The 911,566-nt window shown below is 67.4% G+C and carries 853 protein-coding genes, 5 tRNA genes, 1 other RNA gene and 6 pseudogenes (2 of these 865 only partly in view); 387 read left to right on the top strand and 478 right to left on the bottom strand.

Going from position 1 to position 911,566, the window contains the following annotated elements; all coding sequences use genetic code 11:
* The 7 genes from ACT009_RS15720 to ACT009_RS15690 all read right to left on the bottom strand — a co-directional run.
* Positions 1–22, bottom strand: the start of a protein-coding gene (locus ACT009_RS15720) for a F0F1 ATP synthase subunit B family protein (RefSeq protein ID WP_445191996.1). Its footprint begins 473 nt before the window's first position; 22 of the gene's 495 nt are visible here — the first part of the coding sequence; the start codon lies at positions 20–22; its stop codon lies beyond the left edge, outside the window.
* A 16-nt stretch (positions 23–38) separates the two neighbouring features.
* Positions 39–251, bottom strand: coding sequence for a F0F1 ATP synthase subunit C (locus tag ACT009_RS15715; RefSeq protein WP_010164404.1), 213 nt, complete (start codon positions 249–251; stop codon positions 39–41).
* A 62-nt stretch (positions 252–313) separates the two neighbouring features.
* On the bottom strand, positions 314–1,072 hold the full coding sequence (locus ACT009_RS15710) for a F0F1 ATP synthase subunit A (protein WP_445194120.1): 759 nt from the start codon (positions 1,070–1,072) through the stop codon (positions 314–316).
* Positions 1,073–1,092: 20 nt separating this feature from the next.
* Complete coding sequence (locus ACT009_RS15705) at positions 1,093–1,389, bottom strand: AtpZ/AtpI family protein (protein ID WP_445191995.1); 297 nt, start codon at positions 1,387–1,389, stop codon at positions 1,093–1,095.
* A gap of 462 nt (positions 1,390–1,851) precedes the next feature.
* Entirely contained in the window at positions 1,852–2,241 is a 390-nt protein-coding gene (locus ACT009_RS15700) for a YdbL family protein (protein WP_445191994.1), read from the bottom strand.
* 2 nt (positions 2,242–2,243) lie between these two features.
* Positions 2,244–2,462 (bottom strand): YnbE family lipoprotein, encoded by a 219-nt coding sequence (locus tag ACT009_RS15695; protein WP_445191993.1) that lies wholly within the window; start codon positions 2,460–2,462, stop codon positions 2,244–2,246.
* Positions 2,459–5,638, bottom strand: a complete 3,180-nt coding sequence (locus tag ACT009_RS15690) for an intermembrane phospholipid transport protein YdbH family protein (protein ID WP_445191992.1) — start codon at positions 5,636–5,638, stop codon at positions 2,459–2,461. Before ACT009_RS15690 ends, ACT009_RS15695 begins: the two co-directional genes overlap by 4 nt.
* A gap of 86 nt (positions 5,639–5,724) precedes the next feature.
* On the opposite strand from ACT009_RS15690, the gene radC reads away from it, so the two are divergent.
* Positions 5,725–6,432, top strand: a complete 708-nt coding sequence (gene radC / locus ACT009_RS15685) for a RadC family protein (RefSeq protein WP_445191991.1) — start codon at positions 5,725–5,727, stop codon at positions 6,430–6,432.
* A 205-nt stretch (positions 6,433–6,637) separates the two neighbouring features.
* Positions 6,638–7,942, top strand: a complete 1,305-nt coding sequence (gene purB, locus ACT009_RS15680) for an adenylosuccinate lyase (protein ID WP_445191990.1) — start codon at positions 6,638–6,640, stop codon at positions 7,940–7,942.
* A 684-nt stretch (positions 7,943–8,626) separates the two neighbouring features.
* Here purB and dnaJ read toward each other — a convergent pair.
* Positions 8,627–9,742 (bottom strand): molecular chaperone DnaJ, encoded by a 1,116-nt coding sequence (gene dnaJ / locus ACT009_RS15675; RefSeq protein WP_445191989.1) that lies wholly within the window; start codon positions 9,740–9,742, stop codon positions 8,627–8,629.
* A gap of 133 nt (positions 9,743–9,875) precedes the next feature.
* Complete coding sequence (dnaK, locus tag ACT009_RS15670; protein WP_445191988.1) at positions 9,876–11,783, bottom strand: molecular chaperone DnaK; 1,908 nt, start codon at positions 11,781–11,783, stop codon at positions 9,876–9,878.
* Positions 11,784–11,945: 162 nt separating this feature from the next.
* On the opposite strand from dnaK, the gene ACT009_RS15665 reads away from it, so the two are divergent.
* The 3 genes from ACT009_RS15665 to ACT009_RS15655 all read left to right on the top strand — a co-directional run bounded on the left by ACT009_RS15665 (position 11,946) and on the right by ACT009_RS15655 (position 13,081).
* A complete protein-coding gene (locus ACT009_RS15665; protein WP_445191987.1) occupies positions 11,946–12,395 on the top strand; it encodes a copper chaperone PCu(A)C in 450 nt (149 codons plus the stop codon).
* Positions 12,392–12,847 (top strand): vgr related protein, encoded by a 456-nt coding sequence (locus tag ACT009_RS15660; protein WP_445191986.1) that lies wholly within the window; start codon positions 12,392–12,394, stop codon positions 12,845–12,847. The genes ACT009_RS15665 and ACT009_RS15660 overlap by 4 nt, the downstream gene beginning before the upstream one ends.
* 81 nt (positions 12,848–12,928) lie before the next feature.
* Positions 12,929–13,081 carry a hypothetical protein gene (locus ACT009_RS15655; protein ID WP_445191985.1) on the top strand — a complete coding sequence of 51 codons (153 nt, stop codon included), beginning with the start codon at positions 12,929–12,931 and terminating at the stop codon, positions 13,079–13,081.
* Positions 13,082–13,094: 13 nt separating this feature from the next.
* Here the strand turns inward: ACT009_RS15655 and ACT009_RS15650 are convergent, their stop codons facing one another.
* Entirely contained in the window at positions 13,095–14,312 is a 1,218-nt protein-coding gene (locus tag ACT009_RS15650; protein ID WP_445191984.1) for a threonine synthase, read from the bottom strand.
* Positions 14,313–14,422: 110 nt separating this feature from the next.
* On the opposite strand from ACT009_RS15650, the gene ACT009_RS15645 reads away from it, so the two are divergent.
* Positions 14,423–15,313, top strand: coding sequence for a hypothetical protein (locus tag ACT009_RS15645; protein WP_445191983.1), 891 nt, complete (start codon positions 14,423–14,425; stop codon positions 15,311–15,313).
* Positions 15,314–15,332: 19 nt separating this feature from the next.
* On the opposite strand, the gene grpE is transcribed toward ACT009_RS15645, so the two are convergent.
* Both grpE and hrcA read right to left on the bottom strand, forming a co-directional pair.
* Positions 15,333–15,884 carry a nucleotide exchange factor GrpE gene (gene grpE, locus ACT009_RS15640; RefSeq protein WP_445191982.1) on the bottom strand — a complete coding sequence of 184 codons (552 nt, stop codon included), beginning with the start codon at positions 15,882–15,884 and terminating at the stop codon, positions 15,333–15,335.
* Positions 15,885–15,897: 13 nt separating this feature from the next.
* On the bottom strand, positions 15,898–16,941 hold the full coding sequence (hrcA, locus tag ACT009_RS15635) for a heat-inducible transcriptional repressor HrcA (RefSeq protein WP_445194119.1): 1,044 nt from the start codon (positions 16,939–16,941) through the stop codon (positions 15,898–15,900).
* Positions 16,942–17,019: 78 nt separating this feature from the next.
* Here hrcA and rph point away from each other — a divergent pair, with 78 nt between their 5' ends.
* From rph to hemW, 3 genes are all read left to right on the top strand, one after another.
* Entirely contained in the window at positions 17,020–17,733 is a 714-nt protein-coding gene (gene rph, locus ACT009_RS15630; RefSeq protein WP_445191981.1) for a ribonuclease PH, read from the top strand.
* A complete protein-coding gene (gene rdgB, locus ACT009_RS15625) occupies positions 17,730–18,371 on the top strand; it encodes an RdgB/HAM1 family non-canonical purine NTP pyrophosphatase (protein ID WP_445191980.1) in 642 nt (213 codons plus the stop codon). The genes rph and rdgB overlap by 4 nt, the downstream gene beginning before the upstream one ends.
* Positions 18,372–18,457: 86 nt before the next feature.
* On the top strand, positions 18,458–19,612 hold the full coding sequence (gene hemW, locus ACT009_RS15620; protein ID WP_445191979.1) for a radical SAM family heme chaperone HemW: 1,155 nt from the start codon (positions 18,458–18,460) through the stop codon (positions 19,610–19,612).
* A 33-nt stretch (positions 19,613–19,645) separates the two neighbouring features.
* On the opposite strand, the gene ACT009_RS15615 is transcribed toward hemW, so the two are convergent.
* A complete protein-coding gene (locus tag ACT009_RS15615; protein WP_445194118.1) occupies positions 19,646–20,851 on the bottom strand; it encodes a penicillin-binding protein activator in 1,206 nt (401 codons plus the stop codon).
* Between ACT009_RS15615 and rsmI the strand changes: the two genes are divergently transcribed.
* From rsmI to gshB, 3 genes are all read left to right on the top strand, one after another.
* Entirely contained in the window at positions 20,850–21,698 is an 849-nt protein-coding gene (gene rsmI / locus ACT009_RS15610) for a 16S rRNA (cytidine(1402)-2'-O)-methyltransferase (RefSeq protein ID WP_445191978.1), read from the top strand. The genes ACT009_RS15615 and rsmI overlap by 2 nt on opposite strands.
* A gap of 71 nt (positions 21,699–21,769) precedes the next feature.
* The gene (locus ACT009_RS15605) at positions 21,770–22,150 is read left to right on the top strand and encodes a YraN family protein (RefSeq protein ID WP_445191977.1); all 381 of its coding nucleotides are present in this window, start codon (positions 21,770–21,772) and stop codon (positions 22,148–22,150) included.
* A gap of 51 nt (positions 22,151–22,201) precedes the next feature.
* On the top strand, positions 22,202–23,170 hold the full coding sequence (gene gshB, locus ACT009_RS15600) for a glutathione synthase (RefSeq protein ID WP_445191976.1): 969 nt from the start codon (positions 22,202–22,204) through the stop codon (positions 23,168–23,170).
* Between the two features lie 10 nt (positions 23,171–23,180).
* Here the strand turns inward: gshB and ACT009_RS15595 are convergent, their stop codons facing one another.
* Positions 23,181–23,498 (bottom strand): 2Fe-2S iron-sulfur cluster-binding protein, encoded by a 318-nt coding sequence (locus ACT009_RS15595; protein WP_445191975.1) that lies wholly within the window; start codon positions 23,496–23,498, stop codon positions 23,181–23,183.
* Positions 23,499–23,567: 69 nt separating this feature from the next.
* On the opposite strand from ACT009_RS15595, the gene ACT009_RS15590 reads away from it, so the two are divergent.
* The 10 genes and pseudogenes from ACT009_RS15590 to glgX all read left to right on the top strand — a co-directional run bounded on the left by ACT009_RS15590 (position 23,568) and on the right by glgX (position 38,439).
* Complete coding sequence (locus ACT009_RS15590) at positions 23,568–24,191, top strand: DNA-3-methyladenine glycosylase family protein (protein WP_445191974.1); 624 nt, start codon at positions 23,568–23,570, stop codon at positions 24,189–24,191.
* Between the two features lie 393 nt (positions 24,192–24,584).
* Positions 24,585–25,013, top strand: a pseudogene (locus ACT009_RS15585) (PEPxxWA-CTERM sorting domain-containing protein); the annotation flags it as partial.
* A 203-nt stretch (positions 25,014–25,216) separates the two neighbouring features.
* On the top strand, positions 25,217–25,732 hold the full coding sequence (locus ACT009_RS15580) for a YciE/YciF ferroxidase family protein (RefSeq protein ID WP_445191973.1): 516 nt from the start codon (positions 25,217–25,219) through the stop codon (positions 25,730–25,732).
* Positions 25,733–25,945: 213 nt separating this feature from the next.
* Complete coding sequence (locus tag ACT009_RS15575) at positions 25,946–27,244, top strand: Nramp family divalent metal transporter (RefSeq protein ID WP_445191972.1); 1,299 nt, start codon at positions 25,946–25,948, stop codon at positions 27,242–27,244.
* 99 nt (positions 27,245–27,343) lie between these two features.
* Positions 27,344–29,770, top strand: coding sequence for a glycogen/starch/alpha-glucan phosphorylase (locus ACT009_RS15570; RefSeq protein WP_445191971.1), 2,427 nt, complete (start codon positions 27,344–27,346; stop codon positions 29,768–29,770).
* Positions 29,767–31,920, top strand: coding sequence for a 1,4-alpha-glucan branching protein GlgB (gene glgB / locus ACT009_RS15565; RefSeq protein WP_445191970.1), 2,154 nt, complete (start codon positions 29,767–29,769; stop codon positions 31,918–31,920). Before ACT009_RS15570 ends, glgB begins: the two co-directional genes overlap by 4 nt.
* Positions 31,921–31,978: 58 nt before the next feature.
* Positions 31,979–33,241, top strand: coding sequence for a glucose-1-phosphate adenylyltransferase (gene glgC, locus ACT009_RS15560; protein ID WP_445191969.1), 1,263 nt, complete (start codon positions 31,979–31,981; stop codon positions 33,239–33,241).
* A 283-nt stretch (positions 33,242–33,524) separates the two neighbouring features.
* Entirely contained in the window at positions 33,525–34,955 is a 1,431-nt protein-coding gene (glgA, locus tag ACT009_RS15555) for a glycogen synthase GlgA (protein WP_445191968.1), read from the top strand.
* Positions 34,952–36,565, top strand: a complete 1,614-nt coding sequence (locus tag ACT009_RS15550; RefSeq protein WP_445191967.1) for an alpha-D-glucose phosphate-specific phosphoglucomutase — start codon at positions 34,952–34,954, stop codon at positions 36,563–36,565. The genes glgA and ACT009_RS15550 overlap by 4 nt, the downstream gene beginning before the upstream one ends.
* Positions 36,562–38,439, top strand: a complete 1,878-nt coding sequence (gene glgX, locus ACT009_RS15545) for a glycogen debranching protein GlgX (RefSeq protein WP_445191966.1) — start codon at positions 36,562–36,564, stop codon at positions 38,437–38,439. The genes ACT009_RS15550 and glgX overlap by 4 nt, the downstream gene beginning before the upstream one ends.
* On the opposite strand, the gene ACT009_RS15540 is transcribed toward glgX, so the two are convergent.
* Positions 38,429–39,970 (bottom strand): acyl-CoA synthetase, encoded by a 1,542-nt coding sequence (locus ACT009_RS15540; RefSeq protein ID WP_445191965.1) that lies wholly within the window; start codon positions 39,968–39,970, stop codon positions 38,429–38,431. The genes glgX and ACT009_RS15540 overlap by 11 nt on opposite strands.
* Before the next feature lie 68 nt (positions 39,971–40,038).
* On the opposite strand from ACT009_RS15540, the gene ACT009_RS15535 reads away from it, so the two are divergent.
* Genes ACT009_RS15535 through ACT009_RS15520 form a run of 4 tightly spaced genes read left to right on the top strand, consistent with a single transcriptional unit; the run spans position 40,039 to position 44,073 of the window.
* The gene (locus tag ACT009_RS15535) at positions 40,039–40,620 is read left to right on the top strand and encodes a TetR/AcrR family transcriptional regulator (RefSeq protein WP_445191964.1); all 582 of its coding nucleotides are present in this window, start codon (positions 40,039–40,041) and stop codon (positions 40,618–40,620) included.
* A complete protein-coding gene (locus ACT009_RS15530) occupies positions 40,617–41,579 on the top strand; it encodes an NADPH:quinone oxidoreductase family protein (protein ID WP_445191963.1) in 963 nt (320 codons plus the stop codon). Before ACT009_RS15535 ends, ACT009_RS15530 begins: the two co-directional genes overlap by 4 nt.
* Positions 41,580–41,587: 8 nt before the next feature.
* Positions 41,588–43,198, top strand: coding sequence for a choline dehydrogenase (locus ACT009_RS15525; protein WP_445191962.1), 1,611 nt, complete (start codon positions 41,588–41,590; stop codon positions 43,196–43,198).
* Entirely contained in the window at positions 43,195–44,073 is an 879-nt protein-coding gene (locus ACT009_RS15520) for an HpcH/HpaI aldolase/citrate lyase family protein (protein ID WP_445191961.1), read from the top strand. The genes ACT009_RS15525 and ACT009_RS15520 overlap by 4 nt, the downstream gene beginning before the upstream one ends.
* A gap of 53 nt (positions 44,074–44,126) precedes the next feature.
* Here the strand turns inward: ACT009_RS15520 and ACT009_RS15515 are convergent.
* The 4 genes and pseudogenes from ACT009_RS15515 to ACT009_RS15500 all read right to left on the bottom strand — a co-directional run.
* A pseudogene (locus ACT009_RS15515) lies at positions 44,127–46,193 on the bottom strand (ATP-binding protein); the annotation flags it as partial.
* Positions 46,194–46,249: 56 nt separating this feature from the next.
* Positions 46,250–47,260 carry a glycosyltransferase family 4 protein gene (locus tag ACT009_RS15510; protein ID WP_445191960.1) on the bottom strand — a complete coding sequence of 337 codons (1,011 nt, stop codon included), beginning with the start codon at positions 47,258–47,260 and terminating at the stop codon, positions 46,250–46,252.
* A gap of 10 nt (positions 47,261–47,270) precedes the next feature.
* Positions 47,271–48,851, bottom strand: a complete 1,581-nt coding sequence (locus ACT009_RS15505; RefSeq protein ID WP_445191959.1) for an alpha-amylase family glycosyl hydrolase — start codon at positions 48,849–48,851, stop codon at positions 47,271–47,273.
* Positions 48,848–49,960, bottom strand: coding sequence for a glycosidase (locus ACT009_RS15500; protein WP_445191958.1), 1,113 nt, complete (start codon positions 49,958–49,960; stop codon positions 48,848–48,850). Before ACT009_RS15500 ends, ACT009_RS15505 begins: the two co-directional genes overlap by 4 nt.
* Positions 49,961–50,016: 56 nt before the next feature.
* Here ACT009_RS15500 and ACT009_RS15495 point away from each other — a divergent pair, with 56 nt between their 5' ends.
* Positions 50,017–50,922, top strand: coding sequence for an ATP-grasp domain-containing protein (locus ACT009_RS15495; protein ID WP_445191957.1), 906 nt, complete (start codon positions 50,017–50,019; stop codon positions 50,920–50,922).
* Positions 50,922–51,938 carry an LLM class flavin-dependent oxidoreductase gene (locus ACT009_RS15490; protein ID WP_445194117.1) on the top strand — a complete coding sequence of 339 codons (1,017 nt, stop codon included), beginning with the start codon at positions 50,922–50,924 and terminating at the stop codon, positions 51,936–51,938. Before ACT009_RS15495 ends, ACT009_RS15490 begins: the two co-directional genes overlap by 1 nt.
* Before the next feature lie 12 nt (positions 51,939–51,950).
* On the opposite strand, the gene ACT009_RS15485 is transcribed toward ACT009_RS15490, so the two are convergent.
* The gene (locus ACT009_RS15485; RefSeq protein WP_445191956.1) at positions 51,951–53,039 is read right to left on the bottom strand and encodes a hypothetical protein; all 1,089 of its coding nucleotides are present in this window, start codon (positions 53,037–53,039) and stop codon (positions 51,951–51,953) included.
* Positions 53,040–53,204: 165 nt separating this feature from the next.
* Between ACT009_RS15485 and ACT009_RS15480 the strand changes: the two genes are divergently transcribed.
* Entirely contained in the window at positions 53,205–53,477 is a 273-nt protein-coding gene (locus ACT009_RS15480) for a BrnT family toxin (RefSeq protein ID WP_445191955.1), read from the top strand.
* Positions 53,437–53,736, top strand: coding sequence for a BrnA antitoxin family protein (locus ACT009_RS15475; RefSeq protein WP_445191954.1), 300 nt, complete (start codon positions 53,437–53,439; stop codon positions 53,734–53,736). Before ACT009_RS15480 ends, ACT009_RS15475 begins: the two co-directional genes overlap by 41 nt.
* 330 nt (positions 53,737–54,066) lie before the next feature.
* On the opposite strand, the gene ACT009_RS15470 is transcribed toward ACT009_RS15475, so the two are convergent.
* From ACT009_RS15470 to uvrA, 4 genes are all read right to left on the bottom strand, one after another.
* The gene (locus ACT009_RS15470; protein ID WP_445191953.1) at positions 54,067–54,705 is read right to left on the bottom strand and encodes an SOS response-associated peptidase family protein; all 639 of its coding nucleotides are present in this window, start codon (positions 54,703–54,705) and stop codon (positions 54,067–54,069) included.
* A 134-nt stretch (positions 54,706–54,839) separates the two neighbouring features.
* The gene (locus ACT009_RS15465; RefSeq protein WP_445191952.1) at positions 54,840–55,421 is read right to left on the bottom strand and encodes a Swt1 family HEPN domain-containing protein; all 582 of its coding nucleotides are present in this window, start codon (positions 55,419–55,421) and stop codon (positions 54,840–54,842) included.
* On the bottom strand, positions 55,414–56,076 hold the full coding sequence (locus ACT009_RS15460) for a DUF5343 domain-containing protein (RefSeq protein ID WP_445191951.1): 663 nt from the start codon (positions 56,074–56,076) through the stop codon (positions 55,414–55,416). The genes ACT009_RS15465 and ACT009_RS15460 overlap by 8 nt, the downstream gene beginning before the upstream one ends.
* A 174-nt stretch (positions 56,077–56,250) precedes the next feature.
* A complete protein-coding gene (uvrA, locus tag ACT009_RS15455) occupies positions 56,251–59,157 on the bottom strand; it encodes an excinuclease ABC subunit UvrA (RefSeq protein WP_445191950.1) in 2,907 nt (968 codons plus the stop codon).
* Between the two features lie 145 nt (positions 59,158–59,302).
* Between uvrA and ACT009_RS15450 the strand changes: the two genes are divergently transcribed.
* Both ACT009_RS15450 and ACT009_RS15445 read left to right on the top strand, forming a co-directional pair.
* Positions 59,303–59,632, top strand: a complete 330-nt coding sequence (locus ACT009_RS15450) for a hypothetical protein (protein WP_445191949.1) — start codon at positions 59,303–59,305, stop codon at positions 59,630–59,632.
* Between the two features lie 300 nt (positions 59,633–59,932).
* Positions 59,933–61,003: a type I restriction endonuclease gene (locus ACT009_RS15445; protein WP_445191948.1), complete on the top strand. Its 1,071-nt coding sequence runs from the start codon at positions 59,933–59,935 to the stop codon at positions 61,001–61,003.
* 554 nt (positions 61,004–61,557) lie between these two features.
* Here ACT009_RS15445 and ACT009_RS15440 read toward each other — a convergent pair.
* The 20 genes from ACT009_RS15440 to ACT009_RS15345 form a co-directional block, all read right to left on the bottom strand.
* Positions 61,558–61,866, bottom strand: coding sequence for a GCN5-related N-acetyltransferase (locus tag ACT009_RS15440; RefSeq protein ID WP_445191947.1), 309 nt, complete (start codon positions 61,864–61,866; stop codon positions 61,558–61,560).
* A gap of 28 nt (positions 61,867–61,894) precedes the next feature.
* On the bottom strand, positions 61,895–63,310 hold the full coding sequence (lpdA, locus tag ACT009_RS15435) for a dihydrolipoyl dehydrogenase (RefSeq protein ID WP_445191946.1): 1,416 nt from the start codon (positions 63,308–63,310) through the stop codon (positions 61,895–61,897).
* A gap of 95 nt (positions 63,311–63,405) precedes the next feature.
* Positions 63,406–63,693, bottom strand: coding sequence for a GIY-YIG nuclease family protein (locus ACT009_RS15430; RefSeq protein WP_445191945.1), 288 nt, complete (start codon positions 63,691–63,693; stop codon positions 63,406–63,408).
* Positions 63,694–63,790: 97 nt separating this feature from the next.
* Positions 63,791–65,011 (bottom strand): 2-oxoglutarate dehydrogenase complex dihydrolipoyllysine-residue succinyltransferase, encoded by a 1,221-nt coding sequence (gene odhB, locus ACT009_RS15425; protein ID WP_445191944.1) that lies wholly within the window; start codon positions 65,009–65,011, stop codon positions 63,791–63,793.
* 161 nt (positions 65,012–65,172) lie between these two features.
* Positions 65,173–68,106: a 2-oxoglutarate dehydrogenase E1 component gene (locus ACT009_RS15420; protein WP_445191943.1), complete on the bottom strand. Its 2,934-nt coding sequence runs from the start codon at positions 68,104–68,106 to the stop codon at positions 65,173–65,175.
* 152 nt (positions 68,107–68,258) lie between these two features.
* Positions 68,259–69,143, bottom strand: a complete 885-nt coding sequence (gene sucD / locus ACT009_RS15415; protein ID WP_445191942.1) for a succinate--CoA ligase subunit alpha — start codon at positions 69,141–69,143, stop codon at positions 68,259–68,261.
* Between the two features lie 54 nt (positions 69,144–69,197).
* Positions 69,198–69,494, bottom strand: a complete 297-nt coding sequence (locus ACT009_RS15410; RefSeq protein ID WP_445191941.1) for a GIY-YIG nuclease family protein — start codon at positions 69,492–69,494, stop codon at positions 69,198–69,200.
* A 64-nt stretch (positions 69,495–69,558) separates the two neighbouring features.
* Complete coding sequence (mdh, locus tag ACT009_RS15405) at positions 69,559–70,521, bottom strand: malate dehydrogenase (RefSeq protein WP_445191940.1); 963 nt, start codon at positions 70,519–70,521, stop codon at positions 69,559–69,561.
* Between the two features lie 93 nt (positions 70,522–70,614).
* Positions 70,615–71,730, bottom strand: a complete 1,116-nt coding sequence (gene zapE / locus ACT009_RS15400; RefSeq protein WP_445191939.1) for a cell division protein ZapE — start codon at positions 71,728–71,730, stop codon at positions 70,615–70,617.
* A 134-nt stretch (positions 71,731–71,864) separates the two neighbouring features.
* Positions 71,865–72,317: a PaaI family thioesterase gene (locus ACT009_RS15395; RefSeq protein ID WP_445191938.1), complete on the bottom strand. Its 453-nt coding sequence runs from the start codon at positions 72,315–72,317 to the stop codon at positions 71,865–71,867.
* Positions 72,318–72,458: 141 nt separating this feature from the next.
* Positions 72,459–73,256: a succinate dehydrogenase iron-sulfur subunit gene (locus ACT009_RS15390; RefSeq protein ID WP_445191937.1), complete on the bottom strand. Its 798-nt coding sequence runs from the start codon at positions 73,254–73,256 to the stop codon at positions 72,459–72,461.
* 95 nt (positions 73,257–73,351) lie between these two features.
* Positions 73,352–73,930: a ClpP family protease gene (locus tag ACT009_RS15385; RefSeq protein WP_445191936.1), complete on the bottom strand. Its 579-nt coding sequence runs from the start codon at positions 73,928–73,930 to the stop codon at positions 73,352–73,354.
* A 56-nt stretch (positions 73,931–73,986) separates the two neighbouring features.
* Positions 73,987–74,961: a C13 family peptidase gene (locus tag ACT009_RS15380; RefSeq protein ID WP_445191935.1), complete on the bottom strand. Its 975-nt coding sequence runs from the start codon at positions 74,959–74,961 to the stop codon at positions 73,987–73,989.
* A gap of 234 nt (positions 74,962–75,195) precedes the next feature.
* Complete coding sequence (locus ACT009_RS15375) at positions 75,196–75,882, bottom strand: response regulator (RefSeq protein WP_445191934.1); 687 nt, start codon at positions 75,880–75,882, stop codon at positions 75,196–75,198.
* Positions 75,882–78,566 carry a DUF4118 domain-containing protein gene (locus tag ACT009_RS15370; RefSeq protein ID WP_445191933.1) on the bottom strand — a complete coding sequence of 895 codons (2,685 nt, stop codon included), beginning with the start codon at positions 78,564–78,566 and terminating at the stop codon, positions 75,882–75,884. The genes ACT009_RS15375 and ACT009_RS15370 overlap by 1 nt, the downstream gene beginning before the upstream one ends.
* Complete coding sequence (kdpC, locus tag ACT009_RS15365) at positions 78,566–79,135, bottom strand: potassium-transporting ATPase subunit KdpC (protein WP_445191932.1); 570 nt, start codon at positions 79,133–79,135, stop codon at positions 78,566–78,568. The genes ACT009_RS15370 and kdpC overlap by 1 nt, the downstream gene beginning before the upstream one ends.
* Positions 79,136–79,228: 93 nt before the next feature.
* Positions 79,229–81,265, bottom strand: coding sequence for a potassium-transporting ATPase subunit KdpB (gene kdpB / locus ACT009_RS15360; protein WP_445191931.1), 2,037 nt, complete (start codon positions 81,263–81,265; stop codon positions 79,229–79,231).
* A gap of 12 nt (positions 81,266–81,277) precedes the next feature.
* Entirely contained in the window at positions 81,278–82,981 is a 1,704-nt protein-coding gene (gene kdpA / locus ACT009_RS15355; protein ID WP_445191930.1) for a potassium-transporting ATPase subunit KdpA, read from the bottom strand.
* 13 nt (positions 82,982–82,994) lie between these two features.
* Positions 82,995–83,084: a K(+)-transporting ATPase subunit F gene (kdpF, locus tag ACT009_RS15350; protein WP_230631642.1), complete on the bottom strand. Its 90-nt coding sequence runs from the start codon at positions 83,082–83,084 to the stop codon at positions 82,995–82,997.
* Positions 83,085–83,589: 505 nt separating this feature from the next.
* On the bottom strand, positions 83,590–84,462 hold the full coding sequence (locus ACT009_RS15345; protein WP_445191929.1) for an MBL fold metallo-hydrolase: 873 nt from the start codon (positions 84,460–84,462) through the stop codon (positions 83,590–83,592).
* 381 nt (positions 84,463–84,843) lie between these two features.
* On the opposite strand from ACT009_RS15345, the gene ACT009_RS15340 reads away from it, so the two are divergent.
* A complete protein-coding gene (locus ACT009_RS15340; protein ID WP_445191928.1) occupies positions 84,844–85,893 on the top strand; it encodes a LacI family DNA-binding transcriptional regulator in 1,050 nt (349 codons plus the stop codon).
* Positions 85,894–86,977: 1,084 nt separating this feature from the next.
* Here the strand turns inward: ACT009_RS15340 and ACT009_RS15335 are convergent.
* Positions 86,978–88,399 (bottom strand): HlyD family type I secretion periplasmic adaptor subunit, encoded by a 1,422-nt coding sequence (locus ACT009_RS15335; RefSeq protein ID WP_445191927.1) that lies wholly within the window; start codon positions 88,397–88,399, stop codon positions 86,978–86,980.
* A gap of 65 nt (positions 88,400–88,464) precedes the next feature.
* On the opposite strand from ACT009_RS15335, the gene ACT009_RS15330 reads away from it, so the two are divergent.
* The 6 genes from ACT009_RS15330 to ACT009_RS15305 all read left to right on the top strand — a co-directional run bounded on the left by ACT009_RS15330 (position 88,465) and on the right by ACT009_RS15305 (position 116,832).
* Positions 88,465–90,708 carry an ATP-binding cassette domain-containing protein gene (locus ACT009_RS15330; protein WP_445191926.1) on the top strand — a complete coding sequence of 748 codons (2,244 nt, stop codon included), beginning with the start codon at positions 88,465–88,467 and terminating at the stop codon, positions 90,706–90,708.
* A 254-nt stretch (positions 90,709–90,962) separates the two neighbouring features.
* Positions 90,963–91,736 (top strand): hypothetical protein, encoded by a 774-nt coding sequence (locus tag ACT009_RS15325; protein ID WP_445191925.1) that lies wholly within the window; start codon positions 90,963–90,965, stop codon positions 91,734–91,736.
* A gap of 26 nt (positions 91,737–91,762) precedes the next feature.
* Positions 91,763–93,367 carry a hypothetical protein gene (locus ACT009_RS15320; protein ID WP_445191924.1) on the top strand — a complete coding sequence of 535 codons (1,605 nt, stop codon included), beginning with the start codon at positions 91,763–91,765 and terminating at the stop codon, positions 93,365–93,367.
* A gap of 15 nt (positions 93,368–93,382) precedes the next feature.
* Positions 93,383–93,745, top strand: a complete 363-nt coding sequence (locus tag ACT009_RS15315) for a PilZ domain-containing protein (protein ID WP_445191923.1) — start codon at positions 93,383–93,385, stop codon at positions 93,743–93,745.
* A 63-nt stretch (positions 93,746–93,808) separates the two neighbouring features.
* Entirely contained in the window at positions 93,809–95,563 is a 1,755-nt protein-coding gene (locus ACT009_RS15310) for a TolC family protein (RefSeq protein WP_445191922.1), read from the top strand.
* Between the two features lie 251 nt (positions 95,564–95,814).
* Positions 95,815–116,832, top strand: coding sequence for a hypothetical protein (locus tag ACT009_RS15305; protein ID WP_445191921.1), 21,018 nt, complete (start codon positions 95,815–95,817; stop codon positions 116,830–116,832).
* 37 nt (positions 116,833–116,869) lie between these two features.
* Here the strand turns inward: ACT009_RS15305 and ACT009_RS15300 are convergent, their stop codons facing one another.
* The gene (locus ACT009_RS15300) at positions 116,870–117,634 is read right to left on the bottom strand and encodes a hypothetical protein (RefSeq protein WP_445191920.1); all 765 of its coding nucleotides are present in this window, start codon (positions 117,632–117,634) and stop codon (positions 116,870–116,872) included.
* 131 nt (positions 117,635–117,765) lie between these two features.
* Between ACT009_RS15300 and ACT009_RS15295 the strand changes: the two genes are divergently transcribed.
* A complete protein-coding gene (locus tag ACT009_RS15295) occupies positions 117,766–119,151 on the top strand; it encodes an RNB domain-containing ribonuclease (protein WP_445191919.1) in 1,386 nt (461 codons plus the stop codon).
* A 172-nt stretch (positions 119,152–119,323) separates the two neighbouring features.
* Here the strand turns inward: ACT009_RS15295 and ACT009_RS15290 are convergent, their stop codons facing one another.
* Positions 119,324–119,977, bottom strand: a complete 654-nt coding sequence (locus tag ACT009_RS15290) for a glutathione S-transferase family protein (protein ID WP_445191918.1) — start codon at positions 119,975–119,977, stop codon at positions 119,324–119,326.
* Positions 119,978–119,981: 4 nt separating this feature from the next.
* Positions 119,982–120,782: a VOC family protein gene (locus ACT009_RS15285; RefSeq protein ID WP_445191917.1), complete on the bottom strand. Its 801-nt coding sequence runs from the start codon at positions 120,780–120,782 to the stop codon at positions 119,982–119,984.
* Positions 120,783–120,966: 184 nt separating this feature from the next.
* Between ACT009_RS15285 and ACT009_RS15280 the strand changes: the two genes are divergently transcribed.
* Positions 120,967–121,401, top strand: a complete 435-nt coding sequence (locus ACT009_RS15280; RefSeq protein ID WP_445191916.1) for a hypothetical protein — start codon at positions 120,967–120,969, stop codon at positions 121,399–121,401.
* 25 nt (positions 121,402–121,426) lie between these two features.
* On the opposite strand, the gene ACT009_RS15275 is transcribed toward ACT009_RS15280, so the two are convergent.
* From ACT009_RS15275 to ACT009_RS15265, 3 genes are read right to left on the bottom strand one after another with little or no spacing between them, the layout of a single operon-like run.
* Positions 121,427–122,905, bottom strand: a complete 1,479-nt coding sequence (locus ACT009_RS15275; protein ID WP_445191915.1) for a UbiA family prenyltransferase — start codon at positions 122,903–122,905, stop codon at positions 121,427–121,429.
* Positions 122,902–123,321: a hypothetical protein gene (locus ACT009_RS15270; protein ID WP_445191914.1), complete on the bottom strand. Its 420-nt coding sequence runs from the start codon at positions 123,319–123,321 to the stop codon at positions 122,902–122,904. Before ACT009_RS15270 ends, ACT009_RS15275 begins: the two co-directional genes overlap by 4 nt.
* Entirely contained in the window at positions 123,318–124,469 is a 1,152-nt protein-coding gene (locus ACT009_RS15265) for a hypothetical protein (protein ID WP_445191913.1), read from the bottom strand. Before ACT009_RS15265 ends, ACT009_RS15270 begins: the two co-directional genes overlap by 4 nt.
* Before the next feature lie 304 nt (positions 124,470–124,773).
* Here ACT009_RS15265 and ACT009_RS15260 point away from each other — a divergent pair.
* Both ACT009_RS15260 and treF read left to right on the top strand, forming a co-directional pair.
* Positions 124,774–125,487: pseudogene (locus ACT009_RS15260) on the top strand (methyl-accepting chemotaxis protein); the annotation flags it as partial.
* Positions 125,488–126,285: 798 nt separating this feature from the next.
* Entirely contained in the window at positions 126,286–127,815 is a 1,530-nt protein-coding gene (gene treF, locus ACT009_RS15255; protein ID WP_445191912.1) for an alpha,alpha-trehalase TreF, read from the top strand.
* 22 nt (positions 127,816–127,837) lie between these two features.
* Here the strand turns inward: treF and ACT009_RS15250 are convergent, their stop codons facing one another.
* Together ACT009_RS15250 and ACT009_RS15245 are read right to left on the bottom strand one after the other, a co-directional pair.
* The gene (locus ACT009_RS15250; RefSeq protein ID WP_445191911.1) at positions 127,838–128,905 is read right to left on the bottom strand and encodes a class I SAM-dependent methyltransferase; all 1,068 of its coding nucleotides are present in this window, start codon (positions 128,903–128,905) and stop codon (positions 127,838–127,840) included.
* 366 nt (positions 128,906–129,271) lie between these two features.
* Positions 129,272–130,390: an aldo/keto reductase gene (locus ACT009_RS15245; protein ID WP_445191910.1), complete on the bottom strand. Its 1,119-nt coding sequence runs from the start codon at positions 130,388–130,390 to the stop codon at positions 129,272–129,274.
* A 73-nt stretch (positions 130,391–130,463) separates the two neighbouring features.
* Between ACT009_RS15245 and ACT009_RS15240 the strand changes: the two genes are divergently transcribed.
* The 3 genes from ACT009_RS15240 (at position 130,464) to ACT009_RS15230 (ending at position 135,728) form a co-directional block, all read left to right on the top strand.
* Positions 130,464–131,357 carry a LysR family transcriptional regulator gene (locus tag ACT009_RS15240; RefSeq protein WP_445191909.1) on the top strand — a complete coding sequence of 298 codons (894 nt, stop codon included), beginning with the start codon at positions 130,464–130,466 and terminating at the stop codon, positions 131,355–131,357.
* A gap of 79 nt (positions 131,358–131,436) precedes the next feature.
* A complete protein-coding gene (locus ACT009_RS15235; protein ID WP_445191908.1) occupies positions 131,437–133,440 on the top strand; it encodes a S9 family peptidase in 2,004 nt (667 codons plus the stop codon).
* A gap of 35 nt (positions 133,441–133,475) precedes the next feature.
* Positions 133,476–135,728 carry a transferrin receptor-like dimerization domain-containing protein gene (locus ACT009_RS15230; RefSeq protein ID WP_445191907.1) on the top strand — a complete coding sequence of 751 codons (2,253 nt, stop codon included), beginning with the start codon at positions 133,476–133,478 and terminating at the stop codon, positions 135,726–135,728.
* A gap of 34 nt (positions 135,729–135,762) precedes the next feature.
* Here the strand turns inward: ACT009_RS15230 and ACT009_RS15225 are convergent, their stop codons facing one another.
* The 4 genes from ACT009_RS15225 to ACT009_RS15210 all read right to left on the bottom strand — a co-directional run bounded on the left by ACT009_RS15225 (position 135,763) and on the right by ACT009_RS15210 (position 140,833).
* Positions 135,763–137,085 carry a PEP-CTERM sorting domain-containing protein gene (locus ACT009_RS15225; protein WP_445191906.1) on the bottom strand — a complete coding sequence of 441 codons (1,323 nt, stop codon included), beginning with the start codon at positions 137,083–137,085 and terminating at the stop codon, positions 135,763–135,765.
* 186 nt (positions 137,086–137,271) lie between these two features.
* A complete protein-coding gene (locus tag ACT009_RS15220) occupies positions 137,272–137,706 on the bottom strand; it encodes a DUF3617 domain-containing protein (protein ID WP_445191905.1) in 435 nt (144 codons plus the stop codon).
* A 44-nt stretch (positions 137,707–137,750) separates the two neighbouring features.
* The gene (locus ACT009_RS15215; protein ID WP_445191904.1) at positions 137,751–139,670 is read right to left on the bottom strand and encodes a GMC family oxidoreductase N-terminal domain-containing protein; all 1,920 of its coding nucleotides are present in this window, start codon (positions 139,668–139,670) and stop codon (positions 137,751–137,753) included.
* Positions 139,671–139,903: 233 nt separating this feature from the next.
* Positions 139,904–140,833 carry a hydrogen peroxide-inducible genes activator gene (locus tag ACT009_RS15210; protein WP_445191903.1) on the bottom strand — a complete coding sequence of 310 codons (930 nt, stop codon included), beginning with the start codon at positions 140,831–140,833 and terminating at the stop codon, positions 139,904–139,906.
* A 91-nt stretch (positions 140,834–140,924) separates the two neighbouring features.
* Here ACT009_RS15210 and katG point away from each other — a divergent pair, with 91 nt between their 5' ends.
* Positions 140,925–143,153, top strand: coding sequence for a catalase/peroxidase HPI (gene katG, locus ACT009_RS15205; RefSeq protein ID WP_445191902.1), 2,229 nt, complete (start codon positions 140,925–140,927; stop codon positions 143,151–143,153).
* Positions 143,154–143,284: 131 nt separating this feature from the next.
* On the opposite strand, the gene ACT009_RS15200 is transcribed toward katG, so the two are convergent.
* From ACT009_RS15200 to ACT009_RS15180, 5 genes are all read right to left on the bottom strand, one after another.
* Positions 143,285–143,719, bottom strand: coding sequence for a hypothetical protein (locus ACT009_RS15200; protein WP_445191901.1), 435 nt, complete (start codon positions 143,717–143,719; stop codon positions 143,285–143,287).
* Positions 143,720–144,275: 556 nt separating this feature from the next.
* Entirely contained in the window at positions 144,276–144,488 is a 213-nt protein-coding gene (locus tag ACT009_RS15195) for a hypothetical protein (protein WP_445191900.1), read from the bottom strand.
* A gap of 83 nt (positions 144,489–144,571) precedes the next feature.
* Entirely contained in the window at positions 144,572–145,624 is a 1,053-nt protein-coding gene (locus tag ACT009_RS15190) for an endonuclease/exonuclease/phosphatase family protein (RefSeq protein ID WP_445191899.1), read from the bottom strand.
* Positions 145,625–145,643: 19 nt separating this feature from the next.
* Complete coding sequence (locus ACT009_RS15185) at positions 145,644–146,150, bottom strand: DUF2141 domain-containing protein (RefSeq protein WP_445191898.1); 507 nt, start codon at positions 146,148–146,150, stop codon at positions 145,644–145,646.
* Entirely contained in the window at positions 146,147–147,091 is a 945-nt protein-coding gene (locus ACT009_RS15180) for a hypothetical protein (protein WP_445191897.1), read from the bottom strand. Before ACT009_RS15180 ends, ACT009_RS15185 begins: the two co-directional genes overlap by 4 nt.
* Before the next feature lie 137 nt (positions 147,092–147,228).
* Here ACT009_RS15180 and ACT009_RS15175 point away from each other — a divergent pair, with 137 nt between their 5' ends.
* The 6 genes from ACT009_RS15175 to ACT009_RS15150 all read left to right on the top strand — a co-directional run bounded on the left by ACT009_RS15175 (position 147,229) and on the right by ACT009_RS15150 (position 154,019).
* Entirely contained in the window at positions 147,229–148,056 is an 828-nt protein-coding gene (locus ACT009_RS15175) for a DUF2334 domain-containing protein (protein WP_445191896.1), read from the top strand.
* The gene (locus ACT009_RS15170) at positions 148,053–149,270 is read left to right on the top strand and encodes a glycosyltransferase (RefSeq protein WP_445191895.1); all 1,218 of its coding nucleotides are present in this window, start codon (positions 148,053–148,055) and stop codon (positions 149,268–149,270) included. Before ACT009_RS15175 ends, ACT009_RS15170 begins: the two co-directional genes overlap by 4 nt.
* Positions 149,267–150,049: a COG4705 family protein gene (locus ACT009_RS15165; RefSeq protein WP_445191894.1), complete on the top strand. Its 783-nt coding sequence runs from the start codon at positions 149,267–149,269 to the stop codon at positions 150,047–150,049. Before ACT009_RS15170 ends, ACT009_RS15165 begins: the two co-directional genes overlap by 4 nt.
* 81 nt (positions 150,050–150,130) lie before the next feature.
* Entirely contained in the window at positions 150,131–150,706 is a 576-nt protein-coding gene (locus tag ACT009_RS15160) for an RNA polymerase sigma factor (RefSeq protein ID WP_445191893.1), read from the top strand.
* A gap of 81 nt (positions 150,707–150,787) precedes the next feature.
* Complete coding sequence (locus ACT009_RS15155) at positions 150,788–151,759, top strand: FecR family protein (protein ID WP_445191892.1); 972 nt, start codon at positions 150,788–150,790, stop codon at positions 151,757–151,759.
* A complete protein-coding gene (locus ACT009_RS15150) occupies positions 151,722–154,019 on the top strand; it encodes a TonB-dependent receptor (RefSeq protein ID WP_445191891.1) in 2,298 nt (765 codons plus the stop codon). Before ACT009_RS15155 ends, ACT009_RS15150 begins: the two co-directional genes overlap by 38 nt.
* Positions 154,020–154,047: 28 nt before the next feature.
* On the opposite strand, the gene ACT009_RS15145 is transcribed toward ACT009_RS15150, so the two are convergent.
* Entirely contained in the window at positions 154,048–154,716 is a 669-nt protein-coding gene (locus ACT009_RS15145) for a hypothetical protein (RefSeq protein WP_445191890.1), read from the bottom strand.
* Between the two features lie 168 nt (positions 154,717–154,884).
* Between ACT009_RS15145 and ACT009_RS15140 the strand changes: the two genes are divergently transcribed.
* Positions 154,885–155,247 carry a hypothetical protein gene (locus ACT009_RS15140; protein ID WP_445191889.1) on the top strand — a complete coding sequence of 121 codons (363 nt, stop codon included), beginning with the start codon at positions 154,885–154,887 and terminating at the stop codon, positions 155,245–155,247.
* Positions 155,248–155,293: 46 nt separating this feature from the next.
* On the top strand, positions 155,294–155,632 hold the full coding sequence (locus ACT009_RS15135; RefSeq protein ID WP_445191888.1) for a hypothetical protein: 339 nt from the start codon (positions 155,294–155,296) through the stop codon (positions 155,630–155,632).
* 72 nt (positions 155,633–155,704) lie between these two features.
* On the opposite strand, the gene rsgA is transcribed toward ACT009_RS15135, so the two are convergent.
* Positions 155,705–156,883 carry a ribosome small subunit-dependent GTPase A gene (gene rsgA, locus ACT009_RS15130; RefSeq protein ID WP_445191887.1) on the bottom strand — a complete coding sequence of 393 codons (1,179 nt, stop codon included), beginning with the start codon at positions 156,881–156,883 and terminating at the stop codon, positions 155,705–155,707.
* A gap of 198 nt (positions 156,884–157,081) precedes the next feature.
* On the opposite strand from rsgA, the gene ACT009_RS15125 reads away from it, so the two are divergent.
* Complete coding sequence (locus tag ACT009_RS15125) at positions 157,082–157,861, top strand: SDR family NAD(P)-dependent oxidoreductase (protein ID WP_445191886.1); 780 nt, start codon at positions 157,082–157,084, stop codon at positions 157,859–157,861.
* Here ACT009_RS15125 and ACT009_RS15120 read toward each other — a convergent pair.
* Positions 157,780–158,703, bottom strand: coding sequence for a lysophospholipase (locus ACT009_RS15120; protein WP_445191885.1), 924 nt, complete (start codon positions 158,701–158,703; stop codon positions 157,780–157,782). The two genes, ACT009_RS15125 and ACT009_RS15120, sit on opposite strands and share 82 nt — an antisense overlap.
* Positions 158,704–158,743: 40 nt before the next feature.
* Positions 158,744–160,111, bottom strand: coding sequence for an alpha/beta fold hydrolase (locus tag ACT009_RS15115; protein ID WP_445191884.1), 1,368 nt, complete (start codon positions 160,109–160,111; stop codon positions 158,744–158,746).
* A gap of 109 nt (positions 160,112–160,220) precedes the next feature.
* Between ACT009_RS15115 and ACT009_RS15110 the strand changes: the two genes are divergently transcribed.
* Positions 160,221–161,132 carry a LysR family transcriptional regulator gene (locus ACT009_RS15110; RefSeq protein ID WP_445191883.1) on the top strand — a complete coding sequence of 304 codons (912 nt, stop codon included), beginning with the start codon at positions 160,221–160,223 and terminating at the stop codon, positions 161,130–161,132.
* Between the two features lie 104 nt (positions 161,133–161,236).
* On the opposite strand, the gene ACT009_RS15105 is transcribed toward ACT009_RS15110, so the two are convergent.
* Positions 161,237–161,407, bottom strand: coding sequence for a Flp family type IVb pilin (locus ACT009_RS15105; protein ID WP_445191882.1), 171 nt, complete (start codon positions 161,405–161,407; stop codon positions 161,237–161,239).
* On the opposite strand from ACT009_RS15105, the gene ACT009_RS15100 reads away from it, so the two are divergent.
* Complete coding sequence (locus tag ACT009_RS15100; protein ID WP_445191881.1) at positions 161,406–162,191, top strand: glycosyltransferase; 786 nt, start codon at positions 161,406–161,408, stop codon at positions 162,189–162,191. The two genes, ACT009_RS15105 and ACT009_RS15100, sit on opposite strands and share 2 nt — an antisense overlap.
* A gap of 203 nt (positions 162,192–162,394) precedes the next feature.
* On the opposite strand, the gene ACT009_RS15095 is transcribed toward ACT009_RS15100, so the two are convergent.
* Positions 162,395–163,642 (bottom strand): serine hydrolase domain-containing protein, encoded by a 1,248-nt coding sequence (locus ACT009_RS15095; RefSeq protein WP_445191880.1) that lies wholly within the window; start codon positions 163,640–163,642, stop codon positions 162,395–162,397.
* 271 nt (positions 163,643–163,913) lie between these two features.
* On the opposite strand from ACT009_RS15095, the gene ACT009_RS15090 reads away from it, so the two are divergent.
* Positions 163,914–164,168 carry a hypothetical protein gene (locus tag ACT009_RS15090; RefSeq protein WP_445191879.1) on the top strand — a complete coding sequence of 85 codons (255 nt, stop codon included), beginning with the start codon at positions 163,914–163,916 and terminating at the stop codon, positions 164,166–164,168.
* 119 nt (positions 164,169–164,287) lie between these two features.
* Here ACT009_RS15090 and ACT009_RS15085 read toward each other — a convergent pair whose 3' ends face one another.
* Both ACT009_RS15085 and ACT009_RS15080 read right to left on the bottom strand, forming a co-directional pair.
* Complete coding sequence (locus ACT009_RS15085) at positions 164,288–165,118, bottom strand: 23S rRNA (adenine(2030)-N(6))-methyltransferase RlmJ (RefSeq protein ID WP_445194116.1); 831 nt, start codon at positions 165,116–165,118, stop codon at positions 164,288–164,290.
* Between the two features lie 113 nt (positions 165,119–165,231).
* Complete coding sequence (locus ACT009_RS15080; RefSeq protein WP_445194115.1) at positions 165,232–165,552, bottom strand: hypothetical protein; 321 nt, start codon at positions 165,550–165,552, stop codon at positions 165,232–165,234.
* A 553-nt stretch (positions 165,553–166,105) separates the two neighbouring features.
* Between ACT009_RS15080 and ACT009_RS15075 the strand changes: the two genes are divergently transcribed.
* The 3 genes from ACT009_RS15075 (at position 166,106) to ACT009_RS15065 (ending at position 167,594) form a co-directional block, all read left to right on the top strand.
* Positions 166,106–166,378, top strand: a complete 273-nt coding sequence (locus ACT009_RS15075; protein WP_445191878.1) for a PadR family transcriptional regulator — start codon at positions 166,106–166,108, stop codon at positions 166,376–166,378.
* Between the two features lie 77 nt (positions 166,379–166,455).
* Entirely contained in the window at positions 166,456–167,019 is a 564-nt protein-coding gene (locus ACT009_RS15070) for a hypothetical protein (RefSeq protein WP_445191877.1), read from the top strand.
* Between the two features lie 185 nt (positions 167,020–167,204).
* Positions 167,205–167,594, top strand: a complete 390-nt coding sequence (locus tag ACT009_RS15065; protein ID WP_445191876.1) for a hypothetical protein — start codon at positions 167,205–167,207, stop codon at positions 167,592–167,594.
* A 144-nt stretch (positions 167,595–167,738) separates the two neighbouring features.
* On the opposite strand, the gene ACT009_RS15060 is transcribed toward ACT009_RS15065, so the two are convergent.
* The 3 genes from ACT009_RS15060 to ACT009_RS15050 all read right to left on the bottom strand — a co-directional run bounded on the left by ACT009_RS15060 (position 167,739) and on the right by ACT009_RS15050 (position 173,127).
* Entirely contained in the window at positions 167,739–169,133 is a 1,395-nt protein-coding gene (locus tag ACT009_RS15060) for an alpha/beta hydrolase family protein (protein ID WP_445191875.1), read from the bottom strand.
* A 489-nt stretch (positions 169,134–169,622) separates the two neighbouring features.
* Positions 169,623–170,897, bottom strand: coding sequence for a glycerate kinase type-2 family protein (locus tag ACT009_RS15055; protein WP_445191874.1), 1,275 nt, complete (start codon positions 170,895–170,897; stop codon positions 169,623–169,625).
* Between the two features lie 118 nt (positions 170,898–171,015).
* Positions 171,016–173,127, bottom strand: a complete 2,112-nt coding sequence (locus tag ACT009_RS15050; protein WP_445191873.1) for a family 10 glycosylhydrolase — start codon at positions 173,125–173,127, stop codon at positions 171,016–171,018.
* Between the two features lie 165 nt (positions 173,128–173,292).
* On the opposite strand from ACT009_RS15050, the gene ACT009_RS15045 reads away from it, so the two are divergent.
* Positions 173,293–173,499 carry a hypothetical protein gene (locus ACT009_RS15045; RefSeq protein WP_445191872.1) on the top strand — a complete coding sequence of 69 codons (207 nt, stop codon included), beginning with the start codon at positions 173,293–173,295 and terminating at the stop codon, positions 173,497–173,499.
* Between the two features lie 723 nt (positions 173,500–174,222).
* On the opposite strand, the gene ACT009_RS15040 is transcribed toward ACT009_RS15045, so the two are convergent.
* The 3 genes from ACT009_RS15040 to ACT009_RS15030 form a co-directional block, all read right to left on the bottom strand.
* A complete protein-coding gene (locus tag ACT009_RS15040) occupies positions 174,223–175,635 on the bottom strand; it encodes an alpha/beta hydrolase family protein (RefSeq protein ID WP_445191871.1) in 1,413 nt (470 codons plus the stop codon).
* Positions 175,632–176,204, bottom strand: a complete 573-nt coding sequence (locus ACT009_RS15035; RefSeq protein WP_445191870.1) for a hypothetical protein — start codon at positions 176,202–176,204, stop codon at positions 175,632–175,634. The genes ACT009_RS15040 and ACT009_RS15035 overlap by 4 nt, the downstream gene beginning before the upstream one ends.
* A gap of 521 nt (positions 176,205–176,725) precedes the next feature.
* Positions 176,726–177,295 carry a hypothetical protein gene (locus ACT009_RS15030; protein ID WP_445191869.1) on the bottom strand — a complete coding sequence of 190 codons (570 nt, stop codon included), beginning with the start codon at positions 177,293–177,295 and terminating at the stop codon, positions 176,726–176,728.
* Positions 177,296–177,695: 400 nt separating this feature from the next.
* On the opposite strand from ACT009_RS15030, the gene ACT009_RS15025 reads away from it, so the two are divergent.
* From ACT009_RS15025 to ACT009_RS15000, 6 genes are all read left to right on the top strand, one after another.
* Positions 177,696–177,968, top strand: a complete 273-nt coding sequence (locus ACT009_RS15025) for a PadR family transcriptional regulator (protein WP_445191868.1) — start codon at positions 177,696–177,698, stop codon at positions 177,966–177,968.
* A 77-nt stretch (positions 177,969–178,045) separates the two neighbouring features.
* The gene (locus tag ACT009_RS15020; RefSeq protein WP_445191867.1) at positions 178,046–178,603 is read left to right on the top strand and encodes a hypothetical protein; all 558 of its coding nucleotides are present in this window, start codon (positions 178,046–178,048) and stop codon (positions 178,601–178,603) included.
* A gap of 192 nt (positions 178,604–178,795) precedes the next feature.
* Entirely contained in the window at positions 178,796–179,185 is a 390-nt protein-coding gene (locus tag ACT009_RS15015) for a hypothetical protein (protein ID WP_445191866.1), read from the top strand.
* 86 nt (positions 179,186–179,271) lie between these two features.
* Complete coding sequence (locus ACT009_RS15010; protein ID WP_445191865.1) at positions 179,272–180,384, top strand: alpha/beta hydrolase family protein; 1,113 nt, start codon at positions 179,272–179,274, stop codon at positions 180,382–180,384.
* Positions 180,385–180,961: 577 nt separating this feature from the next.
* Positions 180,962–181,339 carry a hypothetical protein gene (locus ACT009_RS15005; RefSeq protein WP_445191864.1) on the top strand — a complete coding sequence of 126 codons (378 nt, stop codon included), beginning with the start codon at positions 180,962–180,964 and terminating at the stop codon, positions 181,337–181,339.
* Between the two features lie 185 nt (positions 181,340–181,524).
* Positions 181,525–181,989 carry a hypothetical protein gene (locus ACT009_RS15000; protein WP_445191863.1) on the top strand — a complete coding sequence of 155 codons (465 nt, stop codon included), beginning with the start codon at positions 181,525–181,527 and terminating at the stop codon, positions 181,987–181,989.
* Between the two features lie 271 nt (positions 181,990–182,260).
* Here the strand turns inward: ACT009_RS15000 and ACT009_RS14995 are convergent, their stop codons facing one another.
* The 3 genes from ACT009_RS14995 to ACT009_RS14985 form a co-directional block, all read right to left on the bottom strand.
* Complete coding sequence (locus tag ACT009_RS14995; protein WP_445191862.1) at positions 182,261–183,679, bottom strand: GH1 family beta-glucosidase; 1,419 nt, start codon at positions 183,677–183,679, stop codon at positions 182,261–182,263.
* Positions 183,680–183,754: 75 nt separating this feature from the next.
* Complete coding sequence (locus ACT009_RS14990; protein ID WP_445191861.1) at positions 183,755–184,849, bottom strand: acyltransferase family protein; 1,095 nt, start codon at positions 184,847–184,849, stop codon at positions 183,755–183,757.
* A 981-nt stretch (positions 184,850–185,830) separates the two neighbouring features.
* Entirely contained in the window at positions 185,831–186,346 is a 516-nt protein-coding gene (locus tag ACT009_RS14985; RefSeq protein ID WP_445191860.1) for a hypothetical protein, read from the bottom strand.
* Between the two features lie 510 nt (positions 186,347–186,856).
* Here ACT009_RS14985 and ACT009_RS14980 point away from each other — a divergent pair.
* Both ACT009_RS14980 and ACT009_RS14975 read left to right on the top strand, forming a co-directional pair.
* Positions 186,857–188,440 carry a hypothetical protein gene (locus tag ACT009_RS14980; protein ID WP_445191859.1) on the top strand — a complete coding sequence of 528 codons (1,584 nt, stop codon included), beginning with the start codon at positions 186,857–186,859 and terminating at the stop codon, positions 188,438–188,440.
* Between the two features lie 26 nt (positions 188,441–188,466).
* Positions 188,467–189,417 carry an alpha/beta fold hydrolase gene (locus ACT009_RS14975; RefSeq protein WP_445194114.1) on the top strand — a complete coding sequence of 317 codons (951 nt, stop codon included), beginning with the start codon at positions 188,467–188,469 and terminating at the stop codon, positions 189,415–189,417.
* Between the two features lie 197 nt (positions 189,418–189,614).
* Here ACT009_RS14975 and ACT009_RS14970 read toward each other — a convergent pair whose 3' ends face one another.
* A complete protein-coding gene (locus tag ACT009_RS14970) occupies positions 189,615–189,797 on the bottom strand; it encodes a CsbD family protein (protein WP_445191858.1) in 183 nt (60 codons plus the stop codon).
* 218 nt (positions 189,798–190,015) lie between these two features.
* Here ACT009_RS14970 and ACT009_RS14965 point away from each other — a divergent pair, with 218 nt between their 5' ends.
* Positions 190,016–190,693 carry a J domain-containing protein gene (locus ACT009_RS14965; protein WP_445191857.1) on the top strand — a complete coding sequence of 226 codons (678 nt, stop codon included), beginning with the start codon at positions 190,016–190,018 and terminating at the stop codon, positions 190,691–190,693.
* Between the two features lie 43 nt (positions 190,694–190,736).
* Here the strand turns inward: ACT009_RS14965 and ACT009_RS14960 are convergent, their stop codons facing one another.
* A complete protein-coding gene (locus ACT009_RS14960) occupies positions 190,737–191,216 on the bottom strand; it encodes a MucR family transcriptional regulator (RefSeq protein ID WP_445191856.1) in 480 nt (159 codons plus the stop codon).
* Between the two features lie 237 nt (positions 191,217–191,453).
* Here ACT009_RS14960 and ACT009_RS14955 point away from each other — a divergent pair, with 237 nt between their 5' ends.
* From ACT009_RS14955 to ACT009_RS14940, 4 genes are all read left to right on the top strand, one after another.
* Positions 191,454–191,864, top strand: coding sequence for a response regulator (locus tag ACT009_RS14955; protein WP_445191855.1), 411 nt, complete (start codon positions 191,454–191,456; stop codon positions 191,862–191,864).
* A gap of 122 nt (positions 191,865–191,986) precedes the next feature.
* Positions 191,987–192,190: a PEPxxWA-CTERM sorting domain-containing protein gene (locus ACT009_RS14950; protein ID WP_445191854.1), complete on the top strand. Its 204-nt coding sequence runs from the start codon at positions 191,987–191,989 to the stop codon at positions 192,188–192,190.
* A gap of 578 nt (positions 192,191–192,768) precedes the next feature.
* Positions 192,769–192,951 carry a hypothetical protein gene (locus ACT009_RS14945; RefSeq protein ID WP_445191853.1) on the top strand — a complete coding sequence of 61 codons (183 nt, stop codon included), beginning with the start codon at positions 192,769–192,771 and terminating at the stop codon, positions 192,949–192,951.
* An 81-nt stretch (positions 192,952–193,032) separates the two neighbouring features.
* Positions 193,033–193,185: a hypothetical protein gene (locus ACT009_RS14940; RefSeq protein WP_445191852.1), complete on the top strand. Its 153-nt coding sequence runs from the start codon at positions 193,033–193,035 to the stop codon at positions 193,183–193,185.
* Positions 193,186–193,227: 42 nt separating this feature from the next.
* On the opposite strand, the gene ACT009_RS14935 is transcribed toward ACT009_RS14940, so the two are convergent.
* The 6 genes from ACT009_RS14935 to ACT009_RS14910 all read right to left on the bottom strand — a co-directional run bounded on the left by ACT009_RS14935 (position 193,228) and on the right by ACT009_RS14910 (position 197,147).
* On the bottom strand, positions 193,228–193,485 hold the full coding sequence (locus tag ACT009_RS14935; RefSeq protein ID WP_445191851.1) for a hypothetical protein: 258 nt from the start codon (positions 193,483–193,485) through the stop codon (positions 193,228–193,230).
* A 268-nt stretch (positions 193,486–193,753) separates the two neighbouring features.
* A complete protein-coding gene (locus ACT009_RS14930) occupies positions 193,754–193,903 on the bottom strand; it encodes an entericidin A/B family lipoprotein (protein ID WP_445191850.1) in 150 nt (49 codons plus the stop codon).
* A gap of 66 nt (positions 193,904–193,969) precedes the next feature.
* The gene (locus ACT009_RS14925) at positions 193,970–194,764 is read right to left on the bottom strand and encodes a hypothetical protein (RefSeq protein ID WP_445191849.1); all 795 of its coding nucleotides are present in this window, start codon (positions 194,762–194,764) and stop codon (positions 193,970–193,972) included.
* Between the two features lie 176 nt (positions 194,765–194,940).
* Entirely contained in the window at positions 194,941–195,123 is a 183-nt protein-coding gene (locus ACT009_RS14920; RefSeq protein ID WP_445191848.1) for a CsbD family protein, read from the bottom strand.
* A 108-nt stretch (positions 195,124–195,231) separates the two neighbouring features.
* Positions 195,232–196,800: a PAS domain S-box protein gene (locus tag ACT009_RS14915; RefSeq protein WP_445191847.1), complete on the bottom strand. Its 1,569-nt coding sequence runs from the start codon at positions 196,798–196,800 to the stop codon at positions 195,232–195,234.
* Between the two features lie 2 nt (positions 196,801–196,802).
* Positions 196,803–197,147 carry a CsbD family protein gene (locus ACT009_RS14910; protein WP_445191846.1) on the bottom strand — a complete coding sequence of 115 codons (345 nt, stop codon included), beginning with the start codon at positions 197,145–197,147 and terminating at the stop codon, positions 196,803–196,805.
* A 566-nt stretch (positions 197,148–197,713) separates the two neighbouring features.
* Between ACT009_RS14910 and ACT009_RS14905 the strand changes: the two genes are divergently transcribed.
* The gene (locus ACT009_RS14905; protein ID WP_445191845.1) at positions 197,714–199,984 is read left to right on the top strand and encodes a DUF3772 domain-containing protein; all 2,271 of its coding nucleotides are present in this window, start codon (positions 197,714–197,716) and stop codon (positions 199,982–199,984) included.
* 119 nt (positions 199,985–200,103) lie between these two features.
* Here ACT009_RS14905 and ACT009_RS14900 read toward each other — a convergent pair whose 3' ends face one another.
* Entirely contained in the window at positions 200,104–200,319 is a 216-nt protein-coding gene (locus tag ACT009_RS14900) for a hypothetical protein (protein WP_445191844.1), read from the bottom strand.
* A 769-nt stretch (positions 200,320–201,088) separates the two neighbouring features.
* Here ACT009_RS14900 and ACT009_RS14895 point away from each other — a divergent pair.
* The 13 genes from ACT009_RS14895 to ACT009_RS14835 all read left to right on the top strand — a co-directional run bounded on the left by ACT009_RS14895 (position 201,089) and on the right by ACT009_RS14835 (position 215,290).
* Positions 201,089–201,400 (top strand): hypothetical protein, encoded by a 312-nt coding sequence (locus tag ACT009_RS14895; RefSeq protein WP_445191843.1) that lies wholly within the window; start codon positions 201,089–201,091, stop codon positions 201,398–201,400.
* A 63-nt stretch (positions 201,401–201,463) separates the two neighbouring features.
* A complete protein-coding gene (locus tag ACT009_RS14890) occupies positions 201,464–201,715 on the top strand; it encodes a GCG_CRPN prefix-to-repeats domain-containing protein (protein ID WP_445191842.1) in 252 nt (83 codons plus the stop codon).
* A gap of 97 nt (positions 201,716–201,812) precedes the next feature.
* The gene (locus tag ACT009_RS14885) at positions 201,813–202,256 is read left to right on the top strand and encodes an EF-hand domain-containing protein (protein ID WP_445191841.1); all 444 of its coding nucleotides are present in this window, start codon (positions 201,813–201,815) and stop codon (positions 202,254–202,256) included.
* Positions 202,257–202,294: 38 nt separating this feature from the next.
* Complete coding sequence (locus ACT009_RS14880; protein WP_445191840.1) at positions 202,295–202,852, top strand: RNA polymerase sigma factor; 558 nt, start codon at positions 202,295–202,297, stop codon at positions 202,850–202,852.
* Positions 202,845–203,246 (top strand): hypothetical protein, encoded by a 402-nt coding sequence (locus tag ACT009_RS14875; RefSeq protein WP_445191839.1) that lies wholly within the window; start codon positions 202,845–202,847, stop codon positions 203,244–203,246. Before ACT009_RS14880 ends, ACT009_RS14875 begins: the two co-directional genes overlap by 8 nt.
* A 3-nt stretch (positions 203,247–203,249) precedes the next feature.
* On the top strand, positions 203,250–203,696 hold the full coding sequence (locus ACT009_RS14870; RefSeq protein WP_445191838.1) for a periplasmic heavy metal sensor: 447 nt from the start codon (positions 203,250–203,252) through the stop codon (positions 203,694–203,696).
* Between the two features lie 66 nt (positions 203,697–203,762).
* Entirely contained in the window at positions 203,763–205,172 is a 1,410-nt protein-coding gene (locus ACT009_RS14865; RefSeq protein ID WP_445191837.1) for a DUF1800 domain-containing protein, read from the top strand.
* 4 nt (positions 205,173–205,176) lie between these two features.
* Positions 205,177–206,322 (top strand): DUF1501 domain-containing protein, encoded by a 1,146-nt coding sequence (locus ACT009_RS14860; RefSeq protein ID WP_445191836.1) that lies wholly within the window; start codon positions 205,177–205,179, stop codon positions 206,320–206,322.
* 280 nt (positions 206,323–206,602) lie between these two features.
* Positions 206,603–209,692 carry a carboxypeptidase regulatory-like domain-containing protein gene (locus tag ACT009_RS14855; protein ID WP_445191835.1) on the top strand — a complete coding sequence of 1,030 codons (3,090 nt, stop codon included), beginning with the start codon at positions 206,603–206,605 and terminating at the stop codon, positions 209,690–209,692.
* A gap of 33 nt (positions 209,693–209,725) precedes the next feature.
* A complete protein-coding gene (locus ACT009_RS14850; RefSeq protein WP_445191834.1) occupies positions 209,726–211,339 on the top strand; it encodes an alkaline phosphatase D family protein in 1,614 nt (537 codons plus the stop codon).
* 47 nt (positions 211,340–211,386) lie between these two features.
* Positions 211,387–212,496 carry a hypothetical protein gene (locus ACT009_RS14845; protein WP_445191833.1) on the top strand — a complete coding sequence of 370 codons (1,110 nt, stop codon included), beginning with the start codon at positions 211,387–211,389 and terminating at the stop codon, positions 212,494–212,496.
* Positions 212,497–212,808: 312 nt separating this feature from the next.
* Positions 212,809–214,686 (top strand): ABC transporter ATP-binding protein, encoded by a 1,878-nt coding sequence (locus tag ACT009_RS14840; RefSeq protein WP_445191832.1) that lies wholly within the window; start codon positions 212,809–212,811, stop codon positions 214,684–214,686.
* 205 nt (positions 214,687–214,891) lie between these two features.
* Positions 214,892–215,290 carry a LysR substrate-binding domain-containing protein gene (locus ACT009_RS14835; protein ID WP_445194113.1) on the top strand — a complete coding sequence of 133 codons (399 nt, stop codon included), beginning with the start codon at positions 214,892–214,894 and terminating at the stop codon, positions 215,288–215,290.
* A 648-nt stretch (positions 215,291–215,938) separates the two neighbouring features.
* Here the strand turns inward: ACT009_RS14835 and ACT009_RS14830 are convergent.
* Together ACT009_RS14830 and ACT009_RS14825 are read right to left on the bottom strand one after the other, a co-directional pair.
* On the bottom strand, positions 215,939–216,670 hold the full coding sequence (locus tag ACT009_RS14830) for a PEPxxWA-CTERM sorting domain-containing protein (protein ID WP_445191831.1): 732 nt from the start codon (positions 216,668–216,670) through the stop codon (positions 215,939–215,941).
* A 242-nt stretch (positions 216,671–216,912) separates the two neighbouring features.
* Positions 216,913–218,187, bottom strand: coding sequence for a hypothetical protein (locus ACT009_RS14825; protein ID WP_445191830.1), 1,275 nt, complete (start codon positions 218,185–218,187; stop codon positions 216,913–216,915).
* A gap of 465 nt (positions 218,188–218,652) precedes the next feature.
* Here ACT009_RS14825 and ACT009_RS14820 point away from each other — a divergent pair, with 465 nt between their 5' ends.
* Together ACT009_RS14820 and ACT009_RS14815 are read left to right on the top strand one after the other, a co-directional pair.
* Positions 218,653–219,108 carry a hypothetical protein gene (locus ACT009_RS14820; RefSeq protein ID WP_445191829.1) on the top strand — a complete coding sequence of 152 codons (456 nt, stop codon included), beginning with the start codon at positions 218,653–218,655 and terminating at the stop codon, positions 219,106–219,108.
* A 231-nt stretch (positions 219,109–219,339) separates the two neighbouring features.
* Positions 219,340–219,651, top strand: coding sequence for a hypothetical protein (locus ACT009_RS14815; protein WP_445191828.1), 312 nt, complete (start codon positions 219,340–219,342; stop codon positions 219,649–219,651).
* Positions 219,652–219,812: 161 nt separating this feature from the next.
* On the opposite strand, the gene ACT009_RS14810 is transcribed toward ACT009_RS14815, so the two are convergent.
* The 3 genes from ACT009_RS14810 to ACT009_RS14800 form a co-directional block, all read right to left on the bottom strand.
* Positions 219,813–220,112, bottom strand: coding sequence for a hypothetical protein (locus ACT009_RS14810; protein ID WP_445191827.1), 300 nt, complete (start codon positions 220,110–220,112; stop codon positions 219,813–219,815).
* A 1,721-nt stretch (positions 220,113–221,833) separates the two neighbouring features.
* On the bottom strand, positions 221,834–222,178 hold the full coding sequence (locus ACT009_RS14805; protein WP_445191826.1) for a hypothetical protein: 345 nt from the start codon (positions 222,176–222,178) through the stop codon (positions 221,834–221,836).
* 1,277 nt (positions 222,179–223,455) lie between these two features.
* On the bottom strand, positions 223,456–223,809 hold the full coding sequence (locus ACT009_RS14800) for a hypothetical protein (RefSeq protein ID WP_445191825.1): 354 nt from the start codon (positions 223,807–223,809) through the stop codon (positions 223,456–223,458).
* A 203-nt stretch (positions 223,810–224,012) separates the two neighbouring features.
* Here ACT009_RS14800 and ACT009_RS14795 point away from each other — a divergent pair, with 203 nt between their 5' ends.
* From ACT009_RS14795 to ACT009_RS14760, 8 genes are all read left to right on the top strand, one after another.
* On the top strand, positions 224,013–224,741 hold the full coding sequence (locus ACT009_RS14795) for a hypothetical protein (protein ID WP_445191824.1): 729 nt from the start codon (positions 224,013–224,015) through the stop codon (positions 224,739–224,741).
* A 1,443-nt stretch (positions 224,742–226,184) separates the two neighbouring features.
* The gene (locus tag ACT009_RS14790) at positions 226,185–226,553 is read left to right on the top strand and encodes a hypothetical protein (protein WP_445191823.1); all 369 of its coding nucleotides are present in this window, start codon (positions 226,185–226,187) and stop codon (positions 226,551–226,553) included.
* A gap of 221 nt (positions 226,554–226,774) precedes the next feature.
* Complete coding sequence (locus ACT009_RS14785) at positions 226,775–227,527, top strand: hypothetical protein (RefSeq protein ID WP_445191822.1); 753 nt, start codon at positions 226,775–226,777, stop codon at positions 227,525–227,527.
* 243 nt (positions 227,528–227,770) lie between these two features.
* A complete protein-coding gene (locus ACT009_RS14780) occupies positions 227,771–228,073 on the top strand; it encodes a hypothetical protein (protein ID WP_445191821.1) in 303 nt (100 codons plus the stop codon).
* A 665-nt stretch (positions 228,074–228,738) separates the two neighbouring features.
* Positions 228,739–229,068, top strand: coding sequence for a barstar family protein (locus ACT009_RS14775; protein WP_445191820.1), 330 nt, complete (start codon positions 228,739–228,741; stop codon positions 229,066–229,068).
* A gap of 143 nt (positions 229,069–229,211) precedes the next feature.
* Entirely contained in the window at positions 229,212–229,664 is a 453-nt protein-coding gene (locus ACT009_RS14770) for a hypothetical protein (RefSeq protein ID WP_445191819.1), read from the top strand.
* 119 nt (positions 229,665–229,783) lie between these two features.
* The gene (locus tag ACT009_RS14765; RefSeq protein WP_445191818.1) at positions 229,784–230,929 is read left to right on the top strand and encodes an alpha/beta hydrolase family protein; all 1,146 of its coding nucleotides are present in this window, start codon (positions 229,784–229,786) and stop codon (positions 230,927–230,929) included.
* 97 nt (positions 230,930–231,026) lie between these two features.
* Entirely contained in the window at positions 231,027–231,458 is a 432-nt protein-coding gene (locus ACT009_RS14760) for a lysozyme inhibitor LprI family protein (protein WP_445194112.1), read from the top strand.
* Here the strand turns inward: ACT009_RS14760 and ACT009_RS14755 are convergent, their stop codons facing one another.
* Positions 231,459–231,929 carry a hypothetical protein gene (locus ACT009_RS14755; protein WP_445191817.1) on the bottom strand — a complete coding sequence of 157 codons (471 nt, stop codon included), beginning with the start codon at positions 231,927–231,929 and terminating at the stop codon, positions 231,459–231,461.
* Between the two features lie 870 nt (positions 231,930–232,799).
* Between ACT009_RS14755 and ACT009_RS14750 the strand changes: the two genes are divergently transcribed.
* From ACT009_RS14750 to ACT009_RS14730, 5 genes are read left to right on the top strand one after another with little or no spacing between them, the layout of a single operon-like run.
* Positions 232,800–233,327, top strand: coding sequence for a hypothetical protein (locus tag ACT009_RS14750; protein ID WP_445191816.1), 528 nt, complete (start codon positions 232,800–232,802; stop codon positions 233,325–233,327).
* A 55-nt stretch (positions 233,328–233,382) separates the two neighbouring features.
* Positions 233,383–234,078 carry an NUDIX hydrolase gene (locus ACT009_RS14745; protein WP_445191815.1) on the top strand — a complete coding sequence of 232 codons (696 nt, stop codon included), beginning with the start codon at positions 233,383–233,385 and terminating at the stop codon, positions 234,076–234,078.
* Positions 234,075–235,541, top strand: a complete 1,467-nt coding sequence (locus ACT009_RS14740; protein ID WP_445191814.1) for an ADP-ribosylglycohydrolase family protein — start codon at positions 234,075–234,077, stop codon at positions 235,539–235,541. The genes ACT009_RS14745 and ACT009_RS14740 overlap by 4 nt, the downstream gene beginning before the upstream one ends.
* Complete coding sequence (locus ACT009_RS14735) at positions 235,538–236,119, top strand: DUF2924 domain-containing protein (RefSeq protein WP_445191813.1); 582 nt, start codon at positions 235,538–235,540, stop codon at positions 236,117–236,119. Before ACT009_RS14740 ends, ACT009_RS14735 begins: the two co-directional genes overlap by 4 nt.
* Positions 236,112–237,719 carry a recombinase family protein gene (locus ACT009_RS14730; RefSeq protein ID WP_445191812.1) on the top strand — a complete coding sequence of 536 codons (1,608 nt, stop codon included), beginning with the start codon at positions 236,112–236,114 and terminating at the stop codon, positions 237,717–237,719. The genes ACT009_RS14735 and ACT009_RS14730 overlap by 8 nt, the downstream gene beginning before the upstream one ends.
* On the opposite strand, the gene ACT009_RS14725 is transcribed toward ACT009_RS14730, so the two are convergent.
* The 3 genes from ACT009_RS14725 to ACT009_RS14715 are packed head-to-tail and all read right to left on the bottom strand — an operon-like array spanning position 237,716 to position 239,600.
* Positions 237,716–238,306: a hypothetical protein gene (locus ACT009_RS14725; protein ID WP_445191811.1), complete on the bottom strand. Its 591-nt coding sequence runs from the start codon at positions 238,304–238,306 to the stop codon at positions 237,716–237,718. The two genes, ACT009_RS14730 and ACT009_RS14725, sit on opposite strands and share 4 nt — an antisense overlap.
* Positions 238,303–238,953: a hypothetical protein gene (locus ACT009_RS14720; RefSeq protein ID WP_445191810.1), complete on the bottom strand. Its 651-nt coding sequence runs from the start codon at positions 238,951–238,953 to the stop codon at positions 238,303–238,305. Before ACT009_RS14720 ends, ACT009_RS14725 begins: the two co-directional genes overlap by 4 nt.
* Entirely contained in the window at positions 238,950–239,600 is a 651-nt protein-coding gene (locus ACT009_RS14715; RefSeq protein WP_445191809.1) for a hypothetical protein, read from the bottom strand. Before ACT009_RS14715 ends, ACT009_RS14720 begins: the two co-directional genes overlap by 4 nt.
* Before the next feature lie 352 nt (positions 239,601–239,952).
* Between ACT009_RS14715 and ACT009_RS14710 the strand changes: the two genes are divergently transcribed.
* Together ACT009_RS14710 and ACT009_RS14705 are read left to right on the top strand one after the other, a co-directional pair.
* Positions 239,953–241,197: a tyrosine-type recombinase/integrase gene (locus ACT009_RS14710; RefSeq protein ID WP_445191808.1), complete on the top strand. Its 1,245-nt coding sequence runs from the start codon at positions 239,953–239,955 to the stop codon at positions 241,195–241,197.
* Between the two features lie 75 nt (positions 241,198–241,272).
* Positions 241,273–242,372 (top strand): IS3 family transposase gene (locus ACT009_RS14705; RefSeq protein ID WP_445191807.1). Its coding sequence is split into 2 segments (ribosomal slippage): positions 241,273–241,525 and positions 241,525–242,372, totalling 1,101 coding nucleotides; the frame shifts between segments, so codons are not numbered across the junction.
* A 369-nt stretch (positions 242,373–242,741) separates the two neighbouring features.
* On the opposite strand, the gene ACT009_RS14700 is transcribed toward ACT009_RS14705, so the two are convergent.
* The 3 genes from ACT009_RS14700 to ACT009_RS14690 are packed head-to-tail and all read right to left on the bottom strand — an operon-like array spanning position 242,742 to position 244,785.
* Positions 242,742–243,800 (bottom strand): acyltransferase family protein, encoded by a 1,059-nt coding sequence (locus tag ACT009_RS14700; protein WP_445191806.1) that lies wholly within the window; start codon positions 243,798–243,800, stop codon positions 242,742–242,744.
* Positions 243,797–244,345, bottom strand: a complete 549-nt coding sequence (locus ACT009_RS14695) for a D-glycero-alpha-D-manno-heptose-1,7-bisphosphate 7-phosphatase (protein ID WP_445191805.1) — start codon at positions 244,343–244,345, stop codon at positions 243,797–243,799. The genes ACT009_RS14700 and ACT009_RS14695 overlap by 4 nt, the downstream gene beginning before the upstream one ends.
* Complete coding sequence (locus tag ACT009_RS14690) at positions 244,342–244,785, bottom strand: adenylyltransferase/cytidyltransferase family protein (RefSeq protein WP_445191804.1); 444 nt, start codon at positions 244,783–244,785, stop codon at positions 244,342–244,344. The genes ACT009_RS14695 and ACT009_RS14690 overlap by 4 nt, the downstream gene beginning before the upstream one ends.
* A gap of 50 nt (positions 244,786–244,835) precedes the next feature.
* Between ACT009_RS14690 and ACT009_RS14685 the strand changes: the two genes are divergently transcribed.
* On the top strand, positions 244,836–245,402 hold the full coding sequence (locus ACT009_RS14685) for a D-sedoheptulose-7-phosphate isomerase (protein ID WP_445191803.1): 567 nt from the start codon (positions 244,836–244,838) through the stop codon (positions 245,400–245,402).
* Between the two features lie 45 nt (positions 245,403–245,447).
* Here ACT009_RS14685 and rfaD read toward each other — a convergent pair whose 3' ends face one another.
* The 23 genes from rfaD to ACT009_RS14570 all read right to left on the bottom strand — a co-directional run bounded on the left by rfaD (position 245,448) and on the right by ACT009_RS14570 (position 270,963).
* Positions 245,448–246,437 (bottom strand): ADP-glyceromanno-heptose 6-epimerase, encoded by a 990-nt coding sequence (rfaD, locus tag ACT009_RS14680; protein WP_445191802.1) that lies wholly within the window; start codon positions 246,435–246,437, stop codon positions 245,448–245,450.
* Positions 246,434–247,375 (bottom strand): D-glycero-beta-D-manno-heptose-7-phosphate kinase, encoded by a 942-nt coding sequence (gene rfaE1 / locus ACT009_RS14675; RefSeq protein ID WP_445191801.1) that lies wholly within the window; start codon positions 247,373–247,375, stop codon positions 246,434–246,436. Before rfaE1 ends, rfaD begins: the two co-directional genes overlap by 4 nt.
* A 1-nt stretch (position 247,376) precedes the next feature.
* Positions 247,377–248,363, bottom strand: coding sequence for a hypothetical protein (locus tag ACT009_RS14670; protein WP_445191800.1), 987 nt, complete (start codon positions 248,361–248,363; stop codon positions 247,377–247,379).
* 10 nt (positions 248,364–248,373) lie between these two features.
* Positions 248,374–249,585 (bottom strand): NAD-dependent epimerase/dehydratase family protein, encoded by a 1,212-nt coding sequence (locus ACT009_RS14665; RefSeq protein ID WP_445191799.1) that lies wholly within the window; start codon positions 249,583–249,585, stop codon positions 248,374–248,376.
* 11 nt (positions 249,586–249,596) lie between these two features.
* On the bottom strand, positions 249,597–250,466 hold the full coding sequence (locus ACT009_RS14660; protein WP_445191798.1) for a hypothetical protein: 870 nt from the start codon (positions 250,464–250,466) through the stop codon (positions 249,597–249,599).
* Positions 250,463–251,614 carry a glycosyltransferase family 2 protein gene (locus ACT009_RS14655; protein WP_445191797.1) on the bottom strand — a complete coding sequence of 384 codons (1,152 nt, stop codon included), beginning with the start codon at positions 251,612–251,614 and terminating at the stop codon, positions 250,463–250,465. The genes ACT009_RS14660 and ACT009_RS14655 overlap by 4 nt, the downstream gene beginning before the upstream one ends.
* A gap of 41 nt (positions 251,615–251,655) precedes the next feature.
* Positions 251,656–253,206 (bottom strand): lipopolysaccharide biosynthesis protein, encoded by a 1,551-nt coding sequence (locus tag ACT009_RS14650; RefSeq protein ID WP_445191796.1) that lies wholly within the window; start codon positions 253,204–253,206, stop codon positions 251,656–251,658.
* Positions 253,207–253,208: 2 nt separating this feature from the next.
* Positions 253,209–254,546, bottom strand: coding sequence for an O-antigen polymerase (locus ACT009_RS14645; RefSeq protein WP_445191795.1), 1,338 nt, complete (start codon positions 254,544–254,546; stop codon positions 253,209–253,211).
* A 90-nt stretch (positions 254,547–254,636) separates the two neighbouring features.
* Positions 254,637–256,130 carry a glycosyl hydrolase family 28-related protein gene (locus ACT009_RS14640; RefSeq protein WP_445191794.1) on the bottom strand — a complete coding sequence of 498 codons (1,494 nt, stop codon included), beginning with the start codon at positions 256,128–256,130 and terminating at the stop codon, positions 254,637–254,639.
* A gap of 2 nt (positions 256,131–256,132) precedes the next feature.
* On the bottom strand, positions 256,133–256,891 hold the full coding sequence (locus tag ACT009_RS14635) for a cephalosporin hydroxylase family protein (protein ID WP_445191793.1): 759 nt from the start codon (positions 256,889–256,891) through the stop codon (positions 256,133–256,135).
* A 50-nt stretch (positions 256,892–256,941) separates the two neighbouring features.
* Complete coding sequence (locus ACT009_RS14630) at positions 256,942–257,604, bottom strand: NeuD/PglB/VioB family sugar acetyltransferase (RefSeq protein ID WP_445191792.1); 663 nt, start codon at positions 257,602–257,604, stop codon at positions 256,942–256,944.
* The gene (locus ACT009_RS14625; RefSeq protein ID WP_445191791.1) at positions 257,577–258,674 is read right to left on the bottom strand and encodes a DegT/DnrJ/EryC1/StrS family aminotransferase; all 1,098 of its coding nucleotides are present in this window, start codon (positions 258,672–258,674) and stop codon (positions 257,577–257,579) included. Before ACT009_RS14625 ends, ACT009_RS14630 begins: the two co-directional genes overlap by 28 nt.
* Positions 258,671–259,894 (bottom strand): methyltransferase domain-containing protein, encoded by a 1,224-nt coding sequence (locus ACT009_RS14620; RefSeq protein WP_445191790.1) that lies wholly within the window; start codon positions 259,892–259,894, stop codon positions 258,671–258,673. Before ACT009_RS14620 ends, ACT009_RS14625 begins: the two co-directional genes overlap by 4 nt.
* Positions 259,891–260,451 carry a dTDP-4-dehydrorhamnose 3,5-epimerase family protein gene (locus ACT009_RS14615; RefSeq protein WP_445191789.1) on the bottom strand — a complete coding sequence of 187 codons (561 nt, stop codon included), beginning with the start codon at positions 260,449–260,451 and terminating at the stop codon, positions 259,891–259,893. Before ACT009_RS14615 ends, ACT009_RS14620 begins: the two co-directional genes overlap by 4 nt.
* A complete protein-coding gene (gene rfbG, locus ACT009_RS14610) occupies positions 260,448–261,503 on the bottom strand; it encodes a CDP-glucose 4,6-dehydratase (RefSeq protein ID WP_445191788.1) in 1,056 nt (351 codons plus the stop codon). The genes ACT009_RS14615 and rfbG overlap by 4 nt, the downstream gene beginning before the upstream one ends.
* Positions 261,500–262,270: a glucose-1-phosphate cytidylyltransferase gene (gene rfbF / locus ACT009_RS14605; RefSeq protein WP_445191787.1), complete on the bottom strand. Its 771-nt coding sequence runs from the start codon at positions 262,268–262,270 to the stop codon at positions 261,500–261,502. The genes rfbG and rfbF overlap by 4 nt, the downstream gene beginning before the upstream one ends.
* Before the next feature lie 19 nt (positions 262,271–262,289).
* Positions 262,290–263,561 (bottom strand): sugar transferase, encoded by a 1,272-nt coding sequence (locus tag ACT009_RS14600; protein ID WP_445191786.1) that lies wholly within the window; start codon positions 263,559–263,561, stop codon positions 262,290–262,292.
* 113 nt (positions 263,562–263,674) lie between these two features.
* The gene (locus ACT009_RS14595) at positions 263,675–264,883 is read right to left on the bottom strand and encodes a hypothetical protein (RefSeq protein ID WP_445191785.1); all 1,209 of its coding nucleotides are present in this window, start codon (positions 264,881–264,883) and stop codon (positions 263,675–263,677) included.
* Between the two features lie 4 nt (positions 264,884–264,887).
* The gene (locus ACT009_RS14590; protein ID WP_445191784.1) at positions 264,888–266,999 is read right to left on the bottom strand and encodes a GumC family protein; all 2,112 of its coding nucleotides are present in this window, start codon (positions 266,997–266,999) and stop codon (positions 264,888–264,890) included.
* A 108-nt stretch (positions 267,000–267,107) separates the two neighbouring features.
* Positions 267,108–267,815 (bottom strand): polysaccharide biosynthesis/export family protein, encoded by a 708-nt coding sequence (locus ACT009_RS14585; RefSeq protein WP_445191783.1) that lies wholly within the window; start codon positions 267,813–267,815, stop codon positions 267,108–267,110.
* 43 nt (positions 267,816–267,858) lie between these two features.
* Positions 267,859–269,220 (bottom strand): O-antigen ligase family protein, encoded by a 1,362-nt coding sequence (locus ACT009_RS14580; RefSeq protein ID WP_445191782.1) that lies wholly within the window; start codon positions 269,218–269,220, stop codon positions 267,859–267,861.
* 318 nt (positions 269,221–269,538) lie between these two features.
* Positions 269,539–269,637 carry a ribbon-helix-helix domain-containing protein gene (locus tag ACT009_RS14575; RefSeq protein ID WP_445194111.1) on the bottom strand — a complete coding sequence of 33 codons (99 nt, stop codon included), beginning with the start codon at positions 269,635–269,637 and terminating at the stop codon, positions 269,539–269,541.
* Between the two features lie 189 nt (positions 269,638–269,826).
* On the bottom strand, positions 269,827–270,963 hold the full coding sequence (locus ACT009_RS14570; protein WP_445191781.1) for an aryl-sulfate sulfotransferase: 1,137 nt from the start codon (positions 270,961–270,963) through the stop codon (positions 269,827–269,829).
* A 1,318-nt stretch (positions 270,964–272,281) separates the two neighbouring features.
* On the opposite strand from ACT009_RS14570, the gene ACT009_RS14565 reads away from it, so the two are divergent.
* The 5 genes and pseudogenes from ACT009_RS14565 to ACT009_RS14545 all read left to right on the top strand — a co-directional run bounded on the left by ACT009_RS14565 (position 272,282) and on the right by ACT009_RS14545 (position 276,795).
* On the top strand, positions 272,282–272,779 hold the full coding sequence (locus ACT009_RS14565) for an HGGxSTG domain-containing protein (protein ID WP_445191780.1): 498 nt from the start codon (positions 272,282–272,284) through the stop codon (positions 272,777–272,779).
* Between the two features lie 758 nt (positions 272,780–273,537).
* Positions 273,538–274,961, top strand: a pseudogene (locus tag ACT009_RS14560) (IS1182 family transposase).
* Between the two features lie 206 nt (positions 274,962–275,167).
* A complete protein-coding gene (locus ACT009_RS14555) occupies positions 275,168–275,794 on the top strand; it encodes a tyrosine-type recombinase/integrase (protein ID WP_445194110.1) in 627 nt (208 codons plus the stop codon).
* A 35-nt stretch (positions 275,795–275,829) separates the two neighbouring features.
* Positions 275,830–276,213 (top strand): DUF3768 domain-containing protein, encoded by a 384-nt coding sequence (locus tag ACT009_RS14550; RefSeq protein WP_445191779.1) that lies wholly within the window; start codon positions 275,830–275,832, stop codon positions 276,211–276,213.
* 102 nt (positions 276,214–276,315) lie between these two features.
* Positions 276,316–276,795, top strand: coding sequence for a hypothetical protein (locus ACT009_RS14545; RefSeq protein ID WP_445191778.1), 480 nt, complete (start codon positions 276,316–276,318; stop codon positions 276,793–276,795).
* A gap of 970 nt (positions 276,796–277,765) precedes the next feature.
* Here the strand turns inward: ACT009_RS14545 and ACT009_RS14540 are convergent.
* Complete coding sequence (locus ACT009_RS14540; RefSeq protein WP_445191777.1) at positions 277,766–277,984, bottom strand: hypothetical protein; 219 nt, start codon at positions 277,982–277,984, stop codon at positions 277,766–277,768.
* Positions 277,985–278,491: 507 nt separating this feature from the next.
* On the opposite strand from ACT009_RS14540, the gene ACT009_RS14535 reads away from it, so the two are divergent.
* Positions 278,492–278,716 (top strand): helix-turn-helix domain-containing protein, encoded by a 225-nt coding sequence (locus ACT009_RS14535; RefSeq protein WP_445191776.1) that lies wholly within the window; start codon positions 278,492–278,494, stop codon positions 278,714–278,716.
* Positions 278,717–279,789: 1,073 nt separating this feature from the next.
* The gene (locus ACT009_RS14530) at positions 279,790–281,391 is read left to right on the top strand and encodes a DUF927 domain-containing protein (protein WP_445191775.1); all 1,602 of its coding nucleotides are present in this window, start codon (positions 279,790–279,792) and stop codon (positions 281,389–281,391) included.
* Positions 281,392–281,537: 146 nt separating this feature from the next.
* On the opposite strand, the gene ACT009_RS14525 is transcribed toward ACT009_RS14530, so the two are convergent.
* Positions 281,538–281,630: transfer RNA gene (locus tag ACT009_RS14525), tRNA-Ser, on the bottom strand.
* Between the two features lie 181 nt (positions 281,631–281,811).
* Between ACT009_RS14525 and ACT009_RS14520 the strand changes: the two genes are divergently transcribed.
* On the top strand, positions 281,812–282,567 hold the full coding sequence (locus tag ACT009_RS14520) for a DUF1134 domain-containing protein (RefSeq protein ID WP_445191774.1): 756 nt from the start codon (positions 281,812–281,814) through the stop codon (positions 282,565–282,567).
* A gap of 116 nt (positions 282,568–282,683) precedes the next feature.
* Here ACT009_RS14520 and pyrC read toward each other — a convergent pair whose 3' ends face one another.
* Positions 282,684–283,709, bottom strand: coding sequence for a dihydroorotase (gene pyrC / locus ACT009_RS14515; RefSeq protein WP_445191773.1), 1,026 nt, complete (start codon positions 283,707–283,709; stop codon positions 282,684–282,686).
* Between the two features lie 84 nt (positions 283,710–283,793).
* On the opposite strand from pyrC, the gene ygfZ reads away from it, so the two are divergent.
* A complete protein-coding gene (ygfZ, locus tag ACT009_RS14510) occupies positions 283,794–284,534 on the top strand; it encodes a CAF17-like 4Fe-4S cluster assembly/insertion protein YgfZ (protein ID WP_445191772.1) in 741 nt (246 codons plus the stop codon).
* Here ygfZ and ACT009_RS14505 read toward each other — a convergent pair.
* The 21 genes from ACT009_RS14505 to ACT009_RS14405 form a co-directional block, all read right to left on the bottom strand.
* On the bottom strand, positions 284,513–285,814 hold the full coding sequence (locus ACT009_RS14505) for a UDP-glucose dehydrogenase family protein (protein ID WP_445191771.1): 1,302 nt from the start codon (positions 285,812–285,814) through the stop codon (positions 284,513–284,515). The two genes, ygfZ and ACT009_RS14505, sit on opposite strands and share 22 nt — an antisense overlap.
* Before the next feature lie 509 nt (positions 285,815–286,323).
* The gene (locus ACT009_RS14500) at positions 286,324–287,430 is read right to left on the bottom strand and encodes an OmpA family protein (protein WP_445191770.1); all 1,107 of its coding nucleotides are present in this window, start codon (positions 287,428–287,430) and stop codon (positions 286,324–286,326) included.
* 118 nt (positions 287,431–287,548) lie between these two features.
* Complete coding sequence (locus ACT009_RS14495) at positions 287,549–288,055, bottom strand: DUF2793 domain-containing protein (RefSeq protein WP_445191769.1); 507 nt, start codon at positions 288,053–288,055, stop codon at positions 287,549–287,551.
* The gene (locus tag ACT009_RS14490; RefSeq protein ID WP_445191768.1) at positions 288,052–290,187 is read right to left on the bottom strand and encodes a phage tail protein; all 2,136 of its coding nucleotides are present in this window, start codon (positions 290,185–290,187) and stop codon (positions 288,052–288,054) included. Before ACT009_RS14490 ends, ACT009_RS14495 begins: the two co-directional genes overlap by 4 nt.
* Before the next feature lie 398 nt (positions 290,188–290,585).
* On the bottom strand, positions 290,586–291,383 hold the full coding sequence (locus ACT009_RS14485) for a DUF2163 domain-containing protein (RefSeq protein ID WP_445191767.1): 798 nt from the start codon (positions 291,381–291,383) through the stop codon (positions 290,586–290,588).
* Positions 291,380–293,665, bottom strand: a complete 2,286-nt coding sequence (locus ACT009_RS14480; RefSeq protein ID WP_445191766.1) for a DUF2460 domain-containing protein — start codon at positions 293,663–293,665, stop codon at positions 291,380–291,382. Before ACT009_RS14480 ends, ACT009_RS14485 begins: the two co-directional genes overlap by 4 nt.
* A gap of 56 nt (positions 293,666–293,721) precedes the next feature.
* On the bottom strand, positions 293,722–294,237 hold the full coding sequence (locus ACT009_RS14475; protein ID WP_445191765.1) for a tail tape measure protein: 516 nt from the start codon (positions 294,235–294,237) through the stop codon (positions 293,722–293,724).
* Positions 294,238–294,274: 37 nt separating this feature from the next.
* Entirely contained in the window at positions 294,275–294,478 is a 204-nt protein-coding gene (locus tag ACT009_RS14470) for a phage tail assembly chaperone (protein ID WP_445191764.1), read from the bottom strand.
* Entirely contained in the window at positions 294,475–294,804 is a 330-nt protein-coding gene (locus ACT009_RS14465) for a GTA-gp10 family protein (RefSeq protein ID WP_445191763.1), read from the bottom strand. Before ACT009_RS14465 ends, ACT009_RS14470 begins: the two co-directional genes overlap by 4 nt.
* Positions 294,801–295,208, bottom strand: a complete 408-nt coding sequence (locus ACT009_RS14460; protein WP_445191762.1) for a phage major tail protein, TP901-1 family — start codon at positions 295,206–295,208, stop codon at positions 294,801–294,803. Before ACT009_RS14460 ends, ACT009_RS14465 begins: the two co-directional genes overlap by 4 nt.
* 14 nt (positions 295,209–295,222) lie before the next feature.
* On the bottom strand, positions 295,223–295,624 hold the full coding sequence (gene gp17, locus ACT009_RS14455) for a tail completion protein gp17 (RefSeq protein WP_445191761.1): 402 nt from the start codon (positions 295,622–295,624) through the stop codon (positions 295,223–295,225).
* Positions 295,621–296,160: a head-tail connector protein gene (locus ACT009_RS14450; protein ID WP_445191760.1), complete on the bottom strand. Its 540-nt coding sequence runs from the start codon at positions 296,158–296,160 to the stop codon at positions 295,621–295,623. Before ACT009_RS14450 ends, gp17 begins: the two co-directional genes overlap by 4 nt.
* Positions 296,161–296,348: 188 nt before the next feature.
* Positions 296,349–297,368 (bottom strand): phage major capsid protein, encoded by a 1,020-nt coding sequence (locus tag ACT009_RS14445; protein ID WP_445191759.1) that lies wholly within the window; start codon positions 297,366–297,368, stop codon positions 296,349–296,351.
* Between the two features lie 154 nt (positions 297,369–297,522).
* On the bottom strand, positions 297,523–297,894 hold the full coding sequence (locus tag ACT009_RS14440) for an HK97 family phage prohead protease (RefSeq protein ID WP_445191758.1): 372 nt from the start codon (positions 297,892–297,894) through the stop codon (positions 297,523–297,525).
* A complete protein-coding gene (locus ACT009_RS14435) occupies positions 297,891–298,202 on the bottom strand; it encodes a DUF6127 family protein (protein ID WP_445191757.1) in 312 nt (103 codons plus the stop codon). Before ACT009_RS14435 ends, ACT009_RS14440 begins: the two co-directional genes overlap by 4 nt.
* A complete protein-coding gene (locus ACT009_RS14430) occupies positions 298,199–299,314 on the bottom strand; it encodes a phage portal protein (RefSeq protein ID WP_445191756.1) in 1,116 nt (371 codons plus the stop codon). The genes ACT009_RS14435 and ACT009_RS14430 overlap by 4 nt, the downstream gene beginning before the upstream one ends.
* Before the next feature lie 279 nt (positions 299,315–299,593).
* A complete protein-coding gene (locus ACT009_RS14425; RefSeq protein WP_445191755.1) occupies positions 299,594–300,922 on the bottom strand; it encodes a DNA-packaging protein in 1,329 nt (442 codons plus the stop codon).
* Entirely contained in the window at positions 300,919–301,323 is a 405-nt protein-coding gene (locus ACT009_RS14420; protein ID WP_445191754.1) for a hypothetical protein, read from the bottom strand. The genes ACT009_RS14425 and ACT009_RS14420 overlap by 4 nt, the downstream gene beginning before the upstream one ends.
* Positions 301,324–302,082: 759 nt before the next feature.
* The gene (locus ACT009_RS14415) at positions 302,083–302,778 is read right to left on the bottom strand and encodes an HPP family protein (protein ID WP_445191753.1); all 696 of its coding nucleotides are present in this window, start codon (positions 302,776–302,778) and stop codon (positions 302,083–302,085) included.
* Between the two features lie 47 nt (positions 302,779–302,825).
* Positions 302,826–303,092: a hypothetical protein gene (locus tag ACT009_RS14410; protein WP_445191752.1), complete on the bottom strand. Its 267-nt coding sequence runs from the start codon at positions 303,090–303,092 to the stop codon at positions 302,826–302,828.
* A 23-nt stretch (positions 303,093–303,115) separates the two neighbouring features.
* Positions 303,116–303,286, bottom strand: coding sequence for a hypothetical protein (locus ACT009_RS14405; RefSeq protein ID WP_445191751.1), 171 nt, complete (start codon positions 303,284–303,286; stop codon positions 303,116–303,118).
* 112 nt (positions 303,287–303,398) lie between these two features.
* Here ACT009_RS14405 and ACT009_RS14400 point away from each other — a divergent pair, with 112 nt between their 5' ends.
* The gene (locus ACT009_RS14400; protein ID WP_445191750.1) at positions 303,399–303,602 is read left to right on the top strand and encodes a hypothetical protein; all 204 of its coding nucleotides are present in this window, start codon (positions 303,399–303,401) and stop codon (positions 303,600–303,602) included.
* Between the two features lie 6 nt (positions 303,603–303,608).
* Here ACT009_RS14400 and ACT009_RS14395 read toward each other — a convergent pair whose 3' ends face one another.
* The 9 genes from ACT009_RS14395 to ACT009_RS14355 all read right to left on the bottom strand — a co-directional run bounded on the left by ACT009_RS14395 (position 303,609) and on the right by ACT009_RS14355 (position 312,206).
* A complete protein-coding gene (locus ACT009_RS14395; protein WP_445191749.1) occupies positions 303,609–304,130 on the bottom strand; it encodes a hypothetical protein in 522 nt (173 codons plus the stop codon).
* 7 nt (positions 304,131–304,137) lie between these two features.
* A complete protein-coding gene (locus tag ACT009_RS14390; RefSeq protein WP_445191748.1) occupies positions 304,138–304,953 on the bottom strand; it encodes a Crp/Fnr family transcriptional regulator in 816 nt (271 codons plus the stop codon).
* 61 nt (positions 304,954–305,014) lie between these two features.
* Complete coding sequence (locus ACT009_RS14385) at positions 305,015–305,344, bottom strand: PilZ domain-containing protein (protein ID WP_445191747.1); 330 nt, start codon at positions 305,342–305,344, stop codon at positions 305,015–305,017.
* A gap of 63 nt (positions 305,345–305,407) precedes the next feature.
* Positions 305,408–306,721 carry an ATP-binding protein gene (locus ACT009_RS14380; protein ID WP_445191746.1) on the bottom strand — a complete coding sequence of 438 codons (1,314 nt, stop codon included), beginning with the start codon at positions 306,719–306,721 and terminating at the stop codon, positions 305,408–305,410.
* Positions 306,718–307,428, bottom strand: a complete 711-nt coding sequence (locus tag ACT009_RS14375) for a response regulator transcription factor (RefSeq protein ID WP_445191745.1) — start codon at positions 307,426–307,428, stop codon at positions 306,718–306,720. Before ACT009_RS14375 ends, ACT009_RS14380 begins: the two co-directional genes overlap by 4 nt.
* Positions 307,429–307,577: 149 nt before the next feature.
* Complete coding sequence (locus tag ACT009_RS14370) at positions 307,578–309,134, bottom strand: DHA2 family efflux MFS transporter permease subunit (RefSeq protein ID WP_445191744.1); 1,557 nt, start codon at positions 309,132–309,134, stop codon at positions 307,578–307,580.
* Positions 309,134–310,342 (bottom strand): efflux RND transporter periplasmic adaptor subunit, encoded by a 1,209-nt coding sequence (locus ACT009_RS14365; RefSeq protein ID WP_445191743.1) that lies wholly within the window; start codon positions 310,340–310,342, stop codon positions 309,134–309,136. Before ACT009_RS14365 ends, ACT009_RS14370 begins: the two co-directional genes overlap by 1 nt.
* A complete protein-coding gene (locus ACT009_RS14360; protein WP_445191742.1) occupies positions 310,339–311,739 on the bottom strand; it encodes an efflux transporter outer membrane subunit in 1,401 nt (466 codons plus the stop codon). Before ACT009_RS14360 ends, ACT009_RS14365 begins: the two co-directional genes overlap by 4 nt.
* The gene (locus ACT009_RS14355) at positions 311,736–312,206 is read right to left on the bottom strand and encodes a MarR family winged helix-turn-helix transcriptional regulator (protein WP_445191741.1); all 471 of its coding nucleotides are present in this window, start codon (positions 312,204–312,206) and stop codon (positions 311,736–311,738) included. The genes ACT009_RS14360 and ACT009_RS14355 overlap by 4 nt, the downstream gene beginning before the upstream one ends.
* 127 nt (positions 312,207–312,333) lie before the next feature.
* Between ACT009_RS14355 and ACT009_RS14350 the strand changes: the two genes are divergently transcribed.
* Positions 312,334–314,811 carry a DegT/DnrJ/EryC1/StrS family aminotransferase gene (locus ACT009_RS14350; protein WP_445191740.1) on the top strand — a complete coding sequence of 826 codons (2,478 nt, stop codon included), beginning with the start codon at positions 312,334–312,336 and terminating at the stop codon, positions 314,809–314,811.
* A complete protein-coding gene (locus tag ACT009_RS14345) occupies positions 314,808–315,884 on the top strand; it encodes a glycosyltransferase family 2 protein (protein ID WP_445191739.1) in 1,077 nt (358 codons plus the stop codon). The genes ACT009_RS14350 and ACT009_RS14345 overlap by 4 nt, the downstream gene beginning before the upstream one ends.
* 36 nt (positions 315,885–315,920) lie before the next feature.
* Here ACT009_RS14345 and ACT009_RS14340 read toward each other — a convergent pair whose 3' ends face one another.
* Both ACT009_RS14340 and phhA read right to left on the bottom strand, forming a co-directional pair.
* Positions 315,921–316,607 carry a murein L,D-transpeptidase catalytic domain family protein gene (locus ACT009_RS14340; RefSeq protein ID WP_445191738.1) on the bottom strand — a complete coding sequence of 229 codons (687 nt, stop codon included), beginning with the start codon at positions 316,605–316,607 and terminating at the stop codon, positions 315,921–315,923.
* Positions 316,608–316,786: 179 nt separating this feature from the next.
* On the bottom strand, positions 316,787–317,656 hold the full coding sequence (phhA, locus tag ACT009_RS14335; RefSeq protein WP_445191737.1) for a phenylalanine 4-monooxygenase: 870 nt from the start codon (positions 317,654–317,656) through the stop codon (positions 316,787–316,789).
* A gap of 26 nt (positions 317,657–317,682) precedes the next feature.
* Between phhA and ACT009_RS14330 the strand changes: the two genes are divergently transcribed.
* Complete coding sequence (locus ACT009_RS14330; RefSeq protein WP_445191736.1) at positions 317,683–318,366, top strand: TIGR02117 family protein; 684 nt, start codon at positions 317,683–317,685, stop codon at positions 318,364–318,366.
* Between the two features lie 22 nt (positions 318,367–318,388).
* Here ACT009_RS14330 and ACT009_RS14325 read toward each other — a convergent pair whose 3' ends face one another.
* Complete coding sequence (locus ACT009_RS14325) at positions 318,389–318,673, bottom strand: hypothetical protein (RefSeq protein ID WP_445191735.1); 285 nt, start codon at positions 318,671–318,673, stop codon at positions 318,389–318,391.
* A 106-nt stretch (positions 318,674–318,779) separates the two neighbouring features.
* Between ACT009_RS14325 and ACT009_RS14320 the strand changes: the two genes are divergently transcribed.
* The 6 genes from ACT009_RS14320 to ACT009_RS14295 all read left to right on the top strand — a co-directional run bounded on the left by ACT009_RS14320 (position 318,780) and on the right by ACT009_RS14295 (position 326,334).
* Complete coding sequence (locus tag ACT009_RS14320) at positions 318,780–319,298, top strand: 2Fe-2S iron-sulfur cluster-binding protein (RefSeq protein WP_445191734.1); 519 nt, start codon at positions 318,780–318,782, stop codon at positions 319,296–319,298.
* Complete coding sequence (locus ACT009_RS14315) at positions 319,295–320,284, top strand: FAD binding domain-containing protein (protein ID WP_445191733.1); 990 nt, start codon at positions 319,295–319,297, stop codon at positions 320,282–320,284. Before ACT009_RS14320 ends, ACT009_RS14315 begins: the two co-directional genes overlap by 4 nt.
* A gap of 17 nt (positions 320,285–320,301) precedes the next feature.
* Positions 320,302–322,500 (top strand): xanthine dehydrogenase family protein molybdopterin-binding subunit, encoded by a 2,199-nt coding sequence (locus tag ACT009_RS14310; RefSeq protein ID WP_445191732.1) that lies wholly within the window; start codon positions 320,302–320,304, stop codon positions 322,498–322,500.
* 61 nt (positions 322,501–322,561) lie between these two features.
* Positions 322,562–324,766 carry a xanthine dehydrogenase family protein molybdopterin-binding subunit gene (locus ACT009_RS14305; protein WP_445191731.1) on the top strand — a complete coding sequence of 735 codons (2,205 nt, stop codon included), beginning with the start codon at positions 322,562–322,564 and terminating at the stop codon, positions 324,764–324,766.
* Between the two features lie 34 nt (positions 324,767–324,800).
* On the top strand, positions 324,801–325,724 hold the full coding sequence (locus ACT009_RS14300; protein ID WP_445191730.1) for an XdhC family protein: 924 nt from the start codon (positions 324,801–324,803) through the stop codon (positions 325,722–325,724).
* A complete protein-coding gene (locus ACT009_RS14295) occupies positions 325,711–326,334 on the top strand; it encodes a nucleotidyltransferase family protein (RefSeq protein ID WP_445191729.1) in 624 nt (207 codons plus the stop codon). Before ACT009_RS14300 ends, ACT009_RS14295 begins: the two co-directional genes overlap by 14 nt.
* Before the next feature lie 141 nt (positions 326,335–326,475).
* Here the strand turns inward: ACT009_RS14295 and ACT009_RS14290 are convergent, their stop codons facing one another.
* From ACT009_RS14290 to ACT009_RS14255, 8 genes are all read right to left on the bottom strand, one after another.
* The gene (locus ACT009_RS14290; protein WP_445194109.1) at positions 326,476–328,605 is read right to left on the bottom strand and encodes an ATP-binding protein; all 2,130 of its coding nucleotides are present in this window, start codon (positions 328,603–328,605) and stop codon (positions 326,476–326,478) included.
* A 5-nt stretch (positions 328,606–328,610) separates the two neighbouring features.
* The gene (locus ACT009_RS14285) at positions 328,611–329,048 is read right to left on the bottom strand and encodes a lysozyme inhibitor LprI family protein (RefSeq protein ID WP_445191728.1); all 438 of its coding nucleotides are present in this window, start codon (positions 329,046–329,048) and stop codon (positions 328,611–328,613) included.
* Positions 329,045–330,031, bottom strand: coding sequence for a biotin synthase BioB (bioB, locus tag ACT009_RS14280; RefSeq protein ID WP_445194108.1), 987 nt, complete (start codon positions 330,029–330,031; stop codon positions 329,045–329,047). The genes ACT009_RS14285 and bioB overlap by 4 nt, the downstream gene beginning before the upstream one ends.
* Positions 330,032–330,144: 113 nt before the next feature.
* Positions 330,145–332,352: a methylmalonyl-CoA mutase gene (gene scpA / locus ACT009_RS14275; RefSeq protein ID WP_445191727.1), complete on the bottom strand. Its 2,208-nt coding sequence runs from the start codon at positions 332,350–332,352 to the stop codon at positions 330,145–330,147.
* Complete coding sequence (locus ACT009_RS14270; RefSeq protein WP_445191726.1) at positions 332,352–333,131, bottom strand: enoyl-CoA hydratase-related protein; 780 nt, start codon at positions 333,129–333,131, stop codon at positions 332,352–332,354. The genes scpA and ACT009_RS14270 overlap by 1 nt, the downstream gene beginning before the upstream one ends.
* Complete coding sequence (gene mce, locus ACT009_RS14265) at positions 333,128–333,550, bottom strand: methylmalonyl-CoA epimerase (protein ID WP_445191725.1); 423 nt, start codon at positions 333,548–333,550, stop codon at positions 333,128–333,130. Before mce ends, ACT009_RS14270 begins: the two co-directional genes overlap by 4 nt.
* On the bottom strand, positions 333,547–334,065 hold the full coding sequence (locus ACT009_RS14260; protein WP_445191724.1) for a hypothetical protein: 519 nt from the start codon (positions 334,063–334,065) through the stop codon (positions 333,547–333,549). The genes mce and ACT009_RS14260 overlap by 4 nt, the downstream gene beginning before the upstream one ends.
* Positions 334,066–334,077: 12 nt before the next feature.
* The gene (locus tag ACT009_RS14255; protein ID WP_445191723.1) at positions 334,078–335,604 is read right to left on the bottom strand and encodes an acyl-CoA carboxylase subunit beta; all 1,527 of its coding nucleotides are present in this window, start codon (positions 335,602–335,604) and stop codon (positions 334,078–334,080) included.
* A 174-nt stretch (positions 335,605–335,778) separates the two neighbouring features.
* On the opposite strand from ACT009_RS14255, the gene ACT009_RS14250 reads away from it, so the two are divergent.
* From ACT009_RS14250 to mobA, 3 genes are read left to right on the top strand one after another with little or no spacing between them, the layout of a single operon-like run.
* Positions 335,779–338,067 carry an FdhF/YdeP family oxidoreductase gene (locus tag ACT009_RS14250; RefSeq protein ID WP_445191722.1) on the top strand — a complete coding sequence of 763 codons (2,289 nt, stop codon included), beginning with the start codon at positions 335,779–335,781 and terminating at the stop codon, positions 338,065–338,067.
* Positions 338,064–338,840, top strand: a complete 777-nt coding sequence (gene fdhD / locus ACT009_RS14245) for a formate dehydrogenase accessory sulfurtransferase FdhD (RefSeq protein WP_445191721.1) — start codon at positions 338,064–338,066, stop codon at positions 338,838–338,840. Before ACT009_RS14250 ends, fdhD begins: the two co-directional genes overlap by 4 nt.
* Positions 338,837–339,358: a molybdenum cofactor guanylyltransferase gene (mobA, locus tag ACT009_RS14240; RefSeq protein WP_445191720.1), complete on the top strand. Its 522-nt coding sequence runs from the start codon at positions 338,837–338,839 to the stop codon at positions 339,356–339,358. The genes fdhD and mobA overlap by 4 nt, the downstream gene beginning before the upstream one ends.
* On the opposite strand, the gene paoC is transcribed toward mobA, so the two are convergent.
* The 4 genes from paoC to ACT009_RS14220 all read right to left on the bottom strand — a co-directional run bounded on the left by paoC (position 339,348) and on the right by ACT009_RS14220 (position 343,618).
* Complete coding sequence (gene paoC, locus ACT009_RS14235) at positions 339,348–341,567, bottom strand: aldehyde oxidoreductase molybdenum-binding subunit PaoC (RefSeq protein ID WP_445191719.1); 2,220 nt, start codon at positions 341,565–341,567, stop codon at positions 339,348–339,350. The genes mobA and paoC overlap by 11 nt on opposite strands.
* Entirely contained in the window at positions 341,564–342,526 is a 963-nt protein-coding gene (locus ACT009_RS14230) for an FAD binding domain-containing protein (RefSeq protein ID WP_445191718.1), read from the bottom strand. The genes paoC and ACT009_RS14230 overlap by 4 nt, the downstream gene beginning before the upstream one ends.
* Positions 342,523–343,161: an aldehyde dehydrogenase iron-sulfur subunit PaoA gene (gene paoA, locus ACT009_RS14225; protein ID WP_445191717.1), complete on the bottom strand. Its 639-nt coding sequence runs from the start codon at positions 343,159–343,161 to the stop codon at positions 342,523–342,525. The genes ACT009_RS14230 and paoA overlap by 4 nt, the downstream gene beginning before the upstream one ends.
* 67 nt (positions 343,162–343,228) lie before the next feature.
* Positions 343,229–343,618 carry a hypothetical protein gene (locus tag ACT009_RS14220; protein ID WP_445191716.1) on the bottom strand — a complete coding sequence of 130 codons (390 nt, stop codon included), beginning with the start codon at positions 343,616–343,618 and terminating at the stop codon, positions 343,229–343,231.
* Positions 343,619–343,899: 281 nt separating this feature from the next.
* On the opposite strand from ACT009_RS14220, the gene ACT009_RS14215 reads away from it, so the two are divergent.
* The 3 genes from ACT009_RS14215 to ACT009_RS14205 all read left to right on the top strand — a co-directional run bounded on the left by ACT009_RS14215 (position 343,900) and on the right by ACT009_RS14205 (position 346,475).
* Positions 343,900–344,568, top strand: coding sequence for a spermidine synthase (locus tag ACT009_RS14215; RefSeq protein ID WP_445191715.1), 669 nt, complete (start codon positions 343,900–343,902; stop codon positions 344,566–344,568).
* Positions 344,569–344,631: 63 nt separating this feature from the next.
* Positions 344,632–346,116 (top strand): L,D-transpeptidase family protein, encoded by a 1,485-nt coding sequence (locus tag ACT009_RS14210; RefSeq protein WP_445191714.1) that lies wholly within the window; start codon positions 344,632–344,634, stop codon positions 346,114–346,116.
* An 11-nt stretch (positions 346,117–346,127) separates the two neighbouring features.
* Positions 346,128–346,475, top strand: coding sequence for a hypothetical protein (locus ACT009_RS14205; protein WP_445191713.1), 348 nt, complete (start codon positions 346,128–346,130; stop codon positions 346,473–346,475).
* Between the two features lie 36 nt (positions 346,476–346,511).
* Here the strand turns inward: ACT009_RS14205 and ACT009_RS14200 are convergent, their stop codons facing one another.
* Positions 346,512–348,011, bottom strand: coding sequence for a DUF4403 family protein (locus ACT009_RS14200; RefSeq protein ID WP_445191712.1), 1,500 nt, complete (start codon positions 348,009–348,011; stop codon positions 346,512–346,514).
* 122 nt (positions 348,012–348,133) lie between these two features.
* On the opposite strand from ACT009_RS14200, the gene ACT009_RS14195 reads away from it, so the two are divergent.
* Both ACT009_RS14195 and ACT009_RS14190 read left to right on the top strand, forming a co-directional pair.
* Entirely contained in the window at positions 348,134–348,334 is a 201-nt protein-coding gene (locus tag ACT009_RS14195) for a hypothetical protein (RefSeq protein WP_445191711.1), read from the top strand.
* 136 nt (positions 348,335–348,470) lie between these two features.
* A complete protein-coding gene (locus ACT009_RS14190) occupies positions 348,471–348,629 on the top strand; it encodes a hypothetical protein (RefSeq protein WP_445191710.1) in 159 nt (52 codons plus the stop codon).
* A gap of 101 nt (positions 348,630–348,730) precedes the next feature.
* Here ACT009_RS14190 and ACT009_RS14185 read toward each other — a convergent pair whose 3' ends face one another.
* Entirely contained in the window at positions 348,731–349,012 is a 282-nt protein-coding gene (locus tag ACT009_RS14185) for a CsbD family protein (protein ID WP_445191709.1), read from the bottom strand.
* 125 nt (positions 349,013–349,137) lie between these two features.
* Here ACT009_RS14185 and ACT009_RS14180 point away from each other — a divergent pair, with 125 nt between their 5' ends.
* The 3 genes from ACT009_RS14180 (at position 349,138) to ACT009_RS14170 (ending at position 352,572) form a co-directional block, all read left to right on the top strand.
* Positions 349,138–349,632, top strand: coding sequence for a hypothetical protein (locus ACT009_RS14180; RefSeq protein ID WP_445191708.1), 495 nt, complete (start codon positions 349,138–349,140; stop codon positions 349,630–349,632).
* A gap of 95 nt (positions 349,633–349,727) precedes the next feature.
* A complete protein-coding gene (locus ACT009_RS14175) occupies positions 349,728–350,666 on the top strand; it encodes a glucokinase (RefSeq protein WP_445191707.1) in 939 nt (312 codons plus the stop codon).
* A gap of 88 nt (positions 350,667–350,754) precedes the next feature.
* The gene (locus tag ACT009_RS14170; RefSeq protein WP_445191706.1) at positions 350,755–352,572 is read left to right on the top strand and encodes a hypothetical protein; all 1,818 of its coding nucleotides are present in this window, start codon (positions 350,755–350,757) and stop codon (positions 352,570–352,572) included.
* Between the two features lie 25 nt (positions 352,573–352,597).
* Here ACT009_RS14170 and ACT009_RS14165 read toward each other — a convergent pair whose 3' ends face one another.
* The 3 genes from ACT009_RS14165 to ACT009_RS14155 all read right to left on the bottom strand — a co-directional run bounded on the left by ACT009_RS14165 (position 352,598) and on the right by ACT009_RS14155 (position 355,734).
* Complete coding sequence (locus tag ACT009_RS14165; protein WP_445191705.1) at positions 352,598–352,960, bottom strand: DUF4440 domain-containing protein; 363 nt, start codon at positions 352,958–352,960, stop codon at positions 352,598–352,600.
* A 173-nt stretch (positions 352,961–353,133) separates the two neighbouring features.
* Positions 353,134–354,504, bottom strand: a complete 1,371-nt coding sequence (locus ACT009_RS14160) for a hypothetical protein (protein WP_445191704.1) — start codon at positions 354,502–354,504, stop codon at positions 353,134–353,136.
* Between the two features lie 12 nt (positions 354,505–354,516).
* Positions 354,517–355,734, bottom strand: coding sequence for a multidrug effflux MFS transporter (locus ACT009_RS14155; protein WP_445191703.1), 1,218 nt, complete (start codon positions 355,732–355,734; stop codon positions 354,517–354,519).
* 203 nt (positions 355,735–355,937) lie between these two features.
* On the opposite strand from ACT009_RS14155, the gene epsC reads away from it, so the two are divergent.
* The 3 genes from epsC to ACT009_RS14140 are packed head-to-tail and all read left to right on the top strand — an operon-like array spanning position 355,938 to position 357,942.
* The gene (gene epsC / locus ACT009_RS14150) at positions 355,938–356,918 is read left to right on the top strand and encodes a serine O-acetyltransferase EpsC (RefSeq protein ID WP_445191702.1); all 981 of its coding nucleotides are present in this window, start codon (positions 355,938–355,940) and stop codon (positions 356,916–356,918) included.
* On the top strand, positions 356,915–357,691 hold the full coding sequence (locus tag ACT009_RS14145) for a gamma-glutamyl-gamma-aminobutyrate hydrolase family protein (RefSeq protein WP_445191701.1): 777 nt from the start codon (positions 356,915–356,917) through the stop codon (positions 357,689–357,691). The genes epsC and ACT009_RS14145 overlap by 4 nt, the downstream gene beginning before the upstream one ends.
* A 26-nt stretch (positions 357,692–357,717) precedes the next feature.
* On the top strand, positions 357,718–357,942 hold the full coding sequence (locus tag ACT009_RS14140; protein ID WP_445191700.1) for a hypothetical protein: 225 nt from the start codon (positions 357,718–357,720) through the stop codon (positions 357,940–357,942).
* Positions 357,943–358,086: 144 nt separating this feature from the next.
* Here the strand turns inward: ACT009_RS14140 and ACT009_RS14135 are convergent, their stop codons facing one another.
* The 14 genes from ACT009_RS14135 to ACT009_RS14070 form a co-directional block, all read right to left on the bottom strand.
* Entirely contained in the window at positions 358,087–359,364 is a 1,278-nt protein-coding gene (locus ACT009_RS14135) for an MFS transporter (RefSeq protein WP_445194107.1), read from the bottom strand.
* Positions 359,365–359,405: 41 nt separating this feature from the next.
* Positions 359,406–360,617 carry a D-mannonate dehydratase ManD gene (gene manD / locus ACT009_RS14130; RefSeq protein ID WP_445191699.1) on the bottom strand — a complete coding sequence of 404 codons (1,212 nt, stop codon included), beginning with the start codon at positions 360,615–360,617 and terminating at the stop codon, positions 359,406–359,408.
* A gap of 103 nt (positions 360,618–360,720) precedes the next feature.
* Positions 360,721–361,638, bottom strand: a complete 918-nt coding sequence (locus ACT009_RS14125; RefSeq protein WP_445191698.1) for a VOC family protein — start codon at positions 361,636–361,638, stop codon at positions 360,721–360,723.
* 50 nt (positions 361,639–361,688) lie between these two features.
* On the bottom strand, positions 361,689–362,135 hold the full coding sequence (locus ACT009_RS14120; RefSeq protein ID WP_445191697.1) for a pseudoazurin: 447 nt from the start codon (positions 362,133–362,135) through the stop codon (positions 361,689–361,691).
* Positions 362,132–363,820, bottom strand: a complete 1,689-nt coding sequence (locus tag ACT009_RS14115; RefSeq protein ID WP_445191696.1) for a GMC oxidoreductase — start codon at positions 363,818–363,820, stop codon at positions 362,132–362,134. Before ACT009_RS14115 ends, ACT009_RS14120 begins: the two co-directional genes overlap by 4 nt.
* Positions 363,821–363,830: 10 nt before the next feature.
* Positions 363,831–364,388, bottom strand: coding sequence for a gluconate 2-dehydrogenase subunit 3 family protein (locus tag ACT009_RS14110; RefSeq protein WP_445191695.1), 558 nt, complete (start codon positions 364,386–364,388; stop codon positions 363,831–363,833).
* A gap of 108 nt (positions 364,389–364,496) precedes the next feature.
* Positions 364,497–365,702 carry an MFS transporter gene (locus ACT009_RS14105; RefSeq protein WP_445191694.1) on the bottom strand — a complete coding sequence of 402 codons (1,206 nt, stop codon included), beginning with the start codon at positions 365,700–365,702 and terminating at the stop codon, positions 364,497–364,499.
* A gap of 214 nt (positions 365,703–365,916) precedes the next feature.
* Positions 365,917–366,969: a sugar phosphate isomerase/epimerase family protein gene (locus ACT009_RS14100; RefSeq protein WP_445191693.1), complete on the bottom strand. Its 1,053-nt coding sequence runs from the start codon at positions 366,967–366,969 to the stop codon at positions 365,917–365,919.
* Positions 366,966–368,111, bottom strand: coding sequence for a Gfo/Idh/MocA family protein (locus ACT009_RS14095; RefSeq protein ID WP_445191692.1), 1,146 nt, complete (start codon positions 368,109–368,111; stop codon positions 366,966–366,968). Before ACT009_RS14095 ends, ACT009_RS14100 begins: the two co-directional genes overlap by 4 nt.
* Positions 368,112–368,115: 4 nt before the next feature.
* On the bottom strand, positions 368,116–368,973 hold the full coding sequence (locus ACT009_RS14090; protein WP_445191691.1) for a sugar phosphate isomerase/epimerase family protein: 858 nt from the start codon (positions 368,971–368,973) through the stop codon (positions 368,116–368,118).
* A gap of 209 nt (positions 368,974–369,182) precedes the next feature.
* Complete coding sequence (locus tag ACT009_RS14085) at positions 369,183–370,517, bottom strand: MFS transporter (protein ID WP_445191690.1); 1,335 nt, start codon at positions 370,515–370,517, stop codon at positions 369,183–369,185.
* Complete coding sequence (locus ACT009_RS14080; protein ID WP_445191689.1) at positions 370,514–372,268, bottom strand: alpha-amylase family glycosyl hydrolase; 1,755 nt, start codon at positions 372,266–372,268, stop codon at positions 370,514–370,516. The genes ACT009_RS14085 and ACT009_RS14080 overlap by 4 nt, the downstream gene beginning before the upstream one ends.
* A complete protein-coding gene (locus tag ACT009_RS14075) occupies positions 372,265–374,055 on the bottom strand; it encodes a glycoside hydrolase family 13 protein (protein ID WP_445191688.1) in 1,791 nt (596 codons plus the stop codon). Before ACT009_RS14075 ends, ACT009_RS14080 begins: the two co-directional genes overlap by 4 nt.
* 100 nt (positions 374,056–374,155) lie before the next feature.
* Positions 374,156–376,675, bottom strand: coding sequence for a TonB-dependent siderophore receptor (locus ACT009_RS14070; RefSeq protein WP_445191687.1), 2,520 nt, complete (start codon positions 376,673–376,675; stop codon positions 374,156–374,158).
* Between the two features lie 323 nt (positions 376,676–376,998).
* On the opposite strand from ACT009_RS14070, the gene ACT009_RS14065 reads away from it, so the two are divergent.
* From ACT009_RS14065 to ACT009_RS14055, 3 genes are all read left to right on the top strand, one after another.
* Positions 376,999–377,268, top strand: coding sequence for a GlsB/YeaQ/YmgE family stress response membrane protein (locus tag ACT009_RS14065; RefSeq protein WP_445191686.1), 270 nt, complete (start codon positions 376,999–377,001; stop codon positions 377,266–377,268).
* 155 nt (positions 377,269–377,423) lie between these two features.
* Positions 377,424–378,056: an OmpA family protein gene (locus tag ACT009_RS14060; protein WP_445191685.1), complete on the top strand. Its 633-nt coding sequence runs from the start codon at positions 377,424–377,426 to the stop codon at positions 378,054–378,056.
* A gap of 35 nt (positions 378,057–378,091) precedes the next feature.
* Positions 378,092–378,637 (top strand): hypothetical protein, encoded by a 546-nt coding sequence (locus ACT009_RS14055; RefSeq protein ID WP_445191684.1) that lies wholly within the window; start codon positions 378,092–378,094, stop codon positions 378,635–378,637.
* A gap of 45 nt (positions 378,638–378,682) precedes the next feature.
* On the opposite strand, the gene ACT009_RS14050 is transcribed toward ACT009_RS14055, so the two are convergent.
* Together ACT009_RS14050 and ACT009_RS14045 are read right to left on the bottom strand one after the other, a co-directional pair.
* On the bottom strand, positions 378,683–379,258 hold the full coding sequence (locus ACT009_RS14050) for a phosphatase PAP2 family protein (RefSeq protein ID WP_445191683.1): 576 nt from the start codon (positions 379,256–379,258) through the stop codon (positions 378,683–378,685).
* 106 nt (positions 379,259–379,364) lie between these two features.
* Positions 379,365–379,571 carry a DUF2945 domain-containing protein gene (locus ACT009_RS14045; RefSeq protein WP_445191682.1) on the bottom strand — a complete coding sequence of 69 codons (207 nt, stop codon included), beginning with the start codon at positions 379,569–379,571 and terminating at the stop codon, positions 379,365–379,367.
* A 176-nt stretch (positions 379,572–379,747) separates the two neighbouring features.
* Here ACT009_RS14045 and ACT009_RS14040 point away from each other — a divergent pair, with 176 nt between their 5' ends.
* On the top strand, positions 379,748–380,452 hold the full coding sequence (locus ACT009_RS14040) for a hypothetical protein (protein ID WP_445191681.1): 705 nt from the start codon (positions 379,748–379,750) through the stop codon (positions 380,450–380,452).
* A 31-nt stretch (positions 380,453–380,483) separates the two neighbouring features.
* Here the strand turns inward: ACT009_RS14040 and ACT009_RS14035 are convergent, their stop codons facing one another.
* Positions 380,484–381,971: a PAS domain S-box protein gene (locus ACT009_RS14035; RefSeq protein WP_445191680.1), complete on the bottom strand. Its 1,488-nt coding sequence runs from the start codon at positions 381,969–381,971 to the stop codon at positions 380,484–380,486.
* A 172-nt stretch (positions 381,972–382,143) separates the two neighbouring features.
* On the opposite strand from ACT009_RS14035, the gene ACT009_RS14030 reads away from it, so the two are divergent.
* Genes ACT009_RS14030 through ACT009_RS14020 form a run of 3 tightly spaced genes read left to right on the top strand, consistent with a single transcriptional unit; the run spans position 382,144 to position 384,704 of the window.
* Positions 382,144–382,725 carry an SRPBCC family protein gene (locus tag ACT009_RS14030; protein ID WP_445191679.1) on the top strand — a complete coding sequence of 194 codons (582 nt, stop codon included), beginning with the start codon at positions 382,144–382,146 and terminating at the stop codon, positions 382,723–382,725.
* The gene (locus ACT009_RS14025; RefSeq protein ID WP_445191678.1) at positions 382,725–383,909 is read left to right on the top strand and encodes a zinc-dependent alcohol dehydrogenase; all 1,185 of its coding nucleotides are present in this window, start codon (positions 382,725–382,727) and stop codon (positions 383,907–383,909) included. The genes ACT009_RS14030 and ACT009_RS14025 overlap by 1 nt, the downstream gene beginning before the upstream one ends.
* Positions 383,910–383,921: 12 nt before the next feature.
* The gene (locus ACT009_RS14020) at positions 383,922–384,704 is read left to right on the top strand and encodes an SDR family NAD(P)-dependent oxidoreductase (protein WP_445191677.1); all 783 of its coding nucleotides are present in this window, start codon (positions 383,922–383,924) and stop codon (positions 384,702–384,704) included.
* A gap of 111 nt (positions 384,705–384,815) precedes the next feature.
* Here ACT009_RS14020 and ACT009_RS14015 read toward each other — a convergent pair whose 3' ends face one another.
* From ACT009_RS14015 to ACT009_RS14000, 4 genes are all read right to left on the bottom strand, one after another.
* Positions 384,816–386,921 carry an AsmA family protein gene (locus ACT009_RS14015; RefSeq protein WP_445191676.1) on the bottom strand — a complete coding sequence of 702 codons (2,106 nt, stop codon included), beginning with the start codon at positions 386,919–386,921 and terminating at the stop codon, positions 384,816–384,818.
* Positions 386,922–387,017: 96 nt separating this feature from the next.
* Complete coding sequence (locus tag ACT009_RS14010; RefSeq protein WP_445191675.1) at positions 387,018–388,562, bottom strand: DHA2 family efflux MFS transporter permease subunit; 1,545 nt, start codon at positions 388,560–388,562, stop codon at positions 387,018–387,020.
* Positions 388,563–388,572: 10 nt separating this feature from the next.
* Positions 388,573–389,640: an HlyD family efflux transporter periplasmic adaptor subunit gene (locus ACT009_RS14005; protein WP_445191674.1), complete on the bottom strand. Its 1,068-nt coding sequence runs from the start codon at positions 389,638–389,640 to the stop codon at positions 388,573–388,575.
* The gene (locus ACT009_RS14000) at positions 389,633–390,079 is read right to left on the bottom strand and encodes a MarR family winged helix-turn-helix transcriptional regulator (RefSeq protein ID WP_445191673.1); all 447 of its coding nucleotides are present in this window, start codon (positions 390,077–390,079) and stop codon (positions 389,633–389,635) included. Before ACT009_RS14000 ends, ACT009_RS14005 begins: the two co-directional genes overlap by 8 nt.
* A 135-nt stretch (positions 390,080–390,214) precedes the next feature.
* Between ACT009_RS14000 and ACT009_RS13995 the strand changes: the two genes are divergently transcribed.
* The 5 genes from ACT009_RS13995 (at position 390,215) to ACT009_RS13975 (ending at position 394,373) form a co-directional block, all read left to right on the top strand.
* Positions 390,215–390,598: a BLUF domain-containing protein gene (locus ACT009_RS13995; protein WP_445191672.1), complete on the top strand. Its 384-nt coding sequence runs from the start codon at positions 390,215–390,217 to the stop codon at positions 390,596–390,598.
* 105 nt (positions 390,599–390,703) lie between these two features.
* Entirely contained in the window at positions 390,704–391,804 is a 1,101-nt protein-coding gene (locus tag ACT009_RS13990) for a PAS domain-containing protein (protein ID WP_445191671.1), read from the top strand.
* Positions 391,805–392,251, top strand: coding sequence for a response regulator (locus ACT009_RS13985; RefSeq protein ID WP_445191670.1), 447 nt, complete (start codon positions 391,805–391,807; stop codon positions 392,249–392,251).
* A 447-nt stretch (positions 392,252–392,698) separates the two neighbouring features.
* Positions 392,699–393,292 (top strand): Npun_F0296 family exosortase-dependent surface protein, encoded by a 594-nt coding sequence (locus ACT009_RS13980; RefSeq protein ID WP_445191669.1) that lies wholly within the window; start codon positions 392,699–392,701, stop codon positions 393,290–393,292.
* Between the two features lie 160 nt (positions 393,293–393,452).
* Positions 393,453–394,373 (top strand): cation diffusion facilitator family transporter, encoded by a 921-nt coding sequence (locus ACT009_RS13975; protein ID WP_445191668.1) that lies wholly within the window; start codon positions 393,453–393,455, stop codon positions 394,371–394,373.
* 20 nt (positions 394,374–394,393) lie between these two features.
* Here the strand turns inward: ACT009_RS13975 and ACT009_RS13970 are convergent, their stop codons facing one another.
* The 6 genes from ACT009_RS13970 to ACT009_RS13945 form a co-directional block, all read right to left on the bottom strand.
* Positions 394,394–394,651, bottom strand: coding sequence for a hypothetical protein (locus tag ACT009_RS13970; protein ID WP_445191667.1), 258 nt, complete (start codon positions 394,649–394,651; stop codon positions 394,394–394,396).
* Between the two features lie 45 nt (positions 394,652–394,696).
* Positions 394,697–397,993 (bottom strand): glycosyltransferase, encoded by a 3,297-nt coding sequence (locus ACT009_RS13965; protein ID WP_445191666.1) that lies wholly within the window; start codon positions 397,991–397,993, stop codon positions 394,697–394,699.
* Positions 397,994–398,108: 115 nt separating this feature from the next.
* Positions 398,109–398,282: a hypothetical protein gene (locus ACT009_RS13960; RefSeq protein WP_445191665.1), complete on the bottom strand. Its 174-nt coding sequence runs from the start codon at positions 398,280–398,282 to the stop codon at positions 398,109–398,111.
* Positions 398,279–400,831, bottom strand: a complete 2,553-nt coding sequence (mprF, locus tag ACT009_RS13955) for a bifunctional lysylphosphatidylglycerol flippase/synthetase MprF (protein ID WP_445191664.1) — start codon at positions 400,829–400,831, stop codon at positions 398,279–398,281. Before mprF ends, ACT009_RS13960 begins: the two co-directional genes overlap by 4 nt.
* Entirely contained in the window at positions 400,824–401,564 is a 741-nt protein-coding gene (locus ACT009_RS13950; protein WP_445191663.1) for an AcvB/VirJ family lysyl-phosphatidylglycerol hydrolase, read from the bottom strand. The genes mprF and ACT009_RS13950 overlap by 8 nt, the downstream gene beginning before the upstream one ends.
* Positions 401,564–401,899, bottom strand: coding sequence for a hypothetical protein (locus ACT009_RS13945; protein ID WP_445191662.1), 336 nt, complete (start codon positions 401,897–401,899; stop codon positions 401,564–401,566). The genes ACT009_RS13950 and ACT009_RS13945 overlap by 1 nt, the downstream gene beginning before the upstream one ends.
* Before the next feature lie 151 nt (positions 401,900–402,050).
* Between ACT009_RS13945 and ACT009_RS13940 the strand changes: the two genes are divergently transcribed.
* Genes ACT009_RS13940 through ACT009_RS13930 form a run of 3 tightly spaced genes read left to right on the top strand, consistent with a single transcriptional unit; the run spans position 402,051 to position 405,692 of the window.
* Positions 402,051–402,737: a winged helix-turn-helix domain-containing protein gene (locus ACT009_RS13940; protein WP_445191661.1), complete on the top strand. Its 687-nt coding sequence runs from the start codon at positions 402,051–402,053 to the stop codon at positions 402,735–402,737.
* A gap of 1 nt (position 402,738) precedes the next feature.
* On the top strand, positions 402,739–404,088 hold the full coding sequence (locus ACT009_RS13935) for a sensor histidine kinase (RefSeq protein ID WP_445191660.1): 1,350 nt from the start codon (positions 402,739–402,741) through the stop codon (positions 404,086–404,088).
* Positions 404,089–404,135: 47 nt separating this feature from the next.
* Positions 404,136–405,692, top strand: coding sequence for a tryptophan halogenase family protein (locus ACT009_RS13930; protein WP_445191659.1), 1,557 nt, complete (start codon positions 404,136–404,138; stop codon positions 405,690–405,692).
* On the opposite strand, the gene ACT009_RS13925 is transcribed toward ACT009_RS13930, so the two are convergent.
* Both ACT009_RS13925 and ACT009_RS13920 read right to left on the bottom strand, forming a co-directional pair.
* Positions 405,667–406,164, bottom strand: a complete 498-nt coding sequence (locus tag ACT009_RS13925) for a PIN domain-containing protein (RefSeq protein ID WP_445191658.1) — start codon at positions 406,162–406,164, stop codon at positions 405,667–405,669. The two genes, ACT009_RS13930 and ACT009_RS13925, sit on opposite strands and share 26 nt — an antisense overlap.
* Positions 406,164–406,409, bottom strand: coding sequence for a type II toxin-antitoxin system Phd/YefM family antitoxin (locus ACT009_RS13920; RefSeq protein WP_445191657.1), 246 nt, complete (start codon positions 406,407–406,409; stop codon positions 406,164–406,166). The genes ACT009_RS13925 and ACT009_RS13920 overlap by 1 nt, the downstream gene beginning before the upstream one ends.
* A gap of 197 nt (positions 406,410–406,606) precedes the next feature.
* Here ACT009_RS13920 and ACT009_RS13915 point away from each other — a divergent pair, with 197 nt between their 5' ends.
* Both ACT009_RS13915 and ACT009_RS13910 read left to right on the top strand, forming a co-directional pair.
* On the top strand, positions 406,607–407,977 hold the full coding sequence (locus tag ACT009_RS13915; RefSeq protein WP_445191656.1) for a cation:proton antiporter: 1,371 nt from the start codon (positions 406,607–406,609) through the stop codon (positions 407,975–407,977).
* 62 nt (positions 407,978–408,039) lie between these two features.
* Positions 408,040–408,654: a TetR/AcrR family transcriptional regulator gene (locus ACT009_RS13910; protein ID WP_445191655.1), complete on the top strand. Its 615-nt coding sequence runs from the start codon at positions 408,040–408,042 to the stop codon at positions 408,652–408,654.
* 10 nt (positions 408,655–408,664) lie between these two features.
* Here ACT009_RS13910 and ACT009_RS13905 read toward each other — a convergent pair whose 3' ends face one another.
* The 10 genes from ACT009_RS13905 to ACT009_RS13860 form a co-directional block, all read right to left on the bottom strand.
* The gene (locus ACT009_RS13905; protein WP_445191654.1) at positions 408,665–409,348 is read right to left on the bottom strand and encodes a PIG-L deacetylase family protein; all 684 of its coding nucleotides are present in this window, start codon (positions 409,346–409,348) and stop codon (positions 408,665–408,667) included.
* Entirely contained in the window at positions 409,345–410,502 is a 1,158-nt protein-coding gene (locus ACT009_RS13900; protein WP_445191653.1) for a glycosyltransferase family 4 protein, read from the bottom strand. The genes ACT009_RS13905 and ACT009_RS13900 overlap by 4 nt, the downstream gene beginning before the upstream one ends.
* Before the next feature lie 44 nt (positions 410,503–410,546).
* A complete protein-coding gene (locus ACT009_RS13895; protein WP_445191652.1) occupies positions 410,547–411,377 on the bottom strand; it encodes a sugar phosphate isomerase/epimerase family protein in 831 nt (276 codons plus the stop codon).
* The gene (locus ACT009_RS13890; RefSeq protein ID WP_445191651.1) at positions 411,374–412,864 is read right to left on the bottom strand and encodes a YcaO-like family protein; all 1,491 of its coding nucleotides are present in this window, start codon (positions 412,862–412,864) and stop codon (positions 411,374–411,376) included. The genes ACT009_RS13895 and ACT009_RS13890 overlap by 4 nt, the downstream gene beginning before the upstream one ends.
* A complete protein-coding gene (locus ACT009_RS13885) occupies positions 412,861–413,676 on the bottom strand; it encodes a hypothetical protein (RefSeq protein WP_445191650.1) in 816 nt (271 codons plus the stop codon). The genes ACT009_RS13890 and ACT009_RS13885 overlap by 4 nt, the downstream gene beginning before the upstream one ends.
* A complete protein-coding gene (locus ACT009_RS13880; protein WP_445194106.1) occupies positions 413,667–414,662 on the bottom strand; it encodes a Gfo/Idh/MocA family protein in 996 nt (331 codons plus the stop codon). The genes ACT009_RS13885 and ACT009_RS13880 overlap by 10 nt, the downstream gene beginning before the upstream one ends.
* Positions 414,662–415,756 carry a class I SAM-dependent methyltransferase gene (locus ACT009_RS13875; RefSeq protein WP_445191649.1) on the bottom strand — a complete coding sequence of 365 codons (1,095 nt, stop codon included), beginning with the start codon at positions 415,754–415,756 and terminating at the stop codon, positions 414,662–414,664. The genes ACT009_RS13880 and ACT009_RS13875 overlap by 1 nt, the downstream gene beginning before the upstream one ends.
* Entirely contained in the window at positions 415,753–416,649 is an 897-nt protein-coding gene (locus ACT009_RS13870) for a hypothetical protein (RefSeq protein WP_445191648.1), read from the bottom strand. The genes ACT009_RS13875 and ACT009_RS13870 overlap by 4 nt, the downstream gene beginning before the upstream one ends.
* On the bottom strand, positions 416,646–417,827 hold the full coding sequence (locus tag ACT009_RS13865) for an inositol-3-phosphate synthase (protein WP_445191647.1): 1,182 nt from the start codon (positions 417,825–417,827) through the stop codon (positions 416,646–416,648). Before ACT009_RS13865 ends, ACT009_RS13870 begins: the two co-directional genes overlap by 4 nt.
* Before the next feature lie 115 nt (positions 417,828–417,942).
* A complete protein-coding gene (locus ACT009_RS13860; protein ID WP_445191646.1) occupies positions 417,943–418,722 on the bottom strand; it encodes a Crp/Fnr family transcriptional regulator in 780 nt (259 codons plus the stop codon).
* A 237-nt stretch (positions 418,723–418,959) separates the two neighbouring features.
* Between ACT009_RS13860 and ACT009_RS13855 the strand changes: the two genes are divergently transcribed.
* The 3 genes from ACT009_RS13855 to ACT009_RS13845 are packed head-to-tail and all read left to right on the top strand — an operon-like array spanning position 418,960 to position 422,737.
* Positions 418,960–420,447 carry a DUF4153 domain-containing protein gene (locus ACT009_RS13855; RefSeq protein ID WP_445191645.1) on the top strand — a complete coding sequence of 496 codons (1,488 nt, stop codon included), beginning with the start codon at positions 418,960–418,962 and terminating at the stop codon, positions 420,445–420,447.
* Positions 420,448–420,479: 32 nt separating this feature from the next.
* On the top strand, positions 420,480–421,181 hold the full coding sequence (locus ACT009_RS13850) for a response regulator transcription factor (protein ID WP_445191644.1): 702 nt from the start codon (positions 420,480–420,482) through the stop codon (positions 421,179–421,181).
* Positions 421,178–422,737 carry an ATP-binding protein gene (locus ACT009_RS13845; protein ID WP_445191643.1) on the top strand — a complete coding sequence of 520 codons (1,560 nt, stop codon included), beginning with the start codon at positions 421,178–421,180 and terminating at the stop codon, positions 422,735–422,737. Before ACT009_RS13850 ends, ACT009_RS13845 begins: the two co-directional genes overlap by 4 nt.
* Here the strand turns inward: ACT009_RS13845 and ACT009_RS13840 are convergent.
* The 3 genes from ACT009_RS13840 to ACT009_RS13830 are packed head-to-tail and all read right to left on the bottom strand — an operon-like array spanning position 422,718 to position 424,310.
* Positions 422,718–423,194 carry a hypothetical protein gene (locus ACT009_RS13840; protein ID WP_445191642.1) on the bottom strand — a complete coding sequence of 159 codons (477 nt, stop codon included), beginning with the start codon at positions 423,192–423,194 and terminating at the stop codon, positions 422,718–422,720. The two genes, ACT009_RS13845 and ACT009_RS13840, sit on opposite strands and share 20 nt — an antisense overlap.
* Complete coding sequence (locus ACT009_RS13835) at positions 423,191–423,451, bottom strand: hypothetical protein (RefSeq protein WP_445191641.1); 261 nt, start codon at positions 423,449–423,451, stop codon at positions 423,191–423,193. Before ACT009_RS13835 ends, ACT009_RS13840 begins: the two co-directional genes overlap by 4 nt.
* 10 nt (positions 423,452–423,461) lie before the next feature.
* Positions 423,462–424,310, bottom strand: coding sequence for a TorF family putative porin (locus ACT009_RS13830; RefSeq protein WP_445191640.1), 849 nt, complete (start codon positions 424,308–424,310; stop codon positions 423,462–423,464).
* 543 nt (positions 424,311–424,853) lie between these two features.
* On the opposite strand from ACT009_RS13830, the gene ACT009_RS13825 reads away from it, so the two are divergent.
* From ACT009_RS13825 to ACT009_RS13800, 6 genes are all read left to right on the top strand, one after another.
* Complete coding sequence (locus ACT009_RS13825) at positions 424,854–425,996, top strand: helix-turn-helix transcriptional regulator (protein WP_445191639.1); 1,143 nt, start codon at positions 424,854–424,856, stop codon at positions 425,994–425,996.
* A gap of 177 nt (positions 425,997–426,173) precedes the next feature.
* Positions 426,174–427,889, top strand: a complete 1,716-nt coding sequence (locus ACT009_RS13820) for a beta strand repeat-containing protein (RefSeq protein WP_445191638.1) — start codon at positions 426,174–426,176, stop codon at positions 427,887–427,889.
* 66 nt (positions 427,890–427,955) lie between these two features.
* Complete coding sequence (locus ACT009_RS13815) at positions 427,956–428,387, top strand: hypothetical protein (RefSeq protein ID WP_445191637.1); 432 nt, start codon at positions 427,956–427,958, stop codon at positions 428,385–428,387.
* Positions 428,384–429,082, top strand: a complete 699-nt coding sequence (locus tag ACT009_RS13810; RefSeq protein ID WP_445191636.1) for a C39 family peptidase — start codon at positions 428,384–428,386, stop codon at positions 429,080–429,082. Before ACT009_RS13815 ends, ACT009_RS13810 begins: the two co-directional genes overlap by 4 nt.
* Positions 429,079–429,780, top strand: a complete 702-nt coding sequence (locus tag ACT009_RS13805; RefSeq protein WP_445191635.1) for a hypothetical protein — start codon at positions 429,079–429,081, stop codon at positions 429,778–429,780. Before ACT009_RS13810 ends, ACT009_RS13805 begins: the two co-directional genes overlap by 4 nt.
* A gap of 11 nt (positions 429,781–429,791) precedes the next feature.
* Positions 429,792–431,153, top strand: a complete 1,362-nt coding sequence (locus ACT009_RS13800) for a transporter (protein ID WP_445191634.1) — start codon at positions 429,792–429,794, stop codon at positions 431,151–431,153.
* Between the two features lie 58 nt (positions 431,154–431,211).
* On the opposite strand, the gene ACT009_RS13795 is transcribed toward ACT009_RS13800, so the two are convergent.
* Together ACT009_RS13795 and ACT009_RS13790 are read right to left on the bottom strand one after the other, a co-directional pair.
* The gene (locus ACT009_RS13795; protein WP_445191633.1) at positions 431,212–432,141 is read right to left on the bottom strand and encodes a PEPxxWA-CTERM sorting domain-containing protein; all 930 of its coding nucleotides are present in this window, start codon (positions 432,139–432,141) and stop codon (positions 431,212–431,214) included.
* 203 nt (positions 432,142–432,344) lie between these two features.
* Entirely contained in the window at positions 432,345–432,956 is a 612-nt protein-coding gene (locus ACT009_RS13790; protein WP_445191632.1) for a carbonic anhydrase, read from the bottom strand.
* A 201-nt stretch (positions 432,957–433,157) separates the two neighbouring features.
* On the opposite strand from ACT009_RS13790, the gene ACT009_RS13785 reads away from it, so the two are divergent.
* Positions 433,158–434,105, top strand: a complete 948-nt coding sequence (locus ACT009_RS13785; protein ID WP_445191631.1) for an alpha/beta hydrolase — start codon at positions 433,158–433,160, stop codon at positions 434,103–434,105.
* A gap of 14 nt (positions 434,106–434,119) precedes the next feature.
* Entirely contained in the window at positions 434,120–436,054 is a 1,935-nt protein-coding gene (locus ACT009_RS13780) for a sialate O-acetylesterase (protein ID WP_445191630.1), read from the top strand.
* Between the two features lie 3 nt (positions 436,055–436,057).
* Here the strand turns inward: ACT009_RS13780 and ACT009_RS13775 are convergent, their stop codons facing one another.
* Positions 436,058–436,750 (bottom strand): NnrU family protein, encoded by a 693-nt coding sequence (locus tag ACT009_RS13775; RefSeq protein WP_445191629.1) that lies wholly within the window; start codon positions 436,748–436,750, stop codon positions 436,058–436,060.
* Between the two features lie 115 nt (positions 436,751–436,865).
* Between ACT009_RS13775 and ACT009_RS13770 the strand changes: the two genes are divergently transcribed.
* A complete protein-coding gene (locus ACT009_RS13770) occupies positions 436,866–437,057 on the top strand; it encodes a hypothetical protein (protein WP_445191628.1) in 192 nt (63 codons plus the stop codon).
* A gap of 19 nt (positions 437,058–437,076) precedes the next feature.
* On the opposite strand, the gene ACT009_RS13765 is transcribed toward ACT009_RS13770, so the two are convergent.
* The 4 genes from ACT009_RS13765 to ACT009_RS13750 all read right to left on the bottom strand — a co-directional run bounded on the left by ACT009_RS13765 (position 437,077) and on the right by ACT009_RS13750 (position 442,008).
* Entirely contained in the window at positions 437,077–439,410 is a 2,334-nt protein-coding gene (locus tag ACT009_RS13765) for a xanthine dehydrogenase family protein molybdopterin-binding subunit (RefSeq protein WP_445191627.1), read from the bottom strand.
* Positions 439,407–440,393 (bottom strand): FAD binding domain-containing protein, encoded by a 987-nt coding sequence (locus tag ACT009_RS13760; protein WP_445191626.1) that lies wholly within the window; start codon positions 440,391–440,393, stop codon positions 439,407–439,409. Before ACT009_RS13760 ends, ACT009_RS13765 begins: the two co-directional genes overlap by 4 nt.
* Positions 440,390–440,896 carry a 2Fe-2S iron-sulfur cluster-binding protein gene (locus ACT009_RS13755; RefSeq protein ID WP_445191625.1) on the bottom strand — a complete coding sequence of 169 codons (507 nt, stop codon included), beginning with the start codon at positions 440,894–440,896 and terminating at the stop codon, positions 440,390–440,392. Before ACT009_RS13755 ends, ACT009_RS13760 begins: the two co-directional genes overlap by 4 nt.
* Before the next feature lie 116 nt (positions 440,897–441,012).
* Complete coding sequence (locus ACT009_RS13750) at positions 441,013–442,008, bottom strand: glycoside hydrolase family 43 protein (protein ID WP_445191624.1); 996 nt, start codon at positions 442,006–442,008, stop codon at positions 441,013–441,015.
* A 200-nt stretch (positions 442,009–442,208) separates the two neighbouring features.
* Here ACT009_RS13750 and ACT009_RS13745 point away from each other — a divergent pair, with 200 nt between their 5' ends.
* The 5 genes from ACT009_RS13745 (at position 442,209) to ACT009_RS13725 (ending at position 448,451) form a co-directional block, all read left to right on the top strand.
* Entirely contained in the window at positions 442,209–443,423 is a 1,215-nt protein-coding gene (locus ACT009_RS13745) for a Yip1 family protein (RefSeq protein ID WP_445191623.1), read from the top strand.
* 87 nt (positions 443,424–443,510) lie between these two features.
* Entirely contained in the window at positions 443,511–445,091 is a 1,581-nt protein-coding gene (locus ACT009_RS13740; RefSeq protein ID WP_445194105.1) for a carboxylesterase/lipase family protein, read from the top strand.
* Positions 445,092–445,160: 69 nt separating this feature from the next.
* Positions 445,161–446,567, top strand: coding sequence for a DUF4139 domain-containing protein (locus tag ACT009_RS13735; RefSeq protein ID WP_445194104.1), 1,407 nt, complete (start codon positions 445,161–445,163; stop codon positions 446,565–446,567).
* Complete coding sequence (locus tag ACT009_RS13730) at positions 446,567–448,087, top strand: DUF4139 domain-containing protein (RefSeq protein WP_445191622.1); 1,521 nt, start codon at positions 446,567–446,569, stop codon at positions 448,085–448,087. Before ACT009_RS13735 ends, ACT009_RS13730 begins: the two co-directional genes overlap by 1 nt.
* Positions 448,088–448,211: 124 nt before the next feature.
* On the top strand, positions 448,212–448,451 hold the full coding sequence (locus ACT009_RS13725; RefSeq protein WP_445191621.1) for a DUF6894 family protein: 240 nt from the start codon (positions 448,212–448,214) through the stop codon (positions 448,449–448,451).
* A 56-nt stretch (positions 448,452–448,507) separates the two neighbouring features.
* Here the strand turns inward: ACT009_RS13725 and ACT009_RS13720 are convergent, their stop codons facing one another.
* On the bottom strand, positions 448,508–448,879 hold the full coding sequence (locus tag ACT009_RS13720; RefSeq protein WP_445191620.1) for a tRNA-binding protein: 372 nt from the start codon (positions 448,877–448,879) through the stop codon (positions 448,508–448,510).
* 106 nt (positions 448,880–448,985) lie between these two features.
* On the opposite strand from ACT009_RS13720, the gene ACT009_RS13715 reads away from it, so the two are divergent.
* On the top strand, positions 448,986–449,210 hold the full coding sequence (locus ACT009_RS13715; protein ID WP_445191619.1) for a hypothetical protein: 225 nt from the start codon (positions 448,986–448,988) through the stop codon (positions 449,208–449,210).
* Positions 449,211–449,214: 4 nt separating this feature from the next.
* Here the strand turns inward: ACT009_RS13715 and ACT009_RS13710 are convergent, their stop codons facing one another.
* The 3 genes from ACT009_RS13710 to ACT009_RS13700 all read right to left on the bottom strand — a co-directional run bounded on the left by ACT009_RS13710 (position 449,215) and on the right by ACT009_RS13700 (position 450,665).
* Entirely contained in the window at positions 449,215–449,541 is a 327-nt protein-coding gene (locus tag ACT009_RS13710; protein ID WP_445191618.1) for a Rap1a/Tai family immunity protein, read from the bottom strand.
* Positions 449,542–449,575: 34 nt separating this feature from the next.
* Positions 449,576–450,283 (bottom strand): hypothetical protein, encoded by a 708-nt coding sequence (locus tag ACT009_RS13705; RefSeq protein ID WP_445191617.1) that lies wholly within the window; start codon positions 450,281–450,283, stop codon positions 449,576–449,578.
* A 118-nt stretch (positions 450,284–450,401) separates the two neighbouring features.
* The gene (locus ACT009_RS13700) at positions 450,402–450,665 is read right to left on the bottom strand and encodes a hypothetical protein (RefSeq protein WP_445194103.1); all 264 of its coding nucleotides are present in this window, start codon (positions 450,663–450,665) and stop codon (positions 450,402–450,404) included.
* 284 nt (positions 450,666–450,949) lie between these two features.
* Between ACT009_RS13700 and ACT009_RS13695 the strand changes: the two genes are divergently transcribed.
* From ACT009_RS13695 to ACT009_RS13680, 4 genes are all read left to right on the top strand, one after another.
* Positions 450,950–452,728: a hypothetical protein gene (locus ACT009_RS13695; protein WP_445191616.1), complete on the top strand. Its 1,779-nt coding sequence runs from the start codon at positions 450,950–450,952 to the stop codon at positions 452,726–452,728.
* A gap of 82 nt (positions 452,729–452,810) precedes the next feature.
* A complete protein-coding gene (locus ACT009_RS13690) occupies positions 452,811–453,815 on the top strand; it encodes a sterol desaturase family protein (protein ID WP_445191615.1) in 1,005 nt (334 codons plus the stop codon).
* Between the two features lie 77 nt (positions 453,816–453,892).
* Entirely contained in the window at positions 453,893–454,510 is a 618-nt protein-coding gene (locus tag ACT009_RS13685) for a hypothetical protein (protein WP_445194102.1), read from the top strand.
* Entirely contained in the window at positions 454,507–455,403 is an 897-nt protein-coding gene (locus ACT009_RS13680) for an MBL fold metallo-hydrolase (RefSeq protein ID WP_445191614.1), read from the top strand. Before ACT009_RS13685 ends, ACT009_RS13680 begins: the two co-directional genes overlap by 4 nt.
* Before the next feature lie 66 nt (positions 455,404–455,469).
* Here ACT009_RS13680 and ACT009_RS13675 read toward each other — a convergent pair whose 3' ends face one another.
* The 3 genes from ACT009_RS13675 to ACT009_RS13665 are packed head-to-tail and all read right to left on the bottom strand — an operon-like array spanning position 455,470 to position 459,801.
* Complete coding sequence (locus tag ACT009_RS13675) at positions 455,470–456,414, bottom strand: Vgb family protein (protein WP_445191613.1); 945 nt, start codon at positions 456,412–456,414, stop codon at positions 455,470–455,472.
* Complete coding sequence (locus ACT009_RS13670; RefSeq protein WP_445191612.1) at positions 456,411–457,331, bottom strand: sterol desaturase family protein; 921 nt, start codon at positions 457,329–457,331, stop codon at positions 456,411–456,413. Before ACT009_RS13670 ends, ACT009_RS13675 begins: the two co-directional genes overlap by 4 nt.
* 16 nt (positions 457,332–457,347) lie before the next feature.
* The gene (locus tag ACT009_RS13665; protein WP_445191611.1) at positions 457,348–459,801 is read right to left on the bottom strand and encodes a TonB-dependent receptor; all 2,454 of its coding nucleotides are present in this window, start codon (positions 459,799–459,801) and stop codon (positions 457,348–457,350) included.
* A 233-nt stretch (positions 459,802–460,034) separates the two neighbouring features.
* On the opposite strand from ACT009_RS13665, the gene ACT009_RS13660 reads away from it, so the two are divergent.
* On the top strand, positions 460,035–460,433 hold the full coding sequence (locus ACT009_RS13660) for a hypothetical protein (RefSeq protein ID WP_445191610.1): 399 nt from the start codon (positions 460,035–460,037) through the stop codon (positions 460,431–460,433).
* Positions 460,434–460,579: 146 nt separating this feature from the next.
* Complete coding sequence (locus ACT009_RS13655; RefSeq protein ID WP_445191609.1) at positions 460,580–460,915, top strand: UrcA family protein; 336 nt, start codon at positions 460,580–460,582, stop codon at positions 460,913–460,915.
* Positions 460,916–461,053: 138 nt separating this feature from the next.
* Here the strand turns inward: ACT009_RS13655 and ACT009_RS13650 are convergent, their stop codons facing one another.
* Genes ACT009_RS13650 through ACT009_RS13640 form a run of 3 tightly spaced genes read right to left on the bottom strand, consistent with a single transcriptional unit; the run spans position 461,054 to position 465,085 of the window.
* On the bottom strand, positions 461,054–462,622 hold the full coding sequence (locus ACT009_RS13650; protein ID WP_445191608.1) for a sulfotransferase: 1,569 nt from the start codon (positions 462,620–462,622) through the stop codon (positions 461,054–461,056).
* Positions 462,619–463,545 (bottom strand): response regulator, encoded by a 927-nt coding sequence (locus tag ACT009_RS13645; RefSeq protein WP_445191607.1) that lies wholly within the window; start codon positions 463,543–463,545, stop codon positions 462,619–462,621. Before ACT009_RS13645 ends, ACT009_RS13650 begins: the two co-directional genes overlap by 4 nt.
* On the bottom strand, positions 463,535–465,085 hold the full coding sequence (locus tag ACT009_RS13640; protein ID WP_445191606.1) for an ATP-binding response regulator: 1,551 nt from the start codon (positions 465,083–465,085) through the stop codon (positions 463,535–463,537). Before ACT009_RS13640 ends, ACT009_RS13645 begins: the two co-directional genes overlap by 11 nt.
* Positions 465,086–465,274: 189 nt before the next feature.
* On the opposite strand from ACT009_RS13640, the gene ACT009_RS13635 reads away from it, so the two are divergent.
* From ACT009_RS13635 to atzF, 8 genes are read left to right on the top strand one after another with little or no spacing between them, the layout of a single operon-like run.
* Positions 465,275–466,360 carry a putative urea ABC transporter substrate-binding protein gene (locus ACT009_RS13635; protein ID WP_445191605.1) on the top strand — a complete coding sequence of 362 codons (1,086 nt, stop codon included), beginning with the start codon at positions 465,275–465,277 and terminating at the stop codon, positions 466,358–466,360.
* A 13-nt stretch (positions 466,361–466,373) separates the two neighbouring features.
* The gene (locus ACT009_RS13630) at positions 466,374–467,189 is read left to right on the top strand and encodes an ABC transporter permease (RefSeq protein WP_445191604.1); all 816 of its coding nucleotides are present in this window, start codon (positions 466,374–466,376) and stop codon (positions 467,187–467,189) included.
* Positions 467,186–467,986 carry an ATP-binding cassette domain-containing protein gene (locus ACT009_RS13625; RefSeq protein WP_445191603.1) on the top strand — a complete coding sequence of 267 codons (801 nt, stop codon included), beginning with the start codon at positions 467,186–467,188 and terminating at the stop codon, positions 467,984–467,986. Before ACT009_RS13630 ends, ACT009_RS13625 begins: the two co-directional genes overlap by 4 nt.
* Positions 467,987–468,030: 44 nt before the next feature.
* Positions 468,031–468,474 (top strand): CopG family ribbon-helix-helix protein, encoded by a 444-nt coding sequence (locus ACT009_RS13620; RefSeq protein WP_445194101.1) that lies wholly within the window; start codon positions 468,031–468,033, stop codon positions 468,472–468,474.
* A complete protein-coding gene (locus tag ACT009_RS13615; protein WP_445191602.1) occupies positions 468,471–469,292 on the top strand; it encodes an urea amidolyase associated protein UAAP1 in 822 nt (273 codons plus the stop codon). The genes ACT009_RS13620 and ACT009_RS13615 overlap by 4 nt, the downstream gene beginning before the upstream one ends.
* Positions 469,292–469,927, top strand: coding sequence for an urea amidolyase associated protein UAAP2 (locus ACT009_RS13610; RefSeq protein WP_445191601.1), 636 nt, complete (start codon positions 469,292–469,294; stop codon positions 469,925–469,927). The genes ACT009_RS13615 and ACT009_RS13610 overlap by 1 nt, the downstream gene beginning before the upstream one ends.
* Positions 469,924–473,526, top strand: coding sequence for an urea carboxylase (gene uca, locus ACT009_RS13605; protein ID WP_445191600.1), 3,603 nt, complete (start codon positions 469,924–469,926; stop codon positions 473,524–473,526). The genes ACT009_RS13610 and uca overlap by 4 nt, the downstream gene beginning before the upstream one ends.
* Positions 473,523–475,274 carry an allophanate hydrolase gene (gene atzF, locus ACT009_RS13600; RefSeq protein ID WP_445191599.1) on the top strand — a complete coding sequence of 584 codons (1,752 nt, stop codon included), beginning with the start codon at positions 473,523–473,525 and terminating at the stop codon, positions 475,272–475,274. Before uca ends, atzF begins: the two co-directional genes overlap by 4 nt.
* Positions 475,275–475,406: 132 nt before the next feature.
* Here the strand turns inward: atzF and ACT009_RS13595 are convergent, their stop codons facing one another.
* Entirely contained in the window at positions 475,407–476,486 is a 1,080-nt protein-coding gene (locus ACT009_RS13595) for an LLM class flavin-dependent oxidoreductase (RefSeq protein ID WP_445191598.1), read from the bottom strand.
* On the bottom strand, positions 476,483–477,391 hold the full coding sequence (locus ACT009_RS13590; RefSeq protein ID WP_445191597.1) for an aldo/keto reductase: 909 nt from the start codon (positions 477,389–477,391) through the stop codon (positions 476,483–476,485). Before ACT009_RS13590 ends, ACT009_RS13595 begins: the two co-directional genes overlap by 4 nt.
* Before the next feature lie 35 nt (positions 477,392–477,426).
* On the opposite strand from ACT009_RS13590, the gene ACT009_RS13585 reads away from it, so the two are divergent.
* Both ACT009_RS13585 and ACT009_RS13580 read left to right on the top strand, forming a co-directional pair.
* Complete coding sequence (locus ACT009_RS13585; RefSeq protein ID WP_445194100.1) at positions 477,427–478,503, top strand: Gfo/Idh/MocA family protein; 1,077 nt, start codon at positions 477,427–477,429, stop codon at positions 478,501–478,503.
* 97 nt (positions 478,504–478,600) lie between these two features.
* Entirely contained in the window at positions 478,601–480,913 is a 2,313-nt protein-coding gene (locus tag ACT009_RS13580; RefSeq protein ID WP_445191596.1) for a TonB-dependent receptor, read from the top strand.
* A gap of 43 nt (positions 480,914–480,956) precedes the next feature.
* Here ACT009_RS13580 and ACT009_RS13575 read toward each other — a convergent pair whose 3' ends face one another.
* Complete coding sequence (locus ACT009_RS13575) at positions 480,957–482,195, bottom strand: MFS transporter (RefSeq protein WP_445191595.1); 1,239 nt, start codon at positions 482,193–482,195, stop codon at positions 480,957–480,959.
* Between the two features lie 91 nt (positions 482,196–482,286).
* On the opposite strand from ACT009_RS13575, the gene ACT009_RS13570 reads away from it, so the two are divergent.
* A complete protein-coding gene (locus tag ACT009_RS13570; protein WP_445191594.1) occupies positions 482,287–483,330 on the top strand; it encodes a YeiH family protein in 1,044 nt (347 codons plus the stop codon).
* Here ACT009_RS13570 and ACT009_RS13565 read toward each other — a convergent pair.
* Positions 483,320–484,315 carry a LacI family DNA-binding transcriptional regulator gene (locus ACT009_RS13565; RefSeq protein WP_445191593.1) on the bottom strand — a complete coding sequence of 332 codons (996 nt, stop codon included), beginning with the start codon at positions 484,313–484,315 and terminating at the stop codon, positions 483,320–483,322. The two genes, ACT009_RS13570 and ACT009_RS13565, sit on opposite strands and share 11 nt — an antisense overlap.
* A 207-nt stretch (positions 484,316–484,522) precedes the next feature.
* Here ACT009_RS13565 and ACT009_RS13560 point away from each other — a divergent pair, with 207 nt between their 5' ends.
* Genes ACT009_RS13560 through ACT009_RS13550 form a run of 3 tightly spaced genes read left to right on the top strand, consistent with a single transcriptional unit; the run spans position 484,523 to position 487,486 of the window.
* Complete coding sequence (locus ACT009_RS13560; protein ID WP_445191592.1) at positions 484,523–484,927, top strand: hypothetical protein; 405 nt, start codon at positions 484,523–484,525, stop codon at positions 484,925–484,927.
* Positions 484,924–485,127 carry a helix-turn-helix transcriptional regulator gene (locus tag ACT009_RS13555; RefSeq protein ID WP_445191591.1) on the top strand — a complete coding sequence of 68 codons (204 nt, stop codon included), beginning with the start codon at positions 484,924–484,926 and terminating at the stop codon, positions 485,125–485,127. The genes ACT009_RS13560 and ACT009_RS13555 overlap by 4 nt, the downstream gene beginning before the upstream one ends.
* A 58-nt stretch (positions 485,128–485,185) precedes the next feature.
* Entirely contained in the window at positions 485,186–487,486 is a 2,301-nt protein-coding gene (locus tag ACT009_RS13550) for a GH92 family glycosyl hydrolase (RefSeq protein WP_445191590.1), read from the top strand.
* Positions 487,487–487,501: 15 nt separating this feature from the next.
* On the opposite strand, the gene ACT009_RS13545 is transcribed toward ACT009_RS13550, so the two are convergent.
* Positions 487,502–490,483 (bottom strand): TonB-dependent receptor plug domain-containing protein, encoded by a 2,982-nt coding sequence (locus ACT009_RS13545; RefSeq protein ID WP_445191589.1) that lies wholly within the window; start codon positions 490,481–490,483, stop codon positions 487,502–487,504.
* Positions 490,484–490,778: 295 nt separating this feature from the next.
* On the opposite strand from ACT009_RS13545, the gene ACT009_RS13540 reads away from it, so the two are divergent.
* The 7 genes from ACT009_RS13540 to dacB all read left to right on the top strand — a co-directional run bounded on the left by ACT009_RS13540 (position 490,779) and on the right by dacB (position 500,372).
* Positions 490,779–493,139: a penicillin acylase family protein gene (locus tag ACT009_RS13540; protein ID WP_445191588.1), complete on the top strand. Its 2,361-nt coding sequence runs from the start codon at positions 490,779–490,781 to the stop codon at positions 493,137–493,139.
* A complete protein-coding gene (locus ACT009_RS13535) occupies positions 493,136–494,734 on the top strand; it encodes an N-acyl-D-amino-acid deacylase family protein (RefSeq protein ID WP_445191587.1) in 1,599 nt (532 codons plus the stop codon). Before ACT009_RS13540 ends, ACT009_RS13535 begins: the two co-directional genes overlap by 4 nt.
* Positions 494,735–494,829: 95 nt before the next feature.
* On the top strand, positions 494,830–495,867 hold the full coding sequence (gene dgcN, locus ACT009_RS13530) for an N-acetyltransferase DgcN (RefSeq protein ID WP_445191586.1): 1,038 nt from the start codon (positions 494,830–494,832) through the stop codon (positions 495,865–495,867).
* Complete coding sequence (dgcA, locus tag ACT009_RS13525; RefSeq protein WP_445191585.1) at positions 495,825–496,817, top strand: N-acetyl-D-Glu racemase DgcA; 993 nt, start codon at positions 495,825–495,827, stop codon at positions 496,815–496,817. The genes dgcN and dgcA overlap by 43 nt, the downstream gene beginning before the upstream one ends.
* Positions 496,814–498,061: a dicarboxylate/amino acid:cation symporter gene (locus tag ACT009_RS13520; RefSeq protein WP_445191584.1), complete on the top strand. Its 1,248-nt coding sequence runs from the start codon at positions 496,814–496,816 to the stop codon at positions 498,059–498,061. The genes dgcA and ACT009_RS13520 overlap by 4 nt, the downstream gene beginning before the upstream one ends.
* On the top strand, positions 498,058–498,942 hold the full coding sequence (locus tag ACT009_RS13515; protein ID WP_445191583.1) for a LysR family transcriptional regulator: 885 nt from the start codon (positions 498,058–498,060) through the stop codon (positions 498,940–498,942). Before ACT009_RS13520 ends, ACT009_RS13515 begins: the two co-directional genes overlap by 4 nt.
* Complete coding sequence (gene dacB, locus ACT009_RS13510) at positions 498,939–500,372, top strand: D-alanyl-D-alanine carboxypeptidase/D-alanyl-D-alanine endopeptidase (RefSeq protein WP_445191582.1); 1,434 nt, start codon at positions 498,939–498,941, stop codon at positions 500,370–500,372. Before ACT009_RS13515 ends, dacB begins: the two co-directional genes overlap by 4 nt.
* Here dacB and ACT009_RS13505 read toward each other — a convergent pair.
* Entirely contained in the window at positions 500,369–501,391 is a 1,023-nt protein-coding gene (locus ACT009_RS13505) for a serine hydrolase domain-containing protein (protein ID WP_445191581.1), read from the bottom strand. The genes dacB and ACT009_RS13505 overlap by 4 nt on opposite strands.
* The gene (locus ACT009_RS13500) at positions 501,388–502,083 is read right to left on the bottom strand and encodes an HAD-IA family hydrolase (RefSeq protein WP_445191580.1); all 696 of its coding nucleotides are present in this window, start codon (positions 502,081–502,083) and stop codon (positions 501,388–501,390) included. The genes ACT009_RS13505 and ACT009_RS13500 overlap by 4 nt, the downstream gene beginning before the upstream one ends.
* A 135-nt stretch (positions 502,084–502,218) precedes the next feature.
* Between ACT009_RS13500 and ACT009_RS13495 the strand changes: the two genes are divergently transcribed.
* The gene (locus tag ACT009_RS13495) at positions 502,219–503,088 is read left to right on the top strand and encodes an alpha/beta hydrolase (protein WP_445191579.1); all 870 of its coding nucleotides are present in this window, start codon (positions 502,219–502,221) and stop codon (positions 503,086–503,088) included.
* Between the two features lie 7 nt (positions 503,089–503,095).
* Here ACT009_RS13495 and bla read toward each other — a convergent pair whose 3' ends face one another.
* The 3 genes from bla to ACT009_RS13480 all read right to left on the bottom strand — a co-directional run bounded on the left by bla (position 503,096) and on the right by ACT009_RS13480 (position 504,774).
* Positions 503,096–503,947, bottom strand: a complete 852-nt coding sequence (gene bla / locus ACT009_RS13490) for a subclass B3 metallo-beta-lactamase (RefSeq protein WP_445191578.1) — start codon at positions 503,945–503,947, stop codon at positions 503,096–503,098.
* Between the two features lie 23 nt (positions 503,948–503,970).
* Positions 503,971–504,246 carry a hypothetical protein gene (locus tag ACT009_RS13485; RefSeq protein WP_445191577.1) on the bottom strand — a complete coding sequence of 92 codons (276 nt, stop codon included), beginning with the start codon at positions 504,244–504,246 and terminating at the stop codon, positions 503,971–503,973.
* A gap of 66 nt (positions 504,247–504,312) precedes the next feature.
* Complete coding sequence (locus ACT009_RS13480; protein ID WP_445191576.1) at positions 504,313–504,774, bottom strand: Lrp/AsnC family transcriptional regulator; 462 nt, start codon at positions 504,772–504,774, stop codon at positions 504,313–504,315.
* Between the two features lie 129 nt (positions 504,775–504,903).
* Here ACT009_RS13480 and ACT009_RS13475 point away from each other — a divergent pair, with 129 nt between their 5' ends.
* The gene (locus ACT009_RS13475; protein ID WP_445191575.1) at positions 504,904–505,134 is read left to right on the top strand and encodes a hypothetical protein; all 231 of its coding nucleotides are present in this window, start codon (positions 504,904–504,906) and stop codon (positions 505,132–505,134) included.
* On the opposite strand, the gene ACT009_RS13470 is transcribed toward ACT009_RS13475, so the two are convergent.
* From ACT009_RS13470 to ACT009_RS13435, 8 genes are all read right to left on the bottom strand, one after another.
* Positions 505,124–507,091 (bottom strand): serine hydrolase domain-containing protein, encoded by a 1,968-nt coding sequence (locus ACT009_RS13470; RefSeq protein WP_445191574.1) that lies wholly within the window; start codon positions 507,089–507,091, stop codon positions 505,124–505,126. The genes ACT009_RS13475 and ACT009_RS13470 overlap by 11 nt on opposite strands.
* Before the next feature lies 1 nt (position 507,092).
* Positions 507,093–508,655, bottom strand: a complete 1,563-nt coding sequence (locus ACT009_RS13465; RefSeq protein ID WP_445191573.1) for a serine hydrolase — start codon at positions 508,653–508,655, stop codon at positions 507,093–507,095.
* Positions 508,652–509,758 carry a YkvI family membrane protein gene (locus ACT009_RS13460; RefSeq protein WP_445191572.1) on the bottom strand — a complete coding sequence of 369 codons (1,107 nt, stop codon included), beginning with the start codon at positions 509,756–509,758 and terminating at the stop codon, positions 508,652–508,654. Before ACT009_RS13460 ends, ACT009_RS13465 begins: the two co-directional genes overlap by 4 nt.
* Positions 509,755–510,786 (bottom strand): DUF1611 domain-containing protein, encoded by a 1,032-nt coding sequence (locus tag ACT009_RS13455; RefSeq protein ID WP_445194099.1) that lies wholly within the window; start codon positions 510,784–510,786, stop codon positions 509,755–509,757. The genes ACT009_RS13460 and ACT009_RS13455 overlap by 4 nt, the downstream gene beginning before the upstream one ends.
* 27 nt (positions 510,787–510,813) lie before the next feature.
* Positions 510,814–513,078 carry a TonB-dependent receptor gene (locus tag ACT009_RS13450; protein WP_445191571.1) on the bottom strand — a complete coding sequence of 755 codons (2,265 nt, stop codon included), beginning with the start codon at positions 513,076–513,078 and terminating at the stop codon, positions 510,814–510,816.
* 94 nt (positions 513,079–513,172) lie between these two features.
* On the bottom strand, positions 513,173–514,450 hold the full coding sequence (locus tag ACT009_RS13445) for a peptide MFS transporter (protein ID WP_445191570.1): 1,278 nt from the start codon (positions 514,448–514,450) through the stop codon (positions 513,173–513,175).
* A complete protein-coding gene (locus tag ACT009_RS13440; RefSeq protein ID WP_445191569.1) occupies positions 514,447–515,454 on the bottom strand; it encodes a dipeptide epimerase in 1,008 nt (335 codons plus the stop codon). Before ACT009_RS13440 ends, ACT009_RS13445 begins: the two co-directional genes overlap by 4 nt.
* Entirely contained in the window at positions 515,454–517,457 is a 2,004-nt protein-coding gene (locus tag ACT009_RS13435; RefSeq protein ID WP_445191568.1) for a serine hydrolase domain-containing protein, read from the bottom strand. Before ACT009_RS13435 ends, ACT009_RS13440 begins: the two co-directional genes overlap by 1 nt.
* Positions 517,458–517,554: 97 nt before the next feature.
* Between ACT009_RS13435 and ACT009_RS13430 the strand changes: the two genes are divergently transcribed.
* The 7 genes from ACT009_RS13430 to ACT009_RS13400 all read left to right on the top strand — a co-directional run bounded on the left by ACT009_RS13430 (position 517,555) and on the right by ACT009_RS13400 (position 525,070).
* Positions 517,555–518,244 (top strand): helix-turn-helix domain-containing protein, encoded by a 690-nt coding sequence (locus ACT009_RS13430; protein ID WP_445191567.1) that lies wholly within the window; start codon positions 517,555–517,557, stop codon positions 518,242–518,244.
* A complete protein-coding gene (locus tag ACT009_RS13425) occupies positions 518,241–519,467 on the top strand; it encodes a dipeptidase (protein ID WP_445191566.1) in 1,227 nt (408 codons plus the stop codon). Before ACT009_RS13430 ends, ACT009_RS13425 begins: the two co-directional genes overlap by 4 nt.
* 42 nt (positions 519,468–519,509) lie before the next feature.
* The gene (locus ACT009_RS13420) at positions 519,510–520,514 is read left to right on the top strand and encodes a histone deacetylase family protein (protein WP_445191565.1); all 1,005 of its coding nucleotides are present in this window, start codon (positions 519,510–519,512) and stop codon (positions 520,512–520,514) included.
* Between the two features lie 327 nt (positions 520,515–520,841).
* Positions 520,842–521,417, top strand: coding sequence for a hypothetical protein (locus tag ACT009_RS13415; RefSeq protein ID WP_445191564.1), 576 nt, complete (start codon positions 520,842–520,844; stop codon positions 521,415–521,417).
* A gap of 23 nt (positions 521,418–521,440) precedes the next feature.
* Entirely contained in the window at positions 521,441–521,914 is a 474-nt protein-coding gene (locus ACT009_RS13410) for a hypothetical protein (RefSeq protein WP_445191563.1), read from the top strand.
* 1 nt (position 521,915) lies between these two features.
* Entirely contained in the window at positions 521,916–524,393 is a 2,478-nt protein-coding gene (locus ACT009_RS13405) for a TcfC E-set like domain-containing protein (RefSeq protein ID WP_445191562.1), read from the top strand.
* On the top strand, positions 524,381–525,070 hold the full coding sequence (locus ACT009_RS13400) for a hypothetical protein (RefSeq protein ID WP_445191561.1): 690 nt from the start codon (positions 524,381–524,383) through the stop codon (positions 525,068–525,070). The genes ACT009_RS13405 and ACT009_RS13400 overlap by 13 nt, the downstream gene beginning before the upstream one ends.
* A gap of 14 nt (positions 525,071–525,084) precedes the next feature.
* Here ACT009_RS13400 and ACT009_RS13395 read toward each other — a convergent pair whose 3' ends face one another.
* Positions 525,085–526,860 (bottom strand): diguanylate cyclase, encoded by a 1,776-nt coding sequence (locus tag ACT009_RS13395; RefSeq protein WP_445191560.1) that lies wholly within the window; start codon positions 526,858–526,860, stop codon positions 525,085–525,087.
* A gap of 314 nt (positions 526,861–527,174) precedes the next feature.
* Between ACT009_RS13395 and ACT009_RS13390 the strand changes: the two genes are divergently transcribed.
* Complete coding sequence (locus ACT009_RS13390; RefSeq protein WP_445191559.1) at positions 527,175–528,110, top strand: response regulator; 936 nt, start codon at positions 527,175–527,177, stop codon at positions 528,108–528,110.
* Positions 528,111–528,126: 16 nt separating this feature from the next.
* On the opposite strand, the gene ACT009_RS13385 is transcribed toward ACT009_RS13390, so the two are convergent.
* Both ACT009_RS13385 and ACT009_RS13380 read right to left on the bottom strand, forming a co-directional pair.
* Positions 528,127–529,608, bottom strand: coding sequence for an MFS transporter (locus ACT009_RS13385; protein ID WP_445191558.1), 1,482 nt, complete (start codon positions 529,606–529,608; stop codon positions 528,127–528,129).
* Positions 529,605–530,642 carry a LacI family DNA-binding transcriptional regulator gene (locus ACT009_RS13380; RefSeq protein ID WP_445191557.1) on the bottom strand — a complete coding sequence of 346 codons (1,038 nt, stop codon included), beginning with the start codon at positions 530,640–530,642 and terminating at the stop codon, positions 529,605–529,607. The genes ACT009_RS13385 and ACT009_RS13380 overlap by 4 nt, the downstream gene beginning before the upstream one ends.
* Positions 530,643–530,879: 237 nt before the next feature.
* Between ACT009_RS13380 and ACT009_RS13375 the strand changes: the two genes are divergently transcribed.
* From ACT009_RS13375 to ACT009_RS13350, 6 genes are all read left to right on the top strand, one after another.
* On the top strand, positions 530,880–533,669 hold the full coding sequence (locus ACT009_RS13375; protein ID WP_445191556.1) for a TonB-dependent receptor: 2,790 nt from the start codon (positions 530,880–530,882) through the stop codon (positions 533,667–533,669).
* 10 nt (positions 533,670–533,679) lie between these two features.
* Entirely contained in the window at positions 533,680–535,503 is a 1,824-nt protein-coding gene (locus ACT009_RS13370) for an alpha-amylase family glycosyl hydrolase (RefSeq protein WP_445191555.1), read from the top strand.
* A complete protein-coding gene (locus ACT009_RS13365; RefSeq protein ID WP_445194098.1) occupies positions 535,503–537,125 on the top strand; it encodes an alpha-glucosidase in 1,623 nt (540 codons plus the stop codon). Before ACT009_RS13370 ends, ACT009_RS13365 begins: the two co-directional genes overlap by 1 nt.
* Positions 537,126–537,127: 2 nt before the next feature.
* Entirely contained in the window at positions 537,128–539,200 is a 2,073-nt protein-coding gene (locus ACT009_RS13360; RefSeq protein ID WP_445191554.1) for a glycoside hydrolase family 97 protein, read from the top strand.
* A 319-nt stretch (positions 539,201–539,519) separates the two neighbouring features.
* A complete protein-coding gene (locus ACT009_RS13355; RefSeq protein WP_445191553.1) occupies positions 539,520–539,819 on the top strand; it encodes a hypothetical protein in 300 nt (99 codons plus the stop codon).
* Between the two features lie 113 nt (positions 539,820–539,932).
* Complete coding sequence (locus ACT009_RS13350; RefSeq protein ID WP_445191552.1) at positions 539,933–540,493, top strand: hypothetical protein; 561 nt, start codon at positions 539,933–539,935, stop codon at positions 540,491–540,493.
* Between the two features lie 5 nt (positions 540,494–540,498).
* On the opposite strand, the gene ACT009_RS13345 is transcribed toward ACT009_RS13350, so the two are convergent.
* The 3 genes from ACT009_RS13345 to ACT009_RS13335 all read right to left on the bottom strand — a co-directional run bounded on the left by ACT009_RS13345 (position 540,499) and on the right by ACT009_RS13335 (position 543,577).
* Positions 540,499–542,895: a TonB-dependent receptor gene (locus ACT009_RS13345; RefSeq protein ID WP_445191551.1), complete on the bottom strand. Its 2,397-nt coding sequence runs from the start codon at positions 542,893–542,895 to the stop codon at positions 540,499–540,501.
* Positions 542,896–542,997: 102 nt separating this feature from the next.
* Positions 542,998–543,369, bottom strand: coding sequence for a winged helix-turn-helix domain-containing protein (locus ACT009_RS13340; protein WP_445191550.1), 372 nt, complete (start codon positions 543,367–543,369; stop codon positions 542,998–543,000).
* A 1-nt stretch (position 543,370) separates the two neighbouring features.
* A complete protein-coding gene (locus ACT009_RS13335; protein ID WP_445191549.1) occupies positions 543,371–543,577 on the bottom strand; it encodes a TOBE domain-containing protein in 207 nt (68 codons plus the stop codon).
* A gap of 138 nt (positions 543,578–543,715) precedes the next feature.
* Between ACT009_RS13335 and ACT009_RS13330 the strand changes: the two genes are divergently transcribed.
* The 12 genes from ACT009_RS13330 (at position 543,716) to ACT009_RS13275 (ending at position 554,377) form a co-directional block, all read left to right on the top strand.
* Positions 543,716–544,162, top strand: coding sequence for a VOC family protein (locus ACT009_RS13330; RefSeq protein ID WP_445191548.1), 447 nt, complete (start codon positions 543,716–543,718; stop codon positions 544,160–544,162).
* 76 nt (positions 544,163–544,238) lie between these two features.
* The gene (locus ACT009_RS13325; RefSeq protein WP_445191547.1) at positions 544,239–544,520 is read left to right on the top strand and encodes a DUF427 domain-containing protein; all 282 of its coding nucleotides are present in this window, start codon (positions 544,239–544,241) and stop codon (positions 544,518–544,520) included.
* A gap of 33 nt (positions 544,521–544,553) precedes the next feature.
* A complete protein-coding gene (locus ACT009_RS13320) occupies positions 544,554–544,739 on the top strand; it encodes a helix-hairpin-helix domain-containing protein (RefSeq protein WP_445191546.1) in 186 nt (61 codons plus the stop codon).
* A gap of 49 nt (positions 544,740–544,788) precedes the next feature.
* The gene (locus tag ACT009_RS13315; RefSeq protein WP_445194097.1) at positions 544,789–545,082 is read left to right on the top strand and encodes a UvrB/UvrC motif-containing protein; all 294 of its coding nucleotides are present in this window, start codon (positions 544,789–544,791) and stop codon (positions 545,080–545,082) included.
* A gap of 79 nt (positions 545,083–545,161) precedes the next feature.
* A complete protein-coding gene (locus ACT009_RS13310) occupies positions 545,162–545,530 on the top strand; it encodes a DUF4174 domain-containing protein (RefSeq protein ID WP_445191545.1) in 369 nt (122 codons plus the stop codon).
* A 119-nt stretch (positions 545,531–545,649) separates the two neighbouring features.
* On the top strand, positions 545,650–547,230 hold the full coding sequence (locus ACT009_RS13305; protein ID WP_445191544.1) for an FAD-dependent oxidoreductase: 1,581 nt from the start codon (positions 545,650–545,652) through the stop codon (positions 547,228–547,230).
* A 63-nt stretch (positions 547,231–547,293) separates the two neighbouring features.
* The gene (locus ACT009_RS13300; RefSeq protein WP_445191543.1) at positions 547,294–547,752 is read left to right on the top strand and encodes a hypothetical protein; all 459 of its coding nucleotides are present in this window, start codon (positions 547,294–547,296) and stop codon (positions 547,750–547,752) included.
* 162 nt (positions 547,753–547,914) lie between these two features.
* On the top strand, positions 547,915–549,201 hold the full coding sequence (locus ACT009_RS13295; RefSeq protein ID WP_445191542.1) for an MFS transporter: 1,287 nt from the start codon (positions 547,915–547,917) through the stop codon (positions 549,199–549,201).
* Complete coding sequence (locus ACT009_RS13290; RefSeq protein ID WP_445191541.1) at positions 549,198–550,448, top strand: arsenic transporter; 1,251 nt, start codon at positions 549,198–549,200, stop codon at positions 550,446–550,448. Before ACT009_RS13295 ends, ACT009_RS13290 begins: the two co-directional genes overlap by 4 nt.
* Positions 550,449–550,776: 328 nt before the next feature.
* A complete protein-coding gene (locus ACT009_RS13285) occupies positions 550,777–552,192 on the top strand; it encodes a Dyp-type peroxidase (RefSeq protein ID WP_445191540.1) in 1,416 nt (471 codons plus the stop codon).
* A 75-nt stretch (positions 552,193–552,267) separates the two neighbouring features.
* Positions 552,268–552,807 (top strand): cytochrome b, encoded by a 540-nt coding sequence (locus ACT009_RS13280; RefSeq protein WP_445191539.1) that lies wholly within the window; start codon positions 552,268–552,270, stop codon positions 552,805–552,807.
* A 157-nt stretch (positions 552,808–552,964) separates the two neighbouring features.
* Positions 552,965–554,377: a pilus assembly protein TadG-related protein gene (locus ACT009_RS13275; RefSeq protein ID WP_445191538.1), complete on the top strand. Its 1,413-nt coding sequence runs from the start codon at positions 552,965–552,967 to the stop codon at positions 554,375–554,377.
* Between the two features lie 19 nt (positions 554,378–554,396).
* Here the strand turns inward: ACT009_RS13275 and ACT009_RS13270 are convergent, their stop codons facing one another.
* The 4 genes from ACT009_RS13270 to ACT009_RS13255 all read right to left on the bottom strand — a co-directional run bounded on the left by ACT009_RS13270 (position 554,397) and on the right by ACT009_RS13255 (position 559,953).
* On the bottom strand, positions 554,397–555,809 hold the full coding sequence (locus tag ACT009_RS13270) for a glycoside hydrolase family 30 protein (protein ID WP_445191537.1): 1,413 nt from the start codon (positions 555,807–555,809) through the stop codon (positions 554,397–554,399).
* Positions 555,806–558,079: a beta-glucosidase gene (locus ACT009_RS13265; RefSeq protein ID WP_445191536.1), complete on the bottom strand. Its 2,274-nt coding sequence runs from the start codon at positions 558,077–558,079 to the stop codon at positions 555,806–555,808. Before ACT009_RS13265 ends, ACT009_RS13270 begins: the two co-directional genes overlap by 4 nt.
* A gap of 73 nt (positions 558,080–558,152) precedes the next feature.
* Entirely contained in the window at positions 558,153–559,205 is a 1,053-nt protein-coding gene (locus tag ACT009_RS13260) for a LacI family DNA-binding transcriptional regulator (RefSeq protein ID WP_445191535.1), read from the bottom strand.
* 70 nt (positions 559,206–559,275) lie between these two features.
* Positions 559,276–559,953 carry a DUF6445 family protein gene (locus ACT009_RS13255; RefSeq protein ID WP_445191534.1) on the bottom strand — a complete coding sequence of 226 codons (678 nt, stop codon included), beginning with the start codon at positions 559,951–559,953 and terminating at the stop codon, positions 559,276–559,278.
* A 38-nt stretch (positions 559,954–559,991) separates the two neighbouring features.
* Between ACT009_RS13255 and ACT009_RS13250 the strand changes: the two genes are divergently transcribed.
* Positions 559,992–560,993, top strand: coding sequence for a cupin-like domain-containing protein (locus ACT009_RS13250; RefSeq protein WP_445191533.1), 1,002 nt, complete (start codon positions 559,992–559,994; stop codon positions 560,991–560,993).
* Here the strand turns inward: ACT009_RS13250 and ACT009_RS13245 are convergent.
* The 4 genes from ACT009_RS13245 to ACT009_RS13230 form a co-directional block, all read right to left on the bottom strand.
* Complete coding sequence (locus ACT009_RS13245) at positions 560,956–562,497, bottom strand: tryptophan halogenase family protein (protein WP_445191532.1); 1,542 nt, start codon at positions 562,495–562,497, stop codon at positions 560,956–560,958. The genes ACT009_RS13250 and ACT009_RS13245 overlap by 38 nt on opposite strands.
* Positions 562,498–562,576: 79 nt before the next feature.
* Positions 562,577–565,495: a TonB-dependent receptor gene (locus tag ACT009_RS13240; RefSeq protein ID WP_445191531.1), complete on the bottom strand. Its 2,919-nt coding sequence runs from the start codon at positions 565,493–565,495 to the stop codon at positions 562,577–562,579.
* 116 nt (positions 565,496–565,611) lie between these two features.
* Positions 565,612–566,823 carry an MFS transporter gene (locus ACT009_RS13235; RefSeq protein WP_445191530.1) on the bottom strand — a complete coding sequence of 404 codons (1,212 nt, stop codon included), beginning with the start codon at positions 566,821–566,823 and terminating at the stop codon, positions 565,612–565,614.
* A 76-nt stretch (positions 566,824–566,899) separates the two neighbouring features.
* Complete coding sequence (locus tag ACT009_RS13230; protein WP_445191529.1) at positions 566,900–567,139, bottom strand: hypothetical protein; 240 nt, start codon at positions 567,137–567,139, stop codon at positions 566,900–566,902.
* Between the two features lie 267 nt (positions 567,140–567,406).
* Between ACT009_RS13230 and ACT009_RS13225 the strand changes: the two genes are divergently transcribed.
* Entirely contained in the window at positions 567,407–568,000 is a 594-nt protein-coding gene (locus tag ACT009_RS13225) for a PEPxxWA-CTERM sorting domain-containing protein (RefSeq protein WP_445191528.1), read from the top strand.
* Positions 568,001–568,077: 77 nt separating this feature from the next.
* On the opposite strand, the gene ACT009_RS13220 is transcribed toward ACT009_RS13225, so the two are convergent.
* The 7 genes from ACT009_RS13220 to ACT009_RS13190 all read right to left on the bottom strand — a co-directional run bounded on the left by ACT009_RS13220 (position 568,078) and on the right by ACT009_RS13190 (position 574,765).
* Positions 568,078–568,656 (bottom strand): SAM-dependent methyltransferase, encoded by a 579-nt coding sequence (locus tag ACT009_RS13220; RefSeq protein WP_445191527.1) that lies wholly within the window; start codon positions 568,654–568,656, stop codon positions 568,078–568,080.
* Entirely contained in the window at positions 568,653–569,297 is a 645-nt protein-coding gene (locus ACT009_RS13215) for a PIG-L deacetylase family protein (RefSeq protein WP_445191526.1), read from the bottom strand. The genes ACT009_RS13220 and ACT009_RS13215 overlap by 4 nt, the downstream gene beginning before the upstream one ends.
* Positions 569,294–570,283, bottom strand: a complete 990-nt coding sequence (locus ACT009_RS13210) for an acyl-CoA dehydrogenase (protein WP_445191525.1) — start codon at positions 570,281–570,283, stop codon at positions 569,294–569,296. Before ACT009_RS13210 ends, ACT009_RS13215 begins: the two co-directional genes overlap by 4 nt.
* On the bottom strand, positions 570,280–571,308 hold the full coding sequence (locus tag ACT009_RS13205; RefSeq protein ID WP_445191524.1) for a glycosyltransferase: 1,029 nt from the start codon (positions 571,306–571,308) through the stop codon (positions 570,280–570,282). The genes ACT009_RS13210 and ACT009_RS13205 overlap by 4 nt, the downstream gene beginning before the upstream one ends.
* 53 nt (positions 571,309–571,361) lie before the next feature.
* A complete protein-coding gene (locus tag ACT009_RS13200; protein ID WP_445191523.1) occupies positions 571,362–571,607 on the bottom strand; it encodes a hypothetical protein in 246 nt (81 codons plus the stop codon).
* A gap of 37 nt (positions 571,608–571,644) precedes the next feature.
* Positions 571,645–573,729 (bottom strand): catalase, encoded by a 2,085-nt coding sequence (locus ACT009_RS13195; protein ID WP_445191522.1) that lies wholly within the window; start codon positions 573,727–573,729, stop codon positions 571,645–571,647.
* A gap of 133 nt (positions 573,730–573,862) precedes the next feature.
* Positions 573,863–574,765 (bottom strand): SDR family oxidoreductase, encoded by a 903-nt coding sequence (locus ACT009_RS13190; RefSeq protein ID WP_445191521.1) that lies wholly within the window; start codon positions 574,763–574,765, stop codon positions 573,863–573,865.
* A gap of 96 nt (positions 574,766–574,861) precedes the next feature.
* Here ACT009_RS13190 and ACT009_RS13185 point away from each other — a divergent pair, with 96 nt between their 5' ends.
* The 6 genes from ACT009_RS13185 to ACT009_RS13160 all read left to right on the top strand — a co-directional run bounded on the left by ACT009_RS13185 (position 574,862) and on the right by ACT009_RS13160 (position 581,144).
* Positions 574,862–575,740 carry a helix-turn-helix transcriptional regulator gene (locus ACT009_RS13185; RefSeq protein WP_445191520.1) on the top strand — a complete coding sequence of 293 codons (879 nt, stop codon included), beginning with the start codon at positions 574,862–574,864 and terminating at the stop codon, positions 575,738–575,740.
* Positions 575,741–575,770: 30 nt separating this feature from the next.
* A complete protein-coding gene (locus ACT009_RS13180) occupies positions 575,771–577,192 on the top strand; it encodes a glycoside hydrolase family 47 protein (protein ID WP_445191519.1) in 1,422 nt (473 codons plus the stop codon).
* Positions 577,193–577,251: 59 nt separating this feature from the next.
* Positions 577,252–579,039: a YbhB/YbcL family Raf kinase inhibitor-like protein gene (locus tag ACT009_RS13175; protein WP_445191518.1), complete on the top strand. Its 1,788-nt coding sequence runs from the start codon at positions 577,252–577,254 to the stop codon at positions 579,037–579,039.
* 323 nt (positions 579,040–579,362) lie between these two features.
* On the top strand, positions 579,363–579,533 hold the full coding sequence (locus ACT009_RS13170) for a hypothetical protein (protein ID WP_445191517.1): 171 nt from the start codon (positions 579,363–579,365) through the stop codon (positions 579,531–579,533).
* Between the two features lie 62 nt (positions 579,534–579,595).
* Positions 579,596–580,312 carry a PEPxxWA-CTERM sorting domain-containing protein gene (locus tag ACT009_RS13165; protein WP_445191516.1) on the top strand — a complete coding sequence of 239 codons (717 nt, stop codon included), beginning with the start codon at positions 579,596–579,598 and terminating at the stop codon, positions 580,310–580,312.
* A 151-nt stretch (positions 580,313–580,463) separates the two neighbouring features.
* Positions 580,464–581,144 carry a TIGR02466 family protein gene (locus ACT009_RS13160; protein ID WP_445191515.1) on the top strand — a complete coding sequence of 227 codons (681 nt, stop codon included), beginning with the start codon at positions 580,464–580,466 and terminating at the stop codon, positions 581,142–581,144.
* Between the two features lie 127 nt (positions 581,145–581,271).
* Here ACT009_RS13160 and uraH read toward each other — a convergent pair whose 3' ends face one another.
* The 4 genes from uraH to ACT009_RS13140 form a co-directional block, all read right to left on the bottom strand.
* Positions 581,272–581,670: a hydroxyisourate hydrolase gene (uraH, locus tag ACT009_RS13155; protein ID WP_445191514.1), complete on the bottom strand. Its 399-nt coding sequence runs from the start codon at positions 581,668–581,670 to the stop codon at positions 581,272–581,274.
* Positions 581,671–581,841: 171 nt separating this feature from the next.
* Positions 581,842–582,144 (bottom strand): hypothetical protein, encoded by a 303-nt coding sequence (locus ACT009_RS13150; RefSeq protein WP_445191513.1) that lies wholly within the window; start codon positions 582,142–582,144, stop codon positions 581,842–581,844.
* The gene (gene rnk / locus ACT009_RS13145) at positions 582,141–582,557 is read right to left on the bottom strand and encodes a nucleoside diphosphate kinase regulator (RefSeq protein ID WP_445191512.1); all 417 of its coding nucleotides are present in this window, start codon (positions 582,555–582,557) and stop codon (positions 582,141–582,143) included. Before rnk ends, ACT009_RS13150 begins: the two co-directional genes overlap by 4 nt.
* A gap of 231 nt (positions 582,558–582,788) precedes the next feature.
* Positions 582,789–583,067, bottom strand: coding sequence for a hypothetical protein (locus ACT009_RS13140; protein WP_445191511.1), 279 nt, complete (start codon positions 583,065–583,067; stop codon positions 582,789–582,791).
* Between the two features lie 415 nt (positions 583,068–583,482).
* On the opposite strand from ACT009_RS13140, the gene ACT009_RS13135 reads away from it, so the two are divergent.
* The gene (locus tag ACT009_RS13135) at positions 583,483–583,650 is read left to right on the top strand and encodes a DUF465 domain-containing protein (RefSeq protein WP_445191510.1); all 168 of its coding nucleotides are present in this window, start codon (positions 583,483–583,485) and stop codon (positions 583,648–583,650) included.
* A gap of 194 nt (positions 583,651–583,844) precedes the next feature.
* Positions 583,845–584,645 (top strand): TerC family protein, encoded by an 801-nt coding sequence (locus ACT009_RS13130; RefSeq protein WP_445191509.1) that lies wholly within the window; start codon positions 583,845–583,847, stop codon positions 584,643–584,645.
* Positions 584,646–584,766: 121 nt separating this feature from the next.
* On the opposite strand, the gene ACT009_RS13125 is transcribed toward ACT009_RS13130, so the two are convergent.
* On the bottom strand, positions 584,767–585,018 hold the full coding sequence (locus ACT009_RS13125) for a hypothetical protein (protein ID WP_445191508.1): 252 nt from the start codon (positions 585,016–585,018) through the stop codon (positions 584,767–584,769).
* A 227-nt stretch (positions 585,019–585,245) separates the two neighbouring features.
* Here ACT009_RS13125 and ACT009_RS13120 point away from each other — a divergent pair, with 227 nt between their 5' ends.
* The 3 genes from ACT009_RS13120 to ACT009_RS13110 all read left to right on the top strand — a co-directional run bounded on the left by ACT009_RS13120 (position 585,246) and on the right by ACT009_RS13110 (position 586,280).
* The gene (locus ACT009_RS13120) at positions 585,246–585,326 is read left to right on the top strand and encodes a hypothetical protein (protein WP_445194096.1); all 81 of its coding nucleotides are present in this window, start codon (positions 585,246–585,248) and stop codon (positions 585,324–585,326) included.
* A 1-nt stretch (position 585,327) separates the two neighbouring features.
* Complete coding sequence (locus ACT009_RS13115) at positions 585,328–585,543, top strand: hypothetical protein (protein ID WP_445191507.1); 216 nt, start codon at positions 585,328–585,330, stop codon at positions 585,541–585,543.
* Positions 585,544–585,692: 149 nt separating this feature from the next.
* Positions 585,693–586,280, top strand: a complete 588-nt coding sequence (locus ACT009_RS13110) for a hypothetical protein (RefSeq protein ID WP_445191506.1) — start codon at positions 585,693–585,695, stop codon at positions 586,278–586,280.
* A 109-nt stretch (positions 586,281–586,389) separates the two neighbouring features.
* On the opposite strand, the pseudogene ACT009_RS13105 reads toward ACT009_RS13110, so the two are convergent.
* Positions 586,390–587,081, bottom strand: a pseudogene (locus ACT009_RS13105) (IS6 family transposase).
* Positions 587,082–587,399: 318 nt separating this feature from the next.
* On the opposite strand from ACT009_RS13105, the gene ACT009_RS13100 reads away from it, so the two are divergent.
* Positions 587,400–589,775, top strand: coding sequence for a TonB-dependent receptor (locus tag ACT009_RS13100; RefSeq protein ID WP_445191505.1), 2,376 nt, complete (start codon positions 587,400–587,402; stop codon positions 589,773–589,775).
* Positions 589,776–589,838: 63 nt separating this feature from the next.
* On the top strand, positions 589,839–592,349 hold the full coding sequence (locus tag ACT009_RS13095; RefSeq protein WP_445191504.1) for an alkaline phosphatase PhoX: 2,511 nt from the start codon (positions 589,839–589,841) through the stop codon (positions 592,347–592,349).
* 589 nt (positions 592,350–592,938) lie between these two features.
* On the opposite strand, the gene ACT009_RS13090 is transcribed toward ACT009_RS13095, so the two are convergent.
* The 4 genes and pseudogenes from ACT009_RS13090 to ACT009_RS13075 form a co-directional block, all read right to left on the bottom strand.
* Positions 592,939–594,147, bottom strand: coding sequence for a histidine-type phosphatase (locus ACT009_RS13090; RefSeq protein WP_445191503.1), 1,209 nt, complete (start codon positions 594,145–594,147; stop codon positions 592,939–592,941).
* Positions 594,144–595,168, bottom strand: a pseudogene (locus ACT009_RS13085) (Ca2+-dependent phosphoinositide-specific phospholipase C). Before ACT009_RS13085 ends, ACT009_RS13090 begins: the two are co-directional and overlap by 4 nt.
* Before the next feature lie 62 nt (positions 595,169–595,230).
* A complete protein-coding gene (locus tag ACT009_RS13080; RefSeq protein ID WP_445191502.1) occupies positions 595,231–597,927 on the bottom strand; it encodes a TonB-dependent receptor in 2,697 nt (898 codons plus the stop codon).
* A gap of 677 nt (positions 597,928–598,604) precedes the next feature.
* Entirely contained in the window at positions 598,605–600,878 is a 2,274-nt protein-coding gene (locus ACT009_RS13075) for a TonB-dependent receptor (RefSeq protein WP_445191501.1), read from the bottom strand.
* A gap of 180 nt (positions 600,879–601,058) precedes the next feature.
* Here ACT009_RS13075 and ACT009_RS13070 point away from each other — a divergent pair, with 180 nt between their 5' ends.
* Positions 601,059–602,579, top strand: coding sequence for an alkaline phosphatase D family protein (locus tag ACT009_RS13070; protein ID WP_445191500.1), 1,521 nt, complete (start codon positions 601,059–601,061; stop codon positions 602,577–602,579).
* 239 nt (positions 602,580–602,818) lie between these two features.
* Here the strand turns inward: ACT009_RS13070 and ACT009_RS13065 are convergent.
* Positions 602,819–602,909, bottom strand: a tRNA-Ser gene (locus ACT009_RS13065).
* A gap of 87 nt (positions 602,910–602,996) precedes the next feature.
* Between ACT009_RS13065 and ACT009_RS13060 the strand changes: the two genes are divergently transcribed.
* On the top strand, positions 602,997–603,845 hold the full coding sequence (locus tag ACT009_RS13060; RefSeq protein WP_445191499.1) for a peptidylprolyl isomerase: 849 nt from the start codon (positions 602,997–602,999) through the stop codon (positions 603,843–603,845).
* 1 nt (position 603,846) lies between these two features.
* On the opposite strand, the gene ACT009_RS13055 is transcribed toward ACT009_RS13060, so the two are convergent.
* From ACT009_RS13055 to ACT009_RS13025, 7 genes are all read right to left on the bottom strand, one after another.
* A complete protein-coding gene (locus ACT009_RS13055) occupies positions 603,847–604,431 on the bottom strand; it encodes an ABC-type transport auxiliary lipoprotein family protein (protein ID WP_445191498.1) in 585 nt (194 codons plus the stop codon).
* A gap of 2 nt (positions 604,432–604,433) precedes the next feature.
* Positions 604,434–605,399 carry an MlaD family protein gene (locus tag ACT009_RS13050; RefSeq protein WP_445191497.1) on the bottom strand — a complete coding sequence of 322 codons (966 nt, stop codon included), beginning with the start codon at positions 605,397–605,399 and terminating at the stop codon, positions 604,434–604,436.
* On the bottom strand, positions 605,399–606,250 hold the full coding sequence (locus tag ACT009_RS13045; RefSeq protein WP_445191496.1) for an ABC transporter ATP-binding protein: 852 nt from the start codon (positions 606,248–606,250) through the stop codon (positions 605,399–605,401). Before ACT009_RS13045 ends, ACT009_RS13050 begins: the two co-directional genes overlap by 1 nt.
* Positions 606,250–607,347 (bottom strand): ABC transporter permease, encoded by a 1,098-nt coding sequence (locus ACT009_RS13040; protein WP_445191495.1) that lies wholly within the window; start codon positions 607,345–607,347, stop codon positions 606,250–606,252. The genes ACT009_RS13045 and ACT009_RS13040 overlap by 1 nt, the downstream gene beginning before the upstream one ends.
* A 285-nt stretch (positions 607,348–607,632) precedes the next feature.
* The gene (locus ACT009_RS13035; protein WP_445191494.1) at positions 607,633–608,901 is read right to left on the bottom strand and encodes a DUF445 domain-containing protein; all 1,269 of its coding nucleotides are present in this window, start codon (positions 608,899–608,901) and stop codon (positions 607,633–607,635) included.
* A gap of 90 nt (positions 608,902–608,991) precedes the next feature.
* Positions 608,992–612,231: an efflux RND transporter permease subunit gene (locus ACT009_RS13030; protein ID WP_445191493.1), complete on the bottom strand. Its 3,240-nt coding sequence runs from the start codon at positions 612,229–612,231 to the stop codon at positions 608,992–608,994.
* 4 nt (positions 612,232–612,235) lie between these two features.
* On the bottom strand, positions 612,236–613,408 hold the full coding sequence (locus ACT009_RS13025) for an efflux RND transporter periplasmic adaptor subunit (RefSeq protein WP_445191492.1): 1,173 nt from the start codon (positions 613,406–613,408) through the stop codon (positions 612,236–612,238).
* A gap of 223 nt (positions 613,409–613,631) precedes the next feature.
* On the opposite strand from ACT009_RS13025, the gene ACT009_RS13020 reads away from it, so the two are divergent.
* Entirely contained in the window at positions 613,632–614,375 is a 744-nt protein-coding gene (locus ACT009_RS13020) for an SIMPL domain-containing protein (protein WP_445191491.1), read from the top strand.
* Between the two features lie 146 nt (positions 614,376–614,521).
* Here ACT009_RS13020 and ACT009_RS13015 read toward each other — a convergent pair whose 3' ends face one another.
* The 3 genes from ACT009_RS13015 to ACT009_RS13005 form a co-directional block, all read right to left on the bottom strand.
* Complete coding sequence (locus tag ACT009_RS13015) at positions 614,522–614,779, bottom strand: GlsB/YeaQ/YmgE family stress response membrane protein (RefSeq protein ID WP_445191490.1); 258 nt, start codon at positions 614,777–614,779, stop codon at positions 614,522–614,524.
* Between the two features lie 97 nt (positions 614,780–614,876).
* Positions 614,877–615,176: a CtrA inhibitor SciP gene (gene sciP / locus ACT009_RS13010; RefSeq protein WP_375422249.1), complete on the bottom strand. Its 300-nt coding sequence runs from the start codon at positions 615,174–615,176 to the stop codon at positions 614,877–614,879.
* Between the two features lie 100 nt (positions 615,177–615,276).
* Positions 615,277–615,504, bottom strand: a complete 228-nt coding sequence (locus tag ACT009_RS13005) for a hypothetical protein (RefSeq protein WP_445191489.1) — start codon at positions 615,502–615,504, stop codon at positions 615,277–615,279.
* Between the two features lie 138 nt (positions 615,505–615,642).
* Between ACT009_RS13005 and mnmA the strand changes: the two genes are divergently transcribed.
* Positions 615,643–616,755, top strand: a complete 1,113-nt coding sequence (mnmA, locus tag ACT009_RS13000) for a tRNA 2-thiouridine(34) synthase MnmA (protein WP_445191488.1) — start codon at positions 615,643–615,645, stop codon at positions 616,753–616,755.
* A gap of 187 nt (positions 616,756–616,942) precedes the next feature.
* On the opposite strand, the gene ACT009_RS12995 is transcribed toward mnmA, so the two are convergent.
* Genes ACT009_RS12995 through pdxH form a run of 3 tightly spaced genes read right to left on the bottom strand, consistent with a single transcriptional unit; the run spans position 616,943 to position 619,279 of the window.
* Positions 616,943–617,740 carry a PhzF family phenazine biosynthesis protein gene (locus ACT009_RS12995; RefSeq protein WP_445191487.1) on the bottom strand — a complete coding sequence of 266 codons (798 nt, stop codon included), beginning with the start codon at positions 617,738–617,740 and terminating at the stop codon, positions 616,943–616,945.
* 10 nt (positions 617,741–617,750) lie between these two features.
* The gene (locus tag ACT009_RS12990; RefSeq protein ID WP_445191486.1) at positions 617,751–618,698 is read right to left on the bottom strand and encodes a cation diffusion facilitator family transporter; all 948 of its coding nucleotides are present in this window, start codon (positions 618,696–618,698) and stop codon (positions 617,751–617,753) included.
* A complete protein-coding gene (gene pdxH / locus ACT009_RS12985) occupies positions 618,695–619,279 on the bottom strand; it encodes a pyridoxamine 5'-phosphate oxidase (RefSeq protein ID WP_445191485.1) in 585 nt (194 codons plus the stop codon). Before pdxH ends, ACT009_RS12990 begins: the two co-directional genes overlap by 4 nt.
* Positions 619,280–619,403: 124 nt before the next feature.
* Between pdxH and ku the strand changes: the two genes are divergently transcribed.
* The 10 genes from ku to ACT009_RS12935 all read left to right on the top strand — a co-directional run bounded on the left by ku (position 619,404) and on the right by ACT009_RS12935 (position 628,573).
* The gene (ku, locus tag ACT009_RS12980; protein ID WP_445191484.1) at positions 619,404–620,303 is read left to right on the top strand and encodes a non-homologous end joining protein Ku; all 900 of its coding nucleotides are present in this window, start codon (positions 619,404–619,406) and stop codon (positions 620,301–620,303) included.
* A 138-nt stretch (positions 620,304–620,441) separates the two neighbouring features.
* Positions 620,442–622,916 (top strand): circularly permuted type 2 ATP-grasp protein, encoded by a 2,475-nt coding sequence (locus ACT009_RS12975; RefSeq protein WP_445191483.1) that lies wholly within the window; start codon positions 620,442–620,444, stop codon positions 622,914–622,916.
* A complete protein-coding gene (locus tag ACT009_RS12970) occupies positions 622,913–623,803 on the top strand; it encodes a transglutaminase family protein (RefSeq protein ID WP_445191482.1) in 891 nt (296 codons plus the stop codon). Before ACT009_RS12975 ends, ACT009_RS12970 begins: the two co-directional genes overlap by 4 nt.
* 64 nt (positions 623,804–623,867) lie before the next feature.
* The gene (locus ACT009_RS12965) at positions 623,868–624,800 is read left to right on the top strand and encodes a DnaJ C-terminal domain-containing protein (protein ID WP_445191481.1); all 933 of its coding nucleotides are present in this window, start codon (positions 623,868–623,870) and stop codon (positions 624,798–624,800) included.
* A gap of 6 nt (positions 624,801–624,806) precedes the next feature.
* Positions 624,807–625,766, top strand: a complete 960-nt coding sequence (locus tag ACT009_RS12960) for a YihY/virulence factor BrkB family protein (RefSeq protein WP_445191480.1) — start codon at positions 624,807–624,809, stop codon at positions 625,764–625,766.
* Entirely contained in the window at positions 625,763–626,566 is an 804-nt protein-coding gene (gene fabI / locus ACT009_RS12955) for an enoyl-ACP reductase FabI (RefSeq protein ID WP_445191479.1), read from the top strand. The genes ACT009_RS12960 and fabI overlap by 4 nt, the downstream gene beginning before the upstream one ends.
* Before the next feature lie 4 nt (positions 626,567–626,570).
* The gene (locus ACT009_RS12950) at positions 626,571–626,822 is read left to right on the top strand and encodes a DUF4160 domain-containing protein (RefSeq protein WP_445191478.1); all 252 of its coding nucleotides are present in this window, start codon (positions 626,571–626,573) and stop codon (positions 626,820–626,822) included.
* Positions 626,788–627,048 (top strand): DUF2442 domain-containing protein, encoded by a 261-nt coding sequence (locus tag ACT009_RS12945; RefSeq protein ID WP_445191477.1) that lies wholly within the window; start codon positions 626,788–626,790, stop codon positions 627,046–627,048. Before ACT009_RS12950 ends, ACT009_RS12945 begins: the two co-directional genes overlap by 35 nt.
* Entirely contained in the window at positions 627,045–628,112 is a 1,068-nt protein-coding gene (gene aroC / locus ACT009_RS12940) for a chorismate synthase (protein ID WP_445191476.1), read from the top strand. The genes ACT009_RS12945 and aroC overlap by 4 nt, the downstream gene beginning before the upstream one ends.
* Positions 628,113–628,177: 65 nt before the next feature.
* Positions 628,178–628,573 (top strand): hypothetical protein, encoded by a 396-nt coding sequence (locus ACT009_RS12935; RefSeq protein WP_445191475.1) that lies wholly within the window; start codon positions 628,178–628,180, stop codon positions 628,571–628,573.
* 206 nt (positions 628,574–628,779) lie between these two features.
* Here the strand turns inward: ACT009_RS12935 and ACT009_RS12930 are convergent, their stop codons facing one another.
* The 4 genes from ACT009_RS12930 to ACT009_RS12915 all read right to left on the bottom strand — a co-directional run bounded on the left by ACT009_RS12930 (position 628,780) and on the right by ACT009_RS12915 (position 634,046).
* Complete coding sequence (locus ACT009_RS12930; protein WP_445191474.1) at positions 628,780–630,069, bottom strand: adenylosuccinate synthase; 1,290 nt, start codon at positions 630,067–630,069, stop codon at positions 628,780–628,782.
* An 11-nt stretch (positions 630,070–630,080) separates the two neighbouring features.
* Positions 630,081–631,175 (bottom strand): ATP phosphoribosyltransferase regulatory subunit, encoded by a 1,095-nt coding sequence (locus ACT009_RS12925; RefSeq protein ID WP_445191473.1) that lies wholly within the window; start codon positions 631,173–631,175, stop codon positions 630,081–630,083.
* 39 nt (positions 631,176–631,214) lie between these two features.
* Complete coding sequence (gene serA, locus ACT009_RS12920; RefSeq protein WP_445191472.1) at positions 631,215–632,792, bottom strand: phosphoglycerate dehydrogenase; 1,578 nt, start codon at positions 632,790–632,792, stop codon at positions 631,215–631,217.
* A 99-nt stretch (positions 632,793–632,891) separates the two neighbouring features.
* Entirely contained in the window at positions 632,892–634,046 is a 1,155-nt protein-coding gene (locus ACT009_RS12915; RefSeq protein WP_445191471.1) for a phosphoserine transaminase, read from the bottom strand.
* Positions 634,047–634,172: 126 nt separating this feature from the next.
* Between ACT009_RS12915 and ACT009_RS12910 the strand changes: the two genes are divergently transcribed.
* The gene (locus ACT009_RS12910; RefSeq protein ID WP_445191470.1) at positions 634,173–634,811 is read left to right on the top strand and encodes an extensin family protein; all 639 of its coding nucleotides are present in this window, start codon (positions 634,173–634,175) and stop codon (positions 634,809–634,811) included.
* A gap of 32 nt (positions 634,812–634,843) precedes the next feature.
* A complete protein-coding gene (locus ACT009_RS12905) occupies positions 634,844–635,731 on the top strand; it encodes an LOG family protein (protein ID WP_445191469.1) in 888 nt (295 codons plus the stop codon).
* A gap of 159 nt (positions 635,732–635,890) precedes the next feature.
* On the opposite strand, the gene ACT009_RS12900 is transcribed toward ACT009_RS12905, so the two are convergent.
* Positions 635,891–636,610, bottom strand: a complete 720-nt coding sequence (locus ACT009_RS12900; protein WP_445191468.1) for a c-type cytochrome — start codon at positions 636,608–636,610, stop codon at positions 635,891–635,893.
* 108 nt (positions 636,611–636,718) lie between these two features.
* Here ACT009_RS12900 and ACT009_RS12895 point away from each other — a divergent pair, with 108 nt between their 5' ends.
* The 3 genes from ACT009_RS12895 to ACT009_RS12885 all read left to right on the top strand — a co-directional run bounded on the left by ACT009_RS12895 (position 636,719) and on the right by ACT009_RS12885 (position 640,549).
* The gene (locus ACT009_RS12895; protein WP_445191467.1) at positions 636,719–637,609 is read left to right on the top strand and encodes a prephenate dehydratase; all 891 of its coding nucleotides are present in this window, start codon (positions 636,719–636,721) and stop codon (positions 637,607–637,609) included.
* 68 nt (positions 637,610–637,677) lie between these two features.
* Positions 637,678–638,928, top strand: coding sequence for a putative DNA modification/repair radical SAM protein (locus ACT009_RS12890; protein ID WP_445191466.1), 1,251 nt, complete (start codon positions 637,678–637,680; stop codon positions 638,926–638,928).
* Positions 638,929–639,154: 226 nt separating this feature from the next.
* Positions 639,155–640,549 carry a UdgX family uracil-DNA binding protein gene (locus ACT009_RS12885; RefSeq protein ID WP_445191465.1) on the top strand — a complete coding sequence of 465 codons (1,395 nt, stop codon included), beginning with the start codon at positions 639,155–639,157 and terminating at the stop codon, positions 640,547–640,549.
* Between the two features lie 72 nt (positions 640,550–640,621).
* Here ACT009_RS12885 and ACT009_RS12880 read toward each other — a convergent pair whose 3' ends face one another.
* Positions 640,622–641,419: an aldo/keto reductase gene (locus ACT009_RS12880; RefSeq protein ID WP_445191464.1), complete on the bottom strand. Its 798-nt coding sequence runs from the start codon at positions 641,417–641,419 to the stop codon at positions 640,622–640,624.
* Positions 641,420–641,522: 103 nt separating this feature from the next.
* On the opposite strand from ACT009_RS12880, the gene ACT009_RS12875 reads away from it, so the two are divergent.
* Complete coding sequence (locus ACT009_RS12875; RefSeq protein ID WP_445191463.1) at positions 641,523–642,158, top strand: DedA family protein; 636 nt, start codon at positions 641,523–641,525, stop codon at positions 642,156–642,158.
* Here the strand turns inward: ACT009_RS12875 and ACT009_RS12870 are convergent.
* The 10 genes from ACT009_RS12870 to ACT009_RS12825 all read right to left on the bottom strand — a co-directional run bounded on the left by ACT009_RS12870 (position 642,139) and on the right by ACT009_RS12825 (position 650,261).
* Positions 642,139–642,831 (bottom strand): DJ-1/PfpI family protein, encoded by a 693-nt coding sequence (locus ACT009_RS12870; RefSeq protein ID WP_445191462.1) that lies wholly within the window; start codon positions 642,829–642,831, stop codon positions 642,139–642,141. The two genes, ACT009_RS12875 and ACT009_RS12870, sit on opposite strands and share 20 nt — an antisense overlap.
* Before the next feature lie 270 nt (positions 642,832–643,101).
* The gene (locus ACT009_RS12865; RefSeq protein WP_445191461.1) at positions 643,102–643,560 is read right to left on the bottom strand and encodes a hypothetical protein; all 459 of its coding nucleotides are present in this window, start codon (positions 643,558–643,560) and stop codon (positions 643,102–643,104) included.
* An 11-nt stretch (positions 643,561–643,571) separates the two neighbouring features.
* Positions 643,572–644,108: a demethoxyubiquinone hydroxylase family protein gene (locus ACT009_RS12860; RefSeq protein ID WP_445191460.1), complete on the bottom strand. Its 537-nt coding sequence runs from the start codon at positions 644,106–644,108 to the stop codon at positions 643,572–643,574.
* Entirely contained in the window at positions 644,105–644,587 is a 483-nt protein-coding gene (locus tag ACT009_RS12855) for a disulfide bond formation protein B (protein ID WP_445191459.1), read from the bottom strand. The genes ACT009_RS12860 and ACT009_RS12855 overlap by 4 nt, the downstream gene beginning before the upstream one ends.
* Entirely contained in the window at positions 644,584–645,933 is a 1,350-nt protein-coding gene (locus tag ACT009_RS12850) for a S41 family peptidase (protein WP_445191458.1), read from the bottom strand. Before ACT009_RS12850 ends, ACT009_RS12855 begins: the two co-directional genes overlap by 4 nt.
* Before the next feature lie 95 nt (positions 645,934–646,028).
* Positions 646,029–647,213, bottom strand: a complete 1,185-nt coding sequence (locus ACT009_RS12845) for a murein hydrolase activator EnvC family protein (protein ID WP_445191457.1) — start codon at positions 647,211–647,213, stop codon at positions 646,029–646,031.
* Between the two features lie 4 nt (positions 647,214–647,217).
* Positions 647,218–647,640: a 23S rRNA (pseudouridine(1915)-N(3))-methyltransferase RlmH gene (locus tag ACT009_RS12840; protein WP_445194095.1), complete on the bottom strand. Its 423-nt coding sequence runs from the start codon at positions 647,638–647,640 to the stop codon at positions 647,218–647,220.
* Positions 647,640–648,053 (bottom strand): ribosome silencing factor, encoded by a 414-nt coding sequence (gene rsfS, locus ACT009_RS12835; protein ID WP_445191456.1) that lies wholly within the window; start codon positions 648,051–648,053, stop codon positions 647,640–647,642. Before rsfS ends, ACT009_RS12840 begins: the two co-directional genes overlap by 1 nt.
* Before the next feature lies 1 nt (position 648,054).
* Entirely contained in the window at positions 648,055–648,669 is a 615-nt protein-coding gene (locus tag ACT009_RS12830) for a nicotinate-nucleotide adenylyltransferase (protein ID WP_445191455.1), read from the bottom strand.
* A gap of 329 nt (positions 648,670–648,998) precedes the next feature.
* Positions 648,999–650,261, bottom strand: a complete 1,263-nt coding sequence (locus ACT009_RS12825; protein ID WP_445191454.1) for a glutamate-5-semialdehyde dehydrogenase — start codon at positions 650,259–650,261, stop codon at positions 648,999–649,001.
* A gap of 63 nt (positions 650,262–650,324) precedes the next feature.
* Between ACT009_RS12825 and ACT009_RS12820 the strand changes: the two genes are divergently transcribed.
* Positions 650,325–651,395, top strand: a complete 1,071-nt coding sequence (locus ACT009_RS12820; protein ID WP_445191453.1) for a DUF3667 domain-containing protein — start codon at positions 650,325–650,327, stop codon at positions 651,393–651,395.
* Here ACT009_RS12820 and ACT009_RS12815 read toward each other — a convergent pair whose 3' ends face one another.
* The 4 genes from ACT009_RS12815 to ACT009_RS12800 form a co-directional block, all read right to left on the bottom strand.
* Positions 651,396–654,779, bottom strand: coding sequence for a chromosome segregation SMC family protein (locus ACT009_RS12815; RefSeq protein WP_445194094.1), 3,384 nt, complete (start codon positions 654,777–654,779; stop codon positions 651,396–651,398).
* A gap of 69 nt (positions 654,780–654,848) precedes the next feature.
* Positions 654,849–655,589, bottom strand: a complete 741-nt coding sequence (locus ACT009_RS12810; protein ID WP_445191452.1) for a DsbA family protein — start codon at positions 655,587–655,589, stop codon at positions 654,849–654,851.
* A gap of 25 nt (positions 655,590–655,614) precedes the next feature.
* On the bottom strand, positions 655,615–656,292 hold the full coding sequence (locus ACT009_RS12805) for a thioredoxin domain-containing protein (RefSeq protein WP_445191451.1): 678 nt from the start codon (positions 656,290–656,292) through the stop codon (positions 655,615–655,617).
* A 2-nt stretch (positions 656,293–656,294) separates the two neighbouring features.
* Positions 656,295–656,807: a DUF721 domain-containing protein gene (locus ACT009_RS12800; RefSeq protein ID WP_445191450.1), complete on the bottom strand. Its 513-nt coding sequence runs from the start codon at positions 656,805–656,807 to the stop codon at positions 656,295–656,297.
* Between the two features lie 26 nt (positions 656,808–656,833).
* Here ACT009_RS12800 and ACT009_RS12795 point away from each other — a divergent pair, with 26 nt between their 5' ends.
* The 3 genes from ACT009_RS12795 to nudC are packed head-to-tail and all read left to right on the top strand — an operon-like array spanning position 656,834 to position 660,089.
* A complete protein-coding gene (locus ACT009_RS12795; protein WP_445191449.1) occupies positions 656,834–657,874 on the top strand; it encodes an A/G-specific adenine glycosylase in 1,041 nt (346 codons plus the stop codon).
* Positions 657,874–659,205: a serine hydrolase domain-containing protein gene (locus ACT009_RS12790; protein WP_445194093.1), complete on the top strand. Its 1,332-nt coding sequence runs from the start codon at positions 657,874–657,876 to the stop codon at positions 659,203–659,205. Before ACT009_RS12795 ends, ACT009_RS12790 begins: the two co-directional genes overlap by 1 nt.
* A complete protein-coding gene (nudC, locus tag ACT009_RS12785; RefSeq protein WP_445191448.1) occupies positions 659,202–660,089 on the top strand; it encodes an NAD(+) diphosphatase in 888 nt (295 codons plus the stop codon). The genes ACT009_RS12790 and nudC overlap by 4 nt, the downstream gene beginning before the upstream one ends.
* Before the next feature lie 305 nt (positions 660,090–660,394).
* Here nudC and ACT009_RS12780 read toward each other — a convergent pair whose 3' ends face one another.
* The 14 genes from ACT009_RS12780 to ACT009_RS12715 form a co-directional block, all read right to left on the bottom strand.
* Entirely contained in the window at positions 660,395–660,763 is a 369-nt protein-coding gene (locus tag ACT009_RS12780) for a hypothetical protein (RefSeq protein WP_445191447.1), read from the bottom strand.
* 61 nt (positions 660,764–660,824) lie between these two features.
* Positions 660,825–662,792: an ATP-dependent zinc metalloprotease FtsH gene (gene ftsH, locus ACT009_RS12775; protein WP_445191446.1), complete on the bottom strand. Its 1,968-nt coding sequence runs from the start codon at positions 662,790–662,792 to the stop codon at positions 660,825–660,827.
* A gap of 88 nt (positions 662,793–662,880) precedes the next feature.
* Positions 662,881–663,894, bottom strand: coding sequence for a tRNA lysidine(34) synthetase TilS (gene tilS / locus ACT009_RS12770; protein ID WP_445191445.1), 1,014 nt, complete (start codon positions 663,892–663,894; stop codon positions 662,881–662,883).
* Positions 663,857–664,786 (bottom strand): hypothetical protein, encoded by a 930-nt coding sequence (locus ACT009_RS12765; RefSeq protein ID WP_445191444.1) that lies wholly within the window; start codon positions 664,784–664,786, stop codon positions 663,857–663,859. Before ACT009_RS12765 ends, tilS begins: the two co-directional genes overlap by 38 nt.
* 218 nt (positions 664,787–665,004) lie before the next feature.
* On the bottom strand, positions 665,005–665,874 hold the full coding sequence (locus ACT009_RS12760; RefSeq protein WP_445191443.1) for a helix-turn-helix domain-containing protein: 870 nt from the start codon (positions 665,872–665,874) through the stop codon (positions 665,005–665,007).
* 88 nt (positions 665,875–665,962) lie between these two features.
* Entirely contained in the window at positions 665,963–668,236 is a 2,274-nt protein-coding gene (ptsP, locus tag ACT009_RS12755; RefSeq protein WP_445191442.1) for a phosphoenolpyruvate--protein phosphotransferase, read from the bottom strand.
* Positions 668,237–668,465: 229 nt separating this feature from the next.
* Entirely contained in the window at positions 668,466–669,488 is a 1,023-nt protein-coding gene (gene ruvB, locus ACT009_RS12750; RefSeq protein WP_445191441.1) for a Holliday junction branch migration DNA helicase RuvB, read from the bottom strand.
* Positions 669,485–669,787 carry a type II toxin-antitoxin system RelE/ParE family toxin gene (locus tag ACT009_RS12745; RefSeq protein WP_445191440.1) on the bottom strand — a complete coding sequence of 101 codons (303 nt, stop codon included), beginning with the start codon at positions 669,785–669,787 and terminating at the stop codon, positions 669,485–669,487. The genes ruvB and ACT009_RS12745 overlap by 4 nt, the downstream gene beginning before the upstream one ends.
* Complete coding sequence (locus ACT009_RS12740) at positions 669,780–670,031, bottom strand: ribbon-helix-helix domain-containing protein (protein WP_445191439.1); 252 nt, start codon at positions 670,029–670,031, stop codon at positions 669,780–669,782. The genes ACT009_RS12745 and ACT009_RS12740 overlap by 8 nt, the downstream gene beginning before the upstream one ends.
* Positions 670,032–670,078: 47 nt before the next feature.
* On the bottom strand, positions 670,079–670,675 hold the full coding sequence (gene ruvA, locus ACT009_RS12735) for a Holliday junction branch migration protein RuvA (protein WP_445194092.1): 597 nt from the start codon (positions 670,673–670,675) through the stop codon (positions 670,079–670,081).
* 69 nt (positions 670,676–670,744) lie between these two features.
* Complete coding sequence (locus ACT009_RS12730) at positions 670,745–671,566, bottom strand: 2OG-Fe(II) oxygenase (protein ID WP_445191438.1); 822 nt, start codon at positions 671,564–671,566, stop codon at positions 670,745–670,747.
* A gap of 97 nt (positions 671,567–671,663) precedes the next feature.
* Positions 671,664–672,170, bottom strand: a complete 507-nt coding sequence (ruvC, locus tag ACT009_RS12725; protein WP_445191437.1) for a crossover junction endodeoxyribonuclease RuvC — start codon at positions 672,168–672,170, stop codon at positions 671,664–671,666.
* A gap of 225 nt (positions 672,171–672,395) precedes the next feature.
* Positions 672,396–673,139 (bottom strand): YebC/PmpR family DNA-binding transcriptional regulator, encoded by a 744-nt coding sequence (locus ACT009_RS12720; protein WP_445191436.1) that lies wholly within the window; start codon positions 673,137–673,139, stop codon positions 672,396–672,398.
* Between the two features lie 29 nt (positions 673,140–673,168).
* Positions 673,169–673,708, bottom strand: a complete 540-nt coding sequence (locus tag ACT009_RS12715) for a DUF1003 domain-containing protein (RefSeq protein WP_445191435.1) — start codon at positions 673,706–673,708, stop codon at positions 673,169–673,171.
* 114 nt (positions 673,709–673,822) lie between these two features.
* Between ACT009_RS12715 and ACT009_RS12710 the strand changes: the two genes are divergently transcribed.
* Positions 673,823–675,277 carry an ATP-binding protein gene (locus ACT009_RS12710; protein ID WP_445191434.1) on the top strand — a complete coding sequence of 485 codons (1,455 nt, stop codon included), beginning with the start codon at positions 673,823–673,825 and terminating at the stop codon, positions 675,275–675,277.
* A gap of 10 nt (positions 675,278–675,287) precedes the next feature.
* Here ACT009_RS12710 and lldD read toward each other — a convergent pair whose 3' ends face one another.
* Entirely contained in the window at positions 675,288–676,433 is a 1,146-nt protein-coding gene (lldD, locus tag ACT009_RS12705; RefSeq protein WP_445191433.1) for an FMN-dependent L-lactate dehydrogenase LldD, read from the bottom strand.
* Positions 676,434–676,563: 130 nt separating this feature from the next.
* On the opposite strand from lldD, the gene ACT009_RS12700 reads away from it, so the two are divergent.
* The gene (locus ACT009_RS12700) at positions 676,564–677,427 is read left to right on the top strand and encodes a fumarylacetoacetate hydrolase family protein (protein WP_445191432.1); all 864 of its coding nucleotides are present in this window, start codon (positions 676,564–676,566) and stop codon (positions 677,425–677,427) included.
* A gap of 155 nt (positions 677,428–677,582) precedes the next feature.
* Here the strand turns inward: ACT009_RS12700 and ACT009_RS12695 are convergent, their stop codons facing one another.
* Complete coding sequence (locus ACT009_RS12695) at positions 677,583–677,849, bottom strand: DUF2312 domain-containing protein (RefSeq protein WP_445191431.1); 267 nt, start codon at positions 677,847–677,849, stop codon at positions 677,583–677,585.
* A gap of 114 nt (positions 677,850–677,963) precedes the next feature.
* A complete protein-coding gene (locus tag ACT009_RS12690) occupies positions 677,964–678,260 on the bottom strand; it encodes a DUF1244 domain-containing protein (protein ID WP_445191430.1) in 297 nt (98 codons plus the stop codon).
* Positions 678,261–678,335: 75 nt separating this feature from the next.
* On the opposite strand from ACT009_RS12690, the gene pyk reads away from it, so the two are divergent.
* Entirely contained in the window at positions 678,336–679,808 is a 1,473-nt protein-coding gene (pyk, locus tag ACT009_RS12685; RefSeq protein ID WP_445191429.1) for a pyruvate kinase, read from the top strand.
* Here pyk and ACT009_RS12680 read toward each other — a convergent pair.
* Genes ACT009_RS12680 through ykgO form a run of 4 tightly spaced genes read right to left on the bottom strand, consistent with a single transcriptional unit; the run spans position 679,781 to position 681,265 of the window.
* Positions 679,781–680,179, bottom strand: coding sequence for a type II toxin-antitoxin system VapC family toxin (locus ACT009_RS12680; protein ID WP_445191428.1), 399 nt, complete (start codon positions 680,177–680,179; stop codon positions 679,781–679,783). The two genes, pyk and ACT009_RS12680, sit on opposite strands and share 28 nt — an antisense overlap.
* Positions 680,176–680,478 carry a type II toxin-antitoxin system prevent-host-death family antitoxin gene (locus tag ACT009_RS12675; protein WP_445191427.1) on the bottom strand — a complete coding sequence of 101 codons (303 nt, stop codon included), beginning with the start codon at positions 680,476–680,478 and terminating at the stop codon, positions 680,176–680,178. Before ACT009_RS12675 ends, ACT009_RS12680 begins: the two co-directional genes overlap by 4 nt.
* A 44-nt stretch (positions 680,479–680,522) precedes the next feature.
* A complete protein-coding gene (locus tag ACT009_RS12670) occupies positions 680,523–681,131 on the bottom strand; it encodes an HAD family hydrolase (protein ID WP_445194091.1) in 609 nt (202 codons plus the stop codon).
* An 8-nt stretch (positions 681,132–681,139) separates the two neighbouring features.
* Positions 681,140–681,265, bottom strand: a complete 126-nt coding sequence (ykgO, locus tag ACT009_RS12665; RefSeq protein WP_003046794.1) for a type B 50S ribosomal protein L36 — start codon at positions 681,263–681,265, stop codon at positions 681,140–681,142.
* 150 nt (positions 681,266–681,415) lie between these two features.
* On the opposite strand from ykgO, the gene ACT009_RS12660 reads away from it, so the two are divergent.
* From ACT009_RS12660 to gpmA, 4 genes are read left to right on the top strand one after another with little or no spacing between them, the layout of a single operon-like run.
* Positions 681,416–682,018, top strand: coding sequence for a DUF4136 domain-containing protein (locus tag ACT009_RS12660; RefSeq protein ID WP_445191426.1), 603 nt, complete (start codon positions 681,416–681,418; stop codon positions 682,016–682,018).
* The gene (locus ACT009_RS12655) at positions 682,015–683,157 is read left to right on the top strand and encodes a M14 family metallopeptidase (RefSeq protein WP_445191425.1); all 1,143 of its coding nucleotides are present in this window, start codon (positions 682,015–682,017) and stop codon (positions 683,155–683,157) included. Before ACT009_RS12660 ends, ACT009_RS12655 begins: the two co-directional genes overlap by 4 nt.
* A complete protein-coding gene (locus tag ACT009_RS12650; protein WP_445191424.1) occupies positions 683,154–683,618 on the top strand; it encodes a GNAT family N-acetyltransferase in 465 nt (154 codons plus the stop codon). Before ACT009_RS12655 ends, ACT009_RS12650 begins: the two co-directional genes overlap by 4 nt.
* Positions 683,619–684,305: a 2,3-diphosphoglycerate-dependent phosphoglycerate mutase gene (gpmA, locus tag ACT009_RS12645; protein ID WP_445191423.1), complete on the top strand. Its 687-nt coding sequence runs from the start codon at positions 683,619–683,621 to the stop codon at positions 684,303–684,305.
* A gap of 19 nt (positions 684,306–684,324) precedes the next feature.
* Here the strand turns inward: gpmA and ACT009_RS12640 are convergent, their stop codons facing one another.
* From ACT009_RS12640 to ACT009_RS12625, 4 genes are all read right to left on the bottom strand, one after another.
* Complete coding sequence (locus ACT009_RS12640; RefSeq protein ID WP_445191422.1) at positions 684,325–685,734, bottom strand: dihydrolipoamide acetyltransferase family protein; 1,410 nt, start codon at positions 685,732–685,734, stop codon at positions 684,325–684,327.
* A 2-nt stretch (positions 685,735–685,736) separates the two neighbouring features.
* On the bottom strand, positions 685,737–686,741 hold the full coding sequence (locus tag ACT009_RS12635) for an alpha-ketoacid dehydrogenase subunit beta (RefSeq protein ID WP_445194090.1): 1,005 nt from the start codon (positions 686,739–686,741) through the stop codon (positions 685,737–685,739).
* Positions 686,742–686,776: 35 nt separating this feature from the next.
* A complete protein-coding gene (locus ACT009_RS12630; RefSeq protein WP_445191421.1) occupies positions 686,777–688,066 on the bottom strand; it encodes a 3-methyl-2-oxobutanoate dehydrogenase (2-methylpropanoyl-transferring) subunit alpha in 1,290 nt (429 codons plus the stop codon).
* 91 nt (positions 688,067–688,157) lie between these two features.
* A complete protein-coding gene (locus ACT009_RS12625) occupies positions 688,158–689,159 on the bottom strand; it encodes a fumarylacetoacetate hydrolase family protein (RefSeq protein ID WP_445191420.1) in 1,002 nt (333 codons plus the stop codon).
* Between the two features lie 158 nt (positions 689,160–689,317).
* Here ACT009_RS12625 and ACT009_RS12620 point away from each other — a divergent pair, with 158 nt between their 5' ends.
* Both ACT009_RS12620 and ACT009_RS12615 read left to right on the top strand, forming a co-directional pair.
* Positions 689,318–690,472, top strand: coding sequence for an acyl-CoA dehydrogenase family protein (locus tag ACT009_RS12620; protein WP_445191419.1), 1,155 nt, complete (start codon positions 689,318–689,320; stop codon positions 690,470–690,472).
* Between the two features lie 239 nt (positions 690,473–690,711).
* A complete protein-coding gene (locus ACT009_RS12615; protein ID WP_445191418.1) occupies positions 690,712–692,130 on the top strand; it encodes a DEAD/DEAH box helicase in 1,419 nt (472 codons plus the stop codon).
* 147 nt (positions 692,131–692,277) lie between these two features.
* On the opposite strand, the gene ACT009_RS12610 is transcribed toward ACT009_RS12615, so the two are convergent.
* Entirely contained in the window at positions 692,278–692,943 is a 666-nt protein-coding gene (locus tag ACT009_RS12610) for a nitroreductase (RefSeq protein WP_445191417.1), read from the bottom strand.
* A 73-nt stretch (positions 692,944–693,016) separates the two neighbouring features.
* Here ACT009_RS12610 and ACT009_RS12605 point away from each other — a divergent pair, with 73 nt between their 5' ends.
* The 3 genes from ACT009_RS12605 (at position 693,017) to ACT009_RS12595 (ending at position 695,531) form a co-directional block, all read left to right on the top strand.
* Positions 693,017–694,186, top strand: coding sequence for an acetyl-CoA C-acetyltransferase (locus ACT009_RS12605; protein ID WP_445191416.1), 1,170 nt, complete (start codon positions 693,017–693,019; stop codon positions 694,184–694,186).
* 127 nt (positions 694,187–694,313) lie between these two features.
* Positions 694,314–695,096 carry an SDR family NAD(P)-dependent oxidoreductase gene (locus ACT009_RS12600; RefSeq protein WP_445191415.1) on the top strand — a complete coding sequence of 261 codons (783 nt, stop codon included), beginning with the start codon at positions 694,314–694,316 and terminating at the stop codon, positions 695,094–695,096.
* Entirely contained in the window at positions 695,097–695,531 is a 435-nt protein-coding gene (locus tag ACT009_RS12595) for an acyl-CoA thioesterase (protein WP_445191414.1), read from the top strand.
* Positions 695,532–695,678: 147 nt separating this feature from the next.
* On the opposite strand, the gene ACT009_RS12590 is transcribed toward ACT009_RS12595, so the two are convergent.
* Positions 695,679–696,458, bottom strand: coding sequence for a crotonase/enoyl-CoA hydratase family protein (locus tag ACT009_RS12590; protein WP_445191413.1), 780 nt, complete (start codon positions 696,456–696,458; stop codon positions 695,679–695,681).
* Between the two features lie 88 nt (positions 696,459–696,546).
* Between ACT009_RS12590 and ACT009_RS12585 the strand changes: the two genes are divergently transcribed.
* Both ACT009_RS12585 and ACT009_RS12580 read left to right on the top strand, forming a co-directional pair.
* Positions 696,547–696,972: a PaaI family thioesterase gene (locus ACT009_RS12585; RefSeq protein ID WP_445191412.1), complete on the top strand. Its 426-nt coding sequence runs from the start codon at positions 696,547–696,549 to the stop codon at positions 696,970–696,972.
* Entirely contained in the window at positions 696,969–697,352 is a 384-nt protein-coding gene (locus ACT009_RS12580; RefSeq protein WP_445191411.1) for a PaaI family thioesterase, read from the top strand. The genes ACT009_RS12585 and ACT009_RS12580 overlap by 4 nt, the downstream gene beginning before the upstream one ends.
* A gap of 25 nt (positions 697,353–697,377) precedes the next feature.
* On the opposite strand, the gene rbfA is transcribed toward ACT009_RS12580, so the two are convergent.
* The 6 genes from rbfA to rimP all read right to left on the bottom strand — a co-directional run bounded on the left by rbfA (position 697,378) and on the right by rimP (position 703,916).
* Positions 697,378–697,773, bottom strand: coding sequence for a 30S ribosome-binding factor RbfA (gene rbfA / locus ACT009_RS12575; protein WP_445191410.1), 396 nt, complete (start codon positions 697,771–697,773; stop codon positions 697,378–697,380).
* 56 nt (positions 697,774–697,829) lie between these two features.
* The gene (gene infB, locus ACT009_RS12570) at positions 697,830–700,580 is read right to left on the bottom strand and encodes a translation initiation factor IF-2 (protein WP_445191409.1); all 2,751 of its coding nucleotides are present in this window, start codon (positions 700,578–700,580) and stop codon (positions 697,830–697,832) included.
* Complete coding sequence (locus tag ACT009_RS12565) at positions 700,577–701,290, bottom strand: DUF448 domain-containing protein (protein ID WP_445191408.1); 714 nt, start codon at positions 701,288–701,290, stop codon at positions 700,577–700,579. The genes infB and ACT009_RS12565 overlap by 4 nt, the downstream gene beginning before the upstream one ends.
* Positions 701,291–701,464: 174 nt before the next feature.
* Positions 701,465–701,695, bottom strand: a complete 231-nt coding sequence (locus ACT009_RS12560) for a tautomerase family protein (protein ID WP_445191407.1) — start codon at positions 701,693–701,695, stop codon at positions 701,465–701,467.
* Positions 701,695–703,353, bottom strand: a complete 1,659-nt coding sequence (gene nusA / locus ACT009_RS12555) for a transcription termination factor NusA (RefSeq protein WP_445191406.1) — start codon at positions 703,351–703,353, stop codon at positions 701,695–701,697. The genes ACT009_RS12560 and nusA overlap by 1 nt, the downstream gene beginning before the upstream one ends.
* Entirely contained in the window at positions 703,353–703,916 is a 564-nt protein-coding gene (rimP, locus tag ACT009_RS12550; RefSeq protein WP_445191405.1) for a ribosome maturation protein RimP, read from the bottom strand. Before rimP ends, nusA begins: the two co-directional genes overlap by 1 nt.
* Positions 703,917–704,109: 193 nt before the next feature.
* Here rimP and ACT009_RS12545 point away from each other — a divergent pair, with 193 nt between their 5' ends.
* From ACT009_RS12545 to ACT009_RS12510, 8 genes are all read left to right on the top strand, one after another.
* Complete coding sequence (locus ACT009_RS12545; RefSeq protein ID WP_445191404.1) at positions 704,110–705,246, top strand: PQQ-dependent sugar dehydrogenase; 1,137 nt, start codon at positions 704,110–704,112, stop codon at positions 705,244–705,246.
* An 8-nt stretch (positions 705,247–705,254) separates the two neighbouring features.
* The gene (locus ACT009_RS12540; RefSeq protein ID WP_445191403.1) at positions 705,255–705,773 is read left to right on the top strand and encodes a GNAT family N-acetyltransferase; all 519 of its coding nucleotides are present in this window, start codon (positions 705,255–705,257) and stop codon (positions 705,771–705,773) included.
* A 31-nt stretch (positions 705,774–705,804) separates the two neighbouring features.
* Positions 705,805–706,383: a thymidine kinase gene (locus ACT009_RS12535; protein WP_445191402.1), complete on the top strand. Its 579-nt coding sequence runs from the start codon at positions 705,805–705,807 to the stop codon at positions 706,381–706,383.
* A gap of 58 nt (positions 706,384–706,441) precedes the next feature.
* A complete protein-coding gene (locus ACT009_RS12530; RefSeq protein ID WP_445191401.1) occupies positions 706,442–707,131 on the top strand; it encodes a site-2 protease family protein in 690 nt (229 codons plus the stop codon).
* A 6-nt stretch (positions 707,132–707,137) separates the two neighbouring features.
* The gene (truB, locus tag ACT009_RS12525; RefSeq protein WP_445191400.1) at positions 707,138–708,157 is read left to right on the top strand and encodes a tRNA pseudouridine(55) synthase TruB; all 1,020 of its coding nucleotides are present in this window, start codon (positions 707,138–707,140) and stop codon (positions 708,155–708,157) included.
* On the top strand, positions 708,154–708,423 hold the full coding sequence (gene rpsO, locus ACT009_RS12520) for a 30S ribosomal protein S15 (RefSeq protein ID WP_445191399.1): 270 nt from the start codon (positions 708,154–708,156) through the stop codon (positions 708,421–708,423). The genes truB and rpsO overlap by 4 nt, the downstream gene beginning before the upstream one ends.
* A 183-nt stretch (positions 708,424–708,606) precedes the next feature.
* Positions 708,607–710,991 (top strand): polyribonucleotide nucleotidyltransferase, encoded by a 2,385-nt coding sequence (gene pnp / locus ACT009_RS12515; protein ID WP_445191398.1) that lies wholly within the window; start codon positions 708,607–708,609, stop codon positions 710,989–710,991.
* 125 nt (positions 710,992–711,116) lie between these two features.
* Positions 711,117–712,742, top strand: a complete 1,626-nt coding sequence (locus ACT009_RS12510) for a methyl-accepting chemotaxis protein (protein ID WP_445191397.1) — start codon at positions 711,117–711,119, stop codon at positions 712,740–712,742.
* Between the two features lie 11 nt (positions 712,743–712,753).
* Here ACT009_RS12510 and ACT009_RS12505 read toward each other — a convergent pair whose 3' ends face one another.
* The gene (locus tag ACT009_RS12505) at positions 712,754–713,539 is read right to left on the bottom strand and encodes a class II aldolase/adducin family protein (RefSeq protein WP_445191396.1); all 786 of its coding nucleotides are present in this window, start codon (positions 713,537–713,539) and stop codon (positions 712,754–712,756) included.
* Positions 713,540–713,785: 246 nt separating this feature from the next.
* Positions 713,786–714,134, bottom strand: a transfer-messenger RNA (tmRNA) gene (ssrA, locus tag ACT009_RS12500).
* Between the two features lie 42 nt (positions 714,135–714,176).
* Between ssrA and ACT009_RS12495 the strand changes: the two genes are divergently transcribed.
* Positions 714,177–714,608 (top strand): RrF2 family transcriptional regulator, encoded by a 432-nt coding sequence (locus ACT009_RS12495; RefSeq protein WP_445191395.1) that lies wholly within the window; start codon positions 714,177–714,179, stop codon positions 714,606–714,608.
* Positions 714,609–714,629: 21 nt separating this feature from the next.
* Here the strand turns inward: ACT009_RS12495 and mscL are convergent, their stop codons facing one another.
* Positions 714,630–715,061, bottom strand: a complete 432-nt coding sequence (gene mscL / locus ACT009_RS12490; protein ID WP_445191394.1) for a large conductance mechanosensitive channel protein MscL — start codon at positions 715,059–715,061, stop codon at positions 714,630–714,632.
* Between the two features lie 105 nt (positions 715,062–715,166).
* Between mscL and ACT009_RS12485 the strand changes: the two genes are divergently transcribed.
* The 4 genes from ACT009_RS12485 to ACT009_RS12470 are packed head-to-tail and all read left to right on the top strand — an operon-like array spanning position 715,167 to position 717,794.
* Positions 715,167–715,751: a LemA family protein gene (locus tag ACT009_RS12485; RefSeq protein ID WP_445191393.1), complete on the top strand. Its 585-nt coding sequence runs from the start codon at positions 715,167–715,169 to the stop codon at positions 715,749–715,751.
* Between the two features lie 23 nt (positions 715,752–715,774).
* The gene (locus ACT009_RS12480) at positions 715,775–716,611 is read left to right on the top strand and encodes a TPM domain-containing protein (protein WP_445191392.1); all 837 of its coding nucleotides are present in this window, start codon (positions 715,775–715,777) and stop codon (positions 716,609–716,611) included.
* A complete protein-coding gene (locus ACT009_RS12475) occupies positions 716,611–717,282 on the top strand; it encodes a TPM domain-containing protein (RefSeq protein WP_445191391.1) in 672 nt (223 codons plus the stop codon). Before ACT009_RS12480 ends, ACT009_RS12475 begins: the two co-directional genes overlap by 1 nt.
* Positions 717,276–717,794, top strand: a complete 519-nt coding sequence (locus ACT009_RS12470) for an NUDIX hydrolase (protein WP_445194089.1) — start codon at positions 717,276–717,278, stop codon at positions 717,792–717,794. Before ACT009_RS12475 ends, ACT009_RS12470 begins: the two co-directional genes overlap by 7 nt.
* A gap of 7 nt (positions 717,795–717,801) precedes the next feature.
* Here the strand turns inward: ACT009_RS12470 and ACT009_RS12465 are convergent, their stop codons facing one another.
* Complete coding sequence (locus tag ACT009_RS12465) at positions 717,802–718,083, bottom strand: ETC complex I subunit (protein WP_445191390.1); 282 nt, start codon at positions 718,081–718,083, stop codon at positions 717,802–717,804.
* Positions 718,084–718,092: 9 nt separating this feature from the next.
* A complete protein-coding gene (gene hrpB, locus ACT009_RS12460) occupies positions 718,093–720,558 on the bottom strand; it encodes an ATP-dependent helicase HrpB (RefSeq protein ID WP_445194088.1) in 2,466 nt (821 codons plus the stop codon).
* Positions 720,559–720,828: 270 nt separating this feature from the next.
* Here hrpB and ACT009_RS12455 point away from each other — a divergent pair, with 270 nt between their 5' ends.
* Complete coding sequence (locus ACT009_RS12455) at positions 720,829–721,776, top strand: cation diffusion facilitator family transporter (protein ID WP_445191389.1); 948 nt, start codon at positions 720,829–720,831, stop codon at positions 721,774–721,776.
* A gap of 152 nt (positions 721,777–721,928) precedes the next feature.
* On the opposite strand, the gene ACT009_RS12450 is transcribed toward ACT009_RS12455, so the two are convergent.
* Positions 721,929–722,948, bottom strand: coding sequence for a polyprenyl synthetase family protein (locus tag ACT009_RS12450; RefSeq protein ID WP_445191388.1), 1,020 nt, complete (start codon positions 722,946–722,948; stop codon positions 721,929–721,931).
* Between the two features lie 106 nt (positions 722,949–723,054).
* Between ACT009_RS12450 and ACT009_RS12445 the strand changes: the two genes are divergently transcribed.
* Both ACT009_RS12445 and ACT009_RS12440 read left to right on the top strand, forming a co-directional pair.
* Positions 723,055–723,333: a chorismate mutase gene (locus ACT009_RS12445; protein ID WP_445194087.1), complete on the top strand. Its 279-nt coding sequence runs from the start codon at positions 723,055–723,057 to the stop codon at positions 723,331–723,333.
* Between the two features lies 1 nt (position 723,334).
* Positions 723,335–723,994 carry a thymidylate kinase gene (locus ACT009_RS12440; protein ID WP_445194086.1) on the top strand — a complete coding sequence of 220 codons (660 nt, stop codon included), beginning with the start codon at positions 723,335–723,337 and terminating at the stop codon, positions 723,992–723,994.
* 148 nt (positions 723,995–724,142) lie between these two features.
* On the opposite strand, the gene ACT009_RS12435 is transcribed toward ACT009_RS12440, so the two are convergent.
* The 5 genes from ACT009_RS12435 to ACT009_RS12415 all read right to left on the bottom strand — a co-directional run bounded on the left by ACT009_RS12435 (position 724,143) and on the right by ACT009_RS12415 (position 728,672).
* Entirely contained in the window at positions 724,143–725,849 is a 1,707-nt protein-coding gene (locus ACT009_RS12435; RefSeq protein ID WP_445191387.1) for a DEAD/DEAH box helicase, read from the bottom strand.
* 61 nt (positions 725,850–725,910) lie between these two features.
* Complete coding sequence (locus ACT009_RS12430; protein ID WP_445191386.1) at positions 725,911–726,759, bottom strand: HpcH/HpaI aldolase/citrate lyase family protein; 849 nt, start codon at positions 726,757–726,759, stop codon at positions 725,911–725,913.
* Complete coding sequence (locus tag ACT009_RS12425) at positions 726,756–727,208, bottom strand: MaoC family dehydratase (RefSeq protein ID WP_445191385.1); 453 nt, start codon at positions 727,206–727,208, stop codon at positions 726,756–726,758. The genes ACT009_RS12430 and ACT009_RS12425 overlap by 4 nt, the downstream gene beginning before the upstream one ends.
* A gap of 31 nt (positions 727,209–727,239) precedes the next feature.
* Complete coding sequence (locus ACT009_RS12420; protein WP_445191384.1) at positions 727,240–728,034, bottom strand: hypothetical protein; 795 nt, start codon at positions 728,032–728,034, stop codon at positions 727,240–727,242.
* Positions 728,035–728,159: 125 nt separating this feature from the next.
* A complete protein-coding gene (locus ACT009_RS12415) occupies positions 728,160–728,672 on the bottom strand; it encodes a MarR family winged helix-turn-helix transcriptional regulator (RefSeq protein ID WP_445191383.1) in 513 nt (170 codons plus the stop codon).
* 299 nt (positions 728,673–728,971) lie between these two features.
* Between ACT009_RS12415 and ACT009_RS12410 the strand changes: the two genes are divergently transcribed.
* Positions 728,972–729,229, top strand: coding sequence for a PspC domain-containing protein (locus ACT009_RS12410; protein WP_445191382.1), 258 nt, complete (start codon positions 728,972–728,974; stop codon positions 729,227–729,229).
* Here the strand turns inward: ACT009_RS12410 and ACT009_RS12405 are convergent.
* Complete coding sequence (locus ACT009_RS12405) at positions 729,196–730,902, bottom strand: class I adenylate-forming enzyme family protein (RefSeq protein WP_445191381.1); 1,707 nt, start codon at positions 730,900–730,902, stop codon at positions 729,196–729,198. The genes ACT009_RS12410 and ACT009_RS12405 overlap by 34 nt on opposite strands.
* 65 nt (positions 730,903–730,967) lie before the next feature.
* Between ACT009_RS12405 and lgt the strand changes: the two genes are divergently transcribed.
* The 7 genes from lgt to ACT009_RS12370 all read left to right on the top strand — a co-directional run bounded on the left by lgt (position 730,968) and on the right by ACT009_RS12370 (position 737,375).
* Positions 730,968–731,852, top strand: a complete 885-nt coding sequence (gene lgt / locus ACT009_RS12400; protein ID WP_445191380.1) for a prolipoprotein diacylglyceryl transferase — start codon at positions 730,968–730,970, stop codon at positions 731,850–731,852.
* A gap of 85 nt (positions 731,853–731,937) precedes the next feature.
* A complete protein-coding gene (locus tag ACT009_RS12395; protein WP_445194085.1) occupies positions 731,938–732,936 on the top strand; it encodes a class I SAM-dependent methyltransferase in 999 nt (332 codons plus the stop codon).
* Entirely contained in the window at positions 732,933–733,448 is a 516-nt protein-coding gene (locus ACT009_RS12390; RefSeq protein WP_445191379.1) for a GNAT family N-acetyltransferase, read from the top strand. Before ACT009_RS12395 ends, ACT009_RS12390 begins: the two co-directional genes overlap by 4 nt.
* A complete protein-coding gene (pgeF, locus tag ACT009_RS12385) occupies positions 733,445–734,209 on the top strand; it encodes a peptidoglycan editing factor PgeF (RefSeq protein WP_445191378.1) in 765 nt (254 codons plus the stop codon). The genes ACT009_RS12390 and pgeF overlap by 4 nt, the downstream gene beginning before the upstream one ends.
* Positions 734,210–734,262: 53 nt before the next feature.
* The gene (locus tag ACT009_RS12380) at positions 734,263–735,588 is read left to right on the top strand and encodes a cystathionine gamma-synthase family protein (protein WP_445191377.1); all 1,326 of its coding nucleotides are present in this window, start codon (positions 734,263–734,265) and stop codon (positions 735,586–735,588) included.
* Positions 735,589–735,846: 258 nt separating this feature from the next.
* On the top strand, positions 735,847–736,857 hold the full coding sequence (locus ACT009_RS12375) for an adenosine deaminase (protein WP_445191376.1): 1,011 nt from the start codon (positions 735,847–735,849) through the stop codon (positions 736,855–736,857).
* Complete coding sequence (locus tag ACT009_RS12370; RefSeq protein ID WP_445191375.1) at positions 736,857–737,375, top strand: phosphoribosyltransferase; 519 nt, start codon at positions 736,857–736,859, stop codon at positions 737,373–737,375. The genes ACT009_RS12375 and ACT009_RS12370 overlap by 1 nt, the downstream gene beginning before the upstream one ends.
* A gap of 137 nt (positions 737,376–737,512) precedes the next feature.
* Here the strand turns inward: ACT009_RS12370 and murA are convergent, their stop codons facing one another.
* The 3 genes from murA to ACT009_RS12355 form a co-directional block, all read right to left on the bottom strand.
* Entirely contained in the window at positions 737,513–738,796 is a 1,284-nt protein-coding gene (gene murA, locus ACT009_RS12365) for a UDP-N-acetylglucosamine 1-carboxyvinyltransferase (RefSeq protein WP_445191374.1), read from the bottom strand.
* 283 nt (positions 738,797–739,079) lie between these two features.
* Positions 739,080–739,433: an ATP-dependent Clp protease adapter ClpS gene (clpS, locus tag ACT009_RS12360; protein ID WP_445194084.1), complete on the bottom strand. Its 354-nt coding sequence runs from the start codon at positions 739,431–739,433 to the stop codon at positions 739,080–739,082.
* A gap of 178 nt (positions 739,434–739,611) precedes the next feature.
* On the bottom strand, positions 739,612–740,040 hold the full coding sequence (locus ACT009_RS12355; protein WP_445191373.1) for a phasin family protein: 429 nt from the start codon (positions 740,038–740,040) through the stop codon (positions 739,612–739,614).
* Here ACT009_RS12355 and ACT009_RS12350 point away from each other — a divergent pair.
* On the top strand, positions 740,027–740,416 hold the full coding sequence (locus ACT009_RS12350; RefSeq protein ID WP_445191372.1) for a hypothetical protein: 390 nt from the start codon (positions 740,027–740,029) through the stop codon (positions 740,414–740,416). The two genes, ACT009_RS12355 and ACT009_RS12350, sit on opposite strands and share 14 nt — an antisense overlap.
* Here ACT009_RS12350 and ACT009_RS12345 read toward each other — a convergent pair.
* Positions 740,413–742,143, bottom strand: a complete 1,731-nt coding sequence (locus tag ACT009_RS12345; protein WP_445191371.1) for a PHA/PHB synthase family protein — start codon at positions 742,141–742,143, stop codon at positions 740,413–740,415. The genes ACT009_RS12350 and ACT009_RS12345 overlap by 4 nt on opposite strands.
* Positions 742,144–742,315: 172 nt before the next feature.
* On the opposite strand from ACT009_RS12345, the gene ACT009_RS12340 reads away from it, so the two are divergent.
* Genes ACT009_RS12340 through ACT009_RS12330 form a run of 3 tightly spaced genes read left to right on the top strand, consistent with a single transcriptional unit; the run spans position 742,316 to position 744,239 of the window.
* Positions 742,316–743,536 (top strand): LL-diaminopimelate aminotransferase, encoded by a 1,221-nt coding sequence (locus tag ACT009_RS12340; RefSeq protein ID WP_445191370.1) that lies wholly within the window; start codon positions 742,316–742,318, stop codon positions 743,534–743,536.
* Positions 743,536–743,808 (top strand): DUF2061 domain-containing protein, encoded by a 273-nt coding sequence (locus tag ACT009_RS12335; protein WP_445191369.1) that lies wholly within the window; start codon positions 743,536–743,538, stop codon positions 743,806–743,808. The genes ACT009_RS12340 and ACT009_RS12335 overlap by 1 nt, the downstream gene beginning before the upstream one ends.
* Entirely contained in the window at positions 743,805–744,239 is a 435-nt protein-coding gene (locus ACT009_RS12330) for an acyl-CoA thioesterase (RefSeq protein ID WP_445191368.1), read from the top strand. Before ACT009_RS12335 ends, ACT009_RS12330 begins: the two co-directional genes overlap by 4 nt.
* A gap of 217 nt (positions 744,240–744,456) precedes the next feature.
* Here ACT009_RS12330 and ACT009_RS12325 read toward each other — a convergent pair whose 3' ends face one another.
* On the bottom strand, positions 744,457–744,936 hold the full coding sequence (locus ACT009_RS12325; RefSeq protein WP_445191367.1) for a winged helix-turn-helix transcriptional regulator: 480 nt from the start codon (positions 744,934–744,936) through the stop codon (positions 744,457–744,459).
* A 128-nt stretch (positions 744,937–745,064) separates the two neighbouring features.
* Between ACT009_RS12325 and ACT009_RS12320 the strand changes: the two genes are divergently transcribed.
* Together ACT009_RS12320 and ACT009_RS12315 are read left to right on the top strand one after the other, a co-directional pair.
* On the top strand, positions 745,065–745,409 hold the full coding sequence (locus ACT009_RS12320; protein ID WP_445191366.1) for a CC_3452 family protein: 345 nt from the start codon (positions 745,065–745,067) through the stop codon (positions 745,407–745,409).
* A gap of 44 nt (positions 745,410–745,453) precedes the next feature.
* Positions 745,454–747,559 carry a RelA/SpoT family protein gene (locus ACT009_RS12315; RefSeq protein WP_445191365.1) on the top strand — a complete coding sequence of 702 codons (2,106 nt, stop codon included), beginning with the start codon at positions 745,454–745,456 and terminating at the stop codon, positions 747,557–747,559.
* 22 nt (positions 747,560–747,581) lie between these two features.
* On the opposite strand, the gene ACT009_RS12310 is transcribed toward ACT009_RS12315, so the two are convergent.
* Positions 747,582–748,208 carry a LysE family translocator gene (locus ACT009_RS12310; RefSeq protein WP_445191364.1) on the bottom strand — a complete coding sequence of 209 codons (627 nt, stop codon included), beginning with the start codon at positions 748,206–748,208 and terminating at the stop codon, positions 747,582–747,584.
* 119 nt (positions 748,209–748,327) lie between these two features.
* Here ACT009_RS12310 and ACT009_RS12305 point away from each other — a divergent pair, with 119 nt between their 5' ends.
* On the top strand, positions 748,328–748,594 hold the full coding sequence (locus ACT009_RS12305) for a DUF1294 domain-containing protein (protein WP_445191363.1): 267 nt from the start codon (positions 748,328–748,330) through the stop codon (positions 748,592–748,594).
* 89 nt (positions 748,595–748,683) lie between these two features.
* Complete coding sequence (locus tag ACT009_RS12300; RefSeq protein WP_445191362.1) at positions 748,684–749,739, top strand: glycosyltransferase family 2 protein; 1,056 nt, start codon at positions 748,684–748,686, stop codon at positions 749,737–749,739.
* Here ACT009_RS12300 and ACT009_RS12295 read toward each other — a convergent pair.
* Both ACT009_RS12295 and ACT009_RS12290 read right to left on the bottom strand, forming a co-directional pair.
* Positions 749,673–750,401: a class I SAM-dependent methyltransferase gene (locus ACT009_RS12295; RefSeq protein ID WP_445191361.1), complete on the bottom strand. Its 729-nt coding sequence runs from the start codon at positions 750,399–750,401 to the stop codon at positions 749,673–749,675. The two genes, ACT009_RS12300 and ACT009_RS12295, sit on opposite strands and share 67 nt — an antisense overlap.
* Complete coding sequence (locus tag ACT009_RS12290) at positions 750,402–750,833, bottom strand: GtrA family protein (protein ID WP_445191360.1); 432 nt, start codon at positions 750,831–750,833, stop codon at positions 750,402–750,404.
* Between the two features lie 78 nt (positions 750,834–750,911).
* Between ACT009_RS12290 and ACT009_RS12285 the strand changes: the two genes are divergently transcribed.
* Positions 750,912–752,690 carry an AcrB/AcrD/AcrF family protein gene (locus tag ACT009_RS12285; RefSeq protein WP_445191359.1) on the top strand — a complete coding sequence of 593 codons (1,779 nt, stop codon included), beginning with the start codon at positions 750,912–750,914 and terminating at the stop codon, positions 752,688–752,690.
* 194 nt (positions 752,691–752,884) lie between these two features.
* Here the strand turns inward: ACT009_RS12285 and ACT009_RS12280 are convergent, their stop codons facing one another.
* The 5 genes from ACT009_RS12280 to ACT009_RS12260 form a co-directional block, all read right to left on the bottom strand.
* Positions 752,885–753,505, bottom strand: coding sequence for a MarC family protein (locus tag ACT009_RS12280; protein ID WP_445194083.1), 621 nt, complete (start codon positions 753,503–753,505; stop codon positions 752,885–752,887).
* 5 nt (positions 753,506–753,510) lie between these two features.
* The gene (locus tag ACT009_RS12275; RefSeq protein WP_445191358.1) at positions 753,511–754,383 is read right to left on the bottom strand and encodes a bifunctional 5,10-methylenetetrahydrofolate dehydrogenase/5,10-methenyltetrahydrofolate cyclohydrolase; all 873 of its coding nucleotides are present in this window, start codon (positions 754,381–754,383) and stop codon (positions 753,511–753,513) included.
* 7 nt (positions 754,384–754,390) lie between these two features.
* Entirely contained in the window at positions 754,391–754,699 is a 309-nt protein-coding gene (locus ACT009_RS12270) for a YggT family protein (protein ID WP_445191357.1), read from the bottom strand.
* 100 nt (positions 754,700–754,799) lie between these two features.
* Positions 754,800–755,699 (bottom strand): acetylglutamate kinase, encoded by a 900-nt coding sequence (gene argB / locus ACT009_RS12265; RefSeq protein ID WP_445191356.1) that lies wholly within the window; start codon positions 755,697–755,699, stop codon positions 754,800–754,802.
* 51 nt (positions 755,700–755,750) lie between these two features.
* Positions 755,751–756,404: a queuosine precursor transporter gene (locus tag ACT009_RS12260; protein ID WP_445191355.1), complete on the bottom strand. Its 654-nt coding sequence runs from the start codon at positions 756,402–756,404 to the stop codon at positions 755,751–755,753.
* Between the two features lie 117 nt (positions 756,405–756,521).
* On the opposite strand from ACT009_RS12260, the gene ACT009_RS12255 reads away from it, so the two are divergent.
* Entirely contained in the window at positions 756,522–757,775 is a 1,254-nt protein-coding gene (locus ACT009_RS12255; RefSeq protein ID WP_445191354.1) for a NupC/NupG family nucleoside CNT transporter, read from the top strand.
* A gap of 213 nt (positions 757,776–757,988) precedes the next feature.
* Here the strand turns inward: ACT009_RS12255 and ACT009_RS12250 are convergent, their stop codons facing one another.
* The 8 genes from ACT009_RS12250 to gluQRS all read right to left on the bottom strand — a co-directional run bounded on the left by ACT009_RS12250 (position 757,989) and on the right by gluQRS (position 764,901).
* Entirely contained in the window at positions 757,989–759,461 is a 1,473-nt protein-coding gene (locus tag ACT009_RS12250; protein WP_445191353.1) for an esterase-like activity of phytase family protein, read from the bottom strand.
* A gap of 363 nt (positions 759,462–759,824) precedes the next feature.
* The gene (locus ACT009_RS12245; RefSeq protein WP_445191352.1) at positions 759,825–759,974 is read right to left on the bottom strand and encodes a hypothetical protein; all 150 of its coding nucleotides are present in this window, start codon (positions 759,972–759,974) and stop codon (positions 759,825–759,827) included.
* A gap of 11 nt (positions 759,975–759,985) precedes the next feature.
* Positions 759,986–760,855, bottom strand: a complete 870-nt coding sequence (locus ACT009_RS12240; RefSeq protein WP_445191351.1) for a 3-hydroxyacyl-CoA dehydrogenase NAD-binding domain-containing protein — start codon at positions 760,853–760,855, stop codon at positions 759,986–759,988.
* A 71-nt stretch (positions 760,856–760,926) separates the two neighbouring features.
* Entirely contained in the window at positions 760,927–761,904 is a 978-nt protein-coding gene (gene egtD, locus ACT009_RS12235) for an L-histidine N(alpha)-methyltransferase (RefSeq protein ID WP_445191350.1), read from the bottom strand.
* Entirely contained in the window at positions 761,905–763,161 is a 1,257-nt protein-coding gene (egtB, locus tag ACT009_RS12230) for an ergothioneine biosynthesis protein EgtB (protein ID WP_445191349.1), read from the bottom strand.
* A gap of 66 nt (positions 763,162–763,227) precedes the next feature.
* Positions 763,228–763,791 carry a cob(I)yrinic acid a,c-diamide adenosyltransferase gene (locus tag ACT009_RS12225; protein WP_445194082.1) on the bottom strand — a complete coding sequence of 188 codons (564 nt, stop codon included), beginning with the start codon at positions 763,789–763,791 and terminating at the stop codon, positions 763,228–763,230.
* 1 nt (position 763,792) lies between these two features.
* A complete protein-coding gene (locus ACT009_RS12220; protein ID WP_445191348.1) occupies positions 763,793–764,026 on the bottom strand; it encodes a twin transmembrane helix small protein in 234 nt (77 codons plus the stop codon).
* A gap of 20 nt (positions 764,027–764,046) precedes the next feature.
* The gene (gluQRS, locus tag ACT009_RS12215; protein ID WP_445191347.1) at positions 764,047–764,901 is read right to left on the bottom strand and encodes a tRNA glutamyl-Q(34) synthetase GluQRS; all 855 of its coding nucleotides are present in this window, start codon (positions 764,899–764,901) and stop codon (positions 764,047–764,049) included.
* Positions 764,902–764,972: 71 nt separating this feature from the next.
* Here gluQRS and ACT009_RS12210 point away from each other — a divergent pair, with 71 nt between their 5' ends.
* From ACT009_RS12210 to ppc, 3 genes are read left to right on the top strand one after another with little or no spacing between them, the layout of a single operon-like run.
* The gene (locus ACT009_RS12210) at positions 764,973–765,539 is read left to right on the top strand and encodes an HNH endonuclease (protein ID WP_375420483.1); all 567 of its coding nucleotides are present in this window, start codon (positions 764,973–764,975) and stop codon (positions 765,537–765,539) included.
* A 10-nt stretch (positions 765,540–765,549) separates the two neighbouring features.
* A complete protein-coding gene (locus ACT009_RS12205; RefSeq protein ID WP_445191346.1) occupies positions 765,550–765,924 on the top strand; it encodes a hypothetical protein in 375 nt (124 codons plus the stop codon).
* Positions 765,925–765,978: 54 nt separating this feature from the next.
* Positions 765,979–768,672 (top strand): phosphoenolpyruvate carboxylase, encoded by a 2,694-nt coding sequence (ppc, locus tag ACT009_RS12200; protein WP_445191345.1) that lies wholly within the window; start codon positions 765,979–765,981, stop codon positions 768,670–768,672.
* A gap of 18 nt (positions 768,673–768,690) precedes the next feature.
* Here ppc and ACT009_RS12195 read toward each other — a convergent pair whose 3' ends face one another.
* The 5 genes from ACT009_RS12195 to ACT009_RS12175 all read right to left on the bottom strand — a co-directional run bounded on the left by ACT009_RS12195 (position 768,691) and on the right by ACT009_RS12175 (position 771,616).
* The gene (locus tag ACT009_RS12195; protein ID WP_445191344.1) at positions 768,691–769,089 is read right to left on the bottom strand and encodes a hypothetical protein; all 399 of its coding nucleotides are present in this window, start codon (positions 769,087–769,089) and stop codon (positions 768,691–768,693) included.
* 143 nt (positions 769,090–769,232) lie between these two features.
* Complete coding sequence (locus ACT009_RS12190) at positions 769,233–769,652, bottom strand: hypothetical protein (RefSeq protein ID WP_445191343.1); 420 nt, start codon at positions 769,650–769,652, stop codon at positions 769,233–769,235.
* Positions 769,642–770,565 carry a DNA/RNA non-specific endonuclease gene (locus ACT009_RS12185; RefSeq protein ID WP_445191342.1) on the bottom strand — a complete coding sequence of 308 codons (924 nt, stop codon included), beginning with the start codon at positions 770,563–770,565 and terminating at the stop codon, positions 769,642–769,644. Before ACT009_RS12185 ends, ACT009_RS12190 begins: the two co-directional genes overlap by 11 nt.
* Positions 770,566–770,685: 120 nt before the next feature.
* Positions 770,686–770,772, bottom strand: a tRNA-Leu gene (locus ACT009_RS12180).
* Between the two features lie 79 nt (positions 770,773–770,851).
* Complete coding sequence (locus ACT009_RS12175) at positions 770,852–771,616, bottom strand: MJ0042-type zinc finger domain-containing protein (RefSeq protein ID WP_445191341.1); 765 nt, start codon at positions 771,614–771,616, stop codon at positions 770,852–770,854.
* A gap of 152 nt (positions 771,617–771,768) precedes the next feature.
* Between ACT009_RS12175 and ftsE the strand changes: the two genes are divergently transcribed.
* The 4 genes from ftsE to ACT009_RS12155 are packed head-to-tail and all read left to right on the top strand — an operon-like array spanning position 771,769 to position 774,591.
* Positions 771,769–772,476, top strand: coding sequence for a cell division ATP-binding protein FtsE (gene ftsE, locus ACT009_RS12170; protein WP_445191340.1), 708 nt, complete (start codon positions 771,769–771,771; stop codon positions 772,474–772,476).
* On the top strand, positions 772,473–773,363 hold the full coding sequence (locus tag ACT009_RS12165; RefSeq protein WP_445191339.1) for a cell division protein FtsX: 891 nt from the start codon (positions 772,473–772,475) through the stop codon (positions 773,361–773,363). Before ftsE ends, ACT009_RS12165 begins: the two co-directional genes overlap by 4 nt.
* Complete coding sequence (locus ACT009_RS12160) at positions 773,360–773,896, top strand: YdcF family protein (RefSeq protein WP_445191338.1); 537 nt, start codon at positions 773,360–773,362, stop codon at positions 773,894–773,896. Before ACT009_RS12165 ends, ACT009_RS12160 begins: the two co-directional genes overlap by 4 nt.
* A complete protein-coding gene (locus tag ACT009_RS12155; protein WP_445191337.1) occupies positions 773,893–774,591 on the top strand; it encodes a lysophospholipid acyltransferase family protein in 699 nt (232 codons plus the stop codon). Before ACT009_RS12160 ends, ACT009_RS12155 begins: the two co-directional genes overlap by 4 nt.
* Positions 774,592–774,738: 147 nt before the next feature.
* Here the strand turns inward: ACT009_RS12155 and ACT009_RS12150 are convergent, their stop codons facing one another.
* Together ACT009_RS12150 and hisC are read right to left on the bottom strand one after the other, a co-directional pair.
* A complete protein-coding gene (locus ACT009_RS12150) occupies positions 774,739–775,644 on the bottom strand; it encodes a prephenate/arogenate dehydrogenase family protein (protein WP_445191336.1) in 906 nt (301 codons plus the stop codon).
* The gene (hisC, locus tag ACT009_RS12145) at positions 775,644–776,738 is read right to left on the bottom strand and encodes a histidinol-phosphate transaminase (RefSeq protein ID WP_445191335.1); all 1,095 of its coding nucleotides are present in this window, start codon (positions 776,736–776,738) and stop codon (positions 775,644–775,646) included. Before hisC ends, ACT009_RS12150 begins: the two co-directional genes overlap by 1 nt.
* 115 nt (positions 776,739–776,853) lie before the next feature.
* On the opposite strand from hisC, the gene metX reads away from it, so the two are divergent.
* Genes metX through ACT009_RS12130 form a run of 3 tightly spaced genes read left to right on the top strand, consistent with a single transcriptional unit; the run spans position 776,854 to position 779,035 of the window.
* Positions 776,854–777,999 carry a homoserine O-acetyltransferase MetX gene (metX, locus tag ACT009_RS12140; RefSeq protein WP_445191334.1) on the top strand — a complete coding sequence of 382 codons (1,146 nt, stop codon included), beginning with the start codon at positions 776,854–776,856 and terminating at the stop codon, positions 777,997–777,999.
* Entirely contained in the window at positions 777,996–778,586 is a 591-nt protein-coding gene (metW, locus tag ACT009_RS12135; RefSeq protein WP_445191333.1) for a methionine biosynthesis protein MetW, read from the top strand. Before metX ends, metW begins: the two co-directional genes overlap by 4 nt.
* Positions 778,587–778,639: 53 nt before the next feature.
* Complete coding sequence (locus ACT009_RS12130) at positions 778,640–779,035, top strand: response regulator (protein ID WP_445191332.1); 396 nt, start codon at positions 778,640–778,642, stop codon at positions 779,033–779,035.
* Between the two features lie 5 nt (positions 779,036–779,040).
* On the opposite strand, the gene ACT009_RS12125 is transcribed toward ACT009_RS12130, so the two are convergent.
* The 6 genes from ACT009_RS12125 to ACT009_RS12100 all read right to left on the bottom strand — a co-directional run bounded on the left by ACT009_RS12125 (position 779,041) and on the right by ACT009_RS12100 (position 785,035).
* On the bottom strand, positions 779,041–780,540 hold the full coding sequence (locus tag ACT009_RS12125; RefSeq protein ID WP_445194081.1) for a sensor histidine kinase: 1,500 nt from the start codon (positions 780,538–780,540) through the stop codon (positions 779,041–779,043).
* A gap of 68 nt (positions 780,541–780,608) precedes the next feature.
* Positions 780,609–781,181 (bottom strand): single-stranded DNA-binding protein, encoded by a 573-nt coding sequence (ssb, locus tag ACT009_RS12120; RefSeq protein WP_445191331.1) that lies wholly within the window; start codon positions 781,179–781,181, stop codon positions 780,609–780,611.
* Between the two features lie 10 nt (positions 781,182–781,191).
* A complete protein-coding gene (gene feoB / locus ACT009_RS12115; RefSeq protein WP_445191330.1) occupies positions 781,192–783,063 on the bottom strand; it encodes a ferrous iron transporter B in 1,872 nt (623 codons plus the stop codon).
* A 1-nt stretch (position 783,064) separates the two neighbouring features.
* Positions 783,065–783,337 carry a FeoA family protein gene (locus ACT009_RS12110; protein ID WP_445191329.1) on the bottom strand — a complete coding sequence of 91 codons (273 nt, stop codon included), beginning with the start codon at positions 783,335–783,337 and terminating at the stop codon, positions 783,065–783,067.
* Positions 783,338–783,404: 67 nt separating this feature from the next.
* Positions 783,405–784,058, bottom strand: a complete 654-nt coding sequence (locus tag ACT009_RS12105) for a COQ9 family protein (RefSeq protein ID WP_445191328.1) — start codon at positions 784,056–784,058, stop codon at positions 783,405–783,407.
* A complete protein-coding gene (locus ACT009_RS12100) occupies positions 784,055–785,035 on the bottom strand; it encodes a DMT family transporter (protein WP_445191327.1) in 981 nt (326 codons plus the stop codon). The genes ACT009_RS12105 and ACT009_RS12100 overlap by 4 nt, the downstream gene beginning before the upstream one ends.
* Before the next feature lie 70 nt (positions 785,036–785,105).
* Between ACT009_RS12100 and ACT009_RS12095 the strand changes: the two genes are divergently transcribed.
* Complete coding sequence (locus ACT009_RS12095) at positions 785,106–786,197, top strand: alkene reductase (RefSeq protein WP_445191326.1); 1,092 nt, start codon at positions 785,106–785,108, stop codon at positions 786,195–786,197.
* Positions 786,198–786,302: 105 nt separating this feature from the next.
* Here the strand turns inward: ACT009_RS12095 and ACT009_RS12090 are convergent, their stop codons facing one another.
* The 6 genes from ACT009_RS12090 to ACT009_RS12065 form a co-directional block, all read right to left on the bottom strand.
* A complete protein-coding gene (locus ACT009_RS12090) occupies positions 786,303–787,721 on the bottom strand; it encodes an ammonium transporter (protein WP_445191325.1) in 1,419 nt (472 codons plus the stop codon).
* Between the two features lie 11 nt (positions 787,722–787,732).
* Complete coding sequence (locus ACT009_RS12085; protein WP_017980283.1) at positions 787,733–788,071, bottom strand: P-II family nitrogen regulator; 339 nt, start codon at positions 788,069–788,071, stop codon at positions 787,733–787,735.
* A 140-nt stretch (positions 788,072–788,211) separates the two neighbouring features.
* A complete protein-coding gene (locus ACT009_RS12080) occupies positions 788,212–788,415 on the bottom strand; it encodes a putative signal transducing protein (protein ID WP_445191324.1) in 204 nt (67 codons plus the stop codon).
* Positions 788,412–788,960: a pyridoxamine 5'-phosphate oxidase family protein gene (locus tag ACT009_RS12075; RefSeq protein WP_445191323.1), complete on the bottom strand. Its 549-nt coding sequence runs from the start codon at positions 788,958–788,960 to the stop codon at positions 788,412–788,414. Before ACT009_RS12075 ends, ACT009_RS12080 begins: the two co-directional genes overlap by 4 nt.
* Positions 788,961–789,102: 142 nt before the next feature.
* Positions 789,103–790,530: a metalloprotease TldD gene (gene tldD / locus ACT009_RS12070; protein ID WP_445191322.1), complete on the bottom strand. Its 1,428-nt coding sequence runs from the start codon at positions 790,528–790,530 to the stop codon at positions 789,103–789,105.
* Positions 790,531–790,549: 19 nt separating this feature from the next.
* Positions 790,550–790,783: a zinc-finger domain-containing protein gene (locus tag ACT009_RS12065; RefSeq protein ID WP_445191321.1), complete on the bottom strand. Its 234-nt coding sequence runs from the start codon at positions 790,781–790,783 to the stop codon at positions 790,550–790,552.
* Positions 790,784–790,882: 99 nt separating this feature from the next.
* On the opposite strand from ACT009_RS12065, the gene ACT009_RS12060 reads away from it, so the two are divergent.
* The 5 genes from ACT009_RS12060 (at position 790,883) to ACT009_RS12040 (ending at position 796,176) form a co-directional block, all read left to right on the top strand.
* The gene (locus ACT009_RS12060; protein ID WP_445191320.1) at positions 790,883–791,806 is read left to right on the top strand and encodes an ABC transporter ATP-binding protein; all 924 of its coding nucleotides are present in this window, start codon (positions 790,883–790,885) and stop codon (positions 791,804–791,806) included.
* A 10-nt stretch (positions 791,807–791,816) separates the two neighbouring features.
* Positions 791,817–793,391 carry an L-aspartate oxidase gene (gene nadB / locus ACT009_RS12055; protein ID WP_445194080.1) on the top strand — a complete coding sequence of 525 codons (1,575 nt, stop codon included), beginning with the start codon at positions 791,817–791,819 and terminating at the stop codon, positions 793,389–793,391.
* A gap of 130 nt (positions 793,392–793,521) precedes the next feature.
* Complete coding sequence (locus ACT009_RS12050; RefSeq protein ID WP_445191319.1) at positions 793,522–794,649, top strand: serine hydrolase; 1,128 nt, start codon at positions 793,522–793,524, stop codon at positions 794,647–794,649.
* Between the two features lie 46 nt (positions 794,650–794,695).
* On the top strand, positions 794,696–795,277 hold the full coding sequence (locus ACT009_RS12045; protein WP_445191318.1) for an NADPH-dependent FMN reductase: 582 nt from the start codon (positions 794,696–794,698) through the stop codon (positions 795,275–795,277).
* A gap of 122 nt (positions 795,278–795,399) precedes the next feature.
* Positions 795,400–796,176: an SDR family NAD(P)-dependent oxidoreductase gene (locus ACT009_RS12040; protein WP_445191317.1), complete on the top strand. Its 777-nt coding sequence runs from the start codon at positions 795,400–795,402 to the stop codon at positions 796,174–796,176.
* A gap of 36 nt (positions 796,177–796,212) precedes the next feature.
* On the opposite strand, the gene ACT009_RS12035 is transcribed toward ACT009_RS12040, so the two are convergent.
* Positions 796,213–796,800, bottom strand: a complete 588-nt coding sequence (locus ACT009_RS12035; protein WP_445191316.1) for a DUF4142 domain-containing protein — start codon at positions 796,798–796,800, stop codon at positions 796,213–796,215.
* 136 nt (positions 796,801–796,936) lie between these two features.
* Between ACT009_RS12035 and ACT009_RS12030 the strand changes: the two genes are divergently transcribed.
* The 5 genes from ACT009_RS12030 to ACT009_RS12010 all read left to right on the top strand — a co-directional run bounded on the left by ACT009_RS12030 (position 796,937) and on the right by ACT009_RS12010 (position 800,550).
* A complete protein-coding gene (locus tag ACT009_RS12030; RefSeq protein ID WP_445191315.1) occupies positions 796,937–797,344 on the top strand; it encodes a DUF3597 family protein in 408 nt (135 codons plus the stop codon).
* 95 nt (positions 797,345–797,439) lie between these two features.
* The gene (locus ACT009_RS12025) at positions 797,440–797,793 is read left to right on the top strand and encodes an L-rhamnose mutarotase (protein ID WP_445191314.1); all 354 of its coding nucleotides are present in this window, start codon (positions 797,440–797,442) and stop codon (positions 797,791–797,793) included.
* Positions 797,790–798,806 carry an aldo/keto reductase gene (locus ACT009_RS12020; RefSeq protein WP_445191313.1) on the top strand — a complete coding sequence of 339 codons (1,017 nt, stop codon included), beginning with the start codon at positions 797,790–797,792 and terminating at the stop codon, positions 798,804–798,806. Before ACT009_RS12025 ends, ACT009_RS12020 begins: the two co-directional genes overlap by 4 nt.
* Positions 798,807–798,828: 22 nt before the next feature.
* Entirely contained in the window at positions 798,829–799,560 is a 732-nt protein-coding gene (locus tag ACT009_RS12015) for an SDR family oxidoreductase (protein ID WP_445191312.1), read from the top strand.
* 105 nt (positions 799,561–799,665) lie between these two features.
* A complete protein-coding gene (locus tag ACT009_RS12010) occupies positions 799,666–800,550 on the top strand; it encodes a glycosyltransferase family 8 protein (RefSeq protein ID WP_445191311.1) in 885 nt (294 codons plus the stop codon).
* A 45-nt stretch (positions 800,551–800,595) separates the two neighbouring features.
* On the opposite strand, the gene ACT009_RS12005 is transcribed toward ACT009_RS12010, so the two are convergent.
* Positions 800,596–800,670 (bottom strand) — tRNA-Thr (locus ACT009_RS12005).
* 79 nt (positions 800,671–800,749) lie between these two features.
* Here ACT009_RS12005 and ACT009_RS12000 point away from each other — a divergent pair.
* Complete coding sequence (locus tag ACT009_RS12000; RefSeq protein ID WP_445191310.1) at positions 800,750–800,881, top strand: hypothetical protein; 132 nt, start codon at positions 800,750–800,752, stop codon at positions 800,879–800,881.
* Here the strand turns inward: ACT009_RS12000 and ACT009_RS11995 are convergent.
* The gene (locus ACT009_RS11995; protein WP_445191309.1) at positions 800,878–802,680 is read right to left on the bottom strand and encodes an aminopeptidase P family protein; all 1,803 of its coding nucleotides are present in this window, start codon (positions 802,678–802,680) and stop codon (positions 800,878–800,880) included. The two genes, ACT009_RS12000 and ACT009_RS11995, sit on opposite strands and share 4 nt — an antisense overlap.
* 646 nt (positions 802,681–803,326) lie before the next feature.
* Between ACT009_RS11995 and ACT009_RS11990 the strand changes: the two genes are divergently transcribed.
* From ACT009_RS11990 to ACT009_RS11980, 3 genes are read left to right on the top strand one after another with little or no spacing between them, the layout of a single operon-like run.
* Positions 803,327–805,411 (top strand): S9 family peptidase, encoded by a 2,085-nt coding sequence (locus tag ACT009_RS11990; protein WP_445191308.1) that lies wholly within the window; start codon positions 803,327–803,329, stop codon positions 805,409–805,411.
* Positions 805,387–805,977, top strand: a complete 591-nt coding sequence (locus ACT009_RS11985) for a DedA family protein (protein ID WP_445191307.1) — start codon at positions 805,387–805,389, stop codon at positions 805,975–805,977. Before ACT009_RS11990 ends, ACT009_RS11985 begins: the two co-directional genes overlap by 25 nt.
* A complete protein-coding gene (locus ACT009_RS11980; RefSeq protein WP_445191306.1) occupies positions 805,974–806,381 on the top strand; it encodes an acyl-CoA thioesterase in 408 nt (135 codons plus the stop codon). The genes ACT009_RS11985 and ACT009_RS11980 overlap by 4 nt, the downstream gene beginning before the upstream one ends.
* Positions 806,382–806,430: 49 nt before the next feature.
* Here ACT009_RS11980 and ACT009_RS11975 read toward each other — a convergent pair whose 3' ends face one another.
* The 5 genes from ACT009_RS11975 to ACT009_RS11955 form a co-directional block, all read right to left on the bottom strand.
* The gene (locus ACT009_RS11975; protein WP_445191305.1) at positions 806,431–811,329 is read right to left on the bottom strand and encodes a hypothetical protein; all 4,899 of its coding nucleotides are present in this window, start codon (positions 811,327–811,329) and stop codon (positions 806,431–806,433) included.
* Positions 811,330–811,468: 139 nt separating this feature from the next.
* A complete protein-coding gene (locus ACT009_RS11970) occupies positions 811,469–812,572 on the bottom strand; it encodes a hypothetical protein (RefSeq protein ID WP_445191304.1) in 1,104 nt (367 codons plus the stop codon).
* 38 nt (positions 812,573–812,610) lie between these two features.
* Positions 812,611–813,084, bottom strand: a complete 474-nt coding sequence (locus tag ACT009_RS11965; protein ID WP_445191303.1) for a hypothetical protein — start codon at positions 813,082–813,084, stop codon at positions 812,611–812,613.
* Positions 813,085–813,095: 11 nt separating this feature from the next.
* Positions 813,096–814,031: a hypothetical protein gene (locus ACT009_RS11960; RefSeq protein WP_445191302.1), complete on the bottom strand. Its 936-nt coding sequence runs from the start codon at positions 814,029–814,031 to the stop codon at positions 813,096–813,098.
* 318 nt (positions 814,032–814,349) lie between these two features.
* Positions 814,350–814,808 (bottom strand): hypothetical protein, encoded by a 459-nt coding sequence (locus ACT009_RS11955; protein ID WP_445191301.1) that lies wholly within the window; start codon positions 814,806–814,808, stop codon positions 814,350–814,352.
* Positions 814,809–815,075: 267 nt separating this feature from the next.
* Here ACT009_RS11955 and ACT009_RS11950 point away from each other — a divergent pair, with 267 nt between their 5' ends.
* The 5 genes from ACT009_RS11950 (at position 815,076) to ACT009_RS11930 (ending at position 820,572) form a co-directional block, all read left to right on the top strand.
* On the top strand, positions 815,076–816,146 hold the full coding sequence (locus tag ACT009_RS11950) for a type III polyketide synthase (protein ID WP_445191300.1): 1,071 nt from the start codon (positions 815,076–815,078) through the stop codon (positions 816,144–816,146).
* A complete protein-coding gene (locus ACT009_RS11945) occupies positions 816,143–816,832 on the top strand; it encodes a methyltransferase domain-containing protein (RefSeq protein WP_445191299.1) in 690 nt (229 codons plus the stop codon). Before ACT009_RS11950 ends, ACT009_RS11945 begins: the two co-directional genes overlap by 4 nt.
* Entirely contained in the window at positions 816,811–817,893 is a 1,083-nt protein-coding gene (locus tag ACT009_RS11940; RefSeq protein WP_445191298.1) for an NAD(P)/FAD-dependent oxidoreductase, read from the top strand. The genes ACT009_RS11945 and ACT009_RS11940 overlap by 22 nt, the downstream gene beginning before the upstream one ends.
* A 47-nt stretch (positions 817,894–817,940) precedes the next feature.
* A complete protein-coding gene (msrB, locus tag ACT009_RS11935) occupies positions 817,941–818,342 on the top strand; it encodes a peptide-methionine (R)-S-oxide reductase MsrB (protein ID WP_445191297.1) in 402 nt (133 codons plus the stop codon).
* A gap of 64 nt (positions 818,343–818,406) precedes the next feature.
* Positions 818,407–820,572, top strand: coding sequence for a PBP1A family penicillin-binding protein (locus ACT009_RS11930; protein WP_445191296.1), 2,166 nt, complete (start codon positions 818,407–818,409; stop codon positions 820,570–820,572).
* Here the strand turns inward: ACT009_RS11930 and ACT009_RS11925 are convergent.
* From ACT009_RS11925 to ACT009_RS11915, 3 genes are read right to left on the bottom strand one after another with little or no spacing between them, the layout of a single operon-like run.
* The gene (locus tag ACT009_RS11925; RefSeq protein WP_445191295.1) at positions 820,548–821,201 is read right to left on the bottom strand and encodes a M48 family metallopeptidase; all 654 of its coding nucleotides are present in this window, start codon (positions 821,199–821,201) and stop codon (positions 820,548–820,550) included. The genes ACT009_RS11930 and ACT009_RS11925 overlap by 25 nt on opposite strands.
* A gap of 29 nt (positions 821,202–821,230) precedes the next feature.
* The gene (locus ACT009_RS11920; RefSeq protein WP_445191294.1) at positions 821,231–821,668 is read right to left on the bottom strand and encodes a YcgN family cysteine cluster protein; all 438 of its coding nucleotides are present in this window, start codon (positions 821,666–821,668) and stop codon (positions 821,231–821,233) included.
* Positions 821,656–822,246 (bottom strand): SCO family protein, encoded by a 591-nt coding sequence (locus ACT009_RS11915; protein ID WP_445191293.1) that lies wholly within the window; start codon positions 822,244–822,246, stop codon positions 821,656–821,658. The genes ACT009_RS11920 and ACT009_RS11915 overlap by 13 nt, the downstream gene beginning before the upstream one ends.
* A gap of 67 nt (positions 822,247–822,313) precedes the next feature.
* Between ACT009_RS11915 and ACT009_RS11910 the strand changes: the two genes are divergently transcribed.
* Positions 822,314–822,913 (top strand): ankyrin repeat domain-containing protein, encoded by a 600-nt coding sequence (locus ACT009_RS11910; RefSeq protein ID WP_445191292.1) that lies wholly within the window; start codon positions 822,314–822,316, stop codon positions 822,911–822,913.
* Here the strand turns inward: ACT009_RS11910 and ACT009_RS11905 are convergent.
* The 11 genes from ACT009_RS11905 to ACT009_RS11855 all read right to left on the bottom strand — a co-directional run bounded on the left by ACT009_RS11905 (position 822,910) and on the right by ACT009_RS11855 (position 829,946).
* Entirely contained in the window at positions 822,910–823,410 is a 501-nt protein-coding gene (locus ACT009_RS11905) for an MmcB family DNA repair protein (protein WP_445191291.1), read from the bottom strand. The two genes, ACT009_RS11910 and ACT009_RS11905, sit on opposite strands and share 4 nt — an antisense overlap.
* 63 nt (positions 823,411–823,473) lie before the next feature.
* Complete coding sequence (locus tag ACT009_RS11900; RefSeq protein WP_445191290.1) at positions 823,474–824,106, bottom strand: cell wall hydrolase; 633 nt, start codon at positions 824,104–824,106, stop codon at positions 823,474–823,476.
* Between the two features lie 152 nt (positions 824,107–824,258).
* Positions 824,259–824,585, bottom strand: coding sequence for a DUF1491 family protein (locus ACT009_RS11895; protein ID WP_445191289.1), 327 nt, complete (start codon positions 824,583–824,585; stop codon positions 824,259–824,261).
* Positions 824,582–825,037: a PaaI family thioesterase gene (locus tag ACT009_RS11890; RefSeq protein WP_445191288.1), complete on the bottom strand. Its 456-nt coding sequence runs from the start codon at positions 825,035–825,037 to the stop codon at positions 824,582–824,584. Before ACT009_RS11890 ends, ACT009_RS11895 begins: the two co-directional genes overlap by 4 nt.
* Positions 825,027–825,494 (bottom strand): PTS sugar transporter subunit IIA, encoded by a 468-nt coding sequence (locus tag ACT009_RS11885; protein ID WP_445191287.1) that lies wholly within the window; start codon positions 825,492–825,494, stop codon positions 825,027–825,029. Before ACT009_RS11885 ends, ACT009_RS11890 begins: the two co-directional genes overlap by 11 nt.
* A 65-nt stretch (positions 825,495–825,559) precedes the next feature.
* Positions 825,560–826,159, bottom strand: a complete 600-nt coding sequence (gene hpf, locus ACT009_RS11880; protein WP_445191286.1) for a ribosome hibernation-promoting factor, HPF/YfiA family — start codon at positions 826,157–826,159, stop codon at positions 825,560–825,562.
* A 76-nt stretch (positions 826,160–826,235) separates the two neighbouring features.
* On the bottom strand, positions 826,236–826,928 hold the full coding sequence (gene dnaQ, locus ACT009_RS11875) for a DNA polymerase III subunit epsilon (RefSeq protein ID WP_445191285.1): 693 nt from the start codon (positions 826,926–826,928) through the stop codon (positions 826,236–826,238).
* 7 nt (positions 826,929–826,935) lie between these two features.
* Positions 826,936–827,538, bottom strand: coding sequence for a dephospho-CoA kinase (coaE, locus tag ACT009_RS11870; RefSeq protein ID WP_445191284.1), 603 nt, complete (start codon positions 827,536–827,538; stop codon positions 826,936–826,938).
* The gene (locus ACT009_RS11865) at positions 827,535–828,347 is read right to left on the bottom strand and encodes a shikimate dehydrogenase family protein (RefSeq protein ID WP_445191283.1); all 813 of its coding nucleotides are present in this window, start codon (positions 828,345–828,347) and stop codon (positions 827,535–827,537) included. The genes coaE and ACT009_RS11865 overlap by 4 nt, the downstream gene beginning before the upstream one ends.
* Before the next feature lie 47 nt (positions 828,348–828,394).
* Positions 828,395–828,985: a Maf family protein gene (locus tag ACT009_RS11860; RefSeq protein ID WP_445191282.1), complete on the bottom strand. Its 591-nt coding sequence runs from the start codon at positions 828,983–828,985 to the stop codon at positions 828,395–828,397.
* A gap of 136 nt (positions 828,986–829,121) precedes the next feature.
* Positions 829,122–829,946, bottom strand: a complete 825-nt coding sequence (locus ACT009_RS11855; protein WP_445191281.1) for a pyruvate, water dikinase regulatory protein — start codon at positions 829,944–829,946, stop codon at positions 829,122–829,124.
* A gap of 300 nt (positions 829,947–830,246) precedes the next feature.
* Between ACT009_RS11855 and hemE the strand changes: the two genes are divergently transcribed.
* From hemE to ACT009_RS11805, 10 genes are all read left to right on the top strand, one after another.
* Positions 830,247–831,296 (top strand): uroporphyrinogen decarboxylase, encoded by a 1,050-nt coding sequence (gene hemE, locus ACT009_RS11850; RefSeq protein ID WP_445191280.1) that lies wholly within the window; start codon positions 830,247–830,249, stop codon positions 831,294–831,296.
* Positions 831,293–831,754: a CopD family protein gene (locus tag ACT009_RS11845; RefSeq protein WP_445191279.1), complete on the top strand. Its 462-nt coding sequence runs from the start codon at positions 831,293–831,295 to the stop codon at positions 831,752–831,754. Before hemE ends, ACT009_RS11845 begins: the two co-directional genes overlap by 4 nt.
* Positions 831,755–831,932: 178 nt before the next feature.
* Positions 831,933–833,189 carry a transcription termination factor Rho gene (gene rho, locus ACT009_RS11840; protein ID WP_445191278.1) on the top strand — a complete coding sequence of 419 codons (1,257 nt, stop codon included), beginning with the start codon at positions 831,933–831,935 and terminating at the stop codon, positions 833,187–833,189.
* Between the two features lie 433 nt (positions 833,190–833,622).
* Complete coding sequence (locus tag ACT009_RS11835) at positions 833,623–834,306, top strand: TerC family protein (protein WP_445194079.1); 684 nt, start codon at positions 833,623–833,625, stop codon at positions 834,304–834,306.
* Between the two features lie 19 nt (positions 834,307–834,325).
* A complete protein-coding gene (locus ACT009_RS11830) occupies positions 834,326–834,559 on the top strand; it encodes a DUF6489 family protein (RefSeq protein ID WP_445191277.1) in 234 nt (77 codons plus the stop codon).
* Positions 834,559–835,836 (top strand): tRNA uridine-5-carboxymethylaminomethyl(34) synthesis GTPase MnmE, encoded by a 1,278-nt coding sequence (gene mnmE, locus ACT009_RS11825; RefSeq protein ID WP_445194078.1) that lies wholly within the window; start codon positions 834,559–834,561, stop codon positions 835,834–835,836. The genes ACT009_RS11830 and mnmE overlap by 1 nt, the downstream gene beginning before the upstream one ends.
* A 54-nt stretch (positions 835,837–835,890) precedes the next feature.
* Positions 835,891–837,726 (top strand): tRNA uridine-5-carboxymethylaminomethyl(34) synthesis enzyme MnmG, encoded by a 1,836-nt coding sequence (gene mnmG, locus ACT009_RS11820; RefSeq protein WP_445191276.1) that lies wholly within the window; start codon positions 835,891–835,893, stop codon positions 837,724–837,726.
* Positions 837,723–838,310: a 16S rRNA (guanine(527)-N(7))-methyltransferase RsmG gene (gene rsmG / locus ACT009_RS11815; RefSeq protein ID WP_445191275.1), complete on the top strand. Its 588-nt coding sequence runs from the start codon at positions 837,723–837,725 to the stop codon at positions 838,308–838,310. The genes mnmG and rsmG overlap by 4 nt, the downstream gene beginning before the upstream one ends.
* Positions 838,310–839,092 carry a ParA family protein gene (locus ACT009_RS11810; RefSeq protein ID WP_445191274.1) on the top strand — a complete coding sequence of 261 codons (783 nt, stop codon included), beginning with the start codon at positions 838,310–838,312 and terminating at the stop codon, positions 839,090–839,092. The genes rsmG and ACT009_RS11810 overlap by 1 nt, the downstream gene beginning before the upstream one ends.
* Positions 839,089–839,976, top strand: a complete 888-nt coding sequence (locus ACT009_RS11805; protein WP_445191273.1) for a ParB/RepB/Spo0J family partition protein — start codon at positions 839,089–839,091, stop codon at positions 839,974–839,976. The genes ACT009_RS11810 and ACT009_RS11805 overlap by 4 nt, the downstream gene beginning before the upstream one ends.
* A gap of 4 nt (positions 839,977–839,980) precedes the next feature.
* On the opposite strand, the gene holA is transcribed toward ACT009_RS11805, so the two are convergent.
* From holA to ACT009_RS11785, 4 genes are read right to left on the bottom strand one after another with little or no spacing between them, the layout of a single operon-like run.
* Positions 839,981–841,000 (bottom strand): DNA polymerase III subunit delta, encoded by a 1,020-nt coding sequence (gene holA / locus ACT009_RS11800; protein ID WP_445191272.1) that lies wholly within the window; start codon positions 840,998–841,000, stop codon positions 839,981–839,983.
* Positions 840,997–841,488: an LPS assembly lipoprotein LptE gene (lptE, locus tag ACT009_RS11795; RefSeq protein ID WP_445191271.1), complete on the bottom strand. Its 492-nt coding sequence runs from the start codon at positions 841,486–841,488 to the stop codon at positions 840,997–840,999. The genes holA and lptE overlap by 4 nt, the downstream gene beginning before the upstream one ends.
* Positions 841,485–844,100, bottom strand: coding sequence for a leucine--tRNA ligase (gene leuS, locus ACT009_RS11790; RefSeq protein WP_445191270.1), 2,616 nt, complete (start codon positions 844,098–844,100; stop codon positions 841,485–841,487). Before leuS ends, lptE begins: the two co-directional genes overlap by 4 nt.
* A 7-nt stretch (positions 844,101–844,107) precedes the next feature.
* Complete coding sequence (locus ACT009_RS11785) at positions 844,108–844,548, bottom strand: DUF3576 domain-containing protein (protein ID WP_445191269.1); 441 nt, start codon at positions 844,546–844,548, stop codon at positions 844,108–844,110.
* Between the two features lie 233 nt (positions 844,549–844,781).
* Between ACT009_RS11785 and ACT009_RS11780 the strand changes: the two genes are divergently transcribed.
* On the top strand, positions 844,782–845,504 hold the full coding sequence (locus ACT009_RS11780) for a hypothetical protein (RefSeq protein WP_445191268.1): 723 nt from the start codon (positions 844,782–844,784) through the stop codon (positions 845,502–845,504).
* On the opposite strand, the gene ACT009_RS11775 is transcribed toward ACT009_RS11780, so the two are convergent.
* Positions 845,505–846,008, bottom strand: a complete 504-nt coding sequence (locus ACT009_RS11775) for a thiamine phosphate synthase (RefSeq protein WP_445191267.1) — start codon at positions 846,006–846,008, stop codon at positions 845,505–845,507.
* Between the two features lie 21 nt (positions 846,009–846,029).
* On the opposite strand from ACT009_RS11775, the gene ACT009_RS11770 reads away from it, so the two are divergent.
* On the top strand, positions 846,030–846,686 hold the full coding sequence (locus tag ACT009_RS11770; RefSeq protein ID WP_445191266.1) for a YggS family pyridoxal phosphate-dependent enzyme: 657 nt from the start codon (positions 846,030–846,032) through the stop codon (positions 846,684–846,686).
* Complete coding sequence (locus tag ACT009_RS11765; RefSeq protein WP_445191265.1) at positions 846,683–847,351, top strand: HAD family hydrolase; 669 nt, start codon at positions 846,683–846,685, stop codon at positions 847,349–847,351. The genes ACT009_RS11770 and ACT009_RS11765 overlap by 4 nt, the downstream gene beginning before the upstream one ends.
* Positions 847,352–847,373: 22 nt before the next feature.
* Here ACT009_RS11765 and ACT009_RS11760 read toward each other — a convergent pair whose 3' ends face one another.
* From ACT009_RS11760 to ACT009_RS11740, 5 genes are all read right to left on the bottom strand, one after another.
* Positions 847,374–847,880, bottom strand: coding sequence for a YdcF family protein (locus ACT009_RS11760; protein ID WP_445191264.1), 507 nt, complete (start codon positions 847,878–847,880; stop codon positions 847,374–847,376).
* Positions 847,877–848,929 carry a GTP cyclohydrolase II gene (ribA, locus tag ACT009_RS11755; RefSeq protein WP_445191263.1) on the bottom strand — a complete coding sequence of 351 codons (1,053 nt, stop codon included), beginning with the start codon at positions 848,927–848,929 and terminating at the stop codon, positions 847,877–847,879. Before ribA ends, ACT009_RS11760 begins: the two co-directional genes overlap by 4 nt.
* Positions 848,926–849,708, bottom strand: a complete 783-nt coding sequence (locus ACT009_RS11750; RefSeq protein ID WP_445191262.1) for an exodeoxyribonuclease III — start codon at positions 849,706–849,708, stop codon at positions 848,926–848,928. The genes ribA and ACT009_RS11750 overlap by 4 nt, the downstream gene beginning before the upstream one ends.
* Positions 849,709–850,031: 323 nt before the next feature.
* Positions 850,032–850,652 carry a LolA family protein gene (locus tag ACT009_RS11745; protein WP_445191261.1) on the bottom strand — a complete coding sequence of 207 codons (621 nt, stop codon included), beginning with the start codon at positions 850,650–850,652 and terminating at the stop codon, positions 850,032–850,034.
* A 150-nt stretch (positions 850,653–850,802) separates the two neighbouring features.
* On the bottom strand, positions 850,803–853,115 hold the full coding sequence (locus ACT009_RS11740; protein WP_445191260.1) for a DNA translocase FtsK 4TM domain-containing protein: 2,313 nt from the start codon (positions 853,113–853,115) through the stop codon (positions 850,803–850,805).
* Positions 853,116–853,222: 107 nt separating this feature from the next.
* On the opposite strand from ACT009_RS11740, the gene ACT009_RS11735 reads away from it, so the two are divergent.
* Together ACT009_RS11735 and ACT009_RS11730 are read left to right on the top strand one after the other, a co-directional pair.
* Complete coding sequence (locus ACT009_RS11735; RefSeq protein ID WP_445191259.1) at positions 853,223–854,437, top strand: UbiH/UbiF/VisC/COQ6 family ubiquinone biosynthesis hydroxylase; 1,215 nt, start codon at positions 853,223–853,225, stop codon at positions 854,435–854,437.
* Positions 854,438–854,439: 2 nt separating this feature from the next.
* A complete protein-coding gene (locus ACT009_RS11730; protein WP_445194077.1) occupies positions 854,440–854,946 on the top strand; it encodes an MAPEG family protein in 507 nt (168 codons plus the stop codon).
* Positions 854,947–855,101: 155 nt separating this feature from the next.
* On the opposite strand, the gene ACT009_RS11725 is transcribed toward ACT009_RS11730, so the two are convergent.
* The 4 genes from ACT009_RS11725 to sucC all read right to left on the bottom strand — a co-directional run bounded on the left by ACT009_RS11725 (position 855,102) and on the right by sucC (position 858,290).
* Positions 855,102–856,031 (bottom strand): electron transfer flavoprotein subunit alpha/FixB family protein, encoded by a 930-nt coding sequence (locus ACT009_RS11725; protein ID WP_445191258.1) that lies wholly within the window; start codon positions 856,029–856,031, stop codon positions 855,102–855,104.
* Complete coding sequence (locus ACT009_RS11720) at positions 856,028–856,774, bottom strand: electron transfer flavoprotein subunit beta/FixA family protein (protein ID WP_445191257.1); 747 nt, start codon at positions 856,772–856,774, stop codon at positions 856,028–856,030. The genes ACT009_RS11725 and ACT009_RS11720 overlap by 4 nt, the downstream gene beginning before the upstream one ends.
* Before the next feature lie 64 nt (positions 856,775–856,838).
* Entirely contained in the window at positions 856,839–857,081 is a 243-nt protein-coding gene (locus ACT009_RS11715) for a hypothetical protein (RefSeq protein ID WP_445191256.1), read from the bottom strand.
* 9 nt (positions 857,082–857,090) lie between these two features.
* Positions 857,091–858,290 (bottom strand): ADP-forming succinate--CoA ligase subunit beta, encoded by a 1,200-nt coding sequence (sucC, locus tag ACT009_RS11710; protein WP_445191255.1) that lies wholly within the window; start codon positions 858,288–858,290, stop codon positions 857,091–857,093.
* Between the two features lie 149 nt (positions 858,291–858,439).
* Between sucC and ACT009_RS11705 the strand changes: the two genes are divergently transcribed.
* Positions 858,440–858,967 carry a sterol desaturase family protein gene (locus tag ACT009_RS11705; protein ID WP_445191254.1) on the top strand — a complete coding sequence of 176 codons (528 nt, stop codon included), beginning with the start codon at positions 858,440–858,442 and terminating at the stop codon, positions 858,965–858,967.
* Between the two features lie 18 nt (positions 858,968–858,985).
* The gene (locus tag ACT009_RS11700) at positions 858,986–859,321 is read left to right on the top strand and encodes a PilZ domain-containing protein (RefSeq protein WP_445191253.1); all 336 of its coding nucleotides are present in this window, start codon (positions 858,986–858,988) and stop codon (positions 859,319–859,321) included.
* A 372-nt stretch (positions 859,322–859,693) separates the two neighbouring features.
* Here ACT009_RS11700 and ACT009_RS11695 read toward each other — a convergent pair whose 3' ends face one another.
* Positions 859,694–860,629, bottom strand: a complete 936-nt coding sequence (locus ACT009_RS11695) for a ribose-phosphate pyrophosphokinase (protein ID WP_445191252.1) — start codon at positions 860,627–860,629, stop codon at positions 859,694–859,696.
* A 97-nt stretch (positions 860,630–860,726) separates the two neighbouring features.
* Between ACT009_RS11695 and ACT009_RS11690 the strand changes: the two genes are divergently transcribed.
* Together ACT009_RS11690 and ACT009_RS11685 are read left to right on the top strand one after the other, a co-directional pair.
* A complete protein-coding gene (locus tag ACT009_RS11690; RefSeq protein ID WP_445191251.1) occupies positions 860,727–862,052 on the top strand; it encodes a glutamate--tRNA ligase in 1,326 nt (441 codons plus the stop codon).
* Positions 862,053–862,190: 138 nt separating this feature from the next.
* Positions 862,191–862,853 (top strand): energy transducer TonB, encoded by a 663-nt coding sequence (locus ACT009_RS11685; protein WP_445191250.1) that lies wholly within the window; start codon positions 862,191–862,193, stop codon positions 862,851–862,853.
* 83 nt (positions 862,854–862,936) lie between these two features.
* Here ACT009_RS11685 and ACT009_RS11680 read toward each other — a convergent pair whose 3' ends face one another.
* Positions 862,937–864,229: an MFS transporter gene (locus ACT009_RS11680; RefSeq protein WP_445191249.1), complete on the bottom strand. Its 1,293-nt coding sequence runs from the start codon at positions 864,227–864,229 to the stop codon at positions 862,937–862,939.
* Complete coding sequence (locus ACT009_RS11675) at positions 864,226–864,549, bottom strand: antibiotic biosynthesis monooxygenase (RefSeq protein ID WP_445191248.1); 324 nt, start codon at positions 864,547–864,549, stop codon at positions 864,226–864,228. The genes ACT009_RS11680 and ACT009_RS11675 overlap by 4 nt, the downstream gene beginning before the upstream one ends.
* A 174-nt stretch (positions 864,550–864,723) precedes the next feature.
* On the opposite strand from ACT009_RS11675, the gene ACT009_RS11670 reads away from it, so the two are divergent.
* Positions 864,724–865,338, top strand: a complete 615-nt coding sequence (locus tag ACT009_RS11670) for a class I SAM-dependent methyltransferase (protein WP_445194076.1) — start codon at positions 864,724–864,726, stop codon at positions 865,336–865,338.
* 246 nt (positions 865,339–865,584) lie between these two features.
* Here ACT009_RS11670 and ACT009_RS11665 read toward each other — a convergent pair whose 3' ends face one another.
* Positions 865,585–866,745, bottom strand: coding sequence for a phospholipase D-like domain-containing protein (locus ACT009_RS11665; RefSeq protein WP_445191247.1), 1,161 nt, complete (start codon positions 866,743–866,745; stop codon positions 865,585–865,587).
* 116 nt (positions 866,746–866,861) lie between these two features.
* Between ACT009_RS11665 and rpoZ the strand changes: the two genes are divergently transcribed.
* Positions 866,862–867,206, top strand: a complete 345-nt coding sequence (gene rpoZ, locus ACT009_RS11660) for a DNA-directed RNA polymerase subunit omega (protein WP_375421659.1) — start codon at positions 866,862–866,864, stop codon at positions 867,204–867,206.
* Between the two features lie 199 nt (positions 867,207–867,405).
* Here the strand turns inward: rpoZ and ACT009_RS11655 are convergent, their stop codons facing one another.
* Together ACT009_RS11655 and ACT009_RS11650 are read right to left on the bottom strand one after the other, a co-directional pair.
* Entirely contained in the window at positions 867,406–868,098 is a 693-nt protein-coding gene (locus ACT009_RS11655) for an RlmE family RNA methyltransferase (protein ID WP_445191246.1), read from the bottom strand.
* Positions 868,095–869,135: a Ppx/GppA phosphatase family protein gene (locus tag ACT009_RS11650; RefSeq protein ID WP_445191245.1), complete on the bottom strand. Its 1,041-nt coding sequence runs from the start codon at positions 869,133–869,135 to the stop codon at positions 868,095–868,097. The genes ACT009_RS11655 and ACT009_RS11650 overlap by 4 nt, the downstream gene beginning before the upstream one ends.
* Before the next feature lie 153 nt (positions 869,136–869,288).
* Here ACT009_RS11650 and ACT009_RS11645 point away from each other — a divergent pair.
* Positions 869,289–869,362, top strand: a tRNA-Gln gene (locus ACT009_RS11645).
* A gap of 246 nt (positions 869,363–869,608) precedes the next feature.
* Positions 869,609–869,830, top strand: coding sequence for a hypothetical protein (locus tag ACT009_RS11640; RefSeq protein ID WP_445191244.1), 222 nt, complete (start codon positions 869,609–869,611; stop codon positions 869,828–869,830).
* 281 nt (positions 869,831–870,111) lie between these two features.
* Here the strand turns inward: ACT009_RS11640 and ACT009_RS11635 are convergent, their stop codons facing one another.
* Positions 870,112–870,504, bottom strand: coding sequence for a thermonuclease family protein (locus tag ACT009_RS11635; RefSeq protein ID WP_445191243.1), 393 nt, complete (start codon positions 870,502–870,504; stop codon positions 870,112–870,114).
* Positions 870,505–870,570: 66 nt separating this feature from the next.
* Entirely contained in the window at positions 870,571–870,999 is a 429-nt protein-coding gene (locus ACT009_RS11630; RefSeq protein ID WP_445191242.1) for a hypothetical protein, read from the bottom strand.
* Positions 871,000–871,276: 277 nt separating this feature from the next.
* On the opposite strand from ACT009_RS11630, the gene ACT009_RS11625 reads away from it, so the two are divergent.
* Positions 871,277–871,705 (top strand): hypothetical protein, encoded by a 429-nt coding sequence (locus tag ACT009_RS11625; protein ID WP_445191241.1) that lies wholly within the window; start codon positions 871,277–871,279, stop codon positions 871,703–871,705.
* A 46-nt stretch (positions 871,706–871,751) separates the two neighbouring features.
* Here ACT009_RS11625 and rfbC read toward each other — a convergent pair whose 3' ends face one another.
* Positions 871,752–872,318: a dTDP-4-dehydrorhamnose 3,5-epimerase gene (gene rfbC / locus ACT009_RS11620; protein WP_445191240.1), complete on the bottom strand. Its 567-nt coding sequence runs from the start codon at positions 872,316–872,318 to the stop codon at positions 871,752–871,754.
* A gap of 157 nt (positions 872,319–872,475) precedes the next feature.
* On the opposite strand from rfbC, the gene ACT009_RS11615 reads away from it, so the two are divergent.
* The gene (locus tag ACT009_RS11615; RefSeq protein WP_445191239.1) at positions 872,476–873,306 is read left to right on the top strand and encodes a glycosyltransferase family 2 protein; all 831 of its coding nucleotides are present in this window, start codon (positions 872,476–872,478) and stop codon (positions 873,304–873,306) included.
* Between the two features lie 137 nt (positions 873,307–873,443).
* Positions 873,444–878,381, top strand: coding sequence for a phage tail length tape measure family protein (locus tag ACT009_RS11610; RefSeq protein WP_445191238.1), 4,938 nt, complete (start codon positions 873,444–873,446; stop codon positions 878,379–878,381).
* A gap of 115 nt (positions 878,382–878,496) precedes the next feature.
* On the opposite strand, the gene ACT009_RS11605 is transcribed toward ACT009_RS11610, so the two are convergent.
* The gene (locus tag ACT009_RS11605; RefSeq protein ID WP_445191237.1) at positions 878,497–878,838 is read right to left on the bottom strand and encodes a PilZ domain-containing protein; all 342 of its coding nucleotides are present in this window, start codon (positions 878,836–878,838) and stop codon (positions 878,497–878,499) included.
* Between the two features lie 364 nt (positions 878,839–879,202).
* On the opposite strand from ACT009_RS11605, the gene ACT009_RS11600 reads away from it, so the two are divergent.
* From ACT009_RS11600 to opgC, 3 genes are all read left to right on the top strand, one after another.
* Positions 879,203–879,652, top strand: coding sequence for a MucR family transcriptional regulator (locus tag ACT009_RS11600; RefSeq protein ID WP_445191236.1), 450 nt, complete (start codon positions 879,203–879,205; stop codon positions 879,650–879,652).
* A gap of 333 nt (positions 879,653–879,985) precedes the next feature.
* The gene (locus ACT009_RS11595; protein ID WP_445191235.1) at positions 879,986–880,603 is read left to right on the top strand and encodes a PEPxxWA-CTERM sorting domain-containing protein; all 618 of its coding nucleotides are present in this window, start codon (positions 879,986–879,988) and stop codon (positions 880,601–880,603) included.
* A gap of 293 nt (positions 880,604–880,896) precedes the next feature.
* Positions 880,897–882,033: an OpgC domain-containing protein gene (gene opgC, locus ACT009_RS11590; RefSeq protein WP_445191234.1), complete on the top strand. Its 1,137-nt coding sequence runs from the start codon at positions 880,897–880,899 to the stop codon at positions 882,031–882,033.
* Here opgC and ACT009_RS11585 read toward each other — a convergent pair.
* Entirely contained in the window at positions 881,991–882,611 is a 621-nt protein-coding gene (locus tag ACT009_RS11585; RefSeq protein WP_445191233.1) for an ATP-dependent DNA ligase, read from the bottom strand. The two genes, opgC and ACT009_RS11585, sit on opposite strands and share 43 nt — an antisense overlap.
* A gap of 270 nt (positions 882,612–882,881) precedes the next feature.
* Here ACT009_RS11585 and ACT009_RS11580 point away from each other — a divergent pair, with 270 nt between their 5' ends.
* On the top strand, positions 882,882–883,130 hold the full coding sequence (locus tag ACT009_RS11580) for a hypothetical protein (protein WP_445191232.1): 249 nt from the start codon (positions 882,882–882,884) through the stop codon (positions 883,128–883,130).
* A gap of 102 nt (positions 883,131–883,232) precedes the next feature.
* On the opposite strand, the gene ACT009_RS11575 is transcribed toward ACT009_RS11580, so the two are convergent.
* From ACT009_RS11575 to ACT009_RS11535, 9 genes are all read right to left on the bottom strand, one after another.
* Positions 883,233–884,147, bottom strand: coding sequence for a hypothetical protein (locus tag ACT009_RS11575; protein ID WP_445191231.1), 915 nt, complete (start codon positions 884,145–884,147; stop codon positions 883,233–883,235).
* A gap of 18 nt (positions 884,148–884,165) precedes the next feature.
* Positions 884,166–884,732 carry a hypothetical protein gene (locus tag ACT009_RS11570; protein WP_445191230.1) on the bottom strand — a complete coding sequence of 189 codons (567 nt, stop codon included), beginning with the start codon at positions 884,730–884,732 and terminating at the stop codon, positions 884,166–884,168.
* Positions 884,729–885,247, bottom strand: coding sequence for a hypothetical protein (locus tag ACT009_RS11565; RefSeq protein ID WP_445191229.1), 519 nt, complete (start codon positions 885,245–885,247; stop codon positions 884,729–884,731). Before ACT009_RS11565 ends, ACT009_RS11570 begins: the two co-directional genes overlap by 4 nt.
* A complete protein-coding gene (locus tag ACT009_RS11560; RefSeq protein WP_445191228.1) occupies positions 885,241–886,554 on the bottom strand; it encodes an AAA family ATPase in 1,314 nt (437 codons plus the stop codon). The genes ACT009_RS11565 and ACT009_RS11560 overlap by 7 nt, the downstream gene beginning before the upstream one ends.
* 10 nt (positions 886,555–886,564) lie before the next feature.
* The gene (locus tag ACT009_RS11555) at positions 886,565–887,140 is read right to left on the bottom strand and encodes a hypothetical protein (protein ID WP_445191227.1); all 576 of its coding nucleotides are present in this window, start codon (positions 887,138–887,140) and stop codon (positions 886,565–886,567) included.
* Positions 887,137–887,535 carry a hypothetical protein gene (locus tag ACT009_RS11550; protein ID WP_445191226.1) on the bottom strand — a complete coding sequence of 133 codons (399 nt, stop codon included), beginning with the start codon at positions 887,533–887,535 and terminating at the stop codon, positions 887,137–887,139. The genes ACT009_RS11555 and ACT009_RS11550 overlap by 4 nt, the downstream gene beginning before the upstream one ends.
* Positions 887,532–887,729: a helix-turn-helix domain-containing protein gene (locus ACT009_RS11545; protein ID WP_445191225.1), complete on the bottom strand. Its 198-nt coding sequence runs from the start codon at positions 887,727–887,729 to the stop codon at positions 887,532–887,534. Before ACT009_RS11545 ends, ACT009_RS11550 begins: the two co-directional genes overlap by 4 nt.
* A gap of 68 nt (positions 887,730–887,797) precedes the next feature.
* A complete protein-coding gene (locus tag ACT009_RS11540) occupies positions 887,798–888,511 on the bottom strand; it encodes a hypothetical protein (protein ID WP_445191224.1) in 714 nt (237 codons plus the stop codon).
* 32 nt (positions 888,512–888,543) lie between these two features.
* A complete protein-coding gene (locus ACT009_RS11535; RefSeq protein ID WP_445191223.1) occupies positions 888,544–888,912 on the bottom strand; it encodes a helix-turn-helix domain-containing protein in 369 nt (122 codons plus the stop codon).
* Positions 888,913–888,999: 87 nt separating this feature from the next.
* Here ACT009_RS11535 and ACT009_RS11530 point away from each other — a divergent pair, with 87 nt between their 5' ends.
* The 4 genes from ACT009_RS11530 to ACT009_RS11515 all read left to right on the top strand — a co-directional run bounded on the left by ACT009_RS11530 (position 889,000) and on the right by ACT009_RS11515 (position 891,854).
* On the top strand, positions 889,000–889,593 hold the full coding sequence (locus tag ACT009_RS11530; protein ID WP_445191222.1) for a hypothetical protein: 594 nt from the start codon (positions 889,000–889,002) through the stop codon (positions 889,591–889,593).
* Positions 889,593–890,765, top strand: a complete 1,173-nt coding sequence (locus ACT009_RS11525) for a tyrosine-type recombinase/integrase (RefSeq protein ID WP_445191221.1) — start codon at positions 889,593–889,595, stop codon at positions 890,763–890,765. Before ACT009_RS11530 ends, ACT009_RS11525 begins: the two co-directional genes overlap by 1 nt.
* Before the next feature lie 89 nt (positions 890,766–890,854).
* Positions 890,855–891,352 carry a Panacea domain-containing protein gene (locus tag ACT009_RS11520; RefSeq protein WP_445191220.1) on the top strand — a complete coding sequence of 166 codons (498 nt, stop codon included), beginning with the start codon at positions 890,855–890,857 and terminating at the stop codon, positions 891,350–891,352.
* Positions 891,333–891,854 carry a hypothetical protein gene (locus tag ACT009_RS11515; protein WP_445191219.1) on the top strand — a complete coding sequence of 174 codons (522 nt, stop codon included), beginning with the start codon at positions 891,333–891,335 and terminating at the stop codon, positions 891,852–891,854. Before ACT009_RS11520 ends, ACT009_RS11515 begins: the two co-directional genes overlap by 20 nt.
* 122 nt (positions 891,855–891,976) lie before the next feature.
* Here ACT009_RS11515 and ACT009_RS11510 read toward each other — a convergent pair whose 3' ends face one another.
* Entirely contained in the window at positions 891,977–892,570 is a 594-nt protein-coding gene (locus ACT009_RS11510) for a TlpA family protein disulfide reductase (protein ID WP_445191218.1), read from the bottom strand.
* A 16-nt stretch (positions 892,571–892,586) separates the two neighbouring features.
* Here ACT009_RS11510 and argH point away from each other — a divergent pair, with 16 nt between their 5' ends.
* Genes argH through ACT009_RS11490 form a run of 4 tightly spaced genes read left to right on the top strand, consistent with a single transcriptional unit; the run spans position 892,587 to position 896,199 of the window.
* A complete protein-coding gene (gene argH, locus ACT009_RS11505; RefSeq protein WP_445194075.1) occupies positions 892,587–893,951 on the top strand; it encodes an argininosuccinate lyase in 1,365 nt (454 codons plus the stop codon).
* A complete protein-coding gene (locus ACT009_RS11500) occupies positions 893,952–894,197 on the top strand; it encodes a hypothetical protein (protein WP_445191217.1) in 246 nt (81 codons plus the stop codon). It begins immediately after the preceding gene.
* Positions 894,197–895,459, top strand: coding sequence for a diaminopimelate decarboxylase (gene lysA / locus ACT009_RS11495; RefSeq protein WP_445191216.1), 1,263 nt, complete (start codon positions 894,197–894,199; stop codon positions 895,457–895,459). Before ACT009_RS11500 ends, lysA begins: the two co-directional genes overlap by 1 nt.
* Positions 895,456–896,199 (top strand): siroheme synthase, encoded by a 744-nt coding sequence (locus tag ACT009_RS11490; protein WP_445191215.1) that lies wholly within the window; start codon positions 895,456–895,458, stop codon positions 896,197–896,199. Before lysA ends, ACT009_RS11490 begins: the two co-directional genes overlap by 4 nt.
* A gap of 232 nt (positions 896,200–896,431) precedes the next feature.
* On the opposite strand, the gene fliS is transcribed toward ACT009_RS11490, so the two are convergent.
* The 18 genes from fliS to ACT009_RS11400 form a co-directional block, all read right to left on the bottom strand.
* Positions 896,432–896,830 carry a flagellar export chaperone FliS gene (gene fliS, locus ACT009_RS11485; RefSeq protein ID WP_445191214.1) on the bottom strand — a complete coding sequence of 133 codons (399 nt, stop codon included), beginning with the start codon at positions 896,828–896,830 and terminating at the stop codon, positions 896,432–896,434.
* Positions 896,830–898,335, bottom strand: coding sequence for a flagellar filament capping protein FliD (fliD, locus tag ACT009_RS11480; protein ID WP_445191213.1), 1,506 nt, complete (start codon positions 898,333–898,335; stop codon positions 896,830–896,832). The genes fliS and fliD overlap by 1 nt, the downstream gene beginning before the upstream one ends.
* Before the next feature lie 46 nt (positions 898,336–898,381).
* Positions 898,382–899,515, bottom strand: a complete 1,134-nt coding sequence (locus ACT009_RS11475; RefSeq protein WP_445191212.1) for an EscU/YscU/HrcU family type III secretion system export apparatus switch protein — start codon at positions 899,513–899,515, stop codon at positions 898,382–898,384.
* A complete protein-coding gene (fliR, locus tag ACT009_RS11470; RefSeq protein ID WP_445191211.1) occupies positions 899,515–900,288 on the bottom strand; it encodes a flagellar biosynthetic protein FliR in 774 nt (257 codons plus the stop codon). The genes ACT009_RS11475 and fliR overlap by 1 nt, the downstream gene beginning before the upstream one ends.
* Positions 900,289–900,291: 3 nt before the next feature.
* Positions 900,292–900,561 (bottom strand): flagellar biosynthesis protein FliQ, encoded by a 270-nt coding sequence (fliQ, locus tag ACT009_RS11465; protein WP_445191210.1) that lies wholly within the window; start codon positions 900,559–900,561, stop codon positions 900,292–900,294.
* A gap of 40 nt (positions 900,562–900,601) precedes the next feature.
* A complete protein-coding gene (gene fliP / locus ACT009_RS11460) occupies positions 900,602–901,366 on the bottom strand; it encodes a flagellar type III secretion system pore protein FliP (protein ID WP_445194074.1) in 765 nt (254 codons plus the stop codon).
* Between the two features lie 65 nt (positions 901,367–901,431).
* The gene (locus tag ACT009_RS11455; protein ID WP_445191209.1) at positions 901,432–901,686 is read right to left on the bottom strand and encodes a flagellar biosynthetic protein FliO; all 255 of its coding nucleotides are present in this window, start codon (positions 901,684–901,686) and stop codon (positions 901,432–901,434) included.
* A gap of 5 nt (positions 901,687–901,691) precedes the next feature.
* Positions 901,692–901,994 carry a flagellar motor switch protein FliN gene (gene fliN / locus ACT009_RS11450; protein WP_445191208.1) on the bottom strand — a complete coding sequence of 101 codons (303 nt, stop codon included), beginning with the start codon at positions 901,992–901,994 and terminating at the stop codon, positions 901,692–901,694.
* Entirely contained in the window at positions 901,991–902,935 is a 945-nt protein-coding gene (locus ACT009_RS11445) for a flagellar motor switch protein FliM (RefSeq protein ID WP_445191207.1), read from the bottom strand. Before ACT009_RS11445 ends, fliN begins: the two co-directional genes overlap by 4 nt.
* Positions 902,936–902,938: 3 nt before the next feature.
* Positions 902,939–903,574 (bottom strand): flagellar basal body-associated FliL family protein, encoded by a 636-nt coding sequence (locus tag ACT009_RS11440; protein WP_445191206.1) that lies wholly within the window; start codon positions 903,572–903,574, stop codon positions 902,939–902,941.
* A gap of 11 nt (positions 903,575–903,585) precedes the next feature.
* Positions 903,586–905,151 (bottom strand): flagellar hook-length control protein FliK, encoded by a 1,566-nt coding sequence (locus tag ACT009_RS11435; RefSeq protein ID WP_445191205.1) that lies wholly within the window; start codon positions 905,149–905,151, stop codon positions 903,586–903,588.
* Between the two features lie 34 nt (positions 905,152–905,185).
* A complete protein-coding gene (locus ACT009_RS11430; RefSeq protein ID WP_445191204.1) occupies positions 905,186–905,605 on the bottom strand; it encodes a hypothetical protein in 420 nt (139 codons plus the stop codon).
* Complete coding sequence (locus ACT009_RS11425; protein ID WP_445191203.1) at positions 905,598–906,926, bottom strand: FliI/YscN family ATPase; 1,329 nt, start codon at positions 906,924–906,926, stop codon at positions 905,598–905,600. The genes ACT009_RS11430 and ACT009_RS11425 overlap by 8 nt, the downstream gene beginning before the upstream one ends.
* Positions 906,920–907,621, bottom strand: coding sequence for a FliH/SctL family protein (locus tag ACT009_RS11420; protein WP_445191202.1), 702 nt, complete (start codon positions 907,619–907,621; stop codon positions 906,920–906,922). Before ACT009_RS11420 ends, ACT009_RS11425 begins: the two co-directional genes overlap by 7 nt.
* A complete protein-coding gene (fliG, locus tag ACT009_RS11415) occupies positions 907,614–908,621 on the bottom strand; it encodes a flagellar motor switch protein FliG (RefSeq protein WP_445191201.1) in 1,008 nt (335 codons plus the stop codon). Before fliG ends, ACT009_RS11420 begins: the two co-directional genes overlap by 8 nt.
* Complete coding sequence (gene fliF, locus ACT009_RS11410; protein WP_445191200.1) at positions 908,618–910,279, bottom strand: flagellar basal-body MS-ring/collar protein FliF; 1,662 nt, start codon at positions 910,277–910,279, stop codon at positions 908,618–908,620. Before fliF ends, fliG begins: the two co-directional genes overlap by 4 nt.
* 4 nt (positions 910,280–910,283) lie before the next feature.
* Positions 910,284–910,640, bottom strand: coding sequence for a flagellar hook-basal body complex protein FliE (fliE, locus tag ACT009_RS11405; protein ID WP_445191199.1), 357 nt, complete (start codon positions 910,638–910,640; stop codon positions 910,284–910,286).
* Positions 910,637–911,566, bottom strand: the 3' portion of a protein-coding gene (locus tag ACT009_RS11400) for a sigma-54 interaction domain-containing protein (protein ID WP_445191198.1). The gene runs 387 nt beyond the window's last position; the window shows 930 of its 1,317 coding nt (coding positions 388–1,317); its start codon lies beyond the right edge, outside the window; its stop codon occupies positions 910,637–910,639. Before ACT009_RS11400 ends, fliE begins: the two co-directional genes overlap by 4 nt.

The raw sequence follows: 911,566 nt of genomic DNA, 5'->3' as shown, positions 1-911,566 counted from the left end.
CTATCTGGGAAAGCTGAGGCATCGACGGCGATCCGCGCTTACTTGACGACGAAGAGGATGAGGATCGCGACGACGAAGGCGATCAGGCCGAGCAGCTCCGATGCCGCGAAGCCGATGAACAGGCGACCCTGCTGGCCGTCGGCGGCACCCGGGTTGCGCAGCGCGCCTTCGAGGAACGAACCGAAGACGTTGCCGACGCCGAGCGCGGCGAGGCCGACGCCGATCGCCGCAAGGCCGGCACCGATGTACATTGCACCAAGATCAGTCATGTGAAGCTCCGTTGATTATCTGCGAGTGGAATATGGCCGCGACCCTAGTGCAGGTGCACCGCGTCGTGGAGGTAGAGCGAGGTGAGCAGCGCGAACACATAGGCCTGGATCGCGCAGACCAGCAGCTCGAGCGCGCTGACCCCGATGATCATCACGAAGCTGAGCGCGCTGACGACGACGCCGAGCGGCCCGCCGGCGTTCAGCCCTTGAACGACGAAGCTGCCGAACACCTCGAGCAGGATGTGCCCCGCGGTCATCGCGACGAACAGTCGCAGGCCCAGCGAAAAGGGGCGGACCATGAACGAGACGAATTCGACCGGGATGATCACCGGCATCAGCCAGCCGGGCGCACCGTGCGGCACGAACAGCGAGAAGAACTTGAGGCCGTGCTTGGCAAAGCCGACCGCCAGCACGATCGCGAACGACACGAACGCCAACACCGCGGTGACGGTGATGTGGCTGGTCACCGCGAAGGTGTGCAGCCCCGGCAGGATCGCGAGCGGCAGCACGCCGACGAGGTTCGCGAACAGGATGAACATGAACAGCGAGAAGATGTACGGCGCGAACCGCTTGCCGCCAGCGCCGATGTTGACGTTGACCATGTTGTCGATGAACCCGATCACCGATTCGGCGGCGACCTGCCACCGGCCGGGGATCAGCTGGCGCTTCATCCCGCCGGCCATGAACAGCGCGAGCAGCACGAAGACGACGACCATGAACAGCGCGGAGTTGGTGAACGAGACGTCGTACCCGCCGATCGTGAGGTGACGGCCGAGCACGGGCTCGACCATGAACTGCTCCATCGGGTCTATTCTGCCGGCGCTCACTCTGCGCGCTCCTTCGAAATCTTGAAGATGTTACGGAACGCCGCGACCACCGCGAGCGCCAGGAAGATCAGCAGCAGCCACGGGCTGGTGCCGAACCAGCGATCGAGCGCCCAGCCGATGATGCCGCCGCCGATCGGCGCACCGATCAGCTCCGCGAGGACGCGCGAACCCTGCGAATAGCCCTTGGCGGGCTTGACCGGCGCGGTGCCATCGACACGCGCCGACTGCGCCCGCGCGAGGCGGGCGTCGAGATCGGCGGGGTCGGACTGGCGGTCGTCGGCCAACAAAATCATCCTGATAAAGAAACGCCGCCGGAAACGACCCGGCGACGACAAGCGCCCGCGGCTGACCTGCGGTTGCGACCCGGCGTTTATAAAGCGGGGGTAGCGAAGTCAACCGCAGCGGGCCGGACCCGCGAATGTTGAATAAGTTGAAGGTTGGTCGCGGCCCGCGGGGATGGCGTCTCGTGCGGGCGCGGCGGGGCGAGTCGGAAGTTGCGCATGCGGCGACGCTGACAGGCGCGGCGGGTGTAGGACAGGGGTTTCGGGTGCGGAAGCGACCGGGTGCTGGTGCCGTGGAGCCGTTTCCGATCAGGATCTGATGATCGGCAGTCCTCCCCTTGCAGGGGAGGTGGCAGCCCGCAGGGCTGACGGAGGGGTGATCACCGCTCCGGTTAGGGGGTCACCCCTCCGTCTGGCTGGCGCCAGCCACCTCCCCTTGCAGGGGAGGAGAAGAACTGGTCGTGATCGCCGCTCTCACGCACACCGCGGATCGCGCTGGGGCGCGCCGCTGCGGGCTTCCCACGCGCCTGCGGGCGTCTTGTACATCTCGCCGGGTTTGGTCTGCGCGATCAGGTTGCAGCCGCTGGTGAAGGCGAATTGCTCCACCGTCGCGCCGCTCGCCTGCGCGCTCTGGGTGTACGCTGCCTTGCGGCGGATGTTGATGTCGTTGACCAGCGAGCGGACCGCGGGCGAGCCGCCGCCGACGACGCCGAGATAGCCGTCGGGCTGTTCGCCGACCTGCCCCGCCGCGCGCGCCGCGGCATAGGCCGGATCGCGCGACTGGGCATAGGCGACCGCCGCGACGCCGGTGAGCGCGACCGCGGCGGCGACCAGAAAGGCCTTGTGGGTGAAGCGGTGGGTCATGATCAGAATATTCCCGGGTTCTGCTGGATCAGCGATTTCGCCTCGCCGTCGAGACGATACACCACTTCCTGCGTCACGTTGATGTTGAGATTGATCTCGATCGGCTTGTCGGGCGCGGTGACGTTGATGCAGCCACCGGTAGCGACGGACAGGCCGAGCGCGACGAGGCCGGTCTTGGCGACGGCAAGGATCCTTTCGAGCTTCTCATAACCTGCAGTCATGGCATTTTCTCGCTTTCGGAGGGCTGAATGGCGGGGACCTGAATGGCGGGCGGCTGACTGGTGGGCGATTGACCGGTGGGCGGTTGACCGGTGGATGGCGCGACGCCGGGGCGGCGGTTCTGTCGTTCCAGCAGTTGCGGCAGATTGCGCTGGATCAGCCGGCTGGGATCGTAGAACGACGCCGCCGAATCGAGCAGCCCGCGAAACGGGGCGCGTATCCGGATGTTGAACACGAACGGCAAGCGCTGCAGCCGACGGACCAGGAAGTTCGACTTGGCGCCGGCCCCCTGGCTGATCCCGGCGAAGCGGACTTCGGTGATCATCTCGCCCGCGAGCGCGCCGTTCATGACGATCGCGAGATCGCGGTAGCGGAGCGACTTCAGCGCCTGGAACGCCAGATTGCCCCACAGGCCGAGATCCTTCTGGGTGAGATCGCCGACATAGGCGAGCCCGCCGCCGCCCGCGCGCACCGTCAGCCGGCCGTTCTCGATCCGGCCGCCGGCGTCGTCGAACACCATCGGCACGACGCCGTCGAAGACGCCGGTGGCGTCGAGATTCTTGAAGTCGAACTGCTGGAGGAACTTGTCCGCCGCGGCGCCGTCGATCCGGAAGGTCATCCGCCGCGATCTGGCCGCGGAGAAATCCAGCAGCGTCGGATCGAGCGTCAGCACGCCGCCAGCGAACGGCCAGCGCGCGCCCGCCACCGCGACGCGGCTGTTCGGCAGCGTCTGGTACGTAACGCGTCCGTCGGTCACCGGGATGCCGGGATTGATCGTGCCGATCGTCGCGACCTGCCCCGGCGCGCTCTGCAGCGCGAGCAGATCGGTGAAGCGGATCGTGCCGGCGATGCCCGTAACCGGGCCGAACGCGGCGGCGAGATCGGTACCGTCGGTGCTGAAGATGCCGGTCGAGGTCACCCCCGCGGGCGACCAGGCGAGGTCGCCGCGGCCCGTCACCGCACCGCGGACGTCGGCGATCACGCCGAAGGTGAGCCGGGTGAGCAGCTCGGGCTGGAACGCCTTGTCGAAGGTGATTCCGGGCACGGTGATCGCGGCGCGGCCGACACCGGTGGCGAGCCGGTGATCGATCGCGACGTCGGCGACCTTAACCCGCCTGCTCGGTTCGAACAGCGTGCCGGCGGCGGCGATCGCGCCGTCCTTCAGCCGCAGCGAGACCGCCTCGGCCGCGAGCGGCTGGAAGCGCGGCACGGCGGCGGCGTCGCTGACGGTCATCGCCCCGGTCAGCGCGAGCACGCCGCGCTCGAGCGTCCAATCGCCGGCGGCAGTGCCGAGCAGCAGCGGCACGTTGGCGATCTGCCCGCCGCCGCCGGTGAACTTGCCCGCGACGGCGCCGCCCGCGACGGTCGCGCTGACGATGCCGAAATCGAGCCGGGTGACGCGATCCGGCGCGCCGATCCTCGCCGCAACGCCGCGCACCGCGATGCCGCGATCGGCGAGGCGGAGATCGGCACCGGTCGCGGCGACATCGAGCGGGGTGGTGCCGAGCCGACCGCGGAGCCGTACCGCACCGAGCGTGGCGCCGCCACCGAGGCGACCACCCGCGAACTCGACGAGCGCGCCGCGGGTCGGGCAGAGTTTCACGCGGGCGGGGTCCAGGGTCAGCCCCGACACGACGAGCCGATCGAAGCCGAGCGGCGTGCAGGCGGGGTTGATCCGGACGAGGTCGCGGGCGACGCTCACCTCCAGCGGCAGACTGAGGCCGTCGATTTGGCCGTCGCCGAGCGGGCCGGACAGGGTCGCGGTGCTCGCGAGGCGAGTCGTGCCGCCGGGGACGATCGCGATGGTGACCGGGGTCAAGGCGAGCCGCGACTCGGCCGCGGTGTAGGGGGCGACGGTGGCGGTCCCGCGCAGCGTGCCGTCGGCGGTGCGGACGAGGTGCGCGTCGATCGCAGGGAGGTCGCCGCCTGCCAGCGTGACGGTGCCGTCGAAGGCCACCCCCGTGCCGCGCTGCCAGACCAGCTTGCCGCTCTCCGCGAGGCGCGCACCGCTGGCCGATGACGCGACGAGGCTCGTGACGAGCGCGCGGGCGGGAGAGAGCTCGATGACGGCGGAACCGGCGACATCGCCCACGGTGCGCCGGGCTGCGTCGGCAAAGCGGCGGATCAGCGGCGCCAACGGGGTGCCGGCGCCGGCCGATGCCGCGATCGCCGGCAGCAGCGCCGTCGCGTTCGCCTCGGCGAACGACGCCCGCCCGGTATAGCCTACCGCGCCGCCGCCTAGCGCGAGATCGCCGTCGAGCGCAGCACGGCCGACCTGCACGCGACCGGCGTGGATGGTGCGCGCGGTCAGGGCGACGGGGCCGCTGCTCGCCCGGCCGTCGCCGCGGAGGGCGATAGTGCCGGCGACCGACCGGGCGGTTGCGCCGGGCGCGCGCAGGTCGGCGACGGCGAGGCGGCTGGCGATCGTCCAGCCGAGCCGGTCGGCGGTGACCAAGGTCGCGTCCAGGTCGCTGCGCACCGCGGCGGTGGCGACGCCCTTGCAGCGGATCGAGGCGACACGGAGCGGACCGTCGAGCCCGATCCTGCCGCCGCGCGCGGTGGTGACGCGGAGTGCCGCCTCGACCCGGTCGGCCGCGCAATCGCCCGCCCCCAGCCGCGCGCTCACCACGGCGGCGCGGCCGCGGAAGCCACGATCGAGCCGGCCCCTGCCCACCAGCGCGACGCCGACCACGCCATAGGGGGTCTCGAGCCGCATCCGCCCGTCCGCGACGTCGAGATCGAGCGCAGGCAGCGCAAACGGCTTGCCCGAGGAGGCGGGCAGCAGCCGGTCGATCGCACCCAGCGACACGCGCCCGTCGACCAGCCGCCCGCGCACCCGCAGCCGCCCCGCGCGCACGCCGACCAGCGAGGCGCCGCCGAACCCGACCTGGGTGTCGGTCTCGATCCAGTCGGCGACGAGATCGGGATGCGCGGGGTCGCCGATCACGACATTCGTCAGCCGCTGACGACCGAGCCCGAGATCGGCGATGCCGTAACTGGCGGGAACCCCGCTGCTGGCGAGCGCGCGATCGATATAGCGTTCGGCGATCGGCTTGCGAACGATCCAGAGCACCACCAGCGCCGCGACCAGCAGCAGCGCGATCAGCCGCGCGACCAGCCGGCGACGCCGGCCGACGGGGCGGATCGCGAGCGCTTCCCCGTCTTCCGTCACGCTCACGCTCGCCACCACATCGCCCGACCATAGGCAGGTGCGGGGTTTCCACGCAATTGCGGCCGTGCGCTGGCGACCCTAGACTATCCTATATGGCTGCCCTTCCCTTGCTCGACGGACTCGCTCCCGGCGTCGACGACACCGCGGGTCACCGCGCCCGGTTGCGACGGCGACTGCTTGGCGGCGAGGCGGGGGCGCTGCTCGATCACGAGCTGGTCGAATATCTGCTCGCGCTGGCGATTCCGCGCCGCGACACCAAGCCGCTCGCCAAGGCGCTGCTGCGCGAGTTCGGCGGGATCGGCGGCGTGCTCACCGCCGACGCGGCGGCGCTGGCGCGGGTGCCGGGCATGGGCGAGACCGCGATCGCCGCAATCAAGATCGCGCACGCCGCGGCGATCCGGCTGCTCCAGGCCGAGGTGGCGGAACGGCCGGTGCTCGCCAACTGGCAGGCGCTGCTCGACTATCTGCGCGCCGACATGGCGCACCACGCGATCGAGCGCTTCCGGGTGCTGCACCTCAACACCAAGAACATGCTGATCCGCGACGAGGTGAGCGAGGGCTCGATCGACCAAGCCGCGGTGCACGTTCGCGAGGTGATTCGCCGCGCGATCGATCTCGGGTCGGCCGCGATCATCCTGGTCCACAACCACCCCTCGGGCGATCCCTCGCCGAGCCGCGCCGACATCGAGATCACGCGGACGATCGTCGAGGCGGGCAAGCGGCTGGGGATCGCGGTGCACGATCACATCGTGATCGGCGCGGGCGGACATGTGAGCCTGAGGGCGCAGGGGTTGATCTGATCTTCCTGCACCCCGGCGTAGGCCGGGGCCTAGCTACGAAGGGCTTCGTGACGACGGACAGCGCTCCGTTACCTCTACCTTCGCTCCTGGGCCCCGGCCCTCGCCGGGGTGGTGGAAGGGCCCTCGATCACACACCGGCCGTTGGACCTCGCCGTTCACGCTGCTAACGGCAGCGCGACTTTCCCGACGTGAACGGAGCGCGCGCATGATTCCCCGCTATTCGAGGCCCGAAATGGTCGCGATCTGGACGCCCGAGGCGCGATTCCGGATCTGGTTCGAGATCGAGGCGCACGCCACCGACGCGCTCGCCGAGCTGGGCGTGGTGCCGAAGGAAGCTGCCGCCGCGATCTGGGCGAAGGGCGCGTTCGAGGTCGACCGGATCGACGAGATCGAGCGCGAGACCAAGCACGACGTCATCGCGTTCCTGACCAACGTCGCCGAACATGTCGGCCCCGAAGCGCGCTTCATGCACCAGGGGATGACGTCCTCGGACGTGCTCGACACCTGCCTGTCGGTGCAGCTGGCGCGCGCGAGCGACCTGCTGCTCGCCGATCTCGACGCGCTGATGGTGGTGCTCGAACGCCGCGCGCGCGAGCACAAGATGACGCCGACGATCGGGCGCAGCCACGGCATCCACGCCGAACCGGTCACCTTCGGGCTGAAGATGGCGCAGGCGCATGCCGAGTTCGCGCGCTGCCGGGCGCGGCTGGTGGCGGCGCGCGCCGACGTCGCGACCTGCGCGATCTCCGGCGCGGTCGGCACCTTCGCCAACATCGATCCGTTCGTGGAGGAGCATGTCGCCGCCAAGCTGGGGCTGACGGTCGAGCCGGTATCGACCCAGGTGATCCCGCGCGATCGCCATGCGATGTTCTTCGCGACCTTGGGCGTGATCGCGGGCTGCATCGAGCGCCTCGCGACCGAGGTCCGCCACCTGCAACGCACCGAGGTGCTGGAGGCGGAGGAGTATTTCTCGCCGGGGCAGAAGGGCTCGTCGGCGATGCCGCACAAGCGCAATCCGGTCCTGACCGAGAACCTCACCGGGCTCGCACGGATGGTACGCGGCTATGTCACGCCCGCGCTGGAGAACGTCGCGCTGTGGCACGAGCGCGACATCAGCCATTCGTCGGTCGAGCGCTATATCGGCCCCGACGCGACGATCACGCTCGATTTCGCGCTCGCGCGGCTGACCGGGGTGATGGACAAGCTGGTCGTCTATCCCGAGCGCATGATGAAGAATTTGGACAAGATGGGCGGGCTGGTCCACTCGCAGCGCGTGCTGCTCGCGCTGACCCAGGCGGGGGTGAGCCGCGAGGATGCGTACCGGCTGGTGCAGCGTAATGCGATGAAGGTGTGGGATTCAGACGGCGCGCTGTCGCTGATGACGCTGCTGCAGGACGACCCGGAAGTAACCGCTGCGCTGTCGCGCGAGGAGATCGCGGACAAGTTCGACCTCGGATATCATCTGAAGCATGTCGACACGATCTTCGCACGGGTGTTCGGGCGGGCTTGAAGGTAGCTGCTTCGCCTGATGTCACAGCGTGGCGGCGAGACTTCGAGAAACATCGCCGTCACCCGGATCAAGTCGACTCTAATCCGTAAAGGCAGGACCGGACAGAGAGACGCTTCTTGTGCTCCCGCGAAGGCGGGAGCCCAGTACTGCGTCCCCGCCTTCGCGGGGACACAAGAAGGGGCAGCCATCCGAGAGGGATAGGATCTGGATCCCCGCCAGTGCGAGGGTGATGACGACGGGCGCCCGCGCCATCCCGGATGCACCGGACGCATTCGCGATTGATTGTTACAAAATTGCGTTGAGCCGATACAAACGCCATATCGCTCTTGCCGGTTATTTCACCGGCACGGAGACCCTACCATGCGCATGCTCGAGACCGTGACCAGCAGCCTGCTGGCGATCGCGGCCCAGGCGCTGGTGGTCGGGGTGGTTGTAACCATCCTCTGATCCATCGGCCCCCGCCCTCTCTTTCGAGGGGGCGGCCAGGGCCGGGGGATCGTTATTCTTGGGGTGCTAGAAGCGGCATACCGCAGCGCATCCGTCTCGCGACGTTCCACCCCGGCGGAGGCCGGGGCCCAGGTACCAGCCGCCGATTGGCTGGCGCCGCGACTAGTTACATCCACCTTCGCGACTGGGCCCCGGCCTTCGCCGGGGTGGTGCTAGAAGGGGGTGGCAAGCGCCTCTTCACCCGAACGCGCCCTTCAGCTTCGCGAAGAACCCCTGGCTCGCGGGGCATTCGTCGCCCGTCTCGGTCTCGCGAAACATCTCCAGCAATTCCTTCTGGCGGAGCGACAGCTTGGTCGGGGTCTCGACCTCGATCTGGATGACGAGGTCGCCATTGCCGCGGCCCTGCAGCACCGGCATGCCCGCGCCGCGCTGGCGGAGTTGCTTGCCGGACTGAATGCCGACCGGGATCTTAATCTCGTGGCTGCTGCCGTCGAGGCCGGGGATCGCGATCGATCCGCCGAGCGAGGCGGTGGTGAAACTGATCGGCGCGCGTGCGAACAGGGTCGTGCCCTCGCGTTCGAACAGCGCGTGGCGCTTCACGTGCAGGAAGATGTAGAGATCGCCCGCGGGCGCGCCGCGCGGGCCCGCCTCGCCCTCGCCGCTCATGCGGATGCGGGTGCCCTCGTCGACGCCCGGGGGCACGTTGACGCTGAGCGTCTTGGTACGTTCGACCCGGCCGTCGCCGCGGCAATCGGGGCACGGGTCCGCGATTACCTCGCCCGCGCCCTGGCAGACCGGGCAGGCCCGCTCGACCACGAAGAAGCCCTGCTGCGCGCGCACCTTGCCCTGCCCGCCGCAATGCTGGCAGGTCTTGGCGCGGGTGCCGCTGCGCGCGCCGGTGCCGTCGCAGGTGTCGCACAGCGCGGACACGTCGACCGTGATCTCGCTCGCCTTGCCGTGGAATGCCTCCTCGAGCGTGACTTCCATGTCGTAGCGCAGGTCGGCACCGCGACGTGCGGCCTGACGCCCGCCACGCTGGCCGCCCATGAATTCGCCGAACACGCTTTCGAAGATGTCGGAGAACGCGCCGAAATCCTGCGCGCCGCCCCCACCGCCGCCACCGTTCTGGAACGCGGTGTGGCCGAAGCGATCGTACGCCGCCCGCTTCTGCGGATCCTTCAGCACGTCATAGGCTTCGCTGACCGCCTTGAACTTGCCTTCGGAATCCTTGCAGCCGGCATTCTTGTCCGGATGGTATTTCATCGCGAGCTTGCGATAGGACGACTTGATCGTCCCCGCATCCGCGGTCCGCTCGCATTCTAGCAGTTCGTAATAGTCGGTCTGGGTACTCATGCCGCCCTCTTCGCCCTTTCCCCTCCAGGGAGAGGGTCGGGTGAGTGGCCGCGTCTCACCGAGAGTCCACTCCCGGTGAGACGCCGCCCTTCACCCCAGCCCTCTCCCCTGCAGGGGAGAGGGAGTTGCAGGGTTACGCTTTCGCGCTGTCGTCGACTTCCGAGAACTCGGCGTCGACCACGTCGTCCTTGGGCGCATCGGCCGCATCGCCGCCGGCGGGCGAGGCTTCCGACTGCTGCTGCTTCTCGTAGATCGCCTGGCCGAGCTTCATCGCGACCTGCGCCAGCGCCTGGCTCTTGTCGGTCATCGCATCGGCATCGCCGCTCTCGACGGCTGCCTTGGCCGCATCGACCGCCGCCTGAATCTCGGACTTGAGCGATTCGTCGACTTTGTCGCCATTGTCCGCCAGCTGGCGCTCGGTGGTGTGGATCAGGCTTTCGGCGTTGTTCTTCGCCTCGGCCGCCGCGCGACGCTTCTTGTCCTCTTCCGCAAAGCTTTCCGCGTCGCGGACCATCTGGTCGATATCGGAATCGGACAGGCCACCCGATGCCTGGATGCGGATCTGCTGCTCCTTGCCGGTGCCCTTGTCCTTGGCGCTGACGTTGACCAGACCGTTGGCGTCGATGTCGAACGTGACCTCGATCTGCGGCACGCCGCGCGGCGCCGGCGGGATGCCGACCAGATCGAACTGACCGAGCAGCTTGTTGTCCGCCGCCATCTCGCGCTCGCCCTGGAACACGCGGATCGTCACCGCGCCCTGGTTGTCGTCCGCGGTGGAATAGGTCTGGCTCTTCTTGGTCGGGATCGTCGTGTTGCGGTCGATCATCCGGGTGAACACGCCACCCAGCGTCTCGATGCCGAGCGACAGCGGCGTGACGTCGAGCAGCAGCACGTCCTTCACGTCGCCCTGCAGCACGCCGGCCTGGATCGCCGCACCCATCGCGACGACCTCGTCCGGGTTGACGCCGGTGTGCGGATCCTTGCCGAAGAAGTTCTTCACGACCTCACGGACGCGCGGCATGCGGGTCATGCCGCCGACCAGCACGACTTCGCTGATGTCCTCCGGCTTCAGCCCCGCATCGGCGAGCGCCTTGCGGCAGGGCTCGAGCGTCCGCTTCACCAGATCCTCGACCATCCGCTCCAGATCGGCGCGGGTGATCGTCTTCACCAGATGCTTCGGGCCGTTCTGGTCCGCGGTGATGAAAGGCAGGTTGACCTCGGTCGATGCCGCCGAAGACAGCTCGATCTTCGCCTTCTCGGCGGCTTCCTTCAGCCGCTGCAGCGCGAGCTTGTCCTTGGCGAGGTCGATGCCCTCGGCCTTCTTGAACTCGTCGGCGAGATACTGGACGACCTTGTTGTCGAAATCCTCGCCGCCGAGGAAGGTGTCGCCGTTGGTCGCCTTCACCTCGAACACGCCATCGCCGATCTCGAGCACCGAGATGTCGAAGGTGCCGCCGCCGAGATCGTAGACTGCGATCGTCTTGCCGTCCTGCTTCTCCAGGCCGTAGGCGAGCGCCGCCGCGGTCGGCTCGTTGATGATCCGCAGCACTTCGAGGCCGGCAATCTGGCCGGCGTCCTTGGTCGCCTGGCGCTGCGCGTCGTTGAAATAGGCGGGGACGGTGATCACCGCCTGGGTGACCGTCTCGCCGAGGTAGGATTCGGCGGTTTCCTTCATCTTCTGGAGCGTGAAGGCGCTGATCTGCGACGGCGAATAATCCTTGCCGCCCGCCTGGACCCACGCATCGCCGTTCGGCCCGCGCGCAATCTTGTACGGGACCAGCTCGGTGTCCTTCTTGGTGATCGGGTCGTCGAAGCGACGGCCGATCAGGCGCTTCACCGCGAAGATGGTGTTGTCGCCGTTGGTGACGGCCTGGCGCTTGGCGGGCTGGCCGACCAGCCGCTCGCCGTCCTTGGCGAAGGCGACGATCGACGGCGTGGTGCGCGCGCCTTCCGCATTCTCGATCACCTTGGGCTTGCCGCCCTCCATCACCGCAACGCAGCTGTTGGTGGTGCCGAGATCGATTCCGATAACTTTAGCCATGTGTGCTTTCTAGCCCCTCACAAACGAAATACCCGTGGTTCCACCCCGTTACGGCGGCGCAACCGTTGATGCTTGGCCGGATATAGGTGGGGTTCGGCTTGCCGCAAGAAGCCACGGAACCTAGAGCCGTGTCGGGTTTTCGCGAAGCGGGAGGGTGACGACATGCGCATGGTTCCGACTTTTACGGTAGCAGCGGCAGCGGCGGCGCTCACGCTGGCATCGTGCGGCCAGCCGAAGGTCCTCTATGGCGATCACGCCTGGGTGCGGCTCGGCGCGGTGAAGGGCCGGCCTGCGGCGGCGTATCTCAACATCCATGGCGGGCCGACCCCGGCAACGCTGATCGGGATCACCACCGACGTCGCGATCAGGGCCGAGCTCCACCAGTCGATGCAGCAGGGCACGATGGCGACGATGAAGCCGCTGGCGAAGGTGGAGATCCCCGCCAACCAGATCGTGAAGTTCGAACCAGGCGGGATGCACGTGATGTTCTTCGACATGAATCCCGGAATCAAGCCCGGCAGCACGATCACGCTGACGCTGACCTTCGCCGACGGCACCCGCATCCTCCAGGACGCCGGGGTGATCGGCGCAGGGGATCCGGCGCCAGAATGACCGCGGAGAAACGGCCGCTGACTGCGGCCGAGACCGCGCTCGCCCGGTCGGTGTTCGGCACCGCGATCGATTATGGGCAGGTTCGCCTGGCGCGGCGCAAATGGGCGTTCTTCCAGCCGCGCGATACGGTGATGGCGCCGCGCGGCTGCATCCATTTCCACCCCAAGGGCAGCAGCTGGCGCGACGATTTCGCGGCGTGCGCGCTGACCGACCAAGGCCTGTTCATCCACGAGATGACGCATGTCTGGCAGCACCAGAAGGGCATCTACCTGCCGCTCGCCCGGCATCCGTGGTGCCGCTACGACTATGCGCTGAAGCCGGGGCAGCCGCTGCACCGATACGGGATCGAGCAGCAGGGCGAGATCGTCCGCCACGCCTTCCTCCTGCGGCACGGCGCGACGGTGGCCGGCGCACCGCCGCTGGCGCAGTACGAGACGCTGCTGCCGTTCTGATGGATCCTCCCCCGCCAGGGAGAGGAATGGCGACTGCCCACCAAAACACTTCCTTAACCCCTGCCCTGCTAGGGTCGCGCCATGCTCAAGTTCGTCCTTGCCGCTGTGCTCATGCTCGTGATGGTCGACTGTGCGGTCGATCGTGGCGCCTATACCCTGTCCGCGGTCCACGCGTTCGAGCGCGGGGTCCACAGCTTCGCGCATATGGGCGACGGATCGCTCTTCAGCTGGTGATCGCGCCGCGGCGCTAGAGTGCGTCGAAATCGATCGGGGCGTGCCGGTCCAGCGTCCATGGAGCCTCCGGCATCGGGTATTTGAGCCCGGTTGCGCAGTTGAACAGCACCACCCGCTCGTCCTCGTCGACCAGCCCGGTCTTCACCGCCTGCTTGTACGCCGCCAGCGTCGCGCCGCCTTCGGGGCACATCAGCAGGCCGTCCTTGCGCGCGCAATCGTCGACCGCCTGGAGGATCGCGGGATCGCCGACCGCGAGCGCCTGGCCGCCGCTTTCCCGCACCGCGCGCAGGATGAGGAAATCTCCGACCGCCTTCGGAACGCGGATCCCCGCGGCGACGGTGCTGGCATCCTCCCAGCGTTCGGCATGTTCCTCGCCCGCCTCGAACGCGCGGACGATCGGCGCGCAGCCGCTCGCCTGGACCGCATACATGCGCGGCCGCTCGGGCCCGATCCAGCCCAGCTTCTCCAGCTCGTCGAACGCCTTCCACATCCCAATCAGCCCGGTGCCGCCGCCGGTCGGGTAGAAGATCGCGTCGGGCAGGGTCCAGCCGCCCTGCGCGGCGAGTTCCAGCCCCATCGTCTTCTTGCCCTCGATGCGGTAGGGCTCCTTCAACGTCGAGAAATCGAACCACCGACCCTCCGCGGCGCCCTTGCCGACGATCGCGCCGCAATCGTCGATCAGCCCGTTTACCCGCCACACTCGCGCGCCCTGTGCGGCGATCTCGCGGACATTCACCTCGGGCGTGTCGTCGGGGCAGAATATGATCGTCTCGATCCCGATCCGCGTCGCATAGGCGGCGAGCGCGGCGCCGGCATTGCCGTTGGTCGGCATCGCGATCCGGGTGACGCCGAGTTCCTTGGCCATCGCAACCGCCATCACCAGGCCGCGCGCCTTGAACGATCCGGTCGGCAGCCGGCCCTCGTCCTTCACCAGCACATTCGCGCCGCCCGATCGCGGGATCGGGATCAGCGGCGTCTCGATCTCGCCCAGGCTGACGATGCTGGCGGTATGCCGCACCGGCAACAGCTCGCGCCAGCGCCACAGATCGGTCTCGCGCGACGCCAGCGCATCGCGCGACAGGCTCGAGCCGACCGCGTCGAGATCGTAGCGGACCAGCAGCGGCCGGCCGGCGCGCGACAGCCCGTGTAGCCGATCCGCCTCGTAACGCTCCCCGGTCAGCGAGCATTCCAGATGGGTGACGAAGGTCGGGCGATCGGTGGTAATGTTCATCGATGCATCCTAGGGGGCTGGCGCGTGAGTAGAGTGCGGGCGCTAGCCGCGAATGCGGGCGGTTTGAAGTTCGGTTCGCACATGTCCGGCCGGCTTGGGGGTTGAGCGAGATGAAGAACCTGGTGCTGGGCTTCGGGACCAACCAGTCGGCGGCCGATTGCCGGGTGTTCATCAACTCGCTGCGTCAAGTCTATCCGCCGGCGGAGTGCGACGGGGTGCTGATCGTCGATACACCGCCCGAGGGCATCGCAACGACGGGCCCCAAGGCGATGACCTTCGTGACGACCCCCAATACCTATCCGCACCGCGGCACGATCGACCGAAAGGCCAAGAGCCTGCTGATCCGCATCGCGAGCAGCGCGGCGCGAGCGGGCGTGGCCGTGGTCGCGCGGCCGGCGCGAACCGCGCTCCAGCATGCGATGGAGCGGTGGCACCATCCGCATTTCGCGCGCTGGCTGGCGTATCGCGACTTCCTGGAGGCGCACGCCGACTACGATCAGGTCCTGCTGACCGACGTCAGGGACGTCATGTTCCAATCGCCGTTCTTTGCCGAACCGACCGACGCGGTGCAGCTGTACGAGCAGGACACGACCTACGGCGCCGACAATTGCGACAGCGACTGGTATCGGCAAGCGTGGGGCGAAGAGGCGTTGGCGCGGGCAAACGGCAAGCCGGCGATCTGCATCGGCACGATCCTCGGCCCCCGCGCGGAGGTGCTGAAGCTGGTGACCGCGTTCATCGACTATTTCTCGCCCGCGCCCTTCCGGGGCGTCGAGCAGGCGGTGTTCAACCGCATGATCATCGAAGGCGAGCCGCGCTTCCGCTTCGAGATCAACCGCAACGTCACGGGGCTGGTCGCGACACTGGCGAACCCCGCGGCGGGCGCGGCGATGAAGATCCGCGACGGCCGGATCACCGAGGACAGCGGCCGGATCGTGCCGATCGTCCACATGTACGACCGGTTCGATCACACCGACGCGGTCGCGCGCGCCCTCGGCTGAGGCCCGACCGGGCTTTCCCTCACCCGGCGCGGGCGACGCCGACCAGGGCCGGGCGCAGGAGGCGGTCCTTGATCATGTAGCCCGACTGCATTTCCTGCACGATCGTGCCGGGCGCGGCGTCGCTCGGTACCTCGAGCATGGCCTGATGCTTGTTGGGATCGAGCGCGACGCCCATCGATTCGATGCGTGTGATGCCGTGCCGTGCGAACACGCTTTCCAGCTCGCGACCGGTCGCTTCGAGGCCTGTGACCAGCCCCTTCATCTTCTCGTCGGCGCGCAGATCGTCGGGGATCGCGGCGAGCCCGCGCGAGAGGTTGTCGGATACCGACAGCACGTCGCGCGCGAAATTGGTCGCGGCATAGGCCCGAGCGTCCTGCGCCTCCTTTTCGGCGCGGCGGCGGACGTTCTGGACCTCGGCCTGCGCATAGAGCACCTGCTGCTTCGCCTCGGCGAGCTGCGCCTCCAGCTCGGCGAGGCGGCCCTGGGTCTCGTCGTGCTCGGCGACTTCGGGAGCGGCTTCGGCGGTTTCCTGGCGCAGATCGGCGCCGGTGTCGGTAGCTTGGTCGGTCATCGATATTCCTGTGTCAGCCCATCAATCGGGCGAGCGTTGCAGCGGTAAAATCAACCATGGGCACGACTCGGGCATAGTTCAACCGGGTCGGTCCGATCACGGCAACCACCCCGACGACGCGCCCACCGGGCCCGCGGAACGGCCGGGCGATCACCGAGGATCCCGACAGCGCGAACAATTTGTTCTCCGCGCCGATGAAGATTCGGGTCGCGTCGCCCGCGCTGGCGCTGTCCAGGAGGCTGGCGACCTCCTGCTTGCCCTCCAGATCGTCGAGCAGGTCGCGAACCCGGTCGAGGTCCGCGGCGACCGCGGTATCGATCAACCGCCCCTGCCCGCGCACGATCAGCACCGGGCGGCGGGTACCGTCCTCGCTCCACACCGCGATGCCGCGTTCGACCAGCGTCCGCGCCGCGGCATCGAGCGCAGCCCGCCCCTCGCCAAGCTCGCGATCGATCCGCGCGCGGGCCTCCGCCAGCGTCAGCCCCGCGAGTGTCGCCGACATGTAATTGCCCGCCTCGACCAGCGCCGAGGCGTTCATGCCCATTGGCAATTGGACGACGCGGTTCTCGACCGATCCGTCCTCGGCGACCAGCACCGCCATCCCCTGCGTCGGCGACAGCGCGACGAAGCCGATCGAGCGCAGGGTCAGCTCGCGTTTCGGCACCATCACCAGCCCGGCGCAGGCCGACAGGCCCGACAGCGCCGCGGTGGTGGCGGCGAGCGCCTCCTCGACCGGTCCGCCGGCGCCAGCGCGCGATTCGATCGCGACGCGTTCCTCGATCGACGGTTCGGTCACCTGCATCATGCCGTCGACGAACAGCCGCAGCCCCCGTTCGGTCGGAATCCGGCCGGCGCTGGTATGCGGGCTGGCGAGCAGGCCGAGCTCCTCCAGCTCCTGCATGACCCCGCGGATCGACGCCGGCGACAGGTTCAGGCCGGAAGCCGCGGCGATCGTCTTCGACCCCATCGGCATCCCGTTCGCCACATAGCCGTCGACCACCGTGCGAAAGATGTCGCGCGCGCGGTCGGTCAGTTCGGTGACGGGTGGGGCCATGATGCGCTATCTAAGCCGCCACTGGCGCGGTGCAACCGTGGCGGCTAGGGCGTTGCCGCTCTGGACCCATAGGAGAGTATCATGCGCCCCAGCGGCCGCGCCCCCGATCAGATGCGCACGATCAGCATCGAGCCCAACTTCACCCGCCACGCGGAAGGATCGGTGCTGGTCGGATTCGGCGACACCAAGGTGCTGGTCACCGCCAGCATCGAGGAGCGCGTGCCGCCATTCCTGCGCGGCAAGGGCGAGGGCTGGGTGACCGCCGAATACGGCATGCTCCCCCGCGCCACCCACACCCGCGGCAACCGCGAAGCCGCCAAGGGCAAGCAATCCGGCCGCACCCAGGAGATCCAGCGGCTGATCGGCCGGTCGCTGCGATCGGTGGTGGACATGAAGCTGCTCGGCGAGCGCCAGATCGTGCTCGATTGCGACGTGATCCAGGCCGATGGCGGCACCCGCACCGCGTCGATCTCGGGTGCTTGGGTGGCGCTGCGCCTCGCGGTGAACAAGCTTATGGCGGACGGCAAGCTCCCGACCGATCCGATCCAGCAGAAGGTCGCCGCGGTCAGCTGCGGCATCTACCAGGGCAACCCGGTGCTCGATCTCGACTACATCGAGGATTCGGGCGCAGATGCGGACGGCAATTTCGTGCTGCTCGAAAACGGCAACATCGCCGAGGCGCAGGCGACCGCCGAGCACGCGACCTATGACGAAGAGGCGCTGCTGCGCCTGCTGCGCCTGGCGCGGATCGGCTGCGGCGAGATCTTCGCGGCGCAGGACCGCGCGGTAAAATGAGTGGCGCCAACGAAGAGTCGGGAGAGGGCCGGCAGGCGATCCGCAAGCTCGCCCCCGGCAAGCTGGTGATCGCCAGCCACAATCCCGGCAAGGTGCGCGAGATCACCGCGCTGCTCGGCGCCTATGGCATCGAGCCGGTGTCGGCCGCCGAGCTGGACCTGCCCGAGCCGGAGGAGACCGGCACCACCTTCGTCGCCAATGCCGAGCTGAAGGCGTTGCAGGCAGCCGATCTCTCCGGCCTGCCGGCGCTGTCGGACGACAGCGGGCTGTGCGTCGACGCGCTGGGCGGCGATCCGGGAATCTTCTCGGCCCGCTGGGCCGGCGAGGCGAAGGATTTCGACCTGGCGATGCGGCTGGTCGAGGACCGGTTGCACGAAGAGCCGGACCTGCCACGCGATGCGCACTTCATCTGTGCGCTGGCGCTGGCATGGCCCGACGGTCATGTCGAATGGTTCGAGGGGCGGGTCGACGGCACGCTGGTGTGGCCGCCGCGTGGCGACAAGGGCTTCGGTTACGACGCGATGTTTCTGCCGGTCGGCGGCAGCGAGACGTTCGGCGAGATGGACCCCGAGGCCAAGCATGCGATCAGCCACCGGGCGGATGCGTTCCGGCAGCTGGTGGCGGCGGTGCTGGCATAGCGGGGAGCGCCCGGCGTCGATAGCTCTTGCGGCACCGCCCCCTCCACCGCTCGCATTCCGCTGCGATCGCCGCCATATCGCGGATCATGACCGCCGAACCGCCCCTTGCCCTCTACGTCCACTGGCCGTTCTGCGTCTCCAAATGCCCGTATTGCGACTTCAACAGTCACGTCCGCAATACCGTCGACCAGGACGCGTGGCGCGATGCGCTGCTTGCCGACCTCGCGCATGAGGTCCGGGCGTTGCCGGGGCGGACGCTCGGGTCGATCTTCTTCGGGGGTGGAACGCCGTCGCTGATGCCGCCCTCCACCGTCGCGGCGATCCTCGAGGCCGCGCAGCGGGCGTGGACGCCGGCACCCGATATCGAGATCACGCTGGAGGCGAATCCGTCATCGGTCGAGGCGGCGCGCTTCGCCGATCTGGCGTCGGCAGGAGTGAACCGCGTCTCGCTCGGGTTGCAGGCGCTGGAGGACGATGCGCTGCGGTTTCTCGGACGCGCGCACGGGGTGGCGGAGGGGCTGGCGGCGCTCGACACCGCGCAGCGCAGTTTCGCGCGCGTCAGCTTCGACCTGATCTATGCGCTGCCCGATCAGCGGCTCGCGGCGTGGGAGGCCGAGCTCGACCGCGCGCTGTCGTTCGGGACCGAGCATCTGTCGCTGTACCAGCTGACGATCGAGCCGGGCACACGCTTCGCGACCGAGGCTGCCAAGGGCCGGATCACCGTGCCCGACGGCGATGCCGCGGCCGACCTGTTCGAGGCGACCCGCGCGATCACCGCCATAGCCGGGCTGCCCGCGTACGAGACGTCGAACCACGCTCGGCGCGGCGCGGAGAGCCGGCACAACCTGACCTATTGGCGATATGGCGACTATGCCGGGGTGGGGCCGGGCGCACACGGCCGGCGCGGCGGGCTGGCGACGGCGCGGCGCAAGAAGCCCGAGAACTGGATGAGCGCGGTCGCGCGCAACGGCCACGGCATCGAGATCGAGGAACCGCTGGCGCCGCACGACCGCGCGACCGAAGCGCTGCTGATGGGGTTGCGGCTCGCCGAGGGAATCGACCTGCGGCGGATCGCGGCGTTGGCAGGCGGCACTGCACCGATCGATCTGCGCGCCGCTTCGCGACTGGAGGCGCTGGGGTTGGTCGCGATCGACAGCGAACGGCTCCGCGTCACCGAGGCGGGCGCACTGCTGCTCGATGCGATCCTGCCGCAGATCGTGGCGGACCCAATCGCTGCCTAGCGCCGTGTTCGACTTAGGATCAACGGGAGCGACCTAATTACCGAACCCACTCGGCGCGGGGGAGACCGTGACCAGCGCGCCGCCGCGGACCTCCTGGACCTCCAGCGCGCGGTCAGCGATGCCGTCGCGGCCGAACCGGAACGCTCCGTCGATGCCGGAGAACCCGTCGGGGTCGCGCAGCTTGGTTTCCGGGAAGGGACGTCCGACCGGCCAGTCGCGCGCGATGCGAACGGTCAGCAGCACGGCGTCGTAGCCGAGGCTCGACAGGCGATAGGGCGAGGCGCCGAAGCGGGTGCGGTATTTGGTCGCATATTGGCGGTAGAGCGTGTTCGACACGCTCGCGAACCAAGCGCCGGACAGCGACGGCTTGGCGGCGAGGCCAGCCTCCGAATTCCACAGCTCGGTGCCGAGGAGGTGGGTACGCGCCCCGCCGCCGCGGCGAATCAGCGGCGCCGCCGCCGCCGCGGTCGCGCCGTTGTCGGCGATCAGCACCGCGTCATAGGGCGCCTTGGCGCCCAACCGCGACACCGCGCCCGCGACTCCGCCGGCAACCCGGCCATAGGTCTGCATCGACACGACCTGCCCGCCCGCGGTCTCCACCGCGCGCAGGAAGGCGGTGGAGGCGCGCTCGCCATAGACCCCGTTGGGAACCACCGCGGCGAACGTCAAAACGCCGCGGCCCCGCGCATAGGCGACGACGCGCTCGATCGACTGGGTGGGCGCATAGCCCATCAGGTATGCGCCGCTGCCCGCGACGCTAGAATCGTTGGAGAAGCTCAACACCGGCACGTTGGCGGCGCGCGCGATCGGCGCCACCGCGCGGACGTCGTCGGCGAGCAGCGGCCCGAGGATGAGTTGCGCGCCCTCGGCGATCGCGCGGCGGGCGGCGGCGGCGGCGCCACCGGCGGTGTCGTAGTTGGTGATGCGGACCTTGTCGGTGCCGGTGTCGAGCACCGCGAGCATCGTCGCGTTGGCGATCGACTGGCCTACCCCGGCGTTACCGCCCGACAGCGGCACCAGCAGCGCGACGCGGTTGCGCGCGGTGTCCCGCGGGATGCCCGCCTCGACCGCATCGGGGCGCGTGTCGGCCGCGACCGGACGTTCGGCGGGGACCACCGGCCCGCGCGGGATGACGGTGGAGCATGCCGCAAGCAGCCCGGCGGCGGCGATCGCCACCCAGCGGCCGATCTGCGCGCGCTTGCCCATGCGCTGTTGTGCAACCCTTGCGGGCTCTGCCATGACGGTCATCGTGAATCCTCTCGATCCCGGGCTCTATATCGTCGCCACCCCGATCGGCAATCTCGGTGATCTTTCGCCGCGTGCCGCCGACATACTTTCGCGCGCCGACGTGATCGCGGTGGAGGACAGCCGGGTGACCGCGGGGCTGCTCCGCCATGTCGGATCGAAGCGACCGATGGTCCCCTATCACGATCACAATGCGGAAGGGGTACGGCCGGGGCTGGTCGCGCGGATGGCGCACGAGGCGGTGGCGCTGGTTTCCGATGCAGGGACGCCGCTGATCTCCGATCCCGGGTTCAAGCTGGTCCGCGACGCGCGGATAGCGGGGCATACGGTGGTGACGATCCCCGGGCCGTGCGCGGCGGTGGCGGCGCTGACGCTGGCGGGGCTGCCGACCGATCGGTTCCTCTATCTCGGCTTCCTGCCGCCCAAGGAGAAGGCACGCGCGGAGGCGATCGCGGAGGTATCTGCGGTGCGCGCGACGTTGGTGCTTTACGAATCAGGGCCTCGGCTGGGCGCGTGCCTCGCGGCGCTGGCGGCGGGGCTCGGCGACCGCGAGGCGGCGGTGACGCGCGAGATCACCAAGCGGTTCGAGGAGGCGGTGACGGGATCGCTGACGATGCTGGCGGCGCGCTATGCCGATGCCCCGCCCAAGGGCGAGATCGTCGTGGTGGTCGCACCGCCCGGCGAGGCGGCGCCCGCGAGCGAGGCCGACGCCGACGCCGCGCTGGCGGAGGCGCTGACGCGGCTGACGGTGTCACAGGCGGCGGGCGAGGTCGCGAAGGCGCTCGGGCTGAACCGCAAGCTGCTGTACGCGCGGGCGCTGGCCATGAAGACCAAGGGCTGAAAGCTCTTTCGCGTAGCAGGGTGGAAAGGGTACGCTTGCCCGCTTCGTCGCTCTCCGCCACCCTCCTGTCCATGCCCCGTCCACCTCGCTCTCGCAGCCTCAGCGATCGCCGTGCCGCGGAGGCTGCCGGGCGCCGAGGGGAGCGGATCGCGGGGTGGTGGTTGCGGCTGAAGGGATGGCGGATCCTCGACCGGCGGGTGCGGACGGCGGCGGGGGAGGTCGACATCGTCGCGCGGCGGGGCAATCTGGTGGCGTTCGTCGAGGTAAAGGCGCGCGCGACCGAGGCCGAGCTGGACTTCGCGATCGACGAACCGCGGCTGGCGCGGGTCGCGGCGGCGGCGGAGATGCTGATGGCGCGCTATGCGGGGCCCGGCGACGACATTCGCATCGACGTGATCCTGGTGGCACGCGGCGCGATGCCGCGGCACATCGAGAACGCCTGGATCGGGTGACTTCGCGGCGCGGCGACCCTACATGCGCCGGCGAACGAGGAGAGTTGCCGCATGAGCCTGACCGTCGCCGTCCAGATGGACCCGCTCGCCGGCATCAACATCGCGGGCGATTCGACCTTCGCGCTGATGCTGTCGGCGCAGGCGCGCGGCCACCGGCTGTTCCACTATGGTGCGGAAGATCTGAACTACGAGGCGGGCCGGGTGTGGGCGCGAGCGCATCCGGTGACGGTGCAGCGGGTAGTGGGCGATCACTTTGCGGCCGGCGAGCCGGTGTCGATCGATCTCGGGGCCGAGGCCGATGTGGTGCTGATGCGGCAGGATCCGCCGTTCGACCTCGGCTACATCACCGCGACGCATCTGCTCGAGCGGATCGCGGATCGCACGCTGGTGGTCAACGATCCGGTCGAGGTACGCAACGCGCCCGAAAAGATGTTCGTGCTCGATTATGCGCGGTTCATGCCGCCGACGCTGATCACCCGCAGCCTGGAGGAAGCGCGCATCTTCCTCGCCACGCATGGCGCGATCGTGGTCAAGCCGCTGCACGGCAATGGCGGCAAGGCGATCTTCAAGGTCGAGCGCGACGGCGCCAACCTGTCGGCGCTGATCGAGGTGTTCAACATGACCTGGCGCGAGCCGCACATGCTCCAGGCGTTCCTGCCCGACGTGGCCAAGGGCGACAAGCGCATCGTGCTAGTCGACGGCGAGGTCGCGGGCGCGATCAACCGGCTGCCCGGCGCGGGCGAGATCCGGTCCAACCTCGCGGTCGGCGGATCGGCGGTGAAGACCGAGCTAACCGACAAGGAGCGCGAGATCTGCGCCGCGCTCGGCCCCGAATTGAAGAGGCGCGGGCTGATCTTCGTCGGCATCGACGTGATCGGCGGCGAATGGCTGACCGAGATCAACGTCACCTCGCCGACCGGGATCGTGGCGATCGAGCGGTTCGACGGCACCGACGTGGCGGGGATGATCTGGGACGCGATCGAAGCCAAGGTGCGGCGCCGACCGACGCCGCACGCGTGACGCCTGGCGATCAGTCCTCCGCGGCGATCGTCACCTTCAGGCCGTCGAGCGCCGGGCCGAACGCGATCTGGCACGACAGGCGTGAATTGGCGTCGCGATCGCTGGTAGAATCGAGCAGGTCGTTCTCGTCCTCGCTCATCGCCGGCAATTTGGCCGCAAAATCCGGGTCGACATGGACGTGGCAGGTCGCGCAACTGCAGCACCCGCCGCACAGCGCCAGCAACTCGTCGATCCCGGCGTCGCGGATCACCTCCATCACCGACAGGCCGGTCTCGCCCATGATCTCGCGTTCTTCCCCCTCGCGCGTGACGACGATAAGCTTCGGCATGATCAACTCCCTGAAATTCGATGTTGCCCATGCAGTGCAGCACGAATGCGATCAAGTGGCCGAACACCGGTGGGGCTGAGCGCCGCGCAACTCACCGCGTCGCTCGACGCACTCGCGATCGGCGAGCCCGCCTTCGCCGCAGCGCTGGCGCGGGTAGGCTATCCGGCGCCGCGGATCCGGGCGCGCGGCTATGCGACGCTGCTGCGGACGATCGTCGGCCAGCAGGTGAGCGTGAAGGCGGCGGACGCGGTGTGGCGCAAGCTGGAGGCGCTGGTCGGCGACCCGACCGATCCACGGGCGGTCGCGGCAGCGAGCGACGAGGATCTTCGCGCCTGCGGTTTTTCGCGGCAGAAATCGAGCTACGCGAAAAGCCTCGCCGAAGAAGTGACGAGCGGGCGGCTCGATCTCGCCAACCTGCCTGAGGACGACGAGGAGGCGATCGCGGCGTTGGTGCGGGTGAAGGGGATCGGACGCTGGTCGGCGGAGATCTATTTGCTGTTCGCCGAGGGACGGGCCGATATCTGGCCGGCAGGCGACCTGGCGGTGCAGATCGAGGTGGGCCGCATCCTCGGCCATGAGGCACGCCCGAGCGAAAAGCTGGTGCGTGAACTGGCGGAGCGGTGGCGTCCGCATCGCGGCGCTGCAGCGATCTTCGCCTGGCACCATTATGGTGCCGAAAGCGATCCTGTTTAAGGCTGCGTTGGTGTTTCTGCCCCTAGGCATCACGTTGCGGCGCACCATCAGTTTTGTGCCATCGCGGGACAGAGCGAAAACCATATGCGCCGGATCAATGGTGCACTGCGGAACCTTTCGTTAACTCATGACTTGCGATGTGAACCTCCCAGTCACTCGATCGTGACCGGCGGGCCATCAACAGGAGATTAGTTAATGCGTTTGATGAAGCTCGCCCTCGCGGCGACCGCGCTCTGTGCGCTCCCTACCGTTGCGAACGCAGCGGTCATCGGCTCTGTCGGCGGCAACACCGGGTCGTATTCGACCCTCTCGTCGGCAGGCCTCGACGGCGGCGCGACTGCGACGCTGACCGGCGGGACCGTCTACAATTCGGATCTCCCGTTCGCGGACATCCCCAAGGGCGGCGTCTATGGCGGCAACTTCCTGGCGGCAGGCGTTCTCGCCGGTCAGCCTGCGGTGCTTACCTTCCTCGCGCCGATCAAGTCGCTTAGCTTCCTGTGGGGTTCGCCGGACACGTACAATGTCGTGACCGTGTTCAGCAGCCTGGACACCTACACGTTCAGCGCGGCCGGCATCGGCTTCGGCGTGACGAACGGCAACCAGGCGTTCTCGCAGTATGCGCAGTTCGTCGCGGACGCCGGTGAGACGATCACGGGTATCTCGTTCAGCAACAACCCCGCGCGCGACGCATTCGAAGTCGCGAACTTCAGCGTGACCGCGGTGCCCGAGCCCGCCACCTGGGGCATGATGCTGGTCGGCTTCGGCATGGTCGCCGGCGCGTCGCGCTATCGTCGTCGCAACACCAAGACCGTCTACGCCTGAGACTCCCTCTCTACAGTAGAAGCGAAGCCGTCGGCCGAAAGGTCGGCGGCTTTTCGCTGTTCGGTGAGCAACCTTATCGCTTGTCTCGTGGTCGGTCCCTGATTCGATCGCGCAGAACCAGCGAAACCATGTCGAGCCCCGCCCGTTGTGAACCCGAACGCCGGCCGAACACCGCCGGCATCATTTCGCACAGGAGAATCGACATGGGCTTGTTCAGCAAGGAAATCGCGACGTTCGAGGATCTGTTCCTGCATCAGCTGCAGGACGTCTATTATGCCGAGAACCAGATCACCAAGGCGCTGCCGAAGATGATCGAGAAGGCGACCGCGCCGGCGCTGAAGAAGGGTTTCGAGACGCATCTTCGCGAGACCGAGGGCCAGATCGAGCGGCTGGAGCGGATCTTCGGGCTGATCGGCGAGAAGGCCAAGGCAGTGACCTGCCCCGCGATCGACGGCATCATCAAGGAGGCCAACGAGGTCGCGGGCGAGATCGCCGACAAGGCGGTGCTCGACGCGGCGTTGATCGCGTCGGCGCAGGCGGTCGAGCATTACGAGATCACCCGCTACGGCACGTTGATCGCTTGGGCGAACCAACTCGGCCGCAGTGAAGTCGCCGCGATCCTGAAGGAAACGCTCGACGAGGAATACGCCACCGACGACAAGCTGACCGCGATGGCGACCGGCAAGATCAACGCCAAGGCCGAGGCGGTGACCGCCTAATCATCGGTTCGCCGCACGCCTACGCCGCTTCATGACGATTTGGCAGCGGAGCGCATAGCGGCGGATTGCGCAGCCGATCGTCTTCGGTTGTACTCCCTTCCGTCACTACGGGCCGAAGGCGGTTCCCCCCCGGGGAGCCGCCTTCGGTTTGTCGGGCGGGTGCGACGCGCAAGACGCTTGCCCGCCCCTGCCCGCTCCGCCAGAGCACGCACGATGCCGCCGACCACCGTCTCTCACCCCGGCCTCTCGCACGGCGAGACTCACCGTTCGATCGCGGTCCCCAAGGGCGGACCGTTCTGGCGGCGCCTGGGCGCGTATATGGGTCCGGGTTTCCTCGTCGCGGTCGGCTATATGGACCCGGGCAACTGGGCCACCGACATCGCCGGCGGCTCCGCATTCGGTTATACGCTGCTGTCTGTCGTGCTGCTGTCGAACCTGATGGCGATCGTGCTGCAGGCGCTGTCGGCGCGGCTCGGGATCGCGGCGGGGCTCGATCTGGCGCAAGCGTGCCGCGCCTATTGCTCGCGGCCGGTGTCGTTCGCGCTGTGGGTGCTCGCCGAGATCGCGATCATCGCCTGCGACCTGGCCGAAGTGCTCGGCACCGCGATCGCGCTGAAGCTGTTGTTCGGGATCGATCTCGTCTGGGGCGTGATGCTGACCGCGCTCGACGTGTTCCTGATCCTGGCGTTGCAGCGCTACGGCTTTCGGAAGCTGGAGGCGTTCATCGTCGCGCTGCTGCTCATCATCGCGGGCTGTTTCGCGTTCGAGCTGTTCCATGCCGCTCCGGACATGGGCGCGGTGATGGCGGGGCTGGTGCCGACGTCGGGAATCGTCACCGATCCCGCCAAGCTCTACCTCGCGATCGGCATCCTCGGCGCGACGGTGATGCCGCACAACCTCTACCTCCATTCGTCGATCGTGCAGACCCGCGCGTTCGAGGACAAGCGCGAGGCGGTGACGCTGGCGACGATCGACAGCACCGTCGCGCTGGGGCTCGCCTTCTTCATCAACGCCGCGATCCTGGTGGTGGCGGCGGCGACCTTCCACACCGCGGGGCGCACCGACGTCGCCGAGATCGACGAAGCGTACCGGTTGCTGTCGCCGATGATGGGCGTCGGCGCGGCCAGCGTGGTGTTCGCGGTGGCGCTGCTCGCCTCGGGCCAGAACTCGACGGTCACCGGTACGCTTGCCGGGCAGATCGTAATGGAGGGGTTCCTCAATTTGCGCCTGCCGCTTTGGGCGCGGCGGATGGTGACGCGGCTGATCGCGATCGTGCCGGCGGTGTTCGTGGTCGCGGCGACCGGCGATACCGGCGCGACCAAGCTGCTGGTGCTGAGCCAGGTGGTGCTGAGCCTGCAACTGCCGTTCGCGGTGGTGCCGCTGGTCGCATTCACCGCGCGGCGATCGATCATGGGCGAGTTCGCGAGCGCGATGTGGCTGCGGGTGCTGGCGTGGACGATCACCGCGGTGATCATCGCGCTGAACGTGACGCTGTTGTGGGGGATGATCTAACGATCGGGACGGTCCAGCGCGGCGTGACACCGATTAGCCGGTGACATTCCCCCTGCGCTGTCGTCTAACCCGCGGACCATCCATGATGCCGGACCGCCCGTGAACGTCACCGCTGCCGCCGCTACGCCGACCGACCCACTCGCAGATCGAATCCTCGACGCGCTGATCCACCGGATCGGCAAGGATCGCGACGCTGCCCGCCCCCATGACTGGCTGGCGGCGACGATCCTGACGATCCGTGACGAGATCATCGACCGCTGGATGGAATCGACCAAGGCGGCGCATGCCGCGGGGGCGAAGCGGGTCTATTATCTCAGCCTCGAATTCCTGATCGGCCGGCTGCTGCGCGATGCCTTGTCAAACCTCGGCCACAACGATGCGGTGCGCGATGCGCTGGCGACGCTTGGGGTCGATCTCGCCGAGATCGAGGAGATCGAGCCGGACGCTGCGCTCGGCAACGGCGGGCTCGGACGACTGGCGGCGTGCTTCATGGAGAGCCTCGCAAGCCTCGAGCTGCCCGCCTATGGGTATGGCATCCGCTATGTGAACGGCATGTTCCGCCAGCGGATCGACGACGGCTGGCAGATGGAGCTGCCCGAGACATGGCTGGCGCACGGCAACCCGTGGGAGTTCGAACGTCGCGAGAGCGCGTATTTCGTCGGCTTCGGGGGCGAAGTGGTCGCGCACGACAATGGCCAGGTGCATTGGAGCCCGGTCGAGGCGGTCGAGGCGGTGGCGGTCGATACTCCCGTCGTCGGGTGGCGCGGGAAACGGGTCAACACGCTGCGGCTGTGGACCGCCAAGGCGTTCGATCCGATCAAGCTCGATAAGTTCAACGAGGGCGATTTCCAGGGCGCGCTGTCGGGGCAGATGCGCGCGGAGACGCTGACGCGAGTGCTCTATCCGAACGATTCGACCCCGGCGGGGCAAGAGCTGCGGCTGCGGCAGGAGTATTTCTTCTCGTCGGCGTCGATCCAGGACATCGTCCGGCGCCACGTCCAATATTTCGGCGATATCGCGACGTTGCCGGACAAGGCCGCGATCCAGCTCAACGATACCCACCCCGCGGTGTCGGTCGCCGAGTTGATGCGGCTGCTGACCGACCATCACGACATGGCGTTCGATGCGGCGTGGGACCTGACGCGGCGGACCTTCGGCTATACCAACCACACGCTGCTGCCCGAAGCGCTGGAGAGCTGGCCGCTGCCGCTGTTCGAACGGCTGCTGCCGCGGCACATGCAGATCGTCTACGCGATCAACGCGAAGCTGCTGCGCGAGGCGCGCGCCAACGCCGATGTCGACGATCGCGCGATCGCCGCGATCAGCCTGATCGAGGAAGGCGGCGAGCGCCGGGTGCGGATGGCGAACCTCGCCTTTGCGGGATCGCACAGCGTCAACGGCGTCGCCGCGTTGCACACCGCGCTGATGAAGCAGACGGTGTTCGCGGATCTCCACCGGATGTATCCGGATCGGATCAACAACAAGACCAATGGCATCACCCCCCGCCGCTGGCTGCAACAATGCAACCCGGCGCTGACCGCGCTGATCCGCGAGGCGATCGGCGATGGGTTCTGCGACGATGCGGAGAAACTGCCCGCGCTCGCCGCCCACGCCGACGATGCTGCGTTCCGGGAGCGTTTTGCCGCGGTGAAGCGTTCGAACAAGGTGGCACTGGCGGCATATATCAAGGACAGCATGGGATTGCGGCTCGATCCCGACGCGTTGTTCGACGTCCAGATCAAGCGCATCCACGAGTATAAGCGGCAGTTGCTCAACATCGTCGAGACGGTGGCGCTGTACGACCAGATCCGCAGCCATCCCGAGCGGGACTGGACGCCGCGGGTGAAGCTGTTCGCGGGCAAGGCGGCGTCGAGCTATCACAACGCCAAGCTGATCATCAAACTCGCCAACGACGTGGCACGACGGATCAACGCCGATCCGTCGGTGGGCGACCTGCTGAAGATCGCGTTCATTCCCAACTACAACGTCTCGCTCGCCGAGAAGATCATCCCCGCCGCCGACCTGTCCGAACAGATCTCGACCGCGGGAATGGAAGCATCGGGCACCGGCAACATGAAGTTCGCGTTGAACGGCGCTTTGACGATCGGGACGCTCGATGGCGCCAATATCGAGATCAAGGACCGGGTCGGCGACGACCACATCTTCATCTTCGGCATGACCGCGGACGAGGTGGCGGCGAAGCGCGCCGACGGTTACCGACCGCGCGACGTTATCGACGCCTCACCCGAGCTCGCGCAGGCGTTGGCTGCGATCGCGTCGGGGGTGTTCTCGCCCGATGATCCCAAGCGCTACGAAGGGCTCGTCGCGGGGCTGTACGACCATGACTGGTTCATGGTCGCGGCGGATTTCGATGCGTTTGCGGGTGCACAGCGTGCGGTCGATGCGCGCTGGCAGGATCGCGCGGTGTGGACCCGGTCGACGATCCACAACGTCGCCAATGTCGGCTGGTTTTCGTCCGACCGCACCATCCGCGACTATGCGCGCGAAATCTGGGGCGTGATGTGAAGCCGCCCGAAGGCGCCCTGACCGCTTTGCTCGAGGGGCGTCACGACGATCCCTTCTCGCTGCTCGGCGTTTTCGGCGGACCCGACGGCACGTTCGCACGGGCTTGGATTCCCGGCGCGGAACAGGTCGAGGCGCATGATTTGGGCGGCGGGTCGCTCGGGGCGCTGACGCGGATCGACGGACGCGGATTGTTCGAAGGCGCGATCGACGGCACGCCGCAGCCGGTACGGTACAAGGCGCAGGGCGGCGGTGCGGAATGGTCGGTGACGGATCCGTACAGCTTCGGGCCGGTGCTGGGCCCGGTCGACGACGTGCTGATGGCGGAGGGCACGCACATGCGGCTCTACGATAAGATGGGCGCGCACCTGATCGACCATGAGGGCGCGAGCGGCGTCCATTTCGCGGTATGGGCACCGAACGCGCGGCGGGTAGCGGTGGTCGGCGATTTCAACGATTGGGACGGCCGTCGCCACACGATGCGTCGCCGCGGCGATGTCGGGGTTTGGGAGATCTTCGTTCCCGACATCGGCGAGGGCAAGGGCTACAAGTTCGAGATCGTCGGGCCCGACGGCACGGTGCAGCCGCTGAAGGCCGATCCGTTCGCGTTCGCGAGCGAGTTGCGCCCGGCGACCGCGTCACGCACCACCCTGCCCGCGACGCATGTCTGGGGCGACGACGAACATCGCAAGCATTGGGCGTCGGTGGATCCGCGGCGCGTGCCGATGAGCATCTACGAGGTCCATGCCGGATCCTGGGACCGCGACGAAAACGACTGGTTCCTGACCTGGGATGCGCTGGCCGACCGGCTGATCCCCTATGTCGTCGACATGGGGTTCACCCATATCGAATTCATGCCGATCAGCGAGCATCCCTATGATCCGAGCTGGGGATACCAGGCCACCGGCCTGTACGCGCCGTCGGCGCGGTTCGGCGATCACGAGGGCTTCGCGCGGTTCGTCGACGGTGCGCATCGTGCCGGTATCGGCGTGCTGCTCGATTGGGTGCCCGCGCATTTCCCGACCGACGTGTTCGGGCTGGCGAAGTTCGACGGCACCGCGCTCTACGAGCATGAGGACCCGCGGCTCGGCTTCCATCCCGACTGGAACACCGCAATCTACAATTTCGGGCGGCGCGAGGTGGAGAGCTTCCTCGTCAACAACGCGCTGTTCTGGCCCGAGCGATACCATGTCGACGGCCTGCGGGTCGATGCGGTCGCGTCGATGCTGTACCGCGACTATAGCCGCAAGGCGGGCGAGTGGATCCCGAACGAGAGCGGTGGCCGCGAGAATTGGGAAGCGGTCGAGTTCCTGCGCGCGATGAACAAGGCGGTGTACCGCGAGCATCCCGGCGTGTTCACGATCGCGGAGGAATCGACCAGTTGGCCCGGCGTGTCGCGCCCCGCGCACGAGGATGGACTGGGTTTCGGCTTCAAGTGGAACATGGGCTGGATGCACGACACGCTCCAGTATTTCGCGCGCGAGCCGGTGCATCGCCAGCACCACCATGCCGAGATTACCTTCGGCCTGGTCTATGCCTTCGACGAGAATTTCGTGCTGCCGCTGAGCCATGACGAAGTGGTGCACGGCAAGGGATCGCTGCTGACCAAGATGGCGGGCGACGATTGGCAGCAATTCGCCAATCTACGCAGCTACTATGCGTTCATGTGGGGCTATCCCGGCAAGAAGCTGCTGTTCATGGGGCAGGAATTCGCGCAGCGCCGCGAATGGAGCGAGGCGCGGGCGCTCGACTGGGACCTGTGCGGCAGCGCCGCGCACGAGGGCGTCCGCAAGCTCGTCCGCGACCTGAACCGCGTCTACCGCGAGCACCCGGCGCTGCATGCCCGTGACTGCGAGGGCGAAGGCTTCGATTGGCTGATCGGCGACGATGCCGCGAATTCGGTGTTCGCCTGGGTACGCAAGGCGCCGGGCGCCAAGCCGGTGGTGGTGATCGCCAACCTGACTCCGGTCGCGCGCGCGCCCTACCGGGTGCCGATGCCGCACGACGGCCGCTGGTGCGAAATCATCAATTCGGACGCGCTCGCCTATTGGGGATCGGGTTGCGGCAATCTGGGTTGGGTAGAGGCGAAGGACGGCGCGGCGTGGGTGACGCTGCCGCCGCTCGCGACGATCATGCTGGAGTTCGAGGGGTGACCGGGGCGCGCCGGAAACCACGGGATCAACGTCAACGATAAGCGCAGGAGACACGAGGATGGATCACAGGAAGGGACAGCCGCTCGCGCGCGACGCGATGGCCTATGTTCTCGCCGGCGGGCGCGGCAGCCGGCTCGCCGAGCTGACCGATACCCGCGCCAAGCCTGCGGTCTATTTCGGCGGTAAGAGCCGGATCATCGACTTCGCGCTGTCGAACGCGCTCAACAGCGGCATCCGCCGGATCGGAGTCGCGACCCAGTACAAGGCGCATTCGCTGATCCGGCACCTCCAGGCAGGCTGGAACTTCCTGCGCACCGAACGCAACGAAAGCTTCGACATCCTGCCCGCGTCGCAACGCGTGTCGGAGCATCAATGGTATGAGGGCACCGCCGACGCGGTGTTCCAGAATATCGACATCATCGAGAGCCACGGTCCCGAGTTCATGGTCATCCTGGCGGGCGACCACATCTACAAGATGGATTATGAGATCATGCTCCAGCAGCATTGCGACAGCGGTGCCGATGTCACCGTCGCCTGCATGGAAGTGCCGCGGATGGAGGCGGTCGCGTTCGGCGTGATGCATGTCGACGAGCAGGACCGGATCATCGATTTCGTCGAGAAGCCCGCGGATCCGCCGGCGATCCCCGGCAGCCCCGACACCGCACTCGCCAGCCTCGGCATCTACGTCTTCAAGACCAAGCTGCTGATCGAACAGCTCCGCCGCGACGCCGCGACGGAAGGGTCGAACCGCGATTTCGGCAAGGACCTGATTCCCTGGCTGGTCGAGCACGGCCATGCGCAGGCGCACCGCTTTGCGGCGTCGTGCGTGCGCTCGACCGAGGAGCCGGGCGCCTATTGGCGCGACGTCGGGACGGTCGATGCCTATTGGGCAGCCAATCTCGATCTGACCGACGTGGTGCCCGAGCTGGATCTGTACGACCGCAGTTGGCCGCTCTGGACCTATTCGGAGATCACCCCGCCCGCCAAGTTCGTCCACGACATCGACGGCCGCCGCGGTTCGGCGGTGGCGAGCCTGGTATCGGGCGACTGCATCGTGTCGGGCGCGTCGATCCACCGAAGCCTGTTGTTCACCGGGGTCCGCGCGCACAGCTTTGCGATGCTCGACGAGGCGGTGGTCCTACCGCACTGCCATATCGGCCGGGGTGCACGCCTGCGCCGGGTGGTGATCGATCGCGGGGTGGTGATCCCCGATAGTCTCGTCGTGGGCGACGATCCGGTGATCGATGCGCAGCGCTTCCGCCGAACCGACAAGGGTATATGCCTGATCACGCAGCCGATGATCGACCGTCTGGACCTTTGATGCGCGTCGCCGAATTGCCGTGCTCCTGCGGGGGCAGGCGCCCAGGGCCGCGGGCGTTGGCGTTCGTGGCTCTGGGTTCCTGCGTTCGCAGGAACACGGCTCAACGGCTTCGTCGCCCCGGACTTGTTCCGGGGTCCACGGTGCCGCGTGATCAACGATTCTCGCTCGTGCGGAACGGTGGATCCCGGAACGAGTCCGGGATGACGGTGTGTTTTTGGCGCCGCCAGCTTAGCTCGCAGACGTCTCGCGGTCGCAGGAACACGGCTGACGCGGACAGGGCGGCGTGACGCGCGTTTTATCGGTGGCGTCCGAGGCTTTCCCGTTGGTCAAGACCGGCGGGCTCGCCGACGTCGTCGGTGCGCTTCCTGCGGCGCTGGCCGAGCATGGCGTCGAGACCACGACGTTGCTGCCCGCCTATCCGTCGCTCGCCGAGGTGGCGACGGGTGCGAAGGTCGTGCATCGCTGGCGGGACCTGCTGGGGGCCGAGGCGCGGCTGCTGGCGGGGACGATCGCGGGGCATCCGCTGCTGATGCTCGATGCGCCGCTGCTGTTCGCACGGATCGGCGGGCTCTACGACCATGCCGACGACTGGCGACGCTTCGCCGCGCTCGGCCGTGCCGCCGCGGACCTCGCCTCGGGCGTGGTGAAAGGGCGACATTTCGACATTCTTCACGCGCATGACTGGCAGGCAGCGATGGGGCCGGCCTATCTGCGCTACGCGCCCGGCCCGGGACCGCGCGCGCGGACGGTGATGACGGTGCACAACATCGCGTTCCAGGGGCGGTTCGATGCCGCGGTGTTCGCCGAGCTCGGCCTGCCCGCGCTGGCCTGGGCGGTCGACGGCGTCGAATATTATGGCGGCGTCGGCTTCCTGAAAGCGGGGCTCGAGGCCGCGGACGCGATCACGACGGTCAGCCCGACCTATGCCGCCGAGATCCGCGACGGCCGGTTCGGCATGGGCCTGGAAGGATTGATCAACGTCCGTCGCGCCGTGGTGAGCGGGATCGTCAACGGTATCGATCCGGCGATCTGGAACCCGCAAACCGACTCCGCGCTGCCGCGGCGCTATGCGGCGACGACCCTGGCGGGGCGGGCGGTCAACAAGCGCGCGGTCGAGAAGAAGTTCGCGCTCGATCCTGGCGACGGTCCGATCTTCACGGTGATCAGCCGGCTGACCTGGCAGAAGGGCATGGACGTGCTCGCCGAATGCCTCGACGATCTGGTTGCGCTCGGCGGTCGGCTGGCGCTGCTCGGATCGGGCGACGCCGCGCTGGAACAGGCGTTCCTGGCGGCGGCGGCGCGGCATCCGGGACGGATCGGGGTGACGATCGGCTATGACGAGCCGTTGTCGCATCTGCTGCAGGGCGGCGCCGACGCGATCCTGATCCCGTCTCGGTTCGAGCCGTGCGGGCTGACCCAGCTCTACGGGCTCGCCTATGGCTGCGTGCCGGTGGTGGCGCGGACCGGGGGGCTCGCCGACACCGTGATCGACGCCAACGAGGCGGCGCTGGCGGCGGGTGTGGCGACCGGCTTCCAGCTCGGCGAGGTCGGCTACAACAGCCTGTCGCACGCGATTCGGCGCGCGATCGACGCCTATGCCGATCCGGCGATCTGGGCCGCGGTGCAGCAGAACGGCATGCGCGCGGATTTCTCATGGCGGCAGAGCGGCCGCCGCTACGCCGACCTCTACGCCAGTCTCGAAGGACAATCATGATCACGACCGTGCAGACCAGCCCTTTCGACGACCAGAAGCCCGGCACCTCCGGCCTGCGCAAGAAGGTGCGGGTGTTCCAGAAGCCCAATTATGCCGAGAACTTCATCCAATCGGTATTCGATGCGATCGACGGCAAGGACGGCGCGACGCTGGTGATCGGCGGCGACGGTCGCTTCCTGAACCGCAAGGTGATCCAGAAGGCGATCCGGATGGCGGCGGCGAACGGCTTCGGGCGGGTCGTGGTCGGGCGCGGCGGGATCCTGTCGACCCCGGCGGCGAGCAACATGATCCGCATTCGCGGCGCGATCGGCGGGCTGGTGCTGTCGGCGAGCCACAATCCCGGCGGCCCCGACGAGGATTTCGGGATCAAGTACAATGTCGCGAACGGCGGCCCGGCGCCCGAGGCGATCACCGAGGCGATCTACCAGCGCAGCCGGGTGATCAACCAGTGGCGGACGATCGAAGGCCCCGAGATCGATCTCGACGGCGACGGCGAGAGCAAGGTCGGCGAGACGATCGTCGAGGTCGTCGATCCCGTCGCCGATTACGCCGCGCTGATGGAGAAGCTGTTCGACTTCGCCGCGATCCGGGACGCGGGGCTGACCATGGCGTTCGACGCCATGAGCGCGGTAACCGGGCCCTATGCGACCGAGATCCTCGAACGGCGGCTTGGGTTCCCCGCGGGGACGGTGCGCAACGGCACGCCGCTGGAGGATTTCGGCGGCCATCATCCCGACCCCAACCTGGTCCATGCGCACGAGCTGTACGCGACCATGATGGCGCCCGACGCGCCCGATTTCGGCGCCGCGTCGGACGGCGACGGCGACCGCAACCTGATCATCGGCAAGGGACGCTTCGTGACGCCGTCGGACAGCCTGGCGATGCTCGCGGCGAACGCGCATCTGGCGCCGGGCTACAAGGCCGGGCTGAAGGGGATCGCGCGGTCGATGCCGACCAGCGCGGCGGCGGACCGGGTCGCGGCGAAGCTCGGGATCGCAGCGTTCGAGACGCCGACGGGGTGGAAGTTCTTCGGCAACCTGCTCGATGCCGGCCTCGCGACGATCTGCGGCGAAGAGAGCGCGGGGACCGGATCGGATCACGTCCGCGAGAAGGACGGGCTGTGGGCGATCCTGTTGTGGCTCAACATCCTGGCGGTGCGGCGCCAGTCGGTCGACGAGATCGCACGGGATCACTGGGCGACGTTTGGTCGCAACTATTATGCGCGGCACGATTACGAGGGCGTCGAGAGCGACCGCGCCGATGCGCTGGTGGCGGAACTGCGGGCGTCGCTGGCGACCCTGCCCGGCAAGCGCTTCGGCGACCTGATCGTCGAGCGGGCGGACGATTTCGCCTATCATGACAGCACCGACGGATCGGTCAGCGCCAACCAGGGCGTGCGGGTGCTGTTCGAAGGCGGCAGCCGGGTGGTGTTCCGCCTGTCGGGCACGGGCACCAGCGGGGCGACGCTGCGGGTCTATCTGGAGCGCTACGATGCCGCCGACATCGACCGCGACACCGGCGAGATGCTCGCCACGATCGTCGCCGCCGCCGACGAGATCGCGGGCATCGTCCGTCACACCGGCCGCACCGCGCCGGACGTCATTACGTGAGATCCGACGCGCCGCTCGGCGCGACGGTGACGAACGGCGGGACGCGGTTCGCAGTGCGCGCGGCGACCCCGGTGACGCTTTGCCTGTTCGATGGCGACGTCGAGCGGTGGGTGCCGATGATCGGCCGTGACGAGTTGTGGGTGACGGAGGTCGCGGGCGTCGGCGCCGGGCAGCGGTACGGGTATCGTACGGCGGCCGACCCGGCGAAGCTGTTGGTCGATCCCTACGCGGTCGAGCTGGATCGGGCGTTCCGGTATGATCCCGTGCTTGGGCAGCCGAGAGCGGAGACTGGGCATCTGGTGCCGCGAGCGATCGTGCAGCCCAACCCTTCTTCGTCACCCCGGACTCGTTCCGGGGTCCACCGTGCCGCGAATTCGGCGGCTTATGGTTCCGCGGCACGGTGGACCCCGGAACAAGTCCGGGGTGACGAGGTGGTTTTGGACAGGGAGGAGCACTCGGAAAAGCCTCCTCCGCCCCTCTTCCGACCCGGCGGACTGATCTACGAGCTCAACGTGCGCGGGTTCACGATGCTGCATCCGGACGTGCCGGTCATGCAGCGGGGGACGATCGCCGCGCTCGCGCATCCGGCGGTGATCGCGCATCTGCGCAAGCTGCGAGTGGCGGCGGTCGAACTGATGCCGATCGTCGCGTGGATCGACGAGCGTCATCTGCCCGCGCTAGGACTGACCAACGCCTGGGGGTATAATCCGGTGGTGCCGATGGCACTCGATCCGCGGCTCGCGCCGGGCGGGGTGGACGAACTGCGCGACACGGTCGCGGCGCTGCGCACGGCGGGGATCGGCGTGATCCTCGACCTTGTGTTCAACCATAGCGGCGAGAGTGACCGGCATGGACCGACGCTGTCGATGCGCGGGCTCGACGAGGCGCTTTATTATGCGCACGCGCCCGACGGCACGCTGATCAACGATACCGGCACCGGCAACACGCTGGATTGCAGCCGGGTCGAGGTCCGCGCGCTGATCCTCGACAGCCTGCGCCACTTCGCCGCGATCGGGGTCGACGGGTTCCGCTTCGACCTCGCGCCGATCCTCGCGCGCGGGCCGGGGTTCGACCGCGATGCGCCGATCTTTGCGGAGATCGCGGCGGATCCGCTGCTGGCGTCGCGGGTGATGATCGCAGAGCCGTGGGACATCGGGCCGGGCGGTTACCAGCTCGGCAATTTTCCCGCCGGCTGGCTCGAATGGAACGACCGCTACCGCGACGACGTGCGCCGCTTTTGGCGGGGCGACGGATCGGCGGGGGCGCTGGCGACGCGGATGGCGGGTTCGTCCGATGTGTTCGGTACGGGCGCGACGCGGACGGTGAACTTCGTCGCCGCGCATGACGGCTTCACCCTGGCCGATACGGTCGCCTACGAGCATCGCCATAACCACGCCAATGGCGAGGACAATCGCGACGGGCATGGCGACAATCATTCCTGGAACGGCGGGGTCGAGGGGCCGACCGACGACCCCGCGATCCTGGAGAGGCGCGACCGCGGGCGCCGTGCGCTGCTCGGCACGCTGTTCGCGTCGACCGGTACGATCATGCTCACCGCGGGCGATGAGTTCGGCCGGAGCCAGGATGGCAACAACAACGCCTATGCGCAGGACAACGCGATCGGCTGGATCGACTGGGCCGCGCGCGACGTGGCGCTGGAGGATCATGTCGCCGCCCTTGCCGCACGCCGCGCGGCGGCCGAGTTGGACGGCGTCGACTTTCCCACAACCGCGGCATGGCTGACGCTCGACGGACGCGCGATGACCGATAGCGACTGGTGGCGGGCCGATGGTTTCGAGCTGCGGCTGCCGTCGGTGCGGATCGTCGTCGACCGATCGGGGCCGACGCTGCTGCTGGACGCCGCTACGCGGTGACGCCGACCGCCTTCGCCCGGTATTCGTCGAGCAGCAGCCGCTTATAGAGCTTGCCGGTGTCGTGCCGCGGCAGCTGGTCGCGGAAATCGATGCGGCGCGGCGTCTTGACGTGGCTGAGATTGGCGCGCGCGAACGCCATGAGGTCGGCAGCGAGTGCGTCGCCTGCCTGTGACGGATCGCGCGGCTGGACGATCGCGACGACCTCCTCCCCCATCTCCTCGTGCGGGGCGCCGATGACGGCGACGTCGGCGACGTCGGGATGGGTCACCAATAGGTTCTCGATCTCGGCGGGGTAGATGTTGACGCCGCCCGAGATGATCATGAAGCTCTTGCGGTCGGTGAGGTACAGATAGCCCTCCTCATCGACCCAGCCGACATCCCCGAGCGTCGTCCAGCCATGCGCGTTGGCCGCTTCCGCGGTCTTGGCCGCGTCCTTGTGGTATTCGAACGCGGTGCCGCCTGCGAAGTACACCGTGCCTTCGGTGCGCGGCGGCAGTTCTTCGCCGTCGTCACCGCAGATCTTGGTCAGCGCGGTCAGGTTGCGGCCGACCGAGCCGCGGTGCGTCAGCCATTCGGGTGCGGAGATCGCGCAGAAGCCGTTACCCTCGGTGCCGGCATAATATTCGCCGACGATCGGGCCCCACCAGTCGATCATCGCCTGCTTGACCGGGATCGGGCACGGCGCCGCGGCATGCCATACCGCGCGCAGCGACGACATGTCGTAGCGCGCGCGGGTTTTCGCGGGCAGCTTCAGCATACGGATGAAGTGGGTCGGCACCCATTGCGCATGGGTGATACGGTAGCGTTCGATGCACGCCAGCGCCTGCTCGGGATCGAAATGCTCCATCACCACGACGGTGCCGCCGATCTGGTGAACCGCCATCGACCAGCGGAGCGGGGCGGCGTGGTAGAGCGGCGCGGGCGACAGGTAGATCATGTCCGCATCGAAGCCGTAGAGCGCCTTGCCGAGCATCACCAGCGGCGAGACGTTGGTGCCGAACGGCTCGACCGGCAGCGCGTGCTTGACGCCCTTCGGCTTGCCGGTGGTGCCCGACGAATAGAGCATGATCGATCCCGGCATAGGATCGGGGAACGGCGCATCGGGCATTGCATCGCGGGCTTCTTCGTAGCTGCGATAGCCGGAGATCGTGCCGTCGCACATCAACCGCGCGACGTCGTCGAGACGCGCCACCAGCGCCGCGGCGCAGTTGCCGACGCCGGTGCTGGCGATCAGCACGCGGCAATCGCCGTCGCGGACGATGTATTCGGCCTCCGCGACGCTGAGCTTCGACGACAGGCAGGTGCAATAGACCCCCGTGCGTTCGGCCGCCCATAGGATCTCCAGATAGCGGGCCGAATTGTCCATCATGATCGCGATGCCGTCGCCACGCGCCAGCCCGAGCGAGCAGAGCAGGTGCGCGCCCCTGTCGGCGCGGCGATCGAGCTCGCCATAGGTGACGGTCTCGCCTGTCCCCGCCATGATGTAGGCGGGCTTGTCGGGATGGGTCGTCGCGTGACGTGACGGATGCATGCCGGTCTCTCCCGACGGCGGCTTTACCGCCGCTCGTTTCCGGCATAACATTCGTTATGGTCACGGGGATGTCAAGCGCGGGGAACGGGGCGGAAGGCGCGGTACGATCGGCCGACCTGACCCAGCGCGACTGGCTGGAGGCGGGACAATCCCTGCTCCGGCGCGGCGGGCTGAAGGCGCTGAAGCTGCGACCGCTCGCCGACGAGCTGCGGGTGTCGACCGGCAGCTTCTACCATCATTTCCCCGACTTCGACACGTACCAGGGGCGACTCGCGACCTATTTCGCGGACGCGCAGATCAGCGCGGTGATCGACGCGATCAACCGCACCGAACGCGAGCCGGTGGCGCGGATCCGGTTGCTGGCGCAGATCGTGCGGCGGCGGGGGATGTCGCGTCTGTCGATCGCAATGCGCGCCTGGGCAGAGAGCGATCGGCGCGCGCTGGCGGCGGTGGAACGGCACGACGACATCGTGCTCGGCTTCCTGACCGAATGCCTGGTCGCCAACGGCCTGTCGCGCCACGATGCGGCGGTACGCGGCTATGCGCTGATCACGCTCGGGCTGAGCAAGGTCCATGCGCCGCATCTCGACATGGACCGGCTGTTCGAGGACCTGCTCGCCATCCTCTGCTATCCGCCGCCCGCGGCATGAAGGCGCTGGTGGTCTCCGCGCTGTCGGACGATCTGTCGGGTTGTGTGCTCGACGACATCCCCGAACCGGTGCGCCGCGAGGGCGAGTTACTGGTGCGGGTTCGTGCGGCGTCGCTCAACTATCCCGACCTGCTGATGACCCGCGGCGCCTATCAGCTGAAGCCCGCCTTGCCGTTCGTGCCGGGCATGGAAATGGCGGGCGAGGTGATCGAGGGCGACGGCGACTTCGTCGCAGGCGATCGGGTGGTGTGCGGGACCCGCATCGGCAGCTTCGCCGAATTGGTGACGTGCAAGGCCAACGCAGCGCGACGAGTCCCGGCCGGGATGGATCATGCGACCGCCGCATCGATCGGGACGGCGTACCTCACCGCCTATGTGGCGCTGGTACGGCTGGCGCGGGTGCAGGCAGGCGAGTGGGTGCTGGTGCATGGCGCGACCGGCGGGGTCGGGTTGGCGACGGCCGATCTCGCCAAGGTGTTGGGGGCGAAGGTAATCGCGACGTCGCGGTCGGCGGAGAAGCTGGCGATCGTCGCGCGGGACTATGCGCCGGAAGCGACGCTCGCCGCGACGGGCTTTCGCGAGGCGGCGAAGGACATCACCAGCGGCGGTGCGGACGTGATCGTGGACCCGGTCGGCGGCGACGTGTTCGACGAGAGCGTTCGTGCGATCAGGTTCGGCGGGCGGTTGCTGGTGGTCGGCTTCACTTCCGGCCGGATCGCGACGGTTCCGACCAACCTGCCGCTGATCAAGGGATTTTCGGTCATCGGCGTCCGCGCGGGCGAGTATGGCCGACGGTTTCCGGCGCTGGGCGCGGAGAACCTCGACGCGATCTGGGCTATGGCGGCGGCGGGAAAGCTGCGACCACGGGTTCACAAGAAATACGAACTGGCGGACTGGCGGGCGGCCTTCGCAGCGATGGCGGCGAGCGACCTGATCGGCAAGCTGGTCATCGAGCCGTAGGAGAGAAGATGGAAGCGTATGATTATGTCATCGTCGGTGGCGGCTCCGCCGGCTGCGCGCTCGCTGCGCGCCTGTCCGAAGACCCCGCGGTCAGCGTCGCGCTGCTCGAGGCGGGCGGGCGCAACGACAAGTTGCTCGTGCGCATGCCCGCGGCGGTCGGCGACCTGATCAAGGCCAAGGGGCCGCATAATTGGGGATTCTGGACCGAGGCGGAGCCGAATCTCGACGGCCGCAAGCTGTGGTGGCCGCGGGGGCGCGGGCTCGGCGGCAGCTCCGCCATCAACGGCATGATCTATGCGCGCGGCAATCCGCAGGACTATGACGAATGGGCGCAGCGCGGGCTGCCGGGCTGGTCGTGGGACAGCGTGCTGCCCTATTTCCGCAAGCTCGAACGCCATCACCGTGGCGGCGACCTGCACGGCGCCGAGGGGCCGGTCCACGTCTCCGCTGGCGAGAGCGACAGCCCGTTCAACGACGCGCTGATCGCGGCGGGGGAACAGGCGGGCTATCCGACCACCGACGACTTCAACGGGGAGCGACAGGAGGGCTTCGGCCGCTACGACCTGACGGTGTCCAATGGGCGACGGTGGAGCGCCGCGGAGGCGTATCTCTTGCCGATCCGCGGCCGTGCCAATCTGACGATCGTCACCGATGCGCGCACCACCCGGATCCGGGTCGAGCAGGGCCGCGCGACCGGGGTGGATTTCGTCGTCGGGCGCGATGCCCGCCACGCCGCCGCGGCGCGCGAGGTGCTGCTGTGCGCGGGGGCGGTGCAGTCCCCGCATCTGCTCCACGTGTCGGGGATCGGCCCGGCGGACCGGCTGCGCGAGGCGGGCGTCGCGGTGGTGCACGATCTGCCCGGCGTCGGCGAGAATTTGCAGGATCATCTCGACGTGCTGATGCGGTGGCGCAGCCGCGGGCTGAAGACCGCTTTCTCGCAGACCCGCGGTCTGCGGCAGCTGGCGATCGGCATCCAATATATGCTGACCGGCAAGGGCCTCGGGCGGCAGCAGTTCCTGGAGAGCGGCGCGTTCCTGTCGTCGCGCGAAGGACTGTCTCGGCCCGACATTCAGATCCATGCGGTGATGGCGCTGATGGCGGATCATGCCAAGGTGAAGGCGACCGAGGACGGCTTCTCGCTCCACCTCTGCCAGCTGCGACCCGAGAGCCGCGGGCGGATCGGCCTCGCCTCGCCCGATCCGTTCGCCGATCCGCTGATCCATGCCAATTACCTCGCCACCCCCGAGGATCGGCGAGTGCTGCGCAAATCAGTCATGATCGCGCGCGACGTGGTGTCGCAGGCGGCGCTGGCGCCCTACCGCGACGTCGAGTTGGCGCCCGGCGATGCGGTGCGCAGCGACGACGAGATCGACGCCTGGATCCGCCGTACCGCGGAGACGATCTACCACCCGGTCGGGACCTGCCGGATGGGGCCCGAAGGCGACACGCTCGCGGTGGTCGATCCCGAGCTGCGGGTTCGGGGGCTGGACGGGCTGCGCGTGGTCGATGCCTCGGTGATGCCAACGCTGGTGAGTTCGAACACCAACGCGCCGACGATCATGATCGCGGAGCGCGCGGCGGACCTGATCGCGGGCCACGCGACGGTGGCAGCGCTGTGACCGCATTTCGAGCCCGCAGCGCGCTGTTCATGCCGGCGTCGAATGCACGCGCGATCGACAAGGCGCGCGGGCTGTCGTGCGACGTCGTGATCGTCGATCTGGAGGATGCGGTCGCGCCCGAGACAAAGCCGGCGGCGCGGGGGGCGGCGGTCGCGGCGATGGACCTCGGCTTCGGCGACCGGCGACAGGCGATCCGGATCAATGGGCTCGACACCGAGTGGAGCGTCGACGATGCCGCAGCGGTGCGGGACAGCCGCGCGGATGCGGTGGTGGTGCCGAAGGTATCGTCGGCGGACGACCTGGCGGCGGCGCGGGCGCTGCTTGGCGAGGACGGTCCGCCGATCTGGGCGATGATCGAGACATGCGCCGCGATCCTGGCGCTGCCCGCGATCGCCGCGGCTACGGGTCCGACGCGCACCGAGCTGCTGATCGCGGGGACCAACGACCTCGCCAAGGACATGCGGTGCCGCCCGGGCGTCGACCGCGAACCGCTGCTGCCCGCCCTCGCGGCGATCGTCACAGCGGGGCGCGCCGCGGGGATCCTGGTGCTGGACGGGGTGTGCAACGCGATCGACGATCCCGCGCGGCTCGCGGCGGAGTGCGCGCAAGGGGCGGTCTATGGGTTCGACGGCAAGACGCTGATCCATCCGTCGCAGATCAAGGTGGCGAACCGGGCGTTCGGCCCCTCGCCCGCGGAGATCGCCTGGGCCGAGCGGATCATCTCAGCCTTCGCCGATCCCGCGAACGCGGACCGGGGCGCGATCCGGCTCGACGGTGAGATGATCGAGCGGCTCCATCTGGCAGAGGCCGAACGGATCGTGGGGCTGGCGACCCGTGCTCCTGCGAACGCAGGAGCCCAGGGTAAGGGAGGGTAACGCTCGTGACCCTGGGCTCCTGCGTTCGCAGGAGCATGGTCGATGCGGGGCACCTACCCCCGATGCAGCATCGCGGTGATCCGCGCGGCGATCACGTCCATCGCGAACGGCTTGGTGACCAGCGCCATATTGGGGGCGAGCTGGCCGTTGCCGATCACCGCATTCTCGGCATAGCCGGTGATGAACAGCACCTTCAGGTCGGGCAGTTGCGCAACCGCAGCGTCGGCGACCTGGCGGCCGTTCATCTGCCCCGGAAGGCCGACATCGGTCACCAGCAGGTCGATCCGCGCGCCGGTCGCCAGCACGCGCATCGCTGCGGCGCCGTCGCCCGCCTCCAGCACGGTGTGACCGAGTTCCTCAAGTACCTCGATCACCAGCATGCGGATGGTGGGTTCGTCGTCGACGACGAGGACGGTACACACCTTGCCGTCGCTGTCCTGGGCGATCGCTCCGAGCGTGACGGCATCGGCGTCCGACGCGGCGTCGCCATAGAAGCGCGGCAGGTAGATGCACATCGTCGTGCCCTCCCCGACTTCCGAATAGATCCGCACCTGCCCGCCCGATTGCCGCGCGAAGCCGTAGATCATCGACAGGCCGAGCCCGGTGCCCTCGCCCATCGGTTTGGTGGTGTAGAAGGGGTCGAAGGCGCGCGCCTGCACCTCGGGCGGCATGCCGGTGCCGGTGTCGGTGACGCAGAGCGACAGATATTGGCCAGGCGGCAGATCGCGTTCGCGGCCGGCGCGCTCGTCGAGCCACTTGTTCGCGGTCTCGATGGTGATGCGACCGCCATCGGGCATCGCGTCGCGCGCGTTGATGCACAGGTTGAGCAGCGCGTTTTCGAGCTGATTGGGGTCGACCATCGCGGACCATAGCCCCGCCGCCCCGACGACCTCGATGTTGGTGCCGGGTCCGACGGTGCGCTGGATCAGCTCCTGGAGCCCGTGAACGAGGCGATTGACGTCGGTCGGCTTGGGGTCGAGCGTCTGTCGGCGCGAGAAGGCGAGCAGCCGGTGGGTGAGCGCGGCGGCGCGCTTGGCGGCGCCCTGCGCGGCCGACGCGTAGCGATCGAGCTCGTTGAAACGGCCCTGCGCGACGCGCACCTGGATCATCTCCAGCGCGCCCGAGATGCCGGTCAGCAGATTGTTGAAATCATGCGCGAGCCCGCCGGTGAGCTGCCCGACCGCCTCCATCTTCTGCGCCTGGCGCAGGAAGTCCTCGGCGACCAGCAGGTCGCGGGTGCGCTGTTCGACCTGTTGTTCGAGCGAGGCGTTGAGTTCGGCGAGCTCGATCTCGGCGCGGCGCCGCTCGACCGCGTCGCGGGTGCGTTCGGCGACGTCGCGGACGAAGGCGATCTCGGCCGCAGTCCAGTCGCGCGCCTCGGCATGGTTGGCGTAGATCAGCGCGACGAAGCCGGTGACTTCGGTGACCGGCATGTTGATGAAGGATTGCGCGGAAATCGCCTTCAGCGCATCGGCGGTGTCGCTGGTGCGGGGATCGCGGTAGGCGTCGGTCACCGCGACGGTGTCGCCGCGTTTCAGATCCTCGATGTACGAGCCGTAATCACGGAACTGCAGCGTTCCGGCGAGCGTGACGATGCCGGGCGCGTTCCAATCGCGTTCGATCACGATCGTCTCGTTCACGGGATCGATCGTGCCATAGCCGGCGCGGCTGACGCCGAGCGTGCGGCCGAGGATCTCGGACGAGGCGTAGGCGAGATCGGCGGGGTCGCCCGGCAGGCGCAGCCGATCGTGGAGCTCGACCAGCGCCGACAGCCGGGCCTCCTGCCCGCGACGATCGTCGATGTCGTAGCTGACGCCGGGCATGCGCACCGGCTTGCCGCCTTCGACGATGCAGCGACCGCGCGCGGCGACCCAATGCGGCCGGCCATCGGCACCGACGATGCGGTATTCCGCGGCGAAGTTGCCGGAGACCGCCACCGCGGCGGCCACCTGATCGCGGACGCGTTGCAGATCGTCTGGGTGAACCTTGGCGAAGAACAGTTCGAGCGGGGCGCCGGTGCGGCCGAGCGCAGCGTCGAAGCCGTAGAGTTCGGCACAGGCGCTGTCCGCGGTAAGGCGATTGGCGCCGATGTCCCAGAGCCAGCTGCCGACGCTTTCCGCGCCGTCGTCGGCCGTATACTCTTCCTCCACCTCGCAATTCCTTCCGCCCGATGCGGCTACCGACCGAGGATGTCGCGGTAAAGTGCTATATAACGGTCGGCCATGCGATCGACCGTGAAGCGTTCGGCGACCGCGGCGCGGCAGGCGGCGCGATCGATCTCACCGATCCGCGCCACCGCGGCGATCGCCTCGTCGACGTCGTTGACCAGGAAGCCGGTGACACCGTCGTCGATCAATTCGGGCATCGATCCGCGATCGATCGCGATCACCGGCGTGCCACAAGCCATCGCCTCGATCACCGACAGGCCGAAGGGTTCGTCGAAGCCGATCAGGTGGAGCAACGCGGCGGCACCGCCGAGCATCGCGGTGCGCGCCGCGCCGCCGACCGGGCCGTCGTAGATCACGCTATGTCCGTCGACATGTGGCGCAACCTCGCGGTCGTAATAGCCCTGATCCTGGACGATACCGGCCATGTGCAGCCGCCGACCGGTAGCGTGCGCGACCGCGATCGCCTCGCGCGCACCCTTGTCCGGATGGATCCTGCCGAAGAACAGCAAGTCGTCGCTGCCAGCGGCATCGAACGGAAAATCGTCGAGGACGATGCCGTGGTGGATCGTCGCGGCGTAGCGCAGCCCGGGCGCGCGATCCGCATCGCTGATCGCGACATAGTTCACGCGGTGCTGGTACGGCGCGTACATCGGCATGATCCGGTCCGACGAGAAGCCGTGGATCGTCGTCACCATCGGTGTGTCGACCAGCCCGGAGAAGGCGTGGGCAGGGAAATCGGCCTGATTGTGGATCAGGTCGAACTCGCCGGCGCGATCGAACAGATACGCGAGGTGGCGGAACTCCCACACCTTGGCATCGATCGCCGGGTCTTCCGAATAGGGCGCGGGAACAACGCCAGCGAGGGTGGCGCTGGTCCGGCTGTCGAGCGTCGCGAACAACGTGACGTCAACACCGCGCTCCACCAGCGCCTCGGTGAGCAGGCTGGTGACGAGTTCCCACGGACCATAGTGCCGCGGCGGCGTGCGCCAGGCGATCGGGGCGAGCATGGCGATCTTCATGGCGCCGGGCTTAGCGGCTGACACGCAGGATGATAGCTTCGTCGGGGGCCAGCGTGATCTCGCCGCCGCGGTCTGCTTCTGGCACCGGTTCGTTCAGCGTCGTCAGCAGCAGCTCGCCTTCGGGCAGGGTGACGTGCTGGTCAGTCGTGCCTAGATTGAGCGCGATCACCAGGCGTTCGTCGTCGGCGGTGCGTTCGTAGGCGAGGACGTCGCCTTCGACCGCGATCAGCGCGATGTCGCCGGTCGCGAGCGCGGCGTGCTTGCGGCGCAGGTGGAGCAGGTCGCGGTGGAGCGCGAGCAGCGATGCGGGGTCGGCGGCCTGGGCGGCGACGTTGCGGGTGCGCCAGTCGCTGCCGAGCGGCAGCCACGGCTCGCCGGTTGTGAAGCCGGCATTGGGGCTGTCGTTCCACGGCATCGGCATCCGCACCTCGTCGCGGTTGAAGGCGATGCCGGGTTCGCGCAGCGCCTGCGGATCGCGGATGCGGTCGGTCGGGATCGGTTCGCCGGTCATGCCGATCTCGTCGCCCGCATAGAGCGTGGGGGTGCCACGCAGGGTGAGCAGCAGGACCGCGGCGACCCGCGCCTGCGCCTGACCAACGCGGGCGGCGATGCGCGGCTTGTCGTGGTTGCCGAGCACCCAGTTTGGCCAGGCGCCGGGGGGCAGCGCGGCCTCGTAGTCGGTGATCAGCCTGGCGATCGCCTGCGCGGTCCACGGGGTTTGCAGCAGCTCGAAGTTGAAGGGCAGATGCACGCCGCCGCCGTCGGGGCCGTAATAGGTGACGAGCCGGTCGAACGGCAGGTAGATCTCCCCGATTAGCACCCGCTCATCGTATTGGTCAGCGAGCGTGCGCATCGCGGTGACCACCCCGGTGATTTCGGGCTGGTCGGCGGAATGGGTCGGCAGCAGCCGATCGATGTCCTGCATCCCCTCGCGCCAGTCGGGGTTGGACGGGTTGTCGGGGAAGTCGGCATGCTTGATCGCGAGCCACAGCACGTCGATCCGGAAACCGTCTACGCCGCGGTCGAACCAGAAGCGCATCGCGTCGAGCATCGCCGCCTGAACCGCCGGGTTGCGCCAGTTGAGGTCGGGCTGCTCCTTCAGGAAAAGGTGCAGATAATATTGGCCGCTGGCCTTGTCATATTCCCAGGCGCTGCCGCCGAAGAAGCTCTGCCAGTTATTGGGCGGGCCGCCGCCCGGCGCCGGATCACGCCAGATGTACCAGTCGCGTTTCGGGTCGGTCCGGGCGCTGCGGCTCGCCTGGAACCAGGGGTGCTCACTGGAACTGTGATTGGGGACGAAATCGAGCAGCAGCTTGAGCCCACGGGCATGGGCGGCGGCGAGCAGGTCGTCGAAGTCGGCGATCGTGCCGAACCGCGGATCGATCCCGGTGTAGTCGGCGACGTCGTAACCGAAATCGGCCATCGGCGACGGGAAGATCGGCGAGATCCACACCGCATCGACACCGAGCGCGACGAGATGGTCGAGCCGTGCCTCGATCCCTTTCAAGTCGCCGATGCCGTCCCCGTCGCTGTCCTGAAACGAGCGCGGATAGACCTGGTAGATCGTGCCCGATTGCCACCAGCTGGTCATGCGAACAGGTCCTTCGACAATCGGGTGAGCCGGCAGGCGAGATCGGCCTCGCCGCTGGCGACGAGGTAATGGTCGCCGGCATCGACGAGGCCGGTGGTGAAGACGACGGGGGTGGGCAGGTACATCTTGTGCGCGATCGGGGCGGTGAGCGCGGGTGCGGCTTCGAGCAGCGGCGTATCGTCCTCGATGCGGAGGATGCTGGACGGATCGTCGCGGTCGAGCAGCGCCCAGAAGCTGCGATAGATGCCGACACTCTCCTGCGCCTCCACCCCGTGATAGATCATCAGCCAGCCGGCATCGGTGAGCACCGGCTGGGTGCCGCCGCCGATCTTCATCGCCGAGGTCGATCCCTTGCGGGCGCGGATGCCGGGCGCGTCGAGCGGGCGCCAGTGCAGCGCGTCGGGGGACTGGGCGAGGTTGATCGACGGGCCGCCGACAAAGGGGCTGTCGTCGGGATAGGCGAAATAGACTTCGCCCAATGGGCGGGTGAGCGCCATGAAACGGCCGCCGACCAGCCCTTCGAACAGGATCATGTCCTTGTTCTGGTGATCGAGGACGATGCCGCGCAGGGCGTAATTCAGCCCGTCGGTCGAGGTGTGGAGCGTGGTGCAGTGGCGTTCGGCGCTGACCGAGCAGGTCGTCATGTACCAGATGTCGCCGATGCGGCTGATCCGCGCATCCTCGACGCCGTAATCCTGATAGCTGGCGGCGGGCTCGATCGCGCGGTCGTAATGGACCGCGACGATGCGGTCGCCTGCGCCGTCGAGCTCGACGGGGAGCAGCCAGGACAGCGAGGTGAGCGCGAGGATGCGGTGGGTGCCGCCGCGGATCCGGAACTGGCGGGGGTCGCGCATGTCGACTTGGGTGAGCGGGTGGGCGTCGAGGACATAGCCTGCCGGGGTCCAGCGGATCGCCCGGACGTTGCCGTCGCGGACCGGATCAACCAGTGCCTCGGCGACGCGGACCATCATCAGCAGGTTGCCGTTCGGCAGCCGCGTGAAGCCGGGATTGAACGCGCCGAGCACATAGGTCGGCTCGGTGATGCCGCGGCGGAGCGGCGAGCGGGCCAGGTCGACGTCGTCGGGGGTGAAGATAAGCTTGTCGGTCATCGTTTCCGTTCATCATCCGCTTGCGCGGTGCTCGTCGCTTGCCGCATGTCGGCGCGATGACCGATCTTGCCATTCTCTACGAGCATCCCGCGTGGTTCGCACCCTTGTTCGCCGCACTGGAGCGGCGGGGCGTCGACTTCGCGACGATGAGCCCGGATGGCGACTGGAACCCCGCGGCGACGCAAGCGCCCGCGCCGGTGATGTTCAACCGGATCGCGATGTCGAGCTTTCTGCGCGCCGACGAGCACCCGATCTTCCACAGCATCGCGCTGCTCGACCATTGGCGGCGGTTGGGGGCGCGGGTGGTGAACGGGGCGGAGGCGATGGCGATCGACGCGTCGAAGGCCCGGCAGCTGGCGCTGATCGCCTCGCTGGGGCTGGCGGTGCCGGAGACGCGGGTGGTGCACCGGGCGGCGGACGTGGTCGGTGCGGCCACCCAGTTGCGGTTTCCGATCGTGGTGAAGGCGAACATCGGCGGCTCCGGTGCGGGGATCGTGCGGTTCGAGACGCTGGACGAGCTGCGCGCCGGGGTCGAGGACGGAGCGTTGCCGGGGAGCATCGACGGGGTGTTGCTGGTGCAGGAATATGTGCCGGTGCGCGGCGGGGCGATCACGCGGATCGAGACGCTGGACCGGCGGTTCCTCTACGCCATCGACGTGGCGGGCGGGGGTGCGTTCGATCTCTGCCCCGCGGATGCATGCGTGGTGCCGGGATCGGGGATCTCGATGGCGGCGGTGGAGCCTCCGGTCGAGCTGCGCGATGCTGCCGAGCGGATCGCGGTGGCGGTGGGGATGGACGTCGGCGGGGTCGAGGTGATGATCGACGACCGTGACGGGGTGGCGCGGTTCTACGACATCAACGCGCTGTCCAACTTCGTCGCCAGGCCCGACGAGGTGCTGGGCTGGGATCCGCATGACCGTCTCGTCGATTTCCTCGTCGACACGATCGGGAAGGCACGTTGATGCGGTACGGTTACTGGACTCCGGTGTTTGGCGGATGGCTGCGCAACGTGCCCGACGAGGGGATGGCGGCGACGTGGGAGTATACCAAGCGGCTGACCCAGGATGCGGAGCGCTGGGGCTACGACCTGACGTTGATTGCGGAGCTGAACCTCAACGACATCAAGGGCGTCGAGCAGCCCGCGCTGGATGCCTGGTCGACCGCCGCCGCGCTGGCCGCGGTGACCGAGACGGTCGAGCTGATGGTCGCGGTCCGCCCCAATTTCCACCACCCGGCGCTGTTCGCCAAGGCCGCCGCGAACATCGACCGGATCAGCGGCGGGCGGCTCGCGCTCAACGTCGTGTCGTCGTGGTGGGCGGACGAGGCCAGGCAATATGGCCTGCAGTTCGACCAGCATGACGATCGCTACGCCCGCACCCGCGAATGGCTCCAGGTGGTCGACGGACTGTGGACCGAGGAGCGGTTCAGCTTCACCGGGGACTTCTACACCACCGACGCCGCGATCTGTTCGCCCAAACCCGCCAAGCGCCCGACCGTCTACGCCGGCGGCGAGAGCGAGCAGGCCAAGGCGATGATCACGGCGCAGTGCGACGCCTATGTCATGCACGGTGACCCCGCCGCGGCGATCGCACCCAAGATCGCGGACATGGCCGAGCGCCGCGCGCGCGCCGGGGGCACGCCGATGCAGTTCGGCATGGCCGCCTATGCGATCGTCCGCGACAGCGAGGCGGAGGCGAAGCGCGAGCTGGAGCGGATCACCACCGTCGCCGAGCTGCCCGCGGGCTATGCCAATTTCGACCAGTGGCTGTCGGGCACGCAGCTGGAGCGCGAGATGAAGCTGCAGGAATATTCGGTCTCCAACCGCGGGCTGCGGCCCAATCTGGTCGGCACCCCCGAACAGCTGCGCGAGCGCATCGCCGAATACGAGGCCGCGGGGCTCGACCTGCTGCTGTTGCAGATGAGCCCACAGGCGGAGGAGATGGAGCGCTTCGCGACGCAGGTGATGGGCACCGCCTGAACGCCTGCCCGGTCAGTCCGGCGTGGGGCGGCGTGGCTCCTCGGGAAGCGCGAGGCTGTCGAGCCAGGCGGCGCGGGCGGGTTCGTCGGCACGCGCCAGTTCGTCGCGTTCGGCCTGCATGCGCCAGTCGAGCAGGTCCGCCTCCTCGTCCGAGAGCCCGCGCTCATATCCTTCTTCGCCATAACGGCCGAATTCCTTGCCGCCGAATTGCGGCGGCGGCGGGAAATCGGTGCGCCAGCCGTCATAATCCTCCCACACGCGGACATTCTCCCATGCGGCGGGCGGCGGCGCCGGCGAATGTTGAATAAGTTGAGGGTCGGTCGGCGGTTTCGCGGGCGGGGGAGCGGCAGGAGGAGCGGCAGGGGGCGCATCGATCGAGACCAGGCCCGCGGCCTCGGCGCGCGCCCATTGCTCCGCGGTCCAGCCGACGCGGGCGGCGATGTCGAGATCGGCGATGTCGACCTCGGCCGCCACCCCGGCGCCGACGCGGACGTAGAGATCGGCGCGCCCGAGGCGGGCGATCGCGTCGAGATCGGCGCGGCCCGTCGCATCGGCGCCGCGCAACGCGACGAACATCGCGGCGCGCGCGGGCGCGGCATCGGCGGCGAGCAGATCGAGATAGCGGTCGAACTCGCCCGCGGCGAGCCGGGCGGCGTGACCGTCGACGCCGCTTGAATCGGAGGCGCCAATATCCGCTTCGGCGGCCCGGCGATCGAGACGGGTGAGGATCGCCATCGCGAGCCGATTGTCGAACACATGGCGTTCGACCACGGTGCCGTCGCGGTGGGTGGTGGTGACGGTCTGCCCCTCCAGCGCGCGGGTGGCGAGTTCGTCGGCCAGGCGGTGGCGCTGCAGCAGCTGCGCGGCGGACCAGCCGATCGCGAAGGCGGCGCCGCGCGCGCTCGACCGGAAGGCGTAGGCCGAGGCGATCGAAAGGCCGAGCGACCGGCAGGCTGCGGCGACGCTGTCGCCCTGCGCGAGCGCCTCGCAGAACGCGCGCTGACGTTCCCCGGTCCAGCCGTCGCCGCGCCGGGAGGCGGTGATGACCGCCATGGTGGGATCGACGGGCTGAGAGCGGGTGGTGTCGAGGGGTGCGTTCATGAGCGTCCTCCGGGCGGCGCCGGCGCGTGGCGGGCGGGTGGACGCTTCGGATATGCCCGGATGCGGTGTGTAGGACAGCGTTATGTCGCGTGCCGGGTGCGGCGGGTGGGTTGACTGCGGTCATTACGTAGTTACATTATCGGGACCGCGCGATAGGGTGGGCGGATGGAGGTCAGTTTCGATCCGGAGAAACGTGCGGCCACGCTCTTGGAACGCAGCCTGGACTTCGCCGATGCGGTGACGGTGTTCGACGGGCCGGTGTTCGAATTCGAGGACGACCGCTTCGACTATGCGGAGCCACGCTATTCGACCGTCGGCATGCTGGATGGCCGGATGGTTGTGGTGATCTGGACCGAGGCCGAAGGCGGGCGGCGTGTCATTTCGATGAGGAATGCGAATGAGCGAGAGCAAACCAAGTTCCGGCACCGCCTGGCTTGATCCGGCCGACGACGCGCCGGAATGGACCGACGAGATGTTCGACATCGCCGAGTTCTCGATCGGCGGTAAGGTGATCCGGCCGGCGACCGGCTATCTCGGGCCCAATGGCGTGGTGCGCGGGCGACCTCCGCAGCGCGGCGAGGCGAAGCGGCAGGTGACGCTGCGGCTCGACCGCGACGTGCTCGACAAGTTTCGTGAAGGCGGACCCGGCTGGCAGAGCCGCGTCAACGCGGCGCTGCGCAAGGCGGTCGGGCTGTAGGGTTCGGCGCGGGCGGCGGTAGCGGCGCGCAGGCGACGCCGATCGCGCCTTCGGCTGCGTGGCCAGCCTCCCGTGGGAGCACATCGGCCCGAGTTGCCCCACCCCGGCGAAGGCCGGGGCCCAGTTGCGCAGGTGGCGGTAATTAAGGGTGGCGCTTCGTTACGGCCGTTTCCCAGCTGGGCCCCGGCCTCCGCCGGGGTGGTGTCGTTGCCGGGGTGGTGTCGTTGCCGAGTGTCGTTGCCGGGGTGGGCCGTTGCCGCGATCAAGGCGGCTTCCGCGGCGGGGCGCGCCCCCGCCCCCTCCCCGACCGGCTTCAGCCCGGTCGCGCCGTCAGCTTGCGGGGGTCACGCGGAAGGTGCCGGCGGGCGCGGGGCGGCAGAGGTCGCGGCTGGCGCCCGATCCGTCGAGCCACGCCGCCCAGTCGCTGCGGGGGAGCACGACGACCTGGCGCGAATGATAGGGCGCGACGTCGGGGCCGGGTTCGGTGGTGAGCAGGGTGAAGGCCTCGCCATGCCCGTCGACCGGCGCGCCGTCCTTGCCCGCGACGCCGCTGCGCCACAGGCCGGCGATGCAGAACCAGTCGTCGGCGGCGTGCGCGAAGGCCCATTTATGCTTGCGCTTCGCCTTGGGCGCGCCGGGTTCGGCGGCGGGTGTGGTGAATTCGTAGAAGGCGTCGACCGGGATCAGGCACCGCCCGGTCCGCAGGTCGCGGCCGTCGGAGCGATAGTTGTAGACCGGCTTGCCCCCCGGCCCCGGCCAGCTCCACCGCCGCTGGATGGCCTCGGCCGAACCGGGGGCGGCGGCGTCGCCATTGGCGGCGCGGATGACGAGCGTCGTGTCGGTGATCCGGATGCTGTCGAGCGGCGCGAGGTTCGGCAGCCCCTCGGGGAACAGCAGCGGGATCTTCAGCTGCGACCAGTCCTCCCGCAGTTGGCCTAGGGCGATACGGCGGGCTACTTCGTTGCACATGGTGTGGAGGTAGTATTCAGTCAAAGTGAAATCTAGCGCTAGCACCAGCGCACGGGGGATCGCCTGACGGGCGACGAGCTCGGCGCGACTGTACTGGTCTACTGCGGCATGGTATCTAAACTTAGCCGGTAGTCCTATAAACCTATGACCCGGTTCCAATCAGCGATATACATATATAGCCGCTGGAACTCACTCGGTAATAACAGCCGGTTGTGCGCGATAAAATCTCGGGACTTTTCTATCTCGTCCATACGCTGCGATAACCAGTGCTGAGACGGGACTATATCTTTGAAGCAGTCCCACTTGTTAATTATAATTTGCCCTAAATGCCCAAAATCAAGAAACCCAAGATCATCCGTTTTCTGTCCTTCCAGCCAAGAATCTTTTAGCGCAGTATCTCGACGAGCCTTCGCGAAACCAATAATCTTCGGCGGAAGTTGACTGAACCAGTCAGCTCCCTCGTTCTCTAGTAATCGTTCTCGGACGAAGTCACGAAGCTCGTTCTCAAAACAAAACAACAAAGCATAAAGTCGAGACATTTCTAAGGCCGCGTCTCGTCGCTGAAGTCCAAAGGGTGCTAGCTGCTCCGTCAGGAGAGCCTCTTCTCCCGCTATGCTAGAGGCCCCGATTTGGATACCAGCACTTTGAAACGTGCCGGCCTCAGCCTCGAACATCAAGCCCCGAAACAGAAAACCTCTGAGCAAATCGCTACTCAACAAGGTGCTCCTTCAGAGATTTAAAGATGGCATTGTATACCTCTACGTCCTTTGTTGCAGGAAGATGGACCTGGATATTGTAGTGAAACGATGTTCCAATCTTGTTCGAGCCATTCGCTCCTTCTGACGATTGCGCCTCGATGACAGGGCTGGCTTCTTCGCGCTCATGACCTTTCTTAACATCAGAGCGCGCATCAGCGGCTGAGGACAAATCAGCTAGCTTTAGCAAACCATAAAAGGTCGCCGTCATATTGGCAGCCGTATTATCACTCGCATTGTGATAGCTTTTGAACTTACCTTTTACGGACTCACGATCCCCTTCTTTCGGAGAGGATGTAATCAGAAAAATATCTCGGTATGCCTCACGCAAACTTTCCGCCAGAACCTTTCGTGACTGCGAGTGATCTCGATAGTCATGGTATCTCTGCGTCGGCTGTCCGGATGCCGATAAAAAACCCAACGATTTCAACAGGGGTATAAAAGCTCGGTCGTTAGATGAAGAAAAACCCCAATCCTTCAGAAGCTGATTGGTGAATTGGTCGGGAGCCTGCCCATCTCTGATGCGTGCAAAGAAATCAGGAAATCGGCTTACACCTAGAACATACGAACTGGTTAGTGCCACGGATCCCCCATCGAAAAATGTCCCCAGAGCCACTTTCCAACATTCGTTATCTTCGTCAAGTGACTACGTTAGCGCGCAACTGTGGCAAATGACTGATGTCACCGCATTTCGCCACAGCCTGCAAAGCGCGGACACAAAATTATGTTTCGCTTCGAATTTACGTCGCGAATTTCCTCAAGATAGACGGAAATGCAAAAGGAAGATTCCTCACTCCGCCGCCACAGCCTCCACGCCCCTGCCCTTCAGCAACGGCGCCAGGTACTTCCCCGTAAAGCTTCCCTTCGCCTTCGCCACGGTTTCCGGCACGCCCTCGGCGACGATCTCGCCGCCCTTCACGCCGCCTTCGGGGCCGAGGTCGAGGATCCAGTCGGCGGTCTTGATGACGTCGAGATTGTGTTCGATCACCACCACGGTGTTGCCCTGTTCGACGAGCGCGTGGAGGACCTCCAGCAATTTGCGGACGTCCTCGAAATGCAGGCCCGTCGTGGGTTCGTCGAGGATGTAGAGGGTGTTGCCGGTGGCGCGGCGGGAGAGTTCCTTGGCGAGCTTGACGCGCTGCGCCTCGCCGCCCGACAGCGTCGTCGCCTGCTGGCCGACCTTTACGTAGCCCAAGCCGACCTCGACCAGCATCGCCATCTTGTCGCGGATCGGGGGGACCGCCTTGAAGAACTCGGCGGCGTCCTCGACGGTCATGTCGAGCACGTCGGCGATGCTGTGGCCCTTGAACTTCACCTCCAGCGTCTCGCGATTGTAGCGGGCGCCGTGGCAGACGTCGCAGGTGACGTAGACGTCGGGGAGGAAGTGCATCTCGATCTTGAGCACGCCGTCGCCCTGGCACGCCTCGCAGCGGCCGCCCTTCACGTTGAAGCTGAAGCGGCCGGGCTTGTAGCCGCGCGCGGCGCTTTCGGGCAGGCCGGCGAACCAGTCGCGGATCTGGGTGAAGCTGCCGGTATAGGTCGCGGGGTTGCTGCGCGGGGTGCGGCCGATCGGCGACTGATCGATGTCGATGACCTTGTCGAGATATTGCAGGCCGGTGATCTTGTCGTGCTTGCCCTGTTGGATGCGGGCGCCGTTCAGCTCGCGCGCGGCGGCGGCGTAGAGCGTGTCGATCGTGAAGCTCGATTTGCCGCTGCCCGACACCCCGGTGACGCAGGTGAAGGTGCCGAGCGGGATGCTGGCGGTGACCCCGGTGAGGTTGTTGGCGGTGGCGTTGTGGACGGTGAGCTTCTTGCCGTTGCCCTTGCGGCGTACCTTGGGGACGGGCACCTCGCGGGTGCCGTTGAGGTAATCGGCGGTGATGCTGCCCTTCGATTTCAGGAGCTGCTTGAGCGTGCCCTGCGCGACGACCTGGCCGCCGCGGACGCCCGCGCCCGGCCCCATGTCGATGATGTAGTCGGCGGTGCGGATCGCGTCCTCGTCATGTTCGACGACGAGCACGGTGTTGCCGAGATCGCGCAGGCGGCGCAGCGTCTTCAGCAGCATGTCGTTGTCGCGCTGGTGGAGCCCGATCGAGGGTTCGTCGAGCACGTAGAGCACGCCCGACAGGCCGCTGCCGATCTGGCTGGCGAGGCGGATGCGCTGGCTCTCGCCGCCCGACAGCGTGCCGCTGGTGCGATCGAGGTTGAGGTAATCGAGCCCGACATTGTTGAGGAAGCCGAGGCGCTCGACGATCTCCTTCAGGATGCGCTCGGCGATCGCGCGCTGCTGGTCGCCGAGATGCGTCGGGAGATCGGTGAAGAAGGCGAGCGCGTCGACCACCGACAGATGGGTGGCGTAGCTGATGTCCTTCATCGCGATCTTGACCGCCAGCGCCTCGGGCTTGAGGCGGGCGCCGTGGCAGGTCTCGCACGGGGCGGCGGACTGGTATTTCGACAGCTCCTCGCGCATCCACGCGCTCTCGGTCTGGAGCAGGCGGCGGTTGAGGTTGCCGATCACGCCCTCGAACGGCTTCTTGACGTCGTACTTCTTCTTGCCGTCGACGAAGGTCAGGGTGACGGGCTTGCCGCGGCTGCCGTGGAGGACGACGTCGCGGACCTCCTGGGGCAGCTCGCCCCAGGGGGTGTCGATCGCGAAGTCGAATTCGCGCGCAAGGCTGCCGAGCACCTGCATGTAATAGGGCGAGGGCGGGTTGGATTTGGCCCAGGGCACGACCGCGCCCTTCTTGATGCTGAGCGCGTGGTTGGGGACGACGAGATCCTCGTCGAACAGCTGCTTCTCGCCGAGCCCGTCGCAGGCCGGGCATGCGCCCTGGGGCGCGTTGAAGCTGAACAGGCGGGGTTCGATCTCGCTGATCGTAAAGCCACTGACCGGGCAGGCGAACTTCTCGCTGAACACGATGCGCCCCGGGGGGGCGTTGTCGCCGAGCACGACCGAGCTCGGAGTGTGCGGCTCGACTGGGTCGGCGGGGTCGACATAGGCGAGACCTTCGGCGAGCTTCAGCGCGGTCTCGAAGCTTTCGGCGAGGCGGGTCGCGATCTCGCCACCCGTCACGAGGCGGTCGACGACGACCTCGATGTCGTGCTTGTACTTCTTGTCGAGCGCGGGCGCCTCGTCGATCTCGTGGATGGTGCCGTCGATGCGGACGCGGGTGAACCCCGCCTTCTGCCATTCGAGCATCTCCTTGCGATATTCGCCCTTGCGGCCGCGGACGACGGGGGCGAGCAGATAGAGCCGGGTGCCCTCGGGCAGCGCGAGCACGCGATCGACCATCTGGCTGACGGTCTGCGCGGCGATCGGCTCCCCGGTCGCGGGGCTGTACGGCGTGCCGACGCGCGCCCAGAGCAGGCGCATGTAGTCGTAGATCTCGGTCACCGTCGCGACCGTCGAGCGCGGATTGCGGCTGGTGGTCTTCTGCTCGATCGAGATTGCGGGGCTCAGCCCCTCGATATGATCGACGTCGGGCTTCTGCATCAGCTCGAGGAACTGGCGCGCATAGGCCGACAGCGACTCGACGTAGCGGCGCTGCCCCTCGGCATAGATGGTGTCGAAGGCGAGACTCGACTTGCCCGAGCCGGACAGGCCGGTGATCACGGTTAGCGTGTCGCGGGGGATGTCGATATCGACATCCTTCAGATTATGCTCGCGCGCACCGCGAACGCTGATTTTGGTCAACATGGTGACGGTTCTACTTCTGTTCTATCTTGGGCGCTAGTCCGGGGACATAGGGCGCGCGGGCTGCGGTCGCTACCTAGTGGCGTTGAAAAGTGCGGACGGTGTCTTAAGTTCGCGATACACGAACGATCGGGCACGGGGCGAAATCATGGGCAAGAAGAAGGACAAGAAGGCGGCGAAGGCGGCAGCTGCGGGCGCGACGACCAAGCCCGCGGGCTTCGCGATCCCCGACGAGCTGATGAAGCAGGGCGCGGCGCTGCTGGAAACGGCGAACACCCCGGCTGGCCGCGAGATGCTGGCGGCCGGGCTGACGATGGCCGCGGCGGCGGCGAGCGCGGCGCTGACCAAGCGCACGACGGACACGCCCGATGCGGCGGCGGCACACGGTGCGGCGAAGGAGCCGCCGGTGCTGGCGGATGCGCTGAACCAGGCGGCGGATGCGCTGATGAAGCGGTTCCTGGGGCCGAAAGCGGGGTAACCAGCAGCGTGGGTTTCGCCCCATTGTGCTCCCGCGAAGGCGGGAGCCCAGTACTGGGTCCCCGCCTTCGCGGGGACACGGGTGGCGCAAACGTTGCGACGCTACAGGTGGACGATCTCCACCCCGGTCGTCGACAGCGCGAGATAGTCGGCGGCGAGGCGGCGGTGGCACGTTGCGCACGTCGTTCGGATTCAACCAAGTAGAACGGCACGCGTAGATCCGTATACGACCGATACCGGGGCTGATCTTACTTGACTCGACCGGTAACCTCGTCAGGCTCGTCATCGAGGGGAGAGTCGAATGGAATTGGCTACCAAGCTCATCGAGCTCGAGAAAAGAACAGCGCAGCATCGTGAGCTTTTGCTGACTGAGGAAGCGGCCAAGACAGCGCTCGTGATGCCGTTCCTTCAGGCACTCGGCTATGATGTGTTCAACCCGGCCGAGGTCGTACCGGAATTCACCGCCGACGTCGGCATCAAGAAGGGTGAGAAGGTCGACTATGCCCTATGTATCGATGGGCGGGTCAGCATCCTGATCGAGTGCAAACCTTCGACCATTGATCTGGATCTGAAGCACGCTTCACAACTCTACCGTTATTTCGCGACGACCGACGCACGAGTAGCGTTGCTGACCAACGGCGTCGACTACCACTTCTATTCGGATATCGAGCAGCCAAACCGGATGGATGAAAAGCCGTTCTTCATGTTCTCGTTGGATGCGATCAAGCGGACCGATCCGACGACGCTGGAGCGTTTCTCCCGTACCGAGTTCAACATCGATGCGATCGTCGCAGAAGCGGGTCGGCTGAAGCTCGAGTCGCAAATGCGACTCGAGCTGGAGCGCGAATTTGCCGAACCTTCGCCGGAATTCGTGCGGATGATGGCCGCGAAGGTTCAGTCTGGGCGCATGACCGCTGCAGTCAAAGAGCAGTTCCAGCCGATCCTCGCAGCATCGATCGCTGCCCTAATCCGTGATCGCGTTAATGATCGCCTCACATCGGCACTGAACGTGGCGAACCCGGCGCCGACGGAAATCGTCGAGGGCAGTTCCGATGACATGTCGACGGGAGATGGCGTCATCACGACGGAGGAGGAGATCGGCGGCTTCCGGATCGTGCAAGCTATCGCTGCGCGCCACGTCGATCCCAAACGGGTCGTGATCCGAGACTCCAAGTCGTATTGCGCAATCCTGCTGGATGACAATAATCGCAAATCGATAGCACGCCTGCATTTCAACAGCCCGACGACGCGATATGTGGGGACGTTCAGCGGCAAGCTGGAAACCCGCCACTCGGTGGCGGCGCTGACCGACATCTACAAATTGGAGACGCAGATCGTAGGGCGCCTTCAAGAACTTGCCGACGAGAAATAGCCGTCCAAGGGCGTCAAGCACGAAGTACCCCGGCGGAGGCCGGGGCCCAGGTGGGGGACGGTCGTTGGCAGGCGTTGGGCTGCGTTACCTCGGCCATCGCGACTGGGCCCCGACCTTCGCCGGGGTACGGGTTAGCGGGTGGATTCGGGGCACGGGGCGCCCACTCCCACCTTGTGTCCCCGCGAAGGCGGGGACCCAGTACTGGGCTCCCGCCTTCGCGGGAGCACCATGAACGGGAGGCGAGCGGCGCGGAAAAGCTGCGGACGGTGAAGAAACGGTAGGCCCTAGGTAGAGCGGCGTACCCTGGCGGAGGCCGGGGCCCAGGTGAGACCGTCGTTGGCGGGTGTCGGGCTGCGTTAGCTCGGCCATCGCGACTGGGCCCCGGCCTTCGCCGGGGTACGGGTTAGCGGGTGGATTCGGGGCACGGGGCGCCCACTCCCACCTTGTGTCCCCGCGAAGGCGGGGACACAGTACTGTGCTCCCGCCTTCGCGGGAGCACAATGGGGCGGGCGGGTGGAGTGGCCGCGCAGTGGGCCTTCCCGCTCCCCTTCGCCCTAAAGCTTCGCCGCGCGGCGCCAGGCCAGCGAGCGGCGGTTCAGGTCGCGCAGGTCCGCTTCTCCGGCGATCGCGGCGTTGGCCAGCGCGACGGCACGGGCGAGGGTTTGGACCGCGATGTGGCGATAGGCCGGGCGGGCCGCGACCGCGTCGTACCAGCGGCCGCCGACGGCATTGTCGAGCAGGATGCGCTGGAAGCAATGGTCCGCGCTGACCGGCCAATCACGCGCGCGGGCGAGTGCGGGGAGGGTCTCGCGGGTCAGCGCGAGCCATTCGGCTTCCAGCGACAGGCGGTCCGGATCGATCATCGGTCGCGATCCGTCCCGCCCCGGCGCGTCACATGTGGATCGGCTTGCCCTGTACCGCCATCGCAGCCTCCTTCAGCGCCTCGGCGTGCGTCGGGTGGGCATGGCAGGTATAGGCGATGTCCTCGCTGGTGGCGCCGAACTCCATCGCGATGCCCGCCTCCGCGATCATCGTGCCGGCCAGGCTGGCGACGATCCACACGCCGAGCACGCGATCGGTCTTGGCGTCGGCGATCACCTTCACGAAGCCGTCGGTGTCGCGGTTGGTCTTCGCGCGGCTGTTGGCCATCATCGGGAACTTGCCGACCTTGATGCCCCCGCTCTCGGCGGTCTTCGCGGCCGCAGCTTCCTCGGTCAGACCGACGCCCGCGATCTCGGGCATGGTGTAGACCACGCTCGGGATGACGTCGTGATTGACGATGCCGGTGTGGCCGGCGATGTTTTCCGCCACCGCGACGCCCTCGTCCTCCGCCTTGTGCGCGAGCATCAGGCCGGGGATGACGTCGCCGATCGCCCAGATGCCGTCGACCGCGGTGCGGAAGTCGTGCCCGGTATCGATCTGGCCGCGGGCGTTGAGCCGGAGCCCCGCCGCGTCGAGGCCGAGGCCATCGACGTTGGGCTTGCGGCCGATCGCGACCAGCACCGCATCGGCCTGGAGCGTCTCGCCCTCGCCACCGGCGGCGGGTTCGACCTGGACGCTGGCCTTGTCGCCCTGGACGGTGACGCCGGTGACCTTGGTCGAGGTGCGCAGGTCGAAGCCTTGCTTCTTGAACAGCTTGGCGCTTTCCTTGCGGACCTCGCCGTCGAAGCCGGGCAGGATCTGGTCGAGATATTCGACCACGGTCACCCGGGCGCCGAGCCGACGCCACACGCTGCCGAGTTCGAGGCCGATCACGCCGCCGCCGATCACCACGAGATGCTCGGGCACCTTGGGCAGCGCGAGCGCGCCGGTGCTGTCGACGACGGTCTTCTGGTCGATCTCGACGCCGGGCAACGGGGTGACCGACGAGCCGGTGGCGATGACGATGTTCTTTGCGGTGACGGTCTGGTCGCCCACCTTGACGCTGTGCGCGTCCTGGAACGCGGCGCGGCCCTTCAGCCAGGTCACCTTATTCTTCTTGAACAGGAATTCGATGCCGCCGGTGAGTTCCTTCACCGCCTTGGCCTTTTCGGCGTGCATCTGATCGAGGTTGAGCGCGACGCCGGCGAAGTCGATGCCGAACTTGGCGAGGTGACCGCCCTTGGCCTCCTCGTAGATCTCCGACGCGTGGAGCAGCGCCTTGGACGGGATGCAGCCGACGTTGAGGCAGGTCCCGCCGAGCGTCTCGCGCGCCTCTGCACACGCGGTACGCAGGCCGAGTTGCGCGGCGCGGATCGCGGCGACATAGCCACCGGGCCCGGCGCCGATCACGAGGACGTCATAGTCGTATTGCTGGTCGTCGGCCATTCTTCTGCTCCATCGTGCTCCGGCAAACGCGGGAGCCCAGGGTTACGAGCGGGACCATCCTTGGCTCTGGGTTCCTGCGTTCGCAGGAACACATGTCAGAACAGCGTCTCGTACAAGTCCTTCCACTGCGGGTTGCTCTGCTCGATCAGATCGATCTTCCAGGCCCGCTTCCATTTCTTCATCTGCAACTCGCGTTGCCTTGCCGCTTGTATGTCGTCGCTCGCTTCGTACCAGACAAGCCGGGTACAGCGATGTTCCTTCGAGAACCCGTCGATCAACCGGTTGCGATGCTGGTAAGCCCGGGCCGGCAGATCGCTGGTCACGCCTAGATAGATCGTGCCGTTGCGGTTGCTCGCCATCAGGTAGACGCAGCCGGGTCTCATGCCCGACCTCTACCGTGTTCCTGCGAACGCAGGAACCCAGAGCCAAGAGCGCCGCGCTCCGTCACCCTGGGCTCCTGCGTGCGCAGAAGCACGAAGCTTACAGGTCGATCAGGATGCGCGTCGGGTCCTCGATAGCATTTTTCAGCGCGACCAGGAACGTCACCGCCTCGCGGCCGTCGATCAGGCGGTGGTCGTAGCTGAGTGCGAGGTACATCATCGGGCGGATCACGATCTGGCCGTCGACCACCACCGCGCGGTCCTCGATGCGGTGGAGGCCGAGCACCGCGGATTGCGGCGGGTTGATGATCGGGGTCGACATCAGCGAGCCGAACACGCCGCCGTTCGAGATGGTGAAGGTGCCGCCCTTCATCTCGTCCATCTTGAGCGTGCCGTCCTTGGCGCGCTTGCCGAAGTCGCCGATCGTCTTTTCGATGCCGGCGACGGTGAGCTGGTCGGCATCGCGGATCACCGGCACGACGAGGCCGCCGGGCGACGATACCGCGACCGAGACGTCGGCATAATCGTGGTAGACGATGTCGTCGCCGTCGATCGAGGCGTTGACGCTGGGGATGTCCTTCAGCGCCATGCACGCGGCCTTCACGAAGAAGCCCATGAAGCCGAGGCGGACGCCGTGCTTCTTTTCGAACAGGTCCTTGTACTTGGCGCGGGCCGCGATCACCGCGGTCATGTCGACGTCGTTGAACGTCGTCAGCATCGCGGCGGTGTTCTGCGCCTCCTTCAGGCGCTTGGCGATGGTCTGGCGCAGGCGCGTCATGCGGACGCGCTCTTCCTTGCGGCCGGATGTTGAGGCGGCGGGCGCGGGCGAGGCTGCAGGCGTCGGGGCGGCGGCTGCGGGCTTGGCGCTGGCGGCGGCGGTGACGTCTTCCTTGGTGATGCGGCCGTCGCGACCGGTGCCCTTCACGGTCGCCGGGTCGACGCCGTGTTCGAGGACGGCGCGGCGGACCGAAGGGCTGAGCGCAGCGGGGCCGTCGCCGGACGGTTCGGCGGCGGGCGCGGGCGCGGAAGCGGGGCTTTGGGTGACCGCGGGCTGCGGGGCGGCGGCCTGGGCGGGGGCGCTGCCGCCCGCATCGACGGTGGCGAGCATCGCGCCGACCTGGACGGTATCGCCGACCTGGACCGCGTGGCTGCCCATCACGCCCGCGACCGGGCTCGGCACCTCGACCGAGACCTTGTCGGTCTCGAGGCTGGCGATCGGCTCGTCCGCGGCGACCGCGTCGCCGGGCTGCTTGAGCCATTCGCCGAGCGTGGCCTCGGTGATCGATTCGCCCAAGGTCGGCACCAAGATTTCCGTCGCCATTCCCACTTCCTTCCACCCCGGCGAAGGCCGGGGCCCAGTGACGAAGCGATCATTGGTGACCGCTGCGCATGATTACATCAGCCTTCCCACCTGGGCCCCGGCCTTGGACCCCATCGAAGTAATACTTCGATGGGAGCCCCTTCGCCGGGGTGGTAGGAAGATCAGTTCTTCTTCGTCCGCCGGATTTCCCCGCGGACATTGTGGCCGAGCGCGTCGGCGACGAGCGCGGCCTGTTCGAGTTGGTGGCGCTTCATCAGCCCGGTCGCGGGTGACGCGGCGGCCGCGCGGCCGGCATAGCGGGCGCGGGCGACGCCGCAGCCCGCGGCCTTCAGCGACTCCTCGATGAAGGGCTCGACGAAGGTCCAGTAGCCGTTGTTGCGCGGTTCCTCCTGCGCCCAGACGACGTCTTCGAGGGTCGGCATCCGCGCGATCCGAGCCGCCAGCGCGTCGCCGGGGAACGGATAGAGCTGTTCGACGCGCACGATCTGGGTGGCGGTGTCGCCCGCCGCGTCGCGCGCCTCGATCAGGTCGTAGGCAACCTTGCCGGTGCACAGCACCAGGCGGCGGGTGGCCGTGTCGGGGGCGCCGTTGGTGTCCGACAGCAGCCGCTGGAAGTGGCTGTCGCCGAGGAAATCAGCGGTCTCGCTGACCGCCAGCTTGTGGCGGAGCAGCGACTTGGGCGTCATCACCACCAGCGGCTTGCGGAAGGTGCGGTGCATCTGCCGCCGCAGCAGGTGGAAGTAATTGGCCGGGGTGGTGCAGTTCGCGACCTGCATATTGTCCTGTGCGCACAGCTGCAGGAAACGTTCCGGGCGCGCCGAGCTGTGTTCGGGCCCCTGCCCCTCATAGCCGTGCGGCAGCAGCATCACGAGGCCGTTGGCGCGGAGCCACTTGGCCTCGCCCGCGGCGATGAACTGATCGATCATGATCTGCGCGCCGTTGACGAAATCGCCGAACTGCGCCTCCCACAGCACCAGCGTCTTCGGATCGGCGATCGCATAGCCATATTCGAAGCCGAGCACGCCATATTCGCTGAGCGGCGAATCGAGGATCTCGACGCGGCCATGCTCGATCTGCGCGAGCGGCAGGTATTTGTGCTCGTCGGTCTGGTCGATCCACACCGCGTGGCGCTGCGAGAAGGTGCCGCGGCCCGAATCCTGGCCCGAAAGGCGGACGCCATAGCCCTCCGACAGCAGCGACCCGAACGCCAGCGCCTCGCCGGTCGCCCAGTCGAAGTTGGCGCCGCTCGCGAACATCTCGCGCTTGGCGTCGATCACGCGGGCGAGCGTCTTGTGGATCACGATGCTGTCGGGGACGGTCGTCAGCGTGCGGCCGAGCGAGTCGAACAACTTGCGGTCGAGCCCGGTATCGACGCTGCGCCGCGCGGTCTCGGGATCGGCGGGGGCGTGGAGGCCCGACCAGCGACCCGCGAACCAGTCGGCGCGGTTGGGCTTGTAGGCGGCGCCCGCCTCGAACTCGCCCTCGAGCAGGTTGGTGTACTGGGTGACGTTGTCGTCGAGCCACTGCTTGTCGATCACGCCTTCCGCCACCAGTCGCTCGCCGTAGAGCGTGCTGACCGGCGGGTGATCCTTGATCGCTTTGTACATCAGCGGCTGGGTGAAGCTCGGCTCGTCGCCCTCGTTGTGGCCGAAGCGGCGATAGCACCACATGTCGATGACGATGTCGCGGTGGAAGGTCTGGCGGAACTCCATCGCCATCTTGGTGGCGAAGGTCACCGCCTCCGGATCGTCGCCGTTGACGTGGAAGATCGGCGCCTGGACGCCCTTGGCGACGTCCGACGGATAGGGCGACGAGCGCGCGAACTGCGGGCTGGTCGTGAAGCCGATCTGGTTGTTGATGATGAAATGAACGCAGCCGCCGGTGTTGTAGCCGCGGATCCCGGAGAAGCCGAGGCATTCCCAGACGATCCCCTGCCCCGCGAACGCCGCGTCGCCGTGGATCAGCACCGGCAGCGAGGCGGTGTGTTCCTTCAGGTCGCCCGCGATCGTCTGGATCGCGCGGGTCTTGCCGAGCACGACCGGGTCCGCCGCCTCGAGATGCGAGGGGTTGGCGACCAGCGACATATGGACCTTGATCCCGTCGAAATCGCGATCGGTGCTGGTGCCGAGATGGTATTTGACGTCGCCCGATCCGCCGATGTCGTCGGGGTTGGCGGAGCCGCCCGCGAATTCGTGGAAGATCACGCGCAGCGGCTTTGCCATCACGTTGGCGAGCACGTTCAGCCGGCCGCGGTGCGCCATGCCGAACACGATCTCGCGGACGCCGTACTGGCCGCCATATTTGATCACGCTTTCGAGCGCAGGGATCATCGATTCACCGCCGTCGAGGCCGAACCGCTTGGTGCCGACATATTTGCGGCCGAGGAATTTCTCCCACTGCTCGGCCTCGATCACCTTGTTGAGGATCGCTTTCTTGCCGAGCGGGCTGAAATCGGCGCCCTTGTCCTTCCCCTCCATGCGATCCTGGAGGAAGCGGCGTTCCTCGACATCGACGATGTGCATGTATTCGAGGCCGACATTGCTGCAGTAATTGGCGCGCAGCGTGTCGACGAGTTCGCGCACGGTGGCCCATTGCAGCCCCATCGTGCCGCCGAGATAGACCGGGCGATCGATGTCGGCGTCGGTGAAGCCATGGTAGTCGGTCTTCAGATCCTCCGGCATCTCGCGGCTGGCGAGGCCGAGCGGATCGAGGTTGGCGGCGAGGTGGCCGCGCACGCGATAGGTGCGGATCAGCAGCTGCGCGCGGATCGCGTCGCCCGCGGCCTTGATGATGTCGTCCTGCGACGGCGCGGGCGCCGCGGCGGCGGGCGCCGCCTTGCCACCCTTGGCGGGCCTGGGCGCGGGCTCCATCTGGGTCGGATCGAGCGCCGCGGTGAGATCGTCGGTGGTGGTCAGCGGCCAGGTCGAGCGTGCCCAGCTGGGGCCGGTCGCGGTCGACTCCAGCCCTTCGAAGAAGGCGCGCCAGCCGGGCTCGACGGTGTCGGGCGACCTCTTGTAGGTCGCGTACAAGCCCTCGACAAACGCCGGGCTGACGCCCGAGGCGATGTCGCTGAAATCCTGGCCTTCGTAGCCCATGATCCGTTTCCTTACGCCCCTCTCCCATCGGGAGAGGGAGGGGCCCGCCGCCCGCAGGGCGGTGGGAGGGTGAGGGTGAAGCGAGAGGGCTCATCACCCTCACCCTTCCGCGCCTGCGGCGCTCCCTCCCTCTCCCGCCGGGAGAGGGATTTTTACCCGTTCAACACTTCCAGCAGCGTCGTGCCCAATTCGGACGGGCTCGCCGACACCTTGATCCCGGCGGCTTCCATCGCCGCGATCTTGTCCTCGGCGCCGCCCTGGCCGCCCGACACGATCGCGCCGGCATGGCCCATGCGGCGTCCCGGGGGCGCGGTGCGGCCGGCGATGAAGCCAGCCATCGGCTTCTTGCGGCCACGCTTCGCCTCGTCGCGGAGGAACTGCGCGGCTTCTTCTTCGGCCGAGCCGCCGATCTCGCCGATCATGATGATCGACTTGGTCGCATCGTCGGCGAGGAAGAGTTCGAGCACGTCGATGAAGTTGGTGCCGTTGACCGGATCGCCGCCGATCCCGACCGCGGTGGTCTGGCCGAGCCCGGCGTTCGAGGTCTGGAACACCGCCTCGTAGGTCAGCGTGCCCGAGCGCGAGACGACGCCGACCGAACCCTGCTTGAAGATGCTGCCGGGCATGATCCCGATTTTGCACTCGCCAGGCGTCAGCACGCCAGGGCAGTTCGGACCGATCAGCCGCGACTTCGATCCCGACAACGCGCGCTTGACGCGGACCATGTCGAGCACCGGGATGCCTTCGGTGATCGTGACGATCAGCGGGATCTGCGCGTCGATCGCCTCGAGGATCGAATCCGCGGCGAAGGGCGGCGGCACGTAGATCACGCTCGCGGTCGCCCCGGTCTTCGCCTTCGCCTCGGCGACGGTGTCGTAGACCGGCAGCCCGAGATGCTCGATCCCGCCCTTGCCCGGCGTCACGCCGCCGACCATCTGCGTGCCGTATTCCAGCGCCGCCTTGGTATGGAAGCTGCCGGTTTCGCCGGTCATCCCCTGGGTGATGACCTTGGTGTTCCTGTCGACGAGGATGCTCATCTTATCTCCAAACCTACCACCCCGGCGAAGGCCGGGGCCCAGTTGGGAAGGTGATCATGGTAGAGCGATACGATCGTACAGGTCATCCCATTCGGGATTAAGCCCTTCGATTTCCCGCAACTTCCATGCACGCTTCCATTCCTTCATCTGCTTCTCACGCAGTCGGGCCGCTTCCCATCCACCGCATGCTTCGTACCAGACGAGATAGCGGCACCCATGTTCCGCGGCGAACGCACCGCCAACTCCGTTGCGATGTTCCCATGCCCGTTTGGCAAGGTCGATCGTCGAACCAAGGTAGAGCGTTCCGTTCCGCTGACTGGCCATGATGTAGACGAAGGCCTGATCCTCCATAACATCCGCCTTCCCAACTGGGCCCCGGCCTTCGCCGGGGTGGTGCGCTCTTAACGCAGAGGCCTTAGTTCAGCGAGTTGTCGATCCCCTTGCACGCCACCAGCAGCTCCTTCACCGCATCGACCGACACCGCGAGGTTGCCCTTGGCTTCGTCGTCGAGCTTGATCTCGACGATCTTCTCGACGCCGCCGGCGCCGATCACCACCGGTACGCCGACGTAGAGATCGTCGATGCCATACTGGCCCGACAGGTGCGCCGCCGCGGGCAGGACGCGCTTCTGGTCGTAGAGGTAAGCCTCCGCCATGGCGATACCGCTCGTCGCGGGGGCGTAATAGGCGCTCCCGGTTTTCAGCAGCGCGACGATCTCGCCGCCGCCACCGCGGGTGCGCTTGACGATCGCGTCGATCTTTTCCTGGGTCGAGAAGCCCATCTCGATCAGGTCGGGCACCGGGATGCCGGAGACGGTCGAATACTGGATCACCGGGACCATCGTGTCGCCGTGCCCGCCGAGCACGAAGCTCGTCACGTCCTTCACCGACACGTCGAATTCCTCGGCGAGGAAATGGCTGAAGCGCGCCGAATCGAGCACGCCGGCCATGCCGACGACCTTGTGGTGCGGCAGGCCGGAGAATTCGCGCAATGCCCATACCATCGCGTCGAGCGGGTTGGTGATGCAGATCACGAAGGCGTCGGGGGCGTTGTCGCGGATGCCCTCGCCGACCGCCTTCATCACCTTCAGGTTGATGCCGAGCAGGTCGTCGCGGCTCATGCCGGGCTTGCGCGCGATCCCGGCGGTGACGATGATCACGTCGGCGCCGGCGATGTCGGCATAGTCGTTGGTGCCGGTGATCTTCGCGTCGAAGCCCTCGACCGGCGCGCATTGCGACAGATCGAGCGCCTTGCCCTGGGGCACGCCCTCGACCACGTCGAACAGCACGATGTCGCCGAGACCCTTCAGCGCCGCGAGATGGGCGAGGGTTCCGCCGATGTTGCCGGCGCCGATGAGCGCGATCTTCTTGCGGGCCATTCAGTCCTTCTCCGTCGTGGGGCACGAATGGTCACGCCGGATAGGCGCATCGGTCCCGAAGCACAACCGCTAAAGACCAAGCGTTAACGATCTCTACTGCGACTGGTTCGCAGTATCAATAGTGCCATGGCCCTGCTCGAGATAGGTCTCGGAGCGCATCTCTTCGAGGCGGCTGACGGTACGCTGGAATTCGAAACGCCCGTCGCCCGCGGGGTAGAGCGCATCGGGCTGCGCGTCCGCGGCGGCGAGCAGCTTGACCTTGTGTTCGTAGAGCGAGTCGATCAGCTGGACGAAGCGTGCCGCCTCGTTGCGGTTTTCCGGGCCGAGCACGGGGATGCCGACCAGGATCACGGTGTGGTAGCGGCGCGCGATCGCGAGATAGTCGGCGGCGCCGCGCGCCTCGCCGCACAGCTTCTTGAACGCGAACACCGCGACCCCCTTCAGCGCCTTCGGCACGCGCAGCGTGCGGCCCTGGACGCTCAGCATCTCCTCGGGAACGTGCTCGGCATCTTCGGGCGGGTAATCGGTGAGGCGGAAGAAGGCGGCGGAGAGCTGCGCGGTGGCGCCGGCGCCGTTGGGGACGAGCCAGGTATCCTGCTGGCCGAGCCGGTCGCGGCGATAATCGACCGGCCCGTTGAGCGCGAGCACGTCGAGCCGGGTCTCGATCAGCGCGATGAAGGGCAGGAAATGTTCGCGGTTGAGCCCGTTCCGGTAGAGATCGGCGGGCGCGCGGTTGGAGGTGGTGACGATCACCACGCCCGCCGCAATCAGCGCGGTGAACAGCCGCGACAGGATCATCGCGTCGGGCGAGTTGGTCACCATCATCTCGTCGAACGCGAGCAGCCGGGTCTCGTCCGCGATCTGCGCGGCGATCGCGGCGATCGGATCGCCGGCTTCCTTGCGGCGCTCGATCGCGATGCGGCCATGGATCTCGATCATGAACTCGGCGAAGTGGACGCGGCGCTTGCGCGGCTCGGCGGCCTTGCCGACGAACAGGTCCATCAGCATCGATTTGCCGCGACCGACCCCGCCCCAGAGGTAGACGCCACGCGGCGGCGCCGGGCGGCGGAGGCGGGCGAGCAGGCCGGGCTTGCGGGCGAGGCCGGTGGCGAGCGCGTCGAGGTGCGCGGCGGCGGCGGCCTGTTCGGGATCGGGGCGCAACTCGCCCGCGGTGATGAGGGCGTCGTAGGCGGCGAGGACGCCGGTCATCGGCGCACTACCCCGACGGAGGCCGGAGCCCAGTCGGGAAGGTGGAGATAAAGGAGCGCAGCGCCAGCCAAATTCCGCCGTCGCTGCTGGGCCCCGGCCTTCGCCGGGGTGGCGGCTTCACATCGACGAGCCATCTACTTGGCCGACGACTTGCGCACGGTCGCGCCGAAGCTGGCGATGGTGGGTTCGCCCTCCTGGACGATCAACCCGCGCAGGAACAGCAAACGGCCGGTCTCGCGCAGCAGCTCCAGCCGCGCCTCGATCGGGACGCCGATCCGTGCCGCGCCGATGAACTGCGCGGAGAGGTCGACGGTCACCGCGCCGCCGGCCGACAGGCAGCCGAACGCACGGGCGGCGGCGAACAGCGCGACGTCCATGAAGCCGAGCAGCGCGCCGCCATGCACCGCGTCGCGCATGTTGGAATGCTGGTGGCCCGGGACCATGCGAACCCGGGCGATCTCGCCCTCGACCCGGACGTGGAGCGGTTCGATGAAGGCGTTGAAGCGGGTCGGGTCGCGGAACTGCCAGCGCTTCCAGCCCAGCATGTCGGGATCGTCTTCGTAGACGAAGAGGGGGTGGTCGGTCATCACATCCCGTTCGTGCCGAGTAGGGTCGAGCCTGTCGAGACCCGTATCGAGGTACGGCCCCAGGCGATGTCTCTCGAAACGCCGTCTCGACAAGCTCGACGACTACTCGAGACGAACGGAAAAGAGGAAGCGCCGGCGGGATTAAAGAACCCGCTCGGCTTCCATCTTCTTGACCTCGGCAATCGCCTTGGCGGGGTTGAGGCCCTTGGGGCACGTGTTCGCGCAGTTCATGATGGTGTGGCAGCGATACAGGCGGAACGGGTCCTCGAGCTGGTCGAGGCGTTCGCCGGTCATCTCGTCGCGGCTGTCGGCAAGCCAGCGATACGCCTGCAACAGGATCGCCGGGCCGAGGAACTTGTCGCTGTTCCACCAATAGCTCGGGCACGAGGTCGAGCAGCAGGCGCACATGATGCATTCGTACAGGCCGTCGAGCTTGGCGCGGTCCTCGGGCGACTGCAGGCGCTCCTTGCCCGAGGGCGGCGGCGTGACCGTCTGCAGCCACGGCTTGATCGAGGCATATTGCGCGTAGAAGTGCGTGAAATCGGGGACGAGATCCTTGATCACGTCCATCGCGGGCAGCGGGGTGATGCGGATGTCGCCGCGGACGTCCTCGATCGCGGTGGTGCAGGCGAGCCCGTTCTTGCCGTCGATGTTCATCGAGCACGACCCGCAGATGCCCTCGCGGCACGAGCGGCGGAAGGTGAGCGAGCTGTCCTGTTCGGCCTTCATCTTGATGAGCGCGTCGAGCACCATCGGCCCGCATTCGTCGAGGTTCAGTTCGAAGGTGTCGTAGCGCGGGTTCTCGCCGCTGTCGGGATCGTAGCGATAGACCTGGAATTTCTTCACCCGCGTGGGCGCGGCACCGTCATGGGCGGTCGCCTTGTGGACCTTACCCTTCTTGCTGACCTTGCTGTTCTTGGGCAGGGTGAACTCGGCCATTGCCGCGGCGCTCCAACGATGATTGTTGCGATGCAGCTATGCCTTCGCCCTGCCCGGCGCAAGGGGCTGGGGCCTGCCCCACCTCAGATCATGCCTCAGATGACATCGAGCACCAGCCCGAGATCGCGGGCTTCCTCCGCCTCCAGATACCAGTTCGACGGCGCCTTCTGGCGGAGTGTTTCGAAGCTGACGCTGGAGCCGGCGACGAGATCGCGGAAGCCTTCGTCCTGGATGCGGATCGAATCCTCGATTTCGTTGAGCTTGGCCTTCAGCGTGTGGCTGAGCGTGTTGAGCGGGCCCGACAGGTGCACCGTGCTGGTCATCAGCCGTTCGTGGATCATCAGCCGCGAATGCCGGGTCAGGAAGCGCTTCTCGACCGGGAAGCCGGCCATGAAGGTCGCGCCCGCCGAATAGACCGCGACCTTGCCCAGGAACAGCGTCTCGCGCCCGGTATATTCGCGCAGCAGGCGGATGTCGTCGGCCATCGCGCGCGCCATTTCCGGATCGCCGCCGAGCGTGGTGATCGACACCACCAGCGGGCCGTCGGCAGGCGCGTCGGCGAGCTGCGCCTTGAAGCGCATGTACATGCCCTCGTCGACCGGGCCGTGAAGCTGGACGTGCGGCATCGCGAGCAGGGGGTAGTTGGTCGCGTTGGTCGGGCTGTAATTGGTCATGCTGCCCGAAACAGCGCGGGCGCGGCAGTGTTCCCGCGGTGCGAAATAAAGCACGATCAGTCGGCGGTCAGCGATTCCAGCGCGGGGCGTCCGACCGGGCGAGTGGCGGGCGGCAGATCGGCTTCGAGCGCGGCGAGCCAGGGCGCGGTCGCGCGGCCGATGCTGATCTGCGGGCGCGACGCCTCCAGCTTGCCCTTGCGTTCCCACGCCGCGATCGACTGGCGCGCCTCTGCCGCCGCGGTCGCGATCGGCAGGGGACGGCGCATCGCCTGGTTGATCAGCGCGTCGCCGAAGAAGGTCCAGTCGTTGTCGGACTGGCAGCCGAACGAACTGCGATCGGCCGACGAGGCGGTAACGATGACCGAGGTGGGGGATGCGAGACCGGGAACGAACACGCCGGAATAGCAGGCGCTGATCATGACGAGGCGGTTCTTGATCCCGACCTCCGCGAGCATCGCGCGCAGCCGGGTCGGCGAGATCGCGCCGAACCCCTGGTCGCCATCGTCGTAGACGATCCCGAATGGCGCGCCGTGGCTGGTGGTGTAGAGCACCAGCACGTCCTCCTTGCCCATCAGTTCGCCGAGCTGGGCGAGCACCGCGGCGAGATTGGCGGGCGATCCCATCGGCAGCGTGCTCGCGGCGCTGCCGTCGGAGCCGGCGAGGACGACGCTGCGCCCGGCCGCGGCATAGCGGCGTTCCAGCACCCGGCCCGCCTCCCGCGCCTCGCGTCCGAACACCGCATCGCTGTCGAGCGCGACCGCGACGACATAGGCGTCGACCGTGCCGGGGCGTTCGGGGCCGATCGCGGCAAGTGCACGGTCGAGCCGGCGATGCTCGGCGAGCTGGTAGGCGACGGTGCGGTCGCGCTCAATCGCGGTGCCGGTGTCCGCGAGCGCGGCGAGATCGGCCTCGGACTGGCCCTCGATCAGCGGCTGCGGACGGGTATGCGCGGGCGGGCGATAATCCTGCGTCGCCGCCGGGCCGGTCACCGACGCCAGCAGCACGCACGCGAGGGCGATCAGCCTGTTCATATTATGCGATGGTTGTTGTTGGTGGGGTGGGAGTCAAGCGGTTGGGAGTGGTGTGCTCCGTCCCGGTGTGCTCCCAAAGGGGTAGCGACGTCACATTCCAATTCTGCTTCGTACCCCGGCGGAGGCCGGGGCCCAGGTGCGAAGGTGGAGGTCACCGGGCGCAGCGCATGCCAATGAGCGTCTCGTAACTGGGCCCCGGCCTTCGCCGGGGTGGTGTCAGCAGCTGAGCCGCCCTCACCCGTCCACCCGCAACCGATAGCCGACCCCGAGTTCGTTTGCGATCAGGCTGCCGACCGGGTCCGGCGCTTCGAGTTTCTGGCGGAGGTTGCGGACGACGATGCGGAGATATTCGATGCGGGCGTCCTCGTCGCCGCCCCAGGCGGCGGCCATGATGCGGTCGTGGGTGACGACGCGATTGGCGTGGCGGGCGAGGATGGTCAGGACCTCGTGTTCCTTGCGGGTGAGGTGGAGTTCGGCTGCGCCGCGGCTGACGAGGCGGCGGTCGAGGTCGATCGTCAGGTCGCCCTTGCGGACGATCTTGGCGACCGTCTCCGACGCGCCCTGGTGGCGCAGTGCGACGCGGAGGCGGGCGAGGAGTTCGTCGGTGTCGAACGGCTTGGTGACATAATCGTCGGCGCCGAGATCGAGCGCGGCGACCTTCTCGTCGGTGGCGTCGCGGGCCGAGACGACGAGGATGACGACGTCGCCGCGCTGGCGCAGCACCGGGATCAGCCCGAGCCCGTCGCGGTCGGGCAGGCCGAGATCGAGCAGGATCGCGGCGGGATGTTCGGCGGCGGCGCAGGCGATCGCGCCGCGCCCGTCGATCGCCTCGACCACGGTGTAGCCGGCGCGTTCCAGCGTGTTGCGGAGCAGCCGGCGGATCGAGATCTCGTCGTCGACGACCATGATCTTGGCGGGCATCAGATCGCGCTTCCGGGGGCGGGGCTGCGGACGATGAGCGCGGAGGGGAAGACCAGCGTGAACGCGGCGCCGGTGGCGTCGGCGCGATTGCCGGCCTCGACCGTCATGCCCATCGCCTCCGCGAACGCCTTCACGATCGCGAGGCCCAGCCCGGTGCCGCCGGTCGCGCGGTCCGATCCCTCCAGCCGGCGGAACGTCTCGAACACCTCCGCCTCCCTTCCCGGCGGCAGGCCGGGCCCCTCGTCGAGCACCGATAGCCGGATCTCGCCATAGCGGTGCACGCCTTCGACGACGATCCCCGTTCCCGGATCGCCGTAGCGGCCGGCATTGTCGAGCAGGTTCAGCAGGCAGTGATGGAAGAGCTGGGGATCGACGCGGACGAGCGGCAGATCGGGCGGCACGTCGAGCCGGACCCGATGCCCCTCCAGCGCGCGGCGGGCGTCGTGCGCGGCGCCCGCGATGGCGTCGCCGAGGTCGGTCGCTTCGACGTTGAGCTTCAGCGCGCCGGCCTCGACCCGCGCCATGTCGAGCAGGTTGGCGACGAAGCGGTTGAGCCGCGCCGCCTCGCTCTTGATCGTGCCGATCAGCTCCGGCGTGGCGCCGTGGTCGAGCTGATCGGCGGCGGCGATCACCGCGGTCAGCGGCGTGCGCAGATCGTGGCTGACCGACGACAGCAAGGCGGCGCGCAGGCGATCGCGGGTGCGCACCGCGTCGACGTCGCGCATCTCGAGTTCGAGCCGCAGGCGTTCGAGCACCAGCGCCGACTGGTCGATCAGGCTGGTCAGCAACGGCAGCTGATCGGCGCGGACCGGATCGCCGCCGTTTTCCCGCGCAACGCCCAGCACCGCGAGGGTGCGTCCGCCCGCCTTCACCGGCTGGAACAGCCATTCGGACGCGGCGAGCGTGCCCGATCCCTTTCCCGCCGCGGTGCCGTTGTCGAACGCCCAATGCGCGGCGGCGAGATCCATCGTGTCGAGCCGGTAGCCGGGCGAGCTCGCCGCCTGGACGGTGAGGCCCGGTTCGGTCGCGGCGGCGAGCAGCACGGTCTGCACCCCGAACAGCCGGGCGACGTCCTCGCAGATCATCCGCGCCGCCTCCGACGCGTCGTTGATCCCGCTCAGCTGGCGGAGGAAGCCCGCGAGGGTCGCGTTGGTCTGCGCGCTGGCGGCGGCGAGATCGGCCTGGGCGCGGACCCGCGAGGTCAATTGGCTGGTGGCGACCGCGACGCCGAGCAGGACGAAGACCGAGACGACGTTTTCGGGGTTGCTGACGCTCAGCGTGCCGACCGGGGGCAGGAAGAAGAAATTGTACGCGAGGCTCGACGCGATACCCGCGAACAGCCCCGTTCGGAGGCCGAACAGGCTGGCGGCGACCATCACCGGCAGCAGATAGAGCAGCGCGACGTTGCCGAGATCGAGGATGTGGAACAGCGCGCTGGCGATCGCCGTAACCGCGGCGACCAGTGCGGTCGTCATCGCATAGCCGATCGGCGAGCCCCATACCGCCGCCGCGCTGCGGCGGCGGCGGCGCGGCGGCGGTCCGGCCGGGGCCTCGTCCATCGGGAGGACGTGGACGGTGACGCCGGGGGTCTCGCGGATCAGGCGGTCGACCACCGATCCGTGGCGCAGTTCGAACCAGCGCGAGCGCCGCGACTTGCCGACCACCAGCTGAGTCGCGCGGGCATGCGCCAGGAAGCCGCGAATCCCATCGACCACCGACGCCGCGGGCACCGTCGCGACCACCGCGCCGAGCTGCGTGGCGAGCGTCATCGCCTCCGCCACGCGCTGGTGCTGGGCGTCGTCGAACTGCGCGGTCCGCGGGGTTTCGATGAACACCGCGGTCCATTGCGCGTGCAGGCCGTCGGCGACGCGCTTGGCGGCGCGGACCAGCCCGGCGGCGCCCGGCAGCTCGTTGATCGCGACGACGATGCGGTCGGTGCCCGCCCAGGTGCCGCCGACGCCCAACGCCCGGACGTGATCGAGCATCTGCGCGTCGACCGCCTGCGCGGCGCGGCGCAGCGCCAGTTCGCGCAGCGCCGACAGGTTCGATTTGGAGAAGAAGTGGCCGAGCGCGCGGGTCGCCTCGTCGGGCAGATAGACCTTGCCCGCTTTCAGCCGCTCGATCAGCTCGTCGGGCGGGATGTCGACGACCTCGATCTCGGCCATTTCGAGGATGCTGTCGGGCACCGTTTCGCGCACCCTGACGCGGGTGAAGCTGGCGACGATGTCGTTGAGGCTTTCGACATGCTGGATGTTGATCGTCGAATAGACGTCGATCCCGGCGGCGAGCAGTTCCTCGACGTCCTGATAGCGTTTCGGATGGCGGCTGCCGGGCGCGTTGGTGTGGGCAAGTTCGTCGACCAGCGCGAGCCGCGGCGCGCGGGCGAGGATCGCGTCGAGGTCCATCTCGCCCAGCGTGCGGCCTTCATAGGCGACGTCGCGGCGCGGCACGATCTCCTGCCCGCGGGTGAGCGCCGCGGTCTCGGCACGGCCGTGGGTCTCGACCACCCCGACGACGACGTCGACCCCGTCGCGGCGGCGGGCGGCACCCTCCGACAGCATCTCGAAGGTCTTGCCGACGCCGGGCGCGGCGCCGAGGAAGATCTTCAGGCGTCCCCTGCCCTCCTGCGCGGCTTGGCGCAGCAGGGCGTCGGGATCGGGACGGTCGTCCGCGCCGGATCCCATCAGCGTGCGGGAGCGTCCAGTGCGCGGTTGATCGCGAGCACGTTGACGTGCGGTTCGCCGAAGATCGAGGTGTCGGTGTTGGCGGTGACGACCGCGCGAACATGGGCGATCGCGACGCCGCGGACGCGGGCGATGCGTGGCGCCTGGGCGAGCGCGGCGGCGGGCGACAGATCGGGATCGAGGCCCGAGCCGCTGGCGGTGACGAGATCGGCGGGCAGTGCGCCCGTGACGCCTTCGCCGCGACGCTTCGCGATGTCGGGCTCGATGCGATCGACCAGCGCCTGCGACGCGGGGCCGAGGTTCGAGCCCGACGAGGCCAGCCCATCATAGCCCTTGCCCGCGGCGGACGGCCGAGTCTGGAAATAGCGATCGGCGGTGAACGCCTGCCCGACGACGGTGGAACCGATCACCCGCCCGTCGGCGGTGACGAGGCTGCCGTTCGCCTGGCTTGGGAAGATCGCCTGTCCGATGCCGGTCATCGCGAGGGGATAACCGATCCCGAGCAGCAGCGCGAACAGGATCGTCATGACGATCGCGGGGCGGAGCGCGGTGGTGAAGTCGGATGTCATTCTGCAACTCCTTGTGTCCCCGCGAAGGCGGGGACCCAGTACTGGGCTCCCGCCTTCGCGGGAGCACGATGGACGGTCATGTCCAGGGAACGGTCACGCCAGACCGATGCCGCCGACCACGAGGTCGATCAGCTTGATCCCGACGAACGGCGCGAGCAGGCCGCCGAGGCCGTAGACGGCGAGGTTGCGCGCGAGCAGCGGGCCGGCGCCCATCGGCTTGTAGGCGACGCCGCGCAGCGCCAGCGGGACGAGCATCGGGATGATTACCGCGTTGAAGATGATCGCCGACAGGATCGCGCTTTCGGGCGAGCCGAGCCGCATCACGTTGAGCACGCCGAGCCCTGGATAGAGCACGACGAACATCGCCGGGATGATCGCGAAATATTTGGCGACGTCGTTCGCGACCGAGAAGGTCGTCAGCGCGCCGCGGGTCATCAGCAGCTGCTTGCCGAGCCCGACGACCTCGATCAGCTTGGTCGGATCGCTGTCGAGATCGACCATGTTGCCGGCCTCGCGCGCGGCCTGGGTGCCGGTGTTCATCGCCACGCCGACATCGGCCTGGGCGAGCGCTGGGGCGTCGTTGGTGCCGTCGCCGCACATCGCGACCAGCTTGCCGCCCTCTTGTTCCTTGCGGATCAGCGCCAGCTTGTCCTCGGGGCTGGCCTGGGCGAGAAAATCGTCGACCCCGGCCTCCGCGGCGATCGCGGCGGCGGTCAGCGGGTTGTCGCCGGTGATCATCACGGTGCGGATGCCCATCGCGCGCAGCTCGCCGAAGCGGTCGCGGATGCCCGCCTTCACGACGTCCTTCAGGAAGATCGCGCCGAGCAGCCGGCCGTTCTTGGCGACCGCGAGCGGGGTGCCGCCGGCGCGCGAGATCTCGTCGGTGATCCGCCGCAGCTCGGTCGCGGCGGCGGTCTCGCCGAGCCCGGGATTGGCGCGCAGGATCGAATCGACCGCGCCCTTCTGGACCAGCATGTCGATCGTCTTGACGCCGGAGATGCGGGTCTGCGCGGTGAACGGGATGACGTCCGCGTCGGCGGGCAGATCGGTGGTGCGGACGCCGAACTTCTCACGCGCGAGCACGACGATCGAGCGGCCCTCGGGCGTCTCGTCGGCGAGGCTGGCGAGCAGCGCGGCCTCCGCCATCTCGGCATCGCTGGCACCGCCGACGCTGCGGAACTCGCTCGCCTGGCGATCACCGATCGTGATCGTGCCGGTCTTGTCGAGCAGCAGCACGTCGATGTCGCCCGCCGCCTCCACCGCGCGACCCGATTTGGCGAGCACGTTGAAGCGCACCAGCCGGTCCATCCCCGCGATCCCGATCGCCGACAGCAGCGCCGCGATCGTGGTCGGGATCAGCGTGATCAGCAGCGCGGCGAGCATCGCGACCGGGATCGATCCGCCGGCATAGCGGGCGAAGCCGGGGATGGTGCCGACCGCGATCAGGAAGATGATCGTCAGGCCGACGAGCAGCAGCGTCAGCGCGATCTCGTTCGGGGTCTTCTGGCGTTCGGCGCCTTCGACCAGCGCGATCATGCGGTCGAGGAAGCCCTTGCCGGGCTCGACGGTCACCTTCACCCGGATCTCGTCGGAGATGACGCGGGTGCCCGCGGTGACGGCGGATCGATCGCCGCCCGCCTCGCGGATCACCGGCGCGCTTTCCCCGGTGATCGCGGCCTCGTTGACGCTGGCGACACCCGAGACGACCTCGCCGTCGGACGGGATCAGGTCGCCGGTCTCGACCAGCACCACGTCGCCGACCTTCAGCGCGCTGGCGGGGACGTCGTCGTGCGCGCGGCCGTCGCCCTTCAGCCGCTTGGCGACGAGATCCGCCTTGGTCGCGCGGAGCGACGCCGCCTGCGCCTTGCCGCGGCCCTCGGCCAGCGCCTCGGCGAAGGTGCCGAACAGCACCGTCAGCCACAGCCAGATCACGAGCTGCAGTTTGAAACCGATGCTCAGTCCGTCATGGCCGACGTCGAGCAGCATTGTCATCAGCGCGGCGACGCTGGCGGTGACGAACATCACCGGGTTGCGGATCAGCTCGCGCGGATCGAGCTTGACGAACGACGCCTTGATCGCCGGGACGACGAGGTCGGCGGTGAACAGGCTCTTGGTGGTCGAGCGTGCCATGTCCGGCGCCCCTTACGAGAGTTTGCCGCTGATCATGCTCAGATGATCGGCGATGGGACCGAGCGCGAGGCTCGGCAGGAAGGTGAGGCCGCCGAGGATCAGGACGATGCCGACGAGCAGGCCGACCCACAGGCCGCCGGTGGTCGGGAACGAGCCGGCGCTCTCGGGCGTGTATTTCTTGGCGGCGAGGCTGCCCGCGATCGCCAGCATCGGCACGATGATGAAGAACCGCCCGACCCACATCGCGACCCCGAGCAGCCCGTCATAATAGGGCGTGCTGGCGGTTAGGCCGGCAAAGGCCGAGCCGTTGTTCCCCACCGCGCTGGTGAAGGCGTAGAGGATCTCGCTGAACCCGTGCGGGCCCTTGTTGAGCGGCCCCGCCAGCCCCTGCGCCAGCACCGACGACAAGGCCGTCAGCCCGAGGATCATCAGCGGCAGCACCGCGATCGCGAGCACCGCGAGCTTGACCTCGCGGCTCTCGATCTTCTTGCCGACATATTCGGGGGTACGGCCGACCATCAGCCCGGCGACGAACACCGCGAGAATCGCGAACAGCAGGAAGCCGTAGACGCCCGCGCCGACGCCGCCGATCACGACCTCGCCCAGCTGGATGTTGAACAGCGGGATCATTCCGCCCAGCGCGGTGAAGCTGTCGTGCATCGAATTGACCGCGCCGCACGACGCGGCGGTGGTGACGACCGCGAACAGCGAGGAAGCGGCGATGCCGAAGCGGACCTCCTTGCCCTCCATGTTGCCGCCGGCGATGCCGAGGTGATGGAGCACCGGGTTGCCCGCGGCCTCCTGCCAATAGGTGACGGTGACGCCGGCGAGGAACAGGATGACCATGGCCGACAGGATCGCCCAGCCCTGCCGGGTGTTGCCGACCGCCTTGCCGAAGGTCCAGGTCAGGCCGAAGCCGATCAGGAAGATCGACAGCATCTGCACGAAATTGGTCAGCGCATTGGGATTCTCGAACGGGTGCGCACTGTTGGCGTTGAAGAAGCCGCCGCCGTTGGTGCCGAGCATCTTGATCGCCTCCTGGCTGGCGACGGGTCCGAGCAGCAGCGACTGTTTCGCACCCTCCAGCGTGGTGACGTCGACGACGCCGGCGAGAGTCTGGGGCACGCCGCTCGCGATCAGGAACACCGCGTAGACGATGCTGATCGGCAGCAGCAGGTAGAGCGTGACGCGAGTCGCATCCGCCCAGAAATTGCCGATCAGCTTGGTCTCGCGCCGCGCGAAGCCGCGGAACAGCGCGAAGGCGAGCGCGATGCCGGTCGCGGCCGACATGAAGTTGTGGATGGTCAACGCGAGCATCTGGCTGAGGTTCGACATCGTCGATTCGCCGCCATAGCTCTGCCAGTTGGTGTTGGTGGTGAAGCTGACCGCGGTGTTGAAGGCGAGGTGCGGCGCCAGCCCGGCCAGCCCCTGCGGATTACCCGGCAACACGCCCTGCAGCCGCAGCACCGCATAGGTGAACGCCATCAGCACGACGTTGAACTCCAGCATGTGCACCGCATAGCGGCGCCAGCCCTGTTCGGCCGCGGGATCGATCCCGGCGAGCTTGTAGAAGCCGGTCTCGACCGGGCCGAGCACGGTGTGCAGCGGGGTGCGGCGCCCCTCGTAGAGCGCGAACAGCCACAGCCCGACCGGCTTGGTCAGCGCGAGCAGGACGGCGACGAAGCCGAGGATCAGGAGCCAGCCCTGGATGGTCATGATGCCGCCCCCTTCAGAAGCGTTCGGGACGGATCAGCACCGCCACCAGGTAGATGAGCAGGCCGAAGGCGGTCAGCGCCGCGAGCCACAGGTCGAGGGTCATCGCGCGCGCCTCACGCGTTGTCGCAGAGGCGGACATAGGCGAGCGTCGCCGCGACCAGCCCGACCATGACGAGGATCCACAACAGGTCCCCATCGACCCATGATGCGAGGTTCATGCTTGCCCCTGACGATGGCGACCGCTGCGGATGCGCGGCGCCTTAGGGGATGCGATTAGGCCGGTGCGGCGTTTCTATTCGAGATCGATTCACGGCTATCGCGTATAGCCGGCATATAGAGGGCGCTGCGGGTTTGCCGACCTCGCCAATCACGCCCGTCACCCCGGACCCGATCCGGGGTCCCGCTTCTCGCGTAATCACTGGGTTTCGCGCGGGTAGGTAGCGGGACCCCGGATCAAGTCCGGGGTGACGAGATGGGTATTATGGCGAGGTGACGGTCAGGCAAAGTCGTACACGCCGCCCGGTTGCGCCGCAATGAAGCGGCCGGCGGCGATCCCCGCCTCGTCCAGCGCCGCGGCGAGCGCCTCCACCGGCGCCTCCCGCGCCTCGTCAGTCAGCTGGAACGTCCCCCCAGTGGATCCCCAGCGCACGGGTGGCGCCGACGGTGTCGAGGATCCGCACCGCCTCCGCCGGGTTCACATGCTGCGGGGCCATGAACCAACGCGGCTCATACGCGCCGATCGGGATCAGCGCGATATCGGGCTTCGGCAGCCGGGCCGCGATTTCCGCGAAGATGCGGCCGTCCTCGTAGCCGGTGTCGCCGACGAACCAGAGCGTGCCTGCCGGGGTCGACAGGTGATGCCCCGACCACAGCGCCATGCGCACGTCGGTCGGCCAGCGATTGCCCCAATGATAGGCGGGGGTCAGCGTCGTCGCGATCTCGGGCGACAGCGGCAGCCGATCCCACCAGTCGCCGACCACGCAGCGCGCATCGGGCACCGCCGCACGGACGATCGTATCGTTGCCGAGCGGCATCGCCATCAGTGGCGCGTGCGCGGCCTGCAAGCGGCGCAGCGTCGCTACGTCCAGGTGATCGTAATGGCAGTGGCTGAGCAGCACGATGTCGATCGGCGGCAGATCGTCGAACGCGATGCCGGGCGCCGTCACCCGCTTCGGCCCGACCGATGCGAACGGGCTCGCGCGGACCGACCACACCGGATCGGTGAGAATGTTGACCCCCGCGACCTGGATCAGCAGCGTCGCATGCCCGACCATCGTGACGCGCAGGCCGTCGACGCGCGCATCGGGCCGGGCTTGCACGACCGGCACCGACGCAGGCCAGCGTGCGGCGGCGGCACCGCCGAGCTTCCACCGCAGCATGTCGCCGAGCCCGCGATCGACCGGCTGCTGGCCGGGATTGAAGAAGCGCGTGCCGTCGAAATGGTCGCTGGGCGGGCCTTGGTAGTAGCGGTTGCGCGGCATCGTCGGGCGTTAGCGGGGTTTCGGGTGTGGGGCGAGAGCTTCCAAAGTTACCTCCCCTTGGGTGTGAAGGGGTTGCTTCATCATGACGTCCGCCAACCTTCCCGTCACCCCGGACCTGATCCGGGGTCCCGCCGAGGCCCAGCAGCGCAGGTCGGTTGCAAAGCGGGACCCCGGATCAAGTCCGGGGTGACGACGATGGCTTGGGCCGCTGCGACTCTCGTCCGGAGCTCAGTTGGGCTGGGACGACGGGTCGGCGACGATGCGAGCGGAGGAAGCTTCTCTCCGCCGGGCGCCGCCAATTCAGGTATTCTGCAAACGATATGCATCTGATCGATAGCCATCGCTTGGCGCTTGCGCAGGCGCATGGCATGAACGCCGCCGATGAAAGCGCCGTCCTCCCCTCCCCGGTCGCCCGCCACGGACGAGCCGGGCTTCACCCCCGCCACCACCCTCGCCGAACTCGCCAAGATCGCGGGCGTTTCGATCGCCACGGTGTCGCGATCGCTGGCGGGCAGCAAGCTGATCGCGACCGCGACGCGCGAACGCATCGTCAAGCTCGCCGACGAACACGGCTTCCAGATCAACGTCGCCGCGCGCAATTTCCGGCTGCGGAAGACCGGCGCGATCGGCGTGGTGCTGCCGCTCGGCCACGAAGCCGAACAGCATCTGTCCGACCCGTTCTTCATGGGGCTGCTCGGTCCGCTCGCCGACGCGCTGGCGGAACGCAGCCACGACCTGCTGCTGTCGCGGGTGATCCCGACCGACGACCGCTGGCTGTCGGGAATCGTCGATGCGGGCCGCGTCGACGGCGTCATCATCATCGGCCAGTCGAACCAGATCGACACCATCGAGACGGTCGCGCGCCGTTATCGCAACCTCGTCGTCTGGGGCGCGCCGATCGCGGGCTACGACCAGATCACGGTCGGATCGGACAATGTCGCGGGCGGGCGCGCCGCCGCCGATCACCTGCTGCGCCAGGGCAGATCGCGGCTCGCCTTCTTCGGCAACACCGAGGTGCCCGAATTCGCGGCGCGGTATGCGGGCTTCCGCGACGCGATCGAGGCCGCGCATGGCGACGAAGGCGTGCTGCTGCCGGTCCACATCACCCAGGACGCGTCCTATTCGGCGATCGCCGAGTTCCTGTCGACCAACCCCCTGCCCGACGGCATCGTCGCCGCCTCCGACGTCGTCGCGATCAGCGCGCTTCAGGTGCTGGCGGAACGCGGCGTGAAGGTGCCCGACGGGGTGAGCGTGGTCGGCTATGACGACGTGCTGATCGCCCGTCACACCTCGCCGCCGCTGACCACGGTGCGCCAGGACGTCGTCCGCGGCGCGCAGCTGCTGGTCGACGCGCTGTTCGAACGCATCGCGGGGGGAGAGGCGGCGTCGGTTGCGATGGAGCCGGAGTTTGTCGTACGCGGATCGGCGTGAGAGCCTGGCAGGCCGTGGCGTAGGTTCGCGAACGGCCGTCTTATCATAGAGAACGATCCAGGATCTACTTTCATCCAGCGCGCTGGCAAAAAGATGGAAGCAAGTCGCTCGCAGGGATTGGACGCTGTTTCGACTCGACTAGCGAGAACTCGCAAAATGGCAATTATGACACGCTTGGCAGAGATAAGATTCGTTGCACCGTTGCCACTAACACAGAGATCAGACTTGAATAGATGATTTGACTATCTCAATATCCCAGTTACTTCCGGACGCCGGTCGATGACATCCGGTAACTGTTACGAAATTGCTCCGCACCGTCGCCGATTACACCTTCAAAGGACCTCCATCCCGCATCTGTATTGCAGACGCGGGTGGCGATCAGTGATCCGGTAGGCATCAATTGCCGACATGTCTTTTTCTGTTTAGGCGAGGTAGCTGTATCCACCGTAGATGTATTCTGGGCGAACGCTGACGGCGCAAATATTGCCATCGTTATGATCGAAAACACAAATTTTGAACGTCTCACATCATAGCTCCCTATCGGTCTTAAAGCATCACGAGTGCATGGCATGCGCTTCGCCAACGCATCATGGGCAACATTTTTGCGATCGCGCTCCGCTTTGATGTTGCAACGCTATCAGCGCCGCGACCCAATGCCAATCAGTTCGCCAGCGTCGTGCGCCACGACATCATCGGGCAGAGCTCTCTCACCGTTCGTTTGAAACATGGACGACCTTGCGCGGAACGGCGATTGCGAGCTTGCAATGCCGCATCTATGCAAGAGAGCTAATGTCTGCCCTGCCCAAAACACATAGCGGCCAGCACGGACAAAAGCAGAGTATTGTCAGCTAAGTAGGTCGAGTCACTGATGAATGATCATGGCCGACGATGATCGTCCAACCAGTTCGGACTGCAGTTGATTGCTATGCGAGCATTAGCGACATCTACAGCTGGGCCGTAGCGCCAATTTGGCACTCTATGCTGCTTTGGGCGTCAGCTTACGATCGGCGGGTCGGTCTGTAGAGCGCCCGCTTCAGGGTAAGCGGACATTCGCGCTTCCGCATTCACATCCCAGCACCCGGCCTCACTCGCGCAGGGCGCCGTCGCGGATGCCGATCAGGGGCCCGAGCAGATAGTCGAGCACGGTCTGGCGGCCGGCCTTGATCGCGACGTCGGCAGTCATGCCGGCGATGACGGGCTTGTCGCGGCCGAAGCCGGCGGCCTCGGCCTTCAGGCGGACGCGGTAATAGCTTTCGCCCTTCGGATCCTGGATGACGTCGGGCGAGATCTCGACGACCTTGCCTTCCAGCCCGCCATAGACCGCGGCGTCATAGGCGGAGATCTTGATCGCGGCGGGCAGCCCGGGCCAGACGTTGCCGCGGTCGCGCGGGGTGACGCGGGCCTCGACGATCACGGTCTGATCGACCGGCACGATCTCGGCGACCGGCTCGCCGGCGCGGATCACGCCGCCGACGGTCTGGAAATAAAGCTTGTTGACGACCCCGTCCATCGGCGCCCGCACCTCTTCGCGCGACCTCTTGTCGGCATAGGCGGTGAGGTTCTCGTTCGCCTTTGACAGTTCGAGCCGGAGCTTGGCGGCCTGTTCCTTGGTCTCCTCCATCGTCCGGGTATAGACCTCGCGCTGGCGCGCCGCGGCCTCGCCGAGTTCGGCCTGGCTGCCGGGAATCGAGTTCTGCACGTCGTCGATCTTGGTCTGAAGCGACAGCAGCGAGGCGCGCTTGTCGGTGACCTCGCGTTCGGAGATCGCCTCTTCGGCATAGGCCTTTTCGAGCTTGGCGAGCTGGCCCATCATCAGCCGCTGTTCGCTGCGCAGGTTGATCAGCCGGGCGGCGGAGGCGGCGATATCGGCACGGCGGGCGCGGCCCTGTTCGGCCATGATGCTCGACGATTGCCCCATCTGCGCGCGCCGCGAATGGAACAGCGCCTCTTCCGATGCGGCGATCGCGGGGGCGAGTTCGGCAAGGTCGGCGGGGGCGTGGAAATCTCCGGCGCCCGCGATCTCGGCATCGGCCCGCGCGAGCGCGATCTTCTTGGCTATCACGTCGGTATGCGCGTTCTGCGCGTCGGCAGACGTAAATTCGTTGCTGAGTTCGATCAGCACCTGGCCCTTGCGGACCCGTTGCCCCTCCTCGACCAGCAGACGCTTGACGATGCCGCCTTCGAGATGCTGGACGACCTGGTTCTGCACCGACGGCACCACCCGGCCCGGCCCGCGCGTCACCTTGTCGACCGAGAACAACGCCGCCCAGACCAGGAAGATGGTCAGGATCGTGCCGGTGACGACGAGGATGTTGGCCGGGCGTTCGGTACGGATGCGGGCGCTCCACGGTGCCAGCCCACCGAGCGGCATGCTCGCGACCGGGGCGCGGCCGCCCATCGCGGTCGCGACCTCGTGACGGCCGACGCCGTCGAACAGGCTTGCCCCGCCGCACAGGCAGATCAGTCGGTCGCGCAGTCCAGCGAAGCTCATCGTCAGCATCCTCATCGCAGGACGGATCGTCTCGTCCCGGGACGGTGTTTACCCTTCCTTATCCTTAAGAATGTTTAAGCGTGCCGACGAAACAGCGAGCGGCGGCGACGATGACACAGGACGACCAGTCGGATCGGGGACCCAGCCTGGCGGCACGCATCGCCGCCCGCGTCCGATCGCGAACCGCCGCGAACGACAGTGCGGCGATCGCGGCGCTGCCGATGGTCGAGGCGCTGGTGCTGCTGGCGGCGGCGTGCGGGCGCGAGGCGTCGGCGGCGCTGCTGACCGCGGCGCTGCCCGCGCAGAGCGGCGTAATGGACCCGCGGCATGCACCGCTCGCGCTCGCGCGGGTCGGGCTCGACGCGAACTGGCAGCCACGGCGGGCGACGACGATCGTCGCCGCGGATCTGCCGCTGCTCGGCGCCACCGCGGATGGCGGCTGCCTGCTGATCGATGCGGTCCGCGCCGACGGCCGGCTGCGGCTGCGCGATGCCCGCGGGGTGTTCTTCGCCGAGGCGGCACAGGTCGACCAGTTGCTGGCGGGCGAGCTGCTGCTGTGCGGCCACGCCGATCCGGTCGAGGACGACGGCACCGACGCCGAGGCGCCGTCGCTGTCCGAACGCAATCCGCGGCTGTGGCTGCTCGGCAGCTTCCTGGGCGAACGGCGGATGCTGGCGCAGCTGGTGGTCGCGGCGGTGCTGCTCAACGTCTGCGCGCTGGCGATCCCGCTCTACATGCGCGCGATCTACGATCGGGTGGTGCCCAACCTCGCGCTCGAATCGCTGTGGGCGCTGTCGGTCGGCATCACCATCGTGCTGATCTTCGAATTCGTCTTCAAGACGGTCCGCTCGGCCTATGTCGAGGCGGTCGGCGTCCGCGTGGCGCAGGCGGTCCAGCACCGCGCGATGGCGGCGTTCCTGCATGCCCGCAGCGCCAAGGCGCATTCGGCGGGCGGGCTGATGACCGCGTTGCGTGACGTCGAGGGGCTGTCGTTACTGGTGCCGCAGGCGGTGGTCGCGTTCTTCGTCGACCTGCCCTTTTTCTTCCTGTTCCTGGTGCTGATCGGGTTGATCGGCGGCTGGACGGTGGCGGCGCCGGTGCTGGGCGCGGGCGCGCTGGTGATCGTCGGCCTCGTCTGCAATCATGCGGTCAAGCTGGCGAGCAAGCGCACGTCGAAGCTGATGCAGGCGCGGCAGGATCTCGCGGTCGATCTCGCCGACGGGCTGGAGACGATCAAGGCCAACCAGGCGGAAGGGCGCTTCCTGTTCCGCTGGGACAATGTGTCCGATCACCTCGCGATCGGCGGCAAGACTACGCGCAAATGGACCGAGCTGCCCGGCACCACCGCCGGGCTGGTGGTGCAGATGGTGACGGTGCTGGTCGTCGTCGTGGGGGTGTTCCAGATCAAGGCGGGGATGATGACCACCGGCGCGCTGGTCGCGTGCACGATGCTGACCGGGCGCGCGATGGTGCCGGTGTCGAGCGCGATCACGATGATGTCGAAGGCCAATCAGAGCCTGTCGCAGTTCGCCGGCCTCGCCCGCATCCTGGCGCTGCCGCCGGAGCGGCAGGTATCGGACCCAGGCGTGCGTCGGACCGCGGTCGCCGGGCGCTTCGGGCTCGACCAGGTATCGATGACCCATAAGGACGCGGCGTCGCCCAGCCTGTCGGGCGTATCGTTGACGATCGCACCGGGCGAGAAGGTCGCGCTGATCGGCAAGTCGGGATCGGGCAAGACGACGCTGCTCAACCTGCTGGCAGGGCTCGCGCAGCCGAGCACCGGCATGATGACGATCGACGGCCATGCGATGGCGCAATACGCCGCCGCGCAGCTGCGCCGCGGCATCGTCTACGCCGCGCAGGACGCGACGCTGTTCGACGACAGTATCTGGGAAAATATCCTGCTCGGGATGGACGAGCCCGACGAGGCGGTCGTCGAGCTGGCGATCACCGCATCGGGGCTCGACGGCTTCGTCAGCCGCACCGTCGAGGGCTTCTGCCGTAAGGTCGGGCCGCGCGGATCGCATCTGTCGGGCGGACAGCGCCAGTCGGTGCTGCTGGCGCGCGCGCTGATCCGCGACCCGCGCGTGCTGCTGCTCGACGAACCGACCGCGTCGATGGACATCGGCACCGAACAGGCGGTGATCCAGGGCCTGCGCGCGGCGACCCGCAACCGCACGCTGGTGGTCGCGACCCACCGGCTCGCGGTGCTCGACATCGTCGACCGGGTGATCTGGATGGAGGGCGGCCGCGTCATTGCGGATCGACCGCGCGACGAGGTTCTGGCGATGCTGCGCAATCCGAAGGTGCGCGCGGCGGCGTGATCGGGCGAATGAATACCGTTCGTGCCGAGTAGAGATCGAGTAGCCGCGAAGCGGCGTATCGAGAGCTCGTATCGAGGTACCGGTTCCGCGCGTCACTTATCTCTCGATACGCCGTCTCGATACGCGGCTTTGCCGCTACTCGACGGCTACTCGAGACGAACGGAGTGGGTAGGATCAAGCTCTGGAGCCTTACCTGCTACGCAAGCTCTTAGTTAGCGTCCTCTTAACCTCGACGGCTTACCAATAGCGGCGAGGTGTCGTCGCCAACCGGCGGCACGCGGGGGATCGAGATGGCGGGCGCATCGGCAGAAGGCGAAGTGAACCACTGGCCCGCGTTCGTCGACGTGCTGACGACGGTGATCATGGTGGTCACCTTCCTGCTCGTGATCATGAGCGCGGCGGTGATGGTGCTGTCGCAGCGCATGCTGGAACGCGCCAAGGCGCAGTACGAGCAGCAACACACCAGGGACGCCGATGCTTCGGCCGCGCACGGCGCGGTGACCGCGAAAGGCAAGGCGCGCGACACCAGTCGCTTCGCCTCCCCAGCCGACGCCGCCGACGGTTCGTCGATCGCCGAGCTCGGCTCGGTGCTGAAGAGCGAGACCCCGGTGGACGGCCAGGACCGGCTGACGGTGCGGACCCGCGAGACGCCCGACACGCTGCGGCTGGCGGTGAAGGCCGACGAGCAGGCCGAGGACAGCAAGGGCGTGAAGGTGCAGTCGTCGGACGTGCTGCTGCGGGTCGATTTCGAGCCGCTCGCGGTCCGCTTCGACGCCGACAGCGAGCGCAAGGTGAAGGATTTCCTCGCCAGCAAGACGCTACCCGGCGCGGTCTACGAGATCTGGTCGTCGGCGCCGCAGACCAGCTCGGTCACCGAAGCCCAGCGCCTCGCCTTCTTCCGCGCGGCACTGACGCGCAACCTGCTGATCCGCGCGGGTATCCCCGGCGTGCAGATCAAGACCCAGATCCGGGTGACCGACCCGACCTCGTCCGACGGGCACAATGTGCGCGTCGTCGTGAAACCCTGACCGTCCGACGACCGAAAGATCGAGGCATGGAAAAGAAGATTCGTTCCGAACTGATGCGGATGACGGCCATCATGGTCGTCCTCCTCGGGCTCGGCGTCTACGCGCACGAGTTCGTCATCGCCGGCATCCAGGCCAAGGTGGCGCTGAACCTGTCCATCTTCGCGACCTTCGGGCTCGCGGCGTGGCTGGCGTTCAGCCATGTCTTCGCGCTGAAGAACGAGGTGCTCGCGCTCAACGCGCTGAAGGTCGATTACGGCACGCGGTCGCGCCGGCCGCTCGATCCGTACAAGCAGCCCGCGATCATCTTCCAGGAACCCGAACTGCTCGGCCAAGGCTATCGGATGATCACGGAGGAACTCGGCAAGCAGGATTCGCTGCACCTGTCGAACGCGACGGTGCAGGTGCTGCTCCACGACGTCGACCAGCGGATCGGCGATCGCAAGTCGACGATCATGTACTTTTCCGGCCTGATGGTCTTCCTCGGGCTACTCGGCGCGTTCATGGGCCTGATGAAGACGGTGCATTCGGTCGGCGACCTGATCGGCAGCATGGACGTGTCCGGCGCCGGCGGTACCGACAGCTTCGGCCATCTGATCGAGGGGATGAAGGGGCCGCTCAACGGCATGTCGGTCGGCTTCAGTTCGTCGCTGTTCGGGCTGATGACGTCGATGGTGCTGGGCGCGCTCGAGCGGTTCATGACCAGCGCGATGAAGGCGCTGCGCAACGAATTCGAACATTGGCTGTCGAATATCGCCGAGCTGGAAGGCGGTGCCGAGCAGGCGACCGGCGACCGGGCCGAGCTGGCCGCCGTCACCGCGGCGCTGCAGGCCGGGAGCCGCCAGCTCGCCGAGCTTCACGATGCGCTGAAGACCGGATCGACCAGCCATGTCGAGACCAACCGCACGGTCGGCGCGATGGCGGCGCAGATCGAGGCGCTGGCCGGGCATGTCGGGCAGCTCGCCGACCCGCGCCCGATGCTGCGACCAGTGGCCGAAAGCGTCGCCGAGCTGGCGCGCAACCAGACCGAGATATTGGGGCAGGTGCAGATGCTGTTCCGGATGGCCGAACATGATCGCGCCGCGATGCGCGCGCTGCTCGACGGGGTGAACACCCATGCGCACCGCCACCCGCCGCTCGACGCCGCGACGCTGCACGCGCAGCTCGACCGGCTGATCGGGCTGCAACAGGAGGTCGCCGAGCGGGAGCCCGTGGCGCCGGTGGCGATGCCGCTCGTTCCGGCCGCACACCCCTCGCTATGGCAGCGGCTGCGCGGGCGACCGCGCGCCCACGCCGAGAGCCGGGCGCTGATGCCGCTGGTCCGGACGCTCGCCGCGCAACAGGAACGCCTGTCGCACGACGTCCGCGCCACCTTCGACAGCGCGGTGTCGTGGCTCGCGTCACAGCGCCAGACCGACCGCGCCACGCTGGAAAAGCTGAGCGTGGACCAGGGCGCCATCGACGAGCGGCTGTCGCGGCTGGTCGCGCGGTCGGAGATCGGCACCGACGCGCATGGCGCGCGCGCCGAGCTGGCGGCACTCAGCCGCGCGCTGGACGCCGCAATCGACACCGACGAGCCGACCTCCCCGCCCCAGCCGCCGCTGCGCAACGCCGCCGGCCGTGCCGCATCGTAGATCAGGACGAACCGCATGAAACTCCTGCCTAGCTGGCTTCACCGCAGCCGCCCCGTCTTCTCGCGCACCACCGAACGCTATAGCTGCGCGATCGACGGTTCGCTGATGATGATCGACCGGATCATCAACTTTCCCGGCCGCGTGATCGACCTGTCGACCGGCGGCGCGCTGTTCCGTCCGCGGCTGACCTATCTGCTCAACCGCCGCGACGTGCCGATCTGCCTGACGATCGGCGAGCACGAGATGTTCGGACGGATCATGGCCACCAATCCGCTGGGGTTCGGGCTCAGTTTCGACGAGCCGCTCGAAGAGGAAGAGTTCCGGGCGATCCTGGCCTTGTCGACGGTGCCCGCGGTCGAATCCAAGCGCGCCGCGTAACGTAATATTTACCCTAAGGCGCCATTAACCTTGCCGAACGGACGTGTTCCGAGGGGCAATCCAATGACTTCTTCGTTCTTGCAGCAGACCCGTCATCGGCGCCTCTACGCGTCGACCGCGAGCCTGCTGGTCTCGCTGGGATCGGGCGCTGCCGCGATCGCCGCCGAAGCACCGGCGATCGTCGCCAGGGACGCGGTGCCGGCAAGCGCGACCTACGCGGCGCCCCCGGTGCCGACCGTCGCCAAGGCGCTGTTCGTCACGACCCCCGCGATCCGCCCGGCCGGCGGCGCGATGGTGCTGCCGGATGCCGATCTCGCCGCGCTGGAGCGCGACCTGCCGCAGCTCGCCACCTTCCGCAACGGCGCCTTTGCGGCATCGGCGCCGCGGCCGATCTACGGCCCCCGCCCCGCCGCCGACTATATGCCCGCCGCCGAGGATCCCAACCGGATCACCGCGGTCGTTCCCCCCGCCGCCGCGACCCGCCCGGTCATGGTGATGCCGCAGGAGGAGCGGATCGCGCCCGATGCCCCGGTGGCGATCGATGCCGACGTCCGGACCGAAGCGCTGCGCGCCGCGATCGTCGAGGCGCTGCGCAGCAACCCCGAGATCCAGATCGCGCTCGCGCGGCAGGACGACGCCAAATACGGCGTCAACGAAGCCGCTGCGGGCTATCTGCCGCACATGGACGTGGCGATCGCGATCGGCAACGAATTCAGCGATCCGCAGCTCGGATCGTCGACCATGCTGCGTCGTGGCGAGGGCCTGTTGTCGGTCCGCCAGAACGTCTGGGATTTCGGCACCACGATCAACGACATCAAGCGCGCCCGCGCGACCTATCGCAGTGCGCAATGGGGCACGCGCGAGAAGATCGAGGGCATCTCCTACGACATCACCACCGCCTATCTGAGCGTGCTGGAGCGGCAGAAGCTGCTCGCGCTGTCGGAACAGTCGCTGGCGGCGCACCAGAAGATCCTGAAGATGGTGACCACGCAGAACGATCTCGGGCTCACCACCCCCGCCGATGTGAGCCGCGCCAAGGCGCGTGCGGAAAACGTCCAGGCGCAGATCCAGGACCGCAAGAGCGCACTCGAACAGGCGCGCGAGGCGTTCCGGCGACTGACCGATCACCTGCCGGGCGTCGCGGTCGACGTTCCGTCCGCGGCGGCGGCGCTGCCCGCCAGCGCTGATGCAGCGGTCGCCATGATCGCCGACCACAGCCCGCGCATGGCGCAGGCGGTGCAGGACCGTCGCTCGATCGAGCGCCAGCGCGCGAGCCAGACCGGCACGTTCCTGCCCAAGGTTGGGGTGCTCGCCCAGGCCAATTGGCGCGACGACGTACAGGGCCGCACCGGCAAGAACAGCGACGCGCGGGTGATGCTGACCGTCACCTACGGCTTCCTCAACGGCGGCGCCGACGTCGCGGTGCGCAACCGGCTGTCGGCGCGGCTGCGCGAGGCGGATTACGAGCTGGAGCGGCGGCGGCGCGAGGTGGAGCAGGATCTCAGGATCGACTTCAACGCGCTCGAGGCGGCACGCACCAAGACCGCGACGATCGAATCCGAGATCGCGGCGTCCGAAAAGGTCGCGCAACTCTACACCCAGCAGTTCCGCGAGGGCCGGCGGACGGTGTTCGACCTGCTCGACAGCCAGCAATCGCTGTTCGACGCACGCGCCAACCTGGTGTCGAACGGCACCGCCAAGCAGCTCGCCGAATTCCGCGTGCTGCAGAAGCTGGGCGGACTGTTCGACCTGCTGAGCGAGGGCCAGAAGCTGCCCAAGCTGGTCGTCCCCGCCGCCGACCAGAAGCGCGTGGACTGAGCGAGGATAACCGCGTTTCCCCTGCGACGATCCTCCCCTGCAAGGGGAGGTGGCAGTCCGCAGGACTGACGGAGGGGTGACGCGTGATCCGGAGAGGTGTCACCCCTCCGTCTGGCTGCGCCAGCCACCTCCCCTGCCAGGGGAGGATTTCGGCGCCGAATGCGCTGCGCATCATACGCGAGCAGATCGTAACAACGCTTTCTTAACCATCCTCCGGGCATCCTCGCGGTAATCTTTGGGGGTATGCCGTCATGGCGAAGTCGTTGAAACTCGGCGCGGGCAAGAGCCCGGTTGGCGCGAAGGCGCAGCTTGCCCCCGATGCGGACGGCGGCGCGGTCAAGATGATGGCCGGCGGTGCGATCGGGCTGACCAAGGTCGTTCCCCTCGGCGTCGACGACAAGGCGCTGCTCCACGCGCGCTACGCGCCGTTCAAGGTCGAGATCGTCGACATCGACGTCGTGCTGGTGTTCGAGGACGGCACCAAGATCGTCATCCCCGGCATGGCGCTGGCGGTATTTTCCGGCCGCAAGGCGCTGCTGGTGTTCGACGACAAGGAGATCGATGCCGAGAGCACCTTCTCGCAGGTCGGCGAGATCAAGGAACAGCCGCTCCCGCTGAAGCTCGCGCTGTCCTCGGCGGCGTCCGAGAAGCCGACCGACGGCAAGTCGCAGGGCGACAAGGCCGAGGACGGCGGCGCGATCCAGGCGAAGGACGCCAGCGCGCAGCAGCAGGCCGCCACCGCCAAGGAAGAGAACCAGCACAAGTCCGACGGCGAGGCCCAGCGCCTGACCGAGAAGATCTCCAACACACAATCATCGTCGGCGGGCAGCTCCAACGCGCCGCCGTCGGCGCGGGCCGTCCAGCCCGCGCCCGACGATGCGATCGGCGAGGCGGGGATCGGCAAGCTCGTCCCCAAGCTGACCTTCACGCTGTACAATCAGGAGGGCGGCCGCACCGGCACCGAGGGCGGGCAGACCGTCGTCACCGGCGCAACCGGGGCGGAAGGATCGTCGAAGGACAGCCAATTCGCCGCGCAGTCCGCCAGGGAGCGGATCACCGGCACCTCCGCCAACGACGTGATCCGCGCCGACGATCCCAAATACGCGCCGTCGGGCGCGTCCGCGCGCGCGCTGCACGTCGAGGCGCTGGTGCCGACCGGCGGGCTGACGCTCACCACGGTGTTGATCCCTTCCCTCCCGGCGGGTTATTCGATCGCCAACGCGACGCTGACCGACAAGGGCTGGCTGGTGAGCATCGACCAGGGATCGATAGCCAAGCTGACCCAGATCGCGGACCCGACCGGCAAGATGGTCAATGTGCCCGCGTCGCAGTCCGCCTTCGCGTTCGACCTGCAGCTGATCTACGCGGTGCCCGCGCTCGGCACCGCCGCCAACGCCAGCGGATTCCAGGAGGAGTTCTTCCTGCCGGTGCAGCTCGGCCTGTCGAGCGACGGCAAGAACAGCTCGAACAGCGTCGAGGTGTCGACCCATTTCGGCATCAGGATCGTCACCTCGCAAGGCGACATGACCGTCATCGACCCGGTCAGCGGCAACCCGGTCTATGTCCTGTTCTCCAACCCGCCGGGCAACATCATCGCCGCGGGCGACGGCGCGGACCGCATCGTGGCGGGGATCGGCGCCGACCAGATCGACGGCGGCACCGGCTTCGACACGGTCAGCTACGAGACCTCGAACGCCGCGGTGACGGTGGATCTCGGCGCCGGCAAGGGCAGCGCCGGCTATGCCGAGGGCGATACCTATACCGGGGTCGAGAGCGTCACCGGCTCCGCCTATGACGACGTGCTGAAGGGCGACGCGGCCGACAATGTCCTGACCGGCGGCAAGGGGGCCGACACGATCGACGGCGGTGCCGGGACCGACACGGTCGACTACACCAACGCGATCGATCCGGCGGCGGCGGGCACCAAGGGCGTCGAGATCTTCCTCGACGGCACCGCCTCGCACGGCGGCGAGGCCGAAGGCGACAAGCTGACCAATGTCGAGGTCTTGATCGGCACCGGCCGCGACGACATCCTGCACGGCGGCGCCGGCGCGGAGACGCTGAAGGGCGGCGCGGGCGACGACCGGTTCACCGGCAGCGCCGGCGCCGATCGCTTCGATGGCGCCGACGGGACCGACGTCGCGGACTATTCCGCATCGGCGGCGGGGGTCACCGCCTATCTGGACGGGCGCGCCGGGGTCGGCGGCGATGCCGAGGGCGACGTGATCACCGGGGTCGAACGGATCATCGGTTCGGCGCACGACGACACGCTGGTCGGCGATGCGGGCGACAATGTGCTGGCGGGCGGCGCGGGCGCCGACCATGTCGACGGCGGCGACGGCAACGACACCGTCGATTTCTCCGACAGTGCGGTCGGCGTGACCGTCTATCTCGACGGGCGCGCGGGCAGCGGCGGCGATGCCGAGGGCGACACCTATGCCCGGATCGAGACGCTGATCGGCTCACGCTACGACGACCGCCTGGTCGGCGGCGACGCGGCCGATACGCTGAAGGGCGGCGCGGGCGACGACATCATCGAGGGCGGCGCCGGCGGCGACGTGATCGACGGCGGCGCGGGCCGCGACATCGCGAGCTACGCGGGGGCAGCGTCGGGGGTGCGGGTCGCGCTCGACGGATCGACGCTCGACGGCACCGATGCGCTCGGCGACCGCTTCGTCAGCATCGAGGGGCTGGAAGGATCGCGGTTCGACGACGTGCTGATCGGCACCGCGGGCGACGACACACTGCTCGGCGGCGGCGGCGACGACGTGCTGCTTGGGCTCGGCGGCGCCGACCGGATCGACGGCGGCGACGGTATCGACACGATCGACTATTCGCTGTCGCGCTTCGGCGTGACGGTGCGGCTCGACGGCGGACTGTCGGAGGGCGGCGACGCCGATGGCGACCGGCTGACGAGCATCGAACACGTGATCGGATCGGCGCTCGACGACCGGCTGATCGGTGGTGCGGGCGACGACCGGCTCGAGGGGCGAGCGGGCGACGACGTGCTGCAGGGCGGCGCCGGCGCCGACATCCTCCAGGGCGGCGAAGGTGCCGACACCGCGGACTATTCCACCTCGCAGGCGGGCGTGACGGTCGCGCTCGACGGCTCGATCGGCCGCGGCGGCGATGCCGAGGGCGACCAGCTGTCGGGGATCGAGCGGCTGGTCGGCTCCGCCTATGGCGACACGCTGTCGGGCAGCGCCGGCGACGACGTGATCGCGGGCGGCGCAGGCGACGACGTGCTGGTCGGCAACATGGGCGCGGACCAGCTGCAGGGCGGCGACGGCTTCGACACCGCCGACTATTCCGCCGCCAGCGGCAGCGTGACGGTGCGGCTCGACGGCATCGCCTCGTCCGGCGACGTCGCCGAGGGCGACCGGCTGACCGGGATAGAGCGACTGATCGGCAGCGCCTATGCCGACGATCTGCGCGGCGACAGCGGCGCGAACGTGCTCGAGGGCGGCGCCGGCGACGACGTGCTGCGTGGCGGCCTCGGCGCGGACCGGCTGGTCGGCGGCAACGGCAGCGATACCGCAGCCTATGACGATTCCCAGACCGGCGTGATCGTCGACCTCGCGCTCGGCACCGGGCGCGGCGGCACCGCCGAGGGCGATATCCTCGACGGCATCGAGAATCTCGCCGGCTCGGCAACGGACGACCGGCTGCTCGGCGATGCGGGTGCCAACCGGCTGAGCGGCGGCGCGGGCAACGACCTGCTCGACGGCGGCGCGGGCGCGGACGATCTCGACGGCGGCAGCGGCCAGGACGTTGCCGACTATTCGCGATCGGGCGAGCGCGTGATCGTGTCGCTCGACGGGTCGCTCGGCGTCGGTGGCGATGCCGCGGGCGACCGGCTGACCGATATCGAGGGCGTCACCGGATCGTCGTTCGACGACATCTTGACGGGGGACGGTTCGGCGAACCGGCTGTCAGGCGGCGCGGGCGACGATCTGCTGCGCGGCGGCCTCGGCAGCGACGAGCTGGACGGCGGCGCGGGCTTCGACACCGCGGATTATTCGCGGTCTGCCTCGAACGTGATCGTCGCCAACGACGGCTCGATCGGGCTCGGCGGCGATGCGCAGGGCGACCGGCTCACCGGCATCGAGCGGATCGTCGGATCGGCGTTCGACGATCGCCTCGGCGGCGGCGCGGGAGCCGACACGCTGGAAGGCGGCGCGGGCGACGACGTGCTCGCGGGCAATGGCGGCGCGGATACGCTCGACGGCGGATCGGGCTACGACGTCGCGGACTATTCGCGCAGCACCGGCGGGGTTTCGGTGTCGCTGAGTGGCGACGCCAATGGCGGCGGCGACGCCGAGGGCGATCGCCTGCTGAGCATCGAGGGCGTGATCGGATCGGCCTTCGCCGACACCCTGCGCGGATCGGTGGAGGCGGACCAGCTGTCGGGCAATGGCGGCGACGACGTCCTCGCAGGGCTCGGTGGGGCCGACCGGCTCGACGGCGGCGCGGGCTTCGACACCGCGGACTATTCGGCGTCGGGCGCCGCGGTCACGATCGACCTCGGCAGCGGGACCGCGGCGGGCGGCGACGCGCAGGGCGACACGCTGACCGGCATCGAGGCGGTGATCGGTTCGGCCTATGGCGACCTGCTGCGCGGCGGGGCCGATGGCGAGAGCCTGATCGGCGGCGACGGCGACGACACCATCGCCGGGCGTGGCGGCGCCGATCTGATTTCGGGTGGCGACGGGTTCGACACCGCGGATTATTCGGGCAGCGCGGCGGGCATCCGGCTGACGCTGGACGGCAGCATCGGCGCGGGCGGCGACGCCGCGGGCGACCGGGTTACCGGCATCGAGCGGGTGATCGGATCGAGCGACGGCGACATCATCACCGGCGCCGACGGGGCCGAGACGCTGGAGGGCGGCGGCGGCGCCGACCTGCTGCGCGGCGGCGCGGGCGACGACATCCTCGACGGCGGCATCGGCGACGACCGGCTTGAGGGCGGCAGCGGCGACGACCGGCTCGACGGCGGCGAAGGCGACGACGTCTTGATCGGCGGCAGCGGCGCCGACCGGGTGACCGGCGGAACCGGCTTCGACATCGCGGACTATTCGGCATCGGCGAGCGGGATCACGATCGGGCTCGACGGCTCGGCCGGCATCGGCGGCGACGCCGCGGGCGATCGGCTGGTCGGGGTCGAGGGCATCATCGGGTCGGCCTTCGCCGATCTCCTCACCGGATCAACCGGTGACGACCGCCTCGACGGCGGCAGCGGCGACGACGTGCTGATCGGCGCGGCCGGTAGCGACCGGCTGTCGGGCGGCGACGGCGACGATCTGATTCAGGGCGGCAGCGGCGCCGACGCGATCGACGGCGGCGCGGGCCGCGACACCGCGGATTACGGCAGCGCGAGTGCCGGGGTGCAGATCGCGCTCGACGGCACCACCGGGCTCGGCAGCGACGCGACCGGCGACACGCTGTCGTCGATCGAGCGGCTGATCGGCAGCGGCTATGCCGACGTGCTGGTCGGCGCGGCGGCGGACGAGGACCTGATCGGCGGCGGCGGTGCCGACCGGCTGGAAGGGCGCGGCGGCGCCGACCTGCTCGACGGCGGCGCGGGCATCGACACCGCTGACTATTCGGGCTCAGCGCTGGGCGTGACGGTCGATCTCGCGACCGGCACCGGCCAGGGCGGCGATGCCGAGGGCGATCGGCTGGTGTCGATCGAGAACCTGATCGGATCGACCGGCGACGACGTGCTGAAGGGCACCGCCGGCGCCGACACGCTGGACGGCGGCGCGGGCGACGACGTGCTGGTCGGTCGCGGCGGTGCGGACCTGCTGATCGGTGGCGCGGGGCGCGACACCGCGGACTATTCGGAATCGGCCTCGGCGGTTTCGGTCGGGCTGGAAGGCACGATCGCGGCGGGCGGCGACGCGCAGGGCGACGTGCTGTCGGGCATCGAACGTATCGTCGGCAGCGCGTTCGACGATCAGCTGCGCGGCGGCGTGCTCGACGACGAACTGGTCGGCGGCGCAGGGACGGACAGCCTGTCGGGCGGGCTCGGCAACGACATCCTGTCGGGCGGCGACGGCGACGATCTGCTGATCGGCGGCGCCGGCGCGGACCGCATCGACGGCGGCGCCGGCTACGACGCGGCGGACTATTCGGGATCGCTGGCCGGCATCACACTGACGCTGGACGGCAGCGTCGGCATCGGCGGCGACGCCGCGGGCGACCAGCTGACCGGCGTCGAGGCGGTGATCGGATCGAGCTTCGACGACCGCATCACCGGATCGACCGGCTCCGACCGGCTGGTCGGCGGCGCGGGCGACGACGTGCTCGCGGGCGGCGCCGGCGACGATAGACTCGAGGGCGGCAGCGGCGACGACGTGCTGGCGGGCGACGCGGGCGCGGACGAGCTGGTCGGCGGCAGCGGGATCGACACCGCCAGCTACGCGACGGCAGGCGCCGGCGTCGCGGTGTCGCTCGACGGCACCGCGGGCAGCGGCGGCGACGCGGCCGGCGACCGGCTGATCGAGATCGAGAAGCTGGTGGGTTCGGCCTATGGCGACGTGCTGGGCGGCGGCACCGGCAGCGAGACGATCGTCGCGGGCGCGGGCGACGACCGGATCCTCGGCAGCATCGGCGCCGACCTGCTCGACGGCGGCACCGGGTTCGACGTGGTCGACTACAGCGCCTCGGCCGGTGCGGTCCGGGTGACGCTCGACGGCTCGCTCGGCATCGGCGGCGATGCGGCGGGCGACCAGATCATCGGCATCGAAGGCGTGATCGGATCGACCCTCGACGACGTGTTGACCGGCAGCGGCGCGGTCGAGTTGCTCGACGGCGGCGCGGGCAACGACCAGCTCGTCGGCGGTGGCGGCGACGACACGCTGCTCGGCGGCAGCGGCAACGACCTGCTCGACGGCGGCGCGGGCGCCGACCTGATCGACGGCGGCGACGGCATCGACACGGTCGATTACTCGACCTCCTCCTCGGGCGTCACGGTGTCGGTCGACGGATCGACCTCGACCGGCGGCGCGGCCGAGGGCGACCGACTGCTTAACGTCGAGAACCTGATCGGTTCGGCCTATGACGACGTGCTGCGCGGCACCGCGGCGGGCGACACGCTGACCGGCGGCGCGGGCGACGACCTGCTGACCGGGCGCGGCGGCGCCGACCTGTTGATCGGCGGCACCGGTTTCGACACCGCGGACTATTCGGACGCGGGCGCGGGCATCGCGGTATCGCTGGCGACCGGCCTCGGCTCGGCAGGCGATGCGAGCGGCGATCGGCTCGATTCGATCGAGCGCATTGTCGGCTCGGCCTATGCGGACATGATCGCGGGCTCCGCGGTGGCCGACACGCTCGAGGGTGGCGCGGGCGACGATCGCCTGACCGGCGCGGGCGGCGACGACGTCCTGCGCGGCGGCGACGGTGCGGACAGCATCGACGGCGGCACCGGCGCGGACAGCATCGACGGCGGCACCGGATTCGACACGGTCGACTATGGCGCCTCCGACATCGGCGTGCGGATCGATCTCGCCGCCGGCACCGGCCGCGGCGGCATCGCCGAGGGCGACACGCTGGCAAATGTCGAGCGCGTGCTCGGCTCGGCCTATGCCGACCAGCTGATCGGCGGCACAGGCGACGACGTGCTGGAAGGCGCGGCGGGCGACGACCTGCTCGCGGGTGGCGCAGGCGCCGACCTGCTCGACGGCGGCGCCGGCACCGACATCGCGGACTATTCGCGGGCCACCGCGGGCGTCACGCTCGACCTTGCCAACGGCGGCACCGGCGGCGAGGCCGCGGGCGACCGGTTCGTCGGGATCGAGATCGTGCAGGGCTCCGACTTCGCCGATGCGATCGCCGGATCGGCGGGCGCGGACGAACTATACGGCCGCGACGGCGACGATCTGCTCACGGGCGGCGCCGGCGACGACGTGCTCGACGGCGGCGCGGGCGACGACATCCTCGCGGGCGGCGCGGGGGCGGACGTGCTGACCGGCGGCGCGGGACGCGACACGGTCGATTATTCGGCGAGCGGCGCGGCGGTGACCGTCAGCCTCGACGGGCAGACCGCGGGCGGCGGCGACGCGCAGGGCGACGTGCTGTCGGGCATCGAGCGGGTGACCGGCTCCAACTATGGCGACCGGCTGACCGGCGACGTCGGCGCCAACGAGCTGTTCGGCGGCGCGGGCGACGACATCCTGGCGGGCGGCGCGGGCAGCGACCTGCTCGACGGCGGCACCGGAGACGACCTGCTGACCGGCGGCGCCGGCGCGGACGCGATCGTCGGCGGCGCGGGCTTCGACACCGCGGACTATTCCACCTCCGGCGCCAGCATCGACGTGCGGCTCGACGGCAGCCTCAACACCGGCGGCGACGCCGACGGCGACACGCTGTCGGGGATCGAGCGCGTGGTCGGATCGAACTTCGCGGACATGCTGACCGGATCGGCGGGCGACGACAGCCTGGCGGGCGCGGGCGGCGACGATATCCTGATCGGCGGCCTCGGCGCCGACGCGCTGGACGGCGGCGCGGGCAACGACACCGCGAGCTATGCGGCCGCGACCGGCGGCGTGGCGATCGACCTCAGCGGCGCGGCGGGCACCGGCGGCGAGGCCGCGGGCGACCGGCTGACCGCGATCGAGAACCTGATCGGATCGGCCTATGCCGACACCCTCGGCGGCGGCGCCGGGGACGAGACGATCCGCGCGGGCGCGGGCGACGACGTCATCGCGGGCAGCGCGGGCAGCGACCTGATCGACGGCGAGGCCGGGTTCGACACGGTGAGCTACGCCGCCTCCGGCTCGCGCGTCACCGCCTATCTGGACGGACGCGCCGGCACCGGGGGCGACGCCACCGGCGACGTGCTGGTGTCGATCGAATCGCTGGTCGGATCAAGCCACGCCGATCTGTTGACCGGGTCGGGCACCGCGGACCGGATCGACGGCGGCGCGGGCGAGGACATCATCGACGGCGGCGGCGGCGATGACGTGCTGCTCGGCGGCGACGGCGACGATATCATCACCGGTGGCGAAGGCGCCGACCGGATCGACGGCGGCGCTGGCGTCGATACGATCAGCTATGCGGATTCGACCGCCGGCGTGCAGGCCGGGCTCGACGGCGTCGCCGGCATCGGCGGCACCGCGCAGGGCGATATCGCGGTTGCGGTCGAACGGCTGATCGGTTCGTCCTATGACGATCTGCTGCGCGGGAGTACCGGCGCCGACGCGCTGCTGGGCGGCGACGGCAACGACGTGCTGCGCGGCGGCGCCGGCGCCGACCTGCTCGACGGCGGCGCGGGCAGCGACGTCGCGGACTATTCGACGTCGGCGACCGGCGTAACCGTCGGTCTCGACGGCAGCACCGGCATCGGCGGCGACGCACAGGGCGACGTGCTCACCGGGATCGAGCAGATCACCGGATCGGCCTATGCCGACCTGCTATCTGGCGGGGTCGACAGCGAGACGCTCGACGGTGGTGCCGGCGACGACGTGCTGCGCGGCAGCCTCGGCAGCGACCGGCTGACCGGCGGTGCCGGGTTCGACACCGCGGACTATTCGGATTCGAGCGCGGGTATCGCGGTCGCGCTCGACGGCAGCTTCGGGTCGAGCGGCGATGCGTCGGGCGACCGGCTCGATTCGATCGAACGGGTGGTCGGATCGGCATTCGACGACATCATCGCAGGGAGCATGGGCGACGACGTGCTCGAAGGCGGCGCGGGCAGCGACCGCCTCACCGGCCGGGCCGGCGACGACACGCTGTCGGGCGGGCTCGGCGACGACGTGCTCGACGGCGGCACCGGCGCCGACCGTTTCGACGGCGGCGCGGGGATCGATACCGTCACCTTCGCGAACTCGACCGCGGGCGTGAGCGTCGATCTGGCGACCGGGCGTGGCACCGGCGGCGATGCCGAGGGCGACAGCTTCGTCGACGTCGAACATCTGATCGGATCCGACCTGGCCGACACGCTGACCGGCGCGGCGCTGGACGAACAGTTCGAAGGCGGTGCCGGCGACGACGTCATCCGCGCGGGCGCGGGCGACGACCTGCTCGACGGCGGCACCGGCAACGACGTGCTCGCGGGCGGCGCTGGGGCAGACACGATCGACGGCGGCAGCGGCTTCGACACCGCGGATTATTCGGCCTCCTCGGCGGCGATCGACGTCGTGCTCGACGGATCGGGCGCGGCGGGCGGCGACGCGCAGGGCGACACCCTCACCCGCATCGAACGCGTGGTCGGATCGGCGTTCAACGACACCATCACCGGGATCTCCGCAGGCGAGACGCTGGAGGGCGGCGCCGGCGACGACACGCTGATCGGCAACGGCGGCGGCGACACGCTGCGCGGCGGCGCGGACAACGATCTGCTGCGCGGCGGCGCGGGCGCCGACGTGCTCGACGGCGGCAGCGGGTTCGACACCGCGGATTATTCGGGATCGGACGTGGCGGTCGAGATCGACCTCGGCGCGGGCACCGGCGTCGGTGGCGATGCGCAGGGCGACATGCTGATCGGCATCGAACGCGTGATCGGATCGGGCAATGGCGACGTCCTGATCGGCGGCGCGGGCGCCCAGACGCTGCTCGGCATGGCCGGCGACGACAGCATTTCGGGCGGCGCGGGCGACGACACGCTCTCGGGCGGGTCGGGCGACGACACGATCGAGGGCGGCGCGGGCGCGGATTCGATCGACGGGGGCACCGGCGCCGACGTCGTGACCTATCTCGGCTCGACGACCGGCGTCACCGCGTTCCTCGACGGCACCGCCGGCATCGGCGGCGACGCGCAAGGCGACGTCATCGTCAATGTCGAGGCGCTCGAGGGATCGGATCACGACGACGTACTGGGCGGCCGCAGCGGGGCGGAGTCGCTCGCCGGCGGGCTCGGCAACGATCTGCTGCTCGGCTCGGCGGGCGCCGACGCGCTCGACGGCGGCGCGGGCTTCGACACCGCGGATTACAGCGCCAGCGCCGCAGCGGTGACGGTCAACCTCGACGGGTCGATCTCGATCGGCGGCGACGCGGCGGGCGATACGCTCACCAGCATCGAACGGGTGATCGGATCGGCGGGCAACGACACGCTGAACGGCGCGTCGGGCGCCGACACGCTGGAGGGCGGCGCGGGCAACGATACGATCACCGGCGACGCAGGCGCGGACACGCTGCTCGGCGGCGCCGGCGACGATCTGCTGAAGGGCGGCCAGGGGGCCGACCTGCTCGACGGCGGCAGCGGCAACGACACCGTGAGCTATGCCGGATCGGCGAGCGCGGTGAACGCCGGCCTGGACGGCGGCGTGCAGACCGGCGGCGATGCCGATGGCGACGTCATCGTCGATGTCGAGCGGCTGATCGGCACCGATTTCGACGACGTCCTGCGCGGTGGCGCGGGCGCCGAGACGCTCGACGGCGGCGCCGGCGACGACGTACTGACCGGATCGGCGGGCGCGGACCGGCTGATCGGCGGCAGCGGGCTGGACAGCGTCGACTATTCGGGCTCGGCTTCGGGCGTGACGGTCGGCCTCGGCGGCACCACGGGCAGCGGCGGCGACGCGGCGGGCGACGTGCTGAGCGGGATCGAGCGGCTGGTCGGGTCGGCCTATGCCGACACGCTGACCGGCGCGGCGGGCGACGACGTGCTGCTCGGCGGGGCCGGCGACGACGTGATCGGCGGCGGCGGCGGCATGGACCGGATCGACGGCGGCGCGGGCGACGACGTCATCGCCGGCGGATCGGGCGCCGACATCATCGAGGGCGGCGCGGGCATCGACACCGCGGACTATACCGCGTCGGTCGGCGGGGTCTCGGTTTCGCTGAACGGCCTCGCCTCGTCGGGCGGCGACGCCGACGGCGACCTGCTGAGCGGGATCGAACGCGTGCTCGGATCGGCGCAGGCCGACACGATCACCGGCGGCGCCGGCGACGAGGAACTGTACGGCAACGGCGGCGCGGACACGCTGATCGGCGGGCTCGGCGCGGACAAGCTCTATGGCGGCGCGGGCCAGGATACCGCGGATTATTCGGCGGCGGCGGCCGGCATCGCGGTCGCGCTCGACGGCAGCGTCGGCACCGCGGGCGAGGCGACCGGCGACGTGCTGGTGACGATCGAGCGGCTGATCGGGTCCGATTTCGACGACATGCTCGGCGGGTCGGGCGGGGACGACACGATCATCGGCGGCAGCGGCAACGACATCCTGTCGGGCGGCGCCGGCAACGACGCGCTGCAGGGCGGCGCAGGCGACGACGTGATCGTCGGCGGCGCCGGGGCGGACGCGATCGACGGCGGCACCGGGATCGACACCGCGGACTATTCGGCGGCTTCGAGCGGCGTGACCGTCTACGCGGACGGCACCAGCGGCAGCCGCGGCGATGCGGCGGGCGACGTGCTGGTCTCGATCGAGCGGATCGTCGGATCGGCCTTTGACGATCGCCTCAACGGCGGCAACGGCAGCGAGACGCTGCTGGGCGGCGCCGGCGACGACGTGATCCAGGGCAATGGCGGCGACGATCTGCTGCGCGGCGAAGCGGGCGACGACACGCTCGTCGGCGGCGCGGGTGCGGATACGATCGACGGCGGCGCAGGCTACGATACCGCCTCCTACGCGACCTCGCTGGCGGGCGTGACGATCCGGCTGGACGGCACAGCGTCGAGCGGCGGCGATGCCGAGGGCGACGTGCTCGCCGGCATCGAACAGGTGATCGGATCGAGCCAGGCGGACATATTCTACGGGTCGACCGGCGCGGACCGCGTCGATGCGGGCGCGGGCGACGACACGATCTACGGCAGCACGGGCGCGGACATGCTCGCTGGGGGTCTGGGCCAGGATACCGTCGACTATTCCGCGGGGACCGTGGCGGTGACCGTGGCGATGGACGGCACGGCCTCCTCCGGCGGCGACGCGCAGGGCGACATGCTGACCGGCATCGAGCGCGTGATCGCGACCGATTACGACGACGTCGTGACCGGCACCACCGGTGCCGACACGATCATCGGGCTGCTCGGCAACGACCGGCTGTCGGGCGGCGACGGCAACGATTCGCTGTCGGGCGGCGGTGGCGACGACATTCTGGTCGGCGGGCTCGGCCAGGATGTGCTCGACGGCGGCGCGGGGCAGGACACCGCGGACTATTCGGCCGCGGGCGCGGGCGTCGCGGTGCGCATGGACGGCGTCGCCAGCTCGGGCGGCGAGGCACTGGGCGATGTCCTCATCTCGATCGAGCGCGTCGTCGGATCGGCGTTCGCGGACACGCTGGCGGGGAGCGCTGGCACCGATCGGATCGAAGGCGGCGCGGGCGACGATCGGATCGACGGCCTTGCCGGCGACGACGCGCTGCTCGGCGGCGCGGGCAACGACACGATCGCGGGCGGCGCGGGCGCCGACGCGATCGACGGCGGTGCCGGGATCGACACCGCAGACTTCTCCGCCTCGGGCGCTGGCGTCACCGTCTCGCTCGACGGCAGCGTCGGCAGCGGCGGCGACGCCGCGGGCGACGTGCTGACCGCGGTCGAGATCCTGCGCGGCTCCGCCTATGCGGACCGGCTCGGCGGCACCGCGGGCAACGACACGCTGATCGGCGACGCCGGCGACGACGTACTGGTCGGCGGCGCGGGCGCGGACGTGCTGGTCGGCGGCGACGGCTTCGACACCGCTGACTATACCGGCAGCGCGAGCGCGGTGACGGTCGACCTCGGCGCGGCGAGCGGCAGCGCAGGCGACGCGGCGGGCGACAGCCTGTCGGGCATCGAGCGGGTCGTCGGATCGGCGTTCGCGGACCGGCTGACCGGATCGAACGCGGCCGACGTGCTGGTCGGCGGCGCGGGCGACGACATCCTGGTCGGCGGCCTCGGCGGCGACACGCTAGACGGCGGTGCGGGCAGCGACACCGCCGATTATTCCGCCTCCACAACGGGGGTCACGGTCTACACCAACGGCATCGACCAGGGCATCGGCGGCAGCGCCGCCGGCGACGTGCTCACCGGCATCGAGCGGGTGATCGGCTCGGCCTTCGCCGACACGATCGTCGGCACGGCGGGCGCCGAGATCCTCACCGGCGGCGCCGGCGACGATGTCCTCGAAGGCGGCGCCGGCGCGGATGCGATCGACGGCGGCACCGGCACCGACACCGCGAGCTATGCGCATGCGGGCGCAGGCGTGATCGCCAGCCTGGCGACGGGCACCGGCAGCGGCGGCGACGCCGCGGGCGACAGCTTCGTCTCGGTCGAGCGGCTGCTGGGGTCCGACTATGCCGACACGCTGGCGGGCGGATCGGCGGCGGAGACGCTCGACGGCGGCGCGGGCGACGACCTGCTGATCGGCAGCCAGGGCGCCGACACGCTGATCGGCGGCGCGGGCATCGACACCGTCGATTATTCGGCGGCAGCGGCCAGCATCACCGTCAACCTCGACGGATCGGCGAGCAGCGGCGACATCGCCGCGGGCGACCGGCTGACCGGCGTCGAGATCGTGCTGGGATCGGCCTATGCCGACATCATCACCGGCAGCTTCGGCGACGAGACGCTGCACGGCGGCGCGGGCGACGACATCCTGTCGGGTGGCAGCGGCGGCGACACGCTGCTGGGCGAGGCCGGCGACGACATCCTGCGCGGCGACGCGGGTGCCGACGTACTCGACGGCGGCGCGGGCATCGATACCGTCAGCTATTCGAATTCGGGCGCGGCGGTGGTGATCGATCTCGCCGCGGGCACCGCGACCGGGGGCGACGCGCAGGGCGACACCTTCGCCAATGTCGAAAAGTACCAGGGCTCGCGGCTCGGCGACCTGATGATCGGCGGCGCGGGTGCGGACATCTTCGACGGGTTCGACGGCGACGACATCCTGCGCGGTGGCGCGGGCGACGACCAGCTCAGCGGCGGCGTCGGCGACGACACGCTGGTGGGCGGCGCGGGCGCCGACACGCTGGCGGGAGGATCGGGCATCGACACCGTCGATTACAGCGACTCGGCGGCGGGCGTGACGGTGCGGACCACCCTCACCTCCTCCGGCGGCGACGCGCAGGGCGACGTGATGTCGGGCATCGAGCGCATCATCGGCTCCGCCTTCGCCGACCGGTTCGAGGGCGGCGCGGCGGACGAGGAGTTCGTCGGCAACGCCGGCGACGACGTTTTCGTCGCGAGCGGCGGTGCCGACATCTATCGCGGCGGCAACGGCGTCGATTCGGTCGACTATTCGGCCTCCGCCGCGACGGGCATGAAGATCTACATGGACGGCAGCTTCGGCGTCGGCGGCGATGCCGCGGGCGACCGGCTGTTCGAGATCGAGGTCGTGACCGGATCCGCGCAGGGCGACGAGATCAGCGCGGGCAGCACCGCGGCGACGATCTACGCGGGCGCGGGCAACGACCTGCTGACCGGCGGCAGCGGCGCGGACGTGCTCGATGGCGGGGCCGACGACGACCGCATCGTCAGTGGCGCGGGCGCGGACCAGGTGATCGGCGGCGCCGGCATCGACACCGCGGACTATCGCAATTCCGATGCGGCGGTGACGATCAGCAACAACGGCAGCGCAGGATCGGGCGGCTGGGCCGCGGGCGACGTGCTGAGCGGGATCGAACGGATCGAAGGTTCGATCAACTATGGCGACACGCTGCGCGGCGGCACCCTCACCAGCACCGTACTTTGGGGCTGGGGCGGCGACGACACGATCGTCAGCTTCGGCCAGGCCGACTCGATCGACGGCGGTACCGGCACCGACACGGTCGATTATTCCGCCAGCCAGGCGGGGGTCGGCGTTCGGCTGGACGGCGTCGCGTCGACCGGCGGCGACGCCGCGGGCGACACCATCACCGGCGTCGAGCGGGTCATCGGCTCCGCCTTCGCGGACACCATCACCGGCACCGCGGCGGTCGAGACGCTGATCGGCGGCGACGGCGACGACGTACTGGCGGGTGGCGCGGGTGCCGACCGGCTCGACGGCGGCAACGGCTTCGATACCGCCGATTATTCGGCCTCGGGCGGCATTTCGGTGCGGATGGACGGCACCACCACGGGCAGCTTCGGCGACGCCGCGGGCGACGTGCTGGTATCGATCGAGCGCGTCGTCGGATCGTCGCAGAACGACGTCATCTACGGGTCGGACAATGCCGACACGATCGAGGGCGGCGCGGGCGACGACGTGTTCCGCCCCGGCCTCGGCGCCGACAAGCTGGACGGCGGCGCGGGCCAAGATACCGTCAATTACGGCGATGCGACGTCGGGAATCACGGTCAACACCGGCAATGCCAGCCTGTCGACCGGTCTCGCCCAGGGCGACACCTTCGTATCGATCGAGATCTTCGCGCTCACCGGGTTCAACGACGTGTTCGTCGGCTCGGCAGCGGCGGAATGGGTGCAGGCGGGCGCCGGAAACGACACGATCAACACCGGTGCGGGCGACGACCGGCTGGAGGGCGGCGCGGGCGACGACATCCTGGTCGGCGCGGGCGGCGCGGACTATTTCGACGGCGGCGCGGGGATCGACACGGTCGATTACAGCGCCAGCACCGCGGCGGTGTCGCTCGACCTCAACACCGGGATCAGCAACACCGGCGGCGACGCGCAGGGCGACGTGTTCGCGGTCAACACGATCGAGAACGCGATCGGATCGGCCTATGGCGACTTCATCGACGGATCGAGCGCGGTCAACATCCTGACCGGCGGCGCGGGGGACGACACGCTCCAGGGCCGCGGTGGTGCCGACCGGATCGACGGCGGCACCGGCGAGGACACCGCCAGCTATGCCAGTTCCGCGGCGGCGGTCACCGTCAACCTCGCGACCGGGGTCAACACCGGCGGCGATGCCGCGGGCGACGTGCTGGTCGCGATCGAACGACTGATCGGGTCCAACGGCAACGACAGCCTCACCGGCGACGCCAACGCCAACGTCATCTCGGGTGGCAACGGCGCCGACACGCTGAGCGGCGGCGCGGGCAACGACACGCTGAATGGCGACGACGGCAACGACACGATCGAGGGCGGCGCGGGCGCCGACACGATGGACGGCGGCCTCGGCGTCAATACGCTGAGCTATGCGGCCGCCACGGCGGCGATCACCGCCTCGCTCGCCACCGGCACCGGCAGCGTCGGCGACGCCGCGGGCGACGTGTTCAGCAACTTCAACAACCTGCGCGGATCGGCGTACAACGACACGCTGACCGGCGACGCCACGCAGAACACGATCGCGGGCAACGACGGCATCGACACGATCGATGCCGGCGCGGGCAACGACACGCTGCAGGGCGGCAATGGCGACGACATCCTGCTGGGCGGCGCAGGTTCCGACATCAACGACGGCGGCACAGGGATCGACACGGTCGATTATTCGCTGAGCGCCGCCTCGGTGGCGGTCGACCTCACCGCCAACACCGGCATCGGCGGCGATTCGCACGGCGACACCTTCATCGGGATCGAAAACCTCACCGGTTCGGCGGGCAACGACACACTGGTCGGCGACGGCAATGCCAACGTCCTGAACGGCGGCAGCGGCAACGACCAGCTGATCGGCTATGCCGGCAACGACACGATCAACGGCGGCGCCGGCGACGACACGATCAGCGGCGGCACGGGCGCGGATGCGCTCGACGGCGGCACCGGCAACAACACGCTGTTCTTCGGCAACAACGCCGGCGCGCCCTGGTCGTCGAGCGCCACCGTCGGCGTCACCATCAACCTCAACGGCGTCACGCTCGGCATCGGCGGCGATGCCGCGGGCGACACCTACAAGAACTTCACGACGATCTACCTGACCGGCTTCGCAGACACCGTCACCGGCACCGCGGCCAACGAATGGTTCCGCGGGCTCGGCGGCGCCGACACGATCGACGGCGGCGCGGGCACCGACACCGCCTCCTATTACGGCAGCGGCACCTCGATCGGCGTCACCATCGGGCTCGACGGCACCGCGGGCATCGGCGGCGAGGCGGCGGGCGACCGGCTGACCAATGTCGAGATCCTGATCGGCACCGCCTATGACGACGTGCTCTGGGGTAATTCGGGCAACAACCAGCTGGTCGGCAACGAGGGCGTCGACCTGTTCCGCGGCGACGCGGGATCGGACCAGATCGACGGCGGGCTCGGCCGCGACACGGTCGATTATTCGACGTCCGGTGCGGGCGTGACCGTCAACCTGGCGAACGGCACCACCGGCGGCGGCGACGCGGCGGGCGACACGCTGATCTCGATCGAGAACGTGACCGGCAGCGCCTATGCCGACACGCTGACCGGCGATGCCGGCGACAACGTGCTGGTCGGCAATGCCGGCAACGACGTGCTGATCGGCGGCGCCGGGGCGGATACGCTGAACGGCGGCGCGGGGATCGATTCGACCGACTATTCCGCGTCCGCAGCGGCGGTCACGATCTATCTCGACGGCCGTACCTCGACCGGCGGCGATGCGGAGGGCGACGTGCTGCTCGCGATCGAGACCGCGACCGGATCGAACTATGACGACACCATCATCGGCTCCAACGCCGACGAGACGATCAGCGGCGGTGCCGGCAACGACACCATCGACGGCAGCGCGGGCAACGACATCGTCAGCGGCGGTGCCGGGGACGACGTGATCACCGGCGGCGCGGGTGCCGACACGATCGACGGCGGCAGCGGCAACGACACCGCCTCCTATGCCACCGCGGGGGCGGCGGTGACCGTCTATACCGACGGCGTGACCGCGGGCGTCGGCGGCGAGGCGGCGGGCGACAAGCTGACCAATATCGAGATCGTGATCGGCTCAGCCTATGCCGACACGCTGGTCGGCTCGGCCGGCGCGCAGACGCTGCGCGGCGGCGCCGGCGACGACGTCCTGATCGGCGGCGCCGGCGCCGACGTGCTCGACGGCGGCGCGGGGATCGACAGCGCGTCCTACGCCACCTCGGCCGCCGGCATCACCGCGAGCTTCGCGAGCGGATCGCTGGTGGTGTCCGGCTCGGATGCGACCGGCGACACCTTCATCTCGGTCGAAGGCGTGGTCGGATCGGCCTATGCCGATAGTCTGACCGGCGGCACGGGCAGCGAGACGCTCGACGGCGGTGCCGGCGACGACCAGGTGTATGGCAGCGCCGGCGCCGACGTGCTGATCGGCGGCACGGGCTACGACACGCTATCCTACGCGGCATCGACCAGCGCGGTGCTGGTGCGCCTCGACGGCACCGCTGGCTTCGGCGGCGACGCCGCGGGCGACACGATCAGCGGCTTCGAGGTGGTGATCGGATCGGCCTATGCGGACTCGCTGTACGGCGCGGGCGCGGACGATACGCTGTCGGGCGGCGCGGCCAACGACACGATCGACGGCGGCGCGGGCGCGGATATCTTGAGCGGCGACGACGGCGACGACCTGCTGGTCGGCGGCACCGGTGCGGACACGATCAACGGCGGCAACGGCATCGATACGGTGAGCTACGCCGCCTCCTCTGCCGCGGTGACCGCGACGATCAACAGCAACGCCAATTCGGGCGGCGACGCGCAGGGCGATTCGCTCGGCACCGTCGAAAATCTGATCGGGTCGAACTATGACGACGTGCTGACCGGCGACGGCGGCGCCAATGCGATCAGCGGCGGCACCGGCAACGACACGATCGCGGGCGGCGCGGGCGCCGATGCGCTCGACGGCGGCGCGGGGTCCGACACCGTCAGCTATGCGGCGTCGGCGGCGGCGGTCACCGTCTCGCTCGCGACCGGCAGCGGCAGCGGCGGCGATGCGGCGGGCGACACGCTCACCGGCTTCGAGAACCTCACCGGATCGGCGCAGGACGATGTGCTCACCGGAGACGGTGCGGCCAACGTCATCAACGGCGGCGCGGGCAACGACACCCTGGTCGGCGGCGGCGGGGCGGACACGCTGGTCGGCGGCAGCGGCACCGACACCGCGAGCTATGCGGCGTCGAGCGTCGGCGTGCTCGTCCGGCTGGACGGCACCGCGGGCAGCGGCGGCGATGCGCAGGGCGACACGCTGACCCAGATCGAGAACCTGATCGGGTCCGCGCAGGCCGACACGCTGTACGGCGACGGCGGCGCCAACACGATCGCCGCGGGCGCGGGCAACGACACGATCGAAGGCGGCGCGGGCGCCGACACGATCGACGGCGGCAGCGGCACCGACACCGTCAGCTATGCGGGATCGTCGGCCGGCGTTTCGGTGACGATCAACGGCAGCAGCAACACCGGCGGCGACGCGCAGGGCGACGCGCTGTCGAACATCGAACGGCTGATCGGATCCGCCTTTGCCGACACGCTGACCGGTGACGCCGCCGCGAACACGCTGGACGGCGGCGCGGGCGACGACCTGCTCGCGGGCGGCGGCGGCGCGGATGCGTTGGTCGGCGGCGCGGGCCTCGACACCGCGAGCTACGCGGCATCGGGTGCCGCGGTATCGGTCCATCTCGACGGCAGCGCCAACACCGGCGGCGACGCTGCCGGCGACACGCTATCGGGCATCGAGCATCTGTACGGCTCGGCATTCGGCGACATGCTGTTCGGCGACGGTGGCGCCAACCGGCTCTCCGGCGATGCGGGCAACGACCTGCTCGAAGGCGGGCTCGGCGCGGACACGCTCGACGGCGGCACCGGCAGCGACACCGCGAGCTACGCCCATGCCACAAACGGCGTCACCGCCAGCCTGGCCGCGAGCGGCAGCAACACCGGCGAGGCCGCGGGCGACAGCTATACCAGCATCGAGAACCTGCAGGGCGGCGACTTCGCCGACAGCCTGACCGGCGACGGCGGGGCCAACACGATCGACGGCGGGGCGGGCAACGACCTGCTGGTCGGCGGGGCCGGCGCCGACACGCTGATCGGCGGCAGCGGCTACGACACCGCGAGCTACGCCAGCGCCGCATCCGCGATCGCGCTCAACCTGTCCGGGGCGACCGGCAGCGGGTCGGCGGGCGACGCGACGGGCGATGCGCTGTCGGGAATCGAGCATGTGATCGGCAGCGGCTATGACGACGCCTTCGTGCTCGGCATGAGCACCGGCGTGTCGATCGACGGCGGCGCAGGCAATGACGGCATCCAGATTGCGGCCGGCGCAGGTTCGATCACCAGCGCGATGCTGTCGTCGGTACTGACCAACAGCGAGAACATCGATTTCACCGCGAGCGGCGTCGATGCGAACCTGTCGATCGACGCCAATTTCCTGCGCTCGATCGCGGGCGCCGGCAACGCATCGCACCTGACGCTGAAGATGGATGCGACCGACACGTTCACGATCGATTCCGCCGCGACCGTCACCCACACCGGAGCCGATTACATCTTCTACAGCGACAGCACGATGAACACCGAAATCGCGCGGATGACGCTGGCGAGCTGATGGGGGGCAGGTAAGGCGGGCAGGAATTGCTGGCGGCTCAGCCGGGGCGGCCGTCACCGTATTTCAGTTCGAGATACCGGCCCTGCACGGTAACCGCGTCGAGCGTGCCGCCGGCGAGTTGATCGGTCATCCGCGCGAGTTCGGCATCGATCAGGCGTAGCCCGTCGGTCAGTTGAGCGTCGGGCGTGCGGCCGTCGGCCTGCGGCAGGCTGCGGCGGTGGATCGGCACCGCGCGCCAGCCCTCCACCAGATCGGGGAGTTCGGTGGCGATCAGCTTGCGGACCGCATCGGCGGCGGGGCTCCGGGGATCGAGCCGGGCGGCCTGTGGCGCGAGTTCGTCGAGGCGGCGCGACAGCGTGTCCGCCAGTTGCACCGCGGGCGCCGGCAACCCGCGGCGCTGCGCGGCGAGCCAGATCGTCGTCTCGGCTGCGAGATCGGGCAGCCCGGCCTCGGCCAGCGCCGCGCGGCCGCGAACCGTGGGATCGGCGCGGGCGATGATCAGCGCGCCGAGGAACACCATCATCGCCGCCGCGATCGCCAGCGCCGCGCCCGGCACCAGAAAGGCGGCGAGCACCGCCCAGGCGAGCAGCGACGCCACCGATGCGAGCGCCAGCCGCAGCAGCAGCCGCTTCTGCCGGCGGGCGCGCGCCTCCTTCTCGCGGCGGGCTTGGGCACGGCCCTCGGGAGACAGCCGGCGAAGCAGTTCCTCGGCCTGGGTCAGGCCGACATCGGCCAGCCCGGCGGCCACGCCGCGCGCGCGGCGGACCATCTCCTCGCCCTGCCCGATCCTGTCGTCCGGCATCACGCCCATCCTTTCTGCGTGGCCGCGCCTGTCGAAACGATGCGCATGCAGGCGAACCTACACACCTCGCCATCGCTGCCAAGGGGGCTGCGCGGTTTGGAACTGCCCGGGTTGCGTGTAGGACCGACGCCGTGAAAGCGCTCGCCGATCCCGACAATGCGCTGGCGACCGGCCTCGCGGCGATCCGCCAGGAGTTCCAGGTCCCCGCCGGCTTCCCCGCCGACGTGCTCGCCGCTGCCGAGACCGCCGCCCGCCGCGTGCCGGCCGATCATGTCGACCGCCTCGACCTGCCCTTCGTCACGCTCGACCCCGCGACGTCGACCGATCTCGACCAGGCATTCTGCATCGAGACGAGCGGCGCGGACCTGGTGCTGCGCTACGCGATCGCGGACGTCGCCTGGTTCGTCGAGCCGGGCGACCCCATCGACGCCGAAGCGTGGCGGCGCGGCGAGACGCTGTACCTGCCCGACGGCAAGGCCGGGCTCTATCCGCCGGCGCTCGGCGAACGGGCGGCGAGCCTGCTGCCCGACGGGCCGCGCCCCGCGGTGGTGTTCGCGGTGCGGGTCGCGCCCGATGGCGAGGTACGGCTCGACGGGGCCGAGCGCGCGATCGTCCGCAGCCGCGCCAAGCTGGCCTACGACCGGGTTCGTCCCGAGGATCTGCCGCCGCCATTCGAGGATCTGTCGCGCCGGATCGCGGCCGCCGAGCAGCGCCGCGGCGCCTCCCGCGTCGATCCGCCCGAACAGCAGGTCGAGGCGGTCGAGGGCGGCGGCTTCGCGCTGTCGTTCCGCCCCCGGCTGGAATCGGAGGACCGCAACGCCGCGCTGTCGCTCGCGACCAATCTGGCGGTCGCCGACGCGCTGCTCGCGCATCATACCGGGCTGTTCCGGATCATGCCCGAGCCCGATGCCGCCACCGAGGCGCGATTGCGGATCACCGCTGCGGCCACCGGCATCGCCTGGCCGGGCGACCGGCCGCTCCGCGACTTCGAACGCGCGCTCGACCCCGCGGTGGCGAAGGATGCCGCGATGATGCTGGCGATCCGCCGCGCCGGATCGGGTGCGAGCTATGCGCCCTATGATCCGGCGGCGACGCCCTGGCACGCCGCGATGGGCGCGACCTACGCGCATGCGACCGCCCCGCTGCGGCGGCTTGCCGATCGCTACGTGGTGATGGCGACGCTTGCGATCGCAAACGGCCGCGCGGCGCCGGATTACGTCACGGCGGCGTTCGCGACCCTGCCGCCGGTAATGGCGAGGGCGGGCGCCCGGCAGGGGCAGATCGATCGCGCGGTACTCGACCTGGCCGAGGCGGTGATGCTCGAGCCCGATGTCGGCAAGACGTTCGCCGCGGTCGTGGTCGAGGCCGACGCGCATGCCGCGCGGATCAGGCTGAGCGACCTGCCCGTCGTCGCGCGGGTGGCTGCGGCCGGCCTGACAGCGGGCGACGCGGTCACCGTCCGGCTGAGCGAGGTGGACCGCGACCATCGTCGGATCGTGTTCGCGCGCACGGATTAACGGTCCGATCCCGGCGATCCGCCTGCCGTTCCGATCGGTTCGTTGCAACATGTGTCCCGCGGCAACCTCGCAGCAGCCAGACCCTCTGGCATTCCGGACTTGATCCGGAGTTCCGGAAGAGTTTGCGTAGATCCCGCCTGCGCCGGAGCACAGATAGCGTGCCCCATCCCGCTCAGTCGCGATCCGGTGCGCCGAGCGGGAAATAGGCGCGATACGGCCGCGCCTCCTCCACCGCCCGTGCGAAACTCGGGCGTGCCAGCAGTCGCGCGCGATAGGCGCGGAGACCCGGACAATCGTCGCCGATCGGATGCACCCAATCGCCATAGAAGAGCGACGGTGCCGCCGCGCAATCGGCCAGCGAGAAGCGATCCCCCGCCGCCCAGCTGCGCCCCTCCAGCCGCCGCTCGAGCCACGCATAGGCAAGATCCAGCGCACCCGCGGCGCTGCGCTTCGCCTCGTCGAGCCGATCGGGCGCGCTGCGCAGCGATTCGCTCACCGCCACCTGCGCGGCGTTCATCACATATTGATCGAAGAAACGGTCGAGCAGCCGCACCTCCAGCGCTTCCGCCGGATCATCGGGCAGCAGCCGCACCGCGCCACGATGGTGGAGGTCCAGATGCTCGATGATGATGCTCGTCTCGATCACCGTGGCGCCGTCGTCGACCAGCACGGGGAACTTCGCGACCGGCCAGATCCCGACCAGCTCCTCGCGCACCCCCGGCTCCTCCAGGCTGCGATAGACGAAGCGCAGATCCTTCTCCCACAACGCCACCAGAACCTTCTGGCAATAGGACGAGAAGGGGTGCGCATAGAGGGCGAGCGACATGCCCTCAGCCCCGCACGCGCGGGCCGACGATCCCGAACGGCGCGCCCTGCGGATCGACGCAGGTGGCGGAGTGTTCGCCGCCGGGGATCTCGTTCGGGCCATGCAGCACCGCGCCGCCGCCCTTGGCCACCGCCGCGAGCGCGCGATCGATGTCGTCGACGCCGATATAGTAGATCCAGGCGGATTGCGGCATGCCCTCTGGCTTCCTCATCACCGCGCCGATCATCCCGTCGCCGCGGTAGAGGAACTTGTAGTCGCCCATCTCGCCCATCGGCATCGCGCCGTCCTGGCGCCAACCGAACAACCCCGCATAGAAGTCGATCGCGGCGTCCTGATCGCTGGTCGCGAGCTCGTTCCAGCGGATATGCCGTGGCTTGTCGTAGGAGAACACGTCGCTGACCGCATCGGGCCGGTCCGCTGGCGGGGTCGGCTTCATCACGTACATCGGCGCACCCTGTGGATCGGTGAGCAGCGCCATCCGCCCGACGCCCTCCATCGTGTTGTCCATCATCAATGCGCCGCCCGCGTCGGTGAAGACCTTCACCGCGGCATCGACGTCATCGACATGGACATAGCCGAACCAGCCCGACCGCGCGCCGCTCGCGGTCATCTCCGGCGTGAGCCCGAGCACGCCGCCCGCGAACCCGCCGTCGCCGCGGTTGATCATCCGATAATCGACCGCGCCGCCGCCCGACGGTTGCGCATCGACCGACCAGCCGACGACGTCGCCGTAGAAGGCCGATGCGGCGCCCACGTCCGTGGTCATCAATTCGTACCAGATGAAGCCGCCCTGATCCGTCGCCATGCCACTCTCCTCATGCCCTCTGCCATCGCGTCGTGCCGCGCGGCCCGTTCGAACGAGCATGCCCTCGCTAGTTACAAAAGACAACCATCGTGAGCCACCGCATTGTAATTCGGCGCTATCTGCCGCATCTATGGTGTGCTCGCGGCGGAGTCGTCCGCCCTGTGCGCGTTGTTCATCGGAGGTCATGATGCGTCTCGTCCTCGCCGCCGCCCTGTTGGCTGCCACTTCGTCGCCCGCGTTCGCCGAGCCGCGGCACGCCCTGCACGTCTCGCCCGATCAGGCCGCCGCGGCGCTGCAGAATCCGCTGATCCAGGAGGCCGGCGCCCGCACGCTCGCTCAGCTGGTCGGGATCGTGCTCGACACCCGGATCGGCGCGGCGGCACCGCTGGTAGCGCCCGACGCCGACGTCCGCCCCGACGATACGCTCCGCGATCTGGCCCAGCGCGACGACCCGCGCTTCGAAGAGCATTTCTACCAGGGCACGCGCCACGCGCTCGGCAAGGCAGGCGCGGTCGCCGGCGGTGCCACCGCGCAGGCGAAGGAGCTGAAGAGAACCGCCGACCGCCTGCAGGCCGCCCTCTCCCCCCTCCTTACGGCGCTCGCGAGCAGCGGGGACTAGGTTTAGCAGCCATACTCCCGGCCGCTCAGCGGCTTGGAAGCAGCAATCCCGTCGAGAAATCGAGCTTGGCGGCGGCGACCGCAAGGAGCGCGGAGATGATGATCAGGATCAGGCTCTTGCGTTCCTTCAGCGCAAAGATGATCGGGTCGTCATGCATGTAGCCGCGCTGGGCGAGCAGCATCATTCGGCTAAACCAGTAGAGCAACACCGGGCCGATCAGCCACAGCAGCGCCGGATTGGCATAGAGCTGGCTGACCTCGGGTTGGGCAGCGTAGAGCGAGAGGACGAGGACTGCCGAGAAACTGCTGGCGCTGCCGAGCGACTGCAGGACCGCGAGGTCAGCGCCGAAATAGCCGCGTCCGGTCAGTCGCTGTTGCGCCGACTTTGCCCGGTCAACCAGTTCGGCGCACCGTTTGACGATTGCCAGTGCCAGGAACAGGAACATCGAGAAGGCGAGCAGCCACACCGATAGCCGAACACCGGTCGCCGCCGCGCCTGCGACGACGCGCGCCGAATAGAGCGCGGCGAGCGTGAACACGTCGATCAGCATGGATGTCTTCAACCGTACCGAATAGGCGGTGGTCACCACCGTATAGCCCAGCAGCACCACTAGGAAAGCGGGACCGACGAACAGCGCGATCAGCAGCGCCGCGGCGAACAGGACGATCCCGCTGGCCACGCCGGCGGTGATCGAGAGTTCCCCCGATGCGAAGGGCCGCTCGCGCTTGCGGGGGTGCGACCGGTCCGACGCGATGTCGAGCATGTCGTTCAGCAGGTAGGTGGCCGATGCCACCAGCGAAAAGGCGATGAACGACAGCATCGCATTGCCGACCAAGCCTATGTTGCCGATCTGGTGGGACGCGAGCAGCGGCAGGAAGATCAGGATGTTCTTCAGCCATTGATGCGGTCGCATCGCGCGGAGCAGCGGCATCGGTTTCTTACGCTGCACCGGGAAGTCGCGAAAGGATACGAGCGGCTCGGGCAACCGAACCCGGGTGCCGTGCCCCGCGCGCAATACATGGCGCGAGTACTGCCAGACATGGATGTCTGCCTTGGCATCCCCGACATAATCAAAGCCGCTCGGGTGGCTCTCGGCGAGGAGGTGCGCCTTCGCCGGCCCCTTCAGGTTGACGCCTTCCGACCCGTGGACGGCGTCGAAGATGCCGAGATGGGCCGCGGTCTGCTCCGCCCATGTTTTGGGCGAAGCGGTCACCAGATGGATCGGACGACCCGCCGCCCGCTCCGATTTCAAATGATCGATCAGGTCGGTTCGATAGGGGAGCAAGGCCGGGTCGAACGGCGCCTCGCGCGCCAGGAAAACTTTCAACGCGAGGCGGCCGCGGGCCATCGCCGCGATCATGCCGAAGGCGGAAAGCGGCGATTGTTTCAATGTCGCGACCAACGCCTCGTGCAGCAGATCCCCGTGGATCAGCGTACCGTCCAGATCGACGCAGAGCGGCGTGGTGTCACCCGCTTGCGCGGCCACGGGCCGTTGCGCGCTCACCGGCCGCTCCCCGTGCCGAGACGATCGGTTGCCGCTTGCCCCTCGCTCCTGCCCGACACCGCGACGAGAACGACGCCGATCGCGATCAGCGCCGTACCCGCGGCCTGCAGCGGGAAGATTCGCTCCCCCAACAGGGTGGCCGAGAGCACCGCCACGGTGACAAAGCTCAGGCCAACGAAGGGGTAGGCCAGCGACAGCGGCAGTCGGGAGAGCACGAAAAGCCACGTCACCGTCGACAGCCCGTATAGCGTCAGGCCACCGAGCAGTCGCCATTCGGTTCCCGCAGCGAGGACCAGCCCCAAGGCCCCGCGCGCCGGATCGGCATGGAGGAGCGCCGATTGCATCCCCAGCTTCAGACAGATCTGCGCGCAACCGGTCAGCACGACCGTGACGCCAAGGAGGATCCAAACGATCATGATATCGCCTTTGCAGAACGGAAGGTGCTGCTGTGCAGCGCGACGGTTTGGAACGCCGCCGCGATGACGACGAGCAGACCCGGGAAGAGCATGCTGAGGTTGCGCGCTTCGCCGGCGGCGCAGAACAGCAAGAATAGAGGGATGTTGATCAACGCCGCCAGCGCGAGTTGCCGGCGCATCGCCACCGTCACCCATCGCCAGCCGATCGCGACAGCGGTCCCGATCGCGACGATCCAGGGCAAGCTGAACGGATGCGGCAGGCGCAGGCCGTAGGTGGTCTCTGCGCGAACCAGGAATGTGCCGGTCATGAAATAGTGGAACTGGTCTGCGATGTGGCTTTCGGCGGTGCTGCCGAGATTGGCCGCGAACCGGATCCGCTGCACTTCGTAGGTCAGACCGGCGACGATGATGCAGGCGGCGACGATCACGGCGGACGTGCGCAGCGACTTGCGCTCGAGCAACAGCGGGAAAGCGGTGACCGCAAAGAAGAAGAAGCTTTCCTTGTTCCAGGTTGCGAGCAAGGCGACGACGAGCATCGCCTGCCACCAACCTTTGCGCGCAAGCAGCAGGAAAAGCAGGAAAAAGGCCGACTCGCTATAATCGTAGAAATACCCGCCGGTCGATTGCAGCAGCGGAAACAGGAGCAGGAAAAGCGATGCACCGGCACCGGCTGCGATCGGTTCTATTCCTTCGCTCCGCGCAAAGGCGTAGCCGGCGCCAAGAAGCGCGATCGCGGCGAGGTAGGTTAGCAGGTACACCAGCTTGAACCGCATCGCTTTGCTGTGACTTGCGACCACCGCCGAGGGGAATGCGAAATAGGACGACTTCATCCCCAGCGCACGATCCGCCATTTCGTCCATCTTCGCCGATGTGATGTCGTCAACGGCATTGACCGAATCCACAATCAACCGACGATAGGCGAACGGGCGGGACGCGTTGCCGTCGAGCATGGTGCTCAACGAAATGGCCGGTACGTCGTTGTAGAAATTCCACTTGGTGTAGAACCCCGTGATCGAGGCTGCCGCGATCACAAGCGACAATGCCAAGATCGATAGCCAGCCTAAGACTTTGATAAGTATGCCACGAGGCCCCTGTCCGGTCGGGTCGAACCCGTCGCTTGAGGAGTTTGCAAACTGCGGCTCAAGCAACGGCTTTCTCCGGATTGTCGACGCCGGTCCGCCCACGCGGCTAATCAGGACCAAGACAGCAAGATCTAGTCGCCTGATGAACGATTGTTCAGGAAAGGCAAACGGTAATTTAGCGCAGGTCTGCTTGAAGGTGCTTCGTCCTGTCACCCTGCGGGCACACGCCGACCAAGGCGCCACTGTTTGCGACACTCAATGTCAATGGCGGGCGCACATGATCGCGGCGACAGGCCATCTTCACGCCATCGCAAACGACGCGTTAACCCTCGCCGGTTAAGCGGATTGACCATGCGATCGGAAGAAACTCGTGACGCTTGACCAGACCGTTACCCGCGCCGCGCGTTTGTCGGGCGAGCTCGGCATCAGGACGCTCGATCTGCAGGCGGACATTTCCGAACTGTCGGACCGCGTCACCGAGCAGGCGGCGACGATCGAGGGGGTCGGCGATCAGGCGAACCGATTGGCGCAGGACGTCGAGAACGTCGCCGATGCGGCGCAGGGCGCGCGGGTCAACACCGCGGGGGCGCGGGTCGTCATCGGTGACTCCAACGTCCAGATCAACGCCGCGACCAGCGATGTCGTCGAACTCATCGCACAGGTCAGCCGCATCCACGAGGGGCTCGGCTCGTTCACCTCGGCGCTGGCCGAGGTCGCGCGCGTCACCACCACGATCAACGACATCGCCAAACAGACCAACATGCTGGCGCTGAACGCCACGATCGAAGCCGCACGCGCCGGCGAGGCGGGTCGCGGGTTCGCGGTAGTCGCGTCCGAGGTCAAGAAGCTCGCCTCCGAGACCGCGGCGGCGACCACCCGGATCAACACCTCGATCGCAGCGCTGACCGGCGAGGCCGATGTGATGCTGGACCAGATCGATGTCGGCGTCGGTAAGGCGCGGTCGGCGCACCGCGGCACCAAGGATATCGAGACGCTGGTCGAGCGATTGAGCGTGCTGATGAACGGACTGTCGCGCAACAGCGAGGCGGTGGCGGATCGCGTCGATTCGATGGTGCTGGCGGTGGACGAGGTGAAGAGCGGGCTCAGCGCGCTGTCGAGCACGTCGTCGGACAATGCGCACGGGCTGAAACGCCTGTCTCAGCGGGTATCGGTGGTGAGCGACGACACCAACGGGCTGTTGCAGATGCTCGCCGAAAGCGACGCCGACATCCCCGATCGCCCCTATATCCAGTTCGGGCTGGAAACCGCGCGGCAGATGTCCGCAGCGTTGGCGGCGGCGGTCGATCGCGGCGAGATCACCAAGGCGGCGATCATGTCGGAACATTATGAGCCGCTGGCCGGGAGCGAACCGCCGCTGTTCACCCACCCGGCGATGGCACTGCTGACCCGGCTCGCGCGGCCGCACCAGGAATCGGCGCGGCAGCTGCCCGGCTTCTTCGGAATGAGCTTCACCGATCGGAACTGCTTCGGCGCGGTCGCGATGCCCGAACGCTCGCATCCACAGCGGCCGGGGCAACCGACGTGGAACAGCGAGCACGCCCGGGCTGGGATGTTCTTCCATTATCCCGAGACCGCGATACAGGTTCGGACGGAAACGCCGTTCTGCCTGAAGGCGTATCGCCGGCCGGTGGTGGGCGGGGGCGTCATCCTGCTGAAACAGGTGATCGCGTCGATCTTCGTTGCCGGCGCGCATTGGGGCGTGCTTCAGCTCGCCTATGAGAACCAGGGTTGATCACGGCGCGCTGACGCGTCGGCGAACGCAGCCGGCGGACAGATCGGGCTTTCCAAGAGATTGCGGATCGGTAGGATCGCTGCCGTGGATCATCGATCGCCGCTTCGCCGTGGGCCTTGGCCAGCGCGCATGATCCGTCTCCTGATGCTCGCCATGGGCGTGCTGCTGATGGCAGCGACCGTGCCGTCGCCGGCCGAGCGGTTCGGCGCGCTGTTCCACGACTTGCAGATGGCGAAGCTGTTCGCCGATTCGAAGACCTTCGCCGATGCCGAGCCGCGGCGCGCGGACGCCGCGATCCGCGCGGATTACGTTCGGTGCGACTGCAGGAGCGCGGACAAGCTGCGCGCGTTCGTGCTCGCCAACTTCACGCTCCCCGACGAGCCGGCCGCCCCACCGCCTGGCAAGCGGCTGGGGCTGCGCGCGCATATCGACTGGCTGTGGCCGCACCTCACGCGCACGCTGCCGAGGGTGCCGGCGGGATCGTCCGCGCTCCCCCTGCCCCGGCGCTTCGTGGTGCCCGGCGGGCGGTTTCGCGAGATGTACTATTGGGACAGCTGGTTCACGATGCTGGGGCTGCAGGCATCAGGCCGGCAGGACCTGGTCGAGGACATGATCGCCGACTTCGGCAGCCTGATCGATCGCTATGGCCGGATCCCGAACGGCACCCGCAGCTATTATCTCAGCCGGTCGCAGCCGCCCTTCTTCTACCTCATCGCGGCGATGTCGCGCGATCCGCGGACACGCGCGCGGCGCGCTTCGTGGCTGCGCGCGGAGCATGATTTCTGGATGCGCGGCGCGGCGGGGTTGAAGCCGGGCAGCACCGCGGCGCGGGTCGTCATGTTTGCCGACGGATCGCTGCTCAACCGCTATTACGACAACCGCGACCATGCGCGCGACGAGAGCTACCGCGAGGATGCCGCGCTCGCCGACGCCACGCCGGGGCGCGACCGCCGCCAGCTGTTCCGCGATCTTCGCGCCGGGGCGGAGAGCGGCTGGGATTTCAGCTCGCGCTGGCTGGCGGACGGCAGGACGCTGGCGACGATCCGCACCACGCGGGTGGTGCCGATCGATCTCAACAGCCTGATCTACGGCATGGAACGGCGGATCGCGACCGAGTGCCGGGCGCTCCGCGACGCCGCGTGCGCGACCCGGTACGACGCGCTCGCGGACGCGCGCCGCACCGCGATCCGCCGGCACCTGTGGAATGCGGGCGGATACTTTGCCGATTACGATCTCGACCGGCGGCGGGTCGCGGCGCAGCGAACCGCGGCGATGGCCTATCCGCTGTTCGCCGGGATCGCGACGCCCGCGCAGGCGAAGGCGACCGCGGTGGCGATCGCGCCGCTGATCGGCGAAGGCGGGCTGGCGACGACCCTGGTCGACACCGGGCAGCAATGGGATCACCCCAATGGCTGGGCGCCGCTGCAATGGATCGCGATCGCCGGTCTCCGGCGCTACGGCGAGACCGCCGCGTCGCGCCGGATCGAGACCGGATGGTTGGCCACGGTGACGCGCGAATATGCCGCGAGCGGGAAGCTGCTCGAGAAATACAACGTCGTCGAACAGCTACCGGGCGGCGGCGGCGAGTATCCGCTGCAGGACGGCTTCGGCTGGACCAACGGCGTGACGCGCGCGTTGATGGCGGCGCCGGGACGCTGACGCTTGCGGCGTCGCACCCCGCTTATGGACGCGCTTCGAGCACGAGGTTGAACGGCCCGGCGGTCGCGCGTCGAACGTGCGAGAAGCCTGCGGACGTCAGCACCTCCGTCAACCGAGCCTCGCCGGCTTGCGCGCCGAGTGCTTCGCCGACCTCCTGCGACAGCGATGTCGGTATGCAGATCATGGTCGATGCATTGTAGAACAGCCGGCCGACCGGGTTGGCGATGTTCGCCTCGACGGTGTCGGCGGCGGCGGGCTCGACGATCATCCAGCTGCCGTCGGGCTTCAACAGATCGCGGATGTGAGCGGCGCAGCCGCGTGGATCGCCCATGTCGTGCAGGCAGTCGAACATCGTGATCAGATCGAAGTCGCGTTCCTCGACCGCCTTGGCCTCGGCGGTGAAGAAGCTGACCCGATCGCTCAGCCCGTGCGCGGCGGCGTGGTCGTTGGCCTTCGCGATCGACGGCGCATGGAGATCATAGCCGCTGAAGCGGCTGTTGGGGAACGCCTCGGCCATCGTCAGCGTCGAGAAGCCGACGCCGCAGCCGAAGTCGGCGACCTTCGCGCCCGCTTGCAGCTTCGCGACCGCGCCGTCGAGCGCGGGGAGCCAGGACTGCACGATGTTGTTCACGTACCCCGGACGGAAGAACGAGCCGACCGCGCAGAACAGGCACCCGCCGCTCTCGCCCCAGCCGACGCCCTCGCCGGTGCGGAACCCGACCTCGACCTTGGGCTCCGCCTCGATCATCGCGGCGGCCAGATCGAAGGCGCCGGTCAGGTAGACCGGGCTGTCCTCCACCGCGAAGATCATCGCCTGTTCGGGCGTCAGGCCGAACCGCTTGGTAGCGGGATCATAGGCGACGTAGCCGTTGGCCGCCTGCGCCAAGGCCCATTCGCGGACGTAGCGCTCGGCAAGGCCGCCGGCGCGCTTGGCGAGCTCGACCGAAGTCGCCGGCCCGCCCTTGTGGAGCGCATCGAACAGGCCGAGGCGTACGCCGATCCTCACGGTCGGGACGCTGAATGCGCCGCCCAGATCGCCGAGCAGCTTGCCGACCAGGCTGTTCAGGGTGTCTTCGTCGATACCGCTCATGCGCGTACCTTCCTGTTCGGATTAGGATCGAGAGCGTCCGCCGGGCCAAACGCCGATGTTCGCAGCACGTCGCGGCCGGCCCACCAGCGATGCGGACATGGTTCAGCGAACGGCGCGCCGTCGGATGGCGCCGCCCACCCTGCCGAGGCCAACGAGCGTCGGCGTCGAGCTGGCCTGCCGTGCAACACCCTGTTTCGACAGGCTTCCCAACAAAGAGCGGAAGATTTGTGAGGTGGTTTTCATGATCATACCCCTGGTTCGCGATGGAAGACCAATGCTTGCGGGGCGACCCGGGGTGGAACTCAAGTTCCTTAAGCATACGATATCATCGAAGTGCCCCGAGTCAATCGCAGGGACTATTCAGGTTTACGCCCATTGCCGGATCTGGCCGCCACCGAAGATCTGTTCCCTAGGCATCTGGAAGATGAAATACGGATTGAGCGTCGGCAGCGCTCCCGCCGCGTCGAGCCGGGCCTGCTGATCGGGTGACAGGACGATGTCGAGCGACGCCGCGTTTTCGGTTACCTGCTCGGGCCGGCTCGCGCCCATCAGGACCGAGGACACACCCGGCCGGGACGCCGCCCAGGCTAGCGCGGCCTGCGCCATCGGGCGGCCGAGCTCCGCCGAGACAATGCGCAGTTCGTCGACGATGCGGAAATTGGCTTCCGTGAACAACATGCCGCCATAGGGATTGTCGCCGTTCAGGCGACCGTCACTGCCGTCGGCCGCGGTGTCGCCCGCCTTGTTCGGCACGCTGCCGGCAGGGCCGAAGTCGGCGAGCTTCTCGCGGCCGTACTTGCCCGTGAGCATACCGAAGCCGAGCGGGCTCCACGCCATCAGGCCCATGCCGAGCGCCTGTCCGGCGGGCAGGATGTCGAGTTCGACGCCGCGGTCGATCAGCGAATAGCTGTATTGCAGGCCGATCGGCTCGGGCAGTCCATGCGCGCGCGCCAGCGTCGCGATCTGCGCGGTGTACCATGCGGGTGCGTTGGAGAAGCCGTAATAGAGGATGTCGCCGCGCCGGACGGCATCGGTCAGCGCGCGAAGCACCTCCTCGGGCGGGGTGGTGCGATCCCAGACATGGGTCCAGTACAGGTCGATACGGCCGGTGCCGAGCCGCCGCAGCGAGCCGTCCAGCCCATCGCGGATGTTGCGCGCCGAATTGCCGCCGGCCAGTGGATTGCCCCGGGTGCGTGGAAAGCCCGACTTGGTCGCAACGACCATCCGGTCGCGATTGCCGCGGTCGCGCAGGAAGCGGCCGAGCATCGCCTCGCTCTCGCCGCCGGAATAGACGTCGGCGGTGTCGAGGAAATTGCCGCCGGCATCGACATAGGCGTCGAAGATGCGGCGGGCGGTCGGCTCGTCCGCGCCCCAGCGACCTGCGCCGAAGGTCATGGTGCCGAGCGCCAGGGGGCTCACGACTAGCCCGGAGCGGCCGAGCGTGCGATAATGGGTCAAATCCATGGTCTGCGTCTCCTCGTTCATTGCTGAGATAGGCGCGACAGAGGCCGGCGATTAGCGGTTGCACGCGGCAAGGGCTTGTGAGCATCATGCATCAATGCGGCGTGGCGACCTCGACGATCTGGCGGCGTTCGCGACCGTCGCACGGGCGCGCAGCTTCACCCGGGCAGCGGCGGAACTCGGGCTTTCGCCTTCTGCACTAAGCCATGCGATGAAGGCGCTGGAGACGCGGCTCGGCGTGCGCCTGCTGGCGCGGACGACGCGTTCGGTCGCGCCGACGCCTGCGGGCGACCTGCTGCTTCGGTCGATCGAACCGGCGCTGGCCGGCGTCGCCCACGGGCTCGCCGCGCTCGCCGACTGGCGCGATGCGCCGTCGGGCACGGTGCGGCTCACGACCTTCGGCTATGCCGCCCGCACCATCCTCGCGCCCCGTCTGCCGCGCTTCCTGCTCGATCATCCCGACGTGTCGGTCGAGGTGATCGTCGAGGACCGGCTGATCGACCTCGTCGCGGGTGGGTTCGACGCAGGGATACGGCTGGGCGAGACCGTGCAACGCGACATGGTCGTGGTTCCGGTCGGGCCGCCGCTGCGCACCGTGGTGGTCGGGACGCCAAGCTATTTCGCCGGCCGCAGTCTGCCGCAGACGCCGGACGACCTCGCCGACCATCGCTGCGTCAACTACCGCCTGCTCGGCGGCGGCGGGTTGCTGCCCTGGGAATTCAGCGTCGACGGGCGCGAGACCCGGATGAAGGTGCCGGGCCAGCTGATCGTCACCGACGAAGTGCTGGCGGCCGCGGCGACGCGGGCGGGCGCCGGGCTCGGCTATATGATGGAACACGACGTCGCGGACGAGCTCGCGGCGGGCACGCTGGTGCAGGTGTTGGCCGCGTTCTGCACGCCCTATCCCGGCTGCCAGCTCTACTATCCCGATCGCCGCGTCAGCCCCGCGCTGCGCGCCTTGATCGATGCGCTCCGCTGGGAGAGCGGCTGAGACCCGTCAGGCGAAGGTCGCGCTTGTCGCCCGCTTCCAAGCGTGCTGTACTGCTAACACAGCAGCCAGGGGTGAGACGATGCATAGAGCAATCTGGATGGCGATCGCGACGGGAGCAGCAATGATGACGGTGAGCGCTTCGGCCCAGATGACGGGCGTGCCGCTGATCGAACGTACCAAGCTGTTCGGCAACCCGACCAAGACCGCCGGGCAATTGTCGCCGGACGGCAAGTGGCTCGCCTTCATCGCGCCGCGCGACGGCGTGCTCAACGTGTGGGTCGCTCCCGTCGACGACCCCGGCCAGGCGCGTCCGCTGACCGCGGAAAAGACTCGCCCGATCCGCTCCTATTTCTGGGCACCCGATTCCAAACAGATCCTGTTCGTCAACGACAAGGGCGGTGACGAGAATTTCCTGCTCTACGGCGTTGATCTGGCGACGACCACGCAGAAGGCGCTTACCCCGTTCGAGAAGACCCGGGTGCAGGTGGTCGGCACCTCCGACACGATCAAGGATCGCATCCTCGTCGGCGTCAACAATCGCGATCCGCGCTGGCACGACGTGCAGGAACTGAACCTCGCCACCGGCGCGCTCACGCCGGTCTTTCAAAACGACGGCTATGCAGGGTTCGTCACCGACGACCAGTTGAAGCTGCGCATCGCAGTCAAGACGCGTCCCGATAGCGGCGTCGATTATTACCGCGTCGTCGACAACAAGGTGGAGGCGAAGCCCTTCGTCGCGGTCGACTATGAGGATGCCGACTCGACCGCGCCGCTCGGCTTCACCCAGGACGGCAAGACGCTCTACTGGACCGATGCGCGCGGCCGCGACACCCGCGCGCTGCTCGCCCAGGACATCGCGACGGGCAATTTCACGACGATCGGCACCAGCGACCGGGCCGATGTCGACAATGGCCTGACCAATCCGAAGACGGGGCAGGTCGAGGCCTATTCGGTCTATTTCCACCGCAACGAATATGTGCCGGTCGGCGATGCGGTCAAAGCCGATCTCGCGTTCCTGAAGGCGCAGGAGAAGGGCCAGTTCTACGTCGGCAGCCGCACCGACGCCGACGACAAATGGCTGGTGATGTTCGATCCCGTCACCGCGCCGTCTTCCACCTGGCTCTACGATCGTCGCGCCAAGAAGCTGACCGAGCTCTACACGCCGCGACCCGAGCTCGTCGGCGCGCCGCTGGTCGCGATGGAATCGATCGACATCCCGACCCGCGACGGGCTGTCGATGGTCAGCTACCTCACCCGCCCGAAGGGCGCGACCGGGCCCGTGCCGATGGTGCTGCTGGTTCACGGCGGGCCATGGGCGCGCGACGGCTATGGCTTCAACGGCTATCACCAGTGGCTCGCCAATCGCGGCTATGCGGTGCTGTCGGTCAATTATCGCAGTTCGACCGGGTTCGGGAAAAAGTTCGTCCAGGCCGGCGATCAGCAATGGGGCCGCAAGATGCATGACGACCTGCTCGACGCGGTCGACTGGGCGGTGAAGCGCGGTGTCACCACCAAGGACAAGGTCGCGATCATGGGCGGCAGCTACGGCGGCTACGCGACGCTCGCGGGGCTGACGATGACGCCCGACGCCTTCGCGTGCGGCGTCGACATCGTCGGCCCGTCCAATCTGTTCACGCTCCTCAAGACGATCCCGCCCTATTGGGAAGCCGGCAAGCAACAGATGTACCGGCGGATGGGCGATCCCGGCACCTCGGCGGGACAGGCGCTGCTGAAGGAACGCAGCCCGCTGACCTATGCAGAGGCGATCAAGAAGCCGCTGCTGATCGGCCAGGGCGCCAACGATCCGCGCGTCAACGTCGCCGAAAGCGATCAGATCGTCGCGGCCATGAAGGCCAAGAACATCCCCGTGACCTACATCGTCTTCCCCGACGAAGGCCATGGCTTCGCCCGGCCCGCCAACAACATCGCGTTCAACGCGGTCGCCGAGAACTTCCTCGCGACCTGCCTCGGCGGGCGGGCCGAACCGGTCGGCGGCGCGCTCGCATCCTCGACCGCGCAGGTCAGGGCAGGCAATGTGGCGTCGACCCCGGCGGCGACGACCGCGGCGCCATCGGGCGATTAGGCGATGACCTATAGACGCCCGGAACGGAGATCTTCATGACCATGATCGCACGCCTGTTCGCCACGGTATCGCTCCTATCCCTCCCGGCGGCGGGCATCGCGCAGGTCGCCTCCGCGGCGGACGACGGGAAGCAGATCGAGCGAACGTTCGATGCGCAGATCAGCAGCGCCGATCAGCTCGCCTGGCTACGAGACATGAGTTCCGCGCCCAACCATGTCGGCAGCCCGCACAATCGCGCCAACGCCGAAATGCAGCTGGCCTTGTTCAAGGAATGGGGCTGGGACGCACGGATCGAGACCTTCCAGGTGCTCTACCCGACCCCGATCAGCACGACGCTCGAGCTGGTCGCGCCCGAGCGCACGACGCTGGGGGGCCAGGAACCCGCGGTGGCGGAGGATCCGAGCTCGGCAAACCTGCAGGGCGCGCTGCCCCCCTATGTCGCCTATCAGGGCGACGGCGACGTCACCGCACCCGTTGTCTATGTGAACTACGGCATGCCCGACGATTACGATGCGCTGGCCGCACGGGGCATCAGCGTGAAGGGCAAGATCGTGCTCGCGCGCTATGGCGGCGGGTGGCGCGGGCTGAAGCCCAAGCTGGCGCAGGAACATGGCGCCGCCGGATGCCTGATCTACTCCGATCCCGCCGATGACGGCTATGGCGAGCGCGATCCGTTCCCGCGTGGTGGCGGGCGGCCAGCAGGCGGTGTCCAGCGAGGCTCGGTGCAGGACATGACCCAATATCCGGGCGATCCGCTGACCCCCGGCGTCGGTGCGACCGCCGGTGCCAAGCGGCTGACCCGGGCGACCGCGCCGACGATCCTGAAGATCCCGGCGCTGCCGATCTCCTATGGCGATGCCACCAAGATCATGAGCCGGCTCGAGGGCCCGGTGATCGAAGGTCGCGCGCGGGGCGGACTCGCGCTGGCGTATCACTGGGGCGGCACCGACGCGGTGAAGGTGCACCTCGCGGTAAAATCGGATTGGTCGCTGAAGACCCTGTACGACGTGATCGCGGTGATGCCGGGCAAGACCCGCCCGGAAGAATGGGTGGTACGCGGCAACCACCATGACGGCTGGGTGTTCGGCGCCAGCGATCCGCTGACCGGGCAGGTCGCGTTGATGAGCGAGGCCAAGGCGATCGGTGCGCTGGCGAAGACCGGCTGGCGACCCGATCGCACGATCGTCTACGCGAGCTGGGACGGCGAGGAGCCGGGTCTGCTCGGCTCGACCGAATGGGTCGAGGCGCATGCCGCGGAACTCGCGCGCAAGGCGGTGCTCTACATCAATACCGACGGCAACGGCCGCGGCTTCCTCTACGCCGAGGGCAGTCACGACCTGCAGCATTTCGTCAACGCCGCCGCCCGCGACGTCACCGATCCGCAGACATCGGTGAGCGTGCTCGACCGGGCGCAGGCCAATGTCCGTGCGAGCGGTTACGGCGATACGAGCCGGCGCGACGACGACGCGATCGCGCTGGCGGCCGCCCGTGCCGGCGGCGACATGCCGATCGGTGCGCTGGGCTCCGGCTCCGATTATTCGGCGTTCCTCCAGCATCTCGGCATCCCGTCGCTCGACATCGGCTTCGGCGGCGAGGGCGGTGGTGGCGGATCGTACCATTCGATCTACGACAGCTTCTATCATGTGACCAAGTTCGACGATCCCGGTCTGGTCTATGGCGCGGTGCTGTCGAAGATGGTCGGGCGACTGGTGCTGCGCGCCGCCGACGGGCCGCGCGTGCCCGCGCGCTACGGCGACTTCGCGACGACCGTGTCGCGCTATGTCGGCGAGGTGAAGAAGCTGGCGGCGGACCAGCGCGAGAAGGATCGCGCGCTGCGAGACCTGACCCGTGAGGACGTCTTCAAGCTCGCCTCCAACCCGGACGATCCGACGATCGCCCCCGCGAACCGGGGCGTGACGCCGCTGATCGACATGCTGGCACTGGAAGACGCCGCCGATCGGCTGGGTCGCTCGGCGCACGACGCCGACGCGGCGGTCGAGCGGATGGCGACGCTGACGCCGGCGGCCCAGGCGCGAATGCTGGCGCTGCTTCGCAGCATCGACCAGCTGCTGATCGACCCGGCAGGGCTCCCCGGCCGGCCCTGGTTCCGCAACCTCGTCTACGCGCCGGGCACGCTCACCGGTTACGGCGCCAAGACGCTCCCCGGCGTCCGCGAGGCGATCGAGCAGCGCCGGTTCGCCGACGCGACGACCTATGTGACGCGAACCGCGGCGGTGTTGAACGCCTATGCCGACCGACTGGATGCAGCGGCGGTGGCGGCGAAATAGAAGGTGTGGGCTGGCCGGTCAGCGGCGGTTCGCCTCAAGCGCGCACATCCGCGATCGCCTTGCCCCGCCGTCGCAGCGTCCATCCGATCAACCCGGCACCGATCATCATCAGTTGCCAGGTCGCCGGTTCCGGGACCGCGTTGAAGGTGGCGCGGCTGACTTCCCAGGCGGCGATCTGTGCGCCCATCGCCAGTCCTGCATCACGATCGAAGCCGAAATGGATGCCGCCCCACAGCCTGCTGCTCGATCCGTCGACCGAGATCGCGTCGAGGCTCGACCAGCAGCGGGTGTTCGCCCCGATCGTGGAGCAGAACGCCTGATCGTCGATGTTGTCGAGCAGGATGCCCGTGACCATCGCGCCCAGCGCCGAATGCGCCGAGACATAGGACGGATGCGCGGGTGCCGCGATCAGCGACTGCCAGTCCGCATCGGCGTCGGTAAGCGCATTGCCGTCTAGATCGGCATTCTGGATCGCGGTCACCGGGCGCCACAGGTCGTAATGGTATTTGGTGTCCCACAAGGTGATGAGCGTGTCGGCGATGCCGGTGCCGAGCAGCGCGAAGAGGCGGGCATTCTCGAAGGTCGACAGGCCCTCATCGGCGGTGATCTCCAGCCCCAACCGCATATAGGTGGCGCCGTTGGCGGTGGACCAGAACTTTGCCGCGGCGGTCTGGTCCGCGGTGCGGGTGACGCTGTCGACCGAGCCGATCTCCTTCACCTCGTTCAGTGCATCGGCATAGGCGACCGAGGTGAGCTCGGGCGGCGGCGGCGCGCGGAACTGTTCCGGGCTGTTCACCAAGAACGGGGTGACGTCGCCCCATTGCGGAAAGAGCGGTGCCCCGAAGCCGGGCGGCGTGAGCGCATAGCCACCGGGCAGCCCCGACGGCGTATAGGCGACGCTGGCGAACGCGCCGTCGTTGGCGCGGTTGACCAGCATGGCGGCGGCATAGGCCTGGCCGGTGGCGATGCCGTTGGTCTTGCCCGCGCCGTCGGCGAACTGCGCCAGGCTCGCGCCGAGCGCGGCGTCATATTGCGCGATCGCACCCGGATTTGTACTCGCCAGGATGTCGTGCGCGGCCTGGACCGCGGCGACCCCGCCGATGCCACCGGAATTGGCCACGCCGCCGAGGTAGGGCGCATTGCGATAGCCAAGCGTCGCGTTGATCGAATCGTACATCGCGATGTTCATCATCGCGTAGGTGCGGATCGCTCCCGATCCGGGCACCGTGTCCAGCATCAGCTGGTTCCAGTACAATACCGGATCGTCGGTAACGGCGACCGCGGCGGTCGCAGGCGGCGCCCAGGCGCAGGCGAGGCAAAGCATGGCCGGAAGAGCGGCACGATTCAGCTTGTCCATGATCAATTCCCAATGTTCATGCCCGAGACCTTGGCTCAAGCTGTCCATTGCGACCCGTCCCACCATCTCATGGCGAGGACGGCAGCGATAGGATGGAAGCGACATCCGGGATCGCTTGGGCGCGCTCGGCGCGCGCAGCCGCCAAGCACCAAAGTCGTTCGATCAACGCTTGCGCGAACAGCCGAGCTAGTCGCCGATCCGGGCTGCCTGTTGGCGCAGGACCATGCGCATGGGGCCTTTGGGCGTGCTGCCGCTGACCGTCGCCTCGCCGCGGAAACCGGCGGCGTCATAGGTGCCCGACCGGAGTACGCGGATCGGCGTACCGCCCTTTTGCGGGCAGCTGAGCGCCTGCGCGTAGCGGCCGGCGGAGGTCTGCTGCGTCTCCACCGTGCAGCGCGCCTTGGGATCCGGCGCGATCAGCGCGTCGATCCCCTGCCCCGACGACACGAGCTTGCGCTCCGCCTTCGACTTGCCCTTGATCATGCGCTGGATGAAGCCGGGCACGCCGGGCAGCGAGAGCTCGACCACCGTCGACGTGACGTCCCATCTGCCGGGCGGGATCGTCTCGGCGGACGCGCCGGCGGCGGTGGATAGGAGCAGGAGGGGCAAATACTTCGACATGCCCTGGGCTTAGCGCGGGACGCGTTGCCGAGCGAGCCCGATCGTCACGTCGGAAACGGGTTCGCCGCCGTCGCATAATGCGCCATCGCCATCGTTGTCAGCTGGGCGTTGACGCGGATGCAGCTGCTGAAGGTACTGGCATCGGTGACCAGCACGTTGGTGGTGCCGTGGACCCGGCAGTCCAGGTCGACGACTCCGGAGCGGGGATCGGCGTTGCGGGGATTGCCGCCCTGGGGATGCGAGCTCGAGAGCGTGACGTCGTCGGCTTCCCCGATCCCGGCGGCGAAGAATGCATCGATGTCGTCGTCACGACGGAGCGTCGCGCCTCTTGCCAGGGCCGGATAGACCTCGAGCGCGCCGCCCGCGAAATGCACCCGCGCCAGCGTCGCCAAGGCGCGGCGCAGCAGCGGCAGCTCGACATCGTCGCGCAGCTTGAAGTGCAGCTTGCCGCCGATCAGCCTGCCCTGCCGATCCGCCGGGAACAGGATGCCTGCGGACGCCAGACGGTTGTAGTCGACCATCCGCGCCGCATGTTCGCCGAACCATCCGGGCATTAGCGTCGACATGCTCATCGGCGGCTGGAAGTGCGATTCGAGCAGGAAGTCGCCGCGATCGACATAGGTCGCCATCTGGTCCTCGTCCCAGGCGCGCATCACACGGGGCATCAGTGCGACTACCGGGCAGGCGATGTTGAGCGAGATGCCGCGACCGGTGTCGGCGATGCCGCTGTCGTGGAGGATGTTGCTCGACGCGATCGTTCCTGCTGCGACGACGACTCCTTCGGTGGCCGCGATCGTGCGACGGCTACCGTCCGGCAGGACCACCTCGACGCCGGTCGCGACCCGGCGACCGTCCAATGCCGGCGCGCCCCAGACGATGCGCGCGACCCGGGTCGACGCGAGGATGCGCGCCTTGCGCTTGCGGGCATCGATCAGGAACGACTGCGCCATGCCCTGTTTGCGGCCATAGGGGCAGCCGGTGTTGCAGTAGCCGCAATAGGCGCAGTCCGCCTGCTGGCTGCGAGGGCCGTAGTTCTTGCTGAACCACAGCGCCGGCGTCGCGGCGTCGCGCGGATCGCCGCTGCCCGCGGCGTAGCTGGCCCAGCCGTTCAGCAGGTGCGTGCCGTTGTTGCGGCCGCTCTTGGGATCGATGCGTTCGATGCCCAGCCTCGCCTCGACGGCATCGTAAGCGGCGTCGAAGCGTGGCCGGTCCACCGCCGCACCGAGCGCCGCCCAGGTGTCGAACACGTCGTTCGCATCGGGGTGGGTGAGTCCGTCCTGCCGCACCCGCAGCGCGATGCCGTTGTTGATCGTCGTGGAGCCGCCGACGCACCGCCCCTGGAACACGACGATGTCGTGATCGCGGCTGGTCTGGATGCCGCCATCGACGAACAGCCGGGCGGTCATCCGACGTTCCTCGTGGGTGATCGCGGTCGACGGGAAGTGCGCGCCGGCCTCGATCACCAGCACGTCGTGATCGCGCGACAGATTGGCCGCCGCCACCGCCCCGCCCGCGCCCGAGCCGATGACGATAACGCCCGCCGAGGCCGGCGCCTCGCTGGGGTCGAGCACATCTTCATGCGCCAGCTCTCGTCCGGAAAACAGCCGGATCGGCACCTCGTTCGGCCCCCGAATGCGCTGATGAGGCAGCTCGAAGCCGATCGCGTTCAGCACCGGATTGGCATCGTTATCGGCTTCGGCGGCACCGATCCAATGCCCGTAATAGCCGGCGTAGACGACGCCGCGGATCCGAGCGAGATCCTGCATCAAGTTGTTGTTCGATCGCTGCAGACGCCTCGCCACCCGCCGCGCACGCCAGGCCGGACTCATCACCAGGAACAGGGGGCCGCCCATGAACAGGCAGACGACGTAGAGCGTTAGACCAAGCTCCCTGGGCTTGCCACCGTCGACCATGCCAAATTGATGCTGAAGGTTAGCGACGACCTGTGCCGACGTAATCTTCATGTCGACGCCGTGAAAAAGCGCCTCTATCAACGCCTTGAGTATAGCTGCCTGGATTGCATTGAACGGCACGCGCATATCGTTGCCCACCCTATTATGGTGAGACTAGCAAGTTTCGCGCGCTACATCGAGAGGCCGTGTAGTTGCGGACGGTCCTGTCGCATCGATCGTCGCTCGCTGGAAGCCGCACACAGCCGGCGGTAAGTCGAAAAGATTGGCGCTCCGAGATCGATCTCTCACGCCGGGTCGCTCTCACCAGCCGAGCTACCCGCCTCGCCGCCCACGGCTCGCCTGATCGTCTCCCCGAGCATCCTGAAATCGCCCGCGCGGGGATGGCGGTGGCGCCAGACCAGGGCGATGTTGCGCCTCGCGTCGAGGCTCTGCGCCGGGCGCGCCTCGACCCGCGTGCCGGCTAGAATGCCGGCGTCGATCGCCATCTGCGGGAGCAGCGTGTAGCCGAGCCCCGCGTCCACCAGCTGGACGAGCGTGTGGAGCGTCGAGGCGACCAGCGGGCTCTCGATCTCCGCAACGCTGCGGCTGCACGCCGCCAGCGCGTGCTCCTTCAGACAATGCCCGTCCTCGAGCAGAAGCAGCCGGTCGCTATCGGCGTCGCACAATGGCGAGGCCGACACGTCCTGCCCCTTCGCTGCGACGAGGATCAGCGGGTCGATCGCGAGGTCGACGCTTTCGACGTCGCCGCACTCGACCGGCAGGGCGAGCAGCACGCAATCGATCGCGCCCCGCTCCATCGCTTCGCAGGCGACGCCCGTCACCATCTCGCGGACATACAGCTGCAGCCGCGGCCAATCGCGCGCGAGCGCGGGCAGGATGCTGGAAAGCAGGAACGGCGCGATCGTCGGGATCGCCGCCATCCGGAGCGGCCCGACCAGCGGTTCGTAGGAGCGCTGTGCCGCCAGGTGCAGGTCCTCGGCGGCGCGCATCATCTGGCGGGCCCGGATGACGATCTCCTCGCCGCGCGGGGTGAAGCGGACGTGACGCTTGGAGCGCTCGACCAGGCTTGCCTCCAGCAGGCGTTCAAGCTCGGCGATGCCGACCGATAGGGCGGATTGCGACACGAAGCACGCGGCGGCGGCGCGCCCGAAATGGCCTTGTTCGTGAAGCGCCAGAAGATAGGACAGCTGTTTGAGCGAGGGCAGCGGCTTCATAAGCTGAAGCGATAGCAGAAATTGGTTCAATTCATTGGATCAATTTCACCCTGCGGTTAAACAGGCGTGGACTGATCCAAGGAGTATGAAAATGGCTGACGAAGATCCCAGCGAGCGCTGTCCGATGGGCCATGGCGGCGGCGGTGAGGGCAAGGTCCGGTCGCTGCTCGGTCGCTCCAACAAGGATTGGTGGCCGGACGCGCTGCCGGTCGAGATGCTTCACCAGCATGGCGTGTCGCCCGATCCAATGGGCGAGGATTACGACTATGCGGACGCATTCAAGGCGCTGGACTACGCCGCGCTGAAGGCGGATCTCACCGCCCTGATGACCGACAGCAAGCCGTGGTGGCCTGCCGACTATGGTCACTACGGCCCGTTCATGATCCGGATGGCGTGGCATGCCGCGGGCACCTACCGCGTCACCGACGGCCGCGGCGGCGCCTCGTCGGGCCAGCAGCGCTTCGAGCCGCTCAACAGCTGGCCGGACAACGGCAACCTCGACAAGGCGCGTCGCCTGCTGTGGCCGCTCAAGCAGAAATACGGCAAGCACATCAGCTGGGCCGACCTCTTCATCCTCGCGGGCAACGTCGCCATCGAGAGCATGGGTGGCCCGACCTTCGGCTTCGCCGGCGGCCGCAAGGACGTCTATCAGTCCGAGGGCGACACCTATTGGGGTGCCGAGGAGCAGTGGATCGGACACGCCGACCACAAGACCCGCATCCGTCCCGACGAGCAGCTCGACCTGGAGGGGCCGCTGGCTGCCGACTCGATGGGCCTGATCTACGTCAATCCCGAAGGCCCCGGCGGCAATCCCGATCCGCTCGGCTCGGCCCGCGACATGCGCGCCACCTTCTCGCGGATGGCGATGAATTCGGAGGAAACGGTCGCGCTCACCGCCGGCGGTCACGCATTCGGCAAGACTCACGGCGCGAAGCCTGCCGACAATTTCGGCAAGGAGCCCGCCTCCGAATCCGTGCACATGCAGGGCCTCGGCTGGCTCACCGACAGCGACGAGATCGGCAAGGGTCACATCACGACGTCGGGCATCGAAGGATCGTGGTCGAACAACCCGACGCAGTGGACCGGCGACTATTTCCGCCTGCTGTTCAAGTATGACTATGTGCTGACCGAGAGCCCGGCGGGTGCGAAGCAGTGGACGCCGGTCAATCCCGAATGGGAGGACATGGCGCCCGACGCGCGCGACCCCAGCAAGCGCGTGCCGACGATCATGACGACCGCCGACATGGCGCTGAAGCTCGACCCGGAGTTCCGCGCGATCTCCGAGCGCTTCCGCGACGATCAGGCGGCGCTCGACGACGCCTTCGCGCGCGCCTGGTTCAAGCTGACCCATCGCGACATGGGTCCGAAGGTCCGGTATCTCGGGCCGGAGGTGCCGGATGAGACGCTGATCTGGCAGGATCCGGTGCCCGCAGGCACCGCGCCCAGCGACGCCGATGTCGCTGCGTTCGGTGAAAAGGTGCTGGCGTCGGGCCTGAGCGTCGGCCAGCTCGTCAAGACCGCCTGGGCGTCCGCCTCGAGCTACCGCAAGTCTGACCATCGCGGTGGTGCCAACGGCGCGCGTATCGCGCTGGAGCCGCAGCGGAGCTGGGCGGTCAACGAGCCCGAAGAGCTCGCGACGGTGCTCGCCAAGCTCGACGAGCTGCGCGGCGCGATGTCGCTGGCCGACGCGATCGTCCTGGCCGGCTCGGTCGCGATCGAGAAGGCGGCGAAGGATGCGGGCCATGCGGTGACGGTGCCGTTCACCGGCGGTCGCGGCGACGCGACGCAGGATTGGACCGAGGTCGACAGCTTCGCGTGGATGGAACCGAAGGCTGATGGCTTCCGGAACTACCTGCATTCGCGGCAGGCCGTGAAGACCGAGGAGCTGTTGCTCGACAAGGCGTCGCTGCTCGGCCTGTCGGCACCGGAGATGACTGTCCTTCTCGGCGGTCTCCGCGTGCTCGGCGCCAACCACGGCGACAAGCCCGAGGGCGTGCTGACCGACCGCAAGGGCCAGCTCACCAACGACTTCTTCGTCAACCTGCTCGACAACGAGACCTTCTGGCAGCTCGTCGACATGTCGAGCGACGAGGAATTCGTCGGCCACGATCGCGGCGGCAAGGGCGAGAAGTGGCGGGCGACGCGGACGGACCTGGTCTTCGGGTCGAACTCGCAGCTGCGCGCGACCGCCGAGGTCTATGCCGAGAACGGCAACGAGGAGAAGTTCGTGAAGGACTTCGTCAAGGCCTGGGTGAAGGTGATGGACGCCGACCGCTTCGACGTGACCGCCAAGCCGGTGACCTCGAACATCGCGACCTGAGCGGAAAACCCGATGCAGGACGGAAGGCGATCGCGAGAGCGGTCGCCTTCTTCTTGTGGGCTGCGCCTCACAGCCGGCCGGGATGAACCGCGGCAAGGCGAGGACGGACGCACGGCGTCGTGGGCGATCGCCTACCGCGTGGCATCCAGGATCGCTTGAACATCGGCGACGGTTACGCCGAACGCCCCCGCCAACCCGGTCAAGGACGCGCCGCGCCGCGCCAGCTCGCGGATCCGGTCCGCATCGACCAGCGTGGTATACGCCCGGGTATCGCGCTGCTCCCGCACGACGTCCTTGCGCCCGGACGAACGATGCCGACTGGCCGCCGCGGCGTGCGGATCGGCGGCGGCGCGCTGCTCCTCCTCCGCACGACGATCGATCCGCGCCTGCTCGCGCGTTGCGGTCTCGGCATCGCGGCTCGCGGCACGGGCCTCCAGGCGCTGCGTCGTCGCGTCGGCTCTCGCGGCGCGCGCCTTCGCCCTCTCCGCGGCCCGATCGTCCGGGCTCGCGTTGCTGCGCACACGAAAGGTCGGCGACGAGGAGACGCCCCAGCTCTTGTCGACCAACGCCATCGCTCCATCACATGACCGCCGCCGTTTGCATGCGGCAGCGGCTCCGCCCGGGCAAGGCGGGTCCGTGCGGATCCGGCGTGCTCGACCTGCCGGCGCAGGCGCACCCACCTCGTTGCGCCGGGGGCGGTGCGGGTCCGCTTGGGGGCGCTTCACCGGAGCGCTATATCGACGCGAGCGGCGTCCCGGCCGTCTGGCACACGGATCGGGCGAGTTCCTGGCGAAGCGGCAATCCTTCGATCGACCTGAGCGGCCCGTCATAGGCGGGTGCAACGAGCGATACGCCGCCGACCGACGGGAGTGGCTCGTTACATAGCGGACATGCTCGTGTGCGCCGCGCCGATGGAAGCGCGACGAAATCCAAGGGTTCGATGTGGGTTTCGCGCTCGAAGCGGGTTTAAAATTGCCGGCTCAACGATAATTCGACGCGGCTTCGGCGAAACGCATAGAAAGCTATGGTGCTTCGATTCTGCGTGAAGCTGAATTTTGCGGAGGGTATCAGGCCGCGAATCGTAAGAAGGCGCGCCGCGACACCGGCGCCCTCGCTAGTCGATCAACGGTGGGCCGGTCGCGCGCGGGCCTTTTTCGCGTAGTAATGGTGCGTGGCGACGCAGCCGGCGGTTGCGCCGAGTACGGCGTGGCCCCGGCCGACATAGTGCCCGGCAACCGCGCCGGCGACAGCGCCGCGGATGCATCCCTTCGCAACGACCGGGGACGCTGCCGCGAGGGCGAGAGCAGCGGCGGAAAGGGTGAAGATGCGACGCATGGGAGATTCCTTGTGTTCGAGCATGGCCGTAAACGCGCGATGACCCTTGTCGGTCCCGTTCGGAGGTGGCGGTTGGCGCCGGTCTAGGAGCGACCCGGCACGCCGGCGTCGGCCAACCGGGTGCGCCACTTCAAATCGCGTGCGGTGGATCGATCGAGCTCGTATCGGATCATCACGCCGACATGGTCCGATAGCATTGCATTGGCGGCATCGTGGCCGAACGGCGCGCCGAGGGTCAGGGGGCGGGTCGAGGAGCGTGCCGCCGAGCGGTACATCAGCCAGTCCTTCGCGCGGCTGGTGGATACCGCGACGTCGGCCTTCTGCGTCACCCGGCAGGTGCGTGAAGCGAGGCATTGTGCTCCCCCCGCGGTCAGCGCCAGCGATCCGCCGAACATGTGTTGCGCGAAATAGGCGCGGCGCTGGGCGTCCTTGCCGACGTTGAAATCGCCCGCGACGAGCATCGTGCTGCCCGAACTCGATAGCGAACTCACGAAACCACTCAGCGAATCGATCTGGCGCTTGTAGGCGTAGAGGGCGCGCGGCTCCGACACGCCCGTCGCACCGTTGGAATTGAGGTGGGTGTCGACCATCATCACCGGGCGCGAGACCCCCGGAACCGCGATCAGCGCCGCCATCGCCCCCTTGTTGGCCAGGCAGTCATAGCCCGCACACACCGGATAGCTGATCCGCCGCACCGTGAGGATCGGGTAGTCGGAGAAGATCGCCAAGCCACTTCCGACATGCTTGCCGACGCGTTCGCCGTGCAACATGCTGCCGGCGGACACGAAGCGGCGGTCGTCGACAGTCGAGGCGGTCGCCGCATCGTCGGCAGGCGCGCCGAAGGCGACGTAGCGATAGCCCGCCTCCGCGCCGATCGCCTTGGCATCGGGCACGAACGCCTCCTGCAGCGCCACGATCCCGGGCTGCCGCCCTTCGCTTCGCATCGTACGCAGCTGCATGGCGATCGCCGACAGCGAGGCCGAGCGATCCTCGGCGACCGGCCACGGCAGGCCGTGAACGTTATAGGTCATCACCGACACCGTCGCCGCCAATCGGTCGGCGGCAAGGATCGGAGCGGGTGCGGCGATCGCGACTATTGCTGCGGCGACGACCAGTTTGGATACGTGCAGAGACATGGGTCCGGTCCTTTCCTGTTCAGCGCTTGATCGGGGCGAAGGAGAAGAGTCCGCTGCGATAGTTCATCACCACCGTCGTCGGCGTGATCCCGGCATGTGCCACGATCCGCGCCTGCGCGACGTCGGGCTTGGAATGACCCAGCCGCGGGTTGCCGGCGAAGGCGATGCCGTCGTGGAGCAGGCTGAAGCCGTTCGCGCCGCTGCGGGCGTGGACGACGCTGAGCGCGTAGGTGCCAGGGCGCGGCACGCGAAGGCAGAGCTGCGCTGCGCCGGAAGGGGGGACGGGGATCACCGCACGGCGGAACGTCTTGCCTTGCGACACCAGCACATTGTCGTCCGCCAGAAAGTCGCCATCGACCGCGGGGTAGATTTCCGCCCGCAATCTGCCCTTACGGTCTTTCAGTCCGTCGACGGTGACGAGCACCGCCGGGCCCGGCTCGTGCGGCCGACACCGCGCCGCTTCGGTGCCGAGGGCGGGCGTCGACGGCATCACCTCCGCAGCGAGCGCGACCAGGGTGAGGATCATCGCAGCGGCTCCGGGTTCAGCAGTTCGACCGCGGTCAGCACCGCGCCGAGCAGCAGGTGGGTAAGCAGCCAGAGCGCGGCGATCATGGTCAGCAGCGCGGCGACGTGGAACGCCGTGCCGAGCGCGAAGGCGACGACCCCGGCGAACACGATGTCCTTGTTCGGCAACAGCGGCAGCCGCGACACCAACAGCCGCAGCGTCGCGAGCACCAGCCACCACGCCAGCGGCGCGGCGGGCAGCGCCACCGCCCACAAGGCCGCGGACAGCATCGTCGTCGCGACGATGCGGAGCAGGTGGACGATCGCGATCCGCGTCAGTTCCGGTCGGGCCAGCGAGAACAGGCGCTTGCGCAGCACCAACGCGATCAACGACGGCACCGCGATGCACGCGGCCGATGCGACCATCATCCTTGCGTCGCTGCCGAGATGCAGCGCCGCGAGCGACTGCCAGCTGACGACCGCCAGCGTGAGCGTGCAGACATTGGCGACCACTGCGGACAGGATCGAAACGTCCTTGATCGCTGCGAACGGGCTGCCGACCAGCGTCGCGTGCTTGCGCGCCCAGGCGTAAAAATAGAGCTCGCCGGAGTATCCCGCGACGATCTCGTTGCTGACCCGCTTGCGTAGCAGCGCCAGGAAGCCGCGCGCCGGCAACCCCCACAACCGCCGATAGATGATCCATTCGCTGACCGGCAAGGCGAGGTAGCCTGCTGCGAACAGCAGCCAGAACCAGGGTGACGGCGGGACCATCGCGATCACCGCACGGACGTCGAGGTGGCGCAATTGCCACAAGGCCGCGACCAGGATCGCCGCCGACAACAAGGGGGTCAGCGCGCGTGACGCCCAGCCCGTGCGCGCCGTGATCGGCCTGATCTGAATTGTCGAGGCGTGCCCGGCTTCATGAGGAGGCGCCGTGACTGCGGGTATGCCGGGATAGGTCATGGTCCTTGGACGCCGCCGGTTCGCGGCATCCACAGCGCGCGACGGCACACGCGCAGAAATAATCTTCGCAAGGGCTGCGGTTGCCCATCGGCGGCGTCGTCTTGCGGGCATGGAGACGCACGATGCTGCCAGGTGAGATGAGGGCGACCGCCGCGATGGCGCCCCCTGCCGACCGGCGATTGGTCGTATCGATCCACGACGTGTCGCCGACCTTCGCCGACCCGATCGAGCAGCTCGCGGAGACGGTCGGTCGGATCCTCGAGGGCCCGCGGTTCGCTATGCTGGTCGTGCCGGATCATTGGGGCACCGCGCCGCTGGATCGCTCGCCGGCGTTCGTCCGTCGGCTACGGCGATGGGCGGATGCCGGCGTCGAGATGTTCCTGCATGGGCTGGTCCACCGTGACACCAGCGCTCATCGCAGCGCCGCGGCGGGGCTGAAAGCGCGATACATGACCGCTGGCGAGGGCGAGTTCCTGGGTCTCGGCGCCGACGAGGCCGAACACCGGATGCGATCCGGCCGCGACATCGTCGAGGACGCGATCGGCCGGCCCGTCGCGGGGTTCATCGCGCCAGCCTGGCTCTACGGGCCCGGAGCGATGGCTGCGCTGAAGACCTGCGGCTTCGCGCTGGCGGAGGATCACTTCCGCGTCTGGCAGCCCGCCACCGGCGCGATCGTCGCCCGCGGACCGGTGATCACCTGGGCGAGCCGGTCGAACGCCCGGACCGCAAGTTCGCTGGCGGTCGCCGCCGCCGCCCGGGCACTGCCGGACTGGTTGCCGACACTCAGGGTGGCCGTGCACCCGGGCGATGTCACCAAGGCATCGCTGATGACCAGTATCGATCGCACGCTTCGGACGCTGGCCTCGCGTCGAACGATTACGCGCTATGCCGATCTCCTGCCTGCGGCGGCCGGTACGAGCTCGATGCCCGCCGAGGCGATGCCGGGCGGGCGCACCGCGTCGTGAAGATCGTCGATGTCTGTGCCTTCTACACGCCCAGCGGCGGCGGCGTGCGCACCTATGTCGATCGAAAGCTCGTGGCGTTCGCCGACCGCGGCGTGGACACGGTGGTGGTCGCGCCGGGCGAGCATGACCGCGTCGAACGCAGAGGCCCACGGGCCACGATCCGCTGGCTGCGATCGCCGCGCTTTCCGCTCGATCGCTCCTACCGGTATTTCGCCGATCGCACCGCCCTGCACCGCGCGCTCGACGAGGAAGACGCCGACGTGGTCGAGGTCTCGTCCCCCTGGCGCAGCGCGTCGATGGTCGCGGACTGGCGGAGCGAGCGACGCGCCCGCGCCCGGCTGGCACTGATCGCACATGCCGATCCGCTTTCCGCCTATGCCTATCGCTGGTTCGGCGGGGTGGCATCGACCCAGACGATCGATCGCGCATTCGATTGGTATTGGCGGCATCTTCGTCGACTCGACCGGCGGTTCGACATCGTCGTCAGCGCGAGCGACAGTCTGACCGATCGGCTGCGGGACGGCGGCCTGCGCAAGGTATTTACCGATCCGATGGGGGTCGAGCCGGGCCGATTTTCGCCGACGCTGCGCGATGCGACGGTCCGGCGCGAATTACTGGCGCTGTGCGCGCTGCCGGAAGATGCGCAGCTGCTGATCGGGGTCGGGCGTCATGCGCCCGAAAAGCGTTGGCCGATGGTGGTGCAGGCCGCGAGCATCGCCGGCATGTCGGCGCCGATCGGCCTCGTCATCGTCGGCGGCGGGTCGCGGCAGGGCGCGTCGGTAGAGGCGATCGACGGCAATCCGCACGTCCGCCTGCTCGAACCGGTTACCGACCGGGCGGCCCTGGCACGGCTGATGGCGAGCGCCGATGCCCTGATCCATGGCTGCGAGGCCGAGACCTTCTGCTTCGCGGCGGCCGAAGCGATCGCGTCGGGCCTGACGCTGATCGCGCCCGACCGCGGCGGCGCGGCCGATCTCGCGCGGGCCGGCGGTGGCGTGCTGTATCGGTGGGGCGACGCGCAGGCCGCGGCCGCAGCGATCCTGGCGGTGAAGCGCGCCGACGCCGCGCCGCGTCCGATGACCGGCGTCCGTACGATGGACGATCATTTCGACGATCTGCTGGCGATCTATGCGGGGCGAGCCGTTGCCGGCAGACAGAGCGGTTTGGGCGATGGCTCCAGCACGGATCGCCGCTACGCCGGGCGCTTGCGATGACCGATACCGAGCGCACGACGATGGCGAAGGTGCCCGCCGTCACGCTCGTCTTCTGGATCATCAAGATCCTGGCGACGACACTGGGCGAGACGGCAGGCGACACCGTCAGCATGTCGATGAACCTCGGTTATCTCGTCGGCACCGCGATCTTCGTCGCTATCCTGATCCTGCTGGTCTGGCGACAGGTCTCCGCCGATCGGTACAGGCCGTTCCTCTATTGGGCGACGATCATCGCCTCGACCACCGCCGGGACGACGCTGGCGGATTTCGCGACGCGATCGCTGGGGATCGGTTATCCCGGAGGATCGCTGATCCTGCTCGGCGGTGTCGCCGCGTCGTTGTGGCTATGGCACCACCGGCTCGGTTCGGTGGCGGTCGCCACCGTGCACGAACCGCGCGCCGAGCTCTTCTACTGGATCACCATCACCTTTTCGCAGACCTTGGGAACCGCGCTGGGGGATTGGACCGCGGACACCGGCGGGCTCGGCTATGGCGGCGCCGCGGTGGTGTTCGGGGCCATGCTGGCGGCGATCGCGGCGCTCTATCTGTGGACCGCCGCCGATCGCGTGCTGCTGTTCTGGAGCGCCTTCATCCTCACTCGTCCGCTCGGCGCAGCCGTCGGCGACCTGCTTGACAAACCGCTCGACAAGGGCGGCTTCGCCTTCAGCCGCCCCCATGCCTCGGCCGTCCTGGTGGTCGTCATCGCCCTGCTCGTCGTCATCTGGCCGCTATTTCCAGCCGGTCGCTCGCAGAGGGCAAATTACGACGCGACTTCTTGAGCGCGCCGAGGCACTATGGTCGCAGCCGATGCCGGCACCGCGGCGGCGCGCACGATCGCGCGTCCGATCGGATGTTCAGCCGTGGCGACCGATCCTCGGAGCAATGCCGTAGCCGACGCCGACGCCGATACGACCTACCCCGCCGGCCTTTCGGCGGTACTCGCGGCCCATCGTGGCCAGCTCCTCCGGTTCTTTACCGCGCGGACCGGCAGCGCCGTCGACGCCGAGGATGTCGTCCAGGAGATCTGGTTGCATATCGCCCAGCCTTCCTCCGCGGTCTCGATGGGGCCGCTCGCCAATCCGCTGGCGTATCTGCACCGGGTCGGCATGAACATCGTGCTCGATCGCGTACGCGGACGCGGGCGACGCGAGCGGCGCGACCGGGACTATGTCGAAGCGACGACCGCGATCGTCGGCGCCGAGGCGATCGACGATACGCCGTCCGCCTTCGACGCCGTGGCCGGCAAGCAACGCGTCGCGCGTCTCGCTGCAGCGCTGGCCGGGCCGCCGCAAGGGGCCATGCGGGTTTTTCGCCGTCATCGCATCGACGGCGCCTCGCATGCGGAGATCGCGGCGGAGCTCGGGATCACGCGCAGTGCCGTCGAAAAGCATATCGCGGTGGCGCTGAGGCATCTTCGGATCGCGCTGGATGATTGATCGCGCATCGGGACTGCGGTTCGCCCGCCGCCGCGCCGTCTATGCAACGGGCGGGGGGCATCCGTCCGACAAGAGGGCAGGATGACGGAGACACGCACGACCACCGAGGATGCCGCCGCAACCTGGCATGCCAGGCTGGCAGCGCCGGATATGCCGTGGGAGGCGTTCGCCGAATGGCTGGACACGGATCCGGCGCATCGCACAGCCTATGACGCGATCGCGCTGCTCGATGCGGAGATCGGCGAGGCCGCGCCCGCGATCGCCAGATTGCTGCCCGCGAACGATGACGCCGAGCAAGCGACCGATGGGGTGTCACGGTCGACCCGGTGGCGCTGGGTCGCGGCCGGAACCAGCGGCGCGGTGGCGGCGGGGATCGCGCTGCTCGCCATCGCACCGGCCACGGACGATGCGGCGCAGACCTATGTCACCGGCCGCAGCGAGACACGTGCCGTCAAGCTCGCGGACGGCAGCCGCGTCGATATGGATCGCGGCTCGCGCCTGTCGGTGGCCGGGGGCGACGCGCCGGTGATCGAGCTCGCGCAAGGCGCGGCGCGCTTCGCGGTTCGTCACGATCCGTCACGGGTGCTGATGGTGCGCGCCGGCGGTTACGAAATCCGTGACCTCGGCACGCGGTTCGCGGTCGTCAACGCGGGCGGCCGGGTATCGGTGAGCGTCGCGGAAGGCGCGGTCAGCGTCACGCCGGTCGGCGGCACCGCGGCCGATGCGACGATGTTGACTGCGGGGCAAGGCATCGACGTGCTACTCGCGCAGAACATCGCACAACGCCGAACGATCGACCCGGCGCGGGTCGCCGACTGGAGCGATGGCCGGCTCGACTATGACGCTGCGCCGCTCACCCTGGTTGCCGCGGAGATCTCGCGATATGTCGATCATCCACTCGTGGTCGATCCATCCGCGGCCAATCTGCGCTTTTCGGGGGTTTTGACGATTGGTGATGGATCGCGGCTCGTCGATCAGCTTCGGGCAGTCATGCCGATACGCGTTCGTCGCGTCGGTGGCGTCGTTCATCTGGGCGCCGCCGTCGAGCGCTGAACGGCCGGCGCCGGCCGGCCCGACCATCTCGACCCGGGCCGGCACGCTGCGCGCCGCGCTCGACGAACTGGCGCGCCGGACCGGCATCTCGATCGGCATGGCGGGCGCGCTTCCCGATATCCGCGTCCCGCGGGTCGATCGGGCCAGCGGCGTCGCGCAGGCGCTGCGACGGATGCTGGCGGGTAGCCGCCTGCGGGCGGTCCAGGTCGATGCCCTGACGTGGCGCATCGACCCGATCGCGGTCGCGCGGCGACACCCATCCAGGGGCACCCCCCCGCCCGCCCTTGCTGCCGGCGACATCATCGTCATCGCCAGCAAGCGCGACGAACGCCTGTCCGATCTGCCCGCGTCGATCAGCATCGTCGGGGGTGATGCGCTCGGCCGGCTCGGCGGCAAGCGCGGCCTCGTCGATGTGATGGCCGATGCCGACAGCGCCTTTTCGACGAACCTCGGTCCGGGACGCGATCGCGTGTTCCTGCGCGGTGTCGCCGACAGCGCGTTCAACGGCACCAGCCAGTCGCTGGTGAGCATCTACCTGGACGACGCGCGCATCGGCTACGCGTCACCCGATCCCGATCTCCGGCTCGTCGATGTGGACCGGATCGAGGTGTTGCGCGGGCCACAGGGCACGCTCTACGGCACCGGCGCGCTCGGCGGCGTCGTCCGGATCGTCACCATCGCGCCCGATCTCGACGGTGTCGCCGCCAACGCCGCGATCGAGGGAACCGGGATCAACAACGGCGCGCTCGGGGGTGCCGTCGAAGGCACGCTCAACCTGCCGATCGTGCGCGGCGCGCTCGCGTTGCGGGCGTCCGGCTGGACGGAGACGATGCCGGGCTGGATCGACGATACCGGCCGCGACCGGCGCGACGTCAATCGCACGCGGCGGTCCGGCGGCCGCGCCGCGCTGCGCTGGGCGATCGGCGGCGATTGGTCAGCGACGCTCAGCGGCGTCGCCCAGCGGATCGACGCGCGTGACAGCCAATATGCGACCAGCGGCCTGTCGCGATCGACCCTGATCCCCGAGCCGCAGGATAACGACTTCACCTCGGCCACGCTGACCGTCAGGGGCGCCATCGGCAAGTTCGATGCGCAGGCCACCACCGCCTACGTCGACCAGGCATTCGGCAGCACCTACGATGCCAGCATCCTGGCGCCTTCGCTCGGCGTGTCGGCGCCGGTGGCCTATGTCGAGGACCGCTCGGCGCACCTGCTGTCGCAGGAAGTTCGGCTGAGCGATCCGGGCGCCCGTCATCCCTGGATCGTCGGCGCGACGATCCTGCATTCGACGAGCCGACTCGACGGCAAATTCGTCCCCGTCGCCAGCGGCTCGGCGCTTGCCGTCAGGCGCGACGAGGAAGACGTCACCGACATCGCGATCTTCGCGGAGGGCACCCAGCGGCTGAGCAGCGCGGTCGACTTCAAGCTCGGGCTACGCGGCTTTTCCACCACGAGCCGGCTCGAACAACGCGGGCCGGGCCGCGAGCGCGCCGATCGCGTCGGCATCACGCCCAGCGGCACGCTCAGTTGGCACCGCGACGATCTCGGCCTGATCTGGCTGCGCTATGCGAGCGCGGTTCGGCCGGCCGGGATCAGCCGAACCGCGCCGGCAGGCGACCAACGCATCCCGGGCGACGAGTTGCAGAGCGTCGAGCTCGGCTGGCGACTGCGTGGCGCGGGAGACCGCTTGAGCCTTCGCGGCGCGTTCTTCGGATCGGTCTGGGAACATCTGCGGAGCGATACCGTCGGCTCCGATGGCCTGTTCGGCACCGTCGATGCGGGCAACGCGGTCAATTACGGCGTCGAACTGGGCGGTCGCATGACCCTGCCGCGGGCGACGATCGATTTCGGCGCCACGCTGCAACGCGCCAGACTGACCTCGCCGTCGTCGACCACCAATCTGGATCGCGACGATCGACGCCTGCCAGTCGTGCCCGACATCTCGGCGCATCTCACCGCGTCCCACGATCTCCCGGTCTTCAGCATGCCCGCGACGATCTATGTCACCGCCCGCTACACCGGCAGCACGAGGCTGAGCTTCGATCCCTTGCTGGATCGCATCGCGGGGAAATACGCGACCATCGATACCGGCGCGGCATCGACTTTGGGGAGATACCGCGTGTCGATCGAGATCACCAACGTCCTCGACAGTCGCGCGAACACCTTCGCCTACGGCAATCCCTTCAACCTTTCCTTCACCGAGCAAACCGTGCCGCTTCGCCCGAGAACCACCACGATCCGGTTGGCGACGGCGTTCTGATCTAGCGTCGCAGATCGCTGCCGGCAGCCTAGGGGGCTTGATCCTTCGCGAGCTGCGCAGCGCAGCGGCCCGATGGATGCCAGGCCATGGTCAGGGTCGTGGGCGGCAGGCTCGCGTCGTGAAGAATGAGCGCGAACCCTTGCCGCGGGACCTTGCCGATCGCCATCAAGAGCATCGGCGGTCCCGCCTCGATCATCACGCTATTGCCGGGCCCCCGTCCGATCCGAACGCCGTCCGGCGTCTCGAGGCAGGTATCACCGCTGACGGCGTAGAACGCCTCCGGGCCGGAATGAACGTGCAGCGGCGCCGTCGTGCCCGGATCGAAGACCGAGCGCAGATACTCGGCAGCGTAGGCAGAGCTCGGTGTCAGCGGAAGCGGACCGATGGCAGCGACGTGCTCACCGCCCTTGGCGCGCCAATGTTGCTTCGCGATGGTGAAGAGCCACGTCGATCCGAACGCCTGCACGACGGTGCTCGTCGCGGCCGCGGCGCGTTCGGCGGCGTTCCTCGAGGGGAAGCGATCCAGATGCCAGAAGATGGCGGATCCGGGTAGTGACGGAAGTTCCTTGCGGCCAAGCAGGCAGGCGGGACCGGGCCCCTCGATCGCGCCGCATGCACGGGTGGTTGCCTGCGCGTCGGCGGTGGACGGCACGACGCTCGCCGCCAGAAGGATCAGACCGAAAGAACGCACCCGCATCGACTGCTCCGTACTTAAAGCCGGCCGCAACCATGTTCGTTTCCGGGCGTCGCCACAACCATCGTAAACCGCCGAGGCAGCGGTAGGCGTGGTAGTGGCGGCTGCTCTTCGACGGTGTTCGGTCTGTGCGCGATCGGCTAGGCGGGTCGGGGGCAGGTTGGAAGCACGATGAGCGAAACGCCGAAGCCATGGGATGGCGATCTGGTCCGGCGATGGTTGGACAGCCGGCTCGACGCCGCCAGACGTGATCAAGCGGTCGCGGACAAACGCGGCTACGCGGCGCAGGACGACTACGACAAGGCAGCAGCCGAGGAATGGGTCTGCCGGGTCCTGCGGGCGTCTGGCCACATCGACGATCAGGCGGCGTTCGCGTCGCAGATCAAGCAGCTGGTTGCGCAGGACGAATACCCCGCCACCGGCGTCCATGACGACCGACGGTTCGATCGCCACGTCCGCACCTACCTTCGCAAGGTCGCGAAGATGACCAAAACCAATGATGGGTTCGCGAACACGTTGCGCTATCAGGGCTGATGCACCGCCATGTGACAGCGCCCGCAGCCAAGAAGATCCAATAGGCATGGGCCGCAAACATTCCAAATACGATCCCCCCGCGGACCTGGAGCCGGATGAAGAGGCGCCGCCCGCGGTGACGCCCTGCTGGCTGTGTGGCAGGCCGCTCGGCAAGACCATCGTCTGGCATCACCCCGTGCCGAAAAGCCGCGGCGGGCGCGATGTCGTACCCATGCACCCGATTTGTCAGCAGACGCTGATGGCCAACTTCACCAATTCCGAATTGCAGCGACATGCCACCGATGTCGACGCCCTGCTGGCCAACCCCAACGTCCGCAAGTTCGTCGATTGGGTCGCGAAGAAGGAGCCCGACTTTACCGCGACCACGGCGAAGAAGCAGCGCTGATCGGCCTGCGTCTTCGATGCCACTTACGCCGAGCCGGAGGGGTCATCGTCGAACCTTCGTTCTCGCTACCCGTCATCGCCGGTATGCGGGCTTGCCGGGGCGGGAGCGGCGGGCCGCCGCGGGGCCGCTGTTGGCCGCGTCCTCCCGGGTCAGCTTGCGCCAGCGTTCGACGCGAGCGGGATCGAGCGATCCATTCGCCATGGCAGCGCGAACCGCGCATCCAGGCTCATCGGCATGCGTGCAATTCGCGAAGCGGCACTCGAGCGTCGCCGCGATGACATCGTCGAACACGTCCGTCACGCCCGACGCCACTTCCGACATCTGGAGTTCGCGCATGCCTGGCGTGTCCACCAGCCAGCCGCCGCCCACCTCGCCATCGACGACGCGATGCATTTCGCGGACGGTGGTCGTGTGCCGGCCTTTGCCGTCGTCCTCGCGAACCGCCTGCGTCGCGACGCTGTCCGATCCGGTAAGCGTGTTCACCAAGGTGGACTTGCCGACCCCCGACGACCCGACCAGCGCGACGGTCTGCCCGAAGCCGCAATAGACGGCAAGGCGGGCGGCGCTCGTCGGATCGCGGCCATCGACCAGCGCCACCTGCAACCCCGATCGCAGTGCGCGCGTCGCGTCGACCAGGCGTTCGGGCGCTTCGCTTAGGTCGGCCTTCGTGAGAACGACGACCGGACGGACACCTACTTCGCGTGCAAGCACGAGATAGCGTTCGATGCGCGCCACGTTGAAGTCTTGATTGCAGGACGTCACGATGAACAACGTATCGACATTGGCGGCGATGAGCTGGATCCGGCGATCGTCGCCGGGGGACGGCCGTTTGAACAGGCTGGTGCGATCGAGGATGCGCACGATGGTTCGGGTGTTCCGGTCGATCAGCAACCAGTCGCCGACGGTGGGCCGGTCTTCCGCTCCCCGTTGCAAGGGGACGGTGGAGGAGATCGAGTCGTCGACCCCTTCGCCCGACACGGTCACCCTCCCGCGATGGACCGACATGACGCGGACGGGCTGGTAGCCGCGTCCCTGCTCGGCGGAGATCTGGTCGCTGAACCAGGGCTTCCAGCCCAATTGGGCGAGGACGGGATCGGGCGACCCCATCCTCAATCCCTCGCGCTCATGACCCGTCCTCCGGCTCCGGGACCGGAAGTCCTTGTTCGGCTGCCCGTTTATCCGCCTTGGCTTGCGCCTTCTTCGCGGACTCGGCCGCCTTGATCCGTTCGCGCTCGCGGCGCTCGAAATCATAGTTTGGTTTACGTGCTATGTCGCTCACTCTCGAAAAGGGTCCCGGCTGAGCAATACGCTAGACGGACAGACCCGATCCACCGATTACACTGATCCCCGGTTCGATGACAGGATCGGCGTCGAGTCGAAACCAAGACACGGTGGTGGAGTTGGCACGATCAATGGCAGCGCCGACCAGGTTGATGAGGAGCACCGAACATGAAGATAGATCTGGCCAACAAGCTCGCCATCGTCACCGGTTCGACCGAAGGTATCGGTTTCGCCATCGCCAAGGGGTTGGCGGACGCCGGCGCCACCGTCGTGGTGAACGGCCGCACCCAGTCGAAGGTCGATGCCGCGGTTGCGCGGATCGGCGGCACGGCCCGCGGGGTCGCCGCCGATCTCGCAAGCGCTGAAGGTCACAGCCTTCTCGTCTCCGCGGAACCCCGTGCCGACATCGTGGTCAGCAACCTCGGGATCTTCCAGCCCGCCGATTTCTTCGACACCGATGACGCGACCTGGGACAGGCATTGGCAGGTGAACGTGATGGCGGGGGTGCGGCTTGCTCGCTCGTATCTGCCGACGATGGCTGCAAACCGATGGGGCCGTTTTTTGCTGTTGGCGTCGGAATCGGCCTTCAACATACCGGTCGAGATGATCCACTACGGCGTCAGCAAGACCGCCGACGTTGCCCTTGCCCGCGGCCTTGCCAAGCGGATGGCTGGCACGGGCGTCACCGTGAACTCGGTCTTGCCCGGCCCCACCCTGTCGGAAGGCGTCGAGGCGATGCTCGAGACCGAGCGGCAGAAGTCGGGAAAGGACATCGAGGAAATCGCCGCCGCCTTCGTCCAGGAGCATCGATCGACCTCGATCATCCGCCGCGCCGCCAGTGTCGAGGAAGTCGCCAACATGGTCGTCTACCTTGCCTCCCCCCTCGCCTCTGCCACGACCGGCGCTGCGTTACGGGTCGATGGTGGCGTCATCGACACGCTGATGTAGCGGCTGCGCGCCTCGACCCAATTGCCGATGTCGTTGGTCACATAGTCCCTGCCCAGGTCGTTCAGCAGATCGTGCCGGTATTTGGGATAGAGCTTGAGCGACTTGTCGGACGATCGTGCGGCCGCGAACACGGCCTCGCTTCCTTCCGGCCTCGTCGCCTCGTCGGCCGTTCCGTGGAGCACCAGTAGCGGCACGGCCAATCGGGGCAGCCGCGTTTCGAGGGTGGCGTTCGCTCTCGCCAGCGCCGCCATGGTCGCGATCGGCTGGACCTCGCTGCCGACCAAGGGGTCCGCGTTCAGTACGTCCATCCAGGCGGGGTCGCGCGAGAAATCGTTCATCTTCAGCCGCACCACCGGTGTGTGCGGCAGCACGTGGCTCATGCCCCTGAACAGGGCCAGCGCGAAACGCGGGGCATAGAGCCGATAGGCCAGACTCTCGGAGATCAAGCCAGCGATCTCCTCCTGATGGTCGACCGCATAGCTCGTCGCGACGACACCGCCCGCGCTGTGGCCGAGCACGAAGACGGGCCGTCCCGGCACCTGCATCCGGGCGAATTCGACTGCCGCCGCCAGATCGGAGACATAATCCTGGAATGTGTCGACATAGAAGCGCTCGCCATCGGACCGGCCTCGCCCGCGGAGATCGAACGCGGTGACGGCGATTCCGCGCGAAGCGAACAGGTTGGCCGCCCGTTCATAGTGGCCGCTGTGCGCGTTGAAGCCGTGGCAGATCACCAGCGAGGCGATCGGCACGTCGAGTGCCTGCCAGTGGCGAACGAAGATGCGTCCGCCCGTTCCGTCGATCCATTGCTCGCGCGATTCGCGTTCTGCTGCTTTCGTCATCTCGATCATCCTTTCGTCGGCTGGGTGGAGAGGCAGGCGCTCAGCGCCGTGCCTCCACGTTGGCGAAGACGGTGTCGCTCGGACCGGTGCCGGTGATGCGGACCACCGCCGGCTCGCTGCGCGTAAAGGCGAAGTGCGGTGCGGCACCGGGCTCGGTGTAGAAGCCACCCGCGGTCAGCGCCTTCACCCGCGCTATCGAGCGATCCGCGCCATAGCCGAAATACCAGGTGCCCGAGATGACGGTCGCGACCCGGTCGTCGCGGTGCGTATGCGCCGCGATGCTGGTGTTCGCGGGAACGCGGATTTCCAGTACATAGGGTCCGGGCTTGGCCGGATCTCCCTGGAGGCGGACCGTCGTGATGCCGTTCATGCCCGATGTGCCGACGCCTGCGCCGTATGCGGTCGTCGCTTGCGTCTCCTCCGCCGACAGGGCAGCCGCCGCCACCCTGCCCTTGGAGGCGGTGGTCGGCCGCTGATCGATGAAGTCGCGGATCGCCTTCGTCGTTGCCGCAGGCTGTTCCTCCATCAGCCAGTGCCCGGCGTCTGCGATCACGCGCTCCTCGACATCGACGGCGCCGCTCCGCGTCACGACCGCCATCATCGATCCGAACGACTTCTCACCGCCGATCGCGAGCACCGGCATGGTCAGCTTGCCGTGCGCCGCGAGCCACGCGCGATTGTCGATGGCATCCTGATCGAAGGCGGCGAACTGGCTAAAGCCGGCGTGCATCCGTCCGGGCGCGGCATAGAGCGCGGCGTAATGCCGGCGTGCCGCTTCGGTGAAGCGCGTCGGATCAGCGGAAAATTCGTTCCAGAAGCGATCGAGGTAGATACGCTCGCGCCCGGCGACCAGTCGCTCCATGTCCGGGCCACCGAAGCGGAAATGCCACAGGAGCGGGTTCTTCAGCACCTCTTCCCACGGCCCGATGCCCGGCACCGGCGCATCCATCAGGACCAGCTTGCTTACCCGATCCGCGTGACGCGCAGAGAGCGCGTAAGCGACCATGTTGCCGATGTCGTGCGCGACCACGTCCGCCCGAACGATGCCGAGCGCGTCCATCACGCCCACGATATCCTGCGCCTCGTTCGCCTTCTCGAACCCGGCATCGGCCCGCGCCGACAGTCCCATGCCCCGCAGGTCCGGAACGATCACCCGGTGATCGCGCGCGAGTTCCCTGGCGAGCGGCACCCACATGTCGCCGGTATCACCATAGCCGTGCAGCAGGATCACCGCAGGCCCCGATCCGCCTACCCGTACGTGGATGGTCGTGCCGTTCGCTGCGATCTCCTGCGTGCGGAACGTGGTGGGAAAGGCCATCTCGGTCTGTGCGAGGGCGGTCGAACTCACCATCGTGAGCGACATCGCGGCGGCAAGAGCGAGGCGGCGGTAGGTCCGGGTCATCTTCATCGTCTGTCTCCTTGTGTATGGCACTTGCGGTGCGAGGCAAAAACTAGACAGAAGTGCCCGGCTTGATTAGCCGCCGTCGGATCGAAGGATTATTGACTGGGGCGCAAAGATGGCATCTCTCGACCGCGCACGCGACCTTGCGGTCTTCGCCGAGGTCGCGGCCACCGGCAGCTTCTCGGCTGCGGGCAGGCGCCTTTCCCTGACGCCATCCGGGGTCAGTCGCACCATCGACCGGATCGAGGATCGTCTCGGCGCCCGGCTGCTACTCAGGACCACGCGTGCGCTCACGCTGACGGCCGAGGGCAACGCCTATCTGAGCGGCGCGCGAAGGATCCTGTCCGATCTCGACGAGGTCGAGCAAGCGATCGCCGACCAGGGGGCGCCCAGGGGCCGGGTCCGGATCAGCGCTGCGGTTTCGCACGGGCGGGTCTGCATCGTGCCGCTGATAAAGGAATTCGTACGGCTTTATCCGCAGATCACGGTCGACATCAACCTGAGCGACGAGAAGGTGGACGTCAGCAAGGGCCAGGCCGACGTCGCGATCCGCTCCGGTCCGATGGCCGACAGCCTGTTGATGGCGCGGCGGCTGGGCCATAATGGTCGCACCATCGTCGCCGCGCCCGACTATCTCGCGCGGCGCGGCACACCGTCGATCCCCGAGGATCTGGCATATCACGACTGTTTGAACTTCAATTTTCGCCGCGCCGAGCCGGTCTGGCCGTTCCGACGGGACGGCACGACGTCGACGATGGCCGTGAGCGGGCCGGTCGAGGCGAACAGCGGCGAGACCTTGCTGCAGCTCGTCCTCGACGGCGTCGGCGTCGCCCGGCTCGGCAATTTCGGCATTGCCCGCGCGATCGCGGCGGGCACGCTCGTGCCGTTGCTCGAGGCGTACAACCCCGGCGATCACGAAGTCTTCCATGCCGTCTTCGTCGGCGGCGTCAGCTTGCCGGCCCGTATCCGGCACCTCGTCGACTATCTCGCCGAGCATTATGGCGAGTTGACGGACCAGCGGATCTGACCCGATGTTGCTTTCGCTTTGTCGGCGCGTCCCCTCCTGCGGCGGCGGACGCTGGCTCCAGGTCGGGAGGAACGGGGCTCGCGAAACGGCGGCCGACGGTCCGCCTACGTCGCCTTCATATTCGACGATACGTTCTGGAACGTCGTCTTCAGCTGGTTGCCCAACCCCTTCATGGCAGCGATAGCCGCGACCGCGATCAGCGCTGCGATCAATCCATACTCGATGGCCGTGGCCCCGCGCACGTTCTTGCGGAGGTACTTGAGCGTAGCGTACATGGTATTCTCCCTAAAATCCCTGTGCGCTCCGCGGGTTAAGATTGTGCTTCATGCGGGCCCGCTTCAAAATCTGCGGGCCGCCACTGCGGTCGCGTGGCAGGGACGGCGTCTTGTCAGTATGACAGGACGATGGCGGACAATCAGCGAGGCGGACCGGCAAGAAGCCGGCCATGTCGCCAGCCTGTGGCATAACGGCCTGGGCTATTTGCTGCGGCAGGTCTTCCCGTTTCACGATCGATCGCCGGCGGCGTGTGAGGCTATTGGCTTTGGCGCAACGGCCAGCCCGTCCCTGGATCATTCGAATGTGACGACCCTTCCCGCACCTCGGGGCCGAGATCAGTCGCGGATCGACGCTACGGCTTTCCTCGTCATCGGCACGCCGAACGATCGCCGGGATTTCACGACAGCGATCCGCGCCTTTGCCTTGGCTGCGCGCCGAGGCGACCGGCTCATCATCGCCGGCTGTGGCCGGCACCGCGCAAGGCTGGAAAAGTGGATGGTAGCGCTTTCAGTGGAGAACAAGATTGCGTTCGTCGATGACACTGTGTCCGCATACCAAGCCGCCAACATAGCGAGGCACGACGTCGCGATCATCGTCTCCACAGGCCCTGGAGCGGTCGGTCTTTGCCACTCTGCCTTGCTCGCCCGGCGGCCGGTACTCGCGTCGGACCGGAGCGCTGCGGTTACTATCTTGGGCACTGGCCACGTCGCGGGAACCGTCTTCTGCTCGGGCGATGTGGTCGCGCTCACCCAGGGGATGCTGCGGGCGAAGTCGCGCGTGTAGTCCAGCTAGAACGCGTCGGATCTGGCTAGATAGCTGAACGAGAAGCTGTTGCTCGCCGCCACGCGCCAAGAGGAGCGCGGTTTTAGGTGGACCTCGATGAATTTCGGGCGATCGCTGGTCGTTGCACGAGGAGGCCGACGTCTTTCCAGGCAGTCGGCGTGACTTTGCCGCTCACCTGGATCGCGGACTGCTGCATGCTCTACTCAGTCGCCCTTCGGTCCCAGATAAGAATCGCCGTAAACCGCTCGTCGCAAATCCCGGTGGAGCGTCCCATCGAAGGGGATCACCTGGACGAAGAACACCGCCGTGATCTTATTGATAGGATCGACCCAGAAAAGCGTCGAAGCCCTTCCATCCCAGAAGAACTCGCCGAGAGCTCCTCGGTTCTCGCTTCTGTCCCGCGGCTGGCCGGTACGGACGAAGAAATCGATCCCGAACCCCCCGGTGCCCTTGCCGGACAACCATGAGCGCTCCGTCACCAAGGGGTCGAGTTGGTCGGTAGCCATCAGCTTTACGGTAGATGGTTTGAGTATGCGCACGCCATCCAGGCTGCCATTGTTCAGCAGCATGCGCGCGAAGCGCATATAGTCATCGACTGATGAGACGAGCCCGGCACCGCCCATCGTGAGCTGTCGATCGGGGGTGAAGTTCAGCCCGCGTTGTTCCTTCTCGGATGCTCGCTGAAGCAAACCGCCAGCATCCTTCCCGTACATCGCGGCGAGCCTAGCGTAGCGATCTTCCGGCTGCGTCCAGCCGCTGTCCTTCATGCCAAGCGGCTCGAAGATCTGCTGACGCACGTAGCGCTCGAAGGGCAACCCAGTCAGTTTTTCGACGAGAAGCGCCTGCACATCGACGGCAGCGCTGTAGCTCCACCGCCGGCCAGGGTCAGCAAGCAAGGGCACTTTAGCGAGCCGGCGGCCGAACTCGGCTAGATCATGATCCGTGTTCAGTGGGTCCAGCCGCAACCATTCGGTTCCGAGGTAATCGTCTCCGGCGCCATAGCCAAAACCGGCGGTGTGCCGGAGGATGTCCCGGATGAGGATCGGCCGCTCCGGCGGGCGCAGGATCGGCTTACCCGCCGGGTCGAGCCCTGCGAACACTCTGGTCTGAGCAAATTCAGGCAGATATCGCGCGAGCGGATCGTCGAGGGCGAACCTTCCCTGCTCCCACAGCTTCATCAAGGCGACACCGGTGATCGGCTTGGTCATGGAATAGATCTGCGCGAGCGCCTCGCGCCGCATCGGCCGTTTGGCTTCGCGATCGGCCTGCCCCGCGGTGCCGAAGTAGACCTCGCGCCCGTCCTTCCAAACGAGCGCGGACACGCCCACGGCGCGCCCGCTCGATATCATGGCGGCGAGTGCCCGGTCGATACGCGCTTTGTCGATCTGCACCGACGGAACCACGGTTGCGGTAGCGCTCGGGGTGCCAGCGAAGGCCACGGCCGGCGTCATAATAGCGAGCATCGCAACACTCAAAAAAGTTGTTCTCATAGTTGCCCTCGCTGCCTGCTCCACGAGCTTAGCGGGGTTGCATGTGGCCGGGAAGGTTGCGCGGCCACTCGTAGCTATCTGGCAGACGGATTGACCAGCGACGAGATGGTTCGGCTGGACTGTAAGGGGCAACTGCGGGCAATGCGATCGCGACCGACGGATTGATCGTCTTCAAGTCGATAGAGACTGGATCCCTCTGCCGCACCGTCGCTCGGTGCACTATTGCGCATTGATGGCGAAGAAGAAGCGCTACCTGACTGCAACGATGGCAGACGGCTACCGTAAGACAATCGGCCCTACGGCTGCGCCGTTCACCCATTATTGGCGCCTCGTCGCGCATTTGCACATCGGCAAAACCGAGGTGTTCTGGGGGCATGCCACGTCCGCGAAGGAGGCCGCCGGCAAGGCGGCGCTGGTAGAACAGGCGGCAAGGCGCCACGGGTGGAAGCGCTACGAATTCGAGGTTGTTCAGCTCACCGAACACTGATGCCCTTAGCAACGATGGTAGCCAGCAATTCCGGCAGCGATCGAAACCTGCGACGCGCTTCGTTCGAAGTCGGCGGCGCGGTCATTCATCGGTTCAGAGAATAGAGCAATAATCTTACGTCAATCGCACAACCAACCGGCCGAGATATCACCGCTATGCCCCTCCGGCGCCAACACGACGCGCAGGGCTTCTATCAAGGTCGGGAGTGCCTGCGTGAAGGCGTAGGGCGGGTTGACGATGAAAAGGCCTGCGCCATTATAGATGCCGGGCTGATCGCTATCGTACAACCAATGCTCGACCGTCAGCAGCTTCTGGATGCCGAGCTTGCCCAACTGCTCCTTCCAGCGCGCGTGCGTGGCGCGGTCTTTCAGCGGATACCAGATCACCGTGACGCCATGCGCCCATTTACGGCAAGCGGCGGCGAGCGTGGCGGTGATTCGCGCACGCTCATCGGTTTGCTCGTAGGGCGGATCGACCACCACCACGCCGCGCGCGGTGCGGGTCGGCAGCATCGCCAGCCAGAGCTCGTAGGCGTCGCGCTCATGCACGGCAGCCGACGTGTCGCGCATCACCCGGCGCAGGGTATGGGCATCCTCGGGATGTTTTTCGTTCAGGATCAGGAAGTCCTGCGGGCGCAGGAGCTGCGCCAAAATCCGCGGCGAGCCTGGGTAGAAAAGCGGCACCGCCCCGACATTAACCGCCTGCACGGCGGCGCGGTAGTCGTCCAACAAGGGGTCGGTAGCGGCAAATGCCCGCAGCACGCCCTGGGTGGACTCGCCGGTGCGCTGGGCCTCGCCGCCGCCAAGGTCGTACAGCCCGCAACCGGCGTGGGTGTCGATGAGCGTCAACGCTCCCGGTTTTTGCTGCAAGGCCCGCACGAGGGCGATCAGCAGGCTGTGCTTGACGACATCGGCACTGTTGCCGGCATGGAAGGAGTGGCGATAGTTCATTGCGACGTAAAACCCTGACGATCTTCCTGTATCCGTGCCGCCGGGCGCGGGCGTCGGCCGCGGAATGATCGCGTCAATCCAGGCGAGCTTCGGCAATCATATGCGGAGATCGTTCAATTGCCCTCGGCATCGACGGTGAACACCACCGGCTTACCCCGGGACATCGGCTCCCACCCGGCCGACAAGGCGGCGCGCACGCACCGCGAGATCGTGGCGTCATCGAGCTGAAGACGACCGCGCGGCAAACCCTTCAACAACCGCTTGGGCGGCGGAAATTGCACCCATGCTTCGCGTTTGGCATCGCGCTGGAGAAGGGCAATGGTCATGCCCTTCCAACCCTCGTCATCCGACTGGTGCGGTTCACGCTGGAGGCGCCACTCGTACAAGGCGTCATCGACGTCGAGGGTGCCGCCGCTGCTTAGGGATTTCGACATATAGACCGCAATAGCATGCCAGCTCGGCGGACGCACAGCTTCGGGCTGGACAGGCGCACGGTTTTGTATGGCGGACGGACTGTGTCTACACCGACCAGAAGCAGTCGCAGCTGTCCACCATCTGCGGTCATTCACCTCAGCCTCCCGGCGCGGTCTACGCTTGCTGCCAGAGCAGAGCTCACGCCCAAAAGCAGCGAAGGGTGTCAGACGACACTTTCAGCCATCAGACAGCCGCTTCTGAACTGCATCCTTTCGCGAACGACATCGGTGACAGAAGCGAGGCTTACTGACTCGCTAGGGTGCATGGTGCGGCGGTCGGCGACTGCGCGACACAGCGCTAGCAATTGTTGGCTGATCCACGTCGTTCGCGTCGTTACCGCGCCTCTGTAGGTGGGCAATGGGCAACGTACGGACCACATCCCCCCGACAGCCACCGGACGGAAAGCGGGATCGAGAACGCGGGTAGCAGGTAGAGTCGGCTCTCGACCGTTGACAGGTAACTCTACTTAGGTTGAGTAGGAGCATGGGCCGTAATCGTAGACCATCCAAGCAGATGCTCCTCTTGTTGGAGGCGCTGTCTGCGCGCACTCAGCAGTGGCGCCACGGCTACGACTTGATGAAGGAAACCGGGTTGCTCTCGGGAACGCTGTACCCGCTGCTGATCCGCATGACCGACCAAGGGCTCGTCGAGGCCGAGTGGCGGGAGCCGGAACAACCTGGCCGCCCTGCGCGCCATGCGTACCGTTTAACGAGTGCTGGAGTGGCATTGGCGCGGGCGGCGACCCCTGCCAGTCCCATCTCCTCTAGCAAGGCTTCCTTCGCATGAGAGCTGCGGTGTCGCGTGCTTTGCTCACAATTGCCTGTCGGTCCCTTGGCTCGGATCGCCGGGCGTGGGGACTGGCCATGGAGGTGGAGTTCGAAGAAGCAGTCGACGACGGCAAACCATTGACCTTCGCTTTCGGCTGCCTGATCGCAGCGTGGCGCGAGATCGGGAAGCACAGCGAAGGGCGCTTGTTCATCGCCAACTACGCGCTCGCCCTGGGGTTAATCATCCCGATGGCGGCTTTGCAGTTCCAGCAGGCGGTCGGTTTCCTGTCCTCGACGGACGGCCTGCCGTTCGGCATGCGAGGCGCTGGTGCCGGACTGAATTCTTACCTGATCTGGTCCCAGTCCAGCGCCACCCCGATAATGCTGATCATGTGGCTTCTGCTTGGCGTGACGCACCTTTGTCTCGCGTGGTTGCTTGTGGAGCGGGACTGGATACGCGTCGTGAAGTGCGGCACGCTGATCGGGGCGGCGATGATCACGCTGTCCCTTTTCACGGGCATTTTGATGCTCGATATGTCGCCGCTGTCCGTGCCCATCGCTGAACTGGCAATAGAATTTGCGGCGATCTGCACGATGTTCCGCTGGCATGGACGCGTCTTCCAAGCGCCTCGCGCGAACTGCTTACCCAGTAGATCCTAGTCGGCCGTCGATGATCCTGCCGACCGGCTGTAGTTCTGAGGGCTTACTTGACTCTTAGATCTCTATATGTTGATTTATGGTCAGAGCGATGATGGCGAGGTTTGAAGCTCAAGGTGCACGGACCGCCAGCCAAGATTGTGGAATCCGAGGGACGCAGCGTCCCACTTGGCAGAAGGGGAGCGAATATGCGGCGCGTCGTCAGCATAGTCATCGTTGCAGCGAGCATTGCCTTGCTCATGGCCCTTACCATATTCTGGCGACAGCCCGCCGCTGACGCTGGCGAGGCCGGCCTATTCGCCAACGACTGCTGCGGCACGGTGAAGCTCGCCGACGGTGAGATGCTCCTCAACGACCAGCAGACCGTATCCTACAGCGTCGCTAGAGATGCAGATGGGCCCTACATCCTGCCTCGCTTTGACGTCGGCATTGTAGCGGATCAGGGGCTCGACGTGGATGGAACCCGCTCGGTGCGCAAGCTGCGGCTCGACAAGTTGCCTGCGCCGACCAAGCTCACGCTATACGAAGGCTCGGTGCCGTATGTATTCACAAGGACGAATCTACATTTTCGCAAATAGTGTCGAAGCGGCCGTTCATTATCTTACATTAATCGTTCAAACCACAGCCACTCGAATTGAAAGCTATACATGCCGAAGTCGTGCTTTAGACAGGAAAGCTAAACTTGCGATATGTCAAGAAGTGGGATTGACGATCGTAGCTCATCACTTCCACAAGTACGAAGCGCGCCCGGACGACGCGCTATCTGACCGACAATCCGATGCGGATTGAGGTAATGGCGCGTGCTGTTGCTGACTTAGCCGGCGCCCAAGCGGTTTTTTGCGTTGATTGCCAAGGGCTTCAGGATTGCCATTACTGCTCGTACCCGTCCGCTCGCCACCTTTCGACGACAGCGCATCTCGAAGCCAGTCGCCAACAACTGTCACAAGGCGAGGCGATCCGAGGTACGGGCCCAACTTCGACACCTCGTCCGACGTGCCTGTGACCGCGGCTTCTTGAAACGAGTGGCCAAGGCCGTCCAGCATCACAATTCGAGCACGGCGATCCTTCGCCAAAGCGGCTCGTGCCGCCGGCGCATCGTCCACCACCGTATCCTTGGTCCCGTAGATCGCCAGTACGGGTATGTGCAGGGCCTTGAGATCGGAGGCCGAACGGAACTTTTTCGCGCCCCAGGCCTCTGGAACGTCGATCATGGCGAGCGCTTGTTCCGCCTGGAGACGCGGGAACCCCGCCGACTCGAACCGATCTACAGCGTCGGTACGAAGGCGTGTAATCGTTGCCGCATCTCCGCTGTCCATGCGAGCCTGGAGCAAAACCATGGCCGCATCCGCCGCCGGGCCGATGAGGGCGTCCTGGCCGCCGACGATCATCTTCATCATTTGCCTGTACAGCCCCGTTCGGACGTACGGCAGTCCGTCGCCAACATTGCCGGCCAGCGTCACCACGGCCGCGATCTCGGGATCGGCAGCCGCAGCCGACGGCGCGATTACACCGCCCCCGCTATGGCCGACCAATGCAATGCGGCTGCCAACGATGTCCGAGCGATGGCGCATCGTTGCGACGGCGGCGGCGGCGTCCGCGGTCAGTCGCTCGACGTCCTCCTCGTAGGTGCCCGTCGACTGTCCGACCCCGCGCTTGTCATATTCGAGGGACGCTATGCCATCGGTTGCCAGTCGTTTGATGATCTCCGAAAAGCCACCGCGCTTATTGGGCCCATGACCCTGAATCATCACGGCCAAGGGATAGGGACCCTTGCTGTGCCCTGCCGGCAGGTACAGCGTTCCCGCCAGAACAACACCCGGTTCGGATGAGATGCGGACATCGGTGGCGATCGACCCGAGCTCGGTCAAGCCAGCGTCGCTCGACAAGGCTTTGCCGGCCTCTGCCCGCGGCCGCACTGCCGCTGCCGCGCGACGCGGCACAGCGCTATCAACTGTGTGGCCGGATACCGTGGCTTGGGTAAGCCCGCGATCCGCTTTGACCTTTGGCGACGGCCGCGCCTCTACGCGGCCCGCGATGCCCGTCGCGAGAAGCGGGGAAAGGACGGTAAGCAGCCGTAGCCCGACGCCGCGAGACACGTTGGTCATGGCTTTCATCATTGCTCCACTTCCTCACCGTTGCAGCACGGTCGGTATGCCGTGCCGCATTTTCCCAGCGTGTCGCTTCCGACCAAATGCTCGTGCCTTCGCAACCCGACACAAACTTTAAAAAACATATGTAGATTTAAGAGTCAACAGCGGCCAAGAACCTGGGAGCAGCAAGCGGAAACCGGAAAGCCCGAACATGGCTAGCGGTCGACCGGAGCCATCGCGGCCGCGCGCTTCCACGCAACGTAGCCCGACACTATGCTGCGCTTCGTCCCTAGAGAATATCACCACGACGATCCTACCGAACCGCTTTGGGTTGCCAGCAGCATGTTGGTTCTTTCAAACACGTGCGCAGCCGACTTGAATTTTTGGTCCGAATTGATTGCTTAGACCGCACCTACTTTTCTCTGCCAGAGCGAAGCCTCTACCTTCCCGGTCACGCTTCACCGCCGCGCCGTGCCTCGGGCCGATAGCGTGCAGAACCTGTTCGGCTGAGGTAGATCAGTCCTCGGGCACTATGAGGATGGCGCGAAAATCATTTACGTTGGTGAAGGTGGGCCCTGTCACCAGCAGATCGTCAAGTCTGGAGAAGAAGGTGCCGCTGTCATGTCGGTCGAGCATATCGTTGGCGTCCAGTCCGGTCGCGACCGCGCGTGCCAGCGTGTCGGGAGCAATGATGGCGCCCGCACCGCCGCCGCTGGCACCATCCTCACCATCCGTGTCGGCGGCCAAGGCCCATACGCCATGCCGCCCGGCCAATGCTCGCGCCAGCGCTAGTGCGAACTCGGTGTTGCGCCCGCCGCGACCCGCGCTGCACCCGGCCAGCGTCACGGTGGTTTCACCACCTGACAGCAGGATGCACGGGCGGCTCCTCGGGTTTTGGGTCAAGTCGGCCATCGCCTTCGCAACGTCGCGGCTCTCGCCCTCCAGGGCGTCACCGAGGATCTCCACGTCGAAGCCCGCCTCGCGCGCGACCTTCGCCGCGGCTTCGAGAGACGCCTGCGGAGTGGCGATCAGGCGGACGTCAAAAGCCAGCGGCGGCGGTGCGACGTCGGCAACCGGCGGCGCCGTCACCAGCTTGAAGTATGCCGCCTCGCCGATTTCGCCGCGCAGGCGACCGGCCGGCCCGGAAAGGTCCCTTGTCGCCTCGGGATCCGGGATCGTCGGCCCGGACGCGATCGCGGCGGGATCGTCGCCGGGGATATCGCTGATCGCGAGCGTGACGATCTGGGCCGGGAAGGCCGCGGCAGCCAGCTTCCCGCCTTTGACCGCTGACAATCGGCACCGGACCGCGTTCATCGACCGGATGTCGAGACCGGAGTTCAGCAACGCGCGGTTGACGGCCTGCTTGTCGGCGAGAGTGAGCCCCGCAACGGGCAGCGCCATGACCGACGAGCCGCCTCCGGAGATCAGCGAGAGCACGAGATCCTCCGGGCCGAGGCCCGTCACGAGGTCGAGCATCTCACGCGCGGCGGCCTCGCTGCTGGCATCCGGAACCGGGTGCGCCGCCTCGCGCACCGCGATGCGGCCGGCCGGTTTGCCGTAGCCGTAAGGTGCGACCACAGTGCCATGGAGATCCACGTCTGCCCAGGCGCGATCGACGGCGATCGCCATTGCGGCCGCGGCCTTCCCTGCACCGACGACTATGCACCGCCCGCGGGGCCGCGGCGGCAGGTGATCCTTCAGGACCAGCTCCGGGTCTGCGGCCCCCACGGCCGCGTCGAACAGGCTACGCAGCAGCAGCCGTGCCGCCCCGTCCCGTTCGGGCTCGTGCAATGAAAGCGGTATCGTTCTCATGAGCCGCGTCCACCAAAACGGTCCGCCCGGCGGTGCGAGGAGTGAACCTCACGGATCACTTCGGCCCAGCCTAACGATCCCGGCAGGCCAATGCCGCTCATGTGAACGCCACCACGTCGTAGGTATCGAGGCTGGGCACCGTGACGCTTGCGTAGCCGCCCGCCTGCCGGACCTGCAGGGGGCGGCCTTGGCTCACGAGCCGCGCAGTTCGGAACGTGCCGGCGACGTTTAGCTGGATGCCCGACATCGGAATCGCAGGGTGATAGGCCACCTGCGAGCACCCGGACAGATTGACGAGATGGACCAGGGTGCGCGCGGCGTGCCGCTGCTGCTGCACGGTTATCTGCACCATCGGATGCGCGTTCGTCCGGATCTGGCGGCCTCTGGGCAGCAGGTGGTCCACCAGATCGCCGATCAGAGCGGCATGGTTCACCGCCGACACGCGGTAATAGAGGTCTCCGACGTCCCACGGTAGGTAGGCCAAACGGCCCTTGCCGTAGTCGGCGAGGTGCAGCCCCGGTTTTGCGGTATCCGCCATGCCTTCCCCGACCTTCTCCATGGGGATCGTGATCGTGGACGGCACGTAGGTCAGCGCCGCCGGGCCGCGCGGCTCCAGTTCCAGGAAGTCGCTGTAGTTGAGCAGCAGTTCGGCGTCCGACACCGACGGCAGCAGCTTCGGGTCGCGCACACGCCAATACGAGGAGAGCGTCTCCTGCCGCTTCCACAGCTTGACGACCGGCGGCAGTTCCAGCTCGGGCTTGACCGCGCTCGCGGCAAGGACCCGGCCGCCTGCGCGCAGATACTTGTCGAGCTGCGCGGGCACTCCCTTGGGGCAGACCACCAGATCGTAGCGTCCGGGATCGCTGTCGATCCAGTCGAGCCTGCTCGAGAGCGCGAAGGGGATGTGCAGTTCGGTCAGCAGCCGGAAGAAGCCGCGCATGGCGGAGTTCGAGGTGTCGCCCGGGAGGCCGACCCCGGGCGTATCGCGGTAGCCGAAGCCTCCGTTGCCGGCGACGGCCGCTTCGCCACGGCGCCCGATCGACGCATGCTTGCCTGCGCCGACGTCGTCCAGCAACAGGACGCGCGCGGCGTTCTCCTGCCGGACGTAGAGTTCCTCGTGCGCCTTATGGAACTGGAACGCCGGGCGCGCACCCCTCAGGCCGTTGCCGTCAAACTGTTCAATGGGGCCATTTACGAACAGGAATGGGCCCGCGCCGTTTGCCATGTTCTGATACGCCCGGATTTCTCCGTCGGGTGCGGCGCGGTGAACATAACGCCAGTATCCATCCAGAAAGACTGCATCGTTATTGAACGACATCTTGTCGGGCTCGGTCGCGCGCAGGCGGTTGACCGTCTCGCTGGCCTGGTAGAGCCAGTAGGCGTTGGCGCTCGCCACAGGCGCGCTGTGCGTCTCGTCGTTCCGGGAGTCTGCGTCGCGGCCATAGAGAAGGTTGAAGCCGTCGTCCGGCCGCTTTTCCCGGAGGAAGCGCGTCAGATGGTCGGTCGCCTCCGCCATTGAGGCGTTGATGAAGGCGAGATATTCCTCGTCGGCCTCGTCGGGGATGCCGCGGTTGTATTTCGCCCGGAATAGCCGCTGGCAGTTGTCGCAGTGGCACGGACCGTTGTTCTGGCGCTGGAACACCCCGTTGAAGAACGCGCCGTCGATCGGATAGCGCGCGATCACCTCGCCCATGATTTTGAGCGCCTGCTCGCGCACGTAGCCGCCGTTGACGCATGTCAGATAGGCGCCGTTCACAGGAGGCATCTCGCCCTTGGCCGTGCGCTGTAGCCAATCGGGATGCGCGGTCATCACGCGAGGGTCCTGATGGAAGGACCACTCGAATCGTGAGATGACGCGGATGCCTCTCGCATGCGCCTTGCGGACGATCTCGCCGACAAGATCGCGCCCGGCGGGCAGGCCGGTCGCTTTGAAGTGGAACGGCACCTTGGTCGGATAGAACGCCGCGATGCCCCCGGTCGGCACGTAGACCGCGTTCGCACCGAGGTCCGACAGCCAATCGATGTAGGCGTCGGTGTCCAAAGGTGGCCGCGTCTGGTCGAACAGGACGAGCGCCATGCGGATCGGCTCATCCATCCACCACTTGCCGGCCGCCGCGGGCCGGCCGAGTGCCTGCGCGCCGGTCGCCAGCGAGGCTCCCGCTAAGACCGTCCCAGAGAGGCTTAGAGCCTCTCGACGTGAAACGTCCATTGTCGTCACTCCCGAAAGAAGGGGCTCGATTCCGCACCAAGGCTGGCCGGTTCGTCGGTCAGGCGAGATCAACGGCCATGATCTCGTGGTATGAAATCGAGGGGGGAAAACGGCTCGCTGATGCGTGCGTCATTGGCCGCCATCCTCCACTAGCGCGACAGGAACATGCTGACGAGCATCGCTGCGCGCCAGAGCATCACCGCTCACGCCGCAGCCGAAGCAGTAAGCGCCTGTGTCGGCTTTGCCGAGATCCTGCCGGGCGCGATTTTGGTGCCGTGCGACGAGGTGCTCAGACAGCGCTTGCTCAACGTGGCACCGTCGTGGCGCGCCGTGATCGCAGGCTCGTGGCGCGGTTGGCTAGTCATGCACTGATCGTTGCGGCTGCTGCTGGGTACCGTCGGACGTAAATCAACAATTGACCGACAAGGCCTGACAGTAAACTACTTGGCTCGAACGCCGTGCGGTAGTGCGTCTATAGACGGGCCCTACAAAAATCGACGTGGATGTCCGCGGCTTCGCTGCAGATACACTGCGTCCGCTCGAAGAAAATGGCGGAGGAATGCGTCTTGATCGAACGCGTCTATCGCGCGTCCACGCTGACGCAGTCTTTCTGTGGCTAAGTTCGAGCTGCAAACCGTGTTAGCCACCGATGTGCAGCAGAGAAGACCGACCTGTACCTTCGATAGCCTCGGTGATGCCAGATCCGGCATGACCCCTGCGTAGCCGGTAGAGGCATACAAGACCTTTACGGGTCCGCGGGCCACGGTAGGAGCTTTCACCCTCTTGGCGTGTGGCCAGCGACAATGGAACAGGCAACGGCATCGCGCGTGCGCCGCAAAGGCCGCCAAGGCGGCCGTTCCTGAATAAGCGCGGACGGAACTCACCTGCTTGTACAACGCTGCCGAACCGAGGATCGCGCGCCTCGTAACCCCCGCTAGGAGGGTCCGGTAACTGGCAATGCCGGACGTTCGCGGGTCGATCGCGCCGAATGACCGCTAACGCCCAATTGCGGACATTCCGCACCGCGGTACGCTGGTACGATGGCGGTTGGGATTTAGCGGATGCCTTACCGGTCGGGCGCGATCTTTCGCTCGCCTACATCCCCATCGATTTGCGCAGGAATGCCTCGGTTTTAGCCAGCAGATCGGCGCGGACGGCACCGTCGTCCAGCTGGTGATCTAAGCCCTTGTACTCGATGAACTGCACAGGCTTGTGTGCATCGTTGAGCCGGTCTTCCATAAGCCGCGATTGTGCGATCGAGACATTCTGGTCGATGTCGCCGTGGAACAGGAGCACCGGTGCCTGGAAGTGATCGACATGGCGAGCAGGCGAGCCTTCTTGCGCAGTTTTTAGATCGCCGAAGATCGCGTTCAGCGAAGCTGGCGACACCCCGCCTGCCAGCTCCTGTTCGCGACGGATCACGCCAAAGTCGGCCACCGGTGCGATCGCGACCACGGCCTTGAACAGCGTGGGATCGACCACCTGCGATTGCAGCGCGGCGTACCCGCCATAAGACCAGCCGACGATCGCCAGATGCTTGGGATCCGCGATCCCCTGTTTCACCAGCCATCGACCTGCATCATCGATGTCACCGATTGCGGTTCGCCACGACCGGATACCATTCTGCTGGAACCACTGGCCGCCGTAACCCGACGAACCGCGGTAATTTGGCTGAATTACCGCATAGCCGCGATTGGCAAAGTATTGCGGCAACCAGTCGAAGTTCCACTCGTCGCGATAGGTCGGGCCGCCGTGTGGCAGCACGATCGCTGGCAGACTCTTTCCGTCGCTACCCGGCGGCAGCGTCAAATAGGCGGGCACCATGGTGCCATCGGAGGCGGGAAAGATGATCGGCGTCATCGCCGCCAGTTTAATCCCGGCAAGCAAGGGGCGGACGGGCAGTATCTCGCCAAGATGCTTGGTAGCCTTGTCGTACAGATAGAAGCGACCGGGATTGGTGTCGCCGCTGGCATAGATAACCAGCTTCTTCTCGTCCTCGCTGGCATCAACAATGTTGATGTTGGGCATCGTCGGAAGCGCACGGGCGAGAGCTGCGGTGAACGCCTTGAGCGCGGGATCGAACATTGCGGCCTGACGCTTGTCGGTCACCCAGCTCGCGCCAACGACGCGTTTCTGGCGGCCAATCGTGAGGGGCTGATCGACATCGGCGTCGGGCCGCGCGAAGACCACCTCCTTCTTCAGGCTGCCGTCGAGCGCGATCTTGTACAGCGCCGTGCGACCCGTCGCATTCTCTAGCCCATAGGCAACGTTGAGAGTCGGGTCGACTGCAAACGGTTCGAAGCCCTTCGCTTGGTAGTTTGAATAGGCGACTGTGGCGAGTGGCAGCCACTCACGGCTACCCTGCTTGCGATAGCGATATTCCGCAGTGTCCTTGCTTTGGTCGAGCCGGTTGCGCGGCGAGACTTGCATAATCCGGATCGTGCCGCGTCCGTCGGTGATATATCCCGAAGCCGCGGCATTGGGCTGCTCCACAGTCTTGCGGTTCAACGTGCGCGTATTGACCCGCTCGACGCCAAAACCTTGCGGCTATTTGCGGTGATGCTGCCAGTCGAGAATTGAGGGATGAACCAGCGCGTCATCAGGACGGAGCCGTCCTCATTGTCGCCCAGCCAGTCGATCACCTCGCCCCCGCCGAGCGTGACGCCCAAGTCTTTGTCAGCGGCGCGCGCGCTCAGCTCTTTCATGCCGGTGCCGTCCGCATTCAGTGCAACCATGCGGGTGCCCGCACGCTTCTTACCGTACACCATGTCAATGATATAGAGGCCGCAGATGATCCGGTCGTTGGTGGACCACCGGCACGAGGTGAGCCGCTCGGGGTTACCGGTGGAAGAGATGATGCCCTTCATCTCGGGCGCGCCGTCGAGCTTGACGACGCTCGCAAGCGCGCCACGCGGACCGTTAGGTTGCAGGATGACGAGTGACTTTCCGTCAGGCGAGATGCTAACGTCTAAAACGCTGTCGCGCGCGCCAAAGCGGATGGCGGTGTCATCGAGCGCCGCGAACGTTGTAGTACTCGTCGCCAGCAAGGCGACGATAAGTGCGGATCGAATAAGCATACAGAGTCCCCAGAGCTCGGCTCACTCTAGCAAGGCGCGCGCGGTGCGCAACTCGGGCGCTAGCAGGCGCCAATTTGCTCACGTAAGCGCTGGCTGCCATGACGACGGCTTCGCGCCAGCAACATCGTCACATGGCAAAGACCCGACCGCCGGCATGCAATTGCCATTCTCCCGCTGAAGCTGCGCCTCTGCATGCTGACGCGCCCTGCCCGTTGTCAATGCGCGGCCGTGCTCGTTGACTGGCAGGGTTTGACGGCGTCCATATGTCGATTGGAACGTCCGCTAACGCCCAGTATCCGCCATTGAGGGCTCACGGGCCGCTCCCAGAACCGGTCACTCGTTCATCTCGGTTGCGCGGCCGATCTCGATTAGCCAGCCCGATTGCTCGACGTCACAGCATCGCACGAGGCGTTTCTAGCGCGCTGGAGTCTGATCATTGATTAGTCGTGACTTCCACGACAGGTCTAAGCGTGATGGACCGGTCCGCGCTCTGTCGCTTCGGCCGGCCAGCTCTTCTCGCGTTAGTTCTGAACGAGATTCCAATCGCTCGTAGTGGCCGACCCGGCGCAATTAGCAGCGCCGCTCCCTGATTTCCGAATAGGTTGCAGCCGTACGCGGCGCTTGTTGTAGTAAGTAAGATCGATCGAGACTCTGAAGCGGGCACCCTGGTGCGTATAGATGCCCTGGTCAGCTCGATCCTTGGCGTAGGTCGAACAGTAATGCCAGCCAAACTTTTCTAACTCATTGCCGATCGCATACACGGCATACTGATCCCTATCGTGCCACAGCACCACTTGGCTATAGCCGCCGCGTCCATCGCCACCGGCAAGATCGACCGCAGCTTCGTATGGACCCTGTCCCAGGAAAGTCACGTTGCCTCGGCGACACCGCATCTCGCTGGCGTTCATCTGAAAGCAGTTGTTGAATCCCATATCACGGGCATCTGCCAAACTGCCGCTGATCGGCAGGCCGCCGAACGTCAGCCTGGGAGGTGGCTCGAGATGCCGGCCATCGCGTCCGGCAAGGAAGGTGCCGACGAACACTGCGCAGCTAAGCGCGGTGATCGCTGCAAGGTGCCAAGGCCTGCTCATGACAATGTCCCGGCACACCAGGCGCGTGCCACGGCCAATCTCGACCTATGTAGATTTATAGTCAAGCCGTAATGGTGAGGGTGAGCGCTGTCCTTGCATCGCAACTCCACACCTGCGTGTCCGCGCTGATGATGCGGCTCCGACATCCATCTCCGCCGATGCTCAGCCTGCTTCGCTATGCGAGAGAGCGCCAGGCTGAATACCTGGTTCACCGCGTTCTCGGGGCTCAGCGCAGTGCGACATCCGTCCACAAACCCCTTCCCCATTTGCCAACCACCAGTGGCAGGCGCCAACGCTGAAAAGGCGGCTAGCCGGTCGATGGCGCTTGCTTGGTAGTTGACAGAAAACTCTACCTAGGTTGAGTAGGGGCATGGGCCGTAACCGTCGACCATCGAAGCAGATGCTCCTCTTGTTGGAGGCACTGGCTGTGCGCACTCAGCAGTGGCGCCACGGCTACGATCTGATGAAGGAAACCGGGCTCCTGTCGGGAACGCTGTACCCGCTACTGATCCGCATGACCGACCAAGGGCTCGTCGAGGCCGAGTGGCGAGAGCCGGAACACCCTGGCCGCCCTGCGCGCCATGCGTACCGTTTGACGAATGCTGGAGTGGAATTGGCGCGAATGGCGGCCCCTGCGAGTCGCGCCTTCTCTACCAAGGCTTCTTTCGCATGAGAGTAGCGCTGTCGCGAGCTTTGATGTCCCTGGCCAGTCGGTCTCTTGGCTCGGATCGCCGGGCGTGGGGAATAGCGATGGAGGGAGAGTTCGAAGAGGCGGTCGTTGACGGAAAGCCATTGATGTTCGCCCTCGGCTGCCTGATCGCAGCGTGGCGCGAGATCGGGAAACACAGCGAAGGACGCCTCACCCTTGCGAACTACGCGCTCGCCGTGGGGTTACTCATCCCAATGGCAGCCCTGCACTTCCAGCAGGCGGGAGCCTTCCTGTCCCCGTCAGACGGTGCGCCGTTCGGCATGCCAGGCGCCGGCGCTCGATTGAACTCCTACCTGATCTGGTCCCAGGCCAGCGCCACCCCGATACTGCTGATCATGTGGCTTCTGCTTGGCGTGACGCACCTTTGCCTGGCGTGGTTGCTTGTGGAGCGGGACTGGATTCGCGTCGTGAAGTGCGGCACGCTGATCGGGGCGGCGATGATCACGCTGTCCCTGTTCACGGGCATTTTGATGCTCGATATGTCGCCGCTGTCCGTGCCAATTGTGGAACTGGCAATAGAGCTTGCGGCGATCGGCACGGTGTTCCGGTGGCATGGACGCGTCTTCCCACTCGCCCCGCCCGAACTGCTTACCCAGTAGGTCCTAAGTGGCCTTCGATGATCCAGCCGGCCGGCTGGCGCCCTGCGGATCTACTTGACTCTTAGATCTACATATGTTGATATTCGCCCACAGCGATGGTGGCGAGGTTCAACGCTCAAGATGCACGAACCGCCAGCCCGCATTGTGGGATTTGAGGGACGCATCGTCCGACTTGGCAGAAGGGGAGCGAACATGCGGCGCGTCGTCAGCATAGTCATCGCTGCGGCAGGCACTGTCTTGCTCGTCGGTTCTCTCTTAATCTTGCGTAAGCCCGTCGTTGACGCTGGCGAGGCCGGCCTATTCGCCAACGACTGCTGCGGCACGGTAAAGCTCGCCGACGGCGAGATGCTGCTCAACGACCAGCAGACTATTTCCTACACCGTCGCCAGAGATGCCGATGCGCCATACATCCTGCCCCGCTTCGACGTCGGTATTGTAGCCGACCAGGGGCTCGATGTGGATGGAACCCGCTCCGTGCGCAAACTGCGGCTAGACAGGCTACCTGCGCCGACCAGGCTCACGCTATATGAGGGTTCGACGCCCTATGTCTTCGAAAGGTGGACGCCACGCCGTCGCAGATAGCCCGAGAAGCTGCTCATTAGCTTGAAGAATTTCGTTTCGACACGGCAAACTAACCGTGCCGCCCGGGTTTAGGGAGTGGAATACCTATGAAAGCCATAGCCAATGTTTTATGCTGCGGCGCGCTGAGGCTGTTAACGGCCCTGCTCCCGCTTCTCGCGACAGGCAATGCCGGCAGCGTACAGGCGCAACAGGCGCGCACGGTCAGTCCCGCAGCTCGCGCGATAGAAGTCCGCATCCCATCCGAAACAGGTGTCGTTCTGGCGGGTACGCTGCACCTGCCGGCAGGGCGCAGCAAGGGTCCTTATCCGTTGGCCGTGATGATTCAGGGGTATGGTCCCAATCAGCGCGGTGGCTTCTCTGAGATCATCAAACGACTGGCCGCCGATGGCATCGCGTCCCTGGAATATGACAAGCGCGGGGTCGGACGGTCGACGGGCACCTACAAGGAGGATGTCGAGCAACTGACCGCGGACACCGCCGCCGTCGTCGTAGCGATGCGCCATCGTTCGGATATCATCGGCAGCCGCATTGCGCTGGTCGGTCACAGTCAGGGCGGCGTAATCGCGCCCGCGGCGGCAGCTGCCGATCCCCACATCGCGGCCGTGGTGACGCTGGCGGGCTCGGTTGGCGACGGGCTGCCCTACGTTAGGAAAGGAATTTACCGGCAGATGATGAAGATGGTCGCGGGCGGCCAAGATGCCCTCATCGGCCCGGCAGCGGATGCGGCCATGACTATGCTTCAGGCTCGCGTGGACAACCGAGATGCCGTCACAATCTCACGTCTTCGTGCGAACGCGGTCGACCGGTTCGAGGCAGCGGGCTTCCCGCGCCCGCAGGGGGAACAAGCGCTCGCGATGATCGACGTTCCGGAAGCCTGGAGCGCAAGCAGGCTTCGTTCGGCCTCCGATCTTCGGGCCCTGCACATACCCGTTCTGGCGATCTTCGGGAGCAAGGATACGGTGGTGGTGGACGACGCACCTGCGGCACGCACCGCTTTAGCGAGCAACCGCCGCGCTCGGGTTGTGGTGCTGGACGGCCTTGGCCACTCGTTCCAGGAAGGCGCGGTCACAGGCGCGCCGGATGAGGTGGCGAAGTCCGGCCCGTACAACGGATCGCCGCGCCTTGTGGCAGTTGTCGGCGACTGGCTTCGAGATACGCTGTTAACGAGAAGTGCCAGTGGGACTGGGCAAGCGCGGTGACACGCACCTTTTCGCCGCTCGATAACTAATCCGCTGCTGCTTCTGGGCGCCGGTTCTTAGCCTCTAAAAGGCGCTTGATGGCGCTACGCCGCTGTCAGCTCCACATGGATGATCGTCGGCTAAATGCCTGTCGTGATCCTAAAGCAGCCGTTCCGTTTTCCCACCAAAACCGGCCGATTAACCCCCTGCCTCGCGAACTGTACAAATGGCGACTTTTCGCGATCGACGCCCGAAAGCGGACAGGCTGCTTTCCACCACAACCGGACATTCGTGCATGTCGGCACCTTCAAAAGAACCGCTGTCAGCCAAACCGAAATATAGGAGCGAAGCCTGAATAATTTAGCTACTAGGTGTCGTAGCTTCGCTGACGGTCCGTATCGTAACCGTTATCAAGCACAAAATGCACAGATTGCGGAATGTCCGATAACGCCAAATTGCAGGTTCCCGGCGCAGGTCCCGCCGATATTGGATTCGCGCTTCAGGGTTGCAGTCTCGCAACCCGAAGTGGTTTTTTTACCATCTGTTAATCGGCTCGGTCGAAATGACAGCTACTGTGAGGTAAGGACCAGCCAAGCGCATGATTACGATCAAACCGGACGATGGCGAAGGAATAATCCGGACGGTCGGCTCTGGGCGTTGGTCCTTAGATGATGTTGATACTCATTTTAAAAAGCTTTCCGTTCGAATAGCTGCATTGCGAGAAAGCGGCAGACCTATCCGTCTCCTTAGCGATGTCACCAATGCCGAGATACAGTGGCCAGTCATCGAGGCCAGGATCATTGATGTTTCAACACGACTGTACAGGAGCGGTGATCGAACAGCGCTCGTTGTCAAAAACAATCTTCTTAAAGGCTATGTTCGCCCGCTTATTTTAAAGAGGGAAACGGCCCTATTCTGCTCACTGGCGGCAGCGGAAACATGGCTATCTGCACATGATGTCGCGCTCTCCGCATAGGAGACAAACTGGATCGCTCGCTACTTCCGAACCGAATTTCCGATGTTTCCGCTTTCCACCAGGTTCGGACATCCCGGTGTCGCAAAAGCGGGGACATTCGAGACGTTCGAAACTCAGCAGTTTTGCAACACACCTGTTTTTGGAAACTAGATACCAAGCGAACACCCGAGCGCTATTGAAAGCGGATGATCGTCGGCGCGCCCCTTTTATCGTCCTTGACCGCGATCGGAGACGTCATGGTCGACGCACTCGATCCTTGGTGGATCATCGCGAGCGCAGCTGTCGCCCTGCACGGGGTTGACCCAGGCCATGTAGCCGACGTGGATGTGTTGTTGAGCGCTGCCGATGCACACCGCATCCTGCCTATGACCGGCATCCAGCTTCAGCCGGGATCGCCGCACGCGGCATTTCGGTCGAGCATCTTGGGTATTTGGATCGGACGGACACCATTGCCCGTGGAGTTCATGGCAGACTTCCACCGCTGGTCTGGCGAGTGTTGGCTGCCAGTACAGCCAGCGACTCGGCAATGTATCAATGTTGGTGGTGTGGCTGTCTTTGTACCTGAGAGGGCGGAGCTACAGGAAATTCTCAGCACTTTCGGCCGACCGAAGGATTTAGCGCGTGCGAGGAGCCTCGCGGCCTTGGCATGAGATTTTCTCCCCTCCTTTCCCGAACCTAGAGGTCTCGCCGATGCCATATTACTTGTGAGGTCAAAAGTCTAGGAGTTATGCTGCACGGACACTTGCCAATTCTAGCTGAAGAGTGCGGGTGACGCATCGCGACCATATAATTGGACTGGCGACCAAGACAGCTCAACGACACAGGCTATCGTCGTGCTGTCTTGACGAGATCCGGTGTGCGGTGAACGATGCGTGTCAGCTGTCCGAAAGGCAGGACAAGACGGACTGAATGTGACATTCCCTAAACAAGTTGGTTCCGGCGGATAACCTCTTTGTACCATGCTGCGCTAAGCTTCGGGATGCGTTTCTGTGTGGCGAAGTCTACATAGTGAATGCCAAAACGTTTGCTGTACCCATCGGCCCATTCGAAGTTATCCATCAGGCTCCACAAGAAGTAGCCTTTAAGGGGGTATCCCTCTGCCATCGCCCGATGGAATTGACCGACATAGTTGCGTAGGTACATGACGCGATCGGCATCATCGATCCGCCCGTTGACGATAGGATCGTCTGCTGAAGCGCCGTTCTCCGAGATGTAGAGGGCTTTCGGCTTCCACAGCTCACTGACCATGCGCACACCCCAGTAGGCGACCTCAGGACCGACTACGAGCCAGGGGGACGCCATACGCGGTGTTGAAGCGATGTGCGGGATTGTCGCGTAGCCTTTGGGACTGTCGTCAGCGCGCACCCATTCCGGTGCGTAGATGTTCAGCGCGACGAAATCGAGCGGGCTTCCGATCGCTGCCATGTCGCCGGCCTGGACCTTGGGCGCATTAGCGCCCTCCTGGTTCAGATATTCATCGATGTACCGCCCCTCCATTACGGCAGTCAGGAACATCGCATTTTGTTCACGCGTCGCTTTTTTGGCTGCCGCGATGTGCTCGGGCGTCTCGATAACCGGCACGTAAAAAGTAGCGTTGTCGGCGATACCGATAGCGGTGCCGGCTTTCGCGTGGGCCCTGATAGCCTGGACGCCCAGACCGTGGGCGAGGACACCGTGATGGCGAACCTGATTCACCTCCGCTGGAGCGAGTTTCAGGCCTGGCGCGTGGCGCCCCTCCAGATGGCCAATATCGGTAAAGCAGCGAAGCTCGTTGATGGTCATGAAGTCGTGAACGCGATCCGATAGCTTGCCGGCCATGAAGCCAGCGTAGTCGGCAAAAGCGAAAGCCGTATCGCGGTTCTGCCAGCCTCCAGGCAGCGCTGCTGGCAGGTCCCAATGGAACATCGTTACATAGGGACGGATGCCCGCCGAAAGCAGGCCGTCGACCACCTTGTTGTAATAGTCGATACCCATCTGGTTGGGCTTGCCGCGACCGGTTGTAAAAATCCGAGACCAGGCAATCGACATTCTATAGCTGTTGACGCCGAGCGCCTTTAGCAGCTCGGTGTCTTCGGCATAACGGTGGTAGCTGTCGCATGCCACGTCGCCTGTGTCGTTGTTAGCCACTCTTCCTGGTGTGTGCGAAAAGACATCCCAATTAGTCTGGCCCCGGCCGTCTTCTTTAACGGCCCCCTCGATCTGGTAGGCGGCGGTAGCGCAGCCCCAGCGGAAATCCTTGGGGAACGAGAGATTGATGGGATCGGCAAATGCTCGATGTGGTGCAAGCGCAGCCCCAGTGCCAAAAGCCAGTCCGGTTTGCAGAATTTCCCGACGATTCATAAACTCTCTCCTGCATTGTTATCGCGGTCCCGCTGACCGTCCCATGATTAGACATCCGTTCGTCACGTCAGCATCTTAAGCGCGAGCGGTGTCATTTACCTCAGGATTGGCTGCTTGGGTCGTACGACCGAGCAGTTTGCCGGACAGCCAGCGGCGCACCGGATAGTCGACAGCTCGGTCCAGCCACCAGCTGACGACACAAAGGAGGACGGTGAGGCTCAAGCCGCTCCAGGGAGCGTAATCATGGAGGACGTTGTTGCCTTGCCATCCGTTGAAGGCACGTACCGCCGTCCAGACTGGCGCATGGATGACATACAGCGGGTACGAGAGCGCACCCAAAGCCACGCAAGCCGATCGCCACTTGCCAGTCACCTTGGATCCGGCGCCCAGCCAGACCATGCAAGGCATGTAGATGCACACAGCCGCAAGTTGGTAGAGCCAGCCACCCTCCCCTTGCGGGTTGAACAGCAGCGGCAGCACGAGCAGCGCGAACAATATGGCTGGGTGCAACGACCACCTTGTCGGCCGCACCAGCCATAGCCGGTACAGGCCTACGCCTGCGAAGAACGAAAAGGTCACGCGTGATAGACCGCCGAGAAAACCCGGCCGCAGGGTGCCAAGGTCGAGTGTTCCAGCGATCAGGCCAGACAAGATCAACCCCAACAGGCCAAGAGCGACGAGCATGCCCAAACGTATGTTCGTCAATCTGGGCATCAGCAGCGCGTAACCGAGGTTGGCGACGAGCTCGAAGAAGAGTGACCAAGCCGGAAAGTTCAGCGGAAAAAGGTCGACGTTGGTGGGATCGAACGCAACGAACGGCAGCATGGCCAGATTGAAGCCGAGCGTCGCGAAGAAGTTCGCCTCGGTCGGTGGTCGTTGATAGGTCCACATGGCTAGAGCGCCGAGGATGAGGCCCAGAAGGTAGAGCGGGTAGAGCCGGATCACACGGGCAAGTATGAAGCGCTTGGCCGTAAGACCCTCAAGCATCTGCCGCTCATAGGCAAACGCGATAACGAACCCGCTCAGCACGAAGAAGAAGTCCACCGCGATCGACACGATCGCTGGCCGCAGGACGCCGAAATAGTTGGACAGGTGCATCGTCGTGACCGCGATCGCGGCGACACCGCGCAGCCCGTTTAGCGTGTCAAAAGTCTCGTGGCGCTGGCTCATCGTGCTTCGCGTCGCCTCATTATGTAACCGGTTACATCGTGGAAGGGTCTGCTGCTAAATACAAGAGGCTGCTGTCCCGCTGTCGCAAAAGCAGCGACATACGCGACGTCAGAAACTCAGCACATTTGCGACACCGCCATGCTGGCATTCGAAAGCGTTCGGTCCGCTGTCGCCCAGTTGCAGACGTTCCAGCCTTCATGCATCATTCGCCTATGAGAGTCTTTCAGCGTTCTCCTTCGCGTGATCGTGCGCCATGGCTCCATTGGTCGTTTTTCGCTGCGTGGGCCACGATTCTGAGCATTCGCATTTTGGGATTGAATGCGCCTCAGGGCGTGATGATCTTACTCGGAGCAGTAGTATTGATCTCAGCCGCTGCTCGGGTGCCCTCTTTGATCTCTGAGGCTTTGCGATCGAGCCTAAACGAACATCGCGATAGCCGCTGACGCGAATACCGCTGTCCACCACAAACGGATATTCAGTGCCGCCCGCACGGGAAGGTTCGCTACCCCCAGTAGCGGACGTCGGTGCCGAGTGATAAAGAACACCGAAGTTAACTGTGTAGGAGGCAGTCAATGACGATAGCGGATCGCTTTGCGTTAAGGTCGCGCTATGGCCCGTTCTCACCTTCGTCATTGGACTGCTATGCCTGATGATGCTGCGAGTCGTGAGCGGCGCTGACCCGCTTCCCAGTGGCTCAGCGCGCTACGTAATCAGCGGAAGTCTCCTTGTAACTTTTGGCGCCTTGACAGCCGCGAACCTGTTGCGCTGTCGATTAGCGTGCTAGCGTCCGCTCTCCATTGATCCGGCACATTCGCCGGTCGTTTTCGTCTAATGGCCGCTAACGCCCAGTTGCTGCCGTCCGTTCTCGATCGTAGCGCACCGGAAAGCAGACGCTGGAGAGATTGTCTTGACCGGCATTCGCATTCACGGGACGAAGGCCGTTCAAGAGCTTCTCATGAAAAGGTTCTCTCGAAGTCCCTTTCAGTTTGTTCGATTATAGACCTGTTGATAGATTATCGGCTTAGCAAGCAGTGGAATAATGATGGTGGTGTCCGCCACCAAATCTCGGCCGACACTACGGTACAATGTGGTCCGCTCGCTGTCGTCGCCACGGAACGTTAGAGAGATGGCACCGCCATCAACTTTTGCCGAGACATCAAAAACAAGCTCTTCGATGAGCTTCCACTTGATCGGCTCTTCGCCTATCCAAACGACGATAGGTGTATGGGCATCATACGCGATTCCGACTCGACCTTCTGTGATGGAAATCCTTATCCTATTTACCGCAACGGATTTGCGGAGCCGTGTGCGAGCGAGAGGGCGCTTGGCGTTGGAAAGTTCAGCGACCGCGCTGTCAATCGCTTTAAAGGCGTTGTCACCCCGTGAATCGTCCAGAACATAGATGCCTGAAACCACACCTTGCACCGGGCTCGCGGAGCCTGAGGCAGGACTCCAGATGGCAACTCCGATCGCCGCCGACAAAGCCCACTGACGCATCAAGCGCTCCTCAAATTCCGCTGCTCGCCGGTGCAGGTGTAGCGGCGATCCCGATTAGCGCATAGGTGATGCTCTCATTGCCGGATCGGGCAACGTCCTCCCGCTTGTAGACGCACGGACTGGGGGAGGGCTGGCCTTATCAAAAGGACCAGCCGGGCGACCGCTAGTTTGATCTGCAAACCCGACAGCGGAACGACCGGTTTCCACCACGTTCGGACATGCCGCTGTCGCAAAAGCGGGGACATATGAGACGTCCGAAACTCAGAACATTTGCGACGAGCAGCATGACTGTGGGCATCGTAGCCGATGTCCGGTTCTCATAGCCGATCACGTCTCCCTTTGTGTGAATGGCGAGGTTGGCGTTAAACGTGTCGTAGAGTGAGAACCATCAATGATATCGTCCAATTGCAGACTGCGTCTTTTTGCGGCTTGTATGGTCCGACACGGCGTCAATGGTCTCCCGAGGCTCTAAAAAGTCATCGCGTATTAGGCTTATCCAGGAGAGACGAGTTGATCCTCAAGCTGATGGTTATGCTTCTGACCGGTGTCGCCTCAGGTGTCGCTGCACAGGATGTTCCGGCGGCCGAAGCTCATAGCCCTGCCGAGCATGAAGGGATGAACCATGGCGACATGGTTGCACCCAAGACGCCGCAGATCATGCCAGGGTATGGCAACGGTGGTTTCGCCATAACGACGAAAGTACCGCAGGCGCAGGCATTCTTCACCAACGGTATGCAGCTCGCCCATGCCTTTGCACACACCGCTGCAATTGCAGCGATGACGGAGGCGGTGCGGCTAGACCCTGCTTGCGCGATGTGCCTTTGGGGGAGGGCCTGGGCTTCGGGGCCGACCATCAACTACGGTAAGTCGGCCCAGGAACTCGCGCCGCTCGCGGAGATGGCCGACAGAGCGGCCGGATTGGCAAAAGTAACGGGCACCGACCGCGAGCGTGCTCTGATCCACGCGCTTCAGGCACGGTATCGGGACGGGGGCGGGGGAAAGCCGGGGGATCTCGCTTTCGCCAAGATGATGGCGACGCTTGCCGCGCGATACCCAGCAGATAACGAGATCGCAGTAATCGCGGCCGATGCCTGGCTGATGACAGAGGCGAAGACGCCCGACGATTGGAAAGTGAACGCCGAGCTCGCAATGCCGCTGCTGGAAGGGGTGTTGAAGCGCAGTCCCAACGATACGCCCGCGATTCACTTCTACATACATGCGACCGAGGCGGCGGGTGTGCCGGCGCTCGCGGAGCGATACGCCGACAAACTTGCCGGGCTTGCGCCTAAAGCGAGTCACCTGATCCACATGCCTAGCCATACCTTCTACTGGGTCGGGCGTTATCAGGACGCGGCAGACGCCAACGCCCACGCGGTAGCCATCGGGATTGAGAATGCGCGGGTACTCGGGTTGCCGCCCCCCGCCGGGGTCTGGGGCCTGCCCTATCACGTTCACAACGTGACCTATGGGCTGGGCGGTGCGCTTGAAGCGGGCGATGCCAAGACCGCGCTGGAACTGGGTCGGCCTCTAGTACAGGTCACACAGAACCGTCCGAAGGCGAGCCCGTTCAACCAGGTGATCGCTGCCAGCGGATATTTTGCCATGGCCCGCTTTTCAGATCCGGCGGAGATCCTGGCGCTGCCGCAGCCGAAGCTACCGACCCTGGTAGCCGCCTGGCACTATGCGCGCGGCGAAGCCCTAGCGCGGAAGGGGGATGCGGCTGGCGTGCGCGTGGAAGCAGCAGCCATTCAGGGGACGACAGGCAAGCTGAGCGACGACGACGGTTCGCGGCAGGCTCAGCAGCTTACGTTGATTGCTCGCAACGTCCTGAGCGGACGCGCTGCGATGATGGAAAAGCGAACTCCTGACGCGATAATCGCCTTTCAGCAGGCCACGGAGTTGCAAGAGGGCGTGGAGTTTTCGCTCATGACCGATCCGCCCGCCTGGTACTATCCCGTACGACGTGACCTCGCCGCTGCAATGCTGGCGGCCGGTGACAAGACAGGTGCACACAAGCAGGCGGAGGCGGCACTCGTCTACCGGGTCAAAGACCCGGGTACTCTGGCTTTGCTAAAGACGATGGGCCCACATTAGAAGGCCGGATTGCATCAAGTTTGGACATGCCGCTGTCGCACAACAAGGGATACTCGCGACGTTCAAAACTAAGCAGTTTCGCGGCACGCTTCGAAATGGCCGCTTTCGCAAAAAGCGGACATTGCGGCCCTCATCAGGCAAGCTATGTTCTACGGACGATGGTGCGGTATCCTCTTCTACTCGCGGCTGTGCTCGCCACAACGCCTGCGGGTCATGGCAAGCCTGCCCTTGCTAGCGCCCGGGATCGTTTCGTCAGCCTCTCAGGCGGTAGGGTCATTGCCTTGCACTGCGCCGGGCGCGGCAAGTTCACGGTTCTGCTCGAACCGGGCGATGGGGGGCGTCGCACCCACATGGCTCTGCTCTTTGCGGCACTATCAGACCGCTACCGCGTGTGCGCGTACGATCGCCGTAACGTCGGGGGCAGCTCCGCTGCCCCGCTACCGCGACAGGCTGCTGATTTAACCAAGGATGCCTTCGACACTCTTTCGGCAGCCAAGGAGCGCGGCCCGTACATTCTCTTTGGCACCTCAATGGGCGGAATGCTCGTCCGATCGTACGCAGCCTCGCAGGCGGTCGCGGGATTTGTGACGAGCAACCAACCCGGCACGACACGTGAGTGGGTGCGTTTCGCCTATCCTGTGATGTCGCGGTCGCAGCGCGCAGCGGACGCAGCTTGGATGTCTGGAGATAACAACGAACATATCGATGTAACGGACCTCAGCAAAGCAATCGAAAAGGCCAAACCACCCCGCGTTCCTTATGTCGTAATGATTTCGACCGAGCGATTTCAGTGCAGAGAGGCCGAGATTTGCGGCCCGGTCTATAGCGCGTTCGTCGAGGCATCCCGGGCGATGGCGCAAGCAGGCAAGAAGGGTCAGCTGCGCGTGCTCGATGGTGATCACGATCTTTACGTGACGAACTTGGAGGACGTCCTCGCAGCGATCGATGACGTCGCCTTCTCAGCACAAACTCGATAAGCCTCAGCACATCCCCTTGTGAAAGAGGACGGTCCACTTACCATCACGTTCGACATGCCGCAAAAGCGGCCACATTCGAGACGTCCGAAAATCAGCATTCGTGCGACACGATCCCTTCCCATAACTTCATCGCGATAGGGCACAAAAAGCGACCTCGGTCGTGGACCGAGGTGGCTTTTTGGGTTTCGCTAAAGTGCTTAGACGTTGTCGCCGAGTGCGCCCTTGACGCTGCCCTTGACGTCCTGCCCGGTGCCCTTGAGCTGCTGTGCCTTGCCTTCGGCTTCCAACTGCTCGTTATCCGTGGCGTCGCCGTACAGCTCCTTAGCCTCACCCGCGATCTTGTTGCCGGCTGCGTCGAGCTTGTCGGTAAATTCGCCCATCTTCATCTCCTGCGTTGCCCGAATGATCAGATCGTTTCGGGTTAGCGATGCAACGAGCCCGATAAAGACAGGTTCCTTCTAGCCCCGTGAAAGCCTATGACGCCTTGGACAGTGTGCTCGGCAAGCTACTTGGTTTGCCTTAAACCAGCAGCTGTGGCTGCATCGCGCGCGATAGTCCGCCTTTCTTTTTCAGCGGTTTAGCGACAGGCTGAGGCCTCATGGCTTTTTCACCAGACTATTATTCAGTGCTGGGCGTGTCACCTTCGGCAGATCGCGCGGCCATCCACTCCGCATGGAGGGCGCTGCTTCGTCGATACCACCCCGACGCCAACCATGGTGCGGACGTTTCCGCCCGTGCCAAAGAGATCAACGAGGCATATGCCGTTCTGGGAAAGAAGGAACCGCGCGCCGCCTACGATCGCTCGCGGTCAACAACGTCGTCCCGCCGTCCAACCGCCCACCGTCCGGTTTACGCCGCATCAGCAGGCAGGCGCTCCACGCGGCCGAGCGCAACGATGCGGCCTTGTGGCGATTACTCGCAGCCGTTCAGCACCAACGACTGGCTGACGGGGCTGCTACTGCTGATCCTCACCGCCGCACCCCTGGGTACCATCGTAGTTTTGTATTACGAAGAGTCCCGGCCGACTTATACGGCTCGCCGTCACGCGGCCGTTCACCATCATCGAGAAATGCCGGCCGAACCAGACGGCGCCTCATCGGGCACAAAGCGCCCGCTAAAACAGTCTACTATCAGACCCGGCAAACCCGTATCCGGCCATAACGCTTTTAGGCACGATCACGGTGCGAGTGTCGGCAGTCTCGGCTTTGTCGAACCTGCCGTACCGGACGAGTTGCAAGATCGGTCGCTTGATACGGCGCCAATGCACGCTGTATGACACGCGTGTATTATTGCCATTTCGTCAACAACGAGCTGTCGGCCTACTCAGTCGTGCCAGCCTTTGCAGATCGCTTTTTCCGCATCTGCGTCGCCATTCCAGCAACGTCTCCGAGTTCGCGCTTGCCCCCCAGCCCTATGGATTTGGCCATAGTGCGTCGCGCCTCCGAATAGCTGGGCGCAACCATGGGGTAATCAGCTTTCAGGCCATAGCGCTCACGATACTCAGCAGGCGTGATGCCATTGGTCGACAGGTGGCGAGTGAGCGTCCGGTACGGCTTGCCGTCGATCATCGAGATGATGTGATCCGGCGACGCCAGCGACTTTCGCACCGACACGGCCGCTGTGTGGTCCTTTGCGGGAGCTTCCTCAGGCTGCGCTGGGCTACTTAGAGACGTCACTGCGGCATGCATCTTCTGGAGCACGCCAGGAACATCTTCTGCGTTGGTCCGGGTGTTCGGATTGGACAGCCAAGCCATGGTCAGCTCTGTTGCAAGCTCAACGGCATTTAATTCATTCTCCAAATCAATATCCTTCTGCGGGTCAATCCCGGTATTGATCTATGTTTTGTTTTTGCGAAAGCAACATCTTCGTTAACGACCCCATAATCGCGTAAGCTTGTAGATCAGGAGTTTGTCTGATGTTCTGGTAGAGCGCGCCTGCCCTGCCCCTTCCCGTGTCATAGCGGCACACCGGTGTCACGAACGACGGCTGCCTCCTCTAACCGCGCAACCCGCAGCGACACGGTTGGTTAATGCACGATGCCGCCCTCAACCGTTCCCTACGCGATCGTCGTCGAAGACGACCCCATCATTATGATGGATACAACGTACATCCTCGAAGATGCGGGCTTTCGCGTCCGTGAGAGCTTTGACGGAGATGAGGCGATCCTCCTTCTGGCTGAGCATTGGGAGAGCACGGTGCTGCTCTTCTCAGACGTCGACATGCCCGGAACCATCAACGGCTTTGCGCTTGCCCGCTATGTCGCCGAGCAATGGCCATCGATCGAGATTGTCCTTGCGTCGGGCCACATCTCTCCTGAGGCAGGTGACATGCCGGAAAAAGCAACGTTCATCATCAAGCCGTTCAACCACCGTACCGTGCACGAGCATCTCAACCAGATACTTTCAGACGAGCGCAAGCCTGAGCCGTTGAAGAAGGCCGCCTCGTAGACGGCCATAATCTTTGCCTTACTGCATCAATCGAAGGCGACCTGCGTTCCCTTTTCGTTCTAGCAACGAGCCGGAGGTTCGCTTATGACCAGACCTTCACTGCTTAGAGTCTCGGCTTTGCAGTGACCAACGGCAACCAGGCGGTCTCGACATACGCGCAGTTTGTCGCCTCGGCCGGCGAGACAATCAAGAGCGTCTCGTTCAGCAACACGCCTGCGAATGATGCGTTCGAAGTCGCCAACTTCACGGTCACCGCAGTGCCCGAGCCCGGCACCTGGGGCATGATGCTGGTCGGCTTGGGCATGGTTGCCGGCGCATCGCGCTAACGCAGGCGCAGCACCAAGACCGTCTTCGCCTGAACCCTCTGTCGATCGTTGAATTGAAGCGCCGCTGGCCGCAAGGCCGGCGGCTTTTTGAACGTCTGGCCATGTCCGGCGTGATCACCGCCCAGAGCGCTCACTTACTTGACGGCGAGATCGTACCGCGCGTTGACCGATTGCCCGGTGTCTAAAAACCAATCGTTTTCTGGACGGCCGCGGCGAGGACCCACAAGTGGTCGTTCAGAGTGACCATGCGGCTCCGCGGAAGCCGACGCTCGTTCATCTGAGTGGGCTGTTTGCGGATCGGCTGGGCAGCTCCTCTAGAACGACTTGTATAGCTAGGAAAGCAGAAGCTCGCGGCCAGGTTCCCAGCGGCCCCGCTGGCTCTAAGCTGGTGACGAAGCCGGACAGCGGCTATGTCATCGCTCCAAGCGACCCTGCTCGCAAGCGGCCTTCGCTCTCATCGGCGCCATCGCTGCGGGTGGGACCCTCCCGCTGTGAAATCTACCCGACGCCTTGATCCTTTTGCGTCATGCGTCGCGGCGCTTCGGGGATTAGAAAAGCGCCGGAGAGCGGGATCGACAATGATGGACAAAGACGAAGTGATCAGCCTGGAACGGGCAAGCGCCGACGGCGCCTATTTCAGCGAGCGTGCCGCATGGCACCAGCATCGCGCCACCCAGGCGACCGACGACAGCACCCGGTTGCTCCACGAACGGTTCGCGGCGCTCTATCGGTGGCGCGCGGATCCCTGTCATGCCGCTTGAGAGCGGATGTTCCGCAGAGCAGGCGACATCGGATTGCCGAGCGTTCGCCGGCGCTCACGTCACATGCGGCCGAGGCTGAAGATGACCGATCTGTCGGACGCCGCTGCGCTCAGGGCCGCCATCGTCGCTGCCCTGCTGATGGCAGACGACCAGAACGACACCGTCATCGGCGCGCTGCTCGCCAGCGCGCTTGATGTCGTCGAGCGACGTACCGCAGAGCTGCCTGACGGCTGACGGCCAACGGCTGACGGCCAACGGAGGCCGCCCGCGCCCTCGTTAGAGTGGCGACGCGGGATCGGTGAGGATGCCGCACGTCGCCGCAGCCTTGCCGACTTCTAACGGCACCTTCGGGTCCTTTACCTGGCTCGCGACGCGAATAAAATCGGTGACGGTCAGCCGCCCGGGAGTCGTGTCGCCTTCGCGCGTTGCCCGCGCGGCGCGGCCGAGCTGCTGCAATTGCCGAATCGAAAGATTGGCTTCTAACCGATCGCCGACGCACTGCGATTGCGCGGGCTGGAACCCATAGCCTTGCAACGAAGAGGCGATCCTGGCCGATGGATCGACACAGCCGGCAAGGGCCGCGAGGGCTGCGAGGCAAGATGTCGTTGCGGCCAATCCGAAAAACCGGTTCGACGATAGGATCGACATCGATAAAATCCTTGTCTGGAACGTTGCAGGTGCACTTGCAGGCGCAGCCGATCCCAACCCCGTGACGGGAGGTCGGCCGATCGGACGCGTGTCCGAGCTATCGCCGGCCGGCACGTGGCGCGGGTGCCCGATGCAGCCGCGCCACATTGCCGTCCTACTTCTTCTTGCCGTCTTCGCCCGATGCGTTGGAGACGGCAGTGCCGGCCGACTTCACGTCCTTGCCGACGCCGTTGACGGTGTGGCATCCCGCCAGCGTCAGGCTGGCAGCGAGCAGTGCAGAAGTAACCCGATGCTTCATGATCATTCCTTCCTTCCTTCCAGTAAGATGGCGAGGTCGGCGTCCGACGCCAACCTCGCTGCGCAGTGACGATCAGGCGCGGACGACGCCCTCGCGGCGCCGCGTTGCCGCGATCCCGCCAAAGGCCGATGCGGCGGCGCCGATCAGCAGCGCGACGACGACCATGAACGAGGTGCTCGCGGCACCGCCAGCCGCATCATCGGCAACCGTCTTCGCCTTCGTGATCGTCTCGTCCTTGGTAGCGACGAACCGCGCTTTGGCGGCATCGACCTTTTGCTGCGCCTCGGGACGACCGATCTTCTGCTGGGCGGCGACGATCGTCACGATCCGATCCTCGGCCTGCCGACCCTTGGCACCGCCGGCAGCTAAGTTGGGAAGCTGTTCGGCGATCTCCTTCTGCGCCTGTTGCGGCGTCATCGCCGCCGGATCGGCAGGCGCGGCGTCGAGATAGGCCGAAGCCTGACTCTGCAGGTCGTCGGTGGTGACGCCGGCGGCCTTGGCGATCGTCGGCGCGGTCGCGCCCACGCCCTGCCCCGCCGCGGTCGCGACCGAGCCCACGGTGCGGAACGCGCCGCCGATGATCCCGCCGACCGCGGAGGTCACCAGGTACAGCGTGAGGATCAAGGTCACGCCCCAGATCGTCAGGCCGTGGACGACTCCGTCGAACCGGTCGCGAACGCCCACCACCCGTGCCGTGGCATAGCTGCCTGCGCCGAGCGCGATGATGGTGCTGAGGATCCAGTAGACGCCGGCGCCGATGCCGAAGCCGCCCGCGCTGGGGGTCGACCCCTGCACCGGATCAACGAGGCTCAGGCCGATCCCGGCGCCCAATAGCGCGAGCACCAGCTGGACCGCGATTGCGATCACGACGCCGGCGAAGATCGCTGGCCAGGACAGGCGGGATCGAAGTGGAACGGCAACAGCCGTCCCTGGCTGCGCAACGGCAGCGTCATACGTGGTCGACATCGATAACTCCTATGTAGATTTACTCGGCCGGCGTGCTGGACCTACGCGTCGCAGCAGCTCGTCCGGCCAAGATTACGTTAGCTTTTCAGCCGATCCTTGACAGCAGTCTTGCCCTGGCCGACCGCGGCTTGCGCCTTACCGGCGGCCCTTTCGGCTGTTCCCTCGATCTCGGTGGCATTGCTGCCGGTCAGTTTGCCGATCGCTTCCTTGATCGAGCCCTTGGCTTCTTGGGCAAGACCTTCAATTTGAATCTTTTCCATAATCATCTCCGCGTCGCTTGCTAGTTACCTAGGCTATCAACGATCTGGGGGCTTGCGCGCGCACCGGGTAGATCGTTTATCACTACGCCCGCGAGTATTTATGCATCATCATGCCGGCCGGATCGCAACGGAATCGCCGTCGAAGCCACGCTCGCGCGCCCAGGCCACCGCGGCGTTGCGACGGTTGACCCCGATCTTGCCGTAGATCCGCGCGACGTGATTACGCACGGTGTTGCCGGAAACGTCGAGCTCGCGCGCGATCAGCTTGTCGTCCAGCCCGCGACAGATCAGTGCAAGCACCTCGCGCTCCCGTCGAGTCAGGTCTTGCAGGTCGGACGACGATTGCTGCCGGTTCGGCGAGCGGAGGTTGGCGAGCTTCTCCATGATCGACCGGCTGAACCAGGTCGTATCCTTCATGACCGCCTCGATCGCCTCGACGAGCTCGATCTCCGAATGTTTGCGCGCGGTGATGTCTTGGAAGACCCACAGCACGCATTCCGCGTCAGCGAGGTGGATCGCCTCGGTCGAGATCACGACGTCGAGCACGCTGCCGTCCTTCGTGACGATGCGGTTCTCGAACTGCTCGAGCGCGCCGCCTTCCTCCAGTCGCGCCTCGATCTCGCGGCGCGCGTCGCCCGCTTCCCACAGCTTGACCTCGCCCAGCTTGCGGCCGACGATCTCGTCGGCGCCATAGCCGGTCAACCGGGCGAAGGCGGCGTTGACGTCGCATAGCACGTGGCCATCCGCCTCGCCGACCGCCATCGCTACCGGCGCCCGGCGGAACGTCTTGGTGAAACGCTCCTCGCTCTGCCGCAGCGACTTCTCGGCTTTGCGGCGGGGTTCGAGATCGGCGAAGGTGAACAACATGCATGGATCGTCGCCGAGGTCGATCGGCTGACCCGCGACGATCACGAGCTTGGTGCTCCCATCGGGCAGCGACAGCTCCGCTTCCATCTGCGGGATGGTACGCCGTTCGGCGAGCCGTTCCTTGGCGAGATCCTTGTTGTCAGCGTTTTCGAGAACATCGACGTCGTAGGCCGTCCTACCGAGCACCTGGTCCTTTTCGTACCCGGTCATCTCGATGAAGCCCTGGTTGACCTTCACGTAGCGCAAATCGCTCAGGCGGCAGATGACCGCCGGCGCCGGATTGGCGTTGAACGATTGTTCGAAGCGCTCCTCCGCCTCGAAGCGTAGCGATACGTCCTGAAGCACCAGCACCAGGCATTCGGGATCGCCAGACGCGTCGTTGAGCACCAGGCTGCGCACCTGATGTACCCATTGCGGCTCGGCGCTTCCGGCGGGCGCGACCTCGACGACGACCTCGCTGAACGCCTCGCCGCCGATCACCCGCTCGACCGGATAGCTGTCCGGATCGAGCGGGTGATTGTTGCGATAGCGCAGCTGAAAGCGCTCGCGATACGCGGTTACGTTGCCGCCGAGCTGATCGAGCTGTTCGACGCCGTGCATTCGCAACGCCGCCTCGTTCGCCCATAAGAGGCTCTGGTCGGGATCGATCAGGATCACGCCTTCGCTCAGGCCCGCGATGATCTGCTGCAGGTGCCGCAGGTCGTCGGAATCGCGGAGCGACCTGTTGATCGGGATCACCGCTGGCGGGGCACCTCCCGGCTTGCCCGTCGCGCCGTCGCGCGTCGTCAATTCGGTCGAAGCGCCGCCCATCGTCAGATCCTTTTGCCGTGGATCAGCCACGATATTGCATAGCCGACGACCCCGACCACCGCCGCGAGTGCCCACGGGTTTTGCTTCATCTGCTCGTTCGCTACATCGCGTCCGCGGCTCGCGACATGGCGGGCCCGATCGCCCGCTTCCTGCAGCATCCCGGGAGCGTCGTCGATCAAGTCTTCGACATGGTCCTTCGCCCTACCGTACAGATTCTGCGCACCACCGGCCACCTGATTAACGATGCCATCCGCTTGCCACGAGGCGCTGCTGGCAACGTCGCCGACGTTCTTCTCGATCTTACCCTTGACGTAGCGGACGCCGCCTTCGATTTCATCTTGGTTCATGTCGTCTTCGACCTTTCCTGGTTGCGGATGCCAGAACAGGCCACAGCGTCGGTGGTTCCTGGTATTTAGATACCCAGGCTAATCACTTTATACCACGTCGAGACGATGGCGGCATGTTGGGTGTCTCGGAGACGGTTTTTTGTGGAACGATTGAGCGCTACCTCGTGGCAAACCGACCCGCGAACGTCTGACGCTTGTTAACGGCTAGCCAAGCAGCTTGAGACAGCTCGCTCGAACGTCCCTGGAGCTCCGGGCGCAGTTATCTACTTCGGTCAGGCGCGGAGTTGACATGCGAACTAAAGCTAGGCGCTCGCATCGGCAGGTTGCGACCGCCGAGTAGAGAAGTCGAGCTCGACGGCTCCTTGTCCGCCGATCATTTCGCCGTTTCACGTTCCCGACGCGGAGCCCAGCAAACTAGATTTTAACGGCGGGTTTGCCATAGCAGGGGGATGCGACCCTTAATCCGTTCAACCCTATTTCTATTCGTTACACTTTCGTGGGCGTTCAGTCTTATCGTCTCGTCCGCTACCGCCCAGCCAATCGATCCGCTTCGATCGGCGACGGCGGTGCTCGACCGTGCAGAGAGAGGCTTGAAGGCCACTGATGCAGCACTGGGAGGGACGGTCGATGTAAATGCGCGGAAGCAGGTTCGTACGCGACTGGTGGAACTGCGGGCCGATACTATCACTACAGTCGATGCGCTCCAGGACGTGTTGGACCGGGTCGACGCTCGTATTGGCGAACTTGGTCCAGTCCCCAAGGTTGTTTCGGAAGCAGAAAACATTAGCATTGAACGACAGCGGCTGATCCAGCAGCGAGCCGCGACGGACTCGGCGATCAAACGAGGCCGGCTACTCCGCCTTGAGGCCCAGCAGCTGCTGGAAGAGCTTGCCGCCAATCAGACCGAACAGATTACAAAAAGGGTTTCTACCCGCGCTGCGTCACCGCTCTCGCCGAGCCTCTGGATTGATCTGGCGAGCGCATGGCCGGGTGACATAAAGCGCGTGACGACCTTTGCGGTCGCCGGAATGGAAGGATTGCAGCGGGGTATCAAAGCCGGGCAGCCCGTATTGGCAGCACTCGCCGCACTTCTTGCGCTCGTCTTCCTGTTCCCGGTGCGGTATCTCGCACGTGCGGCAGGACGTCGTTTCCTCATCGATGAAGTACCGGGCCAGCGCCTGCGTCGGTCGGCATACGCTTGGTGGCGCGTGACGGTCGGCACTGCAGTTCCGCTCATTGCCGCACTAATCTTCGTGAACGGCCTACGGGGGGCTGGCTTCGTTGCATCCCGCTGGGACCCACTGCTCGGCGGGCTAATCTGGGCCACTGGAATCAGCGCGTTTGTTGCCGCGCTTGGTGGTGCTTTGCTACTTCGCGGTCATCCTGCTTGGCGGTTGATCTCGATTGACGACGATCTGGCAATCCAACTCCGCTTCTGGACATGGGTGCTGGCGAGCATAGCGTTTGTTGCGCCTCTACTCGACCGTTTCAATATCGTTGTGGAGGCAAGTCCATCGGCGTTGTTAGCGACCGAGATGCTTGAAGCGGTGCTTCATGCTATTCTTCTAGTCGGGGTGCTCGTCACCATCGGTCGTCTGAGAGTTCGTCACGCGGCGGAACGGGAAGTCACGTCCGATGGCACCGCCGCACATGTTGGCATTGTTCTGACCCTTGTTGCCCTGTGGGGTGTCACACTCGTAGCGATCGCCGGTCTGCTGGCGGGATATATCGGCTTTTCGCTGTTCGTAGCTCGTTTCGTGACATGGTTCGCGATCGTAGCCGGCACGCTTTACCTGCTGGTTGTCGTGCTCGACGACATTAGTACCGGAGCCTTGTCGAGCGGTAGCCGGCTTGGGCGGCTGGTCTCGACGGGCACTGGCCTACGCAACAGCACGATCGATCAGGCAGGCGTTCTGCTCTCGGGCATTCTGCGCGTGGCTGCGGCCTTAATGGCGCTCAGCCTGCTGCTTGCGCCGTTCGGCGCGGGCACGTCGGCCGTGTTCGACCGCCTTGGTGTTCTGGCGCAAGGGGTGACGATCGGCCAGGTCAGCATAGCTCCAGCTGCGATTCTGCGTGCGCTGGCAGTTTTGGCAATCGCCTTGTTGCTGGCTCGCATGTTTCAAGGGTGGCTTACCAACCGCTACTTGCCGGCAACGCAGCTCGACGCAGGCGCGCGTAATTCGCTGGTACTGGTCTCTCGCTACGTCGGGATATCGCTCGCATTCTTGTGGGCGCTGGCGTCGCTCGGGATCGGCATCGAACGGATCGCCCTGCTACTATCGGCCTTGTCTGTTGGTATCGGTTTCGGTCTCCAAGCGATCACGCAGAACTTCGTGTCCGGACTGATCCTGCTCGCCGAGCGACCCGTCAAGATCGGTGACCTGGTGCGTATCGGCAATGACGAAGGTGACGTGAAGCGCATCAACGTCCGCTCGACCGAGATCGAGCTAGCGGATCACTCAACGCTGATCGTTCCCAATTCTGAACTTATTACGAAAAGTGTACTTAACAAGACAGTCGTGAATGCAATGGGACGCGTCGAGATCGTTTTCACGGTACCGATCGAGAGCGACGTGAAGCACATACGATCGATCGTGCTCGACCTATTCGCCGCCGAGCCTGCGGTTCTCGACCTGCCCAAGGCTGCCGTGTTCATCGACGGCATCGCTAATGATCGTGTGACGTTCAAATGTCTCGCGCACGTCGACAGTGCAAGGCATACCTATCCGACGCGAAGCGCTGTACTTATGGAGCTTCTAGACCGCCTCCGGAGCGAAGGCATTGAGATCGGCAGCATGCCTCAGCGGCTGGAGCTTGTACCGATCGTTGCCGCTTAGGGTATCTGGCGTTGGCGTATCGCCCCGCCATAGCCAGTCGCTAGCAGATGACAGAGCAATCGTGCACGGCGACGACGCGCGCACCCCCGCTCACAAGGACGTAGATCTCATGACCCGGCTTAGCTGGTCTTTCTCCCCGAGAAGATCGCATCCTTTGCTTTCCCGAAGCCTCTAAGAACCAGCCAGCCCGTCGCGTATGTCAGAACTATCGGCGTGATCGCGCGGACCGCGAAGCCCGCGATCGCGCCGCCAATTGCTCCGTCGACGGTCGAATCATCGCCTTCTGCGCCATCGATCGCACTGCCGATCGCTGCGCCAATCAGTGAACTGAGCATGGAGCGCCTTTCATTGTGGAACCGCAAAAGCGATTGCGCCTGCCAACGGTTTCTCGGCAGCGTTGCCGGGTTAGCGACGATATGTTGCGAAAGTGGCTGAGCGTTCAAGCCAGCTTCGACTAAATCGGCAAGCCAACGTTAGTGATTGGGCGCTGCGCTTTGCGGAACGCCGGGGCAAGTTGGCGTAGTAAACGGAACGTGGCAGAGTCGTGACGACGGTTGCGGGTATCTACGCAGGATGAGAGCCGGGGAGCTAATCGTGAGCTGCAGCTCTTAGGTGAAACGCGTTCGTGTAAGCGGCGTTGATGCTCGATCTCAACCGAGCCGCTGGCGCTTGGATACTCATCCCTCGACCGACCGGCGCTCACTACGCTGCTATGCTCGCTTCGACGCCTTCTGGTTCCGCCTTGCCCCTCCTCCGCACTGCGATAGCGGCAGGGAGGACACAGCTTTATTCTACCACCTAAACTACCGGATGGTGCCTGCCCAAAAGGGCGAGGCATGCTGGTGCCGGACGACGGGAGGCCTGCAGCTTAAACTTCCGCTCTCGAGCATGGCGATTGGATGAAGACCCAGAGTCAGCCGTTCATCTCCATTCGCACCCTCACCGAAACCGGCCATCTGTTCACCCCGGCTGCGCGGCCTACACGGGCAGCAACCAAGTGCATCCCAGCGCCGGTCTTCAACCAAAACGCAGCGAATTTGACGCCGCAGCGACGGAAAAGATCGGGAGCTCCGTTGAAGAGGCGGTAATGAGGAGAGCAAGATCATGACGATACGTTATGCCGCCGCCCTGACGGCGGCTCTGGTGTTATCCGGCGCCGTGGACGCCCAAAGTGTCAACCAGCGTCAGGGGCGCCAGCAGCAACGCATCAACCAGGGTGTGGCGACCGGTCATCTGACCGCCCGCGAGGCAGTCCGTGACGAACGCCAGCAGGGGCGCATCGACGCAACCGAAGCTCGGATGCGCGCCAACAACGGCGGTCACCTCAACGGTAACCAACGTGCGAAGCTGGAGAACCGGCAGAACCGGGCAAGCGCCCGCATCTACAACAGCAAGCACAACAGTCGGCATTACTAAGCGAGCGTTGCCGAGGGCGGATGATCCCTCTCCCGAACCCAAACCATTTACAAGGAGAACGACATGAAGAAAATCCTGCTTGCTGCACTCGCTGCCGGAGCAGCCATGACGGCGATTGCACCCGCCGAAGCCCGGCAGGGCTGCGGTCCCGGCGCACATCGCGGCCCTGGCGGATATTGCCGCCCCAATCGCGGTGGCGCGATCGTTGCACCACGCGTTCGGGTCGGCGTTTTCTACCCCGGCCGCGGGTATTGGGATGGCCGTCGCTATTACGGCCATCGCTATCGCTGGCATGGCGGCTGGCGCTACCGCTAGGCGTTAAGCACCGCAGGGACGGCAGCGTCCCTGCGGCTTTTCCGCAACTCGGGGCCGTGCCTCGTGCGCAGAGACCTGTGTCATTAGGATAGTCCGCATGAAGAACATCTCGGTGATAATGTTAGGGCGCATGGGGCTGGCCCTCGCCGTGCTCTCGCCGACTGCCGCCTGCGCGCAACCTGCTGGTCAGAACGCGCCTGCCAAACGAGACACGACCGCTCATGCCACGGGGATCCACTTGGCAACGTTCATATCGCGCCACGAGAAGAAACTCCTGGCTGACGATACAGACGGTGATGGCAAGGTTAGTCGCGCGGAATTTCTCGCTGCAGCAAAGGCCGGCAAGCAAGATCCGGCTAAACGGTTCGCCAAGTTCGACGCGAACAGCGATGGCATACTTGAGAAGTGGGAGATCAACGCAACGCTCAGCCATCGCTTCAAGCGCCAGGACACCAACGGTGATGGTCTGCTTAATGCAACCGAACGCACGGCAGCCCATGCTCGCAAGGGCAAAACCGCGAGCGACGTACTGGAGTCCTGATCGTGGATCAAATGGGATGGGCATAGGGCGGCGCGCGATTGAGCGATCACGATCCGGACTCCAGGCTGGTCGAGCGGGTCGGGCGTGGCGAACCTGCCGCTGCACGGATGCTCGTGGCCGCAAAGCTGCCGCGTATCATGGGTCTAGCGACGCGCATGCTGCGCAATACCGGCGAGGCCGAGGATGTGGCGCAGGAAGCGTTCGAGCGGGTCTGGCGAACCGCCGGCGCCTGGCAACCCGGCCGGGCGCGGTTCGACACCTGGCTGCATACGGTAGTCCTCAATCTCTGCCGCGACCGGCTGCGTCGCCGACGAGAAGTCACTGGCACCGCTTTTCCGGAGGCGGTCGACCCGAGTCCGGATGCGGAAGCCGGCCTGATCGAGGCGGAGCGCGGCAACGCGGTTGCCGCTGCGATCGCGGCATTGCCCGAACGCCAGCGCGAAGCGATTCTGCTGGTCCACTACCAGGATATGTCGGGTGCGGAGGCGGCAGCGGCGCTGGATATCAGCGTCGAGGCTCTCGAGTCGTTACTCGCGCGGGGACGCCGCAGCTTGCGCGCACGGCTTACCGAATCGCAGGAGGCGACTGATGGCTGAACGATTGACCACTGCGCGGTTCGCGGCGCTGGCCGACGCCTGGGGCGGCGTCGTCGCGCGCTGGCCCGAGGAGCATCGCGAAGAAGCTGCTGCGATGGCTTCACACCCCGGCGCTCGCGATATCCTCGATCGTGCGCTGGCTCTGGATGGAGTGCTAGATACGTGGCGGGTGGCGCTTCCATCGCTGTCACTGCGGGATCAGGTGAGTGCTGGCGCCCCGGTACGGACAGAACGGATGATGAGGCGCGCACGGCTATGGTGGTCGGGTGTCGGCATCGCTGCAGCGATGGCGGGTGCGACCGCCGGGGCCGCCGCCGTCGCGATTGCGTCGCCAGTCGACGCCGTCTCCGACAGTAGCACCTCGTTTGGCGACGTCGCCGGATCGGAGACCTGATCGATGAGCAAGCTCCGTATCGCGCTCGTCGTGTCGGTCATCCTCAACCTGTTCCTCGCAGGAGCGCTGGTTGCCGGCATAATCTCGGTTCGCTCGGGCGGCCGCATGATCAACGCAGGCTCGTTGCGCATCGCCGGCGCAGAACTGCCACGTGCAGAGCGGCGACCGTTCCGGATGGCATTGCGCGAGGCACGGCGATCGATGCGCCCCGCGCTGATGGAGGCACGCGCGGCGAGGGTTGAGGCGGCGGCGCTACTGCGCCGGCCGACGATCGATCAGGCGGCGATTGTCGCTGCGCTCGACCGCGCGCGTAGCGCGGAAGTCGCGGTCCGCGCCGCGGTAGAGCGACGCGCCGTCGCCTATGCCGCGACGCTGCCCCCCGCGGATCGGGCAAAGCTCGCCGACGCGATGCAGCGGCGTGCGGCAAAGGTTCGCCCGGCAGCCGACTGATTGCTTGCGACGGAAACTCGGCGGGCCGACGTTGAAGAGGCAGTGGATCACCACCGAGGTACGATCATGCTCGCCCCGTCACCTATCCTGTCCCCTGCCGCGATCGCGCTGAATCGCTTTGGCTTAGGTGCGCGACCAGACGACGCCGTACCTGGCGATCCGCAGCGCTGGCTTGTCGATCAATTTACGCATTTCGACGTGCGCCCTGCGGGCTTTGCAGCACTCGACGACGCGGGCACTGCGGTGAAAGGCTATCGCGAGCAGCAGCAGGCCAATCGCGGCATAACGAACCGAGAAGGCGCTACCAATGCAAACGCCGCTCTGAAAGTGGAGCGCCAGGACTTCCGGCAGGACGTTCAGGCTCTCTACCGTGCCGAAGTGCAGGCCCGCACCGACAGCGCACTGGCGACCGAAGCGCCATTCGTCGAGCGTATGGTGCATTTCTGGTCAAACCATTTCTGTGTCTCGATAGACAATCCCCGCGTCACCGCCTTCGCCGGTGCCTTCGAGCGAGACGCGATCCGCCCGCACGTGCTGGGAAGCTTCACTGATCTAACGCTGGCGGTCGAACGGCATCCGGCGATGCTGATCTACCTCAACCAGTTCCAGTCGATCGGCCCCCACAGCCCCGCTGCTGCGCGCAATCCCAATCGCAAGCGGGGATTGAACGAAAATCTCGCCCGCGAGATCATTGAGTTGCATACCCTCGGCGTTCGCTCGGGCTACACTCAGGCCGACGTCACCGAGTTCGCCCGCGCCTTGACCGGGTGGACCGTTGATGGTCTGGGCGGCGGCCGGGCGGCCGACGGCAATCCCGACCAATTCGTGTTCCGCCCCGGCCAGCACGAACCGGGCACGCGGACGATCATCGGCAAGCGCTATGTGGAGGACGGCGAGGCGCAAGCACGGGCAGCGCTGATCGACTTCACGCACGCTCCCTCCACCGCTTCGCACGTTGCCACTAAGCTCGCGCGCCATTTCGCCGGCGATGATCCGCCGCCGGCAATCGTCGCGCGGCTGGCGGACAGCTTCACGCGCAGCAAGGGCGACTTGCCGACAGTCTACCGTACGCTGATCGCTTCGCCCGAGGCATGGGTACGAACCCCGACCAAGTTCAAGACGCCGTGGGAATGGACGATTTCGGCGCTGCGCGGCATCGGCCACCGCCAAGTCGGGACGATGCAGATCGCGGCGCTCCAGGCGCAACTCGGTCAGCGCGTTTGGAAACCCGGCTCGCCCGCTGGCTGGGACGACGTCGCGGCAACCTGGGCCGGGTCCGACGCGCTGCTGCGCCGTGTGGAGATGGCGCAGCGCTTGGCGGCACCGCTCGGCCAGGGCATCGATGCACGAGTGCTCGGACCCCGGATCATGCCCGCCTCTTTGAGCCCCGCAACCGCCGACCAGATCGCGCGGTCCGAAAGTCCGACCGGCGCGATCGCGCTGATGCTGGTTTCGCCCGATTTCCTGAGGAGATGATCCGATGATTGATCGCCGCCGCTTTCTTGCTCAGGCCGCACTCGGTGCTGGCGCCGTGTTCGTTGCCCCCAACATGGCGCTGGCGACGGTCCCGACCGAGCGCCGTTTCGTCTTCATCATCCAGCGTGGCGCCGCGGACGGGCTCGACATCCTGCGCCCGACCGGTGACCCAGCCTTCGCAGCTCTGCGCGGCGGACTGATCGACGACGCCGCGGGCACGAAGCTCGATGCCATGTTCATGCTCCACCCGGCGCTGGCTGAGGTGGGCACGATGTACGGCCAGGGTCAGGCGCTGTTCGTCCATGCGGTCGCGTCGCCCTATCGCGATCGTTCACATTTCGACGGCCAGAACGTGCTCGAGACCGGTGGCGCGCAGCCCTATGCCGTGCGCGATGGCTGGCTCAACCGGCTGGTGACGATGCTGCCGCGATCGGGCGACGAGGCGATCGCGATTGCGTCGACGGTGCCGACCGCACTGCGCGGATCGGTTCAGGTCGCGTCGTACGCGCCATCCGCGCTGCCACATGCTGCGGATGATTTGATGACACGGGTTACTGCGCTCTACGACGCCGATCCGCAGTTGCACCCCGTCTGGGGCGCAGCCCTCGAAACCAAGGGTGAAGTCACGAACACTACTGCCGGACAGGATCCGGCAAGCCTCGGTCGCCTTACGGCCAGCTTCCTCACCAAGCCAAACGGGCCCCGGATCGCGATGCTTGAGACTCTCGGCTGGGACACGCACAACGCACAGAAGGGCCGGCTTGCGATCCAGCTTAAGAACCTAGACGCGATGCTCGCCGCCATGCGTGACGGCCTCGGATCGGCTTGGGCGAACACGACCGTACTGGTCGCAACCGAGTTCGGCCGGACCGTCGCGGTCAACGGTACCGGCGGCACCGACCATGGCACGGGAGCCGTCGCTATGCTGGTCGGCGGTGCGGTCAAGGGCGGGCGAGTCGTGTCGGACTGGCCAGGTCTTGCGCCAGCCAAGCTCTACCAGGCGCGAGATCTGCGCCCGACCAGCGCACTCGACGCGCTGATCGCCGGGACGGCTGCCGAAAGCCTCTCGCTCGATCCCGAGCGCGTCAGACGTGAGCTGTTTGCACAGGCGACCCGCGAGCGACCTATCACTGGCCTAATCAAAAGGTAGCTCACAGGAAAATTGCTATGCAAATTCATCTGCTGGCATGCTCAGAGCTGATGATAAGACCCACTTCCGGCCGTTCACGTGGTCATATCGCGTGACCGATTCCGGCCGCTTGTTCATATCGATGATCTCGTTGGACCGCACCCCCGGGCGGGCTCTTCAGCTCGGACGCAAACTGTTGCGACCTGTCACCGTTCGGTAACCGAAGTGTCGCCATACGGCAGCATTCCTTCCCTAGCCGAGCGGCAGCGTTCGGGTCGAGCGGCACCACAGGGGGAAGACAATGGCAAAGGGCGGGATGCGCGTCGCCGCATGCACATGCACGGCGATCGTAGCGGTGGGGTTCGTGGCGCCGGTAGCCGCGCAGGAGTCGCTGACAGGCGCGGTCCAGCCGGGCGGTAGCTCGGCGGCAGATCGAGACGTGGCGAGCGACGCGGCTGGTCAGCCATCGCGCGGCGAGACAAGCACAAGAGGCACCATCGAAGGCCGCGTGCTCAACTCCGTCACGGGCGAGTACGTGCGAAATGCAGACGTCCGTGTCGAAGGAACGTCGCTGGTCACTCGCACCGATGACGACGGCCGCTTCCGCATCGCAGGCGTACCGGCTGGCGCGGCCGTGGTCATCGTCAGCTACACCGGCCTGCAGGAAGCGCGGACCGAGGTCAGCGTCCTCGCCGATGCTGCTGTGACGCAGGATTTTACCCTCGGCGCACCCTCGTTCACAGCCTCAGACGGCGACAACGCGCAGGCGATCGTCGTCACCGCCCGGCGAGGAGGTCAGGCGGCAGCGATCATGGACCGCCGGGCCGCCATCAACGCGAAGACCGTGGTGTCTGCCGACAACTACGGCTTCCAGACCATGGGGGACGTGGGCGAGTTCCTGAAGAGCATGCCCGGCATCTCGCTCGACTACACGGAGGTGGATGCGACCGCCGTCCGGATCGGTGGGCTCGATCCGAAATACTCGACCTTCACGGTGGACGGCTCACGGCTTGCGACCGCGACGTCGAACAACAACAGCGGACGTCAGAACTCGTTCGAGCAGATGTCCATCACCGGCATCGACTCCATCGAGCTGAACAACACCCTCACCGCCGGGATGGATGCTGACTCGCCCGGCGGCAACATCAACCTGCGCAGCAAATACGCCTTCGAACGCAAAGGCAGGCGGCTATCCTTCCAGGTCGGTGCCGTCGGCACCTCCGACTCCGGCTTATCGCGCAAGTTCTTCCCGGACGATCGTACACGCCCTCGGATCTACCCGTCCGTGCAGTTCAGCTACGCCGACGTGTTCCTCGACGGTCGGCTCGGCATCGCGGTCAACGCGAGCCACTATGCGAACTACGTGCAGCAGGACCGCGAGCAGGTCGACTGGTCCTATCTCGCGAGCGGTCGCATCATTCCCTACCAGCTGATGTATCGTCCTGGTCCAAAGACCACGACCCGTGACGCGGTCAACCTGGCGGCCGACTACAAGATCACTGACGATCTGGCGTTCTCGGTGCGTGGGACCTACTCGAAATACGGAGTCGAGTACTTCAACCAGTACACCTACCTGATCTTCGGCACGACGACGGTGTCGCAGACAATGCCAGACTCCACGAGCACCCACATCGTCGTCAATCCGAACGGGACGAACACCCGGCTGTCGACGCAATACTCGCATCGGTATGCTGGAACGCCTGCCGCGCTGATTGCGCCGAAGCTCGAGTATCGCGGCGACGACTGGGAAGCGGTGCTGCGGGGCAGCTACTCGACTTCGGCCTTTCACTTCCGCGACAACAGCCGGGGGTTCTTTCAGCGCGACGATAGCTGGCTTACACGGATCGGCTTTACGCTCGATCGCGACGCGACGGACTCGCGGGCGTGGACGCTGGCGCAGACCGCCGGCAGGCCGTGGGGCGATCCCGCCAGCTACAACCGCGACGACGACATCGGCAACAACGTGCGTACGGCCGAGTCCGACGCCCGCGACAAGATGTACGGCGGCTTCCTCGACGTGAAGCGCAATCTGTCGATCGACACGGCGGACGTGACGTTGCTGGCAGGCGCCGGCATCCGCAAGAACGACTGGCGAACTAACGAGGGTTCCTACCAGCAGTTCCAGTACGTCGGCCCCACTGGCGACCTGACGCAGAAGGCGCCGCAGGCCGTGATCCCGGCCACGCAGAGCTACCAATTCGGCATCATCGGGTTCGATGCCGGCAACCTTAACGAGCAGCATTGGCGCGCGGACAACAACTCGGCCACCTACGCTCTGTACGGCGAGCACCCTGAATACTTCGTCGCTGATCAGGTGGGTAACTTAAAGCGCAGGCTCGACAACGACAAGCGCATCCAGGAGCAGATCAAGTCAGCCTATGTCGAGGCTCAGACCCGCGTCGGAGCGGCCAAGTTCGACATCGGCCTGCGATACGAGCAGACGGAGACAGCGGCGAAGGTCGCCGACGTCCGGCCCGTGAAGGAGGTGACCGCAACTGGCCTGTCGGTCAACACGCTCGCCGGACTGCTCTACCAGTATAACGGCGGCAGCTACTCGACCCGCCGGGGCAGCTATGACGACTGGTTCCTCAGCGGCGGCGTCAAGTACGACTTCTCGAAGCGACTGGTCGCGCAGTTCGCGTTTAGCCAGTCACTGCTGCGTCCCGACTACGGGAACCTTGGCGGCGTGGTGTCGGTCAATGACGACACACAGATCGTTTCGGTGCCCAATCCGCTGCTGAAGCCTGAGCATTCGGTCAAATACTACGCGAGCGTCCAATACTACCTGGAGCCGTCAGGGATCATCGCCCTGTCCGGGTTCAAGCTGGACGTGAAGGACATGCAGGTGACCGGCGTGACGGTGGACGCCTCGGCAGTCGGTTACAATCCCGATGAATATGCCGGCTACATCTTTCGCAGCACGCAGAACATGCCGGGCGTCAGCACCAACAAGGGGCTCACGGCAGAGTATGACCAGCAGCTGACGTTCCTGCCGGGCTTGCTGAAGGGCTTCGGTCTGCGCGCCTCCTACACCCGCGTCGATCCGGACAGCGTTCGCGTGAACCTGCCCAAGAACTCCGGGAACTGGGGTATCCGATATAGCTACGGGCCAGCCGACATCCAGCTGACCGGCAACTACCAATCAACCTACCGCACGAGTGCGCTCAGCAACACGCCAACGACAGCGAACAACGGCATCCTCTACCACGACGAGCGGACGCTCTGGAACATCAGTGCCAGCTACAGGCTGCGCCCTGGCATCGACGTGGTCGTTGCCGGTCGCAACATCTTCAACGCTCCCGACGTGATCTACTCGAACGTGAAGGATCGCGTTCAACAATACAGCATCTACGGATCGCTGTGGAATGCCAGCATCCGGGCCGTGTTCTGAGCCCCCTCCACGATCCGCACGCAGGAGCTTCTGATGTTCACCATTGATCGCCGCAGCCTCGTTCTAGGTGGCGCCTTCGGCCTTGGGGCGCTGTCCCTCGCGCCTGGCGGTGCGCTCGCTCAGGGCCTCCTCGGCGCGTCGGGGTTCACGCACGCGGTCGCAAGCGGCGAGCCGGGTTCCGACACGATGCTGCTCTGGACCCGGTATGTGCCTGCCGATAGCGACGGTGTCGTCCGGCTAGATGCCGAAGTGGCGCTAGATCGCGACTTCACGAAAGTCTTGGCGGGCGGCAGCGTGCGGACCGGCCTCTACCGCGACTGGACGGCCAAGCTGACCGTGGATGGCCTCAGTCCCGGCACGGTCTACTGGTACCGCTTCATTGCACCGGACGGCAGTAAGTCGCCGATCGGCAGGACGAAGACTTTGCCCGTAGGCACCGTTCCACGCTTCGGGCTCGGCGTCTTCTCATGCTCCAACCTACCGGTCGGCTGGTTCAACGCCTACGGTCATGCCGCCGCAGAGCGTGGCCTCGATCTCTGGATGCATGTCGGCGACTATTTCTACGAGTATGGCACCGATCACGGCCTTCTCGAAGGACGGGTGCTGGAACCCGAGCACGAGATCCTGGCCATCGCAGACTACCGCTTGCGTTACGCCTGCTACCGCGCCGACCCAGACCTGCAGCAACTGCATCAGACTGCGCCGATGGTGGCCTTCTGGGACGATCACGAGTCCGCCAACGACAGCTGGGAAGGTGGCGCGCAGAACCACCAGCGTACCGAGGGCGACTGGAACGCGCGCCGGGCGGCCGCCATGCAGGTCTACCGCGAGTGGATGCCGGTCTCCGATGAACCATGGAAGGCCTACGCCATCGGCTCGCTTGCGACCCTCTACAGGACCGAATCCCGCCTGCTCGCCCGCACGCGCCAGGCGAACATCGAGGCGACGTTCAAGGCGGCGGATCCGGATGCCGCGCTGAAAGCGTTTCGCGATGGCGTCTGGCAGGATCCGTCTGCGACCATGCTGGGCTCGGCACAGGAGAGCTGGCTGGCACACGCCTTCAAGGCCAAAGCCCGCGATACCGCCTGGCAGCTCGTCGGCATGGGAACGATCCTGGGGCGGACGGTCATGCCGGCTGACTCGGTCGGCTGGCTGCGACCGGATCTTAGCGAAAAGAAGATCGCCAGCTTCCGCGACGATGTTCGGGCAGCGGCGCTCGGCATGCCGATGTGGATGGACCGCTGGGATGGCTATCCCGCGGCGCGTAGTCGACTGCTCGGGGCGGCGCAGCGCGCCGACGTTGATCTGGTGATGCTGTCGGGCGACAGCCACAACGCCTGGGCCTACGCTTTGAGCGAGGACGGCTACCCAGCAGGCGTCGAGTTCGCCGGCCACAGCGTCACCTCCGGTGGAATGGAAGGAAGCTGCGCCGCAGATCCTAAGGTCGTCGCGCGCGGGTTCGTCGCGGCGAACAAGGAGCTGCAATGGGCGGACACAAGCCAGCGCGGCTACATGATGATTGAGGTCACGCCGGCGGAGGTGACCGGCGAGTGGCGATTCATGCGCACGGTGAAGACCCGGTCTACCGAGCTCGCAGGCACGCACCGCATGATCGTGCGCCGCGGTCGCCGCCGCTTCGACGTCTGACGATGTTACCAAAGATCAACACGGGTCGAAGAACGATGCTCAGGCGCTTGGCTCTTCTCACCCTGCTCGTTCTGACGACGACCGCCTCTGCGCACGCCGACAACAATGCCGATGTCGCTCGGTTGCCGCTGCGCCAGAACGGAGGCACGTGGGACTCAGGTCACGTACAAGGGATCGCCGTCGATGGACGCGGCGGCTACATCTATTATTCCTTCACGACCCTCCTCGCCAAGTACGACCTGAAGGGCAATCTCGTTGGCTCGCTGGTCGGGTGGCACGGCCATCTTGGCGATCTCGACTTCAACCCAGCCGATGGCAAGGTCTACGGTTCCCTCGAATACAAGAAGGACGCAAGCTTCTACATCGCCGTGATCGACGTCAGTCGAATCGACCGCGTCGGCATTGAAGCGGGCTCCTCCAACCTCTTCCGCACCGTCTACCTTCCGGAAGTCGCGACCGATTACCGGGCTGACCTCGACGGCGATGGACGGGTCGAAGATGACGAGGCCTCACCCGATCATCGCTACGGCTGCTCCGGGATCGACGGCGTGGCCTTCGGCCGCATCGGCGGCAAGCACTACCTGACGGTCGCATATGGCATCTACGGCAACACCGCACGGGCGGACAACGATCATCAGGTGCTGCTGCAATACGACATCAGCGACTGGGCGAAGTACGCTAGTCCACTTATCGAAGCGTCCCCTCATCACCGCGGACCGGCGGAGCTGGCTGGCAAATACTTCGTGCGCACCGGCAACACGCGCTTTGGTGTTCAGAACCTGGCTTACGACGTGTCTGGGCGCCGCTGGTTTATGGGGGTGTACCAGGGTGCCAAGCCCAACTTCCCAAACTATTTGCTCTTCTCGGTCGATGCGGACACTCGACCACGAGTGGGCAGCCTCGTTGGCGTGCCTGGCCGCGCCGTTGGAACCTGGGCACGGGGTGAGGTCATTCCCCTTGCCAGCGAGGGCCTGAAGGATGTGTCGACGGGGATCAAAGGTTGGATGCAGAAGGCGGATGTCGGCTTTCAACCGGTCGGACGCGGGCTATTCTATATTGCGACGAGTTCGGGCGGTAAGCACAACCAGACCGCCGATATTGAGCTAGTCCGTTGGTTCGGGAGCGCCAAGTCACCCCTCCTGCCAATTACGCGGTAAACGGAGCCTCCGTGCGAGACTGTCGCGGGCCTGGACAGCAAATCTCTTTTAGACCCAGTTGCGGCCATTCGAAGCCCCGGAAGGCCCCCCGAGACCGGACCCTTGTTCATCAGTCGCGGAAGCCGGGATGGTGGCCGCTCCGGTGTTGGCGAGACCCGGCCCGGTCCGCCTGCGGGCAGCATCGATAGAGGAATACCAAGCACCCTGACGGTGTGACAGCCGACCGTGTAACGGGCCAGCATGCAGATGATGCCAACACCTCCCGCACGCCGGCACGAAACCGGCGACAGCATGTCGTACCGGAGCAGTTGAATGGCGCTCGGTGTCAGACCGGGCCGCGGCGGCGTCCCACCCCGGCCGACCACTTGGTGCGAGCGGCTGGGCGCGCTGCGCAACCTGCCGCCGTTCCTCGCGATGGTCTATAGCACCAGCCGGCCGCTCACCGTCACCACGCTCGCCGTACGGCTGGTGCGCGCGCTGCTGCCGGTGGCGACGCTGTTCGTCGGCAAGCTCATCATCGACGAGGTCGTGCACCTGACCCACCTCTCGGTACGTCCGACGGGCGTGTTCGCGTGGCTCGGCTCCGGCCTGCTCGGGCGGCTGGAAGCTCTGCTCCTCGCCGAACTCGCGCTCGCGGTCGCGTCCGACCTGCTCGGCCGGCTGGTGTCGCTGGTCGACGGGCTGTTGTCCGACCAGGTCAGCAACGACGCCAGCGTGCGGCTGATGGAGCATGCCGCAACGCTCGACCTTGCTGATTTCGAGGACGCGGCGTTCCAGGACCGCATGAACCGCGCCCGGATGCAGGCGAGCGGGCGCATGTCGCTGATGGGTCAGCTGTTCGGGCAGGCGCAGGACATCGTCACGGTGGTGAGCTTCGCCGCCGGGCTGGTGGTCTACGCCCCCTGGCTGATCGTCCTGCTGGCCATTGCTCTGGTGCCCTCGTTCCTCGGCGAGGCGCATTTCAACGCGCTGAGCTATGCACTCAGCTACGTCCGCACGCCCCAGCGGCGCGAGCTCGACTATGTCCGCCAGGTCGCCGCCAGTGCGGACACGGCCAAGGAGGTCAAGATCTTCGGCCTCAGCCCGTTCCTGATCGACCGCTATCGCACGATCTCGCGCGATACCTACGATGCGAGCCGGCGGCTGGCGCTGCGCAGGGCGATCTGGGGTTCCGGTTTCGCAGCGCTCGGCACGGTCGCCTACTATGCCGCTTATGCCTACATCGCGTGGCGGGCGGTGACCGGCACGATCACGATCGGCGACCTCACCTTCCTTGCCGCGTCATTCCTGCGGCTGCGTGGACTGCTGGAAAATCTGCTCACGGGCTTCTCCTCGACCGCGGGCCAGGCGCTCTACATAGACGACCTGTTCTCCTTCTTCCGGGCGCAGCCGGGCATCCGCTCGCCCGAAGGCGCGCTGCCGTTCCCGCATCCAGTGCAGCAGGGCTTCGTTTTTCAGGACGTGGGCTTCCGCTATCCCGGCGTCGAGCGCTGGGCGGTGCGGCACCTGTCGTTCACGCTGGCGCCCGGCGAGGTTCTGGCGCTGGTGGGCGAGAACGGTGCCGGCAAGACCACGCTCGTGAAGCTGCTCGCCCGGCTCTACGATCCCGTGGAAGGCCGCGTCCTGCTCGATGGACGTGACCTGCGCGACTACGACCTCGACGCCTTGCGCGCTGCCATCGGCGTGATCTTCCAGGACTTCGTGCGCTATAACCTGCCCGCTGCCGACAACATCGCGGTCGGCCGGATCGAGGCACGGGGCGATCGCGAGCGGATCGAGGCGGCAGCGTCCGCCGCGCTCGCCGATGGCGTGGTGGCCAAGCTGCCGGACGGCTATGACCAGATGATCGGCAAGCGGTTCCAGGGCGGCGTCGACCTGTCAGGCGGCGAGTGGCAGAAAATGGCGATTGCGCGGGCCTATATGCGCGATGCCCAGGTTCTGATCCTCGACGAGCCCACTGCGGCGCTCGACGCGAGAGCGGAGTACGAGGTCTTCCAACGCTTCCAGGAACTCAGCGCCGGACGTAGCGCAGTGCTTATCTCACACCGCTTTTCCAGCGTTCGCATGGCTGATCGCATCCTGGTGCTCAGCGACGGCAGGGTCGAGGCGTCCGGCACCCACGACGATCTGCTCACCGCCGGCGGTCGCTATGCGGAGTTGTTCGAGTTGCAGGCCGCTGGCTATCGTTGACTCACAAATGGACGTTCAGTTCGGCACAAGTGCTTTCCTCAAGCGGACGCTTGTTCATACATCATCCTCGCGGAGCACAGCCGCCGGGACTGGCAGGACATGGTGCGTGAAGCGGTCGACGTTGGCATCCGTGTGGGCAATTTGCCTGAAGGCTCGGGAACAGCGAAGCTCATTGGGCACATGCACCGAGTGATCGTGGCGTCGCCTGCGTAACTCGAGCGCTGGCAGACCATCGGACCCGCGCGAGCTATCCGGCCACCGCATTGTCGGCGGCCCTGCTGCGTCGCAATCCTCGTCGTGGCGCTTTGAAAAGCCCGGGCAGAGCGTGTCCGTGGACGTGCGGCCCCATCTCTCCGTGAATGACACGACCGGCGCCCTTGCCGCGGTCACGAGCGGGCTGGGGATCACGTCGACAACTTCCTGGGCGGCACAGCGCGAGCTCGGCAGCGGCGCGTTGGAGCGGCTCTTTCGCGACTGGACGACAGCGAAGCTCCCGGTTCACGCATTTTTTCCTGAGGGCCGCGCTGCACGGATCGCGGCGCGTGCGTTTGTCGACTATATTCGTGCCGAACTGGAGCGTGATCCACCCGCCCCGATTGCCTGAGCATCTCGGGTCAGCGCGTCGACCAATTTCTCTGCAATCGCGGGCGGGCCAGGTTTGACGAAGCATTTGCCAATTGGCGGAGGCGACCCACTTGCGGCCGCTCGCGTGCCTTTTCACCCTCGGAGTTTCTGCCGTTCGTTCATGTGGCGCTCGCCCTATCCAGGAGGAAGCGCGATAGCGGGCTTGATTGCCCGGGGGACCCGCTAGAGAGGTTAGCCTAGACGCACAGGCGAATGTGGCTCGGCTTTGAGCAGAACGCGAGAGAGGTGCCCCCGTTCGCGCCGAGCTGCGCCGGCCTCGCCACGTTTTCACCGGCTAAGCATGCGGCGCTCATGTAGAGCGGAGAGCCAATCAGAGCATGATCTTCGACTGGGTGTATGCGCATCCCGTGATGCTCACGAGAAAGCCAACGACACCAAGAGCAGTGGCCGTTCGCCGATGGCCAGCTCTCCAAAGCCCGACTGCTACGATGAGGCACAGCAAGCCCGATGCAATGATCGCGAACCCCATGCGGTGGGTTGCCATGTCCCGCTCGCGGATGACGTCAAGCGCCCCTGCGTCGACCATTATAGGTTCTCCAGCGGCTCGTGCTTCACCCGCTTGCTGAACATGTGATTGTAATCCGCTCCGAGCGAGCGACGCTTTGCATCACGCCGGCCGCAGTGCCCTGCGAGTCCGTGGCAGACGCAATGCAGCTCCCAGCAGTGCAAAGCCGACCAGCATCATCGACCAGGTTGCGGGTTCGGGGACCGCGGCAACGGAACTGAAGCCGCCATCATAGCTGCCGCTTAGCCGTCCGGATTTGCGATTGGCGCGATCGATTACGCCGTAGCTAAAGCCTCGGCTCGCAGCGAGCGACGGATCGCGGAATTGATCGAAACCGAGTGGCACCTGAACATCTCCGGTTCTGAAAACCGCAGAGAGAAGGAGCGTGTCGTAAACCCCAGGCGGGATGGGGAACGGGGACGTGGCGCTTCCTGTGGGCTTAATCGTGCCCGCCAGATAGAAGTTGGCGACGAGTACGGCTTCCGAGCTAGTACCGCCAAGGAAGCTGAATGCATTGTAGAGCTCGACGGTCGGCACGAAGAGGGGGTCCTCGGACAGCGCAAAGCCATAGCTCCCCAAGGTCGCAGAGAAGGCGCTGACCGGCAGGTCGTAATATGCCCCAAACTCGTCGACGGTATAGAGTTTTGCTGCGTCAGTGTCGAAGTCGAGGCTGAAGGCGAAGTCGCTACCCTGAACCGCACTACCGGTCGGCGTCAGCGCGCCCGAGACCTGGCTCACCGTGCCGGCACCACTGAACGTGACCTTCTCAGCCGCGACGGGTGAAGCCGCGATCGTCAGGGTTGCCGCGACAGCGAGACATAGGTTGCGGATCATGCCAGTAATTCTCCCCAGATTTGCAGAGTACCTATCGTGAAGGCGGCGACAAGCAAATCGATCAAGCCCAGCCCGGAACCGCGCTCGGACGAGTGGCTCGATTTGGTACGCGCAGGCGGCTTCCGCACACGCCTTGGTGTCGCGACCATCGCCGGTGTCACAACCGCTCGGTTTTGACACACGAACGCCGAGAAAAGACGTACTAAGGATACCATCCGAAAACGCACTCCTAAAAGGCGGAATTAAGAACCTTTGATCAAATCCTCCGCGATCTGAGCCGCTTTTGCCAACCATGTTGCCTTCAACACGCGTGCCGCGGGCGGAGATATGCTGCTCGCCAGTTGAGTTGCAGCAAAAACAACCGCAATTGCCGCCGTGCCCTTCAGGCCGGCTTCTACGCCTTTGCGAGCTCCGGATGATATTGCTCCATACATGCCGCTGAATTCGCTCAAAGCCTTAGCTGCGAAGTTCTCTAATATTCGCAGTAATGCATATACCGCTCTCCGCGTGGCCCGTGATGGATGACCTAGCGCCTCTACGACAAGACGTATTGACATTGGTACCTCGGGATCAACGAGCTCGGGCAGCTCGTCAAGTTTAGCTACGAGGCGAGTGGCCGCCTGGTAGGCAAGTTGCGCATCAGCTGGCGTGTGCTCCGCTGCCGCAGCATTTTCAGAGAAGCGCTGCCACTCGGGAAATTGTGCGACGTAGAAGCTTATGCCTATGGTGTAGGCGTGAAGGCGTGCGCCCATAACGTCAGCCAGCTCTTCACCAAGACGTTTGGTGACCTGGTCGCAGGCAAGGTTTGCTATACCTAGCTGTATCACGTCTTGCCGCTCTCGCAGACGGCTCTGCATTCCCTCGATAGTAGAAGTTAGCCGGCGATCGGTGTTTGAACCCTGAAGATTACCTACAAGCCAATCACCTTCGTCTAAAAGGGCAATTCTCGCCTGTTCGGCGCTCGCTCGATCGATCTCCGGAATGGCGCTTCCGTAATGCCGAACGCGAATAACTGAGCCGTCATACTCGAACTGGACAGGGCCAATCTGCTGATCAGGAGTTAACGCGCGCAGTCGTTCTGCCGCTGTTGGGATGCTGGGCGGCCTGGCTACTCGTAACGGTGCCGGCGGCTCTGGTTGGTTGCTGGCCATAAACGCTGAGATGGAAACTATTTCGTTCCTTACCTGGCCCCCGAGAGGCTCAGAGTCGCCGCTGCGCTTGCGGACAACCTTCGATGCAAGAACCTCTTGAAAGAAATGATTTTCGTTTATCTCGCGTAGCTCCTCCGATGCTGACTCGAAGACGGAGAATTGCCATCCGATGTCGCTCGATGCGTGCGTACGCTCAAGTTTCTTCGCGATTCGCTCTGCGCAAGCCTTCACGGCACGCCCGGCACTCACTTCGTTGATGGCAACCCGAGGCCAAAGCTCGAATTCTGACATCGCCGCGTTTCCGACTGCGCTTGCGAGATTTTGCAAGTCGAGACGTTTCGTGCGTGTCCAGGTTTGAACGTTCATCACAGCTCGCAACCTCGCAAATCAGCTAGGCTGTGAGATGCCTTGACGCATGGTTGCTGAAGCATGCAGCTAATTGCGGTCGAATACAATGTGAGCGGGAGCCTTGAAACAAATAAGCGGGGGTGTCGTGGCTTTGCGTACGCTTGACCTTACTTCTTTTGCCATCGGGATCATCCAGGCGATTGGCGGGTGTCACAACCGGAGGGTTCTGACGCTGCAGGCTAACGCACGGATTTCGGCGGGACTAAAGGTGTCAGAAGCCAGTGTCAAAATGTCCGTTTGTGGGATCGGCGGCCACGCGCTTCGATGAACGAATGAGCGCGCGTAACCGCCGCCGGCTAGAATGAACAAAGGTCCGATTACGTCATCTCAGCACCCAAAAGCGGTCGGGCCACTATCCACCAAATCCGGCCATTCCGCTTACGCCCAATTGCGGACATTCGCGTGGCGTGTCAGTCTACGACGATGGCTGGTTTGTCTTCTTTACTATTCATCGGATTGCTCGCAGTCGGCGTGGCATCCGTGCCGGTCGTCGCACAACAACCTTCGCCAGCACAGGTGGCTTCCTTTTTGGACGGTCTGACACAAATTGAACGGGACACCTTGATCGGCAAGCTACAGATGGCACAATCACAGCTACGTAGCCGAGCGAAGCTCACTTTCGAGTTAGTATCGGGCGGCCCCGCCTTCTACGATGTTACAGCAATTTCGCCTCGGCGAGCATTCATCGAGATGTCCTTTGATAAGCCTTACTCGATTAAGCGCGAGGCCGATGGCGTAGATCGGCAGAACTACGAGCTAATATACTTTCCACCCGGCGCCAACAGCCTGATGTGGAAAGTCAGGGTCGCTGTCGCCAAATTTGAGCCAGAGGATTTGCAGCGTGTTGAACTGATTTACACGGCGCCGCCACCATTTTGAGCATTCGTGCGTGGAAGTGATATTGCAAGGCCGCCGGCCCGCTCTCCGCCGCTCGCAACCGCTAAAGCTTCCGTCAAGAAGTGGAAGGACAGGTAACCACCAATGGCAGACGGTGCATCACACGATGTGGATGGCAGCTTTACCCTCGCCTCGATCGCGCCTAGCGACATTCGTCGTCATCTCGTGTGCGAGTTGAGGGCAAGTGCGTCCTCGTGCAAAGCGGCTTAGCTTATGTTTGTTCTCGCAGTGACGTTGTTGGTGGGCGCCCTGCAAGCTGGAGCTACCGACCTCGAGCATTCGGCGTCGACGATCGCAAACGCCACGGCATACGATCTCGGCTTCAAAAGCGAACGCGTGTCAGCCTGCACTGTTACCAAATCGAGCGGCAATGCAGACGTCGACCGTTACGTTTGCGATGCTGCGCGGATGTGCGGCGACAAATTCCACACCGGCGACCAAAGAGATGCTTGCATGGTTCGGGAACGGGTCAAGCTTGCCAAAATAATCGCCGAGAGCCTTAGCCGCACGCCAACGGCACAATGATATAGACTGCGAACTCCGGCTGTTGGCTGGATTGATCAGTCAGCGACGTGGTCGACGCGCGAGGTTCGATGTTGCCCAAGTGCGGACGTTCGCGGCTCTCGCGGCGTGCACCGATATTTGAAGCTCATCCATCTTCAGATCGCGCGCTGCCGATAGTGGCCTCAGTTTTCCAAATCGTGGAGTGTCGGGCGCTGGCCAAATCCGCTTCGACGTAGCAAGGCCGCTGCGTGCCCCTTCTTCTCCGAGAGGCAATGATCTTCCACGCGTCGACCACCTGTGATCCAACCGGCAAAGCCGCTCGGTACGTAAGCGTAGCGTCGAGCTATGAGCACCCGGGCATTGTTTAGCGGGATCCAACGTTCCGACGCATACAGCGAGCGCCATTGCCGTTGGTTGAACCACTTACCTTGGCCGACAAGCTTTTCTTGGCCTGAACGCCCCAACGCAGTCTTGTCGGCCACGAACGCCATCGATCTGTAACGATTGGCGCACCTGGAGCCGAACTCTCTGCGACTCTCGATCATGTTATGTACGCTCTCGCCTGCGTACGCAGCTGCCGGAACTGCTACGCCGCTCAGCAGGAGAGCGGTGGCTAGACTGCTCCACCGTCCGCCGCAAAGGCGACTATGAACCAAAGGATGCATTCCCCCGACGCAAGCCCCAAAGATGGCGAAGGCACTGCCAAATCCAGTCCCACCACCCCATCTCTGAAGAGCGCAGCCCCCGATCAGTCCCGCGATCGAGGACAGCAGAGTTGTTGGAATTATATGCGTCGGCAGAAAGCGACTCGTAATCGCAAGCGTAGGAACGCCCACCAGCCATCCTACAGGAATAGCTATAGAGGTGCCGAATAGGAAGATGAAGAGCGCAGCAGGGAGGACCGCGATGCCGTTTTCCTCGCTAACAGAGAGTATCACTGCCGCCAGCAGTGAACCCAGGAGCGATGCTGCCAGGGATGCCAAGGCGAGATAGGATCGCCGACTTAGATTGTGAGTGCCGGTTACCATCGTTCTACCATAACGCGGTTTGAAGCAGCTGCGAACAGAACCAGACCCATTCGTAGCCTCATCGATCGTGCCGAAAGCCGACCGGCAGCTTCTGGCGGCGAAGCGGACGGACTGGAAGCGCCCAAACCCGGACATTCCCGTAGCGGGATCATAGCGAAACCGCTGCGTCGGCCCGGATCGTCGTCTTTTCGCAACGCGCGCCCGCACGACCGGCTGCCCGCTCAGGTCCAAGAACATCATCTCACACCGCGGATGACCTATAGAGTATTACCTAGATTGCGCCTTTCCCCTCATGCCGTAGAGCGAGGTCTCGCCCTAAACGTATCATTACATTGATGGACTGGCATGTTTGTGTGATCGGAAGATCATGACGATTATTTTCGGCGTTTAATAAAATCTCACGGCGCTTGTGATCGGGTTCTTCGCGAAGTGTGGAGATAGAAAGCTCGTTTAACGCCTCTTGTAAATGATGGCTTTTGCCTTCTCTATAGTCTGCGCATACTCGCCGTAACGCACCGACGACGAACCTAGAGTCCGCCGAAGCATTATCCGGGTAGAAATGGTGAAGGATATACGGAGCGGAAGGATAGCCTCATGACCTCTTGTGTCGCACGATCAAAGGTTGGAAAAGTAGGATCCTCACTTTCCGTCGTTCATCGTGCCAGCGGAGCTTCGCGCTTTGTCCTCTGACGAAGTCCGTTTGCAGCAGTGGGAGGTGGGCAGTCTCAGAGCAGGCGGCCATTTCGCTTACCCCCCAGTCGCGGACATAACGGCGCCAACATGACCGCCCCGGCATCTTCATCGGTGAATGGTACCGCAATAGCGTTCCGAAAAGCTATGAGTACGACCCCTCGTGTCCATCAAACGCGAGAAGGGTAACCACGGGAACAGGCAATCCGTATGCATAATAGACCGCCTCACGGGAACGAGGACATTCCAGAGGGGGATAGGTGGCGTGAATACAACAAGGCTTAAGAGCCAACCTAGCAATGATGATATGAACTATCCGTGAAGCCGAGTAAGTCGGGAGTGTTTGCCACGATAATCGCGCGCTAGAACGAGATTAGCACAAAGCGCACCACTAGACAGCATACGATTGGCAAAGTAAAAATCAGCCCTACGTACACATTTCCCTCGTACCGCCTGTTAAAATACATAAACTATTGGGTGCGCGATCAGAGATGCGCAAACCACGGGCCATCGCAGCTAATGGGCGTTATTCTTGCTGCCATCAAGATGAAGGCGCTACTGTAACGATTATAAATTGGTAGGCGCATGTTTAGGCGAAACACTCCGCGTTCATAAATCTCTAAAACAGTCACGGTAAATTGATCGGGTGCAGCCATATCAAGGCTATTATCGTCATCATTAGGTGAAGATATTCGCACATCCTGCCACGGATCAACCTCTTTGTTTTGGATCCGCCTTTTCAGAGCATCGGCTGCAGAACGCCACGGCGGCAGAACGAATTTGAAGGTTTTGCAAGTCTCCCGCAACCGCGCCAATTGTTCAGTCTCCATGTCTCGACAACCAGCAGTCAGCGATGACGTGATGATAAGGAGCGAGGCAACCGCGCGGAGCCGAGCAATCATTATGTTTCTTTCCCCAGCGAGTTTTGCTCGCTTGGGTTAACATACGCCGATGCCAATGTCCGCTTTCCACCACATTCAGCCATTCCGACGCCGGTCACGCCCAATTACCGAAAGCGCCCACAAGCCAACCTTGGCAGGGATTGCGCGTTGGTCCAATCTGGTGGAAAGTATGATCAGATCGGGAGGCAGAGTTGCCAAGGGCTATGTTACTCGCAGCCGCTGCGACTATCGTCGCAATCGCACCTGCTTGTGCGTCACCCCGCAAAGGCGGGCTGTCGGAAGCTGACAGGGAGAAGGTCGTCTGCGTTCCTGCGCGGAAAGCAGACGGCACGCTGACCGGCGGCGAAGTATGCAGGACCGGGGCGCAGTGGGAAGTCAGCCTGGGCAAGATCGGCCGAGCAGGTCGAGACACCAGTTTTCCAAGGGTGGTGGGAAGGTCCTCAAATTAAAGAGGACAGTTGCCACTGAGGTTTGATCTTCGCCGTTCGGCTCGTTTTGCCTTGGCGTTCAAGCGCGGCGTCGCCGTTGACGCCTTGGCGCAACGGCAGCTTACCGCCGCAAGTGGTCGTTCGGAACCGACTGCGCAGGAACGTCCGCTATCGCCCAATTGCGGACGTTCGGCAATGATGTACGATCGAGTGATGGATCAAATGCTTCGTCACTTCCCTATCAAGGTTCTGCTGCCTGTTTTGGTAGGGCAGTTCCTTTTTCACTGGATCAACGAGGGAGGCGCTGAGGCGCTGCGGGGCTTGCCATTTCGAGCTTGCCTTCTTTTTGCAATCGGCGTGATCTGGGCAGCGTATCGGACGCGGGCTGAGTGGAAAAAGAGGTCGTTCCGCTAGCGCCCAATTGCAGCCATTCCGATCTGGGCGCATGATAGCGCAATGAGCCTCATTTTAGCGACGTTGCTGTTAGCCGATCCTGCTCAACAACCTGGAGCTTTCCCGTTTGCCGAAGGCCCTGTGGCAGAGGTTAGCGCGATTAAAGCTGCCATCGCAAAGTGCAATGCGCCTGCGAAACTCGTTCAGGCAGGTGATAGGGCGACTGTGACATTGGCAATCACCCGATCAGACCGCGCATCTAACTGCTTATCCGCTTGGATCGCGAAACACCCTGATGTTGGCTTCGCTAAACATGGCTTCATCGGTCGCGAACGGCAGTAAACCTGCACCCTCGAATGCCCGCTAACGCCCACTTGCGGACATTTAGCGGGAGAAGTCGCCATTCGTCTCCATACGTCGGAACAGCTCGATAGCCGTTGCCCGCGCGCCGGGCCATTCCGCGCTGGCAATCGCCGTAGGTCCGGCCTCGACAGGCCTCGTCTCACCGGTAGCTCCGTGGAGGTTTTCACCGAGCCGCTCCGCAAGTTCAAGCTCATCATCGAAGAGCCATGCGCCTGCGCCTTGGCGAGGGTCATCATAAAGCTCCAGATCGTTGAGGATCGTGTCCAGACACAGCCCGATCCGATCAGGGTCGGGCCTCTCTGATGCGATGACCTCTATAGAGGAAAAGAGGTCCCGCCGGTCCTCGTTCCACCAGCCGTCGGAAATGTTCGCCATTCGCGAATGTTGCCCGCCCAAACTGCGCAGCGCAACGTCCGCTTTCCACCAGGTTCGGACATGCCGCTGTCGCGGAAGCGACGACGCTGCCAGCCGGTTTTTGAGGGTTCCCCGTGCGCAGGCCTCAAGTGCTATCATTGATTGTGAGAGCCGCACGCGCCATCCTCGGCCGACAAGGCAGCTAGGTAAGGTGGTGTTCGCACATGGGCGGTGAGATCATCTACATTATTCCGGCGGTGCTCGAATACGCCGCTGTGATGATGATCGTTAGCACGTTTTCACTCTGGCTTTTTCGGATTGGAGCGCGCCGATGGGTACTTCTCGCACGGCTAAGTGAAATGTCCCACTTGCCGGTTGGAGCGACTGCTTCGGTACTTTCTATCATTTCTTTGATCGTCGGCGTGATCATAGCCGCACAGCCTGTACCCCAGCCTAGAAGCGCTAGGACAGTGGCAGCCTTTGAAGTCCCGTTGAACACAGCTCTCGACCGAGCCGATTTGCTGAGCATCCTCAGGTCCGAGGCGGCGAGAGATGATCTGACTGTCGAGGTCGAAACAGCGCAGGAAATGCGAACGTGGGCCGAGATGTCGCCGGAACTGCGTAGATCGATTGATGCCGTCGCTTATCGCGGGGGTCATTCAAAAAAAATGGAGGTTACCATATCAGATAAGCTTCAACTCGGTCATGTTTGGGTCATTTTCTTTCGAGGTGAGGATTTGGCGCTAGCGCGACGCTTTCGAGCTCAGCTGATGGCACGGATTTTTCAACGTTGGCCAAACACCCTTCGCGTCCCAGTCGCCCAGACACGTGCCCTCCCGCTCATTGCGGATCTTATTCGGAACGATGCAGGTTATCAAATCGACCCTGCCAGACTGGCCACCTACATTTGCGGGCCCGCCCCCGAGAACGCGCCTGCGTCAGCCTGCCATTGAGCACTGTACCTTTTCAAGGCCGATGTTCGCTTCCGTCGATCAGCATCGGGCCTTCCGTTGTCGCAAATGCGGCAACATATGCGAAGTCCGATGTTAGCGGACTCGCGACACTGCTTCGAATGTTTGCTTTCGCCCGATTGCGGACATTGCGCACCACGATACGCGCGGTAGGTTAGACCTATGTCTCGTCCGTCACTTCCGCCAGTCGTCATAGTCTCGTGCGCGTGGTGGTCGCTCATTGCCTTTCTGATGCTCGGGCAGATCGATTGCATTGCGGGTGATCCGGAATACCCGTGTCCAAGCGCCACTCACCGCGCCGTCGTGTGGGCTGGACAGTTTGGGGGTGGTTTGTTGCTATACCTCCTCGGGCTGCGCTGGTTGTATCCGCGTGATAGGAGCTAGCGCGGTGCAAACGTCCGCTATCGCCCAATAGCGGACGAACTGGTGGTAGGTTGCCCGTATCCATGGTTGTCGTATGACTAAGCGATGAAGAGGTCCGTTTCGCCAAGGGTCGCGAGGATATTCCAGCGCTGGCTCAATGACGAGAGCCCGCGGCGCAGCTTGGCGTTGACCCGTCACCTTGCTCTTCGCGGTGATCCTGACGCAGCAACTGAGTTAGAAAGAGTAGCTTCCGATCCGCGGCCGGAGGCGCTCGCCCTTTCTCCGGCTGCGATGGTTCGCCATGCCGCAACCCGCGATCGTTGGCCTACAGCGGCGATGAACATTGCCATGCAGCGGTTTAACCTGCGCGATCTGCAAGGCTACCGCCATTGGCTTCGCCGCGCGGCACGGAACGGCGATCCTGACGCGAAGATCCAGCTTGCTCGCTTCGAGACCCGGCTACCACATGGCGTTGCGCACGATATTGGGCGAGGTCGTCCCTACAGGACGTATGACTAACGGGTATCGTCCGCGTTTGCACCAAACCTGGTGTTTCCCAAAACGCCATCCCGTGCGAGACAACCCCGGCCGTCTCGATTGCCAATTCCAATCGGGAAGACGCAACGGCTGCTATCGCCCAATGCGGACATTCGCCAACGTGGTAGGATTGCTCATGGCGTTTGTGTTGAAGCTGCTAGTTATAGCGCAGACCGCTTTTTGGGCTTGGTCTAGTTGGAAAACAGCCGTGCGAGCGAGAGCGGTCATGGCGGAGACCTCGCCCTCCCGACCCGTCTCCTATGTTGCCGGGCATTGGCTCTTGGTCGCGTTCTTCGCGGCTTTTGCAGTCGGCAGCCTATTAGGCTTGCTCGGCTTCGGCTAAACGTCCGTTTTCCACCAGGTTCGGACATGCCGCTGTCGCAAAAGGCGGGACATACGCGAAGTCCGAAACTCAGCATATTCGCGACAAGGACCATGTAGGCGCCAGGAAAGGTGGTATACGGTTGTCTTCTTGCGGACAGCGCTCAGTCGGCTAGCGTTCGATGCACTGACGAGGGATGAGGGATGGCAAGCGCCGCCATTGCAAAACGTTGGGCGACTTTTCTGTCTCTACCTCTTGCGCTCGCCTGTAAGCCTGACGCGTACTCGCTCCGAAAGAGTGAGGAGATTCTATCTCGCTTCGAAAAAGCTGTACCGTCGATCGAGGACTTCCGCCGCGAGCATGGTCGGCTACCAACAACCGCGGAGCTGAATGAGCGATTGAGGTTGGCCGATCAACCTATGAGCCTGAATATTTCGGCGGACGGCTTCCAGGACTGCGACCGAGATCTGCCGCAATTTCGCAAAGCCAAAAAGGGTTCATACGTATTGGCGATCTGGCGAGGTGAATGGCTGGAGTGCTATGATCCCATCACAAAGACCAGCTCACTTTAGCGGACGCGGAATGCCTACTGCTTACCAGGTTTGGCTATCCGGTGTCGCAATGGCGGCGATTTACGCGACGTTCGAAACTCGTATCAGCGATGTCCCCAATGTGACACGCCAGGGCAGAGTCAATAATGGAAGTCGGGCTCGTGTCTAACATCGTAGCCGCGCTCGGCATTCCTTCAGTAGCGCTCGTTGCTCTGACACCGTTGGCCGCCCCGCAGCCTTCGATGGCTGCGCCCGAAGCCGATACTGCACCGCAAGCAGAGCCCGCGGTGCAACCAGAAGACCAGGCGCAGGATATCGTCGTCCTGAGCCGTCTTCCTCGCTGTCGCCTGCTTCCTAGAGATGTCGCCGATACAATACCGACTGGTGGACGAAGCGGTCCTCAGGTCATCCGGCCTGACTGGAAGACCGGTGAGCTCGACCTGTTTCCCGAAGATTACCCAATCACGGGCAAGTCGTTCTGGCAGAGGGTAGGCTCGCCAATCGGCTCCTACCGCTTCCGATCGCCGGCCGGCGGAGACCTGCTCTGCATCGGGTCCAACGGCGGAAACGCCTTCGGCTATGCGCAACTCCGTCAGGCGATCGATGCGAGACCATATCGAGGCAAGGTGGTCCGCTTCACGGCGCTCGTAGCGACCTGGAAAGCGGCCTCCGTGACGTTCTGGCTGGCCTCCGGCGAGTCACAATACTCCGAAGGCAAAAGAGAGAAGCTGGGTAAGAGCGTGATAGCGGGAGGCGACTCTCACGAACGACCGATCCACGGCAATCAAACATGGCTGCCGATCAGCTATGTCATTGGGCCGATCCCGGCCTGTGCGACACAGATAAGCTATGGAGTGACGCTGGAGGGAGGCGGCGACGTCTGGGTCTATAAGCCCGCGTTCGAATCCGTACCGCGCGAACAACTGTCGGCGTCAATGAGAAACAGGCCTGCGGCGGACCGGGCGTGCCGGAAGAGGCGGATCTTCTCTGGTTGAGGAGTGCTGTGGCACTCACCCTTGAAGAGCGCGATGGCACTGGTGCGTGAAGTCGACGTCAGCGACCTTCTAGCCGCAAGGACGTCAAATCGCGCCGACGAGATCGGGACAGATCGCGGATCGACGGCGCCACTGTCGCAAAAGCACCGACATTCGTGACGTCAGAATTCAGCATTTCTGCGACAGGAACATGTCCGCTCGCGCACAATTGCGGACACTGGCAGGCTGATGCACTATCGCCCGATGTTCGGTTTTCACGATTACACGACCGATTCTCGGAGCGGGCGTCCTCAACCACATTACTCGTGGACACATGAAACCGTCGCAACGTGGACAGCTTGGGCGTTGGCCGCGGTTTTTCTGGTCGGCGCCTTGGCCCTCTACCTACATTGGCACACGTGGGAAGGTCCAACGCAGATGGCGCTGGCGTCGCTCCTGTTAGCCGGAACCGCCTATTGGCGTCACGACATGCTCGCACGCAAACTCACAGCATTCCGCGATGCAGTCGAAGATTACGAAGCCATGCTCGAAAAGCCGTTCGGCTGACGTCCGCTTTTTACCGATTGCGGATATCACCGGGCGATTAGCACCCTTCCAGATAACCTGCGGAATGGGAACGCGGGCGGGACGGTTGAATTGCTCGGGTAGCGACGTCCATCAAAACGCAGGAGCGCCATATAGGGATGAACTAAGCCGCCGCCGTGCACCGTGACGCCCACATCACGCCACCCGTGAGCAGCGCCTCTAAACATAGTAATTGGCGGGTTGGCCACGGTTGTTCGCATGACCAACCGATAGCTGTTGCCTCTCGGAGAGAGAACGAGAAGCAAGCATCCGCCGCTGCCGCAAAAACTTGGAGCGGTGAGTAATATGAAGCTCTCCTTGCGCCCGTCCCCGTTCAGGTCCGCGTCCGCACGCCGATAGCTAGTCGTTTGTAGCGTCTGTTGCACGAAACATTGCACTCCGTCCTCGCGCGGACCGCTGGCGTGAGTTGCCGCTGCGACCGTCAGGAGCATGGGAAAGGTCAACGTTTTCACAAGCGATCCATGCCATCGCTGATGTCCGCTTTCCACTAATCCCGATCATTCGCGTGTTGGTTGCGTCGAATGACCGCTATCGCCCCAACTGCGGGCGGTCAGGCGTTCGAGCGAGTTGCTCCAAAGTCGCCATTGATCCAGCATAGTTCTGCCCAGAGCTAGAAAGCGAAAGCCATGAACGTCGTCCAACTCGATGCCCGATATTGGAAGACGCCACCTGATTTCTACAACGCTCTCCTAAGAGAACTGGGGGCTCCAGACTGGCATGGAGAGAGCATACCCGCGCTGATCGACTCCATGATCGTTGGGGACATCAATGCGGTAGTATTGCCATTGCGCGTCGTCGTCACGGGCTTGGACAAGGCAAGCGAGGCGGCCTTTGATGAATTGATCAAGGCGTTCTCTGCACTCTCTCGATATGGAGCCATGGCGAACATCACTTTTGATCGGGCCTCCTTAAAGATTGCCGAAAACGTGTCGCCCTTTCTCGACGGACGCACCTAAGCGGACGGTCCGTTCTCCACAAATAGCGGACGCTGGCGGGTACCGCGCGGCCGTTGGAGCTGATCCCGCGTGCACGCCCCGCGGTGTTTCTCGCGTTGGCGGGGCGCTCCGTTAAATCGATAGCAACGCGATACCTGTAGGTCGTGGCAATGGATCACAGGGCCATCCTCGCGCTTATCGAAGCCTATGATCGCACCACTGAGGTCATTAGCGCTGCGGCCATCAGCGCATTCCCGTCCGCCGCCAACGAGCTTGTAGTCTCGCGCCGCGATCTTGCGCGGCAGGGACTTGAGATGAGCAGGGCCATTGAGGAGCAGCTCGCTGGTCCTTTGTTGCGTCATCCCTCTCACGCTGCGTCGGAGCTTCGCGCTGCGTACGCGGAGCGCACGAACAAAGCTCGCGTTGCGATTGCAACTCACCAGGCAAAATGGCCAGCGATCAAAATGCGTGACGCAATCGCTGATTACAGAGGTGATGTGAAACGGTTGCACCTAGAGCAACAGGGCTATCGAGCGTGGCTGAAGACTCAATTCGTCCCTCAAGCCGCCGAACTGTTGTCGCGCGCGCAAGCCGCATCAAGGCCGTCTCGATCATAGAGGCTCGGTGAGCGGGTACGCCCAAACCTCGCCATCCCCAACTGAATGACGGTTGCACGAAACCGGCCCTTCGTTCAGCGTGCGACGACCATTTCGGACCTTCTCATCGACCGGGCCGATTGGTAATTCATCCCCGCTTCCAGCTGACCGAGATTTCGGGCACACTCTATCTTCTTCACCTAAAATCTTGGAGCAACTCCGTGCGCACGAAGGCAGTCCTTGCGGTGATAAGCGCATCTCTCTTAGCGCAGGCTTCGGATGCACGAACGAACAGGACAGAGCGCACCAAAGTTGCCGCAGGGGCGAGCGTGCAAGAAGTTCGCATTCCGTCCGTAGCCGGTGTGGTTCTTGCCGGCACCTTTCGTATTCCTACTGGCCGTGGCCCGAATCCTGTTCTCATCATTCAATCCGGCTCAGGCCCGAGCAAGCGCGGTGGTTATCTGCCGTTGGAACACCGCCTCAATCAAGTCGGAATTGCTACCATTGAATTCGACAAGCGTGGCGCAGGCCAGTCGACCGGAACGTTCGCGGATACGATGCAGAACATGGAGTCGGACATTGAAGCAACGATCGCATGGCTGCGAAAGCGTTCGGACGTTGCTGGCACTCGGATCGCTTTGCTCGGCCACAGTCAGGGAGCAGCGGCTGCGCCGGAAGTGGCGGCTCGCGATGGTCACTTAGCCGCAGTCGTATTTCTGGCCGGACCAGTCGGGCAACGCGGCACAATGTTCGGCGAAAGAATGGAGGCCCAACTCGTAGAGAGTGGCCATTCACCGGAGGCATCCCGTCGCGTAGTCACGGCCACGCGGTCGTGGATGGAACTTCGGAGCCGAGGCGGAGCAACAGAGGAGGCCGGGAACGCCCGAGCCGCTGTCGTCAAACAGTTCAGAGGAGCCGGCTTCGATGCTGTGGGGGCAGAGGGTGCGACACGGGTGCTGGATAGCCCCCAAGCGCTCTCAATGTATCAGGCAGCTCCGGGTACGGCATTAAATCGCCTGAAAATTCCCGTTCTTGCCATCTTTGGCGCGCGTGACGAGATCGTGGGTGCTCAAGGTGACGCTGCATTGGCAGCTCTCGCCGAAAATCCCGCCGCCTTGGTCTTGGAAGTTCCAGGGGCAAATCACGGTTTTGGGTATCGTCGCGCGGACTCGCCGCCGCGGGAGAGTCCTAATGGCGGCCCTTGGCTATCGCTTCTTCCCAAAGCGCTGATTACGGATTGGTTGAAGGAACAGCTGGTCGATGCGCCACAGGCCGATCGTTGGTAGGCCTCGACACAGATCCCATGCTTCATGAACGTCCGCTAAACGCCGTCTGACGCTGCTAAGCTGCCGGACCGCTTTCCACCAATTGCAGACATTCACGATGTGCTGCATGTTGACACTTGCGATTTTAATGATGTTCCAAGCAGCTGCCGAAGGCGCACCATACCCTGCTGATCCGCCATGCTCTGATGGAGGCACCTTCGGCATGGCACAGTGCTTGGAACAGCAAGCATCGCGATGGGATGCTCGCCTGAAAAGCGAGTATGAGGCGGCGCAGGGCAGGCTGCCGATTCGACGCCGCATGTTGCTTCAAGCCGCTCAACGCGATTGGATCAGGTATAGGTTTGCGAACTGTAAACTGTACGCAAGCCATGAGGGCACTGTCCGTCAGCTTTTGTCAAACGGCTGCGAGCGGGACATGGCGAAAGCTCGAACTCTCGAACTGTATAAACTCGACCGAGCTTACGTCCGCTTTCCACCAACGTGGGCCACTGTGCGAATATCCGCTGACGACCATTGCGGATATTCGTGATTAGAAGAATCTACCGTCCTGCTCGTAGATGCCATCCACAAGAGCAAAGGCATGGGCTGCGAGCGGGGTGCCGATCACCTCAGCTCGATTGAGCGCAGTCTCTGCGAGTTCACCCTTTGCTTCCGGGCGATCACCAGCATCGATGACCATTAGTGCCGGTGTGCCGTCAGGTTGCTCTCGATGCACCATTGAGACCAGCACGCGGTCGTCTGCGGATGTTCCCTCACCCCACCTTCCCCAGATAATGTCGAGGTTGGCGCCGATGTCCGCCAAATGCCCCACGGTCCAATTCATCCAGTAAGCGACAAGCATCTCCTCGCCATCACTTACCGTCCCCCAGACGCGGCGGCTTGCATTTCCGCAGCAGTCGCAATGACCACCGGTCTCTCCCATCCGCTCCACCCGAAAACGCGGCGACTGTGCTACTTCGTGCATATCGTGCACCATAGCTGTTTGATGTCCGCTTTCCACCACAAGCGGACCTTCCCGCCCGCTACGTCGCGAATGCTTGCTACCGCCCACATTCGGCCATGGAGGCGGAGGGGCCCACCTCCACGGAGGACGGATCTTAGATGGCGACAGACCTAGACTAAATAGCGGAAGAGCAGGCGTTTTCTTACTGTTAGCGGTTCGCGCTTGCTCCCCGCGATCTTTTGGTAGATCCTCACAAGGAGGAGACCCGCACATGGCTGATGCAAGATCTGCTGAGACTTCTGGTGCATTCACAAAACTGCAGCTTGCCATCGCGAGCGTGATGTCAAACCCTAGTCTCAATACTGTCCTTGGGGAACTCGACAAGCAGCGATCGAGTCGAAGGTCAGGTGATGATCTCAATGACGCTTTCACAAGTAACGGTGCTCCGCTACCAAAAGACGTGAAGGTGTCACTCGCTCCTGGAGATACTGAGGCTCGTAAGATTACACTCGCTATCTGCGTTAGCTGGAGTGATTCATCTCATTGCGCAACCATCACCTTACAGCCACCGATCGAAATTGAAACGCTCTAACCTGAGCTGTACTGCTTCGTGTGAGGCAAACGCTTTCATGTTGTGGTGCTACCGCTAAGGTATTAACCTCGCTGGAGGTCCCACGCTATTCGTTGGCTGTGGATCTCGACAAGATCGGCAAGATGCCGCCTGCGCAGTATCAAAATAGGTTACCAGAGCTACGTCTGCTTACCACCAACCTGTGTCGTGCGGAGCGGAGACGCTCTGCCGTGTTTAGCGGTAGCCGATGGTTGTCGCGAAGCACCGTTGCCGTGTTGGCGGAGGTCGAACTCGTGTCTAGCCGGAGCGGCGAAAGCGGCGTTGTATATTAGCCCTTTCCGCGAGAAGGCTGGCTCATGAAGACCCTTGGCACTCGCCTGCTCCACAAGCCGTTCCTAGCCAGCTACCTTCGACTTCTCCCGAACAAGCTGGCAGAGGCGTCACGAGGCATCGTACTTTATCAGCCGGGACTGACCGGCGACGAGCTGCGCAGCCAATTAGAGGAAATGTTCTGCCTTGACCCACTGGTGCTTGATGCCCTGCAGTCGATACGCGTGCAGGTGACCCGCCGCCGACCTGAGCTGGGCGAAGGCCCGCACAACGGCTATATCGCCGAGGGTAGACTACCATATTCCGGCTCACGCGTTTTGTGGCGAGCCAGGCCGTCTAGCGAGTTTCACTTCCCTCTCACTGGGAACGCCGCTGATACCAGCGTCGGCCTGCGCAAGCTGGTCCCGTCAATGGACCTTGGCGCATTTGCGGCGGAGCTTCAGGAAGTGCTGGTACGCACACGCGCAGCGCTGGAGGAGTTCGCACCGAGAGTGCGGTCCTACGATGAGGCCATACGCTCGGAGATTGACCGCACCGTCAGATCTTGGCTGTGACGCAATCTAAATAGACGCTATTGACATATAAGCTGTAGACGCATTAGCTGAGCTGATGATGACGCTGCGCCCAGCCGACTACGACGCTTCTGCCTTCACGCCGTTAGCTGTGACGGTAGACGTTGTCGTGCTGACGGTGGTTGATGGTGTGCTTACGGTGCTGCTTGCCAAGCGTGCCGAACAGCCGGCACTCGGCAGCTGGGCGCTCCCCGGCGTGTTCGTGCGTCCAGACGAAGAACTGGATGCGGCAGCGCGGCGCGCGGCTCAGGACAAGGCAGGCGTTGCTGCACCGGTGCGACAGTTCCAGACCTTTGGTGGTGTGGCCCGCGACCCGCGCATGCGCATCGTCAGCGTCGGCTACATGGCGGCTGTTCCTGGCGGCGCTGCCGAAGCGGCGCAGGCGGATGGTCGCCGCTTCATGCGCGTAACAGACGGCGTGGTGCGTGGTGCCAACAACCGCAAGCTGGCCCTGCCCTTCGACCACGCGGAGATCATCGCTGCGGCGGCCGCCGACCTGCGCCACAATCTCGACCATAGCGCGTTTGCCTTTGGCTTGCTGCCCCGCGAGTTCTCGCTGCGCGAACTCCAGCAGGTGCATGAAGCGGTGCGCGGTGCGAGCGTCAACAAGCCAGCATTCCGCAAGCGACTGCTGGAGAGTGGCTGGCTGGAGCCGACCGGCAGGCGCGAGACCGACAAGGGGTTTCGTCCGGCCGAGCTTTATACCGCCCGCGCAGAGCGACGCGTGGCATGACGAGCAAGCCGCGCACCAGCGCCTCACATCCGCTGCAGATCGCCGCAGTGCCCGCGGGCACAGGAATAGGCCGCATCGGTGTCACCTTCTGCCCGGGCAAGAAGCAGACATCAGCCATGACCGGCATCTGGGACCGCTGCCTCGACACCGATGTCGCTGCCATTGCCGCCTGGGGCGCGGTGCTGGTTATCAGCCTGGTCGAAGATCATGAACTCGCCTCGCTTCAGGTGAACGGGCTTGGGCAAGCTGTTCGCCACGCGCACATGGACTGGCTGCACCTGCCCATCCGCGACGTGTCGGTGCCTAGCATCGCGTTCGAGAAGAGCTGGCGCGAGGTCGGCCCGGGCATTCGCTCGCGGCTGCGTGCAGGTTTCGATGTCGTGGTCCACTGCAAGGGTGGGCTCGGGCGAGCGGGCCTGGTTGCCTGCCGCATGCTCATCGACTGCGGCATGGCGCCCGAGCAGGCGCTTGCTGCCGTTCGGCAGGCGCGCACCGGTGCGGTGGAGACGTCATCGCAAGCGGAGTATGTGCTTGGGCTGAAGCCGCTCGCTGAGGTGGCGCCAGCCACCGGCTCGACCGCCGTCGAAGATCGCGCGGTCGGCGCGCTTCTCGGCCTTGCAGTCGGCGATGCGGTTGGCACCACGCTGGAGTTCACAAGGCGTGGCGCGCAGCCGCTCCTGACCGACATGGTTGGCGGCGGTCCGTTCAAGCTGAAGCCCGGCGAGTGGACTGACGACACGGCGATGGCGCTGGCACTCGCCGACAGCCTTGCGACAGACCCGTCGCTCGACGAGCGCGATCTGATGGCGCGCTTTGTCGACTGGCAGCGCAGCGGCACCTACTCGTGCACCGGACGCTGCTTCGACATCGGGGTGACGACCAGCCAGGCGCTGGCGCGGTTCCGTAGCAGCGGCGATCCAGCCGCTGGCTCCACTGACCCGATGAGTGCGGGCAACGGCTCACTGATGCGCCTGTCGCCGGTCGCCATCTGCCACTGGCGCGACGGGAAAGCGCTGGCGAGCATCGCTGCGCGCCAGAGCGTCACCACCCATGCAGCAGCCGAAGCGGTCAGTGCCTGTGTCGGCTTTGCCGCAATCCTGGCGGACGCAATCGCCGGCGAGCCGCGTGATATGGTGCTTGGCCCCCGCACGATCGAGCTTGCGCCCGCAGTGCGGAGCGTGCTGGCGGGTTCCTGGCGCGGCAAGCAGCGCGACCAGATCAGGTCGTCGGGCTATGTCATTCATTCGCTCGAAGCCGCGCTGTGGTGCGTGGCTTGCACCAGCGACTTTGCATCTGCCGTGCTGCTGGCCGCAAACCTGGCCGACGACGCCGACACCACCGCTGCCATCACCGGCCAGCTTGCCGGCGCGCTTTACGGCATGAGCGGGATACCCACCGCGTGGCTCGACAAGCTTGCCTGGCGCGAGCGGCTGACGACAGCAGCGCGAGCGTTGCTCGCGTGAGCCGCAAGGCGGCGCAGCGTCTCATTTCAGACGCAGCGTCCGCCGGCCAAGCATCACCTGAAGAGCGGTGGGAACGTGCATTTAACAGTCCTGCCCCGATCCGCCCGGCAGCCTTCCTTGAAGCGGCTGTGGCATGGCATGAGCAGGTGCTGCTGCACGGCGACATCGCACCTGATGTAGCCGAGAAGCTGGAGCAGGCGGCTGATGCAGTTCGCGCATCACGCATGAACTGCACAGCTGCTCCGACTGACGGTGCAGTCGACCAGGTTCATGCGCCACGCACGAACTCAGCAGCCACGGCGCCGAGAGTTACGGCGTCACGCACGAAATCTGGCAGTCCCGCAGCAGCATCGCACCCTGCCTCGTCGGAACTTGCGCCGGGCACCCGGCTGGTGAAGATCCACGGCGGCCACACGCATGTGGTGGAGGTCACGAGCGCCGGCATGCTCTACCAGGGCCAGCTCTACAGCTCGCTGTCGGCTGTCGCGAAAGCCATCACCGGCACGCACTGGAATGGCCTGCTGTTCTTCGGCCTGCGCAAGCGCAAGACCTACCCCAAGGCAGGCGCCGATGGCTGAGCAGACGATCCGCTGCGCGGTCTACACCCGCAAGTCGAGCGAGGAGGGCCTGGAGCAGTCCTTCAACTCGCTCCATGCTCAGCGTGAGGCCTGTGAGGCGTACATCCTCTCGCAAAAGCACGAGGGCTGGCAGCTGGTGCCAACCCCCTATGACGATGGCGGCTTCTCTGGAGGCTCGATGGAACGCCCGGGGCTGAAGGCGCTGATGGCCGACGTCGAGGCGAAGCTCATCGACACCATCGTCGTATACAAAGTCGACCGGCTGACCCGCAGCCTTGCCGACTTCGCCAAGATGGTCGAGCAGTTCGATTCCCGCTCGGTGTCGTTCGTTAGCGTCACGCAGGCGTTCAACACCACAACGAGCATGGGCCGGCTGACGCTGAACGTGCTTCTCTCCTTTGCGCAGTTCGAGCGCGAGGTGACGGGCGAGCGCATCCGCGACAAGATCGCCGCGTCAAAGGCCAAGGGCATGTGGATGGGCGGCAACATACCGCTTGGCTATGACGTCCTCGACCGGGCACTGGTCGTCAACGAAGCCGAAGCGGAGCAGGTGCGCGAACTGTTCCGCCTCTACTTGCACCACCAAGCCGTCGATGACGTGGTCGCAGCCGCTGAGCAGGCTGGCATCCGCTACAAGCAGCGTACCAGCGCGGCCGGCAAGAAGGGGGGCGGTACGGTGCTTGGTCGCGGCTCGCTTTACAAGATCCTCAGCAGCCCGATCTATGCTGGCGAGATCGGGCACAAGGACAAGCGCTACCCAGGGCTGCACCAGCGCATCGTCGAGGCGGACCTCTACGACGCTGTTCAGGCGCGGCTGGAGCGTAACCGCCGCAAGCAGCGCGGCAGCACGGCAACTGCCGCTGCTATGCTCTCAGGCCTGGTCGTGAACGCGGCCGGGCACAAGCTGACCGCGACCCACACCGGCAAGGGCAACAAACGCTACCGATACTATGCCGGCAACAAGCAGCGCGTGCCCGCGGGCGAACTGGAGAAGCTGGTCACCAGCGCCATGGTCATGAAGCTTGCCAGTTCTGCCGCCCTTGCCTCGCTGTTGCCTGCCATCGAGCTGCTTACGCCTGCTGTTATCGCAAAGGCCGCTGCCGCAGCAGCGAGCCTCGAAGCTGCCGACGATCCGGGGCGGCGAGCAGCAGCGCTGGAGATGGTCGACCAGGTCGTGCTGACACCCACATCGTTTGTCATCGACCTTCGCCTGGCCAGCCTGGGGCTCGCTGGCACCGGCAGCATCGTGGTGCCTGCGACCATCGGCCGCGCCAACGTCAAGCTGACCCTGATCGTCCCCGGTCCTGCACAGCCGCGCATCGACCCATCGCTTGTTGCCGTTGCCGCGCAGGCACGCCGATGGTTTGCGATGCTGGCCGGCGGCTCACATGCAGCCATCAGCAGCATCGCTGCAGCTGACGGCGTGACGCCTGCGTATGTCCGCCAGATCATTGATGCCGCCTTCCTTGCACCCGATCTCGTCACCAGCATTGTCGAAGGACGGCAGCCGGCAGCGCTGACCGCGGCAAAGCTCAAAACAATGCTGCCGCTGCCAGCAGCGTGGAGTGACCAGCGCGCGCTGTTCGCACGACTCAGCTAGCCTTGGTTGACAGCCCCTGCGTTCACCAGCTCAGTCCAGTCACTGTCCCGCATAGTGAGGGCCGCAGCGAGATCTGGATGGATCTGATCGACAAGGCGGCGTGCGCGAAGCTCCAGATCGATATGATAGCGCCGGACAACGTCGACCTGAGCAAGGAGGTGGCGGTCAATCACCTCGATCTCAGCGGCGAAGAGGCTCGGCAGCCAAGGCAGGAATGCCTCACGCACTTCCGCTTCGAGCACAATGGCGTTGGCCATAACCTGCCCGTACACCGGTCGGATCGTTGGCCAGGCTGGCGCAGCGAGCATCAACACCTTTCGTTCGCCGGTGAACGGGACGAGGCACGAAGCCTCGAATAGATCGATGCCGCGACCCTTGCGGCTGGCGATTGGCATGGGGGCACCAAGTCTCACGCCATTGGTGAACCGAGCTGCCTGGATGATGGCTCGCCGCAGCATCAGCTTCGACACCCGCCCCGATCCAGCACAGAGCTCGTGCACCGCGTCGCAGGCAAGTTCGCTGAACTGATTGTGGAGCACCTGTTCAAGCTCGTCTTGCTCAAAGAGGCGAGGTCCGACCATTCTCATGGTAAGCCACTCAGCACCGGCATTGGCGTGTGGATCCACTCGGTACTGATCCGCGTCAGGTACAGGACGTTCGCGGTGATACGCTTGCCGGCAAGGCGCTGCAGCAGGTCGTCGCGTTGAACAAGCTTTGCGGCGAACGCCGACGTTCGCGACGCTGCTGGTCGGCCCATACCGATCTCGGCCTCGACATCCGCCAGGCGCTCGGACCAGCGTACCTCCTCGCTCAGCAGTGCCGAGCGATGTATGAGCTTGTGGCATTTGGTACATGCCCAGCGGCCTTCGCGCAGCACCAGCACATCGACAGATCGCGAGCATTTGGGACAATGGGCAAACGGGCGCTTATTGTGCGGAAGTGAGCCCTTCCACGCCAGGCGGAGCGGCAAGTCACCCGCACTCTCGTCGCTATAAGGCAGCTCGTCGGCTGCATAGTGAAGGTCTACGGCCTCTTTGGAGGTGATCTCGACGCTCGCTGCCCCGATGGCTCGATGCTGCCGATCGCGCCACAGCAGGTGAGTGCGCCCTGCCCTTGCCTCCCGCAGCACCTCGCCGACGCTGATGCGGGGGTAGGCTTCGATGTAGCCAGGCTTGTTCTCCCAGGTCCATCGCTGAGCGGCCTGCCTTGGCTCAACCCAGGTCGGCACCGTCACTGGCCCGCACTCCCTACACGCTTTTCTCGCTTGTCCCAGACTGCGTAGACGGCATGCCTGAAGCGAGCGTCAGGTCGCTTGCGAGGGCCATCACGTTTGGCTTTCAGCGCATCAAGCTCGCCGAGTTTCTTCCTGTACAGTGCCTCTGGCATGCCAACAGGCCGGCCTTCCTTCAGGTCACCATGAAGCAAGTCGATCTGTTCTACCAGTAGTTGCTGCGCGGGAACTATTCTGCTTCTCGGTCTTAAGCCTTGACATTCAGCGCAAGCCCAGTCATCTTTCAAGTACAGTTTGACTTTGTTCTTCCTGCAAGCAGGGCAAGTGGCACATGTTCTGTAGTGGTAGAGTCCGCGCTGCAGGAAGTCGAACCGGATGCGGCGTGCCTTCTCGACCGCTTCCAGCCGGCTCCCCGGGTAGATCTCACACGAGATCAAGAACTCGTCGCCCTCATCGGGCCACGTCAACTCGCCTACCCCTGCCACTTCATGCCACTCGGTATACCAGGTCACGCGTCGGCTACCCGACCGCGCACCGCGGCCCTGACCCAGCAACTCCACATCGAGTTCGGGATAGGCTTCCAGGTAGCGCGGAGTTTCGTTGTCCAAAATGTTCGCCGGGGATGGGTGATCACGATGGACCTTCTCCAAAACACTCCTAATCACAACCCGCAAATTGCTTCGAAATGGCGAAAAGCGGGAAAGTGGACGATAAGGTCGCAGCGGGAAGCCACAGCTTCTGAATAGACGCCTCGGCACCTTGCCCTAGCAGCGGACCCGTTCTCAGGCGTCTATAGACGCGCAGGGCATGAAAAAGTCGCGGATTACCGCGGTTTCGATGCGAACCGTATTCGCTTGAATGTGAGGAAGTGGCGGAGACGGAGGGATTCGAACCCGCGCAATGAGCTGTTTACTGTTGGTCGCAGGTGACCAGAGGTTACTGGCTACACTCGATATTTGCACTCACCGCGATCGCGTATCGTCCGCAGGCGAACGGTCACGGTTGCCAAAAGCCAAGTTGCTAGTGGGCATCAAAGTGGGCACAAGAAGCTTGTTAGGAGCGATCGTGTCGCGCGCAATCAACCGGCTGACCGTACGACAGGTGCAGGCAATCACAACTGTGGGCCGCCACTCTGACGGTGGCGGTTTATACCTCCGCGTGACGCCGGGCGGAGCACGCTCATGGGTCTTTATGGCTGCGCTATCGGGCAAGCGAACCGAAATCGGGCTCGGAGCCGCGTCGTCGGTACCGTTAGCCAGCGCCCGGCGGCTAGCCACCCAGATGCGCGAAGCAATTGCTCTCGGGACTGAGCCCCGAGCGGTTCTGGTCAGTCCTGAGCCCGCTCGCGCCGCTGCGACCTTCGGCTCCTTTGCCGACGAATACATCGAGAGCGTGCAAGACGGCTGGAAGAACCGTACGCATCGCGACCAATGGCGGAACTCGCTGCGGGATCATGCAGGCGGGCTTCGCAACCTGGCGCTCGAAGATGTCGGAACCGACGCCGTACTTGCTGCGCTGCGGCCAATTTGGCTTTCAAAACCCGAAACGGCCAGCCGCGTGCGAGGTCGCATCGAGAAGATATTGGCAGCGGCAAAAGCGCGGGGCTTGCGTCCGCAAGACGCGATCAACCCAGCCACCTGGCGGGGTCACTTGGACGTTCTACTGCCTAAGCAGTCCAAATTGACCAGAGGTCATCATGCCGCGCTTCCCTATGGCGAGGCTCCGCAGTTCATGGTTGAGTTGGCGGCACGATCCGCTGTTTCGGCGCGGTGCCTAGAGTTCACGATCTTCACGGCCGCTCGCTCCGGCGAGGCACTGGGGGCAACATGGAGCGAAATAGATCTCGAGCAGCGGGTCTGGCTTGTACCGGCCGATCGCATGAAAGCCGGAGCGGATCACATCGTCCCGCTGTCGGAGGGCGCCATGCGTGTTCTAGAAGCGCGCGCGCCTTCGTCGCACAAGCAAACGGAAGCGATCTTCTCGATCGGTGGCGCTCGGCGGAGCAACATGGCTATGAGCATGCTCCTACGCCGGATGGGGTGCGGCGCGATTACAGTACACGGTTTTCGCTCTACGTTCCGTGACTGGGCAGGCGACGTTTCAAACTTCCCGCGAGAAATCATCGAACAAGCGCTTGCGCACACAATATCGAATAAGGCGGAGCGCGCCTATCGCAGAGGTACAGCTGTGGAACGGCGCCGCGCGTTGATGGAAGCTTGGTCATCATTCTTGATTGGCAGCCATTGACGTCCCCCCTGTTTTTTAGCCCAATCTGAGCGGGAGTTTTCCGGCTTTAAATAGCCTTCGGGCAAGGAGCTGGACATGAAGAAGTCGAGGTACACGGACGAGCAAATCGCCTTCGCGCTGAAGCAGGCGGAAACGGGCACGACGGTAGCCGAAGTCATCCGGCGGATGGGGATCTCGGAGCAGACGTTCTACCGCTGGAAGAAGGTGTACGGCGGTCTCGGCGTCGGCGAGCTGAGGCGCTTGAAGCAGCTCGAGGATGAGAACCGGCAGTTGAAACAACTGGTTGCCGACCTGAGTCTGGACAAGCACATTCTGCAGGATGTCCTGTCAAAAAAGCTCTGACGCCTGGACGACGACGCGAGCTCGTTGCGTACGTCCAGGCGTCCCATGCCGTGAGCGAACGGCGCGGCTGCTCGGCGCTGGGCGTCGAGCGGTCATCGGTGCGCTACATCTCTCATAAGCCGGACCAGACACCGCTGGTGATGCGCATCCGTGATCTGGCGGCAACGCGGACGCGCTATGGCTATTTCCGGATCTACATTCTGCTGCGCCGTGAAGGATGGGTCGTGAACCACAAACGCATCTATAGACTATATCGGAATGATGGACTGAGCCTTCGGCTCAAGAAGCCACGGCGCAACGTCAGCGCTGCCGACCGGGAACGCCAGCCAGCGGCACTGGCGGCGAACGAGATGTGGTCGATGGATTTCGTCTCGGACGCTCTGTTCGACGGCCGGCGGTTAAGAGCGCTGACCGTGGTTGACGCCTTCACCCGTGAAGCTTTGGCCATTGACGTCGACCAAGGGATCAAGGGCGAGCAAGTGGTCGAGGCGATGGCACGGATCTCCTCGATCCGCGGAGCGCCCAGGACCATTCGCGTGGACAATGGGCCAGAGTTCATCTCGAAGGCGCTTGACCGATGGGCTTACGAAAACGGCGTTACGCTCGACTTCAGCCGACCGGGCAAGCCTACGGACAATGCTTTCGTGGAATCGTTCAACGGCCGCCTACGCGACGAGTGCCTGAACGCACATTGGTTCCTGTCCATCGCCGACGCTCGATCCAAGATCGAGGCTTGGCGCAAAGACTATAACGAGAGCCGTCCTCACACATCGCTTGGCTGGATGACGCCGGTCGAATATGCTGCTGCCGCGGCCATCAAAGCGGCCGAATGAACGCCGGAATCTCACCCTCAGCCTGGATGAGAAACCAGGGGACCCTCAGTATGCTAGCGAAAAGCAGCGATCAACTGCTAGTCAGCAACTGCCGCTTGCACGGCTGCAAAACGGGGGAGCCAGGCACCAGCCGTGCCCCTAAGGGCGTCCGAAGCACCTTCGGTCGCTCGAAACGCTACTGCCTATGTGCGGGGCTTAGAAGCTCGCAGGGACGTCGAGCGTAGGCCCATTATAAAATGCTGACGAGCTCTTGGCGAGCGAGCGCGCACCCCTGTCGGCTGGCAGTGACTAGTCGCCGGACTCAATGCGAGACTGGCTCGATTTTGAAATCTTACGCTTTCCGCCGGCGAGTGCCTTCACCGCATCCCGCTAGCCTGCGGTATTAGTTCCGACTTCGGCACGGTAGTGGCTGTCACGACGCAGGAAGCGCTTTTCGACCAGATGCCACATCAGTACCGCGCACAGCAATGCGGTCGCCATGCCCGTCAGGAGAAACCCCGTCACCGACCATGCCGGAGCGGCGAGGGCGACGAGAAGCTGCAGGATTGGGAAGTGGACGATGTAGATGCCGTACGAGAAGTCGCCATAGCGGCCGAACCGTCCCAGATACGGCCCAAACGCAACGCCCATGACCATGAGCGCGACCGCGACCGGGCGGAACAGCGGCGCCAGTACTAAACCGGACAGGAGAAACAGCGCCAGACCAGTTACGATCATCACGATCGGACGCGTGCCCAGCCGATCGTGATGATAGTAGATCGCCGCGCCCGCCACGAAATAGGTCATCTGACCCGGCAACTGGCGCCCCAATTCTAGAAAGGCCCCGCTGTGCCGCGCCGCGGCAAACCACGTCATCGCCATGCCGTAGAGGAACGAGGCGATGTAGAGCAAGATCAGCGTCGGCGTTCGGCCGACGCTACGGAACAGCCAGACGCAGACCGGCACAGCGATGTAGAAGGCCACCTCGATCTTGAGCGTCCACAAGGCACCGTTCACCGCCTGGACCGGATTGTTCGCGAAGACGCCGGGCAGATCCGGGCCGAGAAAGTTCAGAAAGACCAGATTGGCGGCAAGGTAGCGCCACAGCCCGCCATCGGCGAAATATGCGCCGGGCGATAGGCTGCTCGCTAGCCCCAGCCCGAACCCGCAGACCAGGATCACCATCGCATAGGCTGGATAGATACGCCGGATCCGCTTGGCGGCGTAGGATTGCAACGTCCTGGAGCGTTCATAGCTCTGGAAGATCAGAAAGCCGCTGATGACGAAAAACGCCTGCACCGCCAACGTCGAGGAGATCAGCCGCGACAGGAAGGATAAGGCGCCGACGCCCGAAAGATCATGGGCATGCGATACGAGCACCATCGCGGCTAGCGTGAAGCGGACAATGTCCAGATTGTTTCGCGTCGGCACCGGTTGCGTGGACGTCACACCATGGTCTCCCCAGGATCCGCCAATAGCGATCGGACACAGGCAAGCAAATCGGCACCCCCACCCTCGGCACCGACCAGCGCCGGCTCGCCTGGTCCGACCAGAAAACAGCGCCCGACGCCGGCCGCACGACCCGCTGCAATGTCCGAAGGCTTGTCGCCGAACAGCACCGAGTCCCGCAACGAGACGCCGGTGATCGCCGCTCCGTCGAGCAGCATCCCCGGCTGCGGCTTGCGGCACGCACACCTGTCCGCGGGAGCATGAGGGCAATGGATGATCGCGGCGAACGCCACGCCGTGCGCCGCCAGCAACTCGGTCATGCGCTCGGTCACGCGCTCGTAATCCACTTTGGAATAATAACCGCGACTGATACCCGACTGGTTGGTGACGACGACCAGCACATAACCGGCGTCGCGCAACCGGCGCAGCGCCTCGGCCACGCCGTCGATCAGTACGAAGTCCTCGGCCCGCCCGACATAGGACAGGTCGTGGTTGATGACGCCATCCCGGTCCAGGAACGCCGCGCGACGCGGCTGCGGTATCACGGATGGGTCCTGGCGCGACGCAACAGATCGGTCGTCGAGAAGCCCTCGACGAACGGCAGGATGATCGTGCTCCCGCCCCATTGGCGCATCATCTCCGCTTCCGGCAGGCGATCGATCGTATAGTCGCCGCCCTTGACGTAGATGTCGGGCCGCACCCGTGCCAGCAGCGCCAACGGCGTCGCGTCTTCGAAGACGCCGATCGCGGACACGCTTTCCAATGCTGCCAGCACGGTCGCGCGATCCTCCGCCCGGTTGAGCGGTCGGTCCGGCCCCTTGCCCAGCATCCGCACCGACGCATCCGAATTGAGTCCCACGAACAAGGCCGATCCCAGCGCCCGAGCCGCGGCAAGATAGGTTACATGACCGCGGTGCAGGACGTCGAACACCCCGTTGGTGAAGACCAGCGGGCGCGACAGTGCGTCGGCTCGCCGCGTTGACATGTCCCAGATTTTATCCTCCAAGCCGCGCCTCCTGATCGGGACCTTTAGTCATGTCGGTATTTGCACAGAATCTGGCCGAGCACCGCACGCTATTCGCCACGCTGGACGGGCTGGAGGCGGAGGTCATTCGCGCCGGCGACGCCATCGCCGCGGCATTGCAGGCGGGGGGCAAGGTCATGTTCTGCGGCAATGGCGGATCAGCCGCGGACAGTCAGCATCTTGCGGCGGAATTCACCGGACGCTTCATCGCCGATCGCCGGCCGCTCGCAGGCCTGGCGCTGAGTACCGACAGTTCGGCGCTGACATGCATAGGCAACGATTACGGGTTCGATCACGTGTTCGCGCGCCAACTGGAAGCGCTGGGTCGTGCGGGAGATTGCCTGGTGGGGATCTCGACGTCGGGCAATTCGCCCAACGTAATCCACGCCTTTCGACACGCGCGCGCTACCGGCATCGTCACCATCGGCCTGCTGGGGCGTGACGGCGGTGAACTGGCCCAGCTGTCCGACATCGCGATCGTGGTACCCAGTCCCACCACCGCGCGCATCCAGGAGGCGCACATCATGATCGGCCATACCCTGTGCGGTATGGCCGAGCGGGCGCTGGGGCTCGCCTGAAGCCGCCAAGGCCCCACCGATCACTCTTCCCGGAATGCCGCTGCCCTATTGATCGAGTAGCCGCTCGACATAGGCGCCGACACCCTCTTCGACGGACATGAACGGCGCGTCGTACCCGACGGCGCGGAGGCGCCCGATGTCCGCCTGAGTGAAGCTCTGATACTTGCCCCGCAGCGCGTCGGGGAATTCGACATATTGGACTAGGCCGCAAGCGACCTGATCGTCCAGCGACAGCACAGGCAGCTGGTCACGCGCACGGATCCCATTGACTACCGTTCGAGCAATGTCGTTGAACGGCTGCGCCCTGCCGGTACCCAAATTGAAGATGCCCGAGGCCTCGGGATGATCGAGAAACCACAGCTTGACCCGGACCAAGTCGTCGACATGGACGAAGTCGCGGCTGTGTTCGCCAGGCCCGTAGCCGCCATAGTCGCCGAACAACGCCACACGCCCCTGGTCGCGGAACTGGTTGACGTGGTGAAAGGCGACGGAAGCCATCCGGTCCTTGTGCGCTTCGCCCGGGCCATAGACGTTGAAGTAGCGAAAACCAGCGACCTGCGTCGCCAGCTCTGCAGCCCGCCGGCGCACCACATTGTCGAACAACAGCTTGGAATAGCCATAGACGTTGAGCGGTCGCTCGTTTTCCGGTTCCTCGGCGAAGCGGCTGCCCCCGCCATAGACCGCAGCAGTCGACGCATAGAGCAGCCGTGCGCCCGTCTCAGCGCACACGTCGAGCAGCCGCCGGCTGCAGCGATAGTTCAGCTCCATCATCAGCCGCCCATCCTGTTCCATGGTGTCGGAGCAGGCCCCTTCGTGAAGGATGGCGTCGAAGCGACCCAGCCGCCCCTCCTCGAGGAGATCATAGAAGTCGCGATGATCGAGATAGTCGGCGATGCGCGCACCCGCCAGATTGGGGAATTTGCGCGCATCGGTCAGGTCATCGACCGCGACGATGTCGTCGATGCCGGCCGCGTTGAGGCCGCGCAGCATGTTGCCGCCGATGAACCCGGCCGCCCCCGTTACTGCAACTCTCATGCGAACAGCTCCTGATAGGTGAGGGCGGACGTGCCGAACTTGCCGACCACGAGGCCGCCCGCCCGATTGGCCACCGGTACCGCCTGACGCAGCGTCGCGCCCGATGCCAGCATCACCGCCACCGTCGCCAACACGGTGTCGCCCGCACCGGTGACGTCGAACACCTCACGCGCCTGCGCCGGCATGTGGAGGTGACCGTCAGCATCGAACAGCGTCATGCCCTCCTCCGACCGGGTGACGAGCAGCGCCTCCAGCGACAATTCCGCGCGCAATGCTTGGGCGCGGGCATGAAGATCGTCCTCGTCGCGCCATGCACCAACCACCTGCGTCAGCTCGGCGCGGTTCGGCGTCAGCAGCGTTGCCCCGCGATAAGGACGCCAGTCGCGTCCCTTGGGGTCGATCAGAACCGGGCGCCCGTGGCGGCGCACGACGTCGATCTTGCGCTCGATCTGCGCCAAGCATCCCTTGCCGTAATCGGAAAACACGACGACCCGGTGGGCTGGCACGTGCGCCTCCAACGCCGCCACCAGGTCGTCTAACGTGCCGACGCACGGCCGATCCTCGAAATCGATCCGCAATAGCTGCTGCGCCCGGCCGCTAACTCGCAGTTTTACCGTCGTCTGCACGGTATCGTCGCCGCGCAGATCGTGCCGGATGCCCGCCGCCTCCAGCAGCCTGCGCATCCGATCGGCCGCATCGTCATGCCCAACCACCGACATCAGGTTGGGCATACCGCCCAGGCTTGCGATATTGACCGCGACGTTGGCAGCCCCGCCCAACCGGAACTCTTCGCGCCTGACCAACACTACGGGCACGGGCGCCTCGGGCGAAATGCGATCGACGTCGCCAAACCAATATCGGTCGAGCATGGCGTCGCCGACGACGAGCACGGAGGCGTTGCCGAAGTCGGCGGCGGGAACAGTCGGATCGATCGGCATGTCAGGCCTCACCAAGAACCTCGTCGATCCAGCCGTCGACGCTGTAGCGCGCCCGGATGGCGGGCGGGAGCTCACGGACCGGTCCCATTAGGAAATCGGGGTCGAACGCCGGTGCCCGGCGATCGATCACCAGGATGTTCGCCGGATCGTGAAAATCGTAATGGCGGATCTCGGCATTGGTGGTGATCAGCTTCTTGCGGGCGCCCAGCGCCTCGAAGGTGCGGATCGTCAGGCCCGTCTGCCGATCGTGCTCGATATCAAGGAACGCTAGAGACCGTGCGAACACGTTGCGCACCGCATCGCGCGACATCGGTGCATAGCTGAACATCGAGGCTGGGAGCCTGCGGAAATGGGGGTTGGTGATCCGCTGGTAGGGCAGCACCCACGGCGCCTTTAGATAGAGGAACCAATGGCGCGTCAGGTCCGCGGGCAGCATGCGATCGACCCGGTGGATGATCGCGGCTCGATCGCTGTGCGCCGTGCCGATGAAGCTGAGGTCGATGTCCGCCCGGTCGTTGGCCGGCAGGTCGAACTCAGGTGCGTAGAAGAGCGGGCGAAAACCGATGCCGTGTCGTTCGGCCGCGCGGCGGTCGAACGACAGCGCGCGGTCGTATCGCGGCAATGCAGCCACGGCGTACGGTTTGTTCTCGAATGAATCCCAGATATAGAAGGTGAACTTCGCGCGGGGGTAAGCGCCCCGCAACTCGGCGAGGAAACTGTCGCTCATGGTCTGGCCGTTGATGACCAGCACATGATCATAATGCGAGCGACCGGCTGCCGCGATCTGCTCGCGATAAATACGCGTCGCATGGCCGAGCACCGCGCGCCGGCCCAGCTTGGCGACCCCATGGAGCAGCGCTGAGTCAAACGGCCGGTCGGCCAGCACGTCCACGATCGCCCCGCGCCGGCGCAGCGCGTCCGCCAGCGTCCGGTCGTACCCGAAATAGGGCACCACCTGCATCAGGATGTGCTTGCCCGCCAGGTCCATAGCCATGCGATCAGCCCATCAGGTTGCGGGCGCGAAGCTCGTCATTCGCCTCCGCCAGCCGATCCTCGGGCAACGGCTGCGCACCAGCCCAGTCGGCAAAGAGCGACAGGCCGGTGCGCAGATCTACGGCCGGCCGGACCCCCAGCACCAATTCCAGCCGGCGGACGTCTGCGACGTTATGGCGGATATCGCCCAGCCGGAACTCGCCGGTGATGCGGATGGGGGAACTTCCGCCGAAGGCGTCGTTGAGCGCGCGGGCAACTGCCGCCACGCTACTGGCGATTCCGCTGCCGACGTTCAGCGTCGCCGACTGGTCGGCCGGCGCCGCCAACGCGGCCCTGATAGCGACCACGACGTCGCTGACATGGACGAAATCTCGCGTCTCTTCACCATCCTCGAAGATTGGCAGCTCCAGCCCGCGGCGGATGCGGGTGGAGAAGATCGAAAGGATGCCCGTGTACGGATTGTTGAGCGACTGACCCTCTCCATAGACGTTCTGGAAGCGCAGAATGGTCGCAGGAATGTCATTAGCGCTGGCGACGATCCGGACCAGATCCTCCTGCGCCAGCTTGGTCGCCGCATAAACGGAGGCCGGACGCGCGGGCGCATCCTCCGTCGTCGGGCGCGCCTCCATCGGCGCAGCGCAGCGCGGGCAGGGTTGATCCCACTCGCCGCGACGCATCGCGTCGGCCGTGCGGGCCGACGGATAAGCGGGATCGAGCCCGCACGCACCGCACGCAAACGCGCCTTCGCCATAGATGGAACGGCTGGACGACAGCACGATGCGTCGGATCGCATCGGATCGCCCCGCGATCGCTTCCATCATCCGAGCCGTCGCCTGGCTGTTCACCTCGTTATAGTGGCCGACCTGGTACATCGACTGGCCGGTGCCGGTTTCGGCCGCGAGGTGGACCACCGCGTCCGCCCCCTCCAGCACCTCGTCCCAGATCGCCGGATTGGTAACGGAAGCCTGGACGACCTCCACCAGCGGATGATCCCGCCAAGCAGGAAAGCCGCCATGCTCGCCGTGGATTTGTGGCGACAGATTGTCGAGGGCACGGACAGCAACACCGTCGTCGACCAACCGCTCCACCAAGTGGGTGCCGATGAACCCCGCCGCGCCAGTGACCAACACTTTGTGCATCAAACTATCGCCTTGCGTGATTTGCTGTAAACCGTCGGTCTGCGTCCGCCGGAACGTCGTGCGCGCATTGCCCGCCACGGCCGTCCCCGTCAAACCGGCGCCAGGAACGTTCCGACGCGCTCCAGCCAGGCCGGGTCGTCAAACAGACACCAATGCCCGTCCTCGAACACTGTTGCGGGCATCCAGAACGCGTTGGGGCGCGGGGTCAGCACAAAAACGGGAATGGCCAGGCTTTCCGCCAGATGCGCCGGAAGTGAGTCCGCGGAAAGAATGCAATCCGTGGACGCGATGGCATCGCGCAGCGCAGTGAACTGTCGCGGCACGACCGTGTGCGGCACCCCGCTGGCTTCCAGATCGGGACGTTCGCCGTCGAGTAGGAACAAGGTGGCGGCGACGCCGCGACGGGCCGCTTCGTCCATCACCGCGGCGACCAGCGGCGCCGGCAGGTTCTTGGCTGCGACCCGGCTGCCCGGAAAGATCCCCAGGCGATCGCGCTGCCCGGCCTCCGCCGCCCCGGGCGAAAGCAGGCGAAAGCCGGCATCGGTCAGGAGGCGCGCATAGCCGCCATAGATGTTGGGCGTGCCGGGCATGATGCTGGCAACGGGATGGCCGGCAGCGATGAGACGTTCGCGCCAGCCGACATGATCGAACAATAGCTGCGTCGATCGGTCGAGCGGCGCTCGCGCAACGGCGCCGCGTACCCGCCACAAGCTGCGCAGCGCAGCCGGCACCCCGTTTTTTCGGACATCGAAGATCGAGGGCACTCCGGCTTCGCCCGTGCCCAGCGCAATCACCTGGACGGGCGGGGCGACCGCATCGCATAACGAGCGCAGATGCGCTCCGATCGCGATCGTCAGGCGCGCACGGTCCGCTTCCGCTACCCGCGTCGCCGCGGCGCATGCGATCACGAAATCGCCGAACGCCTTTACCTGAAGAAAGCAGGCCTTCATCACCATCACCCCTGCCCGATGCGGCGCGCCGTGCGAAGCTGCGCAAAAGGCGCTCGCAGGTTGCGCGAGCGGCCGTGCGCGAGCAGATCCTGGAGAAGGTTCGCCGCGCCAAAGACGTCGCGCACGCCATGAGCCTCTGCGTCGATCGGCATCGCTGCGCCGAATGCACCCGCCAGGCGCAACAGCCGGTTCAGCTTGCCGCTTTTTGCCAGGGCGCCCCCTGGCGTGACGCCGGCCGCCCGCTCGGCCTGGTCCAGCCTGGCAACGGACAGACCACGGCGCTCGCGCATCTGGCGTTCAACCGCCATGGTGCGCACGATGTCCGCATGCGGAAAGATCGCATCGATCGAGGTGCCGAACGCATTAGCATAGCGAAGCGCGGACTCGACGATCAGGCTTCCAACCGTGCCGTGGTTCTCGAACCCCGGCAGGAAGCCGAGATCATCCTCCTGCTTCCATTTTCCGCGCTCCTCAGCCGTGCCCCCGCCGAAATGCGAAGCACCGTTGCTGCGCGCGGACCCGCCGTTGATGACTAAAGGTCGATGGCTGTAAGCGAAAGTGACGTCTTCCGCTGACAAGGCGATGGCTGAATAGATGTCGACTTGGCTGGATATGAAGAAACGGTTTTTCCGTGCTCGATCAATCAGATCACGGCGGACAAAATTGTGATAAATACACGGAAGCCGATAATAGTCGCTTGTCTGTAGCAGGCGCCTCAGTTCGTTTCGACTGTTACGATATTCGATACCGTCACGCCGTGGTAGCAATGCGGTTCCACGCCTGCCGCTCATCAGATCTGGCCAATAGTAATGCGCGCGCGCGGCCGCGACCGCCATCACGTCGCTTCGTTCGAACAGGCGATGCACCATTTCCGCGGTGTGGGCGAATATCCCGTCGTCGTCGCCGATAAAACCGAGGTAATCGCCCCTTGCCAGTTCCAACCCACGCTCGAAATTGTCGCGCATGCTCAAACGGATATCCGATCGGACATAGCGCAGACGCGGATCGCGGATCGCTTTGACGACATCGGCGGTGTCGTCGGTGCTGGCATTGTCGAGCACGAGGATCTCGACCGGCACGTCGCCCGATTGCAGCGCAGTGGCGATCGACGCGCCCACGTAACGCGCGCGATCGCGGCTGGGGATGACGATGCTCAACAGGGGCAATGTGCTTCTCCGGAGGGGCAGACATGCAGCCGCTAGCGGTGTCGCCGCAGATAGGCGAGCATTCTATCCCGCGGGAGGGGCAGCACGCACAGGATCGCGGCGGCGGTCGTACCGCCTGCGAGGACGAGGTCGGCGATCGCGCGCCAGCGCCCGATCCCCATTGGCACGACGCAGCGGAACGCCCACAATACGCCCGCCCCTGCCAGGCACGGCGCCAGCACCGACCGGAAAAACCAGGGTAGGATTTGCCTCGGCAACAGGCGCGCCATGACGAACAGCGACGTGACCGTCAGCGCCACGAGGTTCAGCGCCACCAGCGTGGCGGCAGCGCCAAGCCCCGCATAGTGCACCGTGGCCCAGTTCATCACCGGCACGGCCACCAGGATGGCGCCGGCATTGACCTTGTTCGTCAACGCGGTCCAGCCATGCGCCAGTTGTAGAATGTAGGGTGGATTTGCGAGGGCGTTCAGCACGCTTGCCGTCATCAGCAGTGCCAACACTGACGCGCCGGACGTCGCCACTCCGGCCTGCCCGGTCCAGGCGATCAGCGCACGTTCGGGAAGGGCGATGACAAGGAGGCCGATCGGCAGCACCATCAGTGCCAGCCACTGACTTGCCGCATGGAACATTGCGACCAGCTCTTCCGGGCGCCGTGCCTCGACCAGCGTGGTGAGGCGCGGCAGGATGGCAACCGTCATCGGCTGCACGAGCTGAAGCAGCCCGCTCGCTGCCGTGGCGGCCAGCGCATAGATGCCGAAATCCGCCAGCGGGACATGGTTGCCGACGATCAGCTTGTCCGCCTGCGTCAACAGGAAGACAAGGATCGAGCTTAGGAACATGCCGCCCGCAAAAGCGCGCACCGCATGCAGCTCGGTCAGGCTGAGCCGCGCAGGTTCCGACACATGCTGGCTGAGGAAGGCGTTCATCCGTCGCCGCAGCAGTAGCACGGAAAGAAGCGACACGAGGACATTCCAGCCGAAGAACAGCAGCACGTCGGCCCGCACCAGCGCGATGACCGCCAGCGCGCCCGCCCAGCGGGCGGTCTCGGTCGCAATCTGTACGAGATTAAGCCAGACCTGATCCTCGCCACCCTGAAGCGCGCCGCGATAGACCTGCTCCACCCAACGCATGGCTGCCAGCACACCCATTATCGTGATGGCGTACGCGACGCTGTCGGTCGGAAGTTTATCGGGCTTCAGCCACACGGTGGCGAGCATCGGTGCCGCGGCCGTCACGACAATCGCGATCAGCAATCCCAGCGCCAGCAGCAACAGCTCGATCGTACGCACAAGGTCGGAGAGCGACCGCCAGCTGCGCATGCCGGAGCGCGCGCGCACGACTTCCCGGTTCAGCGTCGGCGTCAGCCCGAAATCGAGTAACAGGGCCCAGGCCTGCACCACCGCGAAAGCCCCGATCAGGCCGTATGCCTCGCGCCCCAGCAGGGCCAGAAAAAACGGCAGACAGATAATGCCGATCACCGTCGCCCAGCCGCGCCCGACGTAATTGGCGATGACGTTCGCTCGCACCCTGGAGCGCGCAGGCACCGCCATCGTCGCGGAATCGGCAGACCGGTTGTCGTCCATGGTCACCGCGACAGCACGGAGCCCCGTGCCTCGTCAGAGCTGCCCGGCGGCAAGGGCAGAGCGATGACCTTGGGCTTGCCGATCAGCCGCATGCCCGACACCAGTGCGAAGAACACGCCGGCCTGCAGGGACAGCTTCACGGCCGGGATGATCCCGTCGCGAAAGTGCGGAATGAAGATCGCGATCGCGACCAGATAGGCACCGACGCGTGCAGGCACGAAACCGGCAGCAAGGCTGTCGTCCCATGCGTCCTTGAAGCGCATGATGCGCTCAAAGACATAGCCTATCAAGAAATGGACAAGCGCAACCGCGATCCATCCCCCCTGCAATACGGTTTCCGCCACGAACGTCGTCGCCCCCAGCGGAGCGACCCCCTTCAACGCCAGGTTGCCGGCGTACACCATGTCGTCCTTTCCCTCCCATACGAAACGGGGAATGAAGCCGAGCAGGGAGTTGAGGAAACGGGCGCCATATTCATAATTTAGAAGCTGCGTCTGCAGCCGCTCGGTAATACCGGGCAACGCGTGCCCCGCATACAATCCTTCCGAGAAGAACAGGAACAAACCCTGTTGGGCGTTCAGATTGTAATCGGCCCGCAGCGCCGACACGATCACCAGCACCGCGATCGCCCCCGCACCCAGCACCAGCCGCGCCGCTGCCGAGTTCAACCCGGACCGCTTTGACATCAGGATGACGGCAGGCGGGATGAACGCGGAGACAACCTCCAGCCGCTTGGCACGGATTGCCAGGATAACGAGCAGGATCACCATGGTCGCCGCGATCAGCAGCTTGAAGGGGATCCGGCCGGTTACCATGCCCAGGATCAGCGCATAGGCGATCGAAAGGCCCATGAACTCTAGCGTGATGTAAATAACGGCATTGCCGGTCGAGCCGCTCGCGTCCAACCCCTCCGTCGCATAGCCGGATAGGAATTCGCTTAAGCCGAACAGGTAGATGCCGGCACCGATCAGCAGGATGAGCGCAAGAAAGGTGAGCCTGAGCCTTTCTATGGCCAGCCTGTTGACCTGCGCGAACCTAGTCAGCGTTGGGCGGGGCGCCCGCATCGCCAGCAGGCGGCCCATATGCAACGCTACGAGGGCAATAGCGAGGAACCGGATGGAAAGCGCCGCCAATGACTGGTCCGCCGCAAATCCCGCCAGAAATACCATGTGCTCGTAATTGAGGTCGAAATAGCCACAGATTGCGAGCGGCACGCCGTAATAGCAAATCGAAATTGTCGCGACGTCAGCCGGATGCGGAAAGCGGTCGCGCACCAAGTTCACCGCCGAGTGCGCGGTCAACCACAAAGCAATCGCGACACACGCAAGGAACCAGATCATGAGAAGTTGTCTGTCTTTATGGCACGATCGCCGCGCCGCCTGCTGATACGACGCCGTAAGCCGCGGCGCTAGGGTCACGGGCTTCGGGGGTCAAGCGGAGGCGGCCGCCTCGATCGTCGGCGTGGCGCCGCCAAACTCCCGCGCGCTGAAACGAAGCCGGATGCCGGCAGGCGTATCGTCCTGCCGCGCGGGGCCGCGCGCGGCGCCCACGCTGGCGGTCGCTCCAAGGCTCCACGCCTGCTGCACCAGAACCCCCGTCGGGCGCGGGGCGACCACGAAATGCGCCGCGGCCGTCGGTGCGTCCGCATCCCGGCCGTTGACCGTCACTTGCCAGCGGGCACGGGGCCCGAGCCACGGCAACGAGACCTGATGCTCGCCCCCACTGCCGGTGGCGATGTGCACCACGCCGCGGACGTCGTTGATCGCGATCGTCCCGGCGGGATCACCATCGACCCGAATGGCGTCACGCGCGACCGTCTCGATCGTGCTCGACTGGACGCTGAGGGCGACTAGCCCGGGACCGACCCGCACCGCTTCCGAGGACAGCCGGCGGAAGACGCAGCCCGTCACGAGAAACCGGCCATTCCCGGTTCTGATGCCCTTGGCGGCAAGGCTCTGGTTGTATGCGGGGTTCGTGCGCTCGCCATCGAAGATACAGCCGCTGAGCGTCAGTGCCAGATCGACCCCGGCCCCTTGATTGACGGCATAGGCTGGCGCATTGCGAAAAGTGCAGGCCGTCACCGTCAGGTCGCTATGGCTTGCGCGACTGTAGATATAGCCCTCGAACGTATCGTACGGGACGTTGTTGGTGAACACGCAATTCGACACGGTGACGGCGGTGATATTCCTGGCCCCGTCACCCAGCAGGACCGATGCATATTTGGTATAGCAGAATACCGCATTGGTCACGGCGATGTCCCGGCAATCGCCGGCGAACGTCATGCCGTAATTCGCCAGATACATGTTCAGGTTGGAAAATACGACGTTCTGACTGTTGCGGATCAGAACACCGGTGAGGCACTGGTCGATCTCCACGTCGGAGATGATGCCATCAGCGGCTTCCACCTCAATGCCCAGTCCGACGGCGGTCAGGAACAGGGCGCTGATCTGGAAGCCCGGTATCGTTGCATAGACGAAGCCTTCGCTGGGCGCGCCGCCCAAACCCATCAGGCTTTCCAGGCGGACGGGAAGACCGCCGGGATCCTCGACCCCGCGGCCCTTGTCGCGCCGGCGCCCCATGATGAACGTGGACCTTTGCACGCCCGATGCGTCGATATAGGTCGAAAGGCCTTCGCCGATCAGCGACTGCCCCTTGCGCAGGAACACCGTGCCCTTCAGCCGATATTTGCCTGCCGGCACGATGATCGAGGAAAGCAGGTCCCATGACCATTCGGCATCGGCCTGCGTCGCGCGGTTGAACGCCTCGGTATCGTCGGTCACTCCGTCCCCCTTGGCGCCGAAGTCGCGTACGTTGCGGCTGGCGGTGCGCGGTGATGCCGGGGCGGCCGCGCACGAGGTCCCCAGCATCATTGCAGGAACCGCAGCCAGCGCCAGCGCCGTCCGGCGGGGGATCGGATCGCTCACGGTCATTCCGCCCGCTTAAGGAATCCGTCTGGTGCCACGGTAATCATCAGCTTGTTCTCGACTTCACGATCGATGCTGAAATCCGGCGCAGCCTTCAGATACTCCCACACCGCCGTCTTGGGATTGTCGCCCTTACCCCAGGGACGGTCTGGAAACATGTCGACACTCATGTCCTCGATTACAGTGTCGAAGACGATGCAGTAGCTTCCCTTCGAGACCAGCGGCGCATACGCCTCCAACTCGGCCAAGACATGGTCATGCGTATGGTTGGAATCGAGGATGACGAGCACCCGGGCATCGTCCGGGATCATGCCTTTGACCTGTTCCACAACGGCCGCGTCGATACTCGAACCCTGTACCAGCTCGATGCACGAGGCAAAGGGATGGGCCTCGATGGCGGCACGATTGTGCTCGCGGATGTCGATGTCGATGCCGATCACCTTGCGGGTCGTCGTCATGGACAGAGTCGCGTCGCCATGCTCGGCGGCTTCGTACATGTCGAGCAGCCGAAGCAGCGACGCGCTTAGGATGAGCGAGCCGCCATGCGCCACGCCCGCCTCTACGATGACGGTCGGGCGAACCGAGAAGATGATCTCCTGCAACGCGACGACGTCCTGCGGGTACTGGATGATGGGGCGGCCCAGCCACTGGAAGTGGTAGGAATATTTCCCCTTGTTTGCCTCGTCCATCCACCGGACGGTCGCATCCTTCAACGCGGCGTTCGAACCCTGGCGCTCGATCTCAACGGCGCTTTCCTGCATGAAACGCTGATAGGGCGTCATTATATACCTCGGCTGAAATGGCTTAAGAGTTATAGCGACCGGGCAGGACAGCCAACGACCGTATCACCCGGATTGACGTTCTCGGTAACCACTGCCCCGGCGCCCACCGTGGCGCCCGACCCGATGCTGATCCGGGGCAAGATCACTGCTCCTGTTCCGACAAAGGCGTCGTCGCCGATCCTGACCTCCCCGGCGGTTACCACCCCCGGTCCAATGTGCGCGCCATCGCCCACAAAAGCGTCATGGTCAACCTGTGCGCCGGTGTTGACAATCACACACGAGCCTAGCTTTGCCCCTGCGGCGATGATCGCACCCATCAGGATCTGCGTGCCCGCACCCACCAAAACATCTGATGCGATGCGTGCGAGCGGATGGATTAGGACGGGAGTGGCGATGCCGCGCGCCTGCAGAAACGCGGCGAGCCGACGACGCTCCGCGCCATGACTGCCACCAATGGCGATCGCTGCCGAGAGGGGAGAGAACGACGCGCGGCCCGCCAGCCATCGCTCCACGTCCGTCTCGTCGCGGAGCAGGATCGCGTCCGGAAAGGGAGATCGCTCCAGCCCGCGGTCGACCACCGCCACGATGCGGTCATTGCCGCCCAGCAACTCGGCAAGCACCCTCGCTTGCCCGGTGCCTCCCCAGAACAGGAACTCGCGAGCGATCAAAATTGCGCGCGAACCACGTCGCACACGCGGGCGATGTCGTCGCCGGTGATGTCATGGTAGCTTGGCAGGTTCACCGCCCGCCCGAACAGGCCGTAGCTGACCGCATTGTCTCGGCGTTCGTCGAACATCGGCAGCATGCTAAGTGGCCAGAAGAATACTCGCCCGTCGATGTTGTCATCGGCAAACGCCGAAAGCAGCGCTTCTCGATCGAACGCCATGCCCTCGTCGATGACGATGGTGGGCATCCAATAGCCATTAACGCACCCTTCAGGCTCAGGGTTCATCGACAAGGGCAGGCCATCGAGCCCTTGTGCATATTGTTCGAAGATCCATCGCTTCTGCGCGACCAGTTCCTCGATGCGCTCGATCTGCGCGCAGCCGATCGCGGCGGAAACGTTCGACATCTTGTACTTGAAGCCGACCTCCTCGGCCCAGAACTGTCGCTTCTGGCCACGGGCGCGACCGTGGTTGCTCAGCGTCAGGACGCGCTCGTACAAGTCCGGATCGCTGGTCACGAACATGCCGCCCTCACCGGTCGTCATGGTCTTCGTGCCATGGAAGGAGAAGGTGCCGAACCGCCCGATCGATCCGGCCCGCTGACCATGCCAATGCGAACCGAGTGCCTCGGCCGCGTCCTCAATCAGCGCGAGACCATGCCGGTCAGCGATATCCTGCAATTGGCCGAGCGCCGCCAGATTGCCGTAAAGATGCACGGCCACGATAGCCTTGGTCCGCGACGTCACCGCAGCCTCGACCCGATCGGGATCGAGGCACCAGCTATCGGGCAGCACGTCGACGAACACCGGCGTCGCTCCGACATGCACGACAGGCGCGACGGAGGCGATCCAGTTGATGTCGCCTAGGATCACCTCGTCGCCTTCACCGATCCCCAGCGCGGCCAGCCCCATGTGCATAGCGCCCGTGCAACTCGATGTGGAGATCGCATGGTCGACGCCAAGGTGCTGTGCGAACGCGTGCTCCAGTCGATGGATATAGTTGTAGCAGTCCGGGCCCCAGCCGTTGCGCGCGGCGTCGGTCGCATAGCCGACCTCCAGATCAGTGATCGACGGCTTGGTATAGTGGATCCGGTTCATAGGACCTCCAGCGTCGGTACCGCGACGACCAGCTGGGCGCCCCATTCGCGGGCATAGGCCAATTGTGCCTCGACCTCTTGGCGCAGGTTCCACGGCAGGATCGCGATCAGGTCCGGCCGGTCCTGGCGCAAACGCTCTTCGTCGACGATCGGGATGCGACTACCGGGCATGAAGTTGCCAGCCTTGGCCGGATTGCGATCGACCACATAGGCGATGAGGTCGGGGCGGATGCCGGCGAAGTTCAGCAGAGTGTTGCCCTTGGCCGCTGCGCCATAGGCGGCAACGGTCCGGCCGGCGCGCTTCTGTTCGATCAGAAAGGCGGTGAAGTCATGCTTCACCTTTTCCGCGCAAACTTGGAACCCGGCATAGTAATCGGCGGTATCGACCCCCGCGGCCCGTTCGCGCGCAAGCAGTTCGGTGACCCGATCCGACACCGGCCGGACCGCATCGGCACGCTGCGCATAGACGCGCAGACTGCCACCATGCGTGGGAAGCTCCTCGACGTCGAAGACCTGCAGACCGTTGGCAGCGAAGATTCGCTCCACCGCGATCAGCGACAGATAAGAATAATGCTCGTGATAGGCGGTGTCGAACTGGTTCTCCGCCACCATCCGTATCAAATGGGGAAATTCAAAGGTCGACACCCCTTCCGGCTTCAGCAACGCGGCAAAGCCAGCGACGAAATCATTGATATCGGGAACATGGGCAAGGACGTTGTTGGCCGCGGTCAGGTCCGCCGCCCGGCCCATCTTCGCCAACTCCTCGCCCAGCGTCTTGCCGAAAAAGCTTTCAACGATCTCAATTCCCTTCTCTCGCGCCGCTCGGGCCGTGCTCGCGGTGGGCTCGATGCCGTAATTGGGGATGCCGGCTTTGGCGACATACTGCAGCAGATAGCCGTCGTTGGCGGCGACCTCGACCACCATACTGTCCGCCGTGAGGCCTAACCGCTCCGTCATGGCATCGACGTAGAGGCGGCTGTGCTCCAACCAGCTGTCGGAAAAGGAGCTGAAATATGCATAATCGTCGGTAAACAGCGCCTCGCGCCCGGCATAATCCTCGGTCTGCACGAGCCAGCACGCCTCGCACACCATCAGCCGTAGCGGAAACCAAGTCTCAGGCGCGTGGAGCGTCGCGGGCTGCAGATAGGCGTTGGAAGGCGGGGCGGCGCCCAGGTCAAGAAACGGTGTACGCAGCGGTGTGCCGCAGTGACGACAGTTCAAAGGTGCACTCCTGCAAAATGAGCATCCAGCATCGGCCGCGTCCGATCGCGCTCCGACATGTCGGCGACCGGCAGCGGCCAATCGATGACGGCCTGCGGTTCCAGAGGACTAATCCCGGCATCCGCGGACGGCGCATAGCGCTGCGAATGGCAATAGATCAGCAGGACATCGTCGGTCAGCGTCTGGAAGCCATGCGCACATCCGGGCGGGATCAGCAAGCCGCGACCGTTCTCCGCCGACAGCGTTTCGCCATACCAGCGCATCAGCGTGCCGGATCCGGCACGGATGTCCAAGGCGACATCCATGACCGCGCCGCGCACGCAGGTCACCAGCTTGGCGTCGGCGAATGGCGCTTCTTGGTAGTGCATGCCGCGCACGCTCCCGCGTCGCGCGGTAAAGCTCTCGTTGACTTGGGCGATTGCGCCCGGCCAACCGGTCGGAGCGAGCTCGTCGGCACAGAAGACACGCGCGAAGTGACCGCGATGGTCGCCCAGCAGCTGACGCTCGATCACCTTGACGCCCGCGACGGGAGTGTCGTGGATCGTGAGCCGGCTCATGTTGCGGCTTCCCAGGCGTCGATGTCCGCCTCGCACAGCGCGCGAACGTCGGCACCCTCGTCCGCGCGGCGATACCAATTCATGGTTCGCTCGACCGCTTCCCCCAGCATCCAGCGCGGCGTGACGGCCAGAACGTTGCGCGCCTTGGCAGTTTCCAGCGTCAGCAGCCCTGCCTCGTGCGGACCCTGGACATCGCCGAAAAGCACCTCACCCCGGCCGAAACTACGTCGGGCGATCTCCACCACGGTGCGCACGTCGGCCGCTTCGTGCGTCAACGGTCCGAAGTTATAGGCGCCGGCTAGCGCCGGATCGGCATCCATCCGTTCGGCAAGGACCAAATAGCCGGCAAGCGGCTCCAGCACATGCTGCCATGGGCGTATCGCGTCCGGCCTTCGAATCTCAAGCGTCTCGCCCCGGCTCCAGGCCCGGATCGCATCGGGGAGGAGCCGGTCCTCCGACCAGTCGCCCCCGCCAATTACGTTGCCCGCGCGGGCAGAGGCCAAGCCTATCCCGCGCTCGCGCAGGAAGGATGCGCGATAGCTGTCGATCACAATCTCGCAGGCGGCCTTGCTGGCGCTGTAGGGATCGTGCCCGCCTAACCGATCATCCTCCCGGTACGGCAGGACGTGCTCCGCATTGTAATATACCTTATCCGTGGTGATCGCGACGATCGTGCGCGGCGGTTCTGACGTTCGGCAGGCCTCCAACAGGTGCACCGTGCCCAGCACGTTAGTGGAAAAGGTTTCTACAGGCACACGGTAGCTGGCCCGCACCAGTGGTTGCGCGGCAAGGTGAAACACGATCTCCGGTCGCGCCGCGCTCACCGCCGCGGCCAGTGCATCGGGGTCGCGGATGTCGAGAATATGATGGCGCTGGCCCTCATCGATGCGGGCTCGTAGAAACAGGCCGTTGTCGGGCGGCGCCAGGCCCAGCCCGGTAACATCCGCCCCCAACCGCGCGAGCCAAATCGCCAGCCATCCGCCCTTGAACCCCGTCGTGCCCGTCACCAGCACGCGGCGGCCATGCCAGAACGTCGCGGAAGGCGCGCTCACCACATCTTCCACGGCGCGCAGCCAGAGGTCCAGAGATTCTCCAGCAGCGCCTTCTCGCGCAGCGTGTCCATCGGCTGCCAAAAGCCCAGATGCTCGAACGCCATCAGCTGGCCCTCGCGCGCGATCGTTTCCAGTGGCGCCGCCTCCCAGCTCGTGCCGTCCTCGGCGATATAGTCAATCACCTTGGGCGATAGCACGAAAAACCCCCCGTTGATCAGAGCGCCGTCGCCACGCGGCTTTTCGGTGAAGCCGTTGACCTGCCCGTCGCGGACCTCCAGCGCACCATAGCGGCCTGGCGGGCGTACCGCAGTGACCGTGGCGAGCCGGCCATGTGCCCGATGAAAGGCGATCTCGGCCGTGATGTCGATGTCGGCGACACCGTCGCCATAGGTGAAGCAGAAGGCGTCCTCGTCCGCCACGTGATTGGCCACGCGCTTCAGCCGCCCACCCGTCATAGTATGCTCGCCCGTATCAATCAGCGTGACCTTCCACGGCTCCGCCCGGCGATGATGGACCTCGATCTCGTTGCGGCCCAGATCGATCGTAACATCTGAATTGTGCAAGAAGTAGTTGGCAAAATATTCTTTGATGAAATACCCGCGATAACCGCAGCACACGATGAATTCAGTCACGCCATGCGAAGCGTAGATTTTCATGATATGCCAGAGGATCGGTTTTCCGCCAATCTCCACCATCGGCTTGGGTCGTAGATGAGTTTCCTCGGACAGTCGCGTACCGAGTCCGCCCGCAAGTAGTACGGCCTTCATCGCAATATCCCCCGATGATCTATTTCGAACCGAAGCCGCTGATCATCGTCCTGATCGTGCGCACGACGATCAGCATGTCGATCCACAACGAAAAGTGCTTGATGTAATAGAAGTCGTAATGGAGCTTGCTCCGGACGTCATCTACCTCGGCGACATGCCCCTGACTGACCTGGGCCCATCCGGCGATGCCGGGTCGTACGATGTGGCGGTACCGATAGAACGGGATTTCGCTTTCATACCATTGGGATAGCACGACCACTTCGGGGCGCGGCCCAATCCAGCTCATCTCGCCACGCAGCACGTTGATGAGCTGCGGGAGCTCGTCGATGCGAGATTTTCGCAAGAAACGGCCGAGCCGAAAGATGCGCTGGTCGTCGCTCTGCGTCATCGCTAGCTGGCGACTGTCCCCGGCCTCGGGCGGGGCCATGCGCATGGAACGAAACTTGAATAGGGTAAAGGGCTGTCCGCGATACCCGATGCGCGTCTGCCGGAACAGCGCCGGGCCGGGCGAACCTGCCTTGATGGCGATCGCCAGCACAAGAAAGGCTGGCATTAGCAGAACGCCGACCGCCGCAGCGACGATCCAGTCGATCCAATGCTTCAGCGCCATGTACGCTGATACCGGAGACAGCGAGCCGAAGCTGTTCTCGGACAGGTGCTCCAGCTCGACCCGCCCGGTCAGCGATTCCACCAGATGCTTGAAATGATAGACCGGAACGCCCGCAAGCGCAAAGTCGGTCAGCTTCCGATCCCACTCGTCGGGCAGGTCCTGCCGGAGATCGGTCGTGATCGCATCGAGATTCAAGATCTGGCCTGCGTCCGGCTCGACCGGGATCCACTGAACGCCGGACATGGCGGGAAAGACGTGCCGTGCGTCCATCGCGACCACGCCAATCCGTAGCGACTGGCGTCGGCGCAGCACGCCCATGACGTAATAGAACCATAGCAAGCTGAGCGCATAACCTGCGAATAGCAGCAGGCGATTGTATTCGATGCGGCTCAGGATGAAGACCATCGCCAGGACACCATAGGTCACTGAAAAGGAAGGAAGAATGTATGTGCTCGCCTCCGTTCCGGGATAGGTGGTAATGCTGCGGAACAGCCAGGTTCCCGTGAAAATCGCGACAATGCTGCCGGCCAGCGTCAGGTGCAGCGGAACAAGATAAGGATCTGGCCCCAGAGTCAGCCAGCGAGCGATATAGGGCAACATCGCCGCGACAAGGAGACAGCCCCCCAGCTGGTAGCGCCACCGATAAAGCGGATCCGGACTAAAGGTCTTGACTGCGAACATGCGGGCAATTGTCCTGATCCGGCGCCGCCACAGCGATGCTGCAAATCCGACCTTCTCCGTTGATATGCCGCTTGCCGGCAGGATGGCTCGCGAGCCTTAGCGACGCCGTTCCGTTATTGCAACGCCGTCGCCCCGGGTGTCCGGATCAGTGTCAGGTTCCTAAGCGCCCCGGCAAGGGGCGCTTCCGAACCACCGGGATCGAGGGCGACATCGAGCGACTGGCTCGTGCAGCCGGCAGGAATGGAAAAGCGCAGCTCCTGTCGCGGCCGGCCCGCAGCGCCGGCTAGTTCGACCCGTCCGATCCTGTTCGCCCCCGGCACACAGACGACGTCTATGGTCGAGGTGCCAAGCGTGCCACCCTCGTCCGGCGATGCATCGAACGCCAGGGTCCAGTTGCCCGACGAGAGGACTAGCCGCTGACGCGCTACCGTCCCGCCCGCTCCGCTTCGGGCCTCCACCCGCATCTCCCCGCCCCCAGGGGCAGCCAGAATTTCCGAATGGGCATCACCCGTGTCGATCGTCTGCCAGTCGAACACGGTCGGCTGCTCGACCGTGCGCGTAAACCGCCCGTTGCGCACCGTCGCGTCCGTCATGTCCGACCCAGCCTGGCCATAGAGCGACCGGGCCTGCGTGACCTCGCCCATCTCCACCAGCCGCTGCACGACGATGGCCAGAGGTCCCGGGGGGATGGCATTCCCGGCAGCGCGGATATCGCCGAGCAGCGCCGCGGCACTCACCACCTTGGTCGAACGGGCCGCGAGATAGTCGAGAAAACTGTCCTTCCACGGTGCGCCAGATACGAGCAGCCGCGTCAGCGAACGGCGGACGGCAGGATCAGCACTGGCCTCGGCCAACACCGGAAACAGCACCGTCGGCGTTGTGCGGCCGACACGCAGCGCCACATCGTAATGGTGCAATGCCCCATTGATATCGCCGCGCTGCACGGCCGTCTCGATCGCGAACATCTGCGTCGGCAGATCCCGCCGCGACATCTGTTGCGAATAGCGCATCAGCGCCTCGGCTCGTGCGGCATCTCCTTGCTGCGCAAGTGCCAGACCCAAAACACTAGCCGCCGCAGCACTGGTCGGATCGCGCTGCAGCGCGCGCCCGGCCAGCGCCGCGGCCGCGCCGGGATCGGCTGCAACCCGGTCGCCGGCCAACGCCGTCAATGCCAGCGCGTTGCCGGGTGCGAGCCGTACGGCCTGTGCAGGATCGGCACGTCGCCCGGTCACCGCCATGCTGTAAACGACGCTTTGCCAAGCAAGAACGGCAAGTCCTCCAAGAAGAATAGCATGGGCACTGCGCTGCGCCGCCGTGCCCATGTCCCTACGCATCGTCACGAGCCCGACCATAGTCATAGCCATATTCGTAACCGAGATTGGAACGCCGCGCCTCGAACTTGGTGAGTACAGCACCGACCACATGGGCACCGGCATCATCCATCCGGTCAAGCGCCGATCGGACCTGGCGGGAACGGACACCATGCGATTCCACCACGTACACGACCGCTTCGACGCGGTTGCCGATCAGCGGCGCGTCGGCCAGCCCCATAACCGGAGGGGAGTCCAGGACCACATGGTCGAACACTTCCAGCAACCGGTTGAGCAACGTTCCCAGTCGCTCGCTGGTCAGGAGCTCGGCCGCGTTGGGCGGCAAGGGGCCAGCAGTCATGGCGGTGAAGCCATACTGCGGCACATCGACCAGCAATGGATCGATAGCGTCCTCACCGGACAGATAATTGCTCAACCCGCGCTCATGGTCCTGGCCAAGAAAGTGGTGGACCGATGGCGAGCGCATGTCCGCATCGACCAGCACCACCTTGCGGCCGCTTCGCGCCAGAGTGGTGGCAAGCGACAATGCGGTGGTGGACTTGCCCTCGGCCGGCCGCGTGCTGGTAACCGACAGCGTGCGCGGGACACCATGATCGGTCGCGAAACGGAGATTGGCCTGGATAGCGAGATAGGCATCAAACAGAGCGGACTTGCGATCATGCAGCGCGGTGGCCGGCTCCACGCCTTGCGCACGCGGTACGGTGCCCAGTAGCGATACGTTAAGCCGCTGCTTGAACTCGGCGGGTTCCATGATTGATTCGTCGACATGGTCGAGCAGCAAGGAGAGACCGGCACCGACCAGCGTGCCCAGCACTAGCGACAGGAAGAGGTTGAGCATCAGCCGCGGGCTGGAGCGGCGGTCGGGCGTGGTGGCCGCATCGACGATGGCGATGTTGTTGACGCCGACGCCGCCCGTGATACCGATTTCCTTGTAGCGCTGGAGGAGCCCGTCATAAAGGGCACGGTTGGTGTCGACCTCACGCTGATAGATATTGTACTGAATGCTGCGACGACGAAGATCCAGTAAGCCATTCTTTAGCGCTTCAACTTGGTTCGACAGCCGGCGCTCGCGTTCTGCCGCCCCCTGGTATTCGGATCCCAACGATCCCGAGATCCGGCTTTCCTCGCGCGACAGGCTGCGGTCGATCTGGTCAAGCTGCGAGCGCAGCGCACGCGCCGCGGGATAGTCCGGTTCGAACTGCGTCATCATCTTCTGATAGTCTGCGGCCAGCTCGGCACGCCGCGAGCGCAGCGTGTTGATGGCGACGTTATCCAGCGCCTCGGTCGATTCGCCGCCGCGCGCGCGAAGCTGGTCATAGCGCGACTGGACGCGGATGCGCTCGGCCGTAGCCTTGGACAGCTCTCCGTTCAGCATAGCCAGATTCTCGGCGACGATAGAGCGCTCCGCACGGCTGTCACTCGGCCCTCCGGTGGTCGGCAGGTTAATGATGCGCTGGCTGGACGCATAGGTAACAAGCTGCCGCTCCGAATCCTCCAGCCGACGCCGCAGCTGCTCCAGCCGGTTTTCCAGGAAGTTGCGGGCATAGGAAGATGCCCCATAACGGCGCTGCAACGTCGCCTGGATGAAGTTCTCGGCCCAGGAATTGGCAATGCGCGCAGACAGCGCGGCATCGGGAGTCGTCACCGACACGTCGACCAGGCGCGACAGACGCGTCGGATTAACGCTGACGTTCTTCAACAGCGCCTCGCCTACCAGGCGGGTGCGGACGGCGCGATCGCCTGGGGCGAACCGGCCGTTGCGCGGCATCTCGACACCATGGGCGGCCGGATCGATCCCGAACATTTCGAAAAAGGCGGGACTGTCGTCCAACTTCAGCTTGGTCGCAACGCGCTCGGCCAGCGAACGCGAGCGCAGCAGGCCATATTGCGTCTGATAGAATTCCTGATCCGCATCGCTGGCCTCCTGCTCAACGCCCTGGAGGTTGACGATCTTGTTTGATTCGCGCGCGATCTCGATTTGGGTCGTTGCGGTGAATTTGGGAGTCATCAGCAGCGTGATGAGAAGGCCAACCACCAGGAAGCCCAGAATAGTTCCCGCGATAACGAACTTCCACCGCTTGGCGATACGTAGATATTCCAGCGCCATAGGCGGCGTTTCGCGCGCCGACTGGGCAGCACGACGATCAACTAGGCTACTGATCATGTCATGACCTGCATGGGCCACGCGCTCAGGTCGATTCATACCAAGCAAGCCTTACTGGATGATCGCAACGAGCGGGGCCGCAATCAGCGGCGCCGTGGACACGATGTCGCGGAACATGCGCCGTGTCGGAGAGTCTCCGACGATCACGACATCGTTAGCGAAAATGGCGGGATCGCCATAGGCGCCGCGGCGGATGGCGGCGAGGTTGTACAGGCCGGCCATACGCTGGTTCCTGACCGTACGCAGGATCACCACGTCCTCCAGGTTGCCGAACTCCGCCAATCCCTGCGCCGAGGCGATCGCGCGCATCAATGTGGTCTGGTTAGTGACCGGATAGAGGCCGGGCTGTTTAACCTCGCCGTCGACCGTCACGACCTGGCTCACCGAGGTGCGGATGTTGACGGTGACATCGGGATTGCGAACATACCGGCCACGCAGCATCCGGGCGATCTGTGCGCCCAACTCCACCGGTGTCTTGCCCCGCGCGTCGATTTGACCGATCAGCGGCATGGCGATCTGACCCCCCAGATCAACCTGCAGTTCCTTGCTCAGCTCGGGAACGTTGAACACTTCTACCATGATTACATCAAGCGGTCCGATCAGACTGGCGCGCTCGGCTGCGGCGAAATCGCCGCGCACCGGTTCCGGTAACGCAGTCTGGTCCACCACGGTCAATCCGGGCACGGACCGCAGCGGCTCAGTATACGTGCATGCGCCGACCATAAGGGCAACGGCAAATGCGACCAATATCAAACGCATCAACAAAGCTCGATCCGGAGTGAGGCTCGCGCTATAGGAGCAGCTATCCGTCAGGTAAAGCGACACTCTTCTGGGCAGCGTCACGATCCGGGCCGTCCTGGCGTAAATAGTCCAGCGCCGCAGCTACCTGGAATATTAGTGCTGCGACGACGACCATGATCAGCGGCGTACGCACAGGATAGTCGACCGCGCTCGCGCCCACTGTCAGCACCAGGGCAATTATTGCAGCCCGACCACGTACGACCATCCCGCGGGTACCGCGATGCCGCCACAATTTCACACCGGCATAGCCCAACCAGGTCAAGCTGGCTGCCAGCAGGATTGCACCGGCCAAGCCCCCTTCCAGAACAACCTGAATCAGGTCGTCATGCGCCTGGTTGAAATAGGTGGGCTCGAGCAGGGAAAAGGGTTCGGCCCGCCGGAACGCAGGGTCAAAGGTGCCAAACCCGGTGCCGACGGGGAAATAGGATGCGATCATGTCGAGCACGGTGGGAAGCGCTCGCGCCCTCTTGTCGCTGAGCGGATTGGCCGCGACGAACCGGGTGAGTGACTCACTGCGGCCGAGCAGCAGAACAAGGGCGAGCACGGTGCCCCCTACCCCGGCGACCGCTCCCCCGACGATCAGGGGCATGCGCCCGCTCCGGCGCGACGGCCTGTACCAGCTCCAAGATACCGCTACGGCACCAGCCAGACCGCATGCTCCTAGGATCAATCCGGCGCGAGATCCCATCGCGAGCAGCGCCACGAGGATCAGCAGCAGCGCCACACCTGCGCTCCATCGTGCCGCTGCGCCGCGCATGTCGCCACGCCGCACATCCTCCCAAGCCGCCAGTAGCGGGATACCTATCGCGAGCAGCAGCGCCTGATGATTTCGGTTGGCAAACAATCCCGATGCGGTTTCCCGCCACTGCACTTGGTACAGCGCATCGAGTCCTGCGGCGCCGGTCGTGAGTTGGATCAGGCCGACCAGCAGCGACGTGCCGATGACCGAGAGCAGGATGGGCCACAACCATCGCTGGTGCCGCGCGTCGAGAGCGGCAACGCCGTACAACGCTGCGATAGGTACCGTGAGCGCGAGCAGGCTGTTGACGGTAAGATCCGGTGCAATCGAGATCGGACGCCATGGCTGAGCAAATCCAGCGATCGCCGGCAACGCTGCGAAGGCGTCCCGGCCAGGCAGCGCAGTCCATACTTCAGGCGGAAGCGGGACTAGTTGCACCGCCACCAACGCCACCGACAAAAGCAACAGGACCGCGGGCGGGCGAAGGGCGCTGGGCGCATGAAGAGGCCGGAAGGTGGCTGCCGCGATCACCAGGATTGCGGCCAAACGGACGGGGATCTGCACCATCCTGTCGTACCGGCTGGAACCGCCGAAGAAGGTCACGACCACGACATAGGCAAGCATGGCAACGACCATAACATACCCGCTGCGAGACAGGGTTGGCCGGTTGCCGACGCGGCGACGCTTGCCGGAAAGTTTGGATCGGATAGCGATCAATTTTTTTGTCCGCTCTTCACCCTTTTACGCGCGGTCATCGCGCCCGGCTTGCAACACATGGTGTTCAGGTCGTTGGATACGTGTGCGCGCCTTATAGAACCGGCATGCTGCTCGTCCAGCATGTCCGCACCAGCGGGCGCCGCAGCTCATGCCGCTCGTAAAACAACGCCAAGGCTCGCCCAGACTGATATGTCGAACTGTCGCCACGTCGACCCAATACCACCCCTAGCTTCTCAATCGACTTTCGCCGTGCTTACGCAGGACATCGTCAAACGCTTCGGCCATCAGCGCCTGCAGACTGCGGCCCTGCCGGCGGGCGAGCATGTGCATCGCTAGAAGTCGGCTGGATTGCGGGGTCGCCGAGGGCGGCACCCCTGTGCTTCCGGTCGTGCTGATCGAAGCCGATGCCGGACGGGGCTCGTGTCGTGATGTTGCGCGACGATCCGGCAAGCGCGAGCATTGCGGCGGGTCGACTAGGTACTCGGAACGACAGCTCGCCTAAGTTATGCGTCATCACTGCCATGTGACCCCAGGATACAGGCTCGTCAGCCGATAACCCCTATAAATGAACTTACCGTTCAAATCCGTAAGCGACCATACGAGAGCGTGGGCGTCGTCCGGTGTAACCTCCTGAACCACACCGCCAGTAGGTACCCCTGACAGAGCATACTCAATGTTCCCATTTCCTAGGATCTCAGCGTTGCCCCCGAAAATACTATAGAGAGCAGTTGGCACGATCACACGTGAGACAATCGTCGCTGTACGCGCCTGCTCGTCAAGCCGGAACTCAGGTATGGTGGTGTAGCAGGGGTTATCCGCTCCGGAACCACAAACGGTTCCGTTCGGCGCCGGTCGTAGATTGCCGTTGTCCATGAGCAGCAAGTTGAATATACCAGCAGAGGTCTTGCCGGTAAAGAACGGAAAGTGTTGTGCGTATTCCCAATCAGTGGGGTTGCGGCCGTTGGTCAGTGTGAAGTCGCCTCCAGCACCCAATCTCCAAAGTAGGGAGCCATCCCCTGCACCATTGCGGTAGTTTACCTTAACAACCCAGTGTTGGTGGCGCATCGACACGAGAAAATTGCCATCGGTTGGTGAGTAAGTGACGGCGTTCGCATGGGTCCAATCAGCTTTGTCAAATGGATGACGGCTCGTATCGAGATGATCAAACGAATTCCAAACAAATACAGGATTTAGTTGATCGTCGAGGTCAACCACCACGTCGCCGAGTACGGGCGCACCATCGACAGTCTGCGTGGTATTCGAAAGGAGAAGCCAGTGACCGTTTGGGAGGACCTCCACGTGATGATGGAACTGGTCCAACACCACGTTGAAGCCACGCGACGCGAGCTTTCGATTTAGCTCAGAGACACTAATTTGCCGGATTGTGTTACCGGCTAGATCGAACTCACGAACGATCCCCTTATCGCGATCAACAATTCCGGCAAGCGGCGCGTCGGAACGAGATGCGAAGGCAGCGATGAAGTGACCGTTTGCCATCTGCTGCATGCCTCCGATCGAAACCGTCGGGTCATGGTCTGGCCACGTATAATACCAGACAAGTTTGCCTTCTAAATCCACTGCATACGGGTACTCAGGACCACCCGCTGGCTCGATCATTACGACGCCCGGCGACGGGATCCGGCCCGGCATCGTCTCTGCCTTGAGGTTAAGGCTTGCTAGAACGGGAGGAGGCGCCCCGGTTGTGAAAGTCGCATCCGGCGTAAATTCTATTGAGCCATCAGCGTCCGTTATCTTCGCTCTCATATGGTAAGTTGCATTTGGCCCCATGCCCGCAACCAGGAGATCCGCTACCCCGCCGTTAGACCCTACGACCTCTGAAGAGGACCTGCCGTAACTCGTACTGGAGCCGAATTGGACGACGACCTTAGCGCCACTTGGCAAGCCGGCCACCATAAAGCGGGCGACGAGCGGATTGATCGTTGAACTCACAGCAGCTGATGGAGCGGCAATCTCAGTTGCAGGCCTCGGCTCTTCGTCAGAATTTCCGCAGCTCGACAGGATTAGCAGAGCAGACGCGCCGCAGACTGCCTTCCAAGCTCGAACCACTGTCATGAAAGCCCCGCGCCACTAAGTCTCTGTGAGGCGAGGACATTAGAGCGCTGTAGCATTCTTGCAACGAAGAAGTCTTTCGATGATCGGCCTGGTGCAGGGCCGGCCAGGATCCATCCGTGAGGCTCACGGCACGACTGGAAACGGTTGGATGTGAGCGCCCTTTTTCCCCAGTGGCGCGCTACATACAACCAGCACACGCGGTCGTGATGCCCCCTAACGACTAAGTCACGCTGCTTCGTGCACCCGATCTTTTTGCTTTGGCGTAAACTTTCACACGTCGGCCGTGAAGGACAGATCGTTCAAGGACGCTGGACACTCGCGCGGCAAACCGATCTACCCCTGGGAGAATGCTTCGGCCCCGAATTGAGCGAGGGAAATTCTTTGAGCGTCGATAATACTTAGTCGACGCAAGCCCGTGTACAACAACCAACTTATAAAATAAAGATGCTGCCTCGTTGCAGCATCTATTATGGATCGTGTTGGCGTACGCAAATATGTTCCGCCGTATTGCCTATCGTTATAGATGGCGCATAATATGGCGCAACTCTGTTCCGGCAGGTGAACATCGGCGCCAGTGCGCGCAGGCGGAAGGGATAATCATGGCGAGACGACCAGTACCGCCTGACGGCAGCATGAAGCCGAACAACGTGATGACGTTGAAGCAAACCGCCGAGGAGACCGGCGCACAGGTAATGGCGCGCAATCAAATCGAGCTGCCTCTTCGGCATGCAGTCACCGCTTCTGCGTTTGCTAATAAGGTACTCGGCAAACCTTCGAGACACCCGGGCTTCAGGATTATATCGATCAAATTCGAGCGGCGCTCAAGAAGGCAGAGGTGGGAGATCTTACCATCGCAAGCCGCCTACTCGCATCGCATGCGACGACACTCGACAGCATGTTCACCGAGCTAGCGCCGCGAGCAGCGACAAACATGGGTGAGTACCCGGAGGCGAGCGAGCGGTACGGCCGCCTCGCCTTCAAGGCCCAGAGCAACTGCCGCACGACATTGAACGCGCTCGCGAAGCTGCACCAACCGCGGGAGCAGACGGTGCGCCACGTTCACGTCAGCGAAGGGGGGCGGGCGATTGTGGCCGATCACTTCCACAAGCACGAAGGAAGCCCTGTTGATGCGCACAATGACGAACAATGCGATGCAACCCGAGGTGCTGGCGACTGCGCCTCATGCCTTACCCGGACCCGCAAGCGAACGGAGTGCCAGTCCCCGGCCGTCAGCGGAAAGCGGCGGTGCAGGATGCACGGCGGGACTAACCTGGGGCCGCCACTCGGCGACCGCAATGCACGCAAGCACGGCGGGCGATCGGCAGCGGCAATCCAGGCAGCGCGCTACCTACGGATGATCGCTTGCATCGTTCGCGACGATGATGTGTATTGAGCCGCGATGGCGACCTATCGCGGTCATAGCGAACCGGTATAGACCGTCGTGACATTGCAGTGTCCCGTCGCTAGTGTCGTGACACGATGATCACATTCAGACCTGGCAAGAGGCGAAACGCACTCTCCGCGGCGTTGGTCCTGGCCAGCATCGGCGCTTCTGCGCAGGCAGCGGCGATAATCGATGGTACCGTAGCAGCTGCGTCCGGCAAGTGCAGCGACCGATTCGCAGTCGCTACTCAGCGGGGTTACACCATCTTCATCTGGTATGGCGGTGAAGAGCCTCGTTTGGGCGCAAAAACATCCGGCACGCTCGAGAACTATGGTCCTGCCTATATAACGCTTGATGGACGTCGAAGTCAGGTCTTCATCTTAGAATATCTTATTCCGTCAGCCGCTCTCCGAGACCGTTTAGCTAAGGCGTGCTAATTAGCTTATTTAAAGAGCTGGCGGTCGTGACATATCAATGCCGTCCGACGCGTGTGTTTCTTGATGTGCGCAACCCACCAGTTGCCATCTCCAAATCATGGTATGAAGCACCGCATTCTGATCGCCGTTCTTGTCGCGCTGCTCGTTAGCATTTCAGCAGGTTGGGCTGGTCGAGGCGTCAATGCGAGTGACCGTTGTTTGGATCGCGGTGGTGCTTGAGATGCCGACCTGGACGCGTGCAACTCGCCAATCCCAAACGGCAGCTAACCACCGAGGCTGTGTGAAAACGAGCTGATGTGGTAGAGTTCTGGCGCTGGTGGAGGTGCTGGAATGAGCCGTTTCATCGAGGGGAGCGACCGCCGGGAAAGGCTGCTGCTGCCGGACTGCATCGACGATTACGTGACCGGGGACAGCCCGGTTCGGGTGGTCGACATGTTCGTGGACGAGTTGGACTTGAGCGCGTTGGGCTTTGGCGCAGCAGCCGCGACGGGGCGACCGGGTTATCATCCGGCAACCATGCTCAAGCTCTACGTCTACGGTTACCTCAACCAGGTGCAGTCGAGCCGGCGGCTGGAGCGCGAGGCGGGCCGCAACGTCGAATGCATGTGGCTCACAGGCAAGCTCGCTCCTGACTTCAAGGCTCTCCTGAGCTTGTCGAAGGGACCATCGCCGACTTCCGCCGTGACCATGGTGCGGCGATACAGGCGGCCTGCCGACGCTTTGTCCTGGTCTGCCGCAACCTGGGTCTCATCGCAGGCGGCACGGTGGCAGTGGACGGCAGTCGGCTGCGGGGGGTGAATGCGCGCGACCGGAACTTCACGCCTGTCACGATCCGGCGCCGGACGGAGCAGGTCGATGCCAGCATCCAGCGCTATCTCGGCATGCTCGACACTGCCGACCGGCAGGAGGGCGACGCGTCCGGGTTGCGCACCGCGCGGCTGACGACACGGCTCGCCGCCCTGCGCCAACAGATGCGCGATCTGGAAGCGATGGAAGAGGCGGTGATGGCTGCGCCCGACCGGCAGATCTCGCTGACCGACCCGGATGCGCGCGCAATGGCGTCGGCGGGAGGCGGCACGGGCCTTGTCGGCTACAACCTTCAGGCAGCGGTCGACGCGGACACCCACATCGTCGTGGCGCACGAAGTGATCAATTTTGGCCACGACCGCACGTCGCTGGCGAGCATGGGGAAACAGGCGCGCGATGCGACCGGCGCCGATACGCTCACCGTGCTGGCCGATCGCGGCTACTTCTCGGGCCCGGAGGTGCTGGCCTGCGCGAAGGCCGGTGTCGTGGCGATCTGCCCCAAGCCACTAACCTCGGGCGCCAAGGCCGAGGGGCGCTTCGGCAAGCAGGACTTCGTCTACCAACCCGATACCGATACCTATCGCTGCCCGGCCGGCGAGACCCTGACCAGGCGCTTCTCCAGCCTCGAACATGGGCTGACGCTCCATGGCTATGCGACGCCCGCCTGCCGCTCCCGCTGCGCTGTAAAGGCGAACTGCACCGCCGGCATCGAGCGGCGTATCAAGCGATGGGAGCATGAAGAGGTGGTCGAGGCCATGCAGGTCCGGCTCGACCGCTGGCCCGATGCCATGCGTGTGCGACGACGAACGGTGGAGCACGTTTTCGGCACGCTGAAAGACTGGATGGGACGAAGCCACTTCAAGACACGAAGGCTCGGGAACGTCGCGACCGAGGCCAGCCTCCACATCCTTGGCGTACCAGGACTGATAGCTGCGATGCAGGGCTGAACGACCAACCCTGCGCGCATCGTCCAGCCAACGCACAAAGCCGTTTCCACACGGCCTCCACCAAAACACGCCATTATGAAGCTCGGGCGTCAGGCCAGGAAGATGCGGCTGCAAGCAGGTAGATCTACGTCGCGGGTAGCGCGTGAATCGCCCAAAGCCATATCGACCAATTTAGCTTGACATTTATGGCCGTATCGGCCATACTGATGGTGCCAGCAGTGACTGGCCATCCACAAAAGCGAGAACCTCACATGCCACGCCAACGCGCACGCGTTCTGGTGCCAGGAGACGTGTGTCGCCTCCTCGACCATGTCGCGCACCGACGATATCCTGATCGCGATCGAGTGATCATCCTCTTGAGCTTCAACGCCGGGCTACGTGCTTGTGAGATCGCTGGCATTGGCTGGACTATGGTGCTCGACACTGACGACCGAGTTGGTGAGACAGCCACGATAAGCGGCAGCATCTCCAAGGGCGGGGTCGGCCGAGCAGTGCCGCTTTCGACTCCGCTGCGCACCGCACTGAAGCAGCTGCACAAGGTAAGCGATCGACCGTCTGTCGGGCCGGTGATCCGGTCCGAACGCGGTTGCCACATGACGCCACGCAGCATCGTCAATTGGTTCGCCAGCACATACCAGGAGCTGGGATTGGTCGGCTGCTCCTCACACTCGGGACGACGCACCTTCATCACCCGGGCTGCACGGCTCGTGGCCAAAACTGGTGGATCGCTGCGCGATGTCCAGGAGCTAGCCGGGCATCGATCACTGACGACGACCGAACGCTACATCGAGGGCGACCGCGCTGCGCAGCGCCGACTAATCCGCCTGATCTGAACTCCACAACATCAACAGCAGAAAGGATTGCGACCATGCCGGTTAGCGAAGAAAGAGGCTATGCCGAAAACCAGGCGCGTGTCGCTGAGCTGAAGGCTCGAGCGACCCAAATACGGCGCCTCAACGACGAATTTCGAAAGGGCCGCGTTGGCGGTATGGTCGTTATCACGCCAGGCATTCGTGCCTTTCCACCTGAGCGATTGGCTAAGGCCCTGCAGGAGGTTCAAGCCTTCACGAGCTTCAACGAGAGCAACGATCCATACGGCGAGCATGATTTTGGTTCGATAGAAGTTGGTCACCATCGCGTGTTCTGGAAGATCGATTGCTACGACAAAACATTGGAGTTTGGGTCGCCTAATCCCACCGATCCGGATGTGACCAGGCGAGTGCTGACGATCATGCTCGCGGAAGAATACTAAGTGTCGCCGCGGCTTCGCTTGGCTCAGGCAGCAGAGGCGCTGACGCCACTTCAACAAGGCGACCTTGACCGCCTCTGCGGCTTGTACGCGATCATCAACGCCATGCGCATCGCCCTCTACCCGCAGCGCACTCTTAATCGACGTCAGCTCCACATTCTGTTCGACGAGGGCATCGCCTTCCTCAGCCGCACCAGGAGCCTCAAGGCAGCTGCATCTACGGGAATGTACGAGAGGCAATGGTCCAAGCTGTGCCAGCACCTACTCGCGACCGCCAGCGATCGTCTTGGCATCGAACTGCACATGATGAGGTATCCAGCACGATCGCTCCTATCGACGGCCGTGGCGCTTCAGGCGGTTACTCATCATCTGAGGCAAGGCAGGCCTGTACTTCTCGCGCTCGAAGGACGGCTAAACCACTGGACCGTGGTGGTGCGCTTCAGTGACCGGCGCTTGTCGCTGTTCGACAGCGACGGTCACCGCTGGATCTTGAACAGCTCGGTTGGCGTGCGAGCGTGCGACCACAAGAAAGCGTACCGCATCTTTGCTCGCGGCATCATCGCGTTTCGACCGGGTAACAGGTAGGCGTTCGCGTTGACGTGGCTATGGCTGATCGTCGGATCGCTGCGTCTCGGCTAGCCTCGATCCCAGTACATTTTCGCTATTGTGACATGAGTGTTTGTGATGCGGCGGTAGCCGTAGATTGGCAGATCGGCGACGAGCAGCCGGATATCAGCGATCAGCCCGGCGATCGGGAATTGAGGGCGGCTGCGCAGTCGTGGTTGCGGTTGATTGCGCGTTGCGGACGATGCGGGCCGGCATTGCCGAGCGCGTGTGCTATTGTCGTCACAGAACGTCACCTGGCGACGAGGGCGAGCGCAAGACGTTTTTTCGCCCGCGGCCGGAGACGCGGGCGCGTGAAGCAGCTCATTCTCCATGACCTTCTTGCCTAGCAGGGCGCTGCAACTTGCGCTTCCAGCGCGGTACCTGGAAGCGGGCACCACTCCTCGCCGGCTAAAGCAGCGGTCAGCGCCCCCTGGTTCATCAGCCCGCGCTAGGTCCAGACTTGGCTGCCGCTGATGCCCTGCTGGCAGGCGACGAGCGACACGCTAATCCCCGACAGTTAAGTCTCCTCAACCATTCTGACGTTCTCCTACGGTGTGCAGCGCCGGAGAGCACCTCGCCGTCTTTCTGAGGCCCGATCGTACCGTCAGTCATACGCCTCACTCTTATCTAAGCGCGAAACCCTGTGAGGTGATTCGAGAGGCAACCGTAAAAAGTGAGTTTTGGGGTAGCGGCTCACTTTTCGCGTGTTTGGGTGATCGTCTTACCGGCTTAGCGACAGGCATCTTGTTTTGCCGTGGCCTATCGCAGCGCTCCCACCTCGCCGAACGGCGCGGCAGAGACGTTAAATCGTCCGGCCGGGATTAGTGTACACGCGTAACAGCAATCTAGTGGGTCCGACGGAAAGCGTTTTTGGTTTTGTGATTACCAGGTTCTCACGCCCATGCCTGTTGGGCCGCCCCAACGATTTAGGTCCCCCCCGTCCTGCTCGCTAAGTGCTAAACCAACTCTCGACCGCAACGTCACTTTTTTCGTATATTCGAGCTGCACCGGTTTGAAGGACGAAGCCTACGAACAGGTCAGGCTCGATGTTGTGCCGCCACGCGTACAGCATTTCCTGCGCCAAGCGGGACACCCGGTCTGGCCCGAGATCGATGCGAGCCGCCACTGCCTTGAGCCCCCAAAAAAACGGGTTCTGCGCCATCGTCACGCGTGTCGGGTCGCGAGTGCAGTAACCTGACACCGCAGCCTCGATTATAGCCTTCCCTTCTGTCTTCTGCCGCAATTTCCAGATTACACGATATACCTCTCTTCGGAGATAGTTCGCCTTCTGGTCGTATGGCGCCCCCCCCGTCTTCGGCCGGACGCGCCATTCAGCAATGACTGGGTCAACTAGTTTGTCCCATTTAGCCTTCAGCCCCTCTTCTCGGGGAGTCAGAGATCGTGCGCGCTTCCGGCATGCGCGCGGGGAAACGGTGCGCGCTATTGGGCGCTGAACGCCCTTAATAGGTTTAAATCGCTGTTCGCGTTTTCTCAATTTGCTGCACCATGCAATGAAACTTCGGCAACGTTGCGATCAAGGGGGTGGCCGATGCCATCCTGAGGCATCGCAGACGCATCGCGATAATTGCACCGGAATGCAATCAAAAATTGCGACGCGGCATCGGGCATTTGTCGCTTACCGCCAACATCCCGTCGGCGGCGGAGCAAAGTTTACATGCAAAATCCGACACCCACCCCGCCCGACCGCCGGAAACTTAGCGTCTCCATTCCTGACGCTTGCGACCTCGTCGGCGTCGGGCGCTCAAAGATGTATGCGATGATCAACACCGGTGAGGTCGAAGCATGTAAGATCGGACGTCGGACAACCGTCACCCGGCGCAGCCTCGACGCGTTAATTGAGCGTGGTGTAAGTGCCGCGCTGCAAACGTGGCCACGGTGATGGCAGCCAGTCGCCTCATCGACATGGGACCCGGCCCCGACCAGTACCGCGCCAGCCTGTTGTTTTCGGGGTGGCCGTCGATCACAACGCAGAGCGCTTGGGATGCGACGCACGCGCGTGCCTTACACAATTTCGCGAACGCTTCTTCCAGTCCCCACCGATCGGCGATTCGTCTTGCCGGTCAACTAGCTCTGTCCGCGTCGGCCGACGATAGGTCCCCAGTCCCCACCAGCATGGCGTGCGTGAGGCGTCGCTATGCCATTGCCGAGAACATCGGGGCCGGCCTGGCTCACCTGTGTGACCGGTTGGAAGAGCCAGCGCATTTTTGGACCGTAATCCCCGACTATGGCGAGGTGCTCGATCCTGGGGACATTTCAGCAGCCTGGATGAGAGAACGCCTTCGGAACGATCTCAACGACCGGGGCGCGCTCGGCAGCGATGGCATCTTGTTCGCTGTCCTTGAGGCCGAATACCAGATGCGGACCGGTCTGTGGCGCTTTCACTGGCATGGCGCCGCATCGGGCGGGAAGCTACGCGCCATCGATCGCCTGCGCGTTTTGGACGCATACCGCACAAGCCGTCGTCAACCCGGCACACCTAGGGCCGCAGTACCGTACCGCGTAAAGGTGTCTAGACGGCCGCTTTTCGATCTGCCGAAGCCAATAACCTACTGCGTAAAACCTTGGAACGCTCGATGGCAAGACAATCTCGGCGAGCGAGGTCGGCGGCGTCGAATGCCACTTGAGGCCATACCCAAGATGCTGCTCTGGCAAGATCGATCGCCTTTGCATGAAATAGCTTTGCTAATGGGCTTGCGACAAGGTCGCAACGGATTCACGATCCTTCGCGGCACACGAATGAATGGCAGTTAACTCGCACATTGACGTGTACGTTACACATCGGAGCGCATACGCCAACCATTCTAGAAGATACTGCGTCAATTGAGCCATAACTAGTTGCGTGGCGTAATTGAACTCAATCCACAATTGTAAAAACTTTAGCAACGTGGGGACTGGGGACCAATCCGGCTCTCAGCACGACGACGCACGTTCACAAAATTAGGGAAAGCTAAGATGGACCGAAATGATGACCGCTTTCGTGTTGGCGCTGGGATAAGTGCGCACGATATAAAGTACCTTGAAATCGATGGCGAAGGGGTAAGCGCGACTATCAGAGTTTCTGACGTCGGTGCCAGCCGCAACGGACTGGAGCAAGCTCTCTCCACACACCAGATGATCATGACTCCATCACAGCGCACGCAAATTATCGAACAGGCCAGCGCGATTGTTCACTACCCGCTTCGTCCGTATTCGGAACGGGCTGGATGGGTCGATGCTCACAACTACATTCGGGGTAACGGAGAGATCACGACTGCGTCTGGCAATCCAGCGGCGACTCGGATCACCTTCACTTGCGAGCGGCGCGGAACCGGGCAGCGCGGGTCCCTGCCGCAATGGCGACGTCGAATTGCGCGCCGCTTGAATGGTCAGACACTACTACAATTCGTCGTTATGGCTAGCTTCGCCGGGCCGGTGCTTCCGCTGACAAGGCGTGCACTCAATGTCTTGTTCGAAATCGTCGGGACCGGCGGTGAGGGAAAATCGTCAGCATTGCACATCGCTGCGTCCACCTGCGGTCCGGCAGTCGACCGAGGTAACGGGACCTATTGGTTCGGGCCGAGCGGAACGACCAATTGGCTTGAAGCACGGATGTTAGCCAGCGCTGATGCCACAGCGTTTCTGGACGAATTCCAGGTCTTCGGCGCCGGCGAAAATCACACCACTCGAGCCCGAATGGTATATGATTTCATCTTTCGCTTCTCGGAAGGCCAAACGCGCGGTCGGCTCGACGGCTCGACCTCGATCACCTATCGTGGGGTAGGCGTGATGACTGCCAACCAACCGGTGCGTGAGCTGATGACCGCGCGTCATGGGCTAGCCGTGAACCCAACTACCAGCCGCCTGATCTCGCAACCAGGTGACGTGGGATTTGGCCTTGGTACGCTCGACTTCTTACCCGCGGGTGAATTAAGCGCTCGTTCCTTCGTAGAGTCTGTTTTGCTCGCAACTGAAGACAATCACGGTACTGCAATGCCAGCATTTTTGGAGGGGATCGTTCGCTTGCGCTCGCGCGAGGGTGACGAATTGCGAAATCGGATTAATACCCACATCGATGACTTCGTGACCCAGGCGATCGGGGGCGCGGGCGGCCTTCACGGCCGCATCGCCGAAGCCTATGCGATAGTTTACGTTGGCGGCCGTCTCGCGAAGCACTTCGGGATCCTCCCGACAGAGTGGGATCCTTTCGCGATCGCACTCGAAAGCTACCGACGGCACGCCGCATCAATCCAGGTTGCCGAGTGCAAATCGCCGGGCGATGTTCTGAAAGCTTACGCAGCACGCGTCGATGTTATCGATCTTAACCAGGGCTTGCCTGTCTTGGACGATGCCGAAATGGCGAAAGTGTCTGGGTTTCGCCGGGCGGGACCGAATGGCAGAGAGCTGTATGTTCCGCCTCACGCGATCACTCGGCTATTTCCTGATTGGGAGAGTCAGAAGAACACGCCAGAAATTGCTCAATTTCTGAAGCGCGAAGGTGCGCACCTCGGCCGAAAGCGGGCAGTGCGGCAGGGTGGAGGGAAGATCCGACTGCATGTTTTTGCAGGTTTCGACTGATCTTGCCAGGGGGAGCTGGTCACGGCTGGCCAGCGCACCTCAAGACCCAGTCCACGATTGACTGCCAACAACCAAATCGGAAGTGGGCACCAAAGTGGGCTGGGGCCGGCAAGATTAGGCTAACTCACTGAACCTGGAGTATATGATGGCGGAGACGGAGGGATTCGAACCCTCGGTACGAGTAAACCCCGTACGGCGGTTTAGCAAACCGCTGGTTTCAGCCACTCACCCACGTCTCCGGCGGTCGGCGAGCGGCGGCTATAGCGAGGGTCGGCAGGGCAGGCAACCGGCCAATGTGGCATCGGTGCGCGCCACGCCGCTGCGATCCGGCGCATAATCGACTCGCATCGTCGCCCGTTCATTGCCGGGCAAGGCGAAGCTTGGTTAACATGCCGAGCCAAATAGCGGCTGGGGGCTGTCATGCGATCGTGGATCTTGGGAATTGCCGCATCGGCGGCGCTGGCGAGTGCCGGACCGGCGCAGGTCCGCACGATCGATCCCAATCGGGCGATCGACAGCGACCTGCCCTCGGGCGCCCACGCCACGGTGTCGCGATCGACACCCGCGCAGAGTGAGACGCTCGGCGAGCCGGTGCCGGTCGATCCGCCGCTCGCGACGACGACGCAGGACGTGCCGCCGCCGGTCGTCGCCACCTCGCCGACGGCGCGGGCGGAGGCGACGATGGACGTCGCCGACACCTATCCGCGCGAGGACCTGATGGCCGCGGGCGAAGGCGTGTTCGGCAAGGGCGCGGCGGGGCTCGGCGGCATTCTGGAAAAGATCCTGAGGGAGCAGGGCCGCCCCAACGCCTATATCGCCGGCCGCGAGGCGGCGGGCGCGTTCATCGTCGGCCTGCGCTACGGCTCGGGGGTAATGAGCCACAAGGTCGAGGGCACCCAGCCGGTCTACTGGACCGGCCCGTCGATCGGGTTCGATGCCGGCGGCGACGCCAACAAGGTGTTCGTGCTGGTCTACAACCTCCACGACACCGAGGAACTCTTCCACCGCTTCCCCGCGGCGGAAGGGCGGCTCTATTTCATCGGCGGCTTCGCGGCGACGTATCTGCGCCGCGGCAACATCGTGCTGATCCCGATTCGCCTCGGCGTCGGCTACCGTGCCGGGGTCAATGTCGGCTATATGAAGATCACCCACAAAGCGAAGTGGATGCCCTTCTAAGGCGCAGCCGGGCTGCCGGCGACGTCCGGCAGACTCCGGCAAGGCCGACCGACGGGTCAGCGCAGCGACCCGTTCGACGTCACGGGATTAACTCCCGTGACGCGGCCCCAAACGCTTCACCCCAACATCCGCCACCCCAGCGTCTCGCCCGCCAGGAACGGCACCACATCCCCCACCCGATCCGGCACCACCACCGCCTCGCGCACCAGCGTCACCGTCCCCTCGTTGAGCGGCAGCCCGTAGAACCGCGCGCCATGCTCCGACGCGAAGCCCTCCAACCGGTCGAGCGCCCCCTCTTCGTCGAACACCCGCGCATAGGCCTCCAGCGCGAACGGCGCGTTGAAGATCCCCGCACAGCCGCACCCGGACTCCTTGGCACCGATCACATGCGGTGCGCTGTCGGTGCCGAGGAAAAAGCGTGGCGATCCCGACACTGCCGCGCGGCGCACCGCGAGGCGGTGGGTCTCGCGCTTGGCGACCGGCAGGCAATAGGCGTGCGGCCGCAAGCCGCCATCGAAGATCGCGTTGCGGTTGATCAGCAGATGCTGCGGCGTGATCGTCGCCGCAATCGGATGATCCGCCTCGGCCACGAATGCCGCCGCCTCTGCGGTGGTGATATGCTCCAGCACGATCTTCAGCGCGGGATGGTCGCGGGTCAGCGGCGTCAGCACGCGATCGACGAACACCGCCTCGCGATCGAAGATGTCGATCGCCCGATCGGTGACCTCGCCGTGGATCAGCAGCGGCATGCCGATCCGCTGCAATCGATCGAGCACCGTGGTCATCCGCCGGATGTCGGTCACGCCGTGTGCGGAGTTGGTCGTCGCATGCGCGGGGTAGAGCTTGCACGCGGTGAAGACGCCCGCTTCGTGCCCGGCCGCGATCTCGTCCGGATCGGTATCGTCGGTCAGGTAGCAGGTCATCAGCGGCGTGAAGGCGGTTCCCGGCGGCAGCGCAGCGACGATCCGCTCGCGATAGGCGCTCGCCGCCGCGGCGCTCGTCACCGGCGGTGTCAAATTGGGCATGATGATCGCACGCGCGAACTGGCGCGCGGTGTGCCCGGCGACAGCCTCCAGCATCGCGCCGTCGCGCAGATGGACGTGCCAGTCGTCGGGGCGGCGGATGGTCAGTCGATCGGTCATGCCTCACCCTATCGGCGTCGCGTGTGTGCCGCTAGCGCAATGGCGCGGCTTTCACTCGCCCTCCGCCAACCCTAGATACCGGTCATGCAAGCCACCACGCTGATCGATCGCGCGCTCGTCCGGGTCTCCGGCGAGGATGTCCGCGGGTTCCTCCAGGGCCTCGTCACCAACGACGTCGCCGGCCCGCTGCCGGTCTGGGCGGCGTTGCTGACCCCGCAGGGCAAGGTGCTGTTCGATTTCCTGATCTGGGCCGATGGCGACGATCTGCTGCTCGATGGCGAGGCGGCGCAAGCCGACGCGCTCGTCCGGCGGCTCAGCCTCTACCGGCTGCGGCGGCCGATCGCGATCGCACGAGACGATAGCTTGGCGGTGCACTGGGCGGCGACGGGCACCGCGGGAGTGCCCGACCCGCGCCTGCCCGCGCTCGGCCGCCGCTGGGTCGCCGCCCCGACCGCCCCCGCCGATGGCTGGCTCGCACACCGCCTATCGCTCGGCGTCGTCGAAGGAGTGGGCGAGCTCGGCAACGGCGAGACGCTCTGGCTCGAATGCAACGCGCGCGAGCTGAACGGCGTCAGCTTCACCAAGGGCTGCTATGTCGGGCAGGAGAACACCGCGCGGATGCACCACCGCGCGAAGGTCAACCGGCGCCTGGTCGTCGCGCCGCTCGGCGAGCCCGGCGATCGCACCCGCGCGACCTATCCCGATCTCGGCCTGATGATCGAGCATCGCCGCGCCGAAGCACTCGGCGATGCGCTACGCCCGGACTGGCTCGCCGCGGCGATCGCCCCCAGGAGCGAGGAGGATCAGCGGCCGACCGCGGTATAGGCGAAGCCCGCGCCCTCGATCGCATCGCGGCGATAGACGTTGCGCAGATCGACCATCACCGGCGCCGCCATCACCTGCTTCAACCGCTTAAGGTCGAGCGCGCGGAAGATGTCCCACTCGGTCACGATCACCACCGCGTCGGCGCCGGTCGCGGCATCGTACGCGTCGCTGCAATAGACCAGGTCGGGCATCATCTGCCGCGCCGCCTCCGCGCCTTCGGGATCATAGGCGCGCACCACCACGCCCGCATCCGCCAGCGCCAGCGCGATCGCCAGGCTCGGCGCGTCGCGCATGTCGTCGGTGTTGGGCTTGAAGGTCAGCCCCAGCAGCGCCACGGTCTTGCCGCGCGCATCTTCGCCCAGCGCCTGGATCACCTTGCGGCCCATCGCGCGCTTGCGGCTGTCGTTGACCTTCACCACCGCCTCGACGATCTGCACCGGCGACTGGTAGTCCTCTGCGGTCTTGAGCAGCGCCAGCGTATCCTTGGGGAAGCACGACCCGCCATAGCCCGGCCCGGCGTGGAGGAACTTCTTGCCGATACGGTTGTCGAGCCCGATGCCGCGGCTGACGTCGCGCACGTCGGCGCCCACCGCCTCGCACAGGTCCGCGATCTCGTTGATGAAGGTGATCTTGGTCGCGAGGAACGCATTCGCCGCATATTTGATCAGCTCGGACGACCGCCGGCTGGTGAACACGATCGGGCTCTCGCCCAGGTAGAGCGGACGGTACACGTCGCGCATCACCGCCATCGCATGCTCGTCCTCGGTGCCGATGACGATCCGGTCGGGACGCTTGAAATCGCCGATCGCGGCGCCTTCGCGCAGGAATTCGGGGTTGGAGACGACCGCCACCGCCATGTCCGGGCGCTTCTCGCGCAGGATCTGCTCGACGCGGTCGCCGGTGCCGACCGGTACGGTCGACTTGGTGACCACAACCGTCGGCCCGGTGACCGCGGCCGCGATCTCCTCGGTCGCTGCGAACACGTAGCTCAGATCGGCATGCCCGTCGCCGCGCCGCGACGGCGTCCCGACCGCGATGAAGATCGCATCGGCTCCAGCGACCGCGGCGGCGAGATCGGTGGTGAAGCTCAGTCGCCCCGCCGCGACGTTGGTCGCGACCAGCTGGTCCAGCCCCGGCTCGAAGATCGGCATCCGACCCGCTTCGAGCGCGGCGATCTTGCTTTGGTCCTTGTCGACGCAGATCACGTCGTGGCCGAAGTCCGAGAAGCACGCCCCAGAGACCAGGCCGACATAGCCCGAACCGATCATCGTGATGCGCATCAATGCCTCGATAGTCTTTGGGGGCGCGCCCCCGGTAGAGAAGGAGCGCGGTCTTTAGCCCATCACCCGCCGATTGCCAGCACCACGTCCGTCCGGGACTGGCACGGGCGCTGACTTTAAGGCGAGGTATGTTGGTCCTTGCCGACCTGCTGTACCCCGGCGAAAGCCGGGGCCCAGGCGAGACACGATCATGGCTGACCACAGCATTCGCCAACGACAAGCTTCGAAACTGGTCCCCGGCTTCGCCGGAGCTTCGACGGGTCAATGCCCCGAGCACGTGCCATCGAATGCCGAAGCTAACGATTCAAGTCGAACAGGTTCCCGACCTATCCCACCGCTCCGCGCGAAGGCGGTGCCGATTAACTGGGCCGCCGCCTTCGCGTAAGCACGAAGGCAGCGACGCAACCGCCCTGCACCTCAGGCAGCAACCAACGATCTGTCGTGAACAACAAAAAGGGAGGCCGGCAATGCCGACCTCCCGATTTGCAATCCCAACGGTGGGACGGGTCTTACTGACCCGAACCCGGACCGTAGGTGATTTCCACGCGACGGTTCTGCACTTCGCGGACGCCATCGGCAGTCTGCACGCGCAGCTTGGTTTCGCCGAACGCCTCGGTCGAGACCGACGAGTCGGGGATCGACTTGGACGCGAGATACGCCTTCACCGAGTCCGCGCGACGCTGCGACAGGCCGACATTGTACTTTGCCGTACCCGAGGTGTCGGCGAAGCCGGCGACCATGACCTGCGCATTGCCGCAGCTCTGGTACTGGGTGACGGCGTTGTCGAGGATCGACGACGCTTCCGGCGTGATATCCGACTTGTCCCACTCGAAGAACACGATGAACGGTCCAGGCGAGCAGACCGGCGCTTCGACCACCGGGGGCAGAGGAGGCGGCGGGGGCGGCGGGGGCGGCGGGGGCGGCGGCGGCGGTGCAGCAGGCTCGCCGAAGTTGTAGGTCACGCCACCGAGGATGCTGTGCGACCGATAGCGGCCTTCGAAGCTGCGGTTGCTGACATCCACCAGACGGACGTTGTCGGCGTTGAAGAAGCGATACTTCAGCGTCGCGTCGATGTGGTCGGTCAGCGGTGCGCGGATACCCGCGAGGCCCTGATACGCGAACACGGTGTCGGAGTCGTCGAGGAAGTTGCCGCGAGTGTTGAGGCCGTAATTGGCCTTCACGCGAGCAACGCCGACGCCGCCGCCGACGAAGCCCTGAATGCCGTCGTCGTCACCGAAGTCGAGCAGGCCGTTCAGCATGAAGCTGAGCGCCGAGGTGCGACCACCGGCATAATCATAATTGCCTGCAGCTGCCGGAGCGGCGGCGAAGGCGGGCGTGGTGGTGGTCGACTGATAGCTGTCGACGGTCGCGCTGCGATAGCCGACCTCGGTTTCGACCCGGAAGCCGCCGAAATCATAGCCGATCACGCCATCGACGTCATAGCCATAGTCGTGATTGACGGTGCCAGCAGCGCTGAGCGTCCCAATGTCATAGTCGATATCTTCGACGATCATCGCGCCGCCTTCAACGCCAACGTACCACGAGTTATCGCGGGCGAGGGCCGGTGAGGCGAGAGCGGTGGAGGCAAGTGCCAGAACGACGGCAAGCTTCCGCATAGAATTCCCCTTTCCTGAGTGTCACTACGGACAGCGCAAACCCACTATCGAAGTGTTGGTTTCCATGCAAGCCGACAAAAAGAGCGAGTGTGGCAGGAACAACACAGTATTTGCCGCCTCATTCCGCGATCAACCCGTGTCCGCGAAGCGCCGCCAGCACCGCCGCGAGGGCCGCGCGTGCTTCCTTGTCGATCACGGTCCCGCCGGCCGGCGCTGTGATCGCGCCGCCCCGCGCGCCGACGACTTTGACACCGTCGATCAGCACGCACCCGCCGCGCAGATCGCCGCTCGTCCAAGTGCCGCCGCTGTAGCGAACGTCGCGGCGATCGGCGATGCTCCACACCGTCATTCCCTCTCGCGGATCGACGAACCGCCACCCCCCCGCGGTCCACGCGGCGATCGCATTCGCCTGCCCCGTCCAGGCACCCCCGGCCGCGGCACCGACAACCCACGCATCCCCCGCCGTCGGTGCCGCCGGCGGCACCGCCAGGCCGACCGCCACGACGCTCGCCTGAACCGCGATGTCGAGCCGCGCCAGCGCCTCGTTGTGGGTCAGGTCCTTCTGCGCCTGGCCCGCCGCGAGCAGCGGCAGGCCGAGCCTGATGGTTGCATCCGTACCACTCATGTTGCTTCTCCTGCAGGAACCACGATCGACGCGGCGGGCGACAGGCCCCAGGTGCCGCGCTGGCGGACGGTCACGACGAGGTCCCCCGCAGGACGCATCGCCGCCTCGATCCGCAACCACGGCTCGTCGGCCTCGACGATGCGCTCGCCGCCGGCCGACGCGATCGTCACCCGGTAACGCTCGCGTTCCTCGGCGATCGGCACCTCGGCGCCGTCGATCCAACGCCAACCGAGCCTACTGCGCCGCACCCAGCGCAGCGCCAGCGCGCCGTTGGATGCCGAAGCGGCCTGCAGATGGACCGGCGACGGCGGCAGGACCGACGCGCCTGCGATGACCGCCTCCGCCGCGGCCGGCTCGCCGTCGCCGACCCCCGCCGCCAGCACCCGCACCCGCCCACCGACCGACGCCGCGGTCAGATCGATCGTCCGCAGCGCCGCCGTCTCGACCAGCACGAACCGATCGCCCGCTCGCTGCTTACCGATCGCCGCCTCGGTCGCGCCGCACCCCCGCCGCAGCCCGCTCAGCCGCCACCGGGCACCACCGATCGGCAGCGCGGTAGCGAACTGCACCAGCTCGTTGCCGATCAGCGCCAGGTTCGCGCCCCGGTCGATCGCCCCCGCATCGGCATCGGCCAGCACCATGTCCGCACGCGCCAGCACCACCACGAACGCGCCGCGCTCGTCGACCAACGTCGCCGGCGCCGCATCCGCAGCCGTCTCGACCCGCCCGATCGTCGCCTCCGCCGCGGTCGCTCCATCCGCGACCCAACTCGCCCCGTCGTCGGCGCTGTGGAGCAACGCCGCCTGCCGCCAGCCCGCCCCGGTCCCGCACGCCGCGATGCTCAGCCGCGGCGCGATCGCGAGCGAGCCGTCGAGCACCGGCAGCTCGAACGCGTGCACGATCGTCGTCCCGATCACCGCATCCGGCGTCGCCAGCATCGCCCCGCTGGCAGCGCTCGCCACCAAGGTCGGCGCGCGCGTGATCGGCACCAGATCGAGCCGCATCACCATCGTCTCCAGCGCCGCGCTCGCCACGCGCCACACCCCGGCCTCGCCCGCGATCGACACGCACGCGCCCGGCGCTACCGCCATCGCTTCGAAACCCAGCGACACCCGCCGCTGGGTCCGCCCCGCCTCGGCGCGCGCGAGCACCCCCGCCGCGATCCCCTTGGCGGCGCTCGCCGACAGCACCGCGGGCATCTCGATCCGCCGCTCGATCTCGCCCGCGCCCGGCCGCACCGAGCGCTGGACCCCCACCTGATAGTCGCGCGCCGGATCGTAGTGCGCGACATGGACGGTCCGCGGCACCGTCTCCAGCGCCGCGATCCGCCGCCCCCGCCGCACGCCATCCGCGTCCGACGCGATCCCCGCATCGTCGATCGCGACCACCGCGCCCGCCGCGTCGCACATCGTCAGCCTCGCCCCGCGCGGCGCCCACCACGCCCCGCTCGCCGCCGCCAGCGTATCGAGCACCGCGGCGACGCTGCTCCCGCTCGCCGCGAATCCGTCGATCGCCAGCGCCACCTCGCCCTCGACCTCGCCCGCCAGCGCATGCGCGATCGCCGACGCGCGCACCGGCGCGGCGTCCGCAATCACCTCGAAGGTCAGCGACGGGATCCGGTTGCCGTAATCCGCCAGCTGCAACCCCTCGAACACCGCATAGGCGCACCCCCGATGCGCCGGCGCCCAAGCGCCCAGCGCCGACCCGATCAGCGGATCGACCGGCTGGTCCTCGCCACCCCGATGCAACCGGAAACCGGTCACGCTCTTCCAGTCGCCCGCGACGCCGCGCAACAGCTTGCCCTCAGCCCAGATCCGCCCGATCCCGACGATCGGCCGCGCCGACAGCAGCACCGCGAACGACGCCGAATAGCTATAGTCGTTGGTCCGCGCGTTCTTGCTGCCGCCGTTCGCACGCCGCTCGATCAGGTCGGTCGACCAGATCACCGTCCCCGCTACCCGGATCGTCCCGAACAACTTGGGGATCTGGGTCCCGTAGCTCGACGTCTGCACCGCCAGTTCCTGCAGCCGCGGCCCGTCGCGGCGCGGCGGCGCGAAGATCGCGCGGTCGATCACCTGCCCGATCACCGATCCGATCGCGCCACCGATCGGCCCGGCGACCGCGTTCCCCACCGCCGTCAACACTATCGTCGCCATCGCCGTCTCCCCGCCAAGCCCCGATCAGCACCCAGGGCGCGACCCCGCTGCGTTCCACCACCCGGCCGAGCCCCGCATCGGCGTGGACGAACCCGCCCCCGCTCGCGATCGCCAGATGGAGCTGCCCCGCCCCCACCGCGAACAGCAGCACGTCACCCGCCCGCCGCCCGCTCGCTCGCGCCAGCCTGGCGTCGAGCAGCGCCGCGACCCGCGCCGGATCGCCCCCGCGCAGCGCATACCCGGTCGGCACCCGCGCCGCGCCGATCGCCGCCGCGACCACCCCGACACAATCGAGCCCGCCCGCCACGTCGCGCCCGTGAAGCCGGAACCGCGCCCCCACCAGCGCCTGCGCCGCCACCGCCACGCGCTCGCCCTCACCCACCGGGATAGCGCGTCAGCAGGTCCATCCCGGGCAGGTTGGGCTCGCCGCGGAAGTTCGCCGCATTGCCGAACCGGCCGACACAGGTCGCGATCGTCTTGTCGCACCCCTCGATCACCTCGACGAGCACCCCCGGCACGATCGCATAGGGCGGCACCGCGTGCAGCGTCAGCGTCGTCCCCGCCGATCCCGCTACCGCACTCACCAGACCGCCATTGGCGCCGCCGATCCACCGCACCACGCCGCCGCCATAGGCATTGGCCACCGGCTCCTCGGCATCCACCGTCGCCACCGCATCCGCCACCGCCACCACCCGCAGCAACCGCCGCCGCCCCGCCATCGCGATCCGGCAGCGCTTGTCGCCGAGCTCGGCCCGGCAATCCGCCGAGGTCGTCTCCACCACCGCGCGATCCAGCGCCGCGCTCGCCCCGCGCAGTTCCGCGGTAAAGCCCTCGTCGCCGAGCTCCACCGCGCCGATCCGCCCTTCGCCCAGCGCCGCATGCAGCGCGCCCGTCACCCAATCGACCGCGAAGATCGCCACCCGCGCGCCGTCCCAGCGCCCCGCGATCAGGTCCGCCTCGTCGATCGCGGAACTCGTCAGCGCCCCGCCGACATCCATAGTGTCCGCCTCCAGCCCGTCGCCCCGCACCACCGCCGACGGCGTCATCCCCGGTGCCGCGCGGTGGACCAGCCCATCGACGATCAGATCGCGGTCGTGCGTGGTCAGCCCGATCGTCGCCCCGTCGCAGCGCTCGACCCGCCAGCACAACGCGATCGTCGCGAGCGCGCTCATTCGCGCACCTCGACCAGCGGCACCGACACCGCCGCCCCCGCCAGGAAGGTCGCCCGCGTCACGCTCAGCCGATCCTGCGCGAACCGCACCGGCACGTCGAAGCCATAGTCCGCGGTCACCACCGCGCCCTTTGCCGGCACCGCGTCGAGCGTCACCCACCCGCCCGGCTCGACCGCGAAGCCCTGCGTCCGCGTGCCGTTCACCGCCACCGCGACGCTGCCCGCCACCGGCCGCGTGATCCGCCGCACCGTCTCGCCATAGCGCTTCACCAGCGCGAACCGCCGCTCCATGCCGTCACCGGTGCCGATCCGCTGCCCCGCCGCGCTGCTGTCGAACGGATCGCGCAACCGAAACCCCCGCGCCGGCCCCAGCCGCGCTCGGAAGAACCCAAGCAGCAGCTGGATATCCGCCTCGGACCTGACCCCCGGTCCGACATCGTACGCCGTCAGCGCCGCGGACCACGCCGCATTGCGCTGCTCCGCGCCGCCTGCCCCGGTCAGAATGGTGGTCGAGAAGGTCGGCGCCACCTCCGCATCGCGGCCCAGCGCCAGCGGGAAACTCACATCGTCGAACGCGTCCATCTCATCCTCCTCCCCATCGAGCTGCCCGGCGCCGAAATGAACGAAGCCGTCGCGCATCACCTGCGGCAGCGCCCACAGAACCACCGCCGCGACGCCCCGCGCTCGCGCCGCCAGTCCCGCCGCCTCGATGTGCCGCCACTCGGCCGCCTGCTCGCCGCGCAGCACGAAGCCCGACAGATAATGCTGGCGCGCCAGGGGATAGCCGAGCCGCGCCGCCGCCGCCGCGACCCCCAGCCGCGTCGACACCGTGTCGCCCGCGGTCACCCAGTCGTAATCCTCCAGCTGGAGCACATCGAACGCCGGATACGCCCAGCCGAGCGGCATGTTCGCGCGCTTCGCCTCGGGCGAGGCGGCGTCGAGCACCGTCGGCAGATAGGTCAGCAGATGCGTCTCGCACGTACCCCCCGCCGCCGCCTTCGCCGCGGCCGCCAGCGCGATCGTCGATGCCGCGAGGCACGCCCCCGCCCGATCCAGCGTCGCGATCTGCGCCGCGGTCATGCTCCCGCGCAGCGTCGGCACCGCGACCGGCGCGAACGCCGCCACCGCCGCCGCATCGTACAGACACGGTCGCCCGTCCGGCATCGTCCACCACCACGGCTCGCCGACCTGGAACTTCGCCGCCAGCCCTGCCGCCGCCGCGATTCCGAGGAACCCCGCCGCGACTTGGTGCAGATACCCCATCGCGCCGTCATGCGCGGGCGACAGCAGCGTCGACGGCGGCGACCACCCGGTCAGCGCCGGCGCGCCATCCGCCGCGCGCTGCTTCCAGTCGTTCCAGCAATGCGCGTCGAACAGCTCGTAGGACAGCGACCAGATCACCGCATAGCCGAGCGCCTTCGCCCGCCGTGCGAAATCCCGGTGCCACGCCGCGCATGCGACGTTCAGCGCACCCCCGGTCAGCGACACGTAGAATCCCGCGCCGACCCGCTCGAGCCGGAAATAATGGCTCATCCCCACATAATGCGTGATCGACCCGCGATAGCCGAGCTGCAGCGCGGTGCGCAGCAGCCGCGCCGGGGTCAGATTGTAGCTGTCGTCATACCCGCTCGCGATCTCGAAGCCGTGTTCGGGCACCACCACGTCGCCGATCGCCAGCACCGATCCCGGCCCCTCGCACGCGATCCCGGTCAGCTCGACCCACGCCTCCTGCGGCGTCGCCAGCGCGGCGTCGGTGCCATCGTACCCCGCCGGCACCATCGACACGAACATCCGGTCGACGTCCCCCGCCCACACTGCGTCGCCCTCGCCCGGCAGCAGGAACCCGCCCGATACCGCCGCGAAATCGATCGTGACCTGCGCATCCTCGGGCGTTCCCGCCGCATAGTTCCACAGCCGTACGTACCAGGCCCGCCGCGCCCCCGCCGCATCGCGCCCCTCGATCGTCAGCGTCGGCCCGTCCACCGCATCCAGCACGCGCGCCCCGCCGCTCCGCCACCGGAACGACAACCGGCAATCCCGGAAATCGCGCGCGGTCTCGTAACGCAGCAGCGGGTGATCGATCAGGTCTTCCGCCGCCCAGATCAGCCCCGCCAGATCGTCGCGCCTGTAGAACACCGCATCGACCCGCAGCGCATCCGCCGCGATCGTCGTCACCGCCGCCATCATCGGCCGCGGAAAGTTCACCGTCCAGAACCGCGGATCGAACCGCGAGATCACCCCCGCCGCCTGCACCGTCCGCTCCGACGCCAGCCAATATGCCATGCGCGTCCTCCCTGAGCATCTAAGCCCCTCCCCTTCAGGGAGGGGAGAAAGGAAGGTCACCCCTCCAACGCCGCCCGCACCACCCGCGCCACCTGCCGGCTCGACTGCGCCAGCGCCTTCGGTGCCACCTCAGCCCCCGCGTTGATCGTGATCGACACCCGCACCTCGCGCACCCCGCCCGGCGCGCCGGTCTCGACTCGACCGCTCGTCGTCGGCACGAACAGCTCCGGCCCGCGCTCGCCGACCACATAGGCGCGCCCCGGCGACACCGGCCCCCCGGTCGCGCGCCCGGGCGAACCCGCGAGTTCCGCGAACGCCGCCGCCCAGTCGATCTCCTTCTGCCCGCCGCCGTTCTTGCCAAGCGAGTCCAGTCCGACCTTCACCGCCGCCGCCGCGATCTGCGCCAGCACCGACAAGGCGGTTGCCTTCAGATCCTCGAAACTCAGCTTGCCCTTGCGGACGACGCCGACCAGCGCGGTCTCGATTAGCTGCGCCGCCATCGCCCCGCCGGCGCCGAGCTCGCGCTCCAGCATGCGTCGCATGTCGACGACCTCGCCCGTGAACACGCTCATGTCCGGTAAGCAATCGACGATCCTGTTGCCCCCATTGTCATCCATCTGGATAAGCCTCCCTCATCCGCGCGATCGTCGCCCGCGCCGGCGGCGCCTGCCCGCCCGCCTCGCCGGTGATCGCCGCCGCCACCGCCGCCAGTTCCGCAGGGGTGGCGCGCCAGAACGCGTCGGGCGTCCACCCCAGCACCGCCCCCGCCGATCCCGCCAGCCGCCGGGCCGCGGCAGCGAAGGTCGCGCTCATCGCCCGCTCAGGATCTGGCCGAGCAGCGTGCGCAGCGCCGGCGCCGCCGCGGTCAGCCCCGCCGCCGCGATGCCCTCCCCGAACTGCTCGCGGGTCAGCCCCGCGGGCGCCTCGTGCCGGCAATGCCAGAACAGCGTCACCGTTTCGCCCAGCCCCAGCCGCCCGTCCGCCGCGCGCTCGACCAGCGCGAACAACGACCCCAGCTCGCCCTCCGCCGCGACCAGCGCCTGGAAGCTCGGCCGCAGCACCAGCATCTCGCCGTCGACCCTGACGCTCGCTTCGCCCCGCACCGGGTTCGCGTCCCCACAGCTCACCGGGCGGCTCATGCCGCCACCACCGCGCCGGAACTCTCCAGCGACAGCGTGTACGAACGCTCGCCGTTGAAGTCCCCGGCATAGTCGAGCCGCGTCACCAGGAACCGCCCGGTCATGCTGTCGCCGCCCTCGAAGGTCAGCCGGTAATCGTCGATCGTTCCCGCCAGCGCGCTCGCCTTGATCCGCGTTTCCGCCGCCGATCCGGTGAACACCCCCGCGCCCGACACGCTGATGCTGCGCACCCCCGCGCCCGACAGCAGTTGCCGCCAGCCGCCCGAATCCTTGCTGGTCACCACCACCGCCTCGCCGTTGACGCTCAGCTGCGTCGTGCGCAGCCCAGCGACCGTCGCGAACGCCGGCGTCGCCGCGCCGTCCCCGACCTTCAGCAGGAACGCGCTACCCTTCTCGATTGCCATCTTGCTTCTCCCGATCAGCCGTTCGCGCGGTAGACGCGCACCTCGTATTCGCTCGTCGCGATCCATTGCTCGGGCTTGCCGCGCACGATCCGGCTGCGCAGCAGCCGCAGCCGCGCCACACGCCAGCCCTCCCCACCGAGATCGGCGGGCATCGTCGCGATCAGATCCTCGACCTGCCCCTGCAACCGCCGCAGCCGCGACGGCCGCTCGCCGCCGTCACGCACCACGATCGTGACGCGTCCCTCGCGCCCGGTGATCGTCGCCGCGTCCCACGTCGCCAGTATCGGCTCCTCGACCACCGCATGCGGCAGCGCCGCGCGCGTCGGCGGCATGTCGAACACCGCGCACCCGTCGAGCCCCGCGCGGGTCTTCAGCTGCCGCACGATCGCCGTCTGCAACCACGCCCCCGCGCTCATCGCCGGACCTCCGCGCCCAGGCGCAACCGCCGATACGGTCGCCACAGCGCCGCCACCGCCGCCGGCGGCGCGCGGCCGTCGGATCCTTGCGCGAACAGATGCGCGACCAGCATCGCCACGCCTTGCGCGATCGGCTCCGGCACCGCGTCCCATGTCGCCGCCGATCCCGCGCGGTACTTCACCCGCACCGCGCCGAGCGTGGCGGGCGCGGCCACCCGCACCCACCCCGCGCCGCCCGCATCGATGTCGATCGCGTAGCTCCCCACCGGCAGCACGCCCCCGCTCGCGCCAATCACCGCATCGATCGCGGTCACCGGCACGATCGGCAGCGGCTGCCACGCCCCCGACGCCGGCACCGCGTCCTCATACCCCCGCGCGACCAGCGCCTGCCCGCAGAACGCCTCCGCCAGCGCGATCGCCGCGCCCGCCAGCTGCATGAGCAGCGCGTCCTCCGCGCCGCCCTCCAGCCGCAGATACGCCTTCGCCGCCGCGACCGCCTCCGCAATCACGCCGGCCGGCAAAGCCGACCCACCCATATCCGTCTCCCGATGAGGGCCGCGGCCCGGTATTGTCGAGCACGATCGACAGCCGATGAGCTATTCCGTTCTCCTGCGAACGCAGGAGCCCAGGGTTGCAGACCGCACCGCTCGTGGCTCTGGCCTCCTGCTTTCGCAGGAGAACAAGGAGCGATCGGGGCTCGCCTGCCGACCGCTCCAGCGTTCCCCTAAGCCGTCGCGAACTTCATCAGCTTGATCGCCTCCGAATTGCTCACGCACCCGCCGATCCGCTTGGTCGCGTAGAAGTTCACGAACGGCTTGTTCGAATAGGGATCGCGCAGGATCGCGGTCTCGGTCCGCTCGGCGATCAGATACCCCGCCTTGAAGTTGCCGAACGCGATCGCCAGCGCGTTGGCGGCGATGTCGGGCATGTCCTCGGCCTCCACCACCGGATAGCCGAGCAGCGTCGCCGGCTGCCCCGCCGCCAGGCTCGGCTGCCACACGAACGCGCCGTCGCTGGTCTTGAACTTGCGGATCCGCGCCAGCGTCGCCGCATTCATCACGAAGCTTGCGCCCTGCCGGTACGGCGACCGCAGCGACTGGACCAGGTCGATGAGCCGCTCCTGCGGGTTGGCGCCGAAATCCGCCGCCGCCCCGCTCGGCAGATATTGCAGCGTCCCGAACGCGCGCGTCGGATCGGCTGCGATCGCGGTCGGCGACAACAGGAACCCCCGCGGCCGGTTCACCCCGCTGCCGCTGACGAACGCCGCGCCCTCGGCTTTCGCGAACTCGGTCGCGATTTCGTCGGCCAGCCACGCCTCGACATCGAACGAAGCATCGTCGAGCATCGCCTGGCTGGCGCTCGGATTGGCATACAGCTCGCCCGACGGCGGTGCGATCTCGGTGAACACCGGCGTTGCCGTGCCCGGCCGCGCATCGGTCTCCGCCGCCCAGCCCGACGGCGTTCCCCCGGTCGTCACCAGCTTGCGATACCCGGCGCTGCCGACCTTCACGACATTGGCGATGCTGCGGATCGGCGAGATCGCCTTCAGCGTCCGGTCGATCGTCGCATCGATCTCGCGCGGCACCGCGAAGCCGCCCTGGTCCCCCGTCACCCCGGTGAACGCCTTCATCTCCACCGTCGTCCCGCGGCGCACGAAATTGTCGAACCCCACGCCCGCCCCGCGCACGCTCGCGCCCTCCAGCACCGGCCGCATCACCACTTCGTTCGTCCCGATCGCTTCCATGCTCATGCTCCTCGTTGAAACAGAAAAGGGCGATCCAGCGCTCGCCCGAACTCCCCTCCCCTTCAGGGGAGGGGCAGGGGGTGGGGCCTCGCCACGAACGCGACATTTGGGGAGAGCCCCCACCCCAACCCCTCCCCTGAAGGGGAGGGGCTCACTAGCCGCCCACCAGATCCACCCGCGCCAGCGGCTGCATCGGCACCGCGACCAGGCTCACCTCGACCAGGTCCACCGCGGTCAGCTCGCGGTACGCCCCCTGCGTCGCCGCGACCGCGCGATACCCGACCGACAGCCCCGCCACCGCGCCGCCGCGCACCAGCGCCGCCAGCTCGGCGTCGTCGACTCGCCCCGACACCCGCAAGCCCCGCGCATCCTCGCCGATCGCCTCGATCGTCCCGATCGCCTGCCCGCGATGCTGCCACAGCAGCGGCACCGCCCCCGCTCCCGCAAAGGCCCCACGCCGCATCAGGTCGCCCGCCCTGTCGACCCGGTCGAACACCGCCGCGTACCCCGCGAACGCGACGCTCACTTCACGAACTCCGCAAAGCCGAGCTTCACCGCCAGCACCGCCAGCAGCAGCGCGCACAGCCACCCGAACACCGATTTCCACGCCGATCGCTTGGCATCCCGCCACGCCGCCAGCAGCTCGCGAAGCTCCGCCATGTCCCGCGCCGCGCGCTCGTCGGCGAGCCCCAGCCGGGTCAGCGCCCGTGTCGCGCCCAGCTCACCCGCCTCCTCCGCGATCGCCCGCAGCGTCACCAGCTCGGCGCCGCGCTCCGCCGCCTGCGCCATCAGCTGCGCCAGCACCGCCCCCCCGCTCGAATTACCCCCGCTCATGCTCCTACCGCCGCGATCCCCAGCATCGCGCGCTTCGCCGCATCGTCGAGGAAACCCGCGCCGCCGACCGCACGCCACAATCGCTCGCGGTCCTCCGCCAGCGCCGGCACCCGGTCCAGATCGATCGCCAGCGTCGCCCCCGCGAACCACCCCGCCAGCCCCTGCACCAGCGCCGCCAGGATCGCGTCCGCCAGCGGCAGCACGCTCAGCCGCCACAATGCGCGGTTCGCCTCGCGGTAATTGGCATAGGTCGCATCGCCGGGCAGCCCGAGCAGCATCGGCGGCACCCCGAACGCCAGCGCGATCTCCCGCGCCGCCGCCGCCTTGGTGCCGGCGAAGTCCATGTCCGCCGGCGACAGCGACAGCGCCTGCCATCGCAGCCCGCCCTCCAGCAGCATCGGCCGCCCGGCATTGCCGCTGCCCGCGAACCCCGCCTCCATTTCGGCCCGCAGCCGGTCGTACTGCTCCGGCGACAGCGTCGATCCGTCCCCCGCGTCGTAGACCAGCGCCCCCGACGGTCGCGCCGCATTGTCGAGCAGCGCCTTGTTCCAAAGCGCTGCGGCGTTGTGCACCGCCACCGCCCCCGCCGCCGCGCCCAGGCACCCCAGCCCGTAATGATCGTCCACCGGGTTGAACCGCTTCATGTGGATCACCTCGGGCCGCACCGGGTCCGCCGACAGCCGCTGCACCCGCGCGCCGACCGCGTAGCGATACGCCGCCGGCCACCCGCTCGCGTCCGCCTCCACCGTCACCCGCTCGGGCCGCAGCGCGAACAGCTCCGCCGCCCCGCCGTCGGCATCGCGCAGCACCTGCACATATGCATTCCCGTGCAGCAGCAGCTGCGCCGCCACCGTCTCCAGCAGCGCCTGCCCGCCGCTCCGCGCCGCGACCAGCGCCGCCAGCGCCGTATCGCTCGCTAGCAACGGCGCCCCCGCGACGCTCTCCGCCACCAGCCGCACCGCCCGCTGCGCCACCGCATTGCCCAGATACGCCGCACGCAGCTGCGCCTCGTAGCTCTGCGGCCACTCGCCCGCCGGCCACGATCCCGACCCCGCCCGCGACAACGCCGGACGCGCATCCTCGCGCCCGGATTTCCACCCGAACATCTTCATCGCCGCTCCTTTCGATTCAAGTAAGTCCTCCCCTTGCAGGGGAGGTGGCAGTCCGCAGGACTGACGGAGGGGTGATGGCCTAGCCGGACAGCGGGTCACCCCTCCGTCTGGCTGACGCCAGCCACCTCCCCTTGCAGGGGAGGACCAAATCACAAGCCGCGAAGCGGCCCTAAAAAGACCTCCAGCAGCAAAGGATCGCGCCAGCCGCAAAGCAAAGCGCCCACCCAGATCGCACCACCGCCGCGCCTCCGCGCGAACCCCTCTGCTTCAAGCCAGCCGCTACAACCGCCGCACCGCCACGCTCGCCCGCGGCCGCCGCAACATCAGGTCCGTCATCGCCCAGACCAGCGCATCCGCCCGGTCCGGCGATCGCCCCGGCCCCTCGTACCCGCCCCCCGCGACCAGCCCGCACAGCTCGTCCTCCAGCGCCGGAAACGCGCCGACATGCACCGCCTTCCCCGCCTCGTAGAGCGCCGCCACCGGCTCCGCCCGCGCCGCCTTCCCCTGGGTCGCGCGCACCAGCCGCAGCGGCAGGCCCGCATCCGCCGCGACCAGCACCGCGCGCACCATCTCGCCGCCCTGGTTCGCCTCCGCGATCACCCGGTCCGCGCCGACCCGCGCCGCGCATGCCGCCACCGCGCGCGCCCATTCGTGCGGCGCGGCGTCGACCACGCTGGCATCCTCGATCACATAGGCGCGCCCGTCCGCGCCCTTCGCCACCGCGACGATCCCGCAGGCGTCGCCGCCGCGCCCGCTCGCGGTGCCCGCCGGCGGATCGACCCCGACCACCACCCGCGCCCGCACCGGCGCCTCGCGCACCCGGCACGCCTCGATCCCGGCCCGCGTCCACAGCGCGCCCTCGACATCGTCGATCATCTCGCCGTCGAGTTCCTGCCGCCCCAGCCGCGTCCCCGCATAGCTCGCCTCCACCGCCTCGACGAACGCCGCGGGCAGATACGCATTGTCGCGCGTCCGTCCGCCGGTCTCGACCAGCCCGGGCAGCGCCATCACCCGCCGCATCAGCGGCGTCGGCCGCGGCGTCGTCGTCACCAGCACCTGCGGGTTGGCGCCGCGCCGCATCCCCATCATCAGATTGTCCCACGCCGCATCGCCGTTGGTCCATTTGGCAAGCTCGTCGCACCACGCCGCGTCATGTTCCGGCCCCCGCAGCCCCTCCGCCGCCACCGCCGAATAGACGAACGCCCGCGCCCCGGACGGGAACACCACCTCGCCCGCATCGCGCCGATAGCGCACCCGCTCGGTCGTGCGCGCCACCGCGCAGACGCCGCTCGGTCCTTCGATCATCACCCGCCGCACGTCGTCGGCGGTCGCACCGACCAAGGCGATCTGCGCATCCCCGTTGCGACGCGCGACCTCGCTGACCCATTCCGCCCCGGCGCGGGTCTTGCCGAAGCCTCGCCCCGCGCGGATCAGCCACACCCGCCAGCCATCGCCCTCGACATGCTGGCCCTCCTGCGCCCACCCTCCGATCCACCGCTCGTTGAGTTCGCGCCGCGCCGGCCGGCTCAACCGACCGATCAGGGCGCGACGGTCCGCCTCGTCGAGCGCCGCCAGCAGCGCCACGACATCGGGTGCCGCCGCGGTCAAGTCGAAGACCGTCGCGCCGCCAGCGCCGCCAGCTTCTTGAGGATGTCGGCGTCCGTATCCTCGCGGGTCGAGATCCCCAACGGGGGCGATCCCCCACGCCACCCACGCGTCCGCCCCGTCGCGCGGTGACGAAGCATGCGATATCCCGCCTCGAAATCATTCGCCGTCGGCACGGGGATCGCACCGGACTCGACCGCCCCGTCATCAGCCCTCTGCTCGGCGTCGGCGTCGGCGTCGGCGCCAGAGCCTTTGTCCAAGCCGGAGCCGCCACCGTCATCCACCACCACGACAGCGCCGCTCGTCGCCAGCGCAATCCCGACCAGATGCGTCTCCAGCAGCTGGTATCCCGCCTCGACCGCCGCCCCCCAGTCGCTCGCAAAGGCCTCGTCACGACGTCGCAATCTGTGCGCGGCCGGCCCCGACACCCCGACAGCCCGCGCCGAAGCGCAGACGTTGCACGTCGCTGCGAGGTGATCGAGGAACCGAGCCTTCCGCGCTTTGCTCCACGTTCCCCGAGCGTTCACCTGCGCAACTCCACCCGTCGCCGCAGCCCCCGCCACGACGTTCACGTCCCCGTCCGCCATCATGCCCCCCGCTTCACCGCCGCTGCCGACCCACCGCTGTCGAGCGCCAAACGCAGTTCGGGCCGGCGGCAGCGCAGGATCACTCCCACACCGCCCCGGCCCGACTCGCTGGTTCTCGACGTTCCTGTTATGTGCCATACCAGCGTGACGCTGTCAAGAGATTTGTACCTATTTGGTTCATTGTGCGCTCGAGCTATGGGCCCAGGCGAGCAACACTAAACAAGCTATTCTGCATCAGATCCGAAGCCTAGTACGTTGGCACGCCACGAACGATTCGATCGGAGTTGATCATGCGGAAGATGTTGTTGATTACCGGCCTTGTCCTGGCCGGTTCTGTTCACGCGCAACGTAGCAACGCAGTGTCGCGCTCTTCACCACCCCAAGTTGTGCGCGCCATGGGCCCAGCCGCTGTCCAAGCGCTGATAACCGACGCTTCTAAAGTCTGCCTGATTCACAAGGCTACTAAGCAACGCGTTTGCAAGAGCCGCGCCGAATGGCGTCAGGAAGCTGCAACGATAGCGAACTAATCGGTGCCGCGGCAATGGCGCGGACAAGGTCGCTGTCGTGTGACCGGAGCTAACCCGTCACCCCCACCCGCCGCGCCGCATGAAACTCCGCGCGCTGCAGCAACAGGTCGAGATCCTCGCGGCTGACGTCGAACGTCTCGCCCAGATCCTCCAGCGCGCGGTCAATGTCCTCCGGGTGCGGCATCGACCCCGCACCGGCACCGGCCACTACCGCCACCCCCGACCCCGGCACCGCCGCGACATGCGGATAGCTGTGTCCCGACAGCCGGTGAAACAACACGCCGATCCCCGCCAGGATCGCGGCATTCACCCCGACCGGCACCAACGCAAAGCCATAGCCCAGCGCCGCGATTGACGGCCCGCCGATCACCGCCATCAGCGCGGTCGCACCGCCGGGCGGGTGCAGCGACCGCGACAGCGACATCGCCAGGATCGCCCCCGCCACCGCGAGACCTGCCGCCAGCGCCGGCACCGGCACTACCCGCGCGACGAAGACCCCGACCAGGGCCGAGATCATATTGCCCCCGATCACCGACCATGGTTGCGCCAGCGGGCTCGCCGGCACCGCGAAGACCAGCACCGCCGACGCGCCCATCGGCGCCACGATCAGCAACGCCGCGCCGGCCCCCACGACCTTCGCCGCGATCAGCCCCGTCAGCGAGATCGCCACCAGCGCGCCGAGACAGGCCACCAGTCGGTCGCGCAACGTCGCGCCGGCCAGGATCGGGAGGAAGCGAAGTATCATCCCCCGCGCCTATCCCGCGCGCCTCGCCTCGTCACGTGCTCCGTCGATCAGCGCGCCGCATTCGCCGGCATCGCGCCCTCGATCGCGGTCAGCACCATCGTTTCCCACACTTGCGGATCGCCGGCATGCGCCATCGCCGCGTCGGGCTCGCGCAACGTCCTCAGCACCGCCAGCGCATCGGGAAGCTGGTCCTTCCACGCCGCGTCGACCGCGCGCGCCGCGGACTCCTGGTCGCCGTCGCCATTGGCGCTGATCCGTTGCCCGGTCAGCACCCGCGCGATCCGCTCCACCAGCGGGGTCGTCGATACGTCCATCGTCTTCGCTCCTGTCGTAGGGGTCAGTCGTTGCCGAGCAGCGAGGATTTGCGCGGCGGCGCGTCGCGGCCTTCCTCGCTCGGTTGGCCGCGATCGAGCGTATCGCTCGGGCGCCGTGCATCCCCTTCGTGCTGATGCTCGGTGGATAGGTTGGGCCGATCGGTCTCGGTCGTCGGCTTGATCGCGTCGTCCATCCTCGTTCTCCTTCGATCTGACTGAACGGCGCGCCCCGCATCGGTGTTCCCCGGCGATGGAGCCCCATCCGCGATCGTTCGTTCACCAGCCAAGCCACTGAGGAGAGACGCAATGACCCACGATGACATCCGCCCCGAAGACGCCACCGGCCGCGAAGGCGGCGGCGAGAGCGGCGGTGGGTCGTTCAAGGACGACTCGCTCGTCCCGACCGAGCCCGGCTCCTACGATGGCGGACAGAGCCGCAAGGAATATCACGGCGGCGGCGACGACAAGGACGGCGATGGCAACGAGAACGCGGTCGCCGACCACGACTGACGCGGCTCAGTCCGTCCAGCGTCTGACCGCCGCGTCATAGGCGCGGCGCTCGGCATCGCGGTTTTTCTCCAGCGCCTCGGCCTCGTCGCGCTGTGCCTTGGCGAACTCGCGGCGCTCCCGCGCGATCGCCGCTTCGCGCTCGGTGATGTCGCGCATCGCGGCCTCGTGGCGCTGCTCGGCCTCCGCGAGAGCGTGCTCGGCCTCGTCGAGTTTGGCCCGCGACGGGCGTGGCTTGGGCGTCGGCGCAGGCTTGCGCGGCACTGCCGCCTTCGGCGGTTTCTTCGCCGGCGTCGGGGGCAGCGCCGCCAGTTGCTCCTCGGCGGTCCCCCGCAGCTTCTTCACCACCACGCCCGGCTCGGCCAGCAACTCGTCCGCGAACGGCGTCTCCGCCACCATTTCGGCGGCACCTCGCGAGAAAAGATCCTTGTCGCTGCCCCAGGCCTCGAGCGCGGCCTTCTGGCTCGCCGCCGCGACATAGGCGTCGTGGAAGCCGATCGCGGTCCGGTAGATCTTCAGCGCCCGCGCCATGCAAGCGTCAGCCCGCGGCGCGCCGCTCGCCCGCGGCCTCCTCGTCCTCGTCGTCCCGCGCGATCGTCAGATAGGCGGGGTCGAACGACGCCATCGCGCACAGCCCCGCCCAGTCGTGGATCCGCAATGTCCCTGCGCTGAGATCGAGCAGACCCGCCCGCCGTAGTTCCTGGATCGCGCGATTGGTGTGGATCGAGGTCAGCCCGCACGCATCGCCGAGGTCGGCCTGGGTCAGCGGGAAGCTCACCCCGGCCTGGTCGGTCGCGCCGGTGCCGCCGATCCGCACGTGCAGCTCGCACAGCAGGTGCGCCAGGCGCCGGTCCGCGGCGCGGTGTCCGACATTGATCGTCCAGGTCCGCTGGATCGCCGCGTCCAGCGCAGCCTCCGACCAATAGGCGCGTTCGATCTGCGGCTGCCGGTTCATCGCCTGCCGCAGCGCGCGCCGCTCGATCGCCGCGATCCGGGTCGCGCCGATCGCCGCGATCGGCTGGTCGAGCTGCCGCGTCGTGAACAGGTCGAAGTCGCAGATGTCGCCCGGCAGATAGAAGGCCAGGATCCGCCGTCGCCCGCTCGGCAGCATCGCGAAGCGACACGTCCAGCCCGACAGCACCACATGGATCGGTCCCGATCCGCTCCCCGAGCCGGCATCGCGCTCGGCCAGCGCGCGATGCCGCAGCGCGCGGACCTGATGCCCGACAAGGGCACCGAGCGCGACCCGATCGCCGCTCCCGAAGTTGGTATGGCGGGAGAGCTTGCGCACGAGCATGCCCATCGGCTGGCCCTTGTCGCCAGCCCCCGAATCGAACGATTCCAGCGGTCTCATGCAGAAAATACGGACGAATTCCGGAAAAGCGTCAGCCGCGCTCAAATTTTATTGCGCGTGATTACGCTCGGATCGTCAGCGACCGCATCAGATCGCGCGGGATCGGGGTGTCGAACCGGCATCCGATCATGCTGTCCTCGCGCCACATCACCGTCGCCGCGATCGGCAGGCTGCCGTCCAGCCGCAGCCAGATCCGCTCGTCGTTCGCGGCGCCCTCGGGGAAGCTCAACCGGCAGCCGTAAACCGACACGTCGGCCAGCATCGCGTCGACCGGCGCGGCGCCGTGCCCGCGCATCGTCGCGCGGCTGATCTGGACCATCAGCCGCGATCCGGCACGCCGCTCCAGCGTCGCCGCCTCGACCCTGCGATACCGCGATGTCGTCGCCCCCATCCCGCCCGATCCTTTCGATGCGCGTCGATGTTTGGCGGCAAATGGTTAACGAAGTGTTGATCGCTACCGCGGCAGGAAGATCGCCGCGCGCAGCCCGCTCGGCGTGCGGTTCGCCAGCGTCAGCGTGCCGCCCTCGTTCTCGACGATCCGCGCGACGATCGGCAGCCCCAGCCCGAAGCCGATCGTGTCGCGCGGCCGCGCGGTGTCGAGCCGCACGAACGGCTCCAGCACCCGCTTTAGCGACGCGGCCGGGATCCCCGGCCCGTCATCCTCCACCGCCAGGGTGACCCCGCCCGGCACGTCCTCGAGGATCACCGTCGCGCTGCCGCCATAATGCAGCGCGTTGTCGACCAAATTGGTCAGCGCCCGCTTCACCGACGACGGCCGCACCACCAGCTCACAATGATCGGGCCCCACATAGGTCCCCGCCAGCCCGCGATCCTCGACATCGTCGATCAGCGTCGCGCAAAGCACTGCGACGTCGGTCAGCACCGGCGCCTCCGGATCGTCGCCCCCGCCCAGGAACGCGAGCAGCGACGTCACCATCGCCTCCATCTCGCCGATATCGCGCCCGATCGCCTCGCGCGTCGCGTCATCACCGACCGCGTCCGCGCGCAACCGCAGCCGGGCGAGCGGCGTGCGCAGGTCGTGCCCCACCGCCGCCAGCGCATGCGTGCGGTCCGCGATCAGCCGCTCCAGCCGCGCCTGCATCCGGTTGAACGCCGCAACCACCCGCCGCACCTCGGTCGGCCCGGCCTCCGCGACCGGCACGTGCCGGGTCCCGCCGCCGACCAGGTCCGCCGCCAGCGCCAGCTGCCGCATCGGCCGCAGCGCCCGCCGGATCAGCAGCGCCGCCACCAGCATCAGCGCCACCGCGGGCACCAGCGCCAGGAAGATACGCTGGATCGCCAGGTTCAGGTTCTGCAGCGGCTGCAGCGTCCGGAAATACAGCCAGCTGCCGTCCGCCAGCCGCACGCCGCCGGTCACCACCGAACTCCGCCCCGGCGAAGTCAGCCGCAGCCGCAGGTCGGCGCTCGCCAGCGTCGGTTCCCAGTCGATCACCTGCTCGTGCATCGTTGCCACCGACGGCGCGATCGGCGGCGGCGCGCGCAGCCCCTCCTCCCACCGCACCGCATAGCGCTGGGTGGTCAGGTCCTGCGCCATCGACGGCCGATCCGTGCGATTGCGCTCGACCACCAGCCGTCGCGCGATCACCAGATGCTCGGCCAGCCGCCGCGCCTCGTCGTCGCGCACCGCGAACTGGCTCGCGCGTTCGTAGAGCAGTGTGCTGGCGCCGAACTCGATCACCATCGTCAGCAGCAGGATCGCGATGATCTGCCCGATCAGCCCGATCGAGGGCTGCACCAGCCGCTTCAACTGCGCGTCACCTCGGTGTTGAACATATAGCCGACGCCGCGCACCGTGATGATCGGCGCGTCCTTGCCTGCGCTCGACAATTTGCGTCGCAGCCGGCTGATCAGCACGTCGATGCTGCGGTCCGAACTGTCGCCCAGCCGGGTCCGCGACAATTCGATCAGCCGCTCGCGCGCGATCACCCGCCCCGCATGATCCGCCAGGCTGACGAGCAGGTCGAACTCCGCGCCGGTCAGGTCGACCACCGCGCCGGTCGGCGAGGTCAGCTCGCGCCGCGGCAGCGTCACCGTCCACCCGTCGAAGCGCAGCACGCCCTGCTCGCGCTCGCCCTGCTGCCGGTCGAGCGTCCCCCGTCGCAGCACCGCCCGGATCCGCGCGATTAGCTCGCGGGTGCCGAACGGCTTGGCGATATAGTCGTCGGCGCCGAGCTCCAGCCCCACCACCCGGTCGGTCTCGCTCCCGCGTGCGCTCACGAAGATGATCGGCACGTCGCTCTTCTGGCGCAGCGCCCGGCACAGATCGATGCCGCTGGTGCCGGGCAGCATGATGTCGAGCAGGATCAGGTCGACCGGCCCCGCATCCAGCGCCAGCCACATCTCGGGCGCCGCGGACGCCGGCCGGACGACATAGCCATTCTCCTGCAACGCCCGCGTCGTCAGCGTCCGCAGCGCTGGGTCGTCCTCGACCAGCAGGATGATAGGTGCCGTCATGACAGGCTTGCTAGGCCGCGCCGCGACGACGGTCAACGAAACCCACTTTCAGGGAGGCAGCCTCGCCGCCCTTGTGTCCTCGCGAAGGCGGGGACCCAGTACTGGGCTCTCGCTTTAGCGAGAGCACAAATCACGGGCGAAGCCGTCCATTAATCCGCCGCCACTGGCCCGTGCGACGCGGTCGGCCGCCGCGTGAACCACAGGATCACGATCAACCCCGCGCACAGCCACGCCGACAGCCGGAAGAGGTCGGTCGACGCCAGCAGATACGCCTGCCCGACCATCTGCCGGGTGATCGCCGCCGCCGCCTGCACCGGCGACATGCCAAGGTGCTGCAACGACGCCTGCGCCGCCTGGTACGGCGCGCCGCCGCCGATCGCCTCCGCCAGCCGGTTCTGGTGGAGTGCCTCGCGACGGTCCCACGCGGTGGTGATGATCGATGCCGCGAAGCTGCTCGCGACGATCCGCGTGAAGTTGCTGATCCCCGTCGCCGACGGCAGCCGTTCCGGCGGGATCCGGTCGAGCGAGATCGTCAGCATCGCCAGGAAGAAGGTGCTCATCGCGATCCCCTGGACCATCAGCGGCACCATGAAATCCCACGCGCTGGCGCTGGTCGTGTAGCCCGATCGCATCCAGTACGAGACCGCGAACGCGGTGAACGCGATCGTCGCCAGGATCCGCGCGTCGATCTTGCCCGACAGCCGCGCCACGAACGGCGTCAGCAGCACCGCGACCACCCCGCTCGGCGCCGCGACCAGCCCCGCCCAGGTCGCGGTGTAGCCGAGCTGGGTCTGCAGCCACAAAGGCAGCAGCAGGATATTGGCGAAGAACACCGCATAGCCGAGGCAGAAGGCGATCGATCCGATCGCGAAATTGCGGCTCTTGAACAGCGTCAGGTCGACCGTCGGATTGGCGTCGGTCAATTCCCAGATCAGCCACGACACGAAACCGATCGCGGCGACCACGCCCATGATCACGATCCGCGGCGAATTGAACCAGTCGTCGTTCTTGCCGAGATCGAGCATCACCTGCAACGCGCCGACCCAGACCACCAGCATCATCAGCCCGACCCGGTCGATCGGCAGCTTGCGGGTCGGCGTCTCGCGCCCCTTCAGCCCGCGCCAGCAGATGAACGCGGTGAACAGACCGAAGGGAACGTTGATCAGGAAGATCCAGCTCCAATGGTAGTTGTCGGAGATGTAGCCGCCCAGGATCGGCCCCATGATCGGCGCCACCAGCGTGGTCATCGACCAGATGCCCAGCGCGGTCGCGCGCTTGTCGCTCGGGAAGACGGAGATCAGCAGCGCCTGGCTGCCCGGCATCATCGGCCCGGACACCGCACCCTGCAGCACGCGAAAGGCGATCAGCGAGGGCAGGTTCCAGGCGATCCCGCACAGGAACGAGGCGATCGTGAATAGCACCACCGACGAACAGAAGGTCCGGACGACCCCGAACCGCCCCATCAGGAATCCGGTCAGCGGCACGCCGATGCCGTTGGCGACCGCGAACGCGGTGACGATCCACGTCGAATTGTCGCTGCTGACGCCGAGGTTGCCCGCGATCGTCGGCAACGACACGTTCGCGATCGTGGTGTCGAGCACCATCATGAAGGTGCCGAGCGCCAGCGCGAACGCGACCAGCGCCAGCGGACCGCCGGTCAGCGGCGGCAGCTGCGCACCGCCCGCGGCAGGGCCCGGCGCGGCCATCAGCGGTTGGCCGCGATGATCTGGCGGATCTTCGCCTCGACCACGGGATCGTTCGCGTCGGTCGCCATGCCCTTATAGGCCTGCTTCGCCGGCGCCCCGAGCCGCGGCCCGCGAACGTCGTCGGTCGCGACCGTCGCGGTCACCGACAACCCGACCCGCAGCGGGTTGGCGCGCAGCTCGCGCGGGTCGATCGCGATCCGCACCGGCACCCGCTGGACGATCTTGATCCAGTTGCCGCTGGCGTTCTGCGCGGGCAGCAGCGCAAAGGCGTTGCCGCTCCCCGCGCCGACGCCGACCACCTTGCCGTGATAGGGCAGGTCGTCGCCATACATGTCCGCCACCACCGTCACCGGCTGGCCGACGCGCAGGTCGCGCAACTGGGTCTCGCGGAAGTTCGCATCGACCCAGACGCGGTCGAGCGGCACCACCGACATCAATGGCATGCCCGCCGCGACCTGCTGGCCGAGCTGGACCGTGCGCTGCGCGACCACGCCGTCGATCGGCGCCGTGACGTGCATGTGCGACCGGGTGATCGCGGCACGGCGATAGGCCGCGATCGCGGTCAGCACCGCGGGGTTGGTCGAAGTGCTGGTTCCCTGCACCGTGCTGCGCGACTGCGCCTGCTGGCTGAGCGCGAGCTGGAGGTTCGCGCGCGCCACCTTCACCGCATCCGCCGCGTGGCTCAGTTCCTCGCCCGAGATCGCGCCTTGCGCCGCGGCCCCGCGCCGCCGCCCATAATCGGCCTCCGCGGCCGCCAGCGTCGCGCGGACCTGCACCACTTGCGCGCCGCTCTCGCCAACCTTGGAGATGTCGGCGCGGGTCGATCGTACCGCACGGGCCAGCTCGGCCTCGGCGGCGGCGAGGTTGACGTCCGCGGTCGCCGAATCGAGATCGATCAGCGGCTGCCCCGCCTTCACCATCTGGGTGTTGTCGGCATGGATCGCGAGCACCGTGCCCGGATCGCGCGCGGTGATCGCCACCACGTCGCCCGCGACATAGGCGTCGTCGGTCTCCTCCTCGGGCTTGGCGAGCAGGAAGTGGAACACCGCCCAGATCAGCAGGCCGATCAGCACGACGACGCCCAAGATCAGGAAGCCGCGCTTGCGCCCGGACGGGTTGCCGCGCTCGGGCGGTGCGACCGGAGTCTGGGCCGGTGCCGGAACCGGTGCCGACGCCGACGAAGATGGGGGCGTAGCGGTGTCGGTCATGGTCGAACGTCCTGTTCGGGAGTGAAGCCGCCGCCGAGCGCCAGCAGCAGCGCGACCCGCTGCCGCGCCGCATCGGCCGCGAGATTGGCGTCCGCCAGCTGCGCGTCGAGCAGGCGGACGTCGTTGTCGATCAAGTCGAGCCGGCTGCTCAGCCCGCTCTCGACGCGGACGCCGTTCAGCCGCCCGGTCTCGGCATAGCCGCGCACCACCTCGCGGCTGCGCGCGCGCTGGTCGACCAGGTTGCCGGTCAGCGCGATCGCGTCGGCGGCCTCGCGCACCGCGCCGATCACCCGCTGGTTATAGTCCGCCGTCGCGAGATCCAGCGCCGCGGTCGCGCCGGCCAGATCCGCCTTCAGCCGCCCGTTGTCGAACAGCGGCAGGTGGATCGCGGGTCCCGCCCCCGCGGTCCCGGCATCGAGCGACAGCAGATTGCCGAGCCCGATCGCCTGCAATCCCGCGAATGCGGCGAGGTTGACGTTGGGATAGAAGGCACGCCGCGCCACCTGCCGCCCCGCCGCCGCCGCCGCGATCCGCGTTTCGGCCGCGGCGATGTCCGCCCGCCGCGACAACAGGTCCGCCGGGATCACCGCGGGCACCGGCACCGCCCTATCCAGGTCGACCCGCGACGCCGCAATCGTCGCCGCATAATCGGGTCCGCGTCCGGCGAGCGCCGCCAGCGCATTCACCGCCAGCGCCCGCGCGCCCTGCGCCCGCACCAGCGCACCGCGCGCCTGCGCCACCAGCGTCTCGCTCGCGGTCGCGTCCAGCTCGCTCGCCAGCCGGTTGCTGATCCGCACCCGAACCAGCCGCAACGAATCCTGCCGCGCCAGAATCGTACGCGACGCCAGCGCCGCGACGCGCTCGGCCCGCGCCAGGTCGATATAGGTCTGCACCACCGATCCCGCGATCGCTAGCCGGGCAGCCGCCAGGTCGAGCCCGGCGGCCCGCGTCGTGTCCCGCGCCGCCTCGATCGCCGCACGCTGGCGCCCGAACAGGTCGAGGTTCCAGGACAGATTGGCCTGCGCCTGCCCGACGGTGCGCAGCGTTCCCGCAAAGGGCGGCGGGATCGTGTAGCGTCCCGACAGCCGCGCCGCCTGCACGCTGCCGTCGAGCCCGACGTCGATGCCGTCCTCCGCGCGCCGCGACGACAGTACCGCTTCGGCCTGCCTGACCCTCGCCAGCGCGGTGTCGAGATCGGGGTTGCCCGCGGTCGCATCCGCTACCAGCCGGTCGAGCTGCGGATCGCCGAACTGCGTCCACCAATCGCCCGCGACCAGCGGCGCGGCGGCGTTGCCCAGCCCGACCCGCGCCGGCGCGATCGGCGCCACCGCGGGGGGCGAGGCGGGGATAGCGCAGCCGGACAGCAACAACGCGGGCAGCAACCGTTTCATCGTCATTCCCCCGCTCCCGCCGCGATCTTCGCCTGCATCGTCTCGTGAAGCTTCTGCAACAGCCGCAGCAGCGTCGCGGCGTCGTCGTTCGACCACTCCGCGAGCCAGTCGTTCCACCGTTCGATCACCGCGATACGGCAATGGTGTGCCACCGCCTTCCCATCCTCCGTCAGCGCCAGGTTGATCACCCGGCGATCGTCGGCATGCCGCATCCGCGTGACCCAGCCTCGCTCGACCAGCGTGTCGATGATCCGCGTCGTCGCACCCTTGTCGTGCGCCAGGTCGCGCGCGAGCTCGGCGCAGGTGGTGCCCCGGTCGAAATAGATCGACACCAGCGCCGACCACTGCGTCAGCGTGATCCCTTCGGGCGCGAACACCGGCTCGAGACCGACCGACGTCAGCTGCAGCCCGCGCCGCAGCAAATAGCCGATCGATCGATCGGGGTAGAAGTCTAACTCGCTGTAGAACGCCATTTGGTTGCCTTGGCAATCATTGCCGAAGCAGTCAAGTGCGCTGAACGCAAGCGCATCGTCGTCTAGCGTAACCGCTTCTTAGGAGGGCAACGGTAAGCCGGCGCACCACCACACCGGATCCCCGCCCATGTCACGACTTCCGCTGATCGCGCCCAACCCGCCGAGGCTGAGCGAGCACCTCGACGCGCTGCGCCGGGTCGAGGCATCGGGCGTGTTCAGCAACAACGGTCCGGAGGTCCGCGCATTCGAAGCCGACGTGAACGACCGGCTGTTCGGGGGCCGCGGCGCCAGCCTCGCGGTCGGCAACGCCACGCTCGGGCTGATGATCGCGATCCGCCAGGCCGCGGGGATGAACCCCGCCCCCGGCATGCTCGCGCTGATGCCCGCGATGACCTTCGCCGCGACCGCGCAGGCCGCGGCTTGGGCCGGGCTCACCCCGCTCGTCTGCGACATCGATCCGCACAGCTGGGAAGCCGATCCCGCGATCGAGGAACGGCTGATCGCGGCCCACGCCGGCCGCATCGGCGTCGTTGTGCCCTACGCCACCTTCGGCAGCGCGATCGATCTCGACCGTTATCGCCGCCTTCAGGAGCGCTACGGGGTCGGCGTGGTGATCGACGCCGCCGCCTCGCTCGGCACGATTGACGACGCCGGCAACGGATTTGGTGCCGACGCGCCGTTCGCGATCGTCCATTCGATGCACGCAACCAAGACCTTCGCGGTGGCCGAGGGCGGGCTGATCCACAGCGGCGACCCCGCGTTGATCGCCGAACTCCGCACGATGACCAATTTTGGCTTCGACGGCGCCCGCAGCGCAGTACTTCCCGGCATCAACGCCAAGCTGCCCGAGATCGTCGCGATTCTCGCCCAGGCCAAGCTCCACGAGATCGGCGCGATCGCCGATCACCGCGCCACGCTCGACGCCGCCTATCGCGACGCGCTCGCCGGCTTCGACCTGCAACGCGTCGCCGGGCGCCGCCGCGCCACCCAGTTCATGCCGGTGCTGCTCCCCGCCGCGCTCGCGCATCGCCGCGACGCGATCCAGGCGCGGCTCGAGGCCGCCGGGATCGGCTGCGGCCGCTATTTCAGCCCGCACCTCGGCGAACAGCCCTGGTTCCGCAAGACCGCGCTGATCGAACCCACCCCGGTCGCCGACGCGGTCTCCGCGCGGATGCTCTCGCTCCCGATCACCGATGCCATGACTCTCGCCGATGTCGCCCATGTCGCCGACGCCTTCCGCGAGGCCTGCCGCACCACTAGGTCCCCCGCGGCCGCCCGCGCCACGCCGCGGCTCGCCTCGGTCGTCGTCGTCGGTGGCGGCCCCGCCGGCACTGCGCTGCTCACCGCCGCCACCAAGCGCGGCCTGCTTCCCGATCTCGCCGCGTCGGGCCTGGTCGTCGTCGAACGCGATGCCGCGATCGGCGGCGGACGCCTCGGCAACTACGCGATCACCTCCGATTCGACCGCGCAGACCTTCCTCAGCGCGGTCGCCGACAACGTCCATCCCGAGATCGCCGCCCTCGCCGACCACCCCGCCGGCCGCACCGTCGCCCGCTATGTCGATCGCCTTGGCGTACCGCTCGCCGAAGCCGGCCCCCTGCTCCGCGCCACCGGCGATCGCCTCGCCGACATCGTCCGCGACAATGGCGGCTCGGTCCTCACCGGCCATGCCGCGCTCGGCGCCCACCGCCTGCCCGACGGCCACTGGAGCGTCCGCCTCCGCGATCTCGCCAGCGGCACCGAATTCGACCAGCCCACCCGCAACCTCGTCGTCGCGACCGGCGGCCACCAGCCCACCGAGCGCCTCGACGCTCAGCGCATCGCCGGCGTCCCCTTGCGCGCGCTCGCCGGCGACCGGCTGGTCCAGTCCGACGAGGTCCTCGCGATCGGCGGCTACGACCGCGTCGTCGAGCGTCTCGGCCAGCGCCGCAATCCCCGCATCGCGGTGATCGGCGGCTCGACCAGCGCGCTGACCACGGTCGCCCTACTGCTGAAGGCGCGCCCCGCGCTCCCCCTCGCCGCCGGCGCCATCACCCTTCTCCACCGCCGCCCGCTCCGCCCCTTCTACCCATCGGTCGAGGCCGCCCACGCGGAGGGCTTCACCGATTTCGGCCCCGACGACATCTGCCCCGTCTCCGGCTTCGTCTATCGCCTCGCCGGCTTCCGGCTCGAGGCGCGCGACCTGGTGCTGCGGATGCTCGCGGTCGACGGCCGCCGGCCCGATCCCCGCGTCGTCTGCCACCGCATCGTCGGCGAAGACGCCGCCGCGCACGCGATCCTCGCCGACGCCGATCTGGTGATCGCCGCGCTCGGCTATCGCCCGGTGTCGCTGCCCGTCGCCGGGATCGACGGCAACCCGCTGCCGCTCGCCGCCGAACGCGGCGCGCCGATGGTCGACCGCCACTGCCGCATCGTCGATGCCGATGGCGCCGCGATCCCCGGCCTCTACGGCATCGGCCTCGCCGCCGGCTTCGTGCCCTGGGGCGCGCTCGGCGGCGAGGCGAGCTTTTCGGGACAGGCCAACGGCCTGTGGCTCTGGCAGAACGACGTCGGCCTGATGATCGTCGACCAGATCCTGGAGGATCGCGCGCGGGTCGCGGCATGACCGCACCGCCGCCTTCTTCCACGCCCGTGCTCAGCGTCGTCATGCCCGCCTACAACGGCGCGGCGCTGATCGGCGAGACGCTCGACAATCTTCGCGCGCAGACCATGCCCGATTTCGAGGTGCTGGTGGTCGACGACTGCTCGACCGACGACACCCGCGCGCTGCTCGCCGGCTGGCCCGATCCCCGGGTCCGGCTGATCGCGCTGGAGGTCAACGGCGGCCCGGTCCGCGCCCGCAACCGCGGTGCCGCCGAAGCACGCGGCCGCTACATCGCGGGCATCGACCAGGACGATCTCTCGCGTCCCGATCGCTTCGCGCGCCAGATCGCCTATCTGGACGCCGATCCCGCCACCGTCCTGCTCGGCACCGCCGCCGAACAACTGGTCGACGGCGCGATCCGCCCGATGAACTATCCCGCGACGACCACGCCGACGCTGATCGCATGGCTCAGCTGGATCGAGAACCCGCTGGTGTGGAGCTCGGTGATGATCCGCGCCGACGCCGCCCGCCGGCTCGATCCCTTCACCCGCCCCGACATCCTCTACGCCGAGGATTTCGATCTTTACCACCGCCTGCAGGCGCTCGGCCGCATCGCCCGGCTCGACACCCCCCTGACGATCTACCGCCAGCACGATGGCGGCGTGTCCAAGCGCTTCGCCGACACCATGGCCGCCAGCGCGACGAGAGTGCTCGCCGAGGCGCACGACACCCGCCTCGGCGATCAGGCCCCCGCCGCGGCCGCCGCGCTGGTCGCGCACAACATGGCCAAGGCGCCGGTCCGCGACCTCGCCACCCTGAAGCTGATCGGCAGCACGCTCGTCGAGCTCGAATCCGCCTTCCTCGCCCAGCACCGCCCCGACCGCTTCGACCGCATGCTGATCGCCGCCGAGACCGAAAAACGCTGGACCGCCATCCGCCGCACGGCACTCCGTGCCGGCACTCTCGGGCTCGACGCGATCACCGCCAGCAGCCAACCGACTTTGGAAGCAAGCGGCACCAATACCCTGCTATGGTCCGGCCTGATCGGCACCGCCCGCCGAGCCCAACGAACCCTCGCCGCCAAACGCCCATGATCCTCCCGTGCCGGGGGAGGAATTATCGAACCGGCCTCAAACCTTCGCCGCGAAGATCATCCGCCCGCTACCCAGCATCGCGAAGACCTTGTCCAGGTCCCCCTCGCCGACCGCGAAGCACCCCTGGCTACGCCCCAGCATGCCGTGCGTCTGCAGCATGTCGCGGTTCGCGTACCAGGCCGAATGCACCACGATGTTGCGGCCGAGCGCGTTGCAGTTCGATTCGTCCAGCCCGATCAGGCGCTGCGACGATCCGTGCTTGCCGACATAATAATCCGCGGTGACGAACGCCCCCTGGCTGGTCGCATTGGATCCGTACTCGTTCGAGAACCGCTTCAGGAAACCGGTATGCGCGGGATCGGAGCCGCTGCCGTGCGCGACCAGGAACGACTTGCTGTCGCCGTTGCGCAGGTCGACGATGTGGAAGCGCGGTTGGGACGACGGCGCGTCCATGTCCGCGATCGCGATCCGATCCTGGCGCTGGATGCTGCTGCGATGCCGGTCGAGCGACGCCAATGCCTGGCGCAGCAGGTCGGGGCGCACCACCCGCGAGGACGTCTGGATCGGGGCGATCGGCGGCGCAGGCGGCACCGGCGGCTCGGCGATCGGCTTGAGGTCGCGCTGGGTCAGCAGCCGGCCCGACGCGGCGACCGCGTTCGGGATCGCCAGCGCGGCGGTCAGCACCGCCGCATTCTTCAGGATGGCGCGACGATCGCGCTTCATGTCACGCAGTTCTTGCATCGATTTGGATCAACCCCGTATGTCCGCAGTTCTCCGATATAGCATCGACACGGTAAAATTTCCGTAAGGTTTCCGGCAGTTGGGCGTGTCCCGTCCACGGTTCGGCCCGAACATGGCACGATTGTTGCTGATCTGGCGTGCGCCGAACGCTCCGATTCGCGTCAGCCCTGGTCCCGCCGCGCATGCGCCTGGGTGCCGTGCGTCAGCACCACGTCCTCGGACTCGATGACCCCAACCGGGATGTCCGGCTGCGCCTTCATCGCCTCGTAGAGCGGCGCGAAATCGCTCTCCACCGTCACCCGCAGCAGCTCGTCGAAGCTCGGGATCACGAAATAGTTCTGCTGGAAATCGTCGATCCGATAATCGGTCCGCATCACCCGCGCGATGTCGAACGCGATCCGATTGGGGCTCGGATCGTCGAGCGCGAAGCGGCTCTCCGCATAGCTGGAGACGATCCCCGAGCCATAGATCCGCAATCCCTCGGGCTCCGCGATCAGTCCGAACTCCACCGTGTACCAGTAAAGCCGCCCGAGATATTTCAGCGCGTCCAGCCCCAGCGCACGCTGCCCGCCGCGACCATAGGCCGCCAGATAATCCGCGAACACCGGGTCCGCGAGCATCGGCACGTGCCCGAACACGTCGTGGAATACGTCGGGCTCCTGCAGATAATCGAGCTGGTCCGGCCGTCGGATGAAGTTGCCCGCGACGAAACGGCGGTTCGCCATGTGATCGAAGAACACGTCGTCGGGCACCAGCCCCGGCACCGCGACCACCTGCCACCCGGTCAGCTTCATCAGCCGCTCGGACAGCTCCTCGAAATCTGGGATGCCCGGCTTCGACAACTTCAGCACGTCGAGCCCACGCAGCCACGCGTCGGACGCGCGCCCCGGCAGCAGCTTCGCCTGCCGCTCGAACAGCGTGTCCCACGTCGCATGATCCTCGGGCGTGTAATGCTGCCAATCCTGCGGCACAATCCAGTCCCCCGCGACGCCGGCGGGCGGGGTATCGAGAACATGTGTTTCCTGGTTCATGCCGCATGTCCTAGCATGCCGGTCCGATGACCGAAACGCCGTACCGCCACCCTCGCATTCGCCGCAAAGCCCTGCTCGCGGCTCTCGCGGCGGTCCCGGCCGCCGGGGTCGGCTACGCCGCCGCCGGGCTGATCGGCGGCGCAATCCCCAGCAACGCGGCGTGGCGACCGCCTGAGCGCGGCGTGACCGTCTTCGTCGAAACCAACGGCATCCATGTCGGCCTGCTGATGCCGAAGGTTGCCGCCGGGGTCGATTGGCGCGGCTGGGCGCCGCCACGCGATCTCGCCGATCCGCGCTATGCCGCGCTCGATCACGTCGCGATCGGCTGGGGCGAACACGCCTTCTTCCTCGAAACCCCCACCTGGGCCTCGGTCAAGATCGGCACCATCGTCGCCGCCGCGATCGGCAGCGACCGCACCCTGATGCACGTCGAACACGTCGCCGCGCCCTCCCCCGGCGATCCCGCGGTCCATGCGATTACGCTGCGCCCCGCCGAATACCGCCGCCTCGCCGCCTACGTTCAGGCCAGCTTCGCCCCCGATCGCCGCGCCTGGCGCGGCTATGCCGGCTATGACGCCTTCTACACCGCCCGCGGCCACTACAGCGCGATCCGCACCTGCAACGCCTGGACCGGCGACGCGCTACGCTATGCCGGCGTGAAGGTCGGCCGGTGGACGCCCTTCCCGGTCACCGTGATGCGGTGGTTCTGAAACCAGGGGTGGCGGCGGAAGGTCAGTCGTCCCGCCCGGCCCGATACCCGTCATAGGCCCCGCACTTCTCCGGATCCTTCCGACAAGCCTCGGCCGCCTTCTTGCGCTCGCGCCCCTCGCGCTCTTCCTGCTTGCGCATCTTCTTGCCGTAGTTGCGATCCGCCTCCGACTGGCTGGTCGTCGTCCAGTCGATCGCCTTCCCCGTCGCCTTCACCGGCAGGGTCGCGACATCCCAGGCGGTCTGCGCGATGCAGCCACCGGTGACGAGCGGCAACACCCCGACCAACGCATAACCCCACCGACGCATACCGAGCCCTCCGCGATCCACGCGCCTTCTGTACACCGAAGTGGCCGCGCGCGGAAACCATGTCCGCGGCGCGCGTTACCGTTGCTCCAGTCAAGAAGGTCAGCACATGCACTTTACGATCAACGGACAGGCGCATGAGGCCGATCCCGATATCCGCACCTCGGTCCTCGATCTGCTCCGCGAGCATCTCGGGCTCACCGGCAGCAAGAAGGGCTGCGACCACGGCCAGTGCGGCGCCTGCACGGTCCTGATCAACGGCCGTCGCGTCAACAGCTGCCTGACCCTCGCGGTGATGCACCAGGACGACGAGATCACTACCATCGAAGGGCTCGGCAGCGTCGGTGATCTCCACCCGATGCAGGCCGCGTTCGTCAGCCACGACGGCTATCAGTGCGGCTATTGCACCCCGGGCCAGATCTGCTCCGCGGTCGGCATGCTCGACGAGGTCGACAAGGGCTGGGCGAGCCACGTTACCGAACGATTGGGCGCGGTCGCACTGTCCGACGAGGAGATCTCCGAACGGATGAGCGGCAACATCTGCCGCTGCGCCGCCTATCCCAACATCGTCGACGCGATCCGCGACGTCGCCGGTGTCGAACGCACCAAGGCGGAGGCCGCCGCATGAAGACGTTTACCTACGAACGCCCGGAAACCCCCGAAGCCGCCGCTCGCGAGACCGCACAGCCCGGCGCCCGCTTCATCGCCGGCGGCACCAACCTGCTCGACCTGATGAAGCTGCAGGTCGAGACCCCCGATCGCCTCGTCGACATCAGCCGGCTCGATCTCGCCAAGGTCGAACAGCGCGCGGACGGCGGACTGACGATTGGCGCGCTCGTTCCCAATTCGGATCTCGCCGCCGACCCCCGCGTCACCGCGGGGTACGAGGTATTGTCGCGCGCGCTGCTCGCCGGCGCCTCGGGGCAGCTCCGCAATAAGGCCACGACCGGCGGCAACCTGCTCCAGCGCACCCGCTGCTATTATTTCTACGACACCGCCAGCGCCTGCAACAAGCGCGAGCCCGGCTCGGGCTGCTCGGCGATCGGCGGCTTCAACCGCATCCTCGCCGTCCTCGGCACCAGCGATCACTGCATCGCCACTCACCCCAGCGACATGGCGGTGGCGATGCGCGCGCTGGACGCGACGATCGTCACGCTGAAGGGCGACGGCGACAAGCGCCGCATTCCGATCGGCGACTTCTACCGGCTGCCCGGCGATACCCCGCACATCGAGCATGTGCTGGAGGCGGGCGAGCTCATCACCCACATCGAGCTCCCGCCGCCCGTTGAAGGCGCCCGGATGCTCTACCGCAAGGTCCGCGATCGCGCCTCCTACGCCTTCGCGCTGGTCTCGGTCGCCGGCGTGGTGACGATGGCGGACGGCAAGATCGCCAGCGCCGCGCTCGCCTTCGGCGGCCTCGCCCATCTGCCTTGGCGCAACGCCGAACTCGAAGCCCAACTGGTCGGCCAGGCACCCGACGACGCCCTTTTCGACGCCGCCGCCGCCACGCTGCTCGACGGCGCAAAAGGCCATGGCAGCAACGACTTCAAGATCCCCCTCGCCCGGCGCGTCCTCATCGCCTCGCTCCGCGAACTCACCGGAGCAACCGTATGACCACCGCCTCGCTAACGATGGACCGTCCACACCCCGACAGCCTGCTCGATACCGGCGTCCAGGACGTCATCGGCAAGCCGCTCAACCGCATCGACGGCCCATTGAAGGTCTCGGGCGCTGCGACCTACGCCGCCGAATACGACATTCCTGACCTTGCCTACGGCTATCTGGTCCGCTCGACGATCGGCTCGGGCAAGATCGCCTCGCTCGATATCGACGCGGTCAGGTCGCTGCCCGGCGTGATCGACGTCATCACCGATTACGACACCTTCCTGCGCAATTCGCAGCAAGGCGGCGAGACCGAGGCGCCGACACAAGGGGTCGAGGCGGTCGCCTACCATGGCGAGATCATCGCGATCGTCGTCGCGGAAAGCTACGAGGCCGCCCGCGACGCCGCCAACCGGCTCCCCGTCACCTACGAACACGGCACCGGTCGCTACGATTTCGCCGCCCATCGCGCCGAGGCCGAGAAGCCGACCGAGGACGGCCCCACCCCTGCCCATAGCGACATGGGCGATCTCGACGCCGCGTTCGCCGCCGCGCCGGTGACGATCGACGCGACCTACGTCACCCCCAGCCAGAACTCCGCCGCGATGGAGCCACACGCCAGCATCGCGGTGTGGAAGGACGGGGCGCTGACCCTGTATGGCGCCTACCAGATGCCGTCGTCGGACAAGCTCCAGCTCGCCGAGGCGCTCGGCCTCGAACCAAATCAGGTGCGGATCGTCGCGGCCTATGTCGGTGGCGGCTTCGGCTCCAAGCTCGGCATCGCCCCCGAGAGCGTCGCCGCAGCCGTCGCCGCCAAGCGGATCGGCCGCCCGGTGAAGGCGGTGATGGCGCGCACCCAGGTGTTCGACGCCACCGTCCGCCGCTCGAACACCGAACAGCGCCTGCGCCTCGCCGCGGACGCGGACGGGCGGCTCACCGGGGTCGGCCACGAAACCCTGACCTCCAACCTGCCCGGCGAGGAATTCTACGAACCCGCCGGGATGGCGACCCACTTCATGTATTCGGGCGAGAACCGCCGCATCACCCACGACATCGTCCGCATGGACTGGCTGCTCTCGGGATCGATGCGCGCCCCGGGCGAAGCGGTCGGCATGCTCGCGCTCGAAGGCGCGATGGACGAACTCGCCGAAAAGGTCGGCATCGACCCGATCGAATTGCGGCTGCGCAACGAGCCCGACCAGGATCCCGAAAAGAACATTCCCTATTCGTCGCGCCAGCTCTCCCGCTGCCTCGAACGCGGTGCCGAGCGCTTCGGCTGGGCGGCGCGCAAGGCTCCGGCGACGGATCGCCGTGGCGACTGGTGGCACGGCATCGGCGTCGCCGCCGCTGCGCGCTCGAACATGATGATGAAATCCGCCGCCAGGGTCTCGATCGACGGCCAGGGCCGCGCGATCGTCGATACCGACATGACCGACATCGGCACCGGCACCTATACGATCCTCGCGCAGATCGTCGGCGAGATCCTCGGCCTGCCGATTGAGGACGTCACCGTCAATCTTGGCGACACCAACGCGCCTCCCGGCGCCGGCTCGGGCGGCTCGTGGGGCGCGGGCTCGTCGGGCACCTCGGTCTACCTCGCGTGCGAGGCGCTCCGCGCCAAGGTCGCCGAAGCGATGGGCACCACCGCCGATGCGATGACGATGAAGGATGGCCGGGTCATCGCCGGCAACCGCAGCGTACCGCTCGCCGAACTCGTCGGCGCCGGGATCGAGGCGGTCGGCGAGGTCGAGCCAGGCGAGCAGGAAGAGAAGTTCAACCAGGCGAGCTACGGCGCGCACTTCGTCGAGGTGAAGGTGGACGCGATCACGGGCGAGGTCCGCGTCGTGCGGATGCTCGGCGTGTTCGCGGCGGGCCGCATCCTCAACGAAAAGACCGCGCGCTCGCAATGCCTGGGCGGCATGACCTTCGGCATCGGCACCGCGCTGCACGAGGAACTGATCCACGACACCCGCAGCGGCAAGCTCGTCAATCACGATCTCGCCGAATACCACGTGCCCGTGAATGCCGACGTGCCGCAGCTGGAGGTCGAGTTCATCGAGGAACGCGACATCCACGCCAACCCGCTCCATGCCAAGGGTATCGGCGAGCTCGGCATTTCCGGTTCGGGCGCCGCGATCGCCAGCGCGATATACAACGCGGTCGGCATCCGCGTCCGCGACTTCCCGATCACGCTCGACAAGCTGATCGACCACCTGCCGCCGGTTTGAGTTTGCCGCCCCACCTCCTACATCGGGCGTGGGGAGCCGCCCCGGTGGAGGACGCATCAGCATGAACGAGCACGTCATGGATCGGGCATATCGCCCGGCGGCTCTCGATGCCGCCGAACAGGGCGTGCTCGGCAAGCCGCTTCCCCGCATCGAGGGGCCCGCCAAGGTCTCCGGCGCCGCCGACTATGCCTATGAACACGCTCCCGCCGACACCGCCTATGCCGCGGTCGTCGGCGCCCCCGCGGGCAGCGGTCGGGTGACCGGGATCGATGCGAGCGCCGCGGAGGCGCTACCCGGCGTGATCGCGGTGATCCACGGTGATCCGCGCATGCCGGCCGGCGGCGCGAACTCACGCGCGATGCCAAGGCTCGGCACCGATCTGATCTTCCACTACGGCCAGCCGGTCGCGATCGTCGTCGCCGAGGATCAGGCGATCGCACGCGAGGCGGCGGCGCTGGTCCGGGTGACGTGCGAAGCCGGGCAAGACCGGTTCGACAGCCGCGCCGTCCCCGTCGAGCGCGATCACGGCATCGGCTTCCTGCCCGCGATCGACAAGGGCGACCTCGACGACGCGCTGGCCGGCTCCGCCGTCGTCCTCGACCGGACCTACACCACGCCGATCCATTTTCCCGCCGCGCTGGAACCGCATGCCACCACCGCCTGGTGGGAGGGCGACAAGCTCACCGTCAAATCCAGCAACCAGGTGATCGGCGCCGCCCGCACCACGATCGCCGCCGCACTGGGCATCGACGCCGACCGCGTCCGCGTGCTCGCGCCCTTCGTCGGTGGCGGCTTCGGCGGCAAGACCGGGGTCGGCCCCGAACTGGTACTCGCCGCGATCGCCGCGGAGCGGATCGGCCGCCCGGTGAAGGTCGCGTTGCCACGCCGCGACACCGCCTATCTGGTCCATCACCGCTCCGACACCGTGCAGCGGATCCGCATCGGCTGCGACGCCGAGGGCCACATCGCCGCCTTCGCGCATGAAAGCGTCGCCGCGCAGAACGACGATGGCGAGTTCCTCGAACCTGTGCCGTTCGGCTCGCTGCCGCTCTATGCGGGCAAGGTCCGCCGCTTCCGCACCGATCTCGTCCGCGTCGATCTCCCCGCCACCGGCGCGGTGCGCGCGCCCGGCGAGGCGATCGGCACCTTCGCGGTCGAAGGCGCGATGGACGAACTCGCCGAACGTCTCGGCCTCGACCCGATCGAACTGCGCCGCCGCAACGAACCCGCGACCGACCCGCTCAGCGGCAAGCCCTTCTCCACCCGCCGCATGATCGACTGCTACGACGAGGGCGCACGCCTCTTCGGCTGGCCCGCGACGCTCCCCGCGCCCGCCTCGGTCCGCGACGGCGATTGGCTGATCGGGATCGGCATGGCGGCGTCGCTGCGCGGCAATTTCACCGTCAACGCCCAGGCCCGCGTCCGCCTCAACGCCGATGGCCGCGCGGTCGTCGAAACCGACATGACCGATATCGGCACCGGCACCTATACGATCCTCGCCCAGGTCGCGGGCGAGATGCTCGGCCTGCCGATCGATCGCGTCGAGGTTCGCCTCGGCGACACCGATCTGCCGCCGAGCGCGGGCTCCGGCGGCTCGTTCGGGGCGGGCAGCGCCGGGTCAGCGGTGGTGCTGGCGTGCGAGGAGATCCTCGCCGCCCTTGCCCTCCGCATGAACGCTGCACCCGAGGATCTGCGCCTGAAGGATGGCTGCGTCACCGCCGCCGGCCGCAGCGTCCCGCTCGCCGATCTGCTGCGCGGCGACACGCTCGAGGCGGTCGGCAAGACCGCCCCCGGCGCCGAGAGCAAGCGTACCAGCCAGGCGAGCCACGGCGCCCAATTCGTCGAGGTCGCGGTCAACCGCATCTCGGGCGAGATCCGCGTCCGCCGCATGGTCGGCGTGTTCGACGTCGGTCGCGTCCTCAACGCCGGCACCGCGGCGAACCAGATCATCGGCGGGATGGTCTGGGGCATCGCCTATGCGCTCAGCGAGGATGCGGTGATCGACACTCGCACCGGCCGCTTCGTCAATCCCGACTTCGGCGAATATCATGTCGCGGTGAACGCCGACGTCCCGCAGATCGAGGTCCACTTCATCGAGGAGGTCGATACCTCCGCCAACCCGGTCGGCGCCAAGGGGGTCGGCGAACTCGGCATCTCGGGTGCCGGCGCCGCGGTCGTCAACGCGATCTACAACGCTACCGGGGTCCGCGTCCGCGACATGCCGGTGACGCTCGACAAGCTGCTCGCAGGGCTGCCGGCGGTCTGATGCCCGCCTGCTCCTCAGATAACGGGAACAAGTAATGGCCGAAAACGACACCGTCCTGTCCGCCGCGCGCGCCTGGGCCGGGGAGCCGATGGCGCTCGCTACGGTGATCTCCACCTGGGGCTCGGCGCCGCGCCCGCGCGGCAGCCACATGCTCGTCCACGCCGATGGCCGCTTCGAAGGCTCGGTGTCGGGCGGCTGCGTCGAGAACGACATCCTCCAGGCCGCGGCCGAAGTGATCGCGGGCGCGCCGTTCCAGGTCAGGAATTACGGCGTCGCCGATGCCGCGGCGTGGGAGGTCGGGCTTCCCTGCGGCGGCGAGATCGCAGTGATGGTCCAGCCCGTCTCCGCGGCCGGCTTCGACCCCGAACTCTTCGATCGCATCGCCGAGGCGCGCGACACCGGTGCCGCGCTCACCGTCACCACCGATCTCGCCACCGGGCACAGCGACGCCCGCCCGGTCGAGACCGGTCAGGTCTTCGTCAATCGCTACGATCCGCCGCGTCGCCTGCTGATCGTCGGGGCGGTCCAGATCGCGCAGGCGCTGGCGCAGCTCACCGCCCCGCTCGGCATCGACACCGTGGTGATCGATCCCCGCGCCCGCTTCCTGACCGAGGAACGCTTCCCCGGCGTCACCCTAGACGATCGCTGGCCCGACGAGGCGATCGCGGCTTACCGCCCCGGCCCCTCCACCGCGGTCGTCACGCTCAGCCACGACATCAAGATCGACGACCCCGCGCTGATCGCCGCCCTCGCCACCGACGCCGCCTATGTCGGCGCGCTCGGCAGCCGCAAGAGCCACGCCGCGCGCCGCGTACGCCTCGCCGCCCAAGGCGTCAGCGACGCGAATGTCGATCGGATCGATGCGCCGGTCGGCATCGACATCGGCGCGATCGGGCCGTCCGAGATCGCGCTGTCGATCGCCGCGGCGATGGTCGGGGCCTTCCATGCTCGCGGTTGAGAAGACCGTCCTGATCCTGCTCGCCGCGGGCAAGTCCGAACGCTTCGGCGACATCGGCAGCAAGCTCGACCAGCCCTTCCTCGGCAAATCGCTCGGGCTCCACGTCGCGGTCGCGCTAGAGGCGATGCCTTTCCAGGATCGCGTCGCGATCGTCGACGGCGCCGCGATCGATTACAGCCCGCACGGCTTCACCCAGATCCGCAACCACGACCGGACCAAGGGCATGTCGCACTCGCTCCATCTCGGCGTCACCTACGCGCGCGAGGTCGGCGCCGAGGCGATCTGCGTCGCCCTTGCCGATATGCCGCGCGTTACCGCCGCGCACATCCACCGCCTGTTCGACGCCACCACCGACGCCGGCTCGGTCGTCGCCTCCAGCGACGGCGTCGAACCCAAGCCCCCCGCGATCTTCGGCCACGCCCATTTCGACGTGCTGATGTCCCTCGAAGGCGACGCCGGCGCCCGCGACATGGTCAAGCGCGGGCGCCACGTCGTCACCAACGCCGCCGAACTGATCGACGTCGACACCCGCGACCAACTCGAACGCCTGAGAGCGCTGGTCCACGCCCCCGAAGCCTTGACGAGGGTAGGGACAAGGCGGCTGGGGTGACGAACATCCTCCCCTGCAAGGGGAGGTGGCTGGCGTCAGCCAGACGGAGGGGTGACCCGCTATCCGGAGAGGTGATCACCCCTCCGTCAGGGCTGCGCCCTGCCACCTCCCCTTACAGGGGAGGCTTGATAGAGAAGAACCCTACTCCAGCTCCAGGATCACCTGATCGACCGCCAGGCTGTCCCCCGCCTTCGCCTCGACCGACTTCACCGTCGCGGTCTTTTCGGCGCGCAGGATGTTCTCCATCTTCATCGCCTCCACCACCGCGAGCGGTTGTCCCGCCTCGACCTTGTCGCCGACCGCGACGTCGAGCCGCACCAGCAGCCCCGGCATCGGGCACAGCAGGAATCGCGACAGATCGGGCGGCACCTTCTCGATCAGGTGCCGGGCATGCGGCGCGACGGTCGCCGGCAGCACCCGCGCGACATGGCTCGCGCCGCGCGTCGTCATCCGGAACCCGGTACGCGTCCGCGTGATGCGCACCGTCAGCGCCTCGTCGCCCTCGACGTGCACGATCCGGTCGCCCGGTGTGTATTCGAGGCTCAGCGGCAGATCCTCCCCATCGACGACCACGCCGTCGGTCGAGATCGTCACCGCGTGATCGACCTTGCCGATCTGCACCACCCAGTTCGCCGGCGGATGCAGCCGACGCCCGAGCTGCCCGTCGGTCCGTCGTGCGCGGTCGGCCTCCGCAGTCGCCGCGAACGCCGCGGTCGCCGCGAGCAGCCGCAACAGATCCTCGTTCGCCGGCGCCCCGTGAAAGCCCTCGGGATACTCCTCGGCGATGAACCCCGTCGTCAGCGCGCCGTCGCGGAAGCGCGGATGCTGCATGATCGCGGAAAGGAAATCGATGTTGTTGCCCGGCCCCTCGATCTCGAACGCATCGAGTGCCGCGATCTGCCGCTCGATCGCCGCCGCGCGCGTCGGCGCCCAGGTGATCAGCTTGGCGATCATCGGATCGTAGAACATGCTGACCTCGCCCCCCTCGCGAACGCCGTCGTCGACGCGGGTATAGGGCTTCAGATCCTCCCCGGCACGGAGAGGGGGACCGCCGGCGAAGCCGGTGGTGGAGGGGGCGGGCGGCAAGCGATCCGCCTGCGGCCCGCCCCCTCCGTCAGCGCCTTGCGCTGCCACCTCCCCGTGCCGGGGAGGAGTGTACGGCGTCCCCTCGCTCGCGGGCGGATCGTACCGCACCAGCCTCCCGATGCTCGGCAGGAACCCACGATAAGGATCCTCCGCATAGACCCGGTTCTCGATCGCCCAGCCATCCAGCCGCACGTCGTCCTGCGCGAAGCCCAGCGGCTCCCCCGCCGCCACGCGGATCATCAGCTCGACCAGGTCTAGCCCGGTGATCGCCTCGGTCACCGGATGCTCGACCTGGAGCCGCGTGTTCATCTCGAGGAAGTAAAACCCCTCCCCGCTGGTGTCCGACCCCGATACGATCAGCTCGACCGTCCCGGCAGAGAAATACCCGACCGCCCGCGCCAGCGCGACCGCCTGCTCGCCCATCCGCCGACGCATCTCGGGGCTGACGAACGGCGAAGGCGCCTCTTCGACCACCTTCTGGTGCCGCCGCTGGATCGAACATTCGCGCTCGCCGAGATAGACGATATTGCCGTGCTGGTCGCCCATTACCTGGATTTCGATGTGCCGCGGGCTCTCGATGAACTTCTCGATGAAAACCCGGTCGTCGCCGAAGCTCGCCAGCCCCTCGCGCTTGGTCGCCTCGAACCCCTCGCGAACGTCCTGCTCCGAATAGGCCAGCCGCATCCCCTTGCCGCCGCCACCCGCACTGGCCTTCATCATCACCGGATAGCCGATGTCCGACGCGATCCGCACCGCCTCGTCGGTGTCCGCGATTTCACCCAGGAACCCCGGCACCACGTTCACCCCCGCCGCCTTGGCGAGCTTCTTGGATTCGATCTTGTCGCCCATCGCCGCGATCGCCCCCGGCGGCGGGCCGACGAACGCGATGCCTGCTTCCGCACACGCCCGCGCGAAGCTCTCGCGCTCGGACAGGAAGCCGTATCCCGGATGGATGCAGTCCGCGCCGGTTTCCTTGGCGGCAAGCAGGATCAGCTCCGCCTTCAGATAGCTCTCCGCCGCCGGCGCCGGCCCCAGCCGCACCGACTCGTCCGCCATCAGCACATGCGGGCTCCGCGCATCGGCGTCGGAATATATCGCGACCGTCGCGATCCCCATCCGCTTGGCAGTGCGCATGACACGGCATGCGATTTCGCCGCGATTAGCGACCAGGATCTTCTTGAACATCGCGGTCATCTCTCGGTGGAGTAGGTTTGATTGAGGAACGCGACACGATCGAGAATCCTGTTCGCTTCGCAATTCAAGTTCGATGTGACGCCTTCCGTACCGGCGTTGCCCGTCGCGACGCCTAATCCGACGACGAGGCAGTCGGCGCGGTAAGAGCGCTCCCAGGCACTTTGCGACGCCACCAGGGCACGCACGGGATCGCCCGACAGGGTCACCCCACCGTTCTTCGTGGAGAAGTCGGCGATCTCCCGCTTCTGCACCGTCGCCGAACGACGCGCGGATGCCAGCGCGATATCCATTGCATGCTCCGCTCGTGCGTGCAGCTTGTCGGCCAGACAAAATCGAAGACCCTGATCGCTCTCCGAACAGAGGTCGATCTCGCTCGGCGTGCTCTCGCGTGCCGCGTCGGCCGCCTGCAACATGAGCATGACCGGCAGGATCACTCCGCCGCCGCTGGCATCGGCTCGGCGCCCGCCATCGGCACCAGCCCGAGTTTCGCGAACAACGCCGCATCCGCACCGCCGCCGGCGTTGCCGGTCGTCAGCAGCTTGTCGCCGGTGAAGATCGAATTCGCGCCCGCCATGAAGCACAGCGCCTGCGTCGCTTCGCTCATGCTCTCGCGCCCCGCCGACAGCCGCACCATGCTCAGCGGCATCGCGATCCGCGCCACCGCCACGGTGCGCACGAACTCGATGTCGTCGATCTTGGCCATCGGCGTGTCCGCGAGCATGTCGCCCAGCACGGTGCCGCGCACCGGCACCAGCGCGTTCACCGGCACGCTCTCGGGATGACGAGGCAGCGTTGCCAGCGCATGGACGAAGCCGACCCGGTCGCCCCGCGTCTCGCCCATCCCGACGATCCCGCCGCAGCACACCGCGATCCCCGCCTCGCGCACATTCTCCAGCGTATCGAGCCGATCCTGAAAGGTCCGCGTGGTGATGACGTTGCCGTAATTCTCGGGGCTCGTGTCGATATTGTGGTTGTAGTAATCGAGCCCCGCCGCCGCGAGCTGCCGCGCCTGATGCGGTTCGAGCATGCCGAGCGTCATGCACGTCTCCAGCCCCATCTCGCGCACGCCCTCGACCATCCGGACGATCGCGCCCATGTCGCGGTCCTTTGGGTTGCGCCACGCCGCGCCCATGCAGAAGCGTTGCGACCCCGCCGCCTTCGCCTCGGCCGCGCTGGCGAGCACCGCGTCGACGTCCATCAGCTTGTCCGCCTTCAGCCCGCTGTCGGCGCTGGCGGACTGCGAGCAATAGCCGCAATCCTCGGGACAGCCGCCGGTCTTGATCGACAGCAGCGTGCACAACTGCACCTCGCCCGCGGCATGATACGCACGGTGGACGGTCTGCGCACGGTAGAGGAGATCGTCGAACGGCAGGTCGAACAGCGCCGCGATCTCCCCCCGCGTCCAGTCGGTCCTGATCTCCCCTCCCGCTTGCGGGAGGGGCCGGGGGAGGGCCTGTTCCGAACGAGCGCTGTCCGACAGGCCCTCCGCTAGCCCCTCCCGAAAGCGGGAGGGGGACAATGCTGTATCGGTCATTCTGCAGCTTCCTCTTGCGGCGGCATGTTGTGGCCGAGCAGGCGCAGGACCTCCTCCGCCGCCTGGATCAGGTTGGTGCCCGGGCCGAAGATCGCCTGCACCCCGGCGTCGCGCAGCATCTGGTAATCCTGCGCGGGGATCACCCCGCCGACGATCACCTTGATGTCGCCGCGACCGGCATCCTTCAGCAGCCCGATCAGGTCCGGCACCAGCGTCTTGTGCCCGGCCGCCAGCGACGACGCGCCGACCACGTCGACCTCACGCTCGATCGCCAGCGCCGCCGCCTCGGCGGGCGTCTGGAACAATGGCCCCGGCACGATCTCGAACCCCAGGTCGCCGAACATCGAGCTGACCAGATTGGCCCCGCGATCGTGCCCGTCCTGCCCCATCTTCGCGACCAGCATTCGCGGCCGGCGTCCCAGCCGCCGCTCGGTCGCCGCGACCCCATCGGTCAGCCGGTCCCAGCGCGCGTCGTCGGCATAGGCACCGCCATAGATGCCCTTCACCGGCGTCGGCTGGGTGCCGTAGCGCCCGAACACATCCTCCATCGCCTGGCTGATCTCGCCCAGCGTCGCCCGCGCGCGTGCCGCGTCGACCGCGAGCGCGAGCAGGTTGCCCGTGCCCCGCGCACCTTCTCGCAACGCGTCCAGCGCCGCGCGGCACACCGCGTCGTCGCGGGTCGTCTTCACCCGTTCGATCCGCCGGATCTGCGCCTCGCGTACCGCGACGTTGTCCACGTCGAGGATCTCGATCGGGTCCTGTTCCGCGAGCCGATATTTGTTGACCCCGACGATCACGTCCTCGCCGCGATCGACCCGTGCCGCCCGCGCCGCGCTCGCCTCCTCGATCATCGCCTTGGGCCAGCCCGCGGCGACCGCCTTGGCCATCCCGCCCTCGCGCTCTACCCGCTCGATGATCTCCCAAGCGCCGTCGACCAGCTGCTGCGTCAGGCTCTCGACATAGTAGCTGCCGCCGAGCGGATCGACGACCTTGGTCATCCCCGTTTCTTCTTGCAGCACGATCTGGGTGTTGCGCGCGATCCGTGCGGAAAAGTCGGTCGGCAGCGCGATCGCCTCGTCGAGCGCGTTGGTGTGGAGCGACTGGGTGCCCCCCAGCATCGCCGCCATCGCCTCGATCGTGGTGCGCATCACGTTGTTGTACGGGTCCTGCTCGGTCAGCGAGACCCCGCTCGTCTGGCAATGCGTCCGCAGCATCTTGGAACGCTCGTCCTTGGCGCCCAGCTCGGTCATCACCCGGTGCCACAGCACTCGTGCGGCGCGCAACTTGGCGATTTCCATGAAGAAGTTCATGCCGATCGCGAAGAAGAACGACAGCCGGCCGGCGAACTTGTCGATGTCGAGCCCGCTCGCGACGCCGTATTTCACATATTCGCGCCCGTCCGCGATCGTGAAGGCGAGCTCGTGGAGCTGCGTCGCCCCCGCCTCCTGCATGTGATATCCGCTGATCGAGATGCTGTTGAACTTCGGCATCTCGCGGCTGGTGAAGCCGAAGATGTCCGAGATGATCCGCATGCTCGGCTCGGGTGGGTAGATATAGGTGTTGCGGACCATGAACTCCTTCAGGATGTCGTTCTGGATGGTCCCGTCGAGCTGGGCGCGCGGCACGCCCTGTTCCTCGCCCGCGACGATGAAGAAGGCGAGGATCGGGATCACCGCGCCGTTCATCGTCATGCTGACGCTCATCTGGTCGAGCGGGATGCCGTCGAACAGGATCTTCATGTCCTCGACGCTGTCGATCGCCACGCCTGCCTTGCCGACATCGCCGGTGACGCGCGGGTGATCGCTGTCGTAGCCGCGATGCGTGGCGAGATCGAAGGCGACCGACAGCCCCTTCTGCCCCGCCGCGAGATTGCGGCGGTAGAAGGCGTTGCTCTCCTCCGCGGTCGAAAAGCCCGCATATTGCCGGATCGTCCACGGCCGCCCTGCATACATCGACGCGCGCACTCCGCGCGTGAACGGCGCGAAGCCGGGCAGCCCCGGATCGTCCGCGACATCCGCCGCGGTGTAGAGTGGCTTGACGTCGATCCCCTCCGGCGTCCGCCAAATGAGGTCCCTGCCCTTCACCTCTTTCGCCGCCGCGGCCTCCCAGGCGGCGAGCGTCGGCGCCGCGGTCGGCTCCGGCTGGCGTCGCTCGGCAGGCGCCGCGCCGCTGTCCTCCCCCAGATTGGTCTCGATCTCGGCCATCAGGCGCCCGTGAACGCCGGTTTGCGCTTCTGGAGGAACGACATGCCGCCCTCCATCGAATCCTTCGTGCCCCGCGCAGCGCGCTGGTTCTCTGCCTCGCGCACCATCGCGCTCGCATAATCGCGGTCGAGCGCATCCGCGAGCCCGCGCCGCATCAGCCCCAGCGCCACCGTCGGCCCTGCCGCCAACCGCTCGGCCAGCGCGAACGCCTCGGCGTCGAGCACGTCGTCGGCGACGACCTTGTGGATCATCCCCCAATCGAGCGCGGTCGCCGCTGACACCTTCTGCCCCAGCATCATCATCTCGGTCGCGCGCGCCTTTCCGATCAGCCGCGGCAGCATCCAGCTCGCCCCGCCGTCGGGCACCAGCCCGATATTGACGAACGCCTGCAGGAAATAGGCGGTCTCGCTCGCCACGCAGAAATCGGCCGCGAGCGCCAGGCTGCACCCGATCCCCGCCGCCGGCCCACGCACCGCGCTCACCACCGGCACGCCGAGCGCCGCGATCGCCAGCATCGTCGGGTTGTAGCTCTCGGTCAGCGCCGCATAGGTCGCGTTCCCCGGATCGTCGCTGCCGAGCGCCCCACCGCCGACGTCCGCCCCCGAACAAAAGGCCCGGCCCGCCCCCATCACCAGCACCGCCCGCGCACCACCGAGATCCGCCAACGCCTCGCGCAGTTCGACGAACATCGCAGGCGGCGCGGCGTTCAGCCGATCGGGCCGGTTGAGCGTCAGCACCAGCACCTCGCCGTGCCGCTCGGACAGGATGTGCTCGGTCATCGATGTTCTCCCTGCGGCGCTTCCATCAATTCGACCAGCAACCCGCCGAAGTCGCGGGGGTGGACGAATATGATCGGCGTTCCATGAGCGCCGATCCGCGGCTCGCCGAGCACCGTCGCGCCCTTCGCTGACAGGTCGGCGACCGCCGCCGTGATGTCGGGAACCTCGAAACATACATGGTGCTGGCCGCCCGCCGGATTCTTGCGGATGAACCCCGCGATCGGCGACGCGTCGTCGATCGGTTCGATCAACTCGATCTGGGTATTCGGCGCATCGACGAAGCACACTTTCACCCCCTGCGCGGGCAGATCGAATGCCTCCCCGATCGCGGTCGCGCCGAGCAGCAGCCGATACGTCTCTACCGACCGCGCGATCGACGGCGTCGCAACCCCGACATGGTTGAGCCGGCCGAGCGTCATTGCTCCTCCTCCCGCTCGGCCGCCGGTGCAGGCGGCAGCGGCGGGGTCACGCCCAGCGTGTAGCCGCAGGCGCCGAGCACCTTGCGGATCATCGCGTCGCCGCCCGGTGTCGGGAAAGTCGCCTGCACCGCGAAGTTCGAGGCGTTGGTCGTCTCCACCGTCACCGCCTTGGCCTTCGCCAGCAGCGTCGTCAGGGCGGTGACCGCCTCGGGATCGCTCACATAGAGCCCGTTGCCCGCCGACTGCCATGGATAGGTATTGGCGAAACCGTTATCGAACCGCAGCCCGACCGGCTTCTCGCCCTGCCCGAGCGGGGCGGTCTGGAAGAACTGGACCGACACGATCGGTTCCTGCGCGACGTCGCACTTCACCACCAGCCGCGACACTCCGTCGAAGCCCGTGACCGACGAGGAGATGCTGCGCACCCCCTTCGCGTTGGTCCGTTCCGCAAGCTTCCACGGCGGCGGCGGCGCGACCGCACTCGCCTGCGCGATCAACAGCAGCGCCAGCATCATGGCCTCGTCCGATCAGAGCGGGATATTGTCATGCTTCTTCCACGGGTTTTCCAGCGTCTTGCCGCGCAGCTTGCGCAGGCCGAGCGCGATGCGGCGGCGGGTAGAATGCGGCTGGATCACCTCGTCGATGAAGCCCATGCTCGCCGCCACGAACGGGTTGGCGAAGCGCGCCTCGTATTCGGCGGTGCGCTCGGCGATCTCCTCGGGCGTCCTGCCACGAAAGATGATCTCGACCGCGCCCTTCGCGCCCATCACCGCGATCTCGGCGGTCGGCCAGGCATAGTTGAGGTCGCCACGCAGGTGCTTCGACGCCATCACGTCGTATGCACCGCCATAGGCCTTGCGCGTGATCACGGTGATCTTGGGCACCGTCGCCTCGGCATAGGCGAACAGCAGCTTGGCACCGTGCTTGATGATGCCGTTATGCTCCTGTGCGGTGCCGGGCAGGAAGCCGGGGACGTCGACGAAGGTTACGATGGGAATGTCGAACGCGTCGCAGAAGCGCACGAACCGCGCCGCCTTCTTCGACGAATTGATGTCGAGCACCCCTGCCAGCACCATCGGCTGGTTGGCGACGAAACCCACCGTGCGCCCCTCGATCCGCCCGAAGCCGGTGATGATGTTGGCCGCATGCCCCGGCTGCGTCTCGAAGAAATCCCCCTCGTCGACGGTCTTCCGGATCAGCTCGTGCATGTCGTAGGGCTGGTTCGCCGATGCCGGGATCAGCGTGTCGAGGCTTTCCTCGACGCGGTCCCAATCGTCCGCCGTCGGCCGCTCGGGCACCCCGGCGCGGTTCGACGCCGGCAGGAAGTCGAAGAAGTCGCGCGCGGCGAGCAGCGCCTCGATGTCGTTGTCGAACGCGTTGTCGGCGACGCTGGTCTTGGTGGTGTGCGTCACCGCCCCGCCCAGCGCCTCCTGCGTCACCACCTCGTTGGTCACCGTCTTCACCACATCGGGACCGGTGACGAACATGTAGCTCGAATCCTTCACCATGAAGATGAAGTCCGTCATCGCCGGGCTATACACCGCCCCGCCCGCGCACGGCCCCATGATCAGGCTCAGCTGCGGCACCACCCCGCTCGCCAGCACGTTGCGCTGGAACACCTCGGCATAGCCGCCGAGCGACGCGACGCCCTCCTGGATCCGCGCGCCGCCACTGTCGTTCAGCCCGATCACCGGCGCCCCGACCTTCATCGCGGTGTCCATGACCTTGCAGATCTTCTGCGCGTGACGTTCCGACAGCGATCCGCCGAACACCGTGAAATCCTGCGAAAACACGAACACCAGACGGCCGTTGATCGTGCCCGATCCGGTGACCACCCCGTCGCCGGGGATCATCTGGTCCGCCATGCCGAAATCGACGCAGTTATGCTCGACATACATGTCGAGCTCCTCGAAGCTGCCTTCGTCGAGCAGGATGTCGATCCGCTCGCGCGCGGTCAGCTTGCCCTTGGCGTGCTGGGCCGCGATGCGCTTCTCACCGCCACCCATCCGGGCGGCTTGGCGGCGGCGTTCCAGTTCCTCGATCGTCGACGACAATGGCCTCTCCTCCGCTCCCGGCTAGCTCATCATCGGAGGGGTCGTCTATAGCGGAGCGGGCCGGCGAAATCGCCGACCGCGATCCTGAACCAATCGTGCGTCGGCCCGTTCCAGCATGCAGACCGTTCGCGTAAGATCGATCGGGCTCCACCTACCAGACGCGGAACCTCGATCATGACCAAGCAGAAGTCGGACAGCCCGGACATCCGTCCCTTCACCGGTCCGGCGGGCGGATGGGGATCGGTGCGATCGCTGGCCGAGATCATCCCGCGCGAACGCGTCACGCCGGAGGCGCTGCGCGAGTTGGCCCGCCAGAATAAGCCCGACGGCTTCGCCTGCGTCAGCTGCGGCTGGGCCAAGCCCGCCGATCACCACCCCGCCGAATTCTGCGAGGAAGGCGCAAAGGCCACCGCCTGGGAGCTGACCACCCGCCGTACCACGCCCGATTTCTTCGCCGAACACACGCTGACCGAGCTGCGCGGCTGGCGCGACTATGATCTCGAGGAACATGGCCGGCTCACCCACCCGCTGCGCTACGACTCGGCGACCGATAAATATGTGGCGGCGTCGTGGGACGAGGCGTTCGACGAAATCGCCGCGACACTGCGCCCGCTCGACCCTAAATCGGTGGTCTTCTATTCCTCCGGGCGCACAAGTCTGGAGGCCTCGTACATGTACGGCCTGATGGCGCGGATGTACGGCAACCAGAACCTGCCCGACAGCTCCAACATGTGCCACGAATCCACCTCGGTGGGCTTGAAGGCCGCCATCGGCGTGCCCGTCGGCACCACCCGGCTCGACGATTTCGAACATTGCGACGCGATCCTGTTCTTCGGCCAGAACGTCGGGTCGAATTCGCCGCGGATGCTCCACGACCTGCGCACCGCCCGCAAGCGCGGGGTCCAGATCATCACCTTCAACCCGCTGAAGGAACGCGGGCTCGAACGCTTCACCGATCCGCAGAACCCGATCGAGATGGCGACGCTGGGCGAGACGCGGATCTCGACCCAATATCATCAGGTGAAGGCAGGCGGCGATATCGCCGCGATGATGGGCATCGCCAAGTTCCTGGTCGAATGGAACGACGCCGCGCACGCGAAGGGCGCCGTGCCGGTCCTCGACGAGGAGTTCATCGCTCAGCATACCCACGGGTTCGACGCCTTCGTCGATGCGGTGCGCGCCGCCGACTGGGACGACATCGTCCGCGAGGCCGGACTGGCGAAGGGCGAGCTCGAGGAATCGGCACGGATCTACGCCAAGGCCAAGGCGGTTCTCGCGATCTACGGCATGGGGCTGACCCAGCATGTGAAGGGCGTCGAGAACGTCCGCATGCTCGTCAACCTGCTGCTGATGCGCGGCAACATCGGCAAGCCCGGCGCCGGCCCCACGCCGGTCCGCGGCCACAGCAACGTCCAGGGCCAACGCACCGTCGGCATTACCGAAAAGACCGAGCTCGTGCCCGTCGAAGTGCTCGAGGCGCAATACGGCTTCACCGCCCCGCGCGAAAAGGGCACCGACACGGTCGAGGCCTGCCGCGGCGTGATCGACGGTTCGGTCACGGCGTTCGTCGCGCTCGGCGGCAATTTCCTCCGCGCGGTGCCCGAGACCGCGGCGATGGAGGAGGCATGGCCACGCCTCGGTCTGTCCGTGCAGATCGCGACCAAGCTCAACCGCAATCATCTCTTCCCCGGTGCGGTCACCTATCTGCTGCCCTGCCTCGGCCGGATCGAGGAGGACGTGCAGGCGACCGGCCCACAGATCGTCACGGTCGAGGATTCGACCAGCTGCTTCCACGCCTCGCGTGGCAAGGCGCACCCCGCCAGCCGCCACCTGCTGTCCGAACCCGCGATCGTCGGCGCGCTCGCCAAGCGGCTGTTGCCGCACAATCCCAGGGTCGATTGGGACGCCTGGGTCGGCGACTACGCGCTGATCCGCGATGCGATCGAGCAGACCTATCCCGCGGTGTTCAAAGACTTCAACGCGCGGCTGTTCAAGCCCGGCGGGTCGTGGAAGGGCAACAAGGCGGCGGAACGGATTTGGGAGACGCCGAGCGGCAAGGCCGAATTCCTGGTGCCGAGCGGGCTCAGCGCCACCGGGTTCGGCGACGCCGCGGGGCGCTATCGGCTGATGACGCTCCGGTCGAACGATCAGTTCAATACGACGATCTACGGCTATCACGACCGTTTCCGCGGGGTGAAGGGCACGCGCGACGTGCTGTTCATGAACGACGCCGACATCGCTGCGGCCGGGCTAGCCGGTGGCCAGATCGTCGCGCTGGAAAGCGACGCCGGCGACGGCATCGTGCGTCGGCGCGAGGGGTTGATCGTCACCCCTTACGACATCCCGCGCGGCTGCCTCGGTGCCTATTATCCCGAGTGCAACGTGCTGATGCCGGTCGAGCACCACGCCGAGGAAAGCCACGTCCCCGCCGCCAAATCGGTGCCTGTCCGGATCGCGGCTTGATCGCGGGCACCGCCGCTCACGCCTTCACCCGGACGGGGGCGGACGGCAGCGCCGCCCGCATCGATCGGCACCTCGCCGTCGAGATGCCGGTCGCAGTCGAGTTCGGCGGCATCGGCTATGCGGTGCTGATGGCGACGCCGTGTGATCTGGCGGATCTCGTCACCGGTTTCGCGCTGTCCGAACGCCTGATCGACCGCAATGCCGACATCGTCGACCTCGACGAGATCGAGCGCGACAACGGTATCGTCGTCCGCGCGACGCTCGACCGACGCGTGATCGGCCGCGTCGCCGACCGTGTCCGTCACCGCGTGTCGGAAAGTTCGTGCGGGATGTGCGGGATCGAGAATCTCGATCAGGCGCTCCGCCCCTTGCCCGCAGCCACGACGACCTGGTCGGGCGACGCCGGTGCGGTGTTCGCCGCGCTCGACGCGCTCGACGCGCACCAGCCGCTCAATCGCGTGACCGGTGCGGTGCATGCCGCCGCCGCCTGCACCACAACGGGCGAGCCGTGGCTGGTCCGCGAGGATGTCGGCCGGCACAATGCCTTCGACAAGCTGATCGGCGCGATGCTGCGGGCCGGGCGTGGGTGGGACGGCGGCTTCGCGCTGCTGACCTCGCGCTGCTCCTACGAACTGGTCGAGAAGGCGGTGCTGTCGGGATGTCCGATGCTCGCGACCATCTCCGCCCCGACCTCGCTGGCGGTGACGCGCGCCGCCGCCGCCGGACTGCCGCTCCACGTGCTGGCCCGGCGCGACGCGGTGCTGGTCCGATGACCCGCATCCTCGGCGCGGTGCTCGCCGGCGGCCGATCGCGCCGCTTCGGCAGCGACAAGGCGCTTGCCGTGTTCGACGGCACCACCCTGATCGACCACGCCCTCGCCGCGCTCGCCGCGCAATGCGACGCGGTGCTGGTCTGCGGCAGGTCCGGACCCGGCTCGATCGCGGACCGCCCGACCCCCGATCTGGGCCCGCTCGGCGGCCTCAACGCCGCACTGCATCATGCCGCCGCGAACGGCTTCACCGCCGTCATAAGCGCCCCTTGCGACATGCCGATCCTGCCCGCCGATCTGGTGGCCCGATTGCAGGCGGCGGGTTCGACCAGCTTCGTCACCGCCACGCCGGTGATCGGGCTGTGGCCCGCGCGCCTGGCCGACGAGCTCGACCTCCACCTTGCCGAGGGCGGCGACCGGTCGATGTGGCGCTGGACCGCGCGGGTCGCGGCGCTGCCGGTGACGATCGACGGCCTCGCCAACGTCAACACGCCCGACGACCTCGCACGCCTCAGGCGATAGCGGGCATCTTCGTCATCAGCTTGTCGAGCGTAATCGGATAGTCGCGCACCCGCACGCCGCTGGCATTGTAGATCGCATTGGCGATCGCCGCGCCGACGCCGCACAGCCCGAGCTCGCCGACCCCCTTCGCCTTCATCGGCGACGACATCGGATCGACCTCGTCGAGGAAGACCACCTCCTGGTGCGGGATGTCGGCGTGCACCGGCACCTCGTAGCTGGCAAGATCGTGGTTGACGAAGAAGCCGAACCGCTTGTCGACCGCGAGTTCCTCCATCAGCGCCGCGCCGACGCCCATCGTCATCGCCCCGATCACCTGGCTGCGCGCCGATTTGGGGTTGAGGATACGCCCCGCCGCGCACACCGCCAGCATCCGCCGGACCCGGATCTCGCCGGTGAAGGCATCGACCCCGACCTCGACGAAATGCCCGGCGAAGGTCGATTGCTGTGCCTTCTTGCCAAGATCGCCGAACTCGATCGCGTCCTCGGCAGACAGGCCCTTGTCGCCCGCCGCCTCTGCCAGTGACACGCTGCGATTACCCGCGCGGACCTTGCCATCGGCGAACTCGACATCACCCGAATTAAACCCCAGCTTCTGCGCCACCGCCTCGCGCAGCTTCATGCACGCCGCATAGACGCCCGCAGTCGAGCTGTTGGCGCCCCATTGCCCGCCCGATCCGGCACCCGCCGGAAAACTGCTGTCGCCGAGCAGCACCACGACCTTGTCGATCGATACGCCCATCACCTCGGCGGCGGTCTGCGCGATGATCGTGTAGGTGCCGGTGCCGATGTCGGTCATGTCGGTCGCGACGGTGACCACGCCCTTGCGGTCGATGCCGACCCGCGCCGCGGACTTCATCGTGATGTTGTTGCGGAAGCCTGCCGCGACTCCCATCCCGACCAGCCAGCGGCCGTCGCGCGTCGATCGCGGCGTCGCCTTGCGCTGTGTCCAGCCGAACTTGTCCGCACCCAGCCGCAGGCATTCTACCAACTGCCGCTGCGAGAATTTGCGCTCCGGCTTCTCGGGATCGACCTGGGTGTCGTTGACGATGCGGAATTCGACCGGGTCCATCCCGAGCTTCTCCGCCATTTCGTCCATCGCGATCTCGAGCGCCATCAGCCCCGGCGCTTCGCCCGGCGCGCGCATTGCATTGCCCTCGGGCAGATCGAGCACCGCGAGCCGCATCGAGGTAAGCCGGTTCGCGCCCGCATAGAGCAGCTTGGTCTGCGACACCGCGGTCTCGGGGCCGCCACCCGGCAGGTCGCCCGATCCACTCTCGTGCGCGATCGCGGTGAGCCGGCCGTCCTTGCCGGCGCCGAGCCGTATCCGCTGCCGCGTTGCCGGGCGGTGGGTGGTGTTGTTGATCATCAACGGCCGCTGCAACGCCACCTTCACCGGCCGCCCCGCCGCTTTGGCGCCGAGCGCCGCCAGGATCGCGTCGGTCCGCACGAACAGTTTTCCGCCGAATCCGCCGCCGATATAGGGCGAGATGAGGCGGACATTGTCCTTGGGAATCCCGAGCGTCTTGGCGACGTCGCCCTTGCCCCATGCGATCATCTGGTTCGACGTCCAAAGCGTCACATTGTCGCCTTCCCAGGCGGCGGTGGTGGCGTGCGGCTCCATCATCGCATGGCTGTGGTCGGGCGTTTCGTAACGCGCGTCGAGCTTCACCGGCGCGGCGGCGAACGCCGTCTCGAAATCGCCGACGCGGTCGACCGGCGGCGCGCTGCTGCCCTCGCCGCTGTCGTTGCCTTTCAGCGGCGCGATCTTCAGCTCGGCGTCGAGATCGAAGCGACCTTTCGTCCGTGCGTAATCGACGCGGACCAGCGCCGCGGCGGCCCGCGCCTGTTCGAAGGTCTCGGCGACCACCAGCGCGATCGCCTGGTGATAATGATCGATCGCCGGCCCGCCGAGCAACTTCGCGGTGTTGAAGTCGCCCTTGGCGAGCGGACCCGCACTGTCCGCGGTGACGATCGTTAGCACCCCCGGTGCTGCCTTCGCCGCCGCTAGGTCCATTCCCGCGATTCGGCCCTTGGCGATCCCGGCGCCGACGACATAACCATAGGCCGCGTTCGGCGCGACGTCGTGGCGCTCGTACGCATAATGCGCGGTGCCGGTGGTCTTGAACTTGCCGTCGATCCGGTCGGTCGGCTTGCCGATCACCTTCAGCTGGTCGATCGGATTGGTGCCCGCGGGCGTGTCGAACTTCATGCTGCGGTTCCCGTCTTGGCTTCCGCGATCACCGCGCCGATCGTGCGCTCGACCAGCGGCACCTTATAGGCGTTGTCGGCGGTCGGCCGTGCGCCGGCGAGCAGCCGGGTGGCGACCGCCTTCGCACCCTGCGGCAGCGCGGCCTCCGCCGCCTCGACCCGCCACGGCTTTGGCGCGATGCCACCGATCGCGATCCGGCCGCTTCCGTCGCGCTGGATGATGCCCGCCACCGATACCAACGCATAGGCATAGGATGCGCGGTCGCGGACCTTGTGGTAGATGTGCGTGCCGCCGACCGGCTTGGGCAGCGTCACCGCGGTGATCAGCTCGCCCGCCGCGAGATTGGTGTCGATGTGCGGCGTATCGCCCCACAGCCGGTGGAAGTCCGCGATCGGGATGCGCCGGGTATCCCCCGATGGCTGCACCGTCTCGACCGTCGCATTGAGCACCCGCATCGCCACCGCCATGTCGCCGGGGTAGGTTGCGATGCACGCATTGCTGGTGCCGACAATGCCGAGCTGCCGGCTATACCCACCCAGCGCTGCACAACCCGACCCCGGCTTACGCTTGTTGCACGCCTGGTTGGTGTCGTAGAAATAGGGGCAGCGGGTCCGCTGGAGCAGATTGCCCGCAGTGGTCGCCTTGTTGCGCAGCTGTCCGCTCGCCCCCGCCACGATCGCGCGCGACAGCACGCCATAGTCGCGCCGGACCCGTGCATCGGCAGCGAGATCGGTGTTGCGGACCAGCGCACCGATACGCAGCCCGCCTTCCGGCGTCGGCTCGATCGCGTCAAGCTTCAGCCGGTTGACGTCGACCAGATGCTGCGGCGTCTCGATCTGCAGCTTCATCAGGTCGAGCAGGTTGGTGCCGCCCGCGATGAACTTGGCGCCCGGCATTCGCGCCACCATCGTCGCGGCCTCGGCCGGAGTCGTGGCGCGTTCGTAGGTAAAGGCCTTCATGCGCTGGCTCCGGAGACTTCCTGCATCGCCTCGACGATGTTCGAATAGGCGCCGCAGCGGCAGATGTTGCCGCTCATCCGCTCGCGGATCTCGGCGGCGGTTGCTTGCGGCGTTGCGGTCAGGTCGGCGCTGACATGGCTCGGTACGCCGTCGCGGATCTCCTTCAGCACCGACACCGCCGAGCAGATCTGCCCCGGGGTGCAATAGCCGCACTGATAACCGTCATGCTTGACGAACGCGGCCTGCATCGCGTGCAGGTCGCCCGGCTTGCCCAAGCCCTCGATCGTCGTGATCTGGTCGCCGTCGTGCATGACCGCGAGCGTTAGGCAGGAGTTGATCCGGCGACCTTCGACGATCACCGTGCACGCGCCGCACTGGCCGTGATCGCAGCCCTTCTTGGTGCCGGTCAGCTTCCAATGTTCGCGCAACGCATCGAGCAGCGTGACCCGGGTATCGAGGTCCAGCGTCCCGGATGTGCCGTTGACCTTCAGCGTCACCGGCATCGTCGGCGGTGCCGATCCGGTCGCGGGCTGCACCTGCCCGGCCGCAGCCGGCACCGACACCATCGCACCGCAGGCGACGCCGGTCGCGAGGACACCCCGACGCGAGACTTCGAATCCGCTCGTCTTGTCCAACCGCGGCACCTTTCCTGATCAATGTATATCGATCGCAACGATCCCGATCGGATATCGATCCTAACGATCAGGCGACGACTTGCCAGTCCTTAACGCCAACCCGCAGGCCGGTGACGCTCGTCACCAGCGTCTCTATCTGCGGCTCGGTGAAACCCGCCGACAGGAACCGCTCGATCTCGGCAACCGGCAGCGCGAAGCCGCGGCGCCAGGCGTGGATCGCAAGCCGGCGCAGCGCCTCGAGCCGCGGGTCCGCCAGTCGCGAGCTGGTGCCCGCGCCGAACAGCCCGCCGAGCGCGCGCGACAGCCGGCTCGGTTCGTCGATGCTCCGCAGCGGATCGCGTTTGGCGAGCGCGATCACGCTCCATTCGAGCGCGGAAAAACCCGCCGCCTCGGGAGCACGGCCGGCCCGGCTCGAGCCGGGCGCGGCGAACAGATTGTCCAGGTCGAGATAGGCCATGTCGTTTCCCCCTTCAGGAACGGGCATGAACGACCGGCGGCGGCAGCACATCGCCACCCCATGGGTTCGTTCCGGTGTATGTCAGGTACGATCGGTTACGCGATCAGCTTCAATACCAGGCGGTATATAAACCGGACGGCGGGGCGTCAACAGACTTCTGTACCGATCGGGATATTTAATTTGACCGCGTGCCGTAGCGCACGGCGACGATTGCCGGTTGCCCCCGCGCGTCTGCCGCGGCAGCGCACATGAGCGCGACCGTCGCGCTCGGAGCCGCTGCCATGATCCCCCGCGAACTGATCGACACCGCGACCGTCCCCGGCGGGGTCGAGCTGCGGCTGTTCCGGCGCGGCGCCGACTATATGATCGTGCTCGACCGCAACGAACTGATGAACAGCCGGATGAGCGGATCGGAGGAGGCGCTGTCGGTGATGACGCTGGAGCGGCTGCGCGGGCGCGCAGCGCCGCACCTCCTGGTCGGCGGCTACGGCATGGGGTTCACCCTGCGCGCCGGCTTGGCGGCGAGCCGCGATGCCCGCTTTACCGTCGCCGAACTGGTGCCCGAGATCATCCGCTGGGCGCGCGGACCGATGGCGGCGCTGACCGCGGGCTGCCTCGACGATCCGCGCGTCGTCGTGGTGGAGGGCGACGTCGCCCGCTCGATCGCCGATGCCAGGGGCAGCTACGACGCGATCCTTCTCGACGTCGACAACGGCCCCGACGGGTTGACCGCCGCGGGTAACGACCGGCTCTATTCGCCGCGCGGACTGGACGCCGCGCGGATCGCGCTGGCGCCCGGCGGCATCCTCGCGATCTGGTCGGCCGGCCCCGACAAGGCCTTCGCGCGGCGGCTCGGCGAGGCCGGCTTCGCGGTCGAGGAAGTCGCGGTGCGCGCCCGCGGCAACGGCAAGGGGCCGCGCCACGTCATCTGGTTCGCCACGAAACGGTAATTTCCGCGCGCTGATGCGGCGAAGACACGCGCCAAGCGCGTTCCGATCGGTTATGATGCCTGCATGCTCATCAACCGCCTGACCTTCGCCGCTGCGGTCCTGACCGCGTCGACCGCCGGAGCGCAGACCGCCCCGGCGCCGCTCTCGACTCCGCAATCGATCCTGCCCGCCCCGCTCGCCCCACAGGCGGTCGTGGTGCCGGTGCCCGCACCCGTGGTGCCGCTGCCGCGGATCACCGAAGCGCAGGCCCGCCAGCTCGCCGATCTGATCGCGCGCGATGCGGTGGCGCAGGGGCTGCAGGAGACCGTCGGCGCCGCGCCCGATACCGCCGATCACGACGCGCTGATCCGTCGCGCGCTCGATCACGCACATGCGGTCCATGCCGGGCGGCTCGAAGGCGCCGACTTCCAGCGTGAATGGGGGATCCGGCCGGTCAACTATGATCCGCTGCCCGGCTTTACAGATGCTGTGCGGCGCGATCGGATGGCGGCGTGGATCGCGTCGCTGCCGCCGCCCTATGCCGGCTATGACGGCCTCGTCGCCGGCCTGGCCCGCTATCGGAAGCTCGCATCCGCGGGCGGCTGGCCGACGCTCCGCGCCGGCGCCGATCTCGCCTTCCGCGCCAAGGGCGCCGACGTCGCCGCGCTGCGCAAGCGCCTAGGAGCGGAGGATGCGCAGGTCGCTGCCACCGGCGCGGTGTTCGACACGGCGCTGCTGGAGGCGGTGCGGCGCGCGCAGCGGCGCTACGGGCTCAACCCGACCGGCATCGTCGGCGCGCAGACCGTCGCCGCGCTCAACGTGCCGGTCGAGGAGCGCATCCGCCAGATCATGGCGAACATGGAACGCTGGCGCTGGCTCCCCCCGCAGCTCGACAAGGACCGCGTCCAGGTCAACATCGCCGCCGCGGTGCTCACCGTATTCGATGGCGATGCGCCGGTGATGTCGATGAAGGCGGTCACCGGCCGCCCGGGCGACGAGACCCCGATGCTCGTATCGTCGATCCACAGCATCGTGCTCAATCCGCCCTGGAACGTGCCGAGCTCGATCGCGACCAAGGAATTGTGGCCGAAGGAGCGCGCCAATCCTGGCTATCTCCAGCGCAACGGCTTTCGCGTCATCGAAACCCCCGACGGCGGCAAGCGGCTGCAACAGGCATCGGAACGCAGCGCGCTCGGGCGGTACAAGTTCGACTTCGACAACGCCTTCGCGGTCTATCTGCACGACACCCCCGCACAGGCCGGCTTCGCGAAGTTCGATCGCCTTGCCAGCCATGGCTGCGTGCGGCTCGAACATCCCGACAAGCTCGCCAAGCTGCTGATGCAGAACACCCCGCAATGGTCGCCGGAGGCGATCGACACCACCGTCGCCGCCGGCAAGACCGTTCGTGCGAAGCTCGGCGCGCCGGTTTCGGTGTATCTGCTCTACTGGACCGCATTCGCGGCGACCAACGCCCAGGTCGGGTTTCGCGACGACCCCTATCGCTGGGACGGCGCACTCGCGAGCAAGATCGAAGCCCGCTCGGCGCGTCAGGCGCTGGCGGCCCGCTGAAGGAACCGACGATGAAGACGACCCGCCTCCGCTCGCTCCTGCTCGCCGGCGCCCTGCTGCTACCGACGCTCGCCGGCTGCTCGCGCAAGGAACCGGACGCACCCGCCGCCGAGGGCGAGGCGAACGACGAGGCGCCCGCCCCGGTTGCCGCGCCCGTCCTGCCCGAACCCCAACCCGCCCCTGCGCCCACTGCGGCGCCGGTCGACAACACCCCTGCCGAGGCCGCGGTCGCGCCCGACGAACAGATGATGGACGACGCCACCGCGACCGGCATGACCGCGCGCGCCGAACGCGGCGAGGAACAACCCGCCAACACCGACACCGTCGCCGAGCCGACCGACACCGTCGAACAGAAGTAGCGTGAGGCAGGTCCTCCCCGGCACCCGGAGGACCTCCTATCTGGGTCGGTAGACGATCTCCGCGCGGCCATCGGCGCGGATCGGCAGGAACAGCCCCTGCCCGGTCACTGCGATCCGACCGTTCTCGACGCTCGTCACCTGCGCCTTCAGCAGGAAGTCGCCTTCCCGGTGTCCCGCGATCGCGCGCTGCGCCGCGCCCAGCACCTTCTGGTAATCGCGCGCGAAATCATGGACCAGCGATTCGCGGACATTGGCGAGCACCGCGGTGTCGCGGAACAGTGCGAACAGCAGGTTGACGGTGTCGCTGTCGGTCTGCCCCGCGATCCCCAGGTCGCGAACCCGCACCACCTGCGATCCGGGATCGTTATAGGGGATCGCGGTCAGCCAGATCTCGCCCTTGGTGGTGACCAGCGAGTTCGCCCGCCCCTTTACCTCGGTCTTGATCCCGACGGCGATGTGACCCGCCTCGGTCGCATAGATGGTGACGTCGCCGAACTTGGCGTCCACCGGGCCGACCCCCGAGATCGAGATCCCGCGTGCCGCCAGCTTGCGCAGCGCGCGCGCGACGACGGGTTCGAGCTGCCGATAGTCGGCGATCACCGGCACGAAGAAGCGCAACCCCGGCCGCCCGGTCTCCAGCGACGGCGGCGGCAAGGCGGTCGGCGCGGGATCGGGCGGACGATCGCCGACGAAGGTCTGGGTCAGCGCCTCCGCCGACAGCAGCATCTGCAGCTCACGGCCGGCGACGCGGTAGCCGCCGAAGCCGAGGCGCCTCGGCGTCACCCGTAGCCAGGCCGGCGGCCGCTCGCGATTGAGCGAAATCGACGTGAAGGCGCGCCGCCAGACCTCGCCGAGCCGCTCGCGCGTGCGGATCTTCGCCAGTTCGCGCGGCAGATCGCGTTCGAGCCCGACGATCACCGCCTTCAGCCGCTCATCCGCCTTGTCGACGAAGCTTATCCGCTGGCCGAGAAAGTCGATCCCCGGTGGCTCGACCCAATCATAATCGATGTCGATCTTAGCGGTCGGGGTCCAGCGCCGATCGACGGACAGTCGAGCGCGCGCATGGACCAGCGCGCTGCCGGTCGCGGTTTCCCGGGCCAGGATGCCGCCGACGTCGCGGGCGCTGATCGTGGCGCTTACCGGCATCGTGATCGTCAGCGTTTCGCCGCTGCCGCCCAGCCGTAGCCGCCCGCGGGTGACTTGCCCGACGATGCGGCAGCCGAGCGCCGGCGTCACCTTGATCTTGCGGCCGAACACCTTCACCCGCTGTTCGGGCACGCAGCGCGGCTCGTGCTTGTCGATCCGCCACAACAGCCGCGGCGCCCGTGCCTCCAGCCCGCGCTCCAGATCGGCCAATTGCGCGGTCACGGGCACTACGATCGTCGAGCTCTGGTCGGGCAGCGTCGCTGGCGTCTCCACCCGCGGCGGCGCGGCGTTGCCGCTCGGCCGCTGGCACCCCGACGCGGTCAGCGACAGCGCCAGCACAAGGGGCAAGGCGACCGACAGCGATCGATTGCGAGGCGGGACGGCGCTCATCGCCGGATGATCCGGTGCTTCGCCCGATCATGCAAGCGCCACCCGCAAGATCGTTCGTGCTTTGATCGATATCATAGTGAACAATATTGCGCCGGAACCCGACCGATCGGTAAATCTGCGGGATGAACGGCCCCAAATCAACGATCGAACGCGCGTTCGAGATCGCCCGCGAGGGAAAGGCATTGCGGCTCGAGGAAATCGCCCGTCAGCTCCAGCGCGAGGGATATGCCGACGTCCATGGACATCTCGATGGCGCGAAGATCCGCGCGCAGCTGATGAGCCTCGTCCAGGCCGCGCGCGCCAAGCCCGTGGTCAGCGACTGATGCCGCTTCCGTCTCGTCGTGGGACAGCGGCGGGAGAACTCACCCGATCGTCGTCGGCAGCGCGGTTTAGGACGAAACCGATTGGCGATCGCCGCGTTGCTCGATCGGGGACCTACGCAACCGGGAGTACACCATAATGGCCGTTCAGGGCACGCCGAGCCAACGGATCTCGGACCTGCCGCGCGAACAGCGCCTAACCGCCTTGTATCGCCGCGCCGCCGCCGAACGGCAGCGCTTCGACGCAACCCGCAACCAGGGAACCTGGTTGTCGCGCCTCAAGTCGCGACTGGGCTGACGTCGGCGGGAAAGTTCTGCGCGCTCGACGGCGCCGAAAATACGTTCTTACAAGCCGAACGGGGCCGTGGGCCGTTTTCCGACCCACGCCCCCGGTTCGCCTCAGCGACCGCGCAGCGTGTTGAGTAGCGCCACGCCTAGTACGCCAACGAGTGCCGCGGTCGCGAACGGCCGCTGGCGCGCGAAGCCCTTCGCCTTGTCGACCACCGGGCCGGGGTTCGCGATCGCGTCCTTGGCGGCGCCCGCGATCTGCTTGGCGTTGCCGGTCAGCTGATCGGCGATCCCTGCGCCCTGCAGCGAATTGTCGCCGGTGGCCTTGCCGAGGCCTTCCTTGGCGGCGCCGGTGATGCTCTGGCCCTGGCCTTCGAGGGTGGTCGTGTTCATGGGTATCTCCTTGTGAGGGCGCAGCCACGATGGTTGCGATACGGGGCGGCAAACGGTCGGCGCGCCAATTGGATGCAGCCAACCGACATGACCCCGCGTTGAGCCCCCGATTGGAGACGCCCACGATGATCCGCAGCCTCGCCGAACTCGATGCGATCCGCGCCGAATGCCGCAAGCTGGTGACCAACCGGTCGCTGGTATCCGCGGGCGCCGCGGTGGTGCCGATCCCTGGCGCCGATCTCATCGCCGACATCGGCCTGCTCACCACGCTGCTGCCGGAGATCAGCAAGCGCTTCGATCTCGATCACGAACAGGTCGCCCGGCTGGAGCCACAATTGGCGCAGCGCGTGCTGGTGCTCGCCTCCAGCATGGGCAACAACGTCATCGGGAAGGCGATTACCAAGCGGATCGTGATCGCGATGCTCCGTCGCGTCGGCATCCGCGTCGCCACCGCCTCGGCCGCCAAATACGTCCCGGTCCTCGGCTCCGCGGTCGCCGCGACGATCAGCTTCGGCGCGATGAAGCTGGTCGGCAACTCCCACATCGAAGACTGCTACCGCACCGCCGCCGCCCTGATCGCCCCGCCCGGGGCGCTGCCGGCGCCGTCCTCCTCGACTTAGGTCGGTCTTAACCAGACCCGTGCGATGTCGGCCGCGAATGGCATGACGGGACTGCTGCATCGTGCGGCGGGTCACCGGTCGGCGAACCGGATGGGATGGAGATGGAACAGGGCAAGCTTGCCGTGGCGATCGGCGACGACACCGTGCGCTTCGCGATCGTCGGTGCGCACGGCGCGCTGAGCAAGTTCGAGGAATCGCCGATCACGCGGTTCTCGACGCTGACCGACGCGTTGCTCGCGTACGAGGCGAGCAGCGGCGTGCCTCTGCTCGGATCGACGTGCGCGGTCTCGATCATCGGCGCGACCTGCCGCGATTCGATCCTGCTGTCGCGCGGCCAATGGGCGATCAGCCGCGCGGGGCTCAGATCGCTGTTCCGGCAGGACGCGATCATCATCAACGACGTCGCCGCCAGCGCCTGGGCGATCCTCGGCGGGCAGGTGCAGAAGCTTGCGCCCCTCTCCCCGGGCGGCACCGAGCCCGACTTCAAGCGCCCCGGGCGCTGGGCGGTCACCCACATCCAGAAGGGCGTCGGACTCGCGGTGATCGACATCGACGAAGCCGGCGTGCCGCGGGTGCTGGAATGCGAAATGGGGCATTGCGGCTTCTCGCCGTCCTCGTCCGAACATGCCGCGCTCGCCGCGGCGTTGTCGCGGCGGCTCGCCAAGGCGGTGACGTGGGAATCGATCCTCACCATCCCGCTCGACGATCCGATCTGGGCGCTCGACGGCGTCGCGGTGCCGCGCAGCAAGCGGATCGCGGTGCTGGCGCGGCTCGCCGGACAATATGCCGGCGAGCTCGTCCTCGCGCACGGCGCCTGGTCGGGCATCATCGTCACCGGCAAGCGCATTGCCGAGATCGTCGCCGAACCCGCGATCGACGGGTTCAACGCCGCGTTCGAGGCGAAGACCAAGTTCCAGCGCCTGATCCGCGCCACCCCGCGCTACCGGCTGACCAACACCGATCTTTCGCTCGCGGGCCTCGCGGTCGCGCTCGAACTCCACCCTTCCGCCCGACGGATGCTCGTCCCGGCCTGAGCCCCGGCTTGCCGTGGTTTCGGCGCTGTGCTCAAGTCCTGTCGATAGCCGCCATGCCGGCGGACGATGACGGGACCAGGCGATGAGAGTGTTGCGTCGGACGGCGATGATCGCCGGCTTGCTGGCCGCCATGCCACTCGCGGCGCAGACCGCGCCGCCCCCTACCCCTCCAGCGCCGTCGACCTCGCCCGAAGTCGGCGCCAACGACATTCTCGTCACCGGCCGCCGCGCGGAACCGAGCAACTGGCGCGAGGCGGAAACGCCGCACGCCGTGGTGTTGAGCGACGGCAGCGAGGCGGACCTGATCCGCATCGCGCGCAACCTCGAACGGCTCCACTTCCTGCTGTCGATGCTGCTCGGGCGGGTCGACAAGCCCGATGACACGGTGAAGCTGCGCGTCACGCTGATCGGCGACGTCGCCGAATTCACCGCGATGGGGCTGCGTAACCTGCGTTGGCAGCAGGGCCCGTTCCCCGACGAATTCGGCGACATGCGCTATTACGATCCGCGCGACGACGGCGCGGTGATGGCGACGAGCCGGATCGACCAGAAGGTGATCACCGAACGCGGGATCAGCTGGGAACGATTCCAGGGCATGGTCTCGGCGCTCAGCGATCGGCCCGCCGACGGCACCGGCAATCAGGGCATGAACGGGTATGGCGGTTCCTCGCTGATCGGCCTGTCGAACACTACCGACCGGATCGGCCTGCCCAACGAAAAATCGGTGGTCGTGCCGTCCGATTACCTGCTCTACGCGGGCTTCGCGCAGCATTACCTGACCACCTATTTCCCCGCCGCCTATCCGCGCTGGTATCTCGACGGCTTCGGCCAGGTGTTCGCGACGATGCAGACGCATGGCGAGAATGAACTCGATTACGGCCGCGTCCCGATCGGGACCACCTCGACGCTCGATCGGTATGGCGGCTATCCGCTCGCCCAGGTGTTCGACGGCAGCTACCTCAATCCCAAGGCATCGCGCCGCCGCTGGACGCCGACGCACGCCTGGATGCTGACGCACTTCCTGTTCTTCTCGGACGCCTGGCGGCCGCGCTTGCGCCAATATCTGCTCGCTTATGCGAACGGCGCCACGCCTGCCGAGGCCGCGAAGGCGTTGGGCGATCCCGCCGTGCTGACCGCCGAACTGCGCCGCTATTATCGCGGCAAGAAGCCGTTCGACAAGATGGCCTATCCCGCCGATCGCATTCCAGAGCCGCAGGTCCGGCGCCTCACCAAGGGGCAGGCGGCGTTCATCAAGGGGCGGCTCGAACTCGGCTCGCGGGTCGATCTCGCCGCGGAGCCGAGCGTCGGCGCCACCGCGGACGAGACCGCGAAGCTGGCGAAGGAACATCGCCAGGCGATCGCCACGCGCGACAAATGGCTCGAGGGTTTACGCCGCGACGCCGCGCGCTACCCCGCCGACGTCGAGGCACAGCTGCTGCTAGCCGAGGCCGAATGCCGCACCGGCCACCCCGCCGAATGTCGCGTCGCCGCGGAGGCGACGCTCAAGCTCCGCCCCGGCGACACCGCCGCACTGGCGTGGAAGGGCAGCGCGATGGCACTCGCCGCACGGGCGGCGCCGATGGACCAGCGTCCGGCCGAACTTCGCGCCGCGCGTGAGGTGATCGCCGGCGCCAACCGCGCCGACACCGAAGCGGTGTTGCCGCTGCTCGCCTATTATCGCAGCTATCAGGGCGACACCGCCCCGCCGATCGCGGTGGATGCGCTGGCCGGCGCCGTCACCCGTGTTCCCAATGCGCCGGTGGCGAGGCTCGCGCTCGGCACCGAATATGCCAGGCGCGGGCTGACCGACGAAGCGCGGCGGACGCTCGGTCCGGTCGCGCTCGGTGGCTACGACACCCCGGAGCGCCTCGCTGCACAGCAGGCGATCGCGGGGGCGGTGAAGTAGGGAAGGTCGCCTACCGCCGACCGGTCTAGGCGCTGCCGAACGCCAGCGGCGGGGTCTGCTGGTGCTGGACCACCTGCCAATCCTCGTGCCCGCGTCGCCGATAGGTGGAGGTGCAATGCGCCTCATATTCCTCGTCGTCGCGCGCGGCCTTCACGCTATAGGCGACCACGATCAGCCCCTCTTCGGGCCGCGCGATGCGCTTGTCGCTCATCACCACCTTGGTCCAGCGCGGGGTCGATGCGACCGCTTCGATCGCCTGCTCGCCGCTCACCACATAGGGCGGGGTCGGCAGCACCATCAGGCATTCGGCATCGATCGATTCGCGGTAATGCTCGGCATCCGCGGTCCACAGGCTCTCTTCAAACGTCCACACACGATCATCGTCCATTACCATCTCCTCGGCTTCGCAGGTTGAAGGATCGGCGGCGCGGATCGTTCCTGAGCGGCGTCGCCCGCCACGGCAGGAGAAACGGGAAGGCGGGTGTAAGGGAGCTCTCCTCCAGCGATATCGCCTGCGAAGAGGCCCCACCCCATCTCTTTGGAGGAGAGGAGTTTTTTACATCACCTCGACCGCCGCGCTTTCCGGCTCGGCCGTGACTGTGCGGCGATCGCGCCGGCGGCGAGGATCGCGGCCGAGAAGAAGAATGCGTTGAGCAGCGCGTCGGCCAGCGTCAGCAGCACCACCAGCGCCAGCGGCACCGCGGTGCCGTCGTCGATGCGGTCGCCCCAGCGGCGATAGCGACGCAGACCCGCGATCGCCGCCAGCGCAAGGCTGCCCCACGCGAGCGCCCACCCGATCAGGCCATATTGCCCGATGATCAGCAGCGGCTGCCCCCAGGGACGGGTGCCGAAGCGCCGCCACCAGTCCCAGCGCGAGGTGCCCGCGATCGGGGCGGCGGTCGCACCCGGCAGCGTCCTGATGTCCTGCGACACCCGCCACGCGAAGGAGCCGCGCCCGATCGCGCGCAGCGTCCCGATCGCCTGCTGTCCGGTCGCGCCGCGCGCCAGCGTCTGGACCGGCATGACCCCGCTGAAATGCACCGCGGCCAAGGCGAGCACGCCCGCCGCCATCGCCGCGAGCGCGGGGAGGACGATCGCCACGTTCCACGACAGCATGATCCCGACGCCCAGCGCCAGCAGCACCAGCGCGCCGACCGACTGCGCCGCCACCGCGACGCCGGTGGTCACCGCGGCGACGATGATCCAGAACCGGCGTTCGTCGCGCACCGCGGGTCGCCGCGCTAGCCAGATTGCGGCAAGCGCCCCGATCGTCGCCCACAACCCGTAGAGGTTGCCGTTCTCGAGGAAACCGAGCGGCCGGTAGCCGATATACCGGTAGATCCCGTCGTAGCGGAATGGATGCGGGCCGTAGAACACGCCGTACAGCATCGGCGGCCGGAACGACTCCACGATCGCGATCGGCGTCAGCGCCAGCCCCGACAGCGCCAGCCCGCGGACTAGGATCACGCCGCCCTCACGATCCGCGAACCAGATCCGCCCGATCAGCCACGGCGCGGCCCATGCGCCGGCGAGGTAGAGCGCCGCGACGAAGGGTGCCGGATTGCCGCCCCCCGCGATCGCCCCCGCGACGATCGGCCAGCCGCACCACAGCGCTATCGGCAGGTCGATCGCCCGCGGCCGCCACGCAGTCGCCGCGGCTCGATCGCGCACCAGTCCGCCGATCAGCGCCACCACCGGCGCGATCCACGCCTTGGTCACCAGCATGTCCGACGGCAGCGCGATGCCCGTGATCCACCAGGCCAGGTCGCTGCCCGGCGCGCCGGGGGGGTAATGTGCGACCGGCAGCAGCAGCCAGCCGCCGATCGCGGTCACCAGGACCGCGGTCCGGCACGACAGCCAGCGAAAGCAGGCCGCGGCGAGCGGCAGGAACAGCAGATATGCCAGCGTCACCGCCATCACCGTCACCCCCACCCCGCCGTCGCCCTATTCCTGGCGCACCACCACGCTCGGCGCCATCCGCGCGGTGAACAACTTGCCGCCCTCGACCCAATACACCACCGCTAGCACCGCCAGTCCGATGCCGAGATAGCCGATCGCGAGCGGATAGGTGGTGCCGTTGTACGACTGGCCGATCGCCGAGCCCACGATCACCGCGCCGATGCTGGAGATGAAGCCCTGCACCGACGACGCGGTGCCCGCGATCTCGCCGACCGGCTCCATCGCCATCGACCCGAAATTGGAGCCGCACAGGCCGATACAGGTCATGCTCAGCGCCTGGAACACCATGTACGTCCAAAGCGATTCGACGCCGACGCCGATCACCAGCAGGTGCATCAATGACAACGCGATCAGCCCCATCACCGCGGTCTGCGAGATCAGCCGCGTACCCAGCCGCTCGACCAGCCGGCTGTTGAGGAACGACGCGCAGCCCATCGAGAAGGCACAGACGGCGAACAACAGCGTGAAGCGGTCGCCGGCATGGAATTCGTCGACGAAGATCTGCTGCGCCGACGATACGAAGGCGATGATCCCGCCGAACGTCAGCGACGCCGCGATCGCATAGCCGAGCGAATAGCGGTTGGTGAGCGTCAGCCGGTAGGAGCTTTTCAGCGTCGTCATCGAGATCGGGATCCGCCGCGCGAACGGCAGCGTCTCGGGCAGGCGCACCAGCGTCCACGCGGCGATCAGCGCCGCGAACCCGCCGAGCGCGTAGAAGATGAAGCGCCACGGCCCGAACGCGAGCAGGATCTGGCCGATGCTCGGCGCCAGGATTGGCACCAGGAAGAAGATCATCTGCGCCAGCGACAGCGTTCGCGCCATCTGCCGCCCCGAATATCGATCGCGGACGATCGCCACCGCGAGCACCCGTGTCGATGCCGACATCAATCCCTGCAGCACCCGCGCGCCGAGCAGCGCCTCGAACGTCGCCGATCCCGCCGCGAACACGCTCGCCGCGACGAACCCGGCGAGCGTCGCCGCCAGGATCGGCTTGCGGCCGAACCGGTCCGCGAGCGGTCCGTACACCAGCTGGCCCGCGCCGAAGCCGAGCAGATAGGCGGTTACCACCCATTGCCGGTGGTTGGCGGTCGCGATCGACAGGTCCCGCCCGATATCGGCGAGCGCGGGCAGCATCAGGTCGACGCCCAGCGCGTTCACCGCCATCACCGCGGCGACGAAGGCGACGAATTCCCGCCGTGGCATCGATATGCTGCTGTGCTCACCGTTCATGCCGGACCCCTAGTCGGTTGACGCGCCAAGCGCCACCGGACGAACGCACCTGCAGCATGAGCGCGACCTAGCTGACCGATCGCGCAGTGCGCGCGGATAGGCAACCTTCCTCGCCGACAAGCAATTTTTTGAATACCCACTTAGCTGGTAGGATATGCTCGCGGCCGGAGATCAAGATGACCGCTCACCCGCTCGACGAAACCGCGCCACCGCCCCGATCCGCCACCGCGACGATCGGCAGCGCGGTCGACGATCTCCGATCGGCGCGGGACGATTGGCGCCGCGATCGGGCCGGTGCGCGCGACACCGCTAGCTTCCCGTCGCGCTGGGCGCTCGCCAACGTGGTCGAGACGCTCGGCGCCGCGATCTACCCGCGCCGCCTCGGCCGCTTCATCGGCAAGGCGACCGAGGAGGACGGCTTCGTCGCCGCCAAGCTGATCGCCGCCTTCACCGACCTCGAACGCGAGATCGCCGCCGAGCTAGGCTATTGGCAGCAGGAAAGCAGCGACCGCTTCGACACCGATCAGCCCGGCACGATCGCACGGCTGTTCGGCGCGACGCTGGGCGAGATCCGGCGGCTGGTCGACAGCGATGTCGAGGCCGCATTCCTCGGCGATCCCGCCGCGCGCAGCGTCGACGAGATCCTGCTCTGCTACCCCGGCGCGATCGCCACGCTCTATCACCGCATCGCGCACGAACTCGATGCGCTCGGCGCGCCGATCGTCGCGCGGATCATCTCCGAACTCGCCAACGAGCGCACCGGGATCGACATCCACCCCGGCGCGACGATCGGCGAGGGCTTCTTCATCGATCACGGCACCGGCGTGGTGATCGGGGAAACCGCGATCATCGGCCGTCGCGTGCGGCTCTACCAGCACGTCACGCTCGGCGCCCGCTCGCCGCTCGGCATCGCTTGCCATGCGGTGACCACCCGGCTGGCGCGCCATCCGATCGTCGGCGACGACGTCGTGATCTATGCGGGGGCGACGATCCTCGGGCGGGTCACGATCGGCGACCGCGCGACGATCGGCGGCAATGTCTGGCTGTTGTCGGATGTCGCCGCCGACAGCGTCGTGGTGCAGCCCGAGGCCGTCCGGCTCGACGCCGCCGCCGGGGTCGCGCTCCGCCACGTCCTCGTCCACGCGGTCGAACGATGAACAGCCACCGTCGTCCGGTGATCGGCGTGCTCTGCTGCAACGAGGTAGCGGGGCGGCCGGTGCAGGTCGTCGCTAGCCGCTTCGTCGAGCCGCTCGCGGCGATCGCCGGCGCCACCGTGCTGCTGGTCCCCGCGATCGCGTCCGCGGTCGACGTCGCCGCCACCGCGGAGTTGCTCGACGGCCTGCTGATGACGGGGTCGCGCTCCAACGTCGGTCCGGCGCATTACGGCGGCACCGCCGCCTCCGCGACGATGGCGCAGGACGACGAGCGCGACACGGTCGCGCTGCGACTGGCCGAACGGATCATCGAAGCGGGCAAGCCGCTGTTCGGGATCTGCCGCGGCTTGCAGGAGATCAACGTGCTGTTCGGCGGCACGCTGTCGAACGATGCCTGCGCCGGGCGACACCATCTCGGCAGCTGGGACCGTGACTATACCGAGTTGTTCAGCCACCGCCACGACGTCTCGCTGACTGAGGGCGGCCTGCTGGCGCGCGCGCTGGGCCAGCGGCGGCTGACGGTCAACTCGGTCCATGAACAGGGCATCGACCGGCTCGGGGCGGGGCTCTCCGTCGAGGCGATCGCGGTCGGCGACCGGCTGGTTGAGGCGGTGTCGGCGCGGCCCTGCGATGCCGATGTGATCGGCGTGCAATGGCATCCCGAATGGGACGTCGGCAGCTCCGGCCACGGCCATGCCTTCTTCGCGATGATCGGCAGCGCCCTGATCGCGGGCGACCGCTTCGAGCCGCACCGCCCGCCGCCGCGCTGCCACTGACAGGTTACACCATGGAAGGAAGACGAATGAAGAAGACCATGATCGCCGCCTCCATCGCGCTCGCCGTCACGTTGACGGCTTGCGGCAAGAACGACGCCCCGGGCAACGCCGCGACGTCGAACGAGGCCGCCTTCGACAGCGCGGTGGATGCGAATGCGATCGACGATACCGGCAACGTCACGATCGCGGAGGACGGCAGCATCGCCAACGACAGCGACAACGCCGCTGCGCCGATCGGCAACGCCGAATAGCGCACCGTATTTTCCGAGACACGCAGGATGAAGCTCCCGCGTAGACTATGGCCCGGCGGCAATCCCGCCGGGCCGTTTTTCATGCGCCTCGACGTTAGCGGTACGGCGTCACCCGGTGGCGCGGTCGCTTCGTCAGCAGCCGGATCATGCCGCGTCGGACATCCGCACCTCGTCGTAACGCGGGTTGATCAGGTGGGTGACCAGCAGCGCCACGAGGTAGGCGAGCCCGCAAGCGACGAAGAAGGGTTCGTAGCTGCCGACGGTATCGAGCAGCACGCCGAGCGACTTCGAGGCGATGAAGCCCCCGGCCGCGCCGGCGAACCCGCCCAGCCCGATCAGCGTCCCCTGCGCATAACGCGGGAACAGATCGCCCGGCATCGCGAAGAGATTGGTCGAGAACCCCTGATGCGCCGCGCACGCGAGCCCGATAAAGGCGACCGCCACCCAAATGTTGCTCGCCTGCACCGCGAACATCACCGGCAAGGCGAACAGCGCGCACCCGAACATCGTCCATTTGCGCGCTCGCCCGGCGGCGACGCCGCGCTTCAGCATGTGCGACGACGACCAGCCACCGGCGATCGCGCCGACGTCCGCCAGCAGGTAAATCGCCACCAGCGGCGGGCCGAAGCTCTTCAGATCATAGCCATATTGCTTGCTGAAGAAATCGGGCAGCCAGAACAGGAAGGTCCACCACACCGGATCGATCAGGAACCGCCCCGCCATGTACGCCCAGGCCTGGCGGTGACGGAGCACGCGGAAGAAACCGGCGCGGCCGACATCCTCGGCTGGCTCGGCCTCGATATAGGCGCGTTCCTCGCTCGACAGCGTCGGGTGTTCGGCGGGATTGCCGTAGAACAGGATCCACGCCGCAAGCCAGACGAGGTTGAACAGCCCGGTGACGATGAACGCCCAGCGCCAGTCGAGCAGCAGCCCCGCGACCAGGAACGACACCAGCATCGGCGTCACGATCGCGCCGACATTGGCGCCGGCGTTGAAGATCCCGATCGCGAGCGCACGTTCTTTCTTCGGGAACCATCGCGACACCGCCGCCAGCGCCGACGGATAGGTCCCCGCCTCGCCCAGCGCGAGCGGGATGCGCGCGATCGTGAACCCTAGCGTACTGGTCACCAGCGCCTGCGCGAAATGGCCGACGGTCCACAGCCCCATCGCAAGCACATAGCCGGTCCGCGCGCCCACCCGATCGACCAGCCAGCCGAAGAACAGGAAGCCGAAGCCGTAGCAGACCTGGAAATAGCCGGTGATGTCGCCATAGCCGGTGTTGGTCCAGCCATAGAGGCTCGTAAGCTGCGGCTTGAGCACGCCGAGCACCAGCCGGTCGATGTACGACAACACCACCGCTGCGAAGAGCAGCCCGCAGACGATCCAGCGGATTCGCCCGCGCGGTTTCGCCGCGGCCGGCACCTCTGGCACCGGGGTCGCGGCGACGGCGTCGGCGAGCTCGCTCACCAGCTGTACATCGTGCCATCTTCCAGCCGGTTCACCGGCAGGAAGGCGCGCTTATATTCGTATCCCCGGGCGAGTTCCTCGTCGATGTCGACGCCCAGTCCGGGCTCGTCGCCGGGGTGCATCATGCCGCCTTCGATGGTGTAGGCGTGCGGGAACACCGCGTCGGTTTCGGGCGTGTGGCGCATATATTCCTGGATGCCGAAGTTCGGCACCGACAGGTCGAAATGCAGCGCCGCCGCCATGCACACCGGCGACAGATCGGTCGCGCCGTGGCAGCCGGTCCGGACCTGGTAGAGATCGGCGAAGGCGGCGATCCGGCGCAGATGGGTGATCCCGCCGGCATGCACAACGGTGGCGCGGATATAGTCGATCAGCTGGTTCTGGATCAGGTCCTTCGCGTCCCAGATCGAATTGAAGATCTCCCCCACCGCGAGCGGCGCGCTGGTATGCTGGCGGATCAGCTTGAACGCCTCCTGGTTCTCCGCAGGGGTCGCGTCTTCCAACCAGAACGGGCGATACGGCTCCAGGTCCTTGCCCAGCCGCCCCGCCTCGATGGGGGTCAGCCGGTGGTGGATGTCATGGAGCAGATGCACGTCCCAGCCGAGTGCCTCGCGCGCCGCCTTGAACAATTCCGGTACCACGCGAAGGTAGCGGCTGGTGTTCCAGACATTCTCGGACGGCAGATCGGCATCCGCGGGTTCGTAGAAATAGCGATCCTTCGACACGCCATAGGTCGATGCCATCCCCGGCACGCCGCATTGCAGGCGGATCGCCTTGTAGCCCTGCTGCTGATATTCGAGCGCGGCCGCGATCGTGTCGTCGATCGAGCTGCCGTTGGCGTGGCCGTAGACCATCACCGCTTCTCGGCTGGCGCCGCCGAGCAGCTGATACACCGGCAGCCCCGCGAGCTTGCCCTTGATGTCCCACAATGCAGTATCGACCGCCGCGATCGCGGTCATCGTCACCGGCCCGCGACGCCAATAGGCACCCTTGTAGAGATACTGCCAGACGTCCTCGATCCGGTGCGCATCGCGGCCGATCAGGCAGGGGACGACGTGATCGGCTAGGTAGCTCGCGACCGCCAGTTCGCGGCCGTTGAGCGTCGCGTCGCCGACCCCGGTGGTGCCGTCGTCGCACGTGATCTTCAGCGTGACGAAGTTGCGCCCGGGCGAGGTGATGATGACCTTGGCCTCGACGATCTTCGGCATGCTGCTCCTATTCCAGCGGCGCTACATACCGCTGTTAGCGTTACCATGCGCGCCGTCCGCAACCGGTGTCAATCGAGCGCAAGGTCGTAGTCGGACGATGCGATCAGGGCGTGGGATCGGTCGCGGTGAAGCCGGAGCAGCACGGCTTCGTCACCGCCTTGTACTCCATCAATTCGACACGAGTGCCGTCGGGATCGTAGAAGTTCGCCTGCCACTTGCCGTCCCGTCCCATCTGCGGCCCGTCGTGGCGCTTGCTCAGGCGGTTCTCGGCATAGAGCTTGGTGACCGCGGCCTGCATATTGACGACGCCGAGCGACAGGTGGTTGAGCACGCCCAGTTGATTGGCGTCGACCTTGGCGAGCGGCACGTCCGAGCCGGGCCCGACCATCATATACTCGAGCCAGTCGCGCCCGTCGGGCGCCTGCTGCGATACCCAGTCCACCTTGTCGGGGTTGAAGGCGCCGTACCAATAGGGGCGGAAGCCGAGCAGCCGACGGTAGAAGCCGTCCTCCTTGGCACGGTCGTGGACCAGATGGCCGACATGGATGATCCGCCCGCTGATCGCCGAGGCGACCGGCGCGCTGCCCGGCGCGGGCTGGACGAACTGCACCGCATTGCCTTCCGGATCCCGGGTCGCGAACCAGCGCTCGCCCGCCGCACCGGCGCGCACCGGTGACAGGTCACCCACCCCGTTCGCGGCGAGATAGGCGCGCATCGCCGCGGCGTCCGCGGTGGTATAGGCGACGTGCGCGAGCATGCTCGGCCTGTGGTTCGCGGGCGCGGGCAGCACTTCGACGAACTGCCGCGTGCTGAAATAGAAGCGCGCGCCGTCCGGCGCCTCGGGATCGGCGCCTTTGCGCGCGCCGAGCACCCGGACGTAGAAATCCTCGCTCTTGGCCATGTCGGTCGAATACACCGCGAGGTGCGAGATGCCGTCGATCGCCGGCCGCGGCGGCGGCGGGGCCGCACCGAGCAGCGACAATGCCGCGAGTCCTGCGGCGATCGTTCCGACAAGCTTCATTCCGCACTCCTTGCGGCGCCGGCCGCTCGCTCGTTGACGATAGGTCGCGGTCAGCCCGCAAGCAGCGCGGTCATCCGCTTCTTGCCGATGCCGGGCAGCTTGGCGGCTTCGGTCTGCAGCTGGGCGCGATTGGCGGCGTTGCCGACCTGGATCACCCCGACCATGCCGAGCCCCAGATGCGGCAGGCACTTATAGCCGTACAGCCCGGCGCGATCGAACTTGACCACGATCTCCTGGTTGATGGCGCCCTTGAACGGCGTCGCCCCCGCCGGGATCATTCCGACGATCGACTCCGCATTGTGGCCCTTGTCGGTGGCGACGAACTTCACGCTGTCACCCGGCGCAATCGCGAGCTTGGCGGGCGAGAACACCATCAGCTGGCCGTCGGGGCCCTTGTTGAGCATCTGCACCTGCCACTGCTTGGGCGCGGGCGCCGGTGCGGCGCCGACCAGCGCCAGCGTCGACATCGCCAGCGCGAGCTTCATCGTCCGGATCAAATCTTGTCCTCCTTCAGGAACGCGGCGGCATGGTGCGCGGCGCGCGCCGACATTGCCATGTAGGTCAGTGACGGGTTCTGGCAGCCCGACGAACTCATGCATGCCCCGTCGGTGACGAAGATGTTGGGCACGTCGTGCGCCTGGTTGTACTTGTTGACCACCGAGGTCTTGGGGTCATGCCCCATCCGCGCGCTGCCCATCTCGTGGATGCCGAGCCCGACGCCGCCATAATGCTTGCTGACCATGATGTCGGTGCACCCCGCGGTCTCCAGCATCGCGCGGGCATCCTCGCCGACCTGCTTGATCATCGCATGGTCGTTGGCGCCGAGGCTGACGTCGATATGCGGAATGGGGATGCCCCATTTGTCCTTGGCGGTGGTGCTGAGCGTGATCCGGTTGTCGGGGCGCGGCAGCATCTCGCCGAACCCGCCGAGCGACGCGCGCCACGGGCCGGGCTTGCGCAGTTCGGACTTCAATGCCGCGCCGACTCCCGGCGCACCCATGCCGCGCTGCCACCCGTCGCGGATGATCCGGCCCTGGAACCCGAAGCCGCGGACGTAACCGTCGGCGGGTTCGGTGACGTTGCGGTAGCGGGGGATGTAGAAGCCGTTCGGGCGGCGCCCGTGATGATAGATGTCCTCATGGCCCGGATAGACGCCGCTCGCGCCGAGCCCGCTCAGGTGATCGGTGAGGTTGCGGCCGACCTGATCGGACGTGTTGGCGATGCCGTTGGGGAACGCCTCCGATACCGAATTGAGCATCACCTGCGCGGTGCCGAGCGTCGAGGCGCAGAGGAACACCATCCGCGCTTCGTAGGTCTGCCCCTGCTTGGTCTTGGCGTCGATCACCCGCACCCCGGTGGCACGGCCGGTCTTGGGATCGTGGACGATGCTGTGCGCGATCGCGTCGGTCACCACCGTCACGTTGCCGGTCCGCATCGCCGCAGGCAGCGTGGCCGACAGGCTGGAGAAGTAAGCCCCGAACGAACAGCCGCGCTCGCACAGCGACCGGTATTGGCAGGCGTTGCGGCCGAGATCCTCGTGCACCTTGGTCGGCGCGGTCAGGTGCGCGCAGCGGCCGGTGATCAGCCTGCGGCCGGGATACTTCGCCTCGACCTTGCGCCCGAACTCCTCCTCGGGCGGGGTCAGCGCCATCGGTGGAAGGAACTTGCCGTCGGGCAGCTGCGCGAGCCCGGCGTTCTGGCCGGATATTCCCGCGAAGGTTTCGACATGATCGTACCACGGCGCCATGTCGGCATAGCGGATCGGCCAGTCGACGCCGTGCCCGTCGGCCTTGTTCGCCGCGAAATCCATCTCGCTCAGCCGGTAGGACTGGCGCGCCCACATGATCGAACGGCCGCCGAGATGATAGCCGCGGATCCACATGAACGGCCGGTCGGCGGGCGTCGTATAGGGGTGGTCGCTGTCCTTCACCCACAGATGCTTGGTCGCGGTGGAGAAGGCATAGCACTGGCTCTGCACCGGATACTCTGCGTCGATCTCGTTTTCCGAGACCATGCCGTAATTCTCGATCTCCCATGGCGATTCCGAATCGGTGTAATCGGCGCCATGTTCGAGATGGCGGCCGCGCTCGATCACCAGCGTCTTCAGTCCGCGCTCGGCAAGCTCCTTCGCCGCCCAGCCGCCGCTCATCCCCGAGCCGATCACGATCGCATCGAATGTCATGATGATCCTCTCAGGCAGCCCAGCTGCGCGTCGCGGGGGTGATCGGGATCGACGGTTCCCAGACGCCCGGCACCAGTTCGTAGCGCAGTTCCACCGTCGCGCCGGGCTCCGAGAAATAATAGCCGGTCAGCAGCAGCCGTTTCAAATCGCGATAGCCGGCATCGTTCGCGCCGAGCAGCGCGGCATCCTGCCGGGTCAGCCACGCGGTGCGCGCCGCCGCGGGGGCGGAGGCGAGTGGCATGCCGAGTTCGGCACGGGCGGATTTTTCGAGCCGGGTGACGACGTCGCGGAACTTGGCCTGGCTCGCCGCCGACGCCCAGTTGGTCATCAACGAATCCAGGAACTGCGGCACCTTCGCATCGACCGCTCCGGGGGTGTCGGTGCGCGGGATCATCGTGTCGCACAGCGCGGCAACGGTGCCGCGTTCGGGCGCGGTGAAGAAGCCGGCGCCCGCACCCGCGGCGGCCTGCGCCAGCGCCTCGGGCGCCAGGCCGATCCCGCCGACGATCAGGAAGGCGCTGCGCAACAAGGCGCGGCGGTCTAGGCAATCCATGGGCTCAGCCGACATCGTCCACTCCGATTCCGATCGGGATGCCGTTGGCCGCATCCTCATGATTTGCCACGAGAGTGTCCGAACCCGCCGCCGCTGTCCAGTGCCCGCCCGACATCGGGGGGCTCACCGGGCGGCCACGACGCCGCGGGTGCGGTCGCGGAAGATCAGCAGGAATATGACCGCGGTGACCGCCGCCAGCCCCGCCGGCACCAGCCAGAAGCTGTGCCACACCGGCTGTCCGCCCGCATCGGCGGTCGCGTTGAACACCAGGTTCGCGGCGTTGCTGCCGACGACATAGCCCAGGCCCCAGGTGACCAGCGCCAGGAACGACTGCGCCCGGCCGCGGGTCTCGGTCGGGAAATGCTTGTCGACCCAGATCGTCGCGGCGACGATAACGAAATCGAAGCACACCCCGTGCAGCGCCAGCGCCAGGAAGATCACCGGGGTGATCGGCCCGCTGGTATCGAAACCGTTCGCGAACAGCACATAGCGCAGCGCCCAGGCGAGCATCCCGACCAGCAGCACGCCCTTGATCCCGAGGAATCGGAAGAACAACGGCAGCAGCAGCAGGAAGCCGACCTCCGACACCTGCCCGATGGTCTGCACCGCCGCCGCGGCCTTCATGCCGATGCCGTCCAGGAACGCGTTGGCATAGACGTTGTAGAACGCGAACGGGATCATCATCAGCAGCGCGCAGGCGATCAGCGCCCAGAAGCTGCGATCGCCCTCGCGGATCGCGTCGAGCCCGAGCAGCGATCCCGCCGACACCGGCTGTCCGCCCGCGCGCGGCGGCACCGTCGGCAGGGTGAAGGCATAAATGCCGTAGACCAGCGACGCGGCACCCGCGAGATACAGCGGGATCGGCGTACGCTCGGCGCCCAGGCTGCCGACGATCAGACCGGCGACGATCCAGCCGATCGTGCCGAACACGCGGATCCCCGGAAACTGCCGCTCGACGTCGGTGATCGCATTGAACGCGATCGCGTTCGACAGCGCGATCGTCGGCATATAGGCGAGCAAGACGCCGAGCGTCGCCGCGAACATCAGCGCCGGATCGGCATCGACGGTCGACAGCGCGAACAGCAGCGCCCCGCTGGCGATGTGCAGCACGCCCATCACCTTCTCCGCGGAGAAATACCGATCCGCGATCGCCCCGACGAACAACGGTGCCGCGATCGCCGCCCACCCTTGCGCCGAATAGATCGTGCCGATCCACGCCTGCAGCCCGTGATGCACCAGATAGGTGCTGAACGGCACGAACCACGCGCCCCACACCGCATATTGCAGGAACATCATCAGCGACAGCCGGATGCGGATGGAGGCGGTCATGCTGGTTCCTCGTTGAAGGCCGAGTGATGTCGAGCAGCGGCGAAGCGACCCAATCCATCTTCGTCACCCCGGACTTGATCCGGGGTCCCGCTGCGTCCCAGAAACATATGCCGTTGGATCCGCTGCAAAGCGGGACCCCGGATCAAGTCCGGGGTGACGGAAGGGCTACGCAGATGTCCCGCCGTCGCGGAAGCACAAGCGGCGCGGCGCATCGTCATCCCTGGTCCAGCCCCAGGATGCGCCGGTTGCGCGCCGCATCGGGGGCGGCGCCCGCGAAATCGTCGAAGGCGCGTTCGGCGCGGCGGATCAGGTGCGCGGCGATGAACGGCGCCCCCTCCGCGGCGCCCTGTTCGGGGTGCTTGAGGAAGCATTCCCATTCGAGCACCGCCCAGCCTTCGTAGCCATGCTGGGTCAGCCGCGAGAAGATCCCGCCGAAATCGACCTGCCCGTCGCCGAGCGAGCGGAACCGGCCAGGCCGGTCGCCCCAATCCGCATAGCCGCCATAGACCCCGGCGCGCCCCGACGGCACGAACTCGGCATCCTTCACATGGAACATCCGAATCCGCTCGTGATAGATGTCGATGAACTGCAGGTAATCGAGCTGCTGCAGCACGAAGTGGCTAGGATCGTAGAGGATGTTGGCGCGCGGATGATCGTCCACCGCAGCCAGGAACCGCTCCCAGCTGATCCCGTCGTGCAGGTCCTCGCCCGGATGGATCTCGTAGGCGAGGTCGATCCCCTCCGCGTCGAATGCGTCGAGCAACGGCCGCCAGCGCCGCGCGAGCTCGGCGAAGCCCTCCTCGACCAGCCCCGCCGGCCGCTGCGGCCACGGATACATGGTATGCCACAGCAACGCGCCCGAGAAGGTCGCGTGCGCGTCAAGCCCGAGCCGCCGGCTCGCCAGCGCGGCGTGGCGCAGCTGCCGGCACGCCCAGTCGGTGCGCTCGGCGGGACGGCCATGGACTTCGGCGGGAGCGAAGGCATCGAACAGCGCGTCATAGGCGGGATGCACCGCGACCAGCTGTCCCTGGAGGTGCGTCGACAGCTCGGTGATCGCGACGCCCGCCTCAGCGCAGACGCCCGCGATCTCGTCGCAATAATCCTGGCTCTCCGCTGCCTTGGCGAGATCGATCAGGCGGCTGTCCCAGGTCGGTATCTGCACCCCGACATAGCCGAGATCGCCCGCCCAGCGCGCCATCGCGCCAAGCGAGTTGAACGGAGCATCGTCGCCTGCGAACTGCGCCAGGAATATCGCCGGACCCTTCATGCACCCTCCTCCAGATCGACCCAGCGGCCGTCGTCCGCGCTGCTGCGATGCGCCGCGACGATGAAGCGCATCGATCGCATCCCAGCCTCGAGCCCTGCATAGCAGGGCACATCGGGCGCCTGCCCGCGCACCGCCAGCGCGAAATCGTGATAGATATTGGCGAAGGCTTCCAGATAGCCCTCGGGATGGCCCGACGGCGTCCGCGTCACCCGCATCGTCTCGGCGCCCAGATAAGTGCGGTCGACGCCGGGGGTCCAGATCTCCTCCGGCCCGCCGCGCCGCGCCACCCGCAGCACATTGGGGTTCTCCTGCGCCCAATGAACCCCGGCTTCCTCGCACCACACCGAGATCGCGAGGCCGTTGGCGTCGCCGCTGCACACCTGGCTCGCGACCAAGGTGCCGCGCCCGCCGCCCGCCAGCCGGAACAGCGCCGCGCCGTCGTCGTCGAGGGCGCGCCCCGGCAACGCCGCGCGCAGATCCGCCGCGATCCGCTCCATCGCCTCGCCGGTGATCGTCTCGACCAGGTTGAAGGCGTGGGTGCCGATGTCGCCGAACGCGCCCGCCAGCCCCGACCGCGCCGGATCGATGCGCCACGCCGCCTGCTTGCCGACCGTGTCCTCGGCGCGCCCGAGCCAGCCTTGCGTATAGCGCACCGCCACCCGCCGCACCGCGCCGAGCCCGCCGCCCGCGACCAGCGCGCGCGCCTGCCGGACCATCGGATAGGCCGCATAGGTGTGGGTGACGCCGACCAGCCCGCCGGTCCGCGCCGCCGCCGCGACGAACGCGGTCGCCGCCTCGATCGTGTCGGTCAGCGGCTTGTCGGTCAGCACCGGGAACCCTGCCTCCAGCGCGGCGATCGCGACCGGCGCATGGAGATGATTGGGCGTGACGATCGCAACGAACTCCGCGCGCTCGTCGGCCGGCAGCGCGCGCTCGCCGTCGATCAGCGCCTGCCAGCTGGCGTAGCTGCGCTCCGGCGCGAGGCCGAGGGCGGCACCCGACCGTGCCGCGCGTTCCGCGTCGCTGGAGAACGCGCCAGCGACCAGCCGGCAATTGCCCGCGATCGCGGCGGCGGTGCGGTGGACCGGCCCGATGAACGCGCCTTCCCCACCGCCGACCATGGCGTACCGTACCGGCGTCATCGGATCAGCCCTTCAGCGTACGCAGATAGGCGAAGCTCTTGGTCAGCCCGTCGAGCGCGGGCTTCACGAACGGCGGCTCCTGCTCGACGAACCACGCGCCGATCTTCGCGCGGTCCGCCGCCGCGAACACCGGCTTCCAGTCGATCACCCCCTCGCCGACCGGCGTGCTCGCGACGTCGGGCGAGATCTGGTTGTAGCCAGGCGCCTTGGCGGTGATGTCCTTCACGTGCAGCAATTCGATCCGCGCCCGATGCTTGTCGATCGTCGCCGCGGGATCATGCCCCGCCGCAGCCACCCAGCCGAGATCGAGTTCGAAGGTGACCAGCGCCGGGTCGGTCAGCCGGATCAGCTCGTCATAGGCACTCTTGCCCTCGTAATCGAGCATCTCCGCGGCGTGATTGTGATAGCCGAAGCGCATACCCATCGCCTTGGCGGACTTGCCGATCCGGTTCATCGCCTCGGCATTGCGGTGCCAGTCGGCCAGCGTCATCGATTCGGCGAGGCCGATATTCCACGACTTGGCCGGGTCCTGCGGCCTGGTCGAGGCGGGCGACGACGCGACGAAATAGCGCACCCCGACGTCGCGCGCCTGGGCGAGCTTCGATTCATGTTCGTCGATCAGGTCGCGCATCGAGAAATGGCACGACACGCAGTCGAGCCCCGCCTCGGTCACGCCCTTGCGAAAATCCGCGGGCGTGCGTCCGACCCAGCCCGCCGCCTCGACCCGCTGGTAGCCGATCCGCTTCAACGCGCGAAGCGTCCCGTCGAAGTCTTGCGCGAGCTCTTCCTTCACGGTCCATAGCTGGAGCCCGGGAGCCTGGCGAAACGTCGATCCCGTCGCTGCCAGAGCGGGGCGGGTCATCAACCCCGCCACGCCCAACGCGCCGGCCCCAAGCATCGCACGGCGACTTACCTCGATCATCGAACTCTCCCGGTGCGTGGCCCCCGCCTGTCTCCGCCGGTCGCCACGATCTCGATCTGCACGCGCATTGTCGCCGCGCGGGCCGGGAGTTGCAAGCATGCAAAGGTCGGGGGTCGCTCGCTTATCGGCGCGCCGCGACCGGTCCGTCGCTACCCGGCGCTGGTCTCCGCCCGTCGCGATGCGCCGCCGCGCACCAGCATGGTCGCCGCGGCGGCGACGATCATGAACGCGCCGGCCAGGTACAGGATGTGGCGCGGATCGCCGTTCAGCAGCGGGCGGTAGAACAGCGGCACCGTCAGGCTCTGGATCAGCATCGGCACGACGATGAACATGTTGAAGATGCCCATGTAGATCCCGGTCCGCGCCGGCGGGATCGCATCGGCGAGCATCACATAGGGATTGCCCATCATGCTCGCCCAGCCGAGCCCGATCCCGAGCATCGGCGCGAACAGCGACACCTTGTCGGTCATGCCGGGGATCGTCAGCATCGCCGCTCCCGATGCGGCGAGGCACAGCGCATGGACGTTGCGCGCGCCGAACCGCTTGGTCACCGGCACCAGCGCGAAGGCCGCGACGAACGCGACGAAATTGTAGAAGCCGCCGAGCTGCCCGGTGGTCAGCGCCGCATCGCGGAACCCGACCGAGCTCGCGTCGGCGGTGCCCGCGATCGATCGCGCCACCGCGAAGGTGATGTACTGCCAGTAACAGAACATCGCGTACCATTGGAAGAACATCGCCACCGCCAGCTGCCGCATCGCCAGCGGCATCTCGCGAATCGCCTCGCCGATGTCGCGCAACGCGCCGCCGGCGGACAGCGGCACGGCGGTGATCTCGGCACGCTCGGTGGGCGTCAGCGGCAGTTCGGGGACGCGCAGCACCGACCACAGGATCGTCGATAGCGAAAGCACCGCGCCGATCACGAAGGCGACGCGGGTGATGTGCGGGATGTGGTTCGCGTCGACCGCGTTGGCGTCCATCCCCCAGAACACCAGGATCGACGGCGCGAGATAGGATAGCGTCTGCGCAAGGCCGGTGAACGCGCTCTGGGTCAGGAACCCGAGCGGTCGCTGCTCTTCGTTCAGCCGGTCGCCGACATAGGCGCGGTACGGCTCCATCGTCACGTTGTTGGCGGCGTCGAGCACCCATAACAGGCTGGCCGCCACCCACAGCGCGCGGCTGTACGGCATCGCGAACAGGCACAGGCTGCACAGCACCGCGCCGATCAGGAAATAGGGGGTGCGCCGGCCCCAGCGGCTGATGGTCCGGTCGCTCAGCGCGCCGACCAGCGGCTGGACGATCAGCCCGGTCATCGGCCCCGCCAGCCACAGCAGCGGCAGCGTCGCCTCGTCGGCGCCGAGATAGCTGTAGATCGGCCCCATGTTGCTCTGCTGCAGCCCGAAGCTGAACTGCAGCCCCAGGAAGCCGATGTTCATCTGGATGATCCGCCCCAGCGACAGCCGGGGCTTGGTAGCGGCGGCGGTCATCGCGGGGCGCACCACAGCACGCCGAGCGGTGGCACCGACGCGGATGCCGCCCCCGTAGCATCGCAAAGCCGATCGGCCCAGGCGAACGGAAGATCGATCGCCGCGCTGCGCTCCGCGAAGTTGATCAGGACGATGTCCTTGCCCGCGTGCAGCCCTAGCACCGCGTCGTCCTGCGTCTCCCACGGGCGGCTCGGCCCGGTCCCTCCGCTCGCGACACGCGCGCGCATCAGCGCGTCGAGATCGGCGCGGACCCGCACCGCGGCGGCATCGCCGAGGCGATCCCAGGCCATTGCCGGACGGTGCAGCCAGCGGCCTTCATGGGCGTGCAGCGGATCGTCGCGATAGCCATGGTCGTTCAGCATCGCCGCCTCGTCCCCCATGTAGATCGTCGGCAACCCGCCGCTGGCGATCATCAGCGTATGGAGCAGCCGGATCCGCGCGATCGCCGCCTCGTTCCCGTTAGCGCTTTCGAGCCCGGCGAGCGACGCCATCGTGCCGTTGGTGCCGTGCAGCCCGCCGCCCTCGACCTGGAACGGCTCGCCGCGCCCGAAACCGCCGCCCTCCAGCGCCGCCGCGACTGCCTTCAGCCGCCGTTCGGGCTCCGCCTCGAACGCCGCGAGATCGCCGAGCAGCGCGCCCCAGCCGATATCGTCGTGGCACCGCGCATAGGTCAGCCAATTGGCGGCGGCGGGCACCGCCACGGTCGCCGCCTGGATCGCGCGCGGCACCTGCGCGCTGCGTTCGACCAGCGCGGTCCAGCCCGCCACCATCAGCGAATTGTTGTAGAGCAAATGACATTCGGGCGCGTCTTCGCTGCCGAAATAGGGGATGACGTCGCGCGTCGGCACGATCGCCTCGCCTTTCAGCAGCACGCCCGGCGCGACGATGTCGATCGCGGCGCGCAGCGCGCGGACGATGGCGTGCACCTCCAACCGGTTGCGGCTGTCGGTGCGCGCCTGCTTCCACAGGAAGGCGATCGAATCGAGCCGGAATGCCTCGACCCCGTGATTGGCGAGCCGCAGCAGCGTGTCGAGCATCGCCGCGAACAGCCGCGGATTGGCCCAGTTCAAATCCCATTGATAGGGGTAGAAGGTCGTCCACACCCAGCCCAGTCCGGGCACCTGCGTGAAATTGCCGGGCGCGGTGACCGGGAATACCTCCGCCAGGTCGCGCTCGCGGACGGCGACCTCGGCCTCGTCGTCGAGGACGATGTAGAAGTCGCGATAGGTCACGTCACCGGCACGCGCGCGTCGTGCCCAGTCATGATCGTCGGCGGTGTGGTTGAGGGCGAAATCGACGCACAGGCTGATCCCCGCCGAGCGCAGCCGCGCGGTCAGTGCCTCCAGATCGGCGATGTCGCCAAGCCGCGGCTCCACCGCCAGGTAATCTGCGACCGCGAAGCCGCCGTCGCTGTCCCCCTCGCGTGCCTTCAGCAGCGCGAGCAGATGGAGATAGCGGACGCCGAGATCCTCGAGGTAGCCGATCCGGTCGGCGACCCCGGTGACGGTGCCGCCGAACCGGTCGACATAGGCCGAATAACCAAGCATCTCGGGCGCGCGGAACCACGCCGGGTCGGCCTCGCGCATCGCATCCAGCGCGGCGAGCGCAGCCGGGCGATCGTGTGCGCGCGCTTCCAGGCTGGCGGTAACCCCGGCGACGAACTCGGCATGACCCGGCAGGCCGGCGTAGAGCGCATCGAGCTCGCGCAGCAGTCGCGCGCCGTGTCGGTCCCATCGTTCGGCGAAGCTCACAGCCGGTAGAGCCGCGCTTCCCACGGACGCAGCGCCAGCGCCGCGCCCTTCGCGGGTGCATCGTCGAAATTGCCGAGCACCGGCGTGCCCAACTTCGCGCCACCAGGCAGCGTCCAGGTCACCACCTCGGAGGACAGGTTCAGCACGACGAGATAGCCCGCCGCCCCCATCGTGCGGCGATAGGCGAACACCGTCGGATGCCCCGGGTCCAGATCGGCATAGTCGCCGTAGATCAGCGGCAGATTGCCCTTCCGGAACGCCAGCATCCGCCGATAGAAGGCCAGCACCGAGCGCGGGTTCTTCGCCTCCGCGGCGACGTTGATCGTCGCGTGGTTCGGATTGACCGGCAGCCAGGTCTTCGCCGCGGTACTGAACCCCGCATCCTTGCCCGCGGTCCATTGCATCGGCGTGCGCGCATTGTCGCGGCCGGTGCGCTTCAGGTTGGCGAGATACTCCGCCGCCGGCACCTTGCCGGTCAGCACCTGCGCCGCGTAATTGCCCTTCACCTCGACATCGTCGAACTCGTCGATCGCGGTGAAGGGATAGTTGGTCATCCCGATCTCGTCGCCCTGGTACAGGAACGGCGTGCCCTTCTGCGTCAGCAGCAGCATCGCCAGCAGCTTGGCCGACGGCACCCGGTGCGCGGGGCTGGCGTCGCCGAAGGTGTTGACCAGCCGCGGACTGTCGTGGTTCGACAGGAACACGGTGTTCCACAGATGCCGGTCTATGACGCCCCCGGCACGGTCCCACAGCGCCTTCCACTCGACGAGCGTCCAGGGGTTCAGCCGCCAATTGTCGCGCCCGATCCGCGGGATGTCGAATTGGAAGATCAGGTTCAGCTCGCCCCGGCGATCGTCGATCAGCAGCGGCGCCTTGCCGAGCGGCGTCCCTGCCGCCTCGCCGACCGTGACGACGTCGTATTTCGCCAGCGCCTCGCGGTTCATCTCCTTGATGTATTCGTGGAGATGCGGCCCCGACGCATAAAGCTCGTCGGGCGCCTTCAGCTGGTCGGGGGTGAGGTCGGGCAGCCCCGGCTGCTTGGAGATGAACGGGATCACGTCCATGCGGAACCCGTCGACGCCCTTGTCGAGCCAGAAGCGCATCAGCGCATAGATCTCGGCGCGCAGCCTGGGATTGTCCCAGTTGAGGTCGGGCTGCTTCTTGGCGAACAGGTGGAGATACCAGTCGCCATCGGGCCCGTCCTGAGTCCACGCCGATCCGCCGAAGAACGAGCGCATGTTGTTGGGCGGGCCGCCGTTCTTGCCCGGCTTCCAGATATAATAATCGCGATAGGGGTTGGTGCGGCTCTTGCGGCTTTGCTGGAACCAGCGATGCTCGTCGCTGCTGTGGTTGACGACCAGGTCGAGGATCAGCCGCATCCCTCGCGCCTTGATCCCGGCGAGCATCGCGTCGAAATCCGCCATCGTGCCGAATTGCGGCGCGACCGCGCGATAGTCGCTGATATCGTAGCCGTTATCGGCATTGGGCGAGGGGAAATGCGGGCTCAGCCAGATCGCGTCGACCCCGAGCGTCTTCAGATGATCGAGCCGCTGTGTGATCCCCGGCAGGTCGCCGACGCCGTCGCCATTCGTGTCCTGGAACGATCGCGGGTAGATCTGGTAGAACACCGCCTCCTTCCACCATTTCCGGCGATAGCCGTTGGCGTCCGCAGCGACCTCGTCGCGAAACATCGCCACCGCGCTGCGGGCGGGGAGCAAGGCGGCGAGCGAGGCCGCGGTGCCGATCACGCCGCGGCGGGTCGGGCCGGAACTGTCACGATCGATCACGCTGCCATATCCTGCGAATGATCCGGCGAACCGGCTTGGTGATCCCGCGCGGGGCGAGCCGCCGCCGGGTGCATATACGCACCCGGCGGCGCATGCGGCATCAGAAATTGAACCGCGCGGTGGCGCTGATCGTGCGGCCGTTGATCGATCGAGCGCGAACGAAGTTGGTGATGCCGCCGGTGATCGCGCCGTCCTCTTCCTCGGTCAGCCCGACCGCGTCGAACAGGTTGTTGGCGTTGATCGACAGCGCCAGCGACGGCAGCACCTGCACCTCGGCGAACGCGTTGACCGTGGTGTAGCCCGGCATGATCAGCTGGTTGACGTTCTGCGAGAAGCTCTTGGTGGTGCCGATCACGTTGCCGCCGACCGTGAAGCGATCGATCGTGTAGCGCGGCGTCACCGCGAAGACGAAGTTCGCCTGGCGCTGCGGCGTCGCGCCGACCAGCGCCGGGGTCACCACGTCGGACGCGATCTTGGCGTCGGTCAGCGTGCCGGTCGCATTGAGCGAGAAGCCGCCACGGCGATAGCTGCCTTCCAGCTCCACGCCCTTCGCCTCATAGGCGCGGTTGGTGGTGGCGTTCGGTCGGGTCCGGTCGTCGCCGGTCACCTCCTGCGTGCGTGCGTAGAAGGCCGTGGCGAACAGCCCGAACGCGCCGCCGCGATACTTCAACCCGGCTTCGGCCTGCTTGACCGGGGCGACGATGTCGCCGGGGCTCGCCGATCCGTCCGGACGGATGCGGCCGATGATCAGGCGATCGGTGTTGGCGCGCGCGCCCTTCGAATAACGCGCGAACGCGGCGATATCGGGGGTGATCAGATAGTTGAGGCCCGCCGAATAGGACCAATAGCCATAATCGTAATCGACCGGCCGGGTGGTCGCGTTGAACGCGGGAACCTGGCGTTCGATCGGCTGGATCACGCCGTCGCCGTTCACGTCCAAGTTCCGCACGACGGTGTTGCCGCGATAGGTGCCCTGCACCCGCCCGTCGTCGCGGCGCAGGCTGAGATCGACGTTGAGCGGATTGAAGTCCGCTACCACGGATCCGTAGAAGGCATCGATATTGGCACGTACGTCCGCCGACTGGGTGCAGCAATTGCCGAAGGTCGGCGTGCCGTAAGCCCATTGGCCGCCCTGGGTCAGCTTGTTGCCCGCGGGATCGTACACGTCGAGGTAGGTCGACTGGCCGTTGCCGGCGACGCCCTGCACATAGCTCGCCCAAGACGAGGTGATGCCGATCTCCTGGTGCGAGCGGTAATAGCCGCCCTGCACGCTGATCGATCCGCCGCCGACGTCGACGGTCTTCGACAGCGTCAGATTGTTCATCCAGTTGTCGAGCGTGTTCAGCTTGGCGTCGAAGGTGGTGGTCAGCGTCGCCAGCCCGTTGCCGTTCAGTGTCGCGGGATTGACCACCTGCCCCGCGTTCGGGCCGGTCGCCTGGCGCAGCGTATAGGTCCGGCCGTCGGGCGTCAGGCTGCCGTTCGTCAGGTAGGAGCCGACCTGGTTGGCGGCGAGCTGCGCGCTGCCCAGCGTGGTCGGGAACAGCGCCCGGAACGCACCGCTCACCTCGGCATATTTGAACCGGTTCGCGATCACCCAGCCCGGCGCGAATTCATAGCTGCCCTCCAGCCCGAACTGCTTGACCACCGGGTGCATGCCGTCCTTCAGGTCGTTGGTGGTGCGGCGGTTGTCGGGGGTCAGCGACGCCATCTCGCGGACGAACGGGCTTTGCAGCACGTCGCGCTTGATGTCGAAGCCGGGGATCGAGGCATAGGAAGGATCGCCGTTGCTGCCCGTCACCTGCAACGGCGCCGGCATGAACGCGATCGCGCGGTCGTTCAGATATTTGACGTTGGCGCGGATATAGCCGCCCTCGAACGTCTTGGTGACGTTGGCGCGGATCTGCCCGCCCCGTTCGCCGGTATAGCCGACCCGCCGCGGGCCCTCGCCCCAGCGATAGAAGCCGCCGACATGCGCGGTCCAGCCGTTGCCGAAATTCTTGCCGTAATCGCCGTCGAAGCGGTTGGTGCCGAAGTTCAGCCCCTTGGTGAAGGCGACCGCGCCGCCGGTCTTGTCGCCGGTCTTGCTGATGAAGTTGATGACGCCGCCCGGCGAGTTGCTCGCCAGCGTCGATGCGGAGCCACCGCGGATGCTCTCGATCGTCGCGACGTTGTAGTCGGCGCGCAGGAAGATGTCGGCATTGCCGAACGCGATGTCGCCATATTCGAGCACCGGCAGGCCGTCTTCCCACAATTGCAGGAACTTCGCCCCGCCCGCCGAGATCGGCAGCCCGCGCACCGCGATGTTGGCGTTGCCCTCGCCGCCCGAGCTTTCCGATCGCACGCCGGGGATGCTGCGCAGCAGTTCCGCGGTCGATCGTGGCGCATTCTGGAGCGCGGCCTCGGCGTCTAGGCTGCTGACCGAGACGCTGGTGTCGAGCCGCGTCTGGCCCCGCCGCGTCGCGGTGACGACGATGTCGCCGAGCCCCAGCGCATCGTCGGGCGCCTGCACCGCGGCACCGGCGGCGGGATCGGCCGTCCCGGCCTGCTGCGCCCGCGCGTTCCCCGCGATGGCGATCGCAGCGAACGAACTGATGGCGATAAGTGCGAATTTGGTCTTCATGACGATCCTCCCGACAAGCGCTCTACGGCGTTCTCATGCTCAGATTACAAATTCTGAAAACGTTTGCAAGTAGGTTCCTGCAAACGTTTTCAGACGAGGACCGGAGCGTTGCCGGAAAACACGGCACATTCTCAACTCGTGCCAAGACGAGGATCTACATTTCACGAAATCTACCAACGCCCGAGTGACGGCTGCACCAACCGACTGTCCGTTACCCGACTGATCATGCTGAACATTACCGCACGCGCCTCGTTGATGCCGTCCTACCCGAGTGCAGTGCCGGCAACGGCGGCGAACGGGGGCGAACAACGGAAGGTAATCTCATGGGTCTCATCATTCTCCTCATCGTCGGCGGCATCGTCGGTTGGCTGGCGAGCCTCATCATGCGCACCGATGGCCAGCAGGGCATTTTCCTGAACGTCGTCGTCGGCATCGTCGGTGCGGCACTGGCCGGGTTCATCGTCACGCCGCTGATTGGCGGCGCACCGATCACCAGCGGCGCGATCTCGATCCAGTCGATCCTGGTGTCGCTGCTTGGCGCGGTCATCCTGCTCGCGCTGATCAACCTGTTCCGCCGCGGTGCGGTTCGCTGATCCTAGCAAGCCACGGCTGATGCGGCTGCGCGATCGTCATGTCGGACTGGTGCCGAAGACGGTCGCGCCGTCGGCCTGAGCGAACGCTGCGCCGACGCGGAACGGTTTCGAGATCCGGCGTGTTGGCCGATCAGAACAACAACAGGAGAGCAAGCATGGCTGATCCGGACGACCGGCGCACCGACGGCGCGCCGCCCAATCACATCCATATCGAAAAGAAGAAGACCAACTGGCTCGCGTGGATTCTTCTTGCGCTCGGTCTTCTTGCGCTGCTGTTCGCGCTCAGCCGCTGCGGCAAGGACGACGATGCGTATGTCGCTCCCGCTTTGACCGCCAGTGCTACCAGCGACGGCGTCGTCGCCGCCACCCCCGATGCGGACCGCTCGACCGTCCTCGCCGGCACAACCGGGCTCGGCGCCTATCTGGCCGGCAAGGAACCCGTCCCGCGTAGCTTCACCTTCGAGAAGCTGAACTTCGATACCGCCAACAGCGCCATCCGCGCGCAGGATGCGGACGAGATCGCCACCGTCGCCACGACGCTGAAGCAATACCCGACGACGCACGTGCGCATCGCCGGCTATGCCGACGCCCGTGGCTCCGAACCGGCCAACGCCGCCCTCGGCAAGGCACGGGCCGACAGTGTCAAGGCCGCGCTGATCAAACAGGGCATCGACGCCGGTCGTATCGAAACCGCCAGCGGTGGCGAGAGCGACCCGGTCGGATCCAACGCGACCACCCCCGGCCAGGCGGAAAACCGCCGCACCGAGATCGTCGTCACCCGCCGCTGATCCTCCCGATCCGATCCTCACGAAAGGAAACGACCATGTCACGTACCATCACCGCATTGTTCGATTCGCGCGCCGATGCCGAAGCCGGGGGCGAGCGCCTCCGCCAGGCGGGCGTCGATGCCGGCCACGTCGCGATCCACGACCAATCGTCACACAGCACGACGGGCGACTATTCGACCCATCAGGATCGCGGCCTCTGGGCATCGATCAAGAACGCCTTCCTCCCCGACGAGGATCGCCACACCTATGAGGAAGGCATCCGCCGCGGCGGCTTCCTGCTCACCGCCGATGTCGACGACGACAAGACCGCGGCCGCGGTCAGCGCGCTGGAGGAGGCCGACTCGGTCGATCTCGACCAGCGGTCGCAGCAGTGGCGTTCGGACGGCTGGGACTATGCACCGGCGACAGCGACCGCGGGTATGGCGACCGGCAGCACCACGACCGGGTACGAGGACCGCGACCTGGACGCGAGCACCGAGAATGATCGCGCCGACCGGTCGAGCCTCACCGGCGTTCGCGACACCGATCGCAGCTCCGACAAGTACCGGTCCTATTACCGGTCGGACGACGACCTGCTCTGATCGACGGGCGTTGATCGACGGCCGCGCGGCATCACCGCGCGGCCGTTATCGCGTCCGCGCTTCGTCGTCGCGCTCGCCGACGAGCGCAGCGATCGCGAGTTCCGCGACGATGCCGACCACCGCACCCGCGGCGAGGTCGCTCAGATAATGCTTGCTGCGCGGAATCTGGATCAGCGCCACCGCGGCCGCAGTGCCGTAGGCAGCCACGCGGTGTTCTGGATAGACCCGCGCAAAGGCGCGCGCGACGGTGACCGCGCCAGCGGTATGCCCCGACGGAAAGCTGCTGTCGTCGCTATCGCGGCTGCTGCCCTGCCGCATCTCATAGTCGCCGCCATCGTCGACGACATGCGGTCGCGTCCGGTCGACCCTGTTCTTGACGCTGGTCTTCACCTGCGTCGCCAGCAGCTCGGCCGCCAGCATCGTCGCGCCCGCGCGGGCCAGCCGCCGATTGCGCGCGACCAGTCCGACCAGCGCGGTCGCGGCGCAGATTGCGATCAGCGGCGGCTGGTCGGCGAGCTCGCTCACCCATCCCGCCGCCTTAACCACCGGGTTTCGGCGTGCGGGCGCCGCGCGTTCGGCGACATCCAGATCGGCGCGTTCGACCGCGGTGGGTTGGCTCATCTGGGCTCGATAGGCCGACGCGGCCGGTACGTCGATGCGGACTTTCCATAACCCACGATGCCGGCCGCGCCGCGCGCGTCCGACGTCGCCGACCCGGGGTGAAACGCTAGCCCTTCTTCAGGCTGCCCGGCTTGTGCGCCGCCTGTTTGCCGCCGTCGGTCTCGACGACATATTCCGGATTGTCCTTGCTGGCGGCCACCTTGTGACCCTTGATCTCGGTCTCGCTGGTCACCTTCTTCACGACCTTGCCGTGCGCGGTGCCGCCGGAGCTCTTCCACGAAACCTTGTCGCCCTTGTGCAGTTCGTCTGCCATCGTCGATCTCCTTCGCCCGAAAACCGCCAGGCATGCGAACCGGTTCCGGCGGCAGGGGCTTGGCCGCGACGATCGAAAACCCAAGACGATTTCCCATCGCAACGGATAGTTTTACCTGTGCCGACGGTCGGCGCCGAGCGTTGATCGTCGCGCCGTCCACCCCGGAGTACCGCCCCTTGCGCAACATCGATTTCAGCTCCTGGCAGAGCATCGCCACGACGCTGCTCGGCCTCGCCCTTGTCGCGCTGGTCGGCGTCGGCATGCGGCTGCTGATGATGGTCACGATCCAGCAGCGGCGCGAGCGGATGAACCGCCAGATCAACGAACGGCTGCGCACGCTGATCGCGGCGTACAAGGTGCTGGGCGGTTCGTTCACCGGCAACCTCGCGGTCGATCCCAGCCATCTCCGCGACTTGCGCCGGCAAGCCGCCGCGGCTGACGCCCCGCTCGATCTGTCGCCGGAGACGATCGCCGGGTCCGATCGCGCACGCCGCATCCGCGACGCGGTGGAGGCGGCGCTGTCCGACATCATCCTGCTCGGGACCGAAGACCATGTCCGGCTCGCCGCCGCCGCCGCGCAGGAGCTGGTCGCCGGCCGCCCGGTCCACGCGCGCGAGCTGGTGGTGTCGCTGCGCACCTTCATCCGCGAGGCGCTGGATCTCGACCCGCTGCCGCCCGAGCTGACGATCCCCGCACAAGGCCCGCTGCGGCCCTCGACAAGCGGCGCGCGCGGCAAGGGTGGCGAGCGGGAGGGTGGCGGACGCCAGGGCGGTGGCGGTGGTGGTGGTGGTGGGATGGGGGGCGGTGGTGGGATGGGGGGCGGGGGGACGTCGATGGGCATTGGCGGCGACGACCCTCACGATCCTCACGCGAAGCCCTGATCCCCCTCCCGCCTGCGGTAGGGGAGTAGGATCACCCCGACCGGCCACCGATACCCCGCTCGCGCGCCCAGATCACCGCGGCGCTGCGACGGTTCACGCCGATCTTCGCGTAGAGCCGCGACACGTGGTTGCGCACGGTGTTGCTCGACAGGTGCAACCGCGCCGCGATCGCCTTGTCGTCGGCGCCTTCGCAGATCAGCTCGAGCACCTCGCGCTCGCGCCGGCTGAGTTCCTGCGACGCCGGTTGCGCCGACGCCGCATCGTTCGCCCCGCCCCTGACCGTGGCGAGCTTGTCCATGATCGATCGGCTGAACCAGCTCGCGTCCTTCATTACCGCGTCGATCGCGTCGACCAGTTCCAGCTCGGTGTGCCGGCGCTGGCTGATGTCCTGGTACAGCCACAGCACGCAGCGATCGCCACGCAGCGCGATCACCTCCGCGGACACCAGGCAGTCGCTGGTCGATCCGTCCTTGTTGAGCACGCGGACGTCGTGGTTGCGGATGCCGCCGCGGCGGGCGATCTCGTCCTCCAGCGCGCGGCGTTGGTCGCCGTCGTTCCACAGTTGCAGGTCGTCGGGCACATGGCCGAGCAGCGCCTCGGTCGCATGCCCGGTCAGCCGGCGGAACGCCTCGTTGACCTCGACGATGCGGTGATCGTCGCCGCTGGTCACCGCCATCGCTACCGGCGCCATCCGGAACACCGTCGCGAAGTGCCGCTCGCTGGCGCGTAACGCGCCCTCCGCCTGCCGCCGCGGTTCGAGATCGGCGAAGGTGAACAACATGCAGCGTTCGTCACTGATCTCGATCGGCTGCCCGGCCAGGATCACCAGCTTGAACGAGCCGTCGGGCAGCGGCACTTCCGCCTCGACCTGCGGAATCGTCGTGCCCGCGGCGAGATGGTCGGTGGTCGATTTGTGGCGATCGGCACGCGCGAGCACGTCGATCTCGCGCAACGGTCGCCCGAGCACTTCCGCCCGTTCATAGCCGGTCATGTCGAGGAACCCCGCATTGACCCGAACATAGCGCTGGTCGCTCAGCCGGACGATCGCGGCGGGCGCCGGATTGGCCTGGAACATCGCCTCGAACCGCGCCTCCGCCTCGAAGCGCTCCGACACGTCCTGGATCACGAGCGCGAGGCAGTCCGGATCGCCGCCGTCGATGTCCATCACCACGTCATGGACCTGGTGGGTCCAGCGCGGCTCGTTCTCGCCGATCGGCGCGACCTCGACGATCATGTCGGGGAACTGCTCGCCCGCCAGCATCCGCATGATCGGGTATTCGCGCCGGTCGAGCCGGTGATGATTGCGGTGGCGCAGGCAGAAACGCTGGCAATAGTCGTCTGCCGTCGCGCCGAGATCCTTGGACTTGGCGACCCCGTGCATCTTGCACGCCGCCGGGTTGGCGGTGAGGATGACGCCGGTCGGGTCCATCAGGATCACGCCCGCGGTCAATCCCTGCACCAATTGCTGGAGATGCTGGAGCGTCGGCGTTGCCAGCTTGTCTTGGGATCCGCGAGCCATCTACCGCCAAGCGAACGCGGGGGCATCGCGGTTCCCACGCGCTAGTCGCGACGATCTCTAAACATGGATCAATATTTGCGGTGGTTGCCCGCAAACCGCTGTGATCTCGATCAATTCGGAACAAAGCCTGGGTCGGTTCGCTTGGTGATCTTACCGCAGACAGGAGTGTTCCATGGCAGATCAGAGCGTCCACGACGACGCCCCGCTGACCGCGTCCAAGCGTCACGACGCCGTCGACGAGGCGACCGGCGGCAGCGTCGAGAAGCGCGGCGATCAACTCGTCGGGCGGTCGGTCACCATCAACCGGCCGGTCGGCGAGCTCTTCGCCTATTTCCGCGATTTCACCAATCTTCCGACCTTCATGGAAAATGTCGAACGGATCGACATCCTCGACCAGAAGCGTTCGCACTGGGTGGTGAAGGGACCCGCCGGCAAGTCCTACGAGTGGGATTCGACGATCACCGAAGAGGCGCAGGACAGCTTCATCGCCTGGGCGTCGGAAGCAGGCGCCGACGTCGCCAACAGCGGCCGCGTCGATTTCCGCGATGCGGGTGCGCGTGGCACGATCGTCACCGCGACGATCCTCTACGATCCGCCGGGCGGCGCGATCGGTAAGTTCATCGCCAAGATGTTCCAGCGCGAACCCGCCATCCAGGCGCGCCGCGACCTGCGCCGCTTCAAGCAACTGATGGAAACCGGCGAGATCGCGACGTCCGCGATGAACCGCAAGCAACATGAAGAGGAGGCCGCCTGATGCGCGCCCTGGCCTGGCACGGCAAACACGACGTCCGCGTCGACACCGTTGACGATCCCGAGATCGTCAATCCCCGCGACTGCATCATCAAGGTCACCGCGACCGCGATCTGCGGGTCGGACCTCCATCTCTACGACGGTTACATCCCGACGATGCAGGCCGGCGACATCCTCGGCCACGAATTCATGGGCGAGGTCGTCGAAGTCGGCGCCAAGTCGACGCTGCAGAAGGGCCAGAAGGTCGTGGTCCCGTTCACGATCTCGTGCGGCAGCTGCTATCATTGCGGCAAGCATCAATATTCGGCGTGCGACAACGGCCTGCCGGCCGACAATCAGGACATCGCGCAGACCATCTACGGCCAGCCGATGTCGGGGCTGTTCGGCTATAGCCACATGACCGGCGGCTATGCCGGCGGCCAGGCCGAATATGTCCGTGTGCCGTTCAGCGACGTCGGCCCGATCGTGATCCCCGACGGCGTCGAGGACGAGAAGGTGCTGTTCCTCTCCGACATCCTGCCGACCGGCTGGATGGCCGCCGAGAATGCGCAGATCGAACCCGGCGATACCGTCGCGGTTTGGGGCTGCGGCCCGGTCGGGCTGTTCGCGGTGCAATCGGCATTCCTGATGGGCGCCGAGCGGGTGATCGCGATCGATCACTTCCCGCACCGGCTGGAACTCGCCAAGCGCTTCGGCGCGGAGACGATCAACTTCGAACAGTCCGCGGTCTACGAAGCGCTGATGGAGATGACCGGCGGGATCGGCCCCGATGCGGTGATCGACAGCGTCGGGCTGGAGGCGCACGGCGCGTTCGTCGACAACATCGTCGACCAGATCAAGGCGTCGACCTTCCTCGGCACCGATCGCGCGCATTCGATCCGCCAGGCGATCATCGCCTGCCGCAAGGGCGGACGGGTGTCGATGCCCGCGGTCTATGGCGGGTTCATCGACAAGTTCCCGCTCGGCGCGTTCATGGAAAAGGGGCTGACCCTCAAGACCGGGCAGACCCACGTCCAGCATTACATGCCCGGGCTGCTCAACGCGATCATGGAGGGGAAGATCGACACGACCTTCCTCATCTCGCACCGGATGGCGCTCGAAGACGCGCCGAAGGGCTACGACATGTTCAAGAACAACCAGAACGAGGTGACGAAGGTGGTGCTCCGGCCCGACTTCGCCGCCGCTTGAGGAGACATCATCATGGCCAATAAATTCGCGATCATCACCGGCGCGTCGACCGGCATCGGCTTCGAACTCGCCACGCTCGCCGCCAAGGACAAGTACGACATCCTCGTCGTCGCCGACGAACCGTTGGTCGAGGCGGCGGCGGCCGACTTCAAGCAGTTCGGCACCGATGTGCAATCGGTCGAGGCAGACCTGTCGACGATCGAAGGCGTCGATCGCCTGCTCGACGCCGCCGGCGGGCGCCAAGTCGACCTGCTCTGCGCCAATGCCGGGCGCGGGCTCGGCCACGGCTTCCTCGATCAGTCGGTTTCCGACTGGCGCAAGGTCGTCGACACCAACGTGACCGGCACGCTCTACCTGCTCCACAAGACGCTGCCCGCGATGGTCGCGCGCAACGACGGCAAGGTGCTGGTGGTCGGCTCGATCGCGGGCTTCATTCCGGGCAGCTTCCAGGCGGTCTACAACGGCACCAAGGCGTTCGTGGACAGCTTCACCGATGCGCTGCGCAACGAGCTGAAGGACGCCGAGGGCGTCACCATCACCACGCTGATGCCCGGCCCGGTCGAGACCGAATTCTTCGACCGCGCCGACATGATGGACACCTCGGTCGGCACCAATCCGAACAAGAGCGATCCCGTCGATGTCGCCAAGGACGGCTGGGACGCGCTGATGGCGGGCAAGGCCTCGATCGTATCGGGCTGGAAGAACAAGCTGCAAGTGGCGGCGGCGCACATCACCCCCGCCGCGGTGCTGGCGGAACAGCATCGCAAGATGGCCGAACCGGGCACGGCGGAATGAGGATCGGGGGGCGTCGATTGGCGCTCCCTGCCCCTGTGTCCCCGCGAAGGCGGGGACCCAGTACTGGGCTCCCGCCTTCGCGGGAGCACAATTCATGCGGGTGCTGGCCCGCTAGAAGATCCCCAGGAACTTCTTCCGCTTCACCTGCTTGCCGGCCTTCCCGTTGCCCACATCGTCGCGCGGCTTGCCCTCAGTCGTGCGCTGCGCCGCCGCCGGGGCCGCGCGCAGGATCGGGCCGCACGCCGCGGACTTCGCGTCGCCGACATCGACGAAGGCAAGGATCCCCGCCACCGGGGTCGCCAGCAACGCCAGCCCCAGTCCCGCGCCTGCCCGATTGAGCAGTTCGGGGCTGATCACGTCGATCGATGGCTGCGAGAAATAACCCTTCAGCCCGACCGGCGACTGGCCCGAGAACACGCTGAACTTCTTGCCGTCGGCGCGGAACGCCAGGTCCATCGCCTCGGTCGCGAAGCTGAACCCGCCGCGCCCGACAATGACGTTCTTGGTGGTGTCGATCAGGATCGGATCCGCCGCCGCGACCCCGCGCCGCACCGTGAAGGCGATCACCCCGCAGTTGATCCGCACGGGTTCCTTCAGCCGCCCCTCGAACATCTTCTGCGCGAAGGTGCCGATGTCGAGTTCGGCGAGTTGGACGTTACGCGTCCAGAAGGTGCCGCTGGGCATCGTGAACGCGATCCGGCCGTTCGACGCCGCGAGCGATTCGTGGATCGTCTCGCCATCGCCTTCGAGCTGCAGGCGCCCCTTGATCAACCCGGTGGTGCCCGCCTCGGCGACCCCGAAGCCGGAGAGCAGGCGGCTCATCGGCGTCGGCGCCAGCCGGATGTCGTACCGGGTGTGGGTCGGGCGCTTGCTCGCGTCGATCGTCACGTCGGCGGCGACGTTGCCGCGCGCCATCGCGAAGGTCAGCGGCGACAGCTGGAGTATGCCCGCCTTCAGCCGCGTGGTCAGCGCGACGTCGGAGATCGGCACCCGGCGCGATCGAACGGTGCCGACGGTATAGCGGACGTCGGCGTCGAACTGACGCATCGCCTCCACCCGCAGCCGCGCGTCGGGCAGCATCCGCGCCGGCGCCGCCCCGGTTGCGCGCGCGGCGGCGACGACGCCTTTGGTCGCGACCAGATCGGGATTGTAACCGATGAACGGCGCGACATCGACGATGTCGAGCTGGCGCGTGGCGAGCGTCGCGTCGATGTGGATCCGCGGTTCGATCTGCTGGACGGTGAAGCTGCCCGCGATGTCGCTGTCGCCGAACCGCCCCTTCAATCTCGTGAAGCGATAGTCGGTGCCGCGCTTCACCAGCTGCGCGGTCATCCGGTAGCGCCGCGTCTCGGGCACCACCACGCCGATGATGTTGAGCAATTCGTCGACGTTGCGCCCCCGCGCCGCCACCGCGAGCGGAACGCCCTCGATCTCGGCGACGCTCGGCAGCGTGCCCGCGACGTCGATGACGTTGTTCGCGGCGAACGCGCGCATCGTCAGCTTGTTCTGCCCGCGCGCGACGGTCTTGTCGGGGGACAGCAGCGATCCGGTCAGCGTGAACGGCGTCGTCCGCACCACGCCCTTGCCGGTGAAGCCGACCGACCGGCCGATCCGCGCGGCATCGGACCGGATCGTGTCGAAGCTGAGATCGGCGAGCAGCTTCATCCGCGGATCGCGGTAGCGCACCGTGGTCCCCGCGACCGTCGCGACGTCGATCGTTGGGAATTCGAGCGGCTTGCCGCCCTTCTTATCGCTGAAGGTCCAGCTGTTGCGGTCGTGCGTCGCGTTCCATTCCAGATCGACCGCGCCGTTGACGAGATCGAGCGCATAGAGCCGTCGCCGGCCGAACAGCAGCGACAGCGGCGCGATCCGCGCCTCGAGATGATCGGCGCTGAACAGCTGCGGCCGCGTCGCCCAGCCCGGGTTCGACACGCTCGCCTGGTCCGCGACGAGCTTGATCGCGAACGGCGCGAAATAGAGCTGGAAGTCGCCCCCGACCTTCACCTCGCGGTGGGTCAGCGATCCGACGACGCGCTCGAACGGATGCCGCAGGAACCGACCCTTGGTGACGTAGAGCAGCAGCCACACCGCGAAGATCGTGACGACGATGCCGAGCAGGACGCGGACGACGATCCGCCGGCGGCGGCGGCGCGGTGGTGCCACGATCGGCTCGTCGGCCATGATCGGCTCGTCGGGCGCTGCGGAGATCTCGGTCATCGTCGTACCTCGCCGCCAGCCCCCGCCCGCCCCGCGCAGTCGGGAACGACGGATCGGGTCAATCCGCGGTCATCCTGCCTTGATCCGGCTGAACCCTCAATGACCCATCGCATCCGCCGATGCGGCGACCGGCGCGGCACCCTTGGGGCGCTTCAGGACGAATACCAGCGGCAGCGCCGCCAGCGTCAGGATCATCATCAGCTTGAAATCGTCGATATAGGCGATCATCGCCGCCTGCTGGTTGACCAGCGCATCCGCGATCATCAGCGCCTGGTCGGTGCCCCCGCCGAGCGCGCTCGACACGATCGGGTCGGCGCCGTCGATCGCCCCGGTGGTCAGATGCCCGCCGAGCACCTCGTGGCTGATCTGGACGTTCCGCGCGAGCAGCGCGGTGACGACGGAGATGCCGACCGACCCGCCGATGTTGCGCGACAGGTTCATCAGGCTGGCGCCGTCGGTGCGCTTCAGCGGCGACAGCGTCGCGAACGCCATCACGTTCAACGGGATGAAGATCAGCCCGAGCCCGACGCCCTGCACCACCCCGGTGACGATGAACGGCATCGATCCCATCTGCAGGTTCCAGCCGGTCATTTCCCACAGCGAATAGGCGGCGATGCTCAGCCCCAGCCCGACCATGATCCGCGGATCGACGTTGCGCTGCATCAGCCGCCCCGCGATCCACATGCTGCCGACGATGCCGATCCCGCGTGGCATCAGCAGCAAGCCGGTGGTCAGCACCGGATAATTGTACAGGCCCTGCAACATCGGCGGCAGCAGCGCGAGCGTCGCGGTCATCAGCACGCCGATCACGAACATGAAGCCGAGGCCGGTGATCAGGTTGCGATTGGAAAACAGGCTGCGGTTGAACATCGGATGGTCGGCGCTGAACAGATGGATGACGAACATCCACGCCGCCGCCAGCGCGACCATTCCCTCGATCCACACCTCCCAGCTGTTGAACCAGTCCTGGGTCTGCCCGCGGTCGAGCATCAGCTGGAACACGCTGATCGCGACGGCCAGCGACGCGAAGCCGAACAGGTCGAAACGGCGCCGGGTGATCCCGCGCCCCGGCAGCAACGCCCACAGGATCGCGAAACAACCGATCCCGACCGGCACGTTGACGTAGAAGCACCAGCGCCAGTCGTAATAGTCGGTCAACCAGCCACCGATCACCGGCCCCAGGATCGGGCCGACCATCACCCCCATCCCCCAGATCGACATCGCGCTCGCCTGTTTCGACTTGGGGTTGATGTCCATCATCACGGTCTGGCTGAGCGGGTTCATGAACGCCGCCGCGATCCCCTGGAGCACCCGGAACACGACCATCTCGGGAAGGCTCGTCGCCAACCCGCACAGCATCGACGCGATCACGAAGCCGACCACCGCGCCCAGGAACAGGTTGCGGCTGCCGACCCGGTCCGACAGCCAGCCGGTCAGCGGGATAGCGACCGCGGAAGCGACGATGTAGCTCGTCAGCACCCAGGTGACGGTATCCGCGGTCGCGCCGAGCGACGCCTGCATATGGGGCAACGCGACGTTGGCGATCGTCGAATCGAGGATCTGCATGATCGTCGCCGCCATTACGCCCAGCGTCAGCAGCGGACGATTGGACGTGTGGAGGGCCGGCGCCTCCTCGTTCACCCGCGCGACCCTACTGGACCTGGACGGACACGTCGGCGGATTGCCCGGCGATCAACTGGCGCGGGCTTTTCTCGTCGATCGCGATCCGCACCGGCACGCGCTGCGTTACCTTCACCCAGTTGCCGGTCGCGTTCTGCGCCGGGAGCACCGAGAATTCACTGCCGGTGCCAGCGCCGATCGACTGGACATGTCCCTTCAGCTTCAGGCCGGGATAGGCGTCGAACCCGATCTCCGCACGCTGGCCCACCCGCATCTTGTTGAGGTCGGTCTCCTTGAAGTTCGCCTCGACCCACGACCGGCCATTGGCGACGATGCTGACCGCGGGCAACCCGGTGATCATCATCTGCCCGACCTGAAGCCGATCGGCCTGGCTGATGGTGCCGCCGACCGGCGCGCGGACCACGGTGCGCGCGAGATCGAGCGCGGCGCGCGATCGCTGGACCTGCGCCGCGGCGATCGCGGGCGCGGTCCCGGGCACCGCGGAGCCGTTCGACAGCTTCGCCTGCGCCTCGGCGGCGGTCGCCTCCGCATTCGCCAGTTGCGCGCGGGCCTGCTCGACCGCGTGCTGCGCCTGCTGGAGTCGCGCGCGCGTCGTGAAGCCGCTGTTCATCAGCGCGGTCTGGCGCTGGTAATCTTCCTGCGCATTGGTGATCGCATCGCGCGCCGCTTCGATATCGGCATTGGTGCCGCGAAAGTTCGCCTGCAGCGTCGCGACATCGACCTGGGCGGTCGCGATCGACGCGTTCGCCTGGCTGACCGCGATCCGGTAGGGATCGGGATCGATCCGGAACAGCACGTCGCCGGCGCGAACCTGCTGGTTCTCGCGCGCCTTCACCTCGACGATGCGCCCCGCGACATCGGCCGACACCGCGACCTTGTCCTGCGAGACATAGGCGTTGTCGGTCGACACCGTGCGACCCGACGTGATCCACAGATACGCGCCGACCAGCACGATCAGCAGCGGCACGCTGAACATCAGTGCCAGCCGGCCCCAACGGCGCCGCGGCTTCGCTGGCTCGACCTGGACGTCGATCGCACCCGCGGTGCGCAAGTCGGTCACGGGATCGGCATCAGCCATGCGCACTATCCTTGCCCGGTTCGGGGGTGGCGAGATTGTCGCGGATACGGTCGAGCGTCGCGGTCAGCCGGGTGCGATCCTCCGCCGCCACGCCCGCCAGCGCGGTCGCGAACAGATCGTCCGCGATCGCCGCCAGTTGCTCGATCAACGGCCGCGATCGATCGGTGAGGAAGATGTTCCAGGCGCGACGATCGCCCGGATCCCGGCGCCGCTCGACATGGCCCGCATCCTCGAGCCGATCGACCATCCGGCACAACGTGATCGGCTCGACCTCGAGCAGGTCGGCGAGATGCCCCTGGTTGACGCCCTCGCGACGGGAAAGCGCGGTCAGCGCGCGCCATTGCGGGCGCGTCACGCCGATCGCGCGCGCGCGTTCGTCGAACCGTCGCCGCATCAGGCGCGACACGTCGCTGATCAGGAAGCCGATGCTGTCGCTCATAAGTGCGGATATAGTGAGTATCCTCATATAGGCAATCTCGGACGCAACCACTGAACTCCCGCGCGGAACGTTCTTGATCCATATCAATGCCGTACCATACCCTTGGTGCTACCCGCGGCCGCGCAAGGAGGCCGCGTGCGTCAGGTTGTCTACGTCAGTACGAGTACGTCACCCCCGCGGCAGTCCGTCGTCGACGATATCCTCCACCAGTCGCGCCACAACAACGCGCTCGAAAGCGTCACCGGTCTCTTGTGGGTCCGCCACGACCGGTTCCTCCAGGTACTCGAAGGACCGGACGAAGCGATCGCGCTCACCTTTGCACGGATAGCGAAGGATAGCAGGCACCGCGACGTCGAGGTGCTGGTCGATCGCGATCTCGAGGAACGGGAATTCGGTAGCTGGTCGATGGCGCTTCGCCACATCGGCGAAACCGATGCCGAACTCGACGGTCGCGTCCGCGAGCTGATCGCCTCGAAGCCGGAAGCGACCCACGCGCATTTCGATCGTTTTCTAGGATAAGCAGCGTCCGACCTCTGGCAAATTCGCCCGAGCCCATCTATCGGTCCCCCCAGCCGTACCTTCAGCGTACGCGGGCCGGGTATCCGGCGTGACGGAGCCCGGTTATTGAAGCAGCGTGACGACTGGCACCTGACGGACAAGGTGCAGCATGAACTGGGCGAGGGCGATCCCTTCGCCGCGGCGGTCCGCGCCACGCGCATGCCGATGGTGATCACCGATCCGAACGAGCCCGACAATCCGATCGTGTTCTGCAACGAGGCGTTCCAGAAGCTGACCGGCTATCCGCGCGACGAGATAGTCGGCCGCAACTGCCGCTTCCTTCAGGGCCCCGAAACCGATCGTGCCGAGGTCGCCAAGCTGCGCGACGCGATCGCCGCCGGCGCCAGCATCGACGTCGATCTGCTCAACTATCGCAAGGACGGCACGACCTTCTGGAACGCGCTTTATGTCAGCCCGGTCCGCAACGTATCCGGCGCCATCCAGTTCTTCTTCGCCTCGCAGTTGGACGTCACCAGCCGGGTCGAGGCGCAGCAGACGATCGCGTTGCAGAAGGCGGAGATCGAGCGCGAGGTCGAGCGGCGCACCGCCGCACTGGCCGCCGCGCTCGAAGCCAAGACGATGCTGCTCCACGAAGTCGATCACCGGGTAAAGAACAACCTGACGATGATCGGATCGCTGCTGCGGCTCCAGGCGCGGACGATCGAGGACGACGCGATCACCAGCAAGCTGGAAGCGATGCTCGAACGCGTCGACGCACTCGCGACCGTCCACCGCCGGCTTTACCAGTCCGACGACATCACCCGGTTCGATGTCGCCGCGTTCGCGGTCAATCTCGCGTCCGACGTGGTCGGTGCCAGCGGGCGCGACGACATCGTGGTCGACAGCCATGTCGAGCCGATCGAGGTCGCCTCGGCCAATGCCGCCGCCTTCGGGCTGGTGCTGAACGAGATCCTGACCAACGCGATCAAGCACGCCTATGCCGACGGGCGACCGGGCACGCTTACGATCCGTGCCGCGGACGCCGGCGACGAGGCGCAGATCGTCATCGCCGATGACGGCCCCGGCTTCGTCGACGGACCCGATCGTGAAGGCGGGCTCGGCCGCACGCTCATCGAGCGCATGTCTCGCCAGGTCGGCGCGACCACGGCCTATGCGGATGCGGCGCCGGGCACCCGCGTCACCATCACGTTCGCCGCGGCACGCTAGGTGGCATCCGGCGCCGACACCCTGGCCGTCCTGATCGTCGAGGACGAGGCGCTGTTGGCGATGGATATCGAGGCGATGGTCGTCGATTGCGGCCACCGCGTCGTCGCCGAGGCCGCGTCGCTCGACGATGTCGCGGCGCTCCGCATCGAGCCGCCCGATCTGGTGTTCCTCGACATGCACCTCGCGCGGGGATCCAGCGGGCTGGACGTCGCCGCGCTGGTCCGCGATCGCTGGGACGATGCGGTGATCGTCTTCGTCACTGCCAACCCCAAGAAGATCCCCGCCGACTTCGCCGGGGCGCACGGGGTCATCCCCAAGCCCTTCTCGCGCAACGGCCTGATGTCCGCGATGCGCTACCTGCAACAGGGCATGACCGCGCCACCGCCGTCGATCCCCCGCCCGATCAGCTTCGTCCCCGCCCCGACGATCGCCGACCGCTGGAGCTGAATCGGCCGGTCGGACCAGCAGCCGAGAACAACTCGGCGCAGCCGCGAAGTCCCGCGACTCGCGGCGATTCGCAACGATGGTCTCGATGATCAGCTAGTTTAATTACGATCCGCTCACGATCGATCGTGCTGAATCAGGACAGTGGGACAGTCCCGCGCCGGCTTGGACTACCCGGATCGCTACGTCGACCCAGGAAAAGTGATGTGATTCTAATCACCTGCTCGCTGAACACTGATCACGAACGCGAACAAGGTTAACACGCGTATAGATCATATCCGCATCTTCATTTTCTGTTAATTACCGGTCGTGGGTTCCGAGAAAGACTCGTTCGAAAGGGCGCAAGCGGGTCGAAGTCTCTCTCACTCGATCAACGGTCTTTATCGGGAGGTAAACATGTCATCTATTCTGAAGTCGGTATTTGCAACTGGTCTTCTCGCAAGCGCTGCCATGTTTGCGGCACCCGCGAGCGCGGCGACGTTCGGGTTCGTCCAGATGGGCGCGTCGCCCTCGAGCGGTTACACCGTGATCAACACCTTCGACACCGCAGCCGGCCTGATCGGTGCCGGGTTCGCGATCAAGGTTCCGCCGGCGGACAGCAACGGCGCGCCGCCCGCTAGCTCGATTCCTGCCGGAACGCCGTATCTGTCGGTCTTCGGTGGCGGCAGCGCGACCTACAACTTCACCAGCCTGGTGAACTCGTTCCAGTTCGACTGGGGCTCGATCGACGCCTACAACACGCTGACGATCGTCAGCAACATGGGCCCGGACATCGTCATCCCCGGCAGCGCGAGCTTCACCAACCCCGCCAACGGCAACCAGTCGGCACCGGCGACCAACGGCCTGTTCACCGTCTTCGGTGGCGAGGGCGAGTTCTTCAAGAGCGTCACCTTCTCGTCGACCGGCAACTCGTTCGAGGTCGACAATCTGGCGATCGCAGCGGTTCCGGAGCCGGCGACCTGGGCGATGATGCTGATCGGCTTCGGCCTGATCGGCGCCACCGCACGGTATCGCCGCCGCCACAACGCCGTTACCTACGCCTGATAGTCCCTGACAGGCGGGCAGAGGCCGTCGACCGAAAGGTCGGCGGCTTCCTGCTGTCCGGCGGCCGATCGTTCGCTACGTCGTGCATCCTACCGGATGCCGGTACGTTGCCCGCCATGACCCGGTGGCCTCCCCGCCGGACGAGTGCGAGCGCAAGACGATGACCATCGCCGAACGGATCCGGGCCAATATCGTGCTCTACGGCGCGCTCGCCGCCAATGTCGGCATCGCGATCGCCAAGTTCGTCGCCGCCGCGATCAGCGGATCCTCGTCGATGCTGACCGAGGGCGTGCATTCGCTGGTCGACAGCGGCAACCAGGTCCTGCTGCTCTACGGGCAGCATCGCGCCCAGCAGCCGCCCGACCGGCTGCATCCGTTCGGCTATGGCCGCGAGCTGTATTTCTGGGCGTTCATCGTCGCGATCCTGATCTTCGCGGTCGGCGCCGGCGTCTCGGTCTACGAGGGCTGGCAGCATATCCGCGAGCCAGAGCCGCTGCGCGATCCGCTGATCAACTATATCGTGCTCGGCGTCGCGTTCCTGCTGGAGGGTAGCTCCTGGACGATCGCGGTGCGCGAACTGAGCGCCAAGCGCGGCGAACTCGGCTGGTGGGCGATGATCCGTCGTTCCAAGGACCCCGCCGGCTTCATCGTGCTGTTCGAGGACAGCGCCGCGCTGGTCGGCCTGGCGGTGGCGGCGATCGGCGTATGGGCGAGCCACCAGTTCGCCGATCCCCGGATCGACGGCGTCGCCTCGATCGTGATCGGGCTGGTGCTCGGCCTCGTCGCGGTGCTCCTCGCCCGCGAGGCGAAGGGCCTGCTGATCGGCGAAAGCGCCGCTCCCGCGTTGATCGAGCAGGTCCGCGCGATGATCGACAAACAACCGCGGATCACTGCGGTCACCGACGTCCGCACCATCCACACTGCCCCCGACGCGGTGTTCGTCGCGGTCACCGCCGATTTCGACGACACGCTGACGATGGGCGAAGGCGAAACCCTGATCAGTGCCATCGAGGACGAACTGAAGGCCGCGATCCCGACACTGACCTCGGTCTACATCCGCCCCCGCAAGGCCGGAACCTGAAAAGCGTCACTCGCCCGCGCCTACAAGCCCATCCGGTCCAGCGCCGTCGCCAGTTCGTCGCTGATCGTTTCCGCCTCCTTCGGCACCAGCCGGTTGAGCGCGGTCTGCACGCGGGTCTGGGCGACCTGCAGCGCCTTGTGGCGGACGCCACGGATCATGTTGGTCCGCCCCGATCGGCTGGCGCCGAGCAGCGCCGCCCATTTCTCCTCCTCCGCCGCCAGGATCGCCAGTGCGAGTCGGAGGCCGTCGCGCCGGCCATGGGCATAATCCTCGGACATCCACCGCCTGTAGGGCGTGGCCGCGCCGCCGCCTAGCGTCCTCGCCTAGGCGCCGACCCCGACCCGCCCGGTCCGCTCGAGCTTGCCCCAGCCGACCGTCCAGCCGCCGATCGCCGCCGCGATCGCGCGCAGCACGACGCCGTACATGATCTGCCGGTACACCAGGCGCTGCGCGACCAGCAGGAAGGCGGGGAAACGGGCACGCCGCCCGTCGAGCCAGTAGCCGATCCATCCGCATGCCACGTCGATCGCGGTGAACGCGACCCAGTAGAGCCCCATTCGCCCGACATCCCCGCTGGTCTGCGCCCAGCCATGCTGCCCGATCCGCAGGATCGTGCCGACGATCGACATCACCAGCGCCAGATCGATCAGCGGCGAGATCGCTGCGAACAGGATCTGGAACAGCCACGCCTGCGGCAATCCGACCCAGGCGAGTCCCGACGGCTTGCCGCTGCGCAGGATGCCGCGATGCTTCCACAGGCATTGCAGCGTCCCGAATGCCCAGCGGAAGCGCTGCTTGGCGAGCGCGCGGAACGTTTCGGGTGCCTCGGTCCACGCCACCGCATCGGGATCGTAGGTGATCCGCCAGCCCGCGCGCTGCACCGCGATCGACAGGTCCTGGTCCTCCGCCAGCGTGTCCTCGGGATAGCCGCCGACCGCGTCCAGCGCGGTCCGCCGCCACGCCCCGACCGCGCCCGGCACCACCGTCATCGCGTCGAACCCGGCCAGCGCGCGGCGTTCGAGGTTCTGCGCGGTGATATACTCCACCGCCTGCCAGCGCGTGACCAGGTTGACGCGGTTGCCGACCCGCGCGTCGCCCGCCACCGCGCCGATCCGCGGGTCGGCGAACCAGCGCGCCAGCCGGGTGATCGTCTCGGGTTCGAACTGGGTGTCGGCATCGAGCGCGATGATCACCTCGCCGCTGGCATGGAGCAGCGCCCGGTTGAGCGCCGCCGCCTTGCCGCCATTCTCCAGCGTCAGCAGCCGCACCCGCGGATCGTCCGCGAACGCCTCGCGCACCCGCGCACTGGTGGCGTCCTTCGATCCGTCGTCGACGACCATCACCTCGATGCCCGCATAGTCGCTCGCCAGCACCCGTTCCACCGACGAGACGATCACGCGCTCCTCGTTATAGGCCGGCACGATCACCGACACGGTGGGGGTGAACACCGGCGGTTCGGCACGGCGATAGCGCGCCTGCAGCCACGCGAGCGCGGTCATCAGCACCGCGCGCGCGATCCCGAGCGAGATCGCCACGTAGAACAGCCAGGTGATCCCCCCGACCAGCCCGGCCAGGATCACGAACACCGCGACGTCGGTCCGCACTGCCCACAGGTCCGTTCCCGACACCGTCGGCATCGCCTGCGCCGGGCTGACGCCGACCAGCTGCGAGGCGGTGACGAAGCGGTAGCCCTGGTGCTTCAGTGCCGAGATGATCCGCGGCAGCGCCGCCACGGTCTGCGCGCGGTCGCCGCCGCCGTCGTGGAGCAGGATGACGTTGCCGGTGTTGGTCGGGGTCGCCGCCGCGACCTGATCGAGCACCTGCTTGACAATCGCGTCGGTGCCCGGTCGCTGCCAGTCGTTGGGATCGACGTGCAATCCGACCACCGTATAGCCCAGCTGTTGAGCATGCAGCGCCGGCTCCAGCTCGTCGATCGTGGTCGGCTCCGCATCGCCGAAATAGGGCGCGCGGAACAGCGTCATCGATCGCCCGGTATAGGCCTGGACCAGCCGCTGCGTCGCGTTCAGCTCCAGCGAGGTCGATCGCGGCCCCAGTCGCGCCATGTTGGGATGGGTATAGCTGTGGTTGCCGAGCTCGTTGCCGCCGGCGATGATCTCGTTCAGCAGCCGCGGATGCGCGAGCGCGTTCTCGCCGATCACGAAGAAGGTGCCCGGCACCTGCGCCGCCTTCAGCTCGGCGAGGATGCGCGGCGTCCACGTCCCGTCCGGGCCGTCGTCGAAGGTCAGCGCGAGCATTTTCGGATTGGCGCCGCCGGTGCGCTGGACGACATAGGGCGTGGGCAGCGCGTCGTAGCGTACGTCGCGGATGACGCCCTGCCCGTCCATGCGGGTCGTGCGCTGGCCGGTGGTCGGCGTCGCGGTGATCCGCAGGATCTCGCCCGATCCCTCGACATCGGTGTTCAGCATCGACACCGGCCGTGACAGATCGGGCACGCCGCCGGTGCGGATCGCCGCGAGATCGGCCCAGAAGCCCTGGTCCTCGGTGCCGAGCCGCCACAAGGCGACATTGTCGATGTCGAGCCGCTTCAGCACCTGCATCTGGTTCCAGCTGGTCGCTGCATCCATCATCCAGATCGAATGCCGGACACCGTCCTCGTCATAGCCGAAGCTCGCATTGCCGCTGGCGGGATCGAAGGTCGGCGAGGCGTCGCTGTCGTGCGCGGCGAGCCACGCATCCTCGATCGACAGCGCATCGGTGTCGCCGCCGTGCCAGTCATAGCCATAACTGCCGAGCGCGATGATCAGCTTGTCGCCGGGCACCGCACGCCGTGCCGTCTGCACCTGCTGCACGAACCAGTCCTGTGCCGCGATCGGGCCGGGCTCGCCGCCCTCCCAATGCTGGTCGTAGGCCATGAACACGACCTTGTCGGCGACCTGCGCGAGTGCGCGGAGCGGCCAGCGCTCGTCCTCCGCCGGCGCGGTGACGGCGAGGACCGATCCCTTCGGCATCGCCGCGCGTAGCTGGCGCAGGAAGCCCAGATAGGGGCGCATCGCGGTCGCCGGCAGCGCCTCGAAATCCATCACCAGCCCGGCCGCATGGCGTGCCGTCACATAGGCCGCCAACTGCCGCACCGTCGCCGCGCTCTCGACCGGATCGGCGAGCAGCGCCGCGGTGCCCTTGCCGTCCCAGCTGTTCTCGCCGTAATTCTGCACCATCGGCAGCACCTTGGGCGGATTCGGCATCGCCGCGACGCTGCGATCGAAGGCGTCGTCGCGATGCGCCGACACGATGTGCTGCGGCCCCGACACGCTGACCAGCGCGGGCACCACCCAGTCGAGCGCGCCGCCGTTGCGCCGCAGCGACGCCAGGCTGGCGTCGTCGCCGGGCACGTAGAAGCCGACGCTCAGCGCGGTTCCCAGGTTTTGCGTCACCCGCCGCGGTAGCCACGCCGCCAGTCCGCGCGGGTGGTGCTGGCCACGCGCGGCGGCGGCGTGCGGCTGCGGCAGCGGCAGTCGCAGGTCGCGCCGGCTCGGCACCAGGATCAGCGTCGTGGCGAACGCGATCGACGCCAGCACGACGGCCATGATCAGGATCCCGAGCGTCCGGCGCGACATCCTGCTGCGACGGCCGGAGGGATCGAAGAAGACGGGCGCTGGCATCGGGAAGCCTTTTCACGAAGAGGGCGCGTCGGCACGTCCGACGCAGCGGTGACCATGCCTGTGTAGCGGATCGAGGTAAGCGGCGGCTGGGCCGCGCCTTACATCTTTGTCATGTTCAGCCGAGCTGCCCCGATCGATACCACCGGCGGATCGACTGGAGCCGCGACAGCGCGCAGCCGCAATGCCGGCAATGCGCGTGCCGGGTGCCGTGCTGGTCGACGACGATCCGGCCGCCGGGCACGTGGCGGCCGGCGCGGCAGGCCGCGTCCTGATCGGGCGGCGCGGTCATGACGCGATCCCGCGACCGACCAGCAGCGACAGGTCGCGCAACGCCTGGACCAGCGCGACGCCGCGCGGACCAGCGATGTAGCGCGGCTCCCAATCGGGGTCGAACTTCTCCTTGTAGCTGCGCAGCCCGCGGAACCCGTAGAAGCGCTCACCGTGCTGGAACACCAGCGCCGCCGCGCGCGCCCAGGCCGGCGCCAGCCGCCCGCCCTCGATCCCGGACAGCGGCGCGATCCCCAGCGTGAAGCGCGCATAGCCGCGCTCCTGCGCCCATTGCAGGATATGGACGAACAGGAAATCCATCGTCCCGTTGGGCGCATCGTCGCGGTGGCGCATCAGGTCGACCGACGCCTCGCCGCGATCGGCGGTGAGCCACAGATTGGCGAAGGCGACGATCCGGTCCCCGACCATCGCCAGCGCGACGTCGAAATGGCCGAGATAGGCGCGGTCGAACCGGCCGAGGCTGAAGTTCTTCTCGGCATGGCCTTTTGCCGCCATCCATTCCGCCGACACCGCGGCGAGCTCCTCGATCACCACCGGCACCGCCGCGGCGGGCACGATCCGGAAGGTCAGCCCGTGCCGTGCCGCCGCGCGCTCGGCCTTGCGGATCGATCGCAGCCGCGGGGTATCGAGCGTGAAGCCGGCGAGATCCACCACCGCCTCCTCGCCGTATTTGACGATCTGCAACCCCATGCCGATCGCGAGATCGAGCACCGGCGCGGTGATCTGGTAGAGCAGCAGCCGGCCTTGCGCACGGTCTGCCAGAGTGCGGATCCGCCACAGCAGCGGGCCCCAGGCGGCCGGATCGCCGATCGGATCGCCCATCACGATCCAGCTCGCACCGCGCACCTGGTACATCAGCATGCCCGCACCCTCCTCGTCGATCAGGAACCGCTTGTCCCCGGTCAGCGCGAGCATCGCATCGGTGCGGTCGGTCCGCGCCAGCACCGCGCGCACCCGCGCCGGATCCGCCGCAGCGTCGGCGACGCCGTGCGCGGGGCCGAGCCACCGCCACAGCGCGACCCCGGCGAGCAGCACCGTCACCCCGAGCATCGCGCGCAGGAAGCGCGGCGCATCGCCGTGCAGCGCGAACTGCCACCACAGATCGTCCGAATAGATCACGTGCCGATAGGCGAAGAGCCCCGCCCAGGTCGCGCCCGCCACCGCGACCGCGACCGTCGCCAGCCACGCGCCCGAAAACGGCGTCTGGGTCAGCGCGGTGCGGCGATAGAACGCGCCCCGCGTCGCCTGCAGCAACGCGGCGAGCGCCAGGCACGCGATCGCCTCTTCGTAATCGATCCCCTTCGCCAGCGAAAACATCGCCCCCGCGACCAGCAGCGCGCGCGTCGCGACGAACGCGCCGTCCAGCCGCCGGTACAGTCCCGGCGACAGCAGCAGCAGCCCGGTACCGACCAGGCTGGCGGCGATGTGGCTCGCCTCGATGAACGGCAGCGGCAGCAGCGCCGCAAGCACGCCCATCCGCGCCTGCAGCGACGGCAGCGATCCCGACAGCAGCAGCATGCCGCCACCCAGGAAGGTCGCCGCGCCGAGCATCAGCGGCGCGATCCCCGTCGCCGCGGCGCGGCCGTCGCGCAGCAGCCGCCCGGTCAGCGAGCGGTGGCGCACGCCCTCACGCCACGCCAGCATCGCCGCGGCGAGCGCCAGCGGCAGCAGGTAGTAGATCACGCGGTACGCGATCAATGCCGCGAAGATCGCCACCCGGTCGCCCGGCACCACCGCGAGCACCACCGCCTCGAACACCCCGACCCCGCCGGGCACATGGGTCACCACCGCCGCGAGCATGCCGAGCGCCCAGGCGAGGACGAAGAAGGGGAACGACGCCGGCGTCGCGCCCGGCACCAGCACGTACAGCGCCGCCGCCGCCGCCGCGGTGTCGAGCATCGCGACGCCGATCTGCGCCAGCGCCTGCCCGCTGGTCGGCAGCGGCACGCTGAACCGCCACACCCGCAACGGCGTCCGCCGCCGGCCGCATGTCACCACCAGCACGACGAGCGCCACGATCATCGTCGCGCCGATCGCATGCGCCAGCGCGGTGGAGACGACCACCCCGGCGAACGCGATCGGCGTGCCCTGCAACAGTAGCGCCGCGCCCGCGACCGCGGCGATCCCGACCCAGAACGTCACGCCCGCGATCCCGATCACCCGCGCGACATCGGGGCCGTCGAGCCCCGCCGCGGTATAGACCCGATATCGCGCCGATCCGCCGGTCAGCAGCGACAGCCCCAGATTGTGGCTCAGCGTATAGCTCGAAAACGATGCCAGCGCCGCGGTCCGCCATGGCAGCTCGCGGCCGATGATCCGCAGCGCGACGACGTCGTATAGCGTCAGCATCAGGTAGCTGAGCGCGGTGAAGCCGATCGCCGCCGCAAGCTGCGTCGCCGACAGCGCATGCACCGCACCGCGCACGTCGGCGAAGCGGATCTCCTGCGTCAGCCGCTCGAGTGCGACGATCGCGAGCACCGCGAGCAGCAGCAACGCCGCGATCGACAGCGCCAGCCGGTGCCGGCGTATCCACGCCACCGGATCACGCATGCGCCACCGCCGGGGAAGGTCGTAGGCGCAGGATCGTGCCCCAGATCAGGTCGGCCAGCCGCCTGGCGTCGTGGTGCAGGTAATGCCCGCCCGGCAGCGGCACGACGCGCACGTTCGCGGCGTGGAGCAACGGGCACAGGCTGGTCTCCTCCTCGCGTCCGTACACGCACAGCACCGGCACCCACCCGATCCGACTTGCGCTCGGCAGCGCCGGCCCGTCCGGCGCGCCGTCGAGCAGCCCGCCCGGCGACGCGGTGAACAGGACGGTGTCGCCCGGCACCGTCAGGATCACCTGCGCGACCCTGGGCCGCAGGTCGCCCGGTAGCGCCGAGACGCCGTATTGAAGCATGTCCGCGCCGAACGACTGCCCGATCAACACCACCTGCCGCGCGCCCGGCATTTCAAGCGCCCGACGGGTCGCGTCGGCCACCAGCGTGCGGGTCTCCGCCGGGCTGCGGCCGTTCTTGAACGCGGTGAGCGAATTGACGCCGAGCACCGGAATCCCGCGCTCGGCCAGCGTCGCGACGACGGTCGTCGCCATGCCCGCCTTGAGCCCGGAATCGCCCGACAGGAACACCGCGACGGTGCCCGCCAGTCGCGCCGGCGGCGCCCGCCTCGCGGGCTCCACCCGGTAGATCTCGCTGCTGTAATAGCCGATATAGGCGAGGTAGCCGACCGCGGCGATCAGCAGCATCGCGACGACCGCGGCGACGATCCGGGGCGCACGGCCCATCACGCGCTCATCGCATAGGTGATCACGAAACACGCCGCGGTCAGCACCAGCATCGCGACTATGAACGTCGCGTCGGCGATCCGCTCCATCCCGTGCAGCCGCCGCTGATCGAGACTGCGCAGCGACAGATACGATGCGAGCGTCGCGACCAGGAACAGCAGCGCGTCGATCGCCAGCATGTCGTCCGCGAAGCTGCCGCGGCGCCCCGCGACCACACCGAGGTGAAGCAGCCCGATCCCGGTCAGGCACACCCCGACCATCCCCGATGCGATCGGGCAGATCATCCGGCAGATGCGTTCGTCCAGCCGGGCGCGGCGATAGGCAATCGTCGTCATCGGCTGTCGATGCACGTGCGCACTTGTCGACCCGCTGACCGGAAGATGAGCGATATGTCATCTTTGCGCGCTTGCCCCCGGGGAACCCGCGATGGCATCACCCGCGCGACCCCCCCGGCACGGCCTGCCGGCGGATGAGCGAGGTGCAGCCGTGTCGCAGAAGATCCTGTTGATCGAGGACGACGACGCTACCGCGGACTATGTCGCAAACGGCCTGCGCGAACATGGCTTCGTCGTCGATCGCGTCGCCAACGGCCGCGACGGGCTGTTCCACGCTACCGACGCCGGCTACGACTGTATCGTTCTCGATCGCATGTTGCCCGGGATCGACGGCATGGCGGTGCTGTCCGGCATGCGCGGCGCCGGGGTCGAGACCCCGGTGATCATCCTGTCGGCACTCGGATCGGCGGAGGACCGGGTGAAGGGCCTGACCGAGGGATCGAGCGACTATCTGACCAAGCCCTTCGCCTTCGCCGAACTGCTCGCACGCATCAGGCTATTGGTCCGCCGCGGCAGGGGCGCCGCGGCGGTGGAGACGGCGCTGCGCTGCGACGATCTGGAGATGGACCTGCTCGGCCACCGCGTCGCCCGCGCCGGGCAACCGATCCAGCTCCAGCCACGCGAATTCGGACTGCTCGAATATCTGCTCCGCCACGTCGATCAGGTCGTCACCCGGACGATGCTGCTCGAAGGCGTGTGGGATTACCACTTCGATCCGGGCACCAACGTCATCGACGTCCATGTCAGCCGGCTGCGCAAGAAGGTCGACGACGGCTTTGCACGCCCGTTGCTCCACACCGTCCGCGGTGCCGGATACCGGCTCAGCGCCAACCCCTGACATGCATCCGCGATCGACCACCGCGCGCTTCGCCGCGCTCGTCTTCCTGCTCCAGCTCGCCGCCGCGGCGGCACTGCTGCTGCCGGTTCGCGCGCTGGTCCGCGATCAGGTCTATGCGAACGCCACCGCCACCGCGGACATGATCCGGCAGGACCTGCTCGCGATCCGCGCCGAAGCCGGCGTCCGCGGGCTGATCGACGCGGTGAGGCTGCGCGCCCGGACCACGACCGGCTCCGACGCGGTGCTGCTGCTGGCGGACGCCGACGGCCGCGCGGTTGCGGGGAACCTCGCTGGCTGGCCGGGTGGAGTAATGCTCGACGACCGCACGGAGCATGTCGAGCTGCGCCGCCGCGGCCATGGTCAGTCGGAGGCGATGCTGGTTCGTGCGACCCGCCTGCCCGACGGCGCGCGGCTGCTCACCGGCAGTGTCGTCGACGACGAACGCCGCATCGTCAAGCTGCTCGAACGCGCCACACTGATCGCGCTGGCGCTGGCGGTGGCGTTCGCGGCGCTCGCGGCGTGGCTGGCGGCGCGGATGATCGTGGTCCGCCTCAACGACACCGTCGCCACCCTGCGCACCGTCCGCGACGGCGATCTCTCGCGCCGGGTAGCCGACGATCGCAGCGGCGACGCCTTTGCGGCACTGGCTATGTCGGTCAACGCCACGCTCGATCGGGTCCAGTCGCTGGTCGCGGAGCTGACGCTCGCCACCGATATCATCGCCCACGACCTGAAATCGCCGCTCACCCGGCTGCGCTCGGCGCTCGAACGCGCTGCGGTCACGGTCCGCGATCCGGCGGCGCAGGAGGATGTCGACCGCGCGCTGGCCGAGGGCGACCGGTTGCTCGCCATTGTCGAGACCGCACTGCGCATCTCGCGCGCCGAGGCGGGGATCGGCCGCGACGCCTTCGCGCCGCTCGATCTCGGCGATGCACTGCGCGACCTGGCGGAGATGTACGCGCCGCTGATCGAGGATGCCGGACGCGACGTCCGTCTCGCGATCGACGACGAGGCGATCCGTCCCGCGCACCGCGAACTGATCGCCCAGGCGCTCGGCAACCTCGTCGACAATGCGCTGAAATACGGCGTCGGCACGATCACCCTCGGCCTGGTCCGTGCCACCGGCCGCATCCATCTCTCGATCGCCGATCAGGGCGCGGGTATCGCCCCCGAACATCACGGCACCGCGTTGCGCCGCTTCGGCCGCATCGACGAGGCCCGCGGCGGCGCCGGGGTCGGCCTCGGCCTCTCGCTGGTCGCCGCGGTCGCGCGGCTCCACGACGGCGAGGTCAGGCTGGAACCTGCCGCTCCCGGGCTGCGGGTGGTGATCGATCTGCCCGCCGGGGGCTGAGCCGACAGAGGCTGTCGCGCGCCGGGCCCGCACGCTATAGCCGCAGCGTGACGACGCGGCGCACCATCCTGATCGTCGGCGGCGGCACCGCCGGCTGGCTAACCGCCGCCTATCTGGCCAAGGCGCTGGGGCCGTCGGTCGGCATCACGCTGCTGGAATCGCCCGACATCGGCATCATCGGGGTCGGCGAGGGCACCTTCCCGACGATCCGCGACACGCTGCGCTTCCTGGGCATCGACGAGGCCGCGTTCGTGCGCGAGACTTCGGCGACCTTCAAGCAGGGAGTCCGCTTCCGCGACTGGCTCCGCCCGCCGGGCGACGGCGGCGACGACCACTCCTATTTCCACCCGTTCGAGCCGCCCTTCTATGCCGAGGGCACCAGCCTGGTCCCTTATTGGCTGCTCCAGGACGACGCAACGCGCCCGCCCTTTGCGGAGGCGGTCACCATCCAGAACCGTGTCGCCGAGGCGCAGCGCGGCCCTAAGCAGTCCAGCGAAGGCGATTTCGAAGGTCCGCTAAACTACGCCTATCATTTCGACGCGGTCGGCCTGTCGCGGGTGCTCGCGGACCGAGCGCGACAACTCGGCGTGACCCACCTGCCCGGGCGCGTCGACGCGGTGGCGACGGCCGAGAATGGCTGGATCGCCCATCTCGACACCGATGTCGGCCGGTTGCAGGCGGACCTGTATATCGACTGCACCGGCTTTCGCGCCGAGCTGATTGGCCGCGCGATGGGCTCGCCGTTCCGCTCGGTGGCTGACCAGCTGTTCACCGACCGCGCGATCACCTGCAAGCTGCCCTATGACCGTCCCGATGCGCCGATCGAAAGCTACACCGTCGCCAGTGCGCACGAGGCGGGGTGGATCTGGGACATCGGGCTGGCCGGCGCGCGCGGGATCGGCTGCGTCTATTCGAGCCGCTACATCGACGACGATCGCGCCGCGGCGATCCTCGGCGACTATGTGGGCGCGCGCGCGGGCGAGGTGTCGACGCGGCGGCTGAGCTTCGACGCCGGATACCGCGAGCGCCCGTGGATCGGCAATTGCGTCGCGGTCGGCCTGTCCGGCGGCTTTCTCGAACCGCTCGAATCGACCGGCGTGGTGCTGATCGAGGCGGCGGTCGGGATGATCGCGGAGCTGTTCCCGCATCATGGCCCCGCCGATCTCCCCGCGCGTCGCTTCAACGAACTGATGACCGCGCGCTACGCGACCATCGTCACCTTCCTGAAGCTGCATTATTGCCTCAGCCGGCGCCCCGAGCCGTTCTGGCGCGACAATGCCGATCCGGCGACGATTCCGGAGCGTCTGCGCGACCTGCTCGATCAATGGCGCTACCGCCCGCCTAGCCGGTTCGATTTCATGATCGACGTCGAATCCTTCGCGTTCTTCAACTACCAGTACATCCTCTACGGGATGGGCTTCCGCACCGATCTGTCCGCCGGCCGCCGTGACTTTCCCGATACCGCCGAGGCCGAGCGGCTGTTTGCCCGGATCAAGGGCTATGGCGAACGCGCGACGCTCGACCTGCCGATGCATCGGAACCTGGTCGAACAGCTCGCGCAGGGCGCACCGCGCGGGATCAGCCGCGAACGAACAGGCTCTTGAGCCATTGCGGCCCCGGTCGGGTCGCCTCGCGCCAGTCGGTTCCGGCTTCCGCCGCATCGGCCTGGAACCCCCAGGGATCGAAGGTCCTGACCTTGCCGAGCTTGAACGCCGGTGCGCGGCGGGTGACGAGCGTCAGGCCATGTTCCAGCGCGGTCGCCGCGACCAGCGCGTCGCGCATGTCGGCATAGCCGAGCGCCCCCGCCCGTGCTGCGATCGCAGCGTCGATCGGCAGCACCCGCCCCTCGAACGCCGCGGTCACCCGCGTCTCCGCCCAGCGCCTGATCGCCGCGGACCCCGCCTTGTCCCCCCGCGCGACCTGTGCCGCCGCGGCGCCGAGCTCCGCGATCGTCAGGGCCGACACGAACAGCTCGGTGCGCGAACGGCTGCCGATCCACGTTGCTAAGCCGAAATCGCACCGCCCGGCACGTGCGTCGCGCAGTTCCCAGACGATGGCGGTATCCAGCAGGTGCATCAGGGCGTCTCCCCGCGACCCCATCGGGCGGCGGCGCGCCAGTCGGGCTCGGCGGCGACGGGCTCGTCGATCGCCAGCAGGTCGATCATCGTCTCGGCCGGTGCCGCGAGCGCGCGGAACGCATCGATGCTCATCAGCACATGGGTCGGCTTGCCGCGGTCGGTGACGAACACCGGTTCGAGTCGCGCGAGCCGTTTCGCCTGGCTCACATCCTGGTTGAACGCCCGGCTCGTAACCGATTTCATGTACCTACCTGCCTACGTCCCCGCTTCAACAATGTAGGTACGTACCTATTCTGTGTTGCTGCCGCAACGCTTTGCCCGCCCACCCGCGAAATCGGCTCGGCTGCCACCGGAAAACCATTGCGCAAGCGACCGACGGCGGTGCTTCTGCCGCTCACGGAATCCGCGGAACGGCGTGGATCGGGGGTGGAGACGGACGAATGGAAGGCTGGTTCGACAGTTTTAGCAAGACGCTCGGCGGCGTGCTGGGCGCCCACGGGCCTGCCGCTCCCGGCGCTCCCGCCAGCTATGCGCCTGGCGACTTCAGCATCCACTTCTTCCTCCAACTCGCGGTGATCCTGGTCGCCTGTCGCGTGGTCGGCTGGCTCGGCAAGAAGCTGCTCGGGCAGCCGCAGGTCGTCGGCGAGATGATCGCGGGCGTCGTGCTCGGCCCGTCGCTGCTCGGGCTGGTCTTTCCCGGCCTGCAGGGCGCGATCTTCCCCAAGGAAACGCGCAACGTCCTCTATGCCGGCGCGCAGCTCGGGGTCGGGTTGTACATGTTCCTCGTCGGCACGACGCTGCGGCTCGATCATTTCCGATCGAAGGCGAAAAGCGCGTCGATGGTGTCCTTCGCGGGCATCGCCGCGCCGTTCGGCATCGCGGTGGTGATCACCCCCTGGCTGCTGACCGTCCCCGGCCTGTTCGCGCCCGGCATCAGCACCGGCAACGCGACGTTGTTCCTCGGCGCCTGCATCGCGCTCACCGCCTTCCCGATGCTCGCCCGGATCATCAACGAACGCGGCCTCGCCGATTCGTCGCTCGGCACGCTCTCGCTCACCGCCGGCGCCTTCGACGACGCCTGTTCGTGGTGCGTGCTCGCGATCGTGCTCGCGACCTTCGGGGGCGGCGCCGGTGTCGCGATCCTCGCGATCGGCGGCGGACTGACGTGGGCGGCGTTCGTGATCCTCGCCGGTCCGCGTCTGCTGGCCCCGCTCGCCCGGATCGTCGAACGCGAGGGCGAGATGAGCAACTTCGTGCTCGCGGTCGTCCTCGCGGCGTTCTGCACGTCGGCGTTCCTGATGGACGCGGTCGGCATCCACGCGATCTTCGGCGGCTTCATCCTCGGCGCGGTAATGCCGCGCGGGCTGCTCACGCAGGAGATCAAGCGCAAGGTCGAGCCGCTCGCGGTGGTCCTGCTGCTGCCGATGTTCTTCACCTATTCGGGGCTCAACACCCGGATGGACATGGTCAACTCGCCCTCGCTGCTGCTGATCGCGCTCGGCATCCTGATCGCCTCGGTGATTGCGAAGGGCGGTGCCTGCTATCTCGCGGCGCGGCTGTCGGGCGAGGACAACCGCACCGCGCTCGGGATCGGCGCGCTGATGAACTCGCGGGGCTTGATGGAGCTGATCATCATCAACATCGGCCTGCAAAAGGGGATCATCGGGCCGACGCTATTCTCGATGCTGGTGCTGATGGCGATCGTCACCACGGTGATGGCGACGCCCCTCTTCGAGCTCTTCTACGGCCGCAAGGGACGCGAGAGCGGCGAGCTGGCGGCGCTCGACGGCGCGGTGGCGAGTCCCGCCTGAGCACGGCGGCGTCGGGCCAGGTCACTGGACGCGAGCGATAAAATCCCTACATACCGTTCGGTATGGATATTGCCCTCGCTCCACCCGCCCTGAAGGGCCGCCCGCGCGAGTTCGATGTCGACGATGCGCTCGCCAAGGCGCTGACGGTGTTCTGGCGCAACGGCTACGAGGCCGCGTCGATGACCGAGCTTACGGCGGCGATGGGGATCACCAAGCCCAGCCTCTACGCCGCGTTCGGGAACAAGGAGGCGTTGTTCCACAAGGCACTCGATCTCTACGAGCGCGAAAAGCTGACCTACATGACATCGGCGCTAGAAGCGCCGACCGCGCGTGGCGTCGCCGAACGGCTGCTGCGCGGTGCGCTCGAGATGCAGACCAGCAGCTGCGATCCCAAGGGCTGCCTGGGCGTGATCAGCACTGCGGCGTGCGGCGCCGAAGCCGAGCCGATCAAGGCCGAGGTGATGAAGCGCCGCGCCTCCTCCGAAGCCGCGCTGATCGCCCGCTTCGAACGCGCGGTCGCGGAGGGCGAGGTGCCGACGCACCTGACCGCGCCCGCGCTGGTGCGGTTCCTCTTCGCGTTGATGCAGGGTCTCGCCATTCAGGGCGGATCGGGCGCGACCTGCGCGGAATTGTCGCAGCTCGTCGATACCAGCATGGCGGTGTGGCCGACGACGTAAGTCGCTGAGCTCAGACCGGGTAGAGCCGCTCCTCGATCACCCCGGAGATCAGCGCCTCCAGCCCCGCCGCCCCGCCGAACTGAAAGCCGAGCTGCGACTCGTACGCTTCGCACATCGCCAGCCGCGCGTCGCGGTCGGCGTCGCTCAGCCGGTGCCGTACCACGGGCATATCGTCGGTCGGTCCGGCGCGGCGGAGATACGGCCAGTCCTCCCACAGCATCGGCGTGCGCCCGGTCGCAGCAAGCGCGTCGCGCACCATCCAGTGATCGACATGGTTTCCGATCGCGCGCGGCCCTAGCAACAGATCGGGCGCCAGATCGTCCACCACCTCGCGCAAGGCATAGGTCAGCGGTTGCAGCATCCCGTCGTCCATCCGCCGCGCCGCGAACAACTCCGGCGCGCTCGCATAGCCGCGATGCGGCGCTTCGAGGAACGGCAGGTGGATTGTCTCGGCTCCGATCACCGCGCACGCCGCGTGATCCTCCTTGCGGCGCAGCGCCATGTAATCGACCTGTGGATCGAGCCCCTTGTCGAGCTGACACGCCAGCGCGAAGCCCTGCGGCCGCGCGACGTTGCCGGTGAAGCAGGTCACGATCGTCACTCGGTCGCCCGCGCGCGCGCGCGCCGCCAGCAGTCCGCCGACCGAGAAGGCGGCATCGTCGAGATGCGGCGAGATCGCGACGATGTGTCTCACAGCAGATGCGGTTCCGCGCGGAACCGGCACGGTGCGATCGGGATCGCCTCGGCGATGCCGGTCGCGGGCGCGGTGCCGCGCAACGCCTCGTAGACGCCGACGATCTGCCGGCCCACCGCATGCCAGCTGTAAACACGCCGGCACTCCTCTAGCGCCGCCTTTGCCAGTCGCGTGCGCAGCGCAGGGTCCGCGATCAACCGGTCGAGCGCCGCCGTCTGCGCCGGGATGTCGCCCGCCTCGACCAGCAGCCCGTTCTCGCCGTCGCGCAGGCAATCGATTACGCCCACGGACCGGCACGACAGCACTGCGTGGCCGCTCGCCATCGCCTCCAGGATCGTGTTCGAGAACCCTTCCGCATAGGTTGGCGACACGAAAACGTCGTGCGCGCGGTAGAGGGCAGGCACCGCGTCGTAGTCCGCATAGCCGGTGAAAGTGACGCGGTCGTCGAGCGACAGCTCGGTCGCCAGCGCGCGCGCCGCGTCGTAGTCGGGACCGATCCCCGACACCGTGCATCGCCAATCGCCCGCCACCCCGGGCAGCGCGTGCAGCATGTCGAGCACGCCCTTCCGACGATCGACCCGTCCGTGATAGAACAATCGCACCGGCCCGTCGCTCGGATCGCCGGGGGTGAACCGCTCGGTATCCACCGCCCCCGGCACGATCGTGAACCGCGACAGCGGCGTCCCCAATCGCTCGTGAACCTCCTCGGCGAAGCTCGTGCCGCCGATCAGGACCGCGCCGGCATGCGCGAGCACCTGTTCCATCGCGATGCGGTGGGTATCGCAGCACGATCCGACCCAATGCCCGTCGCCGCCCTGGATCGAGACCACGCAGGGAACCCCGATCCGCTGCGCCGCCAGCAGCGTCGCCCATCCGGTCGGATAGCCATATTGCGCATGCAGGACGTCGAACGGCGCGGCCGCGTGCTCGGCAACGATCGTGGCGATCATCGCGTCGACGTCGCGTTCGAAATCGCCGCCGTCCTGCTCGCCCATGGCCTCGAGCCCGATCACGCGGACGCCGGTCACCGCGGGCGGCGCGCCGCCGCCATAGACGCGGCGCTTCGCCGGATCGCCGTAAAACTGGCTGATCATCGTCACGTCGTGCCCCGCCGCGACCAGCTGGCGGAGGAGGTTGATCGCGTAGATCGACATGCCCGATATCGCGGGAAAGAAGCGCCGCGAGACGAAGCAGATCCTCACGTCGCGATACCGCGCAGATAGCCGATCGCCTCGGGGATCGCGGCGTGCGCACGCGGGCTCTCGCGCGAAAGTTCGACGCAGACCAGCCGCGCGAAGCCGATCCCCTCCAACGCCGCGATCACGGACGAGACGTCCATGTCGCCTTCGCCGAACGGCAGATGGACATGCTCGCCGCGTCGCATGTCCTCGACCGCGACGGTGCCGATCCGGTCGGCATAGCGGCGCACCGCGTCGGCAGGATCGATGTCCTCGGTGACCAGGCAATGGCCGGTATCGAGCGCGAGCTTCAGCCGCGGATGCGCGGCGTACAGGCGGTCGTAATCGGCCACCGTTTCGATCAGCATCCCCGGTTCGGGTTCGAAGCTAGCGTCGATGCCACACCCCTCGCCATGATCGAGCACCTGCGCGAGCCCGTCGTCGAGCCAGCGCAACGCCGCGTCGTGGTCGATCCCGTCCTGCGGCACGCCCGCCCAGAACGACACGGTCTCGCTGCGCAGCATTGCCGCGATATCGAGCGCGCGACGGAGGAACCCGACGCGGCGCGCACGCCCCTCCGCATCGGGCGCGATCAGCGTCGGTTCGTGCTTGCGCCGGGGATCCAGCAGATAGCGCGCGCCGGTCTCGATCACGCTGCCGAGCCCGAGCCGATCGAGCAACCCCGCCACCCGCTCCGCCTCGCGCTGCCAGTCGTCGGCGAACGGGTCGAGATGATGATGATCGAGCGTCAGCGCGATGCCGTCATACCCCGCATCCGCGATCAGCCGGATCGCGTCGTCCAACCGGTGGTTGGCGGCGCCGTTGGTGTTGTACGCGAAGCGCAGCGTCATGCCTGCTGCTCCAGGGCGGCGACGTGATGCGCCTCGGGCTCGCGGTATAGCGGGTAGAGCGATCCGACGATGGCGTCGGCCGCGACGGTGTCGAACAAGGGTCGCCCGAGTCGCTCGCTGTCCGCCGGCGTCAGCCGGATCTCGCGCATGATCTCGGTCGGCTCGCCGAACCCGATCAGCGGGGAGTCCATCGCCAGCAGCTTCTCCGCATTGCGCGCGCCGATCCGGTAATAGCTCATCGTCTCCACCTCCATGCCCGGCACGATCACCTTCACCACGGTTACCGCGCGGTCGGCGGGCGACATGTCGACATAGAGGATGTCGAACCCCGCCGCCTCCACGGCCGCCCGCGCCTTGGCGGCACGCGCATGACCGTCGACGGCGGGCTGGCTCGGTAACGCGGAGAAGGCGTGGGTCGATCGTTCGGATAGCATCGTTTCCGCCAGCCAGCCGCGCAGCGTATCCGCATCGCGCTGCGTCCAGTCGCGCATCGCGTCGAACGCGCGCGTGTCGCTCGATTTCGCGGCACCGCCCGCCTGGGCCAGGAAGCGACGGACATAGCCGTCGGGCGCGACCGTCGCGACCAGATCGGCCGGCCCGTGCGCGAACGCCTTGCGTGCGCGGCTCGCGGCATATTCGGTCAGCGCCTTGTCGAGCGCGGCGGTGCGATCGGGATGGCACGCCTCACCGCACGCGGTGACCATGATCGGCGCGGTGGGCGCGCGCGCCTCGTCGATGCCGACGCAATACAGGTTGGGCAGGCCGAACTGATCAGTGGCGAACTTCGGCATCGCCCTGATCCCGCTCGCGGCAAAGCGATCGAGGATCGCGCGGCTCGACTCGGCCAGCGGCACGTCGAGATCCAGCGTGGCGCCGCGGTCGAGCGCGCGGAACAGCAGGCCGTTGCCGTCGCGCTGGAGGATCTCGCACAGCCCGTGCCCGACCGCCCAGTCGAGATCGGGGCCGGCGCCCATGCCGTTGGAGATGATCGTCGTGAACGGCCTATAGCCTGGCGACAGCTCCTTCGCCGAATAGGCGGCGAGATCGATCGGCACGAGCACGCTAGATCCGTCGGCCCAGCGCCGCGCCTCCACCCAGTCGAGCGGCGTGTCGCGTCCGACTTCGGACCCGGCGGGCAGGCACAAGGTGAGCGGATCGGCGACCGCGCGCGCGCCCAGGCTGGCGACGAGATCGGCATAGCTGCCCTTCGTCTTCGCGCGTTCGCCCAGCGTCAGCGTCGGCCACACCATCTCGGCGATCTCGCCCAGCCCGCCGAGCACCGCCGCCTCGTCGGTGGCGCCGTAACCGACGCCGTAGGGCATGATCCCGGAAAGCGCATCGTCCTCTGGAAACAGCGCGACCACCCATACCGGCAAGCCGAGCGTGTCGAGCTGATGGATCGGGAACGCGACGACATCGCCCGCCGGAAACGCATCGAGATACGCGTGCGCCGCGGGGCCCAGATCATGGGGCAGACCAGACCTCACAGCGGCAACCGCTTGACGCCCGGCGCGCGCGCCAATCCCTCGTCGAGTGCGGCGAGCGCGACCGCGCGGTCCACCTCCGGTGCGTATTCGAACGGCGTCAGCACCGCGTCGAACGCCAGCGGCGCGATGGTGTCGCGGTAGCGCCGCAGCTCTGCATGGGTCAGCGGGATATCTTTGTGGAACGCCTTGTGGCTGGAGATCGCGGTCGAATTACCTGTCGCATCCTGATCGATCTTGAACATGTCGCCGCAGAACAGCCGCCCACCGCGCGCATCGTGGAGGCAGGCCTGTCCGTCATAATGCCCGCCGACCTGATGCAGCGTGTACCCCGGCGCGAGCGCGAACTGCTCGTCATAGGGCGCGGTTACGCGGAACGCCTTGGTCAAGCGCAGATCCTCCTTCTGGATGGCGACGATCGCGGGATCGAACCGGCGCTGGAGCTGAAACAGCGCGCCGTAACCATGGACATGGCTGGCCGCGAGAAAGGCGATGCCGCCCAGCGCGTCGATCTGCGCCAGCATCGCGTCGGAATGATAGGGCGCCGCCTCGAACGCGATATTGCCGCCTTCGCGGACGATCAGCCAGCCGGTGCCCGCCAGTCCTAGCGCGGGGCTGGTGGTGAAAGCCCAAAGATCGTCGGCGATCTGCCGCGCGTCGCCGGTATGCGTCGCGGCGACCTCCGCCTCGGGCAGGAAGCGCCAGCCGTCTTCGGGCAGGTCGTTACGCACGTCGCTGCACACCGGGCAGTCCGGCGGCGCGAAATGGCGCTGCCAGAACCCGCAATTGGCGCATGCGAACCAGCTCAGAGCCATGTCGAAGCCTCCCGATAGGCGCCGTCGAACAGCCGCATCAGCGCGAGATCGCGGGTGATCGAGAAATCATGCGGCTCGCCGCGCGCCGCAGCCATGAACGCCGCCGCCTGCGCGGCGAAGGGCGATCGCGTCCGGTCGTAGTCGATCGCGACCTCCTCGCCGGTGTCGCTCGCGCGGCGCACCAGCGTACCGCCCGCGGTCTGACCCATCGTGTCGGTCGCGACCAGCAGGCCGCGCTCGCCGAGCACCTCGAGCCGTCGTCGCGGGAGCGTCTCCGCGCAATTATACGCGACATGGCTCTGGAACAGCACGCCCGACGCGGTGCGCCCGGTGAGCATCCCGCCATCGTCGACGGCATAATCGTGGATCCGCCGCTGCAGCTCGATCGACAGTCGCGCGAACGGCTCCCCCAGCAGCCGCTCAGCAAGATCAAGACCGTGCAACGCGAGATCGATCACCGCACCGCCGCCGGCCCGCTTCGGATCGGCACGCCAGTTGTCGTGCACGCCGCCATCGGGCGACCAGGACGGATCGACCCAGCAGGCATAGAGGATGCGGATCGCGACCGGCCGACCGATCGACCCCGCCGCGATCGCCGCCGTCATCGCGGTATGCGCCGGGTGGTGACGCTGATCGAACGCGGTGCCGTAGAGCAGCTTGCCGCCGACCACCGCGGCGATCGCCTCGGCCTCGTCGATCGTCGCCGCCATCGGCTTTTCGCACAGCACCGGTATCCCGGCCGCCGCCGCCGCCCGTGCCGGCGGCAGATGCGCATCGTTCGGCGTTGCGACGTAGAGCAGATCGCACGCGCCCGCCGCCAGCATCGCCTCCGCGGTGTCGAAGGCGAGCATGCCCTGCGCCTCCGCCCGCGAGCGCGCCCCTGCCGACGGGTCTGCGACCGCGGTCACCTCGCCCCCGGCCGCACGGATTCCCGGCGCCATATAGTCCGCGGCGACCCAGCCGAACCCAGCGATGCCCCAGCGCATCACCAGCGCTCCGGCAAGTCGACGACGCGGCGCACGCGCACCGGATCGCCCGCACCCCGATCGGCCCAGCGGCACCCCGCGCCATATTCGTCGCGCCAACGGTCCGACGGCCAGGCGACCGCATCGCCGTCCAGCAACGGGTTAGCGCGCAACGACGCCGCGGCGTCGGGCAACGCCAGTCCGCCGTCGACGGCTCGCGTCGCGCCGCCGCCTTCAACGATCGACCAGGCCTCGACGTCCGGATCGTCGCGCCAGCCGACCGGCGCCGGAACCTCTGCTTCGTACAGCGCATCGAGCAGCGCGCGTTCGTCATAGACCACCGCGTTGGGGAACAGCGCGCGCCATTCCGCCGCGGACCGGGCCGGCCCCTTCGCGCTGCCGCGATAGTCGATATTGTGAAGGTGGCTCACAACCACGACGCCATCGTCCGCGGCGAGGGTGCGCAACCGCCGCGCGACATTTGCCTGATCGGGCAGAAAGTAGAACGCATCGTGGCACGCGACGAGATCGAACCGCGCGCGTTCGATCGGCCAGGTCGCGCCCGCGTCGAACACCACATAATCGGCGTTCGGCGCCACCCAATGCTTGGCGATCCAGCATTTCGCGAACACCACGTCGGCGCCGACGCAAGCCACACCTACTCGGGCGAGATCGCGCAGATAATGGCCGATCCCGCAAGCAAGCTCAAACGCCCACGCCGGTTGCCGCCAATGCGCCTCCATCAACGCCAGCCCTGCCAGATACGTCGGATCGACCCAGCGATACGCGAAGTAATCCGCCACCGGCCCCAGCTTCAGCAGCGGCATCGCGTCGCGCAGCGAAAGAGTGTCCCGTTCGCGCACCAGCCGCTGCAGCTCGCGAAGGTCGGTCGCCGGCCCAGTCCACCACTCGTCCTGGTCGGTCAGCAGCGCCACCAGCGCATCGTCGGGGCAGCCCGCATCGAGATGATCGAGCGCGACCGCGACCAGCCCCTCGCTCGCTACCCGCAGATACGGTATGCCGTTCACCACCGGCCACCGCTCGCCCGACGCCGCCAGCGAGTGCGGCGTGTCGGCGACCAGCGCACGCCCGGACAGTGGCGAGCGATACGTCACGCCAGCCCGGCGTCGGCGAGGACGCGATCGTGGAACGGCTTGACCGGGCCGTCATGCACCAGGCCATAGTCGTCCAGCACCGCCGCCATCGTAAGGTGTCGGACGCGCAGATGCTGGTCGATCTCCAGTACGCGGTCGAGCACGTCGGCGACGTGGAACGTCTTCGCCTCGGGTGTCACATCGCCCGCGATCGGCACCAACGCTTCCCGCACCTGATCCGCCAGCGCCGCTGGCAGCTCCGACAGCGCATTGTCGCGGGCGCGCGCGATCACCCCGTCGAGCGACGCGCCGAGCAGCATCTCGCCGGTGTAGCCGCTGTCGGGCATCTCGGCGTTGTGGAGGTGATGCGCCATCGCGGCCAGGAACGCCGCCGCAGGATCGGCACCGTACCAGGGGCTCGCGATCACCGCATATACCGCCACCATCAGACAATGTTCGGCATGATTCTCGGTCGGCTGCAACACGATCCGCGCCCGCCCCGGACAGGTGACGCCGGCACGTGGCTGCCAGGCGAGCTTGCCGACGAACGCCGGCACCGCGCCGGTCGGCGGCGCGCCGGCCGACAGCGCCGCCCGCAGTCGAGCCGCCAGCGCCTCGACCAGATCGCCGGCCACGGCGTCGAACCCCGCCTCCAGCGTCGCGACGCCACCAGCAGGCAGTCCAAGCGACCGCAGCTTGCCCGCGTCCAGATCCCCCAGCCGAGCGGCCGCGAGCGCGGCGGCGACGACGCGCTCCATTACCTCGCCGACGGGCATACCCGCGACCAAGGCCGTCCAGCCACTGAGGAACAGCCGCTCCGCGATCGATCCGATGCGGTCGGCCGAATGGATCCGCTTCAGATCGCCAAGCTCGCGGAACAGCGGCAGGACGTCCGGCGACAAGGCGCCGCTCACGCGGTCTTGTCGCCCAGCCAGGTGTCGAGGATCAGCTGCTGCTCCGGAAAGCCGTGCACCGGATCGCTGCCGTCGCGGGTCTGCGGCAGCTTGAAGAACACGCCCATCTGGTCCTGCACCCCGCCATCGCCGCGCTGATGCGCGAGATCGAGGCAGCGTGCGATCTCGATCGCGAGCGGCGCCGCGAGCACCGAGTCCTTGCACAGGAAGTTGAGCTTCAGCTGCATCTTCTGGCCCAGGAATCCGGTGATATCGATGTTGTCCCAGGCTTCCTTGTCATCGCCGCGAGGGCGATAATAATGGATCATGACGATATGATCCTCGACCGGGTAGCCGAGTATCTGGTTGAGCACGCTGCCCTTGGTGCCCAGCTTCGACTTCAGCGCGTCGGGATTGTCGAGCGCCAGCCCGTCCGAATTGCCCAGGATGTTGGTCGAGAACCAGCCGTCCACATGCAGCGCGCGGTCGCGCAGGGCCGGGGCGATCACGGTCTTCATGAAGGTCTGGCCGGTCTTGCCGTCCTTGCCCGCCACCGGCACGTTGCGTTCGCGCGCGAAGTCGGCGAGCGGCGCGACGTCCGCTGCCATCGACGGGGTGAAGTTCGCATAGGGCGTGCCCGCATCGATCGCCGCATAGGCATAAAGCATCGCCGGGCTGATCGCGGAATCGTCGCTGTCGAGCCCGCGTTCGAACGCCTCGCGCGATTCTAGGCAGGCGGCATCGCCGCCCGGCTGGCGCTCGGTCGAGGCGAGATTGATCACGACGACGCGGTCGAGCGATTGTTCGGTGCGGAAGCGCTGCAGATCGTCCTGGATCTGGCTGACCACCGCGCGGTGCCCGCTCGCCAGCTTGTGGCCGCCGTCGATGTTCGCGCAATAGGCGGTGCTTCCCGCCGCTTTCCACGGCCGCATCTCGTTGAGCTTGGAGGCGCCGTCGGCGAGCTCCTTTTCCCCAATCACGCCGTGCCGCATTGCGCAGGCGCCGAGCGTGTCCTCGGTCAGGTCCCAGCCGCCGAAATGCAGGTCGCGGTACGGCACCATCCCGGCGACGTCGCGGTCCGCGAGCGGCAACCCTTCCAGGCTGTTCGACCCCGCCTTGATCATCTCCACACCTGCGATCGCGGTGGTCGCGACCGCGCCGCCGACGCCGACGATCGCAACGCCAAGACGATCCGCCATGCTTGTTCTCCCGATTGGCCTGCCCGCAACTCGGACGGCCCGAGCAAAGCCAAGTCGCGGCGTCGGCATGGGTTCAGCAGGATCGACGAGAAAACGAGAAAATAGTTTGCGATCGTTACATATGTTCGCTGACCCGCGGACCGGAGTGATCTATGTCACCCTTGCCCCCGACCGGCGGCAGCCAGTCGATAGCGACGTGGCCGTGGCGGTCGCGGAAATCGACGAGCGCTGACAGCGCTTCGAAATCGGTGATCCGGATCACTCGCCCGTCGCGCTCGATCAGCCCGGTCTCGGTCAGGGCCTTCAGCCCGCGATTGACGTGGGTCTTGGTCAGCCCCACCGCATCGCCGAGATCCTGCTGGGTCAGCGGCAGTTCGAACATGCCGTCGTCCAGCCCGTCGGCGATCCGCAGCCGCGACCGGACATCGAGCAACAGCGTCGCGATCCGCGTCATCCCGTCGGTGCGCCCGATCGAGGTCAGCCGGTCGGCCATCGCGACATTCTCCGACGCGCTCACCGCATAGAGCAATGCCCCCAGACGCGGATGATCGCGGAACAGCCGGCCGAGCGCGTCGCGCGGCATCTCGAACAAGGTGCACGCACTGACCGCGGTCAACGTCGCCGCGCTGCTGCCCCAGGCGATCGAAAAGGTCGTGGTGATGTCGCCGACGAAATAGAAGCGCAGGATCTGCCGCCCGCCATTCTTCAGCTGTACCGATCCGTGCAGCCAGCCCGAGGCGACGATGAAGATCAGGTCGAGCGGCTCGCCCTCGCGTACCACCACCTCCCCCGCCGCATATTGCCGCTCGCGCCGCTCGAGCCAGCGCAGCGCATCGCGTTCGGCGAAGGTGAGCGCCAGATATTGGGACAGACGATGTTCGAGCGGACTTGTCACTAGCGATGCTCACCTTCTCACCTGGCCCACAAGCGGCGCCTCTCCGGCCCCCGCTACGAAGCGATATGCTTGCGTATCGCAGGTGCTGGTTATCTTTCAAATGGTTCGCGGTATTTTCGCCCGACGAGGGGCGCCTGCACGCGATCTGCACATCAGCGCCATGCGCTGTCCACCGGACCGGCATCATCGCCTGATCCGCCGCGGCTAGAGCCGTCGCATCTCGAGGAGGATGCGTAGATGCGACACGGATTCCTGATCAAATGCGCGGTGCTGTTGGTGCTGGTGATCGGCTTCGACCGGCTGTTCCAGGATGCCTTTTCGGGCACCATGATCGGCGTGTTCGCCGCGGCATGGCTGATCGCGCTGCTGATCGCCCGCATCGACCTGCGCCGCGATCGCCGTGCATGGATCGCGGTCGGCGCGGCTTCCGTGTTCGCGGTGGCGCTGATCGACGACCCCGGCCTGCTCGCCTGGGCACTGTTCTGGTGCGCGCTCTCGATGGCCGCGTTGCTGCCGAAGGCCGCCGCCTTCGACGATGCCTGGCGCTGGGCGGCGCGGCTCGCGATTCACGCCTTCAGCACGGCGACGCGGTTGATCGGCGACCTGCAGCGCTTGGCGCGACGCAGCCGCGGGCGGCGGACCAACCCGCTCGCGCTCGCCGCGATGCTGGCGCTGCCGGTGATTGGCTGTGCGGCATTCCTGATCCTGTTCGCCGCCGCCAACCCGCTGATCGCGCAAACGCTCGCGGCGATCCGCTTTCCCGCCCCGGCCCGGGTTATTCAATGGACGTTCGTGGCGCTCTGCCTGTGGCCGAGCCTGAGACCGGACGCGATGGTCATGCGCCTCGCCGCGCGGCTCCCCGATGCCGAACCCGCGCTGCCCGGCACCTCGCTGCCCTCGGTGCTGATCGCGCTGGTTCTCTTCAACATCATCTTCGCGGTCCAGAACGGGCTCGACATCGCCTTCCTGTGGAGCGGCGGCGCACTGCCTGCGGGGATGACGCAGACCGAATATGTCCACCGCGGCGCCTATCCGCTGATCGTCACCGCGCTGATCGCAGGGGTGATGGCGCTGGCGATGCTGCGCCCCGGAAGCCCCAGCGAACGCCATCCGCTCGCGCGCCGTCTGGTTACCTTGTGGGTCGCGCAGAACCTGGTGCTGGTCGCCTCCAGCGCGCTGCGCACGATCGACTATATCGATTCGTCGATGCTCACCGCCTGGCGGATCGCGGCGCTCGCCTGGATGGCGCTGGTGGCGCTCGGCCTGATCCTGATCTGCTGGCGCATCCTGGCGGGCCGCAGCGCACGGTGGCTGATCAACTGGAATGCGCTGGCGGCGGCGGTGGTCCTCGCGATCTGCACCTTCGTTGATCTCGGCGCGGTCGCCGCCGCCTGGAACGTCCGGGGGCAGACTCCGAAGGCGATCGACCTCTGCTACCTGCGCGAGGTCGGCGACGGGGCGCTGCTCCCGCTGATCGCCCTCGAACGCAGGCCGATGGACGCGGTCACGCGCGACCGGGTGCGCTTTGTCCGGGCGCAGCTGTTCGCCGATCTGCGCGCCGATCAGACTGGGTGGAGCCGGTGGACCCCGCGCGGCGCCCGCCGGCTCGCTGCGGCGACGCGCCTGCTTGGCCCCCGTCCGCCCCAACCCGCTGCGATCCCAAAAGAGGGCTATCGCGATTGCGACGGCACTTTCCGCTCGCGCGGCGAAACGGTGCAACCTTGACCGCGTGGGCCGGAGCGATGATTCCCTGTCCCATGCCCCGCACGATCCTGGTAGCCGACGACGATCCGCATATCCGCCAGCTGCTAGTGTTCGCGCTGGCGAAGGCGGGGCTGGACGCGATCGAGGCAGCGGACGGGGAGCAGGCGGTGGCGATGGTGGCGGATCATTCGCCCGATCTCGTCGTCCTGGACATCAACATGCCGCGGATGGACGGGATTGAGGTGTGCCGCCGGCTGCGCGGGACCGGCGACGTGCCGATCCTGTTCCTGTCGAGCCGCGACGACGAACTCGATCGCGTGCTCGGGATCGAGCTCGGCGCCGACGACTATGTCACTAAGCCCTTCTCCCCGCGCGAGGTGGTCGCCCGCGTCATGGCGATCCTGCGACGCACCGCCGGACGCCCGCCTGCGGCCGCGGCGATGGCGGCACCGCTGCGCCATGGCCGGCTGGTGCTCGATCCCGATGGGTGGCAGGCGAGCTGGGACGGCCGGCCGGTGGCGCTGACGGTGGCGGAGTTCGGGATCATGCGCACGCTCGCGACGATGCCGTCAAAGGTGTTCAGCCGCGAAGCAATTATCGATCGCCTCCACGGCCCCGGCTTCGCAATCACCGATCGCACCGTCGACAGCCATGTCCGCAATCTGCGCGGCAAGTTCGCGCTGGTCGGCGCCGGCGACGTCATCGAGACGCGGGCGGGGATCGGTTACCGCCTCGGCGCCTGCGGCAGCGGATGACCGAATCGTTCAAGCGGGTCGTCCGGCGGCATTGGCCCGACCTGCGGCTGCGCACGATCCTGCTGCTGACCTTCGTCTTCGTCGCCGCGTTGCCGGGCGTCGGCGCGCTGTTCCTCCGGGTCTATGAGAACACCCTGGTCCGCCAGACCGAGGCGGAGCTGATCGCCCAAGGCGCTGCCCTCGCCGCCGCCGCCGCTGCGGAATGGCCCGCCGCGAGGGCGGCACCGGCCGCGACCGAGTATGCGCCGGAACCGCCGACGATCGACCTGCGACTGGCCCGCATCCTGCCCGATCGCCCGCCACCGTCGCCCGCCGCAACCCTGCCCGACAAGGCCGCCACCGCCTGGGCCCAAAGGCTCCGCCCGGTGCTGCGGTCGACCACGCGAACGACACTCGCCTCGATACTCCTGCTCGATTCGCGCGGCACGATCCTGGTCGGCGATGGGGTCGGCCGAAGCGAGCGCGGCCTGCCCGAACTCCGCGCCGCCCTTGCCGGGCGCCCCGCGACGACGCTGCGGCGCAACGACGCGTACCGCCCCGAATATGCGTTCGAATGGCTCAGCCGCGCCTCGAACCTGCGCATCCACCACGCCCGCCCGATCGTCGCCGGCGGACGCCTCGTTGGGGTCCTGCTGCTCTCGCGATCGCCGCGGGCGCTGTTCGTCGGGATCTACGCGGATCGCGGCAAGATCGCGCTCGGCGCAATCTTGATCTTCGCGACGCTGGTAGTGCTGAGCGGGCTGTTGTCGCGTGGCATCGTCCGCCCGGTCGAGGCACTGGGCGAAGCGACGCGCGCCGTCGCCGCGGGCGGCGGCACCATCCCCGCACCGCCGCCGACCGCCGCGGTCGAGATCCAGGCGCTCTACCGCGATTTCGCGACGATGGCGGAGGCGATCGACCGCCGCTCGCGCTACCTGCGCGACTTCGCGCACGCGGTAAGCCACGAATTCAAGACGCCGCTCGCGGGTATTGGCGGCGCGGTCGAGCTGCTCCAGGATCACGCGGACATGGCGCCGTCGGACCGCGACCGCTTCCTCGCCAACGTCGCCGCCGACACCGCCCGGCTCAACCTGCTGGTCAGCCGGCTGCTCGATCTGGCGCGCGCCGACATGGCGGAGCCCGTGGAGGGCGCCGGCAGCGATCTCGGCAGCACGCTGCACCGCATCGCCGATGCCTACCGCCGCGACTATTTCGCGATCCTGCTCGACTTGCCTGCGCCACCGATCGCGGCGCGCATTCCCGCCACCGTCGTCGAAGCGTGTATCGAGGGTCTGGTCGACAATAGCCGCCAGGCCGGCGCCTCCACGATCCACATCGCGGTCGTCCAACACGATCGATCGATCGCGCTGACGCTCCGCGACGATGGCCCCGGCATCCCGCCCGGGGACCGCGAGCGCATCTTCGAGCCGTTCTTCACCAGCCGGCGCATCACCGGCGGCACTGGGCTCGGCCTGCCGATCGCCCGCTCGCTGCTACGCGCGCATCGTGGTACGATCGACCTCGATCCTGCGCCCGATACCGGCGCTGCGTTCCGGATCACTCTCCCCGCGGCGTAGCGAGGTCGGCGTTTCGCCGCCCCGATCGACTGCGTACCGCATGCCCGCTCCGCTCCGCCCGAAGCATCACCGCCACGCGCCGCCCGTGCAGCATCAGCACCAGCCCAGCGAACGCTGCGGCGAACGGGAAGATCACCCAGCCCGGCGCGGCGGGATCGAGCGACGCCACCACGCAGGCGCCGGCGAACAGCAGCGCCCCCGCTACCCGCCAGCCATTATCGCGCCTCGTCACGACGGTTCGCCGATCACCAGCGCGCCAGCCGCAGCGAGCCGGCCCAGCGCCGGCGGGCAGGTGCTGTCCGCGCTCGTGCCGTGCCACAGGACGATGTCCGGCGGCAGGGTCCCGCTCCGCGTCGAGTGCGGCGGCCATGTCGGTCATCGCGAAGCCGAGGCCGACGCCACGATCGCGGGCCCGCTCGGCGGCGGCGCACGCCTGCCCGATCAGCGCCGGGGTCAATCGCCGCGAGGGCGCCAGCGTGCGCTGACCTCGATCTGGTCGAACAGATGCTTGCCGAAGATCGCCAGCGCACACGCCGCGCTCGCACTCAGGAAGCCGAGCGCGGCGAGCGCATAGGCCCCCGCCCCCACTGCTCGCGCCGGGGCGGGAAGCGCCAGTAGCCGCCCAAACGCGGCGTGTGCGACGCATCCCAGTACCACCCCCACCACGCGCAGCGCGACGTCGGCCCGCCACGATCGAAGCCACGCTGCGCGCATTGCCCGTGCCTCAGAACGCCGCGGTCAGCGCCAGGACGATGGTGCCGCCAGCGATGTTGCCGTTGCCGTCCTGCCCCTTGCTGAAGCTCGGGCGGAGATACGCCGAGTCGCGGTCGAAGATATCGGTGTCGACGTAGGACAGGTTGAAGGTGAGGCTGTGCCACGTCGCGTCCGCGCCTAGCGACCAATCCCAATAGGCGCCGGTCGGCGCGACCGCGGTGGCGTTGGGGCCGAGCCCATCCTGTCCCAAGCTATGCCCGACATGTGCCTTGGCGGTGATCGGCGTGCCCGCAATTGCATAGGCGCCGTCGCCCCAGAGGTAGAGGTTGTCGTCCTTCGCGCCCGTATCGGTGTAGACCCCCGCCGCGGCATCGGCGCCGGTCGCATACCATTTGCCGATCGCCTGCTGCTTCGGCGCATACGCCGCGCCTGCGGTCAGCGTCGCCGGGCCGGCGGTGCCGGTCAGCTTCACATAGGGTTCGGCGATGTCGGTCTTGTCGGCGCCGCCGGGGTACATGTACCAGGTCAGCCCCGCATCGATCGTCGAATTGGCGCCGAGCTTCGCCTTATAACCGCCGATCAGGTCGAGCTCCAGGTTGGCGCCGCCGAAGGTGCCCCAGCCTGCGAGGTTCGATGCCCAGGTGCCGACGTAGAAGCCGCTGTCGTGCGCGATCGTGATCCCGCCTTGGACTGCCATCTGCTGGTCCGATTGCGACACACCGCGGAAGCGATAGTCCGACACGAGCCCCGCCGAGCCGCTGACGGTGATCGCCGGGGCCGATGCAGGTGCCGTTTGCGCGGGGGCGCCTGCGGGCAATGCGAAGAAGGCCAAGCCGATGGCCGCGAAAATTTGCTTCATTGATGCCCCATGTGCAGGTGGGCCGCGCCACGATGGCGTGGTCGTCAGGGCAACGCGATTAGGCGTGGGCTGCGTATCAATTCGAGAGTGATTCCGCAGAAACACATATAGTCCGCATGGCATCGGGCAGGTTTGTTGCTATTTTGTGTCTTGGCGAAATTCGGCTGTCCGCAGCGGCAGATGCGGCGAAAACTAACCATAGTCATGACGAGAAATTTCTGCGCCGGCATTGCAGCCATTGCGCAGCATAGTGAACGAGCGCTATGAAACGCTTGCTTACCACGTCGAGTCGATCGGCGCGGTGGCCAATAACGGGCGGCGAGACACAAGGTGGCAAACACCGTCCCGCCAGTTCGTAGAATGCTCCAGGGCCGCGTCTGAAACTGCGTCGACTTCGTCGGCGCTCGAAGTTGTGAGCCAGGAGAGGGTGATGAACCACACGCACAGCGCGACGAGGATCGCCGACCACGAGGTCGTCGGATCCGCCTTGCAGGGCCCGCGCACCGATCGCGGTCCGGGCAGTAGCGGCGGTCGACGTTGAAAATGGCGACCCAACTCCGCTCGATCGCGTCACGCGCCAATCCACTCGCCCCGCGCGGCTTCATGCCGCAGGATCAGGGGCCGGCGTTGATCAGGTCACATGACCTTGACGACGAGAGCGTCGAACCGCTCGCCCATTTCGCGCGCGAGATGAATCGCGAGCTGCAGGGGGATGGCCTTCTCGTTACCTGGTACGACGGCACCACCGATCCACTGGTGCTGTTCGCCGAGGGCGATTGTGCGCCGCAATCCGCCGAAGAGCGCGACATGGCCGAGATGTCGCTCGCGGTCGCGCGCCAGCCATCGGGCAGCGCGCGATCGCAGTGGCGGCTGCGCGGCGAAGTGGCGGAAAGCGCGCTGCTCACCACCAGCATCCCCGCCGAAGGCGGCATCGTCACGATCACGACGCTGTTCAAGCGGATCGGGCAGGCCGCACGGGTCCGCGCCAGCGACACCGCGGCGCGGCTGCTGCCGCTGGTCCAGCCCTTCTTCAAGATGTGGTCGCTGCGGCTGCGCACGCTCGGCCGGGTGAAGGCGCTGACCTCCGCGCTCGACAACAGCGATGTCGGGATCCTGCTGGTCGATTCGCACGGCCAGTTGACCTTCGCCAACAACGTCGCGCAATCGATGCTGGCGCAGGACGACGGCCTGCGCCGTAAGGGCAACGCGCTGTACGGCGCGCGGCTCGCGGACACGCTCAGGCTACAGGCGGCGCTCGAACATGCGATCTCGCCGCATCCCGGCCAGATCGGCAAGCCGGTGGCGCCGGTCGTTCCGCTCCACCGTGCGCAAGGCCGGCCGCTGCTCGCCGCGATCGTCGCGGCCGACGGCCAGCCCGACGTTGCCGGATCGAGTGCGGCGGTGATCTACGTGGTCGATCCTGATCAGGATCTGCGCCCCGTCGTCGAGCCCGCGTGCAAATATTACGGCCTGTCGCCGGTCGAGACCCGGCTCGCCTGCATGCTGGCGAATGGCAGCAGCCTGGCCGAGTCGGCCAAGGCGATGCACGTCACAGAACAGACCGCGCGCTCCTACCTCAAGCAGATCTTCATCAAGACCGAGACCAATCGTCAGGCCGAACTGGTCCGACTGATGCTCACCAGCTCGGTGCGCACCGCACCACAGAGCCGCGCCAGCTTCGTCTGACCGCTCACCCCCTATTTGGGGGGCGCGAAAGACCGCATCCAAGGGGCGGTGATCCTGAACGGAAGGTTAATAACAACATCGCGCTGATCCCGGCGCCGCCACGGTTCATCGCGCCGGCCAGACGGTCTGCCCGTCAGGATCGGTGCGAGAAACAGATAAGACGAGGATGTACGAGCGATGAAACTGCACTTCTTCCAAACCTGCTCGGTCGCTGCCTTGCTGGCAGCAGCCCCGGCGATCGCCCAGGTCACCACCAGCCCCGGCAGCAACAACGGCGGCGACGCCACGCTGACCGACAGCGCCAACGCCTCGTCGACCACGACGACGAACCAGAGCACGGCCGACAGCAACAACTCGGCGACCGACAGCTCGTACAGCGACAACACGTCGTATGCAGACAGCCAGAATGGCGGCAACACCGCGACCAACACCAACACGACAACCAACACCGATCAGTCGACCAACGACAGCCTGAACGGTGGCAACACGTCGCTCGCCGACAGCCAGAACGGCGGCAACACCGCGACCAACACCAACACCAGCAACACGACGAACACCGATGCGTCGACCAACGACAGCATGAACGGTGGCAATACGTCGCTCGCCGACAGCCAGAACGGTGGCAACACCGCGACCAACACCAACACGACCACCAACACCGATCAGTCGACCAACGACAGCATGAACGGTGGCAACACGTCGTATGCGGACAGCCAGAACGGTGGCAACACCAACAGCTCGGGCAGCAACAACGGCGGCAACACCGCCGACAGCCAGAACACCGCCACCAACACCACGACGAACACCAATGCGTCGACCAACGACAGCTATAACGGCGGCAACACGTCGGACAGCCAGAACACGGCGACGAATACCAGCACGTCGACCAACACCAACGCGTCGACCAACGACAGCTACAATGGTGGCAACACGTCCTATGCCGACAGCCAGAATGGCGGCAACACCGACAATTCGGTCGACACGTCGTCGACCGGTGGCAAGTCGGCCGCCAGCAACGGCGGCACCGCGGTAGGCGACATCAGCGTCTCGATCGCCGACAGCGGCAACACCGACAGCTCGAACAGCGGCAACACCGATACGTCGAGCAGCGGCAACACCTCGCTCGCCGATAGCCAGAACACCACGACCAACACGTCGACGACGAACACCACCAACACGTCGAACACCGACAGCCACGACGTCGTCAGCACCACCGAGGGCGGTCGCGTCGCGGCCAATAACGGCGCCAACGTCACCGATTCGAGCAACAACTCGACCAACAGCACCGCCAACACCACGACGAACACCACCAACCTGTCGGTGGCGGACAGCGGCAACGGCGGCAACGACAGCAGCAGCGCATCGAGCGGTCAGGTCGCAGCCAACAACGGCGGCACCGCATCGGACAACCGCAACAGCTCGACCAATGGCAGCTTCAACGACAGCTCCAACCGGTCGTCCAACGTTGCGGACAATTCGAACCGGTCGACCAATGACAGCAACAACACCCGGAACAGCAACAACACCGACAATTCGGTGAAGAACAGCAACAACACCGATAATTCGGTCCGGGTTGCCGACAGCTACAACGACAACTCGCAGCGCTCGGTCGTCGACAATTCGACCGGCACCGGCACCGCACGCACCAACAGCGTGTTCGGTGACAATGCGGTGGTCGCCAGCTCGACGCTCTCGAGCTACGTGACCGGCGTCAACGTGACGTTCCACGGGTCGGACGGGAACAACAACTCGACCGACAACAGCCTGTCGAACAGCGGCAATGCCTTCGCGAACTTCGCGGGCATGCAGGCGCTCAACCAGAACACCGGCGTCGGCGCGTCGCAGAACGCCAGCGTCAGTGTCGCGGCGAACACCGGCGACATCGCCTTCTAAAACACTGGACGGTCGGCAGCGTGGCACCCCCACGCTGCCGATCCTCGTTTTTCCCGAAGGTGTCTCATGGCCCGTCACACAACCCGCCTCGTCGCGCTGCTATGCTGCATGATCGCGGTACTCTATCCCGTGGTGCCGACCGCCCAGACCGCCGCCGCGGCCCAGGTCGCGATCGCCGCCGCTCCCGCTACCGCAGCGGATCCCGTTCCAGCCGCCGATCCCGCCCTGGCGCCGCCGTTCGGCGCGGCAGCGATCGATGACGGCGCGCTCGGCGCGATCGCCGGTCGCGAGGACATCAACCAGATCTCGCTCGCCAATTCGACCGCCGGTGTGTCCCGGACCAGCGTCGGCGACAACGTCACCACCGGCGACGCCCGCATTTCCGACAACGCGTTCCAGAACCTGTCGGGACTCTCGATCCTCAACGTCAACACCGGCAACAACGTCGCGATCAACGCGACGATGAACGTCAACATCGCGATCCAACCCGGCCAGTGAAGCTCGCCCGGCTGTCCGTCCTGCTGCTCCTGTCGGGCTGCGCCGCGCAGACCGCGGGGCCGACGCGCTTCGTCGCGGGGGGCGGGCCGGTCGGCGCCTACGAGCTTTCGGTCCGCAGCGTCGTCGACCGCCGTTTTACCGGGGTGATCCGCCAGCGGTACGATTTCAGCTGCGGCTCCGCCGCGCTGGCGACGCTGCTGCGCTATCATTATGATTTCGACGTCGCCGAAGACACCGCGTTTCGCGGCATGTGGGCGCATGGCGACCGCGACCAGATCCGCCGGCTCGGCTTTTCGCTGCTCGACATGAAGCGCTGGCTCGGCAGCCGCGGCATCGACGCCAACGGTTACAAGGTTTCGCTCGATCGAATCGCGCAGACCGGCGTGCCCGGCATCGCGCTGATCGCGATCAAGAACTACCGGCATTTCGTCGTCGTGAAGGGGATCAACCGGACCGAGGTGCTGCTCGGCGATCCGTCGAGCGGCGTGACGGTGATGCCGATCGCAAAGTTCCGGGCGGCGTGGAACGGCATCTATTTCGTGCTCGGCGACGATCAGACGCTGGCGAAATCGCGCTTCAACGAAGGGCGGCAATGGTCCGCTTATTCGCGCGCCCCGGTCGGTGCGCGCTTCTCCGATCCCGTCAGCCAGCAGGCGCTGCTGCTGACCGCGCCAGCCTATGGAGACATTTCATGAGCCCGATCTGGCTGCTGCTCGCCGCGCAGGCCCTGAGCCCGCAGGCGGCAACGCCGCTCGGCGCCGTGCCGGTGTCGGACCCTGTCCTGTCCGAACAGCGCGGCGGGTTCCGCCTGCCGAGCGGCATCGACGTCGCGATCACCGTGCAGACCCAGACCGTACTCGACGGCGCGATCGTGCTGCGCACCGTGTTCCGCGCCGATCAGGGACCGCCGACGCTGACCATCTTGGCGCCGACCCCGGGCCAGACCGTCGCTGCGACCCGCAGCACCGCGCCCGCGACCGGCGGCCAGTCGAGCATGCCGACCGTCACCTATGATCGCGCCAACGGCATCCAGCTGACCCCCGGCATCGCCGCGCCCCAGATCGCGGTGACCACCGGCAGCAACCAGTCGCTTGCCGCCGCCGACGGCCTGACGCCGGTCGCCGCCGGCGCGGTCACCGACAGCGGCACGGTGTCGGCCGCGGGCGACGTCGGACTGCGCACCGTCACGCTGCAAGGCCCCGACCTGACGATCACCCATCTTGCCGGCACCGCATTCGGCGCCGCGATCCTCAACACCGGCAACGATCGAGCGATCGACACGCAGACGTCGGTGGCGATCGACCTGCGCAATGCGGGCCCCGACGTGCTCGGCTCATCGATGTTTAAGATCCAGGATCTAGCGATCGGCACGGCGGCACTTCGCGCGCAATGAAGGGTACGGGGATGAAGCGTTGGTTGGTTGCCGGAACCGCGATGGTCACCGTGCTCGCGGTGACCCCCGCCGATGCGCAACGCACCCGCCGACCGGCCCTGCAAGGCCAGCTCGACCGCGCGATGACCCTGATCGAGGCGCAGCAGCAGCGGCTCGATGCCCAGGCCGTTGAGATCGAGGCGCTCCGCAAGCGGCTCGACGCCAACGAGGCCGCCGCCAGCGGCCCGTTGCCCGTGATCGCGCCGCAGGGCACGCCGCCACGCCCCGCGATTGCCGCGGCGCAGGGCGCGGCGCCGGGCAACGGCGATCCGGGCGCGGTCCTCCAGCCGCCGGTGCAGACCGCCGCCTCACCCGCCACCCAGCCGCTCGAACGCGTCGGCGCGGCGCCCGAGAGCGAGGATCGTCCGATCCAGCTCGCGGTGCTCGAGAACCAGGCCAGCGTCGTCACCCGCAAGGGCGCGCTCACCGCCGAGTTCCAGGCCGACTATGCCCGCGCCGATCGCAGCCGCGCGGTGTTCCGCGGGATCGAGCTGGTCGAGGCGGTCCTGGTCGGCGTTTTCGACATCAACGAGAGCCGCCAGGACGTGATCACCACCTCCGCGGCGCTGCGCTACGGCGCCACCCGCCGCCTGGAGCTCGGCGTGCGGGTGCCGTTCGTGCACCGCTCCGATTCGTCGATCGTCGCGCCGATCGCCGGGAGCACCAACAACGACGCCGCAGCGACGATCGATTCGTCGGTGAAGGGCACTGGCATCGGCGATATCGAGCTCACCGCGCGCTACCAGCTGGTCGACGGCGGCAACGGCTCGCCCTTCGTGATCGCCAACCTCCAGGGCGTGATCCCCACCGGCTCCGATCCCTTCTCGATCCCGCGCAACGATCTCGGCAGCCTCACCCGGGCTGCGACCGGTGCCGGCTTCTGGGGCATCTCGCCCAGCTTCACCGCGATCTTGCCGACCGACCCCGTCGTCCTGTTCGGTACGCTCGGCTACACCTTCAACCTCGGCAAGTCGGTCGACACCCGCTTCCCCTCGGTGATCATCAACTATGTCGATCCGGGCGACGCGATCTCGGCCAGCGCCGGCGTCGGCATCTCGTTCAACGATCGCACCACGATCAACCTCGGCTACGCGCACAGCTGGGCGTTCGGCACCAAGACCCGGACGATGCTGCCGATGCCCACCAGCGACTGGCCGGGCATGCGCGAGACGGTCTCGCGCGATCTCCAGATCGGCCGGTTCCTGTTCGGCGTCACCTACCGCGTCACCGACCGCGCCAGCCTCAACTGGTCGGTCGAGGTCGGCGCGACCGAAGACGCCACCGACCTTCGCACCGTCCTGCGCATCCCCGTCGTACTGCTGACAGGGGGCTGACGGAGGGGGAGGTAAGCGCCAACCCGCGTAGGTCGGGCACCACCTCCCCGCAAGCTGATCAGCCCGAGAACGCCACCCGCGTCGTCACCTTGCGGCGACGCATCGACGCACCGACCGCGCCCATGCCGAGCAGCATCATCGCCCAGGTCGACGGCTCCGGCACCGCGCTCTGGACAGTCTCGAAGTTGATCGCATCGGTGCCGAGCCGCGTCGTGACCTTCGCGTTGTCGACGAAGCCCGTGAAACCCGAGCCGAAGCCGCTGCCTGCCCCGAAGCTAAGCCCCACGACCTTCGCATCGCTGGAAAAATACTGCGCCCAGTCGGACAGCTTCAGGTTGATCTGGTTGCCGCTGTTGCCCAGCACACCAGCCCCGTTGCCGTTCGCGTCGATGATGTTGAAGTTGTCGGTGTTTGCCTGGCTGTTGGCCTTGAACGTGCTCAGGACGGAACCGTTCGGCGCGCGGAGGTTGGCATACCAGACCGAATCCGCGCCGGCGTTCAGCCACGTGTCGAGCGGCGACTGCACGCCCGCGGCTCCACCGTTATAGACGTACTCCCAGATCAGCTCTGCACGCTCGCCACCCTTGTCGGCCACGATGACGCGCGCCACCGGGGCAGCGTGCAGCTGCGATCCCGTGGTCTGGTCGTTGTTCCAGTCGAACGTGAACGAGCTGAGCGAACTCAGGCTGAAGCCGGCGGAACCGGTGTTACCGAACAGCGCCCCGATGACGTAGCGACTGCGGTCGCCGTGAATCTCGAGCGAACCGGTATCGCCCGCGGTCGGGTATGGGCGCGTGGCAGTGACTGCGGTCGAACCGCCGCCGGTGTTCTCGCTGCCGCCGCCGTTGGCGGTGAAGGTGACGCCGCCGACGCTCACCGACTGGGATGTGCTGGTGACGGTCTGGTTGGTGGCGGCTTGCGCGGCAGGCGCGATCGCGAGGACGAGGGCGGCCGAAGCAGTCTGTACGAGCAACTTGGAAATGTTCACGGTCTTCTCCCTGCCGGGTGATATTCCGCGCAAAGCGGAGCCACCCGATCGATTCTAATTGGCGCCCGCGAGAACTCGCGGACAGCACCTAATCGCATCGATGAACGAGCTGTTCATCAAAGGAATCGAGCATGAATATCGACAGCAAACGATTGATTGACTTTAAATGGGACAGTCCGGATGCTCGTGGCTGACACTCGACACTACAGCCAGTGCACCCGCCCGGTGCTGAGCTTGTACACCGCGCCGACCACCTTCAGCGTTCCCGCCTGTTGCGGCTCCAGCAGCATCGGTTCGGAATAGGTCTGTAGCCGTTCGACCATGCGGCGGACGTTTTCCTCTACCGCGCGCGAGACAAGGTCCTCGTCGCCGAGGTCGCGATTGGCGGCGATCACCGCGGGGATGATCGGTTCGATCATGCGGCCGATGCTGCCCGGGAAACGCACGTCGTTGGTCACGACCTCGACCGCCGCGGCGACCGCGCCGCATTTCTCGTGGCCCAGCACCACGATCAGCGGCACCTTCAGCGCCATGACGGAGTATTCGATCGATCCCATGCCCGCGGTATCGACGTTGTTGCCCGCGGTGCGGACGATGAACAACTCGCCCAGCCCGGCGCCGAACAGCTGCTCGGGCCCGACGCGCGAATCCGAACAGCCGACCAGCGTCGCGAACGGCTGCTGGCCGTGCGCCAGTTCCAGTCGACGCTCACGCGACATGTCTGGGCTGACCGGACGATCCTCGACGAACGCCGCATTGCCGTCGATCAACCGCTGCAGGGCCTCGTCGGGGGTCGGTTGCGCGGTCGTCGGCATCGGGTAGCTCCTTCATGCTGTGGTGGCGGCAAGCATCTAGGGAGCCGATCCTAAAGCCGTATAGCTCGCGCGTGACGAAGTTTTGCTGCGCTCGCGCATCATTCTGCTCGCCCTTGGCCGACTTCGTTATCCCGATTGTGCGGTGGTAGCGCTACCTCTAACGTGCACTCCAACGATAAAGAACGAGAGGAGCTTCAAGGCATGAAGAACACCCCCCGCCTGGGTTCATGGCCGCGCGCCTGCCTGACCGTCGCGCTGGCCGCCGTCGCCGTTATCGCCACGCCGGCACACGCGCAGGACGACAAGATGACTCCGATCGCCACCCCCGCCCAACCCGGTGCGATCGACCTCGGCACCGGCAAGCTGCCTGGTGCGACTGCGCCGGAGGCGTGGCATCGTCAGTACAACAGCACCTTCACCCGCAACGTTACCGTCGCCACGCTCACACCCTTCCTCCCCGATCCGGCGAAGGCGAACGGCACCGCGGTGATCGTCGCGCCCGGCGGCGGCTTCCGCACGCTGTCGATGGAAAACGAGGGCTGGGACGTGGCGCGCGCGCTCGCTGCACGCGGCGTCGCCGCGTTCGTCCTGAAATATCGGCTCAACCCGACGCCCGCCGATATGCCGGGCTTCGAAGCGTCGATGGCGCAGATGTTCGGTCCCGGCGCACGGCCCCCGCGCCCCAAGCCGGAGGCGATGATGGCGGGCCTGCAGCCGCAGATCACCGATGCCCGCGCCGCCTTCGCGCTGGTCCGCAAGCGCGCTGCCGAATGGCATGTCGATCCGGCACGGGTCGGCATGGTCGGCTTCTCGGCGGGTGCCATGCTGACGCTGGCGACTGCAATCGCGGGGCAGGACGCCAAGCCCGCCTTCATCGGCAACATCTACGGCCCGCTCGCGACGATGACCGTGCCGGCCGACGCGCCGCCGATGTTCGTGGCGCTCGCCGCCGACGATCCGTTCTTCGGCAACGACGGCTTCGGCCTGATCGACAGCTGGCGCGCGGCCAAGCGCCCGGTCGAGTTCCACCTGTTCGAACAGGGCGGCCACGGGTTCGGCATGTACCAGAAGCCGACGACGAGCACCGGATGGTTCGACGAGTTCGCGCGTTGGATGACGATGCACGGCCTGATCAAGCCGGCACAATAAGGGACCTGTCCGTCATGCGCATCAATCCACTGCTCGCCGTGCTAATGATCGGCAGCGCCTCCACCGCCTGGGCGGCGCCGCGCCTCGACGGCGTGGTCTCGGATCATGCGGTGATCCAGCGCGGCCAGCCGATCGAGCTGGCCGGCGACGCCGCGGCTGGAGAGACGGTGATGATCACGCTGGCGGGCGCGGCGGTCACCACCAGGGCCGACCGCAACGGGCGGTTCGCGGCGCAGCTTCCGGCGCTGCCCGCGGGCGGCCCGTACGACCTCACGGTCGCGGCGCCGTCGGGCGGCGCGGTGGTGCGCGATGTCCTGATCGGCGACGTCTATCTCTGCTCGGGGCAGAGCAACATGGAACTGGTCGTCTCCGACGCGCAGGATCTCATCCCCGACGCTCATCCGCCGGCGGACGACCAGCTCCGCTTGCTCACCGTCACGAAGCAATCCGCCGCCGCGCCGCTCGTGCAGTTCGCGACGCAGCCGCGCTGGGCCGCGTCGAGCCCGGCGACTGTGCCCGGCTTCTCGGCAGCGTGCTTCTACATGGTGCAATCGCTGCGCCGCACCGAAAAGGTGCCGGTCGGCGCGATCCACTCCAGCTGGGGCGGCTCACGGATCAGCGCCTGGCTGAGCGACGCGGCGCTGCACCGCGCGGATATGGGCGCGGAGGCGGACCTGCTCGCGCTCTATGCCCGCGATCCCGCCGCCGCGACGCGCCGGGCGATGACGATCTGGGAGGGGTGGTGGCGCGCCGGATCGGGCGACGCCGCCGGCCGCGAGCCGTGGCAGCCCGCCGCTGCGCTCGATTGGCAGCCGGTGCCCGCGATGACGAATTTCGAGACCTGGGGCATCCCCGCGCTCGCCGACTATAACGGCATGATCTGGTATCGCCGCGAGATCGAGGTGACACCCGCCCAGGCCCGCGGCGCCGCTACGATCGCGCTAGGCGCGGTCGACGATGCCGATCGCACCTGGGTGAACGGCCAGGGTGTCGGTGGCAGCAGCCTTGCCTCGCAACCCCGCGTCTATGCCTTGCCGGAGGGGCTGCTCAAACCGGGCCGCAACGTCGTCACCGTCAACGTCGACGACGTCTACGCGTTCGGCGGGATGACCGGGCCGGCCGAAGCGATGCGCATCACCTTTGCCGACGGCACCAGCCTGCCGCTTGGCACCGACTGGCGCTATGCGGTCGCCGCGAGGCTGCCCGGCTCCGCCCCGCGGGTGCCGTGGGACGACATCAACGGCGCCGGCACGCTCTACAATGCGATGATCGCGCCGCTCGGCCGCACCCATGTCGCCGGCATCGCCTGGTATCAGGGTGAATCCGACACCGGCATCCCCGGCTATGACAAACGCCTCGCCGCGCTCGCCGCCGACTGGCGCCAGCGGCTCGGCAGCCCGCAGGCGGGGTTCGGGGTGGTCCAGCTCGCCGGCTATGGCGAGCCTCGCGCCGCGCCCACCGAGAGCGGTTGGGCCGACGTCCGTGACGCGCAGCGCCGGGTGACCGCGGCAGATCCGCATGCGGGGCTCGCGGTGACGCTCGACATCGGCGATGCGCTCGACATCCACCCGGGCGAGAAACACGCCGTCGGCGAACGGCTTGCACTGGCGATGCGCGCGGCGGTGTATGCAAAGCCGGTCGCCCCCGCCGGCCCGGCCATCGCTTCGGCACAGCGGAGTGCCGACGGTGGCGTGACGCTGGCGTTCACCGGGGTCGTCGGCGCGCTGCATGCGCGCGGTGCGGCGCAGGCGATCGGGTTCGAGCTCTGCGGCGTCGGCGCGGGCACCTGCCGCTACGCCGCCGGCCGGGTCGACGGCACGCGCATTACGATCGCCGGCGACGGCAAGCCTGCGACCCGCGTCCGCTACGCCTGGGCCGACGCGCCCGCGATCAACCTTACCGACGACGCGAAGCTACCGGTCGGCACCTTCGAGATCGCGGTGCACTGACGGTCAGCCGATCCAGCGCCAGATCCCGGCCGGCCATCCGGCGAGCGGGATGTGTGCCCAGGTCGCCGCCAGCCACACCACCAGCCCGCCCGCGATCGCGTGCATGCCGAAGCCGCCGACGCGCGCCTTGCCCGCCAGGATCGCGGCGAACGGCATATAGCTGGTCCGCGCCTGCCACGACGGCCATCCTGCGGGGTCGAGTGCCGCCTTCTTGCGGTCCTGCAACGCCGCGCCGACGAGCGCGAGCACGATGATCGCGGCCGCCAGGATGATGTTCTTGCCGATCGGATAGACCAGGATGTGCGCCGCGCCCCAGATCGCGAAGGCCCACATCATCGGGTGCCGGGTCACCGCGAACACGCCGCGCGCCTCCGCGGTCGCGGCGCTGGTCGGCGCCCCCGCGAGCGCCGGATTGCGCACCAGCGATCCCAGCAGCAGCACCGACGCGATCAGCATCAGCAGCGTCGCCACCGCCCAGATCCCGTCGCCGACCGTCCATAAGGGTTCGGTGATCGACGCGGCGCGATAGGCCCACACCGTCGCGCCCAGCGTGGCGAATGCGACCAGCGAATATAGACCGAGAAAACCCTTCTCCCCCACCGCGCCGACCAGCGGACGCCGCAGCGGATGCGACAGCAGGAAGTGCGATCCGACGAAGCTCGCGGCGGTCGCCAGCACGGCAATCTCTCCGGTCATCGGCATCGATCCCCTTGGTTCACGCCCGCACTATCCGCCTTCGCCGCCCGCTTGTCACCAGCGCCGATGCGACCGACGACGCACCCGCGCGTTGTCGACGGCGAAGGGAATGACCATGACCGATCCGACCGCCCCCGAGACCCCGATCGACAGCCTCACCGACCTGCCGATTCAGCCGACCGGCTCCGGCGTCGCCGATCTCGAGATCGCCTATGAGCAGATGAAGCTCGCCGAGGATGCCGTCGATCCGGCGCTCCAGCCGACCACCGCGCAGGACGTCGCCGAGAGCGAGGCGCACCCGAGCTGACGCCCCGGCGCGCCGCCGGTCACAGCAGCTTGTCGAGCGTGATCGGAAGGTCGCGCACGCGCTTGCCGGTGGCGTTGTAGATCGCATTGGCAACCGCCGCCGCGACCCCGGTGATGCCGATTTCGCCGATCCCGTGTGCGCCCATCGGCGTGTGCGGATCGGCGATGTCGGTCCAGATCACGTCGATCTCGGGTACGTCGAGGTGCACCGGCAGGTGATACTCGGCTAGGCTCGGGTTCATGATCCGGCCGTTGCGATCGTCGACCTGGGTCTCCTCCATCAACGCCATGCCCAGCCCCATGATGATGCCGCCACGGAACTGGCTGCGCGCGGTCTTAGGGTTGAGGATGCGCCCGCAGTCGAACGACCCGAGGATGCGGCTGACCCGCGTCTCCCCGGTCACCGCATTGACGCGAACCTCGCAGAAGATTGCGCTGTGCGAATGCATCGACCAGTGCATCAGCTCGAGCGGCGGCGACGCTTCCTCTGCGGCGATGATCTCGTCGCGCTGCGCGCGGGAGAGGATCGACACGAAGCTCTCGCGTGCGGCGGGATCGGCGAGCTTCACCAGCGCGCCGTCCTCGCTGCCGACCTCGTCGGCGGACAGCCCCGCGAGCGGTGAATCGTTGCCCGCGAGCTTCAGCAGCTCGCCGACCAGCGCATTGTGCGCCGCGATCACCGCCGCGCCGATCGCCGCGGTCTGCTGCGATCCGCCCGCCATGATCGCACCGGGGATGATCGAATCGCCGTAGCGGACCTCGACCTTGTCCATCGGCAGCCCGAGCCGCTCCGCCGCGACCATCGCCGTGGTGGTCGACGTGCCCATCCCCATCTCGTGCGCGGCGACCTCGACGATCGCGGTGCCGGCGCGGGTCAGCGTGATCCGCGCCGCCGCGCCCGGCATCCGGTAATAGGGATAGGTGCCGGTCGCGCAGCCCATCCCGACCAGCCACTCGCCTTCGCGCCGGGTGCCGGGGGTCGCCGCCCGCTCGCTCCATCCGAACGCCTCCGCGCCGGCGCGATACGCCTCGCCGATGTGTCGCGACGAGAAGGGCAGGCCCGACAGCGGGTCCTGCTCGGGCTCGTTGCGCATTCGCAGTTCGACCGGGTCGATGCCCATCTCGACCGCGAGTTCGTCGATCGCGGATTCGAGCCCGAACGTGCCCACCGCCTCACCCGGCGCGCGCATGAAGGTGTTGGCGAGCATGTTCATCGTCACGGTCTCGACCGACAGCTTGAAGCTGTCCGCCGCATACCCCGCGCGGGTGCCCAGGATGAACGGCTCGGGCATGTTGTTGTGCGGGGTCATCGCCGCAATGCCGGTATGCAGGATCGCGGTGAACCGCCCGTCGGACTCGGCGCCGATCGCGACGCGCTGTTCGGTCAGCGTGCGCCCGCCGACGATTCGGTAGACGCCCTCGCGCGACAGGTTGATGCGGACCGGACGGTCGATCATCCGCGCGCCGGCCGCGGCGATGATCTGGTGGTCCCACAGTCCCTTGCAGCCGAAACCGCCGCCGACATAGGGCGAGGTGATCCGCACCTGCTCCGGCTTTAGGTCGAACACCCCCGCGATCGTCGCCGCGGTCGCGGTGACCATCTGGCTCATGTCGTGGATCACCAGATCGCCATCGACCCAGGCGAGCGTCGCGCCGTGCGGCTCGATCGGATTGTGGTTGTGCCGGGGCGTGCGGTAACGCTGGTCGACCCGGTGCGCCGCCGCCGCCAGCTCGGCCTCGGCGTCGCCGACCTCGTTGAGCAGCGGCTGCCCCATGAACACGCCGGGCTGCGTTCCCGCCGCGACCGCCTTCGCCAGCGAGGTGGTCGACGGCTCGACGTCGTAGCCGATGTCGATCAGCGACGCGGCATGATCCGCCTGCTCCTGGGTCTCCGCCAGCACCAGCGCGATCGGCTGGCCGTTCCAGTGGATCCGATCGTCCTGCAGGATCGGCAGGTCGTTCTGCCCGACCGCGGTCGGCGACGTGCCGAACGGCGCGGGCGGGTTCATCCGCGGTGCGTTCAGGTGCGTCATGACCAGCGCCACGCCCGGCGCCGCCTCCGCCGCGGCGGTGTCGATGCTGGCGATCCGCCCGCGCGCGATCGTCGCGTAGCGGAGCGCGGCATAGGCCATGTCCGCCATCCGCACCTCGGCCGCGAACCGCGCAGCACCCTTCACCTTCAGCGCGCCGTCGAGCCGCGAGACCGGGGAGCCGATCGTGCCATGCTTGCGCGCGATCAGCGGGTCGGGAACGCCGCCCGGGATCCAGCGGTCGGGGGCCAGCGGCACCAGCTTGCTCATCGCGCCCTGGACCAGTCCCTGCGCAGCTTCCTTGGCGGTATCGACGATGCTCATGCGGCAACTCCGGCGAGGTCGCCGAGCACGGCGACGAGGGTGCGGGTCGCGAGTTCCGCCTTGAACGCATTGTCGCGAAGGGGTCTGGCGTCGGCGAACTCGGCCGCCGCGGCGCTGCGGAACGCCGCCTCGGTCGCGGGGCCGCCGCGCAACGCGGCTTCGGCGCGGGCGGCGCGCCACGGCTTGTGCGCGACTCCGCCGATCGCGAGCCGCACGTCGGTCACGACGCCGCCCTCGACCTCCAACGCCGCTGCGACCGAGATCAGCGCGAACGCGTAGCTCGCCCGGTCGCGGACCTTGCGATAGGTCGACGTCGCTGCGAACGGCAGCGGCGGCAGCTCGATCGCGGTGATCAGCTCGCCGGGCGCCAGCACGGTGTCGATCTCGGGATGATCGCCGGGGAGCCGGTGGAAATCGCCGAACGCCACCGCCCGCTTGCCGTTGCCACCCTCGACATGCACCGTCGCATCGAGCGCGGCGAGCGCCACGCACATGTCCGACGGATGCGTCGCGACGCACGCCGGCGACGCGCCGAGGATCGCGTGGATGCGGTTCACCCCGTCGATCGCATCGCACCCCGTGCCCGGCGTACGCTTGTTGCAGCGCGATCCTTCGGTGTCGTAGAAATAGGTGCATCGCGTGCGCTGGAGCAGGTTGCCGCCCACCGTCGCCATGTTGCGGATCTGCGCCGATGCGCCGGCGACGATCGCGCGCGACAGCATCGGGTAGCGCGTGCGCACCGCGCGGTGCTCGGCCAGCGCGGTGTTGCGCACCGCAGCTCCGATCAGCAGCCCGCCGCCGTCGGTCTCCTCGATCCCGTCGGACAGCCCGGTCACGTCGACCAGCGTGTCGGGATTGGCGACCGTCTCGCGCATCAGGTCGACCAGGTTGGTGCCGCCGCCGAGATAGGCCGCCGCGCTGCCGGCGCCGAGCCGCAGCGCCTCCGCGGTGTCGGCCGCGCGTGCGTAGGTGAAGGGATTCATGCCGCGAGCTCTTGGCCGAGGCCGTCGCGGATCGCGTCGATGATGCCGTTATGCGCCCCGCAGCGACAGAGATTGCCGCTCATCCGCTCCTGCAGTTCCTCGCGCGTCATGGTCGCGTCGGCGGTCAGGTCAGCGGTGACGTTGCTCGGCACCCCGCGCCGCGCCTCGCTGGCCATCCCGATCGCGGAACAGATCTGGCCGGGCGTGCAATAGCCGCACTGGAACCCGTCATGTTCGATGAAGGCGGCCTGTAGCGGGTGCAACCCGTCCTCGCCGCCGATCCCCTCGATCGTGGTGATCGCGCGGCCGTCATACTGCACCGCCAACGCCAGGCAGGAGAGGATTCGCTCGCCATCGGCCAGCACGGTGCATGCCCCGCACGCGCCTTGGTTGCAGCCCTTCTTGGTGCCCGGCAGCGCCAGTTCCTCGCGCAGGTAATCGAGCAGCGAGACGCGGGGGTCCGCAGGCGGTGCCACCGCCGTGCCATTGATGACGAGTGACATGCGATCCCCTTGGTTGCCGATGCGCGCGACGGCCTCGCCGCGACGCGTCGCGTGAGCCGTTCGCTTGCGTATAGCGCGTTGTCGCGCGGACCCGAAACGCCGATTGCGTCGGTGCCTCAGGGCGCGGTCACGCCCGCGTCGGTCTGGATCACCGGCCGCATCGTGCCGTCCGCATTGTAGCGCAGCCGCTCTACCGTCACCGCCCGCCGTCCGATCGATCCGTTGAGGTCGCCGATCGTCAGCGTCGCGTTGTGGAGGAACAGATACCAGTTCTTCTTGTACTCGACGATGCCGGGGTGGATCGTGAAGCTGTACTTTCCCGACCCGGTCAGTTCGCCGCGATAGGTCCACGGCCCCTTGATCGACGGTGCGGTTGAATAGGACACCCGCTCGTTGCGGTGCTTGGCGCGGTCGAGCGACGCATAGGTCAGATAGTAGAGCGCGCCGCGCTTGTGCAGCCACGGCCCCTCTTCGAAGTGCGGCGGCGTGATCTCGGTGATCGGCCCGTCGATCTCGATCATGTTGGGCTTCAGACGCGCGATGTAGCATTGCCGGTTGCCCCACGCGATCCAGGTGGTGCCGTCGCCGTCGGTGAACACCGTCGGATCGATATCCTCCCAGCTGTGCGTCCCCTTGGGCGTCATCTCGTTGGTGATCAGCGCCGATCCCTTGGCGTCGACGAACGGGCCGGTCGGGCTGTCCGCGACCGCGACCGCGATCGCCTTGCCCGGATGGGTGCTGTCATGCTCGACCGCGGCGTAGAACCAATAACGCCCGTTCTTGCGGATCGCCTGCGACGCCCAGGCGTCCTGCTTGGCCCATTTGAAGTCGGTGACCTTCATGATCGGGCCGTGATCGGTCCAATGCTTCATGTCAGTGGTCGAATAGACCAGCCATTCGCGCATGTTGAACATCTCGTCGCGCTGCGCTTCATCGTGCCCGACATAGAGGTACAGCCGATCGCCGATCACCAGCGGCGCCGGGTCTGCGGTGAACTTGTCGCGGATGATCGGGTTCGATCCGGGCAACGCCGGCCGATCCTTGGCGGGTGCGGCCGCACCAATCGATAGCGCTACCATCACCACCGCCAGCACTGACCCGATCTTTGCCATAAACCCTCTCCCATCCTCCCGTGGATCGGGATGACTGCCCGACACTAGGGTGCGCTGACGCACGATGTCGAGACCGGGCATCGACCACCAGGCGGCAGGATTTTACGCCGCTGCCGACACTTATCCGGTGTGGCTGGCCTAGCGGATCGAAAGCAGGCAACCTTTCCCACGACGACGACATCAATGGGGAGACAATGACGATGGCGAGCCAATTTCCGCACGACCCGACGCCGCCGCCGCGCCCGGACCTGGCGCCGCGCAGCAGCGGGATGCTCGATCGCGCCAAGCGGCTGATCGTCACGCCCAAGGCCGAATGGCCGGTGATCGATGCCGAGCCGATGACGGTACGCCAGATCTTCACCGGCTGGGTGATGCCGCTCGCCGCGATCGGCCCGGTCGCCAGCCTGATCGGGGGGCTGGTGTTCGGCTATGGCGCGTTCGGGATCGTTTATCGTCCTTCCGTCGGCGGCGCGCTCACCACCGCGGTGGTTTCCTACGCGATGGCGCTGATCGGCACCTATGTGCTGGCGCTGATCATCGACGCGCTCGCGCCCACCTTCGGCGGCACCAAGAACCCCGTGTCGGCGATGAAGGTCGCGGCGTTCTCGGCCACCGCGGGATGGCTTTCGGGCATCTTCGGGATCGTCCCGACGCTCGCCTTCCTGTCCATCCTCGGGCTCTACAGCCTCTACCTGCTCTACACCGGCCTGCCGCTACTGATGAAGGCACCGGCCGAAAAGGCGGTCGGCTACATCGTCGCGACCATCGTCGCCGCAATCATCGTCTTCGTCGTGATCGGCGCGATCACCGGCGCTATCGGCGCGCGGATGATGACCCCGGCACTGGTCGGCACCACCAGCGGGACCGTCAACATTCCCGGCGGCGGATCGGTCGACATGGCCAAGCTCGACGCTGCGACCAAGCAGATGAACGCCGCCGCGGCGCAGGTGCAGGACCAGACCGACCATCCCAAGCCTGCGACCCCGCCCGCCACGTTGCAGGCGATGCTCCCCGCCTCGATCGGTGGCTGGTCGCGCACCGAGGTGGAAAGCACCAGCGGCGGCGCCAGCGGGATCGGCGGCAGCAACGCGTCGGGCACCTATACAATGGGCGAGGACCGCATCACCGTGTCGATCAGCGACATCGGCGCGATGGGTGCGATCGCCGCGCTGGGATCCGCGTTCAACGTCCAGTCGAACAAGCAGACCGCCACCGGATACGAACGCACCGCGACCGTCGACAACCGGATCGTCAGCGAACGCTGGGATTCGAACGATCACCAGGGCAGCTATTCCGCGGTGGTCGGCAGCCGCTTCACCGTCAACGCGGAGGGCAGCGCGCGAGACCCGGCACAGTTCAAGAACGCGATCGACGCGATCGACCTCGCCAAGCTCGAGGCGATGGCGAAGAGCTGAGCGCCGCATCGCTCGCGCAACCTAGCTTGACCATCGTCGCGACCGGCCAATAGGGTCGGCGTCAACTAGGTGGATGGGGATTGCGTGATGCGGATGCTGGGATCGATGATCGCGCTGGCGACGGCCTTCGCCTCCCCCGCCCAAGCCGCTGGCGACGCTGTCATCGCGGTCGAGGGCGGCAAGCTCGCCGGCACGCTCGACGAGCGCGACGCCGCGATCCACAGCTTCCGCGGCATTCCCTTTGCCGCGCCCCCGGTCGGCGACCTGCGCTGGCGCGAGCCCCAACCGGTCGCGCGCTGGTCGGGCGTCCGGCCCGCCAAGAGCTTCGCCTCGCGGTGCATGCAGTTGCCGCTGTTCTCCGACATGATGTTCCGCTCGCCCGGCATCAGCGAGGATTGCCTCTACCTCAACGTCTGGACCCCCGCCGCGCTCGACAAGCCGGCGCGCACCAAGCTGCCGGTGCTGGTCTATGTCTATGGCGGCGGCTTCCAGGCCGGCGACGGTTCCGAGAAGCGCTATGACGGCGCCGCCATGGCGAAGCGCGGCGTCGTCGTGGTGACGCTCAACTACCGGCTCGGCGTGTTCGGATCGATGGCGCATCCCGAACTGACCGCACAGTCCCCGCACCGCGCCTCGGGCAATTACGGGCTGCTCGATCAGGCGGCGGCGCTCGCCTGGGTCAAGCGCAACGTCGCGGCGTTCGGCGGCGATCCGGCGCGGATCACGATCGCGGGCGAATCCGCCGGGTCGATGTCGGTCAGCGCCTTGATGGTCTCGCCGCTATCGCGCGGCAACATCGCCGGCGCGATCGGCGAAAGCGGCGCGGTGCTGCAGAAGCTCACCCCGCCGCCGCTCGCGGAAGCCGAGGCGAAGGGCGCCGCCTTCGCGCAGCGCATCGGCGCGCCGACCGTCGCGGCACTGCGCGCACTGCCTGCCCAGCGGCTGCTCGACGAACAACGCACCGCCGAGGACCTGCCCTCCAACTTCATCCTGGATGGGTATTTCATGACCGAGCCGCCTGCGGTCACCTTCCAGGGCGGGCGTGCCGCCAGGGTGCCGCTGCTGGTCGGCTCCAATTCGCAGGAGGCACCGGGCACCGCGGTGATCGGCGACGCGCCGCCGACCGTCGCGACGTACCGCGCCGGCCTCGCGCGCACGTTGGGCGACAAGGCCGACGCGCTGTTCGCACTCTATCCCGCCGCCACCGATGCCGAGGTACTGCCCGCGGCGACCGCGCTGGCGAGCGACGATTTCCTCGCGCTGCCGACCTGGAAATGGTTCGATCTCCAGCGTCGCACCGGCGCACCGACCTTCTATTACTACTACACCAAGGTCCGCCCGCACGCGGTGGCCGACACCTCCGGCAGGCCGCTGCCGCTCGGCGCGGTGCACAGTGCCGAGATCGAATATGCGCTCGGCAATCTCGACGTGAACCCGCTCTACGTCTGGACCGACGCCGACCGCACCGTCTCGGCGACGATGAGCGGCTATTTCGCGAACTTCATCAAGACCGGCAATCCGAACGGCCCCGGCTTGCCGCGCTGGGATCAGGCCCCCGCCAGCGGCGACGACGTCCGCCGGCAGGTGATCGACGTCGACACCCGCAGCGTGCCGTTCGTCGAACAACGGCGCTACGTCGCCGCGGAGACGTTGCTCTACATGCACTGATTGCATCGCCCCTCCGCCGACGCCATGATGCCGCGCGAACGGGCCGAGGGGATGGTGATGCGGGCGAGCATGGGATTGGCGATCGCGATGATCGCGGCGAGCGGCGCGCTGGCGCAGCAGCCGCTACCGGCCCCCGCCGCCGCGCCCGCGGCGGGCAGCGCGCAGGGCGACGTTTCGGTCACGATCTACAACAACGACGTCGCGCTGGTGCAGGACGTGCGCCAGCTCGATCTCGCCAACGGCCGGGTGCGGCAGAGCTTCCCCGACGTCAGCGCACAGATCCGCCCGGAGACGGTGTCGCTGGTGGTACCCGACGCGACCATCGTCGAACAGAATTTCGATTACGACCTGCTCAGCCCGTCGAGCCTGATGGAAAAGGCGGTCGGCGAGACGATCACCCTGGTCCGCACCAACCCCGCCACCGGCGCCGAGACCCGCGAGCGCGCCCGCGTCCTCGCGGTCAATGGCGGTGTAGTGCTCGACATTGCCGGGCGGATCGAGGTGCTGCGCGACGACGGCCTGCCGGTGCGCGCGGTCTTCGACCGCGTGCCCGAATCGCTGCGCGCCCGCCCGACGCTATCGGTGATGCTAGCGAGCACCCGATCGGGCACCCGCCCCGCGCGGCTCTCCTATCTCAGCCGCGGACTCGGCTGGAGCGCCGACTATGTCGCGCTGTTCGACGACAAGGCGGGCAAGATCGACGTCCAGGGCTGGATCACGCTGCGCAACACCAGCGGCACCACCTTCGCGAATGCGAAGGCGCTGCTCGTCGCCGGATCGGTCGGCGACGAAAACGATACCGAGACCTACACGCCCCGTCCGCGCCGCCCGACCCGGACCCGCGCCGGCGTGGAAAGCGCCGCGCGCGAACAGCTCGGCGACTATTATCTCTACCCGCTCGCCGAACGCACCACGATCGCGGACAAGCAGACCAAGCAGGTCAGCTTTCTCGACGCGAAGGGGGCGTCCGCCACTTCGGGCTACCGGTTCGAGAATGGCTGGCTCGGCACCGGCACGGACCCGCGAAGCGCGCAAAGCGTGCTCCGCTTCGCCAATTCCGGTTCGGCCGGCCTGGGCGACGCGCTCCCCGCGGGCGTCGTCCGCGTCTATATCCGCGACGCGCGCGGCCAGCCGCAATTCACCGGCGAGAACCGGATCGATCACACCCCGCAGGGCTCGACGATCGCGCTGCCAACCGGCGACGCGTTCGACGTGAAGGTCCAGCCGGTGGTGGTGTCGCGCACCCGGATCGGCGACACGCGTTGGATCACCAAGATGCGCTACCGCGTCAGCAATGCGCGCGCGCGGCCGGTCACGGTCGAGCTCGCCCAGGCCGGCCTCGACTGGACCGACAGCCGAGTCACCGAGGAAAGCCGCAAGAGCGAACGCCCCAACGCCGGCACTGCCGAATGGCAGGTCCCGGTGCCCGCCAATGGGGAGAGCGTCGTCACCGCGACCTTCGACACCCGCTACTAATGAACGCGCGGCGGCTCCGCCTCGCGCTAGCGCTGGTGCTTGTCGGGCCATCGCCCGCAGCGGCGCAGGACCGCGTCGTCACCTCGACCGCACCGGGCGACATCGCGCTTACCGTCTACCGCGCGCCCTATGGCAGGGGCGCGCTCGACCTGCGCTGGCTCGGCGGCTTCGCGCTGGTGACCGAGAGCCGCCGCGTCCACCTGCCGCGCGGCCGCAGCGTGCTGCGCTTCGAGGGCGTGGCCGAGGGCATCGTCCCGGTCAGCGCGGTGATCGACGGCCTGCCCGGCGGGGTCGTCGAGAAGAACCGCGACGCCCGCCTGCTCTCGCCAGCGTCGCTGATCGACGGCAGTCTCGGCCGCGAGGTGACGCTGACCCGCACCGATCGCGCCACCGGACGATCGATCAGCGAGCAGGCCATGATCGTCGCCGGACCCGAACCCGGCGTCGTGCTGCGCACCCGGGCGGGGATCGAGACGCTGCGCTGCGCCGGCCTGCCCGAACGGCTCACCTACGACGGCGTGCCCGCCAACCTGTCGAGCAAGCCGGTGCTGAGCGTCACCACGGTCAGCCCCGTCGCGCGCACCGTCACCGTCCGGCTGAGCTACCTGGCCTCCGGCTTCGACTGGCGCGCCAGCTACGTCGCCACCATCAAGCCCGACGGCCGCACGCTCGACCTGTTCGCCTGGCTGACGCTCGCCAACGCCAATCCCGAGGCGTTCGCGGGCGCCGAGGTCAACGCGGTCGCGGGCCGGCTCAATCGGGACCAGGTTGAGACGATCCGCGCCGCCGCCGCGCCGCTGTCGCTGCGCTGCTATCCGCTGGGCACGACGACATCGGATCTCCGGCTCGAGAAACCGCGAGAAGTCGACATCATCGTCACGGCGTCGCGCGTGATGAATTCGCCATCGGCGGTGATGAACTTGTCGGTTCCCGCCCCGCCGCCCCCCCCGCCACCGCCTCCTCCCGAGAACGTCGGCGACCTGAAGCTGTACCGCGTGCCCGACCGCGTCACCGTCAGCGCGCGCGGGCAAAAGCAGGTCGCGCTGCTCGCCCGCGCCGACGTGCCGTTCGACCGGCGATACCGCCGCTCGATCTATCCCGGGCAGACCCTCGGCCCCTCGCCGACCACAACGGTGCTGGTGCTCCGCAACCGCAAAGAGGACGCGCTCGGCCTGGCGCTGCCGTCGGGCAGCACCGCCACCTATGCCGCGCGCGGCGACGACCGGTTCCTCCTCGGGCTGGGCGGTCTGACCGATCGCGCGGAGGGGGAAACCTTCCGGATCGCCGCCGGCATCAGCAACCAGGTCCTGATCGAACAGCGCAGGACCGTGGCCGGCACCGACGTCGTGACCGCGACCAATGCGTTGCGCGTGCCGGTGACGATCGAGCTGCCGATCGGCAGCGCCGGCAGCAAGATCACCTCGAGCGACAAGGCGATCGCGCCGGTCGACGGGATCCAGACCTGGTCGCGCGTGGTGGCACCCGGCGAACGCGTCGAGATCGTCTTCCGCTACGAGTGACCTCCGCACCGGCCAACTCGGGCGAACCAGCGGCTCCCCCGGACCGGGGGACCAACCAACATAGAGCAAGCCGCCGCGCGAACCGCGTTGTAAGTGCGCGTGAATTGCGGTTTGGTGAAGGTCTATGACGACCTTCTACCTGAACCTGCTCGGCCCGAGCCGCGATCGCACCCCGATCGAGGCCGGGAACCTCGAAGAAGCCCGCAACGAAGCGGTGCGCCATCTCGGCCGCTACCTGTCCGACCATCCCGGCTTCGCCGAAGAAGGGCATTGGCAGCTGAACGTGGAGAACGCCTCGGGCCAGTCGCTCGTCCACGTCATCGTCGCTACCGTCGTCCCGCGCGGCAAGGCCGCCGTGCCCTGATCACGCGCACCTGAAAACGATCGGTACATCTGCGGCTCTCGACAGACGCCTGCCCGTCAGAACAGCCGGCCGCCGTTCCGCACCAGCCGATCGGGGGCGAACAGCACCACCGCGCCCTGCTCGTCGGGAAAGCCCAGCGTCAGCACCTCCGACATGAACTTGCCGATCTGCCGCGGGGAAAAGTTCACTATCGCGGCCACCTGTCGCCCCACCAGCGTTTCGGCGGTGTAATGCTCGGTGATCTGCGCGCTCGATCGCCTGGTGCCGATCGCCGCGCCGAAATCGATCGTCAGCTTCAGCGCCGGCTTGCGCGCCTCGGGAAACGATTCGACGGCGACGATCGTGCCGACGCGGATGTCGACCTTCAGGAAGTCGTCGAACGCGATCGTCTCGGCGACCGGGTCGGTGGGATCGTGCGTCACGTGCATCGCGCGGCGATAGCCGATCGCCCCAGGCCGCTCCAGCCGCACCAGTTAAGGCGACGGTAGCATCGTCCTGTCATAGCGACGGGCTCACATCATCGGTGGCCCGACCATGTCCCTACTCGAATCCAGCCGCGCGGCGCAGCTCGTCGACTCGATCCACCGGCCCGAGCGGTCGACGCTGGCTGCGTGCCTGGCGCGCTGGACGACGCTCGACGGGTCCGCGCGCGCGCATTGCTATCTTGTCGTCGAGGGCGACGAGCCCGGCGCGCGCACGACGCTCAACGGCAGCCAGATCGCGCAGCTCGCGGGAACGCCGACGCCGATCGCCTATTGATCGGCTAGCGCCGCTTGCAGGGGAACGCGGCGCGCAGCGCGTCGCGGACCAGGAACGACGGCGCGACGTCCTTCTTGCCCGCATTCTTGCGCAGATATTTGCGCGTCACGGTGACGACTTCGATGTTCGACGCGCGCTGCGGCGACGGGCAGATCTGCCGCGACAGCGACAGCGTATCGAATTCGCCGAGGATATAGCCGGTACAGAAGTCGGCGGTGGCGTCGTTGTCCTTGCCGCGGCATTGCTCGACCAGGGCGGTCGTCGTCAGCGCACTTACCACGACGGGCGCCTTGGTCGGCGTCGCCAGCGCCAACATCATCGGCAGGATCATGCCCACTCCTCCTATGTTACCGATCGCCCGGCGCTCACCGGTCGCGCGCCTGGCTCAGATACTGGAGCAGCCGCACGCGCGGGAACACGTCGTCCAGGCTCCTGGTGTCGGGCGTGATATAGACCATACCGCCCGATTTGCGGAACATCGGGCTCAGCTGGTCCGCATAGAAGCGCGTGCCGATGTTAATGCAGCCCGCGCTGATGCGATTGTCATCCGGGGTCGGCGACAGCAGCCGTTCGACCCGGCGTTCCTGCTTGTGGGTGGTGATCACCGCGTGCAGCGCGACCGAGTTGGCGTAATCGACCCACAGCACCCGCTGCTTGCCGAACGCGCGGCCGAACTTCGCGACATATCGGCCGGCGGGAGTCGTCCGCTCGGCAGGACCGATATCGGCGAGCTCCTTGCCGCCCACCCCGGGCGTCGAATCGTCGCCGACCCCGATCCCGAGCAGTACCGGCGCCTGGCCGACCAGCACGCCCTTGCCGTTGAACAGCAGCAGCGAGGCGGTGGGCTTGTCGATGACCGCATAGGGGCGACCGCCATTGTCCTTGGCGGCGACCACCCAGTTCGCGACCCGGCGCGCCGCATCGGACTGCACCGCCATGATCGCCAGGCGGTCCCCCTCGGTCTTCACCGGGCCACCGGCAACGGCGGGGGCGACCGAGGGTTCATCGGTCAACGCCGGCTTGGTTGCCACACGCTTGGCCATCGCCGCCGGCACTGCCGACGACGTGGCCATGCCCAGCCACCCGAGGGCGGCCAGGCAAATGGTCCTAACGATGCGCGACCGACCTACGAGCACTGCCGCCTTGATCGCCAAGGACGGCCCGTGGTCGGCACGTTACGCAACCGGTGGCTCACCCGCGGGGCTTGCGCTGCCGCTGCTGCATCTGCTGCTCGAGGCCATCGACCCGCGTGTTGATCTGGTCGATCCGCTGTCCGTTCTGCTGCGCCTGTCCGGCGGCGGCCTGTGCCTGGCTCAATACCTGGCCCGAGGTACCCTCGACAGTGCGAAGACGCCCATCCATGCCGTCGATGCGCGAATTGACGGTCGCGATCTGGTCGTTGACATAGCCCTTGGTGGCGCATCCGCCGAGGGCGGTGGATCCGATCAGAAGCATCGCCAATGCCGAACGCCCTGCGATATTTTTTGTCATTACTCACCTCTTTTACGCCGTTGATGACCTCGCGAACGAGGGCCATGGCTCCCCGGCTTGGCAAACGCCAAGAGTTGGAAGGTGTGGGATATACGACGAGGAACTGGTTCGGTTCCGTACCGATCCGATAGTCACCAATGCCTCTAGAGCGGGCGATGAGCCGATTCGCGCGCGGGCTGCCAAGGCGATGGCTGTCGTGCGCATTGGTCGCTAGAGGGGGCAATCGGACTGAGGTGGGGGCACATCGGATGACGGATCGCGCTGGGCTGTCACCGCGCACGCTGATGACGGTCGGGGTTACCGGGCACCGGTTGCAACGCCTGGGCGTCGAGAATATCGGCGCGGTCGAAGCGTCGGTCGAGGCCATCTTGGTTGCGCTAGAGGATGCTGCCGGTCTTGCCGACCGCGGCGACCTGCGCCTGATCACCAGCCTCGCAGAGGGCGCCGACGCGATCGCCGCGGATGCCGCGGTCGCGCGCGACTGGCGGCTCGACGTCGTGCTGCCCTTCGCGCGCGAGATCTACGCGCATGATTTCCCGCCGGGCGAGGCTCGCGCCGCCTATGACGCCCGGCTCGACGCCTGCAGCGCGATTATGGAGCTCAACAGCGACCGCGACGCGCCGGGTGGCGACGGCCTCGCCTATGAACGCGCCGGCCGGATCGTGCTCGCACAGAGCGATCTCATCATCGCGATCTGGGACGGCGAGATCGCCTGGGGCCGCGGCGGCGCTGCGCAGATCGTCGCCGAGGCGGTGATCCGCGGCATCCCGGTAATCCACGTCGATCCGAAGGCCGCCGACGAACCGCGGCTGCTGTGGGACCGGCTACACCCGATCGATCGCGGCCAGCAGACCGTCGACTCCGTCGCCCGCAGCGATCTGTCGGCGCTCCCAGGGCTGGTCGCCGCGCTGGTCACCGCGCCCGTCGATCCGCGCGACCGCGAGCGGCTAAGCCGGTTCGAGGCGGCGATGCCCGCACGGCGCTGGTCGATCGCGATCGCCTATTCGCTGCTGCTGGCGATGATGGGCGTGCGCGGGCTGCGGCGCAGCGACATCGACCAGCGCTTCGACGCCGATCGCGCGGGGGAGCCGATCGCCGCTTTGTGCGCTACCGCCGCAGCGTTCGGCCAGCGGATCCGAAGCCTGCTGGCGGTCCGCTTTGCGCAGGCCGACGTCGCGGCGACGCGTGCGGCGCAGACCTTCCGCAGCGTCTACGTCGCCAATTTTGCGCTCGCGGCGCTGGCGGTGGTGCTGTCGCTCAGCAGCCTCGCGTTGCCCGGCGCCAAGCCCGCGCTGCTGGTGCTGGAGCTGCTCGCGATCGGCACGATCCTGCTCCAGACCCATGCCGGGCGGCGGCGCGACTGGCACCGGCGCTGGCTCGACAATCGCCAGCTCGCCGAACGGCTGCGCTGCCTCGCCATCTCGGCGCAGCTCGGCGATCTCGATCTGCGCAACGGTCGGCCCGATGCCGGCTGGGCCGACTGGTACGTCCGCGCCACCGCACGCGAGGTCGGGCTGCCGATGGCGCGGGTCGATGCCGCCTATCTCGATTGCGTCCGCGCCAGCCTGGTCGGGCTGCTCGACGATCAGATCGCGTATCTCGGCGCCGATGCACGGCGGATGCACCATCTCGAACATCGCCTGCACCGCCTCGGCACCTGGCTGTTCATGCTCACCGCCTTCGCCTGCGTCGCGATGTTCGCGGTCAAGATGCTGTCGCTGCGCTTCGGCGCGGCGGAAACGCTCGCCTATCAGCTCGGCAACGCAGCGACGATCATCGGCGCGGCGCTGCCCGCGATCGGCGCCGCGATCTACGGGATCCGCATGCAGGGCGATTTCTCCGGCACCGCCGCACGCAGCCGCGATCTCCGCGGCCAGCTGACCGCGGTCCGCGACCTGCTGGTCGGCGAGCCGCTCACCTTCGACACCCTCGCCGCCCGCACCCGCCGCGTCACCGGCCTGCTGACCAGCGACGTCATGAGCTGGATCCAGACCTACGAGGCCAAGCCGCTCGCCCTGCCGGGCTGACGCACGCGTACGTTCAATGACGTATGACGCCGCCGCGGCGTTGCGAATAGCTTGTCCTCATGATCGATTCACGGGGACAGCTATGAACGGAACCCGCGTAGGCAACCGGGTGATCGGCGCGCAGTCGCCGGTCACGGTCGGATGGGAGAACGTCCCGAAGGTCGTAGGCGGGCCGGTGAAGCAGTTCGTCTTCACCTGGTTCCAGCCGGCGGTATTGTTCGCGCTGATCGCCTTCTGGTACTACGCGCCGAATTCGATTGCCAAGGCATCGACCGCGATCGGCATCGGGATCGGCTTCAAGGCGCTGCTGCTCGCGCTCGAATGGGTCAATCCCCGCTTCGACAGCTGGCGGCTGACGTGGAAAGAGGCGTGCACCGACCTGTTCTACGTCGGGCTCGGCTACACCCTGCTGCGGATCGTCGACGGTTATGTGGGCAGCGATGCGGTCGCGGAATATCTGCAGGACGCGATGCACTGGGACAAGCTGACCTGGTTCATGACTTTGCCGCTGCTGGTGCAGGCGTTCCTGATCTCCTTCACCTTCGACTTCGGGCAATATTGGATGCACCGGGGCATGCACAATTTCCACCCGCTGTGGCTGACCCACGCGCCGCACCACTACATCACTCAGCTCAACATCAACAAAGGCGCGGTCGGCAACCCGGTCGAGCTGTTCCTGATCGGGCTCGGCGTCGGCGGGTTCTTCGATTTTCTCCCCCGCGCCGCGCTGCTCGCCGGCACCCTCGGCCTCGCGGTCGGCACCTATCAGCACGTCAACGTCCGCTTCAATTCGCCGCGCTGGTGGCGCTTCCTGTTCAACACCACCGAACATCACAGCGTCCACCATTCGCAGGATTTCGAGGCGAGCCGCAGCAATTATTCGGGCACCTGGATCGTGATCGACCGGATGTTCGGCACCTGCGTCGACGGCGAAGCCGAGCTGCTCGGGATGGAAGGCGGTCGCCGCATGTCGATCCAGGAGACGATGGTCTATCCGTTCGCCGAAGGGTGGAAGTCGTTCAAGCAGCGCGCCGGGCGGCTGGGTCGATCCGACGGCGACGAGGCCATGGCGGTGCCGGCCGAGTGATGCTCGGTGCCACCGCCCCGGCCGGCGTCGACGCGGCCGTGATCACCGACGATGTCCACCGATCGCGACGAGCCGCCTTGAACCTGCGCTTCATCGACTGGATCTGGCACGTCAGGGGCAGCCTGCCGCTTCCGCCAGGCCTGTCGCGCGGCGACGCCTTCGAGCGGCTCGATCCGGTCTTCCGCGAGACCGGCACCCGCCACCAACGCGCCGACGAGACGCTGGTCTTCAGCAAGAAGGACCAGGCCGCACAGGACAAGATGTCGATCTTCGACAGCGGTACGTTGCGGATCGAGGACGGCGCCGACGGCCCCGTGCTGCGCTACCATCTGATCAGCCGCGCGCTGCTGTTCTGCTTCCTCGCGCCGTTCCTGTTCCTCGCCATGGCGCAGGCGACGATCGCGCTCGGCAAGCACGAGAAGGCGGTCGCCGCCGCGGAGGCCAAGGCGGGCAAGAAGCCCAAGAAAGCCGAAAAGGCCGCGTTGCCGCTCAACCCGATCGACAAGGCGCTCGGTGCGCCCGCGCCGGAGAAGCCCAAGAAGAAGAAGGACGACGAGGACAAGAAAAGCCCGTCGCCGAAGCCCGCCTATGTCTTTGCCGGGATCTTCGCGACGCTGTATGTCGTCGGACGCATTCTCGAGGATCGACTGGTGAAAAACCTGTTCAGGAAAAGGCTGTCGGGCGCATCGTCATGACCCGCGTGCGTGCTCGGATCGCCGCCGCGGTCGCGCTCGTGCTGAGCGCCGCCGCGCCTGCCACCGTCGGCCCGCGTTTCGCCCCCTGGATCGCGGGCACCATGCCCGGCGAACCCGAGACCCAGGTGCAGCGGATCGACGCCGACACCTTCGTCATCCGCCAGTCGGTGCGGACCAATTTCGAGGCGCCCTTCCTCTATCTGCTGTTCGGTCGCGACCGCGCGCTGCTGATCGACAGCGGCGCGGGTGGCCTCGCGATCCGGCCGACCGTGGACCGGCTGATCGCGGACTGGCGCGCCCGCCACGGTGACCGCGCGGTGCGGCTGATCGTCGCTCATTCGCACGGCCATGGCGACCACCACGCCGGCGACGCCGAGTTCCGCGATCGCGCCGACACCGCGGTCGTCGGCCTGCGCCCCGCAGACGTCGCCGCCTTCTTCGGCATCGGCGATTGGCCGCGCGCAATTGGGCGCTACGATCTGGGCGGACGCGTGCTCGACATCGTCCCGACCCCCGGCCACGAGCCCGCACACATCATGGTCTACGACGGCCGGACGCGGCTGCTCTTCTCGGGCGACATGCTCTATCCGGGCCGCCTCTACGTCCCCTCCGACCAGATCGAGACCTTCCGCGCCAGCGCCCACCGTCTCGCCGCCTTCGCCAGGAGCCACGAGATCCGCGCGCTGCTCGGCGCGCATATCGAGATGACGACCACACCGGGGCGGGATTATCCTCACGAGGCCGCCACCCACCCAGCGGAACACCCGCTGACGCTCGCCCCGTCGGCCATTGCCGCGCTGAAAAAAGCAGTCGATGCCGAGGGCACGCCGCCGACCATAGACCGGCAGGCGGATTTCATCCTCTACCCGGTGCCGCCCCGCCCGCGTTCCTGACTGTGGACAATTTCGTCACCCCGGACTTGATCCGGGGTGACGGGAAAACGCGCAATCCTCACCGCCTCACTTCCCGATCTTCGCCGGCTTCGTCCACCACGACAGCGTGTGTACGTCGTGCGAGCTCGTCCACACCCCCGCATCGGTGTAGCGGAGCGCGCCGCTGCCGGTCGCCTTTCCCACCCGCGCCCGGATCGCGAGCGTGGCGGGATCGATCACCACGAACGTCTGGCCTGCAGTGGTGCGCAGCCAGATCTTGCCGCCGCCGGCATCGATGTCGCCATATTTCAACGACGGATCGACCTTCACTCGCCCCGACACGTCGCCGGTCGCGGGATCGATCCGTGCGACGGTGCCGTCCTCCTGTTCCTGGACCCAAACCCCGCCCTCGCCCGCGACGAGGAAGCCCGGCGCGCGACCGAGCGTGGTGCGGTGGACGACGCTGTTGGTCGCCGGATCGATCTTCTGGAGCGTCCGCCCCGCGGCGCTGACCGCCCAGAGCGATTCGAAGCCGAAGCTGAGATAGAAGGTGCCCGGATCGACCGGGATCGACGCGATTACCGCATTGGTGGCGGGATCGATCCGCGCGACCACGCCCTTCGCGTCGCTCGCCACCCAGATCGACCCCGCGCCCGTTGCGACGTTCAGCTCGCCCTCGGGATTGGCGATCCCGGTCGCGATCGTCGCGACCTTGGTGGCGGTCTTCGGATCGATCCGGACCACGGTGCGCTCGTCGCAATCCGCCACCCACAACGATCCGAACGCGATCGACATCGCGCCGCACGGGTGCGCCATTGCCACCTCGGCCTGCTTGCCGCGCCGGGACCAGCGCTCTACCCGCCCCTTGTTGGTCGCCCAGACACTCGATCCGTCCACCGCCAGGAAATCGGCGAAGCCGGGCACCTGGATCACCTTCTCCTTCGGCTCGGCCGCGACCGCAGGCGTCGCGGCAAGGCATCCTGCGACGACCGCCGCGATCGCGGATCGGGTCATGCCGTTCAGCCCGCTCATGCCGCGCGGTCCGCGATCATCGCGGGCGTGGGCGCTGGCGCGGTCTCGCTCTCGGGCTGGCGCCGTTTCGCCTGCACCGCGTCGATCACGGGCCGCAGCGGAAACAGCGTCTGTTCGACGATCGACAACCTCCGCCGCTCGCCCTGCCCGACCGCCTCCGCCTCGCCGTCGCGATAGGTGCCGAAGATCCGATCGAGCAGGATCAGCGAATTGCCGAAATTGCAGCGCGTCTCCTCATAGCCGACCGAATGGTGCAGGCTGTGGTTCCTGATCGTCGTGAAGAAATACGCATACCAACGCGGCGGATCGCAGCGGGTGTTGGCGTGCGCGAAGGTCGAGATCACCGACAGCACGTTGAAGCCGCAGAACACCGCCGGCACCGGCAGGTCGAACAGCGCGACGACGCTGAGGCTGATGAGGAACAGCTCGATCGGATTGCCAACCGCGCCCTTCATCGCGTTGAGCTGGGTCAGGTGATGATGCGGCGCATGGGTCAGCCAGAACGTGGCATTGTTGTGCATCAGCCGATGCATCCAATATTGCCCGAACTCGACCAACACCACGACCAGCGCGACCTGCAGCACGAAGGGCAGGTGCATCGCCCAGGGCGTGGCCAGCCCGATCGATGCCTTGGCCGCCTTCAACGGTTCCTCGGCGAAGGTCACGGTGGCCCAGGAAATCGCGGTGAAGCCGAGGATCAGATAGAACAGGTCGGTGAAGAACTCCTTCCTCGTCAACCGCCAGCTCGCATAGCGTTCGTTGAGCCATTCCAATCCAAGCACGATCGCCGTCGTGACCAGGATCGCGATCACCAGCGACGACGGTTCGGAGGTCCAGGCGGTCGGCCCGAACGCCCAGAAGAGCAGGACCGCCGCGACCATCAGCGGCTGCACGATGCTGAACAGGAACTGCCTCATAGCCGCTGCGCCTCCGTCATAGCCTTACCCGGAATTCGACGCCGACGCGACGCGGGGTGAGCACGCCGCGCGAAAAATAGCGCTCGACCACGTCGGTGCGAACCTGGTTGAACGACGAAATGTCGTTGCCGATCGAGGTGATCGCATATTTGTCGAATACATTGTCCGCGAACAGCCCGACATCGTAGCGGCCGGTGGTGTAGGTCAGCGACGTGCTGTGCGTGACATAGCCCGGAATTTTCTCGCCATTGCCGCGCAGGCCGACCCGCGAATAGATGTCGCCGCGGTAGACCGCCGCCCAGATCGCCTGAATCGATCGATCGTCACCCAGCGGGTAGTTGTACACCAGCCGCGCGCTGCCCGAATTCTTCGCCGATCCCGGCAGTCGATCGCCCTTCGATGCGTCGAACCGCTGCCCCTGGCTCACCACCAGCCCAGCCACGTCTTGGGTCAGATGCGCATCGACGTAGGAATAGGTGCCGATCAGGTCGAGATCGGGCGTGATCTTCAGCGCACCGCTGAAATCGAACCCCTTCGACACCGCGTTGGCGCCGTTGACGGTGATCCCGATCGCGCCGTTGACGGTCTGGCTCGGCACCTGCACCCCGCTCCAATCGACGTGGAAGCCGTCCAGCGTCAATTGCAGCCGCCGGTCGAAAAGGCTGGCGCGCGCTCCCAGTTCGAAGTTCCTGGTCTTGTCGGGCCCGAAGATCAGCTCGTTCGGAAGCGCGCAGAGGTTCTGCCCCGCTGCCAGCGGCAGGATACAGGGCACGACGCGATTGACGCCGCCGACGCGGTAGCCGGTCGTGTAGGTGAAGTACGCCAGCAGATTGTCGCTGAATTTGTAGGAGGTGTTGCCCTTCCAGACGAAGCCGTCCTTGCCGGTCGAACCCGTCCGGATGCGGCTCGGCGCGATCGTGATCGAGGGGAACGGCATGCGCCGGATACCGCCGCCGGTCAGCGGCAGATCGGAGCCACCGGAGACGTCGGCGTCATACTTGAAGTAGCGCAAGCCGCCGGTCACCTGCCACTTGCTGGTGATGTGCAGTGTCGCCTCGCCATACGCCGCCTTCTCCACCAGCTTGGTGCTGACGGCCGACAGGTATTCGAGATTGTCGGGCCGCGGGATGTCGTAATATTCCGCATAGCCGGGGGTGTATTCGAAGCGCGTCGATGCGAACTTCTGGCGATTGTAGAAGCCGCCGATCACCCAGTTGATCGGGCCACCATGCGTTGAGACCAGCCTGACCTCCTGGTTGAACTGCTTGGTCTGGTTGGCATTATTGGCATAAGACGAGAAGCTCGGGAACGCCTCGTAGCCATAGTCCAGATCGAGCAGCAAATCGGTGTTGTCGTCGACGCTGGTGTTCGCCTGCTTGGTATAGGCGGTGGTGCTGACGAGCTGCGCGACGTTGAAGACGTTCGCGAAGATTTCAGCGGAGAACAGGTCGGCCTTGCGACTGATGGGCTCGAGATAGCGCCACGGCCCCTCGTACCGCCCGGTGCCGAGCACCCCGGCGCCGTTCGCCTGCCGCCCGCCGGTCTTGGTGGTCTGGTGCGCGTAGGTCAGATACGCCTTCAGGTCGGGATTATATTCGAGCAACAGCTGGTTGCGCGTGGTGAAGGTGTGTTCGTAGTTCACATCCTCTTTGCGCTTGAAATTGGCCAGGTAATCGTCGGTACCGCCGAGACCGCCGGTCGAGCCTTCGCTTGCACGGACCGGCTGCGGATCGGAGACGCCAGGCTGCTTCAACAGGTAGTTATAGTCGATGAAGCCGGCATTGTCGTAATAGCCGGTGGCGGTACGGAACGCGATGTGGTCCGCGACGATCGGCAGGTTGAGCGAGAAATCGCCGACCCCGCCGAGCTGGTCCGAATGCGACTGCGCATAGCCGCGCCCATGCACCTCCGCCGAGATCCCGGTCGCATCCGGTCGGTTGGGCAGATATCGCACCGCGCCCGCCAGCGTGCCGAGCCCGTACAGCGTGCCCTGCGGCCCCTGCAGCACCTCGACCCGGGCGATGTCGATCAGCTTGAAATCCAGGTAGAGCGGAACTTCACCCAGATAAACGCCGAGCGCATTGTTGGCATTTGCGCCGGTGTCGTTGGTGTCCGCCGACGAGATGCCACGTAGGATGATCTGCCCCGCGCTGGCCGGCCCGGTGTCGGCCACCGTGACGCCCGGCGTGAACGAGGCGAGCGAGCGGATGTCGTCGAGCCGCTGGTTCTTGATCGTCTCCGCGCTGATCGCGCTGATGTTGATCGGTGCGTCCTGCAGCGTGGTCTGGCGGCGGCTGCCGGTGACGATGATGTCGTTGTTGTCGGCTTCCTCGGCGACCGGGGGCTCGACCGGGCTGGGGCTCGCGGCCTGCGCGGTGGTGGGCACCTCCTGCGCGAAGGCCGGCGACATCGCACCGGTCGCGAGCGCGGTCGCACATAGCAACGCGGTGCGAGGAAAACCTCCAGCCATAGTCTTTGCCCCTTGTCTTGTTCTTGTCCGTCGAGGCCTCCTGGAACACCCCACCCCGTCGCCCCGGCTTCTTCGAGCCGTTCACGTATTACGGATAAGCTAAACGATAATAATGCAGCGACGACATGGGGTGTTTGACGTAAGCCGGAGGCCTGCGACGGCGGCGAAAAACCGCCTTCCCCTACGTCAAACGGCCCATTCCGCCGGAAGCGACCGATCCGCATTCTCGCACGATGCCACATCGTCTCCCTTCGTCATCCGCCGCGCTCACCGTGCGGTCGCTTCTCGCCCTCGCCACGCTCGCGCTACCCAGCCTCGCCGCGGCGGCGCCTGATGCGCGGCTGGTGCATTGCGGTGCGCACACCTGTCTGCGCCTCACCGGCAGCCGGGCAGACGCCGCGGTGCTGGTGAGGGTCGCGGGCCGCGCGATGCCGGTCGAGGGCGCGCGGTCGTGGCGGGTGGACCTGCCGCTCGCGGCCACCAGCGGCATCGCCGATCCGTCCGGTCAGACCGTGACGATCACGCTCGCCGATCCGCGCACCGGCACCGAGCGGACCGACACCGCGATCCTGCCGCCGGGTGCGCTCGGCAAGCCGGTCGAGCTTGCGAGCCTTACCGTCTATGCGCACTGAATTGAGATTTGGTATTAACCGGAGCCGACAATACTACCGAACCACAGTAAAGATAATAAAGCGCCGCCAACTTGTACTTGCCTCTCCTGGGGATTAGATAGTCGCGACCTGCTCGCCACAGAGCGCGGGGATGTACGCAGGAGACGATGATGATGAAGCTTGGCATGGCGGCGCTCGCCGCGATCGTGGCGACGACCCCGGCACTCGCCGCACCGACCGACAACCCGTTCGCGGCCAACCAGGCGAAGCTCAGCCTTCGCGGGCTCGATCTCACCAGCGTCGACGGCCAGCAGCGCCTCGCCATCCGCATGGACCAGGCGGCACGCGCGGTCTGCGGCGAGGGCATGAGCTCGATCCACCTCGCGCTCGAGGCGCAAGCGCGCTCGTGCCGCGCGGACGTCTATGCCGACATCCGCGCCCGCATCGCGACCGCGACGGCGGCGGCGACCACCGCGAAGCCGACCCAGCTGGCCTCGCGCTAAGCAACCCTCCCTTAAAAGGGGAGGTGGCAGTCCGAAGGACTGGCGGAGGGCTGACACCTTGTCCGGACAGCGGGTTACCCCTCCGTCCGGCTGACGCCGGCCACCTTCCCCTTGCAGGGGAGGATCAGGTTCCCCGCCTCACTCCACCGGAATACCCTGCGCCTCGAAGAAGGCGCGGACCGGCTCCAGCGCCACCGCGTGCCGGCGCCACCGCGCCACCGAGTCGCGATAGATCGGGCGACGCACCTGTGCCGCACTCGGCGTCGACACCGCGCCCGCATGCCGGTGGAAATCGAGACACGAATCCGCCCAGTCCAGCCCGCAATGCGCGAGCAGCCGGCGCGTCTCGCCCTCCTGATCGTCGATCAGCGCCTCGTAGCGTAGCTCCATGATCCGGCCCGGCAGCGCCGCGCGCCAGAATGCCATCAGCCGCTCGAACCGCGCGTAATAGGCAGCGATGTCGAGCAGGTCGTAGCTATAGTCGTAATAGCGCGATCCGGTCGCGAATAGGTTGCGGAAGTTGGCGAGCACCGTGTCCATCGGATTGCGCCTGAGGCAGACGATCGCCGCGTTCGGCAACGCGCGCGCCGCGATCCCCGCATAGAAGAAGTTGCCCGGGAACTTGTCGACGAAGCGCCGATCCGGGGCGCGCCGGAAATGTGCCGCGCGCGCCACATAGTCTCGCCCGATCGCACCAGGATCGCTCGTCGCGGCGACAGCGACCGTCTCCCCGTCGAGCACCGTGCGGCTCCGCGTCCCCGCCGCGGCCTTCACCGCCAGCGGCAGCGCCTGCAGCTCGCCGACGCTCTCGACACCGGAATGCGACGCCAGGATGCGATCGACCAGCGTCGTGCCGGTCCGCGGCATCCCGATCACCAGGATCGGCGCCTCGCTCGTGGCACGATTGACCGGCGCCGCCGCGATTCGCGGCCAGGCCGCCTCCACCGCCGCGAAGATCGCCTCGTCCCGCGCAACATCATAGGCGAGCCGCTCGCGATGCGCGGCATTGACCGCGATCAGCCGCTCCAGCGCCTCGTCGGCGAGCCCGACATCCTCCAGCTCCTTGGCGAGCGCATAGCCGGTCAGCAACCGATCCGCCCCCGGCGCGGCGCGATCGTGCACCGCGCGCAGGCGCCCGACATGATTGTGCGTCGCGGTCTGCTTGCGCAGCCCCGCCAGCAGATGATGCGCGCGGGCATCGTCGGGCGCCCGTGCGACGATCGTCTCGATCGCCGCCTCCGCCTCCTCGGTGCGCCCGAGGAAGCTCAGCGTCGCCGCGAGATTGTAGCGGAAGGCGTCGTTCGCCGGATCGAGACCGACCGCGACGACGAAATGCGGCAGCGCCGCCGCGTGATCGCCGAGCCGCGCATAGACGCACCCCATCGTGTCGCGCCCCAGCGCATCCGCGGGCGGTCGCGCCTCGGCCGCGCGCAGCGTCTCGGCGGCGTCGCCGTCGCGCCGCACCAGCGCGTAGAGCCGCGCCAATTGCGCGCGGTATTCGCCATGCGGATCGTTCGCGATCGCGCGCTCGATGTGGCCGATCGCATCGACGATCCGCCCGCTCTCCGCATCCGCCATGCCGACCAGGAAATGCCCCTCTGCGCGCGCCGATCCGCCGGCGACCATCGCCGCCCCCCGCCGCCGCGCGCCGTCCAGGTCGCGGGCCGCGAGCAGCGCCAGGCTCTCCGGACTCAACGGCGCGATCATTGCGACAAGGTCGCAACCGCGATCGCGGTCGCGGACGCACGGTTCTCGACGCCCATCTTCTCGAAGATCTGCTCGAGATGCTTGTTCACCGTCCGCGGACTGATCTGGAGGATCTCGCTGATCTCGCGGTTCTGCTTGCCGCGGCTGATCCACACCAGCACCTGCGCCTCGCGCGAGGTCAGGCCGTGGCGCTCGGCGAGCAACCGCTCGGCATCGCCCTCGCGCCGTTCCGCCAGCCTGTACAGCCATTGCCCCGCGCTGGTCCGGCGCAGCATCGTGCAGTCGATCGCGCAGTCCCCGACCTCCACCGTCGCCTGCGCGCCGGGCGGCACCTCGGCCCCACGCAGCCGCGCCGCAGCGCCCCCGAGCGCATCTGGCAACCGCCCGCTGCCCGGGTTCCAGCCGGCGAAGTTGCGCGCGATCATCGCGGTGGCAAGCGGCGTCAGCCATTCGATGGCACCGTCGTCGTCGAGCGCGAAGGACGGCCGGCCGGCCGTGTCGAGCGCGAGCTGGCTGCCCTGCGCGATCCGCGCGTTCGCCAGGTGAACCGACACCCGCGCCAGCAGCTCGTCGACCACGATCGGCTTGTGGACGTAATCCACCCCGCCTGCGTCGAGCCCCTGGACGACGTGCTCGGTCTCGGTCAGCCCGGTCATGAAGATCACCGGCAGGTGCCGGAACCGGCCGTCCGCCTTGATCCGGCGCGTCGTCTCGAACCCGTCCAGTCCCGGCATCACCCCGTCCATCAGAATCAGATCGGGGGTGATGTGATCGAGCAGGTCGAGCGCGGCGAGCCCGTCGATCGCGATCAGCACCGTCATCCCGGCATGTTCGAGCGTCGCGGTCAGGAAGCTGAGCGATTCGGGCGTGTCGTCGACCACCAGGATCGTCGCGCGCACCCCGCCGCCCGGGTTAGTCGCCATCGCCGATCCTCCGGGCGAGCGCGCGCAGGTCGAAGCGTTCGAGCATCCGCCGCATCTCCGCGACCGCCGCCGCGCTCTCCGGCACCGCGGCCTCCAGATCGTCGAGCACGGTGGCGATCGCGCGGACATGGCCGACCTTGATGTGCCGCCGCAGCGGATCGAGATACGGTGCCGCCGCCACCGGCAGCGCCGCGCCATCGCCGCCCTCGATATCGGCACCGTCCCCGCCAACCGCCGCGATCCAGCCGATGCCCAGCTGCCGGCCGGCGACGTCGAGCAGCGCGTCGAAATCGACCGGCTTGGTCAGGAACGCGTCGTGATCCGCCGCACCGTCGCCGCCCGCGCGATATTCGTGCGCATTGGCCGATACCATGACGATCCGCAGCGCCGGCCCGAAGCGGGCACGCAGATCGGCCGCGACCTGCCAGCCGTCGCGCCCCGGCATCTGCACGTCGAGCAGCACCAGATCGGGCGCGCACCGCTCCGCCAGCGCCACCCCCTCCGCCCCGCCGGTCGCCGCGAAGACCTGGAAGCCGAGCGGCCGCAACAGATGCTGGACGACCACCAGCTGCGACGAATTGTCGTCGATGATCAGGATCGTCTTGCGGTCCCCCCGATAGCCGATCAGCCGGTCGTGGGTCGGCGTGCTCTCGGGCGGCTCCATCGGCTCGGGCAGCAGCATCCGGAACTGGAAGCTGCTGCCCCGCCCCAGTTCGCTGGTCGCGGTGACTTCGCCGCCCAGGATCCGCGCCAGCACCCGTGTGATCGCCAGGCCGAGCCCGATCCCGGGCTGCAACGCCGCCTCGGGCGAGCTGCCGCGTTCGAACGGCTCGAAAATCCGGTCGATATCGTCGGGCGCGATGCCGATGCCGGTATCGGTCACCTCGATCAGCGCGGTCTGGCTGCGATACCTGACGGTCAGCGTCGCGCCGCCGACCTGGGTGTATTTGATCGCGTTCGATAGCAGGTTGATCAGGATCTGGCGCAGCCGCTTCTCGTCGGCGCGCACGAACGGCGGCAGCCGCCCTTCGACCTTGTACGCCAGCGTCAGGTTCTTCGCCGCCGCCTGCATCCGGAACATGTCGACGATATGATCGAGCAGCGCGGGCAACCGCACCACGTCGCGCCGCAGCTGGAGCACGCCGCTCTCGATACGCGAGATGTCGAGCAGTCCTTCGACCAGGTTGGTCAGATGCTCCGCCGACCGTCGGATCACCCCACCCGCCTCGACCGGCGGGATCGCGTCGTCGCGTTCGAGCAGCTGCGCATAGCCGTAGATCGCGTTCAGCGGACTGCGGATCTCGTGGCTGACCGCGACGAGGTAGCGGGTCTTCGCCGCGTTCGCCGCCTCCGCCGCTTCCTTGGCGTGGCCCAGTTCGTCATAAGTCCGGCGGTGCGCGGCGATCTCGTCCTGCAACAGCTCGGTCTGGCGCCGGCACTCGCCCTCGGCATCGCGCCGCGCCCGCTGCACCAGCGCGATCACGACCGCCGCGACGAGGGCGCCCGCGAGGACCAGCGATGCGGTGAGCGCGATCGACACCGCAGCCCGTCAGCGCCGCCGAACGCGCGACCGCGAGGTGCGCGAATGACGCATTGCAGCATCCCTGTACGAGGTGACACGACCCATAAATTATCCGTACATGTTATTACCCGATTGCACAAACGTAATATCGGCGTCAAAGTCGGGTCGATCAGATCAAGTCCTCTCGCGAGCAACGGGGAAAACAAGATGGCGAACCCGATCCGAAACGCCCGCATCGCCAGTGCCGCGATCGCCCTGCTGCTGACCAGCGGGTGCGGCGGCAGCGACCAGCAAAATGCTGCGCCGCGAAAGGATTTCTCGATCGGATGGTCGATCTATGCCGGCTGGATGCCTTGGCCCTATGCACAGCAGGCCGGGATCGTGAAGAAATGGGCCGACAAATACGGGATCAAGATCAACGTCGTTCAGGTCAACGACTATGTCGAATCGGTCAATCAGTTCAACGCGGGCAAGCTCGACGGGGTGACCGTCACTAACATGGACGCGCTGACCATCCCCGCGGCAGGCGGCAAGGATACCAGCGCGATCATCGTCGGCGATTATTCGGACGGCAATGACGGCATCGTGCTGAAGAACGCCGCCGGGCTCGCCGACATCAAGGGCCGCACCGTCTATCTCGTCGAACTGTCGGTCTCGCATTACCTGCTCGCGCGCGGGCTCTCGACGGTCGGGATGAAGCTGTCCGACGTGAGGACGGTCAACACCGGCGATGCCGACATCGTCGGCGCCTTCGCCAACCCGAACGCGACCGCGGCGGTCACCTGGAATCCGCAGCTGACCGAGATGGCGAAGGCGCCGGCGACCAAGCTGGTGTTCGATTCGCACCAGATCCCCGCCGAGATCCTCGATCTGCTCGCGGTCGACACCGCGACGCTGAAGGCCAACCCCAATCTCGGCAAGGCGCTGGCCGGGATCTGGTACGAGACGATCGGCCTGATGCAGCAGCAGACCCCCGCCGGTGCCGCCGCGCGCGCCGCGATGGCGAAGATGGCCGGTTCCACCCCGCAGGGCTTCGACGCGCAGCTCGCCACCACCCATCTCTACGGCACGCCCAAGGACGGGGTCGCCGCGATCACCTCGCCGGCGCTCGGCAGCACGATGACCAAGGTGCGCGACTTCAGCTTCGCCAAGGGCCTGTTCGGCGCGGGCGCGAAATCCGCCGACGCGGTCGGTATCGCGCTGCCCGGCGGCAAGACCATCGGCGATCCCGCCAACGTGAAGCTGCGCTTCGACCCGACCTTCATGGAAGCCGCCGCGGCGGGCAAGCTCTGAGGAGGCCGCCGCGATGCGCTGGGTGAACGTCAGACCGAGGCGCGGCAGCGCGATCCTGCTCGGCACGATGCCGCTGCTGGTCGTCGTCATCCTCTATCTGATCGCCTCGGCGGTTCGCCACGCGAGCAACGGCGCGGACAAGATCCTGCCGACACCGCTGGCGATGATCGCGGCGATGCGCGGGCTGATCGTCGACGTCGATCCCTTGAGCGGCCGCATCGCCTTCTGGGCGGATACCGCCGCCAGCCTAGAACGGCTGGGGCTCGGGCTCGGCATCTGCGCGCTGTCGGCGTTGCTTGTCGGCATGATCCTGGGCGTCCTGCCCGCCGCGCGCGCCACCTTCGGCCCGCTGGTCACGACGATCGCGGTCATCCCGCCGATCGCGCTGCTACCGATCCTGTTCATCGTCTTCGGCCTCGGCGAGACCGCGAAGGTCGCGCTGATCGTCGTCGGCGTCACCCCTTTCCTGATCCGCGACCTCGCTGAACACATCGCCTCGCTGCCACGCGAACAGCTGATCAAGGCGCAGACCCTCGGCGCCAACAGCCTGCAGGTCGCGCTGCGGGTCGCGCTGCCCCAGGCGTTACCGCGGTTGATCGCCGGGCTGCGGCTGTCGCTTGGGCCGGCCTGGGTCTATCTGATCTCGGCGGAAGCGATCGCCGCGGACACCGGGCTCGGCTACCGGATCTTCCTCGTCCGCCGCTATCTGTCGATGGACATCATCATCCCTTATGTGGCGTGGATCGCGCTGCTCGCGATCCTGATCGACGTCGCGCTGATGCAGGTCAGCCGCCGCGGGTTCGCCTGGGCGACGCAGGTCGATCGATGACCGCCGAGATCCTCACCTTCGACAATGTCTGGCTCGAATATGACGACAAGGTCGTGCTCGAACGCGTCGATGTCGGCATCGCGGAGGGCAGCTTCGTCTCGATCGTCGGGCCGTCGGGCGCGGGCAAGAGCAGCTTCCTGCGGCTGACGCTCGGCCAGGAGGCGCCGACCCGCGGCCGCATCCTGCTCGACGGCACGCCGCTGACGCCCGAATGCGGCCCCGATCGCGGCGTCGTGTTCCAGCGCTATTCGGTGTTCCCGCACCTCACCGCGCTGCGCAACGTGATGTTCGCGCGCGAATGCGCCGGCGCGCCGCTGCTCGGCCGGCTGTTCGGCGCCGCCCGCCGCCGCGCCGCGGAGGAAGCGACCGCGATGCTCGCGGAGGTCGGGCTCGCCGATTCGCTCCACCTCTACCCCGCGCAATTATCCGGCGGCATGCAGCAACGCCTGGCGATCGCGCAGGCGCTGATCGCCAGGCCGCGCGTGCTGTTGCTCGACGAGCCGTTCGGCGCGCTCGATCCCGGCATCCGCCGCGACATGCACCGCCTGATCCTGCGCTTGTGGGAAGAGCATAGGCTCACCGTGATGATGGTCACGCACGACATCACCGAAGCCTTCAAGCTCGGCACCCGCGTGCTCGCCTTCGACAAGCGGCGGGTCGATCCGCACGCCCCGCACCGCTTCGGTGCGACCGCGGTCTACGATCTGCCGCTCAAGAACAAGCTACCGCTCGACACGCCGGAGGTTTCGATCTCCGGTATTACGATTGACACAATCAGTAATAACAACCAGAGGTGAATCCCGTGAAGGACACACTCTCCGCCAGCCTCGCCAGGCTCAGCATGAGCCTGCCGGCCGAGCTTTCCCGGCAGCTCGACATGATGGTCGAGGAACGCGGCCTGCCGTCGCGGTCGCAGCTGATTGCCGAACTGATCCGCAACGAACTCGCCGAACACGGCGCCGCGATGCGACCCGACGACACGCTCGCGGGCACCATCACCTTGGTCTATCGCGGCGACATGGGGCGGGTCCGCCACCAGCTCGCGCAGACCCAGGCCGATTATCTGAAGGAGGTGATCTCCTCCCAGCACGTGTTCCTGGAGGACGATCAGTCGCTCGAAGTGCTGCTGGTCCAGGGCCCCGCGGCGCGGCTGCGCGACCTGTGCGATGCACTGCGCAAGCTGCGCGGCGTGCAGCAGCTCCGGCTCTTCACCACCACCGCGCTGCTCCCGCCCCTCCACGAACAGGGCCGCGACCCCGCGCCCTCGCGGAGCAAGGCGGCATGAGCGCGACGCTCGCCGATCCCGGCGCCGCCCGTGCCCACGCCCGCGCGATGGAAGGCACGATCGTCGATGCGATGCCGATCCTGCCGCCGCGCGCCGGCGATCTGCCCGCAGGCGTCGCCGCCGACGACCTGCTATGGGAGGAGACGATCGCCGCCGGCGGCTATGCCTCGCGAGAGATCGCGCGCGGCACCCGGCTGCGGCTGATCGACCTGCGCGGCGACGCCTGCGCCTCGCTGCTGCTATTCAACGCGCGCAACACCGCCGAACGGCTCAACATCGCCGACACCATCAAGGTGCAATGGGACGCCTATCCCGCCGCGGGCAGCGTCTTGCTGTCGGACATGGGCCGCGCGCTGGCGAGCATCGAGCAGGACGACGCCGCCACCCACGACGCGTTCTGCGGCCCCTCCAGCGCGGCGTCGAACCAGCGCCACTACGGCGAGGGCCGTAATTCCGGCGAACGTCCGAACGCGCGCGACCGGCTACTGCTCGGCGCCGCCAAGCACGGCCTCGGCCGCCGCGACGTGCATCCGTGCATCAACCTGTTCAAGGGCGTCAGGATCGCCGCCGACGGCGCGGTGGTGCCGCAGTTCGGCCCGTTCCCGCCCGGCCGCACGCTGGTGCTGCGCGCGGAGATGGACCTGATCGTCGTCGTGGCCAACTGCCCGCACATCCTCGACGACCGACCGTGGAGCATCACCCCCTTGCGCGTCACCGCCTGGCGGGGGCCGGAGACAGCCGAGGACGACACGATCCGCAACGGGACCGCCGAACGTCGCCGCGCCTTCCTCAACACCGAAGATCTGTATCGCCGCTGATGACCGATGATCCGCATTTCGCCGGCCTCGACGGCCAGATCCTCCACGACGAGATCGTCGCCGCCCGCGCGCCCTGGCGCCACCGCGTCGACGCCGGCCAGACGCTGCGCATCGTCGATCTGGAGGGCAACCAGGCGGTCGATTTCCTCCTCTATGCCGCCGCCGACGACGCCGAACGCTACAGCGCGCAGGACACCATCGCCGCGCAGGCCAACATCTTCCTGCGCGCCGGCAGCGTGCTGCTGTCGAACGAGGGCCGGCCGATGATGACGATCGCGGCCACCGCGGTCGATTATCACGACACCATCGGCGGCGCCTGTTCGTGCGAGTCGAACAGCCTGCGCTACGGCCACCACACCAAGGCCCAGCATAGCTGCGTCGACAATTTCCTCGAAGCCAATCTGCGCGACGGCCGCGGCAAGCGCGACATGGTCTCCAACGTCAACTTCTTCATGAACGTGCCGGTCGAGCCCGACGGCGTGCTCGGGATCGTCGACGGCATCTCGGCGCCCGGCCTCACCGTCGATCTGCGTGCGGAGATGGACGTGATCGTCGTCGTGTCGAACTGCCCGCAGATCAACAATCCCTGCAACGGCTTCGACCCGACGCCAGTGCGCATGATCGTCACCGCATGAGCTTCGGCACCGTCCTGATCGCCAATCGCGGGGCGATCGCCTGCCGGATCATCCGCACCCTGCGGCGGATGGGCATCCGCTCGGTGGCGGTCTTCTCCGACGCCGACGAAGCTTCGCGCCACGTCGCCGAAGCCGATGTCGCGATCCGGATCGGGCCGGGGCCGGCGGGCGAAAGCTACCTCGACACCGCCCGCATCCTCGCCGCCGCACGCGAGACCGGGGCGGACGTGATCCATCCCGGCTACGGCTTCCTGTCGGAGAACGCCGACTTCGCGGAAAGCTGCGAGGCGGCAGGCATCGCCTTCATCGGCCCGACCCCCGACAACATCCGCGCGTTCGGGCTGAAGCACAGCGCCCGCGCTCTCGCCGAGGCCGAAGGCGTGCCGCTCGCCCCCGGCACCGGGCTGCTGAGCGACGCCGAGGCCGCGATCGAGGCGGCGGCGGGGATCGGCTATCCGGTGATGTTGAAGGCGACCGCTGGCGGTGGCGGCATCGGCATGCGCGTGTGCACCGACGAGCGCGCGGTGCGCGAAGGCTTCGCCACCGTCGCGCGGCTCGGCGCGGGCAATTTCGGCGACGCCGGCCTGTTCCTCGAACGCTTCGTGCCTCGCGCCCGCCATGTCGAGGTACAGATCTTCGGCGACGGCACCGGCCGCGTGGTCTCGCTCGGCGAGCGCGACTGCTCGCTCCAGCGCCGCAACCAGAAGGTCGTCGAGGAGGCGCCCGCCCCCGATCTGCCGGCGCCTATCCGCGCCGCACTGGTCGACGCCGCGCTCCGCCTCGGCGCCGCCGCGCGCTACCGGTCGGCGGGGACCGTCGAGTTCCTCTACGACGCCGAACGGCAGGACTGGTTCTTCCTGGAGGTCAACACCCGGCTCCAGGTCGAACATGGCGTGACCGAGGAGGTCACCGGCATCGACCTGGTCGAATGGATGATCCGCGGCGGCGCGGGCGACTATGCCTTTCTCGACACCCCCGTGCCCGCACCACGCGGCTGGGCGATCCAGGCGCGGCTCTACGCCGAGGATCCAGCGGTCGATTTCCGCCCCGCCGCCGGCTCGCTCACCCAGGTGGTCTTCCCCGACGATGCCCGCGTCGAGACCTGGGTCGAGAGCGGCACCAAGGTGTCTCCCTTCTACGACCCGATGATCGCCAAGCTGATCGTCCATGGCGACGATCGCGCCGCCGCGGTGACCGCGATGCAGGCCGCGCTCGACCGCACCCGGCTCGCCGGGATCGAGACCAACCTACGCTGGCTGCGCGACGTCGCGCGGAGCGAGGATTTCGTCTCGGGTGACGTGTCGACCCGGTCGCTCGACCGCGTCGTCCATCGTCCGCGCAGCATCTCGGTCCAGGCGTCGGGCACGCTCACCACGGTGCAGGATTTCCCCGGGCGCGTCGGGCTGTGGGACGTCGGCGTGCCGCCATCGGGGCCGATGGACTCACGATCCTTCCGCCTCGGCAATGCGCTGCTCGGCAACGACGCCGACGCCGCCGGGCTGGAGGTCACCGCCACCGGCCCCACCCTCGCCTTCAACACCGACACCCGGATCTGCCTAACCGGCGCCGACTTCGCCGCGATGCTGGACGGCGACCCCGTCGAGCGCAACCGCCCGATCGCGGTCGCTGCCGGGCAGGTGCTGGCGCTCGGCCGCGTCGGCGGCGGCGGGATGCGCGGCTATGTGCTGTTCGCGGGCGGGCTCGACGTTCCCGCCTATCTCGGCAGCGGCAGCACCTTCGACCTGGGCGAGTTCGGCGGCCATGGCGGGCGGCGGCTGCTGGTCGGCGACACGCTTCACCTCGCGCCGCACCCGCCCGCGGTCATCCCCGGCCGGCGCGCGGTCGACCAGCCCGCGCTCGGCCCCGACTGGACGATCCGCGTGCTCTACGGCCCGCACGGCGCGCCCGACTTCTTCACCCCCGACGATGTCGCGACGATCCTCACCGCCGACTGGCGGGTTCATTACAACAGCAACCGCACCGGCGTCCGCCTGATCGGCCCCAAGCCGCACTGGGCGCGGCAGGACGGCGGTGAGGCGGGGCTGCATCCGTCGAACATCCACGACAATCCCTATGCGATCGGCGCGATCGACTTCACCGGCGACATGCCGATCATCCTCGGCCCCGACGGTCCCTCGCTCGGCGGCTTCGTCTGCCCGTTCGTGGTGATCGCGGCGGACCTGTGGAAGGTCGGGCAATTGTCGCCCGGCGACCGCATCCGCTTCGAGCAGATCGGGCTGGAGGAGGCCGACGCCGCGAGCGTCCACGAGGAAAGCCTGATCGACGGCCGCCCCGCCGCGCCCACCGACGCGCCGGATTCCGCCGCGACCCGCGACGCGATCCTCGCCGAGATTCCTTCCGCCGGCCGCCGCCCGCGGATCATCTATCGCCGCCAGGGCGACCGCAACCTGCTGGTCGAATACGGCCCGATCACGCTCGATCTCGAACTGCGGCTGCGCGTCCACGCCGCGACGGCCGCGCTCGCCGCGCTCGACCTCGCCGGCATCCTCGACATCGTGCCGGGCATTCGCTCCTTCCAGGTCCATTTCGACGGCGTCGGCCTGCGCGAGGCGGCGCTGCTCGACCGACTGATGGCGATCGAGGAGGATCTCGGCGAGCTCGACGATTTCACCATCCCCTCGCGGATCGTCCACCTGCCGCTCAGCTGGAACGACCCCGCGATCCACCAGACGATCGAACGCTACATGGCGGTGGTGCGCGACGATGCCCCCTGGTGCCCCGACAATATCGAATTCATCCGCCGCGCCAACGGCCTCGACAGCGCCGACGACGTCCACCGCACCGTGTTCGACGCGCACTACCTCGTCTACGGCCTGGGCGACGTCTATCTCGGCGCGCCGGTCGCCACCCCGATCGATCCGCGCCACCGGCTGGTCACCACCAAGTACAACCCCGCACGCACCTGGACCCCGCCCAACGTCGTCGGCATCGGCGGCGCCTATATGTGCATCTACGGTATGGAGGGCCCGGGCGGTTACCAGCTGTTCGGCCGCACCATCCAGGTTTGGAAGACCCACCAGCCATCGGGCGCGTTCACCGACGGCAAGCCGTGGCTGCTGCGCTTCTTCGACCAGATCCGCTTCTTCCCGGTCAGCCATGACGAGCTGACCGAATGGCGGCGCGATTTCCCGCTCGGCCGTCGCCACATCGAAATCGAGGAGACCGAGTTCCGGCTCGCCGACTACCGCGCCTTCCTCGCCGACAACGCCGCGTCGATCGAGGCGTTCGAGGATCGCCGCAACGCCGCCTTCGCCGCCGAGCGCGCCGAATGGGAACGCCGCGGCGAATTCGATCGCGTCGCCAGCCTGACCGAGGAAGCCGACGACCAGCCCACCGAGAATCTCGTCCTCCCCGATGGCGCCGAGCTGGTCGAGGCGCCGTTCGGCGGCAGCGTCTGGCAGCTGCTGAAGGCACCCGGCGACACCGTCGCCGCGGGCGAGACGATCGCGATCCTCGAGGCGATGAAGATGGAGTTCCCGGTCGTCAGCCCCGCGGCGGGCACGATCGCCGCGCTCTACGTCGGCGAACGCCAGAGCGTCACGCCCGGCGCGCCGATGCTGGCGCTGGTGCGCGCATGACCGACCTCGCGCCGCTTTCGGTCGCGCAGATCGCAGCGGCGGTACAGTCGGGCAGTCGCTCCGCCGCCGCGGTGATCGACGACGTCATCGATCGCGTAGTCTTCTACGACCGGATTCAGTCCGCGACCTGGACCGCGCGATTCGATCCCGGCACCTTGCGCGCTGCCGCCGCCGAGGTCGACCGCCGTGTCGCGGCCGGAGAGCATCTCCCCCTCGCCGGCGTGCCGTTCGCGGTGAAGGACAATATCGACGTCCTCGGCCTCGATACCACCGCCGCCTGCCCCGCCTTCGCCTATAGGCCGGGTCGCAGCGCCACCGTCGTCGAACGACTGGTCGCCGCGGGCGCGATCCCGATCGGCAAGACCAACCTCGACCAGTTCGCGACCGGCCTGAACGGCACCCGAAGCCCCTATGGCATCCCGCGCAACGTCTATAACCGCGCCTATCTCAGCGGCGGATCGAGCTCCGGATCGGCGGTCGCGGTCGCCGCGGGGCTGGTCGCCTTCTCGCTCGGCACCGACACCGCCGGATCGGGCCGGGTGCCCGCCGCCTTCCAGCATCTGATCGGGTTGAAACCGACCCGCGGTCGATGGAGCAGCCGCGGCCTCGTGCCCGCGTGCCGCACCCTCGACTGCATCACCGCCTTCACCCGCACCGCCGAAGACGCCGCGCTGGTCGACGACATCGCCGCCGGCTTCGACCGCGAGGACAGCCTGTCGCGTGCGATCCTCCCCGCGCCGCGCGACCGCCGCCGCATCGGCATCCCCCGCCCCGACCAGCGACCCTGGTTCGGCGACATCGAATCCGCGCACCTGTACGATCGCGCGTTGGCCGAGCTCGACGCCGAGTTGGTCGAGATCGACATGGCGCCCCTGAACGAAGCCGCGCGGCTGCTCTACGATGGCCCCTGGGTCGCCGAACGCACTACCGCGCTGGTCGATCTGCTCCGTGACGATCCCGACGCGATCCACCCCGTCGTCAGGGAGATCGTCGAACAGGGCACCCGCTACACCGCGGTCGATGCCTTCGCCGCCAGCTACCGACTCGCCGATCTCGCCCGCACGACCGACGAGATGTGGGCGACGATCGACCTGCTCGCGCTGCCGACCGCGCCGACCAGCTACCGCGTCGCCGAGATGCTCGCCGCCCCGGTCGCGCTGAACGCGACGCTCGGCGCCTATACCAATTTCGTCAACCTGCTCGACATGGCGGCGATCGCGGTGCCGACCGGCCGCTACCAGAGCGACGTCGGCTTCGGCATCACGCTGATGGGGCCGGCCGGCAGCGACCGCAGCCTGATCGATGCCGCGATCGGCTTATTTCCCGCGCCGGCATCCCCGCCGCCGCTCGACCTGGAGGGACGCATGGACACCGTAAAGCTCGCCGTCGTCGGCGCGCATCTGAAGGACATGCCGCTGCATTGGCAGCTCACGTCCCGCGACGCGCGCTTCGTCGTGGAGACGACCACCGCGCCCACCTACCGCCTCTATGCGATGGCCGACAGCGTCCCGCCCAAGCCCGCGCTGATCCACAGCGCCGACGGCGCCGGGATCGCGGTCGAGGTCTACGAACTCGACATGGCCGCGTTCGGCAGCTTCGTCGCCGACGTCCCGCCGCCGCTCGCGATCGGCACCGTAACGCTCGCGGACGGCAGCCAGGTGAAGGGGTTCGTCGCCGAACCCCGTGCGATCGTTGGCGCGGAGGACATCACCGACCTCGGAGGCTGGCGACGCTTTGTCCAGCGGTGATGCAATCCTCCCCTGCAAGGGGAGGTGGCTGGCGTCAGCCAGACGGAGGGGTGACGCCCCATCCGGACAGCGGGTCACCCCTCCGACAGCCTTGCGGCTGCCACCGCCCCTTGCAGGGGAGGAACTGCGGCCTCACCGCGCCAACGGCGCATGCTCGATGTTCGGCAGCACGTGCCGCGCGAAAAGGTCCGCCTCGGCGGCGTGCGGATAGCCCGAGAGGATGAACGCCTCGATCCCCATGTCCTGGTACATCCGCAGCTTGGCGAGCACCTGATCCGGATCGCCGACGATCGCGGCGCCGCAGCCCGATCGCGCCCGCCCGACCCCGGTCCAGAGATTCTCCTCGGCATAGCCGTCGTCCGACGCGTTTTCACGCAGCGCCGCCTGTGCCGCGACCCCCGCCGAGGTGGAGTCCAGCGACTTGGCGCGGATCGCCGCGCCCTGGTCGGCGTCGAGCTTGGACAGCAGTCGATCGGCATAGGTCCGTGCCTCCGCCTCGGTATCGCGGACGATGACGTGCGCGCGGTAGCCGAAGCGGATCGTGCGGCCATGCCGCGCCGCCCGATCGCGCATGTCGGCGATGATCGCGGCGACCGTCTCCTTCTTGTCTGGCCACATCAGGAACACGTCGCACGCCTTGGCGGCGACCTCACGCGCGTCGGGGGAGAGGCCACCGAAATACAGCAGCGGCGCCTTGCCCGACACCATGCCGACCCGCGGCGGATCGACCTTCAGCTTCCAGAATTCGCCGTCATGATCGATCGCCTCGCCGTTCAGCAGCGTCTTCAGGATCTGCATCGCCTCCAGCGTCCGCGCATAGCGTGGCGCCGATCCCAGCGTCTCGCCCGGCATGTCCGACGAGATGATGTTGACGGTCAGCCGCCCGCCGAGCATCCGGTCGATCGTCGCGATCTGCCGCGCCAGCTGCGGCGGCCACGTCTCGCCGATCCGCACCGCCATCAGCAGCGCCATGCGCCGCAGCATCGGCGCGATCGCCGCGGCGAAGGCGGTGGTGTCGATCCCCAGTGCATAGCCCGACGGCAACAGGATGTTGTCGAAGCCGCCCGTCTCGGCCTGCATGACGATGTCGCGGCAATGCTCCCAGCTCGATCTGAGCTGCGCGTCGGGCACCCCGAGGAATTCGTAATCGTCGTCGCACAAGGCCGAGAACCAGCTGATCTCGCAGGTCCGGTCGGTCACCCTGTCGGTCATGGCAGCTTCTCCCCCCGCGACGCGACCAGCACGTCGTACCAATCCTGCCGGCTCCAGCGGACGCGGTAGACCTCGGCCAGCTCGGCGATCCGTGCGGCGTTCTGGGTGCCGACGATCGGGATCGCGCGCGCCGGATGCGCCATGATCCAGCTATACGCGGCGGCGGTGCGGCCGACCCCGGATTTGGCCGCGACCACGTCCAGCGCGGCGGCGACCGCGCGCTCGCGATCGGTCGTCGGCGCCGCAATCCGCCCGCCGCCGAGTGGCGACCAGGCGAGGATCGCAGTGTCGCTCGCCATCGCCGCATCGAACAGCCCGTCGGTCATCGGCGCGGTGCACAACGGCGAGAATTCCGGCTGCTGGGTGGCGAGCGGCGTCGAGAGGATCGCCGCCAGCGCGCGGCTCTGCGCGGTCGTATGGTTCGACACCCCGATCGCGCGGACCTTGCCTGACGCGATCATCTCCTCCAGCGTCCGCGCCACCTCCTGCGGATGCGCGAGAATATCGGGCCGGTGGATCTGGTAGAGGTCGACCTGCTCGACCCGCAACCGCCCCAGCGACGCGTCGAGCGCGCGCATCAGATAGTCGCGCCCTGAATCATAGGGTACCGGCGGTGTGATCCCACCCTTGGTCGCGAGCACCATCCGCTCGCGCAGCCCGGGTGCCTCGGCGAACACCTCGCCCAGCAGCGCCTCGGCATCCCCGAACCCGCCGCTGCCGTCGAAGCCGTAGATGTCGGCGGTATCGAACAGCGTGATCCCCGCTTCGAACACCGCCTCGACGAGCGCGCGACCCTGCCGCGCCTCCACTCCGGCGAAGCGCCACATCCCCCAGGCGATCGGGCCGACGGTGATTCCGCTCTTGCCGAGCGGGCGCGGATCAGGTGTAAGTGCAATTTCAGACATCGTTGTCATCTTAAGGGCAAAGCGTGGCGGAGCAAGTGCGATACGGCCTGGTCGGAACCGGCATGATGGGGGTGGAGCATCTCGCCAACCTCGCGATCACGCCCGGCGCGGTGGTCACCGCGATCGCCGATCCGGTCACCGGCTCGATCGATCGGGCACGCGCGGCGCTCGGCGAGCGCGCCGCGCCGGTTGCCGTCTTCGCCGATGCGGCGGACCTTGCAGCGAGCGGACTGGTCGACGCGGTGATCGTCGCCAGCCCCAATCACACCCACCGCGCGGTGCTGGGGCCGCTGTTCGACGCTGGGCTCCACATCCTCTGCGAAAAGCCGCTGGCGACGACGATCGACGATGCTCGCTGGATCGTCGATCGCGCCGCGGCGTCGCCGGGCATCTTCTGGACCGCGATGGAATATCGCTACATGCCGCCCGCGGCGCGGTTCATCGCGCAGGTCCATGACGGATCGATCGGCACGCTGCGGATGCTCTCGATCCGCGAACACCGCTTCCCGTTCCTCGAAAAGGTCGGCGACTGGAACCGCTTCGCGCGCAACACCGGCGGCACGATGGTCGAGAAATGTTGCCACTTCTTCGATCTGATGCGGCTGATCACGCGCAGCGAGCCGGTGCGCGTCCATTGTTCCGGCGCGATGGACGTGAATCACGTGGACGAAACCTATGACGGCGCGCGACCCGACATCATCGACAACAGCTACACGACGATCGATTTCGCCAACGGCGTGCGGGCGATGCTCGATCTCTCGATGTTCGCCGACGGTGCCGAGAACCAGGAGGAGATCACCGCGGTCGGCGACGCTGCCCGGCTCGACGTGCTGATTCCCGAAGGCGCGATCGTCCGCAGCCCGCGGGTCGGCTTCCGCCAGCCCAAGCAGGTCACCCGCGAGGTGATCGAGGTGGACCCCGCGGCGCTCGATGCGGGCAGCCACCACGGCTCGACCTTCTACGAACATCAGCGCTTCATCGCCGCCGTGCGCGGCGAAGGTGCGGTCGAAGTCACCGCGCATGACGGGCTGATGGCAGTCGCGATCGGCACCGCAGCGGAGATCAGCGCCCGCGAACACCGCGTCGTGGAGATGGCCGAACTGGGTTTCTGAGCGAAGCGGGGCTTTCCCGCGACCAAGACGAACGACCCGTGCACATGCGGGAGAAAACAATATCCACCGTCAGCGTGGGAATTAGGGGAGATGGACGATGATCAAGGCAATCTGGCTGGCCGGCGCCGCGACGCTGGCGCTCTGGGCACCCGCCGCAGCCGCGCAGGACACCACCACCGCGGGCGTGGCTGCCGCCGCACCGGCACAGGCCGATGACGCCGCCACCAGCGACGATGCCGACCAGCCCGGCGACATCATCGTCACCGCGCAGAAGCGCTCCGAACGGCTGCAGGACGTGCCGGTCGCGATCTCGGTGATCTCGGGCGACGCGATCGCGCTGAAGGGCGGGGTCAATCTGGAGAGCGCGCAATACCTCGTGCCCACGCTCAACTTCCGCAAATCGGGCACCGCGATCAACCAGTCGCTGTTCCTGCGCGGGGTCGGCACCTCGACCTTCTCGATCGCGGGCGAACCGTCGATCTCGACGGTGGTCGACGGCGTCGTCTACAGCCGTGCGGGCGAGGCGTTCAGCGACCTCATCGACATCGACCGGATCGAGGTGCTGCGCGGGCCGCAGGGCACCTTGTTCGGCAAGAACACCAGTGCGGGCGTGATCAATATCGTCACCAAGCGCCCGGGTAGCGACTTCGGTGGCTTCGTCGAGGGCGGGTACTACACCAACGGCAACGAATACCGCGTGCGTGGTGCAGTGGACGTTCCGCTGGGCGAGTTGGTGAAGAGCCGCATTACCGGCTTCTACAGCAACTATGACGGTAACATCCGCAACATCGCCAAGGGCAACACGCGGGTGAATGGCTACGAACATTACGGCGTTCGCGGGCTGATCGTCGCCGATCCTACTCCCAATCTGACGCTCACGTTGATCGCTGACTATCGCAAGAGCGACGACGATTGCTGCGCCGAGGTGATCGGCACCCGCCCGACCAACCTTACCGCAACGGTGCTGCCCGACATCGCCGGTGACAAGTCCCGCACCGTCAACCAGGATCTGGTCACGTCCACCACCGAGAAGAGCTGGGGCACCTCGCTCCAGGCCGATTGGACGCTGGGCACCCAGACCGTCACCTATATCGGCTCCTACCGCGAGTACGACAATACCGAGGTTCGCGATGGCGACTGGCTGCCCCAGGCCTATGTCGGGTTCAACCAGCTCCACGACGTCGGGCCGCAGGTATCGAACACCTTCACCCAGGAAATCCGGCTTACCTCGCCCGCGCAGCAATTCTTCAGCTACGTGCTCGGCGCTTATTACTCGCGCGCCTATACCGAGCGGACCTTCACCCGCAACGACGTGGTCTGCACCGCGGCGCCGACGCCCACCGTGCTGACGCCGTGCGGCACTCCCGGCACGGTGACGACGCGGCCGAGCGGGGTCGCTAATTTCGGCTCGACCTTCAAGAATTTCGCGCTGTTCGGGCAGGGCACGGTCAACCTCACCGACAGCCTGCGGCTGATCGGCGGGATCCGCTACACCACCGACCAGCTCGACGTGTTCCACCAGCGCGTCACGACGCTCGCCGGGCCGGGGATCAACCCCAGCTTCGGGCCGTTCACGGGCAAGACCACCAACGACAATTGGTCTGGCAAGGGCGGCTTCCAGTACGACATCGTACCGCAATCGACCTTCTACGCCACTTATGCGCGCGGCTATAAGGGCCCGGCATTCAACGTCTTCTACAATCTGACTGCGACCGGCACCAACGTCGTCGAGCCGGAAACCGCCGACAGCTACGAGGCGGGACTGAAGAACACGCTGTTCGACGGTAAGCTAACGATCAACGTCGCCGCCTATTATGCCAAGTACAACAACTTCCAGGCGAACAACCCCGACATCGTCGCCGGCGTGCTGGTCACGCGCTTCACCAATGCCGGCCGGATCTCGACCCGCGGCGGGGAACTCGACCTGCTGTTCCGTCCGGTCCGCGACGTCAGCATTTCGGGCGGCGTCGCCTACACCGACGCACATATCGATCAGTTCAAGGTGCCGACCAACGGCGTCACCACCGGGGTGATCGCCTCGGGAACGCCGCTCGCCTACGCGCCCAAGTGGAAGGGATCACTCGGCGCCGATTATCGCCTGCGCACCGGTGGCCCGGTCGACTTTACTATCGGCGCGCAGGGTTCGTACCAGTCGAAGCAGATCTCTCAGCTCGACGCTAATCCCGCGGTCCGCGCGGCGACGACGATCAAGGCCTATGGGCTGGTCGATCTCACGGCCGGCATTGCCGATCCGACCGACAAGTTCCGGCTGTTGTTCCAGGTCAAGAACCTGTTCGACACCAGCTTCGCCTCCGCGATCACCAGCGGCGGGCCGGGCGGCAGCTACCGCTACCTGATCCCGCGCGACGCCGACCGCTATTACGGCGTGACCGCGCGGATAGGCTTCTGACCCGCGTCCTCCCCTTGCAGGCCCTTGTGGGGGGAGGACGTCATCAATGCCCCATCGCGACCACGTCGCTGCCGTCGCGCTCGATCGGCTCGATCCGCCCCAGCAGCAGCTGGATCGCGCCCAACGCCACCAGATACGAACACGCGCAGATCGCCAGCATCGGCGCGTAGCCTAGCCCATGGCCGAGCGACCAGGCCGAGAACTGGATCATCCCGATCGACCCCATGTTGCCGCAGAACGCCGCAATCCCGATAGTCGAGCCAACGTTGCGCGCGGGCACGATGTCGGTGGTCAGCGCGAAGACGTTGGTCGAGAACCCCTGGTGCGCGAACAGCCCCAGTCCCAGGATCAGCGCCGCGGTCCAAGGGCTCGCGACGTACATCACCAGCGGGATCGGCAGGATCAGCAGGGCATAGACCAGCATCGCGGTCTTTCGCGCGCGATTCACGCTCCAGCCGCCCGCCATCAGCCGCTGCGGGATGTACCCGCCGGTCAGCGCCCCGCACGCCGCGAACGCATAGACCAGCGCCACCGGCAGCCCGAGCGTCCCCTGCTTCATCCCGAACAGTCGGTGGAACAGATCGGGTAGCCACAGCAGCATGAAGAACCATACCTGGTCCGACAGCACCTTCGCGATCGCGATCGTCAGCGTCTCGCGGCTGCGCAGCACGGTCAGCCACGACACCCGGACCGGCGCCACCGCGTCCTCGGCGACCGGGGCGATGCGCAGCGCGAACCACACCGCAACCCAGACGAGCCCTGCGCCGCCCGCGACCAGGAACGCCGCCTGCCAGCCGAACGCGACCGCGAGCGCGGGGATGAACAACGGCGTCACCACTGCGCCGACATTGGGCGCGGTGTTGCCGATGCCGAGCGCCATCTGCCGGTCGTGCCGTTCGAAATAGGTCGCCGCGGTCTTCACCGCCGCGGGCGTGCCCACCGATTCGCCCACCCCGAGCACCACCCGCGCCGCGATGAACCCCGTCACCCCGCTGGCGAACGCATGCGCCATGCCCGCCAGGCTCCACACCGCTACGCCGAGCGCGAAGCCCAGGCGCAAACCGACCCGGTCGATGAACCAGCCGGTGCCGAGGAACGCCACCGCGGTCGCGAACTGGAACGCGGTGCCCATGTTGGCATAATCCTGGTCGGTCCAGGCGAACTCGGTCTCCAGCGTCGGCTTCAGCAGTGCTAGGATCTGGCGATCGACGTAGTTGAGCATGATCGCGAAAAAGACCATCGCGACGATCACCCAGCGTCTGCGGTCGACCGTCATTGCCATGCCTGCTCCCCCGATACCGTCGTTGCTGATAACGCTGTCATAGATTGCCCGGCCGGGATAGTCCGGCGCTATCGTAGATCAGGGATTTGGAATGCGCGCCACTACCCGCCCGCTGCCGATGGCCGCCGACCTCTACGGCGATATCGAGCCGACGCCGAAGGCGCGGTTCCAGGATTATCTGCCGGGGCTGACGATCGTGGTGCTGGGGACGCTGGCGGCGGGGTTCATCTCCGATCACTACGGCGCGCCGCTGACGTTGATGGCGCTGCTGATCGGGCTCGCGCTCAACTTCCTCTCGGCGGACGCGCGGCTGACCCCGGGGCTGGCGTTCGCGTCGCGATCGCTGCTGCGCTGGGGAATTGTGCTGGTCGGGGTGCGGATCACCTTCGGGCAGATCCTGGCGCTCGGCCCGGTCGCACTCGCCTGCGTGATCGTGACGATCGCCGCGACGATTGGCATCGGCATCCTCGCCGCGAGACGTCTGGGCTTCGACACCGCCTTCGGTGCGCTGGCGGGCGGCGCGGTGGCGATCTGCGGCGCGTCGGCGACGATGGCGCTCGCGACCACACTCGGTGAACGCCGCGTCGGCCAGGCCCAGCTGACCCTGGTGCTCGTCGGCATCTCGGCGATGAGCGCCTGTGCGATGGTGGTCTACCCGATCATCGCGCACGCGCTGTCGCTCGGCGATCTGCGCGCGGGCTTCATGCTCGGCGCCTCGATCCACGACGTCGCCCAGGCGCTCGGCGCTGGCTATTCCTATTCGGATGCGGCGGGGCAGATCGCGACGATCGTCAAGCTTACCCGCGTCGCGATGCTCGCACCGGTGCTCGCGATCGTCGCGATGTTCCTGCCGCGCGGCGACGGCACCGCGCGCGGTGTGATGCTGCCCTGGTTCGTAGTCGGGTTCTTCGTGCTCGCCGGCGTCAACTCGACCGGCGTGATCCCGACCGCGGTAACCCATCTCGCGCAACAGGCCGCGACCGGGCTGCTCGCCGCGGCGGTCACCGCGACCGCGATCCGCTCGCCGCTCGGTCAGTTGCTGGAGGCCGGCCCGCGGCCGCTGGCGGTGATCTTCATCGCGACGATCGCCGCGTTGCTGCTGTCGCTCGCCGCGGCGCTGCTGATCATCGGCTGAGCGGCGCGGTCGACGCGCGCACGATCAGCTCGAACGCGCATTCGCGGTATTCGGGCTGCTCGCTCGCGGTCAGCAGCAGGTCCGCGGCGTTCCACGCCAGCGACCGCGTCGGCTGGCGGATCGTGGTGAGCGGCGGCCAGACATAGCCCGCCAGCGCATCGTCGCCGAACCCAGCGACCGAGCAATCCCGCGGTAGGCTGAGCCCCAGCCCGTGCGCCGCCGCGAGCACCCCTGCCGCCATGTCGTCGCTGCACGCGAAGATCGCGGTCGGCGGCTCGGCCAGCGCCAGCAGCGCCGCCCCGGCCCGCGCGCCCGAGGCGAAGTCGTAATCGCCGCGCACCTCCAGCGCGGGATCGTGCGCCACCCCCGCCGCCGCCAGCGCATCGCGATAGCCCTGCGCGCGCTGGACGCTGGTGGCGTAGTCGGGATGGCCGGCGACCAGCCCGATCCGGCGATGGCCGAGCCTCAGCAGGTGATCGGTGATCACCCGCGACGCGCCGCGATTGTCGATGAACACCGACGACGAATCGGGCAGCTGTGCGCCCGGCGACACTCGGACGAACCGCACCGATCGCCGCGCCAGCAGGTCGAGCACCGCCGCGCGATCGGTGATCGGCGGGGTCAGGATCAACCCGTCGATCGCGGTCGCGTCGATCAGTCCCTCCAGATCGTCGAGCAGCCGTTCGGACCCGCGATCATAGGGCTGCGCGATCATCCGCACCCCGTCGGGCTCGCAACGATCGCGGATGCCCGATTGCATTTCGTAGACATAATGCGGGCTGGGATTGTCGCACACCAACGCGATCTGGAAGCTGCGCTTGCCTCCCAGGGTCCGCGCCGCGACGCTCGGCCGGAACTTCAACGCCGCGACCGCCGCCTCCACCCGCACCCGCGTGGCCTCCCCGACATAGCGCTCCTTGTTGAGCACCCGCGACACCGTCTTGATTGACACTCCCGCCTCGCGCGCGACGTCCTTGATCGTCATCCGCACGCATTCGTCTCCACGCCCGCCCCGCCGCGGCCCCCGTCCCAGATCACCATGCGCCCGCGTTCTTCCGATGAGCCTCGATCCGCCACCCTAGGCCACAACCCCGATGCGTCAACGAACGAGACGCTAAATATGTAAAAGACACTTGACGTAAAGCTCGCTTTCCATGACAAGCTTCCTTCACATCAATCCAAGGAGTCTTCCATGCGCTTCTCCCCTGCCCAGCGGCGGTACAATCGTCGCGTCCTGGTTCTCTCGATCGCCTATGTAGCGTTGCTGCTGCCCGCGGTGTTCCTGCTGTCGCGGCACTTGGTCGCCGGGCCGCTCGCCTATGTGCTTGGGGTGTTGCCGGCGCTCCCGGTCTCAGGCTTCTTCGTGGCGTTCGGCATCTATCTGGTCGACGAGCAGGACGAGTATCTGCGTCTGCTGGTGGTCCGCCAGTCGTTGATCGCGACGGGGATCGCGATGACCGCCGCGACGATCTGGGGGTTCCTGGAAGGGTTCGATCTCGTCCCCCACATCGTCAGCTATGCCTGGCCGATCATCTGGTGCGCGGGGCTGGGTTTCGGCGCCTGTCTGCACCGGCTATTCGATCGCCGCCCGGCATGAGGAGCCATCTCCGCGCGCTCCGGACCGAACGGGGGTGGAGCCAGCAGCAGCTCGGCGACATGCTCGAGGTCAGCCGCCAGAGCGTCAACGCGATCGAGACGGGGCGTTACGATCCCTCGCTGCCGCTCGCCTTCCGTATCGCGGAGCTGTTCGGCCTCGCGATCGAGCAGGTCTTCATCAGCCCCTCGGCCGCGGACTGACCGTTCCGATACGTCGTGCGGGTTGAGCAGGGCGGCCCGTACCGCTTATGCCTGCACAATGTTCGCTACCCTGCTCCTCGCCCTTGCCGCACCGACGCAAGCCGCTCCCGCGCCGATCGATACCGTCGATCCGATGATCGGCACGGGTGGCGAGGGACATACCTTTCCGGGCGCGACCGCCCCGTTCGGGATGGTCCAGCTGTCGCCCGACACCGATACCGGCTGCGAGATCCGCGCCTGCTATTCGCACGCTGCGGGATACCGGTACGAGGATCCGACGATCCAGGGCTTCAGCCACACGCATTTCTCGGGCGCGGGGCATTCCGATCTCGGCGACCTGCTGGTGATGCCGCAATCGGGCGACGCGGTGCGGATGGATCCGGGCGACCCGAAGCGGCCGGGCAGCGGCTATCGATCGCGCTTCGATCACCGACAGGAGACCGCGCGACCGGGCTATTACGCGGTGACGTTGCTCGACGGCGGCGTCCGCGCCGAGCTGACCGCGGGCACCCGGATCGGGGTGCATCGCTACACCTTTCCGCGCGGCAAGGGGGCGCATCTCGTCATCGATCTGCGCTCGTCGCTCTACGACTATCCCGGCAAGATCCTCTGGTCCGGGCTGCACCTGCACGCCGACGGCACCCTCACCGGGTTCCGCGAGACACGTGGCTGGGCACCCGGGCGCAAGCTGTTCTTCGCGATGCGCTTCTCGGCGCCGCTGACCGGCCACGGCTTCGTCGATCGCGATCCTGCGGTGACCTACAAGGGCTTTCAGGGGCCCGGCCGCGGCAGCGACGCGCTCGCCGAGAAGCTCGGTCGCGCGCTCGAGGCGCGGCTCGATTTCGGCACGCTCGCCGCGCCGCTGGAGGTGGCCGTCGCGCTGTCCGGCGTCGACGAAGCCGGCGCGGTCGCCAATCTCGATGCCGAGCGCGGTGGCTTCGATGCAGTGAAGGCGCGCACCGCTGCCGCCTGGACCACTGCGCTTGCCGCGGTCGAGATCGACGCCCCCGCGCCGATCCGCACCAGCGTCTACACCGCGCTCTACCACAGCCTGCTCGCGCCGAGCGTCTGGAGCGACGCCGACGGACGCTACCGCGGGCCCGACGATCAGGTCCACACCGCCACCGGCTTCACCTTCCGCTCGACCTTCTCGCTCTGGGATACGTTCCGGGCCGAACATCCGCTGCTGACTCTGGTCCAGCCTGCGGCGATCACCACCGACGTCGTCAGGTCGCTGATCGAAAGCCGGCGCAACAGCCCCGACGGCATCCTGCCGGTGTGGCAATTCGCGGGGCGCGAGACCTGGACGATGATCGGCTATCACGCGGTGCCGGTGATCGCCGATGCGTATCTGAAGGAGATTGGCGGATTCGACGCCGACGCCGCGCTCGATGCGATGGTCGCGAGCGCCTCCTACGCGCCCTATGGCGGGCTCGGCGATTATATGGCGCGCGGCTACGTCCCGATCGACAAGGAGCCGGAGGCCGCATCGAAAACCGTTGAATATGCCTATGACGACTGGACGATCGCGCGGATGGCCCGCGCGATGGGCCGCACCGCGATCGCCGACCGGTTCGAGAAGCGGTCGCGCAACTGGCGCAACAGCTTCGACGCGAAGACCGGCTGGCTCCGCGCCCGTCTGTCGACCGGCGCGTTCCGCACCCCGTTCGATCCAACCGCGATCAACTACGGCTCCGATTATACCGAAGGTAATGCGTGGCAATATAGCTGGTTCATGCCGCACGACGAGGCCGGGCTGATCCGCCTGCTCGGCGGCGACGCCAAGGCGATCGCCAAGCTCGATGCGATGTTCGACTACGACAACAGCAAGCTCGACTACAGCCACGCCGAGGACATCGCCGGGCTGATCGGCCAGTATATCCACGGCAACGAACCGAGCCACCACGTCGCCTATCTCTATGCCTATGCCGGCGCACCCTGGCGTACCCAGGATCGGCTGTCGCAGATCGTCGCGTCGCAGTACAAGCCGACCCCGGACGGGCTGTCGGGCAACGACGATCTCGGCCAGATGTCGGCGTGGCTGGTGTTCACCGCGCTCGGTTTCTATCCGGTCGCCCCGGGATCGAACGAATATGTCATCGGCCGCCCGTTCGTCGATCGCGCGGTACTGGCGCTGCCGGGGGGCAAGCGCTTCGCGATCGTAGCCGACGGGCTCTCCGCCACCAACCGCTATGTCGCCGCGGTCACCCTGAACGGTGCGCCGCTCGATCGCAGCTACCTGCGCGATGCCGAGATCCGCGCCGGCGGCGAGCTGCGCTTCACGATGGCCGCGACGCCCGACAAGCGCCGCGGCACTGCGCGCACCGCGCGGCCCTTCTCGATGAGCGGCGGGAACTGATCCCGCCGCCTGGCCTCAGCGCAGCTGCACGCGGAAGCCGACCCGGAACTGCCGGCCCAGCAGGTCCGAATAGGTGCTGTTCGCGGCGAGCCCGGTCTCCGGCACCAGCAGCGGCCAGCGGTTGAACAGATTGGTGACGTTGACGAAGAACTCCGCGCCGCGCTCCGCATCCGCGCCGATCTTTTGGGTCAGGTTGAGGTCGACGTAGAACAGCCCCGACACGTGGTTGTCGTCCTGGGTCGGAAACTGCGTCGTCGAGATCGGGCACCCGGTCTGGCACTCGATCGCGTTGGCGAGGTACTTGCCCGCGCTCACCCCGCGCGCCACCCCGGTGATCGAGAAATCGGGCGTGTCGTACCCTGCGGTGAACCGGTAGATCCACTTGGGCGTGCTCGCCTGCCCACCATTCGCGCCCACGGTGTCGATCGGCACCGTGCCGGCAATCCCCTGGTCGATGACGTTGTCGATGTACCGCGTCGCTACTCCGCGCAACGTGACGGCACCCTTCGCGCTGTCGAACAACCGGCTCAGCGGCAGGCGATAGCTGGCATCGAAATCGATCCCGCGCACCAGTTGCTCCGTGAAGTTGAATGGTTGGCTGCGAAACAGGATCCGCGACGCGTTGCTGGGGTCGGGCGAATAGGCGTCGCAATAGGCCTGGGTGCCTTCGAAGCAGCGATTGATGATCTCCTGTGCGCTCAGGCTGCCGATCGCATCGTTCATCTCGATTCGGAAATAATCGACCGAAGCGCTGAAGCCGGGCAGGAAGCGCGGGGTCAGCACGCCGCCGATGTTCCACGAATCCGCCTTCTCGGGCCGTAGGTCGAGATTACCGGTAATTGTCGCGGAATAGGAATAGGTCGCCGGGCCCTTGCTGGGATCGTTGGCGACGAAGAACGGGTTGCGGACCGAATCGCTGTTCGACGCGCCCGCTTGGTAGAGCTCGTTGAGGTTCGGCGCGCGGATATCGCGCGACCGCGTCACGCGGAAGCGGATGTCCTCGATCGGCTGCCACGTCGCGCCGAGCTTCCAGGTCGTGACATAGCCCGACGTCGAATAATCGGTCGCGCGCACCGCGCCGTTGAACTCGACCCCGAGCCCCAGCGGCACCACGGTCTCGAGATACGCCTCCTTCACGTCGTAGCTGCCGTTGGTGGGCAGGTAATTGCCGACCGACCATTGGTTGATCGTGCTGTTCTGGTTCACCGTCGGCTTGAACTCGGGCGGCACGAAGCCCTTGATCTGCTCCTTGCGATATTCGCCGCCGACCGCGACGCTGACGTCGCCCGCCCAGGTCGCGAACGGAGTCACCGACAGATTGGCGCCGGTCACATATTGCTCGATCGTCTCGTCGCGATACGGGCTGCCGAGCACATAGGCGATCGCCGCAGGGTCGGCGACGCCGAGACCGAGCCGGTTGAGCGGCACGCATCCGTTGGTCGGCGTGGTCAGCGTCGTCCGGCACACGATCGTGCCCGCCGCGACCCCGGCGGCGTTGCCCGCGGGGGCGAACACCGCGTCAGTCGCGTTCAGCATGCGCTGCGTGTTCATCACGTTGGTCAGCTGCTCGTGCAGCTCGGCGCGGCCATATTGGCCGTATACGTTCCACGCCGATCGCTTGCCGAAAGCCTCGAAATCGCCGTTCGCGCCGATCGTGTAGCGCTGCACCTCGCGACGATTGTCGACGCCGCGATACGGCAGGTCGGCCGCCGAGGTCGCGATCGTCACGGTGTTGACCCCGGTCAGCGCCGCCGCGCCGAGCGTGTTGATCAGGAACGCATTGTCGCGCTGCAGGACGACCCCGGTCGACAGGTTGGGGCCGGCGTTGAACACCACGCGCTGGCGGTTGTACGCGGCTTCGGCGAACAGCTCGATCCCCGGGGTGGCCTCGAAGCTGGCGCGGCCGAAGAAGCCGTGGCGGTCGTCTTGAGCATCGAGCCCGATCCGCCGCCCGGTGTCGTTGACCCGCCAGTCGCCGCCCTGGGTCAGCGACGGCGCCGACGCACCGCCGACAGCGGGAAAAGTCAGTGCGCCATATTGGAACTGGTTGACCGCGCCGTTCTGCCCGAAATACCGGCCGCGCAGGTTGTTGGCGGTCAGCCCGCTACCCGCGAGCACGGTGTTGCCGGTGACGATGCCACCAGGCGTGGAGTTCACCGCGCCGACCTGGCGGCGGATCAGATATTGCGGAGTGGTGCTCGTCGCGGTCCAGTTCGGATCCTGGATGCGGACATAGCCGGTCGCGTTCCAGGCGCGGTCGACGTCGAAGATGCCGTCCTTGTGCGCGACCTCGGCGTTGAACAGGATGTGGCCGCGGCCGCCGGCGAACGGCACGCCCGCGGTGATGCTGCCCGAATAATTGCCGCCGTCGCCATATGTGGTGACGCCGCTGTCCACCGTCGCCTTCAGCCCGGTATATTTCTTGTCGAGCACGAAGTTGACGACGCCCGCGACCGCGTCGGATCCATAGGCCGCGGAGGCGCCGCCGGTGACGACCTCGATGCTGCTGATCAACGATTGCGGGATGGTGTTGATGTCGACCAGCCCGGTGATCGTCGACGGCACCGATCGCCGCCCGTCGAGCAGCACCAGCGTGCGCGTCTCACCCAGGTTGCGCAGGTTGAGCGCGTTGATGCCCGCTTGCCCGCTGCTGAGGTTGAGCCGCGAATTGGCCGGGCGGGTCGACCCTGCCAGCGCCGGCAGCTGGTTGACGAAGTCCGCGATGTTGTTGGTCGGCGCGCTGTTTTGGATCTCCTCGGCGGAGATCACGGTCAGCGGGGTCGGCGATTCGAAGCCGCTGCGGACGATGCGCGATCCGGTGACGAAGATGTCGTCGCCGCCCGGCGCTTCGGCAGTCTGCGCCTCCGCCACGCTGGTCGGCGGGGTGTCCACCGTCGTGGTCTGTGCTGCCATCGGGGTGGCGATCGACAAGGCGAGCAGGCTGCAGACGCCGCCCTGGATCGACCTGCGCCGCCGAATTTGACCCGAAATCGTCATGTTAGCCCCCTAATAGTCGCTTGAGACCGGCGGCCTGCCGCCCCGCGGCAGCGGGCATCCGGTCCTCGATCATTCCCTCGATGCGTCGACGCCGGCCTCTGGTGGACCGTGCGCAATCGCCCTGCTTCAGCCAACGTGCGCGTCGGCGCCCCGGAGCGTCAAGGCCCGATGTTCGCCAACTTCGCCAAGCTATAACTACAGCTTATGGGGCGGGTCGCGACGCGGCCCTGTCACCGGGCGCGACGTTGGCCTAGACCGCGACGCACACGCCGCCGGAACTATAGGGGAGGTTGCGATGCTCGATCGTCGTTCGTTCCTGCTCGGATCTGTCGCGATCCTGGCGCTCGCCTCGGGTCGACGCGGCTGTGCGGCGTCCGACGTGCCCCCCGCCACCGCCCGCACGATCGACGTTCGCGGTCTCGCCGCCCCGATCGAGATCGTCGACGACGCGTACGGCGTCCCCCACATCCGCGCCGCCTCGATCCCCGACGCGTTCTTCGGCCAGGGCTATGTCGTGGCGCGCGACCGGCTGTTCCAGATCGACTTCAGCCAGCGGCGTGAACTCGGCCGGATGGCGGAGGCGTTCGGCCCGCAGTTCGCCGATTACGATGCGGCATCGCGGCTGTTCCACTATCGCGGCGATATCGATGCCGAGCTGAAGCGCATCCCCGCGCAAGTGCTCGCCTCCGCCAACGCCTATATCGCCGGGATCAACGCACGGATCGACGAGGTCGCTGCCGATCCCACGCTGCTGCCGCTCGAATACCGGATCCTCGGGATCGCGCCCCTGCGCTGGACGCTGCGCGATCTGGTGATCACCCGCGGCGCGTCGATCGGCAACGCCGACGACGAGGTGCGCCGCGCGCAGCTCGCCGCAATCGGGCTGCTCGAGCTCGACGCGATCGTCGCGCCGTTGCGGCCCGCGCACCGTATGGTCGTGCCCGACGGGCTGAACGTCGCCGCGGTGGGCGAGGACGATCTCGGCGTCCTCCAGCTCGGCCGGCTGCCGTTCGGCCCCGATACGCCGACCGCCGTCGAGCGCAGCAACGCCGGCAGCAACGCCTGGACCGTGGCGCCCGCGCGCACCGCGACCGGGCGCCCGATCCTCGCCAACGATCCGCATCTCGGCATCGGCGGCTTCGGCCCGCGCCACGTCGCGCATCTGACCGCCCCCGGGCTCGACGTGATCGGCGGCGGCGCGCCCGGCCTGCCCGGGATCATGCAGGGCCATACCGATCGCTTCGCATTCGGGCGGACCAACTTCCACATCGACCAGCAGGATCTGTTCGTCCTCGAACTTCACCCGAACGATCCCGAGCGCTACCGCCACGACGGCGCGTGGAAGCGGTTCGAGCGGATCGACGTCGCGATCCCTGTGAAGGACGCAGCCCCCGCCGCGACGACGCAGCGCTATTCGGTGCAGGGCCCGGTGATCGCGTACGATCCCGCCCGGCACCGCGCCACCGTGCTCGCCTCGATTGCGATGCAGCCCGGCGGCGGCGGCGCCTTCGCGATGATTGCAATCAACCTCGCCCACGACTGGGCTGGTTTGCAGGAGGCGTTCCGGCTCCACCCCTCGCCGACCAACTTCCATTATGCCGACATCGACGGCAACACCGGCTGGCAGGTAATCGGCTTCGCCCCCGTCCGGCGCGAGGGCGACGGGCTGCTGCCGGTGCCGGGCGACGGCCGCTACGACTGGACCGGGATGCGCGATCACCGCGCGATGCCGAGCGCGTTCAATCCCGCCAGGGGCTGGTTCGCCTCCGCCAACCAGAACAACCTTCCCGCCGATTGGCCCGCCGACCGCGTCCCCGCCTATTCGTTCCGCGATCCCTATCGCTACGATCGCATCGCCGATGTCCTGTCGGGGCAACCGCGGCACACGCTGGCGGACAGCGTCGCGCTCCAGCACGACACCCTCTCCACCCCCGCCCGCCAGCTGATCGCGCTCCTGCCCGCCTCGGTCGACGAGGCGGCGGCGCCGGCGCTGGCGATGCTCCGCGGCTGGAACGCACGGATCGACGGCGGCAGCGCCGCGGCGGCGCTGTTCGAAATCCTGTGGCGCGATCTCGGCGCCCGCATGCTCGCCGCGATCGTCCCCGCCCGCGCCAAGCCGCTGATCACGGAGATCGCGCCGTCGGTGCTGCTCGACCTGCTCGCCAGGCCCGATGCGCGGCTCGGCCGGTCCCCCGCCGCCGCCCGCGACGCGATGGTCGAGGCGGCACTGGCCACCGCCTGGGCATCGGCGAAGGCGCAGCTCGGCCCCGATCCCGCGGCGTGGCGCTGGGAAAGGTTGCACCAGATGACGATCCAGCACCCGCTGTCGCGCATCCCCGCCATTGCCGCGGCGTTCCCACCGATCGCGGGACTTGGCACCGGCGGCGATTCCTACACCGTGATGGCGCGGTGGCTCGGCAACGGTCCGGGCTGGCGCGTCGGCGGCGGTGCGAGCTATCTTCAGGTCATCGATGTCGGTGCGTGGGACAATTCGTTGATGCTCAACCTGCCCGGCCAGTCGAACGATCCGCGCTCGCCGCGCTATTCGGATCAGGTCGCGCCCTGGGTCGCGGGCACGATGCAGCCGATGCTGTTCGGCCGCGCCGCGGTCGATGCGCATGCCGCCGCGCGAGTGACGCTGCGACCACGCCGATGAGACGCCTGCTCGCCGCGTTGCTCGCCACCGCGCTCGCCTCCGTCGCCCCGCTCCCCCGCGTCGATGTCGTCGTGAGGGGCGGGACGATCTACACCGGCGCCGACACGCCACCGATCGTCGGCGATGTCGAAATCGTCGGCGATCGCATCGCCTATGTCGGCCCGTCGCGCGGCACCGTCGCGCGCCGCACGATCGACGCCCGCGGCAGGATCGTCGCCCCCGGCCTGATCGACGCGCACACCCATCCCGACACCTATACCCGCTCGCCCGTCGCGAAGGCACGGCTCGCGCTGCCGTGGCTCGCGCAGGGCGTCTCGACGATCGTCACCGGCGTCGACGGCGGCGGCACGCCCGACGTCGCCGCGGACGCACGCGCGCTCCAGGCGAGCCGGATCGGCGTCAACGTGGTGCCGTTCGTCGGCTTCGGCGCGATCCGCGCGCGTGTGCTCGGCCAAGCCGATCGCGCGCCCTCCGCCGCCGAGCTCGCCCGCGAGGCCGCCCTTGCCGCCAAGGGCATGTGCGAGGGCGCGTACGGCCTGTCGACCGGCCTGTTCTACGCCCCGCAGAGCTTCGCCACCACCGCCGAGGTCGTCGCGGTCGCGCGCGAGGCGGGCAAGCGCGGCGGCCTTTACGATACCCACCAGCGCGATGAATCCGACTACACGATCGGCCTGATCGCCAGCACCCGCGAAGCGATCGAGATCGGTCGCGATGCAAGGATGCCCGTCCATATCGCGCATCTGAAGGCATTGGGCGTCGATCTGCAGGGCCATGCCCCCGACCTGATCGCGACGATCGAGGCGGCGCGCCGCGCAGGGCAGGACATCACCGCCGATCAATATCCCTGGCTCGCCTCGGGCACCTCGGTCGATGCGTCGCTGGTGCCCGGCTGGGCGCTCGACGGCGGCTATGCCCGGATGATCGCGCGCTTCGACGACCCCGCGACGCTGCCGCGGATCAAGGCCGCGATGACCGACAATCTGCGCCGTCGCGGTGGCGCGACGTCGATGCTCCTCACCTCGGCCGGCCAGCCTTGGACCGGCAAGACCCTCGCGCAGATGGCGGCGCTGTGGCGCCTCGCTCCGATCGATGCCGCGATCCGCATCCTGCGTGTCGCCAATGCCGATCGCACCGCGCCCGCGGGGGTCGGCGTCGCCAGCTTCAACATGGTCGATCGCGACGTCGACCTGATCATGAAGCAGCCCTGGGTGATCACCAGCTCTGACGGATCGGACGGCCACCCCCGCCAATACGCCACCTTCCCGCGCAAATATCGCAGCTATGTCCGCGACCGGAAGGTCATCGATCTCGCCGCCTTCATCCGCCGCTCGACCGGCCTCACCGCCGACATCTACCGGCTCGACCGGCGTGGCTATCTGCGGCCGGGCTACCATGCCGATCTCGTCGTGATCGATCCGGATCGCTATGCGCCGGGCGCCGACTATGTCCACTCGACCGTCCCCGCACGCGGCGTCGTCGCACTGTTCGTCAACGGCCGGCTGGCGCTTGCCGACGGCGCTGCGACCGGCATAGCGGCGGGTCGCGTCCTGTTGCGCCCGACCCCCGCAGGCTGCCCGGCCTCCGTCAGACCATAGCCGGCGGTTATGGCTAGGCGGTGGCGCATGGCTGGCCAGCATCGTGCCAGACCGCCTATTCCGCGCGTCTCGACCCCCGGCCATGAAGGTATGCGATGATCCCCGGCCCCTTCCTCCTCTATCTCGGCCACTCGGACGACGAGGTCGGGATCAAGACGTCGCGCGGGCTCGCGATCTTCCGCACCGGCGATTGCGTCGGCGAATGGCGACACGACGATTGTCCGCTCACGCTCGGCCTGCCCCTGCTCGCTCCCGCGGCGGCGCGTGCGGCGGGTGCGAGGACGCTGGTGCTCGGCATCGCCAATGCCGGCGGGACCCTTGGCGAGCCGCTGGTGCGCGACGCGATCGCGGCGATCGAGGCAGGCCTGAACGTCGCCTCCGGCCTCCACCACCGCCTCCGCGACGAACCGCGGCTCGTGCGGGCCGCAAAGCAGGCGGGAGTCGCGCTGTTCGACGTGCGCGATGCGCCGAAGGACCTGCCGGTCGGCAACGGCAAGCCGCGCGCGGGCAACCGCCTGCTCACCGTCGGCACCGATTGTTCGGTCGGCAAGATGTACGCGACGCTGGCGCTCCACGCCGCGCTGCGCCGCCGCGGCATCGCCGCCGATTTCCGCGCCACCGGGCAGACCGGCATCCTCATCGCCGGCGCGGGCGTGCCGCTCGACGCGGTGGTCGCGGACTTCATCTCGGGCGCGATCGAAATGCTCGCCCCCGCCCGGACCGATGACGGCTGGGACCTGATCGAGGGCCAGGGCTCGCTGTTCCACCCGTCGTTCGCCGGGGTATCGACGGGGCTGCTCCACGGCGCCCAGCCCCGCGCGATCCTGCTGTGCCACGATCCGTCGCGCCCGCACATGCGCGGCCTGCCGCACTTCCGTCTACCCGATCTGGCGGAGTGCCTCGCCGCGAACCTGGCGGTCGCCCGCCTCACCAGCCCCGACGTGCTGCCGGTCGGCGTCGCGCTCAACACGGTCAAGCTCGACGAGGCCGCGGCCCACCGCCTGTGCGCCGACACTGGGACCGCGCTCGGCATGCCTTGTACCGACCCGTTCCGCTTCGGAGCGGACCCCTTCGTCGATCGGATGCTGCAATGCTTCGCACCCTCGCCGCCGCCCATCAGCGCTTCGGCCTGAGGGCGCCGTTCCGGATCGCGCGCGGGGTGAAGACCGCCGCGGACGTGATCACGGTGACGATCCGCGAGGGCACCCACGAAGGCCGCGGCGAGGGCGTGCCCTATCCGCGCTACGGCGAGACGATCGAGGCCGCGCTCGCCGACATCGCCACGATCGCGCCGCTGATCGAACGCGGCGCCTCCCGCCACGATCTCGCTACGGCGATGCCCGCAGGTGCCGCGCGGAACGCGGTCGATAATGCGCTGTGGGATCTCGAGGCACGCCGCGCAGGAACCACCGTGGCGGCGCTCGCCGGTCGCCCCTTGCCCACCCCCGTCGCCTCCGCGATCACGATCGCAATCGATACGCCCGCCGCAATGGCCACCGCCGCGGCACGCGCGGCATCGGTGCCGCTGCTGAAGGTGAAGGTCGATCGCGACGGCGCCGCCGCCCAGATCGCCGCGGTCCGCGCCGCCGCCCCCGCGCCCCGGCTGATCGTCGATCCCAACGAAAGCTGGACGATGGCGGAGGTGGTCGCGCTGCAGGGCCTGCTGATCGAACACCGCGTCGATCTGCTCGAACAGCCGCTGCCCGCCGGGGCCGACGAAGAGCTCGCCGGCTTCGCGTCGCACGTGCCGATCTGCGCCGACGAATCGCTGCACACCGCCGCGGATCTGGACGCGCTGGCCGGCCGCTATGCCTATGTGAACATCAAGCTCGACAAGACCGGCGGCTTGACCGAGGCGCTGGCGCTGGTCGATGCTGCACGCACGCGGGGGTTCGGGTTGATGGTCGGGTGCATGGTCTGTTCGTCGCTCGGCATCGCGCCCGCGCTGCTGATCGCGGGTGAGGCGGCGTTCGTCGATCTCGACGGCCCGCTCTGGCTGTCCGACGATCGGCCGGGCGGCGTCGTCGATCGTGACGGCATGCTGTCCCCGCCAGCGCCGGGCTTCTGGGGCACCCCCGCTTGACGCTGCTGCGCCGCTGGTTCGCCATCCGCTTGTGGAAGCGCGTCGTCGGCGCCCTGATCCTCGGCATCGCGCTCGGGCTGCTCTGGCCGCAAGGCGCGACCGCGATCCGGCTGGTCGGCGACCTGTTCGTCCGGCTGATCAAGATGCTGGTGGTGCCGGTCGTCCTGATCACCATCGCCGCCGGCATCGCCGCGCTCGGCGATCCGCGCCGGCTCGGGTCGATCGGCGGCAAGACCGTCGGCCTGTTCGCGCTGACGACGCTGATATCCGTGATGATCGGCATGGCCGCGGGGCTGCTGGTCCGCCCCGGCGAGGGCATCGCGCTCGCCGGCGTCGCGCCGCACCCGCTCGGCCCCGCGATCGCGCCTGCGGACCAGCTGCTCGGCATCGTCCCCGCCAACATCGTCGAGGCACTGGCGCGCGGCGACATGCTCGCGATCATCTTCACCGCGATCCTGCTCGGCATCGGCAGCGTCGTCGCGGGCGAGGCCGGACGGCCGGTCGTGGCGCTGCTCCAGGGGCTCGCCGCGGTACTGCTCCAGATCGTCCGCATCGTCATGGAGGCGACACCGTTCGGCGTGCTCGCGCTGATCGCCAACGCGGTCGCGACCGGCGGCGTCGCGGTGTTCGTCAATGTCGGCTGGCTGGCGCTGTGCGTCGTCGCCGCGTCGCTGGTGCAGATGCTGGTGGTGCATGCCGGACTGATCGCGCTGGTCGCGCGGCTGCCGGTCGCGCGCTTCTTCCGCGGCATCGCCGACGCGCTCGTCGTCGCCTTCTCCACCGCCTCGTCGTCGGCGACGCTGCCGGTGGCGCTCCGCGTCGCGCAGGACGATCTCGGCATCGCCCGTCCGGTCGCCTCGACGGTGCTGCCGCTCGGCGCCAGCATCGGCAAGGACGGCACCGCGATGTATGTCGGGCTGCTCGGCCAGTTCGCCTTGCAGGCGCTCGGCATCGTGCCCGACGCGTGGATGCTCGGCGTGATGCTGCTGACCGGCGCGCTCGCCGCGTTCGGCACCGCGCCGGTGCCCTCCGCCTCGCTATTCATGCTCGCAGCGATGCTCGCCGCGGTCGGGGTGAGCGCCGAACAGACTGCGATCGTGGTCGGCCTCGTCCTGCCGTTCGATCGCCTCCTCGACATGACCCGCACCGTCCCCTCGGCGTCGGCGAACCTGACCGTGGCGACGCTGGTGGCGCGTAGCGAAGGCGCGCTCGATGAACGCGTATATCGCGGGCCCGCGATATGAACCTGCGCCACATCGAGATCTTCCACGCGGTTTATGTCAACGGCTCGGTCAGCGCCGCCGCGCGTGCGCTCAACATCTCGCAACCGTCGGTGTCGAAGACGCTGCGCCATGCCGAGACGCTGCTCGGGCTCGAACTGTTCCAGCGGGTGCAGGGCCGGCTGGTCCCGACCGAGGACGCGCACGCGATGTTCGGCGGCGTCGCCGACATCCAGGAACGGGTGCGGGCGCTGCGCGAGGCGGGCCGCAACCTGCGCGCCGGCGCCGGCGCCACGCTCCGCATCTCCGCCCTGCCGAGCCTCGCGCTCGGCGCGCTGCCGACCGCGGTATCGCAGTTCCTGAAGAAGCGCCCCGACGTCCGCTTCGATCTCCAGACCGTCCATCACGACGATCTGCTCCGCAAGCTCTACGAGCGCGAGACCGACATCGCGATCGCCTACGAGGCGCCGCGCGGCGCTCCGCTCGGGCAGAGCTGGCACGGCGAGGGCGAGCTGGTGATGCTCTACCGCGAGGAGGACATGCCCGATGCGCCGCCGCGGGTGGAGCTGTCGCAGCTCGCCGGCCGGCCCTTCATCACGCCGGCCGCCAGCGGTCCGATCGGGCACCTCTTCACCAACGAGCTCGAACGGCTCGGGCTGGACCTGAACGAAGTCGCCTCCGCGCGCACCTTCTACATCGCCGCCGCGCTGGTCCGCGCCGGGGTCGGCATGACCGTGGTCGACAATTTTACCGCCGCGGCGTGGATGGCGCCGGGGCTGGCGGTGCGCCCGCTGAAGCCGTCACTGACCTTCGACATCAACGCGATCCACCTGCTCGATCGCCCGCCCAGCGCCCTCGCGATCGAATTCCTCGCCCAGCTGAACACCGTCATCGAAAGCGAATGATGCGCCTCCTGCTCACCCTGCTGCTCGCCGTCCCCTCCGTTTACCTCGCCCCCGCCGCCGCCGCCGACCGCGCGGTCGACCAGGCGCTCGCCACCGCGCCGGTCGGCACACGCATCGGCCTCGTCGTGGTCGACGAGAATGGCCGCGAGATCGTCGCGGTGCGCGGCGACGAACGCTTCATCCCCGCCTCCAACACCAAGATCTTCACCACCGCCGCCGCCTTCGCGACGCTCGACGTCGCCGCGGCCGATGGCGGCGGCGGTGCGTCCGTGCGGCTCGACGGCCGCGACGTGGTGCTGAGCGGCCATGGCGACGCCCGCCTGTCGAGCGCCCCCGGCTGCACCGTCGATTGCGTCGCGACGCTCGCCCGCGCGGTCGCCGCGAAGACCCGCACCGTCGGCGACGTGATCGGCGACGACAGCTTCTTCCCTGACGATCGCTGGCCCGCGGGCATGAGCTGGAACAACCAGGTCGGCCGCTACGGCACCGCGATCTCGGCGCTGACCATCGACGACAATGTCGCGACGCTGGCGGTCACCCCGCGCGCGGCCGGCGAAGCGCCGACCATCACCGGCGACGGCTATTACCGCATCGACAACGCCGCGCTTACCATCTCCGCCGGCGGCAAGGCCGATCTTACCGCGACGCGCACCCCTGGCACCGACCTGCTCCGCATCGCCGGCACCATCCCCGCCGGTGCCTTGCCCGAGACCGTCACCGTCGGCGTCGACGATCCCGCACACCGCGCCGCGTGGCTGTTCGCCGCGATGCTCCGCGCAGCGAATATCCGTGTCACCGGCCGCATCGCTGCTCGCCACCGCGCCCCGACCTCGGCCGACGACCCCGCCATGCGCGGCGCCACACCGGTCGCGCGCGCACCCGAGCCGCCGGCGCTCGCCACCCTCGCCCCGCCGCCGCTGCTCGAGGATCTGACCCACACCAACAAGGTCAGCCAGAACCTCCATGCCGAGCTGTTCCTGCGCCGCATCGGCGCGGTCGCCGGCAGCGGCTCGGTCGCCGACGGCCGCGCCGCGGTGATCGCGATGCTGGACCGCGCCGGCGTCCAGCGCTGGGCCTACGACTTCGCCGACGGATCGGGCATGTCGAGCTACAACCGCATTACCCCGCGCGCGACCGTCCGCTTTCTGCGCTGGACCCAGGCACAGCCCTGGGGCGCGGCCTGGCGCGCGACGCTGCCGGTCGGCGGCCTCGACGGCACCCTCGCCCGTCGCTTCAAGGGCACGTCGCTGGACGGCAAGCTGTTCGCCAAGACCGGCTCCCTCAACCCCGCCAACGCGCTCTCGGGCTTCTTGATCACCGCCAAGGGCCGCACCCTGACTTTCGCCGCCCTCGCCAACGACATGCCCGACGATGCGTCGGCCACCCGTTCGATCGATCAGGCGTTGCTGGCGATCGCCGCGGCCAACTAAGCTCCCTCGAGCGCGGCGATCACGGCGTCCCCCGTCGCCGGCCGCAGCGCAAAGATGCCGCTGTCGGCGTGGCGCGTCGGGTGCACGCGATTGGTGAGCAGCGTCCACGCGATGCCACGCGCGAAATCGATCCACAGACCAGTGCCGGTGAAGCCGGTATGCCCGATCGTCGTCGCGGAACAGGTCTGCCCGCCGGACCAGCCATCGTGGCGGATCTCCCAGCCCGCGGTCCGGTGTCCCTCGATCGGCGTGCGCATCGCCGCGATCGCGTCGGCCGATGCCCCGCTGCCGTCGAGCAGCCCGCGCGCGAACCCCAGCACCCCCGCAACGGTGCCGAACAGGCCCGCATGCCCGGTCCGCCCGCCCATCGCGAAGCAGTTCTCGTCATGCACCTCGCCCTTCAGCACGCGACCGCGCCAAGTGCACCGCTCGGTCGCCACCGCCGGGCCGGGCGGCGGACCCCAGCTCAGCCCGGGCCCGAGCGACAGCAAGTCGAGCGACCCGCCGATCAGCCGCTCCACCGCGATCCCGAGCAGCAGATAGTTGATGTCCGAATAAACCGGCGGCCCCGGCCGCCATGCCCGCTGCAGCACGAACGCGCGCAGCCGCGACGGATCGTCGCCATAGGTGTAGATCGGCTCGACCGCGGGCAGGAAGGTGCGGTGCGCAAGGCAGTCGCGGAAGGTCAGCCGCCGCTCGCGCGCACCGGCGACGTCGTATTGCCGCAGGTCGGGGATCGCGTCGGTCAACGGCCGGTCGAGATCGATCCGCCCCTGGTCGGCGAGCGCCAGCACGAAGCCCGTCGTCGCGATCACCTTGCTGACCGACGCCAGATCGAACCAGTGGTCGGCGGTGAGGATCTCCTCGCTCGGCTCGCGCTGCGCCAGCCCGGCGACGCGGACCGATCGCTCGCCGTCCGCGGTCACGATCCCCAACACCGCGCCGGGGATCCGCCCGTCCGCCACCGCCGCGCGCGCCGGCGCGAAGGCCGCGTCGGCGACGGTGTCGATCGCGGTCACCGCGCCTCGTCGCCGACGATCGCGAGCCCGTCCACCGCCGTCGTCACCGCCAGCCCCCGATAGTCGAGGATCGACGGATGCCCCGTATCGATCGGATGATCGTGGGTGACGGTGATGGCGAGCCCGGCCGCCCCCGCCGCATCGGCCGCGGTCAGGCCCGCGACGGTATCCTCGAACACCAGGCAGTCCGCCGCGCGCACGCCCAGCCGCTCCGCCCCGAGCAGGAAGCAGGAGGGGTCGGGCTTGCCGCGCTCGACGTCGTCCGACGTGATCATCACCGGCGGCACCCGGATGCCCGCCCGCGCCAGCCGCGCCTCGGCCAGCGCGCGCGAGGCCGAGGTGACGATCGCCCAGCGCTCCTGCGGAATGCGCGCGAGGAATTCGGCCGCGCCCGCGATCGTCTCGACACCCTCGGTGTCCTCGATTTCGCGGTGGGTGATCCACGCCGCCTCCGCCAGCGGATCGGCGACTCCGAGGCGCTTCATCGTCTCGACGGTGCGCACCCCGTGCATGATCGAGATGACGTAGGCGGGATCGAAGCCGCGCAGCACCGCCCAGCTGGTCCAGGCGCGATTGGCGGAATCGATGCTGGTGATCAGCGTGCCGTCCATGTCGAACAGGAACGCGTCGAAGCGCCGCCCCGCATAGGGGAGCGCGGGAAGGATGGCGGCGGGCAAGTCCATGACGGTCATCGTCCATAAGGATGCGCGCCACCGGCGCAATCGCTTCCTCGCGACCCCACGACCAACGTCGCGGTGCCGGCGGGGCATGCCAGCTGGTATGAATCGTCGCAAGGAGGTCCGGGTTCGATGAGATGCAGCCGGTGGATGATCGCGGCTCTACTGGCCTGGTCGGGCGCCGCGCCCGCGGGACAGGTGACGCAGGACGCTGCAATCCCCCTCTGGACGGGCGATGCGCCCGGCGCCGAGGGGCATGCAGGCGAACCCGAGCGGCTCGAGAACGGCGCCTATGTCCACAACGTCCACCGCCCTTCGCTGACCGTGTCGCGCGCCGACCCCGCACGTGCCAACGGCGTCGGCATCGTCATCGTGCCCGGCGGCGGCCATCGCATGCTGGTGTTCCAGAACGAGGGCATGGTGCCCGCGCGCGCGCTGAACCGCTATGGGATCACCACCTTCGTCCTCAAATACCGCCTCGCGCGCGAACCCGGCGCCACCTACACGATCGAGCGCGACGCCGCCGCGGACGCCCGCCGCGCGATCCGCTGGGTGCGTGCGCACGCCGCCGACTATGGCGTCGATCCGCACCGCGTCGGGATCATGGGCTTTTCGGCCGGCGGCGAACTGGTGTCGCTGGTCGCCGACAATCCCGCGCCGGTCGAGCCGACGCCGCGCGACCCGGTCGGCCGCGAGAGCGCCCGACCCGATTTCCAGGTGCTGGTCTATCCGGGCCCGCTCGGCATCCCCGCCAGGTCGGTGGCCGGAGCCCCGCCCGCCTTCATTACCGCCGGGTCGCTCGACCAGTGCTGCGCCAAGCCGGCGATCACGCTCTACACCCAGCTGCGCGAGGCTGGTATCCCCGCGGAGCTACACATGTTCGCGAGCACCGATCACGGCTTCAACCTCGCCATGCACAACGACCGCATCTCGATCCAGCACTGGCCCGATCGACTCGCCGACTGGCTGAGCGACGAGGGCTGGATGGTCCCCGTGACCAGGCGCCCCGCCACCCGCTGACCGCGATCTACCGCCTGTCTTCCTCGGCCAAGCGCGCGGCAAGTGCGCGTCGCGACGCGTCGGCATAGGCGCGACAGGCGCCCGGCCGCGTGCGGAACCGGTCGGTCGCGCCGCCCTGATCGGCATGCGCGGTGATCAGGAAATCGCACGGCAACCCCCGCATCACCGTGTAGCTGCGGCCGAAGCCCGCGACGATCGGGCGGCTCGCTGGCGCGGTGTAGCGATAGCCATCCGCCGATACCGGGTTGAGGCTGGAGGCGAAGACGAACGCCTTGCACCGTCGCGCCACGCACGACCGCCAGCTCCAGCTCATGCTCCCCATCGTATGGCCCGGCGTCGCCCGCGCGGTGACCACCGCGTCGCCGAGCCGCACCGTGTCCCCGTCGCGGATCGTCCGCACCCGCGGCACGGCGGGGAAGCGGCTGTCATAGCCGCGCTGCGGATCGTCGGCGGCAAGGCGACCCGAACGCAACCCCTCCGCGCCCCGCACGCTGGCGATCACGGTGGCGCCGGTGTCGCGGGACAGCGCGGCGAGCCCGCCGGCATGGTCGAAATGCGGTTCGGTGCTGAGGATGTACTTGATGTCGCGCGGCCGGAAGCCGAGCGTCGCGATGTTGGCGAGGATCGCCGGCTCGGCTTGCGGCAGCGCGCCGTCGATCAGGATCAGGCCCCGGCCGGTATCGATCATCGCGACGCTCAGGCCGCCGAACCCCACGAGATAGCTGTTGCCGAACATCCGCACCGGCGGACGCGGCGCCAGCCATTCCGCGGCGCGCTCGAGCGCGAGCGGCCGGGTCAGCGGATCGTCCGCCGCGCCGATCAGTGCCAGTGCTGCCGCTGCGACCATCCTAACCGACATGTCCGACCTCCCTCATCACCCCGTTAGGCATCGGGATAGTCGTCCGGCGCCATCTTTTCCGACAGGTCCATCAGCGTTCGGGCCGCGTCGCGATCCGCCGAATCCTTGAACACTGCCTCCAGATCGGGCGCCGCGTCGAGCGTGAACAGCAAGGTCCAGAGCGCGAAGCGCCGCGACCGATCCTTCTCCAGCCCCAGATCGACCCGGACATGCTCCAGCCCCGCGGCGAGCGCGCCCGGGGGCACCGCGCCGAGGTCGGCGGTGCCGAAATAGCGGCGCATCTGGTCGTTGAGGTCCATCGGCTTCCCCTAGCCCATCGTCACGACGCGGCAACCCGGTTCCCGTCACGGCATCGACGCGGCTCCTCAAATCGGCAGCTCCGACGTCGACTTGATCTCCGACAGCGCGACGGTCGACGTGATTTCCTGAATGCCGGGCAGCCGGCTCAGCTTGTCGAAGAAGAACCGCTCATAGGCTTCGATGTCGCGCGCGACGATGCGCAGCATGAAATCGGTTTTGCCCATCAGCACATAGGCATCGAGCACCTCGGGAAAGCTACGGATCGCGGCGGCGAACTCGTCGAGATTGGCGCGGCCGTGTGCGTTCAGCCGCACCTGCGCAAAGATGTGCGCGCTAAGCCCGACCTTGCGCCGGTCGACCAGCGCCACCCGTCCGCGGATCACACCCTCGCGCTCCAGCCGGTCGACCCGGCGCCAGCATGGCGAGGCACTCAGCCCGACCTTCGCCGCCAGCTCCGCGATCGTCTGGCTGCCGTCGCGCTGCAGCTCGCGCAGGATTCGCCGTTCGGCATCGTCGAGCGCGGTCATCCTTGTCTCCGATCGGCGTCGGCGCGGTCGGATCGACCGGGTTCGGGCGCGACGGCGCGAAACCGGGCGATCTTTTTCGCCGCGGTCGTGGGACACCGCCCCAGCACCGAGATTCGCAGGACCTTATTCATGACCGTCAGCTTCCACGTCGAAGGCGATTTCCATCCCGAATTACCGATGCGGGTGCTGAACCTGCTCGCACAACGCTCGCTCGCCTGCGAGACCGCGGCGATCGTGCGGGTCGGCGACCGATATCGGATCGGCGTCGCGGTCGCCGGGCTCTCGGCCGACCAGACCTCTATTCTGGTCGCCAAGATGCGCGCGCTGGTGCTGGTCGACATCGCGACCGTCAGTAGTTGAGGCTCCACCCGATCAGGTGCGCGATCGTCGCGACCCACAACACGCCCAGCAGCGCGAGCCCGACCAGCACCGCGCGCAGCTTCACCCCCCACCCGAACGGCTGGCGGAGGTTGACGACGATGTTCCAGATGCCGATCGCCGCCGCCGCGATCGGGATCAGCGCCGCGACCTGGAGCAGGCGGATCGTGCCGTCGAGCCCGTTGTTGTAGACCTCCACGCGCGTATCGAGGATCGGTGCGAGCACCCGATACCAGCCGAACAGGTAGATCAGGTCGGCCAGCGCGGCTAGGCGGGTCAGCAGGCGCACCCGCGCCACCCGTCCGGTCGCGACCGGGCCTGCGGCATGGCGCCGGCGGACCCACCAGCCGACCGGCCAGAACAGGATCGTCAGCAGCAGCACCGCGACGGACGCGCCGACGACGAGCTGGAACATCTTCGCATTGCGCGCCGCCGGCACCGCCTGCAGCACCCCGACCGGGTTCTGGCTGTCGATGATCGTCCGCCGGCCGCCGAGCTCGGTCACGCGCAGCATCCGTGTACCGTCGATCTGGCGCCAAAGCCCCTTCGCGATCTCGCGGAACCGTTTGCCCTCGATCGACGACACGCTGATCGTGCCGTCGTCGTTGGCGGCGATGCCGTCCTGCTGCAGCAGGTAGAACAGGCTGATGAACCCGGTCTCGACCCGGCGCGAACTTTCATAGGGGCCGACCAGCGCGCGTGCATCGTCCGCCGCCCCCGCGATCGCGGGCGGTGTCTGCGCCGGCGGTGCGGGAAAATACCGGTCGAGGAAAAGGTCGAACAGCCGCTCGCGCGCGCCGTATACCGCGTCGCGTTCGCCGCGGCTGTTGAACGACACGAAGATTCCGACGCCCTTTTCGGGCAGCAGGTTGAGATCGGTGTGGAACACCACGGTGTCGCCGCCATGCCCGATTACCGTGGTGCCGTTGCGCGCCATCGAGAAGAAGCCGTGCGCCATCGTGTCGAAGCCCGGCGCCGGCACCTCCGCGGGCGTGTGCATCAGCCGCACCGTCTCCGGCTTCAGGATGCGGACGCCGTTCCAGCTGCCGTCGCCGAGGTGGACGAGCATGAACCGCGCCATGTCGTCTGCGGTCGCGCTGACGCTGCCTGCGGGCGCGGTCTCGACCAGTTCGAACGGCTGCGGCGCCTGGTCGCTCTGCCGATATCCCTTGGCAACGAGGCCAGCGAGCGCGGGCGGCAGCGGCTGGACGAAGCTGGTGTGCGCCATCCCGAGCGGGCCGGTGATGTGGCGCTGGACATAGTCTGCAAACGGTTCGCCCGACACCCGCTGGACGATATAGCCCGCCAGCGCGACGCCGTAGTTCGAATAAGCCGGCGCTTCGCCCGCGGCGAACAGGAAGGGGCGGGTATTTTCCTTCAGATAGCGCTCGGTCGTCTTCAGCCGCTTGGGATCGGTCGCGAGCAGGTCCTTTAGCCCCTCCTCGAAGCCACCCTGGTGCCGCATCAGATCGTTGATCGTGATCGCGCGGCCCGGCGGGGTGATGCGGAAATCGAGGTAGCCATTGATGTCGGCGTCGAGATCGATCTTGCCCGCCTCGACCTGCTGCATCACCGCGGTCCAGGTCAGCAGCTTGGAGGTCGATCCGATCCGCATCAGCGACTGCCGCGGATCCATCTTCCGCTTGGCGCCGACATCGGCATAGCCATAGCCCTTCTCGAACAGCACCGCGCCGTCCTTCACGATGGCGACCTGCGCGCCCGCGATCTTCCCGGCTTCGAGCGTTGCGGGCATGTACCCGTCGAGCCACGCGCCGACATCCGCCGCCGTCAATGCCGGGGTCGCGGGCGACGAGGTCGGCTGGGCCGCAGCGTCGGTCGGCGCGGCGGGCACCGGCCCGACCGGAGGTTTCTGCCCCGGGGTCGCCGCGACCAGCAGGGTGGCGAGCAGCGCAACGATCCGCTTCTTCATCGTCATCATCTCATTTCGCCTGTTCGGGTTCGAACGCCAGGTCGCCGTAATCGAAGCTGAAATCGGCGATCGGCGAGACCGGCTTTGCGGTGATCCGCGCGACTTTGCCTTCGGCATCGAGCGCGAAGGTCAGATAGGCGGGCTCGATATTCTTGTCGTCGAACCGCGCGATGAAGGTGTCGTACTGATACTTCTCCAGCCGCCCCGACATTCGCGGCGTCGGGGTGAAATCGACCGTTAGCCCGCGCTTGTCCGCGCCGATCGCGATCGTCCCGTACCAGGGATCGGTATAGCGACCCGCGTAGCGCGCGAGCGGCAGCGACGGGCCGGTCTTGGCGGGCGCCTTGGTCTTCGCGGTCACCACCGCCTCCGCCGCGGCGATCCGCTGGGTGCGATATGCCTTGAACTTGGCGGGCCAATCCTGTGGCGGCAGCCCCAGATAATGGTCGATCAGCTCCCACATCAGGCCATGGCGAGGCTCCGCCTCCTCGCTGTTCAGCTCGATCGCGAACCCGACCTTCTTCTCCGGGATCAGCACGACCGTCGAGGTCATGCCGAACAGCCCGCCCGCATGCCACACGATCCGCGCGCCGTGATAATCGCGTACTTCCCAGCCGAGCGAATAGGCTTCGAAGCTCGGCGTCGTCGCGGCGACCGGTTCGGGCAGCGGCGTGATCGGGATCGGCGTCACCGGGGTCCACATCTCCGTGCCCGTCGCCGCAGAGAAGACCCGAGCGCCACCGGGCGCCGCGCCGCCGCCCAGCTGCACCTGCAGCCATCGCGCCATATCGGTCGCGCTCGCCGCGACCAGCCCGGCGGGTGCCGCCGCCTGCGGCAATTGGTCCCGCTCGTCCAGCAGTCGCATCGCCCCGGTGCCCCGAACCGCGCCGCCGAACCGCGCATGCGGATAGGCGCGGTTGGGGGTCGCCCACATCGTCTCCAGCTCGTCGACCGCGTGGGTCATGCCTGCGGGCGCGAACACCTGTTCGCGGAGATATTGCTCCCAGGTCCGCCCGCTCACCGCCTCGATCAGCTCCCCGGCGACGGTGTAGAGGATGTTGTCATAGGCATAGGCGCTGCGGAAACTGGTCGCCGGCTTGATGAAGCGCAGCCGACGGACGATCTCGGCACGCGGATAACTGCCGCGCGGCACGTAGAGCAGGTCCCCGGCACCCAACCCCAGCCCGCTGCGATGCACCAGCAGGTCGCGCACCGTCATCTCGCGCGTGACCCAGGAATCGTACATCTGGAAACCCGGCAGGTGATCGATCACCCGGTCGTCCCACTTCAGCTTGCCCGCATCGACCAGCGTCGCGATCGCCGCCGCCGTCATCGCCTTGGCGGTCGATCCGATCAGGAACAAAGTGTCGGGATCGACCGGCTCGGCGCCGCCCATCCGACGCACCCCGAAGCCCTTGGCGAGCGTGACCTGCCCGTTCTCGACCACCGCGATCGCCATGCCGGGCGTGCCCGACGCCTTCATCACCTGCTGGACGTGCGCCTCGAACCCGGCGGGAAGCTCTGCGGCAGCGGGCGCGGCGATGGCCGCGAGCAGGAATGCGGCTAATCTCATGTCGTCGGCTCCGCTTGTGGGACGCGGATGCGCGCGAACAACGTCGCGAGCATCAGCGGCAGGACGTAGATCGCGATCAGCAGCCAGGCGAGCGCGCGATAGCCCGAGGCGATCAGCCCGACCAATCCGACCCGCTCGGCGAGCAGCATGCACGGCAGCAGCAACGCCAGCGCCAGCAGCGCGCGGGTGGCAGGGCGCAGCGTCAGCCGCCCGGCATGCGCCACGCGTTCGTTGATCGCGTGGACCGCGCCGGTGCCGCTTTCCAGCAGCGCCGCGAAGATCATCAGCTGGAACGCGACATGAAACAGCGGGTGGCCGAGCCGCGTCAGGATATAGTCGGACGGCAGCACCGCGTCGGCGATCGCAGGCAGGAACGCGGTCATGCTGACGAAGAACAGCAGCGCCGGTAGCATCGCCAGCGGCGCCGCGATCGCGCCGGCGATCACCGCGTCGCGCTCCGACCGGAAATGCCGCGCCACCGGCAGCACGATCACGGCACCGACGATGTTGTAGCCGGCATAGGTGATGCCCCCCAGCACCCAGCCGCCATGCACCGGAGCGGCGGTGGCGAAGGATTGCGCGATCCGCGGCCCGACCTCGGTCAGCGCCAGCACCAGGAACACCGCATAGGTGGCATAGAGCAGTATCGATACCCACACGAAGACCCGCTCGACCCCGGCATTGCCCCAGGCGACGCAGGCCGTGATCCCCGCCAGCAGCGCCAGCGTCCCCGCGATCGGCGGCACCCCCAGCGTCGCCGCACCGATCGCCCCCGCCGCGGCGCCGAATACCGCCAGGATCACGACGATGAACAACGCATAGGCTGCCTCGAACAACGGCCAGCCGCGCCCCAGCAGCGCGCGGAAGAACGTCCGATAGTCGCGCGCGCCGACCAGATAGGCGAAGCGGAAGGTCGCCGCCGCGACCACGCCCCAGATCACCGTCGCCAGCAGCATCGCCAGCAGCCCGCCCCATGGCCCTGCGGGCAGGAAGAATTCGGCCAGCTCGCGGCCGGTCGCATAGCCGCCGCCGATCACCACCGCCTTGAAGGCGAGCCCGGGCAGCACGAAGCGCCGGAAGCGATCGACCGCGACAGCGCTCATCGCGCGCACGCGTCGAGCAGGCGATCGAACGCCGTGCCGCCGCGGATCGGATCGGCTACGGGCAGGCCGACGCGCGACGCGGTCCGTTCGATCTCCGCGTCCGCCTCCCGATCGCCGAGCGCGGCGGTGTTGAGGCTGATGCCGGCGCAACGGATCGCCGGATTGGTCAGCCGCCCCATCGCGACGGTCTGTTCGATCACCGCCTCGATCGGCGGGACCTGATATCCCGGCGTTCCCAGGATCAGCGCGCGGGCGGGCTGGTGACAGACCACGAACAAATCGGGCTGGCTGCCGTGCAGCAGCGCCAGCGACACCGCGGCGTAGGACGGGTGGAACAGCGATCCCTGCCCCTCGATCACATCGAGATGATCGTCGGCCGCCGCCGGGCTCAGCAGCTCCGCCGCGCCCGCCGCGAAATCCGCGACCACCGCGTCGATCGCGATCCCCTCGCCCGCGATCATGATCCCGGTCTGCCCACTCGCGCGGAAGGTCGCGTCCACGCCCCGCGCCTGCAGCCCGCGCGCGATCGCGAGCGCGGTATATTTCTTGCCCAGCGCGCAATCCGTCCCGACCGTCAGCAGCCGCCGACCGGAACGCTTGGCGCCGGTCGCGATCGGCAGGTCCGGCGGCGGCACGCGCACGTCGATCAGCCGTGTCCCCGCCTGCGCCGCCGCATCGCGCAGCACGGGGATCTCGCCTAGCCGTGTGTGCAGCCCCGCGACGAGGTCGAGCCCCGCCGCGATCGCCGCGAGCAGCGCGGGCATCCACGATGCGGGCACCACGCCGCCCTGGTTGGCGACCCCGATCACCAGCGCCCGCGCGCCCGCCGCGGCTGCTTCCGCCGGGGTCATCCGCGGCAGGCCGGTCGTCACCGTCGCGGTCGGCAGCGCATATTCCCCGAGGCATCGATCGGGCGCCCAGTCCCGCAACCCGAGCGCGGTCTTGGCGAACCCCGCCTCCACCGCATCGCCAAGGAACAGCAGATACGGCGCGGGAAGCGCGTGGACCGCGCGCTTCGCCGCGGGCATCGGGCGGATCGCGGCGTCGGCCACCAACTAGAAGCCGGCGCCGAGCGTCAGCCCGATCGTGCGCGGACGGATGATCGCCGCCCCGATCGCGCCGAAGGGATATTCACCCGCCGCCGGGAAAGCCGGCGTCACCGTGGCGCTGATGCGGCCGGCCGAATTAGTGAGGTTCTTGGCATAGACCTCGATGGAGAACTTGCCGAAGTCGACCCCGGTGCGCAGATCGACGACGTTGTAGGAACCGATCCGCGGCTGCCGGCCATAGCTCGCGAGATAGCCGGGGCTGTAGTTGCCCGGCTGGTCCCCCACGAGCCGCACGGATCCGCCGACATAGGCGGTCGCCTCCGCCCCTACCCGCCAGTCGTAATCGGCGTTCACGGCGCCGGAAAAGCGCGGCACGAACGGCAGGGCGTCGCCGTCCCTCCCGCCGACCGCGACCGGATCGGTGTCCTCCGTCAGCTTGGCGACGGTGTAGGCACCGTTGACCGAGGCGGTGAAGCCCTGGGTGGGGCGCAGCGTCGCGGTGAATTCGACGCCGTCGCTCGTCGCGCTGCCGCCATTGGTGTTGACGCCGTAGCCGTTCACCTGGGCGAGCAGCTGGATGTCCTTCCAGTCGATATGGAACGCGGATACGTCGATGCCGAAGGTGCGATCCTCGGTCTCCGCCTTGGCGCCCACCTCGTAGCTGATGATCGAATCCGAATCGAAGGTCGACGGCGTTCCCGCGGGCGCGCCCGGCGGCAGCACGTTCGGCCCGCCCGGGCGGAAGCCCTTGGCGACCCGCCCGTAGATCATCGCCTTCTCGCTGATCTTGAACTTGGGCGCGGCCGACCACGTGAAGACGTTTTCGTCGCTGCCCACCTTGGGCGCCGCCACCGCGAGCAGCCCGGTCCCGCCCTGTTCGGCGTTCTGCTTGTTGTGGCTGTAGCGCCCGCCGAAGGTCAGGTCGAACCGCGGCCCGGCATGCACCGTCGCGTTGGCGAAGCCCGCAATCTCCTCGTAATGCGAATTGAGGAAGATGTCGGCCAGCTGCGGCACCCCTGCGAACAGGGTGAAGGTGCCAGGATCGAACGCGTCGAGCCGCTGCAGCAGCTTGCCGTCCTCGTTGCTGTAGTAGCCGCCGATCAGCCATTCGATCGCGCCGTCGCCGTCGGACGCGAGCCGCACCTCCTGGGTGAAGCGGTTGGTGTTGGTCCGCTGCGCCAGGCCGATATCCGCCGCCGGCCCGGTCGCGTCGCTGTAGAGCCCGAGCAGCGTGCCGTAATAGACCGTGAAATCGTCGCGCAGCGTCTCGTGCAGCGTGCCGTAGCTGGTGGTCGACGTTACCGTCGCGAACCCGAGATCGCCGGTCAGCGTGCCGGTGTAGAGCCGGTAGGCGATGTCGGTGAAGGTCGGCACATATTGCGACTGCGTGTTGCGGCCGTACAGCGTGTTGAAGTTGACCGGATCGGTTTCGACGATGCTTCCCGCCTGGCTGTCCAGGTTCTGCAACAACGCGGTCAGCCGCACCGAGAATCGGTCGCTCGGCTTGAACAAGGCCGACACCCGGCCGCCATAGCTCTTGTACCCGTTGATGTCCTTCGCGACGTCGGAGCCGTTGGTCCCGATCGAATCGATGAAGCCGGCCATGTCGCGATAGAAGCCCGATGCGCGCACCGCCAGCTTGTCGCCGAGCGGCAGGTTGATCATCGCCGAGCCCATGTAGCTGAGGTCGCCGCCGTCGACCGCCTCGATCCCGCCGCGCGCCCGCGCCTCGGTCTTGGTCGTATCGGGAAGCGCGGTGACGTACTTCAACACGCCGCCGAGCGAACTCGCTCCGTAAAGCGTTCCCTGCGGTCCACGCAGCACCTCGACGCGCGCGACGTCGAACGTGTCGAGCTCGCCCGACAGGATTGCGCCGTTGACCAGGCTGGTCGACGACCCGAATGGCGTTTCGTCGATATAGGTCGCCACCGTCGCGGCGACGCCGCCGGTGTTGATGCCGCGCAGCACCAGCCGCGCCTCGCCGGGGTTCGACTGCGATGCCTGGAGGCCGGGGACGAGCTTCAGATAATCCTGGAAGGTCTGCGCGCTGTTGCGCTCCAGCGCCGCACCGCTGACCACCGACACCGACTGCGGCACGTCGATCAGCGTCTGCTCGCGCTTCTGCGCGGTGACGATGATGTCGTCGCGCTGGTCCGCGAAATTGTCCGCCGCCGCCGCGGTCGGCGGCTGCGACTGGGTGGTCTGCGCCGTCGCCGATGCCGCTGTCAGGGCCGCGGCGGCGCTCGTAATCAGAAGCAAGGTACGTGTCATCGCTGTTCCCCTTCGGCAGTGGCCCGCGTCCCCACTCACCCGATGAGGAGCATTGTTCTTCTAATCAGAGAAGATCGTCCTAATCGGAAATCTGTCAAGACAATTCGGACGTAGGCGGTCTTTCGTCGGCGGCGATGTGCGCGCTCGGATCGATCAGCCGCAACAGCAGCGCGGCGAGTGCCGCGATGCCCGCGAGCAGCAGGAAATAGAGCGGGTGGCTCATTCGACTCCACAGCGTGCCGACCAGCCCCGCGAACAGGCTCCCGGCGAAAATCGCCAGATACCAAGCCGCCACCGTCGTCGCGCCCAGCCCCTTGGGCGCCAGCCGCGCGAACAGCCCCAGCCCGGTCGGCAGGATGAACAATTCGCCGAAGGTGAAGATGGCGAAGAACAGCACCAGCCACGTCCACGACGCGTTTGTCCACACCGCCGATACGCCCGCGATCAGCACATAGGCGGCGGCGACCATCAACGCGCCGACCGCCATCCGCCGCGTCGGCATCGTCTCCCCCCGCCGGTCGGCACGCCGCCGCCACCAGGCGAGCAGCGGCGGCGTCATCAGGATCACGAACAGCGGATTGAGCGAGATGAACCACGTCATCGGGATCGCGAACCCGCCCGCCTGCTTGTCGACGCCGGTGTCGGCCCAGAGCGGCAGCGTGTTGCCGACCTGCTCGTACGCGCCCCGGAACACCGTCACCGACAGCGCCACCGCGACCAGCAGCAGGACGGTCGAGCGTCCGAACCGCACCGCGGGCGCATGCCCCTGCTCGATCGCAGGATGCCGCGCGCTCGCCGGCAGATAGCGCTGACCCCAGACGTAGATCAGCACGCCCGCGAGCATGCCGACCCCGGCTGCGCCGAACCCGTAATGCCAGCCATAGGTCTCCCCCAGCCAGCCGCACGCCAGCGGCGCCAGGAACCCGCCGATGTTCACCCCGACATAATAGACGTTGTACGCCCAGCCGACCCGCGGATCGCCGGGTTCGTAGAGGTCGTCGATCTGGCTCGGCAGGCTCGGCAGGAACAGCCCGTTGCCGAGCGCGATGGTCGCGAGTGCGACGTAGAACAAGGGTTCGAACGCCATCAGGAAATGGCCGATCGCCATGATCGTCCCGCCGATCACGATCGCGCGCCGCTTGCCGAGCACCCGATCCGCGATCACGCCGCCAACGATCGGGGTGAAATAGGCGCAGGCGGTGTAGGTGCCGTAGATCAGCGACGCCTTGTCCTGCGCGATCAGCAACTGCTTGGTCATGTAATAGACCAGCAGCGCGCGCATGCCGTAATAGGAGAAGGTCTCCCACATGTTGGTCAGGAACAGGATGGTCAACCCGCGCGGCTGACCAAACCAGGTGCGCTCGTCGGTCATGCCGGCGTGTGCTGGCCCGACCCCCAAACCTCCGGGCCGGCGTAGAGCATGCCGCCCCGATAGACGACGCCGGGCTGCCGGTCCTCGGCGAGCAGCGCGGGTCCGTCGAGATCGACGAGATCGGCGATCTGCCCGAGGACGAAGCCCGGTGCGGTGCCGAGGCTGGTCGCCATCATCGTGCCGATCATCACCCCGAGCCCCAGCCGCCGCGCCTCCGCGGCCATCAACAGCCCCTCGGTAAGCCCGCCGCACTTGTCGAGCTTGATGTTGACCACGTCGAACCGCCCCTTCGCGGGCGCGACGTCGGCGAGGGTCAGCAGGCTCTCGTCGCCCGCGATCGGGATCGCCGACCGAAACCCGTCGAGTTCGGCCTCGGCGCCGCGCGCCAGGGGCTGTTCGAGCAGCGAGACTCCATGCTGTGCCAACCCGTCGATGAGCGCCGCCAGATCGGCGCGCGCGAATCCCTGGTTGCCGTCCACGCCGAGCCAGATGTCGGGCCGGGCGGCTCGGATCGCGGCGACGCGGGCAAGGTCGAGCGGCAGCTCGCCGGTCAGCTTGACCTTGATCGATTTCGCCTCGGCATAATCGCGCGCACTCGCCGCCATCGCGTCGGGCGTGTCCGCACCGATCGTAAAGGTGGTGACGATCGGCTGCGGCTCGCTCCCCAGGCCCGCCAGCCGCCATACCGGCACGCCCGCCTGCGCCGCCTCGAGCTCCCACAAGGCGGCATCGACCGCGTTGCGCGCGCCGCCCGCCGGCATCGCGGTGCGCAGCGCGTCGCGGGTGATGCCCGCCTCGATCGTGCCGCGCGCCTCTTCGATCTGCCGCTGCATGTTGGCGAGATCGTCGCCCAGATAATAGGCACCCGCCCCCTCGCCCCGACCGCGATGCGTGCCGTCGTCGAGCGTGACGACCAGCACCTCGGCGGTCTCGAACACATAGCCCGAGATCCGGAACGGTCGCGCCAGCCGCAGCGTGGCGGTCTCGTGGACTAGGCGGAGCATCAGTAGTGCGTCGTGATCGCGAGCAGGCTGTACGACCAGGTGGTCCACAGCACGATCAGCGTCGCCAGCAGCAGCAGCACACTCCACAGCTTGCGCGTCCAGTGGCGGCCGTCGCGGAACGCCACCGCGACGTGCCACGCCGCGATGCCGACCGCCCCGACGAACACGATCACGCCCGCGATCTCGAGCAGCAGCAGCACGCCGTCGCCGGGCGCGCCGTCGCCGAAGATCACCGAGATCAGCCAGAACCACCCGCCGAGCACCAGCAGGCTCGCCAGCGCCATCATCCGCGCCGCCCGTGCCGACCGCAGCGACGCGCCGGCAAGCGGGGTCGGCGACTGGAAGCGGCGGCGGACATACCAGCCGACCGGCCAGTAGAGCACCGTCAGTAGCAGGATCGCGAGGCTCGCATAGAGCGCCGGCACCAGCCACGCCGCGGACCGCGACGCGGGCACCCGGTCATAGACCATGAACGGCGCGATCAGGTCGAAGCTCCAGCGCACCGGCTTGCCGTCGACCACCTGCGCGGCGAGGCGATCATGCCCGTTCGCGTCGCGCCACACATAGGGTGCGATCTCCACCCAGTGCAGCGGCGCGCCGCCCGGTCCCTTCAGTCCCGGCACCAGCAAATGCCCCTCGGCGTCGGTGGTCACCTCCATCTGCCCGAACAGGTTGAGGATGTTGACGAAGTTGGTCAGCGACGACCGGCTGACCTGCCAATGCCCGGTCATGTTGCGCGCATGATCTGCCGCCGTCGCGGCATCGACCCGCCCGTCGCGCACCGTCGACGGGAAATAGCGGTCGGCGAAATCCTGGAACAGCTGCCCGCGCAGCACATGCGCCGCGCCTTCGCGCCCCGCGGTGTTGAACGACACGTAGAACCCGACATGTTCGTTCATGAACAGATGCAGCGAGGTGTGCATCTGGTTGGTGTCGCCCAGATGTGCGATCACCTCGCGACCGTTGACGTTGGTTTCGAAGAAGCCAAGCTCCATCCGGTTGAGCGGCGGGATCAGCGATCGCGGATTGACCTTGGCGAGCGGACTGTCGTGCATCATCGCCGCGGTCTGCGGATCGAGGATGCCGCGGCCGTTCTCCAGATGCGCGATCATGAATTTGGCCATGTCGAGACCGGAAGCGGAAAGGGACCCGGCGGGCGCCGCGACGACCACCTCGAATCCCTTCGGCGGCACCGATGCCTGCGGGTAGCCGACCGACATCAGCGGCGCGAGCCGGGCGGGCAGCGGCTGGCGGAAGGTCGCGGTCTTCATGTCGAGCGGACGGAAGATCCGCTGGTCGACATAATCGTCGAAGGTCATTCCAGACACCCGCTCTACCACATAGGCGGCAAGCGTGGTCGCCCAGTTGGAATAGGCCGGGGTGGTGCCCGCGTCGTAGACCCGCGGCGGCACGTAGCGCTTCAGATAGGTGCCGATCGGCACCACGTCTCCGGCCATGTAGGTGATCAGCCCCTTGTTCGCTTCCTCGAACCCAGCGGTGTGGGTCATGATCTGCCGCATCGTGATTGGCTGGCCGTTGCGCGGCGGGATCTTGAAATCGAGGTAGCGGTTGATGTCGGCGTCAAGGTCGATCTTGCCCGCCTCGACCTGCTGCATCACCGCGGTCCAGGTGACCAGCTTCGACACCGATCCGGGCCGGAACAGCGTCAGGTTCGGATCGACCGGCTTGCGCTTGGCGATGTCGGAATAGCCGTATCCGCGCGCCGCGATCACCTGCCCATCCTTGACGACGGTGACGACAGCCCCCGCGAGATCGCCGGTATGCAGCGCATAGGGCATGTAGCCGTCCAGCCAGGCGTCGACGTCCTCGGCGCTCAGCTGTTGGGTGCCGCCTGCTGCGGGTTTGGGCGCGGTGGCGGGCCGCGCCTCCGTTGCCGCGGGCGTCAGCGGCGAGACCGGTGCCTGCGCAGGTGCCATCGTCACCGCAGCGAGCGCGCCGAGCCCCGCCAGGAGCCATGCCAGTTTAGATCCGATCGTCCCCATTGCCGTCGAGCCTTATGTTCGGTACTGTTGTTCAGTAGCCTGATCAGGACACAATGATCCTGTTTAGGCATCTCGTCAACGGCCTGAAGGATCGCCCGTGCCGACATCTCCGCCGACGCTGGGCACGCTGCTGAAGGGCTTGCGCGCTCGCGAGAATTGGACGCTGAAGGAGATGAGCGCCAAGTCCGGCATCCCTGTCTCTACGCTGTCCAAGATCGAACATGATCGGCTGACCTTGACCTACGACAAGCTCCAGGGGCTGGCGAAGCGGCTCGGGATGCGGATGACCGATCTGTTTGCGGAAGATCAGGAGGAGCCGGTCCAGCTCGTCACCGCGCGCCGCAGCCTCGGCGATGTCGCCAGATCGGTGCGGGTCGAGACGCCGAACTACGACTATTATTATCTTTGCACCGAGCTCCGCCGCAAGCGGATGATCCCGGTCGTCACGAAGATCCGGGCTCGCTCAGCCGAGCAGTTCGGCGAGCTCGTCCGTCACAGCGGCGAGGAGTTCATCTACGTGCTGAGCGGCGCGATCGAGGTGCAGACCGAATTCTACGATCCGGTCACGCTCAAACCCGGCCAGTCGCTCTACATCGATTCGAGCATGGGCCACGCCTATCTCGCCGCGGACGGCTGCGAGGAGGCGGAAGTGCTGGCAGTGATGTCGAGCCCGGAGGAGGAACTGATGGAGTCGCTACTCACCCTCCACCACGGCCAGCGCGCGGACGCCGCGGAGAACGAGAACGAACCACCGACACTAGGTCGCCGCCTGCGGGGTGGCTTGTGAGGACCACGCTGCTCGCCGCCGTCGCGCTGGTCGCGCTCGCCACGCCGGCGGCCGCGCAGGATTACGCCGCCCGCGTCGCGCGCGTGCTGAAGGCGACGCCGCTGATCGACGGCCATAACGACTGGCCCGAGGTCTTGCGCGAACGCGAGGGCGAGGCGCGCTGGACGATCGACCTCGGCGATCTCTCGCGCAGCAAGGCCGCCTACAACACCGACATCGCGCGGCTGCGGCGCGGCATGGTCGGCGCGCAATTCTGGTCGGTGTGGGTCTCCCCCGATCTGCCGGGTAAGGATCAGGTCGAACAAACGCTCGAGCAGATCGATCTCGTTCGCTCGTTACCCGATCGCTATCCCCTGGTCTTCACGCTCGCGCGCACCGCCGACGACGTCCGTCGTGCGCATGCCGCGGGCCGGATCGCTTCGATGATCGGGGTCGAAGGCGGCGGGCAGATCGACGGCAGCCTGTCGGTGCTCCGCGCCTATGCCGCGCTCGGGGCGGGCTATCTGACCCTTACCCACACCCGCGCAATCGACTGGGCGGACTCCGCTACCGACGATCCCAAGCATGACGGCCTGACCGATTTCGGCCGCAAGGTGGTGCTCGAACTCAACCGCCTCGGCATGCTGGTCGATCTCAGCCACGTCAGCGAGAAGACGATGCGCGATGCGATCGCGGTCAGCAAGGCGCCGGTGATGTTCTCGCATTCCAGCGCGCGCGCGATCGACGATCATCCGCGCAACGTGTCCGACGCGGTGTTGCGGCTGGTGGCGAGGAACGGCGGCGTGGTGATGGTCAACTACGCGCCGGCTTACGTGTCCGACGCCTATCGCCGCTGGTCCGCGGATGCCGCGGCCGAGAAGACCCGGCTCAACGCACCGCCCTATAACGGGCTCGACATCGGCCAGCCTGACAAGGCCGCCGCCGATTACGCGATCTGGCTGAAGGCCCATGCCGCGCCGCGCGTCACCCTCTCCCAGGTCGCGGACCATGTCGATCACATCGCAAAGGTCGCCGGCGTCGATCATGTCGGCCTCGGCTCCGATTTCGACGGCGTCGGCGAAACCCTGCCGCAGGGGCTCGGCGACGTCTCGACCTACCCCGCGCTCCTCGCAGAACTGATGCGGCGCGGCTGGTCCGACGCCGATGTCGCGAAGGTCGCAGGCGGCAACATCCTGCGCGTCATGGAAGGCGCCGAGCGGACCAGGGCGGCGATGGCGCGCTGATCGGGGTACACGCGCCGGCGCCGCGGCTATAGGCTCGCCGACATGATCACGATCTTCGATCCCCACCAGCTGCTCCACGCGCCGCTGCGCGAACTCCACAATGGCGGCTGGGCCGACCATGCCGAGATCCCCGGGCGCGCCGAGAACGTCCTCGCCGCGCTCGGCCCCGCGCTGCCGGCCCGCGACCTGGGCATGGCGCCGATCGCCGCGGTCCACGACGAGGGCTATCTCGCCTTCCTCCAGGCGGCACATCGCGACTGGGTCGCGGCGGGGCGCGGCGGCGACGCGATCCCCTATGTCTGGCCGGTGGTCGGGCGGCGCGAGCTAGATCTCACCCGGATCGACGCGCGGCTCGGCCGGTACAGCTACGATGCCGGCACGCCGATCACCGCGCATAGCTGGACCTCGGCCTATTGGTCCGCCCAGACCGCGCTTACCGCGCTCGACGAGGCCACGCGCGCGCCTGCGTTCGCGCTGTGCCGCCCGCCCGGCCACCACGCCGGACGCGACTATCTGGGCGGCTATTGCTTCCTCAACAGCGCCGCGATCGCCGCGGCGGAGGCGCGCCGCCGCGGGCTGGGGCCGGTCGCGATCCTCGACGTCGATTATCACCACGGCAACGGCACGCAGGACATCTTCGCCGCGGATCCCGACATGCTCTTCGTATCGATCCACGCCGACCCCGCCACCGATTACCCCTTCTATTGGGGACATGCCGACGAACGTGGCACCGGCGCGGGCGAGGGCACCACGCTCAACCTGCCGCTGCCGCGCGGCAGCGATTGGGCCGCCTACGAACCCGCGCTCGATCGCGCGATCGATGCGGTCGCCGCCTATGCCACCCGGTTCCTGGTGGTGTCCTTCGGTGCCGATACCTTCGTCGACGACCCGATCTCGCATTTCGCGCTGCGCCGGCCCGATTTCACGCGTCTCGGCCAGCGCATCGCCACGCTCGATCTGCCGACCCTGATCGTCATGGAAGGCGGCTATGCCACCGCGGACCTGGGCGACAACGTCGCGGCCTTTCTCGCGGGGATAGCCAGTTGATCAGTTCGGAGACGCGCCAACCTGCTAATTAGGGCGCTACGCCGGTCGGTACTGATCGCGATCGCGGTCACCGCGGCGGCGCATGCGGCATTGCTGCGGCCCGGGCAGCCCGACATCCTCGCGCTCGACCTCATCGTCGCCGCCCTCGCCCTTGCCGCGCTGGTGCTCTTGCGACAGCCCGTCGCCACCAGCATAAAACTCGAATTGAGGTGTAAAGCAGACAATCGAAACAACATCGGGTTTTTGCGATTCCCTTAAGGATCGAACCCTAGCCTGGTCGAATAGAACGTGCCGTCATCCGGACGTTGTTTGATGAGGATAGGTGCCTTGACGCTCTCTGCCAGCCAACGCTTCCATACTCTGCTTCGCCGCGCCGCGATCGCCGGTTCGGCATTGTCGCTGATCGCATCGGGCACGCCCGCCGCCGCGGCGACGCAGGGTACGCTCGGCGCGACGTCGACCGGCAGCCTCACCATCACCGTCAGCGTCGCCAACCGCGCGCAGATCACCGGGCTGACCGACGTCGCCTTCACCAACATCGATCCGTCGACCGCCGCCACCGCCGCGCAGAGCAACTGCGTGTGGAGCAACACCGCGACCAAGGGCTACAGCATCACCGCCACGGGCAGCGGCACCAGCGGCGCCTTCACGCTCGCCAACGGCGCGCTGTCGGTTCCCTATAGCGTCCAGTGGAGCGCCAGCTCGGGCCAGAGCAGCGGTACCGCGCTGTCGGCGGGCAGCGCGCTCGCCGGGCTGACCAGCACCGCGGTCAACCCGACCTGCAGCACCAGCCCGACGACCTCGTCGAGCCTGATCGTCTCGATCGCCGCGCCGAACCTGCAGAACATGCAGTCGGCGACCAGCTACACCGGCTCGCTGACGTTGCTCGTCACCCCGCAATAGCCGTTGCCGGGGCGGACGGGATCATGGGCGGCCGACGCCTCGTCCGGCTGATCGCGGGCATCGCCGCGGTCGCCGCGGCATCGGCGGCATCGGGGCAGGCCGTCCTCGTCTCCGGACTGAGCGATATCGGCTTCGGCACGATCACCAGCTTTGGCGCGGATCGCACCCAGAGCCAGTCGATCTGTGCCTATAGCGGGCTGCTCGGTGGCCGCTACACCGTCGCCGCGACCGGATCGGGAGCCGCAGGTGCGTTCACGCTCGCCAACGGCGCCGCACGGCTGCCGTACGAGGTGCAGTGGAGCACCTCGTCGGGCCAGACATCGGGCACCAATCTTTCACCGGGCGTGCCGCTCGGCGGGCAGACGATGCTGCTCAGTTGCCCGATCCTGCAGACCACCAACGCCAGCCTGACCGTCGTGCTGCGCGCCGCGGCGCTCAGCAGCGCGACCGCGGGTGCCTATACCGGCACGCTGACGATCATCCTGTCGGCCAATTAGCATGGGCGGGCGGGCGGCATCGCTGGCGCTGTGCCTCGCGGCATGGATCGGCATCGGCAGTGCCCCGGCGCTGGCGGCCACCGGCACCGCCGCGCGCGCCGCCGAGCCGATCGCAGCCGCGATGCCCGCCGCCTTCGCCGACCTCGCCGAGACGCGCCGCGTCGTCGCCGACGTATTCCTCGGCGATCGCCGGGTCGGTCAGTTCCAGATCGAGACCACCCCCGATACCGTCCGGGTGATCGACCCGGTCGCACTCGCCACCGCGGTGCCCGACCTCGTCGATCGCCCGGCGCTGGTCGCCGCGCTGACCGGTCCGCAGCCGTCCAACGCCCGGTTCCTTTGCGACCCCTCGCTGCCCGCCTGCGACCGGCCCCAGCCCGCGACCGCCGCGCTGGTCTATGACGCCGCGCGCTTTCGCATCGATCTGTTCGTCAACCCGCGGCTGTTGAGCGTCAACGGCGCCGCCGCCGCGCGCTTCCTCGAACCCGGCGCGGTGATGCCATCGATGGTCGATACCGTCAGCTTCGCGGTCGCGGGCGGCGACGGCCAGCGCACCGCCTATAATTTTCGCAACCGGCTCGTGCTGGGCGCTGGCAATGCGCGCCTGATCGCCGAGGCCGCCACCTCCTCGGCGCAGGCGCTCGAGGTGGAGACGCTCGGGCTCCAGCTCGACCGCCCCAATTTCCGCTACGCCGCCGGCCTGTTCTACGCGCCCGGCGCAGCGCTGGTCGGTCGCCGGCGCATCCTGGGGGTCGGCATCGGGTCGCAGTTCGACACCCGGCTCGACCGCACCGAGCTGATGGGCAGCCCGATCGTGGTCTTTCTCGCCCAGCGATCGCGCGTCGATCTCTATGTCGAAGGGCGGCTGGCGACGTCGAAGACCTTCGAGAGCGGCAACCAGCAGCTCGACACCAGCGGCCTGCCCGACGGTTCCTACGCGGTCGAGTTGCGGATCCAGGACGCGACCGGCGCAACCCGGCGCGAACAGCGCTTCTTCACGAAAAGCGCCTCGCTCGCCCCGGTCGGACGCCATGTCTTCCATGCGGAGGCCGGCATGATCGCGCTCAACCGCGACGACGCGCCCTTCGCGATGTCGCGCACGCCGCTGGTCACCGCAGGGGTTGCCGGGCGGCACGGCGCGCATATTGCCTGGGATGCGGCGTTCATGGCGACCGATCGCACCGCACTCGCCGAGATCGGTGTGTCGGTGATCACCTCGCTCGTGCAGACCCGGGTCGCGGTGCTCCGCGCGCCCAACGGCGATCGCGGCGCCGCGTTCACGCTGGGATCGTCCACCGGCGGCAGCCTCAACTATTCGTTCGATCTGCGTCAGGTCCGCAGCAGGCGCGGCAACGGGCTGATCCCGCTCGACATCGACCTGCCGGGCGGCTTCGCCGGCAGCAAGGCCACCGAGCGCTTCGGGACCGCGGCCGACTATACCCAGCTGATCGGCAACATCTCCTATCGACTCGCGAGCGCGCAGATATCCGCGACCGGCTATTACAGCCGCGGGCGCGGCGGCCGCTCGTCCTACGCGGTCGGCCCTGCGGTGCGCTGGTCGATCGTCCAGCGCGACCGGATGCAGATGAGCTTCAACGGCAGCTATGTCCGCACCGATCGTGGCCCCTCCGCCTCGGTCGGGCTGCAACTGCAGCTGCTTCGTCCGCGCGCGTCCTTCAGCGCGTCGGCGGGCGTGAAATCGACCAACCGCACGGGCGGCGGTTCGACGGGCGATTACGTCGAGCTCGGCGCCTCGGTACAGCGTGACGATGTGCTCGGCGGCAATCTCGACGGTGCGGCGGTGCTCCAGCACGGCGAGGACGGGCTCGTGCTCCAAGCCTCGGCAGACGAACGCGGCGCGCCCGGCTACCTCACCGCCAGCCTGGTCGAACGCGTCGGCGGCCGCACCGCGGGCACGCAATACGGGCTGGCCGGCCAGACCACGATCGGCTGGGGCAAGGGCGCGTTCAGCATCGGCGCGCGCGATCAGGCCGACAGCGTGATCGCGGTCGCGCTGCACAGTCCGGCCACCAGCGCCAAGTTCGAGGTCCTGGTCGACGACGCGGTGCGCGGTACGGTGACGGCGAACCGTCGGCTGGTGATCGCGGTGCCGCCGTATCGCCGCTACAAGGTCCGCCTCCGCGCAATCGGCACCGATCTGCTCGCCTTCGATACCCAGACCCGCGTTGTTGACATGCTGCCCGGCTCCTTCGCCCGGCTCGATTGGCGCGCGCAGCCGGTGGTGGCGATGTTCGGGCGGCTGATCGGCCGCGACGGCGCTGCGATCGCCGACGCCGACATCGTCACCGACGGCGCGATCGCCGCGACCGACAGCCGCGGCTATTTCCAGATCCAGGCCGCCCCCGACGCCGTGCTGAAGGTCCGCGCGACCGGCGGCGCCGAATGCACCGCCACCCTTGCTGCGGGCACCGCTCAAACCACCTATGTTCCCCTTGGAGACGTCCCATGCCGAGCATGATCCGCTCGTTCCTTCCCCTCGCCGCGATCGCCGCCGCTGCCTACCCCGCGCAGGCCAGCATCGTGCTCAGCCAGGTCGTGGTCGACATCCTGCCAACCAGTGACGTGGCGCAGAATATCGAGGTGTCGAACGACGGCACCGATATCGCCTATGTCGTCGCCGAGCCCGCCGAGATCATCGCGCCCGGCCAGCCGGGGGAAACGCGCAAGCCGATCGTCGATCCCGGCCTCGGTGGCCTGCTGGTGAGCCCGCAGCGGCTGATCCTGCAACCCGGCGAGCGCAAGACCGTCCGGATCGCCGCGATCACCCCCCGTGGCTCCACCGACCGCGTCTACCGGGTCACGATCAAGCCGGTCGCGGGTCCCGTCACCGCGCCCGTCACCGCGCTGAAGCTGCTGGTCGGCTACGACGTCCTCGTCATCTACCGCCCCGCCGCGCCGGCCCCGAAGATCGTCGGGGAACGCAACGGCGACCAGCTGACGCTGCGCAATATCGGCAACACCAACGCCGACCTGTTCGAGGGACGCGCCTGCACCGGCGATACCGCCGCGACCTGCAAGGACCTGCCCTCCAGGCGGCTCTATGCCGGACAGGCGTGGCAGCAGACCCTGCCTACGCCGGGAACGGTGCGATACCGCGTCGCGATGGGCGCCACCTCGAACGAACAGCGCTTCTGAATCGGCGCAGCCCGTCAGCTGGCGAGCGCGAACCGCGCCTGCGGTGCGCCCGCCAGCTCGAGCCGATCCCGCCCGCCGAACTTCGCGCGGTACAGCGCCGCGTCCGCCTCCTCCAGCACCCGGGTCGGCGAGCCGATCAGCGGCGCCACGCCGCCGCTGACGGTCACCTGGATCGCTGCCTGTTCGTGGATCGTCACGGTTTCCGCAAGCGCCCGGCGGAGCCGTTCGCAGACGATTTCGGCCTGCTCCATCGACGCGCCGGGTAGCAGGATCGCGAATTCCTCTCCACCGAGCCGCCCGACATGATCGGCACCGCGCACCGTGCGTCGGGCGACCTCGGCGAAGCTACGCAGGACCTGGTCGCCCGCGGCATGACCCCAGCGATCGTTGACCCGCTTGAAGTGATCGATGTCGAAGATCGCGAGGCAACCCTCCACCCCGCCCTGCCGATCGAGCAGCGCGACGAACGCGCGCCGATTGAGCAGTCCGGTCAGTGGATCGGTCGCGGCGTCGATCGTCAACCGCGCTTCCAGTGCCTTGCGCCCCGCAATGTCTCGAACGATGCTGACCACGCCGTCGACCTCGCCGTCTTCGGCCACGATCGCGCGGGTGTGCGTTTCGAACCATCTGAGATCGCCCGATCGGGTGACGGCGAGATATTCCACCCCCACCGGCTCGCCGGCTGCCGCGATCGTCCGCAGATGCGCCTCGTGGACGCTCGCGCGATGCTCGGGCGCGACCAGCAACGCCGCGTTCTTGCCGACCAGATCGGCGGGATCATAGCCCCCGAGCTGCCGGATCGATGGCGACACGAACCGGATCTTTCCGTCGAGATCGATATTCAGGATGATGTCGGTCGAATTTTCCGCGAGCACCCGATAGCGCGCCTCGCTGTCGCGCAGCGCCCGGTAGAGCTGGCTGCGCCGGGCCAGGTCGGTCGCGACGGGCAGCACCGTCAGCACCGACGACGCCAGATAGAATTGGAAGAATTGCAGCTGCGTGCCGAGGTCGACGTGCATCAGACTGATCGGGCCGCTGCCGGCCGACGTATAGCCGCCACCGATCGCAGCGAGGATCACGATCGAGGCGGCGGCGCCGAGCCGACCTAGCCGGAACGTCACCAGGATGATCGGCAGGATCGGCAGAAACAGCAGCGGCATCGCGCTTTGCGAGAAGACGAAGATGCTCGCAACGATCACCAGCGACAGCAGCAGGACGGCTTCGACGGCCAACCGCCGCGAGATCGCCGATCTGCGCTTCATCAGATCGCCGCGCAGGATCAGCGTCGCGATCGGCGTGAAGGTGAGGTTGCCGAGCGCGTGCCCTGCATACCAACGGAACAGGCTTTCCCGCCAGTCCGCCCCGACCGACAGATCGGCGACGCTTGCGCCAAGGATCGCGCTCACCAGCGGGGCGACGACGCCGACCGCGACGATGAAGTTGAACATCCAGCCGAGCGACTGGAACGGTGTGTCCGGGATGCGCGATCGCCGGACCAGCGCTGCGGCGAGCGCGGCCTCGCCGATGTTGATCATCGCGAGCGCAGGTGCTGCGACCGGACCCAGCCCGAACAACCCGGTCGCGATCATGCTGGCGCACCCGCAGCCGATCATCGTCGGCCACCAGCGGGTATATGGCATGCTCGACAGCCGGCCGATCAGCAGCGCGGTGGCGATCCAGATGAACGCCACGCCGCCGCCGAACCGCGTCGTCGCGATGGTCAGGGTCGCGACGCCGAAATACACAAGGCATTCGAGGAGCAGGCGGAGGCGAGGACGTCTTTCGTTCATCGCCGATTGAAACCAGATCGGGGTTAACACTGCACTAACCGGGCAGATCGCAATCATCGGATCGGTCACGATTTTGCCGCCGGCATGATCCTGGCATCCTCCACCGAGCAACGTGTTCGACTTCCGGTTGCGCCGATATTGCAACCGGAACGACGTACGTACCGCTGACGAAATAACATATGTGAGTTTTTAGGACTGCCGTAACCCTGACGATGCCTATTGCGGCCGTAGCGAGCAACATCACGTGCCCGTTCGATGACGTTCTGCTGGGGTTCGACATGCCTGATACACGATTGGAACGACGCGTCGTCATCGTGGATGATTCGTGGACGATCGAAGCATTGCTGAACAGCGCGCTCAGCAAACGCGACGACTTCCGCGTAGTCGGATATTGCAGCGACGTCTCGGTCGCCGCCGAGATGATCAAGCGCTTGATGCCCGACATCGTGATCATCGACCTGTGCATGGCCTATCTCGACGGTGCGGCGCTGCTGAACGCGATCCGAGACCTCGGCCAGGTCTGCAAGATCATCGTCTCCGATCACTCCGCCCGCAACGCGCTGCTGACCACGAAGCTGGTCGAGGCCGGCGCCGCCGCGTGCCTCGCCAAAAGCGACCTCGTCAACGACGCCGCCGCCTTCTTCGATCGGGTCAACGACGCGGCGGCGCGTTTAGGCAGCCAGGATCGTCACTATCTCGGCACCTTCGGCGGCAAGGCCTACAAGTCGTTCACGCCGGGCGCCGCCGGCACCGCTGGCTTCCCCCGCCCGGTCGACGAGCAGCGGCGGCTGCGGCGGATCAGCGGCAAGCGGCTTGCCAACAGCGTCGCCGAACGGCAGTTCGATCTCATCACCCGGCACGTCGCGAAGGTCACCGCCTATCCGACCTGCCTGCTGACCTTCATCGACGAAGACACCCAGTGGATCAAATCGTCGGTCGGATTCGGCATCAAGAGTACGCCGCGCGACCAGGCGATCTGCAACTACACCATCTCGCAGGGCGGCGCCTTCGTCGTCGTCGATATGGCGGCCGACACGCGCTTCGCGGCCAATCCGCTGGTGACCCACGGCCCGGTGATCAGAAGCTATGCCGGCCATCCGGTGCTCGGGGCCGACGGCGTCATCGTCGGGGCGCTGTGCGTGATCGACAACCGGGTGCGGACGGTGTCGAGCCACGTGCTCGACCAGCTCGCCGGCATGGCCGCGATCGTCGGTGAACTGATCGACCAGCGCCCGCTGCTCGCCGCCTGACCGGCGGCAAGCGAGGTCACGCCTTGCGATCGATCCGCAGCATCGCCGCCGCCGCCAGCACCATCACCGCCGCCGCGATCGCCATCGTCCAGACCGGTTCGCCGGGGAAGAAGCTGCGCACCACCTCGCCCATGATCGACGACACCACCAGCTGAGGCAGGACGATGAAGATGTTGAAAAGCCCCATGTACACGCCGAGCTTGTCCTGCGGCAGCGCTCCCGCCAGGATCGCATAGGGCATCGTCAGGATCGACGACCAGGCGATCCCCACCAGTACCATCGACGCGATCAGCACATCCGGATCGCGGACCACCAGGAACGACGCGAACCCCGCCGCGCCGCAGACCAGCCCGACGATATGGGTGTCGCGCCGCCCCAGCCGTTCGGCGAGCCGGGGCAGCACGAATGCCCATAGCGTCGCGACGCCGTTGTAGACCGCGAACAACACCCCGACCCAATTGGCGCCTTCGTTATAGCCCGCACTCGCCGCATCGGTGGCGCCGAACGCGCGCGCCGTCACGATCGGCGTCGTGTAGATCCACATGATGAACAGCGCCGACCAGGTGAACACCTGGACCAGCGCCAGCCGCCGCATCGTCGCGGGCATCGCCGCCAGATCGCCGACGATCCCGCTCAGCACATTGTCGCCCCGCCCCGACCGCACCAGCGCGGCGCTGGCCAGCAGCGCGCCGCCGAACGCGATCAGCCCCGCGCCGAGCAGGTACACCGGCTTGTCGAGGCCGAATCGTGACACCGCGGCGACGATCGCCGCGCCCAGCGCGATCCACACCGGCGCGAGCCGTGCGGTCGCCGCGGTGCGCGGTACGTGGACGGCCTCAGGGTCCGCATCGGCGAAGGCCGCCATCTGCGCGGGCGAATATTCCCGCGTCGTGCTCACCGTCCACGCCACCGCCACGAACAAGGCCGCCGCGCCGATGTAGAAGCCGTATTGCACCGATGGCGGAATGCCGCCGCCCGGCGCGGTGTTGGCGACGCCGAACACGTTGGTGAGGATGATCGGCGCGAGGCTGCCGACCACCGCGCCGGCCCCGATGAAGCCGGTCTGGAACGCATAGCCCGCGGTACGCTGCGACCGGCCGAGCATGTCGCCGACGAAGGCGCGGAACGGCTCCATCGCGACGTTGAGCGATCCGTCGAGCATCCACAGCAGGATCGCCGCGGCCCACAACACCCGCGCATTGGGCATCGCCACCAGCGCGATCGTCGCGAGGATCGCACCGGCAAGGAAATAGGGCCGCCGCCGCCCCAGCCTGCCCCAGGTCCGGTCGCTGTAATGGCCGATCACCGGCTGGACGAGCAGCCCGGTCAGCGGCGCGGCGATCCACAGGAACGCCAGGTCGTCGACCCCGGTGCCGAGCGACTGGAAGATCCGGCTGACATTCGCATTCTGCAACGCGAAGCCGATCTGGATGCCGAAGAACCCGAACGAGATGTTCCACAGGCCCCGGAACCCCTGGCGCGGCTTCTGGGCGGTCACGACGCCAGGTCGCCCGAGGATCGCCGCACGATCAGCTGGGTCGGCAGCATCGTGCTCGCGACCTCGCGATTGCCGATCCGCGCGAGCAGCGTCTCGACCAACTGTCGCCCCGCCAGCCCGCTGTCCTGCGCGATCGTGGTCAGCGGCGGATTGGCGAGCCCGGCGGCGGGTATGTCGTCGAAGCCGACGATCGCGACGTCGCCCGGCACCGCGATGCCGGCCTCGGCTAGTACCCGCATCGCCGCGAGCGCGATGAGGTCGCTCGCCGCGACGATCCCGTCGAACGCGACACCGCGATCGACCAGCGTCGTCGCCGCGCGGGTTGCGTCCTCCTCGGTCGAGATGGTGTCGATCTGCAACCGCGGATCGATCGTCATGCCGTGTCTGGCCAGCATCTCGGCATAGCCGCGGTGGCGGTCGTGGAACTCGAGATAGTGATCGGTCGCGTCGCCGAGAAAGGCGATGCGCCGCCGCCCGCGCTCGATCAGGTGGCGGGTCGCCGTGGCGCCGCCCGCGACATTGTCGCACCCGATCGTCAGCCCCGGCTGGCCCGGCTGCACCGATCCCCAGCGGATGAAATGCGTGCCCTGCGCCACCAGCTGTTCGAGCCGCGCGCGATAATCCGCATAATCGCCATAGCCGAGCAGGATCAGCCCGTCGGCGCGGTGGCTGTCCTCGTAATCGGTGTGCCAGTCGGACGAGAATTGCTGGAACGACACCAGCAGGTCGTAGCCATGTTGCGCGCAGGCCGACATCATCGACCCGAGCATGCCGAGGAAGAACGGGTTGACCACCGTATCGTCGGGATTGGGATCGCGGAACAGCAGCAGCGCGATCGTCCGGGTGGTGCCGCTGCGCAGGTTCGACGCGCTGCGATCGACCGCATAGTTCAACTGCCGCGCGATCGCCTCGATCCGCTGGCGGGTCGCCAGGCTGACCGTCGGACTGCCGCGCAGCGCCCGCGACACCGTCGGCTGCGACACGCCCGCGAGTTGCGCGATGTCGAACGACGTTGCTCTATGCTGGGCAGTCACGACGCATCCCCCCTTCCCGGCCGTCTCGCGGCGCCATTTTCCCGATGCGTGGGCCGCGAACGCGGAACCGTCAATATAGCCTCCGCGCGCGATCGACCGCAGCGGGCCCGCCGCCGATCCACTGAATACGTATGCGGTTCGATTGGCTTTGCCGCCCAGTAATCGCACTGGTGCGCGGTGATCCAACCCGCTCACGGCGCAGCAAGACGCCGGGCGGTCAACAGGGGAGACTGGAAGATGACCTACCGCAACTCGACGTTCGCGACCCGCGGACTGCTCAACATCGGCGTCAGCGGCACCGCGCTCGGCATTGCATTGCTGGTCGCGAGCGCAGCGCAAGCCCAAACCGCTGCCGCTACCGCCGATACGACCGCAACGGAGCAGACCGCCACCGATCAGGCCGATCCCGCCGCCGAGCCAGTGTCCGAAGGCGACATCGTCGTCACCGGCTTCCGAGCCAGCCTCCGCTCCGCGATCGCGGTGAAGCGCAACCTCGACGTCGTCGCGGAGGTCGTCTCGGCCGAGGACATCGGCCGCCTTCCCGACGTGTCGATCGCCGAATCGCTGGCACGGCTGCCCGGCGTCACCTCGCAGCGCACCGGCGGACAGGCCTCCGCGATCAACATCCGCGGGCTCAGCCAGGACCTCGTCTCCGCGACGCTCAACGGCCGCGAACAGGTCGCGACCTCGGGCAACCGGGTCATCGAATTCGATCAATACCCGTCCGAACTCGTCAACCAGGCAGCGGTCTACAAGAGCCCGAAGGCGTCGCAGATCGAAGGCGGCGTCGCCGGCAAGGTCGAACTCACCACCGCCCGTCCGCTCAGCATCCCCGGCAAGACGCTGGTCAGCGTCAACGTCCGCGGCGTCTACAACGATCGCGCCGGGCAGAACCCCGATGCCAGCAAGTTCGGCTATCGCGGCAGCGCGTCGATCCAGACCAAGCTGCTCGACGACACGCTCGGCCTTGCGATTGGCTACGCACGGCTGAAGCAGGCCAACGTCGCCACCCGATTCGTCGGCTACGATTATACCGCGACCGGCCAGAACGGCAGCCCCGCGGCGCGCGACGTCGACGGCAACGGCCGCCCCGACGCGATCGGCTATGGCTTCGAAACCGTCCAGGCGGGCGGCAACGAAACCCGCGACGGCGTGCTCGGCAGCATTCAGTACGAACCGACCGACACGCTGCGCATCCTGGTCGACGGCTATTACTCGCAATTCAAATCGGACGTGTATCGCCGCGGCATCCGCGTCGAGAACCTGCAATCGTCGAGCGCGGCGCTGACCGACCCGACCGTGATCGGCAACACCATCGTCGGCGGCACGACCTCGGGCATCCGCACGCGCACGATCCAGCAGGACGAGAACCGGCTCGACAAGCTCTACACCTTCGGCGGCAATATCCAGAAGGACATCGGCCAGCTGACGCTGACCGCGGACGGCTCCTATTCGCGCGCGTCGAGCTTCTTCAACAATTCGGGGCTCGACGACAACGGCAACACCACGACCAACCCGGTCACGCTGACCTACAAGCTCGACAGGCTCAACGTCGGGTCGTTCGCGACGAGCGCCAACTATACCGATCCCGCCGCGAACACCTTCGAGGGGTTCTACATCGTGCCGCAGCGCGACACCGATCGGCTCTACGCCTTCGCGGGCAGCGCGCTCTACAAGGTCGACGGGTCGTTCCTGAAGTCGATCGAAGTCGGCGGCCGCTACGGCAACCGCCGCGCCGAGCGCACCATCACCAGCTTCAACAGCTTCAGCTTCGCAAGCCCGGTGACGCTCACCGGCTCGAATTCGCAGATCGCGGGTTTCAAGGGCAAGTTCGGCTCCTATCCAGACTTCCTGGTCGCCGACATCGGCAGCATCTTCGACCAGCAGCTCGGCACGAACCGCGTCGTCGATCAGTCGCAGGCCTTCACCCGCGATCAGAGCTTCACGATCGACGAGAAGACCTACGCCGGCTACGGCCAGCTCAACTTCGACACGATCGCCGGATCGCTGCCGTTCAAGGGCAATATCGGCCTGCGCGTCATCCATACCGACCAGAGCTCGTCGTCGACGATCGCGGACGGCAGTGGCGGCCGCTACGCCAATAGCCGCGGCGACAAATACACCGACTGGCTGCCGCAGGCGAACTTCATCCTGAGTCTCAGCGAACAGGACCAGGCCCGCCTCTCGCTGTCGCGCCAGATCTCGCGTCCGCGCTTCTTCGATTTCCGCAACTCGATCTCGACCAATCTGGTCGGCATCGGCGGCGGGGTCGCGCGGCTCGACGGATCGGGCGGCAACCCGACGCTGCAGCCGTTCCGCGCCAACCAGTTCGATGCGACCTACGAACATTATTTCGGCAGCAGCGGCTCGCTCGTGCTCGGCGCCTTCTACAAGGACATCCGCAGCTTCGTGATCGGCGGGATCATCCCGAACTATGATTTCGCGGCGAACGGCATCTCTACCCCGCCACTCGCGGGCACCGGCTTCACCAGCGTGGTCACGACGGGCAATCTGTCGGCGCCGGTCAACGGCAAGGGCGGCTATGTCTACGGTTTCGAAGCCGCGCTGACCAAGACGTTCGATTTCCTGCCGGCGCCGTTCGACGGCCTGGGCGCGGTGCTCAACGTCTCGTACAACCAGTCGGACGTCAGCATCACCAACGCGATCAGCGGCAACACGCTGTCGCTGACCCTGCCGGGCCTGTCCAAGGTCGTGTCGAACCCGACGATCTTCTTCGAAAAGAGCGGTTTCTCGACCCGCGTGTCGATGCGCTACCGCTCCAAGTTCGTCGCGCCGCAGTTCGGCCTTAGCGAACAGATCGTCACCAACGCCGCCGAAACCGTATTTGACGCGCAGATGAGCTACGAATTCCCCGCGGACAGCGCCCTGGGGGGCATGACCCTCCTCGCGCAGGCGAACAACTTCACCGACGAACCCACCCGCTCCTATTTCGGTCAGCCCGCGCAGACCGGCACGCTTCAGTATTTCGGCCGGCAATTCTATCTGGGCGCCAGCTTCCGCTTCTAAGGGCAGATCGATGTTCAAGTCCGTCGCCGCGGTGTTGGCAAGTTCGCTGCTACTCTGCCCCGCGGCGGCGCAGCCGTCCGCTGCCGTCGCGGATTACCGGGCGCGGCTGCCCCAGGACGAGGTGATCTACTTCGTCCTGCCCGACCGGTTCGAGAACGGAGACCCGGGGAACGATCGCGGTGGCCTGACCGGCGACCGCCTCGCCACGGGCTTCGATCCGACCGCGAAGGGCTTCTACCATGGCGGCGACCTGAAGGGGCTGACCAAGCGGCTCGGCTATATCCGGTCGCTCGGCGCCACCGCGATCTGGCTCGGGCCGGTGTTCCGGAACAAGCCGGTGCAGGGCGCCAAGGGGCAGGAATCCGCCGGCTATCACGGCTATTGGATCACCGACTTCACCCGCGTCGATCCGCATCTTGGCAGCAACGACGACATGGCGGCGCTGGTCGCGGCGGCGCACGCGCGCGGGATGAAGGTCTACATGGACATCATCGTCAACCACACCGCCGACGTGATCCATTACCGCGAATGCGCGGAGGGCACGCCGTGTCCCTATCGCGACCGCGCCACCTATCCCTACCAGCGCAAGGGCGGTGCCGGGGGCAAGCCGATCAACACCGGGTTTGCGGGCGACGACGTCGCGACCGCCGCCAATTTCGCGGCGCTCACCGATCCGGGTTACGCCTACACGCCCTACGTCCCTGCCGCCGAGCGGACGGTGAAGGTCCCGGCGTGGCTCAACGATCCGATCTATTATCATAATCGCGGCGATTCGACGTTTGCGGACGAGAGCTCGACCATGGGCGACTTCTCCGGCCTGGACGACCTGATGACCGAAAACCCGCGGGTGCTCGCGGGGATGACCGAGATATTCGGCGGTTGGATCGACCGGTTCAAGGTCGACGGCTTCCGCATCGACACCGCGCGCCACGTCGATCCGGCTTTCTGGCAGGCGTTCGCACCCGCGATGATCGCGCGCGCCAAGGCCAACGGCATTCCCAATTTCCACATCTTCGGCGAGGTCGCGGGCGGCACGATGGACCCGGGCTATCTCGCCCAGTTCACCCGGCGAGACCGCCTGCCCGCGGTGCTCGACTTCGCGTTCCGCTGGGGCGTCACCGATGTCGTCGCCGGCAACAAGGGCACCAGCGAGCTCGCCGCGCTGTTCGACGGCGACGTGCTGTACAAGGGCGGGGCGGCGACCGCGATGACGCTGCCGATTTTCCTCGGCAATCACGACCAGGGCCGCTTCGCGCGCGACGTCCGCCGGCTCAACCCCGCCGCCGACGATGCCGAGGTGCTGGCGCGCGTGAAGCTCGCGCATGCGATGTTGCTGACGTTGCGTGGCGTGCCGACGATCTACTCGGGCGACGAACAGGGGTTCGCCGGCGACGGCGACGATCAGGATGCGCGCGAGGATTTGTTCGCGTCGCAGGTCGCGGTGTACAACGACAATGTGCTGGTCGGCACCAAGGCGACTACCGCGTCGGCCAATTTCGGCACCACCCACCCGCTCTACCGCGAGATCGCCTCGTTATCGGCGCTGCGCCGCGCGAACCCGGCGCTGACGCGGGGCCGGACCGTCGTCCGGGCGCGCGGACCGTCCCCTGGGCTGTTCGCGGTGTCGCGATTCGATCCGTCGACCGGGCGCGAGATCCTGCTCGCCTTCAACACCGGCGCCACCGCGATCACCGGGGCCGTGCAGGTCGAGACCGCGTCGACCCGCTTCGCCACGCTCGCCGGCCCCTGCCCCACCCGCGCCGCGGCGCCCGGCAGCGTGTCGATCAGCCTGCCCGCCTTCGGCTATGCCGTGTGCGCCGCGGCACCGAAATGATGCCCGAGCCCACGCGCCAGCCCGAACCGGCGGCCGATACCCCGTGGTGGAAGGGCGCGTCGATCTACCAGATCTATCCGCGCAGCTTCGCCGACAGCAACGGCGACGGCATCGGCGACCTGCCCGGCATCACCGGGCACCTCGATCACGTCGCCAGCCTCGGCGTGGATGCGATCTGGCTGTCGCCCTTCTTCACCTCGCCGATGCGCGATTACGGCTATGACGTCGCCGACTATCGCGACGTCGATCCGATCTTCGGCACGCTCGCCGATTTCGACGCGCTGATCGCCCGCGCCCATGCGCTGGGGCTGCGGGTGATCATCGACCAGGTCTACAGCCACACCTCCAACGAGCATCCGTGGTTCGTCGAGAGCCGCTCGTCGCGCACCAACCCGAAGGCGGACTGGTATGTCTGGGCAGACGCCAAGCCGGACGGCAGCCCGCCGTCGAACTGGCAATCGGTGTTCGGCGGCCCGGCCTGGACCTGGGACGCGCGGCGCCGCCAATATTATCTGCACAATTTCCTGAAGGAACAGCCGCAGCTCCACGTTCACGACGCCGCGGTGCAGGAAGAACTGCTCGACACCGCGCGCTTCTGGCTCGATCGCGGCGTCGATGGCTTCCGGCTCGACGCGATCAACTTCGCGATGCACGACCCCGCGCTGACCGATAATCCGCCGGTCGCCGACAACGGCATCAAGACGCGGTCGTTCGATTTCCAGCGCCACATCCACAACCAGAGTCACGCGGACATCCCCGGCTTCCTCGAACGCCTGCGCCGCCTGATCGACACCTATGGCGACCGGTTCACCGTCGCCGAGGTGGGGGGGGCCGAGAGCGACCGCGAGATGAAGCTGTTCACCCGCGGCAACGCGCGGCTGAACAGCGCCTATGGCTTCGACTTCCTCTACGCGTCCACGCTCGAACCCCGCACCGTCGCCGACGCGATCACGCTGTGGCCCGCGCAGGCCGAGACCGGCTGGCCGAGCTGGGCGTTCGAGAACCACGATGCGCCCCGCGCGGTGTCGCGCTGGGCCGCACCCGAGCACCGCGACGCCTTTGCGCGGATGAAGATGCTGCTGCTGGTCTGCCTGCGCGGCAATATCTTCCTCTATTATGGCGAGGAACTGGGATTGACCCAGGTCGATGTCCCGTTCGCGCTGCTCCGCGATCCCGAGGCGATCGCCAACTGGCCGCTGACGCTGTCACGCGACGGCGCGCGGACGCCGATGCCGTGGCGATCGGACGCGCCGCAAGCTGGCTTCAGCGACGGCACGCCGTGGTTGCCCGTTGGCGCCGATCATCCGTCGCTGGCGGTCGACCGGCAGGAGCGCGATCCGGGTTCGCTGCTCCACCTGACGCGGCGGCTCCTCGCGCTGCGCAAGGCCAACCCGGCGCTCGCGACCGGCGACCTGACGCTTGTCGAGGTCGCGCCCACCCTGCTCGTCTTCGAACGCCGCGCCGCGAACCAGACGATGCTGTGCCTGTTCAACATGGGTCCCGCGCCCATCGAATGGCAGCCCGCCCAGCCCGAACGCTGGCGCTTGCGCGACAGCGTCAATCACGCCGGGGGATGGATCTTAGCCGGCTATGCCGCCATCGTCGCCGAAAGGATCGCCTGATCATGAAGACCCTCCTGCTGCTCTCCGCCGCCCTGATCGCCGCCCCCGCCGCGGCGCAAACCGAGCCGGCGACGACCAACGAGACGATCAAGCCGCAGCCGCCGAGCGCGATCCCCAGCGCGATCGCGACCTCGCCCGACGGCAGCATCGCGGTCACCGTGGCGACCGATGCGGAGGGGCATGCGACCTATAGCATCAGCCGCAAGGGCGAGCTGATCGTCACCCCCTCGCGACTCGGCTTCCTGTTCACCGACGCGCCCAAGTTCGATCGCCACCTGAAGATCGAGAGCGTCACCCGCGACAAGGCGGATGCGACCTGGACCCAGCCATGGGGCGAGTGGAAGACGATCCGCGACAATCATATCGAGATGCGCGTCCGCCTGGTCGAGACCGATCGGATGAAGCGGATGATCGACGTCGTGTTCCGCCTGCAGGACGATGGCGTCGGCTTCCGCTACGAATTTCCCGAACAGCCGGGCTTCAAGACCGTCAACATCGCCGAGGAACTCACCCAGTTCGCCTTCGCGACCGAGGCGACCGCGTGGTGGAAGCCCGCGTTCGAATGGAACCGCGAGGAATATCTCTACAATCGCACGCCGCTGACCGGCGTCGGCACCGCGGCGACGCCGATCACGCTGAAACTGGCGAGCGGGACTCATGTCGCGCTGCACGAGGCGGCGCTGGTCGACTATGCCGGCATGAACGTCGCCAAGGTCGAGGGCAACACGCTGAAGGCGGTGCTGACCCCCGGCGCCGGTGCCCCGAAGGTGACCCGGACCGGCGCCTTCGCCACGCCGTGGCGTACGCTGATCCTCGCGGACGACGCGCCCGGCCTGTACATGAGCCACCTCGAGCTCAATCTCAACGAACCCAACAAGCTGGGCGATGTCAGCTGGATCAAGCCCGGCAAGTTCGTCGGTGTGTGGTGGAACATGATCACCGGCAAGTGGAGCTGGGCGACCGGCCCTCAGCACGGCGCCACCACCGCGCACGTCAAGACCTACATCGACTTCGCGAGCGCCAACAAGATTCCAGGCGTCCTCGTCGAAGGCTGGAATGTCGGCTGGGACGGCGACTGGTTCGGCAACGGCAACGCCATGCAGTTCGACACGCCGACCCCCGATTTCGACGCAACCGAACTCGCCCGCTACGCTAAGGCCAAGGGCGTCTACCTGATCGGCCACAACGAGACCGGCGGCTCGGCCAGCCATTACGACGCCCAGCTCGACCGCGCCTTCGGCTATGCGCGCGACCACGGCATTCCCGCGGTGAAGACCGGCTACGTCACCGACGCCGGCCAGATCGAGCGCGTCGATCCGGACGGCACCGCAAAGCGCGAATGGCACGAGGGGCAATGGATGGTGAACCACTATACCCGCGTCGTCACGACCGCCGCGAAATACCGCGTCGCGATCGACAGCCACGAACCGGTGAAGGACACCGGCCTGCGTCGCACTTATCCGAACTGGGTCGCCCGCGAGGGCTCGCGTGGCATGGAATATAACAGCTGGGCGGGCAAGAACCCGCCCGAGCACGAAGCCAACCTCGCCTTCACGCGCATGCTCGAAGGCCCGATGGATTTCACCCCAGGCGTGCTCAGCCTGAAGGGCAGCGACGACAGCGACATCCTGTCGACCATCGCCAAGCAGCTCGCGCTGTACGTCGTGCTCTATTCGCCGGTTGTCATGGCAGCCGATACGCCGGAGAACTACGCGAAATACCCACAGGCGTTCCAGTTCATCAAGGACGTGCCGACCGACTGGTCCGACACCCGCGTGCTGAACGGCGAGGTCGGCGACTACGTCACCTTCGCCCGGCGCGATCGCCGCTCCGACGATTGGTATATCGGCAGCATCACCGACGAGAATGCGCGGACGCTCACCGTGACGCTCGACTTCCTCGACCCGGGCAAGAGCTACACGGCACAGATCTACCGTGACGGCCCCGGCGCCGATTACCGCACCACCGCCCGCCATTCGATCGCCTTCGAGACCAGGACGGTGCGCAAGGGCGACCGCCTGACCGTGGCCCTCGCGCCCGGCGGCGGGCAGGCGATTCGGCTGAAGCGACGGTAGAGCGGGCGCTCGAACGCTCCCGGTATGCCCGATGTGTCCCCGTGAACCCGGGGACACAGTACTGGGCTCCGGCGTTCGCGGGAGCACAACCAGGTGGAACGTTCGCTTCGGCCAAGGTCAAGTGTTAACCAAGTTCGCACCTAAGTCGGGCGGCTACAGGCACAGCGTCAAGAAATATTCACGGTTAAGATTTGCTTGATCCGTACCAAAACAGATCATCGCAATTGTCCCTTAACCATGTTCGTTCGTAATCGTGAATTTACCGTAAATAGTGGGGCCCTTGGCCGGAACGTCGACTGTGCGCCGACATTGCATCCACATGGGTATTGTCATCGACATCACTGACAAGCTGAACGCGCTCCGTCGCTCGCGTCGCTTGGTCAAGGACATCCAGCGTTCGGATCTGCGGATCGCCTATGGCCTCCTGATGGTCACCGAACGCGAGGTGGAGCGACAGATGTTGATCCTGTGCGACAAGAACGCCTCGAAGGCGGATGTCGAGGAGGCGATCGAATTGATGCCGTTGCTGACCGAGATCCTCGGGCAGCGGCAGCGCGAATATCGGTGCCTGGAGCTGGATCTGATCGCCAACGGCGACACCGGCACCCACGACGATTGACGCGCCCGGCACCACTCCGGTGACCCGGCAATTGGGAGGACGCCATGGGCCTGTTTCCGTCACGGCTGATCCCCGACAGCGAGTATCTCCTGTCGCGCTCGATCCAGGAGTCGGTGCTCGCCGCCGACGCAACCACACCGCGCGCTGCCGCAGCGCACCACGCGATCGCGGGCTGCTACCTCGCCAGGCTGTTCGGCGAAGACGCCGCCACCGAAGACAGCCGTCGCGGACCGTCTGCCGCCGGCACCCCGGGGCCGCGGTTCAGCGACCTCAGAAGCGTTCCCGCGAACGCGGACCTGAACCAGCTTCTCGACGACCTGATCCGAACGACCTCCACCGGCACGAACGCGGCACCTTCCGCCGGGGCGGGCGTTGCGCCTGTTGCAGCAAGGAGAAGGGCATTGGAAATCATCAAGCTACCCGCCGGCGAACTCGCGCCCGACGAGTGCGATTGCGTGCGCGTCATCCGCAAGCCCGACGGCGGCTTCGAACTCAACTGCAATGCGCTTCAGGCCGATAGCAGCGACGGCGAGGTCGATTCGGTGTCGTTGATCGGCGGCGACACCTATCGCACCTTCGAACTCGCCGAGGCGGCGGGACTTGCCTGGGCGCACGACCACAGCTCCGAACGCGTCTATGTCTGCACGCTCGACCCCGACGATCTGAACGACTGATCCAGCTACAGGCGCACGCGCACGGTCCCGCCGATCGTGCGCGGTTCGCTCGGCGAGCCCAGGATCAACCCGGAATTGCCCGCCTGGATCGTCAGGTTCTGGATATAGTCGGCGTCGAGCAGGTTGCGCGCCCACAGGATCATCTCCAGCCCGTCCGCGAAGCGGTAGCCGATGTTGGCGTTGGTCAGGTTGTAGCCGCGGATATAGGTGAAGCGCGACAGGCTGGGATCGCCGTTATAGCCGCTGCGGGACGCCGTATCGACATGGGCGAACACCTGGCCGCTGCCGACCGGTCGCGTGTAATCCAGGCCGGCGGTCAGCGCGAAGCGCGGCAGCGAGGCGAGCCGCCGGCCGGTAAGGCTGCACTGGGTCGTCGCCGCGGTCTGCACCTCGAGCGGGCAGGGTCCCGCCGGATAGTCGCTGTAGGTGCCGTCCGAATAGGCGACATTGGTTCGCGCACTGAGTCCCGGCAGCAGGATCGCGGTGACGTCGGCTTCCAACCCCTTCACCGTGACCGCAGGGATATTCGACAGATAGCCGCGCAACTGCACGGTCTGCGTCAGCGAGTTCTCGACGACGGTCGCCTGAAAGTCGCGCACCTTCGTGTAGAAACCGTCGATGTTGAAGATCAGCCGCCGATCCAGCAGCGCGGTCTTCAGCCCGACCTCATAGGTCTCGTTGCGCTCCGGCCGGACGACAGCGGTCGCCAGCACCGGGCGGTTGGCGTTGTCGAGCGGCAGGCCCGACATGTTGATGCCGCCCGATTTGAAACCGCGTGCATAGCTGGCATAGGCCATCACATCGTCGGTGGCCTGCCACGCGAAGTTGCCGCGGCCCGACAGGCTGCCGTCGCTGTCGTGCGCTTCGTAGCTTTGCGGGCGCAGCACACCCAGCCGCGCGTTGACGAGCGCGGTGCTCGTCGTCGCCGAACCACCCGAGACGGTGGTGGTGTAGTAACCGTCCTTATCCTCCTGCGTGTAGCGCAGGCCGAGCGTTGCGGTGAGGCTAGGCACGATACGCCAGTTGACCTCGCCGAACGCGGCATAGCTGAGGCTGCGGAAATCGGTGCGGCCGTCCTGGCCATAGCCGTCGAGCAGATTGCCCGGCACCGGCGTGTTGGCGGTGCCGGTCGTCGTACCGATCAGGTAACGCGCCGCGGCCGGCCCGTAGATGCTGATCGGTCGCCCGACGATCTTCTGGCGGAAGCCGTAGAGACCAGCGACGTAGCTGAACGGCCCCGCACCGTTCGAGGCGAGCCGCACCTCCTGGCTATACTGGTCCTGCCGCGACGGGATGTGCTGCGACGACTGGATCGGCAGGCCGGTATAGTCGCGATCGTTTTCCGCATCCCAGTTCCAGAACCGCCACGCGCTGACCGATGTCAGCGTCGCGAAACCGAGGTTCCAGTCGGTGATCGCGCTGACGCCGCCTTCGTTGGTGTCGACGCCGAGCGGCCCGTCGATGTCGGTGACCCGGTCGTAGGCATTGGTGCTGGCGGGCGCATAGCCGAACTGCGCGGCGAGCCCGCTCGGTCCGCCGAACTGACGGTTGGCGGCGCGCAGCGAGGTGCCGGTGCGCAGATAGACCTGGCCGCAGCAATAGGCCTGGAAGTTGGTGAAGTCGGCAATGAGCCGCATCTGGATGGTATCATCGGGCTTGATCAGCAGCTGCCCGCGCACGGCCTGCGTGCCCAGCGTGTTGGTGTCGCGGCCGGTGCGGAGATTGTCGATCACGCCGTCGCGACGGGTCGACACTACCGATACGCGATAGGCGACGGTGTCGCTGATCGGCCCCGACACCCAGCCCTTGGCCTGGACGAGATTGCGCTCGCCATAGGACAGCTCGGCAAAGCCTTCGCGGGCGAAGGTGGGGCTGCGCGTCGTGATGTTGAGCGCGCCGGCGGTGGTGTTCTTGCCGAATAGCGTGCCCTGCGGCCCGCGTAGTTCCTCGACCTGTTCGATGTCCGCGAAGTCGAACGCCGCGGTCGCCGGGCGGGCGTGGTAGACCTGATCGATGTAGAAGCCGACGCCGGGTTCCAGCCCGTCGTTCGCTTGGCTGACCGCGACCACGCTCGATCCGAGCCCGCGGATCGTGAAGGCGGTGTTGCGCGGGTTGGCCGAGCTGTAGTTGAGGCTCGGGATCAGCGTCGTCAGTCCCTGCGTGTTGACCGTGAAGCTCTGGTCGATGAGCTCGCCGCCGATCACCGACAGCGCCGCAGGGACGCTCTGCGCGTTTTCGGCGCGGCGCCGGGCGGTGACGATGACGTCGGGCAGCGCGTCGATGGATGGCGCAGTTCCGGCAGCGTCCCCGTCGGCGGGTGTCGCGATCGACTGCGCCTGGGCGGGCCACACGGACATCGGCGCGGCGACGGTGATCAGCAACAGCACGAAACGCTTGGACATGGACCGGAACCCCCTTGGCGCGGATTCTTCCGCTGCCATCATATCCGGCCGTATATCGACATCATATTCGAGCGTATATAGATCTACGTCGTCATCGACGGCTCAGCCAGACGCGATCGGTTCCTTGCGCAGATGCGTCGTCAGCACGGCATAGGCGGATCCCTCCGCCGCCTCGGCCGCTTCGCGCTCCATCGTCCGATAGGCGTGAAGAACCGCGGCACCGGTTTCGGTGACCCGGGCACCGCGTTCGCGCCCGCCGCCCTTCAGCGTGTCGACCAGCGCGGGATCGAAGCACCGGTTCATCTCGTCGACGAGCAGCCAGGCGCGTCGATAGCTCATGCCCAGCGCCTGCGCCGCGCCGGTGATCGACGCTTCGACCCCGATCGCCTCGAGCAGATCCGCCTTGCCGGGCCCGAGCGCAAGCGCATCGCCGCAGGCGATCTGCAGTTTCAGCCAGAGCGGCCCGCGCTTCACCTCACTTACCGATCATCACGTCGCTGGCCTTCACGATCACGGTCACCGTATCGCCGAGCGTCAGGCCAAGCTCGGCGATCGCCTCTTCGGTGATGTTCGCGGTGACGATATCGCCGCCGCCGATCTCGACCTTGATCGAACCGTTCACCGCGCCGGGCGCGATCGCGACGATCTTGCCGGCGATCTGGTTGCGCGCACTGAGCTTCATCGGTCTTCCTCCTGTGATAGCCGGAGCAACCTACCTCGCCCATCCCCCGCCGGCCAGCAAGCGATGCCGCGACGCAGGGGCTGGCGACGTGCCGCCAACCCGCTAGGCTGCCGCTCGTCCGACAAGGAGCCGCCGCACATGATCGCCTATCCCCTCCTGCTCCTCCTCGCCGCCGTGCCTCAGGCTGCGGCCGACGTCACGGCGCGGGCGGAGCATGTCGCGATCCAGGCATCAGACCTCGATCGCAGCGCCGCCTTCTATCACGAGGCGTTCGGGCTGCGGCTCATCCCCACCCCGCTGAAGAACCGCCGCTGGCTCGACCTCGGCAACGGCATGGCGCTGCACATCCTCGACGGCCGCGTCGCGCCGAAGCCGTCGAACCGCAACGAACACCTGGCGCTGCATGTCGACGATCTCGCCACCGTCACCGCCTGGCTGGACCGGCATCACCTCGTCTGGACCAATCTCGGCGGCACGCCACGCACCATGCAGACCCGCTTCGACGGTGTCCGCCAGATCTACGTCCAGGATCCCGACGGTTATTGGCTGGAAATCGGCGACGCGCGCGGCGTTCCGGCCCGGTGATGCGTTGCATGCACTCGGCGAAGGCGGCGTCGAGCAGATCGGCTCGTTCACCAGAACCGATGTCAGGAGACGGATGATGATCGAAGCACGATGGAACGGCGCGGTGATCGCCAGCAGCGACGACACGGTCGTCGTCGAGGGCAACCACTATTTTCCCGCCGATGCGGTCGACGCCGCGGTGTTGCGGCCGAGCGCCACGACGACGATCTGCCCGTGGAAGGGAACCGCGCACTATCACAGCCTCCATGTCGACGGCGCCGACAACCCAGACGCCGCCTGGTATTATCCGGATCCGAAGGCGAAGGCCGAGAATATCCGCGACCGTATCGCCTTTTGGAAGGGCGTGCAGGTTGGTTGAGCTCGCGGCGGCCGGCGGAACGAGAGTCTGCGCATGATCGACCTCAATGCGGCGACGGCGGAGCAACTCGATGCGGTGCCGCAGCTGAAGGGGCACGGCTTCGAGATCGTCCGCTACCGCGAGGAGCGCGGGCGCTTCGACAGTCTGCGCCAGCTCGACGAGGTTCCGCGCCTCACCGGCAAGTGGGACGGCGCCGAGGCCGAGGTCGGCGTCGACTGACGCAAGGCGCTCGGGCGACCCAGGACCCGCGCTCGTGCGTTGAGACATGATGAGCAGCATCGAGGATTTGCAGCGCGAAATGGAGGCGGCGGTCGAAGCGCTCGATTTCGAGCGCGCGTCGCAGTGTCGCGACCGGATCAGCCTGTTGCGCGGCGGCGCGACCGCGCAGGATGCGGAGCGGGCCGATCCGTCGGGGCTGGTCCGCCAGCAGCCCGGCGCGATGGGGCTCGGCACAAGCCAGCAACGCCTGACCCCGCCCCCCGGCTGGCGACCGCCGCCCAAGCCCGATCCGATGACCGCGGGTCGGGGTCGCCGCGGTCGGCGTCCGCCCGACGACACCTGATCGCGACTCGGGTGAAGCCGCAACGCAGATCCGCGTCGCGCGTTGTCGGTGCATGTCCCTGATCGCTCCACTGGTAACGATGTCGCTGATCGCCGCTGCACCGGCCGCAATCGCCGCGCTGAAATGGGAGAAGCGCGTGTTGCTCGTCAACGCGGCGGATGCCCGCGATCCTCTGCTCGACGAACAACGCCGGATCATCGCAGCGTGGAAGGCGAATGCCGACGACCGCGATCTTGCCGTGGTCGAGATCCTCGGCAACGAGGTGCACGGCGTCAGCGACACCGCCGCCGCGCTTCGCCGACGCTACAGGCTGCCCGCCGCCGGCTTCGCGGTCGTGCTGATCGGCAAGGACGGCGGCGCCAAGCTGCGCGAGAGCCGGCCTATCCCTGCCGCCACCCTGCAAGGGACAATCGACGCCATGCCGATGCGGCGCGACGGCCAGCGCTAGCCGGCTCCGATCGCCCAGCGCGCGACCACCTCCACAAGCACGCTAGTGTGCGGTAATCCCGCGGCAGGGACGGCGACACGGAGGCGGGAATGGAAACGATCGGGCGCGATCTGCGCGAAATGCAGCGAATCCCGCTGGCGCCGGCGCATGTCGAGGCGTTGCGCGCGGCGGGGTCGCCGCGCCGGTACGCAGCGGGGGAGATGCTGACCGAACTCGGTGCGCCGGCCGATCGCTTCATCTATGTCGAGGACGGAGAGGTCGAAGTCGTCAACCCGTTCACCGGCGAACGGCTTGTCCCCTCGACGATCGGCGCGACCCAGTTCGTCGGCGAGATCGCGTTGCTATCGGGCGGGACCTGGTCGTTGCCGATGCGCGCGGTGCGCGAGACTGCGGTGATCGAGGTGCCGCGGGCGGCGCTGCTGCGTCTGATGTCGGCGGTGCCGGAGATGTCGGACATCGTCATCACCGTGCTCGCCGCGCGCCGTCGGCGGCAGCTGGAGGCGGGCGACGGCATGCTCGTGCTGGTCGGGGAGGAGAGCGACCGTGCGGTCCGCCGCGTCGCCGATTTCGCCGCGCGCAACCGCCTGCCCTACCGCTCCTATCCGCTCGGCAGCACCGAGGCCGCCGCCATCGCCGGCAGCTGCGGCACCGCGCCCGATGCGCCGGTGGTGGTCTTCGGTCGCGATCTGGTGGTCGAGGACCCGACGCCGGAGAATGTCGCAAGGCTGCTCGGCCTGGATCAGGACTTGCCCGAGGACGAGGCGTTCGACGTGCTGATCGTCGGCGCCGGCCCGGCCGGAGTCGCGGCGGCGGTCTATGCGGGCGCCGAGGGCCTGTGCGCGCTCGTCGTCGACGAACTCGCGATCGGTGGCCAGGCGGGAACGTCGAGCCGGATCGAGAACTACATGGGGTTTCCGACCGGCATCTCGGGCGCCGACCTCGTCTGGCGTGGCGAGGTGCAGGCGATGAAGTTCGGCACCCGCTTCGTCATGCCCCGCCGGGTCGCGGCACTCGAGCAGCTCGACGACGACGCATTCTGCGCGACCTTCGCCAACGGCCAGCGGGTGAAGGCCGCCGCGGTCGTGGTTGCGAGCGGCGTACAATATCGGCGCCTGCCGCTCGATCGCCTGCCCGACTTCGAGGGCCAGGGGATCTATTACGCGGCGACCGAGAACGAGGCGCGCTTCTGCCGGGAAACCGAGGCGCTGGTGATCGGCGGCGGCAACTCGGCAGGCCAGGCGGCGATGTTCCTCAGCCGGACCGCGCGCCACGTGCGCGTGCTGGTGCGCGGCGACACGCTGGCAACGTCGATGTCGAGCTACCTGTCGAGCCGGTTGGAGGCGGACCCTGCGATCACGATCGAATATGGCGCGCACGCCGCCCGGCTGCACGGCGGGGACTCGTTGGAGGCGGTGACGATCCGCAACCGTGACGGCGATCGCCGGATCGACACCTGCGCGCTGTTCGTGATGGTCGGCGCCGCGCCGAATACCGGCTGGCTGTCCGAATTGGTGGCGCTCGACGACAAGGGTTTCGTGCTGACCGGTGAGGCGGTCGGGGCGCAATCGCCCTACGCCACGTCGCGACCGGGCATCTACGCGGTCGGCGACGTCCGCGCCGGATCGGTCAAGCGCGTCGCCTCGTCGGTCGGCGAGGGATCGGTGGTGATCTCCAAGGTATGGGAACACGTCCGCGGCTGAACCTCGCCCGCCCTTGCCTCGCCCGCCCTTGCCTTCGCCCGCCCCGGCTGCTTCACCGTCGCAATGAAGCGATCGACGATTGCGCTCGTTCCTTTCCTGCTCGGCGTGGCGCCGGGCGAGCCGGTGCTCGGCCCGATTCGGCTCCAGCTCTACTACAAGACCACCGGCACGCTCTCGGCCGACATCGCGCCGCCCCGGCATGTCAGCCTGTGGAACACCGGCGCTGGCGAGGGCGACGCCAAGCAGCCCGCCGAAGACCTGCTGGTATCGGTGCCCATTCAGATGCCGCCTGGCCGCGACATCGGCGAGAATAGCGATGTACCGCTGACGATCAGCGTCCGCACGCGATCGGGCAAACTACTGGCGTCGCGCACCTTCACCTTCGTCGCGATCCCCTACGGGGATCCGGTCTGGAGCCCGTTATGGGTGTCGGGCGTGCAATGCGCGGGTCCGATCGTCGCCACCGCGACCTGGGGCAAGCAGCGACGTAGCGCGACGATCAGCTTCGACTGCGGCGAATAGATGCCGTCGGCCGGCGGCGGCTGCCCGACGCACTTTCCCGGTGCGACTGCCCTGGCGCTTTCGTTAAACCTTAGCTGAACGCGTCCGTTCAGCCTGCTGCCGTTGTCGTGTCTTACCATATGCCTACGCCATCTCGCGTACACCTCGACCTGGAGCAACCGAATGGCGACTGCGGCAGTGAACCCCGGTAGCACGGGGCCATCGCGTGGCGGCGCGCCCGCCCGTACGCCGACGCGCACTCTCGACGCGCTCAACTTCTTCCTGGCCGACGTGCGCGACGGGCTCGGGCCGTACCTCGCCATCTATCTGCTGGTGGTGCGGGGCCCGTCGCACGGCTGGAACGAAGCGACGGTCGGGCTGGTGCTGACGATCGCCGGCATTGTCGGGTTGGTGTCGCAGACCCCCGCGGGCGGCCTGATCGACCGCACGCGGAACAAGCCGCGCATCGTCATCGCCGCCGCCCTGCTCGTGACGCTCGGCAGCCTGTCGTTGCCGATCGTCTCGGGCTTCACGATGGTGACGATCACCCAATCGATCGCCGCCGCTGCGGGCGCGGTGTTCGCGCCTGCGATCTCGGCGATCACGCTGGGCTTGGTCGGCCCCAGGCTGTTCGCCAAGCGGGTCGGCCGCAACGAAGCGTTCAACCATGCCGGCAACGCGGTCTCGGCGGCACTGGCAGGGGTGCTCGCCTGGTCGTTCGGCCCGGTCGTGGTGTTCTGGCTGATGGCGGCGCTGACCGTCGCCAGCATCGCGGTCGCGATGCGGCTGAACAACCACGACATCGACAATGCGATCGCCCGCGGCCTCGACTGCGAACCCGAGGAGGATTGCGAGGAACCGAGCGGCTGGACGACGCTGGTTGAAAACCGCGCGCTGATGATCTTCGCCGCCGCCGCCTTTACTTTCCACCTGGCGAACGCGGCGATGCTCACCTCGGTCAGCCAGCTGCTCGGGCGCACCGTCGGCACCGACAAGGCGACTTCGCTCACTGCGGCGTGCATCGTCGCCGCGCAATTGGTGATGGTGCCGGTCGCGATCGTCGTCGGACGCAACACCGAACGCTGGGGCACCAAACCGATCTTCCTGGTCGCCTTTGGCTTCCTCGCCGCGCGCGGTGCGCTGTACACGCTGTCCAACGATCCCTGGTGGCTGGTCGGCGTCCAGGCGCTCGACGGCGTCGGCGCGGGGATCTTCGGGGCGCTGTTCCCGGTGATCGTAGCCGATCTGACCAAGGGATCTGGCCGGTTCAACGTCAGCCAGGGCGTCGTCTCCAGCGTGTTCGGCCTCGGCGCGGCGCTGTCGGCGACGCTGGCGGGATCGATCATCGTCTGGGCCGGCTACAGCGCCAGCTTCCTCACCCTTGCCGGGATCGCCGCCGCCGGGTTCGTGCTCTATCTCACCGCCATGCCTGAAACGCGACTCGCGCCCGATCGGGCCGGGAAGCGGTGATCCTCGCCACCGCCGCGACCTGGGCCATCTGCGCGGTAGCCACTGCGGCGGTGATCGCGCGGCCGTTCCGCTGGCCAGAGGCGATCTGGGCGGTCGCGGGTGCGGCGGCGCTGCTGCTGTTCGGGTTGCTGCCGCTACCGCTCGCCGCCGGGGCGGTCGCCAAGGGGCTCGACGTCTACCTCTTCCTGATCGGCATGATGCTGCTGAGCGAAGTCGCGCGTGCCGAAGGGCTGTTCGATTGGGTCGCGGCCACCGCGGTGATCCACGCCGGGGGCTCGACCGCGCGGCTGTTCGCGCTGGTCTACGCCGCGGGCGTCGTCACCACGACGTTCCTGTCAAACGACGCGACCGCGGTGGTGCTGACCCCGGCCGTCTGTGCCGCGGCGAAGAAGGCGAAGGCCGATCCGCTGCCGCTGCTGTTCGCTTGCGCGCTGATCGCCAATGCGGCGAGCTTCGTGCTGCCGATTTCCAACCCGGCCAATCTCGTGCTGTACGGCGGCGGCATGCCCCCGCTCGGGCAGTGGTTCGCGTCGTTTGCGCTGCCCTCGGTCGCGGCGATCGCGGTGACCTTCCTGGCGCTGCGCCGGGTCGAGCGCGACCGGCTGGCGGGCGTATGCAGCAGCGACGTCGAGCGTCCCGCGCTGACCCTGGGCGGCAAGGCGGCGTTGGTCGGCATCGTCGCCACCGCGGGCGTCCTGCTGCTGGTGTCGGCGCTCGACGTCCAGCTCGGCGCGCCGACCGCCGTTGCCGGCATCGTCACGACGCTGGCGGTGTGCGCGATCGCACGATCGTCGCCGATGCCGCTGCTCCGCGACGTCTCCTGGAGCGTGCTGCCGCTGGTCGCCGGTCTGTTCGTCCTGGTCGAGGCGCTCGACCGCACCGGCGTGATCGGCCATGTCGCCGCGGCGATCCGCGCGGCGTCGGTCGATCCGGCATGGGCGGCGGCGCTGTCGGGCACGATCCTGGCTGTCGCATCGAACCTGATGAACAACCTGCCCGCCGGGCTGATCGCCAGTACCGCGATCGCGCAGGCGCATCCGCCGCGGCTGGTGGTCGACGCCTTGCTGATCGGCGTCGACCTCGGTCCCAACCTGTCGATCACCGGCAGCCTGGCGACGATCCTGTGGTTGCAGGCGATCCGCCGCGAGGGCGAGAATGTCGGCTTCTGGCGCTTCCTGAAGGTCGGCGCGATCGTGATGCCGATGGCGCTTGCCGCGGCGCTCGGCCTGCGCATCGCGATCGGGTGACGCGTTCGATCGGGCATGATGAAGGTTTCGGTGACGATATTCGGCCGGTAAAGCCCGCCAAATCGAAGACGATGACCCGCCGAACGGTCTCGCTGCTTGCGCGGTGCCGATCGGGACAAGTTACCGCCCGCGGTGATCTACCGCCAATTCGGTGCAGCCCGCGTCGAATCTTGCTGCAATCCGCAGATCGCCCATCTATAACCCGCCTCGGGTAGCAACAGCCGCCGACCGGACGATAGTTCCGCAAGCGAATCCTTAAACGAACGGGCGAGACCGATCTGTCGCAGGCACTGCCTGGGCAGCGCGTTCGCCTGACAAGGAGATCCGCATGCCCGTCACCCTCGACAAGCCGATCGCGTGGGAATCCGCCGCCGGCGACGACCTCACCATGCTCCAGGCGCTCCAGCCCAACATCGTGAAGGCCCATACCCGCGAGTTTCTCACCATCCTCTTCCTGCGGATCGATGATCAGGCGCAGGGCCGTACCGTCCTGAAAGCGCTCGCGGCACAGATGAAGTCCGCACATGCGCATCTGCAGGAGATCAAGGCGTTCAAGACGCTCGACAAGAAGGGCACGCCCTATATCGGCGTGGGGATCAGCGCGGCCGGCTATGTCGCGCTGGGCATCGCCGCGGGCCAGCGCCCCGGCGACGCCGCATTCACCGGCGGCATGAAAGCGTCGCAGCTGCTCGACCCGGCTTCGCAGGTCTGGGATCCGCACTATCGCGGCGACATCCATGCCGTCGTGATGGTCGGCGACCAGTTGAGGGGTCCGCGCAACAAGGCGCTGAAGAAGGTGCGGACGCTGCTCGCGGCGAACCCCGGTGTCGTCGCCCTGGGCGAGGAGGCCGGCTTCGGCCTGCACAATCGCAACGGCGAGGGGATCGAGCATTTCGGCTATGTCGACGGGCGCAGCCAGCCGCTGTTCCTCGCCGAGGACGTCGCGGCGGAGATGCATGGCACCGACGGCGCGACCAACTGGGATCCGGGCTTCGGGCTCGGCCGCGTGCTGGTGCCCGACCCGGCGGCACCCGATCCGACGGTCCAGCACGGCAGCTATTTCGTGTTCCGCAAGCTCGAACAGGATGTCCGCCTGTTCAAGAGCGAGGAGCGCAAGCTCGCCAACCGGCTGAAGCTGAAGGGCGCCGATGCCGAACGCGCGGGCGCGATGCTGGTCGGCCGATTCGAAGACGGCACCCCGCTGACCAGCCAGTTCGCCGACGGCGCGCACAACCCGGTCGCGAACGACTTCACCTACGACAGCGACGACGAGGGCGGCAAATGCCCGTTCTTTGGGCACATTCGCAAGATGAACCCGCGCGGCAGCGGCGGCTTCGAGCCCGTCGAGTCCGAACGGCTGCACATCATGGCGCGGCGCGGCCAGACTTACGGCATTCGGACCGACGACCCCAACGACGGCCGGATCAAGAACAAGCCGTCGGGCGACGTCGGCCTGTTGTTCATGGCATTCAATGTCGATCTGGGGGAGCAGTTCGAATTCGTGCAGAAGAACTGGGCCAACAACGCGTCCTTTCCGGCGGTGCCGGGGGGCGGCTCGGCGCCCGGTCTCGACCAGGTCATGGGCCAGGGCAGCCGGCCCGACATGAGTTGCCCCGTCGCATGGGGCGCATCGATCGGCGATCTGTCGCATCACAGGACGACAAGCGCGGTGCCGCAGGCCGTGCACATGAAGGGCGGCGAGTATTTCTTCATGCCGTCGCTGCCGTTCCTGCGCACCTTGTAGTCGGCACCGCGCCGGGACGTCGCCGCCTGCCGATTGGCGGTGGCGTCCCGGCGCACGACGCGTCATGATCCCGTCATGGCTTATTCTTCGACATCGTATTCGCGGGTCGCGATCGCACTCCACTGGTCGATGGCGGTGCTGATCATCGCCAATCTCTTCATCGGCCTGTTCGGCGATGCGATCGAAACGCTGCTCGGGGGCAGCCCGTTTCCGCTGCACAAGTCGATCGGCCTTACCGTCCTCGCGCTTGCCCTGTTCCGGATCGCTTGGCGCCTCACCCACAAGCCGCCGCCGCTCACCGCGGCCGACACCGGCCGGCTGGAACATCGACTGGCGGGGGGCGTGCACCTGCTGCTCTACGCACTGATGGTGGTAATGCCGATGAGCGGCTGGATCATGTCGTCGGCGGGCAAGTCTCCGCTCGGGTGGTTCGGCTTGTTCTCTGTGCCGAAGTTCGCAGTGACGCGCGCCGACCCGATCGTCGGCGCATCGGGGGCGACGCATCATTACCTGGGTTACCTGATGGCGGCTCTGGTAATCGGTCATATCGCCGCGGCACTGCGCCACCACTTCCTGCTGCGCGACGGTGTGCTGCGCCGGATGCTGCCGTCCTGACGGGCGACGGCCCAATCGCCCGCGGCGCTGCCCGCGGACGTTAAAGGTTGGTTGATAGATCGGGGTTTATGGCGTGCACCGACAAGGCGTCCGTCCGCTTGCCGATCGTCCTAGCACGCACGGCAGCCGGTCGGAGATCGACAGGTAAGCGCAAGATATGGCCAGCAGCATCGGTATCGATCTACGATCGAGCATCAAGGGCGCCCGGACGAAGATCGGTTCGTTCGCCGGCGAGCGGCGCGGCAACGTCCTGATCATCATGGCCTTCTCGATGCTGCCGCTTACCGCGGCGACCGGCATGGCGATCGATTATTCGCGGGCGGCGCGGTTGCAGACCAAGGTGAACTCCGCAGCCGACGCGGCGGCGCTCGCGGCGGTGACGACGCCGATGATGAGCCAGCCGATCAAGGATGCGGCGCAGGCCGCGTCGAGGATGTTCATCTCGCAGGCATCCGGCCTGCAGGGACTGACGTGGAAGACGCCGCTTCGCGCGACCCCGACGGCGTCGCAGACGCTGACGACCTACACGCTGGATTACGGCGCCTATAAGGTGGTGGTGACCGACATCAACCTGACCGGCCTGTCGCGCACCGCGACGGTGTCATACGACGCGCTGTCCCACAACACCTTCTCCAACGTCCTGAAGCTCGAGGAATCGGGCATCGGCGGATCGGCAACGGCGACCGCGAAGACCGCGCCCAACGTCGATTTCCACATCCTGCTCGACACATCGGGGTCGATGGCGCTGCCGTCCACCTCCAGCGGCTTGACGCTGCTCACCTCCAAGACCAACGGCTGTGCGTTCGCCTGTCATTCGACCAACGACGCGACCGCGATCGCCAAGGACGGCAGCCGGACCGACTATTACGGTGTCGCTCGATCCTATGGGATCGTGCTGCGCATCGACGAAGCCAAGTCCGCGGTGCAGGCGATGATGACGCAAGCGGCGTCCACCGGCGCAGCCAACAAGGCGAAGTATCGTGCGTCGCTATCGACCTTCGCGGCAGCCGACTCGCGGTCGAACAACTACTTTACCACTCGGCAAGGGATCACGTCGGTGCTGACCGATGTGTCGAACTCGTCGAAGGGCGTCGCATCTTCGCTCTACTACAGCAATGGGTGCCCGACCAAAGACTATTGCAACAACGATCAGGACACAGCGTCCAGCGATGCGTTTTCGAAAATGAATTCGATGATGCAGGCGCCGGGTAGCGGGACGAACCTGCTATTGGACAAGCCGCAGGCTGTGATGTTCATCATCACCGACGGCATGCGCGACGAAAGCCGCCCCGGCGGCAAGCCGGAGGCGGAGATCGACCGGGCCTGGTGCACCACGATCAAGGCCCGCGGCATCCGCATCGGCGTGCTGTACACCGAATATCTGCCGGAATCGCTGTCTGACAGTTGGTCCAAGGACAACGTCAAGCCGAACCTCTACAAGGTCGAGCCCGCGCTGAAGGACTGCGCGTCGGACGGTTTGTACAGCAAGGTGACGACCGACGACGACATCACCGCCGCGCTCAACAAGCTGTTCTCGCAGGCGGTGTCGACCGCGCGCATCACCGAATGACGACCGCGGGGTAAGGCGGTCAGCGCGCTGCCGACGGCCAGGCGATCGTGATCGCCGCGCCGGGTGGCAGCCGATGCCGGGCGACGACGCCGCCGATCGCTGCTTCGATCGGTAGCGCCTTGGGCGAGTGATTATACGCCAGCAGGACGACGCCACCGTCCGGGTTGCGAAACGCGACGGTGGCGAGCGATCCCGTCTCGCTCGACGCGATGCGGACCCCGCCGGGCCGGACGAAGCGGCTGAGGTGTCCCAGCGCGTAATATTCGAGCTCACGCGTCACCGTGCCGGTCGCGGGGTCGATCGTCACGACGCCGCGACAATTGCCGCAGCCGCCCTTGTGCGGCCCGCCTTTCGGATCGAGCGCTAGATTCCACAGCAGCACCCCGCGCGCCCAATGGCGCGTCGATCCGATCATCAGGTTGCGGACGGTATCGCCGAAGCCGGCATTCCAACCCGGCCGCCAGCCGCCGCCGGAGCATTCGGTGAAGAACACGTCGGATTTTGGGTATGCCGCCCGGACTCGCGATTGCGCCGACACGTCGCCGCCATAGCAATGCCACGCGACGCCCGCGACATAGCGGCGGGCGGCCGGATCGGCCAACACCGTCTCGGGCTGTCGCGGCTGATCCCAATTATGGTCCCATTCGAGCACCCGCGTGGGCAGTCGCGCCTGGACCAGCGCCGGCCCGAGATGCCGGCCGACGAAGCGCGCGCGATCGACCGCAGGCCACTTCATGCCGGGATAGTCGCCCGGCGAGAAATCCGGTTCGTTCTGCACGGTGACGTAGCGCATCGTCACCCCTTCCGCGGCGTAGGCCTTCAGGTAGCGGACGAAATAGCGCGCGTAGGGATCATAGGCGTCGTCGCGCAAGGTGCCGCCGATCATCGAATCGCCCGTCTTCATCCAGCCGGGCGGGCTCCACGGGCTGGCCATGACGACGAGCCGGGGATTGATCGCGAGCGCCTGCTTGACCGTCGGCAACATCGCGTCCCGATTGGGAGCGATCGAGAAGCGCGCCAGCGACGGATCCCGCGCGCCCGCAGGCATGTCGTCGAAACTGTAGTGCGTCGGCGAGAAGTCGGACGCGCCGATCGTCAGCCGGGTGAAGCCGAGCCCCAGCCGATCGGCACCCGTGCCGAACAGGTCGCGCATCAATGCCGCGCGCTCGGCTGGCGCCAGTCCCTGGATCAGGATCGCCGAAGCATCGGTGATCGCCGCGCCGAACCCGACCATCGTCTGGAATCGCTGCTGCGGGTCGATCGCGATCACGACGGTGTCGGCGGTGCGCCGCTCGGCGACGTCGACCGGCGTGAGCCGCTGGCTGCCATCGCCGCTCGTCTGCCAGCCCCGCGCCACCGGACGCGACGCTGGCGGCGGCGCCGCGCCGATCGCCGCCAGCGCTGCACCGGCGGCGACGACGCGCCGGATCACGGCTTGATCTGCCGGTCCGCGAGCGTCGCCTCACCCGCCAGCGTGCGATCACCCGCGAAGCGGCCGACCGCGACCGGATAGCGCCCGGCCGCCACCCGCCAGCGATGCCCGGCAACGTCGAAGTCGGCGATCACGCGCGGATCGACCGTGACCGACACCCGCCGCGTCTCGCCGGGCGCGAGCGTCACCCGTTCGAACCCGGCGAGCCGCACGGTGGCGCCGTCGCGCTTGCCGGCGGTGACGTAGACCTGCGGCGAGTCCGCGCCCGACACCCGGCCAGTGTTGGTGACGGTGAAGCTGACCCGCAGCTGCTGCCCGCCTTCGATGCGCAGATCGGCGTAGCGGAAGTCGGTGTAGGACAGTCCGTAGCCGAACGGGAACAACGGTTTGGTGCCCCGCTTCAGATAGCTGCGATAGCCGACTGCGGCGCCCTCGGAATAGGCGATCGCAGGCGACAGGTCGCGTTCGATCATGCCGTAGGTGCCGCCCGCCTTCTTCGCGGCGTCGACCGCCCTCATTGCGGCGAGGCCGGGGATCACCGCGCGCGGCGCCTGCGTAGGATCGGCGGGGAAGGTCATCGGCAGCTTGCCCGACGGATTGACCGCGCCGAACAGGATGTTGGCGATCGCCTCGCCACCACGCTGCCCCGGATACCAGGCCTGCAACACCGCCGGCACCTGCGCCAGCCACGGCATCAGCACCGGGCCGCCGGTTTCGAGCACCACCGCGGTGCGCGGATTGGCCGCCGCCACCGCCGCGATCGTCGCATCCTGATTGTCGGGGAGCGAGAGCGTCTCGACGTCCTGCGCCTCGGTCCGCCACTGCCAGCCGAATACGATCGCCACGTCGGCGTCGCGCGCGGCCGCTGCCGCGGCGGCGGGGTCGCGACCGTCGACAAAGGTGACCGCCGCACCCGGCGCCAGGGCGCGGATCGCGGCGAGCGGCGACGAGGCATGCCAGGTCACCCGCGCGAAGGAGGCGGCGGCACCCTCGGTCAGCGGGATCTCGACCGGCGCACCGCCGACCGATCGCACCTGGCTCGATCCGCCGCCCGACAGCACGCCGACATCGGCATGCGCCCCGATCACGACAATCCGCTTGGCGGTCCGTGCGAGCGGCAGCACGCCGCGATCGTTCTTCAGCAGCACGCTGCCCTTTTCCGCGATTTCCTGCGCCACGCGGGCATGCGCGGCATAGTCGATCGGCTGGGCGTCGGTCGGCACGGGGTGGTCGATCAGCCCGGTCGACACCACGCCCCACAGGATGCGGCGGTTCATGTCCTCCAGCCGCGCGGCGGGAATGGTGCCCGCCGTGGTCGCGTCGGCGAGCGCCTTGCCGAAGAACATCTCCTTGTCGAGCTCGCGTCCGGACTGCTGGTCGAGGCCCGCCTTGACCGCCTTCACGGTCGAATGGACCGCGCCCCAGTCGCTCATCACCCAGCCCTTATACCCCCAGTCGTCCTTCAGGATGTGGTTGAGCAGGCGGTCGTTCTCGCACGCCCAGTCGCCGTCGACCTTGTTGTACGAACACATCACCGATCCCGGCCGGCCGCGCTCGATCGCGATCTCGAACGCGAGCAGATCGCTTTCGCGCAGCGCGGCTTCGTCGATGCGGGCGTCGGTCGTGGTGCGCAGCGTCTCCTGCGGGTTGAGTGCGTAGTGCTTCACCGTCGAAACGATGTGGTTCGATTGGACGCCACGGATCGATTCACCGGCCATGATCCCCGACAGCAGCGGGTCCTCGCCGAGATATTCGAACGTGCGGCCGCCCCAGGGATCGCGGGTCAGGTTGACGCCGCCCGCGAGCAGGACGTTGAACGTCTTGGCCCGCGCCTCGCTGCCGATCATCGCGCCGCCGCGATAGGCAAGCTCGGGATCGAAGCTAGCCGCCAGCGCCAGGCTGGCGGGCAGGGCGGTCGCGACGTCGCCCTTGCGCTGTTCGATCTGGTTGGCGACCCCGAGCGAGGCGTCGCTCTCGCGCAGCGTCGGGATGCCGAGCCGGGGCACACCGGGCACATAGCCCGCCGAGGGGATCATGTCCGCGGGACGATCCTTGCTCATCGGCGGGAAGTACCCGAACACGTAGCGCAGCTGTTCCTCGCGCGTCATCTTCGCCGCCAGCGCCGCGGCCCGCGCGTCGTCATCCTGCGCCTCCCCCTGAACCTGGGGTCCGCCGGCTGCACGCCTGGCCTGCGTCTGGCCCGCGTCCGCGGACGCGCCGATCAGTATTGCCGCGGTCGCCGCGACCTGCGCGAGCGTCGAAAGCTTCATGCCTCTCCCTTTCGTCGCCGCCCTTGATTGGAAGCGCTTCCAACGATGTTAATCCGATGCGCTGCGGCCATTGTCAACGCTCGACCGGTGCAGCGACCGACGCGCGCTCGACGATCGTGAACGGCAACATCTCTGCGGGCTGGGTCGGCGCACCGCCACTGCTGCCAGACCGGGCGTTCGCGATAATCTGAACCGCGCGGGCGCTCATCTCCTGGATCGGTTGGCGCACCGTGGTCAGCGGCGGCCACACCATCGCCGAGACGGGGGTATCGTCGAAGCTGGCGATCGACAGGTCGCCCGGCACCTCCAACCCCGCGCGATGCGCCGCGAACAGCGCACCGACCGCGGTATCGTCGTTGGCGCAGATGATCGCGGTCGGTGCGTCGGCGACCGCGATCAGTTCCGGCAACAGCTCGACACCCGCGCGGAAGGTGAAGTTGCCGCGGACCGATGTCATCGCGGCGCCGGCCAGTCCCGCGTCGCGCAACGCCCGTTGCGCACCCTGGTATCGCTGCTCCGCGGACAGATGCTCCGCGAGTCCCTTGATGAAACCGAAGCGGCGATGGCCGCAGGCGATCAGATGCTCGGCGAGCGCGAAACCCGCCGCCTCGTCGTCCATGCCGACACCGGGGACGTCGCCGTCGTGGGCGACGCCGGGCGAGATGCGGACGACCACCGCCCCGGTCCGCCGCAGCCGATCGACTAGCTCGATCCGGTCGCAGAACGGCGGTGTCACGATCACGCCCGAACACCGGCTGTCCTCGACCAGATCGACGATCCGCTCGTCGACGCCGTCGCGGGTCTGCACCAGCGTGTGCGTGACGAGCTCCAGCGACGCCTGCATGCACACCCGCAGCGCCCCGATCTCCAGCGCCGCCTGATAATAGGAATTGGGCTCGCTTTCGGTGTCGGACGACAGGATCAGCAGGACCGACCGGTTGCCGCCGCCCGCTAGGTAACGCGCCTGCAAGTTGACCTGATAGCCGAGCGTGGCGACCGCCTCCAGCACGCGCGCACGCATCCGATCGCTGACGTTGGGCCCGTCATTCAGCACGCGCGACACCGTCGTCCGGGCGACGCCGGACAGGCGGGCGACATCGTCGATCGTTGGCCTGCGTCTCGTCACCCACCATCCTTCGTGCCGGCCGGCGTCTGGCAGCGGGCCGCAGCCGGCGCAAGCGCGCCGCGACCCATGATCACGTCGCGCTGAGGAAGCTGGCGATCGTCAGCCGTCCGCGCGCGGGATCGGCCGGCAGGTCGCGGCGATTGTCGATCGCCGCGCAGTGCAGCAGGCTGCTGCGATAGATCACCGCGCGATTGAAGCGCGCGTCGACCGCCGCGATCGGCTCGAACATCGTGGTCGGGCCGTCGATATAGCCCGGCTCCGGCTCGCCGTCGCGGCGCAGATCGGCGGCGAGCGCGTCCAGATATGCGCGGTGGCGGTCGGGCCCGATGGTCTCGAACCCGGTGCTGCGATGGCGAAAGAAGCGCGTCCCGCCCCAATCCTCCGCGCAGAGATAATGCACGATCGCGAGCTTGCCGGGCGCGACGTCGTCGATGTGCGGCAGCCGCTGCGGCAACGTCAGCTCGCCCGGCGACGTCTGCGTCAGCGAGAACAGAGCGCGATCGAACGCCAGCGTCTCGGCAAACCCGAACACCCGCCGCGCCGCCCCTGCGACCAGCGGACCGACCTCGGCGCAATAGGCCGCCCCCGCCGGCGCACGAACGCCGGGATAAAAGCCGCCCAGGGTGGCGAGCGGCGCCGCCGACGCCTCTGCGACCAGGCGGGCCGGGGCGGGCGCGAAATCGTCGATGATGACGATCGGTTCGCCTTCGTCGCCGATCCGCCGGACCTCGATCCTCGGCAGCGTCATCGCTTGACACCGTTCCGACGAGCGTGGACCCGTAAGCCATGGTGCCGCTTCCCGAGTATGAAGGCGTTGATGCCGCGCGCTTCGCCGCGATCCGTGCGGAGGGGCGTCCGGCGGTGCTGCGCGGGCTGGTCCGCGACTGGCCTGCGGTCGTCGCCGCGCGTGAGGGGCGGCTGCGCGATCACCTGACGGGCATGGCGACCGACGAACCGATCCCGATGGTCCGCGCCGCGCCCGAGGAGGATGGGCTGCTGCATTACGAGGCGGCGCTGCGTGGTCCCAACTTCACCCGCACGCCGGTGACGATGCGCCAATTCCTGGCCGTGCTGGAGGCGGCGACACCGCAGCGGGGAACGCTGGCGGTCCAGGGGCTCGACACCCGCGCGGTACTGCCGGACTTCGCGGCGGCGCACCTCATGCCGCTGCTGCCGGCCAACGTCGTGCCCCGCATCTGGATCGGCACCGCGGCCAAGGTCGCCACCCACAACGATCCCGCCGAAAACATCGCCTGCGTCGTCGCAGGGACGCGCCGGTTCACGCTGTTCGCGCCCGATCAGGTCGGCAACCTCTATATGGGGCCGTTCCACGTCACCCCCGCCGGCACCCCGGTCAGCATGGTCCACGTCACCCGGCCCGATCTGGATCGCTTCCCTCGGTTCGCCACCGCACTCGACGCGGCACAGACCGCGGAGATGGAACCGGGCGATGCGATCTACATACCCTATGGTTGGTATCACCATGTCGAGGCGCTCGCCGCGGTGAACATGCTGGTCAATTACTGGTGGGATCCGGCGCGGCGCGATCTGGGATCGCCCTGGGACGCGCTGATGCACGGGATGATGAGCCTGCGCCAGCTGCCGCCCGACCAGCGCCAGGCGTGGCGGGCGATGTTCGACCATTATGTCTTCCTCGCCGATGGCGATCCGGCGGCGCATCTGCCTCCCGCGGCACGCGGCATCCTGGCCGCGGAGACGCCCGACGAGATGGCGCAGCTGCGCCGCACCATCATCGCCGCGCTGCAACGCGGGGATGCACCGCGCTAGGCAGCGGCGGCGCGGCGCAGGTGCGGGCGACGAATGCCTCGTGGCTGGGCATCAGCGCGACGCACTTGTCGATGATCGCGGTCGTATTCGCGAGATAGGCTTCGATCTCCGCCCGCGGCGTCACGTCGATCAGCGGATCGGGTGCGCGCGGGATGATGCCCTGGCCGATCAGCACCTGGATCCAGCTTTCCTCCGCGAACAGTTCGTCGTCCTCACGGAAGATGCGGCCGTTGGCGGCGAACAGCGCGATCTTGCGGGCGAGCGTGTCGGGCACCGCCATGTCGCGGACGTGCCGCCAGAACGGCGTGTCGTCGCGCTCGGTCGCCTTGTAATGGAGGATGATGAAGTCGCGGATACGTTCGAATTCGTAATCGGTCTGCCGGTTGAACTCCGCGATGTTGGCGGGATCGAACCCGGCATCGGGCATCAGCCGCACCAGCCGCAGGATCGCCGACTGGATCAGGTGGAGCCCGGTCGATTCGAGCGGCTCGAGGAAGCCGCCCGCCAGCCCGATCGCAACGCAGTTGCGCACCCAGGCGGCGCGGCGCTTGCCCGGCACGAACGACAGCCGGCGGGGTTCGCCGAGCGCGGGCGCGTCGAGATTGCGGAGCAGGATCGCCTCTGCTTCCGCATCGTCCATGTGCCGGCTCGCATAGACATGGCCGTTGCCGGTGCGATGCTGCAGCGGGATCCGCCATTGCCACCCCGCCGGCTGCGCGGTGGATTTCGTGTAGGGCGTGAAATTGGCCGATCGCTCACTCGGCACCGCGACCGCGCGATCGCAGGGCAGCCAATGGCTCCATTCCTCATAGCCCGTCTTCAGCGTTTGTTCGATCAGCAGGCCGCGGAACCCCGAACAGTCGATGAAGAGATCCGCCTCCAGTACCGCACCATCGTCCAGTGTCACGGAGCGGATAAAGCCCGTCTCGCCGTCCTGCGCGACATCGACGATCTGTCCCTCGCGTCTCACCACGCCCCGCGCCTGGGCATAGTCGGCGAGCAGCGCGGCATAGAGGCCGGCATCGAAGTGGAACGCATAGGCGATCTGCCCGATCGGACTGTCGGGCATGTCCGTGCGCGGTCGCATGAAGCGATTGGCGAGCGCCGCCCAGGTGTTGATCGAATAGCGATCGAACGCCTCTGCCCGCCCCTCGGCATGCAGCTTCAGCCAATAATGGTGGCAGCGCAGCCATTCGAGATCGCGGCCGATCACGCCGAAGCCGTGGACGTAGCTGCTGCCCGGCCGCAGCCAATCGTTGAACTGGATGCCCAGCTTGAAACTGCCCTGGGTGCGGCGGAGGAAGTCGTCCTCGTCGAGCCCGAGCAGCTCGTTGAATTTCTTGATCGCGGGGATCGTCGCCTCCCCGACGCCGACCGTGCCGATCGCATCCGATTCGACCAGGACGATGTCGTACCGCCCCTTGAACAACCGCGCGAACATCGCCGCGGTCATCCACCCGGCCGAGCCACCGCCGGCGATCAGGATGCGCTTGAGCACTGCCATCCGCCGTTCCTAGCCGGTTGCGTCGTCGAAGGGAAAAGAGGTGGCGGGCGACGACGCGCCCGCCACCATGCGGGGGACGTCAGAACCGGTAGTTGAACCCGAGCAGGAACTGGCGCCCGTAATCCTCGTACGTCTCGAGCAGCGCGACGCCGTCCTGGGTCTTGGTGCCGCCGCCATCGAGGCCGAGGCGGGTCCGGTAGGGCGAGTTGGTCAGGTTGTTGACCTGGAACAGTACGCCCAGTCCTTCGAGCGCGCCGCTCTGGACGGTGTATCCGATCTGCGCGTCGACCTGCTTGTCCGCCAGGATCTCGGTGAACCCACGGGTCGCGAACAGCTGCACCACCTCGCCCTTGAAACTCGACCGGTAGCGCTGGCTGATCCGCGCCTGGAAGCCGTCGCGTTCGTAATAGCCGGTGATGTTGTACACCCGGCCCGACAGCCCGGGAATTCGCACTGCCTGGGTCGGATCGGGGTTGCTCGTCGGGTTGAGGTTCGACTTGGTCAGCGACAGGCTGCCCTGCACCCCGAGCCCGTCGAGCAGGCTCGCGACCGTACCGAAGCTGAAGGCGCCGCTGAATTCCAGCCCCTTCACGTTCCCGCCCTTGCCGTTTGCAGGCAGCGTTATCTGGCCGATGTTGCTGATGACCACGCCCGGCGGGATCGCGGAGGCGGTGGTCGGCAGCGGGATGCCGCTGAAGTCGAACGTCCCCGACTGTTGGTAGATGTAGGTCTTGATGTCCTTGTAGAAGCCCGCGATCGACAGATAGGTCGTCGGATTGACGTACCATTCGTACGCCGCGTCGAGCGCATTGGCGCGCCACGGCTTCAGCTTGGCGTTGCCGCCCGATGCCGACCAGGGGTTGACGACGGTGCCGGGCGAGCAGGTCTGGCCGCTGCAAACCAGCGAATTGAAGCCCGGCGCGACGTTGGCGCGCATGTCGTCCATCCGCGGTCGCGCCATCGTCTTGGACGCCGCGAACCGCAGCCGATGGCCGCCGCCCATGTCGAAGATCAGGTTCAGGCTCGGCAGCACGTCGGTGTAGCTGGCGCCGTCGCGGATGCGCTGCGGCACGATCGGCTGCCCCGGTTCCAGCCCGTTGATGACCACGCCGGTAGAAGACTGGTCCTGGTTGACCACCTGGACGCCGATATTGCCCTTCAGCCGCCCCCAGTCGATGTTCGCCTTCACGTGCCAGGTGATCACGTCCTCCAGGATCGCCCAGTTCTTGTCGTAATAATTGGCGTCGCGGATCGGCGCGATGTCGTAATAGCGGCCGAGCAGATCGGCGGGGTTGAAGGTCAGCACCTCGCCGAAGCCGGCGAAGCCGAGATTGGTCGGGCTGCCGATGAAGCTCGGATCGACCAGCACCTGCTGGCGTCCGTTCTTCAGGAACAGGTCGTTGTCGCTGACCGTCTTGTCCTTGCTGCGATGCGTCCAGTTCACGCCCGCGTCGAAGCTGCTGAAGAAGCCGTCGACTTCGTGGTTGAGCCGCAGGTCGAGCGCGTAGACCTTCTCCTCGACCTCGGGGAAGCGGATCGCACCGTCATGGCCCCAGCCGCCCCATGGCGCACGATCGCCCAGCGAAACCCTGCTGGCATCGGCGTAGTTCAGCCCCTCGCCATAGGTGGGGAAGCCGTCCGCGGGGGTCTCGAAGCCGATATTGTCGAGCGTGCGGCCGACATTCTGGGTGGCCGGAGTCACCCCGCCCGTGCCGAGCCCGTAGCCGGCATAGGTCTCGAGGATCTGTTCGCGCCGCTTGTTGGTGGAATAGGACAGGTCGGCAAAGGCGTGAGTGCGTTCGTCGAGCTGGAATTCGTTGTTGAGGCCAGCCGAGAACAGCTCGTCGCGGCGCTTGTTGTTGTCGTTGCGGATGATCGGCACCGCGCCGACCTGCGTTCCACCGATCGCGACCGCCGAACCGCCGCGATCCTCGGTTGTGACGCCGGTGAAGGTCAGCCCGTCGGCGAAGGGATTCGAGAACCACTGCGCACCGCGGGTCACCTCGTTCTGCTTGAACTGCGAATAATAGACGTCGAGCGTGCTGTGGACGACGTCACTCGGCTGCCATTCCACGATGCCTATGAAGGCGTCGCGGATGTTGGTGCGCGAGGTGACGAACGTCTCCTGCCCGTTGACCAGCAGCGCGCCGTCCGCCGCATTGGGCGACACGACGTTGATCGGCGCGCCGTTGGCGTCGGTCTGGTCGCCGAATGCCTCGTAGCCATAGGCCTTGTAGTGGCGGTTGCCCGACGGGGAATCGAGCCGCGCATAGCCGAGCGCGATGCCGAGCGTACCGTTGGCGAACTGGTCGATATAGCTGGCGCTGACGCGGTATCCGGTGTTGCGGATGTCGTCGTTGAGCTTCTTGCCCTCGGTCTTCTCGCCGCGGACGTTGACCGCGAAGGCGCGCTTGCCGAAGGTCAGCGGCCGGACGGTGCGGAGATCCGCCGTGCCGGACAGTCCCATGCCCGAAATCTGAGAATCGGGCGTCTTGTAGATGACGACGCTCGACAGGAGTTCGGACGGGTATTGATCGAATTCGACCGCGCGATTGTCGCCCGAGCTCGCCTGCTGCCGCCCGTTGAGGAGCGTCGTAGTGAAGTCGGGGGCGAGGCCGCGGATCGAGATCACCTGCGCACGCCCGGCGACGCGCTGCGCCGCGAGCCCGGGCAGGCGCGCAATCGATTCGGCGATCGACACGTCGGGCAGCTTGCCGATGTCCTCGGCCGACACCGCCTCGACGATCGAGGTCTCGTTGCGCTTCAGGCTGATCGAGTCGGCGATGCCGCGGCGGATGCCGGTGATGACGATGTCGTCGCCCGACTGATCGGCGGCAGTGGTGTCGGCGGTGGTGCTGTCGGTCTGCGGCGCTTCGCCCGGCACGGGGGCGGCGGCCTCCTGTGCGACAGCAGCCTGAGGCAGTGCCAGCGCGGTGGTGCCGAGCAGCAGCGAGATCAGCGTCGTCACGCGGCGTGCGTGCACAATTCGGGTGTTCATTCTTCCTCCCCTTCGCCCGGTCCCAGCCCGAGCATCGTTCCGCGCCGCCGTATGCTACGGTCTATTGGAAGCGCTTCCAATTTCGTACCACAATTGCGCGAGGTCGCAACATCAAATCAGCTGGGTGGACGCGGGCAGCGCACCCGGAGCGCGAAGGCGAGGATCGGCAGGTAGCAGCCGGCGGGCAGCAGCAACGCCGGGACGAGCCCGATCCGGTCGGCGAGCAGGCCGGTGAGGAACGGCACCACTGCGCCGCCGACTACCGCGACGCACAGCACCATCGCCCCCGGGGTCGCCTGCTCCGGCCGGTCGGGTAGCGCCAGGACGTAGACGGTCGGGTACATGATCGAATGCGCGATACCCGTGGCCAGCAGAGCAGCCGCCGCGACCGGTCCGCCGCCGAACACCGCGCCGACGACCAGAACCGCGGCAAGCGCAGCCGCGATGGCGAGCAACGTGGCGGGCGCGACGCGGCGCATGACCGCGGCACCCGCAAACCGCCCGATCATTGCGCCGCCCCAGTAGAGCACGACCAGCCTCGCCGCTGCCGTGGGCGCAAGGCCAAGTGCGTGCGGCGTCATCAGGAAATCGGTGAGCAGCGCGCCGATCGCCACCTCCGCCCCGACATAGGCGAAGATCGCGCCCGCGCCCGCGATCAGCCGACGGTCGCGTAGTGCGCCCAGCCACGCTGCGCGCGGGACCCGCAGATCTCCCGCGGGCATTCCGCGCAACAGGTCGCGGTGGCGGAAGAACGCCAGCGACAGCGCGGCGAGAGCCACCGCCGCCAACCCGAACGGCAGCGCCGGCCCTCCGAACGCGGCTCCGGTCTGCGCGGACGCCACGATCGTCGAGGCACCGACCGCCGGCCCCAGCACCGTGCCGAGCGAGTTGAACCCCTGCAAGATGGTCAGCCGGAACGCCGCGCGGCGCGGATCGCCGACCATCGTCACCGCGGTGTTGCTCGCGATCTGCAAGATCGTCGCGCCGGTGGAAACCGCGAGCAAGGCGATCAGGATCACCGCATAATCCTGCCGAGCGAGCCCGGCGAGCAGCACGATGCAGCCGACCGCCATCATCGTCAGCGCGATCGCATGCGCACGCATATACCCCGCCATCGTCACCAGCGCCGCGACCGGCACCGCCAGCACCAGATAGCTCGAAAAGGACGCGAGCTGGATGCCCGCCGCGGCGGCGTAACCCAGTCCCAGCGCCAGCCGGACGCGCGGGACGAGCAGGCTGATCAGCGACGCCATGAAGCCGCCGATCAGGAAGACGCCGAGCGAAAGCCGGAACAGCCGGGATGCGGGATCGCTGGTCGACGAAGCCATGCGATTGCTTACGCCGGTTGGGGCGGCGTGGTCCAATACCGGCTCGCCTTAGCGAAGCGGGCATGCGCCGACAGGCTTACACGATGACCGGGAAATCCGGGCGCGCGGCCAGTTGCGCGATCTTCGCCCAGGGTAGCCGAGCTTCGATGGTATCGCTTTGGATGATCAGCCGCGCGCGCTCTTCTTCGGGACGACCGAGCGCCACATGGACGGCTTCGCCGATCTGGCCCCTGAACAGTTCCGACGCCTTCTTTCCACGGATGCCCGAACGCAGGCACAGGCATGCTTCCGCGTACCAATCGACGACATCTTCCACTGTTGCGACGCTCCCGGTGCCCGTTCCTGGCTGAAACGACCTTATCGTGAGGGCTGATGCCGCCAGCATGAACGGAGTTCGCCATGAGTCCCGAAGCGGGACAGACTAGGCGCCTGCCTGCCTGCCCCACGCTCCCCGATCGGCAGCAACGCGGCAGGAACGTAGCAGAACGGCACACAATCGTACGATGCGCTTCAGCTATATCCATTCACGCAGACCCCCGGCTCGGCCATAGGAACGGTGAAGCAAAACAAAAGGGGAGCCGTCATGAAATCGATACTTGCAGGTCTGGCGCTGAGCGCTGCGTTCTTGTCTGCTGCGCCGGCGTCGGCAGCAGCGGTGGTCACGTCGATCCAGATCAAGAACGTCTACGGCGTGTCCGGCCAGAGCTATCTGCAGATCGCCGAACTCCAGGCGTTCTCGGGCGCGGTCAATGTCGCCCTTCAGGGCACTGCGGACGCGACCAGCGTGTACATTCCCGGCGGCAACAATGCCGCGGCGACCTTCGCCAACGACGGTAGCCTGGGCGGCACCTATCCCAGCATCTATCACGGCAATGACGGCGACGGGAACGACGTGTTCACGCTGACGCTGGCGGCCGCGACGTCGATCGACAGCATCGCGATCTTCGGCCGCACCGATTGCTGCGGTTACCGCGACGTCTACAGCTTCTCGCTGTTCAACGGCACGCAGCTCGTCCAGTCGGGCCGGCTCGACGCCAGCCTGACCGGCTCCGCCTCCGCAGCGGTCGCCGCCGTTCCCGAGCCCGCGACCTGGGCGATGATGCTGGTCGGCTTCGGCGCCATCGGTGGCGCGATGCGCCGCAAGTCGAAGGTGACCACGGGCGTTTCCTTCGCCTGATCGCACCGGCATACCATGATCCGAGGCCGTCGCTCGAAAGAGCGGCGGCCTTTTTTCATGGTCCGGCTGCCATTGCCCTAGTCGCGACGCCGTGCGCTGCACACGATCCACTTGCCGGTGCGGCGGACCGCGCGGGCGGCCCAGCGGTGGCCGGACTGGGCAAGGAAGCGGTCCTGGATGCCGGCGGCGTGTTGCGCGAAGTCGAAGAAGTCGATGCGGTGGTGCGCCAGCACCAGCGTGCCGCCCGGCCGCAGCCAGGTAACGGCGTCGCGAGCGACCCGCAGCATCGCGCGCTCGGACAGATAGTAGAGGATCTCGGCAATGACGACCGCGTCATAGACCGGCAGCGGCGGTCGCGCGGGGAGCGGGAGAAGGCTCGCATATGCATGGGGGTAGCGGGCGATCGCGCGGGCGGTGAGCGCGGTGCCTTCGCGCGTGCCTTCGGTCGCGTCGAGCCGCAGCGATCGTGGCGCCAGCGCCACGCTGTTCGAGCCGTTGCCGCTGGCGAGTTCTAGCACGCGCCCGATCGGCCCCGGGCCGAGCGCGTGAAGGATCGCGGCGCGCTTCACGGCCTCGTCGCGCGCCGTGAAGGTCCGCCAGGGATCGTCGTCGCCGGCGAATTTCGCAGAGAAGCCGGCCAGGTCGATGCTGCTCATCGCCGCAGCTCTTCGAAGGTCTCGAGTGGATGGGCGAAAGCGGCCAGTTCGTGCCGGGCGATGGCGAAGCCGCCGGGATCGTCGCGGATCATGCCGAGCTGGGTGCGGTAGACGCCGATCAGCGACCGCTTGGCGAGCCACCCGCCCGCCATCCTGACCGACGCCGCGAGCTTCTGCCCGCCGCGCCGATGCGGCCAGACGCGGTAGCCGAGCCGCCGCGCCGGCGTGCGGCAGCGCGCGATCGCAGCGGCGACGGCGCGGTGATCGGGATGCGCGTCGTCGATCATCGGCCCGACGATGAGGCCGAGCTGCCGATGCCGGGCGACGACGCGGCCGACTGCGCGGTCGCAGCGACCGGACAAGCCGCCATCCGGCAGCCCCAGGAAACGCACCGCACCCGCCGTCACGCCGAGCCGCGCCAGCGCGCGGCGGCTCTCGCGTCGGCGCGCCGAAACCAGCCGCGCGCGCGGCCAGCGGCGGCTTGCGGGATGGGAGGCGGCGCCGTCCGCGACCACCACGACACGCACCCGCGTGCCGCCCCGCCGGAGCGACTGGATCAGCGCCGCCGCCCCGATCACCTCGTCGTCCGGATGCGGCGCGACGATCAGCGCGGTGCGCGGGTTGCCGATACGCAGCCTCAAAGCGCGGCGTCCAGATCGCCGGCAGCGACCGCCCGGCCGACCTTCAGCCGCTGCGCGTCTGGCGCCGGTTGGCGGAGGTACACCATCAGATCCGCCAGCCGCGCGGCGAGCGGGTGCGCGAGGAACAGGCCCTGCAGCCCGACCGCCTCCTGCGCCACCGCAAGGGCGCGTTCGCCAGCGGTCGCGACCTGGAGCCGCGCCGCCGCCACCCGCGCGAGGCGGGCCGAATCGGGTTCGTCGAACCAGACTTGCGCGGTGTGGCGCACGGTCGCGGCGGTACTCTCGGCGAGCGAGAACAGCTCGGCGATACGGGCGGCCTGGAACGGGTCGTCGGCGCGGCCCGTGGCGACCAGATGGTCGCGCACCGCATCCAGCACGCCGGCGATGCCGCCGGCATGCACCGCGACGAAGCGGAGCGCGCCGCCGCTGAAGAAGGGCTCGCGCGCATAGCTGCCGGGCTCGCCGATCGCATCGTCGGCGGCGATCGGCACATCGGACCAGCGCACCTGATGCGTCTCGGACCGCTGCATGCCGAGCGTCTTCCACCAGCTGCGATCGATCGTGGGCGGCACCCGGGCGAGATCGAGCAACAGCAATTGCGGCCCGCGATCGGTGTCGGCGTTCACCAGCGCATGGCTGAGGACCCCCGCCCCCGACGCATAGCTCTTGCCGCCGCCCAGACGATCGTCCGCGAGCACCAGCGGCTCGCCGGGCAGGCCGGCGTTCCACACGCCAGCCGTGGCGCCGTCCGCCAGCCTCGCCCGGAAGCGCTCGACCTGATCCGGTGATCCATAGCGCAGCACGATCTGTACCGCGTCGACATGGCCCTCGAGCAATCGGCCCGCCGGCAAGTCGCGTCGCCCGGTGTGATATAGATGCCGTAGCAGGGCCAGGTAGGCGGGCGCGTCGACGGGATCGCCGGCGGGCGCATCGACCCATCCCGCGTCGTCGATGCATCCGCCCAGGATCGCGGCCATCGTCGTCATGCGGCCTCCACGAATGCCGTGCGCTCCAGCGCCGCCAGCGCCAGCTCGGCGTCCACGAATGCGATCACCGGGTTGGCAAAGGGCGCGGCCGGGACGATGCGCATCGCGAATGCCTCGGCATTGGGGCAATCGCGCGCCACGCCGATCACGTGATCGGCACTCAATCCGATCATCTCGCCGAAGCCGGCGACCGCGCGACGATCGTCGATCATGCCGAACACCCGGCGGGCATCGGCCTGGAGCCGATACTGCCAAACCGCGGCGGCCGGATGCGGGATACCGGGCAGGCCGTGGCCGTCGATCTCGCGCAGCGCAGCGGCAAGACCGCCCGGTGCCCTGCCGTCGCGACGCGACGACGTCTCCACCACCATCGCGGGTTCGCGCCGCACCCGCATACCGGCCCGCGATGCGTCGTCGATAAATGCCGCGTCCTCGCCCGACCGCAGCGGCCTGAACCCGCCCAGACGGTCATAGGCATCGACCCTGAAGCCGAGGTTGGCGCCGCCCGAATGATGCGACCCCGCCGGGGTATCCCACGGCACCGGATCGATCGTCCGGCGCAAGGCATGCAGTCGATCGAAATATGCTTCCACCCTGCTTTGGTCGAGGTCGCGGTCCGCGGCCGACCGGATGACGCGGCCCGCGACGACATCGGCCAGCGCCAATCCGTGAAACGCCGCGCGCACCCAATCCGCGCGCGGCTGGCTGTCCGCATCGGTCGACAGCAGGATACCGCCCGAACCCGATCGGGCATGGTCGAGCCCGAGCGCCATCGCGGCCCGTCGCGCCCGACCCGCATTGGCATCGGCGCTCGGCGTGCCGCTGGCGATCGTCATGGGGTGTGGAAAGTCGGTCGCCGCGCCACGCAGCACGCGTTCGCTGTCGTCGGTGCAATTGTCGAGCAGGCAGAACACCGCCAGCCGCGCCGGGGGCAGATCGAGCCCCGCCAATGCGGTCAACAGCGACGGCAGCGCCTCCTGCTCGTTGCGAAGCGGTACACAGACGGACACGGCGGCGAGGGTCAAGAATGCGGCTCCTGGTCGTATCGGATGCGTTCGTAACGGCGCCGACGTGCGGTCTAGCGGCGGAGCGCCGATGCGAGCGCGAGGCCCGCACCGATCTGCAGCAGCCCATAGGCGCGGCGACGCGCCGGCCGCTCGGCGAAGGGGCGCACGAGTACGTCCACCGCGGCCACGTCCGACCGCCACAACTCGACATGACGCCTCGCTTGCAGCAGCCCGAGCATGCCATCGCCGATCATGAACAGCGCCGCCATCTCCGCCGATCGCCTGATGCCGAGTTGCATCGAAGTCGCCTCATCCATCGTTCGCTCCGCCCGTTCCTCGACCATCTCGCTTCGATCAGGCGAGCGTCCGCACGCTCGCCTCCCGATCCCAGTGGCGGCGCTTGGCGGCGTCGACGAAGCTCACCAGGTCGGTGACGCCCTCGTCCGGCTCGACCCCGGCCTTGTCGAGCAACGGCTTGGCGTCCGCATTGTGGCCGATCGCCTTCAGATGGCCGAACGCGTCCATCACCCACTGCACCGCAGCGCCCTCCTTGCAGAGCTTCGCGCATGCCTCCTGCGACAGGATCACCGCGCACGCATCGACGGTGACGGAGGGCTGCCCGAACAACTGCGCGTCCGCGGCGACCGCGGAACCGTCCGACAGCGGCACCTTGCCGATCTTGGGGGCGATCAGCTTCGCGACGCCCTTGGCGGCGGCGACGTCGCCGGTGAGCGTCGCCAGCGCCTCGGCATCGCTGCCGTCCGCGATCAGGATGCCGACGGTGCGCCCTTCCAGGGTGTGCTTTTCCAGCGGCCCGCGGATGATGCGCAAGGCCGGCGACACGTCCATGTCGATTACCGGCGCCGCCGTCGGCGAGGCGTTGGGCAGGTCCATCGCGAGGCCCGCGGCGACCCGGCTCGCCAGATCCTCGTCGACGTTGCGCAGGTTCGCCAACATCGCGAGGCGGATATGCTCCAGCGACACCTTGCTGAGTTCGAACACCAGCGCCGACGCGATATGGGCCTGCTCCGCGGGGTCCATCGATCGGAAGAACAATCGCGCCTGGCTGTAGTGATCCGCAAAGCTCTCCGCGCGGATCCTGAGCTTCTGGCCTTCCTCTTCGGACGGAAAGGTATTGTAGCCGTTGTCGGGGTCCTCGCGCGCGCCGGCCGGCTCACCCGCCTTGGCCAGGCTGTTGGGTTCGTAATTGGCGCGGCCCTTGGGCACCTCCATCTGCATATGGCCGTCGCGCTGCTGGTTCATGAACGGACAACCCGCCGCTTCCGCACGACCCTTGGCCGAATTAATCGGCAGCTGGTGGAAGTTGACGCTGCCCAGCCGCGACAGCTGGGTGTCGGTGTAGCTGAACAACCGTCCCTGCAGCAGCGGATCGTTGGTGAAGCCGATGCCGGGTACGACATGGCTCGGCACGAACGCCGCCTGTTCGGTCTCCGCGAAGAAATTGTCGGGATAACGATCGAGCACCATCTTGCCGACGATCCGCACCGGCAGCACTTCCTCCGGGATGATCTTGGTCGAATCGAGCACGTCATAGGGCTGCGCGTCGGCGAACGCCTTGTCGAACAGCTGCACCCCGAGCTCCCACTCCGGATAGTCGCCGCGCTCGATCCGCTCGAACAAATCGCGGCGCTGGAAGTCGGGGTCCGCGCCCGCGATCTTGACGGTCTCGTCCCAGATCGTCGAGGCGAGCCCCGCCTTCGGCTTCCAGTGGAACTTGACGAAGGTGCTCTTCCCCTCCTTGTTGATGAAGCGGAACGTGTGGATCCCGAACCCCTCCATGTTCGCGAAGGTCCGCGGCAGGGTGCGGTCGGACATCGCCCACATGATCATGTGGGTGGATTCGGGCATCAGGCTGATAAAGTCCCAGAAGGTGTCGTGCGCGGTCGCGGCCTGCGGGTAGCCGCGATCGGCTTCCATCTTCGCCGCGTGGATCAGATCGGGGAACTTGATCGCGTCCTGGATGAAGAACACCGGGATGTTGTTGCCGACCAGGTCCCAATTCCCCTCGCGGGTGTAGAACTTGACCGCGAAGCCACGGACGTCGCGCGGCGTATCGACCGACCCCGCGCCACCCGCGACCGTCGAAAAGCGGGTGAACACCTCGGTCCGCTGGCCCTTCTTGGCGAACAGGTCGGCGCACGTGATGTCGGCGAGACTGTCGGTGCATTCGAAATAGCCATGCGCGGCCGATCCGCGCGCATGGACGATGCGTTCGGGAATGCGCTCATGATCGAAATGGTTGATCTTCTCGCGGTAGACCTCGTCCTCCAGCAGCACCGGGCCGCGCGCACCGGCCTTCAGCTGGTTCTGGTTGTCGCTGATCGGCGTGCCGTGATTGGTCGTCAGAACCGGATGATCCGCGTCGGTCACCTGATGGGTCTCGCCACCGTTGCCGGGGTTCAGTGCAGTGTCGGGCATGGTCATCCTTCGTCGGTTCATCAGGCCAACGGATGGCGACGCCACGGGTTGCGGGTGGATGTCGGATCGCGATCGGACGAGGGCCGTCGCCCGCTGGCTGGGCATAGGCGCGGCTAACGGGCGACGGCGTGGCTCATGCCGCCACGGGCACCGCATGATCCATCGCGGCGAGATCGGTGAGCAGATCCGGGCCGGTCGGCTCCCACCCCAGCCGTGCCCGCGTCCAATCGTTCGACGCGACCATGTCGAGCGTCGCGAAAGGAGTCATCCAGCCGAAATAGCGCTCGATCTCATCGGGCGCGATCGAGCGGACCGGCAGCCCTGTGCCCGTGCCGATCGCCTCGGCGATCGCCCGGGCGGTGACGCCCTCCTCGACCGACGCATGGTAGCGGGCGCCCGGTTCGCCGCGTTCGAGCGCCAGGACGTAGAGCCTGGCGACATCGCTGACATGCGCCGCCGACCAGCGCGCCTGGCCCTCGCCGACATAGGCGATCGCGCCGGCACGCCGCGCCTCCGCCACCAGCGGCGTGATCAGCCCGGCCTTGGTGGTGTCGTGGACCTGGGGCAGCCGGATCGTCCGCACGTCGATTCGCCTCGCGATCAGCGCCGCACCGGCGAGCTCGGTCGCGATCCGCGGATTGGCATGCCGCGGGTTCAGTACGTCCTCCCGTGCCGCGCCGCCCCCTAGCGGCGTGCCCAGGCCGACGCCCGAAGTGATCAGGATCGGCTTGTCGGTGCCTTCCAGCGCATCGCCCATCGCCGCGATGTTGCGATCGTCCTTGCGGGTGTTTTCGACGAAGTTCGAGAAATCGTGATCGAACGCGCAATGGATCACCGCATCGGCCGCCGCCGCGCCGATCGCGAGCGTCTCGGGCTGGTCGAGGTCGCCGAGATGCGGCTCGACCCCCGCCGCCTCGAGCCGGCGAGCCCCTGCGTCGGATCGCGTAAGGCCGAGGATCTGGTGGCCGCTGTCGAGCAGCTCGGGAATGAGGTGCGAGCCGATGAAGCCGGTCGCGCCGGTCAGAAACACACGCATCGTTGATCTCCTAATTGTCGGATCGGCATATCGCGGCCGCCGGGAACCTGTTAAAGTAGTGACGATATCGTGGTATAAGCTGCAACAGGATCGATCATGGCGCGTGAGGCGCAGAATCCGCTCGGCACCTATCTGCGCGATCGCCGCGCGCGGCTCGATCCGGCGGCCCTCGGGTTCGGCAGCGGGCGGCGGCGCACCCCGGGACTGCGCCGCGAGGAGGTGGCGAGCCGCGCCAACATCAGCCCGACCTGGTATACCTGGCTGGAGCAGGGCCGCGGCGGGGCGCCGTCGGCCAACGTGCTCGACCGGATCGCCAAGGGGTTGATGCTCACCGAGCCGGAGCGCGAGCATCTCTACATGCTCGGGCTCGGCCGCCCGCCGGAAGCCCGCTACCAGCCGGTCAGCGGGATCACGCCGCGGTTGCAGAGCGTACTCGACGCGATGCCGTTCAGCCCCGCGATCATCAAGACGGCGATGTGGGACGTGGTCGGCTGGAACCGCGCGGCGGCGCTGCTGCTGACCGACTATTCCAAGCTGCCGCGCGAGGGGCGCAACATTCTCCGGCTGATGTTCGCGAGTGATCACGTCCGCGCCCGCAACGCGGATTGGGACAGCATCGCGCGCTTCGTCGTCGGGGCCTTTCGCGCCGACGTGACCCGCGCCGGCGCGATCGAGAGCGCCGCCGCGACCGATCTGGTCGCCGAGCTCTCCCGCATCAGCCCCGAATTCGCGGCGCTGTGGCAGGACAACGAGGTCGTCTCGCACAACGAAGGAACCAAACGCATTCACCATCCCGTCACCGGGTTGCTGGCGATGGAATTCTCCACCTTCGCGGTCGAAGGTCGGCCCGAGCTGGGGATGATCATCTACAACCCGGCGACGCCGTCGGACGCGGAGCGGTTGCGCCTGTTGCTGGACCACGATGTGGCGCCGACCGACGGATCTGAGCAAAAGGCGGCGATGATCGCGGGGTAACTTGCGGGCAGGATTGGGAGGGATGCCGGGGTGCGGATCGACAGGCGGACGATGTTGGCGGGCGCTGCTGCGCTTGGGGGTGCGACTGCGGCGGCGGCAGCCGCGCGCGCGCGGGACACCGATTGGAGTGCCGTCGCCGAGGACGTAAAGGCCCAGATGGCCTGGGCGTGGGATCTCTACCGCCAGCACGCCTGGGGCAAGGACGAGATCAAGCCGGTCAGCGGCACCTTCTCGTCCTTCCCGCTCAAGACCCGGCATCTCGGGCTCAGCCTGATCGAGGCGCTGGATACGCTGTGGGTGATGGGGCTCGACAGCCGGTTCGCGGCCGGCGTCGGCTGGGTGAAGCAGCACTTCGATGCCGATGTCGATGGCGAGGTGTCGGTGTTCGAAACCTCGATCCGCCTGCTCGGCGGGCTGTTGTCCGCGCATCATGCCTGTGGCGATCCGGTGCTGCTCGCCAAGGCGCGCGACCTGGCCGATCGCCTGCTGCCCGCGTTCGCGACGCCGACCGGGATGCCGTATCGCTTCGTCAACCTGAAGACGGGCGCGGTGCGCGAACCCGTCACGAGTCCCGCCGACATCGCCACCTACCTGCCCGAATGGGGCATGCTCAGCCGGCTGACCGGCGACCCACGTTATGCGACCGTGGCGCGCAAGGCGCTGGTCGCGGTGTTCGCACGCCGGTCGAAGATCGACTTGGTCGCGACCAAGATCGACGTGCTGACCGGCGAATGGCGCGATCGGCGCGCCACGGTCGGGTCCTATTGCGACAGCTTCTTCGAATATCTGTGGGACAGCTGGCAGCTGTTTGGCGATGCCGAGTGCAAGCGGATGTACGAGGTCTGCACCGCCGCGATCCTCGAGCACCAGCAGGTCTGGAAGGACGGCAGCCTGTGGTTCGCCGACGTCGATTTCGAAACCGGTGCGGTGGTCGCGACCGAACAGGACGAGCTCGCTTCCTTCTACGGGGGCCTGCTCGGGCAGGGCGGCGCGATGAAGCAGGGTGCGGCCTATACCGAGAGCTGGGCCAAGGTGCAGGCGCGGTTCGGCGTCCTGCCGGAGGGATACGACTATGCCACCGCGATGCCGACGCAGCGTACCAACGCGCTGCGTCCTGAACTGGCGGATGCCGCGTTCACGCTGTGGCTGATCGATCGCGATCCGCGCTGGCGCAGGATCGGCCTGGCGCATTTCGACGCGATGAAGCGCTGGAACAAGGCGCGCTACGGCTACACCGACCTCGCCGACGTCACCGCCACGCCCAAGCGCCAGGCGGATCACTGCCCCGGCTATTGGTGGTCCGAACAGATGAAATATTATTATCTGCTGTTCGCCGACACGCCGCGCTTCGACTATCGGCGCAACTATTTGTCGACCGAAGGCAATGTGTTGCTGGGCTTCCGCCAACCCGCCGAGGAGGGTCGGACGCGGAAAAGCGAAGGTCGCGAATAAGGTCGGGAGCGCATCGACGGGCGAAGCATTGTCGTAGGGAACCCTATCCGGAGCCGTTCATGAAGCTCATCCCGCTCGCGACCCTGTTTCTCCTCACCGCGACCGCGGCAACCGCCCAGAGCAGCCCGGAGGATAACGACAAGCGACCGGTCCGCGCCTGGTTCAACGAACTGACCCCGGTCAAACCCGGCAACGACTTCGCGTCGAAACTGAAGCTGCCCCGCGGCTACCGCGTGTCGGTATGGGCGCAGGATCTGGGCAATGCGCGCATGATCGCGGTCGCGCCCGGCGGCGACGTCTATGTCAGCCGCCGATCCGAAGCCGACATCGTCCGCCTTGTCGACCGCAATGGCGATGGCCGCGCCGACGGCCCGCCCGTGGTGATCGTCAACCGGCCTGGCCTCCACGGGCTCACCGTCCACGAGGGCCAACTTTACTTCATGACCGCGCGTGAGGTGTTCCGCGCGCCGCTGCTGCCCGATGGCGGAATCGGACGGGTCGAGACGATCATCGACGACCTGCCCGACGCCGGTCAGCATCTGAACCGCACCTTGGCGGTCGGGCCCGACAGAATGCTCTACATCAGCGCCGGCTCGACCTGTAACGCCTGCGACGAATCCAGCCAGGAGAACGCGACGCTGATCCGCGCCAGCCTCGACGGCAAGAGCCGACGCGTCTGGGCGTCGGGCCTGCGCAACACGATCGGCTTCGGGTGGCATCCGCGCACCGGGGAGTTGTGGGGCTGGGACCAGGGGATCGACTGGCTCGGCAACGACCTGCAGCGCGAGGAGGTCAACAAGATCGAGCGCGGTGCACGTTATGGCTGGCCCTATGTGTTCGAGGACGGCAAGCGCAATCCGCAGGACGAACCGCCGGGCGGGATCACCGGCGCGCAATGGGCGGCGGCGTCGCGCAACCCGGTGCTGATGTACACCGCGCATGCTGCGGGCATGCAATGGGCGTTTCACCCGGGCGGCGGCTTCGGGCCCGACGCCGCGGGCGATGCCTTCGTCGCGATGCACGGCAGTTGGAACCGCAAGCCGGCCTCTGGCTACGAGGTCGTCCGCGTGCGCTTCGACGCCAACGGTCAGGCGACGCGGATCGAGCCGTTCCTGACCGGCTTCATGAGTGCCGACGGCCGCAGCCACTACGGCCGGCCCTGCGGCATGGCGGTGATGCGCGACGGCTCGCTGCTGCTGTCGGACGACGCCAACGGCGTGCTGTACCGCGTCACCTATGACGGCGCCCAGGGCGGCGCCGCGCCCGTTGCGCCGCCCGCCGGACCGATGCTGGAACAGGCCGCGCGCGGATCGAACGTCGCGCTGCTGCTCCAGCGTGCGGAGGGCCGCGCGACCGGCGCCGCAACGATCGCGGTGACGGCGGAGGCGTTCCGCGCCAACGGCCCGATCCCGCGCGAGCACACCGAATACGGCCTCGGCTTCTCGCCCGCTTTATCCTGGCCCGCGGTGCCGGGCGCGCAATCCTACGCGATCGTCGTCGAGGACCCCGCCGGCGCCGCGCACCCGGTGGTACACTGGACCGCCTGGAACATTCCCGCCACGACCACCCGCCTCCCCGCCGGGCTGCAGGAGCGCGACCGGTTGAACGGCGGCCCGCTCGAGGGGATCATGCAGGGCGCAACCTCCCGCGGCACCGTCGGCTGGTACGGCCCGCGCCCACCCAAGGGCGACAAGCCCCACCCCTACCACTTCCAGCTCCTCGCCCTCGACCGAGCGTTGGAGCTTCCCCTCGGCGCCACCCGCGACCAGCTCGCCCAGGCGATCGCGGGGCATGTGATCGCGGCGGGGGATTTGGTCGGAACCTATGCGGAGCCGGTTGGAGAGTGAGGGTGCGGCGGCGCATCGAATTACACTTGCAGCCAGCTCGTTAGGATGGGTCCGGATCAAAGTCGCGAAAAGCGCCACATCCCCCGGGTGCGCTCTCGGACGGTGGGTTCGCCGCTGTCCAGCGGCGCTAGATAGGCGGCGAGGTCGCGATTGCCAGCCCTTGCTGCGGCGATGGCAGGCCAGTGCGCCACGAGCCCGCGGATCACCACGGGACGTAGCGCGGTGCGATCTCCCGCGCGAACGTATCCGGCAACCGCCCTCGTCGGCGGACGGAAGACGCCGATCGCGACCGGATCGAGCTGCGGAGCCACGAGGGGCGCGACTTGAAGGAGGCACGACGGCAGGATTGTGTCGAACGCGATCTGCGGCTGATCGCGATCCGCGCCGAGCGCGACGAGGTGTTTCGCATTGTCCGGGAACGCGAGCTTGGCAGCGCCGTGGCCCAGAAGCTGGTGCGCGAACTCGATCTGCTCGAGGCCCGCTACAAAGGATGAGGGGGCGGACTGTCAACGACGCGTAACATCCACATGGCACCGGTGACCGCCTCGAGGGCGGCGTGCTTCGCGCCGCCCGTCGGTTCGGGAGCAAGAATGTGATGCGGTTTGTGAAAGCGACGCTTGCTGCGTTGATCGGTGTTGCGGGTGTGAGTGCGGGGTCAGCCCACGCTGTGACGATTGCGAACCCGACCAACAGCTACGGCTCTCCCTATCTTTCCGGCCAGCTGACCGGGGGCAATCAAACGCAGTATTTCGGCGAGACGTTCACCACGCCGATCGCCGGCAATCTCACCAATTTCCAGTTCACGTTGAACGCGTCCGATCTGCAGTCCGCTTATGGCATCGTGTTCAAGTGGGATGGATCTCGACCCACCGACGAGCTTTACCGCAGCGAAGTCCGTTCCGGCGCCGCTGGCCTCTTCGCCTTCGATCCGACCGGTATCAAGCTGATGCAGGGCGAGACCTATGTCGCCTTCATCAGCACGTTCGGCCTCGCCGACAATGCGGGATTGGCGACGGTCGGAACATGCCTGCCGTTCGCCGGGTGCGGTTCCAATTCGATTCCGAACCTCGGTACGCTGGTCACCGGCAACGTGCTCGCCGATGGCCCCGTGTTCAACTCGCTCGGATATCTGGACGCGACCTTCTCCGTCACGATCGCCGCGACGGCCGTGCCGGAGCCGACGAGCTGGGCGTTGATGATCCTGGGGATGGGAGCGGCTGGCTGCATGCTGCGCCGCCGGAACGGCACGCCGCGGGTCGCGTACGCAACGTGACCTGCGCCGGTTCGCGAAATCGTGGTGCTTCAGCATCGAGCGATACGCCTGCGACGAAAATCGGCGGCAGCATCGGCTCGGGCACGCGTGCAGCTTCAATCTGCGCAGTACGCGATCCTGCGACCCGATTTTCCGACCTCGGAAAGTGACTATGTCGACGGCGGACGCAGCAGGCCCAGCAGATTTCACCAATGTCAGGATGAGGGCTGCGCAGGTCGGGTTGTTCGAAACCCCGATCCTGCACGGTCAGCTGATCGGCACAGGCGATCTGCTCGTCGAGCTGGAAGCGATCATCCGGGCCCGGCGCGCTGCCGAACCCGGGGTCGCCCGATCCAATATCGGCGGGTGGCATTCCTCAACCGACATGCTGGCATGGGGCGGACCTGCAGCAGAGAAGCTCGGGCAGCTCGCGCTCAATGCGGCCAAGCGCGTCAGCAATTTCGGGAACCTCGACCAGGGCGCGGTGGATTGGAGCATGAAGATGTGGGCGAACATCTCGCCCGCGGGATCGCTGAACATGAGCCATTCCCATCCAGGCGTGCTGTGGGCTGCTGTCTTCTATGTGGCGATGGGCGAGCCAGGGCCCGATGGCGCGCATGGCGGCGAGCTGTTCTTCGAGGATCCCCGTTTTCCGCTTCCACTGATGCGCATGGCGGGATTTCGGATGATCGGCATCGATGGCCAGCCGCAGGCCAACGAACGGCGATGGCCGACGAAGGCGGGCGATATCGTCCTTTTTCCGGCTTGGCTGCGTCACGGCGTGCGGCCGTACTACGGGGCATCCGATCGGATCTCGATCGCCATGAACATCGACGTGGTGCAGCAGGCGTAGGTAGCGATTGGGGTGCGACCGTCCTCGGCCATTGCACTTCGGCCCTCAGCGCGGCCGTTTAGCGCGTGACGGTTTGCACCTCGGCCAAGGCAACGGACCCTGGCGAGCAGGTCGACTAGCTGGCGCCTCAATTCCCCCGGTACGTCGAATATCCATAGGGGCTGACCACGACCGGTACATGATAGTGCACGCTGGCATCGCCGACCTGAAAGACCAGATCGATTTCCGGGAAGAAGGGTGTGGCTCGCGGATCGGGATAGGCCGTCATGTCGAACGTCAGTTTATAGATCCCGACGGTGAAGCTCTTCGGATCGCCGAACGACTTCACCCGGCCGTTCGCGTCGGTTCGTGCACGTGCTACCTCTACCCAATGGCCGTCGGCCGACTTCTTCAGCAACACGACAGGGACGCCCTGACCACCCACTCCGCGCGCCAGGTCGAGGACATGCGTCGAGATTTCGGCGGCCGAGACGGTCGTCGGGCTGAAAGCTAGGGCAAGGCCGGCGAGCAAGGAGAAGCGCTTCATGGATGTCCCTTGGACTTGGAGGCAATAGCGACACGAATGGCTGCCGATGATGGATCGACGTCATAACGTTTCGTGTAGCCGCAGGGTCCGGATCTTCCTTTGGCTGTGATCGCGCGCGAGCGGTATCGTGTCCGCGGTTCGACGAGATGCGATGAGCAAGATCGTGGATGATCACGCGCTTCCGATCGAGGCCTTCGACATGCCGTCGAACGTATCGACCCTGACCGCAGGCGCGCAGACGCACCGCCCCTGATCGTGGGTGAGCAATTCGCCGGTCGCGACGATCTCGAAGGTACGGGCGTCGATGTAGCGAACCGGTTCGCCGTCGAGCAGGGTCGTCCAGGCGGCACCGCGGTGCTCTCGTGTACCTGCATCGCCTTGCGTGATGAAGACATGCCGATGTTCGACGACGAACAATGGCGTACCATCACCATCGACGCAGCGGTGACGAGCAAGTTCCTCGATCATCGTCACGCCCCGACCGGGGCCGTGACACCCTCGATGCGAAGCAGCCGGTCATGGCCTTCGCGGTCGGGCCAGCGAATCGAATGACCGGCCGTCATCCCGATCAGGCCCGCTCCGATCGGCGTCAGCACCGACACGCGCCCCGCGGCGATGTCCGCATCGCGCGGATAGACGAGTTGCACGGTGCGCCGCGTGCCGGTGGCTTCGTCGACGAACTGAATGCGGGAATTCATGACGACGGTCTGCGCCGGCAAATCACCGGGCTCGCAAAGTTCGGCGCGATCTAGTTCGGCCAGCAGCATCGCCGAGGACAGCGGATGCTTGTGCTCGGCACTCAGTGCGAGATTCGAGAGCGCATCGCACTCGCTTGCGGTCAGATGGATGGCGGGACGATCGGCTGCTGTCACGGTGTCGTGTTGCATGAAGTTGACTTTACTTTTTGGAGATCATGAATGTTCCGCGCGCATCCTGGCAATTTTTTTAGGTAGAATAGGGCCCGAACTCAGGCGGCAGGAGCCGACCCGAGCTCGATCTACGCACGCGCGGCGAACTGTCCCACGTGGTGGCGAAAACGCCTGTATGTCGCTGGAGCGTCCATCTGACCTAGGTGATGATGCGAGCGCGGTACGTCGACCCGACCGCTTACTGCGCCATCAGGGTGAATCCATGATGCAGTAGATCAGCAGCGGCACACCGATGATCAAGATCAACAGCAACAGGTTGAGATCCGCGAGGCGGTTGATGCCGGTTCGCGGCGATGACGCTCGAACCGATCCTTCTTCGCAATCTTCATCTTCGACGTACATCTTGAATCGATTGGAGAAGAAGCTTGCTGGCCTCATCACGAGGACACGTCTTGGCGAAATCGCCGAACCGTCTTGGGCAATAGGTTCCGATCGGCGATCGGCCGCCGTGAATTCGATATCAGACACTGTAGGTTTCCGCTTACTCGAGAATTCGGGCGCGTCGGCCACGCCCGAAGATCAAATCGAATAATGCCCGAACTCGATCAGCAACCCGACGAGTTCGGGCTACGTGCGTGCGGCGAGTTGGCCGGCATGATTGCGGAAACGCTGATATGTCGCGAAGGCGTACATACGACATAGATGACGATGACACCCTCTGCCGTCAACCCGCGGCGTTGCCGCAACGGAAACCACGCCCCTTGACGCTCGCTCGGTGTCGCTTATCTTGATTGGGCGGGCCGGGCCCCTCTGGCGATCGTCTACGGACGAACGTGATGTCGGACCGCATCGGGTGATCTCGATATTGGCCTGGCCTATTCGCCTCCCTTTCATCGCGATCCATCCGATTTTTTCAGTCGATGATTGGAGAGAGGCGTTACCGATGTTCACCTATAACTTGACCAGGCTTCACGCAAAGCTGGACGGGCAGATCCGCGCGGAAACGAACCGGCGCATGCCCGACAGCCTCCGCCTGCTGCGGCTCAAGAGGCTGCGCTTGCGGGTAAAGGACCAGCTCTACGCACGCATGCTCCGGCCGCAGCCTATCTGAATTTTCGATGCGGCCCGTTCGATCCGGCCGGTGCACCAGCCGTCCGCCTGCGCCGTGCCGCAGGCGGTCAGCCGTTCCCGAGCCGCCGATCGGCAAAGACGGCTCGATGTCGGCAACGCGCCATCGGATGCCCATGGCGATCTGTCCGGCCTCGGCCGCGTCGCCGACGACCCGCCCTGCTATCAAGGTTCGTCATGTTCGATCTCTCGATCTTCGCTGATCCGTCCATCTGGGCAGCGCTCCTCACCCTGATCGTGATGGAGGTGGTCCTCGGTATCGACAACCTCATCTTCATCTCGATCCTGTCGAACAAGCTGCCGGTGGAACATCGCCAGAAAGTCCGCCGCATCGGGATCGGCCTCGCGTTGGCGATGCGCCTCGCCCTGTTGTCGATGATCGCCTGGATCGTCGGCCTCACGGCAACCGTCATCGATCTTGGCTTCGCCGGCAGCAGCGCAATCGATCCGGTGACGCGGCAGCTTCATCACAGCTGGGAGATGGCGTTTTCCTGGCGAGATCTGATCCTGATCGGCGGCGGCCTGTTCCTCCTCTGGAAGGCGACCAAGGAAATCCACCATTCGCTGGATCCCCGGCCGGCCGAGACCGTGCTGGACAAGCACCGCCCCGCGGCCATCGGCTTCGGCGCTGCGATCCTTCAGATCATCGCGCTGGATATCGTGTTCTCGTTCGATTCGATCCTGACGGCGGTCGGCATGACGGATCACCTGCCCGTGATGGTCATCGCCGTTGTCGTCGCGGTCGGCGTCATGCTTCTCGCCGCCGATCCGCTCGCGAACTTCATCGGCCGCAATCCGACCGTGGTGATGCTGGCGCTGGGGTTCCTGCTCATGATCGGCATGGTGCTGGTGGCCGAAGGCTTCGGCGCGCATGTGCCGAAGGGCTATATCTATACCGCGATGGCATTCTCAGCGGGCGTGGAGGGCCTGAACATCTGGTCGCGACGCGCAACCGACCGGAAGCGAGGTGGCGAGTGACGATGGCGCGGCAATTTAGGGCGGGCGCGAGCAAATCGATTTCAGGCTCCGCCTACGCCGAGCCGGTTCTGCCAGATTTTGCCGTCCTTGATGATGACGGCGAGGTTGCAACTATGGCTCTTCAGTACGCTGATGCCCTGCGTGGATCGCCGTCGACCAGCCGCATGTCGGCCCAGGCACCGCGCTGGAGCACGCCGAATTTGGCGTCCTTATAGGGATTGCGCTCGCCACTGAACGCGAACAGCTCGCAGTTCCCCGACGCGGCGAACTGCAACATGCCGACGTTGCCGAACACCGTGGCGAAACGGGTAAGTAGGACGGGTTTGTTCTTCGTGCTCCAGGGCTGCAACAGCAGGTCGGTGCCGAACGCCACCCTCGTGCCTGTCGAGCCTTTGATGGATCGGCGTACCGTCAAGACGATGAACGCAGCGAGGAGCCCTCCTCCTAACCTTACGTTGCGCGAGACGAAGTTTATAAGCCAGTCGTTATAAAAATTCCTCCCAACTGACCAAAAAAGGGCGCCCGCGCGAGTTCTGCGTGGAACAAGCGTTGGCAACGGCCCTCGGTGTGTTCTGGTCGAAGGGCTATGAGGGGGCCTCCATGGCCGAACCGACGCAGGCAACGGGCATCACAAAGCCGAGCCCCTACGCCGCGTTCGGCAACAAGGAGGCTGCTCCATAAGGTGCTCGAACTCTATGAAGTCGAAAAGCTCGAACAGACCCGCGAGGCGCTGAGGCAGCCGACCGCACGGGCAGTCGCTGAGCACTTCATGCGTGGCGCGATCGACGCGCAGATCAGCACGTGCGGCACCGACGACTGCCTCGGGGTGATCAGCGCTACGGCGTGCGGTGCCGAGGCCGACTCCCTTAAGGCAGACGTGATCCAGCGGCGGGACTGATCCTAGGCGGCGCTGGTAGAGCGATGCTAGAGTGCGAAGCGTGACGAGGACCTGTTGGACCATGTCGATGTCGGTGGCCTCATGAGCTACCTCGCGCTCTGATTTTAACGCACGTGAAGTTATTCCCAATCAAGACATCGTTGCCGACAATGACCGCGGGCAGCCTGCCCAAGCCATCCTGGCTCGCCCGCCCCAAACGCTATGGTCGCCCCGGGAAGCTGGAGGACGAGGAACTGGTCGCGGGCAAGCAGGACGCGCGGCGCCTGGCGGGCGCCGATCAGCGGCAGGCAGGCATCGACATTCTTGGGGACGGCAAGCAGACCCGCCAACACTTAGTCACCACGTTCGTCGAGCGTCTCGAGGGTGTCGATTTTGAGCAGCGCGAACCGGTGCGCATCCGCGATCGCTATGATCACCACGTGCCGACAGTCGTGGGCGCCGTCTCACGCCACAAATCGGTATTTGGCGTCGATGCGCGTTTTCTGCGCGCGCAGACCATCAGCCGATCGAGTGGACGCTGCCGTGCCGATAACGATGATCGATACTCTGTACGACGCGCATCACCGGAGCCGCGAGAAGCTGGCATAGGAGTTCGCGCGCATCCTCAACGAGGAAGCGCGCGAATTGGAAGCGGCCGCGTCGACATTATCCATTTCGACGAGCCCGCGTTTACGTTTTCTTCGACGAGGCCAATGACTGGGGCATCGCTGCGCTGGAGCGCGCGGCGGAGAGGCTGAAGGCCGAGATCGCGGTCCACATCTGCTGCGGCTATGGCATTAAAGGGTGCTGTCAGTCTAACGCGAACCGCTCTCCACACGATGCACATCGGTCTTTGAACGCGGCGCCCTAGCTCGCGACGATCTGCCACTCCGCCAGCGCGACGGAGCGTCGTTCCTTGTCGTCTGTCGGTCGGTAAGGTGGCGCTCCAGATCAAAGTGGTTGTGAACGTTGGCGTGCAACGAGGCGAACTTCTGCAGTGTCTTCATCTGCCTGAACCTCAGCATCGCTCGCTCTCGTCGTCGGAACGGCAGGTGCGAGTTCTCGACCCGGTTGTTGGCCCAGCGACCCACCTCCTGCTTCTCGGCGTTGCCGAGCTCGTTCATGCCTGCACGGTAGGAGCGCAGACCGTCCGTGGTGATCGCCTCTGGTGAGCCGTGGCGCTTCACCGACTTCTTTATGAGGGTCAGTGCCGCTCCCTTGTCTCTGGCTTTCGTGACTTAGCTCTCCAGCACCTCGCCCTCGTGATCTACCGCTCGCCAGAGATAGACCCTCTCGTCGGTCTGCTTCACGTACATCTCGTCGAGGTGCCAGCGCCAATGCCGAAAGCCGCGCATGTGGCTCGCGCGCTTTCTGCGCGCCTCGCCGGCGAACAGCGGGCCGAACCGCTTGCACCACAGCCGTACCGTCTCTTGACAGATGTCGATCCCGCGCTCGAACAGCAGATCCTCCACATTCCTGAGGCTCAAGGGGATGCGGACGTACATCAGCACCACCAGCCAAATTACCTCGGGCGAGCTGTTGAAGTAACGGAACGGAATGGCTGGCTTGCGCGGCGTGGCATAGCCCGTCACCTACCGTGCCCCACTTGAATTTTTACTCGGTGCGTAAGGGCTGACACAGCCAACCCCTCCCTTTTCGGGTACAATGACGATCGTGCGACAGCGGTTTGGATAACGGCTCCAGGCCGAAGGCACTGCAAAGACCTTCGATCGCGCGAAAAGCTTCACCTTGTGCGCCGTCGAATTAAAGCAGGATTGTAACATCCAATTCATCTTTCCGACGCGGAGATGTCATCTCGACGACGCGAGGCCGTCATCCGCGACCGTTAGCGCTCCTCCGACAAGACGGGGGAATTCATGTTATCTGTTCACTCGCGGCTCACGCTCGCGACGCTTGCTGCAGCGTGCTCGACGACGGCGCTGGCGCAATCGACTGCTCAACTAGACACGGGGCAGGACGACATAGTCGTGACCGCCCAGAAGCGGGAGCAGCGGATCGAGGATGTTCCCGTCACTGTCACCGCGCTGACTGGAAGGCGACTGGCGGACATCGGTGTGTCCGAGCTCGACGAGGTCGCCGCCTTCGTGCCAGGCTTGCAGGTCCAGGAGCAGAGCGCGAACAATCCGGGCTTCGTCATCCGCGGCATCACATCGGACAACGGCTCTGCGCAGCAAGGCGCTCGCGTGACGCTCTACTACAACGGTGTCGACATCAGCCGTTCGCGTGGTGCTTGGCAGGATCTCTACGATCTGGAGCGCATCGAGGTTGTGAAGGGCCCGCAGGCTACCTTGTTCGGGACCGCTGCTGCGGTCGGAGCGATCAGCCTCATCTCGGCGCGGCCCGAAGCAGGCTCGTCCGCCGCCATCGACGCATCGTACGGCAATTTTGACCGCACACAGGTCTCGGGCTTCGTCAACGTAGGCAACGAGACGGTCGCGGCCCGGCTGGCGGGGGCATACAAATATCGTCGCGGTTATGTTCGCAACATCGCGGGCGACCCGACCTTTCCCAATCAGAACCAAGCGGGCGTCGATCAAGACGACCTGAACGGCCAGGACCAGCGGGGGCTTCGCGGATCGCTGCGCTTTCGACCTGACGACCGGGTAATTGCGGACCTCGTGCTGACCTATGACGGCCAGCGCAACCCCGGCACCGCCTTCAAAAGTCGCGCGCACGCACCAACCGGCGGGCAGACCGGCGACTATGGCTATGCCGAACTGTCGGGATCACCGAACAGCCTCGCGGTGCTCGGCGCACGCAAGCTCGGGCTCGATCGCAACGTCTACGATGCCAATATGAGCGTTGCCGTCGACCTGGGGCCGGGGGTCAGCTTCACCACCGTAAACGGCTATCGGCGCTTCGACGCGCTGGAAGTGTTTGACGCGGATGGCGGCCCCGCTGCCTATCTTGAGTTCGCCGAGGACGCGCAGGGCGACCAATGGAGTCACGAGGGGCGCTTCGCCTTCGACGGACCGAAGTACCGCGCCTCTCTCGGCTGGAACGCCTTCTTCGAAAATGGCTCTCAGCGCGTGCCCTTCGCAACCGAGGAGGGCACGTATCTGGCCTGCTCCGTCGCCGCGGCCTACGCCCGGGTCCGTGCCGCGCTCAATGCGGCTGGCATCCCCACTGGCACTGCCTGCGTAGCACCCAACGGAACGATCCCTGCACTGAAGGCGACGGCGGTGCTGAGTGGTGGAAGGCTCACGTCGCTGCCTTATTCGTCGGTGTTCACCAACTTCGGCCGCAATAATACCTATTCGGTGTTCGCCGATGCGACGTACATCCCGACGCCTGCACTCGAGCTCACAGCAGGCGCGCGCGTCCTGATTGAGGATCGCCAGTCCGGCTACTCGTCCGTGCAGCCTAATTCGCTCCTGCTTGCAGGACTCGGCGTCCAGAGCAGCCTGCTTGGGACCGCCAATACCGCGGGCAACAAGTTCGTCGCCGAAAAGAGTTTCACAGCATTGCTGCCGCGCTTCAACGCACTGTTGAAGCTTGGTGATGGTCTCAACCTTTATGGGACGATCAGCAAGGGTCGGCGTTCGCCCGTGGTCCAGCTGGCTGCCGCACGCACCGCCTTCGGCGTCGGCCCAAACATTCAGGTAGTGCCGGAGGAAAATGTCTGGAATTACGAAGGCGGCATCAAAGGACGGGTCGGCCCGCTCACTGGTGCGGCATCGGTCTTCTACCAGACCTATGACGGCTTCCAGGTCTCCGTCACCGAGAATGGCGTGACCACCACGCGAAGTGCCGGGTCCGCCAAGAATGTCGGTGTGGAACTTGAGGGCGACCTTCGCCTTGCCGATTACCTGTCCGTGTTCGGCACCTTCGCCTACATCGACGGCGGTATCGGCAAGGACGCGTCGAACGGCGTATTTGCCGGCAACCGCTTCCGCCTGCAGCCGGAGACAACCGCATCCGGCGGCGCGATGCTGCGCCTGCCCGTCGGCACCGCCACCGCCTATGCGACGCCGAGCATCACATATCGCTCAAAAGTCTTCTTCGAGCTGCCGAACAACCCTGCGATCAGCACGCCCGGCTATACGCTGGTTAATGTGCGTGCAGGCCTGGAACTGGTCGGCGGGCGCTACAGCATCGGCGGCTTCGCCCGGAACCTAACCAACAAGCGATATTTGATCGACGCCGGCAACACCGGCGGTGGTTTCGGCATCCCGACCTACATCACCGGCGAGCCGCGCTTCTACGGCGTGGAGCTCGGCGCGCGGTTCTGACCGCAACGCCACGACCACAAGCAAATCATTGCGGCACCACGTGCCGCTTCTCGGGGGACTAACATGACCACCACCTATGACGATGGCGACATCGACACCAATCCGACACTCAACCCACACCTCGGCGACCTGATCGAAGTACGCTATTCGCGAAGGCAGACGCTGATGGGCGGACTGTCGGCAGCAACCGCCGCGGTATTCGGTGGGATGCTGCTTGCCGGATGCGGCAGCGACGACGACGGCGTCAACCCGGTCACCGTCACCGCAACCGCCGGCGGCAGTTCCGCCGCCGGTCGCGTTGCAACGCTTACTGGCAGCGCTATCGGCCAAGTCGATAGCGTCACCTGGACCCAGACCGCAGGACCGACCGTCGAGCTGGCAGGCGCGATGACCTCGGCCGCGACCTTCGTCGTGCCTGGTGCGGCGACGGGCACGATCCTCACCTTCGCCTTTACGGCGACGTCGGCAGGTAAGACGACCGCGGCAACCGCCAGCGTGACGGTCGGCGCCGCCGCGCTCGGCTTTACCGCGGTGACCAAGAGCCTTGCCGACGCGGTGGCGGTGCCAGCGGGCTACTCGGTGACGGTGCTCTACCGGCTAGGCGATCCGATCGCGGCTGGCGTCGCCGCCTACGCCAATGACGGCACCGATGTGAACTTCGCGCGACGTGCGGGCGACCACCATGACGGGATGTCCTATTTCGGTCTATCCGCGGCAGGCGCGCCTGATCCGAACGGCAACACGCGCGGGCTGCTGGTGCTAAACCACGAGAACATCACCCAAGCGTATCTGCACCCCGCCGGGCCCACAACGGCAGGCGGCGCACGCCCGGAGGCCGAAGCGCTGAAGGAGATGGAGTGCCACGGCGTTTCGGTCATCGAAGCGACGAAGGCCACAGCGTGGAGCTACGTTCCCGCGTCGTCATTCAACCGCCGGATCACGCCGCTCACGCCGATGAGCTTCAGCGGGCCCGTTCGCGGCGACGCGATCCTGCGAACCGCCTATTCGACCGATGCAACCGCAGGCCGCGGCACGATCAACAACTGCGCCAACGGCACGATGCCGTGGCACACCTACCTTACCAACGAGGAGAATTGGGCGGGGTATTTTCGGCGTGATACCGGTGACGCGGCCGTGCGCAGCGCGAGCGGCGCCGTAGGCGCCAAGGCCAACGCCTCGCTCACGCGTTACGGCATTCCGGAGAACCGCCCTGGCAACTATGGCTGGTCGACCGTCACCACGGCGGACGCGGCAAGCACTCTTTACCGCCGGTGGAACATCACTGCGGGCGCGGCCAGCCAAGCAGACGGCAGCGGCGACTTTCGCAACGAGGCATTTCAGTTCGGCTGGGTGGTCGAGATCGACCCCTTCGATCCCGCCTCCACTCCGCGCAAGCGGACCGCGCTCGGCAGGATGAACCACGAGGGTTGTCAGATTGGGCGGACGATCGCCGGGGTCCGTCCCGCCTTCTACATGGGCGACGACGCGCAGAACGAATATATCTACAAGTTCGTGTCAGCGACGCCTTGGGCCGCGGCCGACGCGACGGCAGCCAATCGTCTGGCGATTGGCGACAAGTATCTCGACACCGGCACGCTCTACGTCGCGCGCTTCAACGCCGACGGCTCGGGGGAATGGCTGGCGCTGGTATTCGGTGAGGGTCCGCTTACTGCGGCAAACGCCGCCTATCCCTTCGGCAGTCAGGCCGATGTGCTAACCAATGCCCGGCTTGCTGCCGACGCGCTTGGTGCTACCCGAATGGACCGACCGGAATGGACGGCGGTCAACCCCGCTACTGGCGAGATGTATTGCACGCTGACGAACAATTCGTCGCGCACGCCCACGACGACCAACGCATCGAACCCGCGCGCCTATACCGATCCCAAGAAGCCGCAGGGCGATCTGGTCAACGCCGATCCGCCAACGACTGCACAAGCGACCCGCGGCAACGCCAACGGCCATGTGATCCGTTTGCGCGAGACGGGCGACACTTCCGAAGCGCTAGGCTTCGCGTGGGACGTGTATGCGTTCGGCTCAGGCAGCGATCTCGATGCGACCAACATCAACCTTTCAGGGCTCGACGCGACCAACGACTTCTCGTCGCCGGACGGACTGTGGTTCGGCCTCCCGAGCAACGCGTCTGGTACGGTGTCCCCGGTGATGTGGATCGAAACCGACGACGGCGCCTATACCGACGTCACCAATTGCATGCTGCTCGCCTGCATTCCAGGTAGTGTCGGCGACGGCAGCACGCGGGTGGTCAACAATACGCTCACCACCGCCGCCAACGTCACTACGACGAGCACCGTAACGACCCGCATCGGCAAGTCGCCGGGCGCGACGCTCCGCCGCTTCCTGGTAGGGCCGAAAGAGTGTGAGATCACTGGCATCCACTCGACACCGGATGGCCGGTCGCTGTTCGTCAACGTCCAGCATCCTGGCGAGAATGGCGGTCCAGCGAACATCACCAGCAGCTGGCCCGCCAACCAGGCCGGCGCCGTCGCCGCGCCTTCACGCCCACGATCGGCGACGATCGTGATCACGAAGGACGATGGAGGCGTGGTCGGTCTTTGATCCAAGTCGCGGAAGGGGCCGCCCGCGCTGTCGGACGGCCCTGAGCACGATCGCAACGCGTACCGACGTCATTTGCGCGTTGCTGCTCAGCGTGCTGACATCACATCAATTTTTAATGCCATTGAGATCCAATCGCCCACACCTTGGTAGGGGCGTATGCCGTGGTGCAACCACGCGGGAGACGTGACGATATGCCGACCCTTCTCGGCCAAGACCGCTCGTTAGCCTGCGGCTGCCCGCCGCTTGGCAGCGTTGACGGCAAGTCGCCCAGTAGGGCCGCTGCCGGTTCGCCCCACCTCAGGGTATTAGTATCGGAGTGTCGGCCGCCGATGATGTCGCTCTCATCACGACTGGAGATGAAGGCAAAACATTGCGGTCGCCTGACTGCAGGAGCCGCTTCGCGATGTCGGCGCGCTCGTCGACCTGCGATCGCTCGGCCGCGCATCGACTCAGTCTCTGTAATGAAGTCTCACCTCTCGTTCCTGCAAACCGGGCCATTCTCCACGAAGACAAGCGGCAATCAACGATCCGAGAACTGATGCCGAAAGGTCTTCAGACGATGGTTCGCGATCAGTCTTCACTCGGCCTGTCAGCTTGCAGGTTCGAGTGCTGCAAGCCGTGCTTCTAACTTCTTCTTGAATGCCTCGCTCGGAAGTAGCGTCCAAACGGAGCCGAGCACCTTAACCGCGTTGACCGAGGTGGCAGGGCTCAACGAGCGCAGCGCAGCTGGCGACTGTGTCCGATAAGAGACTCGCACGTAGGTCGCGCCCGTCGTGCGGTTCCTCACCTTCTCGAACAGCAGGCCGCCGCCCGGCGGGACGTCGTTGATCGCGTAGCCGGCAGCAGCGAGATTGACCTGCAACGTCGCCGCAAGCGCGGTCACGTTGGTGTCGTGCCCCATGAACACGCGAAATGCCGGCCCTGATCCATCCAGCGCCTGCAACACTGCGCGTCCCATTGCTGCGCTCTGATGCGCCGCCATGTAGGCTGGACGCGTCAAGACGGCGAACAGAGCGGCATGAAGAGCACCCAGTCGCTTCAGGTCCGCCGGGCTTGCTCGCCCCCAGCCAACGTCACGAGACGGCATGCCCTCCAACTGCTCGAGAAGCAGGACCTGCGCGATACCCGAAGCGATCCGTATCGGGCCACTCAGGACGATCTCGCGTCCGTCGACGGCGGGAGTGACACTTGCCGCCTGCATGGGGAGGCATTCTGTCCCCGGGGCACCGCAGCCGAGAATTCTGTCGAGTAAGGTGAGTGCGGACCGATAACGCGCGGCAAGCCTCTCCATGCCGCCCGTCTCGGCGTTGATGGACAAGATCGCTGCGCGGGCGTCGAACCGAGTGGCTCGGGCGCGGAGGGGCTCGAAGAGCGGATCGGCCGTTCCCAAGGCTTGGTGCTCGATCGGAATGGCGCAGCCGGGCGCAAACCCTCGGGCGTAGGCCTCGCCGCTCGCGATACTGCGATCCGAACTGTTGCTCCTGATGCTGAGCGCGAGGGATTGGCAGCTAGCGGCGACGTGCAGACCGCGCGCTCCCAGCAACTGGCGGTCTTCGGCGGCCACAAGTTCCAGCGCACGGGCACCGTGCGGCGTGATCCGACTTTCGGCAACAGGCCAACGGGGCCATGCTGCGGCGGTTCTGGTTCCCGTCGGCACCTCGCCCTCCAGCGGCGCCCGGATGCCGTGGCGCATCACCAGAACCGCCCGCTCCACGACGTACACGGACGGCGCTGGCGCGGCGGCGCCTACCAGCAGCCAAACCCCGACCGCCGCTATCCGGCAGATCGCCGCGCTCATGGTTCGAGCCGGCAACCCGAAGCGACCCGCGCCGGGCTGCAACGCGCCATCGCGCCGCTGGGCAACGTGACGGTAAATTGAAGGTGAAGCGGATCGGGTGCTCCGGGATAATAGTCGCTGCTAACCGCCTGCGCGCCGCTGGTCATCGCGGCGCGGGCCTTCGATAGATCGTGGCCTCGCGCCTCTGAGGTGTTGGCATCGGTGCGAGTGCGCACGATGAAACCCTCGCGCACCCAGCGCCCGATGCGATCCCGTCGATGAGCGGATCCTGGACAATCTGAACAGCCGACTCTGCCTGATCGTCGGGGTACCAGCCGAACATAGCCCGTCCCGCAAGGGAGGGGTGACCCAAGCGATAGGTATCCGACACCGCCGGGCGCACGTCCAAGACGATGTAGATCCGTCCCCTGGTCGTTTGCAGTGTCGGCCAGCCCCGCCCGCGAACAGCGTCACGCAACGTTCTGGCGCTTCCTCGAACTTCGTCGGGCGTGATCAGTCGGCGACCTGGCAGCACAGAGCGGATCTCGGCATCCAGGGCATCAAGCAGGCCGGTGTTATCGAGCGGCAGCGGGTCGCTGATCCCCACTCGACCGGAGGGCGTGTCGGCGGCGTTGATCGTGACCATCATCGGCAGATGTTTCGGATGCGCGCGGGACCAACGATCGATCTCCCGCAGGCAGCGAACCAGCGTCACGCACGTGCTGAGGTAATCCACATCGGGTATGTGGAACACCTTGAAGCCCGGCTTCAGCATTGCATTGCGGTCGAACCCGGTGGCCTGGCCCGCGGCGCGGGCGAGGACCTCGCCCTTGGGATCGGCGTAGCGGCCGCCTTGTGGATCGGCGAAGATGTCGATCTCGAGTTGTCGGACGCCGCGATCAAGCTGCTGCTGCAGCGGCAGATGATAGTAGTCGAGCCCATCGGCGAGCTTCGGCTCGGTGGCACGGATCTTGGCCATGACCGCCGCAGGGATTTCGGCCTTGAAGCTGTTGTGCGATCCGACGACCTGGATGTCGTTCATGGCCTTGGGCGGTGGAGCGCCATCGGACAACAGTGCGGCACCGAGAAGGATGGCGCCGAGCATCAGAACTGTGCCCGCACGCCGAAGAGTATGGTGCGGCCGTAGTTGTTGATCTCGCCGAACTGCAGCTCCTTCTCGTTGAAGCTATAGCTGTTGGCATTGGCAATGTTGATCGCCTCGACGCTGAAGAGCAGCTGATCGGTGGCGCGAACGGACAGGTTGCCATCCAGCGATCCGAACGCCGCGACCGTGGTGGTCGCTTGAGTCGTGCTGCCAATACCCGCGAGATACTTGTCGCGCCAGGTGTACGACAGCCGCGCCGACAGCGGCCCCTGGTCATAGAATCCCACGACGTTGAAGCTGTTTTTTGAAAGGCCGATCAGCTGGTCCTTGATCGGCCGCGCTCCCGCCGTGTAGTTCGCCTGAACCGAGGTGTGCGTGTAGGACGCCTGGAAGCCTAGTCCGTCAAGAGGCGCCGGTAGAAACGTGAATACCTGGTTATAGGCTGCTTCCGCACCGTAAACCTTGGCGCTGCCACCGTTGACCTGAGTGCTCAGCAGCACGGTGCCGCGACCCGGAATTTCCACGTTGATGTTCTGAGCTGTGATGTAATCGTCCATCGCCTTGTAGAAAAGCGCCCCGGTAAGCGAGCCTGCGCGATTGAAATACCATTCCAGCGAGCCGTCGAACTGCGTAGCGAGAAACGGCTTCAGCGCGGGATTGCCACCGCTCGCGGTTGGCTGGTCGGTCGAGACACTGATCTGTGGTGCACTCTGCGTCACGTTTGGACGGGTCAGGACGCGGCTTGCCGCCAAGCGGGCGACCAGATCGTGCGTCAATTCGGCGCGAAGATTGAAGCTCGGCAACCAATCATTGAACGTCTGTGGGAAGCGCGCCGGTGTCGCCACGTTGCCGGTCGTCAGCGTGCCGCTCGCGACCTGATCGGTATGCACATAGCGTACACCCAAATTCCCAGTCACGGCTACGCTGCCAAGCGGGAAGGCATAATCGGCGCGCGCGTAGCCGCCCGCTGTTTTCTCAGTCACCACGTAGGAGGCGCGAAGGTCGCCCGCCGTCAGCGGCGCGTTGGCAATCGCGGTAGTGAACAACTTACTGTAGAACACGTCGGTAATAGGCACGATCCACGTCCTGGGGTAATTGCCCCCCACTCCCGACAGGAAGTTGTCATAGGGGAGCTGCTCGAAACCGTCGGGGGCAAAGCTGTTCAGGGTGGTGTTCGCCGCGGGATTGACGGTGAAGTCGCGGCGTCGATAATCGCGCTTGCGAGAATGATACTCGCCGCCGGCACTCAATTTCGTGATGAAGCCGTCCATTTCATGATCGATGTCGAGCCGGACATAGCGGTCCCAATCCCTGCTGTTCTTGGGTGCGATGTTGAACGGGTAGAGCGTATAGTTGGCCGGGTTGAGCACGTTCACAGGCGTGGAGATGGTCGGCGCCACCTTGTAGCCGCCCGACGTGTCATAGGTGAGGGGCGCAAAGAACTGGATGCGGCTGCGCACCGTGCCTTCGGCGTAGCTTGGATGAAAGCTATGGGCATATGACCAGTTCGCATTGGCGACGACATGCCAGCCTTCCGGGTTCCACGCCTGCTTTAGACCGATGGTGATCAGGTCGTGCCTGTTGAGGCTGTATTCGCGCGTGCCCATGAAACGCACGTCGTTGATCGTCGCCGCGACCACCGTGCTGCCGTCGAGCTTGACCGAACCGGGCACCAGTACCGGCCTGTGTCCGGCGACACTGCTGTCGTCGGGATAGATGTCGAGGCCATACTCGTCATAGGCGACGTCCAGCCGGGTCGCGAGCACGTCCAGCGTCGTCTCCAGTTCAGGACTGGGCTTCCACTGTGCCGAGATTAAACCCGAAAGGCGCTTGCGGTCCTCCGTCTCCACCGTCGGCCTGGTGCGCCCCGGCGTGTAGAAGCCGGCGCCGAGCACCGAACTGAACTTATCCAAATACCATCCGGTGTTGTAAGCCCGGTCGTTGCGCACCGACTTGCCCCAGTACTGCGCCGCAGCGAGGATGCCGAATGTTCCGTCTTGGTTCTTGGCGCTGGTCAGCACCGTGGCGTTCGGCTTCACCTTCTCCGCCAACGTCGTGTAGGTGCCGCGCAGGTTGAGCGTGGTCTTGTCACCCACCTCGAGCGGGCGGAAGGTATGGACATCGATATTGCCGCCGAGAGCGCCCTCGGTCATGTCGGCCGTCGGTGTCTTGACCACGTCGATCTGCGACACGAATTCAGCGGGTAGCATCTCGAAGCGGAACTGCCGACCATTCGCCCCGCCGTTTTCGATCAGGTCGTTGATCGCCACCGGGCGGCCGTTGAGCAAGGTGCTCTGGAACTGCGGACCGAGTCCACGCACGCTGACATACAGTCCCTCTCCTCGCGGACGGGTTATGGCGACGCCGGGCACCAGCTGCAGCGCCTCCGCCACGTTCTGCGCCGGGAATTTGCCGATATCGGTGGCGTTGATCGCGTCTACGCCGAACCCCGCCTGCCGCTTGGTCTCGGTAGCTGCGGCGAGGCTCTGCGCGTAAGTGCCGGTGATGACGATATCGTCTCCGGCCTGGCTGACCGTCTCAGGGCTCTGCTCCGCAGCAGTAGAGGCGCTGGCATCAATCCTCATGTCGCCTGCCGACGGAGCGGAAGTGGTCTGCGCGTCCGCGACCTGCGTCGCGCCGAAGGCCGAGAGGGCAAGCGGCAAGGTCGCGCAAAGCAGGCGTGAGACGTTGGTCATGTCGTGTGTTCCCCCGCAGGCTTTCGAGCCTGATCGAGTGGCGTGTAGGTGCGGGATGTTGCGGTTTGGCGGCGCTTTGGTTGCTGCGATGTGACCGTTTTGTGCGAGATGTGTCACGTTCTAATCGCCGCAGATGGGCAGAGCTACACTGGCAGCTCTAAATCAGTCCTGGTGCGAGTGGATGGCCATCTCGCGGCCAAGCAGAAATGATCGCCGACTGAAACGCGAGTAGTCTTCAAGGTGCAACAACCCGTAGGCAAGAAGACCATCGCCTCGGACAAGGCTTGTATCAGACTCCCACGAGCAACTTGCCCGAGCCGCCACGCGCGGCTCGGGCTTTTTATACTAAAGCTTTAACCCGATGTGACCCGCGTTGACTCAGGTGCGGTTTGAATACGCCGACCGGCAGATTACTGAAGGGCGAACGTCCCACGGGGCTCGCCCATGTCCGGCCCGCGCGCATCGATGGACGCTGAAATGCCGCCCCCAAGGGCTCAACCGCCATGGCTCTCCGCCTGCGAGGATTATGTCGGGACCAAGTTCGATCAGCCGTAGTATCGAACTTGTTCCCTGATCACGAAATCATATTACAGGTGAGATTGAGCTCGCAGTGTGAGGCAAGACTTCCGGCAATCTAACGTTTTGTATCGTCGCGACTTGGCTGTGATGGCAGGTCTTCAAAAACGCCGCCGAATTGTGCCGAATACCTGTCGCGGCGCGCCGGCCTGTAGCGTGTTGTTGAGCGAGCTGGCGTTGTTGAAGAACTGCCCGGATCCGAGGGCGGCGATGTACCGCTCATCGGTCAGATTGACCGCGTTCACCTGGATCTCGACCCCCGCCAACGCGCTGTTCGTCGGGAAGCGATAGCCGATCGCGGCATCGAACAGGGTGTACCCCTTCACCGTCACGTCGCCGGTGAAGGTAACGTTGCGCCGCGAGGTATAGGCACCGGCAACGTTGCCGAAGAAGCTGCCGTCGTCGTAGTTGACCTCTCCCTTCGCCAGATGCGCCGGCGTGTCGACGGTGCGGACGCCCTTGGTCGGCACGAAGGCGGTGCCGTTGACGGTGTCGTCGTCATAGGTGCTGTCGTTGTACGAATAGGACGCGATCACCGCCAGTGGCCGGCTGACCTGGTAGGTCGCGCCGATCTCGACCCCGCGGCTGGTGACGCTGCCGACATTCTGGAGGATGCTCGGATTGCCGAGGATGTTGGCACCGCTGAACGCCGCGAGCAGACGGTTCTCGAACTTGACGTCGTACGCCGCGATCACGCCGCGGACCGAGCCGAGATCGAATCGCCAGCCGCCCTCGACGGTGCGCGAGGTTTCGGGCTTCAGCGTGTTGCGGATCGCCTCGAACCCGACTTGGGTGGTGCCGAACGGACCGCGGAACGAGCTGATATAGGCGCGCATGTTCTCGGCGTAGTTGGCGAACAGTTCTTGGCGGCCGATCCTGTAGGTCGCGCCGATCTGGGGTTGGAACCAGTCCTTGGCCGCGATCCGGCCGTTGATGAACGGCGTGCCGAAGGTCGTGACGATACCGTTGGCGACGCGGGTGCCCTTGAAGCCGCCGGCGATCGTCAGCGCGTCGAACACCGTCCAGCTGTCGCTGACGAAATACTGGTTCGTCACCGTCGTCAGGTCGGTCAGGAAGTCGCTCCTAAACGGGTTTTCGAGAAAATCGGTGACGTCGGGCCGGTTGGTGAGGCTCGCGGCGTAATAGTTGCGATCGGTGCTGGCGCGGTTGTCCTCGTGCCAATAGCCGATCTGAATCGTGTGATCGCCGAGCGTAGCGGTGGCGCGCGCAATGCCGCCGTCGCGCTTGATGCCATATTCCGTGGTCCGCACCGACAGCGGAAAGCCATCCGGCGAGAAGACTGCGGGCGTGTAGATGCCACCGCTGCCCTTATCGTAATGGTGATAATAGGTCGCGGTGACGTCGAGCCATGTGGTCACCGGCGCATCCAGCGTCAGCGCGCCGAGCCAGTCGCGACGCACGCCGCCGCTGTCGTAGTAGGTGTCGTTGACGTTGGTGTAGGGCGACGGAAATGCCACGCCCGCGGTCGGGAAGGGCAGCGCCCGCTTAGCGGCGGCGGCGGCCTGATTCGCGCTCACCTGCGACAAGAGGATCGCGGTCGCATAGTCGGGGCGGAGGAAATCGAGATCGGAGCCGATCCGCTTCAGCGTCGCCGGCGAAAGGTCGGCATAGTTGCGCTCCTTATGGAGCGAATAGTTCAACCAGCCGGTCAGCGTCGCCGCACCCAAACGCTGAACGATCTTGCCGTTGACCTTGGTGTCGGACTGGTTGCCGAAACCCTTCCACTTGCTCGCGTCGTGGATCACGCCCGACAGCGACAGCAGCGTGCCGGTCGGCAGTTCGCCGCTGTCGAGCCGACCAAAGAGATGCACCGTGTCGTACATGCCGTAGGTCAGCGCCACTTCGCCGCCCATCGTCTGCGACGGCGCGCGCGAGACGAATTCGAGATTGCCGCCGAGGTTGCTGGTCGATGCGATCCCGAGCGAGCCGGCACCCTGCGACACATCGACGCGCGCGATATTCTCCGCCGCAACCGCGCGGCTGATGTGGAGGCCGTTGTGGTTGTTGTAGAACATATCGCCGAGCGGCACGCCGTCCAGCGTGTACCCCATCTGGCTCTGGTTGAAGCCGCGTACCGACAACCGGGTGCCGAGTTCGTAGCTGCCGAACGGGTCGGAGCTCTGCAACGCGACACCGGGCAACCGCTCCACCGCCTTCAGTGGCGAACTTCCCGGGGGGAGGATCTCAATCGCCTTCTGAGTGACGGTCTGTTCCTGGCGGACCTTGCCGGCGCCGTAAACGACGATGTCGTCCTGCGCGGCCGGTGCAGTGTCCGCCGCGGTATCGGCGACCGCGACGGTCTGCGCCGCGGCAGGACGCGCGATAAACAGGAGCGAACTCGCGGTGGCGAGCATAAGCGTCTTCGGTGTCAATGGAGTTCCCGCTTTTGGAGGTAGGAAGGGATCGTTCGGCGACCTCTGCTGCCCGCCGCGTATCGCCGGTCCGCGACGATCGCATGACGTTCGCGGGAAACTTTTGTGACGAAACGGCGCTCTCGTCACGAACCGGTCATCGGCAGAGGTTAGCGCTCGGCGATGGCAGGTAACGACCTCCTCTGGCACCGTCGTGCGGTCCTTGCCGCCATGGCCTCGCTTGCCGCGACGCCCGCGATCGCATGGGATGCGGGTGCCCGCGCGATCGCCGATCCTTTCGCGTTGGGGGTAGCAAGCGGCGATCCCGATCCCGACGGCTTCGTCTTGTGGACACGGCTCGTCGGCGGGGTGCTGGAGCCGCTGGACGCGAAGGCGGTCGAAGTACGCTACGAAGTCGCCGCCGATCCCGCGTTCCACCGCATCGTCCGCGCGGGTCACGGCCTAGCTCATCCCGAACGCGCGCATGCGGTACATGTCGAGGTCGCCGGGCTGTCGGCCGGGCGGCCCTATTGGTATCGATTTCACGCCCTCGACGCGACCAGCCCGGTCGGTCGTGCCGCCACCGTGCCGCGCATTGCCGACCGGCTGCGGCTCGCGGTCACCTCGTGCCAGCATTGGGAGCAGGCGCAGTTCGGCGTCTACCGCGACATCGTCCGCGCCGAGCCCGACCTGATCCTGCAACTCGGCGACTATATCTACGAGCAGAGCTATCCCGATCTGCCAAAGGTCCGTGCGTTCGGCGCTCCGGAGCCCGTCGATCTGGACAGCTATCGACGCCGGCACGCGCTCTACAAGACCGACCGCGAGCTACAGGCGGCGCACCGGGCGTGCCCGTGGATCGTCACTTGGGACGATCACGAGGTGCTCAACGACTATGCCGGGCTCGCCAACCGCGAGGGGCTTCCGCCGGCCATCTTCGCGCCGCGCAGGGCTGCGGCCTACCAGGCCTATTTCGAGCATATGCCGATCCGTCCGAGCCTTTGGCGCGGCCGGCGCGAGCCACGCCTGTATCGCGCGATCGACTGGGCGAACCTCGCCTCGCTGTCGGTGCTCGACACCCGCCAGTATCGCAGCGCGCCGCCCTGCGCGTCGCCGAACGTCGCGCGCAACGTGCGCCTGACCAATTGCACTGACGCCATCGATCCTTCGCGAACGATCATGGGCCGGGCACAGGAGCGATGGCTGGCCGATCGCCTGGGGCGCGAGCATCGGCCTTGGACGCTGATCGCCCAGCAGGTGTTCTTCGCGCCGCTCTGGCTCGATGGCGGTCGCCGGACCACCTTCAGCGACCAATGGGACGGCTATGCCGCCAATCGCGCCCGGCTGCTCGCCGAGATGAGCAGGCCGACGGTGCGCGACGCGATCGTGCTCAGCGGCGACGTCCATTCGTTCTGGGTCAACGACCTCGGCGCTGCCGGCGTCCGGGTCGGCAGCGAGATCGTCACGACCGCGCTCGCCGCGGCATCGCCGCCGATCGGCCGCTTCGGCGACATCGCCCGCAACAATCCGCAGGTGCGGTTCCACGACACGGTACATGCCGGCTGGGTGAAGCTGGATCTGCAGCACCACGCGATGCGAGCGGAACTACGGATCATCGAAGACCGCTCCGACGTCGCGAGCCGCTTCCAAACCGTGGCTACGGTTGCGGCACGTTCGGGGGATCGGCGCATCGAATTCGCTTAGGCCCTCAACATCGTGCAAGATGACGGCCAACCGCCTCCCCTTATGCCATCTAATGGGCGGTCGCTTCGACCGCCGGACATACCGTTGGTACCTGTCACGGGGTTCAAAGACGTCGCGTCAATCCTGTTCGCTCGGAGATCGCTGAAGGCGCACCACGACTCGCTTGGTTAGCAACTTGGTGATCGTCGCGCATCGCGAAGCCAAATATACTAGCGATTGCAGTCCTTAGCAGGGTTGACTGGCGGAGCGGGAGGGATTCGAACCCTCGATACGCTTTTGGCGTATACTCACTTTCCAGGCGAGCGCCTTCGACCACTCGGCCACCGCTCCGCATTCCCTGGAAGCGGGGCGACTAGCGTGTCGGGCGGGTGGCCGCAAGCAATTGCGCGTGGCGCCGGCGTCGGGCAGGTTGCGGGGATGACCACCCTCGCCCTTGCTCTTGTGCTCGCCCAGGCTGTCGCGCCCGCCGCTGCGCCGCTGCCGTCCGATCCGATCGAAGCCGATTGGCGCGCGATCCCCGACGACGAATTGATGGTGATCACGCTCGGCACCGGCAAGCAGGTCGTGATCCGGCTGGCCGCCGCGTACGCGCCCGCGCATATCGGCAATGTCCGTGCGCTGGCGCGGGCGCGGTGGTGGGACGGGACCAGCGTCTACCGGGTGCAGGAGAATTGGGTCACGCAATGGGGCGACGAGAGCGAGAAGAAACCGCTGCCCACCGGCATCACCGATGCTCCCGCCGCCGAGTTCGAGATCGCTGCCTTCGCACCCGCGGTGCGGATGGCGCGTGCGGACGGCTATTCCACCGCGTCCGGGATCACCGCGGAGGGCTGGCCGGTCGCGAGCGACGGCAAGGCGGCGTGGCTGACGCACTGCTACGGCATGGTCGGGGTCGCGCGCGATGCGCTGCCGAGCACCGGGAGCGGGTCCGAACTCTTCACGCCCATCGGGCAATCGGCGCGGCGGCTCGACCGCAACTATACGGTCGTCGGGCGGATCGTGGAGGGCATGCAGTATCTGTCCGCACTGCCGCGCAGCGATGCCGCCATGGGCATGTATGCGACCGTCGCCGAGCGCGTGCCGATCGTGTCGGTACGGCTCGCGAGCGATCTCGTGCCCGCCGAGCGGCCCCATTTCCAATATCGCGCCGCAGACAATGCGCGCTTCGCCGCCGCGGTGCGCCGCCGCGAGCAGGCGGAGGCGCCGACGGTGCCGACCGGCGCCGCGGTGTGCGACGTCTTGCCGGCGGTGCGACGCCGGCCCTAGGCTAGCGGCCGACCCACTCGGCGACCTCGACCGCGACGCGGTTGGCGGCGTCGTTGAGCGCGGTCGCGGCGGCGGGTGCGTCGATCGCGGAGACCGGCACCCGCGCCTCGAAGCGGCGCTTCTCCACGGTCGCCGCGTCGCCGCGGATCAGCGAGGCGTCGTAGGTCACCACCGCCTCGCGCGCGGTGCCGTCGATGCCGAAGTTGCGCAGTTCGCCGCCCAGCCGCGCGCCTGGGTCGCTGAGCGACTGCGCCGGCGACAGCACGACCCGGCCCGACCGGGTCGTGACCGTGTCCGACAAGAGCCGCGCGAACAACCGCGCGGGCGGTTCGGCCCAGAGTGCGTCCTTCACATAGGCGATCTCGGTCGGCCCCGATTGCACCGGCACGCGCGCGCTGGCGAGCGACTGCGGCACCGCGGGGACCGCGATGGTGATCGACTTGGCACTGGCCGAGCTCTGCGCCTGCCCCACCGGGATCGCCGCAGTCGCGGTCAGCGTCAGCAGCGCTTCGGGCGGCTTCGCGCCGAAGCTGATGCACGCCGCGAGCGGCAGCGTCGCCGCCAGGATGATGAGCGGTGTCTTCATCGTCACTTGCCCTTGTAGTCCGGGAGTTTCTGCTGACCGATCAGCGAGCCCGCGCCCCCCTGATCGACCTTCTCGGCGACCGACGACAGCGCCTGCGACATCACGCGAAGGTCGCGGACGAGCTGGCCCACCTCGGGGATGGTCTGCTTGCTGAACGCCTGGAGCCCCGGCCGCGCATCGGCGATCGCGGCGTTGAGCGATTCAGCGCTCTGCTGCGCCGAACCGATCGCCTTGTTGAGATTGGCCATCGCCGGCCGCACATCGTCCGCGAGGACGCCGTTGGTGGTCGCGGCGAGCTGGCCGATCTGCTGCGCGGCGTCGCCCGCCTGCTGGATCGCGACGCGGGTCTGCGCGAGCGTCGCCGCGATCTCCGGCCCGCGATCGGCGAGCGCGTCCGACAGACGGTTGGTGTTTTCGAGGATACCCGCGATCGACGCCTGGTTGCGATCGGAGAGCAGCCCGGTCAGCCGCTCGGTCAGCGTCGACAGCCGCTCGAGCAGCTGCGGCGCCGAATTGAGAATCGCACCGAGGCCGCCCTGCTTGGTCGGGATCACCGGCACGCCGTAGGGACACTGGCTGAGCGGGTTGGTCTCCGGGCAGCCGATCGCCGCGGCGCCCTTACGCGCGCCATCGAGCGAGACCTGGCTGACCCCGGTGAAGCCGACCCCCGAGATCGACGCGGTAGTGCCCTGCAACACCGGCGTGTCGTCGTTGACGTTGATGCGGACGCGGACGAACTGCGGGTCGTTCCGCCACAGCGCGATCTCCTTCACCTGCCCCGACGGCACGCCGGAAAAGGTGACCGCGGATCCCTTGGCGAGACCGTCGACCGATTGCTTGAAGAAGATGTCATACTCCTTCTCGGACGCACCGCCGAGGCGGGCGATCCACACCGTGAACACCGCGAGCAGGGTGAGCAGGATCAGCACGACGGCGCCGACGAGGACGTGGTTCGATCGGGTTTCCATCAGTTGGCCTCAATCCTTCGCGGCGGTTCCTGCCCCGATGCGTGATGTTCCTGGGTGGCGACCGCGGCACGCCCGCGCGGGCCCTTGAAATACTCCTCGATCCACGGATGGTCGAGCGCCAGCAGCTCGTCGATCGTGCCGACCGCGATCACCTTCTTGTCGGCGAGCACCGCGACGCGATCGCAGATTGCATAGAGCGAATCGAGATCGTGGGTGATCAGGAACACCGTCAGCCCCAGCGTCTTCTGGAGCGAGCGGGTGAGATCGTCGAACGCGGCGGCGCCGATCGGGTCGAGCCCCGCGGTCGGTTCGTCGAGGAACAGCAGCTCGGGATCGAGCGCCAGCGCACGCGCCAGCCCGGCACGCTTGCGCATGCCGCCGGACAGCTCGGCCGGAAATTTGGGCCCTGCATCGGCGGGCAGGCCGGTCATCACCACCTTGTAGGCCGCAATCTCGTCGAGCAGCGCCTGGTCGAGCTCGGGATAGAATTCGCGCAGCGGCACCTCGACATTCTCGGCGACGCTCAGCGTCGAGAACAGCGCGCCGCCCTGGAACAACACGCCCCAGCGCTTGCGGATGTCGACCGCGTCGGTTTCCTCGCGGCCGATCGTCTCCTCGCCGAACACCTCGATGGTACCCGCATCGGGGGTCTGGAGGCCGATGATCGAACGCATCAGCACCGATTTGCCGGTGCCCGATCCGCCGACCACGCCGAGGATCTCGCCGCGGCGCACGTCGAGATCGAGTCCCTCGTGGATCACCGCCTCGCCGAAGCTGTTTCGCAGTCCCTTCACCGAGATGACGAAATCGTCGGCGGCCTGATCGTCATCCGGGGCACGATCGACCGCCATCAGTTCCACCCCAACCAGGTGAAGAACACCGCGAAGAACGCATCGAGCACGATCACCAGGAAGATCGCCTGCACCACCGCGGAGGTCGTCCGCAGCCCGACCTGTTCGGCGTCGGCCTCGACCTGCAGGCCCTGGAAGCACCCCGCCACCGCGATGATCGCGCCGAACACCGGCGCCTTGATCAGCCCGATATAGAGATCGGTGATCGGCACCACCTCGCGGATCCGCTGGATATAGGTGATCGGCGGGATGCCCAGCGTCACCCACAGCAGCAGCCCGCCGCCGAGCAGCGCGATCATCGACGCATAGAAGCCGAGCAGCGGCATCATCACGATCGCCGCGATCGTACGCGGCAGCACCAGCGCCTCCATCGGCGACACGCCGATCGTGCGCATCGCGTCGATTTCCTCGGTCAGCTTCATCGTGCCGAGCTGTGCCGCGAACGCCGATCCCGATCGCCCCGCGACCATGATCGCGGTCATCAGCACGCCCATCTCGCGCAGCGTCAGCCGCCCGACCAGGTTGATCGTGAACACCTCCGCGCCGAACTGGCGGAGCTGCACCGCGCCCTGCTGCGCGATCACCATGCCGATCAGGAAGCTCATCAGCCCGACGATGCCGAGCGCCGAGACGCCGACCACCTCGAACCGCTGGATTACCGCATTGTAGCGGAAGCGATGCGGATGGCGGATGACGTTGACGAACGCGATCACGGTCGCGCCCATGAAGCCGAGCAGGCCGTAGAGCGTGCGCATCGACAGCGCGGTCGCGGCGCCGATCTCGCCGAGCACGCGTTCGAGCGCGCGAACCTTGCGCGGGCGGGTCGCGACCGGCTGATCGGCGGCGACGACCTGGCGCATCAGGTGTGCGCCGTCCTCGTCCAGCCCCTCGACCGGGGCGTCGTGGCGGACCGCCAGGCGGTGGACCAGCCACGCGCCGACGGTGTCGATGCGATCGACGCTGCTGAGATCGATGCGGGCGACGTCGCCCGACACCCGGTCGAGCCGATCCGGCAAGGTGCCGAGCCGCGACAACGACAGATTGCCGGTGAAGCGGAGCGTGCCGCCGTCCTGCTCGAAATCGGCCATGCCATTCATCGAAGGCTTCTTTGGTCGAAACCGCGCCCCGCGGCAAGGCGATAGCCGTACGAGGTGAAATGAAACGCTGGGTTACGATCAGCGCAGCATGGCATCCCCTTCACCCGTTCGTGCCCAGTAGAGATCGAGTAGGCTCGAAGAGCCGTATCGAGAGCTCGTATCGAGGTACAGGTTGCGCGTAACAACCTGTCCTTCGATACGCTATCTCGATACGCCCCTGCGGGGCTACTCGACAGCTACTCGGGACGAACGGGATGGATTGGACGGATGCTCTAACCTGTGAACTCAGACGCTAACGTCGATCGCGTGGATCACCAGCCCGACCAGCCCGCCGACGATGGTGCCGTTGATGCGGATATATTGCAGGTCGCGGCCGACTGCGTTTTCCAGCCGGCGGGTGATCGTGTCGGCGTCCCAGCCGCGCACGGTTTCTGACACCAGCCGAACGATGCCGTCGCCATAATCGGCAGCGGTGCCGACCACCGCGCGGCGCACGAAGCGGTTGATCGTCCGTGCCAGCCGATCGTCGTCGACCAGCGTCTGGCCGATCTGGCGCAGCACGTCGCCGAGCTTGCCCGCCATCGCCGCCTCCGGATCGCGCGCGACCTTCAGCAGCGCCGCGCGTGCCTGTTCCCACAGCCCGTCGAGCCAGCGCTGCATCGCCGGGTTCTCGATCAATTCGAGCTTCAGCGCATCGACCCGAGCATGGGTGCGCTGGTCGTATTGCAGCTCCCAGGCGAGCCGATCGAGGCCCTCCTCCGCCTTCATCCGCAGCGGGTGTTCCGGGTTGGCGGCCATGTCCGCGAGCAGCTTGTCGAGCCCGGCGATCAGCTTGTCCGCGAGCGTCTCGTCGAGCCCGGTCCAGCGCAGCACCGATCCGGCGCGTTCGTGGACGATCGCGCGGACGAGATGATCGTTGCTCGCCAGCGCGCCGGCCGCCCAGCCGATCCCGGCGTCGAGCAGCGGCTTGTGGCGGTTCTCCGCCATCGCCGCCTTCATCAGCTGGCCGAGCACCGGCGCAACCTGGGTCTCGCGCAACCGTGCGCCGATCCCCGCCTTCACCATCCCGCCGAGCCGCGCCGGGTCCAGCCCCTCCAGCACCTGCGCGACGAGCTTAGACGCACCTTGGCGGAACCGCCCACCCGCGCCCTCCGGCGGATCGGTCAGCCAGCGCGCGATCGCGCCCGCCACGTCCAGCCGCCGCATCCGCCGCGCGATCACCGTCGGCACCAGGAAATTGTCGCGCAGGAACTGCGCCAGCGTGTCGCCGATGCGGTCCTTGTTGCGCGGCACGATCGCGGTGTGCGGGATGGGCAGGCCGAGCGGGTGGCGAAACAGCGCAGTGACTGCGAACCAGTCGGCCAATCCGCCGACCATCGCCGCTTCGCTGAACGCCTGCACGAAGCCCCAGCCCGGGTGGGTCGCGATCATCGTGCGGCTGACGAAGAAGATCCCCGCCATCAACACCAGCAGCGCGGTCGCGACCATCCGCATCCGGATCAGCCCCGGTGGCGTCACGTCCTGCGCGGAACGGTGGAGGGGGATCGCGGTCATCGCCGGGACAATCCCCGAACGCCGCGATAGTTCAAGGTCGCCGCCGCGGTGCCCGGGCACACGGGTGCCCGTGCGGCGGGCCTCGCCGGATCATTCGGCAGGCTGGGTGCCTTCGTCGCCGTCGGCATAGCCGAGCCGGGTCGCGACCGGTCCTAGCTGCGGCTTGGTCGGCCCGGCGATGCCGATGACCTCGCTGCCGTCGTCGCCTGGACGATAGGTGAGCAGGCGCCGGCCGAGCCGCGGCCCGACCCAACGCTCGACACCCACCGCCAGGCTGAAGGTGGCGGGCACGATCAACAGCGTCAGTACGGTCGACAGGATCAGCCCGCCGATCACGACGATGCCCATTGGCGCGCGCCACGATCCGTCGCCGCCGAGCGACATCGCGGTCGGCACCATCCCTGCGACCATCGCGACCGTGGTCATCACGATCGGCTGCGCGCGCTTGTGCCCGGCATCGATGATCGCGGTGACGACGTCGACGCCCTTGGCCATCTCCTCCAGCGCGAAGTCGATCAGCAGGATCGAGTTCTTGGCGACGATGCCGAGCAGCATCAGCAACCCGATGAACACCGGCATGGAGATCGGGTTGCCGGTCGCCCACAGCGCGATCAGCCCGCCGAGCGGCGCGAGCAGCAGCGACCCCATGTTGACGAACGGCGGCAACGCGCGGCGGTAGAGCAGCACCAGCACCGCGAAGACCAGGAAGGTGCCCGCGATCACCGCCATGATGAAGTTGTTGACCATCTCCGCCTGCCACTTGGCCTGGCCGAGCGTCAGCTTGTTCACCCCCATCGGCAGGTTCTTCATCGTCGGCAGTGCGTCGATCTGCTTCTGCGCGACGCCCGAGACGATGCCGGGGGCGAGATCGGCGCCGATCGACAGCTGGCGCTGCTGATTGACGCGGTCGATCTTGGTCGGCCCGGAGCCGAGGCCGATCTCGGCGACGAGGCTCAGTGGCACCGAGCCGCCATTGGAGGTCGATACCGGCAGGTTCTGGATCGTCGACAGCTGCGACCGCGCGCCCTGATCGAGCGCGACGCGGATCGGGATCTGGCGGTCGCTGAGCGAGAAGCGCGCGCTGTTCTGGTCGATGTCGCCCAGGGTCGCGATCCGGATCGCGCTGGATAGCGCCTGCGTCGTGACACCCAGATTGGCGGCGAGATCGAGCCGCGGCTTGATCACGATTTCGGGTCGCTGGAGATTGCCCGCGATCCGCGGCGCGACCAGCGTCGACAGGGTGCCCATCTCCGCGACGATCTTCTCTGCGGTCGCCTGCAGCAGCTTCGGATCGTCGCCGCCGAGCGTCACCGTCATGTCGCGGCTGCTGCCGCCCCACCCGTTCTGCGATCGGAACGACACCCGCGCATCCGCGAAGTCGGCGAGCTTGGGCGCCAGGCTGCGTTCGAAATCGGTGCTGGTGATCTTGCGGCCGTCCTTCAGCGTCGCGGTGACCCGCCCGCTGTTGACCGCGCCGTTCTGCCCGGTGCGCGCATAGACCGATTCGACGTCGGGCTGCGCGCGCAGCAGCGCGGCGACGCGGGTGACGACCACGTCGGTCTGCTGCAGCGTCGTACCCGGCACCATTTCGATCATCGCGGTCGAGGTGTCGTTGTCCTGCTGCGGCTGGAACTGCATCGGCAGCACCCCGAACATCACGATCGTCAGCAGGAACGCGAATGCGCCGAGCCCCATCACCCACATGCGGTGATCGCGGAACCGCGCGAAGAACCGCTTGGCCCGGCCACCGCTGGCGCGCGCGGCGCGCGCCATCCGGGTATCGAGCGTCCAGTGCAGCGTCGCCACATAGGCGTCCATGATCCGGCCCTCACCATGGCTGGCGACGCCGAACGACTTCAGGAAATAGGCCGCCAGCATCGGCGTGATCAGGCGCGCGACCGCGAGGCTCATCAGCACCGACGCGACCACGGTCAGGCCGAAATTCTTGAAGAACTGGCCCGACACGCCGGGCATCAGCCCGACCGGCAGGAACACCGCGACGATCGCCATCGTCGTCGCCAGCACCGCCAGGCCGATCTCGTCGGCGGCGTCGATCGATGCCTGATAGGCGGATTTGCCCATCCGCATGTGCCGGACGATGTTCTCGATTTCGACGATCGCGTCGTCGACCAGCACGCCCGCGACCAGGCTCAGCGCGAGCAGCGTCATCTGGTTCAGGTTGAAGCCGAGCAGGTCCATGAACCAGAAGGCAGGGATCGCCGACAGCGGGATCGCCAGTGCCGAGATCACCGTCGCACGCCAGTCGCGCAGGAACAGGAACACGACGATGACCGCGAGCACCGCGCCCTCGAGCATCGCGTGCATCGCGCTCTCATACTGCATCTCGGTGTATTTGACGCTGTTCTGGCGCAGCACGAAGCGGACGCCGGGATTGCGCTTCTCGAGGTCGGCGAGCTGCTTGACCGCGTCGTTGAACACGGTGACGTCGGACGCGCCCTTCGCGCGCTGGAAATCGAACGAGATCGCCTGGCGCCCGTCGACCGCGGCACGGCTGCGCTGTTCGGCGTAGAGATCGCGGACCTGCGCGATATCGGCGAGGCGCACGGTGCGCCCGCCACCGACGTTGATCTGGGTCTGGCCGAGCTCCAGCGCGTCCTTGGCGTTGCCGAGCACGCGGACCGACTGTTCGGAACCTGCGATCTCGGCGCGGCCGCCGGCGGCGTTGAGGTTGACCTGGCGCAGCTGCTGGTTGACCTGGCTCGCGGTCAGCCCCTGGCTCTGCAGCTTCAGCGGATCGAGGATGATGCGGATCTCGCGGCTGACGCCACCGTTGCGCTGCACCGCGGCCATGCCGGGCACCGACAGCAGCGCCTTCGCGACATTGTTGTCGATGTACCAGCTGAGCTGTTCGACGGTCATGTCGTCGGCGACCGCCGAATAGCTGGCGAGGTCCTGGTCGGTGGTATTGGCGCGGAACACCTGCGGTTCGAGGATCCCCTCGGGCAGGTCGCTGCGGATCTGCGAGATCGCGTCGCGGACATCGGTGACCGCGCGGTCGATCGGGGTGCCGATCGCGAGCTGGACGACGGTCTGCGACTGGCCTTCGGTGATCGTCGAGCTGATCTCGTCGATGCCTTGCAGCGATCGTACCGCCGCCTCGACCCGCTGCGTCACCTGGGTCTCGAGTTCGGTGGGGGCCGCGCCCGGCTGATTGATCACGACGATCGCGACCGGGAAGTCGATGTCCGGGTCGTTGTTCACGTCCATCCGCATGAACGACACGATCCCGGCCAGCGTCAGTGCGACGAACAGCACGAGCGGCGGCACCGGATTGCGGATCGCCCAGGCCGAGATGTTGCGGAAGTTCATCGGATCAGCTCGCCTTCTTCACGATCGGCTTCACCTTCTGGCCCGGGGCCAGGAACCCGCCCGCCGACTGGACGACTCGCTCGGTGCCGTCGAGCCCGCCCAGCACGACCACGCCGGCATCGGACACCTGGCCGATCCGAATGTCGCGCCGCGCGACCTTGTCGTCGGCACCGATGATATACACGAAATTGCCCTTGTCGTCGCTCTGCAACGCCGAATCGGGAAGCAGCGGCGCGACGCTGGCGCCGGCAACGATCGTCGCCGCCGCGAACCCGCCCGGCCGCAGCGCCGGATCGTATTTCAGCGCGATCCGCGCCACGCCCTGGCGGCTCTGCGCGTCGATCACCGGCGAAACCTGCCACACCTCGCCGGGGAAGCTCTGGGTGGTGCCGACCGGGGTGACGCTGGCGCGCGCGCCGGCGCGGAGCCCCGCGAGATCGGCCTCGGCGAGCGCGGCGCGCAGCTCGATCTGCCCGTCCGCGGCCATCCGGAACAAAACGCCCGATCCTGCCCCGACGATCTGCCCGGGCTCGACGCCGCGGGTCAGCACCAGTCCGGCGGACGGCGCGCGGATGTCCAGGCGGCCGTTGCGCGCCTGCGCCTCGCGCAGCGTCGCCTGCGCCACCTTCACGCGTGCCGCCGCGGCATCGCGGGTCGCCGCCTTGCGCTGCAGATCGGCCTTGGAGATGAAGCCGCGATCGACCAGCGCCTGCGCACGATCGAGTTCGGACTGCGCGATCGACTGATCGGACCGTGCCACCGAGACCTGCGCGCCGAGCGATTCGGCGGTCTGCACCTGCACCGAGCGATCGACGGTGGCGAGAACCTGCCCCGCCGACACCCATTGGCCGGGCTCGACCAGCACGCGGGTGATCATCCCGCCTTCGCCAGCGACGCCGACCGGCAGCTCGCGCCGCGCCGCCAGCGTGCCGGTAGCCGACAGCACGCGATCGACGGTCTTGCGGCCCGGCACGACGACGGTGACGTTGGGCGCCTCGGCGGCGCGCGGCGGCGGCGCGGGCTTGCTCCGCCCGAACATCGACCAGCCGATCGCCGCCGCGACCAGCGCGAGGACCAGGATGATGGCGATGATCTTACCGCGTCCCGACCGGGCCTCGTCCGGCCCCGCAAGGGCGAGCCGTTCTTCCTGGCCGATCTGTCCGGTGTCGTAATTCATGCCACTCTCATCCCCGCAGCGGTACTCGGTCAGCGCCGGTCCAATACTGTGTTACCTGAATAGATCACTGCGCTCAAGCCCCCCGGCAGGCGCATGGTCGCGCCATGCGCGTTTTCGAGGCCAGTCGCAAGCAAACCAGCAATAATGACGCAGTAAATTGCCGTTCAGCTTGCGTTGACGTGGCGCCCGGCAGATCGCACGCAACATCGACCAACCAGGGAGAATGACGATGCGAGCGACCAAGAAGATCAAGATCGGATCGCTGCTTGCGCTGATCGCCTGTCCGGCGAGCCTGTTCGCGCAGACGACGCCGACCGTGGAACCGTTGATCCCTGCCGCGGGCGCGATCCTGGACGTGACCGCGGAGGGCCGCACCACGCGGGTCCCCGATATCGCGACGATCCGCGCCGGCGTGGTCGCGCAAGGAACCACCGCCGCCGCCGCGCTCGGCGACAATGCGGCACGGATGGAGAAGGTGCTGGCCGCGCTCCGCCGCGCCGGCATCGCGCCGCGCGACATCGCGACCGCCAACGTCGCGCTGGCGCCGCAGTATCGCTACGGCGAAAACGTGCCCCCGGTGATCACCGGCTACCAGGCGACCAACGGCGTCACCATCCGCTTCCGCGACGTCGGCAAGGCGGGCAGCATCCTCGACGCGCTGGTCGCTCAAGGCGCCAACCAGATCGATGGCCCCAGTCTTTCGATCGACAAGGCCGACGCCGCGCTCGACGAAGCCCGCACCGACGCGGTCAAGCGCGCCCGTGCACGCGCCGATCTCTACGCGGCCGCGGCAGGGCTGAAGGTCGGCCGGATCGTCTCGATCGCCGAGGCCGGCCAGAACGACGGCGGCGGCGGTGGCCAACCGGTGTTCCGCGCCCGCGCGATGATGGCGGATGCCAAGACCGTGGTCGTCCCGGGCGAGACCGACGTCACCGCGACCTTGTCGGTGCGGTTCCTACTCCAGTAGGTGCCCGCCCGCGCTAACTTTCGTTGTGCTCCCGCGAAGGCGGGGACACGGAGGGCGGGGGTGTCGTTTGCCACCCCCGACAACGAAAAAGGGCCACCCGTTGCCGGGTGGCCCTTCCTGTCCGTCAGTCGGTCGGCGCAGTCCGCTTAGCGGACGCTGCCGCGACGGACGAGGTTGACGATCGCGAGGAGGATGATGGCACCCACCAGCGACACGAGGAACGAGTAGAGCGTCAGCGGCGCGTTGTTGATCGAACCGCCCGAGAAGATCAGGCTGGCGATGAACGCGCCGACGATGCCGACGACGATGTTGAGGAAGATGCCCTGCTGTCCATCGGTCCGCATGATGATGCTGGCGAGCCAGCCGATCACGCCACCGACGATGAGCCACATGATGATACCCATAAATCCCTCCGTTGCACCCGTCCGTCGGGCTGTGGCGGAAAGACTCGCGAACCGGGATAAATGTTCCGCGTCCGTTTTGATCGGGTCCCGTAATGGTTCAATATTTCTGCTGGCGTTCGTACAGCGTCTTGTAGTGCTGGATCCGCGTCACCCGCAGCCCGGGCATCCCCGACCGATCGATCGCGCGCTGCCAGCCGGCGAATTCCTCGACCGTCAGGTTGTACCGCGTGCACACTTCGTCGACCGACAACAGCCCGCCATTGACCGCGGCGACCACTTCCGCCTTGCGACGCACCACCCACCGTGTCGTCGACGGCGGCGGCAGCGTGTCCAGCGTCAACTGCTCGCCGAGCGGGCCGATGACCTTTGCGGGACGGATTTTCTGATTCTCGATCATCGTTAAACCTCGATCGGGGCGGGGGGCCCCCTCTCTGAACTTCGCTTCTGGTAGCAGCGGGGGTTGAAGATCGGCTGAAACGCCTCGGTAAACGGCGGCTTCATTCCTCTCTCCATCGCGTTAGCGCCGCGGCCATCGAGCCGTTAAAGGCGCCATGGACGGGCGCGAACAGGCGCGGATCGAGCATCATCGTACCGAACCGCGCCTGGGTCTGCGCGGTCGGGCTCGCCGCCTGACGTGCCGCAACCCCGGTGATCAGCGACGCGACGTCGCCGGGAAGCTCGGTCAGCTCCTCCTTCAGATCGAAACGGGGATAGCTCAGGTCCAACGGGCGACACTCGATTGCTTGTTCTCTGGTTCACCCTGCCTACCCGCGCTGTCGTGAAAGCCGGGTAAAGCCGACTGCAAGGGTTCGTGAACCTTCCCTAATTTTGCGCGCGCCGCCGAAGCACCCTATGTGCGCGGCATGGATGGCACCGATTTCCAGCTCGGCGGGGACGCCAAGGCCAAGCGCATCGTCGTCGCGATGTCGGGCGGGGTGGACAGCTCCGTCGTCGCCGCGCTCGCCGCGCGCACCGGGGCGGAGACGATCGGGGTGACGCTGCAGCTCTACGATCACGGCGAGGCGGTCGGCCGCGCCGGCAGCTGCTGCGCGGGCCGCGACATCCGCGACGCGCGCTCGGTGTGCGACCGGCTCGGCATCGCGCATTATGTGGTGGACCACGAGACCAGCTTCCGTGCGCAGGTGATCGACCGGTTTGCCGACGAATATCTCGCCGGGCGCACCCCGATCCCGTGCGTCCAGTGCAACATGGGGCCAAAATTCACCGATCTTCTGGCGATGGCGCACGATCTCGGCGCCGATTGCCTGGCGACCGGCCATTATGTCCGCCGCGTCGAGGGTCCCGCGGGTGCCGAGCTGCACCGCGGCGCCGATCCGGCACGCGACCAGAGCTATTTCCTGTTCGCCACCACCCAGCCGCAGCTCGATTTCCTGCGCTTTCCGCTGGGCGCGCTACCCAAGCCGCGGGTGCGCGAGATCGCGACCGAGCTGGGTCTCGGCGTGGCGGGCAAGCCCGACAGCCAGGACATCTGCTTCGTGCCCGACGGTGACTATGCCGGGCTGGTCAGGAAGCTGCGGCCGGAGGCTGACACTGCGGGCGAGATCGTCGATCTCGCGGGCACCCGGCTCGGCACCCACCGCGGGCTGATCCATTTCACGGTCGGCCAGCGCCGCGGGCTGGAGATCGGCGGCGCGCCCGAACCCTTCTACGTCGTCCGGATCGAGCCCGAGACCCGCCGCGTCGTCGTCGGCCCCCGCGCGGCGCTCGCGGTCGCCGCCGCAACGCTCACCGGCCTGAACTGGATCGGCGGCGATCATGCCGGGCCGCTCACCGCCAAGGTCCGGTCGATGGCCAAGCCGGTCGCGGCGCGGTTCGCGGGCGACCGGCTGGTGTTCGACTCCCCCGAATACGGCGTCGCGCCCGGGCAGGCGGCGGTGCTCTACGCCGGCGACCGGGTGCTCGGCGGCGGCTGGATTGCGGTGACCGAGCCGGCTAGCGTCGCGCAGGCAGCGTGAACTAACGGCTGATCGTCGCTTCGACGCTTACCATTTGTCATCCCGACGAAAGTCGGGACCCATGGGTGCGGTGAACCCAGTGGTCGCTCGGTAGCATTAGCCGCGCGTGTCCATGGGTCCCGGCATTCGCCGGATGACGAAAAGAAGAACGGCGGTATCCTGCGCCGCTCTGCTTCTGCGCACCTGGTTACGGCAGCAGGAAACTACCCTCGATCACGCTCACGCACGCGCCGCCGAGCACCACGCGGTCGCCGTCGAGCCGGCAGGTCAGCCGCCCGCCCCGGGCGCTCGCCTGGAACGCGGTGAAGCGGTCGCGGCCGAGCCGGTCCGCCCAATAGGGTACCATCACCGCATGCGCGGCGCCGGTCACCGGGTCCTCGTCGATCCCGTAGGCCGGCGTAAAGACGCGGCTGACGATGTCGGTGGCCTCGCCCGGCGCGGTGACGATCACCACCGCCATCCCCGCCGCCTTCAGCGCCCGCTGGTCGGGTTCGAGCCCGCGGACGATCGCCTCGTTTTCCACGACCACCAGCGCATAGCCCTTGTCGTGCCACAAGGTCGCATCCACCCGGTCGAGACCCAGCGCCGCGACATAGGCGGGCAGGTCCATCGCGCTCCCTCCCCAGGCGGGCAGCGCCAGCGTATAGCCGCTGTCCGCGCGTGCGACCTCGAGTATCCCCGCCTGCCGCGTGCGGAACCGCACCGTCGTCAACGACGTCCCCGATTCGAGCACGACATGCCCGCTCGCCAACGTCGCATGGCCGCACAGCGCGACCTCGCTCGTCGGGGTGAACCAGCGCAGCTCGAAATCGGCATCAGTCCCGTCGGCGGGAACGATGAACGCGGTCTCGCTGAGGTTGTTCTCCTCCGCGATCCGCTGGAGCACCGCATCGTCGAGCCACGCGGTCAGCGGCATCACCGCCGCCGGGTTGCCGCCGAACGGCTCGCCCGAAAATGCATCGACCTGGGTGAAGGGTATTCTCATCGCGTTCCGCTCACAGCCGCTTGCCGAACCAGTGCGGGGTCACGTCGGCCTCGACCAGCGGGTTGTCGGTATCGACATGCCCCTCCGGATCGAGATGGATCAGCACCTCGACCTTGGGAAAGGCGGTGCGCAGATTGCGCTCGACCGATTCGACGATGTCGTGCGCGTGTCCGACGGTCAGGTCGCGCGAAACCTCCATGTGGAACTGCGCGAAATCGTGGCTGCCCGACCGGCGGGTGCGGAAATCGTGAATGCCCTTCAGCCCCGGTTGACGCGCCGCGACATCGAGGAAGGCGGCGCGCTGCGAGTCGGGCCACTCCTTGTCCATCAGCTGGTCGATCGCGTTGGACGACGCCTGGAACGCCCCCCAGGCGAGCCACAGCGCGATCGCGATGCCCAGGATCGGATCCGCGCCGTGCCAGCCGAGGAACTGATCGAGCACCAGCGCGACGATCACCGATCCGTTGAGCAGCACGTCCGACTGGTAATGGATGTTGTCGGCCATGATCGCGACCGAGCCGGTCTGGCGGATGATCCCGCGCTGGTAACGCAGCAGCAGCAGCGTCGCGAAGATCGCCACCAGCGACACGCCGATGCCGAAATCGGCGTTGGCGGTCGGCTCGTCGCGGCCAAGCGCGGCAATCGCGCGCCAGGCGATTGCGCCGGCCGACGCGGTGATCAGCGCGACCTGGAACAGCGCGGCGAGCGCTTCGGCCTTGCCGTGACCGAATCGGTGATCCTGATCCGCCGGGGTGGCGGCGAGCCGCACACCATATAGCGTCACCAGCGAGGCGAGCAGGTCGAGCCCGGTATCGGCGACCGATCCCAGCATCGCGATCGATCCGGTCCGCCACGCCGCAAATGCCTTCAGCGCGAGCAGGAATGCGGCGACCGCGACACTCGCCAGTGCGGCGCGCGTCGCGAGCGGCACGAAACGGCGGCGTTCGTCCCTGGTCATGGGTATAGCAACCCTTCGCGCCAGCCGTCGCCGTCGCCGTCGCGCGTGAAGAGCCGGCGTTCGTGGAGCCGGTGTGCGCGGTCCTGCCAGAATTCGATCCGGCTCGGCACGACGCGGTAGCCACCCCAGTGCGCCGGGCGCGGCACGTCGCCGCCCTCGAATTTCGCCGCCGCCGCCGCGACGCGGTCCTCGAAGGTCTCGCGCGATGCCAGCGGCCGCGACTGGTCCGACGCCCAGGCGCCGAGCCGCGAATCGCGGCCGCGACTGGCGAAATAGGCGTCCGATTCGGCATCGGACGCGATCGTCACCGCGCCCTCGATGCGGATCTGCCGGCGCAGCGACTTCCAGTGGAAGAGCAAGCCCGCCTGCGCGTTCGCGGCGAGATCGTGCGCCTTGTCGCTCTCGCGGTTGGTGTAGAACACGAAGCCGTCGCGGCCATGCCCCTTCAGCAGCACCATCCGCACCGCGGGGCGACCGTCGCCATCGGCAGTGGCGAGCGCCACCGCGTTGGGATCGTTGGGTTCGCTCGCTTCGGCCTCCGTGAGCCAGGCGTCGAACAGCGCGAAGGGATCGTCGGCCATCGCCGCGCCCATAGCATAAAATCGGCCCACGCAAAGGCGCCGGCGAGGCGATCGGATGCCATTGCGGAACGACTCACGGCGCCACGGATTGAATCGCCTTCGCAACGATAAGGTTTCCCCGCCGATGCCCGCACGCGCCTATTGGCAAGGACAGATCCGGCTCGCGCTGGTGTCGATCCCGGTCGAGATCTATTCCGCGACCAAATCCGGCGCATCGATCTCGTTCAAGCAGATCCACGAACCGACCGGCAAACCGATCCACTACGAAAAGGTCGTCACCGGCATCGGCCCGATCGATACCGACGAGATCATGAAGGGCTACGAGGTCGAAAAGGGCGAGTACGTCCTGCTCGAACAGGACGAGATCGACGCGGTGAAGCTCGAATCGAAGAAGACGCTCGAACTCACCCAGTTCGTCGACGCGCACGAAATCGACGTGCTCTATTACGAGAAGCCCTATTTCGTCGTTCCCGCCGACGATCTCGCCGAGGAAGCCTTCATCGTCCTGCGCGAGGCGTTGCGGCGGACCAAGAAGGTCGGGCTCGGCCAGCTCGCGCTGCGCGGGCGGGAATATGTCGTCAGCCTGAAGCCGTGCGGCCGCGGCATGGTACTGGAAACGCTGCGCTACGCCGACGAGGTCAACAAGGCGCAAAGCTATTTCCGCGAGATCCCCGACGACACCCCCGACGCCGACCTGCTCGACCTCGCCGAGGCGCTGATCCAGAAGAAGAGCGCGGCGTTCGATCCCGCCGAGTTCCACGATCGCTATGTCGACGCGCTGAAGGACCTCGTCGCCCGCAAGCGCAAGGCGAAGGGGCACAAGATCATCGAGGACAAGGAAGGCGACGGCGGCGGCCGGTCCGGGTCGAACGTCGTCGATCTGATGGCGGCGCTGAAGAAGTCGATGGAGAAGCCCGGCGGCGCGCCGGCAAAGGCGGCGGCCGCGAAAAAGGCGCCTGCGAAGAAGCCCGCCGCGGCGAAACCAGCGGCGGCGCGAAAGCCGGCGGCGAAGAAGCGGGCTTGAGGCGTATTTACTCCCCCCCATGAAGGGGAGGGGGCGTACCCCGCTTCACCACCCGACCGCATACTTTTGATGTTGCGTAGCAGCACATAACCGTAGAGCGTCGCCCGCGGGGTTCACACGAAGGGCATCAAGCTGGCGATGGCGACGCAACCCGCGCCCCTGTTCGACGCAGCGACGCACGCAGGGCGGTGGATCGCGGACTATCGCACCCGCGCCACCGCGGACGACGTGCTGTGTTCGGGACCAGCGGCGGCGTGGACCGCGATGTTCGAGGAACTGGCCGCGGTCGCCTCCGACGATCTCGGCCATGCGCGCGAACGGGTCCAGCGCCACGCCGCCGACATCGGCACCGGATTCCGGATCATTGGCGAGGCGGACGAGCGGCCATGGCCGGTATCCCCGGTGCCGCTGCTGATCGAGGCCGACGAATGGGGGGAGATCGCGCGCGGCGTGACGCAGCGCGCCGAGTTGATGGAGACGGTGATCGCCGATCTCTACGGCGCGGGGCAGCTCGTCGAGCGCGGGATGATCCCCGCCGCGCTAGTCACCGGCAGCCCGCATTTCCTGCGGCCGATGGTCGGGCTCGATCCGCCTGGGGGGAAGCATCTCCACTTCATCGCGGTAGATCTGGGGCGCGGATCGAGCGGCGAATGGCGGGTGATGGCCGATCATCTCCGCGCGCCCGCGGGGGCGGGCTATGCGCTAGAGAACCGGCTGGCGCTCGGCCGCACCCTCGGCGGGCTGCAGGCCCGGCTCAACGTCCAGCGGCACGCGCCGTTCTTCGCCGCGTTCCGCGCGGGCATCGCCGCGTTCTGCCGCCGGTCGGACCCGCGGATCGGGTTGATGACCCCCGGCCGCTACAGCCCGAGCTATCCCGAACAGGCGCACCTGGCGCGCTATCTCGGCTTCCTGCTGGTCGAGGGCGCCGATCTCGCGGCGCTGGAGGACAATGTCTATGTCCGTACCATCGCCGGGCTGAAGCGGGTCGATGCGCTGTGGCGCCGGGTCGATCCGCGGATGATCGATCCGCTGGCGTTCGACACCCATTCGCAGATCGGCGTGCCCGGCCTGATCGACGCCTTCGCCGCGGGCAATGTCGTGCTGTCGAATGCGCCGGGTGTCGGCGTGCTGGAGGCGCCAGCGTTCGGGGCGTTCCTGCCCCAGCTTGCGACCCGGCTGCTCGGCGAGAGCCTGCATCTGCCCAACATCGCGACCTGGTGGTGCGGGCAGCCGATTGAATGCGCGCGCGTGATCGAGGATCTTGATCGGCTGCTGATCGGCCCGGCATTCGGTGCAGCGACGGTCGGGCTCGCCGCCAATCGCATGGTCCCGGGGGCCGAGATCACCGGCGCCGCGCGCGACGCGCTGCTCGCCGACCTTCGGCGTCGGCCGCAGGATTATGTCGGGCAGGAGATCGTCCGGCTGTCGACGATGCCGGTCGTGCTCGGCGATGCGCTGGTGCCGCGCCCCTTCACGTTGCGGGTGTTCGCCGCGCGCGGGGCGGACGGCGCCTGGACGGTGATGCCCGGCGGCTTCGCGCGGATCGGGGAGCATGCCGACTCGCGCGCGACGATCATGGGAGAGGGCATCTGGTCGGCGGACGTCTGCATCCACGGCAGCGACGCAGTCGCGCCGGTATCGCTGCTGCCCGCGACGGATTCGCTCCACATCCGTCGCAACCCCGGCACGCTGCCGAGTCGGGTTGCGGACAATTTCTACTGGCTGGGCCGCTATCTCGAACGCGGCGAAGCGCTGCTGGGTGCGATCCGGGTGATGCTCGGCAATTCGATCGACGTCGATGGCGGTGCGGCGCTGGCGCCCGCCACGGTCGGCAAGCTGGTCGGGCTGATCACCGGCGCAGGCGCGGCGTCGCATCCCCCCTCGCTGCGCCGCGCCGACCTCACCGCCTTCGCGCGTACCGCGATGGAGGACGAGGCGTGGCATTCCGTCGCGACCATCAACCGGCTCGCCCGCGGGATCGGCGACGGATCGCGCGACCGGCTGTCGGCGGACATGGTGCGACTGCTGGAGGCGCCCTTTCCTACCCATCGCGGCATGCTCGACCGCGCCGGATCGCTCCAGCGCCGCTATGCCGCGATCGCGGGGCTATCCGCCGAGCACATGGGGCGGACCGCGGCATGGCGGTTCCACGATCTCGGCCGCCGCGTCGAGCGCGCGACCGCGATGGCGCGTGCGGTGCGGCTGTTCGGGATGCCCGGCGCCACCGCGGATGACCTCTCGACGCTGCTCGATCTCGCCGACAGCCAGATCAGCTACCGCCAGCGTTACCTGACCGGCATTGCGCGGGTGCCGGTGGTCGATCTTGTCGCGCTCGATCCGGGCAACCCGCGCTCGCTCGCCTATCAGACCGAACGCATGACCGAACGGCTGGAGGAGCTGCCGGTGCTCGCCGACGACGGCATGGCCGAGCCGCAACAGGCGCAGGCCACCGCGCTCGCCGCCACCCTCGCCACCGCCACCGCGGCGACGATCGACGGCGAGGTGCTGGGCGATGTCGAGCGGCGGCTGGGCAGCCTGTCGGACTCGATCGCGCGGCGGTACTTCCTGCAGGGCGCCGAGCCGCTCCGCGCCGGGGGGCTGACGCTCGCATGATCTACGACATCCGCCACGTCACCCGGTTCGATTACGGTGCCAGCGTCAAGTTCGCGCGGTGCAACCTGCGGCTGAAGCCGATCGACTGGCCTGGCCAGATGCTCGAGGAATACAGCCTATCCGTCGAACCCGCCGGCCGCACCGCCCCTGCGCGGGCCGAAGCGGGGCTTGCCAACGTCACCCGGCTGGTGGTCGACAGCCCGGTACGCGCGCTGACGATCTCCAGCCGCGCCCGCGTCGCGGTCGACCGGCCGGTGCCGATGCCCGCGGCCGACGATCCGACGCTCGGCGAGATCGCGCTGATGGCGCGCGCCAGCCGCGACCTGTCAGCGGCGGGACCCGCCAACTACCTCTTCCCATCGCCGCTGATCCCGCTCGACCGCGACATCGCCGATTGGTGCGCGACCGATCTGTCGCCCGATCGCGGCGCGCTCGACGCGGGGATCGCGCTGGCCCAGCGGATCCAGCGCGAATTCACCTTCGATTCGGAGGCGACGCTGGTCGACACCCCGCCGCACGACGCCTTCGTGCAGCGCAAGGGCGTGTGCCAGGATTTCGCGCAGGTGATGATCACCGGGCTGCGCGCCGCGGGGCTCCCCGCCGCCTATGCCTCGGGCTACATCCGGACGATCCCGCCGCCCGGCGAGGAACGCCTGGTCGGCGCCGACGCCACGCATGCCTGGGTGTTGCTGTGGTGCGGCCCGGTCCATGGCTGGGTCGGTCTCGATCCGACCAACGGCATCTGGATGGCGGGCGACCATATCGTCATGGCGGTCGGCCGTGACTATGCCGAGATCGCGCCGGTCGACGGCGTCGTGCTGGGTTCGGGCGCGCAGCGGATGGACGTCAGCGTCGACGTCGCGCCACTCACCGCGATCGCCGCCTAGCCCCGAGATTGCGTTGCGGCGGGCCCTGCCCCACATAGGCGGGTAATACACCAATGGGGAAATGATGGCCGATCCGTATCAGATTTTGGGCGTGGCGCGCGGCGCGGCGGAAGCCGATATCAAGAAGGCGTATCGCAAGCTCGCCAAGGAACTTCATCCCGACCGCAACAAGGACAATCCCAAGGCCGCGGAACGGTTCAGCCAGGTCACCAACGCGTACGACCTGTTGAGCGACAAGGATAAGCGCGCACGTTTTGACCGCGGCGAGATCGACGGCGACGGCAACCCCGCCGCGCCGTTCGGCTATGGCGGCCAGCGGCCCGGCGCCGCGAGCGCACGGCCCGGCGGCTTCAACAGTGGCGGCTTTGAATTCGGCGGCGACAATGCCGAGATGGGCGACATCTTCGAAGGGCTGTTCGGCGGGCGCGGCGGTGGCGGCGGCGGCTTTACCAGCGGTTTCGGCCGGCGCCCGCCGGCAAAGGGCGCGACGATCAACTACACGTTGCAGGTGCCGCTGGTCGACGCGGCGACGCTCAGCGCGCAGCGGGTGACCCTCGGCGACGGCAAGACCATCGACCTGAAGCTTCCCGCCGGGGTCGAGACCGGCACCCAGATGAAGCTGACCGGCAAGGGCGAGCCCGGACCGGGCGGCGCCGGCGACGCGCTGGTGACGATCGAGGTCCAGGCGCACCGCTATTTCACCCGCGACGGCGACGACGTGCGGGTCGATCTGCCGATCACGCTGAAGGAGGCGGTCCTTGGCGGATCGGTGCGCGCGCCGACGGTCGAGAAGCCGGTGATGCTGACCATTCCCAAGGGCACGACGTCGGGCAAGACGCTGCGGCTGAAGGGCAAGGGCTTTCACAAGAAGAGCGGCGGGCGCGGCGACCAGCTGGTCACGCTGATGATCGACATCCCCGCGGACGATGCCGCGCTGGCGGACTTCGTCGAAGGCTGGGAGACGAGCGGGAACCCGAGGGCGTCGATGGGCGTCTGAGCCCCTGTGACCGATGTTCCCGCCCTGACGCCTGAAGACCGGGGCAAGCACCACGGTGCCGCCCGCCGTCGCCTCGACAAGGAGTTCGCCAAGGTAAAGCCGGGCAGCTATGCGTTCGAGATCATCAAGCGATCCGCGCTCGGGGTCTTCAACGACGGTTTCATTCACGCCGGCAACCTCGCCTATCTGGCGCTGATGACGCTGTTCCCGTTCTTCATCACCGCGGCGTGGGTGTTGTCGGTCGTCGGGCAGAGTGCGGAGACGCAGCGTACCGTTGCATCCTTCCTCCAGGTGCTGCCCCCTGACGTGTCGGACATCCTGCGCAAACCGCTCGGCGACGTGCTCGCCGCGCGGACAGGATCGCTGTTGTGGCTCGGCGGGCTGGTCGGGTTATGGACGGTCGGCAGCTTCGTCGAGACGATCCGCGACATCTTCCGCCGCGCCTACGGGACGAAAAGCACGCAGGTGCTGTGGCGCGCACGGCTTCGCCTCAGCCTTGCGATCGTCGCATCGGTGATCCTCGCGCTGGTCTCGTTCCTGGTGCAGGGCATCCTCACCGCGGCCGAGCAGTTCGTGTACCGGCTGCTGCCCTTCGCCGAGAACGCCGCGAGCTGGATCGGGATCTCGCGGATCATCCCCGGGCTGGTGATGTTCGGCGCGCTCTACATGCTGTTCTATTCGGTGACCCCGTCCAAATACCGCCACAGCAACAGCCGCAAATGGCCCGGCGCGCTGTTCACCACGGCGTGGTGGGTCAGCATGACCGCACTGCTGCCGGTGGTGCTCGCGCAGCTCGGTGGCTACGATCTGACCTATGGCAGCCTTGCAGGCGTCGTCGTGATGCTGCTGTTCTTCTATCTGATCGGGCTCGGGATCGTGTTCGGCGCGCATCTGAACGCGGCACTGGCGGAACCGCCCGAGGTGGGTCTACAGAGCACGACGGCAATGGAGGCGGCGACAGCGTGAACGGATTGATGGCGGGCAAGCGCGGGCTGATCATGGGTCTCGCCAACGACAAGTCGCTCGCATGGGGCATCGCCAAGAAGCTGTCCGAGGCGGGCGCCGAGCTCGCCTTCAGCTATCAGGGCGAGACGATGGAGAAGCGGGTCCGCCCGCTCGCCGAACAGCTCGGCGTCGCGCGGGTGTTCGACTGCGACGTGTCCGACATGGCCGCGCTGGACGCGACCTTCGCCGCGCTCGCCGCGGAATGGCCGACGATCGATTTCGTCGTCCACGCGATCGGCTTCTCCGACAAGGCCGAGCTGCGCGGTCGCTACGCCGACACCAGCCTCGACAATTTCCTGATGACGATGAACATCAGCGTCTACAGCTTCGTCGCGGTCGCGCAGCGCGCAGCGAAGATGATGCCCGACGGCGGCGCGCTGCTGACGCTCAGCTATTACGGCGCCGAAAAGGTGATCCCGCACTACAACGTCATGGGCGTCGCCAAGGCCGCGCTGGAGACCAGCGTCCAGTATCTGAGCGTCGATCTCGGCCGCGACAATATCCGCGTCAACGCGATTTCCGCCGGCCCGATCAAGACACTGGCGGCGAGCGGGATCGGCGATTTCCGGCTGATCCTGAAGTGGAACGAGCTGAACTCGCCGATGAAGCGCAACGTCACGATCGAGGATGTCGGCGGCGCTGGGCTCTATCTGCTCAGCGACCTGGCGAGCGGGGTGACCGGCGAAGTCCACCATGTCGACGCCGGCTACAACGTGATCGGCATGAAGGCAGAGGACGCGCCCGACATCGCGCTGGTCTAAGCGGGTGCCCGTGATCTTCCGCGAACGCGGGTTTCGCTTCCACTTCTTCTCGCACGAAGGCAACCCCCGTGAGCCCGTGCATATTCACGTCGCTCGCCCTGACGCGGACGCGAAGCTATGGCTGTATCCAGAGGTGCGGGTCGCCTATAACTGCGGCCTGACTCCACGTGAGCTGCGCATCGTGGAGGAGATCGTAAGGCGTCGTCGAGAGGAGATCGAACGTGGATGGACCGCAATTTTCGCCGGAAGCGACTAAGGTCACCTTCGACGAGGATTCGATGTGGGTGGCGCTGAAGGACGGGCGGACCATCGGCGTCCCCCTCGCATGGTTCCCGCGCCTGCTTCACGGCAGCCCGGCTGCTCGCGAGGACTTGTTCATATCGCCAAGCGGCCTGCATTGGGACGAGCTCGATGAGGACATCGCAATCTCGACGTTGCTGGCACAACGATGGGAAAGCACCGCTCCCGCCCGCGCCGCATGAGCGTCAACAGCTTCGGTCATCTGCTGCGGTTCACCACCTGGGGCGAGAGCCACGGGCCCGCGATCGGCGCGGTGGTGGACGGGTGCCCGCCGGGGATCGCGCTTGGCGAGGGCGATATCCAGCCCTGGCTCGACAAGCGGCGGCCGGGAACCTCGCGTTTCACCACGCAGCGGCGCGAGCCCGATCTGGTGCGCATCCTGTCGGGAGTGTTCGAGGGGCGGACGACGGGAACGCCGATCAGCCTGATGATCGAGAATGTCGACCAGCGGTCGAAGGATTACAGCGAGGTCGCAACCGCCTACCGCCCCGGTCATGCGGACTATGCCTATGACGCGAAATACGGCTTTCGCGACTATCGCGGCGGCGGGCGATCGTCGGCGCGCGAGACCGCGTCGCGTGTCGCCGCCGGCGCGATCGCGCGGCTGGTGGTGCCCCAGGTCCGCATCCGCGCCTGGGTCGAGGCGATCGGCGGCGATGCGATCGATCCGGCTGCCTTCGACGACGCGCAGATCGACGCCAATCCGTTCTTCTGCCCCGATCCGGTGGCAGCCCTCCGCTGGGAGGCGCTGGTCGACACGGCGCGCAAGGCGGGCTCCTCGCTCGGCGCGGTGATCGCGTGCGAGGCGACCGGGGTGCCCGCGGGGTGGGGCGCGCCGCTCTATGCCAAGCTCGACGCCGAGCTGGCGCATGCCTGTATGGGGATCAACGCGGTGAAGGGGGTCGAGATCGGCGACGGCTTCGCGGCGGCCGCGCTGTCGGGCGAGACCAACGCCGATCCGATGCGCCCGGGGGAAAAGGGCCCCGAATTCCTCGCCAACCATGCCGGCGGGATCGCGGGCGGCATCGCCACCGGCCAGCCGATCAGGGTACGCGTGGCGTTCAAGCCGACCAGTTCCATCCTCACCGCGGTCGAGACGATCACCCGCGGGGGCGAGGCCACCGAACTCGCGACCAAAGGTCGTCACGACCCTTGCGTCGGCATTCGCGGGGTCCCGGTAGTAGAAGCGATGGTCGCCCTGGTGTTAGCGGACCAAGCGTTGCTGCATCGCGGCCAATGCGGATAAACTAGGGAACGAGTTAACCATCAACCCGTTGGATCTCCTGTAATCTAGGAGACGATATTATGCGCATGATCCTTTCTTTGGCAGCCGCAGCACTGCTCGTTCCAACCGTCGCGATGGCACAGACTGCCGGCACGACGGGCACCACGACTCAGACTACCAAGGCCGACAAGAAGATGAAGAAGGGTAAGTCGGGTAGCACCTCGACGACGACCACGACCGATTCGACGACCTCGACCACCGGCGGCACGATGGGCGGCACCGGCACCACCGGTACGATGGGCGGCACGGCGGGCGCCGACACGATGGGCGCCGGCTCCACCAGTTCGGGCGACGCGACGATGAGCACCGACGGGGCGACCAGTTCGGGCGCGACCACCACGACTGCACCGGGTTCGACGATGTCGACCATGCCGTCGACGGGCTCGACGACCACCCCGGCATCGCCGACCACGCCGAACTGATCCTCGGCCGATGATTGAAAAGGCCGGGTGGACGATACGTCCGCCCGGCCTTTTTTTGCGCCTGAAACAGCCCGAGTTACCAACATTCCGTCACCCCGGACCTGATCCGGGGTCCCGCTTTCACGCGGGCCGACGTCATAGGTCACAAGGTAGCTGGACCCCGGATCAAGTCCGGGTTGACGTAGAACGAAAATGTCGTCCCTCGATCAGTCCGAAAACGGATCCCGCACCAGGATCGTATCCTCCCGTTCGGGGCTGGTCGATACCAGCGCCACCGGGCAGCGGATCAGCTCCTCGATGCGACGGATGTACTTGATCGCCTGCGCGGGGAGCTCCGCCCAGCTGCGCGCGCCAGCAGTGGATTCCTGCCATCCCTCCATCGTCTCGTAGACCGGCTCGACCGCCTCCTGGTCCGCAGCATGCGACGGGAAGTAATCGAGCGTTTCGCCGCGTAACCGGTAGCCGGTGCAGATCGACACCCGATCGAACCCGTCGAGCACGTCGATCTTGGTGAGCGCGATCCCCGTGATCCCACCGACCGCCGCCGATTGCCGCACCAGCACCGAATCGAACCAGCCGCAGCGCCGCTTGCGCCCGGTCACGGTGCCGAACTCATGGCCGCGCGTGCCGAGCCGCTCGCCGACCTCGTCCTCCAGCTCGGTCGGGAACGGTCCCGATCCGACGCGGGTGGTGTACGCCTTGGCGATCCCCAGCACGAAGCCCACCGCGCTCGGCCCCAGCCCCGATCCGCCCGCCGCCGATCCCGCGATCGTGTTCGACGAGGTCACGAACGGATAGGTGCCGTGATCGATATCGAGCAGCACGCCCTGCGCGCCTTCGAACAGGATGCGCCGCCCCCGCGCCCGCGCCTCGTTGAGATCGCGCCACACCGGCTTGGCGAAGGCGAGCACATAAGGCGCGATCTCGCGCAGGTCGGCGAGCAACTGCTCGCGGTCGATCGGCGGCTGGCCGAAGCCGGCGCGCAGCGCATCGTGATGTGCGGTCAGCCGGTCGAGCTGCGCGCCCAGCGCGTCGAGATGCGCGAGGTCGCAGACCCGGATCGCGCGACGTCCGACCTTGTCCTCGTAGGCCGGGCCGATCCCGCGCCGGGTGGTGCCGATCTTGCCCGCGCCGCTCGCATCCTCGCGCAGGCCGTCGAGATCGCGGTGGAAGGGCAGGATCAGCGCGCAATTGTCGGCGATCCGCAGCGTCTCGGGGGTGGCGGTGACGCCCTGCGCGCCGAGCCGCTCGATCTCCGCCTTCAGCGCCCAGGGATCGAGCACCACGCCGTTGCCGATCACCGACGGCGTCCCGCGGACGATCCCCGACGGCAGCAGCGACAGCTTGTAGGTCTGGTCGCCGACGACGAGTGTGTGCCCGGCATTGTGCCCACCCTGGAAACGCACGACCATGTCCGCGCGCTCGGCGAGCCAATCGACGATCTTGCCCTTGCCCTCGTCGCCCCACTGCGCGCCGATGACGGCTACGTTGCCCATGTACCTTCTCCCTAAATCGGTCGGGCGGCGTCGTCCGCCCATAGATGCGTGCAGAGCTGCGCGTCGGGGGTGTCGCCCGCCTCCAGTGCAGCGACGGTGACCCAGCCATCGGCGCGCATCGCAGCGCCTGCGGTGGCGGGTGTGCCGAACGGCAGGAACAACCGACGCCGATCGGGTTCGCCGACTTGCGCGACGAGATCGTCGGCGAAGATCGAGAAGCCGGTCGCGACTTCCTCCGCGCCGTTCTCGTGCATCACGGTGTAGGTGCCGCCGCGCCCGACCTCGCGCGCGACCCCACCCGCGAACAGCGAGAAGCCCAGCCACGATTGATACTCGAAGCCGTGCCGCTCGGTAGGGTCGAGCGTCAGCCGCACCCGGTCGCCGACCGCATCGGCGATCCGCGCCAGCGCGTTGAGCCGCGACGCCAGCGATCCCGCGACGTCGAACGCGCGCAGCCGGTCGAGCGCCTGGTCGAACGGCCCCGCTGCGGCGATCAACGGCAGGTAACCGGGCGCGAGCTCGGCGACCGCACCCGCGTCCTTCGCATCGAGCCGGTCACGCAACTGGCCGATGTCGGCCACCGGCAACGTCGCGTCCGCCAGCGTATCGATCAGGTCGGGCAGCGTGAAATCGATCGAGACGTCGGTCACCCCCGCCGCCGCCAGCGCGTCGACCGCGACGGTGACCACCTCGCGCGCGGCGGCGACGCTGTCGAGCCCGACCAGCTCGCACCCGATCTGCCGCTGTTCGCGCGCCGGCGCCAGCTGCGACGCCCGCAGCTTCAGCACCGATCCCGCATAGCTTAGGCGTACTGGGCGCGGGTGGTGCCCCATTCGCGTCGCCGCGATCCGCGCCACCTGTGCGGTGATGTCGGGCCGTACCGCGAGCGTCCGCTGCGACACCGGATCGACGAAGCGCACCGCATCGTGCAACCCGCCCGCTTTCAGCCGCGTCGCCAGCCCTTCCGCGAACTCCGCGAGCGGCGGATCGACCCGCTCGTAGCCGTGCAGCCGCGCCGCCTCCAGCACCCGCGCCTCGAGCGCGGCGGCGGCATCGGCAAACGGCGGCAACCGATCGCGAAATCCTTCGGGGAGCAGAGCAGTCATCGTGGAAGGCCCCTAGCCGCTTCGCTCCCCGGAAGGGAGTTAGAAGTTGAGCCCCATCGCGGTGCGGACGCCGGGGAGCGCCTTCACCGTGGCGAGCAGGTCGGCGGTGACCGGTTCGTCGACCGACAGCAGCAGCACCGCCTCGCCGCCGGCCTCGCGGCGGCCGAGATGGAAGGTGCCGATATTGACCCCCGCCTCGCCCAGCGCGGTGCCGAGCCGACCGATGAAGCCCGGTGCGTCCTCGTTGACGACGTACAGCATCGGCCCACCGAGATCGGCCTCGACCTTGATCCCGAACAGCTCGACGAGCCGCGGCGCCTGGTCGCCGAACAGCGTCCCCGCCACCGACCGCTCACCCGCGTCGGTCTTCACCGATACCCGCAGCAGCGTGTGGTAGTCGCCCTCGCGCTCGGTACGCACCTCGCGCACCTCCATGCCGCGCTCGCGCGCCAGCACCGGCGCGTTGACCATGTTGACCGTATCGGTCTGGGTCCGCAGAAACCCGCTCAGCACCGCGCTCGATATCGGCTTCTGGTTGAGCTCCGCCGCAGCGCCTTCGCTGTGGATCGAGATCCGCGGGATCGCGCCGGTGGTGAGCTGCCCGACCAGGCTGCCGAGCTTCTCGGCGAGCGCCATGTACGGCTTCAGCTTGGGCGCTTCCTCCGCCGACAGCGACGGCATGTTGAGCGCGTTGGTGACCCCGCCCGAAACAAGGAAGTCCGCCATCTGCTCGGCGACCTGAATCGCGACATTGACCTGCGCCTCGGTGGTCGACGCGCCGAGATGCGGGGTCGAGACGAAGTTCGGCGTGCCGAACAGCGGAGATGCCTTGGCCGGTTCCTCGACGAACACGTCGAGCGCGGCGCCGCCGACCTGCCCCGAATCGAGCGCCGCCTTCAACGCGGCCTCGTCGATCAGCCCGCCGCGCGCGCAGTTGATGATCCGCACGCCTCGCTTGGTCTTGGCGATGTTCTCGGCCGACAGGATGTTGCGGGTGCTGTCGGTCAGCGGGGTGTGCAGGGTGATGAAGTCGGCGCGCGCGAGCAGTTCGTCGAGCGTGACCTTCTCGACGCCCATCTCGACCGCGCGTTCGGGGGTGAGGAAGGGATCGAACGCGACGACCTTCATCTTGAGGCCCCGTGCGCGATCCGCGACGATCGAGCCGATGTTGCCCGCGCCGATCAGCCCCAGCGTCTTGGAGGTCAGCTCGACCCCCATGAAGCGATTCTTCTCCCACTTGCCCGCCTGGGTCGAGGCATCGGCCTCGGGCAGCTGGCGGGCGAGCGCGAACATCAGCGCGATCGCATGCTCGGCGGTGGTGATGCTGTTGCCGAACGGCGTGTTCATCACGACCACGCCCTTTGCCGACGCGGCGGGGATGTCGACATTGTCGACGCCGATCCCGGCGCGGCCGACGACCTTCAGGTTGGTCGCGGCGTCGAGGATCGCCTTGGTCACCTTGGTCGAGCTGCGGATCGCCAGCCCGTCATAGTCGCCGATCATCGCGATCAGCTCGTCGGGGGTCTTGCCGGTGATCTCGTCGACCTCGACCCCGCGTTCGCGGAAGATCTGGGCGGCGCGGGGGTCCATTTTGTCGGAAATGAGGACTTTGGGCATGGTCAATTCCTTCTCGTGCTCCGGCGAAGGCAGGAGCCCAGGATTACGGGCGGGGACAGGCGTGGCTCTGGGCTCCTGCCTTCGCAGGAGCACGGCTGGTCAGGCAGCTCGGGCGGTCGAATAGGCCCAGTCGAGCCACGGCCCCAGCGCCTCGATATCGGCGGTGTCGACAGTCGCGCCGCACCAGATGCGCAGCCCCGGCGGAGCGTCGCGATATCCAGCGACGTCGAACGCGGCGCCTTCCTTTTCCAGCAGCGACGCCATCGACTTGATCAGCGCCTCGTCCGCACCCTGGACGGTCAGGCAGACACTGGTGCGCGAGCGCGACGCCGGATCGGCGGCGAGATGGCCGAGCCAGTCGCGTGCCTCGACGATCCGGTCCAACGCCGCGGCGTTGGCATCCGATCGCGCGATCAACCCACCGGCGCCGAGCGACTTCGCCCATTCGAGGCAGAAGATCGCATCCTCGACCGCGAGCATCGACGGCGTGTTGATCGTCTCGCCCTTGAACACGCCCTCGGCGAGCTTGCCCTTCGACACCAAACGGAAGACCTTCGGCAACGGCCAGGCGGGGGTGTAGCTTTCCAGCCGCTCGACCGCGCGCGGGCCGAGGATGATGACGCCGTGGCCGCCCTCGCCGCCCATCACCTTCTGCCAGGAGAAGGTCGCGACGTCGATCTTGGCCCAGGGAATGTCGTAGGCGAACACCGCGCTGGTCGCGTCGGCGAAGCTCAGCCCCTCGCGATCGTCGGGGATCCATTCGCCGTCCGGCACGCGGACGCCCGAGGTGGTGCCGTTCCAGGTGAACAGCACGTCGCTCGACCAATCCACCGCCGCCAGATCGGGCAGCTGGCCGTAATCGGCGCGGATCACGACCGGATCGATCTTCAGCTGCTTGACCGCGTCGGTCACCCAGCCTTCGCCGAAGCTCTCCCATGCCAACGTCGTCACCGGGCGCGCGCCCAGCATCGTCCACATCGCCATTTCGAACGCCCCGGTGTCGGAGCCGGGGACGATGCCGATGCGGTGAGTGTCGGGGAGCTGGAGCAGTTCGCGCATCAGGTCGATGCTATATTGCAGCCGCGCCTTGCCGAGCTTCGAGCGATGCGATCGGCCGAGCACCTCGGTAGCGAGTCGCGACGCATCCCAGCCTGGAGGCTTGGCGCAGGGTCCCGACGAGAAATGGGGGCGAGCCGGCTTGGTGGCAGGCTTGGCAGGCGCACCGGTAACGGGTGCGGTCGCGGTATCCGTCAATGTATCTCTCCTTACAGAGAGCACGCGCCGCGTTGGGACGGCGTGGCCCGCGGACGGCCCTAGAGATGCGATGGGACGAGGGCAAGCCACATCGACAAAGTGTTGAGATGCTTCGATGAAGCACGGATGAAACTCGCCATCCCGCTCCTGCTCGTCCTGCTGACCGCCTGCGGCCGGAGCGAACGGCCGGCCGAACAGCCGCGGCGGATCGCGGCGCCGTCGCTGCGCGAGACCGCGCAGTGCCTCGCCGATCTGCGCGCCGAAAGCATCGCGTTCCGGGTGCTGCCCGACAAGGATTACGGCAATGGCTGCGGGCTGGCGGGTGCGGTGCAGCTGGTCGAGATCGGGGTGCCGGTCACCGGCCTCACTGCGGTGCGGTGCGGCCAGGCGCGCGCGTTCGATTCCTGGGTCCGCTACGCCGTCGCACCCGCGGCGTTCCAGATGCTCGGCAGCGAGCTCGCACGGGTCGAGACGATGGGCAGCTATGCCTGCCGCAACGTCGTCGGTTCGGCGCGCAACGCCGACAAACGATCGGGGCACGCGATCGCCAACGCGATCGACATCGGCGGGTTCACGCTGAAGGACGGACGCCGCATCACCATCCTCAACGACTGGGCATCGCCCGATCCGGCGGTCCGTACCTTCCTTCAGACCATCCGCGCATCGGCCTGCAAACGCTTCGGCACAGTATTGTCGCCCGATTACAACGCCGCGCACCGCAACCATTTGCATCTGGAGAACGACGGCGCGCACTTCTGCCGCTAGCGTCCGGGCGCGCTTTGCCCTAACCGCCCCGGATGACTGAAACCCGCGTACCGAGCCGCGTCTTCCCGCGCGCCAAGCAGGACGCCGAGACCGCCAACGCCGGCCTCTCGACGCCCCAGACCGAAAACCCCGCCTACCGCCTGGCCTTCCAGGACATGGATTTCCTGCTGCGGGAGGACCTTCGCCCGGTCCGCTTCCAGCTCGAACTGTTGAAGCCGCAGTTGCTTCTCGACGAGGCGAAGATCGCGTCGACCTTCGTGTTCTACGGCTCCGCGCGTATTCCCGAGCCCGCCAAGGCGCAGGCGATGCTCGATCTCGCCGCCGACGAAAAGGGCCGCGCGATCGCCGAGAAGCTGGTCGAGAAATCGCGCTACTACGAGGTCGCGCGCGAACTCGCGCACAAGGTCAGCCAGCTGCCGGTCGACGAGAACGGCAAGCGCCAGTTCGTGGTGTGCTCGGGTGGCGGCCCGTCGATCATGGAGGCGGCCAACCGCGGCGCGCACGATGCAGGCGCCGAATCGATCGGGCTCAACATCGTTTTGCCGCACGAACAGGCGCCCAACCCCTATGTGACGCCGTCGCTGTCGATGCAGTTCCACTATTTCGCGCTGCGCAAGATGCACTTCCTGCTCCACGCCCGCGCGCTCGCCGCATTTCCGGGTGGGTTCGGCACCTTCGACGAATTGTTCGAGCTGCTGACGCTGATCCAGACCGGCAAGATCCAGCCGATCCCGGTGCTGCTGGTCGGCCGCAAATTCTGGGACCGGGTGGTGAATTTCGAGGCGCTGGTCGAGGAAGGCGTCGTGTCCGAACGCGATCTCGGCATCTTCACCTTCGTCGAGACCGCCGACGAAGCATGGGCGGCAGTGCAACGCTTCTACGACGAACGCGCCAAGCAGGACCCGTCGCCGCCGGTGTGAACGGGAGTAGGCGCGGTTCTCCGGCTAGCCACAATTTCTCCGTCACCCCGAACTTGATCCGGGGCCCCGCTCACCGCGCCCCACTGAGGTCCGCGAACGCGGCCTAGCGGGACCCCGGATCGAGTCCGGGGGACGGCGTAGGGGTCTAAGGTAAGCTCCCTACTTCCCGGCCTTCGCGCCCTCGACCGCCGCAGCCGGATCGACCGACGGCGCGCCCAACGCCGGCGTGCCGGTGTTGCCGATGTCGGCGGTCCCGCCACGTGCGCCGTTCTCGGCCTTCGACGCAGGCGTCACCGCGACGCCGTCCTTGCCCGGTGCGGCCCCTGCGGCCGGGGCAGCACCCGCTGCGGGGGCGGCGGGCAGCGGCAGGTTCGAGCCCTGCTGGTTGATGTAGAGGATCACGTTGGCGCGATCCTGCGCGTTGCCGAGCCCGGCGAAGGTCATCTTGGTGCCGTTGGCGAACTTTCGCGGGCTGATCAGCCACGCGTTCATTTTGTCGAAGTCCCAATTGCCGCCGACCGACTTCAACGCGTCGGAGAAGGCGAAGCCCGCCTTGCCCTGCGCCACGCCCTCGCCGAGCGTGCCCCACAGGTTAGGGCCGACCCCGTTCGCGCCACCCTGGTTGATGGTATGGCAGGCCGCGCATTTCTTGAACACTTCGGCGCCCTTGGCAGGGTCGGCGGTGGCGAGCAGCGATGCGATCGGTACTTCCGCAGCCGCGCCGCCGGCGCCGCCCTCGGCCTCGACGCCCTCGATCGCATAGCCCATCTTTTCGGGCCGCTCGCCGTGGAACACCATGCCGCCGACGATCGACAGCCCCAGCGCCGCGCCGCAGGCAGCCAGCGTCCAGCCAGCGATCGTGTTGGTCCGATTGTCCATGGTTGCGCGCCGAGCCCCTGAAATAAAGTCGCTTCCCCATAGAAAAGGCCGCCAGTCACCGCAAGCGGCGCTTGAACGCGAAACGCCGCGACCGTATCGCGCGGTGCCATGCAGAACTTCGCCGCGCCCGCCCGCCCGATCGTAGCGGCCATGATCGACGCCGCGGCGCGATCGCCCGAACGATGCGTCGCGTTCCAGGGCGCGCCTGGGGCCAACAGCCATGTCGCGGTGTCAGAGGCGTTCCCCGACGCGCTGCCGCTGCCGTGCTTCTCGTTCGAGGACGCGATCGATGCCGTGAAGGAAGGCCGCGCCGATTGCGCGATGATACCGATCGAGAATTCGCTCCACGGCCGGGTCGCCGACATCCACTTCCTGCTCCCCGAATCCGGGCTGGCGATCACCGGCGAGCATTTCCTGGCGATCCGTCATGCGCTGATGGGGCTCGGCCCGCGCGACGGCGTACGCGAGGCGATGAGCCACCCGCAGGCGCTGGGCCAGTGCCGCCACTGGCTGAAGGCGCACGGCATCCGCCCGGCGAGCTATCCCGACACCGCGGGCGCCGCCGCCTATGTCGCCGAACTGGGCGACCCCGGCGTCGCCGCACTTGCACCTCCGGGCGCGGCGGCGATCTACGGGCTCGATCTGCTCGCCACCGACATCGCCGACGCCGATCACAACATGACCCGCTTCGTGGTGCTCGCCCGCGGGGGTACGCCGATGCAGGACGACGGGGCGGCGATGACGACGTTGGTGTTCGAGGTGCGCAACGTCCCCGCTGCGCTCTACAAGGCGCTCGGCGGCTTCGCCACCAACGGCGTCAACATGACCAAGCTGGAGAGCTACCAGCGCGGCGGCAGCTTCGCGGCGACCGAGTTCTACGCCGACGTGGTCGGGCGCCCCGGCGATCCCGGGCTCGACCGCGCCCTGGAGGAACTCGGCTTCCACTCCAAATGGCTGCGCGTGCTCGGCACCTATCCGCAGGCGCGCCCGCGCGGATAGGTGCCCGGACAACATCGCACGCTTACAGTCACTTGCCATCGTGACGCCAAGAACATATATTGAACGCGATGGCGCAGCTCGATACCCGTGAGAAGCTTGCGATCCTCGCCGACGCCGCCAAATATGACGCGTCCTGCTCGTCCTCGGGCAGCGTCAAACGGACGTCCCGCGACGGCAAGGGGGTCGGATCGACAGACAGCGGAATGGGCATCTGCCACGCCTATGCGCCTGACGGTCGGTGCATCAGCCTGCTCAAGATCCTGCTGACCAACAGCTGCATCTTCGACTGTCATTACTGCATCAACCGCAAGAGCTCCAACGTCCGCCGCGCGCGCTTCACCGCGCAGGAGGTCGTCGATCTCACCCTAGCCTTCTACAAGCGTAATTATATCGAGGGGCTGTTCCTGTCCTCAGGCATCATCGCCTCGTCGAACTACACGATGGAGCAGATCGTCGAGGTCGCGCGCAGCCTGCGCGAGGATCACCAGTTCCGCGGCTACATCCATCTCAAGACGATCCCCGATGCCGATCCCGAGCTGGTCCACCAAGCGGGTCTCTATGCCGATCGTGTCTCGATCAACGTCGAGCTGCCGACCGCGGGCGGGCTCAAGCGGCTCGCGCCCGAAAAGGACGGCGTGCGGATCGAGACCGCGATGCGCGAGGTGAAGACCTCGATCATCGACCTGAAGGACGCCAAGAAGCGCTTCAAGTCGGCGCCGCGCTTCGCCCCCGCGGGGCAGTCGACCCAGATGATCGTCGGCGCCGATGCCGCGACCGACGGCGATATCGTCACCCGCGCCTCGTCGCTCTACGACCGGTTCGATCTACGCCGCGTTTATTATTCGGCGTTCAGCCCGATCCCCGATGCCAGCGCGGTGCTGCCGCTCCAGCGCCCGCCGCTGATGCGCGAACACCGGCTCTACCAGTCCGACTGGCTGATGCGCTTCTACGAATTCAGCCCGGCGGAGGTCGTCGCCGCGGCGGACGACGCGACGGGCATGCTGCCGCTCGACATCGACCCGAAGCTCGCCTGGGCGCTGAAGTTCCGCGGCTCCTTTCCGGTCGACGTCAATCGCGCCCCGCGCGAGATGCTGCTTCGCGTGCCGGGGTTGGGGACGAAGGCGGTGGCGTCGATCCTGACGAGCCGGCGCTGGCGGCGGCTTCATCTCGCCGATGTTGCGCGGTTGACGGTATCGGTGGCGAAGGTGCGCCCATTCATCGTCGCCGAAGATTGGCGCCCGGTGGTGCTGGCGGACCGCGCCGAGATCGTTCCGCTCCCCAAACCGAAAGCGCAGCAGATGGAATTGTTCGCTGCCTGACGCGTCCGCGCAACCTGCGAGGGGGATGGCCGGTTGTCCTCAGTGAGATGATGCCAACGAGAATTTTTGCAGCGCCAACCCCCTTTGCTACCACCCCGGCGGAGGCCGGGGCCCAGGTGGGAAATGATCGTGGCCGGGTGCTGCGCATCATGACAATCGTCTCCCGACTGGGCCCCGGCCTCCGCCGGGGTGGTGAATCTTCAGGCGCCTCCCACAGACACCCCCCATGCACGCGGTAATCCTTCCCCAGTCCGACGATTTCGATGCCTGGCGCGATGCCGCACGCAGTCTCGCCGCGGGCGGGGTCGCGCCCGAGGATGTCGTCTGGCAGGTTGGCGATGCGCCGGGCGACCTGTTCGCCTCGACGGCGGATACCGGCCCCACCCCGCCCGGCCCGTCCTTCGCGGTGCCGCGCGCGTTCATCGATCTCGCCAAGCGCGCGATCCTGGCTCGTGAGCCCGAACGCTTCGCGCTGCTCTACACCTTGCTGGTGCGGCTCCGCCACGAACCGAAACTGATGGACGACCGCGCCGATCCGCTGGTCCGCCGGCTCGACACCATCGCCAAGGACGTCCGCCGCGACATCCACAAGATGCGCGCCTTCGTCCGCTTCCGCGAAGTCGCCGACGACGACGGCGCGCGGTTCGTCGCCTGGTTCGAACCCGATCATCACATCGTTCGCGCCAATGCCGGCTTCTTCATCGATCGCTTCGCCAGCATGCGCTGGTCGATCCTCACCCCCGAGGTGTCGATCCACTGGGACGGCAAGACGCTGAGCGAGGGGCCCGGCGCGAGCAAGGCCGACGCCCCCGACGGCGATCCGACCGAGGAGGTTTGGAAGACTTATTACGCCAACATCTTCAACCCGGCGCGGTTGAAGATCGGCGCAATGCTCCGCGAGATGCCGCGGAAATACTGGAAGAACATGCCCGAGACCGCGCTCGTCCCCGCGCTGATCGCTGGCGCGCAGGCACGGGAGAGCGGGATGATCGAAACGGCACGCGATCGCGTCGGCGGCAACAGCACGGGCGCGCTGGCGGCGCTGCGCGAGGAGGCGATGGGCTGCACCCGCTGCCCGCTCTACAAGCCCGCGACGCAGACGGTGTTCGGCGAGGGGCCGGTCGACGCCGCGATGATGGTGGTCGGCGAACAGCCCGGCGACCAGGAGGACCTTGCCGGTCGGCCGTTCGTCGGCCCCGCGGGGCAGGTGTTCGATCGCGCGCTGGCGGAGGCGCAGGTCGATCGCTCGCGGGTCTACGTCACCAACGCGGTCAAGCATTTCAAGTTCGAACAGCGCGGCAAGCGACGGATCCACAGCAAGCCCGGCATCGGCGAGATCGACGCCTGCCGCTGGTGGATCGATCAGGAACGCATGCTGGTGAAGCCCCAGGTCACCGTCGCCATGGGTGCCACCGCCGCCCGCTCGCTGTTCGGCCGCACCGTGACGATCGGCCGCGAACGTGGCCGCGCGATCGCGCTGCCCGGCGGCGGCGTCGCCTGGATCACCGTGCACCCGAGCTACCTGCTGCGCCTGCCCGACGAGGTCCAGAAGGCGGAGGAATATGCCCGTTTCGTCGAAGACCTGCGCGCCGCGGCGGCGATGATCGGGGTCGGCGGGTAACTCACAACATTGTGCTCCCGCGAAGGCGGGAGCCCAGTACTGGGTCCCCGCCTCCGCGGGGACACAAGAAGGCTACAGCACCGCCGGATCAGGGCCGATCCGCCCGTCGGCATCGTCCAGCGCGTCGATCGCGGCGATATCCTCGTCGTCGAGCGTGAGGTCGAGCGCGGCGAAGTTGTCGCTCAGATGCTCGGCATCGACGGCTTTCGGGATCACCGCGAGCCCCTTCGCCAGGTGCCACGCGATCACCACCTGCGCCGCCGACCGGCCATGTTTCGCCGCCGCCGTCTCGATCGCCGGCTCGCGGAGCAGCGCGCCGCCCTGGCCGAGCGGGCTCCAGCTCTGCGTGGCGATGCCGTGCGCCGCGTGATAGTCGCGCGCCGCGCGCTGCTGGAAGCGCGGGTGGAGCTCGATCTGGTTGACCGCGGGCGTGACCCCGGTCGCCTCCACGATCGCGTCGATATGCTCGGGCAGGAAGTTCGACACGCCGACCGACCGCGCCTTGCCCGCCTCGCGGAGTGCGACCAGCGAGCGCCATGCATCGACATAGGCCTCGCCCGCCGGGTGCGGCCAATGGATCAGGTACAGGTCGACCGCCTCGACCCCCAGCAGCGCCAGGCTCTCGTCGAGCGCGGCTTCCGCATCGCGGTGGCGGTCGTTCCACAATTTGGTGGTGAGGAACGCGTCGCTGCCGCGCATCGCGTCGCCGACGCCGCGTTCGTTGTGATAAAGCGCGGCGGTATCGACCAGCTCGAAGCCGAGATCGAGCCCTTTGCGGACCACCAGCGCCACCTGCGCATCGGGAATCTGGTAGGTGCCCATGCCGAGCTGCGGCATCGGGCGTCCGTCGTTGAGCGTCATCTGTGTCATGACCGCGGGAAGCGCGCCAGCACGCGCGAGGTTCCGGCGGCGCCGTACGCCGTCACGCGAAAATGCTTTCCTTGCGCGCGACGATCCCGCAAGCGCCGGTCCCATGTTCGAGAAGATCCTGGCGGCGCTGGCCACCTTCACCATCGGCGTGATCTCTAGCGGCGGTTACCTCGGCATCGTGCTGCTGATGGCGATCGAGAGCGCGTGCATCCCGCTGCCGTCCGAAATCATCATGCCGTTCGCGGGCTATCTGGTGTCGACCGGCCAGTTCAACCTGTTCGCCGCCGCGACCGCCGGCGCGCTCGGGTGCAATCTCGGCTCGATCGTCGCCTATGAGGCGGGTAAGCGCGGCGGGCGCCCGTTCGTCGAGCGCTGGGGACGTTATCTGCTGATTGGCGCCGACGAACTCGACGTCGCCGAGCGCTTCTTCCAGCGCTGGGGCAACCTGGCGGTGCTGGTCGGGCGGCTGCTGCCGGTGATCCGCACGTTCATCGCCTTTCCCGCCGGCGTCGCGCGGATGCCGCTGGTGCCGTTCCACATCTACACGTTCCTGGGGTCCTGGCCGTTCTGCCTCGCGCTTGCCTGGCTAGGCATGACGCTGGGCGACAGATGGAACAGCGATCCGCGGGTGAAGGCGGCGTTCCATCAGGCCGACCTCGCGATCGGACTGGTGCTGGTTGCCCTCGCGGCGCTCTACATCTGGCACCGCGTCAACGGCATCAGGAAAAACCGCGGCTGATCGCGAGCGCACGCAGGTCGTCGTCGCGGGTCGGCGCGAGCTGCGCGGTGCGGCGCCGGACCGCGGCGACGATGGCGGCATCCGCGGTGTCGGGCGATCCGCTGTCGAACGGCGGCGCGGGATCGTATTCGAGGCTCAGCTGTACCGCCTTCGCATGCGCCTCGCCGCGCAGCATCGCGGTCAGCGTCAGCGCGAAGTCGATGCCCGCCGTGACGCCCCCGCCGGTGACCCGGTTGCGATCGACCACCACGCGATCCGCGACCGGCGTCGCGCCGAACAGCGGCAGCATGTCGCGCTGCCCCCAGTGACAACCCGCGCGATAGCCGCGCAGCAGCCCCGCCGCGCCGAGAATCAGCGATCCCGTGCAGACGCTGGTCACCCATGCGGCCTCCTCCCCGACCCTCGCGACCCATTCCATCGCCTCGTCGTCGGCGATCACGTCGTTGGTGCCGAACCCGCCCGGCACGCACAGTATGTCCGCGCGCGGCACCTCGGCGAGTGTCGCGGTCGGCAGGATCGAGAACCCCGCATCGGTCGACACCGGCTCGCGGGTCTTCCACACGAGATCGAGCCGGGCATCCCCGAGCCGCGACAGCACCTGCGCCGGACCGGTCAGGTCAAGCTGGGTGACGTTGGGGAACAGCAGGAAGGCGATGTGCAGCGGGTCGGGCATGAAGCGGGCTCCTTCACTAGGCGGGAGAGGCTAAGCCGGGCGGAGCGTAGAGGCAATTGCCGCCCCAACCCCGTGTCCCCGCGAAGGCGGGGACCCAGTACTGGGCCCCCGCCTTCGCGGGAGCACAAGCTTGCTTGCCATTCCCTCTTCTTACCCCGGCGAAGGCCGGGGCCCAGTTGCGCAGCGAAACCGGCGAGGAGCCCCGCTCCGTTTCCTCCACCTTCGCACCTGGGCCCCGGCCTTCGCCGGGGTAAGAAGAAGGGGAAAGCCCTACTGCCCCTCGCTCTGCGCTGCCTTCGCCGCGGTATTCGCCTTCCGCGCCGCCCGCGCCTGTTGCGCGAAACAGCCGGTCGCGCCCGCTGCGCCGACCGTCGAGCAGCTGCCGATCGAGCTGACCCCGACGCCGGTGTCCATCGTGCCCTGCGCCCGCGCGGCCCAGCTTTCGTTCTGCGGCGTCACCTGGAACTCGCGCAATTCCTTCGGCACGCGGAACTGCTCCTCGGCACCGCGCTTCTCGCAGACCACGATCTCGTTGCCGGCATTGTCGGTCGGGCAGCGTTCGTTGCCGTAGAGGACCAGCACGCCGTTGATCGGCGCGCGCTTGGCGACTTCGCCCGGCCCCTCGGCGGCTTTGACCCGCGGCGCGCCAGGCAGCGCCGCCTGTTGCGCGCTCGCGGTCGCGGAGAGCAGCGCGATCGCGGCGATCGACATGGCATGACGCAGACGCATCGGCATTCCTTTCAAATCCTCTTGGCGGCGGCGATCGCCACCTTGCAGCCGAGCCGGATCAACCCGCTCAGCACTGGATAGCCGACCACGCTTTCAGCGCCGGCCGAAATCGCATGGTCGCGATGTTCCACTTCCTCGGCGCGGAAATCGGCGATCGCGGCGCTGAGTTCGGGGTCGCTGTCGCCGAGCGCGACGAGCTGCTCGCCATAATGATCGTCGATCTCGGTCTCGACCGCCGCGGTGCACGCCATCGCGGCCTCGGGCCCGAGCGCCGCGGTCATCGCGCCGAGCGCGAAGCCGGCGACGTGCCAGAACGGCTGCAGGATGGTCGGGCGCACCCCGCGCTTGACGATCATCGCATCGAAGAAGGCGCGGTGGCGTTCCTCCTGCGCGGCCATGTGGTGGATCGCGCGCGCCGCCGGATGGCGATCACCGAGCACCGCGAGCTGCCCCGCATAGATCCGCGTCGCGCCATATTCCCCCGCCTGGTCGACGCGGATCATCGCATCGGTCGCGGCCTTGCGGTCGCCGGGCTTCCAACCGGTCATCGTGGGTTCCGTAGGCAAAGGAGGATCGCGGCCGCGCCGGCCAGCGAGAGGATCGCGTTGAACCCGGCGAGCGATACCCCGCCCAGCGTCCATTGCGCGGCGTCGCAGCGCACGATCGGCGCGTTCATCAGCTGGTCGAGCCGCGCCGCCGCGGTCAGCCCGTCGAGCGTGGCGGTGCTGGTGCAGGCGGTGACGCCCTGCCACCAATGATATTCGACGCCGGCGTGGAACACCCCGATCGCACCGCTCACCGCGATCAGCAGCGCTGCGAGCACGACCAGCCCGCGGGTCGCGCGCGGATCCGGCACGACGAAGGCGAGCAGCGCGACGACCAGCGCGGCGTAATGCGGCCAGCGCTGCCAGTGGCACATCTCGCACGGGTAGAGATGCCCGATCAGCTGCGCGCCCCATGCCCCCGCGAGTAACGCCGCGGGGATCAGCAGGGCCAGCAGCCGGGCGAGCCGCAGCGCCGGCGTCACTTCGCGGCCGGGATCTTCACGACCGGCCTGGTCGCCGCGGCCACCTGCGCCGCGCCGCCCAGCCGCGCGACCGTCTTCAGCGCATAGTAGAGCTGAAAGTCCTCGATCCCTTCCTTCTTCAGCGCCTCGGGTGTCATCGCGAAGCGCGGATCGGTCTTGGTGTCCTCCTCAAGGATCTTGTCGTCGGCCTTCACCTCGTTGATCAGGTGGCGGCGCAGGTCAGCCTCGCGGAACACCGGCCGCGACTTGTAGTCGGGATCGCTGATCTGCGGCACGCGGATATCGGGCTCGATCCCGCCCTCCTGCACCGACCGGCCCGACGGCGTATAGTAGCGCGCGGTGGTCAGCCGCAACGCGGTCGACGGGCCGATCGGCAGCAGCGTCTGCACCGATCCCTTGCCGAAGGTCCGCTCACCCATCACCAGCGCGCGGTGGTGGTCCTGGAGCGCACCCGCGACGATCTCGGACGCCGATGCGGTGCCCGGATCGGTCAGCACCACCACCGGCAGCCCGTGCGCGTCGTCGCCCGGCTTGGCGAAATACCGCTCGATATCGGTCTTCTCGCGGCCGCGTTGCGACACGATCTCGCCGTGATCGAGGAACGCGTCGCTGACCGCGATCGCCTGCGTCAGCAGCCCACCGCCATTGGCGCGCAGATCGACGACATAGCCGAGCGGCCGATGCCCGAGCGACTTGTCGATCGACATGATCGCGGCGCGGGTGTCGGCGCCGGTGTTCTCGGAAAACGTGTTGATGTTGATGTAGCCGACGTCGCCGCGGACTTCCCACTTCACCGGCTTCTGGACGATGACTTCGCGCACCATCGACAATTCGAGCGGCTTGTCGCGGCCCGGGCGGACCAGCCCCAGGGTGATCTTGGTGCCGGGCTTGCCGCGCATCAGCCCGATCGATTCGTCGAGCGTGTCGCCGTAGATCAGCTTGCCGTCGATATGCGTAATATAGTCGCCGGATTTCACCCCGGCGCGCGCGGCAGGCGTGTCCTCCTGCGGCGCGATCACCTTCACCGCGCCGTCTTCCATCGAGACGGTCAGCCCCAGCCCGCCGTAATTGCCCTCGGTCTGGATCTTCAGATTGTCGAAATCGAGCGCGTCGACGTACGACGAATGCGGATCCAGCGATGCCAGCATGCCTTGGATCGCGCCCTTGATCAGCGTCTTGTCGTCGACCTTGTCGACATAATCCGCCTTCACGCGATTGAACACGTCGAGGAACTGGTCGAACTCGCGATAGGTGTCGGTATCGACCGCGGCCATCGCCTGGGTCGCGATCGGGATCATGATCACGCTGCCGAGCAGGGCGGTCGCGGTAAGGAGCGGGCGGGCCATCGGACTTCCTGATAAGGGGATGGCGTCCATCTCTAACGCCATTGCCGCCCGGATCAAAGCAAACCGGTGCTGAACCGCGCCTGAGCGGCCGTGGCTCAGCCCACCAGGGCCGCCATGTCGACCGGCCGGCCGCGGCGCCTGAGCTCGATCGTGATCAGCGGTTCCTCGCCAGCGGCGGCGCGGCCGATCGGGGCGCCCATCGCGATCCGCGCGCCGACCGCCACCGCGGTCTCGCCCAGCCCGGCGACCAGACTGGTCCAGCCATCGCCATGGTCCACGATCACGACCACGCCGTACGCGCGGAACCGCCCCGCATAGCGCACCACGCCCCCGGCCGGCGCGACCACCGGCGCGCGCGGCGAGACCGCGAAGGTCAGCCCGCGCGATCGCACGCCCGCGGCGGAGATCTCGTCGAACCCGGTGACCAGCCGGCCACGTACCGCCAGTCGGTAAACGCCGCGCGGCGGCGGCGGCACCACGCTCCCCGCTGCGATCGGCCGCGGGCGCGGGCCGTCGATGGCGACGAGGTCGATCGCGGTGGTCGCGGCGCTCCCCTCCTCGGTCATTCGGTCGACCAGGTCGCGCGCCTGTTCGCCGAGCGCGAGCGCACGATCCGATTCGCCCAGCGCGCCACGTCCCAGCGCCCGGCTGCGCTGGCGGTGCGTCGCCTCCAGCGTCGCCAGCGCCACCCGGTCCGTCTCCAGCTTGCCCCGCGTGCGCGCGAGCACCACTGCCGCGACGTCCGCACGCGCCTGCAGTGATCGCATCCGCGCCACGTCCGCGCGCACCGCCACCGTCCGCGCGCGGATCACCGGCAACGTGCTGCCGAGCACCGCGCGGACATGGACCAGATCGTCGACCGACCCCGGCTGCGCGATCGCGACCACGGTCGGTCGCCGCGCCAGCGACTGCAATGCCGCCAGCAGCCGCACGACCGGCGCCTGAGCCTCGCCCAGCCGCGCGCGCTGCGTGGCGAGCATCTGGTCGACCAGCGCCGCACGCGCCTTCGCCGCGGCGAGGTCGGCGGCAGCGGCGGTCACCCGCGCGGCAAGTGACGCTTCCTGGATCCGCGCGCGATCGGCGGCATCGCGTTCGCCCGCCGCCTGCCGGGCGAGCGCATCCGCGCGGGCCGCGGCGACGCGTGCCTCGCGCTGCGCGGTCGCGAGTCTGGCGCGCTGGGCAGCGGCAACGGCGGAGGGCGCCTGCGCGCGCACCCCGATGGCGGACACGCCCGCGATCGCGAGCATCGTCGCGCCCGCATATGCCCATCCCCGCCTCACCCGCTCAGCCTTCGCGATGATAGGGGTGATTGGCAAGGATGCTGACCGCGCGGAACAATTGTTCGGCGAGCATCGCGCGCGCCAGCAGATGCGGCCAGGTCGCGCGGCCGAAGCTTAGCAGCAGATCGGCATCGGCGCGCGTCGCGTCGTCGAAGCCGTCCGCCGCCCCGATCATGAACCGTGCCTCGCGCACGCCGTCGTCGCGCCACCGGCCCAGTTGGGTCGCGAACGCGACCGATCCGAGGATCTCGCCGCTCTCGTCCAGCATCACCCGCCGGGTCTGCGGCTCGACGATCGGCAGCTTGCCGCCGCGGTCGGGCAGTTCGGTCACCCGCGTCGGCCAGGTGATCCGCTTGATGTACCGGTCGACGAGCTCGGCCTCGGGCGATCGCCCGATCCGGCCGCGCGCGACGATGTGGAGCAGGATCAGGCCGGCCCCACCGCCGCCGGATCGCTCGCGCCGGGCGGCGGCGGCGCGTCGCCGAACGCCCACATCCGCTCCAGATTGTAGAAGCTGCGCACTTCCGGACGGAACAGGTGGATGATGATGTCGCCCGCGTCGACCAGCACCCAATCCGCGGTCGGCAGGCCTTCGATCCGGACGATGCGCCCGGTGTCGGCCTTGATCTTCTCGGCAAGCTTGCCCGCCATCGATGCGACCTGCCGGGTCGACCGGCCCGAGGTCACCACCATGAAGTCCGCGATCGACGATTTGCCCGCGAGCGGGATCGAGACGGTCTCGACCGCCTGATCGTCTTCGAGCGTGTCGAGGATCAGCTTGTGCAGCGCCTCAACCTCTTGCGGGTCGGTCGCGCGGATTACGGGGGAAGGTGTCGCCAAGTTAGCTCCTGGGTTGCTGGGCCGGGTGGCTGAAACGCCGGTGCCAGTCGGGATCGGCCGCACGGGCCTGCGTTGCCGAAGTCGGGTCGGGGCGAAAGCGCAGCAGCACGAGGGCCGGCAAGCTCCACGTCGTCCAGTTCTTCGCATGGCGTGCGGGGTGTTGGAAGCGCCGCAGCCAACCCATCGCGGGTGCCGCGAGGGCCTTGTCGTCATAGCCCGGTCGCGCGACGACCGCAATCGGGATCGCACGCGCGATCCGCCGCCAGTCGCGCCAACGGTGGAACTGGGCGAGATTGTCCGCCCCCATCAGCCACACGAACCGCGTCCGTGGGTAGCGTCGCCTGAGCGCGACGATCGTGTCGAGCGTGTAGCGCGTGCCCAGCCGCGCCTCGATATCGGTCGCGCGGATCGGCGCCCGTCGCGCCATCCGCTTCGCCGACGCGAGCCGCACCGCCAGCGGCGCCATGTCGCGCGCGTCCGCCTTCAACGGGTTGCCCGGCGACACCAGCCACCACGCCGCGTCGAGATCGAGCGCCCGGATCATCGCCAGCGTCACCCCGCGATGTCCCCGATGCGCCGGATTGAAAGAGCCGCCGAGCAGGCCGATGCGGGTCATGACGCGAGCGGCCGGATCGTCTCCGTCACCCCTGACCCATTCCGAAGTACATCCGCTGCGCCCGGCTAAAGCGGATGAGCGGGCGGAGCGCCACCGCATGAGACTGCCCCAGACTGACGGAAGAACCTCGTCCGTCACGTGTCCCCGCGACGGCGGGGACCCAGTACTGGGCTCCCGCCTTCGCGGGAGCACAAGCAACGGCGATCAGCCTCTCCATGGTCGAGCCTACGCGCATCGCGCGCGATGTCGTTCGATCATCGCGTCGATTGCGGCAACGATCCGCTGATGAGGGACGATGTCGCCGCTCACGCTTCGTACAGACGACCCCATCAACCCCGGACCTGCCCGGATCCGCGCCCCAGCCACTTGTACGTCGTCAGCCCCTCCAGCGCGACCGGCCCGCGGGCATGCAACCGCCCCGTCGCGATGCCGATCTCCGCGCCCAGTCCGAACTCGCCGCCGTCGGCGAACTGAGTCGACGCGTTCCACAACACGATCGCGCTGTCGACCTCCGCCAGGAAGCGTTCGGCCACCGCGGCGTCCCCGGCGACGATCGCATCGGTATGGTGCGAGCCGTGGCGCGCGATATGCGCGATCGCGTCGTCGATGCCGTCCACCAGCCGCGCGGAGGCGATCGCGTCGAGATATTCGGTGTCCCAATCGGCGTCGGCGGCGGCGGGCAGCTCGGGCCGTAGCGCGCGCAGGCCGATGTCTGCACGCACCTCGCAATCGGCGGAGACCAACGCCGCCACCAGCGCGTCGGGGTCGCCATAGTCGCGGTGGATCAGCAACGTCTCCATCGCCCCGCACACCCCGGTGCGGCGCATCTTGGCGTCGAGCACGATCGCGCGCGCCATTGCCGGATCGGCCGAGGCATCGACATAGACGTGGTTGATGCCGTCGAGATGCGCGAGCACCGGCACCCTGGCCTCGGCCTGGACGCGCGCGACCAGGCTTTTGCCGCCACGCGGCACCAGCAGGTCGATCACGCCGTCCGCCTTCAGCATCGCGCCGACCGCGGCCCGATCGGTGGTCGGCACCAGCTGCACCGCGTCCTCGGGCAAGCCGGCATGGCCAAGCGCGCGCGCCAGCACCGCGTAAATTGCGCGATTGCTCGCGATCGCCTCGGATCCGCCGCGCAGGATCACCGCGTTGCCCGCCATGACGCACAGCGCCGCGGCATCGGCGGTGACGTTGGGGCGGCTTTCGTAGACGATCCCGATCACGCCGATCGGCACCCGCACCCGCGACAGCGCCAGGCCGTTGGGGCGGTCGCGCCGGTCGATCACCTCGCCCACCGGATCGGGCAGCCCCGCCACCGCGGCGACGCCGTCCGCCATGCCGGCGACACGTCGCTCGTCGAGGCGCAGCCGGTCGAGCATCGCGGCCGACAGCCCCGCCGCCTCGCCCCGCGCCATGTCGGCGGCATTGGCGGCGAGGATCGCCGGCGCTTCCGCCCGGATTGCGGCGGCAGCGGCGTGGAGCCCGCGCGCCTTGTCCGCGGTCGGCAGCGCGGCGAGCACGCGCGAGGCGGCACGGGCGCGGCGGCCGAGATCGGCGATCAGCGCGGCAGGGTCATCGGCATCGGCCATGCCGGCGCCGATACCATGCATCAGCGCTCGCGCCAACGCGCGGCTGTTGCTAACGCACCGTCCATGTCGGGGGATATCGCAGCAGCAGGGGACATCATCACCGGTGCGCTCGCGGGGCGCGCGGTGGAGCCGTACGCCGGGGAAGCACATGGTAAGGGCGGCGGGCTCTGCCTCAACTGCGGCACGCGGCTGATCGGCGCGCATTGCCATGCCTGCGGCCAGGCGGGACACATCCACCGCACCGTCGGCGCGATCGGCCACGAAATCGCGCACGGCGTGTTCCATTTCGAAGGCAAGATCTGGCGCACGCTGCCGATGCTCGCCTTTCGGCCGGGCGACCTCACCCGGCGCTACGTCTTGGGCGAGCGCGCGCGGTTCGTCTCGCCGCTGGCGCTGTTCCTGTTCACGGTGTTCCTGATGTTCGCGACGATCAGCGCGTTCGGCGGCGAGATGTCGGATACGATCGTCGGCAACGAAGGCGGGAAGGCGCGCACTAACATGGTCGCGCAGCGCGAAAAGGTCCGCGCGGTTCTTGCCAAGGAGGAGGCGAAGCGCGCCGCCCTGGTGAAGGCCGGCAAGCCGACCGCGAACGCGGACAACGACATCGCGACGTTGCGCGCCACGATCGCGGGGCTGAACGCGGTCACCGGATCGATGCCCGCCGAATCCGACGAATTCACCTTCACCAACGTCAAGACCGGCTGGCAGCGGCTCGATCACGGGATCGCCAAGGCCAACGCCAATCCGGGGCTCGCCATCTACAAGCTGCAGTCGAGCGCGTATAAATACAGCTGGCTGCTGATCCCGCTGTCGACCCCGTTCGTGGCGCTGCTGTTCCTGTGGCGCCGCCGCTTCGGGCTGTACGACCACGCGATCTTCGTCACCTATTCGCTCAGTTTCATGATGCTGCTGGTGATCGCGCTGATCGTTACGGGAGCGTTGTCGGTCGCGGAGGGGTGGATCGTGATGGCGTCGTTGCTGGTGCCGCCCGTGCACATGTTCGCGCAGCTCCGCGGCGCCTATTCGCTCCGCAAGCGATCCGCGCTGTGGCGGACGATCGCGCTGCTGGTATTCGCGGGGCTGGCGCTGACCGCTTTCGTCGTTCTGCTGCTGCTTCGTGGACTGACCGAATAGCTAGACCGCGACCAGCGTCGTCGCGGCTTGCAGGTCGACCGACACCAGCCGGCTGATCCCGCGCTCGATCATCGTCACCCCGAACAGTCGGTGCATCCGGCTCATCGTCACCGCGTTGTGGGTGACGATCAGATAGCGGGTCTCGGTCTCGTGCGTCATCCGGTCGAGCAGGTCGCAGAAGCGTTCGATGTTCGCATCGTCGAGCGGCGCATCGACTTCGTCCAGCACGCAGATCGGCGCGGGGTTGGTCAGGAACAGCGCGAAGATCAGCGCGACGGCGGTCAGCGCCTGCTCGCCGCCCGACAGCAACGTCAGCGATTGCAGCCGCTTGCCGGGCGGTTGGGCGAGGATCTCGAGCCCGGCCTCCAGCGGATCGTCGGAATCGATCAGCTCCAGATGCGCCTGGCCGCCGTCGAACAGCGCGGTGAACAACCGGCGGAAATGTCCGTCTACCGCCTCGAACGCCGCCAGCAACCGCTGCCGCCCCTCGCGATTGAGCGTCCCGATCGACCCGCGCAGCCGGTTGACCGCCTGACCCAGCTCGTCGCGCTCGGCGGCATTGCCGACGCTCGCCGCCTCGAGATCGGCGAGCTCGCGTTCGGCGACGAGGTTGACCGGCCCGATCCGTTCGCGATCCGCGCTCAGCCGCTCGTGCGCCGCGGATTCCTGCGCCGGTTCGCGGATGGATGCGGCCTCGAAGCCGAGCCTGCCGGGCAGCAGCACCGCCGGGCATTCGAAGCGTTCACCCGACAGCCGCCCCATCTCGACGCGGCGCAGCTCCTGGTTCTCGACCCGTGCGACCGCCCCGGCGCGGACCTCGCGCGCGGCGGATAGTGCCTCGCCGCTGCGGCGGTGGAGGTCCTCGATGGCACGAAGCGCGGCATCGGCGTCGCGTTCGGCCGTGGCGAGCGAATCGGCGGCGGTGCGTGCCGAGTCATGCTCCGCCGTTAGCGTATCCATGTCCGCCGCCAGCGCCGCGGGGCGATCCGCCACCGCATCCGCCTCCTCGGCCAGCTGCGATTGGCGCTTGTCCATGTCGGCGATCCGCTTCGCCGCCTCGCCCGCGCGGGCACGCCACGATCGCGCATCCGCCAGCGCGGCGGCGAGCCGTTCGCGATCGGCCTGCACCGCCCGATCGAGCCCGCTGCGGTCGGCGCGCGCCTGCGCCACCGCCGCGCGGCGGGTCTCGGCCTCGCGCCCCAGCGTCGCCACCGCCTCGCCGCTCGCGCGGCCGTCCGGCAGCGCCGACACCACCGCCGCCGCGCGCGCCAGCTCGGCCTGCGCCTCGGCGAGATCGCGCCCGATCCGCGCGGCGCGCTGGTCGAGATCGGCACGCTGGCCGCTCAGCCGTTCGAGCGAGGCGATTGCGCGTTCCTCGTCGCGCGCGGCGTCGCGCCCGCCGGTGTCGGCGCGCTTCAGATCGGCGCGCGCGCGCTCGGCGGCCCTCCGCGCCGCCACGATCGTCGCCTCCACCCCCGCCCGGGTCGCCTCCGCCGCGATCAGCGCCGCCGCCGCCGCCGGTCGGTCCGCCTCCAGCGCCTTCAACCGGTTGAGCCGTTCGAGCCGCTCCGCCGCCGCCGCGCCGCTACCCTGCGCGACGAAGCCGTCCCACCGCCGCAGCGCGCCGTCGCGGGTGACGAGCCGCTGCCCCGCGGCCAGCGCGACGCCACTGTCCTCGTCGGTCACGAACACCTGTGCGAGCCGCCGGGCGAGCGCCGCTGGCGCCTCTACCCGATCGGCGAGCCGGACCACGCCGCCCGGCGGTGCGGGATCGCCGGCGCGCGGTGCCTCCCCCGGCCACGCCTCCATGCCCAATTCCAGATCGTCGCCGAGCGCCGCCGCCAGCGCACGCTCGTAGCCCGGCGCCGGGGTCAACCGATCGAGCAGCCGCTCGCGCCCCGTCCGTTGGGTCGCGCGGGTCAGCGCCGCGACCTCGCTGTCGATCACCGCCAGCGCGGATCGCGCCCCGGCCTGCGCCGCCTCCGCACTGTCGCGCGCGCCGATCGCGATCCGCTCGTCGCTTTCCGCGACGGCCAGTGCCGCCCGCGCCTCCTCCGCCGCGCGAGCCGCCGCCTTGCGCGCTGCAGCAGCAGCATCGCGCGAACCCACTAAAGGCACTGCATCGCCCAAGGCCGCGACCGAAGCCGCGACTTCGGCGGCCTCGCGACCCGCGCGATCGGCTCGCGCCTGCGCCGCCGCCACTGCAGCGCTCGCGACCCGCGCCTCCGCCGCGTCGCTCGCCTGCCGCCCCAACGCCTGCGCCAGCGCGACTTCGGCATCGCGCGCCTCGCGCTCGGCGCCAATGAGAGCCGCATCGAGCGTCGGCCCCCGGGTCGCGGCGTCCGCGATCCGGGCGTCGAGCTCCTCCTTCTCCGCAGCGATCCGCGCCAACGCATCTGCGGCGTCGCTGGCGAGCGTCCCCTCGCGTGCGCGATCCTCCACGATCCGGCGGCGAGCGTCGGCGAGTTCGGCGACCCGGCGTTCCGCGGCGGCGCGCTCGTTGCGCAACGCACCCAGTCGGTGCCCGGCATCGCTCGCGCGGTCGCGGGCCTCCAGTGCCAATCGTCGCGCCGCTGCAACCTGCTCGACCGCCTGCTCCCGCGCCGCCGCCGCGTCGCGTTCTTCGCTCGTCGCCGCCGCGACCGCCTGATCCGCGGTCGCCGCCTCCAGCTTTGCCGCATCCGCCGCCGCCACCGCCGCCTGCCAGCGCGAGAAGATCATCCGCGCCTCGGCGACCCTGATCCGGTCCGAAATCTCCCTATACCGCTCCGCAGCGCGCGCCTGCCGTCGGAGCGCGGCGGCGCGGCTATCCTGGTCTGCGATCACCGCGTCGAGCCGCACCAGGTTGGCCTCGGTCGCGCGCAGCCTCGCCTCGGCATCCTTGCGCCGCACGTGGAGACCGGCGATCCCCGCCGCTTCCTCCAGCATCGCGCGCCGGTCCGCCGGCTTGGCCGCGATCACCGCGCCGATCCGCCCCTGGCTGACCAGGGCGGGCGAATGCGCGCCCGTTGCCGCGTCCGCGAACAGCAGCGCGACGTCGCGGGCGCGGACGTCGCGCCCGTCGATCCGGTAGGCGCTGCCGGCACCGCGTTCGATCCGCCGGACCACCTCGCGCTCGTCGCCCGCGATCTCGGCGAGGATCGACACTTCGGCGAAATCGCGCGGCGGGCGCGTCGCGGTGCCGGCGAAGATCACGTCGTCCATGCCGCCGCCGCGCAGCGACTTCGCGCTGTTCTCGCCCATCGTCCAGCGCAGCGCTTCGAGCAGATTGGATTTGCCGCAGCCGTTCGGCCCGACGACCCCGGTCAGCCCCGGCTCGATCCGCAGGTCCGCGGCGTCGACGAAGCTCTTGAACCCGGCAATCCGCAGCCGCTTGATCTGCATGTCCGCGGCGCCCCCAGCACCGGCCGTCATGCACCCGCCGCGCCTCTTCCGGCGCGGCGGGTGCGAGGATCAGGCGCCGGCGCCCTTCAGCGATTGTTCGACCTGCGGCCACGTTACCTGGCCTTCGAGCATCGCGTCGTTGAGGAAGAAGGTCGGCGTGCCGCTCACCTTCATGTCGGTGCCGGCCTTCTCTGTCATCGCCGCCAGCGCATCGATCTGCTTGGTGTCGTTCAGGCAGGCGCGCGCCTTCGCCTCGGGGATGCCGCGCTGCTTGACGAAATCGATGTAGCCGAGCCGTTCGGCCCAGGCGGTGAAGACCTGCGCGGGCGGCAGGCCCTGCAGCGTCTTCTGGAACTCGCCAGCCGATTCCATCTTCGGCAGGATCTGCGGCTGCGCGACCATCATCTGTTCGAGGATCGGGAAGAACGGCCCCTCGCCGCCACACCGGCCGAGCAACGCCGGTGCGAAGTCGGGCGCGCCGTGGACCATGAACTCGCGGAATTCATAAGAAACCTTGCCGCTCGCGACATAGGTGTTCTCCAGCGGCTTCATCCCGGTCTGGCCGAACGCGCCGCAGGTCGGGCACAGCCGCGAGCCATATTCGACGAGCTTGATCGGGGCGTCTGGATTACCCATCCGATAGCCGCCCTCGGGCGTCTTCACGACCATCTCCGCCCAGGCCTTGCCCGCCGGCGGCTGGATCGGCGCGACCGGCGCCGCGGCGGTGGCGTTGCCGGCATCGCTGCCCTGGCCGGAACAGGCGGTCAGCGCCAGGGCGGCGAGCGCCATCGTGCAGAAGGATTTGATCAACGCATGGACTCCAGTTCGCGGGTAATCAACGCGCGCCCTTGGCGCGCAGGATCGGTTCGAGCGTCGCCCATTTCAGAGGGGGCTGCGCCGCGCCGTTTAGGAAGAAGAAGGGGGTCGACTGCACCTCGACCGGCGCATCGGCGGTCATCTTGACGATCCGATCGATCGCGACCTTGTCGGCGAGGCAGGCGTCGATCCGCGCCTGGCTCAGCCCGCGCGCTTTCATCATCGTGTCGAACCCCGCCGCGCCGACGAGCGCGCGGAGCTGATCGAGCGGCGGCTGCTGCGCCGCCTCGGGGTGCGCGGCCTGCCAGTCGACGACCCGCTTGATCCACGTCTCCTGCGCGGCGAAGATCGCGTGCGAGGCGCCGTCGAACCGCGCCGGGCCCGCACAGCGTGCCATCACCGCGGCGCCGAGATCGAGCCGGTCTCGGATCAGGTGGCGATATTCCAGGCTGACCCTGCCCGATCTGATCATCCGGTCGTGCAGCACCGCGCGGCTCTCGACCGCGAAGTCGGCGCAATGCGAACAGGTGTAGCTGCCATATTCGACGAGCTTCAGCGGCGCCGCGGGATTGCCGGTGACGTGCGCCCCGGTCGGCAGCAGCCGCGTCACCGTCGACCAGTCGCGGACCGGCGTCGCGGCGGTGAGCAGCACCGCGCCGAAGAGCAGGGCGAGCAGGCGAAGGACGGACGCGATCATGATCACCTTATCTTGGGGATTGCGTGGGTGGCGTGGACCCCCGCAGCGAGCGATTCGAGCACCGCGCGCAGTTCGGGATCGGCGATCGCCTTCAGCCCCTGGCCGATCTCCGCGGACACCGGCTCGCGCACCGGTGACGCCTGGCGCGGCGCCGGGCGGGCTATGTCGCCCTGCCGGATCTGCAGCCGCGCGACCGCGGCATAGCCGAAGAAGCGATTGACCCGCTCGACGATCTCGGGGGCGATATGCTGCATCATCGGCGCATGCGCCCCGCGCACCGTCAGCGTCAGCACGCCCTCGCTCTTCTTGCCCGGCGGGAAGCGGATCGATTCGGGCATCGACGCCCCCGCCCAGCGCTCGCCGACAATCTCGCTCCAGCGGCTGACGATCGAAGATTGGACGAAGCCGAAGCGCTTGAACGCGGCGCCGCCGATCGCGGGCAGCAGCTCGCTGACCGCGCGGGCGCGGTTCTGGCGGGGGGCTTCGGGCTCGGGGGCGCGGACGCGCTTGCTCATCCTGCGCTCCATGCCATAGCCGCCGGGTGGACGCCAAGCGCTCATCGATCCCGCCGCGGCTGCTCGCCTGGTACGACGTGCATCGCCGCGTGCTGCCGTGGCGCGCGCTGCCCGGCGAGACTCCCGATCCTTACCGCGTCTGGCTGTCGGAGGTGATGCTCCAGCAAACCACCGTCGCTACCGTCCGCCCGCGGTTCGAGGCGTGGATCGCGCGCTGGCCCGACTTCGCAAGCCTTGCAGCCGCGCCCGACGACGCGGTGATGAGCGCCTGGGCGGGGCTCGGCTACTATGCCCGCGCACGCAACCTCGTCGCCGCGGCGAAGGCGGTGGTCGCGGATCACAGCGGCGCCTTCCCGCGCAGCGAGGCGGCGCTCCGCACCCTGCCCGGTCTCGGCGCCTATACCGCCGCGGCGGTGGCGGCGATCGCGTTCGGCGAACGCGCGGTGGTCGTCGATGCCAATGTCGAGCGCGTCGTCGCGCGACTGTTCGCGATTCGTACGCCGCTCCCTGCCGCCCGTCCCGCGATCCGCGCCGCGGCGGATACGATCACCCCGGACGATCGCGCGGGCGATTTCGCGCAAGCCATGATGGATCTCGGCTCGTCGATCTGCACCGTCCGCGCGCCGCGCTGCCTGCTCTGCCCGTTGCGCGACGATTGTGAGGCGTTCGCGGGTGGCGATCCCGCCGCGCTGCCGGTCAAGCCGCGCAAGGCCGCCAAGGCGCAGCGGTTCGGGACGATCTTCTGGCTCGAACGCGACGGGCGCGTGCTGCTCGTCCGCCGCCCCGACAAGGGGCTGCTCGGCGGCATGCGCGCGCTGCCGACCGGGCCGTGGACCGACGCCGCGCCGGGCCTCGATCAGGCGCCCGCGCCGGCGGACTGGCGGATGCTCGACGTGTCGGTCGCCCACGGCTTCACGCATTTCGATCTGACGCTGGCGCTTGCGGTCGCCGACGCGGCGGCGCATCAGGCCGATCGACAGGCTGACTGGTGGCTGGTGGACGACCTCGCTTCGGCAGGGTTGCCGACCGTGTTCGCCAAGGCCGCCGCCGCGATACGGAGAGCATGATGAAGCTTGCCACCCTGGCCGTCCCGATCCTGCTCGCGAGCGCCGCGACCTTGTTTGCGCAAGCCGCGCCGCAACCGGCCCAGCCGATGCCCGTGGCCAACGTCGCGGCAGGCGCGATGCCCAACACCCAGGCGCTGTTCGACGGCTATGTCCGCGACGGCAAGATGCCCGGTATCGTCGCGGCCTATGGCTTTGGCGACGCGCCGACCTTGTTCCCCGCCGCGGGCCGGATCGCGGACGTGTCGAGCGCCGCACCCGCCGGGCCCGATTCACTGTGGCGGATCTATTCGATGACCAAGCCGATCACCGCCGCCGCGGCGATGATCCTGATCGAGGAGGGCAAGCTCAAGCTCGACGATCCGCTGTCCAAATACATCCCGGCCTTCGCCAGGATGCGCGTGCTGACCAGCCCGGACACCAGCCTCAATACGGTGCCCGCGACCCGCGCGATCACGATCCGCAACCTGCTGACCCACACCGCGGGGCTCAGCTACAACATCATCGCCAAGGGCCCGCTGCTGAAAGAATATGAGCGCCTCGGCGTCCTGCCGGCCGAGGTCAACATGGCGGTCGAGGCGCAGATGCGCGCGGTCCGGCCGAAGACACTGGCCGAGTTCGCCGATCGCGTCGCGACGCTGCCGCTGATCGCGCAGCCCGGCACCAAATGGAGCTATTCGATCGGGCTCGACGTGATGGGCCGGGTGATCGAAGTCGCATCGGGGCAGAGCTTCGACGCCTTCGTCCAGGCGCGGATCTTCGACCCGCTCAAGATGCGCTCGAGCTACTGGACGGTGCCCCGCGGCGAGGTGCAGCGCCTAGCGACCAACTACACCTTCACCGGCGACACCCGCACGCCGATCGATCCGGCTGCGACCTCGGTCTACCTCCAGCCGCCGAGCTTCCCCTACGGCGGCGCGGGGCTGGTCAGCTCGGCGCGCGATTACGATCGCTTCCTGCACATGCTGCAGAACTACGGCACGCTCGACGGCGTCCGGGTCATGAAGCGCGAGACCGCGGCGCTGATGATGTCGAACCTGCTGCCCGCAGGCGTCACCTTCGGCGGGATCGGCGGTGGCACCGGCGGCACGACCTCGGCGGCGCCGCTCGGCTATGGCGCGGGCGGCTCGGTCTACCTCGCCGACGGGCCGTTCGGCATCCCCTCCAAGGGCACCTATGGCTGGGGCGGCGCAGCGGGCACGATCGCCTATGTCGATCCGGTCAAGCGGATCCGCGGCACGATCATGGTCAACTACTTTCCGTCGGAAAAATGGCCGACCCGCAGCGAAAGCGTCGCCGCGCTTGCCAAGGACGCCGCACGGTACGCGCGTTGACCGGACCGCGACTCGTACCGGGCTTCACCGGCGGGCAACTCGACCGCGCGGATGCGCTGCGCCACGACGCCGGTGCGCTCGCCGCGGCGATGGACTGGCGCGCACGGCTGCTGAAGCTCGATGGCCTGACCCCCGAGGTCACTGACGAGGGCCGGCTTGGCTGGACCAGCCTCGCCGACGCGCCCGACGATGCCGAGCTGATCCTGCTCGGTTTAGGCGAAGGACGCGCTCATTTCGCCGCCTACCGCCCCGGCCTGCGGGCCGGCAACACGCCGGCGATGCGCAATCCCGCGCTGATGGCCGCGCTCGCCTCGCTCGTCCCCGGCGAAGCCGCGACCTACGCGGCGGCGCGCAGCGTGATCGACTGGCACGCCCGCCACGGCTTCTGCGCCAATTGCGGCCACGCCACCGCCGCGTTCCGCGCCGGGTGGGGCCGCAAGTGCGACGCCTGCGCCACCGAACATTTCCCGCGGGTCGATCCGGTCGTGATCATGATCGCCGACCATGACGGCCGCGCGCTGCTCGGCCGCGGCAAGGGCTGGCCCCCCGGTCGCTATTCCGCGCTGGCGGGGTTCCTCGAACCCGGCGAATCGATCGAGGAAGCCGTCGCGCGCGAGATCGTCGAGGAATCGGGCGTCCGCGTCGGCAACGTCCGCTACGTCGCCAGCCAGCCCTGGCCCTTTCCGTCGTCGCTGATGATGGCCTGCATCGCCGAAGCCGAGGACGACGCGATTACGCTCGATACCAACGAGCTCGAAGACGCCATGTGGGTCCACCGCGCGATCGTCCAAGCGGTGTTGAGAGGCGAGGAGGGCCCGTTCATCGCCCCGCCGCCTTATGCGATCGCGCACACGTTGCTGAGCGCGTGGGCGGGCGAGCTGTAGCGGGATCGTCGGCTTCGCCTTCTTGTTCTCTCGCAAAAGCGAGACCTGTGGGAAAACTTCTCGTCACCCCGGACTTGATCCGGGGTCCCGCTGAACCGCAGGAGCACCAGCCTTTGGGCTCACTGCAATGCGGGACCCCGGATCAAGTCCGGGGTGACGAAGATAAATTGGCCTGCTGCGACTTTCGCATGTGCTCCCGTGAAGGCGGGAGCCAAGTACTGGGTCCCCGCCTTCGCGGGGACACAAGGACGTGGGGCAGCTCGTCTCGGCGAGGACAGGAAGAGCCCCACCCCATCGCCCCAGCGTCATCGGCACGGATACTGCTTGGCCAACACCTTGGCATAGCCATCCTTCAACGACAGCTTCTTCTCCGCCGGCGATAGCGCCGCCAGCCCGTCCAACATCGCCATGATCCCGACCGACTCTCCCTCGGGGATGCACGCGATCGGCGGCTTGCCCGCGGCTTCGCGCGCTGCACGCTCTTCCTTCAGCTGAGTCGTGGCGCCCTTAGCCTCCGCGCGCAGCACCTGGAAATCGGGGGACATGATCGCGCCGACCCCTTGCGCCTTCAGCGCATCGGCGCGGGCGAGGAAGGTGGCGACGTTCATCGCCGCGCTCGCGGGGGCGGCGGCCAGCGCGGTGGCGACGAGGATCAGGGGCAGTCTACGCAACATCGGCGGCACTCCAGGGGAGCGCCGCCGATAGGCAACCCGTCATTGCAGATCGCTGAACCGTTCAGGCACCGAGCGGGGTCGGGCTGCCGAACGGGCCCGAGGGCCGCCGCGTCTTGGGGATCGAGGTCCCGGCCCGCGGCACCGACGATTTCGCGCCCGGATCGGGACGGCCGATCTCCTCGCCCGCGACGAGCTTGAGGATTTCGTCGCCAGACAGCGTCTCGTATTCGAGCAGCGCGCCGGCCAGCAGGTGCAGCTGGTCGATATGTTCGGACAGCACGTGCTTGGCGCGCGCGAGCCCGCCTTCGACGATGTTCTTGATCTCGTCGTCGATCAGCTGCGCGGTCGCGTTCGACATCCGCACCGGCTGCGACGACGAATAGCCGAGGAAGCTTTCGCCTTCGGGCTGGGCGTATTCCACCGGCCCGACCTTGTCCGACATGCCCCATTTCGTGACCATGTCGCGGGCGAGACCCGTTGCATACTGGATGTCGCCCGACGCACCCGACGAGACCTTGTCGTAACCGAAGATCACCTCTTCGGCGACGCGCCCGCCCATCGACACCGCGAGGTTCGCGTACATCTTGTCGCGGTGGTAGCTGTAGCTGTCGCGTTCCGGCAGCCGCATCACCATGCCCAGCGCACGGCCACGCGGGATGATCGTCGCCTTGTGGATCGGATCCGACGCCGGCTCGTGGATCGAGACGATCGCGTGCCCGGCCTCGTGATAGGCGGTCATCCGCTTCTCGTCCTCGGTCATGACCATCGATCGGCGCTCGGCGCCCATCATGACCTTGTCCTTGGCTTCCTCGAACTCCGCCATCGCCACCAGCCGCTTGCCCTTGCGCGCCGCGGTCAGCGCCGCCTCGTTCACGAGGTTGGCGAGATCCGCGCCCGAGAAGCCCGGCGTGCCGCGCGCGATCGTGCGCGAATCGACGTCGGGGGCGAGCGGGGTCTTCTTCATATGGACTTCGAGGATCTTGATCCGGCCCTCGATGTCCGGGCGCGGCACCACGACCTGCCGGTCGAACCGGCCCGGCCGCAACAGCGCGGGATCGAGCACGTCGGGGCGGTTGGTCGCGGCGATGATGATGATGCCTTCGTTCGCCTCGAACCCGTCCATCTCGACGAGCAGCTGGTTGAGCGTCTGTTCGCGCTCGTCGTTGCCGTTGCCGAGCCCGGCACCGCGATGCCGGCCGACCGCGTCGATCTCGTCGATGAAGACGATGCACGGCGCGCTCTTCTTGGCCTGTTCGAACATGTCGCGGACGCGGCTGGCGCCGACGCCGACGAACATCTCGACGAAGTCCGAGCCCGAGATGGTGAAGAACGGCACGCCGGCTTCACCCGCGATCGCGCGGGCGAGCAGCGTCTTGCCGGTGCCGGGCGAACCGACCAGCAACGCGCCCTTCGGGATCTTGCCGCCCAGTCGCGCGAACTTGGTCGGGTCCTTCAGGAACTCGACGATCTCCTCCAGCTCCTCGCGCGCTTCGTCGATGCCCGCGACGTCGGCGAAGGTGACCTTGCCTTCCTTCTGCGTCAGCATTCGAGCGCGGCTCTTGCCGAAGCCCATCGCGCCGCCGCCCGAATTCTTCTGCATCTGCTTCAGCACGAAGAACGCGATGCCGAGGAACAGCAGGAACGGCAGCGACTGGTACAGCAGCACCATCCACATCGACGTGCCCTCTTCGGGCTTCGCCGCGATCATCACGTTCTTCTCGCGCAGCTTGGGAACGAGCGTCGGATCCTGGATCGGGTAGGCGCGGAACTTCTCGCCCGAAGACAACGTCCCGGAGATGATGTCGCGCGAGATGTTGACGTCCTTCACCGTGCCTTCGTCGACCTTGTCGAGGAAGGTCGAATAGGCGATCGTGTTGCCCGATCCCGCCGCCGGGCGTCCGTCGAACATCGTGACGAAAAGCGCCAGGGCCAGCAGGATGCCGACCCAGATCAGCAGGCTCTTCATCCACGGATTGGGTCCGTTGCCGCCGCTGTCGTCCTGACCGGGCCGCTTGTCGTTATCGCTCATGCACAAGACCTTTCGTGAGCCAAGATAAGCGCAGGCAGGTTAATGGCAATGGAACAAACCCGCTTCGAACGCGAACCTTCTTCGTCGATCAGTGTGAACGGCGCGCCGGTGCGCCCCTGAATCGCCATTCGCCCATCGCCGGCGACACCGAAACTCCCGCCTGGGTCGCCCGCCGCCCCGCCGCGAGCGAATCGAGCAACGGCTCGATATTGGCCGAATCGCTCCAGGCCGGCGCCTCGATCCCCGCCGCCGCGCGCACCGCCGCGATCGCACGACGCGCCAACCGGCGGCGCAACTCGCGTGGCAGGCCATCGGCGCGTAGCCGGACGGTGCCGCCCTCGACCACCGCGTGCGCTTCCCATAGCCATTCGACCGCGGCCCGCACGTCGGCATCCACCTCGGCGAGCGCCGCCGCCGACCGCGCGAGATTGGGCGTATCGAGCCATTCATTGGCGTCGAGCAGCCGCCGGAACCGTGTCCGGTCGTGGCGCAGGTCGTGATTGGCGGGATCGTCGACGAACGGCACCTCCAGCCGCCGCACGATCGCGCGAAGCTCGGCGCGCCGCCAGTCGAGCAGCGGCCGCACCACCGCCGCCTCCTCGATGAGGGTATGCACGCGCACGCCTGCAAGCCCCGCCAGCCCCGATCCACGCGCCGCGCGCATCAGGAACGTCTCCGCCTGATCATCCGCGTGATGAGCGGTGGCGATGCACCCCGCGCCGATCTCGCGGGCATGCGCCGCGAGCAGCGCATAGCGTGCCCCGCGTGCCTGCGCCTGGATGCTCGCGCCCGCGATCGGCGCGGCGGGGATCAGGACCCGGTGCGGCACGCGGTGATCTGCGCACCATCCCGCCACCAGCGCCGCCTCCGCCGCGGCTTCCGGGCGCAACCCATGATCGACCGTCGCCGCCGCGATACCGCCGGGCAGCGCCGCCAGCGCCAGCACCAGCATCGCCATGCTGTCGGGCCCGCCCGACACCGCCAGCAGCAACGGCGCCGCAGGCACGCCGCCACAGGCGCGGGTCAGGTCGTCCCCGAACCGCGCGACCATGCCGTCGAGCGGGTCACTGGCATTTGGCGGCGGTACGGCCCTTCTCGACATCGGCCTTCATGCTTCCGGAGATCTTGGCGCCATAGACGTCGGTCAGCTCGCCATAGACCTTGCAGGCGTCCGCCGGCTTGTTGAGCTTTACCAGCGCCTGGGCGAGATAATAGAGGCTGTCGGGCGCGCGCTCACCGTCGGGCATCTTCTTGTAATTGTCGTAGAACGCCATCGACGCGAGGCTCGGCTTGCCGTCGTCGAGATAGGCGCGCCCGAGCAGGTTCTGCGCGAAGCTGGCGCGGCGATGCTTGGGATAGGCCGCGACCATCTTCTTCAGCTGCACCTCGGCCTCGGAATAGAGCTTCGCCTGCCAAAGCCGGTAGCCATAGAGATATTCGTCCTCGGGCGCGTCGCCGCTCGACGGCCGCTCGACCGCCGCCACGGTTCGTGCACGATCGGGGGTGGTGGCGGGGCGCGTCGCCGCTTCGGGCCGCGTGGTCGGGCGCGTCGGCGCCGTCCCATCGGATCCGGCGCCGGGTCCGCCCATGTCGGTGGCGCTCTCGGCGGGCGGCGGCGGCGCGTTCGGCTCGACCGCCTTCAACCGCGCGTCGGTCGCGGTCTTGTAGGCATCGAAGGCGGTCTGGAGCTGGCGGGTGGCATAGCCGTTCTGCTCGACCTGCCCGGTCAGCGACGCGAGCTGCTGCTCCAGCGACGCGACCCGCTGGGTCAAGTCGTCGAGCGCGCCCGCCGAGGGCGATCCGGGAACCTGCGTCGTCGGGGTCGCTGCCTGGATATCGGGCTGGACCAGCACCGCGCCGCCCGGGAACACCTTGCGCTGTACCGCGCGCATCTCGCTCTCGAGCTTGCCGACACGGCCCTCGACGTTGCTCTGCGCCGCCGCGGTGACCGGAAACGCGGTCGTCACTGCAAGGAACATGATCAAATTACGCATGGTTACACACCCCGAAATCGGCACCGACACGGCGTTCTTAACGACATCGGCCGCTGATGTACTAGGGCCGACGTTCAGCATTCTACGGCGACTGGCCGGAGCATCGGCCGCCTTGTCAGCACCTCCAGTGCTCCCGCGAAGGCGGGAGCCCAGTACTGGGTCCCCGCCTTCGCGGGGACACAAGGCAGCGAACACCGAAGGGTGACGACGCGGGCTGATCAATCCGCCGCCGCGCCCGCATTCCCGATCGCGACCCCGCTCGCCGCTGGCACCGGCTGGGTGGTCTGCACCGCCCCGGCCGTTGCACCCGCGAGCCGCGCCGACACCGCCTCGCCACTGACGCGGACGTCCTTGATCGGTCGTTCGCCGGTGCCGAGCGGCGGCATCGCGGCGCCGTTCAGCGTCACCTGCAGCTTGTCCGGTCGACCGACATTGATCATCGGATCGCGCGCACCCGCGGGCACGTCGAAGCGTTCGCCGGGCTTCATCGTGCCGATATACAGCGTCTTGTTGTCGGCGTCGTAGACCCGCAGCCACACCTCGTCGGTCGCGGCCAGAATCACCTGCCCGCCGGTCGGTGTCGGCGCCGGTGGCGCGACAGGCGGGGCGGCGGCCGGGGCGGTCATGCCGCTATCAGCGATCACCGGCTCGTTGGTGGCAGGTCCGCCGCGGAACAGCCCGGTGCCGAACCACAAGGCGGCGAGGATCACCACCGCCAGCGCGATCCCCAGTCCGACGATGGCGATCCCGCGTGACGGCACCCGCGACGGATCCGCGGTCTCGTACGGCACGTAATGCGCAGCGCGGCTCATCCGCCCCACATCGTCGCGGACCTGCGCCGCGATCGCGACCTCGTCGGCGCCGACAGCGCGCGCATAGCCCTTGGCGAACCCGACCGCATAGGTCGACGACGGCAGGCTCCCGTAATCGCCGATCTCGATCGCCTCGAGATGACGCGTCGGGATCCGCGTCCGCGCGACGATATCGGCCAGCGACAGGCCCTGCGCTTCGCGCGCCGCGCGCAACGTCTCACCCGCGCTCGCAGGCGCATCGGTGCTGGTCGTCTGGCCGGGTGCGACCTCGTCCATTCCCGTCTCCTGCGGTTTCTCGTTCGCGCTCACATGTTCCAGAGCGCCCACCCCCTGTCAACGCGCCCCACCGCCGAAAACCGGCGGGTCACGCGAGTTCCACGCCGGCCTGCGCCGCCCATGCCGACAGCGCACCGCGCATGTCGCGCGGCGGCGCGGCGAGCAGCTCGGCCATGAACGCGCTTACCGCGGCGCGATCGAGCGACCGGACCATCGCCTTGATCGGCCCGACCGCGGCCGGGGTGATCGACAGCCGATCGATGCCGAGCCCGATCAGCGCCATCGCTTCCAGCGGGCGTCCCCCCATCTCGCCGCACACCGCCAGCGCGACGCCGGCGTCGCGACACGGCCCGATCACCCGCGCCAGGAACCGCAGGATCGACGGGCTCAGCCAGTCGTAGCGTTCGGCGAGCTTGGGGTTCGCGCGGTCGGCCGCGAAAAGGAACTGGGTGAGATCGTTGGTGCCGACCGACAGGAACTGCAGCTTGGGCAGCAGCAAGTCGAGCTGTTCGGCAAGCGCGGGCACCTCGAGCATCGCGCCGTAGCGGATCTCGATCGGCAGCTTGCGCCCGCGCCCCGCCAGCCACGCCCGTTGCGCCTCGAACAGTGCCTTCGCCTCGTCGAACTCCCAGGCTTCCGAGACCATCGGGAACATGACGTTGAGCGTCCGCCCCGCCGCCGCCTCGATCAACGCGCGTGCCTGCGCCTTCATCAACCCGTCGCGCTCCAGCGCCAGCCGCAGCGCGCGCCAGCCCATCGCCGGGTTCTCTTCGTCCGCATCCTCCTTGTTGAGGTACGGCAGCGCCTTGTCGCCGCCGATATCGACAGTACGGAAGATCACCGGGCGATCGCCCGCGACGTCGAGCACCTCCTTGTACAACCGCTGCTGGCGCTCGCGCTGCGGCAGCGTCGCCGATACCAGGAACTGGAATTCGGTGCGGAACAGCCCGATGCCGTCGGCGCCGGTGATGTCGAGTGCGGCGACGTCGTCGCGCAGCCCGGCATTGACCATCAGCGTCACACGGTGCCCGTCGCTGGTGACCGGCGGCACGTCGCGCAGCGCCGCGAACGCCGCCTTGCGCTTCTGCCGCATCGCCAGCTTGGCCTCGAACGCCTCCTCCATCGCCGAGGACGGCCGCACGAACACGTTGCCCTCGACGACATCGAGCAGCAGCAGATCACCCTCCGCGATCAGCCGCCGGACGTCGCGGACCCGGCCGAGCACCGGCACTCCCATCGCCCGTGCAACGATCGTGACATGCGCGGTCAGCGATCCTTCCTCCAGCACCACACCCTTCAGCCGGCGCTTGTCGTATTCGAGCAGCTCGGCCGGCCCCAGGTTCCGTGCGATCAGGATGGTATCCTGCCGCAGCCCGAGCTGCGCCGCGGTGCCCATCTGGCCCGACACGATCCGGAGCAGCCGGTTCGACAGGTCCTCCAGGTCGTGCATGCGATCGGCGAGCAGCGGATCGTCGATCTGGCGCATCCGTTGCCGGGTGCGCTGCTGGACCCGCTCGATCGCCGCCTCGGCGGTCAGGCCGCTGTCGATCGCCTCGTTGATGCGCCGCGACCAGCCTTCGTCATAGGCGAACATCTTGTAGGTCGCGAGCACCTCGACATGTTCGCCGCCGACGCCGAACTCGGCATCGCGGGTCATCCGGTCGATGCCCTCGCGCATCTTGTCGAACGCCGCATAAACGCGGTGGCGCTCGGCATCGATGTCCTCGGCGACGGTGTGCTCGATGTTGATCCGCGGCTGGTGGAACACCGCGAAACCCGAACTCATGCCCTCGACCAGCTTCTGCCCCGGGATGCGGACCGCGGCGGTCGATTGCGGGCGATTCGATCCGCCCGCGCCGGTATCGATCAGCCCCGCGTTCGCGATCAGCTCCGACAGCACCATCGCCACGGTCTGCAGCGCTTCGATCTCGACGTCCTGATATCTGCGCTGTGCGGAATGCTGCACCGCCAGCACCCCGACCGATCGCTCGCGACGGATAATCGGTACGCCTGCGAAGCTGTGATAGCGTTCCTCGCCGGTCTCGGGCTTGTACGCGAAATCGGGATGCGACGCCGCTTCGTCGAGGTTGAGGACCTCGACATCCTCGGCGATCGTGCCGACCAACCCTTCGCCCAGCGCCAGCTTGGTGACGTGCACCGCCTCCTGCGCCAGTCCGCGCGTCGCGAACAGTTCGAGCACGCCCTCGCGCAGCAGGTAGATCGAGCAGACTTCGCTATCCATCGCCTCGGCAATGATCCCGACGACCGCGTTGAGCTTGGCCTGCGCCGGGTTGCGCCCCGCCATCACGTCGTGAAGACGGGTCAGGATCTCGCGGGCGGAGGCGGCGGCCGAAACGGGCATGCGGCTGAGCTAACAGATGCTGAAGCCGGGTGCCATGCGGCATCTTACGTTGTGGGGAAGGTTGGTTCACGCGAAGGCGCTAAGGCGCAAAGTCGATCGGTCCTGGGCAGCGGCAGCTCCGATACGCCGGGTGCCAGGGTGATCAGGTCAAAGGTGATAGATGACGCTGTCGCAAGCGCGACATCTTTGCGCCTCCGCGCCTTTGCGCGAACCCGATCTTTTCGCCGCCTCAGCCGTCAAACAACCCGTCCTGGTTGCCCGCGGGCGGGTTCAGCCCCAGATGCTTCCACCCGCCTGCGTTGAGGCACCGCCCCCGCGCCGTCCGCGCCACCAGCCCTAGCTGGATCAGGTAAGGCTCGATCACCTCCTCGATCGTGTCGCGCGGCTCGCTCAGCCCCGCGGCGAGCGTCTCCACCCCCACCGGACCGCCGCGATAGATGTCGGCGATCATCGTCAGATAACGCCGATCCATCGCATCGAGCCCCAGCGCATCGACCTCCAGCCGGTTGAGCGCCGAATCGGCCGCGGCACGATCGACGATCGCATGCCCCGCCACGTCGGCGAAGTCGCGCACCCGGCGAAGCAACCGCCCCGCGATCCGCGGCGTCCCCCGCGCACGCCGTGCGATCTCGGTAGCCCCATCGGGCGCGATCGCCAGCCCGAGCAGCCCCGCCGCGCGCGTCACCACCCGCTCCAGTTCGTCGACCGTATAGAATTGCAGCCGCACCGGGATGCCGAAGCGATCGCGCAGTGGCGTCGTCAGCAGGCCCTGCCGCGTCGTCGCGCCGACGAGCGTAAAGCGCGGCAGATCGATCCGCACCGACCGCGCCGACGGCCCCTCGCCGATCATCAGGTCGAGCGCGCGATCCTCCATCGCCGGGTACAGCACTTCCTCGACCGCGGGTTGCAGGCGGTGGATCTCGTCGATGAACAGCACGTCGCCATCCTCGAGATTGGTGAGAAGCGCCGCCAGATCTCCCGATTTCGCGATCACCGGCCCCGACGTCGCGCGAAATCCCACGCCCATCTCACGCGCGACGATCTGCGCCAGAGTGGTCTTGCCCAGCCCCGGCGGCCCGAAGAACAGCACATGATCGAGCGCATCCCCACGCGCCCGCGCCGCCTGGATGAACACCCGAAGATTTTCCCGCGCCGCCCGCTGCCCGACAAAATCGTCGAGCGACTTCGGCCGCAGCGCCGCGTCGATATCTTCGGGCCGGCGCCCGGCATCGAGAACGCGGTCGTCGGTCATTGCGATTCCGTCAAGACAAGGCGGACGTCGCGCGCCTGATGGATGATGCGATCGATGATCACGAAATCGCTCTCGACCCGGTAGAAGATACGATGCGGCCGATGCGACAATGATCGTACGCCGAGTTCGAGATCCGGCCATTCCTGTCCGCCGAATGGCTGGTCGCGCAGCAGCCCGAACAGGCGACGAAATCCCTCGATGTGCGCAGCGGAGGCGATCGCCCCGTATTCGCGGGTTCCTACGCTACCGATGTCCTGCAAATCGCGCCGAGCCTTCGTGCTAAGACGGAGCTTAGCCATTCGGCTTGCGAATGTCGGCGATGATCTCGTCGAGGATGTCTTCGGGCTCCCGATCGACGATCCCCGACGCGATCCCCTCCTCGATCAACGCCCGGACGCGGCGCACGTCGGCCTCGTAGAGATGTTGGTCGCGTTCGATCAGCGCGCGCAAATAGTCGGCGGTGTCGGTAAACCCCTCGCGGGAGACCCGCGCATCGACATGACGCTGAAGATCGGCCGGCAGGGAAATGTCCAGGTGCGCCATGTTCCCGTTATAGTCTTGCGGTGACGAAGGGTCCAGCGGACAAGCCACTATCTTGCCGCCTTGCGCAGCGCCAGCCGCACGAGCGCGTCGAGGGTGGCGCCGGTGCCGAGCTCCTCCTCGGCGAGCGCGACGGCGTTGGCGGCTTCGGCGGGGCGGAAGCCGAGGTTGAGCATCGCCGACACCGCATCGGCGCCGGCCCCGCTCGGCGCCGGCATGCTCGCGGCGCCCGCGACCACGCCGAGCGCGCCGACCTTGTCCTTCAGCTCGCGCACGATCCGTTCGGCGAGCTTCGGGCCGACGCCGTTGGCGCGCGCCACCATCGCCTTGTCCTGCGAAGCGATCGCGCGGCTGAGATCGACCGGTTCGAACGCCGACAGGATCGCGAGCGCCACCCGCGCGCCCACCCCCTGCACGCCGGTCAACAAGCGGAACCAGTCGCGTTCGTCGATGCGCGCGAAGCCGACCAGTCGGATGAAATCCTCCGCGACCAGCATCTCGGTATGCAGCGTGCAGGCGTCGCCGACCGGCCCGATCGCGGCGAGCGTCCGCGACGATGCGCCGACCATGTAGCCGACGCCGCCGACATCGATCACGGCATAGTCGATGCCGGTGGCGTCAAGCCTGCCCTTCAGATGCGCGATCACGTCGGCCGCGGTACGGCAAGCATGCGGCGCCGTCACCTCGCAAAAGCGGCATTCTGACGCGTTGGCGCGTCAGAAGCGGATGCGGCGCGCGATGATCGGCGGCAGCAGTTCGTTCTTCAGCTCGTTCAGCTTCACCTGCCAGTCGCGCTTGTCCGCCGATCCCGGACGAACCTGGAACTGCGTGGTGTGCGAGCGCTTCGATCCGTCCCAGGTCGAGGTGTAGTAATAGAGCGCGATCGACTTGCGTGAGATTCCCTGGGGATGCGCGATCGGTTCGGGATTACCGTGCTGGCTGTTCGACGTGGTGTTGAAGATGACGCAGCGATTGAACAGCGGCACGATGTCGTGATGACGGGTCGTCATCGGCTCGTCCCACAGCTCGAGCGAGCCGCCATATTCCTTCTTCCAGTCCTTGTTCAGGTAGATCAGCACGTTGATCCGCCGTTCCAGGTTCATCGGCTTGTGGTGGTTGAAGTCGGCATGGACCGACAGATGCCCACCCTGCTTGATCTCGTGGATACCCGCACCCATGAAATAAGGGTCGGGGATCAGGCCCTTGATCCCGGTGATGTTCTCCATCAGCTTGATGAACGGCTTCGAATTGAACGAATAGAACAGCGCGCGAAGATCGTCGTCGAGCGTGTCGGGCTGATAGCTGGTCTTGAACCGCTCCTGCGGCCGATCGAACGTCGCCGCCTCTTCGTCGATCTTGAGCTGGTCGCAATGTGCCAGCACCTTGTCGAGCAGCGGTGCGGGCAGGAAATCGTCGATCACGATGTGCGGAAAGGGCGACGCCGCGTTATATCGCTCGGTCAGTTCGGTGCCGAGCGTCTGGCCGCCCATCGGCGCCATGTACCCGGTCCGCACGTCGATCAGCTCAACATAGCTCATCACTCAATTCCTTCGCACTGCAGCATCGGCGAAATAAGCGCGCTTCGGGCGTAGCGCCACCCGTTTCTTGGCCGATGCGGCCGCGAGCGTACCAGAATCAGCCACCGGCGTTGCGGCGGCGCTCCATGGCGCGGGCGCTGGCGAGATGATGCGCGTGGGTGATCGCGACCGCGAGCGCGTCCGCCGCGTCGGGGCCGGCGAGCTTGGCGCCCGGCAGCAGCACCGCCATCATCGCCTGGATCTGCCGCTTGTCCGCCCCCCCAGTGCCGACCACCGCCTTCTTGACGGTCGAGGGGTGATACTCGCCGATGTGCAGCCCCGCGCCAGCCGCGGCGAGCAGCACGACGCCGCGCGCCTGCCCCAGCTTGAGCGTCGATTGCGCGTTGGTGTTGCCGAGCACCTCCTCGACTGCGGCGCCGTCCGGGCGTTCGGCGAGGATGACGTCGATCAGCGCGGCGTGAAGATTGGTTAGCCGGCGCGGCAGCGCCATCGACGGGTCGGTCTTGATCTGGCCGTTGGCGATGTGGCTTAGCCGGTTGCCGTCGGCGTGGATCACGCCCCAGCCGGTGGTGCCGAGGCCGGGGTCGAGGCCGAGGATGATCATGAACCGATCCGGTTCACCCGTCGTACCGGGAGCACGGAGACAGGATTGTGCGCGCAGAGACGCGGAAGACGCAGAGAGATAGCAGAAGATCGGGTCGCGCCGGCGAACAGTCGGGTGTCGCTGGTCGGCGATGATGAAAGCCGCTGCGCGGAGCGAAACATCCTCTGCGTCCTCCGCGTCTCTGCGCGCACCTTCTGCTCCGCGTCGCCGCTTAGGCCTATCAACTCAGCCAAGCTTCTCCATCACCTCGTCCGACACTTCGTAATTGCCCCACACCGTCTGCACGTCGTCGTCGTCGTCGAGCGTATCGATCAGCTTGAACAGCGTCGTCGCGTCGCCTTCGTCGACCGCGACCATCGTCTGCGGGCGCCAGGCGAGCTTCGCGCCCTCCGCCTCGCCGAGCACCGCCTCGAGCGCCTTGGCGACCCCGTGGAGATCGCCCTGCGCGGTCCAGATCTCGTGGCCGTCCTCGCTCGACTGCACGTCCTCCGCGCCCGCATCCAGCGCGGCCTCGAACACCGCATCGGCGCTGCCGACGCTCGCGGGATAGGAGATCAGACCCATCCGGTCGAACGCGTGGCTCACCGATCCGCTCGCGCCGAGATTGCCGCCGTTCTTCGCCACCGCGGTGCGGACGTTGGTCGCGGTGCGATTGCGGTTGTCGGTCAGCGCCTCGATGATCAGGCTGACGCCGCCCGGGCCGAACCCCTCGTAGCGGATCTCCTCGTACAGTTCGGCATCGCCGCGACTGGCCTTGTCGATCGATCGCTGGATATTGTCCTTGGGCAGCGACGCCGCCTTGGCCGCCGCCACCGCCGCGCGCAGCCGCGGGTTCATGTCGGGATCGGGCAGGCCCATCTTCGCCGCCACCGTGATCTCGCGGCTCAGCTTGGAAAACAGCGAGCTGCGCTTCTTATCCTGCGCACCCTTGCGGTGCATGATGTTCTTGAACTTGGAATGGCCTGCCATGATTGCCTCTAGCGGAGTATCGCCTGCCTTTAGGCGGCAGGGGCGCGGTTCGCCAGCCCATCGATCTTCTCCTCGATCGCGGCCAGCCGTTCGAGGACACTGACGTCGATCTTGTGGTGGAGCCGCAGGATGTCGAGCTCGGCGCGCAGATTGGTCTCGTAGTCGAGGCTGGCGGCGAGCCGGTCCTTCGATGCCTGCCGGTTCTGGCTCATCATGATCACCGGCGCCTGAACCGCGGCGAGCGTCGACAGCATCAGGTTGAGGAAGATGTAGGGATAGGGATCGAACGCCGCCCCGAACCGCGCCAGCACGTCGGTGTTGAGCAGCATCCAGCCGAACAGCACCACCGAGAACGCGATGATGAAGCCCCACGAACCGCCGACCGCCGCGACCTTGTCGGCGAGCCGGTCGCCCAGGCTGGCGCGCGCATCCGATTCGTCGGCGGCGTCGCGGCTGACGATCGTGCCGCTGTCGATGCTGTCGAGGACGCGGCGCTCTTCCTCGTCGAGCGCATGGGCGGGCTTGTGCAGCAGGTGCAGGGCGAGATCGGCGAGCGCAAGCTTGGCCATTGGGTCGTTCCTCGATTCTGCGGACGGGGGGTCCCCTAGTCGCGGGGGACCGGTCGGGCAACCGGGCGCAAAGCGCTTGCCCCAGCCCCATCCGATCGGCCACACGCGGCGGCGATGACCGTCAGCGTAGACATGGGCAGCGACGAGCGCGGCGCGCCCGTGACCATGGATCTCGAAGAACTGCTCGCCACCCGCTTGCTCGTCCAGGGCAATTCGGGGTCGGGAAAGTCGCATCTGCTGCGTCGCCTGCTCGAACGCTGCGCCGGGCAGGTCCAGCAGGTGGTGATCGATCCCGAAGGCGATTTCGTCACGCTCGGGCCTCGCTACGGTCATGTCGTGATCGAGGCGGGCGACTATTCGCAAGCGGAAATCGCACGCATCGCCGGCCGGTTGCGCGAACATCGCGCCTCGGTGGTGCTGAGCCTCGAAGGCCTCGAGGCGGAGGGGCAGATGCGGTGCGCGGCGGCGTTCCTGTCGGCGCTGTTCGATGCCCCGCGCGACCATTGGTATCCGGCGCTGGTCGTCGTCGACGAGGCGCAGTTGTTCGCGCCCACGACCGGCGGCGAGGTCGCGGAGGAGGTGCGCCGCGCATCGCTGTCGGCGATGACCAACCTGATGTGCCGCGGGCGCAAGCGCGGGCTTGCCGGAGTGATCGCGACCCAGCGGCTGGCGAAGCTCGCCAAGAATGTCGCCGCGGAGGCGTCGAACTTCCTGATGGGGCGCACCTTCCTCGATATCGACATGGCGCGCGCCGCCGACCTGCTCGGCATGGAACGGCGCCAGGCGGAAGCGATCCGCGATCTGCCGCGCGGAAGCTTCCTGGCGCTCGGGCCTGCGGTTTCGCGGCGCCCGGTGACGGTCAAGATCGGCGCGGTCGAGACGTCGGCGCGCAGCGGCAGCCCCAAGCTGGTGCCGTTGCCGAGCGCCGCGCCTGCGGACCTGCAGGAGCTGGTGTTCGCGCCGGTGCCGCTCGCGCCGACCTTCGCCTTCACCGATCCGGTGCCGCGTCGCGTCGCCGCGGACGAGCTGATCGCCGAGCTCGCGCGGCCCGCGCCCGCCCCCCCCGAACCGGTCGCCGAGACGCCGCCCGAGGAGATCGAATCGATCTACACCGCGGTGATGCGCGCGATCGTCGAGGATCCCGAGGCGGCAATGCGCCCCGCGGCGGTGCTGTTCCAGGATTTCCAGGTGCGTTGCCGGATGGCGGGGCTTGCCCGGCCGGCCCTCGACCTGCCCGCCTTCGCCAAGCGGCTGAGCTGCGCGCGCGCGGGGATCTTCGACGTCACCGACGAGGAATGGCGCGACGCGCTGACGCTCGCCAGCGCGCTGCCCGACGACATGCTGGGCGCGTTCCTGCTCGTCGCGCGCGCCGCGCGTGAGGGGGAACCCTGCCCCTCGGATGCCGCGATCGCCGCGACCTATGGCACCAGCTCGCTCGGCCGCGTCCGCCGGCTGATCACCTATATCGAATCTCGCGACCTGTTCGTGTGCCGGACCGATCTGTCGGGTAAGCGATCGATCACGATTCCCCGGCTCGGCTGGACGACGGCGTCGAGCGAGGCGGCTTAGGCTTCCTCCGTCACCCCTCGACCAGCACCGACCGGTCGATCGCCGCGATGCTCGTCCGCGCGGTCAGCGCCATCGCCACCCGCATTTCCGCCTCGATCAGCCGCAGCATGTGCGCCACCCCGGCCTGCCCGCCGCCCGCCAGCGCGAACGCCCAGGCGCGGCCGAGCAGCACGCCCTTCGCGCCCAGCGCCAGCATCCGCACCACGTCGAGCCCCGAACGCACCCCGCCATCGACCATCACCGTCAGCTGATCCCCCACCGCCGCCGCGATCGGTGGCAGCGCGCGGGCGGTCGAGGGCACGCCGTCGAGCTGACGCCCGCCATGGTTGGAGACGATGATGCCGTCGGCCCCGCGCGCCGCGGCCTCGCGCGCATCCTCGACGTCGAGAATCCCCTTCACGATCACCGGCCCGTCCCATTCGCTGCGGATGAAGTCGAGATCGTGCCAGCCCACCGCCGGATCGAAATTGCCGCGCATCCAGGCGAAGAAATCCTCCAGCCCGCTATCCTTACCGAGCACCGGCGCAACGTTGCCCAGATGGTGCGGCCGGCCATGCACGCCGACGTCCCAGGCCCAGCGCGGGCGTTGCAGCGCCTGGAATGCCCGCCGCAGCGATCCCGCGAACCCCGGCGCACCCGCGAGGCCGGATCGATAATCGCGGTAGCGCGATCCGGGCACCGGCATGTCGACCGTGAACACCAGCGCATCGCACCCGACCGCGCGGGCCTGGTGCAGCAGGTCGCGCATGAAGCCGCGGTCGCGGATCATGTATAGCTGGAACCAGAAGGGCTTGGTGACGCCGCGCGTGACCTCGGCGATCGAGCAGGCCGACACCGTGGAGAGGCAGAACGGCACCCCCGCCGCCTCCGCCGCCCGCGCCGCCTGCACCTCGCCGCGCCGCGCGCCCATGCCGGCGAGCCCGATCGGCGCCAGCGCGACCGGCAGCGCCAGCCGTCGCCCGAACAGCTCGGTCGACAGGTCGATGCTGGACACGTCGGTCAGCACCCGCTGCCGCAGCGCCACCGCCTCGAGATCAGCGATGTTCCGGCGCAGCGTCACCTCGGCATAGGAGCCGCCGTCATAATATTCGAACAGGAATCGCGGCAGCCGGCGCCGCGCGATCTCGCGATAATCGAGCGTCGACGCCGCTTTCATCGATCCGTCCCGCCGTGATCTCGATGCCGCATCGTCTCGCACCCGTTCCGCAACCGATGGCCGTTGCCCGCGATGACGTTTACAGGTGAAACGCGACCGCTCCACACCCAATCGAAATCGAGGATCTGCCATGAAACTCTGCCGCTATGGCCCGCATGGACAGGAAAGGCCCGGCCTGGTCGATGGCGACGGCCGCCTCCGCGATCTTTCCGCCCATGTCGCGGATCTCACGCCTGCCGATATCGTGCCGTCGGCGATCGCGCGCTTGCGGGCGATCGATCCCGCCGCGCTGCCGCTGGTCGATGGCACGCCCCGATACGGCGTTCCGGTCGCGGGGATCGGCAAGTTCCTCGCGGTCGGGCTCAACTATGCCGATCACGCCGCCGAATCGAACCTGCCGGTGCCGCCCGAGCCGATCTTCTTCACCAAGGCGATCTCCTGCCTGGTCGGCGCCGGAGACGACGTCATGATTCCTCGCGAGTCGCGCAAGACCGACTGGGAGGTCGAGCTCGGCATCGTGATCGGCACCACCTGCCGCTATGTCGAGCAGGCCGACGCGCTCGATCACGTGGCTGGCTATGTGCTGGTCAACGACGTGTCCGAACGCGCCTTCCAGAAGGAACTCGGCAGCCAGTGGGACAAGGGCAAGGGCTGCGACACGTTCGGCCCGTGCGGCCCGTGGCTGGTCACCCCCGACGAGGTCGGCGACGTCCAGGCGCTCGACATGTTCCTCGACGTCAACGGCGAGCGGATGCAGACCGGCAACACCCGGACGATGATCTTCCCGGTCGCCGAATGCATCGCCTATGTCAGCCGCTTCATCACGCTCCACCCCGGCGACCTGCTGATCACCGGCACCCCCCCGGGGGTCGGCGAGGGCAAGAAGCCGCAGGCGATCTTCCTGAAGCCGGGCGACGAGATGCGTCTGGGGGTGACCGGCCTCGGCGAACAGCGCCAGCGCGTGGTGGCGTTCGACCTGGCGGCGCTGGGGTAAATTCAAGATCCTCCCTCGCGCAGCGGGGGAGGTGGCAGGCGTCAGCCTGACGGAGGGGGCCTCTCCACGAGAGCGGGCGCTTGCGGAGACGCCCCCTCCACCTCTCGCTGCGCGAGGGGTCCCCCTCCCCCGCTAAAGCGAGGGAGGAATTAGGGTCAGATCATTCCCAGTGCCTGCATATACACCTCGAGGATCGCCTCCTCCTCCTGATATTCTTCTTTCTTCTTCTTGCGGATCGACAGGATCTTGCGGATCGCCTTGGGGTCGTAGCCGCGGCCCTTGGCCTCGGCCATCACGTCCTTGATGTCTTCGGCGATGCCCTTCTTCTCTTCCTCGAGCCGCTCGGCGCGCTCGATCAGCAGCCGCAGTTCGTCCGCGGCGACCTGCCCGCCGCCCATGCCTTCTTGTCGTTCTTCAGCCATGCAGTCCCCCCGCCCACGGGCGAACGCCCGCGGTGTTTCTGATCGTCGAATGGAATACCGGACGGTCGACCCGCTCCGGTAGGCGGCTGCGTCTAGGCGCTTAGCCGGAGCGGCTCAAGCCGCGTTCTTCGCCATGCTCGCGTCCATCCGCGCGATCTGTTCGGGGGTCGCGTCCGCCTGATGGCGTGCCTTCCACTCGGCCTGCGGCATGCCGTAGATGATCTCGCGCGCCGCCGCCTTGTCGAGCCCGCCCGCTTCCTCGATCCAGTCGGACAGGCAGTTGCGGCAGAAGCCCGACAATCCCATCAGGTCGATGTTCTGCGCATCGGTCCGGTGGCGCAGGTGCAGCACCAGCCGGCGGAAGGCCTTGGCCGCGACGGCATCGTCGAGCTGGTCGAGTTTATCGGTCATGTCGTCCTCTAAGGTTGATCAGGATGAGATAGGAGCTAGAGGTGCTGGCGGCAAAGCCCCAGGAGCCGCAATCACATGACGAAAGCTATCGCGCCCCGCTCGCGGAAAGTGCGCGTGCTCGCAACCCTTGGGCCCGCGAGCAACACCCCCGAGATGATCGCCACCCTGTTCCAGGCGGGCGCCGACGCATTCCGCGTCAACATGAGCCATGGCGACCAGGCGTCGAAGATCGCGGTGATCAAGGCGATCCGCAGTCTCGAAAAGCAGTTCGGCCGGCCGACGACGATCCTCGCGGATTTGCAGGGGCCGAAGCTCAGGGTCGGCAAGTTCGCGGGCGGCCGCACCGAGCTGACGACCGGCAGCCGCTTCGTCCTCGATCGCGACAACACGCCGGGCGACGCCACCCGCGTCGAACTGCCCCACCGCGAGATCTTCGCGGCGATCGAGCCCGGCGCGAGGCTGTTGCTCGACGACGGCAAGCTGGTGCTCCGCGTCACCGATCACGGACCCGACCGGATCGAGACCCGCGTCGAGGTCGGCGGCGCGCTGTCGGACAACAAGGGGCTGAACGTGCCCGACGTCGTCGTGCCGATGGCCGCGCTGACCGAAAAGGATCGCAGCGATCTCGCCTTCGCGATCGAGCAGGGCGTGGATTGGATCGCGCTCTCCTTCGTCCAGCGCCCGGAGGATCTCGCCGAGGCGCGCAAGCTGATCGGCGGCAAGGCCGCGCTGCTCGCCAAGATCGAGAAGCCCGCGGCAATCGAACGGCTCGAGGAGCTGGTCGAGATGTGCGACGGCGTGATGGTCGCGCGCGGCGATCTGGGCGTCGAACTGCCGCCCGAATCGGTGCCGCCGCTCCAGAAGCGGATCGTCGAGACCTCGCGGCGGCTCGGTCGTCCGGTGGTGGTGGCGACGCAGATGCTCGAATCGATGATCAAGTCGCCGTCGCCGACGCGCGCGGAGGTTTCCGACGTCGCCACCGCGATCTACGACGGCGCCGACGCGATCATGCTGTCGGCGGAAAGCGCCGCGGGCGACTGGCCGGTCGAATCGGTGACGATGATGAACGCGATCGGCGACGCGGTGGAACGCGATCCGATGCACGGCGATCGCATCCACTTCACCGTTACCCGGCCCGACCCCACCACCGCCGACGCCCTGTCCGAAGCTGCCAAGCAGATCGCGCGCACCGTGTCCGCGGTCGCGATCATCTGCTTCACCACGTCGGGCTCCACCGCCCGCCGGATCGCGCGCGAACGGCCGTCGGTGCCGATCCTGGTGCTGACCCCGAAGCTCGAGACCGCCCGCCGCCTCGGGCTGCTATGGGGCACGCATGCGGTCCACACCCGCGACGTCGAATCGTTCGAGGAGATGGTCGCCAAGGCCAAGCGCACCGCGCTGCGCCAGGGCATCGCCAAGGCCGGCGACCGCGTCGTCGTGATGGCCGGCGTGCCGTTCCGCACCCCGGGCTCGACCAACGTTATCCACGTCGTCGGCATCGTCGGCGACGAGTTGAAGAACTACAAGGGCGACGCCGCCAACGCGTGACCGAGCAGCCGATCGTCGCGCGTGAGCAGCTTCGCCCCGAGCTGCTGCGCGTGGACGAGGAGCATCTCGTCGAACGGATCGGTATGCGCGATCGGCGGGACGAGCGGCGCTGTATAGTCGGCCGGGCTCAGCGTGGCGAGCTGCACGCCATTGTCGCCGCAGAAGCGGATCGCGTCGGCCGGATCCAGTTCACCCTTGCGCTGCCCACTGGCGAAGAACGACTGCCATTTGATCCGCAGTTCACAGATCGTCACGACCGAGACGATCGCTTCGACCTCCGGACTGCTGATCAGCGCGATCTCGGCGGGTCTCAGCTTGCGCGTGTCCCGGATCAGCCAGATGAGGATATGCGTGTCGAGGAGCAGCCTCATCGCCTGTCCGTCGCGTCCTCATCGTCGAAATAATCGGGTCCGAAGATCTCGCGTGTCCACGCCGGATCGTCGAATTGCTTGCGCCACGCGTCGTCGAGCTCGGTGTCGCCCCTTTCGAAGCCGTTTTCCTCACGCCATCGCTGGATGCGCGCGAGATCGAGGCCGCCCTTTTTGACCGTAGGCGGCCCGAGTTCGGCAACAGCCTTGCCGTTCTTGGTGATGGTGACGCGTTCGCCGCGTTCCGCCGCGGCAAGCGCGGTGGCGAATTGAGCGCGGGCTTCGCGGACGGATAATTCCATGACGACCTCCGAATCGTGTACGCCGTGTACACGATGCTGGGCGTTCAGCCAAGCAGGCCAAGATCCTGCAGCTGCCGCCGCAAGGTCGGCTCGTCGGTGAAGTGCAGCGCGATCAGCCCGACCGCCGCGGCGCCGGTGATGTTCGCCTCATTGTCGTCGATGAACACCGTCCGCTCGGCAACCAGGCCGAACCGGTCGAGCGCGAGCCGGTAGATCGCAGCATCGGGCTTCACCAGCTTCTCGTTCCCCGACACCACGATATCGCGAAAACGATCGAACATCGCCGATTCGCGCGCGCGAAACGGGGGCCAGAACTCGCCGGAGAAGTTGGTGATCGCGTAGAGCGGCACGCCGCCCGCGTGCAGATCGTCGACCAGCGCGGGCATGCCGCGGATTGGCGCGCCGATGCTCTCCAGGAAGCGTGGTCCCCAGGCCGCGATCAACGCCTCGTGCTGCGGGTATTCGCGAGTCAGCTCGACGGAGGTGTCCGCGAACGATCGCCCGGCGTCGTGCTGAAAATGCCAGTCATGCGTCACGACGTCGCGCAGGAACGCGTCGAGCGCCCGATCGTCGTCGATCAGGCGCTCGTAGAGGAACCGCGGGCTCCAGTCGTACAGGACCCGGCCGACATCGAAGATGACGGCCGTGGGCAGCGAATCGCTCAGCCCTGGCGCGCCTTGAAGCGGCGGTTGGTCTTGTTGATCACATAGGTACGGCCGCGGCGACGGATCACGCGGTTGTCGCGGTGGCGATCCTTCAACGACTTCAGGGAATTGCGGATCTTCATGATCACGTTCGCTTTACTGTCTTGGAGAAAAGGAGGCTAATCTGGGTGTCGGTAGAAAGCGCGATCGCGTAGAGATGCGTCCCCGGATAGTCAAGCAACGCAGGGGCGCGCCGGACGTTATACCGGCACAACAAGACGGAAAGTCGCGCCATGATCACCCGCAATCTCCTCGCCCTCGGGCTCGCCGCCGTCACGGTCGCGGGCTGCACCACCGCCGGTCCGCTGCCGCCGACCAACGTGGTGCGCTATCATCTCGGCGCACCGATCGCGCGCGGCACCGTTTCGGTCGAGCCGGCGACCGCGCCCGGCGTGCCCGCGAGCCTCGAGTTCAAGACCTATGCCGCGGCGGTCGAGAGCCAGCTGCTGAAAGCGGGCTACACGCTGCCGGCCACGGGCGCGACCCCCGACTATATCGCCACAGTCGGCTTCATCCGGCGCGAGGCCGCGGGCCCGCCGCGCCGCTCCGCGTTCAGCATCGGCCTGGGCGGCGGTTCGTTCAGCGGTGGCCGTAACGGCGGCGTCGGCCTCGGCGGCGGTGTCGGCATCCCGATCGGCGGCGGCGGTGCCAGCACGGTGCTGGTCGCCGAGCTGGCGGTGACGATCAAGCGCCGGGTCGATCAATCGCCGATCTGGGAAGGCCGCGCGCAGGGCGTCAGCGACATCAAGAGTGCCGACCAGCAGGCCGGCAAGCTCGCCACCGCGCTGTTCACGGGGTTCCCCGGCGAATCGGGTCGCACTATCGAGGTCCGATGACCGAACCCGACGCCATTGCCGCCTCCGCCACCATTCTCGCCATCAACGCCGCCTTCGACGGCGGCAACATCGAACTGGTCGCGATCGAGGGCGACCGGATCGATCTGAAGATCGCGAAGGATCATCGTTCCGACTTCTATCAATGGTTCTCGTTCAGGGTTGCCGGCGCGCGCGGGCGCCGGCTGACCTTCCGGATCGTCAACGCCGGCGGCTCGGCCTATCCGTTCGGCTGGCCGGGCTACAAGGCGCGCGCCAGTACCGACCTCCGCGACTGGCGGATGATCGAGACGCGCTATGCCGATGGCGTGCTGGAGTTCGACCATGACGGCGACACCGACCTCGCCTGGTTCGCCTATTTCGCGCCCTATACGATGGCGATGCACGACGCGCTGGTCGCACGGATCGCGCTGCGGCCAGGTGTCACCCACCGCCAGCTCGGCACCTCGCTCGACGGGCAGGCGATCGATTACTTCCGGATCGGCAGCGGCGCCAAGCCGGTCTGGCTCTATGCCCGCCAGCATCCCGGCGAATCGATGTGCGAATGGTGGATGGAGGGCGCGCTCGACTGGCTGACCAGCCCCGCCGCGGCAGATCTGCTGGCTACGGCGACCGTCCATGTGGTCCCGAACATGAATCCCGACGGCACCCGCCGCGGGCACCTGCGTACCAACGCCGCTGGAGTGAACCTCAACCGCGAATGGAACGCGCCGACGCTCGAGCGCAGCCCGGAGGTGCTCTGCGTCCGCGACGAGATGGACCGGACGGGGGTCGTCTATGCGATGGACGTCCACGGCGACGAGGCGATCCCCGCCAACTTCATCGCCGGCTTCGAAGGCATCCCCAGCTGGACCGACGAGCGCGGCGAAAAGTTCTACGAATTCGGCCGCCGGCTCGCCGCGCATACCCCCGATTTCCAGACCGACAAGGGCTATGAGAAATCCGCGCCCGGCCGCGCCAATCTGTCGATGTCGACCAATCTCGTCGCCGAACGCTACGGCGCGGTGTCGATGACGCTGGAGATGCCGTTCAAGGATCACGATCCGAACCCGGACGCCGAGTTCGGCTGGTCGCCCGAGCGATCCAAGCGCCTCGGCGTCGCCTGCCTCGAAACGCTCGCGGGCATGATCGACGAGCTGTGATCGAGGTCCGCCCCGACCACCCGGCCTCGCCTGCGCTCGCCGCGCTGCTGGCGATCCATGTCGCCGGTGCGCGGGCGCATACGCCCGCCGAAAACGCCCATGTGCTCGATGCGGGCGGGCTCGCGGCCGCATCGGTGACGCTGTGGAGCGCGTGGGACGGTGACGAACTCGCCGGCTTCGGCGCGTTGAAGGAGCTCGCGCCGGATCATGGCGAGGTGAAGTCGATGCGTACCGCCGCCACGCACCTGCGACGCGGCGTCGCTGCCGCGATCCTCGCGCGGATCGTCGCCGAGGCGCGGGCACGCGGTTACGCACGGCTGAGCCTGGAGACCGGCACCGCGCCCGCATTCGACGCCGCCAATCGCCTCTACGAATCCGCCGGCTTCGTGGACGGGCCGGTCTTCGGCGGCTATCCGGCGAGCCCGCACAATCGGTTCATGTCCCTCGACCTCGGAGCATAGATGCCAAAGCTCGTCCTCATCCGTCACGGCCAGTCGGCCTGGAACCTCGAGAACCGCTTTACCGGGTGGTGGGACGTCGCGGTCACCGACCAGGGCGTCGCCGAAGCCAAGGCCGCGGGCGCGCTGATGGCGGCCAAGGGTCTCGATTTCGACATGACCTTCACCTCGCTCCAGACCCGCGCGATCAAGACGCTCGACTTGGCGCTGGAGGAGATGGACCGGCTGTGGCTGCCGGTCGAGAAGGATTGGCGCCTGAACGAGCGGCATTATGGCGGGCTGACCGGGCTGAACAAGGCCGAGACCGCGGCCAGGCATGGCGACGAACAGGTCCATGTCTGGCGGCGCAGCTTCGACGTGCCGCCGCCGCCGATCGAGTCCGGCAGCGCCTACGACCTGTCGCACGATCGCCGCTATGCCGGCATCGCCGTTCCCGCGACCGAGAGCCTGAAGGACACGATCGCGCGCGTGCTGCCTTATTGGGAGGAGCGGATCGCGCCGGCGCTGCGCGACGGCCAGCGGGTGCTAATCTCCGCGCACGGCAATTCGCTCCGCGCGCTGGTCAAGCATCTGTCGAAGATCCCCGACGACGAGATCACCGCGCTGGAGATCCCGACCGGTCAGCCGATCGTCTACGATCTCGACGACGCGCTGAATGCGGTCGATCGCTATTACCTCAGCGAGCGGTAAGGCCGGCGTCGTTCTCTGATCAGTCCGCGAACAGCAGCACCGGCGTTTCGAGGTAACGCTTGAGCGCCTGGACGTAGCTCGCCGCGTCCCAGCCGTCGACGACGCGGTGGTCGCAGCTGATCGACAGGTTCATGCACTTGGCGCGGACGATGTCGTCGCCGCGGAACACCGGCTTCTCGACGATCTTGTTCGGGCCGATGATCGCGACCTCGGGCCGGTTGATCACCGGAGTCGTCGCGATCCCGCCGAGCGGCCCGAGCGAGGTCACCGTGATCGTTCCACCGCCCATCTCGCTCGGCGCCAGCTTGTTGGCGCGCGCCGCCTCCGCGAGCCGGCCGATCTCGGTCGCCAGCTGCCAGACGTTGCGGTCCTGCGCATCGCGGATCACCGGCACCGTCAGCCCGGCATCGGTCTGCGTCGCCATGCCGAGATGGACCCGCCCGCTGCGCGTCACCACCCCCGCCTCGTCGTCGTAGCGGGCGTTGAGCATCGGAAAGTCGGGCAGGCTGCGACAGATCGCGACGATCATCAGCGGCAGCATCGTCAACTTCGGCCGCCCGCCGCGATTGGCGTTGAGATCGGCGCGCATCGCCTCCAGCGTTGTGACGTCGATCTCGTCGACATAGGTGAAGTGCGGGATCGCGCGCTTCGACGCCGCCATGTTCTCGGCGATGCGGCGGCGCATGCCGATGACGCGAACCTGCTCGTCCTCGCGTGCGCGGCTGGCGCCCGGCGCCTGATAACCCTGGCCAACGCCGTAGCGCAGGAACGCGTCGAGATCGGCATGGCGGATGCGGTCGGAATCGGACTTCACCTGGGCGAGATCGACGCCGAGCGCGCGGGCGCGATCGCGGACGGCGGGGGATGCTAGCACCTTCTGATCCTCCCCGGGACGGAGCATCGGGTCGGATCGTCCCCCGGACGATCCGACCCGATGCTGGGGACCGCCAGCCGCAGGCTGGGGGTGGAGGGGCGGTGCCGTAGGCGCAGCAGCTTGTGGGGACTCTTCAGACCGGGGCGCTTGCGGCGCTCCCCCTCCACCACCGGCTTTGCCGGCGGTCCCCCTCCCCGTTTCGGGGAGGATTTTCGCTTCCTCGACCCCAGGGTTTTCCGCTTCGTATTGTTCCGCGGTCTCGACCTGCGCCGCCGTCGCGGGCGCCGCGACCACCGCGTCGTCCTCGACCACCGCGTCGGTCTCGATCACCACCAACGCCGCGCCGATCGCGACCTGATCGCCGACCTCGCCCGCCAGTTCGACGACGATGCCCGTCACCGGGGACTCCATCTCGACCGTGGCCTTGTCGGTCATCATGTCGGCGACCTGCTGGTCCTCCTCGACCCGGTCGCCGACCGCGACGTGCCACGCGACAATCTCGGCTTCGGAGATGCCTTCGCCGATATCCGGCAATTTGAAGGTGAAGCGTGCCATCGTCAGTCCTTCATGATCTTCTTGAGCGCCTCGCCGATGCGCACCGGGCCCGGAAAATAGGCCCATTCCAGGCTGTGCGGATATGGCGTGTCGAAGCCGGTGACGCGCTCGATCGGCGCCTCCAGATGGTAGAAGCAGCGTTCCTGCACCAGCGCCGACAGCTCCGCGCCGAAGCCGCTGGTCCGGGTCGCTTCGTGGACGATCATGCAGCGCCCGGTCTTCTTGACCGACTGCTCGATCGTCTCGATGTCGAGCGGCACCAGCGTCCGTAGATCGATGATCTCGGCGTCGATCCCCGCATCGGCGATCACCGCCGCGCAGACGTGCACCATCGTGCCGTAGGCCAGGATCGTCAGCGCCTCGCCCGCGCGCACCACGCGCGCCTTGCCGAGTTCGACGCGGTAATGGCCGGTCGGCACCGCGCCGTCGGGGTGCTTCGACCAATTCTCCGCGGGGCGATCCCAATAGCCGTTGAACGGGCCGTTGTAGATCCGCTTGGGCTCGAAGAAGAGCACCGGGTCGTTGTCCTCGATGGCGGCGATCAGCAGCCCCTTGGCGTCGTAGGGTGTCGACGGGATCACCGTCTTCACGCCGGAGACGTGGGTGAAGATCCCCTCGGGCGACTGGCTGTGGGTCTGGCCGCCGAAGATGCCGCCGCCGAACGGCGACCGGATCGTGATCGGGGAAGTGAACTCGCCCGCCGATCGATAGCGCAGCCGTGCCGCCTCCGACACCAGCTGGTCGAGCGCCGGGTAGATATAGTCGGCGAACTGGATCTCCGGCACCGGGCGCAGGCCGTAGGCGCCCATGCCGACCGCGACGCCCATGATCCCGATCTCGCTGATCGGCGTGTCGAACACCCGGGTCTTGCCGTGCTTGGCCTGGAGACCCGCGGTGGCGCGGAACACCCCGCCGAAATAGCCGACATCCTCGCCCATCACGATCACGGTCGGATCGCGCTCCAGCATCACGTCCATCGCGGAGTTGATCGCCTGGATCATGTTCATGCGCACGGTGTCCACGGGCGCGTCCTGAGCGTCGCTCATGCCTTGCGATCCCATGGCCGGCCCGACGCGGTCTCCTCGTCGAGCATCTGTTGGCGCTGCTCCTTCAGATGCCAGGGCATTTCCTCGAACACCCCGTCGAACAGCGTGTCGAGCGGCTGGTGCAGGCCATGGCCGAGGATGCCGTTCTTCTCGGCCTCCTTCTGCGCCGCCTTCACCTCGTCGGCGACTTCCTTGTCCTGCGCGGCGTGGCGCTCCTCGTCCCATTCGCCGATCGCGATCAGGTGATCCTTCAGCCGCTTGACCGGGTCGCCGAGCGGCCAGGCATTGGGCTCACCCGCGGAGCGATACTGGCCCGGATCGTCGGAGGTCGAATGACCCTCGGCGCGATAGGTGAAATGCTCGATCAGCGTCGGCCCCTGGTTGGTCCGCGCACGCTCCGCCGCCCATTGCGTCGCCGCATAGACCGCGAGCGCGTCGTTGCCGTCGATCCGCAGCCCGGCAATGCCGTAGCCGACCGCGCGCGCCGCGAACGTCGTCGCCTCGGCCCCCGCGAACCCCGAAAAGCTGGAGATCGCCCACTGGTTGTTGACGACGTTCATGATCACCGGCGCGCGGTAGACGCTGGCGAAGGTGCAGGCCGAATGGAAGTCGCCCTCCGCGGTCGATCCTTCACCACACCAGACCGCCGAGATCCGCGTGTCGCCCTGCGCCGCCGAAGCCATCGCCCAGCCGACCGCCTGCGGATATTGCGTCGCGAGGTTGCCCGAGATCGAGAAGAAGCCGGCTTCCTTTACCGAATACATGATCGGCAGCTGCTTGCCCTGCAGCCGGTCGCCCTTGTTCGAATAGATCTGGTTCATCATGTCGACGAGGCTCCACCCCCGCGCGATCAGCAGCCCCTGCTGGCGGTAGCTGGGGAAGCACATGTCCTCGTAATCGAGCGCCAGCGCGGCGGCGACGGATACCGCCTCCTCGCCAAGCGACTTCATGTAGAAACTGGTCTTGCCCTGCCGCTGCGCGCGAAACATCCGTTCGTCGAATGCGCGAAGCAGCGCCATGCTGCGCAGCATCTTGCGCAGCATATCGGGGGAAAGCCGCGGATTCCACGGGCCGACCGCCTGGTTGTCCTCGTCGAGCACCCGCACCAATGTATAGGACAGGTCGGTGAAGCTGCTCGCCGCGTCGGCGGTGTCCGGGCGGCGCTGCGCCCCCGCCGACGGCACGTCGACCGCGGCGAAATCGACCTCGTCGCCGGGCCGGAACTTCGGCTCCGGCACGTGCAGCGACAAGGGCCGCAGATTGGCGCGCGGAATATCGCTGGCCACGTTCTTCTCCACTCGGCGCCGACTCCCGTGCGGCCAGACGCTCACCAGCGCCTCTCGGACCATTGTAATTAAATTTCAAGCTCGTTTGCAGTCACTCCACCGTCTGTTCGATAACCCCGAAGATCGGATGATGGCGGTCGTCCTCTGCCCAGATCCGCACGGTGTCGCCCTTCTTCAGGAACGGCGTCTTCGCCTCGCCACCCTGGATCGTCTCGATCGTACGAACCTCGGCGAGGCAGCTATAGCCCACCCCGCCCGCGGCGATCGGCTTGCCGGGGCCGCCGTCCGCGTCGCGGTTCGATACCGTGCCCGATCCCACGATCGTCCCGGCGCCGAGCCGGCGCGTCTTGGCGGCATGTGCGATCAGCGTGCCGAAATCGAAGGTCATGTCCTCGCCCGCGTCGGCACGGCCGAGCGGCTCGCCGTTGAGGTCGACCATCAGCTTGCGGTGCAGCTTGCCGTCCTGCCACCAGTCGCCGAGCTCGTCGGGGGTGACGAACACCGGCGAGAAGGCGCTCGCTGGCTTGGACTGGAAGAAGCCGAAGCCCTTGCCGATCTCCGCAGGGATCAGGTTGCGCAGACTGACGTCGTTGGTCAGGCCCACCAGCCGCACCGCCGCCAGCGCCTCGTCGCGCGACGCGCCCTGGGCGACGTCGCCGGTGACCACCACCACCTCGGCCTCCAGGTCGCAGCCCCAGCTTTCGTCGGCCAGCGGGATCGGATCGCGCGGACCCAAAAAGCCGTCCGATCCGCCCTGGTACATCAGCGGATCGTGCCAGAAGCTGTCGGGCATCTCCGCGGCGCGCGCCTGCCGAACGAGCGCGACGTGGTTCACATAGGCGGACCCGTCCGCCCATTGAAAGGCGCGCGGCAGCGGCGAGGCGGCGTCGTGTTCGTGGAAGCGGCGCATCGGGATCATCTCGTGCGCCAGATCGGTCGCGAGATTGGCGAGATCGGGCGCGACCCGGTCCCACTCGTCGAGCGCCGCCTGCAACGTCGGCGCGATGTGCGCGGCATCCGCATACCAGGCAAGATCGGATGAAACGACGACGAGCTTGCCGTCACGGCCGTGCTTGAGGCTGGCGAGTTTCATGCGGTCTCCTGCTGTTGTCTGCGCCCCTTCTACCGAGCCTAACCCGCGACGGGTAGTGGCCGCGCTCGATCGCGACGGTCGCCATAACTTTTGTTACCTTACTCTTGACCCCGCCCGGCTTCGTCAGCACGCTGCCGCCACAGCATGAGAGGAACGCCATGTCGCTCGACACCCTGCCCGGCCGCTTCGCGTACAACGAGGATCACGAGGCATTCCGCCAGACCGTGCGCAGCTTCCTCGCCAAGGAGGGCGTTCCCAACGTCAACAAATGGGAGGCGGACCGCCTCGTCCCCAAGGAGTTCTGGCGCAAGGCCGGCGAGGTCGGGATGCTCTGCCCGACCGTGCCGGAGGCTTACGGCGGCCTGGGCCTCGATTTCGGCTACAACGCGATCGTCGACGAGGAGATGAGCTACCAGGGCGTGCCCGCGGGCTTTTCGCTCCAGTCGGACATCGTCGCGGGCTATATGGAGCATTACGGCTCCGAAGAGCAGAAGCGCGAATGGCTGCCGAAGATGGTGTCGGGCGACGTGATCACCGCGATCGCGATGACCGAGCCGGGCACCGGCAGCGATCTCCAGGCGATCCGCACCACCGCGCGCAAGGACGGCAACCATTATGTCGTCAACGGCAGCAAGACCTATATCACCAACGGCCAGAACACCGATCTGACGCTGGTCGTCTGCAAGACCGATCCCGACGCCAAGCCCGCCTGGCGCGGCATGTCGATCATCCTCGTCGAAAGCGACCGCGAGGGCTTTCGCAAGGGCCGCAAGCTCGACAAGATCGGCCAGGACGCCGCCGACACCAGCGAACTGTTCTTCGACGACGTCCGCGTGCCGATCACCAATTGCCTCGGCGAGGAAGGCAAGGGCTTCATCTACCTGATGAGCCAATTGCCGCAGGAACGCCTCACGATCGCGGTCGGCACCCAGGCTTCCGCCCAGCGTGCGTTCGACGACACCGTCGCCTTCACCAAGGACCGCAAGGCGTTCGCGGGCATGGTGTTCGATTTCCAGAACACCCGCTTCGTCCTCGCCGACCTGAAGGCCAAGCTCCAGGTCGGCTGGGCGCATCTCGACTGGGCGATCGCGCGGCACCTGAAGGGCGAACTGACCAACGAAGAAGGCGCCGCCGCCAAGCTGTGGCACACCGAGCTGCAATGGGAGGTCATGGACAAATGCCTCCAGCTCCACGGCGGCGCGGGCTATATGAACGAATACCCGATCGCCAAGATGTGGCGCGGCGCGCGCGTCAGCCGGATCTACGGCGGCACGAGCGAGATCATGAAGGAACTGATCGGACGGTCGCTCTGAGCTCCTCCCTCGCTTCAGCGAGGGAGGAATAGGGTGAACCTTGACATTCCCCAACTTCGCGCGCATCTGCCGCGCATCGAGGCGTCATGCAGCGTGATCGGGCCATGGGAAAAATCCGGGTCCAGGCTCCGCCTCGGTCGTTTTTAAACGGGCTTCCCTTTTCACGCGGGGTGTCAATCTCCCCCGCCCCTCGTGCGTCCTCGACGCGCGAGCCCGGCACATCTGAAAGTCGACATTTCATGTCATTCGCACATCTCGGCCTCGCCGATCCGCTCGTCCGCGCGCTCCAGGCAAAGGGCTATACCGACCCGACGCCGATCCAGGCGCAGTCGATCCCCATCCTCCTCGAAGGCGGCGACCTGCTCGGCATCGCGCAGACCGGCACCGGCAAGACCGCGGCGTTCGTGCTGCCGTCGATCCAGCGCCTGGTCGAAAACGCCAAGCGCGTCCTGCCGACGCATTGCCGCATGCTCGTCCTCGCCCCGACCCGCGAACTCGCCAGCCAGATCGCCGACAGCGCGCGCGGCTACGGCCAGTTCTCCAAGATGTCGGTGACGACGGTGTTCGGCGGCACCAGCATCAACAAGAACCGCCAGGACATGAGCCGCGGCGTCGACATCCTCGTCGCCACGCCGGGCCGGTTGATCGACCTGGTCGAACAGGGCTTCGTCAACCTGTCGATGATCGAGATCCTCGTCCTCGACGAAGCCGACCAGATGATGGATCTCGGCTTCATCCACGCGCTGCGCAAGATCGTCCGCATGCTGCCGAAGAAGCGCCAGACGTTGTTCTTCTCGGCGACGATGCCGAACGCGATCCGCGAGCTCGCCGGCCAGTTCCTGCACGAGCCGAAGACCGTCTCGGTCAAGCCCGCGGCGACCACCGCCGAGCGGGTCGACCAGTACGTCACCTTCTGCAACCAGTCGGAGAAGCAGGCGCTGCTGACGATCACGCTGGCCGATCCCTCGATCGACCGCGCGCTGGTCTTCACCCGCACCAAGCATGGTGCCGACCGCGTCGTGAAGCTGCTCGCCGGCAACGGCATCGCGTCGAACGCGATCCACGGCAACAAGAGCCAGGGCCAGCGCGAGCGCGCGCTGGGCGAGTTCAAGGCGGGCAAGGTGAAGGTGCTGGTCGCGACCGACATCGCCGCGCGCGGCATCGACGTGTCGGGCGTCAGCCACGTCATCAACTTCGAACTGCCCAACGTCGCCGAGCAATATGTCCACCGCATCGGCCGCACCGCGCGCGCCGGCGCCAGCGGCATCGCGGTCGCGTTCTGCGCCGATGACGAGAAGCCCTACCTGCGCGACATCGAGCGCCTGACCAGGCAGAAGGTCACGGTGCAAGCATTGCCCGAGGATTTCCTCGCCCAGGCCAACAAGATCAAGCAGACGCGTACCAACGCGATCGGCGCCGATCCCGAGGTTCGCGTCGAGCGTCAGCGCCAGCTGCCGCGTCCCCGCGCCACCCACGCCCCGAGCCCGACCGGCCGCAGCTATGCCGGCGCGAGCCGCGGTCATGGTGGCGGCGGCGGCGGTGGCGGCCAGGGTCGCCCCGGCGGCCAGGGTCGCAGCGGCGGCGGCGGTCAGGGCCGCAGCGGTGGCCAGGGCCGAGGCGGTCCCGGTCGCGGCACGGGCACCTCGGCCCCGCGCTGATCTTTTGAGTCCTCCCTCGCGAAGCGCAGGAGGGGGACCATCCGTAGGACGGTGGAGGGGGCCTCGCCACGAGCGATATCGCTCGCGGATAGGCCCCTCCGTCAGGCCAAAGCCTGCCACCTCCCCCGCTGCGCGAGGGAGGAATGATCACCCCCGCTCCGTCAGCCATTCCGCCGTTGGCGCGCGGTCGCTGCGCAGGCGGTTCGCCGCCGCCTCGGGATCCTCGTACCCGATCGCGACGCCGCAGAAGAGCATCCGCTCCGCCGGCGTCTCCAGGAAGCGCTCCACCGTCCCGGGATATACCGCCCAGCATTCCTGCGGGCAGGTCGCGAGCCCCGCATCCACCGCGAGCAGCATCAGGTTCTGCAGGTACATGCCGAGGTCCGACCATTGCGGCGGCCCCATCCGCCGGTCGACCGTGCAGAAAAACGCCGCGGGTGCCCCGAAGAACGCGAAGTTGCGCGCGAACCACGCCCGCCGCGCCGCCTTGTCCTCGCGCGGAATGCCGAGATGCGCGTACATCGCCTCGCCGATCGCGAAGGTCCGCCCCTTGTATCGGTCCGCCATCTCGCGCGGGTAGATGTCGTAGCCCGGTGTCTCGGTCTCGCCGCGGGCGAGCTTGCCCGCCATGATCGCCTTCAGCTCGCCGAGCGACGCACCATGGACGATGTCGATGTGCCAGGGCTGGATGTTCCCCCCCGTCGCGGCACGCGACGCCTTCACCGCCAGGTCGCGCAGCAGCGCCGGCTCGACCGGCCGCTCGAGGAAACCGCGGACCGATCGCCGCGCTTCGATCGCCTGCCACAACTCCATGCCCGCTCCCCTTGCCGCCGCAGCCGATTTGCGCGACAACGACGAGGATAACATCTGTTATGGAGAGAGGGAAATGGCCGAGGCCTATATCGTCGAGGCGGTGCGGACCGCCGGTGGTCGCCGCGGTGGCCGGCTCGCCGCCTGGCATCCTGCGGATATGGCGGCGGAGACGCTCGACGCGGTGATCGCGCGGTCGGGGATCGATCCCGCGGCGGTCGAGGACGTGATCATGGGCTGCGTGAGCCAGGGCGGCGAACAGGGCTTCCAGGTCGGTCGCGGCGCGGTGCTCGCGTCCAAGCTGCCGCAGAGCGTGCCCGCGGTGACGATCGATCGCCAGTGCGGCTCGTCGCAGCAGGCGATCCAGTTCGCCGCACAAGCGGTGATGTCCGGCACCCAGGACGTGGTGATGGCGGCCGGCGTCGAATCGATGACCCGCGTCCCGATGGGATCGACCGGCATGCTGTTCGCGCAGGCGGGACTCGGCAAGGCCAAGTCGCCGCGGCAGGAGGAGAAGTTTCCCGACATCCAGTTCAGCCAGTTCATGGGTGCGGAGATGATCGCGCAGAAATACGGCTTCAGCCGTGCGGACGCCGACGCCTATGCGCTCGAAAGCCATCGCCGCGCTGCCGCCGCGACCGAGCGCGGCGACTTTGCCGAAGAAATCGTCGCGTTGACCGTCGAGACGCCGGAGGGCGAGGTCCGCCACGATCGCGACGAGGGCATTCGCTACGACGCGACGATGGAGTCGATCGGCGCGGTCAAGCTGCTGAAGGAGGGCGGGATCGTCTCTGCCGCCAATGCCAGCCAGATCTGCGACGGCGCCAGCGCGGTGCTGGTGGTCAGCGAGCGGGCGCTGAAGGAACATGGACTGACCCCGCTCGCGCGCATCCACAACCTCACCGTGACGGCGGGCGATCCGGTGGTGATGCTCGAGGAACCGCTGTTCGCGACCGATCGCGCGTTGAAGCGCGCAGGCATGTCGATCGACGACATCGACCTTTACGAGGTCAACGAAGCGTTCGCCCCGGTGCCGCTGGCATGGTTGAAGCACGTCGGCGGCGATCACGCCAAGCTGAACGTCAATGGCGGCGCGATCGCGCTTGGCCATCCGCTCGGCGCAAGCGGCACCAAGCTGATGGCGACGCTGGTTCACGCGCTGCACAAGCGCGGCGGCCGCTATGGACTCCAGACGATGTGCGAAGGCGGCGGCATCGCCAACGTCACGATCATCGAGCGGCTCTAGCGCCAGACCCCCGTCACCCCGGCCTTGCGCCGGGGTCCCGCTTCTTATGGACCGAGCAAGGCAGCGGGACCTCGGGTCGAGCCCGGGGTGACGAAAGGGTAGAACGACCGGAAAGGGAAGACTGACCATGAACATCGACACCGACACTGCCGCGATCGTCACCGGCGGCGCTTCCGGCCTCGGCGAGGCCACCGCGCGCGCGCTCGCCGCGCGGGGCGCCAAGGTCGCGATCTTCGACCTGCAGGCGGAAAAGGGCGAGGCCGTCGCCGCCGACATCGGCGGCATCTTCTGCGAGGTGAACGTCACGAGCGACGAGAGCGTCGACGCGGGGCTCGCCAAGGCGCGCGCGGCGCACGGGCAGGAGCGCGTGCTGGTCTGCTGCGCCGGCACTGGCAACGCGATGAAGACCGCGAGCCGATCCAAGGAAGACGGCAGCATCAAGCATTTCAGCCTGGAAGCGTTCAACTGGCTCATCCAGATCAACCTGGTCGGCACCTTCCGCTGCGTCGCCAAGTCCGCGGCAGGAATGCTGACGCTGGATCCCGGCGCCGATGGCGAGCGCGGCGCGATCGTCATGACCGCCAGCGTCGCCGCGGAGGACGGCCAGATCGGCCAGGCCGCCTATTCGGCATCGAAGGGCGGGGTCGTCGGCATGACGCTGCCGATCGCACGCGACCTGATGGGCGAGGGTATCCGCGTCAACACCATCCTGCCGGGCATCTTCAACACCCCGCTGATGCAAGGCGCGCCGCAGCAGGTGAAGGACGCGCTCGCCGCCAGCGTTCCTTTCCCCAAGCGGCTCGGCAACCCTTCGGAATATGCCGGCCTGGCGCTGACGATGATCGAGAACGGCTATTTCAACGGCGAGGACGTCCGCCTCGACGGGGCGATCCGCATGGCGCCGCGCTGAATGGCGAGGCCCGACCCCTGGCGGCTACTCCCCGCCAGCTACCCGCACCACGCGGCGGTGCAGACCCGCTTCCAGGACCTCGACGTGCTCGGCCATATCAACAACGTGGCCTGGGCCGCGTTGTTCGAGACCGGGCGCGTCAAGTTCAACCACGCGATCGGGCTGGCGGGGCGGCGCGAACATCGCTGGCTGGTCGCGAACGTCGAGATCAACTATCTGGCGGAAGGGCATTTTCCCGACGATGTCGAGGTCGCGACCGGGATCGGCGACATCGGCATGCGCTCGTGGCGGATCCTGTCGGCCGCATTCCAGAACGGCCGCGCCCTGGCGACCTGCGACGTCACGATCGTGATGAGCAGCGAGACCGGCGCGAAGGCACTGCCGGAGGATTTCCGGACGGATCTGGGCGGGTGGATGGTCAGCGGCATAGGTTGATGATCCCTACCTCTGCACCACCCCGGCGGAGGCCGGGGCCTCGTCGCGACGGTGGATGTAACGGAGGCAAACGCTTCGCCCCCATCGTCTCCCGACTGGGCCCCGGCCTTCGCCGGGGTGTGGTTGGTTGACGCACCCACGAAGGCCTCAATCCACGAACACCGGCTCTCGCTTGCCCATGTGCGCCGCCACCGCCTCCATCATGTTGGGCCTGCCGATCACCTTCACCTGCTCGTCGGTTTCGGCCTCCAGCATCGTCCGCGGATCGGCGTCGTGCGCCATGTTGCACAGCCGCTTCGCCCCGCGGATCGCATGCGGATTTCGCCCTGCGATCGTGCGCGCCAGCGTCATCGCGGCTTCGTGCGGATCGTCGGCGATGCGGGTGACGAAGCCGTGCGCCAGCGCCTCCGCGGCATCGAATTCGCGCGCCGTATAGACCAGCTCGCGCAGCACGTCGTCGCGCACCAGCCCGCGCCAGATCGGAAAGCCCGCCATGTCGGGCACCAGCCCCCAATAGCTCTCGCGGATCGCGAAGCGCGCGTCGGGCGCGGCGATGCGGATGTCGGCGCCCGACATGATCTGGAAGCCGCCGCCGAACGCGACGCCGTGGACCGCCGCGATCACCGGCATCGGCAGATTGCGCCAGCCCCAGGTGACGTGCTGCGGCAGGATCGATCCCTGATCGTTGCGGGTCCGCGAGGTGCCCGAGCCCCCGGCCTGCATGCTCGCCATGTCGAGCCCGGCGCAGAACGCCCGCCCCTCCCCCGACAGCACCACGCAGCGCACGTCGGCCCGCTCTGCGAGCGCATCGATCGCCGCGCCGATCCCTTCGAACATCGCCGGATCGATCGCGTTCATCTTGTCGGCGCGGGTCAGCCGGACGTCGGCGATACCGTCGGCGATGCTGGTCGAAACGCGGTCGTTCATGGCTCTCTCCTGGTTGCCGCCACGCTATCGGAGCACCACCGGCGCGGCAATCGTTGCACCGCGGGTCGCGCGGTGTACGACGGCGCTCATGAGCAGTTTCGATCTGAAGCGCTTCGTCGCGCACGGCTTCGGCGGCCACGGCAAGGCGCTCGGGCTCCGCTTCCACGCCGAGGGGCCCGGCTGGGTCGAACTCGCGCTGCCCTATGACGAACGCCTGATCGGCGATCCGGGTCGCGGCGTGATCGCGTCGGGGCCGATCGTGACGATGATGGACATGGCGACCAGCCTGGCGGTGTGGGTCAAGCGCGGCCATTTCGCGCCCCAGGCGACGGTCGACCTGCGGGTCGACTATCTGCGCCCGGCGACCCCCGGCAGGACCGTGATCGGCCGCGGCGAATGCCTGCGCCTCACCCGATCGATCGCGTTCGTCCGCGGCGTCGCCTATGACGACGACGTCGCCGATCCGCTCGCGCACGTCGCCGGCACCTTCATGACGATGGACGCGCCGGCATGACGCTGCCGCCCTATGCCGAGGTGCTCGGTCTGTCGATCGAGCCGCGCGACGCCGCCGCGCCGCTGCTGGTGATGCCGTTCGGCGATCACGTGCTCGGACGCCCCGGCTTCCTGCACGGCGGCGCGATCTCCGGGCTGCTCGAAATGGCCGCGATCGTCGCGCTCCAGTACGCGCTGGAAGAGGAAGGCGGCGGCCGGATCAAGCCGGTCAACGTCACCGTCGATTTCATGCGCGGCGGCCGCGACAAGCCGACCCGCGCCGAGGGAATCGTCACCCGCCTCGGCACCCGGGTCGCCAATGTCGAGGCGATCGCCTGGCAGGACGACCGCGCCAAGCCGATCGCGAGCGCGCGGATGAATTATCTGATCGTGCGGGATTGAGGGACGGCAGGCACGAGCGCGCCGCCTACTCCGCCCCGTCCCCGCCCAGGTCGCGCGCCACCTTCGGCGCGCGCAGCAGGGCGTCGATATGGCTGCCTTCGTCGAAGCTCTCGTCGGCGAGGAACTTCAGTTTGGCGGCGTATTTCATCTGCACCCGCGACGCGACCTCGCGCTGCAGATAGGCGGTGTTGGTGCGCAGCGCCTTCAGCACCGCTTCCTCGTCGCGCCCGAGCAGCGGCTTCACGAACACCGTCGCGTGGCGCAGGTCGGGCGACATCCGCACCTCGGTGATCGACACGACATGCTTGTCGAGCGTCGCGTCATGCACGTCGCCGCGCTGCAGCACCTCGCTGAGGATATGGCGCACCTGTTCGCCGACCCGCAGCGTGCGTACCGACTTGTCTGGCTGGTCCTGCTTCATCGTCCCTCCGCCGCAAACCGCGCCCCCTCCCGAACCCGGGAGAGGACGCGCTTCGATCAGAGCGTGCGCTCGCGCATTTCGACTTCGTAGGTTTCGAGGAAGTCACCCGGCTTGATGTCGGTGTGGCTCTCGAAGGTGACGCCGCATTCGAGACCCGCACGGACCTCGGCGACATCGTCCTTGAAGCGGCGCAGCGACGCGATCTGGCCGTTGTAGACGATCACGTCGTTGCGCGTGATGCGCGCCTTCAGCGCCTTGCGGATATAGCCGTCGACGACCAGCAGGCCCGCCGCGCGGCCATGCTTCCCCGCGGAGAACACCTCGCGGATCTCCGCCCGGCCGACCACCGTCTCGAACGCCTCGGGGCCGAGTTCGCCCGCCATGCCGGCGCGGATCTCGTCGATCAGGTCGTAGATGACGTCGTAATATTTCAACGCCACCTTCTGCCGCTCGGCGATCTCGCGTGCCTTGGCGTTGGCGCGCACGTTGAAGCCGATGATCGGCGCCCCCGATGCCCCCGCCAGCGTCACGTCGCTCTCGGTGATCCCGCCGACACCCGAATGCAGCACGCGCGCCTTGATCAGATCGGTCGAGATCTTGTTGATCGACGCCACGATCGCCTCGACCGTCCCTTGCGTATCCGCCTTCACAACCAGCGGATATTCGATCGCCTGCTTGTCCTTCAGTGCCGAGAACATGCTCTCGAGGCTGGCGGGCGTCGACGTGGTCCGCTTCTGGGTGAGCACGCTGGCACGATATTCCGCTACTTCGCGGGCGCGTGCCTCGTTCTCCACGACCTGCAGCGGATCGCCCGCCGACGGCACGCCCGACAGGCCGAGCACCTCGACCGGCATCGACGGACCCGCCTGCTTCAGCTGGCGTCCCTTGTCGTCGACCAGCGCGCGGACCTTGCCGCTTTCCGCACCGATCACGAACACGTCGCCGACCTTCAGCGTGCCGCGGTTGACCAGCACCGTCGCGACCGGGCCGCGGCCCTTGTCGAGCTTGGCCTCGATCACCGTACCCTCGGCAGGACGATCGGGATTGGCGGCGAGTTCGAGCAGCTCGGCCTGGAGCTGGATCTTCTCGATCAGCGTGTCCAGCCCGGTCTTCTTCAGCGCCGACACCTCGACGTCCTGGACGTCGCCGCCCATTTCCTCGACCACGACCTCTTCGCTCAGCAGGCGCTCGCGCACCTTCTGGGCGTTGGCCTCGTGCTTGTCGATCTTGTTGATCGCCACGATCATCGGCACGCCCGCCGCCTTGGTGTGGTTGATCGCCTCGATCGTCTGCGGCATCAGCCCGTCGTCGGCGGCGACCACCAGCACGACGATGTCGGTGATGTCCGCACCGCGCGCGCGCATCTGCGTGAACGCCTCATGCCCCGGCGTGTCGAGGAAGGTGATCTTCGACTTGTCCTTCAGCGTGACCTGATAGGCACCGATATGCTGGGTGATGCCACCCGCCTCGCCGCGCACCACGTCGGTGCCGCGCAGCGCGTCGAGCAGCGAGGTCTTGCCGTGATCGACATGGCCCATGATCGTGACCACCGGCGGCCGCGGCTGCAGCGATTCCGCGGCATCCTCGACCGTGTCGATCGCGAGATCGATATCCGCATCCGACACACGGGTGAGGTTGTGGCCGAACTCGGTCACCAGCAGCTCGGCGGTGTCCTGATCGATCGTCTGGTTCATGGTGACAGGCATGCCCATCTTGAACAGCGCCTTCACCAGGTCCGCGCCCTTTTCGGCCATGCGGTTGGCGAGTTCCTGGACGGTGATCGCCTCGGGAACCTGGACATCGCGGACTTGCTTGGCCTGCGCCTCGCGCGGGCCGCCGAAGTGGCGCTTTTCCTTTTCGCGGGCGCGCTTCAGCGCCGCGAGGCTACGCGCGCGCGCGCCATCACCGTCGCCGAGCGCACGGGTGACCGTGAGCTTGCCCGAGGTCCGGCGATCGTCGCCCTTGCGGTCGCGCTGCTGCGGCCGGCTGGCGGGCGAGTTGCGCGGAGTCGCGACGCCGCTCGGCAGCGCGCGGTTGCCCTGTGCCGAAGCGCCACCGGTGCCGGACGCGGCCGCGGGTGCGGCCTCGGCGGCGGGAGCAGGCGCGGGTGCCGGGCGCGGCGGAGGCCGCTCGGGGCGCGCGACCGGCGAGAAGCGGCGCGGTGCGGGCAGCGACGGATCGCGGCCGAGCTCCAGCGTCGGCGCCGGAGCGGGTGCCGGGGCAGGAGCGGGCGTGGGTGCCGCTGCGATCGGCGCGGGCGCCGGGGCAGGCTCGGGCGCCTTGGCCTCGACCTCCGCCGGCGCGGCGACGGGCGCCGCCTCGGGGGCAGCTGCGACCGGCTCGGGCGCGGGAGCGGGCTCGGGTGCTGCGGGGGCAGCCGCCTCGACCCGCTTCTCGTCGGCGCGACGCTTGTCGTCCTCGACCGCCTTGGCGCGCTCGGTCTCGCCGCGACGGCGGGCGTCCTCGAGCGAGTTCATCCGCTGTTCTTCGGCCTCGCGGAGCAGCTTGGCCTGGCGCTCCTGCGCGGACAGGTTGCTCGCCGGCGCGGCAGGCGCGCGGGCGGGCTCCGGCGCGCGGGCGACCGGCGCGGCGGCGGGGGCCGGCTCGGGAGCGGCCTGCTCCTGGACGGGCACCTCAACCTCGCCCGGGCGACCACCGAGGACGCGGCGGCGCTTCACTTCGACCACCACCGTGTTCGAACGGCCGTGGCTGAAGCTCTGCTTCACCTGGCCGGTCTCGACGGTGCGCTTCAGCCCCAGCGGCGTGCGCATGCCGAGCTTCGGCTTTTCGTTGTCGGTCTCGCTCACTCAAATTCCTCGATGCTGTCTACGGCCGGTAGCATGTCCGGAAAACCGGACGCCGTTGCGCCTTGCGAGGCCGTTTCGCAAGGTGCGGGTAAAGGTTCGGGTCCGATAAAATGCAGCCAGCGGTCGAGCGCATCGCTCACCCGCTTCGCCGCAGCGCGGTCGGTCAGGCCGATATGTACCACATTCTCGCGGCCTAGCGCCAACGACAATATGGTGCGCGGCATCGGGAGTGCCAAGCCCCTGACATCGCTGCCCTCCCGATCGGACCCGACTCGCCAGGCCTGGTCGAGCTTGCGGTTGCCGTCGGTGCCCGCGTCCGCGGCATGATAGAGCGCATGGAGCTGCCCCTGCCGCGCCGCGGTCTCGATCTTGTCGCTGCCGGTGAGCAGCGTGCCACCCTTCGCCTCCAGCCCGAGCCGGTCGAGCGCATTGCGCTGCAACGCCGCCGCGATCATCGCGGGCAGATCGGGCGAGATCGTGAAGTCGGACGTCTTGAACGCCCGCGCGAGCGCGCCTTTCAGCCTGCCCTTGGCGATCGCGGTCTCGAGCGTCTCGCGCGTCACCCCGATCCACGCGCCGCGCCCCGGCGCCTTGGCACGCACGTCGGGCAGGATCGCGCCATCGGGCGCGAGCGCCAGCCGCACGAGATGATCGCGACGGTCCCGCTCCTGCGAGAGGATGCATTTGCGGACGGGATCGGCCGCGGTCATGCTGCCGCCCAAACCGGCAGGCAGCCGCCATTGCGTCCCCGCGAAGGCGGGGACCCAGTACTGGGCTCCCGCCTTCGCGGGAGCACAACCGCGGTCAGGCTATCGGCCCGTGCCCCTGGCGGGGCCCACCATCGCGACAGTAAGGAACAAGGCTGTGAAGCGCCGTTCAGCTTCTCATCGGGAGACGTCCGCATGAGCGTCTCCCTTTGTCGTCGGCGCGTCGCGGTCGGCGATCAGTTGGCCACCCGCGCCGTAGTTTTCGGGCGACACCTCTTCGATCACGATCTGCACCGCGGCCGGGTTCTTGCCGAGGCGCGCGACCAGGGAAGCGGTGACGTCGGCGACGATCCCCGCTTTCTGGTCGTGGTCCGCGGTGCCCGCGATGCGGATCGAGACGAACGGCATCAGGCTTCGTCCGCTCCCTTGACGGCGGCGTCATCGGCGGGGGCATCCTCCGCGGCCGCGTCGGCCTCGGCGGTCTCGCCCGCATCCTCGTCCTCGAACCAGTGCGCGCGCGCGGCCATGATGATCTCGTTGCCCTGCTCGTCGCTCAGGCCATAGTCGCTGAGGATGCCGCCCTTCGGCTCGGGCCGCTTGGGCGCGTCCTCGTTGCGGCGGCGCGGTTCGACGCGCTTCTTCTCGACCAGCTCGTCGGTGGCGAGATCGGCGAGGTCGTCGAGCGTCTTGATCCCGGCCTTGCCGAGCGTCACCAGCATCGCCTCGGTCATATACGGCATGCCGGCAAGCGCATCGTCGACGCCGAGCGCCTTGCGCTCCTCGCGTGCGGCGGCCTCGCGACGGTCGAGCGCTTCCTGCGCGCGGCTCTGCAGCTCCTGGCCGAGATCCTCGTCGAAGCCCTCGATACCCGCGATCTCGTCGAGCTCGACATAGGCGACCTCCTCGAGTGCGCCGAAGCCCTCGGCGACCAGCAGCTGTGCCAGCGTCTCGTCGACGTCGAGCTCGTTCTGGAACATCTCCGAGCGCTCGACGAATTCCTTCTGGCGCTTCTCGCTCGCGTCCTGCTCGGTCAGGATGTCGATCGCCTTGCCGGTCAGCTGGCTGGCGAGGCGGACATTCTGGCCGCGACGGCCGATCGCGAGGCTCAGCTGGTCGTCGGGCACGACCACCTCGATCCGGTCCTCTTCCTCGTCGATCACGACGCGGCTGACCGACGCCGGCTGCAGCGCGTTGACGACGAAGGTCGCGGTGTCGGGCGACCAGGGGATGATGTCGATCTTCTCGCCCTGCATCTCCTGCACCACCGCCTGGACGCGGCTGCCCTTCATGCCGACGCAGGCGCCGACCGGGTCGATCGAGGAATCGCGGCTGATCACGCCGATCTTGGCGCGGCTGCCGGGATCGCGCGCGGCGGCCATGATCGTGATGATGCCGTCGTAGATCTCGGGCACTTCCTGCGCGAACAGCTTCTTCATGAAATCTGGGTGCGCGCGGCTGAGGAAGATCTGCGGCCCGCGATTCTCGCGACGGACGTTGAGGATCAGCGAACGGATGCGGTCGTTGACCCGGACGACTTCGCGCGGGATCTGCGCGTCGCGGCGGATCACGCCCTCGGCCCGGCCGAGATCGACGACGATGTGGCCGAATTCCACGCGCTTGACGACGCCGGTGATGATCTCGCCCTGGCGGTCCTTGAATTCCTCGAACTGGCGCTCGCGCTCGGCGTCGCGGACCTTCTGGAAGATCACCTGCTTGGCGGCCTGCGCCGCGATCCGACCGAATTCGATCGGGGGAAGCGGATCGACGATATAGTCGCCGACGACCGCGTCCTTCTGGAGCTTCTCGGCGCCCTTCAGGTCGACCTGCTTGAAATAGTCGTCGACTGCCTCGACCACCTCGACGACACGCCACAGCCGGAGATCGCCGGTGGTCGGATCGAGCTTGGCGCGGATGTCGTTCTCGGCGCCGTAGCGCGCGCGCGCGGCGCGCTGGATCGCGTCCTCCATCGCCTCGATGACGATGCCCTTGTCGATCATCTTTTCCGACGCGACCGAATTCGCGATCGCGATCAACTCCGCGCGGTTGGCGGTGGCAACGCTGGCCATCAATTCTGTCCTTCCATCTCGGCGTCGTCGTCGAACGCCGCTTCATCGTCTTCGAATTCTTCGGCACCCAGGCTGACCAGCGGCGCGGTCGCCGCGAGCAGCCGATCGGTGATCGTCAGCTTGGCTTCGCCGATCTGGCCAAGCCCGACCGTCATCGGCTGGTGCCCGCGAACGTCGATCGTCACCCGGTCGCCGTCGACGCCGACCAGGTCACCGGTCAGCACCTTGCGCCCCTCGACCGCGTCGAGCAGCCGCAGCCGCGCCTCGTGACCCGCCCAATCGGCATAGTCCTTGGCGCGGGTCAGCGGCCGGTCGATCCCCGGCGACGACACTTCGAGCCGATACGCTTCCTCGATCGGATCCTTCTCGTCGAGCACGTCGGACACCCGGCGCGACAGCTCGGCGCAATCGTCGATCGTCAGCTGGCGGGTGTCGGGGCGCTCGGCCATGATCTGCAGCGTCGGATCGGATTTGCCGCCGGTCATCTTGATGCGCACGAGATCGAAGCCGAGCGCCTTGGCCTCGGGTTCGATCAGCGTCGTCAGCAGGGCGATGTCGGCCATTGCGGCTCAGATCCAATACATGCGTCGTCGTCGCCGGAACCGGGTGGCTCCAGCCTCTTCACCGCTAGCGATGTAGAGAATGTGCTTGCGATATAGTCCGGCGCGACGGACTAGGCAAGCGTCGCAACCGGGGCACGCCCGTCGGCGTTTGCACGAGGCACGTCCCGCCCCGCCCGGCCCCGAGGAGCCCTTGATGATCCGATCCGCCCTGTTCGCCACCGCGATGCTGACCGCGACCGCCGGCGCCGCCGCGCCGGGCGAGTCGCAGGCCGCGGATGCGCCGGCCGCCCTGCCGTTCCGCGCCACCGTGCTCGCCGACCTCGATTCGCCCTGGGCGATCGCGGTGCTGCCCGACGGGCGCCTGCTGGTGACCGAGAAGAAGGGGCGGATGCTGCTGCTCTCGGCCGACGGCAAGCAACGCCGCACGGTCGCCACCGTCGCCGTCGATTCGGCTGGCCAGGGCGGGTTGATGGACGTCGTCGCCGCGCCGGGCTTCGCGAACAACGGCCATGTCTATTTCAGCTATTCGACCGCGGGGCCCGGCGGCAAGGGCGTGGTGCTCGCGCGTGGCAAGCTGGAGGGTGCTGCGGGCAGCGAGCGGCTCGGCGGGATCGAGACGCTGTTCAGCGCCCGGCCGTTCGTCGAGGGCAACGGCCATTATTCCGGCCGCATCGCCTTCTCCCCCGATGGGCAGCACCTGTTCTTCACCAATGGCGAGCGGCAGAAATTCACCCCCGCGGAGGACAAGACGATGACGCTGGGCAAGGTCCTGCGGCTCACCCTCGACGGCAAGCCCGCGCTCGGCAATCCGCTCGCCGCGCAGGGTTTCCAGCCCGAGGTTTGGAGCTACGGCCATCGCAACCTGCTCGGCATCGCCTTCGACGCGCAGGGCAATCTGTGGGAGCAGGAGATGGGGCCGAAGGGTGGCGACGAGGTCAATCTGATCCTGCCGGGCCGCAACTATGGCTACCCCAATGTCTCGAACGGCAGCCATTACGACGGCCGCGACATCCCCGATCATGCGCCCGGCGACGGCTATGAGGCACCCAAGGTCTGGTGGAACCCGGTGATCTCGCCGGGCGGGCTGATGATCTATTCGGGCACGCTGTTTCCGGCTTGGAAGGGCGACGCCTTCATCGGCGGGCTGTCGTCGCAGTCGCTGGTCCGCGTCGATCTCGACGGCACCGCCGCGCGCAAGGGCGATCAATGGGCGATGGGCGCCAGGATCCGCGACGTCGACCAGACTGCCGACGGCGCCATCCTGGTGATCGAGGACGAGGACGACGGATCGCAGGGCCGCCTGCTCAAGCTGACCCCCGCCCCCGCCTGATGCACGGCGTGACCACCAACCCCGATCGCGCGCTCGATCCCGGCCCGCGCTACGATTTCCGGCGGGTCCGGCACGACGACCTGCCGATGCTGCGGCGGTGGCTGGCGACGCCCGCCGCGCGCCGATGGTGGGGCGATCCGCGCCGCGAGGCAGACCTGATCCGTGCCGATTTCGACGAGCCTGCGATGACGATGCTGATCGTCGCGCTCGACGGCCGGCCGTTCGCGTTCGCGCAGCATTATGCGGTGCATGCGTGGCCGCAGCCGCAATTCGCGCATCTGCCGCGGGGCGCGCGCGCGATCGATACCTTCATCGGCAACCCCGCGCTGATCGGGCGCGGCCACGGCACCGCCTATCTGCGCCTGCTCGCCGAACATCTGCGCCGCGGCGGCGTGCCGATCGTCGCGATCGATCCGGACATCCGCAACACCCGCGCCCGCCGCGCCTATGCACGCGCGGGCTTCCGGCGCGAACGGCTGGTGGGCGTCGAGAAGCGTCCCGCCGTGGTCATGCTGTTCGACGATTGATCGCAGGCGCGCGGCGTGGAAGGAGCGCGGGGTGGCCAAGCTCTACTTCTACTACGCGTCGATGAACGCGGGTAAATCGACCAATCTGCTCCAGGCGGACTTCAACTATCGCGAGCGCGGGATGGCGACGATGCTGTTCACCGCCGCGGTCGACGATCGCTTCAGGCCCGGCACGATCACCTCGCGGATCGGGCTGGAGGCGCCCGCCACCCCGTTCGACGCCCAGACCGATCTGGCCGCCTGCGTCGCGTCGCAGCATGCCGCCGATCCGCTCGCCTGCGTGCTGGTCGACGAGGCGCAATTCCTGACCGGCATCCAGGTCGCGCAGCTTGCGCGGATCTGCGACTCGATGGGCATCCCGGTGCTCGCCTATGGCCTGCGCACCGATTTCCAGGGTCGCCTGTTCGAAGGCGCAGCGCGGTTGCTTGCGATCGCGGATTCGCTGGTGGAGATCAAATCGGTCTGCGTCTGCGGGCGCAAGGCGACGATGAACCTGCGCGTCGATGCCGAGGGCAACCCTATTGCGGAAGGCAAGCAGACCGAGATCGGCGGCAACGATCGCTATCTCGCGCTGTGCCGCCGGCACTTCACCGAGGCGCTGGCGAGCTGAAGCGACCGTCCGGGCGGGCGACTAGCCGCCACTCGCGCCACCTCCTACATGCTGCACCATGAACCCCGACAACATCGTCTACCGCAGCGCCATCTGGATCATCCCGCTCGTGATCGCGATCGTGTTCCACGAGGTCGCGCATGGCTGGGTCGCCAAATGGCTCGGCGATCCGACCGCGGCGGAGCGCAAGCGGTTGAGCTTCAACCCCATTCGTCATGTCGATCCGATCGGCACCATCGTCGTGCCGCTGGGGCTGGCAATCGCGCATGCACCGGTGTTCGGCTGGGCCAAGCCGGTGCCGGTGATCGCCGAGCGGCTGCGCAACCCGCGATATGGGATGATGGCGGTGGCGCTCGCCGGGCCGGGGATGAACCTGGCACTGGCGACGATCGCGGCGGTGGCGCTCGGGCTGTTCGGCAATGCGATCGGCACCGGGCAGCCGGGGGGCGTCGGCGCGTTCGTCGTTGCCAACCTCGTCAACTTCCTGCTGGTCAACGTCTTCCTGGCGTTGTTCAATTTGCTGCCGCTGCCGCCGTTCGACGGCGGGCACGTCGTGCAGGGCCTGCTGCCGCGCTCGCTGGCGGTGCACTATGCCAAGCTGGCGCCGTTCGGCTTCCTGATCATGATCTTCCTGCTCGTGCTGCTGCCGATGGCGTTCCCGAACGCGAACGTCGTCGCGCGGCTGGTCGTGCCCCCGGCCGAGGCGGTGGTGCGGATGTTCCTGTCGCTCGCCGCCGCGATCAGCTGATCGGCGATGCACGGCTGGCTGATCCTCGACAAGCCGCTCGGACTCGGCTCGACCCAGGGCGTCTCGGCGGTCAAGCGCGCGCTGCGCCAGGGCGGCTATGCCAAGGCCAAGGTCGGCCATGGCGGCACGCTCGATCCGCTCGCGACCGGCGTGCTGCCGATCGCGATCGGTGAGGCGACCAAGCTCGCCGGGCGGATGCTCGACAGCGACAAGGTGTATGAATTCACGATCCGCTTCGGGGTGCAGACCGACACGCTCGATCTGGAAGGCGCGGACATCGCGCTCAGCGACGTCCGCCCGACCCTCGCGCAGGTCGAGGCGGTGCTGCCGCGCTTCACCGGCCCGATCGCGCAGGTGCCGCCGAACTATTCGGCGCTGAAGGTCGACGGCAAGCGCGCCTACGACCTCGCACGCGCCGGCGAGGTCGTCGTGCTCGCCAGCCGCGACGTGACGATCCACGCGCTATACTCCTCCCCGGTACGGGGAGGGGGACCGTTCGCGCCAGCGAATGGTGGAGGGGGCGCTCCCCAGGCAGTGACGCCCGTGGAGACCCCCCTCCACCATCCTGCGAATGGTCCCCCTCCCCGTGCCGGGGAGGAATTAGGGGAAGTCACCCTGACCGCCCATGTCTCCAAGGGCACCTATATCCGCAGCCTCGCGCGGGATATCGCGCTGGCGCTCGGCACCGTCGGCCACGTTACCATGCTCCGTCGCACCAGGGCGGGTGCGTTCGACCTGTCGGGGGCGATATCGCTGGACAAATTGGCGGAAGCCGGTATGGCGCGCGGCCTGGAACATTTACTCCTGCCATTGAGGGCGGGGCTGGACGACATCCCGGCTCTTGCGCTCGATCCCGACCAGGCAGGAGCGCTCCGACAGGGGCGTGTGCTGGCCGGGTTCGCTGTCGATGATGGCCTTCGCTTCGCGTGCATGGACGATGTTCCGGTCGCGCTCGTCGAGGTTCGGGACGGAAACGTCCATATCGTCCGCGGCTTCAATCTCGCGATGTCGAAGGAAAACGAATGACGATCACTGCCGAGCGCAAGGACGCGCTCATCAAGGAACATGGCCGCATCGAAGGCGACACCGGTTCCCCCGAGGTCCAGGTCGCGATCCTAACCGAACGGATCCGCAACCTGACCGAACATTTCAAGGGCCATGCGAAGGACAATCATTCGCGCCGTGGCCTGCTGATGATGGTCAACAAGCGTCGCACGCTGCTCGATTATCTCCGTCACCGCGACGGCCAGCGCTATCTCGATCTGATCGCGAAGCTCGGCCTTCGCAAGTAACGCGAACGGCGCCCTCGGGCGCCGTTTCTGCATCCAGGATACCTCCGCTTCGTGGCGGAGGCACAGGCCAGCTAGCAATAAGGCGACACTGGCGGGGCAACGAAATGCCCTGAACCGCCGCGGGCCGGCTTAGCCCGCAGATAGGCCCCGCACGCATCTGGCGTGCGGAGTGAAGGAAAATACATGTTCGATACCAAGAAGGTAAGCATCGAGTGGGGCGGAAAGACCCTGACGCTCGAGACCGGCCGCGTCGCTCGTCAGGCCAATGGCGCGGTTCTCGCGACGTTGGGCGAGACCGTGGTGCTCTGCGCGGTCACCGCCGCGCGCACGGTCAAGGAAGGGCAGGATTTCTTCCCGCTCACCGTCCACTATCAGGAGAAGTTCTCGGCCTCGGGCCGCATCCCCGGTGGCTTCTTCAAGCGCGAGCGCGGCGCGACCGAAAAGGAAACGCTGACCAGCCGTCTCATCGATCGCCCGATCCGACCGCTGTTCCCGGAAGGCTTCTACAACGAGATCAACGTGATCTGCCAGGTTCTCAGCTATGACGGCGAGAACGAGCCCGACATGCTCGCGATGGTTGCGGCGTCGGCGGCGCTGACGATCTCGGGCGTGCCCTTCATGGGCCCGATCGGCGCCGCTCGCGTCGGCTATGTCGGTGGCGAGTACATCCTCAACCCGACCAGCGAGCAGATCAAGGAAGGCGATCTCGACCTAGTCGTCGCCGCCACGCACAACGCGGTGATGATGGTCGAATCCGAAGCCAAGGAGCTGTCGGAAGAGGTCATGCTCGGCGCGGTTCAGTTCGCGCACGTCGCCTGCCGCGAGGCCGCCGACGCGATCATCGACCTGGCCGAACAGGCCGCCAAGGATCCGTGGGAAATGGCCGCGCAGGCCGATCTTTCCGCGGCCAAGGACAAGCTCAAGAAGCTAGTCGGCAAGGACATCGCCGCCGCCTACAAGGTGACCGACAAGTCCAAGCGCTCGAACCTCCTCAACGAGGCGCGCGCCAAGGGCAAGGCGGCGTTCGCCGATGCCGCCCCGCAGGACCAGATGGCAGCCGGCAAGCTGATGAAGAAGCTGGAGGCGGAGATCGTCCGCGGCGCCATCCTGAAGGACGGCACCCGCATCGACGGTCGCACCACCACGCAGATCCGCCCGATCGAGGCGATGGTGCACTTCCTGCCGCGGACCCACGGCTCGGCGCTGTTCACGCGCGGCGAGACCCAGTCGATCTGCACCACCACACTCGGCACTCGCGACGCCGAGCAGATGATCGACGGTCTCGACGGGCTGTCGTACCAGCACTTCATGCTCCACTATAACTTCCCGCCCTATTCGGTCGGCGAAGTCGGCCGCTTCGGCGCCCCCGGGCGTCGCGAAGTCGGCCACGGCAAGCTTGCCTGGCGCGCGCTGCACCCGGTGCTGCCGGCGAAGGAAGACTTCCCGTACACGATCCGCGTCCTCTCCGACATCACCGAGTCGAACGGCTCGTCGTCGATGGCGACGGTGTGCGGCGGTTCGCTGTCGATGATGGATGCCGGCGTGCCGCTGAAGCGCCCCGTATCGGGCATCGCGATGGGCCTGATCCTCGAAGGCAAGAACTTCGCGGTGCTGTCCGACATCCTCGGCGACGAGGATCACCTCGGCGACATGGACTTCAAGGTGGCCGGCACGTCCGAGGGCATCACCACGATGCAGATGGACATCAAGATCGCGGGCATCACCGAGGAGATCATGAAGGCCGCGCTCGACCAAGCCAAGGAAGGCCGCGCGCACATCCTGGCGGAAATGGCCAAGGCGCTCGACCACACCCGTGAGGAACTGTCGGCTCACGCGCCGCGGATCGAGACCTTCACGATCGACAAATCGAAGATCCGCGAAGTGATCGGCACCGGCGGCAAGGTGATTCGCGAGATCGTCGCCACCACCGGCGCCAAGGTCGACATTGATGATGAGGGCGTGATCAAGGTCTCGTCGTCCGACACCGCGCAGATCGACGCCGCGATCAAGTGGATCAAGGGCCTCGTCGAGGAAGCGGAAGTCGGCAAGGTCTATGACGGCAAGGTCGTCAACCTGGTCGATTTCGGTGCGTTCGTGAACTTCATGGGCGGCAAGGACGGTCTCGTCCACGTCTCCGAGATCCGCAACGAGCGGGTCGAGAAGGTCGCCGACGCGCTGAGCGAAGGCCAGGCGGTGAAGGTGAAGGTCCTCGAGATCGATCCGCGCGGCAAGGTGCGCCTGTCGATGCGCGTCGTCGATCAGGAAACCGGTGCCGAGCTGGAGGATACCCGTCCGGCACGCGAACCCAGGAGCGATCGGGGCGAAGGCGGCGACCGTGGCCCGCGCGGTCCTCGTCGTGACGGCGACGGCGGTCGCGGCCCGCGTGGCGAAGGCGGCGGCGGTCGTGGTGAAGGTCGTGGCCCACGCCGCGACGGCGACGGTGGCCGCGGCCCCCGCCGCGACGGTGGCGGTCGCGACGACAATCGCGGTCCGCGCCCCGAGCGCAGCGGCGACGACGCCCCGGCGACCGAGTTCGCCCCGGCGTTCCTGACCGGCGATCGCGACTGATCGCTTCGCTTCGGCGGACGATACGAAGGGGGCTCGGGAAACCGGGCCCCTTTTTCGTGACCGGCAGCAAAGTTCGGCCGCAAACCCGAAGCGGTACGCTCATCTCCTATACTGGGTGGATGGAGATGCTGCGTTCTTGGCCGGCGACGGCAGCCGCGTCCGCGCTGGCGGTCGCTCTCGGGAACCGGGCGTTGCGGATCTGGCGGGGCACCGGCTACGGCATGGTGCTCGACGAGCTCGATCGGTTCCGCGATCGCGGCATGCGGATCCTGATCGTCGCGGGCTGGCTGTGCACCCTGGTGCTGGCGACGCTCGGCTGGGTCGCCGGCGATACGGCGACGTTCGGCGTCGTGCCGGTTTCGATCGACGCCAATCTGCTGCCGACCATGATGGTGCTCCACAAGCGCCACGATCGCGCCGCGCGGCTGCTGACCGGATCGCTCGCGGTGATCCATCCGGCGCTGGCCTTCTACCTGCTGCAAGGGGCGGGATGGAACGCCTATGACAGCATCTATTCGTTCGTGGCGCTCGCCGCCCTGGTGGTGCTGTGCGACTGGCGTCCGATCGCGATCGCGACGGCGTTGACGGTCGTGCACCACGTCCTGGTCAGCGTCGGTGTCTTGCCGGGAGGCGCCGGTGCCGCGCCGCCGACCGCCGAGATCCTCGTCCATGCCGGGGCGGTCGTGCTGCAGGCGGCGGTGCTCTGCTACGTAACCGCGCAGCTCCGGGCGCTCATGACCCACCAGCATCTCGCGCGGATCGAGAGCGACCGCATGGCGACCCGCGCGATCGAGGCACGCGGCGAACTCGAGGCGGCGATGGAGCGGACGATCGCGGCGGAACGACGCGCCGCGAACGAGCGCGAGCAGCGCCGGATCGCAGATGGCCAAGCGGAGGCACAACGGCGCGTGGTCATGCTCCGCCTCGCCGACGCCTTCCAGGCCTCGGTCGCGGACATCGCGCGCTCGGTCGGCGCCGCCTCCACCGGGCTGGACGGGTCCGCGCGCGCGCTCAACGTCCTCGCGCAGGACGCTACCTGTCGCACCCAGGCGACCGCGATCACCACCTCCTCGTCCTCCCGCGACGCCACCGATCTCGCCGGGCGCATCCGGTCGCTGAGCGACTCGGTGGTCGCGATCGCTCGGTCAGCCGAACAACAGGCGAGCCTCGGCGGCAAGGCGCGCCAGGCGTCCGAAGCCAGCAACGCCGCGGTGCTGGCGCTCGCGGAGCGCACCACGATGATCCACGGCTTTGCAACCTCGATCCAGCAGATCGCCGCGAACACCAGCCTGCTCGCGCTGAATGCGACGATCGAGGCGGCGCGGGCGGGCGATGCGGGGCGCGGGTTCCGGGTGGTCGCCGGCGAAGTCAGCTCGCTCGCGGAGCAGGCCCGCGGCGCGTCGGGCGAGATCGGCGTCCTCGCGGGATCGGTCGAGAGCAGCGCGTCGGTCGCGAACGGCGCGCTGGCCGATATCGCGGGGATGATCGACCAGTTGTCGAACGCCGCCGAGACGATCCGCTGCGAGGTCCGCCACCATCACCAGACCGCCACCGCGATCGAACGTGTCGCACGCACCACCGCCGACCAGATGGACCGAATCGCGGGCGAGATGACCGGGGTGGCGCAGGTCGCGGATAAGACCGCCACTCTCTCCGATTCGGTTGCCGATGCCGCCACCGGCCTGTCCGCGACCGCGCAGCAACTACTCGCCGCGACCGACCGGTTCGTGGTGCAACTGAAGGCGGCCTGATCCAGGCTCCTCTAGTCGCGGAAGCTCGGATCGAGTCGGTCGAGCTTGCGCAGCAGCGCCGGCCAGGCGAGCCGCTCCGCCAGCATCCCCATGCCCTTGGGGTTGGATTGATTGGCGACCTTGTGATCGACGCCCTGCGGCGGGTTGTTGAGGTTCTCGCGTCCGGCGGACAGCATCAGCACCTGCGCCTCGCACGCGCGCTCCAGGAAATAGAGCCGCAGGAAGCACGCGCCGACGCTCTCGCCCACCGCCAGCGTGCCGTGGTTGCGCAGGATCATCGCATTCTTGGTGCCGATGTCGGCGACCAGCCGCTCGCGCTCCTCGAGATCGGTCGCGATGCCCTCATAGTCGTGATAGGCGACATCGTGCCCCGCGATCATCGAAGTCTGGGTGTGCGGCAACAGCCCGAACGCCATCGCCGACACCGCCTGGCCGTGCGGCGTGTGCAGATGCATCACCGCCGCGGCATCGTCGCGCGCCATGTGGATCGCGGAATGGATCGTGAAGCCGGCCGGGTTGACCGGATGATCCGCCTTGCCGACCGGCTGGCCATGGACGTCGATCTTGACCAGGCTCGACGCGGTGATTTCCTCGAACATCATGTCGTACGGGTTGATCAGGAAATGATGCTCGGGCCCCGGCACCCGCGCCGACAGATGCGTGAAGATCAAGTCGTCCCACCCATAGAGCGCCACCAGCCGGTACGCCGCGGCCAGATCGACCCGCGCCTCCCACTCGCCCGGCGCCATCCGGTTGCCGGTATCGCCCTTCGAGTCGATCGATGCGAGGGTGGCCATCAGTCTCTCTCCGAATGTCGTTCGCGACCGACCATACCCGTTTCGCGAGCGCTGCTCAACGGCGAGCGGCGAAGGAGCATACCGCGAGGTGGAAAATAGGTGGTGTGGCAGACGTGCGTCCCGCCGCACTTCAATCCTCGATATCAAGAAGCGATCCAGGATGACGGTCAAATGATGGGATACGGCCACGCCGCTCGAGCCAGCCGAAGTGGGGAGCTTCTGTTGCCCGGTGCTCCCCGTACCGCTGGAATCCGCTTCTGTTGCCCGGTGCGGTCCAACCGCGCTATTTTAGAGTAACTTCAGGCCGTTAAGCCCTTAGTTACGCCGCAATCGCGAGTGCTTCGTTATCGTTGGCACTTGTGTATGGGCCGTCACGGTGGTCCCATTCCGAGCAAAAGAAAGCGCTTTTCAACACACGTCGATCCTGGTTCGGCCCCGTCATCGCCACCCGTTGCCGGGAGGCGGTGGTGGAGCCGCCGGGTACTGCCCCCGGGTCCGCTGCGCCTATTGTACGCAATCCTTTATCGCCATAGTCGGTTGGCCGAAGCCCGCCGACGCAACCAATATAGGTGAGCGCCAGGCCGCGCGCAAACCCCGCCTTTCGCTCGCCACAATAAAGGACCATAGCGATCGGATCATGTTGACCCAGCGTTCCCGTTACGCTCTTCGTGCGATGCTGTTTCTCGCCGAAGCGCCGCCAGGCGGACCGCCGATCCCGATGACGCGGATCGCGGTCGAGGCCAACGTGCCGCGCAAGTTCCTCGAACTGATCCTCGCCGATCTGCGCGATGCGGGCTTCCTGATCAGCCATCGCGGCAAGATGGGCGGTTACCGCCTGTCGCGGCCGTCGCACCTGATCTCGCTGGGCGAGATCATCCGCGTGATCGAAGGGCCGCTCGCGCTCATCCCCTGCGTCAGCCGCACCGCGTATCGCGCCTGCAAGGATTGCCGCAGCGAGGCGGATTGCGCGATCCGCCACGCGATGCTCCGGGTCCGTGACGAGACCGCCCGGATCCTCGACGGCACCAGCCTCGCCGACGCGAACAGCGAGGATCTGGCCGCCGCCTGACGACGCGCACCGCGCCCGCGGTCAGACCCGCGGACGCGCCTGCAACTCGTCGCGGATCTCGCGCAGCAGCGTGATGTCGGCGGGCTCGGCCGCCTGCGGCGCCTCGGCCTGCGGCACCATCCGGTTCACCGCGCGGATGATCATGAAGATGATGAACGCGATGATCAGGAAGTTGACCGCCGCGGTGATGAAGGCGCCATAGCCGAACAGCGGCACGCCCGCCTTCTTCAGCGCGGCGTAGTCGGTCGATCCTGCCAGCGCCGCGGGGATCGGGCCGAGCGCGACGAAGTAGCTAGAAAAGTCGAGCCCGCCGAAGATCCGTCCGATGATCGGCATCAGCACGTCGTCGGTCAGCGAGGTCACGATCTTGCCGAACGCCGCGCCGATGATCACCGCGACCGCCAGATCAAGCACGTTGCCGCGCATCACGAACGTCTTGAACTCTTTCAACATGCCCGGCTCCAGATCGTGATGATGCGCACAGGCTAGTCGAGGATGGGCTATTCGCCAAGCCGCGAGCGTGTACTATATGGCTGGCACAGAGCCAGGAGGGTGTTCATGACGCTACGTTTCATCGCTGCCGCCGCCATGGCCGTTTCGCTCGCGGGGTGCGGGATCAATTCGATTCCGACCGCGGAGGAAACCGTCAACGCGCGCTGGGCCGACGTGCAGAACGACTATCAGCGCCGCGCCGATCTGATCCCCAATTTGGTGGCGACGGTGAAGGCCGCCGGGGCACAGGAAAAGAGCATCCTCGTCGAGGTAACCCAAGCCCGCGCCGGCGCCAATGCGGTGACCCTGTCGCCCGAGGAACTGAGCGATCCCGCCAAGGTCCGCCAGTACGAGCGTGCGCAGAACAATGTCAGTCTATCGCTCCAGCGCATGCAGGAGGCGTATCCCGAGCTGAAGTCGCAGGGCAACTACACCACGCTGATGAGCCAACTGGAAGGGACCGAGAACCGCATCGTCATCGCGCGCCGCGACTACAACACCGCGGTGCAGGCATATAATACCCGGATCCGCACCTTCCCCGACGCGGTCGGCGCCAAGATCTTCTACGGCGCCAAGCCCAAGGTGCCGTTCCAGGCGACCAGCGCCAATGCCGACGTCGCACCAACGGTCAACTTCGGAAACGGCGCCTGACCCGGCTGATCGCCTGGCTGTCGTTGCTGCTCGCCGTGCTGACGCCGGCGGCGGCAACGGCGCAGACCTTCCCGCCATTCACCGGGCTGGTCGTCGATGCCGCCAATGTCCTCACCCCGGAGGCGAAGGCGGATCTCACCGCCAAGCTGGAGGCGCTGCAGCGTGACACCAAGCGCCAGGTGGTCGTCGCGACGATCCCGGACCTTCAGGGTTATCCGATTTCGGATTATGGCTACCGGCTGCTGCGGTCGTGGGGCGTCGGCCTGAAAGACGTTAACAACGGCACGATCCTGTTGATCGCGCCGAACGAGCCGACCGGGCAGCGCGGCCCGCGGATCGAGGTCGGCTATGGCCTGGAGCCGGTGCTTACCGACGCACTGTCGAGCGTGATCATCAACACCAAGATGATGCCGCTGCTCCACGCCGGTGACGTATCGGGTGCGATGATCGCCGGCACCGATGCGATCGTCGCGCAGCTGCGCGCGTCGCCGGACGAGGCGAAGGCGCGGACCGACGCCGCGATCGCCGAATTCGACCGGACGCACCGCCAGGCGCAGGGTAGTAGCGGCAGCGGGGGCTTCCCGATCTCGCTGATCTTCTGGTTCGTCATTCTCGCCGTCGTGGTCATCCCGATGCTGCGCGGCCGCGGCCGCGGGCGTGCCTATCGTGGTGGCGGCGGCGGCAACCTGCCGATCGTGCTCTGGTCGATCGCCAACGAGATCGGCCGAAGCTCCGGTGGTGGCGCCGGCGGGTGGAGCGGCGGAGGCGACTCGTCCGGCGGCGGTGGCTGGGGCGGCGGGGGCTTCACCGGCGGCGGCGGCGGGTCCGCTGGCGGCGGCGGCGCGTCGGGGGATTGGTGATGCTGCTCAGCGAGACAGACCGCGCAACCGTCGGCGCAGCGGTCACCGCGGCCGAATTCGGTACCGCGGGAGAGATCGTCACGATCGTCGCGACCGAATCGGACGCCTATCACGACGTTGCGCTGCACTGGGCGATCCTCGCCATGCTGCTCGTGCTCGCGCTGCTGTCGGCGTGGCCGGGCGCGGCGGATCCGTTCTACGAACTGGTCGTCGGCCGGTGGAGCCTGACGATGCCGCCGAGCGCGCTGCTCGGCATCGCGCTGATCCTCGTCACGGTCGCGTTCCTGCTGGTCCGGGTGCTGCTCGCCTGGCGACCGTTGCGCCTCGCGCTCACCCCGCGCACCACCAAGGCGCGCCGCGTCCGTCGCCGCGCGATCGCACTCTTCAGGGCGAGCGCGGAGCGGCGGACCAGCGGGCGCACCGGCGTGCTGCTCTATCTGTCGCTCGCCGAACGCCGTGCCGAGATCGTCGCCGATGCCGCGATCCATTCCCGCGTCGCGCCGGAGATCTGGGGCGACGCGATGATCGCGCTGATCGCGGCGGTGCGTGATGGCCGGCCGGGCGACGGCATGGCCGAGGCGGTAACCCGGATCGGCGCGGTGCTCGCCGAGCATTTCCCGCGCCGCGCCGACGACATCAATGAACTTCCCGACCGAGTGATCGAATTATGAGCGAGACGATGTGGGCCGGTCGCTTCCTCAGCGTCCACAAAGACGGCAACTGGGAATATGCCGCCCGCGCCAACGACATCGCCGCCGCGGTGATCGTCGCGGTCGACCGTGAGGGGTGCCTGTTGCTGGTCGAGCAATATCGCGTGCCCGTCGGCCGCAGCTGCCTGGAGCTGCCCGCCGGGCTGGTCGGGGACGACAGCGCCGGCGAGAGCGTCGCCAGGGCCGCGGCGCGCGAGCTGGAGGAGGAGACCGGCTACCGCGCTACCTCGATCGAGGCCCACGGCGTGTTCTGCTCCTCGCCCGGTATGACGTCCGAGACCTTCACGCTGGTCGTCGCGCGCGGACTCGACCGCGTCGGCGACGGCGGCGGCGAGGAGGGCGAGAACATCACCGTCCACCGCGTGCCGATCAGCGATGTCGGCGCGTTCGTCGCGCGGAAGCGTGACGAGGGGCTGGCGATCGATGCGAAGATGCTGCTGGTGCTCGGCGGGGGCATCCTGGCCGGGCTATAGTCGCCGTTTAGCGGAAATTATCCGCGTAGGACTGCAGCTTCAGCAACTTTTGCGGCGTCGGCACCACGGTATAGTCGATGCCCTCGCGCGTGCAGTAGGCGATCGCCTCCGCCTCGCTGGCGAAGCCGAGGCGGAGCTGGTCGCGGGTGTCGCCGCTGCCCGCCCAGCCGGTGAGCGGATCGGCGTGCTTGGCTTCGGCGGGCTCGAATTCGAGTTGCCAGTTGGCGGTCCGGTGATTGCCGGATTGCATCGCGTTCTTGGGACGCTGGAAGATACGGGCGTGGGGCATGCGCGCTCTTTATCCCTTCTGCTGCCGACGCGCATCCGCATTTTTCGTGCGCAGCGTCGCGGTCGCCGCGGCGGGATCGTCGGGCCAGGGATGCCGGGGATAGCGCCCGCGCATCTCGCGCGCGACCGCCGCCCAGCTGCCCGCCCAGAAGCCCGGCAGGTCGCGCGTGGTCTGGATCGGGCGACCTGCCGGCGAGGTCAGGCTCAGCACCAGCGGCACCCGCGCCTCGCCGATCACGGGATGCTCGGCGAGCCCGAACAGCGACTGCGGCCGCAGCTCGACCCGCGGCCCGCCTTCCGCGGCATAATCGATCGGGTGGGTGCTCCCGGCCGGGCTGGTGAAGTCGGGCGGCGCCAGCCGATCGATCTGGCGCAGGCCGTCCCAGCCGATCAGCGTCCGCAGCGCATCGGAGAGCGCACCCGGCGGGATCGCGTCGAGCCGCCGCCGCCCGACGAGCAGCGCCGGCAGCCATTCGTCGAGCCGGTCGATCAGCGTCGTGTCGTCGATTTGGTACCCGGCATAGGTGGCGCGGCTGCGCAGCGTCGCCGCCGTCGCGTTCCAAGGCAGCAGCGCCAGGCCGTGATCGCGCACCCCCGCCAGCAACGCACGCGCGATCGCGTCGGGATCCGCGCTCGAATCGGGGCCCGAGGATAGCCGCAACGATCCCAGCCGCCGCTCGCGCAGGGTGACGACGCCCCCGGTCGTGGGATCGAAGTCGACGATGCGGCGATGCTCGATAGTGTCGGCGAACAGCTCCTCGATGGTCGCGAGATCGAGCGGCGCCGCCGCCAGGATGCGCGCGCCCGACGCCGCGCCCTGGGTGTCGGCCACCGCCAGCCATTCGTGCCGCGCAAGCCCGGCGGCCTGATCCAGCCGGAAGCCGCGGCCGCCCGCTGACGCCCAGCTCTCGCCCGATACGTCGCGCCGCCGCGCGACACGGTCGGGGAAGCCGAACGCGATCGCCACGCCGGCGGCAAGCTCGCCATGATCGTCGCGCCGGTCCGGCCCGCCAGCGCTCGCCGCCCAGCGCGTCGCGAGGCGTCGCGCGGCCTGCGCCTTCGTGCCGCGCTCGCCGCGCCAGCGCCGCAGCCGCGCGTCCACGTCCGCGTCGTTGCCCCCCAGGCCGCGCTCCGACAGCAGCACCGCGACCTCGGCGGCGATCGCGCCGAGCCCGAGCCGGGCCGCGCACAGCAGCATGTGCGCGAGCCGCGGCGGCATCGGCATCGCCGCGATCGCGCGGCCATGATCGGTCGGCCGCGCCGCCGGATCGATCGCGCCGAGCCCCTCCAGCCGCTGCCGCGCCTCGGCGATCGCGGCGGCGGGCGGTGGATCGATCCAGCGCAGGTCGCGGAGATCGCCGACGCCCCAGATCGCGCCCGCCAGCACGAGCCCCGACAGATCGGCTTCGAGGACCTCTGGCGGATCGAAGCGCGGCAGCCCCGCGGTCGCCGCCTCCTCCCACAGCCGGTAGGCGACGCCGGGCCCCTGCCGTGCCGCCCGGCCGGCGCGCTGGGTCACCGCGGCCTGGCTCGCGCGTTCGGTGACCAGCCGGGTCATTCCCGCCTGGCGATCGTAGCGCGGTCGCCGGGCGAGCCCCGAATCGACGACGATGCGGATGCCGGGAATGGTCAGGCTGGTCTCCGCGATCGAGGTGGCGAGCACCAGCTTGCGCCGGCCATCGGGCTCGGCCTGAATCGCGGCACGTTGCAGCGGCGGATCGATGCTGCCGTGGAGCAGGTGGAGCGCGATGGCGTCTGGCAGTCCCGCCAGCCGATCGGCGACGCGCTCGATCTCCGCGACGCCGGGCAGGAACACCAGCACGCCGCCGTCCTCGTCGGCCAGCGCGCGGCGCACCGCGCTCGCGACCTCGTCCTCGATCCGCGTCTCCGCACGGCGACCGATGTGGCGAAGCGTCAGCGGATGTGCGCGCCCCTCGCTCTCGATCACCGGTGCGCCGCCCATCATCGCCGCGAAACGCGCGCCGTCGAGCGTCGCCGACATCGCGACCAGCCGCAGGTCGGGGCGGAAACCCGCCTGTGCATCGACCGCGAGCGCCAACCCGAAATCGCCGTCCAGGCTGCGTTCGTGCACCTCGTCGAACAACACCGCCGATACGCCGACCAGCTCTGCATCGGCCTGGATGCGCGCCACGAAGATGCCTTCGGTGATCACGGTGACCCGCGTCTCGGCGGATCGCCGCGTGTCCATCCGCGTCGCATAGCCGAAGGTCTTGCCGACCGGCTCGCCCGCGATCGCCGCCATCCGCTCCGCCGCGGCGCGTGCGGCGAGCCGGCGCGGGGACAGCACCAGGATCTCGCCGGTGCACCACGGCTCGCCGAGCAACGCCGGCGCGACCGCGGTGGTCTTGCCCGCGCCCGGTGGCGCGACGAGGACCGCGTTCGGGGATGCGCGAAGATGGGCGAACAGGGCGGGCAGCACGGCCAGGACAGGCAGTGCGGCCGGCGAATGTTGAATAAGTTGAAGGTCACTCCGCGCGTCAGCCGCCGGCCCGTCGACGTGGGTGGCTGCAGGATTGCCGGGTCCGGGAGCGGGTGGGGCCATGGGGCGGCTATGCCACGGGGGCCGGGGGGTAGGACAGAGGCGCGTAAGCCGACGGGAGGAGGCCCCCGCCACGTGTGCTCCCGCGAATTCGGGAGCCCAGTACTGGATCCCCGCCTTCGCGGGGATACAGGGGACTGGATGTCGCCCGGTCCTCGGCTATGCTGGCTCTTCACGGAGACCGACTTGGCCGATCACCAGCACGACCACGCCCACACGCATGACGATCACGGTCACGCCGGCCATTCGCATGGCGGGCACGGCCATCATCATGCGCCCGCCAATTTCGATCGCGCCTTCGCGATCGGGATCGGGCTGAACATCGCCTATGTCGCGGCGGAGGCGGGGGCCGGGCTGTGGACCGGATCCGTCGCGCTGCTCGCCGATGCGGGGCACAACCTGTCCGACGTGCTGGGGCTGGCGGTCGCCTGGGGCGGCGCGGCGCTGGCGCGGACGCCGCCGTCGAAGCGCTTCACCTACGGGCTGAAGGGATCGACGATCCTCGCGGCGCTGACCAACGCGCTACTGCTGCTGGTCGCGCTCGGCGCGATCGTGCTGGAGGCGGGGCAGCGATTCGCGGAGCCGCCGCCGGTCGCCGGGCTGACCGTTGCGCTGGTGGCGGCGGTCGGGATCCTGATCAACGGCGCCACCGCGATGCTGTTCGCGCGCGGCCGCAAGGGCGACATCAACATTCGCGGCGCGTATCTGCACATGGCGTCGGACGCCGCGGTGTCGGCGGGCGTGGTGGTCGCGGGGGTGGTCATCTGGTGGACCGGCTTCGGCTGGATCGATCCGCTGGTCAGCCTGGCGATCGCGGGGATCGTGTTCATGCAGACCTGGGCGCTGCTCCGCGAGACGATCGAGATGTCGCTGGCCGCGGTGCCGCGCGGGATCGACTACGATGCGGTGACGATGGCGCTGCGCACGCTGCCCGGCGTCGAGCGCTGCCACGATCTGCATATCTGGCCGATGTCGACGACCGAGCCGGTCCTCACCGCGCATCTGGTGATTCCTGCGGGTCATCCGGGCGATGCGTTCCTGGCCGAGGCGCGGGAGATGCTGCATCGCCGGTTCGGGATCGGGCATGCGACGTTGCAGGTGGAGACGGGGGCTGCGTGCGACGGGTGTGAGTAACGGATGGCGGTGCTGCGGCTGAACCGGCACCCCATCCCGTCACCCCGGACCCGATCCGGGGTCCCGCTTACGTTGTTCCGGTCGTGCGAGTTAGCGGGACCGCGGATCAAGTCCGGGGTGACAGCGAAGGTTGAGGGCCGCCAGACTTTGCCTCAGTAAGCTCGCGCGACCGCGAATTCGACCGCCTCGACCATCGCGTCCTTGGCGTTGCTGTTCGCGAAGCCACCGATCGCGTCGATCGCGCGCTGGCCGTAATGGCGGGCGCGCGCCAAGGTATCGTCGACCGCGCGGCTGCGGCGGACAAGGTCGATCGCGTGCGCGAAATCGGCGTCGCTGTCGCGGCGGCCTTCGATCGCGTCCTTCCAGAACTTGCGGTCCTCGGCGTCGCCGCGGGCGTAGGCGAGGATCACCGGCAGGGTCATCTTGCCTTCGCGGAAATCGTCGCCGGCGTCCTTGCCCATCGTGCCGGCGTCCGAGACATAGTCGATCGCGTCGTCGACCAGCTGGAACGCGATGCCGAGATTGCGGCCATAGGCGTCGAGCGCGGCCTCCTCGCCCTCCGGCCGCTCGGCGACGACCGCTGCGATCCGGCAGGCGGCGGCGAACAACGCCGCGGTCTTGGCGTTGATGATGTCGAGATAGCGGTCTTCGCCGAGATCGATGCGCCGCGCGGCGGTGAGCTGGTTCACCTCGCCCTCCGCGATCACCGCGCTGGCGTTCGACAGGATCTTCAGCACCTTCAGGCTGCCGTCCTCGACCATCAGTTCGAAGCTGCGGCTGAACAGGAAATCGCCGACCAGCACGCTGGCGGGGTTTCCCCAGATGATGTTGGCGGTGCGCTTGCCGCGGCGCAGGTCCGATCCGTCGACGACGTCGTCGTGGAGCAGCGTCGCGGTGTGGATGAATTCGACCGCCGCCGCGAGGCGGTGGTGGCGTGCGCCGGTATAGCCGATCAGCCGCGCGCTCGCGAGCGTCAGCATCGGCCGCATCCGCTTGCCGCCGCCCGCGATCAGGTGACCCGCGAGTTCGGGGATCAGCGGGATCTGCGACTGCATGCGATCGAGGATCACCGCGTTGACGCTGTTGAGATCGCCCGCGACGAGTTGGAGCATCGGCTCCAGCGAAGGCTCGCGCCCCGAAGCGCTGTCGAAACGGTGGATGGTGGCGCTCATCGCGCCGCCGCTGTGCCGTCTGAGGCGGGCAAAGGCAAGCCTTGCCCGCGCCCGGCAATGCCGCCAAGGGAGAAATCATTGGCTGCGGCCGCGGGGGTTTACGCTGATGGTCGACGACGTGTTGCAGGGATATCGCAAGAGCATCGACAACATCGATGCCGCGCTTGTCCACCTGCTCGCAGAACGCTTCAAGGTGACCCAGGCGGTCGGCCGCTACAAGGCGAGTTCGGGCCTGCCGCCCGCCGATCCGGGACGCGAGGAGCGGCAGATCCAGCGGCTGCGCAACCTCGCCGCGGAGGCCGAGCTCGATCCCGAATTCAGCGAAAAGTTCCTGCGCTTCATCATCGACGAGGTGATCCGCCATCACCAGCAGCTGCGTGGCTGAGATGGCGCTGCTGGTCGCGATCGAGGGCGCGGACGGCGCGGGAAAGGCGACCACCGCCGCCGCGGTCGTCGCCGCGCTGCACGCATCGGGGCGATCGGCGGAGGTGATCTCGTTCCCGCGCTACACCGCCACGGTCGGCGGGCACGTGCTCGGCGATTTCCTCGCCGGGCGGCTGCCGCATGCGCTGTCGCCGCGTGCGCTGGCGACGCTCTATGCGCTCGACCGGTTCGAATCGCGCGATCTGGTGCTGGCGACCGCGGCGCGGTGCGACGTGGTGGTGTTCGATCGCTACATCGCGTCGAACATGGCGTACCAGGCGGCGAAGGTTGCGGCGGACGAGGCCGGCGACCTGATGCGCTGGATCGTCGCGCTGGAGACCGGGCAGTTCGCGATGCCCGCGCCCGATCTGTCGATCTATCTCGACACCCCGCTGGAGGTCGCGCGCGCGCAGATCGCCCGCAAGCGGCGGCGGTCGTATACCGACCAGACCTACGACGCGCACGAGGCCGACGACACGCTCCAGCGGGCGGTGCGCGCGGCCTATGCGGCGATGACGGAGGGCGCGCTGCTGGGGCGCTGGCAGCGGGTGGTCACCGGCCGCGACGGCGAGATGCGCCCGCCTGCCGAGATCGCGGCGGAGATCGTCCGGGCGATTGGGTGATCAAGCGAAGACATTCCCAGAGCAAGTCCTTCCCTGCAAGGGGAGGTGGCAGTCCGCAGGACTGGCGGAGGGGTGACCAGCTATCCGGAGAAGGCGTCACCCCTCCGACTGGCTGACGCCAGCCACCTCCCCCTGTAGGGGAGGCTAATTACCGCCGCCGTCCGGCCTGCGCGTTCGACGGGCGATGCGGGCGCGGGCCACCGGGGCCACCAGTCCGCGGTCCGCCACGCGGGGCGCCGCGGGGCGTCTGCGGCGGTCCGTTGCCCGCGATCGGCTCGATCGCGACGCCGTCGTCCTCGTCCGCCGAGCGCACGAAGGCGGACATGAAGCGGCTGGCGGTGCCGCGCGGGATCTCGAACTGGGTCTCGTTGGGGCCGATGCGGATCGCGCCGACCTCGTTCTTGGTGATGTGGCCGCGGCGGCAGATCAGCGGCAGGATCCAGCGCGGATCGGCGTTCTGGCTGCGGCCGATGTTGAGGCGGAACCACACCGTGTCCTCGAAGCCGCGGCGCGGGCCTTCGGTGCGGGTCTCGGCGGCACCGGGCGTGTCGCGGTCGATCATCTCCTCGGGCTCGGGCAGGGCGCCGCGAGCCTGGTGCACCAGCGCGATCGCGAGTTCCTCGGGAGTCTTCTCGGCGAGCAGCCGCTGCGCCAGCGCGCGATCGGCGTCGTCGGCCTCGACCGGGGCGAGCAGCGTTTCCAGCAGGCGCTCGCTGTCCTGCGCGCGGATGTCGTCGGCGCTCGGCACCGGCACCCACTCGAACGCGATCCGCGCACCGCGCAGCATGCCTTCGACCCGGCGGCGGCGCGGGTAGGGCACGATCAGGATCGCGGTGCCCTTCTTGCCCGCGCGACCGGTGCGGCCCGAGCGGTGCTGGAGCGTCTCGGCATCGCGCGGCAGTTCGACATGGACGACGAGGCTCAGCGTCGGCAGATCGATCCCGCGCGCGGCGACGTCGGTCGCGACGCAGACCCGCGCGCGGCGATCGCGCAAGGCTTGCAGCGCCTGGTTGCGCTCGGTCTGCGAATGCTCGCCGGACAGCGCCACCGCGCCGAACCCGCGCTCGACCAGCGAGGCGTGGAGGTGGCGGACGTTGTCGCGGGTCGCGCAGAACAGCATCGCGGTCTCCGCCTCGTGAAAGCGGAGCAGATTGATCACCGCATTCTCGATATCCGAGGGCGACACCGCGATCGCCTGATAGGTGATGTCGCCGTGCCCGCGATCCTCGCCGACCGTCGAGATCCGTAGCGCATCGCGCTGGTACGCCTTGGCGAGCGCCGCGATCGGGCGCGGGATCGTCGCCGAGAACAACAGCGTCCGACGTTCCTTGGGAGTCGCGTCGAGCAGCGCCTCGAGTTCGTCGCGAAAGCCCATGTCGAGCATCTCATCGGCCTCGTCGAGCACCGCCACCCGCGTCGCCGACAGATCGAGCGCGCCGCGTTCGAGATGGTCGCGCAACCGCCCCGGGGTACCGACGACGATGTGGGTGCCGTGGCCGAGCGAGCGGCGCTCCTTGGACGCGTCCATCCCACCGACACAGGTGCTGATCCGCGCGCCGGCCTTGCCGAACAGCCACATCAGCTCGCGGCTGACCTGGAGCGCGAGCTCGCGGGTCGGTGCGACGATCAGCGCCAGCGGCAATCCGGGGGGCGGCATCGCGCCGTCGGTCATCAGTTCGTCGGCCATGGCAAGGCCGAAGGCGACGGTCTTGCCCGATCCGGTCTGCGCGGACACCAGCAGGTCGCGACCGCGCGCGCCCTCCTCGATGACTGAAGCCTGGACGGGCGTCATGGTGGTGTAGCCGCGCGCGGAAAGCGCTTCGGCGAGAAGCGGGGGCAGAGTCGAGAATGGCATGATCGCGCCAGATGGGCGCTCCGGACCGGAACGGCAAGGTGATTCCGGTCGGGGTGGCGGTTCAGCCGCCTGCCGCCGCCTCCCCCGCGCGCGCCAGGATCGCGCGTGCCTGCTTCAGGTGCGGCGCGTCGATCATCCGCCCGTCGAGCTGGAATGCACCGCGATCGGGCTCTCCGGCGAACGCCTCGACGATGCGGCGCGCCGCCGCGATCGCGGCGGCATCGGGGGTGAAGGCGGCGTTGATCGTCGCGACCTGACGCGGATGGATCGCCATCATCCCGGTGAACCCGTCGCGCGCGCCACGGGCGGCATAGGCGGCGAGCCCGACGTCGTCGTCGAGCGCGGGATACACCGTCTCGATCGCGGCGACCCCCGCGGCATGCGCGGCGAACAGCGCGAGCGACCGCACCAGCTGGTACGGCGCGGTGTAGCTGCCGTCCGCCTCGCGACTGGTCGCCGCGCCGATTGCGGCGGGCAGGTCCTCGGCGCCCCAGGTCAGCCCGCAGAGATCGCCCGCGACCTGGTCGTATTCGCGGAGCGCGAAGATCGCCGCGGGCGTTTCGGTCGCGATCGGCAGGATCGGCGGGCACCCCTCCCCCCACGCGTCATGGAGCGCGGTGATCGCGATCGCGCCTTCGGCCTTGGGCAGCACCAGCGCGTCCGCGCCCCGCGCCGTGGCAAGATCCGCGGCGAGCATCCCCGCATCGAGCGGGTTGATCCGCACCAACCGAAGCACGCCGGGCTCGGGCATCGCCAGCGCGGCGGCCACCGCCTCGCGCGCGACCGGCTTGCGCGCCGCGGCCACCGAATCCTCCAGGTCGAGGATGATCGCGTCGGCCCCGCTTGCGGCGGCCTTGGCGAAGCGCTCGGGCCGATCGGCGGGCACGAACAGCAGCGACCGGAGCCTCATGACGGCGCCCGCGACAGCAGCGCGGTGCGCAGGCACTGGCAGACGATCTCGTCGCGCTGGTTGGTCAGGACGTGGCGGAACGTCACCAGGCCCGCGGTCGGCCGCGACTTGCTGTCGCGCAGCTCGACCACTTCGGTCTCGGCGCGCATCGTATCGCCGATGAACACCGGGTGCGGCATCACCAGCTTGTCGTAGCCGAGATTGGCGACCAGCGTGCCGAGCGTGGTATCGCCCACCGACAGCCCGATCATCAGCGCGAAGGTGAAGGTGCCGTTGACCAGAATCCGGCCGAACTCGCTGGCCTTCGCCGCCTCGGCATCGAGGTGCAGCGGCTGCGGGTTGTGGGTCATCGTCGAGAATAGCAGATTGTCGGTCTCGGTCACGGTGCGGCGGATGTCGTGGACAATCCGATCGCCGACGCTCCACTGATCATAATGTCGGCCGGCCATTCTGCTCTCTCCTGTTGCGCGTTCTGGGGGATCACTTCACCCGCAGCTGCCCCTGGATGAAGTCGAAGCGGATCCGGACCCAGGCGCCGACCATCTTCTTGCCGCCGATCCGCGGCGGCAGCACGCGGAATTGCCATGCCGCCTGCCGCAACCCGCGCGCGAGCCCCGATCCGGGTGGCGATTCGCCGAGCGAGCGGCAATTGTCGACATGATAGTCGGCGATCGTCTGGCACGCGATCAGCGCCCAGCTGCCCGCCGGGCGATTGGGCGGCAGGTAGAAATCGAGCTGCGACGGCGTCGGCTCGGTATACCATTCGGCATTGTAGAGCCGCGCACCGCCCGGCCCCTCACCGGGGCCATAGGCCGAGCCGCTGTTCTTGCCCGCCCCCGCACCGTCGCCGTCGCCGCCGGCATCGTCGGCGTCGCCCGGACGGGCGGGGATCTTCGAAATATCGGCGGCGTCGAACAGCTCCATGCCGCCCGCCATCATCATCGGCGGCGGGGTCGGCGAGGAGGGCGGCGTGGTCGCGGCCGGGGGCGAGGGATCCTTGCGCGCGCGCGGAGCGGCGCCGCCGCTCGGGGTCTTCACCTTGGCGACCTTGCGGTCGCGCGGCGACGGCGTCGGGGTGTCGGCGCGATCCGGGAGCAGGGTGAATTCGGTCGGCCGCTTCTCGACCGCGCGCGGCGCGGGGAGCGGCGGCGCCAGCCGGAGCAGCAGCCACACGATCAGCAGATGCGCCGCAATCGTCAGCGCCATCGATGCGGCACGCCGTCTGACCGACGCCTGTCGGAAGTCCGGCACGGGCAGGAGGGACGCCGAACGCATGCGGGAGGCGCCTAGACCCCGCCGGGCGACACCGCCAGTGCGTTCTTGACCTGGCCCGCGAACGGTACCGATGTTCAATCAACGATAGGCGGGCATGCACCATGATGCACGCCCGCCTGGTTCAATCAAACGTTTGCAGAGCTGGCGTGCAAGAGGCTGCGGATGTTTTCCTTTACCCGTGCCAGCGTCTTTTCGGTGACCTTCAGGTCGCGCTCCGAGATGCCTTCGAGGACGCGATCGTTGAGTTCGGCGCCTACGGTTTGCATCCGGCGGATCGTTTCGAAGCCCTTTTCGGTGATGAAGATCCGGCGCGCGCGGCGGTCGCGGGCGTCGAGCCGGCGTTCGACATGGCCGCTCGATTCAAGCCGATCGATCAACCCGCCGATCGTCACCTTGCCGACATCCATGTCGCGCGCGAGATCGACCTGCATCGTGCCGTTGTTCGATTCCCGCGACAGATAGGCGAGCACCGACCATTGCGACCGGGTGACGCCGAGCGGCTTCATCTGATCGTCGAACAGCGTCCGGCGCATGCGCGAGACGTCGTGCACCAGGAAGCCGAAGCGAAACGGCTGGGCCGTCGGCTTGGTCGTGGTATCCAGTTCGATTTCTTCGTCGACCACCAGTTGTTTCGTCATGCTGTCCATTGCCATTCCCACCATGTGTCAAAGCAGTAATCGAACCATTATCCAATAATATAGGATAAACTACTCCGGTATGATACGTAGGTGGTAGTTTCCTGTGCCGACGCGGGACGGTGGGGCGGCAGGCCGGCGACCGTGGCGGAAACCACCAGATTGTGGCGAGCGCGCCGGCCGCGAGGGCAATGGTCGAAGACCAAGCCGTTGATTCCACACGATTTTTGGAAATGGCACGCCGGTTGCAGTGGCGGGGGCAGAGGCGCCGGCCAGCCGGTGCGACAGCCAAGGAACCGATCATGACCGCAACGCCCGCGCCGCTTTTCGACCGCCCCGACACGTTTTTCGGTGTTTGCGAGGGTCTGGGCCAGGATCTCGGCTTCAACGCCAATTACCTGCGCGTGCTGCTGGGCGCCGCGGTGCTGTGGAACCCGGTGGTGGTGATCGCCACCTATCTCGTGCTCGGCCTGGCGGTGGCGGCCTCGCGCTGGATCTACCCAGTCGCGTCGAACCGCGTCGACGATCAGGCCGCGGCGCGCGACGCCAGTGCGCGGTAGGTGTTCTTCAGGCTGACCTTGTCGATCTTCTCGGTGCCGAGCCGGGGCAGCGGCGCGGCCGAGATCCAGATTCGGCGCGGCACCTTGAACGCGGCGATATGCGCCTCGAGGAACGCGCATAGCGCCTCCTCGTCGATCGCCGCACCGTCACGCGGATGGACGACCGCGCCCGGCACCTCGCCGAAGCGTTCGTCAGCGAGCCCGAACACTGCGGCCTCGGCGACCGCGGGATGTTCGTACAACGCGGCCTCGACCTCCAGGCAGCTGATATTCTCGCCGCCGCGGATGATGATATCCTTCTTGCGGTCGACGATGAACATATAGCCGTCCTCGTCGAGATAGCCGATGTCGCCGCTGCGGAAATAACCGTCGGCGGTGAAGGCCGCGGCGGTGGCGTCGGGACGGTGCCAATATTCGACGAAGTTGCAGATCGATCGCAGGCACACCTCGCCGCGCTCGCCAACCGCGACCGGGCGGCCGTCGTCGTCGAGGATGGCGAGATCGACCAGCGGCGCCGACGGCCGGCCCGCCGAATTCGGCTTGGCGATGTAATTGCTCCGCCAGTTGCCGGTGCCGACGCCGTTGGTCTCGGTCAGACCGTAGCCGATCAGCGGCGCGCCCTTGCCCTCGGGCGTGCCGAGTTCGGCCTCGATCCGGCGGACATGCTCCTCGGGGCGCGGCGCGCCACCGGCGGCGAAGTCGGTCACCGTCGACAGGTCGTAGGCCGCGCGATCGGGATGGGTGAGGATCTCGAAGCTCATCAGCGGCACGCCGACGAAATAGGTGATTCCTTCCGCCTCGATCAGCCGCATCGCCTGCTCGGCATCCCATTTCGGCATCAACACCAGCTTGCGGCCCATCGCGAAGCTCTGCAGGAACACCGGCACCTCCGCGGTGACGTGGAACAGCGGCACGGTGAGCAGCGTCGAGGGCTGCCCCTCGGGCGGATTGCCGTCCTGAGTCGCGAGGCCGACCATCATCATCGCCTGCGCCAGATAGTTGAATATCGCCTGGACGATGCCGCGATGATCCGCGAGCGCGCCCTTCGACTGGCCGGTCGATCCCGAGGTGAACAGGATCGTCGCGCGATCGAGCGGGCCGACCGAGGGCAGATCGACCGGCGCCGCAGCGGCCGCGGCGAGCGGGGTCAGTGCGGTCGCGAGCGGTTGGGTGTCGTCGATCACCACCACCCGCGCCGATCGCGATGCAAGCCGCTTGGCGCGGGGCGGGTCCGCGACGACCAGGGTGCAATCGACCTCCGCGATCGCGGTCGCCAGCTCCTCCGCCTGCCACCAGCCGTTCAGCAGCGTCGCGACTCCGCCCGCCATCAGGATGCCCATGTAGAGCGCGATCCAGGACGGCGAGTTGCGCATCGCGATCCCCACCCGGTCGCCGACCACGATGCCGTGGGTGCCCACCAGCGCCTGCGCCACCCGGGTCGCCGCGGCGTGGACCTCGGCGAAGGTCAGCCGCTCCTCGCCCGAGACCAGGAAGGTCGCATCGGCATGCTGGGCGCAATAATGCGCGAAATAGGCGGGCAGCGACGGCGGCGCCGCGGCGATCGTCGGCAGGGTGACCCCGAACCGTTCCGCGCTGCCGAGCGCGAGCATGCCGTCCGGCCCGGTCAGCGCCGCCATCGTCGCATCCATGCGCCGGTCGAGTTCGGTCCGCATCGCTCTCTCCGCTTGGTCTAATGCCTTTGCAGCTTTATGCAGGCCGCAAAGCCCAGGGGGAAGCCTTGATCCTGTCCATACTCGCCGCCGCATCGGGCGACCCCATCCGCTTCACCGATCTCGGGCTGAAGCCGGATGTGTTCTCGATCGGATTCTTCACGCTGCGCTGGTACAGCCTGGCCTATATCGCGGGCATCCTGCTCGGCTGGTGGTATCTGCTAAAGCTGATCGCGCAGCCGGGCGCGCCGATGGCGCGGCGTCATGCCGACGACCTGGTGTTCTACGCCACGCTCGGGATCATCCTCGGCGGGCGGATCGGGTACGTGTTGTTCTACGCGCCCGACATGCTGCTCCACCCGCTTCGCGTGCTGCGGCTGTGGGACGGCGGGATGTCGTTCCATGGCGGGGTGATCGGCACCTCGATCGGGCTGATCCTGTTCGCGCGCAAGCACCAGCTCAACTGGCTGCGGGTGCATGATTACATCGCCTGCTGCGTGCCGTTCGGGCTGTTCTTCGGTCGGCTCGCCAACTTCGTCAACGGCGAGCTGTGGGGCAAGCCGACCAGCGTCGCCTGGGGCATCGTGTTCGACCGCACCGTGCCGTTCGGGATGGTCGAACCCGCGCGCCACCCGAGCCAGCTCTACGAGGCCGGGCTGGAGGGGCTGGTGCTGTTCGCGGTCCTGTGGTTCGCATTCTGGCGGACCAAGGCGCGCTACGATCCGGGCAAGCTCGTCGGGCTGTTCGTGCTCGGCTACGGCATCGCGCGGTTCGTGGTCGAATTCTTCCGCGAGCCGGATTCGCAGCTGCGCGCCTTCGCCGAGCGCACCGGGTTGCACATGGGGCAATGGCTGTGCGTGCCGATGATCGCGGGCGGCGTGTATCTGGTCGCGACCGCCGCCAGGCGCCGCGTCCGGGTGGAATCGATCGCGGGGCAGGAGAGCGTGGCTTAGGGCTGTTCATTGTGCTCCCGCGAACTCCACATGATAGGCGATCGTGACCCACACCCTCCCCCTCCCCGAACGGCTCGCCAGCGCGATGACGATCGCGGGGCCGATGTCGGTCGCGCAGTTCATGGCCGCCGCTAACGCGCACTATTACGCCACGCGCGACCCGCTCGGCACCGCCGGCGATTTCGTCACTGCGCCCGAGATCAGCCAGATGTTCGGCGAGCTGATCGGCCTGTGGTGCGCCGATCTGTGGGACCGCGCCGGGCGGCCCGAGATCGCGTGGGTCGAGCTGGGCCCCGGTCGCGGCACGCTCGCCGCCGACGCGATGCGGGCGATGGCCAAGGCCGGGCTGACGCCCACGATGCACCTGGTCGAGACCAGTCCGGTGCTCCGCGGCCTGCAGCGCGAGCGGGTGCCGGGTGCGACCTGGCACGATGCGGTCGACACGCTGCCTGGTGACGTTGCGCTGGTCGTGGTCGCCAACGAATTCTTCGACGCGCTGCCGATCCGCCAGCTGATCAAGCGCGAGCAGTGGCACGAGCGGCTGGTCGCGTGCCAGGACACGCTGTTCCTGCCGATCGCGGGCAAGCCGATTCCCGACGCGATCGTCCCCGATCGCTTTCGCGACGCGCCGCCCGGGTCGATCATCGAGGCGAGCCCCGACGCGGTGGCGATCGCGCGCGCGCTGGCGGGGCGGCTCGCGGCGCAGGGCGGGGCGCTGCTCGCGATCGACTATGGCTATGAAGGCCCGGCGCTCGGCGAGACGTTGCAGGCGGTGCGCGGCCACGCCGCCGCGAACCCGTTCGCCGATCCGGGAGCGCAGGATCTCAGCGCGCATGTCGATTTCGCGACGCTCGCCGCGGCGGGGCAGGCGGAGGGTGCGGTCGCCTGGGGGCCGATCGCGCAGCGCGACCTGCTCGGCCAGCTCGGGATCGACGCGCGTGCCGCGGCGCTGGCGCGGACCGCGCCAGACCGTGCCGACGAGGTGCTCGCCGGCCGTACCCGGCTGATGCAGGACATGGGCGAGCTGTTCCGCGCGCTCGCGCTCACCGCGCCACACTGGCCGACCCCGGCGGCGTTCGCATGATCGACTATCGCGACGCCCGGCCCGGCGACGGCCCCGCACTCGACGCGATGGCGCGCGAGATCTGGATCGCGACCTTCGCGCACACCGCGCCCGCCGCCGACATCGCCGCCTATGTCGCCACCGCCTACGGCCCCGACGGCGCATTGCTCCGCGATCTCGCCGATCCCGCGATCCATTTCCGCCTCGCGGTCGAGGACGGGCGGATCGTCGGCTATGCCAAGCTCACCAAGCCCTGGGTGGTCGAGGCCGCGAACGATCCGAACGCGCTGCAGCTCAGCCAGCTCTACGTCGTCGCCGACCGGCACGGCCACGGCATCGCGCAGGCGCTGATGGCCTGGACGATCGACACCGCGCGTGGCCGCGGTGCGCCCGCGCTGTTCCTCACCGTGTTCGAACACAACCCGCGCGCGCGGCGCTTCTACGATCGCTACGGCTTCGTCCATGTCGGCGATTACGCGTTCCACACCGGCACGCAGATCGACCGCGACGAAGTGATGAGGCTGATGCTGTGAGCGACGTCGAGGTGATCCGCGCCCGCGCCCTCGCCGGCACGCCGCACGGCTTTCTCGGCCGGCGCGGCGGGGTGTCGACCGGGGTCACGGCGGGATTGAACGTCGGGCTCGGCTCGGACGACGATCCTGCCGCCGTCGCGGAAAACCGCCGCCTCGCCACCGACGCGGTGCTGCCCGGTGCGCGGCTGTGCACCGTGTACCAAGTCCACTCCGCCGAGGCGGTGAGCGTGCCCGCGGCGTATGACGATGCGCAGCGCCCGCACGCCGATGCGCTCGTCACCGATCGGCCGGGCCTCCTGCTCGGCATCCTCACCGCGGACTGCGCGCCGGTGCTGCTCGCCGACCGCGAGGCCGGGGTGGTCGGCGCCGCGCATGCCGGGTGGAAGGGCGCGCTGGGAGGGATTACCGACGCCGCGATCGTGGCGATGGAGACGCTGGGTGCGCGCCGCGACCGCATCGTTGCCGCGATCGGCCCGTGCATCGCGCGCGCCAGCTACGAGGTCGACGACTGCTTCGCGCGCCGCTTCGCCGAGGCCGATCCCGAGAACGAGCGGTTCTTCGCCGACGCGCGCGAGGGGCATCACCGCTTCGACCTCGAAGCCTATGTCGCGCACCGGCTGGCGGACGCGGGGATCGGCCGGGTCGAGGCGCTCGGGCTCGACACTTATGCGGACGAGGCGCGCTTCTACAGCTATCGCCGCGCGACCCACCACGGCGAGCCCTCCTATGGCCGGCAGATCGCGCTCATCGCCGTCGTATAGTTTCCCTTGAGACCATATCGGCGTATGATGCTCATCGTAATTGGGAGAGCATCATGTCCGAACCGACCACCCCGAACGAAGCCGAATTGAGCGGCGTGGAGGCACGGGTCTCCCCCAAGCCCGCGGTCGATGAGATCGGCGGGCGCAAGCTGAAGCCGTCGACGCTGATGATGGGGCATGGCTACGACCCGGCGCTGTCCGAAGGATCGCTGAAGCCGCCGATCTTCCTCACCTCGACCTTCGTCTTCCCCAATGCGGCGGCGGGCAAGCGCCATTTCGAGGGCGTGACCGGCAAGCGCCCCGGTGGTGCCGAGGGGCTGGTCTATTCGCGGTTCAACGGCCCCAACCAGGAGATCCTCGAGGATCGGCTGGGCGTGTGGGAGGAAGCCGAGGACGCGCTCGCCTTCTCCAGCGGCATGTCCGCGATCGCGACCTTGTTCCTGGCGATGGTCAAGCCCGGCGACACCATCGTCCATTCGGGCCCGCTCTATGCGGCGACCGAGACGCTGATCGGCCGCGTACTCGGCAAGTTCGGGGTCAAATGGCTCGATTTCCCCGCCGGCGCGACCCGCGAGGAGATCGACGCGGTGATGACCGAGGCCGCGACGGGCAGCGTCGCGCTGATCTATCTCGAATCGCCCGCCAATCCGACCAACGCGCTGGTCGACGTGCAGGCGGTGGCGGCGAGCCGCGACGCGATCTTCGGCGACACCAAGCCGCCGATCGCGATCGACAACACCTTCCTCGGCCCGTTGTGGCACCAACCGCTGAAGCACGGTGCGGACATCGTGGTCTATTCGCTGACCAAATATGCCGGCGGCCATTCGGATCTGGTCGCGGGCGGGGTGCTCGGATCGAAGGAGCACATCAACACCATTCGATCGATGCGCAACACGATCGGAACGATCACCGACCCGAACACCGCCTGGATGCTGCTCCGCAGCCTGGAGACGCTGGAGCTGCGGATGAGCCGCGCCGGCGAGAATGCGGTGAAGGTCTGCGGCTATCTGCGCCATCATCCGAAGGTCGAGCGGGTCGCGTATCTCGGTTTCCTCGAGGACGAACCCGGCATGGAGCGCCAGGCCGACATCTATCGCCGGCACTGCACCGGTGGCGGATCGACCTTCTCGCTGTACCTGAAGGGCGGCGAGCGCGAGAGCTTCGCGTTCCTCGATGCGCTGAAGATCGCCAAGCTCGCGGTCAGCCTCGGCGGCACCGAGACGCTGGCGAGCCACCCCGCGGGCATGACGCATCTGTCGGTTCCCGACGCGCGAAAGCAGGCGCTCGGGATCACCGACAATCTGGTGCGGATCTCGATCGGCGTCGAGGACGCCGACGACCTGATCGCGGACTTCACCCAAGCGCTGGAGGCGATCTGAGGGGGGCTCCACGCCCGTCATCCCCGCGAAGGCGAGACCTCGGCAACGATAGCCGACTTCACCAAATTAATTCGTCACCCCGGACTTGTTCCGGGGTCCACGGTGCCGCGACATAAACGAGTTTTGCTTCTGGGGAACGGTGGATCCCGGAACAAGTCCGGGATGACGAAGAAGTTCGGAGAGGTCTCGCGACGGCGAAGAAGTGGCACCCCGCCCCCACCGCTTGCCCCGATCGCCGCTTCCGGCGATGACGTCGCGATGACCGATCACGATTTCATCGCCGGGCTGCCCAAGGCCGAGCTGCACCTGCACATCGAAGGCAGCCTCGAGCCCGAGCTGATGTTCGCACTGGCTGCGCGCAACGGCGTCGCGATCCCGTTCGCCAGCGTCGAGGAGGTCCGCGCGGCGTACAGCTTTTCGCGGCTGCAGGACTTTCTCGACATCTACTACAAGGGCGCCGACGTGCTGCGCACCGAGGCGGATTTCCACGATCTCGCGGTCGCCTATTTCGATCGCGCCGCGGCGGACGGCGTCGTCCATGCCGAGATCATGTTCGACCCGCAGACCCACACCGCGCGCGGGGTGAACTTCGACACCGTCATCGCGGGCCTGCTGTCGGGAATGGCCGCGGCCGAGGCGACGCACGGGCTGACGTCGCGGCTGATCCTGTCGTTCCTGCGCCATCTCGACGAGGCGGACGCGTTCGCGACGCTGGAGATGGCGCGGCCGTGGCTCGACCGGATCACCGCGGTCGGGCTCGATTCGTCCGAGCTCGGCCATCCGCCCGAGAAGTTCGCGCGGGTGTTCGCGGCGGCGCACGCACTCGGCCTGCGCCGGGTCGCGCACGCCGGCGAGGAGGGGCCGCCCGGTTATGTCTACCAGGCGCTGGACCTGCTCGGGGTCGATCGGCTCGATCACGGCAACCGCAGCCTGGAGGATCCGGCGCTGGTCGCACGGCTGGCACGGACGGGGATGACGCTGACGGTATGTCCGCTCTCCAACCTCAAGCTGTGCGTGGTCGGCGACATGGCGGACCATCCGATCGACCGGATGCTGCGCGAGGGGCTGCGCGCGACGATTAACTCGGACGATCCGGCCTATTTCGGCGGCTATGTCGCGGACAATTACCGCGCCGCCGCGGCCGCGCGCGGGCTCGATCGCCGCGACCTGGCGATGCTGGCGCGCAACAGCTTCCTCGGATCGTTCCTTCCCGACGACGTCGTCGCCACCCACCTCGCAGCGCTCGACGCCTATGTGGCGGCGCATTGATGCCGGTCTTCACGGACATTCCGCAGGACGAGTTCGTCGCCGCGATCCGCGCGATCGCGGCGCAGCTGGCGACGAGCGTGGATTGGCGGCCCGACTTCATCATCGGCATCGGTCGCGGCGGGCTCACCCCGGCGGTGTTCCTCAGCCACGCCGCGGGGCTGCCGATGCTGTCGGTCGATTTTTCCAGCCAGGTCGCGGACTTCGCGGACGAACCGCTGGTCAAGCTGGCGGCGCGCACCCGCGCCGGCGAGCGGCTGCTGTTCCTCGACGACATCAACGATTCGGGGCGGACGATCACCCATCTGCGCGGCGCGCTCGTCGCGGCGGGGGCGGTGCCGGGCAGCATCCGGTTCGCGACGCTGATCGACAATCTGAGTTCGGCCGAGCGGGTGGATTACAGCGCGCGGACGATCGACCGGACGGTGACGAAGGACTGGTTCGTGTTTCCGTGGGAAGCGATCGCGCCGGCGGCCGCCCTGGCGGACGACGCGGCGGCGGTGCCGGAGCGGCTTGCCTGAGCTCTCCTACGCCAATCGTATTCCCGCGCAGGCGGGAATACAGGATCGGGCAAAGCAACGATCGTGGCGCTGCTTGGTCCTGAGCTCCCGCCTGCGCGGGAGCACATCTAAAGTGGCAGCAGTCCACTCCATCTTCGTCACCCGTCGCTGGCGCGCTCGATATCCGCGCCGACCGCCTGGAGCTTTTCCTCCAGCCGCTCGTAACCGCGATCGAGGTGATAGACCCGGCTGACCTGGGTCTCGCCCTCGGCGGCGAGGCCGGCGAGGATCAGGCTCATCGACGCGCGCAGGTCGGTCGCCATCACCTGCGCGCCGGCCATGTGATCGACCCCGCGGACCACCGCGGTGCGGCCGCGGACCTGGATGTCGGCGCCCATCCGCGCGAGTTCGGGCACGTGCATGTAGCGGTTCTCGAAGATCGTCTCGGTCAGCACGCTGGCGCCGTCGGCGCGGCACAGCATCGCCATGAACTGCGCCTGCATGTCGGTCGCGAAGCCGGGATAGGGGGCGGTCGACAGCGTCAGCGGGCGCAGCCGCCCGTCGGCGCTGACCCGGATGCCGTCCTTGGTCTCGGCGACGCTGACCCCGGCCTCGACCAGCGCGTCGATCGTCGCGCGCATGTCCGCGGCCTTCACGCCGACCAGCTCCAGACTGCCGCCGGTGATCGCCGCGGCGCAGGCGTAGCTGCCCGCCTCGATCCGGTCGGGCATCACCGCATAGGTCGCGCCGTGGAGGCGATCGACGCCCTCGATCTCGAGCCGCTCGGTGCCGATGCCGTCGATGTGCGCACCCATCGCGACCAGGCAGTTGCACAGATCGACGATCTCGGGCTCGCGCGCCGCATTCTCGATCACCGAGGTGCCGCGCGCGGTGGCCGCCGCCATCACGACGTTCTCGGTCGCACCGACCGACACGATCGGGAAGCTGAACCGCCCACCCGGAAGCCGGCCACCGGGGGCGGAGGCGCGGACATAGCCCGCCGCCATCTCGATCTCCGCGCCGATCGCCTCGAGCGCCTTCAGGTGGAGATCGATCGGCCGGTTGCCGATCGCGCAGCCGCCGGGCAGCGACACCGTCGCGACGCCGGCGCGCGCGAGGATCGGGCCGAGCACCAGGATCGACGCGCGCATCTTGCGGACGATGTCGTAGGGCGCCTCGGTCGAGGTCAGCTTGCCGGCGCGGATCGTCATCACGCGGCCGAAATCCTCCGGACGGGTGCCCTCGATCGAAGTCGACGCGCCGAGCTGGTTGAGCAGATGCCCGAAGCCGTCGACATCCGCGAGTCGCGGCAGGTTGCGCAGCGTCACCGGCTCGTCGGTGAGCAGCGCGCACGGCATCAGCGTCAGCGCCGCGTTCTTGGCGCCGGAGATCGGCAGGCGGCCGCTGAGCCGGTTACCGCCGCGAATGAGAATACGATCCATCGCCGCGGTCTAGCGCGCGGAGGCTCGCGTGCAAGGGCGTGTCGTTCGAGACAGGGAGAAGAGGGCTCGCGCAGAGGCGCGGAGGACGCAGAGATGGTGCGATTGCCGTAAAGGCGGCTCTCCCCTCATCGGGTGCCGCATGTGCCATGTAGGAGGTATGATGACGCTGTCGCGGTCGCCGTCTCTGCGTTGTTCGCGTCTCTGCGCGAACACCCTTCTGTTCCGATCGCCGCTTAGACGGACCCCGATCAAGTCCGGGGTGACGGTGATCAGGCGTGCCGTATCACGCCTTCTCCAGCGTGCATTGAAGCGGGTGCTGGTTCTGGCGGGCGAAGTCGATCACCTGGCCGACCTTTGTCTCCGCCACCTCGTAGCTGAACACGCCGCATACCCCGACGCCCTTCTGGTGGACGTGGAGCATCACCCGCGTCGCGGCTTCCATGTCCATCCGGAAGAAGCGCTGCAGGCAGAGCACGACGAATTCCATCGGCGTGTAATCGTCGTTGAGCATCAGCACGCGGTACGGCGTCGGCTGCTTGGTGCGGGTGCGCGTCTTGGTCGCCAGGCCGGTGCCGGTGTCGTTCCCGGAGCCGTCCCCGGCACCATCATTGCCGCTGTCGTCGCGGCGCTCGGCCATGGATGTGAGTGGAATCTGCATGTCGGTTCCGAAAATATGGCATCCCCTGCGTCAGGGGCAAGGGCCAAACCGGGGCCTGCAGGGGGAAAAGCCCCGAAGCCGCCAAAAGGTCCGCCGACGCGAAAAGGGCGGCCGCATCGCTGCAGCCGCCCCTTCCTATAGCATCGAAGTCGCGCGATCAGGCGGCGATCTTCACCTTTTCGGCTGCGATCGCGACGCGGTTCGAGATCGGCTGGGCGACTTCGCCGGCCAGCTTCAGCATCGTCTCTGTCGAGCGCGAGGTCTCGGCGACCATCATGTCGAACGCGCTGCGGACATAGTCCGACTGCAACTTCATGAACTCGGTCGGCGACTTCACCGACGCCATCGTCTTCGCGGCGGCGGTGGCCTCCTCGAACGACTTCTTGGCATAGGCGACCGCGTCCTGGCCGAGCGTCTCGAAGCCCTTGGCCGCGATCTTGGTCGATTCGACGATTGCCTCGATGTTGCCCTTCGAGAAGCTGTTCATCTCGTCGAACATCTTCTGGCCCTTCTCCATCGCGCCCTTGGCGTCGGCACCGGCGAACATGGCCTGGGTCTTTTCGGTAATGGTCTTGATCGTGTCCATCGTGACATCCTTTGCTGCGGTGGCCGCCGAGGCGGCACGTGGTGGCTTCGCGATGCGCACCGGCGCCTTCGCGGGGGCCGGCTTCTTCGCGACCGGCTTTGCTGCCGGTACGACCGGCTGGGACTTCAACAGGGGCTGCGACTCGGCCGTCTCGGCGACGGGGGCGGAAGCCTCCGGCACCACGGGCTTCGCCACCGCGACCGAGACGGGTGCGGCCACGACGGGAACGACCGGGGTCGGTTCGGGCTTCGCCTTCTTGTCCATCGCGCAACTCCAGCTCTATGCTGCGGCGCACAATACTGCGGGACCGAACGATATGCAACTACTTTGTTGCAGTGCAGCAAAAACGAAAATTGCTTGCAGTATTAAGGTTTAGCGGGCTCGCACATAGTCCCCGGGAGCGTCGCAGATCGCGGCCAGATCGCCTCCGCCCGGCACCCGCGCGCCGGTCGCCGGGATCGTGTCGGCGCCGTGCCCGCGCAGCCATGCGAGCCAGTCGGGCCACCAGCTGCCCTTGGTCTCGGTCGCCCCGGCGACGAACGCCTCGAGCGAGTCCACGGGGTCGTCGTTGGTCCAATATTGGTATTTGCCCGACGAGGGCGGGTTGACCACCCCGGCGATGTGCCCCGACCCGGCGAGCACGAAGCGCAGCGGCCCGCGAAACAACCGGGTGATCCGCCACACGCTTTCCGCCGGCGCGATATGATCCTCGCGCCCCGCCTGGATATAAGCGGGCGTCTCGACCAGCCGCAGGTCGATGGCGGTGCCGTCGATCGACATCGTGCCGTGATCGACGAGCCGGTTGTCGCGGTAAAGATCGGTCAGATACGCCAGGTGCCATTTCGCGGGCAGGTTGGTGGTGTCGCCGTTCCAGTGGAGCAGGTCGAACGGCGTATAATCCGCGCCCAGCAGATAGTTGTTGGTGACGTAGTTCCAGATGAGGTCGCGGCCGCGCAGCAGGTTGAAGGTCAGCGCCATGTAGCGCCCGTCGAGGAACCCGTCCTGCGACAGTCCCGCGATCAGCTGCAACTGATCGTCGCCGATGAAATGCTGGAGCTCGCCCGCCGACGCGAAGTCGACCTGCGCGGTGAAGAAGGTCGCGCTCGCCACCTTGTCTGCCTGCCCGCGCGCGGCGAGCACCGCCAGCGTCGCCGCCAGCGTCGTCCCCGCCACGCAATAGCCGATCGCGTGCACCGCCGGCACGTCGAGCAGCGCGCGGATGGTGTCGATCGCCTCGACCTGCGCCATCGCGTAATCGTCCCAGATCACGTCCTTCATCGTCGCGTCGGCGGAGCGCCACGACACCATGAACACCGTGATCCCCTGGTCGACGCACCAGCGGATGAAGCTTTTTTCGGGGGTGAGATCGAGGATGTAGAAGCGGTTGATCCAGGGCGGGAAGATCACCAGCGGCGTCGCCAGCACGCTTTCCGTGACCGGCGTATATTGGATGAGTTCGTAGAGCGGGGTGCGTTTCACCACCTTGCCCGGGGTCATCGCCAGATTGCGTCCGACCTCGAACGCGGCGGGATCGGTGTGCGTCAGCTGCCCCTTGCCGAGATCCGCGAGCATGTTCTGGAGACCCTTCAGCAGGCTTTCGCCCTTGGTCTCGATCGCCTTTTCCATCACCTCGGGGTTGGTGAGCGCGAAATTGCTCGGGCTCATCGCGTCGACCAGCCCCTTGGCGGCGAAACGCAGCGTCTCTTTCTGCCTGGGCTCGACACCTTCCAGCGCGTCGACGCCGCGAAGCATGTGGTCGGCGATCAGCAGGTAGCTCTGCCGGGTCCAGTCGTAGATCGGGTTCTCGCGCCACGCCGCCGCCTTGAAGCGCTTGTCGCGGGCCTGCGCCTCGGGCTCCGCGGCGGGGGCGACCGTGGCGGGATCGAGGAAGCGCTGCCACAGCGTCAGGCTGTCGGTCCAGAAATCGCGCGCACGCTCGATCGTCGCGGGATCGTTGATCCCCGGCATCACCGGCACCGCGCCGCCGTTCACCGCGGCGATGCCCTGTTCCATCATCATCTGCTGCGCGCGGCCCATCACCCAGGTCCAGTGCTGGAGATCGGCCAGCGTGGGCGGCGGGTCGGCTGCTTCGGGGTCGGCCATGGCATCCTCTCGCGTTTCGCGCATCCTAGCGACTGGGAGGCGGATGTTCACCCCTTCCCTGCGGTCATCCAACCGCCGACGCACCCGAAAGGGCGCATTCGCGGCCAAGCCCGTTTCGGCTGGGCGACGGATCGACTATGGGTCGGCCTCATAGCTGGGAACCGCCACCGCCATGTCCGACGATTTCTACCGCATCAAGCGCCTGCCGCCCTATGTCATCGCCGAAGTCAACGGCATGCGGGCCGCGGCGCGCGCGGGCGGCGAGGACATCATCGATCTCGGCATGGGCAACCCCGATCTGCCGCCGCCCGAGCACGTCATCGAAAAGCTGATCGAGGTCACGCGCAAGCCCGATGCGCACGGCTATTCGCAGTCCAAGGGCATCCCAGGGCTGCGCCGTGCCCAGGCGAACTATTACGGCCGGCGCTTCGGAGTCGATCTCGACCCCGAGACCGAGGTCGTGGTGACGATGGGATCGAAGGAGGGACTCGCCAGCCTCGCCACCGCGATCACTGCGCCGGGCGACGTCGTGCTCGCGCCCAATCCGAGCTACCCGATCCACACCTTCGGCTTCATCATCGCCGGCGCGACGATCCGCGCGGTGCCGACGACCCCTGACGAAGCCTATTTCGAGAGCCTCGAGCGTGCGATGGCGTTCACCGTTCCGCGCCCGAGCGTGCTGGTCGTCAACTATCCCTCCAATCCCACCGCCGAGGCGGTCGATCTCGCCTTCTACGAACGGCTGGTCGCGTGGGCGAAGGATAACAAGGTCTGGATCATCTCCGACCTCGCCTATTCGGAGCTCTATTACGACGGCAACCCGACGCCCTCGATCCTGCAGGTGAAGGGTGCCAAGGACGTCGCGGTCGAATTCACCTCGCTCAGCAAGACCTACAGCATGGCCGGCTGGCGGATCGGCTTCGCAGTCGGCAACGCCAGGCTGATCGCGGCGATGACGCGGGTGAAGTCGTACCTCGATTACGGCGCCTTCACCCCGATCCAGGCGGCGGCCTGCGCCGCGCTCAACGGTCCGCAGGACATCGTCGAGAAGAACCGCCTGCTCTACCACAAGCGCCGCGACGTGCTGGTCGAAAGCTTCGCGCGCGCCGGCTGGGACATCCCCTCGCCACGCGCGTCGATGTTCGCCTGGGCGCCGCTGCCACCCGCGGTCGCGCATCTCGGCAGCCTCGAATTCTCGAAACAGATGCTGACCCATGCGCAGGTCGCGGTCGCCCCCGGCGTCGGCTACGGCGAAAACGGCGAGGGCTTCGTGCGGATCGCGCTGGTCGAGAACGAACAGCGCCTGCGCCAGGCCGCGCGCAACGTGAAGCGCTACCTCGCCAGCATGGGCGTCAACACGCCCGGCCGAGCGCTGGGCCAGAAAGCGGGCTGATGCTCCTGTTCCGCGGGCTGGAAAGCCATCCGCGTTCGTTCCTGAAGGCGGTGTCGTGGCGCACCGTCGGGTCGATCGACACCTTCGTGCTGGGCATGTTGTTCACCAGCGGCAACGCCAAGATCGCGGGCTCGATCGCGGGGACCGAGGTGATTACCAAGATCCTGCTGTTCTACTTCCACGAACGCGCCTGGTCGCTGGTACGCTGGGGCCACCGCCCCGAAACGGTCGCGCCCGATCAGTCGGGCGAAGGCGTGGCGCCCGCAGCATGAGGGACGGATTCCGCTTCTCGACCCGCTTCCGCGTGCGCTATGCCGAGATCGACGGCCAGAAGGTCGTCTTCAATTCGCGCTACCTCGAATATGCCGATGTCGCGGTGACCGATTTCTGGGCATGGACCGGGATCGACGCCGCGCTCGGGGCGATCTGGCACGACACCGAGTTCCACGTCCGCCGCAGCGAGATCGACTATCTGAAGCCCTTCGTGCTCGGCGACACGATCGAGGCATCGGTCCGGATCGAACGGATCGGCACGTCGAGCATCACCAAGCGATTCGAGCTGGCGCATGCGGAGACGGGCGAGCTGCACACCGTGATCACGATGGTGAGCGTCAACGTCCACCTGCCGACCGGGCGCCCGGCGCCGCTGGGCGCGGAGGTAAGGGCGTATCTGGAGGGGTTGAGCGCGGACGCCGCCGGTTGAACCTACCCCGGCGAAGGCCGGGGCCCAGTAGCGATGGCCGAGATAACGAAGGGAAGCGATCGGCCGCGAGCGTCTCGTAGCCGGGCGCCGGCCTTCGCCGGGGTACTTAGGCGCTTCCGGCTAGCCGATGTTCCCCGCGAAGGTGGGGGACCCAGTACTGAGCTCCCGCCGTCGCGGGAGCACATGGAGGCAGGGGATGAGGCCTGCCGAGACGCGCCTACTCCGCCGCCTCCATCCGATCCGGATCCTGCGCGACATCGCCGGGAAGTGCCCAGATCAGGTCGTGCTTGGTCAGCACCCGGCCGTCGTGCGACATCACCGAGATCGGCTCGATCGGGCGCCGGTCGCGCGCGTCGACCAGGATCGGGAAGGCGGGCACGCAGGTTTCCCAGCGCTCGCCCCATTGGCGCAGCGCGATCATCGTCGGCAGCAGCGCGGCGCCCTTTTCGGTCAGCGCATATTGGATCTTGCGGCGGTCTGCCGGCATCGCCTCGCGGCCGAGGATGCCGTGTTCGACCAGCCGCGCAAGGCGGTTGGCGAGGATGTTGCGCGCGATCCCCAGCTCCGACTGGAACTCCTCGAAATGGTGGAGCCCGTTGAAGGCCGCGCGGATGATCAGGAACGACCAGCGCTCCCCCATCGACTCGAGTGCCGCAGGGAGACTGCATTCGAGCAATGGTTCGCGCAATTTAGCCATCGTCGCATCCTCTGACCGTCAACCTACCGCAAAAATCCCGTGGGCGGAACAATTTATCAGTTTCTAGTTGCAACTCGAAACCTAGGCGTATAGGTAGCGATATGCAACCCGTCTCTCGGAGCACCACCATGAAGTCTTTCGTCGCCCTCGCCGCCGCCTTCGCCGTTTCCGCCACGCTGATCGCCGCCACCGCCGCCGATGCGCAGGCACCCGGTGCCTTCTACGTCGCGACGCCCGCCAGCCCCACCACCAAGACCAGCCTGGTTACCCGCAACACCGCCTGGTCGCTGCGCGGCGGGGCGTTCGTCGCGGCCCAGGCACCCGAGCGGGCGCAGATCCTGTGCCAGCTGGTCGCGGACCATGTCGGCGGGCTGAGCGGCTTTACCGTGAAGGGCGAGGCGTACGACGCCGATCAGCTCGCCAAGTGCAACGCGCACGTGAAGCCCGCCCCCGCCCAGATGGTGGCGCGATAAGCTTTTTGTTGCAAAGCAGCAGCACGCGGCCCCATTGAGATCGCGTGCTGCGCCAATACGAGCTTGTCGACCGGGTCCTGGAATATGATCCAGACGCCGACGAGGCCTTGCTGAACCGGGCCTATGTCTTCTCGATGCATGCGCATGGTTCGCAGAAGCGCGCATCGGGCGATCCCTATTTCAGCCACCCGATCGAGGTGGCGGGCATCCTCACCGATCTCCACCTCGATGCCGAGACGATCGCGACCGCGATCCTCCACGACACCATCGAGGACACCGTCGCCACGCCCGAGGAGATCGAGCGGCTGTTCGGCACGTCGGTCGCGCGGCTGGTCGACGGGGTCACCAAGCTCAGCAAGATCGAGGCGCAGACCGAGAACGAGCGCGCCGCGGAGAACCTCCGCAAATTCCTGCTGGCGATGTCCGACGACATCCGCGTGCTGCTGGTCAAGCTCGCCGATCGGCTCCACAACATGCGGACGCTGCATCACATCGCGAAGCCCGACAAGCGCCGCCGGATCGCGCGCGAGACGATGGAGATCTACGCGCCGCTCGCCGAGCGGATCGGCATGTATGAATTCATGAAGGAGATGCAGACGCTCGCCTTCGAACAGCTCGAGCCAGACGCGTATGAATCGATCTCGCGGCGGCTGGCGCAGCTGAAGGAGGGCGGTGGCGACCGGATCGTCAAGATCGGATCGGGGCTGAAGATGCTGCTCGGCCGCGCCGGGGTGGAGGCCGAGGTCAACGGCCGCGAGAAGCACCCATTCTCGATCTGGAAGAAGATGGCCGAACGGCACATCAGCTTCGAGCAGCTTTCCGACATCATGGCGTTCCGCGCGATCGTGCCGACGGTCGACGATTGCTACCGCGCGCTCGGCATCATCCATCGCCGCTGGCCGATGGTGCCGGGGCGGTTCAAGGACTATATCTCGACCCCGAAGCGCAACGGCTACCGGTCGCTCCACACCAGCGTCATCCATGCCGACAATGCGCGCATCGAGATCCAGATCCGCACACCCGAGATGCACGCCGAAGCCGAATTCGGGCTGGCGGCACACTGGGCGTACAAGCAGGACAAGGTCCGCCCCGACACCCAGCACAGCTGGATCAGCGATCTGGTCGAGATCCTGGAGACTGCCGGCAGCCCCGAAGAGCTGCTCGAACACACCCGCATGGCGATGTACCAGGACCGGATCTTCGCGTTCAGCCCCAAGGGCGAGCTGATCCAGCTGCCCAAGGGCGCGACGCCGATCGACTTCGCCTATGCGGTGCACACCGATCTGGGCGACCAGGCGGTCGGCGCCAAGGTCAACGGCCGCGTCGTTCCGCTGTCGACGGTGATCGACAATGGCGACCAGGTGCAGGTGCTCCGCTCCAAGGGCCAGACCCCGCAACCGTCGTGGCTGAACTTCGCGATCACCGGCAAGGCGCTCGCCGCGGTGCGCCGTCACCTGCGCAACAAGGAACGCGGCGAGCTGATCGCGCTGGGGCGCAACCTGTACGATGACATCCTCCTGCGGCTGCCAGCGCCGGTCGGCCACGACGCGGTCGATCTCGCGCTCAAGCGGCTGAAGCTGCCCGACGAGCCGACGCTGATGATCGCGGTCGCGCGGCGGACGCTGTCGGACGCGGCGGTGATGGAGGCGCTGATGCCGGGATCGGCGGGCGCCGATTCGCCGCACGCGCTGGCGCCGCAATCCTCGGCGATCTCGATCAAGGGGCTGACCCCCGGTGTCGCATTCGATCTGGCGGATTGCTGCCACCCGGTGCCCGGCGACCGGATCGTCGGCCTGCGCCGCCCCGATGCGGGGATCGAGGTGCATGCGATCGATTGCCGGATTCTCGCCGATCTCGCCGAGCGCGGCACCGACGACACCGACTGGGTCGACGTCGACTGGGGCGACAAGAGCGACGGCGCGGTCGCGCGGCTCGCGGTTCAGGTCAAGAACGAGCCCGGCGCGCTCGGCATCGTCGCGACGATCATGGGCGCGCACAAGGCGAACATCATCAACCTGCGGCTCGATACCCGCGACAGCGTGTTCCACACCAACATGATCGACGTCGAGGTCCACGACGTCCACCAGCTGATGCGGCTGATGGCGGCGCTGCGCGCTGCAGACGCGGTGAATGCGGTGGAGCGGGCCTAGGAGGTTCGGCGGGAACGCGGGTTCACCGCGCCGACGACGTCGCCAGCTTGATCCCGAAGGCGATGAAGATCCCGCCGGTCAGCCGGTCCATCGTCGTGACCGCCTTCGGCTGGCGCAGGAACGCGCCCAGCGGCACCGCCGCCGCGATCAGCGCCGCGAACCAGGCGAGCGTCAGCAGCACGTGCACCGAGGCGAGGAAGAAGGAATAGCCCGCAAGCCCGACCCCGGCCGGCGCGAACTGCGGCAGGAAGGTGATGTAGAACACCCCGATCTTCGGATTGAGCAAATTGGTGAGGAACCCCCGCAGGAACGCGTCGCGCCCGCCCGGCGCGCTACCCTGCGGCGCCGCGTCGAGCGCGACCCGCGGCTTCCACAGCAGCTTGATCCCCAGCCACATCAGATATGCCGCCCCCGCGATCTTGACGATCGTATAGGCGAGCGCCGACGCCTGCAGCAGCGCGCCGAGCCCGAGCGACACCGCCGCGCCCCAGATCAGGCAGCCGAGCACGATCCCGAGCGACGCCGCCACCGCCGACCGCCGTCCATCCATGGTCGCCGCCCGCAACACCATCGCGGTATCCACCCCCGGCGTGATCGTGAGCACCGTCGCGGCGGCGAGAAAGGCGAGGAACAGTGGCAGATCGATCATGGGCGCGCTCCCGTCATGCTGCGCAGGCAACATGCCGGTGCGATGATCGCCGCAGCTCGCACGATGCGCAGTCCTCTCGTTGTAGAGGTTCGGTAATGCCTTGGGTACAGACAAGCTGAATGCTTGCTTGTGCCGCCGGCTGGATCGTCTTCATCAATGTCTGGACCGTTGTTCGGTTCTGGCAGGACAAGATGCGTGCGGTGGAAGGCCGGCGTCGCATACCCGAAGCCGTTCTTCTCCGCATGGCGCTGCTCGGCGGCACTCCCGGCGCTTTTCTCGCGCGCCGCGCCTTTCGCCACAAGACCCGCAAGGAACCATTCTCGACCAGCTTGATGCTGATCGCCGCGATCCAGATCGGCGCGGGCGGAACGCTCCTGCTCTTCTGATCCCGCAGGATGCCCCGGATGAACGCTGCGACACGCCCTCCCCAACAACCCCGATGACGCGCGGGTCGTGCGCCGCTAGACCTACGCGCATGCATCGTCCCGCGCTCTCCGTCGTCATCCCCTGCTACAACGAGGCGGCGTGTCTCACGCTGTTGCATGGGCGGGTGGCGGCGGCGGCGGCGCAGGCGGTGGGGGACGATTTCGAGATCGTGCTGATCAACGACGGCTCGCGCGACGATAGCTGGGCGGTGATGCAGGCGCTCGCCGCGCGCGACAGGCGGGTGGTCGCGATCAACCTGTCGCGCAATCACGGCCACCAGCTGGCGCTCACCGCAGGGTTGGACCTGTGCGCGGGCGCGCAGATCCTGATCATCGACGCCGATCTGCAGGACCCGCCCGAACTGCTCGCCGACATGCGCGCGACGATGGCGGCGGCCGACGCCGACGTGGTCTATGCGGTCCGCCGCAAGCGCCAGGGCGAGACGATCTTCAAGAAGGCGACCGCGGCGCTGTTCTACCGGGTGCTCGACCGCGTCACCGACACGCCGATCCCGCTCGATACCGGCGATTTCCGGCTGATGAGCCGGCGCGCGCTCGACGCGTTCCTGTCGCTGCCCGAACAGGCGCGCTTCATCCGCGGGATGGTCGCCTGGGTCGGATTTCGCCAGGTGCCGTTCGCCTATGACCGGGCCGAGCGGCACGCCGGCGAGACCAACTATCCGCTCGCCAAGATGGTGCGCCTCGCCTTCGACGCGGTGACCGGCTTCTCCACGGCGCCGCTGCGCTTCGCCAGCCATGCCGGCCTTGCGCTGACCGGTGCGTCGCTGCTGCTGCTCCTCTACATCGCGGTCGGCTTCTTCACCGGCAGCGCGGTGCAGGGCTGGACCTCGACGATGCTGGTCGTGGTGCTGCTGGGCGCGGTGCAGATGTTCGTACTGGGGATGATCGGGGAATATCTCGGCCGGCTCTACATCGAATCGAAGCGCCGTCCGCTCTACCTCGTCGCCGACATCGCCGGGCCGGTGCGCGGCCATTCGACGCTCGGCTTCAACGCCGCCGAGCCGTCACCCGATTTCGATCAGGACGGCTCGGCGAGCGTCACGATCGATACGCCCGGGGTCATCGGCACCCGCCCGATGGCGTGACGTTCGAGCCGGAAGATCGTCTCGAACAGCGCGTTGAGCGGCTTGGCGGGGGGTGAATCGTCGCTGTCGTCGCGCCCGGTCATCCGCCCAGCGACCCGCGCCGCCGCCGCCAGCGGGAACAGCAGCGAGTTGAAATAGGTCAGCTTGCGCGGCCGCAGCCCCGCCGCCGCGATCGCCGCGGCCAGGGTCTTCTTCGAATAGCGGCGATGATGATGATTCACCGTGTCGTGCGCGCTCCACATCCATTGATGCGCGGGCACCGCGATCAGGATCTTGCCGCCGGGCTTCAGGCAATCGCGCATCGCCGCCAGCGCGGCGACGTCGTCTTCGATATGTTCGACGACGTCGAGCACCGCGATCAGATCATACGCGCCGCGCTCGATCCCCGGCAGTGCGGGGAGCGGCGCGTCGCCGACCGGGCGGCCGAGCCGCGCGCTGGCGATGTCGCGCGCGGCAGGATCGATCTCGATCGCCTCGACGCTGCCGAACCCGGCCAGCATCGGCAGATTGTGCCCGGTGCCGCAGCCGATCTCCAGGATCCGTGCATCGGCAGGCAGCGCGGCATAGCGGGTCAGATAATCGGCGAGGATGTCGCGGCGCGCGCGATACCACCAATGCGTCGAATCATGCGCCGCCATGCGGTCGTAGACGATGCGATCCATTTATCTGAACACCAGTTGGCGGTTGAGCGCGAAGGTCGCGAAGGGTGTGACGAGGATCGCCGGCACCAGCGGCAGCCAGGCGGGGCCGTGGAACAGCGGACCGGTGATGATCCAGGTGAAGGCGAGGTTGAGCGCCATGCCGACCGCCTGCACCGCGAAGAACTTGGCATGCTGCCGCCCGCTGGTGTCGCGGGTGCCGTATCCCTTGAAGCTCCAGCGGCTGTGGAGCACGAAGCCGCAGGATGCCGCGACGACGAACGCCGGCGGCACCGCGAGCACCGCCAGCCGATCGCCGAACACGTACATCGCCAGCGGCAGGTACACCGCGGAATAGACCACGCTGGAGATCGCGCCCGACACGCCGAACCGGAACAACTGCCCGATCATCCCGCTCTGCCGCCACTGATCGATCCGCTGCGATATCGCCGTCATGCTTTCCTCATCGGTAGCCGCGCAGTAGAGGCCTTCGCGCGCGAGTGGAACCGGCAAACGGCCTTGGGGTGATCTGACGTGAACGACTGGACCACCCGTACCGCCCGCGCGCTCGATCGCCATTGGCTTCGCTACACGCTGCTCGCCTGGCTGGCGGTAGCGATCTGGTATGTCGCCAGCGACTGGAACCTGGTCCGCTGGCTATCGCTCGGCGATACCGACGACAATATGCGGCTGATGCAGGTCCGCGCGCTGTTGAACGGGCAGGACTGGTACGACCTGCGGCAATACCGGCTGAACCCGCCGGCCGGGTTCGACATCCACTGGTCGCGCCTGGTCGACCTGCCGATCGCCGGGCTGATCCTGTTCTTCCGGCTGTTCACCAGCAACGCCTGGGCGGAGCGGCTCGCCTGCGGGATCGCGCCGCTACTGCCCTTGTCGCTGGCGATGATCGGGCTCGCGGCGACGGTGCGCCGACTGGTCCATCCGCTCGCCTGGCCGCTCGCGATCATCTTCCTGCTCGGCACCGCGGCGACGATGCTGATGTTCCTGCCCGAGCGGATCGATCATCATGGCTGGCAGCTGGCGATGCTGAGCATCACCGTCGCCGGGTTGTGCGACCCGCGGGGGCCGCGCGGCGGTGCGCTGGTCGGCATCGCCAGCGCGGTGTCGCTGACGATCGGGCTGGAGATGCTGCCCTATGTGGCGATGGCGGGCGCGATCATCGCGCTACGCTGGATCTGGGACCGGGCGGAGGCGTCGCGCCTCGGGGTCTATGCGCTGTCGCTCGGCGGCGGCAGCACGCTGGGGTTCGCCGGATTCGTCTCGATCGCGAATTACGCGATGCGCTGCGACGCACTGACCCCGGTATGGCTGAGCGTGATGATCGCCGCCGGGGTGCTGCTGTTCCTGCTGAGCATCGCCAACCCGCAATCGCGGGGCATGCGGCTGGCGCTGGCGGTCGTGGTCGGCGCGGCGATCGTCGCGGGGTTCGTGCTGCTGTTCCCGCAATGCCTCGGCCGGCCGGAGGGAGTGTCGCCCGAATTGCAGCGCACCTGGCTCGACAATGTCCGCGAGGCCAAGCCCATCTACAAGCACCCGTTCCGGCTCGCCTTCCCGATCGCGGCATTCCCGGTGGTCGGCGCGATCGGCGCGATCGTTGCGGCGTGGCGCGCGCGGCGTACCCCGCAGCTGGTCGGCTGGTCCGCGGTCGCGCTGTTCACGCTGTTCGCGACGCTGATGCTGTTGTGGCAGGTCCGCGCCGGCCCCGCCGCGCAGCTGCTGTCGGTGCCCGGCGCGGTGGCGCTCGCCTGGTGGCTGCTGCCGCGGCTGCTGCGCCACCGGTTGATGCCGGTGCGGGTGTTCGGCACCGTCGCCGGGTTCCTGCTGGTGTCGGGGATGTTCGCGGGACTGGCGATCAAATACCTGCCGATCGACCGGCCCAAGGCCTATACCAAGCGGGTCAACAAGGCGACCGGCGACTGCCTGCGCACGACCGTGCTCGGCGCGCTCGATCGCTATCCCGCGGCGACGATCTTCACCTTAGTCGATCTCGGCCCGCGAATGATCGCGATGACCCATCACAGCGCGATCGCCGGGCCCTATCACCGCAACGGCGATGCGATCCTCGACGTCCAGCACGCTTTTTCGGGAAGCTCGGAGCAGGCGCACGCGATCATGAGGCGCCACGGCGCGACGCTGCTGCTGCTGTGCCCCAACATGGCCGAATCGACGATCTACCGGGCGCGCAATCCGGGCGGGTTCTACGACCGGCTGGCGCACAACAAGTTCCCGGACTGGCTGACGTCGCTGCCGCTGCCGGCGAAATCGCCGCTGCGGCTGTACCGGATCGACTGACCGACCCTAGCGCGTTACCGGACCAAGTTGAACCACCGTCATCGCCCTGCGGGCGACCGCTGCGCGGCGGGGCGCTTTTGGCGTGATGCCGCGTTGTTCGTCGGTCACGATGCCTTCGCATCGCTTCCTCCTGACGCCTTGCTTCCCACCAAAATCACCTCCGTGCCGATGATCCAACTCGATCCGGTAACGCTCTAGCGCAAACTCACCTGCAACCCGTCCATCACGAACTGCACCGCCAGCGCCGCCAGCAGCACCCCCAGCAGCCGGGTGATCACCGCCTCGATCCGGGTGCCGAGCAGCCGCATCAGCGGCCCCGCGAGCAGCAGCGCGACCAGTGTCAGCAGCAGGATCGTCGCCAGCGCCGCGAACACCACCGCGCTGCGTTCGATCCCGTCGTTGCGCGCCATCAGCAGCATCACCGACGCGATCGAGCCGGGGCCGGCGATCATCGGCATCGCCATCGGGAAGATCGAGACGTCCTCCGCCTCGGGATCGTCGGCGACCTTGGCGGCGCGATCCTCGCGGCGCTGGGTACGCTTTTCGAACACCATCTCCAGCGCGATCAGGAACAGCATGATGCCGCCCGCGATCCGGAAGCTCGCCAGGCTGATGCCGAGCCCGCGCAGCAGATCCTCGCCGAACAGCGCGAAGACCAGCAGGATCGCCGACGCCACTGCGACCGCGCGGATCGCCATCGTACGGCGCTGCGCCGGAGTGGCCCCCGCCGACAGCCCGGCATAGATCGGCGCGCAACCCGGCGGATCGATCACCACGAAGAAGGTGATCAGCGACGAGATATAGAGTTCGAGCAGCACCCTCAGATCGCCGGATCGATCGCGACGCCTTCGCGCCGGCAGGCCGAGACATAGGTGTTGCGGATCAGGCAGGCGATCGTCATCGGCCCGACCCCGCCGGGCACCGGGGTGATCGCGCCCGAGACCTCGACCGCCCCCGCATAGTCGACGTCGCCGACCAGCCCCGCCACAGTGCGATTGATGCCGACGTCGATCACGGTCGCGCCGGGCTTGATCCAGTCGGCACGGACGAAGCCCGGGATGCCGACCGCGGCGACGACGATATCCGCCGCGCGGACATGCACAGCGACGTCGCGGGTACGGCTATGCACCGTCGTCACCGTGCAGCTTTCGCGCAGCAGCAACTGCGCCATCGGCTTGCCGACGATGTTCGACCGCCCGATCACCACCGCCTCCGCGCCCGACAGCGATCCGCAGACCGCCTTCAGCAGCATCACGCAGCCGAGCGGGGTGCACGGTACGAAGCCGTCGATGCCGATCGCAAGCCGCCCGGCATTCACCGGGTGGAAACCGTCGACGTCCTTGTCGGGATCGATCCGCGTGATCACCGCGCGTTCGTCGATCTGCGTCGGCAGCGGCAGCTGGACGAGGATGCCGTCGATCGCGGGATCGGCGTTGAGCCGGTCGACCAACGCCAGCAGCGTATCCTGATCGACGTCCGCGGACAGGCGATGCTCGATACTCGCCATCCCCGCCGCGACGGTCGCCTTGCCCTTGTTGCGGACATAGACCGCGGACGCCGCATCCTCGCCGACCAGCACCACCGCAAGGCCTGGCTTGCGCCCGGTGGCAGCGACGAACGCTTCCACACCGGTGCCCACGCGGGCCCGGAGCGCGGCGGCGTGCGCCTTGCCGTCGATGATCGTCGCGGTCATCCGAGCGCTATGCCGCGCCGCCGGTGAGGATGCTGATCGCGAGGTTGCGCAGGATGATGTCGAAGATCGAGATCAGGATCAGCACCACCATCGGCGAGAAATCGATCCCGCCCATGTTCGGCAGCACCCGGCGGAGCGGACGGTACATCGGCTCGGTCAGCCGCTCGAGCCCGGAATAGAGCGAACGGACGAACTGGTTCGACATGTTGATGACGTTGAACACCATCAACAGCGACAGCACGAACTGGCCGAAGATGATCCACCACACCACGTCGAGCAGTACCTGTAGGATCTGGATGATGGTCAGCGCGATCACGCGGGGGAGCCTTTGCGAGTGTCGGGATCGGGTCCGTCTAGCCGAGCGTGGGTGCTCCGCCTAGGTTTCTTATAGGACGCACTGTCCATCGTGCTCCCGACTAAGCATGCACCAGCGTGCCCGCGCCCGCCGAGGTGAAGATCTCGAGCAGCATCGCGTGCGGCACGCGGCCGTCGAGGATCACCGCGGCGTCGACCCCGGCCTGCACCGCGGCGACGCAGGTCTGGACCTTGGGGATCATTCCGCCCGAGATCGTGCCGTCGGCCTGCAGCGCCGCGATCCTGGCGGGGTCCAGCGCGGTCAGCAGCGTGCCGTGCTTGTCGAGCACGCCGGCGACGTCGGTCAGCAGGAAGAAGCGCGACGCCCCCAGCGCGGCGGCGATCGCGCCGGCCATGGTGTCGGCGTTGATGTTGTAGGTGTGGCCGTCGGCGCCGATCGCGATCGGCGCGACGACCGGGATGATCCCCTCGCGCGACAGCGAATCGATGATCCGGCGATCGACCGCGACGGGTTCGCCGACGAAGCCCAGATCGACGTGGCGCTCGATCCCCTGAAGCTTGTCGGGGGTCGACCGGCCGACCTTTTCCGCCTGCACGAAATTGGCGTCCTTGCCCGAGATGCCGACGGCGCGGCCGCCGGCCTGGCCGATCCAGGCGACGATCTCCTTGTTGATCGATCCCGCCAGGACCATCTCGGCGATGTCCGCGGTTTCCTTGGTCGTCACCCGCAGCCCGTCGACGAAGCGCGATTCAACCCCCAGCCGCTTCAGCATCGCGCCGATCTGCGGCCCGCCGCCATGCACCACCACCGGGTTGATCCCGACCGCCTTCAGCAGCACCACGTCCTCGGCGAAATCGCGCGCGAGTTCGGGATCGCCCATCGCGTGCCCGCCATATTTCACCACGAAGGTCGCACCGGCATAGCGTTGCAGATACGGCAGCGCCTCAGTCAGCGTCTCGGCCTTGGCGAGCAGCGCCGCGTTGGGGGTATAATCGGTCATGCCCGCGCCTTTAGCGTCCCCGGTCGGCGCCGGGTAGGGGCGGCGCGCGCGTCAGGCGGGCGCGCGATCGAGCCGCCGGCCGAGCGCCACGAACGCGGTGATCAGGAACGGCACCAGGACGATCGACAATACCACCTTGGTCAGCATCTGCCCCGCCATCAGCCCGAGTATCTCGCGTTCGCCGAGGAACGAGATGCTGATGAACAGCAGCGTGTCGATTACCTGGCTGACCACGCTGGCGATCATGCCGCGCAGCCACAGCAGCCGCCCGCCGCCGGTCACCGTCCCCTTGGCGAGGCGCGCGAAGATCAGAACGTTGAGCGTCTGCGAAATGCCGTAGCTGATCAGCCCCGCGATCATCATCCGCGCGCTCTGCCCCACCACGATCGGGAAGGCGTCGATCGCGGGCGGGTACATTCCCGGGTCGTGCGGCAGCGCCAGCACCAGCTGGATCAGCGCCGCCGACACCAGCAGGGGAATGAATCCAAGCCGCACCAGCGAGGTCGCGACCGCCTGACCGTGCAGCTCCGCGATCGCGCTCGACAGCACCACCAGCAGCAGGAAGCCGAAGATCCCGGCCTCCACCGCGAGCGGGCCGAGTGCGACCTGCTTCACGCCGAGCACCCCGGCGATGCACACCATCCCGCCGTAGAGAACCGAGAATACGAACAGCGAACGCGGCAGCGCGGGTACGGACTGGGTCATCCGCGGCGACGCTAGAGCCTTTGCCGCAGGCGTCAATCGCCGCTAGCGGCGACCGACACGGCGCTTGCGCACCGCTCGCGAATCCTGCGAAGCTCGCGGGCAAGGGGAAGCAGATACATGGAACGTTTCGTCGGCCTGGCCGGGATCCTCGTCATTCTCGCGGTGGCGATCGCCTTGTCGACCGATCGGCGCGCGATCCGGCCGCGCGTGGTCGGCGCCGCGTTCGCGCTGCAGGCGGGGATCGCGGTGCTGGTGCTCTACGTCCCCGCCGGCAAGCAGGTGCTGGAATTCATGTCGGGCGGGGTCGCCAACCTGCTCGGCTACGCCAATGCCGGCACCAGCTTCCTGTTCGGCGAGCTCGCCGCCAATCCGCTCGGCAAGAATTTCGCGATCCAGGCGCTGCCGGTGATCATCTTCTTCGCGGCGCTGGTATCGATTCTCTACCACCTCGGCATCATGCAGCTGGTGGTCCGCTGGCTCGGCGGCGCGATCGAGCGCGTGATCGGGGTGTCCAAGGTGGAGTCGCTGTGCGCCGCCGCCAACATCTTCGTCGGGCAGAGCGAATCGCCGCTGGTGATCCGTCCCTATCTCGCCGGGTTGACCCCGCCGCAGCTGTTCACGGTGATGACCAGCGGCATGGCCGGGGTCGCGGGGACGATCCTGGCGGCCTATGCGTCGATGGGGATCCGGATCGAATATCTGCTCGCCGCCAGCTTCATGGCGGCGCCGGGCGGGATCCTGATGGCCAAGATCATCATGCCCGATCGTCGCGCGATCCCCGACGGCGAACTTGCGCTCGGCGACGCCCCCGGCGACCCGCTGGTCGCGATCGCGCAGGCGAGCCACGACGAGGAAAAGCCCGCCAACGTCATCATGGCCGCCGCGCAAGGCGCGCAGACCGGGGTCCGGCTCGCGGTGGCGGTGGGAGCGATGGTGCTCGCCTTCGTCGCGCTGGTGGCGCTCGCCAACGGCCTGCTCGGCGGGATCGGCAACTGGTTCGGCATGCCGGGCCTGAGCTTCCAGGGGCTGCTCGGCCATGTCTTCCAGCCGATCATGTTCCTGCTAAACGTGCCGTGGAACGAGGCCGGGATCGCGGGCGGCCTGTTCGGCGAAAAGATCGTGCTCAACGAATTCGTCGCCTATATCGATCTCGGCAAGCAGCAGGGATTGAGCCCGCGCACCGTCGCGGTGATCACCTTCGCGCTGTGCGGCTTCGCCAACTTCTCGTCGATCGCGATCCAGATGGCGGTGACCGGCAGCCTCGCCCCCAACCAGCGCCCGATGATCGCCAAGCTCGGCCTCCGCGCACTGGCGGCGGGGAGCCTGGCGAACCTGATGTCGGCGGCACTGGCGGGGCTGCTGATCGGTTAGATCGGTCTATGGTCGTTGTGCTCCCGCCTTCGCGAGACCTCTGCGAACGTCGCCTACTTCGCTAAATCCTTTCGTCACCTCGGACTCGTTCCGGGGTCCACCGTCCCGCAAAATCAACGGCTGATGCCCGTGTGGAACAGTGGATCCCGGAACCAGTCCGGGATGACGAAGTGAGTTTCGCAGAGCTCCCGCCTTCGCGGGAGCATAACGACGTCAGGCCACCGCCGCCCGGCGACGCCGCCGTCGCAGCGCAGCGCCCGTCGCGCCGAAGCCGACGACCATCATCCCCCAGGTGGTCGGCTCCGGCACCGCGCCGATCAGCTGGCCATATTCCGCCGCGCTCAGCCGGAAGCTCAGCAGGGTATTGGGGATCAGCGCATAGCCGGTCGGGCAGCCGGCGCCGAGCCCGACCTGGACCCGTGCGGTGTTGCCCGCATCGACGCACACGTCGAACTGGGTGCCGTCGCCGTTCTGGGTCACCGAAAAGTCGTTGTCGGTGGCGACGATCAGCGTGATCCCGCCGTCGGCGAGACGCGGGCCGAAGGTGAAGCCTTCGATCTTTTCGGGGATCTGATAGCCCATCGCACGCATCGCCGCGGCGATGTCGATATAGGGCGTCGTCGTCTTGGTCGCGGCCTTTACGCCGGCCGGCAGGTCGTTGCGGCCGGCCAGGCTGATCGCGGCGACGTCGGTCGCGCCGGTCAAGTCGATCTGGTAGATCCGCTTCGACGACACCTCGGTCGACACGGTGCCGTCGACGCTCAGCCCGCGATTGTCGCGCTCCAGCACCAGGAACTTGCCGTTGCCGAGCGCCTGGATCGCCGACACCCCGATCGAGCGCCCCTGCGAATTCGCGTCGAAGTCGCCGGTCACGCGGTCGTTGATGTCTGCGAGCGCCTCGAGCTGGTAGATATACTGGCCGGTCGATTCACCGGTTGCGACGTCATAGGCGACGATGCGGACGTTGCGGCTAAAGCGGCCGTCGGCATTACCGTTGTTGGCGCGGCCCTCGTTGACCAGCGGGTCCTGCAACACCGCATAGGCGGTCTTGCCGTCGGGGCTGAGCGTCAGCCCCTCGAACCCGCGATTGTCCTGCCGGCCGCTGGTGATCGTCGGGCGACCGTCGACATAGTTGGTGGTGCCGCCGCTGGTCTTGGGGACCAGGTTGGCAGGGGTGGCGAAGGTGCGGACCAGCGCACCTCCGGCGTCGAATTCGTTGATCGACGGGCCATATTCGTCCGAAACCAGGAAATGGCCGTTGGGCAGCAGCGCCAGCCCTTCGGGATCGAGCGACCCGCCGAGCGTCGCCTTCGACCCGTTGAGCAGCTGCGGGTTGAGCCCGTTATAGGTGCTGCCGTCGGCGCGGGTGAACACGAGCGTCTTTTCGAGGGTGAAGCTGCCGAGCGCCCCGGTCGCCGAATCGATCGCGAGCGAGAATGCCTGGATGCGCGGTGCATAGGACAGCACGCCGCCGCCCGGGCCGCGATCGCTCATGCCGTAGAACAGCCCGTCGACCGCGTTGTAGACGAGATCGGAACCGAAGCCGCCGAGCCGGTTCTGCCCCACCCCGGCGAGGCCCGACAGATCGGTGCCGTTGGCGACGGTCAGCTGCGACACCAGCGTGGCGGCGGACGCGGGCGCGACCAGCGCGGCGGATGCGAGCAAGGCGATGAGTGGCAGGCGCATGATATCGATCTCCCCTTTGATTGCCTCGGCGTTAACCGTGCTGGGGTGACACGCTCGTGACGCCGGGAAGACAGATCCGAGACACTTGGTCGAATTTGGCAGGAAGAAGATGGAGTTCGCGCGGAGACGGGGAGGGCGCGGAGGGCGCGAAGGTCTTTGTGCGTTGGGGCATCCCTCCCGTTCGTGTCGAGTAGCGATCGAGCAGCCCGAAGGGCGTGTCGAGAGCGCGTATCGAGACATAGGTCTCGCGCGCCACCTCTCTCGATACAGGCTCTCGATACGCCGCTGCGCGGCTACTCGATCCCTACTCGAGACGAACGGAAGAAAGCGGGAAGTCCGCGCCCATGCTCACTCCACCCCCGGTCACTTCTCGTCGGTGGTCATCTTCACCTTGTTGGGCAGCTTCTTGCCCTTGGTCCGGCGCGAGGGGAGTTGCACCGGGTGCTTCTTCTTCCACGCGGCATAGGTCATCGGGCCGTCGGGGGTGTCGATGATGGTGTCGTCGATGCTCATCGCGCGCCTCGTCAGCGGGTGGGGACCGGCGTTTCGCCTGTATAATCGTAGAAGCCGCGCTTGGTCTTGCGGCCGTACCAGCCGGCTTCGACATATTTGACGAGCAGCGGCGCCGGGCGGAACTTGGGATCACCGGTGCCTTCGAACAGCACGCGGGTAATCTCGAGGCAGGTGTCGAGACCGATGAAGTCGGCGAGCGTCAGCGGACCCATCGGGTGGTTGAGCCCCAGCTGGCACGCGGCATCGATGTCGGGGATCGTCGCCACGCCTTCACCCAGCGCGAAGCACGCTTCGTTCAGCATCGGCATCAGCACGCGGTTGACGATGAAGCCCGGCGCGTCGTTGGCGCGGACCACGCGCTTGCCGAGCGCCTGTGCGTACGCTTCGACCCGCGCCACCGTCTCGTCCGAGGTCGCGAGGCCGCGGATCAGCTCGATCAGCCCCATCACCGGCACCGGGTTGAAGAAATGCACCCCGACGAAGCGCGCCGGGTCAGGCGCCGCCTGCGCCAGCCGCGTGATCGGGATCGACGAGGTGTTCGACGCGAGCACCGCGTCGCTGCCGAGCACCTTGCCGACGTCCGCGAAGATCTGGCGCTTGATCGCCTCGCGCTCGGTCGCCGCCTCGATCACCAGCGCGCAGTCGCCCATTGCCGCGACGCTGTCGACCGGCTCGATCGCGCCGATCGCGGCATCGCGCGCGCCTGCGTCGATCTTTTCCTTGGCGACGAGCCGGTCGAGCGCCTTGGCGATCCCGGCGCGTCCCGCCTCGGCCTGGACGAGCGACACGTCGGCGAGCAGCACGCGGTAGCCCGCCTGTGCCGACACCTGGGCGATCCCCGCGCCCATCTGCCCCGCCCCGATCACGCCGATCACCTGCATCACGATTGTCCTGTCATTGTCGCCGCGCGCATATCGCGCCCGACCGGGGTTCGTCGAGGATTACCCGCGGGTCAGGGAGCGGCGCGGACCGCCTGCGCCTCGGCCAGATAGACCGCGAACAGCCCATCGGGATCGGTCCATTCCGCAATCGGCGTCCATCCGCCCGACCGCAACAGGATCCGCGCATCGCGGCCCCCATATTTGTGGCTGTTCTCGGTATGGATCGTCTCCCCCGCCGCCATCGCGAAATCGCGGCCGTCGACGTCGAACGCGACGTCGCGGGTCGCTTCCAGATGCATCTCGATCCGCGCACGGTCGTCGTTCCAGATCGCGCGGTGGCGGAACGCCTCCACCGGGATCGTGCCCGCCAGCTCGCGGTTGATCCGCTCCAGCAGGTTGAGGTTGAACGCCGCGGTCACCCCGGCGGGGTCGTCATAGGCGCGCTCCAGCACCGCGGGATCCTTGATCCGGTCCATCCCGACCAGCAGCATCGCGCCGACCCCGAGCGAGGTGCGCATCGCGCGCAGCAGATCGACCGCCATCAGTGGGATCATGTTGCCGATCGTCGAACCGGGAAAGAAGCCGAGCTTGGGCACCGCGGCGATCGCGCGCGGCAGCGTCATCGGCCGCATGAAATCGGCCTCGAACGGTAGGATCAGCAGTTCGGGAAACTGATCCGACAGCAGCCGCGACGATTCGCGCAGGAACGCCCCCGAGATGTCGATCGGCACATAGGCGTCGGGCGCGACCGCACGCAGGAGGATCGGCGTCTTGGTCGACGATCCCGATCCGAACTCGACCACCGCCCGGCCCCGCCCCGCGATCTCCGCGACCGCCGGGCACGCGACCTCGAGGATCGCGCGCTCGGTACGGGTGGGGTAATATTCCGGCAGATCGGTGATCTCCTCGAACAGCTCGGATCCGCGCAGGTCGTAGAACCAGCGCGCGGGGATCGCCCGCGGCTTGGCAGCGAGCCCGTCGAGGACATCGGCGCGGAACTGCGGATCGGCGAGGCGCTGCTCGCCGTCCTCGACTTCGGGCTTGAGCATCTAGAGATCCTTGGCGAGGCGCACGCCGGTGAACTGCCAGCGCTGATGGGGATAGAAGAAGTTGCGGTAGCTCGCGCGCGCGTGTCCCCGGGGCGTCGCACAACTGCCGCCACGCAGGACGAACTGTCCGCTCATGAACTTGCCGTTGTATTCGCCGACCGCGCCCTCGACCGCGCGGAAGCCGGGATAGGGGCGATAGGCGCTGCCGGTCCATTCCCAGACATCGCCGAAAAAGGCCGGCGCGGAGCCGGCGGGGCGCGGCTCGACCGCGCCCGCGGCGTCCATCTGGTTGCCCGCCCGCGGATCGTACGCAGCGGCCGCGGCCTCCCATTCGAATTCGGTCGGCAGGCGCGCACCGGCCCAGCTGGCATAGGCGTCCGCCTCGTAGAAGCTGACATGGGTCACCGGCGCAGCGGGATCGATCGCGCGGCGTCCGTCGAGCCCGAATCGAGTCCAGCCGCCGTCCTGGCGTTCCCAATAGAGCGGCGCGGCGATGCCGTCGGCCTTTACCCAGGCCCAGCCGTCCGCCAGCCAATGCCGCGGCTCGGCATAGCCGCCGTCGTCGATGAACGCGGCCCATTCGCCGTTGGTCACGGTGCGGTCCGCGATCGCATGGGGGGTCAGCAACGCGGGGTGGCGTGGCCCCTCGCAGTCGAACGCGAACCCGTCGCCGTCATGGCCGATCTCCACGATCCCGCCGGCATGCTCGATCCAGCCGGGCGCGCCGGGCATCGCCACCGGCACCTTGCGCGCCGCCGGCCACAAGGCGGGTTCGAGCGGGTTCTCGCCGAACAGATGCAGGATATCGGTGACGAGCAGTTCCTGATGCTGCTCCTCGTGATGGCAGCCCAGTTCGATCAGCGCACACGCCGCGTCAGGCAGATCGGGCAATGCCGCCATCAACGCGGCATCGACATGCGCGCGATACGCCCGCACCTCGTCCAGCGTCGGCCGGGTCACCATTCCGCGGCGGTCGCGTGCGTGACGGCGCCCTTCCGCCTCGTAATAGCTGTTGAACAGGAACGGGAAGCGCGCGTCGTGCAGCGCATAGCCGGGCACGTGATCGCGCAGCACGAAAGTTTCGAAGAACCAGCTGGTATGCGCCAGATGCCATTTGGCGGGCGACGCATCGGCCATCGACTGCGCGGTCGCATCCGCGTCCGACAGCGGCGCGGCGAGCGCGAGCGACAGCGCGCGGACGTCCGAAAAGCGCGCGGCGAGCGGCAGCGGACGAGCGTGAGTGACAGGCAGCGGCATCGTCTTCTCCTCGCCGGCCGGACTGCGATCGCTAGCCCCTATGAGGCGCAGGATCGCGGCATGGCCTCAGCGCGTCGCGCCTGGCGCCCATAGAACGTCGCCGACCCCCACCTGGTTCACTGCGCGAGCGGCGACGAACAAGTAATCTGACAAACGGTTCAAATACGACATGGCCTGCGGGTTCAGCGGCGTGTCGACCGCCACCGCGGATCGTTCGGCGCGGCGGACGATCGCCCGGGCGAGATGCAGCGCGGCGGCGCCACCGCTGCCGCCCGGCAGGATGAAGCTGGTGAGCGGGGGCATCGTCGCGGTCAGCGCGTCGATCTCGCCTTCCAGCCGCGCGACCTGCGCCGGCACCACCCGCAACACCATGTCCGAGGGCGCGAAGTCGTCGCCCGGCGTGGCGAGATCGGCGCCGAGATCGAACAGATCGTTCTGGATGCGGGTCAGCGCGGTCGCGGGCTCCGCCCCCGCCAGCGCGGCGATGGCCACGCCGATCGCGCTGTTCGCCTCGTCGACGTCGCCGATCGCCGCCATCAGCGCATCGGCCTTCGACACGCGCGACCCGTCGACCAGCCCCGTGGTGCCGTCGTCGCCGGTTCGCGTGTAGATCCGGTTGAGCCGGACCAGTTCAGGTCCGCCCGGCCGCGAACAGCATGACGACCACGATCAGCACCGCGATCGCCTGGAAGAAGATGCGCTGCTGCATCATCTTGTTCGATCGCACCGACGCCTCGCTCGGGCCGGTCTCCCCGCTCTTAACCTGCGCGGTCGAATGCTGGAGGAACGCGACGATCCCGCGGACGAGAGCGACTACGGTCGCGATCATCGCCGCGATCAGGAGGAGAACGAGGAAAGTCTGCATGCGACGAAGATAGGGGCGGTTCAGGGAGCCCGCAATGCCGTCTTTGGGCGGTGCTCGCCCCGCGCCAGCGCCGCGGCGAGCGCCCTGCCGTCTTCGCCCGCCGCGCGCATCGTCGCCAGCGTCGGCGCGCCGGTCCGCTTGGCGAGCCGCTCGCCGCGTCCGTCGGTCAGCAGCGGGTGATGATGATAGCGCGGCGTCGGCAGCCCGAGCAGCGCCTGCAGCAGCCGGTGGACATGCGTTGCGGCGAACAGGTCCGTTCCGCGCACGATATCGGTCACCCCTTGGCCGGCATCGTCGACCGTCACCGCCAGATGGTAGCTCGACGGCGCGTCCTTCCGCGCGAGCACGACATCGCCGTGCATCGCCGGATCGGCCGCGATCGCGATCCCGTGGTCGGTCCAGGACAGCAGCCCCGCGATCGCCACCGCGCGCGCCATGTCGAGCCGCCAGCAATGCGGGCGCGCGAGGTCCGGATCGGACAGTGCGCGGCAGGTGCCCGGATAGACCGGTCCTTCGTTGCCGTGCGGCGCCGACGCGCTCGCGGCGATCTCCGCACGCGTGCAGAAACACGGATAGACCAGCCCCTGCGCCTTCAGCCGATCGAGCGCCGCGGCGTAGAGCGCCAGCCGCGACGATTGCCGGACCACCGCGCCGTCCCACGCCAGCCCGAGCCAGTCGAGGTCGGCCAGGATCGTCGCGACATGCTCCTCGCGGCAGCGCGTCGGGTCGATATCCTCGATCCGCACGAGGAACCTGCCACCCTGCCTTCGCGCCAGATCATGCGCCAGCACCGCCGACATCGCATGCCCCAGATGCAGCCGCCCGGTAGGGCTCGGCGCGAATCTGGTGACGACGCGCACTTGACCCGGAATCATCGCCTGTGCTGTCATGACGATGTCATGCCGGTGGGCGAAAGCCGCGGGCGGCAAGCCGAGTGGGAGGAGCCGTGTTTCATCCCGATCTGATCCGCCATCCCGATGGCTGCCCTGCGCTCGTCCTGAACGCCGATTATACGCCCTTGTCCTATTACCCGCTGAGCGTCTGGCCGTGGCAGACCGCGATCAAGGCGGTGTTCCTCGACCGGGTCGACATCGTCGCGCATTACGAACGCGAGGTCCGCAGCGCGACCGTCGCGATGAAGCTGCCGTCGGTGATCGCGCTCAAGCAATATGTCCGGCCTTCGCAATTTCCCGCCTTCACCCGCTTCAACCTGTTCCTGCGCGATCGGTTCGCCTGCCAGTATTGCGGCCAGCCGCGCGACCTGACCTTCGACCATGTCGTGCCGCGCGCGCAAGGCGGGCGCACCACTTGGGAGAATGTCGTCACCGCCTGCGCGCCGTGCAACCTGCGCAAGGGCGGGCGCACCCCCAAACAGGCGAGCATGCCGCTGCATCTCGAACCGATCCGGCCGACCAACTGGCATCTCCAGGAACATGGCAAGCGTTTCCCGCCCAACTATCTCCACGACACCTGGCACGACTGGCTCTATTGGGACGTCGAACTCGAAGCCTGACGGAGCAGCTATGCGGCGTATGATCGGAACCGCGACGATGGCCATCGCGCTTGGCGCCTGCGGTGAACGCGGCGAGGAAAAGCGCGCGAGCGCGGACGCCAACGCGGCGAGCTTCGTGCCGCCGTCGGTGACCTCGCGGCTCGATTACGGTAGCGCGATGGATCGGCGGTTCCGCGCGCTCGATCGCAATGCCGACGATTTCATCTCGCGCGACGAACTCCCGCGCCGCAACCCGCGCCGCCTGCTTGCGCTCGATCGCAACGGCGACGGCAAGATCAGCGCGATCGAGTTCAGCGAAGGCATGCTCGCTCGGTTCGACCGGATGGACCTCAACCACGACGGCACCGTGACCTCCGAGGAGCGCCGTTCCGCCGGCGTGAAGTAAGGCGCCGAACCGAGGATGGTTGACCGCACGCGTGCCGCAGCGCAGCATAGTGCGATGGCTACCCTCCCCCGGATCGAAAACAACGCGGATGTCCGCTTTCTCGGCGCCAAGCTCGGCGAGGTGATCCGCGCCTATGGCGGCGACGCGCTGTTCGAGGCGACCGAGGCTATCCGCAAGGCCTCTGTCGACCGCCACCGCGGCAAGGCCGACGACGAGGCCGCGGAGGATCACGGCGTCGCCGCGGTCGATCTCGGGCTGGAGAAGCTGGGACTCGACGAGACGCTCGATTTCGTCCGCGGCTTCATGCTGTTCTCGATGCTCGCCAACCTCGCCGAGGATCGCCAGGGCATCGCCGCCGAGAACGGCGCCGACTTCGCCTCCGCGCTGAAGACGCTTGCCGACGAGGGGCTCGATCACGACGCGATCGCCGATCTGCTGGCGCATGCGCTGGTCGCACCCGTGCTCACCGCGCACCCGACCGAAGTGCGCCGCAAAAGCATGATCGATCACCGCAACCGGATCGCGCAGTTGATGGCGCTGAAGGATCTCGGCCGCGAGGAAACACCCGAAGGCGACCGCATCGACGATGCGATCCTGCGCCAGGTCGCGCTGCTGTGGCAGACCCGGGTGCTGCGCCGCGAGCGGCTCTACGTCACCGACGAGGTCGAGACCGCGCTCAGCTACCTGCGCGACGTCTTCCTGCCGGCGCTGCCCGCGCTCTACCAGCGCTGGGACCGCGCGTTCGGCGCGCGGGTGCCGAGCTTCCTTCGCCCCGGCAGCTGGATCGGCGGGGACCGCGACGGCAACCCGTTCGTCACCGCGGATTCGCTGCGCACCGCGCTCGCCAAGTCGAGCGAGGCGGTGCTGGTCTATTATATGGATGCGGTCCACACCCTCGGCGCCGAGCTGTCGATCTCGACCGAGCATGTCGCGGTCGATGCGGCGGTCGAGGCGCTCGCCGACGCCAGCGGCGACACCGCGCAGAGCCGCCGCGACGAGCCCTATCGCCGCGCCCTCTCGGGAATCTACGCCCGCCTTGCCGCAACCCATCAGGCGCTGACCGGGCGCCCGGCGCCGCGCCCCGGCCCGCTGCACGGCGACCGCTATGCCGATCCGCAGGCGTTCCGCGCCGATCTGGTCGCGCTCGCCCATGCGCTGTCGGCGGGCAGCGCGCTGCGGAGCGGCGGCGCGCTCGGCCGGCTGATCCGTGCGGTGGAGACGTTCGGCTTCCACCTCGCCACGCTCGACCTGCGCCAGAACAGCGCGGTCCACGAGCGGGTCGTCGCGGAACTGCTGAAGGTCAGCGGGGTCGAGGCCGACTATCTGGCGCTCGACGAGGCCGCGCGGGTCGTCCTGCTCCGCCGCGAATTGGCCAATGCGCGGCCGCTCGCCAGCCGCTTCTCGACCTATTCGGACGAGACCGCCTCCGAACTCGCGATCGTCGCCGCTGCCGCCGATGCCCACGCCACGTATGGGCCGGCAAGCATCACCAACTATATCGTGTCGATGGCGCAGTCGGTGTCCGACCTGCTGGAGATCAACCTGCTGCTGAAGGAGGTCGGGCTCTACCGACCCGGCCAGCCGGCGACCGCCGCGATCATGGCGGTGCCGCTGTTCGAGACGATCGGCGATCTCGAGGCCGCACCCGCGATCATGACCGACTGGTTCGCGCTGCCGGAGATCGCCGCGATCGCCACCGCACGCGGTCATCAGGAGGTGATGATCGGCTATTCGGACAGCAACAAGGACGGCGGCTACCTGACGTCGACCTGGCAATTGTCGAAGGCATCGACCGCGCTGAAGCCGGTGTTCGAGTCGGCCGGGGTCGGCATGCAGCTGTTCCACGGCCGCGGCGGCGCGGTCGGCCGTGGCGGCGGCTCCGCGTTTGCCGCGATACGCGCCCAACCCGCGGGCACCGTTCAGGGCCGCATTCGGATCACCGAACAGGGCGAGGTGATCGCCGCCAAATACGGTACCCGCGAAAGCGCGATGACCAACCTCGACGCGATCGCCGCCGCCACCTTGCTGGCGACGCTCGAACCCGAACGCCTCTCGAACGCCGAGAACACGCAGTTCGCGACCGCGATGGACGCGCTGTCGGACGAGGCGTTCGCCGCTTATCGCGGCCTCGTCTACGGCACCGACGGTTTCCGCACCTTCTTCCGCCAGATGACTCCGATCGCGGAGATCGCGGGGCTGAAGATCGGCAGCCGCCCCGCCAGCCGCAAGCAATCCGACGCGATCGAGGATCTGCGCGCGATCCCCTGGGTGTTCAGCTGGGCGCAGGCGCGGGTCATGCTGCCCGGCTGGTACGGCGTCGGTCAGGCGATCGACGCCTTCCCCGACAAGGGGCTGCTGACCGAGATGGCGGAAGGCTGGCCGTTGTTCGCCTCCGCGCTCGCCAACATGGAAATGGTGCTCGCCAAGTCCGACATCGACATCGCCGCGCGCTATGCTCGCCTGGTCGAGGACGGGGCGCTCCGCGACCACATCTTCGGCCGCATCCACGACGGCTGGCACCGCACCCGCGACGGGTTGCTGACGATCACCCGCCAGTCGCGGCTATTGGAAAAGCACCCCGCGCTCGACGCCTCGATCCGACTCCGCCTGCCCTATATCGAACCGCTCAACCTGCTCCAGATCGAACTGATGAAACGCCACCGCGCCGGCGAGACCGACCCACGGATCGGCGAGGGTATCCTGCTGTCGATCAACGGAGTGGCGACCGCGTTGCGCAATTCGGGGTGAGGCGTCGGCGCGCGTCGGTCAATCGCCGCTGACGTCGCCATCCTCATCCTTCTCCTTCGCCTTCACGCGACGCTTCCTCGCCGCCTGGATGATGTCCTCGATCGCGTAGATCAAGGCGATGCCTTGGTCCGTCTTCCCGTTCTGGTCCTCGGGATCGTCGGCGAACAACGCCTTCGCTTGTGCCGCGAGCTCGATCAGCCGGCCGTATTGCTCTTCGCCGACTTTGTTGCGGACTTTGGCGAAGCCTTCGGTCAGTTGGTGAAATCGGGTATCGATGTTCCTATCCGAGAACGTCCCGGTGTCATCGATAAAGGTCGGCGCACCACCAATCAGCGATGCCAGTAGATCATAGATCTCGCTTAACGACGCTGGGATATACGGCTCAGGATTGTAATATGAGCTCCGATACGCGTTCATTGGCCTTTCTCCGGACGTGTAAAGATCAAGCTACCACAGCAAGATTGCTAACCGGTGGTATAATGGTAACATAGCTTCGGCTGCCGTTTACGGTCGATACGAAAGCGTTAACGGAGCGGGATCAACGCCAGAGCCGGACAGCACTAGAGATCATACAATGCGATATCTTCATCGTCGGGAAAGTCAGGGTAAGTGATCGGCTTATCGCCGAAGTGACGATGGACGATGCGATCGCGTCGCACCATGTGCTCTTCCTCCGGATCGATCTGCTCTACATAGGTGTACTCGACTTCGAATTTTTCGTTGCGAACGACGTACTGGATTTCCGCCCATTGCTCGACCCCGTCCTCGCTCTCCCATAGATCAAGCAGGACGGGGCACAAGCGATCCAAGTCCACCCAGCGGAACACGATATCCTTTTCGCGTTCCTTGAATATAGAGGGGGCAACCAAGCCGGCATCTACCCGTGCATAGAGCAACGTGCCGTTGAGTGGGTATTCTGTGTCTTCGGCGAGCAGTTGGCCGATCTCGATGAGTAGGCGGTTCGTATCATCATTTGCCACGATGCTTTCCCTTCGGCTCGTTTCGAAACTGTTGGCTTCCCAAGCGTCCGTCAATCGTAAACCAGACATTGATCGCAGCAGGTCGAGTAGAGCTACGCTCATAAACCGGAACGATTTTGACCGTTACCTTCTGACCTGCTCGCGTAGCCCTACCCCAGTCATTCTCGAGAACACGATAGCCTCCGCGATTGAAGTTCGCATCCTGAGCAAAGTGGTTGAATGACTCTGTAGGTCCGTTGAAACGCACGGCGATATAATGGCCACCGTCGTCCGTTGAACGACGATCGGGTCCACCCGCTTGTCGCTGTGACACGCGGGAGCGCACTTGCTTGCCGGCACTAGCAAGGCTTCCAGAGACGCGCCGGGTTCGTCCGCCTCCGTCGATTTCATAGGTGTAGCCGTTGCGGGTTTCTGTCCGGAATTGCTCGGTCGTCGCCACAGTCCGCGCGGCTCCGGTTCTATTTGCCCCTTTGTCAGTCGTTCCTGAACCGGTCGAACCGCGTGAAGTACCTGACTTGACGGGCCACGGTTCGGTCGATGTCGCGCCCCCTCCGCCGCCGCTTCCGCCACCACCGCCGGTGAATCCTCCTCCTCCCCACCCGCCCTTGGGCGACCGAGATGATGGCGGCGAACTTGTCCCGACCGGCCCCCGAGAGCTTCCATGAGGTCGCGACGGATCGGGCTGGCGCCTGGGCAGCTGTGCCGCTCCGGCGGTCCCGCGCTCCGATGCATCTAAGCTGCCCTGGCCGGACTTGCGTCCGGCCCCCGCAAAGGTGAAACGACCATCATCGGGATCGTGCCAAGGGTTGAACTTCAACTCGATCCCATCGGGATCGTTGACGTTCGGAACCCGGCCGGTCCGTAGCCAGAACGTGAAGGCTCGCCGTCGCTGGTCGTCGGAAATTTGGATCATGCCGCTCCCCAATTCTCGTGCGGCGAGAACATTTGAAGAACGAATTCCAACAAGTCAAAGCGAATGACACGCCGGGTCTGCCCAACGTTCGTGTTCACTCTCAAGCTTGATCAAGAAAAGTGGTGCGGCCGAGAAGACTCGAACTTCCACGGGCTTTCGCCCACAACGACCTCAACGTTGCGCGTCTACCAATTCCGCCACGGCCGCACGTGAAACAACCGGCCGGGCGAACCGGCGGCTGGTAGGCAGCGGCCCCTAGCAAAGCCTTTGCGATGCTGCAACGGCTTTAGCGTGCGGTCTCGCCGGCGAAGCTGAGTTCGAGCCGCTTGGAATTTGCGGGGACGTCGAGCTTGGCGGAGTTGAAGTCGATCGAGGCGCCGGGCGCGAGCGAGCGGCGCTGCGGGGTGATCGTCCAGCTGAATACCAGCCGCCCCTGCGCGTCGCGGAGCTCGGCGCGGATATCGGGCACACGCTGGCGATCGCGCGACGGATTGGTGACCTGCCCGCTTACCGCGAACAGCTCGGACCCGTTCTCCAGCTCGCGTCGCTCGATCGGATTGTCGTGGAGCCGCAGCGGCGACTCGGCGGCGCCGATCGGCAGCCCCAGCCGCGCGCCCAGCCCGGGTGCGCCGAGCCACAGGATCGCCCCGATCGCGGCCAGCATCAGCAGCCCCGCGACCACCGCGATCACCGTCCAGCGGCGCGCGGCGTTCTTGCGCGGGCGAAACGGCGGCCGGTGCGCGAACGCGTCGAACTCACCATAGTCGGCCGCGGGCTCGACATAGGATTCGGGGAGCGGCGGCAACGGCGCGGCGGCGACCGGCACAGGCACGGCGATCGGCTCGACATCGGCCGGCGGCGCTGCAACGCTCGGCGGGGCGGCGGGCGCGGGCGGCGCGGGCGGCGCGGGCGGCGGTGCCACCACCGGATCGGTAGGCGCCTGGAACCAGCTATGCCGGCAGCTCGCGCAGCGCACCGTCCGTCCCTCGATCCCGATCGCGCTGTCCGGGACCAGGTAGCGGGTGCTGCATTCGGGACATTCGAGTATCATGCGAACGCTTTGCGGATAGGGCCGACCGGGACGTGAATCTAAGCACGCCGGCCGAGCCGCTGGCAAGCTTGAAGCATATCGCGCTTTCGTGGCAAAGCTCGGCAGGGGCTCCCGTCGGGCTTGGATGAAAGAGAGCGGCTTCGGCCACGCGCATGGCGAACATCGTGCAGTTCGAGAATGTTGGGCTGCGCTACGGTTCCGGCCAGGAGACGCTGTCCGACGTCAGCTTCACCCTGGGGGGCGGCGCCTTCTATTTCCTCACGGGCGCGAGCGGCGCGGGCAAGACGTCGCTGCTGAAGCTGCTGTACCTCGCGCAGCGCCCGTCGCGCGGCGTGATCCGGCTGTTCGGCGAGGATGCGGTGATGATGCCGCGCACCCGGCTGCCGGGGTTCCGCCGCCGGATCGGCGTGGTGTTCCAGGATTTCCGGCTGGTCCCGCATCTCTCCGCTGCCGACAATATCGCGCTGCCGCTGCGCGTCGCCGGGATGCCCGATGCCGACATCCGCCAGCCGGTGCGCGAGATGCTCGCCTGGGTCGGTCTCGCCGAGCGCGCCGATGCGCGGCCAGCGACGCTGTCGGGCGGCGAACAGCAGCGCGTCGCGATCGCACGCGCGGTGATCACCCGGCCGGAGATGCTGGTGGCGGACGAGCCGACCGGCAACGTCGATCCGGAAATGGCCGACCGGCTGCTCCATCTATTCGATTCGCTGAACAAGCTCGGCACCACGGTGGTGGTCGCGACGCACGACTTCCAGCTGCTCGGGCGGATTCCCGGCGCGCAGATGATGCGGCTGGACAAGGGGCGGCTGCTCGATCCGACCGGCGCGCTGCGCTATCCGCCGGACCGGAACCGGGCATGATCGCGCGCGCCACCGATCGCGCCAATGCGCGCGTGCTCGACGAGGCTGGCGGGCTGCGCGCGATGACCTGGGTGATGGCGATCATGCTGTTCCTGACCGTGCTCGCCGCCGCGCTCGGCCTCGGCACCGCGAGCGGCGCGCGGCTGCTCGAGCGCCAGCTCGAGGGGCGGCTGACGGTGCAGCTGGTCGAGGGTGATCCGCTCCGCCGCGATGCGGATGCGGCGCGGATCGCGACGATGCTGCGCGCGCTGCCGGGGGTCGCGCGGGTCGCCCTGGTCGACCGGGTCGAGCTGACCCGGCTGCTGCGCCCGTGGCTCGGCGCCGACGGAGCCGATCCCGAACTGCCGGTGCCGGCGATGATCGACGTCGATCTCGCGGACGGCAGCGACGCCGCGGTCGCGCGCGTCGCGGCGACCGCGACGCGGGTCAGCCGATCGGCGCGGGTCGATCGTCACGAAAGCTGGATGTCGCCGGTCAGCCGCTTCATGACGTCGCTGACGCTGCTGGCCGGCGGGATCGTCGTGCTGATGATGGCGGCGACCGCCGCGGTGGTGGTGCTGGCGGCGCGCGCCGGGCTGGAGACGCACCGCGCGACGATCGAGGTGATGCACATGCTGGGATCGACCGACGTCCAGGTCGCGCGGCTGTTTCAACGCCGGATCGCGATCGATGCGGCGATCGGCGGCGTGGTCGGCGGGCTGGCCGCGATCCTGGTGGTCGCCGCGATCGGCGCGCGGCTGGCGGGGCTCGGGTCCGAACTGATCGGCGGGGTGTCGCTGGGTGTCGGCGAATGGCTGCTGCTCGGGCTGCTGCCGATCGCGTTCGTCCTGCTCGCGATCCTCGCGGCGCGGTATAGCGTGCTCGGCGCGCTTCGGCGGACGCTATGATCGTCCGGCTGTTCGGCGTGACGCTGATTCTCTGGTGCCTGGGCTTCGCGGCGTTCATGCTGACCCTGCCGCGCGCGCTGGAGGGATCGACCACCGACGCGATCGTGGTGCCGACCGGCGGCGCCGGCCGCATCGACCGCGGCATCGCGTTGCTCGAACGGCACCAGGCGAAGCGGATGCTGGTCACCGGGGTCGGCCCCGGCGTCCGCGACGCCGATCTGGCGCGCGAATACCGCACCTCGCGCGCACTGTTCGATTGTTGCATCGACCTCGGTCGCGAGGCGGTGGATACGCGGTCCAATGCCGAGGAGACCGCCGCCTGGGTGAGGGCGCGCCGGTATCGCACGGTGCGGCTCGTCACCTCCGACTGGCACGTGCCGCGGGCGAAGATGGAATTGGGGGCGGCAATCGGCAAGGGCGTGCTGATCCTTGGCGACGGCGTGCCGAGCAGCCCGCGGCTGGGTACCCTGGTCAACGAATACAACAAGCTGATCCTGCGCCGGATCGCACTATGGTTGGGGATCGGGGCATGATCGCCTGGCTGCGGACGCTGCTGTTCCGGATCGTGTTCTACACGATATCGGTGCCGATCGTCGTCAGCGTGCCGATCTCCGCGCTGTTCGGGCAGCAGGCGGTGATCCTGCATGCCACGGTATGGACGACGTTCCACCGCTGGTGCGCGCGGGTGCTGCTCGGCATCCGCATCCGCACGGAGGGGCCGCAGCCGACCGGGCCGGTGCTATACGCCGCCAAGCACCAGTCGATGTTCGAGGCGCTCGAGCTGCAAGGCATGCTCGACGGCCCGGCGATGGTGCTGAAGGAGGAACTCGCGAACATCCCCGCCTGGGGCTACGCCGCGCGGCGCTACGGCGCGCTGGTGATCGATCGCGCCGCGTCGGCGAAGGCGCTCCGCCAGATGATGCGCGAAGGCAAGGCCGCCAAGGAAACGGGCCGATCGGTGCTGATCTTCCCGGAGGGCACGCGGGTACTGCCGGGCGACCAGCCGCCGCTAAAATCGGGCTTCGCCGGGCTGTACCGGGCGCTCGGCATGGCGACGGTGCCGATCGCGATCGACAGCGGCCTGGTCTGGCCGAAGAAGGGCGCCAAGCATGCGGGCACGATCACCTTCCGCTTCGGCGAGGCGATCCCGCCCGGCCTGTCGCGCGAGGAGATCGACGCGCGGGTCCACGCCGCGATCAACGCGCTGGATGTGCCACGGGTGAGTTGATGCCGCTAAATCCTCCCCGGCGAGAGGAGGTGGCAGGGCGTAGCCCTGACGGAGGGGTGACACCTCATCCGGATAGCGGTTCACCCCTCCGTCTGGCTGACGCCAGCCACCTCCCCTTACAGGGTAGGACTACGAGGACCTCCCTATTCAGTGCGTACGCCCGAAATCGGGCGCGGCGTCGTCCTGGCCCTGTTCGATGATCGAGCGGCGGATCGCGCGGGTGCGGGTGAAGAGGTCGAACAACTGGTCGCCGTCGCCCCAGCGGATCGCGCGTTGCAGCATCGTCACGTCCTCGGTCAGCCGCTGGAGGATCTCGAGCACCGCTTCCCGATTGTTGAGGAAGACGTCGCGCCACATCACCGGGTCCGACGCCGCGATCCGGGTGAAATCGCGGAAACCGCCCGCGGAAAATTTGATGACCTCGCTCTGCGTCACCTCTTCGAGATCGCTGGCGGTGCCGACGATCGAATAGGCGATCAGATGCGGCACGTGGCTGGTCACCGCGAGCACCAGATCGTGATGACGCGGGGTCATGATCTCGACCTGCGCGCCGAGTGCCTCCCAGAAGGCGCGGAGCCGGAACACCGGCGCCTCGGGCGTGGCTTCCTCGGGCGTGAGGATGCACCAGCGGCCGCGGAACAGCGTCGCGAAGCCGGCCTCGGGCCCGCTATTCTCGGTCCCGGCGACCGGGTGGCCCGGCACGATCGTCGCGTCCGGCAACACCGCGCGAAGGGCGACGAGCACGCTGCCCTTCGATCCGCCGACATCGCTGATGATCGCGTCGGCGGGCAGGTCGTCCGCGAACTCTGCCGCGACCACGCCCATCGCCCCCACCGGCACGCACAGCATGACCAGATCGGCGTCGATCACCGCGGCACCCGCGCTGTCGGCGATGTCGTCGGCGAGATCGATCCGGTCGGCGATCGCGCGCACCGCGGGATCGGCGTCGTAGCCGGTGATCCGGACGGTCGGCATCGTTGCCCGCACCGCGCGAGCGATGGAGGAGCCGATCAGGCCCAGGCCGATGATCGTGACACGCGCGAACGGCAGCATCAGCCGGCGCGCTCGACCTCGGTGCGGAGCACGTCGGCGACCTCGCGCATCTCCGCCTCGCTGCCGATCGTGATCCGCAGACCGTGCGGCAGCCCCTGCCCGGGCAGCCAGCGGGTCGCGTAGCCCGCGGTCATCAAGGCCTTGTACGCGGCCTCTGCGGTCAGCGCGCCTGCGAACAGCACGAGCACGAAATTGGCCTTGCTCGGCACCGCGCGCAGGCCGGGCAGCGCATCGACCTGCGCGCTGAACCATTCCCGCCATTCGCGATTGTGGCTGCGGCTGCGTTCGACGAACTCGGCATCGCCGAGCGCCGCGGTCGCCGCCGCCTGCGCCCCGATGCTGAACGCGAACGGCGCCCGGATGCGGTGCATCGCGCCGATGATCTCGGGCGAGGCATAGCCCCAGCCGACCCGCTCCGACGCCAGCCCGAAGATCTTGGAGAAGGTCCGCGTCACCAGCACGTTGGGCTGGGTACGCGCGAGCTCCAGCGCGCCATCGTCGTCCTCGGCCTCGAGATATTCGGTATAGGCCTGGTCGAGCACCAGCAGCACCGAGCTCGGCAGCCCGGCATGCAGCCGCGCGATCTCGGCGCGGGTCGAATAGGTGCCGGTCGGGTTGTTCGGGTTGGCGACGAACACCACCCGCGTCTGCTCGGTGACCGCCGCGAGGATCGCGTCGACATCGGTCGCATAGTCGTGGTCCGCGACGACGACCGGGATCGCCCCGACGCGGCGGGTCGCGATCTCGTAGACCGCGAAGCCGTAGCGGACATGGATGATCTCGTCGCCGGCGCCCGCGAAGGTCCCCGCGGCGAGGTGCAGCACCTCGTCGGATCCGGTGCCGTAGATCAGCCGGTCCGCCTCGACCCCATAATGCGCGGCGAGTGCGGCACGGAGGTCGACCGCGGCGGCATCGGGATAGCGTTCCAGGTGCGTGGCGGCGTCGCGATAGGCGGCACGCGCGACGTCGGGGGTGCCGAACGGGTTCTCGTTCGACGACAGCTTGACGACCTTGCGGCCATCTTCGCTGGTGGAGCGGCCGGGCACGTAGGGCGCGATGCCCATGATCCATGGCTTGGGAGCGGGTGCGGTCATGCCGGCGCGTGTACGCCCCGCGTGCGCGCGTTGACAAGCTGGGCGATCGCCCGTGGCCGGCGCGCGTCCGCCGCCGCCATTGCCCGCGACCGCACCGCGCATTAGGGCGGCAGCGATGTCGGATGATCAGCGCTTCGGCCTGTCGCGCCACGTGACGCTGCCGGGGCCGTTACGCCTCGACGGTGGCGTGCTGCTGTCGCCGGTCGAGATCGCGTACGAGACCTATGGCACGCTCGATGCCGACGCCGGCAATGCGGTGCTGATCTGCCATGCGTTGACCGGCGACCAGCATGTCGCGTCGGCGCACCCGCGGACCGGCAAGCCCGGCTGGTGGGCGCGGATGGTTGGGCCGGGCAAGCCGATCGACCCGGCGCATCATTTCGTGATCTGCGCCAACGTCCTCGGCAGCTGCATGGGCAGCTCGGGACCCGCCTCGACCAACCCTGCGACCACGCTTCCCTGGGCGATGGCGTTTCCGGTGATCACGATCCGCGACATGGTGCGCGCGCAGGCGATGCTGCTCGATCATCTCGGCATCGCGCGTCTGCACGCCGTGGTCGGCGGATCGATGGGCGGGATGCAGGCGCTGAGCTGGCCCGCGACCTTCCCCGAGCGGATCGATGCGGTCGTCGTGATCGCCTCCACCGCGCGCCACACCGCGCAGAACATCGCGTTCCACGAGGTCGGCCGTCAGGCGGTGATGGCCGATCCGAAATGGCGCGGCGGCGACTATTATGCGGACGCCGACGGTGGCGACGGCGATCCCCCCGCCGCAGGCCTCGCGGTGGCTCGGATGGCTGCGCACATCACCTATCTGTCCGAAGCCGGGCTGACCGAAAAGTTCGGCCGCCGCCTGCAGGCGCGCGGCGACGGGCCCGGCGCCAAGAGCTTCGGCTTCGACGCCGATTTCCAGGTGGAGAGCTATCTCCGCCACCAGGGACTGAGCTTCGTCGACCGGTTCGACGCCAATTCCTACCTCTACATCACCCGGGCGATGGATTATTTCGATCTCGCCGAGGAACATGGCGGCCTGCTCGCCAACGCCTTCCGCGCATCGCGCGCGCGCTTCTGCCTGGTCAGCTTCGACACCGACTGGCTCTACCCCACTGCCGAATCACGCACCGTCGTCCGTGCGCTCAACGCCGCCGGCGCGCCGGTCAGCTTCGTCGAACTGTCGAGTCCCTATGGACACGACGCCTTCCTCCTCGACGTCCCCGATCTCAATCGGGTGATCGACGGCTTCATGAAGGGCGGCACGTGACCGACCTCCGCCCCGATCTCGCAATCATCGCGCAGCATGTCGCGCGCGACAGCCATATCCTCGATATCGGCTGCGGCGACGGCCAGTTGATGGCGGCGCTGCGCGACGACCGCGGCTGCGACGCGCGGGGGCTCGAGCTCCTGCCGGGCAACGTCGCGGCGGCGGTGGCGCGGGGGCTCTCGGTGATCCAGGGCGACGCCGACGTCGATCTCGCCGACTATCCCGATCAGAGCTTCGACTATGCGATCCTCAGCCAGACGCTGCAGACCGCGCATGCGCCCGATGCGGTGCTCGACCAGCTGCTGCGGATCGGGCGGCGTGCCTTCGTCAGCTTCCCCAATTTCGCGCATTGGCGGGTGCGGCTGTCGTTGATGTGGGGCGGACGGATGCCGGTGACGCGGCAATTGCCCGAGCGGTGGTACGACACGCCGAACATCCATCACGTCACGATCGACGATTTCCGAGCCTTTCTGAAGGAGCGGTCGGTGACGGTCGAGGCGGCGTGGTTCCTGTCGGGCGACAAGCGCACCGGTGCGGCGGCGGCGAACCTGCTAGCCGAGCACGCGGTGTTTCTGCTGCGGCGGTGAGGAACCTTCGGGCTTGACGCAGGTTAATGCCGCGAACACCGCAAGGATCCCGTGTGCCGAAGACCGCCCTGATCGTCGAAGACGAGATTTTCGTCGCGCTCGACCTAGAACGGATCTTGACCGATGCGGGATACAGCGTCGCCGCGATCGCCGCGGACAGCGCCAGCGCGATCGACGCGGCGCCGAACGTGTCCTTCGCCTTTGTCGACGTCAATCTGCGCGACGGGCCGACCGGCCCGGGCATCGCCGAACGGATGGCGCGCGATTTCGGGGTGAAGGTGGTGTTCGTCACCGCCAACCCGGCGCAGATCGGCCCCGAGAGCGCGTGCGCGTTGGGCTATATCCGCAAGCCGTTCAGCGAAGCCGCGATCCTTGCCGCAGCGTCGCTCGCCAGCACCGGCGAGATGATCGACAGCTTCGGCGATCTGGTGATGGTCCAGCAGCGCTGACCGGCTCAGGTTCGGCTGAGCGCGCCGCCCGGCATATCGATCGTCATCGTCAGCCCCGCCGGCTGCCAATCGCGCGTGATCCTGCCGCCGAGCTGCCGCACCGCGCTCATCTCGATCAACTGGCTGCCGAAGCCGACCGCTCCCGACGGCTCGGCTACCGGTGGGCCGCCACGCTCCTGCCAAACGATCGTGACGCGATCGTCGGTGCGGCCGACCCGGATCTCGATTCGTCCGGCCTCGTTGGACAGCGCGCCATATTTGGTCGCGTTGGTTGCAAGCTCGTGGAACAGCAGCGCGAGCGGGGTCGCGGATCGGTCGTCGATCTCGATATCGTCGCCGCTGACGACCAACCGCTCGCCATTATTGCGCTGATAGGGTGCGAACAGCTCGCCGAGTAGGCCGTCGAGACTGTCCTGACGGGCGGCGGGCAGGGAGTTGGGGCTGTGCGGGCGCACGAAATCATGCGCACGGCCGAGCGCGGTGATCCGGTCGCGCAGGTCGCTCGCCAGCGGCGCGAAATCGGGGCGGCTGCGTGCCGCGAAGCCGATCAGGCCGGAGATCACCGCGAAGATATTCTTGATCCGGTGCGACAATTCCTGGCTGATCACCTCGCGCTGTTCGAGCGCGAGCTTCTGTTCGTGGATGTCGGTACAGGTCCCGAACCAGCGCACGATCGCGCCGCGGTCGTCGCGAATCGCGAGCGCGCGGCCGAGCACCCAGCGATAGGTGCCGTCGACGTGACGCAGGCGATATTCGATCTGGTAGGGCTCGCCGGTGTCGAGGCTGTGCCGCCAGATCGCCCAGGCGCGCTCGCGATCGTCGGCGTGGAAGATGTCGTTCCACCCCGCGCCATCGGTGCTGCCCGCGGGCACCCCGGTGAATTCGTACCAGCGCGCGTTGTAGTAATCGTGATAGCCGTCGGGGAGGGTCGACCAGACCATCTGCGGCATCGTGTCGGCAAGAGCGCGGAACCGATCCTCGCTATCGCGCAGCACCCGGCGCTGCGCATTCTCGGCATCGCGCCACGCCGCCGCGTCGCGGCTGTCGCGCAGCCGGGTCATGACGTCCGCGGCGAGCGTCACCAGCCCCTGGTGCTGGAGCGGTGTCAGCCCCGCGCGCGGCTTGCTGTCGATCACGCACAGCGAGCCGAGCGGCATGCCGTCGTCGCCGATCAGCGGCGCGCCAGCATAGAAGCGGATGTTCATCTCACCGGTGACCAGCGGATTGTCTGCGAAGCGCGGATCGCGCGTCGCGTCGGGGACGACCATTACATCGGGTTCGAGCATCGCATGCGCGCAGAACGAGGTCTCACGCGGGGTGCTGTCGACGTCGAGCCCGGTGCGCGCGAGGAACGTCTGCTGGCGCTCTTCGACCAGCGTCACCAGCGCGATCGGCACCTCGCACAGCGCCGCCGCGAACGCGGTGATCCGGCGCAGCGCTTCGCTGTTGCGCAGCGAGTCGAGCTCATAGGCTTCGATCGCGGCGTTGCGGGCCTGCTCGTCGATCTGCCAGCCGCGCGGACCCGCGGCCGGTTCGGCGAGCGTTACCCTGTCGTCGAGACGCTCCGCCACCCTCAGAACGGCACGTCGTCGTCGAGATCGTCCGCGAAGCCGCCGCCACCGCCGCCGCCCTGGCCGAAGCCGCCAGCACCACCGCCCGCACCGCCACGGGGCGCGCCACCGCCGCCGCCGTAACCGCCACGACCACCGCCGCTGCCGCCACCGCTCTCCGCACCCCAATCGTCGCCGCCGCGACCGCCGCCACCGCCGCCGCCACTAGCCCCGCCGGCACCGGGAGCGCCGTCGAGCATCGTCAGGACGCTGTTGAAGCCCTGCAGCACGATCTCGGTCGAATATTTGTCCTGGCCCTGCGCGTCCTGCCACTTACGTGTCGACAGCGCGCCTTCGATATAGACCTTGCTGCCCTTGCGCAGATAGCGTTCGGCGACGTTGGCCAGGCCTTCGTTGAAGATCGCGACCGAATGCCATTCGGTCTTCTCCTTGCGCTCGCCGCTGTTCTTGTCCTTCCAGCTTTCCGACGTCGCGATGCGCAGGTTGACCACCTTGCCGCCGTTCTGGAACGTCTTGCTTTCGGGATCGCGGCCGAGGTTGCCGACGATGATGACCTTGTTGACGCTGCCTGCCATGTGAGCCTCTTCAGAGGCCGGCGAGGACCGCCAGCCAGTAGGTGATGCCGGCCATGATGTAGGCGGCAACGAACAAATAGCCAACCATGAAGGCGGGCCAGCGCCAGCCGTTGGTCTCACGACGGGTCACTGCGATCGTGGAGATGCATTGCGGCGCGAACACGAACCACATCAGAAAGGCGAGCGCGGTCGGGAGCGACCAGCGACCGCGCAGATTGTCGGTCATCGCCCGCCCGCCGCGGGCACTGGTCGGGTCGTCGCCTTTCAGATCCAGCGCATAGACCGTCCCGATCGCCGCCACCGCCACCTCGCGCGCGGCCATCGCCGGGATCAGCGCGAGCACGATGTCGCGGTTGAAGCCGATCGGCGCGAACGCCGGCGCGATGCCGTTGGCGATCCGGCCCGCGACCGAATAGTCGACGGCGGAGACGCGGCTGTCGGCGGGGGGCTTGGGAAAGCTCAGCAACGCCCACAGGATCACCGTCGACAGCAGGATGATCGTGCCCGCGCGCTTCAGGAAGATCTCGGCGCGGCTCCACAGCCCGATCAACACGTCGCGCAGCTGCGGCCATTGATATTTGGGCATCTCCATCATGAAGCCCGACGATGCGCCCTTCGTCACCGTCCGGCGCAGCACCAGCGCGGCGACGAACGCGCCGACGATCCCCATGACGTAGAGCCCGAGCATCACCAGCCCCTGCAGCCCGACGAAGCCGATCACCTGGCGTTCCGGAATGAACGCGCCGATGATCAGCGTGTAGACCGGCAGCCGCGCCGAACAGGTCATCAGTGGCGCGATCAGGATCGTGGTCAGGCGGTCGTTCTCGTCTTCGATCGTGCGGGTCGCCATGATCCCCGGCACTGCGCAGGCGAAGCTCGACAGCAACGGGATGAACGCGCGGCCGGACAGCCCGACGCTCGCCATCAGCCGGTCCATCAGGAACGCCGCGCGGACCATGTAGCCCGACGCCTCCAGCACCAGGATGAACAGGAACAGGATCAGGATCTGCGGCAGGAAGACGATCACCGCGCCGACCCCAGCGATCACGCCGTCGGTTAGCAGCGACCGCAGCACCGACGGAGCGAATTCATCGCGGATCGCGCCTTGCAGCCACGCGAAGCCTGCATCAAGCGCGTCGGCAGGCAGCGTCGCCCAGGTGAACACCGCCTGGAACATCAGGAACAGGATCGCGAGCAACATGAGCGGGCCCGCGACCGGGTGGAGCGCCACCGCATCGAACAGGTGGGTCCAGCGCCGCCGCGGGGTTTCGGCGATCGTCGCCGCGGCGGCGATGCCGCGCGCGCGCCGTTGCAGCGCCGCCATGCTCTCGCCCGGTAGGTCGCTCGGTCGGCGCGCCTGCCCGCCGCCACCGATCGCGGTGCCGAGCCGATCCTTCAGGCTGTCGAGCCCGCGCCGCCGCACCGCGACGGTCGCGACCACCGGCACCCCGAGTTCGCGTTCGAGGATCGCGGGGTCGAGCGTCAGCCCGTCGCGCTCGGCGAGATCGACCATGTTGAGCGCGACGATCACCGGCAGCCCGAGCGCGATCAGCTGGAGCGTGAAGCGCAGATGGTTGTCGAGATTGGCGGCATCCACGACGACGACCAGCGCATCGGGCAGTCGCTCGCCCGCCTGCGTGCCCATCAGCACGTCGCGGGTGACGCGTTCGTCTGGGCTGGACGGATCGAGGCTGTACGCGCCTGGGAGGTCGACCAGTTCGACGGGCCGGCCGTCGTCGAGCACCAGCCGGCCCGAATGGCGTTCCACGGTGACGCCGGGATAGTTGCCAACCTTCTGCCGCGCGCCGGTGAGCGCGTTGAACAGCGCGCTCTTGCCGGCATTGGGATTGCCGACGAGCGCGACCAGCGGCGCGGCGTTCATCCTATCCGGCGGCGGGGGCGACGTGGATCGCGCCGGCGACGACGCGGCGCAGCGCCACCGTCATCCGACCGATCCGGCAGGCGATCGGGCCGCTGCCGAGCGTCGCGCGGTGCAGCACCTCGACCGCGACCCCCTCGTCGAAGCCGAGTTCGCGAAGCCGCCGCGCCTCGGGATCCGCAAGCCGCGCCCAATCGATCGACGCGACCACGCCGCTCTGGCGGCGCGGGAGCGATTCGAGGCTGAGGGCGGGGACGATGCGTCGCGACATATCCATGATGCGACTGATTATCAGTAACTGATGGCGGCGGATAGCGGAATCTTGCCCTGCCTGATCGATGCCGTCAGATCGCGGGATAGCGTAGTCGCCCGATGAAACGAGAGAGGCTCGGACGATGTTCGAAGCGCTTGATGAAGCCGCCCTTCGCCTTTTCGAATCGCATGATGCCGTCGATCCGCCGCGCCCGGAAGGCACTGGTGTCGGCGTGGCCTTCGCTGTCGTCGTCGAGGAAGACGGTGATCGTGGCGGCATAGACCGCGAACAGGATGCCGCGCTTGGTATAATGATTATAGTCGGTCGCGGTGTCCCCGGCCCGCGCCCAGATCAGGTCGACGGTGCGCCAGCCGAGCGCCGCGCCGCGGCGTGCGTTCTGCGGCATCGCCAGGATCGATACCGCCCGGCGCAGCGATTCGCGCAGCGGTGCGGCGGCATCGAGCCGCGCCTCGACCATCGCGCCGATCCGTTCGCGGATCTTCATCGTCGCCAGCCGATCGGCGGGCAGCACTTCGATCATCGCGGCGTCGATCGCGGCGAACCACGCGTCGATCATGTCGACCGCGCCACCCGGGAAGGCGAGCGCCGCGATGTCGCGATCGATCCCCGCCATCTCCGCCGCGAGGTCGCGCGCCGCGTCCCCCCACCCGTCGAACGCGGCATTGGCGGCGATATCGGCGGCGAGCCGCACACGGATTTCGTCGAGCGTCAGATCCTCGGTCATCGCGCCCGTTCCTGCTCCCTCGGCGGCGCGGGTGCAACCCGGCCGCGGCGAACCAGTACCAGCGCCGCTGCGACCAGCCCGGCGCCGACCAGATCGACCAGACCCAGCCGCTCGTTATATTCGATCCAGCCGAGCGCGCCGCCGACCATCGGCTGCACCAGCAACGCGATCCCGATCACCAGCGGCGGCAGCCGCCCGAGCGCGTAGATCATCAGCCCCTGGCCGACGATCTGGCTGACCAGCGCGAGCGCGATCAGCGGGGTCCAATCCTGCGGCACGATCCGCTCGCCCAGCAAAGCCGCGAAGACCAGCAGCGGCAGCGCACTCGCGATCGTCGACAGCGCCAGCGCGGGCAGCGGCGCCATGACGTCCCGCGCTCGCGACATCGCGATGAAGTACACCGCGTAGAGGATCCCGGCGAGCAGGCAGAGCAGGTCGCCCGCGAGGTGGCGAGGATCGACCTGGTACGATCGCCCGAGCAGCAGGCCTCCACCCGTCGCCGCCAGCAGCAGCGCCAGCGCCTGGATGCGGGTGGGCCAGGCGCGCGCTACGAGGAACCCGTAGATCGGGAAGATCAGGGTCGCCGAATTGCCGAACAGCGTCGCATTGCCCAGCGTGGTCCGCAGGATGCCGAGGTGCCAACTGGCGAGATCGGCGGCGAAGAAGACGCCGCCGCCGATCACCACCAGCCACAGCGCGGGGGCGAGCCGCGCCGGACGCGCGCCGCTCGCCAGCGCGAACGCGATCAATACGGGGATCGCCAGCGTGATCCGCCAGAAGCCCGCCGCGACCGGACCGGTGTCGGCGAGGCGGACGAACCATGGCCCGAATCCGAGCGCGATGTTGGCCAGGATTACCGCGACGAAGGCCGAGGCGGGCGGCGATGCGGGCAGCGGCTTTGTCAGCGACTCGGCGGGCGCGAGCACCGGGTCGCTTGCCGCGGCCACAGAAAAACTTGTCGTGATCGGCTCGTGCATGGCGCCCCTTAGCGCCCTATCTCGGCTGCGTCAGGCCACTGCCTCACCATTCGCAAGGAAACCAGTCTCCATGCCCAGCCTCTTCGACCCGATCGACCTCGGCGACCTTCACGCGCCCAACCGCATCCTGATGGCGCCGCTCACCCGCGGCCGTGCCGACAAGGACGCGGTGCCGACGTCGATCATGGTGGAATATTACGCGCAGCGCGCGAGTGCGGGGCTGATCATCAGCGAGGCCACCGGCATCAGCCGCGAAGGGCTGGGCTGGCCGTTCGCGCCGGGTTTGTGGACCGACGCGCAGGTCGAGGCATGGAAGCCGGTAACCGCCGCGGTGCACGCCGCCGGCGGGCGGATCGTCGCGCAATTGTGGCACATGGGTCGCCAGGTCCATTCGTCGGTGACCGGGGGCCAGCCGGTCTCGTCGTCCGCGACGGCGACCGCTGGGCAGGCGCATACCTATGAGGGCAAGCAGGATTTCGAGACCGCGCGCCCGCTCGAGTTGAACGAGATCCCGCGGCTGCTCGACGATTATGAGCTGGCGACGCGCAACGCGATCGCCGCCGGTTTCGACGGCGTCCAGATCCATGCCGCCAACGGCTATCTGATCGACGAATTCCTGCGCGACGGCGCCAATCACCGCGACGACGATTATGGCGGCGGCCCGGAGAACCGCATCCGCCTGCTCCGCGAGGTGACCGAGCGGGTGATTTCGGTCGCGGGTGCAGGGCGCACCAGCGTCCGCCTCTCGCCCAACGGCGATTCGCAGGGCGTCGACGACAGCGATCCGGCGTCGGTATTCGTGCCCGCCGCCAAGGCGTTGTCGGACCTCGGCATCGCCTTCCTCGAACTGCGCGAGCCCGGCCCCGACGGCACCTTCGGCAAGACCGACGTGCCCAAGCTCAGCCCGGCGATCCGCGAGGCTTTCACCGGCGTGTTGGTGCTGAACTCGGACTATACCACGGCGGCGGCGGCACAGGCCGCGATCGACGGGGGCGTCGCCGACGCGATCGCGTTCGGGCGTACTTTCCTCGCCAATCCGGACCTGCCCGAACGGCTCCGTCGCGACGCCCCCCTCAACGATAGCAACCCGCGGACCTGGTACAGCCAGGGGCCCGAAGGCTATGTCGACTATCCCGCGCTGGCCGAACAACAGGCTGCCTGACGCGGCACGCTCCGGACGAAAAAAGGCCCGGTGCGTTGCCGCACCGGGCTCAAGGTTGTCCGCAGGAGGAACGTCTTGGGGGGGCGGGCGCACCCGCCCCCGAACTCAGTAATTATAGGCGCGTTCGCCATGTTCGTTGATGTCGAGGCCCTCGCTCTCGACTTCGGCGGTCGGACGCAGGCCGATCGTCTTGTCGAGCAGGAAGAAGAGCGCGGCCGAGACCAAGCCGGACCACAGCAGCGTGATCCCCACTGCCTCGATCTGGGTGATCAGTTGGCCGGCCATGTCATACTTGCCAGCGACCGCCGGGGCGACGGTATAGTCGAACCAGCCCTGCCCGCCGAGCGCCGGATCGGCAACGATTGCGGTGCCGAGCGCGCCGAAGATGCCGCCGATGCAGTGCACGCCGAACACGTCGAGCGTGTCGTCGTAGCCGAGCTTGTTCTTCACCGTGGTGACGAAGAAGAAGCAGACCGGCGACACCAGCAGGCCGAGCACGATCGAGGTCATCGGTGCCGCGAAGCCCGAGGCCGGGGTGATCGCGACCAGCCCTGCGACCGCCCCGGTGGCGGCGCCGAGCAGCGACGGCTTCTTGTGGACGATCTGTTCGATCACTGCCCACGACACCGCTGCCGCGGCGGTCGCGACATAAGTGTTGATGAACGCGACCGCCGTGACGCCGTTCGATTCGAGGTTGGAGCCGGCGTTGAAGCCGAACCAGCCGACCCACAGCAGCGAGGTGCCGATCATCGTCATGGTCAGCGAATGCGGCGGCATAGGCTCCTTCTTGTAGCCGAGGCGACGACCCATCACCAGGCAGCCGGCGAGGCCCGCGATGCCCGCATTGATGTGGACCACGGTGCCGCCCGCGAAATCGAGCGCGCCCTTGCCGTAGAGGAAACCGTAGTCGCCCGGTTGGTTGGGGAGGAAATCCGGGCCCGCCCAGTACCAGACCATGTGCGCGATCGGAAAATAGACGATCGTCAGCCAGGCGACGACGAAGATGATCAGCGGGGTGAACTTCACCCGTTCCGCAAACGCGCCGACGATCAGCGCGGGCGTGATGCACGCGAAGGTCATCTGGAACACGATATAGGCATATTCGGGGATGTAGACGCCGTTGGAGAAGGTCGCCGCCAGCGTGGTCGCGTCGACACCCTTCAGGAACGCCTTGGACAGGCCGCCGACGAACGGATTGCCGCCGGTGAAGGCCATGCTGTAGCCCCAGCAGACCCAAACCAGACTGGCGACGCAGACGATCATCAGCACCTGCATTAGCACCGACAGCATGTTCTTGGTGCGCACGAGGCCGCCGTAGAACAGTGCCAGGCCGGGCACCGACATCATCAGCACCAGCGCCGACGAGATCAGCATCCAGGTGGTGTCGCCCTTGTTGACCATCGCCGCGGTCGGCACGAAGGGCGTCGCGGGCGCCGTCACAGCTCCCTGCGCCCAGGCGGGCAGGGCCGCGAAGGCGGCGGCGCCGAGCGCGAGAGCGCCGGCAATCTTGATCGCTTGCTTCATCTTAACCCCCCTCAGAGCGCCGAATCGTCGGTTTCGCCGGTGCGGATGCGCACCGCCTGGCCGACGTCGAGAACGAAGATCTTGCCGTCGCCGATCGCGCCGGTGTTCGCCGATGCCTGGATCGCCTCGACCACGCGGTCGGCGAGATCGGCGGCGCAGACCACCTCGATCTTGATCTTGGGCACCATGTTGGTGCTGTATTCGGCGCCGCGGTAGATCTCGGTCTGGCCCTTCTGCCGGCCGAACCCCTTAACCTCGGTGACTGTCATCCCCGCCACGCCCAATGTGGTGAGAGCTTCCCTCACCTCGTCGAGCTTGAACGGCTTGATGATCGCGATAACCAGCTTCATCGGCGCCCCCTTTCTTTTCCCGGGGGCCACATCGCAACGATCATGCCAGACGTGAAACGAAGAGCTTTGGCGGAGCCGCGATGCGCGCGAAGCAGATCGACGGCTACATTTTGGTGCACTGCATCGTTCCTGCCCGTTTTTCAGGCAGCGTCGGCGACGATCCTGCGCGCAACGTCCACGTCGTCCTCATCGACCATCACACGCACCGGGATCAGGAGGTAGCTGCCGTCGCCGATCGACGTCTCGCCGTCGAATGCGATCGCGTCGATCCCCTCGCTATCCAGCCGACCGACCAGAATATGCGCCTCGTTGCGGCTGAACCGTCCGAGTTCCACCAGGCTCATGCGGGTGCGACGGTGGGGTTGCGCACTGGCAGCCCGTCGATGCTGGTCGTGCGCACCGCGTATTTCGCGAACCGCGCCTCGTCCGCATGGGTTTGATGATAGCGACTGAGCGTCGTCCGCTCGCGTTCGAATGCCATGTACGGCACGCCCCACCCGCACGAGGTCTGCACCTGATCGATCGCGATCCGGAAGATCTGACGTGTCCCCGGCAACAGCGTGAAACAGGCGGCGAGATCGTCCCACTCCGCGTCCTGCGGCAGTACCGGCGTCCCGTGCCCATAGAGGCGGAAGATCAACGCAGGATTGTCGAAGGCGCAGAACATGATCGTGATGCGGCCGTCGGCGATCAGGTGAGCGTTGGTCTCGTTCCCCGATCCCGCCACGTCGAGATAGGCCACGGTGCGATCATCCAGCACCCGGAAGCTGTCCATGCCCTTGGGGCTGAGATTGATCCGCGTTCCTTCCGCCGCGGTCGCGACGAAGAACACCGGCTGCTTCGCGATGAAGGCGCGGTGATCGGGGTTCAGGGCGGGGAAGAATTCCATGAAAGCCTCGTGTTGACCGGCAGCATTCATGCGCACAGCTCATGCGCATGAACCACGTTCCAGTATCACCTTCGCGCCGCCGTGCCGTCAACGTGTCGCTCGACGAGGCAACCGTAATGACGGCCAAGGACCAGCCCGCCGCTCACACCGCCGTCCCGCCGACCGTGAGCCCACCCACCAGCAACGTCGGCTGACCGACGCCGGCTGGGACGCTCTGCCCGCCCTTGCCGCAGACGCCGATGCCCTCGTCAAGCGCGAAATCATTGCCGATGCCGAGCACCTTGGTGAGCACGGTCGGGCCGTCGCCGATCAGCGTCGCGCCCTTGATCGGGGCGCCGATGCGACCATCCTCGACCAGATAGGCCTCGGTGCAGGAGAAGACGAACTTGCCCGAAACGATGTCGACCTGGCCGCCGCCGAAGCTCTTGGCGAAGATCCCGCGCTTGACGCGGCCGAGCAGCTCGCCGGGATCGTCGTTACCGCCCTTCATGAAGGTGTTGGTCATCCGCGGCATCGGCGCGTGCGCGAAGCTTTCGCGGCGACCGTTGCCGGTCGGCGCGACCCCCATCAACCGTGCATTGAGACGGTCCTGCATATAGCCCTTCAAGATGCCGTCCTCGATCAGGATCGTCTCCCCCGTCGGCGTGCCCTCGTCGTCGATGCTGAGCGAGCCGCGGCGATCCTGGATCGATCCGTCGTCGACGACGGTGACGCCCGCCGCCGCGACGCGTTCACCGATCCGGCCGGAGAAGGCGCTGGTGCCCTTTCGGTTGAAGTCGCCTTCGAGGCCGTGACCAATCGCCTCGTGGAGCACGATGCCGGGCCAGCCCGGCCCGAGGAGCACCGTCATCTCGCCCGCCGGCGCGGCGACCGAATCGAGGTTGATCAGCGCCTGCGCCAGCGCCTCGTCGATTGCGCGGTTCCACGATGCGGGCTCGAACAGCTTGTCGTAGAGATAGCGCCCGCCCATCCCGAAGGTGCCGGTCTCGCGCCGGCCATTCTGTTCAACCACGATCTGGACGTTGAGGCGGACCAACGGGCGGACATCGGTCGCGACGAAGCCGTCGGCGCGGACGATCTCGACCACGCCCCAGGTGCCCGACAGCCCGACCGAGACCTGCGCGACGCGCGGATCGCGCGCGCGCGCGGCGGCGTCGATCGTCTGGCAGAGATTTACCTTATCGGCGAACGGCACCAGATCGAGCGGGTCGGCGGCGGTGTAGAGATGGCGGTTGGTGCCCTGCGGGGCGATCGCCTTCGCGCCCTTGCCGGGTTCGATCAGCGTCATCGTCTCCGCGGCGCGCTTGATCGCGGCTTCGCTCAGTTCGTTGGCGTGCGCGAAGGCGGTCATCTCGCCCGACACCGCGCGCAGGCCGAAGCCGGCATTGGTGTCGTAGCTCGCGGTCTTCAGCCGGCCGTCGTCGAACCCGAAGGCTTCCGACTTCTTGTACTGCAGGTACAGCTCGCCGTCGTCGGCGGCGTTCAGCGCCGCGGCGGTCAGCGCCTGCGCCGCCTCCGGCGTGAGCTGGTCGCGGTACAGGAACGAGCGGGGATCGGCGGCTGCTGTCATGCCTGCAGATATAGGCGGCTCAGCGCCCTGCGCCATCCCCATGATCGCGCAAGCCAGACTGGTCCGCCCCATCCGCGGCGCCGCCGATCAGGATGAAACGCCGGTCGCAATAGCCGCAATCGACATAGCCGGTCTCGTCGATCTGCAGCCATACCCGCGGGTGGCCGAGCGCGGCACCGCCGGGAATGTCGGTCGCGCCGTCGCAGGCGACACGGGGCTGCGACACGCGGCTGGTTTCGGGGGGCGGAATCATCGGCGCGCGATAGCAAGTGCGCGAAGGAGCCGCAATCGCTCCGCACCGGGCAGCGGAGGAATTGGTTGCGCGATCCTTCGATGGGCGTATCCCGCGGCGATGACCGAAGCAGCAATTTCGATCCGACAACTGAGCAAGACCTATGCCGGCGGCAAGCGCGCCCTGGATGACGTGACCTTCGACGTGCCGCGCGGCCAGATCTTCGGGCTGCTCGGGCCCAACGGCGCCGGCAAGTCCACCCTGATCAACATCCTCGCCGGGCTCGTCAACAAGAGCGCGGGCAGCGCCTCGATCTGGGGCTTCGACATCGATGCGCACCCCCGCAACGCGAAGGCATCGATCGGGATCGTCAACCAGGAGATCCTGTTCGATCCGTTCTTCACCCCGGTCGAGACGCTCAATATCCAAGCGGGGCTGTACGGGGTGCCGAAGGCGGAGCGTCGCTCGCTCGAGCTGCTGCGCGCGGTGCATCTGGAGGACAAGGCCAACGCCTATGCGCGGACCCTGTCGGGAGGGATGAAGCGGCGGCTGATGGTCGCGAAGGCGATGGTGCATTCCCCGCCGGTGCTGGTGCTCGACGAACCGACCGCGGGCGTCGACATCGAGCTTCGCCAGCAGCTCTGGGCGTACGTCCGCGAGCTCAACGCGCAAGGGGTGACGGTGGTGCTGACCACCCATTATCTCGAGGAGGCCGAGCAATTGTGCGATCGGATCGCGATCATCAACAATGGCCGGCTGATCGCCAACGAACCGACCCGGGAGCTGGTCGGGCGCGCGCGCGAGAAGGTGGTGGCGGTGACTGTGGATCGCGATCTGGCAGCGGCACCGCAGGCGGCGTGCTTCGAAAAGATCGTGCTGCGGAGCGAACGGGTGCTCGAGATCACCTATCACAAGGACCGGGTGAATGCGGGCGAGGTGCTGGCAGCGGTCACGCGCGACGGGCTCGGCATCGTCGACGTCTCGACCCGCGAGCCCGATCTCGAGGACGTGTTCCTGAGCCTGACCCGCGCCGCCAATGGCTGAGCCCGGCGCGATGCAGACCGACGTCCTGATCGTCGGGTCGGGCGCTGCGGGGCTGACCGCGGCGCTGAACCTCGCCGACCGGTTCCGAGTCACGGTGCTCGCCAAGGGCGCGCTGAACGACGGATCGACCAGCTGGGCGCAGGGCGGGATCGCCGCGGTGCTCGAACCCGGGGACACCTTCGACAACCATGTCGAGGACACGATGATCGCGGGCGCGGGGCTCAACGACCGCGAGATCGTGGAGTTCGTCGTGGAGGGCGCGCCTGCGGCGATCACGCGACTGACCGAGCTGGGCGTGCCGTTCGCGATGGACGGCGAGGTCCTTCATCTGACCCGCGAGGGCGGCCATTCGCATCGCCGCATCGTCCACGTCGCCGACGCCACCGGTTGGGCGGTGCAGGACGCGTTGCAGAAGGCCGCGGAAGCGCACCCCAACATCACCCTGGTGCCCGATCAGGTCGCGATCGACCTGGTCACGGGGCGCCACGAGGAACGCTATTCGGGCGCGGGCCGGGTATGGGGCGTCTACGCGGTCGATCGTGTCAGCGGTCACGTCAACCTCTACACCGCGCACGCGACGATCCTCGCGACCGGCGGTGCGGGGAGGACCTATCTCTTCTCCACCGCGCCGCGCGGCGCGACCGGGGACGGGATCGCGATGGCGTGGCGCGCGGGCGCGCGGGTCGCGAACATGGAATTCATGCAGTTCCACCCGACCTGCCTGTACAATCTGGAGGTCAAGAACTTCCTGATCACCGAGGCGGTCCGCGGCGAGGGTGGGCAGTTGAAGAACCCCAACACCGGCCACCGGTTCATGCCCGATTTGGATCCAAGGGCCGAATTGGCGCCGCGCGACGTGGTGGCCCGCGCGATCGATGCCGAGATCAAGCGCTACGGGCTCGACTACGTCCATCTCGACATCAGCCATATGCCCGCCGACTTCGTCCGCGGCCATTTCCCCAACATCCACGAGAAGCTGCTCGGGCTCGGTATCGACATGACGACGCAGCCGATCCCGGTGGTGCCCGCACAGCATTATACCTGCGGCGGCGTCGTCATCGATCGCGACGGCCGCACCGACCTTCCCGGTCTCTATGCCGCGGGCGAATGCACCGAATCCGGGCTGCACGGCGCCAACCGGCTCGCGTCCAATTCGCTGCTCGAATGCTTCGTGTTCGGCGAGGCCGCCGCCAGGAGCATCGCCGCCAATTGGGACACGCTGCCCGCGGTGCCCGCGATCCGTGCATGGGACGAGAGCCGAGTCACGGACTCCGACGAGGAGGTGGTGATCAAGCAGAACTGGACCGAGATCCGCCGCTTCATGTGGAACTATGTCGGCATCGTCCGCACCACCAAGCGGCTCGAACGCGCGCAGAACCGGATCAAGCTGCTGTCGAGCGAGGTCGACGATTATTACGGGCATTTCCGCGTGACGCCCGACCTGATCGAACTGCGCAACCTGATCCAGACCGCCGAGCTGATCGTCCGCTCCGCGCTCCACCGGCACGAGAGCCGAGGACTGCACTTCACGCTGGACTATCCCGGATTGGCGGCCGAGGCGGTCGATACGATCCTGATCCCGTAAAACCACTTCGGCGCACCGCGGACGCACTTCGCCGCAGCGGCGTAAATAACGGGTTTCGTTCATCGAATCCGCGGATAAGGATCGTCACCGGTTGACGGGGCGTTGTTCGATCATGATTTCACCGGGTCCATTGGGCCATCTTTCCCTCATCGCGGTTCTGGCGAGCGGCCTGCCGGGATGCGGTTCGACGTCGCGGCCGGGGTCCTATGCGGGCGCGCCGATCCCGAGCGTTCCGGTTGCCGCTGTGTCGATCGCGGTGCCTGCGGTCGCGCCGCGTACCGTCCACCCCGCCCCGCCCCAGCTGAGCGCGACGATCGCCACCCTCGCGCGCAATTTCCAGGGCAAGTTCGGGATCGCGATCCGCGCGGTCGACGAGAACTGGACGGTACAGGCCAGTGCCCGCCAGCGACTGCCGCAGCAGTCGGTCAGCAAGCTGTGGGTTGCGCTGACGCTGCTCGACCTGCGCGATCAGGGCAAGATCCGGCTCGACCAGCCCGTGCTCGTCCGCACGCAGGACCTGACGCTGTTCCACCAGCCGATCGCCTATCTGGTGAAGGGCGAAGGCTACCGGACCACGGTTGGCGACCTGCTCAGCCGCGCGCTGACGCATAGCGACAACACCGCCAACGACCGGCTGCTGAACGTCGTCGGCGGCCCCGCTGCGGTGAAATCGATGATCGAGCGCAAGCAGCTCGGCGATATCCGCTTCGGCCCCGGCGAACGACTGTTGCAGGCGAAGACCGCGGGCCTGACCTGGAACCAGAGCTATGCCAGCGCCGGCGGTTTCGAGGCGGCGCGGTCGCGGCTGTCGCCCGAGGCGCGCACCGCTGCGCTCGACGCCTACGTCGCCGATCCCCCCGACGGCGCCGCGCCGATCGCGATCGCCGACGCGCTGGCACGGCTCGCGCGGGGCGAGATACTGTCGGAGACGTCGACGCGGATCCTGCTCGACACGATGGGTGCGTCGGTGACCGGGCGGGCGCGGCTGCGCGCGGCCTTGCCGGCTGGCTGGCGGATCGCGCACAAGACCGGGACCGGGCAGGATCTCGGCGGGCGCAATGCCGGCTTCAACGATGTCGGGCTGCTCACCGCGCCGGATGGCCGCCGCTATGCGCTGGCGGTGATGATCGGCGACACCAGGCGCCCGATCCGCGAGCGCCAGCAGCTGATCCAGGCGGTGGCGGCGGCGGTCGCGACCTATGCCGAATCGAACCGCGGTACCGCGGGCGCGCCCTCGCCGGTCACCGGCACACCCTGATCCGCGACTGCTGGCGTCGGCGTGACGGGCACGCTATCGCGCTGCCATGATCGTTTCGACCGCCCACCTTCCGCTCGTCGTCGGCATCGGCGGCACCATCGGCGGCATCTCGTCGACCGAGCGAGCGCTGCGCATCGCGCTCGATGCTGCGGAGCGTGAAGGTTTCCAGACGCGAATGTTCGGCGGGGCCGACATGGCGCGGCTGCCGCTCTACGACCCCAAGAATAGCGAGCGCAACGAACACGAGCGCGCCTTCGTCGAGGCGATCCGCGCGGCATCGGCGGTGATCATCGCCAGCCCTGGCTATCACGGCAGCATCTCGGGCGTGGTCAAAAACGCGCTCGACCTGCTGGAGGATACCGCGAGGGACGATCGCCCGTATCTGGCGGACATGCCGGTGGGCCTGATCGCGACCGCCTATGGCTGGCAGGCGACCGGATCGACGATCGCGGCGCTGCGATCGATCGTCCACGCGCTGCGGGGCTGGCCTACCCCGTTCGCGGCGGCGATCAACACCCAGGTGACCAAGTTCGACGAGGAAGGCGGGGCGAGCGACCCCGCGGTGGTCGAGCAGCTGTCGCTGATCGGCCGCCAGGTCGCGCGGTTCGCACCGCTTGCGACCAACTGACCGGACGGGCGTTAGTTCTCGGACGACTACCGACCCCGTCATCCCAGCCGGCGCGAGGACGACGGAGCGTCGAGGTAGCGGGTGTGGCTCCACACTCGACTTACGAGGAAAGGCAACAGAGCATGACGACGACGAATTGGGCCAGCGGCAGGATCGCCCTGGTGACGGGGGCGACGTCGGGCTTCGGCGCGTCGGTGGCGCGGCAGGTACATGCCGGCGGCGGGCGGGTGATCGCGGTGGGCAGGCGCGAGGACCGGCTGGCGGCGTTGGCCGAGGAGCTCGGCGACGATCGGCTGTTGCCCCTGCGGCTCGACCTCACCGATCTCGACGCGATTGCGCCGACGATCGCCGGGCTGCCCGCCGACTTCGCGGCAGTCGACACGCTGTTCAACAATGCCGGCCTCGCGCTCGGCATGGCGAGCGCGCAGACCGCGAACATCGCGCAATGGCGTCGGATGATCGCCACCAACGTGTCGGCGGTGACCGAGCTCGTCCATGCGGTGTTGCCGGGAATGGTGGAACGCGGGCGCGGCGACATCGTCAACATGGCCTCCGTCGCGGCGAACTACCCCTATCCGGGCGGCAACATCTATGGCGCGACGAAGGCGTTCGTTCGCCAATTCTCGCTGAACCTGCGCGCCGATGTGGTCGGCACCGGGGTGCGCGTGACCTCGATCGAGCCGGGGATGTGCGACACCGAATTCTCGATCGTCCGCTTCGACGGCGACCAGGCAGCCGCGGACAAGGTCTATGCGGGGATGAAGCCGCTATCGGCCGACGACGTCGCCGACACGGTGATCTGGATCCTTCGCCAGCCGCGCCACGTCAACGTCAACAGTATCGAGATCATGCCGATGCAACAGGCGTTCGGAGCCTTCGCGGTATCGCGCGACGGCTGATGCGGCGCCCGACGTCGGCCGGGCGCCGCGATCGGCTTATTTCAGACCCTTGGCCATGTTGAGATGTGCCGTCACGGTCGGGATCAGCCCGGTCGCTATCTCCTTGAACTTCGGCTCCTCGCCATTGGCGGCATAGGCCTTCAGCTTGTCGAGCGTCGCCTGGTGCGCCGCGGTCTGGTTGGTCGCGTAGGTGGTGTCGAACGCTGCGCCGTCGACTGCCTTCAACGAATCGAGCATCGCCTGCTGATCGGGTGCGAGCGTCGGATCGGGGGTGATCGCGGGCGACAGCGTCGCGGCGGTCGCCTTCAGCTTCGCGGTCGATTTGGTGTGGGCGGCGATCATCTGCGCCGCGAACGCCTTCACCTTGGCGGAACTCGCCTTCGTCGCGGCGAGCTTCGACGATTCGATCTCGAACGCGTCGCTGGCGGCGGCGGCGTTGGCGAAGCCCTGCGCGCTGGTCGCCGACGGGGCAGCAGCCATCGCGGTATCGTTGGTCATCATCGTATCGTTGGTCGTGGCGGTAGTGTCGACCGTGTTGGTCGTCGTCGTCGCCTTGGGGCCGCAGGCCGCGAGCACGAGGCCGAGCGACAGGGTCGTTGCCTGAAAGATCTTGGTTCGAGTCATGACGGTCCGTCTCCTGTTGACCGGCCGATAACGTGCCGTCCGCGCTGCGCGTTCCACGACGGCCGCGGACCCTTCACCCGATGCCGGCGTTAGAGGCGAGCGCGGGGACGATCGCGCGATCATCAGGAGCAGGCGCATGGGTATCTTCGGCAACATCATGGACAAGATCTTCCATCACCCGAAGGCACAGTCGGCCCCGGCCGCTCCGGCCGCCTCTCCGGCGCCGGCAGGCGCGCCAGCGGCGACAGCACCCGCCGCGGCGCCGGCGCCTGGCGCAGCACCGACGCAGGTCGATGTCGGCGGCGTGCTGACCGAAATGGCGGCGATGAAAAACGGTGGCGGCAATTACCAGACGTCGATCGTCGACCTGTTGAAGCTGCTCGATCTCGATTCGAGCCTCGCCGCCCGCAAGGAGCTCGCCGAGGAACTGGGTGTCCATGCAGGTGCCGACGGCACCCCCGAGCAGAATGTCGCGCTCCACAAGGAGGTGATGGCAAAGCTCGCCGAGAATGGCGGCGTGGTACCGGACAGTCTGCGCAACTGACGTCGTCGTTGCACCGGCGAACGGCGGTTTCATAGATACACGTTGTAGGTATCCGGTGGTCGCGTTACGATCGGCGCGTCCACGGGAGCCGTGTCATGAGCCGTCGTCTTTGTTTCATGCTCGATCTGGTCGACGATGCAGCGCTGATCGCCGACTATGAAGCACGTCACGCGGCCGGCACCGGGCGTCGCGAGGTGATCGACGACATCGTCGCGACCGGCTTCATCGACATGGAGATCTGGCGAACCGGCAATCGCTGCGTGATGGTCGCGGAAGTTGCCGACGATTTCCCGAGACCGCGCGGCCCCGAGGCGCAGGCGGCGGTCGATCGCTGGGAAGCGGAGATGTGGCGCTACCAGCAGCCGCTGCCGCATGCCGCAGACGGCGAGAAATGGGTCGAGATGACGCGCATCTTCGCGCTGGACGAACAAGTCGCGACGCGGGGATGACGATCGCGACGCGGCCGTTCGGCCGGACTGATCTGACCGTCACGGAGCTGGGCTTCGGTGCCGCGGGACTCGGCAACCTCTACGCGCCGGTCGCCGACGACGCTGCACGTGCCACGATCGACGCAGCGCTGGCAGCGGGGATCGGCTATGTCGATACCGCGCCGTTCTACGGCTTCGGACTCAGCGAGCGCCGGGTCGGCGATGCGATCCGCCACAGCGGCGCGCTGGTCTCGACCAAGGTCGGACGACTGCTCGCGCCCGACCCGGCGATCGTCGACGACCGCGACCGCGACGGCTTCCGCTCGGCGATGCCGTTCGCGCCGGTGTTCGCCTATGACCACGCCTCGATCATGCGATCGTGGGAGGCGAGCCTGCAGCGGCTCGGCGTGGCGCGGATCGACATCCTCTATGTCCACGATATCGGGCGGCTGACGCATGGCGACGATCATGATCGGACGTTCGGGCAACTCGTCGCCGGCGGCGGACTGCGCGCGCTGGAGGAACTACGCGACGGCGGGGCGATCGGTGGCTTCGGGATCGGGGTCAACGAGATCGACATCTGCCTCGACGTCATGGCCGAGGCGCGGCTCGACGCGATCCTGCTCGCCGGACGCTACACCTTGCTCGAACAACTGGCGCTGGATCGGCTGATGCCGGCTTGCGCCGCCGCGGGCACCTCGGTCGTCGTCGGCGGGCCATACAACAGCGGCATCCTCGCGACCGGCACCAGGGGCGCGGTGCCGTATTATGATTACGCCCCCGCGCCCGACGCGGTGATCGCGCGGGTGGCGGCGATCGAGGCGGTCGCCGATCGCTTCGCGGTGCCGCTCGCCGCGGCGGCGTTGCAGTTCCCGCTCGCCCACCCCGTCGTTGTCAGCGTGATCCCCGGCGTCGCCGATCCGGCACGGGTCGCCGACACGATCGGGCTTTACCGGACGGCGATCCCCCACGACTTCTGGGCTGCCCTGAAGGCCGAGGGATTGCTGCGGGACGACGCGCCGGTGCCCGGCTGACCATCTCGAGGAGACGCCATCGATGCCCGGAAGACTACAAGGCCGCACCGCGCTGGTGACCGCCGCCGGCCAGGGGATCGGCCGGGCCAGCGCGCTGCTGTTCGCCGCGGAGGGCGCAACGGTCTGGGCGGTCGACATCGACGACGCGGCACTGGCGACGCTGGAGGGATGCCGCACCCGGCGGGTTGACATGCTCGACGGCGACGCGATCGCCGCCTGTGCCGCCGCAGTTGGCGAGATCGACATCCTGTTCAACTGCGCGGGTTGTGTCGCGAGCGGGACGATCCTCGACTGCGACGAGCGCGACTGGGCGCGATCGTTCGACCTCAACGTCACCGCAATGTACCGCATGACCCGCGCGCTGCTGCCCGGCATGCTCGCCCGCGGCGACGGCGTCATCGTCAACATGGCATCGGTCGCGAGTTCGGTGACGGGCGTGCCGAACCGCTTCGCCTATGGCGCGAGCAAGGCCGCGGTGATCGGGATGACCAAGGCGATCGCGGCGGATTTCGCGGGCAAGGGCATCCGCTGCAACGCGATCTGCCCGGGCACCGTCGACACCCCTTCGCTCCACGCGCGCCTCGCCGCGACCGGCGATCACGACGCGGCCTGGGACGCGTTCACCGCCCGCCAGCCGATGGGCCGCGTCGGCAAGGCCGAGGAGATCGCCGCGCTGGCGCTCTACCTTGCATCGAGCGAATCGGGGTTCACCACCGGCCAGGCGCATGTGATCGACGGCGGCTGGACGACCTGAGCGGATCGATCGATACAGAGTGCTTCGTTACCGATCGCCGGGGCGGACGACGCTTGACCGGGTCCCGGGCGGTCTGCAAGCTCGCCGGAAAAACAGGTGACTTCTATGACGACGGCGAACCCCATCATCCATATCGTGCTCGCAGGCGACGGCCGCAGCGCGGAGGGGATCGCGGTCGCCGCACACGCCGCGATCCGATGTGCCGACCGTCCCGTGTTCGTCACAGTCATCGAAGACGGCATTCGAGCGCAGACGCAAAAGCGGATGATCGATGCCTGGCGCCCGCTGCCGAACTTCGCGGGCGCGACCTTCGCGCCGCTGAAGAGCCTGCCCCTGCCGTTCCCGTCGTCGTGGAGCCATGGCCGCTGGCCATTGAGTTCGTGCTCCCGGTTCCAGGTGGCCGCCGTCCTGCCGAAGGAGGCGAAGCGGTGCATCTACCTCGATTACGACACCGTCACCGGCGCCAATCTCGGCGAGTTGATCGACCTCGACATGCAAGGCTCGCCGATCGGCATGGTGCCGAACTTCCGGATGAGCGACGAGGTGCGATCCTATGTCGCGACGCTCGGCATCGAGCCCGATCGCTACTGCAACGCCGGCGTCCTGCTGATCGACGTCGACACATGGCGGCGAGACAACATCGCGGCACAGCTGATCGATCATGGCAAGGCGATGCCGCCGTCGATCTGGTTCTTCGACCAAGACATGCTCAACAGCTTCTTCCGCGACAGCTGCCTGATCATGGACGAACGCTGGAACATGCGCGACGCCGCCGCGCCGGCGACGGGCAACATCCTGCACTTCGCGGGCGGCCGCAAACCATGGCAGATCATCCGCGACGAGGCTTTGACCGGCGAGCGCGCCTGGATCGACGAGCGCGCCACCTTCGACTTCGTGCCGCAGAAGGTAACGGGGTTGGACAAGCTGTCGTTCAAGCTGACCGGCCTGCGCGCCAAGGCACAACGCGTGCTGATGCGTGCGTTTTCCTAGTCGAGCCGGCCTCCTCGAGAGGGCCGCTCCGGTCCGTCGGGAAAATGGTGCTGCCGGTGAGGATTGAACTCACGACCTCAGCCTTACCAAGGATGCGCTCTACCACTGAGCTACGGCAGCACTTCCGCCTTGCGGGCGGAAGGGGGCCTAGAGACGAGGTGGGGCGGATTGTCAAGGATCGCGCGTGGGGTTTAGGACGATGAACATGACGGGCAAGGACGAACGGGCCGAGCGGCTTGCGGCCGCGCTTCGGGAAAATCTGCGGCGGCGCAAGGCGCAGGCGCGGGGGCGGCCCGAGTTGCCGGCCACGCCTGCCGTCGACGAGGATTAGGGGAGCGGGGCGCATTTCGCGACCAGCCAGGTCCGGTCTTCGTCGTGCAGTTGCGGGCCGATCACCTCGACGACCCTGGCGTGATAGGCGTCCAGCCAGGCGCGTTCGGCGGGAGTGAGGAGCGCGGGGTCGATCAGGGTGCGGTCGATCGGGGCGAAGGTCAGCGTTTCGAAGGCGAGCATCGCGCGGTCGGGGTCGCCGCCGGGGATATGGCGCGGCTCGATCAGCACGAGATTCTCGATGCGGATGCCGTAGTCGCCCGCCTTGTAATAGCCGGGTTCGTTCGAGAGCATCATGCCGGCACGGAGCGGTTCCAGCGCCGCGCCGCCGGGATAGTTGGGCTGAGCGATCCGCTGCGGGCCTTCGTGGACCGACAGATAGGCGCCGACGCCGTGGCCGGTGCCATGGCCGTAATCGAGGCCGGCTTCCCAGAGCGGGCGGCGGGCGAAGGCGTCGATCTGACCGCCGACGGTGCCGTCGGGGAATACCGCGGTGGCGATCGCGATATGGCCCTTCAGCACGCGGGTGAAGCGATCGCGCATCTCCGCGGTCGGATCGCCGATCGGCACGACGCGGGTGACGTCGGTGGTGCCGTCGGCATATTGCCCGCCCGAATCGACCAGATAGAGCTGGCCGGGCAGGATCGGTGCGTTCGATTCATCGGTGACACGGTAATGCGGGCTGGCCCCGTGCGCACCGGTCGCCGAGATCGTCGCGAAGCTGCTGTCGAGCAACAGGCCGGTCGCTTCGCGGAACGCGAGCAGCTGGGCGGCGGCGGAAAGTTCGGTCTGCCCACCCTTGGGGCATTCGATTTCCACCCAGCGCAGGAAGCGGGTCAGCGCGGCACCGTCGCGTGCCGAGGCGGCGCGGTGGCCGGCGATCTCCGCGGGGTTCTTGATCGCCTTGGCGAGGACGACGGGATCGCGCAGCGCGAGCACGGTGGCGCCGCCATGTTCGAGCGCGTCGAAGATCGCGGCCACCGCGCGTTCGGGATCGGCGACGACGCGGCGACCGGCGAAGGTCGCCAGGGTCGCGGCGAAATCGTTGCGCGGCCGGATCCGCACCGCATTGCCGAGATGCTGGCGGACCGCCTCGTCGATCTTCTCCTCGGCGACGAACAGGTCGGTCTCGCCGTTCGCGTGGACGATCGCATAGGCGAGCGCGACCGGGGTGTTCTCGACGTCGCCGCCGCGAATGTTGAGGGTCCAGGCGATCGAATCGAGCGCGGAGAGGATCACCGCATCGGCGCCCTTGCCGGTAAGCCAATCACCGATGTCGGCACGCTTGCCGGCCGACGAGGCGCCGGCAACGTCGTTGCCGTGGACGAGGAGGCGGGCGTCGGACGGCGCCGGACGATCGTGCCAGATCGCGTCGATCGGATTGGCGGCGACCGCGACCAGCGTCGCGCCCTTGTCAGCCAGCGCCGCTGCGGTGTCGGCGACCCAGCCGCGGGGGTGGAGCCAAGGGTCGTAGCCGATCCGCGCGCCTGCCGCCGCATGATCGGCGAGCCATAGAGCGGGATCGGTGTCGGGCACCTGGACATAGGCCCAGTCGTCGGCGGAGACCTGTTCGCGGACCTGGAGCGTGTAGCGCCCGTCGGTGAAGATCGCGGCGGTATCGGCGAGGACCGCCGCGGTGCCCGCCGAACCCTGGAACCCGGTGAGCCAGGCGAGGCGCTGCGCATAGCTGCCGACATATTCGGACATGTGTTCGTCGGTCAGGGGAACGACGAAGCCGTCGAGCCCGGCCGAGGCGAGATGGGCGCGGAGGGCGGCGAGACGGGCGGGGTACGGGGACATCGATGGTTCTTTCGGAGGCGCGAATGTTGAATAAGTTGAAGGTTGGTTGCGTGGTTCGGCGAATGAAAAGTCACAAGAGTCGCACCCTATGCGTGCGTGAGGGTGGATAGGTTGCGTGTCGTGGGCGGCGCATGAGGGTGGCAGGGTTGGTGCGTGTAGGAAAGGCCTTCGGGGTCGGGGAATGCTCACCTTTGTGCTCCCGCAGAGACGGTATCCCTGCAGCACCCTTCCCGTCACCCCAGACCTGATCCGGGGTCCCGCCGAGCCGCAGAAGCACAGGCCGTTGTGATCACTGCAAAAGCGGGACCCCGGATCAGGTCCGGGGTGACGAAGATGGGGTGGGTCGCTGCGTCTTCGGCCGTGCTCCCGCGAAGGCGGGAGCCCAGTACTGGGTCCCCGCCTTCGCGGGGACACATGGGTGGCGAACGGCGCCTTATCCTCCCCGGCGGAGGCCGGGGCCCAGGCAGGAGGCGATTGTGGGGGCGAACGGCGCTTCATTATTGCCGCCTTCCACCTGGGCCCCGGCCTTCGCCGGGGTGGTAACGTAGGGTTGCGAGCGCTGGTGAGTAGGTAGCGTGATGTGTTTCGCCCTTCTTGCCTTCGACATGGTCCGGCGCTCGGCTATGGGGCGGCGATGACTCATTCGATGCCACCTGTCGCCGCGCAGCGGCCCCACAGCTTCACCCTGCACGGCACCACCATCGAGGATCCGTGGGCGTGGCTGAAGGACCCGTCCTATCCCGAGGTCACCGACGCGGACGTGCTCGCGTATCTTGAGGAAGAGAACGCGTATTTCGAGGCGGCGATGGCGCCGCACACGCCGCTGATCGACCGGCTGTACGAAGAGATGAAGGCGCGCATCAAGGAGGACGAATCCTCGGTGCCGCAGAAGGACGGCGACTGGCTGTACTGGACCGCGTTCGAGACCGGGGGGCAGTATCGCAAATGGTGGCGCAAGCCGATGTCGGGGGGCGCGGACGAGCTGTTGCTCGACGAGCCGGCACTGGCGGAGGGGCATGAGTATTTCCGGCTGGGCGCGATCACGATCAGCGACGACGGCCGGATCATGGCCTATTCGACCGACGACAGCGGATCGGAGCGCTACACGATCCGCTTCAAGAGCCTGACGGGCGCGGAGGATCTCTCCGAGGTGATCGCGGGCGCCTCCGGGAAATGGGGCGAGACGTCGATCGAGGGGACGATCGGGAACATCGTGTTCACCCGCGACGGCACCGGCATCCTGTACGGCGTGACCGACGATCAGTGGCGGACGCGGACGATCCGCTTCCACCGGCTGGGCAGCGATCCGGCGACCGACGTGCAGCTCTATTACGAGGAAGACGCCAGCTTTTCGGTCGGGGTCGAGCAGAGCGGCGACCGGCGCTGGATCGCGCTTGTGACGAGCAGCCACGACACCAGCGAGGTCCGGCTCTACCCCGCCGACGATCCGTTCGCCGAGCCGATCCTGGTCGCACCGCGCAAGGAGGGCCGCGAATACGACGTCGAGATGCACGACGACACGCTGTTCATCCACACCAACGACGTCGATCCGATGTGGCGGCTGTGCACCGCCAGCCTGGCGGCGCCGGACGAGTGGCACGAGCTGATCGGGTCCAGCCCCGATTTCTACATGACCGGGGTCGAATGCTATCGCGACTTCTTCGTGGTCGAGGGGCGCGAGGACGGGCTCGATCAGATCGCGATCCACCGCTACGCGACGCCGACCGAGGGGGTGCGGATCCCGTTCCCCGAGGCGAGCTACGATGCCGGGCTGGGCGACAATCCCGAATACGACCAGCAGGTGCTGCGGCTCGGCTATGAATCGATGGTCACGCCGGGGACGGTGTACGACTATGACGTGGCGAGCGGCGCGCTCACCGAGCTGAAGGTGCAGGAGATCCCGTCGGGCTACGATGCGGGCAAGTACCGGACCGAGCGGCTGAAGATCGCGGCGCGCGACGGGACCGAGGTGCCGGTGTCGATCGTCTACCCGCACGACTTCGAGCGCGACGGGTCGCAGCCCTTGTTCCTCTACGCCTATGGTGCCTATGGCTATGCGATCCCGCCGGGCTTCTCGACCGGGCGGCTGAGCCTGCTCGACCGCGGCTTCGCCTATGCGATCGCACATATCCGCGGCGGCGACGATCTGGGCCAGCAATGGTATCTGGACGGCAAGCTGGAAAAGCGCGCCAACACCTTCAACGACTTCGTCGACGTCGCGCGCGGGCTGATCGCGGGCGGCTGGACCAGCGAGGGGCGGATCGCGATCGCGGGGCGGTCGGCAGGCGGCGAGCTGATGGGGGCGGTGGTCAATTCCGATCCCGACTTGTGGGGCGCGGTGATCGCGGACGTGCCGTTCGTCGACGTGCTCAACACGATGCTCGACGCGGACCTGCCGCTGACGCCGGGGGAATGGCCCGAATGGGGCAATCCGATCGAGGACGCGGCGGCGTTCGCGCTGATCCGGTCGTACAGCCCGTACGACAATGTCCGCGCACAGGCCTATCCGCCGATGTTCATCTCGGGCGGGCTCAACGATCCGCGGGTGACCTATTGGGAACCCGCGAAATGGGCGGCCAAGCTGCGCCACGTGAAGACCGACGACAATCTGCTGCTGCTGAAGACCAACATGGGCGCCGGCCACGGCGGCAAATCGGGACGGTTCGAGAGCCTGCGCGAGGCGGCCGAGGAGCATGCGTTCGTGCTGTGGCAAATGGGGGTCGAAGGCTGAGCATCGAGGCGCTCATCGCCCGATACGGGCTGGCCGCGGTGTTCCTGGGCGCGGGCGTCGAGGGCGAGACGATGGTGCTCGCGGGCGGGTTGTTCGCGCATGAGGGCATGCTGTCGCTGCCGGGCACGATGATCGCGGCCGCGGTGGGATCGTTCATGGCGGACCAGGCGCTGTTCGCGGCGGGGCGGCGGTTCCGCGGGCATCGCTGGGTGGTGCGGGCGCAGGCCAAGCCGGCGTTCGCCAAGGCGTTGCAGACGCTGGAGCGGTATCCGACCGGGTTCATCTTCGCGTTCCGGTTCCTCTACGGGTTGCGGACGGTGAGCCCGGTGGCGATCGGGACGAGCCATGTGCCGTTCCGCACCTTCGTCGCGATCAACGCGGTGGCGGCGGTGACGTGGAGCGTGCTGTTCACCAGCCTGGGCTATGTGTTCGGGACCGGTATCGCCGAGCTGTTCGGGCGCTATCGGCCGCATGGCCGGCAGTGGCTGTGGGTGGTGCTGGCGGCGACGGTGCTGGGGCTGGCGTTCGGCGGGTTCCGGTGGTGGCGGCGGCGGAGGATCCGATGAACGGGCGCTTCACGCGGACGATCACCGCGGCGGCGGCGGACATCGACGAGCTCGGCCACGTCAACAATGCGGTGTGGGTGCGGTGGATCCAGGACATGGCCACCGCGCATTGGGACGCGGTGGCGCCGGCTGCGCACCGTGCGGCCTACGTGTGGGTCGTGACCCGGCACGAGATCGACTATCGCGGCAACGTCGTGGCGGGCGAGACGGTGACCGCGGAGACCTGGGTCGACACCCCGCCCCAGGGCGCGCGGTTCGACCGCAAGGTGCGGTTCCTGGGCGCCGCCGACGGGAAGGTGAAGGTCGAGGCGGTGACGACCTGGGCGCTGATCGACCGCGCGACGGGGCGGCTGTTGCGGATTCGGCCGGAAGTAGCCGCGCCGTTTCTGGGTGACGTGGGGTAGCGCTCGCTTGTGCTCCCGACTGCATTCCTCCCCTTGCAGGGGGAGGATTTCAGCGCCGCCCGAATACCGCCCGTGCCGCGTCGCCCAGGGTGTGCTGGTCGACCTTCATGCGCATCGTCACGTAGGGGCCCTTGCGGGTGTAGCGGTCGTCTTCGAAATCGCGGTCCCGGTATCCGGAGACGTTGTAGCCCGCGGTGATCCAGATATTGCCGGCGGGCGAGACGCCGACCGAGGGACCGCCGCTCCACGACCAGATGCCGCGATCCCAGGCGTGCTGGACCGAGCCGGCGATGCCGATGTCGACGCGGCGGCCGAGATCGCGGCGCAGGTCGAAGCCGGTGACGTCGATGAACCCGTCGAAGCGTTCGTCCGCGAACCGGCCACGAACATATTTGCTGCCGTGGTAGACGCTGGCTTCGGTGCGGTGCGGGGCGCCCTCGTCGCCGGTGCGATAGTTGATCGCGAGGTTGTTGATCACGCGGGTGGTGACCTGCTGGCCGTCCGCGATGGTGCCGACGCCGAGCGGGTTGCCGTCGGTATAGCCGCGATCGGCACGCTCCTGCCGGTATTCGAGGCGTTCGAGCACCGACCAGTCGCTGTCGATCGGACGCCAGGCGAGCGCGATATCGGCCGCCGCGAAGCTCGCGACATGGCCGGCGGCGTCCTCGATCCGGTAGACCCGCAGGCCCGAGGCGATCGTGCGCCCCTCGCCCAGCGTGCGCAGGATGTTGCTGGTGATGCCGATCCGGTCCTGCGCGTGGCCGTCGCGATATTCGAGGCGGCCGTTCCAGGTCCAGCGCGCCTCGCGGTAGGCGGCACCGAGCGTCGCGGCGGCGTAGTCGCCATTGGTCTGGTCGCTGCCGAGGAAGCCGCCCGAAGCCACCGGCTGGAAGGCGTTGACGACCGCGCCCGGCGCGATGCCGCCGCGGACGGTGTCGCTGGCGTCCAGGGTCGCGTCGATCGTCCAATGCTTGCCGATCGGGAGCGACTGGCTGAGGCCGTATTGCGCATAGGTGCGCGCGGCGTTCTCGCCGATCGCCTGCTGGTTGAGCGTGCTCATCAGCTTGGCGCCGGCCCAGGGCGCGACGTCGAAGCCGAGCTGCGCGGTATCGGCGGCGTAATCCTTGCCGTCGGCGATCTCGTAGCCGCCGAGCAGGCGGATGCCGGGGCGTACCCGCCACGCGGCGGTGATCTGGTGGCGTACCGGGAAGTCGACCGACGCCTTATCGCCGCCGGGGGCGACCTGGGTCTGCGCGGTGAGCGAAAGCGTGCCGCCGAACAGCGTCTTGCTGCCGCCGATCGTGATCAGCCTTGAATCGCGATCGCCGCCGTCCAGGCCGCGATCGGCGACCATCTGCGCGCCGAGGAAGACGGTGCCGCCGGGAGTGCGATAGTCGAGCCGCGCGTCGACGGCGCTGCGGCGGCCGGCGCCGTCGAGCTGGTCCTGATACCAGGCGGTGGCGGAAAGACTTAGGCGATCGGTGATCGCGGCGCGCGCGTCGAAGCCGATCTTGCGGGTGCCCGCCTCGACCAGATTCTGCTGGCCGAGCCCGTAGCCCGAGTCCTGCTGGCGGGCATAGGCGAGGACGTCGATGCCGCCGCCGTGATGCTCGATCTCGGCGAGGAAGGCGCGACCGTGGCGCAAGCCCGCACGGCCGCCGCCGGCGACTTCGGCGCGCAGGATGGTGGCGGCGCCGAGGCGCGCCTTCAGGTCGGCGGCGGCGAGGGTGGCGGCGCCCGCGGCCTCGTCGCGGATCACGCTGGCACCGACCTCGATCGCGCCGGCGGTGGCAACGACGCGTGCGGCGGCGGCGAGCTTTTCGCTGCGGCCGCCCTCGACCTCGTAATCGGCGACGATGAAGACCGGATTGAGCGCGGCGTCGCGGGTGAGGACCGGTTCGCGGAAGCGGATCGTGCCTGCCAGCGTGTCGATGTCGTAGTCGATGTGGCGGGTCAGCGCGGTCGACGAGACGATGCGTTCGGCGCGGAAGCGATCGCGGACCTCGATGCGCAGCTTGTCGCTGTTGGGGACGATGCCGCGTGCCGACAGCCGGTACGGGCCGGACAGGCCGTTGCCCTGGATCTCGTCGCGCGAATAGAGCGTGCGGGTCTTGGCCGCAAAGCCGCCGACGCGGAGATGATCGCCCTCGTACGCCGCCTTCACGCCGTTCAGCGTGCGGCTGTAGCGCGCGAGCTGGGTGTCGGTGAAGCCGGTCTCGAAATCGCCGAACAGCGCATAGGCGTCGCGGCGTTCGAGGCGCAGGTAGAGCTTGCGATAGGTAGCGGCGTCGTAGCCCTGCTGGGTGCCGTCGCCATAGACGGTGTAGTAGCGATCGGGATCGATCGTGCCGAGCAGCCCGCGATCGGCGTCGTAGTGGCGATCGCTGTCATAGGCGATCGTCAGCAGCCAGGAGCCCTTTACCCGCCCCTTGGCATAGACCGCGAGCTGGCCGTCGGTGACGACCTTGCCGCGCTGCGCCACCGGAAGCGCGCTGCTGTGGCGGCGCAGCGTGTCGTAACCGACGGTGCCCGCGCCGAAGCCGACCACGACCCATTGCTTGGCGGCGGCGGCGAGCCAGGTGCGGATCCTGGTGGTGCGGACCTGACGATCGTCGGCCAGACCGACGACCGCCTGTACCGCGCCCGCCTGGGTGGTGGGCTGCAGCGCGAGCAGCGCGTAGCCGTCGTCGCCGATCACCCGCGCGGTGCCCGCAGTCGCGCTCGGCTGGCGGGCATAGGCGGCATCGTCGTCGCGTGCGGCGGCATAGGGCTGGTCGACCGCAAAGGTGATCGGCGTGCCGGCGCGAACCGGGCGACCGGCGGCATCGGTGACGCGGACCGCGATCAGCGGGCGCAGCACGCCGTCGGCGACGAGGCGGCTATGCGCCGCGTCGAAGGCGGCATGGACCGGCGCGCCGGCATAGTGGACGGTGCGATCGAGCGTGGTCACCACCGTACCGTCGTCGCCGACGATCCGCGCCTGCAGCCGGTTGTCGCCCGCGACCAGCGGCAGGCCGGTCCATTTCGACACCGCGACCGGACCGCCGGGGGTGAAATCGGTGCCGTCGAAGGCGAGCACGTCGGTGGCGCGGCCGTTGACGGTCAGGGCAACGCGCTGGCCGGGCAGATGTTTGACGACGACGCGCAGCACCGGCGCACGCGGGTTGTGATCGGCGGCGGGGAACACCCAGTCGACGCCGGGAGTCTGGCCTGCCAGCCAGTCGCGATTGCCCGCGGCGGTGGCGTCGTCGACCACCGACACGGTCGCATCGTCACGCGGTGCCGCCACCACGGGGCCGTCGCGAAGCTGGAAGTCGACGCGCTTGACGATGCCGCCCACGCCTTCGACAAAGCGCGAGATCGCGCTGCCGGCCTGGCGGGTGTCGCGGTCGCAGGCGACCGGCTGCTGGCCGGGCGCCAGCGTGGTGGTGTCGAGCTGGACGACGTGACGCCCGGCGCGGATCCCCTCCAGATGGTAGAGGCCGTCGCGGTCGGTGACGACGAAGGTGCCGTCTTCGAGCAGGATGCGGACCCCGGCGACACCCTTGCGCCGGGCCGAGGGCTGGCCGCAATCGCCCTGCGAGACGCGGCCGATCACGGTCATCGCGTCGGTGAACAGCAAGGGCCGCAGCCGGACCGAGGCGGCGGCGTCGTTCGACGAGCTGGCGCCGCCGATCAGCCGGACGCGGTTGAGCGCTTCGCCCGCGGGGGCGCCGGGGCTGACCGAGACGATGTAGCGAACTTCGGCGCTGGCACCGGGATCGAGCGCGGGGATGAGAAAATCGAGATCGCGCCCGTCGCTGGTGACGGTCGCCTCCGCCGCACCGCGGGTCGATCCGGATTCATAGCGGAGGCCGGGCGGCAGCGTGTCGAACAGATGCAGGTCGCGCGCCGCGGTGGTGCCGCGGTTGGTGAGCTGGAGCCGGTACTGGATGAAATCGCCCGGCGAAGCATCGCGCACCGACGCGGTCTTGGTGAGCAGCAGCGAGGTGTTCGGATGCCGATCGAGCGGGATGTCCGAAAAGAACGGCTCGACGCCGGCGAGCACCAGCGGGCCGCCATAGCTGGCGTCGTTGACGATGAAGGGCTGGCCGCGCGGGTCCTTCAGCAGTGCGATCGTCTCGCGCGGGACGATCGAGGGCGCGGTGTAGTCGGCGGGGGGCACGATCACCAGATGATAGGTGCCGGGCGCCGCGAGCGGAAAGCGGTAGCGGCCGCGCTGCGCGGGGTAGACCCGCCCGCTGGCGTCGGTGACCGACCGCCCGCTGATCATCGTCGAGGGGTAGCGGCTGACGCCGTCGTCGCCGAACACCACCGCAGGATTGCCCGCGGCGTCGACCATCGACACCGTGGCGCCGTCGATCAGCGCCGCGGTGGTCGAGTCGAACACATAGCCCGCGGGATCGATCAGCGTCGCATAGCTGGAGGCGAGGCTCCACGGATCCTCGCGGAAGCTGATCCGGAGGCCCGAGCCGCGGTGCAGCGTCAAGTCGCACTCGGCGAGTTCGGGGTGGCTGCCGCTTTGGGGCACGCCGCCGGCGAAGATCCCGGTATCGACCCCGGTTTCCCGCAGCGCGATGGTGCTGTGGACGGGACCGGCATCGACATCGATGTTCGCGGATTCGCGCACCGCGGGGTCGCGGTTGCTGCCCGGCGCGTCGAGGACCATGATCAGCGGCTGATCGATGTCGAGCGTGGCGAGCGGCGCCGCCGCGGCGAGCTGCGCGGCGCTGATCGGCGCCGGCGTGAAGGCGAGCGGATCCTTGCTGCAGGCCATGCCGTCCAGCACCATGCCGGGCGGCAGCAGGCGGAAATGGAGCGAGGTGGGTCGCTTCGTCACCGCGACGTCGAGGGCGACCGAATTGGACGGCAGCACGCGATCGGCGCCGCCGCTGCGATAGACCAGGGTCGCGGTGTTTTCGATACGCGTCTGCGCCTGGACAGCCACGCAGCTGCCCAGCCCGATCAAAGGCCCGATCAGGACCGCACCGAGGTGCTTCAAGATACGTGACGCACGCATGTCGACGGCACGCCGGACGGCGATCAGCCGCGCCGGCGCTGGGTCTCTCCCTTCGGGCTCGATGGATTTAGTTGATCGTGACGTTGAAGCTCGCGGCCGCGGCGGTGTTGCCGGGGACGGTCGGGATCCGCGCGATGACGGTCTTGCTGCCGGCGTTGAACGAGCCCGTATAGACCCCGGTCGACGAGCCATCGTCGGCGATGTTGGTGCCGAGCAGCACGCAGGCGAGCCCGGTGCCGGCCAGGCCGATGTTGATCGAGCCGGCGACGTAGGTGGTGCCTGCCGGGATCACGTCGGTCAGCACGACGTCGGTCGCTGCGGTCAGCGGGGTCGCGTTGCGCACGGTGAGGCAATAGCGGACGACGGCGCCGGGAATCGCCTTCGGATCGAGCGTGTTGACGCCGTCGGAGACGACCGTGGCGCTCTTCACGACGCTGAGCGCGACGTTGCGGTTGGTGATCTCGTAGGCGCCGTACGCCCAAGCCTTGCCGTTGCGCGCGATGTCGAAGCCGATGCCGTCATTGTCGGAATCGGCGAAGACGATGTCGACGTCGGTGTCCGAATTGGGGTTCGACAACAGCGTCGGGATCAGCGCCGCGCCCTGCGCGCCGGCCACGCCGCCCGCGGCGACGGTCACCTCGAGCCCGAGCTGCGCCAGATTTGCGCTCGCGTTCGTGGTGACGTCGCCGACGATGAACACGGTGGCGCTGGCGTCCGCGGCGAGCTCGTCGACATAGGTCGCGGTGTCGGTGCCGGCTTCGTAGGTGCCGTTGCCGTTGGCATCGACATAGACATGGACGTTCGACGCATCGAAATTGTCGGTGCCGCTGAGGATGCCCGCGAGCAGCGACTGGTTCGGGTTGAGCAGGAAATCCTGCGTCCCGTTGGTGTTGTTGGTCACCTTGAACGACAGCACCGCGGCGGACTGGCCGAGATTGACCGAGGTGTTGGCGGCGGCGTTGTTGATCACCGTCAGGTTGACCTTGCGATCGACCAGGAAGGTCGCGGTGTTCGAGGTCGCGGTCTGCGGCGTGCCGTTGACCGAATAGCTCGCCTGCGCGGTGTTGGTGATGGTGGTGCCCGCCGGGGTCGACTGGGCGTTGGCGGTGCCCCCCGCGGCGACGGCGGCGACGCCGGCCAGGAGGATGTGGCGGGTGCGGACTTCGGACATGGAACGAACCTCTCGCTGGGTCTTGAAGGGGAAACGGATCACTTGAGCACCGCCTGGAACGACAGGTCGCCGTGCGCGCCGGGCGCGATCGGCCTGGCGAGCCGCCAGCGGACCGCAACGACGTCGGCGGCGGTGGCGGCGCGGGTAACGCCGGTCGGCAGCGCGACGACCAGGGTCGGCAGCGCGCCCCAATTGCGGCCGTCGACGGTCATTTCAGGGATCGGGCCGCCGGGCGCGGGGCCGCGGAAGACGATGCCCTTCGGCACCGGATTGGCGAGCACCAGGTCCGCGATCGGTGCGGTGCCGGTGTTGCGATAGGCGAGCGCGATCGTCACCCGGTCGCCGGGAACGACCTTGGCGGGGGCAACCAGTTCGACCGAGGCGGTGCCGTCGGCGGCGATCACGCGGCGCTCGACCAGCATGCGGCTGGTGACCGACAGCGGATCGGCGAGCGCGGGCGTCGCACCGGCGAGCGCGAGCAGGGCGAACAGGGCGGTGCGGAGAATGGCCATCGGCGACTTCCTCATTGGATCTTTACCTGGAACGTGACGGTGCGGCGCGCCGCGGCGGGAACATCGCCGAGCGCGACGTCGATCGCGCCGGCATCGAAGCCGCCGGCATCGGCATCGGCGGTATCGGAGAGCGTGGCACCGTCGAGGCGGAGGCTGCCCGCGACATAGGTGGTGCCGGCGGGCACGCCGTCGTGGATGCGCGCACCGGTGATCGCGCCGGTGAAGGTCGCGGCCAGGGTGTAGGTGACGATCGAGCCGCGTACCGCCGCGGTCGAGCCGTCGGGCGCGCGGACGCTCTGGGTCTTTTCGAAGCGGGGGGCTGCGGTGGGCGTGCCGGCGACGGGGATCGAAAGACGCGCGGTGGCGCCGGTGCTGCCGACGATCGCGTCGCCGCCGCCGTCGCCGCGGCCCGGATAGACGGTGCCCGCGGCGCCCGACCCGGTCGCGGCGGTGGCGGTGACCATCAACGCGGTATCGACCGCAGCGGTGCCGGCGGAATCGAGTACCACCAGCAGCGCGAGCGTCGCGCCGGGCGCGACCGGCGGGGTCAGGCGATCGTCGCCGAGTACGGAATCGCGCTGCGGATCGAACCGGCCGTCGCCATCGACGTCGATCGCGATCAGGCGGACACGGACCGAGGTATCGGCCGGCGACGCGACGACGACGAAGGCTTCGCTGCCGTTGCCGCGATTGGTGAGGGTGACCGCCGCGACACTGCCCGCATCGGCGGCGACCGCGCCGGTCGCGCCGTTGCTGCGGACCAGCGCGACGTCCAGGATCTCGCCGACGGTGAGCGTGGCGGGATTGGAGGCGATCGTCTGTTCGCCGCCATTGGCGCCGGGGACCTGGAGGTTGGCGACGTTGGTGATGACGGTGCCGGCGGCGACCTGCGCCTGCGCGGTGCCGATGGCGGAAAACAGCGCGGCGCACGACAGGACGAGGCGCATGGCACCCCTGCCCTTCTTGCTGCCGTCGCTATTCCCGAAACCCGTCACTGTTCATTCCCCGATCATGAGATCAGGGGAAAAATCGCTGTTTCTACTTAAGCAAAAGCTACGCAGCCGGATTCGGTTCTTTCCGCGATCGCGACGGGATTAGAACCATTCTCGGCTGATCTGCGGATGCGGATCAGCCCTCGGCCAAGGTGCCGTTTGCGGCAGGATCAACTCGATTCGGGTGGGATCCAATGCGCCGAAATCGCGGATGGAATTACCGCCGTTCTGGGTCGAGTGGCGTTTTCGCGGTCGACCGGCAGTGCGAATCGGTCAGTCGTTGACCCGGTCGAGATAGCCGATCACCGCGCGATTGCCGCTGTCGCTGAGCGAGATCTCGACTCGGCGGCGGTCCATCGGATCGACGATGCGGTCGATCAGCTTGAGCTTGTGAAGGTGATCGATCCAGCGCTGCGAGGTGGTGACCGGCGCGCTAGTGGTGGCGACCAGCGTCTTCACGTTCATCGTCTGGCGCTCTTCGCTGGCGACATAGAGCGCCAGCAGCATGTCCCACGCTGGTTCGTGGAACAATTCCGCGGGGAAGTGATCGAGCCGTGCGGCGCGCTGGGCAAGCAGACGGCGCGCGACCTCGGTCGGGCTGCGCCGACGCTGTCCTTCGGGCGCGGTGGCGCCGGCCGTATAGCGGTCGGCACGTTCACCGAACTCCGCTGCGATGGTCGATAGCCGGGTGGTAAGGTCCTTGACCAACCCGACGATGGATTCGTCTGCCAAACTTGTCGCCCCCGAACCGTGTAGCCCGAATGGCGTGGCACCGGCGCCGCGCCAATACAAGTAAAGATTGGTAGTCTATCGTTCGCAAGCATAGCAATCAGTAGCGATTGCGGTGATCGGCAAACGGTTGGCGATGGTCGCGAAAGCAGCCGAACCGCCACTCTCTAGTTGCCGGGCAAGAAGCGGTGACGCTTGCGGTACGCAGGCGGACGGCGCACCCAAAGCATAGGGTCGCGCGTTGCTGCGGTCTGCGCCGAAAGGATCCGGGTGCCCGCTTACCGTCCCACCTATCTCAATGCCGTCGCCACCGCGGTTCCCGACCACGACATCCACGACGCCTTCATCGGCTGGGCGCAGGCGCGCGTCGAGCCGGCGGCGCAGGCGGTGTTCGCGCGGATGGCGAAGCGTGCGGGCATCGGGCATCGCTGGTCGGTGCTGCCGATGACCGCGGCGGGGGGATCGCCGGTCGCGCCCGACGGGTTCTACGGCGATGGTTTCCCGGGCACCGCGGCGCGGATGACGATCTATGCCGAAGCAGCGCCGGCGCTGGCGATCGCCGCGATCGATCGGCTGGCGGCGAAAACCGATCTCGGCGCGATCACGCATCTGGTGGTGGCGAGCTGCACCGGATTCGTCGCGCCGGGGATCGACCAGATCGTCGCCGCGCGGATGGGGCTGTCGCCCGCGGTCGAGCGGCTGCTGGTCGGGTTCATGGGCTGCTACGCCGCGGTGGCGGCGCTGCGGAGCGCGCGGCACATCGTGCGATCGGACCCGGCGGCGCGCGTGCTGGTGGTGACGGTGGAGCTGTCGACGCTGCACCTGCGCGACGAGACCGCGCTCGAACCGCTGCTGGCGATGCTCCAGTTCGGCGACGGCGCCGCGGCGGCGCTGGTCACCGCCGAGCCGGGCGGGGTCGAGATCGGGCAGCCGTTCGCCGCGGCACTGCCCGACAGCGCCGACCTGATCCGCTGGACCATCACCGACCAGGGCTTCGCGATGCATTTGTCGGGCGCGGTGCCGGGGCGGATCGCGGCCGCGCTCGCGGATCCAGCCTTCGTCGCGACGCTGACCGGGGGCCGGGCCGCGGCCGAGCTCGACTGGGCGGTGCATGCGGGAGGGCGATCGATCCTCGACGCGGTGGCAACGGCGCTTGCCCTGCCCTACGACGCACTCGCCGCGTCGCGTGCGGTGCTGGCGGACAACGGCAACATGTCGTCGTCGACGCTGATGTTCGTGCTGGAGCGCGAGATCGCGCGGGGCTCGGGGCGCAGCGGGGTCGCGCTGGCGTTCGGGCCGGGACTGGCGGCGGAAGGCTTCGCGTTCGGACCGCCATCATGACGCTGGCGGTGCGCGCGCAGGAAGAGGAATGGATGGACGCCGACGATCTGTCGGCGGAAACCTATGCCGCGGTGGTCGGCGATTTGGCGCGCGTCAACGTTATGACAATGGCAGCGCGGCCGACGCTCGCCTTTCTCGACCGGGTGGCCGAGCGTGGCGCGCCATTGCGGTTGCTCGACGTCGGGTTCGGCGACGGCGACATGCTAAGGCGGATCGCACGCTGGGCGGCGACCAAAGGGGTCGATGCCGAGCTGGTCGGGGTCGATCTGAACCCGCGCAGTGAGCTCGCGGCGCGGGCGCATACCCCGGTGGGGATGCCGATCCGCTACGTCACCGGCGACTACGAAGATCTGGCGGGGGAACCCTGGTCGGTCGTCGTCAGCAGCCTGGTCGCGCATCACATGACCCACGACCAGCTGGTCGCGTTCCTGCGCTTCATGGAGGCGACCGCGACGCGGGGCTGGTTCGTCAACGACCTGCATCGCCATGCCGTCGCGCATCGTGGCTTCCCGCTGCTGGCACGGCTAGCGGGGTGGCACGAGATGGTCTGCCACGACGGCACGCTGTCGATCGCACGCAGCTATCGCCCCGACGAATGGCTGCCGATCCTGCGCGAGGCGGGGGTCGAGAAGGCCCGCGTGTTCCGCGCCTTTCCGTTCCGGCTATGCGTCGAACGCCGGCGCTGATCGTCGGCGGCGGGCTGGCGGGGGCGGCGGCCGCGATCGGCCTCGCCCGCGCCGGGCTGCCGCATCTGCTCGTGGAACGGCAGACGACCACCGGCGACGCGCTGTGCGGCGGGTTCCTGAGCTGGCGGACGCTGGAGGCGCTGGCGACGCTCGGGATCGAGGCCGATGCCGTCAATCGGGTGCCGGTCACGTCGGTCCGGCTGTTCGCGCGCGGGCGCAGTGCCGAGTCCGCGCTGCCGAAGCCGGCGCGATCGGTGTCGCGGCGCAAGCTCGACGCGATGTTGCTGGCGCAGGCCGAGCGGGTCGGCGCCGTCGTCGAGCGCGGCGTTACCATTCGCGGCATCGAGGGGCTCGTCGCGCGCACCGCCGACGGCGCCGAGATCGACGCGGCGGCGCTGTTCCTGGCAAGCGGCAAACGCGACGTCCGCGGGCTGGCGCGGCCGGCGGACGCGCGCGGGGTCGATCCGACGCTGGGACTGCGGATGCGGCTGGCCCCCTCCCCCGCGCTCGACCGCGCGCTCACCGGGCAGATCGAGCTGCACCTGTTCGACGGCGGCTATGCCGGGCTGGCGTTGCAGGAGGACGGATCGGCCAATCTATGTCTCGCGGTGCACGAATCGCGATTCAAGGCGAGCGACGGGCCCGCGGCGCTGCTCGCGCAACTGGGCGCGGCGAATCCTGCGCTCGGGGAGCGGATGGCACGAAGCGATGGTGCGCCGGTCGAGGCGATCGCCAACGTCCCTTACGGCTGGCGCGCGCGGCATGGCGTGCGCGACCTGTTCCGGCTCGGCGATCAGGCGGGGGTGATCCCGTCGCTGGCGGGCGAAGGCATGGGCATCGCGCTGGCGAGCGGGATCGCCGCGGCCGAGGCGTATCGCCGCGGTGGGGCGGCGGCGGCGGCCGGGTGGCAGGACGGGTTCGCGGCGCGGCTGCGGCAGCCGATGGCGGTGGCGGGCGCGATGCGACAGATCGTCGAATCGCGAGGCGCACCGGCGGCGCTGCTTTTCGCACGGCCCTGGTTGATCCAGGTGATCGCGCGGGCGACCCGGATCGGCGCATGATTGCGTACGACCTTGACGAGCCCCCTTCCCCACCCGAAATCTAGGCCATGGACCAGATCAACCTTTCCGAATCCGAATGGCGCAAGAAGCTCACCCCCGAGCAGTACCATGTGCTGCGCGAGGCGGGCACCGAACGCGCGTTCGCAGGCGCGCTGAACGACAACAAGGTCGACGGGGTGTATCGCTGTGCCGCCTGCGGCAACGAGCTGTTCGATTCGGCCGACAAGTTCGAATCGGGATCGGGATGGCCGAGCTTCACCCAGCCAATCGAGGAAGGGCGCGTGTCCGACCATAGCGACGACAGCCACGGCATGCGCCGGACCGAGACGCGGTGTGCCCGGTGCGACAGCCATCTCGGCCATGTCTTCCCCGACGGGCCGCCGCCGACCGGGCTGCGTTACTGCATGAATTCGATCGCGCTCGATTTCCGCGCGCGCAAGGGCGGTTGATCCGCTTGTAAGGCCCCGATCGGCTTGTAGGCCGGCGGGTTAGCGCGTAATCGCGGTCGCGCAGATGGCTCGCGCGCGCTCACCCAAAGGATCCCCAGCCCGCCGCACGCCGCCGCGATCGCCGTGGCGGCGGCGGCTGATCATAGTCGTGCAGGTGATGATCGGGCTCGGCATCCTTGCGCTCGGCGCGCTGGCGATCGCGGTCTATGTCGCGCGGTCGCAGCTGCCGAGTTTCGAAGAGCTGAAATCCTCGCCCAACGGACAGATGATCCGCGTCCATGCCGCCGACGGCACGGTGATCGTGTCGCTCGGGCCGAGTTACGGCGAATGGCTGCCGATCTCGCGCATCCCGACGGTGATGCGCGACGCGACCGTCTCGGTCGAGGATCGCCGCTTCCGCAGCCATATCGGCATCGATCCGGTCGGGCTGGCCCGATCGGTGAAGGTGCGCTTCGACCGCGGGCGCTGGATCCAGGGCGGATCGACGATCACCCAGCAGCTGGCGCGTACGATCTTCCTCAACAACCAGAAGAAGTTCGGCCGCAAGTTCCGCGAAGGCATCCTGGCGCTCGCGATCGAGCGAAAATTCTCGAAGGACGAGATCCTCGAGCTGTACCTCAACAAGGTCTATTATGGCGGCGGCGCCTACGGGATCGACGCGGCGTCGCGTAAATTCTTCGGACACGGCGCCGACCAGCTGAGTCTCGCCGAAGCGGCGGTGATCGCGGGGCTGGTGAAGGCGCCGTCCAATTATTCGCCGACTGCCGACGCCGCCGCCGCGGTCGGCCGCGCGGGCGTGGTGCTGGAGACGATGCGGGAAACCGGCGCGATCACCGCGGCGCAGGCACGCGAGGCCGATCCCGAAGCATTGAAGCTGGCGCCCGAACCGCGCCAGAACAGCGTGCGCTACTTCACCGACTGGGCGCTGCCGCAGCTCGACATGCTGATCGACGAGACCCAGGCACCGTTGGAGGTGTGGACGACGCTCGACCTCAACATGCAGCGCCAGGCCGACGCCGCGATCCGCGCCAATGCGCCCCCGGGCGCCCAGGGGGCGCTGGTCAGCCTCGACCGCGACGGTGCGGTGCGCGCGATGGTCGGCGGCAAGGATTATGTCGCGTCGATCTACAATCGCGCGACCCAGGCGCAGCGCCAGCCGGGATCGTCGTTCAAGCTGTTCGTGTACCTCGCCGCGCTGGAGGCCGGCCACAAGCCGGAGGATTCGATCGTCGACGAACCGGTGACGATCGACGGCTGGAGCCCGCGCAACGATTCGCGACGCAATTCCGGCGCGGTCAGCCTGCGGACCGCCTTCGCCTATTCGCTCAACACCGTGGCGGCGAAGCTAGGCCAGGAGGTCGGCTTCGGCACCGTCGCCGACATGGCACGGCGGTTCGGGATCACCACGCCGATCAACACCCATCCGTCGATGGTGCTCGGCACCTCCGACGTCCGGCTGATCGACATGACCCGCGCGTTCGCGAGCGTCGCCGCCAAGGGCGTCGCGGTGGCGCCGTACGGGATCCTGCGCGTGACCTCGAACGGGCAAACCATCTATTCGCACGAGGTCGACCGCAGCCATGTGCTGGTCGCGCCCTATGTCGCCGCGGAGATGACCGACCTGCTGCAGACCGCGGTCAACACCGGCACCGGGCGCGCGGCGCAGATCGGCCGGCCGGTCGCGGGCAAGACCGGCACGACGAGTTCGTCCAAGGACGGCTGGTTCCTCGGCTTTTCGAGCGGGCTGACCACCGGGGTGTGGATGGGGCGCGACGATGCCAAGCCGATCGCGGGGCTGCACGGCGGCACCGCGCCCGCCAAGGCGTTCGCCGATTTCATGAAGCCCGCCACCGCGACCCGCCCGATCGAGCAGTTCGAAACCCAGGTGACGCTGCCCGACTGGCAGCTCGAACCCGATGAAGAGAGCTATTTCGGCAGTCCCGACAACGGCATGATGGTCGATCCCGACGGCAACCCGATCGCGACCGAAACGGAGCGGCCGGGATCAGCGGACGACCAGCCCGAACCCGCCCAACCCGCCGCCGAGCCCGGCGCGGGCGACGACGAGCGCGAACCGCAGGCGCTGAACCAGGACTGGATCGATCGGGTGACGGGGCGCCCGGCGCGGCGCGAGACGCCGGCCAATCGCCAGCCCACGCGTGAACCCCGCGACCCGCGCGATCTACCGCGGGTGCAGCCGGTGCCTCAGGAAGAACGCCCCAACCAGTGAAGCGCGGTGCCGTTGGTGCGGAGCCAATGGCGCGCCGGCGTGGGATCGGTGCCGAGCAGGTCGGCGACCAGTGCGTGGAAGGCGGCGCCATGGTTCATGTGGACGCGGTGCGCGACTTCGTGCGCGACGGTGGCACGGCGGACCCAGCCCGGCGCGAGGATCAGCCGCCAGCTGTAGCGGATCACCCCGCTCGACGCGCAGCTGCCCCAGCGGCTGCGCGGATCGCCGACCGCGACCTTGGCGACCGCGACATCCGCGAGGATGGCAAATTCCTGCGTCTCGGCCGCGAGGCGGTCCAACGCTTCGCGCCTGAGCCATGCCTCGACGCGGCGCGGCAGCGTCTCGATCGGGCCCGACAGGCGCAGGGCGTCGCTGTCGCGGACGACGCGGCGCGAACTGCCGGCGCGCCATTCGATCGTCAGCGGATCGTCCGCGACGGTCATCGTCAGGCCCGGCGCGAACGGTTGCGCGCGGGGCAACGATTCGCGTTGCGCGGCGAGCCAGCCCGTCTTCCCTTCCGCCCAGGCGAGCGCGGCCTTCAGCGCGGCGCGACGCGGCAGGATCAGCTTCGCGCGACCGCTGGCGGGATCGAGCGAGAGGCGGATGTGCCGCGCGGTCGGATGCCGCACGATATCGAAATCCGCCGGGCTCCCGCCCGTCAAAGGACCCGGTCGACCATGTGATCCTCGAGATCGCCGACCTCGTCCTCACTGACCGTCCAGCCGCGCACCGATTCGCCAGCGCGATGAACCGCCTCGCGATCGCCGCTGACCAGGTAATGCCAGTCGGGGAGCGGATCGCCCGCCGCGCGCAGCCGGTACGCGCAGGTCGACGGCAGCCAATCGATCCCGCGGACGTTGCCGGTCGTCAGGCGGACGCATTCGGGGACATAGGCGCGGCGATGGCGATAGTCGGAACATTGCCCCGATCGGCGATCGAGCAGGCGGCAGGCGACGTTGGTGGCGACGAGCTCACCGGTATCCTCGTCCTCCAGCTTGTGGACGCAGCATTTGCCGCAGCCGTCGCACAATGCCTCCCACTGCCCGCGGTCGAGCCGTTCGATCGGCAATTCCCAGAATTTGATCACTTCGCCCAACGTTCGATCTCGGCGACCACGGCTTGCGGCCCCTGTTCCTGCGGCAACAACGCGAGTGGCTTGCCGGCGGGATCCATCAGATAGGTCTGGCGGCTGTGGTTTACGAGGTAGCCGCCGCCGGGCGACGGATCGCCGCGGCCATAGAAGATCGCATAGCCCTTGGCCGCCTGCGCGATCGCATCGGCGCTGCCGGTCAGGCCGATCATCCGGGGGTGGAAGGCGGAGACGAACTGCTTCAGCACCGCCGGCGTATCGCGCGCCGGATCGACGGTGACGAAGACCGGCACCAGCCGTGCGGCGAGCGCGGGATCGTTCTTGTCGATCAGCTTCACCGCATTGCCGATCACCGCGACGTCGGTCGGGCAGACATCGGGGCAGAAGGTGTAGCCGAAATACATGATCCGGTATTTGCCGGCCAAGCTGTCGTTGGTGGTCGGCCGGCCGTTCTGGTCGATCAGCGAGAACGGCCCGCCGATCCGCGCACCCGCCAGCGGCGGCGTTTCCTGCCTGGCGGGGGCGGCTGGCTGGCACGCGGCGAGGGCGAGCGCGAGCCATGGTGCGACGCGGAAAATGTTCATGACCGGGGCAGCATTGATCTGATAATGCGCGTCACGCAAGGTTCGGGCTTACAAGGAAAACTACGCCATGCTCCGCAACTCCCTCATGCTCGGGTTCGCTGTCGTCGGCCTGGCGGTACCCGCCGCCGCGCAGCAGCAGTCGGAAGGCTATAAGTTCCTCCAGGCGATCCGCGACGCCAAGGGCAACGACGTGCTCGAGATCCTCAACAAGCCGGGCAGCACGATCGTCAACACCCGCGACCGCACCAATGGCGAGGGCGCGCTGCACATCGTCGCGGCGCGCGGCGACGAGGTCTATACCCGCTTCCTGCTGCAGAAGGGCGCCGATGCGAACATGCGCGACGGGCGCGGCAACACGCCGATGCTGATCGCGGTGAACAAGGGCTTCAACGGGCTGATCCCGGTGCTGATCGAGGCGAAGGCCAACCCCAACATCGCCAATGCCGCGGGCGAGACCCCGCTGATCCGCGCGGTGCAGAACCGCGACCTGGCGACGATTCGCATCCTGCTGGCGGACGGCGCCGATCCCGACCAGGCGGACATCATCGCCGGCATGTCGGCGCGCGACTATGCGGCGCGCGATTCACGTAATCCGGCAGTTGCGAAGATCATGGCGGAAACGCCGCGCAAGGCCGCGAAGGCAGCGGTGGCGGGGCCGAAGCTCTAGGCGTTCGCCAGCGTCAGCGCTTCCGGATCGACCAGCCCCGCCACCCGGCGCGCGGCCCGGCGGGCGAAGCCGAGGGTACAGCGTTTACGGACGTGAGCGGGGAGCGCGACGGTGTGCGCCTCACGAATGATCTCCGCGTCGTAGCGATCCGCGACGATCACTCCGGTACGCGCCGGTAGGAAGGCGGGAGTATCGAGCGGCGAGGTGTCGAAGCCCGCAGGCAGCGCCCAGTAGAAGCGGTCGCAGCAGGCGAGATAATCCGGCCATTTGCCATCGCCCATCAGATCCGCGCGCGAGACCTTGATCTCGACGATCACGATCTGGCCGCGAACGTCGAGCGCCATGAGATCGGCGCGGCGACCGCCGTCGAGCGGGACTTCGGCGATCGCGGTGAGATCGTGACGGAGCAGCATCCGCACCACGCCGCGCGCCACGTCGGCGGCGCAGAGCGCGGGATTCCGGTCATCGACGCACGAGGCGGGTGCGGTGTCGAGCATCGCTCCCGCATAAGAACATTGCACGAACGACGCAAGCCCGTGCCGGGCACCGCGTTCAGCCGTTCAGCGATAGAAGACGTGGTTGCCGATCATCGCGACGCGCGTCAGGCGGGCGGCGGGAAGACGGTTGGGGGTGTTGAAGTAGAGCGCGCGGGGGGCGGGGCTGTCCCAGTCGGCGGCGAGCGCGACCTTGGCGACCGCGACCGCGGTGCGCCACGTGGCGCGACCCTCGTCGATCGAAGGGATCGATCCGCCGCGAACGAAGCCGAACTGTCCACGCTGGGTGACGACCGAGCATATGTCGGTCGGGAAGCGGCCGGACTTGCTGCGGTTGATGATGACGTTGGCGACCGCGAGCTGGCCCGACAGCGGCTCGCCCTTCGATTCGAAATAGATCGCGCCGGCGAGGCAGCGGACCGCATCGTCGGCATCAGCCGAGCGGTGGTGATCGACGGCGTCGGCAAGGCTGGCGAAGGCGGGCTCTTCGACGACGGGCGCGGTCGCCTCGGCCTGGACGGGAGCGGGAGCTTCCTGGGGAACAACGGCGGGGGTCAGGACGTTCATGGAGTCGAGACCGGGAGCTGGGATCGCAGTGCGATCGAGCTCGGTAGCTTTGCCGGGTGCGCTGGTGCCAATCAGCGCGGCAATCGAAAAGGTCATCGCCGCAATGGTTGCGGCGCGGTTCAGAAAAGTCATTCAATCGAGTCGTCATGCGGTTGGACCACGGACCCGATCGCCAAGCGATCGTCCGGGCATCCCCCCGACTGCGTCACCGATACGGACCGCACCCGCATTCGGCACAACGCCATTTCACATGCCGATCGCCTTTGGGGCCGATCGCTTCGCCGTCAATCGACCAACATCGTTTCAGCGGCGAATCGTTCTGCATCCGGGGTGTTCAGTTCGATCACCCATAAATCCGGGTCGCGATCGCGGCGGCGGCGCCAATAGCCGGCGACGTCGTCCGCCGGAGTCGATTCGATCAGCGCGACCCGGCCATCGGGGCCGATACCGCGTTCGACGAGGCGTTCCCGACCTTTGCGATCGGCGAGCAGGAGCAGCACCGACCCAGCCTGCGCATCGCCCTTTGCGAGTACCGCCGCGAACCCGCCCGAGTCGTTCACCCGACGCAGCAGCGCGCCCACCAGCAGCCCGGTCGGCAGCCTGGCGCTCACCGGCTGCGATAGCCGGGGAGTTCGCCGAGCGGGATCTGCGAGCGCATGAAGGTGCCGGTGCCGCGCGCCGCCTCCTCGCCATCGGCGTCGATCAGCCGAGCATCGGCGACGAACACGCGGCGCCGCCCGCTCGCCCAGCGACCTTCGGCTACCACGGGGCCGGCTTTCAACGGCTTGGTGAAGAGCAGGTTGAACGCCGTGGTGAGCAGGAAGCGATCGGTGACCAGGCTATTGGCCGCGTAGAAGGCGGCGTCGTCCAGCATCTTGAAATAGCTGGTGCCGTGGACCGCGCCCGCGGCGTGGAAATGGCGTTCGTCGAGATCGAAGCTGATCCGGGCGATGCCGGGTTCGGGGATCTCGAGACGCGATGCGAACAGCCGGTTGATCGGGGCTGCAGCGTAGAGCGATTCGAGCGCACGGAAATGGGCGGCGGCGCCTGCGTCAGGCGGCATCGCGCACCGCGTCTTCGGTGAATAGCGCGTAGATCGCGTCGGGCGACCCTGCCCCGCGCAGCTTGGCGAGGAACAGGCGATCGCGCAGCCGCCGCGAGACGCGGGCGAGCGCCTTCAGGTGATCCGCGCCCGCATCGAGCGGCGAGAGCATCAGGAAGACGAGATCGACCGGCATGTCGTCGACCGCGGCGAATTCGATTGGATGAGCCAGGCGTACGACCATCCCGGTGACCGACGAGATGCCCGCCAGCTTGGCATGCGGAATCGCGACGCCGCCGCCGAATCCGGTCGATCCGAGCTTCTCGCGCGCCGTCAGCTTGTCCGCGACCTCGCGCGCGTCGACCCCGAACAGCGTCGCGGCGACGGTCGCCAGATGCTGGAACAGGAGCTTCTTGGTGGCGGCGGGGACGTCCTTCAGGACGGCATCGTGACGCAGCAGGTCGCTGAGATCGGTCATTCTACTCTCGTTGGGGCAGGGGCCCGGCCGCGCCGTAGCGGACCGGGCTTGCGTTCGCTAGCTGCCTAGGCGCGCGCCGCCTCGGCGGGGCGCTGGGGTTCGACCCAGCCGATGGTGCCGTCGCCGCGGCGATAGACCATGTTGTACGCGCCGGTGCCGGAATTGCGGAACAGCAATGCCGCGGTGTTGCGCAGATCGAGCATCATCACCGCGTCGGACACCGAGGCATCGGGGACGTCGACGCGAGTCTCCGCGACGATCAGCGGTGCGTCACCAGCCTCTTCCTCATGCGCGCTGTCCTGAAACAGGGTGTAGCCGGCATTGTCGTAGGCGCCGCTTTCGGCGATCTCGATCGCCTGATCGGCATGGCGATCCTTCAGGCGGCGCATGTAGCGGCGGAGCTGGGTTTCGATCTTGGTGGCGGCGCCATCGAAGGCGGGATGCGCGTCGTAGGCGTCGCCGCGGCCCTTCAGGACCAGTCCCTTCATGACGTGCGCGACGATGTCGCAGGTGAAGCCGGCGTCGTGCGGGCCCTTGCCGAAGGTGACTTCCGCCGAGATCGCGCGCGCGAAATACTTGTCGGCGATACCCTGAAGCCGGTCGCTCACATGATCCTTGAGCGCGTCGCCCGTGTCGACTTGGTGACCAGAGATCCGGATATCCATTCTATTCTCCTTGGATCGGACGGTCCTGTTGGCTCCGTCCGCGAAGCGCCACCCGGGCGCCACGGCCCCCCTTCGATCAAGCTCCCCGATCCAGGTCCCAGATCGGGTGATCGATCTTGGACATGAACGCGGCATGCGCGGCCAATTCTCCCTCGCTCGGCGGGAAAACACGCGGCGGACGCACCACCACCGGCGCGCGGGTCGCGGCCATCGCGGGCATCGCCGCGGCGACGTCGCTGACCAGGCCGAGCCCGATCTGGCGGCCACCGGTCAGTTCGACATAGACCTGCGCGAGCAGTTGCGCGTCGAGCAGCGCACCGTGGAGCACGCGGTGGCTGCGATCGATGCCGAAGCGCGAACAGAGCGCGTCGAGCGAATGCTTGGCACCGGGATGACGGCTTCGCGCGATCTGCAGGGTGTCGACCATCCGCGACAGGTGGACGATCGGGCGCCCGCAGCGGCCGAGCTCGCCATTGAGGAAGGAGAAGTCGAAGCTCGCATTGTGCGCGATCAGCGGCGCGTCGCCGATGAAATCGATCAGATCCTCGACCGCATCGTGGAAGCAGGGCTTGTCGGCGAGGAACGCCGCGGACAAGCCGTGGACCGCGAACGCCTCCGCCGGCATGTCGCGCTGCGGGTGGTAATAGGCGTGGAAATGACGCCCGGTCTCGCACCGGTTGAGCATCTCGACACAGCCGATCTCCACCATCCGGTCCCCGCCTGCGAAGCTCAGGCCGGTGGTTTCGGTGTCGAAGACGATTTCGCGCATCCGGGGGTTATCCGCCTTTGCCGGGCGCGAGGCAAGCGACCAGGCGACGGACCGCCGCACGGGTTTCGACGAGCGGCACGTCGGTGGCGACGACGTGATCGGCGCGCGCGCGCTTTTCCGCATCGGGCAGCTGGCGGGCGAGGATCGCGGCGAACCTCGCCTCGTCCATGCCCGGGCGAGCGAGGACGCGGGCGCGCTGGACCTCGGGCGCGGCGGACACCACGACGACAGTGTCGACCAGCCGGTCACCACCGGTTTCGAACAGCAGCGGGATATCGAAGACCACGACCGGCGCATCGGCATGATCCGCCAGGAAGCGCGCGCGATCGGCGCCAACCGCGGGGTGGACGATCGCCTCGAGGCGCTTCATCGCGGCGTCGTCGCCGAGCACTGCGCGGCCGAGCGACGCGCGGTCGACACCACCAGCGCCGGTGGTGCCCGGGAACGCCGCCTCGATCGGCTCGACCAGGTGGCCACCGGGCCCCTGGAGGCGGTGGACCGCGGCATCGGCGTCGAACACCGGCACGCCTTCGTCCGCGAACATCGCCGCGACGGTCGACTTGCCCATCCCGATCGATCCGGTCAGCCCGACGACGAGCGGCCGGGTCATGCCAGCAGCAGCGCGCGCAGCTCGTCGTCGCGGTCGCGCGGCGGGGCGGCGCCGAAGAAGATCTCGAACGCGACCGCGGCCTGCCCGACCAGCATCTCCAGCCCGTCGATCGTGTCGAGTTCGCGCGCGCGTGCCGCGGCGAGCAGCGGGGTTTCGAGCGGCGCGTAGACGATGTCGTAGACCACCGCGTCGTCGGGCAACGCGCCGAGATCGAGGTCGAGCGGCGGCTGCCCGATCATGCCGAGGCTCGACGCGTTGACCAGCAGCGCCGATGGCGGCGCGGCGGGGCCGATCGGCAGCGCGCGGCCCTTCAGCCCGAACGCCGCGAGCAAGGCGGCGCCCTTCAGCGGATTGCGCGCGAGGATCGTCACCGGGCCGACCTCCATCCGCGTCAACGCGAACAGGATCGCGCGCGCGGCGCCGCCCGCCCCGACGACGGTGACCGGCTTGCCGGCGAGATCGAGGCCGTCGAGCGGCACATAGAAGCCCGCGGCATCGGTGTTGGTGCCGACCAGCGTGCCGTCCTCCGCCCGGAACACGGTGTTGATCGCGCCGATCGACGTGCGGACATCGCCGCGATCGTCGATATGGTCGAGCGCAGCGATCTTGTGCGGCACGGTGACGTTGCAGCCCCGCCATTCGGGATCGGCGGCGCGATCGGCGAAGAAGCCGGCGAGCCCCGCCGGCTCGACACGGGTCTTGCGATAGTCGCCCGCGATGCCGAGCGCGTCGAGCCAGAAGCGATGGATCAGGGGCGATTTCGACTGGGCGATCGGATCGCCGATCACCTCGGCATAGGGATTGTTCATGGGATGATCCGGTGAGAAGTCACGAAAGTCGCACGATCACGCGCGCGTCAGGTCGGCAGCACGCCGCGGACGCGGAGGAAGTCGAGCACCGGGAGCAGCGGCAGGCCGAGGATGGTGAAGTGGCTGCCGCCGATCCGGGAGAAGAGTTGCACACCGGGGCCCTCGATCCTGTAGCAGCCGACGCAGCCCGCGATGGCGGGCCATTCGCGGTCCAGATATGCCTGAATGAAGCTGTCCGACAGCGGGCGAACCTCCATCGTTGCGGCCTCGACATGGCGCCAGACCGGGCGGCCGTCCTCGGCGATCACCGCGGCGCTCCATAGCTGGTGGCGCGCACCGGACATCCGCGCGAGGTGATCGGCGGCCTCGTCGCGGCTGGTCGGCTTGTCGAGCAGGGTGCCGTCGGCGAGCGCCACCACGCTGTCGCTGCCGAGCACCAACGCCTCGGGACGGCGCTGCGCGACCTTCAACGCCTTCAGTTCGGCGAGCGCGTCGGCGAGGTCGCGCGGCTTGAGGTGCGCGAGCGCGGCCTTGACGGCATCCTCGTCGACGCCCGCGGCAACCGCCTCGAACGGCACCCCGGCGGCCGCGAGCATCGCGCGGCGGGAGGCGCTTTGCGAGGCGAGGACGAGGGTCATGGGACCATCCTTCCTCTCGTCATCCCGGCGAACGCCGGGACCCATGGGTTCACGCGGCTGGCGGTGCGCACAACCTCGGTTACATCCTGTCCATGGGTCCCGGCGTTCGCCGGGATGACGGAGGAGAGTGGGTCGCTCACGTCGCCACGCCGCCGCCCCTGCGATCGTTGCAGAGCGCAATGATCGCGGCGGCGGTTTCTTCGATCGAGCGGCGAGTGACGTCGATCACCGGCCAGCCATTGTCCGCGAACATCCGCCTGGCGAAGGCGAGCTCGCGGGTGACGGCTTCCTCCTCGACATAGCTGGTGTCGGGATGCTGGTTGAGCGACAGCAGGCGGTTGCGGCGCACCTGGATCAGGCGATCGGCGCTGGTGGTTAAGCCGACGATCAACGGGTTCTGCAGCGAATAGAGGATCTTGGGCGGCGGACTTTCGACCACGATCGGGATGTTGGCGGTTTTGTAGCCGCGGTTCGCCAGGTAGATCGAGGTCGGCGTCTTGGACGAACGCGAGACCCCGGCGAGGACGATGTCGGCTTCCTCCCATTCCTCCCAGGCGATGCCGTCATCGTGCGCGATGGTGAACTGGATCGCGTCGACCCGCGCGAAATACGCGGCGTCGAGGACGTGCTGGCGACCGGGCCGCGCCTTCGCCTGCTGGCCGAGCAGCCCCGACAGCGCGTCGTTGACCGGATCGAGCGGCGCGACCGCCGGGAGGCCGAGCGCCAGGCAGCGTTGTTCGAGGATGCGGCGGGTGGCGGCGTTGACCAGCGTGAACACCACCAGCCCGGGATTCTGCGCGATCTCCTGGAGAATGCGTTCGAGATGCGCCTCGGTCCGCACCATCGGCCAGAAATGACGGACGGTCTCGACATCGTCATATTGCGCGAGTGCGGCCTTGGCGATGTTCTCCAGCGTCTCGCCGGTCGAATCCGACAGCAGGTGGAGATGGAGCCGGATCATGCCTGAGGGGTCGCCGTGCCGGTCCGGGATGGATCTGTGGACAACATACGCGCAACCGCTAGCGCAACTCGCCAGCCCCGCCAAGCGAGCCCGGCGCGGTGGACAAGTCCCCACCTATCCACAATGCCGCCCACAGCCGCAGGTTTCGTCAACAGATCGTGGATCCTGGGGATAAGTCGCGCGAATCCGGGGCGATCCGCGGCTGCTTGCCGGTCAAGCTGTTGATGGTTACGGCAACGCCAGCCTTGTCCCGCGATCCACGTGCCTACCACTACATCAACTTCTTTTAACTCTTTCTTAATGGAAAGAAGGACGCTGACCGATCCAGTCTCCAAGCCGTTGCTCGCGACCCTGCGCGGCGAGCGCCAGTCGGTCGCACCCTTGTGGCTGATGCGCCAGGCAGGGCGGTATCTGCCCGAATATCGCGCGCTACGGGCGGACAAGGGCGGCTTCCTGGCGCTCGCGACCGATCCCGAGGCGGCGGCCGAGGTGACGCTGCAGCCGATCCGGCGCTTCGGGTTCGATGGCGCGATCCTGTTCTCCGACATCCTGATGGTGCCTTGGGCGCTGGGCCAGGACCTGTCGTTCGGGGTCGGCGAGGGGCCGCGGCTGGAACCCGCGCTGGTGGGTGCGACGCTGGACGGGTTGACGCGGGCGCCGGCGCGGTTGGAGCCGGTCTATGCGACGGTGGCGCGGGTCGCCGCTGCCTTGCCCCCCGCAACCACCTTCCTGGGCTTTGCGGGGTCGCCCTGGACGGTCGCGACCTACATGGTCGCGGGGCGCGGATCGAAGGACCAGGGCGAGACGCGGCGCTTCGCCTATAACGATCCGGTCGCGTTCGGCGCGATCGTCGATGCGATCGTGACGATGACGATCGACTATTTCGCGCGGCAGATCGACGCCGGAGTCGAGGCGGTGCAGCTGTTCGACAGCTGGGCGGGAAGCCTCAGCCCGGCGCAGTTCGAACGCTGGGTGATCGCGCCCAACGCCGCGATCGTCGCCGGCCTGCGCGCGCGCTGCCCCGGCGTGCCGATCATCGGCTTCCCCAAGGGCGCGGGCGGCAAACTGCCCGCCTATGCCGCGGGGACCGGGGTCGATGCGATCGGGCTGGACGAGACGATCGATCCCGACTGGGCCAACGCGGTGCTACCCGAGGGGCTGCCGGTGCAGGGCAATCTCGACCCGCTGGCGCTGATCGCGGGCGGCGAGGCCCTGGCGAGCGCGGTGGCGCGGATCGTCGCGGCGTTCCCGACCCGGCCGCACGTCTTCAATCTCGGCCACGGGATCCTGCCCGATACCCCGATCGCGCATGTCGAGCAGCTGATCGCGACGGTCAGGCGCAGCGCATGAGCGGGTTTCTCGGCGGCGCCTATGACTGGGTGAAGGCGGCGCATCTGATCGTCGTGATCTTCTGGATGGCGGGGCTGTTCATGCTGCCGCGCTACCTTGTCTATCATCAGGAGGCGCTGGCGGCCGGGCGTGCCGACGAGGCGGCATCGTGGGTGGTACGCGAGGGCAAGCTGCGCCGGATCATCCTGACGCCGGCGATGATCGCGGTATGGGTGCTGGGATTGATGCTGGCGGTCAATCTGGGGCTGCTGGAGGGGGCGCCGGGGCTGGGCTGGCTGCATGCCAAGCTGGCGCTGGTGCTGCTGCTGTCGGGCTATCACGGCTGGGCGGTGGGATATGCGCGCAAGCTGGCGGCGAACCGGCCGACGCTTGCCGGGCGGACGCTGCGGATGCTCAACGAAGTGCCCGCCTTCGCGACGATTGCGATCGTGATCCTGGTGATCGTCAAGCCGTTCTGACCGCATCCCGACGATGTGCCGGCCGACGCGATCGGCTTGACTAAATCGGCGGCGTTACTTACCCCTTTGCCTGCATCCGAGCGACGTCCTGTCGTATCGTGCCTCTCTCCATCTTGCCACCGCTGCTCCTGCCGCCGGTCGAGCACTCCCCCCGAACTACACGCATCCGGATTTTTCCATGCATCTCAAAGATTTGAAGAAGAAGACGCCCGCCGAACTGGTGAGCATGGCCGAAGAACTCGGGGTCGAGGGCGCGTCGACGCTGCGCAAGCAGGACCTGTTGTTCGCGATCCTGAAGGTTCAGGCCGAGAATGGCGACCAGATCTTCGGGGTCGGCACGATCGAGGTGCTGCAGGACGGTTTCGGCTTCCTGCGCAGCCCGGAGGCGAATTATCTCGCCGGGCCCGACGACATCTACATCTCGCCCAATCAGGTGCGTAAGTTCGGGCTCAGGACCGGCGACACCGTCGAGGGCGAGATCCGCGGGCCCAAGGACGGCGAGCGTTATTTCGCGCTGGTGCGGCTGGTCACGGTCAATTTCGACGACCCCGATGCGGTGCGCCATCGCGTCAATTTCGACAATCTGACGCCGCTCTACCCCGAAGAGAAGCTGACGCTCGATCCGCAGGATCCGACGATCAAGGACAAGTCGGCGCGGGTGATCGACATCGTCTCGCCGCAGGGCAAGGGACAGCGCGCGCTGATCGTCGCGCCGCCCCGCGTCGGCAAAACCGTGCTGCTGCAGAACATCGCGCGTGCGATCACCGACAACCATCCCGAGGTGTTCCTGATCGTGCTGCTGATCGACGAGCGGCCAGAGGAAGTCACCGACATGCAGCGCAGCGTGAAGGGCGAGGTGGTGTCGTCGACCTTCGACGAACCCGCACAGCGCCACGTCCAGGTCGCCGAGATGGTGATCGAAAAGGCCAAGCGGCTCGTCGAGCACAAGAAGGACGTGGTGATCCTGCTCGATTCGATCACCCGCCTCGGCCGTGCGTACAACACCGTCGTCCCGTCGTCGGGCAAGGTGCTGACTGGCGGCGTCGACGCCAACGCGTTGCAGCGCCCGAAGCGGTTCTTCGGCGCGGCACGCAACATTGAGGAAGGCGGATCGCTGTCGATCATCGCCACCGCGCTGATCGATACCGGCAGCCGGATGGACGAGGTGATCTTCGAGGAGTTCAAGGGCACCGGCAATTCGGAGATCGTGCTCGACCGCAAGGTGGCGGACAAGCGGATCTTCCCGGCGCTCGACGTCGGCAAATCTGGCACCCGCAAGGAAGAGCTGCTGGTCGACAAGGCCAAGCTGTCGAAGATGTGGGTGCTGCGCCGGATCCTCATGCAGATGGGGACGATCGATGCGATGGAGTTCCTGCTCGACAAGATGAAGGATTCGAAGACCAACGAGGATTTCTTCGACAGCATGAATCAATAGCCGAGTGCGGCCCGCCGCATGCTGCGGCGGGACTCGCACCGGCTCGACCGGCGGAGCTTGGCCCCGGCCAACGAGCGCAGGGTTTGCCTGTGCCTCTTGCGTGACGGAGCGTTCCGCGCATCATGATCGCCTGGTTGAAGCTCCATCGCTGGCGTGCCCATCTGGTGGCACGTGTCCCCGCGAAGGCGGGGACCCAGTACTGGGCTCCCGCCTTCGCGGGAGCACATTGACGATGCCGCTAGAGCATCGCTACTCGCCGCGAAGCACCCGGACCCTATCTCCTGCTCGTCCATTGGACCGACATCGCCGCGCATCGTGATGGCTTTCGTCGGTCCGACCGGTATGAAGCGTGGCGTATTCTGTTGCACGGCTTTTACGATCCGATGCCGGCCGTGACCTATTTCGAGGAGTCGATCCTGTGACGATCATTGCGATGCTGGCGGAGGCCGCGGCCGCCGGGCCGGGATCCCCCGCCGAGATCTGGCAGCACATCGTCAACGATTTCGAGAATATCGGCTCGGCGGCGACGCTGGCGGCATTCGTGCAGGTGCTGATGATCGACATCGTGCTGGCGGGCGACAACGCGATCGTCGTCGGAGCGCTCGCTGCAGGGCTGCCGGCCGACCAGCGCAAGAAGGTGATCCTGATCGGGATCATCGCGGCGCTGGTGCTGCGGATCGTGTTCGCGCTGGCGGTCAGCTGGCTGATGGGGCTGATCGGGTTGATCTTCGCGGGCGGCTTGCTGCTGCTGTGGGTGGCGTGGAAGATGTGGCGCGAGCTGCGGCACAATGACGGCGCGGGTGGCGACGTCGACAGCCTGCGGCCAGCGAAGAGCTTCGTCGGTGCGGCGTGGGCGGTGGCGCTCGCCGACGTGTCGATGAGCCTCGACAACGTGCTCGCGGTGGCGGGCGCGGCGCGCGATCATCCGGGCATCCTGATCATCGGGCTGCTGCTGTCGGTGGCGTTGATGGGCCTCGCGGCGAACGTGATCGCCAAATATATCGAGCGCTATCGCTGGATCGCCTATGTCGGGCTGCTGATCATCGTCTACGTCGCGGGCAAGATGATCTATGAAGGGCTGACCAGCCCGACGGTCGGGGTGCTGACGCTGTTCTGACGAACCGGGGGCGAGTGACATGAAGGTGAACGTCGAGGTCGAATGCACGCCGGAGGAAGCGCGACGCGCGGTCGGGCTGCCCGATCTGTCGCCGATCCACGAGCGCTACGTCGCCATGGTGCTCGAATCGATGAGCGGGACGGTGAAGCCGGAACTTCTTGATTCGATGATGAAAAGTTGGGCGCCGATGGGCGAGGCGGGGATGACCTTCTGGCGGCGGATGTTCGACGGATCGATGAAGACCGGAGACTGATCGTCGATACGATCTTCGCGGTATCGAGTGGGCGCCCGCCGGCCGCTATCGCGGTGATCCGGGTGAGCGGGCCGGGGGCGTTGGCGGCGGCGTCGACGATGATGGCGCGGGTTCCGACGCCGCGTCAGCCGGCGCTGCGCGTGCTGCGCGACGGCGACGGGGCGGTGCTCGATCGCGCGCTGGTGCTGGTGTTTCCCGGGCCGGCGTCGGCGACAGGCGAGGATCTGGTCGAGCTGCATTGTCATGGCGGGCGTGCAGTTGTCGATGCCGTGGAGCGAACGCTTGCGACGATTCGGGGGCTTCGGCGTGCGGCGCCGGGCGAGTTCACGCGACGGGCGCTGATCAACGGACGGATCGACTTGGCGGAGGCCGAGGGGCTTGCCGATCTGCTGGCGGCCGAGACCGAGCGGCAGCGGATCGCAGCGCTGTCGGGCGCGGAAGGGCGCGTGAGCGCGCAGGTGCGCGGGTGGCTCGATCGTCTCGGGGAGATCGCGGCTGAGGTCGAGGCGGTGCTGGATTTCTCGGATGAGGACGACGTCGTGCAGACCGGCGGGGACCTTGGCGAGGCGCGACAGCAGGCGACTGCGCTGGCCGGGGAAATGCTCCGGTTGCTGGATCAGCCACCGGTCGAACGATTGCGCGACGGTATTCGACTGGTGATCGGGGGTCCGCCGAACAGCGGGAAGTCGACCCTGATCAATCTGTTGGCGGAGCGCGAGGTTGCGATCGTCTCGGCGATCAGCGGAACGACACGCGATCGGATCGAGGCGCCGGTGATGCAGGGCGGATTGCCGTTCGTGCTGACCGATACGGCGGGGCTGACCGAGAGCGACGATGCGATCGAGGCGATCGGGGTGTCGCGAGCGGAACAGTCGATCGCGGCGGCGGATCTTCTGGTCTGGTTAGGTGACGAAGCGCCCGGGCGAAATGCCATCTGGGCCCACTCGCGCGCCGATCTGCCGGAGCGGGCCATAGCGCCTGCAGGATGCGACGTGGCCTTGTCGGCGCATCGGCCCAAATCGATCGAGGCGTTGTGGCGGATCATTATCGAGCGGGCCGAGGCATTGGTGCCGGCGGCGGATGCGTTGGCATTGTCGCGGCATCAGCGCGCGCAGTGTCTTGCGGCAGCCGGGGCGCTGGGTGATCCGTCCAACGATGGGTTGATCTTCGCCGAACAGCTGCGGCTATCGAGACAAGCGCTTGCCACCATCCTTGGGGTCGATGCTGGCGAGCACCTGCTCGACACGCTGTTCGCGCGCTTCTGCGTCGGCAAGTAATGTTCCACGTGGAACAGTTTTGACGTTGTCGCTAAGCACAAGTAGCGACACGGCATGTTCGATGTCCTGGTCATTGGCGCTGGTCACGCCGGCATAGAAGCCGCCGCTGCGGCGGCACGCTGTGGTGCGGCGACGGTGTTGGTCACATACGACCGGAACAGCATCGGTGCGATGTCGTGCAATCCGGCGATCGGTGGATTGGGCAAGGGGCACATCGTGCGCGAGGTCGACGCCTTCGACGGCGTGATGGCGTGCGCGGCGGATGCGGCAGCAATCCATCATCGTATGCTCAACCGCAGCAAGGGCGCGGCGGTCCAAGGTGCGCGGGTGCAGGCTGACCGTCGGCGTTATGCGACGGCGGTGTCCGCGCTGATCGAGACCCAGCCGAACCTGACTATAGTGCTGGGGGAGGTGGAGCGCCTGTCGATCAGGGGTGACCAGGTCAGCGGCGTCATACTTGCGGATGGATCGGCGATCGCGGCACGGACGGTGGTGATCGCCACGGGCACGTTCCTCGGCGCCAAGCTGTTCCGCGGCGATGATCGGCTGGAGGGCGGGCGGATCGGCGAGCGCGCTGCGAAGCCGCTGGCGGGGCAATTGCGCGCGCTCGGACTGCCGATCGGGCGCTTGAAGACCGGAACACCGCCTCGGCTCGACGGCAGGACGATCGATTGGGGACGGCTCGCGGAACAGAAGAGTGACGTCGAGCCATGGACGATGTCGCCGATGACATCAGGTCGACAGCTGCCGCAGATCGCGTGTGGCGTCACGCGGACGACGGAGGCGACCCACGATGTCATCCGCCGGTCGCTCGATCGGTCGCCGCTATTCTCGGGTGCGATCGAAGCGAGTGGGCCGCGTTATTGCCCATCGATCGAGGACAAGATCCATCGTTTCGGCGACCGGGACGGGCATCAGGTTTTCCTGGAACCCGAGGGACTGGACGATCCAGTTGTCTATCCGAACGGCCTATCCACCTCGCTGCCGATCGGTGCGCAGCAAGCGATGATTGGGTCGATCGACGGCCTCGAGCGGGCGGTGATCACGATGCCCGGCTATGCGGTCGAATATGATCATGTCGATCCGCGGGCGCTGGATACCAGGCTCGCGTTGCGGGCGATCGAAGGCGTTTTCTGTGCGGGGCAGATCAACGGAACGACCGGCTATGAGGAAGCCGCCGGGCAGGGGCTCGTCGCCGGGATCAACGCCGCCGCGCAGGCGCTGGGGAAGGCGCCGCTGATCCTCGATCGGGCGTCGAGCTATATCGGGGTGATGATCGACGACCTCGTACTCCAGGGTGTCACCGAACCATATCGGATGTTGACCGCACGGGCAGAATTCCGGCTATCGTTGCGCGCCGACAATGCCGAGACCCGATTGGGCGCTGTTGCTGCATCGGTGGGCTGTCTGGGGGCGGCGCGGCTGGCGCACCAACAAGCGCGCTATAAGTCGCGCGCGGAAATGCTCGCGGCGCTTCAAGTCGAGACCACGGCAACGGCGATGCGGATGCGCGGCGCGACGGTGGCGCAGGATGGCAGTCGGCGCAGTGCGTTCGACTGGTTGAGGATCGAGGGTGTGACGCTCGATCACGTCCTGACGAGCGATCATCGTGGCTGGGACGACGACATAGAGGCGGAGGTTCTCGAGGACGCGCGCTATGCTCCTTATCTGACGCGACAGCGGGAGGAAATTGCGCGTCTGCGCAACGATGAGGCACGATTGCTGCCGTGTGACCTGCAGTTTGGGACGATCGCAGGATTGTCGAACGAGATGGTGGATCGCCTCGACGCCGCTCGTCCGCTGACATTGGCGGCCGCATCGCGGATCCGCGGGATTACACCGGCGGCGCTTACTGCGATCCATCTCTACGTGGCGCGCTTGGCAGCATGACCGAAGATGACGCACGGGCGTGGATGGCCGATCGGTACGACAAGGAGGTCACCGATCGGGTGGCGTCGTTTGTCGATATGGTCATGGCGGAAAACGCCGTTCAGAACCTGGTGTCACCTTCGTCGATCGCGTCGATCTGGGTGCGGCACGTTGTCGACTCGGCGCAACTAATCGACTTTGCTCCGGCGTCTGCGAGGAGCTGGACCGATGTCGGTACGGGCGGCGGCTTCCCTGGAATGATCGTTGCGCTTTGCTGGTCCGGGGCGGTCACGATGGTCGAGCCCAGAAAGCTGCGCGCTGCGTTCCTCCAGCATTGCGTCGACCGGTTGGGCATCGACAATGCCGCCATCATCGCCGGAAAGATCGAGGCGGTGCGGTCACCAACCGACGTGATCACCGCGCGTGCGGTTGCGTCGGTGGAAAAGCTTTTGCATGCAGCTGGGGGATGCGCCACACCGAACACACGTTGGATTCTTCCTCGCGGGCGCTCGCCGGTCGATGAAGTGGGTGGGCGATTGTTCCACGTGGAACAAAGCATCACCGATCCGGCATCATCGATCGTGACGTTCGACGGGGTGGGCTGATGACGTGCATCGCGGTGGCAAATCAGAAGGGCGGCGTCGGCAAGACGACCAGCGCGATCAACCTTGCGACGGCGCTCGCCGCAACCGGCTCGTGCGTATTGCTGATCGATCTCGACCCGCAGGGTAACGCGTCGACGGGGCTGGGGGTCGGTCAGTCTCAGCGGCAGCGGTCCTCCTATCATGTATTGATGGGCGAGGCGGGTCTGGCGGAAACAGTCGTTCCCACGCGCGTGCCAAGACTGGATCTGCTGCCGTCCACTGTCGATCTTTCCGGGGCCGAGATCGAGCTCGTCGAGTTCGAAGCGCGAACGCATCGGCTCGACCGCGCGATCAGCCAATCGAGCAAGTCGTGGGACATCATCCTGATCGATTGCCCGCCGTCGCTCGGGTTGCTGACGATCAACGCGATGGTCGCGGCGGATGCGCTGTTCGTCCCGCTCCAGTGCGAATTTTTTGCGCTGGAGGGCCTGTCGCAGCTGCTCACCACGGTCGAGCGGATTCGCGAGCGGTTCAATCCGGGGCTGTCGATCATCGGGGTGGCGTTGACGATGTACGATCGCCGCAACCGGCTGTCGGAACTGGTATCGACGGACGTGCGCGCGGTGCTGGGGCAGGTGGTGTTCGAGACCGTGATCCCGCGCAACGTCCGCCTGTCGGAGGCGCCGAGCCACGGGCTGCCGGCGTTGATTTACGATCATCGCTGTTCGGGATCGGAAGCCTATATCGCGCTTGCCCGCGAACTCATCGCTCGGCTGCCTAAGGTCGCAAGGGCTGCGGCATGAGCGACAAGCGGGGCCGTCCAGGGCTAGGGCGCGGACTAAGCGCGCTGCTTGGTGAGATCGCGAGCGAGGCACCGACCAAGGCGGACGGGACCGCCCCGACGGGGATCAGGATGCTGCCGGTCAGTGCGCTGTCGCCGCATCCCGATCAGCCACGTCGGCATTTCGACGAAGCGCTGCTCGACGAACTCGCGGCGTCGATCGCGTCGCGGGGATTGATCCAGCCGATCGTCGTGCGGCCGCATGGCCATGATTATCAGATCGTCGCGGGCGAGCGGCGCTGGCGTGCCGCGCAGCGGGCGCGGCTGCACGAGGTGCCGGTCGTCGTCCGTGAGTTCGACGACGCCGAAACGCTCGAGATCGCGCTGATCGAGAACATCCAGCGGCAGGATCTCAATGCGATCGAAGAAGCGCAAGCGTATCAACGACTTGCGGGCGACTACGGGCATACTCAGGATGCGCTTGCCAAGATCGTCCACAAGTCGCGGAGCCATGTCGCCAACCTGTTGCGATTGCTAGAACTTCCGGCCGAGGTGCAGGGCCGGGTAACCGACGGATCGCTGTCGATGGGGCATGCCCGCGCGCTGCTCGGCGCGCGCGATATCGAGGCGCTGGCGGAGCAGGTGATCGCCAAGGGACTGTCGGTTCGCGAGACCGAGCGGCTGGCGAAGGGCGCGAAGCCGCAGCGGGCGCCGCGGTCGTCGCGCGCCGGCGAACCATCGGGCAATGCCGATATTGCGGCGCTGGAGCGGCAATTGTCCGACCTGCTCGGGCTCAACGTGCGGATCAGCCATGCCGAATCGGGGGGGACGCTGACGCTGTCCTATTCGACGCTCGACCAGCTCGACATGGTTTGCCAGCGGCTGACCGGGGACGAGGCGATTTAGCGGGTCAGCCGCGGCGTTCGACGCCGCGAGCGATCTCCGCCACTGCGCGATCGGCGAGAACCGTGCCGGCGTTGGCGGGGGCCATGATGTCGCGCTGGGCCTGACGCACGCGATCGAGCGCGCGCGCGAGCATCGGCGCGGACCAGCGCCGCAGCGCGCGGGTAGTGGCGGCTTCTTCGCGGAAGAACACGCGGTGGCGCTTCAAAACCGCGTCGACCGCGCCGCCGGCATCGATGTCGGCGCGCATCTCGGCGAGCGCGAGCAGGCGGCGGCCAATGGCGCGGAGCCAGGGGATCGGCGAGGTGCCGGCCTCGGCTGCACGATCGAGCTCCTGGCCGAGCACCGCGCTGTGGCCGTCGATCAGTGCCTCCACCAGCCGGGTCTGTTCGGCCTCGCCGAGATCGGCGCCGACCGCATCGATCGCGGCGTCGTCGAGATCGGCGGGGCGATCGGGCGCGGCGTCGAGGAACAACGCCAGCTTCTCGATCTCGCGGAGCATGATCGCGCGGTCGTTCCCCGCTGCGGCGGCGATACGGCGGGCGGCGTCGCTGGTCGCGCGCAGCCCGTGTTCACGCGCAAGGCCGGCGGCGATGCGCTCCGCATCCGCGCTACTGGGTTCGTAGCAAGCAAAGGCGAGCGCGGCGCGCGACTCGATCGCGAGCTTGACGATCTTGCCGGTCGCCTTGGCAGTGGGGGCGATCGCGACCACCGGGTTGCCGGCGCGATCGGCGGCGAGCAGCGTGGCGATCGCCTCGGCACTTTCCTCGCCGATGCCGGACACGCGGATGTAGCGCGCGCCGCCGAACAGCGACAGCGACGCGGCCTCGTCGGCGAGGCGGGCGGGGTCGTTCTTCAGCATCGAGCCGTCGAGATCGACGCGCTCGGCCTCCGGCCCCATCGCGGTGCCTAGCAGTCCGGCGAGCTCGGCGGCGGTTGAGGCGTCGGGACCATGGAGCAGATAGAGGCGATAGTCGGACGAGGCGCGTTCGAGCGCGGCGCGGATGTCGCGGGCGTTGGCCTTCACTTGGCCGCGGCGCGACGCTGCGCGAACAGCGCCAGTCTCGCGACGATCTTGTCCGCGACATTGTCCGCGAGCCGTTCGAGTGCGGTGTTCTCGGCGGCGATGGTGCCGTATTCGGATTGGACGACGTCGATGCCGGCGTCCGATCCCGCGGTGGCGTCGACCAGCACCGATCCGCTGGCGAGATCGACCAGCTGGTAACGTGCGCGCAGCGTCCGGCGCTCGCGCGTGACGCTGTCGTCGCGGCGGACACCGAGTCCGGCGATGCGATCGTCGAGGCGGATGTCGAGCCGGTAGGCGGGAGTGCTGCCGCTGGCGAGCCGATCCCGCAGCGCGTTGGTCATCAGGAAGCCCGAGCGACCCTGGATCGGCGCGATCTCGACCTGCTGGAGCGCGGACGCCACCGCGCCCGACCCGCCGCCGCTATAAAGCGGATGCAAGCCGCACGCGGAGAGCGGCGCCAGCGCGGCGAGCAGGAGAAGGCGCCTCATGCGACCAGATTGACCAGGCGATCGGGCACCACGATCACCATGCGCGGCGGCTTGCCGTCGAGGATGCGGACGACCTTGTCCGAGGCGAGCGCGGCGGCCTCGACCGCCTCGCGCGACATGCCCTTGGCCAGCACCAGCTTGTCGCGGAGCTTGCCGTTGACCTGGATCGCGTAGGTGACCTCGTCGGCGACCAGCAGCTTGGGATCGACCGCGGGCCAGGGCGCATCGGCGATCAGGCTGGTGTTGCCGCGCGCAGCCCAAGCCTCTTCGGCGACGTGCGGGACCATGGGCGACACCAGCAGGATCAAATCGCGGATCGCGGCGTCGCGCGATCTGGACGGGGCGGCGCGCTCGATCGCGGTGACGAGTTCGTAGATCTTGGCGACCGCCTTGTTGAAGGCGAGCGCTTCGATGTCGGTGCCGATGCCTGCGATCGTCTGGTGAAGCTTGCGGTCGAGCGCCTGGTCTATGCCCTCGTTGCTGCCGGCGGTGCCCTCGATCAGGCGCCAGAGCCGCTGGACGAAGCGCCAGGCGCCCTCGATCCCCGATTCGCTCCACGGCAGGTCGCGCTCGGGCGGGGAATCGGAGAGCATGAACCAGCGGGTCGCGTCGGCGCCGTATTGGTCGACGATCGGTTCGGGATCGACGGTGTTCTTCTTCGACTTCGACATCTTCTCGACGCGGCCGACCGTCACCGGCTGGCCGGTCGCGGTCTCGATGCCGTCGCGGACATCGTCGGGGCCGATCCAGCGGCCGTCGGCGGACTTGTAGGTCTCGTGCGTGACCATGCCCTGGGTGAAGAGCCCGGTGAACGGCTCGGCGACGTCCAACTGGCCGATATGCTTCAGCGCACGGGTCCAGAACCGCGCATAGAGCAGGTGGAGGATCGCATGCTCGACCCCGCCGATATACTGGCCGACCGGCAGCCAGCTCTCGGCGATGCGGCGATCGAACGGGCGGTCCTTGGGCTGGCTGGCGAAGCGGATGAAATACCAGGACGAATCGGCGAAGGTGTCGAGCGTGTCGGTCTCGCGCCGGGCATCCTTGCCGCAGGACGGGCAGGCGACATGCTTCCACGTCGGGTGGCGATCGAGCGGGTTGCCGGGGACGTCGAAGCTGACGTCTTCGGGCAGGACGATCGGCAGCTGGTCCTTCGCCACCGGCACTGCGCCGCATGCGTCGCAGTGGATGATCGGGATCGGCGTGCCCCAATAGCGCTGGCGACTGACGCCCCAGTCGCGCAGGCGATAGACGGTCGATCCGGTGCCCCAGCCTTCGCCCTCGGCCCGATCGACGACGACCCGCTTGGCTGCGTCGATGTCGAGCCCGTCGAGGAAGCGCGAGTTGACCAGAGTTCCCGCGCCGGTGAACGCCTCGTCGCCCTCGAACAGCGGATCGGCGAGATCGCCGTCGGCGACGACGCGGCGCACCGGCAGTGCGTATTTGCGCGCGAAATCGAGGTCGCGCTGATCGTGCGCGGGGACCCCGAACACCGCGCCGGTGCCGTATTCCATCAGCACGAAATTGGCGATGTAGACGGGGAGTTCGATCGCCGCATCGAACGGATGGCGCGCGACGATGCCGGTATCGAAGCCGAGCTTCTCCCCGGTCTCGATCTCCGCCGCGGTCGTGCCGCCGCGCTTGCACAGCGCGATGAAGTCGGCTGCGTCCGAGTTGGCTGCGGCGAGGGATTGCGCGATCGGGTGGTCGGCGGCGACCGCGACGAAGCTAGCGCCGAAGATCGTGTCCGGGCGGGTGGTGAAGACCTCGACATGATCCTCCCCAGCATGGGGAGGGGGACCATCCGTAGGATGGTGGAGGGGGCTTTCGGCAGGCGGTGACGCTGGTGGCGCGCCCCCTCCACCATTGGCTTCGCCAACCGTCCCCCTCCCCGTTCCGGGGAGGAGTTCAAAGCGGAACTTCAGGCCCTGGCTCTTGCCGATCCAGTTTTCCTGCATCAGCTTGACCTTGTCGGGCCACCCGTCGAGCGCGCCGAGGCCGGCGAGGAGTTCGTCGGCGAAGTCGGTGATCTTCAGGAACCACTGACTGAGCTTGCGCTTCTCGACCAGCGCGCCCGATCGCCAGCCGCGGCCGTCGATCACCTGTTCGTTGGCGAGCACGGTCATGTCGACCGGGTCCCAATTGACCGCCGATTCCTTGCGATAGACCAGCCCCGCGGCGAACAGATCGAGGAACAGCGCCTGTTCGTGGCCGTAGTAATCGGGCTCGCAGGTGGCGAGTTCGCGGCTCCAGTCGAGCGCGAAGCCGAGCCGCTTCAACTGCGCCTTCATCGTCGCGATGTTGGCGCGGGTCCAGGTGCCGGGGTGGACGCCCTTTTCCATCGCGGCGTTCTCGGCAGGCATGCCGAACGCGTCCCAGCCCATCGGGTGGAGCACCTCGTCGCCGCGCATCCGCCGATAGCGCGCGAGCACGTCGCCCATCGTATAGTTGCGGACATGGCCCATGTGGATGCGCCCCGACGGATAGGGGAACATCTCCAGCACGTAGCTGTGCGGCTTGCCGCTGTCGTCCTTGGTTTCGAAGGTGCGGGAATCGTCCCACACCTTTTGCCAGGCGGCATCCGCCTTGAGCGCATTGAAGCGCGATGCCATCGGGGTCTTATCCGGCGATGGAGGCGCGGCGGAGATCGCGGGCCTTGGTGAGGATGATGTCCTCGAGCTTCTGGGTGGTCGCGGCCTGGACCGGCGCGGCGACCCACTGACCGCCACGGTTCATCTCGCGGATCGCGACGACGCGCAATGCATCGGCGCGCAGATCCTGGTCGAGGATCGAGACCGTCACCTTCATCCGATCGGTCGGCACCTGCGGATTGACGTACCAGTCGGTGACGATGACGCCGCCGTTCGAATCGGTCTGGACCAGCGGCATGAAGCTCAGCGTGTCGAGGCTGGCGCGCCAGAGATACGCGTTCACGCCGATCGTGGTGACCTTCGACGCCGCGAGATCGGCGCTGGCCGCGCCCTTGCGTCCGCCACCGCAGGCGGCGAGCGGCAGGGCGATGGCGGCGACCAGGAGAGCGGTACGCAAACGGCGGATCATGAGGTCATATCCCGGCAGGAAAAAGGCTATGATCCAGCCTCTACAGGGGCGCCGCACCCCCCGCAAGCAGCGCATCGAGCCGCCCGTGGAGGCATTTGATGTGGTTGGTTGCGCATCGATCTGTGTGCGTATTGCAACAGTCGGACAAAAACCGCGGATCGGCCGACGAGTCCGGGTTTGCCAGCGTCGGAATCATGTTAGTCGCGTTGTCCAGAGTCGGAAGGACTGTGTGTGTGATTGCACGGCGTGCCATTGCTGCGATCGTTGCCGGGGTGCTTGCCACCGCCGGGGCGATGGTTGCGCCCGCCTTCGGTGCGACCGAGCAGACCCGGTCGGTGCGTGCCGCGCCGTCGACGCCGTCGCGCATCTCCGGTTCCTTCACCCCCGCAGCGGCCGATCCGCGGCTCGCCGCGGCGTTCGCGCGCAGTGGGCTCGACGTCGGCGGTTTCCGCTTCACCCCGGCCGAATCGCGCAGCGACAAGCGCGCGGTGACCGTCGCGGTTCGCGCCCGATCGACCGGCAGCGGCCCGAGCTCGTTTGCGGCCAGCCGGATTGCGTCGGGCAATGCCGCGACCGTCGGCATGGCGCCGATCGCGTATAATCTCGGCGTGTCGGTCGGCTGGAAGCGGTTCGCGGTCTCGGGCAACGTGGCCAAGGTCGATCTCGCCGCGCAGCCCGGCAGCCGCGAAGCCGCCGATCTGGCAGTCAGCTATCGCACCGGCCGGATCAGCAGCAGCCTGCAGGCGGCGGCGGAACGGCCACTGGCGAGCGCGACCAACCTGGTCGGCGAGGTGCCGAGCTATTCGGTCGACATGAGCAGCTCCTATTCGCTGACCCGCAACCTCGATGTCACCGCCGGGCTGCGGTATCGCTCGGAGCGCGAGCGGCTGGCGCAGCTGAAGGACGATCGCCGCGACAGCCAAGCGGTCTATGTGGGCACCGCCTTCCGCTTCTGATCAGCGGGTGAGCGCGTCGATCGCCGCCCAGCCGTAGAAGCCGTGTTGGCGGATCGTCCGCCAGTTCCGCTCCGTCATCCCGCCAAGCGCGATCCTGGCCCTTACCCGCTCGCGCCCGATCGCGGCCGCGCGGCGGATGCCCAGCGGCGTTGCGCCGGGATGGGTCCGGGTGGCGTGGATCGGGGACACGAACAGGATCTCGGCACCCGCCCGGCGCATCGTCGCGGCCTCGCGCGCGTCGTGGGCGGGGGCGGTGAACGGCCGCTTTCCGCCATGACCGCGGCTGCCGGCAAGCGCGTCGATCGAAACCAGCGTCAGCCGCCGCGCCACCGCGATCCGGCGGATCCGACGGAACAGCGCGAGCCGCTCGGCGCGGGGCGTGGCGAGGTGGCGGAACACGATCCCCGATCCGGGCGGCAGGCGGCGGATCGTCGGCAGCAGCCGGTCGCCGATCCGCTCGTCGGTCATCAGCCAGCGCCGCGGGAAAGGGTATCGATCGCGCACCGGGCCGCTATAGCGACGCGGATGACCGCCGACAGCCATTTGCACGAGATCGAGGCGCGGATCGCCCGCGCCGCCGCCACCGCCCGCCGTAGCGACACGGCGACGCTGGTCGCGGTGTCGAAGACCCAGCCTGCCGAGGCGATCGAGCCGCTGCTCGCCGCCGGCCACCGCGTGTTCGGCGAGAACCGCGTTGCGGAGGCGGCGGCGAAATGGCCGGCGCTGCGCGAGCGCTACGACGGCGTCGCGCTGCACCTGATCGGGCAGCTGCAATCGAACAAGGCGGAGGAAGCGGTGGCGTTGTTCGACGCGATCCATGTGGTCGACCGGCCGTCACTGGTGGCCGCGCTCGGCAAGGCGATGGCACGCAGCGGGCGGCGGCCTGACTGTTTCGTACAGGTCAATATCGGCGCGGAGGAGCAGAAGGGCGGATGCGCGATCGCCGATCTGCCCGCGCTGGTCGATCAGGCGCGCGCGGCGGGTCTGCCGGTGGTCGGGCTGATGTGCCTGCCGCCCGCCGACGTCGAGCCCGCGCCGTATTTCGCGCTGCTCGCCAAGCTGGCGCGCGAGGTCGGCGTCGAAGGGCTGAGCATGGGCATGTCGAACGATTACGAGACCGCGGTGACGATCGGCGCGACCCATGTCCGCATCGGCAGCGCGCTGTTCGGGGCACGCGCATGAAGCCCGACGCGCTGCTCTTCGACTTCGACGGGGTGCTGATCGAGAGCGAATATGCAGGCAATCGCCAGCTCGCCGAATGGCTGACCGCGGCGGGGCACCCGACCACGCCCGAAGCGGCGATGGAACAGTTCATGGGCTATGCCGGCGCGGACTTCCTCGCGCGGGTCGAGGCGTATATCGGCCACGCGATCCCTCCCGACTTCCACGCCGCGCGCGAGGCGGAGGATGCGCGGGTGATGGCCGAGGGCATCGACGCGGTGGCGGGCGCGGTGGCGTTCGTCCGGGCACTGCCCGCCGACCTGCCGCGCGCGGTGGTGTCGTCGAGTTCGACCCGGTGGATCCGGCGGCATCTCGATCATATCGGGCTGGCCGACGCGTTCGGCGACCATGTCTATAGCGGGCGCGAGCATGTCGCGCGGGGCAAGCCGGCGCCCGATCTCTATCTATATGGCGCGGCGCGGCTCGGCGTGCCGATCGACCGCTGCGCGATCATCGAGGACTCGCCGGTCGGAGCGACCGGCGCGGTGGCGAGCGGGGGCCATGTGATCGGCTTCTGCGCGGGGGCGCATTGCGGCGTCGGGCACGCGGACCGGTTGCGCGAGATCGGCGTCGCGGCGGTCGCGGGGGACTTCGCGGAGGTGGCGCGGGTGCTGGAGATGGCGTGACGGAGCTACCGACGCGTCGGCCTTATCGTCGCAGCCTGAACGCAAGGCCGGCCACCACGTCGTAGGGCAAGGCCGCCACTTCGCGTGCCCACATGCGCGTCTGGTAGCGGGTACTGCCGTCGTGCATGAAGCGGATCGGGCGGCATTTCACCCCGAACATCGCGAACAGCATCAATACGCGCGGCTGGTGGTAGGAATCGGTGCAGCTCAAGCACGACGCGTAGCCCCGCGCCCGAGCGAAGGCGGCGGCGGCGGCGACGCTCTGCAGCGTGTCCTCGCTCGCTTCGTCGAGGTGGATGCGCATGGCGGCGATGGTCGGGGCGAGCGCGCGCGCCATCACCGATGCCTCGGACGGGCCTTCGCGGCCGATGCCGCCCGAGCAGAAGATGTCGGTGTCGACGTCGCGCTCGGCGGTGGTGGCGGCATAGCCGATCCGGCGGGCGAGCGTCGGGCTCGGGCGGCCGTCCCCGCACACCGCCGCCCCGAACAACACGATCAGCCGGCGACCGGCACCGGGCGCCTCGGTCAAAGCTGGTGCCCCGTGCGATCGCGCTTGGTGGCGAGGTAGCGTTCGTTGTGCGGGTTGGGGGGCAGGCGGTGCGGCACCCGCTCGACCACCGCGATCCCGGCGCGCTCCAGCCCGGCGACCTTGGCAGGATTGTTGGTGAGCAGGCGGACGCGGTCCTGCGCGAGCAGCGTCAGCATCGTCGCCGCTACGCCGAAATCGCGTGAATCGACCGCGAAGCCGAGCCGGGTATTGGCGTCGACGGTGTCGAAGCCCTGGTCCTGGAGCGCGTAGGCGCGCAGCTTGTTGACCAGTCCAATCCCGCGACCCTCCTGGCGAAGATAGAGCAGGATGCCCCAGCCGCTGGCGGCGATCGCGGCGATCGCGGCGTGGAGCTGCGGCCCGCAATCGCATTTGAGGCTGCCGAGCACGTCGCCGGTCAGGCATTCGCTGTGCAGCCGGACGAGCGGCGGGCGCCCGTCGGGCTGGCCGATCAGCAGCGCTACGTGGTCGTCGGCGGCATCGGGCGAGCGGAAGGCGACGATCTCCGCATCCTCGGCGCCGTCGACCGGCAGCCGCGCGCGGGTGGCGAGGGTCAGCCGGCTGGCGTCCTGATGCGCGTCGATGTCCGCTACCGTCAGCGCAACCTCGGGATCGCGCCCGCCGACGAAGAAGGCGGGGAGCAGCCCGGCGATCCGCGCCAGCCGTAGCGCCGCCGCGGCGGCGACCGGATCGGCGATACCGACGGTGCGGAACGGGCCCTTCATCGGGGTGGCGAGATCGAGCTGCGGGTCGGCCAGCGCGGTCGCGGCGGCGACGTCGATCCACGGTGCGCGATCGACCAGCACCGGGGAGTCGGGATCGGCGGCGGCGAGTTGGTTGGTGAGGTTGAGCGTCGCCGCGCGGCCAGCGGAGATCAGCACCCCCGCCGTTTCGGCCGGATCGAACAGCGCGAGCCGCGCTGCGTCGGCGGTCTCGACCGAGAGCAGCATCATGCCGTCGATCGCGATCGGCCAGCCGCGGCGCAGCGCATCGATCGCGCGCGCCGCCGCCCGCGGGTGGGGTTCGGTCAAAAGTCGAACTCGGTCATGATCGGGACGTGATCGGACGGCTTCAGCCAGCTGCGGCAGGGTTCGAACACCTGGTGGCTGGTGGCGCGCGCGGCGACGTCGCGGCTCGCCCACATGTGATCGAGCCGGCGCCCGCGATCGGACGCCTCCCAGTCCTTGGCGCGGTAGCTCCACCAGGTGAACAGCCGCGCAGGCGCGGGATGGAAGTGGCGGCCGAGATCGACCCAGTCGTTGGACGCCTGCAACCGATCCAGCGCGGCGACCTCCACCGGCGTGTGGCTGACGACGTCGAGCAACTGCTTGTGGCTCCACACGTCCGATTCGAGCGGTGCGATGTTGAAGTCGCCGGTGAGGATCGTCGGAACGTCGAGCGCTTCGGACCAGCGCGTCATCCGCTCGATGAAATCGAGCTTCTGGCCGAACTTCGGGTTCACCGCGCGATCGGGCACGTCGCCGCCTGCGGGCACGTAGACATTCTCCAGCCGCACGCCGCCGGGCAGCCTGACGCCGACATGGCGCGCCTCCTGGTTGGCCTGCCAGTCGAAGCGGTCATCGGCCTCGATCGGCACCCGGCTGAGGATCGCGACGCCGTGATGCATGCGCTGGCCGTGGATGACGATGTGCCGGTAACCGAGTGCGCGGAACGGCGCGTGCGGGAAATCGCCGTCGATCACCTTGGTCTCCTGCAGGCACAGGATATCGGGCTCTACCTCGCGGAGGAACTGCTCGACGATACCGATGCGGAAGCGCACCGAATTGATGTTCCAGGAGACGATTTTCACGAGGCGCTGGTTAGACCGGGAGGCTGGGGGGGACAAGCTTTGGGGGGTGTCTGCAGGGGGACGCCGCGGTGAAGCCGTGTTGTCGGACGGAGCTGAGCTTCGCCGGCCGTGCTTGCAGGGCGAAGGGCTTCGCCTTCTACCCGCTACGCAGAAAGGCCCCCGCTCCGGGGGCATGGAGCGAGGGCCGACCTAGCGTTCGTCACGCAGGCGGGAAGCGAGGTAACCATCCGGGCAACAGGGGGAAAATCCCGGACGCCCCGCATCCGCCAGAACCCCCTAGCGTCGCCAACCTGTCGCGCGGATGAATGGAACGTCGCTTGCGGTCAGTTTCGCGTGCCGCCGCGACGAGGATCGTTCCATTTGAAGGTGTTGTCGCTCACCGGCACCCCGAATTTCTGGTTTGCCAGGCGGATCGTGGTGCGATTGTTCTGGCTGTCGAGTGCGACCCAGCCTTGCAGCATCAACCCGCCCGGCGCCGTGGCGGCGCGCGCGAAGACCAAGGTGATGCGGCCGGCTTCGGGATGCTTGGAGTCGTTCGCCTCGACCGACACGATGCGGTCGTCGCCGCCGCCGACGAGCCGCGCATAGCGGGTGATGTCGCGAGACGGATCGAACAGCACGCCGAGCGGCGTGTTCTTGATCGGCCAGCGCTGCACCTGGCGGACCGAATAATCGATGAAGGTCAGCGCGCCGCCCTCCGCGACGACCAGGATCGGAACGCCCTTCTCGTACTGGAACCGCAGCTTGCCCGGTTTCTTCAACGTCAGCACGCCGGTCAGCACCTTGCCGTTGCGATCGGTCTGGCTGAAATCGGCGGTCATCGTCACGACCGACTGGAGGTGGCGCTGGACCGCGGCGAGATCGCCGGTCGCCTGAGCCTGCACCGGCGTCGGTGCCGCAACGACGAAAGGAGCGGCGGCAAGGGCGATGGCGTATCTGATCATGGGCGTCCTGATGGTGACAGTGCGTTGAATGCGGCGTTAACGGGGGTCGTCGTCCTCGCCCTCACCCGGCGCCGCGTTCGGCGTCTTTTCCTTCCCCAGTGGGTGAGGGAGGGAGCGCCGGAGGCGCGAAAGGGTGAGGGTGAGCCGCTCTCAGATCGCGTGACCCTCTGTATCGCGCAGCACCTCGCGGCGGCCGACATGATCGGGGCGACCGACGATGCCGTCCTTCTCCATCCGTTCGATCAACCGCGCGGCGGAGTTGTAGCCGATCCGCAGCTGGCGCTGGAGCCATGACGTCGACGCCTTCTGGCTCTCGCACACCAGCTGGATCGCGGCGCGATATTGCTGGTCCTCCGCCGAATCCTCACCGGTCGGCGCGCCGTCGAGCACGAAGCCATCCTCGGGCTCCTCGGTGACCGAGGTGATATAGTCGGGCCGGCCCTGGCTGCGCCAATGGTCGGCGACCGCGCGGACCTCGTCGTCGCTGACGAACGGTCCGTGGACGCGGACGATGCCCTTGCCGCCGGGCATGTAGAGCATGTCGCCGCGGCCGAGCAGCTGTTCGGCACCCTGTTCGCCGAGGATCGTGCGCGAATCGATCTTGCTGGTGACGTGGAAGCTGATCCGGGTAGGCAGGTTGGCCTTGATCACGCCGGTGATGACGTCGACCGAGGGACGCTGGGTCGCCATGATCAGGTGGATGCCCGCCGCGCGGGCCTTCTGCGCGAGCCGCTGGATGAGGAATTCGACCTCCTTGCCCGCGGTCATCATCAGGTCGGCGAGCTCGTCGACGATCACCACGATCTGCGGCAGCGGCTCGTAGTCGAGCTTCTCCTCCTCGTAGACCGGCTGGCCGGTTTCGCCGTCATAGCCGGTCTGCACCCGGCGGCCGAGCTGCTGCCCCTTGGCCTTGGCGGCGCGGACCTTCTCGTTGAAGCTAGCGAGGCTGCGGACACCGACCGACGACATCTGCCGGTAGCGGTCCTCCATCTGCTCCACCGCCCATTTGAGCGCGCGTACCGCCTTGGCGGGATCGGTGACGACCGGCGAGAGCAGGTGCGGGATGTCGTCGTACATGCTCAGTTCGAGCATCTTCGGATCGATCATGATCATCCGGCACTGGTCGGGGGTGAGCCGGTACAGGAGCGACAGGATCATGCAGTTGAGCCCGACCGACTTGCCCGATCCGGTGGTGCCGGCGACGAGCAGATGCGGCATCGGCGCGAGATCCGCGATCACCGGATCGCCCGCGATGTTCTTGCCGAGGATGATCGGCAGCTGCGCGGACTGGTCCTCGAAGCTCTGCGAGCCGACGAGTTCGTGTAGCGCCACCGTCTCGCGCTTGGCGTTGGGCAGTTCGATACCGATCACGGTACGCCCGGGGATCGTCGCGACGCGCGCCGAGATCGCGGACATGTTGCGCGCGATGTCGTCGGCGAGCGCGATCACCCGGCTCGCCTTGATCCCCGCGGCGGGTTCGAGCTCGTACATCGTCACCACCGGGCCGGGGCGGACCTCGATGATCGACCCCTTCACGTGGAAGTCGTCGAGCACGTTTTCGAGCAGGCGGGCGTTGCGTTCCAGCGCGGCCTTGTCGATCGCGCCCTTGGGCGTCGGCGGCGGCGGCGCGAGCAGGTCGATCGGCGGCAGCTTGTAGGTCTGGCCGAGATCGAGCTGCGCCTGCTTCGGCCGCGGCTTGGCGGCGGACGGTGCGAGCGAGCGGTCCGCGATCACCGGCGCGGGGCGCGGATCGGGCGCGGCGACCGCGCGCGGGGTCACCGCCTTGCGATCGAGCGTCAGCGGTTCGTCATCGATCTCCTCGGCATCGTCATCCGCCAAGGCGGCGGCATAGGCGATCCGCGGCACGCGGCGACGGCGCCACTGGCGATCGCCGAGTTCGATCTCCAGGCTTTTCGCCCAGATCACGATTCCAGCGACCATCGCGACCAGCCCGATCGCGCGCATTCCCCAGATCGTCACCGCCGGATCGTCCGCGAACGCCAGCGCCCAGGCAGCGACGTGCGACAGCGACAGGCCGATCAGCCCGCCCCACCCTGCGGGCAGTGCGAGCACCGAGGTCGACGACACGAACGACAGCGCGGTCGCCATCAGCGCGACCCCAATCGCGGCGTTGCGGAGCATCCGCAGCCAGCGCCCGGCGGGCTGCGCACGCCACAGCCGCAGCGCGACGATCGGCGCGACCGGCAGCAGCAGCGCGACCGCGGGGCCGAACAGCGTCAACGCGATATCCGCGAACCAGGCGCCGGGCAGGCCGACCAGATTCTGCGCGGTCGCGCCCGATGCGGTGTTGAGCGACGGATCGCTCGGCTGGTAGCTCGCCAGCGCCAGCGCCATCAGCAGGGTCGCGACGAACAACGCGATCGCGGCGAACAAGGCGCTGCTGCGGACCGCCCCGGCCTTCACAGTTTCACGCAACAAGCCTGGCTGCGCACGCGTCGCCATCGCTTCGACCCCCAATGTACGAAATGCGCGCAATTCATCGGCCGCAGGCGCTGCGACGTCAAGCCAGCGGCGTTGGCACGATCGGTTTGCGCGGATAGAGAGTCCTTATGGACACAGACGTCATCATCCTCGGCGGCGGCCTGGTCGGCGCGACGCAGGCCCTGGCGCTCGCTGCGCACGGGCTTACCTCGATCGTGGTCGATCCCGCCGATCCCGCGGTCACGCTGGCGCCGGGCTTCGACGGCCGCGCCTCCGCGGTGGCGAGCGCGAGCGGGCGGATGCTCGATGCGATCGGGGTGGGGGAGCGGCTGGCGGGGCGCGGCTGCCCGATCCGCCAGATCCGGGTCAGCGACGGGCTGGAACCGGGGGCGCTCGATTTCGTCCCCGATGCCGACGACGGCGCGCTGGGGGTCATGTACGAGAACAAGCTGCTCCGCCGCGCGCTGTTCGATGCGGCGAGTGCGGCGCCTTCAGTCGATCTGCGAATGCAGACGAGCGCAACCGAAACGGTGCGCGATGCGGCCGGGGTGACCGCGACGCTGAGCGATGGGGCGGTGATCCGCGCGCCGCTGCTGATCGCGGCGGAGGGGCGCAATTCGCCGACGCGGGTCGCTGCCGGGATCACCGTCGCGCAGTGGCGCTACGATCATGCCGCGATCATCGGCGCGTTCCACCACGAGCGCGATCACGAGGGGATCGCGTTCGAGATCTTCTATCCCGCCGGGCCGTTCGCGCTGCTGCCGCTGCCCGACGACGAGATCGGGCACCGGTCCGCGATCGTGTGGACGGTGACCGCGAAGGACGCCGGCGGGATGCTCAAGCTCGGCGATCGCGGCTTCCTGGCGGAGGCGGAGAAGCGGATGGGCGGGTTCCTGGGCACGCTGTCGGCGGCATCGCCGCGCGCGAGCTATCCGCTCGGCTTCCACCACGCCGCGCGGATCACCGCGGAACGGCTGGCGCTGGTCGGCGATGCGGGACACGGCATCCACCCGATCGCGGGGCAGGGGCTCAACCTCGGCTTTCGCGACGTCGCGACGCTGGCGGAGGTGCTGGTCGACGGCAAAAGGCTCGGGCTCGACCTTGGCGATGCTGCGCTGCTGGCACGCTATCAGCGCTGGCGCGGGCTCGACACCTTCATGGTCGCCGCCGCGACCGACGGTCTGGCGCGGCTGTTCGGCATCCCCGGCAAGGCGGCGAGCGCGGTGCGGCGGTTCGGAATCAGCGCGGTGAACGCGGTGCCGCCGCTGAAGGATCGCTTCATGGCCGAGGCGCGGGGCGAAAGCGGCGATCTGCCCAAGCTGCTGCAGGGACTGACGGTGTGAGCATGATGACGCCCGAGCGGCGCGGGGTCGCGCTGGGCATGGCGGCCGGGCTGGCGGCGGCGATCCCGGCACTGGCGATCGGGCTCAATGCCGACGTGATCGGCGGGCCGACCGAGACGCTCGGCGCGGCGGCCTCGATCCTGGGGCTGTGGGTGGCGGCGACGATCGGCAACGTCGCGCGGCTGCGGTTCTTCGACGACCGCGCGATCGGCGGGGCGGCGGCCGGCGAGGACCCGCCGGCGATCCGCATCGCGCGCGCGGTGGCGCAGAACACGCTCGAGCAGGCGGTGATCGCCGCCTTCGCCTATGCGGCGCTGACCTACGTCGCGGACAGCGCCGGCGCGATTGCGCTGCTGGTCGGCTGCTTTTCGGTCGGGCGGGTGCTGTTCTGGGCGGGATATGCTGGCGGCGCCGCGGCGCGCGCGTTCGGCTTCGCGCTCACCTTCTATCCGAGCGTGCTGGCGTTGCTGGTCGTGTTCGTGCGGCTGGTGAGCGCGCGGGTGGGATGAGCTAACAGCGGCGGGAGCGGCGAGCGTTCCATGTCGCGTCCCCGCGGAGGCGGGGACCCGGTACTGGGCTCCCGCCTTCGCGGGAGCACGATCTGGGCACGCGCTAATCCAGCCAGTTCAGGAAGGGGGCGCGCGGAAGGGCCACCCCCATTACCTCACAGCTTTTCGGTGAGTTCCGGCACGATCTTGAACAGGTCGCCGACCAAGCCGATGTCCGCGACCTGGAAGATCGGGGCGTCCTCGTCCTTGTTGATCGCGATGATCGTCTTGCTGTCCTTCATGCCCGCAAGATGCTGGATCGCGCCCGAGATGCCGACCGCGACATAGACTTCGGGGGCGACGATCTTGCCGGTCTGACCGACCTGATAGTCGTTCGGCGCATAGCCCGCGTCGACCGCGGCTCGGCTGGCGCCAACGCCGGCGCCGAGCTTGTCCGCGAGCGGATCGATCAGCGCGTGAAACTGATCGCCCGAACCGAGCGCGCGCCCTCCCGAGACGATGATCTTGGCGCTGGTCAGCTCCGGGCGCTCGGACTTGGCGATTTCGGCGCTGGTGAAGGTCGACAGGCCCTTGTCGCCGGTCGAGGCGACCGCCTCGATCTCGCCCGATCCACCCTCGATCGCCGCCTTGGCGAAGGCGGTGCCCCGGACGGTGATCACCTTCTTGGCGTCGGACGACTGAACGGTGGCGATCGCATTGCCGGCGTAGATCGGGCGGGTGAAGGTGTCCTCGCTCTCGACCGACAGGATGTCGCTGATCTGCATGACGTCGAGAAGGGCGGCGACGCGCGGCGCGATGTTCTTGCCGGTCGAGGTCGACGGTACGACGAACGCGTCGTGATGCCCCATCAGCTCGGCGACGAGCGGCGCGATGTTTTCGGCCAGCGCGTGCGCGAACGCGTCGTCGTCGGCAACATGGACCTTGCCGACGCCCGCGATCGCAGCGGCGGCGGTGGCGACGGCGTCGACGCCCTTGCCGGCGACGAGCAGATGGACTTCGCCGAGCTGCGAGGCGGCGGTGACCGCCGACAGCGTGGCATCCTTGACGGCCGTACCGTCATGTTCGACCCAGACCAGCGTCTTCACTTCGCGACTCCCATTGCCTTCAGCTTGCCGACGAGTTCGTCGACATCGGCGACCTTCACGCCTGCGGTGCGCTTGGCGGGTTCGACCACCTTCAACGTGGTGAGCCGCGGGGTGACGTCGACGCCGTAATCCGCGGGCGTCTTCTGCGCGAGCGGCTTGGACTTCGCCTTCATGATGTTGGGCAGCGAAGCGTAGCGCGGCTCGTTGAGGCGGAGATCGGTGGTGACGATCGCGGGAAGCTTCAGCGCATCGGTCTCGGCGCCGCCGTCGATCTCGCGGGTGACGTTGATCGTGTCGCCGGCGATCTCGACCTTCGACGCGGCGGTGCCCTGCGCCCAGCCGAGCAGGCCGGCGAGCATCTGCCCGGTCTGGTTGTTGTCGTCGTCGATCGCCTGTTTGCCGAGGATGATCAGGTCGGGGCTTTCTTCCGCGACGATCTTCGCAAGGATCTTGGCGACGCCGAGCGGTTCGACCTTGGTATCGGACACGACGAGGATCGCGCGATCCGCGCCCATGGCGAGCGCGGTGCGCAGCGTTTCCTGCGATTTCTGTTCGCCGATCGACACGACGACGATCTCGGTAACGCCCTTGTCCTTCAGACGGATCGCTTCCTCGACCGCGATCTCGTCGAACGGGTTCATGCTCATCTTGACGTTGGCGAGGTCGACCCCCGTGCCATCGGCCTTCACCCGGGGCTTCACGTTGTAGTCAAGCACGCGCTTGACCGGGACTAGCACCTTCATTCCACTCTCCAATCCATCGAACCACCGTCCTGGGGAGGGGCGTTCGTGCCGCGTTGCGCGGATGTCAGTCCTTCAGCTCCAGCCGATGTTCGACGCGCTCCAGCCGATCCTTCACGCCGTCGAACTGTACCTGGAGATGCGCCGAAATCTCGGCGTCGTTGACCTGATCCCGTCGCAAATTGATCACTGCGGCGTGGGTTGCCGACTGCCGCGTCGTCAGCTCGCCCAGCTTGCGATCGATCCGCTGGAGCGACCCCTGAAACCGCTTCAGACGTTCGACAATCAGATTTTCGACGTTGTCGTTCATCCAGTCCCTTTACGCCGCCTTCTGCACTTCGGCGACGATCTTCTTCGCCGCATCGCCAAGATCGTTAGCCGCAACGATGGCGAGGCCGGAATTGGACAAAATGTCCTTGCCGAGTTCGACGTTGGTGCCTTCGAGGCGAACCACCAGCGGTACCGACAGGTTCACTTCCTTCGCCGCGGCGACGATGCCCTCGGCGATGATGTCGCAGCGCATGATCCCGCCGAAGATGTTGACGAGGATGCCCTTCACTGCGGGATCGCCGAGAATGATCTTGAATGCCGCGGTGACTTTCTCCTTGTTGGCGCCGCCGCCGACGTCGAGGAAATTGGCCGGGAACATGCCGTTCAGCTTGATGATGTCCATCGTCGCCATGGCAAGGCCGGCGCCGTTGACCATGCAGCCGATGTCGCCGTCGAGCTTGATATAGGCGAGGTCGTACTTCGACGCTTCCAGCTCGGCGGGATCCTCCTCAGTCTCGTCGCGGAGCTCGAGCAGGTCCTTGTGACGGAACAGCGCGTTGCCGTCGAACGCCACCTTGGCATCGAGCACCATCAGCTTACCGTCCTCGGTGACGGCGAGCGGGTTGATCTCGATCTGCTCGGCATCGGTGCCGAGGAACGCGTCGTACAGCTTCGACGCGGTCGACGCCGCCTGCTTGGCGAGATCGCCGGTCAGTTCCAGCGCCGCGGCAACTGCGCGGCCGTGATGCGGCATGAAGCCGGTCGCGGCGTCGATGTCGATCGCGTGGATCTTTTCGGGCGTGTCGTGCGCCACCGTCTCGATGTCCATGCCGCCCTCGGTCGAGGCGACCATCGAGATGCGCCCGGTCGCGCGGTTGACGAGCAGCGCGAGGTAGAATTCCTTGGCGATGTCGACGCCGTCGGTGACGTAGAGGCGGTTGACCTGCTTGCCCGCATCACCGGTCTGGATCGTCACCAGCGTGTTGCCGAGCATGTCGGTCGCGGCGGCGCGGACCTCGTCGGCGGTCTTGGCGAGGCGGACGCCACCCTTGGCATCGGGGCCGAGTTCCTTGAACTTGCCCTTGCCGCGGCCACCGGCGTGGATCTGCGCCTTCACGACATAGAGCGGCCCGGGCAGCTTGGCCGCGGCCGCGACGGCCTCGTCGACGCTCAACGCGGCATAGCCGGCGGGCACGGGGACGCCGAACTTGGCGAGCAGTTCCTTGGCCTGATATTCATGGATGTTCATTGGGGGCGGCTCCGCCATTTCGAAGATCGGGAATGGCTCGGCTAAAGCACGGTTGCGGCTGCGAATCCACCCCCGGGGCGCGCATGGGCAGTGCAGCAACCTGTGCGGCGGCGCTCGCGTTAGCGGCCGCGCGTACCTATATGGCGCGGATGACCTGGCCGATCGGTATCCTGCTCTTCGTCACCACCCTCGCGCTGATGGAAGGCGTAGCCTATGCCGCGCATCGCTGGATCATGCACGGCATCGGCTGGTTCCTCCATGAAAGCCATCATCGTCCGCGGACCGGGCATTTCGAACTCAACGACCTTTATGCCGCGATCTTCGCGGTGCCGTCGTTCCTGTTGATCTTCGGCGGGCTGCAGCTCGGCTGGTGGAACGGGTTCGTGTGGATCGGCGCGGGGGTCGCGGCGTACGGGGCGATCTATTTCGGCTTCCACGACGTGATCGTGCACAACCGCATCCCGACCCGGTATCTGCCGAAATCGCCTTACATGAAGCGAATCGTCCAGTCGCATCGCCTGCATCACGTGGTCGAGACGCGCGAGGGCACGGTAAGCTTCGGCTTCCTGGTCGCGCCACGTCCCGAGTCGCTGAAGGCGGAGCTGAAGCGACGGGACCGTCGCGGTGTGCGGGCGCCGAAAGAAAGTACGCAAGACGAGGCATTTACTGAACGCTAACCACTCGCATGGCAAGCCATGGCCATGGAACAGCCGACGTTCGCCCAGCCCTATGATCTAGTCGACGACGACGCGCGGCGGGCGCTGCGCAAGTCGGTGAGGATGCGCGCGCACCTGCGCGATCGCGGCCAGACCCGGTTCGAGATCGAAGTGACCGACCTGTCGCGCTCGGGCTTTCGCGCCGAAACCAGCTTCACGCTGTGGCCGGGAACGATCGTGTGGCTGACGCTGCCCGGCCTGGCGGCGCTGGAGGCGGTGGTCGCCTGGCGCGACCGGTATAAATATGGCTGCGCCTTCGCCAAGCCGCTCCATCCTGCGGTGTTCGACCATATCGTGGCGCTGTCGCTGCGCTGAGCGCAGCGCAGGCGCGGGCACGCTCGCGCCGATACGCGAAGTGCAGCGCAAGCCCGGCCGACGGGTCGGCTCTGGCCGAACCCGTTCGACGGCGGCTTTGCCGGCGGCGCTTGTAGTGGATTGGGCTTCTTGCATTTGCCGGGCAGGGTAAGGATCGCGGAGATCGCGCCTACAGGCAGAGATCCTCGAAACGACCTTTCTGCTGAAGCGGACACATCGATGGCACGGCTTCCATCGGACGCCAGCGGCCACGATTCCCCAGCAGCGACGACGGCAAAGCCGCCTTCGGACGGGTCGCACGCGACCCGCCGGCCGTGCCGGGCGCTGCGCGTGGCGCGCACCGGGACGGTCGTGGCCGTTCCTGCGCCCTGCTCAGTCAAATAGGCTCGACACGCTGGTCTCGTCGGCGATCCGCTTGATCGCTTCGCCGAGCAGCGGTGCGATCGCCAGATGGCGGATCTTGCGGCAGGTCGCGATCGATTCGTGGTTGCCGATCGAATCGGTGATCACCAGTTCGCGCAACGCCGAACCCTCGACCCGTGCCACCGCGCCGCCCGACAGCACGCCGTGGGTGACATAGGCGATCACGTCCTCGGCACCGGCTTCGCGCAGCGCGGCGGCGGCGTTGCAGAGCGTGCCCGCCGAATCGACGATGTCGTCGACCAGGATGCAGAAGCGGCCCTCGACCTCGCCGATGATGTTCATCACCTCCGATTCGCCGGCGCGCTCGCGGCGCTTGTCGACGATCGCGAGCGGAGCGTTGTCGAGCCGCTTCGCCAGCACCCGCGCGCGGACCACGCCGCCGACGTCGGGCGAGACGACCATCAGGTTCTTGCCCTTGAACCGCGCGTTGATGTCCGCCGACATCACCGGGGCGGCGTAGAGGTTGTCGGTCGGGATATCGAAGAAGCCCTGGATCTGCCCGGCATGGAGATCGACCGACAACACCCGGTCGGCGCCCGCGACGGTGATCAGGTTCGCGACCAGCTTGGCCGAGATCGGGGTGCGCGGGCCGGGTTTCCGGTCCTGCCGGGCATAGCCCATATAGGGGATCACCGCGGTGATGCGCTTGGCCGACGCGCGCTTCAGCGCATCGATCATGATCAGCAATTCCATGAGGTTGTCGTTGGCGGGATAGCCGGTCGACTGGAGCACGAAGACGTCCTCGCCGCGGACATTCTCCTGGATCTCGACGAAGATCTCCTCGTCGGCGAACCGCCGCACCAGCGCCTCGGTCAGCGGGCTTTCGAGGTAGGCCGCGATCTCCTGCGCGAGCGGCAGGTTCGAATTGCCGGTCATCAGCTTCATGCGCGCATTCCCCACCCGTGGAGCGCCGCCTTAGTCCTGGCTTCGGGGGAGCGGAAGGGGGTTGCCGCCCTCGATACGGCGCCTATGCGACATCGGCATGACGACCGTCACCCGCTTCGCGCCGTCGCCGACCGGCATGCTCCATGTCGGCAATATTCGTGCGGCGCTGCATAACTGGCTGTTCGCGCGCAAATCCGGCGGCCGGTTCGTGCTGCGGATCGACGACACCGATGCCGAGCGCAGCGAGGAACGGTTCGTCGACGCGATCCGCGCCGATCTTGATTGGCTGGGGCTGACCCCGGACGCGGAAGCGCGCCAGTCGGACCGGTTCGCGCTGTACGAGGCGCGCTTCGCCGATCTGGTCGCGGCGGGTCGGATCTACCCTGCCTACGAGAGCGCCGACGAACTCGCGTTGAAGCGCAAGGTACAGCTCGGGCGCGGGCTGCCGCCGGTGTACGATCGCGCCGCGCTGGCGCTGAGCGACTCGGCGCGGGCCGCGCTGGAGGCGGACGGCGTGCGGCCGCATTGGCGGTTCCGGCTCGATCACGATGCGCCGATCGAGTGGACCGATCTCGTGCGTGGGCCGCAGCGGTTCGATCCGGCGACGATGAGCGACCCGGTGGTGCGGCGCGCGGACGGATCCTGGCTGTACATGCTGCCCTCCGCGATCGACGATATCGACCTCGCGATCAGCCATGTCGTCCGCGGCGAGGATCACGTCTCGAACACCGCATTGCAACTGCAGATGTTCGCGGCGATGGGCGCGCCGCCCCCCGCCTTCGCGCACGCCGCGCTGCTGACCGGCAGCGAGGGCAAATTGTCGAAGCGGCTCGGCTCGCTCGGGGTCGAGCATTTCCGGGCCGCGGGCATCGAGCCGCAGGCGCTACGTGCCGTGTTGGCGCGGATCGGGACCAGCGACCCGGTCGAGCCGCTGGTCGACGCGGCGCCGTTGATCGCGAGCTTCGACTTCGCGCGGTTCGGGCGCGCGCCGGCGCGGTTCGACGAGGCCGAACTGGCGCAGGTCAACGCGCGGATCGTCCACCAGCTCGACTATGATGCGGTCAAGGAACGCTTGCCCTCGGGCATGAGCGAGGCGGAATGGAGGGCGGTGCGGCCGAACCTGACGGTGGTCCCCGACGCCGCCAACTGGTGGCAGGTGATCGAGGGGCCGATCGAGCCGCCGGCGGTGGACGCGGATGTCCGCGCGTATCTGGACCGCGCACGGGGCGTCGTGGCGGACATGATCTGGTCGGACGATCCCTGGCACGCGCTGACCGCGGCGCTGAAGGCGGAGACGGGGCGTACCGGCAAGGCGCTGTTCCTGCCGCTGCGGCGCGCGCTGACCGGCCGCGACCACGGGCCCGACATGGCGGCGCTGCTGCCGCTGATCGGCCGCGACCGGGCGTTGCAGCGGCTGGGCTGACCAATACCCCCTGCCGGAGAACGGTTGCGCCTTGACACTCTCGACCTTGAAGCTCTGCTTGACGACGTGATGTTATAATGTAGCATCCATTTATCGGCGAGTCGTGCCGAGACTGCCAGGAGATGAAGGAGACGGACCATGTACGCCGACCGGAATGCCAAAGGGACCCGCTTCAATCCCGCCGGGCTGACTGCCGCGATCGCGATCAACGCGGCGTTCGTCGCGGCGCTGATGTTCTCGGTGCCGACGCTGATCGCGCCGCCGCACACCGACGACCCGCTGACCACCTACACCGTGCCGCCGGTCAAGCCGCCGCCGCCCGAGAAGATCGAGAAGCCGGTCACCCAGGTGAACCGCCCGACCGAGCATATCACCACGCCCATCCCGACGGTTCCGACCAACCCGACGACCGATTTCACCGCGACCACCGATCCGTCGCCGCCGGTCGGCCCGACGATCGGCGCCGATCCCGGCGTCACCGTGATCGATCCGCCGTTGCCGCCGCCGCCCATGACCTTCATCGAGCCCGCGGTCGATGCGCGCTATGCCCGCGACTTCCAGCCGATCTATCCCGCCGCCGAACGCCGTGCCGAGCGCGAGGGGCGGGTCTCGATCCGCGTCCTGATCGGCATCGACGGCCGGGTGAAGGAGGCCAAGCGACTCGCTGCGACCAGCGATGCGTTCTGGCAGGTCACGCTCGACCGGGCGCTGTCCAAATGGCGGTTCAAGCCGGCGACACGCGGCGGCATCCCGGTCGAGGCATGGCGGACGATGAGCCTGACCTTCGTGCTGGAGGGGTAGGCGCCGAAGCCGTTAGGGCCTCTACTACTCACCCCTCCCCTGAAGGGGAGGGGCTCGATCAACCCACAGGATGTCGAACCGATCTAGACCGCGCGATCCCGCAGCGCGAGCCAGCTGTAAATGAACAGCACGACCAGCGCGGCACCCGCTGCCAGATACGGCAGCGAGTGCTGCGCCTCGTACAGCCCGACGCCGATCGACGGGCCGAGCACGAAGCTGGCGCCGTTGATGCTGGTGACCTTGCCCGCGACCGAGCCCTGCCCCGCCGGCCCGACCGCGAGCGACGATCCCGCAGTGAACCCCGGCCGAGTGAAGCCGAAGCCCAGGCTCGCCAGCGCATAGGCGGTGGCGATGCCGTACAGCGAGGTGGCGATGCCGGTCAGCGCGGTGCCGATCGCGGCGATCACCAGCCCCGACAGCACCAGCTGGCGTGGGCCCAGGTTCAGCCGCGGGATGATCCCCCATTGTGCGAGCAGCGCGGCGCCCGCACCCATGATCAGCACCAGCCCGGTCGGCTCGAGCGCCAGCGCGGGCGCGAGGTTCAGCCGGTCGATGACGAGGAAGCCGATCGCCTGACTGGTCATCGCCTGCGCATGGCCCATCACCAGCCCGGCGATCATCCAGCCGCGGATCCGCGGATCGGTGTAGCCGACCTTCTCGCTGTGCGATTCGGTCGCCGCCGCGACGCTCGCCCCGGTCGGCGCGCCGCCGATCGACGGATAGGCCGACGAGGCGGAATGCGTCGTGATCAGCGGCGCGCGATCGTCGGGCAGCATCGTCCGCACGGTGAAGAACACCGCGATCCCGAACAGCGCGAAGGCGAAGGCAGGTCCGGCAAGCCCGATCTCGATCCCGCCGATCGTGCCCAGCAGCAGATAGGGCGCGATCGCCGGGCCCAGGATCGTGCCGAGCCCGAACGCGGAGGCGAGCAGGGTCAGTGCCTTGGTGCGTTCCTCGCGAGTCGTCTCGCCCGCCACCAGCGCCTGGACTGCAGGCGGGGCGGCGGACCCGAAGGTGCCGTAGATCAGCCGCCCGCCGATGAAGGCGAGGAACGCCGCGGTGCCGCTGATCCAGCCGTTGATCCCGGCGGCGAGGAAGATCCCGCACAGCGTCAGCGATACCGCGAACCCGCCCATGCCGAGCAGGATCATCGCGCGTCGGCCATGCCGATCCGATCGATTCGCCCAGAACGGCGCGGCGATCACCCATAGCAGCGCCGAGACCGAGAACGCGGCGGCCACCGCGCGATCGGCGACCCCCAGCGACCGGCCGAGCGCGGGCAGCACCGATTGCAGCGCGGTGTTGCCCGCCGCGATCGTCAGCATCACCAGGAACATCAGCGCGAACCGCCGGTCGATCCTCGCCGCGAGCGTCATGGCCGCGTCCAGCCATAGCCGCGTTCGACCCGCGCGATCGTCATCCGATAGCGGTCGTACCAGCGCGCGCGGCCCTGGTCCCGGATCGCCGCGTGATCGGGCTGGTCGCGCCACGCGATCGCGGCGGCGTCATCGGCCCAGTAGCTGACGGTGATGCCGATGCCGTCGGCGCCGCGCACGCTGTCGACGCCGCGAAACCCCGGCTGGCACGCGGCGAGCGCCTCCATCGCCGACGCGGCGGCGGCATAGCCGGCCTCGTCCGCGTCGCGCCGATGCGACATGAAGATCACTGCGATCTGCCCGGTGCGTTCGTCGTGCATCGCCGTCGCTTACGCGGTTGCGGGCCCGTGGCAAGACGCCGCCGGTCCCGCGGCGGGGCGGCAATGCAACCCTGTGTCTTGAAACGCGTTCGGGAAACGTGCGACGGGGATGCGACCTCGTTTCGCCCGCAACCTCCATCAGGTCGCGCGGGTCCACGATCGACAAGGATGCCGATGCCCAGCTCGACCACCGCCGCCCGGCGTGCCCGATCCCGCCCCGCCGGCGTACCAAGCCCGGTATCGATGTTCTTCCAGGGCTTCATCAAGCATCCGGTGATGGTCGGTTCGATCATCCCGTCGTCGGACAAGCTGATCCGAAAGATGCTCGCGCCGGTCGATTGGGGCGCGTGCAAGCTGTTCGTCGAATACGGCCCCGGCGTCGGCACCTTTTGTCGGCCGATCCTGGAGCGGATGGCGCCCGACGCGACGCTGATCGCGATCGACACCAATCCCGACTTCATCCGCTACCTCGACCACATCATCACCGATTCGCGGTTCGTCGCGGTCCATGGCTCGGCGGCGGATGTCGAACAGATCGTGAAGGATCACGGCCACGATTCGGCGGATTACGTGCTGTCGGGCCTGCCCTTCTCGACGCTGCCGCCCGGCGTCGGCGCCGCGATCGGCGGAGCCACCGCGCGGGTGATCCGCAGCGGCGGCGCGTTCCTGGTCTATCAATTCTCGCCCAAGGTGAAGGACTTCCTCACCCCGCATTTCGGCGAAATCGACCACGACATGGAATGGTGGAACGTACCCCCGGCGCAGCTGTACTGGGCCTGGAAGGACTGACCCTTCTGGCGTTGCAATAAGGTGGTGCGCGCGGCGCCGTGGTGACGCGGAGGGTCAAACGGCTGGTGATCGCGCGAATCTAGCCCCTCCCCTGAATGGGAGGGGAGTAGGACGATCATCGCCGCCCCAGTATAGCGGCAGCAGCCTCCATCATCGACAGCAGCAGGCGCGCGGTGCGCGAGGCAGGATCGACGTCGCGCCGTGCGTACGATCTCCGCGTCCCCGCGCGACCCATCTTCTCCAGCGCTATTCGTCGATCCCGAAGTTCAGCCCCCGCGACAGGCCAGGATCGACCACCGCGATCAGCAGATACGCGAAGAACTGGCGCAGGCGCTGGATCGGTCCCGCCTGCGCCTTGTACCATTCGGGGGTGATCGCCTGCGACTTGACGATCTCGCCGTCGACATAGCCGCGGACATGATCGGCGAAGGCGCGATCCTCGATCCGCAGCATGAGTTCGAGGTTGATGAATAGCGATCGCATGTCGAAGTTCGCCGATCCGATATGGACCGCGTCGTCGACGACGTAGAGCTTGGTGTGGAGCTTCGACGGCTGGTATTCGAACAGGGCGACCCCGTTCCGCAGCAGCCCTGCATAGGTGAAGCGCGCCGCCGCGATCGTCGCGTTGTTGTCCGATTTGGCGGCGGTGACGACGCGCACCCCGGCGCTGCGCTTGCCCGCCTTGTCGAGCCGCCGCAACAGCGAGGGGCTGGGCGTGAAATAACCCGCGATCAGGTCGATCCGCGTCGCCCTCCCCATGTCGTTGCGCAGCGCCTTGGCCCAGGGCGACAGCTTGCGCGTCGGGCCGCCGATCAGCCAGCGGGTCGTGCCCTGGGTCTCGCTCCACTGCGCGAGCGCGCGGTTGAGCGGACGCAGCCGCCCCTTCGCCGCCGTCACCCAATCGTGCAGCGCGTCGAAATAGCCCGCCATCCGCCCCGCGGCAGGGCCTTCGACGAGCAGGCCGAGATCCTGCCACGCGGCGTCCTCCGGGGTGCCGAAATAATCGTCCTCGACGTTGAAGCCGCCGATGATGATCCTGTCCTCGTCGGCGAGCGCCAGCTTCTGGTGATTGCGCAGCAGGTAGCGCCGGCCGAACCGCGGCGAGAAGCGGCAGATCTTCACCCCGGCCGCGTGGAGCGGCGCGAAGAAGGCGGGATCGGTGTCCTCGCTGCCGAAGCCGTCGATGATCAGCGACACCGCGACGCCGCGCCCGGCCGCGGCGACCATCGCGGCGTTGACGCGGCGCCCGGCATCGTCGTCGGCATAGATGTAATAGAGGATGCGGAGCCGGTGCGCGGCGCCGTCGATCAGCGCGATCAGCGCGTCGAGCCGTCGCGGGCCGGTGTCGAGCAGCGTCAGGCGATTGCCGTCGACGGTAAAGCTCGGCTGCGGGGGCGGCGTCTCCATCGCGCTTCGATGCCGCGTCGCGGGCAGGGCGGCAAGGCCGTTTTCCTTGACTCGGCGAGGGCGCCGACCTAGATGGCCGCTCTTCAATTCAGCGGTATTTGCGAAGGAAAGCGTCCATGGCGCGCGTCACTGTCGAAGATTGCGTCGACAAGATCCCGAACCGGTTCGACCTGGTGCTGTTCGCGGCCCAGCGCGCGCGGCAGATTTCGGGCGGTGCCGAGCTGACGATCGACCGCGATCGCGACAAGAACCCGGTCGTCGCGCTGCGCGAGATCGCCGAGGTCACGGTGCGCCCGGCGCATCTGGAGGATTCGGTGATCTCCAGCCTGCAGCGGGTGCAGATCGACGACGAGGACGAGGCGGACGCCGTCGGCAGCCTCGCCGCCTCGGCCGAGGCACTCCGCCTCACCGCCGCCGCGCCGCCGCGCAACCAGAATCTGGGTGCCGATTACGACGGTTGATCCGCGCGTAAGGTCGATCTAACGAGAGCCGCGGCCGCGATGCCGCGGCTCTTGTCGTATCTGTAAGGGACGCCTTCTCGCTCGGTCATCCTCGCGAACGCGGGGATCCAGCACCTATATTGTTGGTCCTAGAGCCGCGACGCTAGCCAGTCTGGAGTCCGGCCATCGCGAGGAAGGTGGGCTGCGAAGAGCCACCTTGCTAGTCGCGCGGCGCAACTTCCTCCGTCCGCGCGCGACCCTTGAAGCCTTGGGCGACCACATACCATTCCGACGACCCCTTGCGGCTGGCGGGCGGCTTGGCGTGCTTGACCGCGGTGAAGTTGCGCTTCAGCACGGTCACCAGGTCGCTGTCCGCACCTCCGGCGAGCACCTTGGCGACGAACGCCCCGCCCGGCCGTAGCACCTCGCACGCGAATTCGACCGCGGCCTCGACCAGGCCCATCGTCCGCAAATGATCGGTCTGGGTATGGCCGACGGTGTTCGCCGCCATGTCCGACAGCACCAGATCCGCCGCGCCGCCCAGCGCCTCGCGGAGCTGGTCGGGCGCTTCGTCGGCCATGAAATCGAGCTCGAGGATCGTCACCCCGTCGAGCGGATCGACCGGCAGCAGGTCGATCCCGACCACGACCGCAGCGGGCAAGCGTTTCTTGACGACCTGGCTCCAGCCGCCGGGAGCGATGCCCAGGTCGATCACCCGCTTGGCGCCGCGCAGGAAAGCGAAGCGTTCGTCGAGTTCGATCAGCTTGTACGCCGCGCGGCTGCGATAGCCCTCGGCCTTCGCGCGTTTCACATAGGGGTCGTTGAGTTGGCGTTCGAGCCAGCGCGTCGACTGCGCGGTCCGCTTGCGCGCGGTGAGGACGCGGGTCTTGCCGCCCGACCCACCGCGGCTCATGGCCGGGGGCTCCCCATCAGCCGGCGCAGGATGCCCTCGCGGATACCGCGATCGGCGATGCCGAGGCGCTCGGCGGGCCACAGGTCCATGATCGTTTCGAGGATCGCGCAGCCCGCGACGACCAGATCCGCGCGCTCCCCGCCGATGCAGGGCAGCTTGGCGCGGTCCGCGATCGACATCTGCGACAGGTCGGTGCTGATCCGGCGCATCGCCGCCGCCGGCACGATCAACCCGTCCACCTGCGCGCGGTCGTAATGGCTCAGTCCCAGATGCACGCTACCCAGCGTCGTCACCGTGCCGCTGGTGCCGAGCAGCCGCGGCGTGCGGACGTTCTTCGGCAACCGCGCGGCGAAGCCGGCGAAGCTCTCCGCGACGAGCGAGCGCATGTGCGCATAGGCCGCGACCCGACCCTCCAGCCCCTCGCCGCCACCGGCCTGCTCGGTCAGCGACACCACCCCCCACGGCGTCGAATGCCAGTCGAGGATCCGCGGGATCGGCGCGGCGGTGTCGATCAGGACGAGCTCGGTCGATCCGCCGCCGATGTCGAACACCAGCGCGGGGTCCTCGCCCGGCTCGATCAGCGCGTGGCAGCCGAGCACCGCGAGCTGCGCCTCCTCCTCCGCGGAGATGATATCGAGATGGATCCCGGTCTCGGCGTAGGCGCGGGCGATGAAGTCGGCGCCGTTTGTCGCGCGCCGGCAGGCTTCGGTCGCGACCGATCGCGCGAGCGTGACGTTGCGGCGGCGCAGCTTGTCCGAACAGACGCGCAGGGCGGCGATGGTGCGGTCGATCGCGGCGTCGCTCAGCGTGCCGGTCGCGGCGACACCCTCGCCCAGGCGGACGATGCGGGAAAAAGCGTCGATGATCGCGAAGCCGTTGCCGTGCGGCCGCGCGATCAGCAGCCGGCAATTATTGGTGCCGAGATCGAGCGCGGCGAAGGCCTGCGCGTCGGACCAGCGGCCCCGCTGGGGCCGGCTCGGCGCCGGACGGGCAGGTGGATCCTGCCGGTACGGCTGTCGGGCGGATTGATCCCCCATCGCCGTGACTTTCTTTTCTGTTCTTCCGTCACGCGCCGCCGATGGCGCGCTCGGTGCTTGGCGACCGATGTAGCGCAGCGGCGTCGGCGCGACAAGCGAGGGCGCGGACGGCGTTGACAGCCCCATGTTCGCCGCCTAGATGCGCCCGCCTGTTGCCCCGTCGTCTAAAGGTAAGACTACGGACTCTGACTCCGTTAATCGAGGTTCGAATCCTCGCGGGGCATCCAGACATTCGTCAGATATTCTAATAAGTTAGCGCTGTGCGGCGATGCTTAGAGGCGTGCAACACGGCTGCGGCATGTTGCCATCAAATCCGACGCTTTTCCGCCGTTTCCGTTTGGCTCCCGGCCAGTCCGTGCAACATGAATGCGACATGCCACAGCTGCCGGCGCGGCGCCTCGATGCTCAATGAGCGGTTAACTAGATCGAAGCAAAACCGTGCGAAGGGTCGAGCGATACAACAGGTGATCCACATGCCGACGTTCGAACCCACCCGTAGCGCATCGCTTGTCGAATCTATTCACCAGCCAATGCGCTCGACGGTGGCGGCCTGCCTCAATCGCTGGGTTGGGCTAGACGGCGGTGCCAAGGCGCATTGCTACCTAGTAGTGGAGGGTGATGAAATGGGGGCTCGAGTCACGCTGAACAGTCAGCAGATCGCGCAATTGGCTCAGGTGCGAGGGCTTGCCGCTTAGAACGCAGGTATGCCGGCACGCGAGCGTTAAGCGTCTCCGGTCAAGGTGGGCGCGCAGCTGCAGCGACATCGGTTAATAAGTCATTTAACGCATGTGCTTATACCTCTGCTGCAGCGCACAGATCGCACGCCTTTCAGGCATCCTCTCCTAACACCTTTCGCGGTCGGCATTTCGGTGCTGGCCGCTTTTTTGGGTCGGCGTGTCTCGGGCAGCATCTGGCAACACCATGAGCCAAATCCAACATGATTGCGGATTTCCCCTGAACCTCTGCCAACATGACATCAGCGACAATCACCCATTCGGTACCGCCGCCAGTACAGAACCCACCGCACCGCGGCGCCAGCAGCGATCACCGCGCAGCTGAGCGAGCGCCCGTCGGGCAGCGTGCACCGCGCCACCACCCGCTTGTAGCTGCGATCGACCGGCCGACATGCCAGCGTCTGCCGCAGCACCAGCCGCTCGACGATCTGACGGCTGCGCTCGGCCGCGGCGTCGTTGCACACGTACCCAGCGCGACGCCGTCGGCATGGCTCAGCGCTCTCGAAGTCCGGCGCCTGGATGCCGGCGACGCGCACCTTCACGCCGTTGACGCACCAGAGCGGGCCGTCGCCGTCGTGCACCTTGGTGACGATGCAGGCGAACGGCGCGGCGAGAAGGGCTGCGGCGATGATCATGTCAGCGATCGCTGCGGCTCGGCGAAGACCGGCTCGAGGATCCCGACAACCTTGCCGACCAGTTTGCTAAGGCAGATACCAGGCGTTCGGTCCCTCGGTCGCATAGGGGCCGTCGACCAAGCCGCCTGACTTGCCGAGACGCATCCATTCACGCAACTCGTCTGCCGTTCGCGGTCGATTACACCCACAAGCCAACCAGCAGACGGTCTCGATCATCTCGCGGTTGGGGCCGCAGCCGAATATGCCGGCACGCTGCCATAGCTCGACGATCGATCTTCCGCCGTCGTTCCAGCGGATACAGAACAGCTCGCCCTCGGCGGGCTCCTTATCATCCGGATCGATGATGGCGACGTCGCCAGGGCGCAGGTGTGGAAGGTTGTGTTCGTCGGCGATCGTCACTGCCAAGCATCCCAGCGGGAGACGGTCGCACACGATGAACGATCGCAAGCCCGGCTGTTGCACGGGCGCAGGTGTGATATTGGCGTTCGAAGCCATGATCGATCTCCCTTTAGATCGGTTGCGGTTAGGAACGGCGTGAGGGGTCCAACGCCCTTGCGCCGTTCTGCTTTAGCCAATATCGTTAATTGGTGAACGACTCAATAGACAATATCGAAAAAAGAGGCCGGGGTCGCCCGAAGACCGACGCCGTTCCGATCTTGGTGCGCGTTCCTCCGCCAATGGTCGACGCAGTGGACGACTGGGCTGCTCGGCATAAAGTTGGCACTCGACCCGAGGCTATCCGCCAGCTGGTAGAGCGGGGGCTGAAGGCAGAATGACCACTACGCTGCGCCTGCTGCCGATCGCCGCCCTGCTCACCGCGTGCGGGTCATCGAAGCCGACCCCGGATCCTCGCGTCGAGGTCCTGGAGCAGCGCCTGGCCGAGCAGACCCACCGGATCGACGCGCTGGAGGCGGCGCGGCAGCGGGAGGTCATGGATGCCGCCAACAAGGCCGCGCCCTCCGCCCAGCCTCCGGCCAATGAATTCGTGCTGATCGGCGCCGGCACGCTGGGGCAGGATGGAAAGCGCTACCCGTCAGAGCAGGAGTGCGAAGCGGCGAAGAAGACGGTGGCGGAAAGCGCTGGGCGGCTGGAGAAAGAGGCGCGTGCCAAAGGTGCGGCATTCGTGATGCCTGCCGCTATGTCGTGCCTGCCGACACCGCCGGAGTTGATCCAGCCGTCGTTTCCGGGGTTGAGGGAGTGAATGTACTCTGGCTCCGGAGCGGCACGCGAAGGTGACAGGCGTCAGTCTACGCTGCCACAACGAACGGTGAGACGAAATCGCGCAGCGCAGTGCCGCGCGTGTCGTTGTCCGACGTGATCGGCGGCGCGCCGAAGTCTGGCCATGGCGCCGCTACATCGGGGTCATCCCAGGCAATGATCCCCTCCGTTTCCGGGTGGTAGATGTCTGTCAGCTTGTTCAGGACGTGGGTCTCCGGCTCAAGCGTCATATAACCGTGAGCGAAGCCGGGCGGCATCCATAGCTGGTGGCCATTTTCCACGGATAGCAGGGCCTGCGCGAACTGGCCGTAGGTGGGTGAGCCGCGGCGGATATCGACCGCGAAGTCGAGGATCGATCCCCGCAACACCTTCAACAGCTTGCCCTGGGGTCTAGGCGCCGCTTGATAGTGAAAACCGCGAATGGTGTTCGCGCCCGGCGAGTAGAGATGATTTTCTTGAACAAACGTAATGGGTTTGCCAATGGCGGCTTGGAACTTGTCGAGCCGGAAGGACTCGGAGAAGTACCCGCGTCGATCTGGGTTTCTCGTCGGCATGACGAGGATGACGTCTGAGATTGCGAGGCGCTCAAAGTGCATGGGGCTGTCCCAACTAAACGTGGCAGATCACCAGTGATCCGGCGCTGCAATCCAGCTGCCGTTTGCGTAACCCGAGCTTCTGTCGTCATCCAGCCGTTTCAGCGAACATTTTGGGACACCCGCTGGACCTTTGCCTCCGCCCACGCGAGGAAAGCCGATGCCCCTTTTCACTATCATGCTCCCAATCGTTCGACCGCCTGCGATGCTCCCCTATGCCGTTAAGTCGGTTCAGAGCCAGACGATCACCGATTGGGAGCTCTTCATCATCTTGGATGGCGCTCCGCCGGAAACGCTGGCGGTAGCGACGCAGCTGGCGGCGGAGGACCCACGAATAAAGGTTCGTCCGTTCGCCAAGGGCGAGCGCAACGGCGAAGCGCATCGGCATGTCGTGCTGGGCGAGGCGACGGGGAGCTATGTCGCGCAAATTGCGGATGACGATCTTTGGTTCCCTCGCCACCTGGCCGAGCTTCGCCTGCTGCTTTCCGAAGTCGATTTCGGCAACCTCCTGCAATGCGAGATCTTCCCCGATGGACGTCCGAAGATCCTCTTCGGGGACTTGGCGTCGGCGAAGATGCGCCGAGCGATGCTGACGGATCTGGTGAGCTTTTTCGGTCCGTCCTGCGCAGGCTATCGACGAGCAGCATATGATCGCTTGCCAGTCGGCTGGAGCCCAGCGCCGCCCGGGATCTGGTCGGACTTGTACATGTGGCGCAAGTTCCTGGCCGTGGCGGAAGTCCGAGCGGCAACACGCTTCTCGATCGAGGCGGCGAAAATAGAGTCGCCGGTGCGGCACCACATGACGATGGAGGCGCGCGCGGCTGAAACAGCAGCGCTCGCTGAGCGGATCGGTACAGCTGACGGACGTGCCGATATACGGGCGAACGCCCTGCGCAATGCCATTTGGGTGAGGGCGGCGCGACACACGCCGACATCTTCGGCAAGAGAACGGGCTAGGCGGATGTGGCGGGTGCTTCGCGATTTCGAGTGACCGCCCGCCGCAGCACCCGCCAGCTCCAGCCAGCATAAGCAAGAAGTCGCAAGGGGACGGGTCGCGCGCGCGCGCGTAGCTGGGTAGGATCGCCCAGGCCGATCGGGCAGCGGGCACAGCAGCTCCCGAGGCGCCCGATGGCCAATGGTCTGAACACCTTCCCATTGATCCTCTCGGTTCGCGAGGATGGCGCCCTCAACAGCACCACGCGCGGGATCGAGCAGTTCCTGACCGCCTCCGCCGATCGCGCCGGCAAAGCATTCGTCGCCGCCGGCGCCCGCGCCAACGAGGCGTTCAACCTCACCGGTGCGCGTCGCGAGGTCGAGAAGTTCGTCGCATCGTCGACGGCGCTGCTCAGCCAGCGCTCGGCGGCCGCGACCGACCCGCTCGGCATCCGTTCCGCCCTCGCCGGGCTGTCGTCGTCGCCGCTCCAGCGCGTGATCAACGAGCAGGCCTCGGCAGAACAGTCGCTGGCGGCACAGCGCGCCCGAGCCCGCGATGAGTATCTCGCCGGTATTCAGCGCCAGGCCGACGCCGCGATCGCCGGGATCCGCGCCGAGACCGCCGCCCGCACCGCGGCGTTCCAGCAGGCTGCGAACGAAGGCAACGCGCTGGCATCGCTCCAACGGCAGCAGGTCGATCAGGCCGCCGGCTATCTTTCCCGCCAGACCGGGCCGACGGTGACGCTAGACCCGGTCGGCGCCCGCGCCGCCGCCGCGGCGGCTCGTGCGCAAGCAACCGAGCTCGAGGCCGTTGCCCGCGCCGCCGAGCACAGCCGCGACACCGCGGAGCGCGCCACCGCCGCCGACCTCAATCTCGCCACCGCCAGCCGGACCGCGGCTGACGCGGCGAAGCAGCATGCGACCCGCCTCGCCGAGGTCGCGGTTGCCGAGCAGCGGACGCAGGAGGTGCTGAAAGCGACGACGGGCGCGATCGAGCGGCAGGGCGCGGCCACCTCGAAGCTATCGACGCTGCGGAAGCAGACGCTGGTCTACACCGCATCGGATATCGTCGCCTCGCTCGGCAGCGGGATCGATCCCTTCCGCATCCTCCTCCAGCAGGGCCCGCAGGTCGCGCAGGTGTTCGCGCTGGAACAGGCGGGCTTGCGCGGTGTCCTCGGCCTGCTGACACCGACGACGATAGCGGTGGGTGCACTCACCGGTGCGACGATCGCCGGCGCGGCGGCGTACCTCACCTATGCCAATGCCCTCGATCGCTTCACGGCACTGGCGCAGGGCAGCGGCCGCGTGCTCGGCGTCACCGGCGCCCAGCTCGAAGCCAATGCCGTCGCCGCGGCGCGGGCGGGCAACATCACCGTTGCCGCGGCACGTGACATCGAAGCCGCCTATGTGCAGACCGGCCAGATCGGCGCCGATGTGCTCACGGGTCTGACGGCACTGACCAGCGATTTCGCCGCGGCGACGGGGCAGTCGGCGCAGGACGCACAGAAGCAGCTCGCCGCCGCCTTCGTCGATCCGGCAAAGGGCGCCGACGATCTCGCCGCCAAGTACGGCACCGTCAGCCAGGCCGCTGCCGATTACATCCAGACGCTGGTTCAGCAGGGCGATGTCACCTCGGCGCAGCTGGTGCTGCTCCAGCAGCTGCAGCCGGCATTCGACGGCGCCGCCGAGCACGCCAACGTCTTCGCCCAGGGCCTCCACAACATCGAGCTCGCCGCATCCAAGGCATACGATTTCGTCGGCCGGCTGCTCGACCGTATGGCAACCGGCGGCTCGCTGCAGGACCAGATCAAGACGCTGGAGGCGAAGCGAGACGCCGGGCCCAGCGTCGGGCAGCTGATCACCGGCAACGATCCCCGCCCGGCGCTCCAGGCGCAGATCGATGGTTTGCGCTACCAGCTGCGGCAGGAGGCGGCGCGGTCGACCCTGGCGCAGACCAACCGGGCCCAGGCGAACGGGCAGGCGGTGACCGACCAGTACACCGGCGCCAACGTCCTCGCCGGCTATCAGGCTTCCGCGGGCAAGCTGCGGGCATCGCTGAAGACGAGCCTGCCGCCGGAAGATCGTCGGGCACAGACCGAGGCGCTCGCGGCCTATACCCACGCGATCGACACCTTCATCCCGCGGCAGGACAAGGCGAACCAGCTGGCCGCGCTCGACGTCAAGATCGCCGCGGCGAAGAGCCCGGCGGAGAAGTCCCGACTGGCGTCGCAGCGGGCGCTGCTCAACAGCGCCGGCCAGGTGATCACGGCCGCCGATGCGCAGGCGCAGGCGACGTCGCGCGGCGAGACTGCCAGCATCCGGGCCACCGGCGCCACCAACGCCCACGCCGCGGCGCTGCGCCGACACGCCGAGGCATTCGCCCAGGATCAGGCCGCAGCATCGGACAAGGTGCAGCGCATCGCCGAGCGGTTCGACAAGGCGCCGACGCTGGTCGACCAGAGCAAGGCCGCGGTGCGCGACCTCGACGAGCTGATCGCGAAGTACGGCAAGCTCAACGACGCCACCTCGCAGGCGATCGCTGCCAAGGCGCGGCTGGCGCGGGCAACTGTCGACGCCGCCCCGCAATCCGCGATCGAGCAGGCGACCGCGGAGCTGACCGACCAGCTGGTGATCACTGACCTGATCTCGCAGGGCCGCGAGACCGAGGCCGATGCTCTCCAGGATAAGCTCGCGCTGCTGAAGCGCATTGGCGTCGAGCTCGGCAAGGGGACGCCGGCGCAGGAGGCGGCGATCGGCGATTACGACACCGCCCGGGCGAAGCGCGACCGTGCCGGCTTCGACAGCCGCTTCACCGGCGACGAACGGCTGGCGGCCGGCGAAGCCGCGGCACTGCGCGCCGAGATCGAAGGCCGCAGCGACATCGCCGAGCTCATCCGCGAGCAGGTCCGCTACGAGGCCGAAGGCACCAAGCTGAACGCGGTGCAGCTGGAGCAGCTACGCCAGCGGCTCGCCACCGAATACCAGCTGACCCGCCAGGCGGAACAGCACGCCCGCCTGATCGACATCCAGGTCGGCGCTGCCCGCGATCTGCAGGCGGCGCTGACCGAGGCGTTGACCGACCCGTTCAAGAAGGGATCGCTCGGCAATCTCGACAAGGCGATCACCTCGATCCGCAAGACCCGCATCGCCCAGGAGCTCAGCGTGAAGCTGTTCGGCGACATGGGCGACAATGTCGAGCGTGCGCTGACTCGCGGATCGGCACCACTGCATACCGCGGCCGACGATCTCCGCGCATCGGCCAAGGAACTCAGCGCCGCAGCGCGCGCCCAGCTGGAGGCCGGCGCCGCGGCGGCACGCGGGCCGCTCGCCGTCGACGCTCCGTCGTTCGCGCAGCTCGCCACCACGCCGTCCGCCTTCGGCATCACCAGCCGCTCGGGATTGCAGGCCGGCCCCGACGAGATCCTGGTCGGCGGTCGACCGATCGCGGACAATCCCTTTGCCGGCACGCCCAGCCCGTTCGCCGAAACCACGCTGAAGCCGGACCTGTCCGAGCTGTCGAAGCAGTTGCGGCTATCGGTGAAGGCGAACACCGGCGACAAGATCGCGTCGACGCTGGACCGCTTCCAGGTCCCGCTCACCTACTTGGCCGGCGCGGTCGGCGGCAAGGCCGGCGGCGTCTTCAGCGCGCTCGCCAACGTGCCAGAATACGAGAAGATCGGCGAGACGATCGGCCGCAGCCTTGGCAACTCGCAGGCCGGTGCCGCGATCGGGCAGGGTGTGGGTGCTGGGCAGGCGTCGGACCAGTTGCTGAAGGCGCTCGGCGTCAAATCGTCGAAGCTCGGCGCCAGCATCGGCGGCGCGATCGGCAACGCCATCCTCCCCGGAATCGGCGGCTTCATCGGCGGTGCGATCGGTGGTGCCGTCGGCGGCCTGTTCAAGAAGTCGAAATACGCGAGCTCGGACCTCAACATCACGAACGGCGTCGCCAGCGCCGGCGCGGCGAGCGGGCGCGGCGGCAAGGAATTGACGACGGCCAACGCGCTCGGCGGCTCGCTCGCCACCAGCCTCAACTCGATCGCGCAGTCGCTCGGGGTGCAGCTCGGATCGGCAGCGGTCTCGATCGGCTATCGTCCCGGCCACAGCGCGCCTGCCTACCGCGTCGACCCGACTGGCAAGGGCGCCGTCAAGAACGGCTCGGTCCAGGCGTTCGAGACCGAAGAGGAGGCGGTCGCCTACGCGATCCGCGATGCCATCAACGACGGCGTGCTGAACGGCGTGCGCGCCTCGACACGTCGCCTGATCACCGCCGGCGCAGACCTGCAGGCCCAGCTGAACAAGGCGCTCGCCTTCGAGGGCGTGTTCACCGAGCTGAAGACCTATACCGACCCGGTCGGGGCCGCGATCGACGCGCTGGACAAGCAGTTCGCTGGTCTGCGGAGCATCTTCGCCGAGGCTGGCGCCAGCACCGAGGAATATTCGCAGCTCGAACAGCTCTACGCCCTGAAGCGCGCCGATGCCGTGAAGGCGGCGGCCAAGGACGTGACATCGACGCTGCAGGGCCTGCTCGACGATCTCAGGTACAAGGGCGATACCGGGTTGTCGCTCCGGACGCGCAATGCCGCGGCGCTGGCAGCGTTCAACCCGCTGGCCGATACCGTCCGCGGCGGCGGTGTGGTCGATCAGAACGACTTCAGCGACAAGGCTCGCGCGCTCCTCGACATCCAGCGGCAGCACTACGGCTCGACGTCGACGTACTTCGACCAGCTGGCAGACATCACGAATCTGACGGCAAAGGCGATCACCAACGCCGGCGGCACGGTGACCGCGATCACCAGCCAGGTCCAGGCCGCGGCGCAGCAGGCCGCGCTGGCACCTGCGAACGACAATGCCGCCGCATACCGCGCCGCCAACTCGTCACCGATCGCGAGCGCGATCCAGGCGTCGCAGCTGACGCCGTCACAGAGCGGGGCGGCGGCACAGGCGCCGTTCAACACGGCGGACATGGTCGCGGCGATCGGTCGGCAGACCGATGCTCTGGGAAAGCGGATCGAGGCGCAGACGGCGACAACGGCTTCCGGCTTCGAGCTACTGATCGGCACCACCTCGCGGCTGGGCGGAAGCAGCACGCCGAGCAGCATCACCGGCCTCGCTCGCGCACTGCGAAACGCCTGAAATCACCACTTTCTGACCTAACGTTTCGACCGTTCGTAGCGTCGATCGACGTAGCGTAAACGCTGGAACCCGCGGAAATCTGCGGATCTGAGTTCACGCTACGCCGATCGTTCGGTCAATCGACGGCAGACTGGTCGCTTGCGCCGATGATCTGCTCGACGACGGCGGTCGGCAGTGATCGTGCATAATCCAGCCCGGCTTGATCACCCTTCGACCAGGCGATCCAACCCTCGACGTTTACCGCTCCCGGCAGCATCAGTGTCACGTACCGGCCGAGGGGAAGGCCGCCAGGCACGGCCAGTAGACAGCCATCAGTCGATAGGTCGATTACCCGAACACCGATCTGCGTCGGGTGCACTTGGGTCTCCAGGAAAGCTGCGATGTTCATCCGCCGGCGGTCGGCTCGGCGCTCATCCAGATCGAGCCAGGCGGGCAGGGGCTTCAATTGCGCTGTCATGGCCAATGCTATGCGCGAGCGACGGTGATCCGGTCTGAAGGTTCCTGCTTAATAGAAGAGGGATGTTTCGAAGGTCGCAGCGGTGGCTTTGCCGCAACAAAAAGCGGCGCCCGCCACGATACGCTACCGGTGGCGGGCGCCAGTTACTAGGGCAGCCTGGTTGCAGACAGGCTGCAGAAGCGAGCTAGCGCCGTGCTGGTTAACCGCTGATGCGAACATTGTTCATCCTCGGTGCAATATTCATCCTACCGCACGTTGATCTTCCGCTCCGGCTAACCTAGGTCACCTGTGCGGGAGCGACCCGAAAAAGGAACATGCTTTGCAAGATGAAATGAACGCTGTGGAACTAGCCACCGAGTTGACGATGGCTTGGCTCGCCAATCCGAACACTCGCGTAAACGCGGACGATGTGCCGGCTGTTCTACAGAAAATGCATGCGGCCGTGACGGGGCTTGATGCGCCGGCCGAGCCCGAAGCGGCAGCAGCTCAGGAGTTCAATCCTGCCGTCTCGGTACGCAAGTCTCTGGCGTCGCCGGATCACATCATTTCGATGATCGATGGCAAGCGGTACAAGACTCTGAAACGGCATCTTGGCACCAATGGATTGACGCCGGCGGAGTATCGGGAGCGCTATGGCCTGAAGGCCGATTACCCGATGGTGGCGCCGGCCTATGCTGCGGCGCGCAGCGCGATGGCGAAGTCTATCGGTCTGGGCCAGAAGCGCGCCAAGAGCGATGATGCGGGATCGGCACCGATCGCGAAGAAGCGGACGACCAAGGCGCGCGCGAACGCCGGTAGCGACCCGGCCGAGTAGAGGCACCACACGGAGGCGCCGGCCGACCCGACTGGCGCCTCCGTGCTTCTGAACAGCAGTCGGGATCGAGTTACGTTGCGCGGACCAGTGTTCCTCTACCCGCTCCGGCAAGATAACGGTGTCACCGCTTTCGCCGAGTGGTTGAGATCTCACGATAAAGTCCGTCGTTAGGCACGCAACGGTTCCAAGATGGCACAGCCGTAAGGTTAATGCCGGGGTAATTGCCTTTGGCAAATCCTGAATAACTGTTCATCAAGCCGGCAGATCTCGCCGCCGCGGCGCTGATCCGACCAGGCGGGCGGTCCAATGCCGGCACATGGGGGATTTGCTATAATGAAGACTCGTTTGTTGGCCGCAGCGGCCGCACTTCTCGTTTCGACCAGCATAGTCGCGCCGGCACAAGCTGCGCCCATCACTTACACTCTCACTGGTAGCTTCACTGGCGTAAATGGTGGCCCTTTCACCAACGTCGACGCGATCTTCACCGGTTTGGGCGACACCGACGATGCGGGACCGTTCCCGGGCCTCTCGAACGCTACGCTAGTGCCGCTCAGCTCGTTCAGCGCCGTGGCCGGTGGTCTGACATACACGTTCACCACGCCGATCTCCTTCTTCGTCAATCGCGACGACAACTTCGCTGGCTTTGTCGACAGCCCGCTTACGAAGGGCTTCGTGCGATTTATCGGCACCTCGCCGACCGGCTTCACGAGCTATGATGGAGTCTCGACGCTCGCGCCGACCGCTGCGACCTTCTACACCGACGTCAACACCGGCACCTTCAATACCGATCGTGGCGACGTTTTTGTGTCGTCGGCAACTGGCCTTACGCTGTCGGCAACTATCGCCGCCGTGCCCGAGCCCGCTACCTGGGCGATGATGCTCGTCGGTTTCGGCATGATGGGCGCTGCGATGCGCTATCGCCGCCGTTCGACGTCGACGGTTTACGCATAGGTCTTCCCTGACTTCCCTATGCGATGAGAGAGCCGCCGGCCGAAAGGTTGGCGGCTTTTTCGTGGGCCCGGCTGGTCGAGTCGTCCTGCTATCTTCTCACGAACCGGAGAAATTTCGGCGCCTCCACACGCTCGAAGATGTGCTCCGCCCTGGGCTGTTCATCGAGGTTCGCCGCCAGTCAGGCTGAGCTCTGAATTTTGGGGTTACGCCGCACACTTATCGAAGCTAGCTTGGCATGCTGCACAGCAGCATACTTGGAGGTTGGCATCTCACAGGAACGGGCAAGTCGCGACGTGCGCATCGACATCCTCCGCGGGATGGCGATTATATTCATCGTCACCAACCACGTGACAGCCCGTCTGTACAAGCCCGAGATGAATAGCTTTTCATTCCCGACGCCTTCTCGGTACGGGTATTCGTCGGCAGCTGAGATCTTCGTGATGCTATCCGGCTACATGGTTGGCTTCATATATTTCAAGAGGGATGACGTTGTATCCCGTCTACGGACTCGTTCATTACAACTTTACAGCTACAATCTTCTGACGTTTGTGGCCTGTTTGCCATTTCTACTTTACATCGCACAATTCCAGCCGGATCGCTTTAATCTGGCCTATCTGAACGAGGATCCGTTCAAAGCCATGGCCAGCTTCGTTGCGTTGGCGTACGCGCCATCGCTTCTCGATATTATGCGGCTGTACATAGCTATCATGTTGATCAGTACGGTGTTGATCGCCATTGGCCGCAGGTCAGAGCTCGTGGCCTTCGGCATTTCGGCCTTGGCATACAGCTTAACCACGGCGCTTTACCTTATAGACATTGATCGTGTGCTTCCGACGAGCTTCTACTGGTTTGCTAATCCATTCTGCTGGCAGTTTGTTTTCTTCATCATGATTTGCCTAGGCAAACGCCGGTTCCATCTCAAATTTTTCGCTCGTCTCGAGGGTATTAATCTCGTTGGACATGCTGTCATCTGGTTACTCGTGGCTGTGTCAGCATATTCAGCAAAACATAGCTGGCTCGAAAACATACCAGCGAGCGACGTTATGGCCAGCAAAGAAGCACTTGGGCCAGTCAGACTTATCCACGCTCTCTTGATGTTGATCTTCTATGGTTCGGTAGTCACGTTAGCCAAGTCATTTCTAACTATCGAACCATTTCGCACCACCGCGACGATGGGGAAGTACAGTCTCCAGTGCTTCCTGCTGAGTGTATGGCTTACATATGGGGTTGTGACTGTCGCGAACGTGACTGACGGGGATTATGCTCAATACGTAGCTAGCACAATCGGTATGCTGGCAATCATCGCCCTCTTTGCTCGCTGGAAGGACCGACGTCCTGTTGGGGGATCGCCCCTGGCCCATGAAGCGAAGCAGGAGCGTCGCGACCGTCACGACTTCACCTTGGACCACGCGGACGATCGACCGCGGTGATATCTTGAGCCAGGCGACTTGATGACCAAGCCTTCACCGCCCGCTGACCACACCCGCTCTGCCGCAGCGCCGATCGTTTCGGCCGAGCCCAGCACGCACCACGGGAGCACGCTAACTGCGGACAGGGCACATGATGCCGCTGCGGCGTCCAATGCAGCGAGCCGAGCCGTCAACGGCGTCGTGCAGTCGTTCTGGCGGTGGTGTTCGAGTGGCAGGGCGTCGAATAGGTGGAGCAGGCCTGCGTTGCCATCCTTGCCCTGCCGTTGAAAATGCCGGGTCGTGGGGCGCAGGGCGCCGTCGACCTGCTGCTCGGCATCTATCATCATAGGCCTGCCGAACGCAGCCTGGATCTGCCGGAGGTCGGCGACGATGTGGTCGACGCCAAGAATCGGGTTCCCTTCCCGGCTGATCAGGCGGTCGCCCAGCCAAAGGGCTCTGATCCCGTCGACCTTCTGCTGCACCACTAGGCCGCCGTCGGGGACGTCTCCACGCCACTCGCTTGCGAGCATGCACAGCGCGACCGGCTGCGGCTTGAGGTGCGGGTAGCGCACAGGTGGCGGTGAGGGAAAGTGGAGCACAGGTGCAGCATAGAACAGGATGCATGCAAAGCAACATCAGCGAGCAAATAAATGGGTCCTACCATATGTAGTGGTAAGACTAAGCGGTGAGGGGCCCCTTTTTACATCTCTGACCACCATAAATATGTTTACGTTAGTCAACGATTGTCGGGCGGCCGCGTGGAAATACCAATCCGCTTGAGGTTTTCAGCGGCGCCGCTGACCCGTCCGGCTTGCATTTGCTCGCGAGACGCCGAAAGGCCGGCGCCAGGGTGGCTTAAGGTAATTGCGATGAGGACCGGTGTGATCCCGTGGGACGCCGATGCGACCGTTGTGCGGCTGGCATCGCCAGGCGGCGGAGGTGACCCTCAATTGACGTTTGAAGGGAAGCTCGGCGAGGCTGTGCGCTCCCTGAGGATGCTAAGTCGGTCGGAGCTGCGCAGCTATCGCATCTCTTTGCCGAACCATCACTCGCATCCGCGGTCGTTCGAGGGGAACGATCTATACGTGCTGCTCACGATCGAGCCGACCGACTATTGATGGCGGAACGCAAACCCGTGTCGATGTCGGAAGGTGGGCCGCCGGCGGTCCCGCGCCGACGGCCCGCGCAGCGCGGAAGGAGAAACCGCGCCACGCATCTCGTCACGCCGCCACGAGCTGCGACATGTGCCGCTGCTCGGCGATCGGTCGGCGCGAGAAGCTGACTGCCGCTGCGACCATCTTGTTGAGCTCGGCCATGTCGGCCGCCGACGGTAGCTCCAGCTCGATCGGCGACGGTGGCGTGACCATCATCTGGCGAGTGCCGATGGTTCGCGCGAAGGTCACCAGGTTCGTTCCGACCTTCGCGACGCTCTCGGCCTGCGCCTCCACCAGCCGGGTGATATGGCGGCAAGCATGCTTGGCCAGGTCGGCGGCTTCGTCCTGCTCGCGCCGGATCGAACGCCGCGCCGAGGCTGCGGACTCGCGAACCCGGATGAACTCGGCGTGCGCGGCATCGGCCGCGCCGGCTAGCTCTTCGAAACGGGCAACTGCTGGCGGTGTCGGCTGGCCGCGGTAGCGCATGGAGTGATCATCGCGGATGTCGCGAGCACGGGCGTAACGGGCCCATGCTGCCACCTGCTCGGCGTCCAGCCGAGTGATCCGCTCCTCCGCCTTCGTCGCGCGACGCTGCCTTGCGTCGATATCGATCTCGGCGAGCGCCTCCCGAGCGAATAGGACAGCGTCGGCAACGGTCATGCCGGCCTCGATGCGCCGGACCTCGGCGCGCGTGGCGTCGAGGATCTGACCTTCGAGGGACTCGATGCGCGCCTCGCCGCCTTTCAGCGCCTCCAGCAGCTCCGCATGCTCGGCGGTGAGTGACGCGGCCGATGGCTCCCCCTCGACGTCCGGGCCGGCGACGAACTTCGCGAACGCGTCGACCGGCGCCCGCGACTGTGCTTCCGCGAGTTTCGGCTCCAGGTCGGCAATGAGCTGCCGTAGCTGCTCGACATGCTCGATTGTGGTTTCGAGGTTCTGGCGCAGGGCGGTGATGTGAGGAGATGTGATTGGGGCGGGCATCGGAGTTCCTTTCGTGGTTCAGCGGCGGTTGGCGGAGCGGGCTTTTGCCCACATGGCATCGATTGCGCCGCGATCGGGTGCGGGCGGCTCGACCGGTCCGGCGGACGTGGCAAGCGCCGCAAGGATCGGGGCAGCGGCCTCGACGTAACGCGCCTGCTGCGCCTCGAAAACACGCCGATCTGCAGCAGCCTTGGCGTCGGCCTGGAGCTTCGCGGCGCGCGCGGCGGCGGCGCGATCAGCGGCGACCTTGGCGGCGGATGCACGCTTCGCAGCCGCGGCGCGGGCGATCGCGGCCTCCTTCGCCTGTGCGGCTTGGGTTGCCTTCGCCGACGCCGCCTGCCGCTCGCGCAGCCGCGCCGCGGCCGCCTTCTGGTCGGCAAGGCGTTGCGCCTCGACCGCCGCGGCATGCCGGGCGCGCGCTGCGGCAGCTGCCTTGTGGTCGGCAAACCGGAGACCTGATCCTGCGGCGACGCCGGCCGGCGGGTTCGCCGGCGGATCGCGGTCAGGGGCACTTGCGGAAGCGTGCTTCGCCTGGATGGCGCGGGCGGCGCGCGACACGCCGTAGAAGCGGTTGGTGGCGGTCACAGGATCTTTCCTTCTGCAAGCCAGACGCAAAATCGGTCGGCAGTTTGGCCAAAATTGTCGGTGGAAAACGTGATGCCAGCTGCGGTAGCGGCAGCGGTGAATGCGCCTGAGAGCACCGGGTCGGCCTGGAGGATGCGGAGTGACACCCGCAAGAAGCGCTCCTCCTCCCTATGTACCGTCAGCTCTAGGCGATCTGCACGCGCTGTAGCAGCTGTGGCGGCTCGACTGACGGCAGCAAGGGTCAGACGGGCACGGCCGGTCGCGTCGGTGCCGACGGGCACGTCGACGGCAACCTTGGCGGCCGGCACTCGCTTGGCGAGCCACGTGAGCAGCTCAGTCGGCGCGACCGCAGGCTGCTGCCCAGCCGCGAGATCACGCGCGGTAGCGCATGCGGTGTCGGCGGCGGTCTCGATCAGGTCGGCGACGCGTCGAGCGGTGGCGGCTTTGTCCTGCAGGTCGACCAACGCGATCGCCTGCCGTCGGAGTTTCGTGGCATTCCCGAGCGTGTTCAGCATGGTTGGGCTCCGTGGTCAGCGGCGTCCAAGGCATCGGCAGCATCCTCTTCTTCGGGCGCGCCCGCCGAAGGAGCGGCGCCCGTATTAGTACGAAGTACTAGGGGGCACGTGCGCGTGCGGGTTGGTGCGCTGCTTGGTGCAGGGTCGGTGCGGGTTGGTGCACCGGGTTCGTGCATGGTTGGTGCGGGGGTTGGTGCACTTTGGGAGGCCATTCCCAGGCCCAGAACCTTGGCTCGATTGTCGCGGCGATAGACGACCTCACCGTTGCGGATCGTGCCGAGATGCAGCAGCCTTTCCATCGCCGCTTCGAAGCCATGGATCGTCATCTTCCGTGCTGTTGGCATCTTCGCGAAGACGCGTGGCGCGTAGTTCGAGGCCGATGGTGCCGGCGAGGTCGCTCGCTGTTCGGCTGTCGCTTTCGCGAGGCACTCCAGAAAGCGCTCGTTCTCCACGGATGCGCGGAGCATGCCATCTCGCTCCCGCGCCGTATCCGGCTCGAAATCGGTTTCCAGGCGGAAAGCCCATTCGCTCCAGAAGAAGCGCAGCTCGGCACCCCGTCGCGAGTAGTTCGGCTTCGAGTTACGGAGGATGCGCAGATCGGGATCGTGCACGGACCCGTCTTCGGCCTTGTCGAGCGTCAGAAAGAGGCGCGCGCGAACCTGGTTCTCCCATGCTGTAGATCCTGAGAACTCGTCGCCGCTTTTGTTCGGATGGCCCAGCAGGATCACGACCCCGCCTATTTCTTCGGCGTACCCGTCGAGCAGGCCCACAAATGCAGCAACGTGGTTCCGTTTGATCTCGTCGCCAGTGAAGAAATGGGCCGTGTTATCCAGAGCCACGTGCGTCGCGCCGACATTGTCCACAGTCGCGCGGAGGCTCTCCCACATCGGAGTGGTACGCATGCGGCCGTCGGTCTCGAATGTGCAGAGCTCCTTGCCTTGCTTGCCCTTCAACGAAATCAGGAACAGTCGGCCGCGGAGCCGTTCCCAGGTGATGCCCAGGGCGGCGTTGATGGCGGCTTGACGCCGATGAAGCTCGTCGACGTCGTCCTCGCACGAGACATAAATGGAGACGCCGGGCCGCAGATCGACACCGAGGAACGACAAGCCCGCGGCGGAGCAGGTCATGCGCTGTTGGATCATGAGCGATTTTCCAACCGCACCGATGCCGGTCAGCAGAATGCATGAACCCCAGGGCTCCCAGCCGTCCAACCCCCACGTGCGGTCCGGCAGCTGGCGCTCACCGAAGGTTGAGGCGTCCAACATCGGCAGCAGGACAGGGCCTGCGCCGGGCGCCGCCTTGGTCATCGCTGCAAGGTTAAGAGGCGAGCTCATCGCGGCGCCTCCGAACATTAACTCGAGGGAGGCGGAGCGGCTTCGAGATGGTGTTCAGGAGCACGTCGCCGAGCGCGCGGTCCGCGACGTCAATCGCCTCGAAGTCGATCAGAGATCTGACCGCGGGCGCCGACCAGTCCGTGACCACAAAGCCTGATCCAGCTGCGCGCAGGAAGTCGAGCGGCGTCCGCAGCATCATCGGTGGAGGCTGATCAGTCCACGAGCGAGCAGCGTTGAGTTGGTCCTCGCCCAGCGCCCAGCCTACGCCTCGGAGTAAGCGCCAGTCGTCCGGGCGTAGTGAGCGCCATGCGACGAGGTCGATGATTTCACCGTCGACCGTTATTGGCTGCACCAGGTGCCGCGGACCGGCGCCGATCTGGAAAAGGCCATTGCCCACAGGTTCGGCATCGACAACTCCGATGGCCGGATGACGCGTCGCGATATTGATCTCAGCAATTGCGCTGCCGGTGACACCGAGCGCCTTGAGATGGTCGATCGCCATCGCGTCGATGTGCGCGATCGAGTCCATCAGGGCTGCTAGATCAACGCCCGATGTCATGCCGCACGCCTCCCGCGAGCCAACAATCCGTCGAGCCATGCCCGCTGGGCGGGAGTAGTGTAGGATTGCGCATTGACGGAGCGGAGGAACTCGCGTTCGCGATGGTTGAAAGCCGCGCCGAGGTTGAGCAGCGCCTGAGCTTCGGCTTGGTGGCGCAGCCAGACCGTTGGCCGAACGGGCTCGGGTGCGAGTGGCGCATGATGCCCAGACGAGAAGGGTTCGGCTTCGTCCAGTCGAAGGCCGACGGTCAGCACGTCGACGAGGTTCACGCCGGACTTCTCCAGCTCGCGATGGAGAATGCGGGCGGCGGCAAGCGCCTCGCCGTCGTGAGGCGATGAGATGCGCGCGGCAATCGCGACAAGCTTCCTCACCTCGGCGGGCGCGAGCGCGATCACGCTGGGCCGACCTCGTTGGGATCTACACGCTGAGCGGCGATCCATGCGGTGACGTCCGCTTCGAGGTAGTAGATCCTCGAACCGATGCGCGTAAACGGGGGGCTCGGACGCTTGTAGCAGCGCCAGCGCTCCAGCGAGTTTGTCCTGATGCCGAGGCGTTCGGCCGCCTGTGCAGTCGTCAAATACCCGCGCATGTGCCACCTCCTTGGCTTGTCTGACACTTGCCGACTTTGTCGGCGCATGTCGGTCCCCCACTTTCAGGCTAGTTTTCGGTCGAAAGTGATAGACCGCGCTGGAGCGCGCGTCGGATCGTCGCATTTGACGGCGGATAGGCGTCGATGGCGCCCCACAGCGTGACAATGAAGTGCGCGAATGGAGACCGGTAGCCAGCAGCGCTCGACTTGCTTGCGGCGGTCGCTGAACAGAACGCCCAATTTTGCCACAGCGTAGCGAGGCCGCCGATCAAGCGGTCAAACGCGAGATCGGGTGCACGATTCGGAAGGTCGAGATCGTCGATCGCGAGACGATCTCGCATCTCGGCGATGCGTTGCGCCATCTGGGCGAACTTTAGCTTGTGAGGCGATTGCGCTGGGTCGTCGGCATCCCACAGCGGCAGCTTCACGCCGGGGAGCACTGTTTCGACCACGTAGCCGTACAGAGCGTGCAGCGATGCTCCGTTCACATCTCGCGGATCCGCCCCCTGCTTTGCTCGGCAGGTGACGCCGATGGCGACCTCCATAGTGATCAAGCTTGTCACCATGTCTTCGAGAGCTTCTCGGATCTGCGCCAGGGGCGCTCCCGATCCTCGCAGCGACAAGAATTTGAGGACGTGCGACGACAGGATGTCCGTAAGCCGGTCGATCTCGTCAGGTGCAGTGCCCGGCACAAGCGCCGCGGCGGCCCGCAGGTGTGGCCACATTGCGGAACTGCTGTTGCCGAGGGCGAATAATGCGGCACCCTGATTGATCAGGCGCATAGGTCGATCCGGCTGCTGGGCGGAGACGGATTTCACCGCGGCGCGCTCGACGAACGGTCAACGATCGTCCAACCGGTCGCCTGCCGCAGCCGCTCTGCATACCGCATCGCTTCCGCGTGATTGGCGAAGTCGGCGTCATGGCCGATGCCCGCGGGAGGCGGAGAGACCATCACGTCAACACGACCGAATGGCTCGTCAGCGATCACGATCACCGGAGCGGCGTCCGCCGCTACCGTTGGACTGAACGCCTTCTGGAGCTCCGAACGCAAAAAGTAGAGCCGGCGGCCGATCTTCCGCACCGGCAGATTGCCCGACTCTACGAGGTGGTAAATTGCTCGTGGCGAAACGCCGACGTAACGGGCGGCAGGCTCAGCGCCTGCGAGAAGGTCATCAGAAAGCACTATGGAACCCCGCTGTTCGGATATGGCACCGTTTCCCTATCGATTCCGTTTGGCTCCGTCAAACGCAAATGGTAGCGTTGACCTTCCATGGCAAACCACGACCGCTTTCAATACCTTTCCTATGGGGAAGTTCTCGACGTCCTAGCGGCGATCCAGCACATAGATGTGGGGCAGCAGAGCGCGTTTTCTTCAAGGATCAAGCATCTTCAGAAGCAAGGCTTTCCGAGCGGAAGCAATACGGGACGCGGGCGAGCCGCCACCTACCAGATTGGCCAAATTGTTGAACTCGCGCTTGTGCTTGAATTCAACCAGATGGGAATCAATCCAGAACGCGCAATTGCAATGTTCAATGAGAATAGCCGAGGATTAAAGAACGCTGTCTTGCTGTGGCTCAGCAATCTCGGATCAGGTAACGCCATCTGGCTCTTCTTTGATCCCCTCGGTCTTCAATCTTTGATGGTACCTGACGCTAAACTCCCTACGTTCACAAAAGTGCAGCACAACGATTTCGCGGGCATCACCGTCGCCTTATCGAAATGGTCAAAGAGCGACGTTAGAAGAGTGTCGCTCATCAATCTGAGCGCGCTGCTTCGTACTCTTTCAGACGTCGCGTCGGAACGGGTGCAGCTTGAGGGAGCGTCGGCGGCGCATGCTTCTATTGAGAAGTGGGCGCGCAGCTGATGGCGATCCGCAAGCGTGCCTGGACCACGCCGGCGGGCGTCGAGCGCACCGCATGGCAGGTCGATTACCGCGACGCCGCCGGCGCGCGCCGATCAAAGCAGTTCGCGAGGAAGAAAGACGCCGAGGCATGGTCGACCCAAGCGACGTGGCATGTCTCTCAGGGCACTCACACGCCAGACTCGCAGTCGATCACGATCACCAAGGCTGCCGAGCTATGGATTGCGCGCGGCGAGCGCGAAGCACTCGAGCCATCGACCCTCGCCGCCTATGGCCAGCATGTCAGGCTGCACATTCGCCCGCTCTGCGGCGACCGCAAGCTCTCGCAGCTGACCAAGCCGATCGTCGAAGGCTACCGCGACACTCTTGTCGACACACTCTCGCGCCCGATGGCGGCCAGGGTGATGCGTTCGCTGTCCGCGATCGTCGGGGAGGCTCAGCGCCGCGGCTATGTCGCACAGAACGTGTGTGCTGGCGTCCAGGTGAAGCGTGCGCAGAGGGAGAAGTCGAAGGTCGTAATTCCGACCAAAGATGAGTTGCGAGCTCTCGTCGCAGCCGCTGGCCAAGTAGCAGAGCCGGCTGCCCTGCCCCTCGTGCTTATCGCGGTCTTCACTGGCCTGCGCGCGTCGGAGTTGCGCGGCGCGACTTGGCGGTCTGTCGACCTGAAGAAGTGCACCCTGTCCGTTGATCAGCGCGCGGACTTCGAGGGCACGATTGGGGCGCCGAAGTCTGGGTCCGGGTACCGGACTATTCCCCTACCCACTGCAGCAGTGAAGGCGTTGCGCGAATGGAAGCTGCGCTGCCCCGCGTCCGACCATGATCTGGTATTTCCATCGATCGCCAAGAAGGTGATGACGCATCGGTACATGACAATGAATGTGCTGGGCCCTGTTCAGGCGGAAGCTGGGCTGATGGACGTTGTCGGCAAGGGTGAAGCCGCGACATCCCGGACAAGGTTTACGCTTCATGATCTGCGACATGCGGCGGCATCGCTGTGGATCGAGCAGCGGGTCAGCGCCAAGCGGATCCAAGGTTGGATGGGGCACTCGTCGATCCAGGTAACGTTCGATACTTACGGCCATCTTTTCGAGCAGGCAGATCAGGATGCTGCTGTCGCGTCCGCAATCGAGCGCGAGCTATTTGCTCCGACGAGCATCCAGGATGCGACCGCCTGACGCCTAACGCGAAGCCGTTGACGGCTGCTCTCGACAGATTCGGCCCGAATCCCTACATGGGAGCGAACGCCAGACAGGAGGGCCCGCCGATGAAACGCGACCACGGCCACGATGCTCGGGCCATCGCAAACAGAATTCTTGATATACGCGCTGAGAATGGGGATCCCCTCACCATCATGCAGCTGATCAAGTTGATTTACATCTCGGACGGCTGGTCGCTCGCCCTCCTCGGCAAGCCGCTGGTGCGGGAGATGCCAGAGGCTTGGCAGTATGGGCCGGTCTATCGTTCGGTCTACAACGAGTTCAGCGGAATAGGCGCTCGGCCGGTTGAGGCGCGAGCGCGTATTCGCGGAACCGATCTGCCGATAGAGGAACGCCTCTCGCCTGACGAGGAGGCGGTGCTGCGCATGGTCGTGCGCTCATACGGCAAGATGTCTGCCTATGCTCTCTCGAGCCTTACGCACCAGTCGGGGACGCCGTGGAGCACGGCGTTTGAGGTAGGACCCTATACCCCGATCGATACAGCGGAGATGAAGCGCCACTTCGAAGGGCTGAAAGACAAGCGGCTTGTCAGACAGTCGGCCTAGCGCGGACGTCCCCGATTTCGACGCGATCGGCCTTTCTGCAAGCGCGGCCGAGGAGCGTCTATCGGAGCAGCCTGTCGACAAACGCCTTCAAGCGCTTGAGGACCGGCTGGCGAGTATTGAGCCCTTACTGGAGCAGCTACAGGCGAACGGCAAAATAGGCCCAGCACTCTCGAACTACGTCGCTCAGCTCGAGAGCGAGCAGCGGTTCTTCAACGAAGCGCGGTGGGCTGTTGGCGCGATAGCCTTGGTCGCAATCCTCTTGCTCGCAATATTGCTCGGCATGGCCCTATTCAGCGACAAAAGCCCCCTGCTCAAGGCGGCGCCCGCCGCGATCGCTGCCTTCGTACTGGGCGTGATCTCGGGCATCGTCTTCCTGCTGAACTCCTTCATCAAAGGCGTATTTCGCTCAACAGCGGAGCGTCACGCCGACGGGTTCCTACCGCCGGCCCTGGAAAAGGCCGCAGAAGCCTACGGGAAATTGACCGGCAATAGCCGCCCGTAGGACCGTCAAGTGCGACATGGGCGCAACATGGACGCTGTAATCCGCAGAAAACCAGGCTCTGACACGCACTCTGACTCCGTTAATCGAGGTTCGAATCCTCGCGGGGCATCCAGACTTTCCGATCAGCTCGCTTCGGCGATCAGCGCCTGCGCCTCGGCGCTGGTCCAGTCGAAGTCGCCGCTGCGGCGCCAGACCTCGCGGCCATCGGATCCCAGCATCACCGTCGTCGGCAGGTTCGCCTGGTAGCCGAGGCTCAGCGCCATCTTGGCGTCGACATAGGGTCGGAGCGCGGTCAGCTTCTTGGCGGCGAGGAACGGCGCGACCTTGGCGGCGTCGCTGTCCTGGCTGATCGCGAGGACGGTGACCTTGCCCGCGAGCGACGTCGCGGCGCGATCGAGCGTCGGCAGCTCGACGACGCAGGGTGCGCACCACGTCGCCCACAGATTGACCAGCACCGGCTTGCCCTTGAACGCGGCGAGCGTGACGGTCTTGCCGTCGGGCGCGGCGAAGCCGACCGTGGGGGGCGCCTCGCCCTTGTGGCTGCGGTCCAGCTTGGCGGCGGCGCCGGGTGCGGCGGGGGCGGTGGCTTCGTCGGGCGCGGGGGTGGTGGCGTCCGCGGCGTTATCTTGACTTGCTTGGGGCGCCGCGGGCGTCCTATCGCACGCCGTCGTCGCGAGGACGGCCAGGAGACACGCGATCGCCGATCGGCAGGACATGGACGGCTCCAATGCGATGTGGGGCGGGCGGTTTGCAGAAGGCCCGGCCGCGGTGATGCGCGAGATAAACGCCTCGATCCCCTTCGACAAGCGACTCTGGCGGCAGGACGTCGCCGGATCGAAGGCGCATGTCGCGATGCTCGGCCGGCAGGGCATCGTCTCCGCCGAGGACGCCGCGACGATCGCCGCCGGGCTCGACCTCGTCGCCGCCGACTACGAAGCGAACGGCGTCCACGAGGATCTGGCGCTCGAAGACATCCACATGCAGACCGAGGCGCGGCTCGCCGACGCGATCGGCCCGGTCGCTGGACGGCTGCACACCGCGCGATCGCGCAACGATCAGGTTGCGACCGATTTCAAGCTGTGGGTGCGCGACGCCATCGACCAGGTGATCGCGGCGCTTGCCGGGTTCCAGGCGGCGCTGTTGACGCGCGCCGCGGAGCATGCGGACACGGTGATGCCGGGCTTCACCCATCTGCAATCCGCGCAGCCGGTGACGCTCGGCCACCACCTGATGGCGTATCACGAGATGATCGCGCGCGACCGGTCGCGCTTCGCCGATGCGCGGGGGCGGATGAACCGCTCGCCGCTCGGCTCCGCGGCGCTCGCAGGCACCGGCTTCCCGATCGATCGCGCGATGACCGCCGCGGCGCTCGGCTTCGACGGGCCGACGCGCAATTCGCTCGACGGGGTCAGCGACCGCGATTTCGCGATCGACTATCTCGCGTCGGCGACCCAGTGCGCGCTGCACCTGTCGCGGCTGGCGGAAGAATTCGTGCTGTGGGCGTCGCAGCCGTTCGGCTTCGTCAGCCTCAGCGATCAATGGTCGACCGGCAGCTCGATCATGCCGCAGAAGCGCAACCCCGACGCCGCCGAGCTGGTTCGCGGCCATGCCGGGCGGATCATGGGGTGCATGACCGCGCTGATGGTGACGATGAAGGGGCTGCCGCTGGCCTATTCGAAGGACATGCAGGACGACAAGCCGCCGGTGTTCGAGGCGCACGACCTGCTCGCGTTGTCGATCGCGGCGATGACCGGGATGGTCGAAAGTGCGACCTTCCGTGCGGACCGGATGCGCGCCGCGGCGGAGGCGGGGTTCTCGACCGCGACCGATCTCGCCGACTGGCTGGTGCGCGAGGCCGGGCTGCCGTTCCGCGAGGCGCATCACGTCACCGGGCGCACGGTGAAGCTGGCGGAGGAGCGCGGCGTCGCGCTCGACGCGCTGCCGCTCGGCGACCTGCAGGCGATCGATGCGCGGATCGACGCGCGGGTGTACGACGTGCTGTCGGTCGATGCCTCGGTCGCGAGCCGGACCAGCTTCGGGGGCACTGCCCCCGTCAACGTACGCGCCGCGATCGCCGCCGCGCGCGAGGAGAGTTAAATGAAGCGCGCCGTTCTCCTGGCCCCCCTGGCTTTGGGCCTGGCCCTGGCCGGCTGCGGGGCGGCCAAGCCGCTGCAACCGCCGCCGAACACCGCGCTGCCGGTCGCGCCCTATGGCGCGAAGGCGACGCCGACGCCGCAGCAGCTGCTCACCCCGACCACCCAGCAGCGCCCGCAACGCAGCGACGAACTGCTAACCGGGTCGGACGAGCGTCGCAGCGACGAATTCGATCTGCCGCCCAACTGATGGACCATTTCCTGTATCAGGGCGGCGTCCTCCACTGCGAGGACGTGCCGCTGCCGACGATCGCCGAGGCGGTCGGGACACCGGTCTATGTCTATTCGGCGAACACGCTGCGCCGCCACGCGCGGGCGTTCCGCGACGGGCTGGCGGGCATCGAGCGCAAGCATCTCGCCTATGCGATCAAGGCCAACCCCAATGTCGCGGTGCTGCGTGTGCTCGCGGACGAGGGCTATGGCGCCGATGTCGTGTCCGCGGGCGAGATGGCGCGCGCGCTGGCGGCGGGGATCCCGGCGGCGGACATCGTGTTCTCGGGGGTCGGCAAGACCCGCAAGGAGCTGTCGCGTGCGCTCGACGCCGGGATCGGCCAGTTCAACCTCGAGCTCGAGGAGGAAGGCGAGGTGCTCGCCGCGCTGGCGCATGCCCGGGGGTTACGCGCGCCGGCGGTGCTGCGGGTCAATCCCGATGTCGATGCGGGCACCCACGCCAAGATTTCGACCGGGCGCAAGGAGAACAAGTTCGGCATCCCGATCGATCAGGCGATCGAGATGTACGGGCGACTGGCGGAGCTCGACGGGCTCAGCCTGCGCGGGATCGCGATCCATATCGGCAGCCAGTTGCTCGATCTCGCACCGCTGGAGGCCGCGTACGAGCGGATCGGGCTGCTGCTCGCGGACCTGCGGCGCTTCGGGCATTTCGTCAGCCGCATCGATCTCGGCGGCGGCATCGGCGTACCCTATCGCCGATCCGAGGCCGCGCCCGATCTCGCCGCCTATGGCGCGATGGTCGAACGCGTGACGAAGGACTGGGATGTCGAGCTGATGTTCGAACCCGGCCGCGTGATCGCGGGCAATGCCGGTGTGCTGATGACCGAGGTGGTGTGGGTGAAGCCGGGGCCGCTCAACCCCTATGTGATCGTCGATGCGGCGATGAACGACCTCGCCCGGCCGGCGCTGTACGACGCTTATCACGATTTCGTCGCGGTACGGCCGAACGGCGCGCGGATGACCGCGAACATCGCCGGGCCGGTGTGCGAGACCGGGGACACCTTCGCGATGAACCGCGAGATCGACCAGGTCCATAGCGGGGATCTGGCGGCGTTCCGCACTGCCGGTGCCTATGGCGCATCGATGGCGTCGACCTACAACAGTCGCGCGCTGGTGCCCGAGGTGCTGGTCGATGGCGATCGCTTCGTGGTGGTCGCCGACCGGATCGAACCCGAGACGATCCTGGCGGCGGAGCGCGTGCCGGACTGGCTCAAGCGGTGACGCTGCACAGCCTGCCGCTGTTCGTCAGGCTGAACGGGCGAGCGGTGATCCTGCTCGGCGAGGGCGAGCCGGCGGCGGCCAAGCGGCGGCTGCTCGAGCGGGCGGGCGCGGTGCTGGTCGGCGAGGAGGCCGACGCCGCGCTCGCGGTGGTCGCGCTGGACGAACCCGAGGCTGCGGTGGCGCGGCTCCGGGCGCGGGGGGTGCTCGTCAACGCGGTCGATCGCCCCGACCTGTGCGACTTCACGCTACCCGCGATCGTCGATCGCGATCCGGTGATCGTGGCAATCGGCACCGGCGGGGTGTCGGCCGGGCTGGCGGCGGCGTTGCGCCAGCGGCTGGAGGCGTTGATCCCCGCGACCCTGGGTGAATTGGCGCAGTCGTTGTTCGCGATCCGAGCCGGGTTGCGTCAACGCTTTCCTGACATGGGCGACCGACGGCGTGCCTTGGGGAGGGCGATGGCGGCGGGCGGGCCGCTCGATCCGCTTGGTGGCGCAATAAGCGCCGAAGCGTGGCTGGCGGCACCTGACGGGTTGGCGCCGGGGAGGGTACGGATCGTGCTGCGGTCGGCGGATCCGGACGAGTTGACGTTACGCGAGGCGAGGGCGCTGGCGAACGCGGATTGCGTGTTGCACGCCGGCGATGTGCCGGTGGCGGTGCTCGATCGGGCGCGGGCGGATGCGGTGCGGTTGCCCTTGGGAAGTGATGCACACGGGCTGGTCGTCGAGGTGGTGATGGCTTGACGTCGTCGTTCGACGCACGCTCGTAATTCGCCTTCGCGAGACGTCTCCAAACCTTGCCGTCACCCCGGACTTGATCCGGAGTCCCGCTTTGCAGCGAGCAAGACGACTCGCGGTCCTTGAGACCGGCGGGACCCCGGATCAAGTCCGGGGTGACGAAGATGGCTAGACTGCTGTGAACGTTTTCAAAAGCGCTGAAGGTCGCGAGGACCGACCGGACGGCAACCGGAGCGCGCTACCCAGCCCGCGCGGTCTTCCACGCCTGGGCGATCTCCGCCAGGCTCTGCGCGGCGTCGTGGAACGGTGCTGGGTCGTTGCCGATCGAAGCGTCGACGATCTGGCGGCGGGTGCCGGCATAGAGCCGCGACAATGCGTTCGACACGTCGCCGCCGCGCTCGAAGTCGAGCCCCGCCTCCAGCGCGAAGAGGATCGCGGTGGCGCGGGTCACCCGCTCGCTCTTGGTCGCGAACTGGCTGTTCTGCACCGCCCACGCCGCCGCACGCAGCGCCGAGACCAGCTCCTCGTAGAGCAACTGGACGAGCGCGGGGCCGTCGGCCTGCGCGGTCCGGCCGACCGCGTCGATCTGGCGATAGGTCGCATAGGGGTCGCGCAGCAGCGCGGTCGCATAGGCCATCAATTGTCGCTCTTGTTCCAGGCGGCGATCTGGCCGGTGAGGAAGGTCTGGGTCGACTTGTACGCCGCGACTTTCGAACTCATGCTGGCGAATTGCTGGGTCAGGCGGACCTTCATCGCGTCCGATTGATCGGCGAGCTTGTCCTTCTGATCGGCGAGCACGCCCTGCGCCTTGGTGTAGCGGCTCTCCGACGCCCCCAGGCCGAAGACGACGCTGGTCGCCGCGGTCGAGATCTGGCCGACTGCTGCGGAGATGCCGTTCAGCCCATTGGTCGAAACGGCGAACAGCTGTTCGACCGCGTCGGGGGTGCCGACCAGCGCCTTGTTGAGTGCCGTGGTGTCGAGCTTCAGCGTGCCGTCGCGATTGGTGCCGACGCCGATCCCGGCAAGGGTCGACGGCGTGCCCGCCGCGGCGCCGTAGACCAACGTCTTGCTCGACAATGCCTTCAGCGAACGCAGCAGCGTCTGTGCCGCGGGATCGCTGCGCAGCGCCCCGGTCTTCGCGTCGGTCTGCGCGGTGACAACCGCGAACACCTGGTTGTAGGTGTCGACGAAATCGGAGACCGCCTGTGCCAGCGCGCCGCTCGGCGGGGTGCTCGACAGCGTCACCGGGGCCGCCGAGACCGCGTTGAGTTGCAGCTTCACGCCGTCGACGAGATCGGTGACCGTGTTGCTGGCGCGTTCGACCGGGATGCCGTCGACGGTCAGCTTGGCGTTCTGCGCGGTGGCGGTGATGCCGGTGGTGGCGGTGCTCGGATCCGCGCTCGGCCCGACGTTGAATTGCGACAGCCCGCCGCCGGGATCGCTGGTCGCGGCGAGGGTGAACGCCTTGGCGTCACCGGTCGGACCGCGCAGCGACAGGTAGGCGCCGCCGCTGCCGTCGGCGACGACCGACGCGACCACGCCGGTGCGCTTGGCGTTGATCGCCGCGGCGACGCCGTCGAGGCTGGCGTTGGTCACGTCGATGGTGATCGCCTGGTCGTCGGTGCCGTTGCCGTCGAGATCGCCGTTGAACCCGGTCATCGCGGTGCCGTCGGCCGAATAGGTCGCCTTGCCGAACGTCAGGGTGAAGCTGCCGGTGCCGATCGGCGCGGTGTGATCGGTGATCACCGCCTTGGTCCGTACGGTTTGCGCGGTGGCGAGCTGCGTTACGCTGATCGACGAGGACAGCCCGCTCAGCTTCGCGCCGGCGACCGCGCTGACGCCGATCGCGCTGCTCGAACTGAGCGGCTGGGTGGCGAGGGTGCCGCCCTTCACCAGCGTATCGAGCGCGGTGTTGAAGCTGGTCATCGCGCTCTTCAGCGACGCGGCGCCGGTGATCTGCGCGGTCAGCGCGTCACTCTTGGTGGTCAGCGCAGCGCTGCGGTTGGCGAACTGCGCCTGGACCAGCGAGGTCACCAGCGAGGCGGTATCGACGCCGGATCCGGTGCCGAGCGAGGTCAGCAGCGACTGGGTCGCCGACGTGACGACGTTGCTGGTCGTGTTCGTCGTGTTCGTCGTCGTCATGCCGGATCTCCGCTTGTCCTTAGGAACGGCCGCAGCGCGCAGAAATTTAGGAGATTTGCAGGCCGTTCTCGTCGAATTTGGCGCCGGCGGGGACGGCGATGTCGGGCTGGGTCCCGCCCGCGGCGGTGTTGAGCCCGAACACGAAGGCGAGCACCGTCGCGATCGCCAGATACAGGTCGTCGCGGACCTCCTGACCCTCCCGGCTGGTGTAGTAGACCGCGCGGGCGAGCATCGGATATTCGAGCACCGGCAGCGGCTCGGCACGGGTAGCCGCGAGCTCGCGGATCGCGAGCGCGGTGGCGCCGCGGCCCTTGGCGACCACCACCGGCACCTGGTCCCGCCCGCGATCGTAGCGCAGCGCGACCGCGAAATGGGTCGGGTTGGTCAGCACGACATGCGCCTCGCCCACCGCCTGGCGGATGCTGCGGCTGGCCATCGCGCGCATCTTGGCGCGTTGCTGGCCCTTCGCTTCGGGGTTGCCGTCGCTCTCCTTGTGCTCGTCCTTCACCTCCTGCTTCGACATCCGCAGCTTGCGGAACAGCTGGAGGATCTGGACCGGCACGTCGAATCCGGCGATCGCGACCAGGCCCAATGCCATCGCCAGCATGATCCCGTTGAAGGTGCCACCGAGCGCCGCGACCGCGGTGCCGAGATCGGTGGAGGCGAGCCCCATCGTCATCCGCGTCGACGACCACAGCATATAGGCGCCGACCGCGCCGAGCAGCGTGATCTTGAGGATCGACTTGCCGAGCTCCATCCATCCCTGCGGCCCGAAGATCCGCTTCAGCCCCGCGGCGGGATCGATGCGGTTCGCCTTGGGCGCCATCAGGCTTCCCTTGAAGCCGAAGCTGCCGAGCCCCGCGGAGCCCAGCACCGTCGCGACGACGCTGACCGCCGCGAGCACCGCGAGCGAGGGGAACAGCTTCCACCCGGCCTCCGCCAGCGGCCGCCAGGGGGAGAAATCCTCGACGTCGTGGACGTCGAATCGGAAGCTCGCCGCCATCAGCGCCTTGCACGCTGCGACCAGCGACGGACCCGACAGCATCAGCCACGCCACCCCGGCGAGCACCACCAGCGCGGTGGAGAAATCCTTGGAGCGAAGCACATTGCCGTCGTCGGCGGCCTTTTGCTTGCGCTTGGCGGTTGGTGCCTCTGTCTTTTCGCCGAATTCGTCCGCCATCAGCCGATCACCAGCGAGCGCACCGCGCCGAGGCTCTCGGTGACGATGACGAGCATGTAATCGCCCATCGCGGGGAAGCCGATCGCGAGCGCGACGACGCCGACCGCGAGGCTGGCGGGAAGCCCGATCGAGAACAGGTTGAGCGCGGGCGCGGCGCGGCTCATCATGCCGACGACGAGGTTGAGGCAGAGCAGCAGGAACCCGACCGGCAACGCCAGCAGCAACCCGGCGAGAAAGGCATAGCCACCGAAGAACGCGATGTTCTTGAGCTGGCCGATGCCGAGCCACGCCGCGCCCGGCGGCATGGCGTCATAGCTCTGGACCAGCAGCTGGACGAGCACCAGATGCCCGTCGACCGACAGGAACAACAGGGTCAGCATGATCGAGAAGAACTGGCCGAGCGCGGGGCTCGACCGCCCGTTCTGCGGGTCGATCGACGAGGCGAAGCCGATCCCCATCGATCCGCCGATCACTTCGGACGCGATCATCGGCGCCGCGAACGCGATCTGCAGGATGAAGCCGATGGCAAAGCCGACCAGCGCCTCCGCGGCGAGCGACAGGAAGGTGGCGACCGCGAAGATCTGCGCGGGCGGCGCGATCGGGTGTGCGGCGAGCACCAGCACGCCGATCGCGCCCGACAGCGTCACCCGGACGGTCAGCGGCACCGACACCGCGCCGAACACCGGTGCGGCGACGAAGGCGGCACCGATCCGTACCATCACGAACATCAGCGCCCAGAGCTGCGGCTCGATCGAGAGGCCGAAGCCCAGCATGGATTATTTCACCAGGTCGGGAATGCGTTCGAACATGCCGATCGTGAAGTCGCTCAGCAGCCCCATGATCAGGCTGCCGAAGATCAGGATCGACACCGCGACCACGATCAGCTTCGGGACGAAAGAAAGCGTCTGTTCGTTGATCGACGTCGCCGCCTGGATCATCCCCAGGATCAGCCCGGCGAGCAGCGCGGGGATCAGGATCGGCGCGCTGGCGAGCGCCAGCACCCACATCGTCTGGTTCGCGACGGTCAGGAAATATTCGGCGTCCACGGTAAATCCTTAGATAGTCGGTGCCGGCACCGCGATCGCATCAAGTCGCGAAGCTGTTGGCGAGGCTACCCATCGTCAGCGCCCAGCCGTCGACCAGCACGAACAGCAGCAGCTTGAACGGTAGCGAGATGATCGTCGGCGACAGCATCATCATGCCGAGCGACATCAGCACCGTGGCGACGACAAGATCGATGACGATGAAGGGCAGGAAGACGAGGAACCCGATCTGGAACGCGGTCTTCAGCTCCGACGTGACGAAGGCCGGGAGCAGCACCGCGAACGGGATGTCCTTGGCGGACTGATAGGGTCCGGACTTCGCCAGTTCGGCGAACATCGTCAGGTCCTTCTTGCGGGTCTGCTTGCTCATGAAATCGTGCAGCGGCGCGCCCGCGGCGGCGATCATCTGGGTGCCGGCGAGCTGCCCCGACGCATAGGGCTGGATCGCCTGGCTGTTCATCTGGCTGATCGTCGGCGCCATCACGAACAGCGACAGGAACAACGACAGCCCGATCAGCACTTGGTTGGGCGGGGTCTGTTGCAGGCCGAGCGCCTGGCGGAGGATCGCGAGCACGATGATGATCCGGGTGAAGCTGGTCATCATCAACAGGATGCCCGGCAGGATCGTCAGCAGCCCCATGATGATGAGGACCTGCAGCGATAGCGACAGCGGCGCCGACTGGCCGGTCTGCGCGGCACCGCCGAGCTGGCCGAGCGCACGATCGACCGCATCGCCGACGCCGGGCACCGGCGCGGCAGGAGCGCCCTGCGCCAGCGCGGGCGCGGCGACGATCAGCGCGATCATCATTGCCAGCAGCACCCAGATCAGATTGGGGCCGCCGCGCTTCACCTTCGGAGCAGAGAGAGCGAGGGTCACTGGTCCACCTTGTCGAGCAGGCTGACGCCGCCACGCCCGACCGAGACGAGCAGCCGCTTGCCCTCGAAATCGAGCACCGCGAGCCGCAGTCCGGGGGAGATCATCATCGTCTCCTTCACCGCGATCAGCCGCGTCGCGGGCTTGCCGGGCATCCGCGCCTCGAGCCGCCGCCACAAATAGAGGCAGCCGATCATCAGGCCGCAGACCAGCGGCAGGAGCACGACGAGCTTGAGGATATAGGACCAGAGCATGTGGATCAGCCGCGCTTGTCGGGGTTGACGAGCTCGGTCATGCGCACGCCGAAGCGATCGCCGACCGTGACCACTTCGCCACGGCCGATCAACGTACCGTTGACGAATACGTCGAGCAGTTCGTTGGCCTGGCGATCGAGCTCGATCACGCTCGATTCGCCGAGCGCGAGCAATTCGCGCAGCGTCAGCTGGGTCGATCCGATCTCGACCGTCAGCTTGACGTCGACATCCTGGAGCAGCCGGAAATTGGCCGCTACCCCTGCATCCGCGAAGGACGCGGACGGGAAACCGCCGGTCATGTCGTTCATTGATCCTGTCCTTGGTCTTGATGCGCGAGGGCGGTGAGGCGGACGGCCGCAAAGCCGTTGGAGATGCCGACGGTGCCGGTGCCGAGGCGGTCGTTGCCGACCATCACCGGCACGTCGGCCGCGAAGCTGATCGGGATGACGTCGCCCGGCTTCAGGTCGATTAGCGTCTGCAGCGGCACCATCGGCTCGGCGAGGACCGAGCGGACCGGGAAGCGGACGTTCATCACCGACCGGGTCAACCCGGTACGCCACGCCGGATCGGCCTCCGCCTTGTCGAGCACCTTGCCGGTCAGCGTCGGCGCATGCGGCTTCAGCGCGGCGACCGGGTAGAGCAGATCGAGGAAGATCGGCTTGGCGGTGCCCGCGGCGATGCCGAAGCGGGTGACGACCATCGCGTCCTCGGCATCGATGCTGAGCATCGCGGCGTTGGTTTCGACGCGGGTCGGCTTGAAGTCGATCCGGGTCAGCGGTTCCCAGGCGGCGCGCAGCGGCGTCGCGATCATCGCGCCGAGCCGCGCCATCATCGCCTCGGCGGCGGGCGAGAATTCGGTGGGGAGCACCGCGGGCGCGGCGCCGGTGCCGCCGAAGAACTGATCGAGCAGTTCGAGCACGAAGCGACCGTCGACGACGCACAGCGCCTGCGCGCCTTGCGCCGGGGTCATCGTCATCGGCAGCCACGCGGTCAGCGTGTCGGCGCGTTCGGTGCGGTAATCGGCGAAACGCTGGACCACCAGCGGCTCGGCCCATGCGCGGACTTCCTGGCGCAGCAACGGCTCGAACACCCCGCGCAATCCCCGTGCGAGCCGCGCCGAGAGATGCTGCAGGGTGTGGAGATCGCCGAACGGATTGAGCTTGGCGACGCCCAGGCCACTCGCGTGACTGGCCTGGACGCGATCCCGCTCGCGCCGTTCGTTTACCTTCGTTGCCTCGGCATTAACCATGGCTCACTGAACAACGAAACTGGTAAAGTAAACGTTACCGACGCCCCCGAAACCCTCTTTGCTTTTCAGCGTATCGTTGATCGCCTTGGCCAGCCGGACCTGCAATTGGCGCTTGCCGTCGGAGGTGAAGACCTGGTCCTCGGTGGTGTCGCCGAGCGTCATCAGGATCGCCGATCGCACCGCGATCTCGTTGGTCTTGATGTGATCGATGACGGTATCGTCATAGGGCGTCGCCACCGCGACGCCGACCTGAACGAAATGCACCGAATCCTGGAGGTTGGAGGTGAAATCCTTCTCCAGCGCATAATAATTCGACGCATATTTGTCGCCGCCCTCGCCCGCGGGGGTCGGCTTGCCGCCATGGCTGGCCTCGGCTTCCTCGCCGCCGCCGCCATGCCCCCCCTCGCCGCCTTCGCCGCCTGGCTTCTTCTGCTCGCTCTTGGGAACCAGCTTGGGGCCGGCGGGCTCATGCTCCTTGGCGTCGGCACCACCGCCGACCATGCCGGCCTTGGTCGCGTAGATCCCGGCGCCGACCCCACCGCCGATCAGCGCGAGGAACGCGACGGCCATCACGATCAACTTCATCTTGCCCTTCTTCTTGGGCGCAGCGGCGGTGGCGTCGTCGGGTTTGTCGCTCATTGTCTGGTCCTTCAGGCGAGCCGGCCGTCATCGGCGCGGTCTTGATCGTCATGGCGGTCGGTGGCGCGGCGCGGGGCCGCGGGCAGCGCGGCGTCGCGCTGGGGTTGGCGCTGTTGCTGCGATTGCTGCGGCTGTTGGGGGGCCGCGCCGGCGGCACTCGCATCGACCACGGTCTGGCCGAGCCGGAGCCCGCGCTCCTCGGCGAGCGCGGCGAGGCGCGGCTGCGCGTCCTGGATCAGCGCACGCGTGGTCGCCTGTTCGGCGGTGAACTGGACGTGGACCGTGTCGCGATCGCGAGTCACCGCGACGTCGATCGTGCCGAGCGCATCGGGCACCAGCCGAATCCGCGTATCGGTCGCATCGGCGTTGTCGCGCAGCGATTCGATGTGCGCGATCATCGCCTGCGGCCAGCGCTCCTGCCGCATGTCGAGCATCGGCTGGTCGGCGGTGGTGACCGGCGCAGCGATCGGCGCGGCGGGGGCCGCGATCGTGCCGAGCGAGGCGAGCGGATCGGCGGCGTCCTCGCCCCGTTCACGCCGCGCGGCAGCCGAGATCGCGGCACCGAAGACCTGGAGCGCGGGGCCGGCGACGATCGTTGTCGGCACGATCGCGGCTGCGGCGATCGGCGCCGCCTGGAGCGCGGCCGGCGCGGCGAGTTGGGGCGCCGGTGACGGCATGGCGGCGACAGGCGTGAAGTCGGCGGATCGGACCTGTAGCGGCGAGGTCGGCGCCGCCGGCGCCGCTGGTCCGGCGATCGGCAGGACAACGCCCTCGATTGGCGGCAGCGGCGCGACCATCGCCGGTGGCACCGCGAGCGGGGTCACGACAGGCGTTGCGCCCTCCCACCGAATGTCGCGCGTGGTCTGCGGGATCGCGGCGGCGACGACCGGGCGAGCGGCGGGTGCGCTCCGGACAACCGAAATCGACGGTGGCGCGGGCGCCTTGGCAAGCTTCGCACCCGGTACGGGCGTCGGAAGGGGCGCAGTCGGAGCGATCGGCAGCGCGGTGAGTACCGGCGGGTCGAGCGGGGTTTCCGACGGCTCGCTGTTGCCCGCGGCATCGGCCTGATCCCTTTTCGGCGCAGTCTTGGTCGAGACGATCGACACTTGCCGCATGGCGGGCGACGGAATGGCCGCGAGCGATGGGACGATCTTGTCGGGTGCTGGTGGCGCCGGATCCTCCACCCGCGGCATTGCCATCTTCGCGGGCGCGACGGTGGTGACGACGGCGACGGCGGGCATGATCTGGACCGGCCCGATGCCAGCCGGCGCGGCTGCGGCTGCGGCTGGGGCTGGGGCAGCGGCCGGGACCGGAGCCAGGGGTGGAGCTGGAGCTGGAGTTACCGCGATCGGCGCAGCCTCGACCGGCAACACACTGCCGTCGGCGGCAACCGGCTGCCGCACCGAATCGGCGACGACGCCGGGCTCGCCGACCGGCGGTTGCGCGATGATCGCGGTCGCGCCGAGCAGCGTCTGAAAGTCGAAGCCGGGTTCGGTGGTGGCGAGCAGGGACGCGGGGCCCTTGCCGGGCGGACCGGTGACCAGCGTCGTGGCAATGGCGGAAGTGATCGTCGGCATCGTTTCTCGTCTTAAGCAGGCTGGTATCGCCCACTCAGCAAGGATCGTGCCGAACGCTCCTCGTGGCCGGTGCGGCTTCCAGCGCGCGGATCGCCTTCAGCACCGCGTCGGTATCGGCACGCGCGATCAGCTTCTCGATCGCGCTCTGGTCGCGCTTGGCGGCGCGGGTCGCCTCGGCCGCGCGTGCGACGAACTGCTCGGCGGCGTCGACCCGGGCGCGGGCGGCGATTGCGGAATCGTGGAGGCGCTCGCGGAAATGTGCGCTGGCCGACAGGTTCGCGGCGGTGGCCAATTGCGCGGCGGGGGCTACCGCGTCGGCGAGCGCGGTGATCCGTGACGCGAGCAGCGCCTCGCTCGCGGCCTTGTCGCAGGCGCGCGCCTCGTCGGCGCGGGTCAGGTTCAACTGCAGCGTGCGGACGCGGTGCAGCCGCGCCAGCTTCTTGGCGTCAGCCATCGCCGAACACGCCGGTCAGCTCCGCGATCGCATCGCCGAGCGGCACGTTCGCATCCGCATCCTGGCGGATATATTCCATGATCGCGGGGTGGCAGGCGATCGCGGCATCGATCCGCGGATCGGCACCGGGGCGGTAGGCGCCCATCAGCACCAGATCGCGATTTTCCTCATAGGTGGCGAGATGCCGGCGCAGCGACCGGGCGGCATGGACATGCGCGGGCGCGGCGATGTCGGTCATCACCCGGCTGACCGACGGCCCGATGTCGATCGCCGGATAGACACCGTGTTCGGCGAGCGCGCGGCTCAGCACGATATGCCCGTCGAGGATCGATCGCGCGGCGTCCACCACCGGATCGTTGCCGTCGTCGCCGTCGGCGAGCACGGTATAGATCGCGGTGATCGATCCGCCGGTGCGGACATCGACTCCGGCGCGCTCGATCAGGTTGGGCAGCATCGCGATCGCGCTCGGCGGATACCCTCGCGCGGAGGCGGGTTCGCCCAGCGCCAGCCCGATCTCGCGGCCCGCATGTGCGACGCGCGTCAAGCTGTCCATGATCAGCAGGACCTTCTTGCCCTCGGCACGAAACCCTTCCGCGATCGCGGTCGCCCGCAGCGCACCGCGGATCCGCAGCACCGGGGAATGGTTGGCGGGCACCGCGACCACCACCGACCGCGCCCGCGCCGCCCCCGCCACCTTGGTCTCGAGGAAGTCGGCGACCTCGCGGCTACGCTCGCCGATCAGGCCGATGACGATCACGTCGGCCTTGGCGGCGCGGACGATCATCCCGAGCAGTACCGATTTGCCGACCCCGGAACCCGCCATGATGCCGACCCGCTGACCCTGGCCGACCGTCAACAATCCATTGATCGCACGGACGCCGACGTCGAGCGGCTCCAGCACCCGGCCACGATCGAGCGGCGATTGCAGCTTGCCCGCGAGCGGCCAGCGCCCGGCACCGCGGATCGGGCCGAGGCCGTCGATCGGCTTGCCCGCGCCGTCGACCACCCGGCCGAGCAGCGCGTCGCCGACCTCCGCCTCGCCCGGTGCGCCGATCGGGCGGACCGGCGCCTGGGGCAGCAAGGCCGCGGGGCCGCCGAGGTTCATCATCAGCGTCCGCCCACCGCGAAAGCCGATCACCTCGGCTTCGACACCGGTGGCGGGATCGCCGACTTGGCAGACCGTGCCGACCGGCAGCGACAGTCCGACCGCCTCCATCAACAGTCCGTCATAGGATGCGAGCCGCCCCGAGACGCGCGGCGCCGGCCGGAAGTCGGCGGCACCCAGCGTCTCCAGATAATCGGCCGTGAACCGGTTCAGCACGCGGGCGGCACCACGGCACGATCGAGCGCGGTGGCGAGCTGGTCGATCCACAGATCGGGCCCGTCCTCGACGATCGTCGAGGCGCTTTCGAGCACGAAGCTGCCACGCCCGACCCCCATGTCTCCCGCCGCGAACACGGTCTTGGGCAACTTGCCCTTGACCAGCGCGACATCGGCGGGGTTCAACCGCAGCAACGCCGATTCGGCGGAGTCGGCGAGCAGTTCCGCGGCCAGATCGATGCGCTCGCCGAGGAGGTCCGCGGACACGCCGACCTCGCCCACCAGCCGCGTCACCAGGAACAGCACGGTCTGGCGAAGCCGCCGCGCGATCTGTTCGCGGTCGACACGCCCGCCGCTCGCGAGTGCGTCGCCGAGCGTCGCGAGCAGCTGTTCGTCGCGCGCCGCCGCATCGCGCGACGCGGCGACCGCGGCGGCGAGACCCTCTTCGTAACCCGCGCTGTGCGCGGTCTCGATGGGATCGATGAACGGGCTCGGCGCCCCCGCCGGATCGAGCGGGTTCCACCCCGCGGTCGGATTATGGCTCGCATCGGCGGGGCTGAAGTGGCGCGGCCGCGGCATCGCGGCGGCATCACGCAGGTCCGCAGGTGCGAACCCCATCGGCGGCGCGAACACCGCCTGGAGAATATGCGCCGCGGCATCGTGGCGCGCGGCGAACCCGGCGTGGAAATCAGACATAATCGTCCTCGCCCCCGCCCATCATGATCGTGCCGTCCTTGGCGAGCCCACGCGCGATCGCGATCATCGCCTTCTGCGCGTCGAGCACTTCGGCGAGCTTCATCGGCCCGCGTGCCTCCATCTCGTCGCGGATGCCGTCGGCGGCGCGCGCCGACATGCAGCCGAGGAAGCGGTCCTTCACCGCCGCATCGACGCCCTTCAGCGCCTTGGTCAGGATGTCGCCGTCGACGTTGCGGATCAGCGCACCCAGGTTCTTGTCGTCCATGTCGAGCAGATTGTCGAAGACGAACATCGCCTCCTCGATCGCCTTGGCGACGTCGCGGTCGATCTTGAAGAGCTTCGGCATCACCCGCTGCTCGGTCGCCTTGCGCGCGCCCGACAGGATCTTCGCCGCCTCGCGCGTGCCGCCGAGCGTCACGCCCTGCGACTGCGCACCGCCGCCGGTGCGGTTGGCGAGCAGCGTCTTCAGCGTGTCGACCGCTTCCGGGGTGATCGGGCCCAGCCGCGCGATGCGGTGGAGGATGTCGGGCTGTGCCGCTTCGGGCAGCAATTCGAGCACCTGGCCACCGATCACCGGATCGAGGTTGGCGATCAGCACCGCGGCGATCTGCGGATGTTCCTTCTCGATCATCTGCGCGATCTCGGTCGCGTCGAGCCAGTCGAGCAGTTCCAGCTCGCACGCGGCCTCGGGCGGGGTGATCCGCGCGAGCACGCTCTCCGCCTTGTCCGGCCCCAGCGCGCGGTTCATCACCGCCTCGATCTGCGGGCGCGGATCGAAGCCGATCGCGGTCCGTTCGCGGGCATGGCCGACGAAGTCGTCGAGCACGTCCTCGACCTCCTGCTCGCTGACGTCGGCGACGTTGAACATCGCCTTGCCGAGCTGGCGGACTTCTTCGGGTTCGAGCTTCTGGAGGATCGCGGCGGCTTCTTCCTCGCCGACCAGCATCATCAGCACCGCGGCGCGCTCGACCCCGGTATAGGTGCGCAAGGCAGTGGTCACTTGGCGTCGGCCTTGATCATGTCGCGCACCGCGAGCGCGGCGCGGGTCGGGTTGTCGCGGGTGAAGCCGCGGACTGCGCCGATCCGGTCGTCATAGCCGCGGGTCGATTCGAGCTGGTCGAGGCTGACCGGCGCACTACCCGCGACCGCGGGCGATCCGACGGGGCCGCCGAGGGCGGGGCGCGGCGCATCGTCGCGCTTCTTCATCAGCGCCTTCGACAGCGGGCGGACCCCGAGCATCAGCACCAGCAGCGCGATCAGCACCGCGGTGACGTTGCGCGCGATGATCGGCAGCCAGGCATTGTCGTACCAGGCCGGCCCCGCATCCGCGGCGGCATCGGTGCCGGCGAACTTGCGGCTGATCACGGTGACATTGTCCTGACGGGTCTGGTCGTAGCCGACCGCGCTCTTCACCAGATCGGTGATCTGGGTGATCTCCATCGCGGTGCGGCGGGTCTTGTCGGGATCGCGGAGCAGCACCGCGACCGACAGCCGCTTGATCGAACCCGGCGCGTTGCGCGTCACCGAGACTTCCTTGCCGAGATCATAGGCGCGCTGGAAGGCGTCCGACTGTTTGGCGGGATCGGGGGCGGGGCCACCCGCGACCGGCTGCGGCGTCGCCGATCCGCTGGCGCCGTTGGCGGCCTGCGGGGTCGACAGCTGGCTGGCGGGGGGCGGGGTGTTGGACAGTGCGCCGGGGATACCGCCGGGGGCGCCGCCGCCATCCTTCAGGTTGCCGACCCAATTGCCGGTCTCGGCGCGCAGCGTGCCCGCCTTGTCGTAGCTTTCGCGGGTCGCCTGGGTTTCGTCGAGATTGACGTCGGCCTGCACCTCCGCGGTGAAGTTGCCCGCGCCGACCAGCGGCGTCAGCAGCTGGACGAGCTGCGCGCGATACTTGTCCTCGACGCGGCGCTGGATGTCGAGCCGCTGGTCGCCCTGCGCGCCCGCACCGTCGGCACCGCCGGGCTTGGACAGCAGCGCGCCGAGCTGGTCGACGATCGTCACCGCCTCGGGCTTCATGCCGGGCACCGACGAGGCGACCAGGTTGATGATCGATGCGACCTGCGCATCGCTCAGCGAGCGGCCACCCTGTAGTTTCAGGATCACCGACGCCGACGGCGCGGCATTGTCGCGCACGAACACCGAGCTTTCGGGCATGGCGAGGTGAACCCGCGCTTCCGACACCGCATCGATCTCCTGGATCGACTTGGCGAGCTCGCTCTCGCGCGCCTGGCGCAGGCGCTCGCCTTCGACCGCACGGCTGACGCCCATCGGCAGTTGATCGAGGATCGCATAGCCACCGGGCGCCGCCTTGGGCAGGCCCTGGCCGGCGAGCAGCATCCGCGCGCGGCTGAAATCTTCTTCGCCGACGGTCAGCGAACCGGTGCCGTCGTCGATATGGCTCTTGATGTTCGCCTGGTCGAGCGCGGCGGTGACCGCGGCCTTGTCGGCATCGGGCAGGCCGGTGAACAGCGTCTTCTGGGTCGGCGTCGACAACGCCATCCACGCGAGCGCGGCGGCACCGATCAGCGCGATCATCAGCGCCATCGGCAGCGAGCGGCGGACCGCGGGCTGCGCGAGCACGCCGCGGATCTGGAGCAGCGGGTTGGCGAACCGTTCGGGCGCGCCGGCGTTGGTGGGGATCAGGGCTGTGCTCATGACATTACACCGGCATGCTCATGATGTCCTTGTAGGCGGACAGCAATTTGTTGCGGACCTGCAGCGTGGCTTCGAAGCCGACGCTGGCCTGCTGGCGGGCGAGCATCACCTTGGCGATGTCGATCGTCTCGCCGCGCTCGTAGCTTTCGCTGAGCTTGGCGGCCTGGTTCTGGCCCTCGTTGACCTGCTTCAGCGCGCTGTCGAGCGTGTCCGCGAAGCTGCCCGGCTTGGTCGACTGCGGTGCCGCCGCCGCATCGGTGGTCCCGGCGCGGGCGAGCGCCTGGTTGCGTTCCAGGATCTGCGCGCGGAGCTGCATGACCCGGTCGACGCTCATCGCGCCGCCGACACCCGAGACGCTCATGCCGATGCTCGCAGGTCATGCTGGCGGGCGATGTCGTCGCCCTGCTCGCGCGCCTTGGCGAGGCGGTAGCGCAGCGTGCGTTCGGAGATGCCGAGCCGGCGTGCGGTCTCGATCCGGCTGCCGCCGCATGCCTGCAACGTCTCGCGGATCGCGGCGAACTCGCTCATCTGGACGATATTGCCGAGCGTCGCGGGCTCGCTGGCGACCGGCGCCGCAGGGGGGGCGGGCGCGTGCAGCGGGATCGGCTGGGCGGAGCGCTGGAAGGTGAAGGTCACCGGGCGGTCGAACACCACGTCGCTCGCCTCGATGGTGTCGCCGGTGGCGAACAGCAGCGCGCGCTGGACGACGTTCTCGAGCTCGCGAACATTGCCGGGCCAGTCGTGCCGCATCAGCGCATCGAGCGCCGCGGTGGTCGGCCACGGCACCACCGCGCGCGTGCCGGCGTGACGCAGGATCATCGTCGCGGTCAGCGCAGGGATATCCTGCGGGCGCTCGGCGAGCGGTTTGGTGGTCAGCGGGAATACCGAGAGGCGGTAATAGAGATCGGCGCGGAACCGGCCGGCGGCGACTTCGCCCTGCAGATCGCGGTTGGCGCAGGCGATGACGCGGACGTCGATCGGCTGCGGGGTCGATGCGCCGATCGGCACCACCTCGCGCTCCTGCAGCACGCGGAGCAGCTTGGCCTGGAGCTGGATCGGCATCTCGGCGATCTCGTCGAGCAGGATGGTGCCGCCGTTGGCGGCGCGGAAGAAGCCTTCGCCGCCCGATGAGGCGCCCGTGAAGGCGCCCTTCTGATGGCCGAACAGCAGCGCCTCGAGCATCGTCTCGGGCAGCGCGGCGCAGTTGATCGCGACGAACGGGCCGTCCTTGCGGGTCGATCCGTTGTGGATCGCGCGGGCGAGCACCTCCTTGCCGGTCCCGGTCGG

Source organism: Sphingomonas sp. Tas61C01, assembly GCF_052567495.1.
The sequence above is the reverse complement of the archived record's forward strand: the minus strand, read 5'-3'. Positions and strand labels throughout refer to the sequence as shown.

Excerpts from the sequence above, each read along its gene's own strand:
- ACT009_RS15030 (WP_445191869.1), bottom strand. The coding sequence starts at position 177,295 with ATGAGCAGGCCTTGGCACCTTGCAGCGATCACCGCGCTTAGCTGCGCA.
- ACT009_RS15715 (WP_010164404.1), bottom strand. The coding sequence starts at position 251 with ATGTACATCGGTGCCGGCCTTGCGGCGATCGGCGTCGGCCTCGCCGCG.
- ACT009_RS13220 (WP_445191527.1), bottom strand. The coding sequence starts at position 568,656 with ATGAGCAGCATCGACCTGGCCGGCTTCTCTGCGAAATTCGCCGGCGAC.
- ACT009_RS12275 (WP_445191358.1), bottom strand. The coding sequence starts at position 754,383 with ATGACCGCGACGATCATCGACGGCAAGGCGCACGCCGCCGCGCTCCGG.
- ACT009_RS15105 (WP_445191882.1), bottom strand. The coding sequence starts at position 161,407 with ATGTACGCTACGCTCAAGTACCTCCGCAAGAACGTGCGCGGGGCCACG.
- rpsO (WP_445191399.1), top strand. The coding sequence starts at position 708,154 with ATGACGATCACTGCCGAGCGCAAGGACGCGCTCATCAAGGAACATGGC.
- ACT009_RS12195 (WP_445191344.1), bottom strand. The coding sequence starts at position 769,089 with ATGAACGCGTATCGGAGCTCATATTACAATCCTGAGCCGTATATCCCA.
- ACT009_RS15480 (WP_445191955.1), top strand. The coding sequence starts at position 53,205 with ATGGAGGTCAGTTTCGATCCGGAGAAACGTGCGGCCACGCTCTTGGAA.
- ACT009_RS15225 (WP_445191906.1), bottom strand. The coding sequence starts at position 137,085 with ATGGACAAGCTGAATCGTGCCGCTCTTCCGGCCATGCTTTGCCTCGCC.
- ACT009_RS13280 (WP_445191539.1), top strand. The coding sequence starts at position 552,268 with ATGGCTTATTCTTCGACATCGTATTCGCGGGTCGCGATCGCACTCCAC.
- ACT009_RS12860 (WP_445191460.1), bottom strand. The coding sequence starts at position 644,108 with ATGACCGGTTGGAAGCCCGGCGACCGCAAGGCCGCGACCGATGCGATG.
- rimP (WP_445191405.1), bottom strand. The coding sequence starts at position 703,916 with ATGGCCGACATCGCCCTGCTGACGACGCTGATCGAACCCGAGGCCAAG.
- ACT009_RS15015 (WP_445191866.1), top strand. The coding sequence starts at position 178,796 with ATGCGGCGCGTCGTCAGCATAGTCATCGCTGCGGCAGGCACTGTCTTG.
- ACT009_RS15710 (WP_445194120.1), bottom strand. The coding sequence starts at position 1,072 with ATGGAGCAGTTCATGGTCGAGCCCGTGCTCGGCCGTCACCTCACGATC.
- ACT009_RS13400 (WP_445191561.1), top strand. The coding sequence starts at position 524,381 with ATGCCGAGCATGATCCGCTCGTTCCTTCCCCTCGCCGCGATCGCCGCC.
- ACT009_RS14300 (WP_445191730.1), top strand. The coding sequence starts at position 324,801 with ATGGCCGAAAACGACACCGTCCTGTCCGCCGCGCGCGCCTGGGCCGGG.
- ACT009_RS15110 (WP_445191883.1), top strand. The coding sequence starts at position 160,221 with ATGGCATCTCTCGACCGCGCACGCGACCTTGCGGTCTTCGCCGAGGTC.
- epsC (WP_445191702.1), top strand. The coding sequence starts at position 355,938 with ATGACCGCTCACCCGCTCGACGAAACCGCGCCACCGCCCCGATCCGCC.
- rpoZ (WP_375421659.1), top strand. The coding sequence starts at position 866,862 with ATGGCGCGCGTCACTGTCGAAGATTGCGTCGACAAGATCCCGAACCGG.
- ACT009_RS12295 (WP_445191361.1), bottom strand. The coding sequence starts at position 750,401 with ATGGATCGCATCGTCTACGACCGCATGGCGGCGCATGATTCGACGCAT.
- ACT009_RS12690 (WP_445191430.1), bottom strand. The coding sequence starts at position 678,260 with ATGACCGATAAACTCGACCAGCTCGACGATGCCGTCGCGGCCAAGGCC.
- ACT009_RS12095 (WP_445191326.1), top strand. The coding sequence starts at position 785,106 with ATGCCCAGCCTCTTCGACCCGATCGACCTCGGCGACCTTCACGCGCCC.
- ACT009_RS11970 (WP_445191304.1), bottom strand. The coding sequence starts at position 812,572 with ATGTCCGAAGTCCGCACCCGCCACATCCTCCTGGCCGGCGTCGCCGCC.
- ACT009_RS12335 (WP_445191369.1), top strand. The coding sequence starts at position 743,536 with ATGCTCCTGTTCCGCGGGCTGGAAAGCCATCCGCGTTCGTTCCTGAAG.
- ACT009_RS15175 (WP_445191896.1), top strand. The coding sequence starts at position 147,229 with ATGAGGGCGACCGCCGCGATGGCGCCCCCTGCCGACCGGCGATTGGTC.
- ACT009_RS11525 (WP_445191221.1), top strand. The coding sequence starts at position 889,593 with ATGGCGATCCGCAAGCGTGCCTGGACCACGCCGGCGGGCGTCGAGCGC.
- ACT009_RS15500 (WP_445191958.1), bottom strand. The coding sequence starts at position 49,960 with ATGACCGACAAGCTTATCTTCACCCCCGACGACGTCGACCTGGCCCGC.
- lysA (WP_445191216.1), top strand. The coding sequence starts at position 894,197 with ATGGACCATTTCCTGTATCAGGGCGGCGTCCTCCACTGCGAGGACGTG.
- ACT009_RS14985 (WP_445191860.1), bottom strand. The coding sequence starts at position 186,346 with ATGCGTCAGTGGGCTTTGTCGGCGGCGATCGGAGTTGCCATCTGGAGT.
- ACT009_RS13865 (WP_445191647.1), bottom strand. The coding sequence starts at position 417,827 with ATGGCGGATCGTCTTGGCGTTGCGATCGTCGGCGTCGGCGGCGCGGTC.
- ACT009_RS13965 (WP_445191666.1), bottom strand. The coding sequence starts at position 397,993 with ATGCCAGCGCCCGTCTTCTTCGATCCCTCCGGCCGTCGCAGCAGGATG.
- tilS (WP_445191445.1), bottom strand. The coding sequence starts at position 663,894 with ATGTCGAGAAGGGCCGTACCGCCGCCAAATGCCAGTGACCCGCTCGAC.
- ACT009_RS12590 (WP_445191413.1), bottom strand. The coding sequence starts at position 696,458 with ATGAACGACCGCGTTTCGACCAGCATCGCCGACGGTATCGCCGACGTC.
- ACT009_RS12815 (WP_445194094.1), bottom strand. The coding sequence starts at position 654,779 with ATGCAGATCAAGCGGCTGCGGATTGCCGGGTTCAAGAGCTTCGTCGAC.
- ACT009_RS13945 (WP_445191662.1), bottom strand. The coding sequence starts at position 401,899 with ATGACGACGATTGCCTATCGCCGCGCCCGGCTGGACGAACGCATCTGC.
- ACT009_RS14875 (WP_445191839.1), top strand. The coding sequence starts at position 202,845 with ATGGCTGAACGATTGACCACTGCGCGGTTCGCGGCGCTGGCCGACGCC.
- ACT009_RS15510 (WP_445191960.1), bottom strand. The coding sequence starts at position 47,260 with ATGAAGATCGCCATGCTCGCCCCGATCGCCTGGCGCACGCCGCCGCGG.
- ACT009_RS13355 (WP_445191553.1), top strand. The coding sequence starts at position 539,520 with ATGGGTATTGTCATCGACATCACTGACAAGCTGAACGCGCTCCGTCGC.
- lldD (WP_445191433.1), bottom strand. The coding sequence starts at position 676,433 with ATGAAAGCGGCGTCGACGCTCGATTATCGCGAGATCGCGCGGCGCCGG.
- ACT009_RS13075 (WP_445191501.1), bottom strand. The coding sequence starts at position 600,878 with ATGCTCGCCACCGCGAGTTCGCTCCTGTTTATCGCGCGTCCTGCCGCG.
- ACT009_RS13095 (WP_445191504.1), top strand. The coding sequence starts at position 589,839 with ATGACCACCACCTATGACGATGGCGACATCGACACCAATCCGACACTC.
- ACT009_RS12880 (WP_445191464.1), bottom strand. The coding sequence starts at position 641,419 with ATGACACAGATGACGCTCAACGACGGACGCCCGATGCCGCAGCTCGGC.
- ACT009_RS13815 (WP_445191637.1), top strand. The coding sequence starts at position 427,956 with ATGGCCCGTCACACAACCCGCCTCGTCGCGCTGCTATGCTGCATGATC.
- gluQRS (WP_445191347.1), bottom strand. The coding sequence starts at position 764,901 with ATGATTCCGGGTCAAGTGCGCGTCGTCACCAGATTCGCGCCGAGCCCT.
- rbfA (WP_445191410.1), bottom strand. The coding sequence starts at position 697,773 with ATGAAGCAGGACCAGCCAGACAAGTCGGTACGCACGCTGCGGGTCGGC.
- ACT009_RS14320 (WP_445191734.1), top strand. The coding sequence starts at position 318,780 with ATGCACTTTACGATCAACGGACAGGCGCATGAGGCCGATCCCGATATC.
- ACT009_RS12205 (WP_445191346.1), top strand. The coding sequence starts at position 765,550 with ATGCGGCGTATGATCGGAACCGCGACGATGGCCATCGCGCTTGGCGCC.
- ACT009_RS15145 (WP_445191890.1), bottom strand. The coding sequence starts at position 154,716 with ATGCGGGTGCGTTCTTTCGGTCTGATCCTTCTGGCGGCGAGCGTCGTG.
- ACT009_RS11625 (WP_445191241.1), top strand. The coding sequence starts at position 871,277 with ATGACCACTACGCTGCGCCTGCTGCCGATCGCCGCCCTGCTCACCGCG.
- ACT009_RS11510 (WP_445191218.1), bottom strand. The coding sequence starts at position 892,570 with ATGTCCTGCCGATCGGCGATCGCGTGTCTCCTGGCCGTCCTCGCGACG.
- ACT009_RS12890 (WP_445191466.1), top strand. The coding sequence starts at position 637,678 with ATGGCGCAGCTCGATACCCGTGAGAAGCTTGCGATCCTCGCCGACGCC.
- ACT009_RS14030 (WP_445191679.1), top strand. The coding sequence starts at position 382,144 with ATGGCAGATCAGAGCGTCCACGACGACGCCCCGCTGACCGCGTCCAAG.
- ACT009_RS15305 (WP_445191921.1), top strand. The coding sequence starts at position 95,815 with ATGGCGAAGTCGTTGAAACTCGGCGCGGGCAAGAGCCCGGTTGGCGCG.
- ACT009_RS15045 (WP_445191872.1), top strand. The coding sequence starts at position 173,293 with ATGCTGACGAGCATCGCTGCGCGCCAGAGCATCACCGCTCACGCCGCA.
- kdpF (WP_230631642.1), bottom strand. The coding sequence starts at position 83,084 with ATGACCCTCGACCTGTGGCTCGCGGCGCTGACCGCCTTCGGCCTGCTC.
- ACT009_RS14105 (WP_445191694.1), bottom strand. The coding sequence starts at position 365,702 with ATGACCGCCTCCATCCGCATCCGGCTGTCGCTGATGATGTTCCTGCAA.
- ACT009_RS15345 (WP_445191929.1), bottom strand. The coding sequence starts at position 84,462 with ATGCCGCGCAACCGCTACTACCAAGGCCCGCCCAGCGACCATTTCGAC.
- ruvC (WP_445191437.1), bottom strand. The coding sequence starts at position 672,170 with ATGATCATCCTCGGCCTCGACCCCGGCCTCGGCACCACCGGCTGGGGC.
- ACT009_RS14085 (WP_445191690.1), bottom strand. The coding sequence starts at position 370,517 with ATGACCGCCGCCGCTACCAAGCCCCGGCTGTCGCTGGGGCGGATCATC.
- ACT009_RS14000 (WP_445191673.1), bottom strand. The coding sequence starts at position 390,079 with ATGAGCGACAGCATCGGCTTCCTGATCAGCGACGTGTCGCGCCTGATG.
- ACT009_RS14165 (WP_445191705.1), bottom strand. The coding sequence starts at position 352,960 with ATGGACGATGATCGTGTGTGGACGTTTGAAGAGAGCCTGTGGACCGCG.
- ACT009_RS14535 (WP_445191776.1), top strand. The coding sequence starts at position 278,492 with ATGCAAAATCCGACACCCACCCCGCCCGACCGCCGGAAACTTAGCGTC.
- ACT009_RS14550 (WP_445191779.1), top strand. The coding sequence starts at position 275,830 with ATGCCGGTTAGCGAAGAAAGAGGCTATGCCGAAAACCAGGCGCGTGTC.
- ACT009_RS14200 (WP_445191712.1), bottom strand. The coding sequence starts at position 348,011 with ATGAGCGCCGTCCCGCCTCGCAATCGATCGCTGTCGGTCGCCTTGCCC.
- ACT009_RS11580 (WP_445191232.1), top strand. The coding sequence starts at position 882,882 with ATGAGGACCGGTGTGATCCCGTGGGACGCCGATGCGACCGTTGTGCGG.
- ACT009_RS15390 (WP_445191937.1), bottom strand. The coding sequence starts at position 73,256 with ATGGCCGAGTTCACCCTGCCCAAGAACAGCAAGGTCAGCAAGAAGGGT.
- ACT009_RS14625 (WP_445191791.1), bottom strand. The coding sequence starts at position 258,674 with ATGAACCGGATCCACTATACCAAGCCGTCGATCACTGATCTGGAGGTC.
- truB (WP_445191400.1), top strand. The coding sequence starts at position 707,138 with ATGCACGGCTGGCTGATCCTCGACAAGCCGCTCGGACTCGGCTCGACC.
- ACT009_RS15650 (WP_445191984.1), bottom strand. The coding sequence starts at position 14,312 with ATGAACATTACCACCGATCGCCCGACCTTCGTCACCCATCTGGAATGC.
- ACT009_RS15245 (WP_445191910.1), bottom strand. The coding sequence starts at position 130,390 with ATGAACGAGGAGACGCAGACCATGGATTTGACCCATTATCGCACGCTC.
- ACT009_RS12150 (WP_445191336.1), bottom strand. The coding sequence starts at position 775,644 with ATGCTGCCGTTCGCGCGTGTCACGATCATCGGCCTGGGCCTGATCGGC.
- ACT009_RS14365 (WP_445191743.1), bottom strand. The coding sequence starts at position 310,342 with ATGACCGACACCGCTACGCCCCCATCTTCGTCGGCGTCGGCACCGGTT.
- ACT009_RS12440 (WP_445194086.1), top strand. The coding sequence starts at position 723,335 with ATGGCGCTGCTGGTCGCGATCGAGGGCGCGGACGGCGCGGGAAAGGCG.
- ACT009_RS11910 (WP_445191292.1), top strand. The coding sequence starts at position 822,314 with ATGCTCCGCAACTCCCTCATGCTCGGGTTCGCTGTCGTCGGCCTGGCG.
- ACT009_RS14825 (WP_445191830.1), bottom strand. The coding sequence starts at position 218,187 with ATGAACGTTCAAACCTGGACACGCACGAAACGTCTCGACTTGCAAAAT.
- ACT009_RS13835 (WP_445191641.1), bottom strand. The coding sequence starts at position 423,451 with ATGCGCGCAGCGTGGCTTCGATCGTGGCGGGCCGACGTCGCGCTGCGC.
- ACT009_RS12155 (WP_445191337.1), top strand. The coding sequence starts at position 773,893 with ATGATCGCCTGGCTGCGGACGCTGCTGTTCCGGATCGTGTTCTACACG.
- ACT009_RS15575 (WP_445191972.1), top strand. The coding sequence starts at position 25,946 with ATGCCGCCGACCACCGTCTCTCACCCCGGCCTCTCGCACGGCGAGACT.
- ACT009_RS12935 (WP_445191475.1), top strand. The coding sequence starts at position 628,178 with ATGATCCTTTCTTTGGCAGCCGCAGCACTGCTCGTTCCAACCGTCGCG.
- dnaQ (WP_445191285.1), bottom strand. The coding sequence starts at position 826,928 with ATGCGCGAAATCGTCTTCGACACCGAAACCACCGGCCTGAGCTTCGCA.
- ACT009_RS13845 (WP_445191643.1), top strand. The coding sequence starts at position 421,178 with ATGACCGAATCGTTCAAGCGGGTCGTCCGGCGGCATTGGCCCGACCTG.
- dnaJ (WP_445191989.1), bottom strand. The coding sequence starts at position 9,742 with ATGAGTACCCAGACCGACTATTACGAACTGCTAGAATGCGAGCGGACC.
- ACT009_RS14035 (WP_445191680.1), bottom strand. The coding sequence starts at position 381,971 with ATGGCTCGCGGATCCCAAGACAAGCTGGCAACGCCGACGCTCCAGCAT.
- ACT009_RS14180 (WP_445191708.1), top strand. The coding sequence starts at position 349,138 with ATGATCCGCAGCCTCGCCGAACTCGATGCGATCCGCGCCGAATGCCGC.
- pnp (WP_445191398.1), top strand. The coding sequence starts at position 708,607 with ATGTTCGATACCAAGAAGGTAAGCATCGAGTGGGGCGGAAAGACCCTG.
- ACT009_RS13960 (WP_445191665.1), bottom strand. The coding sequence starts at position 398,282 with ATGACCGCGCCGCCCGATCAGGACGCGGCCTGCCGCGCCGGCCGCCAC.
- gp17 (WP_445191761.1), bottom strand. The coding sequence starts at position 295,624 with ATGAGCGCGGGGGCGTGGTTGCAGACGGCGATCGTGCGGCAGCTGAAG.
- ACT009_RS15035 (WP_445191870.1), bottom strand. The coding sequence starts at position 176,204 with ATGCTTATTCGATCCGCACTTATCGTCGCCTTGCTGGCGACGAGTACT.
- ku (WP_445191484.1), top strand. The coding sequence starts at position 619,404 with ATGCCCGCACGCGCCTATTGGCAAGGACAGATCCGGCTCGCGCTGGTG.
- egtD (WP_445191350.1), bottom strand. The coding sequence starts at position 761,904 with ATGCTCAAGCCCGAAGTCGAGGACGGCGAGCAGCGCCTCGCCGATCCG.
- ACT009_RS13630 (WP_445191604.1), top strand. The coding sequence starts at position 466,374 with ATGCGCTGGGTGAACGTCAGACCGAGGCGCGGCAGCGCGATCCTGCTC.
- ACT009_RS14045 (WP_445191682.1), bottom strand. The coding sequence starts at position 379,571 with ATGGCAGACGAACTGCACAAGGGCGACAAGGTTTCGTGGAAGAGCTCC.
- ACT009_RS11565 (WP_445191229.1), bottom strand. The coding sequence starts at position 885,247 with ATGCTGAACACGCTCGGGAATGCCACGAAACTCCGACGGCAGGCGATC.
- ACT009_RS11830 (WP_445191277.1), top strand. The coding sequence starts at position 834,326 with ATGAAGGTGAACGTCGAGGTCGAATGCACGCCGGAGGAAGCGCGACGC.
- uvrA (WP_445191950.1), bottom strand. The coding sequence starts at position 59,157 with ATGTTGACCAAAATCAGCGTTCGCGGTGCGCGCGAGCATAATCTGAAG.
- ACT009_RS15540 (WP_445191965.1), bottom strand. The coding sequence starts at position 39,970 with ATGCATCCGTCACGTCACGCGACGACCCATCCCGACAAGCCCGCCTAC.
- ACT009_RS14945 (WP_445191853.1), top strand. The coding sequence starts at position 192,769 with ATGATGGACAAAGACGAAGTGATCAGCCTGGAACGGGCAAGCGCCGAC.
- manD (WP_445191699.1), bottom strand. The coding sequence starts at position 360,617 with ATGCCGAAGATCGTCGAGGCCAAGGTCATCATCACCTCGCCCGGGCGC.
- ACT009_RS14020 (WP_445191677.1), top strand. The coding sequence starts at position 383,922 with ATGGCCAATAAATTCGCGATCATCACCGGCGCGTCGACCGGCATCGGC.
- ACT009_RS12370 (WP_445191375.1), top strand. The coding sequence starts at position 736,857 with ATGCCGGTCTTCACGGACATTCCGCAGGACGAGTTCGTCGCCGCGATC.
- ACT009_RS13210 (WP_445191525.1), bottom strand. The coding sequence starts at position 570,283 with ATGACGACGATGGCCGCGATCCTGGGCGGATGCATCGACGACGCGGGA.
- ACT009_RS11530 (WP_445191222.1), top strand. The coding sequence starts at position 889,000 with ATGGCAAACCACGACCGCTTTCAATACCTTTCCTATGGGGAAGTTCTC.
- hemE (WP_445191280.1), top strand. The coding sequence starts at position 830,247 with ATGGAAAGAAGGACGCTGACCGATCCAGTCTCCAAGCCGTTGCTCGCG.
- ACT009_RS11540 (WP_445191224.1), bottom strand. The coding sequence starts at position 888,511 with ATGCGCCTGATCAATCAGGGTGCCGCATTATTCGCCCTCGGCAACAGC.
- ACT009_RS12410 (WP_445191382.1), top strand. The coding sequence starts at position 728,972 with ATGACCGCAACGCCCGCGCCGCTTTTCGACCGCCCCGACACGTTTTTC.
- mnmA (WP_445191488.1), top strand. The coding sequence starts at position 615,643 with ATGGATGGCACCGATTTCCAGCTCGGCGGGGACGCCAAGGCCAAGCGC.
- ACT009_RS14340 (WP_445191738.1), bottom strand. The coding sequence starts at position 316,607 with ATGAAGCGCGATCGTCGCGCCATCCTGAAGAATGCGGCGGTGCTGACC.
- ACT009_RS11980 (WP_445191306.1), top strand. The coding sequence starts at position 805,974 with ATGAACGGGCGCTTCACGCGGACGATCACCGCGGCGGCGGCGGACATC.
- ACT009_RS14785 (WP_445191822.1), top strand. The coding sequence starts at position 226,775 with ATGGCTGCGCCCGAAGCCGATACTGCACCGCAAGCAGAGCCCGCGGTG.
- ACT009_RS13320 (WP_445191546.1), top strand. The coding sequence starts at position 544,554 with ATGATCGACCTCAATGCGGCGACGGCGGAGCAACTCGATGCGGTGCCG.
- ACT009_RS14345 (WP_445191739.1), top strand. The coding sequence starts at position 314,808 with ATGACCGCACCGCCGCCTTCTTCCACGCCCGTGCTCAGCGTCGTCATG.
- ACT009_RS15285 (WP_445191917.1), bottom strand. The coding sequence starts at position 120,782 with ATGGCGACGGATCAGGGCGGCTTCATCTGGTACGAATTGATGACCACG.
- ACT009_RS14060 (WP_445191685.1), top strand. The coding sequence starts at position 377,424 with ATGGCTGATCCGGACGACCGGCGCACCGACGGCGCGCCGCCCAATCAC.
- ACT009_RS14555 (WP_445194110.1), top strand. The coding sequence starts at position 275,168 with ATGGTGCCAGCAGTGACTGGCCATCCACAAAAGCGAGAACCTCACATG.
- ACT009_RS12830 (WP_445191455.1), bottom strand. The coding sequence starts at position 648,669 with ATGACCCGCATCGGCCTGCTCGGCGGCTCTTTCAATCCGGCGCATCGG.
- ACT009_RS15505 (WP_445191959.1), bottom strand. The coding sequence starts at position 48,851 with ATGACCAGCTGGTGGCAATCGGGCACGATCTACCAGGTCTATCCGCGC.
- ACT009_RS12760 (WP_445191443.1), bottom strand. The coding sequence starts at position 665,874 with ATGGACGAGGTCGCACCCGGCCAGACGACCAGCACCGATGCGCCTGCG.
- ACT009_RS15605 (WP_445191977.1), top strand. The coding sequence starts at position 21,770 with ATGCCCCGTCCACCTCGCTCTCGCAGCCTCAGCGATCGCCGTGCCGCG.
- clpS (WP_445194084.1), bottom strand. The coding sequence starts at position 739,433 with ATGGCCGAGCGCCGCGACGACAGCGGCAATGATGGTGCCGGGGACGGC.
- ACT009_RS12340 (WP_445191370.1), top strand. The coding sequence starts at position 742,316 with ATGTCCGACGATTTCTACCGCATCAAGCGCCTGCCGCCCTATGTCATC.
- ACT009_RS12245 (WP_445191352.1), bottom strand. The coding sequence starts at position 759,974 with ATGAGCATCGACGACACCATCATCGACACCCCCGACGGCCCGATGACC.
- ACT009_RS13070 (WP_445191500.1), top strand. The coding sequence starts at position 601,059 with ATGGCAGGTAACGACCTCCTCTGGCACCGTCGTGCGGTCCTTGCCGCC.
- ACT009_RS12255 (WP_445191354.1), top strand. The coding sequence starts at position 756,522 with ATGGAACGTTTCGTCGGCCTGGCCGGGATCCTCGTCATTCTCGCGGTG.
- ACT009_RS13750 (WP_445191624.1), bottom strand. The coding sequence starts at position 442,008 with ATGGCAAAGATCGGGTCAGTGCTGGCGGTGGTGATGGTAGCGCTATCG.
- ACT009_RS15395 (WP_445191938.1), bottom strand. The coding sequence starts at position 72,317 with ATGACCGACCACCCCCTCTTCGTCTACGAAGACGATCCCGACATGCTG.
- ACT009_RS13660 (WP_445191610.1), top strand. The coding sequence starts at position 460,035 with ATGCCACATCGTCTCCCTTCGTCATCCGCCGCGCTCACCGTGCGGTCG.
- ACT009_RS13465 (WP_445191573.1), bottom strand. The coding sequence starts at position 508,655 with ATGAGATTAGCCGCATTCCTGCTCGCGGCCATCGCCGCGCCCGCTGCC.
- radC (WP_445191991.1), top strand. The coding sequence starts at position 5,725 with ATGGCTGCCCTTCCCTTGCTCGACGGACTCGCTCCCGGCGTCGACGAC.
- ACT009_RS15140 (WP_445191889.1), top strand. The coding sequence starts at position 154,885 with ATGAGCGAAACGCCGAAGCCATGGGATGGCGATCTGGTCCGGCGATGG.
- ACT009_RS11655 (WP_445191246.1), bottom strand. The coding sequence starts at position 868,098 with ATGAGCCGCGGTGGGTCGGGCGGCAAGACCCGCGTCCTCACCGCGCGC.
- ACT009_RS15490 (WP_445194117.1), top strand. The coding sequence starts at position 50,922 with ATGCGGTACGGTTACTGGACTCCGGTGTTTGGCGGATGGCTGCGCAAC.
- ACT009_RS12465 (WP_445191390.1), bottom strand. The coding sequence starts at position 718,083 with ATGCCCCACGCCCGTATCTTCCAGCGTCCCAAGAACGCGATGCAATCC.
- ACT009_RS12000 (WP_445191310.1), top strand. The coding sequence starts at position 800,750 with ATGAACATGACGGGCAAGGACGAACGGGCCGAGCGGCTTGCGGCCGCG.
- ACT009_RS11430 (WP_445191204.1), bottom strand. The coding sequence starts at position 905,605 with ATGGCTGACGCCAAGAAGCTGGCGCGGCTGCACCGCGTCCGCACGCTG.
- ACT009_RS15080 (WP_445194115.1), bottom strand. The coding sequence starts at position 165,552 with ATGTCGAAATCCCTAAGCAGCGGCGGCACCCTCGACGTCGATGACGCC.
- ACT009_RS14585 (WP_445191783.1), bottom strand. The coding sequence starts at position 267,815 with ATGCGTTTGATATTGGTCGCATTTGCCGTTGCCCTTATGGTCGGCGCA.
- ACT009_RS15385 (WP_445191936.1), bottom strand. The coding sequence starts at position 73,930 with ATGACCAATTACAGCCCGACCAACGCGACCAACTACCCCCTGCTCGCG.
- mdh (WP_445191940.1), bottom strand. The coding sequence starts at position 70,521 with ATGGCCCGCAAGAAGATCGCGCTCATCGGCGCCGGCAACATCGGCGGA.
- grpE (WP_445191982.1), bottom strand. The coding sequence starts at position 15,884 with ATGACCGACCAAGCTACCGACACCGGCGCCGATCTGCGCCAGGAAACC.
- ACT009_RS12300 (WP_445191362.1), top strand. The coding sequence starts at position 748,684 with ATGCATCGTCCCGCGCTCTCCGTCGTCATCCCCTGCTACAACGAGGCG.
- ACT009_RS15485 (WP_445191956.1), bottom strand. The coding sequence starts at position 53,039 with ATGAACGCACCCCTCGACACCACCCGCTCTCAGCCCGTCGATCCCACC.
- fliR (WP_445191211.1), bottom strand. The coding sequence starts at position 900,288 with ATGCTGGGCTTCGGCCTCTCGATCGAGCCGCAGCTCTGGGCGCTGATG.
- ACT009_RS14410 (WP_445191752.1), bottom strand. The coding sequence starts at position 303,092 with ATGGACGTATCGACGACCCCGCTGGTGGAGCGGATCGCGCGGGTGCTG.
- ACT009_RS11865 (WP_445191283.1), bottom strand. The coding sequence starts at position 828,347 with ATGAACAATCCCTATGCCGAGGTGATCGGCGATCCGATCGCCCAGTCG.
- rfaD (WP_445191802.1), bottom strand. The coding sequence starts at position 246,437 with ATGAGAGTTGCAGTAACGGGGGCGGCCGGGTTCATCGGCGGCAACATG.
- ACT009_RS11785 (WP_445191269.1), bottom strand. The coding sequence starts at position 844,548 with ATGATCCGCCGTTTGCGTACCGCTCTCCTGGTCGCCGCCATCGCCCTG.
- ACT009_RS13805 (WP_445191635.1), top strand. The coding sequence starts at position 429,079 with ATGAGCCCGATCTGGCTGCTGCTCGCCGCGCAGGCCCTGAGCCCGCAG.
- ACT009_RS14390 (WP_445191748.1), bottom strand. The coding sequence starts at position 304,953 with ATGAGACCGCTGGAATCGTTCGATTCGGGGGCTGGCGACAAGGGCCAG.
- ACT009_RS14840 (WP_445191832.1), top strand. The coding sequence starts at position 212,809 with ATGGCGCTCGGTGTCAGACCGGGCCGCGGCGGCGTCCCACCCCGGCCG.
- ACT009_RS12060 (WP_445191320.1), top strand. The coding sequence starts at position 790,883 with ATGACCGAAGCAGCAATTTCGATCCGACAACTGAGCAAGACCTATGCC.
- ACT009_RS12495 (WP_445191395.1), top strand. The coding sequence starts at position 714,177 with ATGTTGACCCAGCGTTCCCGTTACGCTCTTCGTGCGATGCTGTTTCTC.
- ACT009_RS13365 (WP_445194098.1), top strand. The coding sequence starts at position 535,503 with ATGCCCGAGCCCACGCGCCAGCCCGAACCGGCGGCCGATACCCCGTGG.
- ACT009_RS13560 (WP_445191592.1), top strand. The coding sequence starts at position 484,523 with ATGCGCTTCTCCCCTGCCCAGCGGCGGTACAATCGTCGCGTCCTGGTT.
- ACT009_RS15660 (WP_445191986.1), top strand. The coding sequence starts at position 12,392 with ATGACCGCGGAGAAACGGCCGCTGACTGCGGCCGAGACCGCGCTCGCC.
- ACT009_RS12600 (WP_445191415.1), top strand. The coding sequence starts at position 694,314 with ATGAACATCGACACCGACACTGCCGCGATCGTCACCGGCGGCGCTTCC.
- ACT009_RS13670 (WP_445191612.1), bottom strand. The coding sequence starts at position 457,331 with ATGAGGCAGTTCCTGTTCAGCATCGTGCAGCCGCTGATGGTCGCGGCG.
- phhA (WP_445191737.1), bottom strand. The coding sequence starts at position 317,656 with ATGAACCAGGAAACACATGTTCTCGATACCCCGCCCGCCGGCGTCGCG.
- ACT009_RS13740 (WP_445194105.1), top strand. The coding sequence starts at position 443,511 with ATGCGGATGCTGGGATCGATGATCGCGCTGGCGACGGCCTTCGCCTCC.
- rfbF (WP_445191787.1), bottom strand. The coding sequence starts at position 262,270 with ATGAAGGCCGTACTACTTGCGGGCGGACTCGGTACGCGACTGTCCGAG.
- ACT009_RS14495 (WP_445191769.1), bottom strand. The coding sequence starts at position 288,055 with ATGAGTGGTACGGATGCAACCATCAGGCTCGGCCTGCCGCTGCTCGCG.
- ACT009_RS12420 (WP_445191384.1), bottom strand. The coding sequence starts at position 728,034 with ATGCGTTCGGCGTCCCTCCTGCCCGTGCCGGACTTCCGACAGGCGTCG.
- ACT009_RS15410 (WP_445191941.1), bottom strand. The coding sequence starts at position 69,494 with ATGGAGGATCAGGCCTTCGTCTACATCATGGCCAGTCAGCGGAACGGA.
- aroC (WP_445191476.1), top strand. The coding sequence starts at position 627,045 with ATGAGCGTCAACAGCTTCGGTCATCTGCTGCGGTTCACCACCTGGGGC.
- ACT009_RS14965 (WP_445191857.1), top strand. The coding sequence starts at position 190,016 with ATGGCTTTTTCACCAGACTATTATTCAGTGCTGGGCGTGTCACCTTCG.
- ACT009_RS14205 (WP_445191713.1), top strand. The coding sequence starts at position 346,128 with ATGAAGACGACCCGCCTCCGCTCGCTCCTGCTCGCCGGCGCCCTGCTG.
- ACT009_RS12530 (WP_445191401.1), top strand. The coding sequence starts at position 706,442 with ATGAACCCCGACAACATCGTCTACCGCAGCGCCATCTGGATCATCCCG.
- ACT009_RS13185 (WP_445191520.1), top strand. The coding sequence starts at position 574,862 with ATGGCGCGTGAGGCGCAGAATCCGCTCGGCACCTATCTGCGCGATCGC.
- ACT009_RS13015 (WP_445191490.1), bottom strand. The coding sequence starts at position 614,779 with ATGGGTATCATCATGTGGCTCATCGTCGGTGGCGTGATCGGCTGGCTC.
- ACT009_RS13325 (WP_445191547.1), top strand. The coding sequence starts at position 544,239 with ATGATCGAAGCACGATGGAACGGCGCGGTGATCGCCAGCAGCGACGAC.
- ACT009_RS15230 (WP_445191907.1), top strand. The coding sequence starts at position 133,476 with ATGACCATGATCGCACGCCTGTTCGCCACGGTATCGCTCCTATCCCTC.
- ACT009_RS14290 (WP_445194109.1), bottom strand. The coding sequence starts at position 328,605 with ATGTTCAAGAAGATCCTGGTCGCTAATCGCGGCGAAATCGCATGCCGT.
- ACT009_RS14760 (WP_445194112.1), top strand. The coding sequence starts at position 231,027 with ATGTGCTGCATGTTGACACTTGCGATTTTAATGATGTTCCAAGCAGCT.
- ACT009_RS14530 (WP_445191775.1), top strand. The coding sequence starts at position 279,790 with ATGGACCGAAATGATGACCGCTTTCGTGTTGGCGCTGGGATAAGTGCG.
- ACT009_RS15210 (WP_445191903.1), bottom strand. The coding sequence starts at position 140,833 with ATGAAGCCGCTGCCCTCGCTCAAACAGCTGTCCTATCTTCTGGCGCTT.
- ACT009_RS14725 (WP_445191811.1), bottom strand. The coding sequence starts at position 238,306 with ATGAGAATGGTCGGACCTCGCCTCTTTGAGCAAGACGAGCTTGAACAG.
- ACT009_RS12605 (WP_445191416.1), top strand. The coding sequence starts at position 693,017 with ATGGCCGAGGCCTATATCGTCGAGGCGGTGCGGACCGCCGGTGGTCGC.
- ACT009_RS13405 (WP_445191562.1), top strand. The coding sequence starts at position 521,916 with ATGGGCGGGCGGGCGGCATCGCTGGCGCTGTGCCTCGCGGCATGGATC.
- ACT009_RS13745 (WP_445191623.1), top strand. The coding sequence starts at position 442,209 with ATGGCGAGCCAATTTCCGCACGACCCGACGCCGCCGCCGCGCCCGGAC.
- ACT009_RS13480 (WP_445191576.1), bottom strand. The coding sequence starts at position 504,774 with ATGACCGCGCTCGACGATGCCGAACGGCGAATCCTGCGCGAGCTGCAG.
- ACT009_RS13625 (WP_445191603.1), top strand. The coding sequence starts at position 467,186 with ATGACCGCCGAGATCCTCACCTTCGACAATGTCTGGCTCGAATATGAC.
- ACT009_RS12780 (WP_445191447.1), bottom strand. The coding sequence starts at position 660,763 with ATGTTGCGTAGACTGCCCCTGATCCTCGTCGCCACCGCGCTGGCCGCC.
- ACT009_RS11860 (WP_445191282.1), bottom strand. The coding sequence starts at position 828,985 with ATGACCCTCGTCCTCGCCTCGCAAAGCGCCTCCCGCCGCGCGATGCTC.
- ACT009_RS14990 (WP_445191861.1), bottom strand. The coding sequence starts at position 184,849 with ATGAGCCAGCGCCACGAGACTTTTGACACGCTAAACGGGCTGCGCGGT.
- ACT009_RS13615 (WP_445191602.1), top strand. The coding sequence starts at position 468,471 with ATGAGCGCGACGCTCGCCGATCCCGGCGCCGCCCGTGCCCACGCCCGC.
- tldD (WP_445191322.1), bottom strand. The coding sequence starts at position 790,530 with ATGACAGCAGCCGCCGATCCCCGCTCGTTCCTGTACCGCGACCAGCTC.
- ACT009_RS15115 (WP_445191884.1), bottom strand. The coding sequence starts at position 160,111 with ATGAAGATGACCCGGACCTACCGCCGCCTCGCTCTTGCCGCCGCGATG.
- ACT009_RS12635 (WP_445194090.1), bottom strand. The coding sequence starts at position 686,741 with ATGAACATGATCCAGGCGATCAACTCCGCGATGGACGTGATGCTGGAG.
- ACT009_RS15340 (WP_445191928.1), top strand. The coding sequence starts at position 84,844 with ATGAAAGCGCCGTCCTCCCCTCCCCGGTCGCCCGCCACGGACGAGCCG.
- ACT009_RS14090 (WP_445191691.1), bottom strand. The coding sequence starts at position 368,973 with ATGACCCGCCCCGCTCTGGCAGCGACGGGATCGACGTTTCGCCAGGCT.
- ACT009_RS12395 (WP_445194085.1), top strand. The coding sequence starts at position 731,938 with ATGACGATCGCGGGGCCGATGTCGGTCGCGCAGTTCATGGCCGCCGCT.
- ACT009_RS14575 (WP_445194111.1), bottom strand. The coding sequence starts at position 269,637 with ATGCTCGCCCGCCGGCAGGGCCGCAGTCTGCAGGCGCTGATGGCCGAA.
- ACT009_RS15240 (WP_445191909.1), top strand. The coding sequence starts at position 130,464 with ATGCGGCGTGGCGACCTCGACGATCTGGCGGCGTTCGCGACCGTCGCA.
- ACT009_RS12905 (WP_445191469.1), top strand. The coding sequence starts at position 634,844 with ATGACTGAAACCCGCGTACCGAGCCGCGTCTTCCCGCGCGCCAAGCAG.
- ACT009_RS12730 (WP_445191438.1), bottom strand. The coding sequence starts at position 671,566 with ATGAGCTATGTTGAGCTGATCGACGTGCGGACCGGGTACATGGCGCCG.
- ACT009_RS11740 (WP_445191260.1), bottom strand. The coding sequence starts at position 853,115 with ATGGCGACGCGTGCGCAGCCAGGCTTGTTGCGTGAAACTGTGAAGGCC.
- ACT009_RS12910 (WP_445191470.1), top strand. The coding sequence starts at position 634,173 with ATGAAACTCGCCATCCCGCTCCTGCTCGTCCTGCTGACCGCCTGCGGC.
- ACT009_RS13730 (WP_445191622.1), top strand. The coding sequence starts at position 446,567 with ATGAACGCGCGGCGGCTCCGCCTCGCGCTAGCGCTGGTGCTTGTCGGG.
- ACT009_RS12875 (WP_445191463.1), top strand. The coding sequence starts at position 641,523 with ATGTTCGAGAAGATCCTGGCGGCGCTGGCCACCTTCACCATCGGCGTG.
- ACT009_RS14465 (WP_445191763.1), bottom strand. The coding sequence starts at position 294,804 with ATGAGCCGCCCGGTGAGCTGTGGGGACGCGAACCCGGTGCGGGGCGAA.
- ygfZ (WP_445191772.1), top strand. The coding sequence starts at position 283,794 with ATGCAAGCCACCACGCTGATCGATCGCGCGCTCGTCCGGGTCTCCGGC.
- ACT009_RS14145 (WP_445191701.1), top strand. The coding sequence starts at position 356,915 with ATGAACAGCCACCGTCGTCCGGTGATCGGCGTGCTCTGCTGCAACGAG.
- ACT009_RS13710 (WP_445191618.1), bottom strand. The coding sequence starts at position 449,541 with ATGATCCTGCCGATGATGTTGGCGCTGGCGACGCCGACCAAGGCGCCC.
- fliS (WP_445191214.1), bottom strand. The coding sequence starts at position 896,830 with ATGGCCTATGCGACCGCGCTGCTGCGCGACCCCTATGCGACCTATCGC.
- ACT009_RS13190 (WP_445191521.1), bottom strand. The coding sequence starts at position 574,765 with ATGCGTGTGTTTCTGACCGGCGCGACCGGCTTCATCGGCTCGCACCTC.
- ACT009_RS11765 (WP_445191265.1), top strand. The coding sequence starts at position 846,683 with ATGAAGCCCGACGCGCTGCTCTTCGACTTCGACGGGGTGCTGATCGAG.
- ACT009_RS14395 (WP_445191749.1), bottom strand. The coding sequence starts at position 304,130 with ATGGCGCGGGCGCTGAAGATCTACCGGACCGCGATCGGCTTCCACGAC.
- ACT009_RS15420 (WP_445191943.1), bottom strand. The coding sequence starts at position 68,106 with ATGGGCTACGAAGGCCAGGATTTCAGCGACATCGCCTCGGGCGTCAGC.
- ACT009_RS13545 (WP_445191589.1), bottom strand. The coding sequence starts at position 490,483 with ATGACGATTTCGGGTCAAATTCGGCGGCGCAGGTCGATCCAGGGCGGC.
- ACT009_RS15280 (WP_445191916.1), top strand. The coding sequence starts at position 120,967 with ATGATGCGTCTCGTCCTCGCCGCCGCCCTGTTGGCTGCCACTTCGTCG.
- ACT009_RS14405 (WP_445191751.1), bottom strand. The coding sequence starts at position 303,286 with ATGGACGACGCGATCAAGCCGACGACCGAGACCGATCGGCCCAACCTA.
- ACT009_RS12325 (WP_445191367.1), bottom strand. The coding sequence starts at position 744,936 with ATGGCTAAATTGCGCGAACCATTGCTCGAATGCAGTCTCCCTGCGGCA.
- ACT009_RS14415 (WP_445191753.1), bottom strand. The coding sequence starts at position 302,778 with ATGATACTTCGCTTCCTCCCGATCCTGGCCGGCGCGACGTTGCGCGAC.
- ACT009_RS13825 (WP_445191639.1), top strand. The coding sequence starts at position 424,854 with ATGGCGACCCAACTCCGCTCGATCGCGTCACGCGCCAATCCACTCGCC.
- ACT009_RS13695 (WP_445191616.1), top strand. The coding sequence starts at position 450,950 with ATGACGGATCGCGCTGGGCTGTCACCGCGCACGCTGATGACGGTCGGG.
- ACT009_RS12240 (WP_445191351.1), bottom strand. The coding sequence starts at position 760,855 with ATGCAGGTGATCGGCGTGATCGGGGCGGGGCAGATGGGCGCGGGGATC.
- atzF (WP_445191599.1), top strand. The coding sequence starts at position 473,523 with ATGACCGACCTCGCGCCGCTTTCGGTCGCGCAGATCGCAGCGGCGGTA.
- ACT009_RS13765 (WP_445191627.1), bottom strand. The coding sequence starts at position 439,410 with ATGAGCATCGTCGATACCGCCAAGGAAGCTGCGCAGGGACTGGTCCAG.
- ACT009_RS13675 (WP_445191613.1), bottom strand. The coding sequence starts at position 456,414 with ATGAGCGGGCTGAACGGCATGACCCGATCCGCGATCGCGGCGGTCGTC.
- hemW (WP_445191979.1), top strand. The coding sequence starts at position 18,458 with ATGACCGCCGAACCGCCCCTTGCCCTCTACGTCCACTGGCCGTTCTGC.
- ACT009_RS14850 (WP_445191834.1), top strand. The coding sequence starts at position 209,726 with ATGTTCACCATTGATCGCCGCAGCCTCGTTCTAGGTGGCGCCTTCGGC.
- ACT009_RS14775 (WP_445191820.1), top strand. The coding sequence starts at position 228,739 with ATGAACGTCGTCCAACTCGATGCCCGATATTGGAAGACGCCACCTGAT.
- ACT009_RS12870 (WP_445191462.1), bottom strand. The coding sequence starts at position 642,831 with ATGCCCGACCCGCTGCACATCGCCTTCCTGCTGTTCCCCAACGTCACC.
- ACT009_RS12975 (WP_445191483.1), top strand. The coding sequence starts at position 620,442 with ATGGCGACGCAACCCGCGCCCCTGTTCGACGCAGCGACGCACGCAGGG.
- ACT009_RS13435 (WP_445191568.1), bottom strand. The coding sequence starts at position 517,457 with ATGGGGACGATCGGATCTAAACTGGCATGGCTCCTGGCGGGGCTCGGC.
- ACT009_RS14435 (WP_445191757.1), bottom strand. The coding sequence starts at position 298,202 with ATGAGCGGGGGTAATTCGAGCGGGGGGGCGGTGCTGGCGCAGCTGATG.
- ACT009_RS13855 (WP_445191645.1), top strand. The coding sequence starts at position 418,960 with ATGCGACACGGATTCCTGATCAAATGCGCGGTGCTGTTGGTGCTGGTG.
- ACT009_RS14830 (WP_445191831.1), bottom strand. The coding sequence starts at position 216,670 with ATGATCCGCAACCTATGTCTCGCTGTCGCGGCAACCCTGACGATCGCG.
- ACT009_RS14615 (WP_445191789.1), bottom strand. The coding sequence starts at position 260,451 with ATGAGCCGGCTCACGATCCACGACACTCCCGTCGCGGGCGTCAAGGTG.
- ACT009_RS12165 (WP_445191339.1), top strand. The coding sequence starts at position 772,473 with ATGATCGCGCGCGCCACCGATCGCGCCAATGCGCGCGTGCTCGACGAG.
- serA (WP_445191472.1), bottom strand. The coding sequence starts at position 632,792 with ATGCCCAAAGTCCTCATTTCCGACAAAATGGACCCCCGCGCCGCCCAG.
- ACT009_RS13090 (WP_445191503.1), bottom strand. The coding sequence starts at position 594,147 with ATGAGCGCGGCGATCTGCCGGATAGCGGCGGTCGGGGTTTGGCTGCTG.
- ACT009_RS13550 (WP_445191590.1), top strand. The coding sequence starts at position 485,186 with ATGTTCGCTACCCTGCTCCTCGCCCTTGCCGCACCGACGCAAGCCGCT.
- ACT009_RS13050 (WP_445191497.1), bottom strand. The coding sequence starts at position 605,399 with ATGGAAACCCGATCGAACCACGTCCTCGTCGGCGCCGTCGTGCTGATC.
- ACT009_RS15475 (WP_445191954.1), top strand. The coding sequence starts at position 53,437 with ATGAGCGAGAGCAAACCAAGTTCCGGCACCGCCTGGCTTGATCCGGCC.
- ACT009_RS13595 (WP_445191598.1), bottom strand. The coding sequence starts at position 476,486 with ATGACCGACAGGGTGACCGACCGGACCTGCGAGATCAGCTGGTTCTCG.
- ACT009_RS13915 (WP_445191656.1), top strand. The coding sequence starts at position 406,607 with ATGGAAGGCTGGTTCGACAGTTTTAGCAAGACGCTCGGCGGCGTGCTG.
- ACT009_RS13470 (WP_445191574.1), bottom strand. The coding sequence starts at position 507,091 with ATGATGACGATGAAGAAGCGGATCGTTGCGCTGCTCGCCACCCTGCTG.
- ACT009_RS13410 (WP_445191563.1), top strand. The coding sequence starts at position 521,441 with ATGGGCGGCCGACGCCTCGTCCGGCTGATCGCGGGCATCGCCGCGGTC.
- ACT009_RS14155 (WP_445191703.1), bottom strand. The coding sequence starts at position 355,734 with ATGCCACGGCGGGAATTCGTCGCCTTCGTCGCCGCGGTGATGGCGGTG.
- ACT009_RS13700 (WP_445194103.1), bottom strand. The coding sequence starts at position 450,665 with ATGCTTCTGATCGGATCCACCGCCCTCGGCGGATGCGCCACCAAGGGC.
- ACT009_RS12805 (WP_445191451.1), bottom strand. The coding sequence starts at position 656,292 with ATGATCGCGTCCGTCCTTCGCCTGCTCGCCCTGCTCTTCGGCGCGGTG.
- ACT009_RS13455 (WP_445194099.1), bottom strand. The coding sequence starts at position 510,786 with ATGCCCGCGGCGAAGCGCGCGGTCCACGCGCTTCCCGCGCCGTATCTG.
- ACT009_RS14310 (WP_445191732.1), top strand. The coding sequence starts at position 320,302 with ATGGACCGTCCACACCCCGACAGCCTGCTCGATACCGGCGTCCAGGAC.
- ACT009_RS11675 (WP_445191248.1), bottom strand. The coding sequence starts at position 864,549 with ATGCACGACGAACGCACCGGGCAGATCGCAGTGATCTTCATGTCGCAT.
- ACT009_RS15300 (WP_445191920.1), bottom strand. The coding sequence starts at position 117,634 with ATGCCGGACGACAGGATCGGGCAGGGCGAGGAGATGGTCCGCCGCGCG.
- ACT009_RS15530 (WP_445191963.1), top strand. The coding sequence starts at position 40,617 with ATGAAGGCGCTGGTGGTCTCCGCGCTGTCGGACGATCTGTCGGGTTGT.
- ACT009_RS14690 (WP_445191804.1), bottom strand. The coding sequence starts at position 244,785 with ATGTCAACGCGGCGAGCCGACGCACTGTCGCGCCCGCTGGTCTTCACC.
- ACT009_RS15450 (WP_445191949.1), top strand. The coding sequence starts at position 59,303 with ATGGGCAAGAAGAAGGACAAGAAGGCGGCGAAGGCGGCAGCTGCGGGC.
- ACT009_RS13025 (WP_445191492.1), bottom strand. The coding sequence starts at position 613,408 with ATGAATTACGACACCGGACAGATCGGCCAGGAAGAACGGCTCGCCCTT.
- ACT009_RS13250 (WP_445191533.1), top strand. The coding sequence starts at position 559,992 with ATGGTGCCGCTTCCCGAGTATGAAGGCGTTGATGCCGCGCGCTTCGCC.
- pyrC (WP_445191773.1), bottom strand. The coding sequence starts at position 283,709 with ATGACCGATCGACTGACCATCCGCCGCCCCGACGACTGGCACGTCCAT.
- ACT009_RS13035 (WP_445191494.1), bottom strand. The coding sequence starts at position 608,901 with ATGACCGCGATCCCCCTCCACCGTTCCGCGCAGGACGTGACGCCACCG.
- ACT009_RS14325 (WP_445191735.1), bottom strand. The coding sequence starts at position 318,673 with ATGCGTCGGTGGGGTTATGCGTTGGTCGGGGTGTTGCCGCTCGTCACC.
- ACT009_RS14230 (WP_445191718.1), bottom strand. The coding sequence starts at position 342,526 with ATGAAGGCCTTTACCTACGAACGCGCCACGACTCCGGCCGAGGCCGCG.
- ACT009_RS12655 (WP_445191425.1), top strand. The coding sequence starts at position 682,015 with ATGACCGAACCCGACGCCATTGCCGCCTCCGCCACCATTCTCGCCATC.
- ACT009_RS15290 (WP_445191918.1), bottom strand. The coding sequence starts at position 119,977 with ATGTCGCTCGCCCTCTATGCGCACCCCTTCTCGTCCTATTGCCAGAAG.
- ACT009_RS15220 (WP_445191905.1), bottom strand. The coding sequence starts at position 137,706 with ATGTCGAAGTATTTGCCCCTCCTGCTCCTATCCACCGCCGCCGGCGCG.
- ACT009_RS14895 (WP_445191843.1), top strand. The coding sequence starts at position 201,089 with ATGACGATACGTTATGCCGCCGCCCTGACGGCGGCTCTGGTGTTATCC.
- ACT009_RS13255 (WP_445191534.1), bottom strand. The coding sequence starts at position 559,953 with ATGACGCTGCCGAGGATCGAGGTCCGGCGGATCGGCGACGAAGGCGAA.
- ACT009_RS14860 (WP_445191836.1), top strand. The coding sequence starts at position 205,177 with ATGATTGATCGCCGCCGCTTTCTTGCTCAGGCCGCACTCGGTGCTGGC.
- ACT009_RS13060 (WP_445191499.1), top strand. The coding sequence starts at position 602,997 with ATGACCACCCTCGCCCTTGCTCTTGTGCTCGCCCAGGCTGTCGCGCCC.
- ACT009_RS13235 (WP_445191530.1), bottom strand. The coding sequence starts at position 566,823 with ATGGCTTCGTCGACCAGCGATCCCGCATCCCGGCTGTTCCGGCTTTCG.
- ACT009_RS12505 (WP_445191396.1), bottom strand. The coding sequence starts at position 713,539 with ATGGCCACCCTCGCATCGATCGACTCGAAGGGCGATACCGGCAACCGG.
- ACT009_RS14800 (WP_445191825.1), bottom strand. The coding sequence starts at position 223,809 with ATGGCGAACATTTCCGACGGCTGGTGGAACGAGGACCGGCGGGACCTC.
- ACT009_RS11845 (WP_445191279.1), top strand. The coding sequence starts at position 831,293 with ATGAGCGGGTTTCTCGGCGGCGCCTATGACTGGGTGAAGGCGGCGCAT.
- ACT009_RS14370 (WP_445191744.1), bottom strand. The coding sequence starts at position 309,134 with ATGGCCGCGCCGGGCCCTGCCGCGGGCGGTGCGCAGCTGCCGCCGCTG.
- ACT009_RS15070 (WP_445191877.1), top strand. The coding sequence starts at position 166,456 with ATGGAGGTGGAGTTCGAAGAAGCAGTCGACGACGGCAAACCATTGACC.
- ACT009_RS13200 (WP_445191523.1), bottom strand. The coding sequence starts at position 571,607 with ATGGATGAGGCGACTTCGATGCAACTCGGCATCAGGCGATCGGCGGAG.
- ACT009_RS15615 (WP_445194118.1), bottom strand. The coding sequence starts at position 20,851 with ATGGCAGAGCCCGCAAGGGTTGCACAACAGCGCATGGGCAAGCGCGCG.
- ACT009_RS14350 (WP_445191740.1), top strand. The coding sequence starts at position 312,334 with ATGTCACGACTTCCGCTGATCGCGCCCAACCCGCCGAGGCTGAGCGAG.
- ykgO (WP_003046794.1), bottom strand. The coding sequence starts at position 681,265 with ATGAAGATCCGCAATTCCCTGAAGTCGTTGAAGGATCGCCACCGCGAC.
- ACT009_RS13950 (WP_445191663.1), bottom strand. The coding sequence starts at position 401,564 with ATGGGCCGTGCGCCCCGGATCGTCGCCGCGGTCGTCGCGATGCTGCTG.
- ACT009_RS15525 (WP_445191962.1), top strand. The coding sequence starts at position 41,588 with ATGGAAGCGTATGATTATGTCATCGTCGGTGGCGGCTCCGCCGGCTGC.
- ACT009_RS14250 (WP_445191722.1), top strand. The coding sequence starts at position 335,779 with ATGACCAAGCAGAAGTCGGACAGCCCGGACATCCGTCCCTTCACCGGT.
- ACT009_RS13240 (WP_445191531.1), bottom strand. The coding sequence starts at position 565,495 with ATGAACACCCGAATTGTGCACGCACGCCGCGTGACGACGCTGATCTCG.
- ACT009_RS15010 (WP_445191865.1), top strand. The coding sequence starts at position 179,272 with ATGAAAGCCATAGCCAATGTTTTATGCTGCGGCGCGCTGAGGCTGTTA.
- ACT009_RS14930 (WP_445191850.1), bottom strand. The coding sequence starts at position 193,903 with ATGATCATGAAGCATCGGGTTACTTCTGCACTGCTCGCTGCCAGCCTG.
- rnk (WP_445191512.1), bottom strand. The coding sequence starts at position 582,557 with ATGCAACACGACACCGTGACAGCAGCCGATCGTCCCGCCATCCATCTG.
- ACT009_RS12355 (WP_445191373.1), bottom strand. The coding sequence starts at position 740,040 with ATGGACACGATCAAGACCATTACCGAAAAGACCCAGGCCATGTTCGCC.
- ACT009_RS12660 (WP_445191426.1), top strand. The coding sequence starts at position 681,416 with ATGATCACCCGCAATCTCCTCGCCCTCGGGCTCGCCGCCGTCACGGTC.
- ACT009_RS13540 (WP_445191588.1), top strand. The coding sequence starts at position 490,779 with ATGCTCGATCGTCGTTCGTTCCTGCTCGGATCTGTCGCGATCCTGGCG.
- ssb (WP_445191331.1), bottom strand. The coding sequence starts at position 781,181 with ATGGCAGGCAGCGTCAACAAGGTCATCATCGTCGGCAACCTCGGCCGC.
- ftsH (WP_445191446.1), bottom strand. The coding sequence starts at position 662,792 with ATGAGCGATAACGACAAGCGGCCCGGTCAGGACGACAGCGGCGGCAAC.
- ACT009_RS14570 (WP_445191781.1), bottom strand. The coding sequence starts at position 270,963 with ATGCCGGGCCGGATCCCGTCGCCGGGCGTCGTAATGATCGAGCCAGCG.
- ACT009_RS15190 (WP_445191899.1), bottom strand. The coding sequence starts at position 145,624 with ATGTCTCTGCACGTATCCAAACTGGTCGTCGCCGCAGCAATAGTCGCG.
- ACT009_RS12310 (WP_445191364.1), bottom strand. The coding sequence starts at position 748,208 with ATGATCGATCTGCCACTGTTCCTCGCCTTTCTCGCCGCCGCGACGGTG.
- ACT009_RS13310 (WP_445191545.1), top strand. The coding sequence starts at position 545,162 with ATGTCGCTGATCGCCGCTGCACCGGCCGCAATCGCCGCGCTGAAATGG.
- rsmG (WP_445191275.1), top strand. The coding sequence starts at position 837,723 with ATGACCGAAGATGACGCACGGGCGTGGATGGCCGATCGGTACGACAAG.
- ACT009_RS13680 (WP_445191614.1), top strand. The coding sequence starts at position 454,507 with ATGACCCGCGTGCGTGCTCGGATCGCCGCCGCGGTCGCGCTCGTGCTG.
- ACT009_RS12625 (WP_445191420.1), bottom strand. The coding sequence starts at position 689,159 with ATGAAACTCGCCAGCCTCAAGCACGGCCGTGACGGCAAGCTCGTCGTC.
- ACT009_RS13420 (WP_445191565.1), top strand. The coding sequence starts at position 519,510 with ATGATCACGATCTTCGATCCCCACCAGCTGCTCCACGCGCCGCTGCGC.
- ACT009_RS12820 (WP_445191453.1), top strand. The coding sequence starts at position 650,325 with ATGTCGGGGGATATCGCAGCAGCAGGGGACATCATCACCGGTGCGCTC.
- ACT009_RS12045 (WP_445191318.1), top strand. The coding sequence starts at position 794,696 with ATGATCGTTTCGACCGCCCACCTTCCGCTCGTCGTCGGCATCGGCGGC.
- ACT009_RS12450 (WP_445191388.1), bottom strand. The coding sequence starts at position 722,948 with ATGAGCGCCACCATCCACCGTTTCGACAGCGCTTCGGGGCGCGAGCCT.
- ACT009_RS12320 (WP_445191366.1), top strand. The coding sequence starts at position 745,065 with ATGAAGTCTTTCGTCGCCCTCGCCGCCGCCTTCGCCGTTTCCGCCACG.
- ACT009_RS15125 (WP_445191886.1), top strand. The coding sequence starts at position 157,082 with ATGAAGATAGATCTGGCCAACAAGCTCGCCATCGTCACCGGTTCGACC.
- ACT009_RS12700 (WP_445191432.1), top strand. The coding sequence starts at position 676,564 with ATGAAACTCTGCCGCTATGGCCCGCATGGACAGGAAAGGCCCGGCCTG.
- ACT009_RS12380 (WP_445191377.1), top strand. The coding sequence starts at position 734,263 with ATGTCCGAACCGACCACCCCGAACGAAGCCGAATTGAGCGGCGTGGAG.
- ACT009_RS14070 (WP_445191687.1), bottom strand. The coding sequence starts at position 376,675 with ATGAAGACCAAATTCGCACTTATCGCCATCAGTTCGTTCGCTGCGATC.
- ACT009_RS12080 (WP_445191324.1), bottom strand. The coding sequence starts at position 788,415 with ATGAGCCTGGTGGAACTCGGACGGTTCAGCCGCAACGAGGCGCATATT.
- ACT009_RS14385 (WP_445191747.1), bottom strand. The coding sequence starts at position 305,344 with ATGGGGGCGACGACATCGCGGTATCGCAGGGTCGAGGCGGCGACGCTG.
- ACT009_RS12345 (WP_445191371.1), bottom strand. The coding sequence starts at position 742,143 with ATGGCCGACCCCGAAGCAGCCGACCCGCCGCCCACGCTGGCCGATCTC.
- ACT009_RS11905 (WP_445191291.1), bottom strand. The coding sequence starts at position 823,410 with ATGCTCGACACCGCACCCGCCTCGTGCGTCGATGACCGGAATCCCGCG.
- ACT009_RS12330 (WP_445191368.1), top strand. The coding sequence starts at position 743,805 with ATGAGGGACGGATTCCGCTTCTCGACCCGCTTCCGCGTGCGCTATGCC.
- ACT009_RS12900 (WP_445191468.1), bottom strand. The coding sequence starts at position 636,610 with ATGGACAATCGGACCAACACGATCGCTGGCTGGACGCTGGCTGCCTGC.
- ACT009_RS11915 (WP_445191293.1), bottom strand. The coding sequence starts at position 822,246 with ATGAACATTTTCCGCGTCGCACCATGGCTCGCGCTCGCCCTCGCCGCG.
- pdxH (WP_445191485.1), bottom strand. The coding sequence starts at position 619,279 with ATGGCCGACGATCCCTTCGCGCTGTTCGACGCCTGGCTCACGGAGGCC.
- coaE (WP_445191284.1), bottom strand. The coding sequence starts at position 827,538 with ATGACCCGGCCGCTCGTCGTCGGGCTGACCGGATCGATCGGGATGGGC.
- ACT009_RS15440 (WP_445191947.1), bottom strand. The coding sequence starts at position 61,866 with ATGATCGATCCGGACCGCCTGTCGCTGGAAGCCGAATGGCTCGCGCTG.
- ACT009_RS15370 (WP_445191933.1), bottom strand. The coding sequence starts at position 78,566 with ATGGGATCCGGCGCGGACGACCGTCCCGATCCCGACGCCCTGCTGCGC.
- ACT009_RS11855 (WP_445191281.1), bottom strand. The coding sequence starts at position 829,946 with ATGATCCGGCTCCATCTCCACCTGCTGTCGGATTCGACCGGCGAGACG.
- ACT009_RS12710 (WP_445191434.1), top strand. The coding sequence starts at position 673,823 with ATGACCGTCAGCGTAGACATGGGCAGCGACGAGCGCGGCGCGCCCGTG.
- ACT009_RS12415 (WP_445191383.1), bottom strand. The coding sequence starts at position 728,672 with ATGACGAAACAACTGGTGGTCGACGAAGAAATCGAACTGGATACCACG.
- pyk (WP_445191429.1), top strand. The coding sequence starts at position 678,336 with ATGACGAAAGCTATCGCGCCCCGCTCGCGGAAAGTGCGCGTGCTCGCA.
- kdpA (WP_445191930.1), bottom strand. The coding sequence starts at position 82,981 with ATGACCATCCAGGGCTGGCTCCTGATCCTCGGCTTCGTCGCCGTCCTG.
- ACT009_RS13045 (WP_445191496.1), bottom strand. The coding sequence starts at position 606,250 with ATGGCGGTCGATCGTGCCCCGGATGACGATCAGGCCGCCGACGATTTC.
- ACT009_RS15535 (WP_445191964.1), top strand. The coding sequence starts at position 40,039 with ATGTCAAGCGCGGGGAACGGGGCGGAAGGCGCGGTACGATCGGCCGAC.
- ACT009_RS11930 (WP_445191296.1), top strand. The coding sequence starts at position 818,407 with ATGGCTCGCGCGCGCTCACCCAAAGGATCCCCAGCCCGCCGCACGCCG.
- ACT009_RS14400 (WP_445191750.1), top strand. The coding sequence starts at position 303,399 with ATGACCCACGATGACATCCGCCCCGAAGACGCCACCGGCCGCGAAGGC.
- ACT009_RS11500 (WP_445191217.1), top strand. The coding sequence starts at position 893,952 with ATGAAGCGCGCCGTTCTCCTGGCCCCCCTGGCTTTGGGCCTGGCCCTG.
- ACT009_RS14195 (WP_445191711.1), top strand. The coding sequence starts at position 348,134 with ATGAACGGCCCCAAATCAACGATCGAACGCGCGTTCGAGATCGCCCGC.
- ACT009_RS12720 (WP_445191436.1), bottom strand. The coding sequence starts at position 673,139 with ATGGCAGGCCATTCCAAGTTCAAGAACATCATGCACCGCAAGGGTGCG.
- dacB (WP_445191582.1), top strand. The coding sequence starts at position 498,939 with ATGATGCGCCTCCTGCTCACCCTGCTGCTCGCCGTCCCCTCCGTTTAC.
- ACT009_RS13635 (WP_445191605.1), top strand. The coding sequence starts at position 465,275 with ATGGCGAACCCGATCCGAAACGCCCGCATCGCCAGTGCCGCGATCGCC.
- ACT009_RS14780 (WP_445191821.1), top strand. The coding sequence starts at position 227,771 with ATGTTCGGTTTTCACGATTACACGACCGATTCTCGGAGCGGGCGTCCT.
- gshB (WP_445191976.1), top strand. The coding sequence starts at position 22,202 with ATGAGCCTGACCGTCGCCGTCCAGATGGACCCGCTCGCCGGCATCAAC.
- mnmG (WP_445191276.1), top strand. The coding sequence starts at position 835,891 with ATGTTCGATGTCCTGGTCATTGGCGCTGGTCACGCCGGCATAGAAGCC.
- ACT009_RS13485 (WP_445191577.1), bottom strand. The coding sequence starts at position 504,246 with ATGGACCTCAACGACCAGATGCGCCGCTATTTCGGCACCGCCGACCTC.
- paoC (WP_445191719.1), bottom strand. The coding sequence starts at position 341,567 with ATGAAGTTCGACACGCCCGCGGGCACCAATCCGATCGACCAGCTGAAG.
- ACT009_RS13330 (WP_445191548.1), top strand. The coding sequence starts at position 543,716 with ATGATCGCCTATCCCCTCCTGCTCCTCCTCGCCGCCGTGCCTCAGGCT.
- mscL (WP_445191394.1), bottom strand. The coding sequence starts at position 715,061 with ATGTTGAAAGAGTTCAAGACGTTCGTGATGCGCGGCAACGTGCTTGAT.
- ACT009_RS13590 (WP_445191597.1), bottom strand. The coding sequence starts at position 477,391 with ATGTCTGAAATTGCACTTACACCTGATCCGCGCCCGCTCGGCAAGAGC.
- ACT009_RS11705 (WP_445191254.1), top strand. The coding sequence starts at position 858,440 with ATGACCTGGCCGATCGGTATCCTGCTCTTCGTCACCACCCTCGCGCTG.
- ACT009_RS15320 (WP_445191924.1), top strand. The coding sequence starts at position 91,763 with ATGGAAAAGAAGATTCGTTCCGAACTGATGCGGATGACGGCCATCATG.
- mce (WP_445191725.1), bottom strand. The coding sequence starts at position 333,550 with ATGACGCTCGGCCGGCTCAACCATGTCGGGGTTGCGACGCCGTCGATC.
- ACT009_RS14805 (WP_445191826.1), bottom strand. The coding sequence starts at position 222,178 with ATGGAGACTGAACAATTGGCGCGGTTGCGGGAGACTTGCAAAACCTTC.
- ACT009_RS13725 (WP_445191621.1), top strand. The coding sequence starts at position 448,212 with ATGACGACCTTCTACCTGAACCTGCTCGGCCCGAGCCGCGATCGCACC.
- ACT009_RS12850 (WP_445191458.1), bottom strand. The coding sequence starts at position 645,933 with ATGGCCCGCCCGCTCCTTACCGCGACCGCCCTGCTCGGCAGCGTGATC.
- ACT009_RS12475 (WP_445191391.1), top strand. The coding sequence starts at position 716,611 with ATGCTGCTCAGCGAGACAGACCGCGCAACCGTCGGCGCAGCGGTCACC.
- ACT009_RS11685 (WP_445191250.1), top strand. The coding sequence starts at position 862,191 with ATGTACGCCGACCGGAATGCCAAAGGGACCCGCTTCAATCCCGCCGGG.
- ACT009_RS13830 (WP_445191640.1), bottom strand. The coding sequence starts at position 424,310 with ATGAAGCAAATTTTCGCGGCCATCGGCTTGGCCTTCTTCGCATTGCCC.
- murA (WP_445191374.1), bottom strand. The coding sequence starts at position 738,796 with ATGGATCGTATTCTCATTCGCGGCGGTAACCGGCTCAGCGGCCGCCTG.
- ACT009_RS13360 (WP_445191554.1), top strand. The coding sequence starts at position 537,128 with ATGAAGACCCTCCTGCTGCTCTCCGCCGCCCTGATCGCCGCCCCCGCC.
- ACT009_RS11595 (WP_445191235.1), top strand. The coding sequence starts at position 879,986 with ATGAAGACTCGTTTGTTGGCCGCAGCGGCCGCACTTCTCGTTTCGACC.
- ACT009_RS14865 (WP_445191837.1), top strand. The coding sequence starts at position 203,763 with ATGCTCGCCCCGTCACCTATCCTGTCCCCTGCCGCGATCGCGCTGAAT.
- ACT009_RS13495 (WP_445191579.1), top strand. The coding sequence starts at position 502,219 with ATGATCGCGGCTCTACTGGCCTGGTCGGGCGCCGCGCCCGCGGGACAG.
- ACT009_RS14140 (WP_445191700.1), top strand. The coding sequence starts at position 357,718 with ATGAAGAAGACCATGATCGCCGCCTCCATCGCGCTCGCCGTCACGTTG.
- ACT009_RS13775 (WP_445191629.1), bottom strand. The coding sequence starts at position 436,750 with ATGACCGGAGAGATTGCCGTGCTGGCGACCGCCGCGAGCTTCGTCGGA.
- ACT009_RS12565 (WP_445191408.1), bottom strand. The coding sequence starts at position 701,290 with ATGACCGCGGCCGATCCCGTCCGCAAATGCATCCTCTCGCAGGAGCGG.
- ACT009_RS14330 (WP_445191736.1), top strand. The coding sequence starts at position 317,683 with ATGACCGAAACGCCGTACCGCCACCCTCGCATTCGCCGCAAAGCCCTG.
- nadB (WP_445194080.1), top strand. The coding sequence starts at position 791,817 with ATGCAGACCGACGTCCTGATCGTCGGGTCGGGCGCTGCGGGGCTGACC.
- ACT009_RS14220 (WP_445191716.1), bottom strand. The coding sequence starts at position 343,618 with ATGGCCTATCTCGACCTGGACAATCTGTTCGCCGCGCCCGGCTCGAGC.
- ACT009_RS11890 (WP_445191288.1), bottom strand. The coding sequence starts at position 825,037 with ATGCCGCCTGACGCAGGCGCCGCCGCCCATTTCCGTGCGCTCGAATCG.
- ruvB (WP_445191441.1), bottom strand. The coding sequence starts at position 669,488 with ATGACCGACGACCGCGTTCTCGATGCCGGGCGCCGGCCCGAAGATATC.
- glgC (WP_445191969.1), top strand. The coding sequence starts at position 31,979 with ATGGATCACAGGAAGGGACAGCCGCTCGCGCGCGACGCGATGGCCTAT.
- ACT009_RS11440 (WP_445191206.1), bottom strand. The coding sequence starts at position 903,574 with ATGAGCGACAAACCCGACGACGCCACCGCCGCTGCGCCCAAGAAGAAG.
- ACT009_RS12675 (WP_445191427.1), bottom strand. The coding sequence starts at position 680,478 with ATGGAATTATCCGTCCGCGAAGCCCGCGCTCAATTCGCCACCGCGCTT.
- hpf (WP_445191286.1), bottom strand. The coding sequence starts at position 826,159 with ATGGATATCCGGATCTCTGGTCACCAAGTCGACACGGGCGACGCGCTC.
- sucC (WP_445191255.1), bottom strand. The coding sequence starts at position 858,290 with ATGAACATCCATGAATATCAGGCCAAGGAACTGCTCGCCAAGTTCGGC.
- ACT009_RS13920 (WP_445191657.1), bottom strand. The coding sequence starts at position 406,409 with ATGAAATCGGTTACGAGCCGGGCGTTCAACCAGGATGTGAGCCAGGCG.
- ACT009_RS12560 (WP_445191407.1), bottom strand. The coding sequence starts at position 701,695 with ATGCCGTTCGTCTCGATCCGCATCGCGGGCACCGCGGACCACGACCAG.
- ACT009_RS11990 (WP_445191308.1), top strand. The coding sequence starts at position 803,327 with ATGCCACCTGTCGCCGCGCAGCGGCCCCACAGCTTCACCCTGCACGGC.
- ACT009_RS15430 (WP_445191945.1), bottom strand. The coding sequence starts at position 63,693 with ATGAGACCCGGCTGCGTCTACCTGATGGCGAGCAACCGCAACGGCACG.
- ACT009_RS13900 (WP_445191653.1), bottom strand. The coding sequence starts at position 410,502 with ATGTCGATCTACGCGATCAACCTCCTCCGCCAGCTGGTCGCGGCGGGG.
- ACT009_RS15075 (WP_445191878.1), top strand. The coding sequence starts at position 166,106 with ATGCTCCTCTTGTTGGAGGCGCTGTCTGCGCGCACTCAGCAGTGGCGC.
- ACT009_RS14940 (WP_445191852.1), top strand. The coding sequence starts at position 193,033 with ATGACCGATCTGTCGGACGCCGCTGCGCTCAGGGCCGCCATCGTCGCT.
- fliE (WP_445191199.1), bottom strand. The coding sequence starts at position 910,640 with ATGAGCGTCTCGGGTGTCGGCGGCGCGATGAGCGTCGACCGGGTCATG.
- msrB (WP_445191297.1), top strand. The coding sequence starts at position 817,941 with ATGGACCAGATCAACCTTTCCGAATCCGAATGGCGCAAGAAGCTCACC.
- purB (WP_445191990.1), top strand. The coding sequence starts at position 6,638 with ATGATTCCCCGCTATTCGAGGCCCGAAATGGTCGCGATCTGGACGCCC.
- ACT009_RS13755 (WP_445191625.1), bottom strand. The coding sequence starts at position 440,896 with ATGTCACTCGTCATCAATGGCACGGCGGTGGCACCGCCTGCGGACCCC.
- rsgA (WP_445191887.1), bottom strand. The coding sequence starts at position 156,883 with ATGATTTCGAGCGCCGCGAGCGCGAACGGATCAAGGCGGCCGAGTCCG.
- ACT009_RS11695 (WP_445191252.1), bottom strand. The coding sequence starts at position 860,629 with ATGAAGCTGATGACCGGCAATTCGAACCTGCCGCTCGCGCAGGAGATC.
- ACT009_RS12175 (WP_445191341.1), bottom strand. The coding sequence starts at position 771,616 with ATGATACTCGAATGTCCCGAATGCAGCACCCGCTACCTGGTCCCGGAC.
- ACT009_RS11555 (WP_445191227.1), bottom strand. The coding sequence starts at position 887,140 with ATGACATCGGGCGTTGATCTAGCAGCCCTGATGGACTCGATCGCGCAC.
- ACT009_RS13100 (WP_445191505.1), top strand. The coding sequence starts at position 587,400 with ATGTTATCTGTTCACTCGCGGCTCACGCTCGCGACGCTTGCTGCAGCG.
- nusA (WP_445191406.1), bottom strand. The coding sequence starts at position 703,353 with ATGGCCAGCGTTGCCACCGCCAACCGCGCGGAGTTGATCGCGATCGCG.
- sucD (WP_445191942.1), bottom strand. The coding sequence starts at position 69,143 with ATGAGCATCCTCGTCGACAGGAACACCAAGGTCATCACCCAGGGGATG.
- ACT009_RS12015 (WP_445191312.1), top strand. The coding sequence starts at position 798,829 with ATGCCCGGAAGACTACAAGGCCGCACCGCGCTGGTGACCGCCGCCGGC.
- ACT009_RS14915 (WP_445191847.1), bottom strand. The coding sequence starts at position 196,800 with ATGGGCGGCGCTTCGACCGAATTGACGACGCGCGACGGCGCGACGGGC.
- ACT009_RS14745 (WP_445191815.1), top strand. The coding sequence starts at position 233,383 with ATGATGACGCTGCGCCCAGCCGACTACGACGCTTCTGCCTTCACGCCG.
- fliF (WP_445191200.1), bottom strand. The coding sequence starts at position 910,279 with ATGAGCACAGCCCTGATCCCCACCAACGCCGGCGCGCCCGAACGGTTC.
- ACT009_RS12745 (WP_445191440.1), bottom strand. The coding sequence starts at position 669,787 with ATGGCTAAGCTCCGTCTTAGCACGAAGGCTCGGCGCGATTTGCAGGAC.
- ACT009_RS15375 (WP_445191934.1), bottom strand. The coding sequence starts at position 75,882 with ATGCCCGCCAAGATCATGGTCGTCGACGACGAGATCTCGATCCGCCGG.
- fliN (WP_445191208.1), bottom strand. The coding sequence starts at position 901,994 with ATGAACGACATGACCGGCGGTTTCCCGTCCGCGTCCTTCGCGGATGCA.
- ACT009_RS14520 (WP_445191774.1), top strand. The coding sequence starts at position 281,812 with ATGCGATCGTGGATCTTGGGAATTGCCGCATCGGCGGCGCTGGCGAGT.
- ACT009_RS12800 (WP_445191450.1), bottom strand. The coding sequence starts at position 656,807 with ATGAGCAAGCGCGTCCGCGCCCCCGAGCCCGAAGCCCCCCGCCAGAAC.
- ACT009_RS11650 (WP_445191245.1), bottom strand. The coding sequence starts at position 869,135 with ATGGGGGATCAATCCGCCCGACAGCCGTACCGGCAGGATCCACCTGCC.
- hisC (WP_445191335.1), bottom strand. The coding sequence starts at position 776,738 with ATGACCGCACCCGCTCCCAAGCCATGGATCATGGGCATCGCGCCCTAC.
- uraH (WP_445191514.1), bottom strand. The coding sequence starts at position 581,670 with ATGAAGCGCTTCTCCTTGCTCGCCGGCCTTGCCCTAGCTTTCAGCCCG.
- ACT009_RS14480 (WP_445191766.1), bottom strand. The coding sequence starts at position 293,665 with ATGGCATATTGGCTGGCGTCGGAGCGGACGGTGCAGGCGGCGGGGGTG.
- ACT009_RS12105 (WP_445191328.1), bottom strand. The coding sequence starts at position 784,058 with ATGACCGAGGATCTGACGCTCGACGAAATCCGTGTGCGGCTCGCCGCC.
- ACT009_RS14295 (WP_445191729.1), top strand. The coding sequence starts at position 325,711 with ATGCTCGCGGTTGAGAAGACCGTCCTGATCCTGCTCGCCGCGGGCAAG.
- ACT009_RS15020 (WP_445191867.1), top strand. The coding sequence starts at position 178,046 with ATGGAGGGAGAGTTCGAAGAGGCGGTCGTTGACGGAAAGCCATTGATG.
- ACT009_RS11700 (WP_445191253.1), top strand. The coding sequence starts at position 858,986 with ATGGCCATGGAACAGCCGACGTTCGCCCAGCCCTATGATCTAGTCGAC.
- ACT009_RS13515 (WP_445191583.1), top strand. The coding sequence starts at position 498,058 with ATGAACCTGCGCCACATCGAGATCTTCCACGCGGTTTATGTCAACGGC.
- ACT009_RS14500 (WP_445191770.1), bottom strand. The coding sequence starts at position 287,430 with ATGCGGAAGCTTGCCGTCGTTCTGGCACTTGCCTCCACCGCTCTCGCC.
- ACT009_RS13895 (WP_445191652.1), bottom strand. The coding sequence starts at position 411,377 with ATGACGCTGCGCTTCGCGTACAACACCAACGGCGCCGCCAACCACCGG.
- ACT009_RS13885 (WP_445191650.1), bottom strand. The coding sequence starts at position 413,676 with ATGGCTCTGAGCTGGTTCGCATGCGCCAATTGCGGGTTCTGGCAGCGC.
- ACT009_RS13580 (WP_445191596.1), top strand. The coding sequence starts at position 478,601 with ATGATCAAGGCAATCTGGCTGGCCGGCGCCGCGACGCTGGCGCTCTGG.
- ACT009_RS12035 (WP_445191316.1), bottom strand. The coding sequence starts at position 796,800 with ATGACTCGAACCAAGATCTTTCAGGCAACGACCCTGTCGCTCGGCCTC.
- ACT009_RS13760 (WP_445191626.1), bottom strand. The coding sequence starts at position 440,393 with ATGAATCCCTTCACCTACGCACGCGCGGCCGACACCGCGGAGGCGCTG.
- ACT009_RS11735 (WP_445191259.1), top strand. The coding sequence starts at position 853,223 with ATGGACACAGACGTCATCATCCTCGGCGGCGGCCTGGTCGGCGCGACG.
- ACT009_RS12680 (WP_445191428.1), bottom strand. The coding sequence starts at position 680,179 with ATGAGGCTGCTCCTCGACACGCATATCCTCATCTGGCTGATCCGGGAC.
- ACT009_RS13665 (WP_445191611.1), bottom strand. The coding sequence starts at position 459,801 with ATGGCTGGAGGTTTTCCTCGCACCGCGTTGCTATGTGCGACCGCGCTC.
- ACT009_RS15235 (WP_445191908.1), top strand. The coding sequence starts at position 131,437 with ATGCATAGAGCAATCTGGATGGCGATCGCGACGGGAGCAGCAATGATG.
- ACT009_RS15645 (WP_445191983.1), top strand. The coding sequence starts at position 14,423 with ATGAAGAACCTGGTGCTGGGCTTCGGGACCAACCAGTCGGCGGCCGAT.
- ACT009_RS13445 (WP_445191570.1), bottom strand. The coding sequence starts at position 514,450 with ATGACCGACGAGCGCACCTGGTTTGGTCAGCCGCGCGGGTTGACCATC.
- ACT009_RS13800 (WP_445191634.1), top strand. The coding sequence starts at position 429,792 with ATGAAGCGTTGGTTGGTTGCCGGAACCGCGATGGTCACCGTGCTCGCG.
- ACT009_RS11635 (WP_445191243.1), bottom strand. The coding sequence starts at position 870,504 with ATGATCATCGCCGCAGCCCTTCTCGCCGCGCCGTTCGCCTGCATCGTC.
- ACT009_RS15700 (WP_445191994.1), bottom strand. The coding sequence starts at position 2,241 with ATGACCCACCGCTTCACCCACAAGGCCTTTCTGGTCGCCGCCGCGGTC.
- lpdA (WP_445191946.1), bottom strand. The coding sequence starts at position 63,310 with ATGGCCGACGACCAGCAATACGACTATGACGTCCTCGTGATCGGCGCC.
- dgcA (WP_445191585.1), top strand. The coding sequence starts at position 495,825 with ATGCTTCGCACCCTCGCCGCCGCCCATCAGCGCTTCGGCCTGAGGGCG.
- ACT009_RS11600 (WP_445191236.1), top strand. The coding sequence starts at position 879,203 with ATGGCTTGGCTCGCCAATCCGAACACTCGCGTAAACGCGGACGATGTG.
- dgcN (WP_445191586.1), top strand. The coding sequence starts at position 494,830 with ATGATCCCCGGCCCCTTCCTCCTCTATCTCGGCCACTCGGACGACGAG.
- ACT009_RS13315 (WP_445194097.1), top strand. The coding sequence starts at position 544,789 with ATGAGCAGCATCGAGGATTTGCAGCGCGAAATGGAGGCGGCGGTCGAA.
- ACT009_RS13555 (WP_445191591.1), top strand. The coding sequence starts at position 484,924 with ATGAGGAGCCATCTCCGCGCGCTCCGGACCGAACGGGGGTGGAGCCAG.
- ACT009_RS13570 (WP_445191594.1), top strand. The coding sequence starts at position 482,287 with ATGCGCGCCACTACCCGCCCGCTGCCGATGGCCGCCGACCTCTACGGC.
- ACT009_RS13120 (WP_445194096.1), top strand. The coding sequence starts at position 585,246 with ATGGCCGAACCGACGCAGGCAACGGGCATCACAAAGCCGAGCCCCTAC.
- ACT009_RS12435 (WP_445191387.1), bottom strand. The coding sequence starts at position 725,849 with ATGCCATTCTCGACTCTGCCCCCGCTTCTCGCCGAAGCGCTTTCCGCG.
- ACT009_RS14590 (WP_445191784.1), bottom strand. The coding sequence starts at position 266,999 with ATGGCGCTGGAATATCTACGTATCGCCAAGCGGTGGAAGTTCGTTATC.
- ACT009_RS15595 (WP_445191975.1), bottom strand. The coding sequence starts at position 23,498 with ATGCCGAAGCTTATCGTCGTCACGCGCGAGGGGGAAGAACGCGAGATC.
- ACT009_RS13300 (WP_445191543.1), top strand. The coding sequence starts at position 547,294 with ATGAAGCGATCGACGATTGCGCTCGTTCCTTTCCTGCTCGGCGTGGCG.
- egtB (WP_445191349.1), bottom strand. The coding sequence starts at position 763,161 with ATGCCGCTGCCTGTCACTCACGCTCGTCCGCTGCCGCTCGCCGCGCGC.
- ACT009_RS15250 (WP_445191911.1), bottom strand. The coding sequence starts at position 128,905 with ATGAGCGGTATCGACGAAGACACCCTGAACAGCCTGGTCGGCAAGCTG.
- ACT009_RS13820 (WP_445191638.1), top strand. The coding sequence starts at position 426,174 with ATGAAACTGCACTTCTTCCAAACCTGCTCGGTCGCTGCCTTGCTGGCA.
- ACT009_RS13650 (WP_445191608.1), bottom strand. The coding sequence starts at position 462,622 with ATGATCGCGCCGTTGAGTCCGGAGAGCCTGGCGCTGCTCGCGGCCCGC.
- ACT009_RS12290 (WP_445191360.1), bottom strand. The coding sequence starts at position 750,833 with ATGACGGCGATATCGCAGCGGATCGATCAGTGGCGGCAGAGCGGGATG.
- ACT009_RS13980 (WP_445191669.1), top strand. The coding sequence starts at position 392,699 with ATGTTTGCGGCACCCGCGAGCGCGGCGACGTTCGGGTTCGTCCAGATG.
- ACT009_RS14015 (WP_445191676.1), bottom strand. The coding sequence starts at position 386,921 with ATGACCGAGATCTCCGCAGCGCCCGACGAGCCGATCATGGCCGACGAG.
- ACT009_RS14730 (WP_445191812.1), top strand. The coding sequence starts at position 236,112 with ATGGCTGAGCAGACGATCCGCTGCGCGGTCTACACCCGCAAGTCGAGC.
- ACT009_RS12405 (WP_445191381.1), bottom strand. The coding sequence starts at position 730,902 with ATGCGGACCGAACTCGACCGGCGCATGGATGCGACGATGGCGGCGCTG.
- ACT009_RS14650 (WP_445191796.1), bottom strand. The coding sequence starts at position 253,206 with ATGGACGACAACCGGTCTGCCGATTCCGCGACGATGGCGGTGCCTGCG.
- ACT009_RS15085 (WP_445194116.1), bottom strand. The coding sequence starts at position 165,118 with ATGAACTATCGCCACTCCTTCCATGCCGGCAACAGTGCCGATGTCGTC.
- ACT009_RS13450 (WP_445191571.1), bottom strand. The coding sequence starts at position 513,078 with ATGACACGTACCTTGCTTCTGATTACGAGCGCCGCCGCGGCCCTGACA.
- ACT009_RS14005 (WP_445191674.1), bottom strand. The coding sequence starts at position 389,640 with ATGGCTGATGCCGATCCCGTGACCGACTTGCGCACCGCGGGTGCGATC.
- argB (WP_445191356.1), bottom strand. The coding sequence starts at position 755,699 with ATGACCGATTATACCCCCAACGCGGCGCTGCTCGCCAAGGCCGAGACG.
- ACT009_RS14055 (WP_445191684.1), top strand. The coding sequence starts at position 378,092 with ATGTCACGTACCATCACCGCATTGTTCGATTCGCGCGCCGATGCCGAA.
- ACT009_RS15695 (WP_445191993.1), bottom strand. The coding sequence starts at position 2,462 with ATGACTGCAGGTTATGAGAAGCTCGAAAGGATCCTTGCCGTCGCCAAG.
- ACT009_RS13395 (WP_445191560.1), bottom strand. The coding sequence starts at position 526,860 with ATGAACGAAAGACGTCCTCGCCTCCGCCTGCTCCTCGAATGCCTTGTG.
- ACT009_RS14190 (WP_445191710.1), top strand. The coding sequence starts at position 348,471 with ATGGCCGTTCAGGGCACGCCGAGCCAACGGATCTCGGACCTGCCGCGC.
- ACT009_RS14315 (WP_445191733.1), top strand. The coding sequence starts at position 319,295 with ATGAAGACGTTTACCTACGAACGCCCGGAAACCCCCGAAGCCGCCGCT.
- ACT009_RS13935 (WP_445191660.1), top strand. The coding sequence starts at position 402,739 with ATGCATCCGCGATCGACCACCGCGCGCTTCGCCGCGCTCGTCTTCCTG.
- rsmI (WP_445191978.1), top strand. The coding sequence starts at position 20,850 with ATGACGGTCATCGTGAATCCTCTCGATCCCGGGCTCTATATCGTCGCC.
- ACT009_RS14970 (WP_445191858.1), bottom strand. The coding sequence starts at position 189,797 with ATGGGCGAATTTACCGACAAGCTCGACGCAGCCGGCAACAAGATCGCG.
- ACT009_RS14635 (WP_445191793.1), bottom strand. The coding sequence starts at position 256,891 with ATGCAGGAAAGCGCCGTTGAGATCGAGCGCCAGGGTTCGAACGCCGCG.
- ACT009_RS12030 (WP_445191315.1), top strand. The coding sequence starts at position 796,937 with ATGGGTATCTTCGGCAACATCATGGACAAGATCTTCCATCACCCGAAG.
- ACT009_RS13135 (WP_445191510.1), top strand. The coding sequence starts at position 583,483 with ATGTTCACCTATAACTTGACCAGGCTTCACGCAAAGCTGGACGGGCAG.
- ACT009_RS15310 (WP_445191922.1), top strand. The coding sequence starts at position 93,809 with ATGACTTCTTCGTTCTTGCAGCAGACCCGTCATCGGCGCCTCTACGCG.
- ACT009_RS14355 (WP_445191741.1), bottom strand. The coding sequence starts at position 312,206 with ATGGCGTTCTACAGCGAGTTAGACTTCTACCCCGATCGATCGATCGGC.
- ACT009_RS14460 (WP_445191762.1), bottom strand. The coding sequence starts at position 295,208 with ATGGCAATCGAGAAGGGTAGCGCGTTCCTGCTGAAGGTCGGGGACGGC.
- ACT009_RS15655 (WP_445191985.1), top strand. The coding sequence starts at position 12,929 with ATGCTCAAGTTCGTCCTTGCCGCTGTGCTCATGCTCGTGATGGTCGAC.
- feoB (WP_445191330.1), bottom strand. The coding sequence starts at position 783,063 with ATGAACGCCGCGCCGCTGGTCGCGCTCGTCGGCAATCCCAATGCCGGC.
- ACT009_RS13020 (WP_445191491.1), top strand. The coding sequence starts at position 613,632 with ATGACGATGCGAGCGACCAAGAAGATCAAGATCGGATCGCTGCTTGCG.
- ACT009_RS12010 (WP_445191311.1), top strand. The coding sequence starts at position 799,666 with ATGACGACGGCGAACCCCATCATCCATATCGTGCTCGCAGGCGACGGC.
- ACT009_RS12065 (WP_445191321.1), bottom strand. The coding sequence starts at position 790,783 with ATGATTCCGCCCCCCGAAACCAGCCGCGTGTCGCAGCCCCGTGTCGCC.
- ACT009_RS15580 (WP_445191973.1), top strand. The coding sequence starts at position 25,217 with ATGGGCTTGTTCAGCAAGGAAATCGCGACGTTCGAGGATCTGTTCCTG.
- ACT009_RS13970 (WP_445191667.1), bottom strand. The coding sequence starts at position 394,651 with ATGTCCGAGGATTATGCCCATGGCCGGCGCGACGGCCTCCGACTCGCA.
- ACT009_RS13500 (WP_445191580.1), bottom strand. The coding sequence starts at position 502,083 with ATGACCGTCATGGACTTGCCCGCCGCCATCCTTCCCGCGCTCCCCTAT.
- ACT009_RS15155 (WP_445191892.1), top strand. The coding sequence starts at position 150,788 with ATGACGGAGACACGCACGACCACCGAGGATGCCGCCGCAACCTGGCAT.
- ACT009_RS15065 (WP_445191876.1), top strand. The coding sequence starts at position 167,205 with ATGCGGCGCGTCGTCAGCATAGTCATCGTTGCAGCGAGCATTGCCTTG.
- ACT009_RS14740 (WP_445191814.1), top strand. The coding sequence starts at position 234,075 with ATGACGAGCAAGCCGCGCACCAGCGCCTCACATCCGCTGCAGATCGCC.
- ACT009_RS12305 (WP_445191363.1), top strand. The coding sequence starts at position 748,328 with ATGCTTGCTTGTGCCGCCGGCTGGATCGTCTTCATCAATGTCTGGACC.
- ACT009_RS14815 (WP_445191828.1), top strand. The coding sequence starts at position 219,340 with ATGTTTGTTCTCGCAGTGACGTTGTTGGTGGGCGCCCTGCAAGCTGGA.
- mobA (WP_445191720.1), top strand. The coding sequence starts at position 338,837 with ATGACCCGCATCCTCGGCGCGGTGCTCGCCGGCGGCCGATCGCGCCGC.
- uca (WP_445191600.1), top strand. The coding sequence starts at position 469,924 with ATGAGCTTCGGCACCGTCCTGATCGCCAATCGCGGGGCGATCGCCTGC.
- ACT009_RS13305 (WP_445191544.1), top strand. The coding sequence starts at position 545,650 with ATGCAGCGAATCCCGCTGGCGCCGGCGCATGTCGAGGCGTTGCGCGCG.
- mprF (WP_445191664.1), bottom strand. The coding sequence starts at position 400,831 with ATGCGTGATCCGGTGGCGTGGATACGCCGGCACCGGCTGGCGCTGTCG.
- ACT009_RS13475 (WP_445191575.1), top strand. The coding sequence starts at position 504,904 with ATGACCGTCAGCTTCCACGTCGAAGGCGATTTCCATCCCGAATTACCG.
- ACT009_RS14645 (WP_445191795.1), bottom strand. The coding sequence starts at position 254,546 with ATGATCTGGTTCCTTGCGTGTGTCGCGATTGCTTTGTGGTTGACCGCG.
- dnaK (WP_445191988.1), bottom strand. The coding sequence starts at position 11,783 with ATGGCTAAAGTTATCGGAATCGATCTCGGCACCACCAACAGCTGCGTT.
- ACT009_RS11615 (WP_445191239.1), top strand. The coding sequence starts at position 872,476 with ATGCCCCTTTTCACTATCATGCTCCCAATCGTTCGACCGCCTGCGATG.
- ACT009_RS15495 (WP_445191957.1), top strand. The coding sequence starts at position 50,017 with ATGACCGATCTTGCCATTCTCTACGAGCATCCCGCGTGGTTCGCACCC.
- ACT009_RS12585 (WP_445191412.1), top strand. The coding sequence starts at position 696,547 with ATGAGCAGTTTCGATCTGAAGCGCTTCGTCGCGCACGGCTTCGGCGGC.
- ACT009_RS13195 (WP_445191522.1), bottom strand. The coding sequence starts at position 573,729 with ATGCCCGACACTGCACTGAACCCCGGCAACGGTGGCGAGACCCATCAG.
- ACT009_RS13080 (WP_445191502.1), bottom strand. The coding sequence starts at position 597,927 with ATGACCAACGTCTCACGCCTGCTTTGCGCGACCTTGCCGCTTGCCCTC.
- ACT009_RS13335 (WP_445191549.1), bottom strand. The coding sequence starts at position 543,577 with ATGAAGCTCAGTGCGCGCAACCAGATCGCCGGCAAGATCGTCGCGATC.
- ACT009_RS11715 (WP_445191256.1), bottom strand. The coding sequence starts at position 857,081 with ATGAACGACAACGTCGAAAATCTGATTGTCGAACGTCTGAAGCGGTTT.
- ACT009_RS12895 (WP_445191467.1), top strand. The coding sequence starts at position 636,719 with ATGCAGAACTTCGCCGCGCCCGCCCGCCCGATCGTAGCGGCCATGATC.
- ACT009_RS13130 (WP_445191509.1), top strand. The coding sequence starts at position 583,845 with ATGTTCGATCTCTCGATCTTCGCTGATCCGTCCATCTGGGCAGCGCTC.
- ACT009_RS11665 (WP_445191247.1), bottom strand. The coding sequence starts at position 866,745 with ATGGAGACGCCGCCCCCGCAGCCGAGCTTTACCGTCGACGGCAATCGC.
- ACT009_RS12250 (WP_445191353.1), bottom strand. The coding sequence starts at position 759,461 with ATGCGCCTGCCACTCATCGCCTTGCTCGCATCCGCCGCGCTGGTCGCG.
- ACT009_RS13975 (WP_445191668.1), top strand. The coding sequence starts at position 393,453 with ATGACCATCGCCGAACGGATCCGGGCCAATATCGTGCTCTACGGCGCG.
- ACT009_RS11945 (WP_445191299.1), top strand. The coding sequence starts at position 816,143 with ATGACGCTGGCGGTGCGCGCGCAGGAAGAGGAATGGATGGACGCCGAC.
- ACT009_RS13535 (WP_445191587.1), top strand. The coding sequence starts at position 493,136 with ATGAGACGCCTGCTCGCCGCGTTGCTCGCCACCGCGCTCGCCTCCGTC.
- ACT009_RS13690 (WP_445191615.1), top strand. The coding sequence starts at position 452,811 with ATGAACGGAACCCGCGTAGGCAACCGGGTGATCGGCGCGCAGTCGCCG.
- ACT009_RS15120 (WP_445191885.1), bottom strand. The coding sequence starts at position 158,703 with ATGACGAAAGCAGCAGAACGCGAATCGCGCGAGCAATGGATCGACGGA.
- ACT009_RS13295 (WP_445191542.1), top strand. The coding sequence starts at position 547,915 with ATGGCGACTGCGGCAGTGAACCCCGGTAGCACGGGGCCATCGCGTGGC.
- ACT009_RS12110 (WP_445191329.1), bottom strand. The coding sequence starts at position 783,337 with ATGGATATGTCGCGACGCATCGTCCCCGCCCTCAGCCTCGAATCGCTC.
- ACT009_RS14125 (WP_445191698.1), bottom strand. The coding sequence starts at position 361,638 with ATGAAGCTTGTCGGAACGATCGCCGCAGGACTCGCGGCATTGTCGCTG.
- ACT009_RS13265 (WP_445191536.1), bottom strand. The coding sequence starts at position 558,079 with ATGAAGCTTTCGACGCTCGCGCAGGTCGCGGCGACCGCGGCAATACTG.
- ACT009_RS12485 (WP_445191393.1), top strand. The coding sequence starts at position 715,167 with ATGACGCTACGTTTCATCGCTGCCGCCGCCATGGCCGTTTCGCTCGCG.
- ACT009_RS11835 (WP_445194079.1), top strand. The coding sequence starts at position 833,623 with ATGCTGGCGGAGGCCGCGGCCGCCGGGCCGGGATCCCCCGCCGAGATC.
- ACT009_RS14360 (WP_445191742.1), bottom strand. The coding sequence starts at position 311,739 with ATGACGATGAAACGGTTGCTGCCCGCGTTGTTGCTGTCCGGCTGCGCT.
- ACT009_RS14820 (WP_445191829.1), top strand. The coding sequence starts at position 218,653 with ATGGCTGGTTTGTCTTCTTTACTATTCATCGGATTGCTCGCAGTCGGC.
- ACT009_RS15705 (WP_445191995.1), bottom strand. The coding sequence starts at position 1,389 with ATGATTTTGTTGGCCGACGACCGCCAGTCCGACCCCGCCGATCTCGAC.
- ACT009_RS14900 (WP_445191844.1), bottom strand. The coding sequence starts at position 200,319 with ATGCTCAGTTCACTGATTGGCGCAGCGATCGGCAGTGCGATCGATGGC.
- ACT009_RS12390 (WP_445191379.1), top strand. The coding sequence starts at position 732,933 with ATGATCGACTATCGCGACGCCCGGCCCGGCGACGGCCCCGCACTCGAC.
- ACT009_RS14095 (WP_445191692.1), bottom strand. The coding sequence starts at position 368,111 with ATGACGCCGGTACGGTACGCCATGGTCGGCGGTGGGGAAGGCGCGTTC.
- ACT009_RS11475 (WP_445191212.1), bottom strand. The coding sequence starts at position 899,515 with ATGGCGGACGAATTCGGCGAAAAGACAGAGGCACCAACCGCCAAGCGC.
- ACT009_RS12990 (WP_445191486.1), bottom strand. The coding sequence starts at position 618,698 with ATGACCAGGGACGAACGCCGCCGTTTCGTGCCGCTCGCGACGCGCGCC.
- ACT009_RS11445 (WP_445191207.1), bottom strand. The coding sequence starts at position 902,935 with ATGGTTAATGCCGAGGCAACGAAGGTAAACGAACGGCGCGAGCGGGAT.
- ACT009_RS11610 (WP_445191238.1), top strand. The coding sequence starts at position 873,444 with ATGGCCAATGGTCTGAACACCTTCCCATTGATCCTCTCGGTTCGCGAG.
- fliP (WP_445194074.1), bottom strand. The coding sequence starts at position 901,366 with ATGATGATCGCGCTGATCGTCGCCGCGCCCGCGCTGGCGCAGGGCGCT.
- ACT009_RS13735 (WP_445194104.1), top strand. The coding sequence starts at position 445,161 with ATGGGATTGGCGATCGCGATGATCGCGGCGAGCGGCGCGCTGGCGCAG.
- ACT009_RS14870 (WP_445191838.1), top strand. The coding sequence starts at position 203,250 with ATGAGCAAGCTCCGTATCGCGCTCGTCGTGTCGGTCATCCTCAACCTG.
- ACT009_RS15050 (WP_445191873.1), bottom strand. The coding sequence starts at position 173,127 with ATGGACGTTTCACGTCGAGAGGCTCTAAGCCTCTCTGGGACGGTCTTA.
- ACT009_RS13645 (WP_445191607.1), bottom strand. The coding sequence starts at position 463,545 with ATGGCGACTAACCCGGGCGGCGGGGTGCGCGCGACGATCCTGGTGGTC.
- ACT009_RS14750 (WP_445191816.1), top strand. The coding sequence starts at position 232,800 with ATGAAGACCCTTGGCACTCGCCTGCTCCACAAGCCGTTCCTAGCCAGC.
- ACT009_RS12075 (WP_445191323.1), bottom strand. The coding sequence starts at position 788,960 with ATGGAATTCTTCCCCGCCCTGAACCCCGATCACCGCGCCTTCATCGCG.
- ACT009_RS13175 (WP_445191518.1), top strand. The coding sequence starts at position 577,252 with ATGAAGCTCATCCCGCTCGCGACCCTGTTTCTCCTCACCGCGACCGCG.
- ACT009_RS13160 (WP_445191515.1), top strand. The coding sequence starts at position 580,464 with ATGTCGACGGCGGACGCAGCAGGCCCAGCAGATTTCACCAATGTCAGG.
- ACT009_RS13785 (WP_445191631.1), top strand. The coding sequence starts at position 433,158 with ATGAAGAACACCCCCCGCCTGGGTTCATGGCCGCGCGCCTGCCTGACC.
- ACT009_RS12995 (WP_445191487.1), bottom strand. The coding sequence starts at position 617,740 with ATGAGAATACCCTTCACCCAGGTCGATGCATTTTCGGGCGAGCCGTTC.
- ACT009_RS15550 (WP_445191967.1), top strand. The coding sequence starts at position 34,952 with ATGATCACGACCGTGCAGACCAGCCCTTTCGACGACCAGAAGCCCGGC.
- ACT009_RS14885 (WP_445191841.1), top strand. The coding sequence starts at position 201,813 with ATGAAGAACATCTCGGTGATAATGTTAGGGCGCATGGGGCTGGCCCTC.
- ACT009_RS11640 (WP_445191244.1), top strand. The coding sequence starts at position 869,609 with ATGCCGACGTTCGAACCCACCCGTAGCGCATCGCTTGTCGAATCTATT.
- ACT009_RS11690 (WP_445191251.1), top strand. The coding sequence starts at position 860,727 with ATGACGACCGTCACCCGCTTCGCGCCGTCGCCGACCGGCATGCTCCAT.
- ACT009_RS14995 (WP_445191862.1), bottom strand. The coding sequence starts at position 183,679 with ATGAATCGTCGGGAAATTCTGCAAACCGGACTGGCTTTTGGCACTGGG.
- ACT009_RS12925 (WP_445191473.1), bottom strand. The coding sequence starts at position 631,175 with ATGACTGCTCTGCTCCCCGAAGGATTTCGCGATCGGTTGCCGCCGTTT.
- ACT009_RS13375 (WP_445191556.1), top strand. The coding sequence starts at position 530,880 with ATGACCTACCGCAACTCGACGTTCGCGACCCGCGGACTGCTCAACATC.
- ACT009_RS15195 (WP_445191900.1), bottom strand. The coding sequence starts at position 144,488 with ATGCGTCGCATCTTCACCCTTTCCGCCGCTGCTCTCGCCCTCGCGGCA.
- ACT009_RS13245 (WP_445191532.1), bottom strand. The coding sequence starts at position 562,497 with ATGGCAGTGCTCAAGCGCATCCTGATCGCCGGCGGTGGCTCGGCCGGG.
- ACT009_RS13110 (WP_445191506.1), top strand. The coding sequence starts at position 585,693 with ATGACCGCGGGCAGCCTGCCCAAGCCATCCTGGCTCGCCCGCCCCAAA.
- ACT009_RS15470 (WP_445191953.1), bottom strand. The coding sequence starts at position 54,705 with ATGTGCAACGAAGTAGCCCGCCGTATCGCCCTAGGCCAACTGCGGGAG.
- ACT009_RS11805 (WP_445191273.1), top strand. The coding sequence starts at position 839,089 with ATGAGCGACAAGCGGGGCCGTCCAGGGCTAGGGCGCGGACTAAGCGCG.
- ACT009_RS12445 (WP_445194087.1), top strand. The coding sequence starts at position 723,055 with ATGGTCGACGACGTGTTGCAGGGATATCGCAAGAGCATCGACAACATC.
- ACT009_RS13620 (WP_445194101.1), top strand. The coding sequence starts at position 468,031 with ATGAGCCTGCCGGCCGAGCTTTCCCGGCAGCTCGACATGATGGTCGAG.
- ACT009_RS15270 (WP_445191914.1), bottom strand. The coding sequence starts at position 123,321 with ATGATCGTTTGGATCCTCCTTGGCGTCACGGTCGTGCTGACCGGTTGC.
- ACT009_RS14210 (WP_445191714.1), top strand. The coding sequence starts at position 344,632 with ATGCTCATCAACCGCCTGACCTTCGCCGCTGCGGTCCTGACCGCGTCG.
- ACT009_RS11720 (WP_445191257.1), bottom strand. The coding sequence starts at position 856,774 with ATGAAGGTGCTAGTCCCGGTCAAGCGCGTGCTTGACTACAACGTGAAG.
- ACT009_RS12090 (WP_445191325.1), bottom strand. The coding sequence starts at position 787,721 with ATGAAGCAAGCGATCAAGATTGCCGGCGCTCTCGCGCTCGGCGCCGCC.
- ACT009_RS12620 (WP_445191419.1), top strand. The coding sequence starts at position 689,318 with ATGTCGCTCGACACCCTGCCCGGCCGCTTCGCGTACAACGAGGATCAC.
- ACT009_RS12695 (WP_445191431.1), bottom strand. The coding sequence starts at position 677,849 with ATGGCTGAAGAACGACAAGAAGGCATGGGCGGCGGGCAGGTCGCCGCG.
- ACT009_RS15100 (WP_445191881.1), top strand. The coding sequence starts at position 161,406 with ATGGTATTCTCCCTAAAATCCCTGTGCGCTCCGCGGGTTAAGATTGTG.
- scpA (WP_445191727.1), bottom strand. The coding sequence starts at position 332,352 with ATGGCCGAGATCGAGACCAATCTGGGGGAGGACAGCGGCGCGGCGCCT.
- ACT009_RS11520 (WP_445191220.1), top strand. The coding sequence starts at position 890,855 with ATGAAACGCGACCACGGCCACGATGCTCGGGCCATCGCAAACAGAATT.
- katG (WP_445191902.1), top strand. The coding sequence starts at position 140,925 with ATGGCTGACGAAGATCCCAGCGAGCGCTGTCCGATGGGCCATGGCGGC.
- ACT009_RS12640 (WP_445191422.1), bottom strand. The coding sequence starts at position 685,734 with ATGGCACGCTTCACCTTCAAATTGCCGGATATCGGCGAAGGCATCTCC.
- ACT009_RS15380 (WP_445191935.1), bottom strand. The coding sequence starts at position 74,961 with ATGAACAGGCTGATCGCCCTCGCGTGCGTGCTGCTGGCGTCGGTGACC.
- ACT009_RS11605 (WP_445191237.1), bottom strand. The coding sequence starts at position 878,838 with ATGACAGCGCAATTGAAGCCCCTGCCCGCCTGGCTCGATCTGGATGAG.
- ppc (WP_445191345.1), top strand. The coding sequence starts at position 765,979 with ATGGCTACCCTCCCCCGGATCGAAAACAACGCGGATGTCCGCTTTCTC.
- ACT009_RS15025 (WP_445191868.1), top strand. The coding sequence starts at position 177,696 with ATGCTCCTCTTGTTGGAGGCACTGGCTGTGCGCACTCAGCAGTGGCGC.
- ACT009_RS11885 (WP_445191287.1), bottom strand. The coding sequence starts at position 825,494 with ATGACCGATCTCAGCGACCTGCTGCGTCACGATGCCGTCCTGAAGGAC.
- ACT009_RS14215 (WP_445191715.1), top strand. The coding sequence starts at position 343,900 with ATGATCCCCCGCGAACTGATCGACACCGCGACCGTCCCCGGCGGGGTC.
- fliD (WP_445191213.1), bottom strand. The coding sequence starts at position 898,335 with ATGACGACGACGAACACGACGAACACGACCAGCAACGTCGTCACGTCG.
- ACT009_RS12220 (WP_445191348.1), bottom strand. The coding sequence starts at position 764,026 with ATGCAGACTTTCCTCGTTCTCCTCCTGATCGCGGCGATGATCGCGACC.
- ACT009_RS12085 (WP_017980283.1), bottom strand. The coding sequence starts at position 788,071 with ATGAAGCTGGTTATCGCGATCATCAAGCCGTTCAAGCTCGACGAGGTG.
- ACT009_RS12615 (WP_445191418.1), top strand. The coding sequence starts at position 690,712 with ATGTCATTCGCACATCTCGGCCTCGCCGATCCGCTCGTCCGCGCGCTC.
- ACT009_RS14595 (WP_445191785.1), bottom strand. The coding sequence starts at position 264,883 with ATGGGCACGGCGGCGCAGCGCAGTGCCCATGCTATTCTTCTTGGAGGA.
- ACT009_RS14050 (WP_445191683.1), bottom strand. The coding sequence starts at position 379,258 with ATGAGCCAACCCACCGCGGTCGAACGCGCCGATCTGGATGTCGCCGAA.
- ACT009_RS11435 (WP_445191205.1), bottom strand. The coding sequence starts at position 905,151 with ATGCCGACGATCACTTCCGCCATTGCCACGACGCTGGTCACCGGTCCG.
- ACT009_RS15090 (WP_445191879.1), top strand. The coding sequence starts at position 163,914 with ATGGCGAAGAAGAAGCGCTACCTGACTGCAACGATGGCAGACGGCTAC.
- kdpB (WP_445191931.1), bottom strand. The coding sequence starts at position 81,265 with ATGGCACGCTCGACCACCAAGAGCCTGTTCACCGCCGACCTCGTCGTC.
- leuS (WP_445191270.1), bottom strand. The coding sequence starts at position 844,100 with ATGGCATCGCGCTTCAATGCGCTCAAGGCGGATGCCGCCTGGCAAAAG.
- odhB (WP_445191944.1), bottom strand. The coding sequence starts at position 65,011 with ATGGCGACGGAAATCTTGGTGCCGACCTTGGGCGAATCGATCACCGAG.
- ACT009_RS14855 (WP_445191835.1), top strand. The coding sequence starts at position 206,603 with ATGGCAAAGGGCGGGATGCGCGTCGCCGCATGCACATGCACGGCGATC.
- ACT009_RS13055 (WP_445191498.1), bottom strand. The coding sequence starts at position 604,431 with ATGAAGACACCGCTCATCATCCTGGCGGCGACGCTGCCGCTCGCGGCG.
- ACT009_RS13575 (WP_445191595.1), bottom strand. The coding sequence starts at position 482,195 with ATGGCAATGACGGTCGACCGCAGACGCTGGGTGATCGTCGCGATGGTC.
- ACT009_RS13030 (WP_445191493.1), bottom strand. The coding sequence starts at position 612,231 with ATGAACTTCCGCAACATCTCGGCCTGGGCGATCCGCAATCCGGTGCCG.
- ACT009_RS12185 (WP_445191342.1), bottom strand. The coding sequence starts at position 770,565 with ATGATCCAAATTTCCGACGACCAGCGACGGCGAGCCTTCACGTTCTGG.
- ACT009_RS15445 (WP_445191948.1), top strand. The coding sequence starts at position 59,933 with ATGGAATTGGCTACCAAGCTCATCGAGCTCGAGAAAAGAACAGCGCAG.
- ACT009_RS15180 (WP_445191897.1), bottom strand. The coding sequence starts at position 147,091 with ATGACCTATCCCGGCATACCCGCAGTCACGGCGCCTCCTCATGAAGCC.
- ACT009_RS12825 (WP_445191454.1), bottom strand. The coding sequence starts at position 650,261 with ATGGCCGATGCCGATGACCCTGCCGCGCTGATCGCCGATCTCGGCCGC.
- rph (WP_445191981.1), top strand. The coding sequence starts at position 17,020 with ATGCGCCCCAGCGGCCGCGCCCCCGATCAGATGCGCACGATCAGCATC.
- ACT009_RS12020 (WP_445191313.1), top strand. The coding sequence starts at position 797,790 with ATGACGATCGCGACGCGGCCGTTCGGCCGGACTGATCTGACCGTCACG.
- metX (WP_445191334.1), top strand. The coding sequence starts at position 776,854 with ATGTCGGATGATCAGCGCTTCGGCCTGTCGCGCCACGTGACGCTGCCG.
- ACT009_RS14580 (WP_445191782.1), bottom strand. The coding sequence starts at position 269,220 with ATGCTTGCCTATGTCGTGGTCGTGACCTTCTTCGGCGGTTCCAGCCGG.
- ACT009_RS11960 (WP_445191302.1), bottom strand. The coding sequence starts at position 814,031 with ATGCGCCTCGTCCTGTCGTGCGCCGCGCTGTTTTCCGCCATCGGCACC.
- ACT009_RS13925 (WP_445191658.1), bottom strand. The coding sequence starts at position 406,164 with ATGCACCTGCTGGATACCGCCATCGTCTGGGAACTGCGCGACGCACGT.
- ACT009_RS11940 (WP_445191298.1), top strand. The coding sequence starts at position 816,811 with ATGCGTCGAACGCCGGCGCTGATCGTCGGCGGCGGGCTGGCGGGGGCG.
- ACT009_RS12545 (WP_445191404.1), top strand. The coding sequence starts at position 704,110 with ATGATCCGATCCGCCCTGTTCGCCACCGCGATGCTGACCGCGACCGCC.
- ACT009_RS14505 (WP_445191771.1), bottom strand. The coding sequence starts at position 285,814 with ATGCGCATCACGATGATCGGTTCGGGCTATGTCGGCCTGGTCTCTGGG.
- rfbC (WP_445191240.1), bottom strand. The coding sequence starts at position 872,318 with ATGCACTTTGAGCGCCTCGCAATCTCAGACGTCATCCTCGTCATGCCG.
- ACT009_RS15060 (WP_445191875.1), bottom strand. The coding sequence starts at position 169,133 with ATGATGAAAGCCATGACCAACGTGTCTCGCGGCGTCGGGCTACGGCTG.
- ACT009_RS15335 (WP_445191927.1), bottom strand. The coding sequence starts at position 88,399 with ATGAGGATGCTGACGATGAGCTTCGCTGGACTGCGCGACCGACTGATC.
- ACT009_RS14025 (WP_445191678.1), top strand. The coding sequence starts at position 382,725 with ATGCGCGCCCTGGCCTGGCACGGCAAACACGACGTCCGCGTCGACACC.
- treF (WP_445191912.1), top strand. The coding sequence starts at position 126,286 with ATGATCCGTCTCCTGATGCTCGCCATGGGCGTGCTGCTGATGGCAGCG.
- ACT009_RS12100 (WP_445191327.1), bottom strand. The coding sequence starts at position 785,035 with ATGCACGAGCCGATCACGACAAGTTTTTCTGTGGCCGCGGCAAGCGAC.
- ACT009_RS13770 (WP_445191628.1), top strand. The coding sequence starts at position 436,866 with ATGACCGATCCGACCGCCCCCGAGACCCCGATCGACAGCCTCACCGAC.
- ACT009_RS12260 (WP_445191355.1), bottom strand. The coding sequence starts at position 756,404 with ATGACCCAGTCCGTACCCGCGCTGCCGCGTTCGCTGTTCGTATTCTCG.
- ACT009_RS12025 (WP_445191314.1), top strand. The coding sequence starts at position 797,440 with ATGAGCCGTCGTCTTTGTTTCATGCTCGATCTGGTCGACGATGCAGCG.
- ACT009_RS12430 (WP_445191386.1), bottom strand. The coding sequence starts at position 726,759 with ATGAGGCTCCGGTCGCTGCTGTTCGTGCCCGCCGATCGGCCCGAGCGC.
- ACT009_RS13610 (WP_445191601.1), top strand. The coding sequence starts at position 469,292 with ATGACCGATGATCCGCATTTCGCCGGCCTCGACGGCCAGATCCTCCAC.
- ACT009_RS12865 (WP_445191461.1), bottom strand. The coding sequence starts at position 643,560 with ATGCGTCTGCGTCATGCCATGTCGATCGCCGCGATCGCGCTGCTCTCC.
- ACT009_RS15165 (WP_445191894.1), top strand. The coding sequence starts at position 149,267 with ATGACCGATACCGAGCGCACGACGATGGCGAAGGTGCCCGCCGTCACG.
- ACT009_RS11810 (WP_445191274.1), top strand. The coding sequence starts at position 838,310 with ATGACGTGCATCGCGGTGGCAAATCAGAAGGGCGGCGTCGGCAAGACG.
- ACT009_RS15315 (WP_445191923.1), top strand. The coding sequence starts at position 93,383 with ATGAAACTCCTGCCTAGCTGGCTTCACCGCAGCCGCCCCGTCTTCTCG.
- ACT009_RS12425 (WP_445191385.1), bottom strand. The coding sequence starts at position 727,208 with ATGGCCGGCCGACATTATGATCAGTGGAGCGTCGGCGATCGGATTGTC.
- ACT009_RS13780 (WP_445191630.1), top strand. The coding sequence starts at position 434,120 with ATGCGCATCAATCCACTGCTCGCCGTGCTAATGATCGGCAGCGCCTCC.
- ACT009_RS13910 (WP_445191655.1), top strand. The coding sequence starts at position 408,040 with ATGGATATTGCCCTCGCTCCACCCGCCCTGAAGGGCCGCCCGCGCGAG.
- ACT009_RS13790 (WP_445191632.1), bottom strand. The coding sequence starts at position 432,956 with ATGCCGACGACCGCGCAACCGACCCCCGACGAGGCCCTGCAGCGGTTG.
- ACT009_RS13345 (WP_445191551.1), bottom strand. The coding sequence starts at position 542,895 with ATGTCCAAGCGTTTCGTGCTGTTGCTGATCACCGTCGCCGCGCCGATG.
- ACT009_RS15000 (WP_445191863.1), top strand. The coding sequence starts at position 181,525 with ATGATCGTCGGCGCGCCCCTTTTATCGTCCTTGACCGCGATCGGAGAC.
- ACT009_RS15185 (WP_445191898.1), bottom strand. The coding sequence starts at position 146,150 with ATGATCCTCACCCTGGTCGCGCTCGCTGCGGAGGTGATGCCGTCGACG.
- ACT009_RS11745 (WP_445191261.1), bottom strand. The coding sequence starts at position 850,652 with ATGATCAGATACGCCATCGCCCTTGCCGCCGCTCCTTTCGTCGTTGCG.
- ACT009_RS15005 (WP_445191864.1), top strand. The coding sequence starts at position 180,962 with ATGATTACGATCAAACCGGACGATGGCGAAGGAATAATCCGGACGGTC.
- ftsE (WP_445191340.1), top strand. The coding sequence starts at position 771,769 with ATGGCGAACATCGTGCAGTTCGAGAATGTTGGGCTGCGCTACGGTTCC.
- zapE (WP_445191939.1), bottom strand. The coding sequence starts at position 71,730 with ATGACCGGCGTCCTCGCCGCCTACGACGCCCTCATCACCGCGGGCGAG.
- ACT009_RS11455 (WP_445191209.1), bottom strand. The coding sequence starts at position 901,686 with ATGCTCTGGTCCTATATCCTCAAGCTCGTCGTGCTCCTGCCGCTGGTC.
- gpmA (WP_445191423.1), top strand. The coding sequence starts at position 683,619 with ATGCCAAAGCTCGTCCTCATCCGTCACGGCCAGTCGGCCTGGAACCTC.
- ACT009_RS13040 (WP_445191495.1), bottom strand. The coding sequence starts at position 607,347 with ATGAATGGCATGGCCGATTTCGAGCAGGACGGCGGCACGCTCCGCTTC.
- ACT009_RS12160 (WP_445191338.1), top strand. The coding sequence starts at position 773,360 with ATGATCGTCCGGCTGTTCGGCGTGACGCTGATTCTCTGGTGCCTGGGC.
- ACT009_RS14790 (WP_445191823.1), top strand. The coding sequence starts at position 226,185 with ATGGCAAGCGCCGCCATTGCAAAACGTTGGGCGACTTTTCTGTCTCTA.
- ACT009_RS12740 (WP_445191439.1), bottom strand. The coding sequence starts at position 670,031 with ATGGCGCACCTGGACATTTCCCTGCCGGCCGATCTTCAGCGTCATGTC.
- ACT009_RS11420 (WP_445191202.1), bottom strand. The coding sequence starts at position 907,621 with ATGTCTGATTTCCACGCCGGGTTCGCCGCGCGCCACGATGCCGCGGCG.
- ACT009_RS14975 (WP_445194114.1), top strand. The coding sequence starts at position 188,467 with ATGCCGCTGTCGCACAACAAGGGATACTCGCGACGTTCAAAACTAAGC.
- ACT009_RS14565 (WP_445191780.1), top strand. The coding sequence starts at position 272,282 with ATGTTCACCGAGCTAGCGCCGCGAGCAGCGACAAACATGGGTGAGTAC.
- ACT009_RS12970 (WP_445191482.1), top strand. The coding sequence starts at position 622,913 with ATGATCTACGACATCCGCCACGTCACCCGGTTCGATTACGGTGCCAGC.
- ACT009_RS14485 (WP_445191767.1), bottom strand. The coding sequence starts at position 291,383 with ATGAGCGCGCTCGCGACGATCGCGTTGTGCTGGCGGGTCGAGCGCTGC.
- ACT009_RS12375 (WP_445191376.1), top strand. The coding sequence starts at position 735,847 with ATGACCGATCACGATTTCATCGCCGGGCTGCCCAAGGCCGAGCTGCAC.
- ACT009_RS14450 (WP_445191760.1), bottom strand. The coding sequence starts at position 296,160 with ATGGGTGGGTCGGCTTTGCCGGCCGGCGTGATTGCGGAGGCGGTCGCG.
- ACT009_RS13460 (WP_445191572.1), bottom strand. The coding sequence starts at position 509,758 with ATGAGCGCTGTCGCGGTCGATCGCTTCCGGCGCTTCGTGCTGCCCGGG.
- lptE (WP_445191271.1), bottom strand. The coding sequence starts at position 841,488 with ATGAGGCGCCTTCTCCTGCTCGCCGCGCTGGCGCCGCTCTCCGCGTGC.
- rho (WP_445191278.1), top strand. The coding sequence starts at position 831,933 with ATGCATCTCAAAGATTTGAAGAAGAAGACGCCCGCCGAACTGGTGAGC.
- rfaE1 (WP_445191801.1), bottom strand. The coding sequence starts at position 247,375 with ATGCCGATCGATCCGACTGTTCCCGCCGCCGACTTCGGCAACGCCTCC.
- ACT009_RS11900 (WP_445191290.1), bottom strand. The coding sequence starts at position 824,106 with ATGACTTTTCTGAACCGCGCCGCAACCATTGCGGCGATGACCTTTTCG.
- ACT009_RS11680 (WP_445191249.1), bottom strand. The coding sequence starts at position 864,229 with ATGACGCTCGCGGCGAGGATCGACCGGCGGTTCGCGCTGATGTTCCTG.
- ACT009_RS12715 (WP_445191435.1), bottom strand. The coding sequence starts at position 673,708 with ATGGCCAAGCTTGCGCTCGCCGATCTCGCCCTGCACCTGCTGCACAAG.
- ACT009_RS14910 (WP_445191846.1), bottom strand. The coding sequence starts at position 197,147 with ATGAACCAAGATGAAATCGAAGGCGGCGTCCGCTACGTCAAGGGTAAG.
- ACT009_RS11770 (WP_445191266.1), top strand. The coding sequence starts at position 846,030 with ATGACCGCCGACAGCCATTTGCACGAGATCGAGGCGCGGATCGCCCGC.
- ACT009_RS14185 (WP_445191709.1), bottom strand. The coding sequence starts at position 349,012 with ATGAACACGACCACCCTCGAAGGCCAGGGCCAGAGCATCACCGGCGCC.
- ACT009_RS11560 (WP_445191228.1), bottom strand. The coding sequence starts at position 886,554 with ATGACCAAGGCGGCGCCCGGCGCAGGCCCTGTCCTGCTGCCGATGTTG.
- ACT009_RS11965 (WP_445191303.1), bottom strand. The coding sequence starts at position 813,084 with ATGGCCATTCTCCGCACCGCCCTGTTCGCCCTGCTCGCGCTCGCCGGT.
- ACT009_RS14955 (WP_445191855.1), top strand. The coding sequence starts at position 191,454 with ATGCCGCCCTCAACCGTTCCCTACGCGATCGTCGTCGAAGACGACCCC.
- ACT009_RS13285 (WP_445191540.1), top strand. The coding sequence starts at position 550,777 with ATGCCCGTCACCCTCGACAAGCCGATCGCGTGGGAATCCGCCGCCGGC.
- ACT009_RS11630 (WP_445191242.1), bottom strand. The coding sequence starts at position 870,999 with ATGGCTTCGAACGCCAATATCACACCTGCGCCCGTGCAACAGCCGGGC.
- ACT009_RS14065 (WP_445191686.1), top strand. The coding sequence starts at position 376,999 with ATGGGTCTCATCATTCTCCTCATCGTCGGCGGCATCGTCGGTTGGCTG.
- ACT009_RS12965 (WP_445191481.1), top strand. The coding sequence starts at position 623,868 with ATGGCCGATCCGTATCAGATTTTGGGCGTGGCGCGCGGCGCGGCGGAA.
- ACT009_RS12580 (WP_445191411.1), top strand. The coding sequence starts at position 696,969 with ATGACGCTGCCGCCCTATGCCGAGGTGCTCGGTCTGTCGATCGAGCCG.
- ACT009_RS13720 (WP_445191620.1), bottom strand. The coding sequence starts at position 448,879 with ATGCACGTGACGCACGATCCCACCGACCCGGTCGCCGAGACGATCGCG.
- ACT009_RS14795 (WP_445191824.1), top strand. The coding sequence starts at position 224,013 with ATGGGCGGTGAGATCATCTACATTATTCCGGCGGTGCTCGAATACGCC.
- ACT009_RS12595 (WP_445191414.1), top strand. The coding sequence starts at position 695,097 with ATGGCGAGGCCCGACCCCTGGCGGCTACTCCCCGCCAGCTACCCGCAC.
- ACT009_RS14260 (WP_445191724.1), bottom strand. The coding sequence starts at position 334,065 with ATGATGCTGGCGCTGCTGTTGATCGCGCAGGCGAGTGCGGTCGCGCCG.
- rdgB (WP_445191980.1), top strand. The coding sequence starts at position 17,730 with ATGAGTGGCGCCAACGAAGAGTCGGGAGAGGGCCGGCAGGCGATCCGC.
- ACT009_RS12610 (WP_445191417.1), bottom strand. The coding sequence starts at position 692,943 with ATGGAGTTGTGGCAGGCGATCGAAGCGCGGCGATCGGTCCGCGGTTTC.
- ACT009_RS13440 (WP_445191569.1), bottom strand. The coding sequence starts at position 515,454 with ATGCTCCGCCTAGTCCACGAGACCGCCACGCTGCGGCTGGCGCGACCG.
- ACT009_RS13565 (WP_445191593.1), bottom strand. The coding sequence starts at position 484,315 with ATGACGATCAAGGACGTCGCGCGCGAGGCGGGAGTGTCAATCAAGACG.
- ACT009_RS14110 (WP_445191695.1), bottom strand. The coding sequence starts at position 364,388 with ATGTCGGCTGAGCCCATGGATTGCCTAGACCGCCGCGCCTTGTTGCGC.
- argH (WP_445194075.1), top strand. The coding sequence starts at position 892,587 with ATGTGGGGCGGGCGGTTTGCAGAAGGCCCGGCCGCGGTGATGCGCGAG.
- sciP (WP_375422249.1), bottom strand. The coding sequence starts at position 615,176 with ATGATCGAGAATCAGAAAATCCGTCCCGCAAAGGTCATCGGCCCGCTC.
- ACT009_RS14475 (WP_445191765.1), bottom strand. The coding sequence starts at position 294,237 with ATGAGCGTGTTCACGGGCGAGGTCGTCGACATGCGACGCATGCTGGAG.
- ACT009_RS14600 (WP_445191786.1), bottom strand. The coding sequence starts at position 263,561 with ATGTTCGCAGTCAAGACCTTTAGTCCGGATCCGCTTTATCGGTGGCGC.
- ACT009_RS14685 (WP_445191803.1), top strand. The coding sequence starts at position 244,836 with ATGTCGGTATTTGCACAGAATCTGGCCGAGCACCGCACGCTATTCGCC.
- ACT009_RS12765 (WP_445191444.1), bottom strand. The coding sequence starts at position 664,786 with ATGCGTAATTTGATCATGTTCCTTGCAGTGACGACCGCGTTTCCGGTC.
- ACT009_RS14305 (WP_445191731.1), top strand. The coding sequence starts at position 322,562 with ATGAACGAGCACGTCATGGATCGGGCATATCGCCCGGCGGCTCTCGAT.
- ACT009_RS13225 (WP_445191528.1), top strand. The coding sequence starts at position 567,407 with ATGAAATCGATACTTGCAGGTCTGGCGCTGAGCGCTGCGTTCTTGTCT.
- ptsP (WP_445191442.1), bottom strand. The coding sequence starts at position 668,236 with ATGCCCGTTTCGGCCGCCGCCTCCGCCCGCGAGATCCTGACCCGTCTT.
- ACT009_RS15215 (WP_445191904.1), bottom strand. The coding sequence starts at position 139,670 with ATGAAGATTACGTCGGCACAGGTCGTCGCTAACCTTCAGCATCAATTT.
- ACT009_RS14470 (WP_445191764.1), bottom strand. The coding sequence starts at position 294,478 with ATGAGCGCGACCTTCGCTGCCGCGGCCCGGCGGCTGGCGGGATCGGCG.
- ACT009_RS14670 (WP_445191800.1), bottom strand. The coding sequence starts at position 248,363 with ATGGACCTGGCGGGCAAGCACATCCTGATGCAGGTGGTGCCCTATTTC.
- bla (WP_445191578.1), bottom strand. The coding sequence starts at position 503,947 with ATGTCGGTTAGGATGGTCGCAGCGGCAGCACTGGCACTGATCGGCGCG.
- ACT009_RS13705 (WP_445191617.1), bottom strand. The coding sequence starts at position 450,283 with ATGGCCACGTCGTCGGCAGTGCCGGCGGCGATGGCCAAGCGTGTGGCA.
- ACT009_RS15095 (WP_445191880.1), bottom strand. The coding sequence starts at position 163,642 with ATGACGCCGGCCGTGGCCTTCGCTGGCACCCCGAGCGCTACCGCAACC.
- ACT009_RS12790 (WP_445194093.1), top strand. The coding sequence starts at position 657,874 with ATGAAGCTTGCCACCCTGGCCGTCCCGATCCTGCTCGCGAGCGCCGCG.
- ACT009_RS14545 (WP_445191778.1), top strand. The coding sequence starts at position 276,316 with ATGCGCATCGCCCTCTACCCGCAGCGCACTCTTAATCGACGTCAGCTC.
- ACT009_RS14920 (WP_445191848.1), bottom strand. The coding sequence starts at position 195,123 with ATGGAAAAGATTCAAATTGAAGGTCTTGCCCAAGAAGCCAAGGGCTCG.
- ACT009_RS13275 (WP_445191538.1), top strand. The coding sequence starts at position 552,965 with ATGGCCAGCAGCATCGGTATCGATCTACGATCGAGCATCAAGGGCGCC.
- ACT009_RS14445 (WP_445191759.1), bottom strand. The coding sequence starts at position 297,368 with ATGGAAGCGATCGGGACGAACGAAGTGGTGATGCGGCCGGTGCTGGAG.
- ACT009_RS14100 (WP_445191693.1), bottom strand. The coding sequence starts at position 366,969 with ATGAAGGGTCCGGCGATATTCCTGGCGCAGTTCGCAGGCGACGATGCT.
- ACT009_RS12040 (WP_445191317.1), top strand. The coding sequence starts at position 795,400 with ATGACGACGACGAATTGGGCCAGCGGCAGGATCGCCCTGGTGACGGGG.
- ACT009_RS15135 (WP_445191888.1), top strand. The coding sequence starts at position 155,294 with ATGGGCCGCAAACATTCCAAATACGATCCCCCCGCGGACCTGGAGCCG.
- ACT009_RS14115 (WP_445191696.1), bottom strand. The coding sequence starts at position 363,820 with ATGACATTCGATGCGATCGTGATCGGCTCGGGGATGAGCGGCGGCTGG.
- kdpC (WP_445191932.1), bottom strand. The coding sequence starts at position 79,135 with ATGACATCCGACTTCACCACCGCGCTCCGCCCCGCGATCGTCATGACG.
- ACT009_RS13850 (WP_445191644.1), top strand. The coding sequence starts at position 420,480 with ATGCCCCGCACGATCCTGGTAGCCGACGACGATCCGCATATCCGCCAG.
- ACT009_RS12885 (WP_445191465.1), top strand. The coding sequence starts at position 639,155 with ATGCACGCGGTAATCCTTCCCCAGTCCGACGATTTCGATGCCTGGCGC.
- ACT009_RS14375 (WP_445191745.1), bottom strand. The coding sequence starts at position 307,428 with ATGACGGCACCTATCATCCTGCTGGTCGAGGACGACCCAGCGCTGCGG.
- ACT009_RS14270 (WP_445191726.1), bottom strand. The coding sequence starts at position 333,131 with ATGACCGAGCACATCCTGTCCGAGCGGCACGGCGAGGTGCTGGTGCTG.
- ACT009_RS14430 (WP_445191756.1), bottom strand. The coding sequence starts at position 299,314 with ATGAAGATGTTCGGGTGGAAATCCGGGCGCGAGGATGCGCGTCCGGCG.
- ACT009_RS13370 (WP_445191555.1), top strand. The coding sequence starts at position 533,680 with ATGTTCAAGTCCGTCGCCGCGGTGTTGGCAAGTTCGCTGCTACTCTGC.
- ACT009_RS14175 (WP_445191707.1), top strand. The coding sequence starts at position 349,728 with ATGGAGATGGAACAGGGCAAGCTTGCCGTGGCGATCGGCGACGACACC.
- ACT009_RS11995 (WP_445191309.1), bottom strand. The coding sequence starts at position 802,680 with ATGTCCCCGTACCCCGCCCGTCTCGCCGCCCTCCGCGCCCATCTCGCC.
- ACT009_RS12510 (WP_445191397.1), top strand. The coding sequence starts at position 711,117 with ATGCTGCGTTCTTGGCCGGCGACGGCAGCCGCGTCCGCGCTGGCGGTC.
- ACT009_RS11670 (WP_445194076.1), top strand. The coding sequence starts at position 864,724 with ATGCCCAGCTCGACCACCGCCGCCCGGCGTGCCCGATCCCGCCCCGCC.
- ACT009_RS13880 (WP_445194106.1), bottom strand. The coding sequence starts at position 414,662 with ATGCGCTGGGGCATCGCTGGGTTCGGCTGGGTCGCCGCGGACTATATG.
- ACT009_RS13655 (WP_445191609.1), top strand. The coding sequence starts at position 460,580 with ATGATGATGAAGCTTGGCATGGCGGCGCTCGCCGCGATCGTGGCGACG.
- ACT009_RS15665 (WP_445191987.1), top strand. The coding sequence starts at position 11,946 with ATGCGCATGGTTCCGACTTTTACGGTAGCAGCGGCAGCGGCGGCGCTC.
- ACT009_RS11575 (WP_445191231.1), bottom strand. The coding sequence starts at position 884,147 with ATGCCCGCCCCAATCACATCTCCTCACATCACCGCCCTGCGCCAGAAC.
- ACT009_RS11730 (WP_445194077.1), top strand. The coding sequence starts at position 854,440 with ATGATGACGCCCGAGCGGCGCGGGGTCGCGCTGGGCATGGCGGCCGGG.
- ACT009_RS13715 (WP_445191619.1), top strand. The coding sequence starts at position 448,986 with ATGTCCCTACTCGAATCCAGCCGCGCGGCGCAGCTCGTCGACTCGATC.
- ACT009_RS12930 (WP_445191474.1), bottom strand. The coding sequence starts at position 630,069 with ATGGGCAACGTAGCCGTCATCGGCGCGCAGTGGGGCGACGAGGGCAAG.
- ACT009_RS11545 (WP_445191225.1), bottom strand. The coding sequence starts at position 887,729 with ATGCGCGGGTATTTGACGACTGCACAGGCGGCCGAACGCCTCGGCATC.
- ACT009_RS14890 (WP_445191842.1), top strand. The coding sequence starts at position 201,464 with ATGAAGAAAATCCTGCTTGCTGCACTCGCTGCCGGAGCAGCCATGACG.